We start from the raw sequence: 922746 nt of genomic DNA on the forward strand, positions 1-922746 counted from the left end.
CAACGAAACGTTACTCCCGCCCATTCCGGCACAACCGCTGATCAGTTAGTCCGGCTTTTTGACACTTTCCCCGATATGCGGTCACAACTTTTGCGCTCCGCTGGGTCATAACACGAAGGTCGTCGATGGAATGTTGACGTCTACCTAGGTTTAAGCCTGATACGGAGATAAGCTCATGATTTTCAACGTACAAAATTTTGGCGCCAAAGGAGATGGCATCACCGACGACACGGCAGCCATCCAAAGTGCGATTGATGCGGCGGCCGCGGCCGGCGGTGGGCAGGTGTACATGCCGACCGGCACCTACATCGTTTCGGGGGGTGAGGAACCTTCCGATGGCTGCCTGATGCTCAAGAGCAACGTCTACCTGTACGGCGACGGCATGGGCGAGACCACGGTCAAGCTGGTCGACGGCTCCGACACCAAGATCACCGGTATCATCCGCTCGGCCTACGGCGAGGAAACCCACGACTTCGGCGTCAGCAACCTCACCATCGACGGCAACCGCGACAGCACCACCGGCAAGGTCGACGGCTGGTTCAACGGCTACATTCCAGGCGAAGAAGGCTACGACTCCAACGTCACCCTCGACAGCGTCGAGATCAAGGATTGCTCCGGGTACGGTTTCGACCCCCACGAGCAAACCGTCAACATGGTCATCAAGAACAGCGTGTCCCACGGCAACGGCCTGGACGGCTTCGTCGCCGACTTCCTCAGCGACAGCACCTTCGAAAACAACGTCGCCTACGACAACGACCGCCACGGTTTCAACGTCGTCACCAGCACCCACGATTTCACCATGACCAATAACGTCGCCTACGACAACGGCGGCAATGGCATCGTGGTCCAGCGCGGCAGCGAGGACATCCCCTCGCCCAACAACATCACCATCACCGGCGGCGAGGTGTATGGCAATGGCGCCGAAGGGGTGCTGATCAAGCTCTCCAGCGAAGTGACCGTCACCGGCGTCGACATTCACGATAACAGCAGCGCCGGGATCCGCATCTACGGCAGCAACCACGTCGAAATCATCGACAACACCCTCAACAACAATTCCCTGGGCGGCGCCGTACCGGAAATCATCATCCAGTCCTACGACGACACCCTGGGCGTGTCCGGCAAGTACTTCAACGGCAGTGATAACCTCATCCAGGGCAACATCATCAGCGGCAGCGACCTGTCGACCTACGGTGTTGCAGAGCGCAATGAAGACGGCACCGACCGCAACGCCATCATCGCCAACACCATCAGCCACACCAGCAAGGGCGCCACGCTGGTCTATGGCGACGGCAGCTACGTCAGCGCCACGGTGCCGATGACCACCGTGCAAGGTACCGCGGGCAACGACACACTGCTCGGCAGCGCCGCCAGCGAGATTTTCTATGGCGGCGCCGGCAACGATACGATCAATGGCGCGGCCGGTGGCGACATCCTGGTCGGTGGCGCCGGCATCGACAAACTCACCGGCGGCACCGGCGCCGATACGTTCCGGTTCGTCGCCCAGTCGGACAGTTACCGCAACGCCACCTCCAGTTTCGATGACACCATCACCGACTTCGACGTCACCCAGGACAAGATCGACCTTGCCGGCCTTGGCTTCACGGGCCTGGGCAATGGCCGTGGCGGCACCCTGCAGGTCAGCTACAGCGCCAGCAGCGACCGCACCTACATCAAGGACTACGACGCCGATGCCAGCGGCAATCGCTTCGAGCTGATCCTCTCGGGGAACCTGGCCAGCACCCTGACGGCGAGCAATTTCATTTTCAATCGTGTGATCACGGGCACCAGTGGCAGCGACTCACTGCTGGGGAGCGATGCGGCCGACACCTTGCTCGGCCTGGCGGGCAATGACAGCCTCAGTGGCGGCGCCGGCGACGACAAGCTCGACGGCGGTGCTGGCATGGACACCCTCACCGGTGGCGCCGGGGCGGACACCTTCGTGTTCTCCAACCGCCTGGACAGCTACCGCAACTACAACACTGGTGGCGCCAACCTCGGCGACCTGATCACCGACTTCAACGTCAGCGCCGACAAGATCGACCTCTCGGCCATGGGTTTCACTGGCCTGGGGGACGGCAAGAACAACACCGTGTACCTGGTGCTCAACAGTGCCGGCACCAAGACCTACATCAAGTCCCTGGAAGCCGATGCCAATGGCAACCGCTTCGAAGTGGCGCTGGATGGCAATTACCTCAACACCTTGACCAGCGCCAACTTCGTCTTTGCCACCACCTCGCCGACCAACCAGGCGCCGGTACTGGCGACGCCGCTGCTGGACCAGAACGCGACCGAAAACACCCCGTTCAGTTACGTGGTGCCGGCCACCAGCTTTACCGATCCGGACAACGACAGCCTGAGTTACACCGCCAAACTCGCCAATGGCAGCGCCCTGCCCAGCTGGCTGGTCTTCGATGCCGCCACCCGCACTTTCAGTGGCACGCCACCGGACACCGCGTCGGGCACCTACGCCATCCAGGTCACAGCAAGCGACGGCAGCAACGCCACCGTCAGCGACAGCTTTACCCTCGCCGTGCAGGACGTCCCCACCACCACTGTGATCAATGGCACGCCGAACAACGACACGCTGACCGGCACCGCGGCCAATGAGCAATTGTTCGGTGGCGCGGGCAACGACACCCTCAATGGCGGCGCCGGCAACGACATCCTGGTCGGCGGCACCGGGGTGGACAAACTCACCGGTGGCACGGGGGCCGATGTGTTCCGCTACACCTCGAAACTCGACAGCTACCGCACCAGCTCCACCAGCGCCAGTGACCAGATTCTCGACTTCGAGCTGACTGCGGACAAGATCGATGTCTCGGCGCTTGGCTATATCGGCCTGGGCAACGGGCTCAACGGCACCCTGCAGGTCACTTACAGTTCGTCGACCAACCGCACCTACCTCAAGGACCTCACGGTCGACGCCAATGGCAACCGGTTCGAGATCTCGATGGCGGGCAACTTCGTCAGCAGCCTGACGGCCAGTCACTTCGTCTTCGCCGACCAGACCAACCCCACCAACGTGGCCCCGGTCGTGGCCACCCCACTCCTGGACCAGAACGCCAGTGAAAGCACGCCTTTCAAATACACGGTGGCGAGCAACAGCTTCACCGACGCCAACCAGGATGTGCTGACCTATACCGCGACCCTCACCAATGGCACCGCCCTACCCACGTGGCTGAGCTTCAATGCCACCAGCCTGACCTTCAGCGGCACGCCAACCAGCACCGCTGCAGGCAACTACGACATACTGGTCAAGGCCACCGACCCCTCGGGCGCCTCGGTCAGCGACAACTTCAGCCTGGTGGTGGCCGATGCGCCCGCCAACACCATTACCGGCACCAACAACGCCGAAACCCTCAACGGCACGACGGGTGCGGACCTGATCCTCGGCCTCGGCGGCAACGATACGATCAAGGCCGGCACCGGCGCGGATATCGTCGACGGCGGTGCCGGACGCGACTCGTTGTACGGTGGCGATGGCGCCGACACGTTCCGCTACAGCAACCTCTCCGACAGCTACCGCGACTACGACACCGGGGGCGTCACGGCCACCGATACGATTTATGACTTTACCGTTGGGGTCGACAAAATCGACGTTTCGGGGCTGGGCTTTCTCGGCCTCGGCGATGGCAGCAACGGCACGCTGTACATGACCCTGAACACGGCGGGCGACAAGACCTACATCAAGTCCGCCGAAGCCGACGCCGATGGCAATCGCTTCGAGATCGCCCTCAATGGCAACTACCTCAACACCCTCACCGCCAACGACTTCGTCTTCGGCGAGCGCGCCCAGCAGGACATTCTCTACCTGCCCACCCTCGGCCAATCCAATGCGCGCCTGCTGCGCATGACCGAGGACGATGACCAATCCGGCACCTCGATGCTGGTCAATGACTTGAACCGCTACACCACCTACGACGTGCGCAGCCAGTTCACCGATGCCGATGGCAACGGTATCGACATCGCGGTCGGCGGCAGCACGGTCAACGGCCTGTCCACACTCAGCCCCGAGGAACTCCAGCTGTGCTGGTGGCTGACAGACACCAACCAACCCGGGCCGGCACTGTTGCGGGCGGTGACGTTGCTGCGCGACCAGCGCACCGAACTGCAGTCGATCGACAACGTCACCATGGGCATCATCTGGGGCCAGGGCGAGGAAGCCGCCCAGGAAATCGCCCGCGCCACGGACAAGGCCGCGGCAGCAGCGGCCTATAAGGCCGCGACCCTGAAGGTGTTCGACTATTTGCATGCCCAATTTGGCAACTTCAGCGTCTACCTGATGGAAACCGGTCACTACGAAGAGGATGCAGCCCGGGCCAGGGGTTATTCGGAAGAGAAAATCGCGTCCATCGTCGAGGGCGTCGGTTATGTCCGCGCCGCCCAGGAGGCCATGGCCGCCGAGCGCGCCGACGTCAAGCTGGCCGTGGACTACACCGACCTGCCCTTGCGCTACGAAGTCGACCCGCTGGTGTATCCCGATGACGTCTGGCACCTGCACGAAGAATCGGCGGAGATCGTCGGCCAGCGCCTGGCGGATTACATTGCCGATGACCTGGGCTTCCAGGGCAACCCCAACGACAACAACAGCGTGCAGGACATTTTCGACAACGCCCAGAACCAGGGCGGGATGATCTCCGGCACCGACCAGGATGACACCCTGGTGGGCAGTTCGGGCAACGATACGATCGATGGCGACCTGGGCGCCGACACCATGACCGGCGGCGATGGCAACGACATCTACGTGGTCGACAACGCGTTAGACAGTGTGCTGGAAACCAACACCTCGACGGCGCAGATCGATACGGTGCAGGCCTCGGTCAGTTGGACGCTGGGGGCCAATCTCGAGAACCTGGTGCTCACCGGTGTGTCGGACATCGACGGCACCGGCAATGAACGGCGCAACTTCATCACCGGCAATGCCGCCAACAACGTGCTCGACGGCGCCGCCGGGAACGACAGCATGAGCGGTGGTGACGGCAACGACAGTTACGTTGTCGACAATGCCGACGACAGCGTGATCGAGACCAACAGCAATACCGTGACCGGCGGGATCGACAGCGTGCACAGCAGCCTCGCGGCCTATACCTTGGGCAACAACGTCGAGAACCTGTATGTCGATAGCGCCGGCGCCGCCAATGGCACCGGCAATGCGCTGGACAATACGCTGTTCGCCGGCGCCGGCAACAATGTGCTGGATGGACGCGATGGCATTGACACGGCCAGCTTCGAGCGCGCCCTGTCTGGCGTGACCGTCAACCTCTCGACGTCGGCGCAACAGAACACCGTGGGGTCCGGGCTCGACACCTTGAAGTTCATCGAGAACCTGAAAGGAAGCGCCTACGCCGACACACTGTCGGGGAACAGCGCGGCAAACGTCCTCGATGGAGGGGCCGGCAACGATACGCTGGTGGGTGGTTCGGGCGATGACCGGTTGATTGGCGGCGCAGGCACCGACAACCTCACTGGTGGCACTGGTGCGGACACCTACGCATTTGGTGCGCTGTCAGACATGGGCGTCGGGGCCTTGCGCGATATGATCAGCGGTTTCAAGAGTACGGAGTTCGACAAGTTGGACCTCACCGGCCTGGACGCCAACCCGCTGACCGCCACGGTCGATGCCTTCACGTTCATCGGCAGCAACGCCTTCGACGCCACCAACGCCACCGGCCAGCTGCGCTTCGTCGATGGCATCCTCTCCGGCAGCACCAACGCCGACGCCACCCCCGAGTTCGAATTCGAACTGGTGGGCGTCAAGGAGCTACACGCCAGCGACTTCACCGCCTGATTGCCCCTGAGCAGGCTTACCCGCAATAGCTACGGCACATTCAGCATGGATGCTGACTGCCCCACCGCTATCGCGAGCAAGCTCCCCCACAGGACGGCGTGTTGTGCCAGAAAAGTTGAAGCTCATGGGCGGCTTTTGTGGCGAGGGAGCTTGCTCCCGCTCGGCTGCGCAGCAGTCGTGAACCGGTGGACTCGGTCTGCCTGATACCACTCGTTGCCTGGGTTTGGGGCCGCTTCGCAGCCCAGCGGGAGCAAGCTCCCTCGCCACAGGGATAAGTTGCGAACTTGAACCCTGGATGGTCTAGAACAAGCTTTGCACCTGCTCCAGCACCGCGCGGTTCATCTGGCCGGTGTGGGTGTGCAGGCTCACATAGCTTTGCAGCATGTCGAGCTTGGTATTGAGCAGGTCCCGGCGGGCCTGGAACAGCCGCTTTTGTGGCGAGGGAGCTTGCTCCCGCTCGGCTGCGCAGCAGTCGTGAACCGGTGCACTCGGCCTGCCTGATACCACTCATTGTCTGGGTTTGGGGCCGCTTCGCAGCCCAGCGGGAGCAAGCTCCCTCGCCACAGGGATAAGTTGCGAACTTGAACCCTGGATTGTCTAGAACAAGCTTTGCACCTGCTCCAGCACCGCGCGGTTCATCTGGCCGGTGTGGGTGTGCAGGCTCACATAGCTTTGCAGCATGTCGAGCTTGGTATTGAGCAGGTCTCGACGTGCCTGGGGACGGCGTGTTGTGCCGAAAAAGCTGAAGGTCATGGGCGGCTTTTGTGGCGAGGGAGCTTGCTCCCGCTCGGCTGCGCAGCAGTCGTGGACCGGTGGGCTCGGTCTGCCTGATACCACGCATTGTCTGGGTTTGGGGCCGCTTCGCAGCCCAGCGGGAGCAAGCTCCCTCGCCACAGGGATAAGTTGCGAACTTGAACCCTGGATGGTCTAGAACAAGCTTTGCACCTGCTCCAGCACCGCGCGGTTCATCTGGCCGGTGTGGGTGTGCAGGCTCACATAGCTTTGCAGCATGTCGAGCTTGGTATTGAGCAGGTCTCGACGTGCCTGGGGACGGCGTGTTGTGCCGAAAAAGCTGAAGGTCATGGGCGGCTGTTGTGGCGAGGGAGCTTGCTCCCGCTCGGCTGCGCAGCAGTCGTGAACCGGTGGACTCGGTCTGCCTGATACCACTCGTTGCCTGGGTTTGGGGCCGCTTCGCAGCCCAGCGGGAGCAAGCTCCCTCGCCACAGGGATAAGTTGCGAACTTGAACCCTGGATTGTCTAGAACAAGCTTTGCACCTGCTCCAGCACTGCGCGGTTCATCTGGCCGGTGTGGGTGTGCAGGCTCACATAGCTTTGCAGCATGTCGAGCTTGGTATTGAGCAGGTCCCGGCGGGCCTGGAACAGCCGCTGCTGCGCGTCAAGAATATCCACCGTGGAGCGCACGCCGCCCTGGAAGCCTTTTTCCGTCGAGGTCAGTGCTCGCTGATTGGACTCCACCGCCCGTTGCATCGCCTTACTCTTGGCAAACCCGGCTACGACGCCCAGGTAATCGGCCTCGATATCCTCGGCCAGTTGTTGGCGTTGCACGTCGTAGTCGGACTGGGCGCCGGCCAGTTGCGCTTCGGCCTTGGCCACCGACGCCCGTACCGCCCCGCCGCGATACAACGGAATATCCAACTGCACCCCCACGTAGTAGGTGTCCTGGCGCGGGTCGAGTTCCTGGTATTGACGGGTTTCCCGCCGGGTCAACTGAGTGGTCAGCGACAAGGTTGGATAATGCCCGGCACGCTGGCTGTCGGCCTGGGCCTCGGCCACTTTTACCGCGGCCAGCCGAGCGGCCAGTTCGGGGCTGGCTTCACGGGCAATCGCCGTCCAGTACGGTAAGTCCTGCTCAGGCGGGATCGGACTGCCGGCGGCCAGTTCTTCACGCATCGGCAGGATGTCATCGATGGGCACACTGGCCCGCCCGGACAAGGCCCGCAACGCCGCCACGCGACGCGCCTGGGCTTCCGCCTCCTGGGCTTGCACCAGGTCGAGCCGCGCCTGGGCTTCGTCGATATCGGTGATCGCGCCCTGGCCGCCTTCATAAAGCTTTTTACTTTGAACGACCAAGCCTTGGATGGCCGCCTTTTGCTGCTGGATCAGCTTGATCTCGTTCTCGGCCCGGGCGACGTCGAAATACCCCTTTGCCACCCGGTCATACAGGGTCTGGCCGGCCACGTCGAACACCTGGGTGCCCAGTTGACCGCGCGCCTTGCCTTCCTGGTACGCCGCCCAGCGGGCCTTGTCGTAGAGCGGCTGTTGCGCCGCCAGGGTGACGTTGTTGGCCTGGTAATCGTTGCTGTTGACGTAAGTGCTGTCGTCACCGCCGTCGGTCCGCCCGCCGTAGCCGTAGCGCGAGGTCAGCGACACTTGCGGGTAGAGGCCACCACGACCGATGTCCTCTTCATGCCGCGAAGCTTCAAAAGCGTGAGCCGCCGATTGCACGGTCGGATCGTTGAGGCGCGAGGCATCGTAGGCGGCGGTGAGGCTCAGGCCTCCCTCGGCAGCCCACAGCGGATCGATCAACGCCCAACCGGTATACAGGCCCAGCAACACACGACAACGGTAGCGGCGACGGTCGACCATGCTCATTCCTCCTTGAAGGCTGCCAACAAGCGTTCACGCAAAGGCTTCATCAGGTAATTCATCAAGGTGCGCTCGCCCGTCACCACCGTGACGTCGGCGAGCATGCCCGGGCGAATCAGCAGACCGGCGCTCTGCAACTCAACCACGGTGTCGGCGGGAATCTCGACCTTGGCGGAAAAGTACGGTTGGTGCGTCTGCTCATTGATCAACTGGTCCGCCGACACCGTCGTCACCGTGCCGGTGACCGTCGGCGTATCCACCCGTTGCAGCGCGGTGAAATGCACATGCACCGGCAGGCCCGGACGCAGTTTGTTGGCCATCAGCGGCTCGAAACGCGCGGTGATCGCCATCGGTGCATCCAGCGGCACCACCTGCATCAGCGTCTGGCCGGCCTGCGCAACGCCGCCGACGGTATGAATGCTCACATCCATGACTTGCCCGGCCACCGGCGCACGGATTGCACCGTTGTCGACCTCAAACTGCAAGGCACGAATCTGATCGGCATAACCAGCGGCCTCGGCCGAGACTTCGCTGAGCTGGGTTTCGGCATCGCGGCGAAACTCCTGCTGCGCCTGCAAGGCCTTGAGTCGGCTTTCATTGATCGCCTGCCGGGTCCTGCCGACATCACCCACACCGGAGGCGATCTGTCCCGCCAACTGGGCCGCGTTGCGCTCGGCCTCGAAGAGTTTGTTGCGCGGAACGTAGCCTTCGCGGGCCAAATCGCGCAGGCCTTCAAGCTCCTGCTGCTGGAAGCGCATCTGCGCGTCGTAGTTGCGCTTGACGCCTTCGTAGCCAAGCAATTGCTGCTGCAAGGCCGCGGCTTCGTGCTCGATGATCTGCAAGCGGCTGCCCAGCTCCGCGCGGCGGGTGATGAACAACTGGCTCTGCAAGGCCATGGCCGCCTTGACCCGCGGTTCGTCGGCGTGGGCCAGCAGTTCCGCGGGCCATTGGATCTCGGCATTGCCCAGGCGCTCGGCAATCAAACGCGCCTCGATGCTGCGATCATTGAGCAGCTTGCCCAGGGTCACGTCCAGTTGCGACTGCGCTTGCACCGTGTTGAGTTGCACGAGCAATTGCCCCTGGGTGACGCGGTCGCCGTCGCTGACCAGCAGTTTTTCCACGACTCCGCCGACCAGCGACTGCACGGCCTTGCGCTCCCCCGCCACCACCACGGTGCCACTGCCTACCACCCCTTGGTCGAGCGGCGCCAGGCAGGCCCAGAGCAGGAAACCACCCAGCGTCAGGACCAGGAATCCCACGCCATAACGAGCCGCGCTCCCGGCATCGGTGCTGGCGCTGGGCAGCGTCGTGGTGCTGCGCACACTCAGCGCCTGCTCGCTGTACGCTTGTGCCCCTGGAGTCAGATCACGCATCGCCGCCCGCCTCCCTGACCGCGGCCGGTCTCGGCCCCGGCATCAATGCCTTGAGCACCCGGTCCCGAGGACCGAACGCTTGTTGAGTACCGTCCTTGAGCACCAGGATGTGGTCGACCACCGCCAGTACATTGGGACGGTGGGTAATCAACACCACGGTGCTGCCGGCCGCCTTGAGCGCACTGATGGCCTGCACCAGTGCCAATTCTCCGGCTTCATCGAGGTTGGAGTTGGGCTCATCGAGCACGATCAGCGATGGCCGCCCATAGAGCGCGCGAGCCAGGCCCAGGCGTTGCTTTTGCCCACCGGACAAGCCAAGCCCACCCGGGCCCAACGGCGTGTCGTAGCCCTTGGGGAACCTTAGGATCATTTCGTGGATGCCGGCATGACGCCCGGCGGCGATGATCTTGTCGGCGTCCTGCTCACCGAAGCGGGCAATGTTGTCGGCGACCGTGCCATCGAACAGCTCGATGTCCTGTGGCAGGTATCCAAGGTACGGGCCCAAGGCATCGTGGGACCACTGGCTGATCTCGGCATCGTCCAGGCGCACCGACCCGCCCATGGCCGGCCAGACCCCGACCAAGGCCCGCGCCAGTGTCGATTTACCACTGGCGCTGGGTCCGACCACCGCCAGCACATCGCCTTTGGCGAGGCTGAAATTGATCCCGCGCAGGATCGGCTGCGAAGCACCTGGCGGACCGACATACAACTGTTCCAGGCGCACCGCGCCGGTGGGCGGTGGCAACGGCATGCGCAGGCGCTCGCGTGGGTGCTGCGCCAGCAATTGGCTCAGGCGCTGGTAGCTCTGGCGTCCGGCGTTGAATTGCTTCCACGAGCCGATGGCGATTTCCACGGGTGCCAAGGCCCGTCCCAGCAACAGCGACATCGCAATCATCATGCCCGCCGACAGTTGGCCTTCAAGCACCAGCAAAGCGCCCAACCCCAACGCCAGGGACTGCCCGGAGATCCGCACGAAACGAGTCGTCGAGGTAATACGTGCACTGCGGTCGCTGGCATGGGCCTGGGCGGCAATGATCCGTTGCTGCAACAGGCTCCAGCGCTGACGCAGCGGCCCGAGCATGCCCAGGGCCTGGATAACTTCGGCATTGTGCAGCGTGCTGTTCACATAGATCGACGACTGCACCCCCAGTCGATTGGCCTCCCCCAGGCGTGCTCGCGTCGCCAGTTCTCCCCACAGCGCCAAGCCGATCAGCACCAAGGCCAACACCAATGTCAGCACACCGAACCAGGGGTGAAAGATGAACGCCACCAGCAGGAAGATCGGCAGCCAGGGTGCATCGAGCAAGGCGATCAGGCCCTGCCCGGTAATCAACTGGCGCAACGTCGCCAGGTCGGTGAGCACCTGCGCCGGGTTGGCGTTGTGCTCGCGCAGGCTGCGAGCGAAAGCGGCGTCGAAAATCCGCTCGCCTAAGGCTTCGTCCAGCCCCGCGCTCATGCGAATCATCACCTCGCCACGGACCCACTCGATGAGGGCACTGAACATGAACAGTCCCAGGGCCATCAAGGTCAGCATGAACAAGGTGGTTTCGTTGCGGCTGGTCAGGACCCGGTCGTAGACCTGCATCATGTAGAGCGACGGCACCAGCACCAACAGATTGATCACGCCACTGAACAATGCCAGCGCCCAGAACACCCGGCGGTAGCTCAATAAGGCAGCATCAATGTCATGACGCGGATCGAGTAGAAACCCCATGGGAAATCGCCTGCAAGAGAAATGGTCGGTCCAGGACGCAATCCATCGCAAGGCCTTTTTTCCCGAGCGTGATCGAGAAAAAACTAATCCAGCTGGCGTGCTGTTATCAGGGGCGATCCTCATCCCTACAGGCGCCAATTACTGACAACGCAGCCGCGGGTTAGTGCCGGTTTGCAGGGGTGTGCTTGCAAGTGGGTGACAAGCGGACGGGCCGCGCTTCAAGGCGGGGCTCATTGCCTTCCGAATGGGCCCGAAATGAGGTTTTGTTGACGCCAGTAACGTGGCGTCAACCGGGTAAAAACAGCTTGGCTAGCCGAGGGAAACGACCCGTTCAGGCTGGGGCGAATGCCGCGACGTCACCAACCCGATAAAGGAAATGACCAATGCCAGGCCCAAGGTGGTACTGACCTCGCTGCGATGCTCGGGCGTGACCATCATGACCGCCAGCGCCGCCGAGATGAACACGATGACCAACCACGTCAACCAGGGAAACAGCCACATGCGAAAAGGCAGCTCGATATTCTGCCGTTGCAACATCCGGCGCATGCGCAGTTGCGAGATGGCGATCACCAGGTACACCAGCAAGGCGATGGCGCCGGAGCTGGCGAGCAGGAACTGGAACAGGCCGGCGGGCATGAAGTAACTGAACAAGGTGACGCCCGCACCCAGTACGGTACTGGCAATCACCGCGGACCTTGGCACACCAGCCGAAGACGTCACCTTCAATGCCTTTGGCGCATCGCCGCGACGCCCCAGGGAGTACAACATCCGCGAGGCGATGTAGATCGAGGAGTTCATGCAACTGGCCACGGCGATCAGCACCACCATATCCACCAGGAATTTGGCGTGGGGAATGTTCATCAGTTCCAGGGCCCGCTGGTAGGAACCCACTGAAGCCAGGAGCGGATCGTTCCAGGGGACCACGGAAATGACCACGAAGATCGACAGCAGGTAAAACACACCGATGCGCCAGATCACCGAACGGGTGGCCTTGGCAATGTTCTGCGCAGGGTTATCGGATTCGGCGGCTGCGATGGTCACCGCCTCCGTACCGATGAAGCTGAACATGATGGTAATGAACGCGCCCACCACCGCCGACAGGCCGTTGGGGGCGAACCCGCCATGCTCCTCCATCAACCGACTCAGGCCGCTGGCTTCACGCTCGGGAATCCACCCCATCAGCACCGCGAAACCCAGGGAGATGAAGCCGATGATCGCCACGACCTTGGCCATGGCGAACCAGAACTCGAACTCGCCGTATTTGGACACGCTGAACAGATTCGTCACGGCCAGCAGAACGATGGAGACCGAGGCAAACAACCACGCGTCGATGGCGGGAAACCACTGGTTCAGCACATGACCGGCGGCCAACGCTTCGATGGGAATCACCAGCACCCAGAACCACCAGTAGAGCCAACCGATGGTGAAGCCTGCCCAGCGTCCGATGGCCTGGTCGGCATAGGTGGAGAAGGAGCCGGTGTCCGGATTGGCAACCGCCATCTCGCCCAGCATGCGCATGACCAGGACCACCAACAGCCCGGAAAACAGATAGGCCAGCATGACGGCCGGGCCAGCGGCGGCAATGGCATGCCCCGATCCCACGAACAGACCCGCACCGATGATTCCGGCAATGGACAGCATGGTGACGTGACGAGGCTTGAAGCCCTGTGCCAGATGGCCGTTCGAGTCCTTGAAGCTGGGGCTGGTCATTCTTTTTATTCTCTTGTGATCGAACATTGAGACGCGCGCAGGGACAGTCGGTGTTGCTGGTTTCCCGCCCCTCCTGGAAGCGGCAGCGTTTGGTTGTGTTGAACCACCCTGGGCGAACGTGCGCACTTGCGGTGAAAAGTCGCGCCACGTTACCTGCCTTCCCTCCCGAGTTAGTTACCTGAACGCGCCATCTCTGTGCCTGATTTCGCCAAGTGGGACATGGCGTTTTGCCCATTGTGGCGAGGGGATTTATCCCCGCTGGGCTGCATAGCAGCCCCCAAAAATACCGTTGACTTGACACCGAGCCGAACGTTTTTAGGGCTGCTGCGCAGCCCAGCGGGGATAAATCCCCTCGCCACAAAAGCTCCCGATCAGCACTCCACCGAAAACCCTGAAATAAATGCTTTAAACATTTTATTCAGTTAAGTATTTTTGCATGAGTTCGGAAGGCAAGTCAGTCACAAGCCCCTGTGGAAGCACCGGCCTTCTATTCTCTTCTCTCCAACAAGGACCTCCCGTGAGCGGACTGCGTGAACGTCAAAAAGCCGAACGCCGCCAAGCCATCAGCAAGGCAGCGGTCGAACTGTTCGAGCGCCAGGGTTTCCAGAACACCACCATCGAACAGATCGCCAGCCAGGCCGGGGTGTCGGCGCCCACTGTGTTCAAGTACTTCGGCAACAAGCAGGAAATCATCCTCGAGATCCTGCACGACGCCGACCAGCGCGCGCTCAGCGACACCCGTAGCCAAATGCCTGACATCGAAGACCCGGTCGAAGCGTTGTGTTATCTGGAGCGACTGTTGACCGGTTATGCGCTGGAAGTCATGCACCCGAGCTTGTGGCGTGAATTGCTGCCGCTGATTCTGTTTGGCGGCGACAACGGGCTGCCCGAGGGTTATCGCGCCATGAACGATGCGCTCAGGGCCGAAATCAGTGGGCTGATCAGGGAATTGCAACAGGCCGGCAAATTACGCGCCGACCTGGACGTGGACCTCGCCGCGTTCCTGTTGAACGACTATTCGCACTTGCAGCTGTTCAGGCTGGTCAACCAGGAACAGCCGGATATCGAAGCCCATTCAACGCAGGTCCGGCGTATCACTGAGCTGCTGTTCCAGGGCATGCGCGCCTGAGCACATCCACCGATAAGCGCCCGGCGCCGCGACGCCGGGCCAGCCTGATCAGCGATTGGTCTTGATGGCGGTCCAGGTGCGCGTGCGGATCCGCTCCACGGCAGCCGGCACGGGCTCTAGCATGAACAGGGTCTTGCGAGCTTCATCCGGTATATACATGGCCGGGTTGCTACGGATCTCGGCGTCCACCAATGCCGTGGCGTCCTTGTTCGGGTTGGGGTAACCAATCTTGTTGCTGATCCGGGCAATCACATCCGGGCGCAGGATGTAGTTGATGAAGGCGTAGGCCTCTGCGGTATGAGGGGCGTTGGTGGGCACCATCATGACGTCCGCCCACATCGGCGCACCTTCCTTGGGTAAGGCCATCGCCACCTTGACACCCTTGCCGGCGGCATCGGCCAGTCGCGTGGCCAGGGCCACGCCGCCAGACCAGCCCACCCCGACGCAGATCTCACCGTTGGCCAGGTCCATGCCATAGCGTGACGAGTTGAAATAGGTGATGTACGGGCGAACCGTGTGCATCGCCGCCTGGGCCTGCGGGTAGTCTTCGCGCTTCTGGCTGTTGGGATCCAGGCCTTTGTAATGCAAGGCGATGGGTACGATCTCGTTCGCCGCATCAAGGAAGCCGACACCGCAACTGGCCAACTTGGCCATATTCTCTTCCTTGAAGATGATGTCCCAGGTATTCATCTGCACGTCAGCCCCGAGCACCTGCCGGACCTTGTCGACGTTATAGCCGATCAGGGTCGTGCCCCAGAGATACGGCGCCGCGTAACGGTTGCCTTCGTCACCGATGGCTTCCAGGGTTTTCATGAACTCGGGGTCCAGATGCTGCCAGTTCGGCAATTGGCTGCGGTCCAGGGGTTGGACGGCACCGGCGGCAATCAGGTGGCTGACGTTGGAACTGCTCGGGTAGACCACGTCATACCCGGAGTTGCCGGTCAGGAGTTTGGACTCCAAGGTCTCGACGCTGTCGAAAACGTCGTAGATGGGACGGATGCCGGTTTCCTCCTCGAAACTCTTGAGGATTTCAGGCGGCAGGTACTCGATCCAGTTATAGATTCGCACCGTCCGCTCTTCGGCCAGGCTTGCGCCACTGACCAACATCGAAACGACAGCGCCCAGCAAGGTGTTGCGCAAAAACAGGCTCATGATCAAACACTCCAGCGCGGCCGCGAAGGCTCGCGGCACTTAATAGCGATAGGTGAAGTAGAGTTCCAGCGCGCTGAATTTCCGGTCGTCGCCGAAGACTTGCCTGGCCGCTGCCATGGGCTTGACCCAGTTATAGGAGAGCGAGGTAGACAACGACTTCGAAGGCGCCCAATCCAGGAAGACTACACTTTCGTCGGCAAACCGTTTGTCGCTGACGGCGGTGCCCATGTAGTTTTTTTCGTCCAGCCAGAACTGGTAGTGGATCGCACCGAGCGTAAGGGTTTCGTTGAGGTGGGTCTTGAGTGAGAACTGCTGGACGTTTTCGTTGCTGTTGAATAGCAGGTAGTTGCCGACGACATCACCGATCAGCCAGGTGCTCCAGTCGACGAAGCCCTTGCTCAACGGGTCCCAGGCTTTCTGTCGGTTGTCCGTGAGGTTGTCGTCGCCGGAAAAGCTCGCGTAGCGGTAGCCGATCACCGGGGTCAACGGCAGCGTGCTGAAGGTGTAATCCGCCTGGCCGTACCAGGCCTCGGCATCGTAATCCACGCCTTCGCCGCTGCCTCGCTCCAGGGCATATTCGGCATTCAAGGTCAGGTCCGCGATGCCCGGGAGCTTGGCGTTCAACGCCCTGACGTTATACACCAGCATGCCATCGCGACGGCGCGGCAACGTGCTGCCCTTGGGCCCCATGGCCTTGACCTTCAACGCGGTGGCACCCAGCGTCACCTGGTCGTCGAGGTTGTAGTCCAGGTTCACGCCACTCATGCGGAAATCACCCAGGTCGCTGTCGGTTCCCAGGCTGAAGCCCTGGACCTTCAACGCGCCATGGTCCCAGGCAACCACCGCCGAATCCTTGAAGGCGGTGCGTGGGGCGAGCCAGTAGGCGCCGTCGTTCAACTGGTCGAGGTTGCCATCCATCACGATGAAGCCGTTGCCGATCATGTAGTTCTGGCGACCGCCTGTGACCGTCCACTCCCCGGCGCGGAAACCACCGTAGAACTCTTCGGTCGACACCTTGCCGTCGGAACTGCGGGTAAAGCCACCGGCATCGCCATCCCCGAAGGTGGTCGCCCCCACCAGTGAGCCGCCAGCCAGCAGGCTGAAATCCGGCTGCACGGCATACTCCAACTTGACGCCCGGCTTGACGTAGAACTCCTGCCAGTCGATTTTCGTGCCGCGATTCTTGCCGCTGCGCATGTCCACCACGCCGCCGCCAAAGTTGACGTTGCGGGTAGAAAGGACTGCGCCACCGGCACTGAAGTTGACCTCGCCCTTGAGGTTGCCCTCCTCGAAGGTGTAGCCCGCCCAGGCAACCTGGGCGGTCAAGGGTAACCCGAGCACGAGAAACGTTCGGGACAAACGCATCATGGAAACCATATGGAGCTCCTGTGTGATTATTGTTGTTACAGGGCAGTAAATGGCGGCGCAAACCCGCGCCAACACCTGGTGGGGCCAGGTGAGCGGAACGCAAAATTGTTGTGTTTATCGGATGCAGTCAGGGCGTCAGGTGCGCCGCGATGGCACGCAGCATGCGCACGCTGTCGCCGTCGAAGGGGCTGACGGCCTCGCCCAGGGACGACTGCTTGACGATCACCACGCCGGACGGTTTGTCGATGAACAGGTATTGACCATGGATGCCACCGGCCATGAGCGCCTGGCTGTGGTCGTTGAAGACATACCATTGGCTGCGGTAGGACGCGCCTGGGGTCCAGCTCGAAAAGTCGGGGGATGCAGCGTAGATCGCGGGGTCGGCTCCGGTGGCGATACCGGCCAGCGCCTCGGCCGAGAGCAGTTGTGTCCCACCCTGGCGGCCATCGTTGGCCAGCAGGCGACCGAAGCGCGCCATGTCACGCAAGGTCGCACTGAACCCGGCACCGGCCACGCTGCGGCCCCAGGGATCCGCCAGAAAGTAGCCGTCACGTTCACAACCCAACTGGCTCCAGACCTCCTGCAGCAACTGATGGCAGGCCTTGCCTGATGCCCGCTCCATGACCCAGGCCAACGCCTCGGTGGTGGCCGTCACGTAATGGAAAAACCCGCCGTGACTGCCGCGCTTTCTCAATGACGGCAAGTACTGGTACAGGGATTCGAACGTCGTGTACTGCGCTGGCGCCGGCTGGAAACCGCAGGCGTAACCGTATTGGGAACTCTCGGAATCCGGGTCCTCATAGACCTCGCTGTAATCGACGGCCACGGCCATGTCGAACAGCTGGCGCACGGTCGCATCGCCGAACGCGCTGCCCGTCAGTTCCGGTACGTAATGGGCGGCTGTCAGCGTCGGGTCCAACAGGCCTTCGCAGACCAGTTGCTCGCCCAGGGCACCGATCAGCGACTTGGTCACCGAAAACATGATGTGCCGGTCCTGGGGGCACTGGCCATTGAAGTAGCGCTCGAACAGCACGGTGTCGCCCTTGAGGACCAGGAACCCATCGGTCTGGCTGGCGATCAGGTGGTCGATCACGCTGATGCTCAAGCCACACTCGCTGTCGAAGTGCAGCTCATCCAGCGGCTGGAGCGCCTGCTTGAACGCGCTGACCGGTCCGCTACCGACCCGCACATCGATGCAAGGACGCAAGCGCGCCAGGTTGCGGAAGCCCCACTGGTTGAACGGTGGGCTCATCCAGTTGTGCCAGGTGACGCGGCGGTGGGGTTCGGCGGGAAAGCCTTGCATGAGTGAAGGCGCCAGGCGTGCGTCAAATGGCGATTCGTGAGTCTCGACGTAAAGACTGGCCAGTGAAGGCACGGTGTTCTGATTCATCGGGTTGCCCCTGCAAAATGACTCTGCGTGAAAGCAGATGCAGGGAAATAATTACCCGATGTAATTTTTTAGTCAATAAAACTTTTTATGGTCATTTCAATTTATCTCGTTAACGGCGACATGACCCATAGCGCTGTACTGAATTCTGGGACGAAAGCCTTAAGCAAATAACTAAAGGTTATTTGTTTTATATTTTTTAGATCATTTAGATTAAGCCTTAAGCCCAATGGCTTCGCGGTACTGCCTCAAGAATGTTGGCATTTACCCATCCTCAGTCACGGCAATCTCATTAACGGGCCACCGTCATGCAGCTTCTAACACTTCCCCCCTCTCCCGGCCTGGCCACCTCGATTCGTGCCACGGCCCAGGTCTTCGAAGACCCCACCTCCCGCGCCTTGCTGGAACACCTGCAACAAGTGGCGCCCAGTGACGCCAGCGTGCTGATCATCGGCCAGACCGGGACCGGCAAGGAACTGGTGGCGCGCCACGTACACAACCTCAGCGCCCGTCGCCACAAGCCGTTCGTGGCGGTCAACTGCGGGGCGTTTTCCGAAACCCTGGTGGAGGCCGAGCTGTTCGGCCATGAAAAAGGCGCGTTCACCGGCGCACTGACGGCCAAGGCCGGCTGGTTCGAGGAAGCGGATGGCGGCACCTTGTTCCTCGATGAAATCGGTGATCTGCCGCTGCCGATCCAGGTCAAGTTGCTGCGGGTATTGCAGGAGCGCGAAGTGGTTCGACTGGGGTCGCGCAAGAGCATCAAGATCAATGTACGCGTGTTGGCGGCCACCAACGTACAGCTGGAAAAAGCCATCAATGCCGGACACTTTCGCGAAGACCTCTATTACCGCCTGAACGTGGTCAGCCTGGTGCTCAAGCCGCTGCGCGAACGTCCCGGCGACATCCTGCCGTTGATACGCCACTTCATTGCACAGTACAGCCACAGGCTTGGCCACGGCGAGGTGACGCTGGATGCCCAGGCGCAACGCAAGTTGCTCGACTACTCCTGGCCGGGGAACATCCGCGAACTGGAAAATGTCATTCACCACACCCTGTTGATTTGCCGTAACAATGTGATCGGCGTGCAGGACCTGCACCTGTCGAACCTCCGTATCGAACGCCGGGACAACCCGCCGGACTCGGCCCCCCAAAGCGCAGAGGCGCTTTTGCAAAAAGCCTTCGAGAAACTGCTCGAACAAGAGCATGGCGACGTGTATGAAAAGGTCGAGGCCGAGTTGCTACGCACCGCCTACCGATACGCCAATTGCAATCAGGTCCATACCGCCAGCCTGCTGGGCCTGAGTCGCAATGTCACCCGCACGTTGCTGATCAGGATTGGCGAACTGGTGGTCAACAAACGCCGCCCCGCGCTCAGTACGCGGGACGGCCAGGTCATCAACCTTTCAACCTGAGTTCACCGCAAAAGCCAGGTGTGCCCCTTTTTGTGGCGAGGGGATTTATCCCCGCTGGGCTGCGCAGCGGCCCCAAGACCTGTCCCCGATGTATCAGGCCGACTGCGTTCAACCTGCTTGGGGTCAGCGGTGCTCACAGCGCTGCTGTTCGCGCGCCCAGGTAGAAATCCTGGAGATCGCCGCGGGCCGCCAGCTGTTCGGCGCTGCCTTCACTGACCACACGCCCGCTTTCCAACACATAGCCATGGTGGGCGTAGCGCAGGGCGATGTTGATGTTCTGCTCGGCGATCAAGAAGCTCACACCATCACGCTGATTGAGTTGCCGCACGATCTCGAAGATTTCCTCGACGATCTGCGGCGCCAACCCCATCGACGGTTCGTCCAGCAAGACCAGTTGCGGCTTGGCCATCAGCGCACGACCGATCGCGATCATCTGTTGCTCGCCGCCCGAGGTGTAGCCGGCCAGGCTTTTGCGCCGCAGTTTCAGTCGGGGAAAATGGCCGTAAACCGATTCCAGGTCAGCCAGCAACTGGCGCCGTGGCACCTGGCGCGCCAGGGCACCGGCCAGCAGGTTTTCCTCCACGGTCAACTGGGCAAAGCAATGCCGACCTTCCAGCACTTGCACCAGACCGCTCGCCGCCAAGGTGTGAGGCGCGCTGCGGGTCACGTCTCGCCCCTGGTAGACAATCCGCCCCCGCACCACCTCGCCCCGTTCGGCGCGCACCAGGTTGGAGGCCGCCTTCAGCGTGGTGCTTTTACCCGCGCCGTTGGCGCCCAGCAGCACCACGACCTGCCCTTTTCCCACCTCCAGCGACACACTGCGCACCGCCAGGATGGTCTGTTCGTAGAGCACTTCAATATCGTCGATCTGCAGGATCGGCACGTTCGTCGCCATGCTGTTTCGCCTTTTCAAGTAGCGGCCGGACGCATGCGCCCGGCCGCCGCGATGCCTCAGGATTCCGTGCTGCAATCACGCGGGGTAAGGCCTTTTTCCCGGGCGTACTGATGCGAAGACGCTTCGATGATCGGTCGCAGCAAGGCGCGGTCGGCCTGCACCCAGTCACTGATCAGCTTCCACTGCGTACCGTCCCATTGCTGGAAGCGCACCGCGCCACCGCCTTCATGGTCCGAGCACGACAACTGCAACGGCTGCACCAGGCCCCACGCCCCCAGTTCCTTGAGCCGGGCGTCGTCGAGCTTGAGGTTCTCGAAGCCCCAACGCACCTGCTCACCCGTCAGGGGTTGCTGACCGAATTTCTGCTGGGCAATGCGCAGCGCTTCTACGTTGAGAATGCCGTTGACCACACCGAGGTTGTAGTACACGGTGCCGAACCGCTTGGGATCGGCCAAGTCGCCATGGCCGGCGTCGACTACTTGCTGCTTGATGCCCTGCAACACCGGGAAGTCAGTACCTGAAGGGTGCGTGGTGATGGCGATGAAGCCCTTGGCCGCGGCACCGGCCGGCGCGGCGTCATCTTCGGAGTTGCTCCAGATGTTGCCGATGATGTGGTCGGCCGGGAAACCGACTTTTTGCGCGGTTTTCAGCGCCACTGGGTTCATCACCCCCCAACCGCGCAGGATCACCCAATCAGGTTTTTCCCGACGGATATTCAACCATTGCGATTGTTGCTCGTTGCCCGGGTGCGGCACCTCCAGCAAGGTCAGCGCAAAACCGTATTTGTCAGCCAGGGTTTGCAACACCTCATTGGTTTCCTTGCCATAGGGCGAACCGTGATACAGGGTGACGATCTTCAAGCCCTTGAGCTTGTCCAACCCGCCGGCGCGCTGGCCGATGTAATTAATGATCGCCGAGACCTCGGAATACGGGTTCAACTGCAACGGAAAAACGTAGGGGAACACGCTGCCATCGGTGGAATCCGTGCGCCCATGGTTGATGGTGATCAGCGGCAGTTTGTCGGCTGTCGAGCGCTCCAGCGTGGCGTAGGCAATACCCACCGACAGCGGGTTGGTGGCAGCCGCCGGCGCGCCGTTCAAGCCTTTCTTCAGGCGTTCGTAGCACTCCACGCCTTTCTCGACCACGTATTCGGTCTCGCACTCACTCCAGGTCAGCTTGACGCCGTTCACGCCGCCATTGGCGTTGACGTACTTGAGGTAGTCGATGAAACCGCCGAAAAAACCGGTGCCGCCGGCCGCATAAGGGCCGACGCGATAGCTTTGCAGCGGGAAGTATTGTTCGTTGTCCGCCTGGACAGTGAAGGCCGCGGCGGTGAGGCTCAGGGCCAGTGCCAGGCTGCTGGCGAATGATCGTTTGAACATCGGATTTTCCTTGTTATGAAGCCATGGATAAGCCAACAAAATGGAACTGCAAACCCGCGTTGTGCGGTTCGCTCAGTAGCGCAACGGCCACAGCCGAGCGCGCTGGCGAAATCTCTGCCAGAGGCGCGCAAGGCCCTCTGGTTCCTTGATCAGGAACAAAATGATCAGGGCGCCGAATATCATCTTCTGCAGGTTCTCCACCTGGCCGGCGTCCACCAGCCCGCCGGGCAGCAACGACACCAGGTTCGAGAGCAACACCGGAAACAGCACAATGAAGGCCGCGCCGAGGAAGTTGCCCAGCAGGCTGCCGAGGCCGCCGATAATGATGATGAACAGAATCTGGAACGACCGATTGAGGTCGAACCCGTGGGGCTCCACCGTGCCCAGGTAAGCGAAGGCCCAGAGCGCACCGGCCACCCCGAGGAAAAACCCACTGATGGCGAACGCCAGCAGCTTGGTTTTCGCCAACGCAATGCCGATGACCGCGGCGGCGGTGTCCATGTCGCGCACCGCCATCCAGTTGCGCCCCAACTCGCTGCGCACCAGGTTCTTGCCCAGCCAGAACAGCGCTACCACCACGCTCAGGGTCAACAGATAGCGGCCGGCCGGGGCGTCGAGGTTTATCCCGAATACGTCCAGGCGCGGCGCGCTGATCACGCCCGAGGCGCTGTTGTTGGAAAACCAACTGAACCGGGTCAGCGCCCAGGTCACGAAGAACTGCGCTGCCAGGGTCGAGACCAGCAGGTAGAAGCCTTTGATGCGCAAACTCGGCAAGCCGAACAGCACCGCCACCAACGCCGCCGTCAATCCGCCCAGGGCGATACTGACCACCAACGGCAAACCGGCGACCCGTACTTCGAGGTTGTAAGTGGCAAAGGCGCCTACCGCCATGAACGCCGCCGAACCGAGGGACAGTTGCCCGGCATAACCGGTGAGCAAATTGAGCCCCAACCCGGCCAGGGACAGCACCAGGAACGGAATCAGGATCGCACTGAACCAGTAGTCATTGCCCAGCCAAGGCACCACGACAAAGGCAAACAGCAGCAATGCGGCCAGCCCGTGACGGTCCTGGCGCAGCGCGAAGACCCGGCGGTCCTGGGCATAGCGGGTGTTGAACTGGCCTGCTTCTCGATAAAACATGATGCGCTCCCCTAAACCCGTTCGATGGCCCGTTCGCCAAACAACCCCGCCGGACGCACCAGCAAAAACACCAGCGCCAGCACGTAGGGAAACCAGTTCTCGATGCCGCTGCCGATGAAGGGCCCGAGGTAAACCTCGGCCAGCTTCTCCGAGGCACCGATGATCAAGCCGCCGACAATCGCCCCGCTGATGGAGGTAAAGCCGCCGATGATCAGCACCGGCAACGCCTTGAGCACCACCAGCGAGAGCGAGAACTGCACACCCAGGCGCGCGCCCCAGAGCAGGCCGGCGACCAGCCCGACAAACCCCGCCACCGCCCACACCACCACCCAGACCCGCTGCAAACGAATGCCCACGGCCAACGCCGCCAGCGGGTCATCGGCCACCGCCCGCAACGACAATCCGAGCCGGGTCTTGTTGAACAGCCAGGACAACAGCAGCACCAGGAACGCCGCGGTCACTGCGGCAAAAATGTCGAACTGCGACAACAACATCCCACCCAGCTCCAGCGGTTCATCACTGATGCCCAGTTCCAGGCCATGCACCTGGGCACCCCACAGCGCCTGGGCGAACCCTTCGATGACGTAGGACAGACCGAGGGTGGCCATGAACAGCGTGATCGGTGAACGGTTGATCAAAGGGCGCAGAACCACACGCTCCACCGCCACTGCGATCAGCAGCATCGCCGCCAGGCTGATGAGAAACGCCAGCCAGAACGGCACACCGCGTTCCACCAGGCTGACGAAGGTCAGCGCCGAGAACAGCACCATCGCGCCCTGGGCGAAATTGAAGACCCCGGAGGCCTTGTAGATCAGCACAAAACCGATGGCCACCAAGGCGTACATCACCCCCGCCAACAACCCGCCAATCAATACTTCAAAGAAAAATTCCATCGCTGTTCCTGTTCTGCGGGCGCAACTTGCCTGCCCTCCCTGGTGGGAAGGCGTCGAATATCCAGTGTCAGTGGCGAGTGCCCAGGTAGGCCGAAATGACCTCAGGGTTCTGCCGTACGTCTTCGGGCGAGCCGTCGCCGATCTTGCGACCGTAATCGAGCACCACCACGTGGTCGCTGATGTCCATGACCACGCCGATATCGTGCTCGATCAACACCACGGTGGTGCCCAGTTCACGGTTGATGTCGACGATAAAGCGGCTCATCTGCTGCTTCTCGTCGGCGTTCATTCCGGCCATGGGCTCGTCCAGCAGCAACAGCCGGGGCTCCGCCGCCAGCGCACGGGCCAGTTCCACCCGCTTCTGCAAGCCATAGGGCAACGTGCCCACCAGGGTGTCGCGCCAAGGCTGCAAATGCAGGAACGCGATGACACGCTCGGCCGCTTCGCGTTGACGGTCGTCCTCGGTCCGGGCGCGACCGATGCGCAGCGCCTGCTCGATCCAGGTGCTGCGGCGCTTGAGGTTGCGTCCGGTGAGCACGTTGTCGAGCACGCTCATGCCCTTGAACAGCGCGATATTCTGGAATGTCCGGGCAATGCCGCGGACCGCCACGTCGTGGGGGCGCATCCGGCGCCGCTCCTGTCGATCAAAACGGATGTGCCCGTCCTGGGCCTGGTACACGCCGCTGATGACGTTCAGCAGCGAACTCTTGCCGGCGCCGTTGGGGCCGATCAAGGCGCAGATCTCACCGGCGGCGACGCGAAAGCTGATGTCCGTGACCGCTTTGACGCCTTTGAATGACAGCGAAATATGGTCCAGCTCCAGCAAATGCGTGATGGCCGTCTGGGTCATGGGGCGTCTCCTCTCAGGCCAGTTGCGACTGGAGGCCCGTCCAGTCATCAGTGGTGTGCTGCACCAGGTTCGGCGGCGCTTGCCAGTGAGCCCCGTCGTCCCACTGGCGAATCTTGATACCCAATGCCTGGAAAAATGCCTGGGTTTCGGGCCGCAAGGCGTCGCCCACCAGCAGCGGCGAGCGAGTGCGGGAAAAACCCAGCACGTCGCGCAATGGCCGGCGAACCAGCCAGTGCCCCAGATGCCGTTGCAACAGCCCCGGCTGCGCGGCCAACGCCCAGTCCACCAGCCCGCGCGACCCACTGCCCGGCGCCGGCAAACGTTCCAGCGCATAGCGGTGCAAACGTTCGTAGGTTTCCCGCGTCCCGGCCACCAGCGTCGGGCCCAGCTCGCGACGATCGCGATCACGGGTCGCCAGGTTCTCAGGGAAGTTCAGGCGAAAACCGGCCATCAACCAAGGCGCCAGCAGATAGCGAGCCTGCCCGCCCGAGGCGAACGCCCGGGCGGCCAATGCCTCTTCCTGCCGGCCCAGGCCTTCGCGCGTCACCAACCGCTGCCCCTCCTGCAACAGTTCGGCGTGGCTGACGCGTTGCTCCTCCATCGCCCGTCCACTTCCGCGATAAAAAACAAAGGCCGTCTGCAGCACTTGCCCTTGCGGGGCCAGGTCAACGATTGGCCGCTCGGCAGCCAACGCCGCGTAATCCAGCGCTTGCGCAAATGGCGTCGAATCCGCCAGGCCGCGCTTGTCGAGATAAACCAGCACACGAGCAGCCACCTGCGCCGCACGCAGACGCAGCATTTCTTCCACGCCTTCGACCAGGACGAAATCCGGCTGTAGCGTGGCGAGCCGTTGCACCTGTTCGGCCGCCGTCTCCAGCGGATCGAACAGACTCGCCACACCGCCCAACCATTGCGCGGCCAAGGCGGCAAGCAGTGCCTGCGGCCTGGGTCGACTGATGATCGTCAGGGTCGCGCCCGCCGCAAAACCGCGGGCTTGCAGGGCACTCGCCAAACGGCGCACCTCGTCGGCCACGTGCGCCCAGCTCCGCGCCTGCCAGACACCGAGGTGCTTATGACGCAGCGCGACGTCCTTGCCATGCTCCAGCGCCTGGCGCTGCAACCACTGGGGCAAGCTGGCCGGGACCGGGTCGAGGGTGTCGGTGAACGTGCCCATGCTGCCTCCCCCGCCTAAGCGACCGCCGCCGTTTTGGCTGCCACTTTGCGTTGCTCCAGCTCACGCACCAGCGGCAGGACCTTACGGCCGAAATACTCGACTTCTTCCTGGAAGTGCAGGAAACCGGCGAGCACCAGATCCACCCCCACGGCCTTGAGCGCGACGATGCGTTCGGCGATCTGCTGCGGTGTGCCGATCAGGTTGGTCTTGAAGCCATCGTTGTATTGCACCAGGTCCTCGAAGCTGGACTTGGCCCAATTGCCCTCGCCTTCCGGGCTGGACTTGCCGGCCTGCTTCGCCGCATCGCCGAAGGCATTGACGGCCTCGGGGTCGGCCTGGTCGATGATCTGGGCGAGGACCGCACGCGCCTCTTCTTCGGTGTCGCGGGCAATGACAAAGGCGTTAACGCCGACCTTGACCTTGTGGTTGTTGGCCGCGGCTTTCGCCTGGAGGTCATCGATCTGCGCCTTGACGCCTTCTACGGTATTGCCGTTGGTGAAGTACCAGTCCGATACCCGGGCGGCCATGTCCCGAGCCGCCCGCGAGCTGCCGCCCTGGAAGATCTCCGGGTGCTGCTGCAGTGGTTTTGGCTTGAGGGTGTAGTCGTGGAAGCGGTAGAAATCACCGCGCAAGGTGAAGTTGTCGGTGGTCCAGATGCCCTTGAGCGCAGTGATGAATTCTTCGGAACGGCGATAGCGCTCATCGTGCTCCAGCCACGGCTCGCCAATGGCGGTGAACTCGCCCTTGAACCAGCCCGACACGATGTTGACCGCCACCCGTCCGCCGGTCAGGTGATCGATGGTTGCGATCTGCTTGGCCAACACCGACGGCGTCCACGGCCCCGGCAGTACCGCGGCGATGACTTTCAGGCGCGTGGTGGCAGCCAGCAAGGCATGACTGAACGCCACGGACTCGTGCTGGTATTCAGCACCGTAGCCGGCGGTAAAGCGCACTTGGGACAGGGCGTAGTCGAAGCCGGCCGCTTCAGCGATCTGGGCCAGCTTGCGGTTGTAGTCGATGCCCCAGTCGGTGCGTTGCTCGATTTTGCTGACCACCAGCCCGCCACTGACGTTGGGCACCCAGTAGGCAAATTTGATCGTGTCCTGGCTCATTACATGTACTCCACAGCTCGTTTTGAAAGGATGAAATTGATCAGGCGGCACTGGCGTCGCGTCGAACGCTCGGAACCAGGCTCAACAACGCCGACTCGACGGCGCGCTCGATACGCTCCAGCACCTGTGCACTGCAGATTCGGTATTGGCTGAAATCGGCTTCGCTGGCATAGACCCCCACTGGCAGGCTGAGGGCCTGGAAGAAGCCGAACAGGGGCCGCAACTGGTGATCGATCATCAAGGCATGGCGATCCGAGCCGCCTGTCGCGGCCAACAGCACCGGTACGTTCTTGAGGGCTTCGTGATGAACGAAATCGAACAGGTGCTTGAACAGGCCGGTGTACGAGGCTCGGTACACCGGGCTAGCGGCAATCAGCAGATCGGCCGATTCAATGGCGTGCAGGTCCTCCTGCACGGCAGCCGGCAACGCCTCGCGACGCAACACCCCGGCGAACTGTGGACCGACCTTGGCCAATTCGATCAAGCGCACCTCGATCGGCAGTTGCTGCCCAAGCCGCTCCACCAACGCCTGGAGCAGTGTCAGGGTGCGTGACGGGTGCTGCACGCTGCCTGACACCGCCACCACTTTGAATTGCTTGCTCATCGCTTACCCCATGCCTGGAGACGCCACCTCAGCGTCTGCACAAGGTGTAGAGCAGCAACCGTGCCACCTGAATATCCATTTAATAATCAACAAGTTACGCGAATAACCCAATCACTTCGCTGTCGCCTGACGGTCAAGCTGTTGGTCCACTGTTGCCTGGCCAACACCTGGCCTGTCGATGCCCGACGCGGCAACTGTTGCCCGGCACACAGTTGCGCAACAGATTGTCCGTGGCCAGGACAGCCCTTTCGCTGATAAGCGCCGTATGGGCCCCGCATTTACGGGCGTTGGGCCTCGGGCATGGACTGTGCAATGGCCTTTGGCACCGGCAGATTTTTCCCCTGCCCGCCTACTCGCCATCAAGAAGGAAGATCAACATGACCGCACAGCAACAACACCTGCCGCCGACCCTTTCCACGGGCACCGACTATGAGCTCCTGGCCGAACGCTTCCGGCCGATCTTTGCGCGCATCCAGGCCGGCGCCCTGGAGCGTGAGCAGACGCGCAGCCTGCCCTTTGAACAGGTGAAATGGTTGAAGGAAGCCGGCTTTGGCGCCGTCCGCGTACCGGTCGAATATGGCGGTGCCGGGGCTTCGTTGCCGCAACTGCTGCAATTGCTGATCGAACTGGCTGAAGCCGATTCCAACCTGCCCCAGGCCTTGCGCGGACACTTCGCATTCGTCGAGGACCGTCTCAACGCCCACGCCAGCAGCCCACAAGACATCTGGTTCAAGCGTTTCGTCGAAGGTGAACTGGTGGGCAATGCCTGGACGGAAGTCGGCGCGGTGAAGATCGGCGAAGTCGGCACCCGGGTTTCCCGCCAGGGTGATCAGTGGGTCGTCAATGGCACCAAGTACTACAGCACCGGCAGTATCTTCGCCGACTGGATCGACGTGTATGCCCAACGCGACGACAACGGCACCGACGTGATTGCCGCCGTCCGCGTACACCAGCCGGGCGTCAAGCAAAGCGATGACTGGGACGGTTTTGGCCAACGCACCACCGGCAGCGGCACGTCGCTGTTCGAGAATGCGTTGGTCGAGGCAGAAAACCTCATCGACTTCTCTACCCGCTTCAAATACCAGACCGCGTTTTATCAACTGGTGTTGCTGGCCGTGCTGACCGGCGCCGGTCGCGCTGCGGTTCATGACATCACCGAGCAAGTGCGCAAACGCACGCGGGTCTTCAGCACCGGCAATGCCAGCGAAGTGAGCCAGGACGTGCAAGTGCAGCAAGTGATCGGCAGGGCATCGGCCCAGGTCTATGCCGCCGAAGCCACCACCCTGCGCGCCGCGAGCGCCTCCCAACGCGCCTACGAGAGCCGCTTCAGCCAGGACGCCGAAACCGAGCACACCGCCAACATCGCCGCCGAACTGGAGTCGGCCCAGGCCCAGGTGGTGATTTCCGACCTGGTGTTGCGCGCCACCAGCGACCTGTTCAATGCCCTCGGTGCTTCGGCCACCAGCACCAGCAAGACCCTCGACCGCCACTGGCGTAACGCCCGCACCGCTGCCTCGCATAATCCATTGATCTACAAGGAGCGCATCATTGGTGATTGGGAAATCAACGGTACGGAACCGCCGTATGTCTGGCAGATTGGCGGAGGGTCGAAGCAGCTTTGAGTAGCACATCCGAGAAGGACTGGCTCAGCGCTTGCGGGCGCTGGCTAGAAATATCCAGCGAAGAATGGCTCGAGGGCAAAGCGGCGAATGCTCATCTGTCGAGGGATAGGGGTGCTGAAGCCGCTAAAGTCAAAAGGCCTTGAAAGGGCTGGCTGTAAGAGCGGAACCACAAGCAGCCATTACCTCAGCGGATATACGCACCAACCAATCCCCCAAAAAACGATGAACGATCTGCCCCAACGCAAACACATGAGACCAAGTACAGAAAGGATCAACTAGCTGACGACCTGAACACACCGCATAATCCATCTACCCCCCATCCACCCAAAGGGTCGCTGAAGATGACAGTCATCCATAAGGCCGCTCAGATAGGATACTCAGCAGAAGCCAGCACCTATACCCAAGGGCGCCCAGGCTACCCAAGCGAAATACTGGCATGGCTCAGCAGCGCACTGGAAATCAGCCCAGGATCGACAGTCGTTGAGTTAGGAGCCGGTACCGGTAAATTTACTCGCCTGCTGGACTCAATGGCGATCAATGCCATCGCCATCGAACCGGTCGAGGCGATGCGAATCGAGTTTGCCAAGCATCTGCCGAACACCAGGATTCTGGAGGGAACGGCCGAATCCATTCCCCTCGAGGCAGGGACGGCGCAGGCGCTCGTATGCGCCCAGGCCTTCCACTGGTTCGCGAATGAAACCGCGCTCCAGGAAATTCACCGAGTACTCAAACCGGGCGGCCGGCTCGGCTTGATCTGGAACGTGCGTGATGAGTCCGTGGACTGGGTGGCCGACATCACTAAAATCATCACCCCCTTCGAAGGCGATACCCCACGCTTTCATACTGGAAACTGGCGACATCCCTTCAACGGACGTTACTTCTCGCAGCCCGAACTGACCTGTTTCAGTTACACCCACGCAGGCAGCCCCGAGACGGTCATCCTGGATCGCTTTCTGTCCGTGAGTTTTATTGCAGCACTGCCTGACGCAGAGAAGAAACGGGTAGCGGATCAACTACTGGCCTTGATTCAGACCCATCCGGCTCTGCGCGGACGCAAGCACATTGAGTTCCCTTATCAGACCCACGCTTATTCATGTCGCCGCCTGGATTGAATCACGACGCCATCAACCCAGCAGGAACTCGTACCTGACGCCCTCAAAATGCTGGCATCATGCCTTTTTCCTTGCACTCATGGAGTGACTGTGACGAATCTAAGTGCCGCCCCTGAGTTTGCAACCGCCGCCACTTTACCGCCCTACCGCTTCTTTCCCCGGCTCGGGATGTTTGTACTTGCAACCCTGATAGTCTTTCTGGCTGCAGTGCCCGAAGTCCTTTTCATACCCGCAGACATGCAGGCCTACCTGACGTTCACCACCACCTCAGGTATCACCGCGCTCGCTCTCCTCGCCCTCTTCGCCCTGCAGTACCGCTCCGATGCGCGCACTCAATGGCGCGGTCATTACATTGGCAAACCCCTGCAGTGGGGCGCGCTTGGCATCGTGGGCTCCTACCTGTTTTTCGGGGTCGCCATATTCGTGCTGGGGCTGCCGCGAGAAGTGTTCATGGCCCAGCTCCTGGACGGGCTCAACAATTGGCAGGCCACGATCAAGATCGCCTCGCTGATCGTGTTGCCGCCCATCGCTGAAGAGTTATTTTTCCGCCATTACATGCTCCGGCTGTTCCCCTATGAGAACAGCCGTACCTGGACATGGATCGCGATCATCGTCACGTCAGCCATCTTCGCCGGCATGCACATCCAATACGGGAACTGGATAACCGTCGCGCTGATCTTCTCCTGTGGAGGCGTATTCGCCATTGCAAGAGTGGTCAGCGGTGGCTTGCTGGTGCCAGTGCTCCTGCATTCGCTGGCCGAAATGGTTGCACTGACCACTGACAAGTCTTTCTCGCTGATGGGGCTTTACGGTTGAATCAGGCAAAGGCGCAAACGTCAGCACCTCAAACAAGGGCAACCATGACCTCTCACGCAGCGTGCCTCGGACTGTCTGCCTTGACGCTCGCCTTCCTGAGTGGGCCCGTCCAGGCCTCGACGTGGCAGATCTGCCACCTGGAGCTACGTATCGTCGAGGTCTTGAAACAACCCTACCCGCAGCTTCAGGCGCAGATCCTAAAAGTCAGGCCGAAGTCCGCCTCGGTGGAGTGCCCAGCGCAAGGCTCATCGCTCACCTTCACCCCGGAAACCCCGGACTACCAAGCCACGCTCCCCCGCCGGCAATGGCCCCGGAAAGGACAGTCACTACAGGTCGACTACCGCTACCTGGATGGCATCTGTAAAGGTGATGGCAACTCGTATGCGTGTCGTATCAAACACTACCCGGTGGTGGGTCGATAATCAGGCGGCTGGAGACACTGGCATTTAGCTGATGGCCTCAATGCGGCTCAAGCCAACAACTCCGTGATCCAGCGAGCCTGCCGGGCGATGTCCTGCAGCTTCTCTTGCGGCACGGTTTGCCGTGCCTTGGCGAAGCTGGTGAGGGTCTTTTGCTTCTGACGCAGCAGGCGTTGCCACTTGGCCAGGAAGACCGGGGTTCGCGCTTGCATCTGCAGCGGGCCGAAGTACAGCTCCTCGGCGGTGTACGTCACTGGCCCGGCGCGCTCGGCGACGATGATCTCGTAGTAGAAACGGTTTTCCCGCAGCACTTCCTCGCAAAGGATGCGGTAGTCGTTTTCCATCAGCCACTGGCGCAGCGGTTGTTCGCCGCCGTTGGGTTGTAGAATCAGCCGCTCGTGCCCGCTCAGCCGTGCTTTGCCGCTGTCCAGGATGTCGCGGATCGTCTCACCGCCCATGCCGCAGAGGCTGATCGCCGTGATCCCGTCTTCCGGCTCGATTGCCGCCAGGCCATTGGCCAGGCGCACGCTGATCCGCCGTTCCAGGCCATTCTCGACCACGGTGCGTTCGGCGGCGCGCAACGGCGTCAACGCCACCTCGCCGGCCACCGCTGCCGCAATGACGCCACGGCGCAACAAGGCCACCGGCAGGTACGCGTGATCCGAGCCGATATCGGCCAAGTGCGCACCTGCCGGCATATGCGCCGCCACGCGCTCCAGGCGCATGGACAATGTCTGTTCGTTCAACTGCAGTTCCCTGGGTTAATCGTAGAACGGCTCGACCGCCGTCCGACTGCCGACAAAGAAGCTGTCCGCGACCAACCGCAGTGGCTGCAGGTCCATGTCGCTGGCCTTGTCGTTGATCAGTTGCTGAAAATGTCGATACACCGCGGCGTACTCGCCCTCCTCGGAGACGGCCTGGCGCACGCCGTCGATGCTCAACAGCGCACCGCCGTTGTCCAGGCGCAGGACGCCTTCGGCGCAGCGTATCTCGATGCTCCAGAGCTCGTCATGACCATGGTCGAAATCGAATTCCGCCCGGATGTCGAGGTGGCGCGCATCAGCCATCTTGATGCTGGCGGCAATCGGCGACTGGCAGTTGTCCGGCACGCGCAACTCGGCGGCCTCCACGAACAACGGCAGTGCCAACAGATGAGTCGCAATCGACAGCGCGTTGATGCCGGGATCGAAGACCCCCAGGCCACCGGGTTGCCAGATCCACGCCTGGCCGGGGTGCCACTTGCGCACGTCTTCTTTCCAATCGATCTGCACGCTGTGCAAGGTGCGACTGGCCAGCCAGTCACGGGCGGCAGCGATGCCCGGGGCGTAACGCGAATGCCAGGCGAACAGGCCGCTGACGCCTTGCTCGCGAACCTGCTCCACCAAGGCCATGGCTTCACCCAGCGTGGCGCACGGCGGCTTTTCCACCAGGACGTGTTTACCGGCCGCCAGCGCCTGTTGCACCAGGGCGAATCGACCTTGTGGCGGTGTGCAAAACGCAATCGCATCGACCTGCGGACCGTTTTCGAGCAACTCGCCAAGGGATCGGAAGTTCTCCACCCCGGCGCAGGGCTGCCCTTGCGTGGCGACCGCCACCAGTTGGAACGCGGGGTTGGCGTGGATGGCTGGAACGTGTTGATCCTGGGCAATCTTGCCGTAGCCCACCAGGCCGAGACGAATCGGTTGCATCGATGACTCCTGTTTTTTTTTGTATTTGTGATCGGGCAGCAAACTAGACGCAAATTGCCTGGCGGACAATGGGGGCCGTACAGTATCTACCCGATTGCCCTGCACTGCGCCGCTAAGGCATCAACTACGCAGTTGCTCACGGACACTCGTCACGACGTTGGTCACCCGGTCGTAGAAGGGCTCCAGCCGCTCACGTGGCGCATCGTGCTCCACCACCAGGGCGGCGACCTCCTCACAAGAAACCACCTGATAATGAGCAACGCTGGACAGCTTTTCGTTGGTCACCGCTGTAATCACTTGCCCACTTGCCGCCACCACTGCGCGCTTGAACTCTGCGTCCTCCAGGCCGAATGCCGTGACCCCATTGTCTGGATCGATGGCGCAGGCCCCCAGAAAACAAACGTCATAACTGAACTGGCGCAATTGCTCCACCGCCGTCAGCCCGATCACACCACCGGCGATTGGGTTCAAGCGCCCCCCCAGGAGGATGACTTCGGCACGGGGCAGTTTCATCAACTGCACCGCAATCAACGGCGAATTGGTGGAGAGGGTCAACTGAAGGCCCGGATCGATGGCACCTGCAATCGCCAGGTTCGTCGACCCAGCATCGATGAACACGTGCTGGCCCGCGCGCAGCAAAGCAGCGGCCGCTTGGCCGAGGCTGCCCTTGCGTGCCGGGTCTTTACGCACGCGTACATCCAGCGACCCTTCGGCAGCCGGCACAAGTATCGCGCCGCCATAAACGCGCTTGCATAACCCCGCCGCGGCCAATACCCCCAGGTCACGCCGGATCGAGTGTTCGGACACATTGAATTCGCTGGCCAGGTCAGCCGCGATCACCCGGCCATACCGGGCGAGACGCTGGCTGATCAATTGCTGGCGTTCACCGGGGAACGCTTCGTGGGGAGAAGTCATGGGATACAACCTGCATAAACGAGCACTAATGATCATCAACGAGCAGATAGTGCCGGTTATGCAGCGAAGCGTCAAACCCGCTCATTCCAGCGAGCGCCTGCACGATCAATTGCTCAAGCGCTCCGTGGGACATTCGTGCCCATGCCCAATGGCAGGAAGGGTCGAATTTCTTCGATCTCTTCGGCGCTGAGGCGCAGTTGCGCGCCGGCAATCAGCCCATCGACCTGCCCGCGGCAACGGGCTCCGACGATGGCACCGGTCACCACCGGCTTACGCAGCACCCAGGCGATGGCGACTGCCGCCGCACTGACCCCGTGCCGTTCGCCGATACCGGCCAAGACCTCGACCAGCGCCAAGTTCGCGCTCAAGCGAGGCTCCTGGAAGTCCGCGCTTCGCGCCTTGCGCCAATCGTCGTCGGGCAATTGGGCGATGCGTTGGCGCGTCATGCTGCCGGAAAGCAGCCCCGATTGAAGGGTGGAATAGGCCAAGACCCCCATTCCCGTGTGCTCGCAAAATGGCAGGACATCTTCCTCGATGTCCCGCATCAAGACGGAATATGGCGGCTGAAGTGAAACGATCTCGGTCACCGCCAGGGCCCGCTTAAGTTGCGCGACATCGAAATTGGAGACACCGATGGCGCGAATTTTCCCCTGTTCGCGGGCGGTGGCCAACGCCGAAAGCGCCTGCTCGAGCCCTTCACTGCTGCCGTCGGCAGGAAAGGCCGGCCAGTGGATCTGATAAAGGTCGAGGGTTTCGACTTGCAGTCGGCGCAAGCTTGCCTCGACCTCGGCGAGCAATGATTGCGGCGCCAGCGAGTGTGAGATCGCCTTGGTGACCGGGTCCCAGACCAGGCTGCCCTTGGTGAACACCAATGGGCGCTGCGAAGCCGGCAGCCTCCGCAACAGCTGCCCGACCAAATGCTCGGCATGGCCCAAACCATAAATCGCCGCCGTATCGATCCAGTTCACCCCGCATTCAACGGCATACTCAAGAGCACCGAGGCTGTCCTCGTCGTCCTGCGCACCCCAGCTGTATTCCCAGCCGGTGCCAGCAATGGCCCAGGTTCCCAGGCCAATGGGCGAAATCAGCAAGTCCGATGATCCAAGACGATTCTTTTGCATAGCGAGTTCTCCACAGATGATGTGGGCAGTATCCGCGAGGGATCTCATGACGATAAGATGGGTAATCTTATTTGAACTACTGAACTGTATTCATGAGTCAGCACCCCGATCTTTCCGAACTGGATGCCTTTGCCGCCGTCGCTCGCCATCGCAGCTTTCGCAAGGCCGCCGACGAGCGTGGCGTTTCGGCCTCGGCATTGAGCCACGCCATGCGAGCCCTGGAAGCACGTCTGGGTGTCAGGCTGCTCAACCGCACCACGCGCAGCGTTACCCCGACCGAGGCCGGCCACCAGCTATTGGCAACGCTGGCCCCTACCCTGCAGCAGGTCGCCGAAGCCTTGACCCAATTGACCTCGCTGCAAGACGTGCCTGCGGGCAAGCTTCGCCTCAACGTGGCGCGTCCGGCGGCGCGTGCGGTATTTGCGAAGGTGCTCGCGCCGTTCGTGGCCAGGTATCCCCGCATTCAACTGGACCTGGTCAGCGATGATGGCTTGACCGATATCGTCAACGGTGGCTTTGACGCCGGCGTGCGCTTTGGCGAAAGCCTGGCCGGCGACATGATCGCCGTCCCTGTCGGTCCCCCTCAATCGTTCGTGACCGTAGCCGCGCCAACCTACCTGGCCGCGAAGGGGATCGCCCAGGCTCCACGGGACTTGCTCGACCATGCCTGCATCGCCCGGCGTTTTCCCAGCGGCAAACTCTACGCTTGGGAGTATCAGGCAGAGGGGCAACCGATCCGGTTGTCCGTCACCGGCCCGCTCATTCTTGAAGACGATGCGCTGATGATCCAGGCGGCGAAAGATGGCGCCGGGATCGCCTACGTCTACGAGGAGCTGGTACGCGACGACCTCCGCAATGGGCATCTCACGGAACTGCTCGCGCAATGGAAAGCGCCGCCAAGCCGTTTTTTTCTCTATTACCCCAGCCGACGCCATGTGCCGCCGGCCCTGAAAGCGCTCATCGAGTTCATCCGGGCGGACGATTGGCTAACCTGAAACCGGCAGGTAAAAATGGCCAGTTGGGGCCAGCCCATCGTTGACCTACTCAACGAGGATCGGAGCGCTTTTTGATGGATTCGTCATGTTCCCGACTCCCGATCGAAAGGCTTTGGTTGATTGATCGCTGCGGCTAAGCGGCAGCGATCAGCGCGCCTTGTTGGCGCAGATGCGTTTGGAATCGATCAGCAAAGTCTTCGACAACGGCATCCCTTACGCTGGAGCGCGCCTCAAGCGCTTCACGCCAAGCCGAAATGCGCGGAAGGCCGTCGAAAATCTGGCGTGCGACAGTTGCGTCGATACTCTCGAAGTAACGGAAAAGCGGAGCATAAACCGCATCAACCATTCCAAAGACCGAGCCATCGAAGAACGGCCCCACGCCTATTTCTGACTCCAGTTTGCCGAGCCGTTCGCGAAATGCGGTGCGCTTGGCATCTGCGGTCGCAGAGTCACGAGCGTGGAGAAACTGCCAGGCTTCAGCTTGCGTCTGCGACGCGAACTCGATCCACGCGCGATTCCGTGCGCGAGCTAACGCATCAATCGGGTACATCGGCGCGCCGCCTTGGGTTTCGTCGAGGTACTCGCAGATGACCATGCTTTCGAATAGGATCGCGTCTTGCGCATTGTCCTGGCGCACCTTGAGCACCGGGACCTTGCCGGTTGGCGAAATTGCCAGGAACCAGTCTGGCTTGGCTGATAGATCGACATTTATCCGATCGAATTGGTTGCCCTTTTCAAGAAGCACAATCGCGGCGCGCTGTACGAATGGGCATAGTGGGTGGCTTATTAACGTAAGAGCGTTCATTGCTTTTAGTGGCTCTGGAGGGTTTATTAAGCGGAAACAGCGGCAGAGGTTTCCCGCGTACCGCTGTTTGCACAGTCTGGATTGGACTCGTTCGTCGCTAAGTGCTGAGGCGGGCGTTCAGTATCTGATTAACTCAGCCCAAGCGATGTTGCATTCGCACAATTCTTGAGCTGCGCCCTTAGCCATTCAGCAGGCGGCCGCCGTCAAGGACGATTTCAGAGCCGACCGTCCAGCGCGACTCGTCGGATGCCAGATACAGCACTGCTTTGGCCACCTCGTCGGAGGTACCGAAGCGCCCAAGCGGAATGGTTGCCGCAATCTCTTTGTTAAGCTGCTCGCGATAAGCTTCCGGAATACCGAGCTTGTCGTAAAGCGGCGTCTCGACGGGGCCAGGGCTCACTGCGTTGACCCGGATGCCACGGCCCAGCAATTCGGTCGAGAGCGTCTTCGACATGTTCAGCAATGCGGCCTTCGTTGCGGCATACACGGACGAGCGATCTGCGCCCGCATGCGCGCTTACGGAAGTGGTCAACACGACGGAAGCAGGATTTGCGAAGACCGGCAACAGCGCCTGCATCAGGAAGTACGGCCCTTTGACGTTGATGTCGAAAGAACGGTCGAACATCTCTTCCGTCCATTCCTCAATGGGCTGCCAGACGGATACGCCGGCATTGAGGAAGGCAACGTCGAGTTGGCCGTAGTGTTCCTTGATGACTTGGGCCAACTCCTTTTGTTCTGCAACGCTGGCCGAGTCGGCGCGCAGCACCGGCACTTCCGGGCCCAATTCGGCCTGGGCCTTTGCAATCGAATCGGGGTTGACACCCGTTACGATCACGCGAGCCCCCTCCGCGAGGAACTGCTTTGCCGTTTCCAGCCCGATGCCACTGGTGCCGCCAGTGATGAGCGTACGTTTACCTTGCAAGCGCGACATTTGAATTCTCCGGTGAATGACGACCACCGCGGTCGACATGGAGAAATATGCGCTCATGCCTCGTATAGGATAAGACCACCTATTCGCATATGATTCATGCAAATCAGGCATGAATCGAGGTGGAGAAGTGGACCGATTTCTTTTGATGACATGCTTCGCGCGTGCTGTAGAAACTGGGAGCTTTTCGGCGGCAGGGCGCGATCTAGGGTTGGGACAACCCAATGTAAGCCGCTATGTAGCGGCTCTGGAGGACCATTTGCAGACGCGCTTGCTCCACCGGTCTACGCGCAAGCTATCCTTGACGCCGGAGGGCGAACGCTACTATGCGGACATCCGGCGCATCCTGGATGCGGTGGATGAATCCGAATCGTCCTTCAGGAACAACGTCGAGCCATCGGGACTCTTGCGCGTAGCCTGTCCGACAGCGCTCGCACACGCGTTTGTGCTGCCGCATGTGCCGGCCTTTTTGGAGCGCTACCCTCAATTGAACCTGGATCTGCAACTCAACGATCGATACGTAGACCTGGTCAATGAAGGCACCGAACTCGCCATTCGCATAGGACACCTGGAGGACAGCGCCCTGCGCGCCCGGCCTCTTGGGTGGTACGACCGGGTCTTCGTCGCCAGCAAGGAGTACTTGGCCAAACGTGGAGTACCGCAGACCCCGGATGATCTACGCGCCCACGATTGCATCATCTACACCTTGCTGTCGTCCGGGGCGACCTGGCGATTCCGGGACGCGGACATTCCGATTGGCGGTAGGCTCAGGGTCAACTCGCCCGACGCTGTGAGTGCGGCAGTCGCGGCAGGCCTGGGCGTGGCGCATGGACCTGCGTGGCTGTTTGAGAGCGGGCTGAACAGCGGGAAATTACAGTTCATTCTCACCAACCATGCGGCTCCCCCTGTCCCCGTGCAGATGGTTTATGTCGCCAATAGACTGCTCCCCACGCGGGCTATCGTGTTCATGGATTTTATGGCTGACGTGTTTTCAAGGATTCCAGCCTTGAACGGCGGCTCCCCTTTGCCGACGTTATAAGGCAAGACGACAAAACGTGCCCCCTCACGCTCTTGCCGATCGCCGCGCGGGTGCGCGATGCCGGTCACGGCGGATGCGCTGTCCGGGCCGAAATACCGGGCTGGAGTCATCGTCAAACAAAAAAAGCCCCGCGACCGAGGACGGTGCGGGGCAAGGGAATTGGTTGGTTGCGGCCAACCAAAGGAGCACAGTGAAAAACGTTTACGGCCGGTCAGATGCATTCCTGTGCGGCGCGTTCGAAACTCGAAGGCAGGAGGTTGGAGGCCAGCAAATGTCGCTCGTAGATGAAGACCTTGCCGCCACTGCCGGCCTTGTAGGCTTCCAGCACGTTGTCCGCCGAGACTTTGCTCGGCACCACGATGCGGTAGCTGCGCTGGGTCTGCGAGACCATCGGGCTCAAGGCACTGCCCTGCAATTTCGGTACGACGCATTCAGCGTATTGGGCCGGCGTCTTGCTGGTCTGCAAGGTCAGGGTCGGATCGTTCGGCGCCGAGGCGCAACCGGCCAGCAACAACGGGGAAAACGCCAGGGGAAGCAAAAATAAAGGGCGCATGGGTGGGGTCCTGAAAATAAAAATAATGGGCTGCGTGTTCGATGGCGCTGATTTTCCAATGATTGCCGGCAAAGCAGAACTTGCATTTCGTAATGGTCACTATTACTCCTAGCAATAGTTGCAAGCCGAGAAAGACTGATGAGGCATAGCCATGAGAACGTTTGATCTGATTCGCGACGCGGTATTGCCCGACTTTCGTGAGCGGGTGGCTGATTACCTGATCCAGTACGAAAGCGTGCTACTGAGCAGCACCGAACCCGCCCCGGAGCTCAGGCGCGCCACGGCCAATCAACTGCGCGGTTATTTGCGCGGGTTGAACACCACTCGGGTACTGGGCATGGCGGATTGGGAGGAGCTGGATCGGCGGGTGGTGAACACGTGGCTTTAGCGCCCGGCCAGTGACAGACCGGACTTCCAGGAATGGGTTCGATTCATTGTGGCGAGTGAGCTTGCTCCCGCTGGGCTGCGTAGCAGTCCTCTTGCGGCCGCGGCCCAACGCAGGCTTGCGCCCGGTCCACCAACCGTTGTACCCACGCGGCATCCTGATCATTGATCACCCCATAGCGGTTCGGCGGTAGAAAATTCCAGTGATGAGCGGCCTCTTCCAGGCGCTTGAGTTCATCGGCGGACAGCCAGTACGGCGTCTCCACCAATGGCATCGGCGCACCGTCGAAACGTCGGCCCAACTGCAGGTTCGTGCCGGGGGCGAAAGCAATCGCCAGTTGCTGGCGGGGTTGCAGGAGCTTGTTCGGTGCGGGCATTTGCCCTACTCGCCCGTAGCTGAAGTCGCCCGAAAACTGCTCCTTGAGCACCAGCCAATGTCCCGCCGCGGTCTTGGCCAGAATCCATTGCGATATACCGCTGTCTTGCACGCACTTCAACTTGCCGTCGGTCCATTGCATGAGGGTGTTGCAGTCCGGGTCATAGTCGTTGGACCACAGGCTGATGCCGGAGACCAGGGTATGGTGTTCGAGTTCGACCAGCCCTTGATCGGGCATCGATTGCCAAAATCGCTTGGTCGGGTCGCGCTTATCGCGCAAGTAGTTATGCAGGCCCCAGGCAGCCATGAACAACAAGGTGGCGAGCACAAGCCAGCCAAGGGAATCCCCGACGATTCGGTCAAGGTCGACGCCTGGGGCGGATAACCCTTGATAGACCAGCAGCCCCAGCAGAAACGCGATGCCCGGCAACACCGGGCCCAGGCACAACGGCGGCACCAGCACCATGATCCAGCTGAAGCGATGCATGGTCGCGCGCTCATGCGCCCAGGCCAGCTCCTCAGCAAGCATCGGCGCCAACTCCCGAGGGCCAATGACAGGGTCAGGTGTCTGGAAGCGTATATACAGGCTGTAGGTGTCATCGCTCATGGATCGGATCATGCCCTTGAAGTCATCATGGTCGAGCAACCCTTCGGGGCGCCCCTTGACGCTGGAACACGCGTATTATCCGGGTAACCAGGCGCCATGTAGACACCCATTCATGCCCATCTCCCAAACACGCCCCTCTCCCGCACCCTTGCTCGAGCCAGGCGAGACAGTGGTCCTGTTCGACGGCGTTTGTAAACTGTGCAATGGCTGGGCGAAATTCCTGATCCGCCATGACCACGCCCGATGCGTGCGGTTGGCCTCCGTACAGTCGCCAGAAGGACAAGCCTTGCTTGCCTGGGCGGGCCTGCCCCTGCATCAATTCGATACCATGGCCGTGGTTCGCGATCAGCATTACTGGGTGCGTTCGGATGCGATTTTTGAAGTCGTAGCCCTATTGCCCGGGGCCTGGCGCCCGGTGAAACTGCTGCGCTACGTCCCCCGCAGGCTGCGGGACTGGGCCTACGATCGCATTGCCCTGAATCGATACCAACTGTTTGGCAAATACGACGTGTGCCTTTTGCCGAACGCGGATCATGAGCGGCGTTTTTTGAAGATTCCCACGCCTGGGACCTACCCGGCGGAACGGATCGATATTTAGCCCAGCAATAAGCGGGGCCGCTTTGCGCCCCAGCGGGAGCAAGCTCCCTCGCCACGAGAGCGGTTCGGCAGTGGGTCAGTGAGTTGCTGCATTGGCCCCCTGCTGATACTCCCGAGGGGTGCAGCCGAACTCGCGGCGAAACACGGTGTGCAGGTACTGCGCCGATTTGAAGCCGCAGTTCTGGGCGATGTCGGCAATCGGCGAGTGGGTGTTTTCCAGGCCATTGGCGGCGGCGGCCAGTTTGAAGCGCAGGATCTCGTCGTGCACGCTGCATCCCCGCTCCTTGCGAAAGTGCGATTCCAGCGATGAGCGCGACACGCCCACATAGGCCGCCACCTGGGCCGTCTTGATGCCCTGGCAGGCGTATTGGCGGATGAAGAGCAGTGCCTGCATGACATAAGGGTTGCCCAACGGTTGATGCAGGCTCGACACCTGCACATTGATCGCATCCGGCGGTATCAGAATCTGTGTGCCCGTGGACGGCATGCCGTGCAGCATTTGATGGAGCAGGCGTGCGGCGGTGCGGCCCATGGTTTCGGTGCCCTGGATCACCGAGCTCAGCGGCACCCTTGTCAGGCTGCGGGTCAGGGGGTCGTTGTCGATGCCGATCAATGCCACTTCCTCCGGTACGGCGATTCCGGCGGTCAGGCAGGCTTGCAGCAACTGCCGGGCGCGGGCGTCGCTGACGGCGATGATGCCGATGGGTTTGGGCAGGCTTTGCAGCCAGGCGATCTGCTGTTCGACGGCGCTATCCCACAGCGGTGCGCTGGTGCCCATGCCGCGATAGACCTCGGCGTGCAGGCCATCGCGCTGCACCAGCCGGAGAAAGGCTTTTTCCCGTTCCTGGGCCCAGCGATTGGCTTGTGCTTCAGGCAGGCTGAAACAGGCAAAACGCGTCAGCCCGGCCTCGATCAGGTGCTCGTAGGCCAACGTCATCAACGCATCATTGTCGGTGGCGACATAGGGGATGCCTTTCGGATAGGCGCGCTCATCCTGATAGGAACCGCCCACCGCCACCACCGGCAGCTTGATTCCGGCCAGTGCCTCGCCAATCAGCGGGTCGTCGAAGTCGGCGATGATTCCGTCGCCCTGCCAGCGCTCGATGCCTTTCAAGCGACAGAGGAAATCCTCCTCGAGGAACAAGTCCCAGGACGCACGGGTGCTGCTCAGGTAGTTGCCGATGCCGCTGATGATGCCGCGGTCGTAGATCTTGCTGCCATTGAACAACAGTGCGATGCGGTGAACGGGCGGGACGGTTTTCATTGGTTTAACCCTGGGCCGATGCACACAGACTAGGCGCGCAAGCGATGAACCTCAATACTCAAAATCGAACGCCCTGTTGGTGATTTTCATAATCAGCAACCTCGGGGCCGGCGTTAGTATCGAGACACCGCCAAGAATAAAAAAGGAACTCGCCCATGTCGTACTTCCCCGCTGTCGACAAGATTCGCTACGAAGGCGCCGCCAGCGACTCGCCGCTTGCCTTCCGTCACTACGACGCCAACAAACTGGTGCTCGGTAAACCCATGCGCGAGCACCTGCGCATGGCGGTCTGCTACTGGCATACCTTCGTCTGGCCGGGGTCGGATGTGTTCGGTGCCGGTACCTTCAAGCGCCCGTGGCAGCACGCTGGGGATCCCATGGAAATGGCCATCGGCAAGGCCGAAGCGGCCTTCGAGTTCTTCTCCAAGCTGGGCATCGACTACTACTGCTTCCACGACACCGATGTCGCCCCCGAAGGCACTTCGCTCAAAGAGTACCGCGAACACTTCGCCCAGATGGTCGACCACCTGGAGCGCCATCAGGAACAAACCGGGATCAAGCTGCTGTGGGGCACCGCCAACTGCTTCAGCAACCCACGTTTTGCCGCAGGTGCCGCCAGCAACCCGGACCCGGAAGTCTTCGCCTGCGCCGCCGCCCAGGTGTTCAGCGCCATGAACGCGACCCAACGCCTGAAGGGCTCCAATTACGTGCTGTGGGGCGGTCGAGAAGGTTACGAAACCCTGCTCAATACCGACTTGAAACGCGAGCGCGAGCAACTGGGCCGTTTCATGCGCATGGTGGTCGAGCACAAGCACAAGATCGGCTTCAAGGGCGACCTGCTGATCGAGCCCAAGCCCCAGGAACCGACCAAGCACCAGTACGATTACGACAGCGCCACGGTGTTCGGCTTCCTGCAACAGTTCGGCCTGGAAAACGAGATCAAGGTCAACATCGAAGCCAACCACGCGACCCTGGCCGGGCATAGCTTTCATCATGAGATCGCCACGGCCGTCTCGTTGGGGATCTTCGGCAGCATCGACGCCAACCGGGGCGACCCGCAGAACGGTTGGGACACCGACCAGTTCCCCAACAGCGTCGAAGAGATGACCCTGGCCACCTACGAGATTCTCAAGGCGGGCGGTTTCACCAACGGCGGGTTCAACTTCGATTCCAAAGTGCGGCGCCAGAGCGTGGACGAACTCGATCTGTTCCACGGTCATGTGGCGGCCATGGACGTCCTGGCCCTGGCCCTGGAACGCGCGGCAGCCATGGTCCAGAACGACCAGCTCCAGCAGTTCAAGGACCAACGCTACGCCGGTTGGCAGCAGCCGTTCGGCCAAGCAGTCTTGGCCGGTGAATTCAGCCTCGCCTCACTGGCCGAACATGCCTTCACCAACGAGCTGAATCCCCAAGCCGTCAGCGGTCGACAGGAGATGCTCGAGAACGTGGTCAACCGGTTTATCTATCCTTGACAACGGGCAGAGCTGTGGTGCTGTGAGGTTGTTACATTCTCGCGACAAATCTCTGCCCACAGCGCTCGGCGACTCTCTACAGTTCTATCCGCACCACGCTCATCGTCAGGCAGTGTCTTTCAAACAACAATAAAAGGACGCACCACCATGAAAACATTCAAACGCACGTTACTCGCTGGCGCCCTCGCCCTGCTCTCGCTGCCGGTCATGGCCGATGCGGCCCATCCGAAAATCGGTTTTTCCATCGATGACCTGCGCCTGGAACGCTGGTCGCGGGACCGTGACTACTTCGTCGCGGCGGCGGAAAAACTCGACGCCAAGGTCTTCGTCCAGTCGGCGGATGCCAACGAGCAGAAGCAGATTTCGCAGATCGAAAACCTGATTTCCCGCGGCGTCGATGTGATCGTCATCGTGCCGTTCAACGCCACCGTGCTGACCAACGCCGTCGCCGAAGCCAAGAAGGCCGGGATCAAGGTCGTGTCTTATGACCGACTGATCCTCAACGCCGACATCGACGCCTACATTTCCTTCGATAACGAAAAGGTCGGCGAGATGCAGGCCAGCGGTGTGCTCAAGGCCGCGCCGAAGGGCAATTACTTCCTGCTCGGTGGCGCGCCCACGGACAACAACGCCAAGGTCCTGCGCGAAGGCCAGATGAAGGTGCTGCAACCGGCCATCGACAAGGGGGATATCAAGATCGTCGGCCAGCAGTGGGTGAAGGAATGGAACCCCACCGAAGCCTTGAGCATCGTGGAAAACGCCCTGACCCGGAACAACAACAAGATCGATGGCATCGTCGCCTCCAACGACGCCACCGCCGGCGGTGCGATCCAGGCCCTGGCCGCCCAGAAAATGGCCGGCAAGGTGCCGATCTCGGGCCAGGACGCCGACCTCGCAGCGGTCAAGCGCGTGATCGATGGCACCCAGACCATGACCGTCTACAAGCCGCTGAAGCTGATCGCCTCCGAAGCCGCCAAGCTCTCGGTGCAACTGGCGCGCAACGAGAAGCCGACCTTCAGCTCGCAATACGACAATGGCAGCAAGAAAGTCGACACCATCCTGCTCACCCCTACACCGTTGACCAAGGACAACATCGACCTGCTGGAAAAGGACGGGTTCTACACCAAGGCGCAGATCGCCGGGCAGTGACCCGGGGGCAAATCCTGGGTTAAGCAAAGTCCCTGTGGGAGCGAGCTTGCTCGCGATGGCGGCAGCCCATCCAATGTGGGTGCAAGCCGAAACACCGCTATCGCGAGCTCCCACAGAGGGTTGACTGACACCAGGAAATACTTGCCCCCTGCGTATGTGTGAGCCCTTTTCCATGAGTCCTTGCCATGTCCGACTACCTGCTGCAAATGAACGGCATCGTCAAAACCTTTGGCGGTGTCAAAGCCCTGAACGGCATCGACATCAAGGTCAGGCCAGGTGAGTGTGTCGGCCTGTGCGGTGAGAACGGCGCCGGCAAATCCACGCTGATGAAGGTGCTGTCGGCGGTCTATCCCTACGGCACCTGGGACGGTGAAATCCTTTGGGATGGCCAGCCGCTCAAGGCGCAGTCCATCAGCGAAACCGAAGCCGCCGGGATCGTCATCATTCATCAGGAGCTGACCCTGGTCCCCGACCTGTCGGTGGCGGAAAACATCTTCATGGGTCACGAACTCACGCTGCCCGGCGGGCGCATGAACTACCCGGCGATGATCCACCGTGCCGAAGCGCTGATGCGTGAACTCAAAGTGCCGGATATGAACGTCTCGCTGCCGGTTTCGCAGTACGGCGGTGGCTACCAGCAACTGGTGGAAATCGCCAAGGCGTTGAACAAACAGGCTCGGCTGCTGATCCTTGACGAGCCCTCCTCGGCCCTGACCCGTTCGGAAATCGAGGTGCTGCTGGACATCATCCGCGACCTCAAGGCCAAGGGCGTTGCCTGCGTGTACATCTCCCACAAGCTCGATGAAGTGGCCGCCGTGTGCGACACCATCTCGGTAATCCGCGATGGCAAACACATCGCCACCACCGCGATGGCGGACATGAGCATCCCGAAGATCATCACCCAGATGGTCGGACGGGAAATGAGCAACCTCTACCCCACCGAACCCCATGACGTCGGCGAAGTGATTTTCGAGGCGCGCCACTTCACCTGCTACGACGTCGACAACCCCAGGCGCAAACGGGTCGACGACATTTCATTCGTTCTCAAGCGTGGGGAAATCCTCGGCATCGCCGGGCTGGTCGGTGCCGGCCGTACGGAACTGGTGTCCGCGCTGTTCGGCGCCTACCCCGGCCGCTACGAAGGTGAAGTCTGGCTCAACGGCCAACAAATCGACACGCGCACGCCGCTCAAGTCGATCCGTGCCGGCCTGTGCATGGTCCCCGAAGACCGCAAGCGCCAAGGCATCATTCCGGACCTTGGCGTGGGGCAGAACATCACCCTGGCCGTGCTGGATAACTATTCGAAACTGACCCGCATCGACGCCGAAGCCGAACTGGGCAGCATCGACAAGGAAATCTCGCGCATGCACCTCAAGACCGCGAGCCCGTTCCTGCCGATCACCAGCCTCTCCGGCGGCAACCAACAAAAAGCCGTGTTGGCGAAAATGCTCCTGACCAAACCCCGCGTGCTGATTCTCGATGAACCCACCCGCGGCGTGGACGTCGGCGCCAAGTACGAGATCTACAAGCTGATGGGCGCGCTGGCGGCCGAAGGCGTGTCGATCATCATGGTGTCCTCGGAGCTGGCCGAGGTGCTGGGGGTTTCCGACCGCGTCCTGGTGATCGGCGACGGCCAGTTGCGCGGTGACTTCATCAACCACGAACTCACCCAGGAACAAGTGCTTGCCGCCGCGCTCAGCCATCCCGATGGCCATAACAATAATGATCGGAAGTCCGCGTAGATGAATCAGGTCAAACAGCTGTTTTCCCGCTACAAAATGCTCGCGCTGGTGATCGCCGTGGCGCTGATCTGGCTGTTTTTCAGCTGGCAGACCGAGGGTGGGTTCGTGACCCCGCGCAACCTCTCCAACCTGCTGCGGCAGATGTCCATCACCGGAATCCTGGCCTGCGGCATGGTGCTGGTGATCATCAGCGGCGAGATCGATTTGTCGGTGGGTTCATTGCTTGGGCTGCTCGGTGGCCTGGCGGCGATTCTCGACGTGGTCTATCACATTCCGCTGCTGGCGAACCTGAGTTTGGTGGCCCTGTGCGGCTTGGTGATTGGCTTGGGCAACGGCTACATGACCGCCTACCTGCGTATCCCGTCGTTCATCGTCGGGCTAGGTGGCATGCTCGCGTTTCGCGGCGTTCTGCTGGGAGTAACCGGCGGCACCACCATTGCCCCGGTGTCACCGGAGCTGGTCTACGTTGGGCAGGGATACTTGCCGCACACGGTCGGGACCGGGCTCGGTATCCTGCTGTTCGCCCTGACGCTGTTCCTGACTTGGAAACAGCGGCGCAACCGTGCCCTCCATGGCCTGGCGGCCCACTCTCTGGTGCGTGACGTATTGCGCGTGGTGGTGATCGGCGCGGTGTTGGCGGGGTTCGTCTATACCCTCAACAGCTACGACGGCATCCCGGTGCCGGTGCTGCTCCTACTGATCCTGCTGGGCGTATTCAGCTACGTCACCAGCCAGACCGTGTTCGGTCGACGCGTCTATTCGGTGGGCAGCAACATGGAAGCCACGCGCCTGTCCGGCATCAACGTACAGGCCGTGAAGCTGTGGATCTTCGGCATCATGGGCGTGATGTGCGCCCTCGCCGGCGTGGTCAACACCGCACGCCTGGCCGCTGGCTCACCTTCGGCGGGCAACATGGGCGAACTCGATGCCATCGCTGCCTGCTTCATCGGCGGCACCTCCATGCGCGGCGGCTCCGGCACGGTCTACGGTGCTCTCCTCGGCGCGCTGGTGATCACCAGCCTGGACAACGGCATGTCCATGCTCGACGTCGACAGTTATTGGCAGATGATCGTCAAGGGCAGCATTCTGGTGTTGGCGGTGTGGGTGGATGTGAGTACGCGCACGGGGCGGCGTTGACGTGTACTCGTCACTTGCTGGCAGACGCCATCAGCACGCCGAACCCCAGGAAGGTGATGCCCGACAGCTTGCCGACGATCCTGGCGCCCTGGCTTGAAGAGAGCCAGCCCCTGGCGCCATTGGCCATGAGCGCATAACCGGAATGCACCAGTACGACAAGCACGCTATAGGACAACACCAGCAAGAAGAACTGGCTGTAATAGTGATCCAACGGCTTGATGAACTGAGGGAACACGGCGAGGAAGAAAAAACCGGCCTTGGGGTTGAGCAACTGGATCGACAGCGCCTCGCCAAATCGCCGCCACGGGCGCGTGGACGTGACCGTGAGTTCGGGCACGAAGCGTTGGGTGCGCCACATCTTGATGCCCAGGTACAACAAGTACAGCGCGCCGATGTATTTCAAAAGCGTGAAGGCCGTCGCCGAGGCGGCCAGGATCAACCCCAAGCTGCTGGCGCAGATACCCGCCACGATAAACGCGCCCGACGCGATCCCGAAGATGCCCGGCAGTGCACCGCGCCAGCCATGGCGCAAGGCATTGGAAATCGTCAGCATCACACCGGGGCCCGGGCTGAGCACCGTCAGGGTCGCCAGGATCAGAAAAAGTCCGTAACCGGCCATGCATTACTCCACATTGAAGGCGAATTGCTGTGGCCTTCAGGGTGGCGTGGCACCGGGACGCTGACAAACGCTTTAATTGCGACTCATATGTGACTAAATTAGACGCATGATCGCCAACCTCCCCCCGTTGAACGCCGTCCGCGCCTTCGCCGCTGCCGCTCGCCACCAGAGCTTCAGCCGCGCCGCCGAAGAACTGCACGTGAGCCACAGTGCCGTCAGCCGCCACGTAAAGCTGCTCGAAGAGCGCTTGGGCGTGCTGCTGTTCGAACGTCGAACCCGTCAGTCTTTGCTCACGCCTGAGGGGAAGGCGTTTTACGAACAGGTCAGCGAGGCGCTGACCCAGATCGCCAATGCCGCCACCGCACTGACACGCAGTGCAGCCCAGCGCAAAGTGATCATCAACGTGCGCCCCTCCTTCGCGGTGCGCTGGTTGATCCCTCGGCTACCGGATTTCGTGGCGCTGCATCCGGACATCAAGCCCGAAGTGGTCACCAGCACCAGACCACCGGACCCGTCACGAGAACCCTTCGACGTAGTCATCCGCCGTGGACGCGCCGGATGGTCAGCCCATGTGCAGCCCACGGCATTGCTGGAAGACGACCTATTGCTGGTCGCCGCGCCATCATTGCTGCAAAGCGTGCCGTTGGAAAACACCCACGACCTGGCCCGGCACACATTGCTGTCGGGCAAGACCCGCAGCAGCGATTGGCAAGCGTGGACAGTACACGCGGGCATCAGCCCCTTGCACAACCCGCCAACCTTGCAATTCGACCACATGCACCTGGTGCTGCAAGCCGCCGTCGATGGGCTGGGCGTGGCGTTGTGTCCGGCTTCGCTATTGGGCAAGGATCTATCCAACGGGCGCCTGACCTGTCCGCTGCCGTCATTGCGCCTGCCGTTGTCTCGTTACTATTACGGTGTGTCTCGGGATGCCGCGGTTGACGCGCAGTTTTTTGTTGATTGGCTGTTTTCTCAGATCCGGCAGCCGGCCACCGCTCAACCGAAGGCGTAATCATGCTCATCGAGCCTTTCTCCATCGACATCCCCGACAGCGCCCTTGAAGACCTTCGGCACCGCCTGCTGAACGCAAGGCTGCCAAAGCCCTTGGCCGAGCAAGGCTGGAGCGAAGGCATGGACATGGATGTGCTACGAGAACTTCTCGCACATTGGTCGACCGCGTTCGATTGGCATGCCCAGGAAGCCGCGCTGAATCGCCTGCCGCAGTTTGTCACCCACATCGACGGGCAAAGGGTCCATTTTATTCATCAACGTGGCACCGGTCCGAAGCCGATGCCGCTCATCCTCACCCACGGCTGGCCCGGCTCGTTCATTGAGATGCAGCGCATCATCCCATTGCTGACGGACCCGGCCCGCCATGGCGGCGATCCTGCGGACGCCTTCGATGTGGTGGTGCCGTCGCTGCCCGGCTACACCTTCTCCGCGCCGTTCCAGCAATCCGGCAGGGGGCCTTACGAGGTCGCCGGTTTATGGGGTGAGTTGATGACGGGGCTAGGCTATGACCGATTTGGCGCCCAGGGTGGGGATATTGGTGCAGGCGTTTCGATGTGGTTGGGCGTGCGTTTTCCAGAGCGGGTGACCGGCATTCACCTCAATTACATTCCCGGTTCCTACCGCCCTCCCCTTGGCGAAACCGAGCCCACGCAGACAACAGCAGAAACCGCCTTCCTGCAACGTGCCGGGGCATTTGCCGATGCCGAAGGCGCCTACGCACACCTCCAAAGAACCAAGCCACAAAGCCTGGCCGTGGGTCTGAATGATTCACCGGCGGGACTCTTGGCGTGGATGGGCGAAAAGATCCTGTCCTGGTGCGATGACAGCCCCGCCATCGATCGAGAATGGCTGCTGACCAATGTCACGCTGTATTGGCTGACGAACTGCATCGGCTCGTCGTTTCGCCAGTATGTGGAAGGTGGCAAGCGGCCGTTGCTGTTCAACCCCGGTGAACGGCTGAAACCGCCGGTTGGGGTCGCGCTGTTTCCCAAGGAACTGCCTATGCCGCCGAGGAGCTGGGCGGAGCGATGCTGCGACGTGCAGCGTTGGACCACCATGCCCCGAGGTGGTCACTTTGCCGCGCTGGAGCAGCCGGAGTTGTTGGCGGGGGATATCAGAGCGTTTTTTCGGCCATTGCGTCAGGTGTGACGGCCCAAACTGGCCGTCCTAAAATTTCGTAGGAATTTCCCTCCCGTGGCGAGGGAGCTTGCTCCCGCTGGGTTGCGAAGCAGCCCCAAATCGGCCCCGCATTTCGCCAGACAGACCGCAGGCAACGGTTTTACGGCGGCTGCGCCACCGAGCGGGAGCAAGCTCCCTCGCCACAGGGGGCTGGGGCGTCCTACAGGTCGGTTGTGGGTGCCGGTATCGACTTCTATAGTTGGCTCGTCACCGGCTTTGGCCGGTGATTGGGTTTCGCAGCCCGAATGAACAAATCTAGATACCGTCAAATGAAATTCAGGCAAACTTGCCCGCTTTCATTTTATGGCGGTTGCGCGCGGGAGACTTTCGGGTCTGCCGAGTTTTAGATTCGTTCCTCGGTCTGCGAACCCTCGCGCAACTGCCACCCATATGACTCGCAGCAGAAAGGTGGCGATTCTTTCTATCGAACGAGTACAACCTTATGACAACGAATCAAGCATCTGCCCGCTTCACGCCTCTCACCCAAACCGCCACCACCCATCCCGTCCTGCTGATCGACACCCAAGCCCCACTCCCCGAACTCCACGCCTGTGCCAGCGAACGCCTGCACGCCACGCTCGATTACCTGACCTTGGTGGCGTGCAGCAGTCTGCGTGATTCGGCATCCAGTGACATCAACACCATCACCAACGTTGCTCGGATCCTGGTGCAGGATGTGGCGGATGTGTTCGGCGTAATCGAACAACGCGGACTAGAAGGCTAACCACCCCCTGTGGCGAGGGGATTTATCCCCGCTGGGCTGCGAAGCAGCCCCAAAACCAGGCACCGCGCTGCAACAGGTGAACCGCGCTGGCCGGTTTACGACTGCTGCGCAGCCGAGCGGGGATAAATCCCCTCGCCACAAAGTCCGTGTGCATCTACCTTTCGGAGCACCCTTGCCAAACCTGACGGCCAGAAGTTACTGTCAGGCCATGAATCTTTCTCCGATTGCCTCGACCACCACAACCACGACCGCCCAAGGCAGGTCGCCTGAGATGTCGTGAGTCGCTAACACACGAATCCCAAAGGCCCGCCAGTGATGGTAAGGGCCTTTTCTTTTGCCCTTGCGTCGCTGGCCCACACGCAAGGAAAGCACCATGCACGCGCTGTTGATTGTCGATATGCAAGTTGGGTTGTTTCACGGCCCCGATACCCCCTGGGCCGGCGAAGCGTTGCTGGACACATTGAATGGCCTGCTGCTCAAGGCCCGTAGAGCTGGCGCACCGATTTTCCTGGCTCGCCACGTAGGTCCGCCTGGCTCGCCCATCGACCCTGCAAGCCCGCTGACGCAACTGGTGCAGGAACTGCAATTGGAGGGTGACGAAATCATCTTCGAAAAAAACCGCCCCAACGCCTTCACCCAGACGGGCCTGGCAGCGCGGCTAAAGGCTTGCGATGCTGAAGGCCTGGTCATCACCGGTATGAAAACCCAGTATTGTATCGACAGCACCTGCCGAGCCGCTCGGGACCTGGGGTTCGACGCGGTCCTGATCGCCGACGGTCATACCTGTTCCGACACACCTGAATTGACGGCAGAAATGATCGTTGCTCATCACAACGCAACCCTGGCAGGCGCCTTCTGTCGTGTCGTTCGCGCTGAGGACTGGTGCTTCTAAACTCCATCAGAAGATCGGCTCACGTCGGGCCGGTCTTGTTCAACAAGCGGAGCTCACGGCATGGACCCGTTACAACCCTCACAATGCGCAAACATGGAGGACATCCGACGCGAAATCGATGCCCTCGACCAGGCCGTCATCACGCTGCTGGGCAAGCGCTATCAATACGTGCTCGCTGCCTCGAAATTCAAGACATCGGTAACTTCGGTACAGGCACCGGAGCGTTTGAAGGCCATGTTGGCGACACGACGCGAGTGGGCCGAGGCCGAAGGCTTGAGCCCGGATGCCATCGAGAAGCTGTACAGCGACCTGGTGCATCACTTCATTGCCGAAGAGATGAAGCGCTGGACGGCGAATCAAACCCACAACTGAACTGCGGTCGGTATGGCTCCCATCCTCCGCAGGATCAGAAGCAGTCACCGACAACGGCTGTGCGCCTTTGCCCTCTGAGACCCTCAGAAGACAACCAGAAGTCCGTTAAGAGATCGACCACGACAAAGGCAAATCAAAGGCTTGGTTGTGCTGCGCTTCGCTCCGTTTCGCCAGCGTCAAGAATTGGAAATTTGACACTACAAGGCCATCACCTATCGTTCCTCCCGAGACCGCACCCAGGGACCGGGTGGCCCGGACACCCTTTGCAAGGGCGGTCGTCAATGTCATTACTCTCAAGGAGCAACAACATGTCTGGAGCGACCCAAACTATTGATGTGCTCGTCAACGTTGACGCCGACTACCTGCTCGCCCACCCCAACGACGTAGGCGGCGCGATTGCCATGCTGGTGACCCGCAGTGCCGTCGACAGCCATGCCACCGGCAACACCGGCGAAGGCGGCAACGAGTTGTGGTTCGACGTAAACCCCGGTGACATCATTCGTTGGCGCGCCACCACGCTGTCGCGCAACTTCGACCGCATCGCCTTGATCAAAAACGTCCTGATCGGCGACCCTCATCAGGGCGGTGATTACAAGGGCACCATCTCGACCCCGCAATCCTTCAATATCCCAGGCATTCCAGTGCCCTATCTGGACAATGGTGCCCCCGGAGGCATTGCCAAGACCGATGTGACCTATACCATCTGGCAGTCCACTGCGCTGAGCCCGGGAAAGCTCTGGTACCAAATCGTCTTCGTTCTGCTGGACCGTAACCTGAACCAGATTGGCCCAACCAACACGTGGGACCCGTACATCACCGTCAATTGACTGTTCGCTGAGTTGTAAACAACCCTGGCCGGCTTGCTATTCGCCATGACGATGCCGGCCAGGGTTGCCTATCAACGCACTTGCGCTTCCCTCTTCAACTCATGGCAACATCTCAAAGGTCGCCGTCTGGGTCACCGGGATCATCACCCCTGGCGTGGTCACGACCAATTGATACTTGCCAGTAAGCAAAGTGTTTGCAGGATAGCTGAAGCACGACACGCTGGAGGTGGACTTACCCGGAACAATAGCCACGCTCTTGATCGGCGTAGGCGCAGCAGTCCCGTTCAATTGGTAGAACGAATATTGGGGGGTGCTGACCGGCTTGGCATGCGTAAGGCAAAACGAGTCGTTCTTGGCTGAAGGCGCGAATCGACCCTTGGCATCCAGGGGGGAAACGAAAGCTATCCCACTGCGGCTCTCTTGCTCGGCCTGCTGGGCCGCATCCAGGGCCGTCCGGGCACGTTCATAGTCGGCACTCTTCAACAGCGCACTCGTCTCTTGCCTGTTGATGTATTGGACGGCTTTCTCTGCCTCGATCAACGCACGTCGCCGTCCCCAGAGCACGTCATCGCCACCCTTGCGGACCGCAAACGACACCCAGGTCTTGCCTAGGAACGTCTCGTTCTTGCCGCGCTGTTGCAGACTGTGATTGGCGTACTCGATCTCTCCAGCCTGGATATCCTCCAACGACGCACCGTCTGGCGTGTCAGTCCAACCGCGACGCATGGCGGTGGGCACCAACATCAACGTATCCCCCAGCCAAGCCAGCGGGTTCTCTTTATTGCCACGATTCGTCAAATAGAAATAACAATTGGTGGGGGCACAGCGCTCCTGGTTGATCAGCACATAATTCCCAGGCCTGAGCGCCAAGACCGAGCCGTTATCTTCCAATGCCTCATCGTCGGGGCCAGCCACCAGATCCACGTCGATCTGCAACACAATATCGTCTTTGTTGAGGGCCAGCAGACTCTTGGCGACTTCTTTGGCAAATACTTGCTCAGCGGCTGTTATCGGATTGGCCAGGGACAATGTCTTACTGGCCGAGCCGATAAAATCGAGAAATGCAGCGGAGTCTTCGTTCTCGCCCTGGTCGTATTCCAGTACGGTCAGTTTCATCGACAGGTGATCAGACTCAAGCTTTTTGGGGCCGTACAACAATTTATTCAGCAGGTTCGGCTTGGCGTTATCGGCGACCCCAAGGTACGGCCCAAGTACTTTGGTCACCGTTTCGCTTTTATTCTCGCCCCCCACTTCGGTGAACTCGGCAACGATCACGACTTCGTTCACCCCACCGAGATCCTTGAGGTATTTAAAGTAAGCATCCGTCAAATAGACAGCGAACACATCGCCACCGTTGCCGTTGCTGTCAGGTTTACGAATGGCGCCAGCTTTATCGGCGCTGAAGATGTCACCATCGATACGCAGGCGCTCGGCTTTCAAATTGCGGATGGCATCCTGGAATTCTTTTCTTGCTTGCTGCGTTTGTGCATCGGTAGCAGCGAGTTCGGCGGAGGTCGCCCCTTTTTTCACAAGGGCAGCGTGGGCCTCCTGGGCTTGTTGCCACTTGAGCTTTAGTGCTGCTGCATCTTCGAACTGCTTATCGACGACGGTCGAGGGACGAGCAGGTTGAACCTTGAAAAGATGCGCCGTTCCTGTTGGAACGGCGCAACCCGCGATGAAGAGTAACAATCCACATACCAATGTGAATCGAGCGCCGAAGGCTACGCGCAACGCCTTCCCTACCTGAACCGGTGCGTTTTCGGTGAACATCCCTTTCCCCTAGTCGTTGCTGGCACAATGCCTTGTCTCGGAGAGTAGGACAGCCACCTGATCAGCGCAACGCAGATAACTTGACGCCAGTAAAACGCGCTAGGTCGTCTCCTCCGGCTCCGCCAGTGCCTCCAGCACCAGGGGGTGCAGGACGGCCCCCGGATGCATCTGCTGCCAACCCTGCAACTGCCGGCGCATGCCCGGCGTCCAGAAGCTCTTGATGTGCTGGCGCACGCCATTCACCGCCAATGTATGATCCGGCTCGGTGGCGAAATACTGGGCGATCTGGTTGGCCATCTTTATCAAGCTGTCAGAGCTCATCGACGCACCTCCGCTTTCTCGGCATGACGACGTTCCCTGAGCAAGCGGCTTTGTTCATCACTGAAGGCCTGGTAGCGCTTCTGCCATTCCGAAGGCTGGCTGACCCGCACGATCTCGACCGCGGTCACCTTGTATTCCGGGCAGTTGGTGGCCCAGTCGGAGTTGTCGGTGGTGATCACGTTGGCGCCCGATTCAGGGAAGTGGAACGTGGTGTAGACCACGCCCGGTGCCACCCGCTCGGTCACCTTCGCACGCAGCACCGTCTGCCCGGCACGACTGCCGATGCCCACCCAGTCTTCGTCGACGATCCCGCGGTTCTCGGCGTCGGTTGGGTGAATCTCCAACCGGTCCTCCTCGTGCCAGGCCACGTTGTCGGTGCGTCGGGTCTGGGCGCCAACGTTGTACTGGCTGAGGATGCGTCCGGTGGTCAGCAGCAGTGGATAGCGGCTGTTGACCTTTTCCTCGGTGGGCACGTAGCCGGTGAGCATGAAACGGCCCTTGCCACGTACGAACTGGTCAATGTGCATGGTCGGCGTACCGTCCGGCGCGGCATCGTTGCAAGGCCATTGCAGGCTGCCGTGACGATCCAGTTCGGCGTAGCTGACGCGGCTGAAAGTCGGCGTCAGGCGGGCGATTTCATCCATGATTTGCGAAGGATGGTTGTAGTGCATCTTGTAGCCCAGGGCGTCGGCCAGGGCGATGGTGGCCTCCCAGTCGGCCTTGCCGGCCAGTGGATCCATCACCTTGCGAACGCGGGAGATGCGACGTTCAGCGTTGGTGAAGGTGCCGTCCTTCTCAAGGAACGAGCTGCCCGGCAGGAACACGTGGGCAAACTTGGCCGTCTCGTTGAGGAAGATGTCCTGGACAATCACGCATTCCAAAGCGGACAGCGCGGCCGTCACATGCTGGGTATTGGGGTCGCTCTGGGCGATGTCCTCGCCTTGGCAATAAAGCGCCTTGAAGGTCCCGTCCAGCGCGGCCTCGAACATGTTCGGAATACGCAGGCCCGGGTCGGGTTGCAGGGTCACGTTCCACGCCTGTTCGAACTGGGCGCGTACGGTTTCGTTGGAAACGTGCCGGTAGCCGGGCAGTTCGTGGGGGAACGAACCCATGTCGCAGGAGCCCTGGACGTTGTTCTGTCCGCGCAGCGGGTTCACCCCGACACCTTCGCGACCGATGTTGCCGGTGGCCATGGCCAGGTTGGCAATGCCCATGACCGAGGTGCTGCCCTGGCTGTGTTCGGTGACGCCGAGACCATAGTAGATGGCGGCGTTGCCGCCGGTGGCGTAGAGCCGTGCCGCGGCGCGGATCTGCTCGGCAGGCACGCCACACACCGGGCCCAGGACGTCGGGGGAGTTTTCCGGCTGGCTGACGAAATCGCGCCAGCGCGCGAAGTCCGCCGCCTCGCAGCGCGCGTCGACAAAAGGCTGGTCAATCAAGCCTTCGGTGGCAATCACATGGCCCAACGCGTTGAGCATGGCCACGTTGGTGCCCGGACGCAGTTGCAAGTGCAGCTCGGCACGGGCGTGAGGCGAATCCACCAAGTCGATGCGCCGCGGGTCGATGACGATCAGCCGTGCGCCCTGGCGCAGGCGGCGCTTGAGCTGGGAGCCGAACACCGGGTGCGCGTCAGTCGGGTTGGCGCCCATCACCAGGATGACGTCGGCTTTCATCACCGAATCGAAATTCTGGGTGCCGGCGGACTCGCCCAAGGTCTGCTTGAGGCCGTAACCGGTAGGCGAATGGCAAACACGGGCACAGGTGTCGACGTTGTTGTTGCCGAAGGCGGTGCGTACCAGTTTCTGCACCAGGTAGGTTTCTTCGTTGGTGCAGCGGCTGGAGGTGATGCCACCGATGGAGTCACGCCCGTACTTCAGCTGGATGCGGCGCAGCTCGCTGGCGGCGTAAGTGACCGCCTCATCCCAACTGACTTCCTGCCATGGGTCGTTGATGTGCTTGCGGATCATCGGCTTGGTGATGCGGTCCGGATGCGTGGCGTAGCCCCAGGCGAAGCGGCCCTTGACGCAGGAGTGGCCGTGGTTGGCCTGGCCGTTCTTGTCCGGAACCATGCGCACCAGTTGTTCGCCTTTCATCTCGGCGCGGAACGAGCAACCCACGCCGCAGTAGGCGCACGTGGTAATGACGCTGCGCTCCGGCTGGCCGATCTCCACGACGCTCTTGTCGATCAGGGTCGCCGTCGGGCACGCCTGCACGCAGGCGCCGCAGGAAACGCACTCGGAATCGAGGAAGTTGTCACCGCCGGCCGCTTCCACCCGGGAATCGAAGCCGCGTCCGGTAATCGTCAGGGCGAAGGTGCCCTGGATTTCCTCGCAGGCACGCACGCAGCGGTTGCAGACGATGCACTTGCTCGGGTCGTAGTCGAAATACGGGTTGGAAACGTCCTTGGCCTCAGCCAGGTGGTTGGCGCCTTCGTAGCCGTAGCGCACTTCGCGCAGGCCCACCTGCCCCGCCACGGTCTGCAATTCGCAGTTGCCATTGGCCGGGCATGTCAGGCAGTCCAGCGGGTGGTCGGAAATGTACAGCTCCATTACGTTGCGCCGCAGCGTGGCGAGCTTGGAGGTTTGCGTGCGCACCACCATGCCTTCGGTTACCGGCGTGGTGCAGGACGCGGGATAGCCGCGCATGCCGTCGATCTCCACCAGGCACATGCGGCAGGAACCGAACGCCTCCAGGCTGTCGGTGGCGCAGAGTTTGGGGATGGTGGTGCCGAGCAAGGCCGCGGCACGCATGACCGAGGTGCCGGAGGCGACGCTGATTTCACGCCCGTCGATGGTCAGGCTGACCTGCACGTCGCTTTCACGCGCCGGGGTGCCCAGGTCGATGTCGGTGCTGGGATCGAAGATGTTGATCATTGGTCGGCCTCCGTGGTCGCCAGACCGAAGTCGGCGGGGAAATGCTTGAGGGCGCTGGCGACAGGGTAGGACGTCATCCCACCGAGGGCACAGAGCGAACCGTATTGCAGGGTGTCGCACAGATCCTGCAACAGCAGGGCCTGTTCCTGACGAGCACCGGCTTCGGTGCTGGCGATCAAGCGATCCACCACTTCCACCCCACGGGTAGAGCCGATCCGGCACGGCGTGCACTTGCCGCAGGATTCCTCGGCGCAGAACTGCAAGGCGAACCGGGCCATCTGGGCCATGTCCAGGCTGTCGTCGGCGACCACCACACCACCATGGCCAAGCATCGCGCCCATGGCGGCGAACGCCTCGTAGTCCAGCGGCGTATCGAATTGCGAAGGCGGCACCCAGGCCCCCAACGGCCCACCCACTTGCGCGGCTTTCAGGGGGCGACCGCTGGCGGTACCGCCGCCGTAGCCTTCCACCAGTTCACGCAGGCTCAGGCCGAAGGCGCGCTCCACCAGACCGCCCTGACGGACGTTGCCGGCCAGTTGGAACGGCATCGTGCCCAGGGAACGGCCCATGCCGAAGTCGCGATAGAACTGCGCGCCCTTCTCCAGGATGATCGGCACCGAGGCCAGGGTCACCACGTTGTGCACCAGCGTCGGCAGCCCGAACAGGCCTTGAATCGCTGGCAGTGGCGGCTTGGCGCGAACCGTGCCGCGCTTGCCCTCGAGGGATTCGAGCAGTGCGGTTTCTTCGCCACAGATATAGGCGCCGGCCCCGACACGAACCTCAATGTCGAAGGTGCGGCCGCTACCGCTCACGTTCGCCCCCAGATAGCCGGCGTCGCGAGCAATGCGCAACGCATCGTTCAGCGTACTGATGGCGGCCGGGTATTCCGAACGCACGTAGATGTAGCCCATCGTCGCGCCTACGGCGAGGCCGGCGATGATCATGCCTTCAATCAGCAGGAAGGGGTCGCCCTCCATCAACATGCGGTCGGCGAAGGTGCCGGAGTCGCCTTCATCGGCGTTACACACGACATACTTCTGAGCACCCACGGCATCGCGCACCGTGCGCCACTTGATGCCCGCCGGGAACGCCGCACCGCCACGACCGCGCAGGCCGGAATCCAGCACGCTGGCGACCACGTCAGCGCCATCCATCTGGATGGACCGGGCCAGGCCCTGGAAACCGCCCTGGGCACGGTAATCGTCCAGGGACAGCGGTTGTGTGATGCCGGCGCGCGCAAACAGCAGGCGCTGCTGGCTCTTGAGATAGGGAATCGCCTCCACCGGCCCCAGGGCCAGCGGATGGCTGCCGGGATCGCCTGTCAGCGCATCCAGCAGGCCCGGCACATCGGCCGGTGTGACAGGGCCAAAGCCCAACCGGACGCCGGCGCTTTCAAGCTCCACCAGCGGTTCCAGCCAATAGAGGCCACGGGAACTGGTGCGCAACACCGTCAACGGTAGCTGTCGACGCTCAGCCTCAAGGGCCAACGCATCGGCCACCTTGTCCGCGCCCACGGCACGGGCTACCGAATCGCGGGGGATACAGAGCGTCAGCATGCGCCCTCCTCCCTGCAATCATTGACCAACTGACGCAGACGCTCAGGCGTGATCCGCGCATGCAACTCCCCGTCCAGCTCCAGGGCCGGCGAGCAGACGCAGGCGCCCAGGCAATAGACCGGCCGCAGGCTGATGCTTCCATCGGCGCTGGTACCGTGATCGTCCAGCGCCAATTGCTCGCGCAACTGCGCAGCCAGGGTCTCGGCGCCCATGCTCTTGCAGGACTCGGCCCGGCACAGGCGCAGGGTATGGCGCGCCGGCGGCGTGGTGCGGAAATCGTGGTAGAAGCTGATGACCCCGCGCACTTCAGCCTGGCTGAGGTTGAGGGCGTGGGCGATCTCCGGGACGGCGCTGTCGGGGACATACCCGCAGCCTGCCTGGATGGCATGGAGAATAGGCAGCAAGGCACCGGGGGTGTCCTTTTCGCGCGCAAGCACGCTGTGGATCAAAGGCAGGTGAAGCGTCTCATCGGGCATAAACGTACCTCGGCATCTCGAACGACACCACCGCATAGCGGCAGCCGTCCGGAGTCTTGGCTGCGGCGTTCGGCCCACGTCACGGTCGCGTGGCACATCCGATCGCCATTCTCGCTCTCCGGCCAGGTGTCTTTGGCGCACCTGGTCCGGGGCATCCTCACAGCTTGCCACTCCCGGGGGTTGGCGATTGCACATGGACGACGAAACGTGTTCTGAAAGCGACTAGGCGTGAAAAGTTGCCCTGCGTCCGCGGGAAGTCAAATACACAAGTGAGTGTAGGCGACCCGCAGCGATCGGTGGCTATTGGTCGTTTTCCTGACTGGCAGCGTGGCGAGTGCTTTGTTGGATCACAACACAAGGTTACAAACACACTATATATGTATCGTTTTCACAGCGTCGCACCAAGAGATCATCAAGGGAGTTTAAAACCTAAAAACCGCAAGGACGCCCAATGTTGCCCAAAATACTCGCCTCATACTCTCTGACACTCTCACTGCTTGCCACTAGTTTCAACACAACAGCAGAGGAATATTACTGGCATATTCAACCGGAAGCTTGGGATTGGCAGGGACCACAGAAAAATCATCTATACCCAGAACAAGCCTGTCGATTTCTGCACGAAAACACTGAGTACGAAATGTATGAATACGGCTCTGCCACTCCCACCTCAAGGGAAAACCAATGGACCTGTAACCTTTTCTATGGTGACGGGCCCGATGACAATCTAGCCATATCGATATACCGGCATGGCAACTCATGCGAAGGCGGGAAAGCTTTTAATAACTTCACCGAACAATGCGAAGCCCAAGGGGTGGACAACAGCTGCCCTTCAAGCCTAACAACATGGCGGAATCTTTATGCACCAGACTATGTCTCCGCCGAGGCAAGTGCTTACATGATGACATGCAGTGTGACTTATACCAGATACGGTGACGGATTTTGTGGCTGCGGTGTTACACGCGGATACCCGAGCAGTGGGTTTGGCATAAATGCATCGGCTGGTTTTCTTCTATCTCCACTCACACCATCAAAACTTCAGTTGAATAACTATTTGACTGGTTATGGAGCATCGACTAGCTATTACTACGGCTTTGGCGGCGCTTTTGCTGGAAACGCTGCCGGCGCAGCAATTAATATCGGAGTTGGGATTGGTGGTGCGATAACTCCTGGGTCAGTTAACAGCCAGACAAACAAATAATGAAGAAAAAAGCAAGCAACAACCTTATCCTGTCGGCCAAAGCTATTCTTGTCTTGATTGTCCTATCCATTGTTTTTTATTGGACCACTGCTCAAAGAGAGCAAAAAAATAGCTACGTTAATATTTCAGTGCTTATTCGCGAAGTTGAAAAAATAGCTCCTCCTGACGGCGCTGCACTCATAAACGAATCGAGCAATCATAAGGTGAGCACAGCAATAGCTTCAAAACGATACAAGACCTCACTGACTCAAAGCCAGGTTTTTGATTATTACAAATCAGGTCTCGAGTCAACTGGATGGCATCCGATAAATGGTAGTGGCCTCATCAGCGAGTACTGTAAGGGCACATTGCATGCAGAGGTTGAGTTCAACCCAGACCTAGGCTTCTACACGCTCTCTGTAATTTGGCGGCAGCGAGTTGCCGCCAAATGTAGTGCCTAATTCTATTTAAAAATCAGCAACCTGTGACAAGAGTTTAGTTTTGCGATACTCATCTGCGTTAAAACAGCTTTGTGCACGCTCTTCAGACAAGGCGGACTAGGCTCTGTACGAAATCAGCTGAAACTCATTTGAACCCAGCAATCGTCGGGACTCAAAGTCCGCGGCCATCAAAGACAGGAACCCACGATGGCCAAGCGATACGAAACTCCCGACGCAGCCTGGGACAAAGGCAAGCTCTGAAGGTGCATACCATTAATACTATTCTTAAGTTGTCGAAAACATTAGCAGCACTGATTGCTCTGGCAACTGTGTTTTTTGCGGCCGCTGGACTCAGGTACCAGGAACCCGTGAACATTGAACGTGTTTGCGAGGACTCTCCACCCCCACTAATAAACAACTTCAATAGCTGCAGCCTTGTTGATCAAACATTGGATTTCCTTGAAGCGGAAGACTACAAACCTGTACTCCTAGAAAGCTCAGAAAAGAACAGCGGCCTTCTTCGAAAAAAATTCTCTTTAAAAATATTTGAAGTACCCAACTACAAAATGAACAATAGCACCGGCCCTGCGCAATTCAGCTTTATAAACGGACGGTTATTTGCCACATCCTACTTTCCGAAAGCATCAGACACCGTATTCGAAAGGCGTCCAACTAGTAAATCCGAGACATTGACCGTAAAACAACTGACCAACCACCAAGGGTTGAAATATATATCATGGTCAAACAATCATCTTGAAGCCTATATCACTTGGTGGATATCGAGATTCTCATGAGGCTAGCATTTGAGTTACTAAACGTTACGGCTTGCCCCAAGCCGCAACGTTTCTTTAGAGGTATTTGAGCGCCCGGTTTCAATGCAACAGCAGTTCTTACCGGCCCATAGATCTCCAAGAAAAAAGGACTCCCGTCTCGTCACAAAAGCAACACATCGTTAGCAGAATACCTACGCCGAAATGAAACTATTGAAGAGAATCAGGGCAGTGATCGTTGGGATCATCCTCCTGACGCCCCTTCTCATGGGAGGCGTGACTTCGGACTTGCTGCAAGCGGCCACTACACTTCGCGCCTTCTTGCAGGTACGGTTCAAACTCTTCTTCAGGCAGGTAAGCAACGGTCAGCCCGGCCACTGCCGCCTGCACGATATGAGTCGACGCGTTGAAAATGAGCTGGCCGTCAACTCACACGCTCACCTGCTTGCCTCGACGCTCAAAGTCCCAGACATAGAACCCGTCTGATGTTTGCATGCGCTGGTTGATACACCGATGGCTCATCAGATCGTGGAGGGCCTTGGGAATGGCGTGGGCAGCGAAGTACGCTTGCGAAGCGACGACAGCCATCCGCAATGGAGGGCCTCGCACCCCGCGCGGTGAGTTCACGCCATCGAGCTCGTCCAAAGACCTGACCACGCACCCGACGCTGACAAGCAACGTCAAGTTCATGAATTTTTATCCCCTCAATGACATCGAAACCATTTCGCCTCATCCGATGTTATTCATTGCTGGCGCCGATGCGCACTCCAGGGAGTTCAGCGAGGAGGCTTACAAACTCGCCGGTCAACCCAAGGAACTTGTCATCATTCCCGGGGCTGGCCATGTCGATCTTTATGATCGGGTCGACCTCATCCCGTTCGATAAGCTGACGAACTTCTTCCAGAGCCATCTGAGATGACAAGAGACGGGAAAGTGGTCAAGAGCGGTTTCGCCCCGGCAGCATCCGGACGAGGGTATTGTCACGCACCCAGTAGTGATGAAACAGTCCCGCCGCCGCATGCAGGCCGATCAGCCAGTAGCCACTGCTGCCGAGTAACTCGTGCCAATACTTGAGCTGTTTGGCCAAATCGGGATCCACCGCCACGGGGGCCGGCAAGAAGAATCCGAAGTACGGCACGGGTTTACCGCCGGCGGCCAGCATCAACCAGGCCAGTACGGGTGTCGCGATCATCAAGCCATACAGGGCCGCATGCATCAGGTGGGAAACCCCCGTCTGCCAGGCTGGCGGCGCGGGTGTGATGGGCGGGCGTGGTGTCAGGCGCCCGAACAGACGAACCCAAACCAGCGCAAAGATGCTCAGCCCGAAGAGCCCGTGCAACCCCAGGAACAGGCTTCGCCCGGTGCTGCCACGGGGCAACAAACCCTTGATCTCGATACAGGCATACACACCGACGAACAGTGCCAGCATCAACCAGTGCAGGGTGATCGACAGTTTTCCATAACGGTTTACGGCAACATCGCGGGTCATGACACGCCTCGTGAAAGTCTGACGGCTGGCGACTCATTCGCCAACCCCGATCCGGTCGCTGGGAACCGATGCTGCCAACTTGCAGGCAAAGTCTTAAGGCAGTCTGAAGACCGACATTTCAAGAAGTTTTTTACCTTCAAACTTCGGCGATCCGGTTAGAGCCCCCAAATAACTCGATCATTATCGAGCACCGCGTGAAGTCCATAGCCAAGTCAGGAACAAGCCTGGAAAAACGGAAAGCTGATACCATCCGGAAAATTGACATGCTGAGCAGAACACCATGAATCGCCGCAAGAAAATAAACCAGTTATTGAAGGCTAACGCCAAAAAAGCCAGTGCCAAGCTAGCCCCCAAAAACAAGACTCAATACATCAGCAAAGCCGACCGACTGAAGCTGGCGGCCGAAGCCAGCGACGCCCCCATCACGCCGCCGGAAAGCTGATCCACGTCGCTGAAGTTCCATCCTCAGGCCGTTTTACACGTTAACCAGGCGCTCCAGAAAAGACTGCTGAAGAACCGGGTAGCACTGCCGAATCCCGTATCACTCAACAGTTTTTGAACCGCAGCCTCGGAATGTGGAGGATCGGCGCCTTGAAGAATCTTGCCAAGCTTGACCGTCACTTCTTCCGGGCTGGCGCCATGCTGTCGCCACCGTTGCCCCCAGGCCGCAAGGAGTAACGGTTGACTGGCATACGCATATTGGTTCCCAGCGACAATCAGCGGCGCCCCCGGCTTTAGATGAGCCTGGATGGACCGCAATATTTTCGACTTGGCTTCATCCCCATCGAGATGATGGAGTACACCGATCAAGGTGGCAGCATCGTACGATCCGTTGGCTACCAGGTCTTCAACATGCCCAAGATGCATGGCGGTTCTTCCGAGCAAGTTGTTTGCGGCTAATTGCTGCTTCGCGGCCTCCAGCATAGGCTCGGACGGATCGACGGCAGTGAAGCACCAACCCGGCTCCAGCTTGGCCATTGCAATGATCTCTTGCGCCGTACCGCCGGCGCCCACCACCAGTATTTTCGCCGAGCCCACATCCCCAAGGGTCGCCGCCAGCATGCACGCTGCCAGATCCTGGCAGGCGTCGTATCCCGCGAGCGCAATGCGGCTCTGCCGGCCGTACTCGTTGGCCCGTGAGGTATCAAATTTTTCCGCTGCATTAAACGAGGATGATTTCAAAGCGCAGTTCTCCATGTGCTGAAATCAAACTACGCCTCGCTTAGGAATAATAAAAATTCATTAATTTCATGCTCAGCATTCCCATAAGGAATATCGTTTTCCATCGGCAGCATTTTGCGCAGTCAGCCAATTGCGACTTGCGATAAACATATGGAAATACGAATATGCCTTTTTCCATATGTTCTGGACCGAATTGGAGCTGTGTAATGACTGAGTTCTCCAGCGAAACCCCGCATGACTTCCCAAATCTCGACCTGTCACTCTTCGATGTACCCACAGCGGAAAAACTCGCAAAGGGCGCAGAACCAGAACATAAACCGCGCATACTTTTACTGTATGGATCAACCCGCGAGCGCTCTTTCAGTCAGTTGCTGACCCGCGAAGCGGCGCGCCTGCTGGAGCTCATGGGCGCCGAAACTGCGATCTTCGACCCGTCCGGGCTGCCATTGCCGGACGATGCGCCCGTCGATCACCCCAAGGTGCAGGAACTGCGCGACCTGGTGATGTGGTCGGAAGGCCAGGTCTGGTGCTCGCCAGAACGCCACGGCTCGATGTCGGCGGTGTTCAAGGCACAGATCGACTGGATCCCGCTCGCGCTGGGCGCGGTTCGTCCTTCCCAAGGCAAGACATTGGCGGTGATGCAGGTATGCGGCGGCTCACAATCCTTCAACACGGTGAACCAACTTCGTGTGCTGGGGCGTTGGATGCGCATGGTCACGATCCCCAATCAATCCTCCGTCCCCAAAGCCTTCCTTGAGTTCGACGAAGTCGGGCGCATGAAGCCATCGCCCTATTACGACCGGGTCGTCGATGTCATGGAGGAACTGATGAAGTTCACCTTGCTGATGCGCGGCAGAGAAACCTATTTGGTCGACCGCTACTCCGAGCGCAAGGAAAGCGCCGAAGCGCTCTCCAAACGCGTTAACCAGAGATCTATCTAGGTGCAGCGATAGTGATAGGTTCTTCGGTGTGATGTAGAACTTTAACGGACGTTAGCTCATGGCTTGAAATCTGGCATTGATTCAAGCATCCACCCGCTCAATCCAGGACAGGGCGCAGGAAACTACGCTCATAACTCAGAATGAATCGTTGTTCCGTCGCCTGGGTCACCAATTCAACGCACGCTGGATCCTGTTCGGCTTTCCTTCGATAGTTTTCGTAGTCGGCCAGGCTGGCAAAGCTGAACAGGCAGTAGGCGATGTTGTTGGCGCCTTCGGCGGGGAGAAAGTAGCCATGATGGACGCCCCCCATTCGGGTCACCACTTCGATCCATTGGCGCGAGTAGCTCTCGAAAGCAGGGATCTGGTAGGGGTCAATGACATACCTGACATGGCAAGTAATCATGGGCTCAATCCTTTGAAAACTAAAAAAACGGATTCTACACAGGATATGAGGCATGTCGTCGATGATTGCCATTGGCCGAACAACTTCGTTGCTCGCTCCCGCTCATCCCCCGGATCATTACTTCCCTGTCAGGATCGAGCGCTCAAAAAACAAATGCGGCGCTTGCTATCGCAGTGCCTGACGCCCGCGATCAATCATCAACCAGGATCGAAACACCATGGATGAACGCCAAGCAACCATCAAGAACAAGATCCACGCCGTGGTGACGAGCGGCGAATCCGACGAGATTACCTATCGGTCAGAGTGGCTCGGTTACCTGCCCTTCCCGGTTTTCCGATGGGTTGAATATCAGGGTGAAAGTTTTTCCAGCGATTTCCCCTTTGATTGGACCCTTGAGGATCTGGCGAGTCTTGAGTGCACAGGGTTCTTGGAAACACTGGAAGCTTATGAAAACCCGGAAGACAGTTTTGATCGAGATATCAGGTATCGCGTTCATGTTGGGCGCGTGTAACGGTTGGCTGGAAAAATGAACAATTCAAGGAAAGGACATGGGCATTCTTGATCGCTTGTTCGGCGGCCGCTTTACGCTGCCGCCGCCGGAGGAAACGACCGTCAGCGACGCGGCGATCATGCGGGAGCTGCATCCCTATCGCTCCGAGCTCAAGGCATTTGCCCAAGCCATATTGGCCCGCATGCCGGAAAACGAGCGCACCAGGCTGGTTCGGCGCGTGCTGCGCCTATACGACTCGGGCCAGGAGCCAGTCTCGGCACTGGTGGAAGGATTGCTGGATACAGACCGGGGCCAGAAACTCGAACACTTGGCTTTGCTCGGCGTCGACTGGAAAGGCTTTGATGGTTTCGAATACCTGGCGCCTTACCTGGTGAGCGCTAGCGGGGTGAAAGAGGCTTACACCTATCGGCACGAGGGCACGCTATCGATGCCGGAGACGCTGGCCAGTTTTGACCAGTGGCTGGCGGCATTCGACAAACGCTACCTGCACCTGGACTCTGGTGGCGACGAATATGTGGGATTCATCGCCGATACCGACCAGGTTGAAGCCATGATCGAGCTCGCGCGGCAAGCAGGTGTTGAAGTACGCCTCGATAGCTTCTGAACGAAGAGACGTCATCGCTGGGTAGCGTTATCCCGCTGAACAAAGCGAGCAAGGTAACAGTCGGAGCAACAAGACCCTCGGCAAAGAAACCTGGCTCATGCCCCTACGATCCGCTGCCCTCGCTACGTTGTTCTCTTTGGCTGCCAGCGCGGCGGTCGCAGTGCCTGAACCGCTGCGCCTGGAAAGCCTGAAACGCTGCGGCGACCTGCTGCAAAGCCAGCGCCAGGATTGGTGCCTGACCGTGCGCGGACTGGGCAACGCAACGCCGCAACTGAAACTGGGCGCCAAGGTGATACCGGCAGACACGATCCAACGCGAAGGGGACAACCTGCGCTTGCGCCTGGACAGCACCGACTACCAGAGCGGCCCGCTCTCGCTGCAGGACGGCCCACGCGCCAGCAATGCCGCCTGGCTGACGTTACGCAACAGTCACGTACTGGCCGCCGGAGCGGACGAAGTAGCGAAGAACATGGATGGCCTGACCACCTACATCGACCTGGTCAGCGTGCTGATCGAGGAAGACCGTGACGGCCGCCAGGAAGCCGAGCGCCTGGCCCGCAAGTATGGGGCAACGGTGGTCGGCAGCATCGCGCCGCTGAACCTGTACCAACTTCGCCTACCGGCCAAGGACCTGGTGCAGCGTGACGCCCTGGTGTTGCGCCTGGGCAGCGAGACCAGCGTGGACGCCGTGGTCATCGAAGAGTCCTCGGCCGAAGAAACCGAGCAAGCCGCAGCCCATCCTGAAGAACCGAAGAAGCCTGCCCTGGACTCCGATGAGTGGGCCGCGAATCGCTTCCTCGACGCGGTGAATTATTACCAACGACGCATTCCCGCACGACAGCCGCCCATCCAGCCGCAACCGGTACGCATCGGCCTGATCGAGCGTGATGTGGATTTCGACACGACGGACTTCGCAGACTACCTCGGCGCCTGCTCGCCGCCGCGCACCTGTGTCTACGCCCGCGATGCAGACAAGCCGGACAACCATGGCACAACCGTCGCCGGCATTCTCGCCGCGCGCTGGGACGATAACGGCAACACTGGTTTTCTCCGTGGCCTGGACAAAGCCAGCGGCGGTTTCGAAGTCATCGTCGAGCGGAATTCCGATGCCGGGATTACCGCCAACATCGCCGCCTCCGTCAACCTCGTGGAGGACGGTGCGCGCGTGCTCAACTGGAGCTGGGGCATCCACCGCGTCGGCGCCAAAGACATCAAAGGCGATGAGGTCGACTCGCTGCTGCGCTCGGGCATCGCCATGGGCGGATATGAGGAGTTGCTGGAGGAATTCTTCCTCTGGCTGCGCAAGGAACATCCCGACGTCATCGTGGTGAACTCCGCCGGCAATGGCGCTTCGTTCTCGGGCAGCGACGAATACCGCCTGCCCTCCTCCTTCATCACCGAACAATTGCTGGTGGTCGGCGGGCACCAGCGCAGCGAGCATACCGACGTCGCCATCGACGACCCGGCCTATGCAGTCAAGCGCAGTTCCTCGAACATCGACATGCGCGTCGACATCACCGCCGCCGCATGCGCCCACGCCTCGACGACCAACGCCGACCAGCAAGGCGCAGTGCATTGCGGCACGTCCTACGCCACGCCCATGGTCGCAGGCCTGCTGGCGGCGATGCTGTCCATCAACCCGCAACTGCAACCCGAGCAACTGCGCATGCTGCTACGCCGCAGCGCCATGACCATCGGCGACAACCACGACTTCGAACAGATGGACGCCGAAGACCTCACCGCGCCTATCCTGCCGTCGGAGCGTCGCTATCAACTCAACGACAAAGACGTCGGCCGCTCAGCGCGGCTGGACATGCAAAAGGCCCTGGACCTGGCCGCACAAAGCCGCGACCGCGTGCGTTGAAAGCCTAGGTCACGTCTAACTCAAGACGATGTCTGCTTGCGCGGGCAGAACCAGCCATGCATCAGCCCCGCCTGGAAGAACTGTACCGGAGCCTCGAACCCAGCGGTCTCGATGAGACCGGCGACCTGCTGTGTCGGCAAGATGGCCACGTCGCGGGCGTAGGCGGCACGAGCTCTGGCCAGCATCTCCGGCTGTACGCCTGCCGAGGACATCAGCGTCATCCAGTTGCGCAGCAGTGCCTCATAGGCAGGTGATTCGATGTCAGCGGCGAGGTCAGCGTTTGCCAGTATTGCGCCCGGCTTGAGCCGGCCCGCGATCTCGTGAAAGAAAGTTTTGCGGGTCTGTGGCTCGAGCAAAAATTGAGACACCAGAAAGCAGGTAGCGCCGTCGTGCTCAGGCTCGGCAGGTAGCGCGTCGAGGTAACCCTGGTGAAAGCTGCAACGCGAGAGGAAGCCTTCTTGTACCGCCTTCTGCCGGCAGATATCGAGCATGGCGTCCGAGGGGTCAACCGCGGTGAAATGCCAGCCGCGGTTCTGCTTGGCCAGGTGGACCAGTTCCGCACCGGTGCCCACGCCGACACAGAGAATCCGGGCATTCTCCGGTAAGTCAGCGAATACGGCGTCGAGCAGGGTGTACAGGGCATCACGAATAGGCGCCATTCCCGCCCATTGCTTGTCGTAGCTGGCGGCCTGCTGGTCGAATAGGGCCTTGAGTTCTTCATTGCGCATGGAGAGCACCTTCCTTTGCGTCGTGATGGGATGTACCGCGATGGATGTGGCTACGCTTTGAGTATCCCAGGGCTGTCAAGCCCCATAGGTGTCGAAGGTCCGCACCTTTTCATAGCTCCCGCGCGCCCTCACGATCACATCCTTTTTGGAAAGCCCGGCAGCCTGTGCGAAGGCCATCACATGTCCCCCCCCACTCGTATTCACACGCCGTGCGAGCACAAACCCTATCGATGACGAGTGCTTTCTGGCGAATGTCAGCAACCAATAGCGACTACTACTGCATATCAAAGGCTGGCGTGGCTCGATACAGGTCACACAACGCAAGCACGAACGAAAGCTAGCCAACTTTTGCAGTTTGGTTCGAACAGGTCTGCATAAACCTTGAGTAGAGTCTACTGGATCAGCAACCCATGCCTAAGACATAAAAAGCAGCACACTCAACGACAACACAAGCAACCGCCAACCACCGGCTGATCAGGATCGTTCTCAAGAAATGTGACCACGACTTTCATGCCCATCCGAGGCGGCCCAATCTCACAACTCCAGTCGGTGGCTCCCTTCAGCCAACAATGACTCTTGTCGTCAAATCTATCTTCACGGTCCCAGGGGAACTTGACCTTGATCTGCCCGAAGCACCGATCATTCTGGATCCCCTCGCCTTCTGAAGCGACAACTACAGCGGTCTGCATGCTTGGCACCTGAGGTTTCTTGTGGGCCAACGGCGGACGATAGGAAACATTCCACGGAAGAACGACAAAGCGGTTGCGGTAACCCTGATGAAAGTCATCTTCGTTTAAAGTGTTGCCACGAGCGACGTTCTCACCCAATACCTGTGGTTGCCGGCCTTCGTGGATGACTTGGGTCAGTAGCCATAGGGTGTTCCACTCCTGGCGCGGATGGCCTGAGATTTCCAGCACATGGCCGCTGACTAACCGAGTCTGGTCACTTTGCCCTTCAGCTTGTCGATAGGCCGCATGGCGGCGCTCCATAGTCCGAAGACGTATCTGCTTGCCGTGCTCATGACCGGTATAACGCTGCGAACTGTCATCTTTTTCAATGTCCAGCTGTTGCTCGAAATCATAGTTGCGGTGCGAGATACGACTGGTGAGCTGTCCCAGACGCAGGTTGATGCGTTTGATCAGGGGTTCGTCGGCCACCCTATCGCTCTCATGCCGATAAGCAGTGGGTTGGCCAATACTGGGAAAAACCGACTGATCATCGCCAAAGACCAGCACGTGGCCTTGAGTGCTGTGTTGGAAGTGAAAGTGGATACCCTCTTCTTCGCACAAGCGCTGAATGAAGTGCAAATCCGTTTCGTCGTACTGGGTACAGTAGTCACGCTCGGGGTAGGTCGCCCCCAGATGAAACCGATAGGCGTCGCCCAGAATGCCGTGCTCTTCCAGTATCAAGGCGACGATTTTCGGCACCGAGAACTGTTGATAGATCCTCTGGTTGATGCGATGGCGCAAGTAGGCCAGGTGCGGTACGAGGGCCAGCCTGTAGCGCGTCAAACACTCACCGTTACTGCTGTGAGCGATGTGGTAGACCCGTCCATGAATGCCGTTGCCCTTCGAGTCGAAGGTCAGAAAAGCTTCTACGTCGAAGAGGCTCTTGAGATCAAGGTCAGACCGCTCGCTAACAAACTCCACATTGAAGAGGTAAGGCCTGCTGATCGCCTCTTTTCCAGTGAATGCGAGCACTTGAAAATCGTGCTCAAAACCTTCGATGGTCAAACTGAAGTGCGTTTGATTGGCTGGGCTGAACATCCGCTGTTCTCTTCTTACATAAGGCGGCGCAATGGACCGGAAGACCCCGAACAATACTGGGCTGATGGATTAACAAGTACTAACCCACCCGCCCAGCGTTCCTGTATATCGGCGTTTGCGTCTTACTTTCCAGACATACAAATCAAGTCAGATCAGACACCACTCTTCACTTTGGTCCAGATTCGCGTGCGGATCCGCTCCAACTTCAACGGCAGTGGCTCAAGTGGAATAAGTGTCGCGATCGTTTTTTTGTCTGGATAAATCCAAGGATTGTCTCGCAGCTTCCGCTCGACGAACTCAGCGGCATCCTTATTGGCGTTAGGGTATAGCGTGTGATTTGAGGTCTTGGCGATAACTTCTGGTCGCATCATATAATTAATGAACGCCATGCCTTCCTTGGGATGGGGAGCATCTTTCAGCAAAACCAGATTCTCTGACCAGGACAGCGCTCCTTCGCGAGGAAGGCTGTAGGCGATCTTGCGCCCCGTGTTGGCTTTCTCGTTGATGGCCTGCGCAGCAAGGGCACCGTTAGCCCATCCCACAACTGCACAAATATTGCCATCGGCCAGGTCAGCGTCGATTTTGGAGGAGTCGAAATAGAGGACGTAAGGACGAATTTTCAACAGCAAGGCTTGCGCTTTCTGGTAATCATCCGGGTTCTTACTGTTGCTAGGGAGTCCAAGGTAATTCAACGCAATCGAAATGATCTCACTTGGAGAGTCAAGCATTGCCACACCACACGACTGTAGCTTGCTAATGTTTTCCTCTTTGAAGATCAGGTCCCAGCTATTCACCGGAGCATTGTCACCCAACGCGCCCCGGACTTTGTCAACGTCATAACCAATGCCGGTAGTGCCCCATAGATAAGGTACGGCGTAGCGGTTACCAGGGTCATTGACTGCGAGCTGGGACAGGAGATCAGGATCGATGTGTGAAAAGTTACTCAGTTGACTACGATCCAACGGCTGAAGGACTCCCGCCCGGATCAGGCTGGGCAACACATTGGAGGTCGCCACAACCACGTCATACCCGGTGCGCCCGGCCATGACCTTGCTCTGCATGATTTCAGCGCTGTCGAACGCATCCATATGCACGCGCGTGCCAGTTTCCTGTTCAAACTCCTTTGGCGTCTCCGGCGCAAGCAACCCGAACCAGTTATACAGATACATCCCGGGCTCTACGGCCGCTACTGATGTGCTTATCCCTGCACAGAGAAGCGAGGCGGAAAAAATGGTTCGCAAATGTGACTTTCTCATGCAACATCCTTGTCAAGACGATACGCCCTCATGGCCATCGTTAACCCTGGCAGCGAATATACCGGGTGTTACCGAATAGTAAATACCTACGAATACTTACCTTTGACCTGCGAATCCCTAACCCTAAAGGGGTAGAAAATGCCGTTTGACCTCCACAGCCTGGCTTGGCATCGATCGATTGGAAAGCTGATCATGCAGCTGAATCGTCCAGATTTCTGGAGTTCACTTGTTCGCACCTTGAATGAATATGTACAAATCGATAATTGGGTTGTATTGATTTTCAGCAATCAACACGTGCAGGTTGTTAGCCTTCCCGAGATAGCAGACGCGGAAGAAGTCGACGCATTCATTCATCGTTATGTGAAGGGTCTTTACTTGCTGGATCCGTTCTATATAGCCAATCGGGAAAATCCACAGAGTGGCTTCTTCCACCTACTGGATATAGCACCGGAATACTTTCTTGAAACCGAGTATTACCATCAGTACTTTGCACAGTACATCTCCATGGATGAGGCACAGTTCAATGTCCAACTCGACGCCGACAGAACGTTATGCATTTCCATCGGCAGCAAAGTCCGCTTTAGCCAAGAACAAATAACCATGCTGGACATCATAAAACCGTGGGTGACAGCATTGATGCATCAGCGCATGGGTTTTGAAGTTGACGTAGAGAAAACCCTGACCGAGCCACCTCTGTGGCCGGAAACGGTCAATCAGCTTGGCACCCAAATAACAGCACGCGAGAGTGACGTACTCCGTTTATTACTCAGCGGCTTCTCCAATAAGGAAATAGCCGGAAAGCTGTCCCTCTCGGCGGAAACCATAAAAGTTCACCGCCGCAACATTTATGCAAAATTGAATATCAAGTCGCAATCTGAGCTATTTGCTCGATTCTTCATGCCCAAACAGAATGTTCCCGCTACCCATTGAAATCAGCGCACCGGGCTGATTTGCTCGGTCATGCGCCTGCAAGCATCAAGTTCAGATTCTGCACCGCCGCGCCAGCGGCGCCCTTCCCAAGATTGTCAAACACCGCAGCCAGCAAAACCTGCCCGGCCTCATCGTTATCAAACACCGACAATCGCAAATCATCAGTTCCGTTAAGCGCTTGAGGATCAAGGGACGTCAACGCTTTCGCTTCTTGCATCGACATCACCTGTACATGGCGCGCATCGGCGTAGTGCTGCATCAAACACCCATGCAACTGCACCGCGCTCACGCCTGGCGCCAGCAACCGGGTATGCAAGGGTATGGTCAACACGATCCCCTGCCTGAAAGCGCCATAGGCCGGTACGAACATCGGGCACTGCGTCAGTCCGCTTTGCTGCTGAATCTCCGGAACATGCTTGTGTGCCAGCCCCAGCCCATAGACCTGAAACGCCGACGCCTGAGCTGCGCCTGCTCCCTCATGCTCTTGCACGCCGACGCGTCCTTTTCCGGAATAACCCGACACGGCATGAATGTTCAGCGGGTAATCCCTGGGCAGCAATCCGGCCTCCAGCAATGGGCGCAGCAACCCGATTGCCCCCGTTGGATAGCAACCGGGATTGCTGACCCGTCGCGCAGCGGCGATGCGTTGGGCCTGTTGCGGATTCATCTCTGCGAAACCATAGGCCCAGTCTGGCTGGGTGCGGTGCGCCGAACTCGCGTCGATCACCCGAACGGCGGAGTTTTCGATGGTCGCTACGGCGTCGCGTGCGGCTTGGTCGGGCAAACAGAGAACCGCGATGTCGCAGTGATTGATGGCTTCGGCGCGACGTTGCGGATCCTTGCGATGTTCGGGGCTGAGTGTGAAAAGCCGCAGATCGTTGCGTTCGCGCAGACGTTGATGGATTTGCAACCCGGTGGTGCCTTGGTCGCCATCGATGAATACAAGGGGACTTGCCATGGAGTGCTCTCGGACATTGGAAATCAGGAGCCCAATCTTCAGCGAGGCTCTAAGATAGGAAAAGTTGAATTTACAAACGATGAAATTCAGTTTTTCTGAACAAGGAAATCTTCATGCGCGAAATCAGCCTGGACCGTCTGCGCACGTTGGTGGCGATTGCCGACCTGGGATCGTTTGCCGAGGCCGCCCGTGCGCTGCACCTTGCACCACCCACCGTCAGTCTGCATATCGCCGACCTGGAGGCGCGCGTGGGCGGCAAGCTGTTGTCGCGCACGCGCGGGCGCGTTCAGCCTTCAGCGATAGGGAACACGCTGGTAGAACGCGCGCGGCGCCTATTGGCAGACGCAGAGCAGGCGCTTGAGGACATCGAACGTCAGGTGCAAGGGTTGGCCGGGCGTGTGCGGCTAGGCGCCTCCACAGGGGCCATCGCGCAGTTGCTGCCCCATGCTTTGGAGTCGTTGAGCCAACGCCACCCCGCTATCGACGTACAAGTCGCGGTGCTGACCTCCCAGGAAACCTTGCAGAAACTGGCCGAGGGCTCCTTGGAGGTTGGTTTGGTTGCGCTGCCGCAGTCCCCGGTGAAGGGCTTGCGGATCGAGCCGTGGCGACGGGACCCGGTCATGGCGTTCCTGCCGGCTCGCTGGGAGTCCCCGGAGGTTGTGACCCCCACTTGGTTGTCCGCTCAGCCGTTGATTTTGAATGATGCCACCACGCGTCTTTCGCGCTTGACGGCGGAGTGGTTCGCCAGTGATGGGCAACAGCCTGCGCCGCGCATCCAACTGAACTACAACGACGCGATCAAAAGCCTGGTGGCGGCAGGATATGGTGCGACGTTGTTGCCCCATGAGGCGGCCACGCCATTGCTTGATAACAGGATCGTCATGCGGCCATTGAAGCCCTTATTGTGGCGTCAACTGGGTATCGCCCACCGCAGTCTGGACATCGAGCGGTCTACGCAACATGTGCTGGATGTGTTGTGGGAATTGAGTGCGCAGTGATGCCCTCGAATGCGTCTGCCCACGGCGATCCGGCGCCGGATGAGAGCCAATCCCTGAGAGCGGTCAATTCGACCACAGCGCCACATAACCCTCAAAGCAGCCTTTAAGTGGCAGAATCTCCCTAATCGATCGTTTCGGAGACCCTCCATGCTTCGCGTGTTTGAACAAAGGCTCGACCCCTTCCCGCCCGACGAGGTACCGCCGCCACCCGAAGGCCTGGCTCGGTTTCTCTGGGCGTGCACACGGGGCGCCCGCGGCTACATCCTTGCGTTTGCGCTGCTCAGCGCCGGTGTGTCGATCTACGAAGCCTGGTTGTTTTCTTTCCTCGGTCAGGTCGTGGACTTGCTCTCGACCTGGCAAGCCGGTGGTGAGGCGGCGGCGCAGGAAGGTCGCGTGCTGTGGGGCATGGGCATCGTCATGCTGGCCAGCATCGGACTGGTAGCGTTGCGTACCATGGTGCAGCACCAAGTATTGGCGATCAATCTGCCGTTGCGCCTGCGTTGGGACTTTCATCGTCTGATGCTGCGGCAAAGCCTGTCGTTTTTTTCCGATGAGTTCTCCGGTCGGGTCACCACCAAGGTGATGCAAACAGCGTTGGCCGTGCGTGACGTACTGTTCACCCTGATCGAGATCGCACCCGGAATCGGCGTGTATTTCATCGCGATCATCGCACTGGCCGGCGGCTTTGCCCTGAAACTGATGCTGCCTTTCCTTGCCTGGATCGTGTTGTTCGGGCTGGCCATGCTCTACTTCGTCCCCCGCCTGGGGAAAGTCGGACAGGAACAGGCCCATGCGCGCTCCTCGATGACCGGACGCATCTCGGACGCCTACACCAACATCACGACCGTGAAGCTGTTTTCCCACTCCAATCGTGAAGCGCACTTCGCGCGCGCGGCCATGGAGGATTTCAAACAGACCGGCTTTCGCCAGATGCGCCTGGTCAGCCAGTTCGAAATCGTCAACCAGGCGCTGGTGGTGGGCTTGATCATGGCCGCAGGCGGTTATGCCCTTTGGCTGTGGCACCAGGGCGAAGTCGGCGCCGGTGCCGTGGCGGCGATCACTGCCATGGCGTTGCGTATCAACGGCATGTCGCACTGGATCATGTGGCAAATGACCTCGCTGTTCGAGAGCATCGGCACCGTGCAGGACGGCATGGCCACCCTGACCCGCGGCCCCAAGGTTCAGGATGCGCCGGACGCAGGGGTGCTGGTGACCTCCGGCGGAGCGGTCACCTTCGACAATGTGAGCTTCAACTACAACGGCGAACGCCAAGTGCTCGATGGCTTGAGCCTGAACATTCGCCCGGGCGAGAAAATCGGCCTGGTAGGTCGCTCCGGCGCGGGCAAATCTACGCTCATCAACTTGCTGCTGCGCTTCTATGACGTCGACAGCGGGCAGATTCGCATTGACGGGCAAGACATTGCGCATGTGACGCAGGACAGCCTGCGCAGCGCCATCGGCATGGTCACCCAGGATACGTCCCTGCTGCACCGCTCCATTGGCGAAAACATCGCCTATGGCCGACCCGATGCAAGCGACGCACAAATCCGCCGTGCCGCGGCCAATGCCCAGGCCGATGAGTTCATCAGCCAACTGAGCGACCGCCAGGGCCACACCGGCTACGACACCTTGGTGGGCGAGCGCGGCATCAAGCTGTCGGGCGGCCAGCGCCAGCGCATCGCGATTGCCCGAGTGATGCTCAAGAACGCTCCGATCCTGCTCCTCGATGAGGCGACCAGCGCGCTGGACTCGGAAGTCGAAGTGGCCATCCAGGAAAGCCTCGATGAAATGATGCAGGGCAAAACCGTCATCGCCATCGCCCATCGGCTGTCCACAATTGCGGCGATGGATCGACTGATTGTCATGGACGATGGACGCATCATTGAACAGGGCACGCACGCTGAATTGCTCGCCAAAAACGGCATCTATGCGCGGCTATGGCAGCATCAGAGTGGCGGGTTTCTGGGTGAGGATCAGTGGGTGACTGAGGCGATGGATCAGGTATGAGCGTGGATGGCCTGGGGGACAACCCGACTTACCTTTTCTCAACCAATCGCAGTGACTGTGCCCCCTCCAGCGCTAGGTGAAAAAGCGCTGGGTCAAGTGGGCATTGAGGTTGGATGCGCTGCCGAATACCCAAATTCTGAATTGAAGACATGGATTTGTATCACGTGTCTCAACGTTTTTTTCTGACGACCTTAAATACCTTATTGCAATGGTCCTGATTCTTTAAAAATCAAGGCACATGAGAGCCCAGACATAACAATCATGCGGACCTGCCGGTTACAAATCAAATACAATTAAAAATGATGGCCAGATAATGCCACTCAGGCACATATCATAATTATCGGCCAGCGCGCCAGTTCACTTCAGCCAAAAAAAAGTTTTAACTTTTTTCCACACTGACGTTTGACAAATATTTCTTCCACGACTAGGTTTTGGGCTCGAAGTGATTTTGCTTCGAACAAAACTTTACTAGAAGGAATTAGACTATGACGACGACAATTCGTGTACTTAGTGCACAAGAGCAGAAAGCCATCAGTGCATCTGCTGCCTTTACCAAAAGTGGTGGCGGCGGTGGCGGTGGCGGCGTGGCTTAATAAGCCACGGCGTAGTCAATAGTAACGCAAGGATAGCCAGCGCACATGGAAGTGCACGATTCCTGTTAGAGTCTACAGCCTTACACGCATTAAAAATCATCGATAGTTTTCGGATGATGGACTGAGTCATACATGGAGGTATGTCATGCAACAAACATCAGCAGACCTTTCTACTGAAGAGCTCGACACCTTAAAAAACTTAGTCAAAGGTTATTTCCACTCAACGGCACAACCCATTTTCAGTTTTTTGTCAGGGTCCATCACGGAGGGAATCTCTACACCCAATTCCGATTACGACATCTATGCAGTATTTGACAACTGTACAGAAGAAGTCTTGATTTCGGAACTCGAGCGCCCTGTAGAACTAACGAAGATTTCGCTCGCAAAAATACACTCAATAATGGAATTCATTTCAAAGGGTGAAAATCTCGCGTCCGTCGGCGCCTATGAAATGTTAATTTGCCATCGAGTGTATTCCGGCATTGCCCTTAGCGGGGAATCAGTGTTCGACAGCATAAAAAAAGAATTTGATGTTACTACATTCAGGACTCGGCTGGCTGACTTGTCTTTGCTTAACGCTGAGCGTGAACTCAAGGTATCGCAGGGGTTCACGTTGGTTAATGACCTGCGCTCAGCACTCTTCAGTGCACATAAAGCACTCAGGCACAGTCTCAGTGTCCTTCTGGCAATACGCGGATCGACATCAGTCTTGGAAAAATGGCATGTACGCTACGCAGTTCGATACCTGGGAGAGCACCATCTTGGCTTCCGTAGATTTCTTGAACTCGCCTCTTCCATCCCAGTTTCATCGACAGTTGAAAGTAAAAAATACTTGATCTCTGTCAAAAAATTTCACCAAATGATCACCGATTACAAAATTATTGCCGACATCGTACCGGAAGAGATTTTTTTTGTTGAATCCAGGCTGATTGATACTGATCAACTGAGTGATGAACCGCTGATTCTCAAAAATCCGGATGCCCGCGTCATGTTTCATATGTCAAAATGGTACCTCACGATCGAGTCTAAAGCGATCCTGGAGCTCCCCAGTTCGGCCGCGCTTTTTTGGGCATTAATAGACAACGCACAATCAGTGGACATGATTATTGATCGTGCAAAAGAGCACCTGAAAATAACCGACAATGTTTGTCTTGAGTATTTAGATGCACTAGCCGCAGCCAAGGCAATCAGCTCGCACTCATTTGAAATACCTAAAAGCCATAGAGCAATATAATTACCTGCCTACGGCTTATGGGCACCAGATCATTTGAAAATGGGTTTTCGCCAAATGAAAGCAGCTGCGACGCGCCAAAGTTACGCCAACTTCTACTATTCCAGCATACTCAAATTTTCTGCAAATCGCTTTTTTCCCTTTGTCAGCATGGCATTTGCCGGAATTTTAGTGGCAAACAAAAACTTCGATGAATTCGCTTTTTTCAGCTACATCACATCAGCATTTATATTTCCCGCGACGGTTGTCACCTTCATGTTCAGGGCGGTGGGAAACCTGGCATTGGAGGGAGGACGCACACGTCAGAATATCTTCATGTCATCCTTTCTTATGGTCATTGCCTGTTCATTCCTGGTAGCAGCCGCTTGTTACCTGATCACAATCACCTCCGATCGTGAAATAGACAGCCTTTCCAAAAGTTATAAAGCGCTGACGTTTTGCTATGTGTACCTTATTTATATATCGATATACATTCTTACAAGCTTCTTTAACGCTTATTTTGAGGCTCACGTAAAAGGCAACAGCAGCAGCATCGCCCGATTCATAAACTTCTTCCCGTTCATGTTTTTTTCAGGCGCGGCGTTTGTGCTGAGCGACAAAGAAAATTATTCGCTCACTATTGCGTACCTCATGCTTGGCTGTGAATGCCTGGAACTGGCCTATTACATCTATAAAAGCAGCACTCTCAAGCTTTGGCAACTCAGCTTCAATTACTCGGTACTTCGGCACCTTTTTATAATTGGCAGCCCCAACGGACTTGGCCTGGCCTCCCAGCGATTCGCATTTTTCATGGCCAATAAAAAACTATTCTTAATTGACAAAGACCTGGTGTCTATTTTTTCAATTGCAGTAAGCATAACAACCCTACTAATAATCCCGGTTTCAGCATTTACTCAGATTCACAGCATCTACGTATCTAGAAATGGCCAACCAGGTCTTTCGTCGATGGTCTTTCGCTACCTCGCGCTGAGCATGCTTATACCTATCGCCATCCTTGTGACATGGGGCATTCAAATCGGTCAGCTTTTTGGCGTTACTGCTCACATGTATAAGACAGACCCCTGGTTGAACCCTAGCCTGATTTTCATGTTTTGCTGCACAAGCCTGATGATGCTCGTATCGGCTCACATTCGAGCACTGGGCAATACTATCATCACCCAAATAGTCATGAACGCCGTCGTTTACATAGGGTATGTGGGTTACATTTTCAGGTATGCCGACTCAAGCATGTCTGGCTCCACCTTGTTAACCACTTATTCACTCTGCTATCTATTGAGCTTCTTATTTCTAGGTGCCAACGTACACTATTTCCAGGCAAAACAACTACAGCCATCGCTGTAGAAATTTTCCAATGCAAAAGTTTGAAAAATCCAAATATCTACAGCCTGTGACAAAGGATAAACATGAAGTTACTCAGGGAAGGATACCCAGTCAAACGAGTTTGCATCATCGGTGGCACGGGCAAAGTAGGCCAAACGCTGGTTTCTTTCCTGAGAACAGCCAACGAACTCTCGATCGTATTTTACGCGGAAAGCTACGAGCAAGAATGCAAGCTCCGTGCTAGCTTCCAGGATAATCTGGTCGATTTTGAAATCTGTAGATCTCCACAAGCCATTCAGAAGGCTGACACTATTGTCCTGATAGCAGGGAAACGAACCAGTAGAGGAAGCGGAAAAAGCGACCTCTACCAGCTCAACAAGGAAGTCATTGACCCTTACTTGGACTTCTTGAATCACAAGAACGTAATTTTGGTCACCAATCCAACGACATTATTAGGCACCTATCTAGGGCAGAGACTTGACGCCTTCATCGTAGGTGTTGGTGTTCAAAATGACTTCAATCGCCTGAAGTTTCAGTGCCCGCATGTCGACTTTGTGATGGGGGCACACAACCTGAATGAGCAGTGTTATTTCAATAACAGCCAACAACTTCTGTTTGATGGTTTCAAGTCTACAAAGGTTTACTCTGAGGCTCGCAACCAGCAGGACGACTACGTGAGCAGTGGCGACTTTGAAAAATTGCATTCCACATTCTTGGAGAATGACATCCATAAATGGTGGAAAATCCAGAGATACCATACTGTCGTCAATAGCTCTTCCTATTCATGCGCATTGGCGATTATGCAAACCTTATCCAATTTAAACGAAAACATCCATAGCGTGATTCACGCTGAGGTTTGCGTTGTAACCCCGAGTGGCTCCACCTATTTCATTGGCGTGCCACTGCTGGGGAAAAATCTGCGTTGCACCGACACCTGCCTCATGCAATTCATAGATATGCATCTCGACCAACTATCCAACTACAAGGTGGCGTAAATCATGTTATACCTGAATTACTACGATGAGTTTATTTTCCTGGTAACCTTTCATTCGCCCACAGAAAAACTAGCCTTTTTAGACCTCTATGAAGCGAACCTTTTTCCATTCCTATCCATTAGCGAGTCTCCCCGCGACACCTTCGACTATAAAATCAACCTGCGCCAAAATACCTCCGACTTTAAAGCAGACCTTTCTGACTGGTCAGAAACTGTTTTTTTCACCCCCCTTACCGACAATGCCATAAGCGATTTTGGTACTGGCTTTGTGAAGCACAGCTCCGATACTTCCCGCACAATCTACAACCCCAACTCCGGAACACTATTCTCAATAGACAAGAACACCATTGAAGTCTTGTATCGCAACAACAGCTCATTCACCAAAGATTTTCAACGCTTACTGAAACAGCTTATTGTTACAGAGATAGAACGCCAGGGTGGCGCAATACTCCACGCCTCTGCCGTCTCCTTCGGCGATTACGGATTCTGCTTCGTAGGGGAAAAAGGTCAAGGAAAAACAACAAGTTTGCTTCAATCTCTCCAGATACCCGACGTTGGCTACCTGACCAATGACAGGTTACCCATCATTCCAAGCGGGGAAGGATTCAAAGCTCTAGGGTGGTTTGAAGAGATCCGTTTAGTCATCCCAGGCAGCACAAAAAAAGAAGTTGTCCGTGTTACCGACTACGTAGATCCATCGCGCATACAAAAAAAACCTGTGTACCTGAAGAAAATAATTCTTCCAACCCGTATCCAAAACGATTCATCACCGGCGGAAATTGTCGCAAGCCAGATGCTTTCTCCAATAGATCCTCAGCGCCCCAAATGGCTAGGCTTTAGCGCCCCCCAAAATTTCCCGCTTGCGTCGCTGCTCGAGAAGGTAAGTACTGCTTGTATCCACTGGAGTTATTCTGATCTAGAGGGCTTAACGCGACAAATCGAGAAGGAGATATTAAATGTATGATTGCGTGCTGATTCTTGGCCCCTGCAGAAGCGGCACTACATTCCTCTTCAACGCACTGGCGTCCTCTCATTACATAGGAATTTTCCAACCGTTAAAGCACATCTTAAGATGCGAGCACATGAAAATCGACCCCACCCTCTCACTCCGGGATTTTGCTGGCAAACGGCTGGTGCTCAAAGAGGCCTTTGGTCCATACCTTGCCTCGGAAGCAACCTATGATCCAGTAGAACTTTTGGCGAACAATCTCAACCTTGAAAAAATCCTGCTGATCACTATTCTTCGCAACCCTATCGACTGTTTTTCATCATGGCTTGCCTCTTTTAAAGTCACTCCAGATGAGGCAGCAATACGCCTATCGCAAGCCTATGAAAACACCGTACGGGTGCATACAAAATATCTTCAGCGAATGGATTCGGTTTCTTTAATCCTGGAAGACGAAGCAGACTGCCGCAATAAAATAAACCTGATCAGAAAGGCCATGGGCAGCGTCCCACTTCCTGATCAGTATGGTCAGTACATTAAGCCGAACGACCCGCCTGGCTTTCAAGTGTCCGGGCTGCTCAAGAAAGCGCTTAGCGGCCAGGAATACAAGGCTGAAAACATCGAAAAGAGAAAATTCTTTTTTGATAAAAACAAGCTGAAGATTGCGGTGTCGCATTATGAAAACTTACATAACTTGCAACCCCGGTTGTCTGGCAATTTTTCAGTTTAGCAGCGGGTGACGCTCTTGCTCATAGCAGTCCCGCGACGTGTCCGGCGCACCGCTAAGACGGGGGTTTGCGGGGGCGCCTGCTCGCAAGGCGCCCCAGCCTGACCATGCGGCGCTTCAAGTCATTGATGCACTGGCCGCGGCCTTTGCGAACCCCCGCCGCAGGTCTTCAACCAACACATCCACATCCTCCAACCCCACATGCAAGCGCACCACCGGATTCAACGCCCGATCCTCGGCACTTTGCCGGTCCTTGGTATCAGCGACGGTCACCAAACTCTCGAACCCACCCCAGGACGCACCCAACCCGAACACCTGCAAGGCGTCGATGAATCGCTCCAGGTAGGCGTCGTCATTTTCGCGTAGTTCAAAGGAAAGCAACCCATTGCTACCCTTGAAATCCCGCTGCCACAGCGCATGACGGGGATGCTCTGGCAGTGCCGGATGGAAGACCCGTTTCACCTGCGGCTGCGCCTGCAGCCAACGGGCGACTTCCAGGGCCTGGCGCTCATGCGTGTCCAGGCGCGGCATGAGGGTGCGGGCGCCGCGCAGGACCAGGTAGGCGTCGTCGGGGCTGACGGTGTTGCCGAAGGTGTCGCTCATGGCCGCCAGTGCCGGCCACGCCTCCTGACGCGTGCACACACTGCCCATGAGCACGTCGCTGTGGCCGCTCAGGTATTTGGTCAGGGCCATGATCGAGATGTCGGCGCCCAATGTCAGCGGCCGGTACAGCACGCCCGAACCCCAGGTATTGTCCACTGCCAGCAGGATGCCCCGCGGCTTGCAGAGTGCGGCGATAGCTGGCAAGTCGCAGAGCTCGTACAGCAATGAACCAGGCACTTCGGTGTAGACCATTTTGGTGTTGGCTTGCAGCCGTCCGGGCAGGTCGCTGCCGTCGGGGGCGAAGTAGCCGACTTGTATGCCGAAGGCTTCGAGGAAGTCCCTGGCCACACGCCGTACCGGGGCATACACCGCATCGGTGATCAGCACATGATCGCCAGGCCGCAGGTAGGTCAGGAAGGTTTGCGCCACGGCAGCCAACCCGGTGCCAAACAGCCGAGTGCGATAACCACCTTCCAGCTCAGTGACGAGGTCTTCCAGGGCGAAGGCCGTTGGATTGCCCCGGGCGCCATAACTCAGGACTCGCTCGCTGTCGCGCCGGGAGCGGGCGTCACGCATCTGTGCCAGGTTGTCGAACAGCACCGTGCTCAGGCGGCTGACGGGTACGTTAACGGCCCTGGCACCGGTGCCCTTTTCAGTGCGCGCGCCGTGGACCAGACGAGTCCTCAGCCGCCCAGCGACAGTGCTTTGAGGCTGTTCCTGCAATGGCTTGAGGCTGGCGACCTCCTCCTCGCTCATTTGCGCCAGCAGACCGATTTCCCACGCCAGGTACTGGCGCGCCGCGTCCTTGTTGCCAGCGTGGCGGTCGTGAGTGAAGAACAGGAAATCGATGCACTGTGCATCCGGCAATGTGTCGGCGCCTTCTTGCAGCGCCAGGCCCGCCGAGCGCCAGGCATCTGGACCGCCGTCCAGCAAACGGACCTCAGCGTGAGGCAACTCCAGGGCCGCGAGGGCGGCGAGTCGGGGATCATCGGCCACCAACACCAGCGGCCGCTGCTCCCCCGCCAGCGCACGAGCCAATAACGGCCGGATCGACCAGCGCGCCCCGACGATATGCCCCTTGCGAAACGCCCTGCTCGAACGCAGGTCGATCAATGCCACCGCGTCATCCTTCAGGGCATCGGCCAAGACCAGCACGCTGATCAGCGGCAGTTCTTCAGATGCGACGGTTGCTGGAACCGGTAATGCCAAGCCACTGCTCAACCCACCCGATAATACAAAAGCCTCATGCCCCAACTGCCGCAGCCAACTGGCGATGATCGGTGCGCGAACGCCGTCGTTGTCAAACAACACCACCCGCGCCTGACGCACGCCAACATACAGGTCGGTGGATTGAATCAATTGCCCGCCCGGCGTGTGTTGCGCTCCCGGCAGCGTGCCGGCGGCAAACTCCTCGGCGGTGCGCACGTCGCAGAGGAACAGACTGCGCCCAGCGTCCGCCGCCCACTGCTCGACCTGGGTAGCCTCGACGGTAGGCACACCGGCCCGTTCGGCCAGTCGTGTCGCCGCCAAACGCTGCCCCGGCAGCGTGCTGCTCGACACCTGATCGGCATAGCGACGCTCGCTGCCGTGCTCCAGTTGCAGATCCTCCAGGTGCCAGCCTTGCGTACCGTTTTCCAAGGCATAGATCGGGTTTTTCAACCCCAGGTCGATCAGCGTCTGGGCGCCGATGATGCTGCGGGTCCGGCCGGCGCAATTGACCACGATGGGTGTTTGCTCGTCCGGCACCAGGTCGTGCACGCGGTAGCCCAGTTCGCCATTGGGGCAACAGATCGAACCGGGAATGGTCATCTTGCGATACTCCTCCAACGGCCGGCCGTCGAGTATCACCAGCGGTTCACCCCGGGCCTGCCATTGCGCCAGTTGGCGGGCGCTGACGTGAGGCGTGTGCCGGACTGCCTCTACCTGCTCGCCAAAGGCCTTGGACGGCACGTGCACACCGGCAAACAGCTGATAGCCGGCGGCCTGCCAACCATCGGCGCCGCCCTCCAGGATGTGCACATTGGCGTAGCCCAACGCTTGCAGGCGTTGCGCCGCACGTGCCGCCAGGCCTGCGCCATCCTGGTCATGGAGCACCAACCGCACTCGGAGGTTCGGCGCCAGCCGCCGCGCTTCCAACTCCAAACGGCTATAGGGCAGGTTCACCCCGAAAAACAGATGGGCTTCGCCATACTGGCCGTGCTCGCGCACATCAAACAGGGCGATTTCCTGCCCGTCGAACAGCCACTGCTGCAGTTGCTGGGGAGTTAGGGTCTGGCTCATGAGAGTCCCGCTGGAAAAATGGAATGACTGGAACGCGAGGTGGCGTCAGTGGGCGTAGGCCTTGATCGACGGTGCCATTTGCGAGGCGTTGTAATTGAGGATGCGCCCGTCTTCCTCGACGCCGTAACGGCCGTTGAGCGATTCCAGTGGCAAGCCATAGAGGTGGAAATGCAGGGTCGGTTGTTCGCCTGCGACCCGAATGCCATGCAGGTCGTCACCCAGGAACGCGATGGACGTACCGGGCTGCACCACCACTTCTTTTTCCAGGTGCAACGTGGTGTAGCCAGGTTCGCGACCTTCATCGTCGCGGGTGTAGACGAAGTTGATTTCCTGGCCTTCGACGGCGCTGATGATCGCCCAGGTTTCGTGGTTGTGAGGCAGCGTGCTTTTACCCGGCAACAGCGAGTTCAAATACAGCGTCGGGGATTCGCCGTCGTCATTGAGGCGATAGCGAAACGCAGTGCTGCCCTGCCCCGGCACTGGTGCGGGGAAGGCGTCGAAGTTGAACAGGTCGCGGCGCTCGGCCAGGCCTTCCAGCAGGGCGACGATCTCCGTCAGCGCGGCGCGGTCGACACCGCGCTGGTGGATGACGCGCACTTTCTGCAGAAAGTCTTCGATGACATCTGGGCGGTTGAAAATACTCATGAGGCGGGCTCCATTTTTTACAAAAAGTCAGACGGACAGGCTGTAGCGACTCAGGTTGGTCAACAGGTAAGGATCATCGGCGATGGGCGGCCGTCGCCCCGGGCCGCCCAAGGCATGATGTAGAAACTCCCGGGTGCGCTCGCTGGTGGGGTGCTGGAAAATCCGCGCGGCGCTACCGTGCTCGACAATCACGCCGTTCTCGGTGAAATAGACGACATCGCTGATCTCCTCGGCGAAACGCATTTCATGGGTGACCAGTACGCAGGTCATGCCCTCTTCGGTCAGCTCGCGAATCACCGTCAGCACCTCGCCAACGGTTTCCGGATCCAGGGCCGAGGTCACTTCATCGAACAGAATCAGCTCCGGACGCATCGCCAGGGCGCGGGCGATCGCCACCCTCTGTTGCTGGCCGCCCGAGAGCTGCCCCGGGTAGGCGTCAGCCTTGTGCTCCATGCGCACCTTGGCGAGCAAAGCACGGGCGTCTTTCTCGGCGGCGGCCCGATTGCGGCCCAGGACCTTGCGCGGCGCAATCACCAGGTTCTCCAGCACCGACAGATGCGGGAACAGGTTGTACTGCTGGAACACAAACCCGACGCGCTTGCGCAGTTCGATACGCTGGGCTTCCTGAGCCAGCGCATGAACCTCGGTGGCACCGACGCGAATACTGCCCCGCTGGGGCTGCAACAGACCGGTGATGCAGCGCAGGATCGTCGACTTGCCCGAGCCGGACGGGCCGATGATCGACACGGCTTCACCACGGCGCACGTCCAGGTCAATGCCCTTGAGCACCGGGTTGCTGCCGAACGACAGGTGCAGGTCGCGCAGGCTGACCAGGGGTTCGGCGACGGTTTCAGTAGAAGGCATAACGTCGCTCCAGGTATTGGGTAAGGCGGGAAATCGGGTAGCAATAGGCAAAGAACAGCACCAGCAGGCTCAGGTAGATCACCACCGTGAAGCCGGTCAGGTTCACGGTGTTGCTGGCGATCTGCGCGGTGTCGATCACGTCGTGCACGCCTACCAGGGAAGCCAGTGCGGTGCCCATGGTGATCACCGCGTAGAGGTTCATCCACGGCGGCAACATGCGCTTGAAGCACTGCGGCAGGATGATCGAGCGGAAAATCTGCCCACGGGTGAACGCCAGGGAGCGCGCTGCTTCCCATTGGGTGCAGGGGATCGAGGCGATGGCGCCACGGAAGATTTCCGCGACATTGGCGCTGGCCGGCAAAGCCAGGCCGAGGGTGACCTTGACCCAGTCGGGGAACGCGACATAGGCACTGCCGATACGAATCTCGAACGGGAACACATACGTGGTGAAGTAGATCAGCACCAGCCAGGGTGCATTGCGGAAGACCTGCACCCAGATCCGCGCCGGCCAGCGCAGCAAGCGCAGGGGCGACAGGACCATGGCACCGACCAACAACCCCGCCGCAGAACCCAGCCCAATGGCCAGCAGGCTGATGAGAATGTTCTGGCCGAACCCTGCGGCCAGGGCCGGCGACCATTGCAGTAACGCCTTGAACACCGGGCTGTGCGGGGCGAAATACATCAGCCAGGACAGCGCCCCCACCCCCAGCAGCACTTTGCCGAAATGTCTACGCGGCCAAGTCAGCGGCGCGATAACGGACGAATCAATGGCCATAGCCGGGCATCCTCAGGCGCGCTTCGAGGTAGCGGCCCACGCAATTGACGGTGAAACTCAACAGGCCGAAAAAACCCAGGATCAGGATCATCAGCTCCAGCACGTTATCGCTCTGGGTCCAGATCATGATGGCCGCGTAGGTGATGTCGCCCACGGCGATGGCCGAGGCCACAGCGGTCATTTTCACCAGGTCGATCAGGTTGTTGATCAGCGACGGCAAGGCAAAACGCAGGGCCAGGGGCAGTTGCACGTTCCATAACAATTGGCGGTTGTTGAAGGCCAGCGAACTGGCCGCCTCCAGTGTCACCGCGGGCACCGCTTCAATGCCGGCCCGCAACGCCTCGGCGTGGAACGCGCCCTTGTGCAGCGAGATCACGATCACCACCCAGGCGAAGGGTGTCAGTGGGTTGGCCGCACCGACGGCCTCGGTCAGCAACATGTTCAGCACCAGGAAGGCGCAATACAGCTGCACCAGGGTCGGTGTGTTGCGGGTGACTTCGACAAACACCCGCGCAGGCCTGGCGAGCCAGGGCTTGCCCGAGGTCAACAGCGCCGCCAGGCCGACGCCCGCCAGCAGGCTGCCGACAATGGTCAGCAGGCACAACAGCACCGTGGTCAACGCGCCCTGCTCCAACGTGCCGCGCTGATAGGCATCGAGCAAAAAATTGTAATTGAGGCCGAGCCCGGCGCTCCAATGGACGAATTGTTCCAGCCAATGGGTCATGGTTCGCCCCTCAATTGGCGGCAGGCATGGGCAATACGGCGGCCCGCTTCGGCGACGGTTTCGGTCGCCGTGGCGATGGACAGGCGAAACCACGGCGACAAGCCATAGGCACTGCCCGCAACGCCAGCCACGCCCTCGTCCAGCAGGTACGCCACGACATCGGCATCGTGCTCCAGCCGCTGACCGTCCGGGCGATAGCGCCCCAGCAACCCAGCACAGCGCACAAAGACGAAAAAACCACCGTGAGGCTCGAGGACTTCAAGGCCCTCGACAGTGCGCAAGGTGCTCACCAGCCCATCACGGCGCTGACGATAGGCCGCGACCTGTTCCGGCAAGAACTCCAGCCCGCCCTCGAACGCCGCCAAGGCCGCCGCCTGGCCGACCGAGGACGCCCCGGAGGTGGATTGCGATTGCACCACGGTCATGGCATCGCTCAGCGCTTGCGGCCCGGCACCGAAACCGATGCGCCAGCCAGTCATGGCATAGGTTTTCGACACCCCGCCCACCAGCAGGCAGCGTGCTTGCAAATCCGGTGCGACGTTGAGCAGGTTCTGGGCCGCACGCCCGTCGAAACGAATATGCTCGTAGAGTTCGTCCAGCAGAATCAGCACGTGGGCATGCCGGCGCAGCACCTGGGCCAAGCCTTGCAGTTCTGCCTCGCTGTACACCGCGCCGCTGGGGTTGCCGGGGCTGTTGAGGATCAGCCAGCGCGTGCGCTCGCCGATGTGTTGCTCAAGCTGTTGCGGCGTGAGCTTGCAGCCCTGCTCCAACCCGCACTCGATGAACACCGGCTCACCACCGTTGAAGCGCACGCTGTCCGGGAAGGACGGCCAGTACGGAGTCGGCACCAACACTTCGTCGCCGTCATCGAGGGTGGCGGCGAAGGCATTGAAGATGATCTGTTTCGCACCGTTGGCAATCACGATGGACTCCAGCGGATAGTCCAACTGGTTTTCCGTGCACAGCTTGCGTTGCACGGCCACACGCAAGGCCTTCACGCCTGGCGTCGGCGTGTACTTGGTGGCGCCGGCGGCAATGGCCGCATAGGCGGCCTGCTTGATGTGCGTCGGCGTATCGAAATCCGGCTCACCGGTGGTCAGGTCGAGGATATCGCGACCGGCCTCGCGCAGGGCCGTGGCCCGGGACTTGGCAGCGGCATTGGCTGACAGCGAGACACGCTGCACGCGCTTGGACAAGTAAAGGGTCATGGCCGCGTTTCCTCCAGGACCTTGCCCGGGTTGAGCAGGTTGCGCGGATCCAGCGCCTGCTTGATCCGATGCATCAGATCCAGTTCCACCGCACTTTTGTAGCGACCCAGTACATTCACCTTGCGCTGGCCGATACCGTGTTCAGCACTGATCGAGCCACCGTGGGCATGGGCGCTGTCGTGGACTAGCTGGCTGAGCGCCGGGTAATGGGCCATGTGCGCATCAACCGTGGAGTCCAGCGGATGGGCAACGTTGTAGTGCAGGTTGCCGTCGCCCAGGTGCCCGAAGGTGTAGTGCCGCACGCCGGGAAAATGCTGTTGCAGCAGCGCATCGGTATGGGCAACGAACGCCACGACCTGGGAAATCGGCACCGAGATGTCATGTTTCATGTTACGACCGGCGCGCTTTTGTGCATCGCTCATATTTTCGCGCAATTGCCAGAACGCCTGGCTCTGGACGAGGTTTTCAGCGATCAGTGCATCGGCCAGCAGCTGCTGCTCGAAGGCCTCACCCAACACCTGTTCGAAGACTTCCCGTGCACGGCTTTCGCTGTGGTTATCGGACAGTTCCAACAGCGCGAACCAAGGCCAGCGAGTGCCAGAGAAAGGTCGCGGCCCGTCGGGAAACTGCTCGCGCAATAGCGCAAGGCACTCGGCACTGAGCAACTCGAACGCCGTCAGGCTGGCACCAAAGCCGGCGCGGGCGTGGGACAGCAAGGCCACTGCCTGCTCCAACGAGTCGAACGCCAATAGCGCGGTGGCCCGGGCCTTGGGCAATGGGAACAGCTTCAGCGTCGCAGCGGTGATAATGCCGAGGGTGCCTTCGCTGCCGATGAACAGGTCCCGCAAGTCGTAGCCGGTGTTGTCCTTGCGCAAGCCACGCAGGCCGTTCCAGATTTCACCTTGGGCAGTCACGACTTCCAGGCCCAGGGTCAGTTCGCGGGTGTTGCCGTAGCGCAGCACCGCGGTACCGCCGGCGTTGGTGCCCAGGTTGCCGCCGAGGGTGCAACTGCCTTCGGCGCCAAGGCTCAAGGGAAACAGGCGACCGGCTTCGCGGGCAACGTCCTGGACGGTTTGCAGGATGCAACCCGCCTCGACGGTCAGGGTGTCGTTGTCGGTGTCCACGGCGCGTACCCGATTCATTCGATCGAGCAACAGCAACACGGCGCGGCCGCTGGCGTCCGGGGTGGCGCCGCCCATCAGTCCAGTGTTGCCGCCCTGCACCACCACGGGCGTATCGGCCGCAGCGCAAGCCCGGACTACCGCTGCGACCTCTTCGGTGCTGGCCGGGTGTACGGCGGCAATCACCTGGCCAACGTAACGGCCCTGCTTATCGGTCAAGTACGGCGCGGCCTCTTCACCGTCCTGCACATGCCTGGCGCCCACCAGCGCCTGCAATGCCACAAACAACGACTGGCTCATGGTTGCGCGGCCAAGGGGGCGGTATTGCTGTACTTGGCATGCAGATCCCGCAGGGCCTGGGACGGTGCCATACCGGTGCGCTCGCCCAGTTCGATCAACCAGCCGCTGCGGTGCCACTCGCGCACGATGGCATCGAGTTTGGCCTGGGTATCGTGCTCGCCCTTGCGCAGCCAGATCACCGAATTCGACGGGATCAGATCCCCCGGCAGCGGGATTTCATAGCCTGCCCATTCGGTTTCGCTCAACAGAGCATGCAGGGTCGGGCTTACATGTACCGCCGCCACGCAGCCATTGCCGCGCAACGACAACAGCGACTCGGACTGGCTGCGAAATGCCTTGATCTGCGCGCCGTAGGTTTCCTGCAGAGGCTTGATGAAGTTGCTGCCCTGGGACACGCACACGGGTTTGCCTTTGAGGTCGGCCCACTGGCTGATGCCTGAGCCCTTGCGAATCAACGCCGCGCCACCGACCTCTTCATAAGGCGTCGGCACGTAATCGAGAATCTCGCCACGCTCCTCAGTGAACTGCATGTTGGCGATCAGGATGTCGACTTTGCCCTGTTGCAAAAATTGCACACGGTTCGGCGCCAGCACCGACACCGTCTCGGTCTCCACGCCCAGCGCCTTGCCGATGCCCTGGGCCAACTCGACGTTGTAGCCCTGGTGCTCGCCGGTCTTGGGGTCGATGGTGCCGAACGGCGCACCACTGAGCATCACCCCGACGCTGATGGCGTGGCGTTGCTCGATCCGGTCCAGCGTGGCGTCGGCCTGGGCCAGGCTGGCAACGCAGCCGACGGACCACGCCAGGCACAGGCTGATCAGGGTTCGACGGGCGAAAAATGAAGTCATGGGCGATTACCTTGAGCGTCGGTCGTTGGGAGAAAGGCAGGCGTGATGCCCCTCAGGCGCCGCTGGCCTGGAACTGTTTCTGCAACTCCACCAGGGCCGGCGATGCCGGGGTGATACGGTTACGGGTCTGGGCGTCGATCAGCCAGCCGCTGCGGTGCAATTGCTTGATGATCGGGTCGAGCCTGGCTTGGGTATCGCTTTCACCCTTGCGCGTCCAGATCACCGAGGGGGCCGGGTTCAGCTCCGGGCTCAGCGCGCGGTAGCCCTGCCATTCGGCGTTGTCGGCAATCAGTGGATTGATCAGTGTGGCGTCGTGCACCGCCGCAACGCAGTTATTGCCACGCAGTGCCAGGAGTGATTCCGAGGAGCTCTTGAAGGCCTTGATCTGGACGCCCAACTCGGTGAGCGGCTTGATGTAGCTGCTGCCTTGGGAAGTGCACACCGGTTGATTCTTCAGGTCTTCCCAACGGCTGATCATGCTGTCCTTGAGTACCGCTGCGGTGCCTCCGACGCGGTAGAACGGCGTGGGCACGAACCCGAGGATTTCACCGCGCTCGGCGGTCCATTCCATATTGGCAATCAGCACATCGACTTTGCCCTGCTGCAGGAACTGTACGCGGTTGGCGGGCAATACCGGCACCAGTTGCACCTCGGCGCCGAGTTGCCGGCCCAACTCCTGGGCGAGGTCGACGTTAAACCCGCGCGGTTTTTGGTTGACGGGGTCGATGCCACCGAACGGGCCACCGGACAGCAGCACGCCGACCACCAGTTCGTGGCGTTGCTCGATTTTGTCCAGGGTGGCATCGGCCCGGGCGATATTGGCGGCCGACAATGAGATCAAGGCGCCCAGCATGACAGGCAGCAATCGTTTTACGGGTGAGCGCTCGAGCAACATGAATATCCCCTCATGGATGGCCGGCGTCCCCCGGCCTGATGAGTGGGCATCCTAGGTAGCGCTTAGGGGCAAAGGAAATTCAAATATCTAATATCGTTATAACTCTCAGGGTTTTGCTTTCAGAAAAAAAACGCATAAGCGCAGTTTTACTGGCCTTCAGCAAACCATGAGCTGTAAACCTCCCCATAATCCATAAAAATCTGTAATGTTTAAGTTTGCACCCTTGATATGAAGCCCCCCATGTCGACCCTCGATCTCGAATTGCTGCGCACCTTCATCGCCGTGGTCGATCACCACAGCTTTGCCGAAGCAGGCGCCCAGCTGTCCCGCACGCAATCGTCGGTAACCCAGCACATGCAACGCCTGGAGCAGCAGGTAGGGGTGAGTCTGTTCGAAAAGCGCGGGCGGCAAAAACAGCTCACGGAAGCGGGCCAGCAACTGTTGCGGCATGCGCGACAGATGCTATCGCTCAATGACGACGTCCTCAGCTCCTTGCGTGAGAGCAGCCTCAGCGGTGTGCTGCGCATCGGTTCGCCCCACGACATCGCCGACACCATCCTGCCGCCGATCCTCAGCCACATCGCCCGCTCGGCCCCACGCTTGCGCCTGGAAATCGATGTCGGGCGCAGCCCGTTCCTGATGGACGACCTGCATCGCGGCAAGGTCGACATGATCATTTCCACCCGCCAGGACCCGAGCCTTGAAGGTTTCGCCTTGCGCACCTCGCCGGTGTGGTGGATCTGTTCGGCCCAATACCTTCACAACCCCGGTGAGCCGTTGCCGCTGATCCTGGTGGACGAGCCCAGCATCTACCGCCGCTATGCCCTCGAGGCGCTCGAACGCGCCAATATCCCCTGGCGCCAGGCCTACCTGGCCTCGAACCTGATCGGCATCAAGGCCGCGACCCGCGCAGGCTTGGGTGTCACGCCCCGCAGCATGGAAATGCTCGGTCCGGACATGCGGGTATTGGGCGAAAACGATGGTTTACCGCGGCTGCCGGACGTGACTTATCACCTGTGGATTCGACCGAATACCGTCAACCCATTAGTGCGCCGGGCATATGAGTTGATCCGCAACAGCCAGGGGCACGGGAACTGATGCGCCGTTACCCCCTTTGAGTTATTGCCCAACGTCAGGCTTGCGAGCGAATCCGCTCGACCAGACGCGCCTGGAGTGCTTCCAGCTCATCCGGATCGGCCTTGCCCCTGCCATGCACACCGGGCGCCTCACCGTCCCAACGAGGAATGATGTGCATGTGAATGTGATAGACCGTTTGCCCGGCCACAGCACCATTGAACTGCGCGACCTGAACCCCGTCCGGCTGCAATTCGTCCACGATGATCCGCGTCAGGCGCTGCACGGCAGACATCATCGCACCCAGGACGGCGGGCTCGACCTCGAGGATATTGCGCGCCTGGGAGGCTTTGGGGATGACCAGGACATGGCCGCGCGATTGAGGGAAGAGATCCAGGAAGGCCAACACATCGGCGTCTTCGTAAATCTTGTAGCACGGCGCATCGCCGCGAAGGATCAGCGCAAAGATGTTCTGCTGATCGTAATGACCGTGGAGACTCATGATCACTCCTTGAATGGGTTTAGAGAGGTTGGTGGGCTGCCGGTAAGAGATTTAGCACAGTCAGAGGCCCACTTGAAGCCAAGGGCTGGGCTTGCTCGCGATGGCGGCGGCTCAGTCGCCATCGGTGCTGGCAGCCAAGCCGCTTTCACGAGCCCCCGTCAGCGTAACGGCAATTTTTTGCTGCAGCTCACTTTGCGAAAACGGCTTGTGCAAGACCGGACAGCCGGCGTATTCGGCTGGCAGTCCGCTGGCGCCGTATCCGGTGCTGAACAGGAAGGGAATATGGCGACCGCGAAGGATTTCGGCCACCGGAAAAACGCGCTCGCCAGCCAGGTTGACGTCCAGGATCGCCAGATCGACCTGCACCGACCCTGCCATGTCACGTGCTGCAGCGAGCCGGGCGACCGAGGCCACCACTTCGCATCCGAACTCCTCCAGCATGTCCTCGATCAACAGGGCAACCGCCCCTTCGTCCTCGACGACCAGCACCCTGACACCTACAAATGGGGTCATGCCCCGGTCACCCCAATCAGGAACGAAAAGCGGCAGCAAACGCCTTGCGGAGCGTAGGTAAGGTCGAACTTGCCGGCCAAGTCGCGCTCGATGCAACGCTGCATCAAGCGAGAACCCAGCCCTTCCCGTTCCGGCGGTGACACGGGTGGTCCTCCTTGTTCGCTCCAGTCGAGGGTCAGCAATGTTCCGCCCGTCCGGGCTTGCAGATGCCAGGTGACGGCAAGCGTCCCGCTCTCGACCGACATCGCACCATATTTCAGCGCGTTGATCGCCAGTTCATTGAGGGTCATCGTAAGGTTGAGCGCCACGCGAGTGCCGACGTCTGCAGAAGGGCCTTCGATCACGATGCGGCCAGGCTCATGCCCAAACACCGGCATCAGCACTTCGTGGGCCAGGGTGTCGAGCGGCGTCTGCCCCCAATGCCGTTTCGTCAAGAGATCGTGTGCCCGTGACAAGGCCAAGAGCCTTGCCTCGAAACGCCTGTAGCCGTCTTTCGCATCCTCTGCGTTGCGTGCCGTCTGGGCTGCCAGCGATTGCACCGTGGCCAGGGTGTTCTTGACCCGGTGATTGAGCTCATCGATCAGCGTCTTCTGCCGATTTTCCGCCTGCTTTCGCTCGGAGATGTCGACCAGCATGTTGATGGCGCCCACCAGGTTTCCATCGGCATCATGCAAAGGCGTGGGATAAGGCGTGAACGGAACGCGGCTACCGTCCGGCCGTTCTGCAACGGCCTCGACGCCGCGTATCGGCCGGTTTTCCTTCAGGGCCACCGCCATCGGGCATTGATCGTGAGGCAGCGCGGTTCCGTCCGTATTGAACAGCTTCCAGGTCACACACCACATGTCGCCCAAGTGCGGTGTTCGTCCCGACAGTTCGACGGCGGCGCGATTGTAGAAGGTGATGCGGCCATCGGCGTCGGTGGTGTACACCGCAGCAGGCAACGCCTCGAGAAGATTGCGCATGTGCCGTTCGCTTTCGCGGAGCTGGTTTTCCATCCGCCGCGCCAGCGTGACGTCCTGCAGCACTCGCACGCCATAACGAAACGTACCGTTGGCGTCTCTCACCGAGGAACTGTGGATGTCGAGGTAAACGACCTCGCCATCGGGCTTCACGGCGCGCTTGCGAAGCACGTAGTTATCAAGTTCACCGGCCACTTGGCGGGCGTACAATCCGGCGTCCTGCGGGATGCAATCCGGGTGGGTATAGTCCAGGAATGTCATCGACAGGAGCTGTTCCCGCGAGCGGCCCAGCATGTTGCACAGGGCGTCGTTGACGCGGAGCAAGCGACCGTCGACGTCGGCCTCGGCAATACCGATGGTCGCCGCTTCATAGGTCGCCGAAAGTCGGTCATCGCTGTCCTGGCGCGCCGCCTCGGCTGCATGGACACCGCTCCGGTCTATGGTGAAGCAGCGCGTATTGAAGAGTTTCCCGTCTTCGAACCGGCCATTGGAAGTGATCATGACATGCTTGATCGAGCCGTCCTTTGCCCTCAGTCGCGCCGGGTAGCTTTGCAGGCAGTCGCCGCTGCCCAGCTTGGTGAGGATGTCGCCGATAACCGGTTCGTCGACATGAAACTCGGTGATGTGGCGGCCGATGTACTCGTCGGCCGAATAGCCCAGCAGCGCCAGCTCCGCCTTGTTGGCGCGCAGGATAATGCCTTCGCTGCTGACGATATGCAGGCCCACCGCGCTGTTTTCGAAAAAGTCTTCCAGGTCGGCGCTCTTGCGCCGAAGCTCTTCGGCCATGGCGTGGTGCGCCGAAACGTCCTGGAAGCAGTTGATCACCCCTTGAATGACGCCTCGGCAATCCTTGAGCGCGCGGATGTTCATCAGCGCCACGAACCGCGAGCCATCCGGGCGCTCGATGAGCACTTCCTGATTGCGCGAGGCAATGCCGGTATTGAGCGCCAAGGCGGTCGGGCAGTGTTCGAATGCCAGCGGCCTACCGTCGGTCAGGAACAGTCGATGGGCGCCGCAGAAACGGTCACCGTTCTCCCCAAGTGCCGGCGCCCTTCCCCATAGCTCGGCCGCCTCACTGTTGTACCTGACGAGCCCCCCCTTGCGATCACAGAGGTACACCGCACCAGGAATGGCATCGAGTGCGCTCGTCCCCATCGCGATCAAGCTTTCGTACTCGCTTGGTGTACGCGTTTCCCTGGGTAGCTCTTCAATGTTCGACATCAGTCATCCTCAAGCCGCCTGGCTGAAACCTTTCACAGGGCATCAATGGATGTCTAGATCCCTATTCACCGGGCGAGTTCAGGAAAACTCAATCTCACAGCCTCGCGCCTCAAAACTTGAAGAGCGCCTGCGGTGCCTGGACCATTAACGCATGCATCCGCGACGCCGAACACTCCAATGCACGCAACTGCGCCATGACCGTCTCGAAGCCGACATGCGCTTCATGCTGAGTGTGCGGCCAATCGCTGCCCCACACCAGGCGTTCGGGGCCAAAACTGCGTTCCAGCACCGCCAACGAAGCGCGGGCGAACTCAAGGTTTCGCGGGGCCGTTGCACCCAATCGATAGATACCGGACACCTTCATCCACACCTGCCCGCCCTGCCCCAGCGCCATCAATTGGGCAAAGCCAGGTTGATCCAACCCCAGACGCGCATCCGGGCGACCGAAGTGATCGACCACCAACCGGACGCCAAACGGCAACAGTTGACCGATCAGCCCCGGCAAGTCCGCCAGGTTGGCATGCAGCTCGACATGCCAATCCAGTTCGGCGAGATGACGCAAAAAAACGTTCCAGGCAACGTCACGAAAATCAGGCAACGCCTTGCCCATCAGGTTCAAGCGCACACCGACCACCCCCAGCCGGGCCATGTCGTCCAGCTCGGCCCGGCCGACGTCTCGCTCCACCACCACGACCCCGCGTAACTGCTCCGGTGCTTGCCGTAGCGCGGCCAACAGGTAGCGGTTATCGGTGCCAAGAAAGCTCGGCTGCACCAACACCCCATGACTCAAGCCGTGGACGTGCAGGTGGCTCAGGTATTGAGCGAGCGTAGCGTCATAGTCAGGCGTGTAGCGCCGGACAGCCGCCAGTTCCAGCCCGCGGCTGAACACGTGGGCGTGGCAGTCAATGCCGGTGATCGGCGTAGTACGGATATCAAGCATGGGTTTCATCTATCGAAAATAAGGAAAATCAGGCTCGGGCGCCCTGGCCGTCACTCTCCACCACAGGCGCCGATGCCGCAGTGGCTTCCAGGCTGCGGCCGCGGGTTTCCGGCAGGCACAGCGCCGCGATCACCGCCACGCCGTAGGCGATCCCGGCGTCGATGCCAATGGCCGAGCCCAAGGACATGGAATCGCTCATGTGACCGACCAGGAACGGGAACATCGCCGAGAGCACCCGGCCAAAGTTGTAGCAGAACCCCACGCCGGCACCGCGCACATCCGCCGGATACAACTCGTTGAAAAACGCTCCTAGGCTCGCCGGAATACCGGCCGCGAAGAAGCCGAGCGGGAACCCCAGGAACAGCATCTGGGTGTTGGTCAACGGCAGGAACACATAACACTGCACGGTGACCACGCAGCACAGCGCGAACAACACGATGTTTTTCCGACGACCAATGCGATCGATCAACAGGCCACTGACTACGCAGCCGCACCAGAAGGCAAAGATGATCACTGCCAGGTAGCCGCCGGAGTTGAGCACCGACAGGTTGCGCTCGGTCTTGAGGAAGGTCGGCAACCAGGTCATCACGGCATGGTAACCACCGTGCGCCCCTAACCCCAGCAACCCGCCAAACAAGGTCACACGGATCAACTCGGGGCGAAAGATGCCGGCCAGGGATTTGAAGAAACTTTGCGGGATGACATTGTCTTTTTTCAGGCGCTGGAAACTGTCGGGCTCTTCAACGTTGCGCCGCACCCAGATGATCAGGAACGACGGCAGCAAGCCCACGACGAACATCACCCGCCAGGCCATGTCTTGCGGCACGAGGGAGTAGATCAGCGTGAAGACGCCGACCGCCAGCCCCCAACCCACCGCCCAGGCGCTTTGTACCGTGCCCATGACCTTGCCGCGATACTTGGGGTTGATGGTCTCGGCCATCAATACCGCACCGGCGGCCCATTCCCCGCCAATCCCGAAGCCCTGCAGCGCCTTGACGATCAACAGCTGGTGGAAGCCTGTGACGAACGCCGACAGGAAGGTGAAGAACGAAAACCACAAGATCATCCACTGCAGCGTGCGCACCCGACCGTAACGGTCCGACAACGTCCCGCCGACCCAGCCGCCAATGGCCGAAGTGACCAGGGTCACGCCGCTGACCAGCCCGGCATCGCCCTTGCTCAAGGCGAACGCGGCGATCAACGCCGGGATCGCCAGGCCGAACATCTGTACTTCCAAGGCGTCGAGCGACCATCCGCCGAAACAGGCCCAAAACGTTTTGCGCTCCCGCGCAGTGACTTGGCGATACCAACTGAACATGATTGTTATCCTTATGGGTGGAACGAAAGGCAGCCGAGAGCGAACCGCGCCGCTACAGGGCCAGTCATGACAAACAAAACGGTAGGGACAGCGGCGACCGACTCGCCGCTAGCCGGGTCGGGTCAGCGAATTTCCACGCTGTAGCGAAAGTGCTCGGCATGCCCGCGAGAGCGTCGCCACTCCAGGGGATTGCCGGCGTAATCCCGCGCCAGACGCTCGATCACCACCACCGGGCTGTTGACCGGCACTTGCAGCAATCGCGCGTACACCTCATTCACCGATTCGGCGGTGAGGGTTTCTTCGGCATAGGCGACCACCTGGCCGCAAACCTCTTCATAAATGGGGTAAAGCAACGGGCCCTTTTGACTCAGGTCGATTTCGAGCAAGGTTTGGAAGCGGCTACGGGGCAACCAGATTTCTTCGGCGAGCACCGGCTCCACTTCCAGCAGACGCACTCGCACGATACGAATCACCGGAGCGTCGGCCGGTAGCCCCAGCGCCTGGGCCACCGCCGAAGGCGCGGCCACCGGCTCCACCGACAGGATCCGGCTCTCGGGAACCCGGCGTTCGCCTGAAGCGCTTTGAAAGCGGAAAAAACGGAACAGCGACGATTGGAATTGCGGCCGGCGAATGAAAGTACCGCGCCCTTGCTGGCGCTCCAGGACGCCCTCGCTGACCAGCGCATCGATGGCCTTGCGCACCGTGCCGGTAGACAACTGGTATTCGGCTGAAAGTGCCGCCTCAGTAGGAATCGCCTCCCCCGGACGCCAACGGTTATTGGCGATCTGCTCAGCCAATTGGTCGCGTAAACGTTGATACAGCGGCAGGCGGGCATCACTGGAGAGAGATTTCATCGACCTTATTCACCTTGTTATCTAGTCATATATATGAATATGGACGCGAGTATTTGCTCAAGGCTGATGGATTGTCAAGAATGCCCGGGCTAGCTGGCTGACGAATGACCGACGGCAACCGTGGCAAGCGGTAGCCAGACCCGAACCTCAAATCCCTCCTGCCGGTCTCTTGCCGGAGATAACAGTTCGATTCGTCCATTGATGCCCTGCACAATCGTCTTGACGATCGCCAACCCCAATCCCGCGCCACTGGTTTCACTCTGGCCGCGCACGAAACGTTCGGTCAGGTGCTGCAGGACGGCCACCGGTACCACCGGTCCGCCGTTGATCACCCGCAGCAGCGCCTGGTCCGTGAGGGTGACTTCGATGGGTTGATCCATCGCACCGTACTTCAATGCGTTCTCGATCAGATTGCGCAACAGGATGCCGAAGGCATCCGGGTCGAGGGTCGAATACACATGGGCCTGGGCAGGAAGTTGCAGCGCGATCTGGCGGGTGCTGTTGTGCCGCCATTCATCCACCACGTGAGCCAACAACGGGACCAGGTCCTGAGGCGTTTGCGAGAGCAGGCCGCCCCCTTCAGCCTTGGCCAATTGCATGAGTTTTTCCGATAACCGGGCCAATTCGCGCAAGGCGCTTTCGATCTTTTTCACACGCAAACGCAACGGACCTTCAGGGGCCTCCTGGTACAGCCGCTGGACTTGCGCCAGTGTCGCGGCCAATGGTGTACGCAGCTCATGTGCGCTGTTGGCGGTGAAGCTGCGTTCGGCCTCCAGGGCTCTGCGCAAACGCTCCAGCAGGCGGTTGACCGCATCCGCCAAGGGGTTGATTTCTGCCGGCAACCGCGACACCTTGATCGGCGACAGATCACCCACGCCACGGGCCTCTACCGCGTAACGATAGGCCAGCACGCTGCCCAGGCTCATGCGCACCAATAGCCAGGTCCCCAACAGGCTGATGGGGACCAGCGCCAGTAACGGCCACAACAAGGTAAACAAGGCCTGTCGTGCGGCCTCGCGGCGATGGCGCAACGGCTCGGCGACTTCGATGAATACCGTCTCACGCAGCGCACTGGCGCCATACAGACGGTACTTTCCAATCGTGGAGAACCCCTCGGCCGGGTGTTTGCTGAAGATCCGCGGGTTGGCATCGTGGGACTGCATCAGGACCTTGCCTGCGGCATCGCGCACCAGATAAGTCAGGTGCTCCTTGTGCATCTTCAGGGTGGCGACCTGTTGCACCTCCCCCGGGTTTTCCCGGTTGCTGATTTCCAGTACGGCCAGGGGAAGGATGCGTTGGGCGGTCTCCTCCAGTGCGCTGTCAAAGGCCTCGTTCAGCTCATGTTGCACCCCGCGCCAAGTGCCGATTGTCGCCATCAGCCAGAGCAACGTCATGCCCAGCGTCAGTCCCAGGCCCAAACGTTTTTGCAGGCTGAAGGTCGTCTTCATGCCGACACCATCCGGTAACCCATGCCCCGCACGGTCTCGATCAGGTCGCGCCCGAGTTTCTTGCGCAATCGACTGATGTAGACCTCGATCGTGTTGCTTTCGATTTCGGCGCCAAAGGCGTACAGACGATCTTCGAGTTGCCCCTTGGACAGCAGCGCGCCGGGGCGCTGGATGAAGGCCTCCAACAGCGCCCATTCCCGGGCCGTGAGGTCCACGGCCACGTCGGCCCGATGCACCGTACGGGCAGCCATGTCGACGTGCAGCTCACCGAGCCTGATCTGGGGGTTGGGATTGCCGCTGTAACGACGGGCCACCGCAGCCACACGGGCCGACAGTTCAAACAGGTCGAAGGGTTTGACCAGGTAATCGTCGGCACCGGCATTGAGGCCGGCGATTCGATCAGAGATCTGGTCCTGGGCCGTCAGGATGATCACCGCAGTCGCGTCACCTGCGCTGCGTCGTTGACGCAGGAAGTCCAGCCCTCGACCGTCCGGCAACATCAAGTCAAGCAGGATCAAGTCATAAGCGGTCGTGCTCACGCTGCTGCGGGCTTGGGCAAGGTTCTGCACCCAGTCAACGGCATGGCCGTCATCGGCGATCTGTTCGCGCACCGCATCTCCCAGCCTTGGCGAGTCCTCAACCAATAAAACCCGCATCGGGCAGCTCCTGTCATCGTGGTTGTGCCGCACCTTAGCGGCCTTACCTGACGTGAATCTGAAGATTCAGCTGGCTGTCAGGAATGCCCCGTAGGGTATGCCCACAACGAAACCCCGGCAGGAGACAGATCATGAAATCAGGTTTTATCGCCAGCACTGCGCTGATAAGTGTGCTGGCCAACGGTTACGCCTTGGCCGATGACGACTGCGGCGAACCGGTCAACGACTGGCAGCCACGGGAAACCCTGCGCCTGCAGGTGGAACAGCGGTACGGCTGGACGGTGCAGCGCATCAAGGTCGACGACGGCTGTTACAAGCTCAAGGGCCTGGACCGCCAGGGCAATGTCATCGAAGCCCGCTACACACCAGCGTCGCTGCACCTGCGCGAGCTCGAGATCTACTTCCGGGACGATGACGATGCCAGCGCTTACCTCGCCCCTGCGCCCGCGCCGTGACATTTCGACGCGTTGATCCTGCCGTTCAGGTTGCTGTCAGCAAGCAGGTCCAGGCTCTCGCCCCAACGATCAAAAGGACAACCCCCATGAAAAAAATCATCGCTGCAACCTGCCTCGCCGGCGCCATTATCCTGCCGGGGCTGGCTCAGGCCCGTGAAGTAACCCTCACCACCCAGCTCAAGCGCTACAGCGGCAACGATGCGTACCTGGCGATCTACGTCACCGACGCCAGCGGCCAATACCAGAAAACCCTCTGGGTGGCCGGCAAAAAGGCCAAGTACTACAAGCACCTGGCCGACTGGGCCCGTGGAAGCAAGCTGAACCCCAGCGAGTACGACGGCGTCAGCGGCGCCAGCGTCGGCAGTGGGGACACCCTCAAAGTCAGTGTCGAGCTGGCAGACACGCTGATCGATGCCGGGTATCAGATCCGTATCGATAGCGCCGTCGAGGATAAGCGTGATGCCCGGGCCGACGTCAGCGTGGCCCTGACTTCGCAAGGCGCAGGCAAGCCAGTGGCGGGCAATACCTTTGTCGAATCCTTTACCTACGATCTGTAGCACCTGCCATCTGCGGAGGCCGAACATGCTTCGCCAGCTCCACGCCCTACCCGGTTTGATTGCCGCCCTTTTGGTCATGGTATTGGCCATCAGCGGCGCGATATTGTCTGTCAATCCGGCCCTTGAACGCCTGGACAACACGTCCACTGCGGTCGGGCAGGTCAATGTCGCTCAGTTGGCGGGACGCGTCGCCGGACACTTTCCAGCGGTGGAGCAGATCCAGCGTACGGCGTCCGGGACGGTCATCGTCTACTACAACCGTGACGGCCAGGTCGGCGCCGAAGAGGTCGACCCGTTGACCGGTCAAGGCTTGGCACCTTACGAGCCCGGCACCGTCTCTCGCTGGATGAAAGAGCTGCACCGCTCGCTGTTCCTCGGGACGCCGGGCCATGGGGTTGCGGGGGTCGGCGCGCTGGCCATGCTCATGCTGTCGGTGTCCGGGGCGCTGTTGCTGGTTCGGCGGGTCGGCGGCTGGCGCAACCTGCTGCGTCCCCTGCGGGGCAACTTCAGCCAGCGCTGGCATGCTGAACTCGGGCGCCTGGCGCTATGGGGGCTGTTGTTGTCGACCCTGACCGGGCTCTATCTGTGCGCCGTGACGTTCGACTTCATCACCGATGGCAGCCAGCTCGAGCCCGCATTCCCCGAGCACGTCAGCAGCGCCCCAGCCCTGCCGGTGGCGAACCTGCGCGCCTTGGCTTCAATCGATCTGAATGACCTGCGCGAACTCGTCTACCCCAGTCCCAATAACCCGCAAGACGTGTTTTCCCTGCGCACAACCCAGGGCGACGGCTATGTAGACCCGGCCAGCGGCACCCTGCTGTCCTATCAAGCCCATGACGGGATGCACACCGTCTACGAATGGATCTATCGATTGCACACCGGCGAAGGACTGTGGTGGCTCGGCCTGTTACTCGGCCTTAGTGCACTCTGCGTGCCGCTGATGAGCATCACCGGCATCCTGATGTGGTGGCGTCGCCGCAAAGCCGCGCCGAACATCCGTCATGACAGCCCCGCGCAATCCGCCGACACCGTGATCCTGGTAGGCAGCGAAACCAACAGCACCTGGGGCTTTGCCAACACGTTGCATGAAGCCTTGCATCAAGCCGGCCACCGCGTTCATAGCGCGGCAATGAATCAATACACCAACGCCTGCATCAACGCGCAACGGGTGTTTATCCTCACCGCAACCCACGGTGACGGCAATGCCCCGGCCTCGGCTTCGCAGTTTCTGGCCCAACTGGCCAGCACCGGCCTGAAACCCGGCCAGGCGTTTGCCGTGCTGGGTTTTGGTGACCGCCAGTTTCCACGGTTCTGTCAGTTTGCCCACCAGGTGCAGGATGCCTTGTCGCAGGCCGGTGGCACGCCGTTGATCGGACTGGAAACCATCAACCGCCAGTCCTCCCAGGAATTCGCGCGCTGGGGCCACGCCGTGGGTGAAGTGCTGGGGCATGACTTGACACTGATCCACACCGCTCAGCCGCCACGCACCCATCAACTGATCCTGGTCGAGCGCATTGCCTATGGTGAACAGGTCGGCGCGCCCACCCACGTGCTACGTTTCAAAGCCTCAGGGACATTACCGGCCTTTGAAGCCGGAGATCTGGTCGGCATCCTGCCCCCTGGCAACCCCCTCCCTCGGTTCTACTCGCTGGCCAGCAGCTCACAGGACGGCGTGCTGGAGATCTGCGTACGCAAACACAAAGGAGGTCTGTGTTCATCATTCCTTCACAGCGTGGAGATCGGGGCGACCATCGACGCCTTTATCCAACCGAACCCACAATTTCGCCCAGCGTCGGGAGCGCATCCAGTGATCCTGATCGGCGCCGGTACCGGCATCGGCCCACTGGCCGGTTTTATCCGGAATAACAAGGCCCACCACCCCATGCACTTGTATTGGGGCGGACGTAACCCAGCCTCGGACTTCCTCTACGAGGCCGAGCTCAACCATTACCTGGCTGACCGTCGCCTGACGGCATTACACGCGGCCTTTTCCCAGGTCATGGACCGTTCCTACGTGCAAGACCGACTGATCAGCGACGCCCTGATGTTGCGTCGGCTGATCGAAAAAGGCGCCCAGGTACTGGTTTGCGGCGGTCGCGAGATGGCCAAGGGGGTGATGCTGGCGCTGGATGAAGTGCTGGCTCCCCTCAACCTGAATGTGCGGACCCTTAAGGCACAAGGACGTTATCGTGAAGACGTCTACTGATTTGCAACGCTACAGCCTGAACGGCGAAACCATGGGCTCGCGCTATACCGCCCTGTTCTATGCCGAAACCGAACTCGACACCCGCCCGATCAGTCACAGCCTGGCGCACGCCGTGGGCCGGGTGGACCAGCAAATGTCTACCTGGAAACCCGATTCGGACCTCAATCGTCTCAACAACGCACCTTTGCAAGAATGGATAGCGGTGCCCGAGGAACTGACCACGGTATTGGCGGCGGCGCTGCGCGTCAGCCGGCAATCGGACGGCGCCTTCGACATCGCCGTTGGTGATCTGGTGGACGCCTGGGGCTTCGGTCCCGAGGAGCTGTCTATCACCGAACCGGCGTTCGATGGGTTGCCTGCGCCAACTCGACGCTCGACTAGTGCAGCGTTGGTCGTTGATTCACAACGCAACCAGGTGCGCAAACAGGCACCGCTTAACCTCAATTTGAACGGCATTGCCAAAGGTTTTGGGGTCGATGAGCTGGCCCGCTGCCTGGACAGGTTTGGCATCACACGCTACCTGGTAGGCATCGACGGCGAGATGCGCGCCCGCGGCAGCAAACCTGATGGGCAACCCTGGGTCGTGGCCGTGGAAAAACCCCGTCGGGGCGTGCGTGAGGTCATGGGTGTGATGGAGCTCAGCGACGCCGCCATCGCCACCTCCGGGGATTATCGACACTGGGTCGACGTCCGTGGGCAATCTTTCGCCCACACAATGAACCCGGCCACCGGCACCCCGCTGTGCAACGCACTCGCGGCCGTCACGGTGGTGTCGACCTCATGCATGCTCGCTGACGCTTGGGCCACAGCGTTGATGGTACTGGGCGAAATCCAAGGCCCCCGTTTGGCACAGGAGCGAGGGATGGACGCATTGTTCGTCGTGCGCGACGGTTTGCAGCTCAAGGAAATAGCCATTGTCGGTGGACAGTTGCAAGCTCAGGTCCAAACGCGCTGACGCCGAGTCACAGGTGTCGAGTCAAAAGAACGGCCACTCATGCACCAGCCGGAGAAGGTCAACATGCACTCGCCTCATACCGCAGAACTTGCAACCACATGCTGAGTGAGTGCAGCGCCCAGTGCTGTACCTGAACGCAATTAACAACGTTTAACTCGCACGCTCACGCCCCGCGCCCAAGAATGAAGCCCTCTGCCCAGACCTGTTTTTCAAGCGGGAAGCTGCCGACCCACCGTGCGGTGCGCCAGGCATTTCCCGCTGACACGGTCCCTTTGACATGGAAATTAAGCATGTTGCCTGCACCACACCACTCAACCGCCGCCCTGAAGCCGCTCTGGCTGCTTGCCCTGCTCACAAGCGGCACCGCACCGGCGATGGCAGCGGAACTCGCGCAAAGCACGCCTGGCTTTCTCGACGGGGCGACGCTGCAAGTCCTCAGCCGTAACTTCTACCTCAACAATGACTATCGCGCCCCGACCCCGGCAGGCAAAAGCTACAAACAGGAATGGGCCCAGGGCTTCATCGCCTCGTTCGAGTCCGGTTTCACCCCCGGCACGATCGGCGTAGGCATCGATGCCCACGGGTTCCTGGGGTTGAAACTGGACGGCGGCAAGGGGCACTCCGGAACGGGATTATTGCCGCTGGATGAGAACGGGCGAAGCGAGGACCACTACTCCAGTGCCGGCGGTGCGCTGAAATTCAACGCCTCACGCACCACCCTGGCGGTCGGCGAAATGACTGTGCAGAGCCCGGTATTCGATACCGCAGACAAGCGCCTGCAACCCGAATACGCCAGCGGCCTGCTACTCTCCAGCCGCGAGTTCGAAGGGGTCGACCTGCAAGCGGGTCACTTCAGTGCGTTCAAGAATCAGGACGCCTCGACCAGCAAGGGTGATTTTTCCGGGTATGGGGCGACGACGCGCCACGGCGTCATCGACTTCATCGGCGCCGACCTGCTCAGCGGCCAAGCCCTGGGCGGCGCGCTCTACGCCTCCGAACTGAGCGATACCTGGCGCCAGTACTATGCCAACCTGCATGCCACCGTTGGCGAACTGTTCCTCGACGGCAACCTGTATCACACCCGCGACGATGGCAAGGCCATTGCCGGGGCCATCGACACCACAGCCTATAGCCTGAGCGGCAAGTACCGGTTCAATGCCCAGGCGTTCACCCTGGCCTATCAGAAAATCAACGGCGACACGCCCTTCGATTTCGTCGGCGGCGACTCCATCTACCTGGCCAACTCGATCAAATATGCCGACTTCAACGGCCCCGGCGAGCGCTCGTGGCAAGCGCGCTACGACCTCGACCTGGGCACCTTGGGCATCCCCGGCCTGAGCTTCATGGCCCGCTATGTGACTGGACGCGGGATAGACGGCAGCCATGCTCCCCAAGGCGGCGCCTACAACCCGTTCGATAGCGACACAGGCACTTACAGTCCGCAACAAGGCGCTGGCGCACGCCATTGGGAGCGCGACCTGGACCTGCACTACATCGTGCAGTCAGGCCCGGCCAAGGACCTGTCGTTGCAACTGTCCCACGTCACCCATCGCGCCAACAGCAGCCAGGGCGGCGATGACATCGACCGGCTGTATATCGTCATCCAGTACCCGCTCAAGCTGGGGCCGTTCTGACCCTCGCGCGTCAGGAAACCGAAGGTGGACGAACACGCGCAGCGCCCGCCTGTTGCCCATGCCCCATATATCCGCTGATTACTTACGCAAGGCCTTATCGTCGGTCATCCGAGTGGCCCGGATGCTTGCCTCCTCGGCGGTACGTTGGGCCTGCTCGGACATTATCTGGGCCTGCTCAGCCTTCCTGTAGGCCTCATCCGCCCGGAGCCTTGCCGTTGCAGCGTTATTTTCCGCCGACTCCAGTCGGGCATCCACTTCTTGGGCGAGCTTGTTACAGCACCCGGCAGTGGTTGCCAGAAAAATGCTCATTAATACGACAGGTAAGTATCGATTCAAGGCCATGGTTATTTCCTCGGTTAAGCGCAGCAGGAAAAACGGCTAGCAACTGGCTCGAGTATCTGGCAACACCCTCTGCCCACTCTGATCCTTGTCAACTGCATGGCTCGTCCGACGCCCACACCGTGACTCACTTGAACCGAGTTGATTTAGCTCAATGTCTTTGCAGCCCTCAGGCGTAGAAAAAGCAAACCAGGGAGCCGGCGATCTCCCCGACCATTTATGCGCGGCCTGTTCGTCCGAGGCCTTTTATTGAGTCGAGGCCATGAAAAAAAACCACCAATGGAACCTGTCCTACTTCTTCATTGCGCTGGCCGTGTTCAGCCTGGTGCAGTTCCTGTTTTTCGAACGCCCCGCGGTGCAGGTCATCCCCTATAGCCAGTTTCTGCAATTGCTGAACAATCGGCAGGTCAGCGATCTACGGGTAGAGAAGGACCAGATCCGCGGCCAGTTGCAGGAACCCATCGACGGCCACACCCAGTTCGCGACCGTGAGGGTGGAACCGGCACTGGCGGCGGATCTCGCCCACTCGGGGGTCGGGTTCACCGGCATCAACGAAAACACCTTCCTCAGTGGCCTGCTGGGCTGGTTGCTGCCCTTCGTGCTGATCATGGTGATCTGGCATTTCCTGTTTCGTGGGCTGGCGGAAAAACAGGGCATGGGTGGTTTGATGAACATCGGCAAGTCCCGCGCCAAGGTGTTCGTCGAACGCGATACCGGCGTGACCTTTGCCGACGTTGCCGGCATCGACGAAGCCAAGGTCGAGCTGGTGGAGATTGTTTCTTTCCTCAAGGACAAGGCGAAATACGCACGCTTGGGGGCGCACATTCCCAAAGGTACATTGCTGGTCGGTCCGCCAGGCACCGGCAAGACCCTGGTTGCCAAAGCCATCGCTGGAGAGGCCGGCGTGCCCTTCTTCTCGATATCAGGGTCGGAATTCGTCGAGATGTTCGTGGGTGTCGGCGCCGCTCGCGTGCATGACTTGTTCGAACAGGCCCGACAGGCCGCGCCCTGCATCATTTTTATCGACGAGCTCGATGCGCTGGGCAAAATGCGCGGCGTCGGCGTCCTGGGCGGCAATGACGAAAAAGAGCAGACCCTCAACCAGCTGTTGGCAGAACTGGATGGGTTCGACCCGCGTGAAGGGGTCGTGCTGCTGGCGGCGACCAACCGCCCCGAGGTATTGGACCCGGCGCTGTTGCGAGCCGGCCGGATCGATCGACAGATCCTGATCGATCGCCCCGACCGTAAAGGCCGGCAGGCGATCCTCAAGGTTCACCTGCAGAAGATCGTCACTGGCCAGGACCTCGATAGCGAGCGTATCGCCGACATCACCACGGGTTTTACTGGCGCAGACCTGGCCAACCTGGTCAACGAGGCCGCCATCATCGCCACTCGACGCGGTGCCGAAACGGTCAGCCTCGACGATTTCACCGCGGCCGTGGAGCGCATCGTTGCCGGGATCGAACGCAAGAGCAGCCTGTTACATCCCGATGAACGCCAAGTGGTGGCCTACCACGAAATGGGGCATGCGTTGGCGGCCAGCAACCTGCCGGACATGGACCCGGTCCATAAGGTATCGATCGTGCCGCGCGCCATTGGCTCGCTGGGCTATACCCTGCAACGACCGACGGAAGATCATTTTCTCGTCAGTTGCCAGATGCTCAAGGACCGCATGGTCGTGCTGATGGCGGGACGTGCCGCCGAATGCCTTGCCTACGGCCAAGTCTCGACCGGAGCCGCTGATGACCTGGCCCACGCCACGGATATCGCCCGACAGTTGATCACCCGCTTTGGCATGAGCACAGAGCTTGGCCTGGCGGTGCTGGAACGCAAAAGTGCCAGTTACCTGGGCGAGCGCACGGAAATGGGTGACAAGGACTACTCGGAACAAACCGCCAGGGAAGTCGACCTGGGTATCCGCGCCTTGCTCGCTGAAGCCTATCAACGCGCCAGGACACTGCTGGAAAGCCACCGGGAAGACCTCGACGCCGGGGCCCATCTGCTGGTGGAAAAGGAAACCCTGACACCTGAAGAGTTTGCCCCGCTCCTGCCACTCAAACGCGCTGCGCTGGCTTTGCGACTGGTTTGACAGCGCCTGGCCGTTGATCGATCGGTCACGGCGTGAACGAATCCAACGCCCCCCCCTGTACGCCCACCCACGACGCAATAGCGTCATCTACAAGTCCCATAGTGAAGGTTTGCACCCCCATCCTTTGTACCCGTTCTGCGTCTATCGATAGCCGGTATGGCTTTAGGTGACAAAAAACAGGCACGGCTGAGTTGTTGTTCTATGCTTGCCCCAACTATAGGAAATTTTCCCCATGGCCGAGTCCGAACCGCGACTTCTGCACGTGCATGCTCTCAAGACCGCTTGCTCGAACTGCAGCGTGCTTGAGCTGTGCCTGCCCATTGGCCTGACGGGCGGTGAAGTCGAGCGCCTCGACACCCTGATCGCCCAGCGAGTGAAGGTCAAGAAAGGCGCAGCGCTGTATCGCACCGGCGACCCGCTGCGCTCGTTGTATGCGGTGCGATTGGGTTTCTTCAAGACCAGCGTCCTTTCGGTAGACGGTCGCGAACAGGTCACCGGTTTCCAGATGCAAGGCGAAATGCTTGGCCTGGACGCCATCAGCACCGATCGCTACGCCTGTAATGCCATTGCCCTGGAAGACAGCGAAGTCTGCCCGCTACCCTTCAACCTCCTGGAAAAACTGGCCCACGACTTACCGTCGTTGCAGCACAACCTGAACAAACTCCTCAGCCAGGAAATCGTGCGCGACCACGGCATGCTGTTGATGCTCGGCAACATGAACGCCGACGAACGCCTGGCGGCGTTTCTATTGAACCTGTCCCAGCGGCTTAACATGCGAGGTTATTCCTCCAGGGAATTCGTGCTGCGCATGAGCCGCGAAGCCATCGGCTCCTACCTGGGCCTGCGCCTGGAAACCATCTGCCGGGGCATCGCCCACCTGCGCCAGGAGGAACTGGTGGACATGCATGGGCGCAATGTCACGATTCTGGACTTGCCCGGCCTCAAGCAAAAAGTCGCCGGTTGTCATCGTCATGCGGAACTGTGATGCCTGCTCTGCATGACATCTGATCTACGTCAATACCCCTCCACGCCTTCAAGCCGAGATTAAGACTCAGCGTTCGAACCTTTGCATCGACGAAGGTTACCGAACCTCCCGTCTCATGGAGGCTTTGATCATGGCAACGCACCTGCAAGGTACAGAACCGGTCATCCCGACCGTCACACCTCACCCTTTGGCCGGCAGTTTGCGAAAGGTCGAGCCCAGACGCCTGTCGCTGAGTTTGTTGATCGCTCTGGTCGTCGGTTCGATGATCGGCAGCGGCATCTTCAGCCTGCCCCAGAACATGGCAGCCAGCGCCGGTGCCGGAGCGATCCTGATCGGCTGGCTCATCACCGGGGTGGGCATGCTCTCGCTGGCCCTGGTCTACCAGACTCTCTCCAACCGCCAACCGGAACTGGACAACGGTGTGTTTGCCTACGCCCGTGCCCTGGGTGGCGAATTCCTCGGTTTCAATTCGGCGTGGGGCTATTGGATCAGCGCCTGGATCGGCAATGTCAGCTACCTGGTGATTCTGTTCGCTGCGCTCAGCTACTTTTTCCCCGTGTTTGGCGAAGGTAATAACAAAGCCGCGATCGTTGGCGCTTCTGTGGTGCTGTGGGCATTGCATTGGATGATCCTGCGCGGGATGCGCACCGCCGCCAAGGCCAACGCCCTGACGACGATCGCCAAGGTGGTGCCGTTGCTGTTGTTCATCGGGCTGGTCATTGCCGCGTTCTCCAAGGACACCTTCATGGTGGATTTCTGGGGCACGCCGGCACTGGGCAGTACGCTGGACCAGGTCAAGAGCACCATGTTGGTGACGGTCTGGGTGTTCATCGGTATTGAAGGCGCCAACGTATTCTCCGCCCGGGCCGCCGAACGGGCCGACGTCGGCCGCGCCACGGTGATTGGCTTCATCCTGACATTGATGCTGCTGATCGCCGTTTCCCTATTGTCCCTGGGCATCCTCAGACAGCCCGAACTGGCCGCGCTGAAGAACCCTTCCATGGCCGGTGTACTGGAAGCGGTGGCCGGGCCTTGGGGCGCGGTGCTGATCAGTATTGGCCTGATTGTGTCAGTGGGCGGCGCGCTGCTGGCCTGGACGCTGTTGGCAGCCGAATCGGTGTTCACCCCGGCCAAGGAAAAGGTCATGCCGCGCCTGCTGGCCACGGAAAACCAACACGGCGCACCGGCCAACGCGTTGTGGATCACCAACGGCTGCATCCAATTGTTCCTGTTGCTGACCCTGTATTCGAGTGCCAGCTACCTGGCGCTGATTTCTCTTGCCACCTCGATGATCCTGCTGCCCTACCTGTTCAGTGGCCTGTATGCACTGAAAATGACCTGGCAAGGCCAGACCTACGCCGGCCATCGCGGCCTGCAACTGCGCGACATGGCCATCGCTGTGGTCGCGACGGGCTATTGCGTCTGGCTGCTCTACGCCGCCGGCCCCCGGTACATGCTGCTCAGTGCCCTGCTCTATGCCCCCGGCTCGCTGATCTACCTGAGCGCTCAACGGGCCAGGACGGGCCGGGCCCTCACTGGTTTTGGCTGGGGCCTGCTGCTGGTGATCTGGGCGGCGGCGATCTTCGCCGGCTGGATGCTCTGGTCCGGCCAACTGACTTTGTAAGTTCGCAAGCGTGCATTGACCCGTTCGGCAACGGTATCTGGTCATCTGGCCAGCTACCCGCCCGGATATCACAAAAGAGGAAAATCAAATGTCCAATTCAGTGAAAAAAATGCCGGTCAAAACCGAAGACAACGCTCCGCATCCCGCCAAGATGGACCTCTGGCATCCGCTTGAAAAACTCCGCCAGCAGGTCGACCACCTGTTCGATGACTTCAATCGGGGCACAGCGCTTTCTCCTTTCAGTCGCGGGTTGTTCGATGTCGAGCCCTTCTGGCGTCGCGAGTTCTCCATGAGCAGCCTGCCGGCCGTTGACATCAGCGAGAAGGAAAAGAGCTTTGAAATCACCGCCGAGTTGCCCGGCATGGATCAGAAAGACATCGAAATCCGTCTGGCCAACGGCAACCTGATCATCAAGGGGGAGAAAAAAGACACCAAGGAAGAAAAAAGAAAGGGTTATCACCTGTCCGAACGCCATTACGGCTCCTTCGAACGCGTGTTCAACCTGCCAAAAGGCGTCGACAGCGACAAGATCGAAGCCCAGTTCAGCAAAGGCGTGCTGACGCTGACACTGCCAAAAAAACCGGAAGCACTGAAAGCGGAAAAGGTCGTGCCGATCAAGGCCGACTGATCGCTTTGAGCCCTGCCCCTCGCCGGCCAACGACGAGGGGCTTTTTCATGCCTGTGCTTATTTCAGGCCGAATGCGTCGTTGAAGCGACCACCGCTATCGCGAGCAAGCTCGCTCCCACACTGAACCGTGGCTGGCACAAATCCCGCGACCACAGAAAATCCCCTGTGGGAGCGAGCTTGCTCGCGATAGCGGTGGGTCAGCTGACGATGATGGGGACTGGACTAATGCCTTCGCGAGCAAGCCCGCTCCCACACTGAACCGTGGCGGGTACAAATCCCGTGGGCACAGAAAATCCCCTGTGGGAGCGAGCTTGCTCGCGAAGGCGGTCGTTCAGAGTTCGACGCTATCGCGGTACTCCGGCACCGACACCGACCACCCCAGTTCGTCGCCAATGCGATGGCGCAAGACGTCGGACGCATTGGGTTCGCCATGCACGACATAGGTGTGCCGGGGGGGTGTCTTGAAGCCGCGCAGCCATTGCATGATTTCGTCGGCATCGGCATGGGCCGAGAGCGTTTGCATGGGCACCACTTCGGCATTGATCGGCACGTCCTTGCCATGGATGCGCACCGCAGGCTCACCCGCCACAATTCTCGCACCTCGCGTACCGCCAGCCTGGAAACCGGGCATCAGCAAGGTGTTGATGGGGTTGGGCGCCAGGCTCTTGAGGTGGTGCAGCACGCGCCCGCCGGTGGCCATGCCACTGGCGGCGATGATCACCGCCGGAGTACGTTGCAGGTCCAGGGCCATGGAGTCCTTGACCGAGCGCACAGGATGGGCGATGTGGCACATGCCTTCGCACTCTTCCCTGGAGAGACGATGCTCGTCACCAAAACGCTGGTACAACCGGGTGACGTCGATGGCCATGGGGCTGTTGAGGTAGATCGGGATATCGGGGATCGCCCGGCGTTGTTTCAGGCGATACAGGTGGTACATCAGCAACTGGGCACGGCCAACCGTGAACGAGGGCACCAACGTGATGCCACGGCGCAGCGCGGTGCGAGTGATCACCTCAGCCAATTGATCTTCCGGCGACTCGTGTGGGTGTCGACGGTCGCCGTAGGTCGACTCCACCAGCAGGACATCCGCCTGCTCGATGACTTTCGGCGCGAACATCACCGGATCCTCGGGTCGCCCCAAGTCCCCGGAACACACCAGCGTCACCCCACCAGCCTGGACCTGTACCGTCGCGGCTCCGAGGATGTGCCCGGCGCGACGCAGCAAGATGGTGATCCCCCGGGCGATCTCCACCGGGTGTTCGAATGCAATCGGGCGCAGCAGTTTCAGCGCTCGTTCAGCGTGTTCACGGGTGTACAGCGGGAAGGCCGGCGCGTGTTTGGAAAACCCCTTGCGGTTGGCGTATTCGGCTTCTTCTTCCTGCAAGCGAGCGCTGTCGCGCAGCAGGATCTTCACCAGCTCGCAGGTCGCCGGCGTTGCATAGACGGGGCCGCGATAGCCATTACGCACCAGCACCGGCAGGTAGCCGCTGTGGTCCAGGTGGGCGTGGGTCAGTACGATCGCATCCAGGTCACGCATCGGCAGCTCGAAGGGGTCCCAGTTGTGCAGGCGCAACTGCTTGTAGCCCTGGAACAGACCGCAATCGATCAGGATGCGCTGATCGTCGTGTTCCAGCAGGTACTTGCTACCGGTGACCGTACCGGCGGCCCCGAGAAATGTCATGCGCATGGCGGTGCTCCTGGACAATCGATCGTAAGCCTATTGGTCACATTGTTTGACCTCGTTGCCGTTGATCTTTGTCAACAACCCAGCGGTCAAGTCCGATTCATCACACCGCCAGAACACTGCACGACACCTGGTACAGGATGTGCTCGGTCGTGCTGCCCAGTAGCCCATACAGATCGTCGTGCTGGAATCGCCCCATGACGATCACGTCCACTTCATGCTCCAGGGCAAATTCACTCAGGGCCGAGACCGGATGCCCCAGTAGAAAATGCCTGCGCTCGGCCGGCACACCAAACAGGTTCGCCAGTTCCAGGAAGGTTTTTTCCAGGCTCCTGCGCAGTTCCTTGCTGAGCTGCGACAGCGCCAGGCCGCCACCGCCCGCGTCCCCCAGATAGACTGACGACACCTCATAGGCATGAACCAGATGCAGCTCGGCGTCGCACTGCAAGGCCAGCCCCATGGCCTGGCGGATGATCCGGTCATTCAGCCCGCTGTTCTGGGCAAACGCACTGGAAGGGTCCACCGCCGCGACTACTGTGCGCGGCAGCGCATGACCGGTGGCCCCCACCAGGTACATCGGAACAGGACAGTTGCGCAGCAGTTGCCAGTCCAGCGGGGTGAAAAATGCCCGCTTGAGCATAGGCTCGTGTTGTACCTGCTTGATCAGCAAGTCCGGCTGGATCTGCGTAACGTGTTGCAGGATCTGCTTGCCCATCTTCTGGGCCCATTCCACCTCAGTGGTGATCCGCAGGCCACGGCGGCGCATCTTGTCCGCCTCATCCTCCAACCAATGGCGATGGTCCTGGAGATAGTTCTGCCGCGCTTCCTCACGAGGCCCTTCTTCAAGCAGCGAAAGAATGTCCAGCGAGGGAATCAAGGCGGTGACATGCAAGTGCGCCCCACTGGCCGCCGCCAGGGCCGCGGCGTGATGCAGGGCGGGCGAATGACGTTGTGCCGGGTTGAGGATCAGCAACAGGCGTTGGTACTGGCTCATGATGGGTCTCCAAAGTCGGGCTCGAACGCCACGGCGCAGCGTCGATGCCATGAGGCATGTTGGCCGTCATTGCGGCGTCGGCGTCCAGCGCCAATTCAAGACTTCGGGCATGTCCTGCCCATGCTCGATGAGGTACAACTGATGCTTTTCCATCGTTGCCCAGTAGCGATCCCGAGCGCCGTCCACCAGCGGCTGCAACCGTGGCACACGCTGGATGACATCGAGCGCCAGTTGGTAGCGATCCAGGTGGTTGATGACCGCCATGTCGAACGGCGTAGTGGTGGCGCCCTCCTCCATGAAACCGCGGACATGGAAGTTATCGTGGTTGTGACGCTTGTAGACCAGTCGATGAATCAGCGACGGATAGCCGTGGAAGGCGAAAATCACTGGCTTGTCCACGGTAAACAACCCATCGAACTCGGCGTCCGGCAACCCGTGGGCATGCTGTTGCGGCGGTTGCAGGGCCAGCAGGTCGACGATATTCACCACCCGCACCCGCAGGTCCGGCACGTATTCACGCAGCAGCGTGACAGCGGCCAGGGTTTCCAACGTTGGCACGTCACCGGCACAGGCCATTACCACGTCCGGGTCTTCGTCGTTGTTGCAGGCAAAGGCCCAGCGACCGATCCCGACCGAGCAGTGCCGAACGGCCGAATCGATGTCCAGCCACTGCCATTCCGGCTGTTTGCCGGCCACGATCACATTGATGTAATCGCGGCTCTTGAGGCAGTGATCGGCCACGGACAACAGGCAGTTGGCGTCCGCTGGCAGGTAGATGCGCACCACGTCGGCGCTCTTGTTCGCCACCAGGTCGATGAACCCCGGGTCCTGGTGGGAGAAGCCGTTGTGGTCCTGTCGCCAGACATGGGACGTAAGCAGGTAATTGAGCGAAGCAATCGAGGCGCGCCACGGGATCTGGGCCGCGGTCTTGAGCCATTTGGCGTGCTGATTGAACATCGAATCGACGATGTGGATGAACGCCTCATAGCAGGAAAACAGCCCATGCCGACCCGTCAGCAGATACCCCTCCAGCCAGCCTTCACACACTTGCTCGCTGAGGATTTCCATCACCCGGCCGTCGCACGCCAGGTTCGTATCGCCCGTCTCCAGGGCCGCCATCCAGGCTTTGCCACTGACCTCGTACACCGCATCAAGGCGATTGGAGGCGGTTTCGTCGGGGCCGAACAGGCGGAAATTGGCTGCCCCCAGGTTGTGCTTCATCACATCGCGCACAAAACCACCCAACACCCGGGTGGCCTCTGCCTGCACGCTGCCGGGCGCGCTGAATTGCACGGCGTAATCGGTGAACCTGGGCAGTTCCAAGGGTTTGAGCAGCACGCCGCCATTGGCATGAGGATTGGCGCCCAGGCGCCGATGTCCCGTCGGCGCCAACGCGGCAATGTCCGGCAGCAACGCACCGTTGTCGTCGAACAACTCCTGCGGACGGTAGCTCTGGAGCCATTGTTCCAGTTGCGTCAAATGCGCGGGCAGCTCGAAGTGGCTCAGCGGCACCTGGTGGGCGCGCCAGGTGCCTTCGACCTGCTGGCCATCGACGAATTTCGGACCGGTCCAACCCTTGGGCGTGCGCAGCACCAGCATCGGCCAGAGCTGGCGTTCCAGGGTACGTCCCGACGAATCCGCGCGGGCTGTGCGCTGGATTTCGCGAATCTTGAGCAACATGCCGTCCAGGGTCCTGGCCAGCTGTTGGTGCACCGCTTGCGGATCGTCGCCTTCGACAAAATAAGGATCGTAGCCGTAGCCATACATCAGGGCCGACAGCTCGTCTTCACTGATGCGCGAAAGCAGCGTGGGGTTGGCGATCTTGAAACCGTTGAGATGAAGAATGGGCAGTACGGCGCCGTCACGCCTGGGGTTGAGGAATTTATTGGAATGCCAGCTCGCCGCCAACGTCCCGGTTTCCGCCTCACCGTCGCCGATGACGCAGGCCACGATCAGGTCAGGGTTGTCGAACGCCGCGCCATAGGCATGGGCCAGGGAATAACCCAATTCCCCACCTTCATGGATGGAGCCGGGAATCTGCGCCGAGACATGGCTGGATAAGCCATAAGGCCAGGAAAACTGCCGGAACAGGCGCAACATTCCGTTTTCGTTCTGCTCCACCGAGGGATAACACTGGGTGAAGCTACCCTCCAGGTAGCTCTGGGCGACGATGGCCGGGCCGCCATGACCGGGCCCGGTGATCAGGATCATGTTCAGGTCACGGGACTTGATCAGGTGATTGAGGTGCACGTAAATCAGATTCAGCCCCGGCGTCGTGCCCCAGTGGCCCAGCAAGCGAGGTTTGACGTGCCCCTGTTGCAGTGGTTTGCGCAGCAACGGGTTGTCCTTGAGGTAGATCTGTCCTACGGCCAGGTAATTGGACGCACGCCAGTAGGCGTCAATACCTTCCAGTTGGTCGGGGCTGAGAAAATCGCTCATCACGTCCTCCGCAAAAACACAGGGTTGCCATGCCTGATTCTGGAACGCGGGAATAAGGGTGACTTGATTTACATCAGAACCAGGGACGCTAAGGTCATACAAGGTGCTTGCTCGATGCCCTGGCGCCGCTCACTGGCATGGCGAGCGCCCGCTCACACAGGAGAATGCTCATGCGCGCCATGGTCCTGCACACGATTGGCCAGCCCTTGCAACTGGAAGAACGCCCTCAACCGACGCCGGCCGCCGGGCAACTGCTGATCAAGGTGCAAGCCTGCGGTGTGTGCCGTACCGACTTGCATCTGTTCGACGGTGAACTGCCCCAGGCTCGATTGCCTCGGGTGCCGGGCCACGAGATCGTCGGTGAGGTCACCGCCGTCGGCGCGCAGGTGGCCCCGGACTGGATCGGCCGACGGGTAGGCGTGCCCTGGCTGGGGTGGACGTGTGGCGTGTGTGAGTTCTGCCGCTCGGGCCGGGAGAACCTCTGCGACCAGGCACTGTTCACCGGCTGCCAGCTGGACGGCGGCTATGCCGACTACACCGTCGCCGATGCGCGATTCTGCTTCCCCCTCCCCGATACGCTTGAGGCCGCCGAAGCCGCGCCTTTGCTGTGTGCAGGGCTGATCGGTTTCCGGGCCTTGCAGATGGCGCAAAACGCCCCTCACTTGGGCCTTTATGGCTTCGGCGCCGCTGCGCACCTGGCGATCCAGATCGCCGTGGGCCGGGGCCAGCAAGTCTATGCCTTCACTCGGCCCGGTGACGACCTCGGCCAGGCCTATGCCCGTTCGCTGGGCGCGACCTGGGCCGGGGCATCGGATCAGCTCCCGCCCCATCTGCTGGACGCCAGCCTGATCTTCGCCCCCGTCGGCGAACTGGTGCCGCTGGCCTTGCAAGCCACCGCCAAAGGCGGTTGCGTGGTGTGCGCCGGCATTCACATGAGCGACATCCCTGCCTTCCCCTATCGCCTGTTGTGGCAGGAGCGCAGCGTGCGCTCAGTGGCCAATCTGACCCGCGCGGACGGCCTGGCATTTTTCGAACAGCTCCAGCACACACCCGTGCATTGCAACGTGACCTGCTACCCATTGGTCCAAGCCAACCAAGCGCTGGAGCACCTGAGGAGCGGACAGGTCAACGGGGCCATCGTACTCATCCCTTGACCGCCAGCACACTGCCCGGCACCGAGTACAAGGCCCGTTCTGTCGTGCTGCCAATCAAACGCTCAAGACCGGCGCGGTGCACAGTGCCCATCACCACCACGTCGGCCTCGAATTCGTCGACGAATTCCTGGATAACCGGCACTGGCAAGCCAACGACGAAGTGCCGACGCTCCGCCGGTACGCCACAGCGCCCGGCCAGGCTGATAAACGCCGCATGCAGCGATTCGCGCAGGGCGTCGGCAAAGTCGTCATCCCAAGCCCCGGCCAGCAACGAGGCTTCGCCGTTGAAGGCCGGCGACAGGTCGCAGGCGTACAACAGATGCAGCGAGGCGTCGCATTGCCGGGCCATCGCGGCAGCAGTCTGGACGATGTGCTCGTTCAAGGCATTGGCCTCGGGGTCCGAAGGGTCCACCGCCGCCACGACCCGGCGCGGCAAGCCGTGCACCGCCTGGTTGACCAGATGCACCGGCACCGGACAGTCGCGCAACAGATGACAGTCCAGCGGCGTTGCGAACACACGCTTGAGCAAAGGTTCGAGGGTAACGTCCTTGATCAGCAGGTCAGGCTGGAACTGCTCGACATAGCGCAGGATGTCCAGCAACGGATGGAGCGTCCATACCACGTGAGTCGTCACATCCAGGCCTTCCTCCTTGAGCAGCGCCGCCTCCTCCACCATCCAGCGACGGTAGCGGTGCAGATAGCGCTGCACACTCGCTTCATCGATTTTTTCACCCCATAAGTGGGTGCGCGCCGGCGGTTGGACGAACGCGCACAAGTGCAGTGCGGCGCCGCTGGCCCGGGCCAGGGCACAGGCCCTGCGCATCGCTGCGGAGGGGTGCAGATCAGGTTCGACGATCAATAGCAGACGCTGGTATTGCCCCATCGCACACCTCCATCGGATTGCCCACACGAAATCCCAAACCTCGCACCGGCCTTTTCCGGAGCGATCTTCAGCGTGCGCCCATCAAGGCCCCGGACGGTTTGATCTGAATCAAAGGCCGGGCAATCGACGGGCGGATACGCGGGCACTGATCCAGATCAGAATCGATCGCCGTGGCGGGCGTAGAACAGTACCGAATGCGTAGCTTTTTATCGCACCGCACGTGCACATCCGAGGGAGGATCGCACCATGCTCACTGTCAAAGACCACAACGAACGCGCCGCTGCCCTGTATGCCAGCATCAGTGGCAAACACTGGATCCAGGCACTCAAGGACGGCCGGCATGTCTTGATCCGCCCGCTCAGGGAGCAGGATCGCCAGCGCGAATACGACTTCATCATGCGCCTGTCACCGGAGTCCCGGCACATGCGCTTCCTGGCGCAGATCAATGAGCCGGGCGCGGCGCTGCTCGATAACTTGATGGACGTCGACTGCAAGACGCGCATGGCCTACATCGCCCTGGTCCATGACAACGGCGAGTTGATCGAGATCGGTGTCAGCCGCTATTGCGCGACCCAGGAACACGAATGCGAGTGTGCGGTGACGGTCGCCGACCCTTGGCAACACCTGGGACTGGGGACGTTGTTGATGGAGCACCTGATCGACACCGCGCGTAAAAACGGCTATCGCCAGATGTACTCCGTCGATGCGGCCAGCAATGCGTCGATGCGGGACTTGGCCCATAGCCTGGGTTTTGAAACCCACAGCGATCCCGACGACACCCGGCAGGTCATCCACCGGCTCTACCTTTGATCCCGGACGCTGCGCGAGGCCTTGGTATGGCCTCGCGCAGCGTTGCGCCAATCACGCTTGCGGCTTGATCGCCAATACGCTGCAGGGCGCCCGTTGCAGCAGCAGCTCAGCGGTGGTGCCCAAGCGCTTGTCCAGGCCACGATGCGCCGTGGTGCCCATGACGATGACATCGATCTGGTGATCGGTGGCGAACGTGCAAATGCTGTTCAGCGGCGCCCCTTCGATGAAGTGGCGCTGCTGCGGTGCGACCCCGTGCCGCTCGGCCAGGGACTCGAACACCTCGTGCTGTGCCTGGCCCAACGCTTCATAGAGCCCGGTGGCCAGGGGCAGCGCACCAATGCCCATATCCGAGGCGTAGACAGCCGTCCAATCGAAGGCGTGCAGCAACTCGACCTGGGCGTTGCATTGTTCCGCCAGTTTGACCGCGGCGTCGACGATCCGGTCGTTGAACACCAGGTCCTGCTCCTCGCTGCGCAGCACATCGACAATCGCCAGGACCCGCCGAGGCCGCGGGTTACGAGAGTCCGTGACCAGATGCACCGGCACCGGACAGTCGCGCAGCAAGCGCCAGTCCAGGGGCGTGAAAAACACCCGCTTCATTGCCGGTTCCGGCTGCGCGTCCTTGATGATCAACGCCATCGGCATCTCCTTGACGTATTGCTGCAAGGCTTGGAAGGCATCCTTGCTCCACACCACCTCGCAGGTCACCTCAACGCCGTGCCGGCGCGCCAGTTCGGCCTGTTGCCACAGCCAATGCCGATGGGTTTCCAGATAACCCTCACGCGCTTGCTTGACCTGTTCCGGGGCGAACAGACCGGCCACCGAGAGCAACTCCAGGTAGTCGAACGCCACAATATGCAGGGGCAGGTCCAGCGCCAGGGCCAACTCGGTGGCGCGGTCGAACGCCGGCGTACGGATCATGGCGTCAGGCGCCACTAGCAATAAACGTTGAGTCTGGGACATGGAACACCTCGGCACGTGGCGACAGCCACTTAAAGGATTGAGGTTTCCAGAATGAACGCCTGCCCGAGACAGGACTTGATCTTCATCAAACAGCCATCATTCAGGCTGACAAACTCGGGAACAACAGTCCCGCCCACATCGCCAGCGTGACCAGCACCTGGCCGGGAATTACATACGCGGCGAACCTTCGCCCGCCACTGAGCCAGGCGACGACGCATTTGCTCAGGGAGTTGCTGCTCAGCGCCATCAGCACCGGTACGGCGACGCCGTCGAAGGGCAACAACCCGCCCTTGGCCAGGGAAGCGATGGAGGCTGTCGAAGCATGGGCGTCGAGCAACCCGCTGAAAATCGCGGTGACGGTCACCCCGGCCTGGCCAAACACATCGAGCATCGCCGACGAGAGGACGGTGATAGCGGCCATCGCCAGGACCATCGTCATCGCCAGTTTGAGGCTGAAGGCGCCGCTGTGCTTGATGGTTTCATCGGCCCGCGCCCTTGGCCGGGGAAACATCAGCACGCCGGCATAGAGCAATACCATCAGCATCCCGCACACCAACGGCCCCCACATCCATCGCAACAGCGCGGGGTCCACCGCCGCGAGGATCAGGCCCATTTGAGTCACCGTCGCCAGATTGGATAACATCGCCGCAGCGCTCACCACCTTGAGATTGATCGGCTCTTTGGCCGCGATACCGCCCATGGTCGCGACAGTCGCCGTGGCAGAAGCAAACCCCGAGGCAATCGCACTGAGGGCGTAGCCATAGCGGGTCCCCAGGGTTCGAACCGCGACATGCCCCAGCGCACCCACCGCCATCAGCATGACGGTGAGGGTGCACAGGTTGCGCAAGTTGATGGCGTCATAAGGCCCGAGGAATCGATCCGGTGCCAGCGGGAGCACGACCAGCGCGGCGATCAACAGCACCAGGCCATCGCGCATCTCGGTGGCCGTCAATTGGTTGCGGGCAAAGTGGTGCAACGTCTGGCGGCTGGCGAGCAGCCCGGCCATCACCACCCCAATCGAGGTCGCCAGGCCTGGGGCGCTCGCACAGAGCGCGCCCAGTGCCAATACTGCGAACAAGGCCACCTCACTGGTGATCCCCGGATCCTTGTCGAGGTTTCGCCAATAGGCCACGGTGACCAATGCGCCCAGGGCGAGCGTCACGCCCCCCAGCAACAAGGGACCGCCCGCCTGGACCGCCAGGTAGCCGAGCACAGACGTGATGGCGAAGGTACGCAAGCCGGCGAAGTCGCGCCGGTCGCCCTCGCCTTTGCGTCGTTCGCGCTCAAGCCCCACCAGCAGACCGATTCCCAGCGCGGCGGCGGCATTGGCGAAGGCCAGGCTTTCAGTCATGGTTACGGCTCTCTGGCACTGTCTGCGGTTGTCACTCAAACCAGAGGTCCGAGCCGGCTGCGCTCGTGCCCTGGGGCGACTGATCATGCTCAAACATAGCGCGATTGCCGCGTCGTTGCCGCCTTCGATGCAACGCTTTGAAGCGTGTTTGATGCAAATCAAGTTACCGGCCTCCATGACGCTCATGATCGATGACAGACACCACGCCGCGCGAAACGTCGCCCGGCGCCAACAGGTCCTTGCCCGGGAGGTTTGTCATGTCTACGCAATCACGATTGATGCTGGTCGTCTCGCCACTGATGGAACACAGCCCGGCGTTCGACCGGGCCGCCGCACTGGCCAGGGCCGAAGGCGCGGCGCTGCATATTGTCGCGTTTGACTACCTCGAAGGCCTGGCCACGGCGGGCCTGGTCAACGAGCAGGCGCTGGAGCAGATGCGCCTGGGCTACATCGAGCGACATCGGCAGTGGCTGGAGGAACAGGCCAGGCCCCTGCGCAACCTCGGCATCGAGGTCACGACAGAAGTGACGTGGGTCGAGCGCCCCTTGCAGGAAATCCTGGTCCACCTCAAGGAAGCGCCGATGGAAGCGCTGATCAAGTCGGTGGACCCTGAGTCGTGGTTTTCCCGACTGATGTTCACGCCGCTGGACGTGCATCTGCTGCGCGAATGCGAGGTCCCGCTGCACTTCGTCAACAAGGTCGCCCACGCCCGCCCGCGCAAGATCCTGGCCGCCATCGACCCGTTCCATCAGGACGGACGCTACGAAGGCCTCAATGATCGGATCCTGAGCGAAGCCAACAAGCTGGCCACCCGCTGCGACGCGACGTTGGAAGTCATCTACGCCTATGACCTTTCGTCCATTACCGCCGCTGAATACGGTTTCGGCAACGGTTCGATGTTCTTCTCCTCGACCCTGGCCCGTCAGCTCTACGAGTCCCAGGGTGCCGCCTTCGATGCACTGGCCGAACGCAATGGCATCGCCCCGGATCAGCGACGCATGATCATGGGTGACCCGGCCAAGGTGCTGGCGAGCTATGCCGCGTCCCATGACATTGATGTCATCGTCATGGGGCGCGTGCGCTACGGCAGCCTGGACAAGCTGATCGGCAGCACCGTCGAAGGCCTGCTGTACAAGATGCCCTGCAGCCTGTGGGTGATAGCGCCGCAGCAGATGGGCTGAAGGCAGTCCTGTGCCGATGGCCTGTAGAACAACCGCTCCGTATCCACAGGAACGCGGCTGATGAACCGACCGAGCAACATACCAGCGGCGCACCCGACAACGCCCTCGCAGGGCCTGGCCTGGTACACGTTGCCCGCCGAACAAGTGCTCAAACACCTTGATGTCGATGAGCAAGCCGGGCTGGACATCGCCGAAGTCCAGGCCCGGCTTGAGCGTACGGGTTTCAACCGGTTGTCGGCGTCAGCCCGACGGCCAGCGTGGCGGCGATTTCTGCTGCAATTTCATAACATCCTGATTTATGTGCTGCTGGGTTGCGCTGCAATCACCGCAACGCTGCAACACCTGTGGGACACGGTGGTCATTCTCGCTGTCGTGGTGGCCAATGCGATCATTGGCTATGTCCAGGAAGGCAAGGCCGAACAGGCCATGGACGCCATCCGCAACATGCTCGCGCCCCGTGCAACGGTGATACGTGCCGGCGAACGCCTGGGCATCGCAGGCGAGGAATTGGTGCCCGGCGATATCGTCTTGCTGGAGGCCGGCGACAAAGTCCCGGCGGATCTGCGCCTGCTGCATGCCAACCGGCTCCAGGTCCAGGAAGCCATCCTGACCGGAGAGTCCGCACCGGCCGAAAAAAATACCGAACCGGTGCGCATCGAAGCGGCCCTGGGTGATCGTGCCTGCATGGCCTTCAGTGGCACCCTGGTGACCTGCGGACAAGCGACAGGGGTCGTTGTCGCCACCGCGACATCGACTGAAATCGGGCGCATCAGCAACCTGCTGTCGGCAGTGGAGCCACTGACGACGCCCCTGATAGAGCAAATGGATGTCTTCGCCCGCTGGCTGACACTATTGATTTTGCTGATCGCCGGTCTGCTACTCGCTTATGGCCACTTTGTCGGGCATTACGTCTTCACCGAAATATTCATGGTCGTGGTGGGCATGTCGGTCGCAGCCATACCCGAGGGATTGCCCGCCGTACTCACCATCACCCTGGCGGTGGGCGTGCGGGCGATGGCCCAGCGCAACGCCGTCGTTCGGCGCCTGCCGGCCATCGAAACCCTGGGCTCGGTATCGGTCATCTGCACGGACAAGACCGGCACCCTCACCCGTAACGAGATGATGGTGGCATCCGTCGTCACCAGCGACCTGACCTTCACCGTCGACGGTGTCGGCTACCAGCCTTCGGGCAACATGAACCTTGCCGATCAATTGATCGACACCTCCCACCACCCGGTGCTGGCCGAACTGGGGCGCGCGACGAGCCTTTGCAATGACGCACGCTTGAGGCAGCACGAAGACACCTGGAAAGTCGAAGGGGACCCCATGGAGGGTGCATTGCTGGTGTTTTGCGCCAAGGCCGGCATCAACGGCGAAGAGGAACGCGGCACTTGGGCCCGCACCGATGCCATTCCGTTCGACGCCAAACACCGTTTCATGGCAACGCTGCATCACAACCATGACCGGCAAGCCGCCATTTATGTCAAAGGTGCGCCGGAGCAGATTCTGACCATGTGCACGCACCAGCGCAGCAACACGGGGGCAACGGCCCCGCTCGATGCCGACTATTGGCACGCGCAGGCCAATGCCATCGCCCGCAAAGGCCAACGCGTGTTGGCGCTCGCCGTCAGGTCCGTCCCGCCCGAACACGCCATCCTGGAGTTTGCCGATGTGCAAGGGACACTGACCTTGCTTGGCCTGGTCGGGATGATCGACCCGCCCCGCCCGGAAACGATCCAGGCGATCAAGCAATGCCAGGCGGCCGGCATTGTCGTGAAGATGATCACAGGGGACCACGCCGGCACCGCCTGCGCCATCGGGGATCAGATCGGCCTGGACAACCCCGACAAGGTACTGACCGGCAGCGACCTGGACGCCATGAACGATGCCACCCTCAGGGAATCACTCAAGCAAGTGAACATCTTCGCGCGTACCAGTCCCGAACATAAGCTGCGGCTGGTGACGTTGCTGCAACTCAACGGCATGACCGTGGCCATGACCGGCGACGGCGTCAACGACGCGCCAGCGCTCAAACGCGCTGATGCCGGCATCGCCATGGGTTGCAAAGGCAGTGAAGCGGCCAAGGAAGCCGCGGACCTGGTACTGGCGGACGATAACTTCGCCTCCATCGTGGCCGCTGTGCGTGAAGGCCGGACGGTCTACGACAACATCAAGAAAGTGCTGAGCTGGACGTTACCCACCAACGCGGGCGAGACAATGACCCTGATTGTCGCGCTGCTGTTTGGCCTTACATTGCCAGTCACGGCGATACAGATCCTGTGGATCAACCTGATTACCGCCATCACGCTGGGTATCGCGCTGGCGTTCGAACCGACCGAAGACAACACCATGCGCAGGCCGCCGCGCTCACGACAGGAGCCGTTGATCAGCGGCGCATTGGTCTGGCATATGGTGCTCGTTTCCATTCTGTTCCTGTGCGGTGTCTACGGCATCTTTACCTATGCCCTGGACCGAGGCTACTCCGTCGAACTGGCCCGCACCCTGGCAGTGAACACCTTAGTCGTGATGGAAATTTTCCACCTGTTCTTTATCCGCAATCTCTACGGCACGTCACTGACCTGGAAGGGCCTTCGGGGTACGAAGGTTGTGTGGGCGACCATCGCGGTGGTGACCGTCGCTCAATTCGCCATCACCTACGCGCCGCCGCTGCAAACCGTGTTCGCGACCCAAGCGGTGCCCTTCATGGATGGACTGCTGATCGTCGCGGTGGGCATTGCGCTGTTCGCCATCATCGAAATTGAAAAACAGCTTCGACTGCGTTTAACCGAGTCCGATCGTCAACCGTGACGATCCCACTCCCCGCTCCACCAGCCTGCAAGGAACTGAATCATGAACGCATCCAGACTCGCCGCCCTCGCCCTGACCGCGGTGCTTTTCCCCACGCTGAGCTTTGCCCAGCAAGCCACCGACGCCGCCAAGGCGCCCCCGCCGTCAATGAGCGTTGAGCAATTCGACCAGCAGATGGCGACGGCCCAGGAAAACCTGAAAAAAATGCAGGAACAGATGGCCCAGATCCAGAACACCAGCGATCCGGCGCAACGCCAGAAGCTCATGCAAGATCACCAGGCCACGATGCGGCAAAGCATGCAGATGATGAATGGGATGATGGGGTGTTGCGGGGCAGGCATGATGGGCGGCCACATGAAGGGGAACGGCCCGATGATGGGCTGGAAACAAATGGGCAGCCACTATTCCCAGATGACGCCTGAGCAGATGAAGCAGCACCAGTACATGATGGACAGGTACATGGGCATGCAACAGATGATGATGGAGCAGATGATGCAACAACAGCAAATGAGCCCGCCAGCTCGCTAGGCCGGCCTTCAGGACTGCCCTACTCACCTGCCGCGTCGGCAGGTGAGTTTACTTGCTTGCCCCTTGGGCCGAGGTGGGTACGCCGAACCTGTCACTGAGGGTGTTCGAGTCGAAACCCGCTAAACTGCCAGCGGCTGGCAGTCATTGGCAGTGCAGGCTCGATGACGTTCAGGCCAGGCCTTGTTCTTTCAACCGCCTGTATAACGTGCGCTCACTCACGCCCAGGTGCCTGGCCAGTTCGCTGCGGGTGCCTTTGAAAGTGGCCACGAGCTGTTCCAGGTCCCTGCTATCGCGGGCAGGCGTCAAGGCTGGGGCGGACAACGCCAAGGGGGGCGCGGGCAGATGCAAGGCGTGAATGACGCCGTCGTCGGCAAACAGTGCGGCTCTTTCCAGGACATTGCGCAGCTCGCGGATATTGCCCGGCCAGGCAAACCGCTGCAATTGCATCAGCGCCTCGGGATCGATGGTCAGCCGACGCTTACCGATCCCGGAACGTTGCAGGAATGAATCCACCAGCAAGCCGATGTCTTCAAGGCGATGCCGCAAGGGCGGTAAATGGATAGGGAAAACGCTGATGCGGTAGTACAAGTCCTGCCTGAACTCGCCCTTCTCCACCATCTTTTCCAAGGGCTTATGGGTCGCGGCCACCAGCCTGAAATCGGCGTGCTGGGTTTCTACACTGCCAACACGGCGATAGGTTCCAGACTCGATCAGTCGCAACAGTTTCACCTGCATGGCCAGGGGAACGTCGCCTATCTCATCGAGAAACAGCGTACCGCCCTGGGCCGTCTCCACCAGGCCCACCTTGCGCGTGGTGGCGCCGGTAAATGCCCCCTTTTCGTGGCCGAACAGCTCGCTCTCGAACAACGTTTCGGTCAAGCCGGAGCAATCCACCACGACAAAAGGCCCGGCGGCCCGCTCACTGGTTTCATGGACGGCGCGGGCAAACAGCTCCTTGCCTGTGCCGGACTCTCCCAGCAACAGCACCGGCAACATCGAGGGCGCTACCCGCTGCAGTTCCAACAGCGCCTGATTAAAGGCCGGTGAACTGCCCACCAGCCCCTCATTACTGGGCCGTGCCGAGGCGCTCCGCACCTGGGTAAGGCGCTCCACATAAGCGGTGATGACGCCGTGCTCATTGAGGATCGGGCGCAGTTCCACATCGACGTGTTCCGGCCCGCGCGGTGTGTGGTGGATGTGCAAGACCCGGTCCGGACTGCGCATCTCCCTGGCCTTTTTCATCGGGCAGTTCTCGCCGGCCTGGTCACAAGGCACATCGTAGTGGTGGGAAACCCGATAACACTTATGGCCAATGAACGGCTTGTCGGCGCTGCCGAACTGACGCAGGTAAGCCGTATTCGCCGCCAGGATGTTGTAATCAGGATCGAGGACGATCATCGGCTGGGGCTCATGCTCCAGAAACGAGACCAGGGACTGCACCTGGTCTGCACGTGGAAGCGGGTCTTGGGTGGGCGGCAGGCGGTGTGTCATCGCGGCTCCAGTGAATTCATCCAGCACAGGTGGCACTGCCACTATGCCAACAAACACTGCCAATGGCAGTTAAATTGTCTGGGCATCGGCCCGTACCCTCGCGGAACTCATGAAGTTAAATCAATAAAATCATTAGGTTAGCCTTTTAAAACGCCCCAGCATCCACCTGGCAGCATTATTGCTCTGTCTGTTCTTCAAGCGGTTCGATGAGAGCCCAAAGGAGACCGTTCATGACCGTAAAACCGTACGTCGAAGGATTTTTCGATCCGGAGACCCACACTGTCAGCTATCTGGTGCTGGACAAAACGACGCGCCAGTGCGCCTTGATCGACAGCGTCCTGGATTTCGATCCCAAATCCGGCCGTACCACAACCACTTCGGCCGACAAGCTGATGGCCAGGGTGCTCGAGCTGGAGGCGAAGGTCCAATGGATTCTTGAAACCCACGTCCATGCCGACCACCTCACCGCCGCCCCGTACCTGAAGGAAAAGCTCGGCGGCACGATAGGGATCGGCAGCCAGATTGCGACAGTACAAGAAGTCTTTGGCACGCTGTTCAACACCGGTGGGGAAATGCCCCGCGATGGCAGTCAGTTCGACCACCTGTTCGTCAATGACGAGTCGTTCACTATTGGAACGCTGCAATGCCATGCGCTTCACACGCCGGGCCACACCCCCGCCTGCATGACGTATGTCATCAGCGACGGCCAGGAAACGGCTGCATTCGTGGGCGACACCTTGTTCATGCCCGACTACGGCACCGCACGGTGTGACTTCCCCGGTGGCAACGCGCATACCTTGTTCCGGTCCATCAACAAGGTCTTGAGCCTGCCGGCCAACACCCTGCTCTACACCTGTCACGATTACCAACCCGGTGGCCGTGAGGTGCAATTTTCCAGCACCGTCGCCGAGCAACGCGCCGACAATGTTCATGTCCGTAACGGCATCAGTGAAGAAGCATTCGTGGCAATGCGCACCCAGCGCGATGCCTCGCTGGACATGCCGACGCTCATCCTGCCATCGGTCCAGGTCAACATGCGGGCCGGGCATTTCCCGGAGCCGGAATCGAACGGCACGTGCTACCTGAAAATCCCACTCAATCGGCTCTGAAGACCGGCCCCCCTTATAAGAAAAACCGTCATCACGGAGACAGTCATGGACATCCGCCACCTTGCGTCCGGCCTCTCGATCTCGGGGCAGATTCAACCCGAGCAAATGAGTGAGATCAAAACCAGCGGCTTTCGCGCCATCATCTGCAACCGCCCTGATGGTGAAGGCAGCGATCAACCTTTGTTTGCCGACATCCAGCGCGCGGCACAAGCGATGGGCATCGAGGCGCACTACCTTGCCGCAGAGTCCGGCAAGGTGACCGATGAGCAAGGCGTTGCCTTCGGCAAATTGTTCGAGTCCTTGCCCAAGCCAGTGTTGGCGTACTGCCGCTCCGGCATGCGTTCGACGACGATGTGGGCACTGTCCCAGGCCGGCCAGCAGCCCTTGCCACAGATTGTCGAAGCCGCCAGGAAAGCCGGTTTCGACATGAAAGGCGTCATTCGCAGAATTGCCAACGAGGGACGCACGCCTGTTGGCGTGGCCGAGGCCCGACATGCCGTGGTGATTGTCGGCGGCGGCGCGGCGGGCATCGCCACAGCCTCGAGCCTGTTGGCCCGCGAGCCAGGCCTGGATATTGCTATCATCGATCCGGCGGATGTGCATTATTACCAGCCCGGCTGGACCCTCGTCGGCGGTGGCGTGTTCGAGGCACAACAAACCGCCCACACGATGGGTGCGACCATTCCCCGGGGCGTGCATTGGATCAAAGCGGCTGTCGCGGCTTTCGAACCTGAAAACGACGCCATTATTCTCGATGGGTGCCGCGTGGTCCGCTACGAGCAGTTGATCGTCTGCCCGGGCCTGAAACTGGACTGGCATGCCATTGAAGGCTTACCGCAGACACTGGGGCGCAACGGCGTCACCTCGAACTATCTGTACCACCTGGCCCCCTACACCTGGGAACAGGTGCAGCAACTGCGCAGTGGCCGGGCCATTTTCACGCAGCCCCCCATGCCGATCAAATGCGCCGGGGCCCCTCAAAAAGCGATGTACCTGTGCGCCGACCACTGGAAACGCCAAGGCGTACTGGGCGATATCGAGATCGACTTCTGCAGCGCCGGGGCTGTCCTGTTCGGTGTTCCCGACTACGTGCCGGCCTTGATGGAGTACGTCCGCGCCTATGAGATCGACCTGAATTTCGGCAGTACGCTGACCTCTGTCGATGGACCGGCACAAACGGCGACCTTCAGCTGCGTCAAGGCCGATGGCAGTACTCACCTGGTGACGCACGACTTCGATCTGCTGCATGTGGTGCCCCCTCAGGTTGCGCCGGATTTTATCCGCGTAAGCCCGCTGGCCGATGGGGCGGGCTGGATCGATGTCGATCCCGACAGCTTGCGGCATAAAACCTGGGCGAATATTCACGCACTGGGCGATGCCACCAATACCAGCAACGCAAAAACCGCAGCGGCGGCGCGCAAGCAGGCGCCCGTGGTCGCCCATAATGTGCTGGCGGCCATGGGCAAGGCCAAGGGCAGCGCCCATTACGACGGCTACGGTTCTTGCCCGCTGACCGTGGAACGAGGCAAGGTCGTGCTCGCTGAGTTCACCTACGGCGGCAAGCTTGCCCCCAGCTTCCCGTCCTGGCTGATCGACGGTATTCGGCCTTCGAGACTGGCCTGGCTACTTAAAGAGCGAATTCTTCCGCCGCTGTATTGGAAAGCCATGCTCAAGGGCCGTGAGTGGCTGGCGAAACCTGAACTGGCGGACCTATGAAATCGAACCTCTGCTCCAGGAGACCGAGATGATTGCAGTCCTGGTACTGGGCTTTGCGGTGGGCGTGATCCTGGCGCTGACCGGTGCCGGCGGCGGCATACTCGCCGTCCCGTTCCTGGTTTTTGGCGTGGGCTTGAGCATGGCCGAAGCTGGGCCCATTGGTTTGCTCGCAGTGGGCCTGGCCGCCACCCTGGGCGCCGTGATGGGCCTGCGCAATGGCATCGTGCGCTACAAGGCGGCGCTGTTGACGGCCAGTGCGGGGGTCATCTGCTCGCCGCTGGGCCTTTGGCTGGCGCAGCGCACGCCCAACCGTCCGTTGACGATCCTGTTTGCCTTGTTGCTGATGTACGTGGCGTTTCGGGCCTTGCAAAAATCACTGCCCGCTCGTGCCGGGGCAAAGGCATCCGCCGCGCGCAAACCGCCCCCCTGTGTCCTGGACGAAAATCGCGGCAAGCTGAACTGGACCGGCCCTTGTGCATGGGCGCTCACAGCGTCGGGCATGGTCGCCGGGGTGCTTTCCGGACTGCTCGGCGTGGGCGGTGGTTTCGTCATGGTTCCGGCGCTCCAGCGGTACACCAATTTGACCACGCAGTCGGTGCTCGCCACGTCACTGACCGTCATCGCTTTGGTCTCCATGTCGGGGGTGTTGGCGAGTTCGGCGATGGGGCACCTGCAATGGCCAATAGCGCTACCCTTTTCCATGGGGGCCATCGTCGGCATGCTCGGCGGGCGCCTGGTCGCCGCGAGGTTGCCGGAACCCTATCTGCAAAGAGGCTTCGCCCTGGTGTCCACGCTGGTAGCGGTCGCGCTGCTGGTAAAAGCCCTGGGTTGAATCGCCTGGTGGAATATCAATGATTGTGCATTGGAGAACGCTGATGAATCTTGACTGGCTCAACTTTACGCCGTGGTCATCCCTGGCCGGCGGCATGTTGATTGGCTTGGCGGCCGGCCTGTTCGTGGTCGCCAACGGCCGGATCGCCGGCATCAGCGGGCTGATCGGCAGCCTGCTGCAGCGAGGCAGCGAAGGGGTGGGCGAGAAGGCCCTGTTTCTCCTGGGCCTGCTCGTCGCCCCGCTGGTATGGGGCGTGTTTGCCACCTTGCCGCCGATCGAGTTCCAGAACGGCTGGTTCGGCCTCACTGTCGCCGGCCTGTTGGTGGGGATCGGCACTCGCTACGGTTCGGGCTGCACCAGTGGCCATGGCGTGTGTGGCCTGTCGCGCCTTTCACCGCGCTCGATGGTCGCCACGGCGTGTTTCATGCTCAGCGGTTTCGCCACGGTATTTGTCCTGCGTCACGTGATGGGGGTTTGAACATGCGCAAACTGACGGCATTCATCGCCGGCCTGCTCTTTGGTTTCGGGCTGCTCCTGGCGGGCATGGCCAACCCGAAAAAGGTGTTGGGTTTCCTGGACCTGGCCGGCACCTGGGATCCGTCCCTGGCGTTGGTGATGATCGGAGCGATTGGCACCGCCATTGTCCCCCTGGCTTGGGCACGCCAACAGACTCATTCGCTGCTGGGCAGCCCCATGCAGTTGCCGGTCAAGCGAGAACTGGACCCACGCCTGATCGGTGGCAGCCTGGTGTTCGGCATCGGCTGGGGCATTGCCGGCATCTGCCCTGGCCCCGCCGTGGCCATCCTGCTGACCGGACACTGGCAAGCCATTGTGTTCATGCTGGCCATGTTGGCGGGCATGTTGCTGTTCACCGTGCTGGAAACCCGGCGCGTCCATTGATCAGGAGATTGCCATGAAAGCCAACATTGGAACCATTGACCGGGGCGCACGTATTGCCGTGGGGCTTGTCCTTATAATTCTGGCCCTGACGGGCTCGATCGGCGCCTGGGGCTGGATTGGCCTGGTGCCACTGGCCACGGGTATCTTTCGCGTCTGTCCGCTCTATTCGTTATTGGGCATCAAGACCTGCAAACGTTGCTGAAGCGTACAACGGCCTTTCTCCTGGAGCGGCCATTGACGTCGCAAGCCCCTCTTGGAGCCTTGCAACGGGCTCCCTCAACCAAAGGATTCGCCGCCATGCCCTGCTCACAGCCCGAGACATTTGACGTAGTCATCATCGGCGGGGGCCAAGCAGCCTTGGCGGTGGCCTATTTCCTGCGGCGCACGCCTCTATCATTCGTCATCCTCGATGCCCAGGAGGGACCCGGTGGTGCCTGGCGGCATGGCTGGAACTCGCTGCGACTCTTTTCCCCGGCGACCTGGAGTTCGATCCCCGGCTGGATGATGCCCCCCTCACAGGATGGCTATCCGTCGCGAGACCATGTGGTCGACTACCTCACGCAGTATGAACAGCGCTATGGATTCCCCGTGGTGCGGCCGGTACAGGTCACCCGTGTGGAACCCACCGAAACGGGCTTGCGCGTATATGCCACGGACAAGCACTGGGATGCCCGGGTCGTGGTCAGCGCAACGGGCACCTGGAGCAACCCCTACATCCCTCGCTATCTTGATGCGGCCTTGTTCGCCGGCCAGCAACTGCATTCGGCGAACTATGTCGAGGCGGCCCCGTTCGCCGGCAAGAAAGTCCTGGTGGTGGGCGGCGGCAATTCAGGGGCACAGATTCTGGCCGAGGTATCGAAAATCGCCGAGACCACTTGGGTCACCCCCATCGAACCACTGTTCCTTCCTGACGAGGTCGATGGGCGCGTGTTGTTCGAGCGCGCCACCGAACGCTGGAAGGCCCAGCAGGAAGGTCGCGTCATCGACCAACCCGTGGGAGGGTTGGGTGACATCGTCATGGTACCGCCGGTAATCGAGGCCCGTGAACGCAACGTCCTTCAGGCCGTCAGGCCTTTCGAGCGCTTTACCCGCAACGGCGTGATCTGGGCCGACGGCCGCGAATCAGCCGTGGACGTGCTGATCTGGTGCACCGGATTCAGGCCCGCCCTACAGCATCTGGATGCGCTGGGGGTGCTCAACAACGACGGCCGTGTGGAGGTCGAGGGCACCCGCTCGATACAAGAGTCCAGGCTGTGGCTGGTCGGCTACGGCGAGTGGACGGGGTCGGCTTCCGCCACCCTGATTGGCGTTACACGCACGGCACGCAGCACGGTGGGCGAGATAGTTGACTTTCTCGCCCGGCAATCCATGGCCGATGCGCCTGCTTGAAGCACCGCACGGGACCGGCCACCTGTCATGGCGGCGGAAAATCGCTTAGAAGCGCCCAATTTCCAAGGTCGCACACAGCCCACCCTCGGTGCGATTCTCCAAGCGTATGCGCCCTCCCAGACGATCCGCGATGGTGCGTACGATCGTCAGCCCCAAGCCCGCCCCTTGGTCATTGCCGCGGCTGTAGAACCGCTCGAAGAGCCGCTCACGCTCGGCCTCGTCGATACCCGGCCCCTGGTCTTCGACTGACAGCTCGTAGTGATCGCCCTTCCTGGCCAGGCGTACGGTGATCGTGCCGTTGACCGGCGAAAAATTGGCCGCATTGGTCACCAGGTTGTTCAAGGCGATGTCGATGGCCACCGGATCGATTCGAACCGGGCCGATGTCATCGCTGACATCCAGCACCGGCTCGAGCCCCTTGCTCAACAACCAGGGTGTCATTTGCACCAGGCTCGCCCGAACCGTGGCGGCCAGGTCGATGACCGCAGGCGTCGGCACACCTGCCTGCGGTTCAAGCCGCGCCATGGTGAGCAGTTGATTGACCAAACGCGTGGTGCGATCGACGCCAGCGATCAGGTGTTCCAGGGACTCGCAACGGCTTTGCTCGCTCCCCGGCTCCATCAGGTTCTGCGCATGCACCCGCAGCACCGCCAACGGCGTACGCATTTCATGGGCGGCGTCGGCAATGAAACGCCGCTCACGGCCCATCACCTCCTGGATCTGCGCCAAGACGCGGTTGAGGGCCGCCTGCATGGGCTCAAGCTCCGTAGGGAGCGGCATCATTTGCAGGGGCTCCAATGAGCCGGGATGCCTGGCCCGCAACTTCGCCGCCATATCGACCAGGGGTTTGAGCCCCCAGCCGATGGCCAGCCAGATCACGGCCGCAAGCACCACGCTGCCGATCAGGTTGGGGACGACGGTGTGACGAACAATGCGGTCGACCAGGTCGGCACGCACGTCGTCGCGCTCACCCACCCAGATCTTCAAGCCGTATTGCGCGTCGTCGAGGACGAACGCCCGCCACTTACGGTTTTTCTGGTCCACGACCTCACTGAAGCCAGGCGCGCTCGGCGGTGAGGTGAACGACGGTGCGCTGGAGGTATGAACCAGCACCGAACCCTGTGAGTTCCAGACTTGAAAAGCAATCTTGCTTTCATAGGGATGGCCATCGACCCTGGGAGCCGCCTGCCCCAGCGCCGAATTGAACGCCTGATACAACTCGGCGTGCTCCTTGCTCGCCATCGGCATGCGCATCACGCCCTGCAATAACCGGGCATTCTGCGCCAACTGGGCATCGTAGACCTCGGCGATTTCGTGGTTGCTGTCATGCAGGTTGAATACGGTGATGATCAACAGGCCAAGGAACAGCAGGCCAAGAATCAACGTGAGGGTGCGACGCCGGATCGAACTCATCGACGCTCCTCCACCAGGTATCCGACCCCGCGAATGGTGCGGATCAGGTCGGTGGAGAATTTCTTGCGCAGGTGATGGATGTGCACTTCCAGCGTGTTGCTCTCGGCCTCCTCGCTCCAGCCGTAGAGCAGTTGCATCAGATGATCGCGAGTCATGACGCGCCCCGGCGGCGAGAGCAGCTCATGGAGCAACTGATACTCCTTGGGCGTCAGGGCCACCGGCTTGCCTTGGTAACTGACTTGCTGGGTACCTGGGTTCAGGCTGATGCCGGCATGTTCGATCAACGCTTGGGCGCGACCGGCGCTGCGACGCAACAAGGCCCGTAGCCGGGCCTTGAGTTCCGCCAGATCGAAGGGCTTGACCAGATAATCGTCGGCTCCTGCGTCCAACCCGGCGATACGATCCTCGGTGGCATCGCGGGCAGTGAGGATCAGCACCGGCAGGTTGGAGCCGCTGTCACGCAAGCGCCGCAACACTTGCAGGCCGTCCATGCGTGGCAGGCCCAGGTCGAGCACCGCCAGGTCGAATGTTTCACTGAGCAACGAATGCAAGGCGCTGCTGCCGTCCTGCACCCAGTCGACGGTATAACCTTCGCGACTCAGGGCCTGATGGATGCCCTCGCCCAGGGCCACGTCGTCCTCAATCAGTAATAAACGCACATCCGCTCCTGTCAGTTCAGTTGCTTGTTCACATCCACCAGTAAGGCGTCGATCTCCTTGCGGCGCCCGGCATCGGCCGTTTCCCGACCTGGCCGCGGTGCTGCCTGCAAGGCTTTTTGCAACGCTGCCTTGGCTTCGCTATAGCGCTTCTGACGGTAGAGGTGATCGCCCCAAAAGTACAGGCTGTCGATGCCGTTCGGGTTGAGTTGCAACGCCTGCTGGAGCAATTGCTCGGCCTTGTCCGAGTCGCCGAAACCCAGGGGCCAGCCCGGCACCCGGTCGTAGAGCGCGCCGAGACTGGTGTAGGCCGAGCCTTGCAGGGCCTTGGGGTCCAGGGTCAGGGCTTTTTCCAGGTCGCCCTTGGCATCCTTGACCTTGCCCAGTGCACCGATCCCACCCTTGGCACCGGCCCAACTGCTGTTGACGATGCCAGACCAGATCCACGCTTCGGCCACCGATTGGCGCTCCTGCTTGAACGCCGAGGCCTGGACGGCGAGTTTTTCAAACGCATCGGCACGTTGGCCTTCGGGCACTTCATATTGAATATGGGCCCAACTCTGCTGGATGTCGCTGAGACGTTGCTGGTCGGCCGCCTCCAACGCCCAGACGCTTTGGCTCAGGGTGCCGATCAACAGGCAAGCGAGGATTTTTTTCATGGCTTGAGATGCTCGTTTTCGGGTTTGTGACTGAGACGGCGCACCAGTGGCAACTGCTTGCGCAGGCCACGGTCCACCAGGTTGGGCAGCAGGCTGTTGAGGCCGACGAAAAAGCGTTCGGGCCAGCCCAGATACAACTCGCGTCGGTCGCCGATAATCGCGTGGATCACCGCCGCCGCCACGGTTTGCGGGTCGTCGACGTTGGCCTTGAGCGCTTGGTTGAGCGCATCGGCCGCCGGGCTGTTCATCGAGGTACGGGTGGCCCGGGGCGCTACGTAGAGCACCCCGACCCGGGTATCGGCCAACTCCCGGCGCAAGGCTTCGGAAAAACCGCGCAAGGCAAACTTGCTGGCGCAGTAGCTGGCATAGCCCGGGTAGCCGATTGATCCATAGGTCGAGCCCACGTTGACCACCATCGCACTGTCAGCCTGCTTGAGCAGTGGCAAGAGCAGTTTGGTCAGGCAAATCGGCGCGCTGATGTTCAGCGCCAGCATGGCGTTGATCTCGCTGTCGTCGAGTTGTTCGAGCATGGCGAAGTGGTTCACGCCGGCGGCATTGATCAGCAGGTTGATACCGCCCAGAGCCTCGGCGGCGACCAGTACTTTGCGCCGGTCGACGAGGAAGGTCAGGTCGGCTTCGACCCAGCTCAAGTGCTGCGGATAACGCTCCAGCAACGGCTGCAAGGCTTCGTGATGCCTGGCCACGGCCAGCACCCGCGCACCACTGGCGCACAAGGCGGCGGCGATGGCCTGGCCGATTCCGCCGCTGGCGCCGGTCAGCACGACACGCGCATCACACAAGCGCATGTTCATGCTCCCCGTCACGCGGCAGGCCGCGGAACATGTCGGTGTACAGCCGGTACACCACCTTGGAGGCATGGATCACCGCAGCCTGGTCCGCCGGATCCTCCAGCCGGTTCATCAAGCCGCGATAGGTCTGCATATGCTCGATGTCGAGCGAACCATGGGAGCTGAGGTAGCTGAACGCCGTGGGTGGCAATTCCAGGCGCTGCCGGATGCTGTCGGCGGCGTGGGTCGCCAGAGCGATACTGGTGCCTTCCAGCACATTGACCATGCCGAACAGGCCCACAGGGTTGCCTCGGGCGATCAAGTCGTAGAGGTAACTGACCATCAGCTCAATGGGCAACGACGGCTGACCGTTGCGCACCGCTTCCTTATCGCCACCGCACACGGCAATGTCATCCAGCACCCATTGCTCGTGACCGTACTCTTCGTCGATGTATTCACACACGGCCTTGCGCAGCCATTCCAGATGCGCTGGCAGGCGCGCCCCGCAAGCCATCATCAGCGGTACGGTGTGGCGCACGTGGTAATACGCCTGGATCAGGAAACCCCGGTAACTGGCGAGGCTGACCTGGCCGTCGAGGGCGTCGCGGATGATCGGCAGATTGAACAGGGTCTGGCGCTCTTGCTGGGTGGCTTCTTGCAACGTGTCAAAAAAACTCATGATGGGGATTCCTCGGACAAGACAGATGAAGTGAGCTGCGCGCGGTAATGCTCGACGATGGCCTCCCGGCGTGGCCGGCCATTGGCGGTGAGCATGCCGTTGGCAGCGCTGAAGGGTTGGTCCAGGCGCGTCCAGCGATGGACCCGCGCGTAGTCGGGCAGCGTGTCGTTGGCCTTGGCTACGGCCAGCTCCAGCGTTTGATCCGTGCAGTCGGCCCGGGCGGGCCAGAGCAGTGCATGGTTGTGCGGCATGGCTTCGCCATAGACAAAGGCCTGGGCAATGTCACCGCCCTGGGTGAGTTCGGCTTCAACCCATTCGGGGTTCACGTTGCGACCGAAACTGGTGACGAACTGGTGCTTCTTGCGACCTCGCAGATAAAGGAAACCGTCTTCGTCGAACTCACCCAGGTCGCCGCTGGGCCACCATTCGCTGGCGTGCGGTGGCTCACCCAGGTAACCGAGCAGCGTCGAGCCCTTGATCAGGACTTCGCCGTCCTCGGCCAAGCGGATCTCCACATGGGGCAGCGGCTGGCCGACACTGCCGGCGCGATGAGCCTGTGGCCGATTGAGGCAGACCACCGAGGCGCATTCCGACAGCCCATAGCCTTCAAACACCGGCAGGCCAACACGCTGGGCCCGCTGCAACAAATCGTGGGACACCCGTGCCCCGCCAACGGCGGCGAATCGCACGATGTGCGGGTTGAACATCTTTTGTTCGGCAGCCATGACCAACATCAGCAGCAGCTGCGGAACCAGGATCAGGCTCTGCGCCCGACGCTCGGCCAGGCATCCCAGCAGCCGCGTCGGGTCGACCCCACTGGCGCCCTGGATGCCGAGGGTTTTCTGGCTGGGCAGGCTCAGCATGGCGCCGGCATACAACGCCGCATAGCAGCCAAGGTTTTCCAGCAAAATCGCCAGGGGCAGTAACGCCAGGTGATGCCTGGCCTCGACCGGCTGGCTGGCCTGCTCCAGTTCACGGGCCACCCGCAACAGGCTGTCGGCGCTCAGGCAGACGCCCTTCGGCGTGCCGGTGGTGCCAGAGGTGAACGTCAGCTTGGCGGTGCCTGCCGGCAGACGGCTCGGTCCGTCGAAGTGCCGTCGCCAGAACTCGCCACTGTGTTGGTATCCGGCAGCTTGCAGTTCCGCTTCGAACGCGGGCTCGGCAATCACCCGCTCGGCCTGGCTCTGTTCCAGGCAGTGTCGACGTTGAGCCTGGCTGAAAAAACCGGGCAGGATGACGCAGGTCAGCCCTTCGAACAGTGCAGCAAGGTCCCAGAGCATCGCTTCGATGCCGTTATCCAGCGCCAGGGCGACAACATTGATGTGTTCATCGCGCAAGCGTTGCTGGCGGTACACCACTTCGGAATAAAGTGTCGCGTAGTCGAGCTGCGAGCCGTCGCCCCACAGTGCCACGGCATGGCCCCTGCGCTCGGCATGACCACGCAGAGTGCGCTTGAAGCGTTCCATTTCAGGCGACATGGCTGGTTTCTCCGAGGTCCGTCGGCAGTCCCAGGCGATCGAACAGGCCGGTATTGCGCAGATGAATGAAACCGGCGCGGATGTTTCCGACATGAACCCACGGCTGGCTCTCGTAGTAGCGGCCCCAGAGATGACGGTCCTCGCCGAGGCGCTGCGGGTCTGCCGGGCACAGCGTCACAGGCTTGAGGCCCAGGCGATGGAAGCTGTTGACCAGGCCGATGTTGCCAGTGAACGCAACCCACTCCAGGCCGCCCATGGCCAACAGATAAGTGATCGCTATGATGCTCAGCCGGGCGCTGCCCGTGTCGCTGGCGGCCAGGTTGCCAACCTCGACGATGCCAGCGCGGTCCACCGCACGATCGGCGGCGGCACTGATCAAGGGCTCGATGGGACTGTCCAGATAATGTTCGAGGAACAGCGGCCCCTGGGCGGCCCGGCGCACGCCAGCGGCTGCGCAGAGCGTGCCGTGGACATCGTCGAGCCCGAACAGCTCCGGCATGAAGTGACGAATATCGGCACCGTGGACCTGGCGGAAACGCTGCTGGATGAACGCCTCGAACTCAGCTCGCCGGGCTTGTCCCGGCAACGCCCGGTGCAAGTGCCGAACCGGCGGGCCGGCATCACCGAAGGCCAGCGGCAGGTGGATGTTCCAGTCGAAATCGGGCATGGGTCAACGTTCTCCCTCGGGCTATTGGGAGCAAGTATCGAGGCCGTTTCTTAACGAAGTCTGAAGGTGGCAAATTTTCGGCTCGTTCGAGAGACAGTCCGGTCAAACCTGACTGCCCCTGATCGCTATTCCGTAGTACAGTGCGCAAGTCCGATAAATATCCACTTTGAGATGACCTGAAGTCTCAGGAGCAGCTTCAATGGAACCGAACACCCCGCAATCCCTCTGCCGCGGCGCTAACAGCATGATCGAAATCACCGAAGCCTCCATTGCCCAATTGCGCGCTGCGCTGGAGTCGGGCCAGACGACCGCGGTGGCGCTTGTCCAGGCCTACCTCGCCAGGATCGATGCCTACGACGGCCCCGACACGCCCACAGCCCTCAACGCGGTGGTGGTGCGCAACCCCGATGCATTGAACGAGGCCCGGGCCTGCGATGCCCGTCGGGCCAGCGGCCAGACCCTGGGGCCGCTTGACGGCATTCCCTATACGGCCAAGGACAGTTACTTGGTCAAGGGGCTCACTGCCGCTTCCGGCAGCCCGGCGTTCAAGGACCTGGTTGCTTATCGCGATGCGTTCACCATCGAACGGCTTCGCGCCGCCGGGGCGATCTGCCTGGGCAAGACCAACATGCCGCCCATGGCCAACGGCGGCATGCAGCGCGGGGTGTATGGCCGTGCCGAGAGCCCGTACAACGGCGACTACCTCACCGCGCCGTTTGCCTCCGGCTCCTCGAACGGTGCGGGCACGGCAACCGCCGCCAGTTTCGCGGCGTTCGGCCTTGCCGAAGAAACCTGGTCGAGCGGGCGCGGTCCAGCGTCGAACAATGGCTTGTGCGCGTATACGCCGTCGCGCGGGGTGATCTCGGTGCGTGGCAACTGGCCGTTGACGCCGACGATGGACGTCGTCGTGCCCTTCGCCAGGACCATGGCCGACCTGCTCGAAGTGCTGGACGTGGTGGTCGCCGAGGACCCGGACACCCGTGGCGACCTGTGGCGCCTGCAACCCTGGGTGCCGATTCCGAGCGTTGATTCAGTTCGTCCGGCCTCGTATCCGAGCCTTGCCAGCAACCCAAGTGCGCTGGCAGGCGTTCGGTTCGGCGTTCCTCGGATGTACATCAACGCCGACCCTGAAGCGGGCACGGCCCAAGCCCCCGGCATCGGCGGCCCGACAGGGCAGCGAATCATCACCCGCGCCTCGGTGATCGAGCTCTGGGAGCAAGCGCGCAAGGCGCTTGAGGCCTGTGGCGCCGAAGTGGTCGAGGTGGATTTCCCCCTGGTGTCCAACTGCGAGGGCGATCGTCCTGGCGCACCTACGGTATTCACCCGCGGCCTGGTTTCCAAAGAGTTCCTGCACCATGAATTGTGGGACCTGTCGGCCTGGGCATTCGATGACTTCCTGCGGGCCAACGGCGATCCGAAGTTGAATCGCCTGGCCGACGTCGACGGACCGAAGATCTTCCCCCACGACCCGGGCACCCTGCCCAACCGGGAGGATGATCTGGCGGCCGGCATGGATGAGTACGTGAAGATGGCCCAGCGGGGCATCACGCCGTGGGACCAGATCCCGACCCTGCCCGACGGCCTGCGTGGGCTTGAACAGACACGTCGAATCGATCTGGAGGACTGGATGGAGCGGCTGGGCCTGGACGCGGTGATCTTCCCGACTGTCGCCGACGTCGGGCCGGCGGATGCGGACGTCAACCCGACATCTGCCGATATCGCCTGGAGCAATGGGGTCTGGGTCGCCAACGGCAACCTTGCCATCCGCCATCTGGGCGTGCCTACGGTCACCGTGCCGATGGGCATCATGGCGGATATCGGCATGCCCGTCGGGCTGACGTTCGCTGGCCGCGCCTATGACGATTCGACGTTATTGCGACTGGCTTCGGCGTTCGAATCGATCGGTTCAAAACGCCTGATCCCGCCGCGGACGCCGCCGCTGTCGGCTTGATCGTCTAGCGGGCTCGGTCTTGTCTTGGGGCTGCTGCGCAGCCCAGCGGGAGCAAGCTCCCTCGCCACAAAAAGCAGCGTTCGACTTGATTTTTGAGTACGGGCGCAACCCCGTGGCGAGGGAGCTTGCTCCCGCTGGGCTGCGCAGCAGTCCCTAGACCGCTTCTACAGCCGGAAATACTGTTGCATCGCACGGGAAAGCAGGTTCACGGCCTCATCGCCGTGTGACGCCTGGGCTCGCATGAACACCACCTCGTGCTCCTTGATGACCGGAAGGCCTTCGAGGATCTGCATGGCATCTGTTACGCGCGCGCGGTCTATCAGGCTGACCGCCAACCCCGCTTCCACACACGCCTTGACGGCCTGGTTGGAGGGGCTTTCCAGAACGACTCGGGTCCTGCGGCCGCTTTGCCTGAGGGCCTCCATCATCGCTTGCCGATAAGGGCATTGCGCCGCATGCACCGCCAACGGCAGTGGCGCCATCGGGGCCATCGTCGTGTGGACCGGACCAACCCAGACCGGCGTGGTGGAAACCAGCACTTGCCCTCCAGCACTGGCCTGCCCCTTCGGCTGCACAACGACCGCTGCCTGGAGCTGGCCGCGCTGCACCAGGTCACGTAACGCGTAACTTGGCGCGGTCTTGAGTTCCAGCACCACGTTGGGCCACGCGGCGGCGAAGGCCGGGAGGATGTCGCGGATGACATGCTCGGCGTATTCATCCGGCACCCCCAACGTAATGCGTCCCGCCAGCCGGGCTCCGTGCAGATCGGCCAGCACCCGGTCATGGGTGCTCAGCAGTTCCGTCGTCGCCACGAGCAGACGCTTGCCCAACGCGGTGAGGGATACCGATTGATTGTCCCGGTTGAGCAAACGCCCGCCAGCGACCGCCTCCAGGCGCTGAATATGCACGCTGACCGCCGCCGGGCTTTTGTGCAGTTGTTCTGCCGCCGCACTGAATTTGCCGATTCGCGCCACCGCATGAAAGGTACGGATCAAGTCGATATCGAGTATGGCCGTCATGATTCAATCTTCGTGAAGTACTGATGCATTACATTTTGATTTATTAGATTACGTCGGTTTCGTAGCCTGTGGTCATGAACCCGACTAAATCGATGAGCTGCCCTTCACTGCCCAAGCCCGACTGGCACTGGCTGATTCCATTGCCACTGCTCGAAGCCGCGTTGCTGCTGACGTGGAGCTCCGGCTTCGTTGGCGCGCGTTTTTCCATTGATTACGCGCCAGCATTGCTGGTGGTGTTCTGGCGTTGCGTCGTGGTCACACTCGTCCTGTTGCCCTTCGTCGCCAGAGCGCTGCGCCGAACCTCGCCCGTCGTGCTGTTGAAAAATGCCGGCATCGGCCTGCTGGCGATGGCGGGCTACCTGGCCGGTATCACCCAAGGCATTGCGCTGGGTGTGCCGGCGGGCCTGGCCGCACTAGTCGCTGATCTGCTGCCGATGGGCCTGGCGCTGTTGGCTGCGAGCGTACTCAAGCAACGACTGGCCTGGCAGGTCTGGGCCGGCCTACTTATCGGCCTGCTCGGCGTCATGCTGGTGACCCAAGGCGCGCTGGCGTGGGGCAACGCGCCCTGGTGGGCCTATGGCCTGCCGCTGCTTGGCATGCTCTCGCTCGCCGTCGCGACTCTGTGGCAGAAATACCTACCCTGCGCGCAATCACTGGGCCTGTTGCCTAACCTGTGGCTGCAATGCTGCGTTTCGGGCCTGGCCTTCGCCCTGGTCGAAGCTGCCCATGGCAGCCTCGCCCCGATACCCAGCACCGGCTTTGCACTGAGCGTCTTGTGGACTGCGGGCCTGTCGACGATGGGCGGCTATGGGCTCTACTGGCTGTGTCTGCGCCGCGCGACCGCCACCCGGGTCGCCAGCGTCCTGTACCTCAGCCCGCCCATTACGATGCTCTGGGCCTGGGTCATGTTCGACGAACCGCTTTCATGGCAGATGGTGTCGGGGATGGCGGTGTCCGGGATTGGCATCTGGCTGGTCGTCGGCACCGAAGCCCGGCAGGCCAGGCGTCCGGCGCCTGAGCCGAAGCGCTAACCGCCCGGACTTGGCAGCGGGATGATACCTGTGGCAGCGTAGGCTGGAATTTCAAACAACCCTCACGCCCACAGGCAAAACGGTAGCCATTATGATCTCGCACGTGTTTCTAGGTATCGGCGATTTTGATCGCGCCTTCGTGTTCTATTCAAAAATCATGACCGGGCTGGGCCTGACATTGAAATTTAGCGACGCCCACAAAGGCTGGGCGGGCTGGGTTGCCGAGCATTCACCTCGTCCGATTTTCGTGGTTGGAAAACCCTTTGACGGCAAGATGCACGAACCCGGCAACGGACAAATGGTGGCTCTGCTTGCCCCCAACCGGGAAGCCGTGAGGAACAGCTACGCGACAGCACTGGCACTGGGAGGGACGTGTGAGGGAGAACCCGGCTTGAGACCCCACTACCACCCCGACTATTACGGCGCCTACTTTCGAGATCTCGATGGCAACAAGCTTTGTGTCTGTTGCCATGATTCGGTGTCGACTTAGTCGTGGCACCACAGGCAGAACTTCTAGAGTCGTTGCCCCCGCCCTGCTGCCGTCTGAGCCAAACTGGCCGTCAGCACGTCCAATAAAGCCGCGACCTTGGGAAGCGTCCCACGGTTTTTCTGCCAGGCAAGATTGATCGCCATTCCATCGGTTGCCCACTGCGGCAGCACTTCAACCAACGTCCCCTCATCCAGTTGTCGCTGGACCAACCAGGACGGTAATTGGGCAATACCGCAACCCGCCAATACCGCAATCACCAGGCCCTCGCCATCGCCCACCACCAGCGTTGGCGAGACCTGTTTCCTGAGCGTTTCGCCCCGATGCCCGGCAAAATTCCAGGGGCTGACGTTTCCATCCGGCCAACCATAGGCGATGCACTGGTGATGTTCCAGATCGAGGTCGATCAGGGGCGTGCCATGCCTGGCCAGGTACGCAGGGGACGCACAGAAAATATGCCATTCGCTGCCAAGGTGGCGATGCCCCCACGTGGCCGGCCAAATGTCCGCGCCTCCCAAACGGATCACGATGTCCACGCCTTCCTGCACAGGATCGATAAAACCGTCGGAGAAGGAAAGGTGTGGCACCAGTTGCGGGAAGTCCTGCAGGCATCGCAAGACGATAGGCAGCACCTGGGATCGGCCGAAGGCGCCCGGAAGGTCGATCCGAACCCTGCCACGTGGCTCGGTGTTTTCAGCGTGCAGCGACCACTCAGCCTCTTCCAGGTCCGCGAGCACGCCTGTGCAGGTACGAAGAAAGGCGCGTCCTGCATCCGTCAGCGAAACACGTCGAGTCGTACGTTCGAACAGTCGAACCCCAAGTCGGCTCTCCAGGCGAGCAACGCTTTTGCTGATCGCAGAACTGGTCAGGCTCATCCGCTCAGCGGCAGCCTTGAAGCTGCCGGACTCGGCGACACAGACAAATACATCGATCCCCTTCAATCGCTCCGAGGAAAACATGGACATCCTTATTCATGAACTGAATTCAATCAACTGGAGAAAAAGCATCATAAATCAGAACTGGCTTCCTCAGTAAGCTTGGTTGCCGTGTGTCCGTCCGCGCGACAACGCTGCTCCCTATAAACATCTCCGGTCGTATGAGGCAAGGATGCTCGCCACCCTTAAAAACTACCCCGCGTCAGTCAACCTGCTGCTCTCGGCGTCACTCATCCTGACGCTGGCCCGGGCAATCACACTGCCCTACCTGGTCATCTACCTGTCGGGCAACTTTGGATTGAACGTTGCCGACATCGGCCTGGTGATCGGCAGCACATTGATCATCGGTTCCCTGTTGAGCCTCTACGGTGGATTCCTGGTGGACAACGTGTCCAGCTACCGACTCATTCTGGTGTTCAGCGGATTATTCACGGCGGGGTTTCTCGGAACGTTTCTGGCTCGCGATCTCTGGCTGTTCTACAGCTGCCTAGTGCTGATCAACCTGGCTTATGCCGTGATCGATATCGCGGTCAAGGCAGGATTCGGCAGCTTGCTCGCGGTGGCCGAGCGCAGCGAAGCGTTCTCGATCAAATACACGCTGACCAACATCGGCTATGCCGTTGGGCCATTTCTCGGGGCGGGAATAGCCGATCTGGACATCAGCTTGCCATTTTTATTGTCCTGCATGCTCGGTGCCGGGTTCTGCCTGGTCTATTTTGTCTGGGGCGACAGGGACCTGGCAGTCGTCGATGCGAGCCACTGTCGGAGCGAGCTGGCTCGCGAAAGCGCTAAACCCGTGCCTTTCCTGGCCGTGGGCAAGCTTCTGCTGCGCGATTACCGCTTAGTGTGCTTCACCCTCGGCGGCCTGCTCAGCGCAGTGGTCTTCGGCCAGTTCACGGCCTATCTCTCCCAGTACCTGGTGGTCACTACAACAGCGCAGTCCACCTACCGCATCATCAGCGCCCTTGTGACGACCAACGCGCTGATGGTGATCAGCCTGCAATACGTCATTGGCCGAAAAATTTCCCACCGTCATCTGAACCTGTGGCTGGCAGCGGGGCTGAGTCTGTTCATCCTCGGCTTGGCCGGCTTCGCCGTGGCCGATACCCTCCTGCTCTGGGTGATCGCCATGGCGGTGTTCACGGTCGGAGAGATCATCGTCTTCCCCACTGAATACATGTTCATCGACAACATCGCGCCCGACCACCTGCGCGGCATGTACTACGCTGCGCAGAATCTCGGCAACCTCGGCGCCGCCTCCGGGCCGGTGCTGTGTGGCGTCGTATTGGCAACGCAGCCACCTCACTACATCTTCTACATGCTCGCCCTGTTCATTGTTGCCGGTGGTGTGTTTTATTTCCTGGGAACTTGTCGGCTGATCGACTCGCCGGCCAAGACGTAATGCATGGCCTGTGACGATCGGTACGACGATCCAACGTTTCATTGCCTGGCGGCGCATTCCGGACGCCGCTGAGACCCAAGCCGTTACCGAGTTCTTTTGCCACTGAGGTGATCGCTTAGCCGGCGCTTGATAAAACCTTCAGCACCCCCATCACAAAGGCGCCAGCCTTCGCCAGCAACGTGCCCAAGCGCGAGCTGATACTCAAGAAACATCCGCTCGCAGGGCCGGGTGCTCGCGCAGGCGCTCGACGATGTAGTCCACGAAGCTGCGCACGCGCATCGGCGCCTTGCTTCTTTCGCGGTAGACCACATGAACCGGTATCGAGGGCGGTTCATAAGGTTGGAGGACCCGGCGCAAGCGTCCGCTGTTCAGATAGTCGTGCAGTGGATAGTTCAAGCAGCGCATCAACCCAGCCCCATGAGCCGCCGCATCGATGGCCGTTTGCAGCGTGGCGCAGTTGAGCCGCGTGCGTGCCTTGAGACCGCTGGCCGGCTGATGGAAAGGCCACTGGACCCAATCCTGATTGGCCTGTGTGGCGATCAGTCGATGATTGTGCAGATCCTGCGGCACAACCGGTTCACCATGAAGCGCCAGGTAGCCAGGACTGGCGCAGACGAGTGAACGAACGCTGCCGACCGGTCGTGCGATCAATGAGCAGTTGGGCAGGTGCCCCACCAGCACCGCCACATCCAGCCCTTCCTCATGCATGTTCGGAAAACGATCGTGGTAGTGGGCGAATATCCTGATCTCGGGGTACTGATCCATGTAGCCGGCCAGCACCGGGGCCATGACATAGCGGCTGAACAGCAAGGGCAACAGGATCGTCAGGTTGCCTTGGGCCTGGACATGCCAGCCCTTGGCCGATGCCTCGGCCTCGTCAATCGCCCTGAGGATCCGTGAACAGTCAGCCATGAAGCCGATCCCGGCTTCAGTCAGCACGACCCCGCGCGTGCTGCGCAACAGTAACTGCACACCCAGTCGCGCCTCCAACCGAGCGATGGCACGCATCACGGTCGGTCCGGAAACGTTGAGGCGCTGGGCTGCCGAAGCGAGACTGGGGCACTGCGACAGCGCATGGAACATCAGCATTTCATGGTGGCGAGCCATCAGGCGAGGCCTTTTACGACAGGCTTGAGCGTGACGTCGTCCCCCAACCGATCAGCGAGAAAGTCGACGAACGTGCGCACCTTGGCCGGCACTCGATTGCTCTTCTGATACACCACGTGAATCGGCAACGCTGGCGGCTCGAACGCCTTGAGCACCACCTCAAGTTCCCCATCGGCGACCTGCCGGGCTACTTGATAGGACAAGACCCGGGTCACGCCCCAACCCTGGCAGGCGATATTGATCGCCGCCTGATTCGCGGTCACCACCAGGCGTGGATCAAAGCGCAAGCTCAGCGAACTGGCCTCGTCCATGAACTGCCAGTGGCTCAGCAAATGACTGGCCGAAGACATCACGATGTTGGCCTTGCTCAACTCACCAGGATGCGTTGGCCGTCCGTGTCGCTGGAAATAGGCCGGGGCACCACAAATCACCTGGCGCACTTCACCAACCTTGATGGCGTGCTGATTGTTTTCCTGCAAATGACCGATGCGGATCGCCACGTCGATGCCTTCGTCGGCGATGTTCACCACGCGGTCGACCAACAAGGCGTTGAGGTGTACCGAGGGAAATTGATCCAGGTAATCCGTCAGCAAAGGCGCGATGTACAGCTCGCCAAACAGCACCGGAGCGGTGACCGTCAGATACCCGCAGGGGATCGAATAGCTGCCGGCAGCAGCCTCCTCGGCTTCATCGAGCTCACTCAGGATCCGTCGGCAATCTTCCAGGTAGCGTTGCCCCGCTTCGGTCAAGTACACCTTGCGGGTGGTGCGCGACAACAGCTGGGTGCCAATCCGCTCCTCCATCGCCGCAATGGCGCGCGTCACGCTTGGCGGTGAAATACGCAGTCGGCGGGCAGCAGCGGCGAACCCTTCCTCCTCGGCCACCGCCATGAAAACCTGCATTTCCTGAAAGCGATCCATGGGTGGTCCAGTCTTGAGGGCACGTGGCTTGAATGGACTTGCCGGAAGATGCCCCCCGACAAGCACCCGCGGTTTGAATCAGGCTTGCTGCAAGCCCTTGGCGGTACGTTGCATGCCGACGAAATTCGGCAAGGCTTCGATGCTGCCCAGCCAGGCCCGGACATTCGGGTAGTCGGTCAGCGCGACGTTGCCTTCCGGCGCATGGGACACGTAGGTGTACGCGGCCACATCAGCGATGGTTGGTTGCTCACCGGCCAGGAACCGGCTTTGCCCCAACTCCGTCTCCATCACCTTCAACAGGGCATGGGAGCGCTTGATGGCGTCTTCGGCGTCATAGCCGGCGCCGAACACGGTGATCAACCGGGCGTTGGCCGGCCCCTGGTTGATCTGGCCCGCCGCCACCGACAGCCAGCGCTGCACCCGCGCCTGGGCAAGCGAATCACTGGGCAGCCATTGCCCCTTGCCATACTTGGTCGCGAGGTAGACCAGGATCGCGTTCGAGTCGGCCAGGACGGTGCCGTTATCGTCAATCACCGGCACCTGGCCAAAGCTGTTGATGGCGAGAAACTCCGGCGTCTTGTGCTCACCTTTCATCAAGTCCACGAATATCAACTCGGTTGGCAAGCCAAGCAGCGAGAGCATCAGCTCGACACGATGGGCGTGCCCCGACAGCGGGTGGCGATAAAGTTTGATCGCTTTCTCAGACATGACGTACTCCATGTTGTTTTGGGCTCGAAGCGGTGATCGCGTCGATGGCGCTATCCTCTGCTCCTGTCCCGGACAGCGGAATAACCAGCTTCTACAATCCAGCATTTCATCCGGTGAAACAGTCGGACGGTCAGCCTAGTGGCCTGTACGGTTAATTCGAGTACACGAATCAGCCACGCAGGCCACTAGACCTCCAGCACCAACGGCTCGCTCCCCTGGGCCGGTACGGCGCAACAGATCAGCACCTCACCTTCGCCGACCGGTTCGGCCGGCTGGCTCAGGTAATGCACCTGGCCGCGGCTCAAGCGAGTTTTGCAGGTGCCACAGGAACCGCCGCGGCAACTGAATTCCGGGTTAAGGCCGCGCGCTTCGGCCAGCTCCAGCAGCGTCCCACTGCCCGGTTCCCAACGTGCCTCCTTGCCGGAACTGGCGAACAAGACCTTCACCGCTTCATTCGCGGCCGGCACTTGCTCTGGCGCCGGCATGCTCACTTCGAGATCTCGCACAAGCGTCGAGGGCCCGAAGGTTTCCGCGTGGATGCGATCGTCAGGAATGCGCAGTTTGCGCAGCCCGTCGTACAACGCCTGGGTAAAGCTGCCCGGCCCGCACAAATAGAAGTCGTAGTCGTTGAGCGGCAGCAGCTTCTTGAGCAGTTCCACATCGATCCTGCCGGCCAGGTCATAGACCTCAGCGCCCCCTCCATCAGTGGGTGGCTGGCTGACCAGGCGCAGGACCTGTAGCTTGTCGCCGGCACGGGCGGCCAGTTCGTCGATCTCGTCACGGAAAGCCAGGTCGGCCACCGAACGAGCGCTTTGCACCAGCCAGACCGGGCGCATGCGGCTGATGCGTTGGCCCTGGTAAACCACCTCGCGCAACATCGACAACAGCGGCGTGATGCCTACCCCCGCTGCCAGCAAGACCAACGGACGCCGCTCGGTGGCCTGGACGGTGAAATGGCCCTGAGGCGCCCGCGCCTCAATCTCGTGCAGCGCCTGCACCTGATCATGCAGGTGGGAAGACACCGAGCCATCGCGCTTGACGCTGATACGCAAGAAATCATCCGACGGCGCACTGGATACGCTGTAGGTCCGGATCGATGGAGCGTTCTGCCCCTCCAACAAGATCCTCACCGGCAAATGTTGCCCGGCTTCAAACCGGGGCAAACCCAAGCCATCGCTCGCCTGCAGGTAGAACGAGCGAATGTTGTGGCTTTCATCCACCACCCGCGCAACACGCAACGCCCGCCAGCGGCTACGCAGCGCCTCGGCCTGCAAGCGCTCGGCGGCCTGCGCCCAACTGCCGGTCATCATCGAATTGGGCGAGTCGCCTTCGTCCTGGTCCTTCCAGCGCAGCGCAATGGCTGCTGGGCGATACACGATGCGTTGCGGGATAAAGCGCAGCAGCCGCTCGGCGCCCTGGAACGCGCTGATCTCGGGGTCGTCCAACAGCACTTGCGCCGAGCCGCTCATTTGCAGCAGATCGCCTGTCCGGAAATCGACGAACACCAGCCCGGCCCTTGGATTGAGCAGAATGTTGCCCAGCGTGTTGAAAAACAGGTTGCCGGAAAAGTCCGGGATGGTCAGCGATCCGTCTTCATCCATGCGCACAAACCCCGGCTTGCCACCACGGTGGGAAGCATCGACCTGCTGCTCGCCATCGCGTACCACGTAGGTGGCGATATAGAACGAATCGGCCGCCGTCACCAGGCGCCGCACCAGCGGGTCGGACAGGGTCAGTTGACGCGGCGCAACGGCCTGCGCGTCGACAAAGTGGTACTGGCGCAAGTTGATGTAGCGAGGGCAGTTGCCATACGCCTGGCTCACTGAAATCTCGAGCCCCGGGTCGAGCTGACGACGTACGACACCGTTCATGCGGTTGCGTCTGCGGGTGTGCAACTCGATCCCCAGCATCCCGATGGCATCGCCCTCGCCCATGCCCTCCTGGGCCGGGTCGTTCGGCTCAGGTTCGAGTTGGATGTGCAGGGTCTGCGGATCGGGTGAGTTCATGAAGCCCGGTTGTCCCGCGCGCAGGGTCGCCCAGACGTCGCCTTGCCGATCCACCGCCCCCAGCACCACGAAAGGCAGTTGGGCGTAGAACTCCCGATGCTGGTCCGGCATCCAGGTACGCGCCAGTTGCCGTTGACCGACACTGGCCATCATGTCGACTGCCCCGACGGAGCGCTGCAAGGCCAGCTCTCCTTCGTGCCAGGGCGAGTTTTTTGCTTGCAAGGCTTCGTCCATCAGCTACTCCTCGCGCTCGCAGCATGAACGCCTGCGCCAGTGCGCTACGGTTGGGGAATCTCCGCCATCGTTTGCACGGCTGTGCAAGTGGCTGGAGTCATCTTCTGCCCAAAGCGACGGCGCAGGAATACGCACGAACTGCAATCCACCGTTTCATAAAATGGAATGGTGGAAGAACGAGCAATGGCCCCGACGGCGATCACGTCCTGATGCTGGCAAAGTTCTTGGTCAGCTCGAGCAAGGTCGCCCGCAACTCCGGCGGTCGCACGGGCTTGGCCAGGATCGAAATGTTCATGTGCTGCAGCGCATGGCGGATTCTCTCGATTTCATGGCCGGTCATGATCATGGCGGGGACTTCCCAGCCCCGTTGTTCGCGAATCGCGGCGATGCATTCGGAACCGGAGACCTTCGTGCCCAGGTCGAAGTCGGCAATGATGATGTCGCAGTCACTGGTCACGCCCACTCCGTCGCTGTGGGTTTCCACTTCGCACCCCCACTTCTCCAATAGCGCGGATGTCGCCATCAGCACGTTGGCGTCATCCTCTACCAGGCACACCCGCAAGCCTTGCAAACGGCTGTGCGCGGACACCGGCCTGTCTACCATCGCCCTTGGCGCGACCGTTTCCAGCCCCTGAATCATGGCGCGAGTACCCCTGCCGAGCCGGGAGTCCAGTTGGATGTCCAGATTGATCAGGTGGCTGATTCGCTTGACGATGGACAACCCCAGGCCCAGCCCCTCGACGTCTTTGTCACGAACGTGGCGCACCCGATAGAACTCCTTGAACACCTCGGGCAGGTGTTCGGCGGCAATGCCCCGGCCCTTGTCATAGATGACGATGGCCAGGCCACTGCCTTTCGGACGCACGCCGATCAACACCGGTTGGCCGGAGGCATATTTGAGTGTGTTGGAGACCAGGTTCTGCACCATGGTCGCCAACAGGCCGGCGTTGACATTGACCCAATGCCGGCAAGGCCGCAGGCGCAACTCGACACCGGCCCAGCGTGCGGCTTCGGTGTTCTGCTTGACCACATCTTGAAGCAGCGTGCCCAGGTGTACGGGTTCGGCCTGCGGTTCAAGCTGCCCGTTATCGAGGGTGTAGATATCGAGAATCGAACGAAACAGTTGCGAGACGATGTGCAACGAACGGTCGATGTTGTCCACCAGTCGCAACTCTTCCTGGCCCAACCGGGCATCGCGCAGGCAGGCGGTGAACAAGCCGATCGAGTGAATCGGTTGGCGCAAGTCATGACTGGCCTGGGCCAGGAAGCGGGATTTCTCCTGGTTCGCGGCAATCGCCTCTTCCGAAGCGATGCGGGTTCGGGTCAGCAGGATATGCGCGTAGGCGGGCACCACGATGGTGGTGACGATCAGCGTCAGGAACAGATAAGGTTGACCACGCCAGAACGGCGTGAGCAGGAAAATCACCACCAGGGTCGACAACGCGATAACGGTTGCCAGCGCCAGGTAGCGCGAACCGAAGCGCATGCCATTGCCCAACGTGACCCAGAGCAATGCAGCGTACACCGGTAGCGTACCCTCCCCACCCACGATCAAGGCAAAGGCAAGACTGGCATAATCCAGTGTCATGGCAAAAAGACGACGCAGGAAGAAGTGCCCGGGCCAGCGCTTGACCGCCATGCGTAGCGGGATAGCGGTGCCGAAGAAAAAGGTCATGTACCACAGGATCGGTACATAGGTTTCGAAGTCGCTGGCCAGAAAGGCCACCACAATGATGTAGAGCGCTGTACACGCCCCGACCGTCAATCTCAAGGTAGCCTGATCAAGCTCGCTATTCTTTTCCGTCATGGTCACTGGACTATTCCAACATGAAAGGTTGTTTCAAACTTGAAACCCAAGGGGGCAGTTTAGGTTACGATTCGTGAACTGGAAGATCAGAAGGATCTGAAGCATGACGTGCAGAGTAATTGTGGCAGATGACCACCCTTTGTTTCGCGAAGGTATGCTGAGAACCATTGAACGACTCATACCGACAGCATCCATAGAACAGGCTGGAAATCTGGACGAAGTATTGGCGCTGGCACGTTCCGGAGTGGAAGTGGACTCCCTGATACTCGACTTGCGCTTTCCCGGGATCAAATCGTTGCAAGTCATCGGCCAGTTGCGCGGTGAGTTCAAACGCACCTCGATCATTGTGGTTTCAATGGTGGATGATGTCGATGTTATTTCCCAGGTGATGGCGCTGGGTGCCGACGGATTCATCGGCAAGAATATCGACCCCGCCGCAATTGCCGACGCCATCAAGGCAATACGCGAAGGCGAAGTGGTGGTGAAGTATCAAGCCGAAAACACGATCCTGGACGATGCACTTTCCCAACTGACCGCGCGCCAACGGCAAGTGCTTGGCTTGATCGCCGCCGGCAAGACCAACAAGGAGATAGCCCGGGACCTGGGTATCTCCCCGTTCACGGTGCGCATCCATGTCTCAAGCCTGCTCAAATCCCTGGGTGTGCCCACGCGCGCGGCGGCTGCGGCGCAGTTTTCCAACTTCCCAAGCAATGGTGGATGGCCGGGAAAACAAGACAATTGAATGTATAACGGCGGCGAATATTAATTGAGCATCACCCTCCGTGCCGGCCCATCTCCGGGGCCATAGCACACTTGTACTATAGCGTCGCCCAGTACGCTCCCCCTAAGCTGTGGACGCTCCATAAAAAGGCTGTTCGAACAGCCAAATATAAAGAAAGCCAACATGCCATGCGCCGTGCAGTATCACTGTACCTATTGAAACGTCATGACGTGCGAAGCCTATGGATTTAATAAATCGATAGGCGGCGCAATGCTGAGTCAACTTCACCGTGCACGGTTGAAATGGAATGGTCCTGACATCAACTCAAGGTAAGTCATCATGTCCTTCAAATATGGAAAAACACTTAGAAATGGAATGACGCTGTGCATGCTGGCGGGCGTACTGAACGGTTGTACAAACACCGGCGACTTGGGTAACTTGATGGGTGCCTTGAATCAGGGTGCCCAGAAATACGACGTCTCTTACCTCAAGCAAACGATCATTCCGGGCAAGACGACAAAAGGCCAGATCACTCAAATGTTCGGCGCGCCGACGAATGAAGAGCTCAATTCGACCAGTACCAGCAACGAGTCGAACTGGACCTATGAAAAGAGTGATGAGGGCCTGGATAAGTACATGAAGCTGGCCCACAAGTACGTGTCGCCCGAGACGCGCCTGAAGATGTACGACACCTCGGCACAACTGTCCAAGGCACAAACCGTGGCCAACGACCTCAGCAGCGTGACCGGCACGAAAGCGGGCCAAAGCCAGACCCAGGGTTCGGTATTGACCATCTATTTCGTCGATGACGTCGTGAAGTACTACAGGGTCTACTGACGCAATGGCATTGCCTTTGGGGACAGCATCAAGCCTGTCCCCAACCCTCACCTCATTTCTTCCAAGTACCTGCGCTCAAGACGCAAGCCTTGCAGATAACGAACGACTTCGTTCACGTGCTCTCCCGACGCCCTGCGTGGTAGTCCCCTCCTGAAGTATCCCGGCCCGGGCAACTATTCTGAGTCGCATTGATGGGCCAGCCGCTACGCTATCTCAAGGCACCAGAAGCCCGTGAGGTTCGAAAAACGGTGGAAAAGAACAGTGAACTCGACCAGGCCACATTACGCCTGACCGTCAGCGCCTGCGCGCTGTTGTATATCGTTATCCTGGCCGGCCTCTATCCAGAAGACGCCGCGAGCTACGTACCCATCATTATCTACATCTGTATGTTCATCGTCGTCTCGGTGTTCCTGCGCATGATCATCAAGCGCTGGCCCGGACACTTCTTCTGGCGGCGCCTTTTCACAATGCTGCATGACTATGCCGGCATCGCATTTGCCATGATCGTCGGTGGAGAGGGCACGCTCCCGGTGTACGCTGCATTACTCTGGGTCACGCTGGGCAATGGCATGCGCTTCGGCTCGCGCTACCTGGCGCTGGCGACCGTTATCGCATTGTCGAGCCTGGTATTGGTTTTCTGGCTGACCCCGTTCTGGCATACGCAGCCCTACATGTTCCTGATGCTGATCGTCACCACCATTGTGGTGCCCGCCTACGCGCACATTTTGCTCAAGCGCACACGCATTGCCTCCGAAGAAGCCATTTTGGCCAATCAGGAGAAATCGCGATTCCTGGCCCAGGCCAGTCATGACCTGCGCCAGCCAATCCACTCCATCGGCCTGTTCACGGCTTGCCTGCGCGATGCCCGGTTGGGCCAGGAAGAATTGCGACTGGTGGACAACATCGACCGTTCGCTGCACACCGTGTCGCAGCTATTCCGCTCGATCCTCGATATCTACACCCTCGATCACGGCCAACTGATACCGAAAGCCGACACCGTACACCTGGGCCAATTGCTGCAGGACGTCGTCAAGCAGAACACCGAAGCGGCCCGCTGGGCCGGCGTCGAGCTGCGTCTGCGCGACTGTCCTTACTGGGTCAGCGTCAATCCCGGTTTGCTGACTACGATGGTCCAGAACCTGCTGTCCAACGCGCTCAAATACGCACCCGGCCAACCCGTGCTGATCGGCGTGCGGCGCCAGGGCAAGCGCCTGGCCGTGGTGATCTACGACAAGGGGCGCGGCATCGCCGCCGAACATTTGCCCGAAGTGTTCAAGGAGTTCTACCGCGTGCGCCATATGCGCGACAAGGATGTCGAGGGCCTTGGCCTCGGCCTGTCCATCGTCAAGCGCATCAGCCAGATGCTCGACGTCGATATACACATCCGCTCCAAGGTCGGACAAGGCACCCGGGTGGCGATCAGCGGCCTGGAGCCGGCAGCACCATGTGTCATGGCGCCCAAGGGAGTGCCCGTCGGGAATCGCCTGGACGGGTTACGGGTGTGCTTGGTTGAAGACGACGCCAACGTACTGATGGCGACCTCGGCGCTGCTGGAAAAATGGGGCTGCGAGGTTGAGGCCCACAGCGACGGCGAAGGGTTGACCAGCGATTGCGACATCGTCATCGCCGACTTCGACCTGGGCACAAAAGTCTCGGGCGCCGAATGCATTGCCGCACTACGCGAGCAGCGCGGCCGGCAAGTCCCGGCACTGGTCATCACCGGGCATGAGATCGAGCGGATACGCCAATCGCTGCAAAGCCTGAGTATCTCGGTGCTGGCCAAGCCCGTGCGACCGCCGGAACTGCGTGCGGTATTGCTTGAATTGGTCAAGCGCATGAATCGCAAGGGCGAGGCCTCAGCTCACCTCAACCCACCCAGCCGATAGCCGTCTTGGGGATCACCTCGGACTCGTCGAGCTTGGACGCAAACATGCTCACGGCCTCAAGTGCGTCCGTGGTCCCGTTCCTGATTTGCACGATGACCGAACCGGCCTGATCTGCCAGGGTTACGCCGCGCAATGCGCCTTCATGGGTCACGTTCATGCTGGCGACGGCATCGCGGGTTTCGGAGAGGATCATGCCGATCATTTCGGCAATCTCCGAGGTGGAGCGACTGGTGCGCCCGGCCAGTTGCCGGACCTCGTCGGCCACCACCGCGAACCCCCTCCCCTGGTCCCCGGCCCGTGCGGCCTCGATGGCCGCGTTGAGGGCCAGCAGGTTGGTCTGGTCGGCAATGCCGCGAATGGTGTTGACGATGGCTGTGATCTCTTCCGAACGCGCGCCCAACTGCCCAACCAGACGCGCGGAAGAGCCAATGTTATCGGCAATCTCGCGCATCTCCTTGGCAGTCTGGTGGATCACCTGGGCACCCTGTTCGGCCACTCGTTCGGTCTCGGCGGAGATATGGTACGCACGGGAAGCGCCACGCGAATCCTCTTCGAATTTCTCCACCCGCTCGCTGATGTCACTGGCGAACTTCACGATCTTGCACAACTTGCCTTCGGCGTCGTAGACCGGGTTGTAGCTGGCTTCCAGCCAGACGACTTTGCCGTTTTTGCCGAGGCGCTTGAATTGGCCGCTGAAAAACTCGCCGGCGTTGAGACGGCGCCAGAAATCACTGTACTCCGAACTGCCAACCAGGCTCGGTTCGCAGAACATCCGGTGATGCTTGCCCTTGAGCTCTGCCAACGTGTAATTCATGACATTCATGAAGTTGTCGTTGGCGGTCAGGATGTGGCCGCCCAGGTCGAACTCGATCACGGCCATGGCCCGGTCGAGTGCCGCCAGCCGGCCACGTGTTTCTGCCTCGCTGGCAACCTTGGCGGTGACATCGAGTGCGTACTTGACCACCTTCACGACGCGGCCCTGCTCGTCCACTATCGGGTTATAGCTGGCTTCCAGCCAGACGTTCTGCCCTTGCGCGCTACGGCGCTGAAACGTGCCGGAAACAAACTGACCGGCGCGCAACTGGTTCCAGAATTCACGGTACTCGGCGCTGCCCACCAGCGCCGGGGTGCAAAAATCCCGATGGGACAGGCCGGCCAATTGATCCGCACGGTAGCCCATCGTGCCAAGAAAATTTTCGTTCGCCCGAAGGACCTTGCCATCGGGGCTGAACTCGATAACAGCCATCGACCGCTCCAGGGAGCCTACCAATCCTTTGTATGTTGCCAATTCGGCCGTCCTAGCCGTCAGTTCGTTTTTTAGTGTTGTATTAAACATGACGTAACCTCGGTGAACCCTGAAAGTAACCGGACCTTCTATTCATATCGGCTCGCTGACTGAAGGCTGAACGGTACGCGGTAATCATGTTTCGGCGCCAAAACCCAACGAATCCATCAGCCAGGTTCTAAAGGCCTGCACTTTTGGCGTGTCGGCTGTTTCATGCGGGCTCACGAAATAAAAGCCGAGGTCAGATTTCAATCGCAGATCAAAGGGGGCAACCAATCGCCCGGCCTTCAGGTCATCCTCGACATAGGTCGAACGCCCAATGCAGACCCCCAGACCGTCAACCGCAGCCTGAACGGCCATCATCGCAAGGTCGAATGTCAGCCGGCTGCCTTCGGCCAGTTTTTTCGGCTGGCCAGCGGCGCTCAACCAGGCACTCCAGTCGTCGCGGGTCACCCCACTGACCTGCAACAAGGTGTGCCGGGCCAGATCGCGCGGATTCTCCAGGACTTTCGGACCTTGCAGCAGCCTGGGGCTGCACACCGGAAAGATCTCATCGGCCATCAGCCAGTCCGCCCGCAACCCCTTCCAGTCCCCGGAACCGTAACGAATGGCCGCATCGACGCCGCCCTCACGGAAATTCACTCGTTCGGTAGATGCCGTAACGCGCACGTCAATGTTGGGAAACGCCTGCTGGAATGACGCCAGTCGCGGCAACAACCATTTGGAAGCAAATGAAACCAGGGTACTGATCGTCAAGACGCTGTTGCTGCGGCTCTGCAGCAACGTCTGCGTGCAATAGCGCAACTCATGGAACGCCGCGCGAACGCCTGGGAAATAGGCATGTCCTTCGTCTGTCAGGGCCAGGCCATCCTTGAGCCGCAAGAACAGGCGCACGCCCAGTTCTTCTTCGAGCCGGCGAATTTGATGGCTGATGGCTGTCTGCGTGACGTTCAGCTCTTGCGCAGCCTTGGTAAAGCTCATATGCCGAGCGGCCGACTCGAATGCTTTAAGGCCATTGAGGGAAGGGATTCTGATGGCCATTGGGCTCGGCTTGCTCATGAGGTTTTGTCATACGCTAGCACTGAAGATGTCGTTTGAAAATGTTCCGGCCCTCGCGGATTCTGACAGCACGTCCCCCCGTCCTCGAGGAAACCATGAAACTGTACTTCGCCCCCATGACCTGCTCATTGTCCCCGCACATCGTGCTGCGGGAATTGGGCCTGCCATTTGAATTGATTCGGGTCGACAACAAAACCAAGCGAACTGCCGATGGGCTCGATTTCCTGAGCATCAACCCCAAGGGCTACGTGGCAGCCTTGGTGCTGGATAACGGTGATGTCCTGACCGAGGGGCCCGCCATCGTCCAGTACCTGGCCGACCTGGTCCCCGCAAACACGCTGGCGCCGGCCAATGGCACTTGGGAGCGGGTTCGCTTGCAGGAATGGTTGAACTTCATTACCTCCGAGCTTCACAGCGGATGTGCGCCGCTGTTCAACGCTGATATTGCAGAGTCGACCAAGGCCATCTTCAGGGCAAAACTGTTCAGGCGCCTGGATTACCTCAGCCAGGCCCTTGAACGACAGGATTACCTGATGGGCACCTTTGGCCTGGCCGACAGCTATTTGTTTACCGTCCTGAACTGGCTGCCGTTGTTCAATATCCAGATCAGGGATTGGCCGGCACTGGCGGCGTTCATGGCGCGAATCGCAACACGCCCCAGCGTCCGGGCAGCCATGGCTGCGGAGGCGGCGTAGTCATTGGCGGCACATTCCATCTCAGTGCAACCTGACCTGCCGCTATCGCGAGCAAGCTCGCTCACAGTTGTCCGGGGTGATTGTGAGATTCGAGATACACCTCGGCCCTCCTGTGGGAGTGAGCTTGCTCGCGATGACGGCGGCAAGCCCAACCTCAGCCAATCAGATTCGCATACACCGGCCGGTCGATATTCCCACCGGAGAGAATCACCGCCACCCTTTTCCCCCGCATCGTTTCACGCTCCTGCATCAGCGCGGCCAAGGCGGCCGCGCCGGCACCTTCGGCGAGGTTGTGGGTGTCGGTGTAATACGCCCGCATGGCCCCGGCAATTTCAGCATCGCTGACCGCTACGATTCTCGCCGCCCCGGCCCCATAGATGGCAAAGGCCTCGGGAACGGGTCTGCGCACGGCCAGGCCGTCGGCAAAGGTATTTGCCGACGCGGTCTCGCATAGCCTGCCCGCTTCAAACGACAACTTCGCCGCGAGGGCCTCGGTGGACACCACGCCCACCACCTGGGTCTTCAGGCCCAAGGCATCGCGGGCGGCGATGACCGCGCAAATCCCCGAGCCGCAGCCTATCGGCACATAGACGGTGTCCAGGTCCGGCACCGCGTTGAACAGCTCAAGCCCATAGGTCGCCACGCCCTTGACCAACTCGGGATGGAACGGCGGCACCAGGTAGAGGCCATGCGATTGGGCCAGGCGTACCGCCTCTTCACGGGCCTCATCGAAATCACGGCCATACTCGACCACCTCGCCGCCAAAACCGCGCATGGCGTTGTTCTTCTCCACCGAGTTACCTTGCGGCACGACGATCAACGCTTTCAAACCCAATGCGCTGGCCGCCAGCGCCAGGCTCTGGCCGTGGTTGCCGCGAGTCGCCGTGACGATGCCTTTTGCCTCTGGGTGCTCGCGCTTGAGCCAGCGCACGAAGGTCAGGCCGCCGCGTACCTTGAAGGCCCCCGTCGGGGTGTGATTCTCGTGCTTGACCCACACCGTGCAACCCAGCCGTTCAGCCAACAAGGGCCAGGCGTACTGGGCGGTGGCGGGCATGACTTCGTATAAGTGGCGGGCAGCTTGTTCGATATCGTCGCGAGTCAGTGTGTGCATGATGGGCCTCCGGGTTTTTGCCCAGTCTAATCAGGGCTCCATCGGCGGGCTTTCAGAAAACTGACCTGACTTTCTGCTCCTCTCTTCACTACTATGCTGTTCATGAACCCTCGAAACCGCCAACAGCCGCCCCAGTCCGAACCGGTCCGTCGTATCGAAGCTGGGCCGTGGGCGATCGAATTGCTGCCCGGCTGCGCCTACGCCACCCGCTATGTCGCCACCCAGTCGGCGATCGGCTTTGCCTTTGACAGCCAGCGTGGCCTGCACGCCATCGGCAGCGACCGCGTGCAGCCCTTCGAGGCGATCCCCAACGGCCTGGCATTCGTCCCCGCCGAATGCGACGTGTTCTCCGAATCCCCCTGGGGCGGAGAATACCTGCGGGTCGTGCGCACCGACGGTATGGCATTGCCGGGGGAACATGCGTTCAACAACCGGATTGACCCGCAGGCCATCACCCTCGCCCTGAGAATGCGCAGCGCACTGCTGCGCGCCACCGCGGAGGATGACTGGGAGGCCTGGACGCTCGGATTGGCTGAACGGGTGAAGGACCCCAAGACGTTTTCGGCCCCCGTACAAGGGTCCATCACCGGCGGGCGAATGCGCCTGCTCGACGAGTTCATCGATGCCGGTCTCGACGGTCCGCTGGGGGTCAAGGAAATGGCCGGGCTGCTTGGCTTGTCCGAAGGGTATTTCATACGGGCATTCAAGAATGCCACCGGCAAAAGCCCGCACAGCTACCTGATCGACCGGCGCCTGGCCAAGGCACGGGCGCTGATGCGCGACTCAACCGCCCGACTAATCGATATCGCCCACACTTGCGGCTTCAACTCCCAGGCGCACATGACCACGCTGTTCAAGCAACGCCTTGGCGTCAGCCCGGCACAGTTGCGCGGCTATTCGAGGCCCTGAACGGGCCGGGCAAGCCGCTAATTCGGGTCACCTGAAACGCGAGTGGCGCCCCAAATCAAATCGCCATCAGATAGCCTTGCAAAAACACCCGGGCCGTCTAGATTCAAATCTGTCTCCAACCACATCGTCAACCACACCTGACAGCCCTTCGGGCGAGAGCGTCTATTGGCCTAAAACACACACTTGGCGTTGCTTTCAATTACTGACACGGAATCAGTCAATAACAACAAGAGGGATGCTTGATGAAGCATGGCCGTGGGTATCGTTTGCTCTCGCAAAAAGGCGCAGCCGGACATTTCTGGCTGTCGCTGGTTTGCTTTTCCGCCCTGGTGATCGCCAGCTTCTTGCTGTTCGAACAACAGATCCAAGACTTCCTGACCCATCTCGAGCTGTACCAGCCCTCGACGCCCGCGCAGAAACTCTACCTCGCGTTGCTGCTGATCGCCCTGCTGGCGCTGGACGTGGTGCTGCCGGTGCCGTCGAGCATGGTTGCGCTGCTGGCCGTGGCCATGCTCGGCAGCGTGGGGGGTTACCTGGCGATTTTCGTGGGGCTGTGCCTGGGCGCCGGGTTGGGTTATGCCCTGGGCGCCGGCTATTTGCGTTTGTTGTCCGGCCGCCTGGGCCTGCATCAGCGCCAGCCGGGGCAACTGGCGTACCGGTTGGGCACACTGTCGTTGATCTGCCTGCGCGGGGTCCCGGTATTGGCGGAAACTTCAGTCGTCGCCGCCGGTATGCAAGGCTACCCTCTGCGCGCTTTCATCCTGGTCACCACCCTGGCCAACGCCGGCCTCGCGCTGGCCTACAGCGCCATAGGCAGCTTTCTCGTCGAGCAGAACGCGCTGTTGGTGACCTTGCTCGCCAGCATGGTATTGCCCGGGCTGTTCATCGCCGGGTACAGCCTGTTCAAGAGCCTTCGCCGCAGCGAAGCGGAGCAACCGTTGCACGGGCGCTTCAAGGTCAGCTACGACTACCCGGTGGTGTTCACCGACCATGTATTCGATCCGCTCAATCCCTGCCTGCACCGCCAGCTCATGGCCGGCCACAGGGGCCCGGTCACGGTGTTGATATTCGCCGATGAACAACTGCTGCACAGCGCCCCGCACCTGCAGGAACAGATCAACGCCTACTTCGCCAGCCACTTTCCAGACCTGCACCTGCAGGCGCCGCCGATTGCGGTCCCGGCCGGCGAGTCGAGCAAGGATTCACAGGTGTTGCAGCGGCTGTACACCGACATGCTGAAACATGGCTTGGACCGGCATTGCCATGTGCTGGCCCTCGGTGGCGGCGCGGTGCTGGATGCGGTGGGCTACGCCTGCGCCACCTTCCACCGTGGCATTCGCCTGATTCGCATCCCCAGCACCGTGCTCGCCCAGAACGACGCCGGCATCGGTGTGAAAAACGGCATCAACGCCTTCGGCCAGAAGAACCTGCTGGGCGCCTTCTATCCCGCCACCGCAGTCATCAACGACTTTCAATTGCTGACCAGCCTGACCCGGCGCGACCAGATCGCAGGCCTGGCCGAGGCGGTCAAGGTGGCGCTGATCAAGGACCCGGCGTTTTTCCAGTGGATGGAGCAACAGGCCGACGCCCTCGCCCACTTCGAACATGGGGCCAGCCGCTATGCGATCCGCCGCTGCGCCGAATTGCACCTGGCGCACATCACCGGTGCCGGCGACCCCTTCGAACGCGGTAACGGACGGCCCTTGGACTACGGACATTGGGCCGCTCACAAACTGGAAAATCTCAGTCAGCACCGACTGCGCCATGGTGAAGCCGTCGCGGTGGGCATGGCCCTGGATGGGCTTTATGCCAATGCCTTGGGGTTGTTGAGCGACGGCGACACCGAACGGGTGCTGAACCTGCTGCTCAAGCTCGGCTTCTGTCTGAACCCGCCAGAACTGACCTTGAAAGATGCACTGGGGCGCTCGCAGGTCTTGCTGGGATTGGAGGAGTTCCGCCAGCATTTGGGCGGGCAACTCTCCATCCCCATGTTGAGCCGGATCGGCGAGTCGGTGGACTTGCATGAAATCGATACCGCGCGAATGGAGCAGGCATTGCAGCGGCTGTCCACCCAGGTCGAGCTTGCGCCGATCCTGAACGAGCGCTGTGCGCAATGAACCAGACGGCGCCGAACCTCAAGACCTGGCTGACCCTCGGCCGTGTCTCCAACCTGCCCACGGTGTGGACCAACACCTTGGCCGCCGCCCTGCTCGCCAGCAGCGCCGGGGCCCTGGCACCGCCGTCTTCCCTGGTGTGGATCCTGCTGCTGGTGGCACTGTCGCTGCTGTACCTCGCCGGCATGCTGTTGAACGACCTGTTGGACGCCGACTGGGACCAACAACACCACAACCCCCGCCCCATAACCCTGGGCCTGGTGAGCCGCCAGCACGTGCGGCTGGCCACTGCGTTGTTGCTGGTGCTGGCTGCCGCCTCGCTGCTGGGCCTGAGCCAGTTGATCGAGCAGCCGCACTGGCTGCTGGGCAGCGCCACCCTGTTGGTGGGCTGCATTCTCGGTTACAACCTGCTGCACAAGAAATACGCCCACAGCGTCTGGCTGATGGGGGCCTGCCGCTCCGCGCTCTACCTCACCGCGGCGGCCAGCCTGGCGATGCCGGCGGGACCGATCTGGCTCTGCGCCATTTTGCTCGGTGTCTACATCAGCGGCCTGACCTACCTGGCTCGCCAGGAACACCGCAACCAACTGATCAGCCGCCTCCCCCTGCTCTTGATGCTGAGCCCACTGGCCTTGGCGATCTATGCAGGCAGCACCTGGTTTTGGCCGGTGCTGCTGTTATGGCTTGGCTGGTTGGGCTGGCATTACTGGCACAACCTGGCCAACCCTCGGCAACGACAGGTCCGCGCCTTTATCGGCGCTGGCCTGGCAGCCCTGCCGCTGTTCGATGCCCTGGTGCTGGCCGTGGCTAACCAGCCCTTGGGCAGCCTGTTATGTGTCGCGGTGTTTTTCCTGCTTCCCCATTTCCAGCGCTGGATCAAACCAACATGAACACGGACGTTACTGCAGCGGCATCGGCGGCCCTCGACATGCGCCACGATTGCCTGAACGAACAACGCCAGCCCTTCATCCGCCATCTCGATGAAAGCGAACGGCGATGGTGGCATCAGGCAGAGGAACAGCTTGCCCTAAGCCCGGACGCCAACACCGCGGCGCTCATGAGCAGCCAATGCAAGCGCAACCTCAAGGAGCGTGCGCAACCCGGCAGCGATGGCTGGAGCAACGTCCAGCTGGCGCGGGCGTTGCTGCTGGCCCAGGTGCTGGAACAGCAGCCCGCCGCCCGGCAAGTCCCCCTGCTGCACCAATTATTCCTGTGGGGCGACGACCAGGAAAAGGTCGCCACCTTGAAAACCCTCGATTGGCTCGATAGTCGCGGAGCGTGCGTGGAGCTTGCACGCCAGGCCGGACGCACCAGCAACAGCCAGGTGTTCGCCGCCCTCGCCCTGGACACCGCCTACCCATCGCGTCACTACAACGAACAGGCCTTCAACCAATTGGTGTTGAAAGCGCTGGGCATGGGCCTCGACGTACGACGCCTGATCGGCCTGGCGCAACGACAAAGCGTCACCCTCAACCAGTTGGCCCTCGACCTGCTGGACGAACAACTCGCCGCCGAACGAACGGTGTCCGCCGGACTGCCCCACGTCATTGCCTTCGACCTGCTGAGCCCGGCGCAACGTCAGCGCCTGGCCGGCCTGGGCCAGCAACAACGCTTACCGGCGCAATGGCACGAGCACCTGGGCGGCGTTTCGCCGAACTGATGCCCCACCTCCCCCCGCTTTTTTTGACGAGGATTCACCATGCTCAAGTACTTTGACCCGCATATCCACATGGTCAGCCGCACCACCGACGATTACCAGAACATGGCGGCCGCCGGCATCACCGGGGTAATCGAGCCGGCCTTCTGGCAGGGCCAGGCCAGGACCAGCGTCGGCAGCTTCATCGACTACTTCGACACACTGTTGGGCTGGGAGCGTTTTCGCGCCAGCATGTTTGGCATCCATCACTTCTGCACCATTGGCCTGAATCCCAAGGAGGCCAATGACCTGTCGGTGGCCAATGAGGTGCTGGAGATTCTGCCGCGCTACCTGGTGAAAGACGGCGTGGTGGCGGTGGGTGAAATCGGCTACGACGACATTACCCCGGAAGAAGATCGCTTCCTCGCCGCGCAATTGGAGCTGGCCAAGCAATTCAATCTGCCGGTGCTGGTGCACACCCCGCACCGCGACAAGATAGGTGGCACCAAACGCACGCTCGCCGTCATTCGCGAGGTCGGCATTGCCGAACATCTGGTGATCATTGACCACCTCAACGAACTGACCCTGCCCCTGGTGCTGGACAGCGACTGCTGGCGCGGCCACTCCATCTACCCCAACACCAAGATGTCGGAACAACGCATGGTCGCGCTGCTGCAGCAGTACGGCACGGAGAAAATGGTGGTCAACAGCGCCGCCGACTGGGGCATCAGCGACCCGCTCAAGGTGCCCAAGACCGGCCAGGCAATGTTGGCCGCAGGCTTCAGTGAAGCCCAGGTCGAACAAGTGCTGTTCCACAACCCGGTGGACTTTTTTGCCCAGAGCGGCCAGTTGGACAAAGCCCTGGTCAGCACGCCCCTGCCCATCGATCAGCGGCGACAATGGCAGGACAACTCCGCCCTGCGGGGCCAGGAACCGGTGATCAAATGAGCGCCCGCACGGGTTGGACGGCCATGCAGATCGGCTATTGCAGCAACGTGCACCCGACCCATGACCTGGGCGGGCTACGCGCTTGCGTCGAACGGCATTTCCAGACCGTACGCACACTGCGCGGGCTCGACACGCAGGACAGTGGATTGTGGATCAGCGCCCTCGCCGCCGCCGAACTCCAACACGCGCCGACCCGTGCGGATTTCCTCGACCTGCTGCAACGCAGCGGGCTACGCCTGACCTCGCTCAATGGGTTTCCCTACGGCCAATTTCACCAAGGCGCAGTGAAAGCCGACGTCTACCTGCCCAACTGGGCCGATCCGCAGCGGCTGGCGTACAGCCTGGACCTGGCTCGACTTCTCGCCCAGGCCCTGCCAGCGGACTGTGCCCAGGGGGTGATCTCCAGTCTGCCGCTGGGTTATGCCGCCCACTGGAGCCCGACGGTACAGCAACGTGCCGAGCAGCAACTGCGCGAGCTCACTGCCGGGCTGGCCCGGCTGCAACGGGAGACGGGCAAGAAGATCGTGGTCTGCCTGGAGATGGAGCCCGATTGTGTGCTGGAAAACACCGACCAGGCCATCGCCTTCTTCCACCACTGGCAAGCCACGGACCCGCACCATGAACACCTGGCGCTGTGCTTTGACGTTTGCCACCAGGCCGTGATGTTCGAAGACTGCTATCAATCACTGGACCGATTGCGTCGGGCCCGGGTCCCCATCGGCAAGATCCAGTTATCCAATGCACTGATTTGTCGCCTGCCTGAGGACGAGCACCGGCGCGAACAGGTGCTCAAGACATTGAGCGGTTTTGCCGAGCCCACCTACCTGCATCAAGTGAAGGCCCGCGATGGACACGATCGGTTATCGGCCTGGGCCGACCTCCCCGCGGCCCTGGACGATTGTGAGCAGAACCGCGTCTCTCATCCCGAGCTGAGGATTCACTTCCACATTCCGCTGTTCAGCGAGCAGTTGCTGCTGCCCGAACTCAGCAGCAGCCAGCTTGCCCTGTCGCAGACTTTCGATTTTTTGGCCGACCATGGGGATTTTCGCCCCGTACTGGAAGTGGAAACCTACAGCTGGGGCGTCCTGCCTAGCCAATTGCGGCCTACGACCGAGCATGCCCAACTCCAGGGCATCGCGGCGGAGTTGCATTGGGTCGAGGATCAATTGCAACAGCGCCGCTTGCTAGAACCTCAGGCACTGGAGGCCCACGCCCATGCGCTCTGATCCTGCGCGCCAGCCGCTGCTGCTGATCAACGTGGTCGGCCTGACGCCCGCGCTGTTGGGTGCCGCGACGCCCTGCATCAATGCCCTGTTGAAAACGGCCAAGATGGCCACGCTGCAGCCAGTGTTCCCGGCGGTCACCTCGACCGTGCAGGCCTCGATCCTCACCGGACAACCACCGTCGGAACACGGCATCGTCGGCAACGGCTGGTATTTTCGCGATCAGGCCGAAGTACGTTTCTGGCTGCAACCCAATGCACTGATCCAGGGGGAAAAGGTCTGGCAGACACTCAAGCGCCAGTACCCCGGGTTTCGCTGCAGCCAATTGTTCTGGTGGTACAACATGTATGCCGACGTGGACGCCGCCATTACCCCTCGGCCCCACTACCCGGCCGATGGTCGCAAGCTGTTCGGCCTGTATTCGGCGCCGGCCTCGTTGCATGAGCGTATCGAACAGCAGATCGGCGAGTTTCCCTTTCCGAGTTTCTGGGGACCGGCGGCCGGCATCGCGTCGAGCCGCTGGATCGTCGACTGCGCCATCGCCGAATTCCAGATCAACCGCCCCGACCTGCAATTGATCTACCTGCCCCACCTCGACTACAGCCTGCAACGCCTGGGGCCCGATCACCCGTCGATTGCCGACGAGGTAAGGGCCATCGACGGTGAAGTCGGGCGTCTGCTGGACTTTGCCCAAGCACAAGGCGCGGCAGTGATGCTGCTGTCCGAATACGGGATCGAAGCCGTCACCCAATCCGTTTCCATCAACCGGTTGTTACGTGCCGAGGGCTTGTTGCAGGTCCGCCAATCGCTGACCTGGGAGTTGCTCGACCCCGGTGCCAGTGCAGCGTTTGCGGTGGCCGATCATCAGGTCGCGCACATCTACGTGAAGCAGGCGTGCGACATCCCCCGCGTCAAGGCGCTGTTGCAACGCCAGGCCGGCATCGAGCAGGTGCTGGATAAAACCGAACAACGGGCCTGGCAACTGGATCATCCCCGCAGCGGCGAACTGGTGGCCGTGGCCGCGCCCGGTTACTGGTTCGATTATTACTACTGGTTCGACGAGCGCCAGGCCCCCGACTTTGCCCGCACCGTGGACATCCATCGCAAGCCAGGCTATGACCCGCTCGAGCTGTTCATCGACCCGGCCATTCGCTTCCCGAAATTGAAAGTGGCGCGCCGCCTGCTCCAGAAAAAGCTCGGCTTTCGCTACTACATGGACCTGATTCCGCTGGACACCCGCCTGGTCCGCGGTAGCCACGGACGGCTGCCCACGAGCGAGAAGACCGGCCCGCTGCTCATCACCAATTGTGATCTGTCGTTGCCGCAGCACCTTGCGGCGACGGCGGTGAAGCAACTGCTCCTGGAACACTTCCGGGGGCACCCTCATGCCGATACGGCGAATGCCAAGGAGCTTCCATGCGGCGAGCCATTTCCATAACCGTTCTCAGTGCCCTGGCCGGTTTGGCCCAGGCACAGGACACCAACAACTTCGATTGCAGTAACTTCCTGCAATTTGGAGCAGACATCAACCAGACTCGGACCGCGTTTGCCCAGAGTCCCGAGACCATGGCCTGGAACTGGTTCGTCTGCTTGAACCAACCCAGTACCGCGCAAAGCAGCAATCTCGTGTGGGAGACGATGAAGCCCTCGGACCAGGTCTACCTGCCCAACGGCGCTCCACCGGGCACCTATGACAGCTCCGCGCCGCTCCCGGCCGCGGTGGTGACGCAAGCCAAGGCACAAGGTATGGACTTGTCCCGGTCCTTCCATAACATCAATGCCACCCAACAGGTCGATGGCCTGATCCTGCAAATGGGTGGTGCCGTGCCCGATGCCCAACAAGGCCACCCCGTACGCTTTCAGTTGCTGATGGGCAAGGACACGTTCGATTACATCGTGAATAAGCAGGTCTACAACATGAATGGCCAGGCCGCCCTGGCCAACGACCTGAACTTCCCCCCCACCGCCTGGGAGTTGAAAGCCGCGTGGCTGTGGATCGGCACAGACACGACCTACCGACAAACCCTGGTGAACGACGGCTACTACATTGCCCAGGCCTATTACCAGCAGGACGACGGTACTTACCAGGTCGGCTATGTGGCATTGAGCGGTCTGCATGTCGTCAACAAACTGAACGCCAACTGGGTCTGGACCACCTTCGAAAACATCAACAACAGTAAATACACCGTCACCAATGCCGCCCCGCCTGCGCCGATGACCAATACCACGGGGCCGACTCCGGCCGCCAAGCCGGTGAATGCCAGCTTCCAGGCCAATAACCGGAACCTGTCGAAGTACGAGTTGATCGGGGTCGAGTTCCAACCCATCACCCAGGTACTGGCCAACTCACAACTGGAATCGGCGTTCCAGAACACCTCGTCCTGCCTGGCCTGCCACGGCACCGCCGCCTATTCGAACGACAAAGGCTACTTCAATTTCGCTCTGAACCACGGGGGCGGCATCGTCTACCCCACCACCCCGCTGCCGCCCTCGGCATTCGATGGCTACAAAAAACTGGACTTTGTCTGGTCGCTGAAACGCGCCCAGTGGCAACGCTAAGGAGCATGACATGAGCGTATTGAATTTCCCCCGTATCTACCTCAACGGCCATATGTTCTGGAACCCGCCAACGGCCAACAACAACGACGTGTATCCGCTGTATGACGCGGTAAACGCGGACATCAACTGGCCGTTCATGAGCCACTTCGACATCAACGTCAAGAACGCCCCCACCCTACTGATGCCCTGGGCCATCAAGCCCCTGACAATGGCGGAGCTGCCGCCCTATATGCTGCAGGTACCGACCAATGCCAACCCGAAAACCTACCCATACATGCCCGCCGAATGGGATCTGTTTGGCGACAATGCCTGCGGCACGGTGAGCTACAAAGGGACGCGCTCAACGATCATTGGCGGCGAGCTGCAGGCCGACACCTACATCACCGCGGATGCGCTGGTTGGCAGGGACTACCAATTGCTCGGCAATCCCTTTGGCAGCAACGCTCCGACTGCCGCGCGCTTCGTGGACGTCAGCCCGTGGCAGAACACCTTCACCGCGTTGTATTTCGACAAGCTGATGCTGGGGGATGCCACGTGTGGCCTGACCCTCAATCGCCAGTATCGGATGATGGATCGCTTCCTCAATTTCAATTGGGGCGCCTTCGGTGGCCTGGTGTATGTCACCACCACCTGGCAGACCTGCTTTCCCCAGGAGAACCTGGAATGGGTCATCGGCGATTCGGCGCTGCTGAGTAACCTGCAGCAGCAGATGAAGCTGCAAGGGGCAAAGGGCCTGATGTTCAGGTTCTCCACCTACCTGACCTGCTACGACAGGAACGGTGTTTTCAACGACTTCCCGTACGTCAACACCCGTTCCAATGCCCCCTCGGATACGGCTCGTCTGCAAGCAATGTATCAGAAGGGCCTGGACAACGTTTCCGGTATTTTCTTCAACCCCGCCTACAGCCGCACCGCCGCGACCCTGGGCCTCTGGTTCGCCGACGAATACCCGACCGCGCCCGCCGGCCTGCGCCTGGTGCCCGCGCAGGCCGTATCTGTTGTTCAACCCAGTGGAACTCCCCAAAACGCCACACTGGGCGTGACTTCGGTGCAGATTACCGGCAACACCCTGTCGCTGGATCTGGCCAACACGTTCCCGTTCTATCCGGTAGAGCCCAATGCCCCCATCCTGACCGCCGAAAAATTCCAGGCCGGCGACTATCAACTGGGTGTACGCGAGGGTGATCAATTCACGCCGGTCGTGGACTTCGGTTTCGACCGATATAACCAGGCAGCCTTCGACAAACGCTCCGGCCTGCAAGACTTCCCGCTCAGCGACGCGGACCTGACGAAACTACAACCAGGTCATCCATTGGAGCTGCGACTCAAGGCTACGGCCGCCCCGACACCCGTGATCGCCGCCACCCAGCAAACCTGGACCGCCGAAGTGGTGGAGAGCGGCAGTTTCATTGACGTGGGTGACCATAAGACACTGACCATCATGGTGCAGAAAAATGGTCAGCCGGCGGCCAATACCACGCTGTGGGTGGCGGAATATGGCAACCCCTACATGGTGACCACCAGCGACTACTACCTGGCCTCCAGCAACGCGGCCAATTTCACGCTGTTCTTCGACCACCCAGACGACCCCAACCTGAACAAGGCCAATCTGCCGAACTTCAATAATGCGCCGCCCGTACAAAACTATCTGGCCAAAGGCAGCGGCCGCCGACTGACCGCGCTGCAGAATACGGATCAGTCCAGTGGAAACCCGATTGGTTATCAGCAATTCCTGCAGGGCGACGGCAAACCGGTCACGATCGACTTGCACCCTTGCCTGGCATTCGATGCCGGCGTCTACGCCACCGGAACCCTGAGCGACGACGTCCACGCCACTGCGGTGGATTACTCTTATGTCACCACTACCACCGACGCCAACGGCATCGCCCAGGTGAGCTTCAGGGCTATCGCCCCCGGCTTCCCGACCTTGCGTTTTTTCGTCAAGGATGGCGACAGCGATCCGGTCATCCCCTTCAGCTTCCCGCTGCCCCAAGCCTACATCGACTTCCTCGCCCCGCTCCGCGTCCTGCCCTTGGACGTGCAACTGCAACAGGACTTCATCAACTACTGGAACACCGTCTACAAGGATCAGAACGCCGCAACGCAGCTGTGGGAGGGTTTCCTCTACCCACGCATCCTGCAGACCTTCTATTACCTGTACCCCATCATGAACAAGTACATGCCGCTCAACTCCCAGGCGCGCGTCGAAGGCGCCATCGACCAGTTGATTGTGCTGATCAGCAAGCCCTACCAGGAAGAAAGCACGCTCGCGATGCCCATCACCCGTGACATGTCCCAGAGCCGCCGTGCGGTATTGGAGCTGTGGGCCCAGAAACTGGTGAAGCGCAACTATCCGCCACAACAACTCAAGATGAGCGATTACGACAACCTCTGAGCTTGTGTGGGAGCCGAGCTTGCTCGCGATGAAGGCACCTCGGTCTTTCGAATGACCGCGTTATCGTTCATTGCGGGCAAGCTTTGCTCCCACAGGCTCCCACAGTGTCACCCGGTACTTTTCAAAGGAATGACCTATGAAAACCAGTATCTTGACCCGCCTATTGCTGTTGATCCTGCTGTTCAGCCCACCACTGTTCGCCCAGGACAGCGGTGCCGTCTACTTCACCATGGGCGTGCATAACACCGAAGGGTGCAACGAACAGAACGGCAACTGCATCGCCACGCGTGTCCCGGGCGAGCCTTCCGATCCGTTTTTCCCGGCGTTCTGGATCAGCGACTGGACCATGTACCGGGTGATGCACAACTATGAAAAAAACCCGCCGCCCTACAGCAATCCCCCTTCCACCCTGACCCCGGCGGACTACACCGTCTCTCGCGGGACCAGCTATTACGACACGGCCTATATTCCGGCCGATGGCGACGGTTTCGGGGCGATGATGGAACACTATGAGAAGTACTGCCTGCCGATCTTCCCGATCAAGAACAACAACTACACCTGCTCCTTCGTGTCCCTGGGCAACAAGGCATACTTCCTGACCTACCCGCAGGATCGCCCCAAGGACATGCCGGCCTGCTGCATGTTCTCGCCGATGAATCATCCGCCGCGGCAAGACTTCATCCAGCACCTGCCCTACAGCGCCGAGCGCAGCAAGAACCTGGACGGTAGCGTGCAAGCCTACGCGCTGGACCTTCAATCGCCGCAGGGTCCGATCCTGTTCGGTTATGCCTTCTACAAAAAGATGTCGGGGCAACCACCCTACCGGCAGCCTCAATCATTCTTTTTCTCCGGTGACACCAGTGTCGCCAATGCCCCCATCGTCAGCCAGAACTACACCAACTTCCGCATCGCCAAACCGGACCCTGCCCAGACCTGGGCGCAGGTGGCTGCGATGTGCCCGGCGAATCCACCGCCCTGCCAGTTGTTCGAGCCACCGGCTTCACAGAGCAACGGGCAAAAGGCGCAGTGGAACAAGCTCATGCAGCGCAAACCCTGACCAATGACGAAGGATCGCCATGAACACTTCACTCCGTTTCACCCTGGTACTACTGGGTCTGGCCAGTCTTCCGGCCCTGGCCCTGGAACAATCCCAGGAACAAGCCATGCCACGGACGCAGGCCTCGAACCTGAATTGCCAGCCCCCCAGCACGGCGCCAGCGGCCAACGCCAGCCAGGACCTGTTCGATCAATACAGCTGGCAGTTGTTCATTGCCGTGAACTGGCCCGCCCAGGCGGGGCAGCGCGGTGATCCCGACTGCAGCAAACAACCGGGAGACCCTGGCTACACCGTCTGGCAGACCTACAAGACCGTGGAAGAAACCTTCCTGCCACGGGGGGCCGATCCAGGCCCCTGGAACTCCCCGCAGCTTGCCAAGAGCCTGGGCATCATCAACATCGCCGCGCTGAAGAACAGCTCCCAGGTGAATGCCGTCGACCAGGCCGTCGGCGGCTGGCTGATCGACCAGGCCGGCAACCCGACCTACTACGACATCTCGGCCAACGAGACCTCCTACAACTACATCGTCGCCAACCAGTTCTATAACGCCGATGTGGTTTCCAAAGCCAACAACATCAACTTTCCCTATGGGGTCATCGAGGTCAAATCGAGCTGGCGCATCCTCACCCCCCATGACAATGCCAGCCGCTACCTGACCATGCTTGCGCGCGTGGCCACGTTCGACGACCAAGGCCAGCGCACCGGCGTCACCGAGGCCTACCTGGGCCTGGTGGGGCTGCACGTCATCACCAAGGTGAACGGCTATCCGCAGTGGATCTGGTCGACCTTCGAGCAGATCGACAACGTTCCACCCAAAACCCTGGTGAACGGTGTATGGGTCGACCAGCCGGCCTCCGGCACGGCCTATTCCTACTTCAACCCCAGCGCCCCGGCAGCCACGCTCAACCAGTCGCCCTGCGACTGGCAGACCCAGGGCGCGCACCTGGTCTGCGTGCCCAAGCCTGGCACCACCTTCCAGACCCCGAACCCGTTGAACCGGTACACCCCGATCGCCGAGATCACCAACGAGGTCAATGCCCGTTACCGCAGCGACCCGGACCTGCAACGCAGCGTGCTGAAGTACTACCAACTCATCACCACCCAGCGCCCGCTGATGCCGGACAACCCCAGTAATCCACTGGGCCAGCCGACCCCCGCCCTTTCGGCCAACGTGACCATGGAAAGCTACATCCAGCCCAACAGCAGCTGCATGAATTGCCACTCCATGGCGACTCCGGTCAAGAGCCCCTACAAATCCGACTACTCCTACCTGTTCAAATTCGCCAATTCGCCTGTCGGCAAAACCATCAAGGACGAGGAATAAATCATGAGCATCCTGAACGGACCACGTCTGAATTTCTGGGGCGGCATCCGCACGGACGTCAGCCTGCCGAACAACTCCCCGACCATTCCCTACGGTGGCAACGACGACTGGCCGCTCTTCGACCTGACCACTTCGACCCTGGCACCGAGCGCCGAGTCCTACACCGACGACCAGTTGAACAACATGATCAATGCCCCCACCGGCAACTACTACACCGCCGGGGGCTGGAATCACTATGGGCAGCATGTCGTCGACATGCAGAACGCCCTGATCAGCTCCCAGGGCATCCCCGGCAGCATCAACACCACCGGCGACCTGGTGGGCCAGCCCGTCTACCTGCTCGGTTCGGTGGACCCGGTGACCGGCCAGGGGCCCGTTTCCGGACCGATGATGGTGGACCTGGACCCCACCTCCTCGACGACCACCCAAATCTTCGTCGGCGGCCTGCAAATCGGTGGCAACGACAACATCCAATTGCTGATCCGCAGCAACACCGTGTGCAGCAGTTTCGACGTGGCGGGACGTGTGCTGCTGCCGGCGAAAATGGATGCGCCGGGCTCTTTCCACGCCAGCGGCACGTTTCAACTGACCTTCCCCTTGAGCAGCATTGTCAGTTGGAACCAGAACAGCAGCGGCCTGCGCTCGATCATCCAGGCACCGGGGGCGACGGGCATCGTCCTGCGTTTCGTCATGTTCGAAATGTGCCCCACGATGACCACCGAACAACTGGACGCCGACTATGCCGCCGGCCGGTACACGCCCAACCCGAGCATCGGCAGGGTCATCGGCACACTGGCCCCGGCCTTCGCCGACGAGCCGCTGAACTGCCAGCCGGGCCGGCAACTGGTCAACCAGAGTACCGGCAATGCCGGCTATGCCGACCTGGACAACACCGGTTACCTGAGCATCGACATGGTGAACGTCATTCCGAAGGAAACCTTCCGGGCCGTCAGGGACGATATCACCAGCCCGATCGGCCCCAACGCCAATTACGGGACCGTGACCATCAGCGCCGGCTCCACCACCCTGACGACCCTGGAGCCGACCAGCCGCTTTTTATTCGATTACTACGTGTATGGCGGCATCGTCGACCTGCCCCTGACCGCCGACCAGCTACAGGCAGTACGGACCTCTGCCTTGGCGATCAACGCACCGGGCAAGGTCGCCGGCACCACATTGCAGGCCACCGAGTCGACCTATCGGATCTATGCCGACCAGCGCAACGTCTACCTGGAGGACTACCCCAACGGCCTGTCGATCACCCTTCAGGTCAGGTACCTGGGCGGGGCGGTGCCCAGCACCACCGAAATCGGTCTGCAGGCGGCGGCCCCCGCGGTCTATGATCAACCGCAATACTGGGACTTCCTCGACTTCCCTGATTCGTTGACCGTCGACAGTGGCCAGCTTTCCGTCAGTTTCCCGGTCACCCTCAAGCCGGGCAGCGCCGCCCAAGCCGGTTTCGTCGCCCTGACCTGCACGGCCAATGGCCTCGACAGCAGTGCCTACTTCACCAACTTTCGCAAATACGCCCAGACCGACTTCGGCATTCCCCAGGGCACCACCATCACCTGGCCGCTCATGTACCCCAACGTGCTGCGCTTTCACTACCTGGCGTTCCCCGCCATGTCGCGCTATATCCCGCTGAATCAGCCCGACGCCGTCATGGGCGCCAAGAACCCCATCCTCGCCCGCACCTCGGACGCCTACAAAGGCACCACGCTGTTCATGCCCGTGGTGCGCTCGATGTCGCCCTGCCAACGGGCGTTGCTGCGGGCCTATCTCACCGGTGAACCGTGGCAGCCGCCGCAATGACCGTATCCCCTGCTCATTCACGGAGAAAGCCTATGCCCGTTCCCCTTCAGATCCCCGCGCACCCCGGGGAAAACCTGCGCCCCAGCACCCTGGTCGCCGAGGACCTGCTGAACCCTCGCGGCCTCTGCCTGCAAGCCGATGGCAGCCTGCTGCTGACCGAAGCAGGCTCGGGGTTGCCCGACCAAACCTTCAGCGGCCGTATCAGTCGACTGCGACCGGATCCGCAGCGGCCCGGCACCTACCTGCCCCGCGAAACATTGGCGCAAGGCTTTCGCGCCATGAACATGCAGGCGCGCATGCTGCGTGATGAAATCATGGGGGTGTCGGACATCGCCTGCGGTGACGGACGCTGCCTGGTCAGCCAGACGGATTATGTCGCCGGTTCCAAACTGCTGGACCTGCAATTCACACCGCCCGAGCCGGTGTTCCATAGCCGTGGCAACCTCAATGCGCTGTGCTACCACCCGACCCGCCGCAGTTGGCTGGCCGTCAAGCCTGATACCAATCAGTTGGTGGAGTTCGTCACCGGCCAGGAAGAGCGCGTGTTGGCCCAGCTGCCCGAACTGGATCAAGGCCAGGAAGCCGTTCCCGTGACCCTGGTGTACGAACCGGCGACAGACGCCGTGCTGATCAGCCTGTTCTCGGGCGAACTGCACGGCGACCCGAGCCGTAAGGGCATCGACTTTGCCGAGAAGGCCGGCCAGGTGATCCGGGTCTGGCCGGACAGCGCCAGGATCGACATCCTGATTCGCGGCTTGCAACTGCCCACCGGGCTGGCGCTGCGCTCCAACGGCCAACTGCTGGTGCTGGAACTCTGCGAGCGCCTGCAACAACCGCTGCTTCCCGACTGGAACGGCGACCCCCTGCATGGCGGCTTTACCCGGTTCAGTGGGCGGCTGCTGAGCTGCGACTTGCAAACCGCCCAGGTCACGGTGCTCGCCCGCGACCTGGACACCCCTTCCAACCTGTGCCTGTTACCGGACGCGGTACTGGTCAGCGAAGGCATGGGGCTGCTCGGGCGGCCACTGCCTACGCCAGATAGAAGCGTGGTGCCGTTAAACGGCAGGCTTCGTCGGGTGCAACTCTGAACAAGCACTCAAGACAAAGGCAAAAAAAACGGCGCTTACCCTAATGCCAGTCAGTCAAGGATCCCACGGGTTTGAGGCTTGACTGATCGGCATCAGGCGCCAGGGCCGCTTTTGTGGCGAGGGAGCTTGCTCCCGCTGGACTGCGCAGCAGGCCCAAGGCCGGCGACACCATTGAATCTGACATAACCGGGATTCAGGTTTAGGGCCGCTTCGCGCCCCAGCGGGAGCAAGCTCCCTCGCCACAGGGGGCTGTGGCGCTGCAACTGATTTTTCCCCAGCCTGCTACCAAGTGTTTGTATCCGGGTTGATTCATTCAGATAGATGAGGCACCCGGGCTAATGCCAGTCAGTTAAGGATCACATGACACAAAACCTGTGGGAGCAAGGGCCGCTTTTGTGGCGAGGGAGCTTGCTCCCGCTGGGCTGCGCAGCAGGCCCAAGGCCGGCGACACCATTGAGTCTGGCATAACCGGGATTCAGGTTTAGGGCCGCTTCGCGCCCCAGCGGGAGCAAGCTCCCTCGCCACAGGGGGCTGTGGCGCTGCAACTGATTTTTCCCCAGCCTGCTACCAAGTGTTTGTATCCGGGTTGATTCATTCAGATAAATGAAGCACCCGGGCTAATGCCAGTCAGTCAAGGATCACATGACACAAAACCTGTGGGAGCAAGGGCCGCTTTTGTGGCGAGGGAGCTTGCTCCCGCTGGACTGCGCAGCAGGCCCAAGGCTGGCGACACCATTGAGTCTGGCATAACCGGGATTCAGGTTTTAGGGCCGCTTCGCGCCCCAGCGGGAGCAAGCTCCCTCGCCACAGGGGGGCTGTGGCGCTGCAACTGATTTTTTACCAGCCGCTACCAAGTGTTTGTATCCGGGTTGATTCATTCAGATAGATGAAGCACCCGGGCTAATGCCAGTCAGTTAAGGATCACATGACACAAAACCTGTGGGAGCAAAGCTTGCTCCCACGGGGTTGAGGCTTAACTGATCGGTGTTAGCGCTTACCCTTTCATGGGATAAGCGCCGTTTTTCTTGACTCAGCCAGCAGTGACCGTCATGCCACCATCCGCCATGACCACCGAACCGACGATAAAGCTGGCACGGTCCGACGCAAGGAACGCAACCACCTCGGCAATTTCTTCCGGCTGTGCGGCTCGGCCAATAGGCGCGGCTTCACCATGCTGGGCAAGGAACGCCGGGCCGTCCTCGACCACGTCATTAAGGATGTTGGTGACCACATCGCCAACGCCGACCGCATTGACGCGAATACCATCCTCAATGACTTCCAGCGCCAGGGTCCGCGTCAGTTGTGCCAGGGCACCCTTGGAGGCGGTATAGGCGGCAATGGTCGGGAAGGCAAAATAGGACGCGTAGGACGCAATGTTGACGATAGCCCCCGCCTTGTTCGGCATCATCGCCTTGACCGCTTCGCGTGAATGCAGGAAGGCCGCGGTGGCGTTGACCGCCTGGATGCGCTCCCAGTCCTGGCGCGTCATGTCGATTACCCGTTTGTTGATGATGATCCCGGCATTGTTGACCAGGATGTCCAGCCGGCCGAACTGCTCGACGGCCAGGCCGACGGCGCGCTCGGCAGCGCCATCCTCGGTGATGTCGGCCTCCAGCGGCACCAGCCCGGGACGGGCCAGCTCATGGACGGCGGGGTTGATGTCTTCCGCGACCACCTTGGCGCCGCGGGCGTGCAGCAACAACGCGATGGCCTTGCCGATGCCACTGGCGGCTCCGGTGACCAGTGCCACCTTGCCTTCGACTTCCTGGGGAATGCTGTGTTGGATATCGGTCATGATCGCTCTCCTGCGTGAGCGGGCCGCCGAGACATTCGCCGGCCCGGCGCCCGTGGGCGCTGTCGTTATCGACGGCTTCACTTTCTCGCAACGGCGACTGCCGGGCGTTCGCAGGCTTGCTGGAACTGTCGGGGTTTTGCGCGAATCTGCCCACACAGGCTTAATCCCATTGCCGGTGGCATAGGCCGAAACTCCCACCCTGCCTGGGAGTATCAGCCGATACGCAATAACGCCGGGCTTGCCCATAGTTGCGGTCATAAGGTCAACGGTCAGACCTCGATGACCGCCTGCTCTGGAGAAAGTCATGACTATTCGCGAGCAAGACTCAGCACTGCTGAGCGATCCGGCCTCGCCATTCACTGCAACCGCCAGCACCGATCTGGGGGTCGTGGCAACCGGCGTCGACGTAACGCTGGATGAAACCGCCAATTTGCAGAACGGCACCGCCACGCCGAGCCCTGCAACAGACGCGGATGATAACGACATTCTGGTCGCCTCCCTCCCCACGGCCTTCGCCAGTCGCCTGACCGCGCTTGGCACAGGGACCGCGACGGGAGCCGCCTTGAGCGGGTATACCGGCGCCGTGGGCGACACCGGCAGCGATGCGTTCACGGTCAACGCCGCGCCTGGAGCAAGCATTACCAATATCAGCTTCGTCGGCAGCACCGGTGCGCCGCTCGACGGGGTGGACAGCGGGCTGGATACACTCAATGGCACCAGCATCCTGCTCTACACGGACACCAACGACAATATCGTCCTCGGCCGGGCCGGCGGCCCAGCCGGCGCAATCGTCTTTGCCGCCTACATTGAAGAAACCGCCACCGGCGGCAAGATCTGGACCGTGCTCTACGAACCGCTCCAGCAACCCGTCAATACCAACCCCGACGATGCCGTCAACCTGCTGGACAAAGTCTTCATCGGCGCGAGCCAGGACCTTGAGTTCAGCCTGGCCAACGCCCCCTCCGGCCAGAACCTTTTCCTGATGTTCACCACGGCGAACCCGACGACGACGCTGGTCGACGGTGTCCTGCGGATCAACGAGCCCACCATCATCGCCACCGGCAAGGACCCGGCCGACCAATCCAGCGGCGCCAATATCACCACGGGCGATACGATCAACACCAGCCAGGCCGGTGGGCCCACGACCTTCGGTACCAATAACCAGATGATCGTGGAACAGGAAGGCATCCGTTTCACCTTTGTCACCGGTGCCAGGCAGGATGTGACCATTCCCAACCTGGACCAGACCGAAGCGGACCTGGAATCCAACATCGACTTTACCGACGTCTTCAATACGAAGATGGCCAACTTCGATGTCGTGCAGTTGCAGGCCGGCAAGACCGCCGTGGTAAAAATCAGCGCGTTCAGCACCGCGGCTGAATCCGGGGTGAATTTCATCAACGGCTATGCCGGTGACACCCCGGTTGCGATCAGCAACGTGCGGGTCACCAACATCAGCACCGGCGCCGTCATCGAGAATTCGGACGGCTCGGCCAATGATGCGGGCATCGTCATCAGCTTCGCTTCCGGCGTTGCCACCATCACCGGCGTCAAGGCCGGCTACCAGATCGAATACACCACCACGTCAGATCACAACCGTGTGCTCATCGAAAACGGCGCGGCCCTCGATGCCAAGGGCACCGACCACGCCGACTTTGACATCGGTGGTTTCACCCTGGTCCAGGCGTCCACTGCGAAGACCGAGATCGGCTCCAAGATGATTTTCGAAGACGACGGACCGAGCATCAGCACCACCGGCACCGAGCCAACCCTGACGGTGGACGAGACGCTACTGGGCACCAACGCTACGCAGAACTTCGCCGCCAACTTCACCTCCGCCTACGGCGCCGACGGTGCCGGTACGCTGACTTATGCGCTGGGCGTGGTTGCGGGTGCTTCCGGGCTCACCGACACGGCCACGGGCGAGGAGGTCAACCTCTCGCTCAACGGCGCGGTTGTGGAGGGACGCACGGCCAGCACCAACCTGTTGGTGTTCACCGTCAGCGTGGCCGCCAATGGTGATGTCACGCTCGACCAGATCCGGGCCGTGGTGCACCCCGACACCACCAATCCCGATGACGCCAAGAGCCTGACCTCGGACAACCTGGTGACGCTGACCGCGACCAAAACCGACAAGGACGGTGACAGCGTCCAGGCGACGCTCAACATCGGCCAGAACCTGGTGTTCGAAGATGACGGGCCGAGCATTAGCACCACCGGCACCGAACCAACGCTGACGGTAGATGAGACACTACTGGGCACCAACGCCACACAGAACTTCGCCGCCAACTTCACCTCCGCCTACGGCGCCGACGGTGCCGGTACGTTGACCTATGCACTGGGCGTGGTGGCCGGCGCTTCCGGGCTGACCGACACGGCCACGGGTGAAGCGGTCAATCTGTCGCTCAACGGAACAACGGTAGAAGGCCGCACGGCCAGCACCAACCTGTTGGTGTTCACCGTCAGCGTGGCCACTAATGGCGATGTCACGCTCGACCAGATGCGGGCCGTGGTGCACCCCGACACCACCAATCCCGATGACGCCAAGAGCCTGACCTCGGACAACCTGGTGACGCTGACCGCGACCAAAACCGACAAGGACGGTGACAGCGTCCAGGCGACGCTCAACATCGGCCAGAACCTGGTGTTCGAAGATGACGGGCCGAGCATCAGCACCACCGGCACCGAGCCAACGCTGACGGTGGACGAAACGCTACTGGGCACCAACGCCACGCAGAACTTCGCCGCCAACTTCACCTCCGCCTACGGCGCCGACGATGCCGGTACGTTGACCTATGCACTGGGCGTGGTGGCCGGCGCTTCCGGGCTGACCGACACGGCCACGGGTGAAGCGGTCAATCTGTCGCTCAACGGCACAACGGTAGAAGGCCGCACGGCCAGCACCAACCTGCTGGTATTCACGGTCAGCGTGGCCGCCAATGGCGATGTCACGCTCGACCAGATCCGGGCGCTGGTGCATCCCGACGCCACCAATCCCGATGACGCCAAGAGCCTGACGGACAACCTGGTCACGCTGATCGCGACCAAGACCGACAAGGACGGCGACAGCGCCTCAGCGACGCTCAACATCGGACAGAACCTAGTGTTCGAGGACGACGGCCCTTCGGTCGCGTTCGGCAACCTGATCGGCACCGGCAGCGTGCTTGCGCAATACGGATTCTGGGAGAAATCGGCCGGGGCCGACGGGCTGGGAGCCGCTGGCCTGGACATCGCGCTGGTCAATGGCCAGTTCACCCTGGTCAGGCCCGACGACACGACCACGACCGGGACCGGCACGCTCGTCGAGCAAGCACCCTCGCCGGACGTCGATGGCGCGTACCATTTCGCCGGGACGTTGACCGGTGACTTCGACAACAACGCCGCCACCGCCGATACCAGCGTCGACTACACGCTGACCGCCTATGCCAATGGCAGCTATGCATTGGACCTGGTCCAAGGCTTCAGCTCGACCATCGTACGTAGCAGTGCCGACGGCTCGCTCGATGCCGGTGGCCCGGATCCGGTGCGCACCTTGTTGATCCCTGAGACGAACAATCCGACCATTCCTTCGGCATCCGAAGAAATCGTGTTCTTCTCCGCGAAGGCACTGGCCTCCACCACGGATATCCTGACCGGCATCGGGCTCGGAGCCCCCGACCCCACCGAGGCTGCCCTGCAAACCACGCCACTGCCGTCCTACATCGACCCGACGGCCATGAACGTCAGCACCTCCGGCATCGGCGTCGGCAACAACCTGCTGCAAGGGGACAACCTGGCGGCAATCGGCGCGGCCGATGAAAGCTTCGTCATCAACCCGGAGAGCCTGGTAACAGGCATGAAAATCTTCATCGACAACTCCGTGGCCGGCTACAACACCGCGACCGAGGATTTGTACTTCCGGATCTATTACGAAGACGGCACGTTTTCCAACCTCACCGAGGTCAACACCCTGACGCCCGAAGCAGGTGGCCAGGTGTCCTTCGAAATCGAGCGCGAGGGCACGGCGATGATCGATGCCGTCCAGCTCACAATGGGCCGTGGCGCGATCAAGATTCCGGTCATCCAGTTCATCCAGGAAACCGAGAACCTGGCCAGCGATGTGCAACTCTCGTTCAACGCAACGCTGACGGACAAGGACGGCGATACCGCGACCAGTGCGTTCGACGCCAACCTGTTCGCCAACAACGCAGCCGATGCACTCTTCGACTACACACTGGTGGGCACGGGCGGCGAGCGTGATGCCTTCAACGTCGATCTGACATTCACCGAGAACCAGTACCAGGTCACGGGCTTTGATGTAAGCCAAAACCTGCGGGACACGCTGGTGCTCAATGGTGACCAGAGCGCCGTTGTCCAATCGATCGATAACGCCGGCGCGGACAGCATCGTGACGGTCGCCGAGTCTGGCGGGCAAATCACGACCATTACGTTGGTGGGCGTGGACCTGCAGAGCGGCGACGTTGTCTTTGGCAACGCCTGAAGCATCGCGTGCGTGAAAGATGCGAGGATGGCCTGGAAACCATCCTCGCATCGCTTTTCATACCTTCCCTGATCATGACAAAACCAGCTCCCCCCCTTTGACGGCAGGCATCGAGTCTTACAGACAAATACCCAGTAACAAGGAGCCCCAATCCTGAGGCTACGTCGTCTTGCGCCTTTGCCTACAACTAAGCCAGAATCCGCCCGCTTGTGCGCTTTGGGGCCGGACTCTATCGTTTCCTGGTCGCTGACGAATCAGCGGTCGGGTTTAGCGACCCGAACCATAGGCACATAAGCAACCATGCTTCATTGCGGGATCTAACCGCAATTACGTCATGGCGGCTGTATGTAGGAGACCTTCGGGTCTGCCGGGTGCCTATGTCCGGTTCGCTAACCTGCGTGCAGTCGCCACCATTCTGTTTAGCGACAGGTCTTGGCGGCTCCCATTCCCCATAGGAGCGTCATCATGTTCAAAGCCACACCCAATCCACCGGAATCAGACCCCACCTCTTCCTACTCAAGCCTCGATCCGGAAAAATTCCACGAAGCCACCGAGCGGGCGCTCGATTATTACTTGAAGCCGGAACAGGCCAAACCCAAGAAAGGCCGGCCAACGCCTCAGCTCTTCACCGTTGTCGATGGCATCGACACTGAAAGCCTGCTCGCCAACCTCAGCGAAAACCTGGCCTCAGCCAACGCCATGATCAGCGACCTGGCATTCGATCTTGAGGGTTCTCGCCGGCATGTTGCGATGGGTATCCAGCAAGTGATTGAAGTGAGTGAGCTGCTGGCGAATCGGGCGCTGGATATCGCCGATCCACGTTAACAACTCGCCCCAACTCGAAAGGGTTGGCGGGCACTTGTAGACGCCTCGACTACAAGGCCGCCAACTCGCTCCCACACAGATCGGTCAATCCAACTCCACCCAAGTGGACTCCGGCGGCTCTTCACTGTTGGTAAGCCCATGCTTGAGTGCATACATCAACAGGTCGATGCGGTTGATAAGATCAAGCTTCTGATAGATGTTACTGAGGTGATTGTGCACCGTGTGCTCGCTGATACCCAGGCGCTCAGCGATGCTGATGTATTTGGCAGACGGGTCCCCTACGATGGCACGAATCAACTCCTTCTCGCGCAGCGTCAACCGAGCCTGTTTCGCCTGCTCCAGATTGCATTGGGGGGTTGCATGGCCGATGGCGGCATAGCCTGAAAGCCCACCGGCCCAGGCCCTATCCATTCCGATATCGCGATGGTGCACCTTGACGATGGCCTGGATGATCGACTCCGTCGGGTCTTCGGCCAACACGATACCGCGTGCGCCCGCCTCTATCGCCTGGGCAACAGGAACGGCCTCATACAAGCCCTTGAGCACGAGCACTTTCATCTGCGCGCTGCGGGTCAGCCCGGCAACCACTTCCAGAGGGTTCAGTGCATCGGGAAAGAAACTGAAGAAAATCACGTTGGGTCGCAACTGATCGGCAAGGTCCAGTGCATGGGTATAGGTCGAAGCCTGGCCGCTCACTTCCATCTGCGGCTTTCTGGCGTTGATCAAGTCATGAAGCCCCCGGAGGACAAGGGGACGACAATCGACCAACATCACGCGGATGGGTGCTCTATGATCCGGTCTCATAGCGCTACCCCCCTCGCAAGGCAAGCCAGGATGTCCGCTGGATGTTCTGATGGGGGTAGCGTGCATTTCAAGAAGTCGGGAGAAACCATCGAGACAACCTGAATAGGAATAATTATCAACAGCTTACACATGATAATGTGCCCCTTTCGAGCTCGTAGGCTGAGTCTAGGCCAGCCCAGCGCGCCACAGGCGGCCCATCAGCCAGCCGTCGGCCGAGGCTTGGCGCCGACCCGTCTGCCCAAACTTCCCGAAAGTGAAAAAAACACTCGCTAAATCAGCTCGTTAAGCCAGGAGCGAGGCATTGGCAGCCTGTATGAGGCCGAGAGACAATCGTCAATTAATCGACGAGCGGCATGCACTTACACATCTCAATAAACATGACGTCAATATACCGTCAAAAACCTGCTCCGAATCAGCCAACGGTGTGCTGCATGGGCCTATCCCGATCAACGAAAGTCCTGGCCAACGCTGCCAGAACTCAGCCAGCCATTCACATTCTCTATACCCTCGGCCGGTGGTTTTCCCGCCCAGCGGTTCAGGATCAGCACGTTGCTGAGAAAGTCGTATTGGGTCTTTAGCAAGTCGCGCCGAGCGCGGAACTCATTGCGTACACTGGCCAGGACATCGACGGAATTGACCATCCCGTAGCTCAGCGCTTTCTCGGCAGCCACCCTCGATAACTGTGCCGATTCCAATGCCAGCCGGTTCGCACCGATTTTTTCGCCATTGGAATTGGCGGTCAGGTAGGCGTTGGTGATCTCCTTGACCACCCGGCGCCGGGTCGCCTCCAACTGTTGCTCGGCAACCACTTGATCCTCGTAGAGTCCACGGACCCGCGCCGAGGTCGAGCCACCGCTGTACAGCGGTACCTGGAGACCTATCCCGGCGACATAACTGTCGGTGCGGGGGGCCAGGGAGTTGTTGTAACCCTCATTGGTCTGTTGGGCGCTCAGGTTCAGGCTCAGCGTCGGATAGTGCCCACCCTTGCCGCTGCGCAACGCTGCCCCCGCCGCTTCGACGCCGCTTTCGTTGGCCTTGAGCGCCGGGTTGAGTGCCATGCCATCGCGAACCCAGGTCTCCAGGCTGTTTGCCGAGACTTGCAACTGAAGGTCTTCACGAATCCGGTTGAGGCGCTCCTTGACCGGCCGGCCAACGATCTCCGCCAGTGCCTCGCGACTGAGGCTGACCTGGTTGCGAGCGTCCAGTTCCTGGGCCGTGAGCAGATCCACCCGGGCCTTGAGATCGAGTTGATCGGTGATCAATGCCAGTTGCTTTTCGTACAACGCATTGATCCGGTCCAGGCTCCTCTGGGTGGTTCGACGCTCTGCCCGCACCAACTCCAATTCATCCTCGGCCGCCAGCGCGGTGAAGTAACGCTGGGCCAGCTCCACCGAGGCTTCGGCCTGGGTTTCCAGGGCCTGGGATTCGGATTGCCGAGCCAGGCTCTTGAACTTCTGATAGTTCTCCCACGCAGCTTTGTTGTAGAGGTACTGACGCAGCACCAGGCCGTAGCTTTCGCTATCGAAACTGCGCTGCACCAGGTCGCTTTCCTGGTGAATCCGGTTCGACCCGGCGCTGAACGACAACTGCGGCAAGAGCGCGCCCATGGCCTCGCGCTGATGCTCCTGGCCCGCCTTCGCTTGCGCATAGGACGCCACGATCTGCGGATCCTCCAGCCGTGCCTCGCGATAAAGCTGCATGAGGTCGGTGGAAAACGTCGAGGCGTTGACCCCGGCGGGCGTTGCAGCCTCGGTTTGTGCCAGGACCGCACCCGCGGCGAGCATCAATACACTGCCTAGCAGAGCTGCCGACGCAACCATGGTCATTCCTCGATCATCGATTGAGAAAGGGCATTGCGAGCCGGCTGCATCAGATACTGCAACAACGTGCGTTGCCCGGTGATAATCAAAACGTCCGCCGGCATGCCCGGCAATAATTTGCGCTCACCCAAGGTGCGCGCACCCGCCTCGGTTACCCGCACCCGAGCCAGGTAATAGGCCGTCCCCGTCTTTTCGTTGGTCATCCGGTCTGCCGACACGCTGCTGACCTCGCCTTCGATCACCGGCGTGGTGGCGCTATTGAATGCGCCGAAACGGATATCGGCACGCTTGCCGATGGCGATGCGATCGATATCCACCGGTGCCACCTGGGCCTCGATGACAAGGTCGGACACCGAGGGCACGATATCGAGCAGTGGCGTCGCCGGACGCACGATCCCGCCAATGGTGTGCACCGACATGTCGATCACCATGCCCGCCTCGGGCGCCCGGATGACGATACGAGAGAGCCGGTCTTCCAGCGCCGAGGTTTTCTCCTTCAGGTCGTAGATCCGGGTCTGGACCTCGGCCAGTTGCTTGACGACGTCAGCATTGAAATCCTTGTCGACCTGCAGGATCTGCAGTTGTGTTTCGTTGATCTGCAGCCGCGTCCGGTCAATGGTGGAGCGGTGATCGGCAACCTCTGAACGCAGCAGCCCCAACTTGCGCTCCTGTTCGAGCAGGCGCTGCTTGTCAACGAACCCCTGTTTGAGAAGGTCCGCCAACTCATCGATTTCACCGCTGTAGGATTTCTCCAGATGAACCTTGGAACCGACCATCGATTCCAGTCCCTTGATCTGCTGGCGGAACTGGCCAACGCGCTCGCGCAGCACCGCGATCTGGCCCAGTCGTGAACCTTGTCGAGCGCTGAATACCCGGGTCTCGCCCTGACGCGCCTCCATGCCCCGCACACTGTCGGGATCGGCGATGTCACCAAAACTGATCATCGGTAAACTGTCGCGCTCGGCGATAAGCCTCGCCTCCATGGCCCTGGCCGCGATCAGTTGGCCGCGAGCCATCTCGTACTCGAAGCGCAACTGGGCGTCATCGAGAATGATCAGCGGATCGTCACGCTTGACGATGTCGCCATCGTGGGCAAGCAGTGCTTTGACGATGCCGCCTTCAAGGTGCTGGACGGTTTTTCGATAAGCCTGCACGGTGACCACGCCTGGCGCATACGCGGCGCCGTCGAGGGGCGCGATGGCCGCCCAGGTGCCGAACACGCCGAAGATCACGCCGATGATGACAACGCCCAGGCGACGAATCTTGTGATCGGATGTCGGCAGGTCGGCGAAGCTCTCAATTTGACGACTGGGCACCATGGGATTCATTGGAATCACCCTTGCCGGTATCGACCGAAGCCGTGCCGGTGCTTGCGGGCACGGCTGGCATCTGTGCCTGCTGTCGCTGCGCGTTAAGTTCGGCCAGGACATGCTCGCGTGGCCCGTAGAGACTGATAATCCCAGCGTTCATCACCATGAGCCGATCAAGCTGCGACACGATGTTGGTCCGATGGGTAATGACAAACAGCGTCGCGCCGGTCTGCCTGAGCTGCTGGATCGCTGCCGCCAGGGCGCGGTCACCGACGTCATCAAGATTGGAATTGGGCTCGTCGAGAACGATCAGCCGTGGGCTGCCATACAGTGCCCGGGCCAGTCCGATGCGCTGGCGCTGCCCTGCCGAAAGCATGAGGCCCTCGCTACCGATGACAGTGTCGTAACCATCGGGAAACTGCAGGATCATCTCGTGAACACCCGCGATCCTGGCCGCCTGGATCACCTTCACCGAATCGACTCCGGCGAAGCGAGCGATGTTTTCGCCGAGGGTGCCTTCGAACAATTCAATGTCCTGGGGCAAGTAACCGATATAGGGCCCAAGCTCATGCTTGTCCCAAGTGCTGATGTCGGCGCCATCGAGCCGAACCACCCCGTGCTGCGCCGCCCAGACACCCAGCAGCGCCCTGGCCAGGGTCGACTTCCCCGCCGCACTGGGACCGATGACGCCCACCATGCAGCCGGCAGGCGCGCTGAAACTGATGTTCTTGAGGATCGGCACCCTGGACCCGGGGGCCGCGACAATCAGGTTCTCGACCTGGACATCCCCCTGGGGCGCCGGCAAGGACATGCGCTCGGGTTGGGCCTGCTGTTTATCGAGGATGTCGTTCAAACGGCTGTATTGAGAACGAGCGGCGATAAATCCCTTCCAACTGCCGATGATCAAGTCGATGGGGGCCAGCGCCCGCCCCAGTAACACGGACCCGGCGAACACCAGGCCGGCCCCTACCTGATGGTCCACGGCCAGGTACGCCCCCAGCCCCAGCACCAGCGATTGCACAAGGATGCGAAAGGTACGCGAAAGCGTGCTGATGATCGCCCCGCTGTCGCTCGCCGCCGATTGCAACAACAGCACGTTGCGTTGACGCCGTCCCCAACGATCCATCAGGGTCTCAAGCATGCCCATGGATTCGATCACTTCGGCGTTGCGCAGGCTCTTGGTGGTGTAGAGCGTCGCGCCAATGTGCTCCTTGTTGGCCTGGGCCAGTACCGGCCCCGTCAGTCGTTCGTTGACGAAGGCGAGCACGAGCAACAACAGCGCGCTGCCCGTCGCGACCCAGCCAAACCAGGGATGAAACAGGAACATCACCGCGATATAGATCGGCAACCAGGGCGCATCGAAAAACGCGAACAAGCCGTTACCCGAAAGAAACTGCCGCAAGCCGGTCAAGTCATTGAGCGACTGGGCCGAGGCATCCATGCCGCCACTTTCCAGGGCACGTTTGAAACTGGCCCTATAGACCTGGCGACTGAGCAGCACATCCAGCCGGGTGCTGACCCGAACCATGACACGCGAACGGATCCATTCCAGCGAACCTAGGGTCACCAGCAATGCGGTCATGATCAGCGTCAGCATGGTCAGGGTCGTAAGACTTCCGCTGGTGATCACTCGCCCATAGACCTGGAGCATGTAAAACGTGGGTACGAGCATCAGCGCATTAATGAAAAAGCTGAAAAACCCGACAGAGATGAAGCTGTCCCGGCAGGCTTTCAGTGCCTTTTTCAGGCTGTTTTCAGGTGCGCTTCGCATTGAAACCCCCTGCTCGGGTAACCCTCCTCTGGAGCTTAGATCATGCCTGACAACGGCGTGTAGCAATTGCCCAGATTGTTTGTGAGGGCATATCCAACACCGCCGATTGATACGACTTCAAATTGGCGAGACAGCTGGGCCCGGTCGTACAAAACACTGTTCCGTGACGGGTCGCCCCCATTGCTGTCCTTCTTGCTCCAGTTCCAACTTGAAACCGAAATCCTCGTACAGCTTGCGGGCAGCTTCGAGCCCCTGGAACGTCCAGAGGCTCGTTGAACTGAAGCCCCACTCGTCACAGAACTTCATCGCTTCAGCCAATAGGCGTCTGCCGGCGCCCTTGCCTCGTGCCGAATCATCCAGGATGAAGCAACGCAGTACCGCACTGCCGCCCTCTCCTTCGCCGTCGATGGCAATCGAACCGACTATTCGTTCGCCATTCAGGGCTACCCAGACCTCATTGCGCGGATTGTGCAGACGTCCCATCAACTCGGCCATGTCCGATGCCACCAGGCTTTCGAACAACTGGCCAAAGTTCGAATGCCTGGAGTAATAGTCCGCATGCATTTGCACAATGCGGCCAATCACGCCTGGACGATAGCCCCGGGCAATCTCCAACGGCGCCGGCGCAGGCGGCTCTGTACCGAGCCGATGAGCGTGCAGCGCAACGGCATAGCTGGCAATCCCCGCGCTCACGATCTGACACTGCTCGCTGGATAAGTGAGACATGGCCGCGACAACCTGTTGGGTGGCGAACGCATCGATGGCTCGAAGGGTCTTTTGCCCCTGCGCGGTAAGCCGCAGTCGCTTGGCTCGGGCATCCTGTTCATGGGCAATTTCTTCAATCTCACCGGCCTCGACGAGCTTGCGAACCATCCGGCTTACGCTGGATTTCTCCAAGCCAAGCAGCTCGACAAGCTCACCCGCCGTCAGGGATTGGCGATGGCCGAGTTCGACTATTGTGTGCACCGACGACGGCGGATAACCCGTCGCAGCCAGCGTGGCGTGCATGAACCCCAGCTCCCGCACCATGAGACGCGACGCCGAACGGATTTTTTCAATCAGGTCTGGTGGGCACTGGTTCACGGGGGACCTCGGACGCAACGAGCCATTAGTTGTATTGCACAACTAAAGACCCATCCATGCGTTCAGTCAAACCTTGCGGCGCAATCCCGGGTAACTTCAAGACCTTCCAGGCCCATGGCATTGCCGATTGCTGGGCCAATAACGATAACGCCAGGGACTTATAGAGGCTCTGCGGTCTGGATGAGCGAGTTCAGCACCAGCTTGATTTCAACAGCGGGGTCCTTATGCCCTTGCAATATCAGGCCTTCCGCCAGGGCGGTGAAGGTCTTGGCAAGCGCGGCGTAGGCCAGCGGCGGCTTCTTGCCAGCATGATTGAATATGATGGTAATCAACTTGCCCAAGGCCTCGCTGTTTTCCTCATGCAAGTCGTAGTAATGCGGCGAGAATTCTTCATCGCGCAAGGCGATCAATTGCAACTCTGCATCGAGGATCGCACAGCGGGTATTGTTCTTCAGCGTATCGATATAGGCATTCAAGCCGTGGCTCAACTGTTCCGCCGAATATCCCGATGCCAGGGTCGTACTCAGTCGCTCGATCTCAACTCGCTTGAAGCGTTGAGTCAATTGCAGCAGCAAGTCCGATTTACTTGAGAAATTTGAGAAAAAGGCGCCTTTGGAAAAGCCCGCCTCTTCGGCGATAACGTTGACGCTGGCGGCATGAAAGCCCTTGCGGATCATCAGCTCAGTGGCTGTGTCGAACAATTTGTCTCTTGTTACTTGCTGGCTCTCTTCTCGACCTAGTCTCTTTTTAATCACGCCCTCGGCTCCTTTGGCCAAACAAGATAGCTATGTGTGACTGAATGCAACGAATCGATTACTCACTGTACGGAACCCGTTTTCGCCATCATATCTTATACGCGCCTTGTTCAATCATTTACATTTTAACTTTCAAAAAATGCCATGTATGTGCCATGTAGTTGGAACAGCCGCAAAGGCACCCTAGATGGGGCTACCGGCCCCAGTTTTTGCCGGATAGGCGTGACTCACAGTCCTCGTTTCGCTCCCCTTGATGAGTCCTTGCCGTCCCTTTGAGCGGCTCAAACCGGATATTTTCCTGCCCTCGAGCATGCACCGGAACCTGAAAAAACCTGCACGAAGCCCGATGCAGAGCCATCAGCTCGTCAATCCGACGAAATACCACTTGATTTTCAGATACCGAATGGTTTTTACTTGCGCCGTTGGTGGAGCCCAACGCCTGATCAGCGCATCGAGTCAGTGACACCGCTCTCGATGCAATACCAGGTCACCTCACAGGAGCGGGATTTTAATGGAATATGCCTTCGTTACAGGCGCTACTGGCCTGCTCGGGAATAATGTCGTTCGTGCGCTGTTAAAGCGGAACATCAAAGTAAAAGCGTTGGTTCGTTCCGTAGAGAAAGCCAGGAAACAGTTCGGCAACCTGCCTGTGGAGTTCGTCGAAGGCGACATGCTTAATGTCGAGGCCTTCGCCCATGCCCTGCAAGGCTGTGACGCCCTGTTTCATACGGCGGCCTATTTCCGCGACAGTTACAAAGGCGGGAAACATTGGCAAAAACTGTATGACACCAATGTGACCGGCACCGAGCGCTTGTTGCAAGCCGCTTATGACGCCGGTATCCGTCGTGCGGTCCACACCTCTTCCATTGCCGTATTGAAGGGCAATCGGGATCAAGTGATCGATGAAACCATGTCTCGCAGTGAATTGGAGGCTGACGATTATTACTTGAGCAAAATATTGTCCGAACAGAAGGTCCAGCAATTCCTGGCGCAGCACCCGGACATGTTTATCGCCATGGTCCTGCCAGGGTGGATGTTCGGCCCCGGCGATATCGGCCCTACTTCCTCAGGACAGTTCCTGCTCGACTTTGTCGGACAGAAATTGCCCGGTGTACTCCCCGGAAGCTTTTCCGTTGTCGATGCCCGGGATGTGGCCGAGCATCAAATCGCGGCCATCACCCGTGGCAGGTCCGGAGAGCGCTACCTGGCCGCCGGCAATCACATGGACATGAAGAGCATTTTCCAGGCGCTGTCCAGCGTCAGTGGCATAAAAGCCCCAGAGCGAAAAGTGCCTCTGTTCATGCTGCGAATCATCGCGCTTATCTATGAAGGTTACTACCGGATCACAAAAAAGCCGGTGCTCATCAGTACCTCCACGGTCAAGCTCATGGAGCAAGAACAAGGCCGCACTCATTTCAGCCATAACAAAAGTTCAAGAGAATTGGAGTGCAAGTTCCGCCCTGTTGCTGAAACCCTGACCGATACCCTGGATTGGTATCGGAATAACAACTACACAGATGCTTAATTGAAACAATTCATATATAGCCTGCCTCTGTAGTACTTTTTTTGACTAGCCATAAATCCAAGGATTGAGAGAGGTTGGTAAATGAAAAGCCTTTCATATAAAGAAGGTTTTCTGCATCGCTTTGTCGGTTTTTCGGAATCGTTTCCCGAGCAAGTTGCTATTCGGCATCTGGACACGGAAGAAGATACCGTTACTTACCGCGAGTTGCACATCAAGGCTGAACAATGCAATGGCGCTCTTACAGCGCTTGGTGTATTGCCTGGCGACAAAGTAGCGCTGGTGCTGCCCAATGGGTTGGCATTCATCGCTTACTACTTGGCGATCATCGGGCGAGGCGCCATTCCGGTCATCCTCAACTACAAGTTGACCCCTTTCGAAATGGCCAGTGTCGTCAGCCTCGCCAGGCCGACGCTCGTGGTCACGACCGAAACGCTATGGGTGCAACACAGTGAGGTGTTCCAGGCTGACAACGGTGTCAGGCACTCCCTGGTGCTGGACGGTGGGAGCGAACCGTCATCGTCCCTGCCCGCCAACGCAACGGCCATCTCTCAACTGCCTTGCCAGGTCGAACCCTTGTTGTTGCCCGAGGGTAATCCGGTCGTCTCGGTCCAATTCACCTATCGAGGCATCGGCAGGCCCCTGGCTGTTTCTCACCGATATCTCGACCTGACGCAATCGAGCGACGGGCTGCATGAGCACTTTCATCTGCAAGGCGTCGGCTCCGTTCATCTGGTGACGTTGCCGCTGTATGCCATCTTCGGCCTGTCCGTGATGATGGTGTTTCCCTTGAGCGTGGGCGCCACCCTGCTGATGACCAACACCCTGCTCAACCGAGACCTCGCTGAAGTCCTGTCCGAGCATCAGGTCACCTTTGCCTGCCTGGTGCCCGATGTCATTCGCTACTTCAATACGCGCCTGGCCAAACGCAAAGGCGCGCTCCTGCCGTTGCACCCGCAGTTGATGATTTACTCGGGGGGCAGCCACCTGCCGGCCGATGAAGCCGAGAAGCTGGGGAAGTTGCTAGGGTGCAATCCGGTGCTGCAAGGCTATGGCTTGACCGAAAGCATGCCCGTAATCGTCCAGAGCTCGATTGGTACGGTCCACCGTGGCGCCATGGGCCAGCCGATCAGCGGTGTGGAACTGCGCATCGTCGATGCCCAGGGCCGAGACGTAACGCCGGGGCGTATCGGCGAATTGCTGATACGTGGCTCGATGGTGATCGACGGCTATAACGATGCCGAGGACACCAATGCGCGGTTCTTCCGCGATGGCTGGTTCCACAGCGGTGACCTGGTCTGGCAGGACGACGATGGCCATGTGTTTTTCTATTGCCAGCGCCTGCGAATCTCGAAGATCAAGGCGCAGATGGTCGACCTGGTGGAGATCGAATCCGTCGCCCTCAAGCACCCCGACGTGGTGCGCGCCAAGGCCTATATCGTCCCGGACCACAAGGAAGTCAACGTGCTGCACCTGTGCGTCGAAGGGACTGGCGAGCTGAGCCAGAACGCACTGTCCACCCTGCTTTCGCGCTACCTATCGGGCTTCAAGCTGCCCAAGACCATCGAGATTACTTCTCTCAAGGAAGAGGCCCATGCACGCTAACAGCACACAACCGGTCCTGGCCGTTTTCGACTTCGACGGCACATTGACCGACCGGCACACGTTCTGGCGCTACATGCGCTTTATCGTGGGCACCCGCTCGTTCTGGCTGCGGATCATTCCCCTGCTGCCCAAGATGCTCAGCGTGATCGTCGGCATCACCCCGCTGATGCAAGCACGGCTGGCGTTCATCGCCTGCTACCTGGGCGGCCTGTCGGTGGAGCAAGAGCGCGAACATGCCAAGTATTTCATCAGCGAGCTGCTGCCGCTCTGGCTCAGGCCCGAGGCGTTGCGGCGGCTGCAATGGCATCAGTCCATGGGGCACGTCACCGCGCTGGTGAGCAATTCGCCGGAAAACTACCTGATCCCCTGGGGCCAGGCCGCGGGTTTTGACTATGTGTGCGGCACCCGCCTGGCAACGGCAAAGAACAAGCTGACCGGCGGGATATCCGGTACCAACTGTGTAGAGCGAGAGAAAGTCACGCGGCTCAAGGGCTGCTTGAGCAACCTTGATGATTTTTACATTTATGCCTACGGCGACTCATCGGGCGACGACGCCCTGCTCGGCATTGCCAACTCTCCCTTCTACAGAAACTGGTACTGATCGATGAACACTCTGAGCACGTTGGCCCCCAATCATTTCAAGCGCCCTGGCAGCGCCCCGACCGTCATGATCGTCGGCGCCGGTCCTGTTGGCCTGTCCCTGGCAATCCTGTTGAAGAAATGGGGTGTGTCGTTCCGCATCATTGAAAGGAACGCCGGTCCCTCGACGGCGACCAAGGCGATGGCTATCCATTCCCGGACCCTGGAAATCTTTCGGGACCTGGGCGTTGCCGAGCAAGCCATCAGCGACGGCTTCACGATCAACCAGTTTTCGGTGCAGTCGAACGCCAAGCGGGTGCTGAACTACAACTTCTCCTACCTGGACGCGCCCTATCCCCTGCTCCTGAGCCTGCCACAGCCGCAAACGGAGAAAATTCTCCTGGAGCGGCTCAGGGAGCTGGGGGCCGAGGTGGAATGGAACACCGAACTGGTGGACATCGAAAACCAGCCGGGTTCGGTGCGCATGACGCTCAAGCATGCCGACGGCACCGACGAACACTTCACCAGTCGTTGGGTAGCCGCGTGCGACGGTGCTCGCAGCAACATCAGAAAACGCCTGGACATGACGTTCGAAGGCTCGTCCTACGACCGCTTCTTCATGCTCGCCGATGCCGATATCGAGTGGTCCGGAAGCAAGGATGAGGGCGCATTCTTCCTGGGTGCGCAGGACGGTTATGTGGCCGTTGCACCGATCAGCGCTCAATCGCGTTATCGGCTGTTCATCGAAATGCCCTACAACCTGCCACCAGAAGGCGAGCGCCCGTCCTTGAGCCTGGAGAACTTCCAGCGCTTGTGCGAAGGGCGCGGGCAAAAGATGACGCTGTCCAACATTTCATCGACCACCATCGCCTCTTTCCAGCATCGCCGCGTGCAATCGATGCAACAAGGTTCCGTGTTTCTGCTGGGGGATTCGGCGCATATCGGCAGCCCCATCGGTGGGCAGTGGATGAACCTGGGGGTTTCCGAGGCCTATAACCTGGCCTGGAAAATGGCCTATGTCGATCAGGGCCTGGCGAATCCGTCCTTGCTCGACAGCTACAACGAAGAGCGCTACCCGGTTGCCCTGGAAGTCGAGAACACCGCACACCGGCTGACGGGGCTGATTACGGTCCGGCGTCGCGCCCTGGTGTGGCTGCGCGACAACGTCCTGCCACTGTTGAGCAACCGCAAAAAGGTCCAGCGCAAACTGCCGTCGATGATTTCCGGTCATCAATATCACTATGAGAAAAGTGACTACATTCAAGAATCGCTGACGAAGAAGCAGCGCAAGAACTGGAGCAAGAAAGGGAAAAAACCCGAGTTCCAGACCGCAGCGCCTCGCGCCGGGCAACTGGCGCCCGATGTCGAACTGTGGCAACTGCAAGGGATGCCGACAAAACGCTTGATCGACTTGTTCCACGGGACATTCACGCTGTTGATTTTCAGCGCGGCCGATCAGTTTTCACCGTTGTTGCCAGGCTACTACACGCTGGCCAAGTCGGTGGAACAGGACTACCCAGGCATCAAGGCCTACTGCGTGATCGACGCCCTGAGCAGCGCCGGCCTGCCGGCTTGGCATTCGACGTTGCTGGACCCCGACTGGCGACTGCATAAGCGCTATCACGCCAAGGAAGGCACGATGATGCTGATTCGTCCTGACGGCTATATCGCTTTCCTCGGCGCCGATGCAATAACGCTGATGACGTATCTGAACGTAAGGTCCGGGTTGCTCAAGGGTGCCAGGAAAACAATAACTTGCGAGACCGACGCAGTGGAACTCCAACTTTAAGTCGCTCCATGGCTACTGCCAGTTTGATGATTTGATATAAACAAGGCCCTGCCCTGGGCCAGGATTTTTGATCTTTCTTACTTATAGAAATATCGACCGACTTGGTTAGGAGAACTTTATGCGCTTGCAACTTAACGATGTTGTGCAGGAATTCATCGTATCCAATGGGAGAATAGCCCATAGCTATTTCTCTCTTTCCGAAAAGATTATTGATTCACTGTGCGAATCCAATGTCGCCAAAGAAGCAATATTGCTGCGACTCCTGGAACAGGCTGAAACAGTCACTGCGCATTATTTCAATGCTCATCAACAAGTCCTTGAAGGCGTTTATGCCAATGGGACCGAAGCAGCTGTCAACCAGAGTGTTCCCGTGCTGGAGCCGGTTCACTTGAACCCGACCATACTGGCGCCGGCACCTGTCGTCGAAGCCGTCGAAGCCGTCGAAGAGACAGATGCACTTAGCTACGGGCAATGGTTGCGTGCCGAGATCAGCACGGTCACCGGCTTCCAGGCGCAACAGATCGACTTCGATCAGAGCTTCGAGAGCCTGGGGATCGACTCGCTGGGGCTGGTCGATATTTTCGAATCCCTGGCCCAGCACTTCCCGGAAAAGAAAGACCTCACCTCGCAGCTCTTCGATGCCCCTACCCCGACCGCCTTGCTGGCACGGCTTGAAGCCGATCCGCAGGCACCAACGGTGGATGTCCAAGCATGGGTGCTCGACCAACTCGCGGCCATCACCGGCTTTACGGTTGAGCAGATCGACCCGTCACAAAGCTATGAAAGCCTGGGCCTTGATTCGCTGGTGCAGTTGGACTTCCTGGAGTCGGTAGTCGCCATGTGGCCACAACTCAAGGCGCACAGTTCCGAGCTGGCCAACGCCAAGCTCCCGCAGGCAACCATTGCCCTGATTCAAGCCGCCCTGGCCGATCCAACGCCGCAGGCAGCGCCTGGCGTCGAGCCTTCACCTGCCACGACGGACACTCAAGGGCGGGAAGAAAACCTGCTGCTCAACGCCCTGTCTCCGTTGATCCCGGACGCAGCGCAGTCGATCGACATCCAGACGTCGTTCGCACAACTGGGCCTCAACGGCTTTGCCCGCGAGGCGCTCTGCCAATCCATGGCGCAACAGTGCTCTGCCAGCGAGTTTGCCGGTGAAGCGCTGATGTCCCGTCGCACGCCTCAAGATGCCTTGTCGCTGCTGGCCAGGTTGAGCTGAGCCCAGCAGCAACAGGAATGGAATCCGGGTGATCGAACAGGTCACCCAGCATTTTGGCGATCAGGGAGACAGGTATGAGTGGCGCAGTAACAACAATGGGCGATTTCTGCTTCAGCGCGATGGCGGGCGAGTTTCCGGGGGCGCCGTCCACGGACGCGCTTTGGCAGTTGCTCTGGCAAGGGCAGATCGCACCGATCGAATCCATGCCGACACGTTGGGAATTGGACAAGGCGTCGATCTATTCAACCAAGGCCGGCGAGAAGGATCGCACGTACCTGGACAGCGCTTTTTGCCTGACCGATGACGCCTCGACCCCGTCACGGCACGAAGGACGACAGGTCGCCATCGGCAAGAAAGTGCTCCAGACGTTGCTCACCCAACTCGCCGGACAAGGCTCGGCGCTGAGCAGGGAGCGCACCGCGCTGGTGGTCGCGACCTCCTGGAGCGACGAGAGCTATTTCGTCACCGGCGTATCCGGAAAAACCGACACGCCGTCGGGCTTTACACCGGGTGAGCAAGTAGCGGAACTGGCGGCGGCCTTTGCCTTGGGTGGGCCGGCGTTATCGGTAGACACCGCGTGCAGTTCGTTCCCCTATGCCTTGGATATGGCCCAGGCGCTGGTCAACAGTGGTCAGGCTGACAACGCGATTGTCATGGCCCTGAACACCGTGCTGCCACCCGCGCTGTTCCTGGGTTTCTCGCAGTTGACGGCTTTTTCCGCCCGCGCGCGGATGGAAGCGTTCGGCCAGGACGCCGACGGCATCGTGCCCGGCGAATGTGCCGTGGCCTTTCTGGTCGAACCGCTCGCCCAGGCCCTGACAGCGCAGCGTCGTCCCCTGGGCGTGCTGCGCGCCTTGGGCATGTCCGCCGACGGCGCCGAAGGCTCGGTGTTTGCGCCAGGCAAACAGGCCCAGTACTCGGCCTACCAACGTGCCTATCGCGGCCTCGATCCACGCGATGTGGACTACATCGAGACCCACGGCACCGGTACACCGCTAGGGGACGCAACGGAGCTGGCCTCGCTGAACAGCTTCTTTGCCCCCCATCGTCCGGACGGCAAGAAAATCATCATCGGTTCGATCAAGTCGGTCATCGGCCATCCCCTGGCCGCTGCCGGAGGTGCCTCGCTCGCCAAGGCCTTGATGATACTGCGCCATAAAGGCATTCCCCCACAGCCCGGTTACCGCCCCAGCACCAAGGTCGACGAGACCTGCCTGCGACTCGCCACCCAGCAGGTACAGCCCCTGGAGGATCATCAATCTGCACTCCGGATTGGCATCTCCAGTTTTGGTTTCGGCGGCGCCAACGCGCACCTGGTGGTGGATGAATACATTCCCGACAACCACTCTGCCGCCCCCCTGACCGCCCCGGCGAGCGCCAGTGGCGTGGTAATGCTCGACCTTGCCATTGTCGAGGCTGAAGCAGCACTGGGCAGCCATCGTTCCTTGCAGTCATTCCAACAGCAACTCGATCAACCCGCCGCCCCCTCGGTCATGTTCCCTTATGGGCGCTTCGTTGATTACACCCCGGCGCCCGGTCAACCGTTGCTGGGAAAATTCCTCGCGCAAGACCACGTTATCGATATCGATGGCTTTGGCATGGGTCCCAAGCCATTGGCTCATGTCGACCCGTTCAAGCTGTTGATCACCGATCGCGTCAATCATCTGCTGCGACGTTTGCCAGGCGTGGCCGGTTCGCCCGGCACTGCGATGGTCATGTGCTGCAACATGGGCGGCGAGCGCTTCAGCAATGCCTACAGCAGCGCCCACAACTTCTACTCCCGGGCGCAAGGTACGGCACCGGGCGTCGAGGTGACGGACGTGGCAACCATGCTGCCGAACATGTTGTCCGGCTACCCGGCGCAGATTTTTGACTTCAAGGGTTTCCATCAGACCCTGGTCGGCACGGCGGGACTGTTCTGGCAAACCCTGCTGGCCTCGCCGCAATGGTTCAACGATGGCATCACCACGCTGCTGCTCGGCGCAGGGCGTTTTTTCAGCGGTGAAATCGAGGTCGAACGCGCCCGGAGCAGCACAATCACGCAAGGTGAAGGACTGGGGCTGATCGCGCTGCGTCGTTATCGACCGGATGCCGCTGACAAACCCTTGCTGGTGATCCGCGCGGCGGTCCTCGCCCACGCTGCCGACTCGTTGGAAGAGGCTTGCCAACGGCTGGGCAAAGCGCCGAGCGACTATCCGAACGTTGACATCTGTGAGTTGCAGCCTGCTGCGACGCCTGCCAGCGGATCGCTGCAGGAGCTGACCGGCTTCCTGGCTGAAGCCAGTGGCATCGAGACCCTGTTGGCGGTGATGTTGAAGGGCACGACCCATTCGGTGATCGAGGTGCGCGATGCCGGCAAGACGGTGATGTGGCTGTTTACCGAAAAACTTCGCCAATGGAGCCCGGCGGCGGCCGAAGCCAGCTCGCCCATCAAGCATCCCTTCATGTTGCGCTTTGCCCATTCGTCATCCCACGAACTGCAGCAGGTCATCACGCCTGCCCGGCCTGTCAGCGTGGTTCGCGAACCGCAGGACGATGGCGTCGACGTGCAGCAACTCAGCGACATGCTCACCAGCACCTTGCTCTCCGGGCTGCGGGTGCGGGTTCGCGCCATGGAAAGCCTGTTCGCCCTGCAGCGTGGCGACACATCCCAGCGCCCGACACGCTGGCAGCGCAGCGCGGAACATATCGTGATCGCCAACGCCCAGCGCAGCCCACAGTCGCTGCACGCCCAGCTCGTGGTGGATGAAGCGCACCCGTACTTCTTCGATCACCCCTTGGATCACGTCCCGGGCATTTTGCTGCTCGAGGGCGTGCTGCAACTGATCGAACTGGCGATGCCCCCTCTGAGCGGACGGGTCGCCTACATCAAGACCCTGACAATCAAGTTCCAGCAATACGTACAGAAGCAAGGCGTGATCGATCTGCACGTCGAGCAAGGCCAGGATCCCCAGGTGTTCAACGCGAAGGTCATGCAGGCCGGGAAAGTGATGTGCACCTGCGTCCTCGGGATGGCCTACAGCTCGGCGTTCGAGATATCGCCAGCCGGCGAATTCACCGCCACGCCGTGCCGTAACAGGGCCCTGTTGCACAAGGCCAGGGAGGAGAACGTCATCGTCAGTGACATGAGCGGTGTCGCCCAGGGCCTGAGCGTGGACACCGTGAAACTGCCGCAGGAGCACTTCTTCCAGGCAGGTGATCCCGAGCACTATTCGATGGTGTATTTCCTCGAAGTCGCTCGCCAGTGCTACATGCAGATCGCCCACAGCCATCTGCGGATTCCACTCAACACCCCGATGAATCTGCTGGCCTTGAGCTTCACCCTGGATCGCCCCATCCCCAGGAACAGCCCGCTGTCATTGGCGCCGCAAGCCGGCTTTGATGCGGCGCTCCAGGCATTCAAGACCAACCGCATCTATATCGACCTGTTCAACCGGGGTGAAAAAATCGGTCAAGCAAGTATTACCGCCCAGGTGCTGAGTCAATCCGCACCGGCGGCCTGAGCATTGAATGGATCTGCCCTGCGCATGACCGTGCCCCCCACAACCAAGGTGTCGCCGTGAACGATGTCAAAGTGCAAGTCATAGTCAAATCGCCCCCTTCTGAAATCTGGAAGATCTGGAGCAATTTTGCAGAAGCGCCGTTATGGGATACCGACGTTCGCCAGTGTCAGCTCGACGGCCCTTTCCAGGCGGGGACACGCGGCAAATGTGTGCTCAAGAACGGCTTGAACATGCCACTGAAACTGGAAGCCGTGAGCCTGCACGAAAGCTATCGCAACAGTGCACGGCTGCTGTGGATCGACCTCGAATTCGATCATCAGATGCGCAGGCTTTCTCCCGACGAAACCCATGTCATCCATAGCGCGAAAATTTCCGGGCCGTTGAGTTTCCTGTACCGCGCACTGCTGCGCAAAGCGTTGACCGCAGCGATGACCACGGCACTGGACAACCTGTGCACGCTGGCTGAACAACGGGCCATCGCCACCCCAGGACACGAGAAAACCGCGACGCCTTTGCACCTCGTGTGAATGCCTCCCGGAAGCAGGCGTGCAGAACACGCCTTCCCGGGCTCGCTTTGCTTACTTATCGATAACAGCACATTTCGGATCTAGCATGAACCTACAGAAAAACACCCAGTATCTGCTCATGGCAATCGTTGGCCTGGGGGCTATTGCCCCAGCATCGAGTTTCGCCGACAACCTCGGCCCCTATATCAGTGGCATGGGTGGCGTGAACTGGGTTTCCAAACAGGACCTGACCCAGAACAACAATGATTTCGTCGAGATGGAATACAACCAACCGCTGCACTCGGGCTACGCCACCGGGCTGGCAGTGGGCTGGCGGTTCCCGGTCGGGCTACGGCCCGAGGTGGAACTGAGCTACCGCCGCAACACCCTGGACCAATTCAATAACCGGATCTACGAGGGCGGGAGCAGCATCGAGGGCAAAGGCGAAGAGGAAGCCAGCAGCCTCATGGCCAACCTCTGGTATGACATCCCGAACCTGCCTGCCCCCTTGAGCCGGTTCACACCTTATGTGGGCGGTGGCCTGGGCTACGCGGTGCTGACCATCAAGGGCCTGGAAGCCGGTGGCGTCGAGTTCGGCGGCACCCATCGCGACACCGTCTCGGCCTGGCAACTCGGCGCAGGCGTCGCTTACGAGCTGAGCGACCACTGGTCCATGTCCCTGGATTACCGCTACTTCAAGACCGGCGAAGCGAACTTCGGCCAAATCCAGGGCCTGCCCCCGGCTGACGTGGAAACCGAATACAACGCCCAGTCCTTGATGCTCGGCCTGCGGTACTGGCTGTAAGCACTAGACGGATCGACACCGGGTCTTGGCCAGGTGTCGATTCGCAAGACCCCAGGCCGGTTGTACCGGCCATCGCAACGCTCGGAAAAATCGGCCGGCGTCGTTCGAAATGACCGCTGGTCGGGATGTACCAAGCCGAAGAAGCCCTACAAACTTCGTGGTCTAGTATCAACTCAGGTTCGGCGGGAGATTCCCAATGTCGTTGGCTGAAGAACGCAAACCTGAACGCCGCAAGGAAACCCGGCTGTTCCTTTTCCTTGTCATCTGCCTCTTTCCGTTACTGTCGGTCGCCATTGTCGGCGGCTACGGTTTCCTCGTCTGGTTTTTCCAAATGCTGTATGGCCCCCCTGGCCCTCCCAACTAGCGAATGGCGTTTTCTTGAAGGCTATTGGAGCCCGCTCATGGACGAAGCCCTGCATATTGCCAGCCTCATCGTACTTGCCCGACCGGAATTGTTCGACGCGGTCAAGGCCAACCTGCGGCTGTTGGATGGCCTGGAACTGCATCATGAAAGCGCCGCCGGAAAACTCGTGGTGGTGCTTGAAGCCCGACACGAAGACCAGATCCTTCAACGCATCGAACAGATCAACCAACTGCCAGGCGTACTCAATGCCGCGTTGATCTACCACGAACTCCTCGAGCCCGATGGAGAGACCGAATGAGCCTGACCCGCCGAGCATTCGTCAAGACCCAGGCCGCTGCCATTGCAGCCGCCGCTGCCGGCCTTCCGATAGTGACCTCCGCCAGCAACCTGGTGACCGAAGCCGATATGGTCACCTTGGACTGGAACAAGGCTCCATGTCGCTTCTGCGGCACCGGTTGCAGCGTGATGGTCGCGACCCGAGACAACCGCGTGGTCGCCACTCATGGCGACGTCAAGGCCGAAGTCAATCGCGGACTGAACTGCGTCAAAGGCTATTTTCTTTCCAAGATCATGTATGGCGTCGACCGCCTGACCCAGCCGCTGTTGCGCATGAAGAATGGCCAGTACGACAAGCAAGGGGAATTCCAGCCAGTCAGTTGGGAGAAAGCTTTCGACATCATGGAACTGAAGTTCAAGCAAGCCTTGAAGGACAAAGGGCCCCAGTCAGTGGGCATGTTCGGTTCCGGGCAATGGACGGTCTGGGAAGGCTACGCCGCCAACAAACTGATGAAGGCCGGTTTTCGCACCAACAACATCGACCCCAACGCCCGTCATTGCATGGCCTCGGCGGTGATGGGCTTCATGCGCACATTCGGCATGGATGAGCCGATGGGCTGCTATGACGACATCGAAGCCACCGATGCCTTCGTACTCTGGGGTTCGAACATGGCCGAGATGCACCCGGTGCTCTGGAGCCGCGTCACCGACCGCCGCTTGAGCCAACCCCATGTGAAAGTAGCGGTGCTGTCCACCTTCGAACATCGCAGCTTCGAACTCGCCGACATCCCCATGGTGTTCAAGCCGCAAACCGACCTGATGATCCTCAACTACATCGCCAACCACATCATCGAAAGCGGCGCGGTCAACCAGGACTTCATCAGCAAGCACACCCGGTTCGCCAAGGGGGCCGACGACATCGGATACGGCCTGCGCCCTGACGATCCACGGGAGAAGAAAGCCGCCAATGCCGCCAAGGCCAACACCTGGACGGACATTTCTTTCGAGCAGTACGCTGCCTTCGTCAAGCCCTACACGCTGGAGCGAACCGCCAAGGAGACGGGGGTGCCCGCCGAGCGTCTGAAGAATCTCGCCGAGCTGTATGCCGACCCCAAACGCAAGATCGTCTCGTTCTGGACCATGGGCTTCAACCAGCATACCCGTGGCGTCTGGGCCAACAATCTGATCTACAACATCCATCTGCTCACCGGCAAGATCAGCGAACCGGGCAACAGCCCGTTCTCGTTGACCGGCCAGCCATCGGCCTGCGGTACTGCGCGGGAAGTCGGAACCTTCTCCCACCGGCTGCCGGCCGACCTGGTGGTGACCAATCCCAAGCACCGCGCCACCGCCGAAAAAATCTGGAAGCTGCCCGCCGGCACCCTCCAGGAAAAGCCAGGCTTCCATGCGGTCGAACAGAGCCGCATGCTCAAGGACGGCGTGCTCAACGTCTGCTGGACCCAGGCCAGCAATAACATGCAGGCCGGACCGAACATCATGCAGGAAGTCCTGCCGGGTTGGCGCAACCCGAACAACTTCATGATCGTCTCCGATGTCTACCCGACCGTTTCCGCCCAGGCCGCCGACCTCATCCTGCCCAGCGCCATGTGGGTGGAAAAGGAAGGCGCCTTCGGCAACGCCGAACGCCGGACGCAATTCTGGCACCAGTTGGTGAGTGCGCCGGGAGACGCCAAGTCGGATCTGTGGCAGTTGATGGAGTTTTCCAAACGCTTCACCACCGATGAAACCTGGCCCGCCGAGTTACTGGCCAAGGCGCCTGAACTCAAGGGTAAGACCCTCTTCGAGGTGCTGTTCAAGAATGGTCAGGTCGACCAGTTCCCCGTCGACCAGATGGAAGCCGGCTACAAGAACGATGAAGCCAAGGCCTTTGGTTTCTATCCGCAAAAAGGCCTGTTCGAAGAGTACGCCCAGTTCGGTCGCGGCCACGGACATGACCTTGCCACGTTCGACCGCTACCACAACGAACGCGGTCTGCGCTGGCCGGTGGTCGAAGGCAAGGAAACCCGTTGGCGTTACCGCGAGGGGCTGGACCCGTACGTGGAGAAAGGCAGCGAGGTGCAGTTCTACGGTTACCCGGACAAGAAGGCGATCATCTTCGCCCTCCCCTACGAGCCGCCCGCCGAAGCCCCCGACGCCGACTATCCGTTCTGGCTGTCCACCGGCCGCGTCCTCGAACATTGGCACACGGGCACCATGACCCAGCGCGTCGAGGAGCTGTACAAAGCCGTGCCGGATGCGCTGGTCTACATGCACCCCGACGACGCCAAGGCCTTGAAGGCGCGGCGCGGCAGCGAGGTGAAGCTGATCAGCCGGCGCGGTGAAATCCGTGCGCGCATCGAGACTCGCGGGCGCAACAAGCCGCCTCAAGGGTTGGTCTTCGTACCATTCTTCGATGCCAACAAACTGATCAACAAGGTCACGCTCGATGCCACCGACCCGATCTCCAAGCAGACCGACTATAAAAAATGCGCGATACGCATCGAGTTGGTCAGCGTGGCCTGAGGAGAACCGTGATGTTTTTTCGAATCCTGCCGTTGCTCCTGCTTGCTGTGATCGGCGTGGCAATTGCCGCTGAAATCGACTATCCACTCGATGCACCCGCGCCGGATGGCCGCCGTCCTGGAGGCACCCTGACCCAGAGCATGCCTGCCCCACCCATTGCCGAAGAAGAAAACAAGGACCTCAAGCGCGAGCGCAACTACCCGGACCAGCCGCCAACCATTCCGCACACCATCCGCGGCTATCAGATCGACAAGAACGGCAACAAATGCCTGTCCTGCCACAGCCGCGCCAACAGCGCACGGACCCAGGCGACGATGATCAGCATCACCCACTACATGGACCGTGACGGCCAGGCACTGGCAGCCGTGGCACCGCGTCGGTACTTCTGCAACCAGTGCCACGTGCCGCAGGCCGACGTAAAACCACTGGTGGGAAACAACTTCCAGACCATCGACAAAATCCTGCAAGACGACGCAAACGCCGCGCAAAAGCCTTGAGGAGGCAACATGAAAGCACTGTTCGCCCTGCTCAAGGACTATTGGGGTGTCCTGCGTCGTCCGAGCATGTACTACAGCCTGGGTTTCCTGACGCTCGGCGGTTTTATCGCCGGGATCGTTTTCTGGGGCGGCTTCAACACCGCGCTGGAGGCCACCAACACCGAGGCGTTCTGCGTCTCCTGTCATGAAATGCGCGACAACGTTTTCGTCGAACTCAAGGACACGATTCACTACACCAACCGCTCCGGCGTACGCGCCAGCTGCCCGGACTGCCACGTGCCGCACGAATGGACCCATAAAATCGCGCGCAAGATGCAGGCGTCGAAGGAGGTCTGGGGCAAGATTTTCGGCACCATTGATACACGCGACAAATTCCTCGCCCTGCGCCGCGAACTGGCCGAACACGAGTGGGCCCGGCTCAAGGCCAACGACTCTCGCGAATGCCGTAACTGCCACAACTTCGAATTCATGGATTTCACCCGCCAAGGCAAGCGTGCCGCGTCCATGCACTCGACGTCGCTGGCCAATGGCGAAGCCACCTGTATCGACTGCCATAAAGGCATCGCTCACAAGCTGCCCGACATGAGCGGCGTGAAAGGCTGGTAGTGACGTTGTTCCTGTCGTCGCTTTCAATCGCTACCGGCCCAGTACCCCAAACCGGAAAATTCTGAGAGGATGCGCGTCAAGAACGCCATGGAATAAAGGCCTTCCCATTCCATTCCAGTGGCGGCCCGACATGTACACCTTTCTCTTCCAAAGCTTGCGGGCACGCTTCGCCATCGTGGTGGCGCTGGTCGTGCTGCTCCTCAGTTGCATCTTCGGCACCGTCATCGGCGAGTCCTCCATTTCGCGGCTCAAGGAGCAAACCGGCCTGCAACTGAGCGAATACGCCTACTCGATGATCGACCGCCTCGATCGCGACATGAGTAACCGTTCAAGAGCGCTCACGGTCCTGAGCAAGCTGGAAGCCTTGCGCAACACGGCGAACCCCGGCGAAGCACGCGCCCTGCTCGACCACCTTAGCCAGCAATTTCCGAACTACTCCTGGATCGGCCTCACCGACACCCACGGCAAAGTGGTCGCATCGACCAACGGAGTGCTCGCAGGCGCCGATATCTCGCAGCGGCCAGTCTTCGCCAATGCGCGGGAGAAGACATTTATCGGCGATGTCCATGAAGCCGTCCTGCTGGCCAAGCTGCTGCCGAATCCTTCCGGGGAAGCGATGAAATTCGTCGATATCAGCATGCCAATCAAGGACGTCGCCGGAAATCTCACGGGCGTGCTCGCGACGCATCTTTCCTGGGAATGGGCGGCGGAAGTTGGCCGATCGCTGTTCGACCCCCTGCAAAAGCGCCTGCCTGGCCTGGAGTTCCTGGTCATCAGCAAGGACGGCACCATCCTGCTGGGCCCCAAGGACATGATTGGCAAGCCCGCCGGCGTCACGCTCGATGGGCGCGGACAAAGCTGGTCGGTCGAGCGCTGGCCGGACGGTAACCTCTATCTGGCAGGTGCGGCGCAAAGTATCGGCGTCGACGATTATCCCGGCCTGGGGTGGACCGTGGTGACACGCCAGCCCGCCGAGGTCGCCTTTGCGGCATCACGTGAGATGCGCAATGAAATACTCCTCTGGGGTGGCTTGCTGTCCGTCCTCTTCGCGGTCATCGGATGGATCGTGGCCGGTATTCTCACCGGTCCGGTGAACGTCATCGCCGAGGCCGCCGCGCGCCTTTCCGAAGGTGCCGATGTAGGGATTCCATTACTCAAGGGTACGCGCGAAGTCGAAACGCTGAGTGTTGCGATCCGGCACCTTGTTGACAGCCTCACCCGCAAAAGGGGCCAGTTGGCCGTGGTCGAGGGGATCGCCTATCGCGATGTCGTCACCGGCCTGCCGAATCGGGCAGCCCTGGAAAAATACATCGAGGCGGTACGCAACGAAGTGGACGTGCAGCCTGGCTTTGGCGTGCTGTGCCTGGATCTCGACGGGTTCAAGCCCGTCAACGATCGCTTCGGCCATGCCGTGGGCGATGCATTACTGCAGGAAGTCGGTTTCCGGCTCCTGGCCGCTGTGCGCGATGGTGACATCGCCGTGCGCCACGGCGGGGATGAGTTCGTATTGCTGCTGCGCCTGCGCACGGGAGAAGCCTTGTCCAGCCTGCAGGGTGCCGCCCAGCGCATCATCGCAAGATTGGCCGAGCCGGTCGTACTGGCCGGGGAGTCGATCACGATCGGCTGCAGCATCGGCGCAACACTGTGGACCGGCGGCGAGTTTGCCGACGCGCTGGCCCAGGCCGACGAAGCACTCTACCGGGCCAAGCGTGCGGGCAAGTCCCAAGCGCAATTCCATGACGCCTCGCTAACCGAAATCTCGGATACCGGATCGACGGCCTGAGGTGCTCAGCGCAAGGTATGAAGCGCCTCGCGCCCGGCAAAGCGTGCAGCGGCCACCGCCCTGTTGGGAACGTTCAGCGCACGGATCAACGAAGAAACATGAATGCGCACGGTGAAGGGAGAGATCTCAAGCGCCGAGGCGATTTCCTTATTGGTCTTGCCTTCGGCAATCAATTGCCAGACCTCTCGCTGCCGGGACGTGAGCTTGCTCATGTCATCGTTGGAGCCAAGCGGCAGCGGGCCCGAAGGTTCGTACTTGACCAGTACTTCGCCACGGCGAATATCGCCGATGGCCTTGCCGACCTGGTCGGGAGAAAGGCTCTTGCCGACAAACCCGTCCATACCCGCTTCCATGACACGGCCGATGACATCGCCATCATCCAGGGTCGAAACCACAATCATCACGGTGTGCTTAAGTGCCTGGCGCAACTGCGCAAGCTCGCTGACGGAACCCAGGCCGGGAAGACGTATATCAAGAATCAGCGTGTCGAGAGCGTGTCCATTCGTTACGAGCGTCCGTACTTCTTCCAGGCTCCCTGCTTGATCGATCATTGCCTCAGGTATCAGGCGTTCCAGTAACAGCGTCATCCCCTCTCGAAACAGCGGATGTTCGTCTGCCACGATGATCCGGCAAATATTCCCGCCCGGGACGCGTCGTTCATCGCGTCTCATACTGCATCTTGACGACTTCACTGACTCTCTGCGCGACGCCATTGAAAGGGGGCGTGACGGATCGGATCGACTGACCACGATAAGGCCCGTCCGCGGGAAACCAGTTCTGGACAACGACGACCTGTTTCGGCTGCTCGGCCGAAACGGGGCCCGTGGAGATTTCATTGGTGAACTTGCAGGTATCGAACGTACCCAAGGCGGTCTTGATCGTTTCACGACCGTTATAAGTCAGCTTCTCGACGACATCGAACTCGATGGTCGCCCCGGCGCTCACGGCTTTGTTTTTGTAGCTGACGGTGACGGTCTGCCCGGGTTGCAGATCAATCGGTGTGGAAGCGGGAGGTTCGTAGGTGGTGGTCACCAACGATGCCCCGGCACCATGGCGATCACCGTAACGAATCAGTCGACCGTCCTTGATCTCGGCGAAAGTGGTCGTCAGAAAGAACGGCGCGTTGTTCAAGTACGACGTGTGCACCGAAGCCACCGGATTGGCGTCGGCAAATGCCTCGCGCCCCAACGTCTCGGTTTTGCCGCGACTGATGGCCGATGACAGGTTGTCACGGCTTTCATACTCCACCACTGTCCCGGCCTGAAAGTCCACTTCGTTGGTACAAGCCGCAGAAGACGTTGCACTGGCGGTCGAGGCCGACGCATCGGCGCTAAAAGCCCCCCAGCCACTGACGGCAAAGGTCGAGGCGGTGACCGCCGTTGCCAGGCATTTGCGCCAAGCCGGATTGACGTTGGACTTTCTGGCAGGTGTGCTTTTCAAAAAACAGATCCTTGTCCCGATGTGCTCGTTGCGATCGATCGAAAAACCGATAACGCTCATAGGTTATGGGACGAGTGCCGAACGGCGCTATAGCGCAAGTGTGCTATAGGCTCTGACCTTGTCTGGTCCATTATTCAGCCTTGAAACCCTATCGGAGGCTCGCATGACCGAATCACTGGAGCGTTTTATCCAGGCGCAAGCGTCTACCTATGACCATGCCTTGCTGGAACTGCGGCGTGGCCGCAAGGAAGGCCATTGGATGTGGTTCATCTTTCCGCAATTACGCGGCCTGGGTGTCAGCGAGAACGCCACTTACTATGGCCTGCGCGGCATCGACGAGGCGCGTGACTATTTGCAGCACCCGCTTCTGGGACCGCGACTCGAACGCGCGACTCGTGCCGTACTGGACTCGGGAGCCGCTTTGGAGAAACTCCTCGGGACCATCGATGCCATGAAGTTCGCCTCCTGCATGACGCTTTTTGCAGCGGCTGCGGGCGGGCAATCCGTGTATGCCCAGGCGTTGGAGGGTGGGCTGGTGGTCGACTCAAGGACACTGGATCTGCTCAAGGAGCAGGAGAGCAGGAATGTCTGATTACGAAACATGGACGCTGGCAGTACACGTGGCCCAATGGCGCTCCTGCGCGGATTAACGTTCTAGATCGACAACACAAAGCGGCCTCCGCCCTCGATTTCCTCGCCCCCCGACAGCGCTTCAGGCACGAACCCGCACCGTTCAAGGACCTTCCTTGAGCCGACGTTGCGCTCATAGACATAAGCCACCAATTGCGTAAGCTCCCAACGCACCCGTGCCGCCTCGATCAGGTGTTGCAGGGCCTGCGTTGCCAACCCTTGCCCGCAAACGCGTTGATCAATGCGATAGCCCACCTCGGCGCAACCGTGTGGTGAGTGGATGCTTTTCAGATTCGCTCGCCCGACGATTCTCCCGTTGGAATCTTCGATGACAAAAGGGTGCCAGGCACCCGCAGCAAAATCGGCCAAATAGCTTTCAATGTGATCGGTGACGCCCGCCCCTGAGTAAAAGGCTGGGTCGCGTGCGTCGATATGCGACTCGAACCATTCACGGTTGTGGATCTCGAAGGCCAGCAGCGCTTCGACGTCGGTATTCTCCAGCTCGCGAATCCTGAATGGGGTCACTGATTGCTTCTCCTGAGGCTCAAGCGCAATCGTAAGGTCGAGTGATGGCTCATGGCGAGGTTTTCTGCGTGAGCGGGCTTGTGTTGGGGGGCTGCTGCGCAGCCCAGCGGGGATAAATCCCAAGATGTCGATCGTTCCTCACGCTCCGCGTGGGAACGCCGCCAGGGACGCTCCGCGTTCCGCTTCTGCAAGGTGACGCAGAGCGTCACGGGATGCATTCCCACGCAGAGCGTGGGAACGAGCAAGTTGTGGGGCTGTGGAGGATCGTTCCTCACGCTCCGCGTGGGAACGCCGCCAGGGACGCTCCGCGTTCCGCTTCTGGCAGGTGGCGCAGAGCGTCACGGGATGCATTACCACGCAGAGCGTGGGAACGATCGGGTCGCGGAGGCCGTGGAAGATCATTCCTCACGCTCCGCGTGGGAATGCCGCCAGGGACGCTCCGCGTTCCGCTCCTGGAGGTGACGCAGAGCGTCACGGGATGCATTACCACGCAGAGCGTGGGAACGATCGGGTCGCGGAGGCCGTGGAAGATCGTTCCTCACGCTCCGCGTGGGAACGCCGCCAGGGACGCTCCGCGTTCCGCTTCTGCAAGGTGACGCAGAGCGTCACGGGATGCATTCCCACGCAGAGCGTGGGAACGAGCAAGTTGTGGGGCTGTGGAGGATCGTTCCTCACGCTCCGCGTGGGAACGCCGCCAGGGACGCTCCGCGTTCCGCTTCTGCAAGGTGACGCAGAGCGTCACGGGATGCGTGCCCACCAGAGCGTGGGAGCGATCAAAGTCATAAACGAAAAATGCTCCGTACCTTTCGATACGGAGCATTTCTTCAAGAGTTCCTATCGGGAGAGTCGGAACGGAACCTGCCTGGGGTCCTTCAGGCGTTCTGGTTCCAGGGACGGTCTCCATGCTCGTCCTTGATGCGCGTCGGCAAGCCCATCACATCCAACGCTTCAAGGAACGCCTCGGCCGGCAGCTCCTCGACGTTGACCATGCGCTGCACGTCCCACTCGCCACGGGCCACCAGCAAGGCTGCGGCCACGGGTGGCACACCTGCGGTATAGGAAATACCCTGGCTGTCGGTTTCGGCGTAGGCGTCTTCGTGGTCGGCCACGTTGTAGATGAACATCTCGCGCGGCTGGCCATCCTTGACGCCCTTGACCAGGTCGCCGATGCAGGTCTTGCCGGTGTAGCCCGGCGCCAGCGAACTCGGGTCAGGCAGCACGGCCTTGACCACTTTCAGCGGCACGACTTCCAGGCCTTCGGCGGTCTTGACCGGTTGCTCGGAGAGCAGGCCGAGGTTCCTCAGTACGGTGAACACGTTGATGTAGTGCTCGCCGAAGCTCATCCAGAAACGCACGTTGGGCACGTCGAGGTTCTTCGACAGCGAGTGCACTTCGTCGTGGCCGGTCAGGTACAGGTTCTGCGAGCCTACGACCGGCAGGTCGTCGGTGCGCTTGACCTCGAACATGGTGTTGCTGGTCCACTGGCTGTCCTGCCAGCTCCACACCTGTCCGGTAAATTCGCGGAAATTGATTTCCGGGTCGAAATTGGTGGCGAAATATTTGCCATGGGAGCCGGCATTGACGTCGAGAATATCGATCGAATCAATGCGGTCGAAATGCTGTTGCTGCGCCAGTGCCGCATAGGCATTGACCACGCCCGGGTCGAAGCCCACGCCGAGAATGGCGGTGATGTTCTTTTCCTGGCACTCCTGGAGGTGGTTCCACTCGTAGTTACCGTACCAGGGCGGCGTCTCGCAGACCTTGCCCGGTTCTTCGTGGATGGCGGTGTCCAGGTAGGCCACGCCGGTATCGATGCAGGCACGCAGCACCGACATGTTGAGAAAGGCAGAGCCGACGTTGATGACGATCTGCGACTCGGTTTCGCGAATCAGCGACTTGGTCGCTTCGACATCCAGAGCGTTCAGTGCAAAGGCCTTGATGTCGGCGGGTTGCTTGAGGCTACCCTTGGCCTTGACGCTGTCGATGATGGCCTGGCATTTGGAGATGTTGCGCGACGCGATAGCAATACGACCGAGTTCGTCGTTGTGCTGCGCGCACTTGTGGGCCACCACCTTGGCGACACCTCCTGCACCAATGATAAGTACGTTCTTCTTCAATTTCTTCATTTCTCCTTCCGCCAGCTCAAGACAGGCTGGACAGATAGTCGTCGTAAACAAACTCACGAACCACCTCGACGCTGCCGTCGAGCTGCTTCACTACGATGGACGGCATTTTCAGGCCGTTGAACCAGTTTTTCTTGACCATGGTGTAGCCCGCTGCGTCGATGAACGACAGCCGATCGCCGATGGACAGCGGACGATCGAATTGGTACTCGCCGAAAATGTCTCCGGCCAGGCAGGACTTGCCGCACACCATGTAGGTGTGTTCGCCCTCGCTCGGCGCCAGCTTGGCGTCCAGGCGATAGATCAGCAGATCGAGCATGTGCGCCTCGATGGAGCTGTCCACCACGGCCAGGTGCTTGCCGTTGTAGAGCGTGTCGAGCACGGTAACTTCCAGCGACGCACTCTGAGTGATCGCGGCCTCGCCCGGCTCCAGGTAGACCTGCACGCCATACTTCTGCGAGAAAGCCTTGAGCCGTGCGCAGAAGGCGTCCAGAGCGTAGCCCTCGCCAGTGAAGTGAATGCCGCCACCGAGGCTGACCCACTCGACCTTATGCAGCAAGTGACCAAAGCGCTCTTCGATAGTGCCCAGCATCTGGTCGAACAAACCGAAATCGCCGTTCTCGCAGTTGTTGTGGAACATGAAGCCGGAGATATGCTCGATGACTTGCTCGATTTTCACCGGATCCCATTCGCCCAAACGGCTGAAGGGGCGCGCCGGGTCGGCCAGCAGGTAATCGGAGCTGCTCACTTGCGGATTGACCCGCAGGCCGCGGACCTTGCCGGCCGACGCCTCGGTGTAGCGCTGCAACTGGCCGATGGAGTTGAAGATGATCTTGTCGCAGTTGGCGAGCATCTCCTCGATCTCATCGTCGGCCCAGGCGACGCTGTAGGCGTGGGTCTCGCCAGCGAACTTCTGCCGGCCGAGCTTGAGCTCATAGAGCGACGACGACGTGGTGCCGTCCATGTACTGCTGCATCAGGTCGAACACCGACCAGGTGGCGAAGCACTTGAGCGCCAGCAAGGCCTTGGCCCCGGACTGCTCACGCACATAGGCGATCTTCTGCATGTTCGCCAGCAGCTTTTGTTTGTCGATGAGGTAGTACGGCGTTTTGATCATTTTCGAGGCCTCCGGGCAAGGCGAGCCAAAAAAGGATGCGCATTGTGCCTTCACTGACTGCATATCGAAAGAGCGAAAAGCCCCGTTCACGCAATCACCCTGATCCAGGCCCACGCTTTGCGATCACCGGACGTACCGACTGCCCAGGCGATGAAATGCTGGATGATCTGGTAAAGAAGGGGTCGCCGAAGAGGCGTCGATGCTCGAAATTGAGCCATCGCTGATAGACGGCAATGGGTAACAACCGTCGGTGTTCAGTGCTGATGCATCAGGCCATGCAGCACGCCGAACCTCAGGCCCGGCTCGGAAGCAATCATTTGCGAGATACCGAACACCTTGAATGCCGCCAGCATGATCGCCAGGCCACCGGGCAGGATGCCCAGGCGATGGCTTTGCAAGCCGGCCAGGCTGAGCTGGTCGACATGGCCGACTTCCAGCAACCGCAGCGACAGACGCAACAACCCACCGTAGGTAATGCCGCCTTGCCCAGCATCGTTGAAACCATTGGCCTTGAGCACTTTGGCCAACATCCGCGCCGTACCGGAAGAACCGATTGCCTGCTGCCAGCCCTGGGCGCGATAACCCGCCGCGACTTGTTCAAACTGCAGGACCGCCACCCGCTCAGCCTCCAACAGCGCCTGGGCGGTGATGCTTCCGCCCCGAAAGTAACGCGCACCAAAGGTGCCACTGCCGATGGCGATGCTTTCCGTCAGCAGCGGTTGAGCGCCCTGCCCCAGAATAAGTTCGGTCGAGCCACCGCCGATGTCCACCACCAGCCGCGTGCGCTCGACACCGGGCACGGTATGGGCAACACCGGCATACACCAGCCGGGCCTCTTCATGCCCGGACAGCACGTCGATCCGAAACCCCAGGTGCCGCTCGGCACTGGCCAGGAACAACTGGGCATTCGCCGCTTCGCGCACGGCACTGGTCGCCACCGCCCGCACCCTTGCGGCTTCAAAGCCACGCAGTTTCTTGCCAAATCGGGCGAGCGCCTGCCAGCCCCGATCCAGCGCCAGCTCATCCAACGCCCCGGCCTGCAGACCCTCGGCCAATCGGACCGGCTCACGCAGGGTTTTCACTTCCTGGATCACCAGGCGTCGATTGCGCGTGACCGACTGGCCGATCATCAAGCGGAAGGCGTTAGAGCCCAAGTCAATGGCCGCGAACAGGGGGGCGTCGCCTTTCATAGCGGTGTTCCTTGCTTCATCAGCCAGCAGGCACAGGCGCTGCCGGACTTCCTACGATGGTTTGCGAAGATCCTGCCATAGCTTCGATGACACCTGGATGACACACCTTGCACGTTGCCATGCAAGCAGACGCTTGTTGGGGAAACTCCGGGCGCCCCCTGCGCGGTCGTGCGTAATCGATAAAACCCAATCGTGCCGACATCCACTTGGGAAAAACGTTTTAGCCAGGGGAAAGCGCGTGAAGCACAGATGACCGTCACCGCCATGTAACAAAATGCAACTAGCGTGGATGAAGCGGTGCGATTGCCGGCCATCGAACTGCCACAGCGGGACGACAAGAAGATGCTTGCGCAGTCCGAAGCCACCGACGCGTATCGTGCCCCGGGACTTTCACAGCCCGCCAGGGATGCCCGGCACCGAGCCTTACAACCCCACTGCTCACCGAATCGGATTTCATCATGACAAACCAGACCCTGGTCATGGACTCATCGAGTTCCATCGCCCCCAGTTCAAGACCGCAGCTCAACCGCAAACCGAGTGTAATCACCCTGGTGGTGTTTTTCGCCGTGCTGGGCTGCGGTTTGCTGTTTACCGCCTACAGCCTGATGCACGACATGAACGAACTGGGCACCGTGGTGACCACCTGGACACCGTTCCTGCTGTTGGGCGTGGCGCTGCTGATTGCCCTTGGCTTCGAATTCGTCAACGGTTTCCACGACACCGCCAACGCCGTGGCCACCGTCATTTATACCAACTCCATGGCGCCGAACTTCGCCGTGGCCTGGTCGGGCTTCTTCAACTTCCTCGGGGTGCTGCTCTCCAGCGGCGCCGTGGCCTTCGGCATCATCGCCCTGCTGCCGGTGGAGCTGATCCTGCAAGTCGGTTCCTCTGCCGGCTTCGCCATGATCTTCGCCCTGCTGATCGCCGCCATCCTGTGGAACCTGGGCACCTGGTGGCTGGGCTTGCCGGCGTCGTCGTCCCACACGCTGATCGGCTCGATCATCGGCGTGGGTGTCGCCAATGCCCTGATGCACGGGCGTGACGGCACCAGCGGTGTGGACTGGGCCCAGGCGACCAAGATTGGCTATGCGTTGCTGCTGTCGCCGCTGGTGGGTTTCGGTTGCGCTGCGTTGCTGCTGCTGGCGCTGCGGGCCTTCGTCAAGAACCGCTCGCTGTACAAGGCCCCGGAAGGCAATACTCCGCCGCCCTGGTGGATACGCGGCATGCTGATCCTGACCTGCACCGGCGTGTCATTCGCCCACGGCTCCAACGACGGTCAGAAAGGCATGGGCCTGATCATGCTGATTCTGGTCGGCACCCTGCCGATGGCGTATGCGCTGAACCGCACCATGCCGGCCGACCAGGCACTGCAATTCGCCGCCGTGGCACAAGTCACCCAGCAAGCCCTGGTCAAGCACTCGCCGCTGCCGGCCCCGGAAAATCCGCGAGCGATCCTTTCCACCTACGTGGGCAGCAAGGAGGCGACGCCGCAATTGGTTCCGGCCCTGGCTGCGATGACCGGCAGCATTGGCGCCGAGGTCAAGGGTTACGGCTCGCTGGCCAGGGTCCCCGCCGAAGCCGTGGGCAACGTGCGCAACGACATGTACCTGACCAGCGAAACCATTCGCCTGATGGACAAGAACAAGGTCGGCAACTTCGACGCCGACACCAGCGCCCAGCTGCAATTGTTCAAACAGCAGATCGACAATTCCACGCGGTTCATTCCACTGTGGGTGAAAATCGCCGTGGCCATCGCCCTCGGCCTGGGCACCATGGTCGGCTGGAAGCGCATCGTGGTGACGGTGGGTGAGAAAATCGGCAAGTCCCACCTGACCTACGCCCAAGGTGCCTCGGCCGAAACCGTCGCCATGCTGACCATCGGCGCCGCCGACATGTTCGGTTTGCCGGTGTCCACGACCCATGTGTTGTCCTCCGGCGTGGCCGGCACCATGGTCGCCAACGGCTCGGGCTTGCAGATGCGCACCATCCGCAACCTGGTGATGGCCTGGGTACTGACGCTGCCTGCTGCCATCCTCCTTTCCGGCAGCCTCTACTGGTTGTTCACCAAGCTGTTCTGACCTCTCATTCGCCGAGGCCTCACCCGACGAGGCCCCGGTTCTCCCGCCCGCCTCACCCCCCCTGTGGGAGCGAGCTTGCTCGCGATAGCGTCAACCCAGACAACCCAGAACCTGTGGCGAGGGAGCTTGCTCCCGCTCGGCTGCGCAGCAGTCGCAAAACCAGACAATGCGGTTTGCCTGTCAGCATGCTGGGGCCTGCTGCGCAGGCCAGCGGGAGCAAGCTCCCTCGCCACGGGGGAATGAGTGAGTTCAAGGCCAGAAACGGTTAATATCGCTCTCCTTCGTCTACCCTCACAGAGCGGCGTACCGCCATCCCCGTGGGCGTGATGCTTCACCATTCCTTGCCTTCATGTACCGGAGATCCTCCATGCTCAAGCGTTCCCTGGCATTGGCCGTCGGCGTTGCCCTGTCTTTTAGCAGCCTGCTGACCCAGGCCGCTGACACCTTGAAAGTCAGTGCGATTCCCGATGAGGCCCCGACCGAGCTGCTGCGCAAGTTCAAGCCGCTGGGTGCCTATCTGGAACAGCAAACCGGCATGAAAGTCGAGTTCGTACCCGTCAGCGACTACCCCGCCGTGGTCGAAGCGCTGGCCACCGACCGCATCGACATGGCCTGGCTGGGCGGCTTCACCTTCGTGCAGGCACGCCTGAAAACCGGCAATGCCATTCCCCTGGTACAGCGCGAACAGGACGCCCAGTTCACCAGTAAATTCATCACCGCCGATCCGGCCGTCAAATCCCTCGCCGACCTCAAGGGCAAGACCTTTGCCTTCGGTTCGGTGTCGTCGACGTCCGGTAGCCTAATGCCGCGCTATTTCATGCTCAAGGACGGCATCAAGCCTGAAAGCTACTTCAGTCGCGTGGGCTACTCGGGCGCCCATGACGCCACCGTCGCCTGGGTCCAGGCCGGCAAGGTGGACGCTGGCGTGCTGAACGCCAGTGTCTGGGAAAAACTGGTCGCTGCCGGCAAGGTCGACACGACCAAGGTCAAGGTCTTCGCCACCACCCCTGCCTACTTCGACTACAACTGGACGGTGCGCGGTACCCTCGACCCAGCGTTGGCGGCCAAGATAAAGGCAGCCTTCCTGGCACTCGATCCGGCCAACCCGAAGGACAAGGAAATCCTCGATCTGCAAGCCGCCAGTCGCTTCATCGAAACCAAGCCTGAGAACTACAAGGGCATCGAGGAAGCCGCACGCGCCGCCGAACTGCTCAAATGACCCTGCAACTGACCCAGGTCAGCGTTACCCATGCCAACGGCGTCCAGGCGCTGCGGGGCATTGACCTGCACATCGGCGCCGGTGAGCAGGTCGCCATCATCGGTCCATCGGGCGCGGGCAAGTCGAGCCTGCTCAACCTGCTGGCCACCGCCCTGCGCCCGGGTAACGGCGAGCTGCAGTTGCTCGGCGAACGCGCCTGGCAGTTGTCTGCACGCCAGCGTCAACGCCTGCGCGCACGCATCGGCCTGATCCACCAATCGCCCCCTCTGCCGCCGCGCCAACGTGTGGTGACGGCGGTCCTGGCCGGAAAGCTCGGCCAGTGGGGCGTCGGCAAAAGCCTGTTGAACCTGTTGCACCCGCTGGATATTCCAGGTGCCAGGGCGGCATTGGCCCAGTTGGACCTGGGCGACAAACTGTTCGCCCAATGCCAGCAGCTGTCCGGCGGCCAACTGCAACGCGTGGGCATTGCCCGGGTGTTGTACCAGGCGCCAGAGGTGCTGCTGGCCGACGAACCGGTTTCGGCCATGGACCCGGTATTGGCCGAGCACACGCTTTCGGTGCTTTGCCGCCACGCCCGGGAACACAACGTCACCCTGGTCGCCAGCCTGCATGCGGTGGAGCTGGCCTTGGCGCACTTTTCCCGGGTCATCGGCCTGCGGGACGGGCAGATCCTGTTCGACCTGCCAACCGAGGCGGTCGACCGTCCGTTGCTCGACACGCTCTACGCCAACGAACAGCTACAGTCTTCGCCAACACCCCCCTCTTCCTTGAGCGTGCAGATCCCCCGATGCTGACACGCGATACCCGAGACCCCGCCACCCGCCCGCGCCTGCTGCTCAGTCTGCTGGCCCTCGTGTTGCTGTGGCCGGGCATCCAATTCAGCGAACTGGACCTCGGCGTGCTGCTCAAGAGCGACAGCCAGAGCGAAATGGGCCGGTTCGTAGCAGCGTTCTGGCCGCCCGCCCATGGCGACGAATTTGTCGAACTGCTGTGGCAGGCCACCTTGCAGACGCTGGCGATCGCCACGGCCGGCATGGCCTTGGCGCTGCTGTTGGCGGTGCCCGCGAGCCTGCTGGCCAGCCGCGCCTTGTCGCTGTCGGCGGCCTCCCGTGCCGGGCACCCGGGGTATTGGGGCCAACTGCTGCGCTGGCCTGTGCGCGGCCTGCTGATCTTCCTGCGCAGCGTCCCGGAAATCGTCTGGGCCTTGCTCTTCGTCCGTGCTGTCGGCCTCGGTCCCACGGCCGGCGTACTGGCGATCGCCATTACCTACAGCGGCATGCTGGGCAAGGTCTACGCGGAAATCTACGAGTCGGTCGACCAGCGTCCGGCCCATGCGCTCTTGCAATCTGGCAGCAGCCGGCTCGCCGCTTTCAGCTACGGGATCCTGCCCAATGTCGCGGCGGAACTGTTGTCGTACACGGTGTATCGCTGGGAATGCGCCATCCGCGCCTCGGTAGTGATGGGCTTCGTCGGTGCCGGAGGGCTGGGCCAGCAAATGGACCTGTCACTGCGAATGTTCGCCGGCGGTGAAGTCGCCAGCCTGCTGCTGACGTTCCTGGTGCTGGTGCTGCTCGCCGATCAACTCAGCCGCCTGCTGCGCTGGAGGTTGGCATGAATCGCCTGATCAACGCGGTCATTGTCCTGGGCATCGTTGCGGCAGTCATTGCCTCGTTCGTCTACCTGGGCATCGACTTGGGCGAACTCAGCGACAGCGGCAACCTGCACCAGATGGGCGCTTATGCGCAGCGCTTTCTCAGCCCGGACCTGAGCCTGGGCCACCTGAAAGCCATCGGTCACGGTGCCTTGGAAACCCTGGCCATGTCCGCCCTCGGCACCCTGCTCGCGGCGGTGTTCGGCCTGCTATTGGCCCTGCCTGCGGCCGGGCGCTTCGGCTGGCCCCTGCAGAGTGCTTCGCGGCTGGTGCTCAATGCCTTGCGCGCGGTTCCGGAACTGGTGTGGGCGGCGCTGATGGTCCTGGCCGCCGGGCTCGGCCCCAATGCCGGCACCCTGGCCTTGGCCCTGCACACCACCGGCGTGCTCGGCCGGCTGTTCGCCGAAGCCCTGGAAAATACCCCTTCGGAACCTGCCGACGCCATCCGCCTGCAAGGTGGCAATGCGGTATTGGCGTTCTGCTACGGCACACTGCCCAACCTCTTGCCCCAGCTACTGGCGTATGTCCTGTACCGCTGGGAAAACAATATCCGCATGGCCAGCGTGCTCGGCTTCGTCGGTGCCGGGGGCCTGGGGCAAATGCTCTACGTCAGCCTCAGCCTGTTCCAGGAGGCCCAAGGCAGTACGGTGATTCTGGCGATGCTGTTGCTGGTTCTGGCGGTCGATACGTTGAGCGGTTGGAGTCGCCAGCGTTGGGTAAAGGCTTGATGGCTGTGCACAACGACGAATATGGAATTGGTCATAAAGACCAAGAATCAGGTCTTTATGACCACGACGCATCCGAGTCAAAATAACCCAACAAACACCAACCCATTGACTGGCAAGGCATTATTAATTGGCACACTTCCTGATCAGGTCTTCTGCCCCTTTTGGCGAACCTAGGAAGAAAGCCACATGAGTAATGAATTCAAACCTGGTCTTAGCGTAGTCACCGGTGCCAGTTCGGGTATTGGCCTGGCCGTCACCCAACGTTTGCTGGAGCACGGCTCCAACGTGATCGCGATGTCGCGACAAATCGGTGGCCTCGGCGAACTGGTCGAGCGGTTTGGCGACAGGCTGTCCTGGCTGCCCGGCGACGTGACACAGGCGACCGACCAGGCCAGGCTGGCACAACTGGCCACCTCCATCGGCCCGGTGGATTGCCTGGTACCCAATGCGGGAATCGCGCAACTGGCCGACGGCCTGGACCTGGCCGCTTTCGACAGGCAATGGGCCGTCAATGGCGCGGGCGCTCTCAATACCCTGAGCAGCCTGCGCGAGCACCTGGCAGCCGAGGCGTCCGTGGTGTTCATCGGCACGTTCCTCGAACAGGTCACCTTCCCGGGGTTGGCCGCGTACATTGCATCGAAAGCGGCCTTGCGCGCGCAGATGCGCACCCTGGCCGTTGAACTGGCGCCTCTTGGCGTTCGTCTCAACATGGTTTCGCCGGGGCCTACCGCCACACCGATCTGGGGCACCCTGGGCCTCGATGCAGAGGCTCTGGGTTCAGTGGCCAGCGCCGTCAACCAGCGCCTGCTGAACGGGCAATTCCTCGAACCCGGAGCCGTGGCAGATGTCATCCTGTTCCAATTGAGCCAGGGTGCACGAGGCGTGTATGGTCAGGACTGGGTGGTGGACAGCGGCTATACCTTGCGTTGATTGCGGCGAGTCCTGACTAGAAGAGACAGTATGTTTGGCTGAGCATGTAACCCTGTGGGAGCTTGCTCGCGATAGGGTCAGGTCAGTTAGCATCAATGTCGGCTGGGTCGCCGTCATCGCGAGCAAGCTCCCACAGATCATTCTTTCATGCCGAGCGGTGGCGAGGGAGCTTGCTCCCTCGCCACAAGGGGTCGGTCCTCCCCAAAGGGTTCGGCATTACCTTACGCCCTCTCCATCAACGCCCGTTGCCCATCCGCCTCTCCCTGCAGCAACTCAACCACCCAATCGATAAACACCCGAACCCTGGGTGACAGCTGTCGGTGCGGCGGGTACACCGCTGAGATCGGCCACGTCGGCACGCCGTACCCGCTCAATACTTCGACCAGGCCGCCCTCGGCCAACTGCCGTTGCACGTGGTAACGCGGCACCTGGATCAAGCCGAATCCCGCTTCACAGGCCGTTACATAAGCGTCGGCGTTATTGACGGTCAACTCACTCGGCAATTGCATTTCGCGCACCCGCCCCGCCACCTCGAATTCGAACGGGAAGAACCGTCCATTGCCAGAGGCAAAGCCGATGACCTGGTGCGCCAGCAAATCCTCCAACCGACGAGGCGTACCGGCGCGAGCGAGGTAGTCGGGGCTGGCGCAGGTCAGCTGATGCAGCCGCACGATGGGGCGCGCGACCAACCCTTGATCAAGGATAGTGCCGGCGCGGATCGCACAATCCACGCCCTCGCGCTGCAGATGGACCTGGCGGTCATGAAAACCCATGTCCAGTTGCAACGCCGGGTAACGGCGATAGAAATCCGGCAGGCGCGGCAGGATCCAGGTACAACCAAAGGCAATGGGCATGTCCACTTTCAAGGTGCCGCGCGGTTGGCTCCGTTGCACCGACAGCGAACTTTCCAGGTCATCGAGGTCGTCCAGCAACTGGCCGCTGCGCTGGTAATACGCTTGCCCGTCGAGCGTTGCGCGCACCTGGCGGGTGGTGCGTTGCAACAGTTGTACGCCCAGATGGGCTTCCAACTGCTGGATCAGCAGGCTGACGGTGGCCCGGGGCAGTCCAAGGTCATCGGCCGCCTTGCCGAAACCGCCCAGTTCAACGATGCGCCGGAACACCTGCATGGCCTGTAATCGGTCCAATCTCACGCCTCACTATTTAGATATCACGAATAGTTAAACCAATAATCGTGGATTTATCCAGGAAACCCCTTGATAGAGACTGCACAGGTCGTTCATTTCCAGGAGCTATCAACATGAAGACTCGCCAACTCGGCCATCACGGCCCTCACGTTTCCTCCATCGGCCTGGGCTGCATGGGCATGTCGGATTTCTACACCACGGGCGTGGACGAGCGCGAAGCGATTGCCACGCTGCACCGCGCCGTGGAGTTGGGCGTGACGCTGTTCGACACCGCCGACATGTACGGGCCGTATACCAACGAAGAACTGCTCGGACGGGCCCTGCGTGGCAAGCGTGAAAACCTGTACCTGGCGAGCAAGTTCGGCCTGGTGCGCAGCAGCGATCCCCATGCCCGCGGCGTCAATGGTCGCCCCGACTACGTCCGGCAATCTGTCGATGGCAGCCTCAAGCGTCTCGATACCGATTACCTCGACCTCTACTACCAGCACCGCATCGATCCTGAAGTGCCCGTCGAAGAAACCATCGGCGCCATGGCCGAGCTGGTCAAGGCCGGCAAGGTCCGCCACATCGGGATCTCCGAAGCCAGTGCCGAGACCATCGAGCGAGCCCACGCCGTGCATCCCCTGGCAGCGGTCCAAAGCGAATACTCGCTGTGGTCCCGTGACCCCGAACACAATGGCGTGCTCGATACGTGCCGGCGCCTGGGCATTGCATTCGTCGCCTACAGTCCCTTGGGCCGGGGCTTTTTGACCGGCGAGCTGAAATCACCGGAGGACTTCGCCGCCGATGACTATCGCCGCTTCAACCCACGCTTCCAGGCCGACAACTTCAATCGCAACCTGGTGCTGGTAGAGCAGGTCAAGGCATTGGCCTTGGACAAGGGCATCAGCGCTGCGCAATTGGCCTTGGCCTGGGTATTGGCCCAGGGTGACCATGTCATCCCGATCCCGGGCACCAAGCAACGCAAGTACCTGGAAAGCAACGTGGCAGCGACTTCGGTGATGTTGAGCGCTGGTGAATTGGCCCGGTTGGATGGGATTTTCGCAGGCGAAGGTGCCGTGGCGGGCGACCGATACCAGGCGCACACAATGACGTTGTTGAACGGTTGATCCTTCGGCTGGGCTGGCGGTTTCGACAGACCGGATTCAAGCAGGCGCCAGCCTAGCCGATAACCCTATCAATAATAGCTCCCAGACCTCCGGGCTCTGCCAGTTGCATAGGGTAATGATCAATGGGTTTGCCGCTGAATCGCCTGCTGGTGTGGGGCGTCCTGATGTTCCTCGCCGCGAGCGTTTGTGCGGCAGAGGCGCCGCTGCGCATCGTGACCGAGGAACTACCGCCCTACAACATGACGCAGAACGGCCGAATGACCGGCATGAGCACCGAGGTGGTCCAGGCCGTGCTCAAGGAGGTCGGCATGGACGCGCCTATCCATTCCATGCCGTGGGCCCGGGCCTACGAACTGGCGCTCAATGAAAGCAACGTGTTGATCTACTCGATCGTCCGCACGCCTGCACGCGAACCGCTTTTCCAGTGGGTCGGCAGCATCGGCCCGACGCAGTGGTACATCTACTCGCTGGCGGACCGGCCGGTGAAACTCGACTCGCTGGCCGATGCCCATGGACACCAGATCGCCACGGTCAATCAGGACGTGGGTGAGCAATACCTGGTATCGAAGGGCTTTCGCATCGGCGAAGAACTGCAGTCGAGCACCAAGTACGAACACAACTACCGCAAGCTCAAGGTTGATCACGTGGAGTTGTGGATTTCCAATGAGCTCAACGCGCTGTACCTGACGCGCCAGAATGGCGAAGACCCGGACAAGTTGCTGATCCGCTCGCTGGCGCTGCCCGAGCTAAGCAGCGCCGACGGCTTGAGCATGGCGTTCAGCCGCAATACGCCTGCCGATACGGTGGCGAAATTCCGTGCGGGCCTGGAGACCATCCGGCGCAATGGCGTCTACGATGCCATCCTGCGCAAATGGTTATGACATGGATGCCAATTTTCGTACGGCCTCCTCACAACCACAGACCAAGGCGTTCAGTTCCCTGGGGCGCCGCCTGGTACTGGCAACGCTGTTGTTCTGCCTGCTCTTTACCCTGGTGATGGTCACCTGGCGGACCTGGATGGCCTGGGAAAACAACCTGGCGGAAATGAATTCGGAACTGGCCCTGATCGACCAAGTCTTCCAGAACACCCTGGCCCATGCCATTTGGGAACTGGACCGTGAATCCCTCGACCAGCAAATCGCCAGCGTCGCCATGGCAGCACCCGTGGGCCGCCTGGTGTTGAACATCCTGCGCCCCGGGCAAGCGCCTGAAGTCATCGAACTCAATCGATACCCCGTCGCTCAATCGGGCGTGGTGCCGGTGCTGCATCGCCAACTCATTGCGCAGCCCTACGCCGGGGCCCATGAAAAAGTCGGCGAGCTGACCATCGAAGGCGACAATAACCTGCTGTGGGAGCGCCTCTGGGGCGAAGCACGCAGCATCGTCATCACCCAGCTCATCCAGTCCTTGCTGCTGGCCGGGTTGATCATGACCGTGTTCAACCGCCTGGTGACCGTGCATGTGGTGCACATCGCCCGGCACCTGGGCGAACTGGCGCCGCAAACCCTCAAGCGCCACCTCAAGCTGCAACGGGCGGTGCGGCGCCAAGACGAGCTGAGCCTGCTCGAACGCCAGGTGAATACCCTCCAGGACAATCTGCGCGCCCATTTGGAGCGCCAGCATTCAGACGAACTGGCGCTTGCCGCCAGCCGCGACCAAATGGCCGAACTGGTCGAGGCCCGGACCGCAGAATTGAAGGCGGCCAACCAGGCCCTCGAAGCACTGTCACGTCACGATGATTTGACGGGGCTGGCCAACCGTCGCTATTTCGACGAGTTGAAGGAGATCGAGTTTCGCCGGGCGATCCGCCACAAGACCCCGCTGGCGGTGCTCATGTGCGATGTCGATTTCTTCAAGATCTACAACGACACCTACGGCCACATGCAGGGCGACTTGTGCTTGAAAGAGATCGCCGAGACCCTGCGCAGCGTGTTCGGCCGCTCTGGCGAACTGACTGCGCGCGTGGGTGGCGAAGAGTTCGTCGTGGTCCTGCCCAACATCGACGCCGCCCAGGCCTGCGAGGCCGCCCAACGTTTGCGTGCAAGCCTGGCGGAACGTGAACTGCCCCACAGCGGTTCCAAGGTATCGCCGTTTGTCACCGTAAGCATCGGCGTCGCCGAGCTGGACCCGGAGACCATGGACCATTTCGATCAACTGCTGCAACGCGCCGACCAGGCGCTGTACCGGGCCAAACATAAGGGGCGCGATTGCATCGCCCTGTGAACATCACGTGCCATGAGGTCTGTATATGCACTATCGCCTAATGCTCTGCTCGTGCCTGCTACTCACCTCGATCAGCCTGCAAAGCCACGCCGAGGCGATCGAAGTCGTGACCGAAGATTCGCTCTATGCCTACCAGCGTGACGACAAGGTCGTCGGACCGGGCATTCGCATCGCCGAAGAAACGCTGAAAAACGCGCAGTTCACCGACTACAGCCTGTCGCTGTACCCGTGGGCCCGGGCCTACGAAAAGGCGCTGCACGAGCCTAACGTGTTGATTTTCCCGCTGGACCGCACCCCGGCCCGCGAGCAGCTATTCAAATGGGTCGGTGAAATACATCGGGTGGCGAGCCGGCTCTACAAGATGCGCGACAGTAAAGGCATCGCCATCAACAACCTTGAGGATGCCAAGCAGTACAGCATCGGTGTGGTGCGAAATGACGCCAAGCAGATTTACCTGCAACAGCGTGGGTTTACCCGGCTGGTCATCTCGGCCAACAACCACGACAACTTTCAAAAGCTGCTGAATCACCAGATCCAACTGCTGCCGATGCCGGAGAACACCGCGCGCCTGATGAGCAAGGATGCCCAAGTGGATTTCACTTCCCTGGAAGAGGTCTATACCCTCGACGAGCAACCCCACAGGGTCCACCTGGCGTTCAGCCTGAGCACACCTGACGAAGTCGTCGCCAGGGCCCAGCGCGCTTTCGAGCAGCTCAAGGCTTCCGGTGAAGTGGCGCGGATCATGAACGAACAGCGGTAGACTCTGGGGGATCACATCACAAGCAAACGATGAGGTATGTCCCGATGAGCCAAGCGTCCTACGTTCCGCCCAAGGTCTGGAAAAACGACGCCCCGTCTGGCGGCCAGTTCGCCAGCATCAACCGCCCTATCGCCGGGCCGACTCACGAAAAGACCTTGCCGATTGGCAAACACCCGTTGCAGCTGTATTCCCTGGCCACGCCCAATGGCGTGAAGGTGACCATCCTGCTGGAGGAACTGCTGGCGTTGGGTCATACGGGTGCGGAATACGACGCCTGGCTGATCCGCATCAACGAAGGTGACCAGTTCTCCAGCGGTTTTGTCGAGGTCAACCCCAACTCCAAGATCCCGGCCCTGCTGGACCGCAGCGTGGAACCCGCCATTCGGGTCTTCGAATCCGGCTCGATCCTGCTGTACCTGGCGGAAAAATTCGGCGCCTTCCTGCCCACCGATCCGGCGGGCCGCACCGAAACACTGAACTGGCTGTTCTGGCAGATGGGCTCTGCCCCGTACCTGGGTGGCGGCTTCGGGCATTTCTACGCTTATGCACCGGAGAAACTCGAATACCCGATCAATCGCTTCACCATGGAGGCCAAGCGTCAACTCGACGTGCTGGATCGCCGCCTCGGCGAAAGCCAATACCTGGGAGGCCATGACTACACCATTGCCGACATCGCGGTCTGGCCCTGGTATGGCCAACTGGTGCGCAACAACGTGTACGGCGCCGCCGAATTCCTGAGTGCTCACGAATACACCCATGTGCAACGCTGGGCAGAGGCGATTGCCAAACGACCGGCCGTCCTGCGCGGGCAGCGGGTCAACCGCACGTGGGGTGACGAAGCGAGCCAGGTGCCGGAGCGGCATGAGGCTGCGGATCTGGGCTAAGGGCCAATCGCCACACCTGACGCGCTCAAGCCGGCAGCGTCAGGCCCCGGTCGCTGAAGTACCGGCTCAACGTTGCCGCAGACGCTTGGGGATCCGCCAGGGCGACGTAGGTGTCGGGACGCAGCAGATAGGCGGCGTCCCGACACAGCCCGGCTTTATGATGCTCATCCTGCCAGGTGAACGTGTGCAGAGGGATCCGCTGCTGGCTGCTCCAGACTTTCAGGTCCGCCCGGGCCTCGCCGTAGACGTGCACCTGCCAGCCGATGGAGGCGAGCGGTTCGTAGTTATCGGCGCCCGGCACCGGTACCCATGGCAAACGGTCACCGCCCCGTACGTCACCGGCCTTGCCGGCACTCAACGGGCTCTCGTGATAATTCAAGGTGGTTTGGGACACCATCCGGAACAGGTACTCACGCACGTTCTCGCTTTTGTAGGCAACACTCGCAAAAAGCGGTGCGATGCGCGTGCGCACGAAGTCGGCAAAATTGCTTTGGGCGGTTGCAAAGGTGAACAGCCGGTCCGTCGTTTCCACAAGCTTTTGCGCAAACGCCTGGCGTTCGGCCTGATAGCTGTCGAGTAATGCATCTGACGCCTGTCCCTTCACGACCGCCGCCAGTTTCCAAGCCAGATTGATCGCGTCGAGGATGCCTGTGTTCATGCCTTGTCCACCGGCCGGGCTGTGGACGTGCGCAGCATCGCCCAGCAAAAACGCCCTGCCCCAGCGGAACTGATCCGTGACGCGATGATGGACCCGGTAGGTGGAAAACCAATTCACGCCATTGATCCTGATGTTCAGACCGTTGATCGCGTCATGGCCTACGTCCTCGAACGTCAGCGTCTCTGGATGTTCCGCGCGCTCGTCGCGAACCGTACCGATCAGGCGATATTGGCCAGTTTCGCCATAGAAAAACGCCAACACGAATTCGGATTTATCAAAAGCGATATGGGCCTCATCCGCAGGCTCGAAACCGCTGGCAGACACGTCCGCCACATAGAACAGCTGCTTATAGGTGCCGCCCTCGAAGCCGCTTCCCACCTGATGACGCACGAGCGAACGCGCGCCATCGCAGCCTGCGAGGAAAGCAGTCGTCAGCACTTCTTCGCGGCCATCGGCGTGTTTCAAGCGCGCGATAACGTAGTCGCCACGGTCCTCGAAGGACAGCAGTTCGGTCTGCCGCTCGACTTCGAGGCCCAGGGACTGAAGCTGTTCGACCAACAACCGCTCATGACGATCCTGGGGGTATATGAGGACAAAAGGATAAGGCGATAGATCCCCGCCAGCCTCCACCAGAGGAATCCGCGCCTTGCGTTTGCCCCGGGCCCACATGTTCATGGCCGGGGTCTTGTACCCCGCTTCGATAACCGCACCGGCCATGCCGAGCTGGCGATACAGCTCAAGTGTGCGGGCCTGGACGGCCATGGCACGCGAGGTTTCCCCCGGCCCACTGCTCTTGTCGACAATCCTGACAACAAGCCCCTGCCGGGTGAGCCACAAAGCCAGGACCAATCCCGTAGGACCGGCTCCCACAATGAGAATGTCCGTTTGCGCCATGTTCATGCCTCTGGAGAAGTGATGACTCTGGAGGCACTTAATGATGGTCGAGGAGGGCCGAATGTCAACGAACGAACGAGCGGCGTGCGAGCTGGCTGCTGGGGTTCTGTGGTTACTGTGGGAGCGGGCTTGCTCGCGAAATCGGTGGATCAGCCTGCACCGATGCTGAATATGCCGACGTCATCGCGAGCAAGCTCCCACCAGCTTGTCATCAGGTGTTCAGCGGTTGGCCTCCAGCTTATATCCATCACCCGCCGACGCCGGAGTCGTTTCATTGGCCAGCGCAAAAACACACTCATCCAGATAAGGCCTGACATCCGCCCATTTCCTGCGATCGGCGATAAACCCTCTCAACTTCTTGCCCGCATCCACGACGTCCGGTTCATGGGCCATCAGCATGATCCTGGCGACTGAACTGGCGTCATCGGCCTTGTGCTTGGCATGATCCTGCCGGGCGTAAGAGTGAAACTCCTCGATTCGCCCCTGCACAGCCTCGACACCGCCCATGCACTTGTCACCCAACACCTCTTCACGCCGCTGCGCATGCCCACCAGCAAAGCTGTCCTGGACAAGGTGAAGCAAGCTGCCAAGCGCCACCTGGTTCACATTCGCCCGCAGCCATGGACGCCCGACGGCAAAAAGATCCTGCACGGTCTGTCCGTTATTGAAATGCTGGTCCCAGCCTTCGATCTTGATATCTTTCAAATAGGTATTGATGGGATAGGTTCCATCGGCAACGCCCCAAGCGAACTCGGCCCACATCATGATTTCTCGCTTGGTCTGCTCTGGCGCGACGCCCTCCTGGGAAGCCATGGAATGCAAGAACTGCAGGTCGCCAAAATGCGAACGAGAGATGTAATTCCCTGCGCCCATGAACGCCATTGGATCAGAAGCGCTTTTGCTTTCGGCTTTCTCGAAAAGATTTACCCAGCACCGCGTCTGCGAGATAAAACCCACCGAGTAACGTCCATCGCAACCCTTGGTCTTGGCATCTTCCGCGCCCGGCATGAACACCGGATCATCGTTCCAGCGAACCCCGGCAATGATGTAGGCACCGGCATTCTCCAGATTGGGGTTGCTGCACTCCTGCCAATCCCCGTCGCACCCATAGATCTTCTGCGTCAGCGCCTCATGGGCAGGATCGGAAAAATTATGCAGCGCAAAACTGGCGAAAGGCACCGTCGCCTTATAGGAAACCCCGTATTTCTTGGCCATCTCCCGCTCAGCCAAGGTGCCATCCGGCGAAAGCTGAAAAGCGTTGACCTGGCCGATGCAACCCAACAAAACACCCCAGGCCACTCCGGACACGGCTTTGTATGTATTCATGGATTGTCTCTGCAAAGGGCGATGACGAGCAGGTTCTCGTCTCACACCTGGGGTTGTGGTGGGCGTGGTAAATGGCAAGACGCCATCGTCGATAGCATAGCGGGTGTCGCTTTGCCGTCCAGGCGTCATAGGGCTGATTTGTTCAGAGACCGCCCCCGGGACCGATACGAAAGTCGCTATCCAACAGACGGAGCAAACCCCAACCAAAAGCCCCTATGGACCGCCCCCGCAAATAGCACAAGCTCACGCCCATACAAGTCCCCAGCCGTGACCGCTACAGGGAAAGGACTCCGCACGCATACCTCGTACGCGTCACGTCGCGCTCAACCGAGTCCAGCCATGAACCTACTGAACCTCTTCAACACTGCCCGAGCCCGCTCTCAAGGGGCTGTAAGTGTGGCCTGCACCTCTGCTGAATTGGACCAGGCGCTGGCCAACGTACGTATCACCCCTGTGTTGGTCACCGGGTTCGTCTCCCCTCACCTGGACATCGACCGGGTCGCCGCCAAGGTCAAGCAGCGCTTTCCCCAAAGCGCCATCAGCTTGTGCACGACGTCGGGTGAGCTGTGCAACGGTGCGAACACGTTGTACTGCCAGACCGGCGAGAGCTGGGATCGGGTGGTGTTGCAGCTCTTTGACGCCAGCGTGATTGTGTCGGCCGAGGTGGTGATGGTGCCGCTGGAGTGCGAGGACATTCGCGGAGGCGGCAAGCGCTTGGCCATGCGTGAGCGAATCGCCAGGCTGGTGAATAACATCAAGCAGGCGCAAGTGCGCACACCCATTGATCATCGCGATACGCTGGCCTACGTGGTGTTCGATGGTCTTTCCGCTTCCGAGTCGTTCTTTATGGAGGCGCTCTATGAGTCGGGGCGTTTCCCTTGCCTGTTCGTCGGCGGCTCGGCCGGTGGCAAGACGGATTTCAAAAAGACCCTGATCAGTGATGGGCAACGCAGTTATCAGAACCACGCGCAGATTGTCTTCCTGAAAACCGCGGCGGATGTGCGCTTCGGGGTGTTCAAGAGCCAGAACTTCCAACCTGCCGGGCTGACGTTCAGCGTGCTGACCGCGTCGGTCGAAGACCGCACCATCGACCAGGTCATCGACAGCCGGGGGAACATCAAGAGCATGGTCCAGGCACTGTGCGATGCATTCGAGTGCAGTGCCCAAGCGCTGGAAAAGAAGCTCGCCGATTATTCATTCGCCATCCGTGTGGGCGATGAGCTGTTCGTGCGCTCCATTGCCCGTATCGACTATCAGCAGCAGATCATCCAGTTGTTCTGCGACGTGGCGCCCGGCGAAGAGCTGGTGATGGTCAAGCGCACGCCCCTTCGCGAGGCGACCCGACTCGACTACGAGAAATTCCTCAAGGGCAAGGGCGGCCGTCCGGTGGCCGCTATTCTCAATGACTGCATCCTGCGCCGGCTCAACAACAGCAGCGACCTGGGCAGCATGGCCGGTATTTTCGGGGATGTGCCTTTGGCCGGTTTCTCGACGTTTGGTGAAATTCTCGGTTTGAACCTTAACCAGACACTCACGGCGATTTTCTTCTTCAGGGTCACCAAGGGCGCCAGCTTTGTCGATGAGTACGTCGATAACTTCATCGCCCACTATGGCGAGTTCAAGGCGTTCTTCCTGCGCCGCCAGGTCAAGAAACTGGCCGGCCTGAACCATGTCGTGGTCAAGCAGATCATGGCGTTCAAGATGAACGACTTCAGCAGCGCCCTGGACACTCGCGGCCTGGACAACACCATCCTGCCGGTGTTCGACGGCCTGACCGATCTGGGCCAGGTATTGGCCCAGGCCAGCCAGCAGCAAGCGCAGATGGCGACGCAAATCAAGCACTACTCAGGTGAGCTACACCTGTCGATGGATGACCTGACGGGCACGATTGACCGGCAAAACAGCGTCGCCGAGCAGGCCGGCACGACCGTCGAACAGCTTGCCACGCAAGCGGGTGAAGCGGTGGTCGGCGCCCGTGCGCTCGCCAGTTCGAGCTTGCGTATTCAGTCGATCGTACAGGTCATCCAGCAAATCGCCGGACAGACCAACCTGCTGGCCCTTAACGCCGCCATCGAAGCAGCGCGGGCAGGTGAAATGGGCAGAGGGTTTGCGGTGGTGGCGGATGAGGTCCGCAAGCTCGCGGAAATCACCCGCAAGAATGCTGCGGAAATTGGCGTGGACATTGACCTGCTCTCGACGGAGATCCAAGGCGTCGCCCAACAGATCGAAGACCAGTCCGTCGCCGTCAGCGCCCTGCGCGAGATGCTCGATGCCCTGGAAGACTCGAGCCGCACCACCGAAGGCACGGCACAACGCACGAAGGCCATCGCGGACACCTTGACCGGGCTGACCCACGCCAGTGCCTGAGCAACTGTTGCAGGGTTTGGTGTTGAATCTGGATGCTGTGGGCTCCCGCAATCCTTTGTGGGAGCAAGCTTGCTCGCGATAGCGGTGGATCAGCTTGCATCGATGTTGAATGTGCCGCCGTCTTCGCGAGCAAACCTGGCTCCCACATTGCAGCATTTCATGCGATATGCAACGTCCGGCCCTTGACCTCCACGAGAGCATTGGCCAGGGCAACCTGGAACAGTTCGACCAACACGTCGACCTCCTCGGCCTGGATGATCAATGGCGGCAGGAACCGCACAACGGCACCATGGCGCCCGCCGAGCTCCAGAATGACGCCCAAGCGCAGGCATTGACGCTGGATTGCCTGGGCCAATGCCGTATCGGCTGCTGGGACACGACTGTCGCTCGCCGTGTCACTGACGATTTCCACACCCACCATCAGTCCTCGGCCGCGTACTTGGCCCAGGCAAGCATAGCGGTCCTGCAACTGGCGCAGAGCCGCCATGAGTCGTTGCCCCATGACATCGGCATGTCCCGGCAAGTCTTCGCTGATGATATGGCGCAGCGTCGCAGCCCCCGCGGCCATCGCCATTTGATTGCCGCGGAATGTGCCGGCATGGGCGCCTGGTTTCCAGGTATCCAACTCTTCGCGGTACACCATCACGGCTAACGGCAGGCCACCACCGATGGCTTTGGAGAGTACGAGGATATCGGGCTCGATATCCGCGTGCTCGAACGCAAACAGTTTGCCGGTCCGACCCAGGCCGGTCTGGACTTCATCGATGATCAGCGCCACGCCGAACTTACGGGTCAATTGGCGCAAGCCTTGGAGCCAGCGTATCGGCGCAGGGATCACGCCGCCCTCGCCCTGCACGACTTCGACCACCACCGCCGCGGGTGGCAGCACACCCGACTCCGGGTCGCTGAGCAGTTGTTCGATAAAATGCAACCCGGCATCGACACCGGCTTCGCCGCCGATGCCGAACGGACAACGGTAGTCATAGGGATATGGCAGAAATTGCACATCGGCCATCAGCGAGCCCAGTGCCTGTTTCGGCCCCAGGTTGCCCATCAGGCTCAACGTGCCCAGTGTCATCCCGTGGTAGCCGCCAGAGAACGACAGAATCGGTTTGCGCCCGGTGGCCGTCCTGGCCAGCTTCAAGGCCGCCTCAATGCCATCGGCACCGGTCGGCCCGCAAAACTGGATGCGAGCATGACGGGCAAAGTTTTCCGGCAGCGCGTTGAACAGGTCTTCGACGAAGCGATCCTTGACCGGTGTCGTCAGATCCAGGGTGTGCAAGGGCAAGCCGGAGTCGAGCGTTTGGCGCATGGCCGCGATGGCTACCGGGTGGTTGTGCCCCAGCGCCAGAGTTCCCGCCCCCGCCAGGCAATCCATGAACAGCTGACCTTGGGTATCACGAACATAGAGGCCATGGGCCTCTTGCAGCGCCAACGGAATACGCCGTGGATAAGACCGGGCATTCGATTCACGGGCCGCCTGGCGCTGAAGATACGGGTTGGTGTTCAGTTCACGCGGTGCTTGCTGGCGAAACTGTTCCAGCGTGAAGGTTGCGCTGGATGATAGACGGGGCTGGACGCTTTCCATATTGAATCCCTGAGGTAAAAACTCTGTCGCGGGCGATCAGCCCTGTCCTTGTACGTGCATGGCCTGGCGCAGGCTCAGCGGGCGCATATCGGTCCAGACCTTTTCGATATAGTCCAGACACTCTTGCTTGCTGCCTTTCATGTCGAGCGTGCGCCAGCCATTGGGCACGCTTCGATAATCCGGCCAGATCGAGTACTGCTCCTCATCATTGACTACAACCAGAAAGCGCGTATCCGGACTGTCCAAACTCATTGCTTGCTCCTTGACTGACATGGCGGAAAGACGCCTACGATACAATACTAATGGTAGCGATTCTCATTAATTTTTAAAAATTCATACACTGTTCTCAAATTTCCCTATCGACGATGAACAGTCGCAAGACGGCAACGCCCTGTTTATACTTCGGGCCCCTCTGAACGATAACCGCTCTCAATTCGCGGTCCACGGATGAGTCGATGATTCCCAGCCTTGCCCCGCTGTTCACCGGTCCGCTTGCCGACCATGGTGAAAAGCTGCAACTGCGCAGCCATCCCCGTACAGACGTACCGGGGGACAGGTTCTTCCAGCACGAGTATTTCGGCGCATTCGTCGACGACCTGCAGGCACGGTACAAAACCGATGAGCGCCTGGCCCTGGTGTCGCTGTGGTCCAAATGGTACTTCAGCACCTTCCTGGCACCCGTGATGGCCGCCAATCTGCTCCAGCAATGCGATCTGCCACTTGCCCTTGCCGACACCGGGATACAACTGGGCAATGACGCCAGGCCACAGGCGTTGCACTTGCTCCATGCCGGCCAGCCTTTGCCACCCTGCACCGCCTTCGAGCGATTTCATACCCTGGTCGAGGATCATCTGGAGCCCGTCATCGAAACCTTGGTCAGTGTCTCCCAGGCATCGCCCCGGTTGTTCTGGAGCAATGCCGGCAATACGTTCGAATTCGTCACCAGCCGTATCGACCTGCACCCATTGGCCAACGCGTACAGCACCGCACCGGCCAAAGAAATCCTGAATACCCGCCTGCGCCCGAACGGCCGGCGTAATCCTTTGTTCGCCCCCGTGCAGTACCGCGATATCGGCGAGGACGAGCCGCAGCGCCTGAGGCGCATCTGCTGCATTCGCTACCGCCTGCCCGGCGTCGGCTATTGCAGCAGTTGCCCACTCGATGAATGCAAACGGCAGGAACAGCCCGTTTAACTGCAACCTATTTCGCCAGTTGAAAAGGGTTCTCTGTCGCTCGGTCGTAGTCCACGAGATGGCCGTAGTCGAGACGATAGACCCGGTCGGCAACATCGAAATAGCGGTCGTCATGGGTGATTGCAATCACCGTCTTGCCGGCCGCCTTCAGCTCGGGCAGCAGTTCGTTGTAGAACACGTGGCGGAACACCGGGTCCTGATCCGCCGCCCATTCGTCCAGCAGGAACACCTCCCTGCCCTCCATCATCAGCAGTAACAGTGCCAGGCGCTTGCGCTGGCCCTGGGACAGGGCCGTGGTCGACAGGCGCCCGGCAGCGAACTCGACTTTATGGGCCAACCCAAGGCGGTCCAGGTAATGATCCACCCGGGCCTCAAGCCCCTCATGATTGCCCGCTTCGCCCAGCACATCGGCGAACAGATAGAAGTCGGCAAAAATGGCGGCGAAATGCTCCCGGTGCCACTCGCCGGTGTGGGTATCGAGCACCACGCCGTTCAGCGAAACCTGCCCAGAGGTGGGAACGTAGAGCCCCGTCAGGAGCTTGGCCAGGGTCGACTTGCCACTGCCATTGCCACCGACAATGAAAATCAACTCGCCGCGACGAATCGACAGGTCGATCGGCCCCAACTCAAACGCAAATTCGTCACTTTGCCCGGGATAGCGGTAATGCACGTTTGACAGGCGCAACTCACCGAAGGGTTGCGCCGCTTGTGCAGGGGTCTTGAACTGCACCGTCTCACCCAACGCCAGGGCATCGATGGCCTGCAAGGCAACATGGCCGCGAATGACCGCAGGGATGGCATCCAGAATCATCGAGATCGGCGTGCGCAGAAACATGATTGCCAGCACGTAACCCACCACAACCTGTTGACTGAGCAACCCCAGCCCCTGGCCGAGAAAGAACAGCGTACCGATCAGTACGAACACCAGCAGTGTCGTCCAGTTCAGGTTCACCGCCCACAAGGTGTCGGCACGTACCGACGCCTCCAGCGAGGCCCGCGCGATCGGTTCGAGCTTGCGCTCATAGAGCAGGTGCCGGCGTTCCCGGCTCAGGCCCAACTCGCAACGCCCCTGGATGGCGGCCTCGAACTGCTCGGTCAACTGGTCATCCTGCTGCCGCACGGCCTGCATCAGGGTCTTGACCTTGCGCCCCAGCAGCACGTCAAGACCGACCCCAAGGGCAATCACCCCCAGGGTCAGGAAAAAGAACGGCATGCTCAACCAGGCCATGTAGGCGAGCCCCGCCAACAACAGCAAGCCGTTGTACAAGGAAATCGGCAGTTGCTTGAACGCCGTGGCGACGGTGGTCACGTCCTTGGTCAGCGCGTTGTAGATACGCGGGCTGCCCAGCCGCTCGATGCGTTCGAGTGCTGTGCCCAACACCTTTCCCACCAGCCGCAGGCGCAATTGGTAAACCAGGCGATGCCCGATCTGCACCAGCAGCCATTGCGACGTGACACCGCTGATGAACAATAGGATCAGCAGACCACCGAACAGCAACAAGCCCCGGCCGATATCATCGAGCCCATGCTCCAGGCTGCGGTTGATATACCCGATCAGGCCGATACTGGTTGCCGCGCTCAAGGCGCTGCTCAGAATCGCCAGCAGAATGCGCCATCGAGCGTCGTGCAGCAGTTCTTTCAATAACATCATGAGACAGACACCACCTTGGCAGAGGTTTGCAACAGTAAAGGCAACAGGCTTTCGACCAATCGAGGCTCTGCGAGCATCTCGTGATGCCCCACGTCCAGCGTCCACTGGCGAACAGCTTGGTGGGTATGCGCTTGCCACTGAGCACGCAAGTCGGCATGGGCATTGCCGCGCCAGAGCCACAGCGGCACATCAACGGTGGGCAAGGCTTGCTCATACAAGCGCATCTTGATCGAGCGATATTGCGCCAATAGCGTGAGCAAATCAGCATCGGCGGCTCCCCATTGCAGATGCGCACGCACCTGGGCATCGTTGAGCAAGCGGGCAACGCCCTCGGCATAGTCCAGACCTGCCAACAGGCCCGTCACACGTTCGCGCAGCGACTCACCGATTGGCTGGGCGTGAGTGCGGCAGTAGAAAGCAAAATCGGCAATCAACTGGCCGGCTTCGTCGCCCTCGCCGGCCAGGCTGCGCTGCGCATCGTGATCGAGCACCACAAGCCCTTCGACGCTAAAGCCGTGGGCTTGCAGATGGGGCACCAGCATCAATGCCAGCCGCGACGCCAGGCTCCAGCCCAGCAGCACCAGCGGGCGCTGTTTCAGCTGGACAGGGATGCTCGCCACATATTGCTGCAACAGCACGTCCATGTCGTCCTCATCCCAGCCCTTTTCCAGGGCGGCCAGACCAAAGACAGCGGCTTTACCGTTTAGATTCTCTACCAACGGCTGATACGCCTGCAGATGCCCTTGCGCGCCATGCACCAGCAACAGGGCCGGCGCATGTTCATGCGCGTCATTCAAGACGTGCCATGGGCCGCCGCTGTGATCGTTACCCAGGCCATGAACCAGGTCACGGACGGTATGCCGCTCGAACAGCAGATTGGTCGGCAATTCGAGAGACAGGCGCTCGCGAATCAGCGACACCACTTTGATCGCCGCCAGCGAGTGCCCACCGACGTTGAAGAAATTGTCGGTCACCCCCAGCTCGTCGACACCCAACACCTCGCACCAAATCGCCAGAATGGCCGTTTCGAGCTCGCCCACGGGCGCCACGCGAGTGTTCTGCAAACGCTGCCTGGCGCGTTCGAGCAGGTTTTTGCGATCAAGCTTGCCATTGCTGTTCAGTGGCAGCGTCTTGAGTGCAAGGATACCGCTGGGCAGCATGTAGTCCGGTAGCTGGCGAGCCAGGGCGGCGTACAGTTGCTCGGTCGTTTGCGACAGGGCGTCGTCCTTGACCACGAAAGCCAGCAAGCGCCCATGGTCGCCTTCGCCGTCCAGCAAGACCGCAGCCTGCAACACGCCCGGCTGGGCCAACAAAGCCTGTTCGACTTCCGCCAACTCCAGGCGAAACCCACGGATTTTCACCTGTTGATCATTGCGCCCCAGAATGCGTACGGCACCATCGGCTTGGCGCAAAGCAAGATCACCGGTGCGATACAGGCGGTGGCCACTGAGTGGATCGACACCAAAGGCACCGCCACCGACACCACCCACATAACCGCGCCCGACACTGGCGCCACTGATGCACAATTCCCCGGCCTGGCCTGACGGCACTGCGCGTTGCTGGTCGTCGAGCAGGTGGATGCGGTTATCACCCAATACCTGATTCAAGGCGCTATCACCCACGCCCTGGCTGACATCGATCGCACGCCATAGCACGCCAACCGTAGTCTCTGTCGGTCCGTAATGGTTGTAGAGGCGACAGGCCGGTTTCGCTTGGGCCAAACGGCTCAGCAAATGCTCACTGAGCGGCTCTCCGCCCAGTACCAGGACCTGGCGTGGAAGAATGCCGTTGGGAGCGTGCTCGCCCATCAGCGCTTCAAGGTGTGAAGGAACGATTTTGAGCACGTCCAACGGGTAGCGCTGAAGCTCTTCGGCGAACGCCCGGGCATCGGTCACGGTGGACTGCTCCAGCACATGCACACAACCGCCCTGCAACCAGGCCGGAAACAACACCGTATTTCCCAGATCCGCGAGCAGTGAAGACACCAGGCCATAATGCCCGGCCTCGGGTAACTGGAGCGCGCGGGTCACTTGCGTGACGTAATGGCGCAATTGGCCTTGCTCGATTTGCACACCTTTGGGCTTGCCGCTGGTGCCTGAGGTATAGAGCACGTAGGCCAGGTCTTGCGCCGAACCCTGCACCGGCGAATCGAACACCGGCCCCGTGCATGCCTGTGACCAGCACAGGGTGTCGACCGAGGTATCGGGCAGCAGCCCCTCTACGTACAGCAACAAGGTCGGTCGGGCATCCTCGATAATGTCGGCCAGCCGCAGCGGTGGTTGTTGGGGATCCAGTGGTAGGTACGCAGCACCGACCTTGAAGCAGGCCAGCATCGCGATCAACATCTGCGCCCCACGGGGCAAATACAGGCCGACCACGTGTTCATGGCCAACACCGGCCTGACGCAGGCTGCCGGCAACACGATCGCTCAAGGCATCGAGTTCGGCGTAAGAGAACATTTGCCCCGCATAGCGCAGCGCCGGTCGATCCGGTTGTGTCCGGGCGTGCTCGCGCACGGTGGCGACAATATCGAGATCCGGCGCCAGGACGGGGCGCGTCGGTAACGCGCGCAACTCCTCGGGTAAGTGCGGATCGACGCCAGTGATGAGGCCGTTGGGCGACTGCAGCAATTGCTCGAGCCAATGGGCGAAGCGCTTGAGCAAGACCTGCATCTGCTCTTCACGGTACAGACCACGGTCATAGGCCAGTGTCAGTTCCCCACTGTCCTGGGCATCGAGCGTCAGTTGCAATTGCAGTTCGACCGGGGTGTCGAAGGACAGGACTTGCAGCCCCTCCAGCAGCGGTGCATGCACGACACGCAGCCCGGTCTGAAAGCTGGCACGCCACTCGGGCAATAGCTGAGCCTGACCGACATATTCCTGCCAAGCCACCGCGTTTTCCAGTTGCCGTGCCAATGGCCGGGCCAGGTTGATCCAGGTGCTGTGTTCGGACACCCGCACCACCATCGGCAGCGTCTGCTCGAACAGCCCATAGGCTCCCGAGAGTTCTTCATAGTCATCGCGAGGATCGTGCTGCAGACCCAACTGGCCGTGCTGCTGGCCATTGAGCCGGCCCAGCAATGAGCCCCAGGCAGCCAGGGCCAGCGCTTCGGCAGCCACGCCTTCGCGCGCGACCAGCGCCGTCAACGCCGCTGGCAATGTCTGCGCAAGCTTTAGCCGAACAACGGCATGGTCGCCGCTGGCGATACCATAGCGCTCGATCAGGCGCATGCCCGGTACGTCCTGCAAGGCCAGGTTGCGCCAGAACTGCGTGCCCTGCTCGGCATCCTCGTCCAACTGCAGGCCATTGATCCATTCGACGTATTCGCCGTACTGCATGGGTTCAGTGTCAAACGACGCGGCACGTCCCAACAATTGCTCCTGCAACTGGATCAGGCTGCGTTGATCCAGCGAATAAACCGGGACCGCCAACAACAGATAATCGTCGAGTAGCCAGGCCAACACATCGGGTTGTTCGGCAAGGCAATGCGCCTTGGCCTCAAGCAGCCACTGTTGCTCATCATGCCCGTCACCTGAACGTCCCTCACGCCAGCTCAGGCGCAAGTCGAGGGGCTCGACCACACGCTGGCGCAGTCCCGTGGCGCCAACCGGGCGCTGGTAGCGCAAGCGCAACGCTTGATGCTGCTGCAAGCCGTCACGCAGTCGCTGTTGGACAGTGGCCTCGGGCACGCCCGACAGTTGCATCCGAACCCAGCGCCAGGCCTGCGGATTGGCCTGGGCCAGTTGTTTTTGTTGAGGTGAAAGCGTTAGTCCAAGGTCCATCATGGTTTCAACTCTGCGGGTGTCTCTTCGGTCTGCGCCGGCGCAGCCATGACCTGATCACGACCATAGATTTCACCCATGGCCACCACAATTTTACGCTCGCCTTCGAACGGATCCCGGGCGTGCGCAGCCAGCATGTTATCGAGCATGACCACATCGCCCTGCTGCCAGTCGAAGCGCACGGCACAACGGTCGTAGGCAGCGTTGATGGCCTCGATGGCACTTGGCTCAAGCTCGGAACCGTCACCGTAGAACACTTGTCTGGGCATCGCAGTTGTCCCGTCGCGCAGGAACTGCTCACGCACATCGGCATCGAGAAAGGCCGGGTGATAGAGCTGGATCTGATTGAAGAAGCTCTCCTCTCCCGTCAGCGGGTGCAGGATCACCGCAGGACAAACCTGACGGGTGTGCAGATCGTTGGCGCCGCGCCACTCAAAATCGATATTGCTCTCACGGCAGATCCGCTCGACTTGCTCGCGCTCCTCGGTCTGGAAAAAGTGCTGCCAGCTGACGTCCAGGCTGGTGCTGAAATTGCGCACGTACATCAGTTGCTTGCGACGCAGGTTCGCTTGCAGCCAGGCCGGCAGTTCACGGTAAACCTGGCGGCTGTCGACGATCGGGGTCGCGCCACCGGAAGTGGCGGGCGTCTGGCAGTAGAACCATTGGCGACGCGGCCAGCGATGCTGATGAGCACTCTCGTTGTGGAACAGGATCATCCGATCCTTGGGATAGGGCGTGGACTTGTAGATGTTCTTGCCGCCCTCTTCCTTCGGCAGGTCACCGTACTGACCATATAACTGAGGGCACAAGGCTTGGCAAAAAGCCTCGAAAGCCGCCGGCGTCGGCAAATCAAAGCCACGCAAGAGAATGCCACCGTGCTCGCGCAGCCAGCTTTCGACCTTCTCACGGTTGGCCTCAGCCCAAATGGCCGGTGCCAGTTCGCGGTCACGCAGTTGAATCAACAGGGGGAACTTCGAACCTTCGCGCAACGGTCGGGCTTCAAAGGGCTCGCGGGTAACGGGCGATCCGCTCTGGCGCATCTTGCCCAATTTGCTCATTTTGCGTTGCAGCGGATTGTCCGTGGACATTGCAGCAGCTCCTTTTGGAGTCGGAATCAGGGTGTCGATTGGGTTGTCCGGTGCGCCGAGGGCCATGTCCAGCAAGGACTCGAAGGCATCACGCAAGCGTTCGACCGTGGCCGGGCGGAACAGGCTGGTGCGATACACCCAGCGCAGGTTGAACACATCGCCGTCTTCGCTGGCGAACAGGGCCATGTCGAACTTGGAATGGTGCTGCTCGCCCGTCAGTGGTTCAACCTGCAGATTGCCGAGTTGGCGTTGCTGGCGCGGCGTGTTGTCGAGGACAAACAACGTCTGCAACAACGGGTGGACATTCGCCACCCGTGGCAGCTCCAGGCACTCGACGACACGCTCGAACGGGGTGTCCTGCCAGGCGAATGCTTGCAGACAAATCTCCCGGACCTGCTGCGCTTGCTCACGCAAACTCAGTTCCGGTTGCACGCGGATACGCAAGGCCAGCAGATTGACGAAAAAGCCGATCAGCGATTCAGTGGCCGGATGCTCGCGGTTGGCGACGTCCGTTCCGATCACCAGATCACGGCCTTGCGTTTCGCGCTGCAGCACGGCGGCATAGCACGTCAGCAGCACCATGAACGGCGACGTTGCGCTTTGCTGTGCGAAAGCCTTCAGCCGGCCAACCGTGGCCGCTGACAACTGGAAGTCCAGGGCCGCCCCGGTGCCGCTGTCGCGCTCCGGACGGGGAAAATCGAACGGCAGTGGCACCTGCGCGGGAATGCCGGCCAGGGTCTGTCGCCAGAACGCCAGGCCTTCACGCTGACGCAGCTGTACCGCCGCCGAACCTTGCCATACGGCATAGTCGACGTACTGGATCGCCAGTTCGCTCTGGGGCGGCAGCGCGCCCGTGCTGTACGCTTCATAACCCTGGATCAGTTCATCCACCAGCACAGCGCCGGACCAGCCATCGGAGGCGATGTGGTGCATGACCAACTGCAGCACATGTTCCTGCTCACCGAGGCGGTACAGGACGGCCCGCAGCGGTGCCTCGCTGGCGAGGTCGAACGGTCGCAGCGCAATGTCGCGGGCATCGACCGGCCACTGCGCGGCGTTCGAGGCGATCACTTGCAACGCTACCGACATCTGTCCGTGAATCCGCTGGTACAACTCGCCGCTACGCTGGTGATAGGTGGTACGCAAGATGGCATGGCGGTCTACCAGCCTGTGCACTGAACGCTCCAGAGCATGACGGTCCAGTTGTCCGCGCAAGCGCACATTGCTGCTCATGTTGAAGCTGCTGTCGGCCAGATCCAACTGCTGCATCAACCAGACGCGTTGCTGCGCCGAGGACAAGGGTTGATCAAGCAGCCGGTCGACCTGAGGGATCTGCAACGAAGCCAGATCCAGGTGCTGCGCAAGGCCCTCGATGCGCTGCGCAAGGTCCGTCAGTACCGGCGTTTCGAACAGCCAGCGCAAAGGCACTTCAAAGCCCTGTTCCCGCAAGCGCGCACGCACCTGGGCCGCCATCAGAGAATGCCCGCCCAGTTGGAAGAAATGACCGTCGGCAGGAATCTGTTGCAGGTTCAACACCGCTGCCCAGACTTCGGCCAGCAACGCCTCGCTGGCCGTCAGCGGGCGCTGGACGTCCCCCTCGCCGCGGTTTTCCAACTGCAAGCGTGGCAGCTGTTTACGATCCACCTTGCCATTGGTATTGAGGGGCAGTTGCTCCAGCGCCTGCAAATGCGTCGGCAACATATAGGCCGGCAACCGCCCCTGTAGGTAAGTGCGGATGGAGGCGGCGTCGGGAGAGTTGTCGGGATTGGCGACCCAGAAGGCGGCCAGATGCTCGCCTTGCACGGCCACGACCGCCTGCAGCAGTTCGGGGTGGCTGAGCAGCACGGCCTCGATCTCCCCCAGTTCGATACGATAACCACGCAATTTGATCTGGTCATCGGTGCGACCGAGGTAATACAGCTGCCCATCCGGCTGCCAGCGCGCCAGGTCGCCGGTGCGGTACAAACGCCCACCGTCACGGCTGAACGGATCGGCAATGAAACGTTCGGCGGTCAACCCTGGCTGCCCGGCATAACCGCGGGCCAGACCATCACCGGCAATGTAAAGCTCGCCCACACAACCGGGAGGTACTTCGCACAAGTGCTCATCAAGGACGTGGCAGCGGGTATTGAGCAATGGCCGGCCAATGGGTGCGACGGGCAACTGCAAGGCACCGATCGGCGCCTGGGTGGACCACACCGTGGTTTCTGTCGGGCCGTAGACGTTGACGAGGTGAGCCACGCATTGCCTGATCTCGGTCGCCATTTCCGCCGCCAGCGCCTCACCACCGGCCAGGGCCACACGCCCGGCCAGCACCTGGCGATCGCCTTGCAGCAACATCGCCCAAGTGGCCGGTGTAGCCTGGATGAGATCCACGGCCTGGTCCTGAATCAATCGCGCAAGCAACAGGGGGTCCTGTCGCTCTTCATCATCGGCCAAGACCACGGTGCCGCCGCGCACCAGCGGCAGACACAGCTCCAGGCCGCAAATATCGAAGGTCACCGTGGTCAAGGCAAGATAACGCTGCACGTTTTCCAGTGGCAGCGCCTCTTCCATGGCCAGCAGGAAGTTGGCGAAATTCCCTCGACTGATCTGCACGCCCTTGGGTTGCCCGGTCGATCCGGAGGTGTAGAGCGTGTAGGCCAACTGTTCAAGCGTCGTCGCCAATGCCGGGGCTTGTGCAGGGAACCGAGCCAATGGCAGGTCCGCCCACAGGCAACTGCGCAGGTGTTCGGGCAGGTCCGCGAACAGCTTGTCGCAGAGCAGCAATTGCGGTCGAGCGCGGGTGAGAATCTGCGCCTGGCGTGCCGGTGGATGAGCTGGGTCGAGCGGCAGGTAGCAAGCACCTGCCTTCTGGATCCCCAACAGGCACACCAGCAGTCTTTCGTCCCGAGGCAGGCAGAAGGCAATCGTCGACTCCTGCCCTATACCCTGCGCCAGCAGCCAATGGGCCAGGCGATTGGCCTGGGCATCCAGCGCCGCGTAGCTCAAGCGGCGATCAGCGCAGCACACCGCGATACGCTCAGGATGAACGGCGGCCTGCACTTCAAAGCGCGTGACAAAATCGGCCTCGCTGTGCAGATGCATGGACTTGCCCGCCACGGCCAAAGTTGCGACTGAACCCAGGGGAATTTCCAGCAAGCGCTGCTGAAGATCGAGGCTGACCAGGCTGGCGAGCAATCCCTGGTAATCCTCCATCAGTCGTTGGGTGGTACCGGGGCGCAACAGAGCAGTCGCGTATTCGACAATCAAGCCGGTACGCACATCAGTCCCGCGGCCTTGGGTGAACAGATTGAACGTCAGGTCGAACTTGGCACTCACCACGCCGTCCGGCAACGCCAGCGTTTCCACGCTGATGCCCGGCAAGTTGAGGCGGCGCGAATCCCGATGGTCGGCCTGGTAGTTGAACATCGCCTGGAACACCGGCGTGCGATCCAGGCTGCGCTCGACATCCAGCATGTCCAGCAGTTGCTCGAACGGCAGCGCCTGATGGGACAAATCATCGGCCAACTGCCCGTTCAGGGTCTGGATAAAGGCTTGCAGGCTTTGCCGGGGATCAATCTGCACCCGGTGCGCCAGTGTGTTGACGAACAAACCGACCAATGCCTGGCTCTCGGCCGATTCGCGCCCTGCCACTGGCAAGCCAATGGCGAAATCATTGCGTCCACCATGACGCCAGAGCAGGAGCTGGTAGGCGGCGAAATACAGCACGAAGGGCGTGACACCCAGTGCCCTGGCCCGGGCCTCGACCGCCGCGCTCAACGAAACGGGCAAGGCCAGCTCACTGCGGGCGCCGGCGTATGCCTGCAGCGCCGGTCGCGTGCAGTGGTCGGGAAGCTCCAGCGGTTCGTTGCTCAGACCTTGCAAGCGTTGTTGCCAGTAGGCCAGCAACCTGCTGCCCTGCTCCCCTTCCAGGCCTCGCCGTTGTGCTTCGATCAATGGCAACAATCCGGTAGTCGCAGGCGTGGCCCGGTCCTGGTAGATCTGCGCAAAGTCCTCGACCAACAAGCCCATGGACCAACCGTCCACGGCAATGTGGTGGACATTGAACAGCAAGCGATAGTCACCCGGCGCCACACAAAATACATCGATTGCCAGCAACGGCCCCTGCGCAAGATCAAAAACCCGCTTGGCGGCCCCGGCAATGGCCTCTGCCTGTTGTGATTCATCCAGGTCCTGCAGGTCATGCACATTGAAGATTGCAGCAGCCGTCTCATCCAGGCGCTGCCAGACTTGCCCTTGCTCTTCGAAAAACCTGCAGCGCAATGCATCATGGCGCGAGACAAGGACCTGGCAAGCGCGCTGCAATCGTGGCACGTCCAGATCGCCGCGCAAGGCCAACAATTGCGTAACGTTGTAAGCCGTTGCAGCCGGATCGAGTTGTTGCATGAACCACACCCGTTGCTGGGCATGGGACAGTGCACGTGGCGGCGCCAAGGCTTCGGTTGCCGGCTGCAGTGCAACCGCCGGCGACGCTGAGGAGGTCAGAACCCCAGCCAGTTGCCGGGCGCTGGGGTTCTCCAGCAATTGCCGGGGCATCAGGCGCAGTTCAGCCTGACGCAGACGCGCGATCAATTGCAGGCTGAGGATCGAATCCCCCCCTTCGGCAAAGAAGTCGGCGTCCGGTCCCAGGCCAGGCTGCTCAAGCAACTCGCGAAAAGCCGTGAGGACGGTCAGCAACACGGGGTTCAACCGGCCATCGATGCAAAGGGCCATGGTCGCCAAGGTGGAATGTTGCAGGACATCGCGGGGTTGCAACTTGAGTCCTTCGCGCGAGGCCAGGCCGATCAATTGCAGACTGAGAATAGAATCGCCACCGAGGGCGAAAAAATCATCGTCGCGTCCGACGTGCGCACAATCGAGAATCTGACACCACAGCTGCGCCAGGCGCTGTTCCGTGACGCCGATCGGTGGCCGGGCGGATGCATCGACCGACTCGGTCTCGGCCGGCTCAGGCAATGCCCGCCGATCCAGCTTGCCATTGGCCGTCAGAGGCAACGTATCCAGCACCCACCAATGACTGGGCACCATGTGTTCCGGCAACTGACGCTTGGCCTCGGCTTGCAGAGCCGCCAACGCTTCGGTTGCCAGGGCGGGGCTGAGATACGCCACCAGTTGCGTGCGCCCTTTCACCTCGCAGGCCAGCACCGCCCCTTCGCGAACCTGGGGCTGAGCAGTGAGCCAGGCGCTGACCTCGCCCGGTTCAACGCGAAAACCGCGGATCTTGACCTGATCGTCCTGACGCCCCAGGAACACCAGTTGCCCATTGCGATCCAGGCGAACCCGGTCGCCGCTGCGATAAAAGCGTTGCCCCTGGGCAGTGGAACCAAATACCTGGGCGGTCAACTCAGGTTGACCGAGGTAGCCCTGGGCGACCTGAGGGCCTGCGATCAGCAGCTCGCCGGTGACACCCAGCGGCACCGATACATCATTGCCGTCTACGATGCGCAAATGGCAATCCGATAACGGCTGCCCCAAGGGCAGATACAGACCCGAGTCAGGGGCGTCGAGGGCCTGGATTTCCCCGCAGATCACGCCGACCGTGGTCTCCGAAGGACCGTAATGGTTGAAGATGCGCAGTTGCGGTGCCAATTCACGCACCCGTGCAAACAAGGCCTGATCGAAACCCTCACCGCCCAGGATCAACACATCCCTGGGCAAGACGCGTCGGGCATCGTCCAGCGCCAACAGCCCGCGTAAATGCGACGGCGCGATTTTCAGGCAATCCACGGGCTGCTCGTCGAGAAAGTCAGCCCAGCCTGGCGGATCGAAGGTCAACGAGGCTGGCGGCAGAATCAGCGGATCGCCGGCATTCAGCCCGGCGAACACGCAGGTCAGCCCCAGGTCCGCGGCCACGGTCGCCAGCGTCGCCCAGCGGCTGCCCGGCTTCGCTTGCAAGCGTTGACCGATCGCGCTCGCGTAATGCGCCAGGTTGCCATGAGTGACCAGGACACCTTTGGGCTGACCGGTCGAGCCCGAGGTATAAATGAGGTAAGCAGGCAGGTGCGGCTGGCTGAGGCTCTCGCCCAATCCCTCGGTGGCCACCGCGGACAAATCGGCGGTACTGAGTACCAGGCGCGCCATGTCGACGTCCGTTTCAGGGGCCTCGGCCAGTGTCACCCACAGCCTGGCGCCACTGTCCTGCAGCAACTGCGCAAGTCGCTGTGGCGGCTGTGCCGGGTCAAGAAACAGACACACCGCACCGCGTTGCCAGCAGGCCAGCATCGCCAGCAGTTGTTCCGCGCAACGGGGCATGCACAGTGCAACCACCTGGCCCGGACCTATGCCCTGCCCGGCCAGTCGCGCAGCCAGCGCGCCGGTTGCGGCACCGAGCGTGGCATAGTCGACGGTTTGCCCAGCGCTGCACAACGCTGCCGCGTTCGGCGTGTGCGTTGCCCAGTGAAGTACTTGCTGATCCAGCGGCAAGGGTATGGCGCCCAACGCGGGGCCACTCAGCTCACTCGGTGGCGAAACCAGCTGCAGTTCGGCCAGACGTCGCTGGGGATGGCTTGATGCCTCTTGGAAAATCGCCAGCAAGTCATCCAGCATCTGCTCAACCGTGGCCGCGTCGAACAATTCGTCGCTGTATTCCAACTCGCAGCGCAGGCGCGCGTCAGCGCTACGTACCAGGCGCAGCGTGAGGTCGAAACGTGCATGACGCTGCGGCGGGTCGAGCACTTCAACCGCGACACCGGGCAATGTCAGGGTGCGGCTTTCGGGTAAATCGACCTGGACGAACATTACCTGGAACAGCGGGTTCGAACGTGGACGGTCAAGGCTTTCGAGGACATTTTCGAAAGGCAGCAACTGATGATCGAAGGCGGCCGCGACGGTGTCACGGGTGCGCAGCAGCGCGGTGGCGAAGTCCGGGTTGCCATGCAGGCGCTGACGGATCACCAGGGTATTGAGCAACGGGCCTATCAAGGGCATCAACTCTGGGCGATCACGTTGTGCCGCCGAGGTGCCCAGGCACAGGTCGTTCTCGCCGCTGTAGCGCGACAGCAAGCAACTGAAGGCCGTCAGGCCGTAGATGTACAGCGTCACCCCATGACTACGAATGGCGGCTTCTACCGCCGTCGTCAGCTGCGGCGAAAGCTCCCGGGCAAGCACCGCGCCGCTATGGCGGCGTTGCGCGGGCGCAGGGCGTGGCCGATCCAGGGGCAATGCCAAGGGCGCCGGCGCATCTGCCAGTTGGCCGCGCCAGAAGTCGATATGCTGCCGGCAGCTTTCGCTGTCCAGCCACTCGCGCTCCCAAGCCGCGTAATCGGCGTACTGGATACTCAATTCGGGTTGACGGGCCGGCTCATTCATTGCCAGCGCCCGGTAAGCCTCGGCCAGTTCCAGGGTCAGTTGCTGAGCCGACCAGGCATCGTAGGCCACATGGTGAATGGTGAAAAACAACCAGGTCGATTGCTCTTGCGCGTCGCTGAAGGCTTGCCAGCGCCAAGGCACCGACTGAGCGAGATCGAAGGGCTCGGCGAGCTGGCGAGCATATTCATCGGCGCACCACTGCTCGTATTCAGAAGCCGCCAGGGTCAACGGTTCGACGGATGGCAGCGGCACTTGTTGCGACTCACAATGGGGCTGCATCTGGCCTTGGGAATCGGTGGTGTAACGGGTGCGCAGGATCTGATGACGATCAGTCAACTGCTGCATGGCCTGTTGCAAACGTTCGCCATCGAGGCGGCCGTCGAAACGCAGTACCGAGCACAGATTGTAAAGGGCACGACCACTCAGGGCTTCCGCCGACAGAAAGCGCCGCTGCGCCTGCGCCAACGGCATACGCTCACCTTCGCCAAGCACGGCGGGAACGATTGGCAGACGCCAGCTATCGATGCCCTTCTCGGCCAGGCGCTGGCGAAAGACTTTTTTCTTGTCCGCGGGCAAGGAAGCCAGCCGCTGCGCAATCTCCAGGAAAGCTTGTTGCGTCATCGCACTCATCCTTACTCTTCCATCTCTGATAACAGGCGCTGCATTTCGTCCAGGGCTTCGTCGGTCGAAGGCCCTTGGGGTTTCTCGATCTGCTCGGCAAGACCGGCAATCGTCGGGTTATGGAACAGGCTGCGCAGTTCGATCCTGATGCCGAAACGGCTCTCAACCTGGGTCATCAGGCGCATCGCCAACAACGAATGCCCGCCCAGCTCGAAGAAACTGTTGAACACCCCGACTTGCGGCACCTCAAGCAGGCTCTGCCAGATGTCGGCCAGTTGCTGCTCCAGTTCGTTACGCGGCGCCACGCCCTGTACAGCGATGGGCTGCGGTGCCGGCAAGGCCTTGCGGTCGATCTTGCCGTTGGCATTGAGGGCAAAACGCTGCAGCTCGATAAAACCGGCCGGGACCATGTAGCCCGGCAACAGGCCTTCGAGATACCGCCGCAGGGCCACTTGATCAATGGGGCTCGGCGCCTGCAGCCAAGCGAACAGGCTTTGACTGCGTGGATCGATCATCACCACGGCCTCCTCCACGCCTGGGTAACGACGTATCAACGATTCGATCTCACCCGGCTCGATGCGGAACCCGCGCACCTTGACCTGGAAGTCGCTGCGACCGACATAAGCCAACCGACCGTCACCTCGCCGGCGTACCAGGTCGCCGGTCCGATACATGCGGCTGCCAGGTTCGCCGGCATAGGGGTCAGGCAGATAGACCGCGGCCGTTGCGGCGGCGGCATGCTGATAGCCACGGGTAACCCCGGCGCCCGCGATATACAGCTCCCCGGTAGTGCCCAGCGGCACCGGACGCAGCATCTCATCGAGCACATAGCAGCGGGTATTGAGCAGCGGCGAGCCAATATCAGCCACGCCGGACGGCACCTCCTGCAACGCCTGCGTGGTCGACCAAACGGTGGTTTCGGTCGGGCCGTAGGCGTTGATCAGTACCACGCCCCGGCTACGCAGCTCGGTCACCAGTTCGCCCGGAACCGCCTCACCACCAATCAGCCCGCGCACTGGCGGCCAGTCGGCCTGCCCGGTTTCCAGCAGGATCTGCCAGCCGGCGGGTGTCGCCTGGAACACCGTGGCGCGGCGCAGCAAGGCAAACAGTTGATGGCCATCGACGACCTGCTCGCGACGGGCCAGCAATAGGGCCGCGCCATTGACCAGCGGCAAAAACAGTTCCGGCTTGCACATATCGAACGCGTAAGTGGTACTGGCCAGCCAGACATCCGCAGCGCTGAGTGGCAACTGCCGATCGAGACCGGCCAACAGGTTGCTCAGGTTCTCGCGTGTGACCTGCACGCCTTTTGGTGTACCGGTCGAGCCCGAGGTGTAGATCACATAAGCGCGTTGCTGTGGGTTGACCGCCAGCATCAGGTTGTCGGCGCTGCATGCCTCCAGCGACAACTGATCGAGCCAGACGTTGTCGACACCGCTCAAGGCATCGCCACACTGACTTTCGCTGAGCACCAGGGCCGGCCGCGCGTGCTCGATGATGAAGCGCAGGCGATCTGCCGGGTGTTGCGGATCCAGCGGCAAGTACGCCGCGCCAGCTTTGTGAATAGCCAGCAGGGTTGGCAGCAACCAGGGGCCACGACTCAAGCAAACGGCAATCAGCTCATCGGTACCGACACCCTGCGCACGCAGCCAATGGGCCAGGCGATTGCTGAGGGCATTGAGCTGGGCATAACTCAATTGCTGATCCTGGCAATCGACCGCCAATGCCTGGGGTGTCAATGTCACTTGACGCTCGAATCGGGCAATCAGGTCCGCTTCGCCGTGCAAGGCCTCGGCTGCCTGGTTCCATGGCCGCTGGGCCAGGGCATGATCGGCGTTGGCCAGGTCGATGTCCCATAGGCGCGCCTGTGAGTTTTTCAGCATGCCGTCGAGCAGATGCAGATACTCGTCGGCATAACGTTGCGCCGTCCGGGCCAGGAACAGGTCGGTGTTGTACTCCAGCACACATTGCCAATCGTCACCGTGCTGCTCGATGTGCAAGCCGATATCCACCAAGGCGCTGTCACTTTCCACATCCAGTCGCTGCGCCGGCAAGCCGGCGAAACGGTGCTCATCCTTTGCGGCGACATCGCGCTGGATCAGGTTGAACAACGCCTGGAACAGCGGTGTGTGGCTAAGGTCGCGGCGCACTTGCAACGCCTCCACCAGTCGCTCGAAAGGGACGTCCCCATGCTGCTGTGCAGCCAGGTGAGTGGCTTGCAGTTGCTGCCAGAACTGTTCGACCGGTTGCTGGGCATCAATGTGACTGCGCAGCACCTGGGTGGTCGCGAAGTAGCCAATCAGGTTGTCGGTGTGGGCCTGATGGCGATGGGCGACCGGCAGGCCAATCCAGATTTCACGCTGGCCCGAGTGTCGGGCCAGGAGAACTTTCCAGGCTGCCAGCAACGGCGCGAACGCGGTCAACCCATGGCGTTGCGCGGTCTCGCGCAGCGCCTTGACCAGGGTTGCCGGCAGGCTGAAGCGCAGGCGCTGGCCGTTGTAACCTTGCTCCGCGGGGCGTGGCATGTCGGTCGGCAGGTTCAGCACCGGCGGCTCCCCTGCCAGGCTCCGACGCCAGTACTCAAGCTGCGATTCGATACACGCTTGCCCCGCAGGACTCTGCCAACTGGCGGCGATGTCAGAAAACTGCAGCGGTAGTGGCGGCAAGCAAGCGCCGCGTCCTTCCAGCAACGCCTGGTAGATCAGTTGCAGTTCATTGAAGAAGATTTCCAGCGAACGGGCATCGGCGATGATGTGGTGCAAGGTGACCTGCAGCACACTCAGGCTTTGGCCCTGGTACACACGCACTCGCCACAGCGGGGGCGCCGAAAGGTCGAAGGGACGCTGTGCCTCTTGACTCAGTTTCTGCGCAAAAACTGGCGAATGCGCGTCAATCTCCAGAGGCTCGAAGCTCAACGGCACCGCCGTGAGCGCCTCGACCTGCTGACGTGCGCCCTCGGACGTTTCGCTGAATACCGTGCGCAAACTGTGCTGGCGACTGATCAGTTGCGTCAGTGCCTGCTCCAGCAACGACGGTTGCAGCGCCCCCTCCAGACGCAAGGCCAGGGACAAATGGTAGGCCTGGGTATCGCCCTGCAAACGATCGAGGAACCACAGCCGCTGCTGGGTGAAATGCAGCGGCGCCAAGGGTTCTGCAAAATGACGCAAGACGCCCTCGGCCTCAATGCCCGTCGCCGCCAACTGCGCCGCCAGATCCCGCAGGACCGGCTGCTCGAACACCGTGCGCAAAGGCAGGCGCCGGCCATGCTGTTCGGCCATTCGCGCCACCAGACGCGCTGCCAGCAGAGAATGGCCGCCCAAGGCGAAGAAGTTATCGTCGGCACCCACATCGGTGCAGCCCAACAGCTCCTCCCAGAGCTTGGCCAACGTCTGCTCCCATTCGCCCGAAAGCGCGCCACTGTGGCGGTTACGCTGTACCGGCGCCGGCAATGCCTTGCGGTCAACCTTGCCGCTGGGGCTCAAAGGCAGGGTGTCCAGGCGAACGAACTGGCTCGGCAACATGTAGTCCGGTAATTGCGCGCCGAGCGTCTCACGCAAGAGCGCTTCATCCAGCGGGTCGCCTGCGTAGTAAGCCACCAGACTCGCTGTTTCGCCGCCACCCAGCAGCACGACAGCCGCTTCGCGAACCCCGGGAATACGCGCCAGCAGCGCTTCGATTTCACCCAACTCGATTCGGAAGCCGCGCAGTTTGACCTGGAAATCCAGACGCCCCAGGTAATCCAGGCCGCCCTGGCTGTTGCGACGAACCCGGTCACCGGTGCGGTACATACGGGCGCCAGGCACGAAAGGATCGGGCAGGAAAGCCGCCGCGGTCAGTCGCGGCGCCGCGAAATAACCACGACCGAGGTTGGCCCCGGCCAGATACAGTTCACCCGGTACACCTGCGGCCACTGGCTGCAGATCAGCATCTAGGACATACGCCGCGGTATTGGCCACCGGTTGCCCGATAGGCACTTCCACACCCGCCTCACCACCGCTGCGTACTTCAAAAGTGCTGTAGACCGTCGCTTCTGTCGGCCCGTAACCGTTAATGACCCTGGCGCCCCTGCCCTCGATGGCTTCGGCCAATGCACACGGCAAGGCCTCCCCACCGGAAACGGCACGCACGCCTTGCCAACTGCGCGAGGTGTGCGCCACCAGCATCCGCCAGGTCGCCGGAGTGGCCTGCATGACCGTTGGTTGTCCTGTCATCAATAGCTGATCGATCGCTTGGGGATCACGCGCCTGCTCGCGATCAGCCAACAGGATGCTGGCGCCATGCGCCAGAGGCAGCAGCAATTCGACAATGGCAATATCAAAGGTCGCGGTGGTCAATGCCAGCACCCGATCCCGGGCCGTCATTGGCAAGACCTGGTCCACGGCCAGCATCAGGTTCATCAGGTTGCCACGGCTGATGGCCACGCCTTTGGGCTGGCCGGTGGAGCCGGAGGTGTACAACACGTAAGCGAGCTGCTGCGCAGTCGATGCCGGCGCCTTGTAGCTGTCGGTTGCGCTCATGGCATCGATGTCAAGCAACGGCACGCCACTGTTCCACTGCGCCAACACCGCCAGGCTCGCGGCAGTGCCCAGACACAGTTTGGGTTGCGCCGCCTCAAGAATGTAACGGCCACGCTCCGGTGGCGTGTCCTCGGCCAACGGCACGTAGGCAGCGCCGGCCTTGAGGATCGCCAGCATCGCCATGGGCAGGCGGGCATCACGAGGCAGGCTCAAGGCCACTCGATCTTCGATGCCAACGCCATGGGCCTGCAAAGCCGTCGCCAGTCGTTCGGCGGCCTGATCCAGTTCGCCATAGCTCAGGCGCTCATTGCCGGCCAGTACGGCGACCGCGTCGGGTTGGCGGGCAACCTGATGAGCAAAGGCCTGGAGGATGTCCTGATGACCGGCCACGCGGTGCCCCTCGATTCGGGCAAGACCCCGTTCGGCGGGTTGCCATGCCAGCTCACCCAAGGCCCGCCCTGGCTGCTCTAGCAACGCATCAAGCAATGCCAGATATTGTTCGGCCATCGCTTGCACGGTCTGTTCGCGGAACAGATCGCTGCTGTATTGAAGGCTCAGGCTGATGCCATGCTCGCTGTCCCGCACGTCCAGGTGCAGGTCACACATTACGCTGTCCGGACGATTGTCCAACGGCTCGGCGATCACATCGGTCAGCTCAAAACGCTCCAGGGCGTTGCCCGGAAAGTAGTTGAACATGGCCTGGAACAGGGGGTTGTAACTTACCTGCCGGACCACACCAAGCTGTTCGATCAGGTAATCGAAGGGCAAGTCCTGATGGGACTGAGCCGACACCGACAACGCCTGCAACTCGGTCATCAGTTGCAGCAGACTGCGCTCGCCCGACAGTTTTTTGCGATACACCAGCGTGTTGACGAAGCAACCGACCAGGGGCTGCAGGACCCCATGGTGCCGATTGGCAACGGGAACCCCGACCAGAATGTCGTCCGCGCCGCTGCGGCTGCGCAACAGCAGCTGAAACGCGGTCAGCATCGGGATGAAGTTGCTCCAGCCATGACGAGCACTGAACGCGCGCAAGCGTGCCGCCAGGGCCTCGGGCACGCGCCGTTCAACACGACCGCCAGCCTGGGTGGCCTGGGCAGGACGAGGAAAATCGGCCGCCAGCTCCAGCACCGGCAACTCGCCGGCCAACTGCTCGCGCCAATAGGCCAGTTCCTGCTCACAGGCCTTGCTGGTCATCCATTGGCGTTGCCAGAGTGCATAGTCGGCGTATTGCATCGACGAGGCTGACTGCTCCGTCACCAGGCCTTGCCGCAAGTTGCGGTACTGCTTGCACACACCGTCGATGATCAATTGCAGGGACCAGCCATCGGCAACGATGTGATGGCAGTTCAACGACAGGACAAATGCATCCGGCGCCAGGCGATAGAGTCTTGCACGCAGTAACGGAGCCGTTTCCAGAGAGAAAGGCGTCATTGCATCCTGACGCAGCAAGTCGTGCAGCGCCTCTTCGCTCTGCACCTCGATCAAAGGCATCTCAAGCTCGGTGCGGGCCAGGATCACCTGGCTCGGCCCGTGAGCTTCGCCGATAAACCCGGTGCGCAGCACTTCGTGCTGATCGACCACGGCCTGCAGGGCAGCCTGCAGGTCGGCGACATGCAACTCGCCGGTCAAGCGCACGGCACCGGCCAGGTTGTAGGCGGGACTTTGCGGATCCAGTTGCTGCAGAAACCACAGGCGCTGCTGGGCAAACGAAAGTGGCAGCTTTTCAGGGCGCGACAACAGCGTTGGCGACAACTTGACCGTGCTGGCCCGGCTTTCCAGCCAATCGGCCATGGCGGCGATGGTCGGGCGCTCGAACACCACGCGCAGAGGCAAATCCCTGCCACTGAGTTTGCCGATCAGGCCAATCAGTTGAGTGGCCAGCAGCGAGTGACCGCCTAGCTCGAAGAAATTGTCCTCGACCCCGACCTGACCGAGCCCCAGCACGCTTTGCCAAGCCTCGACCATCTGCCCCTGCAACTCGCTGCTGGGCGCAACGTAGCGGGCCTGACTTTGCGCAGCGAAATCCGGCGCGGGCAAGGACTTGCGGTCGATCTTGCCATTGCCATTGAGTGGAAAGCGCTCCAGAAACACAAAAGCGCCCGGGGTCATGTACGGCGGCAGGTTACCCAGAACATGCTCGCGCAGGGCCTCGATGCTTGCCTGTGCATCCGCCACCACATAAGCCACCAGGACCTTGGATCGTTGCTGGTCATCACGAGCCACCACCACGGCTTCCCGTACGCCGGGGTAACGGGTCAGGCAGGCTTCGATTTCGTCCAGTTCAATACGGTGCCCGCGGATCTTGACTTGGTGGTCGGTACGGCCGACGTATTCAAGATCACCATTGGGCAGGAAGCGCGCCAGGTCGCCAGTACGATAGAGACGGGAACCGTCGTTGGCAATCGGGTCTGGCAGGAACACCGCCGCCGTGCGCGCCGGGTCGGCCATGTAGCCGCGCCCGACGCCCACCCCGGCCACGAAGATTTCCCCGACCGCGCCGGCCGGTATCGGCTGCAGGTCGGCATTGAGCAGGTACAAGCGATTGTTCAATGTGGCGCGACCGATCGGCACATTGGTGCGCTGCTCAGGCAAACGCTCGAGCAACGGATGAAAAGCCACGTCATCGGAGCATTCGGCCGGCCCATAGGCGTTCATCAACGGGATGGCGGGATAACGCTCGAACCAGCGACGCGCCAACGCCGGCGGCAACGCCTCGCCGGTGGCCAGCACCCAGCGCAGGGACGAACGCTCGAGCCCCGCGTCGAGCAGGCTCTGCATCAACGACGGCACGGCCTCAAGGATACTGATGCCGTGCCGTTCAATGGCTGAAGCCAGCGCCTCAGGATCCTGCACGACGCAATCGCCGAGGATCACCGTGCGCGCCCCCAGCACCAGGCCGGCGAGGGTTTGCCAGACGGAAATGTCGAAGCACTGCGGCGCGGTCTGGGCAATCACGTCGGTCGCATCGAGCCCCAGCCCCGGCAGTTTGCCGAGAATGTTATTGAGCATGCCCGCATGCGCCACCATGGCTCCTTTGGGCGTGCCGGTGGAACCGGAAGTGAAGATGCAATAGGCCAACGAGCGGTCGTGAACCGGGATGTTCAACGCGTCATCGCTGTAGCTGCTCAACACCGCCGGATCGTAGAGCACCGATTGGGGACGCTGCTCAAGGTAGTCCAAAGCCTCCATCGCCAGCTCGCCCTGCCCTGCACTGTGAATCAGCAGTGGCGTTCGACTCTGGCGCAGGACCTGCGCCAGCCGCTGAGGCGGGTTGCGTGGGTCGAGCGGCAGCCAACCGGCACCGGCCTTGAGGGTGGCGACAATCATCACCACCAGGTCCAGGCCTCGCTCATCGAACACCGCGACCAAATCGTCGGACTTGACCCCCTGCGCCCGCAAGTGCCGGGCCAGACGGTTGGCGGCGCGGTTCAACTGGTCGAAGGTCAGGCTTTGCTCGCCGTGAACCATGGCAATGCGCTCGGGCGTCTGGCGAACCTGTTGCTCAAACCGCTCGATGTACAGCGGCTGCAGCAGTTGTTCATTGGCCGCCAGCCCCCCCCCGGCCCAAACTTGATGCTGGTGGGCAATCTCACGCTCATCGAGCATCGCCAAGTGGTGCAAAGGAGTCTCGGCGTTCGTGTGCAGGGCATCACCGATGTTCAGCAACAAGGTGCGGAAGTGGCGCAGCATCTGCTCGACTTCTTCGCGCAGGAACCAGTCGGTCTGGTAGGTCAGTTGCAAATGCAGGCGCTCACCCGGGACGATCACCACCGTGATGGGATAGTTCGTATGGGTGCGGTTGGCCATGTCGCTGATCAGGTAGTCCAGTTGCCCCTGGCGCAAGTCGGCGGCAATGGGGGCGTTCTCAAAGACGAACAGGCTCTGGAACAAATCCTGACGCTGTACTTCGCTCCAGCGCTGGATCTCGGCCAGGGACACACTCTCGTGTTCGCGCAGGCTCAGGTTCTCGGTCTGCAAGGCCTTCAGCCATGGACCCAGCGCGTCATCCGGGCGCCAACGCCAGCGCAGCGGCAAACTGTTGATGAACAGACCGACGATGCTTTCCATGCCTTGCAGGTGCACCGGGCGACCGGCGACCGTGATACCGAACACCAGGTCGCGATCACCGCTGTAACGCGCCAACAGCAAAGCCCAGGCCCCCTGCACCAGGGTGTTCAGGGTAATGCCGTGTTGGGCCGCCGCGCTTTGCAGCGCCTGGGTTTGCTCAAGCTCCAGATGTTCGACACAGTCCTCAACGGGCTCGGCGGCGCCCTGAATGCGCCCGACATGACCGAAGCCAAATTCATTGGGCGTGTCGAAACCCGCCAGGCGCTGTTGCCAGAACGCCTGATGATCTTCCGGCTTCTGGGTTTCCAGCCAGCGAATGAAATCACGGTACGGACGCGGCGCCGGCAAATTCAGGCGGCGACCTTCCTGGGCGGCGCGGTAGCCGTTGAGGAAGTCCATCATGATGATCGAGAAGCACCAGGCATCCATCAGAATGTGGTGATAGCTGCGCACAAACTGGTAGGTGTCGGGTGCCAGCTTGTACAGCCTGACCCGCATCAGGGGGGCCTTGGTAAAATCCAGTCCCTGGGCGCGTTCTTCGCTGAGCAATTGCTCCAGGCGATCCTGCTGCTCGCCTTCGCTTAGATGCGACCAGTCCTCATAGGTGATCGGCAATTCGACCTGCTTGTGCACGACCTGCATCGGTCGCTTCTGCTGCTTCCAGACAAAAGAGGTGCGCAGCAACTCATGGCGCTCCACCACCTGCGCCCAGGCCTGACGAAAAGCGGCCAGATCGAGATTGGGCATGACCATGACATGACGGTATTGCAGCAGGTACATACCCTTGCCAGGGTGCAGCAGGCTATGAAACAGCAGCCCCTGCTGCATGGGAGCCAGCGGGTAAATCGCTTCGATATTGCGCGAAAGTGCTTTGACCTTGTCGTTCATGCTGACGGTATCCGAACCTGTAATGTAGGGGGGCGCAATAGATGTCACTGCTCGAGTTGTTCGAGCAGCCCCAGGAACTCATCGTCGGACAAGCCGGAGTCGGCGAAGTCCGAAGCCGTGGCGCGACCGGCCGTGGGGGCCAGGCAGTGCTCCAGCAAGGCCGCAATACGCTGCTGGAACTGCTGCGCCAACTCGCGGACCAACGCTGGCTCGTGGACCTGCGGGGCATAACGCCATTCGATATGCAGCCGACCTTCGTTCACCAGCGCGGTGACATCCAGCAAGTGCGTACGGCGGGTGCTGTCGGCGCGCATGCCCGGACAGATCGGCCGAGCCAATCGCCAAAGGCTGGACGCATCGAGCCATTGGTCGACCCGCCCCAGGTAGTTGAAGGTCAGCAGCGAGGCCGCCCCCAGGCCATGGGCCGGGTCGAGGCGCAGCAATCCGTAACCCATGCCTTGCTCAGGTACGCGGCGCAGGGCTTCCTTGGCGGCGATGATCGAGTGTTCGCAATCCCATGAGGTGTCGACGGCCAGCGGATAGCGGCTGGTATGCCAACCAATCGAGCGGGACAGATCGGGGCTCTGCTCCCAACCGCTGCGACCGTGGCTTTCCAATTCGAGGGTGACGCGCTCCCGCCCCTGCCACTGGCCGATGGTTCCGGCCAGCGCGGCCACCAGCAGATCCTGGACCTGGGTGCCGTACGCCCCATGACAATCGCCCAGTAACAACTGCGTCTGCTCAACCGACAATTGCGTGTCCAGCGTCCGGCTCTCACCGTACAAGCTGACCTGTTCAGGTACGACGCCCTCGGCGGCCAACTGCTCGTGCCAGAAATCCACCTGCGCCACCACATCAGGCTCACCGCGGTGGCGCTGCAACGCTTGGCTCCACACATGGAAACCTGCCGTGACGGCGGGCAGAACCATGTCCGGTTGCAGGTACAGGCCTTCCAACTCTTGCAGCAGAACCTGCCACGACACCGCATCGACCAACAGGTGATGGGCCGTGCAAAGCAATTCCCGGCTGTGGGGGAAATACACCCAGCGGATCAGCGGTGCCTGGGCCAGGTTCCAGCCCTGCTGCGAGCGTTGCAGCAGCGCTTCGGTCAAGGGTTCTTCCACAACCTGGAACAGCGCTTTGACCTGTTCCTGGGAAAAGCGCTGATAGCGTTGTTGCCAGCCCTGCGCCGATGTTTCAAAGGTCAGGCGCAAGCTGGCGTGGCGCTCAAGCAACGAGCCCAGGGCCTGGGTAAACCGCTCCTGATCCAGTGGCTCGTCCAAAGCCAGCAACAGCGACTGGTTCCAGTGTTCGGCCAGGTTTTGCTGCTGGGCAAAGAACCAATCCTGGATCGGCGTCAAGGCGAAAGCCGTGGTGGGCTCAGGCCCGTCGCTGGCAGGCTGCGCATTCATCGCGCCAAGGTCCACCACCTGCTCGGCCCAGCCGCGCACGGTGGGGTATTCGAAAATCTGCTTGGGTTTGAGCTGCAGACCCTGTTGCTTGGCCCGGGCGATGATCTGCAAACTCAGAATCGAGTCGCCGCCGACCGAGAAAAAATTGTCGTCTACCCGCAGATCCGGGTTATTGAGAATCTCCCGGGCGATTTCGAGAAGGCGCTGCTCGAGGGTCCGCCGTGGTGTCTGAACCACCCGGGCCAAGGCTCGCACGCTTTGTTCGGCAAACAACTGCTTGGGTGTCATCAGAATCTGTTGCTGGCGTGCCAAGGCAATGATTTGCAGGCCAAGAATGGAGTCGCCACCCAAGGCAAAGAAGTTGTCATCAGGCTCCACCTCGGGGTTGCCGAGCATCGCCCGCCAGATGTCCAGCAACGCGGCTTCCACGGTGCTCAAGGGCTGATCGCCCAACGGCTCTGCCCCATGCAGCGGCGCCGTCGCTTGCTCAGCCAGGCGCAACAATGCCTGACGATCGACCTTGCCGTTGGGCAGCAAGGCGAAGCCGTCGAGACAATGCCACTGAGTCGGTTGCATGTAGTCCGGCAATTGCCGTTGCAGCGCCGTCTGGATTTCGGCCAGTGCGGCCGACGGCGCGACCAGGAAGGCTACCAGTCGATTGCCCGACAACGGCGTGGGGCTGTTGAGCACCCTGACATCGCTGACATGAGGCATGGCGCGTAACTGTGCCGCGACCTCCGCCGGCTCCACCCGGTAGCCCCTGATCTTGACCTGCTCATCGAGGCGACCGAGAAACTCCACCTGCCCCTGGTGATTGAGTCGCACGCGGTCCCCAGTGCGATAACCGTGCTCACCAAAGCGTGCGTGATCGGCATCGGTGGCACTGAGATACCCCTGAGCGACGGTCGCCCCTTGAACGTACAGTTCACCGCTGACGCCGATCGGCAACAGAGCGCCATCAAACGAGCGCACGCTGACCTGGACATTGGCCAGTGGCCGCCCCAACGGTGCGGCACCGCTGGCATCGACCTCATGGGTCAGCACCCCGACGGTGGTTTCGCTGGGTCCATAGTGGTTGACGATGCGCAAATCCGCGCTCAAGGCACGCAAGCGTGTCACCAACTCGTGGCTCAGGGCCTCGCCGCCCACCACCAGGCATCGACGCGGCAACAGCCGCTGCGGGTCTTTGGCGATCAACAAGGCGTTGAGGTGCGACGGCACGATTTTCAACAGGTCGACGGGCTGGTGTTCAAGCACGGCAGCCAGTTCCTCGGCGTCGAAGGCCAGTTCCTCGGCCAGCAGGCGCAGACAGCGGCCGCTCAGCAGTGCGCCGAACAAGGCCGTGTGGCCCAGGTCGGTCGCACAGCTGGCCAGACTCGCCAGACTCGCATCGGCCGGCAGCTTCAGGCGTTCAAGGCATCCACTCACGTAATGAATCAGATTGCCCTGGCTGACCTTTACGCCCTTTGGCCGGCCGCTGGAGCCCGAGGTGTACACCACGTAAGCCGCAAGATCGGCCGCCAGGGCCGCTCGCAAAGGTGACTCACTGGACAATTGCACAGACGGCAACGCCAACCACCGAACCTGCCCAGGCAACCACTCGGGTCGCGCGCCCTCACTGATCCACACCTTGGGCATTGCATCCTGACAGATAGCCTGCAAACGCGACGACGGCCACTGCGGATCGAGGGCCAGGTAGGTCGCGCCACACTGCCAGGTTGCGAGCATATGCATCACCAACTCACGACTGCGCGGCAGGCACAAGGCAATGCGCTCACCGGCCAGGCTCGAAGCCTCCTGCAAGCGTTCGCCGCGGGCGACCACAGCACGTCCCAGCTCGGCATAGCTGAGCGTACCCTGCTCATCCTGAAGAGCAATCGACTGGGGCTTGCGCTCACATTGCTCAGTGAACGCCTGCCAGGCGTTGCTGACGGCGACCGACGCATCCTCCCCACTCAGCAATGACTGCTGCTCGGGCACCAACCAGTCGAGCTCGGCAAACGGCCTTTTGGGCTGTTCGATCGCCGCGAGTGCCAAGGCGACGAACTGATCCCGGTAGCGCTCAATCGTTTCATGGCGGTACAACGCTTTGCTGTAACGCCAGCGGCAGAGGAACCCCTCCTCTTCGTCGATGATCACCATGTTCAGTTCGTGGGCCGCGCCGCGCTGCTCCGACAGCAAGCGGTCGACGTACTGCTCGAAAGGCGCGATGCGCTCCTTGTTCAGCGTGAACATATGTTGGAACAGCGGCGCCCTGCCCACCTGGCGCGGTAAATCCAGCTGTTTGACCAGGCGCGAGAATGGGTAGTGGCGGTGCTGCAGGGCTTGCTTGACGGTGGCATCTACCTGCCTGGCCCAGTCGCCGCTGGACAGATCCCGACGCAGACGGCAGCGAATCGGCAGCGGATTGACCAGGTAGCCCGGCAGATTGACGTGCTCGCGTCGCAAGCGCCAACCGCTGGGCGTCCCCAGGACGAAATCGTCTTGGCCTGACAGCACGCCGAGAAATTGCTGGAACAGTGAGAACCACAGCACATACGGCGTCACTCCCACCTCTCGGGCTACGGCGCGAAACCGTGCCGTGGTAGCCGGATCGAAGCGGACCGACAACTCCCCACCTTTGAATGCCTGATTGCTGCCGTAGGGAAAATCCATCGGCAACTCCAGCGTCGGCGCTTCGGCCAGTTGTGCCTGCCACCAGGCCAGTTCCACGGGCTCGGCCGCTTCGCTGCGGATGTGCAGATCACTGCAGTAGTTGCGATAGGCGTCGGGATTCACGGCGGGCAGCGGCTGATCGTTGATCAATGCGAACAGCTCATTGAGCACAATGTAGAACGTGGCCAGATCCGCCGCGATGTGATGAATCACCAATAGCACGGTGTGCTCGACATGGCCGTCGCGTGCATTGCTCAAAAGGACGACCCGACTGACGTCACCCTCTTCCAGCTTGAAGGGAAGATCGGCCGACTCAGTGATACGTTGCTGCAACGTCTCTGCGCCCGCGTCTTGCAGGGCCACACACTGCAACGGCTGGACCCGCTCGCGGTGGCTCCACTGCAACAACTCGCCGTTGCGCTCGGCATAGGCCGTGCACAACATCGGATAGCGCCGCTGGACCGTCACCCAGGCGTCCTGCAGGCGTTGAGGCAAGTCTTGGGTAACGAACTGCGGCTTGATCCGTCCGGCATAGGCAATGTTATAGGCGCAGCTGTCAGGCTCCAGGCGCTGAAGGAACCAGAGCGCCTGCTCGTTATCCGTCAGGGGCCGGGCAGCAAAATAATCGGGGTGCTGTTGCAGCCACTGCAGAATTTCGGCGTCGCGTACATGGAGCTCGGCATTGAGCTCATCATCCAGCGCACCTGGCGATCCGTGCGTAACGATCAATTGACCTTGGGCTATCGATAGGCGAATTCCACGCAGCCAGCAGCGATGCATCAGGCGATCGAGCATTTGATGTCCTTGATTGTACTTGTTCGAAATAGGCCGCCCATTACGACGGCTTTCTGAAAGTGGGAGGCGATCAGCTTGCCGAGGCTGGTTCTGCCATGGCGACCACGACCTTGCGCGATCCCTGGAAGGTCGAACGACCGTGAGCCACCAGCATGTTGTCGAGCATCAAGACGTCACCCGCCTGCCAGGGAAAACTCACCTGACAGCGCTGCAGCACTTCGCGGATGTGCTCCAACGCTTCCAATTCAATTGGCGAGCCGTCGCCATAAAACACGTTACGCGGCACACCTTCCTCCCCAACGATGGAGATCAATGTCTCGCGCACCGACGCTGCCAGGTTGGAGATATGGAACAGATGAGCCTGGTTGAACCACACCCACTCCCGGGTCACCGGATGCTGGGCAACGGCCTGGCAGACCTGGCGAGTGGAAAGCTCGCCATCGTCCGTCCACTGGAACTCGATGTTGCTGGCGCGACAGAAACGCTCGACCTGGGCACGGTCTTCGGTGCTGAAAGCCTGTTGCCAGGGCAAGTCCAGGCCATTGCCGTAATTGCGCACGTACATCAGGCGTTTCTCGGCAAAACGCTGACGGATAGCAGGATCGAGTTGCTGGTAAACGAGACGGCTGTCGGCTATGGGGGTTTCACCGCCGACCGGCGAGGCCTGCATACAATGAAACCAGATTTTCATCGGCCAATTCAGCGAATAGGACTGTTCATTGTGCAGCGGGATAACCTGATGGGCCGGGTACTCGGTGGAGGTGTATACCCGGCTGTTGAGCTTGGTGCGCGGGGTGGAAGCGTAGTCGTAGGTCAGCAGTTCATGGCCGAAGCTACGAGCAAATTCCTCGAAGTCCGCCTCTCCCTTGAACGCAAAACCGCGAAACAAAATGCCACCCGCACGCGGCAACTCAGTTTCTACGACCTGCTGGATCTGCGCTCGACTGGCTTGCCAGGCATCGCCGGCAAGCGGAGCCTGGAATATGAACGGCAGGGTCTGCTCGTTACCCGGTACAACATCCATGAATTGAACCTGTGCACGCATCAAACCGCTTTCCATTTAAGCCCCCCGCCATCGCGATCAGCGTATTTTTCGAGAGCATAAACTAATACAAACGAGTAACACCTGCAATAGAGAATCATTGTCATTAATGACAATTGTATTGCAGATGATACGTTTTACTTGGTCTGCAGCACGCTCTCGCGCTCGGCGATATGCGACATCAGCAGATAGGCAGAACCCACCAGGCCCTGCATCGTATCGGCATAGCGGCTGCGATTGAGGTACAGGAATTGGCGATTCTTCACTGCAAACAGATTCTGCCACTGTGGGGACTGACGAAACGCCGCTGTGCTGGCTTCTGAGTCGAGCAACTCTTCATATGTGTCAATAATGAAATCGCTGTCGAAGTCGCCGATGCGTTCCAGGCTGTAAGGCACGTTCTGCCGCGCCTCGCGGTACGCGGCGACACGCCCCAGGCCAAAGTCGGCAATGACGTCGTCCATGCCGCCGCGACCGATCAGTTGAAAGCCGTCGCTGTAGACTTCCAGCGTCGTGACGGTAATGCGCGAAGGATCTTTCACGCGCTTCTTGAACTCGCTGACGACCCATTGATATTCGTTGAGCATTTCCGCATAGCGCTGCTGCTTGCCGACCAGGTCGGCGAGTTGTTTAGCGTAAGTCTTGATGTCGCTTTCCCGAGCGGGGAGCAGCACGACCGGGGCGATTTTGCTGAGCTTGTCCTTGAGGTCGGCGTGATAGGACAAACCCACGATCAAGTCAGGCTTCAAGGCTGCAATGGCTTCCAGATCGGGCGCCTGGTGCGAGCCGATATACTGAATGCCCGTCACATCGAACCGCTCCTGCGTCCCGCGGAACAACACGTCCGAGAACAGCTTTTTGCGCCCCGTCGAACCACAGGGTTTGACCCCCAACTCCAGCAACTGGGCCGTCAGGCTGAAGTCATGCAAAGACACAATGCAATGCGGCGCCACGGGAACCTCGACTCGGCCAAAACTGTTCTCGAACACTTTGGTTTCAGCGGCGCCAGCCTGTACAGCTACCAATGCCAACGGCACACATAGCATGCCAAGCACACCTCGGAAAAAACCTTTAACCCGGTCCCGCACGCGTTTACCTCCACACATTTCCAATGAGCGTCGCTGTGTTTTCAGCGACTGCGTTGACGCGCCAGCAAAACAATCAGATACGGCGCGCCGATGATTGCGACAACCAGCCCTGCGGGCAACTGCAGGGGCGGCAAAAGCCCCCTGCCCAGCGTGTCACCGGCCAGCACCAACAACGCACCGACCAAGGCCGACAAGGGGATCAAGGCGCCATGACGGTCACCCGCCATTTGTCGCGCCAGATGAGGCGCCACCAGCCCGACAAACGTCATGGTGCCCACGTTCGCCACTGCAGCCGCCGTTAACATGACGCTGCACAGCAACAACGAAACCATGATCCACGTGACATTCAGCCCTCGACTGAGTGCGACTTTTTCACCCAACTGCAACAGATTCAACTGGCGATGACAGAACAGCAACGGCACCCCAGCCACCAATAGCCAAAGGCCGAGGCTATGAACCTGCGGCCAACTGGCTCGGTGCAAACTGCCGCCAAGCCACATCAGGGCCGACTCCACCTGATCGATATTGCCGTAAGTGATGAGCAGGTCGGCCACCGCGCTAAGCATCGCGGTGAGACCGACGCCGACGAGGATCAAGCGCAACGGCGAGATGCCTTGGCGCCAGGACAGCAGCGCAACGAAGAAAGCCACCGCCAACCCGCCGGCCAGTGCCGCCAATGGATAGAACTCCAGAGGTAAAAGCGCCGGCCAGAGCACGATAATCAACAACATGGTGACGCTGGCGCCTGATTCCACGCCCACCAGGCCCGGCGCCGCCAGCGGGTTACGCGTCAACGACTGCATCAACAGACCCGCAAGGGACATGGCCGCACCGGCCAGGACCGCCAGCAAGACACGCGGCAGCCGCAGCTCCCAGAGCAGGTTGCGCATTGTCGAATTGACTTGCTCAGGTGCCAGCAAGGCTTGCCAGACCTGGGCGACACTCAGTGAGTAGCTGCCGACGGTCAATGCGTACAGCGCCAATGCAACAACGGCAACCATCAGCAACAACACTGAAATCAAGTCGATCGGTCGCGCAATCCAAGGCAACAACGGATACGCCCGGGGCAAGGTCAATCCCGCTCGCATCATCTGACCTTCCTCAATACCAGCACGACAAAAATAGGGCCGCCGATAAGCGCCGTCACGATACCGGTATTGAGTTCGAACGGACGCACCACGGTTCTTGCCGCGATATCCGCCAGAATCAGCAGCAACGCTCCCAGCAACGGGGCGGCCAGCAACAGTCGACGATAATCATCGCCGAACAACAGTCGCGCCGCATGAGGCACCACCAGACCGACAAAGCCAATGGGCCCCGCCAAGGCCACTGCCCCCCCAGACAACAGCACCACCGACGCCAAGCCCAGCACGCGCATTTTCAACAGATTGACACCCATGCCGGCCGCAGCCTGCGGGCCAAGACGATGGGCATTCAATGCACGGACGTTCACCAGGCACAGGCACATGCCGAGCAAGACATAAGGCCAGACCCAAGCCTGCATCGAGCCCCCGGTCACTCCGATGGAGCCGGTAAGCCAGCGCCGCAGACTGTCGAGCCCCTGTTGATCGAGCAGCAGCAAAATCGAGGTAATGGCGCTGAACAGTGCCGCGATCATCGCTCCGGACAGTGTCAGCCGAATCGGATTGTGCCCCCGGCCCGCCAACAACAGGACGCCGACAGAGGCCACCAATGCCCCCGCAAATGCAAACAATGGAATCATCGACATATCGTTGCCCGGCAGCACCAGCAAACCGAACACGACGAATAACGCAGCACCGCTGTTGATGCCGAGAATGCCCGGATCGGCCAACGGGTTATCACCCACCGCCTGCATGATTGCACCGGCAAGCCCGAGGCTGGCCCCCACCAGCATCGCGACCAGCAGACGCGGTAAGCGGCTGCCACGGATGACGCTCTGGTCGGGGTTGCCCGGTGCATAGGCGACCAAGGCCTGCCAAGCTTCCTGCCAAGGTATGTCCTTTGCGCCGACGGCCAGATGAAGCAGCGAGGTCAAGGCAATTGCCATCAACAAGCCCAACCAGACCGGCAACCGTAAACCTTGACTCACATCGCCTCCCGCACAGCCAATGGCTGGCTTCGTCTCGTCTGCGGCACGCATAACGGATCACCGGAATAAGGGTCGGTGATGATGTGCGCATCCAGATCAAACACCGCTTTGAGATTGTCCCGAGTGAACACCTTGGCAGGTGCGCCCTGGGCGAGCACACGCCCTTCGCGCATCATCACCAAATGGTCGGCATAACGCGCCGCCTGGTTCAGGTCGTGAAGGACCGCCACGATGGTTTTGCCTTGCTCACGAAGATCCACCAGCAACTCAAGCAGCGTGATCTGATGCGCAATATCCAGAAATGTCGTGGGCTCATCCAGAAGGATCACCGGCGTATCCTGGGCCAGGGTCATTGCAATCCAGCAGCGTTGCAGCTGTCCACCCGACAGGGTGGCCAAGGAACGATCAAGCAAAGGACTGATGCCCGCCAAGTCAATGGCGCGGTCAATTGCCTGTTGATCCTGTTCGGACCATTGGCGCCACCAGGTCTGCCAGGGAAAACGCCCCTGCATCACCAGCTCGCGCACACTCATACCCGCTGGCGATGTCGTGCGCTGCGGCAATAACGCCAGGTGTTGTGCCAGCGTTCGACGCGAATACTGCCCCAGCCGCTTCCCCGACAACTGCACGTCGCCCGCGCTCGGCCGCAGCATATGCGCAAGCACATTTAACAACGTGGTCTTGCCGCACCCGTTCGCCCCGATCAACGCCGTGAAACGCCCTTCAGGAATATCCAGGCTGACACCGTTGAGAATCTGCTGTTCGCCATAGCTCAGCCGCACATCGGTGGCTTTCAGCATGACCGTCCCTCCACGCCCAAAAGGCCTGATCGAATTATTCGTCGAGCAACGCCCCCGCGATATTTCTTTCGTCCGGTAACACCGTAGGGAGTCAGCCGGGGGGGCATAAGTGGGCGACAGGATATGTCGAAAATAAAATAATTGCCTACAAGACTGACAACACTAATGCAAACCCTTATCATTTACAGCTAACATATGGCCAGTAGACACCAACCCTGATGGTCTATTGATCGAACTGAATCAGGGCATAAGGCCCCCAAAGCCAAAATGTAAACTCAAGGACTCCCTCGATGCTCGGAAAAAAAACAACAGTTGGCACCGAAAAACGTTACGTCATGCGTCATCCCGCATTTCACCTGAGCACCCTTGCACTGGCTTTGGGGAGCATTTTTTCAGCGCAGGCGATCGCCGCGCAGGATGAAACATCCGATAAGGGTACAACCGTTCAACTCGGTGAAATCAACATCAACGCCGCCGCCCCGGAGAACCCGACAGGCCCGGTCAACGGCAAAGTCGCCTTGCGCAACACCAGCGCCACCAAAACCAACGCAGCCATCACTGAGACGCCGCAGTCGTTGTCCGTGGTGACCGCCGATGAAATGCGCGATCGCAAATCAGACACCCTGGCCGACGCCCTGAGCTACACCCCGGGCTTCACCAGCCAGCCCAGCAGCTTCAACCGGACCTCCGATCGGTTCCGCATTCGTGGTTTCGACGTAGAGTCCGCCACCGGCGGCTCGCTGCGCGACGGCCTGCGCCTGCAAAACAACTCCTACGACGGCGTCCAAGAACCCTTCGGCCTGGAGCGCGTGGAAGTGATCCGCGGCGCGGCCTCGGTCTTGTACGGGCAGCTGTCACCGGGTGGATTCGTCAACGGCGTCAGCAAGCGCCCGACGGAGGCGCCGCTGCACGAGTTGGGCCTGCAATATGGCAATCACGATCGCAAGCAACTGACAGCGGACTTCAGCGGCCCCCTGGGCGACAGCGAGACGCTTAGCTATCGCTTGACCATGCTCAAGCGCGACAGTGACACCCAGCAGGATTACATCAACGACGACAAGACCTACATCGCCCCGGCCCTGACCTGGCGTCCCAACGAAGACACGTCGCTGACATTGCTGTCCTTCTATCAAAAAAGTGACACACGCTTCTCCGCCCCCCTGCCCTATCAACTCGTCAAAGGTGTCGGCAACGGCCCCTTCACCATCGGCCGCCACGATTTCATCGGCGAGCCTGACTACGACGATATGAATGGCGAAATGTCCGCCATCGGCTACGAGTTTGAACACCGTTTCGACGAGCACACCCGCATCAGCAACAAATTGCGTTACTACGAAGCGGATGTGAAATGGAAATACCTGCAGGTTCGGACAGGGGCCCCAGTCAATACCGCAGCCACCACGGGCCTCCTGGCTCGTCAATACAGTGATCGCCATGAGCGCTCCAGAGCCCTGGCCAGCGACACTAACGTCGAGACACGCTGGAACATCGGCGGCGTGGAAAACACCTTCCTGGTGGGCGCTGATACCTACGATGCGTCGTACGATTCGCATAACTTCCGGGGCAACGCACCTTCTATCAATATCGGTGACTACAACTACGGGCAACCGGTAGTGGTGGACAAGGATCCGAGCCGTGATCGTGGCTCACAGATCGATACCCTGCAGACAGGCATCTACCTGCAAGACCAGATCAAGTTCGACGACCATTGGTTGCTGTTGCTCGGCGGCCGACATGACTGGGCCGACCAGGATCAAAGAGCTTTTGCCACTGGCCAGAAGCTCGACCAGAGCAACGAAGCCACCACCTGGCGTGCCGGCCTTGTTTATCAGGCAGATAACGGCCTGGCCCCGTACATCAGCTACAGCGAATCGTTCTTCCCGGTTGCGGTGGCCGAGGCACCTGGCCAGAAATTCGATCCAACCGAAGGCAAGCAGTACGAAATCGGCATCCGCTACCAGCCTCCTGGCAGCAACACCCTGTTGAGCGCAGCGGTTTATGAACTGACGCAAGAGAACGTAGTGAAGCGCGACCTGGCGGGCGAAAATCCCCAGCAGATTGGCGAACAGCGCTCCCGTGGCCTGGAGCTGGAAGCCAAGACGGACGTGACGCCTCAACTGAGTGTCATTGCGACCTACGCCTACACCGATGCGCGTATTACCAAAAGCCAGATCCAGAGCGAAGTAGGCCAGCGCAGCGAAGACACGCCCTACCATCAGGCCGCCATATGGGCAGACTACAACTTCGCCTTGTTCGGCTTGCCGCAGTTGAAGGTCGGTGGTGGTGCTCGCTACAAGGGAACGACCCAGGCCTCGGGTATCGACTCGCAGATGCCGGCCTATACCCTGTTCGATGCCATGGCCAGCTACCAGATCGACAAGAACTGGGACATCGCCCTCAACGCAAACAACGTGACGAACAAGAAATACACTTACTGTGAATTTGCCATCTGCCGCTACGGCGACGAGCGCGAGTTGGTAACCTCCGTTAATTTCAGGTGGTAAGGTTGGCTCGGTCGGCGCTGGCAGGGGTCGACCGAACCCTGTAACGCAGCAGAAATCCAAGCACCAAATAGAAGCTGGGTGACACTGGCTTCTACCTCCCTCAAGGGCGATCAAGCGCCTGTTCATACAAAAAACCGATCACGTCCCAAGGACAATCGACCAATCAGGTATTGCTAACCAGGATTCCGGCATGGGCCTGGGGAATCAAGGCTATCGGACCGTATCACCGCGCACTGGCAGGTACGGTTTGTGGTCTATAGTTCCTAGCAAATCCGAAATATTTTCGCTCGTGCAACCTGGAGCAACTTCCTCTCGAGCCTTAAACCGCGTCGGATAACCACCCGCCTTCAATAGTGAAATGCAGGGAGCACACTATGCCGATCCAGCGGCCCGAGACACTGAGGTTGGCCCCTGGCCCTGCCCATCATGCAGAGATTGATGGCGATACCGAGGCCGGCGTATTTCGGTTTGGCATCGATCAGGCCAAGGAAGCCTACATTCTGTTTCCGATGCTGGCCGCGTTGCTGTTGCTGGCCATCTGGACCGCGACCCTGTACCTGATCAAGGTTGAACATGCCCGCGCGCAGCAGAGCGCCGCGACGGCAAGCCTGGAGATGGGCGCCACCTACGAAGCGCAAATGTTGCGCGCCATTCACGAAATCGATCAAACCCTCAAACTGGTCAAATACACCTACGAAGCTGAAGGTGAGCCTAATCCCTTGCGCCGTCTCCAGGAACGGGCCTTGTTGCCGCCGGCCTTGGTGTTCGACGTCAGTGTGGTCAGCCCGGACGGCAGGCTCGTGGCAAGCACGCGGGTCAACGAGCGGGAAAATATCGCCGACCCGGATGAGCAGCAAACGCTGCGCCATAGCGACTCACTGTCCATCAGCCACCCGTGGAAAAGCCCTGTCACCGGAGAATGGCGCCTGCGTTTCAGCCGGCGACTCGACGCGAAGGATGGCAGGCTTTCCGGGATCGCCAGGGTCGAGGTCGATGCGGCCTATTTTGTCAGCAGCTACGACGCCTCGAAACTCGGCGACCAGGGTGCGCTCGGGCTCCTTGGCACCGACGGCATCTTCCGCGTACGGCGCACCGGGGAAACGGTACTGGCCGGCGATACGGTCAATTACAGCGCCGTGGTGCCGGACGCCGAAAACACCGAGACCGTGCTCTCGGTCAACGGATGGGACGGGGTGCGGCGCTACACCAGTGCCCGCCAGCTCTACGACTTTCCGTTGGCGGTGATTGTGGGCTTGTCCGAGCAAGAGCAACTGGCCGCAGTGAACCAGCAAGCGCGCACCTATCTCTGGCGCGCCGCAGGCGGCAGCCTGGTGCTGGTGTTGTTGGTGAGCCTGCTCGCCCGGATGAGCTGGCAACTGGCGCAGAGCCGTTTGCGCGCCGCCGAAGCCCAGACGCAACTGGCCGCGGCTGCCCGTCAGGCCGGCATGGCCGAAATCGCCACCAACGTCTTGCACAACGTGGGCAATGTGCTCAACAGCGTGAATATCTCCGCCGACCTGGTCACCCGCAAGCTGCGTACCAGCAAGGCCTTGGGGCTCGGCAAAGCGGTGCAAATGATGAACGAGCATGCCGAGGACCTCGGCGACTTCATCTCCCACGACGAAAAAGGCAAGCTGCTGCCCGGCTACCTGAACCAACTGGTAGACGCGCTTGCGATCGAGCAACAGAGCATGGCCGAGGAACTTGGCCAGCTGACTAAAAGCGTTGACCACATCAAGGAAATCGTTTCCGCCCAGCAATCGTATGCGGGCACCTCTACCATTGCCGAAACCGTGCAGATAAGGGAACTGATCGAGGATGCCTTGCGCATGAACGCCGGCATCATCGCGGCGCGCCAGATAACCGTGGTACGAAACTTTGCCGATACGCCCTTGCTGCTGTTGGACAAGCACCGGGTGCTGCTGATCCTGGTCAACTTGATAAAAAACGCCAGCAGGGCGATGGATGACAAGCCGGAGCTTGCTCACCAGATCATCCTTCAAAGTGAAATGCACCAAGGAGACACCCTGGTGATCAAGGTCATCGACAATGGCGAAGGCATCGCGCCCGAGAACCTGACGCGAATATTTGCCCATGGCTTTACCACGCGCAAGGACGGCCATGGTTTTGGCCTGCACAGCTGCGTCCTGGCGGCCATGGAGATGGGCGGTTCACTGGAAGCCCACAGCGATGGCCCGGGAACAGGGGCGACCTTTACGCTCAAATTGGCGATCTAGGCTACGCTTCGGTGGTTTCACGCAGTTTCAGCCAACGTTACAAGGAACAGACGAATGGCGATCCATGCAACGAGGTCACGTTGACCCTATGGCGACAAGACCCAATACACTGGCCCTGGCCGTCATGACGCTGTATGCCGGCGGCTCCAGCGCCGATACAGCCGATACGTCGATGTTCTCGTTGAGCAGCTTCGGCACGGTGGGGATCGTTCACTCCAGCGAGAAAAAAGCCGACTTCACCTCCAGTATCTTCAAGCCCAACGGCGCGGGGCATTCGCGCAACTGGAGCGCCGACGTCGACAGCCTGATCGGTGCCCAGCTGACCGCCACGTTCACCCCGCAGCTGTCAGCTGTGGTGCAGGTCATTTCCGAGCAGCGCTACGACAACAGTTACCGACCCTTTGTCGAGTGGGCCAACATCAAGTACCAGTTCACGCCGGACTTCAACGCACGCATTGGCCGTACCGTGTTGCCGTCGTTCCTGGTCTCCGACACCCGCAAAGTGGGCTATACCCTGCATTGGGTGCGAGCGCCCATGGAGGTCTACAGCCTGATGCCGATTTCCAGCAGCGACGGCATCGATGGCAGCTACCGGTTTCGAGTCGATGAAATCACCAACACAGTGCACGCCCACTACGGCCAGACCGACAGCCGCGACTCCGACGGGACCGGCAAGGCGCTGACGAGAAATCTCTGGGGGGTCACCAACACCACCGAGCTTGGCGTCCTCACCACACGCATCACCTACATGAAGGCCGACCTGACCCTGGAGCCGTTCAATTCACTCTTCGATACCTTCAGGGCGTTCGGTCCGGAAGGCGTCGCCATCGCCGATCGCTACGATTCCGATGACACCCCCGTCGACTTTATCGGCTTGGGTGCCAGCTACGATCCGGGCGACTGGTTCGTCATGAGTGAATGGGGGCGTCTGGACAGCCGTTCCGGCCTGGGCAGGACCAGCGCCTGGTACATCAGCGGCGGATACCGCATCGCAGCGTTCACCCCCTATGTCACCTACGCGCGCTCCAGAACCGAAACAGAAGTCTCCAGCCCGGGCCTGACGCTATCGGCCTTGCCGCCGGCCCTGGCGGGCACGGCCGCCGAACTCAACGGTGCGCTCAACAGCATCCTTGGCTCAAACGAAGGCCAGCAGACCCTTTCCTTGGGCGTGCGCTGGGACTTCACCAAGAACATGGACGCCAAAGTGCAGTTCGATCACACACGTTTCAAGGGCAACTCGGTCGGTCCGTTGATCAACCCCCAACCGGACTTCACGTCGGGGGGTTCGCTCAACGTCATCAGCCTGGCTGTTGATTTTGTCTTCTGATGGAGCAGGCCATGTGGGTTGTGAGACTCATCGGATTCGCCATGGCGGGGCTCGCCCTGTGCGCCGCCAGCGCTGCCGTCAAGGCCGAGGTGGTGGTGGTCGTCGCCGCGTCCAGCCCGGTGAAGACGCTCGCGCGCAATCAGGTGGCGGATATATTCCTCGGCAAGACCAGTCGTTTCCCCGACGGAGGACAGGCAACGCCCATTGACCTGACGGAAGATTCGCCGACCCGCGACGAGTTCTACACAACGTTCACAAGCAAGTCCGCCTCCCAGCTCAAGGCGCACTGGTCGAAAATCATCTTTACCGGCAGAGGCCAACCGCCCCAGGCTGTTTCAAGCAGTGCGGAGGTCAAGAAGCGTGTTGCAGAGAACCCCGGCACCATTGGCTATATCGATGCTCAGGAGGTAGACGGCAGCGTCAGGGCACTGCCGCTTGACCCGCAATAAGCGCGGGCCTCAGGTATCGAGATCCGTGCCAGCCGCCTGGGCTTTCAGCAACACCTTGAACTGATCGGCGGGCACCGGTTTGTTGAAGTAGAACCCCTGGAATTCGTCGCAGGCATTGTCGCGCAGGAAATCGGCCTGCTCCTTGGTTTCCACGCCCTGGGCCACCACGGTCAGGCTGAGGGTCCGGCCCATGGCAATAATGGCCTCGGTCAGGGCTTTGTCTTCCGACACGCTGCTGGTATCGCAGATACACGAGCGGTCAATCTTGATGACATCCAGCGGAAACTGTTCGAGGGCAGAGAGCGAAGAATAGCCAATGCCGAAATCATCGATGGCGATGCGGACCTTCAGGTGTTTGAGCCCGGTCAACACGTTCAACGCTTTCTTGACGTCCTGCATGAGCAGGCTCTCGGCGATCTCCAGCTCCAGCAGACGTGCATCCATACCGGTTTCGGCCAATATCCCAGCCAGGTCCGTCAGCAGGTTCTCATCGGCAAACTGCCGTGCCGTGAGATTCACGGCGACCCCCAGGCATGGCAATCCCTGTTGCTGCCAGGCCACGTTTTGCTGGCAGGCGGTCTTGAGCACCCACTTGCCAATCGGCACGATCAAACCGGTCTCCTCCGCTACCGGGATGAATTGCATCGGTGCCACGATACCCAGGTCCGGATGATTCCAGCGCAGCAGCGCTTCCATGCCGGTAATGCGGCCACTGCCAATATCTCGCTTGGCCTGGTAGTGAAGCTGGAACTCGTGGCGCTCCAGCGCGTGGCGCAAGCTCAGCTCCAGCGTCATCCGCTCCAGTGAGTCCGCATTCAGCTTCGCGGAGTAGAACTGAAAATTGTTCTTGCCGCACTGCTTGGCCTGGTACATCGCGATATCGGCGTTTTTCTTGAGGGTCTGCTCGTCCAGGCCATCCTGTGGGAAAACGCTGATGCCGACGCTGGCGGTCACCCGGAACTCCTGGCCCTGGAGGTTGAAAGGCCGGGCAATGGCCCCAAGGACTTTCTGGGCAGCGGTTGCCACGTCCTTGTCATCGGACAGCTCTGGCAGCAGGATCACGAACTCGTCGCCGCCCAATCGAGCCACCGTATCGCTGGTGCGCAGACACGCCTTGAGTCGCAACGCCACCTCCTTGAGCAATTGATCGCCAGCATCGTGCCCAAGCGTATCGTTGACTTGTTTGAAGCGGTCGAGGTCAAGGAACAGCACTGCCAGTTGCCGATGATAACGACTTGCCTCACCGATGCTCTGGCTCAACAGCTTGCTGAACAGACTGCGATTGGGCAACGCCGTAAGGCCGTCGTGATAAGCCAGATACTCGACATTTTCGGCGTAGGCAATTTTCGCTTCGCCTGCGCGCAGACGGCTTTGCACCAGTTGCCAGCTCATCCGGGCGAGCAGCCCCGCCAACAACACCAGCAACAGGCTGCCGCCGGCCGTGCGCCAGAGGTAGGTGTGCGCTTGCCGCGTCACTGTGGCCAGTTGTTCTTCTTCGGACAACCCGACGATCACCGCCAGCGGAAAATCGTAGAGCTGACGGGCACTGGTGTAGCGCCGCACGCCGTCCGTCCCGTTGATCAAGCGTACGGCGTCAGTGTTTTCGGTGTCCGGCACCACGGCGGCGTAATCGACCTCATTGCCGGCCGATATCGCTTCCCCGCTACGCCGTGCCCGAAAGACGCCGTCGATGCCCAGCAGGCCGAGCAAGCCCTGATTGCCAAGCTTCGAGGTGTCATAACTGCTGACGAAATAAGCCGCATCGACTTCAACCATGGCGATCCCGGCGAATGCGCCATCCCCCGTGTCGAGCCGCCGGCTGAAACGTAGCTTCCACTCCCCCGTCGCCGGGCTTTTCCACGGGCGGCTGATCGACAGCGCAGTGTCACGCCCCACCGCTTGCAGCTCATCCTTGGCGATCCGGTTTCCGACCTCACTCGATTGGGTACTGGCCACGACCAGCCCCCTGGCATCCACCACGCTGACATCAAACAAATAAGGTGAAGGCAGCAAGGCGCGCGCCTTGAGCTTGGGCAGCGGATTTGTCTCGCGCTCGGACTCGTAGGTGTACTTGACGAGTTTGAGGGTCTGGTCGATTTCACGCACCGCCCGTAGGATCTGCGCTTCGTAGGTGGCGCCGATTTCCAGGCTCGCCTCGGCGATGCCCCGCTGCGCGCGGGTCTGTTCGACCTTGATCAGGTAAAGGGTGCCCGCCCAGATGACCGACAGCAGGAGAGCCGCCAACAGCGGGAACAGAATGTAGGCTTCCTTGACCTGATCGAAGCGGCGCCGAAACAGATCGCTCGTCGCATCGGACAAGGGGTTTTCACGAGGGGCGACATCCTGGGCCGACGTCAGTACACTCGCCCGTTGGATCGCCATGGTGTGCTCCCTGCATTGTTCACTGCTGACGGCCTGCGGGTACCCGACGCGGCACCGAAGGATTCCGGACCTGCACAAAACTATAGACCACAAACTGTGCCTGCCAATGCCAATCGGCACGCCGACCGTGGCTTTGCGCTGGTTGTAATGACGAAGTGCAGTTGACTCCCCTGACTTATTGGTCCAGTTTTTAATACAACAGTGCCCTGCAAGTCTTTCATGCAGGACGCAATGCCTGATAAATCCTGTTCGTTAATCAAGGGCCCCCTGCCAGCCTATGAATGATGTACGTAGGAACCACTCTGCCATTGAACGCCAATGGATACCCCTGTGCCGTTGATTCCCCTGGTTGTGTGTGACGACTCCAACATGGCGCGCAAGCAGGTGTTGCGCGCGCTGCCTACAGACTGGCCGGTTTCGGTCACCGAGGCGGTCAACGGGCGCCAGGCGATGGACGCCATACGCCAAGGCCTGGGGCAAGTGGTGCTGCTCGACCTGACCATGCCGGAGATGGATGGCTACCAGGTGTTGAGCGCATTGCGCGCCGAGGGCTTGAAGGCGCAAGTCATCGTGATTTCCGGTGACGTCCAGGACGAGGCGGTGCGCCGCGTGCTTGAGCTGGGCGCGCTGGCGTTCCTGAAAAAGCCTTTCGACGAAAACGAACTGCGCCAGACCCTCACCCGGGTGGGGCTACTGACCCGATCCGGCCAGGTGCCGTTGCAGAATCGTTCGGCCACGAACACGGCCATCGGTTTTCACGATGTGTTCCGCGAGACGGTCAACGTGGCCATAGGCCGGGCCGCAGCCCTGATCGCCAAGGTATTGGGGGTCTTTGTGCAGTTGCCGGTGCCGAACGTGAACATCCTCGAGGTCGGGGAACTGCATATGGCGCTCAACGACGTCGGCAGCGCCCAGCAACTCACGGCCATCTGCCAAGGTTTCATCGGCAGCGGCATCGCCGGTGAGGCCCTGCTGATATTCCATGACTCGGAAATCGCCGACATCGCGCAATTGATGCAGCGCGAGAGCGCCGATTATTCGGACCTGGAAATGTTGCTGGACCTTTCCAGCGTCTTGATCGGCGCGTGTCTCAGCAGCATTGCCGAACAGATCGATGTGGTGTTTTCCCAGGGCCATCCGCAGATTCTCGGCCAGCACGCGGCCATCGAGGAACTGATCCAGGGCAACCGCATGCACTGGAAAAAGACCCTGGCAGTGGAAATCAGCTACAGCCTGGAAGGGCACGATATTCGCTTCGATCTGTTGCTGCTGTTCACGGAAGACTCCATCGAACGGTTGACCCACAAACTCGCCTATCTGATGAGCTGAGCCATGAACGATTCCATCGATCTGAACGAGTTTCACTGGTTGCTGGCCATCGTTCAGAGCATCGACGTCGGTGTCGTGGTGCTCGACCGAGAGTACCGTGTGCAGGTCTGGAACACCTTCATGGAGAACCGCTCGGGGGTGCAGCCCAAGGATGCCCACAATCAGCATTTTTTCAGCCTGTTCCCTGAAATCGATCGCCAATGGTTCAGCCGCAAGGTGGAAAGTGTCGCGACCCTGGGCACGCCAGCGTTCACGGTCTGGGAGCAGCGCCCGTACCTGATTCGGTTCAAGAGCTACCAGCCGATCACGGGCCAGGAAGCGTTCATGTACCAGAACACCACGCTGCTGCCGCTGCGCTCGCCTGACAACACCATCAAGCACATCTGCCTGGTGATCTATGACGTCACCGACGTCGCCACCAACCGGCATCAGCTCCAGGCCGCCAACGCGCAGCTGCAGCTACTCTCCAGCACCGATCGGCTGACGGGGCTCTACAACCGCGGTCATTGGGAAAGCGACCTGAAAGCCGCCTACGCCCGGCACCAGCGCTACGGCCATGCGTTGAGCCTGGTGATGCTCGATATCGATCACTTCAAGCGGGTCAACGACACCTACGGTCACCAGGCCGGCGACAAGGTCATCGAGCAAGTCGCCAGGCTGTTGCGCGAACATGCGCGCGACTCCGATGTGGTCGGGCGATATGGCGGTGAAGAGTTTGGCGTGGTGCTTTCGGATACCGACAGCAGCGGCGCACACGCGTTCGCCGAACGCATGCGGCACTCAGTGGAGGCGCTGGAGGTGCTGTACAACGACCAAACCATCCGTTTCACCATCAGCCTGGGCGTGGCCGACCTGAGCCAGCCCTCGAACGACCACGCCGACCTGATCGCCAGGGCGGACCAGGCGCTGTATACGTCGAAGAAGACCGGACGCAATCGGGTGACGGTGCATGAATAGACATCCCACATTTTTTCCGGATGATCGTGACACTTGATGCCAACCACACATCCCCTGTGGGAGCGAGCTTGAACCCACAGGGGATGTGTACGGCGTTCACTTACCCACTAGGGTTGGGGGAGTCGCGCCATATTTACCCAGCAGTTTGAGCGTCACCCCATTTGTCCAGCCGAAGCCGTCCTGCAGTTCATATTCACCGCCTCCCCCGCCGTCACCGCGCCCGGACAGATCGTATTTCTCCACCAGCTTGTTTTCCTTGCGGTAAAGGTTCTCGACCTGCTGCAAGAAACGGCTGCCAATTTGCTGCGCCAGGGCGGTTTGCTGGTATCGGTCCAGCCCCTCCACCGCGACCCATTGCAACGGTGCCCAGCCATTGGGTTCGTCCCACTGCTGGCCATTACTGACCTGGGTGGTGGCGATGCCGCCGGGGCGCAACAGGCCGTCACGTACCGCATCGGCGGTGCGATTGGCATGCTCGACAGACGCCAGCCCCGTATACAGCGGGAAAAGCGTCGCGGCCGTGAGCGGCTGGCGTGGCTGGTTGCGTTGCCAGTCGTAGTCCACGTAGAAACCTTTGTCGGCATTCCACAAATGCTTCTCGATGGCACGCTGACGCAGCTCGGCGCGCCGGCCGTAAGCCTGGACACAGGGGATGTTCTGCACCGTCTCGCAAGCTTTGGCGATGGTGTTTTCGAGATGATAAATCAGGCTATTGAGGTCCACGGGCACGATGGCCGTGGTGCGTATGCTCGCCAGGTTCTGGCCGTCGTCCAACCAGCGCGAGCTGAAGTCCCAACCGCTTTCAGCGCCGGCGCGCAGGTCACGCCAGACCTCTTCCTTGGGCCGGTCCGGCGCTCGCTCGGCGGTGCTGACATCTTGCAACCAGGACTCCTGTCGAGGCGTCGGGCTGGCATCCCAATAGCGGTTGAGCACACTGCCATCGGCGAGTTTGACCACGTGTCGCGCGGCCGAACCGGGTTTGAGGGACTGGGCGCCCTCCATCCAATAGGCATACTCCTTCTGCAACTGCGGCAGGTATCGTCCATAGGCCTGGTCACCTTCGATACGCGCCTGCAACTCCACCATGTAAGCGAAGAATGGAGGCTGCGACCGGCTCAAGTAGTAGGTGCGATTGCCGTTGGGAATGTGGCCGTAGGTGTCGATCATGTAGGCAAAGTTGTCGGTCATCTGCCGGACCTGGGCCTCATCACCGCTCTGCTCAAGTCCCAACATAGTGAAATACGAATCCCAGTAATACATCTCGCGAAAGCGTCCGCCGGGCACCACATAGGGCTGCGGCAGGGGCAACAAACTGCTGTAGGCCGGCACCTGGCGGTAGGATCGACTCAGTACCGGCCAAAGGCTGTCGATATGTTCCTTGATCGGAGCGCCGGGCTTGGGAGCCGGGCTTTCGACTTCGCCGGATTCGATGAAGTTGTCTTTCACAAAAGCCTTGATATCGAAACCATCACGGTTGCGTCGGTCCAGGTAATCGGCGCGGATCTGCGCCGGATCACGGTTGGGCAGTGCGTCCACGAAATGCTTCTGGTCGGTGAACACCTGCTCGCGTTGCACCGCTTCAAAGAGTTCGGGGTAGGTTTGGTCGGGAGGGAGATTGGCCCGTCCTTGAGCGTCTGCATAGCTCCATGTCGCGGGCGGCTGGCTTGAACACGCTACGCACAGCAGCGCGGCAAAGGAAAGGCTGGTGAAGTACAGAGGTCGCATCGGCTGCTCCATCATGTTGTCGTTCCTGACAAACGAGTGACATGACCGGATAGACCTGGGTTCAGTAAAAAATCTTCGATAGCCTCACTCGAATTGACTCAACTCATTCCATTGTCCGTTGAAGACACTGCCATCCTGCACCGAGGCCAAGGGAATACCGACCACATAGTTGATGTGGATGGCCTGGATGATTTCTTTCGTTGTCGCGCCGTTGCCCTGCGCCGCATCGAACATCGGATTGGCAACATTCGCCGAATCCACCCGCAATATCGCCAGGTTCTCGTACTGACCACTGACGATATGCTTGGCGTAAGTACTGTACTGACTCTTGAGATGCTTCTCAGGGAACAGGTATACGCGGTGACGGGTGACTTCCTGTTCGTCGTCGGCCACCAGCTCTTCATAGGCATAGGCCAGTTCGCTGAGAAAATGCTGGTGGTGAAACGACAGATCCAGCCTATCGATCTCTTGGACTGCTTTGCCGTAAAAGGAATTCTTCGCCCTATGGGCCTTGGCCTGTCGTTCGTCGACCAAGTCCTCGTCCAACGGTGCCGAGGCGCTGCGCAGCTTCTCGACGTACCTTGCCAGAATCTCTTTGAGGTCCGCGTCGGCCGCAACAACGCCTTTTTTTGCGGGAATGGGCGGATAGACACCGACCTGCTCGACATAGGGAATATCGTCTACGACGGCAAAATCCTTGTTGGAAAAAGCGATCTGCACCCTCGCCGTTGCCGCTCGCTCATTGAAAAGGATCGTGCGCGGTGAATAACCTGCCACCGCCAGTTCCTTGAGGAGCATCTTGAAGCGTGCAAGGCGATTGTGTTCGCGCATCTCAATCCGGTTCTTTTGAGTTGCGCCGAATGCCTGGGCCGTGGAAGCCTTTCGTTTGGCGGCGGGGGCCAGCCCGGCGGTGCTGATATTCGCCAGGTTAGCCTTGTTCGTCACATGGTAAAGAAATGACATGGTGCCTCCTTGGCGGTGTCGTGGACACGAAAATCACGTTGCCTCTACGAACCAGGCCCAGCACCCGAGCGCTGGCTGGGCGAATCAACCGGCCCCGGGTCCGGCAGGTTGATCCTAAGTACAGTAGCCCCAGTCCTTCCAAAAGCAACCCGTCGGTTGTAGATCCAGCAAAGGCGACCCGCATTCGGTCATGACAGGCCCAAGCAGCCGTCCACCCTGTTAGTCACTGAAATGCACTCAATGCATCTGTGGGAAATCGGTCATTCCCACGCAGCGGTGGGAACGATCAAAACCAGCGGTTTGGCTTGTGTGGCGAGGGAGCTTGCTCCCGCTGGGTCGCGAAGCGGCCCCAGAACCTGCCAAATGCGGAGCATCAGACACACCGCACCCGCCGGTTCACGACTGCTTCGCAGCCGAGCGGGAGCAAGCTCCCTCGCCACAGGTCCATCGTTTTTCCTGAGTGAACCGCATGACCCGTGGGAGCGGGCTTGCTTCACAAGTTTCAACTGACCAGCATCAGAACCAGGTTTCCATCTGGATGCCGTACTGCCAGACACCGCCGGCGTTGAAGTCAGTCTTGCCGAAGGAGTCCGTGGTGCTGTACCTGTCCAGGTCCGACGACCAGTTCATGACGCTGGCGAACAGGCGCAGCTCAGGACGCGTGAGCAGATCGCCCAGGTCGGGCTTGAAGGTCGGGGCGACCGTGAATTTCCAGAAGTTGCCGTCAACCGCATTGCGTTGCAGGTAGCCCTTGGGGTCCAGCTTCATGGTTTGCCAGCTCATCTCGTAGGCCATCTCGAAATTGCTGTTGATTTCATTGGCCAACCGCACGTTCAGGGTCATCCAACGGTAATCGTCGCCTTTGACGTAGCGGTCCTTGCTTTGCTCAGCCAGCAGGCTCGGGCCAATGCGCCAGTCGGACGCCAAGGGCGTTTCGCCGTACAGCGCCAGGCGCACCGCGCGGGCGTCGTCGATCAGCTCGCCATCCGAGCCAACGTTCTTGACCTCAGCCCCCAACCCCTGCCCATAGAGCAGCGCCGTCTTGAAGAAGCCTTCGCGGCCGAAAAAGTTTTTCTGGTGATTGGCGATCATGCTGTGCAAGCCGGAATCGGCCGGCGTCAGCCCCGCTTCGTTGGTGCGGGTAGCAAAGTCGTTTTTCTTCGAGCCGATGGCGTTGAACATCCACTGCCACTGCCCACCGTCGAAAAACTGGTTGGACGTCAGGATGTAGCTTTCCACATCGGCATTGACGCCGCCCTCACTGAAATCGCCGTAGTTGCGACCGATCAATGAGTAGTTCGAGCGCCAGTTCTTGTTCATCTGTATATCGTAGATACCGCCACCGGTGCCGGCCAGATAGATAACGTCGGAGTCCAGCCAGTGGATGTCGAAATTATCCCTGTCGAAGCGCTTGCCGGCCCACAGGGTGGAGTTTTCGAACATCGAGTTGCCCTTGAATGCCGCGAGGTGATCGAGTTCGGTAAACACCTGGCGCACGTTCAGGTTGCTTTCATCGGCGGTCCAGTCGTTGGAGCTCTCCACACCATCGGCGATGGAAACCGTGAACTTGGAGTGGGTGCCGTTCTGCGCATACTGCTCTTTCGACAGGTCGATGCGCATGTAGGTGTCGTCTTCGTTGCCGAGTCGCCCGACAGCGCCACCCACAGAACCGGCCGGAGTGGTGTACGGACCGCCACGACCACCGCCCAATCCATCATTGATCAGCAGCCCGGAGCGGGCGTAGCCCTTGAAGCTGAAGCCGTCGGTAAGGTGTGCGCCACTGCCCTGTTTCTGCGTGCTTTGCTGGCTGGCTTCGAGTTTTGCCAGGCGAGCGTCGAGCGTGGGGACCGTAGCGGCGGATGCCACCGGTTGCACGGCGGGCGTGGCGAGTTTGAGTTGCTGCAACTCCCTGGCGAGTGCCTGGGTTTGCTGTTCGGCGGCGGCGGCGCGTTTTTCCGCTGCGCTGGCACGGGCCTCGAAAGCGGCCATGCGCTCTTCCAGAGTCGCGGCCTGAGACGTGGTCGCCGCGGCGCCGAGCACGCCTGCGAGTAGCCAGCTTGATGCTTTCTGCATGTGGATTTTCCCTGTTTTGTTTTTATTGTTCTGTTGCCGCGACCGGCCTTTTTCGCCCAGGTTCTGAATTGTCAAACCAAAGGAAAAAAAGGATGCCTCATCGCAAATACACTGCTACATTTGGCGATGTTAACGTTAACTTCTCTAAAAACAAAAATAAAGAGGGCTTTATGAAACAGCTCAAATCGATCCTTCCAGCGGCACTGCTCGGCCTGTGCGTCGGGTTTCCATCCCTCTGCACAGCCGCCAGCCTGACGATTTCCTGCGGTGCCGTGGGTGCTGAATTGCAACTGTGCAAGGAGGCCGTCGAGGCGTGGTCGAAGCAGACCGGCAACAGCGTCGAAGTGGTTTCCACGCCTAACTCGGCGACCGAGCGGTTGTCGTTCTACCAACAGATCCTCAGTGCGCAATCCAGCGACATCGACATCATCCAGATCGACATGGTGTGGCCGGGAATGTTGGCCAAGCACTTGATGGACCTGCGCGAAGTGCTTCCTGCCAACGCGACCCAGGGTTACTTCCAGGCCCAGGTGGACAACGCCACGGTGAACGGGCGCCTGGTGACCATGCCGTGGTTCACGGACTCGGGGCTGCTGTATTACCGCAAGGACCTGCTCGAGAAGTACAACAAGCCCGTGCCCCAGACCTGGGAAGAAATGACCACGACTGCCAGGGCTGTCCAACAGGCCGAACGCGCTGCCGGGAACGCCAATGCCTGGGGTTATGTATTCCAAGGGCGCGCCTACGAAGGCCTGACGTGTAACGCACTGGAGTGGATCAGCAGCCAGCCGCAAGGCGGGCTGGTCAATCAGCAAGGCGACATCGTGGTCAACAGCCAGGCCTCAAGGGCCGCATTGACCCTGGCCAAAAGCTGGGTGGGAGACATCTCCCCGCGTGGCGTACTCAATTACACCGAGGAAGAAGGACGCGGCGTCTTCCAGTCGGGCAATGCGTTGTTCATGCGTAACTGGCCTTATGTCTGGGCCCTGGTGCAAAGCCAGGACAGCGTCGTGAAGGACAAGGTCGGCGTCGCTCCCCTGCCCCGCGGCGGCGAGACGGGCACCCATGCGTCCACCCTCGGCGGCTGGGGCCTGGCGGTGTCGCGCTACAGCGCCAACCCCAAGCTCGCCGCAGAACTGGTGAGCTACCTGAGCAGCGCCCAACAACAGAAACACCGCGCCCTGGTGGGTGCCTACAACCCGGTGATCGAGTCGCTGTACCAAGATCCCGAGTTGCTCGCGGCCATGCCGTACTACAGCCAACTGCGCAGCATCCTCAATGATGGGGTCATGCGCCCTGCTTCAATCACCGCCGACCGCTATCCACGGGTCTCCAATGCTTTCTTCGATCAAGTGCACGGCGTGCTGGCGGACGAACGGCCGGTCGATCAGGCGCTGGCCGAACTGGAAAGCGAACTCACGCGCATCAAACGCCGGAACTGGTAAGCCACAAGGAAGGAAATCACCATGTCTGTCTCCACTACACTCGCCCCCGGCGACGACGAGTACCTGCTCAATCGGGAAACGCCGGTACAACGCCGTCGCGTTCGCGCCGCCTGGCTGTTCCTGAGCCCGATGTTGCTATGCCTGGCCCTGGTGGCGGCCTGGCCGCTGCTGCGCACATTCTGGTTCAGCCTGACCGACGCCAGCCTGGCCGACACGGGCGATGCAACCTTTGTCGGCTTGAGCAATTATCTGTTTCACAGCAGCGCGGGCTGGTCCGGCATCCTGGTCGATCCGCAGTGGTGGAACGCGGTGCGCAACACCCTGCATTTCACCGTGGTGTCAGTGGGATTGGAAATCGTACTGGGGCTGATGGTGGCGTTGCTGCTGAACGTCAAGTTCACTGGACGCGCGCTGGTGCGGGCGTTGATCCTGATCCCCTGGGCAATCCCGACCATCGTCTCGGCGAAAATCTGGTCATGGATGCTCAACGACCAGTTCGGCATCATCAATCACCTGATGCTCGGCCTCGGCCTGATCGATGCGCCACTGGCCTGGACAGCCGACGCGGACCTGTCGATGTGGGCCGTGATCATCGTCGACGTCTGGAAGACCGTGCCTTTCGTCACGCTGCTGATGCTGGCGGCCTTGCAGATGTTGCCCAGCGACTGCTACGAAGCCGCCAGGGTCGATGGCATTCACCCGGTGAAAGTGTTCTGGTGGGTCACCCTGCCGCTGCTGATGCCGGCATTGCTGGTGGCGGCGATCTTTCGCATCCTCGATTCCTTGCGGGTGTTCGATGTCATCTATGTGCTGACCTCGAACTCATCGAGCACCATGAGCATGTCGGTCTATGCCCGTCAGCACCTGGTGGAATTCCAGGACGTCGGTTACGGCAGCGCCGCTTCGACCTTGCTGTTTCTGGTCGTGGCGGTAATCGCCATGGCGTACCTGTACCTCGGACGCCGTCAGCTGGAGGTTCGTTCATGAGCCCGCGCCTGCTGAAAAAAGCCCTGCTGCGCGCCGGGTTCTGGTGCCTGATCGGGATCTTGCTGCTGTACGCGGTCTTTCCGTTCTACTACGCCATCGTGACGTCGCTGAAGCCGTCCAGCGCCTTGTTCCAGGTGAGCTACTGGATCGATAACCCCGACTTCTCCAACTATGCCGCCGTGCTGGGCCAGGCCTCGTTCCTGCGGGCCATCGGCAACTCGCTGGTGGTTGCGCTGTGCGTGGTCGCGCTGGCGTTGCTCCTCAGCCTGACCGCCGCCTATGCCCTGGGCCGGGTGAAGTTTCGCGGACGCGGCGTGGTGTTGATGATGGTCCTGGGCGTCTCGATGTTTCCACAAGTCGCGGTGCTGTCGGGATTGTTCGAAGTGATACGTGCCCTGGGCCTGTACAACACGTCCTGGGCGTTGATCCTGAGCTACACGATCTTCACTTTGCCCTTCACCGTCTGGGTGCTGACCACCTTTATGGGACAACTGCCTCATGAGCTGGAAGAGGCCGCGATCATGGACGGTGCGTCACCCTGGGTCACGCTGACCCGCGTGCTGTTGCCGTTGCTCTGGCCGGCACTGGTCACCACGGGGCTTCTGGCCTTCATCGCCGCCTGGAACGAATTCCTGTTTGCCCTGACCTTCACCCTGACCGACTCGCAACGCACGGTCCCGGTCGCCATCGCGCTGATTTCCGGCGGCAGCCCTCATGAATTGCCTTGGGGCTTGTTGATGGCGGCGTCGGTGCTGGTCACGGTCCCATTGGTGATTCTGGTGCTGATCTTCCAGCGCCGCATCGTTTCCGGCCTCACTGCCGGTGCGTTAAAGGGTTGAGGCCCAACACAGACAAGAAAGGAACAGCATCGTGATCAAGTTGAAGCTGGACAACGTGAACAAACAATTGGGCGGCGCACGCATTCTTCGCGACGTCAGCCTGGAAATCTCGGCGGGTGAATTCGTGGTTTTCGTCGGCCCTTCGGGCTGCGGAAAGTCGACCTTGCTGCGGCTGATCGCCGGACTGGATTCGATCTGTGACGGCGACCTGCTGATCGACGGACGCCGGGTCAATGACCTGGAACCGCGCGAGCGTGGCGTCGGCATGGTGTTCCAGTCCTATGCGCTGTACCCGCACATGAGCGTCTACGACAACATCAGCTTTGGCCTCAAACTGGCCAAGACCGAAAAGGCCAGCCTGCGCGAGCGAGTGCTGAAAACCGCGCAAATCCTGCAGTTGGATAAACTGCTGCAGCGCAAGCCACGGGAACTGTCGGGTGGACAGCGCCAGCGAGTGGCCATGGGCCGGGCCATGGCGCGGGAACCGGACATCCTGTTGTTCGACGAGCCACTGTCCAACCTCGACGCCTCTCTGCGCGTGCAGATGCGCAACGAAATCGCTCGGCTGCATGGGCGACTGGGCTCGACCATGATCTACGTGACCCACGACCAGGTTGAAGCGATGACCCTGGCCGACAAGATTGTCGTGCTCAATGGCGGCCGCATCGAGCAGGTCGGCTCGCCACGCGAACTCTATGAGCACCCGGCCAGCCGCTTTGTCGCCGGTTTCCTCGGTTCGCCCAAGATGAACTTTCTGCCGGCGCGCCTGCACTCCCCAGGTGAGACCAGCCAGATCGACAGCCCTTTATTGGGCATGACGCCCCTTCCCTTCGACAGCGCCCACCTGGCGGTGGGCAGTCCGCTGACCCTGGGGATTCGCCCGGAACACATGTCGCTCAAAGCGGCGCAAGGCAGCGCCGGGGTCGGCGTGGTCGGCGTGGTCGGGGTCGAATACCTGGGCAGCGAAACCTACGTGCACCTGGAGTCAGGCGAGGATGAACCCTTGATCTGTCGCTGCGAAGTCAACGCCGGATGGCGAGTGGGCGATCGGGTTGAACTGCAACTGGCGTTCGGCAGCGTGCATCTGTTCGACGCGGATGGCACGGCCTTGAGGCGCCATCCTGCTGTTATTGAAGTCCTCCCGGAGGACGTCCCGCAGCGCTCGCCAAAAGCAGGCGCCCTATGACTGTGTCTGTGAATGCCATGAACGCCCCCATGCCCTCCCCCCTTGAACATGCGCAGCAGGCGCTGAGTGAAGGTCAGTCTCGTCTCATCGGCGATTATCGACCGGCCTATCATCTGGCGCCTGTCGCAGGCTGGATGAACGACCCTAACGGGGTGGTGTTTTTCCGTGGCGAGTATCACGTGTTCTACCAACACCACCCTTTCGATGCCAAATGGGGTCCGATGTATTGGGGGCACGCCAAGAGCACCGACCTGGTCCATTGGCAGCATCTGCCTCTCGCCCTGGCGCCAGGCGATGATTTCGACCGCCACGGCTGTTTTTCCGGTAGCGCGGTGGTGTGTGGCGACACCTTGGCGCTGATCTACACCGGGCACACCTGGCTGGGAGAAGTGGGCGACGAACGCTTTATCCGCCAGGTCCAGTGCCTGGCCACCAGTGACGACGGCATCCGGTTCGTCAAGCATGGCGCCGTCATCGAGAACGCGCCGCAAGAAACGATCATGCACTTTCGCGACCCCAAGGTCTGGCGGGAGGATGGCTATTGGTACCTGATTGCCGGCGCGCGCCTGGGCGACAAGCCGCTGTTGCCGCTGTACCGCTCCACCGACCTGCACACCTGGGACTTCCTCGACTACGTGTCCAGTGGCAATGAGGGCGATGGCTACATGTGGGAATGCCCGGACCTGTTTCGCCTCAACGGCTGTGACGTGCTGCTTTACTCCCCCCAGGGGATGAAACCCGAAGGTTACGAACGCCTCAACAAGTACCAGACCGGTTATCGCATTGGCCGGCTCGACAGCGAATGGCACTTCACCGGCGGGCCGTTCATCGAACTGGATAACGGTCACGATTTCTATGCCGCGCAAACGTTGGAGACCGCCGATGGTCGGCGCCTGGTGTGGGCTTGGCTGGACATGTGGGAAAGCCCGATGCCGAGCCAGGCCCATCACTGGTGCGGCATGCTCGGTTTGCCCCGCGAGCTTGAACTGCAGGGCGATCGCCTTGGCGTGTTTCCGGCACGGGAACTGACCGCGCTGCGCCAGGCGCCGCTGCCGAGCGTCGCGCCGTGGGGCGAGTCGGGCAGCCGATGGGTGCCGCAAGTGAAGGGCGACAGGCTCGAAATCCATGTGCATCTGGATCTGCTCGACTGCACCGAAGGCCACCTGGGCATCGCCTTGCGCTGCAGCACCGATGAGCAGGAACAAACCCTGCTTTATTACGACGCGTCACTGCAACGCCTGGTGCTCGATCGCAGCCGCTCGGGTGCGCAAGTGAGCGGTCAGCGCAGCGTGTCGATCGTGCCTTCGCAAACACAGCTGCACCTGCGGGTATTTCTCGATCGCTCGTCCATCGAGGTGTTCGAGGAAAACGGCCGCTTCAGCTTCAGCAGCCGCCTCTATCCGCGGCCCGACAGCCTCGGGGTGAAACTATTGGCGAACGGGACTGGCGGGCGCGTCGCCATTCCCAAGGCGTGGCCGCTGGACTCGGGTTGGCTGTGAGGACCGTCATTCGAGTCGCGAGAAGCCCAGGGCCTGTGTCATGATTCCGCGTCAACCTGACTGGCCGCACTTCGCATGACTTCCGTGAAAGACGTTGCACAGCTGGCCGGCGTATCCCTGATGACGGTTTCGCGCGCGCTCAACACGCCGGAAAAACTGAGCCCCGAAACCCTTCAGCGGGTACGTCGCGCCATTGAGGAACTGCAATTCGTACCGAGCCTGTCGGCGCGCAGGATGCGCGGCGACAACCTGCAGGCGCGCACCATCGGTGTGTTCGCACTGGACACCGCGACCACGCCGTTTGCCGTCGAGTTGCTGCTGTCCATCGAACAGACCGCGCAGCAGGCAGGCTGGAACGTCTTCATCCTTAACCTGTTGAGCAACCCGCCCACCGATCAGAACATCGACCTGATGCTATCGCACCGCCCCGACGGGTTGATCTTCAGTGCCATGGGATTGCGCCAGGTGAGCATTCCCGAACGACTCAAGAGCAAACCGCTGGTGCTCGCCAATTGCCTGGCCGATGACAGCCACTTGGTCAGTTATGTGCCGGATGATGAAGCCGGGCAGCATCGAGCCATGCAGCATGCGTTGAGCCAAGGCTATCGACGCCCGCTGTGTATCAATTTGCCGAGGAAGAGTCTTGCCTGGGGCCTGCGTCAACAAGGCCTGAAACGCGCCTGTCAGGCCGTCGGGCTGGCACCTGAAGCACTCCTGCAGTACGACCTTTCCGATCACGACGCCTATGATGAAACCGCCGCCATTCTCGACCGGCATATCGTTGACGGCCGTCCGCAATTCGACATCCTGGTCTGCGGCAACGACCGCATTGCCTTTTGCGCCTATCAGTTGTTGCTGGGGCGCGGCCTGAAAATTCCCGACGATGTCGCAGTGCTCGGCTATGACAACATGATCGGCATCGCCGAACTGTTCATGCCGCCACTGACCACGGTACAACTGCCGTACTACGAGATCGGACGCCAGGCGGCCCGGCACCTGATCGAGAACCTCGAGGTATCGGGCGCCCAGCCGGTGGATTGCCCCCTGGTGGTCAGGGCGTCGCTATAAGACCGCCACGGGTGCACCGCTTTTCTTAAGTGAACAGCATTTTGATCACTAAGGCTGCTTCGCGGGCGACGACGGCAGCGCCGCAATGATCCGGGCGCGGCACACCTCGAGGATTTCATCGGCCAGCGCGGAATCGTCCGGGCAGGCCCGTGACAACACGATCGCACCGACGGCATGCGCCAACATGTCGAGCATTTTTGCCCTGATCGCTTCCTGCGGCGCGTCTTGCCCGGCCTCATACCGGCTTTCAAGCGCGGCCAGCATGTCTTCGATGCCGTTGGCAAAGGTAGCCTTCAGCTCGGGCGATTGACGGGCAGCGTCGCCACACAGTGCCGCCATGGTGCAACCGCTACCCCGGCCGTCACGGTGGTCCCTGGACACGTAAAGATCGACGAAACCAGCTACGTCGATGCCTGCATTGTCGGTCAGCGACTGCGCAAGGCTATTCGCCGCCGCTTCGGCCATCAGGTCGGCCTTGGAGCCGAAATGCTTGTAGAACCCGCCATGGGTGAAGCCGGCGGCCGCCATCAGGTCCGCCACACCCACGCCGTCAAAGCCTCGCTCGCGAAACAAGACAGAGGCCGTCTCGACGATGTGCTCCCGATTTGCCTGGGCCTGGGCCTTGGTCACCCTCATTTTTCACTCCCTCGTGCTGCTCGAAATTCATGCCCACATCATACATAGATGTCGAGCATAATCAAATTCGTTGACAGCTTAGATTTCGATCATCATCCTAATGAAAAGCGCGCTCACCTCGCCAGGCTGCACGCGCTCCCTTTATCCAAACCTACGGAAACAAGACGTCATGACTGACCAGATCCTGTTCACACCCTACACGTTGGGTGATCTCACGCTTTCCAACCGAGTGGTCCTGGCGCCGCTGACACGTAACCGTGCGGGGCAAGGTTTTGTGCCGAGCGAGTTCGCTGCCACTTACTACAGCCAGAGAGCGTCGGCAGGCCTGTTGATCTCCGAGGCGTCGCAGATCTCCCAGCAAGGCCAGGGCTATCAGGACACCCCCGGGATCTACACCCAGGCCCAGATCGACGGCTGGCGCACGGTCACCGCTGCCGTGCATGCCAAAGGCGGGCGGATTTTCCTGCAACTGTGGCATGTCGGCCGCGTTTCCCACGTCGACCTGCAAGCGAACGGTGCGGCGCCAGTGGCCCCCTCCGCTCTGCGTCCGGCGACCAAGGTATTCGTCAACAACCGTTTCGAAGACGTTTCCGAACCGCGAGCGCTGGACATCAGCGAGTTGCCCGGGATCGTCAACGATTTTCGCCAGGCGGCGGCGAACGCCATCGCCGCGGGATTTGACGGCGTAGAGATCCACGGTGCGAACGGCTACCTGTTGGACCAGTTCATCAAGGACGGCGCCAACATGCGCACCGATGCCTACGGCGGCTCGATTGAAAATCGTGCTCGCCTGCTGCTGGAAGTGACGGCGGCAGTGGTGGACGAAGTCGGCGCCAACCGCACCGGCCTGCGCATCTCGCCGGTCTCGCCGGCCAATGGTGTGTCCAGCAGCGCGCCACAGGCCCAGTTCGACTACCTGATCGACCAGCTCAACACCCTCGACATCGTGTACCTGCATGTGGTCGAAGGCGCGACCGGTGGGCCGCGCGACGTTGCGCCCTTCGACTTTGGTGCCTTGCGCCAGCGCTTCAAAAACACCTACATCGCCAACAACGGCTACGACCTGGACCTGGCGACCTCACGACTCATCGAAGACAAGGCTGACCTGATCGCCTTCGGCCGGCCGTTCATCGGCAATCCGGACCTGGTGGAGCGGCTCAGGACCGGCTCGCCTTTGTCGGCGTTCAATCCCGCTACCCTCTACGGTGGTGGTGCGACGGGCTACATCGACTATCCAACGCTCGCTGAATCCAGCGCGCAGTAACACTGGCCAGACCCGACTGCGCGCCTGAATAACAGCGCGCGACTCGCTCATCGATACCTTGAAGAAGAGAATCTCCATGGACACTCGCACAACTGTTCTCATCACTGGCGCCTCCACCGGTATTGGCGCTGTCTATGCCCAACGCTTTGCGCAACGTGGACACGATCTCGTCCTGGTGGCCCGCGACAGCGCGCGCCTGGAAGCGCTGGCCGCCAAGCTGCGCAGCGAGCACAACGTTGCCGTCGATATTCTCCAGGCCGACCTGACCCAGCTCGGCGACCTGACAACCGTCGAAGCCCGGCTGCGCGACGACGCCAACATCGGCATCCTGGTCAATAACGCCGGCGCCGCCCAATCCGGGACCTTCATCGAACAGTCGACCGACAGTGTCGCGCACCTGGTGTCGCTCAATACCACCGCGCTGGTCCGGCTGGCCAGCGCCATCGCCCCACGCCTGGTGGAAGCGGGTGACGGCGCGATCATCAACATCGGCTCCGTCGTTGGCCTGGCACCGGAGTTCGGTATGTCGGTCTACGGCGCGACCAAGGCGTTCGTGCTGTTTCTCTCCCAGGGACTCAGCCTGGAACTCTCTCCGAAAGGCGTCTACGTACAAGCCGTCCTGCCAGCGGCCACCCGCACTGAGATCTGGGAACGCGCGGGCATCGATATCAACACCCTGAATGAAATCATGGAAGTCGGTGACCTGGTCGATGCCGCGCTGGTCGGTTTTGATCGTCGCGAGCCGGTGACCATCCCGCCCTTGCATGAAGAAGCACGCTGGGATGCCTTGCAGGCCGCACGTCAAGGCCTGCTCGGGCAAATCCGGCAGTCCCATGTCGCCGAACGCTATCAAGACCCGGCGTGATCATCGTTTAGCAGGTGCCGGCGCGAAGGACAGCGCCGGTATTTCCGGATGCCGGGCCAAGTGATCACTGCACTGCATCCCTTATGAGAGCAAAGCACCATGAAGGCATTTTTAATCGACCGCTACGGCAAGCACAGTGGTCGTATCGGCGAGCTACCGACCCCTGACGTGGGTGACCACGACGTTCTGGTCCGCGTGCAGGCTGCCAGCGTCAATTTGCTGGATTCAAAGATCAGCAAAGGCGAATTCAAGCTGATCCTGCCCTACTCCTTTCCCTTGGCATTGGGTCATGACTTGGCCGGGGTCGTGGTCCGCGTGGGATCCCGTGTCGAGCAATTCAAGCCGGGCGATGAAGTCTATGCCCGCGCCCCGGACGGGCACATCGGCACCTTCGCCGAGCAGATTTCAGTGAACGAAAATGCCCTGGCCGTGAAACCGGCAAACATCAGCATGGAAGAAGCCGCCGCCCTGCCCTTGGTCGCCCTGACCGCCTGGCAGGTACTGGTTGAAACCGCCCGGCTGAAGAAAGGCCAAAAGGTCTTCATCCAGGCCGGTTCAGGTGGCGTCGGCACCCTCGCCATCCAGCTTGCCAAGCACCTCGGCGCCTTCGTTGCGACCAGCACCAGCACCCCCAATGTGCCGTGGGTCAAAGCCCTGGGCGCAGACGTTGTCATCGATTACAAGCAGCAGGATTTCGCCAGCGTCCTGCAGGACTATGACATCGTGTTGAACAGCCTGGGCGCCGATGAGCTGGAGAAATCGCTGAAGATCCTGAAACCAGGCGGCCAACTCATTTCCATCTCCGGCCCCCCCACCCCACAGTTCGCCCAGGCCCAGGGACTTTCCTGGGTGCTGAGACTGATCATGGGCCTGTTGAGCAGCGGTATACGCCGCAAGGCCCACCGAAAGGGAGTGAGCTACGCCTTCGTGTACATGCGTGCCAATGGTCCTCAGCTGCGGGAGATCACCACCCTCGTCGAGTCCGGCAGCATCAAGCCGGTGCTTGATCGATCCTTCCCCTTCGACGCGACAGCCGATGCCCTGAGCTATGTCGAACAAGGACGATCGAAGGGTAAGGTCGTCATCAAGATCCACTCGGGAATGGCCGATGAGTGAAAGCGTATCGGCGCCGCAGAGTCTGGCGCACATTGATGCTTGAGCAATGAGGAGCGTCAGGCCAGTACCACCTGAAGCAAAAGCGCTGATTTGACCTGTGGGAATCGGTTGACTACCTTGAAACTCACCCATCTCGTTCGACAAGGAGTGTCGACATGTGCGCAGCTGCTCGCGCGTTTTTAACCCTGCCCCTGGCATTCCATACGGTAGCTGCCCAGTCGCCGCATGATCCGCTGAAGCCCCGCATCAACCCCAACTACAACATCCTCAAGGACGCGCACCAGGAACTCAATGCGGCGGCTGGTTGCCATTCGCTCTCGCGTTGAGTCGCCCTCGTCCATAACACTGCCGATGCCCGCGACAGGCTCAATGAAAGCCGCCGGCCGGCATCACGAGCCCTGCTGTTTTCTCTTTCCCGGCATGGAATGCCGCGCCGGCTACCGGCTCCAACACAAGGAAGTCACGTCATGAAGACACGTTTGAAAAGAATCACGCCTTTGCTCGTCCTCCCGTTGTTCTGGCAAACGACAGCGGCCAATGCCGAGTCGTGCGAAGAGACGCTGAAACGGGTGGAAGGTTTGTATAACAACACCGTCGACAGTTGCCGGCAGGACCCGGCCTCGGATTGTTCGGGGTTGCTGATCAGGGGCACCCACCGCGCCAACCCGGCGAAGGGCGAAAAATGGGATGTCTGGAACCCGAGCCCGAAAGCGAAGGAACTGGGTACCTTTGCCGCCTCCTGGATGCGGGTCGATGGCATCAGCTATGAAGATCCTGGCATGAGCACCCAGAACGGCTACATCATCACGCCGATCGACCAGGTACGCGAACCGGAAACCCCGGTGCACATCTACTGCGCATTTCCGAACGATGCCTGGACCGACTTTCGCAATGACCGAGGCTGCGGCAACAACAAAAACACCGCGCAGACAGAGGCTGTCTGCCAGGCCATGGCGCCGCCTATCCTCAACGCCAATGCCTGGGTCGCGCATTTCACCCGGTTCAACAACGACAGGAAGCAAGACCAGTTGCAATGTGGATTCAATATGCGCAACCCCATGAGCAGCCGGGAACGGGTCGACGCGTTTCGAAACTTCATGGGCGCCCGGCAAGTCATCAATACCCGCGAATTTCAAACCCAGACCGAACTGCGCCTGGGTAACCCGAAAGACGATGCATTGCCGATCCTGGCGTTTTTCTACAGCGATCAACGGGGCTTGAACGATGCCCTGGCCAACCAACGGGACTACAAAGACAAGACCGGCAAGGATCGCAACATCATCAAGATCGACTTCCCCAGGACGCCGGGCAGCAAGGCCACGTTCTCCTGCACCCGAACCACGCCGCCCACGCAACAATTCTGTGAACGCTACATCGAATCCAGTACTTGGGTACGCCGCCCTGATCCGAAGCTTGGGCCCGATACCTGGTCGCTCCAGGTCGTGCCCACGGCCTGCGGCCGTGCGATCAAGGATGACCAGACCGACAGGATGTTTGCCGAGCTGTACAACAAGCACAAAGACGACGGGCAATGGCGGCAATACAGCGTCTACGGCGGATCCATCCGCCGGCAACTAGTGTGTCATCTGGCGGCCACCTTCGATGGCAAACCCGTCAGGAACAAGCCCGAGTGGAACCTTGAGCCGGCACGTCCTTACGTCGACCAGGCCAGGGCTGTCGCACAGTATTGCAATCCTTACTGAGGCTTAGGCGGCAAACGAGATCTGCCGATACCCCAGGTAGCGGCGGATCATCGTGCCAGGGCGTTGGCCAGGTCTCGCTTAGAGACTTTCGACCGTCACTATTTCAAAGGGCAACAAGTGCACCTGAGTGCCACCGCCCGACCCGCCCTGAAGATGTTCGACCATCGCCTCGATCATGGCCAGTTCAAGCAGCAATTGGGCGACTTGATGAGGAGATTCGTGCTCCAGGAACAGAATCTCCGGCTCGCCTTTCAAACAGCTTGAATCCGTCGCCGCGAGACGGATGGCCTTGGCCATTTCTTGATAGAACGTTGATACCTGCAGCAAGACGAACGCCAGGCGCCATTGATGGATGCCATCGTCGCCAATAATGACGAAATGGCCATCGGTGCTGCCATGGCCCTGCTGCAATCAGGCAAGGCCAAGGGCGAAATTTCGGTGGTGGGTTTGGACGGGTGAGCCGCGCGCCTCGACAGTCCCCCTTACACAATTTCACACACCCCCTACAAAGCTTCACCCCTGCCATTGACCCCGGTCCGTAGCATTGACGGGTTCATTATTGGGGAAGCACCATGTCCAAGATTCCTTTCATCACACTGGGCCTGCTGGTCGGCGCGCTGCTGCTCAGTGGCTGTGATAGCGCCTCGCCCCCAGACGCCTCCTCCCCGCTGGCAAGCGTGCGTATCGAAACCGTTCAGGCCCGACCACTGTCGATCAGCAACGAGCTAAGTGGCAGGATCGCCGCGCCGCGGGTAGCCGAAGTGCGGGCGCGGGTGGCTGGGGTCGTCTTGCAACAGGTGTTTCGTGAAGGCCGCGACGTCAAACAGGGCGAGCTGCTGTTTCGCATCGATCCGGCGCCATTCAAGGCCGACCTGGACAGTGCCGAGGCGGCGTTGCGCAAGGCCGAGGCCAATGCGTTCCAGGCCCGTTTGCAGGCACAACGTTACGCCCAGTTGATCGATGACAAAGCGATCAGTGGCCAGGATTACGACAACGCCCGGGCCAGCGTGCGCCAGACCGCCGCCGATGTCGCTGCCAGCAAGGCCGCGGTGGAACGGGCGAAACTGAACCTGGGGTACGCCACGGTGACCGCGCCTATTTCCGGACGTATCGGTCGCGCGCTGGTGACGGAAGGTGCCTTGGTCGGGCAGAACGAAAGCACGCCGTTGGCGTTGATCCAGCAACTGGACCCGATCCACGCCGACCTCACGCAATCGACCCGCGAACTCAACGACCTGCGCCGCGCCTTTCGCGCAGGGCTCTTGCAAGCGGTCGGCCAGGGCCAGGCCAAGGCCACGTTGATTCAGGACGATGGCAGCCCCTATCCGCTGCCCGGCAAATTGCTGTTCACCGACCTCAGCGTCGACCCGAGCACCGGCCAGATCACCCTGCGCAGCGAATTTCCCAACCCCGACCTGGACCTGCTGCCTGGCAGCTTCATTCGCGTGCGCCTGGAACAGGCGGTCAACAGCCAGGGCATCACTGTGCCGCAACGGGCCGTCCTGCGAGACAGCGCCGGGGTTGCCCAGGTGCTGATGCTGGACGCCGAACAGAAGGTCAGCCAGCAACCTGTGCAACTGGGCGCCGCGCAAAACGATCGCTGGGTCGTCACGCAAGGTTTGAAACCCGGCGACCGCATCGTCATCGAAGGCCTGCAACATGCCCGTCCCGGTGAGCAGGTCCAGGTCGATGACACCCCACTTCCCCTCGCCCAGGTTCACGGGCCACAGGCAGGACACTAAGCCATGCCGCAGTTCTTCATCGACCGTCCGGTGTTCGCCTGGGTGGTCGCGCTGTTCATCCTGTTGGCCGGTATCCTGGCCATCCCGCAACTGCCGGTGGCGCAATACCCGGTCGTGGCCCCGCCCCAAATCGAGATCTACACCGTCTACCCGGGTGCTTCGGCGCAAACCGTGGACGAAAGCGTGGTCAGCCTGATCGAGGAAGAACTCAACGGCGCCGACAACCTGCTGTATTTCGAGTCCCAGAGCAGCCTGGGTAGCGCCACCATCACCGCGACCTTCCAACCCGGCACCAACCCGGAACTGGCCCAGGTCGATGTGCAGAACCGCCTCAAGGCCGTGGAGTCACGCCTGCCGCAAGCGGTGACCCAGCAAGGCTTGCAAGTGGACAAAGTCTCCGCTGGTTTCCTGCTGCTGATCACCCTCACCTCCAGCGACGGCAAGCTCGACGACGTGGCTCTCAGCGACTACCTGGCGCGCAACGTGATGAACGAGATCAAGCGCCTGGACGGTGTCGGCAAGGCCCAGTTGTACGGGGCCGAACGGGCCATGCGGATCTGGATCGACCCGCAGAAACTGGTGGGCTTCAACCTGACTCCGGCCGACGTAAACGCAGCCATCGTGGCGCAGAACGCCCAGGTATCGGCCGGTAGCCTGGGCGATTTGCCGAGCCGCCACACCCAGGAAATCACCGCGACCATCGTCGTCAAAGGCCAGCTCAACACACCGCAAGAGTTCGCAGACATAGTGCTCAAGGCCAACCCCGATGGCTCGACGGTGCGCATCGCCGACGTGGCACGGGTAGAAATCGGCAGCCAGGAATACCAGTTTTCCACGCGCCTGAACGGCAAGCCGTCCACTGCCGTGGCCGTGCAACTGTCTCCGGGCGCCAACGCCTTGAACACCGCGACCCTGGTGCGCAACAAGATGGACGAGCTGTCGCACTACTTCCCGGCCGGCGTGGAATACAAGATTCCCTACGACACGTCGCCGTTCGTCAAGGTCTCGATCACCAAGGTGATCTACACCCTCGGCGAGGCGATGTTGCTGGTGTTCGCGGTGATGTTCCTGTTCCTGCAGAACATCCGCTACACCCTGATCCCGACATTGGTGGTGCCGGTGGCGCTGATGGGCACCTTCGCGACGATGCTCGCGCTGGGGTTCTCGATCAACGTGCTGACGATGTTCGGCATGGTGCTGGCCATCGGCATCCTGGTGGACGATGCGATCGTGGTGGTGGAGAACGTCGAGCGGATCATGGCCCGGGAAGGCTTGTCGCCCAAGGAGGCCACACGCAAGGCCATGGGGCAGATCACCGGGGCGATCATTGGCATCACCCTGGTGCTGGTGGCGGTGTTCATTCCGATGGCGTTCATGCACGGCTCGGTGGGGGTGATCTACCAGCAGTTCTCGTTGTCGATGGCGACATCGATTCTGTTCTCGGCTTTTCTCGCCCTGACCTTGACCCCGGCGCTTTGTGCAACCTTGCTCAAACCGCTCGCCCAAGGTGATCACCACGCCAAGACTGGATTCTTCGGCATGTTCAACCGTGGTTTCGACCGATTCGGCGAGCGCTATCAAGGTTGGGTGGCCTATGCGGTAAAACGCAGCGGCCGTTATCTGCTGATCTACGGCGTGTTGCTGGTGGGCATGGGCGTGCTGTTCAGCCGCCTGCCCTCCTCGTTCCTGCCGGTGGAAGACCAGGGCTACACCATCACCGACATCCAGCTGCCACCGGGTGCCAGCAAGAATCGTACGGTGCAGGTGGTCGAGCAGATCGAAGCCCACAACGCCGGCGAACCGGGGGTCGGTGACAGCACGATCATTCTCGGTTTCAGCTTTTCCGGCAGCGGCCAGAATGCGGCCCTGGCCTTCACCACCCTCAAGGACTGGTCGCAACGCGGCGCCGAGGATTCGGCGGCGTCGATTGCCGACCGCGCCAACCTGGCCCTGGGTCAAATCAAGGATGCCATGGCGTTCTCGGTGCTGCCGCCGCCGGTGGATGGCCTGGGCACTTCCAGCGGTTTCGAGTTCCGTTTGCAGGACCGTGGTGGCCTCGGCCATGCCACCTTGATGCAGGCCCGCAGCGAATTGCTCGCCGCCGCCGACAAAAGCCCGATGCTGATGAATGTGCGTGAAAGCGCCCTGGCGGAGGCGCCGCAGGTGCAATTGGAAGTCGACCGCAAGCAGGCCAATGCCCTGGGCATTTCCTTTGCCGACGTCGGCAGTGTGTTGTCCACGGCAGTGGGTTCGGCCTACATCAACGACTTCCCCAACCAGGGGCGGATGCAGCGGGTGGTAGTCCAGGCCGAGGGCGACCAGCGCAGCCAGGTCGAAGACTTGCTGAAGATTCATGTGCGCAACAACAGCGGAAAAATGGTCCCGTTGTCAGCCTTCGTCCAGGCCCGCTGGACCCAGGGGCCGGCGCAATTGACCCGCTATAACGGTTATCCGGCGGTGAGCATTTCCGGCGAACCGGCACCGGGCTACAGCACCGGACAAGCCATGGCCGAAATCGAACGGCTGGTGGCCCTGGGGCCGACGGGCCTGGGCCAGGAATGGACCGGGTTGTCCTTGCAGGAACGCCTGTCCGGCAGCCAGGCACCCATTCTGTTGGGCCTGTCGCTGCTGGTAGTGTTCCTGTGCCTGGCGGCGCTGTACGAGAGCTGGTCGATCCCGACCTCGGTGTTGCTGGTGGTGCCGCTGGGTGTGCTCGGCGCGGTATTGGCCGTGTCGTTGCGCGGCATGCCTAACGATGTGTTTTTCAAGATCGGGCTGATCACCATCATCGGCCTGTCGGCGAAAAACGCGATCCTGATCATCGAGTTCGCCAAGAGCCTGTACGACGAAGGTCACGACCTGATCGACGCCACGCTACAGGCTGCACGCCTGCGCCTGCGGCCGATCATCATGACCTCGCTGGCCTTCATCCTTGGGGTGGTCCCGCTGGCGATTGCCACGGGCGCCAGCTCGGCGAGCCAGCAGGCCATCGGTACCGGAGTGATCGGCGGGATGATCACCGCCACGCTGGCGGTGGTGTTCGTGCCGGTGTTTTTTGTGGTGGTGATGAAGCGTGTCAGGCGTGTTGAACCCAAGTGAGGCCAGGCCGGAGCACCGCTATCGCGAGCAAGCCCGCCCCCACAGGAGCCTGTGGGGCACATGAATTGTGTGCCTGTCGAAGATCCACTGTGGGAGCGAGCCTGCTCGCGAAGATGACAGCGGGCCCAGCCCTCAGTCCGCCTGCACCGTGACCTGGCGCTGTTCGCCCAAGCCCTGGATTCCCAGGCGCATGGTCTGGCCCGGCCGCAGGAACACCGGGTTGGGCTTGATGCCCAAGCCGACGCCGGGCGGCGTGCCGGTGGAGATCACATCCCCGGGTTGCAGGCTCATGCACCGGCTCAGGTAGGCAATCAGTTGCGGCACGCTGAAGATCAGCGTACGGGTATTGCCGTTCTGATAGCGGTGTCCGTCGACCTCCAGCCATAGGTCCAGCGTATGCGGGTCGGCGATTTCGTCCCGCGTCACCAGCCACGGCCCAAGGGGGCCGAAGGTGTCGAAGCCCTTGCCCTTGTCCCAGGTGCCGCCGCGCTCCAGTTGCCACTCGCGCTCGGACACATCGTTGATGACGCAGTAGCCGGCGACATGCTCCATGGCATTGGCTTCGTCGATGTAGCGTCCGCCTTTACCGATGACCACGCCCAACTCGACTTCCCAGTCGGTCTTGAGCGAGCCGCGCGGGATCTGGATGTCGTCGTTCGGCCCGCAGATGGCACTGGTCCATTTATTGAAGATGATCGGCTCTCTCGGCACCTCCATGTTCGACTCGGCCGCATGGTCGGCGTAGTTCAGGCCGATGCAGATGAATTTGCCGACCTGCCCGACACAGGCACCGATGCGCGGCTGGCCGGCCACGAGCGGCAGGCTGCGCGGGTCGAGGGTGGCGAGCGCTGCCAGGCTGTCCGGGCCGAGGGCCTGCCCGGCGATGTCCGGCACATGGGCCGAGAGGTCGCGGATCTGATTGTCGGCATCCAACAGCCCGGGTTTTTCCGAACCTTTTTCGCCGTAGCGCAATAGTTTCATGTCGTGCTCCTGCTCAAGTGAAGACCGGGGTTCAGATACTCATGCCACCGTCGATGATGTGGATGGCACCCGTGGTGTAGGCGGACGCATCACTGCCCAGGTACAACGCCAACTGGGCGATCTCTTCAGTGTGGCCGATGCGGCCCATGGGCTGGCGGTCGAGAAATTGCCGGTAGACCTGCGCCTCATCCACGCCCTGCTGCGCGGCCTGGTCAGCGATGCGCTGGCGCAACGAGGGTGAATCCACGGTGCCTGGGCAGATCGCGTTGCAGCGGATGCCCTGGCTGACGAAGTCGATGGCGACGGCCTTGGTCAGGCCCACGACTGCGGCCTTGCTGGTGGCATAGGCGAATCGATTGGGCACGCCCTTGACGCTGGAGGCCACCGACGACATGTTGATGATCGAACCGCCGCCACGGGCCAGCATGCCCGGCAGGAACGCATGGATCATCCGATACATGGCCGTGACATTGAGGTCCATCGAACGTGCCCAGGCTGCTTCATCGCATTGCAGTATGTTGCCGCTGTGCACGTAGCCTGCGCAGTTGAACAACACGTCGAGCCCACCGATGCGTTCACAGGCGGCGCTGATGGCCGCAGGCGACGTGACGTCCAAAGGCATGGCGGTGATCCCTTCGATCCCCGCCAGCGCCTGGATATCGATGTCAGTGGCGAACACCTCGGCACCGGCCCGGGCGAAAGCAACGGCGCTGGCCAAGCCAATGCCCTGCCCCGCTGCCGTGACCAGTACGCGCTTGTTTTGTAGGTTCATGCGGTCTCCAGTTGCGCTGCCGTGGTGGCGTGCTTGGGCGTCCTGCCGAGCATTGAGGCGGGAATGGCCAGGATCAGTCCACCACTGACCAAAAGACACAAGGCCAGTACATAGGTGCCGTTGTTGATGTTGCCCGTGAGGGTTTCCGCCACCGCGGTGATCATCGAACCGGTGAAGCCCGACAGGTTGCCGATGGCGTTGATCATGCCAATGCCGGCTGCGGCGGCGACGCCCGACAGCACGGTGCCCGGCAGGGTCCAGAAAATCGGCATCAGGCTGAGAATCCCGGAAGCGGAAACACTGAGAAAGAGCACGGACAACACCAGGTTGTCGGCGAAGAACGCACTGAGGATCAGGCCGGCTCCGCCAATGAACGCCGGGATCGCCGCGTGCAGGCGCCGCTCACCGGTGCGGTTGGAGTGCCGGGCGTTGAGCAGCATCGCCACCACTGCCACCGAGTAAGGAATGGCGGTCAGCAAACCGATGTGCAAGCTGTTGGTGATACCGGTGCTCTTGATGATCGACGGCATCCAGAACGCCAGGCCGTAGAAGCCGGTGTTGAAGGTCAGCAGGATCAACACCAGCAACCACACCCGAGGATTGAAGAACACTTCACTCAAGCGCGTGGCCTTGCCCTGGTTGTCGGTTTGCAGGTTGGCCTTGAGCAGGGCTTTTTCCGCGACAGACAGCCATTTGGCTTTGTCGATGTTGTCGGCCAGGCAGACGATCACCACGAACGCCATGATGATCGAAGGAATACCTTCGATCAGCAACATCCATTGCCAGCCAGACAGGCCATGCACCCCTTGCATGCTGTTCATCAGCCAACCGGAAAGTATCCCGCCCAGGGTCAGACTGACCGGCAACGCCAGCAGGAACCCGGACATCACCCGGCTCTGCCGATGGGTCGGGAACCAGTAGTTGAGGTACAGGATCACGCCGGGGAAAAAGCCCGCTTCACAGATGCCCAACAAGAAGCGCAACACATAGAACATGCTGCTCGATTCGATGTGGAAGAAGCCTGCCAGCGGCACGGTGTAGGCCACGGCCATGGAAATCACCGCCCAGGACAGCATGATCCGGGCAATCCAGAACCGCGCGCCAAAGCGATGCAGCAACAGGTTGCTGGGGACTTCGAAGAGGAAATAGCCCCAGAAAAACATACTGGCGCCCAAGGCATACACCGTGTTGCTGAATTGCAGCTCGTTAAGCATGTCGAGCTTGGCGAACCCGATGTTCACTCGATCGAGGTACGCCGCCATGTAGCACAACAGCAACACGGGCAGGATCCGCCAGATCACCTTGCGGTAGGTCCGGTCTTCGAAATCCAATTCGCAGGCGGGCGCCTGCGCGGGCAACTGCTCGGAGATGGTTTGCATGAGGTAACCCCTGATTGTTTTTATTGGGTCACGTCGAATGAGCGAATCATCCGGCGATTGAACGAGGACTCTACTGTCGGGGATCGATTCTTTCCCAATGGCATTTTTGGATTAGTCGATAACCGCCCGTTATCAAGGTTCTAGAAATCCGGACGAGGATTTAAGTCAAGGCGCATGACTTGTGGCGAGGGGATTTATCCCCGCTGGGCTGCGCAGCAGCCCCAAAAAGCTCAACGTAAAATCAACCTGACAGAAGGCGGGGCCGAGTTTAGGACTGCTGCGCAGCCCAACGGGGATAAATCCTCTCGCCACAGGTTAACCATGTCCCCGGACCAAACAGTTTCGATTGCGTCTTCAAATCATCTGGCGGGCGTTGTCCTTGAGGATCTCGGCGAACTCCAGCGCCGCGCCTACCAACGGCTCATCCTTGCGCGTGAGAATGCCGTAGTCCTGCGGCACCAGGTGCAGCGGGGTGTCGAGGGTCTTGAGCTGGCCGCTTTCGAGCAGCGGATCGACCATCGCATGGGGCAGCATGCCGATCATGGGCCCGCGTTGCAGCACCTGGAGGAAGGTCTGCATGGAAATGGTGTCGATGGTGTTGCGCGGCATTCCCACCCCGGCCTCGGCGAACGCCAGCTCCATGCGTGCGCGAATCGGCGTGCCGACGGGGTAGAGAATCCACGGCAAGTCCACCAACTGCTGCAAGGAGACCGGGCCCGCGCCGGCCAACGGATGGCGATAGTTGACCACGATGCAGAACGGCTCCGGGGCCAACGGCTGGAAGTCATAGCGCTGCTGCTGGCTTTGATCGGTAAAACGGGCCACCGCCAGGTCGAGCGTCTTCTCTTCAAGCATCTCCATCAGGTGGTTACTGGTCTGCTCCACCACTTCAATCGACAGCAACGGCCAGCGCTGCTTGATCTGCAAGATCGCCTCGGGCAAAGCCACCGCAGTGGCGGCAAAGATTCCGCCGACCTTGAGAAAGCCGTGACCACCCTCGCGCAAGCTGCTGATTTGCTCGACGAACGAGCGCGCATCATTCAAGGCAATCTGCGCATACCGCAGTACGTGTTCGCCCAAAGCCGTAGGCGGCATGCTCCGTGGCAGCCGTTCGAACAGCGCAAAGCCGAGCAGGCTTTCGATTTCCTTAAGCATCTTGCTGATGGCCGGCTGGCTGAGGTTCATCTGCTGCGCCGCCAGGTGCATGTTGCGGGTGCGCCCCAAGGTGTCGATCAGCAGCAAGTGGCGGAATTTGAGCCAGCCACAGAAGCTGGAGAAGGACAGATCTGACATGGCTATTCCTCAGGCCGTCGATAACCCGACGTTATCAAATACTGAATATATCTCATTGGAGTTTATCGAGCGGCCACCCTAGCGTGAAGGCTTTACGAACAGGAAGACTTGCCATGTCGCTACTGCTTACTCCCGAGAATACCCTGCCCGTCGATGGTGTGGCCGGAACCCTGATTGGTCGTGCCTGGGTGCCGGGCCGAATCGCCGGGCCTTCGCCCATTGCGTTGCGCAGCGACGGTGTATTCGATCTCTCGGATCGTTTTGCGACATTGAGTGATCTGCTGGAAACAGAATCGCCGCTGGCCGCCGTGCGACAGACACCCGGCACCTTCATCGCCAGTGTCGAAGCCCTGCTGGCCAACACCGGCCCTGATGCCGACCCGAGCAAACCGTCGCTGTTGCCGCCCCTGGACTTGCAAGTGATCAAGGCCGCCGGCGTGACCTTCGCCGCCAGCATGATCGAGCGTGTGATCGAGGAACAGGCCGGCGGCGATGCCGCGAAGGCCGAAGCCGTACGCGCCACCGTCCACAGCGTGATCGGCGACAACCTGCGCACGATCGTGCCGGGCTCCGAGCAAGCCATGCGCCTCAAAGCCTTGCTTATCGAACAGGGCATGTGGTCGCAGTACCTGGAGGTCGGCATCGGCCCGGATGCGGAGATCTTCACCAAGGCACCGGTCCTGGCCGCCGTGGGCAGCGGCAGCCGCATCGGCATTCACCCCGGCTCGCAATGGAACAACCCGGAGCCCGAAGTGGTGCTGGCCGTGAATAGCCGGGGCCAGATCCTCGGCGCCAGCCTGGGCAACGACGTCAACCTGCGGGATTTCGAAGGCCGCAGCGCACTGTTGCTGAGCAAGGCCAAGGACAACAACGCCTCCTGCGCCATCGGGCCGTTCATTCGCCTGTTTGACGAACACTTCAGCCTGGATGATGTCAGGGAGTGCGTGGTCGATCTTCAGGTACACGGCGAGGATGGCTACCGCCTGCACGGCTCCAGCTCCATGAACCAGATCAGCCGCGACCCACAGGACCTGGCAGGCCAGACACTCAACGCCAATCACCAATACCCGGATGGTTTTGTGCTGTTTCTCGGTACCCTGTTCGCCCCCACCGAAGACCGTGATCATGCCGGCAGCGGTTTCACCCACAAACGCGGTGATGTGGTCAGCATCAGCAGCCCGTTGCTCGGAAGCCTGCATAACCAGGTGACCCACAGCTGCGACGCCGCCCCCTGGACCTTTGGTGTCAGCGCCTTGCTGCGTAACCTTGCCGCCCGAGGACTGCTGGACCGCTAAAACGCCGTGACCGATTCATCCAATTACAAGAGAGAAATGAATCATGAGTGACACGCCAAAACACCGCCTGCGCAGCGAACAATGGTTCAATGACCCGGCTCACGCGGACATGACCGCCCTGTATGTCGAACGCTACATGAACTACGGCATGACCCGCGAAGAACTGCAGTCGGGACGCCCGATCATCGGCATCGCCCAGACCGGCAGCGACCTGACGCCCTGCAACCGTCATCACTTGGAACTGGCCCAACGGGTCAAGGCCGGTATCCGTGATGCCGGCGGCATTCCCATGGAATTCCCGGTGCACCCGATCGCCGAACAGTCGCGTCGCCCCACCGCCGCACTCGACCGCAACCTGGCGTACCTGGGGCTGGTGGAGATTCTTCACGGTTACCCATTGGACGGCGTGGTGCTCACCACCGGCTGCGACAAGACCACCCCGGCCTGCCTGATGGCCGCGGCGACCACCGATCTGCCGGCCATTGTCCTGTCCGGCGGGCCGATGCTCGACGGCCACCACAAGGGCGAACTGATCGGCTCCGGCACCGTACTCTGGCATGCACGCAACCTGATGGCCGCCGGCGAGATCGACTACGAAGGCTTCATGGAAATGACCACTGCGGCATCGCCGTCGGTGGGTCACTGCAATACCATGGGCACCGCCTTGTCGATGAACGCCCTGGCCGAAGCCCTGGGCATGTCGCTGCCCGGTTGCGCGAGCATTCCGGCGCCCTATCGCGAGCGCGGGCAAATGGCTTATGCCACCGGCAAGCGCATCTGCGACCTGGTGCGGCAAGACATTCGTCCGTCACAGATCATGACCCGCCAGGCCTTCGAGAACGCCATCGCCGTCGCCTCGGCACTCGGCGCTTCGAGCAACTGCCCGCCGCACTTGATCGCCATCGCCCGGCACATGGGCGTCGAGCTGAGCCTGGAGGACTGGCAACGGATTGGCGAGGACGTGCCGCTGCTGGTCAATTGCATGCCGGCGGGCAAGTACCTGGGCGAGGGTTTCCATCGGGCCGGAGGCGTGCCCTCGGTCATGCATGAACTGCAAAAAGCCGGGCGCCTGCATGAAGACTGCGCCACGGTCAGCGGCAAGACCATCGGTGAAATCGTCAGCAACAGCCTGACCAGCAACACCGATGTGATCCATCCCTTCGATACCCCGCTCAAGCACCGGGCCGGCTTCATCGTGCTCAGCGGCAACTTCTTCGACAGCGCGATCATGAAGATGTCGGTGGTGGGCGAGGCGTTTCGCAAGACCTACCTGTCCGAGCCCGGCGCCGAGAATAGCTTTGAAGCCCGGGCCATCGTATTCGAAGGACCGGAGGACTATCACGCGCGGATCGACGACCCGGCGCTGGACATCGACGAGCGCTGCATTTTGGTGATCCGTGGCGTTGGCACCGTGGGCTACCCCGGCAGCGCCGAAGTGGTGAACATGGCCCCGCCGGCGGCGCTGATCAAGCAAGGCATCGACTCCCTGCCCTGCCTCGGCGATGGACGTCAGAGCGGCACTTCGGCGAGCCCGTCGATCCTCAACATGTCCCCGGAAGCGGCCGTGGGCGGCGGCCTGGCGTTGCTGAAAACCAACGACCGGCTGAAAGTGGACCTGAACACACGCACCGTGAACCTGCTGATCGACGACGCCGAGATGGCCCAGCGTCGCCGCGAATGGATACCGAATATCCCACCCTCGCAAACACCTTGGCAGGAGCTGTACCGGCAACTGGTGGGACAGCTTTCCACAGGAGGCTGCCTGGAGCCGGCGACGTTGCATCTGCGCGTGATTGCCCGCAGTGGTGAACCGCGTCACTCGCACTGAGCCGAGGGGCCGATTGTTCACGCACGTTGAATGCTGATGACAATCCAGAGGGATTTATTCCATGGACCTAAAGGGGAAAGATGCGCTTGGGTTGTTGACCCTACCGAATCTTTCCTACACCACGGAGTCGATCCATGCCATTTGCCAACTACAAATTCCCCGAAGGAATCCTGGACCACGCCCGCAAAGAAGAGATCATCCATCGCACCACAGAGATGTTCGTCGAGTACTTCGGCGAGGGCGTTCGTCCGTTCACCATGGTCCTTGTCGAAGAGGTTGCAGACGGCGGATGGGGGCGCGCCGATGAAACGCTGACGCTGGCGAAGATGGGCCTGCCCGCCAAAGGGCAATAGCGCCTAGGGAGTATTCGCAGAGGTATCGCCCCTTGCACAGTGCAGGGGTCGCTATCGAATTCATGCGTCAGCGCTTCAAGCAACCCTGCCAGGGATTCCCCATGACCACTCAAGTCTTATCGTCGCTGCGCCACGTGTTAGCCGCTGCGACTGAACGAGTCGCCCGCGTTGAAGCGCCCCTGTACGCCTTGCTGCGGATCATCTTCGCCGGGGTCCTGCTGACCCACGGTTTGCCAAAGGTTCTGCGCATTTCCCACGGTTCGATGGCGGATCCAATGGCCGCCTCGATCAACCTCATCCAGAACGTGATGGAACTGCCTTTCGCGGCACAGCTTGCCTTCCTGGTCATGCTGCTGGAGACGGTCGGCGCGCTCATGTTGGCGATAGGGCTCGGCACACGACTCGTCGCCCTGCTGATCGCCATTGAGATGGTTGCAATCAGCTATGCGCTGGGGCCGACATGGCCCTGGATAGATCGAGGCATCGAGTTTCCTGTGCTGATGGGGTTTCTTGCCCTCTACATCGTCGCGCGCGGCGGCGGTGCCTACTCATTGGACTCGCGCCAACGGTAGCCCCCCATAACCATGGACCCCGCGTCAGTTTGCAGCGTCGTGCGCAGTCGCGGCCACTGCCTGGAGCCCACCAAGGGCATAGCTCATCATGTGGTCGATCAAACCCTGCGGCTCGAGACTCAACCCTTGCAGCACATGCTGCTTTAACGGCTGATGGGCTATAAGCAAGAAAAGACAGGGGGCGAAGACACTGATGGCGCTGCGCAACGTTGTCGGGTGATCCGCTGGCAAGTTCATGATTTGCCCAAGCAAGCCACGCAGAATGTGCGCCTTGGGAAACGACTGCTCCTTGAGTACCACCTCAAACTCGGGAGAAGGCGAAAGCACTTCGCGCGTGAGCACTTTCAGCGCCCAGCCATCCGGATGGTCGTGCAGGCGCTCGACCAGCACGGTGATGAGGGCACGTAATTTGTCTTGCGGCGAACCGGGCCGCTCGTTAAGCGAAACCAGAGTTTCCATCCGCACCAACCGAGCGTGGGCTTCGAGCAATACCGCGCGGTACAGACCCTCTTTGTTTACGAAGTGATAATTCACCGCCGCACTGTTGGCTTGCGAGCGTTCGCAAATCTGCTTGCTGGTGGTGTTGGCCAATCCCTGTTCGGCAAACAATTCACCCGCTTTTTCCAGAATCTGCAGCCGCGTTGCCTGCCCATCGAGCCGCGAAGCACGAGGCAGGGAAGGCTTGCCAATGGCATTGTCCATGAGCTCATCTCTTTATAGTTCTAATTCAAATTTGACTTTTTATTTCAGCCTACCTATTTTGGTCCCGTCATTGTCCCTTTACAACACCGCGCGAGGACTTCGCAGCCGATGCTCCGGGCTTTTCGCGCACTATCAAGGAAATACCGTCATGGAAGCGCGCGTAATGACACCTTTCACCTACTTCTCATTGCCCATGCAGAAGCAGTTCCTGGCCAATCAGCGGGCCATCCAAGGCAAACCCTACGCCGACTTTTTCCGCTCGAAAATCAGCGTGCCGCTCAGTGCCGTCGAAAAAATACAGCAAGGCCCCATGCCCTTGGCTGACGCCTTGACGCCCAGCGTTGAAGACCTTAACCGCATGCTCGCCGCTGATTTCATTAGCGAAGAGGCCGGATACGCCCTGCTGCCGGGGCCGATGGCCTATGTGCAAAGTCGCAAGTTTTTTCCCAACTGCACCGCGCAGATGCTCAAGTGGTGGTTCATGTGGCATCCACTGGAGGCTGAACGCTACACCCTGTGGTTTCCTTATGCCCACGTGGAAAACCCCTGCGTTCATCACGAGCGTCTCCTGGACGATACCCTGACCTTCGAGGAGCGCTTGTACGGCAATACCTTCTGCGCCTCCGAGTACGTCGGTGACCGCCTCATGCACCTGCACATTGATTTCAGGGACCCCTGCGAGCTGGGCTTCTGCCCGGATCTTTACCGCGAATCCAAAATAGACGGCAGTGTCAGCGCCTTGATGAGCCTGGCCCACGAACCGCAAGTACCGGTGTCGCTGATGGCGCACTTGTTCAAGGAATGCCCGGAGGGTTTGTACCTGACGAGCCGTTACTGGGTCGGCAGCCACCCCGCCATGCAGCGTTTTCCAGGCGCCGAGCGCGCCGCCCAGCTACTGGAAGAAAACGGCTTGGGAGAAGTGGAGCTGGAAACCCTGGCTTATGAATTTGCGGTGCATGACTTGTGTGAGTTCAACCACCTGGCCAGCATCCTGCCGAGCCTTCATGCACGATTCAGCGGCGCGAAATAAGCCCAACCCCTCCCGATAATCAGGCTTCGGCGGCGTCTTGAACCGCCGCCGAAGTCGGGCGCAGTACCCCGTTCATCAGCAGTGTCGTGAACTCATTGATATCTGCTTCCACCTCCAACTGCTCGGTCAACAGCCGGTACCAGCAAAACCCAAAGATCATGTCCAAGAGCAATTCACGCGATGTATCCTTGGGCAGCTCGCCCTGCTGAATAGCTTTTTCCACCAGCTTGCGAGGCAACTCCCTACGCCGCTCCATGAACTCGTCTTTCAGCTTGGGCAGCGTGCTGGGATCGAGCTGGGCCTCAGCAATGACGCATCGAAAAGCCTCCCCGCAAATCGTTTCTCGCCAGACCTTCCAGAGATTGAGCAGCAAGAAATTGAGGTTCTCCTTGAAAGTGCCTTTATCAGGCTCTTTGCGAATCTGCTCGCTTTCACTCTCGTAGACCTCGGCGATCAAGGCTGCCTTGTTACCCCACCACCGGTAGATTGTCGGTTTGCTCGCGCCAGCGCGGCGGGCCACCGCCTCGATGCTCAACCCCGAGTAACCGCACTCTTTAAGTGTTTCTATGGCAGAAATGATGATCGCTTTGTGCGTGTGAGGGCTCCTCAATGAGCCAATGGAGCTCCGAGATGGTTTACGGGCCATAAATCAAAATCTCCAATATGGCGCTTGACAAAAGAGACTCAGGGTATAGGATTCTCTCGAAAAGCAATGAAACGGATCGTTTCGTTTTGTATATTTATATGATCTCAGCTTCGGCTTAGCAGGGGGTCTCTTGAGCGCTTATTACCTCTAAATAGGGAGATATGAGAAGGAGAGTCATAAATTTTTAACGACACCTTAACGATACGGTACGTTTCGTATCATACATAATGATTGCACGAAAACAAACCTATTGTTCATAGGTTGACCGGTAGGTTCTGCTGCTTGGACCCGCCGATTTACGGGGCATGGGACCGCCATTTATCACTTTGCGAGCACCAATAGATAGTTTCTAAATATTTCATGCGCCTGTCACGGCTTTCTGCCAGCAGGTGAAAGAACGGAATCTGGAGGAAGTACACATGAATAAAGTAGGAATTGTGAGCTATGGCGCGGGCATCCCGGTCTGCCGGCTCAAGGTGGACGACGTGATCCAGGTGTGGAAAAACACCGATTTGAGCTTGGTAAAGGGTCAATTGGGCGTCCTTGAAAGGGCTGTGCTGCAACCTGATGAAGACGTCATTACCTTGGGCGTCCTCGCCGCCCAACGTGCACTGGACAAAGCGCCGCCTTGTCCCCTTGAAGCGCTTTATCTTGGCACCTGCACCAATCCATATGACTCCCGGGCCTCGGCCGCGATCATCCTGGAAATGCTTGGCTGCGGCTATGACGCCTTTTGCGCAGACGTGCAGTTTGCCGGCAAATCCGGCACCAGCGCCCTTCAGATTGCATACGCCTTGGTAGCATCGGGCATGGTGGGCAACGCGTTGGCAGTGGGCGCCGATACGATCAACCGCAACACCGCCCCCGGTGATTTGACAGAGTCCTACGCCGGAGCGGGCGCCGCTGCCCTGCTGTTGGGTACCGAAAATGTGATCGCGCATTTTGACGCAAGTTTTTCTTGCGCGGCGGATGTCGCTGACAACATCAGGCCTCAAGGGGACCGCTATATCCGGTCGGGAATGGGATTGGGCTCGGACAAGAACAGCATCGGCCTGGAAGACCAGACTCGCCGTGCTGCCTCGGGATTGATGGCCAAGATCCATGCGCAGGCCGGTGATTTCGATTATGTCGTCTTCCAACAGAACCTGGTTTCAACCCCCTACTCTCTCGGCAAGCACCTGGGATTCACGACGGCGCAAATCGAACCTGGCATCTATGCCCAGAGTGTCGGCGATGCTGGGGCAGCAAGCCCTTTGCTGGGCTTGGTCAACGTCCTCGATCAAGCGCGTCCCGGTGAACGAATCCTGGTGGTTTCCTATGGGTTTGGTGCGGGCAGCGATGCCATTGCCTTGACCGTCACCGATGCCATCGAAGCCTATCAAAAGACCAACGTTCCGCTGCGCACGCTGCTGGAGGATAAGTACTACGTGGATTACGGGACGTCGATCAAGTACGAGTTCAAATACTTGCGGCCCGACTACGCCCTGACGGCCTATCTCTGATTCCAATTCATCCAGCAAGGAGCACTTTTTATGAGCGCACGACGCGTTGCTATCGTTTCGGCTGCCTATACCCCTAAGCCCGGCAGTTCCAGAGTTCGCCAGACGTTCAAGGAGATGATCGTCGAGTCCGCTTACCAAGCACTCAACGCCATCAAGATGCATCCCCGCGAACTCCAGGCTGTTGCCTATGGCTACCACGGTGAAGGCATTTCTGAATACGGAGGCCTGGGCCCGACCATTTCCGATGCCTTGGGTATCAGCCCTGCCCCCACGTTCATGAGTACTGCCAACTGCACGAGTAGTTCGGTGTCTTTCCAGATGGCTCACCAAATGGTCGCCTCAGGTGAATACGACATCGTCCTGTGTGGCGGTTTCGAAAAAATGACCGACCACATCAACTACGCCGAGTACATTGGCTCCAGCACCGAATGTGAATACGATTATTTTCTAGGCATCTCACACACAGACGCCTTCGCCCTGGCGACCGCCGAGTATTTTGAAAAGTTCGGTTATGCAGGACGCGAAGCGGATGTATTGGCAACCTTTGGGCGGCAGATGCGTATCTATGCCCATAACACCCCCACCGCCACCCGCTATGGCGTGCCGATTCCATCCCTTGAAGCGCTCAAGAGTAGCGAAGCGTGTGGCTCGATGTTGGCCTGGGGCGAAGCCAGCGGTTGCGCCATCCTGGTTGCCGAACACCTTGCGCACCGTTACACGACCCAACCGGTATTTATCCGCGGCTGTGCCTACACCGGTGTATCGCACTATTTCGGCACGCGTTATCACAACCCGACGTTGCAATTTCCGGGGCTGCCAAAAGATGTAGGCATGGCAGTTTCCGCCAACTCGATGGCCTGCGCAGAAATCGCCTACAAAAAAGCCGGCATCACTGCAAAGGATATCGATGTGGCGCAAGTCTACGACTTGCTGGGTGCCGGGTTGATTCAAATGGAGTCCATGGGTGTATGTGGTCCAGGCCAGGCAGGCGACTTCGTATTGGAAGGCGGCATAGCTCTTGATGGGCAACTTCCCCTGAACACTGACGGCGGCAACATCGGACGCGGCCACGCCTCCGGTTGCGATGGGATTTTGCACATTACTGAATTGTTCCGACAGCTTCGCGGCGAGTCCAACAACCAAGTCAAAGGCGCCCGTATTGGTGTCTCGCAAAACCTGGGCGGTTACGCCGCGCACAACAGTGTCATTGTGCTTTCCAACGATTAAGGAGCCGACCATGTCCCTTTACCCTGAACAGATTCACCGCATGACCACCGCCAGCATGTTGCGCGAATGGCGCGAGCATGGCGGCAAATACCGTCTCGAAGGCAGCCGTTGCCAGGATTGCGAAGAAATTTTCTTCCCTCGGCGCACCGTTTGCGGCGCGTGCAATTCGTTGAATGTGGAACCGTATCGCTGCGCACGCACCGGCACGATCCAAGTCAGCGCCCATGCCGAGAATCCGATACTGGCAGCCATGGGCTATGGCGAAACCGTGCCCCGCTTCATGGCGATGGTGCGTCTGGATGATGGCTTGGTGATTGCCTCGGAAATCGTAGATGTCACCGATCCCCGGCAAGTCGTCAGCGGTGCGCCCGTGCGTATGGTTATTCGCAAACATGTCCGGGAAAGCAACTTGGCCTGGCAATATGCCTATAAGTTTGTATTGGTGAAATAACAAACAAGGCGTCCGCTACACCCGCTCTTTCGATAACAACAGTCAAGTTTTTTGGCTCCCCAGCCCGCTGCTTTGATTCTGTCTTTCAGAGTCCTGCTTTGCAGTCATTGCCTTAAATGTGCTTCTAACTTTATTGGCTTCTAGCCGAGGACTTGTCATGTCTACTCTTTGCAAACCCAGTCTGTTGTTTCCGCAATACAAGATCACCCAGCAACAAATGATCGAGCATCTAGAGCAGTTGCATGATGATCATCCACGAATGGCACTTGCCAAACGAATGATTCAAAACACACAGGTGAACGAACGGCACTTGGTCCTGCCTATCGATGAACTGGCGGTGCACACTGGCTTCACCCACCGCAGCATCGTTTATGAGCGCGAAGCCCGCCGCATGTCATCCATCGCGGCGCGCCAAGCCATTGAAAATGCCGGGCTGACCATCGACGACATTCGCATGGTCGCTGTGACATCGTGCACCGGTTTCATGATGCCCTCGCTCACGGCCCACTTGATCAATGACCTGGGCCTGCGAACGTCGACCGTACAACTGCCCATCGCTCAATTGGGCTGCGTGGCAGGCGCTGCGGCGATCAATCGAGCCAATGATTTTGCCAGCCTGGCGCCGGACAACCATGTCCTCATCGTCTCCCTGGAGTTCTCGTCGCTCTGCTATCAACCCCAGGACACCAAGTTGCACGCGTTCATATCGGCGGCGTTATTCGGCGATGCCGTATCGGCCTGCGTCATGCGCGCCGATGACAAGGCGCCTGGTTTCAAGATCGCCAAGACCGGGTCTTACTTCCTGCCTGATAGCGAGCACTACATCAAATATGACGTCAAGGACAGTGGCTTTCACTTTACCCTGGACAAGGCCGTCATGAACTCCATTAAAGATGTCGCACCAATGATGGAGGAATTGAACTACGAGACCTTCAATCAACATTGCGCTCAAAATGACTTTTTCATCTTCCATACCGGCGGACGGAAAATTCTTGATGAACTGGTCCTGCAACTGGACCTGGAACCCGGCCGGGTCGCGCAGTCTCGCGACAGTTTGAGCGAAGCCGGGAACATCGCCAGCGTGGTGGTCTTCGATGTGCTCAAGCGCCAGTTTGACAGCGGGCTTGTCGATGGCGCGACTGGCATGCTGGCGGCCTTCGGCCCCGGCTTCACCGCTGAAATGGCCGTGGGCAAGTGGGTCGCCTGACAGATCCGATAAAACACCGGCAGCCAGGGGCACACCTGCCCCTGGCTGCCGGAGTATGGATCGCAGGCGTTCACCTCGCTCAAGAGGGCTTCGAAAGCGCTAGGGAAAGAAGGAAAAGAACATGGAGATGAAGTATCTGGTCGCTCGACCTTGGGGCGGCTATGAAAGACGCATGATCACGCTTCTGTCACTGAGCTTCGGGCTGGTAGGACTGGACAGGTTCATTATCATGCCGCTGTTCCCGGTGATCATGCGTGACTTGGCCCTGGACTATCAGGACTTGAGCATGTTGTCGGCCATCCTGGCATTTGCATGGGGAGGCTCTGCCCTGTTCATGGGCGCCGCCATCAGGCTACTGGGCCCCAAGAAGTTGCTGGTGCTGTCGATCACCTTGCTATCGATTCTGGCCGGTGCGTCTGCATTGATCACCGGCCTGGTGGGCCTGGTGCTCTTGCGCGCCTTGATGGGCGTCTGCGAAGGGGCCTTCACTCCGGTCAGTATCATTGTCACCGATGAAGTCTCGCAGCCTTCCCGGCGCGGACTCAATCTAGGGATTCAACAGGCCTTGTTCCCCATCATCGGCCTGTGCCTCGGACCGCTGCTGGCGGGTGTATTGCTGGAAATGTCCGGATCCTGGCGCGCCGTATTCGCCATCATTTCGTTACCCGGCCTGTTAATGGCCTGGTACCTCTATAGAACCTACCAACCGACCCAGGCGCCCTGCACGGAGTCGATGGCACATACCTCCAAAAGCCAGTGGAGGACGGCCCTGTCCTGCGGGAATGTGCGGCTCAATATTGCCTTGATGCTCTGCATACTGACGTGCCAGTTCGTTCTGTGCGCCCTGCTCCCTAGCTACCTGACAGACATTCTGCACCTGAGCAATTTCTCCATGGCCATGATCATTTCTGCAATTGGCCTGGGTGGTTTTTTTGGCCAACTGGTCATTCCCGGCTTGTCCGACCAACTGGGTCGCAAGCCCGTGGTCTCCATCTGCTTCATGATCAGCGCCCTGTTGGTGGGTTTGTTGATCATCAGCCCACCGTTGCCCTGGCTACTGTTCCTTCAATTATTTTTCTTGTCCTTTATCAACTTCAGCCTGATCTGCATGACGGTCGGTCCACTGACCAGCGAATCAGTGCCACCCAGTTTATTGGCCACCGCGACGGGCCTGGTGGTGGGCTGCGGAGAGATTCTTGGAGGGGGCGTCGCCCCTGTCGTCGCCGGCTACATCGCCATGACGTGGGGACTTACCGCGATTCTGTTCCTGGCACTGGCCGGAAGCATCACGGGGGGCTTGCTGTCCTTACGGCTCAAAGAGGCAAACCCGGCGTTCAACGGACTCAAGGACTACGCCCCCCTGTCCGCACGCTTGACCCTGGAGGATAAGTAATGACCCACTATGTAATGTTGCTGGACTCTCCAGTGCCGCGAGGAGGCCTTGGCGTATTTGACTTCAAGTCCGGGCAAAGCCGGGAGGTGCGTCCCCCCCAGGGAAATCTTTATGAAGCCCTGGCCCATTGCGCGGATCGGAATATGGACTGGGAGTCTTATCTCAAGGACCTGCCGTCCACGCCCTACCCGCTTACGCCTGCGGCGGTGAAATACCGACCGCCGCTCAAGCCCGATAACAACTTGTTGGTCCAGATCAGCGAAATCACGCTCTGTACCGCCAAGACAGAACAAGCCTGGTATTACAAAGGTAACGGCCGACTGCTCAAGACCGACGGCGACCCTTTGCAGGTGCCCTATCATTCACAAAGCATCAGTAGCGAGCCGTGCATTGTCTGCCTCTATTGGGTCGACCCGTTTGGTGCGCTGCGCTTCATTGGTTTTACCCTGGGTAACGATATTCACGATCATGTATTGCACAGTCGTGACGCCATTTCTTCAACGCATGCGCACTTGCGCACCTGTGCGATTGCCCCGGCATTGATCGTGGGGGAGTTGCAGGCTGACTTGGCCATCAATGTCCAGATAGAACGCGACGGCCAACCCTTGACGGCAAGTCACCACCGGATGAGTTTGCATCGCTGGCAGAGTCTGCGCCGATACTCGGAAGAGTTCTTGGAGAAACACGAGCAGTTTCTCGAGCCCGGGCTGGTTCATTACGTGTTTCACAGCTTGAGCCATCGCACCGCGAATGTGCCGCTCCAGCACGGTGACTGGCTCAGCATTGACTGCCCCGAACTGGAATTGGCCATGAGCAATCAAATCGTCGAAGAAGAATTGGTGTCGCTGGTGCCCTTGCCTGCGCGGCGCGCTCCTGACCATGACTGTATCGACCGGCCCCTGCCCGTGCCGAAAAAGTTCTGATCGACCGCTATAAACGAGGAGGTGGCCCTTGGTTTGAGCCACCCTTGCTCGCTTCTTAGAAATCGACCGTGGCCGAGAGTTGCAATGTGCGCGGAGAGCCTGGAGAGAACGCCCCATACGAGGCGACACCCGACCAGTATTCGCGGTCAAAGACATTTTGGACCGTGGCTCGGAAAGTCGTCGGTCGACCTTCGATCTTGGTGGCGTAGCGAGCGCCCGCATCGAAACGGGTCCAGGCATCCAGCTCCTGGGTGTTGGCCTGGTTCACGTATTGGCTGCTGGTGTAGATCGCGCCACTGGTGAGGGTAAAGCCTTCCACCCACGGGGTGTCCCATTCGGCCCACAGGTTGGCTTGCACGTCTGGCACGCCCACCGGCTTATTGCCACGGTTGGCCGCTGTGGCGGAATCCGTCAGCTCACCATCGAGCAATGTCACGCCACCCATCAAACGGGTGCCGGGGGCCACTTCGCCGAACACGCTCAGTTCCACGCCACGGTTGCGCTGTTCGGCCTGTACCGAGAAAACATTGTTCGCACCGAGTTCGCCACTGGGCTTCTCGATCTGGAACAGCGCCAAGGTGGTCATGAACGTGCCGTGCTCGTACTTGACGCCCATCTCGTGCTGCTTGGATTCATAAGGTGCGAATGTTTCTAGAGGATTGTTCGCGTTGGCTGGCGCAACGTCACCTTTACTCAACCCCTCGACATAGTTGTAGTACAGCGACACGTCCTCCCAGGGCTTGACCACCACGCCGACCATCGGGGTCGTGGCACTGTCGTCATAACGGGAACTGACCGAACCCGTCTCGCTGTAATTGCGTGACTCGACCTTCTGCCGGCGCACCCCCAGGGACAGTTGCAGACGGTCATCCAGTACCGACAAGGTGTCGGTCAAGGCGAAACCGGACAATTGCGACTCGGAAACCCGTGACACCTTGGGTGCATTGATGGCTGGCTTGGGCACGTCCACCGGGTGATAAATGTTCGAGGGGATATCTGCCCCCCGGTTGATGCCCCGGGACAGCTCATCCTGATAAGTGCTCGCCATCAGCGTGGTCGTGTGGCTGACAGGGCCGGTATCGAATATCCCGCGGATCCCCACGTCGGCTGTCGAACGGTCCACATTGAATTTGTAGTACCCCGGCCTGTTGGTGATATCGCCTGCACTATTGATGATATCTGGCACTTGGTCGGACATTCGCTTGACGTCCGAACGACCGCCACCGGCGTGGGCAAACACCGTGACCGCGTCCGTCAAGTCGTATTCGCCACCCAGCAACGCCGACTGTTCCTTGGTGTCCGACCAGCCCCATTTCTGTGATGCATTGGTACGACCGTTGGGGGCGGATGGAATTTCAACGCCACGCGCGACGGTGAAGGGCCGCGAGGCACCGTCAAAGTTTTCTTTCTGGCTGATGAAGTCGAGGTTCAAGCGCAAACGCTCGCCCCGATAATCCAGGGCGATAGCTCCGATGCCGAGTTCTCGTTCCTGGTCGTCGATGGCCGTGTCGCCACCCTGGAGGCTGCCGTTGAAGCGCACGCCAAACTGGTTTTCCGAGCCGAATCGACGGCTGACATCCAGGTGCCCGCCCACTTGGGAGTCGGACGCGTAGCTGCCGGTAAAGCGCGTCAGGTCTTCGTCCAACGGACGCTTGGGAACGATATTGATCACCCCGCCCACCCCGCTGTTCGGAGACATGCCGTACATCAGCGCCCCCGGCCCCTTGAGCACTTCGACCCGTTCGGCGTAGTCGGTGAACACCCGGTAGTTGGGTGCCACGCCGTATACGCCGTCGTAGGCCAACTCGCCGAGGTTACCCTCGCCGATGGGAAAACCACGGATGAAAAACGAATCGACGATGCCGCCCACCTGGCCCGTCGAGCGCACCGAAGGGTCTCGTTGCAGGGCGTCGGCCACGGTCACGGTTTGCAGGTCGGCCAGGGTCTTTTCGGTGTAGCTGGTCACGCTGAACGGCGTGTCCATCACGTCCTTGTTGCCCATCATCCCCAAGCGTGCGCCGCGCGCCACTTGACCACCGGCCAACACGGGCGGCAGTGCGCCTGGGTCGTTGTGGGTGCCGCTGATGGTGGTGGCGTCAAGGGTCAAGCCTTGGCCGTTGTCCTTGGAGGCGTCCAGGGTCTTATCGGCGCCAGGCGCCTGTTCGGGGGTTGCCGCCCAGGCGGTGGCGCTTCCTGCGACCAGAATGAAACTCAGCGTGGCGCTACGAATCGCGACGGATAACGCAGACTCACCACAAGGTCGACGTGCAACAGACATGGCTTAAGGATCCTTTTCAACGAGAGAAAATGGTAATCACTCCTATTGCCAGTCGACCTGCGGAAAAGTATCACCTCCCGGGGATTATTTTTTCAGACTGCGCCAAAGCACTCACGCATACCGACGCTGCTGCGGTATCGACACCTTGCAACCTCTCGCGCAGCCGGGCATCTTGCCGACCCTGTCATCGCCAGCAGCACACGCTGCGCTACCCGCTTGCTGGCGTTTAACCACCGAGGCTGATCATGTCCCACACAGGTGTCGTCCAGGGTTCGAGCGTCAGAGTCCTGATTTATCTTCTGTTCGCGATCCAGCTCATCTCGATGGGCGCGATGGAAATGAGCGGGCCATTTTGGCCGGTTCACCTGCGCGGGCTGACGTCCTCGGCGTCGGTTTTCAGCGTCGCCAGCATTGCCGTGTATGTCGGGCCGATGCTGGGCATCATGCTGACCAGCACCTTTTGGGGCCGTATCGGTGATCGCTACGGCCATAAGTGGATGATGATCCGCGCCCTGGCAGGCTTGTCGCTGACCCAGCTCGGGCTGGCGCTGTGCAGCGATATCTGGATCATTCTGGTCCTGCGCTTCTTGCAGGGCGCCTTTGCCGGATACATCGCCCCGGCGCAGGCCTACGGCGTCAGTATCGAAGCCCCATCGCGGCGAGCGAGGCTGTTCGCGATTCTGCAAATATCCACCAATGTCGGCTCACTGCTCGGCGCAATAGTCGGGGGGCTGATCCTCGACTACGCCACGTTCTTCTGGATCAACCTCACCGCCTCGGTGTTGTGCGCAGTGTGCACGGTGGTGGCCGCCGTGGCCTTGCCGAATGTGCCGCCAGTGAAGAGGTCCTCGGCGAGCCAGGCCCCGGCAGCGAAGAGCCGTACCGACAGTATCTGGCAAGGATCGTCGTTGCTGTCGTTGTTATGCGTCATGGGCATTCTGCTGTTGGCGCGGATGCTGCCGCAAACGTCATTCTCCTTGTATGTGAGCGCGGTATTCGTCGTCAGTAACTCGCTCGTCGGCCTGTGCTACGGCTTGCTGGCGCTGGGTTTCATTCTGTCGGCCACGGCCTGGTCGCGCTATTTCGAGCACCATACCCAACAGCAAACCTTGCAGCGCATCCTCTACATCGTGCTCGGTTGTGTCGCCTTGACCGCCCTGGCGGGGATCACGCGCAACGTCATCGTATTTGTCATTGCCTACTTCATCTGGGGCGTGCTGCTGGGTGCCACCACGCCAGTGCTGATGGCCCTCATCTCGAAATCCGCCGACAGCTCACGACAAGGCCACGTGCTGGGCATTGCCCAGGGCACCACGCAATTCGCTTCGATCGCGGGCATTTCGATCGGTGGATTGCTCAGCCAGGTCTACGGGTTGCAATACACCTACCTGTTCGTTTGCCTGGCCTATGTGCTGGCGCTGATCCCCATCATTGCATTGCGTTATAGGCCCGCGGGCCTTGCGCGTGGCTGAAACAGGGTTGCTGAATGCCGCTTGCGTCGCGGGCAAGTTGTCCTTTAGCATTGGGAATACTTCTCAATTGCAAAAAACGCAGCCATGAGCGAAATCCTGCCCGCGAACAACGACCAGCATCTGCGCGTGATCGAAGATCTGTACGCCGGCCATCACAGCTGGCTGTACGCCACGCTGAAGAAGAAACTGGGCAATGCCATGGATGCGGCGGACCTGGCGCAAGACACCTTCACGCGCATTCTCGCCTCCCAAGTCACGGCCATTGACCAGCCCCGGGCCTACCTGAGCTGCGTGGCCAAGGGCATTCTCATCAACTGGTATCAGCGCAAGGCCCTGGAACGTGCCTACCTGGAGGCGCTCGCGCATCTGCCGGCCGAGGAAGTGCCGTCCCCTGAGTTGCGCTTTCTGGTGCTGGAAACCCTGCACGAAATCGACGCCATGCTCGACACCCTCCCGGCGCCGGTCAAACGGGCATTCCTGCTGTCGCAGATCGGCGGCCTGAAATACGACGACATCGCCCAACAGCTGAACGTCTCGCTGATCACGGTCAAGCGCTACATGAAGCAGGCATTCGTGCAGTGCTTGATGCTGGTGGAATGAATGCTCACCCGTCGCAGTGAGCCGCCGCTCGACCCCAAGGTCCTCGAAGAAGCCGCCGAATGGCTGATGCGCTTGAGCGAAAGCGACCTCAGTGACACCGAGCGCGCCGAATGGGAATGCTGGAGGGCCAGCAGCCCCGAGCGCGGTCGGGCCTGGTCTCGTGCGCAATTGCTGCAAAGCAAGCTCGGCGGCTTGCCACGAGCGTTAGCGATGTCGGCGCTGGATCGCCCAAGCAGCCCCGAACGACGCGCGGCCCTCGGCAAACTGGCGTTGCTGCTGGCAGCGGTGCCTGTCGGTTGGGGCAGTTGGAAACTGGCGCAATCGCAGCAATGGTCCGCCGACTACCGCACCGCCATCGGCGAGCGCCGCGAGTTGACCCTGGCCGACGGCTCTCACCTCACCCTCAATACCGGCACGGCCATCGACGTACTGTTCGACACCCGCCAGCGGCTCCTCCATGTGCGCGAAGGGGAAGTCCTGGTGCAGACCGCGCCGGATGCCTCACCCCAGGCCCGACCGTTCCTGGTCAGCACCCGCGAGGGCCGGATGCAGGCCCTGGGTACGCGGTTCATCGTGCGCCAACTGCCATCGCGCACCCATCTGGCGGTACTCGAAGGCGCGGTGCGGATTGAATTGACCGAGGCTCGCCAGGCCGCGCCGCTCATCGTCAACGCCGGACAGCGCACCGACTTCTCGTCCCAAGCCTTCGGCCCGTTGACCCCGACCGATCGCAACGCCAGCGCCTGGACCCAAGGCATGCTGATGGCCGACAGGATGCGCCTGGCGGATTTTGTCGTCGAATTGGCGCGCTATCGCCGGGGCTTCGTGCGGTGCGACCCGGCCATTGCCGAGCTGCGGGTGTCCGGCGCGTTTCCCATCAGCGATACCCAGCGCACGCTCAACATGCTGGTGCAAACCTACCCGGTCCTGTTCACCGGTCATTTGAGCGGTTACTGGGTGACGCTCTCCCCGGCCTGACCCCACAAAAATTATTTGCTGCTCGGGTGATACTTTTTTTGATCTCAACTGGCAAAGAAAGGAATAACCATTTCATCTCGTCCATAGGGTCATCCATCCATGCTCGTTGCGCGGCCCCTGCGTCCGGATCGTCCGTCCAAGCCCGTCATGCGCAGTGTGCTGTTGAGCCTTGCGTTGAGCACGTTCACCGGGCCGTTCGCCTTCGCCGCCGTGCCCGCACAACTGGAAGCCGTCGCCCCCCGCGCCTATGACATCGCCCCGGGGCCGCTCGGCCCTGCCCTGTCGAGCTTTGCGATAACCGCCGGCATTGCCTTGTCGTTCCAGCCTTCGATCACTGAGGGCCTGGTCAGCCCGGGACTTTCCGGCACTTATCCGGCAGCGCAAGCACTCACCCAGCTACTGGCCGACAGCGGCGTGGAGATGGTTGCCCGCGACGATGGCAGCTACACACTGGTGCTGCGCCGGGTGTCCCTGCCGCAGATCAGCGTCGACGCCACGGGCAGAAGCAGCACCGACCTGCCACCTACCGACGCCAACGGCCAGGTCGCCCGCGGCGCACGCCTCGGCCTGCTGGGCAACACCGATGTGATGGAGGCGCCATTCAGCATCAGCAGCTACACCTCGACGATGATCAGGGATCAACAGGCGACCACGGTGGGCGACTTGCTGGAACGCGACGCTTCGGTGCGCTCCACTGGCCAGGCGGGCGGCATCGTCGACTCGTTCTTCATCCGCGGTTTTCCGCTGGGGGAAGGCAACCTCGGTGAGTTGGCTTTCGACGGTGTGTATGGCGTGGCGTCCAATTACCGGGTGTTCACCGATTACGCCGAGCGCATCGAACTGGTCAAGGGCCCCGCCGCGCTGCTGTACGGCATGTCGCCCAACAGCGCCGTGGGCGGTGTGATCAACGTGGTCCCCAAGCGCGCCCTCGACGAGGACCTGACCCGCTTCACCAGCCGCTACGCCACGAACTCGCAACTGGGCGGCCACCTCGACGTCAGTCGGCGCTTTGGCGAGGAACGCCGGTTCGGGATCAGGCTCAACGGTAGCCTGCAGCAGGGTGACACGGCCATCGACAAGCAGTCCCGAGACGTCGGTACCGGCGCCATGTCCCTGGATTACCAAGGGGATCGCCTGCGCATGACCCTGGACCTGATCAGCCAGGATGAAAAATTCGACGCCGCCTCCCGCCCTTTCCTGATCGACTCTGGCGTGCAAATCCCCTCCGCCGCCAACGGCCGCACCAGTGTCAGCCAGGACTGGGGGCGCTCCCGGGCCCGGGACAAATCGGCGTTGCTGAGTGGCGAGTACGACCTCAGCGACCAACTGACCCTGTTTGCCCACGCTGGCGGTGGAAAATCCGAGGTCGAGCGCATGTCCGACCAGACCCCGACCATCATCAACGCCGCCGGCGACACGTCATCGGTTCCCGGTTATTACAAATTCAACGTCCAACGCTACACCGTCGATGCCGGCGCACGCCTGGGCTTCGACACCGGGCCGGTCAGCCACCGCGCGGTGCTGCAAGTCAGCCGTTATCGCGATAAATTGTCCCGGGGCATTGTTTCCGGCCCCGTTATCCTCTCGAACATCTATCACCCGGTCGATCGACCCAGGCCCAACATCGCCGAACCTCACACGCCAAAAATCTCCGAGAGCGAACTGTCGGGCGTCGCCCTGGCCGACACCTTGTCGGTGCTCGATGAGCGCCTGCAACTCACCCTCGGATTGCGCCGGCAAAACATCCAGTCGGACAACTACAACACCACCGTTGCCACCCCGTCCTACGACAAAAGCAAGACCACCCCACTGCTCGGTATCGTCGCCAAACCCTGGGACCATGTCGCGCTGTACTACAACTACATCGAAGGCCTGAGCAAGGGCGACATCGCACCGGCTGCCGCCACGAACGCCGACGAAGTTTTTTCACCCTACATTTCCCGCCAGCAGGAGATCGGGCTCAAGCTCGACTACGAGCGTTTCATGGCCACGCTGGCGCTGTTCCAGATCAAGAAACCCAGCGGCGAATTGTCGTCCAGGGTGTTTTCGGTCCAGGCCCAGCAACGCAACCGTGGCGTGGAACTGAACCTGTCCGGCGAGATTGCCAAGGGCACGCGCCTGCTCGGTGGCGTGACGCTACTCGACGGGGAACTGACCCGCACCAGCGTGGCCGCCAACCGTGGCAATACACCGGTGGGCGTGCCCAAGGTCCAGGCCAACCTCTGGGCCGAGTGGGACACCCCGGGCATCGACGGGCTGACACTGACCAGCGGCGCGATCTACACCGCCAGCCAGTACGTCGACCAGGCCAACACCCAGGAACTGGATGCCTGGACCCGCTTCGACGTCGGTGCCCGCTATGCCACGCGCATTGCCGAACGGCCCACGACATTTCGCGCCACGGTGCAGAACGTCTTTGACCGCGCCTATTGGTCGGGGGTCGCGTCCTATGGCGCGTTTTCCCAAGGCGCACCGCGCACGCTGTTGTTATCCGCCACCGTTGATTTCTGAAACCTGCGGGCCGGGGCGGCGACTTGCGCCATTGTCCGGTCCGGCTTTTGTAAAGGCCTGAACCATGGTTACCGTTTTTCGCCGCCCTCACACCCTTGCCGCCCTGCTGTTCGCCGGGCTGCTCGGTGTGTCGTTTCTTTCGCTGACGCCCCGCAGTGCCCTGGCCGCCGAGGCGGACCCTGCCCTGGGCAGCGTGACCGACCTGCTCGGGCGCCAGGTCAAGGTCCATCTCCCGGTCAGGCGGGTGATCCTCGGCGAAGGCCGCCAGTTGTACCTGGTGGCGGCACTGGACACGCAAAACCCCATCGAACGCATCGTCGGTTGGCGCAAGGACCTGATCCAGTCGGATCCGGATACCTACGGCGCCTACCTGCGCAAATTTCCCGAGATTGCCAAGATCCCGACCTTTGGCGGGTTCGAGGACGGCACCTTTGACATCGAACAGGCCATCTCCCAGCGTCCGGATGTGATCATCCTCAATATCGAAGCCCAGCACGCCACCGAGGATGCGCGCTACATCGAGAAGCTCGACGCCTTGGACATCCCGGTGGTCTACGTGGACTTTCGCAACAACCCGATGCAGAACACCGAGCCGACCATGCGCCTGTTCGGCCAACTGTTCGGCAAGCAAGCCCGTGCCGAAGCCTTCATCGATTTTCGCAACCAACAGATTCGACGGGTCACCGACGTCATTGAAGCGCGCCACCCTGCCCGGCCCAAGGTCTTCATCGAGCGCATCGGCGGCTACACCGATGATTGCTGCCTGAGCTTCGGCAACGAGAATTTCGGCCTGTTCGTCGAAATGGCCGGTGGCGACAACATCGCCAAAGGCATCATCCCCACCACGTTCGGCCAGTTGAATGCCGAACAAGTGGTGGTCGCCAACCCGGCACAGGTGGTGGTCACCAGTGCCAACTGGGAAGCCTTTGCACCCGGTGGCCATTGGGTCGGCGTCGGCCCCGGGGCGGATATGGCCCAAGCCAGGAAAAAACTGGCGTGGTACACCCGGCGACCGGCCTACGCCGGCATCAAGGCCCAGGACGACCAGGCGTTCCACGCCATTTGGCACCAGTTCTACAACAGCCCCTATCAGTTCGTGGCCATCCAGCAATTGGCCAAGTGGTTCCACCCGACGTTATTCGCCGACCTGGACCCGGACGCCTCGTTCCGTCAACTGCACGAGCAGTTCCTGCCAGTTCCTTATGAGCCGGGTTACGCCGTCAGCCTGGACCAGACCGAGGACAAACCATGACGTCGTTGAACGAAACCCTGGTGATGCAACGTGACACCTACCGGCGCCTGGTGCTGCGCAAGCGGCTGATCCTCGGCGGGCTCACGCTGTTGCTGATCTGCAGCGTCCTGCTCGACCTGGCCCTCGGGCCGGCACGCTACAGCCTCGACGAAGTGCTGGGCGCGCTGTTTTCACCGGACAGCGCATCGCCCCAGGTCCGCGTGGTGATGTGGGACATCCGCCTGCCCGTGGCGCTGATGGCCGTTGCGGTCGGCGCCGCGTTGTCACTGGCCGGCGCGCAGATGCAGACGATCCTCAACAACCCGCTGGCCAGCCCGTTCACCTTGGGCATTTCCGCCGCCGCCAGTTTCGGTGCGGCCATGGGGCTGGCGTTTGGCGTGGCCTTGTTCCCGTTGGCGGCGCAGTACATGGTGCCGGTGAACGCGTTCATCATGGCCATGCTGTCGGCGTTGCTGATCCACTTCCTGAGCCTGCGCCGCGGTGTCACCGCCGAGACCATCGTGCTGCTCGGCATCGCCCTGGTGTTCACCTTCAACGCGTTGCTGGCACTGGTGCAATTCTTCGCCACCGAACAAGCCGTGGCCGCCGTGGTGTTCTGGACGATGGGCAGCCTGACCAAAGCCACCTGGCCCAAGCTGGGGGTGATCTGCCTGGTGATCCTCGTCACTCTGCCGATTTTCGCCCGGCGCGCCTGGGCCTTGACCGCGCTGCGGCTGGGGGACGACAAGGCCGCGAGTTTCGGCATCAATGTGCGCAGCCTGCGCTTTCAGACGCTGATCATGGTCAGCCTGCTCGCCTCGTTCCCGGTGGCGTTTGTCGGCACGATCGGCTTCATCGGCCTGGTCGGCCCGCACATCGCGCGGATGCTGATCGGTGAAGACCAACGGTTCTTCCTGCCGGCGTCCTTGTTGACCGGCGCATTGATTCTGTCCGCCAGTTCGGTGATCAGCAAAACCCTGATCCCTGGGGCCATTTTCCCCATCGGCGTGGTCACGTCGCTGATCGGCGTGCCCTTCTTCATTTCCTTGATTCTCGGCGGGAAGAAAAACTCATGGTAACGATCCGGCTGGAGAACCTCGGAGCTCGCTATGGCCAGCGCACGGTCATTCACGGCGTGACCACGGCAGCTTTTGTCGGCGGCCAGGTGGTGGCGGTGGTCGGCCCCAACGCGGCGGGCAAATCCACCTTGTTCAAGCGCATGGCCGGGTTGATCGACGGCCCCGGACAGGTGGTCCTGGAGGGCTCGAAAAAAGGACCGCCGGGTATCAGCTACATGCCCCAGGGCTTGAACGCCAGCGCCCGGTTGACGGTGTACGAGTCGGTGCTGCTGGCGCGCAAGCAGCTCACGCCGGGCTGGGTCGTCCATGATGATGAACTGAAGCGGGTGGACGACATTCTCGCCGCGCTGGGCATCACTGAGTTGTCGTTCCGTAACCTCGGAGAGCTCAGCGGCGGACAGCAGCAACTGGTGTCGATCGCCCAGACCCTGGTGCGCGAACCGGAAATCCTGTTGATGGATGAACCGACCAGCGCCCTGGACATGCACCGGCAGGTCCAGGTGCTGGGCTTCATGCGTGCCCTGGCGCGCAAGCGCGAAGTCATTGTATTCATCGCCATCCACGACCTGAACCAAGCGCTGCGCTTTGCCGATCAGGTGCTGGTGGTTGCCGACGGCACCGCCCAGGGCAGCGGCCCGAGTGCTGAGGTAATTACCGAGTCGATGCTTCGCAAGGTCTACAAGGTCGAGGCGCGGATCGAACGATGCAGCCGCGGACAGCACCACATCCTGATCGACGATATCGTTTGAACGCACACCCGGGCCTTGCGCCAAAGGCCCGGGACCTAGGCGACCCCGCCGTCAGGCACTGCAAGGGTGTCGGCCTGGGTCACGCGGCTTGGCCTGAAGGTCTCAGGCATCGCCAGCAACAGGCCGAATGCCAGCGCGGCAATCGCCGCCAGGGTCAGGAATGCCGCGCTGTAGCCAGCCCCTTGCACCACAAAGCCGGCCAGGCTGTTACTCAACGCCGCGCCGAACCCGAACACCGTCGACAACACCCCGAGGCTGACGTTGAAACGCCCGGTGCCCTGGGTAAGGTCCTTGACCACCAAGGGAAACAACGCGCCAAACAGCCCGGCACCGATCCCATCGAGCAACTGCACCGCCACCAACCAATAGGGGTCATTCGAGAGCACGTACAACACACCTCGTATGGGCAGGATCAGGAAGCCGGCCAGCAACAACGGCTTGCGTCCCCAGACATCGGCCTTGACGCCGACCAGCCACGCCATGGGCACCATGACCAGTTGCGCCGCGACGATACAGGCCGACGTCAACGGCGTGGCCAGGTGCACATTGGCCTGGGCGAGCTTCTGGCTGACCAGCGGGAGCATCGCCGCGTTCGCCAGGTGGAACAGCCCGCAGCAAATGGCGAACAACAACAGCGTACGGTTATCCAGCAGGACCCGCAGCGTCGAGGGTTCAGGGCCGTGGACCAACTGCCCCGCCTCCAGGCCTCGGGCCACGTCATGGTCGATGGCCTCGGCGGACACGCAACTGACCGCGACGATGCTGGCCAATGCCATGGCGGCCATCAGGTAGAACACCGCGATGGGACCGAACAACCAGGCAAACCCACCCGCCAGCAGCGCGGCGCAGGCATTGCCCGCGTGATTGAACGTCTCGTTGCGCCCAGTGCGCCGCGTAAAGGCCCGGGCACCGGTAATGCCCAGAGAGATGGCCGCAATGGCCGGCGCGAAGACTGACGCTGCCACGGCGCCGATGGCCTGGGTCAACGCCACCAGGCCAAAGGACGAGGTGAACGGCAGCACCAGGCATCCCAGCGTCACTGCCAAGGCCGCCACAGCCACCACGGCACGCTTGCTGCGCACCCGGTCGATCAACGCACCTGCGGGCGCCTGGGCGACGAGCCCGGCCATCGCCGCCACTGTCATCACCACGCCAATGCTGGCCGGGTCCCAGCGATGCACCGCCAGCAGGTAGATCGCCAGGTAAGGACCCAACCCATCACGCACATCCGCGAGGAAGAAATTCAGGCCATCCAGGGAAAGGTTGTTACGTCGGTCTCGGTTGCGATCCATAGCGGCCTCGACGGGCATTGCCCCAAAGAAAATTGACGCAATGATGTCGCAAAGAATCGAACCGGGCCACCGTGATGAGCGCGGGGCCACTGAGAAAACCGTGGCGAGGGAGCTTGCTTCCGCTGGGTCGCGAAGCGCCCCCAAAACCTGCCGAACGCGTAACACAGACACACCGCACCCGCCGGTTCACGACTGCTGCGCAGCCGAGCGGGAGCAAGCTCCCTCGCCACAGGTCCATCGTTGTTTCTTAGGTGAACTGCATGACCTACCAAAGCGCGATGTCGTAGCTGAAGTAGATACGATTGCTGTCACGGCCACGGGAAAAGTCCGAGCGATAGACGTAGTTGCGCAACTTCACCCCCAGCCCCTTGAACGTACCCTGCTGCACCACGTAGGCGATCTCTGCGTCACGCTCCCACTCTTTGACCGTGGTGTTGGACTTGCCGTCGTTACCGCTCAGGTAACGGGTGGAAAATGTCAGTCCAGGCACACCGAGGCGAGCGAAGTCGTAGCCATAACCGAGCATCCAGGTCTTCTCGTCTTCCTCGATGAACTTGCCGATCCCGACGTTGCTGAAGGAGTACACCGTGGCGCCGCTGACATAAGGCAGGCCCGCCTCGCCGCTGAGGGTTTGATAGCCGGCGCTCAGGGTGTGGCCGACAACGGCGTAGGACAGCAGCCCGCTGAGCATGTCGTTGTCGATCTTGCCGCCGTAGGCCGAACCCGAATTGATCGCTCCCACGCAGGAGCGTCACTAGTGTCCGGTAAAATCTTTTCAGAGCTGAAGGTTACCTTGGGTAGCCTTCAGCTCTGTTCGCTTCTGCCTTCGGCCTTCAAGGCGTTCGATGCTCAATGGGCGTTCGAACAAGCTGTGGGTCAGCCTAATAGCAAAGTCTGAAATAGGCCCCGAACATCCTGAGCGGTGCTGATAAAGGTGCAGCAAAAGGTAGGTAATCAAGGCGCTGTAGATCTGCAGACGAACGGCATTTTCGGAGAAGCCGAAATATCGTTTTAACTTGAGGTTTTGCTTGATCCACTTGAAAAACAACTCGATCTGCCAACGTTGTTTGTACAGATCAGCGACCTCCTCAGATGAGCGAGAGAAGTCATTGGTAACCAGCACCAGTGGCGTTTCATGGTCGTCTCGACGAACCTGAATCCGGCGCACAGCCTGATCCTGATAGTGATTCGGACGTCGAGTGTTCAGGTATTTCTTACCGAACAGCACCGATTCGTCTGCCTCAATGAATTCCGGTGCATCGTCTTTTCTCAAGCTTTCTACCTGCTTCAGGTTGGCGTTTTTTTTCAGCCGTGTGACGAAGAAAGAGCCCAACTGATCGATCTGGTACCACCAGTTGTAGTCGCAGTAACCCTTATCGAAAACGTATGTCATACCCGCTTCAAGAGGCATGGTCAGAGCATCGCTCAGATCGTTGACGTTGGCGGCGGTGATGTTCACGTAAGTCGGGGCTGTTTGCCGTGGATCGATTGCCACATGCACCTTCAGGCCTTGAGTTATGCGGGTTTTCGTCGCGGTGGTCCATTCGTCAAAACCGGGTCCACGCAGGCTGATTGAGGTCGAATCGATCAAGGTGATCATCGCTTCGAGCGACTTGCGCTGTTTGCGACCAACACCTTGAAGCAGGTGCTCGCAGGCCAGGCGAAACGGTTCAGAGCTGCGCTTACTCAAGGCATCGCAAAGGGTTGAACGCACCATGTTCTTGGCGTTTAGGTGATAACGATGGGGTTCCAGCGACTGTGAAGCTGTCGCCAACGTGCGCAAGCTTTTAGCTTGGACAAGCTGACCGTAAATCAGCGTGATAAGTAGATCCCAGGAAGTGAACTGCTTAGCGTAACGATCAGCACCACAGCGTTTGACGGCTGCCTTGAAGAGCTGATGAGGAAGGGCCTGGAGCATTTGTGCAAATCGCGTGCTGCTGAACATAGGCGAAAATCGAGTCTGAAAAACCTGATTATTGCTTAAGACGCAGGCACAGCAAGGGGGAGCAAGCTCCCCCTTCAGTTTTTACCGGACACTAGTGACGCAGGAGCGTGGGAACGATCAACCGCTAGTGCGGTACAGTCACTTCGTCCAGCGCCAGGTCGGTCAGCGGAAGACCAACCTGGCGTATAACGACGAAGGCTTGCTCCAGCAACGGCTACTCGCTAAACCAGCTGGCGAACCCCCAGAGACAAGATCAAACCACCACACAGTCGATCAATTGCTTTTTTCCTACCTTGATAGGCACAAGCAATCCTGGGCTGCGAAAGCATAATTTCGACCATTCCATACCAAGCCATTGAAACCACCACGACAACTGCCAACATCGACAAAAACGTACCTGGCGAAACGTGGGCGGGAGCCGCGGCTGAAAAAACAGCGGCATAGAAAGCCATGGACTTGGGGTTGCCAATGTTGGTGACCACCCCCTGAATAAAGGACTGGCGGCAACTACCGGCGACGGCATCATTCAGCGGGCCAGGCGCATTCAACCGGTCGAGGCACTACTCCTACTCCTCGGCAGGCCTCATATGAAAAATCGTATAAGGCAGGATCAGCGTATCGGCCACGATGCTAAAAGGAAGGTCGACGACTGCAAACGGTGCCAGCGCGCGCGAATACACGTCGTTGTCATTCGTCGAGGCCTTGATGATCTCGATATCGGTCGCCGCACCGCAGTAAGGATGGCGGCCGCAGAGCTGTCCCATGCCAAAGGTTTCGTTGGCCGTCGCGCATCCGCCCAGCAGCGCCATCGTCAAAGCCATTACTACGATCCGCATGACGCGCCCCTCCCCAGGAAAGGCCGGACTGTAGCATTAAAAAAGCCGCCCCAACGGCTCAGTGCCCAAGGCAAGGCCCCAGCGGGGTCGCGAACCACTCGATGGACACCCCGAGGGCGGCTGCACCGATAGAAACGTTATGGCGGCTGTATTCAGACAACCCCAGGTTCTCCTGTAGGATGCACAACCTCTCAACCAGTCGCGAATGTGAACAATGGAACTGCACTCAATTCTCGCCTTTACCCTGGTCGCGGCAATCGCCATCGCCAGTCCTGGACCGGCCACCCTGATGGCGATCAATAACAGCCTGGCCTACGGGCCGCGTTACGCGGTGTGGTCGTCGGTGGGCAACGCCAGCGGACTGTTCTGCTTGTCGGCCGCCGCGATGCTGGGTCTCGGCGCGTTGCTCGCCAGTTCCGAATGGCTGTTCAACGCCGTGAAAGTCCTCGGGGCGGGTTATCTGTTCTACCTGGGCGCCAGGCAGTTGTTCAAAAAGACTCCGATACTCGCGCAGGATGTGCAAGCCGATGGCAAAACCAGCAAGCCATCGCGTTCAAAGCTATACAAGTCGGCCTTTCTGACAGCCATCACCAACCCCAAGGCGACGATGTTCTTCACCGCCCTGTTCCCGCAATTCATCGACCAGAGCGCCCCACTGCTGCCGCAGTTTCTGCTCCTTACCTCGATATTCGCCGGCTTGTCACTGGTTTCCTTGAGCCTGTATGCCGCCATTGCGGCCCAGGCCCAAGGCGTGCTGAAACGGCCAGCGTTTTCCGTGTGGATCAGCAGGCTCGTCGGCTCGACGTTCATCGGCTTCGGTGCGGCCATTCTGGCGATGCGTCGACCGGCCGTTTAGGACAGCTGCCTGTCTGTCATGCCCCGACCTGCGGGATGAACGAGAACTGAAGCCGTTGCTCACAGTGCACCAATCCCAGCACTGAAAGCTGTTGCCACAGGAACAGCGGCTCAACTGTTGCCTGAGCAACAGCCACTCAACAATTCATCCGCCAGATCAACAGTCACTCCCCCTCCCCGCCCCGCGAAGCCCAGTAAACACTGGGCTTTTCGCGTTGGTACGGCCCTTGCTCAAGCCCATGTACCTCGATCAACAGTCCAACAGGAACACCTAGGATGAGCACTCCACTGAAAGTCGTCGCCGTCTCCGGCGGTACCTCCCGCCCCTCCCGCACTCTGGCACTGACCGAAGCCATCCTGGGCGAGCTCGGCCAGCATCTGGTCATCGATACCCACTTGATCGAACTGGGCAACATTGCCCGTCCGCTGGGCGGTACGCTGTGGCGCAAGGAATTGCCGGAAACCGTCGAGCACGAACTGCGCCTGATCGAGTCTGCCGACCTGCTGGTGGTGGCCGCACCGGTCTATCGTGGCACCTATCCGGGCCTGTTCAAGCATTTGTTCGACCTGATCGGCCAGGACGCCCTGGTCAACACGCCGGTACTGCTGGCCGCCACCGGTGGCAGCGAGCGCCATGCCCTGGTCCTCGATCACCAATTGCGCCCGCTGTTCAGCTTCTTCCAGTCACTCACCTTGCCCATCGGCGTCTACGCCAGCGAGAACGATTTCGCCGACTACCGCATCGTCAGCAAGACCTTGCAGTCGCGCATCGAACTGGCTGCCGGACGTGCCGCTCGCCTGTTCGCCGGTCAGGCGCATGCACTGCGCAAGATCGCCTGAGGAGCCCGCATGACTGATTACTGCATCTGCCTGGAAGGCCATTGTGCGAGGGACATCGCGTGAGAATCCATCAACAACCCACCGTGCTTACGCCGCTGCAGACCGCTCGCCGCCTGGCCGCGGAATTCGCTGAAACCGCCGTCGAGCGCGATGAGGCCGGCGGCACGCCCAAGGAACAACGCGACGCCATTCGCCAGAGCGGCCTGCTGGCCCTGAGCATTCCCACCCAGTTCGGCGGCCTCGGCGCCAGTTGGAGCGAAACCCTCGGGGTGGTGCGCGAGTTCGCCAAGGTGGACAGTTCCATCGCCCACGTCTTCGGTTTTCAGCACCTGATGCTGGCCACCGTGCGCCTGTTCTCTCGCCCCGATCAGTGGCAACCCTGGTTCGAACAGACCGCCCGCAAGAACTGGTTCTGGGGCAATGCATTGAATCCCCTGGACACCCGCACCGTGGTCAAGACCTTCGACGGCTGGCGGGAATTCTCCGGCAAGAAGAGCTTCTGCTCCGGTGCCAGCGACTCGGAAATGCTGATCGCCTCGGCCATCGACGAAAGCGCTGGCGGCAAACTGCTGATCGCCGCCATTCCCAGTGGCCGCACCGGCATCACCCTGCACGGCGACTGGGACAATATGGGCCAACGCCAGACCGACAGCGGCAGTGCCACTTTCGAACGGGTGCGGGTAGAAGAGAACGAATTACTGCTCGACCCCGGTCCCCTGAGCACGCCCTTCGCCTGCCTGCGCCCACTGATCGCGCAATTGCATTTCTCCCACATTTTCCTCGGTATCGCCGAAGGCGCCCTGGAAGAAGCCCGGCACTACACCCTCAAGGAAGGCCGTCCGTGGTTCCGCTCCAAGGCCCAGCATGTCAGCGAAGACCCTTACGTGCTGCGCCACTACGGTGAGTTCTGGGTTGGCCTGGAAAGTGTGCGGCTGCTGGTGGAACGCGCTGCCGACCAGTTGGATGAGGCCTGGCACAAGGGACACGCCCTGGGTGCCGAGGAGCGCGCGCAACTGGCGCTGTCCATCGCCACCGCCAAAGTGGCCGCCGTACGCACCGGCCTGGATATCTGTAGCCGCCTGTTCGAAGTCACCGGAGCCCGCGCCACCCATGCTTCGCTGCGTCTCGACCGCCATTGGCGCAACCTGCGCACCCAAAGCCTGCACGACCCGGTGGATTACAAACTCCACGAACTGGGTGAATGGGCGCTGAGCCAGACGCGGCCCACCCCCTCCTTCTACTCATAGGGATACCCATGCAACTGCTGACTCTCCCCCCCTTCGCCGACACTGGCTACCTCGATCCGGGCGACCGCACAGGTCTTCGAAGACCCTAGATCGCAGGCGCTGCTCGCCCACGTGCAACAGGTCGCCCCCCAGTGAGGCCAGCGTCCTGATCATTGGCGAGACCGGCACGGGCAAGGAGCTGGTCGCACGCCACATCCACAACCTCAGCGGCCGACGCACCGGGCCCTTCGTTGCCGTCAACTGCGGCGCCTTTTCCGAATCGCTGGTGGAAGCGGAACTGTTCGGCCACGAGAAAGGTGCCTTCACCGGTGCCCTCGCCGCCAAGGCTGGCTGGTTCGAGGAAGCCAATGGCGGCACGTTGTTCCTCGACGAGATCGGCGACCTGCCGATGGCCATCCAGGTCAAGCTGCTGCGGGTGCTGCAGGAGCGCGAAGTGGTGCGCCTGGGCTCGCGCAAGAGCATCGCGATCAACGTGCGCGTGGTCGCTGCCACCAACGTGCAGCTGGACAAGGCCATCGGTGCCGGCCACTTCCGCGAGGATCTGTATTACCGCCTCGATGTGGTCAGCCTGCAGCTCTATCCGCTGCGCGAGCGGCCGGGCGACATCCTGCCGCTGACCCGTCACTTCATCAAGACCTACTGCAACCGCCTGGGCTACGGCGAAGTGCGCCTGAGCTCGGGAGCCGAGCGCAAACTGGTGGACTACGGCTGGCCGGGCAACATCCGCGAACTGGAGAACGTCATCCACCACACCCTGCTGGTATGCCGCAACGGCCTGGTGCAGGAAGACGACTTGCGCTTGTCGTCCCTGCGCATCGAGCGCCAGGAACAACCGCAGGCCAGCCTCGGCGAGAGCGCCGACGAACAGCTGCTGCGCACGTTCCACCGGTTGTTCGAAGAACAGGCCGGCGGCCTCCACGAGAAGGTTGAAGACAGCCTGCTGCGCGCCGCCTACCGTTTCTGCCACTGCAACCAGGTGCGCACCGCCAACTTGCTGGGCCTGAGTCGCAACGTCACGCGAGCACGCCTGATCGCCATTGGCGAGTTGGTGGTCAACCGACGCCGTCCGGACGTCAACACACGCCCGGGCCGAGCCCTGCAACTGTCGATCTAATCAAAATAAAACCAGGCGATGCGGCCCGGCCGACAAAGCCCCAATACGCCAAGCGTTGCGATATCGGAAGGCCTATGCGCCTTTCCAGACTCCCAACCGCACAAGGATCAAACCTCATGAGCCTGGACATTTTCTGGTTCCTTCCCACCTCCGGCGACACTCGCTACCTGGGCCATTCCGGCAGCGGCCGACCAGCGACCAACGCCTACATGCGCCAAATCGCCGTGGCCGCCGATCAGCTCGGCTATGACGGCCTGCTGATCCCCACCGGCGCCAGTTGCCTCGATCCCTGGGTGACTGCCGCCAGCCTGGTTCCGGTGACCCAGCGCATCAAGTTGCTGGTGGCGCTGCGCACCTCGCTGGGCAACCCCACCGCCTCGGCACGCCAGGCTGCCAGCCTCGATCAGGCCAGTGGCGGCCGCCTGCTGCTCAACGTGGTACCCGGCGGCGACGCCACCGAACTGGAAGCCGACGGCGTGTTCCTCACGCACGACGAACGCTATGACGCCTCCGATGAATTCCTGAGCATCTGGCGCCGCCTGCTGCAGGGCGAAACCGTCGACTTCGACGGCAAGCACCTGCAAGTGCGTGGCGCCCAGAACCTCTTCCCGCCCGTTCAACAACCCCACCCGCCGCTGTACTTCGGCGGTTCGTCAGAGGCCGCCCACGAATTGGCCGCCAAGCATGTCGATGCCTACCTGAGCTGGGGCGAGCCCCCCGCTGCGGTGGCCGAGAAAATCGCCGACGTGCGCGCCCGTGCCGCCAGGCATGGCCGCAGCGTGCGCTTCGGCGTGCGCCTGCATGTGATCGTGCGGGAAACCAGCGAAGCCGCCTGGGCCGCTGCCGACGAGTTGATCAGCCACCTCGACGACGCCACCATCGCCGCCGCCCAGGCCAACTACGGCAAGATGGACTCCGAGGGCCAGCGGCGCATGGCGGCGTTGCATGGTGGCGACCGCAACAAGCTGGAAGTGGCGCCCAATCTGTGGGCCGGTGTTGGCCTGGTACGCGGCGGTGCCGGTACCGCCTTGGTGGGCGACCCCGACACCGTCGCCGCACGCCTGCTGGAATACGCCGACCTGGGCGTCGACAGCTTCGTCCTGTCCGGCTACCCGCACCTGGAAGAAGCCTATCGCTTCGCCGAACTGGTATTCCCGTTGTTACCGGGCAAGGGCAAGGTCACCGTGGAAGGCGCCTTCACTGGCGGCGCCTTCGACGTTCGCGCCGGCAAGGAGAAAGTCGCATGAACATCATCGACCTGCGTTGTCGCCCGGCCTACCTGCACCCCTTCTTCGGCGGGGTACCGGGCTCGCCCGAACACGTCGTGGCGCGCTGGCTCAACCGGCGCGTCGGCACCCGCGGCCCGGACGATCACTTCGAACGCTCGCTGACACCGGAGGGTTTTCTCGACGAGGTGCGTGACGCCGGGCTGGACAAAGCCGTGGTGGTGGGCCGCCACACGCCGAGCCAGCACCTGCCGAATGAGCGCATCCACGAAATCGTTCAGGGTCACGATGAGCTGATCGGCATCGGTTCGGTAGAGCCGGTGCTACAAGGAATCGAAGGCGCCCTGTCGGAAATAGACCGGGCGATCGATCACCTGGGCCTGGCCGGCATCGACCTGGAACCGGGCTTCGCCGAGCCGGCCCGGCACCCCGACGATGCGCTTTACTGGCCGCTCTACGAACACCTGCAAAAGCGCGGTGTCCCGCTGTTCCTGATGAGTGGGCCGACCACCCCGGACCCGAGCTACAACGACCCGGCACGCCTGGCGGCCGTGGCCCGCGCGTTCCCGGACCTGTCGATCGTCGTCTACCACGGCTACTGGCCCAACGTGCAGCAGGCTCTCGGCGTTGCTTTCCGCTTCGAGAACGTCCACCTGGTGCCGGACATGTACCTGTTCCAGCCGGGCAGCGAGGGTTACGTGCAAGCGGCCAACGGCTACCTGGCCGACCAGTTGCTGTTCGGCTCTTCCTACACCTTCCGACCGATCCGTCAAAGCATCGAAGACGCCCTGCAACTGGGGCTGAAAGACGAGGTGCTGGAGAAGTTTTTCCACGGCAATGCCAGGCGGCTGTTTGCGTTGACCTGAGCCGGCCAGACAGCCTGGACCTTGTGGCGAGGGGATTTATCCCCGCTGGACTGCGAAGCAGTCCCTCTCAACCTGCCTGAGACACCGCGTGCCCAGGCTTTAGGGCCGCTTCGCGCCCCAGCGGGGATAAATCCCCTCTCCACAGGAGTTTCCTCAACAGCCACATCTCCTCAACACAGCCAGATCTTCTCAATCCGGGAGTGGGCGCTACATCCTGCCATTCGCCTGCCCCCACCCCCAAATAGCGATCAAATCGACTCAAGCCTGCCCTGCTTGTCCGTCGGCCAACGCAGCGCCGTTCAGGTAATGGTCGCCAAGCAGCCGACGCTGGGTCAGCAATGCCGGCTCGGGGTTGTCCGGCCAGGGCCGCGGCAGGCTGCGACCGGCCAGCTCGAAGTACACGTGGCCGGCCAGGCGCGCCGCCTCGGCGGCGGCCAGGCGAAACGCGATGGCGGCCGACTGGGACTCGTCGGCGTACTCCAGCAAGGCATCGGCAGCGTCGATGCGGATGCGCAGTTCACCGACCGCGGCGATCACCAGGGCTTCATGACGGGCACTCTGGGCACGCAGGTAGTCAAGCAAAGCGGCCTCGACATGGCGGGCATGGGCCAGGTCGCTACGGCCTTGGGAATGTAAGTTGGACATGCGCGGTACCTCAGTTCCAGGAATGACGTTGTGGCTTGATGCCGTTGAGCAACTGATTGCCGACCAAGTGATATTTCCAGCGCACCGGATCGTGCAGGGTGTGGGTCCGCGCATTGCGCCAGAACCGGTCCAGCCCCTGGCTGGCCGAAACGCTACGGGTGCCGCCCAACTCCAACAGGCGGCTGGACGCCTCCAGGGAAATCTCGGTGGACAGCACCTTGGCCTGGCCGACGATCACCGAGGCTTCAGCCACCCGCTCCTCGCTCGGCTCGGCGACCGCACGGTCGACCGCGTGGGCCGCGCGACGCAGAATCGCTTCGGCCGCTTGCAGGCGCCAGGCCAACTCACCGATCAGCGCCTGGCCAAGTGGGTCCTGCCAGCCGTGTTGAAGCCCGCTATCCACCCATGGACGCGCCTGCCGTGCCACCCGCAAGGTCTCGGCGAAGGCGCCACGGGCAATGCCGGTGTCCACCGCAGCCTGGATGATTTGCGAGATCGGGCCGTCGGAGGTGGGTTGGTCATAGGCCTTCCAGGCCGGCACCACGTCGCTCGCTGGCACCCGTACACCTTCGATGCGCACCTGGCCGCTGGCAGTAATGCGCTGGCCGAAACCGTCCCAACTGTCGATCACCGTCAGACCCGCCGCATCCCGTGGGACGAGGGCGATATGGACGTGCCCTTCCTCATCCACTCCGGCAACCGGCACGATATGGGCGAACAGTGCGCCGGTGCAGTAGGCCTTCTCGCCGTCGAGTACGGCCGTGTCGCCGTCGAAGCGTATCTGCGTCTGGAAGGTGGTGACGTACTGGCTGCGCGCTTCGGAAAAGGCGTTGCCGAAGCGGTAGCCTTGCAACACCTTGGCGTAGTAACGGCGCTTCTGCTCCTCGCTGCCAGTCAGGCTGAGGTTGCTGAGCACACCGAAATGGTTCTGCGGCAACTGGCCGAGGGACGGATCAGCAGCGGAAATGATCGCGATCACTTCACTGAGAGTGGCATAGGACACCTCGGCGCCACCGTATGCCTTCGGCACGCGGATCGCCCATAGCCCGCTCGCGGAAAAGCGTTCGAGCTCTTCCCAGGGCAGCCGCCGCTCGCGGTCGCGCAAGACGGCCTCGCGGGCGAAATCCTCGGCCAGGCGTTGCGCCACCTCGATGGCTTCGGCATCACTACGGATGATATGGGCCGGGCTCCGAGGCGCCGGGCGGACCTGTTCGGAAGACAGTGATTGGGTCATGTGCTACTCCATGCATAACGGGTTCCCCTGGGCTAAAGCACAGCCCGTACCAACATACAAAACCCTTTATATTCAATAAGTTGAATAAAGTACCGAGACGCAGGAAAGCCCCGTAAAAGGCAAACTGTGGATGAACTGTTGCCCGGCGAACAGTTGGTGGTTCATCCATCAGCCGGCCTTGCCACCCAGGTAGAAATGCTGGATGTCTTCCCGTGCCGCCAGCGCCGTCGCATCACCCTCACCCACCACCCGCCCGTTCTCCAGGATGTAGGCGTAGCTGGCATGGCGCAGGGCGACATTGATGTTCTGCTCAGCCACCAGAAAACTCACGCCCTCCTGCGCATTGAGCTGCGCGACGATGGCGAAAATCTCTTCGACAAGGAGCGGCGCCAGGCCCATCGAAGGCTCATCGAGCAGCACCAGTCGAGGCTTGGTCATCAGTGCCCGGCCGATGGCAAGCATCTGCTGCTCGCCACCCGAGGTCAGTCCGGCCTGGGTCTTGCGCTTGGTCTTCAGCCGTGGGAACCAGGCGTAAATACGTTCCAGATCCTGCTCCAGCGCCCGTCGCGTCGGCTTGCGCAGGAAACCGCCACTGCGCAGGTTATCCTCGACCGTCAGATGGGCGAACACATGCCGCCCCTCCAGCACATGGACGATGCCCTGGCGTGCCAGCAGATTGGCCGCAACCCCGGCGGTGTCCCGTCCCTGGAAGACAATCCGCCCACGACTGACCTGCGCCCGATCGGCCTGGACCAGCCCGGAAATGGCCTTGAGCGTCGTGCTCTTGCCGGCCCCGTTGGCGCCGAGCAGGGCGACGATATCGCCCTGTCCGACCCGCAGGGAAACCCCGGCCACGGCGAGGATCGCTCCGTCGTAGATCACTTCGATGTCTTGCACTGCCAGCAACTCACGGCTTTCGGTACCAGCAAGGGCCGCAATGGTCATGGTTTCCTCCCCCTTGGGCGCATTCGCGCCCGGTTGCGTTTCGATTTGCCGAGCTGTGCGCCTGGTTACTGCGCCGCGCAATCGCGGAGGGTCACGCCCTTCTCTTTCGCGTACTCGGCGGCCTTGGCATCGATCAACGGGCGCAACGTGGCGCGATCGGCCTGGACCCAATCGGTGATCAGGTTCCACTGCTGGCCGTCCCACTGCTGCACTTTGGCTGCCCCACCACCCTCGTGGTCGTTGCAGGACAACCGCAGCGGTTGCATCAGCCCGAGAAAACCGATTTCCTTGAGGCGTGCATCGTTGAGGTCGAGGTGCTCCAGGCCCCAGCGACCTTCCTCACCGTTGAGCGGGCGATTACCGAAATGCTTCTGCCCGGCGCGGATCGCTTCGACGGCAATGGCGGCGTTCACCAGGCCAGAGTTGTAGTAGACGCTGCCGAAGCTCTTCGGATCCTTGAGGTCGCTCTTGCCGGTGTCGAGAATGTACTGGCGGATGCGCTGGTGGATGTCAAAGTTGGCGCCGCCCGGATAGGGTGTCAGCGCCAGATAGCCCTTGCCCGCCTCGCCCGCCGGCAGCACGTCTTCGTTGGAACTGGCCCAGATGTCGCCGACGATGCGCTCCACCGGGTAGCCGAAACGTGCCGCGGTCTTGATCGCCACTGGCGTGGACACGCCCCAGGTACGCAGGAACACCCAATCCGGCTTGAGTTGTCGCACCTGGCGCCACTGCCCAGCCTGCTCGTTACCCGGGTCGGCCACCGCGATCTGGATGTTCTCGAAGCCGTACTTCTGCGCCAGCAGTGCCAACGGCCCCTGGGTTTCCCGACCGTAGGCGGAATCGTGGTAGACGGTGGCGATTTTCTTGCCCTTGAGCTTGTCCAGCCCACCCTCGCGCTCGGCCACGTAGTTGATGAACGCCGAGGCCTCGCTGTAGAACGTCAGCATGACCGGAAAGTTGTAGGGGAACACCCTGCCGTCAGTGGCTTCGGTGCGGCCATAGCCGAGGGTGATCAAGGGAATCCTGTCGGCGGCGGCCTTGTCCGCAAGGGCATAGGCCGCTGGTGCACCATTGGGCGAGTAGATCGCCACCGGCGCGCCGTTGAGGCCATTTTTGAAGCGCTCGTAGCATTCAATGCCCTTCTCCGCCGTCCATTCGGTCTCGCACTCCTGCCAGACCAGCTTGACGCCATTGATCCCGCCTTCCACTTCATTGATGTAGCGCAGGTAGTCGATCATCCCGGCCCAGACCGGAATGCCACTGGAGGCATAGGCGCCGACCCGGAAGGTGGCCAATGGGAAGAACTGTTCGTTGGCCGCCTGGGCAGCAGGGATCAGCGCCGCACAGGCACCGAGCACCAGGCCTATGGCGGCGAGGCTACGTTTGAAGATTGCATGCATGATTGTTTTTCTCGGTTTGAGTGCCAGGCCGTGTAATGACGGCCGGTGGTTGGAAGCCTCCTTTCCCGGGATCGGGTCAAGGTCTGTTGGGTCGTGGGTCAGTGCTCAGAACCGCAGCGGCCAGACCCTGATGCGTTCGCGCAGATCGCCGAGCAGGCGTGCCAGTCCCTCCGGCTCCTTGATCAGGAACCAGATGATCAAACCGCCGAAGAGCACCTTCTGCAGGTTCTGCAGTTGCCCGGCGTCGACGTTGCCGTTGAACAGCCATTGCCCGGCATGGCTGAGCAGGATCGGCACCAGGCTGATGAAGGCTGCGCCGATGAAGCTGCCGGCAATGCTGCCCATGCCGCCGATAATGATGATGAACAGAATCTGGAACGAGCGGTTGATGTCGAAGCTGCCAGCACTGGCTGTCCCCAGGTAGGCGAACGCCCAGAGCGCCCCGGCGATGCCCAGGTAAAACGAACTGACGGCGAAGGCCATGCGCTTGTCGCGCTCGACCGCAATCCCAATCACCGAAGCAGCGGTGTCCATGTCACGGATCGCCATCCAGTTGCGGCCGACCTGGCTGCGCACCAGGTTGATCGCCACCCAGGTCAGCAGCACCACGCAACTGAGAGTCAACAGGTAGCGACCGACCGGGGTGGTCAGGTTATGCCCGAACAACTCCAGGCGGGGCGCGCTGATGGTGCCCGACGAGGCGTAGTTGTAGAACCAGGGGAACTTGGCGAACACCCACTCCAGGAAGAACTGCGCGGCCAGCGTGGTGACCATCAGGTAGAAGCCCTTGATCCGCGAACTGGGGATACCGAACAGCAACCCGACCAACCCGGCGATCACCCCACCGCCAAGCAGGGCCAGCGGCAACGGCAGGCCAGGCACGCGCAGCAGCAGGCCGTAGGTGGCGAACGCACCCACCGCCATGAAGCCGGCGGCACCGACCGACGTCTGGCCGGTGTAACCAGTCAGCAGGTTCAGCCCCAGGCCGGCCAGCGACAACACCAGGAAAGGAATCAGGATCGCATTGAGCCAATAGTCGTTACCCAGCCACGGCAGGCCGACAAAGGCCAGCAGCAGCAATAGCAGCAGGCCCGGTCGCCAGCGTCGACGCACCAAGGTCAGGGGCGCCTCGTCGAAGCTAGCAGTCAGGCGCGGAACAGTAGCGGTCATGGCGTCATACCCGTTCAATGATCCGGTCGCCGAACAGGCCGGACGGACGGATGTAGAGGAAGATCAAGGCGAGGAAATAGGCGAACCAGGGCGTGATGCCTCCGCCGATCAGCGGGCCGATGTAGGCCTCGGCGAGGTTCTCGGCGGCGCCGACGATCAGCCCGCCGACGATGGCCCCGCCAATCGAGGTGAAGCCCCCGATGATCAGTACCGGCAGCGCCTTGAGCACCACCAGCGAGAGCGAAAACTGCACGCCCTGGCGCGCGCCCCAGAGCAGCCCGGCGACCAGCCCGACCACGCCGGCCACGGCCCAGACAATCTGCCAGATGCGGTTGAGGTTGATGCCCAGCGACAGCGCCGCACGGGTATCGTCGGCCACGGCGCGCAAGGCAACACCGATGCGGGTCCTGTTGAACAGCAAGGCCAGCACCGCCACCGTCAACGCTGACACCCCTGCGGCGATCAGGTCGAACTGGCTGATCATGATCTCGCCGACGAACAGCGGGACGTCCTCGATGCCCAGGTCCAGCGCGCGCACCTGGGCGCCCATCAGCCCTTGGGCGAGGCCTTCGATGATGAACGACAAGCCGAGGGTGGCCATGAACAGGGTAATCTGCGAACGGTTGACCAGCGGCCGCAGCACCAGGCGCTCGATCAGCAACGCGCCGACGATCATCACCAACACCGTCAGGACCAACGCCAGGGCAAAGGACAAGCCCTGCTCGCGCAAGCTGACGAAAGTCAGCGCGGCAAACAACAACATGGCGCCCTGGGCAAAGTTGAACACACCGCTGGCCTTGTAGATCAGCACGAAACCAATGGCCACCAGTGAGTACAGGGTGCCGGCCAGCAATCCGCCGATCAGCGTTTCCAGAAAAAAGTTCATGGGTGCGACGCCCCCAGATAAGCGGCGATCACCTCGGGATTGACCTGGACCTCGGCCGGCGAGCCGTCGCCGACCTTGCGTCCGTAGTCCAGCACCACCACATGGCTGGACAAGCCCATGACCACCTGGATGTCGTGCTCGATGAGAATCACCGTGGTGCCAAGATCGCGATTGATGTCGGTGATGAAACGGCTCATGTCCTGTTTCTCCTCGGCGTTCATGCCGGCCATCGGCTCGTCGAGCAACAGCAGGGTTGGCTGTGCAATCAGTGCCCGGCCCAGCTCCACGCGTTTCTGCAGGCCGTAGGCCAGGCTGCCCACGGCGACGTCGCGCCAGGCCTGCAGTTCGAGGAATTCCAGCACCCGCTCGGCACGCTCGGCAAACGCCCGAGCCTCGCGCCGGGCACGCGGCAGGCCGAGGGCCTGTTCGAGAAAGAACGTGCGTTGGAAGCGAGACAGGCCGGTGAGCAGGTTGTCCACCACGCTCATTTTCTTGAACAGCGCATTGTTCTGGAACGTCCGGCCGATACCGAGCCGCGCCGCCTTCAGCGGATGCGGGCGGTGCAACGGTTCGGCGGCGAAGAACAACTGGCCGGCGTCGGCCCGGTAGACGCCGTTGAGGATGTTCAGCAGCGAACTCTTGCCCGCGCCGTTCGGCCCGATCAGCGCGCAGATTTCGCCAAGCTTTACGCTGAACGAAAGGTCGGAAATCGCTTTCACACCCCGGAACGACAGCGACACGTTGCGCACCTCCAGCAGTGCACTCATGCCGCTCGCTCCAGGTACTCCTGCAACCACGATTGAGGTGCCCGCCCTTGCCGTACGACGTGTGCGGGAGCACTCGGCACCTCGATCCGGCGCAGCCGCTGGAAGCCGAGCAGGTGCCGCACCCGCGCCTTGAGCCAGCGTCGCAAGCCACGCCGCGGATCATCCAGGGTCCATTCGCACAGGCGCCTTCGCCAAGTGCCTGGAAGTGGCAGGCGAGCTTCGATTTCCGCCGCCAGGGATTCGACTCGCACGGCAGACAGCAACAAGGCCGTCGGGGCGATCTCGCGGCGATCGCGACTGGCTGACTCGCGGGTTTCCGGAAATGCCAGGCCTTCTCCGCCGTCCAGCCAACGACTGAACAAATGGGTCAAGCCATCGCGCCATTCGGTGCCTTCGTCGACCCATACCACCGCGTCCTCGGCGACCTGGGCCCAGCCCTGGCGCTGTGCGGTCGGCGCCTCGGTGACGAACAGCACCGACAGCGACTGCACTTGCCACAGGCCGCGACTCGCTGCGTTAGCCTGGGCCGAATACAGCCGCAGCGGCCAATCCTCATCCAGGCCACACTGCAGCCAGTGCGATACGCTTTCGCGGCGCTGGACAAAGGCGAACGTCGGACGGGCCAGGCGTAACTGGCGCTGTAGATCCTCACCACGGCTGTCGCGGTCGATCACCACGCTGTACCCGCCCAGTTGGCGCGCGGCCAGTGCCAGGATCAACAGGCTCGGCTCGAAGGCACCACTGAGCGCCAGCCGCGCGCCTGGGGCAAAGCCCTGCTGGCGCAAGCCATCGCACACACGCTCGACCTCGCGCTGCACATCGATCCACCGCCAGGCTTTCCAGATGCCGAGACGCCGATGGCGCAGGGCGATCTGCGTCGGTCGCTCCCTGGCCCAGCGTTGCAAGGCCACCAGGGCACCGTCAGTCACGCTTTCGGGCAGAGGCGAATTGAGTTCGTAGACACTCATGGGCTTACTCCTCGCCGGCCAAGGCCGGCTCAGCGAGGCGAGTGCGCCGGGCCAGGCGACTCAAGTCCCGATAGCCGGCGCCAGGGTGGTTGGCGGGCAGTCGCGGGCCGTCGCCGAACAGCTTGTCGCGCAAGGTGCCGGGGCGGTATTCGGTCTTGTACGCACCGCGCTGTTGCAACTCGGGCACCAACAGTTCAACCACATCGCGGAAGGTTTCATGGGCCAGGGCATAGGCCAGGTTGAAGCCGTCCACATCGGTGTCCTCGACCCAGGCCTGCAACTCGTCTGCCACCGTTTGCGCACTGCCGACAATCAACGGGCCAAAGCCGCCGATGCCGACCCAGTCGGCCAGTTCCTGGACGGTCCACTGCTTGTCCGGATCGGCGGTAGAGAAGGTTTCCACCGCCGACTGGATGGCGTTGGTGTGGATGTGCTTGAGCACCTGGTCGGGCCGGTACTGACCGAAGTCGATACCCGTCCAGCCAGAGATCAGCGCCAACGCGCCCTCGTAGCTGCTGTAGGACTTCAATTCTCGCCACTTGGCCTGGGCCTTGGCATCGGTCTCGTCGACGATCACCGTCTGCAGATTGAAGATCAGCACCTTGCGCGGATCGCGCCCGGCTTCGGCGGCACGCCGGCGAATATCGGCCACGGTCTTTTTCAGGATCACCTTGGACGGTGCAGCGACAAACACACATTCCGCGTGCCCTGCGGCAAAGTCCTTGCCACGGCTCGACGCCCCGGCCTGGTAGAGCACCGGCGTGCGTTGCGGCGACGGTTCGCAGAGGTGGATGCCCGGCACCTGGAAGTGCTTGCCCTGGTGACGGATCTCGTGGACCTTGCTCGGGTCGCTGAAAATGCCGCGCTCACGGTCGCGCACCACCGCGCCCTCCTCCCAACTGCCTTCGAACAACTTGTAGAGCACCTCCAGGTATTCGTCGGCATAGTCGTAGCGCGCATCATGATCGCTCAGCGCCTTCTGCCCGAGGTTGCGCGCCCCACTGTCGAGGTAAGAGGTGACGATGTTCCAACCGATACGCCCCTTGGTCAGGTGGTCCAGCGTGGACAGCCGGCGGGCGAAGGGATACGGGTGCTCGAAGGTCAGCGAGGCGGTGAGGCCAAAACCCAGGTGTTCGGTCACCAGCGCCATCGGCGTGATCAACGCCAAGGGATCGTTGACTGGCACTTGCGTCGCCTGGCGGATGGCCGCATCGCCATTGCCACCGAGCACATCGTAGATACCAATCACATCAGCGATGAAGATGCCGTCGAACTTGCCGCGCTCCAACAGCTTGGCCAGGTCGGTCCAGTAATCCAGGTCCTTGTACTGCCAGGCGCGATCCTTGGGATGCCTCCAGAGACCAGGCGACTGGTGACCGACACAGTTCATCTCAAAGGCATTCAAACGAATTTCACGTGGCATGGGAACTCCTGCTCGATAGATTCAGCACCACTTCCCGGTGCTTCCCACTGTTCTATCAACATGAATCATGCCAAGTAATAACTCGTTTAATTACAATTAGTTAGATATACATCCAGGTAAAGGAAATGCCTGCACGGGGACAACCTTGTTGATCAACTGTCCGGTAGCAGACAGTGCCTAGGTGATTCGTATGAGCCTCTGAAGGCCCAATCACTCCTCATTCCTGCCGGGGAATCCGCATCACGATATTTAGCTTGACGCACGAGATTATGATCATCATATTTGGCAAGAATATTACGATCATCATGCGAATAGCCCACAACGCCACGAGCCGCAGACTCAGCTATCCACTAGCACAGGAGAGGATGTATGGAAGCCAGAACTTCATTGGCGATTACCGCTACGCAACCGCACGCCTCCACACAACCATTGACCGGCAAAGTCGTGGCGCTGCTTGCAGGCCTGGCGGCGATCAGCATGCTGTCCACCAACATCATCCTCCCGGCGTTCGCGGAGATCGGCAAAGACCTGGGCGTGACCGCTCGCGAGCTCGGCCTGACGCTGTCCAGCTTCTTCATCACGTTCGCCTTGGGCCAGCTGGTGGTCGGGCCGCTGGCCGACCGCTACGGGCGCCAGAAACTGGTGCTCGGCGGCCTCTCAGTGTTCGTGGTCGGCACCGTCATCGCCGGCCTTGCCACCACCCTTGATGTGCTGATCGCCGGACGCGTCGTCCAGGCGTTGGGCGTGTGCGCAGCCTCGGTGCTGTCCCGCGCCATCGCACGGGATCTGTTCGAAGGCGAGACGCTGGCCCGCGCCCTGTCGCTGACGATGATCGCCACTGCCGCGGCGCCGGGTTTTTCGCCGCTGGCCGGCAGCGTTCTGTCCGTCACGCTCGGCTGGCGCGCCATCTTCATCCTGGTGGGACTGGCCGCCGTGGTACTGGCCTTTTTCTACGTACGCGACCTCGGAGAGACCCACCCTGCCGATCGCCGGGCGCCGCACTCGGCCAAGAGCGTGGTGCTCGCCTATGGCAGATTGGCGCTGGACAAGCGCTTCATCCTCCCTGCCCTTTCAATGAGCCTGCTGATGAGCGGCCTGTTCGCCTCCTTCGCGGCGGCGCCCGCCATCCTGATGCAAGGTATTGGCCTGACCTCGTTGCAAACCGGCCTGTATTTCGCCGCTACGGTATTCGTCGTGTTCGCAGCCGGCATGGCGGCCCCGCGCCTGGCGCATCGTCATGGCGCCCGAATCGCCACACTCGTGGGCATTGCCTGTGCCATGGCCGGCGGCGGCCTGCTGCTCGTCGGCCCAGCCGCGCCTGGTCTTGGGTGGTATGCCCTCTCGATGATCACCTTCCTGTGGGGCATGGGCCTGGCCAATCCGCTGGGCACGGCAATCACCATGGGGCCTTTCGGCAAGGAAGCCGGGATGGCCTCCGCATTGCTGGGCTTTCTCTCCATGGGTGCGGCTGCTCTGAGCACCTGGCTGGCCTCGGTCTTGAGCTTCGCGCCGGTCACGACGCTGGGTGGGATTCAGACGATGGCCTGCCTGGTGGCGCTGGTGCTGTTTCTGTTGCGGGGGCGTCTTTGAGGACGCTTTCTCGGCCAAGCCAAAAGCTCGCCTCCTGCGCCAATCAGTACACCGGCCAGGTTTCAACAATCTTCCCACCGCGCACGGCCAGCAAATCACCAAATTGCAGCAGCACGGATTCAGTCTGGGTCGGCCGTAAAAACACCTGGTCCTCCACGTTCAACCCTACGGCCAGGGAGCCGTTGACCATTTCCTGATTGGAGCTGCGACCATAGAGCTCATTGCTTTGCAGCCCCTTGGGAGACTCGAACTCGGCCATCCAGTTACCGCCGTAGAGGAAGAATGTTGCGCGCTGGTTAGGGTCCCACCAGGAGAACAATCGGGACTTGTCATCCAGGGCTGGGAAATTGACGGGGCCAGTGCTCTTTAGCACCGGCGTTGCGATAAAGGCCGCCGGCACATGCTCGACCAGCGATGGCAGGTCGTAATGGGTCGGCTTGAGAAACGCCGTTCCCACCGAAACCTCGCTGCTCAAGCGTTCCTGCTCATGTATACCGTAGCTGGGGCTACCGGCCGTATTGAGCGTGAGCCCTTCGTGCCAAAGCGCAGGGAAGTGTTCACGCAGGTAATTCACATGGCCGTTGTAAATGACCATCACCTTGTCGAACAACGCCTGGGACGAACCGAGGACCCTGGGCACGCCCATGCCGACAAACGGGTCATACCCCATGAAGCCTGAAAATTCGAGCTGCTGCGGATGCGCACTGATCAGCGTCAGCATCTCGCCTAGCACCGCGTGGTCAGCGACTCCGCCGCGATGCAGGCCGACATCCAGCTCGATATTGACCCGCATCCGGATGCCCAGGCCTTGCGCCAACGCCAGGTAATCCATCAGCCGCCGGGGGGTATCGAGCAGCCATTGCAGTTGCCTGGAAGGGTCAAAGGTGCCCTTGTGAGTTTGATAAAACAGCTCGGCCGAGCGCACCGGCAAAGGCTTGCCGAGCAAGAGGTCGGCCTCGGGAAAGGTCACTGCATCCTGATTGAGGAACGGCTGGTGGAACGACATCAGCCGCTGGCTATCGGTTCGTTTGGCGATATACGCCAACAACCCCGGTGACGGCAGGGACTTCTCCACCAGGCGCAAGTGTTTGCCGGCACGTTTGACCGATTGCATGACCACATTGATGTTGTGATCGAGCCCATCGAGGTCGATCAGCATCACCGGCCGCATCGGCCCATGGACCTTCAGTTCCTGATTCAGCTTGTGGAAGTACTCGTTGTAGGGGCTGCCCCGATCGCTCGGACGCAACAGCGCCCCCGCCCCGACCATCAATGCACCCACTCCGGCGGTGCCGAGCATAAAGGTTCTACGATTCATCAGGACGCTCCCTCTGCGTGCGCAGTCAGGTGCACGTTACGGCAGCGCTACCCGACTGTTGAGGCTATGGGAGGTCAGAAAGGGGACTTTGGCGGCCAGGCTTTGATCGAATCCGGCTAAACCCTGGACGTTGCAATGAACCCTGTGATGGCCGTCACCACATCGGCGCCCCGTTCAAGATAGGGCACATGCCCGCAGTCCTCGATGAACTCGCCGCGTGCATCGGGCAGTTGCTTGAGCAGGTTGTCCAGGGTCGCCGGCAGGAATACCTGGTCATGCCGGCCCCAGATCACCAGCGTCTTGGCAGCGATCTGGGGCAACCGTTCGAGCAGCACGTCCAGGCCTTCGCGACGGAAATCCTCGACGACACGCTGCACAGCGGCAAACCTCGACCTGCCGCTGGCCGCCATGGCCTGGGCCAAGCGCCCTCCTACCTCGGGCGGCGCCTGGAACACCAGGCTCCAGAAGCGCTTCATCTCTTCGACCGTACGATAGCCAAACACCGTGCCCGCCCCTTGCAGGCTGGCTTTCAATGTGGGGCCTAGCGCTTGCTCGCCCAGACCGGCAGGCGCCAGCAAGACCAAGTGACTGACACGCTGCGGGTGTTTGGCGGCATACAGGCCGGCCACGCATCCACCCAAAGAGCTGCCGACCAGCACGAAGGGGCCCTCGACGAGTGTATCCAGCAGGCCTTCGAGTTCCGCCAGCATTGCCAGGGGACCAAAGCCGGCACCCGCCTCGTACACGGATTGGCCATGCCCCGGCAAGTCGACGAAAACGCAGTGGTGATGGCGCGCCATGCCGAGCATCGCAGGGCCCCACTGATCCTTGCTGGCGCCCAAGCCATGGAGCATGACCAGCGTCGTCCGCTGTTGCCGTGCAGGGCTTTGCAGATAGGCCAGGCGTCCATGTTTACCGGTGTGCCAGCGCAGTTTCAAACCGAACTGCCAGCGGTGGACCAGGCGCAAAGTGCCGAGCAGCAATCGATCAACGCGGTTCATCCGCCACTCCTTGTCCTTTGCTACCGGCCTTGAGGAAGAATCTTGCCGGCAGGCGCAGTTGGCATAGCGCCACGCCTGACAGCGTCAACACGGCACCGATCACCAGGCGCTGGCTGAAACCTTCGGCGAGCATGACCTGGCTGACAACGATCGCGAACACCGGCACCAGAAGCAGGTACGGGCTCAGTTGCTGCATCGAGTTGCGGCCGAGTAACCAGAACCACAGACCGAACCCCAGCAGACCACCACTGAGTGCGGTGTAGAGCACCGCCCACCACGCCTGGGCGCTGGCCGTGTAGACGCGTGTCCATTGCTCGCCTTCCTGGACGAACGACCACAGCAACAGTTGCGGTGCGGCGATGACCGCCGTCCAGGCACTCAAGGCCAGCGGATCCAGTGGCCCGAGACGCTTGGTCAACACTGACCCGGCAGCGAATGCCAAGGCCGCCAGCGCCACCAGCAACATGCCGATGAACGTCCCGCCCGCCGATGGCGTAGCCAGTAGCACCAGGACACCGGCGAACGCCAGCACGATGCCCGCCAGGAGCCGCAGTTTCAGGACTTCCCCCAATAACGCGAATGCCAGGACGAGGGTAAACGGTGCCGCCAATTGATAAATGATCGCCGAGGTAGAGGCGTCTACCCGGGCGATACCGCAATACAGCAAACCGAAATGCAAGGTCCCGGTAATCGTGGCGATCAGGGCCACGGACGCAAACTGTTCACGTTTGACGCGCTTGAGCAGCGGCAGGAGAAACAGCGCCATGATCGCGTAGCGCATGGCGACCATGAGGATAGGCGGCAACTCGGCGCCGCCGATTTTCACTGCAGTGACCTGCGCGCCCCAGAGAAACGCGACCAGTAACGCGAGCAATGAGTCTTTCAATGGCATGACAGTTATCCCTTCTGAAATTGAATGGGCCGCAGGATTCTTTCCGGCTTGCCTGTCGCAAGGGCTGGGGGGTTAAGTCGACAGTGATGCTCGCAGAGCCGGTCCAATGTCTCGCGCAGGGCCTGTTCCGCTTCAGGATCGTGGGCCAGTTGGGTCTGGAAGCACGGCGGAAATCCCGAGCCGACCAGAATCATTTTGTTGAGCAGCACGTTCAGCGCGACCTGGGAGAAAACCGCCGTGTGTCCATAGCGTCGGCCGACGACCGCAATTGCCGCGAGTTTGTCGCGCAGCGGACGCTCCCGAGGCCGCAGGAAGCCATAGCCGACTCGCTCCAGAAACGCCTGGAAGCGACTGTTGGTGCCGTAGGCATGCATGACGGGGAGATAGAGCACCGCATCGGCGCGGTCCAGCCGCGCCACCAACTGCCCGACGTCGTCCTGCACTTGGCAGTCCTGGTCGGAACAGGCGTTGTCGGCGTCGCAGTAGTCGATCCGGTAATCCTTGAGCCAGATGTCATCGACCGCGACCTCCTCGCCCAGGTGGCGGCGCACCAGCGCCACCACCCGTGCACTGACACCACAAGGTCGGCTTGACCCGACAATGATGGTCAGATTCATGATTCAGGACGCCTCCCGCAACCCTTCTTCGCCAGCCAGGTAGGCGCGCAAAGCCTCTTCCATCAACTGCCCGGTCAGCCAGAGCGTGACGCGTGCCACTTCCTTGATCTGACGACGATCTGCTTCGGTCTTCACCGCACGCTGCATCGCCATACGCACTTCCTCGGCGTGCTTCTCGTCGATGGTCGAGTGGGCGACGAAGAAGGTCATCTGCTCATCCTTCAAGCCCAGGTCGGCACGGAACCGTTCCAGGATCGGTTGGATGTGCTCGTAGACGTCCTCGGCCCAGTAGCTGTAGCCCAGGCGAGCGATCGGCCCCTTGCGGATGGCCACATCGTTGAGAAAGGCGATCAGTGCCTGGGTCGGCGCCAGGGGCGCCGGCATGGCTTGCGGCAACAGCCCGACCGACTCCAGGTCACGCAGCACCATGCGCTCGTGGCCCAGCTCTTCCAAGGCGTGCTTGTAGACGAAGCGCAACAGCGTCGTTTCCTCTGGATCGGCACTGAAGGCGCAGGCGGCCTGGTTCACCGAGTTGTAGCGGGTGTAGTGGTAGACCTGCAGCATGAGCTGTTGGTAGAGGGCTGGCGGCGTTGGGTTGTCCAGGCTGAATTTCCAGTAGGCGCCCTGCTTGATCTGGGCCCAGCCCGCGTCGACGATAGCGTCGAGTTCCTTGAAGAATGCTTGCATTTCAATTGGCTCCTTTAACATTGAGGTAAACACTTTCGAGTTCCAGGTACACGAGGCTGTAGCGCCGCTCGACCTGTTCCCCGGTCCAGGTAACGTCATCCACCAGCACGCGCCCGCCCAGGCCGACATAGAGCGCAGCCAATTGGCCGCGGCACAGTGCCGAGATGAATCGCAGGTGAGTGTTGGCTTTCAGCCAAATGGCCGCTTGCAGGAGAAACATGCACAGGTGCCGACCGCCGCGGTATCGCTCGTCCAGCACCAGGCGATTGGCATCGAAGGCATCCGTCGATTGTTCGAAATAGGCCTGCACGTCGACCGCTCGCTCGACGAAGCTCAGGCCATGACCCAGCGGCGTGACGCGCAACGTCCCGACCACTTCGTCCTTGTCCAGGTAGACCAGGTGATAGGACAAGGCGTCGCGCACCTGCTCCCTTCGCTCGAAGTCGTCCTCCCGTGCCGGGTTGGTCCCCAGGTAGCGACTCCTGAGTTGCCTGACGGACTCGAACAGTTCATTGGCGTTGTCAATCACGCGAACAGACAGGCTCATCGCTGACCTCACTGGCCTTGACGCTGATCGACGATGCGCGCTTCTTTCCAGCTGAACCAACTGCCAAGGTTCACATGCTCGGCCAGATCGCCCACCACCATGACCGTGGCATCGACCCCAAGCCGTTCGCGCAGGCGCTCCTTGATCAGCAGCACCAGACGTCCACGATCGCCTTCGAAGAAGCGCGACATTTCCAGCTTGGCGATGACGGTGTCGCGATCATTGGCGCGACTGAGGATGATCTGGTAACCAAGGCATTGTTCGACGCCTTCAAGCAGCGCCTGCTCGATCTGTGCGGCCGAGAAGGCGCGATCGTTCAGTTGCACGGCATCCTTCACCCGACCGACGACCTTGACGGTCTGGCGCATCGATTGCGCATAGCCGGGGCGCGACTGGATCGAGACCAGATCGCCCGTGCGGTAGCGAATCAACGGCTTGCTGCCGGGAATCAGCATGGTCACGCACAACTCACCGTCGCCGGTGCAGCCCAGGCTTTCCCCGGACTTGGGATCGAGCACCTCGATGATGTAGTTGAGGCGATGCGGCACCAACTGGTCGTTGGCGTTGCAGGCCGCGATGATCATCGCTTCCTGGGAGCCATACAGGCTGTTGTAGGCCTGCGCACCCCACAGGCTGTAGAGGTTGTTCTTCAACGCAGGGGTGCACAGCTCGCCGCTCATCATGAACGCGCGCAGGGCGAAGTCCTCGCGTGGGTTCAAGCCTTGGCGCTCGGCTTCCTTGGCCATGGCCAGCAAGAGCCCCGGCGCCGATGCGAGCACGCCGATCCGCAGGTCCTTGAGCAGTTGCAGTGCCTTGGGCCAACCGATCACCGGTGAGTGCGGCCAGATCTTGGCATTGCACAGGTCGAGCTGGGTGCAGACATCGCCCAGGGTGTCACCGAAGGAATGGACCTCGGTAGGTCCCATGATGCCGACCACGGTCTTTTCGCCTGGGAAATGCTTTTCGATCACGGCCTGGTAGGCCATGGCCAGTTGGCGATTGCTCGCGTAGCTCTCCTTGCGGTCTCGCGGGCATGGCGTGGCGGGCCCGGTGGTCCCCGTGGTCTCGTAATAGAAGATGCTGTCTTCCAGCGGGCCGGACAAAATGTCGAAGCCTGCTTCGCGCAGATCATCCTTGGTCGTGAATGGCAAGGTGGCGAGGTCATCCAAGGTCAGCGAACGCTCGTCGACCTGGGCAAGGTGCCTGGAATAGAACGGCGAGGACCGCTTCACGTGGCCGACCACTTCCCGCAACTGTGCCTGGTGCCAGGCCGCCAGCTCGGCGTCGCTGAGGACGTCGGTCCAATAGGCATGATGAATCGGATCGTACCGCTTCTTGAATGTCTCTAAATGCTCTTTCATTTCAGCCGCTCAGGTTTGATGGGTTACTGGAACTCAACGGCCGCTACGTTAGTAACAGAACTTATAAATACCCAGCTGCGCTATCTCGCAGTTGTGCGCGCACGAGTTTCTTGTTAAAAGCACGCGCGGTTACATACGCGTAGGGATAGCTCTGTCGACATTCAGAAATGAATGAAAGATTAATATGCCCTCAGCAGTTGACAGGCCCCAGGGCACGCTGGTAATTTCGCCGCACTGCCCATTATTCCCGCAGTGCTTAGCCAAGACTGGGATGTCTAAAAATGTACTATCACCTTTCTGCTATCAGTTCCTCCCACAGCTATCCCGACAGCTGTTCCCGGGCCATTCTGGCCATCTTCAAAAGCAATATCTGGCGTCGCTAATCTAGCGAAGACCGGAGCCTGTCTGCTGCCTGCCAGCAACGTCCTGATCTTTCCCCTCTGAAATCGAAGGCGCTCGCGCCTTGTGTCCTGCGCAACAATTGGCTGCAATCCATTGCAAGCTTTTTAGTGCGCGCGACATGAACAGCGTCCGTCCCGTCTATTCAGAATATCCCTCAACACGTATTTAAAGTGCCTGCGCGCTTTATATTCCCGTGGCGCTCTCTTAATCGAGCGCCTGAATCGTTACACCTTGAATATGGTATTAACCGTGAATAAAAATTTAATTGGCGTGAATGTTCTTCGCCGTGAAGAACGTCGACCTACGGATGCACTTGGCATATATGCAAATGCACGGGAACAACTGGGTCGCGAGTCTGTTTTCATTCTTGAATCACTGTCCGGCCCAAGCCGTGATCGCCGGGCGACGATCGTCGGGCTCGAACCGCTTTTCGAAGTGCGTATCGATGAGGGCCAGGCCCAACTGCGAGGCTGCGCCGCCCTGTGTGAACATTTGTCCGCCAGCCTGCGGCAAGCGGGCATGCAGGTCGATCCGGAACACAAGATCCATCTACCCGACAGCGAGGCTGCGTGGAACCTGCTCCGGGCGATCCAGGCAACGTTCCAACCGGCGTCCAATGCCCCTTCCAGCCTGGCCTTCTTCGGCTATTTCTCCTACGACTGCGTTCGCCTGATCGAGCGACTTCCCGATCTGGCCAAACAGACCTACGACTACCCGCTCATTGCCCTGTCGGTCTATCAGACCCTGGTTTATTTCCACAGCAATGGCATCGTCGAAACCCTGATCAATAACCACGATCTCTGGTCGCCCCGCACGTTGGAGGACTACCCCTTCCTGAGCTCAACCCCGGCATCCGAGGCGCTGGCCCCGCTACCGTACCCCGAGGGCTTCGAGGAAGAGCGCACGGTGACCCCGGAGCAATTCGTCGAGCGTGTCGAAGTGGCGATGGAGCACATCCGCGCCGGCGACGTCTACCAGATCCAGCTCGGTCATGAGATTCGCATCCGCTCGCAGGTTTCGCCGTTCGATGTGTACCAGAACCTGCGCCTGCGCAACCCTTCCCCCTACATGTACCTGGCCCACGTAGGCGGCATCGACCTGATCGGCGCCAGCCCCGAGCTATTCGTCAGGATCAAGGACGACTTGATCGAGATGCGCCCGATCGCCGGCACCGTGGGCAAGAAGCCTGGCGTCGATCCGACTCAGTTGGTCCTGGAGCTGACCCGCTCCGAGAAGGAGCGCGCCGAACACCTGATGCTCATCGACCTGTGTCGCAACGATATCGGTCGCGTGTGCCAGGCCGGCTCGCTGGAGGTCGATGAGTTCATGCTGGTGGAAGAGTACTCGCACCTCTACCACATGGTGTCGAACGTTCGCGGCCTGCTGCGCCCGGGCCTGGATGCCTTCGACGTGATCAAGGCCTCGTTCCCCGCGGGCACCATGTCCGGCGCGCCCAAGGTCAGGGCGATGGAGTTGATCGAGGGGATGGAAAGCAACCGCCGGGGCATTTATGCCGGGGCCCTGGGCCTGGTCGGTTTCGATGGCAGCGTCAACACCGCATTGTGCATTCGCTCGACGGTCTTCGATGAGGGTACGTACCACTTGCGTGCATCCGCCGGAGTGGTGGCCGATTCGGTGCCAGAGCTTGAGTGGAAAGAGACGCTGTACAAGATGGGTTCCGTCTATCGGGCAGTGACCGGCCAGGAGATCGCACTGTGAAAGTATTCTTGATCGACGCCTATGACAGCTTCGTCTTCATCATCAGCCAATACCTGGAACAACTGGGGCTGGAAACCCACGTCGAGCGTCACGACGTACCGGACCTCATCCAGCGCATTGAAGCGTTCTCACCGGATTTCTGCGTGCTGGGCCCTGGGCCTGGGCATCCGGCCGATGTGGGCTACATCGAAGTGATCAGGCACTTTCAGGGACGCCTGCCGCTGCTGGGTGTGTGCCTGGGTCACCAGGCCATCGGCCTGGCCTTCGGTGCCCAGGTTTGCCGGGCTCCTCACGTGATGCACGGCAAGGTGAGCACAATCGAGAACGACGGCAAGGGCGTCTATGACCACACCCAGGCACAGGCGATTCGGGCGACCCGCTACCATTCGTTGATGATCAGCGAGCAGCCGTTACCCGACTGCCTGGAGATCACATCCAGATCCACGGACGACGGCTATGTCATGGGCGTGCGCCATCGCCACCTGCCGGTGGAAGGCGTGCAGTTCCACCCTGAAAGCATCCTCACCGAAAACGGCCTGGACCTGTTCCGCAGCTTCATCCGGTGTCACGTGCACAAGTGATCCATCCGGAAGGGGCATGCGCCCCTTCCTTCCCCGTACTGCGACTGCGTCATTCCTGCTACAACGAGAGCGATCCGTTTATGGACAAACACCACTCCCCCGCCTGCGGCCGGACCCAGGCCGAGCGTGCCGCTACGCTGGCCGCCTTCACGAGCCTCGCCAAGGATGCCAACCGTTGCGATTGGGAGCGCCTGCTGAACAAAGTGCTGCGCCAACTCGGCTTCGGCAGCTACCTCATCAGCCTCGGGCCGGCAACGCCGAGGGATACCGACCCTCTCGCTGGCCTCATCACCACCTTTCCCAAACGCTGGCTGGAACACTACCGCTGTGATGGGTTGATCGAGATCGACCCGATACTCAGGCACTGTCGACGCGAGCTGGTGCCGCTTTTCTGGGACAGCGAACGACGGCGCGCCCGGGGACGCTCCCGGCATTTCTGGGAGCAACGCGAGCTACACGGCCTGCGCAGCGGCGTGAGCATCCCACTGCGCTACGAAATGCTCAGGGGAACCTTGAGCGTGGCCTTCGACGACACACAGATCACCGAACAGAAGGGTTTTTCCAACCCTGCCGTCTACCAACTGTTCATGCTCATCCCCTACCTGCTCGCCGGGATACGACATCAATTGCAACGGCCTGCCCAACCGCGCCAGGACCTGACGCCCAAGGAAATGGACTGCCTGTACTGGGCCAGCGAAGGCAAGACCACCTGGGAAATCAGCCACATCCTGACCTGCTCCGAACGCACCATCGACTTCCACCTGCTCAATGCGCGACGCAAGTTGGGCTCGGTAAGCCGCCAACAGGCCGTCAGTGCTGCGGTGGCTTGTGGGTTGGTCATGCCGACCGTTGGAAGCGTGCACGATAGCGACCGGGGCTTTCGCCGGTCCATTTCTTGAAGGCACGATGGAAGGCGCTGGGCTCCTGAAAGCCAGTCTGCTCGGCGATGTCACTGATGCTGCTGCCGGTCTGGCGCAGCAGCTCGACGGCCAGCCCACGGCGGACCTCGTCCTTGATTTCCTGGAACGAACTTCCTTCGCGCTCCAAGCGTCGACGCAAGGTGCTGGGGCTCATCCGCAGGTCACTGGCGAAGGCTTCCAGGGTGGGCCACTGGCTGTAATGGCTGTGGCGCAGGCACTGATGAAGCCGGGTAGCCAGGCCATGCTGATTGCGAAAACGGATCACCAGCCATTGGGGCGCACTGCGCAGAAATACCTTGAGGGAGGCCAGGTCTTGAACGACTGGCAAGCGCAGGTAGCGGCTGGCAAATTCGATTTCCGTGCGCTCGGCGCCAAAGCTGAGGTTGGGCCCCCAGAGCAACGCATCGTCACTGAGGGACAGGCGCGACTGACGAAAGTCCGCGCGATCGATGGGAATGCGCCGCCCGCCCAGCCAACACAGCAGGCTGATCATCAGCACAAGGAAGGTTTCCTCACCAAAACGGCGGGCATCGGGATCCACCGAGCACGTCTGCAGACTGATCACCGCCCGCTTGCCGCGCACGCTGAGACTGCCGCGAAAATCCCGCAGGAACAATCCGAAGTTGCCCAGGCACTGGCGCAGGGCCTTGCCCAGATCGGGTTCCTGAATCAACCCCCGGCAAATCAGGGCAAAACTGCCGACCGGCATGCCGTGGGAATCCAGCTGGAAGAACTCGTCCTGCAGTTCACGAATCTGGATCAGCCACAAAGCGGCAAAAGCGCTCGCTGGAACCCGGGCCTCAGGCTGGCCCAGCAACGCCGGGTCGATGCCGGCCTCGGCCAGTATCGCCGCCAGCCGTTGAGGCTGGTCCCGCAGCGCGTGGATCATGGTGTGCACGAAGTAGACCGCGACCGAATCCTTTTCCCGCATAAACCCAGTTTCCCCACTTCCTCGATGGCAAAAAACGCCAGTATCGCTGAACAGTTATGGCATAGGCCCACCCAACGGCGACCTCTAGACTGGCGGCATTAAGGGGCCACGGCGCACCATCTGTCGAGCCCCACCAGCGGATCGCGTCCAGGGCCGGCCAGTGGCTGCACGCTGGGGCGCGCTTGAAAAAGGAAACACCCCACATGCATCTGCATACTATCGGCGTAATCGGCGCCGGCACCATGGGCAACGGCATTGCACAGGTCTGCGCCCTGGCCGGTTTCGAAGTGACCTTGCTGGACATTTCCACCAGCGCCCTGGAAAAAGCCCTGGCCACCGTGGCCAAGAACCTCGACCGGCAAATCGCCAAGCAGACCCTGAGCCAAGCGCAGAAAAACCTCGCCCTGGACAAGATTCGCACCAGCACCGACTACGCCAGCCTGGCCGGCGCACAACTGGTGATCGAGGCCGCCACCGAGAACCTGGAATTGAAACTGCGACTGCTGCAACAGGTCGCTTCTCAAGTCGGCAGCGACTGCGTGATCGCGTCCAACACTTCCTCGCTCTCGATCACCCAACTGGCCGCCGGCGTCAGTCATCCAGAGCGCTTTATCGGCCTGCACTTCTTCAACCCGGTGCCGGTGATGGGCCTGATCGAGGTGATTCGTGGCCTGCAGACCCACGACGCGACCCACGCCCTGGCCCTGGAAATGGCCCGGCGACTGGGCAAGACCGCGATCACCGCCGGCAACCGCCCAGGCTTCGTGGTCAACCGGATCCTGGTGCCGATGATCAACGAAGCCATCCTGGTCTTCCAGGAAGGCCTGGCCAGCGCCGAAGATATCGACGCGGGCATGCGCCTGGGCTGCAACCAGCCCATCGGGCCGTTGGCCCTGGCCGACCTGATCGGCCTGGACACCTTGCTGGCAATCCTTGAGGCCTTCTACGAAGGCTTCAACGACAGCAAATATCGCCCCGCTCCATTGCTCAAGGAAATGGTCGCCGCCGGCTACCTGGGACGCAAGTCCGGGCGGGGTTTCCATGCCTATGGCTGAGCGTTGCTCGCGCTTCGCCGAAAGCCGGGACAAGGCCTTGGAACTGTTCGCCAGCAAGGGCTTCGGCCAGGTCGGCATGCGAGAACTGGCGAGCCACCTGGGGCTGACGCCCGGCTCGCTGTATCACCACTACCCAAGCAAACAGCACCTGCTGGCCGACCTGATCGAGGAGTTTTTCGAAGAACTGCTGGCCACGCTCGGACGCATTGAACAGCAACCCCGGGACAAGCGCGGCAACCTGCAACGGTTGATCCGCGCCCACCTCAAGCTGCACCGGGAGATGCCCTGGCATTTTCGCCTGGTGGAGCGCGACAGCGGGTGCCTCAACCTCGAGCAACAACAGCGGGTGCAGCATTTACGCGAGCAATACGAACGGCGGCTGTTGCTGATGTTGGGAACGCCTCGGCGCCTCCCCTCCCGGGCAATAGCCGCAGCCGGCCACGCCATTGCCACCCTGCTCAACAGCGCGCCCAGTTGGCTGGCGCACCAACCCCTGGAGCAGCACGAACACGATGAGTTGCTGGAGAACCTGCTCGCTGGCGCCATAGAACGGCTGTTGGCGTCCAAGGTCGCCGCCGAACCGACATTGCGCGTCACCGCGGCCTGAGCCAAGCCCTCAGCGCAACTGCAAGGGGTCGACCAGGCCTGCGACAATCGCCATGCCCACCAGCTGCGGCAGGTTCTCGGCGCCCATGCGCTTCATGACCCGGGAACGATAGAGGTCGATGGTCCTGACATTGACCCCAAGCTGATCGGCGATTTCCCGGTTGGTGTAGCCCTGGACCAGAGGCAGCAACACGTCATTTTCCCTCGGGGTCAAGCTCTGAAGCCGCGCCTGCACCCGCGCCTGGCCCGCGCTGACGGTCTGGCTGTCGTCGGCCAGGCTCAAGGCCTGCTGCACGCTGTCGAGCAGCAATTGTTCGTTGTAGGGCTTTTCGATGAAATCATGGGCCCCGGCCTTGAACGCCCGCACCACAATCGGCACATCGGCATGCCCACTGACGAAGATCACCGGCAGGCGCAGCCCACGGTTGCGCATCTCTTCCTGGACGTTGAGCCCCCCCATGCCTGGCATGCGCACATCCAGCAGCACGCAACCATTGAGCGGGTTGTTGCAGGCCTCGAGAAACTCCCGGCCACTGGTGAACGAGAGGGCCCTGAGGCCCACGGACTCCAGCAGCCAGACCGTCGAATCGAGCATGCCTTGGTCATCGTCGACCACATACACCACCTGTTCCGCCACATCCATCATTGCCCTATTCCTCTTGTTGTCGGACCACGCCGGCCAGGGTCGGCCCCGGCAAGTTGCAGCGCATCTGCAAGCCCACGGCCAAGGGCCGGGCCTGCAACTCGCCCCCGAAACCTTCGATGATGCTGCGGCTCATGGACAACCCCAACCCCAGGCCATTGACCTTGCTGGAATAGAACGGGGTGAAAATCTGCTCCAGTTGCGCCGTCGGCACGCCGTGTCCCTGGTCGCTGACGCTGACCTGCACCCCGCCGTCAGCCCCAGGCTCGACCGCCAAGACAATCTGCGACGGCTGGCCGGGATGGGCCTCGCGATTGGCCTCGATGGCGTTGCGCAGCAGGTTGAGCAGCACCTGCTCCAGCAGCACCCGGTCGGCATAGACCAGCGGCAGATTATCCGGCAACCGCTCCACGATCTCTACCTGACAACTGCTAGCTTCCCAGAGGCACAGGCGCGTGGTTGCCCGGGCAACGTCACTGAGGTCCAAGGCCTCCATGCGGCGGCGGCCCTTGCGCAAGAAGGCGCGCAAACGCTTGATCACCTCCGATGCGTGATTGGCGTGCACGGCGATTCGCTCCAGCCCCTGGGCCACCTTCTCGGCGGCCTCGGAATGACTGCCCAAGGCCTGCAAATAGCGCTGGCTGGCGTTGGCATAATTGACCACCGCCGCCAGTGGCTGATTCATCTCATGGGCAATGCCCGAGGCCAGTTCACCCAGGGTCACCAGGCGCGCCGTGTGAGCCAGTTCGTCCTGATGATGACGCTGCTGGGCTTCACGCAGCTCCCGTTCGGACTGGTCATGGGCCACCAGCGAATAGAAGCGCTCGCCACTGGCCGCGCGATGGGCCAGAAGCATCAGCGACACCGGCACCGAAGCCCCTCCGGCCGGCGGTTGCAGGCGAGCCTCGATGCTCCAGCGGCCACTGCGTTCGGCATAATCCCAGCCCTCCTGCTCCAGGCTGGCCAGCACCTCGGCGCTGAGAAAGGCATCCAGCGTTGGCAGGCTGTGTTGCGCATCCAACCCAAGGGTGCGGCGCGCCGCCGGGTTGAGGTAGGTCACCGCGCCATCGGGCTGGATGAACAGCACCGGGTCGGTATTGGCCTCCACCACCTCTGCCAGACGGCGCTTGTTTTCTTCGGCCTGGACCCGGGCGGTAATGTCCCGGGACACGCTGACCACTTCAACCACCGCGCCGGTGTAGGTTTCGCGAATGGCTCGGCACGCGGTCTCGAACCACAGGTAATGGCCGTCGCGATGGCGAATGCGGTAGGTCATGGTGTGATAGCCGTCCTGCTCCAGGGCGTCGCGGGTGCGTTGCATCAGGCCGGCCTGGTCCTGCCGATGAAACAGCGTGTGGGCCTGACGCCCGTGCAGCTCCTGCGGCCAATAGCCGAGCAAGGTCCAAGAAGCCAGTGACGCATCGAGAAAGCAGCCGTCCGGGGTATGGCGGGAAATCAGGTCGGTGGTGTTTTCGGTGATCAGCCGGTACAGGCGTCGCGCCTTGGCCGACTCGCGCTCGGCGAGGATCTGCGCGGTGGCCTGGCGACAGCGGGCCAGCACACGATTGGCCTTGGGGTCGGGGATGAACGTCCAGACCAGGATCTGCTCGGCAACCTGCACCTCCACGTTCTCGATGGCTCGCTGCTGGGTCAGACAGGCCTGGACCAGGTGCGCGTGGCTGACCGGTAACAGGCTCGAGGCATCAACCAACGACAGTTGCTCGAGCAGCGCCAGCAGCGCCTCGTTGAGCTCCAGCGGTCGGCCTCGCGAATCAAGCAATGCACTTGGCTGCGGGTCATGGCCGAGCAGCGGCGAATCGCGCAACTGGCCGCTGACGCTGGCCAATAGCAGACTCAGTAATTCGTGCACCGCCACCAGCCAGTCCTGCCCCACTTCGGGCTGTAGCTCAACCAGCAGCAAGCCTTGCTGCCCCGGCTGCAGGGCCAACGCCAGGACCTGACCATGCTCGAGGGCCGCGCGGCGCAGACGACCGGCCAGCCAGCAATCGAGCTGACGCACCTGCGCCAGTTCCAGCCGCTCCTCGTCCTGCAAGCGCTGGAAAAGAGCCCGGTCACTGCTTTGCAAAGCTTCACCAAAGCCCGGCGGCAAATGCCGGGCACGGCCTTCATGCCGATAGATGCCACTTGGCGCATGCCAGCTCAGGTAGATCGCCCGGCGGATTTGCGCACAATCCTGCAAGGCCCGGCACAGGGCATCGGCACAAGCCGCCAGGGCCATGCCTTCACGTTGCAGGCGCAACCAGCCGTGCAAGCGAACGGTGGTGGAGATCATCAGGAAACCTGTCGTGAAAATAGGGCGAGCAACATATAGTATATTTACTATACAACTCAGGTAGTACTTCCATATCAATCGGCAAACAGTATATAAATTCCCCCGGATAAGTCACCGAGCTTTTCTGTGGTGAACGCGTCTGTCGACAATCGCACTGCGATTGGGCTAGCACCGGCAGCCCGTGCCCCCCCCCCCGAGAACCTCGGCCAATAGAGCTAATAATCAGCCACCGGGTACCCCAGCCATGTCCATCTACGAGCAAGGTTTTGCGCCAACCGGCGTCAACCACACCGCCCTTACCCCCCTGAGCTTCATCGAGCGCACCGCAAGCGTCTATCCCGATTATCCAGCCGTGATCCACGGCTCGATCCGGCGCACCTGGGCCGACACTTACCGCCGCTGCCGGCGCCTGGCCTCAGCCCTGGCCGGTCGCGGCATCGGTAAAAACGACACGGTGGCGGTCATGCTGCCGAACATTCCGGCCATGCTTGAAGCGCACTTCGGTGTGCCGATGATCGGAGCGGTGCTCAATGCCCTCAACGTACGCCTGGATGCCGAGGCCATCGCCTTCATGCTGGCCCACGGCGAAGCCAAGGTATTGATCGCCGACCGTGAGTTCCATGACGTGGTGCAAGCGGCCATCGGCATGCTCGACCATCCGCCCCTGGTGATCGACCTCGACGATCCGGAATATGGCGAAGGCCAGGCGGTCAGTGAACTGGACTACGAGGCGTTTCTTGCCGAGGGCGACCCGGACTTCGCCTGGCAGTGGCCAGACGATGAATGGCAGGCCATATCCCTGAACTACACCTCTGGCACCACGGGCAACCCCAAAGGCGTGGTCTATCACCACCGCGGCGCCTACCTCAACTCCCTCGGCAACCAAATGACATGGGCCATGGGCAATCATCCGGTGTATCTCTGGACCTTGCCGATGTTCCACTGCAACGGTTGGTGCTACCCCTGGACCGTGACCGCCCTGGCCGGCGTCCATGTGTTCCTGCGCCGGGTCGACCCGCAAAAAATCCTCAATCTGATTCGCGAACATCAGATCACCCACCTTTGCGGTGCGCCCATTGTGCTCAATGCCCTGGTGAACATGCCCGACTCGGCCAAGGCCGCGATCGACCATCCGGTCAGCGCCATGGTTGCAGGAGCGGCACCACCGGCCAAGGTGATTGGCGCCGTCGAGGAAATGGGCATCAAGGTCACCCACGTCTACGGCCTGACCGAGGTCTACGGGCCGGTGACCCTATGCGCCTGGCACGCGGCCTGGGATGAGCTGCCACTGGAGCAGCGAGCCCAGATCAAGGCTCGCCAAGGTGTACGCTACCCGACCCTGGAAGGGCTGATGGTGGCCGATCCAAGGACGCTCGAACCAACCCCACATGACGGCCAGACCATCGGCGAGATCTTCATGCGCGGCAACACCGTGATGAAGGGCTACCTCAAGAACCCCAGCGCCACCGCCGAAGCCTTTGAAGGTGGCTGGTTCCACACCGGCGACTTGGCCGTGACCCATGCCGATGGCTACGTGGAAATCCGCGACCGGCTCAAGGACATCATCATTTCCGGTGGCGAGAACATCTCCACCATCGAACTGGAAGGCGTGCTCTATCGGCACCCGGCAGTGCTGGAAGCGGCCGTGGTGGCCCGTCCTGACGAAAAATGGGGTGAAACACCCTGCGCCTTCATCACCCTGAAATCCGACCATACAGACGTGCGCGAAGCCGAGATCATCAGCTTCTGTCGCGAGCACCTGGCAGGTTTCAAGGTGCCACGCACGGTGGTCTTCACCCAACTGCCCAAGACTTCCACCGGCAAGATCCAGAAGTTCGTATTGCGCGACATGGCGAAGAATCTCTAGCCCGACCGCTGAAAAAACCCAGGCATCGCTGACAAGCCCGGCTTCTCACCGGCCGTCTCGTGGGCAAGCGAGCACCCGCGCGTCAGCGGTGCCTGGGATCGTGGTCCGTGAACCGCGCGACTGCGCCATTCCACCTTCTTTCCTTGCATGAGGTTCATTGCAATGCCCGAATTCAACGCCCCGTTGCGCGACATGCGTTTTGTCCTGCATGAGGTCTTCAACGCACCGAACCTCTGGGCCCGCCTGCCCGCGCTGGCGAATACCGTCGACGCCGCCACCGCCGATGCGATTCTCGAAGAAGCTGCCAAGGTCACCCATCACCTGATCTTTCCACTCAACCGCAGCGGCGACGAGGAAGGTGCCCAGTGGCACGACGGCCAGGTCAGCACGCCGAACGGTTTCAAGGCAGCGTACTCGACCTACATCGACGGCGGCTGGGTTGGCCTGAGCGGCAACCCGGCCTACGGCGGCATGGGGATGCCAAAGATGCTCGCCGTACAGTTCGAAGAAATGCTCTACGCCGCCAACTCCAGCTTTGCCCTGTACTCGGCGCTGAGTTCCGGCGCCTGCCTGGCCATCGACGCCCACGCCAGCGAAGCGCTCAAGGCCCTGTACTTGCCACCGATGTACGAGGGGCGCTGGGCCGGCTCGATGTGCCTGACCGAAGCCCATGCCGGCACCGACCTGGGCATCATTCGCACCCGTGCCGAACCCCAGGCGGATGGCAGCTACCGGATCACCGGCAGCAAGATTTTCATCACCGGCGGCGAGCAGGACCTGACGGAAAACATCATTCACCTGGTCCTGGCCAAGCTGCCGGATGCGCCCGCCGGCCCCAAGGGCATCTCGCTGTTCCTGGTGCCGAAAATCCGCGTTGATGCGCAGGGTATGCTCGGGGAAGCCAACGCCGTCAGCTGCGGTTCCATCGAACACAAGATGGGCATCAAGGCCTCGGCCACATGCGTGATGAATTTCGACGGTGCCAGTGGCTGGCTGATCGGCGAGGCCAACAAGGGGTTGGCGGCGATGTTCACCATGATGAATTACGAGCGGCTGTCCATTGGCATCCAGGGCATTGGCTGCGCCGAAGCCTCGTACCAGAACGCCCGCCGTTATGCCCAGGAGCGTATCCAGAGCCGGTCCCCCGCAGGCGCCCAGGCCAAGGACAAGATCGCCGATCCGATCATCGTCCATCCCGACGTACGACGCATGCTGCTCAGCATGAAGGCCATGACCGAAGGCGGCCGGGCCTTCGCCTGCTACGTCGGCCAGCAGCTGGACCTGGCCAAGTTCTGCGACCATCCCCAGGAGCGGCTTGATGCCGAAGCCCTGGTGGCCCTGCTGACGCCAGTGGCCAAGGCCTTCTTCACCGACACCGGCCTGGACAGTTGCATCCATGGCCAACAGGTATTCGGCGGCCACGGCTATATCCGCGAATGGGGCCAGGAACAACTGGTACGCGACGTACGCATCGCTCAAATCTATGAAGGCACCAACGGCATCCAGGCCCTCGACCTGCTGGGGCGCAAAGTAGTGGGCAACGGCGGCGTGGCCCTGCGCCTGTTCACCACTCAGATCCGTGACTTCGCTTACCTGCCCGGCGCCGCCTATGCCGCCGAATTGCTGGACGCCGTGCAACGCCTGGAAAACCTCAGCGACTGGCTGCAGCAACAGGCCAGCCTCGATCCCCACGCCATCGGCAGCGCCTGCGTCGAGTACCTGCACCTGTTCGGCTATGTCGCTTACGCATACATGTGGGCACGCATGGCCCAGACAGCCGAACACCAACACGCCACAGACCCTACGTTCTATGGCGCCAAGCTGGGCACCGCGCGCTTCTACTTCAGCCGTCTGCTGCCGCGCATCCTCAGCCTGGAACAAAGCATCCGCGCCGGCAGCCCGTCACTGTTGCAACTGCAACCCGAACAGTTCTGAAGCCGGATAACGCCGAACACCTGCCCCCCCGTGTGGGTGTTCGCGCCTGATTGCAGGCGAGGGTCGCGCTCATGCGCAGACTGGTCGACACATGCACTTGGTCGAGCCCAGCAGCCAACTGCATCATCAATGCCCAGACACTGGACCGCTCGGGCGTTTTACATCACGTTTGTTTTGCCTGGGCGAACCAGGGCTCGCAATACGGCTCGCGTGAGGCAGGCGGGGCATACGCAACAACAGACCGATCTCCTGCGCGCTGACCGCCTTGCTGAAAAAATACCCCTGGATTTCATCGCAGCCGTTATCACGCAAGAAGGTTTGCTGCTCCTCGGTTTCGACCCCTTCGGCAATGACCTTGAGATTGAGCTTGTGCCCCAACGAAATCACGGCGGTGGCGATGGCTTTGTCGTTCTCGTTGTCGGGTAGATCACGCACGAAAGACTGATCGATCTTGAGCCTCGCGATCGGGAAGCTTTTCAATGCGGCGAGGCTGGAGTAGCCGGTGCCGAAGTCGTCGATCGAGAGGCTGATCCCCATGGCTTGCAGGGCCTTCATTTTGCTGATGGCTTGCTGAAGGTCTTGCATGATCAGGCTTTCGGTCAGCTCCAGCTCAAGGTACATCGGGTCCAGTCCGGATTCCTGCAAGGCATGCATCACCCGGTCGATCAGGTCCCTTTCGATGAACTGGCGAGCCGAGATGTTCACCGACATGGTGATCGGCGGCCAGCCGGCATCCTGCCACGCCTTGTTCTGTCTGCAGGCGCTATGAATCACCCAGTCGCCGATGGGCACGATCAGCCCGGTCTCTTCGGCCTGGGGAATGAATTTGATGGGAGAGACCATACCGAGCTCGGGATGCTGCCAGCGGATCAATGCCTCTACGCCGATGATCTGGCCTGACTGCAAATCCACTTGTGGCTGGTACAACAGCAGGAACTCGTCATTGTTGAGTGCGCTTCGCAGCCCGTCTTGCATGGCGAGCTTGCCCTGGACCTTGTTATTCATCTCGCTCGTATAGAACTGGAAGCTGTTGCGCCCCAGCTCCTTGGCACGGTACATGGCGGCGTCCGCATTGCTGAGCAATGTGTCGGTGTCGGTGCCATCGGTAGGGTACGTGGCCAACCCCATGCTGCAGGTGACGTGCAGCGTATGGCCGCTGAGTTGAATCGGCCGCAGGATGGCTTCCTGGATCTTGTGCAGGACGGGCGTCACGCCGTCCAGGTCCGAGGGCTGGTCGAACAGGATGATCACAAACTCGTCGCCACCCAGTCGCACCACGGTGTCGGTACGCCGTACACATCCCAGCATGCGCTGGGCGACGGTTTTCAGCAGTTCGTCCCCGGCACTGTGCCCAAGGCTGTCATTCACCAGTTTGAATTTATCCAGGTCGAGAAACACCACTGTCACCAGCCGGTTGTAGCGCTGGGCATATAGCATCGCCTGCTTGAGGCGGTCTTCGAGCAGCGTGCGATTCGGCAGCCCGGTCAGGGCGTCATGGTCGCCCATAAAGCGAATGCGCTTTTCGGTCAGTTGACGTTCTATTGCAATGCCGGCAAGCGGTGTGGCCATGTCGATCAGTTGCGTCTCGGCCGCGCTGGGGCTGCGCACGGTGTTGGCATACAAGGCAAAGGTACCCAAGACCTTTCGCTCATGGGACAGGATCGGCGTCGACCAGCAGGCGCGAAACCCATAGGGCGCCACCAGTGAACGGTACGCTTCCCACAGTGGATCCTGCTCGATGTCCGTGACAATGACCGGCTCTCGTCGATACGCCGAGGTACCACATGAACCGACGTTCGGACCGATTTCAATTCCGTCGATGAGCTGGCTATAGGCTTTCGGCAAACTGGGTGCAGTCCCGTGCAGCAAGTGTTTGCCCTCCTCATCCAGCAGCAGGATGGAGACCTTCATGCCCTCCAGTTGGGACTCGACCAGGTGCGCCAGGCTATCAAGCACCTCTGCAAGCTCGGTGCTCCTGGCGATCAGTTCCAGGACATGACCTTGTCCGGCACGAACGATGGCCTCCTGCTCCAATCGATCGTTTTGCACGGCGAGCCGTTCTGTGGCGATACAAAGTTGGGCCGTTCTTTTCTCCAGTTGAAGTCGGTCTTCGAGAAATTGATTCACCGCCCGCGCCATGTTGCCGATCTCGTCCTTCCCATGGTCGGCCATCATCAAATGCGTTTTGTCCGTGTGTTCCTGACGCAATTGCCGGCTTATTTCATTCAGGCGCACGAGCACATGACGGCCCATGAAAACCCGGGTCACGAACCAGGCGAACACCAGGCTGGCGCCCAACATGATCAGCACCCATCGCTGGCTGCGATTCGAGGCCTCAACCAGACGCTGTACCGCTTCGCGATAGTCTTGGGTGTAGGCATTCGATTGCGTACGGGCCACCGCGACCAGGACCCCGGCCTCATTCTTGAGTTGCTCGTTGAAACGCTGCAGGACGTTGTGTTGATTGATGAGCGTCTGGCGCAGGGAGAAGAGATCCGGAATCTGCACCTCAGCGTCGGATAACGCGCCGACAGTGCGTGGCAGGCGCTCATATCGGGCCCGCAGCCGTTGCACGGCCTCACTGTCAACGGCCTGCGGCAGATCGAAAAGCAGCACCGCCAACTCCAGGCTGGCCCGGGTCTGGGCCGCCGTTAATCGAGCAGTGTGATCCGCCAGGGCCTGCTCGAAGGTGACCTCGGTTTGCAGCAGGCTTTCTCGCAGTTGCGCCACAATGTTGGCGGTATTGCGGAACATCTGACTCGACTGATGCATGTCGAGTATCGCCACGCCACTGTTTGCGGCAGTCAGTTGCTGCACCAGTTGATCGAGGGCTTCAAGCTGTTCGACGGTCGCTGCATAGCTTGAACGCAGGATGTCGGAGGAGCGGGTTGTCAGAAGCTGGTCGGTCTGGCGTTCGATCAGCAAGGTGCGCTGCACCATGTCTTGCCCATTTTGCATGCGGACCAGTCGTTCATCCGTCAGCTGTCGAGTCGCGCTGTTCGAGGTGCGCAGCGCGTAGACCGCCGTAGCACCACCTGCCAGGATCAGCAGCGCCAGCGTCAGAAACGCCAGGGTGAATTGTGCGCGCAGCGATTGGGGCAATAGCTGGCGTCCAAGCCGGGAAGTCACGTCCAACATCAGGGATTCCATTGGTGGCGATAGATGTCTCGATAGCCATTGTCAGGATCGTACTGGAATTTTTTCCCGCCATCGAAGGCGATATTGTCGTTATTGACCAAGTGAATCGGCGCGACGAAGCCGCTCACCGGCTGACCTGCAAACAGCCGGTTCAACTCATCCATCACTTGCCAGCCATGCTGGTTGAGCGGCTCGGCCACCGTCACAGTCTGGTAGGTTTTTGCCTGTATGCGCAGGAAAGCCGAAGCGCTGCCGTCACCGGCAGACAACAGGCTGATGCCGTCACTGGGTATGGCGGCGCCGGTCAGCGAGGCAATCGAATAGTCAAAATAGATGTCGTTGATAGCCAACGCATGGGTCCAGCGTTTGCCATAGTGCTGAAGCAATTCCTTGGTGACCGCCGGCATCCTCTCGCCACTTTCGGAGATCGCCACATCGCGCACCTCCAGCAACGTACATTCACGACAGGCCCGAATGACGTCTTCCATGGCCTTGGCTTTCGCCATGGCAATGCTGTACTTGGAGTCGGTCAGGATGACTACGCCGGCACGTCCATTTGATTGCGCCACTGCCGCCATGGCCGTGAGACGCGCCACGTCAAGCGGGTCAGTCGTGACGTTCATGGCCACCGGCGTGCCGTCAATCGGCCCCGGGCGTGCCCCGGCGTGCCAGCCAACCACCGGTATCTCCTTGTTGGCGAAGAGCAGCAGCGCGGCCTTGTTCTCAAGAGCGTCGGAGCCGCACAGGATAAGGCCGTCAGGCTTCGCGGCCAGGGCATCGGCAAAGGCTTTTGCGCGCCCGGCCGATGAGCCGGCACCATCGAATATCTTCAGCGTCCAGCCCAACGCATTGGCGGCCTCCCGGGCACCCTGCGCGACACCGACAATGCCTCCGTTACGCAAATCTTCTGCGACAAGCGCGATGCTCTTGCCCCGCTGGGCTTGCGGGCCGGATACAGGGCCGCTCCAGCGCACGGCGCCAAGGGCGGCCCTGGCAACGACCTCCTGCGCTTGCATCACCGTGACCGTGGTGTTTTCGAGTCCCGCTACGGTTGACAGGTCCTGGCTGTATGCGGAAGTTGCCGTGAAAAGGCAGGAAACCGTCATTAAAGCCATCCGGAGTAACGAGGATCGTGGAAACCTGGGCCCAATCGAACAGGTTCGATCAACGCATGTGATGTCGTGTGTGGGGCCGGTGGTGCGATCGATGTCTGGCATGACGTCCCTTTTTGCCAAGAAGGCAGTGTTCCGAAAGAATAGTCGGTTCTGCTGCCACCAAGTCCTTTGTGGGTAAAAGTGCGATGCAGGTGATAAAAAACTACAGGAATCCAAGCAAAGACAGGGTCAGCCCAACCACGGATTCGAGCAAGCGAATTGCTGCATAAGGTGCAGCTATGCCCTGCATATCCAAGGTATTGTCCATACACAGATCTGCAATCATCCTCCAGTGACATCTATTTCAAACCCTGAGGAGTCGCTGAGATGGTCACTGTCGTTGGTTTTTCATCCACAGGTGGACCGGACGTTCTAGAGGTCCGACAAAACGATCATGCTGCGCCCGGCCTCGGTGAAGTGTGGGTCGAGCAGCATGCCATTGGTATCAACTACCTCGACGTCAGCCAGCGCAACGGCGCGGTTCCCGTCGCCCTGCCGTCGGGGTTGGGTCTGGAGGGGGCCGGGGTGGTCACTGCCGTGGGGCCGGATGTCACTCAAGTCAAAGTGGGTGATCGCGTGGCTTATGCCACCGGCCCGTTGGGTGCCTACGCAAGTGGTCGATTGGTTCCGGCCGGGAAACTGGTGCCCCTTCCCGACTCGATCAGTTTCCAGGATGCCGCCGCCGTTCTGTTCAAGGGCATCACGGCCCAGTACCTGCTCAAGAGCACTTATCCAGTGGGGCCGGGAACGGTCATGGTGTTGTATGGCGTCGCCGGCGGTGTGGGCGCCATCATGGCCAAGTGGGCCAAGCACCTGGGCGCTTTCGTGATCGGTGTCGTCTCTCGTGCGCAAAGCGTCGAGAAGGCACGTGCACTGGGCTGCAATGAAGTCCTGGTTTTCGATGCACAGACACTGGCACAGGAGGTGGCTCGAATCACCGACGGCAAGAAGGCCGATGTGGTTTACGACCCGATTGGACGTCTCTCGTTCGCGGCATCGCTCGATTGCCTGCGCCCGCGCGGGCTGATGGTGTCTTTCGGCGCGTCGTCAGGCGCGCCACAAGCGGTCGAAGTGGGCCTGCTGAATGCCAAGGGTTCGCTGTTCCTCACCCGCCCTTCGATTGCCGCCCACACCAGCAGCGTCGAGGAATATCAGGCGCGCGCCAATGACGTACTGGCGGCACTCCAGGCCGGGATCATCGAACCCGCCGTCTGGAAAACCTACCCGCTGGAGAACGCCGCACAAGCCCACGCGGACCTGGAAAGCGGCCGCGCTTCAGGTACTCTCCTGCTCACTCCCTGAGATGTCCTTGAGAAGCCTGGAGGCTATGGGCACGTGATCACACTGGATAGCCGCCACACAGACGAATTTGCCGCGTTGCTCGCGCTCGAATCGCAAGGTTCATTTGTCGCGGCCGCTCGGCTTTTGCAGCGCCACCCCACGATCATTTCCAAGCGCCTCGCGGCGCTGGAAGCCCGGCTGGGGGTCAGGCTGCTCGAACGCAGCACCCGCCATATCCGCCTGACAGAGGCAGGAACCCTTCTGGTCAAGCGCCTGCGGCTGGCAACCGAGTTGATGGCTGAAGCAGAACAAGAGGCAGCGTCAGGGGCTGCCGAGGTGCGCGGCAATCTACGGCTGGCGGTGCCGGCCGCCCTGGGCAGGCTCTGGTTGGCGCCGATACTGCCGGAGTTCCTGGCGGCCCATCCACATTTGACGCTCACCGTGAACTACAGCGAGCGCTTGGTTGATGTGATCGCCGAAGGCTTCGATGTGGCGATACGCCTGGGGGAACTCAACGATAGCCGCCTGATTGCCAAGCGCCTCGGCGATCATCGGCGCATTCTTTGCGCGTCTCCTGGTTATATCGAACGATATGGCTGGCCAGCGTCACCCACGGAGCTGACCCAGCATAACTGCCTGGGGTTCACGGGGCTGGCGTCATATCCTGAATGGAAGCTGATCAGCGCCAGTGAACAAGTGACCGTACGCCCCCAAGGCTCCCTGGTGTCCAACGACAGTGAAGCGCTTTTGAGCGCGGCCATTGCAGGTACCGGCATCCTGGGTGCGGGGGAGTGGCTGTTCAGCCGTGCGTTGGCATACAAAGAACTGGTCAGGGTATTACCGGACTGGGAGTTGGGGGCAAAAGGAGGGATCTACCTTATCCGGCCCTCGGCGAAATTCGCCTCCTCCGCCACGCTGGCGCTGAAAGAATGGCTCGAGGCCAAGCTTGTCCAAACGGGCACAGCCAGGTCCTCATAAAACAGGCCGACGGCACAATACCAGCCAACCAAGAGAAAACCTGTGGGAGCTCGCTCCCACAGGTTTTCGTTTCTCTGCGCCATTTCACCGCCCGGTGACGGCCATCCCAAGCCACCTCGAGCGCGTCCACTCCACCCCGAATGACGCCAACTTATTGGCACAAAAACCAACGAAATAAAAATAAATTAATACAGTGACAGTTTCCCGACGCACGGTACCCCTGTGCCATTGCTGGGGGTTCAGATCGAAGCTCATCATCCGCAGGCAACCCCCGCAAAACGTTTAGGCCACCGACCTGGACTACAGGAAGTAATTAATCGCATCTCTCAATGGAGCGACACCGAGATGATGACTGTTTATTTTGTTGTGATGACGATCTGCAGTGGCTTCGAAGGCTGTGTCGAGGAACGACAACCAGGGCCAACCTTTGCTTCCAAGGCAATGTGCATGGAGACGGCCAAAGTCATGGCGCCGCGCAAAGGGGTGAAGTTCAAGTGTCGCAAAGGACGTATGTTGGTCGTCGAGACGCCGCCAGCAGAAAACTACGGCAAAATTGTCTCCACCAAGACCGCAGGCCAGCCTTAGCCGTTGAAGTAGGCACGCCGCACCTACGAGCCGTTGGTAAGCATCTGCCACAACGACGCCCCCACCCCGGTAATGCTCTCCCCGGCAATCAACCCCGCCGCCGCGGTGATGGCGAAGCGTTCCGTGAGGCTCGGCCAGCGACAGCTCACCAGCCACGTCAGCACCGCACCAAGGGCCATCATCAGCGACACCGAGGCCGGCAAGACAAAGGCCAGGCCCAAGGCCGCCGTGCTGGGCAAGTAGCGGGCCCGATGCGCCGGCAGCAGGCTGTCGAGGATCCCCAACAACAAGCCGATCAGGCCGCCGATGAAAATCGCCCAGCGAATGCTCGCTGACAACGAATCCAGACCCAGGGTCAGGGTTTGCGCCACGGCCTTCCAGGTGGCGACCGCCGGGGCCGGCCACTCTTCGGTGAGCAGCATGGTTGGCGGGTCCGGGATCAGGGCCAGGTAGGCCAGCACCCCGACGATGCTACCGACGAAAATACCGAGGGTCTGGGCGATCAGTTGTTTGCGCGGCGTGGCGCCGATCGCCCGGCCGACCTTGAAGTCGTTCATCAGGTCGGTGCACTGCCCGGCCGAACCACCGGCGGTGTTGGCGCTCATCAGATTGATCGGCACCTGCCCCGGGGCGACGATGCCGAAGCTCAATTGGGACAATTGGCCAATGGCCCCGATCGGCGGAATGCCTGTGGCGCCCACCACCCGGGCGGCCACCGCCGCCAAGCAGATCGCCAAGGGGATGGTCAACAAGGCCATCCATGGATTGATGCCGAACAACAGCACTTGCAGGCTCACCACCAGGATGATCGACAGCATGAAACCGACGGCAGGCCCAGGCTTGGGTATCGTCCAGATCGCCCCGCCGCCCGCCTTGGTGGACCGGTGCAATGCCCACAAGCGAATCGCCAACGAGGCCAGGGTCGAGCAGACCATCAGGCTCACCCCCGGCCAGAGCAACCACTCCACCAGCGCCGCGAACTGCGGGCCACTGCTGCCATGCGGCAACCGCACCAGGCCCTGCCCCAGCAGCCACGGCGCCAACCCGCCCCACGCCAGCAAGGCACCGAGCAGCAGGGTCAGACCCACGCGAATACCGATGATCCCGCCGAACCCCACTAACAACAGCGAAGGGTCGGCGGTAAACGTCAGGCGCTCCAGTTGGGCGCTCGGAGACCAGCGCGGGATGGCCCACATGAAGGTGTCGACCGCCTTGACCAACCCGGACAGTAACGCGGCGCTGAGCAGCACCTTCAAGCGCGTCGCGGCTTCGTGGCCGTGGTTATAGATATGCAGCAGGGTTTCCAGGGTCGCCATGCCCTCGGGAAATTTCAGCGCCTTGTCATTGAGCAGTGACGGGCGCAAGTACCAGGCAATCCAGATCCCCAGGAAGCTCACCGAAAAGACCCAGGCCACCATGGGGATGGCGTCCAACTGCTGGCCAGTCAGCAAGGTATAGGCCGGGATAGGAGCGACCAACCCACCGGAAATGATCGACGCAGCGGCAGAGGCCACGGTCTGGTTGATATTGCTTTCGTGCAGCGTCCAGGGCAGTCGCCCCACCGATCGACTCGCCAAGCCTTGCCAGATGCCATAGCCAACCAGCAAGGCGATGATCGACATATTGAAGGACCAGCCGATCTTCAACCCGGCATAGACATTGGAAGGCGTCAGCAGGATACCGAGGACGATTCCCGTACTGACCGCACGCGGACTGAGTTCGCGTTCGACGGCGGTGGTCAAGGGGAATGTGGATGAGGTTGGGTGCATGCGAAGTCCTTATCGGCACTGGAGGGCGGCCGCCAGATTCAGACTGGCCCCCTGTGGGAGCGAGCTTGCTCGCTCCCACAGGACCACTTAAAACGGCACCTCAATAAGTGAACGCAGTATTGGCGCAAGGTTCACCCGGGTCGTCCATCCATGGGCTGCGCTCGACTTATTTTTCCCCCTCGCAATTGACCATCCAGGCAATCCCGAAACGGTCTTCGAACATGGCAAAGCGTTCCGCCCAAAAGGTCTTCTCCAAGGGCATGTACACGCTGCCACCTGCACTCAAGCCTTTAAACAGCCGCTCGGCCTCCTCCACACTGTCGACATTGAGGGAGACCGACACGCCTTGCGGCTTGCGAAATGGCTGGCCTGGCGGGCAATCGGAGGCCATCAGGCTGAAGGCGCCGACGGTCAGGCAAGCGTGCATGATCAGGTTGGGGTCCTTGGGCATCCCGGTTTCCTCGGGGGCCTCGGCAAAAGACATGGAAAACAGATCGCCGCCCAGTACCTCCTTATACAAAGCGAAGGCTTGCTTGCAGTTACCGTTGAAGGTCAGGTAAGGAATGATTCTCATGGTAGGGTCTCCTGTAGTCGGTTTCAGGATTGGCCAGACATCTGTACCCGCAAGCGTTCTTCCTGCTCGCGCAATTCAGGGGTTAAGGACTCGCCGAACTCCTCGAGCTCGAAGATCTGGCGGATCTCGATTTCACTGTCGCTGACCATCGGGTTGGGGCAGCGCTTGACCCAGTCGATGGCCTCCTGCAATGACTGGACCTTGAAGATCCAGAAACCGGCGATCAACTCCTTGGTTTCAGCAAAGGGCCCATCGATCACCGTCCGGTCCTTGCCGGAAAACTGCACGCGCACGCCCTCGGCACTGGGGTGCAGGCCTTCACCAGCGAGCATCACCCCGGCCTTGACCAGTTCTTCGTTGTAGGCACCCATGGCGGCCAGCAGTTCCTCGCTGGGCATTTCTCCGGCTTCCGATTCCGGACTGGCTTTGACGATCACCATAAATCGCATGCTCTGATCTCCTGAGAGTGAATGGATTAGGCCGTCCGTGTGGCGGCTCTACGGACTAATCGAACGGCATTGGTCGAATTCGACAGATCGACGCCATTATTTTTATATGCCGTTGACAGCCGCTGCGCACTCAATGGAGCTGCCGACGTCACGACAAGCAGGCCGAAGCTGCAGCATGACTATGCTTTTTGAACAGACACGTAGCGGAGATCAGTCCCCATGACCAAATCCAGGAAGCAATCGTGCTCGACATCCATAGTTCGACGCACCTCGAATTGAGGAACCTGTCGATCCCATAGTCTGTGAGCCACCCTGGAGGAGATGGCGATGACACACACCCGTTTTTTTGGCAAAACCGTACTGGCCTGCACGTTCATCCTGGCGATGATCGGTTGGGGGATCGGCTTCTATGGCCCGCCGATTTATATGCAAGTGGTCATGGAGCGCACGGGTTGGCCGATCGCCCAGGTCTCGACTGCCGTGACCTTGCACTTTCTCAGCGGCACGCTTGTCATCGCCAACCTGCCACGCCTTTACGCACGCTTCGGGATACCCTTCATCACCCTGCTGGGCAGTGTCCTCCTGGGCATCGGCGTGAACATCTGGGCTCACGCCAACCAGTTATGGGTGCTGTATAGCGGCGCCCTCTGCTCGGGTATTGGCTGGGTGACATTGGGTGCCGCGGCCGTCAACACCCTGATCGCGCCGTGGTACGTCAAGGAAAGACCCAAGGCCCTGGGCAAGGCCTACAACGGCGCCAGCCTGGGTGGCGTGATCTTTTCGCCGCTGTGGGTGTTGCTGATCGAGCGTTTCGGCTTTGCCATGGCGGCGCTGGTGATCAGCATTGTCGCGGTGCTGCTCATAGGCGCCTTCGCTTTCCTGGTCTTCAACAAAAGCCCACAAAGCCTGGGGCAACATCCCGACAATGCAGACCAACCGGAACCCGTGCCGATCAGCGCCAGCGCCACGCCGTGGACCGCCAAGCAGACCCTCAGCTCGGCAAGTTTCCGCACCCTGGCAGCCGGCATGTCCTTGGGGCTGTTCGCCCAGATCGGCTTGATCGCGCACCTGTACTCGATCCTGGTGGGTCGCATGGGGGCGCATGAGGCCTCATTCGCCATGGGCCTGGCCACTGCCAGTGCGATGGGCGGGCGATACGTCGCCGCACGCTTGATGATCCAAGGCATGAACCGCCGACAACTGGCCTGCCTCGGTTATGCCATCCAGATGCTGGGCACGCTGATGCTTCTCGGCCTGGACCTTCACCCGACAGTGGCCTGGATAGCCGTGGTGTTGATCGGTTCGGGCATTGGCAATGCCACCTCCTTGCCGCCACTGATAGCCCAGACCGAGTTCAGCCGTGAACAAACCGCCAAGGTGATCGCCCTGATGGTCGCGATCAGTCAGGCCACCTACGCCTTCGCCCCGGCCTTTTTCGGCCTGGTACGCTCCGCCTTCACCGATCCGAATCACGCAATCGTCGCCGTCGTGACAGGAGCGGTCGTCGTGCAGGTGCTGGCCATTTTGTCGTTCTATCGGGGTGTATCCGCTCGCCCCTTCAAGAAAACCGTTTTCTGACTGCGGTTCTGACTCAATAAAGGGGAACGCACAACGTTCGCGTATTGCTCCAACAGCCAAGCCAAGTCTCGGTAACGGATCGCTAAATGATAGGCCCCGAGCCTGGCCGGCGCTGATCGCCGGATGATGAGCATATCAGGCAATCCGCCGGCCCCCGCGCTATCTGCGCAATACCACGCTACCCGGGCTTCATGAGCCCGCTTTGGATTGGGTGCAAGCCCGGTGCGCGGCATCGCTTCCCCAGGCATCGCGCAACGGTTAAGCTCCGTCGCCCCGAAAACGCCCGTATGAAGGCCGGGGCAAAAGGACAACCGAACCCTCAGGAGCCACCATGTCATCTTTCAAAGTCATCGCCACCGCCATCGCCCTCGCCTCACTCGTGGGGTGCGCCACCAGCCGCTCCGAGGTGGACATCGTCGGCCCTGCGCCGCAAGCCAGCACTTCCGGCCAAGGGCAGCAGGTGTATATCAGCGCAGTGGATGAGCGGGTGTTTCAGATCAAGCCTCGCAGCGCCGATATTCCTTCCTTGAAAAACGATGAGGAAGTGAACGATACCAGCGTCACCCAACGGGCCATCGGACGAAAGCGCAACGGTTATGGTAAAGGGCTGGGCGATGTAGTGCTGCCGTCCGGTCGTACCGTGTCGCAATTGGTGGGCAATGCGGTGGCGACAGCCTATCAGCAGGCCGGGTACCAAGTGGTGAACACCCCCACGCCGAGCGCCGCCAACGTGAACGTGCACATCATCGAATACTGGTCGTGGTTCTCTCCAGGTGCGTTCAGCGTGGCAGTGAATAACAAGGCTCACCTGAAAATCGAAACCCAGGGCGCAGCGCCACTGGACGTGGTTTCCGGCGCACGCGACAGCATGCAATTGGCCACCGACAGCGATTGGAAGAAGATCAACGAGCAGGGCCTCAGCGCCATCGTGACCGAGACGGCCAAACAACTGGGCAAGCCTAAGCCATAAGGCGACATTCAGTCCTGGGCGAGAGAATATCCACTCACCATGGCCGGCGCGTGACTGCCGGCCATCACCCAACTCGTCTTCGCCCACTACCTCGACGCGCAGGCCCTCACCCCCTCGCCCCCTCGCGCTCGGCCAAGCCCTCTACAACTTCTTCAACCTCCGCAAGCTCGCGAATCAGACATTGCTGGCCTCAAGCCGGCCGATCTTCGGTTTCGTCAATGAATTTCAGGATGCTGACGCCGCCGCGCAGGATGTCGTCGGCGATGGCCTTGCGAGCCTTCGATGGTTTTTTATCCCTGAGCGCATCCATCAGCACCAAGTGTTCGTCGGCACCAATGTAGGAGTTGTGGCCGTAGGTGTAGAACAGATTCAGGATCGGCCCCATGGAGACCCACAAACCCTCGATCTGGGCGGTGAGCATGTCCATGCCCGACAACCTGTAGAGCGTGAAGTGAAACTCGCGGTTGTGATGCATGGCCGCCAACCCGTCGTTCTTGCGATCGGCTTCCTCGAACAGCTTGTGCAGCTCCAGAAGCCTGGCCAGGTCGGCATCGGTCACATTGTGCGTGGCCATTTCGGCGGCCAGCCCTTCCAGCGCGATGCGAATGGTACGAACCTCCAGATACCGCGCCCGGGTCAATGCCGGCACCGTTGCAAACCGGCCAGAGCGAAGCTCCAGGCCGCGCTCGCTGACAAGCCGAAGGCAGGCCTCACGCACCGGTGTGACACTGGTCCCCAGTCGCTCCGCAAGATCCTGCATGACCAACCGTTCCCCTGGTTTGAAGTTTCCAGCGATCAGTCCTTCGCGAATCGAAAAGTACGCCCGAGCCGAAAGGTTGCCTTGCTCCAAGGGTTGAATCTGCACAGTTAGCTCCTGATATTGGCGGTCCCGGGAAGTGGCATGACGGTTTCCGCCCCCCTACGCGATAAGACGCCACTTATAACATATAGGCACTTGGGTGCCGACAATCGCCAGTACCGAAGGCAGGTGTCAGCCCGCCTTCGGTCAGTGACCGATAGCGCGGCTACACCAGCGCTTTCAAGACGTCCTCAATCACCCCAAGGGACTCATCCAGTATCTCCCGGGTGTGCGCGGTAGACAGGTACAGCCGCTTGAGTTGCATCGGCTGGAAGATATGACGCTTCTCGATCAGGCGCTGACGGAACGCCATATCGAGCGCGTCATCATTGCGCAGCAGATCGGTGTATTGGCAGTACGGTCCCTCGAAAAAATACAGCAGCCAGGCCGAACCATAACCTGCACTCTGTGCCGCAATGCCCAGGCGCTGAACGATGGCATCCAGTTGCGTGCGCATATAGTCACCGAGTTCGAACAACCGCTCGTAGGTCCCGGGGCGCGCCAGCTCTTCAAGGGTGGCCTGCACCGCTGCCAGCGTTGAAGGCGTGCCATTGCAGGTGCCGCCCATGAACACTCCTTTGGGGCCGGCCATGCCGATCAGGTGCATCAGCTCTCGCTTGCCCGCGATGAACCCTACGGGATAGCCGGACGAAGCGGCCTTGCCAAAGGTGGCCAGGTCCGGGGTCACGCCCACGATTGACTGATAGCCGCCCAATGCATGCCTGAAACCGGTAATCACCTCGTCGAAGATGAGCACGACGCCATGGGTACGCGTCAGGCTGCGCAGGTCCTTGAGGAAAGCATCCGTTGCGGCCACCGCCCCCATGTTGTGGGCGATGGGCTCGACGATGATGGCGGCCACCTCCCCCGGATGAGCCTTGAGGTACCGCTCGACCGCCTCTGCATCGTTGTAAGGCAGGACGGCGGTGTACTCGGCGGCCGCGTGCAAAATACCGTCGGACATCGGGTCGAACTGACCGATCTTGTCTCTGGCAGTCTGTCCGTTCATGGCGACGTAATCGTGCCAGCCATGATATCCGCCCTGGAACTTGATGATCCGTTTGCGCCCCGTGGCCGCACGGGCAAGCCGCAGGGCGTGATAGGTCGCCTCCGACCCGCTGTTGCAGAACGCAATCTGTTCGGCACAGGGAATGTACCGGACCAGCGTCTCGGCCACTTCGACTTCCAGATCGGTAATGCCTGCGCCCATCAGGTCCATGCGCTGCGCAACTTCAAAAACCCGGTCACGAATGGCCGGATGCCCGTGCCCCAACACGTGAGCGCCGAACCCGCAGTGAAAGTCAGTGTGGCGGTGACCATCGGCATCGAAGAGGTAGGCACCTTCGGCGCGCACGAACGCGTAGGGTTGTCCGAGCTTGCGGCTGGGACTCAGATGACCGCCTGGCAGCACTTTTTCCGCACGGGCATACCACGCTTGATTAGCCGACATGGTGCTGCCCCTTGCCTGAAAGAGTGGTCAACGCTTCGCGGGTGACCGCTTCGATGCCCGCCGCATCCAGCCGGTAATGCCTGTACAGGTGGGTCGGCGGAGCGATAAGGCTGTACTCGTCGTGGATACCATGGCGTACCAGACGTACACCGGCGCCCTCGTCGGCCAGCACTTCGGCCACGGCACCGCCCAGACCGCCAAGGACGTTGTGTTCCTCAACGGTGATCAGCAGATTCGTCCCGGTGGCAGCGTTCAAGATCGCCTCGCGGTCGATGGGCTTGAGGGTGTGCATGTCGATGACGCCGACCGCGATACCGCTGTCAGTCAACGCCTTGGCTGCTTCCAGGGTCGGGTGCAGCATGCTGCCGGTGGCAATCAAGGTGACGTCATGGCCGACCGAATGCACGATGGCTTTGCCAAACGTGAAGGTGACATCGTCTCGGTAGACAATGGGCTCCTGGCCGCGTCCGATACGGAAATAAATCGGCTGCGGATGATGAATCGACGCGCGAATGGCGGCCGCCAGTTGCGGACCGTCTGCCGGGGCGACCACGGTGAGGTCGGCGATGCTGCGCATGATCGCGATGTCCTCGGTGGCATGGTGCGAGGTGCCGTAAAAGCCGAGGCTGATGCCGGTGTGATGGCCGATCAGACGCACCGGCAACGCCGAGTAAGCCACATCCATACGAATCTGCTCACAGCACAACAGCGCCAGGAATGACGCAAAGGTGGCCACGAACGGCATGGTCCCGGTGGTGGCAATGCCGGCCGCGGCACTCACCATGTTCTGCTCGGCAATGCCAAACTGGATGAACAGCTCCGGATGCTTTTCGGCGAAGCGGTTCAGGCCGTTGGAATATTGCAGGTCGGCCGTCCCGACGGCGATCGGGTGGCCGTCGGCGACCAGGTCCAACAGCCCTTCCGACAGATAATCAAGCCCCGGATTGATGGCGTTCAGTTGGCGGTACTGCCAACTCTTGGGGTTGACCGGCGCACTCATTGAACACCTCCATTGGCTTTGATTTCTTCGATTGCCAGCACTTCATCTTCCGGCGCGAGCCAACCCAGGTGCCATCCGGGTTCGGTTTCCATGTACTCCACCCCCTTGCCTTTGGCGGTGATTGCAATCACACAGACCGGACGCTCCCGCGCAGGCTCGGCTTTCAACTCCCGAAACAACATCGCGACAGCGGCTACGTCATGGCCGTCCACCTCCCTGACATCCCAGCCAAAGGCTCGCCATTTATCGGCCAGAGGTTCGATACCCACCACGTCATCGACCTTGCCATCGAGCTGGTAGCCGTTGCGATCGACGATGGCGATCAGGTTGCCGGTCTTGTGGTGCGCGGCCGCCAATGCAGCTTCCCAGACCTGGCCCTCTTGCATCTCGCCATCGCCCAGCAGCACGTAGACGTCAAATACGTTGCCCCGCAGGCGCCCGCCCAGTGCCATGCCCAACCCGCCCGACAGGGCATGACCGATGGACCCCGAGCTGAAATCCACACCCGGCACCTTGCGCATGTCCGGGTGATCCCCCAGTGGACTGCCCAGCCGGGTGTAGTCATCGAGCCAGGCCTTGTCGAAGAAATCCCAGTCGGCCAGCAGCGGATAGAGCCCGACAGCGGCGTGGCCCTTGCCCATCAGAAACCGGTCGCGCCCGGTCCACTTCGGCTCGCCACGCTTGAGGCGCAGGGTGTCGTAGTACAGCGCGGAGAAAATCTCGGCACAGGAAAACACCGAGGTGTAGTGGCCGACCTTGGCGATGGAAATCAGCCGCACCGTCTCAAGGCGCACGAACAGTGCGCGCTCTTTCAGACGAGCGATCTGCTCGGGCGTCAACGGCGTTACGGGATCACGAACCGCAAGATTTGCAGCGGGCATGAGGGCACTCCTGAGTGGGTTGATCGAGGCCTGACGCGGCCTTCTTCTTACAACTTATAAGTTATATTTTGTAGAATCAAGCATCGATCGACGTTTTTATTTTTTCTCGCCGAGGGCTTGCGCGACATCCATTTCGATGCCAATCATATAAGTTATAAGTGATCAGTAACGCTCAACGAGGCTTTTCATGATGCAGGAAACCACCCCTCCCCTAACCGAACTGGCCCGCACGGACATGCGCTTCCACCTGCATTCGCAGACCAATCTGCGGGCGCACCAACAACACGGCCCGCTGGTTATCGAGCGAGGGTCAGGGATATACGTGACGGACGAACATGGCCGGGACTACATCGAAGGGATGTCGGGCCTATGGTGTGCCGGGCTTGGCTTTTCCAATCCCAGGCTGGTGCAAGCGGCGCAACGCCAGATGGCGGTGCTGCCCTACTACCACACCTTCAATCATCGCGTGCCGAACGTGGTCGCACAGTTGGCCGAGCGCATCGCCAGCCTGGTGCCGTTCGAAAAGCCAAAGGTGTTCTTTGCGTGCTCGGGCTCGGAAGCCAACGACTCGATGGTCAAGCTCGCCTGGGCGTACCACCGGGCTCGCGGTAATGACGGCAAGCGCAAGATCATTGCCCATCAGAAGGGTTTCCATGGCTCGACGGTAATGGGGGCCAGTTTGTCGGGGCTGCCCAACATGCATGCAGCGTTCGGCCTGCCGTTGGAAAACAGCGTACTGCATGTGCAATGCCCACACTTCTATCGCCATGGCATCGAGGGCGAAAGCGAAGCGCAGTTCACTGAACGCTTGCTGCGGGACCTGGAGCAGCGCATCGAAGCGGAAGGTGCCGACACCATCGCCGCGTTCATTTCGGAACCGGTGATGGGGGCCGGTGGTGTGATCGTGCCACCGCCCGGTTATTTCGTCGGCGTCCAGGCGCTGCTGAAAAAGCACGACATCCTGTTCCTCGCCGACGAGATCATCTGCGGGTTCGGCCGCACCGGTCGCTGGTTCGGCCACCAGACGCTTGGGTTTACCCCGGATATGATGGCCTGCGCCAAGAGCCTGTCATCGGGTTATCAGCCCATTTCCTGTGTAGTGGTTGCGGAAAATGTCTACCAGGTCATTGAAGAGCAGAGCCAGCAACTAGGTGGTTTTGGCCACGGCTTTACTTACTCGGGCCATCCGGTGGCAGCCGCCGTGGCCCTGGAAACCCTGACCCTCTATCAGGAAATGCACCTGCCGCAACGCACCGAAGAGCTTGGCCGTCTACTGCACCAGCAATTGGAACCGCTGCTCGCGCACCCGCTGATCGGCGAGGTTCGTGGCATTGGCCTGGTGGCTGGCCTGGAACTGGTCGTAGACAAACACACCCGTGCCCCTTTCCCCCGCGAAATCGCCATCGGCGTACAGGTCGAACGGGCAGCCCGTGAACAAGGGCTGATTGTGCGCAACATGGGTGATTCCATCGCCCTGGCGCCGCCTTTCATCATCAGCGCCGAGGAGATCGTCGAGCTGGTCGCCCGCCTGACACGCGCACTGGATGCCGTCGCCCTGGCCAACGGGTTGTCATTGTGATGAACGCCAAGGCCACTCGCCCTCAAACCACCCTGCCGTTGATCGAGTTCAACGGTGTTCAGAAAAGCTATGACGGCAAGACGCTGGTCATCAAGGATTTGAACCTGGCCATCAGCCGTGGCGAATTCCTGACCCTGTTGGGTGCCTCGGGCTCCGGTAAAACCACGACGCTGATGATGCTCGCCGGTTTCGAAACCCCGACCCGCGGCGAAATCCTCATGGGTGGCACGCCGATCCAGAAAAAACCGGCCCATCAGCGGGGCATGGGCATGGTGTTCCAGAACTACGCCCTGTTCCCCCACATGAGCGTCGAGGAAAACCTTGCCTACCCGCTGAAGATGCGTGGCCTGAATCGCTCGGACCTGCAAGCCAAGGTCAAGCGTGCCATCGACATGGTGCAACTGCACGGCATGCAGCAACGGCGCATCACCGAGCTTTCCGGAGGCCAGCAACAACGCGTGGCGCTGGCCAGGGCGATGGTCTTCGAACCGGAAGTCATTCTGATGGACGAGCCTCTGGGAGCGTTGGACAAGAACCTGCGCGAACACATGCAGTACGAGATCAAGCAACTGCACAAATCCCTGGGCGTCACCGTCGTCTACGTGACGCACGACCAGAGCGAAGCCCTGACGATGTCGGATCGGATCGCCGTCTTCCATGAGGGAGACATCGCTCAGATCGGCTCGCCGACTGCGCTGTACGAACACCCGGAAAACGCCTATGTCGCCAACTTCATCGGCGAGAACAACGTGCTGGTCGGCACCGTCCAACATCGCGACGGGCAGACCTGTGACGTGACCCTGGAAAACGGCCTGCACGTCACCGGCTCCGCTAAAGCGCTCAAGGGCCTGCGCCCCGAACGGGTTGAATTGGTCATCCGTCCGGAGAACATCCGCCTGGGCCCGGTGGCAAGCATGCCCTGGCAGGCCACGGTAATCGACAGCATCTACCTCGGAGACCATCTGCGGGTGCATCTGCGCCTTGGCCATCAGCAAGCGCTGATTGTGAAAGTCGCCAATAACGGTTTTTTCAAACAGCTGCGAACCGGCCAGGTGACCGGCTTTGACTGGAGTACCGACGACGCCCATCTATTCGAACTGAGCTGACCCACCGCTGCACCCGACAACGATAAGTCTCGACAACAATAACGATCCGAGAGGCAACCATGCACACCATCCCTAGCACCGTTTAGTTCGTGACTGCCCGTTTGTGAACCTTTGCTTCCTTTTACATCCTCAAACAGCAGGAGGGACCAACATGTCCTCGATATTCCGTCGCACCGCACTGGTCTGTTCGATTTGCGCCGCCACCCTACTTGCCAGCCACGCCGCCCTGGCCCGTGACCTGACCGTCGTCGGCTTTGGGGGCGCCACCCAGGAAGCCTTCGACAAGGCCTACTTCAAGCCCTACGCCGCACTCAGCGGCAAGCCGGTGGTGCAAGACACCTACGACGGCGGCATCGCCAAGCAGAAAGCCATGGTCCAGGCTGGCAACCCCACCTGGGACGTGGTCCAGATGGACGAGAACGAAATGACCCTGGCCTGCGAGCAAGGCCTGCTGGAGCCCCTCGATCACAGCAAGCTGAGCAGCGCCGCCGACATCCCGCCAGACAAGTTCGCTCCGTGCGGGGTCGGCGCCATCGTCTGGTCGGAAGTCATGACCTATGACAACAAGAAATTCGCCAACGAGGGTCCGAAAACCTGGACCGACTTCTGGAACGTGAAGAAATGGCCCGGCAAGCGCGGCCTGCGCAAACAGGCACGCATGACCCTGGAAATCGCCCTCATGGCCGACGGCGTCAAGCCTGCCGATGTCTACACGGTACTGGCGACCAAGGCCGGACAGGATCGAGCCTTCGCCAAGCTGGATGAAATCAAGCCCTACATCCAGTGGTGGGAAACCGGCGCTCAACCCCTTGAATGGTTGTCCTCAGGCAGCGTTGCGGTCACAGCCGCCTACAACGGTCGCATCGCCATCGCCAACCAACAGGGCGCGCATTTTCCACTGATCTGGAACCAGCAGCTCTACAGCATGGATTACTGGACCATCATCAAGGGCACGCCGAACCTTGCCGACAGCTACGCACTCCTCGACTACATGCTCAGCCCCAAAGCCCAGGGCGCCTTCACCCAAGCCATTCCCTACGGCATCGTCAACAGCAAAGCCCAGGCCGCACTGGACAAGCAGACGCTGAGCAACCTGCCCACGGCCCCCGCCAACCTGGAAAACGCCCTTCTGCTCGACACACCGTTCTGGGTCAACTACGAGGAAGACCTGATGGCGCGCTTTACCAACTGGGCGGCGAAGTAAGTCCAGCCCTTGCCTGAATGGCGGCTTCGTTCACGCGAAGCCGCTGATATCGAATTCCGAGGTCAGTCGATATGTCCGCCCCTGCGCTGGATTCACTAGCAAGCGCTCATCAGAAGTCGAGCAGACAAAAACGTCTCGTCTCTGTGCTGCTGTTGTTACCCCTGTTGATCTACACCGCTGTCTTCTTCGTTCTTCCCATCGGCATGATGCTGTATCGCGCCGTCAGTAACCCGGAGCTGATCCAGGCCTTCCCTCGCACGGTCCAGGTACTGGAGCAGCAACCCCCCAGCGATGCTCAAGGCCTGCCGGGCGATGCGGTGTTCGAGGCGATCGAGCAGGACTTTATCCACGTCGAGAATATGGGCGTCATGGGTGAAGCGGCACGGCGCATGAACTACGAAAACAGTGGTTACCGTTTCCTGATTACAGCCACTGCCCGCCGTTACCAGTGGCCCGCCAAACAGCAACCCGTCAGCGGTGAGTCATCGCGTGCGCGCCTGACCGCCATCGACCCACGCTGGTCCACGCCAGAGCTTTGGCAGGCGTTCGAACGGGCGTCACCGGCCTACACGTCCTATTACCTGCTCAGCGCCCTTGATCTTGAGCGAACAGCCCACGGCATCCAGCGCGTGGCCCCGGACAAACGGGTCTATCTGGACCTTACCTTCAAGACGTTGAAGATAGCCTTTGTCGTCTCCGTCTTGTGCCTGCTGCTGGGCTTTCCCTTCGCCGTGTTGCTGGTAAAAGCTTCCCGCCCCTTTCAGATGCTGTTGATCCTGGCGGTGATGCTGCCCTTCTGGACGTCGCTACTGGCGCGGACCACAGCCTGGATCGTGGTGCTGCAAGAGAAAGGTATCGTCAACACCCTTCTGCTGAAACTGGGGCTGATCGAGCAACCGTTGCCAATGATCTTCGATGCCCTGGGGGTCTACATCGTCATGGTCCATATCCTGCTGCCCTTCACCGTGCTGCCGTTGTACAGCGTCATGAAAGGCATTCCGGCCCACTACATGCGCGCCTCGCAATCCCTCGGTGCTCATCCGGTTCGCGGCTTCCTGCACGTGTACCTGCCCATGACGCTCACAGGTATCGGCTCCGGCACGCTGCTGACATTCATCGTCGCGGCTGGCTACTACGTCACGCCCACTCTGGTAGGCAGCGCACGGGAACAGATGCTCGGCTATTTCATCGCCTTCTACACCAACACCACAGTCAACTGGGGCATGGCCTCGGCACTGGGCCTGGTGCTGATCCTCTGCGTCATGGCGATCTACCTGGTCGCTGCACGGTTGGTGGGCATTCGCCAGATCGCCGGACTCAAATAATCGGGAAAACCTATGAATCATTTCACCTTGTGTTTCGTTGGTCGCCATCTGATGCGCCTGTTCGGGATCGTCATGATCGTATTCATGATCGCGCCTTTGCTGGCCGTGGTGCCTATATCGTTCAGCAGCGGCACATTCCTGTCCTATCCCCTGCCGGGGCTATCCTTGCGCTGGTATGAGAAGGTCTTCAGTGCTGGCCCCTGGCTTCAGGCGTTGCGCAACAGCCTGTTGGTCGGTTGTGCCGCGACGCTGTTGGCCACGCTGCTGGGGACACTCGCGGCGCTGGCATTCGCCCGACGCAACCTGCCCGGCGCCACCCACGTATTGGCGCTGCTGATTTCGCCAATGATCATTCCACCGGTGATTTCCGGGCTGGGCATGTATTTTCTGTTTGGACAGTTGGGCCTGACAGGCACTCTGACCGGGATGATCCTGGCCCATACGGTACTGGCGACCCCCTTCGTCCTGATCAACGTCGCCGCCAGCCTGCAAGGCCTGGACATGAGTCTGCTCAGGGCCGCGGCAATGTCAGGGGCATCGCCCGTGCGCGCGTTCATCGATGTCGGCCTGCCGATCATTGCACCGGGGGTGATCTCGGGGGCGCTGTTTGCCTTCATGACGTCTTTCGACGAAATCGTTGTCGTGCTGTTCATCGGCGGCCCCGGCCAACGCACGCTGCCACGGCAAATGTTCGACGGCATCCGTGACACCATCGATCCATCGATTGTCGCGATGTCATCGTTCCTGCTGGTCGTGGGCCTAGCTGGCCTGCTGACCACGACCTGGCTCTCGATGCGCTCAAGCAGAACATTGAATCAATCGGTAGCCTGATATCCAGCGGCCACGAACGCTTTCACAGCAGCCGGCCTGGCATGAGCCGGCAATACCTTCAGGAGCAACATCCATGTACATCGTCACAGGCGGGACCCAGGGCATCGGCGCCGCAACCGTGGAAAAACTGGCCAGCCTCGGCCATCCGGTGGTATTCACCGGACGCGACCAGTCGGCAGGCACCCAGTTGGCCGCAAGCCTGCCCAACTGCACCTTCGTCGCGGGCGACGTATCGAATGAAGACGAGTGCCGCAACGTCGTAGCAACAGCGCTGCAATTGGGCAACGGCAAGCTGGCGGGGCTGGTCAACAACGCAGGCATGTCGGGGCGCAAAGCGTTCATTGAGACCACCCAACAGGAGTGGGACACGCTATTCGCCGTCAATACCCGCTCGGTCTTTTTCTACACCAAACACGCGTTGCCGGGTCTGATCGCAGGCCGGGGCGCTGTCGTGAACGTCTCCTCCATCGCTGGAAAGACCGGAGAGCAAGGGCTTGCCACCTACTGCGCGAGCAAGGCCGCCCTTCTCGGCCTGACCCAGGCGCTGGCCCTGGAATACGGTGGGCAGGTGCGTTTCAACGCGGTCTGCCCCGGACAGATCGCCACGCGCATGATGGATAAAATCGTCAATGACGAAGCCCGGCTATCAGCACTGACAGCCAGGATTCCGGAAGGACGCCTGGCGTCCGCCAGGGAAGTCGCGGAGGCCATCTGCTGGTTGCTTTCACCGGGCGCAAGCTATGTCAACGGTACGACCCTCACGGTCGATGGCGGTGAAACAGCCGGCTTGCTCTCGCCTGAATCCTGATCGTTTCCAGCCCCCCTCCTTAGTGACGGTCGATGCCAGACCGTCGCTGTTTGGCCGCACGCTGGCGAAGCAGGCGCGTGAGGCGACGGGGACTAACAGTCCCCCTCACAGCATCGTCACGCAACCGCCGTTGCAGCCGCTCTGGAACGCCAGGCAAAAGCCAACACCATCAGCAGCCCCAGACCCGCCATCGCCGCTCCGGCCAGGGAAATCGCCGGATAACCCAACCCGGCATTGATCACCGCTCCGCCCAGCGCCGCACCTATCGCGTTGCCGAGATTGAAGGCACCGATGTTCACCGCCGAGGCCAGATTGGGCGCGTCCTTGGCGGCTTCCATGACGCGCATCTGTAGCGGCGGCACCAGGGCGAAACTGGCGATACCCCATATCAGGATGGCCACGGCGGCCGGCAGTGGCCAACGCATCAGCGCGGTGAACGCCAGCAAGACGAGAATCAGCACGCTCAGCGAAACGATCAGGGTGCGGTCTATCGAGCGGTCGGCGGCCTTGCCACCCCACATGTTGCCCAGCGTCAATCCCACACCGAACAGCACCAGCATGGCGGTGATGTAAGCGGTGGATGCGTGGGTCTCGTTGCTGAGGATCGGTGCGATGTAAGTGAAGACGGTAAACATTGCCCCCGAGCCGACGACGGTCAGGGCCAACGCCCCCAGCACCGGGCCACGGCCCAGCACCCGAATTTCAGCCAGCACACCGACGCCTTGCGGCATTTGCAGGTTGGGCAAGGCGAACCACAACGCGGCCATGGTAAGCCCGCCGAGGCCGGTGATACCCCAGAATGCAGTGCGCCAGCCGAACAGTTCACCAAACCAGGTGGCCAGCGGCACGCCGCCGATGGTCGCCAGGGTCAGGCCCATGAACATGGCCGCCACCGCCCCGGCACGTTTCTCCGGAGCGACCACGCTGGCGGCGACGATGGAGCCAACGCCAAAGAACGCACCGTGGTTCAGTGAGGTCACCACCCTGGCGACCATGAGGCTGTAGTAATCGGTCGCCAGGGCTGACATCAGATTACCCAGGGTGAAAATCGCCATGAGCCCGATCAGCAGATAGCGCCGGGGGATCCTGCCGGTGGTCAGGGTCATCAACGGCGCGCCGAGCAGTACGCCCAGGGCGTAGGCACTGACCAACAGACCGGCGGCGGGAATGGAAACGCCGAGGTCCGCAGCGATGCCCGGCAACATGCCCATGGGGGCGAACTCGGTCACGCCGATGCCAAAGGCACCAATGGCGAGTGCAACAAGTGGTGGATTGATACGCATGGAAGGCTCCTCATCTATGCTGCGAATGCTACGATCCCGTCTTTTCAGGCGGTAGATAACATTTCTGGCAATCACCTTTGCGCAAGAGGCACAAATGGACTTCAACGGCAGATCAGGTGAAATGAGCGTGTTCGCCACCGTGGCGCAGGAAGGCAGCCTGTCAGCCGCCGCGCGTGCATTGGGGCTGACACCCTCGGCGGTCAGTCGGATCATCGCGCGTACCGAACAACGCCTGGGTACCCGCCTGCTGTTGCGCACCACCCGAGCGATCACCTTCACCGCCGAGGGCGAGGCGTTCCTGCGCGGCGCCCGGCGTATCCTGGCCGACATGGACGAGGTCGAAGAAGCCATCGCCGACCAGGGCGTACCCAGGGGCCGATTGCTGGTCAGCGCCGCCCTTGGCCATGGGCGGCAGGCCATCGTTCCCTTGGTGGCGGCATTCAGCGCCCGCTACCCGAACATCGTCGTCGACCTCACCCTGGGCGACGAAGTGGTCGACATTCTCGGTGGCCAGGCCGACGTGGCGGTGCGCTTCGGCCATCTGCCGGACAGCCCGCTGACCGCGCGCAGGATCGGCGACACCGGCCAGGTCGTGGTGGCATCGCCCGACTATCTGCAGCGCCATGGCACCCCGGTGGAACCGGAGGACCTGCTACGGCACAACTGCCTACGCTTCAACTTTCGGCGCGCCGAACCCAACTGGCCATTCATCCGCGACGGACGAGAGTTCTCCCTGAAGGTCAGCGGCAACATCGAATGCAGCAGTGGTGAAGCGTTGGCACAATTCGCGCGAGTCGGTGCCGGCATTGCCCGTATCGGCGAGTTCACCGTGAGCGAGGACCTGCAGCGCGGCGACCTGATACCGCTGCTGGAAGCCTGGAACCCAGGCGACCGAGAGCCGATCCATGCGGTGTTCGTGGGGGGCTCGGCAATGCCGGCGCGGGTGCGGCTGTTCGTGGATTTCTTGCTGGAGCATCACCGGATGTAAGCGGTGGCGTCACTCAATCCTTCCGGGTGCTTGAGATGTGGCCTGGCATAGCGTCAACCGCGAACAGGGACTATCTTAAAGCCCTGACGGCCGTGGCTCGTCGCACCTATAACAATAACGCCGTGCCCGCCCTCTGAAGCGGCACGCTACACGGAGCCTCCCATGACTCGGCATAGCGCGCAGCCCCATCCGAGCGAACTCGCTGCCTTCGTCAACGAGCATTTCCCTGAGCGGCGAATCAGGCCGGACCGGGTGATTGCCCAGTCCTGGTATCGCAGCGTCATAAAACATCGACTCGATCCCTCCTCGTCCGCGCGCCTGGATGTTCTTTGCGCCGAAGACATCCGCCAGCATCAGCAACGACACCAGCAGTACCTCGATATCGCCAGCCAGGGCGTCAGCGGTTTGGCCCGGCGCGTGGTACCGGCCGGCTTCGCGGTGTTGCTCAGCGATGAACACGGCATCACCCTCGATGCCCGCCTGCCCGACCAGCCTGTTCCTTATGTCCGCTCGGGCTTGGTGGTCGGGGCGCGCTGGGACGAGTCCATCGCCGGCACCAACGGCATTGGCACCACGTTGGCTGCGGCCGAGCCTTTGATCATCCACCGCGAGGAGCACTTCCTCACCTCGAATGCTCGCCTGAGCTGTTCCGTTGCGCCGATTTTCAACGCCCAGGGCCTGTTGCAGGGTTGCTTGAACGCTACTTGCCTGAACAGCAATGGACCCAAGGAAAGCCAATACCTGACCCTGCAGTTGGTGATCCTGTATGCCCGCTTGATCGAGAACGCACACTTTCGCCAAAACTACCGCGATCGGCTGACCCTATCGCTCAAGCCCATCGACGAGATTGCCGATCTCGCCAACGAGCAATTGCTGGCGCTGGATGACAGTGGTCGAGTGATCGGTGCCAATCACGCGGCCTTTGTTGCCCATGACCAGGCCCATGGCCCACATCTGCTGGGCGGCCCTATCGAGCAACTGCTGCCCATGGGCGTCAACGAGCTACTGCGCCTGACCAACGGCGGCGCCCGCGGCCTGCGCCTGCGTGCGCGGCATGACGAAGCGCTGCTGGACCTGAGCCTGCGCATCCCCTCGAGCGATCACCGTCTGGCGCCAGCGCCGGCCAAGGCACAGCGGCCCCGCCACCCCGATCTGGAGCAACTGGCCGGTGATGACCCGACGCTACAGCAGGCCGTGCGCCGCTTGCACAAGGTCATCGACAAAGACATCGCCATCCTGATCACCGGCGAGACAGGCACTGGCAAAGAGGCTTTTGCGCGAGCCATTCACCAGGCCAGCGCGCGTCGGGACGAGCCCTTTATCGCACTCAACTGCGCGGCAATCCCCGAGAGCCTGATCGAGAGTGAACTGTTCGGCTACCGTGGCGGTAGCTTCACCGGTGCCGATAAAAAAGGCATGAAGGGCAAGCTGGAACTGGCCAATGGCGGCACGCTGTTTCTCGATGAAATCGGCGATATGCCAGCCCATCTGCAAACCCGTCTGCTACGCGTACTGGCCGAACGGGAGATCAGCCCCATCGGTGCTCCAATGCCGGTATCACTGGACATCCAGGTGATTTGCGCCACGCACCAAGACCTGCAAGGTATGTTGCGCGACAAACACTTTCGCGAGGATCTGTTCTATCGCCTCAACGGCATGAACCTCAGTCTACCGCCCTTGCGCGAACGCAGTGACCGCGCGCAACTGATCCAGCGTCTGCTCGACAGCCAAGCCGAAGCCAAGGGTGTGCAGCTCACCGCCCAGGCCCGCCAATGCCTGCTGGAGGCGTCCTGGCCCGGCAATATCCGCCAACTGATCAATGCCCTGCGCTACGCGGTGGCGATGGCCGAGGACGGCAATGTCGATGTCGACTGCCTCCCCGCCGAACTGCTGCAGGGCGACGCGTATGCCCGGCTGGCCAGCCCGTCCGTGGGCAGCGAACCACCCGCGTCGAATCTGCTGGAGATCTTGCGCCGGCATCGGTGGAACATCAGCGCGGCAGCCGCCGAGTTGGGGGTCGCTCGCTCGACGCTCTATCGACAGATGAAAAAGCAACGTTTGGTGCAACCCAACGACCGTCTCTGATCCCCTATGCAAAACGCCCAGACCGTCAATCCGGCCTGGGCGCTTTTTGATGGCGGTGGAACTGTCACGCCTGGATGTACACCACATGGGTATGGGTGTACTCGTACAACCCGTGCTTGCCATCGGCGCCGCCAATGCCTGACTTGCGCGTCCCGGCGTGGAATCCCTGCATGGCTTCGAAGTTCTCGCGGTTGATATAGGTCTCACCGAAATCCAGCAAGCGGGTTGCCTGCATGGCAGCGCTCAGGCTCGCGGTGTAGATCGACGAGGTCAGGCCATATTCGCTGTCATTGGCCAGCGCAATCGCCTCATCGAGGTCATCGACAATCTGGATCGGCAGCACCGGACCAAAGATCTCCTTGCGCATGATTTCCATCTTCGCGGAACACCCGGCCAAAACGGTTGGCTGGTAGTGGAAACCCTGGCCCAGATCGGCCACCGCGCCGCCGGTAATAATCTGCGCACCCTGCCCGCTCGCGGTCCGAACCATTTGCGCCACCTTGTCGAGTGCCGCGCGATTGATCAGCGGCCCCATGTCCAACCCATGTTCGGCCAGAGGGTCGCCATACCGGGTGGCCGCCATGGACGCCGCAATACCGTCGATAAACGCATCGGCCACCTTGCGCTCGACGTAAACTCGCTCGGCGCAGTTGCACACTTGCCCGGTATTGATCACCCGCGAGGCCGTAATGGCCCTGATCGCCAGGTCCAGGTCAGCGTCAGCCAGAACAATGGCGGGGGCCTTGCCGCCCAGTTCCAGATTGAGTTTCGTGATATTCGGTGCCGCAGCGGCCATGATCCGCGAACCGGTGCCGACGCTGCCGGTAAAGCTGATCAGGTCGATGCCCGGGTGACCGCTCAGTGCATGGCCGACCGTTGCGCCAGTGCCGCAAACCACGTTGAAGACGCCAGCGGGCAGATCGGTCTCGGCCACCAGGCGAGCGAACTCGAAGCAGTTGATCGGCGTTTCTTCACTCGGCTTGATGACGATGGTATTGCCGGTCAACAGCGCTGGCGCCATCTTGCGGGCGATCAGGAAGAACGGGAAATTCCACGGCAAAATCCCAGCGACCACGCCGAGGGGTTTGCGCAGCAAAAAGATGCTCTCGCCGGCCCGGTCGCTGCTCAGCACTTCGCCTTCCAGGCGCCGCGCCCACTCGGCCATGTAGTCGAGGTAGTCGGCCGTGAAATTCACTTCGACCCGCGCCAACTCCAGGACCTTGCCCTGTTCGGCAGTAATGGTCCGAGCCAAGCGCTCGCCGTGCTCGCGCACCTTGCTGGCAATTTTGCGCAGATAGCCCGCACGCTCAATAGCCGGGCGGGCAGCCCAGGCCCTTTGGGCTTGGCGCGCGGCTGCAATGGCCTGCTCGACTTCGGCGGTGCTGCCTTGGGGCACGCGCCCAAGCAACTGGCCGTTGGCCGGGTTATGGACCTCAAGATGCTCGTCGCTGGCGACAAAGGCATTGGCGATGTAGTTCTGGTAGATGATGTGACTCATATCCGCGTCTCTCCTGTCGAGGATGTGCGACCGACCGGCAAGGCTACCGGCCGGCCGGAGGCTTATTGCTTGGCGCTGAATTTTTTCCAGGCCAGTCCTTCGTCCTGAAGGTCGTGGGCCCGCTTGATCAGGTACTGATGGATCTGGTCGACCTGCTCGGGGGTAAAAGCATCGGCAAAGGACGGCATGCCATCGGGCACACGCCCACCGAACAGGATGCCGAGGAACATCTGGTGTTTCTCCGGCGTCAGCTTGCGAAGATCCGGCAACACGCCGCCGCTGACCGCGTGGATGCCATGGCACTGCGAGCAATATCCGTCATAGAGCTTGCCGCCGGCCTCGATGGCCGCGGTGTCGGTGCTCAGCGCGGGTGGTTTCGGGGTGTCGGGACGCGGCGCCGGTTCCTGCAACTTGGCGGTGCCGCCAATCTTGTAGGTCAGCACCTGGGAAAAGGGCTGCACCCCGGCACGCAGCGACAGGGCGCCGGCAAAGGTGGAAAATGCCCCGCCCCAACCGGCCATGAACGTCACGTACTGCTCGCCATCGACGCTGTAGGTGATCGGTGCTGCCATCACCCCACTGGCCGCAGGTTGCTCCCAGAGTTTCTTGCCGGTGTCGGCCGCGTAGGCGATCACCCGGCCATCGGCGCTGCCTTCGAATACCAGGTTACCGGCGGTACTCAAGGTGCCGCCATTGAAGATGGTTACGTAGGGCACTTCCCAGGCCGGCTGCTGCTTGACCGGGTCCCAGGCGATCAGCTTGCCCGACCAGCCCTTGGCCATTTCCAGCAGGCCGTCGACATTCTCCGGCATCATCCCGGTCCGCAGGCCCAACTGGTACATGCTCTTGAAAGGGTTGCGCTTGGGCGCCTCGGGAATGTGCTCGTAGTAGGCGGACATGATGTGGGCCGGGATATACACCAGCCCGGTGTTCGGGTTGTAGGACATTGGCTGCCAGTCATGCGCTCCCCAGAAGGCCGGCGTCACCAGCTTGCGCTTGCCGTCCTTCCAATACGCAGCGTTCTCGTCATCGACGATTGGCCGACCGGTCTTCATGTCCATGCCCTTGGTCCAGCTTTGCGGCACGATGCCCTTGGCCGACAGCAACTGGCCGGTGGCGCGGTCGATCACATAGAAGAAACCGTTCTTGGGCGCCTGCATCAGCACCTTGCGCGGTTTCCCGTCGATGGGCAGTTCAGCGAGGATCATATGCTGGGTCGCGGTGTAGTCCCATGCGTCACCCGGGGTGGTCTGGTAGTGCCAGACGTACTCACCGGTATCGGCGTTGACCGCGACAATCGACGACAGGAACAGATTGTCGCCCTTGGCCTGGCTGCGCCATTTCGGGTCCCACAGCGAACCGTTGCCGACACCGATGTACAGCAGGTTCAAATCCGGGTCGAAGGCAAACGAATCCCAGGCCGTCCCGCCACCGCCCTGCTCGACAAACGCGTCGCCATGCCAGGTCTTGGCGGCAATGGCCATGCCCTTGTCTTCCGGTGGTAGCTTGGGGTCGCCGGGCACGGTATAGAACCGCCAGGCCTGCTTGCCAGTCTCGGCATCATAGGCGGTGACATAACCGCGCACGCCAAACTCCGCGCCGCCGTTGCCGATCACCACCTTGCCGTTGACCACCCTGGGCGCGCCAGTGATGGTGTAGCTGCGCTTGTGATCGGCCCGGGTATCGACCGACCAGGCGCGTTGACCGGTCTTGGCATCAATGGCCTCCAGGCGCCCGTCAAGCACGCCCACGTAGACCTTGCCCTTCCACACGGCCACGCCACGGTTGACCGCGTCGCAGCAGGCTTCGCCCGCGCGGTTACGGTCCGATTGCGGGTCGTACTTCCAGATCAATTTACCGTTACGGGCATCCAGCGCGTACACCACCGAAAACGGCCCAGTGGTGTACATCACGCCATCGACCACGATCGGCGTGGCCTCGACACCGCGATCCAGATCGAGCTTGTAGCTCCAGGCCAGCCCAAGCTGACCGACGTTCTGATCGCTGATCCGCTTGAGCGGACTGTAGCGCTGCTCATCATAGGTCCGTCCGGTGCTCATCCAGTTACCGGGTTCTTTATCGGCCGCAATCAGTCGCTGACTGTCGACATTGGCTGGCGTCTCAGAAGCCAAGGCGGACGCAGTGGCCAGGCTCAACAGCAAAGCGCCGGCCAGGGATTTCAGAGGGATACCGGCGACGGTAGATCGAACACCGGAAAACGAGGCATGGCCAATCTGTCTCATGGGCGTAGTCCTTTTCTTATTAGTGGCGCGGTCATATCGATGCGCACCCGTGAAGGAGCAATGACCATGCCACTGACTTGAAATAGGGCCGACAGCTTGATTTGATGGGATTCAGGGATGGGGCGAAGCGCTATTCATCCATGAAAGACGCTACAGATGTAGCGAGTAGCGCTACAGTGGCGGCACAGGTGTAGCGCGTAGGCGCTATTCACGAATTGGCAATAGCCGATTCTGCCAGTTTGAGCGGCTTCTAATCGACGGCATTCACAATGGACTCCAGCACATGATCAGGACAATATTGACCGGGCGAAAAACCCTTAACCTAAGAAGCAGCGCTCTCAACCTGTTTGACATCGATTCGATCTCTCTGCTCATTGGCAAGAATGGATCCGGCAAGACTCGAACCTTGCAAGAAATCGCTGAAGCTTTCGGCACAAGACGCAATCAATCACTGGACGAACCCTGTAAGATTATCCTCAGCACCGAACGCCTGGCCACACCGGAGCAGCTAAACGATTGGGGAATCCTGTACTACACGCCCGCACAAAACAGGCCAAGCATTCGCAGTACCAAAAACTTCATCAACGCCTCAAAGCGTCCAGTGGAAAATCTCAATAATCTAGACCGCTACTCTAACATTCTGGCTGCCTTCGGCCTCGACGTAGAGTTGACCGCTACATTGCGAGCGGAATACCGCAAAATTGCTCGACTGTTAGCTGAAGCATTGTTGAAAAACCGGCAGTTTCGTACCGCTGCCATTCTCGATGCTTTTAATTTCGCCGAACTCGAAGAGCGCAAACGAATATTTGATAATGTCTCGGAGTTTGAAGCCAGCCAGTCGGAATACAACCTTGCAGACTCCCGCTATACCGAACAATTTCAGACCCTCGTTGAATTACTGCTACGCAAGTTACACCAAAGCGCCACGGCACATCAGGTTTTTGCTTGCCTTGCTGTAGTCACCCAACTACTGGAGAAGCGCCAAGCCAGTATCGTTTTGGTCATCAGCTTTCTCAAAACATATCTGGACTTTGAGTTCTTACCTTCGCTGCAAGATGATCCACGTCTGCCTGAACTGCGCCAACTTGCCAAAATGACCGAATACCTGCTTAGGCATGAGCACTTCGAACCAGCACCAGGCAGTAGCAGCAATGTTCTAATCTACACTCGGCCCCTGATTACCCAAGAGCAACGTGTCAGACTCGAACGATTGGAAGCGTTCAAGCTTTGTCGACTTGGGTATCCTCATATCAGCTCAGGACAATGGGCGATCATGCAACAAATCATCGCTTTGTACGAATCATTGAAGGAATTGCGAACCCGTGGGTTCCGCAAGTTACTGGTAATGATCGATGAAGGCGACGCATTTTTACATTTGGAGTGGCAACGGCAATATATCTATCAAATCAACGACTTCTTGAGCCAATGCAAGGAGGAGCTCCAGATCGATTGCCTACAATTGATTCTGGCATCCCACTCCCCTCTACTGGCTACTGATGTGCCACGAGAGTTCGTTGCGACTTTTGACAGTGATGAACCGCAGCCATCCTTCGGCGCCCCCATGCAACTAGTATTAAACCGCTCGTTTGGTGCCCGTTCGATGGGCGCATTTGCCATCCGAGAAATTAATAAGACTCTGCACAATGCCGCCCAAGGCCTAATGACGGAGCGAGACAGGTATGTCCGGAGCATCGTCGAGGACCCTATCATCTCAAGGGAAATTGATTATCTGCTGAACAAGGAGCGGTCGTAATGCTGATCAATATATCGGACGTCTGGAAAACGGCATACGCTTCGCACAATCGCTATTTGGAAAAATGTATCAACGAAGGAATAAAGTCGCTCAAAAAAACATCTATCGAGAAACCCGCCACGCAATTTTTGAATTTCCTCAGAATCCAGTTGACCGCTAAGAGTCCGAGCGGACTGCAGTCCTCCATCCGTTATTATGAGAAACTGAAGCGAAAGATTTCTCGACACGAACGCTCCGTACTGGATTCCTTTCTAAGAAAGACATTCGATTACAAAAAATTCACTTCCAAGCGTGTACATTGCTGGTCAGCATACAAACTGTGCAAAAGCAGCACTTACAAAATATGCCCCTATTGTCATCACGCTTACATGCTCACCACAAAGGAAGCAGAGAAAGGCATCAGGCCAGACCTGGATCATTATTATCCTCAGCATCGCTACCCGTATCTTGCATTGGCTTTGCACAATCTCATTCCCAGCTGCTCGATCTGTAACTCTCGCCTGAAGGGCGCCGAGGATACAGGCGACCATTCCTATTTGCACCCTCTGTTCGACTCGGAATCCCTGCATTTTCGTTGCGAGAAGCCGGGTAGCACTATAGTCGACATTGTAAGCGACTTCGAAAACATCAAAGATCAGTTGAAAGTTCGGATCACCTATGACCCTACCTGCGCCAAGTCAGTCAATACCCTGCGAATGTTCCAGCTACATGAACGTTACGATCTGTTTTCCCAACAAGGTGCTGACTTCGTCGGTTCAAAAACCAGTATCGATGGGCTAGATGAATTGCTACAAGCCCACGCTATAGGTCCATTGCAAGAGGGTGCATTCCTGGCTCTTCCACCGAGTAAGGAAAAAGAAATGCGGCAACTTCGATTCGACCGAGAGCGATACAAACACTATTTGCACGGAAAAATGTTCGCTGATTTATATGATCAATTCGACCGGACCTCTTTACTCAGCAGACCTTATCCTTAGAGCAAAAGATTCTTCATCTTTGCAAGGGCGCATGCTATCGGTGATCCGGCGCCCCGCAGCTTAATGACACGCCTGTCGTGACACACAAAATGACCTCAATCGACATCATGGGCGTGAAGACGATCAGGGGCGCGGCCATTGACCAATAGTTTAGAAATCTCTGAACTATCTTTTTGCGCTTCCCTATTCTTTCCGCCAACCGCCCCTCCCTACTATTGCGGCAACAAAGGAGCCTTTCCATAGAGATGCGGCCCGAAGCTTGCCTTTTCTGATTGTCACTGCCGTTCGTTGTGCGTTTCGGTTAGCGCCGCAACGCCGCCGTGTCAATCATGCGAAGGAACCTTTGGAGTCGATCGATGAAGCTGGAAATATTCCGAACGTTGTGGGGCTACACCGCGAGCAAGGCACAAGCGCTCGATGAGTTGCTTGAAGCCGGGTTCGATGGCATGGAAGCCCGCCTGCCCATGACCGCCAGCGAACGCGCCGAGTTCGCAGCCTTTCTACGCATCAACAAAGTCAGCTATATCAGCACCGTCTTCAGCGCCTACGACGTTCTACCGGAACAGTCGGCAACCGTCGACGAACACCTTCTGGACCTCGATAAGAAACTCGGTTGGGCGGCTGAGTTGTCACCGCGCTTCGTCAATCTGCTGGCTGGCAACGACCGCTGGCCACTGGCACAGCAAGTCGACTTCTTTGGCCGCGCGATGGACGTCGCGCGCAAGCATGGCCTGGTGTGCACCTTCGAAACCCATCGCGCTCGCTCGTTATTCAACCCCTGGGTCACCCTCGAGCTGATTCGTCAACTGCCGGACCTGCGCTTCACCAGCGACATCAGTCATTGGGTCGTCACCTGCGAACGCCTGCTCAACGATCCGGAAGACGACCTCAGCGCCTTCGTCGAACGCGTTCACCATATCCAGGCCCGAGTCGGTTATGACCAGGGACCGCAAGTGCCTCACCCCGCCGCCCCCGAGTACAGCCAAGCGCTTGCCTTCCATCAGCAACATTGGGAGGCCATCTGGCGATCCCAGGAAAAACGCGGGTATCAGGTCAGCACGCTGACACCGGAGTTCGGCGCCGACGGCTATCTGCATCACCTGCCCTTCACCAACGTGCCGGTGGCCGATCTGTGGTCGCTGAACGTGTGGATGGCAAACACCGAGCGCGAGCATTTTCGGCGTTTCGCCTGCACCTCAACCCGATAAGGAGCGCTGCCTCATGCCTGACAAAACACCAACGACCGCCAACTTCAATCGCATTCCGGTGGTGGACATCGCCGGGCTGTACAGCGACGACATCACTCAGCGCCAGGCGGTGGCCGAAGCACTGGGTAAGGCCGCCCGCGCAGTCGGTTTCCTGTACATCAAGAACCACGGCATCGAGCCGTCACTGATCGACGGCTTGCATCAAGCGGCGAAGGACCTGTTTGCCCAATCGCTTGAGTACAAAATGCAGCATTACATCGGTACTTCACGCAGCCACAAGGGTTTTGTGCCTGAAGGTGAAGAGGTCTATGCCAAAGGCAAACCGGATCACAAGGAGGCTTTCGATATCGGTTTCGAAGTGAGCGAAGACGATCCGCTGGTCATTGCCGGCACGCCATTGATCGGGGCCAACGAATGGCCAGACTTGCCGGGCTTCCGTCCCGCCGTCGAAGCTTACTACGCCGCGGTGTTTGCATTAGGTCGTCGCTTGTTCAAGGGCTTCGCGCTTGCATTGGGCCTGGAGGAAGACTATTTCGAGGCCCTGGTGACTCGCCCACCGTCGAAGCTGCGCCTGATCCATTACCCATTTGATATGACTGCTCAAGACGCGCCCGGCATTGGTGCGCATACCGACTACGAGTGCTTCACCATCTTGCTTGCCGACAAGCCAGGCCTCGAGGTGATGAACGACCAGGGGCAATGGATTGATGCGCCGCCCATGGACGGTACTTTTGTGGTCAACATCGGCGACATGCTGGAGGTCATGACCGCAGGCACATTCGTCGCTACGGCTCACCGAGTGCGAAGCGTCAGCGAAGAGCGCTACTCGTTCCCACTCTTCTATGCGTGTGACTTCCACACGCAAATCAAGCCACTGCCGCAGTTTCTTGAAGGCGGTAAGGATTACGAGGAAATCACCATCGGTGAGCACATGTTTGGTCAAGCGTTGCAAACCTATCAATACCTGCGCCGCAAAGTCGAACGCGGCGAACTCAAGCTGTATGAGCGCGCACGCAAGCCATCGAGCTTCGGTCACTTGAAGAACCAGGCGCAGGAAGCGTCCTGATGCCCCCGACCCGTTCCATAACAGCCCTGTTTCAAAACCAGTCCAATCCTACTTTTTCGACGTGGAGTCACCGATGATGCGCAATCCAATGAATATCGCTGTCCGCTTGTCCCTGCTGGCCTTCGCGATCCTCGGTGCGGCAGGAGCCCACGCAGCGACGACGGTGACACCCGGCGTACTCAAGGTCGGCATGGAAATCACCTATCCGCCCTTCGAATCATACGACGAACAAAAAAATGTCGTCGGCTCCGACCCCGAACTGGCGCGGTTACTCGCCAAACATCTGGACCTCAAGGCCGACTTCGTTGACACCAAATTTTCCAACCTGCTGCTGAGCCTGAACGCCGGTCACTATGATGCGATCATCTCGGGCATGTACATCACGCCCCAACGGCAGACTCAAGCGCAAACCATCCCATACGCCAAGACCGGCGCAGCGATCATGGTGCTGAAGGACAGCCCGCTGAAACCGAAAGTACCGGAAGACCTCTGCGGCCTGAAGGTCGGCCTGGAAAAAGGCACCACTTGGGTGACGCAATTCAACAAACTCTCGACCGATTACTGCACCCCGAATAACAAGGGCGCGATCATGGTCAGCGAATTTCCGTCCGCCCCTGAAGTGACCCAAGCGCTGCTCTCCGGCAACGTGCAGGCTCAGGTGGAGATCGACGGCGCCGCCGGCATGATCGCGGAACGTACCAAAGGCCGGGTTGTGATCAGCACCGAGCACTCGATCTATCAACAGACACTGGGTATTTACGTCAAAAAAGACAACGACGCGCTCTATCAGGCGCTACTCAAGGCCTTTGACGCGACGAAAGCGTCAGGTGAATACGCCGCCCTGTTGAAGAAATACAACCTGGAAGAACCGACTAACTGACTCAGTGCAGCCCTGTGGGAGCGAGGCCGCTCCCACAGTCGGCGGCTTTCGCTTGACTGCCCGGCATAGGTGAAGCCTCCGTCGACGCCAGCAGTTGGAGGTACACATGCAATTTGAATGGCCCTACTTTTTTTCTCTGTTTTCGGTCTCGGACTTCTGGAAAGCCTGCATTACGGTGGTGGAACTCAGCACGCTGGCCTGGTTCATCGGCATGCTGCTGGGCTTCCTGCTGGCTTCGGCCAAGCTTTCGGCCACGCGTTGGATCAGCGTGCCGGCGTCGGTTTATATCTGGTTCTTTCGCAGCGTGCCGCTGCTGGTACTGGTGGTGTTCGTCTATAACTTGCCGCAGATGTTCCCGATCACCCGTGGCGTACTGTCCAACCCGTTCTATTCCGGCCTGTTCGCGCTGGTGGTGACCGAGGCGGCGTACATGGCGGAAATTCATCGTGGCGGCTTGATATCCGTTGCCAAAGGCCAGAAAGAAGCCGGCCGTGCACTGGGCATCGGCCTGATCGGCCTGCAGCGCCTGATCGTCATCCCACAGGCGTTCCGCATTTCCCTGCCGACACTGATCAACGAATACATCACCGTGGTGAAGCTGACCTCGCTGGTCTCGGTGATTTCCTTGACCGAACTGTTGACCGTGGGCCAGCGCCTTTACGCGCAAAACTTCCTGGTCATGGAAACCCTGTCGGCCGTGGCGGTGTATTACGTGCTGATCGTGACCGTGCTCGGCTGGCTGTTTCATTGGCTGGAGCAACACCTGGAGCTCAACAACCGCAAACCACAAACGCTGGATGACATCAGCCTGCGGCGTCTACGCGCGTCACAGGCAACGCCCTCTTCTGCAGACGCTCACACAGCGTCAGGGCCTGGCTCGGCACCCGCCCTGCAACTGGTCAACATTCACAAGCGCTACGGCCAGCACGCCGTGCTCAAGGGCATCAACCTTGACGTCAACGTAGGTCAGGTGATTTCCATTATCGGTCCGTCGGGATCGGGAAAAACCTCGTTGATTCGGACCGTCAACGCTTTGGAAAGCATCGACCAGGGCGAGATCATTCTGTTCGGCGAAAGCTATATCCACGCCGGTGACAACACCAACACGCAACAAGTCCGCCACGGGGTGCAGCGCATCGGCATGGTGTTTCAGAGCTTCAACCTGTTTCCCCACCGCACCATTCTCGACAACGTCACCCTCGCGCCGCGTTATCACGGCCGCGACAAGTCCATCAGCGAGCAGCGCGCCTACGCCCTGCTGGACAAGGTCGGACTGCTGGCTCACGCGCAAAAGTATCCGCATCAGTTGTCGGGCGGTCAGCAACAACGCGTGGCAATCGCCCGCGCATTGGCGATGGATCCCCACATCATGCTGTTCGATGAGCCTACTTCAGCCCTTGACCCGGAACTGGTCGGCGATGTGCTCAAGGTGATCAGCGACCTGGCAAAAGAAGGCATGACCATGTTGATCGTGACCCATGAAATGGACTTCGCCATGTCAATTTCCGACAGGGTGGTTTTCATGGAGGACGGCCTGGTCAAACTGGATGCGAAGCCTGGGATGATCCGAGCTGATCAGTGCGGCGAGAGAATCAGAAAATTCATGAGGGTTTGAACTCGCTCTAATTGGGTCCTGACACTCGAGATGGGATATCCGTCAAACACACTCACGTTATCCGTTGCGAAGCTGCTGGCGAGTCATTCTGATGGGGATTCATCAAGATCGTCGTCAAGGCTCGCAATGCATGCGTCGAGCAATTCGTGCAATACAGCCACGCGCTCCACGCCGAGTAGACCATTGAGCGCGCGCTGTGCCTCCTTCCAGGCCCGCTGGCCTTCGGCTTGCTTTACGCGTCCAGCCTCGGTCGCTTCGACAAGGCGACTGCGAGCATCGCCTCCTGCACCAATCTCCAGCCACCCCTGAGTGGTCAGGGACTGCATGTTTCGAGTCAAGGTCGAATTATCCATCTGCATTTGCCTGGCCAGGTCACTCGGGCGGATAGGCCCCAGCCTGACGACATGCGACAACAGTGCGTACTGCGTGTTCTTGAGGCCGGACTCGGCGACGTAGCGGTCGTAGTGACGCGTCACCATGCGATTGAGCTGGCGCAGCTTCAGATTGGTGCAGCCCTGTGGCTTGATAGTATTTTTCATGGGGTATATTGTACCTGCAATATTTGCATATGCAATTATCTAAAGAAAAGGAAATGCTGATGGAAGTCGATCAGGTCGTCGCTCACTGGGAGGCGGAGGAAAAATCGGTTCGTGCGCGCTTGCTGGTCGCCGATACCGCGCCGCAGGATCAGATCGCCAATCGAACAGGCATGGAAGTGTTCGAGGCAATCTTTGCTGGAGAACTGCCTCCCCCACCCATCGGCGACACGCTCGATTTCGTGCCGATTCACATGGAGCCCGGCATTGCCGTCTTTCAAGGTCGCCCACAGCGCAGGCACTACAACCCACTGGGCACCGTCCACGGTGGATGGTTCGCTACGCTGCTCGACTCGGCAGTAGGTTGCGCGGTGCACTCGACCTTGCCCGCAGGCAAGGGCTACACCACGCTGGAGCTGAAGGTCAACATGGTGCGCCCCTTGAACGACCAGGTCCCGTTGGTGCGTGCCGAGGGCAAGGTCATCCATGCGGGGCGTACTGTGGCGACGGCCGAGGGCCGGATCATTGGCCCCGACGGCAAACTGTACGCGCACGCGACGACCACCTGCCTGATCTTCGATCACCCCGCAGCCACGCAGGGGAACTTTCATGGCCAAGGCTGAGATCGATCCTGGCGCACCCGTTACCCGTGAAACACTGCGACGCCCAGGCCTTTGCGCCGACACTGTCTGACAATATCTTCCCGACTTGATCAATGGTGAAAACATGAAATATGCATCCTTCGGCAAAACAGGACTGAGTGTGTCCCAGGTCGCGCTCGGGACAGGCAACTTTGGCACAGGCTGGGGCTACGGCGCGGATCCCGATGTCAGCACGGCAATCTTTAATGCGTACGCGGAGGCCGGCGGCAACTTCATCGATGGGGCCGATATCTACCAGTTCGGACAATCCGAGGAGCTGCTCGGGCCCCTTCTGAAGGGCCGACGCGAGAATTTCGTCCTGGCGACCAAGTACACCAAAGGCGCGCAGCCAAATGCCGATCGCCTCGTCACGGGCAATAGTCGTAAAGCCATGGTGGCCTCGGTAGAGGCAAGCCTGAAGCGACTCGGAACCGATCGCATCGATCTCTACTGGGCGCATTGGCCGGATGATGTCACGCCCACCGAAGAAATCGTCCGTGGGTTCGAGGATCTCGCCCGCGCGGGTAAGATTCTTTATGCCGGCCTCTCCAACTTCCCTGCTTGGCGGCTATCGCGTACCGTCACCCTTGCCGAGCTCACCCACTCGGTGCCGATCGCTGCGGCGCAATTCGAGCATAGCCTGGTCCACCGCGAGCCCGAGGCTGATCTGTTCCCGGCTTCGCAGGCGTTGGGATTGGGTATCGTCACTTGGTCGCCACTCGGCGGAGGCATGCTGACCGGTAAGTACCGCAAGGGCGAGAAAGGACGCGCCGAGGGCCTCGGTGGCAAGGTGTTCCAGGCAGAGAATAGCGAGCAGCGTACACAGGTCCTCGACACGGTTATCGCCATCGCCAACGAACTGGGCGTCAGCCCCGGTCAGGTCGCCATCGCCTGGTCCGGCACGCACGGGTCGTTGCCCATCATCGGGCCACGCTCGGTCGAGCAGTTGGCCGACAACCTCGCTGCCCTGTCGGTTGAACTGTCAGCCGAGCAGATTCATCGGCTCGACACCGTTAGCAGCTTGTCTCCTTCGATGCCAGCAAGGACAGCGACCCCTTGGGCTTCCAGAGCAGCTCAAGTCGTGGCTTGACTGGAGTGGAGATTCGGGAAAATAAAGGAGTGTTTGTAGGGTCTTCAGAGTGCTGAGCACCTTTACAAACTGATTTACCCCTGACCGACCACTCACTGATCCTGCCAATCTACGCGACCACGCGTCGATAGCGTGCTACCAAGGGTTGGCAGACCCACCTTGATCGGAAGGTGCATATGGATCCCAAGGGGACCGGTGTCTTCGACGGTGCCGACCGGGACTTGCCAGGCAACCTTGCGAGTGTTCATGTCGATGGTGGTCAGGGTGCCGAATGTGCCGGCGTCAACAACCCTATCAAGAGCCGCTGCTGTACAGAGCCTACTGCCTACTCATCTGCCCGGGAACAAGCCAGATTGATCGAACGCAGCGCAGTATCTTTGATGCGCTATAAAGAAGAAGGATAGCGGAGGGCCCATTTTTCTTATCCAATCAATCCCCTTTCTATCAAAGGCTGATCCCAATCTGGCGAGGGGCCGATGTGTTCCGCCAAGAAATCAATCAACGTTCCAACTTTCAATGCTTGACGCTGTGCCTGAGGGTAAATGGCCACGAAGTCCAGCGTCGGCAATCGATACTGACTCAACACCGGAACCAGCCTGCCACTGATCACATCATCACTCACGATGAGTGTGGGCAGGCAAGTGATACCCGCCCCACTCCGTGCGTAGTCGCGTATCAGATGAAGCGACGATGAGCGCATCTGAGCATGCAAGGTAATGTCGAGAGAGTCGCGCCCTTGATTGAATTGCCAACGGTTTCGTGATGAATAGCCACCGTACAGGGCAATGCGGTGATCGTGCAATTGCAACGGATGCTCCGGAGCGCAGTGTTGCTCCAGGTATTCCGGCGCAGCGCAAAACAAGCGATGAACAGTAAACAGCTTTCGGACGACAACCCGCTCCGTGGTGGCCGGAAATAGTTGGAAGGCCACGTCAAAGCCTTCCTCAATGGGGCCGATGACACGGTCATTGACCACCACATCAAAATCGATATCCGGGTACTGCTTGGTGAACTTGGCCAATAGTGCGCCAAGATGGCCAATTGCAAATCCCTGCAATACCTGCACGCGCAACTGACCGGTGAGATTAGAGCGTTGATAACGCATCTTTTCAGTTAAACCGTGAAATGACGCGATGACGTCCGCACACTCCTGATAATACAACTCCCCCACATCGGACAACCTTACTTGTCGTGTACTTCGATGAAATAAGGGAGCATTAATGAACTTCTCCAGTTGTTGCACGCGGAGCGTGACAACCGAGCGGGTAACGCCGAGCTGTTCAGCGGCTTTAGTGAAACTACCGGTTCGAGCGACACGCACAAAAGCTTCAGTGCTAAGCAAACGATCCATTTTTATTCTCCTACGCCGATGTATATCGACCGGGCTCGGAAAAGGCTATCACAGCGAAATAACGCTGAACATGAATTGTTGATTTATTGCAGCAAGCATCGGGCTATCGCACCACCGGGGGGCGTCTCCAGTAGCCTGAATGCCTGCGTTACTAGCCGCTGACGCACGGTGCAAGCAGGACATTTCCTTGGAGCCGCCTGCAGAACTGTTCGTGATTCACGAACAGTAATTTCGCCAAGACAGGCCTTGTTGTGTTGCGCCGCCAATGACTAATGTAGGGCGTCCAAAAACAAAAAAAATGGCACATATTATGAAACTACAGTCCGTCTCCACTCCGATGCAGACTTCACTTCATGCTGCTGTAAATATTTACAACCATCAGCCTGCGTCGATCAAAACCGGCTACCGACGCTGCTCTGCACGTACGCAGTTGGCAGCAATTTACGCTGGCAACTCGCCTTCTTTCATTCACCAATTCACTTTTAACGAGAGCCTGGCAAAGCCATAGCACATCTGGCGCGTTGTCAATACTGGCTCGCTTTGAAGTTAATCCAAGCGATGAGCCGTGCAGTTACCGCAACCGTTTACGCGACCATCGATTTATGAGGTATTCACGATGCCACTGGATATTGAATCCGTTAAATTAATCAACACGCTGGTTGAACTTGGCTTGAAGCCGATTCATCAGATGACACCTGCCGAAGCACGTGGCGTTATGAAGTTTGGGCGCTCGGTCATGCAGGGCCCGACGATGCATCGCATCGAAGATGTTCAGTTGGCAACGGCGCGTTTGCGTGTTTACGTTCCCAGCGAGTCGACCTGCGGCGTGATGCTGTATCTGCATGGGGGCGGATGGGTATTAGGTGAGTTGGAGGACTTCGATCATTTTGCCCGCGTGCTGGCGCAGAAGTCCGCTTGTACCGTGGTACTGCTTGAGTACCGCCTGGCCCCCGAGTTCCCCTATCCAGCGGCCTTGTCGGACGTAGAGCTTGCTCACCAATGGATAAATGACCATCGCCATCGGTTGACCGGCTCAGACCTGGCTCCACTGATCATTGCCGGTGACAGCGCCGGCGGCAACCTGGCTGCTGCCTCTGCACAACGGGCAATGAATAGCGAGTTGGCCCGCTGGGACATCCAAGTTCTCATCTATCCCGTCACCCAATCGAACCTCAACTCGCCTGCCTATCAGGCCACGGACCGCCAACTGCTGCTCTCCCATGAGGACATGCGCTGGTTTTGGAACCATTACCTGAATGAGCCCAGTCAGCGCGCTCAACCCAACGCCTCCCCGCTTGCGGCTGACGATCTGAGTGGGCTGCCGCCGGCGATTGTGATCACGGCCGAACTCGATGTGTTGCGCGAAGAGGGCGAAGCGTACGTCGACCGCCTGCGCACGGCCGGTATCGAGGTCAGCCACCGACGTTTCGAGGGGCAGATGCATGGATTCATGACATTCATGACATTGCGCGCCAGTGACCAGGCCCTGGACTGGGTCGCCGATCAGATTGCCCAGCGATTAAGACTGCTTTGACGTACATCGCACTCTTAGCCGCGCCACCTAATAATAAAATCAGGTACATCTATGAACACTTACAACCAAACGCTTTCGGCCATGGCTTTTGATGAGCCCACACTCAGAACCCACCTGCGTGAGGCCGATATTCCGACACTGCTCATGTGCATCGCTCACCTGACCGGCGATCTGAAACTGCTCAAGCCCGAGTGGAAGCCGGTGTTGGTGATGGGCGATCCGAAAAGCAGCATGACCGCCGAACAAGAGGAACAGGTTCGTGAGCTCTGCGCGGAGAAACTGATCGAGTTCAAAAACAGCGGTCGTCCGGTTCCAGGACGCCCCACAAAGGACGAGCTGATCACCTTCACGACCTGGTTGATGGGCCCAGGCGTCGACGCCTATTTGCCGATATTGGCCGAAGAAATGGTCAGCGCCGACGACGATCCGCGCGCGCCGCGCTGGCACAAGGAGCATGTGGCCCCCGAGCGCGACTTCAAAGTAGTGATCATCGGTGCGGGCGAAAGTGGCATGGTTGCGGGGCTACGTCTGAAGCAGGCGGGCGTTCCTTTCGTCATCTACGAGAAAGGTAACGATGTCGGCGGCACCTGGCGGGAAAACACCTACCCAGGCTGCCGCGTCGACATCAACAGCTTCTCCTACAGTTTTTCTTTTGCACGGGCCACTTGGGACGACCATTACAGCACTGCCCCGCAGGTATTCAGCTATCTGCAGAATGTGGCTAGGCAAAATGGGCTGTACGAGCACATCGTGTTCAATGCCGAGGTGACTGACGCCCACTGGAACGAGAACACTCAGCACTGGAAAGTCAGCGTCAATCAAGCCAGCGCAACCCAGGACATTCACGCCAACGTAGTGGTCTTTGCTGTCGGTCAATTGAACCGTCCGTTGATTCCAGCGATACCGGGAATCGAAAGCTTCCAGGGGCAAACCTTCCATTCCGCCCAGTGGGATCATGATGCTGACTGGGCCGGAAAACGCGTGGCGGTCATCGGCACAGGCGCAAGCGCCGTGCAGTTCATTCCGCACCTGGCCAAAACCGCAGCGGACCTGAAAATCTTCGCACGCACCAACAATTGGCTGCTGCCCACGCCGAACCTGCACGACCGCGTTGCCGACAGTGCCAAATGGCTGCTCGACAACCTTCCTAACTACAGCCTGTGGTTCCGGGCAACGGCAGTGCTACCGCAAACCATCGGGTTTGTTCACGCCGTAACCGTAGACCCGGCTTACCCTCCGACCGAGAAAGCGGTCTCGGCGATCAACGAACAACTGCGTCAGGACCTGGGCAGCTGGATGGAAGCCCAAATTGCCGACCGGCCCGATCTGCGCGATGTGGTAATCCCTGATTCACCCGTTGGCGGCAAGCGAATCATTCGCGACAACGGCACATGGATTTCAACTCTCAAGCGCGACAACGTACGCCTTGTCCGCGAACCAATCGAATCGATCAATCCTAAAGGCATCTACTGTGTGGATGGCACTCACCATGAGTTCGATCTGATCGTCTACGGCACCGGCTTCCAGGCCTCGAAGTTCCTCATGCCCATCCGCGTCACTGGCCGCGATGGCCTGGATCTGCATACCGAGTGGAAAGGCGACGACGCACGGGCCTACCTGGGGACGACTGTTCCAGGCTTCCCGAACATGTTCTGCATGTATGGCCCCAATACCGGGCTTGTGGTCAGCAGCACGATTATTCAATTCTCGGAATTCACTGCGACCTACATCACCGATGCGGTTCGCCTATTGCTCGAGGGCGGGCACACAAGCATGGAAGTAAAGCCGCGGGTTTGCGAGACCTACAACCAACGAGTCGATGAAGGGAACAGCTTGCGGGCTTGGGGCTTTTCCAAAGTCAACAGTTGGTACAAGAACAGCAAAGGCCGCGTAACTCAGAACTTCCCTTTCGATGCGGCGGAGTTCTGGCGGCGCACCCATGAAGTTGAACCCAGCGACTACTTCCTTTCCTGAGCACATGCACTAACGCCCGTGCAGTAGATACACCTGAACTTAAGGCGCCGATGTTCCATGGGCGCCACATATCACAGTGCGTGATGGTCAAGCTTTTAGCGAGGTACACAGATGAACAGTCAAGTTGAGCGCTCTGCACTCGATGCAATCAGTGCAAAAGCTCGCCACTTTATCGAGTCGTCCAAAGGGCATTACATCAATGGCCACTGGCTGCGCGCCGGGGCAACGTTTGAAATTATCGACCCGGCGACCGAACTTCCACTTGGCGAGCTCGATGAAGCGGATGCCGATATCGTTGGCCTGGCTGTAGATGCAGCCCGGTCTGCCTTCGAGGACCGCTCCGCTTGGCGCACCATGGGCCCCAGCGAGCGCGAACGCATCCTGCATAAGCTGGCCGATGAGCTCGAGGCTGACAGCGACGTTCTGGCTGATCTGATTGCCGCTGAACTGGGGCTACCAAGAGGGGCTGCGCTCGCCTTCGAAGTTGCCAAAGTCATTGATGTGTTTCGCTATTACGCCGGTTTTCCCAGCAAGCTTACCGGCGACACCATCGAGATTGACCCGGCAATGGACGATGCAGAGTTCTTTGCCTATACGACGCATGAGCCGGTCGGCGTGGTAGGGGCGATCCTTCCGTGGAATGCACCGCTGCTGGTGGGCTCCTGGAAAATCGCACCGGCCCTCGCCGCTGGATGCACGCTGGTCGTCAAGCCAGCCGAGGATGTGTCGCTGGTGATCCTGCGGCTCGCCGAACTGGCGAGCAAAGCTGGCTTGCCGGATGGCGTGCTCAACGTGGTGACTGGCCGCGGCGCGGTAACCGGCCAGGCATTGATCGAGCATACGGGGATCGACAAGTTCGCGTTCACCGGCTCAACGGACATTGGAAAGCGCATCTACAAGGCCGCCGCTGACCGCCTCGTTCGCGTCAGCCTGGAGCTCGGCGGTAAAAATCCCGTCATCGTGCTAGCCGATGCCGACGTCAAGGCCATTGCACCGGCATTGTGTATGGCTGCGTTCGCCAACTCGGGACAAATTTGCGTGTCTGGCTCGAAAGTCATGGCGCATGCCTCGATCGCCAACGAGCTACTTGGGGCGATGGCTTCATTCGCCAAGACACTGGTGCCTGGCTCGCCCTTCGATCCCGAGACGGTCATTGGTCCAGTGTGTTCGAAAAAACAGTTCGATCGGGTAATGGCCTATATCAGGCAGGGTGAAACAGAAGGGAACGTCATCATCGGCCAACGGCAATCGACATCTCCCGGCTTTTACATCAACCCAACGATCATCACCGATCTGCCCGCGCAATCGAAGTTGCTGAGTGAAGAGATATTTGGCCCGGTCATCACGGTTGAAACCTGGACGGATGAGCAAAACGTGATCGATCTGACGAATCGCTCTGCCTACGGGCTGTGCGCCACGATCTGGGGCAGCAATCACGGCCATATCCAGCGCCTGGCGAAAAGACTGCGTACCGGCACCGTTTTTATCAACTCCCCTGCCTTCCCACCGGCCAACATTCCTACAGGAGGTTTTCGTCAGTCCGGAGTTGGACGGGACCTGGGTAAAAAAGGTCTTGAAGGCTTTCTCGAACCCAAGTCCGTTATCGCGCGTATCAACTGAGGAGTTTCTGTCATGTCCATGCTCGCAGAAAAAGATCGTGATGTTGAAATGGCTCTCGATCAGAAGTTTCTCTCCCTGAGTGCAGGAAGAACAGCGCCTCCGGGTGGTTTCCTGTACTCACAAGCGTACAACGCCAAAGCCGGTAATGACTTGCGCAAGGCGTTCAAAATGGTCACTGGCGTCAGTGCCGGTTACAACGAGGAGCAGGCATTCAAGATTGCCATGTCGGGCTGGGTTGGAGATCCATTATCGGATGTCGCCATCCTCAAGATCCGTCGAGAAGGCCGCGATGTCCACGCCGTCATGCAGAGCTTTCTGAATGACGGCATCAAGGGCGTCAGCAATGCCCCCGAAGAACTTGAGCAAATCTGGCAGCAAGTCAGCACACCACCACAATGGGTGGACTGGAAGCGTATCGAGAACGGCGCGAAAATCTATCGCCGATTCGGTGTGGAGGGCCATAGGTATCAGGGCATCAGTTCGCTGGACATGTACCGCGTGCTGTCGATTGCCAGAACTCTGATGTCGACCGGTCAGTACGCCGACGACACCGCCTACAAGCGCTTTCTTCTAACCTGCAATTTCTGGACGCAGATCTCCGAGCCCAATGGCATGAAGATCTTCAATGAAGGCTGGAAGGTCACACTGAGGGTGCGTTTGCTGCACACACTGATTCGTCGGGCCGTGTTCGGTTCTCCCCGCTGGGAGCGCGAGCAGTTTGGCATGCCAATCAACCAGAGTGGAATGTTGACCGCCCCGCTCATCTCCTCGGTGATGATGTGCAAGTCCCTGCAGATACTGGGCTACAAGGTGACCGACGAGGAAGTCGAGGACGTGATTCACCTGTGGCAATACGTGGCCTATATCATGGGTTACCAGCAGGAAAATGTGTTCCCGTCCGACATCAAGGGCGCGGTGCAGGCTATGCACGACTCCTTGCTACTCAATCCCCCCAGCGAAGATCCCGATTGCATTCGACTCGGACGATCCTTTCTCGACAGCTTCAAACCCTCCAAAGATGCAGCCCTGATGCAGCGCGCCCGGCAATGGGTCGACTACAAGATCGGCATTGCCCACTCGGCATTTTTTGTCTCGCCCGATACTCGCAGGGCAATGGGCACGCCCAATCCTTGGCTCTGGGCGGCGCTGTATGCCGCCACTCAGTTTCCCAAAAACCGTATTCAGGATTTGCGCCGCCTGAGCAGTCCGAGTTATGCGGCTGGACTCGATGAAAAAGTGCGCGCTGAGAGAAAACATTGGTTGCAAACCCAACTCACGGACGCAGACATGAACTACACGCCAAAGTCGAAATACTGAAAGGCGCTATCCCATAGGGATAAACGGAATGTTGGGCCAGGCGTTTTATATGACAGCAGCTCAACGTGCTTAACCGTAAACAAGAGAATAATAAAAATGAAGCGTTCCACCTTCGTGCAAGTGTTTTTGTTCCTTTCCCCAGGCGCCGTTTATGCCGGCGGTTTTGACGGCCTGGCAATTGGTGTTCAACCCATTTTTGAGTCGGGCAATTACATCGAGCTGACTCACCACTGGCTCAGGCCCAATATCGAGGGAACCGACCCGGCGGGCAACGACACTGGAAACCTGGTCCGCAGACTGGACAGCACCAGCGGTGCATTCAAGCTCGATGTCAGTGACAGTTTCTCCCTGGCACTTCTGACTGACGAACCTTATGCGCGAAGCCCCTACTACCGAAAGGGGCCAGCCGAGGGACTGAAGGCGTCCTATAAAAGTCGCGACTGGACGCTGGTCGGACGCTACAAACTGACACCTGAATTGAGTGTTTACGGTGGCCCTTTCTCGCAGACCCTGGAAATTGCCGCCCACCAACCGCAGCAACTGGCCGGGGTGGCCTACACCTTGAAGACCGACGGCGACACCCGTTATGGCTACACGCTGGGAGTGGCCTATGAACCCATGCCGTTTACCCGGGTATCCCTGACGTACCGCTCGAAGGTGCAGCACAAGGTCGACGGTACCGAGAACGGAATGGATTCGACCATCCGTCAACGCACACCTGAGTCGCTGGCACTGGATGCGCAAATTCCGATCAGCCAGAGCACGCTGCTGTTTGGCTCGGTTTTCTGGGCCAAGTGGACCGGTGTGAGCCTTGCTCCTCCGTTGTTTACCGCCACCTTCGGTATGCCGGTAAAGGTGTTCGAAAATGACACCATTCGTTATACGCTGGGTGCTGGATATCGCATCAATGAAAATGCAACATTAATCGGTGCTTTTATCTATGAGAAAGAGAAAGAAGAGTTCTCTCCACTTGCCCCCACCTCAGGAATCAAGGCATTGAGCGTGGGCTTGAAGTATGATGTGGGCCACGGATTCAATGTCACACCCATGGTGACCTATAGTAAATTTGGCGACATGTCGAGTCCGGTATTTGGAGAGTATCGTGACAACACAATGACAATCTACTCACTGAAAACCAGTTATAACTTCTAACACGGCGCGCTGGACTAGCGCACGGGGAACAGTCTCTCCGATGGATTATTCCATGTAAAACCGGACACCAACTCCCTCTTAAGAAAGGTCTGACTTAACCCTATATATCCGTCCACTTCAGGAAACCTCTAAAAACTATCTGCATTGTCATCGCTGCGTTAAAAAGGCTAAAAATGCTAACTTACAACGTTAAAGTCTGATGCGTCTCAGACCGTCTAACGCCTGCCTTTGCCTTGCGCTGACTGCATTTTGCAACGTTTTTAGAGGTATCCTTCAACTTTCGCCGACTTTAACAACGGCAAACCATATTTCATGAGGGGGAGTTTCCTATGGCGCTGTATGACCTCCCGCACCTGATAGGTTCGAGCGAAGTGCTCGTTATTGAGGCTGTATTTGTTCAGTGAGCCAGTACAGGGCTAGACTGGCGCCAGCCCCAGTCGTCACGCCGGTCAACCAATGCCTCTCCTTCCGCCAGATACCGCCGAACAGACAACGTTGACCCTGGAAGTGGTGCTGCGTTACCACATGGCGTGGAAACGCCGCGACTTGGAGGCGATTCTCGCGATGTATCACCCGCAAGTGCAGTACAACGATTTCTTCCAGAACCGCAGCATGGGCCTGACCGAGTTGCGCGCTTACATCACCAGCACGTTGCCGCGTCATCCCGATGAGTATCTTGAACACAACGACCGCATCCGTGCAGATGGTTGTACCGCATTCATCCAGTACCAGACAGCGCTGAAAGGCAGTGGCGAGCGTGTGGTTTTTCGCACCAGCGAAGCCATCACGGTATGTGATGGCCTGATCCTTCGTATAAACGAATATGCCTCACTGGTGCGCGACAGCGAGCCCCAGACTGGGCGCCACGCGCCCGCCATCAGTAAACTGGGTCTCTCGGCGCGTCAGCTGACTTTCATGGCGCGAGACTTGGCCGACTATTTTACGCGCCAGCAGCCATTCCTCGACCCGGATCTGGACCTCGCACGGATTGCCAGCGCCACCGGGTACAGTCGCAATCAGCTGTCTTACCTGCTGAATCAAGTGCTGGGACAAAGCTTCTATCGCTACGTGACCCAAGCCCGGTTGGCCTACCTGCTTGAGCGCCTCGTCAATCACGGTGAAAACGCGCCCATCGATGCCCTTGCGGCGAGTGCCGGATTCAACTCCACCTCGGCGTTCTACAAGGCCTTCCGCAGTCACACCAGTTGCACACCCAAGGCGTGGTTGAAAGCCAATTGCGCGCGTGCCCGCAGATAACACAGCCCCCGTCGCAGCGCATTAATCTCTGTCGGCAATCAACCGATGGAGCATGGGATGTCTGGCTGGGGTGGTGTGAGTTTGTGGATGGAGCAACTCGGCGAGGCGCTGACGCCGCGCCCGGCGTTGTATCAGGATCTGCAAGCAGACGTTGTGATTATCGGCGCCGGTTACAGTGGCCTCTGGGCGGCCTATTACCTTAAACAGCAAGCACCGCACCTGAACATTGTCATCGTTGAAGCACAGATTGCCGGCTTCGGCGCCTCCGGTCGCAATGGCGGCTGGTTGATGGGCAACCTGCTGGGCGAAGACCGGCTCCTGGGCCCACTACCTGCCGCGCAACGTCACGCAGGCTACCAACTGCTGCATGCAATCCCCGACGAGGTGGCGCGAGTGTGCCACCTCGAAGGCATCGATTGCGAACTGCGCAAAGGCGGCGTGCTGTACTGCGCGGCGCGTTATCCCGAGCAAGAACGGCGCCTGCGCGAACAGCTCGATGCTGTCCGCGGGCAAGGCCTGGGTGAAGACGACTACCGCTGGTTGAGCCCTCAGGCCTTGCGTGAACAGTTAAATGTGGCCCAGGCGTACGGCGCCCTGTACTCACCTCACTGCGCGACCATCCAGCCTGCACGGTTGGTACGGGGCCTGGCCGAAGCCGTCGAACGGATGGGTGTACGCATTTACGAGCAAAGCCCGGTGCTCGACTGGAAGCCAGGCCAGGTTCGAACCGAGCACGGTCGGGTGAGCGCCGATTGGGTGGTACCGGCGGTAGAAGGTTATGCCAGTACCCTGCCCCCGTTGAACAAGCATCAACTGGCCGCGCAAAGCCTGATCGTTGCGACTGAGCCGCTCCCGGCCGATGTATGGGCCGAAATCGGCCTGACCCGTGGCCAGGCGTTCAGCGAAAACAGCCGACAAGTCACCTACGGTCAGCGCAGCCGAGACGATCGCCTGGTGTTTGGCGCCCGCGGTGGATATCGCTTTGGCGGTCGCCTGCGCAGTGACTTCAACCTCACTCAGGCCGAACGAGCATTGCGGCAACACCTGTTTAGCGAGCTCTTTCCGATCTTGCGCAATGTGCGCCTGACCCATGCCTGGGGCGGCAATCTGGGGGTTGCCCGGTCCTTTCACCCGCACATGCTCGCCGACCGTCGCCAGCGGATCGCCCTGGCGGGTGGCTACGGAGGTGAAGGTGTAGGCGCCAGCAATCTGGGCGGCCGAACCGTGGCGGCGTTGATTCTTGACCAGGACAACGAACTGACTCGCCAGCCCTGGGTGCTGGATGACCGTCCCCTGGCCTCGTTGCCACGATGGGAGCCCGAGCCTCTGCGCTGGCTGGGTTACAACGCCATTATCCAGAGCTTCGTTCACGAGGATCAGGTATTGGCCAACCTCCATGCGCCACGCTGGCGTCGCCGGATGGCTGAAGGGCTGGCCGGTTGCATGGAACGTCTGATGAAGTCCAAGGAGCCGTTTGCATGAAGATCGATCATTTTCGCGACACAGCCCGTTTGCCTCTCGGTGAGCCTGGCGCTGTCGGTGTACCGCTGGGCGAGCCGCTTTCACAGGTTGCCACGGCATGCGTCGAGCGCGACGACGGCGTCGAGGCCGGCGTGTGGGAATGCACCCCCGGCCGCTGGCGGCGCCAGATCGTGCAACAGGAGTTCTGCCATTTCATTCAGGGGCGTTGCACCTTCACCCCGGACGGTGGTGAGGCCCTACATATCCAGGCCGGCGACGCGTTGATGTTCCCTGCGAACACGACGGGAGTCTGGGATGTACAAGAAACCGTTCGCAAGAGCTACGTACTGATTTTCTGAACTGCCTTCATCCATAACGCCTAGAACAAAGGTTGAGGTCTCGCATGTTGAAGTCGATCTTTCCGTTACTGTTGATCGTGTCTACCGCTCAGGCAGCAGACACCGTCAGGATCTACAACTGGAGCAGCTACATCGCTCCAGATACCCTGCAAAACTTTACCACCCAGACCGGGCACCAGACCCAATATGACCTGTACGACAGCAACGAGGTGCTCGACGCCAAACTGATGGCCGGCCATTCAGGCTATGACGTGGTGTTTCCCTCCAACCACTTCATGGCCCGGCAGATCACGGCCGGCGCACTCAAACCGCTGGACCGCAGCAAGCTCCCGAACTGGCACAACCTCAACCCGACGCTGATGAAGGTCCTGGAGGCCAATGACCCTGGTAACCGCTACGGTTTTCCCTACCTGTGGGGCAGCACCGGCATCGGCTACAACGTGGCCAAGGTCAAGGCGGTCCTGGGCGATGTACCGATAGACTCGTGGGACATTGTGTTCAAGCCGGAAAACATGAAGAAACTCGCCCGATGCGGCGTGGCGATGCTCGACAATGGTCCCGAGATCCTTCCCATCGCCTTGAACTACCTTGGCCTGCCGCATCACAGCAAGGACAAGGCCGACTACGAGAAGGCGCAGGCCTTGTTACTCAAGGTGCGCCCCTATGTGAGTTACTTCCACAACTCCAAGTACACCAGTGACCTTGCGACGGGTGACGTGTGTCTGGTCGTAGGATTTTCCGGCGATGTGATGCAGGCCGCAGCGCGAGCCAATGAGGCCGGGAACGGCCAGCAGATTGCTTACGCCATACCCAAGGAAGGCTCACCGATGTGGTTCGACATGGTCGCCATGCCCGCCGATGCGCCGAATGAAGGCGCCGGCTACGAATTTCTCAACTACCTGCTGGACCCCAAGGTGATGGCTGGCATCAGCAATCATGTGCACTATGCCAACGGCAACACCGCCGCCGAGGGGCTGGTCGACAAGGCCATCCGCAACGACCCGATGGTGTACCCGCCTGACAGCGTGATGAAAAAACTCTTTGTACTGGAGGCAATGCCATTAGAGAACGACCGGCTGCGCACGCGGGTCTGGAGCCGGATTAAAAGCGGGCAATGAAACCTGTCGCCGATGAAGCAGACACCCGGATCATCGGCGACATCTCCCGGGTCTCATCAGCCCTCTCGCGCATCAGGCAGGCGCAAGCGATCTATTTCGTCAAAGAGATTACAAAAAACGTCCACCAGGAACGGATCGAACTGGGTACCGGCTTGATCGGTGATGAAACGCCTTGAGCACTCGACATCCCAAGCCTGCTTATAGGCTCGAGGCATTCTAATGGCGTCATACACATCGCATATCGACACAATCCTTGCCGATAACGGGATTTCCTTGCCCCGCAATCCCTTTGGATAGCCGGTGCCATCCCAACGCTCATGATGCGACAGGGCAATTTCCGCTGCCAGGTCCGTCAACGGCGAACCCTCTGGGTCACGCAAGATTTCATAACCAATGCGGGCATGCTCCTGCATGATCGCCCGCTCCTGCGGCGTCAATGCTCCAGGCTTTTGCAGAATGGCATCTACAATGCCAATTTTTCCAACGTCGTGCATCGGTGCAGCCATCCTCATGAGGTCACACCATTGAGCGGGCATGCCGATAGCCTTGGCCAACAAAGCCGCGGACTCGCCAATACGGACAATATGCTGCCCCGTGTCGTCATCGCGATAGCTGGCTGCTCGACTCAAGCTGCTGCTGATCGCCTTGTAGCTGGAAGCCAGTTGGGCCGTGCGCAGCTCCACTTTGCGCTCGAGTTCAGCATTGACGTCGCGCAGCAGCTTGGCCGCCTGCGCCAGCTCCAGGCAATTACGCACCCTGAGCAACACTTCAGGAAGATCAATGGGTTTGGAGATGAAGTCGTTGGCGCCCCTTTCCAATCCTTTGCGCCTGTTCTGCTGATCACTCAAGGCCGTCACGATGATGACCGGTGACTCCGTGCGGTCACGTGTATTGAGGCGATCAAGGATCTCGAAGCCGTCGGGTGCGGGCATGTCCAGGTCCAACAACAGCAGGTCCCAGGCGTTCGCAAGCAACCAGTCCAGTCCTTTGGCAGAGTCGCTGAATGTGGTGATGTTCTGCAGGCCCACGGCTCGCAAGCACGAATCCAGAAGCCGGAGATTGGTGGCCACATCGTCGATAATGACGATCCTGCTTTGCGCATTTACTTTGGCAAACATACATCCGCCCTCCCCGTGGCGAGCGTCAAGACCAGACTACGAATACTCTGCCTCTCCAATGGAGAAGCGACGATGGCCTGGCATTCAAGGTGGCCAACCGAAGCGTGATCCACGGCCGCACGGACCACGATGATCGACATTGCAGTCGTTGGGATACTCGTGCGCAAGCCGCTGAAAAAAGTGTTCAGCACGGGTACAGGGTCCGGAGTGGCGACGATCAATACGCTGACCGCCGTGGCATCAAGCACGAGGCCGGCATCGGGCAAGGTATTGACCCGATCCAACTCAAAATCGCCGATTAACGCCTCTCGAACCACCTCACCATCCTGAGGGTCGTTACTCACCAACAGGACGCGTGGCAAGGCTATCGTCGACACTTTGGACGCGTTCCCCGGCACAGGAAGCGCCGCCGAGCACATGTCGATCCAGAAAGTCATCCCCACTTCGACGTTGCTTTCAAAGCCCATGGTGCCGTGCATCAGGAGCGCCAGGTCTCGGCACAACACCAAGCCAATGCCAGTTCCCGGGATGGACGAGTTCTCTTTTCCCAAGCGCTGGAAGGGCCTGAAAAGCTCGCCCTGCAAAGCCGGGGAAATGCCCATCCCGGTATCTGTCACATAAAGACGAAGCCTGGCTCCGTCCTCGACAACCGAAGCCCCCAGAGTGACGTCTCCACCGGGCCGGTTGTACTTGATTGCATTGGATAACAGATTGATCAGGACCTGCTTGAGGCGGCGCTTATCCGCCCAGACATGCCATGTATCCAGAGGAGCATTGATGTGCAAGGTCTGGCCATGCGCCGAGACTTGCTGCTGGACCATGTCAGCGCAGTTGGATAACAGGCTTGCCACGTGTACGGGCTTGAGATCGAGCAGTGGTTTCTCGGCCTGCAAGCTGGAGAGATCAAGCAGATCGTCAACCAACTGCATGAGATGCTCACTGGCTTCGATGATCTCCTGCAGGTTGGCCGTCTCCTCCAATGCCGGGGCAGGCGACTGCATGAGCCCCAACTGGGCAAACCCGTAGATCGCATTCAATGGCGTCCGCAGCTCATGGCTCATGCTGGAGATGAATTTGGACTTGGCGGTACTGGCGGCCTCTGCCTCCAGGGTTTTCTCCCGCAGATCCAACTGGGTCTGCTTGAGTGTCGTGATGTCGACACACGCCACGACCACGACACTGGAATCCTCCAGCCGGGAGGATTCCAGCGTACGGCCCCGGCATAGGATCCAGATCAGCTTTCCATGCACGTCCCTGATCCGGAACTCCACTTCCGGCGCCACGCTTGCACTGCCCCTGGCCTCTTCCAGGAACTGGGTGAAGGTTTGCCGATCCTCAATGGGAATGCTCTGCAGCAATGTCGCCATGGGCACTTCATTAGCGGCAAAACCGAAGCGCTGGCACAGGGCACCCTTGAGAATAAAACGCTGTCGTTTCGGGTAATACTCCCAGAGCCCTTCGGCAAAACTCTCCATGACCAACTCCAGACGCTGCTGGGTGGAGCTGCGAATGAACTCGGCCTGGGCCAGCTGCCTGCCCATCCCCAGTGCCTGGTTGGACATTGACCACAGTTCGGTGATATCGGAAGGACTTGCCGCTGGTTGCCAGTTACCCCGGCCGATCTCTCGCATCATGCGTGAGACCCCTTGCACCGGTATGCTCAACTGGCGACTGAGGTCACGCGTACGCCACCACATGAAGGCAAAGAACAAGGCATAGAACACAACCAGCCCCGCGATCAACAGGTACCCCACATCGCGGTAATGACTGGCCAGCAGATTGGTTTCCTGCATGGCCGCGGCTTCGTCCACTACCGCCAACAAGAGCCAGCCGGTGGTGGGGATCCCACTCCAGGCGACCAGATGAGGCCGTCCATTCAACGTCAGCGCAACGATGCCCTCTGGATGGCCCGGCAAGTTCTTATTGAGACTGGCGAGGTCCGGATAACGAGTGAGGTTCAAATCCGGTGATTGCAAGCGTTCGTGATCGACAGGCTTTCCAGTGGGCTGGTTCTCGGCGGCTCGCAGGGAAAAATCACGTTGCCCCGCCTTGGGCACGGCCATGATATCGAGCTTATTGTTGACCAGCATCAGGTAGCCACCCCAAGGCATCTTCAACTGCTCGATTTGCTTCAAGATCCCGTCGACCGTTACATCGATCCCGGCTACGCCCTCCAGGAAGTCGCCGCTGTAGACTGGCGCAATGGCAGACATCATCCACCCCTGGCCGGCGGGATCCAGGTAGACATCGGTCCAGACTACTTTTTTATCAGGATTATGTTTTGCATCGGCCAAGTAGTAGAAGTTGTATTGGGTGATGTCCATATCATGTGGGTACTGCTCGAGCGTATTAAACCAGGGATAAATCCGGTTATAGCTGTCCCACGTATTGAAATAGATGCTGGCAATCAGAGGATCCCCGTCCTTCAACTGCTTCATCATGAAGTCCTGGTTCGCCAGCAGCGATATCTTGTAGAGGTCCTGCTTTTGCAGCGGGGTGACATTCGAATAGAACGAGGCGGACGCCCCGTCGTTCGCTGCGCTGTAGCGGACACCATCGGCACTTACTGCAAGCGATGCCGCCACGGGAGGCTGGTTTTCGGTGAGTTCATGTTCAGTGGACTTGGCATAAAGACTGATCGCTTTGTGAACCTGCTCCAATTGTCCTTGCACCAACAGCGCATTCTGCTGAACCGATACCTGTATGTCGCGAGTTGCACTTTGATGCAGGTGCTCGATCTGGGAGTTTCGAATGGACTGGTTCGTGATGAAGTAAGTGGTGATCAGCACGCCTTCCACCAAGACGAGCGGCAACAGGCTGGTACTGGCAAATGCCCGCCAGATCCATCTGCGCAAACTGACCCTCTTCTTTGACGCTGCTTGCATAGGCACGCTCGTTGCGCTGGCCACACGTTCGATATCACAACGACATCATTGTGGTCTCATCCTTGATATCTGTCCAAGGGAACCCTGCTCCTTTCGTCCGCGGGCAAAAAACCTGCTGGTACACCAAGCATCGATCAAAAACCCGTGGGCAGCCTTATGACCATAGTCGAACACTGGATTTTGCTCTCAAGACTTTAAGCTATGCTCAAGAGCGGGTTACCCGAGGATGGACGAATGGATTCAGCCATTGCGCTAGCAACACCGTACACGCAGGGTGCGGATGACGTGGGTGTCTTGTTGCTGGATGCCCAGGGGGCCCTGCTCATCATGGACGACTGCGCCAGCGGATTGCTGGGGCTAAGCGAGACCGCCGCATTCCTGGTTCCCTTGCCTTCCCTGTTTTCTCTCAAGCCGCTGATGTTTGAACAGCACATCACCCATGCTCGACTCAAGGGTAGCTGGCATTTCCAGGGCATGTCGGCCGATGGCGACACGCTGAGTGTGAAACTCGACTACAAAGCGCAACAATCCACCTACCTGGTAAAGATCCACCGCGCCGAACACATCCATCTTGCCGAACAGGATTATCGCTTGGCGTTTGACTCCGCCGGCACGGGCCTGGCCTTGTTGCGGATGAACGGTGAATGGATCGCGGCCAATCGAATGCTGTGTCAGATGCTTGGCTACACCGAAGAAGAACTTCGTGCCACCTCTTTCCAGCGTTTGACGCATCCGGACGACGCCGACCTCAATAAGGAAGAATTGCACAGGCTCATCCAGGGACACCGCGCGAGCCTGACACTGGAAAAACGCTACATCCGTAAGGACGGCAGCACGCTGTGGGCACGCCTGACCGTGGGCATCGCCCGTAACGCTGATGCTGAAGCGCTTTACTTCGTATCGCAGCTGGAAGACATCAGTGAACATCTCGCCTTGCGCCAGGCATTGTTCAATAACGAACAGAAGTACCTCTCACTGGCCAAAAGCTCACAAAACATCATCCTTCGCTACAACCGGCTAGGACAACAGATCTATGCCAATCCAGAGCTTGAACGCGCCCGAGGTTTTCCCAACACTCATATCACCGAACGCGCCTCGACGCCCAATCAGCTCGACGAGTACTTTCGCACGCAGGTGGAACTCACGTTATCAACCGGCGTAGCGAACACGTTTCTGCTGGAAAACAAGGACTCGCATTCACGTCGTTCCATGGATTTCCTGTGCAACCTGACCCCGGAGCATGACGAAACAGGCAAGCTGTGCGGGGTGCTGGTCACCGCCCAGGATATCAGTGCGTTGCGCCGGCAGGAGCGCGCCGAGAATGCGCGCTCGGCCATTTTCCAGAAGATGGTCACCCACGACTCTCTCCTTGAGGTGCTGCCCCTGCTCGGCGCCTACCTGGATATTCTGACACCCGAGTTTCACAACGCCATGGCGTTCAAGGCTATCCCTGGCGACGACTCCCCTGACGCGCCGCCTACGGATACGCCCTCGATTGCAACCTGCCTGGCCGAAGATCTCGATCGACATCCCGAGCTGTTCGAACACCATCGTTTCATCGCCGATTTGAGAAGCGATGCCTCGGGCTTCGCTTTCAGCCAACCCGCCGTGCAGGCAGGCTACCGGGGTTGCTGGGTAGAACCGGTGATCAACAAGACCGGCGTCACGCTGGGCGCCATCCTGTTGTTCGTCGGTGGCGACACCCCACTGAGCGAGCAGGACCGCAAGCATGCGCAAATGGCCAGTCATATCGCTGCCATCGCCTGGGAACGCTGCTCAGCCCACAGCCACCTGGCCCAAAGCGAACGTCGTTACCGCGAAGTCTTCGACCATTCGCAAGACATGCTTTGCCTGCTCGCGGTGGATGCCGACCAGCAACTCAGTTGCCTGGAGGCCAATCCGAAGCTGTGCGAGATGCTCGCCAAGAGCCATTCGGACATGATCGGCCAACCGTTGGGCCAATGCTTGGAGAAAGAAGCCGCAAGTATTGTCGAGGCTATCTGTCTGCACTGCATTGCCGTGGGCGCGCCCATCGAACTGGATGCGCATCTGCCTTGCGGTCAGCGCTCACTCGTTGTGCATTTCAACCTGGTGCCCGTCGCCGATTCAAATGGGCACTTGCATCGCCTGGTATGCATTGCTCGCAACATCACCGATATCCGGGAAGCGCAGCGCAACGAACTGGCCCGGCAGCAGGAAATCGGCACACTGGTTGAGAACTCTCCAGATGGTATTGCACGCCTGAGTCGAACGGGTGAACTGTTGTTCATCAATCCGGCGCTGGAAACCTGGTTGGATCGCCCGCAAATCGACTTGCTGCACAAGGACCTGCTCGAAATTCTGCCGAAAAACCTGCAGAGCCAATTATTCCATGCAGCCGTCATCGAAGCCGTGGAAAAGGGCCAGCCCCTGGAGCATGAGTATGTGCTCACCGAGCAGCATCGACTGCAACGCGTCTATCACATCAGCCTCGTTCCCGAGCAGGACATCCAGGGGAAAATTGCCACCGTGCTGGCGGTCGTTCGGGATATATCACAGCTGCGCCTGGCCGAACTGCGCCTGGCATCGCTCAACAAGCAACTGCGCCAATTGATGTCCAGCCGCGAAAGTGCGCGGGAAGAGGAACGCAAGCTGATCGCCCAGGAGATCCACGATGAGCTCGGGCAACATCTGACCGCAATCCGCATGGGCACTTCGCTGCTGCGCTTCCAGTACGGCGAACAACTGCCCCAGCTCAGTGAACAAGTCGCACGCCTGCTGCAACTGATCGACCAGACGGTGCAGGTGGTGAGAAATATTTCCACCAGCCTGCGCCCTTCCATCCTCAACATGGGTATCGCCGCGTCACTGGAATGGCTGACCGACACCTTCAAGCAGCAATGGGGCATCGACTGCAACCTGCAGATTCATCCGCCGACAATCCGCCTGGACGATGCCAGCGCAACCGCCGCATTTAGAATCGCCCAGGAGTCGCTGACCAACATTGCCCGGCACGCCGAAGCCACCCGGGTCAATATCACGTTTGAGCAAGGCGACAATGGCTGGTCGCTGGAAATCGCCGACAATGGCAAAGGCTTCGAGCAACGTGAACAATCGTCCAGGACCCTCGGCTTGCTGGGCATGCGCGAACGGGGCCTGACCTTGGGGGGGACCACCACCATCTCCAGCAGCATCGGCAGCGGTACTACCGTTCAATTGCGCGTACCTGTCTCAAGGAGTCACGACTCATGATCCGTTTAATGGTGGCCGACGATCACACGATCATGCGCGAGGGCCTCAAGCAACTGTTCGCGCTGGTCAAGGATTTTTCCGTGGTGGCGGAAGCGGAAAATGGTGCCCAGGTCCTGGAGTTGCTGCGCCACACAGACATCGACGTGCTACTGCTCGACATGACCATGCCCGGTTCAAGTGGCGAGGATCTGATCGGCCGTATCCACGCCCATTACCCCAAGCTGCCGATGCTCATCTTGAGCATGCACAATGAAGCCCACATTGCCCAACGTGCGCTACGCGCCGGCGCCTCGGGCTACATGACCAAGGACCGCGACCCGGAAGCGCTGCTGGCAGCGATCCGCAAGGTGAGCACCGGCGCGCGCTACCTCGATCCACAACTGGCCGAGCAGATCGCCCTTCAGAGCAGCGGTGTAACGCCCGAAAACGCTTCGCAGAGCCTGACCTCGCGTGAATTCCAGATCCTGCGCATGCTGGCTCAAGGGCTGAGCGTCAACCAAATCGCCGAACAACTGGTGATCAGCAATAAAACCGTCAGCACCCACAAGACTCGGCTGATGGAGAAGATGTGCTTTGCCACCAGCACAGACCTGGTGCGCTACGCCTTGAACGAAGGACTGGTCTGAAACGACGGCACGATCTCAGGGCTGATGTCCGCGAACGCCAAGGATGGCCGAAGCAATCTGCTCCAGTGGCAACTCGCGCTCGACCGCGCCCAGCTTGAAGGCCTCGCGTGGCATGCCATACACCACACAAGAGTCTTCATCCTGCCCCAGGGTCCTGGCGCCGGCATCGCGCATTTCCTTGAGGCCACGAGCACCATCATCGCCCATGCCCGTCATGATGATTCCAAGGGCATTGCTGCCGGCGCTGCGTGCGACCGATCGGAACAGGACATCCACTGAGGGGCGATGTCGGCTGACGGGAGGTCCCTGGACAATATCCACCTGGTATTGGGCACCGCTGCGCTTGACTAGCATATGGGTGCCACCCGGTGCGATCAGCGCACGCCCGGGAATGATGCGATCACCCTGTACCGCCTCGCGAACCTCGATTTCGCAAACGTGATTGAGGCGCTCGGCGAAGGCGGCGGTAAACTTCTCTGGCATGTGCTGCACCACGACAATGCCCGGACACACCCGCGGCAATCCTTGGAGTACCTGTTCCAGGGCCTGGGTGCCGCCGGTGGAAGTACCGATGGCAACGATACTTTCAGTCGTGCGCACCATGGCCACGGACGCAGGGGGCAGAATCGAGTCGGCACTGAGCCGGGGCGGTACGTCGACAGGCACCCGGGCGCCCGCTACCCGCCGCAGGTTGGCCTTTGCTGCGGCCCTGACGGCCTGGACCAGTTCGTCCGCGCTTTCAGTCAGGAACTGTCGCAGGTTGGACTGTGGCTTGGTGACGATACTGACTGCACCAGCCGCCAGCGCCTGCAAGGTGGTCTTGGCGCCCTTCTCGGTCAGCGTCGAACAGATCACCACCGGCGTAGGCTTTTGCGCCATCAGTTTTTTCAGGAAGGTAATGCCGTCCATTCGTGGCATCTCGACGTCCAACACGATGACGTCAGGCCATTGCCTGCTCATCTTCTCCATGGCGTACACCGGATCGGCGGCGACGTCGATAACCTGGATTCCACTGGCCTGGTTCAGGGCTGCACTCAGCACCTGGCGCACCACGGCGGAATCATCCACGATCAAGACCTTGATATCCGTCATATGGCTTTACTCTTGGGCGACTCGAATACTTTGCGTACCGAGTCGGCATGATTGAGTTGAAGGCATCCAGTGCCTACATCGAACACCAGGTGGCGATACCCCTGGCCACCGACGTGATAGGCCCGGCACTGCAACCCATGATCCTGGATCAGGCTCCTGGCGGCATTGACGTTCTGTTGGCCGATCCCGGTAGCGTCACCGCGATACACCCCGGGAAACATGTCAGCCCCGCCAAAAAGACTCACTTCAAACTGCTCGGGCCGAGCGCCCGCCTGATGAATGCACTCGAACAGCAGCAACAACGCATCCGTCGCGTAACGACCGTTCAGGTGTCCCGCGCCGCGACCGCCCCGACGAGGCAACATGAAATGACACATACCGCCCAACAAGCGTTGCGGATGCCAAAACACCAAGGCGACACAAGACCCCAGCACGGTACATAAGCGCATTTGGCGCCCTCCGAACGCCACATCACCGGGCTGCAGGAAATATTCGGTCACCTGAACCATCTCAAGCGTCCGGTTTGCGATAGATAGAGGGTTTGACCAACTGCAATTCATCGCTGATGCCATTCAGGCTTTCCGAATGGCTCACGATGAAATAGCCACCTGGCCGCAGGTGTTTGCTCAAGCGCTTCACTACCTCGGACTTGGTCTGGTTATCGAAATAGATCATCACATTGCGCAGGAAGATCACGTCGAACTGCCCCACCGAAGGCAACGCATTGTTCAAGTTGATCGAAGTGAAGGTAATCCGTGACGCCAACGCGCGATCGACCATGAAAATGCCGTTGTTGCTGCCCACGCCCCTCAGGCAGTACCTGTTCAACAACGCCTCGGGAATGCCGCGGATACCGTCCAGTGGGTAGCGTCCGCCTTGGGCTTTTTCCAACACCCGGCTACTGATATCCGAAGCGAGGATCTCCCATGGCCGGGTGCCCAGGCTGTCGGCCAGCACCATGGCCAGGGTGTAGGGTTCCTCCCCCGTGGAACAGGCACCACTCCAAATACGTACCGGGGCATTGCCACGAAGTTCGGGAAGCACCACGTCGCGCAGAAACTCAAAATGCTTGGGTTCGCGGAAAAAGTAGGTTTCGTTGGTGGTCAGCAAGTCCACTGCCATTTGCAACTCGGTCCGGTCCTTCATCAACAAGCGGTAATAGCTGCCGTAGGTGGTCAAGTTGAAAAACTGCAAGCGCTTGGCCAGGCGGCCGCTGACCAGCTGTTTCTTGGCAACGGATAGGCTGATCCCGGCGATTTCATGAATCATTGCCCGAAACTGCTGGAACTCGTTGTCGGAGAGCACGACATTCATGGTCTTAGCCCGTCGGCGTTGATGTTCGAAGGGAGCAGCGCCGACCAGTCCTCGCTACTGAGCATGTGCTCGATGTCCAGTAACAAGACGAAACGGTCACTGAGCTTGCCGATTCCCACCACAAATGCAGGACTAAGGCGGCCCTGGAGTGCCGGTGCCGGCTCGATCTGCTCGGCCGGTATCTCCAGCACTTCGCTGACTGCATCCACGATGATGCCCACCAGGCCTGCGCCGCCGCTGCCGTGGACCTCCAGCATGACGATGCAGGTACGTGGGTTTTCCAGGGTCTGGACGCCCCCAAAACACAGCCCGAGGTCCAGCACAGGAATGGCCGCTCCGCGCAGATTGGTGATGCCGCGAACCTTCGCTGGCGCCATCGGCAACGGCGTAATCGGTCCGTATTCGACAATTTCCCGTACGCACAGGGTGCCTACCGCGAACATCTCCTGGCCCACGCTGAAGGTCAGGTACTGTGGCGCTGCCGTCCCCGGGGCTGGCAGGCGCGAGGCAGATATGGACATGGTTCACTCCTAGGGATCCACCGTAGACGGCAGCATCCATCTCAAGACAACGTAGGCATGCCTGAGCGCTACAACTCAGTGCAACTGGCGAGCGATCTCACTGACACACAGCACCTGGTCGATCTGAAGCACAGTCAGGAACGCACCTCGCACCTTGACCATCCCTCGAATGAAGTCTTCACGGATCCGGTTTCCGATCGCCGGAGCGGCCTTGATGTCGGCCAACTCGATTTCGATCACCTCGCTCACCGAGTCGACCACGATACCCAGCACTTGCGGCTCGTCTTCCTGAACCAGTTCCAGGATAACGATGCAGGTTCTGTTGCCTTGCTGCGTGGCGCCCTTGCTGAAGCGCGCCTGCAGATCGATCACCGGCACCACCGAACCGCGCAGATTGATCACTCCGCGGATAAAATCCGGCATCATCGGTACGCTTGTAACCTGGCCGTACTCGATGATTTCTCGCACGCACAAGGTATCGATCGCATAGACCTCCCTGGCAGATACAAACGTCAGGAATTGCAGGAATTCGCTGTCACACGGATTCTGCTGCGCATGCTCGAAATGGCTCAAGACTGCAGGTTCCATGTCTCAACTCCCGAAGCGAATGAAACCGCCTTCCTGGGCATGCTCACTGCTTTGCATGCCGCCCAGACTGGAGGAAGCGGCCCGTGGAACGGCGGAAACCGCAACCCGACCCTGCAAGGTGAAAAAGCCCATCAACTCTTGCAACTGCTCGGCCTGGCTACTCATTTCCTCGGCGGTAGCAGCCAGCTCTTCGGACGCCGAGGCGTTTTGTTGAGTGATCTGGCTCATCTGCGACATGGCGGTATTGATCTGCTCCGAGCCGATGGACTGCTCTTCGGATGCAGCGGCAATCTCCTGAACCAAATCAGAGGTCTTGGTAATCGAGGGCACGATTTCATCAAGCAGGTTGCCGGCCCGCTCAGCCAGGGCAACGCTGTTCTTGGCCACCTGGCCGATTTCCTGTGCCGCGACCTGGCTGCGTTCGGCGAGCTTGCGCACCTCAGCGGCGACAACCGCGAAGCCCTTGCCATGCTCGCCGGCACGGGCCGCTTCGATGGCCGCGTTGAGCGCCAGCAGGTTCGTCTGGTAGGCAATCGAATCAACGATGCCTATCTTCTCGGCGATGGTTTTCATGGCCGAGACGGTGTCCTTGACGGCCTGTCCACCTTCGCTTGCCTCCTTGCTCGCCTTGCCGGCCATGCCATCGGTCACTTTGGCATTCTCGGTGTTCTGGGAAATCGACGCCGACATCTGTTCCATCGACGCCGATGTCTCTTCAACCGACGCCGCCTGTACCGAAGCCGACTGGCTGATGCTTTGGGCCGTGGCGGAAATCTCTTCCGAGGCACTGGACAGCGAATCGGCGGAACTACGCACCTCGCCAATGATCTGCGAAAGCTTGCTCACCGTTTCATTGACCGCGTGCTTCAGGTCTTGCAGGCTGCCCTGGTAATCACCCTTGACGCTGCGGGTCAGGTCACCACCGGACAGGGCCACCATGACCTCCATCGCCTCGTTGAGAGGGGCAACGATAGAGTCCAGGGTGCTGTTGATCCCCGCCACGATGCGGCGGAAATCCCCTTGATGGCGAGTACTGTCCGCACGGGTATCGAGCCGACCGACTACCGCATTCTCGCTGAGCATCTGGGTGTCTTCGATCAGCGCCTGGACGTTGCGGCGCAGTTGCTCGATGTTGTCGTTGATAAAGGCTTTTTTGCCCGGGAACTGGGCCAGGGGTGCCGACAGGTCACCTTCTCCGAAGGAACGTATGCAAGCCATGGCCTGTTTCTTCACGCTGATGTGACCATTGACCATGTCGTTGATGCCCTGGGCAATCTGACGGTACGAGCCTTGGAATCGCTGTACGTCGATCTGCACATCAATGTCGCCTTTCTCGTGCTCGTCCGACATGTGATGCATCTCTTCGATCAACGCCGTGATGGTGCTGCGAAGATGCTCGATGGTGACGTTAATAAAGGCTTTCTTGCCGGGGAACGCTTGCAGGGACGCCTGCAGGTCGCCCTCACTGATCGACTTGATGCAGGCCATGGCTTGCTTCTTGACGCTGATATGCCCACTGACCATATCGTTGATGCCTTGGGCCATCAGTCCATAGCTGCCAGCAAAGCGTGCCGCATCGATCTGCACGTCGATGTCGCCTTTGTCGTGCTCTACGGACATGTGATTCATTTCGCTGATCAGTTGGTTCAAGGTCCCGCTCAGCCGGTCCATGGCGCCCATCAGCCCGGTACGTTCAGGGCCATTGTTGCCGCCCTGCACATCCAGTTGCCCGGCCACCAACCGCTCGGCCACCCGCCGGAGATCATCGGGCTCGCCACCCAATGTGTGGAGCAGCCGGCGTACCAGGAAGAAACCGAGCAAGCAGATAACCAGCAAGGTGGCGCCGCCGACCAACGCGATGCTGTAGATCGCCGTCTGTTCGGTCGATGCCGCGACCGCCGCATTCTTGCGCCCCAGGTCCAGGTTGTACTGACGGATATCGTTCAAGGCGGAAGTGACCTTTTCGCGCGTCACCTCCAGGTCGAGCAGCAGATTACGGGCTTCAGGGATGGCATTCTTGAGGGCATTATCGAAACGTTCCGTACCTCGGTTGTATTCATTGACCGTGCTGCGCAAGGCGCTGAGCAGCGTCGCATCATGATCATCGGAGACGAACTCTTTCTGGTAGCGATCCAGCGCCTGGAGCACCGTTTCCTTGTCGCTTTGCTGGGCACTACCGGCAGTTCCGGACAGACTCTGCCATTGCCGGCTGCGGCTGTCCGCCAGGGCCAGGGCCACGTGATCCAGCAACTGCAGGCTGGGCACTGTGTTGACTTGCGCATAGCTGGCCGTGCTCCTGACCCCGCCCATCAGGTAAAGACTGAGGCTGACCAGAATCAGGATGCCCAACAGGGCTGAGGCGACCAGCAGCGAGATATTTTTTTTGACGGTCATGATGCTGTACTCCAGGGAGAACTATTGAGTCAATTCAGGGCTGAGGGTCATACCGTGTTTCTGCCGGCTGGCGACTTGCCCGAGTAGTTTGGGAATATCCAGGATCAACGCTACTGCTCCGTTCCCCAGGATGGTGAAGCCGCCCAATCCATGGGCCGTACCGAAAATCTTGCCCAGCGGCTTGATCACCGTCTGGAACTCTCCCAGCAATTGATCGACGACCAGGCCCACCCGCATCCCCGCGTAATGCACGACCACGATGTTTTCACGGCCATGGTTAGGCTCGTCGATGGCAAACATCTCGCGCAGGCGCAGGACTGGAAGAACCGAGCCTCGCAAGTCCAGGAAGTCCTGACTGCTGCCGTCGTCGGTCGACAGCTCGATGCACTCCTCGACCAGGTCCAGCGGCACGACATAAGAGGCATTGCCTACCCCGATCAGAAAGCCATCGATGATGGCCAGGGTCAGCGGCAGGCGGATACGCACCGTGGTGCCTACGCCCTCTTCGCTTTCCAGATTGACCGAGCCGCGCAGGGCGACGATGTTCCGTTTGACGACATCCATCCCCACGCCGCGTCCGGACAGGTTGCTGACCTGGTCGGCAGTGGAGAAGCCTGGCTCGAAAATCAGATTGAGAATGTCGCCATCGGCCAGCGATTGCCCTTCGGCGACGAGACCGCGTTCCATCGCCTTGGCCAGGATGCGTTGCTTGTTCAGGCCACCACCGTCGTCGCTGACTTCAATGACGATGCTGTTGGCCTCGTGATAAGCGTTGAGGCGAACCGTGCCCTGCTCCGGCTTGCCACGGTCTCGGCGCAATTGGGAAGATTCGATGCCGTGGTCCATGGCGTTGCGCACCAGGTGGGTCAGGGGATCACCAATGCGTTCGACTACCGTTTTGTCCAGCTCGGTCTCGGCGCCGAGTACTTGCAAGGCGATGTCCTTGCCCAGTTCCTTGGAGACATCGCGCACCACCCGCTGGAAGCGGTTGAATGTGCCGCCGATCTGCACCATCCGCAGGGTCAGGGCGCAGTCGCGCACCTCCTCGACAAGACGCGAGAGCGAGCTGGTCGCTTCAATCAACTCGCCAATGCCGCTTTGGATGGCCCCCAGATTGGCGCCTGCGCCGGCGATGATCAGCTCGCCCACCAGGTTGATCAATTGATCCAGTTTTCCGGCATCGACCCGAATCAGATTACCTTCGGCCGGACGGGCCTCTTTTGCCCCCCGACTCTTGGTGACGTCCTCGCGGGCTGCCTGGTCTGGTGCCACGGGGGCAACCGCAATGGCTGTCGACTCGCCAGAAGAAGGACTGGCCAGCCAGGCCTCACGGGTGACGGAACCACAGGCGATGAAGGCCTCGACCATGGCATCGGGCTCGGCGTCGAGACGACCGATCAAAGCCCGCAAGCCGGTCAGGTCACCGTTGCACGGCAACACGCAGATCTGACTGCCCTCACGAACGAAGTCGAAGGCCCCTTCAATGGTGGCCTGGTCGGCGTCACTGACAAACCCCAGCTCAAATCCCAGGTAACACGTTTCCGGATCCATCGCCGAGATATCCGGCATGCCCTCGGTGATGCACACGACCGCGCTGATCTGGCCGAAACTGTTGAGGTAACGCAACAACGACAGCGGGTCCATACCGTTGCGCAAAACGTCGGGACACAGGCGAAGGGAGATATGCCAATGCATGATGCAAGTCGATTGCAGCGGTTCGAACGTTGCCAGGGACTGCACCGGTTCTGGACTGGGTTCCAGGTAGCGGTTGAGACGCTCGACCAATGCCGCTCCCAGTAGCTCGTGCTCTGCGGTCATGCCTTGCAGGTCACCGTGGCTGGCCAGCAATTCAATCAGCGTGCACAAGTGGTCCCGCACTTCCAGGAACAAGGCACTCAGCGATTCGTCCACCCGCAGTTCATGTCCACGGACCCGATCCAGCACGCTTTCTGCCACATGGGTAAAGGCAACGATCGGCGTGAAGCCAAACAGGCCGGCAGAACCTTTGATGGTATGGGCGACGCGAAACAGGGCGTTGATGGTGTCGACATCATCCGGCGCCTGTTCGATCTGCAGCAACGCCTCCTCCATCAGGAGCAAAAGCTCCTGGCTTTCAGCGATGAACGTTCGTAGCACGTCGTCCAGATTCATGGGTGAACTCATGGCTTCAACCTCTCTGCTGAAGGGCCGGAGCCGACTGATCGAAAAAGCTGTGTAACCCACTCATGTCCAGTGCATCAAGCACCGCCGTACTGTGGTTGCTCAGCAGCAGATTGGAACCATGGCGCAGCGACTCCTGCTTGATCAGCACCAACAACTGGAGCCCGGCGGTATCCATTTCGTCCACGCCGCCCAGATCCATTTCGACTTCCTGAGCCAACGGAAACAGCTCCAGCAACAGGTCTTTGCGTTCGGCTGCGGTGTAAATGGTCAGCGGCCCTTCGAGAACCAGAATCCGACGCAGACAAGCCGTGGTGTTTGTCATGACAACCTCCTTTCCAGGGACTCTGGGCGGTGCTACGGCATGATCAGTTTGGAGACGGCACCGAGCATCTGCGCCGGTTGGAAGGGCTTGACCATCCAAGCCTTGGCACCGACGGCCTGGCCCTGTTGCTTCATGGCCTCTCCGGTTTCGGTGGTCAGCATGATCACGGGCGTGAACTTGTAGGCCGGCAGTTGTTTAGCGGCCTTGATGAAGCTCAGGCCGTCCATGTTCGGCATGTTCACGTCACTTACAATCAGGTGGATCTTGCGTCCGTCGAGCTTGGTCAGGGCGTCACGACCGTCAACACCTTCGATGACCTCGTATCCGGCGCCCTTCAAGGTGATGCTCACCACTTGGCGAATGGAAGCAGAGTCATCGACAATCAGGATGGTTTTGCTCATGGGGAAACTCCCTAGAAAAAAGTGATCTCGGATGAAGTACTGCTCACCACAGGCTTACCGTGATGGATCGCATGCTGTTCAGGCATGGTGTAGGTGCTTGCCAATTGCTCAAGCCAGGCATCCGCGATGATCGGGGCCGGTGAGCCGCCGGCGAGCGCGAATTGCTGGCGTTCGACGATATGCCCGTGCAGCTTGCCAAGGTCGTTGTTGACCAGGGAAAGCATCTGGCCGACTCGATCCTGGAACTGCAGGGCGACCAGCACCCCCGATATCTCGGTGGCAACGTTTTCGCTCTGCTGCTGAAGACTGCTACTGGTATCGACGATGGCCTGGGCGTTGTGCCGGAAGTGCTCGATCACCTGGGACACCAGTTGCTCTGAATGAGCCAGGGTTTGCGAATCCTGCTGCGCCTGGTGCTGGGATAGCTCGACGGTGCGAGAGATGGCAGCGTTGACGGCATTGACCGTTTCGCTGATTTTCTGCCCCGTCCCCCCGGATAAACTGGACAGTTTGCGTACCTCATCCGCCACTACCGCGAAGCCGCGTCCGGCATCCCCTGCCCGCGCCGCTTCAATAGCGGCGTTGAGTGCCAACAGATTGGTCTGCTGGGCAATATCACCGACGAACTTGGCCATCTCCTGCAATTGAGAGGTGAAATCGGAAAGGAGCATTACCTCCTTGAGTTGCGACTCCTTGCGCAAAAGCGCATCGCGAAGGGCAACCATGATCGAGTCCAGGTCCCGCTGGCCGACTTCAAGAATTTCCAGCAACCGCGCGCCCGAACTCTGGTCCGCGCCGTGGGAAGCAGAAGCACTGATGTCCCCCGACAGCGTCGCGAAGCGGCTACTCAGCTTGAGGATCGACTCCTCGCTGAGGATGCGCGCTGCATCGATCTGGTGGCTCCAGATCGGCAGTACCTGCGCGCACACCTCGCCCAATCCTTCATCCGGCGAAGCGGTCAGCGGAACGTGAAGTGGCTGATCGTCGCCTTGCTCTGCGTGCTGCCGATTGCTCAATAAACGCAGGCTCCACACCCCCATCAGCAACGCGCCGAGCAAGACCAGTGCGCAACTGGCTGCATTGCGCAGACTGAAGTCCGTGCTGACCAGAATCGCGACACACCCGAGCACTCCCGTCAGTCCCGCGGGGAGCATCAAGATCAGGGGGGAAGAAATTGCCTGTCCTTTCACCTTCATCTCTCCAGTTCAGTGCGGATCCGACGGGACCCCGCGCAAGACATCCACCCTTGGGATGCCTGGTTTTGTTGACTTGGAGAGATAATGGCCAAGTGATGGCGGCGAAACTATCGGAGCATCCTGATTTACACCTAAGGATTGCGGTTGGTGCGGTAGGAGAATTCCTACCCGAAGGTGACAGCCCCCCAAAAAACGACAGCAAAAAAAACCAGCGACAAGCGCTGGTAAACAAACTCGGGCTCGCACGCGTCAGCCAAATCGCGACTCGCTGCCCTGCCCCGTGGCCACCCAGAGCGCTTCAAGACTCTTGAAGCCCCAGGTCTTCTCCGACTCAATGCTGACGATGCTGTCCTGCCCACAGGCCAGATCAATACATTCGGGAGGCAGCGGCACACGACTCGACGCCGAGTAGAAAACCTTCACCCTGGGCGTGAGCAAATAATCGGCGTGTTGCTCCATTACCACCGCCAACCTGCCACTTTGAAGGCGAACCAAAGCACCAACCGGATAGATACCAATGCATTTGACGAAGGCGTGAAACACTTTCTGATCGAAATGCCCGCTCCATCCCGCCATTTTTCGAATCGATTCGGCGGGACCCCAGCGATCCCGATAGGGACGGTCAGACGTCACGGCGTCATACACATCACAGACAGCGGCCATGCGCGCGAATAGACTGATCTGGGTGCCACATAACTTATGGGGATAGCCACTGCCGTCGACCTTCTCATGGTGATGCAGACAAACGTCCTGCACCCGGGAAGTGAAATACCTGCTATCCGCCAGCATCCTGGCACCCGCTTCAGGGTGCGTGCGCATCGTCATGTGTTCGGTGTCATTCAAGGGCAATGGTTTCGCCAGGATGGCCGTGGGTATCACCATCTTGCCCACGTCGTGCAGCAAGCCCGCCAGCCCGGCTTCTTGTACCAGCAGCGGCGGTAAATCCAACTGACGTGCCAAACCAATCATCAACCCACAGACGGCTACCGAATGCATGTAGGTATATTCATCGGCGGTCTTGAGGCGCACCAGGCTGAGCAGTGCATCAGGATGACGTAACAGCGAGTCGGAGATTTCACCCACCATGTCCGTGACTCGATCCAGTTGAACGATCCGTCCCATGCGCAAGTCGCCGAACATCTCCATGACAGCCGCCTTGGAACTGGAGCAAAGGTTGACCGCCCTCAACAACTCTTCGCTCATTGCCACCCTCGGACGAGGTCCGGGTACTTCGGTGCACGATCGGGTCGGCAAGCGAGGGGACTGCTGAGCCTGCACAGTGGTTTCAGCAGGCGCAGAGGCTTGTACGTCCACCCCCTTGGACAGGTCGATCCATGCACCATCAATGTCCGAGGCAATGACTTTCTCCAGCACCTCCTCATTCTGAATCAGGAAGCCTTTGCTCCAGAACGGACGCTCTACACAGGAACCGGACAGCTCCTGGACATACATTCCTACGCAAAGATCGGTCACACCGATATGTTTCAACACGATGCAGATCCTCCTCTGTCCGCAACCGCTCACCCTGAACTGCCCGAGGCGCGGTTGTCTTGGATTCGCACCAGGATGCCACCCCAGCCCTTGAATAATAGCTAGGTGCCACCCCATGAATAATCGGAGCAATCTTATTTAGGACTAGGGAATACAGAGGGTCGTGTAGGGATATTCCTACTATGCGTCACCCACTAAGAACGGAACGTATCAACCTTGGGCCCAAACCGACTCATTTTTGTTGTACAACCCGTACCACCTGCTGGTTCATCTTTGCTGGGAGCCTGCGTAAAAAAATCAAAGCCGCCCCTTCCCACCGCAACACTTCATTACCGAAACGGGGGTTGGGTATCGCTTCATACCTTGGGCATAGATTGGCGAGGGTAAATCGTCACGGAGGCGCGTAGCTTATTGCCGCCGAAAACACACATTTTATCGAACGCCTTGTGGCTGACGGGAAGATGCTGGCAATCAAGTACCTGACGGTGTTGACTATGATCAATGTCTGGATCATGCAGGTAGACGAAGTCCTCATCGTAATCAGTGACAATGACCCAGTGTGGGGCTTTTGAGCGCGTCAGTCGGTAGCTGCTGATCAACACCAGGGGTTGACCGCCCTCCTTCAGTGCGAGGGCCAGGTCCAGTTGGTTGCTGCTCACCTGCTCCACGTCACTCTGCGCCAGTTCACTGCAGAACGCTTCGTGTACCAGGCGCATTACTTCTTTTTTATGCTCGTCGCGCACGCCGTCGAGAAATAGCGGACCTGCGATACTCACCTGCAAGCGTACTCGAAACCCCCGGCGCCAGGCCGCGAGTGCCAACCCTTGGGGACTGCAACCACCGTGCCCTGAAGTCATGAACACCGTGGTGGCTTCACGCCAGATCTGCAGTTCGTCCCTACGCCCGATTAAACGATCGGGTTGCAATGCCTTCATGGCCATCAAGAGGCAAGCCGGACCGCAGGTAAACTCAGTGGTCTGTTGGTAGTAAGGTACCTGGAGCTCACGGTTTTCCCGATGCTGCACAACACGCTTTTCCAAGCGCAGCGCATGCAAATGGTCTTCGTAGTAGTCGTTTACCACAGCGAAGCGCCGGTACCCATTGCGCTCATAAAGACTGATGGCAACCGGGTTATCCGGTCGGACTTCCAGTCGCAGGTAGGCGCAGTCGTTCGCGCGTGCGCACTCTTCCGCCTGATCCAGTAGCTGTTTCCCCAAGCCCAGGCCACGACTATGGGTGGCAATGGCGATGGAGTACAGACGCGCCAGCGAGGTGCCCCGGTGGAACAAGACCAGACAGTAGCCCATCAATTGGCTCTCGGCCTGCGCGACGATCAGGCTGGCATGGGCTCGACCGATCATCCACTGGAAACTGCGCGGCGTGAGCCGGTCATGAGTAAAGCACTGGTTTTCCAATTCCAGCAGAGACTTCAGGTCATCGTGTGTCGCCTTGCGAAATACCAGATTCATATAGCCGCCGTAAAAGTTGCGTAACGAAACGAGACTTTTAAAAAGTCTCGTGCTTAATAGATAAGGACTTGTTCTCCAACGGACCTTCTCATATGTCAGCGGCACAGGGTGATTTGCGTGAAGTATCAGAGCAAAATCGGCTAGCGGCAATATCAAACTTTACTTATTTATCGAGTGCGCCCAGGCGGCAAAGCCAAGTCGTTATTATTGTTGAGCGAAAAGAAGACTGGGCCTCTTATTTTCCATCAGACGATGTGATGAGTGCCCAGGAATATCTCGAGCAACCCCTTGAAAGCGAGGCTGGCAAGCGTGTTCAGGTTATTAATCTGTGTCGGAGCTACAAGTACCTAGGACACGGGTATTACTGTTCATTGCTGGCAGAAGCACGCGGCCATAAAGTTATTCCGTCTGTACGGACCATCAGCGAGTTGACCCGAAAGTCACTGTACAGCCTTGCGCTGGATGACTTGGACAAGGCGCTGGACAAAGCACTGAACAACCACCTTTATAGTAATACCGAAGGATTCACGCTCACTCTTTACTTTGGTAAAACCAACCTTGAGCCCTTGCAGGAACTGGCCCGGCAAATTTTCGAAATATTCCCATGTCCGATCCTCTTGGTGGAGTTCCGTAAAAGCAATAGTTGGCACATTGAGGGAATAAAGCCTGGCGTCTTGCAAAAGCTACGCGAAGACCAAGAGGATCAATTTGCCAACTCGCTGGACAGTTTCAGCCGCAAGATCTGGCGAGTACCGCGGTCACCCCGCATGGCCCGTTACGACCTGGCCATATTGCATGACCCACAAGAATCGCTGCCGCCTTCCAATGCCAAGGCACTGGAAAACTTTATCAGGGTGGGCAAAGGTCTGGGCATTGATGTCGATCTGATCGAAAAGAAAGACTACTCACGAATAGCCGAATATGACGCCCTGCTGATTCGCGAAACCACCAGCGTGGATAACCACACCTATCGCTTCGCCAAGAAGGCGGAAAGCGAAGGCCTGGTGGTGATGGACGATCCCGCTTCAATCCTGCGCTGTACCAACAAGGTGTACCTGACTGATCTGCTCAAAAGCCATCAATTGGGTATGCCGGCAACCGAGATTCTCTACAAGGAGCGACCGGAAGACTTCGAGCGAGTCGGTGAACGCCTGGGTTTTCCATTAGTGCTGAAGATTCCCGATGGTTGTTTTTCCCGCGGCGTAATCAAGGTCGAAAGCCAACAGGCGCTGCTGGATGCCACCTCTGAGCTCTTTGAGCACTCGGTATTGCTACTGGCTCAGGAGTTCTTCTACACCGAGTACGATTGGCGCATCGGCGTACTCAACCGCAAACCGATTTTCGCCTGCCAGTACTTCATGTCCAAAGGTCACTGGCAAATCTACAACCACAAGGCCAAGGGCCAGGACATTAATGGGGAATGCCGCACCTTGGCGGTTCACGAAGCACCGCGGGCGGTGGTGGAGCTGGCGGTGAAGACCGCGAATCTCATTGGCGATGGTTTGTACGGGGTCGACCTGAAACAGTCGGGGGATAAGGTGGTGGTCATCGAGGTTAACGACAACCCGAACATGGACGCGGGCATCGAAGACGCATACTTGCAGGACGACCTGTATTCCTTGGTTCTGGAAGAGTTCATTCGCCGCCTTGAGCTGAAACGTCGCGGTCAGGCCTGGTGAATACTTGATCTGCTACACGACCTGCAAGACACTGACTTCCCCCGTCAACAACGCCATAGGTCAGACGTGATCAAGAGTTTCCTGCTCGCCAAAGGGGCGCTGGTACCGGTTGAACAGCTCAATGCTGATGTGATGTTGTTCAGTAATCCCGATGCGGCAGAACGGGATCTGTTGCGCAGCGAGTTCAAACTGGACGATCACGCGCTGGCTTCGGCACTGGATCCGGACGAAGTCTCACGCATCGAATTCCATCCGGATAACCTGTTCTTGATCTGGAAGCGTCCGGAAAGTTACTCGGGCGGAAATAGCCTGGCCTTTGAGGTCTCGTCGTTCGGCTTGCTCTTCTCTAGAACACGCTTGCTGATAATCGCGACTGACGACTCCCAGTTGAGTGGATTGGGGCAGCGGCACCCCTTGCACACAACGCAAGATGTGCTGCTGGATATACTGTTCAACAACCTCCACCACTATCTGGGCCACCTCAAGGTCATCAAGATGGTGGCTCGCGAGCTGCAGCAGAAGTTCAACGCCTCGATGGAGAATCGACATCTGGTCCAGATGTTTAACCTCAGCGAAAGCCTGATCTACTACATCAATGCGATTCACAGCAATGGCGCTGTCCTGACTCGGCTGCGCAACCATGCGGAAAAAGAGCACTTCAGCGCCGAGGCGATTGCGCTTATCGACGATTTGATCATTGAAAATACCCAGTGCAACAAACAGGCGGAAATCTACTCCAGGGTGTTTGCCGGCTTGATCGACGCACGCGGCAATTTGATGAACAACACCATGAACAACCTGTTACGCAAACTGACGCTGATCAATGTGGTTTTCCTGCCTCTCAACCTGATCGCCAGCATTGGTGGCATGTCCGAGTTCAGCATGATGACCTCAGCCGTTCCCTGGTGGGTTGCCTATCCGCTTTTTCTCACTGGAATGGTAGTAGCCGGGGGCCTGATGGTTATCGCGCTCAAGCGTCTGACGCGTGGTTCATCCAGCATAAATGGCCCGCATTGAACGAGCCCCTCTGGGTACTCGATGACTCGTCTACATCTCGACCTGTGTGCCCAGTTCTATCACCCGGTTCAACGGCAACTTGAAGTACTTCAGGTTGCTATTGGCGTTCTTCAGCAAAAATGCGAACAGGGTTTCTCGCCAACGGGCCATTCCGATGCGCTTGGTCGGGATCACCGTCTCCCGGCTGAGGAAATAGGTGGTACGCATCGGACTGAAGTCCAGTTCAGCCAAGTGACAGAGACTCAAGGCCAAGGGGACATCGGGCTCCTCGATAAAGCCAAAGTGCAGACTGACCCGGAAGAACCCTTCTCCATAGGCTTCAATCTCAAACCGTCGGTCAGCACTCACACGAGGGCTGTCTTCAGACACCACCGTGAGCAATACCACTTGCTCATGCAAAACCTGGTTATGCAGCAGGTTGTGCAGCAGTGCATGAGGAACAGCATCTGTCCTGGCCGTAAGAAACACTGCCGTACCTTGCACCCTATGGGGAGGCTGCGTCCGGATGCTGCCGATGAATAGCGGTAGAGGAAGTGCGGTTTCATCCAGCCGCTCAACAATAATCTTTCTGCCCCGCTTCCAGGTCGTCATCAAAATGAACAGGCTGATGCCGGCAATCACCGGGAACGCCCCACCCTGAAAAATTTTGGGTGCATTGGCCGCGAAATACAGACCGTCTACCAGCAAGAATCCGAGCAGCATTGGGACCGCCAGCCAGCGCGGCGTTTTCCACAGGAGCAGGACGACTGCCGAGGACAAGACTGTCGTGATCAACATGGTCCCCGTCACAGCGACGCCATAAGCTGCGGCCAGGGCACTGGACGACTCGAAACCAATCACCAACAGCACGACACCCACCATCAACGCCCAGTTAACCGTACCGATATAGATCTGTCCCTGTTCCTGGCTGGAGGTATGCTGGATAAACATGCGTGGGACGTAACCCAACTGGATGGCTTGGCGAGTCAGGGAAAAAGCTCCGGAGATCACGGCTTGAGAGGCGATGATGGTGGCTAGTGTGGAGAGCGCGACCATCGGTAAAAGTGCCCATTCAGGCGCCAGTAAATAGAACGGGTTGCGCACGGTCTCCGGGTTACCCAGGATCAGGGCGCCTTGGCCAAAATAATTGAGCACCAAGCCGGGCAACACGAGAATGAACCAGGCGCGAGCAATGGGCTTGCGGCCAAAGTGGCCCATGTCGGCATACAGTGCTTCAGCACCGGTCAATGCCAACACCACGGCGCCCAGAATGGCCACGCCAATCCCCGGATGCACCACAAAAAATTGCACCGCCCATGCAGGATTGAGCGCCTGCAGAACTTCCGGTCGTTGCAGGATGCCGTAAATGCCGAGCGCACCCAGCACCATGAACCACAGCACCATGACCGGGCCGAACAGGATGCCGATACGCGCCGTGCCATGTTTTTGGATCAGGAACAGCGCTACCAGGATGACCACGGACAGCGGAACGACCCACTGTTCGATTCCATCGAACGCAAGCTGCAGCCCTTCGACCGCCGAGAGCACCGAGATGGCCGGGGTGATCATGCTGTCCCCGTAAAACAGTGCCGCGCCGAACAGCCCGAGCAATACCAGGACCCTGCTCATTTTGGGAAACGGTGCCGCAGCCCGACGTGCCAATGCGGTCAAGGCCATGATGCCCCCCTCGCCCTGGTTGTTGGCGCGAAGGATGAACAGCACGTACTTGATCGAGACGACCCAGATCAGTGACCAGAAGATCAACGACAGAATACCCAGTACACCGTCCTGGTTGGCCTGGACGCCGTAGTGACCGGCGAACACTTCTTTGAGTGTGTAAAGCGGGCTGGTGCCAATGTCCCCATAAACCACGCCCACCGCGGCGACGAGCAAGCCCACTCCTGATGTTTTGGTATGGGAGTCTTCATGGGCGGGAATCGCTGCTTCGCTCAAGGGCTACGTCTCTAAAATTACGGGGGGAAGTGTATGCCATCCTTGAGCAATACGATTTGCCAAAGCCATTGGAAATGCAAGGCGCTCGGACGATCTGAAAATCGCGGCCAGTATCATTCCAGGCCATAACACCTACCGTAAAGAAACCGTAAAAATTTACATTCCCCGTTGGTCTGTCATCGTCAGGACTGCGCGTTAACGCTTCCCCATTACGGACAGTTACGCGTTATCGCGCACGCTCTATACCCGCGGCCCAGCGAGGGATCGTGGCAATTTTCAGAGCATTTACGACAGCATCCCGCTAAGAACGGAACGCATCAACCTTGAGCCCAAACCGACTCATCTTGTTGTACAACCCGCCACGCGATACATTCAGTCGTTGAGCAGCCAGGCGGATGTTTCCGCGCGTATCTTTGAGGGCGGCGATAATGGCATTCATCTCATGGGTGCCCAGGTCCGGCGCCATCCGCGGCCCAGGGGCACTTCCCCATGTCGATGGGCGCCCTCGCTGCCTGATTTCCAAGGCAAGATCGCTCGGCTCGATCAGTTCAGTCATCGCCAGGTTGGTCGCCCGCTCAATGACGTTCTCCAGCTCACGGACATTGCCTGGCCAGTGATAGGCGCCAAGCATGTCCAGCGCCGCGGGCGAAAGGTCCTGCATCGACTTGCGTAGCGACCGGGCACATCGCGCGAGAAAATGCCGCGCGAGCAACGGTACATCTTCGCGGCGCATCCGCAGTGGCGGCACCGTCAGGTTCAGCACGTTGAGCCGGTAGTAAAGGTCCTCACGAAAGGCGCCTTCGGCCACGGCCTGGCTCAGGTTGCGATGGGTGGCAGCGATGATGCGCACGTTGACCCGCAGCGATTTTTTCGCCCCCACCCGTGTCACCTCGCCTTCCTGCAGGACACGTAATAGGCTGACCTGCGCATCAAAGGACATGTCACCGATTTCATCGAGGAAGATCGTCCCACCATCGGCCAATTCGAACTTGCCTGCCGACCCACCACGCGCCGCTCCGGTGAAAGCACCTTCGACATGTCCAAACAGTTCGCTCTGCACCAGTTCACGGGGAATGGCGCCGCAATTAACCGCCACAAAAGGCCCGCCACAACGGTCACTGGCATTATGGATGGCCTGGGCGAACAGCTCCTTGCCAGTGCCGCTCTCACCGAGGATCAGCGTGGTCGAATCACTGCGACTGGCAACCCGCGCCAGGTGCAGTGCATCCTCAATCGCCTGTGAACGGCCGAGGATGGTTTCGAAGGTGTAGCTGGCCTGGGTGCCAATGATCCGCCGGGTGATTTCGCGGATGCGTCGGTTCTCGCGCAACGACACAATCCGCCCGCCTTGCTCCAGCGGGCAGACCGACACCAGGCAGGCCAGATGGCTGCGGTCGGGCAATTCAAAGGTGCAGTCCAGGTCGCGCACGCCATCCCCGCCCGCGAGCAGGACTGCATCGGTCAATTCGCTCTGGCCCAGGCTCTTGAATGGACTGCCGAGCAGGTCACGGCCGACGCGAAACAACTGTCGCGCGTAATGGTTGAGGGCCTTGATGCGGCCCTGCTCATCCAAAACCACCAAGCCCTCGTTGAGCACCTCAAGGACTGTCTGTTGTTCTTCCAGCAAGGCTTGCAGCGCCATCTGCCTGGAGACCGCCTCGGCCGCAGCCTGGACGGTGCCCAGCGTATGGAAATGAAACCAGCCGGGCTCTGCCGTCAAGGTCAACATACCCAGCGTCCGACCTTGGGCATCGCGGATTGGCGCGGCGGCGCAATGCATCCGGCGCTGGCGCAGGCCAAACCCGAAGTTCTCCTCGGCCAGCACATACACCAAACGGTCTTCGACAATAGCCAGCCCGGTGCAATTGGTGCCCTGTACCGACTCCAGCAATCGACTGCCTATGGGTGTGAGGTCCAGGCCACAGAAATACAAAGTCGTGCCTTCGGCATCGGTCAGGTTGATATGGCCCCTGGGGTTATAGGCGAGCAAACCGCGCATGACTTGCGCCGCAGCAGCGATCAGCACCCGGTTGGCTGCCAGTGTCTCGGTCAGGTCGGCAGGCGCGACAAAACGGTACTCGCCGTCTTCTGGGTCGAGGCCGGCATGGACGCTGCGCAACCAGGATTCCCAAATCACCCGGCGGATCCCGGCAGGCCGTTCGATAGCCCCCTGCAAACACGCGCGCCAAGCCTCATCCAGCGCAGTGCCTGGCCCTTGGTTCAACGACGCGGGGCCCAGCGTGGTGAGGTAGTCACGGTCTTCGGCGCTCAATGCTGCAGGTTGCTGGTTCATTATTCGGCCACATGTTCATATTTTCGACATGTCAGTATAGACATGTCATTTAAATGAACATTATTTTGAATAAAACCAAATAAATTCCCTTTAATATCAATCAGTTAATTGTTGGCACAGCGCTTGCTCCCTGCTTGCACAGACGAGGACATTCTTACCGCCGAGTCGCTAAAACAATAAAGGGAGTCATGTTCATGAGCACATCCAAGACCCTTCGCCTTGGCCTCATCGGCGCCGGCCGCATGGGCAGTTTTCACGGCCTGACCGCCGCCCGGCACATCCCCGGCGCCTGCCTCGCCGCCATCGCCGACCCTACGCCCGGCCAAGCCGCACGCTTGGCGGCAGAACTGGACGTGCAGAAGGTCTATACCGACCCACAGCAATTACTCGATGACCCGGACATCGACGCCGTGCTGATCGCCGCCCCGGCACGCAGCCATGCCGAGTTGGTGATCAGTGCGGCCCGGGCCGGCAAAGGCGTGTTCTGTGAAAAACCGATGGCCATCACCCTCGACGAGGCCGACCGCGCCATCGCCGCCGCTGCCGATGCTCGGGTGACGCTACAAGTCGGCTTCAACCGCCGCTTCGCCAGAAGCTTCCGCACCGCCCACCTGGACGTGGTCGCCGGCCGGATCGGTACGCCACAACTGCTGCGCTCGTTGACCCGCGACCCAGCGCTGAACAACCCGGCTGCGTCACCACAATGGGTGATCTTCCTGGAAACCCTGATCCATGACTTCGACACCCTGCGCTACCTGAATCCGGGCGCCGAGGCGGTTGAGGTTTTTGTGATGGCCGATGCCCTGATCGCACCGGCCTACAAGGCCAAAGGGTTTCTCGACACTGCGGTGGTCACCATCCGTTTCGACAATGGCGCCATCGCCACGGCCGAGGCCAATTTCCAGGCCGTGTATGGCTACGATGTCCGCGGCGAAGTGTTCGGCAGCGCTGGCATGCTGACCATGGGCAACGTCAACGACTCTGACTTGCTGCGGTACCTGGCCAATGGGGTCCAGGCCGACACCCAGCGCATGGACACCGACCTGCTGCGGGATGCCTATGTGGCCGAGCTCAACCACTTCGCCAACTGCGTGCGCAGTGGAGAAAAACCCTTGGCCAGCGGTGAAGACGCGCGGGCGGCACTGGCCATTGCCCGTGCCTGTATCGAATCCTTCCAACAGGGCAAGGCGGTGCGCGTGCAAGGAGCACGGTCATGAGTTTCATCCCGTTCAAACTGGCGATCAGCGCCGAAATGGTCTTCCTCGACCTGCCCTTCATCGAGCGTGTCAAACGCATTCATGCCCTGGGCTTCAGCGTCGAGATATGGAACTGGACGACCAAAGACATCCAAGCCCTCGTAGCGAGCGGCGCGGACTTCACCTCCATGACCGGCTACATCTCAGGTAGCCTGACCGATCCCGAGGGCATCCAGCAACTGCTCGACAGCGCCCAGGAATCCTTGGCGGTCGCCGCTCAATTGGGGTGCCCGAGCCTGAACCTGCATGGCACCGGCCTGGGTGACCAGGGATTACCGGTCAAACCCGTTGCCCAGACCACCGGCCGCATGTGGTTAAGCGCCTGCAAGACGCTGGAAAAAATTGCCCGCCTGGGCGAAGACGCAGGCCGGGTGTTCCTACTGGAAAACCTCAACACCGAAGTCGACCACCCGGGCACGCCGTTCGCCCGCGCTGACGATACCCTGGCGCTGATCGAAGCCGTGGGCAGCCCACACCTGAAGATGAACCTGGACCTCTATCACGCACAGATCGGCGAAGGAAACCTGATCGAACTGATCCAGCGCGCCGGCAACGCCATCGGCGAAATCCAGGTCGCCGATGTGCCGGGACGCATGGAGCCCGGCACCGGTGAAATCCACTATCCCGCCATTGCCAGGGCCTTGTTCGGCATGGGATACAGCGGTGTCGTCGGCCTCGAAGGCTGGGCCAGCGGTGACAGCGAGGTCGCGCTTGAACGGTTCAGACAGGCCTTCTCGCTTGATGGATGAGGCCTGCGCCGGGCTGCATTAGAAACGCGTGGCAGATTTTCATCACTTGATGACGTTCAACCCATAACAACAAAAGGAATACCATCATGCGTCGTTGCACACTGCTTTTCGCCACCCTGCTATTGCTCTTCAGCCAATGGGCCGCCGCCGACTATCGCATCGGCGTCAGCATCGCCAGGGTCGACGACAACTTCATGACCTACGTGCGTAACGGCCTGGCCGAGGCCGCGAAAAAGGAAAACGTGCAGATTCAGTTCGAGGACGCCCAAGGCGACGTGGTGCGCCAACTCAACCAGGTCCAGGGTTTTATCAACCAGAAAGTGGATGCGGTCATTGTCCTGCCGGTGGACACCTCTGCCACGGCCAATATCACCCGCGCCGCGGTCGAAGCGAAGACGCCGCTGGTCTACGTCAACCGTCACCCGGACGAACGCACCTTGCCCAAGGGCGTCGTCACGGTGGCGTCCAATGACATCGAGGCCGGACATCTGCAGATGCGCTACCTGGCCGAAAAGCTCGGCGGCAAGGGCAACCTCGCGATCATCATGGGCGACCTGGCGCAAAACGCCACCCACGACCGCACCGAAGGCGTCAAACAGGTGCTCAAGGACTATCCCGGCATCAAGATCGTCGAGCAGCAAAGTGCCGAGTGGCAGCGCAACAAAGGGATGGACCTGACCAGTAACTGGTTGCTGGCGGGCAGTCGGTTCGACGCCATCGTCGCCAACAACGACGAGATGGCCATCGGTGCGGCCATGGCCTTGCAGCAGGCCGGCAAAACCAAGGGCGAGGTCGCCATCGTCGGGATCGACGGCTTGCCCGATGGCCTCGCGGCGATCAAGCGCGGGATGCTGGTCGCCTCGGTGTTCCAGGATCCCAAGGCCCAGGCGACCAGCGCGGTACAGGCAGCGCTCAAGATGATCAAGGGAGAACCGGTGGAAACGGACGTCTGGGTGCCCTTTCAGTTGATCAAGCCTGAGCAGTTGGCGGTGTTTGAGCAACATTACAAGTAGCGACAGGCCCCTCATTTCGCCGCGATCCCGGCCAGGGATCAGCGGCGACTTGCAAGCCCAAATCCTATTCTTTGCAGGACGACCTCGCTAACCGGTCTACTTCCCTCCGGTCACATCCAGGAAGGTGCCCGTCACAAACGAAGCCTGCGGCCCCGCCAACCAGAGAATGGCCCGCGCCACCTCCTCCGGCTGGCCGCCACGCCCCATCGGGATCGTCTCCTTCACCCGGTCGACTCTACCCGGCTCTCCGCCACTGGCATGCATCTGGGTGTAGATATGCCCGGGGCGAACACAGTTGACCCGAATCCCCTCCCGAGCCACTTCCTTGGCATAACCGGTCGTGAACGTTTCAACCGCCCCCTTGGACGCTGCGTAGTCCACGTATTCATTCGGGCTACCGAGGCGGGCTGACGCCGAAGAGATATTGATGACGGCACCGCCACGCCCGCCATAACGGTAGGCCATGCGCCGGGTCGCGTGTTGCGCGCAGAGCATCGGGCCCAAGGTGTTGACCGCAAAGATTCGCTGCATGCGCTCGAAGCCAAGATCTTCCAAGCGAGATTGGCGTGCCAATATCGAAGCGTTGTTGACCAGCACATCGATTCGTCCGAAGCGCAGGTCAAGGGTGGCGAAGAGTTCGGCGACCTGGGCTGGGTCGGCGTTATCGGCACGCACCGCCAAGGCACGGCTCCCTTTGGCCTCGACTTGCGCTGCCACCGCCAATGCCGACGCCTCATCGGCGATGTAGGTCAGCACGACGTCGTAACCTTGCTCAGCGGCCAGCAGGGCGGTCGCCGCCCCGATCCCGCGCCCGCCTCCGGTGATCAGGATCACGGGTTTTTGCGAACGGTCATTCATGGTCAATCCTCACAGCCAAATGAAAAAAGTGGCGTCAACCGACAACCAGCGTACCGAGCGCAATAACGGCGCAGGCCAGCAGCTTGCGCAAGGTCAATGCTTCGCCAAGAAAGGCGTACCCGATCAAAGCGGCGAACATGACACTGGTTTCCCGCAGGGCGGACACCGCTCCCATCGGGGCATGGGCCATGGCATAGATCACGACGCCGTAGGCCAGCAATGAAACCAACCCGCCAGCGAAGGCTGCGGCGATACCTGGCCGCCAGGCAAAGAGGCTTCTGGCATCTCGCAGTCCGATATAAACCAGGGGCATCATCACGCCCCACAACAGGCACATCCAGGCGGTGTAGGCCATTGGCGCCCCGGAGAGGCGAACGCCTATGCCATCGACGACGCTGTAAGCGGCAATGAAAAAACCGGTGCCCAGTGCGTAGGGCAAGTCAGGTAACGCCCGCCGGCGCCCGGTATAAGCCAGCAAGAGGATTCCGGTCGACACCAACGCAATACCTAGCAGTCCACTCGGCACCACGCGCTCGCCCGCGAACAGCGAAGCGGCCAGGACGATCAGGATCGGGGATACACCGCGGGCGATTGGATAGGTCTGGCCCAGGTCGCCGGACTTGTAACTGCGCACCAGGAACAGGTTGTAACCCACGTGCAATACAGCGGAGAGTCCGACGCAGAACCAGCTGGCACGGGCGGGCGGCGCCAGCAGCGCCGCCACGATGACGCTCGCCAAGGCTATCGCCACGCACATGATGGTCATGGACCACAAACGGTCGGTGCCCCCGCGCAGCATGGCATTCCAGCTGGCATGCAGCAGCGCGGCGAACAAGACGAGGCAGATGATGTGTAAAGGCATGCATCATCCTAGACCGATCGAGTAGCGCCAAAAAAGCAAAGTCTCTTCATCCCGGCATGAAGAAAACCTCATGCATAAGCGTGCTGCGCGTCCAGGGCCTGGGTAACCAGCCAACGACGAAAGTGGGTGATATGAGGCTGGGTCTCGATCCCCTTGGGGCATACGAAGTAATACGCCAGGGGCGATGCACACGGCAGTTCGAAAAGCCTTTCAAGACGGCCGTCATTGAGTTCGGCTTCGACATGCCCGCTGCGTGCCAGCGCGATCCCTTGTCCCAGGAGCGCCGCCTCGATGGTCATATTGGTATCTGCGTAGCGAATGCTCTCCTTCAAGCTCGTGACCTCGACGCCCACCTGGGCAAACCACTGCTCCCATTTCGGCACCAACGCTGCGCCATCGCGCGTAAGCAGCGGATAGCGCAACAATTCGGCAGCCGTTTGAGGCGTACCAAAGCGTGCAAGCAACGTCGGGCTGGCGACTGGGAAAATCTGCTCGCGGAACAGGAATTCTGAAAACAGCGAAGGGAAATGCCCGTTGCCCAGGCGGATAGCCACGTCCGGGTCTGTCGTCGAGAAGTTAATGGGGCTATCGGTACTGTCCAGGGTAAGCAGAATTTCCGGATGCGCTTTCGCCAAATCAGGCAGCCTGGGCAGCAACCACTTCAAGGCGAAAGAATAGGTCGTGCTCACGCTCAGCCGCTGTCGCCCGTTCTGCTCGCGCAGATCGGCCAAGGTGGCCTCGAGCTTCATGAAGAATTCCCGCACGATGGGCGCAAGCGCTGCGCCTGCCGAGGTCAGGTGCTGCGAGTTACCGCGATGAAACAGTTGCAATCCCCAGAGCTGTTCCAAATGCTTGAGCTGGTGGCTCACTGCGCTCTGTGTGACATGCAACTCCTCTGCTGCCGCGGTGAATGTGGCGTGCCGGGTAGCGGCTTCAAAGGCGCGCAGGCTCGAAGAAGGAGGGAGGTTTCGCATGATGGGCCCTTCTATGAGTAAACGCTCATGCTAGCGCCTTTGCATCGCTCGTTGTAGGCACACTGTTCGTCGAGCGCTTAGTTAAGTTCTCGACGGTTTCTTCTTCAAGCTTTCGGGGATGTCAGCGCATAGACCGTCCATGAACAGGTCCATCAGTCTGGGAGAGCCGACTTCTCCGTGCCTTGACTGGCAACAATCAGCTGTAGACTCAATCGGTCGACGCAACAGAGGCCGAATAGAACGGCGTTAGTACTGCTGTAAATGCTGGGCCTTTACGCTTGGTCAATCGTTGTTGTTCGTAACCGGTGCTCGTTAGTGTTTAACGCGAAAAACATTCATACCGGGACTTTTAAGTCCACGCCCAATGCCAGAGCAAATGCCTTGACCAGGGGGCTGCGCACTATGTTATGGCGCAGTATCAGACTGAACGGCGTGACGATGTTGAACAGGTCCGGGCGCACCGCGCGAAACTCGCCCCGCGCGACCATCGGCGCGGCGTAATGCTGGGGCAGGAAGCCCAGGAAACACCCTGTTTTGATCAGCAGTGCAACGGCCTCCACCTGGGTTGCCGAGGCGGAAAAGCTGTCGTAGTGGGCAAATTTCAATTTGTCGCGATGAATCGCGTAGCGATGGTTGATGCACTCGTAATCCTTGAGCACATTTTCCCCCAAGTCCGCGTCCGCCATGGAGAACAGCGGGTGGCCGAGCGCGCAATAAACCTCCGAGCGCTCTTCGTATAACGCGTAGTAATCGAACTCTTCGCGCTTTTGATAAATCGGCACAATTCCCGCCACCAATCGCCCCTCGACGACACCTCTTTCAACCTCATCAAGTTGCGTGGCCTGAAGTTGAAACCTGACCTTGGGCGACTGTTCATTTATATGCTTAAGCGCGGCAACTAACGGCGAATTGGAATCAGAGATCGTATTATCAATAACTCCCACGCCAAGATCGCCGACAAGTTCATTTTGTGCGGAACTAAGACGATCGCGGAAATTGTCAACCGAGGCAAATAAATCTATTGACGCCTGATATACCAGACGCCCTTCTTCTGTCAGGTGAAACCCCTCTCGCCCCCGCGTGCAAAGGCGCATGCCGATACGGATTTCCAGATCGGAAATCTGTTTGCTAATGGCTGCCAACCCTACATTCAGCTCATTTTGCGCAGCACTGAAGCCTCCTGCCTCGACCACGGCCTTAAACACCTTGAGCAGTTTGAAGTCCAGCCCACTCAGGGCTAACGGTGCCCGTTGCAGCGGTTTCGGCGGCGGGTTTCCGGAATTGGAAAGTGGGGTTTCCATAATGCTTATTTACCTCTGGTGCCCTATCCAACAGTCTGTGTCCAACAACAAAAAATATAGCTGGCCTAATAATAATGAACACAGAAAACCAGCCTTGGCAACCGCCAATAAATCCCAGGCATCCATGCCAAACCACTGATCTCGAAACATTAAAAGCTGACACTTCGATCAGCTCTCGCTCCGTTGCAACTGCCCCTTGAAAACTGCTCTGGCCCGATTTCGCACGCCTATTTTTCAGCGACGTTTGGGCCCGGATTACCCATTTCAGTTCGCGTTACTGACGAGGAAAACAACAATGGCCCAAACCACCGACCGTCTCTGGGGTGCTCGCTTCAAAAGCGGCCCTTCCGCAGCCCTGGCGGCCCTCTCCCGTTGCCCTGAGCGTTACTTCCGACTTACCCCGTATGACCTCGCCGGCTCCAAGGCCCATGCCCGGGAATTGCAGCGCGCCGGACTACTGAGCGAGCAAGAAACCCTGACCATGCTCGACGCCCTGGAACGCATCGGCGCGGACTACCGCGCTGGCGGCATCGCCCCGACCCTGGATGACGAAGACGTCCACACCTTTATCGAGCGCCTGCTGACAGAACGCCTCGGCGCCCTCGGTGGCAAGCTGCGTGCCGGTCGTTCGCGCAACGACCAGACCGCCAACGACCTGCGGCTGTTCCTGCGTGACCACGTGCGCACCCTGGCCGTTGAAGTGCTGGGTTTGCAGCAGGCACTGGTGGACCAGGCCGAGCAACACATCGAGAGTATTTGCCCCGGCTTCACCCACCTGCAACAGGCACAACCGATCGTGTTCGCTCATCACCTGCTGGCCCACGCCCAGTCGATGCTGCGCGACGTACAGCGCCTGGTGGACTGGGACGTACGTACATCACTGTCGCCACTGGGTGCGGCGGCCATGGCTGGCTCGGCTATCGCGCGTCTGCCTCAGCAATCGGCAAAGGAAATGGGCTATAGCGGTGTTTGCGAAAACTCCATCGACGCCGTTGCCAGTCGCGATCACGTCGCCGAGTTCCTGTTCATCGCCAGCATGCTCGGCATCAATATCTCGCGCCTGGCCGAAGAGTTTTGCCTGTGGTCGTCGCGGCAGTTCCGCTGGGTCGCGCTCGATGACGCCTACGCCACCGGCAGTTCGATCATGCCGCAGAAAAAGAATCCAGACATCGCCGAACTGGCACGGGGCAAGGCGGGACGCCTGATCGGCAACCTGACCGGTCTGCTGTCCACCCTCAAATCCTTGCCACTGTCCTACAACCGCGACTTGAGCGAAGACAAGAACGGCGTGCTCGATAGCGTCGACACCCTGTTGCTGGTGCTGCCGGCCATGGCCGGAATGGTTGCGACCATGAAAGTCAACGTCGAAGAACTGCGTCGCCAGGCACCGCTGGGCTTCACCCTCGCCACCGAAGTCGCCGATTGGCTGGCAGTGCGCGGCGTGCCGTTCAAGGAAGCTCACGAGATCACCGGCGCGTTGGTCCAGGCTTGCGAGAAAAACGATATCGAATTGTGGGAAGCCTCCCCCGCACTGCTGGCGGAAATCGACCCGCGCCTCACACCGCAAGTGCGCGAAAGCCTGACCCTCGAAGCCGCCATCGCTGCCCGTAGCGGCTGGGGCGGGACCGCGCCACAACAGGTGCGCGAACAGATCGGCCGGTTGAAAACCGCCCTCGCCGCCCAGCAGCAATGGACCGAGGACTATCAGGGCTTCCGCCTCTGAAGCGGCACACAAAACCTGTGGGAGCGAGCTTGCTCGCGATTACGGCTTCACCTTCAACATCAACGTGGACTGACCCACCGCTATCGCGAGCAAGCTCGCTCCCACAGCGATAGCGCCGAAACCGAGTACGGAGAACCACCATGAGCCAGACACAGGCAGAACGACTCCAGGCGGAGCGCAAGCTGGCGGAAAACCAGTTCGACATCACCCAGTACGATCATGTGCCCCGGCGCTACTACGGGCGGATCTTCTTCGCCACGGTGATCGTCATCGCACTCATCGGCCTGGTGCGCGCCTTCGCCGAAGGCAAGATCGAATGGTCGTACATCGGCCAGTTCCTGACCTCCCAGGCGATCATGTGGGGCCTGCTCAACACCGTCGTCATGGCGGTGCTGGCGATGGCGCTGGGGATCGTGTTCGGTGTGATCACCGCGATCATGCGCATGTCGGCCAACCCGATCCTGCGCTATGTGGCGCTGATCTACACCTGGCTGTTTCGCGGTACGCCGCTGATCCTGCAACTGCTGTTGTGGTTCAACCTGGCGCTGATCTTCCCCACCATCGGCATCCCCGGCCTGTTCGAAATGGACACCGTGAGCCTGATGACCCCATTCGTGGCGGCCCTGCTTGGCTTGAGCATCAACCAAGGTGCCTACACCGCTGAAGTGGTGCGTGCCGGTCTACTCTCGGTGGACACCGGGCAGTATGAAGCCGCGAAGTCGATCGGCATGCCGCGCCTGCAAGCGCTGCGTCGAATCATCCTGCCCCAGGCCATGCGCATCATCATTCCACCGGTGGGAAACGAGTTCATCGGCATGGTGAAAATGACCTCGCTGGCGAGCGTCATCCAATACTCGGAACTGCTCTACAACGCCCAGAACATCTACTACGCCAACGCCCGCGTGATGGAGCTGCTGATCGTCGCCGGCATCTGGTACCTGGCCACCGTCACCGTCCTGTCCTTTGGTCAGAGCCGCCTGGAGCGTCGTTTCGCCCGCGGCGCCGGCAAGCGTTCCTGAGGAGTTCCACATGAGAAGCATCGTCAAGGCCGTGAGCCTGAATAAATACTACGACCAGTTCCACGCGCTCAAGGACATCAACATCGAAGTCGAGCAAGGCGAAGTGCTGTGCATCATCGGCCCGTCCGGCTCGGGAAAAAGCACCTTGCTGCGCTGCGTCAACCAGTTGGAAAAAATCGACAAGGGCGGCCTGTGGGTCGACGGCGAACTGGTGGGCTACCGGATCGTCGGTAACAAGCTGCACGAACTCAACGAAACGCAGATCGCCCGCCAGCGGCTGTCCACCGGCATGGTGTTTCAACGGTTCAACCTGTTCCCGCACATGACCGTGCTGCAGAACATCATCGAAGGACCGTGCCAGGTGCTCAAGCGCTCACCCAAAGAGGCAAATGAGGAAGCGCTGGAGCTGCTCGCCCGCGTCGGCCTGGCCGACAAGCGCAACAGCTACCCGATCGAGCTTTCGGGCGGCCAGCAGCAACGCGTCGCCATCGCTCGTGCATTGGCCATGCGCCCCAAGCTGATGCTGTTCGATGAACCCACTTCGGCACTCGACCCGGAACTGGTCGGTGAGGTGCTGTCGGTGATGCGCGATCTGGCGCAGACCGGCATGACCATGATCGTCGTCACCCATGAACTGGGCTTCGCTCGCGAGGTTTCCAACCGCATGGTGTTCATGGACGGCGGGCAAATCGTGGAGGCTGGAAGCCCCGAAGAAATACTAATAAGTCCGCAAAACCCTCGCACCCAAAGCTTCATTTCTGCCGTTCGAACCTAAGCGCCCGTTGGCGCTCACAACACTCAAAAGAGAACGACCATGAAGAACTTCGTTATTCCAGCATTGCTCGCAGGCGTTATGGCATCCGGCGTCACCGTCGCCACTGAATTGCCGGCCAGTATCAAGGCCAAGGGCGAGATCGTCGTAGCGATCATGCCGAACTACCCGCCGATGGATTTCAAGGACCCGGCCACCAACACCCTCACCGGTCTGGACTATGACCTGGGCAATGCCCTGGCCGAACGCCTGGGCGTGAAGATCAAATGGCAGGAAACCGGCTTCGAACAAATGATCAACGCCCTGACCACCGACCGCGTGGACATGGTGCTGTCGGGCATGACCGACACCGCCGAACGTCAGGCCAGCGTGACCTTCATCGACTACTTCACCAGCGGTCCGCAGTTCTACACCCTGCAGAAAAACAAGGACACCAACGAGATCGTCGACCTGTGCGGCAAAAAAGTCGGCACCAGCCGCCGCACCACCTTCCCGACGGAAATCGCCGAGTGGAGCAAGGCCAACTGTGAAGCCGCCGGCAAGCCTGCGATCAATGTGATCGGCACCGAAGGCTCGGCCGATGCCCGTGCGCAACTGCGCCAGAGTCGCATCGATGCGGCCATGCAGGGCAGCGAAACCCTGCCCTACCTCAAGACCCAGGAAAAGGACATGTACAAGACCGTGGGCCTGCCGATCTCCGAGCAGTTCAGTGGGATGGGCGTGAGCAAGAAAAAACCCGAGCTCAGCGAAGCGGTGAAGGTTGCGCTGCAAAGCATGATCGATGACGGCAGCTACCAGGCGATCCTTAAAAAATGGGACTTGGAACTGGGTGCAATCAAGACCGTGACCATCAACGCCGGGAAGTAACCGCGCAACGTCCCCTAATCCAATGAGGGAGCGGGCTTGCTCGCGAAAGCGATGAAGCCGGCGCAGATGTGAGTGTGCCGACTTCATCGCGAGCAAGCTCGCTCCCACAGGGATAGGTTGTGTATTTGAAAGATTATTGGAGCACTACAGATGTCCTCCTCGCCCCAACCCACCTGGCCTGACAAATACAAGGCCTGCCTGGCCCTGGCCTTCGACCTCGATGGCCCGACCGGTGACGCCATGCTCAACGGCTCGATCTGGCGCAAGCCCGAGTACTTCGGTTTCGGTGGCTATGGTCCTTACCGGGCGCTACCACGCCTGCTCGATCTGCTCGACGAGTTCCGTATCCCGACGACATTCTTCGTGCCGGCCTGGGTCGTAGAGAACTGGCCGATACAGTGCCAGGCGATTGTCGAACGCGGGCATGAGGTGGCTTATCACGGCTACAAACACGAATCTTTTTACGCCCTGACGCTGGATCAGCAAAAAGAGGTGATGAACACCTCCCGCGAGGTGTTCTGGAAACACCTGAACATTCGCGCAGAAGGTTTTCGGACGCCGTCCGGCGACTGGCGTGCCGAAACCCCGGCCATGCTGGTGGAGGCCGGTGTTACCTATTCCAGCAGCATGCGTGGAGACGATCGACCGTACTTGGTGAACGTGCCGGGGTTCGATACGCCGCTGGTGGAAATCCCTGGCCGCTGGGAAATGGACGACTACGCCTCCCTCGCCTATACCCGCGCGCCGAACTTCCCTTGCGGGCTGGACCGCACGGCCAGCTACGCGCTGACCTTGGATAACTGGTGCCGCGAATACGACGGCGCGATGGGCGAAGGCTTATGCCTGACCACCCTGTTCCACCCCAAGATTACCGGTAAGCCGGGGCGCATCCTGCTGCTGGAAAAACTCTTCGAACACATGCGCCAGCGCGACGACGTATGGTTCGCCACCTGCCGCGACGTCGCCCAGTGGTGGCTAAAGGAGCATCACCATGGCTGATCTCACTCCCTGGCCGAAAGGTTATCGCTGCGCCGTGGTACTGACCGTCGATTACAACGACATCCACGGCATCCTGACCCAGGCCCCGGAAGTCGCCGGACGTGACAAGACCTTGTCGGTATGGCGCTACGGCACCCAACGCGGCGTGGAGCGGTTGCTCGGCCTGTTCAAGGAACTCGAGGTCTTCAGCAGTTGGTTTGTCCCCGGCATCGTTGCGCAGGAAAACCCCGAACACATTCAGGCGATCCAGGCCGACGGCCATGAAATCGCCTGCGCTGGTTATCGTCATCAGGACTACGACACGCTGGACCTGGCCGCGCAAAGCGATGACATCGCCAAGGGCTGTGAGGCCCTGGCCGGACTGACCGGCCAGCGGCCGGTCGGCTTTCGAATCCCGGCGGGCAATGCCGCACCGGGGTTCATCGAGGCCTTGAAAGTCCAGGGCATCCGCTGGTCCTCGTCGTGGCGCGGCGATGACTTGCCATTCGCTCACCCAACTGCACCCAGCGTCATTGAACTCCCCCTGCATCATGAACTGGAAGACGAGCCTTACTTCGCCTTCAACCTGAGCCCGGCGGTGCCGCCGGGGCAATCGCGGATCGCGTCCTACAGCCACACCTTGGGCAACCTGCAGATGGACTTCGCCGGGTTTCATCGCTTTGGCCTGTGCTACGTGCTTCGCCTCCACCCGGAAATCATCGCCACGCCGGGACGGATAGGCGTGTTGCGCGAGTTGATCGAGGGCATTCAACAGCACGATGACGTGTGGATCGCCACGGGTGCCGAGGTCGCGCAGTGGTGGGCAGAAACCGCAACGCCGGTCGCCGAGGATCATCCGGCGTCCGTTTACGAGCGACATTATCGGGATTACGTTTTATGAGCGAACGTCTGCAACGTCTGGCGCAATTCTGTGTGGACCTGCGGTTTGAAGATTTGCCTCCTGCATTGGTGGCGCAAGCCAAGCGGCACATTCTTGATACGTTCGGCGCGACGCTGGCCGGAGCCGATAGCGGGGTCGCAGAACAGGCGGGCAAGGTGTTTGTCGGTGAAACGGGTGAGGTGTCGGTTTGGGGCACTGATCTGCAGGTTAACGCGGCTCAGGCAGCAATGCTTAACGGTGTTGCCGCCCATGCCCTGGAGCTGGACGACACCGGTGGCTGCGATCATTCCGGTGCCGTTGTGCTCCCGGCGGTGATGGCGGCAGTTTCGCTGCTCGCGCGGCCAGTGAATGGTCGTGAGTTCATCTGTGCCGTAGTGATCGGCTACGAAGTGGGCCGTCGGGTGCTCGAAGCATGCGGTGGCTATTCAGCCCACAACGGCGCCGGTTGGCATTCCACCGCGACCTGTGGAGTGTTCGGTGCGGCAGCAGCCAGTGCACGCATCCTGGGCCTGGATGCGCGGCAAACCCTCGCGGCGCTAGGCATTGCCGGCAGTTTCAGCGGTGGCCTGTGGGCCTTTATCCACGACGGTTCGCAAAGCAAGAAACTGCACAGCGGACGAGCCGCAGAAGGTGGGCTACTGGCGGCGCGGTTTGCCCAACAGGGCATCAGCGGGCCGACGCAGTTGTTCGATGAGGTCTGGGGTGGTTTTCTGAAAACCCTCGCCCCGGAGACCTCCATGCCCGAAGCGCTGGATGCGGACCTTGGTGTGGTCTGGAAGCTCGCCCGTTGCTCGATCAAACCCCATGCCTCCTGCCGCGGGACCCATTCGGCCATCGACGCTCTGGGGCTGCTGCTGGATCAACTGAATGCACGGGTCGACCAGGTCGAAGACGTGCAGGTACTGCTGAGCAGGTTTCTCCACAACATGTGTGGCGGTCAGGACGTCAGCACCCTTGCAGCCGCGCAAATGAGCCTGTCGTATGCCTTGGCCGCGCGGCTGGTGCAGGGGCATTGTCGATTGCAGGCTTTTGACGACTCGCAACGCAACGATCCGCATATGACCCAATGGCTGTCGCGCATTCACCTTGAAGTCGACCCGCGCCTGTCCGAGGATGGCGAGCCCGTGGTGACGCTGCGGACCGTGGATGGCCGGCAGGCGAGCTTGTGCGTGGAAGTACCATTGGGCGCGCCAGGCAATCCGCTGACTGATGTGGCTCTGGAGCAGAAGTTTTTCAGCTTGACGATGCCGGTGATGCCGCGGGAACAGGCTGAAGGACTACTGGAGCAACTGTGGCGTATTGAAGAACTGCAATCGGTACGCACACTGGATCGGTGGCTTGTCCGCGCTCGCAGCGACGCGGTATTGGGCGAACGCCAAAAATCTGAATAAGGACATTTATAGCTCCGTGGCCACTTACTCGCTCGTTATCCGACGCTTGATGATCGTTTCACTGACCATCGTCGTCAGCCGCGCCATTACCAGTCCATTGCTCACGTTATTCCTGAGCAATAAGTTGGGCCTCAACCAACAGGATGTCGGCTTGCTGCTCGGTATCGCAGTGTTCATCGCCACCCTGTTGGCACTGTATGGTGGCTATGTCATCGACCGCCTGGAAAAGCGCCGCCTGCTGATCCTGGCGATGCTCTCCAGTGCCATCGGTTTCATCCTGCTGACCTTTGCCGAAAACCTCTACCTGACCACCATGACCGTGGTAATCACCGAGACCGCGTCAGCGCTGTTCCTTATCGGTTCGAAAGCGATCCTCAGCGAAAACCTGCCCATGGGCCAGCGCGCCAAGGCATTTTCCCTGCGCTACACCCTGACCAACATCGGCTATGCCACCGGCCCCATGCTCGGCGTGGTGATTGCCGGTGTCTACCCGATTGCGCCGTTCCTGATCGCCGGTGGCATCGCGTTTTTCAGCATCTTCCTGATGACCGGAATCCCCAGGGATGCCGCTCTGACACCGGTCATTGGTCAACCGCCCAGTTTTCTCAAGACGCTGAAGACCCTGAAAAACGACCGCACCCTGATCATGTTCACCTGCGGCTGCCTGCTCAGCACCGTGGTGCACGGACGCTTTACCCTCTACTTGTCGCAATACCTGCTGGTGACCCACGACTCCAAACGCGCGCTGGACATCATGGCCGCCCTGCTCGCCTGCAACGCCGTCACCGTAATTCTGCTGCAATACCAGATCGGCCGGTTCCTCGATCGCGAGAAGCTGCGCTACTGGATTGCAGCGGGCACCAGCCTGTTCATTCTTGGCCTGATCGGCTTCAGCCTGGCAGACGACATGGTGAGCTGGTGCGTGGCGATGTTCATTTTCACCCTCGGTGAAATGATCATTTACCCGGCCGAATTCCTTTTCGTCGATACCCTGGCGCCGGAAGAGCTGCGCGGCAGCTACTACGGTGCTCAAAACCTGGCAGCTCTCGGCGGCGCCTTGAGCCCGGTGATCTGCGGATACCTGCTGATGCATACTCCGGCCCCCACGATGTTCTATGCGTTAAGCGCACTGACCGCCATGGGGGGCCTGCTGTGCTTCATGAGTGGTCGCAGGATGGCGATAGTGAAAAAGTAATCTGAGCCAGGCACCGTACGAAAAGTAATGTCGTAAACCACAACCTGTCAGGCTTCTATTACGACGCCCGAGCACGCGGCGCGATGAAGTTTATTGCAGACCGGGATATGCTAAGGCGCCATCCGCCCGGCTGGCCTGGCTTGCAAGGAATGCGTCATGGAGTTCGTGGTTCATAGCTATTGCCTGAAAGGCGCACGCCAGGAGCCTTTGCTGCCCCCTGTCACCCTGACCCCGAGTTCGTTGACCTTGACGGTCGCCGAGCTCATTCGCCTGACCGTGGCCGAACAGATCGCCGCGTTGTCGGTCCAGCACTGGCTGGAACAAGCGTCGATGCGTGAAATGCTCGACCGCCAGTACCTGAACGAGCGGGACGTTCTTCGGCAAGCCCGTGAAGGTGCGGTTGTCATGCCTCAGGCCAGCGCGGCTCCGGACCTGGATGTCGGCGTTGAGGTCGAGCGAGCCCTGAAGGGGTTTGAAGCCCGTGCATTCCGCGTTCTGCACAACGGCGTCATGCTGCAAAGTCTCGATGAGACAATCGAATTGAGCCCCCCCTTCCACGCTCACGTTTATCCGCCTGGTGCCGCTGATTGGCGGTTGATCCTCGTCGTTCACTTCCCTCGGATACCCTCATGCATTCACGCCGTCCTGTGCCCGAACAAGCCACACGCCTCGCTGCGCTGCGAGCATTCTGTGATAGCGCGTTGGATGACTATCCCGAGCTCAGCCAATATGACGAATTCGAGCCCGATTTCTGGGACGGCATCGACTGCCTGCGCATAGCCGATGATTGGGTCAGGCAGCATCCCCAGGAGGGGCCCAAGGCGCTGGCGGATAGTTTTGTGTTCCCGACCGTTTGGGACGATCTGGAGGACCGTCGCGATCAACAGCGCTATGGCCTGCAATATCGACTCTGCGATGCGTGGATCACGGCTCACCCGGACGCCTATGCGCTGGAGCAGATCTGCGCGCGACTGCGGCACATGCTGCAATTCGCCTTCGAGGACAGTGACTATCCATTGCCCACTGACGAAGATGGCCCGGCCTATTACCGAAGACGTCCGGACCAGGCCTGGGCCTTCCCTGACGTCCCGGCGTGCATCAATCGCCTGAGCCATTACCCGTCCACCCCGGCCTGGCAGGCCTTCGCCGAATGGTTGCTAGACGGCAGTTGGAACCGCGAGCAGCCCCCCTTCAACGCCGGGTGGTGAACAAAGGACACTCGCCGATGCGTATATCTATGGGCATGAGGAAATCAGGCGCATCGCGTTGGGCCTGATGGAAGCGGGCCGCCTCGATTACCCGCGCTTCGTCCGGGCGGCCAATACCTGGGGCCGCGCCATGATGTTCTACTCAGACGACACAGGACTGGACAGCGATGATGTGGACCTGGATCGGTACGCCGATGAAGATTTCGACGAAGACGACTCAAACGACGATGACCCGCAAGACATCGATGATGAGTCATCTCAGCCTGACGACGCCCCCGCCGAAGTGCCTTCGGAACTGGCGAACTTCACCGCTCGTTACGTCGAGGACGCCCTGGCTGGATTACCCGACAACGCCGTGAAGCTGGCTGACACCTTCCGTTCGGTAGAGGTGTATCAGACTCGCTGGTTGCTACAGGCCTTGGCGGTCATCGAGCGACTGGGCATGGCGCCGGATGACTTTGACAGCTTCGGCGATACGGCCGCGGTACTCCAATGCTTCCTGCTGCTCCAGGATTTGCCCAAAGACCAATCGGCAGCGCTGCTCGCGACGTTGTCCGGCTTTTCAAGAAACACCTTGCTGACCGCCCTGCCCTACGCCGGACAAGCCAGTCGTGTGGTGCTCGACGCGCTCGGCTGGCGTGACCTGCAGGCGTTCCAGCGTGAATACCTGAACATTGCCCTGGCACCTCGATCCGGCTGGGGCACCGACCTGCCCAATACGCTGGATGAAACCGTGGGTGTGGTGGATCGCTACCTGCTGGACAAGGCGCTGGCCGAGGCCGACCCAGACCACCTGCGCGAGTACCTCGCGGCACTCGAACCCTCGCACTGGGCGTTTCCCGAGACGCGTGTGCTGCTCGACGCCTACCAGGGCATCGGTCGAGCGGCGCTGGAAAAGAAGTTGACCCGCCATGCACAGGCGGCCATGCGCATCTATGGTGTACTGCCCGTCAAGGATGCGGACGACGTACGCCAACGCTATCTGACACTCAAGAAACTGCACAAAGAGGTGCGCAAGTACGGCGCTGAACGCCAGGCCAACTCCCACGCAGCGGTGCAGGCAGGCCTGGAAAACCTGGCGCGTGCCGCCGGTTACCCCTCGGCGATTCGCCTGGAGTGGGCCATGGAATCGGGGATCGCCGAGTCCGCCCTGACAGCTGCCACCGTCGATGGCTATGACATCACCCTCGTCATCGACGGCTTGTCGCCCACGTTGGTCATCTGCAAAGCCGGAAAGACACTCAAAACCGCGCCGCCTGCGGTGCGCAAAAACGCCGATTTCATCGCTCTCAAAACGCAGCAAACCCAGCTCAAGGAACAGATCGCCCGCTTCTGCCGCACCCTGGAAGCGATGATGAGCAGCGGCGAAACCCTGGCCCTGGACGACCTGAAGCCGCTGTTGAAAATGCCCGCCGTTCGCCTGCTGCTCGAACAGCTGATTGTGCAGGCCGACGACGCCGCGCTGGGCTGGCTCGATGCCGCGACGCTGACGGTGACTGACCTTGAAGGCCGCCAACACGTCGCTGAAAAGACTCTGCGTATCGCTCACCCTTTTCATCTGTTCACGGCAGGGCAACTGTCGGCCTGGCAGAAAGAAGTGGTGACCCATCGCCGCGTGCAGCCGTTCAAACAGGCCTTTCGCGAGCTGTACCTGCTGACACCTGCTGAGCGAGACACCGGCCTGTGGTCCAACCGCTTTGCCGGCCACCGCCTCAAAGCCAAAGTCGCCGCCCGGTTGCTACAGGTCCGCAACTGGTCGACCTCCCGCGTCGAGGACATCTATTACGAGAGCAAAGAGCACGGCATTTACGCCCTGTTCAACTTTCTGGATACCGGTCATTACCTCTCGGAAACAGAACACTTTACCTTCGACACGATTGCGTTCCACCGCGACCACAAAGCCCTACCCCTTGAGCAAGTACCGCCGCTGCTGTTCTCGGAAGTCATGCGTGACGCCGACCTGCTGGTCTCCGTGGCCCACGCCGCGGACGACTACAGCACCAGCCAAGAAACCCTGCAACGACGCGCCGAACTGGTCGGCGAGCTGATTCGAGGGCTAGGGTTGCAAAACGTTAAATGCGAAGGGCATTTTCTACACGTGACCGGCCAGCGTGCGAACTACCGCATTCATTTGGGCAGCGCGGCCATCCACATCGAACCTGGCAACTATCTGTGCATCGTGCCCGCAGGCAGCAGCGTCACGGCGTTCTACCTGCCGTTCGCCGACACCGACAGGAAAATGGCCGAGGTGCTGAGCAAGATGTTTCTGTTGCTGGATGACATGAACATCACCGACAGCCTGATCCTGGAACAAATACAGCGCGGCGGCTGATGGTCAAGAAAATCGAATGACGTCATTCAAACATTGAGAACACATTCACCCGACTCAGAGCTTGGCTTTCGCCAGGTCCGCAATCAGAAAATCCCTGAAGGCACAAACCGCTGCCGGTAAATTGCGTCCAGCCATGCTTTGCAGTTCGATGCGCCGCGCATGCATGCCTTCATCGAGGATCGGCAAGCATTGCAGGGCCTTGTCCGCCACCTGCTTGTGCAAGGTCATTTCGCTGGCCAGGCTGATACCCCCCTCTTCGCGGACGAAGCTATAGAGCGAGGCAACGTAATTAGTGGTCAACACCGGGTCGAACAACAACCCCTGCACACCGCAACAAATGTCGAACAGTTGCCGTATCGTGGTGTCGGCCTTGGGTAACGCAATGGGCCAGGGTTGCAGCTCAGCGAGGCTGACCGCTTCACGCCCGGCCAGAGGATGAGCGTTGGAGACCACGGCAAAAATCGCCCCGCTCAGGACATGTTCGACCTTGATTTCCTTTTGCGGCGTCAGGCTGAAGGTCATCGCCAGATCGGCTTCGCCGGAACGCACCTTCTCGGTCGCTTCGGCAGGCGCACAGACCTCCAACGTGAAATGAATACCCTGATACTCACGCCGGAACGCGCTGATGGTCCTGGGCATGTATTCCAGTGCAAAGCCTTCCGAGCAGGCCACATGCACATGACCTCGTTGCAAGCCATGCAGCTCGGTAATTTCCAGCACCACCTGCTCGGCCTCAAGCTGCGACTTGCGCGCATAAGCCGCCAGTCGTGCCCCCGCCTCGCTAAGCACCATGCCCCGGGCACGACGCTCGAACAGGCTGGCATCCAGGGCCAATTCAAGCTTGGCAATCTGCCGGCTCACCGCTGACGCCGAGACATTCAGCCGTACCGAGGCTTCGCTGATCGATCCGCATCGCGCCACTTCAAGAAAATAGCGCAGTGCCGTGGACTGCACACCATACAGCTGCATCGGCGCCCCCAAGGTTTGCCTTTTCGGCAAAGGAAGTATCGAAATATTATTCTTGTGGCATTGATAGCCTTTCCCTACATTCGTGTCCAGATCAAAAAAAATACAGCCTGATCTTTTTATCCCCTTTCCGCTTTTGCGATTCGCTGCCCTTTGATTCAACCACTCTCGCCAACGGAGACGACGGCATGGGCATCAAAGGTTTCGCCTGCACTATTGCGCTGATGGGCTTCATCAGCAGTTTTCCGGCTCACGCCGGTAAAGCCAACGACACCCTGGTTTACGCTTCCGACAGTGAGCCTGAAAACATCAGCCCCTATCACAACGATCTACGCGAAGGCGTGATTCTCGGCCGGCTGATCTGGGACAACCTGGTCTACCGCGACCCCAAAAGCGGCCAATACCAACCCATGTTGGCCACTGGCTGGAAACAGGTCGACGACACCACCATCGACTTTGAGCTGCGCAAAGGCGTCAAATTTCACAACGGCGACGCCTTCACCGCCGACGACGTGGTGTTCACCCTCAACTACGTGGTGTCGCCCGAAGCGAAAGTCGTGACCGTGCAAAACGTCGACTGGATCAAGAGCGCCGAAAAAACCGGTGACTACAGCGTCCGCCTGTATTTGAAGAAGCCTTTCCCTCCGGCACTGGAATACCTGTCCAACGCCGTTCCGATGTTCCCCAAGCAGTATTTCGAGAAGGTCGGCCTGGCCGAATTCAGTCGCAAGCCAATCGGTACCGGGCCGTACAAAGCCGTGTCGGTGGTGGCTGGCGAAGGCGTGACGATGGAGATCAACAAGGACTACTTTCCGGACAGCCCACAAGGCAAGCCCCATATCGGCCACCTCAAGTTCCGGGTGATCCCGGATGCGGAAACCCGCCTGGCCGAGTTGATGACCGACGGTGTCGACTGGACTTGGCGCGTGACCCCGGATCAGGCAGTCGACCTTAAAGGTATGCAGAGCCTGACCGTGACCAGCGGCGAAACCATGCGCATCGGTTTCCTGATTCTGGATGCCCGGGGCACCTCCACTGAAAACTCGCCAATGAAGAACCTCAAGGTGCGTCAGGCCATCAACCATGCGATCAACCGCAGTGCGCTGGCCACGCAATTGGTCGGTGGCGAAGCCAAGCCCTTGCAGGTGGCCTGTTATCCAGGCCAGTTCGGCTGCGATACCACCGCGGCCACGGTCTACGATTATGACCCGGCCAAGGCCAGGGCGCTGCTTGCCGAAGCCGGTTACCCCAATGGTTTCGAGACCGAAATCTTCGCTTATCGCGACCGTGATTACGTCGAAGCCATCATCGGCAACCTGCGTGCCGTGGGTATCAACGCCAAGCTGCGCTTCTTGAAGTACGCCGCCCTGCGCGATCAGCAGCGTGGCGGCAAGGTGCCCATGTCGTTTCAGGCCTGGGGCTCGTTCTCGATCCTCGACACCTCGGCGTCGGCCGGCACCTGGTTCAAGGGCAATCCGGACGACAACATCAAGGATCCGCAAGTCCAGGGCTGGCTGCAGACCGCTGACAACGCCCTCGACCCGCAAGTGCGCAAGGACAACTACCGCAAGGCGTTGCAGCGCATCAGCGAACAGGCGTACTGGGCGCCGATGTTCAACTACTCGATGAACTACGCCTACACCGCCGACCTCGCGTTCACGCCGTACCCGGACGAGCTGCCGCGTTTCGTTCAGTCCAGTTGGAAATAATCCGCACCCAGCGGATTGAACGAGAGGTGCCGTGGCTTGCGGACCAACCCGCACCACGGACACCACCTGACATGTCATCCATTGGATACGAGGAAACTTGCCATGCTTGGATTCCTTCTGCGCCGGCTGGGCATCGCTATTTGCGTGGCCATTACCGTGTCGGTGATCAGCTTTTCTCTGTTGCACCTGTCCGGCGACCTGGCCACGGCCATTGGCGGACCGGAAGCCACCAGCGAACAGATCGAACAGATCCGCGTGCAATACGGCCTGGACAAACCGCTACCGACCCAGTACTTCAACTGGCTGGGCGATTTGCTACGGCTGGACCTGGGCGACTCTTTTTTCTTTCAGGAATCGGTCTACAACCTCGTCGCCAGCCGCTTGCCGATCACCCTCGGGTTAGGGGCCATGGCGCTGGGCATCGCCTTGCTGGTGGCGATTCCACTGGGCGTGCTGGCGGCGGTCAAACGCGACACCTGGGTTGACCGGTTGGCCTTGAGCATCGCGGTACTGGGCCAGGCGATGCCCAGTTTCTGGTTTGCACTGATGTTGATCGTGGTGTTCGCGGTGACGCTCAAGTGGCTGCCGGTGTCCGGCAATTCGACCCTGCTGCACTTCGTCATGCCGGCCATTGCCTTGGGCTACTACGCGACGCCGGCCATCATGCGCCTGACCCGTGCGGGCATGCTTGACGTGCTCAGTTCCGATTACATCCGCACGGCCCGCGCCAAGGGCCTGCGCCCTGCCCGCGTGTTGTTCAAGCACGCACTGCGCAACGCCTTGATTCCGGTCGTCGCGCTGGCGGCGGTGGAGTTCGGTTTCATGCTCGGCGGCTCAGTGGTGATCGAAACCGTGTTCTCCCTGCAAGGCATCGGACAACTCGCCTGGGACGCCATCGCCCGTGACGACTTTCCGGTGGTACAGGCCGTGGTCCTGCTGATTGCGGTGATCTACATCATCCTCACCTTGCTGGCCGATGTGCTCAACGCACTGCTCGACCCGCGCATCCGCGTGCGCTAGGAGGCTTACATGAGCACCCCCACGACCCTCGCGATCAATGACTACCTGCCACCCCCGAGCAGCCTGAGCCGAGTCCTTGGCAAGAGCTTTCGTCATCGTGGTTTCGCCATCGGCGCGGTGTTGTTGCTGATCATCTTCGCCGGTGCACTCTTCGCCCCGTGGCTGGCACCTTACGACCCTTATGCGCAAGACGTGATGCTGCGCATGAAACCGCCGGTGTGGATGGCCAACGGCACCTGGGAATACGTCCTCGGCACCGACAAGCTGGGCCGTGACTACCTGTCGCGCTTGCTCTACGGCGCACGGATTTCGCTGTTCATCGGCATCGCGGCGGCGCTGATTTCCGGCTTTATCGGCACCGTCATGGGGCTGTTGGCGGGTTACTACGGCGGCAAGGTCGATGCGTTTATCAGCTACCTGATCACCACCCGGCTGGCGATGCCGGTGGTGATGGTCGCGCTGGCCTCCGCCTCGCTGATGGGCGGTTCGCTGAAAGTGGTGATCGTGCTGCTCGGTTGCCTGTTGTGGGATCGCTTCGCGGTGGTGGTCAGGGCTTCGGTGCAACAGATTCGCGATGCTGAATATGTGGCCTCGGCCCAGGCGCTCGGCTGCTCGACCCTGCGCATTCTGGTCAGTGAAATCCTGCCCAATCTGGTCGGCGCGCTGATCGTCGTCGCGACCCTGGAAATGGCCCACGCGATCCTGCTGGAGTCGGCCCTGTCGTTCCTCGGCGTTGGCGTGCAACCGCCGACGCCGTCCTGGGGTTTGATGATCGCTGAAGGCAAACCCTACATGTTCTTTTCCCCGTGGGTCATCGCCATTCCCGGCGTCGCCCTGATGATTCTGGTGCTGGGCATCAACCTGGTCGGCGACGGCCTGCGCGATCTGATCCTGCCCGACGGTCGCAACTGATAGACGGCCTTACTAATAGAGGGTACCGGACATGGCACTACTCCATGTTGAAAACCTGCGCGTGGACATCCCGATGGGCAACAGCCCGACGCCGGATGACATGCTGCATGCCGTGCGCGGTCTGGATTTTGAAGTCGAGCGCGGTGAAATGCTGTGTATCGTCGGCGAATCCGGCTGCGGTAAATCCCTGACCTCGCTGGCGCTGATGGACCTGTTGCCACGCAAGGCCAGACGCACCGCGTCCCGGCTGACGCTGGACGGCATCGACATGCTCGGCCAGAGCGAGCGGCGCATGTGCGACCTGCGCGGCAATCGTCTGGCGATGATTTTCCAGGAACCGATGACCTCGCTGAACCCGGCCTACAGCATTGGCGATCAGCTCAGCGAAGTACTGACCCAGCATCGCAAGGTGTCACGCAAGGATGCCCTGGCGCGCGCCGCGCAGATGCTGGAGAAAGTCGGTATCAGCAACGCCGCCGAACGCTTGCGCCAGTACCCGCATCAACTGTCTGGCGGTTTGCGCCAGCGGGTGATCATCGCCATGGCGTTGATGTGCGAGCCGGACCTGATCATCGCTGATGAACCCACCACGGCACTGGACGTGACCATCCAGGCGCAGATCCTGCGCTTGATCCGCGACATTCAGAAAGAGCTCGGCCTGGCGGTGATTTTCATCACCCACGACCTTGGGCTGGTGGCACGAATCGCCGATCGGGTCGCGGTGATGTATGCCGGGGAAATCGTCGAAACCGCCCCTGCCCGGCAACTGTTCGAAAACCCACAGCATCCGTACACCCGTGGTCTGCTGGCCAGTATTCCAATCCCTGGCCGGACCAAACCGGGCGAGGCCCTGGGTTCGATTCCAGGCCTGGTGCCGAGCCTGGTGGGCGAACAGCAAGGTTGTGCGTTCCGCAATCGTTGCGCCCAGGCGATAACGGCCTGCGCGCAAGACATCCCCGAAATCGAACAGGACGGCCACATGGCGCGCTGCCTGTTCGCCGCACCGGCCCCGGCGCCGATACGCCTTCAAGAGAGGGCTCGGTCATGAAAAAAGACATTGCCTTGGAGCTGTGCGACATCCGTCGCGAGTTTCGGATCAACAAGGGCTTTTTCAAACCCACCGCCACCCTGAAAGCCGTGGATGGTGTTTCCCTGCGCCTGATGCGTGGCGAGACCCTCGGCCTGGTAGGTGAGTCCGGTTGCGGAAAAAGTACCCTGGCAAAGCTATTGCTCGGCCTGTTGGCGCCAACCAGCGGCGATGTGCTGATCAATGGCAAACATCTGGCAGCGACGGATCGCAAGGCAATGGCCCGGCACATCCAGCCGATATTCCAGGACCCGTATTCCTCGTTGAACCCACGCAAGACGCTGCGCGAAATCATTACCCTGCCGCTGATCGTGCATGACATCGGCAGCCCGGCCGAACGGCGCAAGAAGACCGAAGCGATGCTCGATGTGGTCGGCCTGCCCAAGCGCGTCATCGACAGTTATCCAAGCCAACTGTCCGGCGGCCAACGGCAACGGGTGGCCATTGCCCGGGCGTTGATCATGCGTCCTGACGTGTTGATCTGCGACGAACCCACCTCGGCGCTGGACGTGTCGGTGCAGGCACAGATTCTCAACCTGCTGCAAGACCTCAAGCGCGAATTCGGCCTGACCTATCTACTGATCAGCCATAACCTGGCGGTCATCGAACACCTCGCCGACCGGGTCGCGGTGATGTACCTGGGGCGCATCGTCGAAGAACGTACGCGCGAATCGTTATTCGCCAAACCCGGCCATCCTTATACCCGTGCCTTGCTGGATTCGGTGCTCACGCCCGATCCGCGCCTGGGCATTCCCGAAATCGGCCTGCACGGCACCTTTCCCAATCCGATGTCACCGCCCTCCGGTTGCGCCTTCCATCCACGCTGCCCGAGCTGCTTCGCTCCCTGCAAAACGGCCTACCCGGCCAATGATCCGATTATCGGCGGCAACGTGCGTTGCCACCTCCACGACAGTCCCGCCCAAACACTGGAGCTTGTCCACTCATGAGTCGTTCACTGGCCATCAGCAACACCACCGAACAATTCGATAACGGCGCATTTTTCAACCTGCTCGAACGCAGCGTCGCCTTGCACACCGAAAGCCAGGCAACAGACAGCCGGCCCGAGTTGTATCGCTACCTCCATGAATTCATTACCCCGCATGTCGAGGCGATGGGATTCAGCGTCAAGATCTATGACAACCCAGTGGCAGAGCGCGGCCCCTTCATGATCGCCACGCGCATTGAACATCCGGAACTGCCGACCGTGCTCAGCTATGGTCACGGTGATGTGGTACGCGGCTATGACGCGCAATGGCGTGAAGGCCTGTCGCCGTGGCAAGTCATTGCCGAAGGCGATCGCTGGTACGGCCGCGGCACGGCGGATAACAAAGGCCAGCACCTGATCAACCTGACCGCGCTGGAGCAAACCCTCAAGGCTCGCGACGGCAAGCTGGGTTTCAACGTCAAACTGCTGCTGGAAATGGGCGAAGAAGAAGGCTCGCCGGGCTTGAATGCATTCTGTGCCGCCCACAGTAAAGAGCTCGCCGCGGATGTTTTCATCGCCTCGGACGGCCCGCGCCTGGCAGCCTCACGACCGACGATTTTTCTCGGTTCACGCGGAGTGTTCAACTTCGAGCTGGTGGTCAATCTGCGCGAAGGCGCTCATCACTCCGGCAACTGGGGCGGGTTGCTGGCCAACCCAGGCATCATCCTGGCCAATGCCATCGCGAGCATGGTCGATGAACACGGTCGGGTGAAAGTGGCGGGCCTGATGCCTGAATCACTGCCTGAGCCGGTTCGCCAGGCACTGGCCGATATTGACGTCGGTGGCGGACCGGGCGATCCGGACATCGACGCCAACTGGGGTAACCCGGAGCTATCCCTGAGCGAAAAAGTGTTCGGCTGGAACACCCTCGATGTCATCGCCTTCAAGACCGGCAACCCGGACGCCCCCGTGCATGCGATCCCCGGCAAGGCCAATGCCCACTGCCATATCCGTTTCGTGGTGAACAGCGACTACACGACCTTTATCCCGGCGGTGCGTGCCCACCTGGATGCCCATGGTTTCAGCAATGTCGAGGTCAAGCAAAGCCGCATCGACGTGATGCATGCCACTCGGCTGGACCCGCAAAGCCCATGGGTCAATTGGGCGCTCAGCTCCTTGGCACAGACCACCGGCAAAAAACCTGCACTGCTGCCAAACCTCGGTGGCTCGCTGCCCAACGATGTGTTCGCCGACGTGCTCGGCCTGCCAACCTTGTGGGTGCCACACTCGTACCCGGCCTGCTCGCAACATGCGCCGAACGAGCACTTGCTGGCACCGGTGGTCAAGGAAAGCCTGCAAATCATGGCCGGGCTGTTCTGGGACTTGGGCAACGACGCGGCACGCCTGACCCAGGAACATCAGTTGCGGGAGCAGGCGCAATGAGCGCCACGGCACAACAGGCGCTGGACTGGCTGGCTGACCAGCGCCCAGCCATGGAAGCGCTGCTGCAGCGTATCGTCGACACCGATTCCAACAGCTATGACAAGGCCGGCGTCGACGCGGTGGGGGCGCTGCTCGCGGCTGAACTGGAAGCCGACGGCATCCTGCTCAAGCGCATGCCGGTGGAGAGTTTTGGCGACGTGATGCTCGCCGAAGTGCCAGGCGAACCTGGCAAGCCAGTGCTATTGCTGGGCCATCGCGACACGGTGTTCCCCAAAGGCACCACCACGACGCGTGGCTACAGCCGCGATGGCAACCTCGCCTTTGGCCCCGGCGTCGCCGACATGAAAGGCGGTCTGGTGCTCAATTGCTTCGCGCTCAAGGCTCTCAAGCGTGCCGGAGCGTTGCCCTATCCGGTGCAGGTCCTGTACACCGGTGACGAAGAAATCGGCTCCGGCAGCGCCAGAACCCATATCGAACACGCCGCCCGTGCCGCCCGCGCCGTGCTCAATACCGAACCCGGTCGAGCCAGCGGCAACGTGGTCAGCGCCCGCAAAGGCGGCGCCACGCTGATCATCGAAGTCAGCGGGCGCGCGGCGCATGCCGGGGTCAATCATGCCGACGGCGCCAGCGCCATCGAGGCCCTGGCACGCAAGATCGTCAAGCTCCATGCCTTGACCGATTACTCGGCAGGCATCACGACTAATGTGGGCCTGATATCCGGAGGCACGTCCAGCAACACCGTCGCGCCTAGCGCCTGCGCGCGGCTGGACGTACGCTTCATCGAACTCAAGCACTGGGATCAAATCCTTAGCGCAATCCTGGCCATCGTCGCCGAAGAAGAATTGATCGGCACCCACGCCATCCTCAAGGAAGCGACTACTTTCCTGCCGATGGAGGCCCGTCACAGCGAACGGCTGCTGCAGATCTACCAACAAAAAGCCCTGGCGCTGGGTTTCAGCGTCGAAGGCGAGTTCACCGGCGGTTGCGCCGACTCCGGGTTCACCGCCAGCCTGGGCATTCCAACCCTGTGTGGCCTCGGGCCGGTGGGGGGCAAGGTCCACACCAATCGTGAATACCTGGAGCTGGACACGCTGGTGCCTCGCGCCCAGGCATTGGTGGCGACCATCCTGGCTGTCGGTGAAAGCGGTTGATGGCCCGGTTTCAAGCGTCCCATGGGGCCACTGCGTCAACGTCAATGGCGTAGCGTTCAATAGCCTCGGCACAGACACTGGCGTCCAGACGCCCCTCATGCACCAGGGAGGTCAGCGCACTGAGGACGATCTGGTGGCGGTCCACTTCGAAGAACCTGCGCAGTTGGCTGCGGGTATCGCTGCGGCCAAACCCGTCGGTGCCGAGTACGGTGTAATGGCCATCGAGATAACTGGCGATCAACTGGGGCAAGGCGCGCACGTAATCGGTACAGGCAATGATCGGCGTCGAGTCGTGGAGGCATTCCTGAACATGACTGCATTTGGCAGGTTGTCCGGGGTGCAGGCGATTCCGGCGCTCCACTTCACGCGCATCCCGGGCCAACTCGGTGAAGCTGGTCACGCTCCAGACCTGACTGTCGATACCCCAATCGCTCGCCAGCAACTCGGCGGCGGCAATCACTTCGCGCAGGATGGCGCCGGAACCCAATAACTGAACACGCCCACGCGCATCCTCGACTTCATGCCGGGCAAACAGATACATGCCCTGGATAATGGCCTGTTCGACACCTTCAGGAAGGTTGGGCTGCGGGTAGTTCTCGTTCATCAAGGTGACGTAGTAAAACTCGTCCACCTGGCGCTCCAGCATCTGGCGCATGCCGTGATCCAGGATCACCGCGAATTCACCCGCGAACGCAGGATCATAGGCACGACAGTTGGGCACCATCGACGCCATCACGTGACTGTTACCGTCCTGGTGCTGCAAGCCTTCGCCCCCCAGGGTCGTGCGGCCTGCGGTGGCACCGAGCAGAAAACCGCGGGCCCGTTGATCCGCCGCCGCCCAGATCAGGTCGCCGATGCGCTGGAAGCCGAACATCGAGTAGTAGATGTAGAACGGCAGCATCGGCAAGCCATGCACCGAATAGCTGGTCGCCGCTGCCACCCAGGAACTGATCGCCCCCGCCTCGCTGATGCCCTCTTCGAGAATCTGCCCGTCCAAGGCTTCCCGATAACTGAGGATCGAACCGATGTCCTCCGGCTCGTAACGCTGCCCCACGCTGGAGTAGATGCCGATCTGCTTGAACAGGCTGGCCATGCCGAAGGTACGCGCTTCATCCGCCACGATCGGCACGATGCGCGGCCCCAGTTGCTTGTCCCGGAGCAAGCCGCTGAGCATCCGCACGAAGGCCATGGTGGTGGACATTTCCTTGCCTTGGGCGGCGATGGCAAACCCGGCGTAGCTGTTTACGTCGGGCACGGCCAATGACGCGCAGGCCGAAGATCGCGCAGGCAGGTAGCCGCCCAATGCCCGGCGCCGTGCATGCAGATAACGCATTTCCGCGCTGTCGTCGCTCGGCTTGAAGAAGCTCAGCGAGGTGGCCTGTTCATCGGTCAATGGCAGGTTGAAACGGTTGCGGAACGCGATCAACGCCTCACTGTCGAGTTTCTTCTGCTGGTGCACGGTCATCTTGCCCTGCCCGGCGTCACCCATGCCGAAGCCCTTCTTGGTCTGGGCCAGGATGACCGTCGGTTTCTTGCCCTCGAGCATTGCGCTTTGATACGCGGCAAAGATCTTCACCAGGTCATGACCACCGCGTTTGAGGCGGTCGATCTGCTCGTCGGTCAGGCCTTCGGCCAAATCCGCCAGGGCTGCGTCCTGGCCGAAGAAATGCTCACGGTTGAAGCGCCCATCCTTGGCCGCGAACGTCTGGAACTGGCCATCGACCGTAGCCGACAAGGCCCGGACCAATGCGCCATCCTTATCCCGGGCGAACAACCTGTCCCAGTCGGAACCCCAGACCAGCTTGATCACGTTCCAGCCCGCACCGCCGAACAACGCCTCGAGCTCGTCGATGATGCGACCGTTGCCACGCACCGGGCCGTCCAGCCGCTGCAGGTTGCAATTGACCACCCAGACCAGGTTATCCAGCCCTTCGCGCGCCGCCAGGGTCAGCGCCGACATGCTTTCCGGCTCATCCATTTCACCGTCGCCAAACACGCCCCAGACGGTGCGCCCCGAGGTGTTTTGCAGGCCGCGGTGCTCCAGATAACGCATGAAACGCGCCTGGTAGATCGAGCTGATCGGACCGATCCCCATGGAGCCCGTCGGGAACTGCCAGAAGTCCGGCATCAACCAGGGATGCGGATAACTCGACAACCCCCGGGCGCCATTGGCGCGTGCGCCGATCTCTTGTCGATAGTGCTGCAGATCCTTTTCTTCCAGGCGTCCCTCGAGGAACGCCCGGGCATAGACGCCTGGCGCAGAGTGAGGTTGGTAGAACACCAGATCACCGCCGCCGGTTGGGGTGCGCGCCTTGAAGAAGTGATTGAAGCCCACTTCAAACAAATCCGCCGCACTGGCATAACTGGCGATGTGTCCGCCCAATTCGCCATAGGCGTGATTGGCCCGGGCAACCATCGCCAGGGCATTCCAGCGCATGATCGATGCCAGACGCTCCTCCATGGCCAGATCCCCGGGAAACGCCGGTTGCTGCTCAACGCTGATGGTATTGATGTAGGGGGTGCCATGGCTGGGTCGCCAGCCGATGCCCGAAGTGCTAGCCACGGCCAGCAGCATGTCGAGGATCTGTTTGGCCCGGTCCGTGCCGCCGTGGGCGGCGACCGACAGCAAGGCCTCGCGCCACTCGGCCATTTCTTCATCCTCAACAGCCTGGACCGGCCATTGGGCATGGGGATTGGACAGGTTCATAGGCAACTCCTGCTGGTGTCGGGTATCGCTTCAAGGTGGCGCGAGTGGCTCACTCGGGCGAGGCGTTTTACCTGTTCTACCGCCGCAATGACGGAGCGTTCGCCCGCCTCGTCCGGTGCGACCGGATAGAGGCATGGCTGATCAATGGAAAGGTCGTGCAAGAAGCGCTCATCCAGTTCACCGAGCACCACAAAACAGTAGTCACTCTTGGCCACTTGCACGCCAACCAGCTTGCCATTCACGGTATTCACCGTATCGACATGGATCAGCGCAACATTGTCAAAACAGCTGAACCCCTGATGGATCAAATCGATATGATCGCTATCGAGTCCGCTCACGATGACCACGATACGCGTACAACTGGAAGGTTCGCGCATCCACTTCATTGCGTGGATACGCCCCTCGACGGTTCGGCTCATAAGCGTTGCCTTTCTGGTTTCAACAGGCGAATTGACGAGGACTGGGTTAAATGACGCCGCGCGCCTGCAGCACGCTTTTGGCCAGACTCCGGGTCGCCGATAGCACCTCTTCCACCTGTCGATCCATCGCCGCAGTGGATGAGGCGATCGTTCCCAGTTCGACGACGCGCAGCGGGTGGCCGCAGACGGATCCCAGCCAGGTCAGGCCAGGAACCGTGCCGACTTCCAGTAAAAAGCTGCCGTGGGGGACGCAGCGCAACAGTTGGCTGGCATAACACGCGTCGCCCCCGGCGGACGGCTCCGGGCTGGAGCCGACCCGCAACCAGTCGACCAACAACGCCTCGGATTGCGTGACGGCCAGATAAGCCACCTGGTCCCAGTCATCTATCGTCACGTGCAGCTTGTCGATCATGTATTTGGGCAATGCGGCACTGGTCACGATGACCACCCCGGCATCCGCCGAAGGTTCCTTGATCCAGACTGCGGATTGCGATATCCCATGCATGGCGGTACTCCCGGCGGTTGGGTTGCAGCGGCTTGCTCCGAGCGGCGATCCGACGATGAGGCCGTGACATTCAACATGCATGCCGACTGCCCCACCGCCTCGTGAGCAAGCGCTCGCCTACAGGTCACTGGCGTGAATCAGCCGTTGCGGAACAGGAAGCTGTAGGCATTCAGCGCCGGTGCCCCGCCCAAGTGCGCGTAAAGCACTTTCGAGCCTTCGGGGAACTCGCCACGGCGGACCATTTCAATCATCCCGTGCATGGATTTTCCTTCGTACACCGGATCGGTCAGCACACCTTCCAGGCTGCCGCACAGGCGAATCGCTTCCAGCGTGCCGTCGTTAGGCAAACCGTATTCCGGATAGGCGAACCGCGTATCGAGCACCACGTCCTCTTCGGTGATTTCGCGGCCCAACTCCACCAGTTCTGCGGTATGCCGGGCGATACGCAGAATCTGGGCCTTGGTTTTCTCTGGCTTGGCCGAGGCATCGATGCCGATCACGTTCTTCGAGCGGCCGTCCGCGGCGAAACCGACGACCATGCCGGCCTGGGTACTGCCAGTCACGGAACAGACCACGATGTAGTCGAACGTGAAGCCCAGTTGTTTTTCCTGCTCGCGCACTTCCTCGGCAAAGCCGACGAACCCGAGGCCGCCATAGGGATGCTCGGAACAACCCGCCGGGATCGGGAACGGCTTGCCACCCTGCTCCACGACATCGCTCATGGCCTTTTCCCAACTTGGCCGGATACCAATATCGAAACCTGCCGCGTCCAGTCGTACGTCAGCCCCCATGATGCGCGACATCTCGATGTTGCCCACCCGGTCATACACCGCGTCGGAATAATTCACCCAGTTTTCCTGCACCAGCACGCACTTCATGCCCAAGTGGGCAGCGACGGCAGCGACCTGGCGGGTCTGGTTCGACTGGATGCCGCCGATAGAGACCAGCGTATCGCAGCCTTGCTCGATCGCTTCGGGTATCAGGTATTCGAGCTTGCGGGTCTTGTTCCCGCCGAAGGCCAGGCCACTGTTGCAATCTTCACGCTTGGCATACAGCTCGACCTTGCCACCCAGGTGTGCACTGAGACGCTTCAAGGGCGTGATGGGAGAAGGACCGAAGGTCAACGGATAACGTTTAAAACGATTCAGGTTCATGACTCTGCTCCTCGATTATTGAATATCCAAGCGCCAGGCCGAGAAGCAAAGGGCTGCATTCCAGGCTCTTCCACGGGGGCTTCGATGAGTTCAATACTAAGAAGAAATCGAAAAATATGTATTGCAAATTATTAGCGATTAAAGAAACATAATTTTCAGCAAAAACCATCAAACATACTTTTACTGCGTAGAAATACATATGAGCGCAATAAATACTCGCAAGAAGCCGACCGAAACAGCCTCGACGCCGCAACCGCTGGATCGAACCGACCGCGCCATTCTCAAGGCCCTGCAGCGAGATGCCTCCATCTCCAATGTGGCGCTGGCAGAGAAGGTCAAACTGAGCGCGCCAGCCTGCCTGCGACGCGTCGAACGGCTCAAGCAGGCCGGCCTGATCAAGCACATCGTCGCACTGCTGGACAATGAAGCGCTGGATGCGGGGATGGTGGTCTTGATCGGCGTGGTGCTGGACCGCTCCACACCGGAATCCTTCGCCGCATTCGAGGCGGCCGCACAAAAAGTGTCCGGCTGCATGGAATGCCATGTGGTGACGGGGGAGTTCGACTACTTCATGTTGATACGAACCAAGGACAGCAACAGCTTCAATCGGCTCCACGCGGAGCAACTGCTTTACCTGCCCGGGGTTCGCCAGATTCGCTCGTTCATGGGGTTGCGCCAGGTCTTGTCGACCACCCACATTCCCCTTTGAGGCGCCAGTCAGGCCGGGCAGGTATTCATGGCTTACTCAGCGAAGCATCAAGAGGAATATCGAGGGTAAAGGTTGCGCCCTGTCCAACCCCGTCGCTGTGCACGGTCAAGCTGCCACCCATTTCCTGCGCGGCCAGCGCGCAGCTGTGCAGGCCAAAACCGTGACCGTCTTTGCGCGTCGTGAAGCCATGGGTAAAAATACGCTTCAGGTGCTCAGGCGCAATCCCATTGCCGTTGTCGGCCACCGTGATACGCAATACTGCCCCGTCAACGAGGGACACGCTGAACGTGACGCATGGGCTGCGATCGATCACGCCGTCCAACGCCTGCTTGGCGTTGCCGATCAGGTTCACCAGGATCAGCAGCACCCGGTGCCGATCCAGCGCCAGCAGGGGCAAGTCGGCAATGTTCTTGACCATCGTCACCTCCTGGCGCGCCAGTAATCCAGCACTCATGCGCAAGGCATCGTCGATTAACTCTGCGACCGGCACTGTCTCGACAATACTGACGGCGACGGCATAGGACTGCTGGGCTGCGACAATGGTTTTGATGTGGTCAATGCCCTTGGTGAGTTGCCCAAGTTCTTCGATGATGCCCTGTTGCTCCTCCGTCACCACTTTCGCCAACCTGAGCAGGTAGTCGGGCAGCATCTTTCCTTTGTGGTCCCTGGTGAGAAAATCGTTCAGGTCATGGACGTGTTCGCTCAGCAGTTGAGCCACCTTGCCCAGCCCCTGGGCTTTGGAGGTGCGCATCTGGCTGCTGACCAGTTCTGCCGATACGTTCACGCTGTTGAGGACGTTGCCGACGTTGTGCAGCACAGTCGTGGCGATTTCGGCCATGCCCGCCTGACGAGATTTAGCATTCAGTTCGGTTTGCACCTGGCCCATTCGTAGCGCCGCGCGTACGCGAGCCTTGAGCTCCAGCGGCGAGAAGGGTTTGGCGATATAGTCATCGGCGCCACTCTCCAGCCCGGAGACGCAAGCCTCGCTACCGCCGCGAGCGGTCACCAGGATCACGGGCAAATGGGCGAAACCGGCGCTGGCCTTGATTCTGGCCGTCAAGCCAAAGCCGTCGAGCTTTGGCATCATCACATCCGAGACGACGACATCGATGGGCCGACGCTGCAGGAGTGCCCAGGCCTGCTCTCCATCAGTTGCGGTGGCGACGCTGTAGTCATCGCGCAACAGCTCGCGCAGATAGCTAAGCATTTCCGGGCTGTCGTCTACCACGAGCACTTTGGATCGCAAGGCGTGTTCCGAGTGCTGCTCGACCGCGTCTTCCATCGGCGCCCGGTCATTGCGACTGCCATGGCGGCCGTCGTCGAAACGCAGATGGCGCTGCTCGGTTGTGCTTGCTGTGCTCAGTGACGATCGCTCGTGCATATGGCTGGTTTCGCCCGGTACAGTGTCTTGCTCGGCCCCCAGCGGAAGTCGAACAAAGAAGCACGAACCCCGTCCGGGCTCGCTATTGACGCCGACTTCGCCCCCCATCAATTTGACCAGATCCTTGACCAGGGCGAGACCGATGCCGGTGCCGCTGTAATGGCGCGTGGCGGAATTGTCGATCTGGGAAAAACGCTGGAACAGCAACGGCAGTTTGTCAGGCGCAATGCCAATCCCCGAGTCTTGCACCGCGAGCTCGAATCGCTCGCCATCAATCGCGGCCACTGCCACGTGCACGGTGCCGCCAGCGGGCGTGAACTTGATGGCATTGCTCACCAGGTTGAGGAGAATCTTCTCGAAGTGCCGGGGGTCCAGGAACACCGTGCCGAGCGCGGGATCGATGCTGCAGGTCAAGGTGCAGCCTTTGCCCTCAGCCACCATGGCGGCATCCTCGGCCAGCACACCCACCGTCTTGTTCAAGTCAACGGGCATCGGACACAACTCGAACTTGCCCGCTTCTGCCTTGGAGAAATCGAGGATGTCGTTCACTCGGTTCATCAAGCGCAGCGCGTTGCGTTGGGCGCGGTCGACTTGCACATGCCAGTCCGCCGGCGGGGTGGTCGCCGCCCTGAGTTGCTCCAACGGAGCGAGAATGAGGGTCAGGGGGGTGCGCAGTTCGTGGCTGACCGTGGCCACGAAATCGCTCTTTGCCTGGTTAGCCGTCTCGGCCTGGTTGCGCGCCTGAATGAGTTCGATGGCCTGCGCCTCCAGCACCTCGGTCTGGTGGTGCAGCGCGTCGGTCCGTTCAGCGACCATTCTCTCCAAAGAGGCCTGGACTTGCTGTCGTTCGGCTTCGGCCTCGGCCTCCAACACCCGGATGCGCAGGGCATTCTCCTGGAACACCCGTACGGCGCGGGTCATGATGCCAATCTCGTCACCGCGTTCGGCGCTGGCGATCTCGGCATTCAGGTCGCCAGCCGCAAGCCGGCGCATGACCGAGGCCAGGGCCACGATGGGCTGCGCGACAAATCGCGATGTGCTCCAGGCGATGGCGCCGGCCAGCAGGATGGCGACGGTACCCGCAACGATCGTCGCAAGCATGCCGCGATCATTGTGAACCAAGGCATCGGAGCGCGCCTGGCCTGCGAAACGCGCCACCAACAGGCCGGCGCTTCGTGCCTCGTTGCGAACCTGGTCGCGCGCGTCGCTCAAGGCGTCGCTCGCCTGACGGAACCGGGCGAATGCCGCCCGGTAGCCGGCGATCTGATCGCTGACCGTCAGGGGCGTAGCCTTGGCTTGCGGTCCCCCGGACGAAGGGAGAACGCGCGCGAGACGGGAGAGTTCGGCCAGGATCTCACCGACCGAGCCGGCGACCTCCGCCGACGGTGACAGGCGAAACGACAAGGTCTGCGCCTCCAGGGTCGCGACACGCTCGGCGAAACGCTTGGACAACGCGGCGGCATTTCGCAGTAAACCGGTTGCTGCCTGAATGTCGCTGGCGTCATGGACAACGTGCCCTTCCACTTCCCCCAACATTGCCTCGAGGCGCTCGACCGTATCCCCGACGGCGGCGAGATACCGCAAAGCCTCGCCTCCCCGGAGCTTGGGTGCTTCGCCAAGATGCTCGACCGCCACGCCGGCAGCGTCGAGCGCCGTGGCCAACTGGTCCAGGGCCTCTCTCTCCTGCGGTGCCCCCATCAACTCGCGCAATTGTTCGACCACGGGCCGAAGTGCCGCGCTGGCGTTCCGTGCCGCAGTGGCAGCCGTCCCGTCACCGGTCACCAGCATCCTGGCCACGTTGGCGGTGATGATTCGTTCGCCGTTGCGCAGGATATCCAGGATGCGATGGGCGCTTTCGATGTTGCTCACCCGCGCCTCGTGCTCAGCGGTGCGGGACTCAAGCCCCTTCATCCCATCAGCGATGCCCTGTTCGACGAGGATCGTCGCCTCTCGCATCCGCCCGTAGTGGGCTGTCATGTTCTCCGTTTCGCCATCCATGGTCAGGGTCGCCGCGCGCAAGGCGGCGATTGCCGCGGCAAGCCGTTCCAGACTGCCCTTGAGCGATTGCGCCTCGGCCACCGGAATGGCGGTGAGGCCGGCGATAGCCGTCGCCACCATACCTTCGGCCTGGGACAGGCTTTCCTGGTCGCGGGTGGCGATGAAGTTTTCCACCCGCCCGGTGGCCCCGTTGACCGAGGCCAGAATTTCCGCGGAATGGCTGGCGGAATCCACCGCACGGACCATGCCTCGCAGGCCATAGAGGTTCACGAGCGATACCACCAGCATCAGGAACACCAGCGCGGCGACCGCCAGGCCAATCCTGACGGCAATGGGCCTGTCCGTGGAGGATTTGAATGTCAACATGGCGCCTCGCCTCCCCGCTCCACGCCTGCCACTACGGCTTCGTCACCTCCGGCAAAGGCGTCGGCGGCGCCGTATTGCTGATGGCCGCGTCGATCATCGCCGCAACGGAAGCCTGGTCATAGGAAGGATTGGCGGCGCCGCCCACCGGCATGGTGGCGAGCCAGGCATCCAGGTCTTTCCCATCGATACGCACCAGCGGCACTTCGACGAACTTCGGCACCTGCTTGCCCGCGAGAATCTGCTGGGCGACCCAAAAACCCACCTGGGAGACGCTCGGGGAAGCGGAGACAGAGACGGTCTCGTAGCCATTGGCATCGCGCTCCTGTTTCCACAGGGCGAGTTCGTCCTGACGGTTCCCCATCACGATGATTGGCAAAGGGCGTCCCGCCGCCTTGAAGGCCATGGCCGCACCATAACCGTCGCCCCCCTGAGTCGCGACGGCATCAATGCTGGGCAGCGACGGCAGCGCCAACGCCACCTCCTTACGTGCGACAGAAGCTGTCCAATTCCCGTATACCGTCTTGGCGAACTTCAGGCCCGGATAGTCGCTAGCGGCCTTGCGGATGCCGTCGCTGATGTTTTTATCGGTGGCATCGCCGGCAATGCCGCGAATCTCCAGCAGCGTTCCGTTCCCCTTGAGGCGCCCGGCGATATAGTCCATTTCCACGCGGCCCATGGCGGACCAGTTGTAGTCCACGGTATAGACGCAGGGTTCGGTGACCAGGCTGGCCATGACGACCACCACGATGCCGGCGTTGCAAGCATCGCGGATCACGCCGTTGAGGGCCGTGTCGGACGCGGCCAGGATGACGATGGCGTTGGCACCCTTGACGATCATGTCCTGGATATGAGCCGCTTGTTCCGAGGCCGAGTTATTGGCACTGACCACCGGAGCCTCGCGGATCAAGCCATCCTTTTGCGCCTGGACCGCAATCTCCTGCCAGTTGCGCACCATCACCTTGCGGAAATCGCTGCCCGCGTAGGAGTTGCTGAAGGCAATGCTATAGCTCGCGGTAGGGCCGCCGGCGATGCCACCGTCGGCAGCGTGGGCTGGATTGACAGCAACCAGCGCCAGCCCAGTCACGAAGCCGGCGAAGCGCCAGAAGATTTGGTGAGTGTTCGAAATACGCCGATGGACACGCGTTACCAGACTGCGCATTCGACCATTCAGATAATAGAACCAGGCACGAATAATCAGACACATACAGACTCCTTTCCTTAGTGGGTGACCAGTGAAACCAGTACATTGCCTGCAGTGGCAATGAGCATAGTCTCAACGTGCCCGCTTCGCGCGCGGCCATGGAAGGATTTCAGCCAACTGAGTGCCTCACAACGCAGTCCACGTTTAGCAGGATTGAATGGCCTATGGCAGAAGGGTGATGCCAACCTGCCTGTACATTTTTTGAGCGCCCGTTAAAACGCCCTGCCTATCGGGCATCTGCTCGGTTATCCACAGACATACTCACGGATTTCTTGGATAACTGGATGGCATCGTGAAGCACGCCTGCCGTAGCGAACCTATGGATTCGATGCCCTGTATTTCGCGAGCTGCAAACCCACCTTTAATGCCCCGACACTTTCAACGGATCAAATTCGGTGCATGACAACATCCAGCCCTTCCGCCTGGTCGGGGGCACGAAAGTAGCTCGTGATCAGGTCGAATTCAGCATCAGTGGCTGCGAAGTCATGCTCGCCACGGGCATTCCTGTGGTGCAGCCTGCGACGGCAGGTGTCATCGTCCACCTCGACGTAGTGAACACGGTGAGGGACTTTCGCAGCGTCAGCCAGGCTGCGTAGCCAATGACGATCTACTGGAGTGTTGGCAGGAAAATCGAGAACCACGGGAGCCCCCGTCGAGAGCATGTCGATGACCAGCGGCCCCAGGACATCCCGGATCCGCTGCACACATCAACCCAAGTCAAAGCATCCAGCCGGGAGATGACCGACCTCGGGCCTTGCATACAAGTATCCCTGCATCAGCTCGATCCCCATGCCTAGAAGCGTCGAGCTTTCTTCACGCGTCTCGACACCTTCGGCGATGACCAGGATATCCAAGCGCCTGGCGACCAGGACAATGCCTTCGACGATCGCTTGTTTGACCGAATCTTGATCGATGCCTCGGGTCAGTGCCATGTCAACTTTCAGCACCTGCGGCTGGAACATGGCCAGCAGGTTAAGGCCTGAATAGCCCGCGCCAAAATCGTCGACGGCGGTCATGAAACCTTGACGCTCGTACTCCACGAAAATCGATTTGAGGTGCTCAGGGTCTACCACCTTCTCGCCTTCGGTCACTTCGAACATGAGCCTTTCTGGCGGAAAATGGGTCAGGCGCGCCGCTTCCAGGGTGGCCCGGATACATGTCTCCGGCCGGTATACGGCGTTGGGCAGGAAATTAATGCTCAACAAGCAATCGGGAATCTCCAGCAGGCCCAGCCTTGCGGCTTCCTCGATGGCTTTCACCCGGCAGGCCTGGTCGAATCGGTAGCGGTTGCTGTCGTTCACGAGCCCCAGGATGTGGCCAGCCGATTCGCCCTCGACGCCTCTGACCAATGCCTCATAAGCAAACGCAGCGTGTGTCCGAACGTTGAAAATAGGCTGGAAGGCCATAGTGAAATCAAACCCCAACGCCTCGTGGTTGCGGCATTCGGCGCAGCCAAGCGATTGGAACGGAGGGCGTTTCGTCATGATCAATATTCCGTGGCGGTCGTGATACATTCCTGTGGTCACAAGGAACTGTAGCCGACACCACCTGAGTCGGTGCGGGCCGAAGTTTCTGAAACACTATCGGCCGGCCCCACCGCTCACCTTGATCGGTGCGACCTATATCAAGCACTGCTGATCTCGAATGCTCAATGCAGCTTTACGGTAAGGACATATACGCATGAGCGCGCGAAAAATTTTAGTCGCAGGTGCGGCGGGTCGGATTGGATTTGCGTCTTGCTGATGTAGATGTACAGAAACTTCCGCAATCCGCACAACGTTTCTCTCTTGATGTCAGGGATCAGTCAAGCTGCCTTGAGGCCTGCGAAGGAATCGACACTGGATGCAGAGCTGACGGGATGATCTCAACACTCGCTGTCATACCTGCGGCCAATTCAACGCCTGCTGGCACCCTATCGATATGGATGCGAACCGGGATCCGCTGCGCAAGACGCACCCAGCTAAATGTCGCCGCCACATTTGGCAGGCCGAGATGACCAGGCGAATCGTTACTGTTCTCGATACCCCGTCCGATGCTTTCGACATGCCCCGACACAGGCAGATCAAAGCCCATCAGCATGATCCGCGCCGGCTTGCCGACGCGGATCTGCCGGATCTTCGTCTCCTCGAAATAACCAGTAACCCAGAAACTCGCCGCGTCGAGGACAGCAACCGTTGCCGAACCGGCCGTCGAATAGTCACCAGGGCGCAGCCTCAAATTAGTGACATAGCCATCGACCGGCGAGCGGATCGTAGAGCGGGCGAGATTGAGTTTGGCGAGGTCCAGAGCGGCTAGCGCTGCTTGATAGGTGGCGCTCGCCACTGCAGCCGCGCCTCCTGTTTGCTGAACATCTTCTTGGGACACGATATCGCGGAGTTGGCCACGCCGCTGCGCCGCCGCTTGGCGAACGAGCCTATCCTGACGCTTGGCTGTTGCGTGGCATGGAGCTAAAACACGAGGTAATTTACGCCAATTGCCTACTCAGCCGCGAACGCTGTGCTTGCGATCAATGCCTCGCCTCTAACGGGTTTATTGGGCCCTAGCTGACTGCAACTAAGATTGCGAACCCTGGCATTAAATAAGTCAACTAAACCATTCAACAAATCACGTTCAGGTCTTCAAGGAAGGCTCACCGTGCGAAAGCCAATATGGTTAGTTCCCATGGTTCGATCCTGAGCATGTCGCGCACTCGGACGGTAGCGTTTGCAGTACGAGGGTGAACAAAGAAAGGATCCCCCTTTGATTGTACCCAGCAGAAGCGTTCGCGCTTGGACGCTGAGTGAATCCTCAAGATCAATTTCTGGATGAGGCTCTTCCTCGATGGAGTGATAAGGCGTCCAGTCATCCATTACCCACTCCCAAACATTACCCACCATATCAAAAAGATGGTAGGCATTCTGAGGAAAACAGCCAACAGGCGCTGTCGCGATGAAACCATCAGTGGCGGTATTCAAAAAGGGAAATACGCCGGTCCAGGTATTCGTCATCTCCTTCCCGCCCAGATGAAGACTCTTGCCCCAGGGGTAGGTTGTACTGCTCGCACCTTTAGCCGCGTACTCAAATTGAGCTTCGGTCGGTAATGCACGGTTCATCCACTTCGCGTAAGCCTGAGCATCTTCAAAGGCTATTTGTACGACGGGATGATTATCCATATTGTCGATGGAGCTGCCTGGACCGCTAGGGTGTTGCCAATCCGCTCCTTCTATAAAGTGCCACCACTGAAGGTTGATGACCTGCAGATCGCGAGGGGATTCGAACACTGTTGATCCAGGACGGTACATCTGATCGGGCAAACCGGGAAATACTTTAGGGTCTAACCCCCGCTCAGCCAGTGTCTTGTATCCCGTCGCCTCAACGAACGCTCGGAATTGCGCATTCGTCACTTCATGCCGATCAATCCAAAACCCATCCACCGCAACTTTCCGCTCTTGCGCTTCTTCGGGATAGTGCGTATTGGAACCCATAGTAAAGGTGCCCCCCGGCACCCATACCTGCTCTATAGGTACATCCTTGGGCGGTAAGCCTGAATATTGCTTGCAAGATGATGCGTCACCCAAAGATGAATAAACAGGTTCGGCACTGACATCATCAATGGTCACCATCACGCTCAATAATGCCCCGGCTATCAGAGCACGCCTGTAGTCATTCATTTTCATAACTCATCAATGGGGCATCTTCACGTGGGAGGCCCTCTGTATCAATAGTCACGACGTGGGTAGGTTGTATCACGCCCCGTACTGATGACATTGTTCTGCCGCACATACTGCGCCCACTCAGTCAGCAGCTCATTCAACTTGTCTGGGTGCTGACTGGAAAGATCATGCAACTCACCGCGGTCGGTCGCCAGGTCGTACAGCGCCCAAGTACCCTTGCCATCATCAAAGGAGTAAACGATTTTCCAGTTGCCCTTGCGGATAGCATTACGCCCCATCAATTCAATGCCGACGGTATAGGTGGAATCATGCACTGCGTGGCTTTTACCTTGGAGCATGGATAAAGCACTCGCCCCCTTCATCGGCTCAACGGTTTTGCCTTGGTATTGCGTACCGGGATGTTTGATACCTGCCACATCAAGTATCGTTGGCATGATGTCCATGGCAGTCACCACGGCGTCGGTGCGTTGAGGGTTGTCATTGAATGGAAGACGCATGAACGATGCAGAACGAACCCCCCCTTCATTGGTATAGGCCTTGAACATTCTGAATGGTTGGGCGCTGACTTGCCCCCAGGCGGGTCCCTCATAAGCGAAAGAGTTTGGACGTCCAATATTGTTTAACGAGACGTCAAAGTGTTTGGGGATCCATTGATCATTTTCAACATCCTTGCTCCAATCATTACCTTCTGGTCCATTATCGGACAAGAACACGATCAAGGTGTTGTCATAAAGCCCTTTGTCCTTGAGGTGATTGATAAGTCTGCCGATCTCATGGTCAAAAGCATCGACCATTGCTGCGTAGGCTTCCATTGTCCGTGCCGAGTATTCTTTCTCTTCGACACTGAGTGCAGACCATGGCTTTACCCCCTTGGGCATCGGAACTGGTGTAGCTTTAGCGTCGACCAGGCCAAGAGATTTGAGCTTTTCGATTCTGCGTGCCGCGGTCACTTCGTAACCTTGGTCATAACGTCCCCGATATTTCTGCAGATAGGCGTCGGGAGCCTGGGAAGGTAAATGCGCGGCGGTGTAGGCGGCATAGGCAAAGAAGGGCTTTTTTTCTCCCAGGCCAGCATCGACGTACTCAATCAACTTGTTCGTAAAGTTGGTCGATGAGTAAAAATCCGCTGGCAACTCTACCTTGATGTCATTCTCCCTGTAGACGGGTTCCGGGGCGTCTGACGCTATTTGCATAGGTGCCGTTTGCTTAAAATGAGCGGCCCCACCACCCATAAGGACATATGACTTATCGAACCCACGCTGCTGTGGACGCAGTCCATCAGCGCCACCCAAGTGCCATTTTCCGACCATGAAGGTCTGGTAACCAGCATCCTTCATCAACTCTGGCAGGGCCGCTACGCGCTGGTTTAGATAACCCTCGTAGCCAGGCTTGCCCATCTGCTCAGGTGTGAGGTGAGGCGTCATCATTTCCGCCATATTACCGACACCTGCAAGATGATTGTCGGTCCCAGACATCAACATGGAGCGGGTCGGCGAACAGGTGGGGGCAACGTAAAGCGATTGAAGCAAGGTACTGTGCTTACTCAGTTCATCCAGATTCGGGGTGTCAATTTCCCCGCCAAATGCTCCTAGATCTGAATACCCCAAGTCATCGGCAACAATTAACAAAATGTTGGGCTTCGCTGAGGCTGCGAAGGCCGGGGGGGCAAGACAGGCCACGACGAGCAAGGCACTAGAGGCGAGCCAGTTCAAGTTTTTTTTCATTTCTTCAGAACCTTTTCTGTCATTTTTTAGAAGTGAAAAGCCACGACTAACTGGCTGTAGACGTTAAGATTATCGTTCCCCAGTTGGGAGCCGCCTTGTTCTGCACTTTTCTTAGGTTTATAGAGCCCCACCAGGGGACTGATAACCCAGTTCTCTCCCACCGACCAATCCAGGTAGGCATCCACTTCACTGGCGTCCAGGTCGCCTTGTCTTTTGTCCAGACTTCTAAACGAGTAAGCCAATGCGCCCAAGGTCAGATTGGCGGTCGGATGCAATTGGAGTTCCGCCATATGAATGCCAGCATTTCGCTGAAATGGCCCTGAGTAGTTAGAGGCGACTTCGCCTTGAAACCAAGTGCCGTAACCACGACTGTAACCACTGAAGAGGGGGTCGTAGTCTTCGGAGTAACGACTGTAGCGATAGCCCAAGCGAGGCGTCCATGGTAACTGGGAGAAGGTCCACGCCCCTTCCGCGTACCAGGCATGTTCCTGCCCCTGTGACTTGTCCTCATGGGCATATTCGAACGATAAAAACAGGTCTTTGATACCGAAGTCACCTTGCCCACGAAGGCTGACAACTTCAAGACCGTCTCTCTGGGCGCTGAAACTGTTCGCCAAGCTTTCGTCAACCCCCAAACCTTTTATGTAAGTGAGGCCGAACGTAGCATGCTCATCTCCCCTTTCCAGTACAGCAATCCCGAGTTCTGGTTTGGCTTTGATCTCATTATCCGATTTCAGCCAAATCAAATCGCCACGCCATAGATCCTGCGCCCCAAGGTGCAGCTTCACCGTATTATGAAAAGCATTGCGCGGGGTGAGGTAATAGGCGCCACCTCTATCCAATTGACCGTCGGCAATATTGTTGCCGACACTTAAGCCATCCCCGTTGATGATGAATCCATCACCTATCTGAATTTTCTGGCTGCCCACAGATAGATCGACAAAATCTTTTCCCCAGTCATGCATCAGATTACCCGAGCGCCAGCCGATATAAGCCCGATCGATTGATGCCCGTCGCTCGGAGCCGTCCGTGTATCCCGCAGCATCGCCACCATCCCAGGTACCGCTAGCCACCCAAGTGGTTTCTCCGTAGAGCGAACTGTCATATAACCCAGGTAATAGCGTCTGGCCTTTAAACCCAGCCCTGAGTACCCCTTCTTGCCAACCGGCGGCACCAGACTTGATAGGACCGCCCTGATTATAGGATTCACTGCTGTGAAACGCCCCATAGATCGCCTGTACCGTGAAGTCAAGCTTCGTGTTGTCGTCTTTATAAATCGTTGCAGCCGAAGCACTGTGATCCACTACAGCCAACGCTAATCCGAGGAAAATATTAACAGCGCCGAACTGAACCTTGAAGGAGCGAACCTTCTGTTCATCCGGCTTCTTGTAAGTCAAGGTGATCCGGCTTTTCGAAGACATACTTCACCATTTTAATTATTGGAGGCAGGAAGGTAAGTTCACGACGCCGAGCGTTTTTTTAAGTGTGCTCGCTTGGAGGTGATCGTATGCCCGGATCGGGAGGCATGGCTTGTCTCTGCGTGACAGCAGAATTAGCTGTCGCTGCCATAAATCACTCGGAAAACAGCCTGAAACCAGCACTACTGTCTGTGCTGGATTTGTGCCGATTGGAGGTGGGTCAGTGTTGCGTTAGCACATGAATCAATCGGTGCCGGCATCAACAATCCCTATCAAAAGCCCGGTGGTCACCTCAAGCCATTGCTTGATCAGCCGCCATACCTACGGCAATTCGGCGCATCGTCTGCATGCGACGCGCGCGAAATAAGACAGGCGATGACTGGCGGGGCTCTCATACGACTGCACGACCTGACAACCTTGAGCAAGATGGCCGTTTGGATCTCCTGTAGCTATCCTCGCCCGACGTTGACGCGGGCACATCCCTACCGATGTGCGATACGCACCAATCCCTGGTCATGCAACGCGCCGAATTCGCTACTGCTCAACCCCAGCACGTCCATCAACACCGCCTCGGTATCAGCCCCCAATTGCGGTGCCGGCTGCGGCGTGCGGTAGTGGCCGTTGAAACGCAGGGGCATGCCGGGGGTGAGTATTTGGCCGATACCGGGCTGCTCCAGCAATTTGAACAAGGGGTTTTGCTCGGAGCAGGAAGGGTCTTCTTCAAGCAGGGTGCTGATGCTCTGATAGTGGCTCCAGCACACGCCGCTGTCTTCAAAGAGGGCGGTTATCTCTTCCAGGGTGCGCTCCGCCACCCAGGGGCTGACCAATGAGGCCAAGGCCTCACGGGCGTGGAAACGCTCACCTTCGCGATTTAGATCGACCTGTAGGTGTCGACCCAAGGCCTCCACCTGTTCGGTGATAGCTGTGACCTCGCAGAGGCTGCGCCACTGTTTGAGGGTCAGACCAACCACCATAATGCGCTGCCCGTCACGGGTCACGAAGTCGCGGCCAAAGGCGCCGAACAAGTCATTGCCGTGGCGTTGCCGTTGTACGCCGCGCTGGGCTTCGGCAAGAAAGCCCAAATGCCCCATCACTGCCAACGCCACATCTTCCAGTGCCAGCTTCACCTGCTGACCAATGCCCTGCCGGCTGCGCTGACGCTCAGCGGCAAGTAACCCAACGGCCGCCATTTGCCCAGTGATCAGATCCCAGGCTGGCAGCACATGGTTGACCGCGCCATCGACGTCCTGCGGGCCGGTGAGATAGGGCAAACCAATGCGCGGATTAATCGTGTAATCAACCGCCGAGCCGCCATGGCGATCGCCCTGAATGGTCAACTGAATCAGGTCCGCACGCTGGGCACGCAGGGTGTCATAGTCTAACCAGCCTCGGGGTGGAAAATTGGTCAGCAGCATGCCGGCGTCTAAGCCCGGCGCGGTGATCAGCGCCTGGGCCAGTTCACGGCCCTGGGGCTTGTTGATATCAATGGCCACCGAACGTTTGCCTTTATTGAGCCCGGCCCAGAACAAGCTGGTGTTGTCGTCGGTGACCGGCCAGCGGCGATAGTCCAGGCCGCCGTCGAGACCGTCGACGCGGATCACATCGGCCCCCATCTGCGCCAGGGTCATGCCACCTAGCGGAGCGGCGACAAAGGCCGATACCTCAATTACGCGCATGCCCTTGAGAATTGCCTCGCTCATCAGGCGACCTCGGCTTTCAGTGCGGCTTCCAGCAGGCTGCGGCCAATGACTTTCAACGCCAGGGTTTCTTCGGCGCCCTCAAAAATTGACAGCACCCGTGCGTCAACAAAGTAGCGGCTCACCGCCACTTCCTCGGCATAGCCCATGCCGCCGTGAATCTGCAGAGATTCGCGTGTCACCAATTCTGCGCTACGGCAGGCGAACAATTTCACCAGGCTGGCCTCCATACGGCCCGCACCCTGAGCCAGCATGCAGCCCACCGAATAGGTGAGGTAGCGGCTAGCAACATAACGTGCAGCCATTTTTGCCAGCTTGGCGCCAGTCAGTGGATAGTCCAACAGCGGGGCACCGAATACCTTGCGCTCCGTAGCATATCGCAGCCCTGCCAACAGTGCCGCGCGCATCACACCGCTGGCCCGTCCGGCGGTCTGCATGCGCCCACCAGTCATTCCCGCCATGGTGTGGTAAAAGCCTTTGCCCAGGCCTTGGGCTTCGCCGATCACATTGCCGTCGGGAACAAAAAAATCCTCGAACGACAGATCAAACGAGTGCATGCCGCGGTAGCCGATGGTGGGGATTGCCCGCCCGGTAAGGCGCCCTCCCCCAGGCTGGCGGAAATCAAAGTCGTGGCCGTCGTAGCTGGGCTTCTCCGCCAGCAGCAAACTCAGGCCGCGATGACCCAGACTTTTGTCCGGATTAGTACGGGTGACCACCATTAGCACCTCTGCCTTACCGGCAAAGGTGCACCAGGTTTTAGCTCCATTCAGGCGCCAACCGCCCTCACAAGGTGTACCGCGCAAGGTCAGGCTCGCCACGTCGGAACCATAGTCAGGTTCGGTAATGGCAATCGCGCACAACGGCGCCCCCACCGCCAAGCGCGGCAGCCAGTGCTGCTTCTGCGCCTCGGTACCGCCGCTGAGCAACGCCCGTGAGAGAATTTCCGGGCGAGTGATCAGGCTACCCGCTGCGGCCAGGGACGCCTGCGACAGGGCTTCGGTGACCACAATCATGGTTAACGGATCTTCTTGATCGTCTGGCGCGCTGCCGCCGTACCGCTCAGGTATCGACAGCCCGAAGACGCCCATATCGCGCAACGCCGCCAGCAAACTGTCGGGGATAATGAGGTCCTCGCGATGAATGTGTTCGGCAAGTGGTGCCACGGTATCGGCAGCGAAGCGGCGGAACTGGTCCTGAATCATCGACAGTTCATCCCCCATCGCTACCTGACCGATCTGCTCCGGGCGTTCGACCATTAACCGCGCACTGTCATGCAGGGCAACACTGGATAAAACACTACGACGTAATGCACGCAGTTTCGGGTCGGCAGCGATGGCATGCAGGGCACCATCGGCCAGATCCAGCTCGACACAAATAGCCTCCAAACGACCGTGCACCAAGGTGATGGCCTCCACAGCAAACACCAAAATCAGGCGTCGATCCACCGCGCTAGTACCGGCATCAATGGCCTGCAATGAACGCTCGGCGGCCAACAATTCGGCACTGGCCCAAGCGAGTTCGAAAGTCGGTACTTGCATCAGGTCCAGCAGGTCAGCATCCAGTTGCTGGCCCTTGGTGCAGCGTGAAGCCAAGGCACTGGTGGCCTGCTCCAGTACGCCGCGCAACTGTAACAGCAGGCCCAGCAAATCGTTGGTAGCGGTAATTGGCAGCATAGGTCGAACTCCAAACATTATTTAGCTGGCAGTCGTTGGCAGTGAATGGCAGACATGTGGCGGGTCAGCAGCTCTCGGGCACGGGCGACGATCGGCGCATCGATCATCTTGCCGCGGAAGGCGAAGGCGCCTCGCCCCTCGGCTTCGGCACAGGCATACTCAGCCAGCAGAGCGACGGAGTATTCAACCTCGGCATCGCCAGGAGAAAACACCTCGTTAAGCACAGCCACTTGTTCAGGGTGAATGCAGAAGGCGCCGATCATTCCCAGCTGCCGCCCCAGTACGAGGGCCTGACGAAAACGTGGGATGTCACTGAAATCGGCAATCGAGCCTGGAAAACCAAAGGGCAGAATTCCTGCGCGGCGGCAGGCAAAGGCCACTTGCTGGTTGGGCCACAGTAACGTTTCCGGTACAGGTTCCATTCCCGCGGACACGGAAAAATCTTCCGGGCCCAGGCTCATGCCCATCAGCCGTGGCGAGGCCGTGGCAATTTCATCCAGTAAGGGCAACGCCGCTACGTCTTCGATCTGCGCGAGGATCAGCGTTTGTCCCGCGTCCATACCCCGCTCGGTTTCCAAACGGTCCAGTTGCAAGGCCACGTGGCGCACCACCTCGGCAGAGGCCACTTTGGGCAGCACCACGGCGCAAACGGCGGGGCTGACAATTGCCTGCAAATCCAACAGCCCGCCGCTATCGAGCGTATTGATACGCACCAATACATCCAGGCCACGGTTGGAGATGTTCTGTGCGGCGCTGCTGGCAGCGTCGCGAGCTTGTGTCTTTTGCCCGGGAGCAACGCTGTCTTCAAGGTCTAGGATGCAGGCATCAGCGTTTCGTTCATGGGCTTTTTCAGTGAACTTGCCGATATGTGCGGGAACAAACAGCAGCGAGCGCCACATTGGGAATGCACGATTCATTGCGGCACCTCCACGTCGGCTGTGGCGATCATGGTGACAAAGCCATCCTGGTTCTGCGTCCACAGATCAACACGATCGCCACTGCGTTTGCTGCACAGCAATAAGTGGTCAGTGTCGAACACCGGGCGCACAGCACGAAAACCAAAACTGTTTACCCGTACCTCGGGCATTTGTATCGTCACCTGCTCGGCCAGTAAGGTCGCCAACAATGGGCCATGCACCACCAGCGCCGGATAATGCTCCTGCCGCGTGGCGTAGTCGCGATCGTAGTGAATGCGGTGACCGTTGAAGGTCAGCGCGCTGTAGCGAAAGAGCAGTACCGGGTCAGGTTGAAATGGCTGCTTAACATCCGCTTCATCTGGCGCGGGCTCGCCGGGCAGCGAGGGGCTGGGGCCGTTGGCCATTTCCCGGTAGACCAAGTGTTGTTTCTCCACGAGACAGCGTCGTCCCTGCTGGCTGATCTGATGTTCCAGGCTGACAAACACCAGGGCCCCGGTTTTTCCCTCCTTCAGCTCAACAGAAGTGACCACCGAGCGCTGTTCGGCCAGTTCGCCGATGCGCAATGGCCGCTCACACATGAACTCACCCGACGCCCACATACGTCGAGGCAAGGGCACCGGTGGCAGGAAGCCTCCGGTTCTGCCATGGCCGTCAGCCCCCAGGTTGGTACGCTCGGCGCAGTCATTGAAGTACAGCCATTGCCAGGTAGGTGGCAGCGTCTCGCCTTGCATAGGCACCTGTTCGCGATCCAGCGTAGCGCTCAGCGCCTGGACGGCGAACGGCGCCAACAGTTCTTCACGCACACGCTCGCGGCCTACCCAGCCACGCAAGTAGTCGATATCAATTTCAGTCATCGCGCGCTGTCTCTGCGGTGAGTAACGAGAGCCCCAATGCCGCGCGCCGGGCCAACCAGGGGCTGGGGCGGTAACGCGGGTCACCGCTGAGCTCATGCATGCGGGTAAGAATGTCCATCACCCGCTTGCCACCAATGGCATCGCCAAGGCTTAGCGGTCCTTGCGGGTAACCCAGACCAAGGCGCACCGCATCTTCGATGTCAGCGACACTGGCGATACCCCGTTGAACAATATCGGCAGCGATATTGACGATAGTCGCCAACACTCGCTGGACAACGAACCCGCAGCTGTCGTTGATCACCGTCACTGGTGTGTCTTGTGCGGCCAGCATCGCCCAGGCGGCATCGCGCACCTCTGGACGGGTGACGCTGCTGAGCATCAGGGTACGGTGGTTCTCCAGGCCAGGCAGCGGGTCCACGGCCACCGTTCGGGTGGGGTCGAGACCGTGCACGGCGCAGTAACGCGAAACGTCATCGCCCCAGAACTGCACCAGCGATATATCCGCCTCATCAGGTAGATGGTGCAGCATCATGCCGACCTCCAACACCAGACCTTGCAGGCGTTCGTAGTCGTCGGCAGCCGGGTCCACCCAGACCAACAACTCGTGGTTGAGCGCAGGAACAGGCCGAGCAGGTGCCACCTGTTTTTTGAGGTTGTCGCAGTAGCGATACCAGCCTTCACCCGTCTTGCGTCCATAGAGGCCAGCACCCAGGCGCGGCGCGACCAGAGGCGATGGGCGAAAACGCGGCTCTTGGTAAAACTGCTGGTAGATGGACTCCATCACCTTGCCGGACACATCCAGCCCGGTAAGGTCGAGCAGCTCAAATGGGCCCATGCGAAAGCCACCGGCTTCGCGCATCAATGTGTCGATGTCCTGCACCGAGGCCACCTGCTCCTCGAGGATGCGCAAGCCTTCGGTGTATAGCCCGCGGCCGGCATGGTTAACCAGAAATCCCGGCTGGTCTTCGGCCACCACCGCGCGGTGACCCGCCCCCACTACCACTGACTGCAAGGCAGCGACAGTGGCGGGCGCAGTACGCACAGCGGCGATGACTTCGGCAACCTTCATCAAGGGTACCGGGTTGAAAAAGTGCAGTCCGGCCACGCGTTCGGGACGGCGGCAACCGGCAGCGATATCAGCGATCATTAGCGAAGACGTATTGCTGGCCAGAATCGCCGTATCACCCAGCACCGCTTCCAGGGCACGGAACAACTCACGCTTGATACCGAGGTCCTCCACCACCGCTTCAATAGCCAAGTCGCAACCGGCCAAGTCTTCGATGTGTGTGCAGGCGGACATGCGCGCGATAATCGCGTCGCCTTGCTCGCGGCTGTAACGTTCTTTGCTAACAGCCCTGTCGATCAGGTCACGGACAAACTCGATGGCGCTCTGCGCGGCGCCCTCGACAGCGTCATAACAACGCACCGAATGGCCGGCTTGGGCGAATAACTGAACGATTCCGCGGCCCATGGTGCCGGCGCCGATCACGGCGATACTGTGGATACTCATATTTAGTTTCCCGTGTAACGCGGCGGGCGTTTATCAAGGAATGCACGCATGCCTTCGGTTTTGTCCTGCGTGTCGAACAGCAGTAGGAATTCGCGGTTTTCCAAGGCCAGTGCAAGGTCCAGCGATTGATCGGCGCCCAGTGCCAACACCCGTTTGATTGCTCGCAAGGCCTTGGGCGGCATGGTTGCCGTGGCTTGGGCGAGGACGATGGCGCGCGCCAAGGCGCTGCCCTCCGTCACCAACTCGCTGACCAAACCCAACTGGCTAGCGCGCTCGGCGCTGAGCAGTTCACCGGCCAACAGCATCAGGCTGGCCACTGGTTTACCCACGGCACGCAGTAAACGCTGAGTACCGCCAGCGCCGGGCATAATGCCCACCCTCGCTTCGGGCTGACCGAAGCGCGCCGAGTTGTCGGCGACCAGGATGTCGCACATCATCGCCAACTCGCAGCCCGCCCCCAGGGCAAAGCCGCTGACCGCCGCAATCAGCGGCTTCTGGCTTTTCGCCACAGGCGCCCAGTACTGGCCCAGGTCCAACTCCGCCACTTGTTGGGCGCCCTTATCCACCAGTAGATTGAGATCGGCGCCAGCGGCAAACACGCTATCACCGCCGGTGATCACGATCACCGCCACACCGCTGTCACGCTCCAGTTCCTGCATGGCGCTGGCGATGGCGACACGCATGCTGAGGTCCAGAGCATTGCGCTTTTCAACACGGTTCAGCCGCAAGATAGCCACCGCGCCATTGCGCTCTACCACCACCGGTGCGCTCATACGAGGTAGTCCACGGTGCTGGTGAACTGCGGCTCGCGCTTCTCTGCAAAAGCGGCAAAACCTTCGCGAAAATCGGCACCGAGCAACAGCACCGCCTGGTCGTCTTCCTCGCGCTGCAGCTCTTCGGCCAAGCTCGCCGACGGGTGATCCAGGCGATTTTTCATTCGTGAAAACGCGTCGCGCGGTAAACGACTCATCCTGCTCGCCAGGCTGACTGCTGAGTCCATCACATTTAGACCAACACATTCATCCGCCAAACCTGCGACGACGGCCTCCTCGGCGGATATGTATTGGCCGTGGGTCAGCATGCGCTTTGCTTCGGCGACACCCACTCGGGCAGGTAGTGTTCGCAGCAATCCCCAATCGGGAGAGAGACCCAGCTTCAGAAAAGGGAACAGAAACCGAGTCTTGGTGCCGGAGAGCACAACGTCTCCCAGCAACGCCAGTCCAACCCCCGCTCCTGCACAGATGCCTTCTACTGCCGATATGACAGGCATCGGGAATTGCCCCAACAAACGGCAGAGCTGATGGATGTGCTGCATTCGCTCACGCGCCCCGGACTCGTCCAGATCGGCCATGGTCGCGATGTCGCCACCAGCGGAAAACATCCCTCCAACGCCTCCCAAGATAATGGCTCGACAAGCCGCCTGCTCACGCGCCTCAGTCAACGCATCGATGAGTGACTGGCGTACGTCATGGTTTATCGCATTGCGCTTATCGGGGCGGTTAATCAGCAACCGCCGGACGCCGGGGGCGGGATCATCAATCAGGATGGCCATCAGTCTTCTTCTCTACCAATGATGGAAATCGAGCAAACGTTCTGTGATGGCTGCCCGCCAAGGTTGTGAATCAACCCAGTACGCGGGTCTGGCAACTGCCGCGGACCGGCGCGCCCCTGTAGCTGCAAGTAGATTTCGTAGAGCATGCGGATCCCGCTGGCGCCAACCGGGTGACCGAAGCACTTGAGACCGCCGTCAATCTGGCAAGGCACTCGGCCTTCAGCGTCGAAGTCGCCATCCAGTACGTTGCGCACCGCCATACCTGGCTCAGAGAGGAACAGATCCTCCATGGTCACCAACTCGGTGATGGAGAAGCAGTCGTGCACCTCAGTCAGACTGATCTGTTCACGTGGCCGGGTGATGCCGGCTTCGGCGTAGGCTTTCCTGGCAGCAATGCGGGTGGTGTGCACATAGCTCCCGTCCCACCCATTGCCCTGCATCTCCCAGCCATTGGAGACCGCCACTTGCAGGGCCTTGAAGGTCACCAGATCGGTCTTGCCCATGGCCCTGGCAATGTCCGGGCGAGTGACGATCACCGCCGCTGCTCCATCGGAAACGCCACAGCAATCAAACAAGCCCAGGGGCTCAGCGATGATCGGCGCCTTCAGGCACTGCTCTTCAGTGATGATTTTGCGCAGGTGCGCCTTGGGGTTTTTGGCACCGTTGGCGTGGCTTTTGACCGACACATGGGCGATGGCCCGCTTGAGTAGCTGCGGGTCAACGTTAAAACGCGCCTGGTAAGCCGAGGCCAGTTGAGCGAAATTGGCCGGGGCCACGGCGCTGGGGTACCACTGCGGAATATAGGTACCGACTGTTGCGACCGGCAGGCCACCGTAGCCGGTGTCTTTCAGCTTTTCCACGCCCAGGGCCAAGGCGATATCGCAGGCGCCAGAGGCCACCGCATACACCGCCGCGCGGATGGCTTCCGAACCGCCGGCACAGAAATTTTCTACCCGAGTCACGCCAATATTTGGCAACCGCAAGGCAATGCTCATCGGTGTACCGCCACGGCCGGTGCCCACATCTTCCATATGGGTGGAAAACCAGGCGGCGTCGATTTGCTCCGGGGAGATGCCTGCATCAGCCATGGCCTCACTGTAAGCCTCGACCATCAAATCTTCCGGGCTGGCGTCCCAGCGTTCGCCGAAGCGGCAGCAGCCCATGCCGAGAATCGCAACTTTGTCTTTGATACCAATGGGCATGACGAATTACTCCAACGGCGCTTGCGGCGCGGGGGTGTGAACGGGGGTGGCTTTCCAGAAGTAGCGCTTGAAACCGCGCAGGTCGTCGATGTCTTTGATGCGAAAGACCATCTCCACCTCGAGCGCGGTCTGCACTTCGCCCTTGGCGACGTCGGTGAATTCCATCAGGATGCGACCGCCCCCCTCGAAGTCGATTTGCCCGTAATGATGGGGCGGCGCCATATAGGACGACAGCGACTCGGCGGACCAGCTCAGCACCCGGCCAAGGCGGTCAGCCAGGGGATGGGCGTCCTGCGTATCCAGGGCGGCGGCATCGGGGGTGTAGGTCAGCCGTGAGGGTGGGAAATGCACGTCACCACTCACACGGCAACGCCCAGCCACCAGGCCGAGAATGGCGCGACGATGGCGGTAGGCTGTGCTCAGCGCGGTCTTCTTGTCTTGCTCACCGCGCACACCGCGCTCCAGTTGCAACTGGCCCTTGTAGGTGAGAAAGCGCGTATAACTGAGCTCTTCACGGCCACGGGCCAGCCAACCGGACACGCCACGGCGAGCGGTGAAGTGTTTGATTTCAGCGGTCACCCGCAGTACCACGGCGCGAGCACCGCTGCCAAATTGGGCGAGCACGATCACCTGCCCCGGCTCGGCACTTTCCAGGACATTGGCCAGCAGCAACAGGCCATGGCCGACGCCAGTGTTACCCACTTCTGCCGCCAGGCCATCGACCACCGCTTCGGCAGGGATGCCACAGGCCTGGGCCAGTTGCGCATCCATCTTCGCCAGCGAGGTGGGGAAGATGAAATGTGCCACCGCTTCGGCGCCCACGCCGCTGTCGCTCAGGGCGCGTTTGATCACTTGGGGCATGCAGCGGCTAACGCCTTCATCACGCACCCAGCGCTCTTCACCGAAGTAATCGATCTCGCGGCCAGTGAGGCGGAAGTGGTCGATAAAGTCGACGCTCGATGCCGCCTGGCCGAGCACTTCTGCGATCACCTGTTCACGACCAAACAACAGCGCGGCAGCGCCATCACCGTAATCCAGCTCCTGCGCGCTGGCGGCGCGGGTGCGGCGGTTGTCGGCGGCTGTCAGCAACACAGTGCCTGGGGCGCTAGCGGCACTGGCCAAGGCTTGGGAAAAACCGGCCAGGGCCGCGCACTGCGAGCCGGTGACGTCACTGGCGCCAGTGTACTCACCCAGGTTTAGCGCCTCGGCAACCACTGCCGCGTTGAGGCGCTCGGCAAACGGCAGGGTGCACGAAGCGAGAATCACCTCGCGCACTCGGCCCTGCAGGTCCTGTCCGCCCAAGGCATCGCGTGCAGCCGCGACCGCCATGGTAATGCTGTCCTCATCCCAGTTGGCCATGGCGCGATGGCCACGGGCTTTGCCTTTCAGCTCGGGGGCGTACCAGGCATTGGCCGCTACCACGGCTTGCCGGCTCAAACGCAGGCGCGGGATATAGGCGCCGAATCCGGTGATACCGATACTCACAGTGCAGTCCTCATTTTAGGTTCCAGTGCTTGCGTAAAAACGCACCGATGCAAGCGATGGCCTCGCGTGCTTCCGCCAGCTCGGCGGCGAATTGTTGGAAAACGTGGAACATTTGCGGCCATACCTGCAACTCAACCGCAACCCCAACTGCGCGGGCCTTGGCGGCAAACAGAGTGCTGTCGTCCAGACCGGTTTCGCGGTCGCCGACTTGGAGCAGCAACGGCGGCAAACCGGTCAGATCGCCGTGCAGCGGCGAAGCTAAAGGGTCAAACGGATCGCCGTCCTTCCCCAGATACTGCGCGGCCAGGGCAACAATCATTGGGCGTTGGTGAATGGGGTCAGACTCGGCACGGGTCAGGTAGCTTTCGCCACTGGCGCTGAGGTCGGTCCAGGCCGACAGCAACACAGCGGCGGCCGGCAACGGGCGGCCTTTGTCGCGTAGGGCCAGCAAGGCCGCGGCGGCCAACCCACCACCTGCGGAATCCCCCGCGATGGCCAGTTGATCGGGTTCAAAACCCTGGGCCACCAACCAGTCGTAGACCGCAAGTACATCAAGCAGGGGTTCGGGAAAACCATGCTCAGGCAGCAGGCGATAATCGACACCCAGGATTCTGCAACCCGCGGCCACAGAAAGGCGCACCATCAGGTCATGGTGAGAGGTGAGCGAGCCCATTTTGAATCCGCCGCCATGCAGATAAATCAACACTTGCTGCTCGGCGACACCGGGCGTTTTGATCCAGCGCACCGGCACACCGTTGGCGCTGGCGTCTTGGGTTTCACACGTCAGCTTATCGGCCCAAAACAAGTCATCCCAGTCGCGGCGCAAGGTTTCAATCGGCGTGTGCCGACGCCAGCGGCCGTACACGGTCTGGATGCGGGCAATTACCCGTTCCACCGCCTCGCTTTGAGCGCGCATCAGCAACCCATCCCGCCAGAGACACCAAGGGTTTCGCCGGTAATAAAACTGGCGTCACGACTGGCGAGAAACACCACGGCAGCCGCCACTTCATTCGGCTCGCCCAAGCGCCCCACCAGGGTGGAGGCCTCCATGGCCGCCAACAATTTTTCACCGCCACGGTCGAGGGCTTTGCGCAGCAAAGGCGTATCCACTGGTCCTGGCGCGACCACATTGACAGTGATGCCATAACGGGCATTTTCCCGGGCTATGGATTTACTGAAGGCGATCACGCCGCCCTTGGCAGCGGCATACACGGCGCCACCTTTGGAGCCCTGACGACCAGCCTCTGACCCGACATTAATGATTCGCCCGTAACCGGCCGCCTGCATCGCCGGTAGCGCGGCGTGGGTTGAGGCAAATACGCCTTCGAGGTTGACCGCCAACAAGTAGCGCCACTGCTCCACCGTGGTTTTGGTGAAGAAGTCATGCTGGTCATAGCCAGCGTTGTTAACCAAAATTTCGAATGGACCTAGCATGGTCACCACACGCTCTACTTCGAGCAGGTCGGTGACATCCAGGCGAACGGCCAGGCCGCCCACTTCATCGGCCAGCCGCTCGGCGCTGATCATATCCTGCGCGGCAATCACTACCTTGGCGCCCTCGGCTGCCAGACGCCGAACGATGGCTTCGCCAATACCTTTGGAACCGCCGGTGACAAAAGCCCGTTGACCGGTCAATGCACGCATGGTCATTGGCCCTCGAACTGCGCGGTGCGCTTTTCGATCACCGCCGCCAGCCCTTCACGCACATCACGTGTGCGGCACAGCTCGGCAACGGTACGGCTTTCTTCCGGCATCGCGGCATCGACGCCAAGACCAATGCCCGCCCACAGCAAACGTTTAGTCGCGGCCAAAGCCAGGGGAGCGGCCTCGGTCATCTGCTGGGCGTAAGCCATGGCGGTAGTCTGCAACTCAGCATCTGCGACGACTTGGTTGATCAAGCCCATTGCGAGCGCTTCCGGGGCTTTCACCACCGGGTTCATGAGCAACATTTCAGTGGCTTTGCGTGGTCCTACCAGGCGCGGCAAGGTCACCGACAAACCAGCGTCCGGCGCCATGGCCACGCGAGTGGCTCCGGCAAGAAACTTGGCTGACTCACCCGCGATCACCACATCTGCCGCACACACCAGTCCCATGCCGCCGCCGCCCGCGGCAAAGCCCTGCACAGCGGCAATTACCGGTGCATCCAAATGGATCATGGCGCTGATGACGGCCTGTAAATACACCGTGGCTTGGCGGATATATTCCGGCAGTTCGTCACCCTTGCCGACAAAGGTATGCACATCGCCGCCGGCGCAGAAGTTAGCGCCGGCCCCGGTGAGCAACACCACACGCACACGCCGTTCGCCATGGCAGCGCATCAGCGCCGCGATAAGGTCTTGCAGAGTGGGAATATCCAGACCATTGGCGGCGTCCGGGCGATTCAGGTGCAAGTGGGCAACGCTGCCATGCAAGCTCAGCAGCACGAAGCCGGAGGTGATCAACAGTTCAGGCTGGCTCATCAAAGGGCACTCAAATCAGGAATGAAAGGGTGTAGAGGGCTTTGTCGGTGTTGACCAACACCACCTTTTTTGCAGGCCATGCGCAGGCCAACTGATTCGCGGCGCGCCAGACTGTTTCGGCCCGCAGGTTGGGCTCGAAGACCCTGGCGTTGGCCGTCACGCGAATTTCGTCGCCACCGGTTTCAACGCTTCGTACTTTAGGGATGGAGGGCGCGCGTCCAATCGTCGTTTTGGACGAATTTCGTTCGAACCAATGGTCAATCGACGTTTGCGGCTCGAGTCGGAATCGGAATACCGCCCATCCCTCCCACGACAAAGCGCATTCCCTGTACGGAGACTTCAGCCTCGATGCTTTTGATCCTGGGGAATGGGGGCCTTAAGCGCGGTGGCAACTCGGCCCGTGACATACAGTTCGCCATGCAGGCGGGATTGAGGTGGCGCAGGGATGCCGGCAAGCCGCGAAATGCTGGATAGACACACCTCCAGGGCACGCGCTTCGGGCAATGCCTCGCCTGCGCAAACACCCTGCAACACGCAGAACATTGCCAAGCACGTGTTACGCAGGTCCTCAAACTGAAAAAAACCTCGCTGTTCACCTGTCTGCAGGATCGTTTCCAACTCAGCGTCATACTGCGATCTCAGTTCGCTGACCTGCGCCCTACCCGCTTCATCAAGGCTACGAAAATCCAGCTGAACGATGCGGCTTTCAGCCCGCCTTGCGTAATGAAAGCTGACGTAGACACTCACAAAGCGTTGCAGCATCCGCACACTGTCCAAGCGCTTTGGGCGTTGTTCCAACCAGATAGAAAGTAGGTCTTCCAAGAACTCGCAGTGCACATCCAAGAGCAGTTGACCTTTACTTTCGTAGTGGGTGTACACCGAACCGGAGCGCACCCCGAGCGCCGCCGCGAGCTGGCGCAACGACATGGCCTCGAAGCCCTTATCCGCCATCAGGCGCACAGCCTGCCTTTTGACTTCTTCCACCCTGCTCATATTTTTCACGCCCTCTGCTGATTTCTGAGGGCGCTCAGAGTCTGCGCGAGGTGTCTGGGTCAACTCGTCGGTTCCGACGTTTTTGCGGCGGGTAAAGAAAATTGTCCGACCGGGGGCATAATCGCTCAAGGACGGCGCTTACAAGCAATCCCCCATGGATTTCCAAAAGTGGATCGGCACGATGAAAAATTGCTAACTGATTCATTGAGTTAGCTCGTCGCTGCGCCAGCTCGCCGGCGGCGATGCAGGCAGGTGCCAGCGGGCGTCCGGAAGCCTCGAAAGTGATGACGATAAAAAGCGATGGGCTGGCCGAGGCCCTATCTCGTCGGAAACGACGACAGGCAACCCGCCGTGAAGATTGAAAATAACCCAAACAAAACCCGGCGGCGGATAACCGGGAACAACAAACTGGAGTGCTCCATGAATCAGAATGTTCTGTTCATTACCGGTGCCGGTAGTGGCCTCGGGCAACTCAGCGCCAAGCGCGCGCTGTCCGATGGCTGGGCTGTCGCAGCCATGGACATCAACGAAGCCGGCCTCAACCAATTGGGCTCCTCACCCAGGCTGCTGAAACTGGTAGTTGACATCACCGACCCCACCGCTGTGGAAGCAGCGGTCGAGCGCTGCGAAACCGAGCTGGGCCCCATTACCCGACTGACCAACGCCGCCGCAATCATGCCGCTGGGACTGCTGATGGAACAGCCGCGCGAGGTCATTCAGAACATCATGGCGATCAACTTCGGCGGCATGGTCAATCTGTCGAAGGCCGCACTGCCGAAGATGATCGCCCGTGGCCGCGGGGAGTTCGTCAGCTACGCCTCCATGGCGGGTCATTGGCCGATCATCTACATGGGTGCCTACAACGCCGCCAAACATGCAGTCACCGCCTACACCGAAGTGCTGTTCCACGAGACCCGCAACAGCGGAGTGCGCATCGTCTGCGTGTGCCCACCCATCGTTGCCACGCCGCTACTGGATCAAGCCAAATCGACGGTATGGCCAAAGATCTTCGACGTGTTCCCGCCTATTACCGCCGAAGTGGTACTGAACAAGATTGAGCGTGTGCTCAAGGGCAACAAATTGTGGGTGTTTCCCGGACCGATGACTGCCATGTCCTGGAGACTTCGGCGCTGGATACCCAACATCCTGTGGTGGACTGTGCATCAGGTCGAAAAAATCTAAAGCTGTTGGGTGCGCTTCGCGCATCCGTCGGTCTGCGCTTGATAGCCTTGGTGCATACAGCCCCATGCATGGAGCGCGACCACCCTCACACATTCGTCGGATGCGACGATACCGCCGCTCCCCGCTGTTTCCACAATAGCTGCCAGGCCGCTACGCATGGGCGTTGCGGACCTTTATTGAAACAGCGAAGGAGCACCATCGATGTCCGAAACCAATGCAGCAGAGTTTCCCACCCATAAGTTTGTCACCCATCGGCGCACCATCACCGAGACCGACATCGTCAATTTCGTCAACCTCACGGGCTTTCATGAGCCCTATTTCATCGACATGGAATACCTGAAGGCCAACATGTCCGGCGCCCATCAGAACCGCTTTGCCCCGGGGCCAATGATCATCTCCTACTCGATGGGTTTAGTCTCACCGATTCTGATGAAGGTTGTCGCCGACGTCCTCGAAGGCCATGCCGTGGGCAACTTTGCAGGCATGACTGGGCTGCAGGCACGCATTCATTCCGCCGCATTCCCTGGTGACACCTTGCACGTAGAAGGCGAAGCCAAGATCAAAGCCATCAGCAGTAGCGGCTTTACCATTCTCGACCTGCTGCACGTTACCAAAAACCAGCGTGGCGAAAAGGTCGTGGAATTCACCGAAACCGTACTGTTTCACAAACCCGGTACGACTGAGTAAACCCCACTCCCCCCGCTCGCTCCCCCTACCTCGTCAGCGCATCAAGTTTTCGCGACATGGGCGGGTTGCCCGCGAGCGGCGGCAGAACCTTGGGTTACGGTCTGCTGTATCGACCTTGCCCTCCTGCCCTGACGGGCGATCTCGCTCCGCGCATGCACCAGACTAGCTCGTGTCGATGCGCGTAAACGGACTTGCGCACCCATGCTGCATCGCCACAGCATAGGTGCAGGAAACGTCAGACAGATGCCCTCACACTCTCAGCACGGGTCGAATGGCCAGTCGCCTGAAGCCTTCCCATGGAATTGCCTTGCTCGGCAAAAGCCTTCGCCTGGAATACATGAAAATGCCGGCCATTAAGTAAAAAGTGCGACAGCGCGGGAATCAGCACCAGCGCAGCCAGCATGTTCCAAAGGAACATAAACGCCAGCAGGATCCCCATATCGGCCTGGAATTTGATCGGGGACCCTACCCAGGTGACTACGCCCACCGCCAAGGTGACGCCGACCAGGGCTACCATCTTGCCAGTAAATTGAATGGCCCGACGGTATGCCTGCTGCAGGGAGAGTCCCATACGCTGGCCTTCCAATTGGACGCTGAGCAGATACAGGGCGTAGTCCACCCCGACGCCAACGCCGAGTGCAACCACTGGCAAGGTGGCCACCTTAAGGCCGATGTTCAACTGCACCATGAGCGCTTCGGCCAGCAGGGAAGTGAGCACCAACGGTAGGAGGGCCACCACTACAGCACGCCAGCTGCGGAAGGTCATCAGGCACAGCAAGGCAACGGCGAAATAGACGGCCAGCAACATTTCCAACTGCACACTTTTCACAACGATGTTGGTCGCCGCCTCGATGCCCGCACTGCCGGCAGCCAACAAGAACTGGCGGTCCTTCACACTATGTTGTTCCGCGAACTCGCTTGCCACCTTCAGCACAGCATCCAGCGTGGCGGCTTTATGGTCTGAAAGGTAGGCCAAAACAGGCATCAGTGAGCACTCGCTGTTTAGGAACTGGGAGTTCCACACCAAGGCATTATTGACCTGCGGCCAGAGAACCCCCTTATTGTCGCTGATCGTGAACCACTTCGGACTGCCTTCGAAACCACCAGAGGTGTAGGCTCGTACCGTATCGGCCAGCGAGGCGGTGGCCTGGACTCCAGGTACTTGGGACAGCTGCCGGGCAAGTCGGTCAGCCTCGATGAGAGCCTCGTACGAGCCACACTGGTCTGCGGGCGTCTTTATCATGACTGCAAACACATCGCTGGAGACGCCGAACCTCGAAGTAATGAAGGCGTTGTCGCGGTTGTAACGCGAGTCGGGACGTAGCTCAGGACTGCCGGCGTGCAGATCGCCCACCTGCAGTTTGCTGCGTTCTACCAACGCCAACACCGTAAGGCCCAGCGCCACGGCAATCGCCAGGACAGCCCAGCGGCGCTCGGTGAAACGGTCGAGGCTGTTCCAAACCCGATCAATGCCCAGCTTATGGATAGTCGTATCGTGCTCGATGATGTGTCGACGCGCCGCTTCCTGGCTGATACCGGTAAACGACAGCAGCACCGGCAGCAGGATCAAGTTGGTGACCACCAGCATGGCGAAACCGAGGCTAGCCGACAGTGCCAACTCGCGGATGATCGGAATATCCACCAATACCAGCACGGCAAAACCGACGCCATCGGCAATCAGCGCGATCAGCCCCGGCAGGAACAAGCGACGGAAGGTATAGCGGGCAGCGACCCAGGGGTGGGTACCACGGGCGATATCCTGAGCAATGCCGTTCATTTTCTGAAGGCCGTGGGATACGCCAATGGCAAATATCAGGAAGGGAATCAGGATGGTGAAAGCGTCCAGGACACCACCGAAGGCGATCACCAGCCCCTGCTGCCAAAGCACCGCAATAACCGAACAGAGCAGCACCAGGGCGGTGCTGCGAACACAGCGGGTGTGGAAGTAGATGATCAGCGCCGCCACCAGCGCGGCGACAATGAAGAACAGCATAACCTTGTAGATGCCATCGATCATGTCACCGGAGATTTTGGCGAATCCGGTGATGTAGATGCCGAGATCAGCCCCCTCGTACTTGACGCGAATGCGTTCGAGGGCCTCGGACAAGTCCTGGTAACTCAGCGGCTGGCCGTCCACGGTCGCCAGCAATGGAATCTCGATCATGCTGGAGTGATAGTCGGTGGAGATAAGACTGCCCACCACCCCCGCACGGGCGATGTTCAAACGCAGTTGTTCGATAGTCTCGGGAGAACCATCGAAGTTGCCCGGCATCACAGGACCACCGACAAACCCCTCCTCGGTGACCTCGGTCCAGCGCACCACAGGCGTCCAGATCGACTTGACCCAGGTCCTGTCTACGCCCGGGATACGGAAGAGTTCATCGTTAATCTGGCCGAGCGTCTTCAAGTATTCGGCATCGAACACGTCGCCCTTGCGGTTCTCGACCACAAAGCGCACGGAGTCGCCGAGCCCGCGCAGCTGGTCGCGGTTGTCCAGAAAGTTGCGAATGAAGGGATGACCGTGCGGCAGCATCTTGTCGAAGCTGGTGGTCACCGTCAGGTTACGTGCCTGCCAGGCTGAGAGCAGCGTGGCGATGACGCAGAAGGCAATGATGAGCAGCCGATGGTTGAAAATCATGCGCTCGAAAAAGTTGCCGGAAAGCCGGTTGAATAGCGCGGGATCACGGATGACGCTCATCAGTCCCGCGCCTTCATGCTTGCTGTCGATCATCAGGTTCTTCTCATTGTTGTAGAGGCAGCGATCAGAGGTCTTCGACCCTGATCCCCAAGGCACCGACAAGCGCCAGGCGGCTGTCGCCCAGCAGAACGGCACCGTAGTAAGGCATCGGCTGGCTCAGACGCAGCGGCTTGAAAATCCGGGCTCCGTCGTCACTCAACAGCGCCTCTCCACTCTGCGCGACTACAAGTAGACGCTGCGCGCCGAGCGGCAGTACCCGCATCAGATTGCTGCCCAGTGGCAACGTGGTGCGACTCCAGCTTTGCCCCTGATCCGCGCTGCGGAAGAAGCTACCGCGCATCCCATAGGCATAGACCTCGCCCTCGGTCGCAGTAACGCCGAACAAGGTGCCGTTGTAGGGCGTATCTATCGAGACGAACTGCTCGCTCTGTGCATCGCGACGCCAGACATGGCCCTGCTCTCCAGACAGGTACAGCTGGCCATTGCGCCCCGTGACAGCGTAGAAGTGCCACTCCTGTGGGTTATTGGTCAGATGCATCTGCGGAAGCCAGCTACGCCCACCATCCTCGGTAGCGAAGATGCGATTGAAGGTGCCGACCACATAACCGTGAAGCTCGTCGGCAAAGTAAACGTCGAGAAATGGCTGGGTCTCATGATCGACCGCCAGCCGCTTCTCCTTCTCCAGGTAACCCGCTGCGTCCGCCACTCGAGCGGCGCTCGCGGTATAGAAATCGATGGCCAGCTGGCTGGCCTGCAGGCCATCGAGCTGTTTCTGCCAGGTGGCTCCAGCATCATCGCTGTGCAGAATCACCCCACCGTGCCCTACGGCCCACCCTTGGGTCGCATTGGCAAAAGCAACAGCGACCAGATCCACACTTACCGGAACCTGCGCCTGACTCCAGCTGCGCCCTTGATCGTCGGAAAACAGGATGGCTCCACGCAGGCCAACGGCGACCAGACGCTCACCGGCGCGGGTAATCGCCAGCATCGGACCGGCAGCCATGCGCTCGCTATGCACGGCAGCGACCTGTAGCGGAGGTTCGAACGCATGCACAAAGGGCATCGCCAAGGACAAGCAGACAAATAGCAGACGCCCGAGAATCGAGCGAGGCAGAGGGGCAGAATAAAACAGTATTCCAGCAAGCATGACAAACCTCACTTCAGGGCTTTCGAAACGCACACCCATCAGGAACGACCGTCCGCGCGCGCAGGCGATCGCTCCTGGTAGTCGACTCGACCTGTCAGAACGTGGTCTTGAAGGTCAGAGATACCCAGTCACGATCCCAGTACTTACCCAGGGAGGAGTTATTCAGGCTGCCAGCACCGAGCTCATCATCCGAATGCTTGGAGATGAAACCGTTGTACTTCAGATCAACGCTGTACTGGGCATAGATGTCCGCAGACACGCCCATGCTCCAGGTGCCCTGCCCTTCGTTGCTACCGAACATGACCGGCGAGTTACCGTGCAAACCGATATCGACAAACAACGGCATGGACAAATCGATTCCCGGCATTACCTGGTACCAGGTAGGCCGGAACATCAGAGACGCGCCTAGAGCATCGCGAGTCTGGCAGGCTATCTTGGTGGCGTTATGGTCGTCGGCGCAATTGTAGCCTTTGCCATTGTACGTCTGCGCGTTCTCGGTGACTTCGTCCAGATAGGAGTAGTTCAGCTCAGCGGTCAAGGAAGCAGCATCATAGAACGGCGACTTACTGAAGTAGGCCACACCGTTGAACACGCCGGACCACAGTTTGCCGCGAGGCACCCAAGTATCCGGGGCGGTACCTTCCGGCACAAAGTTAGAAAGCGGCGTAGTGGCCAGCACCGCATCCTCGCGGTAAGTAATGTCGGTACCCCAGGAAATACCCCAGACCTGCTTGGACAGGCTCACGCCGTACAACTTCTCCCGCTTGTTCGAGGAGTAGTCGATACCCGCTCCCGCCGGAAAGGCACCCACACCAGGAATGACCACCATCTTGGTCAGCACCAGCTGTGGGAAGCGGTTGGTGTACTCGCGGTAATAGAAACCCAGGGTGCCATCGAACCACTGCGGCGACCAGCGGGCCGAAATGCCCCAGTCGCCGTGTTTCTTGTCCGGCTCGTCGGTAATCTCAAAGGGCAAGCCGAAGACGCTGCCCCCACTGCCCAAGCTCAGGCCATCGATCGCGCCAAAATAGGTACCGCCATTGGGGACCAGCATCGGCTTCCAGTCCAGGAGGTACTGCGCGGCAACGGTCAGATCCGGCTGCAACTGGGCGATCATGGATATCTGGTTGAGCGGTTTGAACAGTTCCTTGGCCTCGGTGCCCGGCGTGGCGAGCGCCTTGCGGATATCCACCGGGCCCTGCTGGTAAGACACACCGTTGACGAAGGAGAACAGCGATTCGCCCCAATACACGTTATGTTGGCCGGCCTTGAAGTTGACCGGCACGCTGCCCAGGTCGAAGCCGGTAAACACGAAGGCATCCAGGATCTCGCCAGAGGGGCCGTTGTTCCAGCGATCGGTGTAGCGGCTGTAGTTGTCGCCGTCACGTCCCGCGCCGTTGCCAGCACCACTGGCATCGAGTGCACGGTCTCCCTCGACATCACCGTCATAGGCCTGATCGTACCAGCCGCTGGCGCTCAGACGCGCACCGTGACGGTCTTTGTAAACGAAGTCCATCTCAGTGAGGATATCGACACGATTGGTGACCACGTCGCCGGCATCGGAGAACTTGCGGTCGGACTGGTAAGCCGTCACATCGCCCGCGCCCGCGTCGTTTCCACAAATATCCTTATCGCAGTCATTCACCCGAAAACCCACGTTGTAGCGCACGGTGTTATCCCAGCGCAGCGACATATCAGGATTGCCGAGATCGACCGTAACCGCATTTGCCGGCCCAGCCACACAAAAAACCATCATTGGCGCGACCAGCAGGCTGCCGCCCGCTGCCCGGTATCGACTTGCCATCTTCATAGACTTGGCTCCTTCTTGTTATTTATTAGCCCATTCGCACATACCGAACATCGCGGCGGAACACTCCTGGCAGAGGAGCATGAATGCCCCGTACGATGACTACTGGCAGACGACGTTACGCTCCACAGCCCCCACCCCTGTCGTCGGAACCGACGAATCCAGTTAGCGGGACGTGAGTCGATAGAAGTGGCCATAGGAAGCCCGGAAACAACAAGGCCCGCCGAAGCGGGCCTGTCTGCAGCCATCCATCGTCCAAATACATCGGCTAGGCAGGCATCTGCACCTAGGGAGCGGCACCTCCGGCCTCCAGCGATCCTTTTTGCAGATAGCACCAGGCCGCCCCCGAAACGAATTGCGGCCTGTACCGTTACTCATTCAACGGATACCCGTCTGCCCCATGTTTTCGGGGGACCAGGTGGACTCCGGGGGGTTTGCCAATCGCTGCGTAGCCGCCCCCCCTTGAAACCCGTAAAGGACGGCAGAATGTAAGCACCTCGCTCCAGATCGAACGTCAGCGTATTGTCCGGAATCAGTCCATAGCCGTACACATAGTTCGGGATGGTCAGCATGCTGTCGATGCGAATCAGCTTGCCGGTGACATCGTAGCTGTCGGCAGTACCGGCCCCGCTCGCATCTTCATCGATGTAGAAGCGCCGCTTGGGTAGCAGATGACGGAAGCCCGGTTTCAGCGTGGCCTCGACCACCCGCACACGGTGCAGCTCCCAGCGGATGCACTCCGGATTCGGGAAACTCTTTGTGAACAGCTTGTCTTCCGAGCACGCCTTGTAGTCGTAGACGGCGAAGTTGTTGTAGTTGATCAGCTTCTCCTCCACTCCCAGATACTTGAAGTCGTAGCGATCCTGTTTCCCCAGGATCAAACGCTGCTGATCCATGGTGGTGATGCCGCCCGCCACTGGCGACGGTGTGTCATAAGCCAGATCCGGGGCCAATTTGACCCGACGCTGGCCAGGAAGGTACTGCCAGGCGCGCTGTTCGCCGCTGACCTGGTAGCGTGCCAGCGTCTGCTCGCCGTTACGCCGGGCCGGGTCGTACACGAAGAAGCGTACGCGCCAAAACTCGGCACCGCTGCCTTTCGGACCGTTGTCGGTGGTATCCAGAAACTCGCTGGATTCCAATACCTTCAATGCATTCAGCAAAATCCGCCGAGCACTACCATCGACCAGATAGGATCGGGCGTTAGCTTGCAAGGGCGGGGAGTACTGCAACTGGTGGTTCCAGATCACTTCGTTGCCGGTCTTCGGCAGCGGGAACGGCAGACCCGCATAGCAGCCCTCGATACTGACCCCGGCGTTGGCGGTCTTACAGGCGTCCACGTTCTTGCGCGTATTGTCCTGATAGGTTTGCGGGAAACGCACAGTACGCCGAGTCTGGTACACATTCATCTTGTACTCGGGGTAGCGCGCGAACAGCGCCTTTTGCCCCTCGGTCAGGCGCTCGGCGTACTGGGAAAGGTTCTGCGGCGTGATGGTAAATATCGGCTTATCGTTCCACGGATCACAGAAGTTGGTCGGCTCGTCCTTGTCGTAGCAGGCTGGCAGGCTGAGCGGCTCGTCCGAGTACGCCGGGATGCTGCCGTCGGCATTACCGCTACGCTGCGCACCGAACGCCGTCAGCTCAGCCCCACCCAATTGCCCCGCCTCGCTGGCGAAAGCTGATTGAACGGCGCCGGCCAGGACGGCAAGCGCCAATACGCTGGCTAGGTTGCTTCGCTTCATGTTTCCCTCTCTTGTTATATTCATCGGGTGGCGCCACCGCGGCAGCACCAGACTAGGGGTCAACGGGCTCGAGGACTTTCGCCCAGTACCCGCAAGCATTTCAGGCATTGGTGCAATCCGTCCGCCCCCAAGCTACGCGCCCGGGTCGCGGGGGGTCGTTGAATTTAACTTACGCTCAGCCCCTCCCGTTTCGGTCGTCGAAAGCGACGAATTGCGCCGTCACCAGGGTTAACGCAGTTCTTCACCTTTGGCGGCCTTCTCCAGCAGCAACACCGGTGGCGTAAAGCGCTCACCATAGGTCTGCGCAAGCTCACGGGCACGCTGAACAAAACGCTCGACGCCATAGCCGTTGACAAACTGCAAGAAGCCACCGGTCCAGGTCGGCGCGCCAATGCCGAGGATCGAGCCGACGTTACCGTCCGCCACCGAGCGCAATACACCCTCCTGCAGACACTTCACCGCCTCGATAACCTGACGGAACAACAGACGCTCCTTGATATCCTCGACCGGCAGCACCACCTCCGGCCTGACGAACAGCTCGTAGAGCCCCGGCCAGATGGTCTTTTCGCCGCCTTCCGGGTAGTCGTAGAAGCCACCGCCGTAGTGACGCCCCGGGCGGTTGTACTCCTTGATCAGGATGTTGCCGACCGCGTCGCTGTGGCTGTTGTCGAAGACGGTGGCAAACACGCCCATCTCCTTCTGCGTCTCGTTGACCTTACGCATCAGCTCCAGGCTGACTTCGTCGAGTACGGTCAATGGCCCTACCGGCATGCCGATCTGCTTGCCTAGGTTGTCGATCAGCAGTGGATCAACACCTTCCTGGAGCAGCTTGCAGCCTTCGTCGAAGTAGCTGCCGAAGGTGCGCGAGGTAAAGAAGCCCAGCGAATCGTTGACCACGATGGCGGTCTTGCCGATCTGCCGGGCAAAGTCGAAGGCCTTGGCCAAGGCCGCGTCACTGGTCTGCTCACCACAGATGATTTCCACCAGCGGCATTCTCTCCACCGGCGAGAAGAAATGGATACCGATGAAATTGGCCGGGCGCTTGGAGGCATTGGCCAACAGGGAAATCGGCAGGGTCGAGGTGTTGGTGCCAAACACGGCAGACTCAGGCAACTGCGCTTCAGCCTGCTGGGTGACCTTGCCTTTCAGATCGACGCTTTCGAACACGGCCTCGACGACGAAGTCGACGCCCTGCAGGTCGGCATAGTCCACGGTGGGCTTGATCAGGGCGAGAATCTCGTCTTTCTTCGCTTCGCTCAGGCGCCCCTGGCTGACCGTCTTGCTCAGCAGTTTCTCGACATTGGCCTTGCCGCGCTCGGCGGCCTCCAGACTGACATCCAGCAGCATCACCTCGATGCCGACCTTGGCCGACACATGGGCGATGCCGTTGCCCATCATGCCGGCGCCAATGATGCCGAGCTTGCTCACCTTGCTCTTGTCGAAACCTGTCGGCCGGCTAGAGCCACCGTTCACTTCGTTCATCTGGAAGAACATGGTGTTGATGATGTTCTTCGCCTGCACGCTGGCGGCCAGGTGGGTAAGGCCACGGGTTTCCACCAGCAGCGCGGCATCGAAGTCCAGCAGGGTAGCCTCCACCGCCACAGCGAGAATACGCTCCGGCGCCGGCAGCAGGCCGCGGGTGTTCTTCGCCGTCATCGCCTGAGCCCCGGCGATCATCTGCGCCACATGGGGTTGTTGCGCAGTTCCGCCGGGAATCTTGTGCCCCTTGTGATCCCAAGGCTGTAGGCTGACGCCATCATCGCCGACCTGCGCCTTTATCCAGGCCTTGGCCGCCGGCACCAATGCATCAGCCTGTTCGATCAGCTCATTGACCAGCCCCAGGGCCAGCGCTTCCGCCGGCTTCATGCGCTTGCCTTCAAGCAGCAACGGCAAAGCTCTTTCCAGGCCCAGATGGTGCACCAGACGGACGATGCCTCCGCCCCCCGGGAGCAGACCGAGGGAGACTTCGGGCAGGCCGACCACTGCGGCAGGGCTGTTGAGCAGCACCCGGTAGTTACAGGCCAGGGCGATCTCGAAGCCGCCACCCAGGGCCGCGCCATTGATCGCGGCGACCACCGGCACCGGCAAACGCTCAAGGCGGCGCAAGTCATTCTTCGTCAGCTCGATCTTGGCCTGAAAATCGGCTTCATCACCGGGCTTGAAATCGGTCAGCTCGTTAAGGTCGCCACCGGCAAAAAAAGTGCTTTTCGCCGAGGCAATGACGACACCGGTCAGGCCGTTTTCCTGCTCTAGGCGATTCACCGTCGCGGCCATGGTTTCGCGGTACAACTGGTTCATCGCGTTGACCGGCCCCGGCATATCCATGGTCACAGTGACAATGCCGTCGGCGTCCTTCTCGTAATTGAATGCGCTCATAGGTTGTTTCTCGTAGAAAGAGTGATCCGCCACGGCACAGACTCGCAGCGGCTTTGAAGTGGCTCAGAGGCGTTCGATGATGGTGGCGATACCCATCCCGCCACCGACGCACAGGGCGATCAGGCCGCGCTTGAGGTTGCGCCGCTCCAGCTCATCCAGCACGGTGCCGACCAGCATCGCGCCGGTGGCGCCGATCGGGTGGCCGAGGGCAATGGCACCGCCATTGACGTTGGTGATTTCCGGCGAGATATCGAGGTCGCGCATGAAGCGCAGCACCACCGAGGCAAAGGCCTCGTTGATCTCGAACAGATCGATGTCCTGCACGCTCAGGCCCGCCTTGGCCAGGGCCTTCTTGGCAGCCGGACCGGGGCCGGCCAGCATCAGCGTCGGCTCGGTGGAGAGCACCGCGGTGGCGATGATCCGCCCGCGCGGAGCAAGCCCCAGTTGCTGACCAATACGTTCACTGCCCAGTAGCGTGGCGCTGGCGCCGTCGACGATACCCGAGGAATTACCGGCCGTATGGATGGGCTCGATGCGCGCCACCTGGGGGTACTTACGCAGGGCTACGTCGCTGTAGCCGAGCTTACCCATGGCGGCGAATGAAGGCTTGAGCTGGCTCAGAGCCTCCAGGGTGGTGGCCGGTTTAATGAACTCGTCGCGCTCGAGAACGACCAGACCATTAAGGTCGCGCACCGGCACCACCGAGCGATCGAAGTAGCCACTGTCGCGTGCATGGGCGGCACGCTGCTGGGAAACCAAGGCGAAGCGGTCAACATCCTCGCGCGAATAGCCGTCGAGCGCGGCCAGCAGGTCTGCCCCGATGCCCTGGGGTACCGACTGCAGCTTGAAGGCGATTTCCGGATCCTGAATCCAGGCCTGGCCGGCGGCGCCCATTGGCAGGCGCGACATCGACTCAACGCCACCTGCCACGATCAAGTCCTCCCAACCGCTGGCAATGCGACTGGCCGCCTGATTCACCGCCTCCAGGCCAGAGGCGCAGAAACGATCGATCTGTACACCGGGCACGCTCTCGTCCCAGCCGGCGTACTGAACCACGCATTTGGCAACGTCGCCCCCCTGCTCGCCCACGGGCTGGCCACAGCCGAGCACCACGTCATCGACACGCGAGGTATCCAGATCGTACCGCTGCTGCAGCTCGGTCAGCAGCCCGGCGGCCATGTGCACGGGTTTGACGCTGTAAAGCGCGCCATCTTTCTTGCCCTTACCACGCGGCGTGCGTACGGCGTCGTAAATGAATACTGCCTGTGACATTGGGAGGCTCCTCTTGGCGATTTCGGTTGCATGACCGAAGCCTATGAGCCTCCCTGACCGACCACATCGTCGGAAGCGACGATCACCGCAGTACTGCCGCACCAGACTATGCCAACCCGTATCTGCCGCCAGTGCCATGCGACCGCGGGTGGTAGCCCGATAACCAGCCCAGAACCCGTTCACGAGTTCCTGGCCGTCGGCCATACGGTGTTTGAAACAGCCTCGAAATGCTCATTTACACCTCGTAGACTCCGCTTCCTCGGCTGTTTTAACCTTGTCTGGTTTTAGTCACAAGCGTTGAAAGGGCTTGCGCCAGGTACCGCTTGCCCCATAGTTTAAGAAACCAATAAGAACAGGCGGAGGCATCGCACCTCCATGAAGGATTCATGATGTCGTCGAATCACCGCTCCTTGCCCTACATCTCGCGAGCCAAGGTGACGCCTCCCGCCACCTCGCACTTCGAAGTCCCGCGTCAGGCCATGCTCGACCGCGCGGGCCAAGCCGAGACCAGCCGTGCCGTGCTGGTGCATGCACCAGCCGGCTTCGGCAAGACCACCTTCATGACCCAGCTGCTGGCCCGCTATCGCCAACAGCGCATGACCACCGTCTGGCTTACCCTCGACGCTGGCGACAACGATGTTTCGCGCTTCCTCAGCGGTTTCGCCACCGCCATCGCCGGCCTACAGCCAGACGCGCCGCAACAGGACCTGGGCCAGTTGCGCAACACCGATCTGGTTGCCTGGATCCTCGACCAGATCGGTACACACCAGACCCCGCTGGCCATTTTCTTCGACGACTTCGAGGCCATTCGCAACCCTGTCGTCCTCGGCCTGGTGGCTCGCGGCATCGAGGCGATTCCGCACAAGACCTGCCTAGTCATAGGCAGCCGCACCTTGCCGGATATAGGCCTGGCCCGTCTGCGCGCACGTGGCAGCCTGACCGAGATCGATGCCGCCAGCCTGCGCTTCAGTGTCGAGGAAACCCAGGATTTCCTCACTCAGCGCCGCGGTGTCGGCCTGAGCAGCACCCAGGTAGAGCGCCTGCAGTGCAGCACCGAAGGCTGGGTCACTGCCCTCTGGCTGGCCTCGCTGGCCCTGGAGAACCACGGCGACACCGACAAGTTCCTCGATTCCTTCTCCGGTTCCAATGCGGCCATCGCCGCCTACCTAGCCGAGGATGTGCTGGCCGCCCTGCCCGAGCCACTGCGCCTGTTCCTGCTGCGCAGCAGCCTACTCGACGAGTTGAGCCCGGCTTTGTGCAACGCGATCTGCGACTGCAGCGACAGCCTCGACATGCTGCGCGAGCTGGAGCGCCACCAACTGTTCCTCGTCCCGCTCGACGAGCAGCGCGACCTTTACCGTTATCACAGCCTGTTTCTCGACTTCCTCCGCCACCAGATGCAACGCCGTTACAACGAAGAGCTGCCAGCCCTGCACCTGGCCGCCTGCAATGCCTATCTTGCGCAAGGACGGGTCATTCCGGCCATCCGCCATGCTTTGCAGTGCGGCAATACACAGATTGCCATCGACCTGCTCCACCAGCATGTCGACATGCTGCTCAGCCAGGGCCGCCTACGCCTGCTGGCCGAGTGCATCGGTCAACTACCGAAGGCAGAGCTTCAGCGTCACCCCCGACTGCAATTGATCCGCGCCTGGTGCACGGCCTTCACCTGGGGCCCCAAGGAGGCCCTGACCCTGGTGGCCGATATCGACAGCAGCACCCTCTCGGGCGAGTCCGCAGCCTATCTGCTGGCCCTGCGCCCGATGCTGCTGGTGATGATGGACCAATCCGAACAGGCCTACGAGATGGGCACGCAGTCCCTGGCCCAGGTAACCACCGCATACCCCTTCGCCTGGGCCATGCTCAACCAGGCGCTGACGCAGACCAGCATCCTCCTTGGCCGACATCAGGAAGCGCACCAATACGTCGATGAGGCACGTCGGGCGCAGAGCGATTCCGCTGGCGCGTTCGGTTTCGTCCTCGCCGAATCGGCCGAAGCGCTGCTCGACATGATGGCCGGCCGCCTCAAACAAGCGACCGCGCGCCTGCGCCTGGCCACGACCATGCTCGAAGGCTCGCGCCGACGTGATCGCAATGGCAACGCCCTGGCCGCCGTCCAGCTGGCCGAGACGCTCTATGAAAGCGACGAGTGCGAGGAAGCCCTGCGCCTGTTACTGATCTATACCCCCCTGGTGCAAGATCTCGGTCTCTCCGACGGCCTGATCACCGCCCATACCCTGCTGGCCCGCATCGCCGACGACAAGGGCGACCGTGATCGCGCCCTGCAAATGCTCAGCGAACTGGAAAACGTCGGCCACCGCCTGGGTCTGCCCCGCGTCTCGGCCAGTGCGCGCCTGGAACGGGCCATGCAAACGCTGGCCCATGGCGACCAGAACGGCGCCCTCGAACAATTGGCCCTGGCCGAACAGACCTTTCCCTGGACCGAGACCGCGACCCACTGGGGCATCGCCAACGACACCCTGACCCCGACCATCTGCCGCCTGCGCTGGATGATCCGCAGTGGAGCGTCCGGCAAGGCCATCGCGCCGCTGCGCAGCGAGTTGGCCGAAGCCGAACGCCTGCAACGCGGGCGCCGGGCGCTGAAACTGCGCATTCTGCTGGCCGAGGCGCTGTACCGCGACAACCAGGCGAAAATGGCCCTGCGCACCTTGGAGCGGGCCCTGAAGTTCGCCCAGACCGAAGGCTTCGTGCGTACCTTCCTGGAGGAAGGCGCGACCGTACAGATCATGCTGCGCGAGCTGCACAACGAACGCGAGGACAAGGACGCAACGGATGACAGCAGCCTCGAACGCTGGCTGCGCAGCAGCGCCACCGCTCAGCCCGCAGCCGGCAGCAACGGCACACTGGTCGACCCGCTGACGCAGAAAGAGCTGAAAGTGCTCAACCTGCTGGGCCAAGGATTGTCCAATGCAGCGATGGCGGAAAAGCTGTTCGTCTCCGACTCGACCGTGCGCACCCATCTGCGCAACATAAACCTCAAGCTGCACGCCAGCAGCCGCACCCAGGCCATCGCCATCGCGCGACGCATGGGCCTGTGCACCTGAACGCAACACCACTCACCAGCGAAAAGACCGCCCTTGGGTGTAATGCCGATCAGTTAAGCCTCAAACCTGTGGGAGCTTTGCTCCCACAGGTTTTGTGTCATGTGATCCTTGACTGACTGGCATTAGCCCTTGGGCGGCCTTTTCGTTATGGCACGGTGCTCAGGCTAACCGGGCACGGTATTCGTCACGCAGCAGGCGCTTGAGCAGCTTGCCGTTGGGCTCACGCGGCAAGCTCTCGGCGAAGTCAATCACCCGCGGACACTTGATCGGCGACAACTGCTCGCGGCAGTAGGCAATCAGCTCATCGACCAGCGTAGGGGAAGGTTCCACGCCCGATTCCAGTTGCACCACCGCGCGCACCTCCTCACCAAAGTCACGGTGAGGCGTGCCGATCACCGCCACGTCGAACACCTTGGGGTGAGTGATCAGTACGTTCTCGGTCTCTTGCGGGTACACGTTGACCCCACCGGAAATGATCATGTTGTTTTTGCGGTCGGTGAGGTACAGGAAGCCATCGGCATCCACATGTCCGATATCGCCCACCGTGGCCCAGCCGGCCGCATTGTAGGCCTCGGCGGTTTTCTCCGGGTCCTTGTGGTAGCTGAAGCGCGGGCCGTTGGCGAAATACACCAAGCCATCCTGACCCACCGGTAGCTCCTGACCGTCCTCACCGACGATATGCAGCTCGCCGAGAATAGCGCGACCGACAGTGCCAGGACGCGCCAGCGCGGTTTTGCTATCGACCATGGTGGAACCGATGCTTTCAGTACAGGAATAGAACTCGGCGAGGATCGGCCCCCACCATTCGATCATCGCCTGCTTGGTCGGTACCGGACATGGAGCCCCTGCATGCACCGCAACCTTCTGACTCGACAGGTCATAGCGCTCATGCACTTCCTGCGGCAACGCCAGCAGGCGGTGGAACATGGTCGGCACCCACTGGCTGTGGGTGACGAGGTAGCGCTCAATGGCTTTGAGGGCGTTTTCGGGGTCGAACTTCTCCGCCAGCACCAGGATGCCGCCCAGGATGGTCATGCCTTGCCCCCACTTCATAGGCGCGGCGTGATAGTAAGGCGATGAAGAGAAATACACCGACTCTTCGTTAACACCAAAACCGCGCTGCATAAGACCTGCGATTACCGCCGTACTACCCAAAGGCAAACCGGTAAGGTTCGGCTTCACCCCCTTTGGCCGCCCAGTAGTACCCGAGGAATAAAGCATTTCGCTACCTTCCACGGCATCACGAATGGGGCTGCCATCGAACGCTGACAACGCGTCATCGAATAGCTTGACGCCAGGCACCGGGTCGAGGCTGTAGATCTGCGGTGGCCTTGGCAAGGCGCGCACGGCATCAAGAATCGCCGGTGCTGTCTTGGCACTGACCAGCAGTACCTGGGCTTCACAGTCAGCCACGATGTAGGCCGCCTCTAGAGCAGTCAGACGCGTACTGATAAAGGTGTAATACAGGCCAGCATAATGCGCTCCCCACTGTACTGCTGGGCACTCCAGGCGATTTTCCAGGCAATAGGCCACGTGATCACCTGGCTTCAGACCCAACCACTGGTAAAGGCGGCCGAGCCGGTTGGCATAGGTATCCAGTGCGGCGTAGGTCAGCGTGGCGCCTGTTTCAGCCATGATCACAGCGGGTTTTTCCGGCGTACGCATAGCATGCACGCCTGGGTACAGTTGGGGTTGCTTGTCGCTCATTGCAGCGGCCTCTTGACAGTTGGCATTGCTTACGCTCGTGTGGCTGCACACGATTATGGTTGTTATGCAGTGGTTCACAGATGCTTGAGTATCCAGCCGAGTATCTTGCGCACTCGTGGCTTGTAAGGCGGAAAGAACATAGTCGCCAAAAGCACCTGCGTCTTGACGATGGCGCGCTCATGGGAAAATGCGCGAATGCCCCATTCGCCATGGTAACTGCCGATGCCGGAGTTATTGACTCCACCAAACGGCAGGTTGTGGTGCAGAAAGTGTGCGGCAATGTGGTTGACACAAGTACCGCCAGCACTGGTACGGACAATCAGCGCATCGGCACTGGCCGGGTCGCGACTCCAGATATACAACGCCAGTGGTTTGGGCGCTGCGTTGATGCGCTCGATCACCTCATCCAGATGATTGAAAGCGATAATTGGCAACACCGGCCCGAAGATTTCTTCTTGCATGATCCGCGCGTCATCAGGTACGTCCCCCAACAACGTCGGCGAAACAAAATGCGCGCCGACATCCACTGCTCCGCCATAAATCAGTCGCGCACCGCGGGTCTTGGCGTCGTCGATCAGGTCGGCCACACGCTGGGTGTGACGCACGTTGATAACCCGTGACAGTTCAGCATCCATGGCGGCCAGTCCCTCGCCGTACCAGGTGTCAAGGTGAGCGCAAACGCGCTGCACAAACTGCGCATGGATGCTGCTGTGAACATAAATGTGATCTGGCGCGATGCAGGTCTGCCCGGCATTGATGAACTTGCCCCAGGCGATGGTCTTGGCCGCAAGCTCGATGTCAGCGCTCTGGTCGACCACCACCGGCGACTTGCCGCCCAATTCCAGGGTGACACTGGTGAGATGCTTGGCTGCGGCGCCCATCACCACCTTGCCAATCGACGGCGATCCGGTGAAGAAAACATGGTCGAAGGGTAGCTCGAGTAGCGCCTGTGCCACACTGGCATCGCCCTCAAACACAGCCACTTCGGACTCATCGAACACTTCACGAATGATCTTTACCAATACCGCCGACAGGTTTGGTGCAATCTCCGAGGTTTTGATCATCGCCGTATTGCCACTGGCAATGGCCGGGATCAGCGGCCCCAGGGTCAGCGTTACCGGGTAATTCCATGGTGCCAGAATCAGACAGCGCCCACGCGGCTCATAGCGAACCCAGGCGCGAGTTCCCAGCGTCATCATCGACTGTCGCACACGGCGTGGCTTTAGCCATTTCTTCAGGCGCCTGCAATAGTCCGAGATATCCATGATCACCGGCATCAGCTCGGTGAAATCGACCTCCACCGGTGGCCGTTTGAAATCTTTCCCGGCGGCCTCGACTATGGCTTCGCGATGCATCATCAGGACCTCACGCAAGCGTCTCAGCTTGGCGATGCGCTGCTCGACAGTGGAGCTGCGCAGGCTTAGTGCCGTCTGGCGCTGAATCGCAAATATCCGCTGGATATCCGCCGCCAACTGCGGCGTCAGTGTCTCGGTAGGGAAGATTGGTGCCGGGGCAGCGGACATGGCGCAACTCTCTGGTAGGACTGACTGACCCTCATCATCGCCAACGCTTCGAAGATGGAAATCGTCGTAAACGACGACACTGAACAATCCCCCCTTGCCTAGCATGCAGGCACAGCCCAAAGCAAAGCAGGGACATTCCTATGATCGACAGTTACCAACCGCGCTGGATGAACGAAGAGCTTCTGGCGCTGCAAGATCTTGCCAGACGTTTCACCGCCGAAGAAGTTACCCCCAATCAGGAGCGCTGGTACGAACAAGGCGCCACCGACCGCGAAGTCTGGCTCAAGGCCGGTGCCGCCGGCATCCTGCTACCGGACATCTCCAGCGAATACGGCGGTTCCGACGGCACCTTTGCCCACGAAGCGGTACTGGCCCAAGAACTGTGCCTGGCCGGTGATACCAGTTGGCGCTGTGGCCAGCAGATCCATGTGATCGCCGCCCACTACATCGAACGCTACGGCAGCGAAGAGCAGAAACAGCGTTATCTGCCAGGCCTGGCCAGCGGCGAACTGATTGCCGGCATGGGCATGACCGAACCCAGCGGAGGCACAGACCTGCAGAACATGCGCACCCGCGCCATCAAGCAGGGCGACAAGTACATCATCAACGGTGCCAAGACCTTTATCACCAACGGCTCCATTGCCGACATCCTGGTGCTGGCGGCAAAAACAGACCCCAAGCAAAAAGCCAAGGGCGTCTCGCTGTTCATCTTTGAAACCAACAACCCGGGCTTTCGCGTCGGCCAACGCCTGAAGAAGATCGGCTTGCACGGCTCTGACACCTGCGAGCTGTTCTTCGAAGACTGCGAGGTGCCCGAAAGCGCGCTGCTCGGCGGCGTCGAAGGTCGCGGTTTCTACCAGATGATGCAGGACCTCACTTACGAACGCACCTTGACCGGCATCAACTGCGCCGCCGTCATGGAACGCGCTTTCCGCGTGACCCGCGACTATGCCCACGACCGCACCATGTTCGACAAGCGTCTGATCGATCTACAACACCCGCGCTTCGAACTGGCCGAGATCAAGACCGTGGCCACTATTGCCCGGGTGTTCTCCGACTTCGCCGTCGAACGCTATCTAGATGGCACCATCACCGCCGACATTGCCTCGATGAGCAAGTGGTGGATCAGCGAGCAGCAATGCGAAATCATCAGCCGCTGCCTGCAGTTGTTCGGCGGCCACGGCTATATGCTCGAGTACCCGATTGCCCGCATGTACATCGATGCACGCATCGAACCCATCTACGCTGGCTCCAACGAGATCCTCAGGGAAATCATCGGCCGCGGCCTGTAACGCCCCCTTGGCGCAAGGAGACAATCATGTCGGACAACCTAGAATTTGACGCCTTAGTCATTGGCGCGGGTGCCGGTGGTCTGTTTACCGCGGCGCTGCTGGCAAAGCGCGGCTACCGCACATTGCTCGTGGAGCGGCTCGGCGAAGTCGGAGGTCGCGCATCGACTCGTTACAAAGATGGCTTCGCCGTGAATACCGGGGCACTCGGGATTGAAATAGGTACAGAAACTGAAGAGGTGTTCAACGAAGTTGGCGCACGGTTGATAGTGCGTCAACCCTCGCCGGGTATAGTTTGCCGGGTCTCAGGCAAGGATATAAACATCTCGGCGGGCCTTCCTGGCATGGCAAACCGTGTTGCTATAAAGCTACTGCGGCTTGCTCTCCACGTTATCCCACCACTCCAGCCGCGCCCAGGTGAGTCCAGTCATGCCTGGGTTACACGCTTCACCCACAATCCGACGGTCCTGGGTGTACTTCACAACTTCATTGGATCAATCTTTGCCACCACGCCATACCTGTTACCCGCCGATCTTTTTTTGCACTACCTGACGACCAAAGGAGCATTCAAGCAATTCGGATTCCCTCCTGGTGGAACCGTAACGGTATGGCAGGAACTCCTCACTGCCTACAAACGTCACGGCGGCGAGATTTGGTTGAACGCGCAAGTAGAGCAACTTAGTTTTGCAACCGACGGCACGGTGAACGGTGCTACGGTCAATCGCGATGGAATCCCACGGCAACTGACAACCAAGCTGACGGTGAGTGACATAGGGCCACAGGCAACCCTTGGCCTGTGCGGGGACGCAAACCTTCCCGCCGACTACATCACTACGGTAAAGCGCCAGTACCAGCCAAGCGCCATCATCACGATTTACTTTGCCAGTACTACGCCCCTGGCCAGTTTCCCAGGATTTGCCTGCTTCAGCTCCACCCGGAGGCTCTGCTACGCAACGAGTTTCACGCCAACCTGTCCGGAAAACTCGCCGCCAAACTGGCATCTTTACTGCGGAGCCAGCGTACCGCAACCCTGCACCGGCGACTTCAATGAAACCAATGAAATAGAACTCCTGAAAGCTGACCTGCTAGACGAGTTCCCTGGCTTCGCGCAGGCACGCATTTTGGACGTGGTAGTGACCCGCGACGAGTGGCCCGCGCAACGAGCCATGGCTGGCGCGGACTTGCCGAATGAAACCCCCATTGCGAACCTCTGGAACGTCGGTGATGGCGTCAAAGAATGGGGTAGCGCGGCAACGACCGCCTGTGCCGAAACCGCCATTCTGGTAGCGGCCAAGATTGAACGAGCATACCCCTGGCAAGCAGCACAAGCGGTGCTCGAACCCCAACAACAAGAACATGCAAAAGCCGTATCACAACCCATCCCACAATCCCACGCTGTTGACCACACCAGCAGTAGTCCTAAGGAAGCACTATGAACCAGCGCGTTTTCAGCATCAGCGCCTGGAGCGGTACTGCCGCATTAGTTGTGACCTGTCTCGGGTGGCTGATCGCAGGAATACTGCCACTCCCCCTAGGCCCCTCAACCAGCGCTATAGAAGTCGCCGCGTTCTTCATCGACGATGCGACGGTGACGAAGATGGGCTTTGTCATTGCTTCCGTCGGGGTTGGACTGATGCTTCCCATGTTGGCTGCCATCTCAATGCACATGTTGCGCATGGAAGGCCGTTACCCATTGCTCAGTTTTACCCAGATGATTGCCGGCGCAGTTACCGTGATACTTAACACCCTCCCCCAGTTACTGTGGGCGACCATCGCCTTTCGTACCGATCGAACACCCGAGGAGTATCGAACACTGAACGATATCGCTTGGTTGTTGCTGTTCACGGGGATCATACCTTTCATGGTCCAAAACATTGCCATCGGCACGGCAGTGCTCAGCGCCCCCCACAAAGTCTTTCCACGCTGGGCAGGGTTCCTCAATCTGTGGGTTGCATTGGCCTTTGTACCTGACGTACTCGCTTACTTCTTCATGAGCGGACCATTCGCCTGGAACGGGATCTTCGTCTTCTGGTTGGCACTGGGGGCTTACGCGGTATTCCTGGTAGGCATGGGCGTTGCAATCAAACACGCCAATGCACAAATCATTGCCCTCGCCAAAATGGAAAGAGCCTCTGCATGACCTCTCAGGTCCCGGACTTTCTCTGCAACGACGTCGCAATGCCCATAGAGGGTAAACCGTCGCATGCCGCCGATGACAACCACCCTGGCGAAGCGGGAATCTGGGTATTCATCTTCGGTGACATGATGATTTTCAGTGCCCTCTTTTTGACGTTCCTCTGGAACAACCGCCAAGATCGTAGTGCCTTTTCAAACGATGCAGGCAGTCTGTTCCAGAGCATCGGCGGCATCAACACACTCATCCTACTCCTCAGCTCATACCTGGTTGTGCTCGCCGTGGGCGCACAGCGTCGCGGTCATACCGTCCGCGCCGGCCGCCTGATACTAGGCGCTTTGGTCTGCGCGTTAGGATTCGCCAGCCTCAAGGCAATCGAATACAGCATTGAAGTCGCCAATGGGCATACACCTACAAGCTCCTTGTTCTTCACCTTTTACTTCGTTCTGACTGGCATCCACTTATTGCACGTTCTGATTGGCGTATGCCTGCTCAGCCTCTGGTGGAGCAGATGTAACAGCCAAGCTTCCTGGAGCGATGAGCGCGCCTTTGTCGAAATCTCGGCGGTCTATTGGCATATGGTCGATCTGCTGTGGATCCTCATCTACACGCTGCTCTATTTGGTATGCATCGCATGAGTGCCTCTTCGCAGCAACATGTGACCATCGTCTGGCTCTCTCTGGTATTAGCCACCTGCGCTACCTGGTGGCTGAGTACCAGCCACCCTTTTTCCGCCACCAGCGAACACCTGGCGTCCTCCATTGCGATAGCCATCGCCTTCATCAAGGTCTATTACATCGGCATGGACTTCATGGAGCTTCGCGGGGCTCCTCGGGTACTGCGCCGCATTTTCATGGCCTGGATCGGACTGACTGGCGGTGCCGCAATCGCACTCTATGCCATCTAGGTGCAACCATGGTTACCGCCAGGCCGCCGGTCTTCGTGATCGTGAAGTGTGTTAGATCAATCCATTCAACTTCGTAACCTCACTTGCTGAGGCAGACTTACAGGAAGTCTGCACATCAACCCTGGCTCACTGGAATCCTGACCACCAGCCCATCCCACTCCTCGCACATCTTCAATTGGCAGCCCAGGCGGCTGCTCTCATTGACCTCGAAGGCGCCTTCCAGCATGAAGGTTTCGTCGCTGCTGCGCGCCGGCAACAGTGACTGCCAGGCGGGATCGACATACACATGGCAGGTTGCACAGCTGCAGGCCCCACCGCATTCGCCGTCGATGCCCGGCACCAGATTGTCGACGGCGATCTGCATCAGCGAGCGGCCTGTCTCGGCCTCAACGCTGTGCACCACATCAGAATGTTCGATAAAAATGATTTTCGGCATAGTTCTACTTCCTACTGTTCTGGCAACGGCGTCAGAGCGCTGCGGCAAGTAACGACTTGAGGTCAATACTTTCGTCCGCCAGCACTTGTGGATCGACTTGAACCCGCTCGGCAACCAGACGCTTGCCAACCATGAAGTCCTGCGGCCGGTTGACCGCGTCGACGGACAACACCACCCCCTTGCGCAGGTAAAAGGCGCAAAAGGATTCAGCAGCCATATCACCCCGCAGCACCAGTTGGTCGTAGCCCTGGGACAGGCCGACCATCTGCAGCTTGAGATCAAACTGGTCGGACCAGAACCAGGGTACGGCGATGTGTGGCAGGTTCTTGCCACAGATCGTATGAGCGGCCGTGCGCGCCTGCTCCTGGGCACTCGGCACCGATTCGATGCGGATGAGACAGCCGAGGAAACCGTTGACGTGTCGGGCGCAGTCGCCAACCGCCAGGATGTCTGGATCAAGGGTCTGCGCGTAAGAGTCGACGACGATGCCGTTGTCGATCTCCAGACCGGCGTCACGGGCCAGTTGGTCATTGGGCAAGATTCCGATGCCGACGATGATCAAGTCGACCGGCAACTCACTGCCGTCGCTTAGCTGCACCGACTCCACTCGCTCGGCACCCTGGAATACCTGCACGCTGGTTTCCGTGCGCACATCCACGCCCCGGCGGCGATGAACGCCCTCGTAGAACGCGGAAATCTCCGGAGCCGCGACCCGTGCCAGCACCCGTGGCGCCGCCTCCAGGACGGTGACCTGCAGGCCGTTCTTGATCCCGACCGAGGCGGCCTCCAGACCGATGTAACCGCCGCCGATCACCAGCAGACGCTTGCCCGCGACGAAGTCCGGCTGCAACCGTTCGATATCCGCCAGGTTACGAATGTAATGGACATTGGGTTTCTGCGCAGCCGGCTCCTCCAGGCGACGCGGCCTTCCGCCGGTAGCCAGCACCAGCTTGTCATAGGCCTGAGTCCGGCCATCACTGAGCGTGACGGTCCGCCGCTCGCGGTCGATGGCGCAGACCTGCACGCCGGTCCAGCACGCCACCTGCAACTTGTCGTACGCGGCCGCACTGCGAATCAGCAACGACTCGCGGCTCGCCTCGCCGGAAAGGTAGGTCTTGGACAACGGCGGGCGCCGATAAGGAAGCTCGGGCTCATCGCCGATCAGGATAATCCGGCCGGGATAGCCGTTCTGACGCAGCGTAGCCACCAGTTCGGCACCTGCATGACCGGCGCCGACAATGACGGCAGTTTCGTTCTGTGGATACATGGGGCGGCTCTCTTCGAGATGACTATGGCTTGCATTTTTCAGTCATGCTCGCCCGCTGCCGGAAGCCGCACATCGTCGTTTGCGACGAACTCGTGGCGGCTCCCTTACCTGCCATCCAGGGGTCAGAAACGGGCTCACTCCTGGTTGATCGAGCCGCTTGAAGAACGGGGGCTGCCCGGCGCAGGAAGGGGCTTCAGGCAGCAACTGCATGACGCACTGGTAGCGGCCCCAGCACGCCTCCCAGGCCTCGTAACCGACATTGATGACCCGCCCTTACCCGCCGCCGTGCAGCCCCAGCATCTGCGCCAATCCATACTGCTCATGGAAGACGAACTCAGATTAGGAAAGACAGGGTGAAAAGGGCCTTGTCGTTGTTAACCAAGACCACTTTCTTGCGCGCCATGCGCAGGCTGCCTTCTTCTCGACGCAGCAGGTATTCGTTGCGGGTGCACCACACGGTGTCGGCGCGCAGATTGGACTCGAAGACCATGGCATTAGCTGCCACCCGAATCTCGTCACCACTGGCCTCGATGATCTCGACGTTGGACAGCACCCGCCCCAGGCGCGAGCGCGGAGACTGAGTGTGGCGCTTGCCAGTATGGAACTGCTTGATCCGCAGGGCGATGCGCGAGCGGTTGTCATAGATAATCGACATCTGCGTTTCCGGGTCGATGTCATCGCCGTTGGCCGGCACCCAGTACACACCGTCGGTGGTCCATAGAGCCTCCCAGTCGTCGTACTCGTGAGTATCCTGCAGACGGGCTTCGCGGTAGAGGAACTGGCTAACTTCGACGATCAGGTTTTTTTCCGGGATAACTGCACTGCCCATTTATTGCGCCTCCATCAGGGAGCGGTAGTGGCTCCAGATGCCACGGGTGGTCACTTCGTCGGTAGCGTCACCGATCAGGAAGCCGTCAGCATCGCGGCGCTCACGCGCCAGGCCGCGGCCGAGGTAGTTCCACTCCGGATTGCGGCTGCGAACCCCACGTTGGGTGCGCTCGTACATTTCCGAGTCGTCGGCGAGCAGGAAACCAGCCGGCCCGACCGAGCCCATTGTCTGCTGGCGCAGTCGCCGATTGAGATCGGGCGCGCCCTTGAACTGCAGCGCGGTGACGTGTTGCACGGTCTCGTCGACCGCCAGCGGTTGGATCACGAAAATCTGGATTTCGGCGATGAACAGGTTGGGGAAGATCATGATGTGTGGCGTGCCATCGATCATGATTTCGTTGGCGCGCTCGGTGCCATATGCTTCACGCATCTTGCTCACGTACTCGGGCAGGCGTGCTTCGGTGGTGCCAAACCAGCCCATGGGCTGGCCGATGCGGCGGAACTCTGGTCGCAGGTCGATCTCGGTGTGGCCACCGCCCATGTCCCGGGCCACGGCAGTGGAGTCAGCACTGTACAGATCGCCGATACCGCTGGAGGCGACATCAAAGATCGAGGCATGAACGAACTGAGGGTGGTAACCGTCGGTCTCGTTCTCGACGATGAACTTCCAGTTAGACTTGGCCTTGTGCTGCAGGAAGCCGGCAGTGATTTCCACCTCCCCCTCGGGCGACGTCACCACCAGCGCATCAAGCGCGCCACGGGCAGCCCCCAGGTGCTCCTCCAGCGTCGGCCCCTCCACGGCCATGCTGCCGAACACAAAGCCCTGGTAAATGCCGATGCGCGCCACCTTGCCCAAGCCCAGAGTGCTTCGGTCGGTGCCTTCGTAGCCGGCCGCGAACGGATAACCGCGCAAGGTACCGGTATTGGAGAAGGTCCAACCGTGATAGGGGCAGGTAAATGATCTGCGATTACCCGCATGCTCCAGGCACACCTGGTTGCCTCGATGCGGACAACGGTTGAGTAGCAGATGGATCTGCCCCTCCCCGTCGCGGGTCATGATCACCGGCTGAGGGCCGATCGACTTGACCACGAAATCGTTGAGTTTGGGAACCTCGCTGACATGGCCAACGTAAACCCAGGTGCGGTACCAGATCCGTTCCAACTCGAGCTGGAAGAGCTCTTCGTCGGTGTAGACCGAACCATGCACGCGGTCATGCTGGACCAGGTCATCCCAGTTACGGGTGGGAATTAATGTCGTCATCGCGAACCTCTGAAGGGGAGTGAAGACTCGATAGCCGGCACTGTATCGATGCCCCCGAAAACCCAGATCGTCGCTTTCGACGAATTCCCCCAACACCCGCACCAGACAGTCCAGTCGCCGCCGACTAACTGCTCAACTGAACGCCCCTTTTCTTAACCCTTCACTACGACTCACGCTCCTGCATTCGCCCAGAAAACCAAAGAGCGCCAGGGTCGAGCACACCGCATTCCCGCTCGTCGGATTCGACGATTTTCAACCACCTGCCGAAACCGGCAAGCAGGCGAAATCACTTTTTTATTCAGATAGATAGCAGCAGATTAGCGGTCCTCAAAGATTAACAATGTTATTTTTACACAGTTAACAATACTGAAAAATGCTGTTAATTTGGCCCCACACCCCACTGAACACGATAATCCATGGCCCGCCCAGTCTACTCAGCCGATGAAACCGAGAACCTCCGCCAGACCCTGGTGCGCGGAGCCCTGGAGCTGTACTTGGAAGAAGGTATGGACAACGTCACCCTGCGTCGGATTGCCAAGCGGGTGGGACTGAGTCACACCGTCGGCTACCGCTACTTCGCCAATAAGGAAGCCCTGGTCGCCGAGATGCGTCGCGCATGCCTTTTGGAGCTAAAGGCCGCCGCAATGCCGGCCAACGATGACGAAAGAGATCCGATCGAACGCATCCGCTCGACCCTTCGGGAGTTACTGGCGTTTGGCAGCAGCCAACCAGCCAAGTACCGGCTCATTTTTTCTGACACTCAGCCGGATCTCACCGAATACCCACCGCTGCTGACAGAACGCTGGGAGTTTTTCGCCTCGTGCGTCGATCTGGTACAGACCGCCATTGACCAGAAACGCCTGCATGGCAATGCCCTGTTACTTACCCACGGTCTATGGAGCCTGCTGCACGGGATGCTCTCGCTGCACACGGCTAACCAGCTGGTGCATGGCCTGTCTCTGCGCGAAATGGCATGGCCGCTGATCGACAGTTTTCTGCACGCAGGCGATATCGCCCCCCCAACAAAAAACCCGCAGCCACCGACTAGCCAGTCGTCGCATAGCTGATGTAGAGGAGAAGACCTGTGACTATCAATGCCCTGGCTCGCTTTACCGTCCCCCTGGAAAAGCGCGCGGCCCTCGAAAAATTGTGCCGTGTCCCCGGCGCATCCCCCATGGTGCTTGGCCTGCTGATCGCCTCCACCGGCGGCGTGATTGTTGCCGACATCCTGGCCGTGCTCGGCTACTTCAACCTAGGCTGGACCTGCCTGCTCAATACCTTCCTGATGTACTGGCAGTTCACTGTGGCCCATGACTCGATTCACCGTTCGGCGGCGAAGAATCAGAAGCTCAACGACCTGTTTGGCCATATCGGCATGGCCACCTTCGCACCGCAGATCAGCTTGGGAATTTTCCGTTGGGCGCACATCCAGCATCACCGTTTCACCAATGGCCCGAAAGATCCCGACAACTGGATGCACGGCCCCTGGTGGAGCCTGCCGGCGCGCTGGTCCCTGTTGGAAATCGGCTATCTGCTATTCATCATGAAGAACCGGGATCCGATCGCCATGCGCCACCTGCGCGGCACACTGCTCAATGCGGCGATCACCGTGGCCATAGTCGCGGCGTTGACCTACCTGGGTTACGGCATGCATGTGCTGCTGTTGTGGTTCATCCCCTCGCGCCTGGTCTTCATCTTGGTGGGCTGCGTGTTCTTCTGGCTGCCCCATGTCAAGGACGACGTGGAATCCGAGCAGGACTTGACCCTGGCTACTTCCATGCGCCTGGGCCACGAGTGGTTGCTGACGCCGCTGTGTCAGTACCACAACTACCACCTGATTCATCACCTGTTCCCGACCATGCCCGCGTATCAGCATGTGAAGGCCTGGCAGCTGCTGGAGCCGGAGCTACGACAGCGCAACCTGCAGATTCAGCATGGTTTCGCCATTCAACCCGTCATCCATCTGTCCACCTGAAGAGGAGCCCGACCATGAAACGTTGGCAATGCAGTTTCTGCTCACACATTTACGATGAGCGTCTTGGTGATCCGGACAACGGCATCCCTCCCGGCACCCCGCTGGAAGACCTCCCTGACGACTGGATGTGCCCGGACTGCGGAGCCGGCAAGGCGGACTACTTCGAGATTGTATGACTCATCATCGCCCGGGCCACGTTGGCCCGGTGTACCTGCACAAATGCGTTGAATGAGACTCCCCTACGCCCTCCAAGCTGCCCAGAAGCATCCGCCAGAAGCCAAGGAGCGTCATATGCGCAATCTCTCCGTGCGTGCAAAGCTGTACTTCCTGATGTTCTGCTTCATCACCAGCCTCGCCGTCGTAGGAACCGCCAGCCGGCTCGGTATCCACAATGCCGGCCACAGCATGGAAGAGGTCAGCGGCGCGCTAAGTGCCGTTGATGCCTTGGCATCTCTGCGTCACGCGCGACTGATCTCCATCGCCGCCATGCAGGAGGGCGCCAGTTGGCGCCCCGAGGCGTTCGACTCGATGAGCGACAAGAGCGACGCCCTGGCCGAGGCCCACGACCTGTTCAACGATATCCTCACGCGCCACCGCGAAGCCTTGACGCAGGCCGAGCTGGCGTTCAAAGCCTACGATACCCAGACCAAAAGCAGTGAAGAGCTGGCCCTGTGGCAGGAATTCAGCGCGCTGCGGAACGAATTCCAGAGCGCCGACCAAGTGCAGACCGAAATCTGCGAGGCCCTCGCTCAAGCGAAGAGCTGGGACGACGTACATATTCGCTCGTTGGAGCTGGTAACTAACACCCTACCCTGGGCAGCGGCGATCCACGCCTCCAGTGAGCCGCTGGAGAAGCTGCTCAAGCTTGGAGTCACCGATGCCGCGCAGGCGCAGGCTGGCGGCGAGTCGGTAATCGCCACCGCCAACAGACTGATCGCCAGCGTACTAGGGGCCACCATGCTGATCCTCGGTATTCTCGCCGCCCTGATCGTACGCAGCGTGGTCAATCCGCTGCATCAGCTGCGCTCAACCTTTGAACAGGTGCGCAGCAGCAACGATTTTTCCCTCCGTGCACTTAACCATGGCCGCGACGAGGTGGCGCAAGCCGCCAGCGCATTCAACGCCTTGCTCGAACGGGTGCAGACCGCCTTGCTCGAAGTGATGGTCGGCGCCAATCGCATCGACCAAACGGCCCAACAGACCAGCACCATGGCTAAACAGGTGGCCAAGAGTTCGGTGCAGCAGAACGAAGCAGCCACAGACATCGCCAGCGCTATCGAACAGATGAGCGCGTCCATCGGCCAGATCAATGCCAGTACCCGCGATGCTCACGCCCGAGCCCAGGATGCTGCGGGCGCCGCCGGTTGCGGCGCGCAGGCAATCAGCCGCACAGCAGAGGAAACCGACCAGGTGACGCGCCAGGTCGGCCGAGCGAGCGAGACTATCAGCGCACTGGGCAACGAAACGGATCGCATCACCACCATCGTCGAGGTGATCAAGGCGGTTGCCGAACAGACCAACCTGCTCGCCCTTAACGCCGCCATCGAAGCAGCAAGGGCCGGCGAGCAGGGCCGTGGCTTCGCCGTGGTAGCCGACGAGGTACGCCAGTTGGCCGAGCGCACGCGCACTTCGGCCGAGGAGATCCGCGATATGGTCAGTTCCATGCAGGCCTCCGCCCGCCAGGCCGTCGCGGAAATGGCCATAGTGACCAGCCGCACTCGCGAAAGCCAGGCGCTATCGGAAAACGCGGCGGCCAGCATGAACGAGATCCTGCAGAGCGCCAGCTTGGTATCGGAGGGAATCAGCGCGGTTTCCCAGGCACTGATCGAGCAGGACCGTACCACCCAGATAATCGCCCAACGGATCGAGGCGGTGGCGCAGATGAGCCAGGAAAATTGCAGCACCGGCGAGCACGCCGCGGCGGTCTCCCGCAGTTTGGACGGCGCCGCTGCTGACCTGCGCCAGGCCATTAATCAGTTCAAGGTCTGACCCCATTAATTCGTCGATTTCGACGACGTCGGGTGGACGTCAGGGGGAGAAGATAATACCTAAATAACAGTGTTCGCGATTCATCGCTCAGGGAATGCCTGAAGAAGACTTACCGAATCTAGTGAAATGCGCCGACCTCGTTGCCTGGACTTTTTGACGATGCAGACCGTCTTCCGACCGACGAAAGTTTCGCGAAACTATATTCGCCCAGACAGGCCGCATACTGAATTTCATGACACAAATACAACAAGCGCATAGCCATCGGAGAAAAAACATGAAATCCATATATAACATCCCCCCAACGCCCCCACTTCACAAGTTGGCGCTGGTGCGGCTGGGCAGGTTACCTATACTGCATTATCATCCTTATAGCCTGGGCTGGAGTTGCGGGCTTTTTACCGCCTCCCGCACAGAGCCTTAGCGTAGATGAAACCCATCAATACTATATTGACAACAGCCTCCGCATCCGAATCGGCATGTTAATGATACTTCTATCCACCCCCCCTCTATTACATATGGGGCAGTGCAGTTTCTAGAACCATGCAATATGTCGAAGGCCCGAATGGCACGCTTTCCCTCATACAATTAATGGGGGCTTTCGGCACTGTAGTGGCGACCTGGGCCTCATGCGTAGGCTGGGAGGCATCCGCCTATGACCCCGAACTGAAGACAGCACAAGACATAAAATTGCTGGCCGATTACTCTTGGTTGTGGTTTGACACCACAGTCATGGTATCCGTCACCCAGTTTGTTTCATTTGGCTGCCTGTGCCTAATTGATAAAAACCCAAGACCGCTATTCCCCAAATGGCTGGGATGGTTCTCGATTGCCATGGGCCTATCCTTCCTTATGGCGGTATTAATTCCGTTCTTCCGGACAGGCCCATTCGCGTGGAACGGTCTTCTTTGCTACTACGTTGGCCTGTTTGATTTCTTTATATGGATCATCATCGCCACTCACTATGTACTGAAAGCCATTAAGCGAATCGAGCAGGATTCTATTGGCATCGTTTGACTGCAATTGTTTACCGAGCACCATTGATTCCCTGCAAAAACTGATAGAGCGACCGTCCTATTGCACACTCGCGGGCGTGCAATTGGGCTTCAAACTTCCATAACAGAGCGATTTGAAATGGTTGCCAGCATTGAGAAAGTAAAAAACAGACAGTCCAACTACCCGCTCGGAGCACTACACAGCTCTCGCCCAGAGCAACATGAAACCATTCCTACTCGAACAGAAAACAAGCACGCCCCTGGCGAGGAAGGAGTCTTCATCCTTGTCCTGATGGACATGATGTTATTTATGATTATTTTCTGCTCTTACTTTTATGAAAGAGCCAAAAATCCTGATAGCTTCATTCAATCTCAATCGTCGTTATCCGTAAATGCGGGAATTTTCAACACGCTCATTCTCTTAACCAGCTCATGGTTTATCGTATTGGCCATACGTAGCCTGTCCAAGCTGAACCGGCGCACCTGCATGGTGTTTATTCTCCTGACTCTAGCGTGCAGCTTGGCTTTCACGATTTCAAAGTTCCTAGAGTACAAAGAAAAACTGTCTACCGGCATAACCATGCTCACCAACGACTTCTTCATGTTTTACTACATGATTACCGGCCTGCATTTTATGCATGTACTCATTGGATCAATTATTCTAATCGTCATGTTTTTTCGCATTAAAAATGGCTCATCGGGCGTTCACGGACTTGAAAGCTCCGCCACCTTCTGGCACATGGTGGATTTACTGTGGATTATAATTTTTCCCCTGCTCTACATCATGAGATAGCAAGATGACTTACTCATTCCCATCTCGCGAAACTTTTGTCTGGCTGCTTCTGATAATGGCCACGCTAGCGACTTTTTATTTCTCGGGCAGCACGCTTGGCAGTGCGATCACCAGTAGTGAGAGCCGCTTGATCATGATCACCATTGCCGCATTTAAATGCAGGCTAGTCATGCGGGAATTCATGCAGATCAAGAACATGGCACTGCCATGGAAATTAGCATTTGATGGCTGGCTGCTTCTTGTTTCCACAATCATATTTATTGGACTCGGACTAAGCCAAGATTGAACACTTCACTTCTAACAACCCAGTAAAAAAATGCAATCCAAAGCGTTTATTTATACGCCTCACCGACCCAACCGATCACGCACAAATTGAAGAGGCAACATGAAACCGATCATTCGCAACCCTGCAGAGTTTACCCCAGCCTGGTTAACGGACACCCTTACCAAGGCCGGTGCGCTTACAAAAGGACATGTTTCCAATCTTACGGTGGAGACCGTTGGCACAGGGCAATTGGGCTCCGTCGTACGCCTGACGCCTACTTATGAGGGAGCCGATGAATTTGCCCCCAATACCATTATTGCCAAACTGGCTTCCGTAAGTGAGACCAGTCGTCAAACGGGCGTTGCCATGGGAGTGTATGAAGCCGAAGTACGCTTTTATCAGCAAATCAGTCGCACCGTTGAAATCAGAACGCCACGCTGCTGGTTCGCAGAGTTCGACCCGACCGAAGGCTGGTTCACTTTGCTGTTCGAGGATCTTGGTACCTACAGTGTGGGCAATGTCATTGAAGGAGGAACCGTCGAGCAAGCACGTCTCGCGCTACAACAACTTATCAGGTTACAGGAACCGCGCTGGAACGACCCATCGCTCCTGGATCTACCTTGGCTCGCCGACCAGAGACGTACCGTGGGCTTGTTCTCTCTCTTCCCTGGTGTCTTGGGTGGGTTTTCCAAAACCTTCGCGCCCCTCATCGACCCCGAGCTGATTCGCCTGGCGGAGCGCGTGGTGCCTCGCTCAGTCGAATACATTAGTAGGTTGGACGGCCCCCGAGTCATACAGCATGGTGATTACAGGCTCGACAATATGCTCTTCGGTCACGATAGCGAGCATTCGCCATTGATAGTTGTTGACTGGCAGACGGTGCGCTTAGGGTCGCCAATGGTCGACGCCGCGTTTTATCTCGGAGCCGGCCTCTCCACGAAACTCCGCCAGCGCCATGAGCAAGAGTTAATCCGTGACTATCACGAACAGCTGCTTGCCATGGGAGTAAGGGACTTTTCTTGGCAAGCCTGTTGGGATGGCTATCGCCTGCATGCCCTGTATGGCTTTTTCATGGCGGTGGGTACTTCCATGCTAGTTCAACAGAATGAGCGCGGCTTAGCGATGTACAAAACTTCGCTGGAGCGTCACGGCGCGCATGTTCTCGAGCTGAATGCCGAAGCACTCTTCAACTAAAACAGAAGTGAGCATCCGTCGAGAACTGCGTCATACGTCCGGACAGGCAGCACTCTTTAGCAAGGCGCTGCGCTGAAAATATGATAATAATCAGGAGTGGACATGAACAAGGTAGGTAATAAGTCTTCAACGGCAGCATTTTCTCTCGGACCGGAACACGACCTCCGTCATAAATTAGGTAACGAATCCCATGCGCGCGAGTCGCTGGTTTTCATGTTGCAGCTTGCCGAGGAAAACATCGCCGCTTTCATTTACACCTGGGTGAGCGGGGACAATAAAGCAGGCGCCGCCTTGAGCGTTTACGGTTCCGGCGTGGGCAAAGAGCCCATATTTGAGATTTGCGACGGTATTCTTGTACCCAGTGATATGGATTTTGACGATTGGCACGTGGGTGATGTCCGAGTCCGCCATCGCTTACCGCTTGAGACTGCGGAAGTTCACTACTCCGGCCAGAAAGCCAGTATCGAATACCAGTTCGAAGCGATGCACCCAGCCTACAACTACGGCTCTAGCCCGGAAGGATGTCCAACCTGGATGGCGACAGACCGTTTTGAGCAAAGTGGGCGCGTAAAGGGCGTGCTTCGCCTTGGCGAGCGCACGATTCCCTTCGAGACGTTTGGTCATCGTGACCACTCGTGGGGGACGCGTGATTGGGGGCAAGTGCAGCAGTCGAAGTGGCTCGAAGCTCAGGCGGGCCCCGATGTGGCCTTGAATGTCTTTCAGTACATGGCTGTCGGCCGCACTGGTTTCATGGGATACATCCAGAAAGAGGGACGCATTGAGCAGGTGACGGACATACGGGTCGACTTCACGCTAGACCCAATGTTTTATCACACCGAGATGGCGTTTGTTATCGAAGATGCAGCCGGACGCGTCACCACTGTGCGTACCAAGCTATTTGCCTTGTTTGAGTTCGAAGTCAGCCCCCTGTACACCCTTAACGAGGGTTCGATGGTTGTGGAGATTGATGGTGAACCAGGTGTAGGTCACGTCGAAATGGGGTGGTCGAAGGCTTATCTTGATTATCTGCGTCAAAGCGAAAGCTAAGAACCAGAGCGGTAAATAGAGTTTTTGCACGTAACTGCAGGATCACCCAACAAAGGGATGCTTACCAACACTGGATAGTGAGTTTTCATGGGTAGTTAGCAGATACCGTGTCAACACACCTGTGTTGGCACCGCATATTTTCGAACTATCAGCAAACAATCCAGCGCTGTTACACCAAATCGTCGTAACCGACGATTGGCCACGCAGCGGAGATGGCTAGCTTTCGTGGTATCGACTAGATGCAGTCTCACTCGCGTAACCAGACCCCATGTTCGACGCCTACCGACCCCACCGGATGAACGACGAACTCGATCCCTGCGCAACCTTACTCGCCGCTTCGGGACGAAGCAGGTTGTGCCGTACCAGGAGCGCTGGTGCGAGCTGGGCGCAACCGACCGAGCGGGTGACTGTTCGACAATTGCTGCCTTACCCGCCGCAGCTGTTCGGGACGTGGAAAAGCGAGCGCCAATAATCGGGCCGACCTACACCTAAACCAACGAACTCCTCGAGAAATTGATCGGACAAACTCTATGATGCTTTCGCCAACACAAGAAAAACTGACTATTCGCCATAAAAAAGGACCTCTCGCGATGACGACCGAACGCTCGGCAAGTTACCGAATCCTGCATCTGTGCAACTACTCTGTTCTGATCGTCGCGCTTGGTGGACTACTTGGGTTTGCTGTATTCGCGGGCTTCTGGCCACCGCCTCCGGCCTACCTCAACGCAAGCGAAATCAGCAGCTATTTCCGAGAAAATAGTTTCGGTATCCGAGTGGGCATGATGGTCATGTTCGTCTGTATGCCCTTCTACCTGACCTGGACTGCGGTCATGGCCAAAATCATGGAACGCATCCTGACGGACTCCATGAGCGTTCTCTCGCAGGTGGTACGCACTAGCGGCGTAGCTGCCATGTTGACCTTGATGCTGCCTGCACTCTACTGGATGACCGCCGCCTTTCGGCCCGACAGCCGCTCCGATGGGGAGATCCAGATGCTCTACGACCTAGGCTGGTTCATGTTCGATCCACCCTTTGTGATCTTTGCGATCGAGTGGTGCGCCATTGGCATCTGCATGCTGATGGACAAGCGGGAGCAGCCCCTATTCCCATCCTGGATCGCCTGGTTGGGTTTCTTCACCTGCGCAACTTTCATCTCGGTCCTACTGATTCCTTTCCTGACCACCGGCATTTTTGCATGGCACGGCCTGATCACCTTCTGGCTCGTGTTCGTGACGTTCTTCATCTACCTCTTTTGCCTTGTGCCGTTGACCCGGAAGGCTTTGCTGCGACTCGAAGCGGAAGATCGGGGGAAGAATTGAAGTTAATTCCGTCACGGCAGCGTGTTACCGCCAGGCCCCTCTTGCCCCCCACGTGCACGCCACAAGTCCGTCGCCTGCCGGGTTTGGAAGGTATCTGGGTATTCGTCGGCCTGGACATGATGATCTTCGCGCTGCTGTTCGGCTCATTCATGGTCGAGCGTCTAAAGAATCCCGACACCTTCGAGGCTTCACGTCAGGCTCTAAACCTCCACTTTGGAGGAGGCAACACGCTGATCTTACTGACCAGTTCCTGGTGCATGGTTCGCGCCGTCCAGGCGGCGCGCCGGCGCACCGCGGTCGGCCCGTGGCTGGCGGCCGCCCTCGCCGGCGGCATCGCGTTTGGCATTTCGAAAGTCGTTGAATACATGGGGAAGATTCAGGCCGGCTACACCATGCTGACCAACGACTTCTTCATGTTCTATTTCGCGCTGACCGGCATCCACCTCCTGCATGTCGTCGCTGGCTGCGTAGCGCTTGCCGTATTTTGGGCACACGCTCGGGCGGGGACATACGCCAGAGACAGCAGCCTGGCAGGTATCGAGAGCATGGGAATCTACTGGCACATGGTCGATTTGCTTTGGATCATCCTTTTCCCGCTACTTTATCTCATGAGGTAATACATGGACCGCGCACAACGATGGGTGACCAGCGTGTGGTTGTTGCTGAGCATCGCGACGATCTTCACGACCTGGGGCTTGTCGAAAGACGGCGTCACCGCAGCGACCGCCACGATCGCGACGATATTGATTGCCGCCTGGAAGGTGCGTATGGTCCTGCTCCATTTCATGGAGCTGGACCATGCCCCCTTGGGGGTGCGGTTCTTGTTCGAGAGCTGGACGGTGCTGGTGGCCGTCGTCATCCTCACTCCCTATTTCCTTGCTCCGCTGTTGTCGTGACGCGCGCCAATGCCCGCAAGGCTGGACAGCGGTGCCGGGGCGGACAGCCTGCGCGGTCGACTCGAACGAAATTGCCACCACCTGCCAGGAGGCCAAACAGCCAGTCAACCTGCTGTCCCGGGACGGACTGCCCTCCCCCGAAGAATTGAAGCGCCTGGGCGTTAGACGACTCAGTGCGAGTTCAAGAGTTGTCGACCTCTCACACCACCGTACATACGGTTCCGTATACGGAGGTTCAGATTATGCGGATAAACCGTTAATCGTATCCAGTATCGAGACCAGCCCGAATTGACTCCACTGTTTCTTCGGCAGCGCCTGATTCATATGTAACGCTCCCGAGTTCCACCATGGGCCACGGCCATTGAACGCTGACTGACTTGTAAGCCCGTTCTTCCTTGAGCCCCAAGCGCATCAGGTGACGCGCCCTCGTAGAGGGCCGCTTCCATCGGCGCCAGATGACACAACGAAGTTTGTTCCGCACCCAGCCGTCAGTTTCCTCAACTGACCGCTTGACCTGACTTAGCTTGAAATAGCCTGACCAGCCACGTAGTGACCCGATCAAAGAATCTCTCCAGATCAAGTTCCACGCACCAACGCATGACCCGCCGCCACATGGGCATGGGCTGTTTCGATGACTTGATGAGCGCTTAACCGTCACGCCATCGGCACCCGGTGCGCCCTTGTTGCTGGCCACACGTTGATACGCACGCCTGAGGTTGGCGGGTGCAAGCACCCGTTCCATCAGCATGTCCGACTCCGCGTTCGTCCACGTCGCAGACGCCGTCGATGCCTGCGCACTGCCAGCCGCAAGCCCCGGACTCCGTCTGGGACTAGCGGTTGCTGCCCTCTTGAGGAGAAATTTCTGCTTGTGTGACATTCGACGAGACTCTGACGCCTACTGGCGGCAATAACCTGTTCGGCCCTTGGTGGCGTAGGTGACCGCCACTTCCTATTGCACGTTCATTCCGTCGCCTCTGGCATGGAAGCCTTTCGTGCTGACCTAGGTGACTTCGGCGGCAATTTGCATGCCGTTTGACATGCATGAGCGCGTCAATCACAAGAGCGGCCGTCGGAAGCTCCAGGGCTGGGTAGCAGCCTCAAAAGTGTATGCAGCGCTGAACACCGCCAAGTCATCGTAGGCCGGCCCGATAATTTGAAGGCCCGTTGGGATTGAGGTGGTCTGATCTACCCCAGACGGGACGCTGAAGACTGGATACTGGCTGAGAAGATTGAAGGGGGTCGTCAGCAACCATCCTACATAGGGCCTATCGATCGCTTTGCCATTTATTAGCAGAGGGTCCGCGTCGTGGCGATCTGCTGGGATCTGGGTCGTTGCCGTAGTTGGTGCGATAAGAAGGTCATAACCCGACATCGCAGCCACAAGCGCCTGATGCATCTCATGCTTCGTTTGATTGGTACGATAAAAGCGCCTGAGGTCGAGATGGCTTCCCTGTTCCATGAGTTCCACAACGAAAGGATCGAGGTCATTCCGAAATTCGGGCAGCAGGTCGCCGCACTGAGCCCATAGTAGGGCCTGCCATTTGATAAGCCAGGCGTCCTCTACGGATGCCCGTTCCCAAGGCAGTTGAATCTCCTCCACGATACAGCCAAGACCGCGAAAAACTTCCGCCGCCGCTAAGGTGTTTTCACGAACCTCTTTAGAGACCTCATAAAACCCAAGATTCATCGACAACGCGATCCGCCTTCCGCGAAGGCTTTCGCCAAACGTGGGTAGAACGACTTGATCCGGCAACGAGTAGAGATCTTTTGGGTGCTGACCCGACATAACGTTCTGCATCAGAGCGCAATCTGCGACCGATCTAGCCAAAGGACCGTAGTGCATCAGGGTCTCCCCGGGCGAGAGAGTGTCCACAGGATTTCGTCCGAAGGGTGGCTTGTATCCAAACAGCCCTCCAAGAGCCGCTGGAACTCGAATTGAACCGCCACCATCAGTACCGTCGGCCAAGGTTGTCATTCCCGCAGCGAGAGCCGATCCGGCGCCGCCGCTGGAGCCTCCGCTGCTATATTCAGGGTTCCAGGCGTTACGTGTCACACCCCACAACGGACTCTTGGTTATCGCGGAATGACCAAACTCAGACATCGTGGTGCGACAATGGACGATGGCCCCGGCATCTATTAGACGCTCGACGGTCGGAGCCGATTCATCCGGGATGAAATCCGCGAAGGCCTTCGAGCCAACGGTCATGATCTCGCCCTTGATCGGATTGCCATCCTTTATTGCGCAGGTGACGCCTTCGAGCGGCCGAGTCGCTACGCCACGCATGTAGAGGCCCTCCGCAACTTGAGCCTCTTTGAGCGCGCGATCAAAATGAGTGTAGGTTATGGCGTTAAGTTTCGAATTCACGGCTTCGATGCGCGCAATTTGAGCGCGCAAGACGTCGACTGGGGATAGCGTTTTCGCTTTAAATTGCGCCACGGCCTCCGTGGCAGTGAGATAGCAAAGATCAAGTTCCGACTTAGACATCATATACCCTTCTGGAGAATTTGAGAAAGTTCTACTCGAGCCGACGGCTTTAGACCCGCAAACTAGTCAACAAGATACGCCGACGCCTTAAAAGCTTTTACTCGCACCGACAACAAACCTAGCAGAGCAAACATCCTTGTAAAATATATACGACTGACATTGCGCTTCAGATAGGTCGGTATCGATATAGCTCAAAGACCACTTCACCCCCACGAAATCGTGCGAGAGTTTCGCTTCCCATTCACGATAAGAATCTGAACCTTTCCCGTCGTTGGAAACAAGAACCGGGTCTTTAAAATCTGCCCGCCCGTAACGTACATCTAACGCAGTATCATAAGGTAGCGCAACCTTATAACCTACGAACTCATACAACGCTGATTGATCACCAAAGTTATCGGTAGAATAGCTGGCACCCAACACAAAATCATATGCTGTAAGCACTGCATATGTTTCACTAAGATTCAACAGCGAACTTTTATCATACGTATATTTAATATACCCCAAATCAAGACCAACCTTATCTGAAGGCTGCCATAGGTAACCCGCTATATAATCTACCTCTTGACGTGCATCTAACCCACCCCCAAAGTCAACATTGGAAGTCCACAGCCCAGCGTATAGCCCGCTAGAATGTGCAATGGTTGCGGAAGCCTGGATAGCGGGGTTACGCTGAGTTTGCGATATTCCTCGTGAGCTATACTCCGAGAACGCTCCGACATTGAGCAACAGCGACCAATTTTCATTAAGTTCCACAGCATGAGCGGAAACAACAGGAACAGTAACACCTACTACCAGCACAAGTCTCGCAAATCGCATATCAGCCTCTCTTTGATTTTATTTACATTGGGGCAGTTTCTAAACAGCGAAGGGCGTTCCCGCAGACGATACACGAGATTTTTATTGTAAAATTCTTATCGCTGAGCTTTTATAACGCTCTTTATCTCTTGAAAGGACGCAAGCCCATAAGGGCCTAACTCCCTACCCTGACTACTTTCCTTATAGCCTCCCCATGACAATCTGGGGCTAACTATTTGTGGCGCATTAACAGTAATAAAGCCGGCTTCTAGGTTATTTACAACCCTTTCAGCGCGTTCGCCGGATTCGGTTACTATCGTAGCAGCTAGGCCGTACACTGAAGAGTTAGCTAAAGCGATAGCTTCTTCTTCTGAATGGAAGACCATAAAACATAGAACAGGGCCAAATACTTCCTGATTCCATATCTCACATTCAGGCGAGAAAATTTCTATGAGGGTGGGTTCAAAGAAAAACCCACGCGCACCAACTCCCGGGGGCCTTTTGCCTCCCGCCATAATGTTTGCGTTTGAATCAGTTCTTGCTTGATTGACCATAGCCAAAACACGATCATAATGTAGTTTCGAAATCAAAGGTCCCATCGTTGTTTCGCCAGAGCGCGGACTACCCACTACGACCTCAGCGATCTTGCCTAGCAACAGTTCGACAAACTTATCTCGTATACTCTCCGAAATGAGCAGGCGAGATGTGGCGGAGCAGACCTGGCCAGCATTATAAAAAATCCCCGCAACCACTAGATCCAAGGCAACATCGATATCAGCGTCTTCAAACACTATTATTGGAGATTTCCCACCTAATTCAAGACTGACGTTCTTCACAGATCTGGCCGTCTGCGTCAATATTGATTTTCCAACCGAGCCGCTGCCGGTAAAAGAAACCTTACGGACACGGGGGTCTGATATTAGCTTCGTACCAACCACTTCCCCCAATCCTGGTACAAAGTTCACCACCCCAGGAGGAAATCCAACTTCAGCCATAATATCTGCCAACGCCAATTCAGCTAATGGCGTGTATTCAGACGGTTTGACCACCGCCGTACAACCCGCAGCAAGCGCAGCAGCAAGCTTCCATGAAGTGGTGACCATTGGAAAATTCCAAGGCACGATCAAAGCAGCGACACCTACAGGCTCTGCAAGCACTTCAGCGTAAAAGCCTTCCACCTTCAAATCGACGCCACATCGATCTGGATGTGAATGAAGTAGCTCCGCGTAAAATTCAAAAGTTTCCGCAACGGCGACGACATCAATTTCAGCTTCATAATACGGTTTTCCGCTACTTTCCATCTGCAACGCTATCAACGCGTCGCGATAGTCTCTCACTTTGTACGCTACTGACAAAAGGAGAGCAGATCTTTGCTCGGCGGAAGTGCGCCTCCAAAAAGGAAAAGCCTTTGAAGCAGCTTCAACAGCACTATCAGCGTCTTGCTCACTAGCAAGGGCTATGGTAGCAACAACGTCCTCTGTGGCCGGGTTGATTACATCCCAACGCTGTCCGCCGCCAAACTTCCACTTCCCATCAATATAAAGTTGGTTTCGCATTGGCTTACTTACCCCATGAGGATGCCGACGAATCCCGTCAGCGTCCCTGCTTAATTCCAGTGCTTTTGAATCAAACGTGCGGCGCGACGACCACTCGCACATGCGCCTCCGGTATGCGAATGAGCCAGATAATCGCCTGCGAAATATATAGACCGTGGGGCAGCTTCGTACGTCTCGATAAAGGCAGCAACTTTTTTGGCGTATCCTGGATACCAAAGAGGCAACATCTGAGGAATCCATTGTTCAATAACTTCAACGGTGTCCTCATCAACAGCTGGATACATATCCTTGGCAAACTGGTGGACATACTGCTTAAGGTTACCTGTCCCACCCTCTGCAACAGCTCGATCTCGCTGTTGAGGTGTCAGTTCAAGATACAGGTGAGGTGGCTGGCGGTGGCCTTCGGGAACATGCTCATCTTCAGGAATTTGCGCATAGAAAACGACGGGGGACGGATGCTTGCGGGTGTACCATTGCAGCTTTTGCTCCAAAGGCTTACTCAGCACATAATAAACAATGCCGCACTCGTTGTATTTCACACTCTCGAAGAATGCTTTTTCCTCGTTATTTAGAGTCGATACTAATGCACTGGCTCGATCCGCAGGTGCCGCAAATACCACGATATCAGCTTGAAGAATATGTGTCCCATCGTTGTTCTCGATCTGGACGTCACACCCAGCACCTTGCTTCTCAACGATGCTGAGGACTTTTGTCTGGTACTTAACGTCAACGTGCTTCGCCAACTCGCGCGTTAACGAGCCGATACCATATTTAAATGTATGGGTCTTCGCAGTAGGCAAATGCCCCATCATGGTCAGCAGGTAAGCCTTGGAAAACTCTTCCGGCTCCCAATTCCATGGCGCGCGAAATAAGGGTTCAATATAATTTTCGAGAAAATCAACAACGCCCTTATCAGTCAAATATTCCGCAACGGACTCAGTATCGAACTCCGCAGCAGTATGCATAAAACAAGGATCAGTTTTCAAACCACTACGAATGATATCTGGCAGTAATTTAGCCAGCTTAAGCTTTGTTGCAGTACCAAAGGCAGGGTGCGTCAACATGTTACTCACACTGAAATGGTACTGGATATCGTAGACTTTTTGCCCATTATCAACACGCGTAGCATCACGCGTCCATGACACCAATTGATCTTTCATTCCGAGTTCATTGACGAGCCCCATCATATCTTTAAAGTTGTCCCAGATAATGGTGGCTCCCGAATGAACATTAAGGCCTTTCATGTCAACATCGGCCATACGACCACCGGCTGTCGCCGTCGACTCAAGCACAGTAACTTTGTGACCAGCCTTGGTCAGGTCATAAGCAGCGCTAAGGCCGGAGATACCCGAGCCCACCACAATAATATTTTTAGTCATTACAAAGTCTCTCTACACGCCTATATAAACTAGCGAATCGGGTATCAGAAAGGGAAACCCAGCACCTTTACAAAATTGAGCCATAAACGGCGCCATCCACCTTTCTCATCTACTTTACTTAGAGCGGCGAATGTGATTTTTGCGCCAATCCAACGGAAAGGCTCCGGAGGTATATATCCGGAAGGCTCTATGGCGATAGCCAGCTTATAAATCGGGTCGGGATTATTGGTGAGTATCCCCAGCCCCATTGATGCGCCAAATCGACTTCCTGCGACACCAAACCCGGTGTACCCACCCGCATATACAACTTTCCCAGAAAAATATTTTCTGAAGAAAACCGAAAAACGCATCGAATAATCAATAGGCCCACCCCATGCGTGACTGAATCTAACGTCCTTTAAGCTCGGAAATGTTGTATAAAACGCCTCAGCCAGGCTGTAGTAAGTATCAGCTCTGGCATCACATTTAGGAGCCGTATCACCGTTAAAATGATAGCTAACACTACCACCAAAAATAACTCGATTATCTGCTGTTAGTCGCATGTAGTTGAGCTGCGTCCGAGTATCATAAATACCCTGACGATTGGCCCAACCTATACGCGCTAGCTGTTCCTGTGAAAGAGGCTCGGTAGCCAGTACATGGTCGCGAACAGCAATAATTCTGCGCTTAATATCACGCTGCCCAGCGTGCCACGCATTCGTAGCCAGGAAAACCTTAGGAGCTGATATCTTCCCTCCTTCAGTACGAACCAGCATTCCATCTGCTAGTTCAGATAACTCAGTCATCTTGGAGTTTTCATGCACCCTTACGCCTAATTTGATCGCCGCAGCCTTGAGCCCCCAAGCCAGCTTGGCAGGATTAATGATACCACTGCGTTTTTGCGACCACATACCGGCTACAAACATAGGCGATTTGAGTTGTTTCCTTGTCTGCTCTGCGTCAAGAAACTGTACCTCATGCCCATGTTTTAGATGCAGTTCATATTCTTCTTTTAAGTCAGCTACATGCTCCGGCTTTACGGCAATGGTCATCTCACCATTCCACTCGACATCGGCGTCAATCCCATAATCCGCCAACGCTTTCTTGAATCCGTCAAGATTCTCCATACCCAGTCTTTCAAGGATATCGATGTCGTCGGGAAAGACTCGATCTTCGTTCGCCAAACCGTGCATAACTGACGTGGAAATGATTCCACCTGGGCGCCCAGATGCTCCATGTGCTACTCGCCCAGCCTCCAAAACTATAATCGACCAAGTGGGATTCGCTTCCTTTGCGAGAATGGCCGTCCACAAGCCAGTAAACCCGCCCCCGATGACCACCAGATCCGCTTCTTGAGAGCCACTGAATGCTGGCGAAGCGCTCGGAGCGTCCGGGCTATCGAGCCAAAAAGGCATGAACTTTGTGAACGAAAAAGATTGCTCAACAATCGACTTCATAATTTCTCCAGTCCACCTACAAATCAGGCGTTCCCGACACTGCGTGTATGCCGCGATGCTTTATAGAAAAGGAAACCCAGACAAGGGATTACACACAACGATTGCAAAGCAAGACCGAAGGAACTTAACGACGAGAAACCTGTAGTTAAATTGAGCGTGAATGCGGCGACTAATGGGCCAACGACCATTCCAAGCGAGTCGGCCCCACCGACTGCAGCCGTGGTGCGACCACTACTATCTAAGTGCGCTGAAAACATCCGAATATATGCTATAAGGAAAACATAGAGGAACGACATAATTACAACCACGGAACAAAAGGCAATTACTGATGGTGGTGCGCCATAAAAGTATGATGCAATACCGGAAAGCAAACAGACTACGGCAATTGGCACAACCGTTTTATTTCGCGCAAATATAAAATTTGCAACAAACGGAACGAGAAGGGTGGGAATGGATGAAAATGATCCCAGTTTTCCTATAGCGGCCAAATCCATCCCCACCGAATGACCAACCTGCTCAAAATAAAGCCAAAGCGTATTCGATCCAGAGCTTGCTAAAAACGCCACAAGAAAAAGTGAAAAGCTCTTTATATTAAACAGGGCATAAACGCCACCTGCATTGGGCAATTGCTTAAGTTTTGCTGTGGGCATCCATATGAACAGTGGAAAACAGATCAAAGTGACCACGAGCATGAACCAAAAAATAGAGCTGGATCCGAGATGGGACTGTAAAGCAGGCACCGTAATAAAAGAGATGAGTGATGCCGCTGCAACAATGCCCGATGAATAAGCAAGTAACCTTGTGCCGCCGATAATCTGGGCCAGGGTAGCAAAGCCCATCCCCATGCATAATCCTTCACCGAACCCCGCTATCGCTCTGGCAATAATCATTGGCTCAAGCGACGTGCTTCCGATTGAGAGAAAATGTCCAATGGCTGCAAGCGATAAACCTATCAACGCAGTTAATCTCGGAGGGAGCACCTTCAGCGCAATTGAAACCAGAAGCGATGCTAACGCGATCATGGAGATTTCAGCACTGGTGGCATAGGTCGCGTTGGATGAGTCGACCTGTACTTGATCAATGACCGCACCAAATATGAAGGGCATTACCATAATAGGTAAACTAGCCAGACAAGGTATGACTAACGCAGCAACTTTTTGAATCGGGCGGGCCCTAAAGATCCCATCAGCATTATCTTGCATAACAACCTCGCCATATGAGTAATATTTATTTTTGACGGCAGAGAAAACAAAATGAAGCGATTCAATTTTTCTAATTCTTTATCGTTGCTTAGCCATGTATATCGCTCAGCTTAAGATCGTTACCAGACATTACACATAGCATCTATCTGAACAGAGCTGGTCACGCAGCGTCGCAATGGCCCAGTAAGACATTAGTTACATCCCTACCGAATCACCTACGGCACCCCACCCTCTTGGACGAAGAGCGTAGCAAGCCTCAGAGCCCCGATAAATTGCCCCATTACCTTGCAGCCAATACTATCCAACTTAAACTTCAAGATTGGATCATCTATAAAAGTGTCGAGGGATATTCATAGGAGGGATGCCCATGTATTGATAGGAATTGGACATCATCCCTTCGATAAAAAATGTCCTGGGCTCCATTACCATGATGGTAATCGACATCTAGGATAGATACCCGTGTAGCGCCGTTATCTGGAAACGCCTGAGCAGCAATAGCCGCATTGTTTAGATAGCAAAAACCGGCAAGGTAGTCAGCACCAGCGTGACGCCCTGGAGGACGACACAGCGCAAAGGCAGAAACTGCTCCATCCCTGATTTCTTCTTGGGCGGTCAATGCCACCTGCGCAGCGCTGTATGCCGCGACCCAATTTGCTTCGGTGATGGGCGTCACCATATCGAAGCTGTAGCGCCCCATTTGCGCGAGGAGATTTTGTGAGGAGTTCGCAGCCCCTTGGTGGGCATTGAACGGCGAAATCTGGGAAAGCAGATCGAAATTGTTGCCTTCTGCAGTCCAGCGCCCCCGCGCTCCTTCAAGGAAATCAATGTATTCGCAACCATGGATACGCAGTATGGGTGATAGACCAGAATCACGTGGTTCTTCCACAGGGCCTACGTTTCGGCTTTTGACCATCTCTAGAATCTGGGTAGCGCGAGCAGGACATTCAAAACTTGAATGGAACACGCCATCGATCAGCTCTGACCGTCCGAAATGCCCGCTATGCTGTGCGCTGTAGATAGTCTTCATTCCGGCTATGCCCTGTTCTGCAAATCGATACTGAAACCTCTTGGTAATGATTCTGCGGTAGGTGCCGGAGCACGCTATATAGCGAACGAGGTCAAAACCGGGCCGAAAGTGTCCAATCGGCTGGCCGCCTAGGAACGAAACACCTTTGGAGATAGTCCGCACCACCTGCGGAAAGCCCTCCGCAAAGCAGCACCATCACTAAAACCGACCTGCTCCGCGATCTGGTCGATGGTTCCGCTCTCAGAGCTCAATAAGGCCTTGGCTTTCGCAAATCGCAGCTCATCCAGCTGCTGCCGGTAGCTCGTATGCTGTCCATCCAGTTGCCGACGAAGAGTGCGGGACGAGCAGTGCATCTGTTGAGCGAGCGCGTCGAAAGCTGGCGGCTCCTTTAAGTTGAGAGCGAGGAATGTTCGCAGTTTCTCTAACCATTCCCTGTTAGAAACAAGGTCTCGATTCTGATGCTGACAGAGCTCTAGAGTTTTTCGGTGGCAGAGACTGTTAGCCAGAGGCAAGCAAATGTCCAAAGCCGCTGTGTCGAAGACGATCATCGAGCATGAATATTCAAACTGAACCTCGCAGCCAAAGGCATCTCGGTAAGCCTCTGACGCGCCCTCAAAGCTTTCATACCTGAAGCACGCCTGAACCAACTCAAACGAGCTTCCCACCATATCGCTCATGATGGTTTTGAACGAGCCAAGGCAGAGTTCAGTCAAGATCGGCTCAAGCTCTTTTGGCGCCCTGCAGTGATCCGCGCGCAATTGAACCTTTTCACCGTCAACGACCAGGCTCAGCGAGAAGTAGGTACCTAGCAACGCTGGCAGTGTTATGGGAATTTGAAGACCGCTACGCAGGTCTGCTGCCGTCATCATGGCGTACCCCAAGAGGCCATATGAAGAAATCCGTGCAGCCAATCCGATGTCCAAGCCAAGAAATGGACATCCTGAAAGCCTCAATGCATTCGAGAGCAAAAGTTGCTCCTGATCGAGGTCGACCATTTTTGCTGACTTTTCAAAGTCGAGCGGTTTGAGGCCGGTTCCAAATAGCACATCGTCTAATGGGATACCTGCTTGCTCCAGATAGCTCGTAATGCACGCGCAAAGATGAACAGGTGTCAACGTAGCGTGTTTTTTTGACTGAATGGTCATGATTCACCTCGGACGCCATCTACCAGCAAGAGTATATGGGTCGCCATACTCGCTGGCAGCCTCCTGCGGGTCAAACCTCAGCCCAAAGTAAGCTTGACTGGTAGCTAAAGGCCCACTATGACCGCTCGATTTGCTATCTCCATGACAATCAGAGGGCTGCCAGGCATAGCTGTTTCGCTCCAAACGCCTTATCTAAAACATCCCACATTGGCCGTTTCGGCTCGATTTTGACCCTAACCGCTCTATAGCCTCCTCCACGTTTGATACAAGATCAATCAACCGACCTGCCAACAAAGAGCAACGCTACGTCGATTGTTCTAGTGGGCAAGCGTATTGCTCACCACGCCATCCACCGAGGCGTAGAGATCCCTCTGTCCAGCGTTCCATGCCCCGTCGGATGGATTTGTCGCAAAGAGTTAAGAAGAATTTACCCCTACAAAAACAATGGCCAAAAAAGCCTGAGGAAAATTCTCATGAAGCTGCAAACTTTTAAACTGTCCATCAATGGGCGCGCTGAAGAATCCCTTGAGACGGCTTTCGCTATCAACCCGGCGACTGAGGAGCCTATTTGTGAATATCCCCTGGCTTCGCGCACGCAGCTTGAGGAGGCTGTCCAAGCAGCAAAGATCGCATTCACAGACTGGCGAGCAACCCCCATCGAACAGCGAAAAAAGCTGGTAGCCGCATTCGGGGACATTATTGAGGAACGACGTGAAGCGTTCATCACACTCCTAACCACCGAACAGGGTAAGGGACGGTCTGGGGCTGAATGGGAAATTGACGGTTGCATTCATTGGTGCCGTGAAATAGCCAAACAGTCACTCGAAGACGAGTTCCCTCAGGGGGTAACTGGCGAATTAATCGTAAGCCGTCATACTCCGATTGGTGTAATCGGTGCAATCACTCCATGGAACTTCCCGCTTCTGCTTGCAATCTGGAAGGTCGCTCCCGCACTGCTAGCCGGTAATACAATGGTGCTGAAGCCATCTCCTTTCACCCCGCTTTGTACCCTCTGGTTTGGTGAACTCGCAAACAAGATCTTGCCCCCCGGAGTGCTGAATGTGCTGTCGGGAGGAAACGAGCTCGGGCAACTAATTACCGAGCATCCGGACATTGGAAAAATTTCATTCACTGGCTCTACCGCGACGGGTAAACGAGTGATGCAGAGCGCTTCCACCAATCTCAAACGCCTCACGCTGGAGCTGGGTGGTAATGATCCCGCAATCGTATTTCCCGATGTAGATCCGAAGGCTATCGCCCAAGATTTGTTTTGGGCGGCATTTGCTAATAGCGGGCAATTTTGCGTGGCCACAAAACGCCTTTACGTTCATGAGGATATTTACGACGAAGTAGCTCGGGAACTCGTCGCGTATGCAGGTACAGTTAAAATGGGCAATGGCGCTGATCCGGAAGTCGCGCTCGGCCCTTTGCAAAACAGGATGCAGTTCAACAAAGTCAAAGATCTACTCCTGGACTGCAAAACCAGAGGTTTCTCCTTCATCATGGGAGGTGAGCTTGAGGAAAGAAAGGGCTACTTCATTCCAGTCACGATCATCGACAATCCCCCGGCTGACGCTCGCTGCGTCGTAGAGGAGGCATTTGGCCCAGTGCTTCCAATGATCAAATATCGTGATTTGGAGGATGTAATAAAGCAGGCTAATAGCTCGGAGTATGGATTGGCAGCAACCATTTGGTCTAAAGACCTGGATACAGCACAAAGAGTCGCAAAGCAGATCGAATCTGGCACGGTATGGATTAATCACGCTCACCAATTTTCTCCACACGTTGCTTTTGGAGGACAGAAGAACTCAGGTATGGGAATTGAGAACTCCCTTCATGGCCTCGCAGAATACACAAACATACAAACAGTTTTATTAAAAGCCGCGCAATGATCCGATAGGAGATCGACTATGGAACATTCAATCGGAAATTGGGTTGGGCGATCAGCTGCACGCTTCGGCAATAAACCTGCGATTATTTTCGAAGGCAAATATTGGTCTTTCCTAGATATCGACGTGCAGTCATCTCGCCTGGCTGCAAGTTTAGAATCGATGGGTGTGAAGCGAGAGGATGTAGTTTCGATTTACTCACCCAATTCACCAGAGTGGATCATCACCTACTACGCCATATTAAAAATAGGTGCGATCGTCAACCCACTCAATACGATGCTTACCGCCCGTGAAGCGGCGTTTGCGATAAAAAACTGTGGCGCAGTGGCAGTATTTTCTACTTCAGACAAACTGTTGGCTTTACAGGAGCATATCGGGCCAACGGAAGTTATATCACTAATCTCTTTCGACGGGATAACAGTCGCGGGGATGCGACATTTCAATCTGCTGGTCGATGCCAACGTTGCAGTGCGTGAATATCCAGTTACGGGCATTCAAAAAGATGATATCTCAACCATTGGTTACACGTCCGGCACAACAGGACAACCCAAAGGCGCAGTGCTTTCACATAGATGCATTCTCACAAACGTTTCCATGACTGCAACAATGCATTTACGTACAGCGTCTGACATTGCGGTCAGCGCGCTACCACTGTCTCATGTCTATGGGAACGTAGTCATGAATTCAGCGATTGCATACGGAATGACACTGGTATTGCATAAAACGTTTGATGCAGAGGCCATTTTATCCAGCATTCAAATCTATGGTGCGACCCTCTTAGAAGGCGTGCCTACCATGTACATCTATCTTCTCAATTGCCCTAACCTCGGCGCCTACGACGTGTCTTCATTAACGCGATGTACCGTAGGTGGACAAATGATGCCCTATACGGCAATGGAAAATGTCGAGCGCGCATTAGGTTGCCGACTTCTGGAGTTGTGGGGTATGACCGAACTCGGCGGATTAGGCACAACCCACTCTTTATATGGTGAGCGCCGACTGGGATCCATTGGCGTAGCCCTTCCTCATCTGGAAGCGCGCATTGCCCAGCTTGAGCTTGACGGGGATGCCCTGCCGCTCGGTGAAATAGGCGAGCTTCAGATTCGCGGCCCAGTAGTAATGAAGCATTACTTGGGGCGCCCTGATGCAACAGCCGAAACAAAAACAGATGAAGGCTGGCTTCGTACCGGCGACCTGGCAAGAATGGACTCTGAGGGTTTTATTTATATCGTTGACCGCCTCAAGGACATGTTCATTACTGCGGGCTTCAACATCTATCCCGCTGAGCTTGAGCGCGTGATTGCGGAGCACCCGTCAGTGGCGATGGTTGCGGTAGGAAGCGTATTGGATGAGATCAAAGGCGAGCTAGCCAAGGCCTACATTGTGCCCAAAACCGGATACGAGATTGACATTCAACAAATAGAGCGCCACTGCCGTGATCGACTAGCGGCGTACAAGGTGCCCCGCCTGTTCCAAATCGTCGAAGATTTGCCCAAAACGAGCAGCGGTAAAGTGATGCGGCGGATGCTTCGTCAAATATTTGAGTCAAAGCTGTAAACTGATTGAGGCATAGTTTATACCGGCACATCTAATCTGAGCGAGCAACGCCACTAAGCTAAACCTAAGAAGGTCTTGTCAGGTTCCTTTTTTCGCAATCAACAGAGCCTAAATAGCCAAAATGGCTGCCTTCACTAGCCGTCGCGGACGGAGCAATCTGCCAAGGACTACTTGGAATATGCTTCAGTAAAGTTCGCAATCAGGCCATTGCCGGCATTGTCGATAAGGACGTGTCAGCAGCCGCGGAGCGAAATAGTCAGAGCCAGCGGCGAACCTTGGCCTTGTAGCGGCGGTAGTCGTCGCCGAACTTCGCTTCGAGATAGCGCTCCTCGCGGGCGATCACCTGCCTCTGGATCGCGATTAGCACCAACGGGAGCAAGGCGAAGGCGATCGGCCCGTCAAAGCCAATCGCAAGGCCGGCATAGATAAGCGCCATGCCGAGATACATGGGATTGCGCGTCCACCGATAGGGACCGGTCGTTGCGATGAGGGTCGTTGGCTGCGACGGCGGAATGTTGGTGCCCAGCCGCCGGAACAGCCCTGCCGCTGCGAGCATCATCGCCGCGCCGGCAACGAACAGCAGCGCGCCCGTCGCGACCAGCAACCGCCAGTCGATGCCGAAAGAGCGCAGGGTAATGAACCGGTCCGCCGCCAGCCCCAACAGCAGCGCTCCCAGATAAAGTAAGGGTGGAGGGAAGCGCACACCCGCGTTGTGCGGTTCGACGCTCATACTCATCTCCAATTTGTGCTCTCAAGCCAGCATCGAGCGCTGGGCGAAGATACTCGTCAGCGCGCTTTGCCATATCTCCGGGGTCAGGCCGTGCAGAAGCCGGGGACGGCGACCTTCTGGAACAGGTGCGGGCTGGCCACAACGGATGACGGATATGCTGGAAGTTTCGCGAGGAACGCGGGATCAGTGAAGGCGGCGCGGACCGCCTCGGTGGATTCCCACACCACATAGTTCAGGTAAGTCGGGCTATCGCCGATCGCTCGATGCAGTTGCATGGAAATGAAGCCCGGTTGCTTCGTTATGATCTCGGCAGCTGCCTTGAAAGCGTCCAGGAAGCCCGCTTCATCGGCGGGATCGACGACCATGAAGAGGTTGATAAGCACGAGAGGCGCGGCCGCGATACCGAGTTGGCGGTCGAACGGAAATTTCTCGTCTAGAGGTTTGAATGGTTTTATGGCGGACATGGTGGCGCTCCTGTCTATTGTGAAATTGAAACTGGGGTGATCGATGCTGCCTGCTCTCAAGTCAGCATCGACTGCTGAGCGGAGATTCCGGCCGTTGCGCCCTGCCATGATGCCGTAGTGACCGAAGGCATTCCGGGGGTGGCGAGATCGCCGGCGGCATAGATGCCGGGTATGCTGGTTTCGCGGCGCTCGTCGACCTTGAGGACGATGCCGAGAGGCGTATCGACCGTGGCGAGTCCCAATGAGTCATGAAGGCTTGCGGATGGCTTAGTGGGCGGATGCGCGAACAGAATGTCGACTACGACATCGGGGCCGGTATCGAGCTTGACGGTGGCGCTATGGCCCCCGTGACGGGCGATCCCGGTGATCCGGCCATCAACGACAGGTATGTTGCGGTGGGCCAGATCGGCCCGGAGATCGGGTGCAATGTCGTGACCATCGGCGAAGACCGTCAACCTGTCGGTCCAATGCTGAAACAGCTTGACCTGAATGTGCGACTGCGGGCGGAACCAGACGAGGCCCCAATGCTGGTCGGCGACTTCGAAGCCATCGCAATAGGGACACGGGATGATGGATGTGCCCCAGCCTTCGGCAAAGCCCGGAACAGCAGGCATCTGGTCGGCGACGCCATAGCTCAGGATCAGGCGGCGCGCCCTGAGGGTTTCGCCCTCTCCCGTGAGGACGGAGAAATCATCGATGGCGCCGGAGACGCTCTCGGCCCGGGCATTGACCAGTTGGATCGTGGGATAGCGCGCCAGCTGCTGCCGCGCCTCGGCCAGGATGTCCGATGGAGGCTTGTGATCGTGGCCAAGCACGCCATGCGAGCGACCGGCGAAGCGATTGCGTGGCAGGCCGGTATCGAGAACGGTGACCTTTCGGCGGGCACGGCCGAGCTGCAGAGCTGCAGCAAGACCGGCAAAACTGCCGCCGATGATGATGACGTCATTCATGGTGATGGGCTCCGCGCTGTGTATGAATTGATTTGCCGCCTTAAGATACTTTGAAGTACCCTAATTTACGAATTAGAATACTGTCAAGTACTGGAGTTTTTATGACCGAAAACAGCCAGGCCCGGCGCGGCCGACCGGCCAACGAGGCGCTTGGCCAAACGATCATCGACGCCGCAGGCGAACTCTTTGTGGAATTGGGTTTTCAAGCGACCACCATGGACAAGGTGGCCCAACGGGCGAAGATATCCAAGCTGAGCATCTATCGGCACTTCGAAAACAAGGAGGCGCTGTTCAGCGCGGCCATTGCGGCCCACTGCCAGCAGTTGGCACCAAAGGCCCTTTTTGCAGGCATCGACGGTTCGGCCGAAGATCAGCTCACGGCGGTGGGAACAACCCTGCTTCGCACGCTGTTGAGTCCGGACGTGCGCAGTGTCGAAGCCATGATCATGGCCGACAAAACGAATCAAAAGTCGTTAAGCAAGCCCCAATACGAAGCCGGCCCCGCCTATATCATTGCGCAAATAGAAACCCTGCTGCGTCAGCTGCACGCGAAGGCGGTTCTGAACGTTCCCGACCCTCGCCAGTCCGCCCGCTTGTTTGCCGCGCTTTTCAAAGGATCCGATCTTCTGATCATCGCGCGCTTCGATGAAGCGAGAGCGGAGGACGACAACGAAATAGAATCCTATTGCCGGTCGGCTGTCGCCATGTTCATCGCCGCACACACGACGGTGCCATCCCGACGATATGCTATCGGGTCCGGAGCATCGATCGGTACCGCAGCCAAAGCTGAAACGTTGTCATGTCGATAACTAAAATGCCGTCAGGATGATCTGCTACAAAATTCGAGCCGCGCCAGGCGCTCCGATAAACTTAACGAAACGCTGGGCGATTCAGTCTGTGTTGGCCGAAAACTGGCGTGTCGCCAGTCTACATTGCAGAGGCCGTCGGCCGTACGACCAGCTCGTTGACGTCGACGCTATCAGGCTGCTCAAGTGCGTAGCGGATCGCCCGAGCGATCGCATCAGGAGACATTCCCTGCGGAATCGAGACCTTGAGCATTGCGGCGATATCGGGATCGGTGACGTCGTGACCCAGTTCGGTTGCGGTAGGTCCGGGCGAGATGAGTGTCGTACGAATCATATCGTGCTCCTGCCTCAACCCTTCGGTAATTGCACGCACTGCATGCTTGGTCGCGGAATAGACGGAAGACGACGGCATCACAATGCGCGCCGCAATGGAGGCAATATTGATGACATGCCCATTCTTTTGCGCGATGAAGTCGGGCAGCACTGCGGCGATGCCGTTGAGGACGCCGTGGATGTTCACGTCGATCATCCGCTTCCACTCGTCCCTCTTGAGCGCGGCGAGCATCGATAGCGGCATGACGCCAGCATTGTTGACCAGCGCGTCGATCCGACCGAACCGCTCCTTCGCCGCACCGGCGAACGCATCGAATGCGCAGCCGTCGGTTACGTCGAGCTCGCGCCACGCAACATTCTCACCGAGCTCGTCCGCCAATGCCTCCAGGCGCGTGCCGCGACGTGCGCCAATGAACAGCCGCGCGCCTGCAGCCGCCAGCTCCCGCGTGGTCGCCTCGCCGATGCCGCTCGATGCGCCAGTAATTAGCACCACTTTGTCGATTTTGGAGGTCATGAACCGATCCTTCGCCTTAAAAATGAGGCACTCAGGATGTTACTTGGGTCGCAACATGCGGTAGTGCGATCCTACAAATAGTTTGCACGATCCTCTAAGATTGGATGCGGCGCCAGCCTGGCGTGAACTCGACTCAAGAAGGCCTTCATGGACAGGATCAACGAACTCGCGAGTGCAATCGACCGCCACGCCCCTGGATCGGGCCTCTGTGTCACCGCCATACCCCGCTTATCACTGGTCCATGTAGATCGGCCTAGCATGCCGACGCCGGTGGTTTATGAGGCTGGGCTTTGCCTGATCGCCCAAGGGGCGAACCGCGTTTCGATGGGCGAGCGCAGCATGGTCTACGACGCCGCGAACTACTTACTGGTCTCAGTCGACATGCCCCTCCTATGCCACGTCATCGATGCGAGCCCAGACAAACCCTACCTTTGCTGCAAGATCGGGTTCGATCCCGTACTACTTGCAGAGCTGTTGATGACGGAGGGCCGCACTTCCCCTCGCACCGATCTACCGATACTTGGAGTACACCCCAGCGATCCGGACCTTATCGATGCTGTCTGCAGATTTGTTCGACTCCTCGACCGGCCCGAGACAATCGGCGCTCTGGCGCCCCTCATAGAGCGAGAGATCCTTTATAGGCTCCTTACTGGCCCACATGGTCCGATGCTGCGCCACGTCGCAACAGCCGGCAGCCACCTCAACCAGGTAAGCCGCGCCATCGGCGTAATCCGCCGGCAGTTCGACGGCCAAATCCGCATTGAGGACATTGCAGCCGAGGCGGGCATGAGCCCCTCCTCACTCCACGCGCACTTCAAGGGCATCACAGGCCTGACGCCGCTCGAGTACCAGAAGCAGTTGCGATTGCAAGAGGCGCGCCGCCTGATGCTGGTAGGGAACGCGACGGCAGGCGCAGCGGGGTTTGCGGTTGGATATGAAAGCCCGTCGCAGTTCAGTCGTGAATATCGGCGCCTGTTCGGCGCTCCACCCAGGCAGGACATCGAACGGTTGCATGCCGCGCCAGCGACGGCCGTGTCTCTTTAGAACCGTTGCGTGCCAACGATCTACCGAAGGGGAAACAGCTTGTCCTCGCCGAGCGCCAATAGCGCAAGATTGAACAGATGACCTCGAAATCTGAACCGAACGCTAGAAGATGAGCCGCGTTTCGGTATCGAAACCGTACTGACCCTGCAACTCAAGGTCGAGAGTGATCTGGAGCCTTCCTGGCGGCTCTATTCTGACCGGGCGAGCCAGCAGGGCATTGAGCGAAACCTGGCCTGGAAGGATCGAGCACGCATCTCCCCCGCTCGCATCGCAAGCTATGCCAACACCAACCTGTCGTGGAGCCGTAACTCCATCCTCAACCGATTGACCGAAGAGCGGCCTGCGCTCGGTGGTGCCTTGGCAGAGGCCGCACGAGACGCTCGGAACGGTTTCGGTGTACAAGCAGGAGCTCAGCTTCAGCGGCCTCTGGAGATTGTGACGCAGACCGCCAACTATCTCGGCGTACCCGTTGGTGCAGCCGCCCAAGCATTGTTGGATGCCCATGCAGTCTCGATCGGTGATGGCGCCATTGCCCTGCACAACGACCAGGGAATTCCTCTACGATCGCTCGGCACCGGATCGTCTCGCTTGCTGGTAGCGGGCCTTCAACGCCAGGTCGCACAGGCAGCCTCCATAGCATTGGTGGATGAGGTGGAGTACGGCCTGGAACCCCATCGTTTGATTCGTGCTATTACCCGGCCATCGGCGCTTCCTTCGAACACCAGGTTGCCGGCAGTGCTCAAGGTGCCGCCGTTGAAGATCGTCACATAGGGCACTTCCCAGGCCGGCTATTGCTTGACCGGGTCCCAGGCGATCAGCTTGCCAGACCAGCCCTTGGCCATTTCCAGCAGTCCGTCAGCGTTTTCCGGCATCATCCCGGTGCGCAGGCCCAACTGATACATGCTCTTGAATGGGTTGCGCTTCGGCGCCTCGGGGATGTGTTCGTAATAGGCGGACATGATGTGTGCCGGGATGTGCGGTGTAGTCCCAGGCATCTCCCGGCGTGGTCTGGTAATGCCAGACGTATTCTCCCGTGTCGGCGTTGACCGCGACGATCGAGGACAGAAACAGGTTGTCACCCTTGGCCTGACTGCGCCATTTCGGGTCCCACAACGAACCATTGCCAACGCCGATGTACAACAGGTTCAAGTCAGGATCGAAGGCAAAAGAGTCCCAGGCGGTGCCGCCGCCACCCTGCTCGACGAACGCGTCGCCGTGCCAGGTCTTGGCGGCGATGGCCATGGCCTTGTCTTCCGGCGGCAGCTTGGGATCGCCCGGTACTGTATAGAAGCGCCAGGCCTGCTTGCCGGTTTCTGCGTCGTAGGCGGTGACGTAGCCACGCACGCCGAATGCGGCGCCGCCGTTGCCAATCACCACCTTGCCGTTGACCACCCGAGGGGCACCCGTGATGGTGTAGCTGCGCGAGTGATCGGCCCGGGTGTCCACCGACCAGGCGCGCTGGCCGGTCCTCGCATCAATGGCTTCCAGGCGACCGTCCAGCACGCCCACGTAGACCTTGCCCCTCCACACCGCGACGCCGCGATTGACCGCATCACAACACGCTTCGCCCGCGCGGTTACGGTCGGACTGCGGGTCATACTTCCAGATCAGCCTGCCATTGCGCGCATCCAGGGCGTAGACCACTGAAAACGGACCGGTGGTGTACATCACTCCGTCGACCACGATGGGTGTAGCCTCGACACCACGGTCCAGATCCAGCTTATAGCTCCACGCCAAGCCAAGCTGGCTGACGTTTCGGTCGCTGATCTTGTTAAGCGGGCTGTAGCGTTGCTCATCGTAGGTACGACCGGTGCTCATCCAGTTACCGGGTTCCTGATTGGCGGCAATAATCCGCTTGCCATCGACATTGGCCGGCATGTCCAGCGCCCAGGCCGGCATGACGCTCAGGGCTAACGCGACGAACAGGCTCTTGAGCTGAGCGCCAAAGGGCGCGGTTCGAGGGGCGGGAGGCACGGCGAGACCAAACTGTGTCATGGGGACTCCTGATTCTTATTAGTAGCGAAGCCATTGCGCTGCGCCGAAGGACAAGAGCAACCCCTGTGCCAGCCTTCGCCAAAGACCTGTAAGCCGCGCCATACAAGGCTTGCAAGCAGAATCGAAGACTGCGCCAACCTGCGACAGGTGTCGCATCTACGGAGCATTTGTGCCGCAGCTGACACACTTCTGTTTGACCTGCCTCGGCATGTCTCACCATGGTCTTGGCGCGCTTACCTGCCCACATCTTTCAAGCACACAGGCAAGTCGATCTGTCGTGGACTCCAGCGTTAACCCTGGAGCGACCTGGCTATAAGGCGAAATAGAGCCTGGCTGCAGTGATTAGGCACGTGGTTTTCCGCCCAGCACCAATGCAACGCCCCCCAGCACAGCGACAGATGCCAAGACGATCCTTTCGCTCAGAGCTTCCCCCAGAAAAACGATGCCAGCCAGCGAAGCCAGAATGGGCACGCTCAGTTGCACCGTCGCTGCTTGAAACGCCGCAAGATGACACACCGCGACATACCAGACCGCGTAGCCGAAACCTGACGCAAGCGCGCCGGAAAGAACCGCATAAAGTATCCCCTGCGGATCCCAACGCAGTTCTGAGAGAAACGGCAAGCTTGCAATCAATACCAGGGGAATCGAGCGCAAGAAATTGCCGGTTGTGGTTGCCAGCGGATCGGCGACAGTTTTGCCAAGCAGCGAGTAGATCCCCCATGCCACCCCCGATAACAGCATCGTGAATGCGCTAACGGGATCAGGTGCGGCTGCACCTGGAAGCAGCAGGCTGACCAAGCCAACAATCGCCAGCACAAACCCAACGATTGCCAGCGCGTGCATCCGCTCGCCTTTGAACAAGCCGTACAGAACCATGCTCAATTGAACCGCGCCAAACAACAGCAGCGCCCCCGTCCCGGTCTCCAAATGACGGTATGCGAAGGAAAAAGCAAAGACGTAAACGAACAAGGCTGCGGCGCCCTTCCAACTGCCTTTGATCGTGTTTGAGGACCGTCTCAAGGCACACATCAGCCATAACACCAAGGCCCCGCTGGCCAACCGGACAACGCTGAAACTCGCGGCATCGATGGCGGTGTGTTTAAGCGCCAGGCGGCACAGCAGCGAATTTGCGGCAAAGGCGAGCATGGCGAAACAGGTCATCGCGATCAATCTCGCCGATGCTGACGAGTTGGACACCCGAGTTAAGTGTTTGCTCATTGTCATGGTCGATCCCAATGCCTAGGCAGGCTCTCAGAACGCTCGACGCCACCGCGCCATTAAAAATACCTTAGATGTCTCTGTACCGATCGGTCAATACAACTATCATCCTGCGACCATGGGATGAGCGTCTCCCGTCTGTATCCTTCAGCGAGGACGCATGGGTATGATTGACGCTAAACCGGTTGGAACTGACTTATGGGAAAAAAGAACGCCGTCGTCGCTGCCGAACCTGCTGAAAAAAGCACCAAGGAACGGATCCTGAAAATCGCTGCACAGTTGTTTTCGACGCGCGGGTTTCACGCGACCGGCATGGCTGAGTTGGAGAAAGCCACTGGCCTGGCTCGAGGCGCGCTGTATTACCACATCGGCAACAAGGAAGAATTGCTGTTCGAAATCACCAGCCGGTACCTGCGAGTGCTGATCGCAGAAGGCACGCCTCTGTGCGAGAGCGATTTGGCTGCGGAAGATAAATTTCGCCATCTCTCGGCCATCGTGATGCGCACGATTGTCACCCACCTGGCCGAAATGACGGTGTGTTTCCGCGAAGTGTATTCGGTCATTGGCGAGCGCCAGACCGAGTTGCTCGACCTGCACCGGCAATATGAAAAACTCTGGTCGCAGATCCTCAAGGCTGGCGTGAGCGAGGGGACCTTCCGCACATCCGACTCGTTGGCCGTGAAGGCTATCCTTGGTATTCATCACTACAGCTACTTGTGGATCAAGCCCGGAGGCCCTCGCTCCCCGGAATCCATCGCGACGTTTTTCTGTGACACCCTCCTGCCCGGACTGAAGGTTGAGCCGCGCCCCGCTTGACTGTCATCAGCGGCGCTTCAGATGCGCCGCCTCCCTGGACCTCCTCCGCATTTACGTTCCCTCGCCATGGTTGCCCTTGCGACTGGACCAGGCGCGCTTTTCGTTCTAGGCTGACCATAGACCGACCGATCGGTCTGTAGATGTACTGTTGGGTCGTTCCGACAAGAACAAGAGGGAAAAACAATGACAAAAAAGTCCATGATCCCCGCCAAGCAAGACATGCCTCAAACAGCTTTGGCTCGCAGGGATTTCCTGATTAAAAGCGGGGCCATTATCGGTACTGCTGCGTTTGCTCTGGGTGACAGCGACCTGGTCAACGCGCAGACGACCAACATCGCCCCGCCTGATCCGAGCCAGCCCCTTGAAGTCCCACAATGGACCCGCAGTCTTGGCGCTCCCACGGCAAACCCTTATGGCAAACCTTCAACGTTCGAAACCAAAGCGGTCAGGATTCTATATCCCGGCCTGAAGGACACGATGTCCGCCTACAGCACCTCGCCACTTCAGGAGTTGGACGGCATCATCACCCCGAACGGCCTGTTTTATGAGCGCCACCACGCGGGCGTCCCACAAATCGATCCGGCGCAACATCGGCTGGTGATTCACGGCCTCACCGAAACAGCCCTGATCTTTACCATGGACGAGATACGCCAATTCCCCGCCGTTTCTCGAGTGCACTTCATGGAGTGTTCGGGCAACCCATCGTTTCTACCACCCTGGGGCAAAACCGCAGCCGAAGTCAGCGGCCTGGTGAGTTGCGCTGAATGGACAGGCGTTACCTTGAAAACCCTGCTGGATGAAGCCGGGCTTAAGCCTCAAGCCAAGTGGATCATCGCCGAAGGGGCCGATGGTGCGGCAATGACACGCAGTATTCCCATCGAGAAATGCCTCGACGATGTGATGGTTGTCTACAGCCAGAACGGCGAGCGCCTGAGGCCGGAACAGGGCTACCCGCTTCGCCTGTTTGTCCCCGGGTACGAGGGCAATACCCACATCAAATGGCTGCGCCGACTTCACGTCACCGACGCGCCCGCCTACAGCCGGGAAGAAACCGCCAAATACACCGACTTGATGGCGGACGGCAAGGCTCGGAAGTTTTCCTTTGTCATGGAGTGCAAATCGCTGGTGACCTACCCTTCCGGCACCCAGAAACTGACGCGCAAGGGCCTGCATGAGATGCGTGGCATTGCCTGGAGCGGCCACGGCAAAATCACCCGGGTCGATGTTTCCGTCGATGGCGGCAATAACTGGACACAAGCCAGGTTACAGGAGCCCATTCTGACCAAGGCCCTGACCGTCTTCAGGGCGCCTTTCGAATGGAACGGCCAGGAATTGATGATCATGAGCCGCGCCATCGACGAGACCGGATACGTTCAGCCGATGCTGGACCAGTTGATCAATGAACGTGGCAAGGTCTCTTTCTACCACAACAATTCGGTGCAACCGTGGCGCGTGTCCAGCACTGGGGAGGTGACCAATGGACGGGCTTAAAGGTGGTTCGTTATTCATCGGTTTGCTTTGCGCCTTTGCGCTGACTCATGCCTCGGCACAGTCCCGATACGGTTTGGGCACCAAGGCTACCGAAGCGCAGATCGCTAGCTGGAACATCGATGTAGCACCCGACGGCAAGGGCTTGCCTCCAGGACGCGCAACGGTGGCGGACGGGGAAAAGGTCTACATAAACAGTTGCGTCAGCTGTCATGGCGTGAAGCTCGAAGGTGGCATCGGCCCTGCGTTGGCGGGAGGCGAAGGAACGCTGACGACTGACAAACCGCTCAAGACAGTCGGCAGCTATTGGCCTTATGCAACGACGCTTTTCGACTACATCCGCAGAGCCATGCCCTTCCAGGCGCCACAGTCATTGTCCAACGATCAGGTCTATGCAGTGACCGGCTACATCCTGCACATGAACAAGCTGCTGGACGCCAACGCGACCGTGGAGGCGGCGACCTTGGCGGATGTAAAGATGCCGAATCGAGACGGTTTTTATACCGATGACAGACCGGACAGCAAGGCTGCTGCGTGTATGTCGGACTGTTTAAAAGCCCACTGACGAAAAAAAATGTAGAATCCGCTCGCCGGAAAACCGTTCCCTCCTCTACGAGCTTTGCTGATGAAACTGGCCAGCCGCGAAAAATCGATGATTGCCTGGGTGCTGTATTTCAGCGTCCTGTTCGCGTCGTTGCTGTGCGCGATGGGCCATGGAAAAATGGCCGGCTTGCGATTGAGCGGTCTGGACGGCGGACTGTTTTGCTCTACAGACGGCGGCGCGGTACTCGAAAGCCCGCACGACGTGCCCGCCCCTTCACTGCCCGTCGAAGCTGATTGCGTCATTGCCAGCCTGTTCGGCGCGATCCTGCTGGCAGCTTTTTTCGGGCTGCTCGCCCTGCTTGCCGGCGAGCCAGCAAGGCCCTTGCCCGAACAACCGACCCGCTGCTTACCCAGGATCAAGGCGGCCGTTATGGCGGGAAGTATTAATGGCGGGCATGCCAACTCCTTGTCTGGCTCGGTCCGCCCGCAAGCCGGGAGTTGGAAAAAGAAAATGAGTAAAACGAGCCTGGGTTGCCCCTTCGCGCGGACCGCGGGCGCAGCGAACGCCTAAGACCAGACTCTAGCGTTAAGCGCTGAGTGAGGCAACGCTCGCCCACAAAAAACTCTGTTGGTGCGTATGGGGGACAAGGGTAAGTGAACGGGTATTACACCTTGCCAGCGGATACCCACTTGTGCGGCAGCAGCTCGGCCAGAGCGCTGGTCTTCTGCGTCGGCAGCCGTGTCAGCACAACAACATCAATACACCATCACCAAAAACACATCCTCGCCGATTTTTGTGCCAATGGTATCCGTCAGGCCAAGTCATCGTAAGCGTCCCGTAATCACACCTTGCCGCATTGCGCCTAGAGGACGCTACGCACCGTCCAGTAGGCGTTTGACGAGCATCGATACAGCTTGAACCGGCGAAGTCAGGGCCGTGTCTATCGTAAACGGCGCTTCAGCCCACGCTTCATATTCGTGATCCAACACAGATTGCCAGGTGGGTGGAGTCAGCCCCGAAATATCACCCAGCCTTGTATCTACACGGCGCTGATGTTCATTTTTGTCCGAGCAAATCACTTCAATATTCATCAAGCGAACACCAGCCCTTGAGGCGATTTCGCTCCAGGCCAATCGGCTTTCGATCACTGGATTTACACAGTCAACGATGACGGTACGTCCTAGATCAAGATTACTCAGCGCAAGTTCATTAGCGACCATGTAACCACTACGCCCTACATCTTGAGAAAGTGCACCGGAGTTTCGTATCGCTTGCTCAATAGTATCGATCCGCAGGTAGAGAGCGCCTACCGTATCGACCAGCCCTTTGGCAATAGTGGTTTTTCCGGTACCAGGAAGACCGCTGAATACGATAAGCATTATCTGTCCTTTACTGTGAGTTAACTCAACACTGACCTTGGCCAGTTATGCGGCAGTAGCTACCCATTCTCACTCGCCCGCTGCTCATTCGGCCCCATAGGGCTCGAACTTCTTGTAATGAGGTGTAATTGTCTCTGTTTATCGCTCAGCATAGGATGATCCCAAGAAGGAGCGGTCCGACGTTTAGCACAGCGCATCAAACGTTTAGGCATTTTACAGGCAAAAAAAAGCCACTCATCTGAGTGGCTTTTTTCTTAATCTTGGAGCGGGAAACGAGACTCGTATCTGGCGTCCGACCCATTGAAATCTAAGGGGTTTCTTTTCTTGCCCGAGCAGGAAAAGACTTAATTCTGGACTTGTTCTTTGGGAGGATCAAGAGCCAACCATGAATGAAAAGTCAGTGCTCTGAGCCAATCTTCGTCTTTTTTCAGTAGCGCTTGTAAATCCGGAGAAAGCAGCATCGGTGAAAAAGCACTGACATGCGTGTTTTCCGGCCCGAGCAACCCCTTGGATTACAAGTCACGCGGATGTTGTCAAGGACACGGTGGCTTTTATGGGGGGCATTCAGTTTTTGGTCAGGTGTCTCGTATTGTCGCCGCGTCGTTGTTTAATAGAGTTCGGGTGCCGATTGGCAATACTGGCAGGGCGCATGACCATTACGTACGACTTTCTCTCTGTGAAACTGTCGAGTTGACGGCCTCTTTGTTACCCTGAATGGGCTTCTCGCTTCTGTTTCCAGCGCTGGTGTCGAGATCCTGAAACACATTTCCCCACAGAACCGACCTGGCTGGTATCGTTCTCGACGATCAGCTTGGTATCGCCGAGTTCCTCCTTGGGAGGCGACGAGCGCAAGCCGTCGAAGAGGTTGCGGGCAGGCGTCGCGGCTTGCCGACGCTGCAGCTGCGCAATGCCTACCCTGATGGGGCTCAGCGCGGCTGAAGACGCAGCAGTTTGCCATCCTGTTCGTCGGTGAGCACGTAGAGCAGGCCGTCAGGGCCCTGCCTGACATCCCGAACGCGGGCATGCCCGTCCTCCAGCAACTTGTGCTCGGCCACGACCTTACCGTCTTTCAGTTCGATACGGTCGAGGTAACCGAACTTGAGCGAACCGACGAAGAGATTGCCCTTCCATGCCGGCCCATAACGGTCGCTAGTCAGGAAGGCCATGCCGGACGGCGCGATCGAGGGCACCCAATAATGCAGCGGCTGCTCCATGCCGTCCTTGGCGGTCAGGCCGTCGCCAATCTTCCCGCCGCCATAGTTTTCGCCGTAGGTTATGACCGGCCAACCGTAGTTGCGACCCGCCAGCGGAACGTTGATCTCGTCGCCGCCCTGCGGACCGTGATCGTTCATCCAGAGGCGGCCGTCCGGACCGAGCGTAGCGCCCTGGCTATTGCGATGGCCATAGCTCCAGATCTCTGGCAAGGCACCGGGGCGGCCGACGAAAGGGTTGTCGGTCGGCACCACGCCGTCCTTCTGGATGCGCACCACTTTGCCCAAGTGGTTATCGAGCTCCTGCGCATCCTCCTTCCGGCTGTAACGCTCCCCCAACGTGACGAAAAGCGTCCCGTCCTTCGCCTCGACGATGCGGCAGCCGAAATGCGCGGAGCTGCTCACTTTCGGTCGCTGACTGAAAATCACCTGCAGGTTGTCGAGACGCACCATGTTGCTCGACAGCGTCGCGCGTGCCACTGCCGTGCTATTGCCCGCGCCACCAGCAGCCGGTTCGGAAAAGCAGAAGTAGACCATGCGATTCACGTCGAAAGCACTGTCGGTCACCACATCCAGCAGCCCGCCCTGCCCGCCTGCCGCGATCGCCGGCAGCCCCTCAACCGGCGGGCCGATGCTCCCATCGGCACCAACCACCCGAAGCCGTCCCGGCCGTTCTGTCACCAAGTAGCGATGTGCCGGCAGAAAGGCCACTGCCCAGGGATTCTCTAATCCGGTTGCCACCCGCTCAGCCCGCACCTCGGCGGCCAGCGCGCTGGCAGCAAAACCCATGGCAAGAAATGCTGGGACCAGAACCCACTCAAGTTTCAGATTCATGTCTGTTCCAATGGTTGATTTGACAGCCGCTAGCACACCCTACGAAGAAAGATATAAATTAGTAAATCTGTGCGCTACGCATGTGCATCCAGATATTTCTCTGCTTTTGCGATCCCGTTAATGCGCCGAAGTTTCTGCATCGTGAAGACGCCCCCCTGCGTCCGAACGCCAATGGCGGGAGGCTTCGACGCCAGGTGTTTAGGCACGGCGCCTCAAGTCGGCGGCTCGCTGAACTTGGCGACGAACGTCTCTATGAAGCTCGGTGATCCGGCGAGGGTCAGCGTCACTTCGTGCCAGCCTCCCAGCTCGACGGTCACTGCAGGTCGTGGTCCCACACTACACGCCCACTGAGGTATTTCATCTCGCCCCACCGAGAACGCGTGCGCCACCGCGCCCGTGGTAACGGAGCCTGCGTCAGTCAGCGCACTTGGTCACGACCCTGCCGTCGACCGACGGATGTACCGGGAATGGCGCCATGGCCTCGAACACGCCGTCGCGTCGCACCAGCGCGTGGAACAGAGCGGCCCCGAGGTGCAGCAGGATCAGCGCGAAGAAGCAGAACGAGAGGAACTTATGAGCGTTCCACAGCCGGCTGTGCAGGCCGGCGTCGGGCGACACGATGGCGGGCAGATGCAGCCCGGCGACGAGCACCGGGTAGTCCGCCGCCGACAACATGGCCCAACCAAGCAAGGGCATCGCGAGCATCAGCACATAGAACGCGACATGCGAGAGTTTGGCGGCGAGCTTCATCGGCTCGGGCATGTCACGCGGCAACGGCGGCGCACCAAGGCGCCAGCGGACGATCAGACGCAGCACCGCGAGCACGAGGATCGCAATACCCAACGGCTTGTGGATCGAGACCAGCATCAAGTACGCGGGCGTGATCGTCGAGACCATGCCGACGCCGATGAACAGCATCGCGAGGATGCAGATCGCCATGCCCCAATGAAGCGCCCGCTGCAACGGCGCGAATTGCTGGTTGACTTGGCTCATGGCTTGGCTCCGGCGGTGGTGGTGGTGGTGATGGACGGGGTGCGCGGATAGTCTTTTTCTTCGGCGGTCCGGCGGTTGTACGAGACCGAATAAGCGGCCGAACGTGCGGCGGGGAAAGGGTCGTCGGATGTGCGCATGCCAGCCGGCAGCACGGTGGGATCGAAGTTGATGTCGCGGCATGAGCCATCGGCCTCGGGCTCAATCTTCGTCACCGACAGGGTGCCGACGCCGACGCTGCGGCGATCTTCCGGCCAAGCCTTGCTCGGGTCGGAGGTCGGGTCGCCCGGGCCGGCGACCATGACCGTCATAGCCCAGCGCTGCGTAGCCTTCGCGACGCGCTCGGTGATGTCGGCCAGCAGGAAATCGGGCTCGCGCTTCTTGAGTTCGTCGCTCGAGACCGGCACAGGTATGGCGGCCGGCTTAAAGGACCAGCGCACGGCTTGGTCTTGGCCCTGCGCGTTAGTGAAGACGAAGCTGTTGATGCCGTTGTAGCGGTCTTCGGCGTACGAGCTGGTGAACGGCGCGCTGCCAGCCCACTGGCTAAACGCGCCGATCTCGGGGTGCGCAGTGGCGAAGTTCTTCAACGCATCCGGATGGCTCTTGTCGGCGGAAGCCACCTGCAAATCGTAGAAAGCCTGCGGCGTCGCGACCGGGAAGAACGGCGCATTGATCATCGCGGAGCGCCACTCCTGGCCGTCGGGCGTTCGGATGCGCAGGCTCAGGGAGCGCACGCGCGCCGTGCCATCGGGCGCTTTGAGGTCGGGCGAGGCGAGATTGAAGCGGCCGGTCACGGGATAGGTGCCGGCGGCGAACATCTGTGCCTTGGACAAATCGCTGCCCGCGCCGTTGGCCTCGAAGGTACCGGTGAAGCAGATACCCTTGGCATGGGCGCGGCGGAAACCGAGAGCCGGTCCGGCGGGCGGCGCCAGCACCTCGACGATCTTGGTCGGCGTGAGGCGCGCGGGTGTCAACCAACCGGCTGTGTATGCGAACGCGGCGCCGACGGCGACAACCACCGCCGCGATCAGTACGAGCGGCCCTAGAAAAGACTTATTGGAGTGAGGATGTCGCTCGTTCATCGAAATTTCTTCCGGAGTGCGGGGTGGAGAGTTCTGTAACGAATTTAACGCTTTACTCAAAACCTTGTGCGAAGTCGCTACGGCGCTGAAGACTTCTATACGCACCGACCAGCAACGTTACGTTGCCGCCGGCCGCGCGGCGAAGAAGCAGTACAAGTGGCGACGATCCTATTCCCCCAAGCAAAACTGCACAGCGAGGTGATGGTGAATCTGCATCCGGGCTCCAGAGTGATGCTCTGCGACGCGTTTTGTCTGCCCCCTCAACGGGGTGCCGGCTTCTTTGATTTCTACCGTGCCGACCTGGAAGTACGCTGGCCGGAGATAAGCTTGGCGCTTAATGGGCAAGATATACTGCGGCATATGCCGGGTGTCAGTCATGCCTTCCAAGCGCTGGCGACGTTTATGCTCGTAGATCAGGGCTTGCCTGTCGAAGCGCCGAAAAGTGCCTGCGCATGCCCTTCCCCACTCATCCCGGTCTGGGGGTCAGCGCATTGCCCAACGATTGCGGGGCAGCAATCACTCTCTTATCGTTAATCTAAAGCTCCATAACTCTCTAGCCATCTTGGCTCTAAAAAGCACTATTAACGGCGCATCGCGTAATGGCTACCTATACATGGTTTGAAAATATCACGAGCTTAGTGGGCTCAATCATGCAGCCACGTGCTAGGCCCTATGAATAAAAGCACGCAATGCAAGAAATCACCGCGCTTCGATGGCACATCAACACAGTGATTTAGTGCCCGCTCAACTACGAGCGAGCACGACTCACAACTAAGCAACATGCTTGAGACGATTACCGTTACCGATTCAGGGCTTGCATTTTTTCTTTTGGAAAAACCTGCCAGCCCACAATCTGGATGAAGTATTACTGTTCGGCCAGCGGCTAATTTTTCAAATGGTCTCTTGCCCCTACAGACCTGAAGAACGGGTTTAGAAGCAGCTTCCGCAGGAAGCGCCGGAACGGAAACAGAGGTTGTGATCTCTCTTTCGACGCAGCCCAACAAGCCTTGACCAAACAAGCTTTCACGTCCGTTAAGCCTGGCGGATGTCCTCTACAAGGTCTCCTCCATCGCCTGTCCCAGACCGAGTCACTCGAATCGGCGACCAACGCAGCCTGCGGCGGGTTTTCCGCCGGTCATATAGCAAGGCTGAGCTGATGCAGGCGGACCGAATACTTCCATGTACGGGACTCGATGATCAATGGTCATCGCAGCGTGGTGATATGTCATTCGAACAAGCATGAATTCATCGGGATAGGTTTCCATTTCGAACCGCCTGGGACTTGGGGGCGCGATTATCCAATAGCGTGCATAGATGCTTGCAATTTCATGGGATGTTTTGGGGCAGGGACTGGCATACATTAGTTGGCAAAGCCAATCCCGACGCGCGACGCCATTTGCGAAACGAATATTCCTCATGAAAAGTCTATGACGCCTACGCCGACGACAAGCCCTGCTGCTCGACGGGCATTCAGGCTGGCAGGAACAATCTCAACTACATGTAAGGCAAGCACATGCAACTGACACAGGAATGGGACAAGACTTTCGCCAAGAGCGACAAGGTGGACCATAAGAAGATCACCTTCACGAACCGCTATGGCATCACCCTGGCGGGCGACCTGTACCAACCGAAGAGCGCCAGCGCAAAGCTGGCAGCTATTGTCGTCTGTGGCCCGTTCGGCGCGGTAAAGGAGCAGTCCTCCGGGCTCTATGCGCAAACCATGGCCGAGCGCGGCTTTGTCACGCTGGCCTTCGATGCATCCTACACCGGGGAAAGCAGCGGTGAGCCGCGCAACGTCGCCTCACCAGACATCAACACCGAGGACGTAAGCGCGGCAGTTGATGCTCTCAGCCTGCAACCCTCCGTTGATCGCGAACGGATTGGCGTCATCGGCATCTGCGGTTGGGGTGGCATGGCGCTGAATGCCGTGGCCTTGGATAAGCGCGTCAAGGCGGTTGTCGCCAGCACCATGTACGACATGACCCGCGTCATGTCCAAGGGCTACAACGATAGCGTAACCCTCGAACAGCGCACGCAAGGGCTCGAACAACTGAGCGCACAACGTTGGGTCGACGCGGAAAATGGTGCCCCTGCTTACCAGCCCCCCTACAACGAACTGAGGGGTGGTGAAGTGCAGTTCATGGTCGATTATCACGATTACTACAGCACGACCCGCGGACACCATCCGCGCGCGGTCAACTCGGGCAACTCCTGGACGGTCACTACACCGCTGTCGTTCATGAACATGCCGATCCTGACCTACATCGCGGAAATTTCTCCACGCCCGGTCCTGTTCATCCATGGTGAAAACGCCCACTCGCGCTACTTCAGCGAAACCGCCTACGCGGCCGCGGCGCAGCCAAAAGAGCTGATGATCATTCCAGAGGCCAGCCACACCGATCTGTACGATCGTGTGGACGTGATTCCTTTCGACAAGCTGACGACCTTCTTCACGCAGCACCTGGCCACGGCGGCAGGCGCCGCTTGACGCATTGAAGCGGCCGCATCCTGGCGAGCGAAATGCCACGATGCGGCTGAACTGGCTGGCGCGCCCTACGGTATGGACTCATGCCACTCAACACTTCTGACTTTCCAGTGGGGATCGCAACCAGAACTGGCAATAGACCACTCGCTGAGGGGCATTAGCGCCATATTGCTGCGCGAATTCGCGCTCGAAACCTACGAGTTCACGTGCAGGCGCGGCAACGCGTCTGGCCCATTTTCCGCATTGCAAGGAGAACAACATGCAGAGCAAACACGTTGACGTCGGTGCAGGCGGCACTCTCTCCTCTCTTGGCGCTGCAAGCCGTAGGCATTCCTGGCACCGGCGGGCCATGCGACAGCTTGGAATGCCGCTGGTTCTCCTTGCACTGTGCAGCGGCCATCCCGCCCACGCCGCCAGCACTGCGCTGCCCGTGGCCGCGGCCGCGGAGCAGGATGTCACTCAAGCACCCAATAAATCGGATGAATCACGCCTGTGGATGACCGTCGGGGAACGTCGCTTCGCCATCACCCTTGCCAACAACGAGGCCACTCGCGCATTCGCTGCCACGCTGCCGCTGACACTGGACATGGAGGACCTCCACGGAAACGAGAAGAAAAAAGAACTGCCTGAAGCGCTGCCCACCAGTGAGAGCCGGCCCGGCACGATCCGCAACGGAGACCTTATGCTTTGGGGATCGCGCACCGTGGTCATCTTTTACAAGACCTTCGACTCAGCTTACTCATACACCCGTCTGGGCCGCGTGGACGATCCGACTGGCCTGGCCCAAGCGCTCGGCAGTGGCGATGTTCGGGTGATGTTTTCCCAATAGCAGAGTGCGCTGACAAAGTAGTCCCCACGCGCTCAACACCGACCTGAAATACCGCGTCATCGTCTGCTGCATCTCCTTCGCAGCCCGAATCCAGAGAGAGAGATCATGATCAAAGACAAAGTAGTCATCATTACCGGCGCATCGTCCGGAATCGGCGAGGCAACCGCCAAGCTGCTCGCGAGCAAGGGCGCAAAAATCGTGCTCGGCGCCCGTCGAGAAGACAAGCTCAAGCAGATCGCGGACGAGATTCTCCTGAACGGAGGCCAAGTGGTCTATCAAGCGCTGGACGTGACCAAGCAAGAGGACAACAACAGCATCGTCCGCCTGGCCAAAGAAAGGTTCGGTCGCGTGGACGTGATTTTCCTGAATGCAGGGCTGATGCCAAACTCCCCCCTGTCCGCACTGAAGACCGAAGACTGGCACCAAATGATAGATGTCAACGTCAAGGGCGTTTTGAATGGTGTGGCAGCGGTGCTACCCGAGTTCCTGGCACAGAAGGCTGGGCACGTCATCACTACCTCGTCGGTGGCGGGACTAAAGGCCTATCCGGGCGGCGCCGTCTATGGCGGGACGAAGTGGTTCGTTCGCGACTTCATGGAGGTGCTGCGCATGGAATCCGCCATGGAAGGCAATAACATCCGCACCGCGACGATCTACCCGGCCGCCGTCAAGACGGAACTGCTGGCGACGATCAGCGATAAGCTGGCGCTTGACCAGATGCAGGACATCTATGACAAGTACGGCATTTCTCCAGACCGAATCGCCAACATCGTCGCCTTCGCGATCGACCAGCCCGATGACACGACAATCAACGAGTTCACAGTTGGCCCTGCGAACCAGCCTTGGTGAGTGCATTGCATTCACGCAAGGCGTCCGACAGCCCACCACTGTCCTGACAAGGAGCTTTCATGAAGACCGTACCACTAGGATCAACCGACACTCGGGTTCCCAACGTCGTCGCGGGCATGATGCGCATCGCCGGCAGCACCGATGACCAGATCCGCGCGCTCTACACCGCGGCGCGCGAATCGGGCATCAATTTTTTCGATCACGCCGACCTCTACGGATTCAACCATCCCGACGGTGGCCCGCACTTGTGCGAACGCCGGTTCGGCGAGGCGCTGCGACTCAGCAGCGCCGAGCGCGAGCAGATCTTCCTCCAGTCCAAAACCAGTATTGTCGCCGACCCGTGGCACTACGATCAGTCCTATGAGCACATCGTGGCGTCGGCCGAGAGGTCGCTGAAAGCGCTCGGTAGCGACTATCTGGATGTGCTACTGCTGCACCGGCCCGACGCACTCGTGGAACCGGAAGAAGTCGCCCGCGCCTTCGACCATCTGGAGTCCACCGGAAAGGTCCGCGCATTCGGAGTTTCCAACCATACGCCCCGTCAAATCGATCTGCTCAAAACCGCCGTGACCCAACCGATCCTGGCCAACCAGGTCCAGCTTTCGGTGACGCATTCGACGATCGTCGCCCAGGGCCTGTCGTCGAACATGACCGGATTCGACGACTCAATTACTCGTGACGGTGGCGGCATTGTCGACTACGCGAGGATCAACAAAATCACGCTGCAGGCGTGGTCTCCATTTCAGAAAGCCTTTCAGGATGGGGTGTTCTTCGACTCTCCCGACTATCCGGAACTTAACGCTGAACTCAAACGACTCGCTGCACAGTACGACGTCACTCCGACCGCGATCGCTACAGCCTGGATCACCCGTCATCCCGCCGGCATCCAAGTCGTACTGGGTACCACGAGACCCGAGCGCCTAGTCGAGGCAGCCGCGGGCTCGAATATTCCACTCACCCGCCCCGAATGGTACGGGCTTATCCGAGCGGCAGGTCACAACGTTCCCTGAACGCACCCGGACGTCGAAAGTGGCGCCTGTCCCTCTGATTACTAGCCCCACAACGGCGTTAACACCAGAGCTCTGCTTGGATCATGCACGCCGAAGCGTAATGATCGAAAACAAGGACCACCTCTTCACGAACCACTTCTCCCCGACGGGGACTCCTTGTGTATGGCGAGGGCCTTGGCCAAGCCCTCACCATACTCTCTCAACGCATCTGCAGGATGATCGGGTTGCTGCTGGCCGGATTGGTTCGCTCACGCAGCTCCTTCACCTCGTCAGCCTTCACTGCCCCTCCCTGATTACCCCAAGACGTGCGGACGAAAGTCAGTACATCGGCGACTTCCTGATCAGAGAGTTGGTTGCGGTACGGGGGCATGCGATATGAATCCGGAATGCCATTAGCAACGACACGTTCGGAACCGTTCAAGGTGGCATTGATGCTCGTAGCGCCTTCCTTCACCATTGATGAAGATGCGCCTGCCAAAGGAGGTATCCATGGCGCCTGCCCGCTGCCGTCACTGCCGTGGCAACTGCTGCACTTGGCCATATAGTTGGCTGCCCCAGGTGTCGACAGAGGTTGTTCTGCCAGTTTGGCCGCTGGCTTCCATGGCGGCCCGTCACGCTTTGGGTCGCCCGGCAACGACACCAGGTAATGCGCAATGGCTTTTAAGTCCGGGTCGGACATGTATTGCGTCGAGTTGTTGAAGACTTCCGCCATGGTGCCCACGACCACGCTGTGAGCGTTACGTCCGGTTTTCAGATAGTCGACGATCTCCTGCTCGCTCCAGCGCCCCAATCCAGTGTTCGGATCCTGGCGCAGGCTCGGCGCGTACCACCCATCGAGCAGCGAACCGCTGAGGAAAGTAGCGCTGCTTTCATCCAGCGACTTCTCGTTCATCGTCAAGCTGCGTGGGGTATGGCAACTGCCACAATGCCCCGCGCCCTGGACGATGTAGGCGCCGCGGTTCCACAGCGCATCCTCTGAGGGCTTGGCCTGATAGGCACCGTCATCGACAAACGCGGTATTCCACAAAGCCAGCGGCCAGCGCATGTTGAGCGGCCAGGGGATATGGCTTTGCTGGTTCTGCTGCTGCGCCGGCTTAACGCCGGCCATGAAGAACGCATAAAGCGCCCGCACATCATCGTCGCTGAGCTTGGCATAGGATGGGTACGGCATAGCCGGATACAGCCTGTGCCCGTCAGCCGCGACTCCGCTGCGTACTGCGCGATCAAAGTCGGCTAGGCTGTAATTACCGATGCCCGTTTGTTTGTCCGGGGTAATGTTGGTGGCATAGATTGATCCCATCGGGGTCGCCATCTCCAGGCCGCCGGCAAACGGCGCACCTTTGGGCGTGCTGTGGCAGGCCACGCAATCGCTAAGCCTGGCGACATATTCACCACGCTGGACGAGTTGTGCATCTGCCGAGGGTGCAGATGCCTCATTAGCAAAAGGCGAAAATGGCGTGCGATTGACAAACCAGCCCAAGCCAGCTGCCACGACGATGCCTGCTGGCAGCAGATACTTTATAGTTTTATTCACGAACCATTCCTCATCAGGTGTCGAAGCGGTACTGCGATAGAGGCATGCTGCGAATTCGTTGACCGGTCAGTCGCGAGACGGCGTTAGCAACCGCCGGTGCCACCGCAGGCAGAGGCGGCTCACCGATTCCGCCCATTGGCGCACCACTCTCCACCACACGGACATGGACCCTGGCCATCATTTCCGGTGTGAGGATGCGGTAGAGGTCGTAATTGCGCGCCACCGGCGTACCACCTTTGTAGATGGCTTGTTCGACCAGGGTTTGAGACAAGCCAAGGGCCACGGCTGAGTTGACCTGAGCCTCGATGATGGCGGGATTGACGATGCTACCCGGATCGATTGCCTGCCAGATGTCGTGAACCTTCACGGCTCCGTTGCTGATGGAAACCTCTGCGATCACCGCCGTTTCGGTACCAAATGGCGATGCCATTGCAACGCCTCTTGCTCGCTTGGTGCCGTCTTGCGCCGTGAACGGCCCTCGTTTCCACCCCCCGGACAGGTCGGCCACTACTTTGAGCAAGTGGCTTAGCCGCTCGTTGCCCTGTAGCAGCTTGGCCCGTAGCTCATAGGGATCCTGACCGCCGGCATCCGCCACTTCATCCAGAAAAGCTTCATACATGAAGTCATTGATGGAGTTCCCGACTGAACGCCAGTAGCCCAGCATCACCGGGGTCTGCGAGTACAGTTGAGCGATCCGACGATGGGCAATGGCGTATTTTTTACCGGCCAGGCCTTCGACGGCGGTCGGGTCGATTTTGTCTCCTTGTTTGTTAGCGATACCCTCGGTTGGCCCTTCCGTGGCACTAATTGCTTCAAAGGCCACCGGCATGCCCTGTTCATCCAGGCCAGCGCGAAAGCGCACTACGGCGGAAGGACGAAGCACGTCACGCAAAAATTCTTCCTCGCGACTCCAGATCACCTTGATCGGTCGACCTGTGGATTGAGCCAGCTGGATAGCCTGAGGGTAAGGTGATGCATTCGGGTATAAAAAATGCCGGCCGAAAAAACCACCCAGCAGCGGAGAGTGGAGAGTGATTTTGGAAGGGTCCAGACCGGTACGCTTGGCGACGTCGGCCAAAAACAAATCCGGGGCCTGGTTCGGCAGCCACAGATCGAGATTGCCTTCAGCGTCGAAGCGCGCCAGGGCCGAGGGCGGCTCCAACTGGGCGTGGTTGAGGTATTGGGTATGGTAAGTCGCACTGACGACTTTCTTGGCGCCGGCCAACCCTTGCTGCAGGTCACCCTCACGTTCGGCCTCATCCCCGGCGTCGGTGGTTTTACTCAATTGCTCCGCATAGGCCTGGGTGTCGAAATTAGCCGGCATGTAGCGCACGGTTGAATCGCCACCCGGCTCCGTCCACTCCACTTGCAGAGCCTCGACGGCACGCTTGGCCACCCACCAGCGTTGCGCAACCACCGCCACTGCCCCCTCAAGACGGTGCACCGAATGCACGCCTTTGAGGTTTCTGATCTGATCCTCGTTGCGCACCAGCCCCACTTGCAGACCCAAGCGCGGCGCATGCTGTACCGCGGCGTGGAGCATGCCTTCGACACGAGTATCGATGGTGTATTGCGCCTTACCAGTGGATTTGTCGTAGACGTCTATTCGCTGGACCGGCTTACCGATCCAGCGGAATGTGGCAGGGTCGCGCAGAGTAACGGTTTGCGGATCGGGAATGGGCAAATCGAGCGTTAACGGCGCGAGTTCACCGTAGGTGATCGATCGATTGGAAGCGGCATGAATGACCCGCCCTGGCTCAGTAGTCAGCTGCGCCAGAGGCACCTTCCAGTGGGATGACGCGGCCTGCAATAGCATCAGGCGCGCCGATGCGCCCAGTCGGCGCATGGTCATGTAGCTCGCGCGCATCGACCGGCTACCACCCGTGAAGCGCATGCCACCTTCCATGACTTTGAAGTCATTCCCGGGCGCCGCGTTCTCCACCAGAAAGCTGGCTGGATCTATATCGAGCTCCTCACCCACGACCTGTGCCATGCCCGTGAAAATGCCCTGCCCACCCTCAATAAAGGGGCTCTGCAGGCGAACGGTATTATCCGGACGAATCTCCAGAAACGCCGGTACACGGGCGCCAGGCGGCAATGCCTGGGCACGCTCGGCAGCACGCAACGGGCCAAGGGGAATTCCGAAGCTGATAACAAGCGCACCCGCCGTGACGCCAGCCGATGCCTGCAAAAAACGGCGGCGAGAGACGTTCACAGGTTGCGCGTCGGAGAGTACGCCGCGCTCGGCGATAGAATCATCCAGTTTTGACATAGTGTTCCCCTGTGTTTGCATTCAATGCTCGGCCTGGCAGCAAACCAATCCCTGCTCCATTAAAGGTGGTCAGGATTAGCCGTCGGCATTGTCACCAGGCACATCGCAGCTCAGTCGAATTGCGCGTGTTCAAGCACCAGCAAGCTCATCGACAGCAGTCTTGATCGCGTTATAAGTGCCGCAACGGCAGAGATTCGTCATGGCGGCAGCAATATCGGCTTGGGAAGGTTTGGGAATGCGCTGCAACAGCGCAGTCGCGGCCATTACCTGGCCAGACTGGCAATAGCCACACTGGGCGACTTGATGCTTGACCCAGGCCGCCACCACGCGCTTGCCCAGCTCGTCGTCTTCAATGGCTTCGATTGTGCGAATCTGTTTGCCCTTTACCCCTTCAACCGGTGTAACGCATGAGCGAAGCAGCACGCCGTCCACCATGACCGAACAGGCGCCGCATTGCGCCAAACCGCACCCGTACTTGGTTCCGGTCAGGCCGATATCGTCGCGAATCACCCATAACAATGGTGTATCCGCATCCGCCTCAACCTCATACACAGTGCCATTTACGTTGAGTTCCATTGTAAGAATGCCTCGATTGAAAACAGTGTGAAAAACCTGGCCGAGCACGACCTGCGGATAATCTTTGGCAACTGACCATTCGCAATAACAACAACTGCAACGTCGTCTTTTTAGACAAGCCTTACCCTACTGGGCTCGTCCGTGGCACAGCAAGCGAACCACGTGAGTCACCTCGCAAGGTGCTATTAATCAGATGAATAAATATTCTCTTCAAACAGCAGGCGTGCCGCGCCAATAATCGGCGCGGCACCGCTTGGTCTTGGATAGTCGCATCAGGCCTTCAACGACGGCAGTGCTGCGGCTTCCTCGTCAAAGCCATAGACCGATTTGATTTCCAGATACTCTTGCAACCCGAAAACGCCCATTGAGCGGCCAATGCCGGATTCCTTGTAGCCACCCATAGGCGTCAGCGAGTTAGTCGGCGCGCCGTTAAAACAAACACGCCCGGCACGCAGGCCGCTGGCGAACTCATACGCCTTGCGCCGGTCCCCACCGAATACATAGCCACCCAACCCATAAGGCGAGTCATTGGCGATTTCCAATGCCTGCGCCTCGGTGGAATAAGGCACCACCACCAAGACCGGCCCGAAAATCTCTTCCCGGCAAATAGTCATCTCGGGGGTCACATCGACGAACACGGTCGGACGGGTGAAAAAGCCACGTTCGAAGCCTTCGGGGCGCCCCAGTCCGCCGACAATCAGCCGTGCACCCTCATCGAGGCCCGACTGTATGTGACGCTGTATGCTGTTAAATTGTGCCCGGCTGACAATCGGCCCCATGGTCGTGGCGGGATCTCGCGGGTCTCCGAGACGGAATCGGTTTGCTTCGTCAACCAGAAACGGAATGATCTGCTCCACCTGACTTTCATGCACCAACATGCGACTCGGCGCGTGGCAGGATTGTCCGGTATTGAAGAAGCCGCGCTGAATATTCCAGCGCGCGGCCTTTTCCAGATCGGCGTCTCGCAGCACGATATTCGCCGACTTCCCGCCCAACTCCAGGCACACGCGTTTGATGGTGCGTGCCGCTGCCTCGCCTACCTGCGCACCGGCACCGGTCGAGCCCGTGAAGGAAACCATGTCGACATCGGGATGCTTCGACATCGCCTCGCCAATCACTCGCCCCGAGCCGTTGAGCATGTTGAAAACGCCCTTGGGTACGCCTGCGGCATCCAGCACCTCTGTCAGCAGAATAGCGCTGACCGGCGAGTTGATACTGGACTTGGATACGACTGTACAACCGGCGGCCAGCGCATAGATCAGCTTGATGACGGTTGTCTGGATCGGCCAATTCCAAGGCGAGATCAGTGCGCAGACACCCAGGGGTTCACGGCGAACGATCGTATTGCCAATTCGCGCCTCGAACTCGTACGTCTTCAACAGGTCGCGAGCGACCTTCATATGTTCGATTGGCCCCATGACCTGAGCACGGGCACTGCAGGGAATACCCACCTCTTGCGCAATGGCCTGTACAAAATCATCGGCGCGCAATTCGTAGGCTTCGATGATACGGTTGATCAGGTCGTAACGCTCATCGAGGGAAGACTGCGAATAGCTTTTGAATGCACGCCGAGCTGCGGCCACGGCAGTGTCCACCTCTTCAACGGTCGCCATGGCGACCGTGGCAAACGCTTCTTCGGTAGTCGGATCAATCAATTCCTGGCGCTGGGAGGCCGCGGCCTCTACCCATTCACCGTCGATATAAAACTTCGCGTAATCGTGCATCTTGCTGGTGCCTCCAGTTGTTGTTATTCGGTGAGCATTTTCGTGACAGGTGGCAACACGGTACCCGCCGATTCAACCAACAGTTTCGACCGGCGAACTGCTTGCCCGGCGAGCCATTGCATCTTCACGAATCAGGTCGGCGGCTTTCACACCAATCATGATGGACGGCGCATTGGTGTTGCCCGACGTGATGAATGGCATGATCGAGGCATCCACCACCCGCAGACGCTCGATACCACGGACACGCAGTCGTTCGTCCACCACCGCCATGGCGTCGTTACCCATCTTGCAGGTGCCGCCCTGGTGGTGGGCCGAGTTGCCGGTTTCGACCAGATAGTTGTAGATATCTTCATCGGTACGAATGTGGAGCCCCGGCAATTCTTCCGAAACCACGCGAGACTTGATGGGTTCGCTGTTCATGATTTTGCGTATCCAGCGCACACCACTGATCACCGCATTGACGTCGTAATCGCTGCTCAGGAAATTTGGCGTGTAATCGGCCGGGTCAGACGGGTTGGTTGAGCGCAGCGTCACTGTTCCCGTGGTGCTGGGACGCAACTGATAGACCGACACACCGAGCCCGGGATGCCTTTCAACGTCAACCGTGCCATCGGGAAAGTATTGAAAGGTCATGGGCCGAAAGCTGATTTGGAGATCAGCGTAGTCCTCGTCCGGGCTACTTTTAACAAACGCCGCGACCTGGGAAGAGCCAAGGGCAAGATACCCTTTGCGGGTCATCAGGTAACGGAAGCCTTCCCAGTACTTGCGCAGGCCTACAAGGTTGGCGTTGTACGAACTGTCTGGGGTGCAACGGAAGGCTGTGTGAATATAAAAATGATCCTGCAGGTTTTGCCCTACTCCTGGGGAATTCAGAACTTCGGGAATTGCGTGTTTTTCCAGTTCAGCCCTTGGGCCGATGCCAGACAACATCAGCATCTGTGGGGTCTTCAGCGAGCCTGCTGACAGAATCACTTCGCGCGCCGCATAGATACGCTCCAAACGGCCACTCTTCAAAACCTCTATACCGACAGCGGTACGCCCCTCGAATAAAACGCGCTGCAGCTCGCATCCGGTTCGAACCGTCAGGTTCGGCCGTTCAATGACAGGCTCGATAAATGCCCGGTAAGTCGACATCCGTTGCCCGTCTTGGATGTTGTGTTGCATGAAACCTACGCCATCGTGCAAGGCGCCATTCATGTCCTCGGTCACCGGGATACCGATACGGTTAGCGGCTTCTATAAAATCGTAGCTACTCTTTTCTTTGACGACCGGATCACTGATCCATAGTGGACCATTCGCTCCGCGATATTCATCGCCGCCCCGCTCAAAGTGCTCCATCTTTTTGAAATACGGCAAGACATCTTCATACCCCCAGCCTGGGTTGCCCAAGGCACGCCAGCCGTCAAAATCCTTTTGGTGACCTCGGATGAATACCATGCCGTTGATGGAGCTGGATCCACCGAGCAATTTGCCCCTAGGCCAGTACATCCGACGCCCTTGAAGCTTCTCCATTGGCGAGGTGCGGAAATTCCAGTTCAATGACTTATTGAAATAGAGCTTGCCCATTCCCGCGGGCGTATTGACCCAGAAACGATCTGAAGCAGGTCCCGCCTCAATAAGCAGGACGTTGTTCCGGGGATCGTCAGACAAACCGCGCGCAACCGGGCTGCCCGAAGAACCGGCACCGACAACGATGTAATCATAAATCTGCATGTACCCGCTCCTCCCGCTATTTCCCGACGCGGGAAGTGCCTTTGAACAACCGGTCAAAACGCTCGAAGCGATAAGCCCATTCGGGCCCCTGGTCCGTTTCGTAAGCCAACACTGCGGAGAGCATCGCGAAAGGCTCTATATAACGGGCGACCTTCAGAGCCCCAGCGTCCACCGGATCAAAGCCCACCTGACTGATAAGATCCGAAACTGTGGCTTTACTGGCTTCGTCCTCGCCACAGAAGATCAAACTGGGACGTAGCACCTCTCCCCTGGCCGCGAATACATCGAACAAAACTTCGCTGGGTGTCGACTGGAAGGCCGCAACGACATGCGCCTCAGGAATCATCTGTGCCAGCGTTTCCGCACCGGAAATCGTATGGCCGATGACAAGCTCGGTGTCTTCTGCGTTTAAAGGATTGCAGCAGGTCACGACGATTTTGCCGCTCAAGTCATCCACCTGGCTGAGGACGTCAGGCACTTGAAGCCAATGCACGGCCAAGAGGACCAAGTCAGCGTTGAATGCCGCCTCTGCCGGCGTGCTGGCCTGTGCATTCTTGCCTGCCGATGCAGCCAGATCGGCAAGTTTCTGCTGATTACGCGAGTAACTGAAGGAAACCTCATGGCCAACCCTGGCAAACATGGTGCCCAGATGACTGCCCATTCGGCCGGAGCCAAGAATTCCGATTTTCATGAAAGGCCTCTTGTTATTTTTTGGATTAAAAACACGGATGGCGTTCGGGTGAAAGGCTCGACGGCGAATAGAGGTATGATCAAAATTGATTAATCCCCTCCACGATTGTCATGGCCGGCTCATGAACATAGATCCTTGGAGCGGGCGCTTGAGCTGATACAGTATTCGCCCCCACGTAGAGAATGATGAATGGCAAAGGAACACTACAGCGACCTGCTCGCGCTCATTGCAGTTGCACGAGAGCAAAGTTTCACGCGGGCGGCCTCCCAGCTGGGAATCTCTCAATCGATGCTCAGTCATAGCATCCAGAGATTGGAGGCTCGGGTCGGCGTACGTCTTCTCACTCGGACGACCCGTAGCGTATCCGTCACCGAGGCCGGTGAACGTCTGCTCAATACCGTTGAACCGCGATTGAGGGAAATCGAGACCGAACTGATCGCCGTGGCTGAATTTGGCGACACCCCCGCCGGCAACATTCGCATCACGGCAACCGATCATGTCATCGAAACTGTGCTTTGGCCGAAATTGGCGCAAGCCCTGCCGAAATACCCACAAATAAGTGTAGAAGTCGTTATCGACTATGGCTTGACGGACATCGTGGCCGACCATTTCGACTTTGGCATCCGGCTCGGGGACGGGTTGGCAAACGGGATCGAAGCAGTTCGTATAGCTCCCGACATGCGTTTTGTGATAGTGGGCGCGCCGTCCTACATGGAGTCTCGTGCCATGCCGACCAGACCTCAAGACCTCATGGAACATGAATGTATAAATATGCGCCTGCCAACACGTGGCGGCCTGTACGCGTGGGAGCTGGAAAAGGACGGCCAGGAAATCAATACGAGAGTCAAAGGCAGGCTCGTATTCAATGGCATCAATCAGATTTTGGATGCCGCTGTATCGGGTTTCGGACTGGCCTATGTTCCCGAGGACATCGCCCAGCCCCATCTGGTTGATGGCACCCTGGTCCCTGTCATGGAAGCCTGGTGGAGAACATTCCCGGGGCTGCACCTTTATTACTCCAGCGAGCGCGAGAAGTCTCGGGCGATGCAGGTTCTAATCGATGAGTTACGGCACCCCGAATAGTCAACGGTGCTCTGAGCCCTTCCTTTTTCGCATCTGAATTATTCGCCATCATTCATAGGCGCTTTCGGATTTCAGATCATTACAGATCATCCTTAGCCCCCTATCATTTCGCCTCAAGCAAGTCGCGATGAGACAGTGTCCCATCGCCCGCTGGGGTCGATCCCTGGTTATTTTTCCTTTCATTATTCGTCCATTCGCCCAGCGCCCTAGTTGTCGAGGGCGTCATGTATTGGCTATTTCACAGGAACACCGATGACTACCTCAACTTTGAATACGGCCCAGATTGACAGCCGGATCTGGAGCGCCGTGGGGTCTTTGACACTCTGCGTCGCTCTGCTGATCGCCGCAGAATTCATGCCAGTGAGTCTCCTGACGCCCATCGCCAACGACCTTCACACCTCACAAGGCATGGCTGGCCAGGCCATTTCCATTTCCGGCTTCTTTGCGGTGGTGGCAAGTCTTTGCATTGCCTCTATCGCCGGACGCTTCGATCGACGTCATGTCCTGGTCTCGATGACCCTGCTGATGCTCATTTCGCTGGTGGTCATCGCTTTGGCGCCGGGCTTCACTTGGTTGATGATCGCCAGAGCTTTTCTAGGCGTCGCAATCGGTGGTTTCTGGGCATTGTCCACCGCCACTGTGCTTCGGATAGTCCCGGAGGAGGCTGTGCCCAAAGCCTTGGGCATGATCTATATGGGCCACTCAGTGGCCGCTGCGTTTGCCGCACCCATTGGGGCCTATGTGGGAGGTCATCTGGGGTGGCGCTTTGTGTTCGCGGCGCTTGTACCGATTGTCATCATTAACGTGATCTGGCAATACAAAAGCTTGCCCGCAATGCAGCCAGAAAAAACCATTCCCCTTTCCAGGCTGTTCGGGGTGCTGAAACGTCGGAACGTCATGTTCGGTCTGCTGGCCGCCATGCTGACGTTTGGTGGTACATTCACCGCTTTCACTTATTTGCGGCCATTTCTCGAACAGGTTACTGGCGTCGACTCCACTCAACTGTCGGTTTTATTGTTGAGCCTGGGCATAGCCGGTTTCGGTGGTACGTACATCGTCAGCCGACTGCTGGAAAAACAATTCCTCTTCCAATTGTTGCGCTGGCTTCCGGTGGCGTTGGCTGTCATGACGGTGGCTCTGGCCGAGTTGGGCTACAGTTTCGCAGCCGCCGCCATCATGATGTTTGCCTGGGGGATGTTGTACTCGGCCATCCCAGTATGCTGGTCGACCTGGCTCGCCAAAGAGGTAAGCGATGAGCCCGAAACTGGCGGTGGACTGATGGTTGCAGCTATCCAGATGGCGATCATGGTCGGAGGCGCTTTCGGTGGCAGCTTGCTGGATCATGTATCGGTAACAGCCCCGCTGATTGGCGGCAGCGTATTGCTCATCCTGGCAGCGCTAGTCGTTGGGAATGGCGGGCGGCTTACCCAGTCCACGCCCGCCTGATAGCCTCTTGTGCCCAAGCCGTCGCTATGCATCCGCTACCTCAATAACAGCGGTGCATCGTCTTTAAGCACGTTCAGCAGTACTTGCGCCGCCGGCGACAAATAGGCGCCGGTTCGCACGAAAACGACAATCGTGCGTTTCATTGTTGTTTCCTTGAGCTTGATCTCCCGAAGGTGCGTCACACCCTTTACGTCTTCGAGAGTCTCCCGGGCCAGAAAACTGAGCAGGTTGGTTTCACCAATCAGGCGCGGCAGCAAGGAGATCGAAGTCGTTTCGATCTGCACTTGAGGCAAAGGCAGGTCTCTGGACTGAAACGCATTGTCTATCCAGCGTCGGGCCGGCACGGCGGTGGCCGGCAGCACCCAACGGTACTGGCACAAATCGCGCAACTCATAACCTGCGCTAAACAGCGGGTGGTTGCGGCTGGCGACCACTACCGCCTCATCGTCAAACAACGCATGAAATTCCAACAAAGGATCTGCTTCGTACTGCGGGCAGATCACCATGTCCAGCCGCCCGGAAAAAAGTGATTCGCGCAGTAAATCGTCCTGCCCAATCACCAGGTTCAAGGTGATCTGCGGCGCACGTGAAAGCAGAGTCGCGGTCAGGTGCGGGAGTAGGTGATCAGCCATGGAAGCAGCGCAGCCCAGGCGAATATTGCCCATCACCCCGTTGGCAACATCACGTATCTCTCGCTGGGTTTCGGCAACGCTCTGCTGTAGCTGTTTGCCACGCACCTTCAGCAACTCCCCCACTGCCGTCAGCTTGATCCGACGCCCGTCGCGTTCGAACAGCCGGGCACCTAGAGACTCCTCAAGTCGTTGGATGCTTTTAGTCAGCGCCGGCTGACTGCGGTTGAGCTTTTGTGCGGCCCTGCCCAGATGGCCCAGCTCGGCGATGACTTCAAAATAGGCAAGGTCACGCAGGTCCATATTCATCAACCAAAGTTATCAATCAATCGATATTAGAAAATAGACTTTATCAAACACGCTATCAATAATTATCAGCACATCGATAGCGATGCCACGCCCTCAAGGCGACCAGCGATTGGAGCACGACTCTTGTCTTCTTCTGCCAGATTTTCTCTACATGCCTACCCCGCGCCATTCAAATGGTTGGCGCTTGCGCTAGTGGCTGGAGCAGCCGGTCAGTTGCTGAAGTTTCTAGGGGTGCCAGCCGGCCAGTTCCTGGGGCCGATGATGGTCGCCATCGTGTTTGGAACGTTCGGTGCGGGTATACAGCTCCATCCCTACGCCTTCAAGCTGGGCCAAGGTTGTGTTGGCATTCTGGCGGCCCATTCCATGACGCTGGCAGTGCTTCTCTCGATAGCCCAGTCCTGGCCGATGATGCTGCTGGCAACCGCCGCAACGGTTTGCCTCAGTGCTCTGGTCGGACTAGCCTTGGTATGGGCAGGCATTCCGGCCAGCACCGCCGCATGGGGAACGGCTCCAGGCGCTGCCTCGGCGATGGTCTCGATGGCGGATGAGTACGGTGCCGATTCGCGAGTAGTCGCCACCATGCAATACGTACGAGTCGTGTGCGTGGTGATGATCGGCGCACTGGTGAGCCACTGGGTCGGGGCACCGACAGGCGGCGAAACGCACGTGACAAACGTCGAGCCGCAGAGCTTCGGACTACTTAATCTAGGCCTGACCATCGCCACGCTGCTTGCTGGTGTTGCACTGGGCAATCGAGTGCCCGCCGGGGCGCTGCTGATGCCGTTGCTGCTGGGTGGCGCCTTGCAAATCAGCGGCCTGTTGCACATCGCGCTGCCCGACTGGCTCCTCGCTACTGCTTATGGGGCACTGGGTTGCTACGTCGGCTTGCGCTTTGACCGCCCAACGATTGGGTACGTCTGGCGGCGCCTGCCGGCGATGATAATGGGTGCCACGCTTTTGATCGCGCTGTGCGCATTATCTGCCTGGCTATTGGCAACAATATCGGACAGGGATTTCCTCTCGATTTACCTGGCCACCAGCCCGGGCGGGCTCGACACGATGGCGATCATCGCGGTGGACACGCATTCCGACGTGGGACTGGTGCTGGCAATGCAGACCCTGCGATTGTTTGCGGTCATCCTGACAGGGGCTTTTGTGGCACGGCTGATCATTCGCTTGTCTGAGCACCGCCAGATAACGTCATAGGCTTAAGCCACACCGCAAATGTCCGCATGCCCGAGGGCTGGCTTCTCCTACTCGGCAACACTTCCCTGTCGCTCACCATCGCTAGCAAACTCCTCCGTAAACTCTACGCACCACGCACCGGAATGTTATTGTTCATGCGCACTCACGAAGATCATTCAAGCCATGCAAGATGACATCCTTAAGCAATCCTTTGGTGGGTTGATGGCCTTTATTGCCGTCGCCCGGGAAAAGAGTTTTACTCGAGCAGCAGCGCATCTAGGCCTGTCTCAATCCGCGGTCAGCCATGCCGTCAGCTCACTGGAGCGAAATCTGGGCACGCGCTTGCTTGCGCGCAACTCCCGCTCAGTCTCGCCAACGGAAGCCGGTGAACGGTTACTGGCAACTGTCGGTCCCCGCTTCGAAGAGATCGACGCTGAATTACTGGCGTTGTCAGAGCTGGGCGAAAGCCCAACCGGGACCGTACGCATCACCGCATCGGATCACGCCATCCGATCGATCATCTCCCCAAAGTTGAAGAAATTCCTGCCGAAGTACCCTGGAATAAAAGTCGAGCTGTTCGCGGACAATGGGCTTATCGACATCGCAGCAGATCGTTTCGATGCGGGCGTCCGATTGGGTGAGGCGATAGCCCAGGACATGATCGCCGTACGCATCGGTCCTGACATGCGATTCACCGCAGTAGCGACCAGGCGCTACTTCGCCAGCAGCCCTGAACCAGAGACGCCCGAAGACTTGATGCAGCACAATTGCATAAACCTGCGTCTTCCTACCCATGGTGGATTGTGGCCTTGGGAGTTCGGGGAAGATGGCCGGCAGTTGAACATGCGGGTTGATGGTCAGCTGATTTACAACAGTATTTATGATTGCCTTGATGCAGCCATTGCAGGCTTGGGTATCGCTTATGTACCTGAAGACATCGCTGAGCCCTATGTCAAGGCTGGCCACCTGATTCCGGTACTGAAAGACTGGTGCCCGCTGTGGACAGGACTTCATCTCTATTACCCAAGCCGTCGGCAACCCTCCGGGGCTATGGCTTTATTAATCGCCGCGTTGCGCCACGAGTCATGACAGAAAAAAAAGGCCCTGCACAGCGTACAGGGCCCGAAAGAGCCATGAAGACTCAAGGGATGAACGTTCCACCAAGGGCAAGTCGAGCGATGCGCACTACGACCTACGTTCAGACTTGAAGCCACAACATCCTATGCAAACCGGGCAGTTGCGGCTTCAAAGATGGGTTACTTCAGGTTGGTTCGGAAGAAAGAAGTCAGCTTGTCGAACGGAATCAGGTTCACCCGATCATACAAGTCCACGTGGCCCGCGCCTGGCACGATGAACAACTCCTTAGGCTCACCCGCCAGCTTGAAGGCTTCTTGGCTGAACTCCAGCGAGTGTGCTTCAGAGCCTGCGATGAACAGCATAGGACGAGGCGAAATCGACGCAATATCGTTGAACGGATAGAAGTTCATGAACTTCACGTTGCTGGTCAGCGTTGGATGCGTCGTCACTTCAGGCGAAGACCCGGCCGGGGTGAACTCACCACGAGGCGTGCGATAGAAATCGAAGAATTCGCGCTGGATGGGATGGGTGTTCGCGTCCAGTTTATGCACGGTACCGCCGGTGTACTTGGTTTCCCCACCCGTGAATTCTACATAACGCTGCTCAGCCGCCTCTGCGATGATCTGCTTGCGCTGTTCAAGTGTTTGCGAGTGCTTGAGCGCGTCGCGGTTGGCTGCGCCCATGTCATACATACTGACGGTGGCAATCGCCTTCATCCGAGGGTCGATTTTTGCCGCACTGATGACAAAACTGCCGCTACCACAGATGCCGAGAACGCCGATGCGGTTGCGATCGATATACGACTGGGTTCCAAGGTAATCGACCGCTGCGCTGAACGCTTCGGAGTAAATATCCGGCGCCACGGCGTTACGCGGTTGCCCCTCGCTTTCGCCCCAAAACGATTGATCGATCGCAAGGGTCACAAAGCCTTGTTCAGCGAGTTTCTGAGCGTAAAGATTTGAGCTTTGCTCTTTGACCGCCCCCATCGGGTGGCCAATGACAATCGCAGGGCTTTTGTTGGCCTTATTCAAATTTTTCGGGACATACAGGTTCCCGACGACTTTCATTCGGTACTGATTATTGAAGGATACCTTCTGCTCAGTCACCTTATCACTCTTGAAAAAGTTGTTCGCGCCGTTGGACATATCGGCTGCCACCGCGGTAAACGAACTAGCCAGCAGGGCCAGCGTAAAAAATAATTTCTTCATGGTGTTGTTCCTAATTAAGAACCGATGTGTGGACATCCAGAACGACTGCGGCCTGGCCCAGGCTCGATGAACGCCAGTGGAATCAAATCTAGCTGGTCAACTGCGCTGAACGGAGCATTGGGCTTTGACGCCGGGCACTACCCTTCATGGCATTAGGTCTAAGCCCACAAAGGATCAATTCGTCGACGTCAATGTATTCGAGGCGCTGTCTGGAAAACACCACATCCAATTGAATGGAGTCATGCATAAAATTGATTAATAGATACCGGACTACCTGCAATCCTGGACTGGTGCGCTGACGATTTTATTAGCTGCAGTTTAGGGAGTTCCCACGGAGTACGGGAGATTCATTAAATCCCACCTTTAATCATTGACGAAAAAACTCCATCGCCCCACTGCGCCAAGCATCAATGTAACAGAATAATGCAGACCTAATCGTCGATTCTTCCATACCGGTTTCAGACTATATCGCGTTGATCCGCAGATGCCTTGGCGGCTTCATCGCGAATGCCCGTACTGCTCATCAGTAACCGGCTCCAGCCACTCGACATTTTTCCCGCCCTGTACCTCTTGAATTGCCAAGTGCGTCAAGCCAGTGGTATCCGTGGCCCCGTGCCAATGTTTTACACCCGGCGGGGTCCAAATCACATCACCAGGCTTGATGACGATTTTCTCCCCCCCTTCTTGCTGAATCCATCCAACACCGGCCGTGACGATAAGATTTTGGCCCGCCGGATGAGTGTGCCAAGCTGATCGGGCCCCTGGTTGAAAGGTCACAGCACCTGCCGTAACCCTTGATGGCGGGCGCGCTGCAAATAAAGGATCAACCCTGACGGTGCCGACGAAATTCCTGGACGAGCCCAGGACAGAAGGTTGCTCCCCGTTCCTGACAATTTGCATCGCGCTGTCAGGCTCCTCTGCAGCGTGCAACGAACTTGAAACCATCAAGATTACGCTAAGCATTGACATGGCAAACGTTATTCTCATCGATAAAATCCTGCTTGGAATGGGTTATCTGAACAGGAAGGGACGGCACGGCCGATCATCCTCACAAGGGGCGTATAACGTCCTGGATCCTCATCAATGCCGGCGCCAACCCCCGTACGATTTCGTTGGCCTTGGCCGTGGGCACCAGCTCCCTCGAACGTCGAATGAACAAGGGGTCTTTAAAGTGAACGCGCAGCTTCGCCAGCGTATTACTCACCGCTGGCTGCTTTACGTTCAGTCGTTCGGCTGCCCGCGTCACGCCTCGCTCGCGATAGACCACCAAGAGAATGAACAAGGCATTGAGATCGATCGCCGTAAATAGCGCTTCATCAAGCTTCATCGTGCGGCCCCCTTCCGATTTGGGGCGTGAAACTGGCAAACGTCAGGTTGGAACATGACGTTACCAAATGATTGACCAACGCCGTCATCGACTCACTTTCAAAGTGCTCAGTCATCATCGATGCCGCGCTCCAGTAGCCACTGAAGACCCACAAACCAGGATCGCGGGAGCTGCGAATCACGCTATACCCCAGGCATCCGTGTACTTTTTCAAAGGTTTCCGCGTACGCCTTCAAACGCTGTTCAAAGTGTTGGTCAACCTCTTCGATCACCCGAATCTCCAAGGTATTAACTGCGGCGATATTCATATCCGGCCCTGCTTTGCTTGGGTAATAAAATTAAATGACAACTGCGTGCAATGCCTGTGTTGCGCGCAATCAAGTCCCGCATCCAACGAAAGCATTTCTGCTGCACCAGCGAGACAAAACTAGCCCCGGCAATGGCGCCATGGCTATACGGCACCTGATTGATACGCTAATGAGCTTTTCTCAACAGTGCTCGTGCTTGAACTGCGCCACCACGAGTCCCGTTGAACAACGGTGGCTAAGCCATGAGCGGCACGTCCTGCAAAGACAGATATCGCCGAATCAAGAAGGCACCTATGAAAACAACGAGTTAAGAGCTATCGCGATAAACAGAATGGCAGCACTTGAACATCGTCGGGGCGCGATCCGGTGAATGCCGACTGAGCTTTTGGCAGCCATGAAACGCGGTCGTGAGGATTGCATCTACGCCGCGCGCTCTTCCAGGGAGATATATCCCGCAATAATTTACTGCCGTGGAAAGGCGTGACACCTCCCTCCCATGACCACCACAAGGGAAGCGCTAACGATGAGCAGCGCAAACCCCGAGAGACTTACTATCCCGAAGTAGCTTAGGAGCAAACCACCTACGGCACCTCCGCCAAAAATCCCCAAGTTGTAGATGGTCGTCAATATCGCCGTTGCCACCTCCGCATTATCTTCTGCCACCCGCCCCGTCGCTGATTGAAAAACAGTAGGCATGCCGCCGAACGAAGCCCCCCACACAAATATCGCAGCCGAAGCGATCATTTGATACGGAGCTGCTATCAGCACAACCATCGTCACAGCCGTGCACGTCAACGCGGTGGTCGCTATGAGCCGCAGCCTTGTATCGACGAAACGTCCGGCGATCAGTACGCCCAGGATGGCACCCGTACCGAACAGAAACAGGCCCTGAGCGGTCCCGCCTGACAGCCTGTTTTTTTCCGCAAGCGGCGCCATGTAGGTGTACAGCGTGTAATGAGCCAGGATCGCGCAAAAAGCCGACAGCAAGATCACTCTCAACCCCGGGGTGCGAATGACGTCATGAATCGAAGTGCCTTCCTTGCGCCCCTCTCCCGGCATGGGCGGCACGACCAGCAAAACCCAAACGATGACAAGCAGCGCGAGCAGCGAAAGCAATCCATAGCTGAAACGCCATCCAAGCAATGAACCCAGCATGCTACCCAAGGGCAAACCGGCGACCATGGCCACGGTACTCCCCGCCAGGGTAATCGCGACAGCCCGTCCCATGTCTTTGCGATCGACCAAGCGGATGGCATAACCACAGATGACCGGCCAGACAACTCCTGCGGCCAGGCCAGCCACCACCCGTGACGCGACCGTCAGCGCATAAGACGTCGAGATGGCGGTAATACCGTTAGCCATTGCAAAGCTCAGCACGAGCATGATGTACAACGATTTGCGAGGCAGACTTCGAGTGAGCGCCACAATGGGGATTGCGGCTGCAGCGGAGGCCAATGCATAGATGGAAACCAATAAACCGATACCAGCGGGGGGCTGCTCAAGGCTCTCCGACATCGCAGGCAGAACCGCTGCCGGCATCGTCTCGGTCAGAATGGTGAGAAACGCTGTAGTGGACAGAGCAAGTAGCCCGATCATAGGCAGGCGACCATTATTGGCGCTCATGGGCAAACTCCTTAATCGGATGCGTTCGTGCGAAGCGCATTGATGCCTTGCGCATCAAAAAAAGTCCGACATTAGCAGGAAGCAGCTTCAGGAAATGCCTGCCTCAGTGAATGCTCCTATGAATTCAAGTGGTCACTGGATTGGCCTTGATCATCGGATAAAGCCAAAGCCCCCAACGCCCGTCACGGAAACTGGGGGCACTGAGTCAGACGCGAGCAGTTTTCTGTAGCACGGTCTTGCTGACCATGTACGAGTCCAGACTCCACGGCCCCCCCTCTCTACCAATACCACTGTCCTTCACACCGCCAAACGGAGTGTCAGGATCCGGCGCACCGAAATGGTTAATCGACAGGACTCCAACATCCAGCTCACGACTCAATCGTTCAGCCTGTTCCAGTGAATTGGTGAACGCAAAAGCAGCCAAACCCACGGATAGACTGTTGGAAATCTCGATGGCCTCATCAAGGGTCGAGAAACGAACCGCGACAGCGACCGGCCCAAAAGGCTCATCGGTCATGATGGCGCAATCTAGTGGAGTGTCGACCAGCAGAGTCGGCGCAAAATAATAACCACGCTCACCTACACGATGCCCACCCACGGCAACCTTGCCGCCACGCGCCAATGCGTCATCGACAAAATGCTGCATCGCGGCGAGGCGCCGGACACTGGTGACCGGTCCGATGTCTGCCTTCGTATCCATGCCGTCGGCCACACGTACCTGATCGGCGGTTGCCACAAACGCCGCTACGAATTCGTCGTAGATACTCTCGTGTACCAGGAAGCGACCTGGCGCAGCGCACCACTGAGCGTTGATCCGAATTTTGCTCTTGAGTGCCATCTTGCCGATTTCCGCGGCATTGACCCCTTCGCAAACGATGACCGGGGCATGGCCGCCGAGCTCCATCAGCACCGGCTTCATGGCCGCACCCGCCAGTTGGCTCAAGTGCTTGCCGACTGCCACCGACCCCGTCAAGGTCACCATGCGGGTCACTGGCGACTCGATCAGGGTCGAAGACACTAGCGCCGGGTTGCCAAACACCAGATTCAATACGCCCTTGGGCAAACCGGCTCGCTCGAAGCACTGAACCATTGCTACTGCCGCGCCAGGGGTTTCTTCTGGGGCTTTCAAAATGATGGAGCACCCGGCGCACAGTGCACCGCTGATTTTTCGCGACGGTGCGCTTAGCGGCACATTCCAAGGCGTGAACGCTGCGACTGGACCAATTGGCTGACGAAGAATCGATTTCTGCATTTGAGCTTCGCCCGGAACGATGGTCCCGTAGGCTCGCAGGGCCTGTGCCATGTCCCAATCGAAGAAGCTCGCCGAACGCTCCACCTCCGCACGCGCATCTGCAATTAATTTGCCGTTCTCTCGGGTGATGATCTGCGCGATTTCTTCGGAACGTGAACGCACGCCTGCGATGGCACGACTGATGATGATATTACGCTCAGCCGGTGGTGTGTCCCGCCAGATTTTGAACCCCCGCTCAGCGGCGGCCAACACGCGTTTCAGGTCAGCGGTCGTGGCCCCGGGAACGCTGGTGAGCGATGCTTCGGTGCTGGGGTCCAACACTTCAAAGCAAGAGGGGCGGTCGAAAATCCATTCACCGTCGATGAAGAGGCCTACGCGCGGATGATCAGCGTCGGCGATGACATTATTATTGGTTTCAATGGACATCTGAATTCCCTCTACATTTGGCGCCAAGGGGCTCGGTTGATATCGCCCTCAATCACCGAAAAAACACTGTGCCGGAAAGGCAATTAATCAAATCTCGACCATCTCGAAGTCCAGCTTCGTCGCCGAACACTCAGGGCAAATCCAATCCTGGGGAACATCTTCCCACCGAGTTCCAGCAGGTATGCCCTCTTCCGGAATACCTTCGGCTTCGTCATACATGAAACCGCATAAAATGCATTGCCAAATTTTGAATTCGCCCTCGGACAAGGCTTGTGTGGACGTGTCATTGCTCATGATTTTTCTTCCGTTTCATTTTCTACTTGTTGGCCCCTTTGCCGACCATGGGAAGCGTTTCGTAACCCTTGGGGGACAGCAACCAGGGCGTTGCTTTCACTTTGCCAGAACAGCTGTTACCGGCCGCACGCGGCCATGGTTGCCATTGCCGTGCTTTCATATGACTGATTTCAGCTCTCTCAGGGACAGCCCTTCATTGGCCGCTTTCGACAGCAGCGGACTAGGTGCCCAACGCCTGCCGTATTGCTCATGCCATTGCTGCACTTGCAGATGGATTTCCGTGGCCCCGATCGTGTCAGCCCAGTACAGCAGCCCTCCTCGATGGCGAGGAAATCCAAAGCCGTACAACCACATGACATCAATGTCACTGGCTCGATATGCCTTACCTTCATCCAGGATCTTGCAAGCCTCGTTGATCGAGGCAAATAACAGACGTTTGAGAATTTCACTGTCGGTAAAGGTACGCTGAGGCGTGCCAAGCTCATGGGCGACGGTCGCGATGATCCGCATCACTTCTTCATCGTGACGAGGTGTGCGGTCACCTTCTTCATAGCGATACCACCCGGCCCCATTTTTCTGGCCCTTGCGGCCCAGCTCGACCATCCGATCCGGGACATGGAGCTTCCTGTATTGAGGGTCAGCTGCCGCGCGACGCTTGCGCGTGTCATAGCTGACATCGAGACCGGACAGATCGCTCACTGCGAACGGTCCCATTGGATAGCCAAATTCAACCATGACCCTGTCGATCTGCTCAGGGCGTGCTCCCTCCTCAAGCAGTAGCATCATTTCCGTGACCAGCGGCGCGCGACTGCGATTTGCCGCGAAGCCATCGCACGTTCCGGAGACCGCGCAGACTTTTTTAAGATCGCGACCCATCTTCATTGCCCGCACAACTGTCTCGATCGAGGTTTGATCACCCTTCACGATTTCGCACAGTTTCATCGCGTTCGCGGGAGCGAAGAAATGAGCGCCGGCGACGCTCTGAGGCCTGCCTGTCATGTTGGCCATGACGTTGATATCAATCGCGGAAGAGTTCGTTAGCAACAGCGCGCCAGGCTTCATCACCGCATCAAGTTTGGTGAACACATCCTTCTTCAGATCTATCCGTTCAAACACCGCTTCAACCACGACATCACAGTCGCCGATCTCTTCGTAATGAGAGACAGGCTGGACAAACTGAAGGCATGCATCCATTTCTTGCACAGTCATGCGTCCGCGCTTGACCTTTACGGCGTAGATGTCACGTATGCGCTGCAGGCCCCTGTCCAGTGCTTCGGCACTCGCTTCCAGGAGTTTCACCACAATGCCTGCATCAGCGAAGCAAATGGCAATACCGGCGCCCATCGTTCCCGCGCCGATCACAGCAGCGGACGTCACACCAGCAGGCTTGAAACCCGGGGGCGCATCCGGAACCTTGGCAGCCTCGCGCTCGGCAAAAAATGCGTAGCGAAGTGCCTTGGCAACATCAGAACCCTCCAGCTCAGAAAACAAGCGGCTCTCAACCTCTAGAGCCTCATCAAACGGCAGGTTGAAAGCTGCTTCGATACAATCGATCGCGTACTGAGGCGCCTTGTTGTGAGGAGACTTTTTGGCTGCTTCGCGGCGTGCCGCTTGCAGCAAATCCATGGTTGTCGCATCCATCGGTTCGAGCGCCAAATCGCGTACGCGCTGCGGTTGAGCGTGCGCCACTGCTTTTGCATACCTTACGGCAGCGTCACGAAGCTCTTGGTTTTGTGTTCCTGGAACAATCTGGGAAATAAGCCCGATCTGCAATGCTTCGGGGGCATGGATATGGCGGCTGGAGACGAGCAAATCGGTGGCTACGGCCGCCCCGACCAGCCTTGGTAAACGCTGCGTACCGCCGCCTCCTGGTATCAGCCCGAGAGCGACCTCGGGCAATCCGAGCTTGGCTGTGGGCAATGCAATCCGGTAATGGCAAGCGAGGGCGTGCTCGAGACCGCCTCCCAGCGCATATCCATGAATAGCAGCGACAGTCGGCTTGGCGCTGGCGTCGAGTGCCGCAGCACTCATGCTGGTAGTGATTGTTCTCGCCTTGCCGAACTGTCGAATATCAGCACCCGCGATGAAATTCTGGCCACCCCCCATCAACACGATCGCCGCGACAGCCGGGTCGGCGTTCGCATGGGTAACGGCGTCAATGATGCTCCCTCTCATCTCGGGAGTCAGGGCGTTGACGGGCGGATTGTTGACTGTGATTACGGCCACAACACCTTCGACTTCGTAACTGACCATCAGGCTTTCGCTCATCTCATCTTCCTGTCTCAAAAAAAAATATGGCCTGCCCCTACCCCGCGACCGCTCGCACCCAATGAGCATCCAGGTTTGGCCCGGAAATTTGAGTGCAGCGCCATCCTGCGCTCCAAACAACGTTGAATCGATGGTAGCATGAGTTTTGATAATCAGCACGGATTTCACTGATCGGAACTTTTTGCTGTGCTACTTTAGTCTTTGACGCTGGACCGATCCCCCTGAACGAAGGTACCGGAAAGCACATTCGAGCTTCATCTTCATGCACTGAGGAAACCCTAGAGATGACAATAAAAGGCAGGGCATACATCGTCGGAGCGTATGAGCACCCCCTACGCAAGGCCCCCCACCATTCGGTGGCACAACTACATGCGGAGGCGGCGAAAGGGGCAATTGAAGACGCGGGATTAAGCAAAGATGACATCGACGGATATTTCTGCGCGGGCGATGCACCCGGCGGGAATGTATGGTCGATGGCCAACTACCTGAATCTGGACAAGCTGAGGCATGTCGATTCGACCGATATGGGAGGATGCTCTTATCTCGCCCATATCGCCCACGCTGCAGAATCAATAGCAGCGGGCAGATGCAACGTGGCTCTGATTACACTGGCTGGTCGCCCCAACTCTGAAGGTATCTCTGGGATACAGGCGCGCGTACGAGGAGTCAATCTACCGGACGCGCCATTCGAGATGCCCTATAACCCAGTCACGTTGAACCTCTATGCCATGTGTGCGATGCGCCACATGCATGAGTACGGCACAACCAGCGAGCAACTGGCGTGGGTCAAGGTCGCCGCCTCTCACCATGCGCAACACAACCCTCTGGCGATGTTGCGCAAAGTGGTCTCGGTCGAAGATGTATTGGCATCGCCGATGATTTCTGACCCGCTGCGGCGTCTCGATTCCTGCGTCGTGAGCGACGGCGGCGGCGCAGTTATCGTTGCCCGCCCGGAGATTGCGAAGGCCCTCAACAGACCACGGGTACGGATACTTGGCTGCGGTGAATCCACTAAACACCAGATGGGTGGACGCCTCGACTTGAGCTATACCGGAGCCGCGTGGACCGGCCCTCGAGCCTTCGAAGAGGCGGGTGTGACACCGGCCGACATCCAGTACGCCTCCATCTATGACAGCTTCACCATCACCGTCATCCTACAACTTGAAGACCTGGGATTCTGCAAAAAAGGCGAAGGCGGAAAATTCGTGTCGGACGGCAACCTTATTTCGGGCATCGGCAAGTTGCCGTTCAACACCGATGGCGGCGGCCTGTGCAATAACCATCCCGCCAATCGCGGCGGGATCACAAAAATAATCGAAGCCGTACGACAGCTTCGAGGCGAGGCTCATCCAAAGGTGCAAGTTCCCAACTGTTCGCTAGCCCTCGCCACCGGCATCGGCGGCGCGATAGGTCATCGGCACGGTGCAGCCACCGTCATCATGGAAAGGGAGTAAAAACATGTCGACCCCCTACACAGAACGCCCCATCAGCGACCCCATCCTGAACCCCGGTGATGAACCCTATTTCGATGCTGCGGCCGAGGGGCGCCTGCTCTTGAAGAGCTGCAATGCCTGCCATCAACCGCATCATTATCCTCGTGCGTTGTGCCCGTTTTGCTGGAGCACCAATGTCGAATGGATCACCGCAAGCGGGACCGGGACAATCTACACCTTCAGCATCACAAGACGCGGCGCATCAGCACCGTACTGCATTGCCTATGTGCGCCTTGACGAGGGACTGATGATGCTTACGAATATTGTCGATGTTGATCTGGACAGTGTTCGCATCGGGCAGCGGGTCAGGGTCGCGTTTAAAGAATCAGAAAGCGGCATGTCCGTTCCCATGTTCACAATTGACCATTCGGAGGCTTGAATGAGCAGCCGCGCCGTACTCTACAGCGCCGTAGATGATGTCATCACGCGCTATATGATTGACGTAGACAGCGCAACGCTCCACAGGATGGAAAGCGTCACTGTGGCCTCAAAGGTGCAATACGCATGGCCTCATCCATCCGGCGGCTTCCTGTATGTCTCAACAAGCGACGGTGGCCCGAGGGTGGAGTCCCATCACAATCACGTCAGCGCTTACTCGTTGGGACCTGACGGGCAACTCAACACTCACGGCTTACCTGCGCGACTTCCCTACCGAGCGGTACATTTGTGTATCGACCCCCTGGGACGATTTATCGTCAATGCCCACAATTTCAAGCGCGGCTCATTGACTGTGCACCGCATCAACGCAGACCGTACAATTGGCAGTTGCCAGGCTCAGGATCCGGACACCGACTTTGGGGTCTATCCGCACCAAGTCATGTTTTATCCATCCGCCAAACAAGTCCTGGTAGTTGACCGCGGCAATAACGCAACGACAGACAAGCTGGAAGATCCCGGGGCACTCCGTTCATTTCGGCTAACTGAAGAGCATCTCCAAATGAGCGATGTGGTTGCGCCGAATCATGGCTATGACTTCGGCCCGCGGCATGTCGACTTTCATCCGACGCATCCGTGGCTTTACGCAGCCGACGAGCGAACCAACCGTCTCTACATGTTCCGACATGACGGTGACCGGATCGAGGCCGAGCCAGCCTTCACGCGGGGAACGCTGCGAACCCCTGAGCACGTGCGCTCGCGACAACTCGCCGGTGCAATCCATGTTCATCCAAACGGGAAGTTTGTTTACCTGGTAAATCGCGCAGATGCGACGCACTCCGACCAGGGGCACCAAGTGTTCTCCGGAGGTGAAAACAACATAGCCGTCTACGCTATCAACCCTGAAACAGGCGAGCCCACACTCGTTCAGCATGTGGACACTCGTTCCTTTCACGTCCGAACATTTGCCTGTGATCCCAGTGGCCGTTTGCTCGTCACGGCGAGTATCAAGGCCTTGGCCACATACGATGATGAAAAAGGGCTGGCTGTAACGCCCGCGACACTGTCGATATTCCGGATAGGTGATGACGGGCATCTCAAGTACGCTCGAAGCGTCGATGTCGAGACGCCAGGAAATCAACTTCAGTACTGGATGGGTATTGTCGGGCTACGTTGATTGAGCGGCAATGCGCCGATGGTCCCCCACTGCCAGCAGTGGGGGACTACAATTAAATACGATTGAGCAGCCGGCCGCCGTCCACCGCCAATGAGATACCAGTGATGAAATTGGCTTCATCGGACGCAAGAAACAGGGCCGCATTCGCAACATCCCAAGCGGTTCCCTGGCGGCCGAGCGGCACTTTGGCGTTGCGCTCCGCGCTGACCTGCTCACGCGTCTGGTTCCACGCTTGAATACGCGCCTCAACCGCCATCGGCGTCGAGATCAAGCCTGGCAGGATGCAGTTTGCCCTGATCCCATAAGGAGCATTTTGAAGCGCCAACTGCTCGGTGAAAGCAATGACACCCGCTTTTGTAGCCTTGTAGGTAACGTAGGGATACTTACCCAATGCCGCCGCGGATGACACATTGACGATAACCCCGCCCCCTTGTTCGCGCATGAGTGCTACTGCGTGCTTACAGGCAAAGACGGTACCGCGAAGATTGATACGGCAAATGTTATCGAACTGATCTTCGGTGATGTCCATCAAGTCGGCGTCACCACCGGCGAGGCTGACCCCCACATTGTTGTGCAGGACATCCAGGCCCCCCCAACGTTTTTTTGCCATCTGCATGGCAAGGGCCAACTCATGTTCCCGGGTCACATCCGCAGAAAATGCTGCAGCGGAACCGCCCTCCTGAATGATCATCGCCGCAGTTTCCTCAGCGGACTCGATTTGCCGATCAACGGCCAGAACGTGCGCCCCTTCACGTGCAAATCGAATGGCCGCCGCTCGACCGTTACCCATGCCTTCGCCCGGGCTTTGTCCAGCACCAATAACAACAGCAACTTTCCCGGCAAGCCGCCCTGCCGGTGTGTACCCCTGCGTTTGATCCAGTGAGCCTGCCATTTCCGCCCTCTCTTATTTTCATGTAAGCGATTGAACTAACTGATAATTTCAAATAGTAGACTGGCACCAACGCCGTTTTCCTGAACAGGCGTCGACCCTCGACCTGCCACAGAGACGCTCAGGCAGGTAACGCCCGCGCCCGGAAGGAAGTCGAAATTGATACTATCACATGTTCTTATTATCGATACCTGTTCCGATCATCAGAACCAAGAAAATCAAAACTGACTCTTTATCCAACGACATGATGCCTGTACAAATCGTGGTCATGCCGTTTTCGCAGTGCTATTATAAGTTCTAACTAGCAGCATATGTTTCATTCATCGGAACCATAAATCCCCCACAAAAATAATAGGAGGGAAAATGACATCGAACGCCACCATATTGATCGGCGGGGACTGCGGACCCACGCATGGACCGAAAGACGGCTTCCCGGTGGAGGGATACACAGAGCTCGTCCTGCCGACCCTTGCCTCGGCCGATATGCGCTTCATCAACTGCATGCGCACCTACTCGGACCGCACCGTGCGCGCAGATCATGCCCCACAAGTCGGTCAGCCCGTTGAAATGGCTGCTATTTTCACCAATGGCAGGTTCGATGCGGTGACCCTGGCAAACAATCACAGCTACGACAGCGGCCCGGATGCCCTCGTGGATACCCGGGACTTCTTTGTCTCGCGCGGCATCCAGGTGACAGGCGCAGGTCGGGATCTGGAAGAAGCACGATGTCCAGCAATCATTGAACACGACGGGATCAAGGTCGGTTATATGGGCTATACCTCGCTCGGTCCTGCCGGCAGTGAGGCAGGCCCGCAAAAACCTGGCGTGTCCAGTATCAAGGTCGATACCACCTATGAAACACGTGGTCCCCACCAGCCCGTTCGCATTCGCACGGAACCCGATTCCAGCGACCTGGCGAACCTGATCGAGGACATCAAGAAGCTGAAAGGTGAGGTAGACGTCGTTATCCTGGCTTTTCATTCCGGCGTCATCCGGCTGCCACGCGTGATCTCCGATTACCAGGTGACCGTAGCCCATGCTGCCATTGATGCCGGTGCAGATATGGTGGTGTGTCACGCACCGCATATTCCCAAAGCGATCGAGATGTATAAGGGCAAAGCCATCTTCTACAGTCTCGGCGTGTTCGCAATGACCAAGTCGTTTCCCGCGCCTTCATGGAACGAACCCGCCTGGTCCCACGGTGCGGTTCGCAATCACGCGGACCTCGACCCCGAATACCCTTTCATGCCCTACGGCAAGGCCTGTACCTTGAGCTTGCTCGCCAAAGCAGTGGCGACCAAAAACGGTATACAAAAAGTTTCGTTCCTTCCGATGGTCATGGACGCACGGTATCGGCCTGAAGTGCTGAATCACGACGATCCTCGATTCCATGAAGTGCTTTCCTACCTGGAATGGGCCTCCGAAGACATGCCACATCGATTTAGCGTTGAAGGCAATGAAATCATCGTATCGGAGTAAATCATGGACCTGAAGATCAACGGAAAAGTGGCAGTCATAACCGCCGCCAGCGCAGGTTTAGGCAAGAACATTGCTCACGCACTGGCGGCCGAGGGCGTTCACGTGGTGCTGTTTGCACGCTCGGCGGACAAACTGGCCGCCCTCGCCCAGGAAATAACGGCAAAGCACGGCGTGCGTGCAGTCGCCATTGCCGGCGACATGCGCGTCGCCGCTGACGTAAAGCGCCTCGCCGACACGGTGAACGCTACATTCAACGGCACCGACATCCTCGTCCTGAACACGGGACGAGCCCCCAATCCGCTGCGGGCGACGCTCGACGAAACTGAAGAGGAACGGTGGCAAGAGGCCTATCAAAATCAACTCTGGGGAACCATCCAGGTAGCCAAGGAAATGGTTCCTCAGATGCTCAAGAAGCAATGGGGTCGCGTCATCGCCATTACCTCGGCATCAGTAAAGCAACCCATGCCGCACCATAGCCTTTCAACCGTTTTTCGCGCCGGCGTTACCGCGTACATGAAACATCTCGCGAACGAAGTGGGCTCTTGCGGCATCACTGTCAATTGCGTAGCACCGGCGTTGATCGACACATCGCACCGCACCGGCACCGCCGCGTACACCCCGGAGCAGGCAGAGGCGCGCCGCAAACTTACGCCGCTCGGCCGCATGGGGGAGCAAGACGAGGTCTGTGGCGTGGTCGCGTTTCTCGCATCCACACAGGCGGGTTTCATCACTGGATCGAGCATCAGCGTTGATGGCGGCATGATCGGTTCATTGCTTTAGCATTCAGGCAATATGCTCTCATCCCCCCCCCAAGAACAATAAAATTACCTGCACCATTCCCCCCTATACGTCGCATGCGTCGGTTGAATGGTCACAAGAGAGGCGACAGGCAATGAAAATCGGATACATCGGGCTCGGCGCCCTCGGCAGTCAACTCGCTCGTCGATTCCTGTCTCACTCGTTATGCGTGTGGGATATCAACACGGCTGCCGTCGACACGTTCAAGAAACTGGGCGCCGATGTCGCGCCTACGGCGGCCGACCTGGCTCGCCGGTGTGACGTCATCTTCCTGTGCCTGCCACGCAGTTCGGACGTCAGGTCTGCGCTGTTCGGTCCAAACGGCCTCGCGGCCGGATTGGTGCCGGGGACGCTGATCATTGATCAAACAAGTGGTATCCCGGGCGAGACCAGACGTATGGCCGAAGAACTGGCCGAACGCGGTATCGACATGATGGATGCTGCGGTGTCTGCCAGCCCCCTGGTCGTTGCCGAAGGCAAAGCCACCCTGATGGTTGCGGGCCCGGATACGGTTTACGAGCGCGCCCTCCCCGTTTTACAAGTTATCACCCAAACGATTTATCGTTGTGGCGAAAGGGTCGGCGACGGTCAAGCCATGAAAATGGTCAACAACGCCATGAATGCTGGCTGCCGACTCGGGACCCTTGAAGTCGTGGCCATGGGCAAAAAAGCCGGCCTGTCACTGCCCCTGATGGCGGACGTGTTGAACCGCAACAAAGCGCGAAATCAAACCACGGATAGAATGCTACCCGCGCTTGCCCAGGGAAAACCCTCCACCAATTTCGCCCTCGCATTGATGCTCAAAGACGTCGATCAAGCCGTCGCGCTGGGAATGTCCAGGGATGTCCCAATGCCGCTAACCGCTCTGGTCAGGGCATTGTTGCAAATCGGAACCAACACCCTGGGGCCAATTGCGCAGCTCGAAGACATGGTCGGGCTCATCGAAAGCATGGCGGCGACAAAACTGTACGACGGCGACGCCGTGAAGCTGACCACGGATGGCGCCCCTCAAGCGTGCCCTGAAGGTGACGCCATCGAGTTGGTAACAGGTGCGATCGCATCGCTATGCAGCGCGATTACTTATGAATGCACGGCGGCAGGCCTGCGATATGGGTTGGCATTGGAAGACATGGCACAGGTCCTGGAAAAGACATCGGGATGGAGTGAATCCTCTCGCTCTATTTATACCCAATTGTTATCCAGTCACGCCCTGGACAACACGGCACTCTCGAGCGAAAAAACCATCCTCAAAGCGGCCTGTTTGCGCGGCAATGATCTTGGAGCTCCCATGTTGATCGCCAATGCTGCACGAAGCCTCTTCGAGCAAGCGGATCATCAGATCAGCGATCCAGTCCCGATAAAAGACTTGAGCACGTTCTACAGCTCTATTTCCGCGGTTCAGTTCAAGCCCTCCTCCAACTGCAATTGATTGGCGGCTCACGAATAGTGAGCGTGGAATCGATCGAGGTCTATATGAAAACCAAAGTCTGTCCCGATGCGGCGGTAAGCCAGCGGCACCTTCTGCAGGAAACAAGCCCACGCTCGGCTACCTGCCTGGTCCGGCAAACCTCGTCAACCTATTAACAAATAGTGAACGCGTATTGCTTTTAAACCCCAGCAACACGCGTCTTTCTAACATAACCTTCGTTAGCGGATTGCGTCATCGCAGAAACGCTTTTCACAAACATTACGCTCGCTGACCACCAAGATTCATCTGGCGAAAATGCAATATTGATCCACGCCTCGAACATCTCTAAGGCCTGATGGCGAAGCAACACTGTTTCATCCTGCAGTCTTGATGCATCAGCTTTGCATCAACTAATAAAAACCATCCTGTCACAGGAGAAGACGCATGACGAAGACGAAAACGACCAGCTCTCGGCGATCGCTAGCCGCTGGCGCTATCGGGAACTTCGGTGAGATCTACGATTTCGCTGTATTCGGGTTCTCAATACCCATTTTATCCGTTCATTTTTTTCCCGGCTCAGATCGAACTGCCGCGCTTCTGAGCACGTTCGCAGTCTATGCAGTGGCCTTCGTAGCCCGCCCCCTGGGTGGCTTGATGTTTGGCTATCTGGCGGACCGCCTTGGCCGTATCAGGGTCATGGCGATGACCGTTTGGCTCATGGCACTAGGCACCGCGATCATCGGGCTGCTTCCGACCTATGCAACCATCGGGATCGCCGCACCGTTACTGCTGTTGCTCTGTCGAATCGCACAAGGCTTGGCACTGGGTGGCGAAACGACCGGCTCGACCAGCTACATCGTCGAGTCGGCACCGGAAAACCGCAGAGGATACTGGCTTGGCTTCACGCTGATTTTCTCTCACCTGCCCAACGCCGTCGTGGCCGGTTTGGTCGTCGCACTCCAGCTTGGAGCGGGGGATCAAGCGTATTCAGACTGGGCGTGGCGCATCCCTTTCCTTCTTGGAGGCATTATCGGAGTTGTCGGGTTCTGGTTGCGCCGCAACATCGATGAGCCTGAAGAGTACAAGCAAGCCCGCCAGGCCAGTAAAGCCAGCAAAATCAAGAAAAATCCGCTGATCGCGGCCATTCGCTGCGGTGGATTGAGGGGTATGTTGCACGTGTTCATGGTCCAACCGGTTTTTTCGGTAGGGGCTTACCTATTGCTCGGCTTTATGTACACCTTTCTAATTGAGGTCGGGAAGCTGGATTCCACCTCGGCTTTGATCTCAAACGCCATCGCCGTCATCGTACTTTCAGCCCTACTTCCGTTAGGAGGTTTATTGAGCGATCGGTTTGGCCGCAAGCGAGTACTGACATTTGGTGCGGCATGGATAGCGCTCTCGGCATATCCGGCCATGTACTTGGCTGCCTCGGGTTCCTTCGCTAGCGCTGTGGCCGGGCAAACACTCCTCGCTGCCGGATTGGGGATTTATGGGGCAGCCAGCTTTGTGGCCGCAGCGGAATTTTTCCCGACATCGTTCCGTGCAACCGGACACGCGATTTCCTATCAGACAAGTGTCGCGATGTTCGGCGGAACGTGCCCATTGATCGCTGCGTACCTGTCCCAGGCGTTTGGCTCCCCGCTGGCGCCGGCCTTTTACGTCACGTTGATTGCCGTGCTCTGTCTGATCACAACTCAGTTTGTTCCTGAGACTCGTGGAGTAAACCTGCGCACCTCGGTGGGCAACAAGACAAGCAACAAGGCGAGTGAATTGCCGCAGCCCCAGAAAGCAATGCGGCAAGAGCTTTCTACATAACCCTTTTTGCAGTCAACTGATCGCTGAGCGGCTCAAGATGTGCGCGGACTGAAAACAGTCCGCCTCATCGGCTGAGCCGCCGAACATATCGCACCCGAACAGGATCGGTTGTAAAGGCGACTACCGCTCCAAATTGGCCGTTTGCCCGTCCTCCCTGTTTATGGGCTTAACTATGAAAATAAAAAACAAGCTTGTGCTGACGTTCGTATTGGTCGCGTTTATACCCGTGAGCTTGGTCGCAGTGATTTCGGTGACTAACACACGAACGCTGGCAGTTGATCAGTTTATGGATGGCAGTACGCGGGAAATACGTCAGATCGATGGCAACATTCGCCAGTTTTTCGACGCCAGCCAGCAAAATGTCGATCAAATGGCAACCGATCCAGTTTATGTATCGGTTGGCGCGCTGAAGAACTACCAGACCGGCGATGCCGCCAGCCGGCCATTGCCTCCTGCGGCCCAGCAACTGATCGAAAGGTTTGCGCATTACGGTGCGGCCCACCCGTCCGCGGCGATTCTCTCCATCGGCCTGGAGGACGGCTCCTATGCCAAATGGCCAGATGATCCTCAGCTGGCCAACTACGATCCGCGTTCACGCCCTTGGTATAAAGCGGCGATGGCGAGCCCTGGAAAAACCGTACGAACACCCGCTTTTTATCCAGCCTATGATTACGGTAAGGAAGATGCAGCACTGGTGGGGACAGCCAGGGCAATGATCACGAGCGATGGCATCGTCAAAGGTGTGTTAGCCGTGAACGTGTCTTTGAAAAACCTCACAGAGCTGGTCAAAAGTATCAAGCTTGGCGAAAGCGGCTACGTGATGTTGATCGAGGACGGAATCGTACTGGTAGACCCCCGCGACACGACGCATAGCTTCAAGCCGCTCAAGGACCTGGGCGCGGCCTATGCAAAGTTGGCCACCATCCCGCAGGGATCAACCGAGGTTGAACTCAATGGGATCCCTTACATGGCCAACGTCTGGACGTCGCCTGATCTTGGCTGGCGCTATATCGGCTTGATCGAACGTAGTGAAGTCATGAGCGCGGCCACTCGCATGACCTACCTCACCACCCTCATCGTGGGAGGGTTGACAGTCATTTTTGCCTTGGTCGCCGTGGCATTTTCCAAGTCCATCGTCAAACCCATCAGCCAGGTCAGCACCGGACTGCAATCGATCGCACAGGGCGAGGGAGATCTGCGTCGCGAACTAGAGTTTCAGGGTAACGATGAAACCGCTGAACTGGCAGGCTGGTTCAATAAGTTTCTCAGCGCCATACGTCAGTTGATCCAACACATCGGCGCCGCATCGAGCAATCTGCAAAATGCCTCGAGGGTTAACAGCGAGGTAGCCAACAACATGAACGAGGCCGCCGGGAGACAGCGCGAAGCGGTGGAGTTGGTGTCGACCGCGTTCAACGAGATGGTCGCAACCGCCAATGAGGTGGCCCGTTCATGCAGCGGCGCAGCAGAGTCCGCCGAGAATGGACATCGCCGCGTGGCGGAGGGCAAGCAGCAGATCGAGATCACCACGGACAACGTGAATCGCCTGGGACGCCGTCTGACCGAGTCGTCGCAGTCCATGACAGAGCTCGAAGCCGGCAGTCGCAGCATCAACCAGATCCTTGGCACCATTCGCGCCATTGCCGAGCAAACCAATCTGCTGGCCCTGAACGCAGCCATTGAAGCCGCCAGGGCGGGCGATCAAGGCCGAGGATTTGCAGTGGTGGCAGATGAAGTCAGAGCACTGGCCAAGCGCACATCCGATTCGACCGGCGAAATCGAGCAACTGCTCGGCGCACTAGGCAGCAAGACCCAGGAGGTCATGGGCAAAATGGGTAGCTGCCTGGAGCTCTCGCACGCCAGCGTATCGTCCATCGAGAGCACTCGAGACAGCTTTGAAGGCATCCAATTGTCGGTCAATGAAATAAGGGATCAAAACCTGCAGATATCCGCCGCTGCTGAAGAGCAGCATAGCGTGGCCGAAGAGATCAATCGGCATATCCAGCAGATTTATGACGAGGCTCGGCTGGTGGAGAGCTTGGCCAACTCTGCACAAGATGACTCCGGCAAGTTGTCGAGTCTGTCAGATGAACTGAACGGTCTGGTGGGGCGCTTCAAATCGTGAACCGTCGTCGTTCGCCTGGAAGTCCCAACTGGTCCATTCGCATGGAAGTGACCAGCGGAGCGTTTCGTTCTCGCGATGAGCCGCTGTCAAGACATCCAGGCTTGAGGCCAGGCGCACATCATCAGTCGGATGTAGGGGCGGGCAAGGCCACCTCTCCACCGAATTGTCGCGATATGACTTCGGCACCCTTGATCGCCAATTCGATAAACTCCTTTTCATTCATGTTCATTCGGACAGTCGGTGCCCCCACCGACAAGCAATAGTGCACTTCTTGATTGACGTCCTTGATGGGTACCGAGATCGCCGAGATGCCTAACAGCCGTTCGCCATGGGAAACGGCATAACCCTGCTCCCGGATCATGGCGAACTCTTCAAGCACCGCGCCATTGGTGCGCTTCGTCGCTTTGGCAACATTTTTGACTAACGGGGTGAGCTGGGCTTTGGGCATATAGGCCATCAAGACCTTTGAAGCAGACCCTACCAACAAGGGAATCTGTTCACCCGCCTGGACCACCGCGCGCAACGGTGCCGAGCTGGTAGTGACCGAGTCGAGACAGACTCGATTGCGATCACTCACCGCATGAATGGAGACTGTTTCTTCAGTCTGCTCAGCGAGTTCTTGCAATACGGGTCGAGCGATCTCACGAATACCCAGGGTACTTTTTACCAGGCCAGCCAAGCGCGTGAACCGGAAGGACAAGCAATATTGCTGCTCGAGACGTACCAGGTAGCCAGCCTTTTCAAGACTCTGGACAATACGAAACGTCGTCGACTTCGGTAGCTCGATACGGTCTGCAATGTCTTGAAGCGTAAGGCTGCTGCGGTCTGAACTAAAGCTTTCGAAAACTGCCAAGATACGTTGCACAGAGCGCATCATTCTTGAAAAACCCCATCAAAATCGTTGATCGTAACGATCCTCCTCGACACGAAATGCTTCATTCGCCAACAAACGAGAATCAGTCTCAAAATAACATACTAGCATGACGCTATTTCACTCGCCAACTTCAGTTCCACCCACCGAACTTGAGAACGGAGGCACATCGCGACGGCTGGCGAACGCGCCTTGTTCAGTCGGGCACCGTTACCAGCTGCGTGCCCAGCCAACGTTTATCCGAAACCAACGTACGAACGACGTCAGCCAAAACAACACGTGCTGCCAAACCCGCCGGCGACAACTCATCGTCCGACAAACTGGCGACTTGATTCAAGCGGGTAAAATTGAACTCGGAAATGGGTACCGTATCGAAACGGTCTTTATCATGCCTTGCAAGTGCCGCGCTAGGTTGCACCGTCATCCCCAAGCCCGCCCCCACCGCGTCCATGAGTATCGCAAGCCCGTCGATTTCCGCGATGACGTTCATCGTGCAGCCTTCTCTTTCAAAAGCATTGTTTATCAGCGCCCTGAGGCCGTGCGTACTGCCGGGCAATATAAGGGGGACGTTGGAAAGCTCACTGATTGACAGCGATTCACTCTTGCGGACCAGGGAAAAGTCAGCTGCGGAAATAGCGAAAAGACGTTCATTTACCAGCGGTTGAGTGCTGAATCTGCGCCCATGATCAGCGCCAAACAATATCGCAAGATCGATCTGTCTAGCACTCAGCATCCGCTCCAGGTTGCCCGATAACGCCTCGACAATACGAAGGGAAATATCCGGGTATCGCTCTCGCATCGCCTCCATGAACGGCAGTGCAACGACGCCTGAGGTGGATGGAGCCAATCCCACCGTGACATGCCCGGCGAACCGTCCAGTCCGGGCCGCGTGGGCCGCATCCTCTGCGTTGCGCAATACCAGTTGTGCTCGATGCCAGAATGCCAATCCGGCGCTGGTGGGCTGCACGCCGCTCTTCTTTCTTAGCAGCAACCGAACGGACAGTTCATTCTCCAGTCGACTGATTTGTTGACTGAGGGCCGAGGTGACAACATCGAGTTCAAGCGCTGCTCGCCCCATGCTTCCACACTCAACTACCCGGACAAAGTAGCGCAGTTGACGCAGTTCCATCGGACACCTCCACTATCACAACGATGCCTGGACCGGTCGGTCCAGGCACGACACGCTATTTGCCGATAAAACGCGGTTTCCTTTTTTCCTTGTAAGCTTTGATGGCCTCCTTGTAATCATCCGTGGATTGCACCACGGCCATCTGCGCAGCCACCGACTCCAAGCTCGTCCGCAAATCAGTCCGCAGCGATTGGTATAGCAGCTTCTTTATGCTGCGTTGCTGGATGGGAGGGCCATCCGCCAGGCGTGTAGCAAAATCCAGCGTTTGCTGCATGAGTTCGTCATCACTGAATACTCGGTTGACGATGCCTAATGCCAACGCCTCCTCAGCACTGACGAAATCGCCCGTCCATAATAATTCCAGGGCTTTCGCGGTACCGACTATGCGCGGCAGCAAATAGCAGCCACCATTTCCAGGGATCAGGCCAACACGAATATAAGCCTCAGCAAATCGAGCCGACTCTGATGCGAAACGCATATCACACTGCAACGAAAGATCCATGCCCGCCCCCACCGCCGCGCCGTTTACCGCCGCGATGAGTGGCTTTTCAAAGTTCTCGATCGCTAATGCCACCTGGTGGGTGACTTTTTGCAATCTGATTTTACGCTCGAGCGGCGTTGGATCCCCCTCTGCGCTTTCGGCGGCCCGACGGCCCAGGTCGCCTCCGGAGCAGAATGCATCACCGGCACCGGTAATGACGAAACAACCGATGTCATCATTTTCATCGGCAGCCAGCAATGCAGTGCGAAGCGAATCCAGCATGCTCTCGCTCAAGGCGTTCTTTTTTTCGGGCCGGTTTAGCTTGGCTACCATCACCCGGCCAACGGTACTGACTTCTAGATCAGACATCATATTCCCTCAGTTCGATATGGACACGCCGCCCGTGCAAAACCACACTCGTTGCCCGCTGCGCTATTGCTCGGCCTGAGCCAGTGCACGGTGTCGTGCATGCTCGTCCCGAGCCTGCAACAATGCAGCTCTCAGCGAACGATTGAGCCACCGCTTGTTTTCGGCAAACGTGCGCGGGTTCTTTGCCCCCAACGCCTGCCCCAGCGCCGAAGCTTTCAAATGGAGTTCGTCTCGCAGGGCTACCTCGCGGACCAGCCCTCTCGCCAATGCTTCGGTAGCCTTCATCGCCCTGCCACTCTGAATCAGATCAAGCGCCAAAGCGCGTCCGCCGATGACCTCTAAAATGTTTGCACCCGAGAAGGTGGCGATACCCAAATCAATTTCGGGCAGCGACAGTTTCGCGGTATCGACGGCGACACAGGCATCCGCCAAGAGCGCAAGCATCGCGCCACCTCCCGTCGCGGTACCATTGAGCACTGTGACAACTGGCTTGGGGCAGTCCATCACGGCGTCCTGTAGCGCCGCCAACGCCAACGACCTTCGTTCACGCTGGCGTGCCGTATCACCGTCCGCCGGTTGTTCACGAATATCGACCCCTGCGCAGAACACGCGCTCACCAGTCCCGGTCAACATCACCGCGTTTATCTGCGGGTCATCAGTGGCCGCCTGCAGTGCAGCCGTCATACGCTCCATCATATCCACCGTCATCGCATTCGCCTTGGCGGCACGATTAAGAGTGATCCACAGGAGCGACTCATGTCGCTCAACCGTCAACTCGCTGGCTAGTTCATCCACGGACATCTTCCTCTACGTGCTTGTTTTTATTTCATCGAGACACACGACACGAGTTCTACTGGGGAGTCTTTTGTCCCGACACAAACATGTCCGCGAAAAACTCTTCCTCGGGGAGGTTGCGTAAGGCCACAAAATCCTGCCTTGCCGATTGCACGACGACGGGCGCTCCACAGGCATAGACCTGATGCTGGGAAAGATCCTCGTAATCTTCCATGACTGCACGGTGAACAAAGCCGACCCGACCTTCCCATAGGTCGTCGGGGTGCGCTTCTGACAGGACAGGTATGAACGTGACGTTGTGACTTTTCGTCCAAGCCTCGGCAACGGAACTCAAATACAGATCCGAGGCCCTTCGCCCGCCCCAATAGAGCGTTATTTCACGACTCGATGCTTTTTCAAGTTCGCGCTCAATCATGGCTTTGATCGGTGCGAACCCTGTGCCGCTGGCAACGAAGACCATTGGTTTGTTACTGTCTTCACGCACAAAAAAAGTACCTAGCGGGCCTTCAAGGCGCACCAGGTCGTTTTCTTTCATGACATTGAAAACGTGTTGGCTAAACGGGCCACCGTAATTCCTGAGATGCAATTCCAACACGTTGTCGTCGGGCACATTTGCCAGCGACAAACTGCGACGAATACCGCCTGGCATCACCACGTTGATGTATTGCCCAGGCAAAAACCTGAAAGACTCCTTGGCAGGAAGGCGCAGGCGAATTCTCATCACATCCTCGGCCAGGCGCTCGAGACGATCGACACGGGAAACAAGCCGACGAATAGGGATGTCTTGTGTTGCTTCCACCACCTCGCAGGCGATCGTCAATGCGGTTAAAGCCTTTGCCTGGCACAGGAGCGCGTATCCCTGCTGCCGGTCCTCGTTGGAAAGTATCGCCATGCTGGACTCCGCATGATCGACCACCCCGTCGAGTACTTTGGCCCGACAGGTTCCGCAGATGCCATTTTGACAACTGTAGGGCAGTTGACACCCGCTTTTGAGGGCGGCAGCAAGTATCGTATCGTCTTGCTGCACCTCGAACGTGCGGTCGATAGGCTTCACATTGACCCGATGCGTCAATGTGGCGGACAGGCTGTCATTCATAGCGATTCACCCCTTTACAGAATGTTTTGTACATTGCTCTTTCTCGCGGCAAGCTTGGGGGCGGTTCATTAACCGCGCACAATCAAGGCGTCCGCGGCAATCACACCGTGGGGCAATACAAACATTGGATTGATGTCGATTTCGGCTATATCGCTGCGCTGCTGCCAGGCAAACTGCGATAACGCCACCAACGCGCGGGCAACAGCATCGACGTCAAGGGGAGGCGCGCCCCGAACCCCGTTCATGATCACGCTACATTGCAATTCATCGAGCATTTCCATAGCGGTTGGCAGGCCGAAAGGGGCGATTCGACACGCGGAATCCTTCAGTACTTCCGCATAAATCCCACCTGCGCCGACTACCACCACTGGGCCAAATGAAGGATCCTTGACCACCCCGGCAATCAGTTCGAAGCCACCTGTCACCATCTCGGAAACGAGGACACCTTCAATGTGGGCGGCAGGCACATGCCGTTGCGCGTTGGCTAACACCTGCTCGATCGCTGACTCCAGCTCCTGGGCTGTCCGAATGCCGACCTTTACGCCGCCTATTTCGGTTTTGTGCGCAATGTCCGCAGAGACAATCTTGACGACTAGGGGCGCTTTGACTTTGTCGAACAGCGCAGTGTCAAAACCCTTCACGATCAGGTCGGTTGTGACGGGGATACCGATGGAACGCAGCATTTCCTTGGACTCGACCTCGGACAACGATGCCCGACTGCCAACGGCGGTGCTAAGCGGTACAGAAGCTCGCTCTACTTTGAGCCCCTCATCCTCTTGCATCTGCAAAATGCGCGATTGAGTCCGCTTGAATCGCATCAGCATTGCGATAGCTTTGGCGGCTCGCGACGGCGAAGGCAACACCGGAATTCCCGCATCAGCGAATACACGCAGCGCCTCTGCAACCTGAACGCTGGGGGCTGAGGAAAAAACCAGGATCGGCTTCGACGCCGACGCGGCAATTCGGGCCAATACCTGGGCTGCCGCCAGGCTGCCAGAGGCGCCTGTGGTTGCCAGGTTAATGCAAAGCGATCCTACGGCGGGGTCTTCAAGCGTCGCGCTTACAGCGGCTTCCAACTTCTGCGCATTGGCCGCTGAAAAATACCCTGCGGTAAGGTCGATTGGATTATGGACGGCCCCGATGTTAGGCACGACCGCCAGCAGCTTTTGCTGGGTATCGTTACCAAGTTCACACAAGGTCAGACCTTCAGGCTCACCCGCATCTGCGAATACGATCGCAGACCCGCCTGATACCCCCATCACCGCGACACCCCCATTGTCCGGGTATTTTTTGCTTTCCAATGCCTTGAGGAAATCCACTGCTTCATGGATCTCTCTGATCTCGACGATCCCCGTTTGCTTGAACAGGGCACGATAGAAATCATAGACACCCGTCATGCTGGCGGTATGCGATGCGGCCGCTAGTGCGCCCTGCTCGGTGACGCCCCCCTTCCACAGCAGGATCGGCTTGCCGCGCGCCGTAGCCTTGCGGCCGATTTCCAACAGCGCACGACCGTCATTGGTTCCCTCGATATAGGCGACGATGGTGTGTGTCTCGTCATCATCAAGCAGCGCCTCAATGAGCTGTACCGTGTTGACATCGCTTTCGTTGCCCGTCGCGATGACATGCCGGAAACCAATACCGGCTTCGGCACATGCAAGGGCGATGCTGTAGCCGAATCCCCCACTCTGCGTCACCAGCGATACCGACCCTTTCTCGAGTTTCGGTTCACGCGTAATGCTACCGAATGCGGCGTAGACACGAGAATGGATGTTGGCAAAACCGAGGCAGTTGGGCCCGATAATACGCATGCCCGCCGCCCGGGCAATCGCGAGCATTTTCTCCTCCCGGAGAATCCCTTCCGGACCGCTCTCTCGAAAGCCACCGCTCAGAACCACCGCAAAAGGAACCTTCTTCTGCGCACTCGATTCCAGCACGGCTAAAACACCCTGCGCAGGAACGCCAACCACTACGAGGTCGACGTCGCCTTCGATATCGGCAACGGACCCATAGCACTTCAAACCTTCAAAGGTTTCGTATTTGGGATTCACCGGATAGATCGCACCGGTGTATCCATTGCTCATCAGAGCTCTTACGGCCTGAGAGCCGGGACGTCCCGCATCCTCCGACACGCCTACAACCGCAATCGAACGTGGTTCAAGCAAGTTTTTGTAATTATTCATATCGGTACTGAAGCCCTTAATCGCTATCGAAAATCGGGAGACGAGGTAAAGAGATGCAGTCGTTTCTCTGCTCTCCCCAAAAGCAGAGCTGCCACGGTGCACTGTCGTCCGCAGCCAGCCGAAAGTCAATTATTTTTGGAATTGGTTCCAATGAATGAAACCTAAAACACCCTTTCACACAAGCTTGAACCGGCGCTAACCCAGCACGAACCCGCTACGCACAAGTTCCACTCATTGAAACTTGTGCTAATTATCAAAACACATGCTAGTATGATTTTGCGTCGACCGAGGGCAGCTACGGCCTCGTATGGACGGTTGATTTGTCCTGCATACATGCAGATTCAATAGGAGCATTGGTGATGATTTACACGCGCAGTGGGGCAGACGCCCTTGCAAACCGGAGCGTTATCGTTTCGCCCGGTACCGGAAACCAGCATTGGGGAACGACCTTCTTTGGCCCGCGGAGCTCTCAAGCGCGGGCCCCCAGGCCCTCAGGCGACAATGTCTGAACTCAGAGCACACGAAGCAGTAGTGCCCCATTTCCACGGGGTGTCGATGTTTCAGTTGTTCATCGCTGGCAGTGGCACACTGGGTAATCGCGGGCAGGTACTTGAGCCGCTCACCGTCCAGTTCAAAGACCATCACACGGCTTACGGGCCGATCGTGGCGGGTCCGCAAGGGCTGTCCTTCGTCGCCATGCGGATGTACACCGGAAACTCCCAACCGGTCTATTTGAGTGAGCCTGGCTACCGGGAACAACTGCGTCCCAGCAAACGCCGGCACCTGACGTCCGAGCCCATCAAGTTCTCCATTGCCCCTGTGATGCAGGCCCGCGAAGAAGCGAGTTGGGAACTGCTTTTTGAAGATGAGGCAGATGGCCTGCGCGCTCAGGTATTACGATTGGGCGCTGGTATGAAGGTGGACGGTCCGCCCCCTGGTATTGCGTCGGGTTATTACGTTTTCGTCGGAAACGGCAGCGTGCTGCATGGCGAAGAGGAGCTTCCTCTCTGGTCCATGATCGTCGTGGAATCAACTGAGGAAAAGTTCGAGATCCAAGCAGGTGACCAAGGTGCCGAGGTTCTCGTGCTCCAGTACCCCCCGGGAAGAGATTTGAAGTAGGGGTTCCCTCCGGCGAACTGACATTCGCTGGTCGTGTGCCCAACCTTAACGCGTAAGAAACACAGCTTCACCCTATCAAACAATAAACAAGTCTACGCCCCTGAGGGGGAGTAAAAGGCTTTGCACAATGGAGTTCGTTATGAGCATTGGCGTAACGTTCAATTTCAAAAGGCTGGTCGCGCCGATATCCGGCGCGCCCCCCAGCCGGCTATTCGCTACGACCGCTTTACCCACGCTGACACAACTCGACATGCCTGCACCGCACACAGCGATAAACGCGACAAGCATCCATGTCTGTAGGAAACGTTCGGATAGAAAAAGCACCAGTGCTCATGGAGCGCTCAAAAAACTCCAGCTCCGCAGCCTGCTGGCCTGTCTGGCCCTTGGCGCCGCCAGCGTCGCTACAGGCGCATATGCCGGGCCACTCCCCCCCTCTTCAGCATTGGCCTACGACAAGCAGACCCAAGGCCCAGTACCCATCCCGGTATCGGAACGAGGCCTTCCAACGGTTACTGCTCAAACCTGGTTCAAAGCATCCAACGAAGGACGGATACTGGAAGGCGCCATATTTGACCGCGAGGGCAACCTGCTTTTCTGTGATGTTTCGGGTAAACGCGTACTTCGCCTCTCGCCGACCAAACAGCTTTCAATCGTAGCCACGATAGAGAACCTCTCCCCTGGCGGACTGGCATTTCATCCCGACGGACGTCTGTTCATCGCAGCTCTCGATCTGAACCGCAACCTCGGCGCGATTTTCGCGGTCAAACCCGATGGCACGGGAATGCAAACCATCATCGCGCAAGACACCGGATTCATGCCCAATGACTTGGCGTTCAACAAACAGGGTGGTTTCTACTTCAGTGATTTCAAAGGTATCTCGACCGAGCCAAAGGGCGGGATCTATTACGTTTCTCCCGATCTTTCGCCTCCCGTTGTCGTCTTGCCGCATCTCTCGATGGCCAACGGCGTTACGCTAAGTCCAGACGGAAAAACGCTGTGGGCAACCGAATTTGGCCGCAACCTTCTGCATCGCATCGACCTGGCCAACGCTACTACCATCGCCACCATCAGTTCGTCCATCCCCTACCGTTTCACGGGGCCCTCCCCCGATTCGATGCGGGTCGACGCCGATGGCAATGTCTATGTGGCGATCTATGGGCAAGGTCGTGTAATGGTCTTTAACCAGATCGGTATCCCGATTGGCCAGGTGCTGCTGCCGGGGCGCGAACAAGGGCACAATCTGCTATCGACTAGCCTCGCAATTGATCCCCATACGAACACCTTGTACTCCGTCACCAGTGATGGAGATAAGGGGCAAGGAGCGACAATATTCCACGCCAAGGTGTTTACCCATGGCTTGCCGCCGGCGTCATTCAAATGAGCCGTCTCAATGTTTGTTCCCCACACGTGTGTCCTATTGATCACATGGAGAAACCCCTATGACCCCTATTGGCGCAGAGCCTGACTCTTTGAATGCCAAGCGCGATACGACAAAAGCCTCGCGATGGGTATGTCGTATCTTTGCCATTGTATTACTGATGCTTGGGCTGGCCCTTTCCATTGGCGGTATCATCTTGGTTGCGGACGCAGGTTCTGCGTACTACCTGATTACCGGGCTGGCCTTCATCACAAGCGCTGTACTTCTCTGGCGCGGCGATGCGCGAGGGATTTGGGTCTATGCCGCAATGCTGGTCTGGACCACGGCCTGGAGTTTGTGGGAGGTGGGTTTTAACGGCTGGCAACTGGCGCCGCGGCTCATTGGTCCGTTTGTTCTCGGCGCAGTACTTCTGCTACCGCATTTCACCCGACTCAAGCCAGCGCCGAGCACCCGGAAACTTCCACGCGGCTGGCCATCGTTTGCCGGCGGTCTGGTCGCAGCAATTGCTTTGGGGAGCGTCAGCCACGCTTTCGGACCCGATGCCCCGGACTTTCCGATGTTGAGACGCGGCGTGCAATCGCAGGCGCCAGCGAAACTACCTGAACCACTGGCCAACAACGAGCGTACCGACTGGCAAGCCTACGGCAATGACCAGGGCGGGACCCGCTTCAGTCCGCTTGCAGACATAGACACAACCAACGTCTCGAAACTGGTCAAAGTCTGGGAAGCCGACATGGCGCCAGTGAACGGCGATCTCAACGCGATCGAAGGCACCCCCATCATGATGGGTAGCTCCCTGTACGCGTGTGATGGCAATAACGGTATCCATGCATTCGATGCGGAAACCGGCAAAGAATTGTGGCGCCGCGACATTTCCAACGGCGTACCGCAGTCGGGCAAACCTTGTCGGGGTGTGGCGTACTACAAAGTGCCTGACGCCAATGGGTTTTGCTCAGAGCGCATCTACGCCCCCAGCCACAACCCCACGCTGGTGGCACTGGATGCGAAAACCGGTGAGTATTGCCCTGGGTTTGGTAACAACGGCGCAGTCGATCTGACAAAGGGCGTCGCACCTTACCCCCATGGCTTGTTCTATGTCAGCTCGGCACCGCAAGTCATCCGCGGCAAGATTGTCGTCGGTGGCGGCATTCCCGACGGGCAATACTGGGGTGGTCCGTCCGGCGTTATCAGGGCGTTTGATGCAGTAACAGGCGAACTCGCCTGGGCCTTTGATGCCGGCGCGCCAAATCGCCTCGGCCTGCCACCTGAAGGACAGTATTACACGCCTTCCACGCCCAACAGCTGGGCCCCGATCAGCGCGGATGAGAAGCTCGGTCTTGTCTATTTGCCAGTGGGCAACGCGACACCTGATGCTTACGGTGGGCAGCGCCGTCCCTATGACGAGGACATCTCCAGTGCGGTGATCGCTCTCGACGCGGAGACTGGTCGACTGCGCTGGAAATTTCAGGCCACGCACCATGACATCTGGGATTATGACGTCGCTTCTCAGCCCACTCTGTTGAATTGGCCTACCGCAAAGGGCATGCGGCCAGCACTGATCCAACCAACCAAGCGCGGCGAGATTTTCGTGCTCGACCGCGAGACTGGCGAGCCGATCAAGGCGGTGGAAGAACAGCCTGTGCCTCAGCGTGATATTGCTAAAGGCGAATGGCTGTCCCCTACCCAACCTGCCTCTGTCGAGCTCCCTGCTTTCAGGGGGCCTCAACTGCGCGAAAAAGACATGTGGGGGGCGACGCCGATCGACCAGATGGTTTGCCGGATCATGTTCAAACAATCGCGCTACGAGGGCCAGTTCACGCCCATCACGCTCGACAAAAATGTCTTGATCGATCCCGGTTCAATGGGGGGTGTGAACTGGAATGGCATCTCGCTGGACGTTGATCGTGGGCTGATGATCGTCAACTGGACTCAGGTCCCTGACCGAATCGAGTTGGTCACACGCGAAGAAGCAACGCAACGCAATTTCAGGATTGCACCGGGTCTGGACGCAGGGGGACAAGCCGAGCAGCCTATGCTTGACACGCCCTACGGTGCTTATCGGGTCAACTTCCTTTCGCAGCTTGGCATTCCTTGCAATGCGCCGCCTTGGGGCCTGATTGGCGCTGTTGATCTTGTCAGTGGCAAGCTCATCTGGTCCAAGCCATTTGGCTCACCGCGTGACATTGGCCCGTTCGGTCTGCCGACCCTGGTCTCCATCCCAATCGGTACACCGACCGCCGGTGGCGCCGTGACGACACGTGGCGGCCTGGTATTTATCGGTGGTGCAGCAGAGCATACGTTCCGTGCCTTGGATGCCGCCACCGGCCGGGAGCTGTGGAGCAGCCGCCTGGCCACCAGCGCCAATGCCACACCCATGACCTACCGCAGTCCTGTGAGCGGAAGGCAATTTGTGGTGGTCGCCGAAGGTGGGCGCCCGCATTATCGTACGAAGCCTGGTTCGAAGCTGGTCGCCTTTGCAATTCCAGACAGCAAGTGATCGCTGCTGACAATAGCTGATCGACTAAGGAGCCAGGCCATCGCGACCTGTCTCCAAAGTCTTGGACAGGGCAAATTTGCCTGCCTCTGAAATGGGTCTATATCCATTTCAGTATCAAAACGCCCGGTGCATTAGCATCGGGCGTTTTGTATTTCAGGGAGAGTGGTAACGCCTGCCACATATCCCCCTGCACAGAAACATCACCCTTCACTAAAACTGAAGCCCTCACCTCTAAATCCGCCTTTCGCCGCGATGAGCCCATCCCTATGGTTAATCCACTGGCCGGCAGTCACTTCGCCCTGCCAGTGAATCGAGGAGATACGATGGTCGACGTTCTGGTGATAGGTGGCGGCAACGCTGCGTTATGTGCCGCATTGATGGCACGAGAGGCTGGCGCCAGCGTGATGCTGCTGGAAGGCTCGCCGAAAGTCTGGCGCGGCGGAAATTCGCAGCACACGCGCAACCTGCGCTGCATGCACGATGCGCCTCAGGATGTGCTGGTCGATGCCTATCCCGAAGAAGAATATTGGCAAGATCTGCTTAAAGTCACCGGTGGTCTTACCAACGAGAAACTGGCGCGCATCGCCATTCGCGCATCGTCATCTTGCCGTGATTGGATGCGTTCACATGGTGTGCACTTTCAGCCGCCCTTGTCGGGTGCTCTTCATGTGGCTCGCACCAACGCGTTTTTCATGGGCGGCGGCAAGGCATTGGTCAATGCCTACTTTCGCAGCGCCGAACGCCTGGGCGTGAAGATCCGTTATGACGCTCAAGTCACCGACATAGAACTGGAAAACGGTGCTTTCGTCGCAGCTCACCTGGCCGAACGCATGGTAGGTGGACAGCGATTCCCAGCGGAGCGTATCGAAGCACGCGCTTGCGTCCTGGCGGCTGGCGGGTTTGAGTCCAACCGTGAATGGTTACGGGAGGCTTGGGGCCAAAACGAGCGTGGTGAATGGCCATCGGACAACTTTCTGATCCGCGGCACTCGCTTCAATACCGGTGTGTTGTTGCGACGAATGCTCGATCTTGGCGCCGATGCAGTTGGCGACCCGACCCAGGCACATATGGTTGCCATCGACGCCCGGGCTCCGCTTTACGACGGCGGTATATGTACCCGCATCGACTGCGTGTCCCTGGGCGTGGTTGTCAACCGCGATGGCGAACGGTTTTACGATGAGGGTGAGGATTTCTGGCCCAAGCGTTATGCGATTTGGGGCCGTCTGGTTGCAGGACAACCCAACCAGCAGGCCTACTCGATTATCGACCAACAGGCGCTTGGCCGCTTCATGCCGCCGGTGTTCCCCGGAACCACAGCCCGGACGTTGCCAGAACTTGCTCGCCTGTTGAACTTGCCGCAAACGCAGTTCGTTAAAACCATCGAAGACTACAACAACGCTTGCCATGTCGGCACGTTCGACCACACCACGCTCGACGACTGCCATACCGAAGGGCTTATTCCCGCCAAGACTCACTGGGCAAGGCCGCTCACCAAACCACCCTACTACGCCTACCCCCTCAAGCCAGGTGTCACCTTTACCTATCTCGGCTTGGCGACCGACGAAACGGCCGCCGTGCACTTTGATGGCAAGGCCAGCCCGAACCTGTTTGTCGCCGGAGAAATGATGGCTGGCAACGTACTAGGCAAGGGTTATACCGCGGGTATTGGCATGGCCATCGGTACCGCCTTCGGACGAATCGCCGGCGTACAGGCCGCGCTTTGTGCGGGGTTTGGCCTTTCTCCTGTGAAATCGGAGCTTCAACATGCAGCTGTTTGATCCCCAGGTATCCAGTCAACTGATCCCGGTCCTCAACCTGCAGGAAACCGAAGTCGGACGGCAGATGACCATTTGCAATGCCTGCCGCTATTGCGAAGGTTTCTGTGCCGTATTCCCCGCAATGACCCGGCATCTGGAATTCGGTCAGGCCGACATTCACTACCTGGCGAACCTTTGCCACAACTGCGGCGCATGCCTGTCAGCCTGCCAATACGCTGCCCCGCACGAATTTGCCGTCAACGTGCCCAAAGCCATGGCTAAGGTACGTCTGGAAACCTACACCAATTACGCCTGGCCGCAGCCACTGGGCAAATTGTACCAACGCAACGGCCTTACCTTGGCACTGGCTTCAGGCGCGGGGTTGGCGCTGTTCCTATCGCTGACCTTGATGATCATGGGCAACCTGTTCATTGCCATGCCAGACGGTAACTTCTACAAGATCTTTCCACACAACACGTTGGCACTGATGTTCAGTGCGGTGTTCGGTTTCGCCGTGTTGGCCCTAGGCATCGGCGTGCGTCGATTCTGGCGCGAAATCTCACCCGCCGAGGCACCGCTGCCGTTGAAAGCCAGTGCAGCACTGGAGGCCGGCGCCAACGTCGCACAACTCAAGTACCTGGACGGCGGACATGGGGAAGGCTGCAACAACGCTGACGACGAATTCACCCTCTGGCGCCGCCGCTTTCATCACCTCACTTTCTACGGGTTCATGTTGTGCTTCGCAGCCACGGGCGTTGCCACCCTTTATCACTTTTTGCTGGATTGGTCGGCGCCGTACCCGATTTTGAGCCTGCCGGTATTGCTCGGCATTTTCGGTGGTGTAGGTCTGTTGATCGGCCCGGCAGGTTTGCTCTGGATGAATTTGCGGCGTAACCCGCAACAGGGTGATGAGAACCAGAAACCCATGGACCGTGGCTTCATCGCGCTCTTGTTCCTGGTCAGCGCCAGCGGCCTGGCATTGCTTGCTGGGCGCGAAACCAGTGCGTTGGGCCTGTTGCTTGCGATCCATCTGGGCCTGGTCATGGCGTTCTTCCTGACCATGCCCTACAGCAAATTCGCCCACGGCATATTCCGCAGCGCTGCGTTGCTGAAATACACCATTGAAAAACGCCAGCCCAACCCGATCAGTGCGGGCGGCGAATGACAGGTGTTTTTCAAGAGCGCGCCGACGGCATCCTCGGCGCCGTTAAGTTGAAAGTAACCTTCATGAGAATCACAAGGAGAGTTTTACAGATGCTCAAATAAATTACCGAGACATTTCTCAAGAACAGACGTGACATGACTTAGGTCCCGTCTTCTTATCAACTTACCGTGTGTCACGTCAAGCTCGACGCGTCCACAAAAAATCCAGTAGAGCTTCGCTGGGATCAACCGTTGCAGACATTCTTTAATGCTCTTCCGAGCGGAAGACCAACCTGAAGATGTGTTCGATTATCTGACTAATAAAAACAAAAGCAGAGATTATCATGACCACTCATTTGAACTGCAACACGCTTAATACTTCCATCGCATTGCTGCTGCTTTGCGGAGCGGCCAACAGTCATGCACAAGAAGCCTTCAGTCCCGAATCCCCTTGGATGTTGGGAGACTGGGGCGGCCTACGCACAGAATTGCTGGAAAAAGGTTATACCTTTAACGTGCTCTACACGGGCGACGCAGCGACGAATCTTGCTGGTGGCTACGATTCGCACACCACGGCGCGGTATACCGACCAACTTGCGCTGATGAGCAATTTTGACCTTGAGAAAATACTTGGCTGGGAAGATGCTGATTTTCAATTCACCATATCGGATCGTAACGGGCGCAATCTAACCAACGATGTACTCACCGATCCTCGTGTGGGAGGCATCAGTCAGGTTCAAGAGGTATACGGGCGCGGCCAGACCTGGCGACTTACGCAACTCTGGTATCGTCAAAAGTTCTTTGACGGCGGGCTGGATATCAAACTGGGTCGCATGAATTTTGGCGAGGACTTCGGCAGCTTCCCCTGCAAATTCCAGAACTTGGCATTTTGCGGCGCGCAGCCTGGTAACTGGGCCGGCGATATCATTTATAACTGGCCAATCACTCAATGGGCGGGCCGTGTAAAGGTCGCATTGAGCGATAACACTTATGCGCAGATCGGTGCGTACGAACAAAACCCTTCCTACCTGGAAATAGGTAACGGCTTCAAACTCAGCGGCAGCGGCAATGAGGGTACCTTGGTACCTGTCGAGCTGGTCCATACCACGTCGCTGGGAGCCGGACGGCTGCCAGGGGAATATCGCGTAGGGGCGTATTACAGCAGCCGTGACGCAAACGACGTCAACACAGAAGAAAACGGCATAGCAAAATCCCGCGACAGTAAACACGGCGCATGGATTGCCGGGCAACAACAAGTCTGGAAAGATCCGGACTTCGCTGCTCGCGGGCTGACGGTGTTTGCCTATGCCACCGTGCATGACAAAGCCACCAATATGATCGATCGCTATGCGCAAGTAGGCGCTTACTACACGGCCCCCTTCAAATCTCGCCCGAATGACGAGATCGGCGTCGCCATCGCCAGTCTCCATGTGAATAACCGTTTCACAGATCATCAGCAGCAACTGAACGACCGGGCGGGGGTGAGCGATTACGACGACCCTCGCTACACACCGACACAAAGCTCAGAAACCAACATGGAAATTTACTATGGCTTCGGCGTGACCAAGTGGCTGACCGTGCGCCCCAACCTGCAATTTGTAGGCAATCCTGGCGGAGTCAGCGAGGTCAGGGATGCATGGGTGGCCGGTTTGAAATTCGAGACCAGTCTGTAAGAGGCTCTTCCTATGCAATTTATTTTCAGCCTGAATTCGCACAAACACGGGAGACTACGACAATGACGTTTTGCAGCCTACAGAATCGAGTTCAACTGCTCACGAAGTGCGTCGCCGCCCTGGCCTCTAAATTGTCGAGTCACTCGTTCTCGTACTTGGAGCAATTTCCCGAAGCCGTCCTGTTGTCCGATCGTCCGGCAGCACAAGACGAGGTATAACAGCCGAAACACGGCGCCGTAGGTTGGGCGCGCCTTGGAACGCTGCAAAATGATCCCAACCAAACTCAGAAATATGTACCTGACAAACGTCTCATCACTTGATAGGAGTACTTTCATGTCTTGGTCCAAACCTGCTTACACCGACCTGCGTATCGGTTTTGAAGTCACCATGTACTTCGCAAACCGTTAAGTTTGTATCTGATGGACAGCGCCTCGGCCTGCCGAGGCGCTTTATTTTAAGTTCCAGAATGATGGAGCAGCCATGTTCGTCCAGATTCTAGGTTCCGCGGCCGGTGGCGGTTTCCCCCAGTGGAACTGCAACTGCGCCAATTGCGCAGGTTTTCGCAACGGCAGCCTGCGGGCCCAGGCGCGCACTCAGTCATCCATCGCGATTTCCGATGACGGTGTGAACTGGGTGCTGTGCAACGCCTCCCCGGACATTCGCGCCCAGCTCCAGGCGTTCGCCCCGATGCAGCCGGGCCGGGCCCTGCGCGACACCGGCATTGGCGCGATCATCCTGATGGACAGCCAGATCGACCACACCACCGGCCTGCTCAGCCTGCGCGAAGGGTGCCCGCACCAGGTCTGGTGCACCGACATGGTCCATGAAGACCTGAGCACAGGCTTTCCGCTGTTCAACATGCTGACCCACTGGAACGGCGGGTTGAGCTGGAACCGTATCGAACTCGACCAATCGTTCACCATCCCGGCCTGCCCGAACCTGCGCTTCACCCCGCTGCCCCTGCGCAGCGCCGCACCGCCCTATTCACCGCACCGCTTCGACCCGCACCCGGGCGACAATATCGGGCTGATCGTCGAAGACCTGCGCACCGACGGCAAACTGTTCTACGCCCCCGGCCTGGGCAAGGTCGATGGGCCATTGCTGGAGATCATGGCCGGCAGCGATTGCCTGCTGGTGGACGGCACGATGTGGAACGACGATGAAATGCAGCGCCGTGGCGTTGGCACCCGCACCGGCCGGGAAATGGGCCACCTGGCGCAGAATGGTCCCGGCGGGATGCTGGAAGTGCTGGAGCAACTGCCCGATCAGCGCAAGGTCCTTATCCATATCAACAACACCAACCCGATCCTCGATGAAGACTCCGCCGAGCGGGCCGAGCTGGTGCGGCGCAATGTCGAAGTGGCTTACGACGGCATGAGTATTGAACTGTAGGAGCACCCGAAATGACTGACACCCCCCTGTCCCCCGCCGAGTTCGAAGCGGCCCTGCGTGCCAAGGGCGCGTATTACCACATCCATCACCCGTACCACGTGGCGATGTATGAAGGCCGCGCCACTCGCGAGCAGATCCAGGGCTGGGTCGCGAACCGTTTTTATTACCAGGTGAACATCCCGCTCAAGGATGCGGCGATCCTGGCCAACTGCCCGGACCGGGAGATCCGCCGTGAGTGGATTCAGCGCCTGCTCGACCATGACGGCGCGCCCGGCGAAGACGGCGGCATCGAAGCCTGGCTGCGGCTGGGCCAGGCCGTGGGCCTGGACCCCGATCAACTGCGCTCCCAGGAATTGGTACTGCCAGGTGTGCGTTTCGCCGTGGACGCCTACGTCAACTTCGCCCGCCGGGCCAGTTGGCAAGAGGCCGCCAGCAGCTCGCTGACCGAACTGTTCGCCCCGCAGATCCACCAGTCGCGCCTGGACAGCTGGCCGCAGCATTACCCATGGATCGACCCGACCGGCTATGAATACTTCCGCACCCGCCTGGGCCAGGCCCGGCGTGACGTGGAGCATGGGCTGGCGATTACCTTGCAGCACTACACCACCCGCGCCGGCCAGGAGCGCATGCTGGAGATCCTCCAGTTCAAACTGGACATCCTCTGGAGCATGCTCGACGCCATGAGCATGGCCTACGAATTGAAACGCCCGCCCTACCACAGCGTGACCGGGCAACGGGTGTGGCACAAAGGAATTACCTTATGAGTTTCGACCGCAGCCAAACCCCGCGCTGGCGCCCCGGCTATCGTTTCCAGTACGAACCGGCCCAGAAAGGCCACGTGCTGCTCTATCCTGAAGGCATGATCAAGTTGAACGACAGCGCTGCGCTGATCGGTGGCCTGATCGACGGCGAACGGGATGTCGCGACCATCATCGACGAGTTGGCCAAGCAGTTTCCCGACGTGCCGGAACTTGGTGACGACATCGAGCAATTCATGGAGGTCGCCCGTGCACAGCACTGGATCGAACTTGTCTGACACCCGTGCCCTGCCGCCCAGGCCGGAAGTCGGCCTGCCGCTGTGGCTGCTGGCGGAGCTGACCTATCGGTGCCCGTTGCAATGCCCGTACTGCTCCAACCCGTTGGACTTCGCCGAGCAGGGCAAGGAGCTGAGCACCGAGCAGTGGTTCAAGGTCTTTCGCGAAGCCCGGGAAATGGGCGCCGCGCAGTTGGGTTTTTCCGGTGGCGAGCCGCTGGTGCGCCAGGACCTGGCCGAACTGATCGGCGAGGCGCGCAGGCTGGGTTTCTATACCAACCTGATCACCTCCGGCATCGGCTTGACCGAACAGAAAATCAGCGACTTCAAGAAGGCCGGGCTGGACCATATCCAGATCAGTTTCCAGGCCAGCGACGAGCAGGTGAACAACCTCCTGGCCGGCTCGAAGAAAGCCTTCGCGCAAAAGCTGGAAATGGCCCGGGCGGTGAAGGCTCACGGCTATCCGATGGTGCTGAACTTCGTGACCCACCGGCACAATATCGACAAGATCGACCGCATCATCGAGCTGTGCATTGCCCTGGAGGCCGACTTCGTCGAACTCGCCACCTGCCAGTTCTACGGCTGGGCGCAATTGAACCGCGTCGGCCTGCTGCCCACCCGGGAGCAGCTGGTACGCGCCGAGCGCATCACCAATGAGTACCGCGCCAAGCTGGAAGCCGAAGGCAATCCGTGCAAGTTGATCTTTGTCACGCCGGACTACTATGAAGAACGCCCCAAGGGCTGCATGAACGGCTGGGGCAGCATTTTCCTCACCGTCACGCCGGACGGCACGGCATTGCCCTGTCACGGTGCCCGACAGCTACCGGTGCAGTTTCCCAATGTGCGCGACCACAGCATGCAGCACATCTGGTACGACTCGTTCGGTTTCAACCGTTTCCGCGGTTATGACTGGATGCCCGAACCGTGCCGCTCCTGCGATGAAAAAGAAAAGGACTTCGGTGGCTGTCGCTGCCAGGCGTTCATGCTCACGGGGGACGCCAGCAATGCTGATCCGGTGTGTAGTAAATCCGCACATCACGGGATAATCCTGCAGGCTCGCGAAGACGCAGAGTACGCCACGCAAACCATTGAAGAACTGGCCTTCCGCAATGAACGAAACTCGCGCCTCATCGTTAAAGGCTGATCGTCTCAGCGACAGAAACAACTGATTGGTCGACGATAGATTCGATGACGGTAACGTCCAACGCGCAGCAAATATCACCTGCAACACCTGAGGGATTCAGGCGCCCGGCGTCGTGGATGGCTCATCATTAGTGAGTAAAGCTCAGCACTGCATCAATAGCTCACAGGCTAATCAATTAAAAATCAGCCTGTAGAATATCTCCATACCGACAACAAATTCATTCCGGATATCGAGTAGGCATCTTAACCCTTGCCGCCCTCGATCATCTCGCGTCATCCACAGAAGCAACGGGCGCACGTTCCCAAGCCAATGCGTTATTAGGCGGGAACAGCTTGCTTAAAACCTTCCCTATTTAACGGTTCAGAACAAGCTTATAGCTATTCTCGACCCCCAAAGAACTCAGGACACTTATGAACCTTGCAAAACTTACAGCTTCTATCATTTTAATCACCGGCCTGGCTGGCTGCGCGACTGAACTTCCGACGCTTAAGGATGGCGAATCCATTGTCAATCTTCACGAGCAGATCGGTGATGAAATGCTGGCCAGACGCCTGGATACGCAACGTGCAGAGAACCTGACTTATTTCAAAGTATCGCCAGGGGCGCATACGATGGAAGTTGGGGTAGTTACCAAGGGCTACCAGGAAAGCCAACACCGCTGTGTTGCCACCCTGTCCTATGACAACTTCTTACCGAATGAACGTTACACCTTGATGGAAAGTAGTGCGGGAAAAGAGGTAAAAATTGAACTTATTGACAGCAAAGGTAATACCTTGGCTCAAACTGACAAAATGCCCTGCTTGTAATTTCCCGCAGAGCAGGTGACAGCGAGGTACCACCTAAGTACACAGTAATCATGACAGTTTCACTCCACGCTAAAACAATAACGCCCGGCCTATCGCCGGGCGTTTTTGCTTAGTCGCCCTCAGAGTTTATGCGTGCCCCGCTCGTTCCATCCCCCACCCAGTGCACGATACAAGCTCACTTCAGCCTGCAACTGCGCAAGACGATCGTTGATCAGCCCTTGTTGGCTGCTAAACAGCGAGCGCTGCGCGTCCAGGAAAGTCAGGTGGCTGTCCACGCCGATTCGATAGCGACGCTCGGCAAGCTGATAATAATCTTGGCTGGCGTTAACGAGATCCTTCTGTGCCTGCAGCTGGTCGACGTAAGTTTTACGTGCAGTCAACCCGTCGGAGACTTCCTGGAAAGCAGTCTGGATAGCTTTCTCGTAGTTGGCCACACCAATGTCTTTCTGGATCTTTGAGTAATCCAGACTAGCGCGTAACGCGCCAGCATTGAAAATCGGCAAGCTGATGGTAGGGGAAAACGCCCAACTGCCTGAGCTACTCTTGAACAGCCCATCCAGATTCGCGCTCGAGGTGCCAGCATTTGCCGTAAGGCTGATGCTAGGAAAAAACGCCGCTCGCGCCGCACCGATATTTGCGTTAGCCGCCAGGAGCGAATGCTCGGCAGCTAGGATGTCAGGGCGGCGGACGAGTAAATCACTAGGCAGTCCGGCCGGTACGTTGGCGAGCAAGTCGCCATCCAAGGACTGTGGCTCTGGCAAATCGGCGGGCAGTCCTGTACCGAGAAGAAGCACCAAAGCATTCTCGTCTTCGGCTACCCGGCGCTGGTAGTTTGCCAAGCTCGCCCGCGCACCTTGCACCGAGGTACGCGCCTGTGCGAGATCAAGCGCAGAAACCACACCCACCTGATTGCTCCGGGTGGTCAGACGTAGGCTCTCCTCGTAGGTGCCCAGCGTGTTCTCGGTGAGCTTGAGCAATTCACGGTCGGCTTGCCAGGTGAGGTAGGCATTGGCCACGCTCGAAACGATGCTGATCTGGGCTGAACGTCGTGCCTGGGCGGTAGACAGATAAGTTTCCAGTGCCTGCTGGCTGAGACTGGCGATGCGACCAAACAGATCCAGCTCGTACGAACTGATTCCCAGGTTGACGTCATATTGGCTGGAAATACTGGGCTGACCAGGCTGCGACTGAGCGCTCGGCAGCCGCTGACGCGTTCCGCTGGCGTTGGCGCCGATCGCAGGAAACAGGTCAGCTCTCTGGATTCGGTACTGCGCCCGGTAAGCCTCAACGTTCAGTGCCGCGACCTTCAGGTCGCGATTATTGATCAAGGCGGTCTGGATCAATCGCTGCAATGCGGGATCGTGGAAAAACTCGCGCCACCCCTGCTCCACTGCGGCCTGATCGGCGGCGTTGGCCGCCTGATAGGCAGGACCCTGCGGATAGTGCGCCGCAACTGGTGCCTGCGGTCGCTGATACTCAGGAATCAGCGAGCAACCACTCAGAACAGCGGCGGTGATCGCGAGACCGATTAAAGAGCGAGTCATTGGCCTGCCTCCTCACGCATAGCAGTTTCGTCCCGCTTCTTGCGGCTGCCTTTAAACAAGGTTGAAATGGAAACGAAGAACAGGGGAACCCAAAAAATCGCCAGAACGGTGGCCGTTATCATGCCGCCTATCACGCCCGTGCCGATGGCGTGTTGACTGCCCGAGCCGGCTCCGCTGGAAATGGTCAGAGGCAGCACGCCGAGAATGAATGCCAAGGACGTCATGACGATCGGACGCAGACGCATACGACAAGCCTCGACCGTCGCTTCAAGCAACGGTTGACCTTTCTCATTCAATTCCTTGGCAAACTCGACGATCAGGATCGCATTCTTCGCCGCCAACCCCACAGTCACCAACAGACCCACTTGGAAGAACACGTCGTTGGACAGTCCCCGCAATGCCGTGGCCATTAGCGCGCCGATTACCCCAAGAGGCACGACCAAGATGACCGCAATCGGGATCGACCAGCTTTCATAGAGTGCCGCCAGACATAGAAACACGACGAGAATCGACAGCGCATACAGAGCAGGCGCTTGTGACCCTGAAAGACGCTCTTCATAGGACAACCCGGTAAAAGAGATGCCTACGCCGGGCGGCAGTTGTTCTGCAATTCGCTCGACCTCCGCCATCGCCTGGCCAGAGCTGTAACCCGGGGCGGGAGTCCCGAGAATTTGCTCGGCAGGAACGCCGTTGTAGCGCGACAGTTTTGGTGAGCCGAAGATCCACTCGGCACTCGCAAATGCCGAGAACGGGACCATCTGACCCTGGTTGTTACGCACGAACCATTTACTCAGATCCTCTGCGGTGCTGCGCGAGTCAGGCTGGCCCTGTACGTACACCCGCTTAACTCGGCCGCGATCAACGAAATCGTTCACATAACTACTGCCGTATGCCACTGACAGCGTGGTGTTGATATCGGCCAGAGAAATACCCATCGCCCGCGCGCGCTCGTCGTCGATGGTCAGGTGGTACTGTGGCTCGTCGGCCAAGCCGTTTGGGCGAACACCGGCGAGGACCGGGCTCTGGGCAGCCAGCTCAAGAAACTTGCCGCGCGCTTCCATGAGTTTTTGATGGCCCACGCTATCCTGGTCCTGCAGGTAGAAATCGAAGCCGGTGGCGTTACCCAACTCCAGTACCGAAGGCGGAACCACCGCATATACCAGGGCGTCGCGGTACTTCAGGAACTCTTGCTGGGCACGCTGGGCAATTTTGAACACAGTATTGTCACTGTCTCGTTCATCCCATGGCTTCAGGTTGACGAACGCAATCCCTGAATTCTGCCCGCGGCCGGCAAAGTTGAAGCCGTTAACGGTGAACACCGTCGCAACGGCTTTACCTTCTCCGTGCTCTTTGTCCAGCAAGTACTGACTCATGCGATCAAGCACTTTTTGCGTGGTCTCAGCCGAGCTGTTGGCCGGCGTCTGCACCTGCGTAAAAATCAAACCCTGGTCTTCATCGGGCAGGAACGAGGTCGGTATCCGGGCGAACATCCAGATCGTGCCGGCGACGATTACCAGGTAAACCATAAAGCCCGGCACCCTATGCCGAATGATCTGGCCTACGCCCTGCTCATATCCGTTGACGCAGGCATCGAACCGTCTGTTGAACCATCCAAAAAAACCGCGCTTGGGCTGACCGTGCTTTGTCGGATCGATGGGCTTGAGCAGCGTGGCGCAAAGCGCCGGGGTGAATACCAAAGCAACAAATACCGAAAGCGCCATGGCCGATACGATAGTGATCGAGAACTGCCGGTAGATCACGCCAGTGGAGCCACCAAAGAAAGCCATGGGCAACAGCACCGCCGAAAGCACCAAGGCAATACCCACCAGCGCTCCCTGGATCTGCCCCATCGATTTGCGCGTGGCCTCCCTGGGTGACAGGTGCTCCTCCGCCATCACCCGTTCGACGTTTTCAACCACCACAATCGCATCGTCGACGAGTAATCCAATCGCCAGGATCATGCCGAACATGGTCAAGGTATTGATAGAGAAGCCGGCCGCGGCAAGGACGCCGAACGTACCCAACAACACAACGGGCACTGTCAAAGTCGTAATGATGGTGGCGCGCAGATTTTGCAAAAACAGCAGCATGACCAGAAAGACCAGAACTACCGCCTCGCCCAGTGTATGCATCACTCCGCTGATGGATTCGGTGACCACCGGCGTCGTGTCATACGGGTACACCGCTTCAATCCCGGCCGGGAAGAATGGTTTCAGTCGGTCGACCGTGGCGCGAATCGCCCTGGCGGTATCAAGGGCGTTGGCGCCTGTGGCCAAGCGGATGGCGATACCCGAGGCAGGCTTGCCATTGGCTTGGGCGTTGATGCTGTAGTTTTCACCGCCCAAACTGATATCAGCCACATCACTCAGGCGCACCTGGGAGCCGTCGCTATTGACCTTAAGCAAAATGTCACCAAATTGCTCGGAGGTCTGCAGTCGCGTCTTGCCGATGATAGTTGCGGTAAACACCGTACCTTTGCGCGCAGGAAGACCACCGATCGTGCCCGAAGCTACCTGTACGTTCTGCGCCTCAATCGCCTCGGTCACGTCGACTGGCGTCAACTGGAACTGGTTCAGTTTGGCCGGGTCCAGCCAGACTCGCATGGCGTATTGCGTGCCCCAAATCTGAAAGTCACCAACACCTGAAGTCCTCGAAATCGGGTCCTGGATATTTGAGACGATGTAGTTGGATAGGTCCTCCTTGGTATGTTTTCCATCGGTGGAAACCAGACCGATGAACATCATGAAATTCTGTTGGAATTTTGTGACGCGCAGCCCTTGCTGCTGCACTTCCCGCGGCAACAGCGGCGTGGCCAGGTTCAGCTTGTTCTGTACCTGAACCTGGGCAATATCCGGGTTGGTACCCTGGTTGAAGGTCACGATGATTCGCATGCTGCCATCGGCATTACTCTCCGAAGAGATGTAGCGCAGATTGTCGATGCCGTTCATCTGCTGCTCGATCACTTGCACGACCGTATCTTGCACTGTCTGCGCGGAAGCACCGGGGTAAGAAACCTGAATCGCGACAGCGGGCGGTGCGATGTCAGGGTATTGATTGATCGGCAAATTGAGGATCGACAATGCCCCAACGAGCATGATGATCAGTGCAAGCACCCACGCGAAGATCGGTCTATCAATAAAATACTTCGACATGGTCTACTCCGCCTTAGCGCTGGTGTTTAGCGCTACAGGGGCTCTGTTCGCCTCATCTGTCATCGCTTCCTGAGCGACCACGGTGATCCCCGGCTTAATGAACTGAAGCCCTTCGACGATGATTTTGTCTCCGGCGCTCAAGCCGCTTTCCACCAGCACATTCGCACCGACGGTGCGGCCAACCTTGAGCTGGCGTTGCTCGACTTTGTTATCGGCGGTAACGACCATGGCGGTCGGGGTGCCCTTGAGATCCCGGGTCACACCAATCTGTGGAGCAAGAATGGCCTGCTCGGCGACCCCCTCCTGCAACCGCGCATGCACAAAAATCCCGGGCAGCAGCAAGTGATCGGGGTTGGGGAACACGGCGCGCAGGGTGACCGAGCCGGTTGCTTCGTCGACGGAGACTTCTGAAAACTCCAGCGAACCCTGCAGCGGATACTGGCTACCGTCCTGAAGTGTCAGGCTGACTTTCGCAGCCCTGTCAGCAGTTTTCTGCAACTGCCCGCTTTCAAGAGCCCGACGCAGTTTGAGCACCTCGCCATAAGGCTGAGTGACATCGACATAAATGGGGTCGAGTTGCTGGATAATCGCAAGGGGGGCTGCTTGGCCATTAGAAACTAGCGCACCCTCGGTCACAGCCGAACGTCCAATTCGCCCGCTGATGGGCGCGAACATTTTGGTATATCTCAGATTGATCTGGGCGCCCTTGACTTGTGCCTCTGCCTGCATCTGCTGAGATCGAGCGGTGTCATACTCCTGCTTGCTCACCGCCTGCTCATCGATCAGTTGCCGATACCGGGTGGTCAGCGAGCGAGATTGCTCCAAACTGGCCTGCGCACTGGCGAGCGTCACCTCGTAAGTTGATGGATCGATCTGATAAAGCTGCTGACCAGCCTTGATATCTGCGCCTTCCTTGAACAAGCGTTTCAGGACGATGCCATCCACCTGCGGCCGAACCTCAGCAAGGCGGTAGGCACTGGTACGCCCGGGCAGGTCGTTGAACAAGGTCACCGCCTGAGGTTTCAGGGTCACCACACTGACTTGAGGGGCTTGCGCCGGGGTAGCAGCAGCCTGCTCCTTGTTGCATCCACTGAGCATCGTGGCAAAAGCAATGGCGGTCACCAAAGCAGGAAAGATAGGCTTGAATGGCATAAAGTCCTCGAACATCGCGCTGAAAAATGCGCGCATGAGTTTGCAAACTGCCGCAGCACAGGCTGAAACAGCTGCTGACGGCAATGGGGAGACAGAGTTCGGCAAGTACGCGCAAGAGGCGCGGTGCGAAGATCAAGCTTATTGACCGGGTTAATAAACCCGATGAGCCAATGCGCTGCGCATTGGATTGTTATGTGAGCATGCTAACAATGGAGGGGCCTGAGGATTAGCCCGACTTTACTGAAATCACCAATGAGTGATATTCAGCAATAAAATGTTTTCAGAATTTTGCAGATTACTCACAACGCTCTATATCCAGCGATTAACGGAGGACAGCATTTCGATTAGTGAGTTTTTATCAGTTTTGGCCTCGAATGCGTGCAGCGCATCGGCGAGGCTCATATCCTGCCGGAGCTTCCAACTCAAGCCTTCTACGACTCTGCCATGGATAATTCACGGGAACATCTGGGCTCAAGCTGACAAGTTTCGTGGATCGTTGACGTCCGCAACTTCAGACTTCCACCCGCTCGCCCATTCAGGACGGCCTGCATCTCCCCAAGCACCGCCATCGCCACACTTTCCGGGGTGTCTCCACCCAAATCCAAACCCATTGGATAGTGCAATCGGTCCAGCGCAGGCAGGCTGTTTGTCTGTCGCGTTATTTCATCAAGCAGACGCTCGGTTCGATCACGCGGCCCGAGCTGACCGACGTAACGGGGATTACCTTGTAACGCGCCTTTCAACCAATGCGCATCCTGGCTCAGGCTATGGGACATTACCGCCACACACGCCCCCTCCACAAATTTTCGAAATTCGAAAGGCCCGCCTATATCGGCGCTCAACACCCGATCCGCTTCGGGAAAACGTTCCGGACGGGCGAAATGTGGGCGACTATCAACAACGGTGACATGCCACCCCAAGATTTTTGCGATCCGTACCAACGGCTGCGCATCATGGCCCGCCCCAAAGATCATCAGACGCGGTGGTGGCGCGACGTATTCTAGAAAAACCTCTACCTCTGCGTAGCCTTCGGTATAGCGTTGCCGCGTAGATTTTTGCTGGTCCAATGTGAGACGCAGATCAGCGGTAATTCGCTCGTTCAGTGCAGGATGGTAGAGTCCCCCGAAGGGCGCCGCGCCAGATTCCAGGAACACACGGTCTCCAACATCTGTACGGCTATTGCGTGAGCCCGCTATTACCGTTGCGATTGCTACGGGTCTCTGGTTGCTTCTTACTTTGCGTAAAGCATCAAGCACAGCGCATTGCTTTGTAGCTGGTATTCGCTCAAACAACACATATACCTTGCCGTTGCAGCCCAGCCCGAAACCAAGGGACTCTTCACCGCCCTCTTCGTCTGTGGCCTCGGCCGTGCTGTAGCTACGAATCACCGGGCCCGACTCACTTAGCCACCAGGCCTTTCGCACCACATCAGCCTCCAGACAGCCACCACTGATAGTGCCCTCCGGACGTCCATATTGTGAAACGAGCATGCGCGCCCCCGGACGGCGATACGCCGAACCCTCGACTTTCACAACGGTGGCGAGTACAGACTCTCGACCCTCGTTCTGTTCGACGTGGATGGCATCGAGCAATGCGTTCAAACTGGACATATCAGATCTCTCTCCCAAAGCGAATCCGGCAAAGTCGCGGTCGATCGCCAACTATCCAAGCGGGTGCAACTCTCTGATCAAGTCGATCAGCAAACGCAGCGTGATCGGCACCTGCCGGTAGCTTGAGTAATAGATATGGAAGCCTGGACCAACACTGACCCAATCCTCCAAAACCACTTGTAAAGTTCCTTCCGCTACAAGCGGCGCGACAATGGGTTCGGCACAATAAGTCAGCCCAGCGCCCTGGGTGACCATGGCGAGCATCATCCGCGTCTCATCCAACACGACATTACCGGACACTGGGATCTCTAATTTTTCACCCTCTTTCTCAAACTCCCAGTTGTACATCCGACCGTTGCCTAGCCGAAACCTTAAACAACTGTGCTGTTTCAAATCCTCTGGGTGCAGAGGCATGCCACATCGGTCGAGGTAATCGGGGGTTCCTACCACGACCCATCGAACAGGGGGGGAGAGGCTTTGGGCAATCATGCCTTCAGGTACGGTAGCGCCATACCTGATCCCAGCGTCGAAGCCTCCTTCAACAATGTCGACCATACTGTTGGTGGTTGAGACTTCCACTTCGATATCGGGATAACGATGGGCAAATGTCGATAAAACGGGTGCCAACAAAAGAAGCGCCGCGTCGCTGAAAACATTCAGCCGTATACGACCCGTGGGCTCATCACGGAACTTATTCAACAGCTCAATGGCCTGGTCGATTTTGTCGACAGGTTCGCTTATCAGTGCCAGCAGTTCTTCACCGGCTGCCGTCAGGGTGACGCTGCGGGTCGTGCGATTGAGCAAACGAACCCCCAATCTCGCCTCCAGCCCCTTGATAGCGTGGCTCAGCGCAGACGCACTTATCCCCACCTCAACACCCGCACGACTGAAGCTGGAATGGCGGGCGACGGCTAAAAAGTAGATAAAATCGCCAAAGTTGGCACGAGTCAGCTGCATTGGTTCTCTGCCATTGGTGTGAAACGTATGAACGAAAAGACCTCACCGCCCCCTACGCCACAGACAGTTTTACCGGCATGGTTCTGATCGCTTTGGGGGATCACTCATCGACCAATGTGATCTTCACTTCGAGGGGGCCTGGGCGCGCGAGTATGTCCAGACCGGAATCAACTCTGCCGAGTTTGATAAGGCCGCTCGAATACTTGAAGCCTTTATAAAAAATGGCGAGATTTCCCCATGGCACATAGAAGGCAATGTCACCCGCCGAAGGCGTGAAGCCAGCTGGCGCGCCCTGTGTCGATAATGGCTCGGGCAGGACGCTGATCTTCTCGGTCGAGGCGTAGTCGTCCAGTGTCAGTTTCATCGGCAGCTGCTTAACGAAATCTATGGAGGAATCGTTGTTGTCGAGCGTTGCCGTAACCGGGCCGCCTGAAACATCGATGCGTATTTTCATAGTTGCTCCACTTTGCTCCGATGGGCTGCGGGGCACGCCCTACCCCCGACCCGAATTGATCTGACAGCCAAATTGCTTTCCTGCCAGAAGGTATCAGCTGACAGAAAAACTGAAATACCTTACAGCGATTGAAGTCATGAATGAGATTTATCAATCTTCCTTACACACGCAGTGCATTCATGACGAGCGTGAAAGCCCGCGATGGCTGCCTGCGACTTGGGTAATACAAATGGTAACCCGGGAATGGAGCACACCAATCCTCCAACACACGAACCAGGCGGCCATTTTCCAGATGCGGTGCGAATTCTTCTTCAGGAAGATAGGCGATGCCTAAGCCAGCCAAAGCCGCATCCACCATGCTGGGAGAGGTGTTGAAAACGAGTTGGCCATCCACCCGTACATTCAACGGTTGACCGCGACGTTCAAACTCCCAAACGTACAACCCCCCTGCTGTTTGCATACGCTGATTGATACAACTGTGCTTTAGCAGGTCACGTGGTTTTTTGGGCGTTGGATGCCTTTCGAAATACTTCGGGGAGGCCGCAGCGGCCATGCGCAGTTGAGGACCGATGGGTACCGCAACCATATCCTTGTCGATGGTATCGCCCAAACGAACGCCTGCATCGAAACGGTCGGCGACGATGTCTCGAAAACCATAATTGATATCGAACTCTATCTTGATATCCGGATAATCGAGCAAAAGCGGCGTGAGCTTGGGAAGCAAATGTGCCCGAAGAATGTGCTCACCACAGGTAATACGCACGGTGCCGGCAGGCTTATCACGCATCTCAGTCAGCTCGTCGAGTTCTGCCTCGATTTCGTCAAAGCGATGACCAATGGCTTTTAGTAAACGCTCGCCAGCTACCGTAGGTGATACGCTACGCGTGGTTCGTGTAAGCAAGCGAATCTCCAGCCTGGCCTCTAACCCACTCATTGCCTGGCTGAGGGCAGATTGAGTCACCCCTAGTACGGAAGCAGCCCGAGTGAAGCTGCCTTCACGGGCGATCGTTACGAACGATAAGAGATCATTGAGGTTACGTCTGACCATCGTCCAAGTCTCTCATGAATCATTAATTAGCAGGCCTTATAGCCCCTTTAAGGACTGATTAGCTAGTGGCGCCGAAGCGGGACGGTTACATTAACAACCTCGTTAACCAACACTTCGTTATATTCAACGCGAGCAATCGCCATGGCGCTCGGGACGAAAGGCGCGAAGTAGCCCGAGGGGACGCCCATGGATCGTAGAGACTTTCTCATCAGAGGCGCCGGACTGGGTTCGGCGTTGGTCGCAGGCTCCCTTCTGGAAGCAGCGGCATCCTGGGCAGAGACCCCAGCCAATTCCCGAAGGAAAGCTCCCGCGTCCAGCGCACAACGGGACAACAATACAGGCGGCAAAGCCCGCGTATTCATTACCGGCTCGGCAGATGGACTGGGCCATGCCACCGCCAAGACTCTGCTTGCCCAAGGCCACGATGTTGTCGTGCATGTGCGCTCACCTGCTCGGTTGTCTGCCGTGCAAGAACTCGTGGACCAGGGCGCCATCGCGACAGTCGGGGACTTGGGCGATCTTGAACAGGTTCGCGATCTTGCCCGTCAGGTCAATGCCATCGGCGCGATGGATGCCATTGTTCACAACGCAGGCATCCTTAGCGGGGCGCAACTGCTAGTCGTCAACGTCGTCGCCCCCTATATGCTGACGGCCCTGATTCAGCGCCCCAAGCGTCTGATCTACCTGAGCAGCAGCATGCATAGGGGGGGACGAGCCAGCCTGACGGGATTGGACTGGTCGGGCAGCACCCCCACAGGCAGCTATTCGGACAGCAAACTCTTTGTAACCGCACTCGCAGCAGCCGTTGCGCGGTTGTACCCCGATGTCCTCAGTAATGCGGTCGATCCGGGCTGGGTCCCAACGAAGATGGGAGGTCCCAACGCACCTGACGACCTGCGCCTGGGACACCTGACCCAGGAATGGCTTGCCACCAGCAATGACCCTGAGGCACTCACCAGCGGCGGCTATTGGCACCATCAGCGACGCGAACAGCCGCATTCCGCGGTCCAAGACTCCCGATTCCAAGACTTGCTGCTGGCTGAACTCACGCGCGCCAGCGGCACGAACCTGTCGTGACCACCTCCACGGTAACTACTGCATGAAATTATTCTGGGGTCGTCTTCTCATGGCCGTTGTCGGTATCGCTCTGCTAGGCATCGTTGGCGCCTTCGCCTATTTACAGCAGCCGGTCTTCGGCGACCTGCCCAGCGGCGAGCGGCTGACGCGCATCGAACATTCGCCCAATCATGCCGACGGAGTGTTCCGCAACCAGATCGACACGCCCATGAAGACCACGGACCAATCCGAGATATCGATGTGGATGCAGACCCTTTTCGGGCAAGAGGGGCAGCCTCGACCGCCAAGCCCGATTCCCGCCGTCAAGACCGACCTCAAAGCACTCGACCCTACACAGGATATAGTCGTTTGGCTGGGCCATTCCTCCTACTTCGTGCAACTGGGCGGACAACGCATCCTGATCGATCCGGTGTTCAGCACTTACGCCGCGCCGATCCCCGGAGTGAACAAGGCATTCGAGGGCACCAGCCTCTACACGGCCGATGACATACCCGAGATCGACGCTTTGTTGATCAGCCACGATCATTACGATCACTTGGACTATCCAACCGTTCTGGCGCTTCAGCCCAAAGTCAGAAAGGTTATCGTGGGGTTGGGTGTAGGCGCGCATTTTGAGCGCTGGGGCTACGACATGGGAGTCGTACGCGAAGCCGACTGGAACGAAGTCATCGCGCTGACACCGAACGTCAGAGTCCACGTCACCACAGCTCGACACTACTCTGGACGCACCTTTACCCGCGATCAGTCGCTGTGGGTCGGCTTTGCACTTGTGTCTCCTGAGCAGCGGTTGTTCTTCAGTGGCGACTCGGGTTATGGCCCGCACTTTGCCGAGATCGGCCAGCGAATGGGGCCGTTCGACTATGTCGCCATTGATGCCGGTCAGTACGATCCGCGCTGGGCGAATGTCCACATGAATCCGGAACAGGCCGCGCAGGCAGCCAAGGACCTGCACGCCCGAGTGCTGATGCAGACGCATGTGGGCCGCTTCTCCATCGCCCCTCACGATTGGGATGATCCGTTCAAGCGCATGCAAGTCGCCAGTCAGGGGCAAACCTTCGCGCTGTGGACGCCCGAAATCGGCCGAACGGTCTACCTTGACGGCCGTGCGCAGTCGTTCACGGCATGGTGGGAAGACGACGTGGTGAAGACTCCGCCTCAGCTCGCGGCTGGAGCCAGGGAGGAGTAAGTCGTGCAGTCTCCCTTATCGCTGTTGCAGCGCCAGGCCAAGGTGCGCCCCGAAGAAGCTCCCGCAGTCCTGTGGTCGATGCTCTACGTCATCGCGCTGTTTCTGGCGTATTACTTGTTGCGACCTATTCGCGACGAGCTCGGTGTGGCGGGCGGAGTCCAGAACTTGCCCTGGCTATTCACTGGTACGTTGTTGGCGATGCTGGTAGCCAGCCCGTTGTTCGCGCTGGCCGTGCGCAAACTGCCACGCAAGCAGTTCATCGTCGTGTCCTATCGCTTCTTCGCTGCCAACCTGATGTTGTTTGCACTGCTGCTGCATCTCGCCGATCCACAGTGGCAGATCTGGCTGGGACGTGCCTTTTTCATCTGGGTCTCGGTGTTTAACCTGTTCGTCGTCTCGGTGTTCTGGTCGTTCATGGTGGATATCTTCGACAGCGAGCAGGGCAAACGGCTGTTCGGGCTACTCGCGGCAGGAGCAACGATTGGCGGCCTCTTGGGCTCGGCTATCACTTCCAGCCTGATCCAACAGTTGGACCGCTCCTGGCTGATGGTGATTGCCATCCTGTTTCTGGAAGTGGCGGTGCTTGCATCACGCCGTTTATCTCGCCTTGCTCCGATGTTCAGCCACACCACGCACAAGGAAAACCCGGACCAGCCCTTGGGTGGCGGCATCTTTACCGGCATGGTCCACACGCTGCGTTCGCCCTACTTGGTCGGGTTGGCACTATTCATTCTGCTGTACTCGGTCACGTCGACTTTCTTGTATTTTCAGCAGGCCAGCATCGCCGAGTCCTCGCTCCCTGATCGTGCGACCCGCACGGCGTTCTTTGCCAATATCGACCTGATCGTCAATGCGATCACACTGGTATTCCAGCTGTTCATCACCGGCAGGATGATCGCCACCGTGGGCATCGTGGCAACGCTGTGTGTCCTGCCGCTGGTCAGCCTGTTCGGCTTCGCTGCCTTGGCCGCCAGCCCTAGCGTCGCGGTCATCGTGGCCGCGCAGGTCGCCCGCCGGGTAGCGAACTTCGCACTGGCCAGACCCGCCAGGGAAATCCTGTTTACCTCCAGCACACGTGAAGATCGCTACAAAGCCAAGAACTTCATCGACACGGTCGTTTATCGTGGCGGTGACCAAATCGCCAGTTGGGGATACGCAAGCCTGATGGGCCTTGGCCTGACCCTGGCGCAGATTCCCATGATCTCGGTCCCCCTCTCAGCTATCTGGCTGGGCTTGAGTGTCTGGTTGGGACGAACCCACCTGAAGCAGGAACAGCGAGATGCTACGGTCTCACCATCATTGATTGAGGACAGGACATGAAGTCTACCCGCCGCTCCATAGTGAAATCCCTTGGCGTATTGGCCGCTCTGCCTTGGCTCATCCCCGCGAGTCGCGCCTTTGCAGTCGCGCCAACACGCATCGGCGTGATCGGTAGCGGCTCGCTGGGCGGCACGGTAGGTCGGCTGTGGGTCGAGGCTGGACATGAGGTCATGTTCTCTTCCCGCCATCCAGAGCAATTGCAAGACATGGTTGAGGAGTTAGGGCCACGCGCTTCGGCCGGCCTGCCGATGGCGGCAGCGGAGTTCGGCACCGTGCTTCTGTTGGCTATTCCGTTTGAGGCGCTGCCCCAGGTCGGGCGAGACCTGCACAGTGCCTACCGCGGCAAGATCGTTCTGGACTCCACCAATCCTTGGGGCACAAGCAGCAGCGATGTATACCGCGAAGCGCATAACCTGGGCGTTGCTGAAACCGTCGCGAAGTACATGATCGGCGCGCGACTGGTGCGCGCATTCAGTGCCGTCGATGCCACCGTGGTGGCAACGTCTGCCTCACGAGCGGGCGGGCGCATTGGCATGCCCATCGCCGGAGATGACGCCGAGGCCTTGCGGGTCGCCGCCGACATGGTACGCGATGCTGGTTGCGACCCAGTCGTCGTGGGCAACCTGGCTGCCTCCGCCTCGTTCCAGCCGGGCAGGCCGGGTTTCCGCGCCCATCTGACCGCACCGGAACTGCGCCGCCTCCTCGGCCTGTAGTGCAGAGTTCTGGTGGCCGCGTAGATAAGCAAGAAACCTTGCTGCTAGCTCCCACCTCAACAATCGGCCGGTGGATCAAACTGCCAGGCTCTCATGAGTCGGGCAGCGTGATCGCGAGGAAGCTGAATCTAACCGCCGGGTGATCGGAAAATGTGCCGCTCTCCTGTCACCCGCCCCCCCTCCTGCACTCAGCTCATCCAGTTCCCGCCATCAACGTTGTACGTTTGTGCAACGATGTAATCGCTCTCCGAGCCCGCCAGGAAAATTGCCATTCCTACCAGATCCTCTGCCGTCCCCATTCTCCCATACGGAACTTCAAGGCCGACGAGCCGCTTCTTCTCACCTAGAGGTCGGTTCTCGTGTTTGGCGAAGAGCGCGTCGACACCGTCCCAGTGTTCGCCATCGACAACCCCCGGGGCGATCGCATTGACATTGATTTTGTGCTTGATGAGGTTGAGGCCAGCAGACTGCGTAAGGCTGATGACCGCCGCCTTGGTGGCGCAGTAGACGCCTACCAGCGCCTCACCGCGGCGACCCGCCTGGCTAGCCATGTTGATGATCTTCCCGCCATGCCCCTGACTGATCATCTGCTTCGCCGCTGCCTGAAGCGTGAACAGCGTCCCGCTGACGTTGATTGCAAAAAGCTTGTCGTAGCTTTCCCGAGTGATCTCGGTGATCGGTGCAAGATCGAACAACGCCGCATTGTTCACAAGGATGTCCAGCTTTCCTGCGCGGGCAACGACCTCAGCGATTGCTGCATCAATGGACGCCTGGCGGGTAACGTCCATCTCCACCGCGTAAGCTTGCGGCCCTAGCTCGGAGGCCGTCGCTTGAGCTCTTTCCAAATTGATGTCGGCTATAGCGACCGTAGCGCCTTCACCGATATAGGCCTGGGCAAACGAGCGGCCAATACCGCGTGCGGAACCCGTGATCAAAGCGCTTTTACCTTCGAGACGTTTCATTGAATCTACCTTTGTGGTTCGTGGCGCGCTTCATCGAAAGAGCGCGCCTGATGGAAGTCAGGCCGCGCGTGATGCCGCAGGGCTTACCGAAAGACCGCTCTCATCAAATAGATGGCAATGAGCGACATCAAGGGTGAGATAACGCCGGGCGGCGTACGGCACTTCGCAATCCCCCTGGACACGTACCGTCAGGCTTTCTCCTGAATCGACATTCACGTGGCAGAAGGTATCGCTGCCCAGGCGCTCGGTGACATCCGTCGTGACCGGCACTTGGCCTTCAGCGCTCAGGGTCAAATGCTCCGGCCGTATCCCGATCGTCACGGATTGCCCGACCGACAACGCACTGCTGTCGCGTGGAATGAGCAAAGTGGTTCCAGAGGCGAATCTAACCTCAACCCCCGACGCATGCACGGCATGCACAGTCGCCTGCAAGAATCCCATTTTTGGTGTCCCAAGGAAGCCGGCAACGAACAGGTTGGCAGGGTGATGGTAGAGCTCGAGCGGCGAACCAATCTGCTCGATCCGCCCTGCGTTAAGCACAACGACCTTGGTGGCGAGCGTCATGGCTTCGACCTGGTCATGGGTCACGTAGATCATGGTCGCCTGCAGCTCCTTATGCAGTCGGGACAGCTCCAAGCGCGTCTGTACACGCAGCGCAGCATCAAGGTTCGACAGTGGCTCATCGAAAAGGAAAATCTTCGGGTTTCGGACAATCGCACGACCAATCGCGACCCGTTGGCGCTGACCACCTGACAACTGCTTAGGCTTGCGGTCGAGCAGAGAACCAAGCTCGAGAATCCTTGCGGCCTCGGCGACCTTCCTTTCCACATCCGGCTTCTTCTCACCGGCCAGATCCAAGGCAAATGACAAATTCTTGCGTACCGTCATGTGCGGATACAGAGCATAGGTTTGGAATACCATGGCCAGGTCTCGCTTGGCGGGAGTCACCTCAGTGATGTCTCGGCCGTCGAGCTCGATCGTGCCGCTCGTGACGTCTTCCAAACCTGCAATCAGGCGCAACAGGGTCGACTTGCCACACCCCGACGGCCCTACGAACACCACAAATTCCTTGTCCTTAACCTCGAGATCGATGCCCTTGATGATGGACAGTCCCTCGAAACCTTTCTTGAGATTTTCTATTTTCAAAGTGGCCATGCGTAAAGTCCTGTATGAAATTGGAGCCTTCGCGAAATCATTGAATGCTCGACGTCGTCATTTGACGGCGCCAAAGGACAGCCCACGAACCAATTGCTTCTGACTGATCCAGCCGAAGATCAAGATAGGTGCACAGGCCAATGTGGAAACCGCGGAAAGCTTCGCCCAGAACAGGCCCTCGGGGCTCGAGTAGGAAGCGATCAGAGCGGTCAGAGGTGCGGCGCTGGAGCTCGTCAGGTTGAGCGACCAGAAGGCCTCGTTCCAGCACAGGATCATCGACAGCAGCATGGTCGACGCCAGTCCACCCTTGCTGATGGGCAGCAGCACGCGCAGCATCTCCTGTCCCAGGGTCGCCCCGTCCAGCCTGGCCGCCTCCAGAATCTCCCGGGGAATGTCTTTGAAGTACGTGTAAATCATCCACACCACGATGGGCAGGTTGATCAGGGTGTAGATCACGATCAGCGCGATCCGGGTGTCCAGCAACCCCGCCCCCTTCGCCAGAAGGTAGATAGGCATGAGCACCCCAACTGGAGGAAGCATCTTGGTCGATAGCATCCAAAGCAGCGTCTGCTTGGTGCGCTTGGTCTCATAGAACGCCATCGAGTAGGCCGCCGGCACTGCGATCAGCATGCACAACGCTGTAGCGGAGAAGGAAATCAGCACCGAGTTCCACGCAAAGTGGAAGTAGTCACTGCGCTCCTGGATGTGCAAGTAATTCTCCAGCGTAGGCATGAAAATGAACTGTGGCGGCGTAGCGAAGGCGTCGATCTCGGTCTTGAAACTGGTAAGCACCATCCAAAAGATCGGAAAGAACAACAGCAAAGCGGCGACCCAGGCCAAGGTGCCGAGCAGTAAGCTTTGCAGAGACCGGGATTGTTTAAGCGTCATCATGGCGTTGTCCTCAGGCTTTGTCGGTCAGGTTCTTGCCAATCATGCGCACTAGCACAATCGCCGCGATGTTGGCGATCACCACCGCAATCAGACCACCGGCCGAGGCCATGCCCACATCGAACTGCACCAGTGCCTGGTTGTAGATCAGATAGGCGAGGTTGGTCGAAGCGAACCCAGGTCCGCCATTTGTCGTGGTGAAGATTTCTGCAAATACCGACAGCAGGAAAATCGTCTCGATCATCACCACCACCGCGATGGGCCTGGCCAAATGTGGCAGGGTCAAATGCCAGAAAATGGCCAGGGCACCCGCCCCATCCAATCGAGCGGCCTCTTTCTGCTCTTGATCGAGCGACTGCATGGCTGTCATCAGCAACAAGATCGCAAAAGGCAGCCACTGCCAGGAAACGATGACAATGATCGAGAAGAGTGGGTAATGAGCCAGCCAATCGACGGGCTGCGCCCCGAAGAACTTCCATACCGCCGCGAGGATCCCGGAGACAGGGTGGAAGATCAGGTTCTTGAAGATCAGCGAACCCACGGTCGGCATGATAAAAAACGGCGAGATGAGCAGCACCCTGACTATACCGCGCCCAAAGAACTCGCTTGCCTCAAGCAAGGCTGCAATTAAGACACCAAAAATCACGCTGATCAGCAGCACGCTGCCCACCAATATCAACGTGTTAAGCGCTCCGGGAAGAAAACCCGAATCTGTCACGAAATAGGCAAAGTTCTCCAGGCCAACGAACTCGTTTTCCCCTGGATTGAGCAGGTTGTACCGGATCACCGAAAAATAAACGGTCATGGCCAGCGGCACGATCATCCAGAGCAACAAAAGTGCAACCGATGGCGACACCAGAAACCATCCTGGATTGATCAAACGGCGCGCGCGTGATGGGGCCGAGGCCGCAAGCTGGGCTCGAATAATGGACGTGTTCATGATTATTTACCTGTGCGGCTGTGACCGCCGGCGCTAAGCCGGCGGAGGTAAGGGGCTATTTATTTTTTGGGATAGCCCGCACGCTTCATCTCGCGCTCGGTTGTGGACTGGGCAGAAGCCAGCGCTTGCTCAACCGACATTTGTCCTGTCAATGCTGCGGAGAAAAGCTTGCCTACAGATGTACCGATCGACTGAAACTCGGGGATCACCACGTATTGAATACCCACGTACGGAACAGGTTTGGCTGAAGGCTGCGACGGGTCAGCGTGCTTCATCATTTGCAACGTTACCTGAGCAAACGGCGCGGCCTTGAGGTAAGCGTCACTGTAGGTCGAGATGCGTGTACCGGGTGGCACGTTCGTGATGCCATCCTTATCGGTAACTAGCTGGATGTACTCTTTGGAGGTGGCCCAAGTGACGAACGATTTGGCGGCCTCTTTGTGCTTGGAGGTGGCAGGAATTGCCAATGACCAGGCATACAACCACGAGGACCCCTTGTCGGTAACCTCAGTAGGCGCAGGAGCGAAACCTACGCTGTCCACCACCCGGCTCTGCTCCTTATCGGTGGTGAAAGATCCAGCCACGCTTGCATCAACCCAAATCGCGCATTTTCCACTGTTGAAAAGGGCCAGTGTTTCGTTGAACCCGTTACTGGATACTCCCGGAGGGCCGTATTTCTTCAGGGTATCAACATAAAACGTCGCAGCTGCCTTCCACTCAGGACCATTGAGCTCAGGCTGCCATTTCTCATCGAACCAGCGCGCCCCGAAGGCGTTGGCCATCGTGGTAAGCAAGGCCATGTTTTCGCCCCAGCCAGCTTTGCCACGCAAGCACATGCCGTATTGATCCTTCGAAGGATCATTGAGCTTGGCAGCGAACTCGCCCAGTTGCGACCAGGTCGGCTGTGCCGGCATCGTCAATCCTGCGGCCTTGAACAGATCGGTGCGGTAGTACGTGATGGTGCTTTCGCCGTAGAACGGCAGTGCGTAGAGCGTATCGTTAACGGAAAGGCCCTGGCGTACGGCAGGAAAGATATCGTCGACGTCGTAGCCGGCCGGGAGGTCCTTCATCGGCTCTAGCCAGTTCTTAGCACCCCACATCGGGGTCTCGTAGGTACCAATGGTCAACACGTCGAACTGACCACCTTGAGTGGCAATGTCAGTGGTCAGGCGCTGACGCAGAACGTTCTCTTCGAGTACGACCCAGCTCAGTTTGATGTCGGGATGCTGCTGTTCGAAGACCTTGGATAGCCGTTGCATTCGGATCATGTCACCGTTGTTGACCGTCGCGATGGTCAGCGTCTCAGCGGCATGGCTGGCAAGGGCGAATGACAGACCAGTAGAAAGAATTAGCGCATTCGTAATCTTCATGGGGCTCTCCACTCCAAGCCAGATGACCGGAGCTATTATTGTTGTTGTTCACCACTTGTGAGCAAAACAAGACCGCATTGCAGTGGTGGGCGAATTGATTAGATCACCTACCCGCCCCGCCCTCAAACGAATCGCGGACGCCGAATCGATACTTTTTTGATCGCGACAACCGGCAGCCACAAGGGTTAAAAAAGTATCAACAAGCTGCAATAGTTGGGCTAGCAGTGCCGGACGAATTCGGCGTATGGTTGGCGCATTCGATCCACCGCATAACTATAAAAAGGGGCACGAGATGCCTGATAACCGCGCTGCCTTGTTCGAGCACCGACCAGCCGACCTTGAAGTCATCCTTCCTGAACCCGATCAGAGCTTTCGATGGTACGAGCACGACTATCCATACGCCCTCGCCCGCTGGAACCACCATCCGGAATATGAAATCCACCTGATCCGACAAGGAAGTGGCAAGCTTTTGGCTGGGGATTACATCGGGCCCTTCACCGCAGGACATGTCGCACTGATTGGCCCAGGTCTTCCCCATGATTGGATGGGAGATATCGCGCCGGGGGAACAGCTCGTAGGCCGCGACGTGGTTCTGCAGTTTGACGGTGCTGCCCTGCTCGACCTCCAAGGTTCATTACCTGAGCTATCAGAGCTGAAAACGCTATTTGAGCTGGCACAACGTGGGATCGAGTTTACTGGTGGGACGGCCGTCGAGGCCGCTTTGCTGCTTGAGAGAATCGGCGAGGCGACGGGGCTTCAGCGCCTGATCATGTTCCTGCAATTGATAGGCACCCTCGCAAGGGCGCCAAAGCGCGAAATTCGGGTATTGGCCAGCGCCTGCTACTCGCCTTCGTTGAACGAGCGCAGCTCGGAGCGAATTAATCAGGCATTCGACTACTTGATCAATGAGCTCACGTCTGACATCCGGCTATCTGTCATCGCCGAGCGAGTTGGGATGAGCGAGGCCGGTTTTTCACGCTTTTTCAAACGAATCACTGGCCACGGATTCATGGACCTGATGCGCAAGCTGCGCATCCAGCGTGCATGTCGGCTACTCGTCCAGACACAGCTCTCGGTCGCCGAAATCTGCTTCGAGGTAGGCTACGAAAACGTCTCCAATTTCAATCGCCACTTCCGTCATGAAATGCATCAGACCCCGAGCGACTACCGGCGTACTACTGCCGTGAAGCTCTTCAACCGAGACAGTCTTCACCCATCGCTACCGATCACGCAGGTGCGGTGAGACCGCGCCTGTCGATGTGACGCACGATAGTGCCCCAGCCCGATACAAGAGAGAATGAATATGCAATTGCCGAGCGTTGTTGTGTTTGGTGAAGCACTGACCGACGTGGTTCAACACTCGCCCGGACGGTGGCAGGGCTATCCAGGTGGCGCGCCCTGGAACGTGGCCCGCGCAATGAGCCGCCTCGGCGTGCCCACTGCATTCGCCGGCTCGATCAGTACCGACTCATTGGGCGATGAGCTCGCACAGCAATCGAAGGCTGCCGGCCTGGACATGAGATTCCTCCAGAGAGTTGACGCCGACCCTCTGGTAGCTATCGTGCCCTCCAGCCACCCTCCCCGGTATTTCTTTGCGGGCGAGGCCGATCTACTTTTTGATGTGGACCAACTCCCGGCAGGTTGGTTGGATGCCGCTCGACTCTGTCACTTCAGCTGTATCAGCCTTGCCCGTCAGCCATTGGGGGACAGGCTTGTTGAGGTGGCCAGGAGGGTGAAGGAAGAAGACAAGCTGATCAGCTATGACCCGAACTGGCGCAACCTGATGGACACCCGCTACCGCGAGCTGACTTTCCCGGCCATGGTGGAGCTTGCAGACATCATCAAGCTCTCGGATGAAGATCTTCGCCAGATATACCCTGGATTGAACGAAGAACAGGCGCTTCACACGCTGCGGACGATGAATGCTAGTGCGCAGATTCTTTTCACCCGTGGAGCGAAAGGTATGGCGTTGTATGCTGCCGACGTGAAGTTTGAACAGCCCGCGATCGCCGTTGAGGTCGCTGATACGGTGGGTGCCGGCGATTCGAGTATGGCCGGATGGCTGGCCTCGACGTTGTTAGGCATCCAAGAGCCCCATGCACGATTGGAGTTCTCCGCTGCTTGTGCGTCGGTGTCTTGCTCGCATGCCGGGGCTTACGCGCCTAGTCGTGAAGAGGTGGAGGATTTGCTGTCAAACCGCATGCAACATCAGCGCTGAGGTTCGTATTGCGTACCGCCATTTTGTCAGGAAGGCGGGGCTCAAGAAGCACTGGATGGACTTTAGATCCCGGATGACGACTAGCCCGCCCTGCACGGGGCGTTTAATCCAAAATCATTCGAAGCGCACTGTTCGTGCCAGGCAGCCGTCCAGAACGTTTTGCCAGGGCTGTTGCTTCTAAGCGGCCACTTGTTTAGCCCAATGCTTGTTCAGATGCAGATCACCCACTGAGCGTTCCCGCCACCTCAGAAATATCCGTATACCTTTTTACTCGCTGCGAGTGACCAACCTGAAGTGCCGGATGGCCCTCTCGCCATGCGACTGGCCAGTTACATTCGCAGGTTTGTGCGCGAATGACTGGAAGCTGAAGATCCGGGCCCGTTGGGGCGAGCAAGTAGCGCCTGCATGGACGCTATATTGAAACTCTGGGAGCACCACGGGTTACTGCCCTGCGCGAATCAACGTCGCCCTGTGTACGGTGACGCGAGCCAGATTTTCAGACGAAGTCAAACAATTGAATACATAAATGAAGCCATGAATGAGACTTATGAATCAACGCAATGGGATATTGGTGCCCAGCCATCAATACAGCTCATGGTTATATGCGATCAGGTAGCTAGCTCTTGGTCATCCCTGTCGTAAAATCACGCCACGATTACGAAGCCACCTGCGTCATCGTCACTAGGCTCCACGCCCATTAGCCGTAAGGTTTTTTAAATGACCTGACAGCTCCCATAGTCACGCAGATCTCCCGGCCAAAACTACGACCGCATAAGTTCAGAATGAGGATTACAGCTCATATCCTCTGGAGTTATTCGCCGCAACGAATGGAGCCCCATTGATGCCCGATCCGATCAAGCTTGAATTTTCCGAAAAGTACGACGATAAGCACGCGCAGAGTTATTTACTCAAGCATCAGGACAATCTGGCCCGCCGTTTATCCCACAAACGCGACGAGCAATTGGCGCGTAGTGCGTTGGTCGCCGCTGGCGAGCCTGGCTTGGTGCTGGACTTGCCGTGTGGGGCCGGGCGTTTCTGGCCGTTACTGGCGCAAAAGCCTGGTCGCGTGATCATCGGCGCAGACAATTCTGAGTCGATGTTGAAGGTCGCAACCATCGCCCAACCGGCGGAGGTGGTGAAACGGGTTCGCCCGTTGCAGACCTCTGCCTTTGCTATCGATTTACCGGACAACGCGGTCGACAACATATTCTGCATGCGCTTGATGCACCACATCGGCGCCCCTGAGCACAGACTCGCGATACTGCGTGAGTTTCAACGCGTTACTCGCGACAGCGTAATTATCTCACTATGGGTGGACGGGAACTTCAAGGCTTGGAAACGCAAGCGTACCGAAGTGCGTCGTCGCAACAAAGGAGAACAGAACAGTTACCAAAATCGGTTCGTATTGTCGGCTACTACTGTCGAGGCAGAATTCGAACAGGCCGGGTTCCGCGTTCAGAAATCCCTAGACTTTATTCCGCTGTACGCCATGTGGAGAGTGTATGTATTGCGCAAAAAATAATAGGAGAGCTATCGGCCACTTATTGAGCTGATAAAGTTTATAGTTCATACCTAACGAATCACCGGGGAACTGGCGATGAGTTGAATTACAACGTAAATGGCCCAGCCAACAGTGGGCTACTTGCATTCAGCGCCGGGGGACAATGGTTGTAGACCCGCTCGTTATGCTCAGCAAGGTCCATGGTCCCCCTTCCAACAGACCGCCCCAGACACACCAGTGAGCACCGCGCCGATAATGCCACCGATGCTTTGCAAGCCGAACACGTCGACCCGTAGCAAAAAATCGTAAATAGGCGCCTGCAAGCACTCAGCCGAGAGCCAGAAATATGGCATCTGTACCGACGTGACACCAAGCATCCTAACGCTCGAACCTTGAGATTAGGACGACCTGGCGGACCGTACTTGCCGTCGTAATTGCACATAACTCAGCCGGGCTTCAGGGACGATGAAAAATCAAGCGATCCACTTGCGATCACCGGTAAAGCAAATGGTCAACCACCGCGTCGCGTCGGCTTGACCCAACCTGGCAGAAATCTGCTCACGGATCGCGTCCAGTTGCCCTACGGTTTGCAACCGGTAATCCGCCGGGAGCACGATATGGATCTCGATAAACCGCGCCCGCCCGTGTTTCTGGACATAGGACACATAGTCCTCGAACCCATGCTCTACCGTTGCCGCATCCATCACCTGGCGCACCGTATCGTCAAGTTGATCCGGTGCGATACCCAATACATCGCGCAAAGCCGGCCGCAGGATCTTGAAGGCCGGTGCCAGCATGCTCAGCGCCAGCAGGATCAGGATCAACGGGTCCACATACATCGCCCACTGTCCGTACCCCTGGGCCTTGAGCAACAGAGCGATCAGGAAACTGACCAGCAGGCCCACCGAAAGCATCGCGTCGACCAGCCAACTGATGTTGTCGAACTGGATGAGCGATGACTTGAGCGTTCGATTGCGATAGCGAACGTAGAAGAAATAGCCGAACTCGACGACGGTGAACACCGCGGCATAGATGATCACCATCCCCAGCTCGATTTCACGGCCACCGGTGATGATGCCGGACACGCCATTAGAGGAAGGCATAGATGGCGATCAACAGCAGGAAGCTGCCTTCGATCAGCAGGACCATGGGTTCCAGATGCCAGAACCCGAACTGGAAGCGGTGGTTGCTTTCCTTGGCGATCAACCTGGCCGTGATCAGCATCAGTACCTTGATGAAGGTAGCGACCAACGAGAAAAAACCGTCGAACAGGGCCTGGGCGCCGCGCTACTGCCCGCCTTGGCCGCGCTGGTGATGGTGCATTACGGATGGCGCACCGCCTACCAGGTGCTGGGCGCGCTTTCCGTCCTGGTGTCCTGGCCGGTAGCGTTCTGGCTGCTCAGGGACGCCGGCACTGACCGCAACCGCACCGAAGCCAAGGTCGCCGCGCCCTTGGTCGAGCGTAGCGTCAGCCAGTCCTGGGGCGACCGCGAGTTGTGGCTGGTGCTGGTGGGCTTCTTCGTCCTTGGTGCGGCCAGCTCTGGTGTCTTCGTGCATCAGGTGCGCATCCTGGTCGACACCGGCATGAACACACCCCAGGCGATGGCGATGCAGTCGGTGCTCGGCATCGCGCTGATCTTCGGACGCATCGGCACCGGCTGGCTGCTCGATCGCATCCACGTATCCAAGCTGATGACCAGCATATGCCTGGCCGCCGCCCTCGCCCTGCTGCTGCTCGCCCTCGGTGCCCCCTCGGGCACCGCCCCGCTGTGCGCCGCATTGATCGGACTAGTGATCGGCGCGGAATTCGACGTGCTCGGCTACCTGATCCCCCGTTACTTCGGACGCCGCTCGTTCGGGTCCATCTATGGACTGGTATATTCGGTTTTCCAGGTCGCGGCGGCTTGCGCCATCGGCCTGCTAGGCTTGTCGCGCAACTTGCAGGGTAGTTACACCGCAGGGCTGCTGGTGCTAATGGGGCTGTTGCTGGTGGGAGCGCAGATGTTCTTCCTGATGGGGCCGTATCGGAACATGCCTGAGCGGTAAGTCGGCAGGGTTTTCTTCGGACCGCACGGGAAAATCTCACACGATTCCCCGTGCGGTTTCACTGCCCTGCTTTCTCCGATTCGTCCCCGAGATCAGTCAACTTGCCACAATGCTCTTCCATCAACCGGATGATGATACGCATCGCCTGGTGAATGCCTGCCTTGTTGTGAGGCTCAGGTGCGGGTTGTGTTCGCAGTCCAGCAACTCGTCGTGCTGAAACACGCTTCGCCCGGGAGTTCAAGGATCCAGGCGTAGGACTGGAGGGTGAATAAACGTTCGTGGTCAGTCATAGGACACCTACCGGGGTTAGCGGGCAAAGGCTCCGAGCTAATAGTCCTTCAATCGGCACTCGATACTGTTCATGATGATCCCAGCCTAAATGTCCCTCCCTCGAACTCCGTCCGCGATAAACGCTCAAGCAAATCGGCATCCAATCTCGAATCTTCGGGCCGATACAATCGAGTCCGCTTTAGAGCGTCCTCCTGATCAATATGGGTGCCCAAGAAAGCCCACACCACTCGCGTGCATGTCGGTACGCGTTGGTCTGTAGCCGATACCCCTAGCTTCAGTCCATTGAGCCGAGACAAACGGCTTTTGTAACTAGGAATCAGGATGGTCTGGGTGATCTCATTATTCGTCAGCGATTCGTAATCGAGAAGAAACACTCGGTCTCGCAGGTAGTAGGCAATTCCCTTGTAAAGGTATCGCTCAAAAACTTCTTGCCCCGCCTCAACCGTTTGTACTCGTTCATGGCGCTCATACACCACCTGTCCAGCTTCCTCGCGCAAATGGACCAATGAGCAGAGGATTTGGCCGGGCTCGGTCATGGCGTAGTAGTACTCATGGTAGTACCCCAGCAACGTCGAGAACCGGTCTGATGAGCCTTTGCACAGATGATCGAACATCCTTATAGCAGCGCTCGTCGGCTCGGTTGTTCGAGAGCGCGATTGGACGCCAATCAAAGGGAGAAACCGCTCGGTTGGCAACGCGATCTCGCTCTCCTCCACGCCGAAGAAATCACAAATTCGCTTCAGGTTGTAAGGCGTGGGTCGGCTGCTGCCGTTCAGATACTTGGTGAACTGCCCTCGGTTGATCTTCAGTTTTCGGCACACCTCCGCGACAGATCGGTAGTGACAGCATAGGTGGTACAAGTTTGACGAAAAATGATCAGGCATACATGAAAGCTTTCAATTCCAGAGCGACAAGTTCATTAAAGTAGCAGCAACTCGCATCAGATAATGGCGCTTCGAGCACTTGCTTATGAGGAGACATTAACGAAATATTGCTTTCGCAAACCGTCGCGAAACCTCTTCACGTAAGTCACTGCAACATATGGTAAGGAATACCACATGCACGAAGTCATAAACGACTTCCTCCTAAGGAAAGGTCTTGTCGCTGTCAATTTCACATCCGTTTCACTATGTGTATTAGGCACGCAAGTTTCTTCAGAATGTTTCTGCCTATTACCCGCAAGGCAACCTCCTCATGCTCGCTGCATGCATCAGCTGAAATCTCTCCAAGACAATGCTTTGGAAGTGAGTTCAAGCCTGAACCGTGTTGATCCGCGGCGTCTTCGAATACTCGTTCACAACGCTTACGGTCCGCGAACAACGCAACGCTGCGGCCTCTCCAATGCAATATCTAGAAATCATCAGCTGTCTACCAGTTAAACGGGTATGTGCCTTGACGCATTGAATCTTTCGTCGTTCCCAAGCATGCAGTTCCATAGATGGACATTGCAGGATATGGAAAGACTCATGATCAAAATGAACAGTTCAACGGCACCAACACTTACTACCGTGTGCTAAAGGCGGCATTTAATCTAGCAGTCTGCCTGACATCCCTGCATGTATTCGTAAAGCTCACTGTACCCATGACACATTTGCAAACAGTTAACGAACTACGCCGTTGCTGAGCCCAACCATGACCTGACCGCTGCAACCAAAGCGCTCATTAGCGACGCTCGTTTGCCTTGAAACATTATTACCCGTGCTCTATCAGGCGCGATCAATCGTCAAGGAGTGTCAACCATGCCTATGCATATTGATTCAAAACCTCCCCTTCATGAGCTTCGCATATTGCGACTTTCAGACGTCGAGCAGAAAACGGGGCTCAAGCGCTCGTTCCTTTACAGCCTGATGGGTCAGGGCAAATTCCCAAAATCCGTCCGCTTGGGCGTTCGGGCCGTAGGCTGGAACGCCATGGAAGTCGATCAGTGGATTACAGATCGTTCAAACGATCGCAGCTAAGGAGTTATGCGAGCGTGGCATCAACCTTCCCTACACAAGATGAGGCGTCTAAACGTGTTTCAAATGCGCCTTGCGAAAACGCTGTCTCAGCATGCTCGAGCGATCCAGAGGTCGAAACGCCTATGGTCGTCACACTGGACTGCTTGAAGCCCTACGACCTGGACCCGAGGGTCACGCGCAATCCCAAGTACGATGAAATCAAGGCGTCCATCCGCCAGCGTGGACTCGATTCGCCGCCGCCGATCACCCGGCGTCCAGGCGAATCTTGTTTCCGCGTGCGCAACGGTGGCAACACGCGGCTTTCGATCCTGCGCGAGCTCTGGTCTGAAACAAAGGACGAGCAGTTTTATCATCTGACCTGCATGTTTCGCCCTTGGCCCGAGCGCGGTGAAATCATTTCCCTGACAGGCCACCTAGCTGAGAATGAATTGCGCGGCGGTCTGACATTTATCGAGCGCGCGCTCGGCGTTGAGAAAGCCAGGGAGCTTTACGAGCTTGAGAGCGGAGCAGCGCTTTCCCAGTCAGAGCTGTCCAGGCGCTTGACCTCGGACGGCTACCCTGTTCACCAATCCCACATCAGCCGGATGCGAGATGCGGTTCACTACTTGCTACCTGCGATTCCCAACGTTCTATACGGAGGGCTAGGCCGGCATCAAGTCGAGCGCCTTGCTGTGCTTCGACGGACCTGTGCCAAGATCTGGGATGAGCATGCAAAAACAAAAATCCTGACCATCGATTTTGCATCCCTTTTTCAGGAAGCTCTGATGTTATTTGATGGAGCAACGGCCGATTTTTCTATCGACCGCGCTCAGGATGAGGTCATTGGACAAATGGCTCATTACCTGGGTGTTGACTACGACACACTGGCCTTGGCGTCTGAGGCAGGCGAAAAACGTGAGCAGGCATTAACTCACGTTCCGAGTCATCGCTACGCGCCCTGCCCTCCAAAAACGGCTGCTTCGGACACCGGTCTGGACCTCCCAACCGTCCCGTCTATCCCGGCTGGCCCTCCAACGAAAACTGTTCAGGCGCTTAAAGAGCCTGACCATCCGGATGCATCTGGTTCTGATCGCCTGCAATCCATCCAAGCGTTGGTGGCCAGACATACGGGCGGTGAACCCTCTTTGGCATCTGACGTCCTGCCGTTTTCACAAGAGAGTCTCTTCCCTATTTCGGATATCTGGAACATTGATCCGGCACTGGATGAGCCACAGCGCCTGCGGATACATATCAGCCAATTCGCACGTGAAATTTGTCAGGACGTTGCCCAAGCCGACCTCATCACCGAAGTGGATGAAGGGATCGGCTTTCGTTGTCGCCTCGAGACAGTACCCGAACATCCCTCACCGTTAACCTTGGTCGCCTTGCTCGAAACATTGACGACCAACTCCTCTGTACCAAGCGTCCCGATGGAAATCGGCCCTCTTCTATTGGGAAGCGCACATCGGGATGCCCAAGCATACCGATTGAGCGACGCCAATCTGATCAAATTGTTTCGCTTGATTCGTTTAGCCCGACGCTTGATTGACCTCAAATCAGAATTTGGCACCGACCAGGACATGCACACCAAGGAGGACTCATGACGACACCCCATCCGATCAACCAAGCCGTTATAGCCCAGGCGCTGCATGATCTGCGCAACGGCCAACTCAGACGCTGCAAGACCATGGGATTTGCTGATGAGGATTTGGCCGCCCTCAAGGAACCCGGGCTTATCAGTGTTCTGCTCAATGCCCGTGTGCCTTGGTGCACGGTCCAGATAAACCGTGGCGTACTGAAGAAAATCCTTGGTCAGGCAGAAGACGTGGGGCTAGAAATCGCCAACGTTGATCGGATGCTGCGCCTGGGCGCCAGTACGGAAATGGTCAGTCAGTTCTACGGTCTGACTCATCAGGAAGTGGCCCTGCGTCGCAACATTTTGGGACTGCCCAAGCGTAAGGGCCGGCACCATGTGCTCAGCGAAGCACAGGACACACTGCTCTGGGAGCGTTGGCACCCTCAATTCAAGGCACGAAAAATTTCGGTGGACGATGACCGGGCCTTACTGGACCTGACGCTTGATCTGGCTGAGGAGCTTTCATACCCAGCCTCGGTGGTTTGGGCATCATTGCGTGACTGGATCGATCAAGGGTTGGTCTAGCGTGGTGAAAAGCTCGGCCCCCAAACCTCTCTCCTCTGTGCTTGATAGCGCCCTGAAGAGTTTGTGTGCCCAGAGCACGCAAGGGAATGGGGACGGTTTCCTGTTCAGTGGCAACCGCCATGAAACCGTCCCCAGGGCGTTGCTTCTTGATCAGCGTTTGACCCCGCTTGAACGCAATGCCTGGCAAGTTTTTCGGCTGCTGCTCAACGACGACGGAGTCACCGCTTTTCCGACCTATGACCAGTTACGTAAGTATCTGGCGTCCGTACCCTGCGGCGCCCTGGCCTCCCATGAGTCAGTTGCGAAGACCTTGACACTCCTGCGTCTGACAAGGTGGTTGAGCTTGGCCCGTCGACGGCGAGATGCACGTACCGGACGTGTGCTCGGTAACCTGTATGTCCTGCATGATCGCCCTTTGACGCCCTTTGAAGCTATGCAGATCGATCCCGAATACATGGTATTGGTCAGCCACACGCTCAAGCACGCCAATAAGGGTATTCAGCGCGTCGGATTGGCGGTGCTCGAAGAAATAAGCCATGACCCCAGCGTCCAGACTCAATTGCTGCCCAGCCATCTACAGGTTTTAGCCTTGCGTCTGCAGCAAACGCAGGCCGTCGATGTCGCGCCAGATATGCCGACCGAAAAATGTACCTCTCAGGCTCTTCGGAAACAAAACGCCCCGTCTTCGGTATCCGAACCAAGGCCCAAAGCCCCGCAGGAGCACTCTCTTCGGCATCCGAAGCCTGCGAGTATGTTAAGTACAAAAGCGTTAAAAACACTACGTACTGGCGAGTGTTCGCAGGAAGGTTTCGAGCTGGATTTCCCTCCCCGCTTTTCATCGCTCACGCCTGCACAGCAATCGGGTGCCAAAGTGGCGTTGCAGCGATTGCCAGGCGAATTGCGGCAGGCAGTCTTGGATGAATGGGCAGCTCGGTGCCGAGAGGCCCACATACGCAATCCAGCCGGCTACCTGTTTGGCATTTTTCAAAAAGCGTTGCAGGGTCAATTCACCGTCTGGGCAGCCAAGGAACAAGCTCCTGAATCGAGTGGAACGAAGCCCAGCCCCAAGCAAACTCAGAAGACGGAGCGGGACCCAGCTGTTGCTCACGCCTATCTGGACGAGCTCAAGGGTCTGCTGAAGGAACGATGACAGCACGGCATCGAGCTATCCCCTGGGGATAGCTGTCGCCCCCACCTTCGCAGTCACCAATCAGGCTCGCACTGCCTGCGCTTTGTTCACTGACAGAGTCCCGCCGTGCCGCAAAGCTGGGCACCCTCCCACAGTCCCTGAGTGACGTCCTATGGCAAACGACCTGCAACTGAACCTCGGTGCATTGCGCAGTAGCGTGCAACTGACCTTGCACACCCATCACGCCTCTCGCATCTGGCATGGGCGAGACGCCTCCCAAGGCCGAGCAACGATCATCGGCCTCAACGGTTTTATTGCCGTCATGAACAAAATGAAACGTGGCGCGGAATTGGATGACCCCTACGCCGACGCTTGGATGTTAAGAATAGAAGAAAAGCTCAACGCGACCAAAGACATCCTCAACGTCTTGAATGAGCAGGTGAACCTGGCACTTTCAGAAGTGCCTTCTGCCTTGAGTCTGGGCGAGAACCTCAATGTGCAGCCAGTCAAATTACCGCTATTCGTCAACGCCCAACTTGGCTTCATGGCGGTGTATCTGTTGGCAGACTATGACGACCTGGCGCGACGTCTGATTCTGGCTCATCACACCGCATTGATTGATCGCTCCAGCTTAGAACGCTGGCTTAACGAAGGGGCGCACGCTTTGCGAAGCCTGTTCAGCTTGGCTCAACAGTACAAATCATCCGGCTTGAACCGTGAGGACTATCAGGCCAATACTCCCCTGGCGATATCCGCCAAAGAACGTTTTGGTGAGATTGATCAAGACATTCTGGAAGGCACCCGTCGCTCGCGCTTTGCCCCGCCCTTGGTGCGCCGACTCACGATCAGCGCCCCTCAAAGGGACGAAGACAACACCCTGGACGTCGCCATCGACAGTGAAACGCCCAGCCCTCATGAACCTGTCTCCTGCGCTCGGGAGCAGCCAGCAGAGGACGAGCGCTGATGGCCTTACACTATTTCAAACCCTTGGCTCATTCAGAGCTCGAGCAACTGCAGCATGCGGCCTACCTAAAAGGCCTTTTACAGCCTTTTAAAGGTAAGGGCTGTTTGGAGGACTGGGCCAGCGATTGCAATGCACTTCGTGACGGTCTGATTGAGCTGGCACAGACACGAATCCTGACCCAAGCTCGGCGTTATCCCTTCAACCTGCTAGCAGCCCAGTTGACCCGCCACAGCACGGGGGCTGGGACGACTTTTCTACGTTGGCGCAACCCCGATCGCACCAACATGGGGGTATCCCTGTGGCAGCAATGCATTGAACACGAGGCCACCCCCAATCTGCTGATTGACGACCTCTACGCACTGGAGCAACAGCGGATCGTGCTGAATATGCAAATCAGCATGACCCACATCCTGGCCCGCCAAGCCAATGACTGCGCCATCAAGATGGCGCATGCCGAAGCGGTCTATCAACGTTGCGTTAAACAACGCGCCCTTGTATAAGCGAGCCCCTCATGAGCACTCATTTTTTCGGTGAAGGTAATATCGGATCGGCGCCCGAATTTCGGGAATTCAACAACCGCAATGACGAGCCCAGGCGTCTGCTGAGGCTCAACGTTTATTTCGACAACCCTGTTCCTGTCAAAGACGGCTATGAAGATCGAGGCGGTTTCTGGGCGCCGGTTGAAATCTGGCACCGTGAAGCAGAGCACTGGAGCACGCTGTATCAAAAAGGCATGCGGGTGATGGTCGAAGGACGCTCGGTCAAGGAGGAATGGGCCGATGCGGATGAGAACGCACGAGTGACGTTCAAAATCGAGGCGCGGCGTGTAGGCATCCTGCCCTACCGGGTCGAACGGGTCACACTGGGTGGCAAATCATCTGCCGCCGCTACCGATGGCGACGACCATCCGCATTGATCCTGAGAAGCGCGAGAGCGGCTGGCCCTGTCGTCAGTCGCTCTTTTGTCCCAAAACGCTCGCAAGCCCTACTGCGTTGTGAGTGTCCACTGACGTCCATCCTGTTCCAGCCAGCGGCACATGACGAATTCGCTGGTGCAAAGACCGCTGCTCCCATGCCTGGCTCATGGTCGCCTCTGCCGACTGATCATCAATACGCTCTGATGCAGAATCGCTTTGAGAGTCGCGCGCACCGTCTCCCCTCATGCATCTTCCTGCCCTCTCAACTGCTTTGCTGGGCATGACATGCGACTCTTTCTGTGTGAAAAACCTTCCCAGGGCAAAGACATTGCCAGGGTACTTGGCGCTCGACAACGTGGCAGCGGCTGCTTCAAAGGCGTGGGTATCAGTGTGACCTGGTGCATCGGACACCTGGTCGAAGCGGCACCACCTGAAACTTATGATGAACGCTTCAAACAGTGGTCGCTGGACCATTTGCCCATCCTTCCAATCTCGTGGCGCGTCCGCGTCAAAGCGAACACGGCGGCTCAGTACAAAATCGTCAAACAGCTACTGGCCCAAACATCTGAATTGGTGATCGCCACTGATGCGGACCGCGAAGGCGAGATGATTGCTCGAGAGGTGCTTGAGCTGTGTCAGTACCGCGGTTCTATCCAACGGTTATGGCTGTCAGCACTTAACGACGCCTCCATCCGCAAAGCCCTGAGTCAGTTACGACAGGCAGAAGAAACTCAGTCTCTCTATCATTCTGCCCTCGCCCGCTCACGAGCGGACTGGCTGATCGGCATGAACATGAGCCGACTGTTTACCCTCCTGGGCCGCCAGGCCGGACTTAACGGGGTGCTGTCGGTGGGACGTGTGCAAACACCGACCTTACGCTTAGTGGTTGATCGGGATCGCGAGATCGAACGATTTGTACCCAGGCCTTACTGGGTTATCCAAGTGAAGCTTGAAGTACTGGGGCAAGCGTTTACAGCGCAGTGGGCAGCACCCGACAGTGCCACTGACGAAGCTGGCCGGTGTATCAGGCAAGCCATCGCTTTGCAGGCGCAGCAGAGCTTCAAAGCGACAGGGGTTGCACAAGTATTGGAGGTTGAGACGCAACGAACTCGAGAGGCACCGCCACTCCCCTTCGACTTGAACACCTTGCAAGAAGTTTGCTCAAGACGCTTGGGCTACGGCGTGCAGGAAACATTGGACATTGCTCAATCGCTTTATGAGACCCACAAAGCGACAACCTATCCGCGCACAGACTCAGGCTACCTACCCGAAAGCATGTTGCTCGAGGCAGAAGCGGTCTTTGCTGCACTGATAAAGAGCGATCCTGGAGTGGGTCCTTTGGTGCAATCCGTCGATTTCACGCTGCGCTCCCGGGCTTGGAACGACAGCCAAGTCAGCGCGCATCACGGCATTATCCCGACACTGGAACCGTTTGATCGGTTGGCGTTAAGCGAACGCGAATGCGCGGTCTATGAGTTGATTCGGGCCCGTTATCTAGCGCAGTTTCTGCCCCCTCATGAGTACGACCGCACCGCCGTGCAGCTCACCTGCGGCAATCATGTATTGAAAGCCCATGGCAAACACGTGGTGGAATCAGGTTGGCACCGAGTATTGGGTAGCGAATGCCCCCCCCAACGACGACGAAGCGTCGCCACGCAGCCAAACGCTACCAGACCTGCACGCGGGTGTTTGCTGCAACGTGGTGGACGTGGAGCTAAAGTCCCTCAAGACTCAGCCCCCCCAAAGCTTATACCCAGGGTGAGCTGATCAAGGCCATGAAAGGCGTGGCCAAACTGGTGACAGACCCAAGGCTGAAGCAGGTTCTCAAGGAGACGACAGGCATCGGCACAGAAGCCACACGGGCCAATATCATCAGCGGTTTGCTGAGCCGAGGGTATCTGTACATCAAAGGGCGATCTGTACGGGCTTCTGAGGCAGCCTTCACCTTGATCGATTCGGTACCTCCCGCCATAGCGGACCCGGCCACCACCGCCATCTGGGAGCAGGCGTTCGATATGATCGAGGCCGGTCAACTGACGCTGGAGGATTTCCTCGCAAAACAAACCGCCTGGATCAGCCAGTTGGTCGAGCATTACCGTACGACGACCTTGGCGCTCCATAGCCCTGGCGGCCCGAGTTGCCCTTTGTGTGGGGCGCCGATGCGTCAACGTGACGGCAAGCACAACAAGTTTTGGTCCTGTACCCGGTATCCAGAATGTCGGGGGGCTTTACCCATCGCCTCGCAAGGGAGAGTGTCCCCACGCCACCGAAAGCCGCGTCGTTCAAAACCTGGAAACTCCTGAACGACCTTGCCCAAGCTCGCTTCTCCTTCTGAAACAGCGAGCGCGCCAAGCCGAGCAACAGCCGGTGGCACGGAGGAACACATCGTCTGAGCTGTGCCTACAGCATGATGGTTCAGTAGGACAGTGCCGTGCTGAAGGGTCCCCTGATCGCCTTCCCTGGGGCGATCAGGAGACCCTTCAGGGTGGACATAGTCGGTACCGGACCCCGCCGGTCAAACAACGAGCTCCTTTTGTACGCGGATGTGTGCCTGACGATACCGACCCACGCCACGAAACGGGTCGGGTGAGATGCTTGTGAAGGCGCCTGGCCTGACGACCGCCAAGCCCGAAACAGCCCCACGGGTGGCCTCTCTGTTCAAGCCGAAGGTCACGCCTTCGGCGCCTTTGTCCTTTCTCCCACTTTGCGCCGTGCCCAACACCGCTCGGGCACAGAAATGCGCGCCTGCAAAGGACATCCCCCCATGATTCAAACCTCTCCGCCACTGCAATACGCCAGCGTTTGCAGCGGGATTGAAGCGGTGACCGTCGCCTGGAAGCCTTTAGGTCTCACCCCGGCTTGGTTTTCCGAAATAGCACCGTTCCCTTGTGCGGTGCTGGCCCATCATTACCCTACCGTACCTAATCTCGGCGACATGAAGCGACTGGCCCGCCAGGCACTCAATCGAGTCATTGAGGCTCCTGCCATTCTGATTGGCGGCACGCCGTGCCAGGCATTCAGTGTGGCGGGTTTTCGCGCGGGCCTGGCAGATGCTCGAGGTGCTCTGACTCTTACATTTGTGGAGCTTGCCAATGCAATCGACCAAGTCCGAATGCGACGAAAGGAACCTGAAGCCATCATCGTCTGGGAAAACGTTCTCGGCGTGCTCACCGATAGGGGCAACGCCTTCGGATGTTTTATCGCAGCACTGGCTGGCGAAGAACATGAACTCGTCCCCCCAAGGAAGACTTGGTCGCACGCAGGTGTTGTGTTTGGCCCCCAAAGAACAGTCGCGTGGCGCGTCCTGGATGCCCAATATTTCGGCCTGGCCCAACGACGCCGTCGTGTGTTCCTTGTCGCAAGTGCTCGCGTGGGATTCGATCCCGCCGCGGTACTTTTTGAGCGCCAAGGCCCGCGCCGGGATACTGCGCCGCACCGCACGCTACAAACGCAGACTACCACCCCTGCTGGCGCTGGCCTTGCAACCTTAAGTGTCCCCTTACGCGCCGTCGCGTTCAGCAACGCTTATGCCATGGCCAACGGCCAAGGCGGGGCTGAGGCAGCGTTGGAATGCTGCCCAACACTGACCTGCAATCACGACGTTGCGATTGTGGTGTGTGGCACAGCACACGGCTCCGTCTGTGAAACCTCAACTCCCCATCTACGGCACCAAGACGTTATCGCACGTAACAGCTGCCACCTGCGTCCTAGGGCCAGGCGCCTGCTTCCCATTGAGTGTGAGCGCTTGCAGGGGCTACCCGATAACTACACACGCATTCCCAGGCGTCATTACGCAATAAGGCGCATCAGCCACCGTCGGCCTCTGGACATGTGGGAAGCCACCGACAATGGCTGGATGCTGATGGCTGCTGACGGCCCCCGTTACAAGGTCATAGGCAACTCAATGGCCGTCCCCTGCCTGACTTGGCTCGGTAAACGTTTGCTCGGTGTGCTTAGAAATCCGGAGTCTTTCAGCGAGGTATTGATCACTGACAGGCCGGCTAAGAAAAACCATTCTTGACCACGCAAGACTGATCACTGATCAGCGCATGCCCAGGCAGCTAGGGTCTTCAAAGCTGCGTCGTGAAATGTTTCACGCTGGCCCCGCCCAGTCCGCCCGGCATCGTTTCCGTGGACGTGCGCCTTCGAAGGCGTTGATGCCTGTCTTTCGCCGTGAGGGTTACCCACACCTTTCACTTAAATCAGATCCAAGGAGTCATTAGCGATGAAAAACGCTCCCGCTACTCAACTGTCGTCCCTGTCCCAGCCTAAGTCCGCCGCACAACTTGCTGATGTCGGTAATACAGCAGCCGCTTTCTTCGCCGCTTGGAAAAAAGGCGTTGCCTTAGCCGGTTTCACCTATTTTGGTGACGGTTCTAAAGCTGGCTTCAACAAGGCCAATTGCCGATGGGATCTGCGTCCCATCATGCGACTGATCGATAAAAACTTCGAAGTCCTGAGCAGTCAGGAACGGATATTAATAGCTGCAATGGTGAGCTTCCACGACACCCAAAAAGGTTGTGAGTTGCTCAAGCAGGCAGGGGTTAAAGGCTTGGCTGACCTGGGCCTTTTAGACCCTCTACAGAGAGGCATTATTGCTTCGCTGATCCTTCATTACCACGGCTGGTAATCAGCCTCTTTATTCACTGGGGCCTGGCAGTTTTCCCCACTTTCCAAACCAATCACCCATTGGGGGCGACTGCCCCTTCGGGAGAGGCGCCTCCATCGTTATTCCTAGCCTGGAGGCATGTCATGAATCCTACGTTTGATGAAACGACCTATTTTGACCTTCACATCACTGGACTGGGTTATCTCAATCGCATTCGTGAAGTGAAGCTCAAGAAAGGTGAATCATTCCTAGCTTGCGACATCGCGGCGCTCAATGGTCCGACCGACTGCGCTGAGTATCGGCGTTTCGACGTTCGTGTCACAGGCGAAGATGCACAGGTACTGGTTCGGCGCTGTGCCAGAGCCGTTGAGTTGGACCGTAAGGTCCTCGTTGGTTTTCGTCTGGGAGATCCCTGGGTGGACACGTTCACTTACTCCAAAGGCATTAACCAGGGACAGTTGGGCGTGAGCTTCAAGGCCCGATTGCTCTTGTTGAACTGGATCAAGATCGACGGTGTTTTGGTGCATAAGCGCGAACCTTCGAATCAAGACAGCCTGAAATCCGAAGCTACAACTCAACCAGTGAATGCAGCCCCTCCATCACCCGAAGAGGACTTTGCATTCTGATCTCAGATCCGGCTACGGGTCTTGGTTTTTCCTCAACGTCGTCATTCAACGTCGACGTTTGAAGCTCCCACCCTCCCTCGTAAGCCATGACGCCCGAGGGGGGTGTCATGGCCCCACTTTTTGAATAGGAAGCAGACCATGATTGTTATCAAATTTGGAGATTCGGCCAAACCCTGGTCCGAGCACGGCGCTTTGGTTATGACCCCTGGCGTTGATGCACTGATGAGAACGAAACGATTAGATCCGTTCCATTACTTCGGCCGCCACATCTTGGGCGACTGGGGCGATATCTGTGATGAAGATCGTCAGCTCAATGAAGATGCACTGCAGTCGGGTTATCGTCTGATGTCTGCCTACGATGTTGAACCTGGCTTGAGATTGTGGGTTATCACCGAAGCTGATCGTACCGTGACCACCATTCTTCTACCTGAGGAATACTGAGGCCTGTGGCCAGACCTCTCTAGCACTTCAGTTAATCCTCGCAACGGCCTCCTCGGAGGCCGTTTTCTTTGATGGCATTGAAACAGGTAACGGGTCATTACCTATTGATGGCTGCTACTGAGTCACCTGCTTGAGATCGTTCGCATATCCCATCCAGGAACTCCTCATATGCCCGCGATACAGATGCGTCTGCTGCCCTTCATGCTGTTGAGCCACCTAACCCTGACTGCATGCCTGTCTACGGAACGAACATCCATAGAACAGGCGGTGCCGAGTGTGCCCCAGCCCTCTTCCGACCACTACATCCCCGTTCAACGATATGGTCGATACACCCTGGTGGAACTCGCGCCGCACGTTGCACAACAAAACCTTCTGCTTCAAGTGATCGATATCAATCTTCCCGGCAATTGGTCCATCTCAGTTGCTGATGCGCTGCGCTATGTCCTTTTGCGCTCGGGGTATCGACTTTGTGATCGCACACCAGAAAACGCGGCACTGTTTGCCCTACCCCTCCCTGCACCTCACCTGAAGCTCGGCCCTGTTCAACTTCGCGACGCGTTACAGACGCTTGCGGGGCCAGCCTGGGCGCTGCAAACCGATGATCAGCTTCGCCTGGTCTGCTTCATCCCTGTTGCCGGGGCTGCCAAACCCAGCCCTACAGCACAAGCGGCAGTCAATCCGGAGGTCACACAATGATATACGCCACCCTGCCTGGGCCTCGTTTGCAAAGTCGCCTTAAACGCTGGACGCCTGCGCTTGTATTCACGCTGATGAGCTGCGTGCTCGCATCTCATCAGGTGTCGTTGTCGAAGCTGGCCCAGGGTCTGAGCGACCATCCTGACGTTAATCGCCTGGAGCATCTTGAAAGTACGGTGTTAGGGCTAGAGCAAGCTGTCCTGCAAGTGCAACAGACAGCGAGACACGTACCCAATCGTAACGACCTGAAGGATCTGCAGGTTGATCTGAACAAGCGCCTGGTAGACCTGGAGAACACCTTAGCAACACATATGGCGCAGCAGGATTTGCAACCATTGCTGCAACGATTGGAGCGACTCGAATCCAGCCAGAAATCAATCACGCAAACTCCCATTCCCAAACAAGCCAAGCCCTCTATCCAAAAACCGAAGAAAGGCGCTGAGCCTGGCTTCCAGATCTTGGGTCTGGAGCTACGAGGCGCAGTGCAGGTTCTGTCTGTCGCACCAGTAGGTGTTCAAGCGCTGGATCAAAGCCAACTTTTGAGGATCGGCGATACCTATCTCGGCTGGAAGCTTGAGCGCCTCGACGAGCAGACGGCGGTGTTTTCTGTCGACGGCATCACGCACAAATTGAACGTTCGATAGGAGTGGCTATGTTCCGCTTGCATTTACTGCCCTTGCTGGCCCTGTCGCTATGTTGTGGGGTTCAGGCACAACACTTCACTCCGAGTACCCTCGCTGGGCTCAAGTCCAAGCCACAAACCGATACGGCGGTTTCTCTTGAAAGCGCGTTATTGGCTCAACAATGGGGGTTGGAACAAGAAGAATTCGACCGTTTCACTGCACTGATGCGCGGCCCACTGGGTACGTACTCCCCTCACCTGGACCCATTGAGCGCTCTGGGGATCGAGGCCCGAACTGATGCGGAACGGCAGCACTATGCCCAGCTTCAGGTTGAAGCCGAAGCTGTACGCGTCGAGAAGCTGCTCTCCTATCAACGTGCCTATGATCAAGCATGGAAAAACCGATTTCCGGGAATGGTACTGATCAATCCTCCTCCGTTGCACAGTCCACTACTGACAAAGACCGCCGGAAGAAAATCTGTTTTCGTACGCCTTGACTGTGCTGAATGCGAGCACCGGATAAGGCAACTCCAAGCCTCTGGAACAGCGTTCGATCTTTACATCATTGATAGCCAACATGACGACAACGGCATTCGTCAGTGGGCCCATAAAGTCGGGATCAAGCCCATCAAGGTTCGAGACGGGACCATTTCTATCAACCATGACAAAGGACGCTGGGTATCGATCGGTGATGCCGGAGAACTGCCAGCCGTGATGCAGGAGGTCAATGGCAGATGGTTGCGACAGTGAAGACTTGCCGTTCACTGCTGCGACTCCTGAGCTTCGCCACCCTTTTTGAAATGGGTCTTGCTGAAGGGGCTATGACCTCTCTGGAGCCTCCCCCAGCCTACGGTTTAGCTGCGCGGCGAATGGGAGTGCCTGCGGAACTGTTGTTTGCAGTGGCGCTACAGGAAAGCGGCGTCACGCTGCGAGGCCAACGAATGCCATGGCCCTGGACGCTCAACATCGCGGGGGGCTCCCGTTATTTTTCCAGAGAATCTGATGCCTGCGACACGCTTCAACGAGCCCTCAAGCAACACCCTCCCTCACAAATAGACGCAGGTCTTGCACAGATCAACCTGGGACATCAACGCCATTTTTATCGGCACCCTTGTGAGTTGCTGCGACCTCATCGAAATCTGGAGGTTGCCGCCACCATCCTGCGTAACCATCACCGCCAGGGCGAAGATTGGCTCCTGGCTGCTGGTCGTTATCACCGCCCGGCAGGCGGACCGTTGGCTACACGCTACCGAGATCGCATCCGCAAACACCTGGACCAATTGGCTTCAAAGAGGAGACTGCAACCATGAAAAATACTGTTGGGTGGATGTGCATTCTTTTAGCACTCGATTGCAATCAATGCCTGGCGGACAGAGCGATGCTCCAGTACGCAGAGGACCGCTTTCGCGAAAACGACCTACTGCCGATTCACTCGAAGACCTTGTCCCCCGGAACCGTTAAACGCAGGCCCCTTAATGCCTCTGGTTTGCCGGCGTTCTTCCTGATCGGAGACGACGCGCTTTCACGATCTTGGCTTAGGCAGCGACTACCCCAACTGACCAAGCTCAAGGCCGCCGGGTTGGTCGTTAATGTGGAGTCCAACGCGTCACTCATTCAACTTCGTAAGTTAGCGCCAGGTCTCACCCTGTCTCCCGTAGCCGCTGATGATCTGGCCCAACGACTGCAACTTCAACACTACCCCGTTTTAGTCACGGCCAGCAGTATCGAGCAGTAACCATGACGCACAACCATGGCATTGAAACGCTGCTACGACCGGCGGTGGAGTTGTATAGCGTCGCTGCATGCAGCTCCGGGGCGGTTCTATGTATCACAGCGCCGTGGTCATTAGCCCTGGCGCCTGCTATCGGTGCAGCCGCGGCCTGCGCCTTCGCGGTTCTAGGCGTCATTCGCCTAAACCAGGCATGCACCGTTTTGCGCTATCGCAGGCAGATGAGGCGATTGCCTCGCTATAGGATGACCAGCCGTGAAATCCCAGTCAGTCATCAGCGCCTGTTTGTGGGAAAAGGATTTCGTTGGGATCAACGCCATACCCACCGACTGATGCAGACTTACCGACCGGAATTCCGACGTTTTGTAGAACCCTCGATTCTGTACAAGTGGGCACGCCGGCTGGAAGCAAGACTTGAATTTTCCCCTCACCCGTTGAGCCAGCTCCCCCGCCTCACTGGCTGGGACCATCCGCTGAACCCGATGAGGCCATTACCGCCAGTGGGGGGTATGCCACGGCTCCATGCTGTAGAGCTTCAAGAATTGGATGTCACCCTACCCTTGGGTGAGAGGGTCGGTCACACGCTGGTGCTAGGCACCACTCGAGTTGGAAAAACTCGACTTGCCGAGCTATTCATCAGCCAGGACATTCGTCGCGGCGAGGTCTGCATCGTTTTCGATCCAAAGGGTGATGCCGAGCTGCTCAAGCGCATGTACGTTGAGACCCAACGTGCAGGTCGCGGTGACGAATTCTATGTTTTTCACCTAGGACAACCCACAATCTCAGCCCGATACAACGCCATCGGCCGTTTCGGGCGTATCACTGAGGTGGCATCCCGAATTGCCGGGCAACTATCCGGTGAAGGTAACTCTGCTGCTTTCAGGGAGTTTGCCTGGCGCTTTGTCAACATCATCGCTCGTGCCCTGGTTGAACTGGGCCAACGTCCGGATTACTTGCTGATCCAGCGGCACGTGATCAATATCGACGCGCTATTCATCGAATATGCGGCTCACTTCTTTGCCGAAAAAGCTCCCAAGGCTTGGGACGTCATCGTGCAACTGGAAGCCAGAATCAATGAAAAAAACACTCCGCGGCACATGATGGGTCGTGAGAAACGGGTCGTGGCGATTGAGCAATACCTGGCGCAGGCACGTCTGTATGATCCAGTGCTCGACGGACTGCGTTCAGCCGTGCGCTATGACCGGACCTATTTCGACAAGATCGTCGCCTCCCTACTGCCTCTGCTGGAAAAACTCACCACGGGTGAGATCGCCCATCTATTGGCTCCCGACTACACCAATCTGAATGACTCGCGACCGATCTTTGACTGGATGGAAGTCATGCGCAAACGTGCTGTCGTTTACGTTGGCCTCGATGCACTTTCGGATGCCGAGGTGGCCTCTGCCGTGGGTAACTCCATGTTTTCGGACCTGGTGTCTGTGGCCGGTCACATCTACAAGTTCGGGGTGGACTTTGGGTTGGATAAAGCAGTGGCAGATAAGAAAATCCCCATCAACCTCCATGCCGATGAATTCAACGAGCTGATGGGAGACGAATTCATCCCGATGATTAACAAAGGTGGTGGTGCCGGGATTCAGGTCACGGCCTACACCCAGACGCTCAGTGATATCGAGGCACGAATCGGAAACCGGGCCAAGGCGGGCCAGGTCATCGGCAACTTCAATAATCTGTTCATGTTGCGCGTTCGTGAAACGGCCACAGCCGAGTTACTCACCAACCAATTACCCAAGGTGGAGGTGTATACGGCGTCGGTGATGAGCGCTGCTACCGACAGCTCGGACCCGCATGGCAACACTGCCTTCACTTCAAATACCCAGGATCGAGTCACCGCGACCTCAGTTCCCATGATTGAGCCTGCCCATGTGGTCGCCCTGCCCAAAGGGCAAGCCTTCGGATTGATTGAAGGCGGTCAGCTTTGGAAGATTCGCATGCCACTCCCCGCACCCGATCCCGATGAAGTGATGCCCAGGGACCTCCAAATGATGGCCAGCTACATGCGTAAACGTTACGTCGCGGCGGATGATTGGTTGGATTTAGCAGCAGAGCTTTATCAAGATCCCCCACTGCCTAAGGATCTACTCGAAGAGTCTGCATCGTCCGAGCAGACCGAAGAATGAGCGAACCGTCATCGACAGCGCAACGTCAACAGCGGCAGCAACGGGGATTTGTATTCGGTCTGATTACACTGCCCTTCCGGTTTGTCGCTGTGTTGTTCGGGTCGCTGCTGCTGAACATCGTGATCGAGTGCATCGGTATGTATGCCTTCTGGCCTGAAGATGGCTGGCGGCATGCAAGACAGATGTTTGAATATGAGCTGGGCCAATTGTCCAGTGATTTCAAACGCAGCGTATTGGTGCAAGAACCAGGTCGCAGCGCCAATGCAATTGTCCAGCTGGTGTATGAAGGTGTGCTGATCAAGACCGGAATCATCAGGTCTCTGAAAGAAACATCGGAGGGTGCGGCCCGAGCCCACGCTGAAGCGACTCACCAGCCTCATTACTACATTGCGCTGCTGTATATGCACCTGGAAAACAACCTGATCGCTGCGGCATTTTGCGTCCTGGTGTTCGTCGTTCGGCTGATGGTGCTGTTTCTCTCAGTGCCGCTGTTGTTTATGGCGGCTTTCATCGGCTTGGTGGATGGGCTGGTACAACGCGACATCCGTCGTTTCGGTGCAGGTCGTGAGTCAGGCTACGTCTACCATCGAGCCAAGGCCTGTGTGATGCCGTTGCTGACATGGCCCTGGGTCGTTTACCTGGCGCTGCCTGTGAGCTTGAATGCTGCCTGGATTCTGTTACCTGGCGCGATTCTTCTGGCAATCACTCTTTCCCTAGCAGCCAGCAGGTTCAAGAAATATCTCTGACCGCTGCTAGTGATATATCGCTGATCAATAGGGTTTTCTCCCATGACATATTGATCGCAGCATCAGTACGTCCCCCCTAGCACTATCGGGCTGTCTAACTGGACAGAACGAGCTCAACCATGATCACTCCCTCACCTCCAACACTCACAAAGGCTACTGGCCTGCTCTTCGCACTCGTAGGAGCAGCCACTGCAACAGCCAATCAGATCGTTGATGAACATACCCGCCTAGCCACCGTCCTTCGCGAGCTGAAGGCTATCGAGCGGCTCGTCGCTGCCGATGATTTCATCAAGGCCCCCGAGACGGCTCGCTATCACTTTGACTATGTCCGTTTACGCATGGATATCCATCGTGTCAGTACGGGAATCAAAGACTACCTGTCTCCCAAGCGAGCCTCCCCTCGCGACGCCGGGGCGTTGTACGGCAGTTATTTCGATGAAACGGTGCCTCATCAATGAGCACCGCCCAGATCGCTGCTTTTCAAGCAAACGGTGGCTTCTCACCTTCAATCACCGCCCTGGTTCTGACTTCAACCGTCTTTGCGGTGCTGTTGCTCTGGGGCACCTGGGCTATACGAACCGCCTATTCCGGCTGGGCTGAGCAACGGCTGAACCAGCGCCAGTTCCTCGGCGTGGTGATCCGTTTCATGGCGATGTACCTGGCCCTGACCTACCTCCTCCTTTCGTAAGCCAATGGAATCTTCCATGAATTTTTATATCTCGTGCTCCAAAAGATTCACTGTCGTACCAGCCCTTTGGACTAGCGCACTGCCCTCCTTGGCTTTGGCCAAAGGCAAGTTACCGACGATGGAGGACCCATCCCGCGGTGCGGGCAAAGGCATCATGGATACGATGCAAAACTATGGCTACGACATCGTGATGCTCGTGGCGCTACTAGTGGTTGCGTCCATGTTCATCGGTGTCTGCTATCACGCTTACACCCGTTACTCCGAAATTCATACAGGACGATCTACCTGGGGTCAGTTCGGCCTGAGCATCGCGGTGGGTGCAGTCATGCTGGTGGTCGGCATTTGGCTGCTGACCAAAGCCACCGGGATTTTGTGAGGACGACGCACCATGGAGTCTCTACAGAGTGCGCCTAAGGCCACCATCACCTTCCTGCCCCACCGCCTGAATCGACAACCTGTTGTCGTTCGAGGATTGACCGCAGATGAACTCTGGATCTGCACCGGATTATCAGCGGCAATTGGCCTGATTCTGGGCGTACCGCTAGTCTGCCTCACCAGCAGCATCGCCATGGTCCCCACCATGATCGTACTGTCGATTGCAGCCGGACTCTTCTTCGGCGGAGGGTTATTACGTCGACAGAAGCGCGGTCGACCGGAGACTTGGCTCTATCGACATCTCCAATGGAGGTTCGCCACAAAATACCCTCACGTGAGCCGCCAATTGGGTATTCATGGACTCATTACCTACTCCGGCTTCTGGGTAACGCGTCGAGGTGAGGCATGAGCCGGTTTAAAAACGAGGTCCTTCACCTGCAATCTCATGTCAGGACGCTGAGGCTCTGCACCGGTGGGTTATTTCTCGTTGTCGTCGGGTTAGGCGCGGGATGGTGGAATGCCCCACGAGATTTAACCATCCATGTCCCTCCTGACCTGCGCTCTGGCAGCACTCGTAAGTGGTGGGAGATCCCTCCCGAATCTGTCTACGCATTCACCTTCTACATCTTCCAGCAGCTCAACCGCTGGCCCAACGACGGTGAAGACGACTACAGCCGTAACCTGCAATCACTGACGGCCTATCTGACTCCCGCGTGCCGATCGTTCTTCCAACAGGACTATGACCAGCGCCGTCGATTAGGTGAGCTCAGAAAGCGTGTGCGCGGGGTGTATGAGATTCCTGGACGCGGCTACGGGGACGACCCGGAAACCCGCGTCAAAGTAGTTTCAGACAATGACTGGCTGGTTACCTTGGACATCAATGCCGATGAGTACCACGGCGCCGAGCAGGTTAAGCGCGCGCTCGTTCGCTATCCCATCAAGGTCGTACGCCTGGACATCGATCCAGAGCTCAATCCCTTCGGACTGGCTCTGGACTGCTACGAAGGCACGCCTCAACGCATAACACTGCCCACGTCCTCGGCACCTGCTACACGAACCCTGGACCGTCCGTTGGGAGATGCCTCATGAATCCATTCGCAACGTCCGTTGTGCTAGGACTGACGCTGATTCTTCCCCTCTTCAAATGCCAAGCAGTGGAGCTAATGCGCTGGGAGCGGCTGCCTTTGACAGTTCCGCTGGTTGTTGGCGAAGAGCGCGTGCTGTTTGTTGAACGTAATGTACGGGTCGGTATGCCGGCCGAGCTGGGAGATCGCTTACGAGTCCAAAGTGCTGGAGGAACCGTGTACCTGCGGGCCAATGAACCGATCGAGCCGACACGTTTGCAGCTACAAGACGCGGCAACGGGAGAGCTGATTCTCCTGGATATCGCTGCTGAGGTAGCTCAAGCGGGTCAGGCGGCGTTGGAAGCGATAAAGATCGTCGAATCCCCCATAAACCAAGCACACACGAAAGATGGCCATTCCGAACCGACAGCCTCTGTCCATGAACATATACAACAAACTCCGGTACCAGTCGTACTGACTCGGTATGCAGCTCAAAACCTATACGCACCGCTTAGAACTGTAGAACCTTTACCCGGCGTCAGACCCGTTAACCTGCCGGCCGATCTCGCGCTCGACCTATTGATGCCTAGCCTATCAATCAGTGCCAAAACGCTCGCTGCGTGGCGGTTGGATGATTACTGGGTTACGGCTATTCGGCTCAGCAATCAAACCCAAGCTCATGTTGATCTGGATCCTCGATATCTGTTGGGAGATTTCGCGACGGCCACGTTCCAACATCAGTTCCTTGGCCCCAGGGGCACCCCCTCAGACACCACGGTGCTCTACCTCACCAGTCGTGGGCAAGGCATTGCGGCTGCGTTGATTCCCACGATTAGCCCAATCGATGCCGCCCTGAACCTGCCTCAAGCACTTGGAGCATCGCCGAAGGAGAGGCCAAATGAAAAGTAACGGGCTGCTCAAATGGTTAATGGTTCCGATGGTGCTGCTTGTGGTGTTGATTCTTGTGAAAGTGTTCTCCAATAAGCCCTCCCCAGCCGAACCGCCAGCGCTAGAAAACCAGCTCACCGCCGAAGAAATGAAGGCACTGGGACTGGAGGGCGACACGCCAAGCGATACGGTGGCCACGCTGGTCGCTCAGGTCAGGCAGCTTCGGGCTGAGTTGAAAAGAACCATAAGCGAAAACGAGCTTCGCACGGGTGCCCCCGAATCGTTGGGCCAATTCGCAGATGTCATCGAGCAACGCATTCAACTCGCTCTGGAGAATGAACGACAACGAATCCAGGAGGAGAAAAGCACTACCGATGACAGTAACGCTGAGACTCAATGGCTTCTACAAGATCTTCAACGGCAGCTGAGTACCTTGCAGCAGCCGGATGATCCAGCGGACCTGCCGCTGGGACTAGGCTTGCAGGATGGCGACGGCACGGCATTCAAGAACGGTACTCGCTGGATTGAGCCCGATGATGCAATACCAAAAGAATCTGCAAACACCTCCAACGAACCGGGTTTCAGCTTCCCGACACGTTTCGGTCCTGCACAGAATCCTCTGGGCGATGTAGCAAACAATTTCGCCACACGAGCCATCGGAGACCTTGGTAGCCGGCAGCTGAAGCCCACCTATACCGTTCCATCCAATGCCACGTTGATGGGTTCCGTGGCAATGACAGCGCTCATTGGAAGAATCCCCATCGACGGCACCGTTAATGACCCCTACCCGTTCAAGGTACTGATTGGGGCCGACAACCTGACGGCCAATGGCATTGATCTCCCTGAGATCGCAGGTGCGGTCGTCAGTGGTACGGCGTCGGGTGATTGGACGCTGTCTTGTGTCAGAGGTCAGATCCGCTCCATCACCTTCGTATTCCAGGACGGCACCATCCGAACCCTACCGGGTGACAGTCGTGAGGAGTCTGCTGGACAGTCCAGGAGCGACTCAAATCATGGGCAAGAAGGTCTCGGCTGGATCAGTGATCAACATGGCATTCCGTGTGTACCGGGCAAACGGCGAAGTAACGCTCAGCAGTATCTGGGCTCACAGGCCTTGATCACCGCCGCCGGGGTAGGCGCAGCCTCTTTGATCAAGTCAGACAGCACGACCCTTTATGCCGGCAATGGCGGCGGTGCAATGGGGACCGTAGGCATCTCCAGCGGTGAAGCCATGAACCGACTACTGGCCAGCGGTGTGCAGGACATCTCGCAATGGGTCAACAAACTCTACGGACAAGCCTTCGCAGCCGTGTACGTGGAGCCTGGCGCACAGATCGCCGTCCATATCGAACAACCACTTACTCTCGACTACGAACCTCAAGGACGCAAAGTCGATCACACCCTCGGAGGTCGCCATGACACCACGGACCTGGATTGAAGCAATGGCGGCTGCGCTGATCGTCATCGCGTTGACTGGATGCGCAACCAATACCCAGGACCTGCTCAGCCATGACGGCAGCACCATGTTGGAGGTCTGGAATCGGCAAACGACCGGGTCGCGTAATGAGCAATCGAGTCAACGATTGCTCGACGCGCGGCAAGCCTTGAGACATCCACTGACAGAACCTTTGGTGCCCTCCTTTTCGGCTCCCTATACACGGACCGCACAAAACGAAATCCAGCGTCAGTTCCATCGGCTACCCAATCCGGACCTGGTGATGTACGTCTTTCCTCACCGGGCTGGAACAGAAGCCGTACCGGTGCCTGGGTACAGCACCGTTTTTCCACTGCACCAACGTGTGCAATACGCCCTGCCTGGTGAACGTCTGGAGGACTACTGATGGCCTGGTTTTTCCCTCAGCACAAATATCATGAGCCAACGTCGGAGCCTACGGAACAGGATGCCTGGAGCCGGCACATTGCGAAACTCGCTGAGCGAGGTATCGCTGGGCCCGGAGGCTGGCACAACAAACCCGTGACTGAAGCAGACGACACCACGTTTTACGACGTGGCGCCGTCCTTTGTAGAGCGGCTGCCATGGGTCGAATTCCTACCCCAATCCAAGTGCATGCTGCTGGAGGATGGCGTTTCAGTTGCGGCCTTCTTCGAGCTGATGCCACTGGGTACCGAAGGTCGGGAAACTGCCTGGCTGTTGCAGGCCAGGGATACGCTTGAAAACGTGTTGCAGGACAGCTTCGACGAACTGGATAGCAACCCATGGGTGGTGCAGCTATATGCCCAGGACGAAACCAACTGGGACGCTTACCTGAATACGCTGGGTCAGTACCTTCGACCACGAGCACGAGGCAGTGCCTTCAGTGATTTCTATTTACGGTTCTTTGCCCACCACCTCAAGGCGATTGCCAAGCCTGGCGGACTCTTTGAGGACACCACGCTCACTCGCCTGCCCTGGAAGGGACAGAATCGGCGGGTACGAATGGTTGTTTACCGACGGGCCTCCGTCGCAACATCCAGAAAGGGGCACTCTGCAGAACAAGCCCTGAGCAATGTTTGCGATAGGCTGACGGCCGGTTTGAGCAGTGCTGGACTCAAGACGCAACGCCTTGAGGCAAAGGATATTTACGACTGGCTACTGCGCTGGTTCAACCCCAATCCCACGCTTTTGGGGGATGCTGCAAGTGATCGGGACAGCTTCTATCAGTTAACCGCCTACCCTGAGGAAACAGAACCCGGGGAAATCGAATTGGCCAGCGGCACGGACTTCTCTCAACGTCTGTTCTTCAGCCAACCTCATTCTGATGCAACCCACGGCACCTGGTCCTTCAACGGCATGCCGCATCGGGTCATGTTGATGGACCGTATGCGCTCAGTACCCCACACAGGCCATTTGACGGGTGAGACGCGCAAGGGTGACGCCATCAACAGTTACTTCGACCAGATGCCAGAAGACACCATGATGTGCCTGACCTTGGTGGCCACACCTCAGGATGTACTGGAAGCTCACCTCAACCACCTCAGCAAGAAATCCGTGGGCGACACACTGGCCTCGGAGCAAACTCGCCAAGATGTCCAGCAGGCTCGATCAATTATCGGAAGCGCTCACAAACTGTATCGCGGATCCCTCGCATTTTTCCTACGTGGCAAAGACATTGCGGAACTGGATGCCCGCGGCTTGCAGTTGGCCAATGTGATGCTCAATGCCGGATTGCAGCCAGTACGAGAGGACGACGAGGTAGCGCCGCTCAATAGCTACCTGCGCTGGCTACCGTGTGTCTTCGACCCGGCCAAGGACAAACGGCAATGGTACAGCCAACTGATGTTCGCACAGCACGCGGCGAACCTGGCCCCGGTGTGGGGCCGTAGCCAAGGGACGGGGCGCCCAGGCATCACATTCTTCAACCGCGGTGGCGGTACCCTCTCCTTCGATCCGCTGAACCGCCTCGATCGGCAAATGAATGCCCATCTGTTTTTGTTTGGGCCTACCGGTTCCGGCAAGTCAGCGACGCTCAACAATATCCTCAACCAGATCACTGCGATTTATCGACCACGGTTGTTCATCGTTGAGGCTGGCAACTCCTTTGGGTTGTTTGCTGAGTTCGCCAAGCGCTTGGGTCTGACGGTGCATCATGTAAAGCTTTCGCCAGGGGCCGGCGTAAGCTTGGCGCCGTTTGCAGACGCTCGTCGCTTGATTGAAACGCCTGAGGAAATCGAGACATTGGATGCTGAGCGGCTAGAAGAGACGGCCGCTCCTCAAGAGGGCGATGAGCAGCGAGACGTCCTTGGAGAATTGGAGATCACGGCGCGCCTGATGATCACCGGGGGCGAAGACAAAGAGGAGGCTCGCCTGACCCGGGCAGACCGTAGTCTGATTCGTCAAAGCATTCTCGACGCGGCACAACGTTGCGCCGATGAGCATCGATCCGTGCTGACTAAGGACGTGCGTGATGCATTGCGTGAACGTGGCCGAGACAATGGCTTGCCTGAGTCGCGGCGAACACGACTACTCGAGATGGCTGAGGCCATGGATCTGTTCTGTCAGGGGCTGGATGACGAATTATTCAACCGCCCCGGTACTCCTTGGCCGGAGGCGGACATCACCATTGTCGACCTGGCCACCTTCGCTCGTGAGGGTTACAACGCTCAACTCTCAATTGCTTACCTTTCGTTGCTCAACACAGTGAACAACATCGCTGAACGGGACCAATTCCAGGGACGGCCCATTATCAACGTCACGGACGAAGGACACATCATCACCAAGAATCCCCTGCTCTCGCCCTACGTCGTAAAGATCACCAAGATGTGGCGAAAACTGGGTGCCTGGTTCTGGCTGGCCACACAAAATCTGGACGACTTACCCAAAGCCGCAGAACCAATGCTGAACATGATCGAGTGGTGGATTTGCCTGAGCATGCCACCTGACGAAGTCGAGAAGATCGCGCGCTTCCGCGAGCTCAGCCCTGCCCAAAAATCGATGATGATGTCAGCCCGCAAAGAGGCTGGAAAATACTGCGAAGGCGTCGTGCTCTCCAAGTCGATGGAGGCGCTCTTTCGCGCCGTGCCACCTAGCCTGTATCTAGCGATGGCCATGACCGAACCTGAGGAGAAAGCAGCGAGGTTCAAGCTCATGCAGGAACATGGAATAAGTGAGCTTGATGCCGCCATTCGAATGGCAGAAAACATAGACCGGGCTCGAGGAATTCAACCGTTACAATTTCATAGCGATGGTTAACACCATCATCGTGGCGGCCGTTCTCCATACTATGTGAATCTCATGCCCTCAAGCCTTCAAGAGGTCAGTCAATGAGCCGAGCACAATCGTCTCTTTCAGAGTCATCGTTGCCGAAAATCGAAGTATCTAAAGACGGGAAGTATTTCAGAGTGGACTGGGACTATCAGGAAGCGCCTGAAAGCCATGTCCTCTTTGATAATCAATTTTTGGACGGGTACCTACGGGGCGTGATGTCCTCGCTCCGTATCGCTGAGAAAACTATCAGTTGCGCCACCCCTAGAACGGGGACAATCAGAAGATTGGAGCAGGACGTGGCTTTACGACTTGCGGATCTTTTGACGGAGGCACTCCACTCAGCAGTGGCCAAGGAAAGCTTGAGGATGAAGCGAGAGGCTAGCTGGCCGCATGCCAGACACCCAGATGAGCACTCCTCCACTTAATACAGGTCCACCCCACATAAGTGATCGAGCCGGGGGAAGACGTTGAAGTACGAATGAAAAAGTGGAGAGCTGTCAGGACGGTTTAAATCGGGACAGCGACCTTCATTCTCATAACAATGATCCGGCAACGACGTGTCACCTCTGACACCCTTAGCAACTGCCCAGGTAGCTCTGGTCCTTAAGGCTACGGCGCAGCGTCACTGCGCAGACCAAAATCGTTCGCTGAGCATCCTTTTTAGCGAATCTCCGCTCAAGCGGTGGTGGATGCACCTTTCTCCCTTCCGAGTCAGCTCGGTCTTCTATCTAACACAGTCCCTTGGGGTTTCCGCCCTTTGGGACGGGAGCCTCTTTTCGTCAACGGAGTCTCCCATGACAACAATTTTTCCACCGGCCAAGCCCTCCATTCAAGAGAATGAGCCCTCTAATCATGATGACCTGCTGGTCGAAAAAGCGATCTCCATTCTGGAGCAGCGTATGTTCAAGCGCGGTCCTTACCTCGAAAGGCCGCACGACGTTCGCCAATATTTAAAGCTCCAACTTGCAGGGGAACCTCAAGAGGTGTTCTCTGCGCTTTTCCTAGACAGCGCTCATCGAGTGGTGGCCTATGAACCGCTGTTCTACGGCACGATTGACTCGGTGAGCGTCTATCCAAGACGGATACTGCAACGCGCTCTGGAGCATAACTGCGCAGCGGTCATCGTCGCCCATAATCACCCCTCTGGCGAAACTCAGCCGAGCAACGTGGATAAAGAAATCACCAAGGTGCTAAACGACCTGCTGCCAAGGCTCAATGTCCGTCTGTTGGATCATTTCATCATCGGAGAAGGTGAGCCCTACTCTTTCGCTGAAGCTGGCTTGCTCTGAACCATCAGGCAGCCTGATCTTTCCGCTACCTCCTAGCCGAAGCGCCCTTTCAGGGCGCTTTTTTTCTGGGTTAACACCTATACGGGAGGCAGCTGAATCCGTTTTTCACGGGTATGGGCTTCCGACCGCTGATTCACTGTGCAGATAACCCTGCACAGGATCAATCCATGTCCTACCACCGCTCAAAAATTTTCCGTTTGATTGCCATCCCCCTAGCCGTCGGAATTCCGCTCTCCGCGCACGCGTTGAATACCGCAACCATCACTGCGTCCAGCCTGTCGCCAGATTGCATTGCCTATCGCGTGGTAGGCATTTGTTACTGGCTCTTCTGCACCAAGTTCGGATGCAGCGTTAAAACCTCTTCGAAGGTTCACCACTATGTCCCTGACGCAGTGGTGTCGAGCTACAGCACCACCGGCGAGAACCCTTGGACGGAAGTCCGAGCCATGAGCTCAGCCAATGCCTCTGCCCAGGGCGGCGGCGATGGCAGTGCAGGCATCAGCCATGAAAATGACCTCGCCAAATTCAAGAATGCCGATGTAATCGGTCATCCTGGAGGAGCCACCTTCAGCCAGTTTGCGGGGCAGTCTGGTTACTCCTGCCCAGGTGCTGGACAGATGATGATGCCCTACTTCCTGAGCACCTTGGACAGTGTCGCCTGGCGCTACAACATTCCGGAGCTGGTCTTTCCTGAGTCTGTCACGCCGGGCATGAGGGAGATCGGCAGTCGCGCTGCCGGGAACCTGTGGGGAGCGGTCTATCCCCGTGGAGGTTTTTTGCATGGCGTCGACGACCACAAAAGCGCTGCTGTTGTCGCTCAACGCGCGGGAGACATCGTCACTCGGCAAGGCCAAGCACACGTGTACCAGCCGCTTCTGGGCTCAAAGCGGGATGGGTACTGGCCAGCCGGCCCGCTGAAAGAAAGCGACGCAAGCACCGGGAAATGGCAAGAGCTGATGCCCAGCCAATCCCCAACCTGCGTTGTCTTTCCTAACAACGCTGTGCATGTTCAATCACCACGTGGCGACTACGCCTGGGCCCTCTGGCGGCCCTACAGCTGCTGCGAACGCAAGGGCCAGATATTCCTGGGCAGTACCGATTTCGCGGGAGCAAGCGAATGAAAACAGCCCACTTTCGCGCTCCAGTCTCTCCTCGTTCCGTCACCAGAATCATCATCGCCACCCTGCTTCTCACGGCCCACAACGCATACGCCGCTCAAACCCAGATCAACAAAGACGGCATCAATCACAGCGGTTCGATTGGAGACGATGTGCTCTACAGCATTGGCGGCGGACGCGCTGTGTCCATGGGGGGATCGGCGTCCATGGACAGCATTTCGGTAGGGGCCGGCTGGGACGCCAACTTGATCTGCGGTGACATGAGCCTGGACACCACGCTGCAGAACCAACTCAACGGTGCCACACGCGGCTTCAAATCCATCATGGGCAATATCATCCAGAACGCTACCAGCGCAGTAGCCTCTCTCCCAGCCTTGATCATCCAGCGTGCTGACCCCGGTCTCTACAACCTACTCACCAACGGCATTCTGCAAGCACGACTGGACTTTGATCGTTCCAAATCAACCTGCCGAGCTGTCGCCGAACGGATGGCAGATATCGCCGGTGGCCAGCTCGGTTGGGGGCAGTTGGCCGAAGGGATGGCACTGAGTCATACCGTCAAAAACCACGACGCCGTTGCGGCGATTGAGCAGGCGGAGGCAAATCGAGGCAACAACGGCGTCCCCTGGATTGGGGGTCTGTCGGCTGGAGGCAAACGACAGCCGCCCATCAAAGTCGTCTCCGACGTCACCCGCGCCGGTTTCAATTTGCTCAATGGTCGTGACGCCGGCAACCGTGCCCCTATCCCCAAAAACAGCTGCGGCAACCGCCTAAGTTGCCAGACCTGGTCGTCACCCCAGGAGGCCGAAGCCTGGGCAACCCGTGTCCTGGGAGAACGAGAACACCAGACTTGCGACACCTGCACCAAAACTCAAACCAAACCTGGCGTAGGTCTCACTCCACTCATCCAGGAGGAGTACGAAGCCAAGCTGCAAGTCCTTGATGCCTTGATCAAAGGCAGCAAGCCCACCTCCGCCGAACATCTCATGGCAGCGGGCAGCCAATCATTGCCCATCACCCGCGGCGTCATCGAAGCACTACGCGATGAACCTGATCAAGACTTGCTGGCAAAACGTCTTGCCTCAGAAATAGCCCTCTCCAGCGTCCTGGAAAAAGCTCTGCTGCTGCAACGAACCTTACTCACCGGACGCAAAGAGCCCAACGTGGCGGCCAACCAACTGGCTCAGCAAGCTATCAACACCGAAAGCGAATCCCTGACTCAGGAAATCAACAACCTCAAAACCGAACTCGAGCTGCGTCGCACCCTGGCGAGCAACTCACCCATGATGCTGATCCAGCGTCAGAGTGAACGCGCCGCTGCCTCTCGCGGTGTTTATCAAGGGGACCCTGTCCGCAACCGCCTGGATCTGATCCAGCAGGCGGTACCGGAGGGCCAATCTCGATGATGCGTCCATCAAAGACACGGCTTGTAATCGGTCATCTGGTTCTATGGGGCGTCACCCTTGGCCTGGCATTCATCGTCGTCGGATTGCTGACCCTGGAAGCAGCCAACGATTTGAACGGTTGGTACTCCTGGCTGGACAGGAACAAAACAGCTCTGCTGATCTGGCGGCTGACCCTATACGGCGCAACTGCGGTGGCGTGGTACCGAATGCGTCGGCGCCTCACCCATCGCGGGCTCACAGCGGAACAGCATCGACGCCTGCTGTGCGCCGAGGTCGCCGCCATTGGAGTCCTCATTCTGCTTGAGCTGTTAGCCGTCACCGACGAAAGCCGGCCTTGGACACGCCCATGACGCTCTACACGAACGATTATCTGGAGTATTACCTCACCCTGGTCGGATGGATCGTCAACAACGGGATATGGGAGATGCTGGTTGCTAGCGGAGTCTTCACCCTGCCTTTCCTGGCGATCATCGTTCAGGAGTGGCTCAGGGCCCGTAGTGAAGGTGCTGACGAAGGCAACAAAGGGGTGCTCTCCTCGCTGCGTATCGAAAATCGGGTTTGGGTCGCCATCGTCGTAATCATGTTCGCGGGTGTGCCGTTCATTGATGTGGACTTGAACACCATCGCATTCGACGACACACGCTCCACACAATGCCAGGTCAGCATCGCTACACCTCAGGACACGCGCTGGTCCAACACTTTCACCACGCTCAACAACCAAAGTGCAAAGGTGCCTGTGTGGTGGTTCTTCATGCACTCGCTGTCCAAGGCTCTGACGGGGGGAGCCACTGCTGCAATCCCCTGCGGTACAGATCTGCGACAGATACGCATCGACATCGATACCGCTCGCATCGACGACCCTCTCCTGGCTCAGGAAGTGGCTGACTTTAGCCAAGACTGCTACGGCCCGGCCCGGGCCAAGCTATTCATGAACCGGCCTACGTTGAGCGAAGCGTTGATGGATGACATCAACTGGATTGGCTCAAAATACCTGCTCGACACCCACGACTACTACGACGCGTACCGCTCAAAAACACCTCGCAGCCGCTGGCCCTACAACAGCGCACGTGATGCAGGCCTCTTGCAGGTTCCGGGCGGTGGTGGCTATCCGAGTTGCAAGCAGTGGTGGTCGGATGTCGGTCACGGACTAAGGGGCAGGCTGTTGCGGCAGGTTGATCCCAATCTACTGTTTCGACTTACCCAGTGGGCACGCTTCCTCAGCATGGCCCAAGCCGAGGACGCCGTTGTTCGTTCGGTGGCTTCACCACGTCAGCAGACGCTGAACCAAGGCCAGGTCTACTCCAGTTACGCAGGCCAGATCGACATGAGTGCCTCCAACCTGACCGCACGCTTAGCCTCAGATTTGGGCCTGACAGTAGGTGCAACGGCGTACTTCCCTGCGATGGATGTCGTACGCCAAGCCCTACCCATGGTGCTGTCTTTTCTGAAGATGGCGCTGACCATCAGCATCCCACTGATCCTGGTCATCGGCACCTACGAGCTCAAAGCCCTGGTCACCATCAGCTGCGTGCAATTCGCCCTGTTCTTCGTCGACTTCTGGTTCCAGCTCGCACGCTGGCTCGACAGCACCATCCTCGACGCCCTCTACGGCTGGAACTCACCCCACAGCAATTTCAACGTGCTCCTAGGCGCGAACAACTCCTTCGGGGACATGCTGCTGAACTACGTCATGGCGACCCTGTTCATCGTACTACCAGCATTTTGGGTTACGAGTTTGGCATGGGTAGGTGTGCGAACCGGAAACCTGATTCATGGACTTACAGATAGTACTAAAGCAGCTGGACAAGCAGGTGCCGAGGGAGGCGAATGGATTAGTAAGCGGCTTAAATAGGAGCGACTGTGAACTCAGATCAATCGTCGTCAAACCTAGGATCGATCGTATGAGAATAATTGATCGGATCATAGAACGGATCGTTCCGCTCATCGTACTGCTCGCCAATTGCCCACTCCTCCTTCCTTTTGTAAGAACGAACAACGCCGCTAGCCAAAACGACTATGAATCCAGCAATCAGTGCTACCCAAAACGCAAATACAAGCACAACAAGCAACAGACCAATATGGATGGTCCACCTCAAACCTTTGACGGACCGTCTAGACAATCCCTTTTGGATCAGCCAACGCGAAATATCGCCTTCTACACGGCGGTACTCTCGCCATCGACGTCCAAGCCATTCGCCGAATCGGGCTGATCTAGAAGCTCTATTCTCCTCATACACATTAAGCACTCACTTACCGATGAACCTTTCAGAAAAGGCAACCGCTGCCTTAAGACGCAGCCCAGCTACCCAGCTATCTGCTATGGGCTCAAAAGGTAAACGGGAAAAAGGGGTAAACCAAGGGAATGGAGCAGAAGGGGAAAGGCCCTACCCGAAAAGCAGAAAAGGCCTTCCTGCACACCCAGTTGAAAGGATCAATCATGTTCTCGCTGTTTCATCGCAAGTCACGACCCGCTCCAAAACACATCGATCCAACCGAGCCAACGGCACCTGCAGGACTGACTCGTCCTCAGTCAGCAAAGTCCCTCTTGGCCACACCGCGCCGGGAAAAACTGCTGAAGCTAATATGGCAGCACACTGCCGTCTCCCGCCCACAATTCAACGAGATCTACCTCGACCCGATCAACCGCTACGCCGAACTGGTTCAGCTTCTTCCCGCCTCTGAAAGTCATCACCACGCATACCCCGGCGGCATGCTTGATCATGGGCTTGAAGTCGTTATCTACGCGTTAAAGCTAAGGCAATCTTACCTGCTTCCCTCTGGTGCTCAGCCTGAAGTACAAATCATCCAGGCTGAGGCCTGGACTGCCGCCCTCGTATACGCGGCCCTGGGCCATGACCTGGGCAAGATCGCTGTAGACGTGCATGTCGAGTATGGTGACGGCCGCGTCTGGCACCCCTGGCAGGGTCCACTCTCAGCCCCCTACCGTGCGCGCTATAAAAAAAACCGCCAATACCGACTCCACGGCATTGTAGCCGGAGTGCTCATCCATAAGATTCTGAACAGCGAAATAATGGATTGGCTCAGCACCTTCCCTGAGCTATGGACAGCTTTGATGTTCAACTGTGCAGGACAAAACGAACATGCGGGCGAGCTCGGCATCCTGATCTCAAAAGCGGACCAGGCCTCAGTTGCTCAAGCACTCGGCGGTGACCCTACCAAGGCCATGGCAGCCCCCAAACATGCTCTGCAACGTAAGCTGTTGGAAGGTTTGCGCTATTTGCTGAGCGAAGAACTCAAGCTCAATCAGCCTCAAGCTTCAGATGGCTGGCTTACTCAAGAAGCCCTCTGGCTGGTCAGTAAAACCGTCTCAGACAAATTACGCGCTCATCTGCTTTCGCAAGGTGTCGATGGGATTCCGGAGCAAAACATCGCCATTTTCAATGTGCTCCAGGAGCACGGCATTGCCCTCCCCAACACCAATGGCAAAGCCATCTGGAAAGCGACCGTCACCAGCGAAACAGGCTGGTCCCATAGTTTTACGTTCCTAAAGCTGTCCCCAGCCATGATCTGGGACCGTGAAGAGCGTCCAGACGCATTCACAGGCTCGGTGGCGGTCATACCGCTAGAGAGCGCCACAACACTCTCCGACGACGCTTCTATCCACCATCAAGCTCCTCCCTCAGCCAGGGAATCGTCGGTTGGGTCGCTCATGCCCCCTACCCCACCATCAAACTCAATCGCGATGGATTCATCTGCACCGAATTCACTCGATTCACTCATGGACCTTTTTGGTGGGCCTCCAGCGCTACCCGAAGATTTCGCCCCTCCACTTGAAGAGACTGACCATTCGCCAAGTGATGCGTCTCCCCAGGGCAGCAAACCCGTTAAGCTGTCCGGCGCTCATTTCATGGAATGGCTGACCAACGGGCTGCGATCTCATCGAATTATCATGAATGACGCCAACGCCCTGGTGCATACAGTCAGCGACACCCTCTATTTGGTTACCCCAGGCGTCTTCCTACGCTATGCCCAAGAACATCCCCATCTGGCACGCATTGCCAAGAAAGAAAAGCTTTTGGACTGGGAGTGGATTCAAAAGCGGTTCGAGGAATTGAAGCTGCATCGGAAGCAACCCAACGATCTGAATATCTGGATCTGTGAGGTCAGTGGTGCCCGCAAAACCCGAAGGCTGTACGGTTACCTACTCAAGTCGCACGAAGGACTCATGAATGACCTGGCGCTGAACAACCCTTACCTCAAGCTGCTGGATTCGATGCCGAGGAAACGCAAGACTCCAACTTTAGGAAACACTCGGTAACCGGTTTTTGGGTTGACAGCCAACCGCCAGGGAAGCAATTTATGTACGCGTTTTGCTGACAAAGTCAGCTACATGCCCAGCCGCCAAGGATCTTTCAGACGGCGCTACGGAGCTTATCCGTAGGATCCCTCCCAATGACCGCTTCGTTTCCTGCAGTGCGGTTAGGTCGACTTAACGGTCGATTCGGAAACACAGTATTTCTCACCCACGACGGGCCTTTTCCCGTCGTGGGACAAGGCCCTATTTTTTTGGAGGCCTTAATGAAAATGGACCTAGCTCTGTACCAAGCGTTGATGTCGATCAACGTCCCTGAGCAGAAAGCCCATGCCGTGATCGAAGCAATGGAGTCTGACATGCATACCCTTCTCGCAACCAAAAGTGATCTCGCTAATCTCGAGCACCGGTTAACGGCTGAGATTGCAAAAGCCGACGTGAGGCTGACAATCCGCATGGGTGTCATCACGTCCGCTGCTGTTGGCATTATTCTCACGGCTATGAAATTTCTTCACTGATCTTTCGATCACCTTAGACGTACTGAAAACCACCTGTTCATGACAGGTGGTTTTCTATGCGGCTTTAGCTGTTGGATAGCTCTGCTGTCGCATTGCAGCCGATTTTCTGAGACAACTGCCCTTTCTTCGCTTTCAGCTCTGTCTGGATGTCCTGAGGTAATGCACTCCAGAACGTCAATCCCGAGCGTTCCTCGATCTCATACACCGTCACCTGGAAGTCACAGAAATTGGCTGAGCGCGGTGTGCTCTGCTCCATGATGAATGCTGCGTACAGACCATTGGCAGGAGTACCGCCGGTAAAGATGACCTTCCAATATCCGCTTGGGATCGTGTGGACTTTGTTTGTGCCTGGTAGCGAGCCGATGTTCTTTTCGTACAGAGGGCCGGTGATCACATAGACGGCATCAACATCAGGTGCCTTGCTAAGGCTGCGCTCTTGATCCTCCAAGCGTGCCCATGGGCCTCGGTTCAGGTCCATTTTTTGAGGCGTGATGTTGGTGAGATAGTTCAGCGTTTGCCAATCCGATACAGCCCCCATGGAAGCAAGGTTCGCTTGGTGGCCCCTGTCTATTTTCAGAGCAACGCTGGCTCCGTTGTAATCGACAGGGTTCAGTGTTTGGTCAGCAGGAACGTCTGGGTCGGTTTTCCAGTTTCGCGGACGCCCTCTGGCTGGGGTTTCCCTGGTGATCCTGTAAGCGACCCAGTTGGCAAATTTCGTAGAGCCGTTGTTGTTTAGCGTGTAGGCCTGCCGGTTGAGCGTGACATCGCTTCCTCCAGATGGACAGCCGACTGCGCAGTTGTCGATGGTTATTGGCTGGGTCAAGAGCCGCTTGGGTGTGTCAGGGGCGTCTGTTGGTCCTGGGGTGGTACAAGCCGCTATCAGTGGGAGGATGAGGAGTGAGGCCAGTTTTATGTTTTGCATTCCTTGCATTGAAACCGTTTCCTGAAAAAAGGCCTGTGAGCATAGGGCGCAGTTTGCAGCGAGACCACCGCTGTAGCCTTTCAAAGCGTGTATTACAAAGGAGGAGTAGATGAGCAGACGACTGCGTTCGGCCCAGAGGTGAGGGCGGCAACAGGTAGAACCCGGCAAAGAGTCGCCTCCTGGACTACGGCGCACCGCATTCAGCAATCGGGGAAAAGATGAACGAAGAATTCAGCCATGTCGGGTTGTTGCCGCTGCTTGAAAAGCCTTTCGAAACAGCTGCGCTCGATTTGACGGATGCGGTAAGAGCCCTTAGCGGAAAATATACGCTGCCTGCCGACATAGCGTTGAAGCCGTTGGTGATGACTGCCTTGACGTCGCATTCCGAATATTGGTCGGGGCTGGCGTTGAAATGGCCACGGTGGACTATAGTTACGGTCTATCGGCAAGGACGGCCGCACCGTGAAAGGACTAGGTTGCCTGATTAGTCAGGCCAATGAATCGTGCTTGAAAAAAAGCAGATATCCGACCAACATAGGAATAACACCATGGCAAAGAAAGTTATTGTGAAGAGCGGTACGGTTTTCAACACCCTGACTGCCGCAAAAGCCTATTACAACGCCTTGCGACAGGCGACGGAGATTGGAGGCAAGCTATCAGAGCCTGATCGATCAGACGTGCTCGATATCTACCATCGTTACTGCCAAATTACCAATTGGGGCGGAGAAGTGAAAGACGCGATTGATGTGGTTGCAGCTTGGGACAACAAGCTACGTGGCCATGGTCAGTATGCTCAGACGAAAGCTTTTGCAGTAGTTCCCCCGTCTGGCGATCCTTCGATTTTCGGCATTGGAGAGGCATTGGCTGAAATTGCTGTTTAATCAAGCAGTCGAATTCCCAAGAAAATGAAGCTTCACCCTCAAGCCCGCCCTAGCTAAACTTTACATTTTAGTTGCATTGAATAAAGGTTGGCACATGTTGAGTATTGGGTATGTAAAAAGCCTTATTGAGAGACATCAAGAAAAAGCGGCAGATCATATTGAGCAGCTCAAGGCTAAAATAGAAATCAAAGATAATGAAGTAAGTGACTGGGTTTATGATGAAGACATTACATTGTACTGGTCTCATCCAGACGTGCTGTATTTGCCTTTAAATTCTTGTGATTTTATTAATTATTATTTGAGAGGTGTGCATGCAGCAGGCTTCATTAGGAGCTTGGAAAAAATAACAAATGCAGATCGTGACAAACTAGAAGAGTTATACTTTGCGCACGTCTCTGACCATTGGAAAAAACAAGATGTTACACGCTCGGTAATCCCGAAAGGTTTTGCATCCGAGGAGTTTTTAGATCGTGTTTTTAAAATATAATCAATAATATTGCCGTGCTATTAATAACAGGGTGCAAAACAGTTACACCCCCGCTTCTGCGATCCTCATCGTTCTTGGCAACGGGGATCGAATGAGAACACTAACGGGTGCTAAGGCAGTACTTCTCGAAAGGGACTGATCTTTGGGGCACTTGCAAGCCACACTCAATGAAGTGGCAAGGTAGGTAAATAGCCGCCCTCGAAAAACCCTAAACTACCAGACACCCTTCTGAACGATTTAGTCAATCTGTTGCAGCGACCGGTTGAATTCCGCCCTTCAGCCAGGCAGAAATGGGCCGTTTTCTGCCCTTGGGGACCGACAGAAAACGGCCAAAATCAGCCATTTTGCGTCTAAAAACTAACGAGCGATTCAAGGTCGTGTCTGAACTACTGTCTTCATAAAGAACAACCTGGCCGATACGCTGAGAAGCTGAACCAAAGCTGTCATGGAGCACCTTGTACAATGAGGGGGTATAGGCCGTACTGCCGGAGCAGTTCGGAGACTATGAGTCCAGAATGTTATTTAAATGTCCGAGGTACATTGGCTGTTCAAAACCACCGAACTTTGGAAGCCATTCTTCATCCGTCGCCGGATCGATCTCGAAGCGGTAGCTGGTAGTCGAGAAGATAACCTGAGCGTTATTTTTTAGAGACACTACTTTGAGCTCTTTGATGTACGCATCCAGATCCTCTGAGTGAATCTCCTGCTGACGAGGGGTATCGAATATCAATGTTCGGAAGGGCGAGGTTGGATTGCCGGTGCAAATTTCAAATAGCGCAGCGTGGAATGCGAGCACCGTACGAGCCTTAGAACTACCTTTGATGATCCCAAGTTTCTCAGAGCCAAGAATTGGCTTCAGATCACTGTCGATCTGGATCTCTCTGGAGATGTTCTTGGAGTTTAGGATGTCTAGCCAACGGGCCATTTTCTCGGCTAACGCGAGCTTGAATCGCATTACATCCGGAGATTGCTCTCTGGTTTTTCCGAGAGACTCTAGCTCGTTTTGAACCGCCTCTCGCCGATTCAGCAGTTCAAGGTGCTTACCTTGTTGGCTCTTGTATTTCTGTTGTTGACCTTTTTCGAGCTCTAACTCGAAGAGTTCGGAGGCAATTCTACTGATCGCCTCAATGAACATCTCAATCCCTGCTTCGCGCTCTGCAATCCCTCTCTTTGTGGAAAGATCAGCGATTTGTCCTTCTAGCCAAGTCATCTTGGTCTGCAGAGCTTCAGCCTGCTGTATATTCGCGACGGTCACGGCTTCCAGGTCTTTCAGCTGATCTTTGAGATAAAGCAGGCTTTTGCCATACGAGTCAGAGCTGACGAGAAACATCCCGCACGAGGGGGTTGTGCATATTTCGCTAAAAGAAATAAATGCACGGCGAGCTTCTTCATTCAAATCCAGGGTCTCGATTTCGCTGTCGATCTCATCTCGTATTTGAGACGAACTGCGAATCCTCGACTCTAGGGTTATATGCTGTGAGGCTATCTCTCGGTGCTGGCGACGAAGATCGGTAATCAAGAAGTCGAAGCTGTTTAATGTCTCGCTTTTAATGTCCTTAGTCGCCTTCAATTCATCAAGACGAGCTTTGAGTGAGGTAATATCACGCTCAATATCTGCTTCAAGTCGTGGAGCGGCTGGGAGGTCTTGGCGTAGCCTCTCCATAAGCTTACGGCTATCTGTAATAGTCTTATCCAGGTAGTCGAGCTCTTTTTTGAGATTGATCGTCTTTTTGGCTGCGTCGAATGAGCTTCTGGCAGGGAGGCCCACGGCTAGCCGAATCATTTCGGAATACTGAGCTTTGATAAAGCTATGTCGCGGCGGAACGTAATAGTCCGAATAACCGATGTCCTGATCTAGATAAAATAGTGGCAGTATCGCCGAGAAAAACGGAATTGTAGCAGTGTCACTATTAGTAGTCAGACGCTCAGATCTTAGATTCAAGATACCCAGCATGAACCTGGAAAAGTCTTCATCATTATAGAAGCGATTGATGGTTCTGCCGTCGCTGCTAACGGTGATGTCGTATTTCTCTCCTACCTTGCGCTCAAAGGAAAGTGAGTTAGAGCTTATATTTACTCGCAGGACGACCTTTCCAGTATTCCGAATGATGTCTTCACGAAACTGAACGTCTAATCCGAGACAAAACATGATGGATTGGATTAGCGGCGTTTTCCCACTTCCATTAAGGGCAAATAGCTGAGTAACAGATTTACCAAACCTCAGCTCTTGAGAGCCCCACCCACCACCATGGCTTGCAAAGAACTGTAGGGATTCAAATTTCATCTAGTTTGGCCTCGATGTCTCGTTCTTTGCAAATATTTCTATATGATCTTTTGATGGTTAAGAGCGCCACGCAAAGGTGGCTTTCTTCGCTCATAACTTTATCGATGAATTTCTTGCCAGGCTCTGCGGCATCGATCCGAGAGTTGTGTTTGTTAACGACGACCATCCCAGTGTCCTCCAAGAATGTCAGCGCCTTAATTGTTCTTACTCTTAAGTTCGCAGACCAACCTAGTTCTTGCGTTGACCCCTTGAAACTGGCAATACTCTGTTCAAAACACTGCCCAACCAGCATGCCAATGTCGTTACGTTTAGGCTTTGCTTGGCTACGTGCGAGTAAAATTATGGTCAGTGCAATTAACGGGATATGAAATAAAGTCTCATTACCCAAAACGTCAGACCTGTTTCTTGGCGAGTACGAGAAATTAAGACTTTGGGACTCAGTGTTTGCTACAGCCACAGCTTCACGGAAATTCATGAAGACTCTCCTTTCACGATTTCAGACAGTACGGCTCCAAAAACTAATTCTTCAGTTAGGTCATTGCGGTCTAATAGTGTGCGAAGATTAGTTGTTAGCTTGACGACCGCACCTGTAATTGTCTTCATATCTATTTTTCCAACAGCCAGGTTATCTGTCAGACTTGTTATTTCATCCATTAGCTCAAGAAGTTTTAGCTCCTGGATTGTGTGCCTATTAACGCGATACCAGGTTTCCCACTGCGACTTAAAGTTTGCAAATGAGTTAAGCGTTTCTTCTTTATAGTTGTTTCGCTTTAATACGCGCTGAAGAATCGAAACGCTTTTAATAGCGCTCGGGTCGCCGCCATTTCTGAGGAGATAATAGGCCGATCGAGAAATAGCAAGGATGTCGAGCATGTCATCGAGGGTCACACTCGCTTTATCATTAAGCATAGCCTCGGTCATGCTGTCCTTTATTTCTTCTGATGATTTGCTTTCTATTAATGATAGAAGCTGAATGATCAGAAGCCGAATCTCCTTCGGAGTCAAATTGATTTCACTGTATTTGTAAATATGACTATGTGCGCTTGAAACGAAGTTATCGTCGTCGTCGTTCAAGATTTGCTGGCGAGGCATTAGTTTTAGGTGCGACAGGAAGTGGAGAACTTCCTTGTCGGTCTTTGCTGACAGACTTGGTACAAGTTTTTTAGTTTCAGCTATTAGCGTTGCCGTGTGTTTGGATACAACATTGCCGGATTGTGCATCGTTGACCAAACCTTCGACATCATCGTCGAAGTTGATGTTCGTTAAGATGACAAGAGAGTGACAGGTGTCACCGAAGTTATCTACGTGCAACAACATCTTGCCGGCAAAGCTGTTGGGCAAATCGTGGCCGTTTTTTTTGGTTTTCTTGATACCAAATATTTCTAGGATATTGTAAAGATGGTTCTGCTTTGTCTTTGTTTTGACCTGTACGAAGCGGTAGTAGATCTCTCCGTCATCAACAAACTTGACCACGTAATCTTCGTGGTAGTCGCAAAAGACTCGCTCAATGGCGCAGTCTTCGAGGAGTGCTAAGCATTCTAGGCTTGCGGCTTTGAATTGGGCCTTAAATCTGTGAATGGTATCTCTACCGTTCAACTCGCGAGCCTTAACTTCATGAAGTTTCATATATAGCGCTCAGCGTTCTTTGTCGGATTGGAGCCGGCTATTCTGAACGGTTGAGAAGCGCTGCAGTTACGTGCCCCCCAAACGGTTCGGCGGCACACATGGCATTTAGTGAGGTGAGGGGCGTGTTCTGATGTGATCGCGGTAGCAACAAGCTGCCGGGCTTGAGTAGTGCGATGTCGTGAGCGCTGATATTCACGATTAGCTTCCATTGCTAAGGCCCTTGGGGCTGATGGTCTTTTAGTCGCTGCATCATATGCGGCTGATTGCCATCAGTAAACGATGCTGGACGATCTAGGTTGCCGCACACAATCTCCTCACTCTGTGTGATAGATGATTATGTTGGCACCGTCCGCTGCCTTGTACCTGGCAAGACACCGCAGCCCCCTGATCGTACCGGTGTGCGGTTCGCCATTTGGGATTGTATTTAAGACGAATAGGTGTTTTGTCAGACGTCCGTTTCTGCCCCGCCCTGAGAGGCTGCTTCTGGCCGGTTGTTGACGCAGTCAGGCCACAAACTGACACCAAAGCGGTCCCCTCCCAGACCAATTTAATGGCAATGAACCCGCCATAGCTGATCCAGCTTGGTGGTATAGCTCTGACTCATCATCTCCCGCCGCATCCCCCAATCAGGGTCGCCAGGCACGCTCGCAGAGCGCAGCGTCCCCCTGCCCCATCGCCCATTGATCTGGTCCAACACAGCCATCAGCTTTGTCGCCTTGGCAGGCTGCATGCTCTCCCCGGCAATCGAGACCAGGTACACATGTGGGGCACGGATATTCAGAACCTCATCCAATGAGATATGCGCTTCGATGTGATCCGCCGCAGGGGATGGAAACCCGGCTGGCACACGAAACGAACACAAGGGCAGCTTCAAGCCACCCACGGCGATAAGACCGAGAATTGAAAAGCTCATGACGCACGACACCAAAACAACTGTACGAACATACAGTTAACGTTGTACAAGTATGTCGGTCAATTTGTATAGGAATTATCAGACAAGCGGAATCGGAAGGACGGAGGCTACGGTACGTCTTCCCAATTTGAAGGAGGTGCCAAGCGTGTCGCTAACTTGGTACTCAAGACCGATGAGCTTTCCCATCTAAACGATCAACCACCGTGAGCGGCAGGATCAAGCGACTCAGGTTAATTTCAAAATGCCATTGCTTTTTCTAAACGCTGAACTAGTGTCACATCGTACTGGACGCGCTACAGATCGTAGACGCTTGATCTGCCCTAGGTCATGGAATGAAGACCCATCATGAACATGAAAATGTTCAAACCGCTGTGCATACGATGTGTACGTGGGGCCCAAGATGGCTCTGGTTCACAGGGAGGTGCTTATGGTGGCTTCAGGTTCAAAACTTCAACAAATAATGTTGAGTATCCAATGGATTGATACGAAACATTCTCCATTTTTCCACGACCTTATCGGCCCTCGTGCCTCTCGACTCCAGTCCACCAAGCACCAGAACTGAGCATGCGCACCATGCGCGGTTTGAGCATGTGCGTGTTGCTGCTACCGGGCACAATGGTCGTGGCCGACTCAGCGCTTCGTTTGTCAGCTGGGTGTGCTGAGCAAACTGCAGATCATCTGCTGGGGCTTCCAGCGGTTACTGAAATCCCGTTACCCAATCATCTGACAGACAAAGCCGAACTTGGCAAAAAACTCTTCTTTGATAAGCAACTGAGTGCCGATGGCTCGATCAGTTGCGCCACTTGTCACAGCCCCGAACGCGGCTTTATTGATGGTTTGCCACGTGCTCAGGGCATTCATGGTCAGTTGGGTACACGCAATACCCCTACCCTCATCAATGCAGCATATGCCAGCACTCAGTTCTGGGACGGACGACGCGAAAGCCTCGAGACGCAAGCGACGGATCCCCTCTTTAACCCAATCGAACACAACGTAAAGGATGAGGCGCAGCTCCTCCAAACCATTCGGCAGGACAGTTACTACGCAGCGGCTTTCGAGAAGGTATTTTCGACAGCCCCTGAGGCATTAACGACCATGCAGGTTGCGCAAGCTATTTCTGCCTACGAGCGCACCCTGGTGGCAGGTAACTCTGCGTTTGATCGCTACCTCTACGGACACGACAAAACGGCCCTGGCGACAGATGCTTTGCGCGGCCTGGCGCTATTTCGTGGTCGTGCCCAATGCGAGCAATGCCATGTCATCGGCGAGACCAGCGCATTGTTCACCGATCAACAATTTCACACCCTGGGTGTTGGATTCAGGTATCTGGCGGATCGCTTGGCTCCAGCGGCGATTCAATTTGCAAAGCTGACTGCAACGGAACGCCAGGCTCTCGTGCAATCTGATCCTGCCTCGGCCGAGCTGGGTCGTTTCAGCGTCACTCTCAATCCAATCGATCTCGGCCGCTTTCGCACTCCCAGCCTACGCAATGTGGCTGAGACAGCGCCCTATATGCACGACGGCAGCGTTGCAACGCTTGAAGAAGCCGTAGATCTGGAAGCGTATTACCGCAGTATCCAAGCCAGTCGCCCTTTGGTTCTGACACCGACGGAAAAAAACGATTTGGTGGCGTTTCTCAAAGCCCTGACCAGTCCTCATTTCAAGCAAGACCCTGCATGTGAATCAGCCCACACACAACAGAACCGAGGATAGGGATATGTCGCAGCAAGTGTCGGAGTGGTATCGGCTCGTTGTGATGACAGGGTGGATGCTGAGCATGGCGTTTACCGGCCAACTCTCTGCCGCCCCTACGGTGACCTTAACGACGCCGGCAAGTGGCGCCTCGTTTATCGTACCAGCGACAATCAGCTTGGCCGCAAACGCAGCTACAAGTGTTGGAAGCATTTCAAAAGTAGAGTTCTATCAGGGTACCACCCTACTGAGCACGGCCACCCTTGCGCCATTTGCTTTCAAGTGGACGAATGTTTCACCAGGCACCTACAGCCTCACGGCCAAAGCCACAGACTCCCAAAACGTCTCCACAACCTCGCCCGCCGTCAGCATCACTGTAGGCACCGGTTCCATTGGTTATAGCTACGACGTGGCCGGTCACCTCGCTGGCGTCACCAATAGCACGGCATCGGCTGAATACAATTACGACGTGGTAGGTAATATCACCGCCATCAAGGCCTATGCTGCGGGCAATCCCAGCATCTTGACCTTCTCACCCGTGCGGGGATCGGTCGGCACAACCGTCACCATTGACGGCAACAACTTCAGTAGCACGGTAAGTCAGAATACCGTGCAGTTCAATGGCGTAACCGCCAGCTCAGTGACCATCGATCCCAGTTATCCGAACCGTCTGACCGTGGTGGTTCCAAGCGGCGCCACTACGGGATCGGTCAACGTGACCACGCCGGCGGGCAGTGCCACCTCGACGGGCAATTTCACCGTTGCAGCGAGTCCAGCTCCTACCATTTCAAACTTGTCACCGATTATCGGCACAGCCGGCACCGCGCTGACCATCTCAGGAAGTAACTTCCAGAGCGACAAATTCAAAGAAAAAGCGATTTTGAACAACAGCCCGTTGATCATCACTTCCACCAGTACAAGCACCATCGCAACGAGCATTCCCACCAAAACCATGGGCGGTAAAGTCAGTGTTACCACGGCCTATGGCTCGACCGTCAGCGCGCAGGATCTATTCATTCCGCCCTCTCCATTGCTAGCGACGGACATTCAATACATGGATCGTCTGGCCGTTGGGGTGAGCAAGACAGCCAGTATCACCACCGGGGGTAAAAAGGGACTGCTTCTCTTTGATGCCACACAAAACCAGCGCTTTTATCTGAATGTAATGGGGGCGACCTTTTCGGCTTGTATTACCCTCGCCATTTACACTCCCGATGGCAGTCTCCTAACCACTACGCCATGTTCCCTCTCCCCTGGCGATATAGACACCACCTCATTGCCGTCCGCCGGCACCTATACAATTTTGATCAACCCAAACAGTAACGCCACGGGCAATGTCACCCTCAAACTGTATGACGTGCCGCCAGACTCAACAGGGATCATGAGTATTGACGGCCCTGACGCCACACTGGCATCGGCCTCCGTCGGTCAAAACGGCAGCCTGACGTTCAGTGGCACCGCCGGCCAACGTATCTATCTCAGTGCCACCAATTCCACCTATCCCCGCAGTGAAGGACTCAATCTCTATAAGCCGGACGCCAGCGGGAATGCCAACACCAATAACGCCAACATCATCTATAGCAATCCTTGGTCGACAGGTTCCTACACGGACACCCTGACACTTCCGGCCACGGGCACCTACACCATCTTTCTCAACCCGAACGGCGCAGACACCGGCAGCATGACGTTCCACCTGGTCAGTGTGCCTGCGGATGCCACAGGTACGATCAGCGTCGGTGGGAGCGATACCACCCTGACCACCACCGTTGGCCAAAATGGCAGCCTGACTTTCAGCGGCACTGCCGGACAACGCATCTACCTCAGCGCCCCCAACTCCACCTATCCCCGCAGCGAAGGGCTCAATCTCTATAAGCCGGACGCCAGTGGGAATGCCAACACCAATAACGCCAACATCATCTACAGCAGTCCATGGTCAACGGGCTCCTACTCGGACACCTTGACGCTCCCAGCGACCGGCACCTACACCATCTACCTCAACCCTAACGGGGCTGACACCGGCAGCATGACGTTCCATCTGATCAGCGTGCCCGCTGATGCCACAGGCACGATCAGCATTGATGGGGCCGACGCCACCCTGACCACCACCATCGGCCAAAATGGCAGCCTGACCTTCAGCGGTACTGCCGGGCAACGCATCTACCTCAGCGCCCCCAATTCCACCTATCCTCGCAGCGAAGGGCTCAATTTCTATAAGCCGGACGCCAGCGGGAATGCCAACATCAATAGCGCCAACATCATCTACAGCAGTCCATGGTCAACGGGCTCCTACACCGACACCCTGACGCTCCCAGCGACCGGCACCTATACCATCTACCTCAACCCGACCGGCGCCGACACTGGCAGCATGACGTTCCACTTGATCAGCGTGCCCGCTGATGCCACCGGCACGATGAGCATTGATGGGGCCGACGCCACTCTGACCACAACCGCCATTGGCCAGAACGGCAGCCTGACCTTCAGTGGCACCTCCGGCCAACGTATTTACCTCAGCGTACCTAACTCAACCTATCCCCGCAGCGAAGGGGTCAACCTCTATAAACCGGACGCCAGCGGAAATGCCAACACCAACAGCGGCAACATTATTTATAGCAATCCATGGTCGACAGGTTCCTACACGAACACTCTTACGCTTCCGGCTACGGGCACCTACACCATCTATCTCAACCCTAACGGGGCTGACACCGGCAGCATGACATTTCATCTGACCAGTGTGCCGGCAGATGTAACCGGCACAGTCACGATCAATGGCTCAGCCTTTACCGTCACCACAACGGCAGAGGGACAAAATGCCAGTGCGACGTTCAGCGGTACATCGAGTCAGGTGGCAACGGTTCACCTGACCACTAACAGTATTGGCAATGTGACCGTCACCTTAAAAAGACCCGACAACACAGCCCTTACATCGACGACGTCCAGCAGCTCCAGTTTCAATTTATCGCCTCAGACTCTTCCCACCACCGGCACCTATACGATCTATGTCGATCCGTCCGCTGCCAATGTGGGCTCCATTAGCGTCAGCGTGACCAATCCTTGAGGTAATACACCATGAAAGGGAATTACTCCGGTTGTGGTGCATTCTCTAAAACCAAGATCTGGTTACGGCAGATGACACATTGCTCGTTACTGCTGATTGCCTGGCTTGCGCTAAGCATGATGAATTCCCAAGCGAGCGCCGCTTCGGCAATTGGCGGCGCTGCTGGTAGCGTGCCTACGCGTCACGCAGGTGAGGCCGCTACGTTGTTGCCTGATGGACGTTGGTTGCTCAGTGGAGGTTCGGAAAAAGGCGTGACACTCGCGACATTGACCGTGGTTGATCCAGTGACAAACACTGAAACGCTGTTCCCGGGCAACCTGAATACCCCACGCCAGGACCATACGGCCACCTTGTTACCCGATGGAACGGTACTCATCGTTGGCGGTGTGGGAGCAGAGGGCAGCCCCCTTAGCCAGGCCGAGCGCATCAACATCGAGAAGCAGCAGACCCAACTTGTTACCGGTGCGGCTTTTACGCCCCGCTCCCGGCATACGGCTACCCTTTTGCTCGATGGACACGTTCTGTTAGTCGCAGGCTTGTCGCCTCAAAAAACGGCGGTGACTAGCGCCGAACTGTGGGATCCACGTACGGGGACGGTGAATACGCTACCGGTTAGCTTATCGACTGCCCGCTATGGGCATACCGCGCAAACCTTGCCTTCCGGTTCCATCTTGATCCAGGGCGGCAAAGACCAAAGTGACAAACCAGTGGCGGGTAGCGAGCTTTATGACCCCGCCGGGCAAAAATTCTCCTCACTGGAGGAGAACCAATCAGGCTTGCCAGCGACGTCAACCTCCCTGCAGGGTCCTCCAGAAACGCAAGCCAGTCTGCCTGCGGCTAATGCTAACGCTGTCGGTCTCAACAGCTGGATCAGCCTGCATTTTTCCAAGCCGATGACGGTGACGTCACTGAACAGCAACACTGTGACGGTGATAGGCCCGACCGGTCAAATTACCGGCAGAGTAACGCCTGTAGAAAACGGGCAAGCGGTGTTTTTTGTCCCGACGCAGGAGCTATTACCCAATACGCATTACAGTGTGTTTGTCAGCGGCGCCACAGATGCGAGCGGCACTCAACTTACACTGGCGGGGTACACCTTTACTACGCAGGCCCTGACCGCCAACACTGCGCCAACCAGCACCACCCCCTCTAGCGCTGTTGATGACCAAACCAAGCCGCTGGCCCCACTTGCCGACTCTGAGATGGTTAACGCCGGCCCTGAGGACTGGGTCCCCGGTCCTGAGCATTTAACCGGTGACTGGCGCACCAAACGTCCACCTTCTCCTTTGCAGGACCTCCCCCCTTTACAAGCCCCTTTGGGAGTCACGGCACTGGCGGGCCAGGTGCTGTTGATGAATGGAAAGGCAGCTGTAGGTGTGAAATTAAAGATGGGAGAACAAAGCGCCGTTACCGACGCTACTGGTCGCTTTCTCCTGAGTGGTATCGGTACCGGAAATCAAACGCTCAGAATCGATGGCTCTGGTGCCAACAAACCAGGTCGTCAATATGGATTTTTTGATGATTTGGTTGTCATCTTTGAGAATGGCAAAACCCAGTCCCTGCAATACACCATTTGGCTGCCCCGTACCGACACACAACACGCGGTAAGCCTGCCATCCCCCACTACAAAAGAGGTGACCGTCACAACACCTCATATTCCAGGGCTGGCGTTGCATATCCCTAAAGGAACCGTCATCCGAGATACCAACGGCGCCGTTGTCAGCTCCGTCAGCATTACCCCCATCCCAGTTGACCGCACACCGTTTCCGCTTCCTACGCACGGCATCCCGGTGTATTTCACCATTCAGCCAGGCAGCGCAAATCTGCAAGCCATCGATCCAAGCAGTTTTAAGGCTGCACAGATCATTTACCCCAACTACAACAGCCGCCCGGCCGGCTCCGCGATGGACTTCTGGACTTACGACCCCGTCTATAAAGGTTGGTATGTCTATGGTGAGGGGCTTGTCTCACAAAATGGAAAACAAGTTATTCCGGGAGATGGGGTTGGCGTTTATGAGTTCACTGGAGCCATGGTCAGTGTGCCGTCTCTAGCGCCCGCAAAGAATCCAACGGCCGGTGGAGGCAACCAATTGCTGGGGGTTGCTTCGAGTGACAAGGCCGAGCCAGTGGATACGTCCACGGGCTTGTTCACATACCCGCACACCGACCTGGTTGTCGCCGATACCCTTCCACTGATCTTAACTCGCACCTACCTTTCCGAGGACACTCGGTCACGAGCCTTCGGCATCGGTACCAATCACGTCTATGACATTTTCATGGTCGGCGATACCAGCCCTTGGACCTATCAGGATCTGATTCTTTCAAACGGTGAACGCATTCACTTCAACCGGACTTCGTCGGGTACCAGTTACGGGGATGCTGTGTACCAACACAATGGGTCACCCTCGGATCGATTCCAGGGGGCAACCATCTCATGGGTCGGCGGCACATGGCCGTGGCTGCTCAAGCTCAAAGATGGCTCAAAAATGTGGTTCCCGGACGCAGAGAACAACACTCGTCTGCAAAATGCAGCGATGACCCAAGCCATGGATCGATTTGGTAACACGGTCACACTGACACGAGACTCCCTTAACAACTTGCAGCGAGTGACATCCCCCAATGGGCACTGGATAAGTTTCACCTATGACTCCAGCGACCGCATTACGCAGGCCAGTGACAACATGGGCCGCACAGTCAGCTATACCTACGACAGCAACGGAAATCTTTGGAAGGTCACTGACGCCAATGGAGGCGTAGAAACCTATACCTATGACAGCTCACACCAGATGCTGACCATCACACGACCCAACGGCAATGTACTGCTGAGCAACAGTTACGATGCCAATGGCCGGGTCTCACAACAAATTCTTGGACCTGGGAGTTCCGTTGCAGGCACCTACCAATTTGCGTACACCCTCAGTGGCAGCCAAGTGACCCAGACGGACGTAACAGATCCCCGCGGTAATATCGAACGCTTGGCATTCAATGGAGCAGGCTACGTCACAACGAACACCTATGGCCTGGGTCAACCCGAACAACAAAGCTATAGCCTCCAACGTAACGCCACCACCAATTTGGTGACCTCCGTCACTGATGCCTTGGGTCGAGTGACTGGTTATGCATACGATGGATTGGGCAATCTCACCAGCGTGACCCGGCTGCAAGGGACCTCGCAGGCAGTGACGCAGAGCTATACCTACGACTCCACCTTCAATCAACTCACCAGCTATACCGATGGACTCAGCCATACCACTAACTACGGCTACGATAGTTTGGGGCGTCTGACGCAAATTACCGACCCCTTGGGCAATACTGTGAAATTCACATCAGATAGCCAAGGGCGCTTGACGCAGATCACCGACCCCATCGGAGCGAACACGACCCTGAGCTATTCTCTTGGAGACCTTGCGAGCGTTACCGACCCACTAGGGCGAACCACCAGCTACTTCACCGACAACGTAGGGCGCGTCATGGCAATAACTGACGCCGTGGGGCGTCGTACCATGACGGAATATGACCCACTGGACCGTAAAATCAAGGTTACGGATCCGTTAGGAAGCGTGACCAACTTTGCTTATGACACGAACAGTAATCTCCTGAGTGTCACTGACGCTAAGAACGGAGTGCATGCGTACACCTACGACGCTCGCGATCGCCGAGTGTCTTACACCGACCCACTGAACGCGACGCAAAGCTACGGCCTCGACGGCCTGGATAATGTGACACAGTGGACCGCCCGCAATGGCGTGATCGCCAGCTACACCTATGATGCCTTGAATCGGCGCACGCAATCGGCCTTCGGGCAAACCTTGATCGGCAGTGGTCCTTCTTTGACAGCTCCAGATGCCACCGTTGGCTACACCTTCGACGGTGGTAACCGCCTGACGCAGATTGTGGACACGCAGGGAGGCACAATCACCCGCGGGTACGATGATCTGGATCGCCTGCTCAGCGAAGCAACAACACAAGGCACCGTCTCCTACACCTACAATGCTGCTGATCGTCGTACCAGCATGACTGTCACGGGCCAGCCCTCGGTGAACTACACCTATGACGTCGGCAATCGTCTGACCAATCTGAGCAACGGCAGTCAAAGCGCGGCCTTCACTTATGATGCGGACAACCGTCGTGCCACTTTGACCCTGCCCAACGGGGTGACCGTCAGTTACGGTTACGATAATGCCGGCCAGTTGGTCAGCCTCAGTTACGCCAAGGGCGGCGCCAACCTCGGCAATTTGAGCTATGGCTACGATAATGCTGGCCAACGGGTACAGCTTGGCGGCAGCTTGGCCCGCACCACCCTCCCCGATGCTGTGAGCACCACCAGCTACAACGCAGCTAACCAATTGACGGCATGGAGCGGCGCCTCCTTGCTGTATGACGCCAATGGCAACATGACCAGTGATGGCAGCAATACCTACACTTGGGATTCACGTCAGCGCCTGAGTACGCTTACAGGTACCACGTCTGGTAGCTTTAGCTATGACGCGGCCAACAGACGTGGCCAAAAGACGATTGCCGGCCAAACCACCAGCTATGTTTTCGACGGCCTCAACTTGGTGCAAGAACTGACCGGTACTGTCACCCCGACGGTTCAGACAAATTTCCTCACGGGCGGTTTGGACGAAGTGTTCAGCCGTACCGAGGCCAGTGGCAGCACCTACACCTATCTGACTGATGCACTGGGATCAATCCAAGCACTTTCTGACAGCAGCGGTTCATCCACTACCCAATACACGTACGGCCCTTACGGCCATACCAACACCAGTGGCTCCGCCAGTGCTAACAGTCTGCAGTACACGGGGCGGGAAAATGATGGCTCCGGTCTCTACTATTACCGTGCGCGGTATTACTCCCCTAGCTTTGGACGATTTATTTCGGAGGATCCAATAGAACTTGCGGGCGGCATCAACATATTTATCTATGCATTAGGAAATCCCGCCTCACTCACCGACCCACTAGGTCTAGATACATATGTCACAAATCGAGACCTATCTGTTGTTGGCACTTCCGCACGCTCTTGGTCAAACCCGGCTACGCATACATTCACATTTACCACAAATCACGACGGCTCTGTTGAATCCACGTACAGCTGGGGCAACTCTGCCAACTTGGAGGGCTGGAACCTTAACCAACCAGAAGATATAAGTGCGGCAGAGCAGTCATTAAAAAATGGCGAGGCAAAAAAAGTCGGCCCCGCCTTTATGGATTCATACTACCGCATTGCCTTCGATAAATTAAACATTCCAGCAAACAACCACAGCAACGGAATAATACTCAACAACTGCAAAAGCGAAACAGCCAACCTAAACAATCTGGCTTGGAAATTATTCTCAGGAGCTAAATAAAAATGACAACCATAAAAAAAAGCATCATTGCATCGATTATGATTATAGCTACAGCCACCACACTTATAAGTATACTTTATACAATTGCGATTCCCATCATCGCACCAAATTATAAAACATACGACATCCTAGTCATCGGTATCATATTTTCCGCAACAGCTGGCGGATACGTTGGCCATCAAACTTTTGCAGATGAAGCATCCTTTATTAAAATCGGCTTTGGCATATGCTATGCCCTAGCAGTAGCCATTTCTGCGCTACTATTATCATTATTTATCATACTTAATATACGCGGAGCATAATCCAATCATTAACCCATAAACTTATTTACAGAAAGTTTCGCCTCCTACTCTCTACTTCACAGCTCAAAAATCATAATAAAAATTAAAATACCATGATACGAGCGACGACCCTTGACCGCACTCCAAGTCTCTTTTTTCTTTTGACCATCAATCCAGCAATAGAGTAAATTAATTCATCCTGGTCGCTTAAGCTGCCTAAAACCGGCATTCAATATGCTTGTAATGCCCAAGAGGAATGAGGCATGAGTTTAGAACATAAATTTGAAACCTTGACACCTGCGCGTCTGTTCAAATGGTTAGCATGGATACTAGCCTTCGCGACAGGAGTTGTGGGGGTGGTCTTTGCCTTTTATCTTATGGAGTTTAATGATGGCTTTAGCAGTCAGAACGCCGACTGGGGAACATTTGGCGACTTTATAGGCGGCACGCTTAACCCGCTGCTAAGCTTCCTTGGATTAATTGCCCTGCTACTAACCATTGTCCTACAAAGCAAAGAGCTCGAATCAACGAGAAAAGAACTAGAGCGCTCAGCGTTAGCACAGGAAAAATCTGAATCTTCGCTAAGAGAGCAATCGAAAACACAAATAAAACAACAATTCGAAGACACTTTTTTTTCTTTGCTAGACCAACACAATAAAGCACTGGAGAAAATATCAGCACCAACAGGCAAATGGACCAATGGAAGGTCGGATATTGATATTGTCAGGGAAACTGTGTTTGATCAATCAGTTTCAAATTTAGCAGAAGCCAAACATGCCCTTGAAGAGAAAAATGGCTTATGTGGCCACTATTTTAGAGTTCTATATCAAATTTTAAAATTTATATCAATGAATGTACCTGACAGCCAGATAGGCTTCAACTTCAATGAAGGCACAATTAAACACTGCAAGCTCGCAAATAACGAAAAAATGTATAGCAACATTCTCAGATCCTTCTTGAACTATGACGCAACTCAACTTCTAGCTGTATACTGCTATTGCACTGAACCTCAAGACACTTACTGGAATTTCAAATTGCTCATAGAACGCTACGCTTTTTTAGAGCATATGCCCTTCGTTATTGACAGCAAAATCAATAATCTACTACAAGACACCGAGCTATTTTACGACCAAGCAGCATTTGGCCATAGTCAATTCAAGAACGTACACAACGTAGCGCAATGTTAATTAAAGCATTGGGTTACATCAGAGCAACACTTATGCAAGTTTGAATTATGGAACTTAATGAGAAGTTCAAATCTTTCGCTCGGTTCATAGGTCTGGCTAGTGTCCCGAGCTAGCTGCAGTCCCGTGGACTGCTTCTGACCGACAGCTGCCGATCGCGCCATCGTAACCCAGGAACCGTTACCTGCCTCCTGTACGCTCGCAATTTGCTACTGACAATGAACCCGCCATAGCTGATCCAGCTTAGTGGTACAGCTCTGACTCATCATCTCCCGCCGCATTCCCCAATCAGGGTCGCCAGGCACGCTCGCAGAGCGCAGCGTCCTCCTGCCCCATCGCCCATTAATCTGATCCAACACAGCCATCAACTTCGCCGCATCAGCAGGCTGCGACGTGGCAAACAGATCATCGGTGTACTCCCCCGCCTGGCAGAGGTTCATCAGCAACACCTCAGCCTTGCTGTATTTGAAGCTAGGCCGAAAAACCCTATCCAAGGCATCCACTGCCGCTTTCGTCAAAAGACGCACGTCGTCAGTCGGATACGGCAGCTCAATCAATATCCCGTTGGCGTACTTCGCCTCCTCCGGGTTGAACATGCCGGTACGGAGCTGACCCGAACCTTCTTGCAAAGCGACTTCTGCGCCCTGAGCTTTTCCGAAGCTCGCATCATGTAGGTGGCTACCGCCTCCTTGATAGGCGCCAACTCGGTGAGACGCTTGCCGAACATCCGACTACAGCAGATTTCCTGCTTGGGCGGATCCGGCTCATCCAACTCCAGACACGGCGTCCCCGCCAGCTCACGAGCCGTCTTCTCGATCACCACACTGAATTTCTTACGCAGCGTCCATGGATCAGCTTTGGCTAAATCCATTGCCGTCTTGATGCCCATCCCCTCCAGGTGCAGCTTCATCTTGCGACCTACACCCCAAACTTCACAGACGTCGGTATTGCGCAGCACCCAGTCGCGCTTGAACGGATCGCAGATATCGACCACCCCACCCGTCTGCCCCTGCAAACGCTTGGCCGTGTGGTTAGCCAGCTTTGCCAAAGTCTTGGTATGAGCAATGCCCCCCAACCGGAATACCGGTGCAGCGCAGCACGTGGCTGCGGATCTTGCGGCCGAGAGCATCCAGCCCCTCAAATACCCGTCAGATCTGCAAAAGCCTCATCAATGCTGTACACCTCAACCGCGGGCACCATCGATTCAAGGAGGTTCATCACGGCCCAGATCATCACATTGGACGTCAGCCGGAAAACTGACATCACTTCGTCCAGACGAGTCGATAGGTTTTTTTTTCAGTTGCCTTGTCGTGATAGGGTTTTTCTCCTGGGATCTCGCGTGTTCGCACGCAAAGGCTCCCGTCGCACTCTTCAATTTCCACGCCTCCACCCAGTCGCTTCAACTCTGCGATGTTGTGCTCAAGCGTCGCTATCTCTTGTTTCCTCTTAGCAATTTCATCTGTGCTGGGCACTGCGAAAAAAAACAACAGCGCTAGAGGCAAGACCACGCCAAGATGAATCGCTACGATGGTGAGCCAGAATCGACGCTTAAGACTGTCACTGGCCGCCTGGTATTTTCGTGCAGCATTAAGCGCTGCGACGTCAGCCTCTTCGAACTTGCTGACTAGTAGCTTGGCCGCTTGGGATGCAACTGACTCAGCAATCTGCGCAGTGGAAGCTCTCAGCGCCGTTGGTACCTGCTGCAGACTTTGCTCGACTCGCCTCTCCAAATCCGCTAGACGCGTAATCGCTTGCTCGGCAGCCTTTCTGTCCTTCTCTGCGGCGCCCATTATGCCCTTGGCGGCAACGGCCATCGCTCGCAGGCTTAGATCATTTTCGTTCAAGTCTTCCTCCATTCCCATCACATAGCTCCATTCCCATCACATAGTATGTTCAGGGCCATCGCGGCGCTTTCGGGGATATTCTTTGCTTCGCTCCAGCGAAGGAATAGATCGCTCGAACTCCGAACCCCGCATTTCTAGTTCCAACCATTCCCGATGCGGCATGCTCAAGTCACAGATGTCCCGCAGCTGAGCAAAATGCATTGCACCACCGGCGCCCATGACCAAGAGCACGCCACCTGCGTCTACCGGATCGCCGTCTTGTATATTGCGTAGAAACCGCAGATATATTTCCGAACGCTGCCGCGATACCGGGTCGAGCTCGCGGGTGGCCTCCAACGCAGTTTGCTCTACCAATCGCTCAAGACTTCCCGCAGTCAATCCCAGACATTCGGTATCGAAAGCGTCAAGGTATGGAACGACCCGGGATATCAAAGGAGTTTCAGTGTCGCTGGTGTCAACCTCGACGTACCAATGCAGGCCTCTCGACGTTTCGACCAAAGCGCGATTCTCACCTGATAAGGCTGCCATGAGTAATCGATGCCTTATCCGTTCCTTTGAAAGCTTGGCGCCCTTCATCTTGAACTCGATCAGTCGCACGACACCTGGAAAGCTTAACAGTACGTCTGCCAGCTCCCTGTCCGCGGGAGTCTGCTGTAGCAAGTTGACCACGCTCGGGAGCAAGGTATTGGCGTCCAAACATGACCGCACCGCGAATCCAAGACCGTATAGGAAATTTCCTATCACGACGTTTTCATAGAGTTTTTTTACTCGGTTCTGTTTGTTTCGATCCCGAACCTCGCTCTCATCCTGTTGATCCAACTGGCCTCCTTAATTTCTGAATTCACGTCGTGTGGAAGCCGTATATGAGCATTCCATATCGTTAGTGACCGCGTGGGTCGTTTCCATTTTATCCATGTACGTTTGTACTAGAGCGTCTCAGCATGAAAGCCTGACTTTGCCTCCGAATCGATAGGCGCCGCTTTTTTCTTTCACCCTTTCGATTGCCCGTGCCTCGTCCCGGGTCGTGGTAGGCGTTATGAGAATATGACACTTCTCTTCCAGATAGCATTTCCGGCCAGCCTCGGTCTGCAAGTCATAACCCAGGACCTGCCCTGAGAAGAAAAGATGCTTGGCGAGGATCGACTGCTTGCTTACAACGTCAGAGGGGTTACTCCATTCACCTCCATCCTTGAGCTTCAAGCGAGACTGCCTCGACTGTCGGTGCTGTATAAGCCTTTTACGAAGATTAACGCTAATGCCCACCTTCAGAAGCTCGCCCTGGTCAGTGACGATCTCATAAAGACCAGGGGCCGTAGGCACGGCCGCTTCGATCTCAGAGAAACGAATCACAGGACACTGTTCGACCATTCGTTCAGTTTTTCCCTGCAATGACGGCGACACCAATCCGATCTGCCAGATCGAGCACCGCGTCGTAAACAATAGGATCGTCTACCAGGCTGCGCGAAACACCCTGTGGACGAAGCGAACCTCCGGGAATACGGTCACCAAAAAGAACCACAGCTCGTGCAGAATCGTCTTGCCTGGATACCCAATACAAGCCTTGCGCATCCGGGCATTGGCGATGGATCGCTTCGGCCCATTTGCGCGTCGCCGGGTACTGATCCTTCTCAGTGTCGATCAACTGCTTACGGGTGATGCCCAATTTGCGCAGGGGAACGCTGGATAGATCGACCAATTGCAGCGGTTGATCGATCTGGACAGCGGAGTGCACCTGTCCAGCCAGCTTTCCTTTATCGAAACTCTTGAAGCCTGGCGTATGGGGAACATCGTGAAAGACGGTCTCCATCAAGGCGCACTCTATTGTCGTACCACCATACAACGTTGGAATCGCCTGCCCCTGATCATTCTGGATCGGGCTGAAGCGTGCATTGCCCTGCACACCTGGGTTGAATTGATCTGGCTGGTATTTGTCGTGGTGCACGCGATGGAGCACTTCGCCTTTAGCCAGTTCAGTGAACGTGACGTACAACGTAGCCTCAGGCACCGGAGTCACGGATGCCGCCGAATCATCCGACGGCGGAGCCCCACGTTCACTGCCCTTAGCACTGCGCTTAGCCATGGGCGATGCCTTGAATCTCGTCCAGTGCCGCGTCGATCACTCGGTCAGGTACCGATGCCAATAGGTCTTGGGGCTTTTTGCCGCCCAAAAAACTGTTGTCTGAACGGAACCAGTAGGCCATACCCCAGCTGTCCTTGTGCCCCTCGAAAATCTCAATGACTTTGGCCAGCGCCTTCAACGGTCGGTAGCTTGTATCCGGGTCCAGACCGTAACCGGGGAAATAGTCGACCCCACCATGATTGATAGCGAAGATCTGACCTTGCTTTTTCCACTTGTTGGGCTGGGCGCTGGGGTTTCGGGTACTTAACTGCGCCACTTGTGCAATGTCGGCTGCGGTTAGCCAGTCGCCACTCTCCAAGACCGCCTTGCGAGCTTGGACCAGCATCGCCGCCTCCTTGAGCAAACGGGGCGAAGGCGGCTTACGCGTAACAAAGACTTCGGCCAATCGTTCCAGGGAATTCAAGTCTTGGCGCTCCTGCAAAACCTCGTACATCGAGGACGCCACATTTGCGAAATTCTCAGCCAATGCTTCAAAAACGTTGGGTTTGATGTGATCGAAAGACACGACCAGCACTCGATCCGCATGCGAGCGGCTCAGGCGGGCCCGTACCTCTTTGGGCGTGCCGACCAAAGTGGAAACGCCCGATTGGTCTAAAACGACGCTCATGGAAATCACCCTGCAGGGTTATTTAGGTTATCCAACTCTAGCATATCCTCTGTAACTCTGAGCCTTATCATTTGATAGATTCAAAAGACTCGCTTGGGAGGAAAGTAAACGACCAGTGAACCCATCTGCCCGTATCGCTGGGACTCGCGCTCCCCTGATAGCCAAGGCACTGCCTTGATGAGGCGCGACAAAAAGGCCTAGGATCGCCGAAGGCTGGAAATGAAAATCTCAACTAAGGACGTGAGTTAATATGGAAGTCCCCTTTTCCCAAATCAGTGAGCGTTTGAATAATCGCCGATTTACCGTAGCGGACAACTCCCACGGGGTATCCGGTGCGGGCACAGTGTTTCACTACCACATTGAGGGAGAGTCCATTTCGAGTACATACCAAGGTGGCCGGATTCGCATCGGTCATCAGGTTGGACGCGTGACGGGGCCCGATACCATTGAGCTTCTGTTTCATTGCCTAACTACGGAAGGCGAAATTCTTGCTGGGTGGTCTCGTGGCACGGTAGGTGCTGATCACGAGGGGCGTACCACTCTTACCTTTGTATGGGGTTGGTTGTCGGGGGCGACCGGGGGTGGGGAGTCTAGCTATATCGAGCTCGCCGCATAACTGCCGAGAATGTTTCGAGCGGCCTGAGACCGGCCACACGCCCAGTGATCATCCGGGCGGCGCGGAGTCTCTACGAGGTGGACCCATTCTATTCAGAGGGGCTGATCAGGAAGCAAGAGCTGTTAGGCAGACGCTTACCTCTGATCGTCGCTCGAAGTCGATTGAGAAGAAAAAGCCCCGCTCCCAATAAACAAAAAACCCGGCACGAAGGCCGGGTTACCCACTTCTCCAAAACGCAGCCCCCGAATGAGAGGGATGGAGGGCTGACAGAAGAATACGGGGGCGAGATTATTGCCAAATAGAGACCCCCTTCGCAATAAAAACCGGCCATCCATGATGAATATCACCATTTGCGTGCTCTCTAGACACTCGCTCTCACCTCACCAAGCTGACCGGCAATAGGCTGCGCAAAAGGGTCAGTTAAACCAGAAAGAATTTTATCGCTGAACATCCATCAATCATCGAGATTCTCTGCCAGAAAACCCACGAGATGGAGCGGGCTCCGGCTGTCAATCACCTTGTAGATCAGATCACGTTTGCTGCGCGGTAACTTCTTGACCACGCTCTTCGCCGAAGCCCTGACGGCTTCGTCTGTTCCATGAATACGTGCCGCGAGCAGCAGTACGAGCGTGGCATCTGTGAGGTTCATGGCGAGACCCGATCTAAAATTCGCACCGCAGTGTACCGACACTCTCCTTTTTCGTACCAGCACGCACATCCGGTAAATGGCACCAGGATAAATCGCCATTCTGATTGCCGCACAGCACCCAGGCCCCGTTCATGGTTACCGTCCGTCGCGCTAACAACCGTGAAATCCGCGAGCGCTTCTCCCAGCAAGACTTGGGTGCTCGCGTAAACATGTCCTCATCTGCCGGTGAATCGTCGTTTGAAGAAGATGAATATGGACGGAGTAATTCGCAAAACTGTGGCGCCGTTAGACCCGGCCCATTTGGATTACAGGCTTACGGTGATGACAGAAGTAGAAGTTGAGAATGAACGTCTGGATCTTCTGGATGAAATGAAGCACGCGTTCCTGGCCTGTCCACAGGATCAGCAGTGCTACCACGTGGCAGGTGAGTGCGATTTCATCCTCATCATGTCGGTCAGGAACATGGAGCAATACACAGAACTGACCAGAACGCTTTTCTTTGAGAGCAACAACGTCAAGCGATTCAAGACATTGGTTTCGATGGTCAATGTGAAGGTAGAACCAAGCGTCCCGACAACGGTCGAGGAGACTTGAGGGCAATCATTTACTAGGTAGCGAGGTACAAAGGTCAAGCTGGTAGGGTGCTTCAATATGTTGATGGCTTTTGGCTTCAATGCCAACTAGATTAGGAGTTTTCTACGATCAAGGATGGATATGAAAAAGCTCATCGCAGTCATGGTGATGTGTGCCGCACTTGGCGGTTGCGCTACGTCGCACTACACCGCAGGCCGAGACTTCCCCTCGGCTAGTGTAGCGAGCATTACCAAAGGCAAAACTACGACGACCGAATTGAAGTCGCTGTTCGGTGAGCCATACACCAAGAGTGCAGTCAGTGAGACTGACGAGAAGTGGATATACACCTACACGAACGGCTCAGCTCATGCTCAAAGCTACGTGGTCACCATGAAGGTGACGACTACTGGCACACAGAAAACTCTCGACGTTCTGATCCGTAATGACGTGGTCATCAATTACACGTTCAGCGAAGGCCCCGCTCCGGGCACCACCACTGCGACGAATTGAGGTCGTCACCTTGCCATTGGGCGAGCCGCCGCGCTCAGTAAGTTGTTGATGGAGCAAGCTCATGGACAGAACGTATGCTTTCGTGGATGAGTCCGGAAATACCGACCTTGATACGTCAAAGGGTGGAAGCTCGGGCTTCTTCATCGTGTGCTCCATTCTAGTGGCAGAGAAAGACCTGGACGCTGCTTATGCCCAAGCTGAAGCACTCCGCAAGCGTCATTTTCAAACAGGCGAGATCAAATCAAGCAGCCTGAAACTCAAGGATGCAGATCGCCGTGCCAGGATCCTCAACGACCTATCCGAGCTGCCATTTAAGCTTTACTTCACCGTCGTTGATAAATCTCGAATCCACAAAGATGGCGGCCTTCGTATCAAGACCTCGTTCATAAAATACGTGAACGGGTTGCTCTATGAACGTCTGTTCCACGCGTACCCTGACCTCCGGATGATCGTAGACGAACATGGAGGGCAGGATTTTCAGGAAAGCCTCAGAAGCTATGTTCTAGATCGGTTCGTCGACGACCTATTTGGCGATCAGGATGCCTTCCAGACGACGTCCAGCAAGAACAACGTTTTGGTTCAGGTTGCAGATTTTTTTGCTGGCTCAGTGGCTCAAATATACGAGGAGAAGGCTTCGGAAGAAGCAGTTCTTGCCTACAAGAAAATCCTCCGCAGCCTGACTCTTGGAATGCTGGAGTGGCCATCCAAGTACCAGTCTCTCCTGCCGCCGCCGACGGATGAATCAGGGTATGCAGACCACCAGGTACACCAAGAAGCTCTCCGCCAAGCCGACCGCTTCAGCGAGCGGTTCGGTGAGAACCCTGATGAAGATGAGCGCCTGCAGCTAAGCATCTTGAGATTCTTGAGATTCCAAAGCGAATTCGTCACCAAGGACTACGTGCTGACTACGGAGATTATGGCCCACCTAAAAGACAGCGGGTTCGGAGAGGTCAACGGCCAGCGAATTCGCTCCAGCGGCATCGCCAAGCTTCGCGATGCGGACGTCATCATCACCAGTGCGGCGAAGGGCTACAAAATTCCCCAGACGCGTGCGGACATCGCCGATTTCCTGCAGCGAGCATCAGGAATCGTTGTGCCTCTTCTGGAGCGAGTTAAAAAGGCCCGCGAGGTATATCGGGTCAGCAGCCGAGGAGAATATGACATCGTCACTGCCAACCTTACTGAGCTAACCAAGCTGCTCGCTGCCCTGGAAACATTTGCGGATGACTGAGCTCAGTCATTGCAACGAACCTCAGCAGGCTAGATTGATCCAGGATGAAATCCTAGAGATCTTGAAAGAATCCAAGGTGCTTGCGCGTAGATTTTATCGCCTGACTGGCAAGCTGCTGGGCGTGACCGGCGAGGTAGCAGAGTACGAAGCTGCTCGGATACTGTCCGGACTCGGAGTAACAGTTTTCTCTGGGAGAAATTTCTGCATTTCGGTATTTAACGAGACTCTGACGCCTACTGGCGGCATAACCTGTTCGGCCCTTCATTCACCCGGTTTCGGTGATTACTACGGCTTCAGCTGACTTCTGCACGTTCATCCCGTTGCCTCTCGACGACCGGTAGCACAGTGGCAAGCATGCAGATCTCCCAGGGTAATTCGCGCGACCTTCCTGCTTATGCCTGTCGGATCTACGTCACAGCGTTCCGTGCAAGTATCGGGCTTTGACGATTTACGCCGTCTTACCCCGCTGCGCCGCCTAATCCGCTTCCTGTTCGTCAGGCCAGCATTTTGCCTCGGGCTTCCTTCAGATTCGCAGTCACCCGCGACACCCTTGCCTCTGGCTAACACTTCCCCTTGCCGGGTGTGTAGAGGACTTTCACCTCCAAGTCACCAGCGTGGCCACCACGACCAAGCTGGTTGCGCTTACACGCAACGCGCCATGCCTGGCGCACGCAAAAAAAACCACTCATCTGAGTGGCTTTTTTCTGAATCTTGGAGCGGGAAACGAGACTCGTATCTGGCGTCCGACTCATTGAAATTTAGGGGGTTTCTTTTCTTGCCGAGACAGGAAAAGACTTGATTCTGGACTTGTTCTTGGGGTGTATCAAGGGCCAAGAACAGGTGGCTTTGGACTATGCGATTTGGTTCGCACCCACAGGTAATTGGACGTAATCGGCCAAAAGCCCATCACAGTCGATCAGCCGTACGCCTGCCGTACCGGCCAGCTCTTTTTCTGCGAGCTGACTGCTGAGCTAAGCCTTAACTCCTTGTGCCTTTACAGACAGGAAATTTGGAGCACCCCCAGAACTGACGCCCCGCATGCTTTCCCTTGCGTGCGGTACGACGCACCATGGAAGCGCCGCAGCTCGGGCAAGAGTTCGTTGCAGGTAAACGCGCGGAAGTCGGTATCGACGAACCAGAGGTCACCGGCGCTGGATTAGCTCTGCTTGGCAGTGTTTGCGTTCTTTTGGGGATATCAATGGTGATTTCGGTTGGCGCAGGTACGCTGATCCCCAATGCAGCACAATCGTGCTCTGCGATAGCACGCTCCTGGAGTGCTTGCATGAGCGCCTGATCTGGTGTGTTTTTGGTAGAAAGGCAGCGTGGCACAGCCGCTTGCAATGCAGCCAAGCCCAACTGAATTTTTCTTTGGAGTTCGATCTGTTTAGTTGCGAACGCCACTCGAGTGGACTGTTCTGCTTGTAGATCGGACGGATCGGGTGTGGCGTTATAGCGAAATTTACCCTCATGCCCCAGACGCCAAGCTAACATCTTCGCTGTCAGTGCCTCTCCGAAACCTGGCACCGCTCGAACTGTTGAAGCAGTAATATCCGCAGCCGTCTCAATACCAAAAGACGCAAGCGTGGCAGTCTTCCCGGCTCCGATACCAGGTATCGACGCTCGCCTGATCAAAAAGCGATCCAAGAAAACTGCGCGTTGGCGCTCCTCTCGTGTCAACTTCAGTTGATTGAGCGCCTGAACAAGACCATCTTGGACCTGCCGATATCGAATGACTGCATCTTCCAAATCGGCACGCAAGATGTGCATTTCCCGCAGACCAATTCGTTGAAGATAGGCTTGAGACGCCAAGCGCACCTTACTGTCCGCGTCTCGATAAGCCTTGCGAAAAGTCGTTGAGTCCACCTTATCGGTAGCAAAGACTCGCACTAAACCAATAAGCCCGAGCCCCCCCCACAGCAGTGCTGCTTTGGGAGCGAGAACACAGCCAATAATGGCGATTAGCAAAGCAACACCACCCAAGATCGCGGGATCATGGCGCTTACCCTTTGCTTGTGTCACAGAAAGGCTCGGGGCAGCGATGGTGCCACTCCAAACCGGCAACACTTCCTCTGGTATCGGGATACGCAGTGCTCGAATAGCCGCCCACACGCGCTCCAAATCGAATGGCCCTGCCAACGGAACAGCGCCAGCAGCCAGGCCTTGGGGAAACATTTCTACCCCAGACTGACTCGCCAATCGACACCACAAACAAGAAGTTGCAGAGCCTGGGAAATAGTGGGTCGCTACGTCTGCGCAGCGGCGCAATCCCGTCTCGAGTCTCTGGAGCAAGCTGACCCAGGTGGCCGGATCTGGGCGTGACGAGGGCGCGAGGCCAAACGCAGACTCCAATGCCGCCGCTATAGTTCCAGGATAATCCGCCAGCAGTACAGAGCCAGGGGGCGGTGTGGTACGTGTCTCGTTACGTCGAGCCATCGAAAAGGCAAAACGATTCTGTGCTATCGATTGCCCCAAAGACAGATCCGGACCGTTGTAACGACCTGCATAGGGGTGCTTGCCCATCGCTAGCAACTGGAAGATAGCAACCGCAAGCCCGAAATTGTCGTGTGCCTGAGTGCGGATGACCTTCGCAAGGCTACCCCCGTGAAGCTCGGGTGGTGTGAAGTCTTCGGTGCCGACAACACAAGGGTAAGCGTGGCCCTTCAAACTGAACTGGAAACTGTCGGCATCAATTAACGCGACCGTCGCATCAGGACCTACCAGTACCCCAGAGTGATTGAGGTCGCCGATGATACACCCGGCTTGATGCACAGTGGCGACAGCACGTGCGACATTTTGAGCTACGCGGACCAGGAAGCGATAATCAGCCTTTGGAAAATTCATCTTGCGGGATTTTGGACTGTATAGCTCATGCAGCGCGCGGTATCCCGCCACCAACCGCATGGTAAAACCAAGAAAGTTACCAGCGGCATCAGTCACTACTTCAGCCGGAAAAGCGACGAGGGTGGTCGCACCAGCCAATCTCCCATCAACCATTGCTCGGACTTTGTTCTCGCGCGAGACACGCAGTTCCGGTTTATAGATCTTGACCGCACAATCACCTCGCCCCACCAAGGCGTACACATCGCCTTCGCCCCCCTTGCCCAGCTGTTTGTCAAGGCGCTCGGTTTTACCGCCAACCTTGACCTGCATAGAGGTCATCTACACGACACCAGAATGAGCGTCTTGTCGTCATCCGTGCGGTCACACAGCGCAGGGCTATGCAAATAACGCGTGAGCGCTTCTGATAACTCGGCAAGGCGCCCATCCGCCCGTGCCTGATCCACCGGTTTGATCATGGGATCGAAGAAGCGAGCAAAAGGTTGTTGCGTGGCCTGCTCCAGCGCAACTGACTCAAGCCCATCGGAAAAAAGAGCGAAAGCATCGTGCTTCCGATCAAAGCGATAGGTGTGCAGACGAACTTCAGGATCATCGGTAACGAAATAGGTCGTCGAAGCGAACTCTCCGTTCTCCGGCCAGCAAATGGCCTCCCACACACCCTCCTTGCGCGCCACAAGTGCACTATCGCCGATCTGTAAAGCCAAGACTTGATCTTTGAATATCACCAGCATGACCAGCGTGGAGGCAAACTGTCGCCGAGTTACACCCCGCTTCTTCGCGACCAACGAAAGATGATCGCGGAGTTGATCAATCCAGCACATGATCGTTTCGTCGCCTGGCAAAACTTCATGTTGCTTAAACCAGTTACGAAAATTGATCCGCAGGGTGCGGCAGACTAATACAGCGCCCTGCCCACCGTGACTAGCACTGCCCGCGCCATCAGAAACAATCGCACACATTGCATCTGAATGGACGCGCATGACGCTAAATGCATCCTGCTTCCGTGTGCCCATTCGTAGATGCGACGTGCCAATACACGACGCTGCGGCCCAGCGCCAATGCAGGCTACTCTGCAACTGCCCACCCCGTCGGCCCCGTTGGATTGGCAAGAGGCACCGCGTCCCCCGGACTCGACTGCGATACAGCGCTCAGAGAGCTAGATAGCCAAGCGAAGAGTTCTCGAAACGCCAGACCTTTCAGCTTGAGAGGTTGACGCACTCCCAACTGAGTGAGAATCGACATCTCCGCGCCCTCAACGCCGACGGAATAGAACATGAATTCCTTTCGTTCCTCGCCCTCATGAACACGTCGGCGCGCTTCCTGCCAATCATCCGTTGGGGAACCGTCAGTAATTAGAAAAACCCAGGGGCGGTAGTACTTGATACCATTCGCTCGGTAACGCTCTTTGCGTTCGCGTAGCAGATCCAATGCACGCTCGACGGCCTTGCCCATTGGTGTGACACCAGAGGCCTCCAACACTTCAGGGAAATAACCATCGACAGTCGTGAACTCGGTTTGGACGTTAACCGGGCCAAAGGTAAGCACTGCCAACTCTACCCGCTTCGCCGCCATTACATCGGCATATAGCTCTTCTTTGAAGAACTGCAGCGCATCATTCAATTGGCGGATCGGCGCGCCATTCATGGATGATGATGTATCTAACAGCAGTATGCAGGGGCATCGTTGCTCCGGATTCTCTGCAAACTCGGCGTCCGCAAAAGGTTGCTGCTCGAAATCGGTCATCTTGTCCCCTTTCAGTCCCTGACGAAGCTGTCATACGTGATAGCACGATAACATTGCGGATCATAGAACGCACAAAATGATCGGCACAGCCTTCCGTAGCCACGTATCTCCTCTCTCTCCCCTCCCAAACGCGCTGATGGGCGTGCTGTGCTAGACATGAGATGAAAAAGCCGAACTGATAAGAGGTTAGGCTAAGTCATTGAAAAATATGGTCGGTACGGAGTGATTTGAACACTCAACCCCTAGCCCCCCTACACGTGGTAGCTGGATTATTCAACTTTGTCCGCCAGCCGTGCTGGCCTAAGGGGATTTGCGGGTAAACAACACACATGCGTATCGTCGACTACCCGTGTTGAAATCCAGCACTCGCGCGGCACCCTGTTCATGTGATTGGCCCCAAAGACATATACAGGCCTCCATCCTCCGTCGGCCAGGGGAACAAGCCCATCGTCCATAGAAGACGCTCGACATGTCTTGAAAGCGCAAGGATGTTCTCGATTGTGAACTGGTCGTCTGCGTCATAAAGTCGTCGTAAGTCGAGCCCGAAAAGCTCAAGCCAATCGCGAAGGCCCTGATCTTTCAAACTATCCGGGAAGGAGGAGCCGGGGAACGACTCCTGCATTGGAAGCCCATCCCTATGCCCCAACCATTCAGCTGCATGATCGAGTACGGAAGAGACATGCAGAAGGGCTGTATCTAGCAGCTGATCCATTGCTTGGTCAATGATGTAGGCCTGCTTCGCGCGTTGGACCTCTTGTTGTGCTGAGAACAGGCTATCCGAACATAAAGTGGCAAATCGTTCGCCGGCGTTGATATCGGTAAAAGCGCTAGTTCGCGCTGTGAAATACCTGCCGGGGCAGGCAGATGAGGCTACGTGCAGCCGCCTTGACATGCTGTCAAAAGCTATCTCTGACATCGTAGGAAGACGCTGCTCATACATCGCACTGTGCGCGACGTCGGCGAGCATTCCAACAATGACGTGTAAAGCCCATGCTGTGTTCTCATCGTCTGCATCGAGCAGTGCAACGGCAATACTAGCATTGAGCACAAGATGCTCTTTACGCTTCCCGTCGCGGATGACATGAACGCATTTGGCTATGGCTTGACCATAAGATCGAGGGCGGGTTTTGTCCGGGGGAAGCCTTGCATCACCCCTGTCCAGAGTCTCCAGAGCAGCCTCGTAGTTTGCCGCGAACGTAACACCATCTAACTGTGAAAGTGGCAAGTCACGGCTCATTTCTTGGGCAACAGCCCGCATAACATCACCAAGCTTGGACGCAGTTTCGCCATCGGCAAACCCTTGGCATGCTAGAGAGAAGCTGAAACTATTAGTGTGATCGGATAAAGCAAGGGGGGTAATATCAGACCTTGTGCTTGGCTGTGAGGAATCGCGCGGCCTGATCTCTGTTATAGCCTCTGCAATAACTTTCTTGATTGAGAGGGAGCAGCGCTGACCGATCAAGCTCGCAAGGTCGGTCGAGTCGCAGGAATTGCGGGCAATAAAGAAACTGTCGCTGCAGGCAGCGCTGGCGGCATTGATTTTCCCGATTTCAATATCTTTTATTTCGCCTCTTGAGCCCACGAGCAACAAGTCATGAGCAATGGGTAAAATTATTACGTCAGGCCTTTGGTGCTCTCTCAAAGTGAGAGCTGTTAGTGAGTCAGAGCCGCTCTGTGCCAACGCGATGCAGTCCGAAAGGATCGCATTCACAACGCTGCAGGTTCGCCAAGATAACTGTGCAAGTTCGGCTTCCCACTGGTTCGCTTGGGACACTTTCAATGCATTGTTATGACTGTCCCGAATCATAGTAGGAAGCGCCTTGACGAGCTTGGTGAAAACTTCGGAGACCATGGGCATATGGGACGAATGGAACTCGTTGAACGACTCACGGAGCAAAAAGGCCATCGCCCTCCTAGCGAAAGGAGGCGGCAATAACTCTCCGAGGAGAGACGTGTTCAGTTCTTCATCGATTGCTGCGAGGGACAAGCTCATGCCCACACTGTCCACCCCCATCATTTGGCGCAATTCATCCGAGTCAGCGACTAGTGCGGACATCTGCTCTAAGAGCTGTTCAGCACCCTGCAGAAAAGTAGAGCGTACATGCGCTGTCCTAAACGTAAGATGCGTCGTGATGCGAGCTGAAACTCGTGGGTCAACGATGGCACCTCGGGGGGCATGTTGGAGCTCTCGGAGACTGGTATGGATATCAGATTCAAGAGCTGTGATCAGATCGTCGAGCGCTTCTTCGTCTGCTGCCCCAAGCTTGGAGTAGAAAAATTCTCCAACTCCGACGTCTTTGATACCTACCAGTCGCGCTGCGGTACCTCGTCGATGCAGCCACGTCCGCTCAGCATCGCCGCTACGCTCAGCGAGAAACTCTCGCTGAAGAAATCTGGGAATGTAATGTTGTCGTTTTCCTGCCATGTCGTACCTATGACGATTCTGTCAAGTTAAGATCATTCCTCTATTTCGATTCTGAGCGCAGCGTCGTGGCGCTCAGCTCTTGGAGAAACTGTTCCGTATCACCTAGGTACAAAAACTTGGATGGCCGCGCGATCTGCTTTCGAGAACTCCTTGCCGTGCGCTCTTCACAGGGTTTCCGTCTGCTCGAACGGGACGACCTGCTCGTTAGAAATGAAAAACTTGAAGTCGCATCGATAAAAGTCGGCAAGAATGAGAATTTCGTCGCCCGTCGGCTCAACAGCGCCCTGTGCGATTTGCGTCAGGCGATCCACTGAGATAGTCGCGTCCTTGAACACTCCTCTTTCAGTGACCTCCAACTGGCTCCGGTAGCGCTGCAATTTGTTGCCAAGAGATTGAAGGTTCATGCTGCGCTTAATGTCCTTGATCGCACTGACGTGTAAAAACATCTTAGCTCAGGATGTCCAGGATGAGGGCAATGATGAAAATCGTTGCAGCAGGTTGCGAGTCGAGGGCACCACAAACGATCCGCGCAGTAACGTCGAAACGCTCCAGATTGAGCACACCCTTAGACCGCCAGATATCCGGCTCCAGCATAGTCTCAGTGTGCTCTGGCTCCCTACATGGAGTGTAGTTCCAAAGTCGAGAGCCAATCTGGTTTAGTATCTAACCACTTCGATACTGCGCAGCCTGCCGCTACTCCGCTGCTTTGCCACAGAGTCAAACCCATGTCGACTACACCCATTTCTGTCTTTGGAAACCCCTCTCAGGTTTGGAGCGTCCCACCAGAAGACTTGATCCGGCAAGCAACTGCCTCGCTTCGTGGATATGTCTACCAGCTCCACGCCTCAGCTGCCGCGTGGCTGGATCTGGGTGTTGACGATGACCTCTACCTAGAGGTCGCTGAGGACTTCAGCGAGCTTCTCCGTGAGCCGGGCAGGATAGATGACGTTCTGAGGGCCACACAGGTGAAGGACACGCGCGAGTCCGGGGCCGTAACGCTGAACTCGCCAGATGTGCTGGCCGCAATTGAGTCTCTGCACAGGCTGCGGGCCTGTAATCCTGGCCGAGAAGTAAGATTCGTATTTCTGACCACATCGCGCATCGGACAAGAGCGCAAGGATGCGTTGCCTTCCGGCGTGGCTGGCCTAACCGCGTGGGAGGCGGCTGCTTCCGGAGGGGGCGTTGAGGAGCTTCGCACAGCTCTTCTTCAGCGGCCGCTTTCTGAGGAGCTTCGAGCCTTTGTAATAAATAGCCTTCCCGAGCAGCTTAGAGCTGAGCTTTTCAGTCCAGTAGTCTTTGCATGCGGCGAACCGGATTGGCGCTCGCTTGAGGAGCGCAATCGACGCGCTATCGTGAGTCGCCGACAACAGCTCCTGTCGACCGCAGACATGGCACATCGCGCATATGATGCTGTGTTCCGCGATGCCGTTGCTTGTGCGCTCGGTTCGGATCCGCGTCGTTTAAACGGAACACAACTCCTGGCCTGTCTAGAACGAGCGACCTCAATCGCAGTTCCGTCAAGCGTCGCCGTAGATATATTGGGTGAACGCTCGGAGCGGCCAAGCACTGCTCTATCTATTGAAGAGTTACGCGACTTAGCGAAGTTGTTAATTGAGACTGGCGCACCGCCATCGATCGACCTGCTATTCCCTGGAACCAAGTCCTCAGCCCGGGATGCCCTTGTGGACGCATTCTCAGGGGAGCCGCGCCTCACCGAAGTCAAGGCACATGGGATTCCCGCGAGCGCATCTTTATCAGATCTACTTGAGCTCCCAGAAAAAAAACACCTCATCGTCGGTCAGCCAGGTTCAGGCAAGACTCATGCTCTCTGGCACGCAGCCAATAAGTTGCTCGCAGCCGGCACCATCATCCCGCTCTATCTCCCAGCAGGACAAGCGATAGGCTGGCACGATCTAGAGGAGATGGTCACGGAGGCGGCTCCGGGAGTCAAATTATCTACTTTGCTCCAAGATCCACGAGTCTGTATTTTCGTCGACAGCTGGTCCGAATTCGCGGGCGCTGCGAAGGTAGAAGAGAAGCGACGCGCACTGCGCACTCTAAGGAGCACACGCCTAGTTGCGACGGCCAGATTTGCTGACATGGATGACAGCCCTCTAAAGCAGTGGACCCTCGATCTGCTCCCGCCCGACCGGGTAAAGCGCGCAGTCGCAGCCGCAACCCCAGACGAGGCGCTTCCACCTAGTCCGGTAATTGACCTTCTGCGACTCCCCCTCCTTTTGGCCATCCAAGTTCTTTCGGACGCGCGCTCTGCGACGACCGGCGACCTTCTGCGTCAATTCCATGAGCACCTTATGCAAGGGCTACCCGAGCGCTTCACTCAAGCGCTCGCCGGGGCTGTGTCTGACCTTTCTCTGGCGGGAACGCGATCATTTGGTCGCCTCACGGATGAACTCCAAACTCGATCAGCGAAGTTGGAAATTACTGACCCGGCCAGGCTACTACGAAGTCTCGGCACCATCCTAGAGCGCGGAGGTCAGGCAGTCCCATGCCACGACCTTTACTGGAGTTGGCTCACCGGACGCGGCCTACTAGCCGATGCTGTCGCCGAGCGAGCAATAGACTCACTCCGGACGCGCGAGAGCTATGCCCTGGCTATCCAGTCGGGTGGACGCGCAGCAGATAGCGATATAAACGCAACAGTTAGGGAGGATTTTTTGCTGGCTGCCACACTCGACATAAGCCGCGGTGCAGATCGCCCTATGCCGACCCTATCAGAAGCGTTGTCTCACGCTCTGGCAGATCCTCGCTTGGCTGTGCGCAATCGCGCCGCAATCGCTGCACTAGAGGCCGAGCGCCCGGAACTTTTTCGCCCCGCTCTGGAGGTACTTTCTAATCTAGGACGATCCAGCATGTACCCATCGGAGTGGAAGCAAGCCCTCCGCCCAAAAGCTCTGTATGCGCAGCGGTCTACGCTCGCCGATTGGCTAGGGGCTCCGAATAGCAGTCTTGTCCTCGATGCAATTGCCGAAAGGGGTGGGCCTGAGTGGAGTCTTTGGTTAGAGCAAGTTGCGGCTAACGGTAAGATAAGCTGGACAGAGGCGGCCGCAACCGCACTTGGTTGCTGTGGCGATGTACCGCACTGGGTTCGCCCGCATCTCGACACTACGATCGCTTCGCGTGCCTGGTTACTTCAGCCAGCCGCAGCAAGACGTACCAACAGAGCCCTGGCTCGGTTCATTGCTATCGAATACGAGCGATTGATCGAGTCTGTTGTAGAGCTAAATTCTAGCGGGTGGATCGAAATCAACAGAGTGCTTGTCGGATGCAGTGATGACGACGTGTTCGGTCTTCTACTCTCAAACTTCCCGTCCATGAGGCCACGTGCACAGGAACTTCTCGGCTTTGCTATCGTGGAATTTGGCACGCCATGGGTAGCTCGCTTTCAGCGAGTGGCTTTAGCAACTGGCGCCCCTCATCATCACAAACTCGCCAAGAAATTTTCGCCTGAAATTGATGACGAAACGGCGCGGGCCTGGATTACTGCGGGTCATGACGAGGCGGGCTGGCGGGTACTAATCGCACGTCATGGCGAGGGAGTACTACCTGAGTTGATTAAACAGCTGCCACCGTCCTTCGCGGGCATCCACCACATCCCTGCACTTGCCCACATGCGTTGGCTTCCAAGTGCTCCGGTTTCGCTCATCGACGAGATCTGGCGTCGGCTAGGCAGTCCAATGCAGCCTAAAGCGACGCAAGACGTACTTAACGCTATTGCCCGAGTCTATCCAGCGGGGATTCCCCGCATTGTCAGTTTTATCGCGGAGCAACCCAACGCATTTCCAGCGTATCACCTCCGCCAAGCCCTTTTGCTGTATGGGGACTGGCAGAAGCTATCTGGTGGCATACTCAGCGTAAAGACAACTGATGGTATCGAGCATCCTTTTCCCGATTGGATCGCGCTTAATTGTGTGATTAGCCAGTGGGAAGATCATTTCACACCAGAGTTGTTAGCTCTTATGCCAGAATTAGCCATCGAATATGTCGTGCATCATCTCGACGACAAGCGAGCGGCAGCGGTACTGGCGGTGTTAAAAGGGGTAGCTGCCTACAATGCTCCGCTGCTGGATCGCATGCTTGCCGTGCCTGCCCTCGCCGCGCTCATTCCACAAGTATTCACCGAGGGTTTCGAGCTGTTTCCTATTGATGCTCTCCGACGGTGCATTGCATCAAGCGACATCAACCAGGAAAGTTTGCTTTACCGACTAGCTGCGACGGCGAATCCACTGCATCGTGCCGTACATGAGGACCTTCTCGAACGCATCCTCGCGTGTTCGCCTAAATGGCATGACCTGCATCATGTTGCGGACATGCTAAGGGCTTACTCGCGTGAGGAGGTCCTCCAAATTATTGATGCAGTACCTCATGGCCGTGAGGATTGCTGGTTTTGGTTTGTTCGCTTGGTAGAGGCGACGAGAGGCGAGCGTTTAATCAACGAGGATGGCTCTGTCCGGCATTATCAGCCTCAAAAGTTACCTTAGTAAATGCTACCCTGATTTTTTGTCAGTGTTCGCTTCTGACCGATTCTGTTGCAAAAGTCAGCTGCGATTTCCACCGCAGAAAAGTACGCGTCTGAGATTTAAATCTGTGCGTTGCGCACGAGATTTCATGGCTCAGATTTTACGTAGCAGCCTGCAAAATTGGCGTTTTCAGCACCTAATATGGGCAATCAGCCCAGGTCGACTTTTTCAACAGAATCGACCGAAAGCAGCCTGTGCACATAAGTGCAGCATTTCTCATGCACAAAAAAAAGCCACTCATCTGAGTGGCTTTTTCTGAATCTTGGAGCGGGAAACGAGACTCGAACTCGCGACCCCGACCTTGGCAAGGTCGTGCTCTACCAACTGAGCTATTCCCGCGTCTTGGTGTGGCGCATTCTATAGGTTCAGATTACGCCGTCAACCCTTTGATTCAAAAAAGTTTTATTTCGGCTCTACATCCGTCCGCAGATGCGGCCAGGCGGCGCGCAGGTATTGCACCATCGACCAGAGCGTCAGCCCAGCGGAAACCAGCAGCAGCGCATAGCCCAACAGCACCCAGAAGCTGAAATCCGACGGGTTGGCCAGCAGGATCACCAGCGCGAGCATCTGCGCGGCGGTTTTCCATTTGCCGAGGTTCGACACGGCGACTTGGGCACGAGCGCCCAGCTCGGCCATCCATTCCCGGAGTGCCGAAACGACGATTTCGCGACCAATGATCACCGCCGCCGGCAAGGTCAGCCAGAGGTTGCCATGTTCCTGCACCAGCAGTACCAGCGCCACCGCGACCATCAGCTTGTCGGCCACCGGGTCGAGAAAGGCACCGAACGGCGTGCTCTGCTCAAGGCGTCGGGCCAGGTAACCATCCAGCCAGTCCGTCGCGGCGGCGAAGGCGAAGACCGAGGCGGAGGCCACGTAGCTCCAGTGGTACGGCAAATAGAACAGCAATATGAAGATCGGGATGAGCAGGACGCGTAGAACGGTAATCAGGTTTGGGATATTCATCGGCACAACTGGCTACGAGGTTGACGGGCATTCTACTCGCTATGCAGGTTTGCATAAATCGACTCTGCGAGCTTTTTACTGATACCGGGTGCTTTGGCTATCTCCTCGATGCTGGCACGAGACAGTTCCTGCAATCCACCAAAATGTTTCAACAAGTCGCGGCGTCGCGTCGGGCCGACGCCTGCCACACCTTCCAGTGTAGACGTCCGGCGCGTCTTGCCACGGCGGGCACGGTGTCCGGTGATGGCGAAACGGTGGGCTTCGTCGCGAATCTGTTGGATCAGGTGCAGCGCTGGCGAATCGCCCTTGAGGGTGAACTCATGGGCGGCATCGTTCAGGTACAAGGTCTCGAAACCGGCCTTGCGCGTCGCGCCCTTGGCCACGCCGAGCAGGATCAGGTCCGGGACCATCAACTCATTGAGCACATCGCGGGCCATGGACAGCTGGCCTTTGCCACCGTCCACCAGGAGGATATCCGGCAACTTGCCCTCCCCGTCCTTCAGCTTGCCGAAGCGCCGCATCAACGCCTGATGCATCGCCGCATAGTCATCGCCCGGTGTGACGCCTTCGATGTTGTAACGGCGGTAGTCGGACTTGATCGGGCCTTCCGGACCGAACACCACGCAGGAGGCCACGGTCGCCTCGCCGCTGGAATGGCTGATGTCGTAGCACTCCAGCCGTTGCGGCGGCTCATCCAGGTTGAGGACATCGGCCAGGGCATCGAACCGCGCCGCCACGTGCTGACGATTGGCCAGGCGCGCGCCCAGGGCCTGTTCGGCGTTGGTCACGGCCAACTGCTGCCAACGGGCGCGGGTGCCGCGAACGCGGTGGCTGATGGTCAGTTCACGACCGCGGAGCTTGTCGATGGCTTCGATCAGAGCCGGGAAATCTTCATGGACCACGTTGACGATCAACTCGGCAGGCAGGTCCCGTTCCGGACTGCTGATGTAGTACTGGCCCAGGAACGCCGCCATGACCTCGGACACGTCTTCCTCGATGCCCACTTGGGGGAAGAAGTTCTTGCTGCCCAGCACCCGACCACCGCGCACGCTGATCAAATGCACGCAGGCGCCGCCCGGGTTGATGAACGCCGCGATCACATCGACATCGCCGCTGCCGCCTTCCATGCTTTGCTGGTCCTGCACACGGCGCAACAGGCCAATCTGGTCGCGCAGCTCGGCGGCGCGTTCGAATTCAAGGTTGACCGCCGCGTCCTCCATGGCTGCCGACAGCTCATCGGTCAGCGCATTGCTGCGGCCCTCCAGGAACATCACCGAGTGACGCACGTCCTCGGCGTAGACCTGGGGCTCGACAAACCCCACGCAAGGCGCCTTGCAGCGCTTGATCTGGTACTGCAGGCAGGGCCGGGTCCGGTTCTTGTAGTAGCTGTCTTCACACTGGCGAACGAAGAAGGTCTTCTGCAGCAGGCTGAGGCTTTCACGAATCGCCCCGGCGCTGGGATAAGGGCCGAAATACCTGCCCTTGGCCTTCTTGGCACCCCGATGAATGCTCAGGCGCGGAAACGCCCCGTCGGACAGAAACACGTAGGGGTAGGATTTGTCGTCGCGCAGCAGGATGTTGTACGGCGGGCGCCATTCCTTGATCAGCGTCTGTTCGAGCAGCAGGGCCTCGGTTTCATTGGCGGTGATCGTCGTTTCGATTTGCGCGATGCGCCCCACCAGAGCAGAGGTCTTCGGGGCGAGGCCGGTCTTGCGAAAGTAGCTGGCCAGGCGCTTCTTGAGGTTCTTGGCCTTGCCGACATAAAGCAGGCGCGCCTCGCTGTCGAACATGCGGTACACGCCAGGGCGACCGCTGCAGGTGGAGAGGAACGCGCTGGGATCAAACAATTCAGTCATTTTCAGGCGCTGGCATCGACCATGCCGTGGCGCACCGCCAACAGTGTCAATTCGACGTCACTGCTGATCGAAAGCTTCTCGAAGATACGGTAACGGTAGGTGTTGACGGTCTTGGGGGACAGGCACAGCTTGTCGGAGATGATCTGTACCTTCTGGCAACCGACAATCATCAGGGCAATCTGGATTTCCCGTTCCGACAGCGCATCGAAAGGCGAATCGTTGGTCGGCTGGAACGACTTGATCGCCAACTGCTGGGCGATCTGCGGGCTGATGTAGCGTTGCCCGGCAAAAACCAGACGAATGGCCTGGACCATTTCGTTCAAGCCAGCGCCCTTGGTGAGGTAGCCCGCCGCGCCCGCTTGCAACAGCCGGGTGGGGAATGGGTCCTCTTCGCAGACGGTTACCGCGACCACCTTGATGTCCGGGTGACTGCGCAGCAGCTTGCGCGTGGCTTCAAGGCCGCCGATGCCAGGCATCTTGACGTCCATCAATACCACGTCGGGTTTCAATTCACGTGCCTTGATCAGGGACTCTTCCCCGGATTCAGCCTGACCAACTACCTGCAGGCCGTCGATGTCAGCCAGCATTCGTGTAATGCCCGTACGGACGAGATCATGGTCATCGACCACTAACACCCTAATCAAGCAGACACCTCACGATTTGGTCTTATTTGGGTTGCACAACACCTTAGCAAAAAGCATCCGGCAGACCTAGCGCAAAGGGACAGATAAAAGTTACAACGCATCTTTAATCGGCACGACATCCGAGGCGTCAAGCACCGATGTCTCGCTGCATCCTCAGGAAACACTCGTCCTCGCCCACGACACGCAGGCCCATGCGTTCGTACAACGCCCTGGCCGGATTGTCCTTGAACACCGTCAGGCGCAGCGCCGGGCGCCGCTCCAGCACCACCAGGTCCCAAACCTGTCCGATCGTCCAGGTACCGGCGCCCTGCCCGCGGAACGCCTCGTTTACCTGCAGCTCACGGATATACAGCGCCCGGGCATCACGACTGAGGCTGACAAAGCCCAGTGCCTGGCCTTCACGACTGATTATCCAGTTCTGGCGAATGATCCAGGCCAGGTCGAACGCTTCGTCCTGCCAGAGCAAATCATGCCTGAGGTAATAAGGAAGCATGTTGTCGCAGGTCAGTTGCCGGGCGAAGTCGATGTCCCCGTTCGTTGCAGCACGCCACTCGAAGCTCATGAAGACCTCATTGAAGCGCTGTCACCGGCACGACTTGCCCGGCCCAGCCGTTGACGTCGCGGCGGGCAATCACCAACAGCTCGCCCGTACCCGGCGCCGCCGCGAGCAGCGAACCGTCCGGGCCCCAGATGGCACTGCGGCCAGCCGACTCCCAGCCTCCGGTGACGCCGCCATGGTTAGCCATCAGCACGGTCATGGCATGCTGCCGGGCATAGCCTTGCAGCAACGTCGTATCGGGCACGTAGCCACCCTCGGTGATCAACACCCCTGCTGCATAGAGCGTAGCGCCCTGCCCGGCTGCCGCAGCCGCATGACTGGCATGGGAAAAATCGGCACACACCGCCAGCGCGATGCGATCCGGCCCCATTGTCAGCGTCGAGCCACCGTGACCCGGGGCAAAGGCAACTTCTTCCCCAGGGTGCAGATGCTGCTTGCTGTAGACCCCGAGGGAGCCGTCGGCACCGAGGACCAACGCGCCGATCAACACCGGAGCGTCGGCCGACAGCCGAATGGGCATGCCCACCACGGCGGTCAGGCCGAGCGCTTGCGCCAGGTCACGCAGCGGTTGCAGTACGGCATCCTCCGGCAGGATCGCCAGCTCCGCAGCCAGGCTGCGTTCGTAGCCGGTGAGCGACAGTTCAGGGAATACCAGCAACTGCACCTGCTGCTCAGCGGCAGCCTGCATGAAACGCTGATGACACGCGAGGTTGGCGCGAAGGTCCCCCGCGACGGAAATCGACTGGGCGGCGGCGAAGACTGGAGCGGTCATGGGTCATCCCTGGGAGGCGTTGCAAACCTGAAGTTTGTCATAAAGCCCAGCGGACTCAAGCCAGGGCGAACAATTGCATGCCCTCGATAGAATTTTCTGATTGAACCGCCGCCCTGCCCTCTAGTAAGCTCAGGGCCATTCATCGGAGACAGACCATGTTCAACGCCCTCTCACCGCTACACACCACCAGCGCCCTGCGCTCGGTTGCGGCTGCCCGGGCGAACAGCGTTCAAACTCCGGTCAGCTTTTATTTTGGGTATTGGTTTAGCCACTGGCGCGCCTGATACCCAACCGGCGCCCACTTTAAACGGGTCGCCTTCCAGAGTTTTCCAAACCCCCGGTCGGCCTCCCGACCGGGGGTTTTGTTTTTCCGGCCCCACACATTTGCAACACCAGACAACTTGAGGATTGAGCCATGAACTACGCCACTTATTACCGTTACGACAGTTTTTCCGCCTGGCGATTTACCAGCCACCGCTCGGGACAGCCTGCCGCCTCCGATCGGTCACCTACCGGTGGCAAGCCTCAATTGCGGGCCCATACGGCCAATTGTCGAACACCCCACTAGGACCGGCGCGGGAACGAACCCGCTGCCCGTCCAGGAAGCCAGATCATGAATTCGTCCGTCTCTGCTTTGCCGCTGTCCACGCTCAACCCTGCCAACGAAGCCCTGACCCTGCGTCTGCCAAGCTCGTTGCAACTCAAGCATCAATTGCCGCTCAGCACCGCGTTGAGCCACCAAGTGAGCGTCCATCGCCAGGCCATCCGCGCGATCCTCAACGGTGAAGACGCCCGCCTGCTGGTCATCGTCGGCCCCTGCTCGATCCATGACCCCAAATCCGCCCTCGAATATGCCACCAACCTGGCTCGCGTAGCCCACGAAGTGAGCGACAGCATGCTCTTGGTCATGCGCGCCTACGTGGAAAAGCCCCGCACGACTGTGGGTTGGAAAGGCCTGGCCTACGATCCCGGCCTGGATGGCAGCGACGACATGGCCGCCGGCCTGACCTTGTCCCGGGAGTTGATGCGCGAAATGCTGCAACTGGGCCTGCCCGTCGCCACCGAACTGTTGCAACCCATGGCCGCCAGTTACTTCGATGACCTGCTCAGTTGGGTCGCCATCGGCGCACGCACCACCGAATCGCAGATCCATCGGGAAATGGCCAGTGGCCTGGGCATGCCCGTGGGGTTCAAGAACGGCACCGACGGCGGGGTCGGCATCGCCTGCGATGCCATGCGTTCTGCCGCCCATCCCCATCGGCATTTCGGCGTAGACAGCCAGGGGCATCCGGCGATCATCCAGACGCCGGGCAACCCCGACACTCACCTGGTGCTGCGCGGTGGTCATCGCGGGCCGAACTACGACCAACAGAGCGTCACGCAGATACACCACGACCTGACCCGCCTCAAGATACCGGCCCGGATCATGGTGGACTGCAGCCACGCCAACAGCGGCAAAGACCCGTTGCGCCAGCCACAGGTGTTCAATGACGTGTTGGAACAACGCCTGCAAGGCAACCGCGCCCTGATCGGCATGATGCTCGAAAGCCATCTGTTCGAAGGCTGCCAACCGCTGGGCCCATCGATGCGCTACGGCGTCTCGGTGACCGACGGCTGCCTGGGCTGGGAGTCCACCGAACGGCTGCTGCGCGAAGCCCATCGCAAGCTGCAATTGCCAGCCTGAGCCCCGAACGCGCCGTCCCCTGGAGCCAGGGGCGGCGCTCCCACAGAGGTTGTGCCGGGCTTCGCTCAGCCTGGCGCGCTGGAACGCACCTGGACCGTCACCCACTCGGAGCGCTGGCTGACATCATCCAGACGCTCGACCTGATAGAACACGCCCACCGACCTGTCGCCTTGATCCTGCCAATACACCGCAGGAATCAAAAAAGCGAGCGGTTGGCCTGCCGTGGCCTCGGTGATTTCGCGTTCACGCACATACGACGAGTTTCCGTTGCACTGCAACCAGACCAGCTCGCCCGCCTCAAGCCCGGGATCATCGATAACAATCGTCACCCCTTCTTGCAAATCGTCGACATCCAGCCACCCGTCGTTCATCTCCCGAATCCTAGGCGCCTTCAACGCAGGACGCAGCAGAGGACCGATGTGCAACGACAAGGGCTCGGCTCGGCGCACCGAATGTCCACGCCTGACGACATAGGCCAAGGCCAGGTCGTGTCCTACATGGGGAGCGATCAGCGAATGATCGATCCAGAGCGACAGCTCACGACCGACAGCATGGGCTTCTATCTCCAGCACATCGCGCCAAAGCGCGTTGGAGTCCTTGCTGGCCGTCAGGATCAATCGATCGCCGACCGCCATCCTGGCGTAGGGCCGAATCGTCACCCACGTTCCATCCGGCACCCGACTTGGATCAAGGCTCCCACCGACCGCATCGTTGGCAACGGCAGGCAGCAGTCGCGGCGATACATCGCCGATGTCCAGTTGCAGGTGTTGCGAAACCAGGATGGCCGGCAACTGTTTACCCGTCACCTGGTAGGAGAGCGCCAGCGAGCCACCGTCCAACTCGGCGATGTGCGGTTCGCGCACGACGAACACGACGTCGCGCCCTACTTGCCGCTCCGTGACGAACCCGGCCACTTCATGTCGATAAGGCTCTCCCTCGTTGTTGAGCCCATGCCAACGCAGCAGCACCTCATCCCCGCACGCCATCATGGGATAAGGCTTGACGGTAACGACGGCCTTGCGCCAAGCGGGGTCGATCACCCCGTCCCTGGCCGCTGCCAGGATCGGTGGCGGCAGCCTTGCTCCTGAAGTTGAACGGGATCGTTGAAGAGAGGGGTAAGTGATCATGTGCAGGCTCCAGTCCTTGGATGAAGGCACCGTTTGCATAACGGCGCTCGATGGAGCCATTAAAACCTGCTCGCGCCAAACGCACAGCCAGACAAGACGACAACGGCGGTGGTCCCTGGCGCTCAAAGCTGTAGCTGCGAACGACTCCGGTTATAGGAGACCTCCTACACCTTTAGCCAGCGCCGGGCTATTTCCCATTCTTCCCACTTTTTCTATTCCGGTTTCCCCGCGTCAGCGCGGTTTCTTCCTACACCGTCCCTTACAGGCCTGGATTAGAGTGAAGTCGCAAATTCATCGTGAACCTCTTCGAAAAAGGTACGAACATGCAACGGAATGCAACCACTCAATTCCCCATCCTGTTGGTCCATGGGTTGTTCGGGTTTGACAAGATCGGCGGCTTCGAACTTTTCCATGGCATCAAACAAGCCCTACGCGCCGGCGGTGCCCGGGTGTTCATCCCACATCTGTCGGCCTCCCATTGCAACGAGGCCAGGGGCGAACAACTACTGGCGCAAATCGATCGGGTCCTGGCTGGCACCGGTGCCGCTCGGGTCAACCTGATCGGCCACAGCCAGGGCGCACTGGCCGCCCGGTATGCCGCTGCGCTGGCACCCGACAAAGTTGCCTCGGTCACGTCGGTCAGCGGCCCCAACCATGGTTCCGAACTGGCCGACTTCCTGCGCAAGGCCCTGACCCCCGGACGTTTGCCAGGGCATGTGGCAAGAGGCGTCGCCACACTGTTCGTCGATTTCATCTCGCGGCTTGACGGGCAGGCGCAGCTATCGCCCAGCGCCGTCGCGGCGCTGGCAACGTTGACCACAGAGGCCGTGGGCGCCTTCAACGACAAATACCCCCAAGGCCTGCCGAAGAACTGGGGCGGGAACGGCCCGGACCGGGTCAATGGCGTGCGCTACTACTCATGGAGCGGTACGTTGCGCGAGGCTACGGGGGAAGCATCGGAGCCTTTGCAGGGTTTCTGCCGCGCCTTCTCCGACTACTTCATCACCGAAGCCGAGCAGAACGACGGCCTGGTCGGACGCTTCAGTTCGCACCTGGGCAAGGTCATTCGCTCCGACTATCCAATGGACCATATGGAGGCCATCAGCCCAGGAGTCGGCACATCACGCAAGGGTACAGCCCCCACAGAGCTTTACCTGCGCCACGCCGAACGCCTGCGCAAAGCCGGCCTTTGATCGTCCGGTTCAAGGTTTTGACGCAATTTTGACAACAACCGTTCAATGAATCCGGTAGGCTCAACACCTTTAAAAATATCGAAAGGAATGACCCCATGGCCAAAGCCACTGCCCGCCACATCCTGGTTTCCACCGAAGACAAGTGCAACGAACTCAAGGCCCAGATCGAAGCCGGCGCCGATTTCGCCGAAGTCGCCAAGGCCAACTCCTCGTGCCCATCCAGCCGTCAAGGCGGCGACCTGGGTTCGTTCGGTCCGGGCCAGATGGTCAAGGAATTCGACACCGTGGTCTTCAGCGCCCCTATCAACGTGGTCCAGGGCCCGGTCAAGACCCAGTTCGGCTATCACCTGCTGGAAGTGACCAGTCGCCAGGACTGATCCCGATTTATCGACATGACGGCCCGCCCTTCGGTGGGCCGTTGTGTTTGGGTCACACGGGGCTGGCGATCCACGCGCCGCTCGCGTACAAATCGTGTCATCGATCACCCGGCTTTAAGGCTGACAATGCGACTGGCGTTCCCTTCCCTGCTATTGACTGCCGTGGTCCTGCTGACAGGCGCCGTCGGCGTCGATGCGGCACCGCAACATGCCCTGACCGTCTATGGCGAACCGGCCAAGTATGCCGAAGGTTTCGGCCACTTCGCCTACACCAATCCCCAGGCCCCCAAAGGCGGGACTCTGCGCCGCTCGGCCGTCGAGATCGGCCACTTCGACCACATCCTGCCCTATATCGACAAAGGCATCGGCGTCAGCCAGATCGACGGGATGCTCTACTCGCCACTGGCCCAGCGCTCGCTGGATGAGCCCTATACCGTCTATGGCCTGGTGGCGCAGAAAATGGAGCGGGCCGACGATGGCCTGTCGCTGCGCTTCTACCTGAACCCCAAGGCCCGCTTCGCCGATGGCAAGCCCATCACCGCCCAGGACGTGCGCTACAGCTTCGAGCTGTTGATGACCCAAGGCAGCCTGCGCTATCGCACCCAGTTCGCAGCGGTCAAGGACGTCGTGGTCGAGGACGAACGCACCGTGCGCTTCAACTTCAAGAACAACGAAAGCCGTACCCTGCCCCTGGACATCGCCACCTTGCCGGTCTTTCCCGAACATTGGTGGAAGACCCGCGATTTCGCTAACGGCGGCGGCTACGAGCCCCCGCTGGGCAGTGGCCCCTACCGGGTCAGCAAAGTCGATTCCGGGCGCAGCATTACGTTCGAACGTAATGCCGATTGGTGGGGCAAGGATCTGCCGGTCAGTCGCGGCCTCTACAATTTCGACCATTTCAGCATCGAGTATTTTGGCGACACCGATGTGGCCCGCCAGGTGCTGCGCGGTGGCGCCTATGACTACAATCGCGAGTTCTCCGCCACCGGCTATGCCATCGGCTATGACAGCCCGGCCCTGCACGACGGTCGCCTGCAAAAGGCTCACCTGGCCACCCAGGCGCCCCAGACCGCCCAGGGTTTCGTCTTCAACCTGCAGAAACCGCAGTTCCAGGACCGTCGTGTGCGCCAGGCGCTGGCGATGCTCTGGGATTTCGAATGGAGCAATCGCCAGATGATGCGCAACGTCTATGTGCGTCAGCAGAGTTACTTTTCCAACACTGACCTCGCCGCTCGAGAACTGCCCGATGCCGGCGAACTGGCGATCCTAGAGCCGTTGCGCGGACAGATTCCCGACGAAGTCTTCACCCAAGTCTTCCAGGCTCCGAAAACCGACGGCAGTGGCGTGATCCGCGACAAACAACTGCAAGCCCTGGTGCTGCTGGAACAGGCCGGCTGGAAACCGGACGGCGACCGCCTGGTGAATGCCGAGGGCGAGCCGCTGAGCTTCACCTTCCTGAACAGCCAGAACGGTATCGACCGCCTGCTGCTGCCCTACAAACGTACCCTGGCGCAAATCGGCATCGACATGAGCATTCGCCGCATCGACGCCTCCCAGTACGTCAATCGCCTGATGAGTCGCGACTACGACATGATCATCACCGGCTACCCCGTCAGCACCTCGCCGGGCATGGAACTCTACAATTACTTCGGTTCGGCGGCCGCCAATGATCCAGGGGCCAACAACTACATGGCCTTGAAGGACCCGGCGGTGGACGCGCTGATCGACGGCTTGGTCAAGGCCAGCACCCAAGCCGACATGCTCCGCCACGCCCACGCCCTGGACCGGGTGCTGCAATGGAATTACTACTGGATTCCCAACTATTACCCGCCGGGCAGCTCGACCGTGTGGTGGAACCGCTTCGGCATCCCGAAAGTACAGGCCAGCAATGACGAAGCCATCGAGAGCTGGTGGGAAGTGAGCCCCACACCCTTGACCAACGAGCAGATGCGCGCCGAACTCATCAAGCGTGGCACACCCGGAGGGCGGCATTGATGTGGGCTTATATTGCGCGGCGCCTGCTGCTGATCATCCCCACGCTGGTGATTATCCTGCTGGTGAACTTCGTCATCGTGCAGGCCGCACCCGGCGGGCCGGTGGAACAGGCCATCGCCCACCTGCAAGGCATCGGCGGCGCCAGCGTCGGCGGTTCCAGCAATACCATGACCAACAGTTCCCGCGCCAGTCGCGGCCTGGATCCGCAACTGATCAAGGACATCGAGAAACAATACGGCTTCGATAAACCGGCCCACGAACGTCTGTGGCTGATGCTCAGCAGCTATGCCCGCCTCGACTTCGGAAAGAGTTTCTTCCGCGGCGCCACGGTTACCGACCTGATCCTGGAAAAGATGCCAGTGACCATTTCCCTTGGGCTCTGGGCAACATTGATCACCTATCTGGTGTCGATCCCCCTGGGCATCCGCAAGGCGGTGCATCACGGCTCGGCATTCGATGTGTGGAGCAGCACGGCGATCATCATTGGCTACGCGATGCCGGCGTTCCTCTTCGCGATGTTCCTGATCGTGGTGTTTGCCGGCGGTACGTCGTTGAACTGGTTTCCGGTGCGCGGGCTGGTGTCGGATAACTTCGAGTCGCTGTCGACACTGGGCAAGATCGCCGACTACTTCTGGCACTTGGTGCTGCCGGTCACGTCGCTGGTGATCGGCGGCTTCGCCACCCTGACGATCCTGACCAAGAACTCGTTCCTCAATGAAATCACCCGCCAGTACGTGGTCACCGCGCGAGCCAAGGGCATGAGCGAACGCCGGGTGCTGTACGGCCACGTGTTCCGCAACGCGATGCTGCTGGTGGTATCGGGTATTCCCCAGGCGTTCATCAGCGTGTTCTTCGCCGGTTCCCTGCTGATCGAGGTGATTTTTTCCCTCGACGGCCTGGGACGCATGAGCTACGAGGCCGCCGTCTCCCGGGATTATCCGGTGGTGTTCGGCTCCTTGTTCATCTTTACGCTGTTCGGCCTGCTGATCAAACTCGTCGGCGACCTCTGCTACACCCTGGTGGACCCGCGCATCGACTTCGCGGCGAGGAACGCCTGATGTTCAAGTTTTCCCCCTTGGGCCGTCGGCGCTTCGAACGTTTCAAGAAAAATCGTCGGGGCTGGTGGTCGCTGTGGCTGTTCATCGGCCTGTTCATCCTGACCCTGGGCGGCGAACTGATCGCCAATGACAAGCCGCTGGTGGTGAGCTACCAGGGCTCGCTGTATTTCCCGGTGTTCAAACGCCATACCGAACAGGAATTTGGTGGGCAGCTGCCGTTCCAGGCCGACTACCGCAGCAGCTACGTGCAGAACCTGATCCACAAGGACGGCGGCTGGCTGTGGTTCCCACCGATCCCGTTCAGCGACGATACACCCAATTACGACCTCAACCAGCCGGCCCCGAGCCCACCCTCGACCGTGAACTGGCTGGGCACCGATGACCAATCTCGGGACGTGCTGGCCCGGGTGATCTTCGGTGCGCGAGTGTCTATCCTGTTCGCCCTGGCACTGACCGCCATCAGCACGCTGATCGGTATCGCCGCCGGTGCGTTGCAGGGGTATTACGGTGGTTGGGTGGATTTGCTCGGGCAACGCTTGCTGGAAGTCTGGTCCGGGCTTCCGGTGCTCTACCTGTTGATCATCCTGTCCGGCTTCGTGGAACCGAACTTCTGGTGGCTGCTGGGGATCATGGCGCTGTTTTCCTGGCTGGCCCTGGTGGACGTGGTCCGTGCCGAGTTCCTGCGCGGGCGCAACCTGGAATACGTCAAGGCGGCCAGGGCCCTGGGGCTCAGTGATCGCAAGGTGATCATGCGGCATATTCTGCCCAACGCGATGAACGCCACCCTGAGTTACTTGCCCTTCATCCTCACCGGGGCGATCTCGACCCTCACCGCTCTGGATTTCCTCGGCTTCGGCATGCCGGCCGGCAGCGCGTCGCTGGGGGAACTGATCGCCCAAGGCAAGCAAAACCTGCAAGCGCCGTGGCTGGGGTTGACGGCATTTTTCACCCTGGCCCTGATTCTTTCCCTGTTGGTGTTTATCGGCGAGGCGTTGCGAGACGCGTTCGACCCACGCTCTTGAAAACAGCCATGAAGCGAAACCTTGAGATGAGCGACAACCTAATCGAAATCCGCGACTTGAGCGTGGCCTTCAACGACCAGACGGTGGTGCGCAACCTGTGCCTGGACATCCGCCCCGGCGAGTGCCTGGCCCTCGTGGGCGAGTCCGGCTCGGGCAAGTCGGTGACCGCCCATTCGATCCTGCAATTGCTGCCCGAGAATGAAGCCCATACCAGCGGCAGCATTCGCTATCGCGGCCAGGAGCTGGTGGGGGCCGACACCCAGGCTCTGCGGGAGCTGCGCGGCAATCGCATCGCGATGATCTTCCAGGAGCCAATGACTTCGCTGAACCCGCTGCACAGCGTCGAAAAGCAGATCGGCGAAACGCTGATGCTGCACAAGGGCCTGGGGGGCAAAGCCGCGCGCCAGCGGATTCTGGAGCTGCTGACCCTGGTTGGCATTCAAAACCCTGTCGAGCGACTCAAGGCCTATCCGCATCAACTGTCCGGCGGTCAGCGACAGCGGGTCATCATCGCCATGGCCCTGGCCTGCGAGCCGGAACTGTTGATCGCCGACGAACCGACCACCGCGCTGGACGTGACCGTGCAGCGCAAGATCCTGCTGCTGCTCAAGTCCTTGCAGCAACGGCTCGGCATGTCCTTGCTGCTGATCAGTCACGACCTCAATCTGGTGCGCAGCATTGCCCAACGGGTGTGTGTGATGAAGGCCGGGGAAATCGTCGAGCAGGCGCCGTGCGAAACCCTGTTCAGCGCACCGAAACATCCCTACAGCTGCGAGCTGCTGCACGCCGAACCGGAAGGCGAGGCCCTGCCCCGGGACGACCGCGAGGAGGTGTTGCAAGTGCAAGACCTGCGCGTGAGTTTTCCCCTGAGCGGCGGGCTGTTCCGGCGCAAGGAATACTTGCGCGCCGTGGACGGTATCAGCCTGAGCATCCAGCGCGGCAAGACCCTGGGCATCGTCGGCGAATCCGGCTCCGGTAAGTCCACCCTCGGCCAGGCGATCCTGCGCCTGATCGAGTCCGAAGGCAGCATCCGTTTCCAGGGCCAGGCCCTCGATCATCTGTCGCAAAAAGCCCTGCGACCGTGGCGCAAGCAGATGCAGGTGGTGTTCCAGGACCCGTTCGGCAGCCTCAGCCCGCGCATGTCAGTGCAGCAGATCATCAGCGAGGGCCTGGAGGTCCACCAGCCTTCCAGCCCCGAACAGTGTGAAGCCCGAGTGATCCAGGCCCTCAAGGAGGTCGGCCTCGACCCTGCGACCCGTCATCGCTACCCCCACGAGTTCTCCGGCGGCCAGCGCCAGCGCATCGCCATTGCCCGGGCCCTGGTGCTCAAGCCAGCGTTGATTTTGCTGGACGAACCCACCTCGGCACTGGATCGCACCGTGCAGAAACAAGTCGTCGCCCTGCTCCGTCAGCTCCAGCAGAAGTACGACTTGACCTACCTGTTCATCAGCCACGACCTGGCGGTGGTCCGCGCCCTGGCCCACGACATGATCGTGATCAAGGACGGCAAAGTGGTCGAGCAAGGCGCCAGTCATGACGTGTTCGACTCACCCCAGCATCCCTATACCAAGGAGTTGTTGGCGGCGGCGCATCCGGGGTAATCCTGTCAGCTTGCAGGATTGCGTGCCGTGACGATCCACGCCGCGCCGTCGATCATCACCGACCGCTCACCAGGGAGGCCCGCGAAGGCGGCACGAACCGCGGCCCAGGCGCGGGCGCGGATGTCGTCGGACTGATCAGCTAACACAAGCGACAGCGGGCCGCCCTCGAACGCCATCTTCACCGCGTCGTCGATCGCCGCGTCCCGCGTCCCGCCCTCGCCGAACGGGATGGCAGCATCGAAGGGCGTGAGAGCGATATCGGTGAAGCCGGCCGCCGTCAGGATGCGTGTCACCCGCCCCCGGTCGCCGAACGAGAACGGACCGGGTGCTTCGGGACCGGGCGGCGCGGGTAGCGGGACGATGTCCTTGATCGCGCCCATCGGCAGGCGTAGCCAATCGTTCTCGGCCACGCCGCGCCAGCAGACGAAAGCGACCCTCCCGCCGGGCCGGAGCGCGCGTCGCATATGGGTGAAGGCCCCTGTGGGATCGTCGAAGAACATGACTCCGAAGCGCGAGAACAGGATGTCGAACGCCCCCTCGGGCAGCTCGGCGCTGCTGGCGTCGGCTACCCGGAACTGGGCCGGCGTATCCTGTGGCGCCAGTGCGCGCGCTCGGCCGATCAGCGGTTCGGATATGTCCACGCCCAGCACATGGCCGCCCGCACCGACGCGGCCAGCCAGTTCCAGACTCGACGCGCCCGCGCCGCAGCCGACGTCCAGCACGCGTTCGCCCATGGCGGGCGCGGCGGCTTCGATCGCGGCCTGGCCGAATACCGCAAACATGGCGTCGAGCCGGGCCTGGTTGGCGGCCCAGTACTCACCGCTTTGGCCATTCCAGTCGGCGACCTGATAGGCTTTTTGCTCTGTCATGACATCTCCTCGTTTTGATTCGTTCTTAACCAGCATCCCTTTGATCGAGGCAAGGGGGGAAAGGACGCTACTTGGCCCATGCCGCGATCCGTTCCGCGATCGCCTCAGGGGCTTCGATGTGCAGGAAGTGACCGACGCCGGGGACGACCTCCATCGCGTGCGGGGCGGCGAACCGATGTCGGTCGTCGACCTGCGCGGGGAGGATGCAGCCGTCGTTGGCACCGTGAAGCTGCAACAGGGGCACCGTGATCGGCTGAGACATGCGGCGCGTCGCACCAATCATGCCGGGGCGCAGCATCGCCCGGTAATACTTTAGGGGCGCGGGCATGCTCTTGCGCAGATGCTCGTGTAGCTCCGCCTTGAGAGCGGGATCGAGCGAGAAGCCGGGCGACCACTGACGCCAGAGGCGGTCGATGAAGGCAAGATCGCGGGCGGTGGCGATCCAGCCGCTTCCAGGCAGTTGAAAGAGCCCCATGTACGAGCTCCGGCGCAGTTGAGCGGGGTGCGTCAGCCGGCTCATGAACGTGAGTGGATGAGGGATTGCGAGCGCGACCGCGCGTTCGATCCGCTCCGGCGCGGTGACGCAGGCGTCATAGGTGATCAGGGCGCCCCAGTCGTGACCAATCAACTCCACGGCTCGCCCCGGAGACCAGCGGTCGATCAGCGCGAGCACGTCGCTGGTGAGGGCTGCGAAGTCGAACGGACCCGCGGTCGGGGACGGTGAGTAACCGCGAAGCCAGGGTGCGATGACGTGACGGCCACGACGGCCGAGCTCGGCAAGGAAGGGCTTCGCGGTCGGCGGATGATCCGGGAAACCGTGCAAGACGATCGTCGGTTGACCATCGGGATCCCCCCCCTTCAGCGCATGAAAGGTGCCGTGTGGCAGGTCGAAAGTGACGTGTTCAAACTCCATCTGTTTCAGCCTTTTTTCAAGAGTGGTCGGGCGAGAATGCTGATGCTGGCTTCGGTTTTTCTGGTCTTGGACATGTGCGCCTTCATGCTCATCTCCAATCTGTGCTCTCAAGCCGGCATCGACTGCTGGGCGAAAGTACCCGCCATCGCGCCTTGCCATATTTCTGGAGTCAGGCCGTGCAAAAGCCGGGGACGGCAACCTTCTGGAACAAATGCGGGGTGGCGACGACGGATGGCGGATAGGCCGAAACCTTCGCGACGAATTCGGGACGAGCGAAGGCATCGCGCAGCGTCTCGGTGGACTCCCACACCACATAGTTCAGGAACGTCGGGCTGTCACCGATCGCTCGGTGCAATTGGGTGGAGATGAAGCCCGGCTGCTTCTTCAGGGTTTCGCCAGCCGCCTTGAAGGCGTCCAGGAAGCCCGCTTCGTCGGCGGAACCGACCGTGAATATGTTGATAAGTACGATTGGCGCGGCCGAGATGCCGAGTTGGCGCTCAAGCGGGAATTTATCGTCTAGCGGCTTGAATTTCTTCAGGACTTCCATGGTGGCACTCGCTTCTGTTGTGAAATTGAAATTGGCGTGATCGATGCTGCTTGCTCTCAAACCAGCATCGACTGCTGGGCGGAGATGCCCGCCGTCGCGCCTTGCCATGATGCCGTGGTGACCGAGGGCATTGCGGGGTTGGCGAGGTCGCCGGCGGCGTAGATGCCGGGCACGCTGGTTTCGCGGCGCTCGTCGACCTTGAGGACGATGCCCTGGGGCGTATCGACCGTGGCGAGACCCAGCGATTCATGCAGGCGTGCGGACGGCTTGTTGCGCGGATGCGCGAACAGGATGTCGACCGCGACAGAGGGGCCGGCGTCGAGCCTGACGGTGGCGTTATGGCTCTCGTCATGGTCGATTTCGGTGACCCGGCCATCGACGACAGGGATGCCACGGCGCGCCAGATCGGCCCGGATATCGGGTGAAATGTCGTGACCATTGGCGAAGACCGTCAACGTGTCAGTCCAATCGTGGTACAGCCTGACGTAGTTGTGCGACATTGGGCCGGACCAGACGAGGCCCCAATGCCGACCGGCAACTTCAAAGCCGTCGCAATAGGGGCAAGGCACGATGGAGGAGCCCCAGCCTTCGGTAAAGCCGGAAAGTTCAGGCATCTGGTCGACGACGCCATAGCTCAGGATCAGACGGCGCGCCCTGAGGGTTTCGCCCTCGCTCGTGAGGACGGAGAAATCGTCGATGGCGCCGGAGATGCTCTCGGCCCGGGCATTGACCAGCTGGATCGTGGGATAGCGTGCCAACTGCTGCCGCGCCTCGGCCAGGATCTCCAGCGGTGGCTTGTGGTCGTGGCCGAGCAGGCCATGGGAGTGGTCGGCGAAGCGATTGCGCGGCAGGCCGGTATCGAGAACGGTGACCTTGCGGCGGGCACGGCCGAGTTGCAGGGCGGCGGCAAGCCCGGCAAAGCTACCGCCGATGATGATGACGTCATTCATGTTGATGGGCTCCGTACTGTGGAGGGAGGAGATTGGTTTGTACTTTAAGATACTTTGAAGTACCATAATTCAAGAATTAGAATACTGTCAAGTACTGGAATTTTTATGACCGAAAACAGCCAGGCCCGTCGCGGCCGGCCCGCCAACGAGGCGCTTGGCCAAACTATAGTCGACGCTGCGGGCGAACTTTTTGTGGAGTTGGGTTTTCAAGCGACGACCATGGACAAGGTCGCCCAGCGGGCGAAGATCTCCAAGCTCAGCATCTATCGGCACTTCGAGAACAAGGAGGCGCTGTTCAGTGCGGCCATCGCGGCCCACTGCCATCAATTTGCACCGCAGGCCCTTATTGAAGGCGTCGGCGGTTCGGCGGCAGATCAGCTCATGGCGGTGGGAACATCCCTGCTTCGCACCTTGTTGAGCGCGGACGTGCGCAGTGTCGAAGCCATGATCATGGCCGACAAGACCAATCAAAAGTCGTTAAGCAAGCGCCAATACGAAGCCGGCCCCGCCTATGTCATCGCCCAGATCGAGGCGCTGTTGGGTCAGTTGCACGCGAAGGCGGTCCTGAACGTGCCCGACCCCCTGGGATCCGCCCGCTTGTTTGCCGCGCTTTTCAAAGGATCCGATCTCCTGATAATCGCGCGCTTCGATGAGGCCAGAGCAGAGGACGACAACGAAATCGAATCCTATTGCCGGTCGGCCGTCGCCATGTTCATCGCCGCGCACGGTGGCGACGACAAACCCCCTCTCTCTGGAAATGCCTGATGAACCCCACCGAAAGCCTCAAGGATTACAAGCGCGTGCGCACGCTGGCGATCCGTTCGCTGTTCGAGATCATCGAGCAGTCCAGCGAAGGCACGGTGATTGTCGACCGCGATGCGAACATCGTCTGGATGAACGAACGCTATGCCCGCCGTTTCGGCCTGAACTCGGCGCAGGAAGCCATCGGTCGGGCGTGCGAGAGCGTGATTCCCAGCAGCCTGTTACGCGAAGTGGTGCGCACCGGGCGCCCGATCCTGCTGGACATGCAGGACACGCCCAAGGAACCCCTCGTGGTGATGCGCCTGCCGATCCACGACAGCGCGGGTGCGGTGATCGGTGCCATCGGCTTTGCCTTGTTCGATGAGTTGCGCAGCCTGTCGCCGATGCTCAAGCGCTACCTGAGCATGCAGGAAGAACTGGCCTCCACCCGCTCGCTGCTGCGGGCGCGGCAGACCAAGTACAACTTTGCCCATTTCATTGGCACCAGCAACGCCGGCCTTGAGGTCAAGCGTCGTGCCCGGCGCAGCGCCAGCGCCGATTCGCCGGTGCTGCTGCTCGGCGAAACCGGCACCGGCAAGGAACTGCTGGCCCAGGCCATCCACAGTGCTTCGCCGCGGGCGCACAAGGCGTTCGTCAGCATCAACAGCGCGGCGATTCCTGAATCGCTGCTGGAAGCCGAATTCTTCGGCACCGCGCCAGGGGCGTTTACCGGGGCCGACCGCAAGGGCCGCGCCGGTAAACTGCAGATCGCCCAGGGCGGTACGCTGTTCCTCGACGAGATCGGCGACATGCCACTGCCGCTGCAAAGCAAGCTGCTGCGGGTGCTTCAGGAAAAGGAATACGAACCGGTGGGTTCCAACGAGGTGCTGCAAAGCGACGTGCGGGTGATCGCCGCCACCTCCATGGACCTGGAGGCGGCGATCAAGCGCGGAGAGTTTCGCGCCGACCTGTATTACCGCCTCAACGTGCTGCCGATCCACGTTCCGCCCTTGCGTGAACGCCTGGATGATTTGCCGGCCCTGAGCGAAGCGATCCTGGAAGAGTTGCGCAGCCAGCACGAACTGAACCCCACCGCCCTCGCCCTGCTATGCCAACACGCCTGGCCGGGCAACATCCGCGAACTGCGCAACGTGCTGGAACGCGCCGCGTTGCTCAGCGACGACCTGGTGCTCACGGCGGCGGACATCCGCGCGGCTATCGGGACGTTCATACCGGTAACCCGCCCGGCAAGTCCGAGCCTGGAACCGTTGCCGCAAGAAACTTTCAGCCAGGCCCGGGCACGCTTCGACCGACAGTTGATCGAAACCACTCTCGCGCAATGCGGGGGCAAAGTGGTTGAAGCGGCCGAGCGGTTGGGGTTGGGGAGGTCGACCTTGTACAAAAAGATGGTGGCGCTAGGGATTGCGGACTCTCAATAGAGAGACTTCATTCTCAAAATATAGACTTGTGGTTTTGGAGCGCTTCGCACTCATCGCGAGCAAGCTCGCTCCCACAGGGATAGGAGTTCCTCTGAAGTACGCGGTCAACTGTGGGAGCGAGCTTGCTCGCGATGAGGTCCTGCACACTCCAAAAAATTCTCGAAACAGAGACATGCCTCTCATTCGCGCCCTACAACCTCAATTAATTTCCTTATATTTCAGCCGGTTACACACCTGGCACAAAACTCGCTAACGCCCTCCCCACAGCTTCATCACAACAATAACAATCCAGGAGACACACCATGAGTGTGATCATTGCCTTGGCAGCCCTCGCGCTGCTGATGGTCGCCGCCTACCGTGGCTACAGCGTTATCCTCTTTGCCCCCATCGCCGCCCTCGGTGCCGTCCTGCTCACCGACCCGTCTGCCGTCGCCCCCGCCTTCACCGGGGTGTTCATGGAGAAAATGGTCGGCTTCATCAAACTGTATTTCCCGGTGTTCCTGCTCGGCGCGGTGTTTGGCAAGCTGATCGAGCTGTCGGGGTTCTCCCGCTCCATCGTCGCCGCGGCGATTCGTCTGTTGGGTACGCGCCAGGCCATGTTGGTGATCGTGCTGGTCTGCGCCCTGCTGACCTATGGCGGCGTGTCGCTGTTCGTGGTGGTGTTCGCGGTCTACCCGTTTGCCGCCGAGATGTTCCGCCAGAGTAATATTCCCAAGCGCTTGATCCCGGCCACCATTGCCCTGGGTGCGTTCTCGTTCACCATGGACGCCCTGCCCGGCACGCCGCAGATCCAGAACATCATTCCCAGCACGTTCTTCAACACCACCGCCTGGGCCGCACCTTGGCTGGGTGTGATCGGTACGATCTTCGTGTTCAGCCTCGGCATGCTGTTCCTGCAGCGCCAGCGCAACAAGGCCCAGCGTGTGGGCGAAGGCTACGGCACCGAACTGCGCAACGAACCGGAAACCGCCGAAGACATCAAGCTGCCGAACCCTTGGATCGCCGTTTCGCCACTGCTGGCGGTGGGCATCATGAACCTGCTGTTCACCCAGTGGATCCCACAGTGGTACGGCAAGACCCACAGCCTGGCGCTGCCGGGCATGGCGACGCCAGTGACCAGCGACATCGCCAAGCTCACCGCGATCTGGGCAGTGCAGGCGGCGTTGCTGGTGGGCATCATCATGGTCCTGATATTCGGTTTCCGGGCCATTCGCAGCAAGCTGGCCGAAGGCAGCAAGAGCGCCGTGGGCGGTGCATTGCTGGCGGCAATGAACACCGCTTCGGAATACGGTTTCGGCGCGGTCATCGCCTCCTTACCGGGCTTCCTGGTACTGGCCGACTGGCTCAAGAGCATTCCCAACCCACTGGTCAACGAAGCGGTGACCGTCACGCTGCTGGCGGGCATCACCGGTTCCGCCTCGGGCGGCATGAGCATCGCTTTGGCGGCGATGTCGGAAAGTTTCATCAGCGCCGCCCACGCCGCCAACATTCCCCTGGAAGTGCTGCACCGGGTAGCCGCCATGGCCAGCGGCGGCATGGACACCCTGCCCCACAACGGCGCGGTGATTACTCTGCTGGCGGTGACCGGGCTGACCCACCGCGAAGCCTACAAAGACATTTTCTGCATTACGCTGATCAAGACCCTCGCGGTGTTCTTCGTGATCGCTGTGTTCTACGCCACTGGCATTGTGTGAGGTTCCCATGACAACCACTCTTTCGGGCAAGACCGCCCTGGTCACCGGTTCTACCAGCGGCATCGGCCTGGGCATTGCCCTGAGCCTGGCCAAGGCCGGGGCCAACCTGATCCTCAACGGCTTTGGCGATGCCTCGGCGGTGATCGCCGAGGTGAAACAGTTCGGCGGCAAGGTTGGTCATCATCCGGCCGATGTCAGCGACCCGGCGCAGATCGCCGACATGCTCGCCTACGCCGAGCGCGAGTTCGGCGGCGTTGACATTCTGGTGAACAACGCCGGGATCCAGCACGTGGCCGCCGTGGAAGATTTCCCCGTGGAGCGCTGGGACTCGATCATCGCCATCAACCTGTCCTCGGTGTTCCACGCCACCCGCCTGAGCCTGCCGGGCATGCGCGCCAAAGGCTGGGGGCGGATTATCAACGTCGCCTCGGTGCATGGCCAGGTCGGCTCGGTGGGCAAGGCGGCGTATGTCGCGGCCAAGCATGGGGTGATTGGCCTGACCAAGGTGGTTGGCCTGGAAACCGCCACCAGCAACGTGACCTGCAACGCCATCTGCCCGGGCTGGGTGCTGACGCCACTGGTGCAAAAACAGATCGACGATCGCATTGCCGCCGGCGTCGATCCGCAACAGGCCCAGCATGACCTGTTGGCCGAGAAACAGCCGTCCCTGGAATTCGTCACCCCGCCGCAACTGGGGGAACTGGTGCTTTTCCTATGCAGCGAAGCCGGCAGCCAGGTGCGCGGTGCGGCGTGGAATATTGATGGTGGGTGGCTGGCTCAATAACCCCACAATCCTCTGGCAAACGCGGTTTTGTGGCGAGGGAGCTTGCTCCCGCTGGACTGCGCAGCAGGCCCATTAGGCGGCCGCTACGCAACCGAGCGGGAGCAAGCTCCCTCGCCACAGAAGCGGTTCTCGCCATAAATAACGCCTTGTGCTGCAATGTTTATAAGCCCGAAAAAACAAGAGGCACCCCATGTCCGACATCCTCTGGCAACCCAGCCCCGAACGCATCGCCCAGTCGCGCATGAACGCCTTTCGCCAGTTCGTCAACGCGCGACATCACCTGCAACTGCACGACTACCCCGCCCTGCACGCCTGGAGCATCGACCAGCGCGAAGCCTTCTGGCAGGCCATTGTCGATTTTTTCGAGATCCACTTTCACCAAGCTCCCGACGCGGTACTGGTGGAGGGTGCGCAAATGCCCAGCGCCCAGTGGTTCCCTGGCGCCACCCTGAACTTCGCCGAGCACCTGCTGCGCCGCCGCGATGACGCCGTCGCGGTGGTGGCGCTCGACGAAAACGGCAGCCAGGAACAACTGACCTGGGCCGAACTCGCCGCCCATGTCGCTGGCCTGCAAACAAGCTTGAAAGCTGCCGGCGTCACCCAGGGAGATCGAGTCGCCGCGTGCATGCCCAACACCTGGCAAACCCTGGTGGGCATGCTCGCCACCACCAGCCTGGGGGCCATCTGGTCGTGCTCGTCACCGGACTTCGGCACCCAAGGGGTCATCGACCGGTTCGGCCAGATCGAACCCAAGGTGCTGATCACCTGCGCCGGTTATCGCTACGCGGGCAAGGTCATCGACCAGCGAACCAAGGTCAACGAAATCCTTGAACGTTTGCCGTCATTGCAGCAATTGATCGTGCTGCCTTATGCCCAGCCTGACGCCTGCGTCGAGGACTTCAAGACCCCGGCCGCTGTCGCGTTGTGGAACGACTTTTATCAGAGCGGTGGCGAACCGGCGTTCGTCAGCGTGCCCTTCGACCACCCGCTGTACATCCTGTATTCCAGCGGCACGACCGGCGTGCCGAAATGCATCGTCCATGGCACCGGGGGCGTGCTGCTGCAACACGTCAAGGAACATGGCCTGCACGTCGACCTCGGGCCCGAGGATCGGCTGTTCTACTACACCACCTGCGGCTGGATGATGTGGAACTGGCTGGTGTCGGCCCTCGCCGTGGGCAGCACGGTGGTGCTCTACGATGGTTCGCCGTTCCACCCCGGTCCCGAGCGCTTGCTGGACCTGATCGACCAGCAGCGCATCAGCGTATTCGGCACCAGCCCCAAGTTCCTCGCCGCCCTGGAAAGCGAGGGCCTCAAGCCCCGCCAGACGCACCGTTTGGACAGCCTGAGAGCCCTGCTCTCCACCGGTTCGGCACTGGCGCCCCATAGCTACGATTATGTGTACCGCGACATCAAGGCCGATGTCTGCCTGGCCTCGATGTCCGGCGGCACCGACATTGTGTCCTGCTTCGTCAACGGCAACCCGCTGTCACCGGTGAGCCGGGGCGAAATGCAGGGCAAGAGCCTGGGCATGGCCGTGCAGGTCTGGAACGAGGCCGGCAATCCAGTCATCGGTGAAAAAGGTGAGTTGGTGTGCACCCGGCATTTCCCGGCGATGCCCATTGGTTTGTGGAACGACCCTCGGCAGGAAAAGCTTCGCGCCTCCTACTTCGCCCAGTTTCCCGGCGTGTGGGCCCAAGGCGACTACGCCGAAGAACTGCCCCACGGCGGTTTCCTGATCCATGGCCGCTCCGATGCCGTGCTCAACCCAGGCGGCGTGCGCATCGGCACGGCAGAAATTTATCGGCAGGTGGAAAAAGTCGAGCAAGTGCTGGACTGCGTCGCCATCGGCCAGCGATGGCAGGGCGATGTCCGGGTGGTGCTGTTCGTGCGCCTGCGCGATGGCGTGACGCTGAATGAAGCCTTGGCGCAACAGATCCGCCAGGTCATCCGGGCCAACACCACACCGCGTCATGTGCCGGCGAAGATCCTCGCGGTCAGTGATATTCCACGAACCATCAGCGGCAAGGTGGTGGAGTTGGCGGTGCGCAACGTGGTGCATGGCGAGGCGGTGAAGAACACCGATGCCCTGGCCAACCCCGAGGCGTTGGAGCAGTTTCGGGATCGACCGGAGCTTGCCGACTGAGCGCAACAGGCAGTTTTGTGGCGAGGGGCGGTCCCCGACACGATCAATCCATAAGCCCCCACTCACCCGCCGCCGGATCGGCCGGTGGCACCGCGCCCGACTCGGTATGCAACTTCAACCGCAACCGCAGGTTGTTCGCCGAGTCGGCATTTTTCAGCGCTTCTTCCTCATCGATGGCGCCTTCGACCACCAGGTTGAACAGCGCGTGATCAAAGGTTTGCATCCCCAACTCCTCTGACTTCTCCATGATGCCCTTGAGCTCGCCGAGCTCGTTGCGCCGGATCAGGTCGGCCACCGTCGGCGAGCCCAGCATGACCTCCACCGCCGCTCGCCGCTGGCCGGTGCGGGTACGCACCAGGCGCTGGGAGACAAACGCCTTGAGGTTGTTGCCCAGGTCATTGAGCAATTGCGGCCGACGTTCTTCCGGAAAGAAATTGATCACCCGGTCCAGGGCCTGGTTGGCGTTATGGGCATGCAAGGTGGAAATCACCAGGTGCCCGGTGTCGGCGAAAGCCAAGGCATGCTCCATGGTTTCCCGGTCACGGATTTCGCCGATCAGCACCACGTCCGGCGCCTGGCGCAGCGTGTTTTTCAGGGCTGCATGGAAACTGCGGGTGTCGACACCGACTTCCCGTTGATTGATGATGGATTTCTTGTGCCGATGGATATACTCCACCGGGTCCTCGATGGTGATGATGTGGCCGCTGCTGTTGCGATTGCGGTAATCGATCAGCGCCGCCAGGGAGGTCGACTTGCCCGAGCCTGTCGCACCGACGAACAACATCAACCCCTGTTTCTGCATGATGGTGTCTAAAAGCACTCGAGGCAGTTTCAGGTCTTCGAAGCGCGGGATGTCCAGCTTGACGTTGCGAATCACCATGGACACGTCATTGCGCTGCTTGAAGATATTGACCCGGAACCGCCCGACGCCGGCCAGGGAGATCGCCAGGTTCATTTCCAACTCCCGATCGAACTCAAGGCGCTGTTCGGCGTCCATCAGAGACCCGGCGAGCCTGGCAATGTCGCCGACCTTGAACGCCTCGTTACCCAAGGGTTTGAGCACACCCTCGAAACGCGCGCACGGCGGCGCACCCGTAGACATGTAAAGGTCGGAACCATTCTGGCTCGCCAGGATTCGCAACAACGGATCGATTTCCATGGACTGAAACTTCCGCGAGACATCAATGAAACAAGTTGAGCCGAACATGAAACCCTTCAGACCCGCCCGCACTTACTTTCCTCAAAGGATAGTAGACGCCGTGGTACAGACACGACAGCCAGGGGTCGCCTGATGCACGCGACACCCGCCGGCAGCGATATACAGCGCCTGATCAGCCAGGTGGACTGGGCCCTGACCCCGCTGGGCGCTGCCCACAACTGGCCCCAGAGCCTGCGCACCGCCGTGGACATCATGCTTCATTCGCCCATGGCGATGGCCTTGCTGTGGGGACCGCAGCTGTCCCATCTCTACAACGACGCCTTCGGCCGACTGGCCGGTGACAAGCACCCCCGGGCATTCGGCCAACCGACCCATACAGCATGGCCCGAACTCAAGAGTACGACCGAAGGGATTTATCACCGTGTGTTGCAAGGCCAGACACACTCCTGCCGCGACCAGCAATGGCGCGTACCCTTCGCCGGCCGTCTCTGTGATGTCTGGCTGGACCTGACCTACAGCCCGGTGCGTGACGAAAGCGGCAGCGTCGCCGGCATCCTGGTCACCGCCATCGAGACCAGCGAACGCCGCCGCCTGGCGATGGAGTTCGAACGCCGCTCCGAGGCCAGCCTCAAGGCCCAGCACGAAAGCGAAGAACGCCTGCAATTGGCCCTGGCCGCCGCCGATGCGCTGGGCACCTGGGATTGGGACATCAGCGAAGACCGCTTTATTGCCGATGCACACTTCGCCCTGTTGCATGGCGTCGACCCCAGCCTGTCACGCCAGTTGCCTATCAGTGCCTACCTCGAAGGCGTGCACCCCGAGGACCGGGCGATGGTTGCCCGCAGCATCAAGCACTGCATCACCCATGGCACCGAATACGCCGAGGAGTACCGACTGCTGCAGCCCGACGATGAGTTGCGCTGGGTGTACGTGCGCGGCCGTTGCTACAAGGATCGCCACGGCCGACCCAAGCGTTTTCTTGGCGCGGCGCTGGACCTGACCGAACGCAAGCGCACCGAGCAAGCCCTGCGCCAGAGCCAGACCGAGCTGCAGTTGATCATCAATGCCATGCCGATCCTCATCAGCTACGTGGACCGCGAAGAGCGTTTCCGTCTGAACAATAGCGCTTACCTGGACTGGTACGGCCTGACCCCGCAGGAGCTCTACGGCAAGACCATCCGTGAAGTGCTCGGCGAAGAGGCCTATGCCGCCCGCGCCCAACAGATCGCCGATGCCCTGGCCGGCAAGCCGTGCAGCTTCACCGTGCAGATGGACCATCGCGACGGGCGCCCGCGCCATTCGCTGATCAACTACCTGCCTCGCCATGGCGCGGACGGTGCGGTGAACGGTTTCTACATCTTCGTGATCGACGAAACCGAGAGCCGGAAAACCGAGGAGGCCCTGCGCAACCTCAACGAAACACTGGAAGAACGCGTCATCGCCCGTACCCAGCAACTGGCCGAAGCCAATCACCGCCTGCAAAGCGAGATGTTCGAACGCGAGCGCGCCGAAGAAGCCTTGCGCCATGCGCAGAAAATGGAGGCCGTCGGCCAGCTCACGGGCGGCATTGCCCATGACTTCAACAACATGCTCACCGGCATCCTCGGCAGCCTCGACCTGATGCAACGCTACATCGCCGCCGGCCGCGCCGCCGAGATCGGGCGCTTCACCGAAGCGGCGGTTTCCTCGGCCAACCGCGCGGCGGCCCTGACCCATCGGCTGCTGGCATTTTCCCGGCGCCAGTCCCTGGACCGCAAACCGCTGGACGCCAATGACCTGGTGCATTCGCTCGAAGACCTGCTGAGCCGCACCACCGGCGATCACATCGTGCTGCGGCTGCAACTGGCCAGCGAGCTGTGGCCGGTCAACACCGACGCCAGCCAGTTGGAAAACGCCCTGCTCAACCTGGTGATCAACGCCCGCGATGCCATGCCCGAGGGCGGTGAATTGGTCATCGAAACCGCCAATGTCTATCTCGACGGTACGGACATCAACACCCTGGAGCCGGTCAAGGCCGGGGATTACGTGATGATCGCCGTCAGTGACAACGGCAGCGGCATGACCCCCGCCGTGCTGGCCAAGGCTTTCGATCCGTTCTTCACCACCAAGCCTATCGGCCAAGGCACCGGCCTGGGCTTGTCGATGATCTACGGCTTTGCCCAGCAGTCGGGTGGACACCTCAACCTGGACAGTGTGCCGGGCCAAGGCACACGGGTGCAGTTGTACCTGCCGCGCTTGCACGCTTCGTCAGCCCAACCACCCGAGACACCAGAGACGGTCGTCGTACCGCCCGCCATCGCCGGGGAGACCGTGTTGCTGGTGGAGGATGAACCCGCCGTGCGCATGCTGGTGCTCGACCTGTTGCAAGCCTTGGGCTACACCGCTCTGGAAGCACGGGACGCCATGACGGCCCTGCCCATGCTGGAATCGGACCAGCGCATCGACCTGTTGGTGACCGACGTCGGGCTGCCGGGCATGAATGGCCGGCAACTGGCGGAAATCGCCCGCCAGCACCGCCCGGGGCTGAAAGTGCTGTTCATGACCGGTTACGCGCAGAAAGCCGCCGAACGCCAGGGGTTCCTCGAACAAGGCATGGACATGGTCGCCAAGCCGTTCACCCTGGATCTGCTGGCCAACAAGATCCGGACGATGATCAACCATGGCAACTGACTTGAGGCATAATTGCCGCCCCGTCGCACCGTTCAGGTCACCGCAGCAATGAAAGCCCAAGCCCGCCATATCCTGGTGAAAACCGCCGAAGAAGCCGAACAGCTCAAGCAACGCATCGCCAAGGGCGAAGCCTTCGATGTGCTGGCCAAGAAATACTCCACCTGCCCTTCGGGCAAACGCGGCGGCGACTTGGGTGAGGTAAGGCCGGGGCAGATGGTGGGCGTGATCGATGCGGTGATTTTCAAGAAACCGCTGCGGGTGGTGCATGGGCCGATCAAGAGCAAGTTCGGGTATCACCTGGTGCAGGTGTTCTACCGGGATTGAAATGATGGTGTGTTGCGAACACCGTCCCGGTGGTGAGGGGATTTATCCCCGCTGGACTGCGAAGCAGTCCCAAGACCTGCACCCCGGTGTCTCAGCCCGACTGCGTTCAACCTGCCCGAGGTCGCTTCGCGCCCAACGGGGATAAATCCCCTCGCCACAGCAAGCTCCCTCGCCACAGGAAAGTCCAAACTCGTGCCGTCAGTCCTTGGGCATCAACGCTCCCGGCACCTGGATCACCCGGCTCGCCAACAGATGCCCGGCCTCGGCCGCCTCCACCGGGCTGCCGCCCAGCAAACGACTCGCCAGGTACGCAGCACTGAAGGAGTCCCCCGCCGCCGTGGTGTCCACAACGCGCTCGACCCGCAAGGCAGGAACTTCATAGGACTGGCCGTCGCAACGAATCAGGCAGGCCTCGGCACCGCGCTTGAGTACCACCTCGGGGGTGCCAAGCTGCGCATAGGCGGCGAACACCGCTTCGCTGTCGGCATGACCGAACAATGCCTGCTCGTCCTCTACGGTCAGCAGCGCCAGTTCCACATAGGGCAAGACGCTGCGATACGCCACCCGCGCCGCTTCGATCGAGGCCCAGAGCCGGGGCCGGAAGTTATTGTCGAACACCACCAGCGCCCCGCGCCGACGCGCTTCGACCAGGGTTTCGATGAGTTTGCCACGCCCCTGCTCGCCGAGCACCGCCAGGGTGACGCCGCTGAAATACAGCACCTCGTAATCCGGCAATGCGGCCAGGATCGGCCCGGCGGCCGGGGTGGTAAAACAATCGCGCACCGCCGCCTCGTTGCGCCAGTACAGGAATCGCCGCTCCCCCGCCGCGTCAGTCTGGATGCAATACAAACCCGGCAGGCGTCCAGGCAAGCGCTGGACCCGTTGCAGCCCGATGTTCTCGGCGGCCCAGTTTTCACACATGGCATCGCTGAAACTGTCATCGCCCAGGGCCGTGACGTAATCCACCGTGCCCCTGTCGCCCAAGGCGCGGGCCAGGTACACCGCGGTGTTCAGGGTATCGCCGCCGAAGCTTTGCAGCAGGCTGCCATCGGCGCGTTGTTGCAGTTCGATCATGCATTCGCCGATCAGGGCGATGCGGGGTTTGGGGTTGCTCATGGATGATCCTGATAATTCAGCGGTGTCTGGCAGGCCGCTATCGCGAGCTCGCACACAGGGAGATCACAGATTCTGTATTCACAACAATCCGGTGTGGGAGCGGGCTTGCTCGCGATAGCCGCGACTCGATCTCAAGCCTTAGAAACAAGTCTCCATGCTCTCGACCACCCGCAATTGCTCATCCACCAGGCATCCCACCCGCCACTTGTCGAACGTCAGGCACGGGTGTGAAGTGCCAAACGAAATGATGTCGCCCACACGCAGCTCAACCCCTGCCGCCACATTCATGAACGCATGCTGGTCCATCACCGCCGTCACCTTGCAACCGCTGACATCGTCACCCGTCACCGAATCCGATCCAGGCGTGTAGCGCTTGAGCGGCACCGGTAATCCGGCGTCGTAGGCCACGTCCCGCTTGCCCAGGGCGATCACCGCGAAGCCCGGCTCCGGCAGCGATTGCACATGGGCCCAGACTTCCAGCGCCGGGCGCAGGCCTTCGTGCAAATCGCTGCGCCGCTCCAGCACGCAGCACTGGGCTTCTTTGTAGATGCCGTGGTCATGGGCCACGTAGCTGCCGGGACGCAACACGCTGAGGAAACGCCCATGGGCATTCTGGGCTTCGAAGGATTCGGCGATCAGGTCGTACCAGGCCGACCCCGAGGCGGTGATGATCGGTTTGTCGATGGCGAACGCGCCGTTGTCCTGCAACTGCACCGCCAACCGCACCAGGGACGCTGCGAACGCACGAATGCCACTGATGGCGTGGTCACCGTGGATCACCCCTTCGTAGCCTTCGATACCGGTCAACGCCAACGCCGGTTGCGCCTGGATCGCCTCGGCCAGGGCCAACACCTCGGCTTCGGTCCGGCAGCCACAACGACCGCCGACCACGCCGTACTCGATCATCACGTTCAGCTTCATACCGCGCGAGGCGAAGAACGCCCCCAGGTCCGCGACGTTGTCCGGATGATCGACCATGCAATGGAATTCGAACGCCGGGTCAGCCAGCAGATCGGCAATCAGCGCCATGTTTGGCGTGCCCACCAATTGGTTGGCCATCAACACCCGACGCACGCCATGGGCGTAAGCGGCACGAGTCTGCACGGCACTGGCGAGGGTCAGGCCCCAGGCACCGGCATCGAGCTGGCGTCGAAACAGCGCCGGGGTCATGCTGGTCTTGCCGTGGGGGGCCAGTTCGGCGCCGCTGTCGGTGACGAACGCTTGCATCCAGCGAATGTTGTGCTCCAGCGCCGCGCGGTGCAACACCAGTGCCGGCAGGCTGACGTCCTTGAGCAAATGAGCGCCGACGGTGGCCGCACCCTTCTCTACGCCAGCATTGGGAATGACAGAAGACATGTTGGTACTCCTCGCACGCGACCGCTCGCAGCCGCGGTTATCTATTCATTGATGCGCCGGGCCAGGTTGTTGGCGCTTTCGATCAGCACCCGGCGGTAGTCGGCGTAATTGTTCTTGGCGTCGGCCCGTGGGGCGACGATGCACAGGGTGGCGATGGCCACGCCGTCGGGGTTTTTGACCGGTGCGGCAAAGCAGTGGGTGAAGGTGTCGGCGACACTGTCGAAGGAGAAAAAACCATCGATGCCGGCCTGGCGGATTTCCTTGAGGAATTGCTCCAGGGGCAAGCGATCGCCGTCCGGCAAAATGAAGTCGTCAGGGTCGATCAGATCGACGATCTGCTGGTCACTCAAATGCGCCAGCAGCAGACGCCCGGACGCCGTCCACGGGATTGGCGCGTTTTCCCCGATGTCCGATGAAATGCGAAAATGCCGCTCGCCTTCCTTCATCAGCGCGACGGTGTATTTGCGCCCGTTGAGCAGGCACATCTGCGCCGTTTCCCGGGTCTGGCGCACGATCTCCTGCAAAGCCTGGTCAGCCTCGCGGCTCAGGTCGAAATGCCGCAGGTGCGCCTGCCCGAGAAAGTACAACTGGCGGCCCAGGTAGACATGGCCGTCCTTGCCCACCGGCTCGAGGATGCGCCGCTCCAGCAGCGACGCCACCAGTTCATAGACCGTGGACTTGGGGCTGCCGATGCCGCTGGCAATATCGTTCGGGCGCAGCGGCTGGCCGATTTCCTTGAGAAAATCGAGGATATCGAACGCCCTATCCAATCCTCGGGCCCGGCGTTTGATGGTGTCTTCGGTCATGTCTTTGGTTCCCAATCAGTTCGCCGCGAGTGTAACCAGACTGCAAGCTGTTCACAGATTTTGTGGCGAGGGGATTTATCCCCGCTGGGCCGCGAAGCGGCCCAAATAAACCTGCCTACGATCCAGCTTGACACTTCGCTGTAGCTTGTTTGGGGCTGCTGCGCAGCCCAACGGGGATAAATCCCCTCGCCACAGGGTTCCCGTCACGGCATCACGGCTCGCCCGCAATGGGCCTCACTTCTTCTTGTAGGCCACACAATCGATCTCGACCTTGCAATCGACCATCATGCTTGCCTGCACACAGGCCCGGGCCGGGGCGTGTTCCGGGCTGAAGTACTCGCTGAACACTTTGTTGAAACTCCAGAAATCCCGCGGGTCATCCAACCACACGCCGCAGCGCACCACGTCCTTGAGGTCGTAACCGGCCTCCTGGAGAATCGCGATCAGGTTCTTCATGGTCTGGTGGGTCTGCTCGACGATCCCGCCGACAATGATCTCGCCGTTCACCGCCGGCACCTGGCCGGACACGTGCAGCCAGCCATCGGCTTCCACGGCGCGGGCGAATGGCCGTGGCTGACCGCCGCCTGCGGAGCTGCCGGTGCCGTAGCGCGTAATGCTCATGGGTGTTTCTCCTTACTGAATAAAATTAAAAACGGGTGTTCTTGAGGAATTCCGCCAGGCGTGGCGACTGTGGCCGTTCGAACAATTCCTTCGGCGGCCCCTGTTCTTCGATGCGGCCCTGATTCATGAACACGATCTTGTCGGAGACCTCGAAGGCAAAGCGCATTTCGTGGGTCACCAGCAGCATGGTCATGCCGTCTTCGGCCAGGCCCTTGATCACGTTCAGCACCTCGCCGACCAGTTCCGGGTCCAGGGCCGACGTGACTTCGTCGAACAGCATCAGGCTGGGGTTCATCGCAATCGCCCGGGCAATCGCCACGCGCTGCTGCTGGCCGCCAGACAACTGGCCGGGAAAGTGATCGCGCCGCTCCAACAAGCCCACCCGCTCCAGCCATTTCTCGGCCAGGGCCACCGCTTCATCCTTGGGCAGTTTTTTCACCTTGAGCAGGCCCAGGGTGACGTTCTGCAACGCGGTCAAATGCGGGAACAGGTTGAATTGCTGGAAGGCCATGCCGGTCATGGCGCGATGCCGGGCGATGACTTTTTCTGGATGGCGCACACGCTTGCCGTCGATGTCGTCGTAACCGATGGACTCGCCGTCGAGCATGATCTGCCCGCCCTGGAATTCCTCGAGCATGTTCACGCAGCGCAGCAGCGTGGTCTTGCCCGAACCGCTGGAGCCGATCAGCGTGACCACGTTGCCGCGCTGCATGCTCAGGTCCACGCCCTTGAGCACTTCCAGCGGGCCGTATTGTTTGCGCAGGCCGCGAATGTCCAACAGCGGTTGGGTGTTGGAAGGAGTCGAAATATCAGTCATGGCAAGGCCACCCGCTTTTCAATGTGCCGTCCGAGCAATTCGATGGCGTAATTGATGATGAAAAAGAGAAACCCGGCGAACAGGTAAAACTCCAGGGTCATGAAGGTCCGGGCGATGATCTGCTGGGTGCTGAGCAGCAATTCGGCGACGCCGATCACCGACAGCAGGGTCGAGGCCTTGACGATCTCGGTGGAGGAATTGACCCAGGTCGGCAAGATTTGCCGCAAGGCCTGGGGCAACAGCACATAGCCCAGCGACTGGTAAAACGTCAGGCCGATGGCCTGGCTCGCCTCCATCTGCCCACGGGGCAATGCCTGCAAGGCCCCGCGCACGATCTCGGCCACGTGGGAGCCGCAGAACAGCGTCAAGCCCAGCACGCCGGCCTGGAACGCGCCGATCTGCCAACCCAGGGCCGGGGCCATGTAGAAGCAGGCCAGCACCAGCACGAACACCGGCGTGCCGCGGATCAGGTCGACATAGAAACGAAACGGCGCGCGCATCCAGGTCCGGCCATAAGTCAGCACTAGCCCGGCCACCAGACCGATCAGCGTGCCCAACACAATCGCCAACAGCGAACACTGCACACTGGTCAGGAAGCCGGCCCACAGGGTATCCCGGGCGACCCATAACTCATGCAACCAACTGGGTGATTCGTACATGGGACACTCCTAACGGCGGATCGCCAGGCGCTGCTCGAAATATCGCAGCAGCATGGCAATGAGGTAACAGGCCGCGACATACAGGGCCGTGGTCACCAGCCAGGTTTCGATCACCCGGTAGCTCTCCACGTTGATCTTGCGGGCGTAATAGGTCAGCTCCGGCACGGCAATCGCCGCCGCCAGGGAGGTGTCCTTGAACAGCGAAATGAAGTTGTTCGACAGGGCTGGCAATACGTTGCGCAGCATCACCGGCACGGTGACGTAGGCTTTCACTTGCCACTCGCCCAGGCCGATGGCCAAGCCCGCCTCCCGCTGTCCCTTGTGAATGCTCAACAGTCCGCCGCGAAACACTTCGGTCAGGTAGGCCCCGGCGTACAGCGAGAGGGTGATGACGAACGACGGCAGCTTGTCCAGGCGGATGCCCAGGCTCGGCAAGGCGAAGTAGATCAGCAGGATCAACACCAGGATCGGCGTATTGCGGATCACCGTGACATACACCGACGCCAGCACCCGCAAGACCCGATGCTTGCTCAGCAGCGCAAACGCCATCGCCAGGCCAATCACGCAACCGATGGCGATCGACACCAACGCCAGGGAAAGCCCCAGGCCAAGCCCCGCCAGCAGCGTGTCGAAATCGCGCCAGACGGCGGCAAAGTTCAACTGATAATTCATGGTCGGCAGTACCTTCGACGAAGCGCCCGCAAGGGGCGCCCCGGGCTCACAGGGTCATTTGAATTCAACGGGGAAACCGATCGCTGGCGACGGCAGCTCGACGCCGAACCACTGCTTGAACGACGCCGCATAGGTGGGGAATTCCACGCCGGTCATGGCTTCATGCAAGGTAGTGTTGACGAAGTTCAGCCAGTCCTGGTCGCCGCGCTTGACCGCGCAGGCGTAGGTCTGTGGGCTCCAGGCGTAGGCCGGGCTGCGATAACGGCCGGGGTTCTGCACCATCAGGTATTTGACCGAGGACTGGTCGGTGGCGGCGGCATCGGCGCGGCCGGAGTTCACTGCCTGGTACATCAGGTCGACGCTGTCGTACTGGTCGACCTTGGCCTTGGGCAGCGCCTGGTGCACCAACTCCTCGGCGTAGACGTTCTGCAGCACCGCCACGGTGACGTCATCGCCCGCTGCCTTGAGGTCTTCGATTTCCTTGTACTTGCTGTTGGCCGGCAGCAGCAGGCCCACGCCTTCGCGGTAGTACGGCAAGGTGAACGCCACTTGCTGGGCGCGGCTGGCGGTGACGGTGATGAACTGGCAGCTCATGTCGACCTTGTCGGTCAACAGGTTGGGGATGCGCGCATCGGAAGACTGCACCACGAACTCGACCTTCTCCGGGTCGTTGAACAGGCCTTTGGCGACCATCCGCGCGATATCGATATCAAAGCCCTGCAACTTGCCATCCGCTCCCTGGAAGTGCCACGGCGCATTGGTACTGCCCGTGCCCACGATCAATTTCCCCCGCTGCAGCACGCTATCCAGCTTGCTGTCGGCCGCCTGGGCGACACCCACGGCAGCCACCGTGGCCGCGAAGAGAAAAACACATGTTTTGAACAAGGAAGGTCGGCGTTGCATGGCAAGCACTCCAGATTGAGTTTATTCCGCTATACCGGAACATGGTATGTAACAACGGAATAGACAGCAGAAAGTGTGCCACAGGCTTGGAGCGCATGGGTGAGAAAATGGAAAGTCAGGGAAATCAGGGAGATGGGAAAAACAGACCTGCGGGCAGCAGCGTCCGCATGCGAAGAGTGTTGCTACCGTTGGCTACGAGGCACGGGTAACAAGGCCCCAAACCGGGTACCCGGCGCACCGAAACGGAGCCACGCTGGAGTTGTAAATGGATACCCTGTGGGAGCGAGCTTGCTCCCACCATTGTTCGGCGGTGTACCTGGGCTATTTGCGCTTGTAGCTCTTGCTGCCGCCAGGTGTGAGGCAATAGACCCCGCCCCGAGGCCCGACGCAGTAATTGCCACTGCCGCACTGGCAACCGTCGGCGGACTTGAGCAAGGATTGCGGCCGAGCCTCGTTGCGAAGCCCCAGCACAGCGGAACAGGACTTCTTCGAAGCACTGATCGAGCCGTCGTTGCACAGGAAGGTATCGCCATCACACCCGGCGATCCCCCCTTTGCGGCCGGAACACGGTTGATTGGCGGCAAGGGCCGAAGTGCCCAGGACCAACAACAGGATCGCGACACAGGTGCGAAGTAAAGCGGACGTTCCGTGACAGAGGTTCATGGCAGCTTCCTGGCTGATAGATGGCTCTATGCTAGCACTGGAAAGAGTTCCACAAACGCTATCGGGAAAATTTGGCCATCACCGCCTGGCTGCCTCGTCATAAACCTGGCCGCGCTCACGCTTACCCACTGCAATCACCGTGACGACCAACACATCATCTACCACGCGGTAAACCAATCGATAACCCGCACTGCGCAGCTTAATTTTATAAGCGTTGCCCAACCCGGCGAGACGGTCGGCCGGGACATGCGGATTCACCAGTCGCTCTTCAAGCTTTTTTTTGAATTGCTCCCTGAGTGTTGCCCCCAATTTCTGCCATTCCTTCCATGCCTTATCGGAAAATTCCAACTCATAGGTCATCGAGAGAAACCTTGATCGTTGGATCGTTTTCACGCTCGCGGCAAAGAGCAGCCAACTCCATGTCCTCAAGCCGGTCCATCATGGCTTCATATTCCCTGGCAGGGACGCAATAGAACGCGGGCTCATTACGATTGAGGATCGCTACAGATAATCCTCCACCGGCAGCAACGGTGCCCATTGGGTTTTTCTTGAGTTCAGAAATGCTGGCGACTACTTGGGAAAGCACGATATGTGTCATGAAACGAGTCCTTGAGTACTCTTAATAGCGCTCAAAATAGCACTCTAAAACACCCCTTGCCACTGTTCAGCGCCCGCAAAACCTCACCCTGGACAACATCCGCAAATCCCCCTCGCGGTAATAGTCATCACTCCAGCTGTCATCCACCGCCAGTGGCTTGACCTGCTTGAGGGCGAGTTTTTTCGCAAAGTAGCGAAAGCGGTAATGCTCATAGAAACGCAGCAATTCCAATCCGTAGCGGTCGGCCAGGTCGGTGTCGCCCTGGATGATCAGGTAGTTCTCGTCGTTGCCGCTGCTGGCGGCAGCGCTGAGGTTGTGGCTGCCGCTGATGATGGTCGGCGTGTCGCTGGTGAAGTCGGTGACGATGGCCTTGGTGTGCACCAGCAGGTTGCCCTTCTGGCCTTTCATGTTTTCCTTGAGCCAGCCTTCCAGGCCGGTGTTGAGCAGTGCGGTGGCGGCGAATTCAGCGGTGCGGTCGGCATGGAAGCCGGTGATGCGGCTCTTGGTGTTTTGCAGGCCGTAGCGCAGCACGTCGTCATTGGGTTGGCCGAGCACGGCGTCAAGAATCCGGTCGGGCAAGACGAATGCGGTGACGAACAACAGGTCCTTTCGAGCCGCGTTGATGATGTCGACGAAGCGGTCCAGGTCGCCCTCTCCCGTGCGTGGCGAAAAACCGATGAACAACTGTTCCTCCGGGACCATGGGATTGTTCTGATTGATCCACTCACGGGTGGTCCCGACGTCCTGCGGTATGGCCCAGATCTGCTCGAACACCTGGCGATAGCCGTCGCTCACCCGCGGATCGTCCAGCACATGAACCACATTGGCCTGGCGGTAGACGCCGTTGGCGGTGAAGTTGGTACTGCCGCACAACACCGCCTCCGGCTGTAACGCACCGCCGCCATCGACCTTGCTCAACACAATGAACTTGTCGTGGAAAATGTTGTGAGTGACCCGTCCACGCTTGTTGGCCGCCGGCAGTTTTTCGAGGTTGGCTTCGTTGCGCAGCGTGGTGTCGTCGCCTGGCTCGGCGTGGTAAAGCACGCGAACCTGTGCGCCGCGCGCGTGAGCGGCGTTGACTGCGTCGACGATCACCGGCAATTCGTATTCATAGATGGCGACATCCAGGGCCCAGTGGGCATCCAGCGCCCGGTCGATGAAACCGGTCAAGCGCCCCAGCAAGCCGTTTTCCAACCAACGGCGCGGGGCATCGGGCCAGTCATCGATGGACAGGTTTTTGTTGGCACTAATCAAAGCGTCCACTTCGGGAAACTTGCGCTGGAACGCCTGGCTGGCGGCCACGGCCCGATTGAATATCACTCGCTGGTTGGTTGGCTGACCGTCGTCGCTGGTGACCGTGACGGCCAGGAATTCGCCCAACTGCGGTGCGTCGGGACTGCCATAAGCCAGGTGCACGCGGTAGTGGATCGTCACACCGGGGTTGACGGCGTAGTCGGCCCAGCGAAATTTCTGCAACGGCGCCTTGTCGCTGGGGGTGGCGTGGAACTGGGGAAAGGTGTGGGCCTTGTCGGGGAAGGTCAGGCTGTTGAACAGGAACAGCCAGGGTTTGTCGCCCTGCTGCTTCTCGATGGCAAAGCCCAGCAAGCCCTTGCGCCGGGGTTCGGCCAGGTCCATGGCAAGCAGTACGCCGTTGGTGCCGGCATAGGCCTTGACCCGAAAATCGTCCTGGGCGTTGGTGACGAGTACGCGCATGGTTCACTCCTGTGAGGGGCTGCCTGAGCATAGTGCAGCAATCAATGCTTATCTCAGCCAGGTGACTCTGCATCAATATGCCAATACTCAGCCTGCAACTGTCCCGCCAACTGCCGGGCCCGGCCCAGGCGGATCGGGCCTCTCTCGATGTCGATCAACAGGCATGGGCAATCGAGAAGCGGCGGTGAAAGCCCCTCCTTGACTCGTCCGTCGGTCATCACCAACACCCGTTGCTGCTCCGCCGGGTAGCGCTTGCGGCGCGCCACCAGCCAGCGCCCGGCCTCGTTCAGCGCCGCCAGCAACGGCGTTCCGCCACCGGCACCCAACCCATCGAGCCAGGCGCGCAGGCCCGCCGAGGCCTTGAGCCCTTGCACCTGCCAATTGGGGAGCGTGCCGCTGGCCGTCAACAGCGCCAAGCGCGCGCGTTGTCGGTAGGCGTCGTCGAACAACTGCGCCAGCAGGCCCTTGCCGTCACTCAAGGCGCGATGACGCCGGGTCGAAGCCGACGCATCGACGATGACCAGCCACAGCTCATGGGGAGACCGATGACGACCGTGCCAGCGCAGGTCCTCACGCAGGCGCGGTCGGCCATGGAGCAACGTCCCCGGCCAGTTCACCGCACCGCTGGCCGCGGCTTTGCTCCGGCCCTGGCGTCCTTGCTCCAACTGTCCTGCACGGGGTCTGGCATTCGCCCCCGCCGTTGAACGAGGGCGAATGCCTAAGGCTTTTTTGGCCAGCTCGGCACATCACGCCGGGCACCGGTCGGCAATGCCCGGGCCGGCAGGTCGCCCCACTGGCCTTGGCCTTCGTTGGGTTCAGCAGTTTTTTCCGCGCCGGTCGGCGCCTGGGACGGTGCCGGTGCCGGTGCCGAATGCCCGCGCCGCCGGTGCCGCAAGGCAAACTCGGCGACCGCATCGATGTCGCCATCCGCGATGGCATCCGCCCCACGCCACGCGGCATGGGCCCGGGCCGCCCGCAGCCAAACCAGGTCGGCGCGCAAGCCATCGACCCCGGCGGCAAAACAGCGCTCGGTGATCTGCGCCAGTGCGGCATCATCCAGCGCGATCCCGGCCAACCGGTTGCGCGCCTGCTGGCAGCGTTCACGCAACTGCTGTTGGGCGCTCTCCCACTGCGCGCAGAACGCCGCCGGATCACTGTCGAAATCCAACCGCCGGCGAATGATCTGCCCGCGCTCAGTCGGCGCGGTGTGACCGTCGAGGGCCACGTTCAAACCGAAACGGTCGAGCAACTGCGGGCGCAGCTCGCCTTCTTCCGGGTTCATGGTGCCGATCAGCACAAAGCGCGCCGGATGCCGATGGGAAATGCCGTCACGCTCGATCAGGTTGGTGCCGCTGGCGGCCACGTCCAACAGCAGGTCCACCAGATGATCGGGCAGCAGGTTCACTTCATCGACGTACAACACGCCACCGTCGGCCTTGGCCAACACGCCGGGAGAAAACTGCGCGCGCCCCTCCCCCAGCGCTGCGTCCAGGTCCAGGGTGCCCACCAGCCGCTCTTCGGTAGCACCAAGGGGCAAGGTGACGAACTGACCGCTGGCCAGCAAGTCCGCCAGGCCCCGGGCCAAGGTGGACTTGGCCATGCCCCGCGGACCTTCGATCAGCACACCGCCGATTTTCGGATCGATCGCGGCCAGGCACAGGGCCAGTTTCAGGTCATCGGCGCCGACCACGGCGGAGAGCGGGAAATGGGGAGTGTGAGTCATGCTGAAGGTCTCATGAATGTGCGAGGTTCCCCTGTGGCGAGGGAGCTTGCTCCCGCTGGGGCGCGAAGCGGCCCCCAGAACCTGAGGTCCCAGTGCCCTTCCAGAACGACGACTGCTGCGCAGCCGAGCGGGAGCAAGCTCCCTCGCCACAAGTGCGCGCCTGTTGTCCTCATTTCAGCCATCCTCCTCAATGTCCAACAACAAATTCTCCAACGCCTCGCGGTACTCCCCCGGCGCCTGCCACATCCCCCGCTGCTGCGCTTCGAGCATGCGCTCGGTCATGTCCCGCAGGGCGTCGGGGTTGTGCTGGCGGACGAAATCCCGGGTGTCCGGGTCGAGCAGGTAGGCATCGGCCAGCAAGGCGTACTGGTGATCGTCGATCAGCTGCGTGGTGGCGTCGAAGGCGAACAGGTTGTCCACCGTCGCCGCCAGTTCGAACGCGCCTTTATAGCCGTGACGCTTCACGCCATCGATCCACTTCGGATTCGCTGCGCGGGAACGGATGACACGGTTGAGCTCTTCCTTCAGGGTGCGGATCTTGGGCAAGTCTGGCTGGCTGTGATCGCCATGGTAACTGGCCGCCGCGACTCCACCGAGAGTCTCCACCGCCGCCAGCATGCCACCCTGGAACTGATAGTAATCATTGGAATCGAGCAGGTCATGCTCGCGGTTGTCCTGGTTCTGCAACACCGCTTGCACCTGGCTCAGACGTCGGGAGAACGGCTCCCGGGCGGCGGTGCCTTCATCGCTGGCGCCGTAGGCGTAACCGCCCCAGTTCAGGTACACCTCGGCCAGATCCTCGCGGCTCTGCCACAAGCGCCCATCAATCGCGCCCTGCACGCCCGCGCCATAGGCCCCGGGCTTGGCGCCGAAGATCCGCCAGCCGGCTTGGCGCGCCGCCGCTTCCGGCTCCAGGCCCGACGCCAACAAGGCCTCACGTTCGCCGCGGACCTTGGCCGCCAAGGGGTTCAGGTCGTCCGGCTCATCAAGGGCGGCGACGGCCTGCACGGCGGCATCGAACAAACGGATCAGGTTGGCAAAAGCATCGCGGAAGAACCCGGAGACCCGCAGCGTGACATCGACCCGTGGTCGGTCCAGCAGGCTCAACGGCAGTATCTCGAAATCATCGACCCGCTGGCTGCCCGTGGCCCACACTGGACGCACGCCCATCAGCGCCATGGCCTGGGCAATATCATCGCCACCGGTGCGCATGGTGGCGGTGCCCCACACCGACAGGCCGAGCTGGCGCAGGTGATCGCCATGGTCCTGCAGGTGCCGTTCAAGGATCAGGTTCGCCGATTGGAAACCGATGCGCCACGCCGTGGTGGTCGGCAGGTTGCGCACGTCCACCGAGAAGAAATTGCGTCCGGTGGGCAACACGTCGAGGCGCCCGCGACTCGGCGCACCGCTGGGGCCGGCGGGCACGAAGCGCCCGTTCAAGGCATCGAGCAGGCCACGGATTTCCGCCGGACCGCAGGCGTCCAGGCGCGGGGCCACGACGGAGCGCAGGTTTTCGATGATGCTGGCCACCGTCTCCCAGCCCGGCGCATTGAGCTGCTCGACCCCACCGTCCAGTGCTTGCTCGATCAACTGCGCGGCGAACAATTCCAGGCGCTCGCGCGTATCGCCGGCGGTGCGCCAAGGCTCGGCGCTGACCCGGCGCAACGCCTCGGGACACTCGCCGGTCCAGGGCTCGGCCAAGGCACAATCCAGCGGATCGAAACCCAGCCCGAACGCCTTGGCCAGCGCCCGCAACAGACTCGACTGCGCGCCCTTGCCGTCGCCCCGGGGAATGCGCAGCAACGCCAGCAAGGTGTCGATGCGCAGCCGTCCGCTGGGCGACTCGCCAAAAATATGCAGGCCGTCGCGAATCTGCGACTCCTTCAAGTCGCACAGGTAAGTGTCCAGGCGCGGCAGCCAGATCGCCGCATCGGCGTCACTGTCCAGGGCCGCGTCCAGTTGCAGCTCGCGGTCGATGTGCGTCTCGCGCACCAGGTTGAGGATGTCCCGTTGCAGCTCCCGGGCGCGACGCGGATCGAGCAATTGCGCCTCGTAGTATTCGTCGGCCAACAGCTCGAGGTTGCGCAGCGGTCCGTAGGTTTCAGCCCGGGTCAGCGGCGGCATCAAATGGTCGATGATCACCGCCTGGGTGCGACGCTTGGCCTGGGCGCCCTCACCCGGGTCGTTGACGATGAACGGATAGATGTTCGGTAGCGGCCCCAGCAGCGCGTCCGGCCAGCAACTCTCCGAGAGCCCGACGCCCTTGCCCGGCAGCCACTCAAGGTTGCCGTGCTTGCCAACGTGAATCACCCCGTGCACGCCGTAGGTGTTGCGCAACCAGAAATAAAACGCCAGGTAACCGTGGGGCGGCACCAGGTCCGGGTCGTGGTACACCGCACTCGGATCGACCTGGTAACCCCGGGCCGGCTGGATCCCGACGAACGTCAGGCCCAGGCGCAGGCCGGCGACCATCAGGCGACCGTCACGGAACATCGGATCGTTCTCGGGCGTACCCCAACGGTCCAGCACCGCTTGGCGATTGGCCTCCGGCAGCGCGTCGAACATGGCCTGATAGGCATCGAGGGCCAGGCTCTGGTGACATGGCCGCAGGTCGAGGCTGTCCAGGTCGTTGCTGACACCACCGAGCAACTGCTGGATCAACGCGGTACCGTTCCCAGGCAAATCAGGCGGCAGCGGATACCCCTCGGCCTGCATGGCCCGCAGGATATTCAACGCCGCTGCCGGGGTGTCCAGGCCGACGCCATTGCCGATGCGCCCATCCCGGGTCGGGTAGTTGGCGAGGATCAACGCCACACGTTTTTCTGCGTTGGGCAAACGCGCCAATGTTGTCCAGCGCCGCGCCAGCTCGGCGACAAAATCCATGCGTTCAGGCACAGCCCGATAACAGACCACGTCGCTCTGGCTGCGCTCGCTGCGCCAGGCCAGGTCCTTGAAGCTGATCGGGCGACTGATGATCCGCCCGTCCAGCTCCGGCAAGGCAATGTGCATCGCCAGGTCTCGCGGGCCCAGGCCCTGCTCGCTTGCACGCCAGCCCGGTTCGTTGTCCTGGGCACAGATCGCCTGGATCACCGCAATGTTGCGACGGAACGGTCGCAGGTGCGGCGCTTCCGGGCTGGATTGGGCGAAGCCGGTGGTATTGAGGATCACCCCGGCCTCCACCGCGTCCAGCCAGTCTTCGACCAGCGCCAGGCAACCGGGCTCCTTGAGGCTCGCCACGGCAATCGGCAGCGGATTGAGCCCCGCCGCTTGCAGGCGCTGACAAAACACGTCGATGAACGCGGTGTTCGCCGCTTGCAAGTGGGAGCGATAAAACAGCACCGCCGCCACCGGTTGTCCGGCCTGCCAGTCGGCTTGCCAATCGTCGAGGCTGGCGCTGGTTTTCGCCGGGTGATAGATGGCCGTGCGTGGCAGGACTTGCGGTTCGGCCCACGGATAATCGCGGCCGAACCATTGGCTGCCGAGGTTGTGAAACAGGTCCAGGGCATTGCCCAGCCCGCCCTGGCGCAAGAACTGCCAGAGCCGATCGCGGTCCTCGAAGGGCACGTTGCTCAGGTCGCTGAGTTCCGGGTCCGGACGATCATCCCCCGGCACCAGGATCAGCTTCACCCCGCGCCCGGTCAGTTCCATCAGGCGCTCGATGCCGTAGCGCCAATAGCCGATGCCGCCGTGCAACGACAACAGGATGACCTTGGCGTGGCGCAGCACGTCTTCGAAATACAGATCCACCGAGGCGTGGTTCTGCACCTGCATCGGGTTGGCGAGGCGAAACTCGGGATAATCGCCCGGCAACTGCTTCGCCGCTTCGGCCAGCAGCGCCAGGCTGGAGTCGCCACTGCACAGGATCACCAGCTCGGCGGGGGTTTGCCCCAGGTCGGCAATGTTGTCATCCGACACGAAACCGCCGGGCTGGGTCCTGAGCAGGTGCATGGCTTAGGCGCCGAGGGCGGCGCGCAACTGCGCTTCGAGCAGCGCGGCGTCGAGCGCCTGGCCGATCAGCACCAGGCGGGTGACCCGCGCTTCCTCGGCGCCCCACTGGCGGTCGAAATGCTTGTCGAAACGCGTCCCGACGCCCTGGATCAACAGGCGCATCGGCTTGTTCGGGATCGCCGCGAAACCCTTGACCCGCAGTACGCCGTGCTGGACCACCAGTTGCGTCAGCGCGTCGAGCAACAGGCTTTCGTCGGCCTGGGGCAGCTCGATGGAGATGGAATCGAAGGCATCATGATCGTGGTCGTCATCGTCGCCGTCATGGTGGTGATCGTGATGGCTGTGGCGGCCGTCGATGTGTTCTTCGGAACCGGCGTCCAGGCCAATCAGTACGTCCAGCGGCAGGCGACCGCTGCTGGCTTCGATGACCTTGACCGCCGGCGGCAACTCTTCGGCGACTTCCAGGCGAACCTTGGCCAGGTCTTCAGGGCTGATCAGGTCCGCTTTGTTGAGGATCACCAGGTCGGCGCTGGCCAATTGGTCGGCGAACAGCTCATGCAGCGGTGATTCGTGGTCCAGGTTCGGGTCGAGTTTGCGCATGGCATCGACCTGGTCCGGGAAGGCCGCGAAGGTACCCGCGGCCACGGCCGGACTGTCGACCACGGTGATCACTGCGTCGACGGTGCAGGCGCTGCGGATTTCCGGCCATTGGAAGGCCTGGACCAGCGGCTTGGGCAAGGCCAGGCCGGAGGTTTCGATGAGGATATGGTCGAGGTCGCCACGCCGGGCCACCAGTTCGCGCATCACCGGGAAGAATTCTTCCTGCACCGTGCAGCACAGGCAGCCGTTGGCCAGTTCATAGACGCGGCCGTTGGCTTCTTCTTCGGTACAGCCGATGGAACACTGCTTGAGGATCTCGCCGTCGATGCCCAGTTCGCCGAACTCGTTGACGATCACGGCGATACGCCGGCCCTGGGCGTTGTCGAGCATGTGACGCAGCAAGGTGGTCTTACCCGAGCCGAGGAAGCCGGTGACGATGGTGACGGGGAGTTTGGCCAGTGTTTTCATCGGATGCCCTTTGGCAAGGTGGCGGGCAAACGGGACGACAACCGCTGGCACAGGCGCGCGCGGAAGATTTCGCCACCGGATCACCCCGCCCGGTTGTAGTGAGAATCTGTGTCGAGGCAGGTCTCCTGGCTGACGGTGGGCCAATCTTTCGACTGGCAATTGCTGCGCCTTCCCGTGCGCCCGTTTAATAAGGGCATGCACAGTGGCCTTGCAGAAACAGCACCGTTCACAGTTGCGGGGGCAGCCGCGGCTTGGACCGCGTTCCCTTCTTAGCTCCGGCACGTGCCGAAGAACCTCGAAGGCGCAAGGCTACGCAGGGTGTGGGGGCGGGTCAATCTCCGCAAGTAAGATGCAGGATGCTGTTGTGGCGAGGGAGCTTGCTCCCGTTGGGCAGCGCAGCGCCCCCCGGCTCTTTACGGTCGCTGCGCAACCGAGCGGGAGCAAGCTCCCTCGCCACAACAGCCCGCTCGTCGGCCCTTGTACATTGACGGCCCCGCCCCGCCCATGCTCTCCTGTGCGCCTAGTTACGGGTGCCCTTCACAGGGTGAAACGGGAAACCGGTGAATCGTGTGCTTTACTTCAAGGCCACGTCAGTCCGGTGCTGCCCCCGCAACGGTAAGCGAGCGAAGCGTCTGAACCACTGTGTCCCAGGACATGGGAAGGTGACGCTTGCAGGCCAGGCGCAAGCCCCGCCCCTCGCGAGCCCGGAGACCGGCCCATGACTCATGCATCAACAACCCGCGGTGGGCGGGCGCTGTTCGAACCCTGGCGGGCCTTCGCCTGGAGTTTCATCGCGCTCGAATCACCCACTGAACAAGAACAGAGGGAAGCGCCATGTCGACCATCAGCAGCACCGCCCGCACCGCCAGTAGCACCACCACCCTGAGCCAACGCCTGAGCGCCGCGATCCTGGCTTCGATCCTGGGCGCGGGGCTGGTCTATTTCGCCGGTTTCTCCCACATCGAAGCGGTGCACAACGCCGCCCACGATACCCGTCACAGCGCCGCATTCCCGTGCCATTGAGACCTGACGACATGATCAAGCGTATCGCGCAGACCGCTGGTTTCAGCGGCTTGCTGGCCGCCCTGCTGCTGACCCTGCTGCAAAGTTTCTGGGTATCGCCGCTGATTCTCCAGGCGGAAACCTTCGAGAAGGCCCCGGCGACCGAGGTCCATGAACACGCCGACGGGGCGGCTCATACCCATGATGCCGAGGCCTGGGAGCCGGAAGACGGTTGGCAGCGCGTGCTGTCCACCACAGGCGGCAACCTGGTGGTCGCCGTGGGTTTTGCCCTGATGCTGGCGGGTCTGTACACCTTACGCGCACCGACTCGCACGTCCCAAGGCCTGCTCTGGGGGCTGGCCGGTTATGCCACTTTCGTCTTGGCGCCGACGCTTGGCCTGCCGCCGGAACTGCCTGGTACCGCAGCGGCCGACCTGGCCCAACGGCAGATGTGGTGGATCGGCACCGCGGCGTCCACGGCGGTAGGCATCGCCCTGATCGCCTTCGGCAAGCATTGGCTGCTCAAGTTGCTGGGCGTGGCGACGTTGCTGGTGCCCCACGTCATCGGCGCACCCCAGCCCGAAGTCCACTCGATGCTGGCGCCCGAAGCGCTTGAAACGCAATTCAAGATCGCCTCGCAAGTGACCAACGTCGCGTTCTGGCTGGCCCTGGGCCTGATCAGCACATGGCTGTTTCGCCGTGACGGCCAAGCCCGCCACGACGCATGAGCAACGGGCCGATGCTGGTGGTCGGCCTTGGCTGCCAGCGTGGTTGCCCGGCCAGCACGCTGCGGGCCTTGCTCGACGAAACGCTGCTGGCCCACGGCATCGGACTTCATCGGGTACGGGCCCTGGCCAGTATCGACCTCAAGCGTGACGAACCCGGACTGCTGGAGCTGGCCGGGCAACTGGCCCTGCCGCTGACCTGCTTCAGTGTCGAACAGTTGGCCGGCTACGAGCAGCGGCTCAGTCACCGCTCCGAGATCGCCTTCCAGCGAACCGGTTGCTACGGCATCGCAGAAAGCGCCGCCCTGGCCTTGGCCGACCAGTTGGGCACAACGCCCGCGACGCTGCTGATTACTCGCCAAAAAGGGCCCAACAGCACGTTGGCATTGGCGGTCGTGGCGTAAATCCCGATAATCGGCGCCCAGGATCATGAGCGATCTTCATCTGGGCGACGCTCACTCACCTTTCACAGGAGCCGGTCATGACCGTTTACTTCATCGGCGCCGGCCCCGGCGACCCGGATCTCATTACCGTCAAAGGCCAGCGACTAATCCACAGCTGCGCGGTGATCATCTACGCCGGTTCCCTGGTGCCGACGGCCGTGCTTGAGGGGCATCGCGCCGAACAGGTGATCAACAGCGCCGAGCTGCACCTGGAGCAAATCATTGAGTTGATCAAAACCGCGCACCTCAAGGGCCAGGATGTGGCGCGGGTGCATTCCGGCGACCCGAGTCTGTACGGTGCCATCGGCGAGCAGATTCGTTGCCTGCGGGAACTGGGCATCCCTTTCGAAATCATCCCGGGCGTGACCGCGACCTCAGCCTGTGCTGCTTTGCTGGGTGCAGAACTGACCCTGCCTGACGTCTCCCAAAGCGTGATCCTGACGCGCTACGCGGACAAGACCGCGATGCCCGCCGGGGAGGAATTTGCCAGCCTGGCGCAGCACGGAGCGACCATGGCGATTCACCTGGGGGTCAATCATCTGGAAAAAATCGTCAGTGAACTGCTGCCCCACTACGGCGCGGATTGCCCGATCGCGGTGATTCACCGGGCAACATGGCCGGATCAGGATTGGGTGCTGGGTACACTGGCAGATATCGCCGAGAAGGTGCAGGCCAAGGGTTTCCGCCGAACGGCGCTGATCCTGGTGGGGCGTGTGCTGGGCAATGACGTGTTCAGCGAATCATCGCTGTACCGTGCCGGGCATGCGCATCTCTACCGGCCCTGACGCAACCGGCAAGAGCCAACCCGAGTCCCCTGTGGGTCCAGGCTGACGACTGAAACTATTGTGGCGAGGGAGCTTGCTCCCGCTGGACCGCGAAGCGGTCCCCCTGCAACTCATGTGCCCATCACGAAGAGCACATCGGTTGCCTTGCGATTGCTTCGCAATCGAGCGGGAGCAAGCTCCCTCGCCACAGCGAACACCTATCAGTAGTAGGCGTTTTCTTTCTGGGTATGGTCGGTCACGTCGCGTACGCCCTTGAGCTCCGGAATGCGCTCGAGCAAGGTGCGCTCGATGCCTTCCTTCAAGGTGACGTCAGCCTGGCCGCAGCCCTGGCAGCCGCCGCCGAACTGGAGCACGGCGATGCCGTCTTCCACCACGTCGATCAGCGAAACCTGGCCGCCGTGGCTGGCCAGCCCCGGGTTGATTTCGGTTTGCAGGTAGTAATTGATGCGCTCGTTGACCGGGCTGTCGGCATTGACCATCGGCACCTTGGCGTTTGGCGCCTTGATGGTCAGTTGGCCACCCATGCGGTCAGTGGCGTAGTCGACCACCGCATCGTCCAGGAAGGCTTCGCTGAACGAGTCGATGTACGCGGTGAAGCTCTTGAGCCCCAGCGCGGTGTCTTCGGGTTTTTCTTCCCCCGGTTTGCAGTAAGCAATGCACGTCTCAGCGTACTGGGTGCCGGGCTGGGTGATAAAGATGCGGATCCCGATACCCGGGGTGTTCTGCTTGGACAGCAGGTCGGCCAGGTAATCGTGGGCGGCATCGGTAATGGTAATGGCGGTCATGGAAACTCCTCGCAGGCTTGCCGGCAGTTTACGCCAATCATCGCGCCGGACAAAGTCCCAGTATTTTTGTCAGGAAAGCGTCCGGCGGCACGGAGTTTGCCGCCGGAGCTGTCGATCAGAGGTTCTGGTAGCGATTCATGTCCAACACGCCGCTTTCCAGGGGCTCCGTCTCCTGGATGTACTGGCTCAGGTCGTGGAAGTAGTACCAGAACTGCGGGTGGCTGCGACGAATGCCCCAGCGCTCGACAATCCGCTCGAACGCCGGTGCATCCTGGGCGCCTTGCATGGCCTCGACGAATGCCGACACTTGCCCGGCCGGAATGTTGAACATGAAGTTCGGATAGCTGCTGAGCACGCCCGGGTAGACCGTGAGTGTGTCCAGCCCCGGCTGGTATCGCGCCTCCTCGCCCAGCAGGAACGCCACGTTGCTGTGGGCTCGGTTGCGCAGCAGGCTGTAGACTTCACGATGACCACTGGCGGTTTCGACGCGCAGCAGAGTCGCTTCCGGCAGTTGGTCGATCACCTTGAGCCCCGCCGCAGGGCGCGACACCAGCCGACTGAGGGCCTGTTCGGCGTTTTGCAGCGCCGGGTCGATGTTCGGGCGCGAGCAGTAGGCGCCGTCGCAGCGGTTGATCGGATCGGGGCGGGCATTCAGCTCGCCGTACCGGGCCAGCAGTTGCTGGGTGAAATCGCCCTTGGGGTCGCGCTCATCAAGCTTGAGAGCGGTCGGTTTGTCATCGTCGATGGCCTCGTAATCGAGCCACATCTTGAATTTGCCGCCGGCCTGGTACCAGTCGTCAAGATAGCCTTCCCGGGAGTCGGCCGGCATCAGGCGCAGGAAGTTCTGCTCCGCACCGTTGCGGATCAGATCGAAATACAGCCGGGTCTGGGCCTGGTGGGACACGTTGCCGAATACATCGAAGTTCACCGCCAATTGGTAATAGGTGCGCTCCAGCAACGGGAAGTCGAACAGCCACATCGTCTGCGGCACTTCGCCGATCAAGCCCTTGTTGACCGAGGCACTGTCGAAGTGCCGGAAAATGCTCAACAATGCATTGTCATTCCCGGCCCACAGCGTCGACCAACTCGGCGCCGGCGCATCGGCATAGACGTCGCGGCGCAAGGCTTCGTACTCGTTGCGCTTGTCCCGGTAGTCGAGCCACAGGCTGAGGACGCTGCCCACATCGTCGTTCTGCCCCGGCATTGCCAGCAGCGGCGTGGCCTGGCCGCGGTAGTTCGGGTCTGTAATGTACAGGTCATGTTCGGGGGCCTGGAACAGCGCCCAGAAATTGTCGCGGATCACATCCGTGGCAATCTGGCCCCGGCACACCGGCCCGCGAATGAAGGTGCGCACAAAATACTCGGCGTTATCGAGCATGAACTGGTAGCGAGCCTGGGCCGGGATCGCTTCGAAGGTGGAAAATGGATTGGCCCGGCGCTCCGGACCGTAGCCCGGCAACGCGGTCACCTGCCATTTGCCGCTGTAGAACAGGCTCTTGATGCGCCCCATCTTCGCCGCGCTCAAGCCGTAGGTAATGTGGGTCTTGTGCACGATCACCCCTTGCACCGGCCAGAGCCGGTAATAGACGCGGGTGCCAGGGTCATCATTCGGACGGCGGGTATTGATCAGGTCGATCGGCTGGCCGGTGGGCGTGCGCGAACGGACCCACTGGAAGAAATGCCCCGGCTCGCCGTCCTTGAAATAGATGTGCGCCAGGAACCAGTGCTCGAACAACCAGCGGCCCACCAGGCTTTCCCGGGCGCCAGGGGCGTTGAGCAGGTTTTCCCATTGCACCACCTGCAAGGCTTCGGCGGCACTCGGGGCCAGGGCCTGCTGATCGATGGGGGCGCCTGCGGCCAGCCAGCGTTGCAGGGTCTGGTATTGCTGGTCGGTCAGGCCGGTGACGGCCAGGGGCATGCCTTCCTTGGGATGGGCGCCGGCGTATTCGTTGAATTGATCCGGCATCGCGCAGCTGTTTTCGCGATTGAGGCCCAGCACGATCTCTTCCGGCAGCTTGGCGTTGGGCTGCAACGGCGTGCGATGGCCCAACTCCAGCATGCGCGCCATCAGGGCAGCCTGGCTGCCTTGGGCATCGAGCACCGAATAGAAGCCCTTGCGCTGCCAGGCGCGCTGGCCGGAGGCATCATAGAACAAGCGGGTCGGCTCGGCCGCCTGGCGCCGCTCGCCGTCGTACACCGACAGCTTGCTCGCGCCCCGTGCCGCGCCTTCGCCGCTGCCCAGGTTCAACTGGCAAGCGGAGTCGTAGCAGGCATGGCAGGCCACGCATTTTTCCGTGAAGATCGGCTGGATGTCGCGGGTGTAGGAGATCGCGGGAGCGCGGCTCCCGGCGGCTGCGGTAAAACACAACAGCAGCAACAGACTGCCGAATAAGACGCGGTACGGCATGTCTCGGGTCCCTAAGAGATAGTCCGGCGATTCTACCGGGCCAGCATCGCCTTGCAAACATGAGCGATATTCATGCAAAAGCCCATCATGATCAAATCCTGCACAGGTTTGCTATCATCCTGGCCTTCGTAATGGTCTTTTTTTCCAGGTAGTCCTATGTCCGATCGCAGCGCTCGCCTTTATCTTCTCCAGCAAGCCCTCAAGGAGCGCATCCTGATCCTCGACGGCGGCATGGGCACGATGATCCAGAGCTACAAGCTCGAAGAGCAGGACTACCGCGGCAAGCGTTTCGCCGACTGGCCGAGCGACGTCAAGGGCAACAACGACCTGCTGGTGCTGAGCCGCCCGGACGTGATCGGCGCCATCGAAAAAGCCTACCTGGATGCCGGCGCCGACATCCTGGAAACCAACACCTTCAACGCCACCCAGGTGTCCCAGGCCGACTACGGCATGCAAGGCCTGGCCTACGAGCTGAACCTGGAAGGCGCGCGCCTGGCCCGTAAAGTGGCTGACGCCAAGACCCTGGAAACCCCGGAGAAGCCACGTTTCGTTGCCGGCGTACTCGGCCCGACCAGCCGCACCTGCTCGCTGTCGCCGGATGTGAACAACCCCGGCTACCGCAACGTGACCTTCGACGAACTGGTGGAGAACTACACCGAGGCCACCAAGGGCCTGATCGAAGGCGGTTGCGACCTGATCCTGATCGAGACCATTTTCGACACGCTCAATGCCAAGGCAGCGATTTTCGCCGTGCAGGGTGTTTACGAAGCGTTGGGCGTCGAACTGCCGATCATGATCTCCGGCACCATCACCGATGCGTCCGGTCGTACCCTGTCCGGCCAGACCACCGAAGCCTTCTGGAACTCCGTGGCCCACGCCAAGCCGATTTCCGTGGGCTTGAACTGCGCCCTCGGCGCTAGCGAACTGCGCCCGTACCTGGAAGAGCTGTCGAACAAGGCCAACACCCATGTCTCGGCCCACCCGAACGCCGGCCTGCCCAACGAATTCGGCGAATACGACGAGTTGCCGGCCGAGACCGCCAAAGTCATCGAGGAATTCGCCCAGAGCGGCTTCCTGAACATCGTCGGCGGTTGCTGCGGCACCACCCCGGCCCACATCGAAGCCATCGCCAAGGCCGTGGCCGGCTATGCCCCGCGGCCGATTCCAGAGATTCCCCGGGCCTGCCGCCTGTCGGGCCTGGAACCGTTCACCATCGATCGCAGCTCGCTGTTCGTCAACGTCGGCGAGCGGACCAACATTACCGGCTCCGCCAAGTTCGCCCGCTTGATCCGCGAAGACAACTACACCGAAGCCCTGGAAGTGGCGCTGCAACAGGTCGAGGCCGGCGCCCAGGTGATCGACATCAACATGGACGAGGGCATGCTCGATTCGAAGAAGGCCATGGTGACCTTCCTCAATCTGATTGCCGGCGAACCGGACATCTCCCGCGTGCCGATCATGATCGACTCCTCCAAGTGGGAAGTGATCGAGGCCGGCCTCAAGTGCATCCAGGGCAAGGGCATCGTCAACTCCATCAGCATGAAGGAAGGCGTCGAGCAGTTCATCCATCACGCCAAGCTGTGCAAGCGCTACGGCGCCGCCGTGGTGGTGATGGCGTTCGACGAAGCCGGCCAGGCCGACACCGAGGCGCGCAAGAAGGAAATCTGCAAGCGCTCCTATGACATCCTGGTCAATGAAGTCGGCTTCCCGCCGGAAGACATCATTTTCGACCCGAACATCTTCGCCGTCGCCACCGGTATCGAAGAGCACAACAACTATGCCGTGGATTTCATCAACGCCTGCGCCTACATCCGCGACGAACTGCCCTACGCGCTGACCTCCGGCGGCGTGTCCAACGTGTCCTTCTCGTTCCGTGGCAACAACCCGGTGCGCGAGGCGATCCACTCGGTGTTCCTGCTCTATGCGATCCGCGCGGGCCTGACCATGGGCATCGTCAATGCCGGCCAACTGGAGATCTACGACCAGATCCCGGTGGAACTGCGCGACGCCGTGGAAGACGTGATCCTCAACCGTACCCCCGAAGGCACCGACGCCCTCCTCGCCATCGCCGACAAGTACAAGGGCGACGGCAGCGTCAAGGAAGCGGAAACCGAGGAATGGCGCGGCTGGGAAGTGAACAAGCGCCTGGAACATGCCCTGGTCAAGGGCATCACCACCCACATCGTTGAAGACACCGAAGAATCGCGACTGTCGTTCGCCCGGCCGATCGAGGTCATTGAAGGCCCGCTGATGGCCGGCATGAACATCGTCGGCGACCTGTTTGGCGCCGGTAAGATGTTCCTGCCTCAGGTGGTCAAGTCCGCCCGTGTGATGAAGCAGGCCGTGGCCCACCTGATTCCGTTCATCGAGGCGGAAAAAGGCGACAAGCCGGAAGCCAAGGGCAAGATCCTGATGGCCACGGTCAAGGGCGACGTCCACGACATTGGCAAGAACATCGTCGGCGTGGTGCTCGGTTGCAACGGCTATGACATCGTCGACCTGGGCGTGATGGTGCCGGCGGAAAAAATCCTGCAGGTGGCCAAGGAGCAGAAGTGCGACATCATCGGCCTGTCCGGGCTGATCACCCCGTCCCTGGATGAGATGGTGCATGTGGCGCGGGAGATGCAGCGCCAGGACTTCCATCTGCCGCTGATGATTGGCGGGGCCACCACCTCCAAGGCCCACACGGCGGTAAAGATCGAGCCCAAGTACAGCAACGACGCGGTGATCTACGTCACCGATGCCTCCCGTGCCGTGGGCGTGGCGACCCAGTTGCTGTCCAAGGAACTCAAGCCGGCTTTCGTCGAGAAAACCCGCCTGGACTACATGGACGTGCGCGAGCGCACATCCAACCGCAGCGCTCGGACCGAACGCCTGAGCTATGCAGCGGCCATCGCCAAGAAGCCGCAGTTCGACTGGAGCAGCTACCAGCCGGTCAAGCCGACCTTCACTGGCGCGCGAGTCCTGGACGACATCGACCTGAACGTCCTGGCCGAATACATCGACTGGACGCCGTTTTTCATTTCCTGGGACCTGGCCGGCAAGTACCCACGCATCCTCACCGACGAAGTGGTCGGCGAAGCCGCCACCGCACTGTACGCCGATGCCCGGGCCATGCTGCGCAAGCTGATCGACGAGAAACTCATCAGCGCTCGCGCGGTATTTGGCTTCTGGCCCGCCAACCAGGTGCATGACGACGACCTGGAAGTCTACGGTGACGACGGCAAGCCCTTGGCGCGCCTGCACCACCTGCGCCAACAGATCATCAAGACCGACGGCAAGCCCAACTTCTCCCTGGCCGACTTCGTCGCGCCCAAGGACAGCGGCGTGACCGATTACGTCGGCGGTTTCATCACCACCGCCGGCATCGGCGCCGAAGAAGTCGCCAAGGCTTATCAGGAGGCCGGCGACGACTACAACTCGATCATGGTCAAGGCCCTCGCCGACCGTCTGGCCGAGGCCTGCGCCGAATGGTTGCACCAGCAAGTGCGCAAAAATTATTGGGGCTACGCCCAGGACGAGAGCCTGGACAACGACGCCTTGATCAAGGAGCAATACACCGGCATCCGCCCTGCCCCCGGTTACCCGGCCTGCCCGGACCACACCGAGAAAGCCACCTTGTTCCGTCTGCTCGACCCCGAGGCCAGCGAACTGAAGGCCGGACGCAGCGGTGTGTTCCTCACCGAACACTACGCCATGTTCCCGGCAGCGGCGGTCAGCGGCTGGTACTTCGCCCATCCCCAGGCGCAGTACTTTGCGGTGGGCAAGATCGATAAGGATCAGGTGCAGAGTTACACCGCGCGCAAGGGTCAGGAGTTGAGTGTGACGGAGCGGTGGTTGTCGCCGAACCTGGGTTACGACAACTAAAACCGCAGCGATTGGCTATGCTCTCCACATACGACCTTGTGTATGGAGAGCATCATGGACGAACCGACCGAAAATAAGGCGCCCACCCTCTGGCAAATGCTGCACAGCGTGGGAGCGGCGGCCTTCGGCGTGCAAAGCGGAAAGAACCGCGCCCGCGACTTCACCCACGGCAAGCCAAGCCACTTCATCATCCTCGGCATCCTGTTTACGGTGATTTTCGGGTTGACGTTGTATGGGATCGTCAATCTGGTGTTGTACTTTGCGGGCGTATAGAACATATCCGTACAGTGTGGAACCAGTCTCTTTCGAACCGAAACAGTCCTATTGCCAGCCTCGATCTGAGTCGCTCTAGCGACGCCCCAGCCCATCGAGCGAAAAGGCATAGCGCTCGCCATCCGGGCGAGACACCAGGCTGAAGCGCTTGAAATCCAGACGATAGTCCTTGGCAGGATTCATGTTCAGCCACGCTCGAGCGCGGGCCGGATCGAGCGATTGCATCAGGTCGATCTGCTGGTTGTAGCCGCCATGACGCGCGAGGTCAGTGCCCCGGGCGTGATCATGGAGTAGCACCATGGCCCACCCTCCCAAGCTGAAGTGCCCGGTGAACAGCACGCTCAAGCGCCCGTCGATGCGGGCCTGGAGCGCCGCCCTGGAACTGTTCATGGCGCTGAACAACACATCCTTGCCTGGCTGGCGACCCGCCTCCTCGAACGCCTGCATGGCGCCCAGGGCCATCTCATCGTTGGCGGACCACACCAACGCGGTCTGCGGATACCGCTTGGCCAGTTGGCTGGCCTGCTCGTAGGAGCGCTCGCGATTCCACTCGCCATAGACCAACTGGCGCAGGTGTACCTGTGGATGCTCGGCCAGCGCCCGGTACAGACCTTTCTCACGCAGTTGCGCCGAAGGCGTGGACTTCTTTCCGGAAAATGCCAACAGGTCGAGGGTTTGCCCAGGCGCCAGCGGCCCATGCTGGCGCAACAGTTCGGTGAGCATCAGGTAGCCACTGCGCTCGTCGTCGGGCACCAGGCTGCCAAGCAGTTCGGGAGGCGGCGCGCCCTGCTGGGCCAGCAGGCGGGCCTGGTCGCTGGTCAGCGTGTTGTTCACCAGGAACAGCTTGATCCCGCTGCCCTGGGCCAATTGCAGGATGCGCGGGGCAACATACTGCTCGTTGACCAGCACCAGGTAGTCCGGACGGTCAACCGACGTGATGACGTCTTGAGCCTGGCGGATCATGCGCTCGGGATCGCGCTCGGCGTACTCCACGCGCAGGCGCAACCCCAAGCCATTAGCCGCGGCCTGCATGAACTCGCTATAGCTGACCCAGAACGTCTCGGTCGAACGCCCCGGATTGAGGAACACCACAGAAGTCGCAGCCCTCACCTGGGCTGAAGGAGAAACAGCGCCGGCGGCGTGCACCGGTAACCAGAATGACAGGCATAACAACGCTACCAGCCTGCAGATAAACTTAAACATCCCGCCCGCCCTGAATAATACGCCACCCAGTATAACGACCCGGGTGGCGAACGGGCACATGAACGCGAGAGCTTCATGTGGCTGGCAACGGCTCGAACCTATTGATGACTGACCCAGAACACTGCGGTGCCCACCACCAGGATAATCAGGAACAAAATGGCCCAGGCATCAACGGTACTGTCGCTTTTCCTTGCTTTGGTCGGATTGCTCATTGCATCGCCTCTTGTCGGTTTTGTAGGTGATTGCATAGGGACTCGACCACAGTTAAGACGATGATTGCCCGCACGACAAATGTGGGTTAGGCAATAATAAATCTCATTAGTCGATTTGGTTCTTTACATATACTCAAACATCACTTTTGCGCATAACTCAAAACAGGTATCTTGCACCGGCTCCTCTAGGAGTGCGCGGCCGTGCGCGCAGAATTGCCGAGGCAGAACCCGATTCCAGCGAGCCAACATGCAGCTGTTTCTGATCGGCCCAAGCCTGAGACCGAGACTTATATGTACGTATATGACGAGTACGATCAGCGGATCATCGAGGACCGCGTCAAGCAGTTCCGTGATCAGACCCGACGCTATCTGGCAGGCGAGCTGAGCGAAGAAGAATTCCGCCCTCTGCGCCTGCAGAATGGCCTGTATATCCAGCGCTTCGCCCCGATGCTGCGGGTGGCTGTGCCTTATGGCCAGCTGACTTCGCGCCAGGTGCGCAAGCTGGCGCAAATCGCCCGCGATTACGACAAGGGCTACGCCCACATCAGTACCCGGCAGAACGTCCAGTACAACTGGCCAGCCCTGGAAGATGTGCCCGAGATCCTCGCCGAACTGGCCACCGTGCAGATGCACGCGATCCAGACCAGCGGCAACTGCCTGCGCAACGTCACCACCGACCAGTTCGCCGGTGTCGCAGCCGACGAGTTGATCGACCCGCGCCCGTGGTGCGAGATTGTCCGCCAGTGGACGACGTTCCACCCGGAATTCGCCTACCTGCCACGCAAATTCAAGATCGCCATCAACGGCTCGACCTCTGACCGTGCGGCCATCGAAGTCCACGACATTGGCCTGGAGACGGTCTACAACGCGGCCGGCGAGTTGGGCTTCCGTGTACTGGTGGGCGGTGGCCTGGGGCGTACGCCGGTGGTCGGCGCGTTCATCAACGAGTTCCTGCCGTGGCAGGACCTGCTGAGCTACCTCGACGCCATCCTGCGGGTATACAACCGCTACGGCCGTCGCGACAACAAATACAAGGCGCGGATCAAGATCCTGGTCAAGGCCCTCACGCCTGAAGTGTTCGCCGAGAAGGTCGAAGCCGAGATGGCTCACCTGCGTGGCGGCCAGACCACCCTGACCGAAGCCGAAGTGCATCGCGTCGCCAAGCACTTTGTCGACCCACAGTACAAAGCGCTGGGCAATCAGGACGCCGAACTGGCAGCCCTCGACAAAGAACACCCTGGCTTCGCCCGCTGGCGCACCCGCAATACCCTGGCCCACAAGAAGCCGGGTTATGTCGCGGTGACCCTGTCCCTGAAGCCAACCGGCGTCGCGCCGGGCGACATCACCGACAAGCAACTGGACGCCGTGGCCGACCTGGCCGAGCGCTACAGCTTCGGCCAACTGCGCACCTCCCATGAGCAGAACATCATCCTGGCGGAGGTTGAACAGAGCCAGTTGTTCACCCTCTGGGGCGAGTTGCGCGAGCAAGGTTTCGCCACCCCGAACATCGGCCTGCTGACCGACATGATCTGCTGCCCGGGCGGCGACTTCTGCTCCCTGGCCAACGCCAAGTCGATCCCTATCGCCGAATCGATCCAGCGTCGCTTCGACGACCTGGACTACCTGTTCGACATCGGCGAGCTGGACCTGAACATTTCCGGCTGCATGAACGCCTGTGGTCACCACCACGTCGGCCACATCGGCATCCTGGGCGTGGACAAGAAAGGCGAAGAGTTCTACCAGGTCTCCCTGGGCGGCAGCGGTAGCCGCGACGCCAGCCTGGGCAAGATCCTCGGCCCGTCGTTTGCCCAGGACGACATGCCTGACGTGATCGAGAAGCTGATCGACGTGTACATCGAACAACGTACCGAAGACGAGCGTTTCATCGACACTTACCAACGTATTGGCATCGACCTCTTCAAGGAACGCGTCTATGCAGCGAATCATTAAGAACAACGAGGTCATCGACGAAACCTGGCACCTGCTGCCCAAGGACGCGACCCTCGATGGCATCTCCAACTGTGACGACCTGATCGTGCCCCTGGCCTTGTGGCGCGATCATGCCCACGCCCTCAAGGCCCGCGACGGCGGCCTGGGCGTGTGGCTGGACGCCGACGAGGAAGCCGAGGAAATCGGCGAGGACGCCAACCAGTTGCAGGTCATCGCCTTGAACTTCCCGGCCTTCACCGACGGGCGCAGCTACTCCAACGCTCGCCTGCTGCGCGACCGCTATGGTTTCAAGGGTGAATTGCGGGCAATTGGCGACGTGCTGCGCGACCAGTTGTTCTACATGCGCCGCTGCGGCTTCGACGCCTTTGCCTTGCGTGCCGACAAAGACCCCTTTGAGGCCCTCGAAAGCCTCAAGGACTTCTCGGTGACCTACCAGGCTGCCACTGACGAACCGCTGCCGCTGTTCCGTCGTCGCTGAGACAGCCCTATGAAAAAGCCCTGAACCGGGTCTACCGGTTCAGGGCTTTTTTCGTTTTCGGGGCCTTGAATTCCACCTCACTCCCACAAAGGGATAACTGTGAACCCGAAGCTTCAGCACACCTCGCTCCCACAGGGGGTTAGGCATTATTTCTGCAATTACCAGAACCGCTGCTGGGTCAGGCGGCTCCACCAACTGAGCAGCACACGATCCACCGAACCGCTGGCCGCCATGCCGATGCGTTCCTGCAGGCTTTTGCGTTCGGCGTAGTGCAGGTGGTACAGCTCGGCACCCTTGGCGCGTTCGGCCAGGTATTCATCGCTGGTTTTCAGCTCGTCCACCAAGCCCTTGCCCTGCGCCGCGACACCCAACCAGACCTCACCGGTCGCCACTTCATCGATGGCCAGTTGCGGGCGGTAGTTGGACACGAAGTTCTTGAACAGCTCATGGGTAATGTCCAGGTCTTCCTGGAATTTCTCCCGGCCCTTCTCGGTATTTTCGCCGAACACCGTCAACGTGCGTTTGTATTCCCCGGCCGTCAACACTTCGAAATCGATGTCGTGTTTCTTCAGCAGCCGGTTGACGTTGGGCAATTGCGCGACGACGCCGATGGAACCCAGGATCGCGAAAGGAGCGCTGATGATCTTCTCGCCGATGCACGCCATCATGTAGCCACCGCTGGCCGCGACCTTGTCGATGCAGACCGTCAACGGCACGCCGGCCTGACGGATCCGCGCCAGTTGCGACGAGGCCAGGCCGTAGCTGTGGACCATGCCGCCGCCACTTTCCAGGCGCAGCACTACTTCATCCTTCGGCGTCGCCAGGGTCAGCAGCGCAGTGATTTCATGACGCAGGCTCTCGGTGGCCGAGGCCTTGATGTCACCGTCGAAATCCAGCACGAACACCCGGGGCTTGGCCGCCGGTTTGTCCTTGTTTTTCTTCCCGGCCTTTTCAGCCTTGCCTTCGGCCTTGCGCAGCGCCTTGAGCTGATCCTTGTCCAGCAGCGTCTGTTCCAGACGCTCACGTAGCCCCTTGTAGAAATCGTTGAGTTTGCTCACCTGCAACTGACCGGTCGACTTGCGCCGCCCCTTGCTGCGCAACGCAGCAAAACTGACCAGCACCACCAGGATGGCGATCACCAGCGTCACGGTCTTGGCCAGGAAACCGGCGTACTCGATGAAAAACTCCACAGCAACTCCTTAAATGCAATGCGCCATTGAACGCAGGCGCGTAACGGCCCCAGCATACCCATGCGGCTGCGTCGCGACCAGTCATGAAACCGGTGGTTACGTTAACGCGAGCGAGGCAGGACAAGGCTGCAACGGGCATTTCAAACAAGCGTATGTTTTTTCATTGACAGCTCACCGCCATCCCCATAACCTCGCCAAACCTTCAACGTACCGGGATGACGCGGACGTGGGCAGTATCTATCTGATTCGACATGGCCAGGCCTCCTTTGGTGCGGACGACTACGATGTCCTTTCACCCAATGGCGTGCGCCAGGCGCAAGTGCTCGGCGGCCACCTGGCGGAGCTCGGTGTCGTATTCGATCGCTGCCTCTCGGGTGACCTGCGTCGCCAACAGGATACCGCCATCGGCGCGCTGGGACAGATGTCCGCCGCCGGGTTACCGGTTCCCGGGCTGGAAACCGACACCGCGTTCAACGAGTTCGATGCCGACGCGGTCATTCGCGCCCTGCTGCCGGACATGCTTCCCCAGGAGCCCGAGGCGCTGCATATCCTGCGCAACGCTGCGCAGAACCGCGCCGAATTCCAGCGCATCTTCGCGCTGATCGTCGAACGCTGGCTCAGCGGCCAGTATGACCCGCCGGGCCTGGAAAGCTGGCTGGGTTTTGTCGAGCGGGTCCACGCGGGCCTGCAGCGCATCCTGGAGCAAGCCGACAACACCCACAAAATCGCCGTGTTCACCTCCGGCGGCACCATCACCGCCCTGCTCCACCTGATCACCCAGATACCGGCCCGACAGGCCTTCGAACTGAACTGGCAAATCGTCAACACCTCGCTCAACCACCTGAAATTCAGGGGCCGCGAGGTGGCCCTGGCTTCCTTCAACAGCCATGCCCACCTGCAACTGCTGAAGGCCCCGGACCTCATCACCTTTCGCTGAGTCCGGATTACTGTAGACCCTTGCTGTACCACCCAAATAAGGATCGAAACCATGACCTCCGTAGCCGACGCCGTACAAGCCATGAAAGCCAAGTTCAACCCAGCCGCCGCTGCCGGCCTGGATCTGGTATTCGGTTTCCGCATCGACGATACCAAGAATTTCTCGCTGGTCGTCAAGGACAACACCTGCGAACTGCAGGAAGGTGAAAACCCGGACGCCCAGGTGACCCTGGTGATGGACGGCGAAACCCTGCAAGGCATCGTCGACGGCAGCACCGACGGCATGCAAGCGTTCATGAGCGGCAAGCTGCGTACCGAAGGCGACATGATGCTGGCCATGAAACTGTCCGAGCTGTTCCCTGGCTGAGACTGCGCTCGCGTTCTTCGCGGGCCTCTGATTGCAAACGAATCCCGCCCCCGTGGCGGGATTCGTGTTTCTGCCCTGCGCTGATTCTGCCTTGCACTCACAACCTTGATCCCTGTCAGTTGTCGCTCCTCCCCCAGCCGCTAATGTAGCGCTTCCATCAAGCCAGGGACGGCTCATCGGGAGCCGGCGCCTGCTCATCTCACGGAAGAGAGACTCATGCCCACACTGAAGATCATTTTGCTGTCGAGTGCCTTCAACGGCTTGACCCAACGCGCCTGGCTGGACCTGCGCGAGGCCGGCTATCACCCCAGCGTCGTGCTGTTCACCGATCCGGCCTCGGTCTGCCGGCAAATCGAAGAAAGCGGCGCCCACCTGGTGATCTGCCCGTTTCTCAAGGACCGTGTACCCGAGCAGTTATGGCGCAATCCGCGGCGCCCGGTGGTGATCATTCATCCCGGAATTGTCGGCGACCGCGGCGCCAACGCCCTGGACTGGGCGATCACTCGGCAGCCCGAGCGCTGGGGCGTCACGGCATTGCAGGCGGTAGAGGAAATGGACGCCGGGCCAGTCTGGGCCACGTGCGAATTCGACCTGCCCCAAGGCCTGCGCAAATCCGAGCTGTATAACGGCCCGGTCAGCGACGCCGCCATTCGTTGCATCCGCGAGGTCGTGGAGAAGTACCTTGACGGTTTCATCCCGGTGCCACTGGACTATGGCCGTCATGACGTGGTCGGACGCCTGCAACCGAACATGACCCAGGCCCATCGCGCCTTCAGCTGGCACGACAGCAGCGGTTTCATCAAGCGCTGCATCGACGCCGCCGACGGTCAACCCGGCGTACTCGCGAGCCTGGCCGGCGAACAGTTTTACCTGTACGACGCCCATCCGGACGTTCGCCACGGCCTGCCCGGCGAACTGCTGGCCGTGCGTGACGATGCGGTGTTGGTGGCGACAGGGGATACAAGCCTGTGGATCGGCGCCCTGCGCCGCAAGCCGCAGCCCGGCGACCAGACCTTCAAGCGTCCGGCGCGCCATGTTTTGTCGAACCGCCTCGAAGGCGTCCCGGTGCTCGATGGTTCCCTGGCCCGCCAGCCGTTCAGCGATGAGTCTTATCAGCCCATTCGCTACCGGGAATGCGGCCATGTGGGAGAGCTGACGTTCGAGTTCTATAACGGGGCGATGAGCACTGAGCAATGCCAGCGCCTGGTGGCGGCATTGCGCTGGGCCAAGTCCCGGGACACCCAGGTGCTGTTGATCCGCGGCGGGCGCGGCAGCTTTTCCAACGGCGTGCACCTGAACGTTATCCAGGCCGCCGCCGAACCCGGCCTGGAGGCCTGGGCCAACATACAGGCCATCGATGACGTTTGCCTTGAGTTGTTCAGCGCACGGCAACTGGTGGTCAGCGGTCTGACGGGTAACGCCGGGGCCGGCGGTGTGATGTTGGCTCTGGCGGCCGATATCGTGCTGGCGCGCCGTGACATCGTGCTCAACCCGCACTACGCGACCATGGGCCTGTACGGCTCTGAATACTGGACCTACAGCCTGCCCCGCGCGGTCGGGCCGGACATGGCCTGGAAACTCACCCGGGACTGCCTGCCGATCAGCGCCATCCAGGCGTTGCGCTACGGCATGGTCCAGGAGATCGGACCACGCTGCCCCGACGAGTTCGGCCTGTGGCTGCTGCAACGAGCCAACAGTGCACTGCTCGATCCGAACTATGAAAGCATCCGGGTTCGCAAGGCCGAGCGGAGCCTGTCAGCGATCCAGGCGTGCCGCGAGGGTGAGCTCGCGCAGATGCGACATGACATGGTGGACAATCGCCACGGCTTCGCCGACAAGTGCCGTGGTTTCGTCTTCAAGCACAAGGCCTGCCGCACGCCAGAACGCCTGGTTGCCCCGTGGGCGCGAACGGCACAGGTCCAAGCCGTCCCATAATGTCCGGTATCGGCGAGGCGCGGCAGCTCTTACAATGCCCGCTTCCCCCGTATCGGCCTGAACATGGACATCGATCTCGCCCGCACCTTCCTGGAAATCGTCCGCCACGGCAGCCTCGCTGCAGCGGCCGAAAAGCTGCACGTGACCCAGACGGCGATCACCGCCCGGGTCCAGAAGCTCGAAAGCCAGCTTGGCTGCGCGCTGTTCGTACGCAATCGTGCCGGCGCGCGCTTGACCAGCGACGGCGAGGCGTTTGTGGTCTACGCCAACCAGCTCGTGCAGACCTGGGAAGCGGCCCGTCGGGACCTGCCACTGCCCGAGGGCTATCGCAACGTCTTGCACCTGGGGGGCGAGGTCAGCCTGTGCAATCCCTTGATGCTCGCCTGGGCCGGCGAGCTGCGCCAGAAAATTCCCGGCCATGCCCTGCGCATGGACATCCGCGACGGCGAGAAACTGCTCCAACAGCTGGAGCTGGGTCTGCTGGACGCGGCAGTGGTGTATCAGCCCGAATACTGGCCGCGCCTGCAGGTAGAACAGCTGCTGGAAGAGAAACTCATCCTGGTACGCCTGGCCGCCCGTCCCGAGCCCTACGTGTACATCGACTGGAGTGCGGACTTCCGGCGCCAACACGACACCGCGCTTCCGGACAAGGCCAAGGCCGCCGTGACCTTCAACCTCGGCCCCCTGGCCCTGCAGTACATCCTGGAAAACGGCGGCAGCGGCTACTTTCGCACCCGAGTCGTGCAGAGCTACCTGGACAGCGGCATCCTGGAACGGGTGCCCAAGGCACCGGAATTCAACTACCCCACCTACCTGGTCTACTCCCGCGATCGGGATTCAGCAGCGTTGCAGCAGGCATTCGAGGTGCTGCGAGAGATCGTCAAGACCGGCAGCGACTGGTCGCAGCGCTGGGATCCATTGACCTGATAAATCCCCTTGCCACAAAAGTGTAAAACCTGCCAAAGCGTTTTTCCGGGTGCCCCGTGTCGAATGGTTTTGGGGCTGCTGCGCAGCCCAACGGGAGCAAGCTCCCTCGCCACGGGTTCATTGAGTTTCGCCCTACACGTTCAGGGCCCTTCAAAAAGGGCCCCTCAGGCAGGCCAGCCTCTCGGCTACTTCAATTTTTCTGCAATCTCATCTTTGAGCAGCAAGCGTTTCTTCTTGAGCGTCTCCAGGACATCGCTGGACAGCCCCGGCGATGATGGTTTTTCAGCGTCAACGACCTCGGCATCAAGTTGGGAATATTTCTGAAGTAACGAGTCGAGCCTCGGATCCTCGCTGCGTTTTTGCTGGATGTGGTCTTTTGTGCAGTTCAGGTCCTGGCACAAATCGTGGGACACCGGCATGGAACACCTCCTTCAGTGGGTCGGTGGAAGACGCCTTTACAGCGCTCATCGATGATCAGGATGGCCTCGTCGACGGGGTTCTGTCGACCGCCAATCCGACCAGCGGTGACCGTTCGTCGTAACGCAATGCGCTCCAATCAAACCTTTGTCTGGCCCCCGCTCTCCATTGATCAGAGACGAAAAGAATCGCTCTTTCAACCTGTGTGGAGACTTACCTATGGACAGATTCACCCTGCGTCAACTCGGCCTGGCAGTTGCCCTGAGTACCAGCACGGGCATGGCATGGGCCGCGACTTCCAACGACTTTGTCGATAACGCGGCGGCCGGTGGAATTGGAGAAATCGAGACCAGCAAACTGGCCTTGGAAAAAAGCCAATCGGCGGACATCAAGGCATTCGCCAACAAGATGATCACTGACCACACCAAGGCCAACGAAGAGCTGAAAGCCCTGGCGCAAAAACATGACATCGAGGTACCCGACGACACCACATTGATGAAAAAAGCCAAGGCGAAGATTCTCGACGTGCGCGATGAGTCTTTTGATGCGGCCTATGCCAACAACCAGGTCAAGGCCCACGAAGAAACCATCGTCCTGTTCAAGAAAGAAGCCGAAACCGTTACCGACGACAAGAAGGCTGGCAATACCGAACTCAAGGCATTCGCCCAGAAGATGCTGCCAGACCTGCAACATCACCTGGAAGAAGCCAAGAAACTGCAGGCTGCCCATCCGAGCAAGTAATCCGCAGGCACAGAATGAGGCCGTCTTGATGAAGATGGCCTTGTTCAGCCCAAGTCCGTCGGTGTTCATGGCTACCGCTGGTCAGCACTGTCATTTCTGACAGTAGAATATTGCAACCCACGCTCCTAGGGTCTTGCTCAAGACCATCCTGCTGATACAAGCATCCAACCTCTTGGGGGCTTTGCAGTCGCAGGTGCCGCGAAGCAGGAGCAAAGTCATGAGCGATGAACCGGTGTTAACGCAAAGCGCTGGCGGTATCGCGGTGAAAATCGCCGCACTGCTGGGATGGTTCGCATTGATCCTCCAGCTCTACCTGATCCTGACTTCGCGCTGGCAGGGCGGCAAGAGCCTGTGGGGCGCAGTAGACATCTTCTTCAGTTATTTCACGGTGCTGACCAATATCCTGGTGGCAGTGGTGCTGACCTACGCGGCCACCTCAGGGGATTCGGCGCTGCGGCGATTCTTTCTCAAACCCACGGTCCAGGGCGGCGTCGCCGCTGCCATCATACTCGTGGGGGTGGCGTACAACCTGCTGCTGCGCAATGTCTGGAACCCCCAGGGCTTGCAGTGGGTGGCCGATGAATTGCTGCATGACGTGATGCCGGTGCTGTTCGTGGTCTATTGGTGGTTCTGCGTGCCCAAGGGCACTTTGCAATGGCAAGATGTCTGGCCGTGGCTGATCTATCCGCTGGTCTATTTCATCTACGCCTTGGTGCGTGGTTACTTTGTCGGCGCCTACCCCTATCCCTTTATCGAAGTGGACACGCTGGGTTACCCCCGGGTGTTCCTTAATGCGGTGATGGTACTGCTGGGATTCGTCGTGGTGTCTCTGGTGCTGATTGCCTTGGACCGCTGGAAAGGCAGGCACTGAGGCAGCCCAAGCGCCAAACGACTCATCAGCACCACTGTTCCAACAAATCGGGTTAGCGGTTAACCACCGTCGGTGTCGATATCCGCATCCGTGCTTTCCCCGGACTTCGGCCGATCTGGATCCGGCTCGAAGCCAGGGCTGAAGGTATTGTCGTTGTCCCGATGAAGATTCTTCTGATCGACCTCTGGGGCCGCGCTCTGGGCCTGGTCAGTCCCGGCGGGGCTGACGGGCTGGGTGTCCGATGAGTCCGCCGCAAGCTTGGGATCGATCGCCGGGTCATTGCGCGGGGACGGGGTTTGCGTCTGGCCTTGTTGCTGGGTGTTTGCGGGATCGTCGTTCATAGGCACCTCGTTCATGACAGGGCCGGATGGAATGACCGGTCTTGCTTATTCGAAGGCCGGGCACCGGCTTCGGTTCCATTTGTTTGCGGCCCCCACGATCAACCGCCCAGCACACTCTTGACCATCCGCATCAGCGCGTCCGGACCATAGGGCTTGCTCAGCAGATGGGTATCGGGGCTCAGTTGATGATTCCGGGAGATGATGTCCCGGGTGTGCCCCGAGGTGAACAGCACCGGGACCGGCGGTTTCTGCACCTTGGCCCAGGCGGCCAGGTCGGAACTCTTGATCAGGCCGGGCATGACGACGTCGGTGAAGATCAGGTCGACCGAGATGCCTTCCAGCAGCAGCTTCATCGCCTCATCGCCGTTGGCGGCCGTGAGGGTCCGATAGCCGGACTGTTCCAGCAGTTCCACCGACGCGCTGCGCACCTCGTCGTTGTCTTCCACCACCAGGATCGTCTCTTGCCTGCCGGACTGAAACACGTCGTGTTGCTCGGCTTCGCCCGCTTCTGGCGCAAGGCTTCGAGGGAAATACATCCGTACTCGCGTGCCCTCGCCCAGGTCGCTGGAGATCTCGATATGGCCGCCACTCTGCTTGACGAACCCGAACACCATGCTCAGTCCAAGCCCCGTGCCCTGGCCATCGGTCTTGGTGGTGAAAAAGGGTTCGAACACCTGCTTCAGGATCTCGGGCGGCATGCCGGCACCGCAGTCGATCACCGACAGCCGGACATAGTCGCCGGCCGAGATCCCCTTGCCGGCACAAAACGCTTGATCGAGCACGATGTTCTCCCCAATCAGGCGGATGGTGCCCTCGCCGCCCATGGCATCGCGAGCATTGATCGCCAGGTTCAACAGGGCGTTTTCCAATTGATTGCGATCGACGTGAATGCACCAAGGCTCCTGGGGCAAGCTCACGTCAATCTGGATGGTTTCGCCCAAGGCCCGTTGCAACAGTTCACCCATGCCATCATAGATGCGTCGTGGGTTGTAGACCGCCGGTGACAATGGCTGGCGCCGGGCAAAAGCCAGCAGTTGCGATGACAACTTGGCCCCCCGCTCCACGGCTTCGATGGAGGCACTGACCCGCCGTTGCACGTTGACGTTGTCCCGTTCGTGGCGGGCCAGCAAGTGCAGGTTGCCGGCAATCACTTGCAGCAGGTTGTTGAAGTCATGGGCCACGCCGCCAGTGAGACCGCCAATGGCCTCGAGCTTTTGCGACTGACGCAACTGCTCTTCTGCCGCCAGCCGCGCCTGCACCTCGTCGGCGACCCGCTGTTCCAGGTCGCGGGTGAATTTGAGCAGCGAAGCTTCGGCTGTCTTGCGTTCATTGATGTCAATCAGTACACCTGGAAAACGCAAGGGCTTGCCCGTGGCATCGAATTCGCAGCGACCGCTAGCCAGTACCCACAGGTAATCACCGCCCACGCGGCGCACCCGATATTCAGCGCTGTAGGGGATGCCCGTGCGCAAGGTCAGTTCGACCCGCTGGTTGACCTCGTCGAGGTCATCCGCGTGGATGCGCTGGCGGGCAATTTCGATGGGCAGTGCGTCCAGCGAACAGTCTGGCGGGTAGTTGAAGGTACGGGCGAAACGCTCATCGCCCGACAGTGTGTCGGCCTGGATGTCCCAGACGAACGACCCCAGCAATGGTCCGGCCGAGAGGGCCAACTGGATGCGCTCGTTGACGGCTCGGTAACTGCGTTCGGCCTCTTGCCGGGCGCGCTCGGTCAACACGAGCTCGGTGGTTTCCACCACAATCGCCAGCACGCCCGCCGGGGACTGGTCGTCATCGGGCACCGGGCTGTAATAGAGGTCCATCCACACATCTTCAGGCTTGCCATCGCGTAGCAAGACCAGCTCTTTGCTGCGGTAGGACAAGGTGCCACCGGCCAGGCAGACGTCCAGCACATGCCGATTGAATTCGGCGACTTCCGGCCAACCCAACTCCACTGCACACCCCAGCAGGTAAGGATGGCGGCCACCGGCGAACTCGGCATAGGCATCGTTGTAGATCATGAAGCCCTGGCGGCCCCACAACATCACCATCGGCAGGGGCGAAGCCAGCAACAACTGGACGGCACTGCGCAGGCTGGCGGACCAGTGCTCGATGGCGCCCAACTCGGTCCGGCTCCAATCGAACGCCCGGATACGCCCGGCCATTTCACCGCCCCATCCAGGGCACCCGTGATTTTGGGATAGAAACTGCATGATCGATTCTGAACCTCAAAATGCCTGCAGGGAGTCGGCATCCACAAACCCCTTGGGATCAGAGCTTCGAGCGCTGGGTTGGCGTTTGGTTTCATGCTGGTCGATCCAGGCCCGATCCTGTGGCGAGGGAGCTTGCTCCCGCTCGGCGGCGCAGCCGTCGTAAACCGGCTGATGCGGTGTGCCTGATGGATCGCATAAACCATTTTTTGGGGGGCTGCTACGCAGCCCAGCGGGAGCAAGCTCCCTCGCCACAAAAACGGCGGTGTTGCTGGGGCTCAGCGAAAGTCACGGCTTTGCACCTGGATACCCGCCAACAACTCGGTCAGGTCGCTCAAGCGCCCGGCGATCAGGTGGCGGACCTCGCCGACGCTTTCCCAGCGCCCGTCGACCTTGAGCAGTTGCGAGCCCACCAAGGTCTTGCGCTGGCGTTCGGCCAAGTCGCGCCAGACCACCACATTGAGGTTGCCGAATTCATCTTCCAGGGTGACAAAGGTCACCCCGCTGGCCGTGCCCGGGCGTTGGCGACCGGTAACCAGCCCGGCGACGCTGACGTTGCGGCCATGCTCCACCTCTTGCAGCTCCCGTGAGCTGCGGCAGCGCCGTGCGCGCAGTTCGGGGCGCAGCAGGGCCAATGGATGAGGGCCCAGTGTCGTGCCGAGCGTGGTGTAATCGGCAAACAGGTTTTCCCCCAGCGTAGGTTTTGGCAGGGCCACGGGCGGTTCCTCCTGGCAGGGCAAACCGGCGAACAAGCCCAGTTGTTTCTGCACCCCGGCCACTTCCCAGCGGGCACGATGGCGATCACCAGCCAGGCCCTGCAAAGCCCCCGCATCGGCCAATTGCGCCTGGGCCCGGGCATCGAGCTGCGCGCGCTCGCCCAAGTCAGCCACGTCGCTGAAGGGCCGATGCCGGCGGGCCGCTTCGATACGGCGGGCATCCTCTTCGCGAAAGCCCTTGATCATGCACAGCCCCATGCGGATCGCCGGTTGTCGACCGTCCATGGGCTCGAGGCTGCAATCCCAATCGCTGGCGCGCACGTCCACCGGGCGGATCGACAGTTGATGCCGGCGGGCATCCTGGAGGATCTGGTCCGGGCTGTAGAACCCCATGGGCCAACTGTTGATCAGGGCACAGGCGAACGCCGCCGGTTCGTGGCATTTGAGCCAACTGCTGGCGTAGGTCAGCAAGGCGAAACTGGCGGCATGGGATTCCGGGAAGCCGTAATTGCCGAAGCCTTTGATCTGTTCGAAGATTTGCGCGGCGAACTCAGCGGTGTAGCCGTTTTTTTTCATCCCCTGCGCCAGGCGTTCCCGATGGGGCTCCAACCCACCGTGACGTTTCCAGGCCGCCATGGAGCGACGCAATTGGTCTGCCTCACCCGGGGTGTAATCGGCCGCGACGATGGCGATCTGCATGACCTGCTCCTGGAACAAGGGAACACCCAGGGTGCGGTTGAGCACTTGCTTCAACGCTTCAGAGGGATAAGTCACCGCCTCTTCTTTGTTTCTGCGGCGCAGGTACGGATGCACCATCCCACCCTGGATCGGCCCGGGGCGTACGATGGCCACTTCGATGACCAAATCGTAGAACGTCTTGGGCCTCAGCCGAGGCAACATCGACATCTGCGCCCGGGACTCGATCTGGAACACACCGATGGTGTCGGCGCGACTGATCATTTCATAGGTCGCCCGATCATCCTGGGGCAGCGACGCCAGGGCGTAGCGTTGGCCCCGATAGCGCTCGATCAAGTCGAAACAGCGACGAATCGCACTGAGCATGCCCAGGGCCAGGATGTCCACCTTGAGTAACCCGACCGCGTCCAGATCGTCCTTGTCCCACTGGATGATGGTGCGTTCGGCCATGGCGGCGTTTTCCACCGGCACCAGGGTGTCCAGGGGTTGCTCGGAAATCACGAAGCCACCAGGGTGCTGGGACAAATGCCGGGGAAAACCGATCAATTGCCGGGTCAGGCTCAGGACCCGGCGCAACACCGGGCTGTCCGGGTCGAAGCCACCTTCACGCAAGCGCTCCACTGGCGGCGCCTCGTCGCTCCAGCGGCCACAGCAATCGGCCAGGGCGTTGACCTGGTCCGGCGGCAAGCCCAGGGCCTTGGCCACATCGCGCACCGCCCCGGCGCCGTGGTAACTGCTGACCACCGCCGTCAATGCCGCACGATGACGACCGTAGCGCTGGAACACGTACTGCAGCACTTCCTCGCGACGGTCGTGTTCGAAGTCGACGTCGATGTCCGGCGGCTCGTTGCGCTCCCGGGACAGGAAGCGTTCGAACAACAGGCTGGTAAGGCTGGGATCGATTTCGGTGATGCCCAAGGCGTAGCACACCGCCGAGTTGGCCGCCGAACCACGCCCTTGGCAAAGAATATGACGGCTGCGGGCGAAGCTGACGATGTCCTGTACGGTGAGGAAATAGCTGTCATAACCCAGCTCGGCGATCAGGCTCAGCTCCTTGTCGATCTGTGCCCGCACTTTGTCTGTCACGCCATCCTTCCACCGCTCGCGCATGCCGCGCTCGGTCAGCTCTCGCAGCCAGGACGCCGGATCATGCCCCTCGGGCACCAGCTCACGGGGGTATTGGTAACGCAGTTGGCCGAGGTCGAAGGTGCAACGCCGGGCGATGTTCAGGGTTTCGTCGAGCAAGGCCCGCGGATAGAGATCGGCCAGATCCTTGCGGCTGCGCAAGTGACGCTCGCCGTTGGGGTGCAGGCGCTGGCCAGCCTCGGCCACCGTGACGTGGTGGCGGATGGCGGTCATGGTGTCCTGCAGGGCACGACGGCCACGCACGTGCATGTGCACATCACCACTGGCCACGATTGGAAGGTCCAAGCGTTCGGCCAGCGCCAGCGAGTCTGCCAATCGGCGGCGGTCGTCCTGTGCGCAATGCAACTGGACCGTCAGCCACAGGCGCCCGGCAAAGGTCGGCTGGAGCCAACGGCCATGTTCCTCGGCATCTTTGCCCTCGGCTATCCATAACGCCAGCAGCCCCGACAAGGGCTGGTCGAAGTCCTCTCGCACGATGCGATAGTGGCCTTTCTCGCTGCGCCGCCGGGCGCGGGTGATCAGCCGGCACAGGGCTTGATAGCCTTCCAGGTCTTCCACCAGCAACACCAGTTTCGGGCCGTTCTCGACCTGGATTTCGCTGCCGACGATCAGTTGCAGCTCCAGTTCCTTGGCCGCCTGCCAGGCCCGGACGATTCCGGCCAAGGTGCATTCGTCGGTGATCGCCAGGGCCTGGTAGCCCTGCTGCTTGGCGCGACGGCACAACTCCAGGGCACTGGAGGCACCGCGCTGGAAGCTGAAATTCGACAGGCAATGTAGCTCGGCATACTCAACGCTCATGCGAACCAGCCCTGCAGCCACAGCGGCCCGCCCTCGCCTACCGTTCGATAGGCCCAGCCACGTTGTCCGCGGCGGGTTTCGATCAGGTAATAGTCACGGCGCACATCCGCGCCGTCCCACCAACCGGTCTCGATGCGCTCGGGGCCCATGAGGATGTGCGCCTGACCTTGCGCCAATGCCTGGGGCTCCTCCAGCAGCCAGCCGGGACGCTGCACACCGTCGCGCACCGGACAAGCCTGGGATCGGGGTTGGGAGGTCATCTGCCAGGCGCACTCAGGCCGATGGTCGTCGCGAAACCCCAGGCCCTGCACGGCCTCATCCCCCAGCCGGGCCCGCAAGCGTTCGCGCAGTTGCTCCCAGGGCAATGATTGCTGAGGACGTTCGTCGAACAGCTCCAGGCGCTGGGGCACGAAGCTCGGCAGGTCCTCGGCACACAAGCGAAAGCCCCGCACCGGCGCCTCGACCTGCACCTGTTCCAAGCGACCGCGGGCCAGTTCGAAGAGCATCGCCGGGGCCCGCTCGGCGCTGAGCAGGCCGACCTTGATCACTGTATCCGGCAACCCGGCGTGCTCCAGGTGCAGGTCAAAGCGCTGCACGCCGCTGTCGCGCCCGCAGAGGAAGGCCGACAAGTCACCGGTCAGCCGGCGCAACGGGAACAACAGCGCTTGATGGGATTGCACGTCATAGTTGAGCTCGATGCGCACATCGAAACGGTCCGGCGGCAGGTAGAACGACAGCGCCAGGGTGCGATGGCCCATCAACGCGTCGAGGTGCTTGAGCACTTGGGCCTCGAAGCGCCGCGCCAGGGTCTGCCGGGGCAAGGCCTGTACCTGGCTCAAGCGGCGCAGGCCCATGCGCGACAGCGCCGTGGCGACGTCGGGTTCCAGGCCGATCCGCTCCACAGGCATGTCTCCCAGGCACTGTTGCAAGGTCTCGGCGTCGGGCACCACCAGGGCGTCATAGGCATTGGCCAACACCCGTGCCGCCACCGGATTGGGAGCGGCGACGATGCGATGACGAAAGCCCAGCTCGGTCAGCTCGGCCCGCAAGCGCGCCTCGAACACCGGCCAGGGGCCAAACAGGCCCAGGCTCGACTCGATCTCGAACAGCAGCGTACGCGGGTAATGCACGCTGACCTGGGCGCTGAAACGGTAGGCCCAGGCCGCCAGGAACTGTTGCCAGTGTTCGATTTGCGCCGCGTCGTATTCGGCGGTGGCAAAGCCTTTGCTCAAGGCCTGGGCGGCGGTCATGGTCTGGCCGGGACGCAAGCCCAGGGCTCGTGCCGGCGCATTCACCGCTTGCAGCACCCGACGCTGGGCCGGACCGGTCAGTAATGCCAGGGGCTGGTCGGGATCGGGGCGCTGACGCAGCGCAGCGTCCAGCGCCAATTGCGGGAAGAGAATACAGACCCAGCGCATCGCAACCTCAATGCCCGGTTTGTGTGGCGAGCGTGGCAAAGGCAATCGGCGCCGAACGAGCCAACCCGCCGCGACACTTGAGCACGCGCAATTGCGCCGGCCGGGTATCGATGGCAATGCGCAGGGCCGCCGGCGACGGGTTGATGGCCTCCTGGATCGAGCGCCAGGCGAACGCCAGGGTCTGGCCGGTTTCCGCCGCCACTTGCAAACGGCGCAAGGCCCGGTCGTCCGCCTGGCGGGGCCAACACAGCACCGCGCCACAACTGCCAGAACGCAGGCATTGTTCGGTGGCCCACAGGGCATCGCGCTCATCGGCGCGGATTACCGACAACTGACGCAGGTCGACGCCAGCGTTCTGCCAGGCCTGGGGATAGGGCACGAACGGTGGCGCCACCAGCACGATCCGCTCCCCCGCCGCCGACAGCCGCGCCAGGGTCGGCCACACCAGTTGCAACTCACCCACGCCCGGCGCGGCGATGAGCAGTTCCGTCAAGGCCGCCTCCGGCCAGCCACCACTGGGCAACGCCGCGTCCAGTGCCGCATGGCCGGTGGGTTGCGGGCTGGCGGCTGGCGGCGCAGGCCGGCCCTTCCAGACCTGGCCGCCGTTGAACAGCGTGTCCAGCGCAACGACAGCGCCCATCAGCCTTGCCTCACCAAGCCACAGAACACCCCTTCTATCGCCAGGTCCTGGTCGGCCTCGACGATGATCGGCTGGTAGGCCGGGTTGCGCGGCAACAAACGCACCCGCTCGCCAATGCGCTCGAAGCGCTTGATGGTGACTTCGCCATCCAGGCGCGCCACGACAATCTGGCCGTTGGCGGCCTGCGGCGTGCGCTGCACACCCACCAGGTCACCGTCGAGAATGCCGTCCTCGATCATCGAATCGCCCTGGACCCGCAGCAGGTAATCCGGCGCCTTGGTAAAAATCGCCGGGTCCAGCATCAAGCGACTGTGGACCTCGGCATCGGCGCCGATCGGCAGCCCGGCAGCCACTCGCCCCAGCACCGGCACGTCCAGCAGCTCGGGTCGTGGTGGCTGGTTCAGCAAGCGAATGCCCCGGGCCTGATGCGGATTGACCTCGATGAAACCGGCTTCGGTCAGCGCCAGCACATGCTTGCGCGCCACACTGCGGGAGGCAAAACCGAACGCCTCGCTGATTTCAGCGAGGCTGGGAGGCTGGCCCTGATCGGCGATGCGCTCGCGGATGAAGGTCAGGATGGCGGTGCGGCGGGGAGTGAGAGTCGTCATGGAGTACATTTGTACTCTTCCGAGGTTTTTCTGACAAGCGCCGCCAGTCAGTTCACAGCTCGGGGGCCGAGGTGTTCGACGCCCAGTGGCTAGAGCCGGGCGTCGGCGCTCTCATTGCGAAATGCGCTCGGGCTCATGCCGGTCCAACGCCGGAACGCCCGGCGGAAGCTGCGCACATCGCTGTAGCCGACTTCTTCGGTGATGCGCTCGATGGACAGTTCGGGATTGGCCAACAGGTTCAGGGTGCGGCTGCGACGCACCTGTTCGAGCAAGGTCTCGAAGGTCAGGTTGTGCTCGCTCAGGCGCCGACGCAGGGTGCGGCTGCTCATGTTGAGATCACCGGCGATTTTCTCGATGTGGCTGCCACGGGTCAGGTCTCGGGCAATGGCCCGTTCCACGGTCTGGATCAGGTCAATCTTCTGGTGAACTTCGGTGGCTTCCTGCTCCAGCAAGGCCAATGCCTGGCGCAGGGCCAGCGGGTGGTGATTGGGCAAACGCATATCCAGCCAGCGCACGTCGATCAGCATGCGATTGTGTCGGCAACCGAAGTGCACATCCGGTCCCAAGATCCACTGATATTCCTGGGCATAGGACGGTGCGGCGTGCATGAACTCCACGGCCAGGGGCTTGAAATCGGGCCCCGCCAGGGCCCGGCCATAGACCATCAGGCTGGCGAAGAACTCTTCCACGGCAAACACCTGGATCTCGGCGAAAGGCAGCCGGCAGGTCGCCTCGACCATGATCCGGCCAGTGGCTTCTTCGACGCTGGTCACCGCGATGCCACCGGTGGTGTGCTGGTAACGAACCCCCAGGGCAAAGGCATCGCGCAGGGTTTCGCACAATGATAGGACGTGGCCCAGCAGGCCGAGGGTGCCAAGCACGTTGCGGTCCCCTACCCACAACCCCAGTCCCTGGTCGGGCAACAGCTTGAGCGCCCGTTGAATCATGACCACGGCCTGGCGGTGGGAAATGCGCTGGGCGGGATCTTGCAGATCATCAAGGCCGAACCCCAGGCCGCGACACAGGCTGGCGGCATCGAAGCCCTTGTCCGCCACAACCTCGGCCAGGGTCTGTAGCAGGAATGGCGATACCAACGCCAATTCATAGGTCGGGTCAATGACTTTCATCTGCATGGGGCGGGTTCCGGAGGACGTTAGGTGGCGTTTTTGTAACCGGTTATTTCACAAAGTTAGCATGCCCCGGCGGATCGAGGGGCACAAAAATCTGGCCGCCCAAGTCCCCTGTATGGCCGCCAATACCCTGCCCTGTTGGCGGCGAACGGCTTATTTGTATGGCTCGGACTTTCGGTGCATCTCCAACAATAATAATGAGCCCCCACATGAACCCGATCCGCACGACATTCGCCTTGCAATTGACCCTCGGCCTGGCCTGCGCCAGTGCCTTGCCGGCCCTGGCTACCGAAGCCGGGGTCGACAACATCGGCCCCGGTACAGACGGCTTCTTCATGCTGCCGCTGGAGGTCGACAGCCTTCCGGACAACATGATTGCGTTCAACGTCTACTACAACCACTACAAGGCCCGGAAGCTCAACATCAGTTCATTGGGTGGCGAAGTGCCGAAGGTCGAAATCGAATCCACGGCAGTGGTCCCGCGCATCGATTACCTGAGCCCGTTGCGGGTGGCCGGTGGGCGCGCGGGGATCTACATCGCCCAACCGTGGATCAAGCAGGAAGTGTCGGTGTTCGGCCTGCATGACACCCGCGAGGGCATGGGCGACACCACGATTTCGCCCATCGTGCTCTGGGACATGGGCAAAAACCTGACCCTGGCCGCGGCGGTGGAAATCACCGTGCCGACCGGCGAATACAGCACCGATCGACTGGCCAATACCAGCAACAATTTCTACACCTACAAGCCGCTGTTTTCCTTCACCTGGCTACCCACGGAAAACACCGAGGTGTCGATGAAAAGCACCTACAGCTTCAACCGCAAGAACAAGGACACCGACTACCGCTCGGGGCAGATCTTCCACTTCGATTATTCCGCCAGCTACCGCGTGACCGACAACGTGATGCTGGGGCTCAACGGCTACTACCTCAAACAGACCACCGACGACAAACAGTACGGCCGCACCGTGCAATTTGCCGGGCAAGACGTGGACGATGGCGTACGCGGCCAGGTCTTTGCCATCGGCCCGGCGCTGCACCTGACCTTCCTCAAGTACGCCAGCGCCGAAATCCGCTGGGCCAAGGAGTTTGCAGTGGAGAACCGCACCGAGGGCGAAATGCTCTGGGCCAAGGTCAGTATTCCGTTTGCGTTCTAGAGTGTTTCACTGCACGTGTGGCGAGGGAGCTTGCTCCCGCTCGGCGGCGTAGCCGTCGTAAACCGGCTGACGCGATCTGTCTGGAAAGCAGTGTTATCCGATTGGGGCCGCTGCGCGGCCCAGCGGGAGCAAGCTCCCTCGCCACAGGTTTTGTGCCTGACAGGAATGACAGATGCACCGCCATCGCGAGCAAGCTCGCGCCCACAGGTTCTTCCTTCAGCTCAAACCCAGAATCGATGAAAGATGCCCATTGAGGAACTTGCCGCCAGGGTCCAGCGCCTGGCGCACCTCGGTGAATTCCGTCCAGCGCGGGTACAGCGCCTGGAGCGCCTTGGCGTTCAGGGAATGCAATTTCCCCCAATGCGGACGGCCCTGGTATTTCCAGAAGATCGGCTCGATGGCGGCAAAGAAATTGTGATGGTCCATCTGATAATGCTGGTGCACCGAGATCGAGCAACTGTCCCGGCCTTCGAACATGCTCAGGGCAATGTCGTCGGCCTTCACGTAGCGGTATTCAATGGGAAACCAGGTGCGCAGGTCCTTGTCGCGGATCAGCGCCAAAATCTCCCGCAGGCACGCCGGGCCGTATTCGGCCGGCACCGAGTACTCCATCTCGTTGAAGCGCACAGTGCGCGCGTTGGCGTAGATGTCATGGGAGTCACCGACCCGGTCGTCGAAATCGGCCACCAGCCGCAGACTGTTGAGCAACGCTCGCCGGATCGCGGGAAAATCGCTGCCGTACTTGTCGAGGTTTTCGATCAGGCTGACGAAATCGTTGCCGCCCTCCTCCTCGGGGCTGATCGGCGGCGTGGGCGGATCCGTGGTTTCGTTCAGGGTGATCGACAACGCATAGTCGGAATGGGTGACGACCTGCATTTCCCAGTGCTGGTTGTCCCGGGTGTTGGTGCCCACGTCCTCGAGCAACTCCTCGGTTTTCGCCACCCACTGGTGCTCGCGCAAGCGATAGGCGGCGCGGTTCTGCAGGCGCACGCGAGTCACCAGCCCCAGCGCGCCAAGGGACACCCGGCCGGCCTTGAATACTTCTGGATGACGCTGGGCATCGCAATCGAGGACCGCGCCGCTGGCCGTCACCAGTTGCAGGCCGACTACTTGGGAGGCGTACGAGCCGAAGGCCTTGCCAGTGCCGTGGGTCGAGGTGGCGATGGCACCGGCCAGGGTCTGGTAATCCACGTCGGCCATGTTCGGCAGTGCCTGGCCGATGGCCTTGAGCGCCGGACCCATGCGGGACATGGGCGTGCCACCGCCGAACTCGGCTTGCAGGCTGGCAGCATCATGAGCCAACAGGCCGCTGAAAAAACTCAGCGACAACAAGGTGCCGTCAGTGGGCACCAGGGCGCTGAAGGAATGCCCGGAACCCACCGGACGAATCCGCCCTTCGGCGCGCCTCACCACGTTCACCAGTTCATCGAGGTCCTTGGGGGCCAGGCGCGCCGCCGGCAAGCAGCTCTGCGCACCGGACCAATTGCGCCAGGGGATCAGCCGCGGCGCGCGCATCAACTCGGCCAGGGCGCCCTGGCTGCCCAGGGCCGTAAAGGCTGCGACAACGCCGGCCTGTTGCAGCAACCGACGCCGTGAGTAGTCCATCGTCATGCCGTAGTACCCGTAGTTATTATTGGAAGTGATGACCGGACATGAAGGCGATCAGGGCCAGGAACTGCTCTTCGGAACAGTGCATGCACAGGCCCATCGGCGGCATGCCGTTGTAGCCGTTGATCGCGTGATCCAGCAGGGTGTCGGCGCCCTGGGCCACCCGTGGCGCCCAGGCGTTCGTATCGCCGGTCAACGGCGCCCCGGCACCGGGGTTGGCGTGGCAGAGCTTGCAACTACTGTCGTAGACCTGGGCCAACACCGCATCGCTGGGCATGGCCGTGAATACCGTGGGCGCGGGCGGCTTGGCCTCATCGCCACACGCGGCAAGCAACGCGCCGAACGATACGACGGCAGCGGTTCGAAGCAGGAAGGAAGGCGTGATTGCCGACATAAGGCCCCTCATGGCGGCGCAAGGGTTGCGCCTTTCTTGTTGTGGGTCTGGCAGTTCCCACACTAAGGCACGCCACCGCGTTGGCTTGAGGTCATTGGGGGCCATAAAAGGGGGCTTGGGCGGCCAGCACTTGCACAGCCCTCTGTGGCGAGGGAGCTTGCTCCCGCTGGGGTGCGAAGCAGCCCTGATCCATTCATTGCGGTGGGTCAGGGGCATTGCGAACTGAGGTTTGGGGCTGCTGCGCAGCCCAGCGGGAGCAAGCTCCCTCGCCACAGGGGTACTGCGTGGTCAGGGCAGCAGCAGCGCCTGCTCGCGCTCGCACAACTGCACCACGTAATCCCACAGCACCCGCAGGCGTACGGATTTGTGCAGCTCGCGGCGGGTGCTGATCCAGTAGCTGCGGCGGATGGTTTCGTCCGGCAGCAACGGCACCAGCGTCGGGTCGCCGCTGGCCATGTAGCAAGGCAGCACGGCAATCCCCAGGCCGGAGCGCGCGGCCTGCTGCTGGGCGATGACGCTGGTGCTGTGGAACACCACCCGAGGGTTGCGGCAAAAGCTGTTGAGGAACATCAGTTCCTGGCTGAACAAAAGATCATCGACATAACCGATCCAGGCATGGCGGGCCAGGTCCTCGCGGCTGCGCAGCGCTGGCGAGCGGTCCAGGTAGGCCTGGCTGGCGTACAGCGCCAAGCTGTAGTCGGTGAGTTTGCGGGTGACCAGCAGGTCGGCCGCCGGGCGTTCGAGGTGGATGCTGATTTCCGCCTCACGGTTGAGGATGCTGACAAAGCGCGGCACCGCCACCAGTTCCACTTCCAGCCCCGGATAGCGCTGGAACAGCCCCTCCATGCGACAGGCGAGAAACATGATGCCCAGCCCTTCGGTCACCCCCAGGCGGATCTTGCCCAGGGGCGCACTGGACTGGGTGATGTCCTCCTGGGCCAGCAACGCCACGTTCTCCATGGCTTCGGCGTGCTTGAGCAGCGTCTCGCCGGCCGGGGTCAGTTCATAGCCCTGGGCATGCTGGACAAACAGCGCGGTGCCGAGGCTTTTCTCGATGGCCTCGATGTGCCGTGCCACGGTGGCGTGGGTGGTGTTCAAGCGCCGTGCAGCCGTCAGCAGACGCCCGCTGCGTTGCAACTCCAGGAAATAACGCAGGTCATTCCAGTCGAACATGAGGCGATCCTTGAACGCGCCTGAAGGCATGACTGTTTATAAACGCATAGCCGCTGCGCAAAAACTAACATTCTTTTGACGAAAACTAACAACTAGGATGGATCCCACAAAAACAAAAATGAGGTCGCGAATGCAACCTGTCGTCGATGAATACGATTACGTGATCGTGGGCGCCGGCCCTGCCGGATGCCTGTTGGCCAATCGGCTGTCGGCCAATCCGCAACACCGGGTGCTGCTGCTCGAAGCCGGCGGGCGCGATAACTATCCGTGGATTCACATCCCGGTCGGCTACCTGTTCTGCATCGGCAACCCACGCACCGACTGGTGCTTCAAGACCGAAGCACAACCTGGCCTGCAAGGGCGTGCCCTAAGTTATCCGCGCGGCAAGGTCCTGGGCGGTTGCTCCTCCATCAACGGCATGATCTACATGCGCGGCCAGGCCACGGACTACGATGGCTGGGCCGCCGAGGGCAATTCTGGCTGGGCCTGGAACGACGTGCTGCCACTGTTCCGCCAGAGCGAAAACCATTTTGCCGGCGCGTCCGAATTTCACGGCGCCGGCGGCGAATGGCGGGTCGAACGCCAGCGCCTGTCATGGCCGATTCTCGATGCGTTCCGCACCGCCGCCGAACAGAGCGGCATCCCCAACGTCGACGATTTCAACAGCGGCGACAATGAAGGCTGCGGCTACTTCCAGGTCAATCAGAAAGCCGGGGTACGCTGGAACGCGGCCAAGGCGTTTCTCAAGCCGATTCGCCAGCGCGCCAACCTCACGGTGTTGACCGACGTCGAGGTCGACCGCGTGTTGCTGCGTGACGACCGGGCCTACGCCGTCAGCGCCCGCTGGCGAGGCAAAGGCATGACTTTCAAGGCCCGCAAGGAAATCGTCCTGTGCGCCGGGGCCGTGGGTTCGCCGGGGATCCTGCAACGTTCCGGGATCGGCCCGCGCAGCCTGCTGCAACGCTTGGGCATCGGCGTGGTGCATGAGCTGCCCGGCGTCGGCGGCAACTTGCAGGACCATCTGCAACTGCGGCTGATCTACCAGTTGGAAAACGCCCGCACCCTGAACCAGATCGCCGGCACCCTGTGGGGCAAGATGGGCATGGGCCTGCGCTACCTGTACGACCGCAGCGGCCCGTTGTCCATGGCCCCCAGCCAACTCGGCGCGTTCGCCCGCTCGGGCCCGGAGCAGACCTCGGCCAACCTCGAATACCACGTGCAGCCGCTGTCCCTGGAACGCTTCGGCGAACCGCTGCACAGCTTCCCGGCGTTCACCGCGTCGGTCTGCGACCTGCGCCCGCAAAGCCGTGGCCGGGTGGACATCCGCTCCGCCGATTTGCATGAAGCGCCGCTGATCCAGCCCAACTACCTGAGCCACCCCGAGGACCTGCGGGTCGCCGCCGACGCCATCCGCCTGACCCGCCGCATCGTCGCGGCCCCGGCCCTGAGCCGTTTCAAACCGGTGGAATACCTGCCGGGCCCCAGCCTGCAAACCGAAGAAGAACTGCACCAGGCCGCCGCCCGCATCGGCACGACGATTTTCCACCCGGTGGGCACTTGCCGCATGGGCCAGGATCGTGACGCGGTGGTGGATGCGCAACTGCGTGTCCACGGCATCAAGGGCCTGCGCATTGCCGACGCCTCGATCATGCCACGCATCACCTCGGGCAACACTTGCTCGCCAACGTTGATGATTGCCGAGAAGGCGGCGCAGATGATGCTCAACCCCGCGACGAGGAATACCGACGTCGAAAAAGCACCTGCTACGGTCTGAACACCAGAAACACCTGTGGGAGCGAGCTCCCTCAAGGTGAGGAGTCGATTCAAGGAAAGTGTGTCAAATCAGGAGACGCCACCCCGGCGTCGCAGTGGAACAACAAAAACAATCACTGTGAGGGATACCGCTATGTCCGAGCATGTTCAGTCCCTGGAAGCCACGCGCAGCGTCGGCACCAGCCAGGAAACCCAGAAAGTCATCTTCGCCTCGTCCCTGGGGACGGTGTTCGAGTGGTACGACTTTTTCCTCTATGGCGCCCTGGCGGCGGTGATCAGCAAGCAATTCTTCGCCGGGGTCAACGACACCACCGCGTTCATCTTCGCCCTGATGGCGTTCGCCGCCGGTTTCATCGTGCGGCCGTTCGGGGCATTGGTGTTCGGTCGGTTGGGGGACATGATCGGGCGCAAGTACACATTCCTGGCGACCATCATCCTCATGGGCGTGGCGACGTTCTGCGTCGGCCTGCTGCCCAACTACGCCAGCATCGGCATTGCCGCGCCGATCATCCTGGTGGTGCTGCGCATGCTCCAGGGCCTGGCCCTGGGCGGTGAGTACGGCGGCGCGGCGACCTACGTTGCCGAGCACGCGCCAATGGGCAAGCGCGGTTTTCATACCAGCTGGATTCAGTCCACGGCCACCCTCGGGCTGTTGCTGTCGCTGCTGGTGGTGCTGGGCTGCCGCTACTTCACCGGCGATCAGTTCGAAGTCTGGGGCTGGCGCATTCCGTTCCTGTTGTCGATCCTGCTGCTGGGCATTTCCACCTGGATTCGCCTGAGCCTGCATGAGTCGCCGGCCTTCCTGAAAATGAAAGAAGAAGGCAAGAGCTGCAAGGCGCCGATTCGCGAATCGTTCGGCAAGTGGGAAAACCTGAAGGTGGTGTTGATCGCCCTGTTCAGCATCAACGCCGGGCAAGCGGTGACCTTCTATGCCGCACAGTTCTACGTGCTGTTTTTCCTCACCCAGTTCCTGAAGATGGACCCGGCCCTGGCCAACAGCCTGCTGATTGTCAGCGTGGTGATCGGCGCACCGTTCTTCATCTTCTTTGGCTGGCTGTCGGACAAGGTCGGGCGCAAACCGGTGCTGATGATCGGCCTGCTGCTGGCGACAGCGCTGTACTTCCCGATCTTCAAGACCCTGGCCCATTACGCCAACCCGGCCATCGACCAGGCGAGCCGCCAGGCACCGATCACCGTGATCGCCGACCCGGCCACCTGCACCTTCCAGTTCGACCCGGTGGGCAAGGCGCGCTTCGACAGCCCGTGCGACAAGGTCAAGACCTTCCTGGTCAAGCAAGGCCTGCCCTACAGCAGCGTCGCAGCCCCAGCCGGGAGCACGGTGCAGGTCAGCGTCGGTGACGTGAAACTCGAAGGTTACGACGAAGCGGCCCTGCGCGGCGCGGTGACCCTGGCAGGCTATCCGCAACAGGCTGACGCCCAGCAGATCAACCGGCCGATGATCGTCGCCTTGATCGTGGCGCTGATCATCATCTCGGCGATGTGCTACGGACCGCTGGCAGCGTTGATGGTCGAACTGTTCCCGACCCGCATTCGCTACACCTCCATGTCCCTGCCCTATCACATCGGCAACGGCTGGTTCGGCGGCTTCCTGCCCACCGTGTCGTTCGCCCTGGTGGTCTACACCGGGGATATCTTCTACGGGTTGTGGTACCCGGTGGTGATCACCGGGGTGAGCCTGGTAGTGGGCATGATCTGCCTGCGGGAAACCCGGAGCGTGGACCTGGACAAGAACTGAGAGAAACCGTGGCGAGGGCGCTTGCGCCCTCGCCACCGGATCAGAAGCGCGCTTTCATGGACAGGGTGAAGTTGCGCGGCTCGCCATAATAGTTACCGAAACCCTCGGTCCCGATGGTGGCGTAGTAGCGCTTGTCGAACAGGTTATTGCCATTGAGCGCCAACGACCAGGTGTCATCGATGCGGTAGCCGAGGCGACCGTTCCACACCGCATAACCGGCCTGGGTGATCTTCTCGCCCGTCGCTGGCGACACCCGGAAATTGTCGCTTTGTGCGTTGACGCCTGCGCCGACGCTGAACCGTTCCAATGCCCCGCCGAGGGCATAATCGCCCCACAGTCGCAGCACATGGCGCGGCACGTAGCTGTTGAACGAACCGCCGTTGAGGCTGGTGTCAATGTCGTCGAGGGTCTTGGTCTGGGTGTAGGTATAGCCGGCCAGCAGTTGCAGGCGCTCGATGACTTCACCGCTGATCTCGGCTTCGAAGCCTTGGGCGCGTACCTTGCCGGCGTTCTCATAGCAGAAACCGTCCGAGGACGAACAGCTTGAGATGTAGTCGGTCTGGGCCTGGTCCTTCTGCAGCGTGCGGAACAGGTTGAAGGCGCTGTTCAGGCGGCCCTCGAACCATTCGCCCTTGATCCCCAGTTCGTAGCTTTCACCCACCAGGGGCTTGAGTGCCGAACCGCTTTCGGAGCGGTAGTTGCCTTGGGGCGTGAAAATGTCCGAGTAACTGGCGTAGGCCGTCAGGTGTTCGTTGAGGTCCAGCAACACGGCGGCAAACGGAGTGACCTGGCCCGTCTCCGTGCTCTTGGCGTGTTCCGAACCGCCGGTGAGGAACACCGAGTCGGTCTTGGAGCTGTACCAGCTTACCCGGCTGCCCACCACGAACGTCAAGGGATCCGCCAGCTTCAGGCGCAGGGTCGAATACATCCCTTGCTGCTCGGTAACGGTCTTGACCGGACCACCGCGCGTCGAGTTTTCGATGAAGTAACTGTCGTCCGGTTCGGGAATATGACGGTCCGGATCGAACACATTCTGTTTCTCTGGCAGCAGTGCCACCGAGAAAAAGTCATCTTTGTCCGAGCGACTGGCGTTGAAGCCGACGACCCATTCGTGCTGCTGCCCAAAGGCATCGAACTTGCCGTCCAGATACGCATCGAGGCCGTAATCGACCTGGTCGTAGTCGTACATGCTGCCCAGCATGTTGGTGGTCGAGATGCCTGGCGTCACCGAGCCCGATGCAAACGCGTATTTGATGTCCTGGGTATTTTTCGTATAGACACCGGCCACCTTCACGGCCCAGTCGTCGTTGAGCTGATGCTTGAGATCGCCGAACACCGTGGTCCGCTGGCTACGCCAGGTATTCCACGACGGATCCAGGCAAGTGGAGCGGCTGAGCTTCAGATCGCTGCCATCCCTGTAGCGAGGCAGCCCGCCCCAGCAGGGGCTTGCATCGACGTCTTCATAGGCAACGCCCAGGCCGAGCGTCGTATCGGGGCTCAGGTCGAAGTCGAGAGCGCCGTAATAGATCTGGTCCTTGCGACGGGCATCGTCATAAAAATAATGCCGGCTCTGCTCGGCGATCACCGCCCTGCCCCGCACAGTACCGGAATCATTCAGTGGACCACCGGTGTCGATCTGCCCACGGTAGTTGTCCCAAGTACCGCCCGAGAGGCTGAGTTCGGTCTGGGCCGCGGCCAGGCCGCGTTTGCGGACGAAATTGACGCCGCCGGAGGTACCACCCGAGCCCTTCATCATCCCGGCCGCACCGCGCAGGACTTCGACACGGTCGTAATACGCCATGTCACTGCTGAAACTATCGGCCTGGACATAGCTGTTGCCCATGTCCAACGGGACGCCGTCATATTGATACTGGCCGGACATCCGGAACCCACGGGAATAGAAATATTTTCCGCCCATGGTCGAGTCGTAGACGGTAATGCCGGGCGTCTTTTCCATCACTTGATCGATGGTGTTCAGGTTTTGGTCATCGAGCATCTTGCGGGTGATCACCGTCACCGATTGTGGCGTTTCGCGCAGCGAGTGCTCGCCTTTGCCAATGGTGACCGCCCCTGTCGTGTAGGAGCCACTGTTCTCGGTGGTCGCGCCGAGCCTCTGTCCGTCGATGGTGGTGACGCCCAGTTCCATTGCCGAACCGTTGCCGGGCACGGGGCGCAGCACATACGTACCGTTGGGCTGGAAGTCGGCTTGCAGGCCGCTGCCGCCAAGAATGCGCGCAAATCCGTCAACCACGCCAAACGAACCGCTCAGGCCAGGCGATCGCAGGCCCTGGAGTTGCCGGGCATCGAACGAAATGGCGACACCGGCAGCGCTGGAAAAACGGGTCAGGACATCCACCAGGCTGCCGGCTCCGATATCGTAGGCCTGCACCCAACGCTGCTGCGCCGAAGCCTCTGGAACCGGGCTGGCATTCACGGCCCCGGCGCTGCCCGTAGCGGCTGCCAGCAGGCCGATTTTCACTGCAAACACCAGACGACCTGGCGCGCTCACCCAAGACATGCTTCCCCTCCCCAAAACGGTCGTTAAAAACTCACTGAGGAAGAGCCGAACGATGCGGATGAAAAGTGCAGAACAATTTTTTTATCGCGCCGTAGCGTCAGCGTCGGTCGCCACTCGATACCTGGACCCAGAAACGGCTGTATCGGGTCACTCGCAACGAAAAACCACTCTCCAGTGCCGCCAGGGCGAGGTCCGTGTCATCGACGGGAAACACACCCGACACCTTCAAGTCGCCAATGGCCGGATCACAACGCAGCACGCCGTTGCGGTAACGCGAAAGCTCCTCCAGCAGCGCCGCCAGGGGACGGTCAATGGCAATGATGCTTCCCTTCTGCCAGGCACCCACCGACACATCGTTGCCGCGCAGCGTACCCAGTGACCGATCATTGAAGTCCAGGCGTTGGCCGGCTTCGACCCGCCGCCTTGATCCGATCGCCGGCAGACTGACCTCGACCGCTTTCTCCAGCACCGCCACCTCGCCGCCCCGCGCCTGGCCACGGACGATAAAGCGCGTCCCCAACGCCAGTACTTCGACAGGCCCCGTGGCCACCTTGAAAGGACGCCGCAAGGGATCAACCGCCGTCGTCACGAGAATCTCCCCCCGCAACAGCTCCAGTCGCCGCTGGTTTGCATCGAAACGAACATTGACCGATGTGTCGGTGTTGAGCAGTAGCGTGCTGCCGTCCGCCAGTTGAAACTCACGGCGCTCGCCCACCGTGGTGCGGTAATCGCAAAACAGATTCTGAGTCGCCTGGCTGCGCCAGCCCAACCACCCCAGGCCACTGGCGGACGTCAGCAGTAACACGCTGCGCAATACCTGGCGACGGGATCGGTTGTGGGTATCACTCAAGGTCGGCGCCGCCAGTGCACCCGGCACACTCGCCATCTGTTCGGCCACCGCCGTCATTCTTTGCCAGGCCTGGCCATGCAACGGATCGGCGCTCAGCCAGGCATTCCACCCGGCCCGATCCGCGTCGGTCGTGATGCCGGAATGCAGCTTGGCGTACCACCGCGCGGCAGCACGAATGGCGCTCAACTCTTCGGGCGGCAGGTTCATGACAGCTGCAATTGAATTTGCATCAGGCAGCAATGTTCCATGGCCTTGGCCATGTGGTTATTGACCGTGCGGACACTGACGCCCAAGCGCTCGGCAATTTGCGGATACGTCAGGCCATCGAACTGCGACAGGATGAACGCCTGCCTGATACGCGGCCCCAACCCCAGCAGCAAGCGGTCGATTTCCATCAAGGCCTGGAGCAGGATGGCTTGCTCCTCCAGCGATGGATGTTGCTCTTGCGGCATGGCGGCCAATGCTTCGAGATAGGACTGTTCCAGTGAACGGCGGCGAAACAGATCGATCAACAGCCCTTTGGCGATCATCGACAGGTACGGTCGCGGTTCACGAATGTCCAACGCGGAGCGAGCCTTGAGGACGCGCACGAAGGTGTCCTGGGTGAGATCCGCTGCATCGAAGGCGTTGCCCAGGCGCTTGCGCAACCAGCCCTGGAGCCAACTGTGATGATCGCTGTACAGAACGTCGACGGCACTGCGTAAGGACAGATCGTTGGCGGACATGGCAATGGAATAATTCGCGACTGATAATGACTCGCATTGTCATGGGAGCCATCGCCGCTTGCAACCCAAACATGAGTGCGACGGGTCGATCATAACCCGTCGTTCTGGGATCGATCAGTGCAGAGAGTGGCTTTTCACCGTACTTTCCACCAGATCCAGCATCTGTCCCAACGCCCAAGGCTTGGCGATGAAGGACGCGTGGTGCTTGATCCCGGCGCTTTCCGGCGTCTCGAAACCGGACATGATCAGCAGCGGTATCTGCGGCCAGCGGTCTCCGGTCAGGTTGGCCAGGTCCGCGCCATCGATCTTGCCGGGCATGGTGATATCGGTGAGCAGCAGATCGACGTAATCCGCGCTCTCCTCCAGAAACGTCAGCGCTGCGTCGGCGCTTTCCCGAGGCTCCACGACAAACCCTTCCTCCTCGAGGATTTCACAGAGGAACTCCAGGATGGTCGGATCATCTTCCACAACGAGAATCAAACGTGTAGTCGCCTGGCCGTTGCCATTTGGCATCGAATTCATGAAAGTGACTCTCCTTGACCTCATAAACCTTCTTTGCGGTAGCAACCGCCTTGAAGTTATGAGCCATCCCCCTGCGAGAAATTCATTCTGCGTGCCAACAGGCCGCCGAATGTCATGCCAGACACCCCTTGGCAACGCAGCGCAACGCTTTTTATCTGTATATCCATACAGATAAAACTTGCCCTTGCGCGCATCCATGACCATGCTACAGCCCCATGAAATCTGCTCAGGAAAAGGGCGCTATGCAGCTGTACCTGTGTGAAAAACCGTCCCAGGCCAAGGACATCGCCGCCGTGCTCGGTGCCACGCGCCGTGGCGACGGTTGCTGGCTGGGCCCTGGCATCACGGTCACCTGGTGCATCGGCCACCTGCTGGAAACCGCCCCGCCCGACGCCTACGATGCGCGCTACAAGCGCTGGGTACTGACCGACCTGCCCATTGTGCCGGCGCAATGGAAAATGACCGTCAAGCCGAAAACCGCCAGCCAGTACAAGGCGGTCAAGCGCCTGTTGGGGGAAGCGAAGGAATTGGTGATCGCCACCGACGCCGACCGCGAAGGCGAAATGATCGCCCGGGAGCTGGTGGAACATTGCCGTTATCGCGGACCGATCCGGCGGCTATGGCTGTCGGCCCTGGACGAAGCGTCGATCCGCAAGGCCCTGGCCGCCCTCAAGCCAGGGGCCGAAACCTTCAACCTGTATCACTCGGCGCTGGGTCGCTCCCGGGCCGACTGGCTGATCGGCATGAACATGAGTCGCCTGTTCACCCTGCTGGGGCGTCAGTCCGGCTACCAGGGCGTGCTGCCGGTGGGCCGCGTGCAAACACCGACGCTACGCCTGGTGGTGGATCGCGACCGCAGCATCGCCGACTTCGTGCCGGTCGCCTATTGGGCCATCGACGTGCAGCTCAGTCACGAAGGCATGGCCTTCACCGCCCAGTGGCGGGCCGACCCGGATGCCTGCGACGATCAGGAGCGTTGCCTGAACCAGGCCTTGGCCCGAGACGCGGCCCAGGCCATGCGCAACGCCGCCACCGCCCGGACACTGAAGGTGCGTACCGAGCGCCTGCGCGAAGCGGCGCCGTTGCCCTTCGACCTGGGCACCCTGCAAGAAGTCTGCTCGAAGAAACTCGGCCTCGGCGCCCAGGAAACCCTGGACATTGCCCAGTCGCTCTACGAGACCTACAAGCTCATCACCTACCCTCGCAGCGATTGCGGTTTCCTGCCCTTGAGCCAGCACAGCGAAGCACCCGCCATCCTGGCCGCCCTCGCCCAGGCCGACCCCAGCCTCGCGCCGCTGCGCGAGCACCTGCAGCCGCAGCGCAAATCCCGAGCCTGGAACGACGCCAAGGTCAGTGCCCACCACGGCATCATTCCCACCGCCGCCGCCAAGAACCTCGACAAACTCGCCGGCAAGCAGCGTGCGGTCTATACGCTGATTCGCGCACGCTACCTAGCGCAGTTCCTGCCCAACCACGAATACGACCGGACCCAGGCCGACTTCGACTGTGCCGGCCAGGCGCTGCGCGCCGTGGGCAAGCAGATCGTCGAACCCGGCTGGAAACGCGCCCTGCCCGAAGCACTGGCGCCGGCAAAGGGCCGTGAAGCGCCGGCACCGCAAACCTTGCCGGCACTGGCCGAAGGTCGCGATTGCACGGTGGACGAGGTGAAACCCAAGGACCTGTGGACCCAGCCGCCCAAGCCCTTCACTGAAGGCGACCTGATCAAGGCGATGAAGAACGTCGCCAAACTGGTGGAGGACCCGCTGCTCAAGCAGAAGCTCAAGGACACCACCGGCATCGGCACCGAAGCGACCCGAGCCTCGATCATCCAGGGGCTGCTCGACCGCGGTTACCTGGTGAAGAACGGCAAGGCCCTGTCGGCCACCCCGGCGGCCTTCAGCCTGATCGACGCCGTGCCCCGGGCCATTGCCGACCCGGGCACCACGGCCATCTGGGAGCAGGCCCTGGACATGGTGCAAAGCGGCGAAATGAGCCTGGAAGAATTCGTGACCCGGCAAGCCGCCTGGATGAGCAAGCACGTCGCCCGCTGCCAGGGCATGAGCCTGACCATCAGCGGCCCGGCCAGCCCCGCCGGGCGTGGCGCAACCCCGTGGAAGAACAAGCGCAAGCCGGCCAAGCGCAAGGCAGCCGGTGCACCGCGCAAGGCGAGCAAAGCCAAGGCGACCTGAGCCTATGATGCCAAACACGGACCCTGTGGCGAGGGAGCTTGCTCCCGCTGGGGCGCGAAGCGGCCCTAAACCTGGCGGCACGGTGGATCAGGGTAATCGAGGGGATTTGACAGAGGGCCGCTACGCAGCCCAGCGGGAGCAAGCTCCCTCGCCACAGGACTCGGCTCAAGCCCGATTTTTCATACCCAAACCATTTTGTCCGACAATATGTAGTGACCAAAAATAATCACTACAAAACCGTTGACGCCTCCGATTTGCCCTTGCATGATGCAGACGTCTCCCCGATCGGGAGTACAGGCAACTGTTTGAGCAAGCTCGTCTGACCGCCGAGCTGTTTTTTGGATAAGGGACTGCCCACAAGGCAGATTGAAGGTGCTGACCTGGCCTGACCGTCCGGTAACAAGGACGAGAAACGTCGGTGAAGATCCTCATGACGCACGTGGTTAAACCCTCGAAAGTTGACACTGCCTGAAGATTCTTCGCTGTTTCTCTTCGTTGTAGCGCATTTGCGTAGCAGCCCTTCGATGACACTACACAACCGATGCACGACCCTGTCGAAGTTCGACGGAAGCATGCTGACGGCCTGGTTTCGGTAGCAGGCAGGTACTTACCGAGTAGCGAAGTTTTTGCGAACCACCAGACAGATCAACCAAATGGTCAAGGGGCTTACACATGAATCTGAATAATCAACCATCTATTGATGAACTGGCTCGCATATTCGCAGCACACAAAGACACGCTCGACAGCCATATCCTGTGGATCAGCAAGACTGGCCAGGTGCATATGGACTGCCTGTCGCCCTACACCCGCGAAGACGAGTTCGAAAAGAACACGCATGAGCTGGGTGCCCGGCTGAAGATGTACCGCCGTGGCCAGGGCTATGTTGGCAAGAAGGCTGCGGCCGACAAAGACTTCATCGGTCGCGTGTTGCAAACGCTGACCCAGGCCTGGCAGTCGATGCAGAACACTTCCGAGGTCCGGGTCATCGACCGCCTCTGCTGATATCCCCTGACAAGAAGGCCCGCTCCTGAATCAGGAGCGGGCCTTTTTTGTGCGGCAGGAAACTAGAACACCGACCAGCCAATCCGCTGGCTCATCAATTCCAGCGCCGCCATGCCGGCCAGGGAGTTGCCGGCGGCGTTGAGTTCAGGCGACCAGACGCATACGGTGAACCGCCCCGGCACCACGGCGACAATCCCGCCACCGACCCCGCTCTTGCCTGGCAGGCCGACGCGATAAGCGAAATTGCCGGCCTCATCGTACAAGCCGCTGGTGGCCATGATGGAGTTGACCTGCTGGGTCTGCCGGGCGCTGAGGATCTGCTCGCCGCTGTGCTTGCAGAACCCGTCGTTGGCCAGGAAGCAGAACGCCCGCGCCAGGTCGATGCAGCTCATCCGCAGGGCGCAGTGGCTGAAATAACTGCGCAGCACCGCTTCCACATCGTTATGGAAGTTGCCGAAGGATTGCATCAGATAGGCCATCGCCGCGTTACGGGCACGGTGCTGGTATTCCGACTCGGCCACCTTGCCGTCCACCATCACTTGCGGGTTGCCTGATAAACGCCGCACGAAATCGCGCATCGACAACGCCGGGGCGGCGAAACGCGACTGGTTGATATCGCAGATCACCAACGCACCGGCGTTGATAAACGGGTTGCGTGGTCGACCACGTTCGAATTCCAGCTGCACCAGCGAATTGAACGGTTGGCCGGACGGCTCATGGCCCAGGCGCTCCCAGATCGCTTCGCCGGAATGCCCGATGGCCTGCACCAGGCTGAACACCTTGGAAATACTCTGCACCGAAAACGCTGTTTCGGCGTCGCCGGCGCAGTACAACTCGCCGTCGTTGCCATACACGGCAATACCCAACTGGTTAGGCGCCACAGTGCCCAGGGCCGGAATGTAATCGGCCACCTTGCCCTGACCGATCAGGGGGCGAACCGCATCGAGGATCTCGTTCAACAGTGCTTGCATATGCGCGGGGTCCAGTCATTCCCCGTTCGAGTGCGGGGATACAGACGCTAGACGCTGGTGGGCGGCGTCAGAGCACACTGAATTGCCCGCAAAATCCCGTGGCGAGGGAGCTTGCTCCCGCTGGGGCACGAAGCGACCCCTGACCCAGCCACTGCATTCCCTTGATGGGGCTGTTTCACAGCCCGGCGGGAGCAAGCTCCCTTGCCACAAGATGCTGGGTTTTCACCAGCGCTTATCGCGAAATCAAGCGGTCTATAGTTGAGGGGATCAAACGATAGGAGGAACGCCATGCGTCAGATCATGCAAAAAGAACCCTGGTGGGCCTCGCCGCCCAGGCCCGGGCAGGATGAAAGCGAGCTGGAATGGGGCTGGCTGGTGATCTACAGCGAAGGCGAGCCGCGCTTCGAATTCGTAAAAGAGCGTCCCACGGACGAACAGATCCGCCAGCGCAAGGGATGTCGCGTCACCCTTGGGTCAGAATGAGCCAGCCCGTCACGGCTTGATGTCCGGCAATGCCACCGCTCGATTGGCCAGGTCCGCCTCCACCAGGTTGCCTCCCACTTCCTCGTCCAGGTAATACACCGGCGCCATTACCCCGCTGAGGGGATGCTTGAGCGACTTGAACCACGCCTCATCGAACGCAGCACTCAGGCTTTTGCGGATCTGCGCCTCCATTTCCGGCCGCTCGCCCTCGTGGATGATCGCACGAATGCCCGCCACGCCCACCGAGATCAACGCCCCGGCCGCCTTCCCGGCTACTGCCGCCGCCGCGCCGGTCGCCCCGCGCGTGGCAAATTGCGCCTCGATTTTTTCGCTGGTGCGCTGCGCCACCGTGGCGATCACCGCCTCAGAGGGTCCGGCACCTGTGGCAGCGGCCTTGTTGACGTGATCGATCAGCGCCGCATACGCCGGCAGCGTGTTCAGCGGTTCGGTATGCACCACTTCGTACAACGACGCGTTACGCGCAGGCGGCGGCCCCAGGTTGATGGCAGGAATGCCGTGCAGACGCCGGTTCATCAGTTCGTTCGGGATTTGATGCCGCAGGGCGATGACCTGGACCTGCTGATTGAGCTGGCGTATGTAGTAGTCCGTCGCGGCAGCCCTGATCGCCTCGGGATCAATTTCCACCGCCACCGGCTCCAACACCTGCTCACGATATTGTTCTTGCAGGTAAACCGCCAGGCGCTTGGCCGGAGAATCCTCCTCAGCCTTGGCACTGGCGGCATACCAGCTGACCTTCACCGCCAGCCATTCCTGGGTCCAATAACTGCTGAACCAGGGGATAAACTCAGCCTCGGTGCGCTCATAGACCAACACACGCCAATGTTCCATCGACCCGCGGGCGTAGCGTCCGGTCTGCTCGATAGCGCTTTTCGATGCTGCGATGATCTGCTGGTCCACCTGTCGCCAAGTGGCCTGGTCAATCGTCACCGTAGCAGCCTGTTGACCGCGCTGTGACGTGGCGCACCCGGCCAGAACGAGCATAACGGCCAGCATCAGCGAACGCAGCACGATCGCGCCACCCCGGACTCAGGTCACCCATGGCGTTGAGTATAGATGGCGGGTTACGGGAGCCTGGCCTAAACACCAAGCCAATGTGGGAGCGAGCTTGCTCCCACAAGGATCTGATCTAACAGGTCTTTGGCAGGGCCTTCAACCCAACGCCGTGTCGAGAAACATCATCACCGCAAACCCCATCATCAAGCCCAGGGTGGCCGGGGTTTCATGGCCGTTGCGGTGGGTTTCGGGAATCACCTCGTGGGACACCACGAAGATCATCGCCCCCGCCGCCAACCCCAGGCTGATGGGGTACGCGACGGCGACGCCCGACGACATGCCCAGGCCGATCACCGCGCCCAGCGGCTCCATCAACCCCGAACCGACCGCGATGAGCGCGGCACGCAAGGCGCTGATACCGGTGACGCGCAGCGCCATGGCAATGGCCAGGCCCTCGGGGATGTCCTGGATGGCGATGGCGGTGGTCAGGGGCAAGCCGACCTTGAAGTCGCCATCGGCAAAACTGACGCCGATGGCCATGCCCTCCGGCAAGTTGTGCAAGGTGATGGCAAGCACGAACAGCCATACGCGATTAATACGCTCGGCCTGGGGCCCACGTCGGCCACTGAGTTCGTGCTCGTGCGGCACGAAACGGTCCAGGCCAATCATCAGGGCGACCCCCAAGCCCAGGCCTACCACGACGACAAACGCGGCAAGCAACTGGTTGCCACAGATGATTTGTGCCGCCTCGATGCCTGGCAGGATCAACGAGAAAGAACTGGCGGCGAGCATCATGCCGGCGGCAAAACCGAGCATGATGTCCTGGGTCCGCGAGGCGATATCGCGCAACACCACAGCCATCAACGCCCCCAGGGCGGTAGCGGCAAAGCCCGAGGTACCGCCCAGCACTGCGTAACCCAGGTTCTGACGGTCGGCGCCGACCAAGGCGTTGTAGCCGCTGTAAAGCAGCAATGCAGTCACCAACGCGAGCCCGAGCCAGAACGTCACCCCCAACAACAGGTTGTCTTGCACGGGGTTCAGCCAGGTGCGCCAAGGGGATCGAATCCGGGAGGTGGGCTGGTCCATCGAAGGTCCTTACGGGTCTTGACCAAAACATGGCTGATCGTGCGCCTAAACGGTGGCAACGATCAAACGCAATATCCAGGCAAGGAAGCGCTGCCCTCGCCGTTTTTTTATAGTCGGAGGAGGTAACAGGATGATTTATCTTTTATTCAACAAACGAGACCAATGGTGACTGACACAACGATCAACCAATATCAACGAATAAAGCGGAAAAGCTGTAAACCCGGTTGTAGTTTAAACCCGGCAAGCTCCGCTATATAAACCCATTGGGGCCCCATGCCATGGGCACGGGGCTCACCATGTCAGCGGGCATTATGAATCGCCGCCGCGACTGTTCTCCCCGCCTTTTCTACCCGCTTCGGAGGCTTTCTCCCGGTCGTTGGCAAAGTTGCCGCCCGAGGCCTGGCCACCTTTGCGGCCGGCTTCCGAAGCCCGCTCAGGGTCGTTGGCAAAATTACCGCCAGAGGCTTGCCCGCCTTTGCGGCCGGCTTCTGCGGCACGCCCAGGGTCGTTGGCAAAATTACCACCCGATGCCTGCCCACCCTTGCGCCCAGCCTCGGATGCACGCTCAGGATTATTGGCAAAGTTACCACCTGATGCATGGCCGCCCTTTTTCCCGGCTGCCGATGCCTTTTCACGATCGTTAGCGAAATTGCCAGGATTGCTATTTCCTGTGTTAGCCATTTCATTCACCTCGTTTAGTTGATATCAACGAGCCTTGCTGACTCGTCTTATTCGGAAAACATGACGCCGCCAAGGTTTTAAGAGAAATCTGCAGACGGCGACGAGTGGTCAATGTCGTTATTTATTTCCCTGCTGCGTCGGCCTCTATTGCAACAGGCTATTAAACAGGCGGTGATTGATTAGCCGCCCTGAACACCGAAACTTCATCCAGCAAAAGCTCGCTCCCATATGGGGCCAGGTCGCGCCAGCACCCCGTTGCAGCGGTCTCGAATTCGCCGTCAGGAAGAGCCCACCATCAACTGGACCTCAAGGTTGGCCGTCGCCACACCGTGGCTTGCCACATACACATCGGCGGTCCAGCCCTTGGTCTGGTTGTGATAGGACTGCATGCCCAAGGCCGTGCCGCTGTCCCACTCCAGGATGTCGCCAATATCGATGTCATTGGCCGAACGTAGGGCTAGCACGGTGTGGCCGTGCTCCTGCCCCACGTACACACCCACCATTGCGCGCTGTCTGTTGATGGCCCGTACTTCACCGATGGTCTGCTTCATAAGCCTCCTCTGCGACAGGTTCAGAGCGACCGGAACAACCTGATGCTCTCTCACACATAAGTGTGGAGGCCCCTCCTGCAAGGAAAGTTTGCCGAACAGCGCCGCTGGGCGACGAAAGGCGTGACGCAGGCCCCGTGCTCGATAGTGCTACCCTCAACGAATCCAGACCCACGGAGCCCCCCATGCCGGACGATTTCCATGGCGAACCGCTCGATCAGTTGCAGGCGTACATGGCCGGGCGTCGTTTCCTGGTGCTCACCGGCGCCGGCATCAGCACACCCTCGGGCATTCCCGACTACCGCGACAGCGACGGCGTGCGACGGGGTCGACAGCCGATGATGTACCAGGAGTTCCTTGCCCAGGCCGAAGCACGACGGCGCTACTGGGCGCGGGCGATGCTGGGCTGGCCACGGGTGAGGCAGGCCAGGCCGAACGTGGCCCATGACGCCTTGGCCCAATTGCAGGCGCAGCAGCGCATCACCGGGTTGATCACCCAGAATGTCGATACGCTGCACGATCAGGCCGGCAGCCAGGACGTCATCGAACTCCACGGCAGCCTGCACCGTGTGCTGTGCCTGGATTGTGGCCAGCGCAGCGAGCGGCAGCAGATCCAGTTGTCGATGGAAGCGCAGAATCCTTACCTGGCCGGTGTCGACGCCGTGCAGGCGCCCGACGGCGATACCCTGCTGGACCCAGCGTTCGAGGCGCGCTTCCAAGTGCCCAATTGCCCCCATTGCGCTGGCGAGCGCTTGAAACCCGACGTGGTGTTCTTTGGTGAAAATGTCGCCCCCGCCACCGCAACCCGCGCCACCGAAGCCGTCCAGCAAGCGGATGGCCTGCTGGTGGTGGGCTCGTCGCTGATGGCGTATTCGGCGTTTCGCCTGTGCCGGGCGATCAAGGACCAAGGCAAGCCGTTGCTGGTGATCAACCGGGGCAAGACCCGGGCCGATGATCTGCTGGACTTGAAATTGGAAGAGCCTTGCGAAAAGTTGCTGCCGTTACTGACACAGCACCCGTTTTAGCAACACCCGGCCCCTTTGTGGGAGCGGGGTCAACCTGCGGCCAACTGCACAGCCAACTCCTGATCCCTGAGCGTATCGAACAACGCCTGCGCCGCCGCCGACAGTTCATGCCCCGGCTTGGTCAGCACCCCGATGGCCCGTTCGATCACCGGATCACTCAAGGTGATGCAGCGGGCACCCAGTTCGTGCATCTGCCCGACGCACAGCGCCGGCACGGCACTCACCCCCAGCCCGCTGGCGACCATCCGCCCGACGGTCGCCAACTGGTGGCTCTCGAACTCCACAGGCAGTTTCATGCCCCGGGCCTGCAAATGCTCCTCCAGCATCACCCGTACGGTGGATGGCCGTTGCAGCGTGATGAAGGGCTGTTCCAGCAGGGTTTCCCAGTGGATTTCGTCGCGCTGGGCAAGTGGTGAGTCCAGCGGCACAACCGCGACGAAGCGATCGAGATACAAAGGTGTGAACGCCAATGACGCGCCCTGCATCGGCTCGAACGCCACACCCAATTCCACATGACGATCGCGGACCATTTCCAGCACCTGTTCGTTGATCACATCGTTGACCGTGACGTTGACATTCGGAAAGCGGGCGCGGAAGGTCTTGAGGATCGGTGGCAGCAGGTTGCCAGCGAACGAAGGCATTGCCGCCAACGTCACGCGACCACGCTGCAAGGTGAAGCGTTGACGCATTTCGTCTTCGGCATTGTCCCAATCGGCAACCAGCCGTCGGGCCAGTGGCAACAAGGATTCACCTTCGGGCGTCAGCGCCACGTTGCGGGTATTACGGCTGAACAAGCGACCGCCGAGGCCTTCTTCCAAGGCCTTGATGGTCAGGCTAAGGGCCGACTGGGACAGGTGCAGCCGTTCGCAGGCCACGGCAAAGCTCAGGCTCTGGGCCACCGCGAGGAAGGCTCGGATCTGCTTGAGGGTCATGGGGATCGCTTCGCTCCAGGGGCAAGCCGTAAGTTTCGAGCCGCCAGTGGATGGCGGCGACTGTTGAGTTTTATCAATCAATCCAACCTAAAAATCAACTTAACAAATATATGACTTAGCGCAACACTGCACTCCATTGCGACCCCATCAAGAATAAAAGAGGTGTCTATGGCAGGTTTCGACAAACGCGTGAGTTCTTATGAAGAAGCGCTGGAAGGCTTGAAAGACGGCATGACCGTCATCGCCGGCGGCTTTGGCCTGTGCGGTATCCCGGAAAACCTGATCGCCGAGATCAAGCGCAAGGGCATCCGCGACCTCACCGTGGTGTCCAACAACTGCGGCGTCGACGGCTTCGGCCTCGGCGTACTGCTGGAAGACCGGCAAATCCGCAAGGTGGTCGCCTCCTATGTCGGCGAAAACGCCCTCTTCGAGCAGCAACTGCTGAGCGGCGAAATCGAAGTCGTGCTCACCCCCCAAGGCACCCTCGCTGAAAAAATGCGCGCCGGCGGCGCCGGCATCCCGGCCTTCTTCACCGCCACTGGCGTCGGTACGCCAGTGGCCGAAGGCAAGGAAGTGCGTGAATTCCATGGCCGCCAGTACCTGATGGAAGAATCCATCACCGGCGACTTCGCCATCGTCAAGGGCTGGAAGGCCGACCATTTCGGCAATGTCATCTATCGCCACACCGCGCAGAACTTCAATCCGCTGGCCGCCACGGCGGGCAAGATCACGGTGGTGGAAGTCGAAGAAATCGTCGAACCCGGCGAGCTGGACCCGACGCAGATCCACACCCCTGGCATCTACGTCGACCGGGTCATTTGCGGCACGTTCGAAAAACGTATCGAACAGCGCACCGTGCGCAAGTGACCCCCTGCCCCCGGCCCGAATGAAGGAATAAGAACATGGCACTTTCCCGCGAACAAATGGCTCAACGCGTCGCCCGCGAAATGCAGGACGGCTACTACGTGAACCTGGGCATCGGCATTCCGACCCTGGTCGCCAACTACATTCCCGAAGGCATGGAAGTCATGCTGCAATCGGAAAACGGCTTGCTCGGCATGGGCGCATTCCCCACCGAAGCCGAAGTCGATGCCGACATGATCAACGCCGGCAAGCAAACCGTCACCGCGCGCATTGGCGCCTCGATCTTCTCCTCGGCCGAATCGTTTGCCATGATCCGCGGCGGCCACATCGACCTGACCGTGCTTGGCGCGTTCGAAGTGGACGTCGAAGGTAACATTGCCTCCTGGATGATTCCTGGCAAGCTGGTCAAGGGCATGGGCGGCGCGATGGACCTGGTGGCCGGCGCCGAGAACATCATTGTCACCATGACCCATGCGTCCAAGGACGGCGAGTCGAAACTGCTGCCGCGTTGCAGCCTGCCGCTGACCGGCGCCGGGTGCATCAAGCGGGTGCTGACCGACCTGGCCTACCTGGAAATCCAGGATGGCGCCTTCATTTTGAAGGAACGTGCCCCTGGCGTCAGCGTCGAGGAAATCGTCGCCAAGACCGCCGGCAAATTGATCGTGCCGGACCACGTGCCTGAAATGCAGTTCGCTGCCCAGTGAGGAGAGATTCGATGCAAGAAGTCGTGATTGTCGCCGCTACCCGTACCGCCATCGGCAGTTTCCAGGGTTCGCTGGCTTCCATTCCCGCGCCGGAACTCGGTGCAGCGGTGATTCGGCACCTGCTGGAGCAAACCGGCCTGTCCGGTGAGCAGGTCGATGAAGTGATCCTCGGCCAGGTGCTGACGGCGGGCTCCGGGCAAAACCCGGCTCGCCAGGCGTCGATCCTCGCTGGCCTGCCGCATGCGGTGCCGGCGTTGACCCTGAACAAGGTCTGCGGTTCGGGACTCAAGGCGTTGCACCTGGGCGCCCAGGCGATTCGTTGTGGCGACGCCGAAGTGATCATTGCCGGTGGCATGGAGAACATGAGCCTGGCCCCGTACGTGTTACCGGCCGCCCGCACCGGCCTGCGCATGGGCCACGCGAAAATGATCGACAGCATGATCACCGATGGCCTGTGGGATGCGTTCAACGATTACCACATGGGCATCACCGCCGAGAACCTGGTGGACAAGTACGGCATCAGCCGTGAAGAACAGGATGCCTTTGCCGCCGCGTCCCAGCAGAAAGCCGTCGCCGCCATCGAGGGCGGCCGCTTCGCCGATGAAATCACACCGATCCTGATCCCCCAGCGCAAGGGCGATCCCGTGGCGTTCGCCACTGACGAGCAACCGCGCGCCGGCACCACCGCCGAATCCTTGGGCAAGCTCAAGCCTGCCTTCAAGAAGGACGGCAGCGTCACTGCGGGCAATGCGTCCTCGCTCAACGATGGCGCCGCCGCAGTGATCCTGATGAGCGCCGAAAAAGCCAAGGCCCTGGGCCTGCCGGTGCTGGCGAAAATCAGTGCCTACGCCAATGCCGGCGTTGACCCGGCGATCATGGGCATCGGCCCCGTCTCGGCCACCCGCCGCTGCCTGGACAAGGCTGGCTGGTCGTTGGACCAACTGGACCTGATCGAAGCCAACGAAGCCTTCGCCGCCCAGTCGCTGGCGGTGGCCCGGGAACTGAAATGGGATATGGACAAGGTCAACGTCAACGGCGGCGCCATCGCCCTGGGTCACCCCATCGGTGCGTCGGGCTGCCGCGTGCTGGTGTCGCTCCTGCATGAAATGATCAAGCGCGACGCCAAGAAAGGCCTCGCCACCCTGTGCATCGGCGGCGGCCAGGGCGTGGCCTTGGCCCTGGAACGCGCCTGACCGGCAAAGCGTTCAACAGGGGTGGCCCGGCCCCACGAACATCCGCGCAACCCCTGGCAACATCACCGGCGCAACTTCGGTTGCGCCGGTTTTTTTTGCCTGTTGGTTTTGCGCATGATTGGCCGGCCTCATCGCGAGCAAGCTCGCTCCCACAGAGGGCCGCGGTGTAACGTCGATTGCGTGCTCAACCCAATCCCCGTGGCGAGGGAGCTTGCTCCCGCTGGGGCGCGAAGCGGCCCTGAAGCCTGACGACTCGGTGTCCCAGGCAAAGGCTTGGGTCTGCTGCGCAGCCCAGCGGGAGCAAGCTCCCTCGCCACAAGGGATCGGTGTCGATTGGCAGATTCGTGCAGGCCACAGGTGGGAGCAAGCCTGCTCGCGATGGCGGTGGCTCAAGCGACGGTGAACTGTCAGGTCCGCGCACCAAACCGATCACGGCTGTTGGTCAGGTGCAGCCACATCCCCGTGGCGAGGGAGCTTGCTCCCGCTGGGGCGCGAAGCGGCCCTGAAGCCTGACGGCTCGGTGTCTCAGGCAAAGGCTTGGGTCTGCTGCGCAGCCCAGCGGGAGCAAGCTCCCTCGCCACAAGGGATCGGTGTCGATTAGCAGATTCATGCAGGCCACAGGTGGGAGCAAGCCTGCTCGCGATGGCGATGGCGATGGCGATGGCGATGGCGATGGCGATGGTAACTGTCAGGTCCGCGCACCAAACCGGTCACGGCTGTTGGTCAGGTGCAGCCACATGGCGGCGCGGGCGGCGTCGGGGTCTTGGCGCTTGATGGCGTTGAAGATCGCCTCGTGCTCGAGGTTGGCCAGTTGTGCCAGCTTGCCCAGGTCAGCCTGGCCGCGCTCGGCCACGTTCACTCGGGTCCTGGGAATCATCGCACTGCCCAGGTGCTGCATGATTTCGACGAAACAGGTGTTGTCCGTGGCCTCGGCGATAAGCAGATGAAAACGCCGATCGGCTTCGACGCAACTGTCGTTGTTGCTGAACAACCGCTGATAGTCATCCAGCGCCTGGCGCATCTGCTGCAACTGGCGCTCGCTACGACGCTGGGCCGCCAAGGCGGCCGCCTGGGTTTCCAGGCCCAGGCGCAACTCCAGGATGCCCCGCACACCGGCAGCGGTGTCGACATTGAGGCGCAGCCCGGGCTCGTCGCTCTGCTCCAGCACAAAGGTGCCGATGCCGTGGCGGGTCTCCACCAGTCCCGAGGCTTGCAGCTTGGAAATCGCCTCGCGCACCACCGTACGACTGACCCCATGCTCCTGCACGATGGCCCCTTCCGATGGCAGCTTCTCCCCCGGCTTCAGCTGCCCCAGCAGAATGCTCTGGCTGAGCTTCGCCACCAAGTCATGGGCCAGGTTGTGGGTGCGCTTGCGCAGCGGGGCTTCAGTGTCTTGCATCGCCAGGGTTCCTCGAAAACAGGCTAAGCAATCCTACCATCAGCGGGCCCGGAAATGATCATCGTGAACGTCCAACTTGTATGACAACACTCAAGTTAGAGCGACATCCCATCCATCACTGACCCAGCACAACCATCACTTCCCACAGCCGCCTCGCATCATAAATCCCAGAAACCTACCGGACAACCCAGCAAATACGGCATAAACAATCCAACCTTCCTTTCCATTTGTCATCAAAAACCCCTTGTCATCGAAAAAATTCAAGTTGTATGATGTCTATCAACATCGGCACCTGCACGATGCCCCGCATAAAAATAACGAGTGGGAGAAAAACCAAGTGAACACATCCAGCCTCAAGGCGAATGCCGGAGCGGATCCGGTGCTGCTGTCGGCCATTGCCAAGGTCAAGCGCCACATCCTGCCGCTGTTCGTCATCATGTTTATCGTCAACTACATCGACCGCGTGAACATCGGCTTCGTCCGTGCCCATATGGAGCACGACCTGGGGATCGGTGCCGCCGCCTACGGCTTAGGTGCCGGCCTGTTCTTCGTCGGTTACGCGCTGTTCGAAGTCCCGTCCAATATCCTGCTGCAAAGAATCGGCGCGCGTATCTGGCTGACTCGCATCATGCTCACCTGGGGCCTGGTGGCGGCGGCCATGGCCTTCATCCAGAACGAAACCCACTTCTACATCCTGCGTTTCCTGTTGGGCGTGGCCGAGGCCGGTTTCTTCCCTGGGGTGATCTATTACTTCACCCGCTGGTTGCCAGGGGTTGAACGCGGCAAAGCCATCGCCATCTTCCTCAGCGGCTCGGCCATTGCGTCGCTGATCTCCGGCCCGCTGTCGGGTTTGCTCCTGCAAATCAACGGCCTGGGCATGCACGGCTGGCAGTGGATGTACTTCATCGAAGGGATGTTCTCCGTCTGCCTGTGCGTCTTCGTCTGGTTCTGGCTGGACTCCAAGCCCCATGACGCCAAATGGCTGAGCCGTGAAGAACAAGACGTGCTGGTCAAGACCATCGACGATGAACAACGCGCACGAGAAGCCGCTTCGCCGATCAAACTGTCCATCGGACAGTTGCTCAAGGATCGCCAGATCATCCTGTTCTGCCTGATCTACTTCTTCATCCAGCTGACGATTTACGCCGCCACCTTCTGGCTGCCCAGCATCATCAAGAAGATGGGCGAACTGAGCGACATCCAGGTCGGGATGTTCAACTCGATTCCCTGGCTGCTGTCGATCGTCGGCATGTATGCCTTCGCCTCGCTGTCGGCCAAATGGAAGTTCCAGCAGGCCTGGGTCGCCACCGCCTTGTTGATCGCCGCAGCCGGGATGTTCATGTCCACCACCGGCGGGCCGATCTTCGCCTTCGTCGCCATCTGCTTCGCGGCCCTGGGCTTCAAATCCGCGTCGTCGCTGTTCTGGCCAATTCCCCAGGCCTACCTGGACGCCCGGATCGCCGCTGGGGTGATTGCGCTGATCAACTCCGTGGGCAACCTCGGCGGGTTCGTCGCCCCCACCACCTTCGGCCTGCTGGAAGAACACACCGGGTCTATCCAAGGCGGCCTCTATGGCCTGGCGGCCACCTCGATCATCGCCGCGATCATCGTGTTCGCCGCACGCAATACGCCTAAACCCAAATCTGCAACGACGCCGGCCAATCCTCCTGCCGCCAGTCACGTCTGATCATCAAGGATAAGCGCACATGACCACCCCAGAAGCCAGCAAAGCCCCGATCATCACCAGCATGCAGATCGTCCCCGTGGCCGGTCACGACGGCATGCTGCTGAACCTCAGTGGCGCCCATGGCCCGTTTTTCACCCGCAATATCGTTATTCTCAAGGACAACGCCGGCCATACCGGCGTGGGCGAAGTGCCCGGTGGTGAACGCATTCGCCAGACCCTCGAAGACGCCCGTTCGCTGGTGGTCGGCAGCCCCATCGGCACGTACCAGAAGATCCTCAATACGGTGCGCCAGGCGTTCGCCGACCGCGACGCCGGCGGCCGTGGCCTGCAGACCTTCGACCTGCGCATCACCATCCACGCGGTGACCGGCCTGGAAGCGGCGTTGTTGGACCTGCTCGGCCAACACCTGGACGTACCGGTCGCCGCGCTGCTCGGTGAAGGCCAGCAACGCGATGAAGTGAAGATGCTCGGCTATTTGTTTTATGTGGGCGATCGCCAACAGACCGACCTGCCTTACCGCAGCGAGCCGGACGCCGACAACGACTGGTTCCGTGTACGCCACGAAAAAGCCCTGGACGCCGACGCCGTGGTGCGCCTGGCCGAAGCAGCCCATTCGCGCTACGGCTTCCAGGACTTCAAGCTCAAGGGCGGCGTGCTCCAGGGCGACGCGGAGATCGAAGCGGTCACCGCCCTGGCCGAGCGTTTTCCCCAGGCCCGCATCACCCTGGACCCGAACGGTGCCTGGTCACTGAAAGAGGCCATTCGCCTGTGCCGCGACCAGCACAAGGTACTGGCCTATGCCGAAGACCCTTGCGGCGCCGAGAACGGCTATTCCGGTCGTGAGGTCATGGCCGAATTCCGTCGCGCCACAGGCCTCAAGACCGCCACCAACATGATCGCCACCGACTGGCGCGAGATGGGCCACGCCATCACCTTGCAGTCGGTGGACATTCCCCTGGCCGACCCACACTTCTGGACCATGCAGGGTTCCGTGCGGGTGGCGCAGATGTGCAATGAATGGGGCCTGACCTGGGGCTCGCACTCCAACAACCACTTCGACATTTCCCTGGCGATGTTCACCCACGTGGCCGCTGCGGCACCGGGCGAGATCACGGCAATCGACACGCACTGGATCTGGCAGGACGGCCAGCGCCTGACCAAGGCACCGTTGCAGATCCAGGGTGGCTGCGTGCAGGTGCCGAAAAAACCAGGGCTGGGGATTGAGCTGGACACCGACCAACTGGCCAAGGCCCATGAGCTGTACAAGGGCATGGGGTTAGGCGCGCGGGACGATGCGGTGGCGATGCAGTTCCTGATTCCAGGCTGGACGTTCAACAACAAGCGGCCGTGCCTGGTGCGCTGAAGGAATCACAAAACTCCTTCAGGTGGGCACATCCAATGGGGTGGTCTTGGATTTTATGACCACCGCAAACTCTTGTGGCGAGGGAGCTTGCTCCCGCTCGGTTGCGCAGCGACCGCCCGAAGGGGCCTGCTGCGCAGCCCAGCGGGAGCAAGCTCCCTCGCCACAGTCATCATTCGCCTTCAGGCTTTTGTAGAACCTAACCCTCCGGCCGCAGGATCAACACCGCCAACGGCGGCAGGTTGAGCTCCAGTGACAAGGCCTGGCCATGGCTGGGCACTTCTTCGGTGGAGGCACCACCGCCATTGCCATAGTTGGAACCGGCGTAGGTGTCGGCATCGCTGTTGAGCAATTCAACCCAGCGCCCGGCGAACGGTACGCCGACCCGATAGGCCTCGCGCGGCACTGGCGTGAAGTTGGCGACCACCAACACCGGCCGGCCCTCCTTGCTCCAACGTAGCCAGGCGTAGACGCTGTTGAGCGCATCGTCACCAATCAACCACTGGAAACCCTGGGGCGCATCATCCTGGTCATGCAGCGCCGGTTCTTCGCGATACAGACGGTTAAGATCGCTCACCAGTTTCTGCACGCCACGGTGCTCAGGGTATTGCAGCAGGTACCAGTCCAATTGCTGGTCGTGGTTCCACTCGCGCCATTGGCCGAACTCACAACCCATGAACAACAGCTTCTTGCCGGGATGGCCCCACATGAAGCTGAGGTAGGCCCTCAGGTTGGCGAATTTCTGCCAGCGGTCACCGGGCATCTTGTCGATCAGCGAGCGTTTGCCATGAACCACTTCGTCATGGGAAATCGGCAGGACGAAGCGCTCGGACCAGGCATACACCAGGCCGAAGCTCAGTTCGTTATGGTGATGGGCGCGGTACACCGGGTCTTGCTGGATGTAGTGCAACGAATCGTGCATCCAGCCCATGTTCCACTTGTAGGCGAAGCCCAGGCCGCCCTGCTGGGTGCTCTGGCTGACGCCCGGCCAAGCCGTGGATTCTTCGGCAATGACCAGCGCACCGGGGGTTTCCAAGGCCACCACATCGTTGAGGTGCCGCAAAAAATCGATGGCTTCCAGGTTTTCCCGTCCGCCATGGCGATTAGGCACCCACTCGCCGGCCTTGCGCGAATAATCGCGATACAACATCGAGGCCACGGCATCCACTCGCAGGCCATCGACGTGGAAATGCTTGAGCCAGTGCAGCGCCGACGCCAGCATGAAGCCGTGCACTTCAGTACGGCCCAGGTTGTAGATCAGCGTGTCCCAATCCTGGTGGAAGCCTTCCAGCGGGTTGCCGTATTCGTACAGCGCGGTGCCGTCGAACTGGGCCAGGCCGTGGGTGTCGGTGGGAAAATGCGCCGGCACCCAGTCGAGGATGACCCCGATACTGGCCTGGTGGCAGGCGTTGACGAATGCCGCGAAATCGTCCGGCGAACCAAAGCGTGCCGTTGGCGCGAATTGCGACAGCGGCTGATAGCCCCAGGAGCCGCCGAATGGGTGCTCCATGATCGGCATCAGCTCGATATGGGTGAAGCCCAGGTCCTTGACATACGGGATCAGCCGCTCGGCCATTTCATGCCAGTTGTATTGCCGGGCCACCTCCCCCGCCTCGTCGATTTCGCACTGCCAGGAGCCGGCGTGCAATTCGTAGATCGACAGCGGCGCACCCGGGAGCTGCCGCTCGCGACGGTGCTGCATCCACTCGTCGTCCTGCCACTCGATCTTCAGGGGTGAGGCGACTTTCGACGCCGTGTCGGGCGGCATCTGCGTGGCCAGGGCCACTGGGTCGGCCTTGAGCGGCAAGATGCCGTGGGCACCGAGGATCTCATACTTGTAACCCTCACCGGCACCCAGCCTCGGGATGAATATCTCCCATACGCCGGACGGATAACGGATGCGCATCGGATGCCGACGCCCGTCCCACACGTTGAAATCCCCGACCACCGAAACGCGCCGGGCATTCGGCGCCCAGACAGCGAACCGCACGCCGTCGATGCCATCGACGGTGGTCAGTTGCGCACCGAGGCAGGAACTGAGGTCGCGGTGATTGCCCTCGCCAAACAGGTAAAGGTCCATCTCTCCCAGCAACGGACCGAAGCTGTACGGGTCTTCGGCAACTTGCTCGCCTCCGGCCCAACGAGTGCGCAGCAAGTACGCCTGGGCACGGTCGAAATGGCCGACGAACAGCCCCGGGGTTGCGGTGGGTTGCAGTTCCCCCAGTTCTTCGCCGCCATCGCGGGCCAGCACATGCACGCTCAGGGCACCGGGCAGATACGCGCGAATGAATTGGCCGCCGGCGTCGTCGCCATGAGGTCCCAGGATGGAAAACGGGTCGTGGTGTTCGGCGCGCACCAGCGCGTCGATGTCATGGGGCGCCGGCAGCAACGACTCTTTGGCCTGCCCCTGTGGTTCTTTGTTCGAGACACTCATGATTCTCTCCACTAAATCGGTCCGGCTACGTCGGAAAAGGGTTGCAGCCCACTCAATAACCCGACCAGACCGTGCAACGGCACGGGCAGCCAGGTGGGGCGATTCTCGGCCTCATAGGCCACTTCATAGGCCGCCTTCTCCAGGCCGAACAACGCCAGTGCGGCGTCTTCGCCTTCAGCATCCTTCCACTCATGGGCAAGACTAGCTGCCGCCAGCCGATATGCCTCGACAAATGCCTGGCGAGCCTCTTTCAGATAACGATCAGCGACCCGTTGCCGCGCCGCATCGGCATCAGCCGTGCTGTCGACGGTGTGCAAGTGAATCGCCATGGCCGCGGCATAATCGAAGGAACGCAACACGCCACTGACGTCCTTATAAGGGCTGTGCTTGCCCCGTCGTTCATGCAATGGCCGCGCCGGCTCACCTTCAAAGTCGATCAGGTAGGCGTCGCCCTTGATCACCAGTACCTGCCCCAGGTGCAGGTCGCCATGGACGCGAATGCGCAAGCCTCCTTCAGCCTTGCCGGCCAGTGCTTGGACATGGGCCAGGACGGTTTTCTTGTGCTCCAGCAAACGTGCGACCATGGCCTGGTCCGCCGGGTTCAATTGGCCTTGGTTCTGCTTGAGCAGGCGCAAGGCGTTTTCCACTTGCGCAGCCACGTCCTTGCCAATGGCCTGGGCTTGCTTGGCGTTGGTGGCCTGCGGCGCGAAGTCCGGATCGTCAGTGGCTTGGGCCAATACCTGGTGCATTTCCCCCAGGCGCTGGCCGAGCATGCCGGCGAAATCCTTCAGTTCACCCAGGGCGTTGTAATGCTGCTCCTGCTCGGACACCGCGTCCGCCAGCTCATCGCGCAGGGCGCGTTCGAGGTTGTTCTGGGTCCATTCCCAGGCATCGCCCTGATTGCTCAAGTAGCCCTGGGCGATCATCAGCAGCGCATCTTCACCCTGGGCGTCGCGGCGAACCACCGAACCCAACAGCGGTGAAATGTTGCCGAAACCGGCAGCAGTCAGGTAGGCGCTCATTTCCAGTTCCGGGTGCACACCCGAGGCGACCTTGCGAATCAGCTTGAGCACGAGGCTGCTGCCCACCACCACCGAACTGTTGGACTGTTCGGCGGACAAGTAACGTACCTCTGGTTCGTCTCCCAGGTTCAGCGCGGCCAGGCCTTCGGTGGGCTCGAAGCGCAACTCACCTTCGGCGAACGGCAGCACGGTGGCGGCCTGCATGCTGTGCAGCACGGCTCGCACGAAGCTTTCCAGGCTGAATGCATCGGTGATCAGGCCCACCTGACGCACCCGACGTACCCGCGACAACGCCAGTTGCTGCGGCAACGCCGCACCGACCTGGTCTTCGGCGAGCAGGCCGAACGGCAGCTGATAACGCAGGGTCTGACCGCCACTGGTGACATCGATTTCGCTGAGCAGCACCGGGTGCTGCGGGTCACCAAAGCGCACGCCATAGACAATCTCGACCTTCTCGATCGCACTGTCCTTGCCGGCGAACCAGCGCCGGTTCTGCAGCCAGCTCGGCAGGATAGTTTGCTCCAGCGTGGTGCGCGATGGCGCTTCGAGCAATTCTTCCAGGCGCTTTTTCAGCACCAGGGTGGTGAAGTCCGGCAAGCTCTGGGCCGGTTCCACGTGCCAGCTCGGCATCTGGTTCTCTGTTGCCAGGGCGAACCAATAGAAGCCGTACGGCGCCAGGGTCAGCAGGAAGTTCAACTGGCCGATGGGTGGGAAGGCGTTGCCGCCGAGCATCTCCACCGGGACCATGCCGGCGTAGGTCGACAGATCCAGTTCAGCAGCCTGGGCGCTGCGAGACACGTTGGCCACGCAGAGGATGATTTCGTGCTTGCCGTCAGGCCCGGTGTATTCGCGGGTATAGGCCAGGATCCGGCGGTTGCTCGGCGAGAGCATCTTCAACGTGCCACGGCCGAAGGCCTTGGACTGCTTGCGCACCGCCAGCATCCGCCGCGTCCAGTTGAGCAGCGAGTGCGGATCGCCCGCCTGGGTCTCGACGTTGACCGACTGGTAGCCGTACTGCGGGTCCATGATCGGTGGCAGCACCAGGCTGGCCGGGTCGGCGCGGGAGAAACCGCCATTGCGGTCGATGGACCACTGCATCGGCGTACGCACGCCATCACGGTCGCCCAAGTAGATGTTGTCGCCCATGCCGATTTCATCGCCGTAGTACAGCGTCGGCGTGCCGGGCATCGACAGCAGCAGGCTGTTGAGCAACTCGACGCGACGACGATCGCGCTCCACCAACGGCGCCAGGCGCCGACGAATGCCCAGGTTGATACGCGCCCGACGGTCGGCGGCGTAGTAGTTCCACAGGTAGTCACGCTCCTTGTCGGTGACCATCTCCAGAGTCAACTCATCGTGGTTGCGCAGGAAAATCGCCCACTGGCAATTGGCGGGGATCTCCGGGGTCTGACGCAGGATATCGGTGATAGGGAAACGATCTTCCTGGGCCAATGCCATGTACATGCGTGGCATCAGCGGGAAGTGGAAAGCCATGTGGCATTCGTCACCGTTCATCCCCTGGGCGTCGACATCGCCGAAGTACAACTGGGTGTCTTCCGGCCACTGGTTGGCTTCGGCCAGCAACATGCGGTCGGGGTAGTTGGCGTCGATCTCGGCGCGGATCAACTTCAGGACGTCATGGGTCTCGGGCAGGTTTTCATTGTTGGTGCCGTCGCGCTCGATCAAGTACGGGATGGCGTCCAGGCGCAGGCCGTCGATGCCCATGTCCAGCCAGTAGCGCATCACCGACAACACGGCCTTGATGACCTGCGGGTTATCGAAGTTGAGGTCGGGCTGGTGGGAATAGAAGCGGTGCCAGAAATACTGGCCCGCCACCGGGTCCCAGGTCCAGTTGGACTTCTCGGTGTCGAGGAAAATGATTCGCGTGCCGTCGTATTTGTGGTCGTCATCGGACCAGACGTAAAAGTCCCGCGCCTTCGAACCCGGCTTGGCCTTGCGCGCACGCTGGAACCAGGGGTGCTGGTCCGAGGTGTGGTTGATGACCAGCTCGGTGATTACCCGCAGGTTGCGCTTATGGGCTTCGGCAATGAACCGCCGCGCATCGGCCATAGTGCCGTAGTCGGCGCTGACGCCACGGTATTCGGCAATGTCGTAGCCGTCATCGCGCCTGGGCGAAGGATAGAACGGCAGCAGCCAGATGGTGTTGACGCCCAGGTCGGCGATGTAATCGAGCTTTTCGATCAGGCCGGGAAAGTCACCGATCCCGTCGTTATTGGAGTCGAAATAGGATTTTACGTGGACCTGGTAAATCACCGCATCCTTGTACCAGAGCGGATCTTTGATGAAGGTGGCAGACCGGGGTTTCTTCGCCATTTGCAACTCCTGATGAATTCAATAAAGCCGCTGGAGCAGGCTTGTGAGGTCTATGTGGCAAGGGCGCTGTGCAGGAAGCTGTTGTGTGGCGAGGGAGCTTGCTCCCGCTTGAGTGCGCAGCACTCATCGCTTTTTTGGGGCCGCTGCGCGACCCAGCGGGAGCAAGCTCCCTCGCCACACAACAGCTCACTCGACACAACAGCGCTTTCTCGGCATCGCGCCTGTCACGCCACGCTGATCCGCCAGATTCCAAAGGGCTGGTAAGCCGGGTCAATGCGCATGAACTGGTACTTGCCATACCAGCTCCAGCGATGGCCATTCATCAGATCCTCGCCCTGGGTCTGGGCGTCGTCGGGCAGGCCCATCTCCCACAGCGGCAACTCAAAACTGGCTTCCTGCGGGTTGTGCGGATCAAGACTCACCGCCACCAGAATGAAGTTGCTGCCGTCGGCGGTGCGCTTGCCGAAGTACAGGATGTTGTCATTCCAGGCGTTGTAGACCTTCAGGCCCAAGTGCGTATGCAACGCAGGGTTCTGTCGACGGATACGATTGAGCTGGGCGATCTCGGCAATGATGTTGCCCGGCGCGGTGAAGTCTCGGGGGCGGATCTCGTATTTCTCCGAATCGAGGTATTCCTCCTTGCCCGGCACCGGTGCCGACTCACACAGCTCGAAGCCCGAATACATGCCCCACAGGCCTGAGCCCATGGTTGCCAGGGCCGCGCGGATCAAAAAACCGGCGCGCCCCGACTCATGGAGAAAGGCCGGGTTGATGTCTGGCGTGTTGACGAAAAAATTCGGCCGGTAGCATTCACGCCACGGCGATTCATTGAGCTCACTGAAGTAGGTCGCCAGCTCAGCCTTGGTGTTGCGCCAGGTGAAATAGGTGTAGCTCTGGGAATAACCGACCTTGCCCAGCCGCGCCATCATGGCCGGCGTGGTGAACGCTTCAGCCAGGAAGATCACTTCAGGGTATTGCGCCCGCACATCGGCGATCAGCCATTGCCAGAACGGCAGCGGCTTGGTGTGAGGGTTGTCGACGCGGAATATCTTCACGCCTTCCTTGACCCAGCCCACCACGATGTCCCGCAGCTCCGTCCACAGGCTGGGAATCGCATCGGCCGCGTAGAAATCGACGTTGACGATGTCCTGGTATTTCTTCGGCGGGTTTTCCGCATATTTGATCGTGCCGTCCGGCCGCCAGCTGAACCAGCCCGGGTGCTGCTTGAGCCAGGGGTGATCCTGGGAACACTGGATCGCGAAGTCCAGGGCGATCTCCAGGCCGTGGTCAGCGGCCGCCGCCACCAGGCGCCGGAAGTCCTCGCGGCTACCCAATTGCGGGTGAATAGCCTCGTGCCCACCCTCCTCGCTGCCAATGGCATACGGGCTGCCCGGGTCGTCGGGACCGGCGGTGAGGGAATTGTTCGGGCCTTTGCGGAAACTGCGACCGATGGGGTGGATCGGCGGGAAGTACAGCACGTCGAAGCCCATGTCCTGAATCACCGCCAGGCGCGAGTGCACGTCGTTGAAGGTGCCATGGCGCGCAGAATCGTCGGTGATCGAGCGGGGAAACAGCTCATACCAGCTGGCAAACTCAGACAGCTTGCGCTCCACATCCAGCGGATACTCGGCGCTGATGCTCAAGTACGGGCGATGATCGGCCCGGGACATCAGATCGGCACTGCGCGGTGCCAGGAACAGCGCCACCTGCTCGGTCGGCAACAGACCGGAGAGCTGGTGGTGCAGGGCCGCCAGTTGCTCGCTCAGCTCCCCTGTGCTGCGCTCGACGGCCATTTGCACTTGATTGCGTCCTTCCTGCAGCTCCAGGCTGATCGGCACCCCCGCACCGAATTTTTTCTCCAGTTCGTAGCGGAAACTGGCGAACTGATCGATCCAGGCCTCGATGCAGAAGACATAGCGACCTTGCTCCGGCACATTGAACTGCCCGCGCCAGCCGTTGTTGCCCAGGTCGCTCATGACCTCGCTGTTCCACACTTCGTCCTGCAGCGCACGCCAGCGAATGCGCACGGCCAGCTTGTCATGACCATCGGCGAAGACTTTGCTGGTCACTGTCACGTCCTGCCCAGCCACGGCCTTGGCGGCGAATTGTCCGCCGTCGATCACCGGCATGGTGTTTTCAATAGCGATACGCGGCAACAGCAAGGCTTGAGACAGCGGCAAATGCGGGTTGTAGGCCAGTTCAGTCGGGTGTTCGGCAGTCATCGAGCATCGCTCCTTTTACGCCCCATGGACGCGCTTGTGGCGGTAAAGGCCCAACGGGTCCCTGAAAAAACTCACTTAAACTCCGAACCGAATCAACGACTAAAAGTTCAGAGGGATTTGCCCCTGTGCATCCCGGGGATCAAAGCCGGTGCAAGGAGGTCAACAACAATAAGCACGACTCAAGCCATGTGCGTCACGGAGACCCGTCCAGATGAATATTCCCATCCCGGCCGAAACACCCGATCCGAACATCGATGATCCCACCTTGCCACCACCCGGCCCTGATCCCGAGCCTATTCCAGAGAAAGACCCGCCACTCGCCCCACAACCGCCGCTGGGTGACCCGCCGAGCGAGGCACCGCCGGAGCGGGTTTGATTCAAGCGTAGTTGTTCGAGAGGTGACGGGCGTCAGCGTTCTGCTCTAGAGCGGAATGACCGTTCGTCGCCTAGCGGAAAATAAAAAGCAGAAATAGACTGTGTCAAGAGTAGGAAACTTCCCACCTGAAGAATATTTAATCGTCATCTACGTCTAGGTATATGACCCGCGTAATTATTTGTCCTGCATAAGATTTTTTATCCCGTCGCCTACGCATTTCTTCCTTCCTCCACTAACGCCACCTATTAGCGAAAAAAAACGCATCAGAACTTTCTCTTTGGCGTGAAAGACGCTTCCTACGCCTCAAAAAAAACGTGATTGCCAACTTATCTAATCCTCGCTAAAAATTAAGTCGCCGGCAAAGCTGCACGGCAAACTTACTCAAGGAAAGAGGAATTTAAATATGAAGCCGAACAACAAACCCGAGAAATTAGGTGAAGTAATATTTTTATTCACAGACGACTTCGGTAACACACCATATACGCCGACTGTAGGAGGATCAGGTAGCGCAGGTGGTTGCGGGGGAAGCGGCGGATGCGGCGGTGGTGGTGGATGTAAAGGTGGCAGCGGAGGGAGTGGGGGCTGTGGGGGCAATTCAGCAACACAATCCGGCAACCACTAATAACAACCAATAATAACGCGGGCCTTTCGAATAATCTCAATTATCGAAAGGCCCGACCGAGAACTCGCCATGAAATTAAGCATATCCAACTACGAATTACTAAATTTCGAGAATGCCAACGCCATCGTCTCGGAAAAAGGAATCGCACGCATTGACTCCCCAGCGATGCTGAAGCTGCTTAAAGAGCTAAAATCAGTTGAGTGCATTACCAAAAGCGATCTTAACGAACTATTCGCAAACAACAATCTCGAACCAACAAATGCATATAACTTCCTGACCTCCGCCATACATATCAACACAGCAAAAGACATCAACTACTTCAAGAGCACATTGATCGCGCACGACTGGAAAAAAACATCAAACTTAGAAGAAATTCTATCTCGCGAAATCGAACACCTGAGCACTTGCAGCCTGGAGGATCTGGATCTCTATACGCCCCACAAAGAAGAACGCTACATCATTATATTATGTTCAAAGTATAACTATACGGAGATAAAAAACCTTTATTTCTCTAGCGCAAGAAAATGGCCAAAATCGGCAATAAGTGTTTGTTATGGCAGCTCCGACCTTTTTCACATCAGTCAACCATATATTCCGGAAATAGGTAATCCATGTCATTTCTGCACCATCGATAAATTGATCAGCAACGAAACCCACTCACCTTCAGTCAATACCTGGTCAAAGCTGCTTAATTTTTGCAAAGGCAAAAATATCAATTTACCCAACACAAAACCAACCCTCCTCCAAGAATCATTAATACTAGGAGCGATCGCAAGGGTAAGCCGACTCGTTTCGGGGACAACGACCTCCCAGAAATATCAAGATAATATTTTTCAAACAACAACGATAAACCTTAGCAATGGCCATATCAGTCAAGCCTCAGCAACGCATTGGTATTTGTGCGACTGCCTGGGTGCTAAAAAATGAAGCATATACCTCACGATTATTACCTTCGTTTTCTAGACCCTTTTGTTCACGATGACGTGCTGTCCTTTCATACAAAAGGCAACTATACAATCCATCCAGCCACCCAACAATCAACCAATCTCCATTTCCTCACAGAACAACAACTGGAAACTTTAACTGGAAATGAGTTAAAGCTTTACCCGGACATCAGCATTGAAATTCAAATGAACCCGCACCCTGATATTGACCCAGCGCTAATAAGAAATGAGTCAGAAACTCTATTTAATGAGACCGAGATTGATTTCAGCACCATTGAAAAACTCGTCACGCCGTTAACGAGACTAAAAGCCAATGAAAGCAAACGGGGCTACCCAAGCGGTGGAGCATTATACCCTGTCGAGATTTTTATCTGCTCGCTTGCGCGAGACGATAAAACATGGCCCTGCAAAGAAAAAGTCCTACACCTCTTGCCAAAATCAAAGACATATGAAGTCGTTTTAGGCACAGAGAACGTAGACGAACTCCGAACGGCCATTCTGCCAGAGAGTAGCGACATTGGTTATCCGAGCCTAGCGCTGATATATACTGCCTATCTACCAAAAGCTTTATTCAAGTATCGATATCGCGGCTACCGCCTGGCAACTATGGAGGTGGGATCAATTTACATGCTAATAGAACTTAGCGCCAAATCCCTGAACTTACGTTGTCGTCCTTGGTCGGCATACACCGACACGATGGTTTGCAAGGCACTCAAACTTAATCCTGCACTCTTTGTTCCAATGTGCGTGCACTATATAGGGAGGCAGGGATGAATATTTACAGCAGAGAAAATCAGCTTATTGATGCGCGATTCACATATCAGCCAGCTAATCTGTTGACTTTCCCATCTACGGTGGAGATCACCGACCCTTGGGAAAATGGTGGTTCGGGTGTAGGCAATGGCTCACACGCGCTCAGATCTGCTGTAGGGGAATTTTTTGAGCGGCAGCATTTCTATGTAGACGTAGTACCAGACCTGAGAAGCGGTTTGAGCTATTCGTTGAGCGAAGCCGAAGTATCAAAATTTACCCAAGCATTTTCTCAAACAAAAAAGCAGCATATCGCTCAATCAGCGCTGAGTGCACATCAATACAACTTGAGCCAAGTTTTCCGTCTATCAGATCTATCCTCCTGTCACATTCCCACCGCGTGCATCACCTTAAGCAGCGTGCGAACCGAGACAGAGAATGTCATTTATCCTCTTCGTGACACATGTGGGTGTGCCTTTGGTTGGCACCCTGAACATGCCATTCTAGGCTCATTAAAAGAATCCCTTGAAAGGCAGTTCTTACTAAAGTTCTGGTTAACTGGTATTTGCGTCAAGGTAATCGACGCACCGACGACAGGGGCTGCGTTGGCAGGGACCGGGGCTGAGACGCTACATACAGCCCTAGCCAGGAGTGGCCAATTATCCTTTATTGACATATCCGAATCTGGATATCCAGGCACTTGCATCTTGGCAGTATACGGACAACAGAACCAAAAGCACAACATCCATTATTGCGCAGGAATGGCTTACGCCCCCACCTTGGAACTCGCGATGGAAAAATCGCTATTGGAACTATGGCAGACTTACCGATTCATTGATCTTTTCCAATCGACAGAACAAAAAATAGAGAACATCCATGACTCATATTTAAGATATTTCCTCCATTGCAATCGCTTTGAAATTTATGAAGATATTATATCAGTCCAAACCCAAGAACTAGCGCCATCACACCTTACTACGAGGCCTTTTTCTTTAACCTCACTTCTAAATAGCATTGCCAGACACAACGCGCTCGGCTACATATACCTCAAGGCGATTCCGATAGAGGATGGCCTGGGGTATTGCAGCAAGTTTGTATCACCTGACTTTTTTATGCACATGAATAACTCACAACACATCAACTTAAAGAACCTGTACTCCGAGCCTTTCTTCCAAGAGATATTACCAGCACGCGCAGAACAAATGGTTCCATTCCCATAGGACGAAGCAATGAAACGACATATAATCTACCGCTCGATAAAATTAACTATTTTATTTCTAAAAGAACAATTCAAGGAGCCCACCGCAATATTATGGACAATAATATCGCCCAGTTTATTCTACTACTTATTGCGGTATACCAGCGACCACCAAAGCAAGCTGAATTCTGACTACGTGGAGGACAGTGCATGGTTCTATGCTTACATTGCATCGAGCGTTGGGTTATTCGGGTTTTCACTATACATCATAGGCCGACGAGAGAGCGGATTCGTCCGTTCCTTCATCTATTCCATGGACTCAAAAATAGTTTTTTTGACAGCTCAACTTTTGTCCTACTCATTAATCGCAATTATTTACTGTTGCACCTTCTATGTCCTCACCAAGGTTCTCTCTGGCGAATTCTACGGACTCGAACTACTGAACATCGCGACGCGATTCTATGCTTGCTTCCTGATCTTTTGTTCCATTGGACTCTTGCTGACATTACTCCCCCTGACCTTCCAAAACTCAAGCACATTGTTCTCCATCATTCTATTTACAATGATCGCCCTGGGATTCGCCAACCCTATCATTGACGATATTGGTTATCTGAACCCCTTACAGACAGCAAAAAATATCATGCGCACCGGCCCCCTGGAAAACATCGAGGCACTGGCTATCTCAATTACAACCCTGTTAGCCACGCTTTTGTGCTCGATGAAATACCTTCGGATAAACCCTATATGGAGTCGCTATTAATGAGTGCATTGACTATCGACCAACTCAACATCAGCTTTCCAGACAAAGCACTATTTCGGCAAGCCTCACTGCGTATCGAACCAAACTCAATTACAGGAATACTGGGTCCAAATGGGTCTGGAAAAACAACGTTCTTCGACATTTTGTGCAACATAAGGAAAGCCAAGGGTCAGAATCTCAACAACAGCTTTAGCACCCAGTTGTATTTATCTCAAATCATCACCACACCACCGGTGCTGCGTATGCATGAGATATTCCAGATGGCTACGATATTGAGTTCAGATAAAAAAACCACTCAACAATGCGCATTAAGCAAAATAGCCAAATGGTGCCCGGAACTCATTGAACGCTATAAAGAAATTTGGAAAAAAAAATCTGCTGTCTGTAGTTATGGTGAGAAACGTTGGTTTTTCACCCTTTCGCTTCTCGCGCTGGAGCCCGATTTGTTGATCTTGGACGAACCCACCGCAGGTGTCGACCCGGAGTTTCGCCATTACACGTGGCAATGCCTCAAGCAAGCCGCTAACGAGGGAGCCGCCATCGTTGTGTCGTCTCATAACATTGAGGAAGTTGCAGCGAACTGCGATCCTTTTTATATGATCATCGATTGTCAGTTTAGAAAATTCCGTTCGGCACACGAATTCACATCGGTATTTAGCGCTGGCTCGCTGGACGAGGCATTTATAAAGGCAGCCTCTGCGTCGCCGTTGCCATTCAATTGGGATCTTTCTCCAACGCCCGGACAATCACCGGCATCACACTGAAAATAGCCAGCGCCAATATCGTACTCAACACAGCTGTCGCTTCTCGCCCCAACCCGGCGGCGACACCAATGGCGGCGGTCATCCACAGGCCGGCGGCGGTGGTCAGGCCTTTGACATGACCTTCGTCGCCGTCGGTGTTTTTCAGGATGGTGCCCGCGCCGAGAAAACCAATGCCCGCGACGACGCCCTGGATCACCCGGCTCATGGCGTCGGCCTGGGAGCCAGACATCTGCGGCACCAAGACGAACAACGCCGCTCCCAGGGCCACGAGCATGTGGGTTCGCACGCCGGCAGCCTTGCCCTTGTGTTCGCGCTCGAAACCCAGGATGCCGCCCAGCAGCGCGGCCATGAGCAAGCGCACCGTGACCCGGGTCATCTGTTGGGCATCGGTGATGTCGGCGAATTCCGCCTGCAGGGTTATCCAGACTTCATGCCACCAGGCGTCCATGGACCGTCCTCTTTCTCATTGGATAAACGATGGACCGCAAGCGAAGCCAGAGGTGCGCCCGACCGCTGATCAGCCACGACGAACCCTGGCCAGCGGGCGGGACCTAATACTCAGGACATTCAGGAAGGAGCGACGTCATGCTTGAGCGAATCGACAAAGACAATACCTGCCACATCAAAACCGCCAACGGAACGAAGCTGCGCCCCGCCAGAGAGCTGGTCATCATCACTGACCCGGACAAGGCCATGTCAGCCGTTGAAGTCAATGGTGACCTGGTCCATCTCACCGAAGCCGAAGTGGATGCCCTGACCGTGGCCGGCGCGACCGATAAGCGCAAGCACCTGAAGGCTACCGACAGCGGCTCGGTGATCTGAATCCCGATCCACAGGCAACAGATGCGATTTGTGGCGAGGGGATTTATCCCCGCTGGGTTGCGAAGCGACCCTAAAGACCCTCGACCGGGTCTGTCCGGTATACCGGGTGCACTGACCTGGGGGCGCCTTGCGCCCCAACGGGGATAAATCCCTCGCCACAGTAAATTCCCGTGCCACAGTAAATCCCTCTCGCCACCGTAATATGTTCGGCACTTCCTGGGTGCATCAAAGTGTCGCAGGGCCTGGGCTTCGCGGCATCTGATCCGGTTTTTATCGAAACACCTGAGTCTGTTATGCAAACAGTTCCATGGTCATAGTGCGCCGGCCAGATAGAGGCTGATGAGCGACCGACCATGAGCGATAGAATCCCCGTCCAGTTGATACAGACCTTCGAACCCGCGCCGTCGAAAATCAAGGCCAGGACCACCGATAACCTGATCCACACCCGCAGCTTCACCGGCTTGTTCCGCACCTTGCGCATCAGCGGTGCGGGGGTTCTGTTCCTGCTGTTCTTCGGCACGGTGTGGTTGGACTGGGGCGGCCGCCAAGCGGTGCTCTGGGACCTTTCCGAAAGCAAATTCCACATCTTTGGCGCGACCTTCTGGCCCCAGGATTTCATCCTGCTGTCGGCCTTGCTGATCATTGCCGCCTTCGGCCTGTTTGCGATCACCGTGTTTGCCGGTCGCGTGTGGTGCGGCTACACCTGCCCGCAGAGTTCCTGGACCTGGATCTTCATGTGGTGCGAGAAAATCACCGAAGGCGAACGCAACCAGCGGATCAAACTGCAGGCCGCGCCCTGGGGCCTGAACAAACTCTTGCGCCGCAGCGCCAAGCACACGCTGTGGCTGGCCATCAGCCTGCTCACCGGCCTGACGTTCGTGGGGTACTTCACGCCGATCCGCCCCCTGGCCGAAGAACTGCTGACCCTGCAAATGGCCGGCGTGAGCCTGTTCTGGGTGCTCTTCTTTACCGCAGCCACCTACCTCAACGCCGGCTGGCTGCGTGAGGCGGTGTGCATGCATATGTGCCCCTATGCACGCTTTCAGAGCGTGATGTTCGACAAGGACACGCTGACTATTTCCTACGACGCGGCCCGTGGTGAAATCCGCGGCCCACGCAAACGCGAGGCAAACCCGGCCAATATTGGCCTGGGCGACTGCATCGACTGCCAGATGTGCGTGCAGGTCTGCCCCACCGGCATCGACATCCGCGACGGCCTGCAGATGGAATGCATCGGCTGCGCGGCCTGCATCGATGCCTGCGATTCGATCATGGACAAGATGGGCTACGCCCGTGGCCTGATCAAATACACCTCCGAACATCAGTTGCAGGGCGGCAAGACTCACCTGCTGCGACCTCGGCTGATCGGCTATACCACCGTGCTGCTGGTGATGACCGGCGCGCTGGTCGTGGCGCTGATGCAACGCCCCATGGTGTCGCTGGATGTCAGCAAGGACCGTGGCCTGTTCCGCGAAAACAGCGCAGGCCAGATCGAGAACATCTACAGCCTGAAAATCATCAACAAGACCCAACAGCGCCAGGACTATCAGCTGTCCCTGGTGGACGGCGACGGCTTCATCCTGCAAGGCAAGACCCAACTGAGCCTGGCCCCGGGGGAAATCGTCGATGTGCCGGTGTCGGTGGCGATGCTCAGCGAACGGCCCGGTAAAGGCTCCCAGGCAATGACGTTCAAGGTCGTCGACAGTGACGAACCGGACATCTACAGCATCGCCAAGAGCCGTTTTGTCGCACCGATGAATCGTTGAAGCTTTAAGATGCCGGGCACCTGTGGGAGCGAGCTGGCTCGCGATAGCGGTGGGTCATATGCCACCGTCATCGCGAGCAAGCTCACTCCCACAGTTAAGTTCACAAATTCACTGGACCCCCATGAAACGCTACGAGAAATTTGCCGACGACATCGCTGAACTGATCCGCTCGGGCATGCTGGGGCCAGGTCAGCGCGTGCCGTCGGTACGCTACGCCAGCCAGACCTACGGTGTCAGCCCGTCCACCGTATTCCAGGCCTATTACCTGCTGGAACGACGCGGCATGATCCGGGCCCGGCCGCGCTCCGGCTACTTCGTCAATACCCACGCGCCGAGCCCGTTTTCGGAGCCCGCGATCAGCAGCCAGGTGCACGAGTCCACCGAAGTCGACGTCAGTGAGCTGGTATTTTCGGTCCTTGACTCGATCAAGGACCCGGCCACCATACCGTTCGGCTCGGCATTCCCCAGCCCGACACTGTTCCCACTGCAACGGCTGTCCCGTTCACTGTCCAGCGCAACACGGGACATGGACCCGCGAATGGTGGTCACGGACATGTCGCCAGGCAACCCGCAACTGCGCCGACAGATCGCCCTGCGCTACATGGTCGGCGGGTTGATGCTGCCCATGGAGGAACTGCTGGTCACCAACGGCGCCCTGGAAGCGTTGAACCTGTGCCTGCAAGCCGTGACCGAGCCCGGCGACCTGGTGGCGATCGAAGCGCCAGCGTTCTACGCCAGCCTGCAAGTGTTGGAGCGTCTGAAGCTCAAGGCCGTGGAAATTCCCGTCCACCCGCGCGACGGCATCGACCTGGACGTGCTGGCGCAGACTCTGGAACGCCATCCGATCAAGGCCTGCTGGTGCATGACCAGCTTCCAGAACCCCATGGGCGCGACCATGCCCGAGGAGCGCAAACAGGCGCTGGTCGAGTTGCTGAGCCGTCATCAGGTGCCGCTGATCGAGGACGACGTGTACGCCGAACTCTATTACGGCCAGCAGGCCCCCAAGCCCGCCAAGGCGTTCGACACCGAAGGCTTGGTGATGCATTGCGGCTCGTTCGCCAAGAGCCTGGCGCCGGGTTATCGCATCGGCTGGGTAGCCGCTGGGCGCTACGCGCAGAAGATCGAACGGCTCAAGCTCATGACCTCGTTGTGCGCCTCGATGCCGGCCCAGGCCGCCATCGCCGACTACTTGCAGCACGGCGGCTACGACCGTCACCTGCGCAAACTGCGCTATGCCCTGGAGGAACAGCAAAGCGCGATGCTCGCCGCCATCGCCCGCTACTTCCCCGCCCAGACCCGGGTCAGCCAACCGGCGGGGGGTTACTTCCTGTGGCTGGAGCTGCCGGAGCAGATGGACTCGCTGAAATTGTTCCAGATGGCCCTGGCCCAAGGCATCAGCATCGCGCCGGGACCGATCTTTTCACCGACCCGGCGTTTCAGGAATTGCATTCGCTTGAACTATGGCAGTCCGTGGACCGAGGCCTCGGAAAAAGCCATGGAGACGTTGGGGCGGATTATTCGATCGTTTTGAATTTGGGTTGTCTGTCAGACCGCCATCGCGAACGAGCTCACCCACAGGAGACCGTGCCCAATGTGGGAGCGAGCTTGCTCGCGATGGGGCCAGAATAGCTCCCCAGGACTCAGCGCCCACCCCCCAGATCCACAAACGTCCCGGTCGCATACGAAGCCTTGTCCGACAGCAGCCAGATAATCGCTTCGGCCACTTCATCCGGACGCCCGCCCCGAGCCATGGGGATCGCTGATTCCAGCTTGCTGACCCGGTCCGGGTCGCCACTCAGGGCATGGAAATCGGTGTAGATGTAGCCGGGACGCACCGCGTTGACGCGAATGCCTTCGCCGGCCACTTCCTTGGACAAGCCGATGGTGAAGGTGTCCAGCGCGCCCTTGGAGGCCGCGTAATCGACGTATTCCCCCGGCGCGCCCAAGCGCGCGGCCACCGACGAGACGTTGACGATGCTGCCACCCTGCCCGCCGTGCCTGGGCGACATGCGCAGCACCGCGTGCTTGGCGCAAAGAATCGGCCCCAGTACGTTGGTCTTCATGATCTTGAGAATGCGGAATTCGGACATTTCATCGAGCCGGGATTTCTGCGCGACCGTGCCGGCGTTGTTCACCAGGGCGGTGACACGGCCAAGCTCGGCGTCCACCCGGTCGAACAGGCCGATCACTTCGTCTTCGATGCTCACGTCGGCCCGCACGGCAATCGCCTGCGCGCCCTTGGCCCGGACCTGTTCGAGCACATCCTGCGCGGCACTTTCGTCGGACTGGTAATTGATGCAGATCCGATAACCCAGCTCGGCAGCCAACAGCGCCGTGGCCGCCCCGATTCCGCGGCCGCCACCGGTGATGACGATGACTTTATCCACGTTTGCTTCCCCCATTCCACGGATAGACGTGCGCTGCCAAGAATAGCGTTCGCGTCACACTTTGCACAAACCGCTGCGCTTACCGGGCCAGGACGCGCAGATCCAGACGTCCGTCCAACAGCGGCGGGCACCAGTAATAGCCGCCGGTGATTGGCCGGCTCATGCGATACAGGCCATCGGTGATACCGTCTTCCAGGCCACTCATGCGGCGCAGTTGTGCCTCGAAAGCATCGAGGGAGAAACCGAACGCCAGGAACATCAGCCCCGCACGGTCGCCTTCGATCCACGGCATGGAGCGACGGACCACGAACGCCTCCGGGGCGAAGCTTTCCTGGGCGGTGCGCTTGACGTGGGCCGATTCCGGCGCGTCGTCGAGTTCTTCGTTGTCGCTCAGGCGACGACCCATGATGTTGTCGCGCTCATGGGGTTGCATCGCCGCGAAACCATCCAGATCGTGCTGCCATTGCTGGATCGCGGCGAAACTGCCACCGCGCACCCCATCGGCGCCCTGGGCCAGGGCGGCAGCGATGGCAGCCTCGTCGTGAGGGTTTTCGGTGCCATCTTCGTAGCCGGTCAGGTCATGGCCGGTCATATGGCGGAAGGTTTCATTCATCTGTACCAGGCGCAGCGCCGGGGCCAGCGCCGCCTCGATGGCGCGACTGCGGTGCATCAGCTCGCCACGGTCTTCGCCGTGCAGCCAGCACCACAACGCGTGTTGGGTCGAGGGGTTGTCCACACCCACGCCGGCCAGCGCCGGAAAAGCCCGCAGGCCCTCGACCTGGGCGCCCAACGCCTGGACCAGCGATTCACCAAAGCCGATCACGGCACGGTTATCGAGCAACAACCGGAGTTTGTCTAGCGCAGCCGGCAATGCCTCGACCGATTCCAGGGCAAAAAACAAATGACGGGCCTGAGGCGGAACAGGGGTGGCGAGAATGCCGGGCTGGTAGTAACTCATGTGAACTCCTTTAGAAAGAGCCGCGAGTTTACCCGGCGGCTGCCGCTTTGTGTGGTTTGGCTTGAGGTCCGGTCGCGTCGGGTAACCCGACCGTTTTGTGGGAAGGTTCCCGCAGCCCCGTCAGACGACTCAGAAAACGCGCCTCGGCCCGATAACCTCGGATTGCCGGGCCGCCAAAAACGCCCTAGATTGAGCCCCCTCCAGGAAGGTCAACGAGAACGCTGCACCATGCCAATTGCCAGATCGATACTCGCCGGGATTTTTTTCCTGGTCTGCGGAACGCCCGTAAGCTTTGCCCAGGAACGCATTGAAGACACGGTCAATGCCGTCATCCAGCCCTTGATGAAACAACAGGACATCGCGGGCATGGCGGTAGCGATCACGCACAACGGCCAACGGCAGTTTTTCAATTTTGGCGTCGCCGCCAAGGATACGAAAAAGCCGGTCACCGAGCAGACCCTTTTCGAAATCGGCTCGGTCAGCAAGACCTTCACCGCGACACTGGGCGCCTATGCCCAGGCCCAGGGCAAACTGTCCCTGTCGGACCCGGCCAGTCGCTTCGCCCCCGAGCTGCGTGGCAGTACCTTCGACGGCATCAGCCTGCTCAACCTCGCCACCTATACCGCCGGTGGCCTGCCGTTGCAGTTCCCCACCGAGGCGGACCATCCGGACCGGATGTTCAGTTACTACACGACCTGGAAGCCGCTCTACCCGGCCGGCACCCAGCGGCTCTATTCAAACCCGAGCATCGGCCTGTTCGGCTATCTGGCAGCACGCAGCATGGGGCGGCCATTTGACGAGGTGATGGAGCGCACACTGATGCCAGGGCTGGGCCTCAAGCACAGCTATGTGCGGGTGCCGCAGGATCAGATGGGCCGATACGCCCAGGGCTACGCAAAAGACGGCAAGCCCGTCCGGGTCGGGCCTGGCGCGCTGGATGCCGAGGCATATGGGGTGAAAACCAGTTCATCGGACCTGATTCGCTTCGTCGAGGCCAACCTGCAGCCGGAAAAACTCGACGCCGATCTGCACAAAGCCATCGCCACCACCCATACCGGGTTCTATTCGGTTGGCGGGATGACCCAAGGGCTGGGCTGGGAGTTCTACCCTTACCCGCTCGGCCTGGACACGTTACTGGCCGGCAATGCACCGCAGATGGCCATGACGCCGAACAAGGTAGAACCGCTCGATCCGCCCCGCCCTGCACCGGACAATGCCTGGATCAACAAGACCGGCTCGACCAACGGGTTTGGTGCCTACGCGGCTTTCGTGCCCGGTAAAAACATGGGCATCGTGCTGTTGGCGAACAAGAATTATCCGATTGAGGAGCGGGTGAAGGCGGCGCACCGGATCCTGACGGCGCTGGAAGCGCAGTAGAAGGTTGAGTAAGTCACTGTGGCGAGGGAGCTTGCTCCCGCTGGGCTGCGATATAGGTAGTCCGTTCCTTGCTCCCCCATACTGATACTCGCTGAAGTCCGGTTGTCGCGAGGAAGGAACATGCACCTGCGAGCTACGAATAGGGCTGCAACGCATTTCGATGATTACTGCTTCACCTTCGAGCCCAGCAGGTGCGCTTGCGCCCTCTAACGAACACTCAGGGAAAGCCGGGCACGGCTCTCTATATCGCCTTCGCTGGACGCAAGCATGCATGTTCCTGCATGTACTTTAGCGTCTGTGGAGGTGTGCAATGCAAACGCTCTTGTCTCAGAAATTCACTGCTTATATCGGAATTGATTGGGCCGATACCAAACATGACGTCTGCTTGCAGGTTGCTGGGCAAGCCCAGCGGTGCTTCTCGGTCATCCGACACAACCCCGAAGCTATTGATCAATGGGCTCATGCGCTGTATCAGCGTTATGGCGGTCCTATCGCCATTGCCGTGGAGTTAGACAAAGGACCGTTGATAGCGGCCCTGCAAAAATATGATTTTTTTTGTTTGTTCCCAATCAACCCCGCCACCTTAGCCAAGCAGCGTAAGGCCTTTGTTCCCAGCGGTGCGAAGGACGATCCGAGCGATGCCCAGTGGGCACTTGAGCTATTGCTCAAGCATCCCGACAGATTTCCCCTGCAGGAGAAACAAAGTCCTGCCATACGCTCTCTGGCTAGCTTGACTGAACATCGGAGAACCTTGGTTGATGAGCGGGTAAGAACCAGTAATCGGTTGGTTTGCATGCTCAAGCAGTACTATCCGTTGGCGCTGGAGTTGTTCCACGACCATGACACACAGGTGTTTTGTGATTTCCTGGAGCGCTGGTCGACGTTGGAAACACTTAAACGTGCTCGGCCTACAAGCGTTTTGAAGTTTCTTAACGCGCACAATGTTCGCCATGCAGAACTCAATCAGCAGCGCCTGGCCTTGATCCTCAAGGCCACGCCGCTGACAGAGGATCCGGGGATTGTTACCCCTTCAGCGCTGTATGTGCGGACCCTGGCATCGCAACTGAGTGGGATGCTGGTGGCGATCAAGCAGTTTGATGCGGCGATCGAAGAAACGGCCAATACCCTGGCCGATTACAGCCTCTTCAAATCCTTGCCTGGAGCCGGGCAACAGCTTGCACCACGGCTAATGGTAGCTTTTGGTGAGCAACGTGATCGCTTCAAGGATGCTGGTGCTATGCAGCGATATGCCGGGATCGCTCCGGTTACCGAGCGCAGTGGCAAGAAGAAAATCGTTCGCTGGCGCTATCAATGTTCAACCTTTTTGCGCCAGACATTTGTCGAGTGGGCTGCCCACAGCATCAATCAATCGGTATGGGCAGGGGCGTACTATCGCCAGCAGAAGGCCAAAGGCTGCTCTCATCAAGCAGCCCTGAGGGCACTGGCTTTTAAATGGATCAGGATCGTTTATCGGTGCTGGAATGCTGGATCCCAGTATGACGAGAGCGTCTATTTACAAGCCTTGGCCCGCCACGACTCGCCTTTGATAAGAGCACCGGAGGCAACGAAAGCATGTTGACGGAAGAGCTCAGGGCGTGAAGCAGCCCTATGCTTTTTAGATGGTTCGTCGACCGATAAGCTGGGGGGCTGGGGGGCCGCTTCGCGACCCAGCGGGAGCAAGCTCCCTCGCCACGGGACTATCAATCGTCCAACGGCTTCACCGCAGCCGGCGGCTTGACTGCCTTGCCAGCCTTGGCGCCTTTCGCATCCTTGGCCGGTGCAGGCTCTGGCGCGGGTGGTGGGGCTGGAGGTGTCGCTTCTTTTTCCGCGGCGGGGAGTTTATCGACGGTGTCGAAGAGGTCTTTCAATTCGATCGCCCCGGAATGCTCAAGCTTCTTTTCCCCGTCCTTGCCCACCAGGATGATCTTGGTCTGAGCCCCGGCGCCCAGCTTGAGGGAGCGGATCAGCGCCATGGTGCTTTGCGGGTCCAGGTCCTTGCCATCGCGCTGCCCAATGGTATTGAGCACGGTGTAGAGCACCATGTTGCGCTCGGAAAAACCCTGCTTGCCTGCTGGTTCATCCAAGGCCTTTTTCAGGCTGACCCAGGCCGGGTCGACCGTACTCGGCGCGATAACGATCAGGGGGCGTGCCCTGCCTGCATCCGCCACCAGGGGTGAGTCGCCATCGGCAGCGAACAGGGGGCCGGCGATGGCCAGCAAGGTAGCGAAGGTCAACGACCGAATGAGCATGCGCCTCTCCTTTTGATATTTACGCTGTACTGATTGCACAGGGCGGCGATTGTTCCGCGAGAGTCGCTCAATACTGCGCCTGCCTGACTTGAAGCTTAGGCCAGGGGGGTCATTGCGCAACCATGGTAGCCAACGCGTGCGGGAGGAAGGTGTGAGCGCTAAAAATACAGTCACCACAAACGAGTGTGGGAGCGGGCTTGCTCGCGAAAGCGGTCTGTCAGTCGACATCAACGTTGACTGAAAACTGCTTTCGCGAGCAAGCCCGCTCCCACAAGGGATCTCGGTGTCAGTGCTAGAACGCCAGCTTGAACCCGATCATCGCCAGCATCACCGCCAGGCAGGGGCGCAGCAGCTCGTCGGAGATACGGCCCGACAAATGACTGCCCAGGTAGATCCCCGGCAACGAACCGATCAGCAGGAAACCCAGGATGTGCCAGTCCATGTTGCCCATGCTCGCATGGCCCAGGCCAGCCACCAGGGTCAGCGGCACGGCGTGGGCGATCTCGGTGCCCACCAGGCGCTTGGTGACCAGGAACGGGTAGAGGATGAACAGCGCAACGGTGCCCAGGGCGCCAGCGCCGATGGAGGTCAAGGCGACCATGGTGCCCAGCACGAGGCCGGTGATGACCGTGAGCACATTGAGGCGCGTGCCAGTGGGGTTGTAGTGCCCGCCGGCACGGTCATGGGCGAATTGCAACAAACGCTTCTTGAACAGGATCGCCAAGGCTGTGGCGAACAACACAAAGCCCAAGGCTTGCTTGATCACCGCGTTCATGGCGTCGGGGGAGCTGTGCAGGCTGCTGAGAAACCACAGCGTCAAGCCGACTGCCGGCACACTGCCCAACGTCAGCCAGCCAGTGATAGCCCAGTCGATGTTGCGATTTTTTGCATGAACCAGGACACCGCCAGACTTGGTAATGGCTGCGTACAGCAGGTCCGTACCCACCGCCGTCGCAGGGTTGATACCAAACCACAACAGGATCGGGGTCATCAGCGAACCACCGCCGACGCCGGTCATCCCAACGATGAAGCCGACCACCAGGCCTGCAACGACTAAACCGACATTACCGAAATCCATTAAACCCGTCTCAGCACGACCGCATGAAAAATCTGGCCGCGAGCATAGCGATTTTTCTTATAACCCCCTATATCGATGTGATCTATCTTTATTCCTTTTCCGTCATTTCACTGGACCGGCAGGAAATTGAGGAACAGCAGGCTCTGGGCGTAATTCAAGCCGATCCGCCGGTAGCGCTCATCGAGCATCTGGGTCAGCAGGTCCAATCGGGCGACGATTTTTCCAAACTCCACGGCGAAACTCAGGTTGCTGCCCTCCTCCGAAATCTCATTGGAAAACAGCAACAGCTTGCCGTCCTTGTTCTGCCGCTGACTCAGCAGCCAGGTGGCTTTTTCGATATTGCGCGCCGCGTTGCTGACAAAACGCGGGTCGATGGTGTCGGTCATGTAGAACTCGAGGCGATTGCCGTGCGCGGTCACCAGCATGCTGCCAATGGCATAGATGAACGCCCCTACCCGATCGCCAAGAAACTCCGGGCTCATGGCGTAGCTCAGGGCCGCCAGGTCCTTCTTGCCACCCAGGGTCGGCAAAGGCTGTTGCTGCTCGATGGCCATGCGCACCTGTTTTTCCGCAGTGCGAGCGTCGAGAAAGCCGGACTTGCGCAGCTCCTCGGGGTTGCGCAGGTACAGCTTGTTCATCAGCAGATAGAGGCTTTGCAAGTTGTCGTGCATCGACAACGTGGCCATGCGGTCGACGCTGGTCTGCAAGAACTCCTGGGGCTTGGCGTTGCTGAACTGCGTGACCATGTCCTGTCCCTGCTGATGGCTGCAGCCGCCGCTGAACAGCATCGACACACCGACCAACAATGCCAGGCAGCAGCGGCGCAATCTCGTCACAGGATAAAAAACACCGGCCATCGAATCTCGGTCTGGGCATGGGGAAGCGATGGGGGGTCGTCGCTTCCAGGCCATGGATAGAGCAGCAAAAATCACAAAAGTGCAGTGCCGGGAGAAAACCCTCGGTCTTCAGCAACGATCCAATCACGCAATTAGTCTTACTTTTTAATTGATAAATCCCCATTAATGGCTATAAATCCCTTCTCACCCACCAAATAGAAAGACTACTAACCAGAAAAACCTTCAGCGCTGTCCGACCAGTAGCGGACTCGCCCCGCGTTCAAAACAACAACAAAACAACAGGAAGGAAGGTCATACCATGCTTGAATCCAGACAACTGCTTACGGCCCTCGGAGTGTCTCTGATGATCGCCACCTCGGCTTCCCACGCTGCCGGCCTGACTAATGAACGCGGTTCGTTCGGCAAAACCGACGACGGCACGGCGGTGGAAAAATTCGTGCTGCGCAACAGTCACGGCATGGAGGCCACCGTTATCACCTACGGCGGCATACTCCAGTCATTGAGCGTGCCGGACAAAAACGGCAAGGCCGCCGACATCGTGCTCGGCTTCGACGACGTGCAGGGTTACCAGAAGAACGGCAGCGTGTATTTCGGCGCGACCATCGGCCGCTTCGGCAATCGCCTGGCCGACGGCGCCTTCGAGCTGGACGGCAAGCGTTACCAGGTGCCGCAGAACGACCATGGCAACTCCTTGCACGGCGGGCCGCAAGGGTTCGATAAGCGCGTCTGGAAGGCCCAGCCCCATGATGGCAAGGACTCGGTGGGCGTCACCCTGACCTACGTGTCACCCGATGGTGAGATGGGCTTTCCCGGCACGCTGAAAACCGACGTCACCTACAGCCTCAACGAACAGAACGAATTGCGCATTGAGTACAAAGCCACCACCGACAAACCCACGGTGCTGAACCTGACCAACCACAGCTATTTCAACCTGGCTGGGGCCGGTAACGGCGACATCCTCGAGCAGCTCGCCACCCTGCACGCAGCCCACTACACGCCGGTCACCGGCAAGCTCATTCCCACCGGCGAACTGGCCCCCGTGGCCGGTACACCGATGGACTTCACCCAACCCACCGCCATCGGCACCCATATCAAGGCCGATCACCCACAACTCAAGTTCGCCGAACCGAAACAGGGCGGCTTCGATTTCAACTGGGCGCTGGACGCCAAGGGTGACGTGAGCAAACTGGCCGCAGAAGTGTATGACACGAACTCCGGACGCCGCCTGCAGCTCTACACCACCGAGCCTGGCGTGCAGTTCTACACCAGCAACTTCCTCGACGGCACCGTCAAGGGCAAGCAAGGCAAGGTCTATCCGCATTGGGGCGCGTTCACCCTGGAAACCCAGCACTACCCCGACTCGCCCAACCAGCCGAACTTCCCTTCGACACGGCTTGATCCGGGCCAGACCTACACCCAGACCATGGTGTTGAAGTTCTCCGCGAAGTAACGCCCCCGCCGAATCGTTCCCATGCTCGCGTGGGAACGATCAACACTGAACACTTGGTCTATCCTGCTGCCACACGTCAAAGCAAAAAACAGGAGATAGGCATGAGGACGCTGGAATTGGCGGGTGTGTCCGTACCGGTAATCGGCCAGGGCACCTGGCGCATGGGTGAAGAACCGTCCCATCACAAGAAAGAAGTCGCCGCCCTGCGGTTGGGGATCGAACTGGGCATGAACCTGATCGACACCGCAGAAATGTACGCCGAAGGCGGTGCGGAGACCGTCGTTGGCGAGGCGATCACCGGCCTGCGGGACCAGGTTTTCCTAGTGAGCAAAGTCTACCCTCATAACGCCAGTCGCAAAGGCATTCCCCTGGCCTGCGAACGCAGCTTGCGCCGGCTCGACACCGATTACATCGACCTTTATCTGTTGCACTGGCGCGGGCAGTACCCGTTGGCAGAAACCGTCGAAGCGTTCGAACGCCTGCGCGAAGAAGGCAAGATCGGCCGCTGGGGTGTGTCGAACTTTGACGTCGATGACCTCGAGGAGCTGGCCTCGCCGGCCTGCGCCACCAATCAAGTGCTGTACAACCTGCAGGAACGCGGCATCGAATTCGACCTGCTGCCCTGGTGCCAGCAACGGCGCATGCCGATCATGGCCTACTGCCCGGTCGGCCAGGGCGGGCACCTGCTCAAGGATCACACCCTGGGACAGATCGCCGAACGCCATCGCGCCACACCGGCACAGATCGCACTGGCCTGGCTGTTGCGCCAGGACAATGTGATTGCCATTCCCAAGGCCGTGAAGCCTGAGCATGTGCGTTTGAATGCCGAAGCGGCCAACCTCAAGCTGGAACCGCAGGACCTGGCCGCCCTCGACCTGATATTTCCCCAGCCCCGGGGCAAGCAGCGGTTGGCGATGGTCTAGTTTCCCCGGGCCTGGCAGCTTTTTGTGGCGAGGGAGCTTGCTCCCGCTCGATCGCGAAGCGGTCGCAAAAGGGGCCGCTGCGCAGCCCAGCGGGAGCAAGCTCCCTCGCCACAGGAACCTTGACCCTCGCCATCAGAACAACCCCATCTGCCCCCCCACCAACGTCGAGAAGTCATCATCCACGAACGGCAGGATCGCATCCGCCACCGGTTGCAGCTGTTTGCTCACGTAATGGTCGTAATCAATCGGCGCGCTGCGGATTTCCAGTGGCTCGGGGCCGGCAACGGTGATGACATAGCTGATCCAGCCGCCATTCTGGTATTGCCGCGGACGCCCCTGGCGCTGGTTGAACTCATCGGCCAGCCGCGCAGCCCGCACATGGGGTGGAACGTTGCGTTCGTAGTCTTCCAGGGGCCGACGCAGACGCTTGCGGTAGACCAACCGATCATCGAACGCACCGGCCAGGGTCTGCTGCACATAATCGCGCACATAATCCTGATAGGGCTGGCGGTGGAAGATCCGCCCGTACAGCTCCTGCTGGAATTGCCGTGCCAGCGGCGACCAGTCGGTGCGCACGGTTTCCAGGCCCTTGTAGACGATTTCGTCGCTGCCATCGGCACGGGTGACCAATCCGGCGTAGCGTTTCTTGCTGCCCTCCTCGGCGCCGCGGATAGTCGGCATCAGAAAGCGCTTGAAATGGGTTTCGAACTGCAGCTCCAGCGCACTCTCCAGGCCGAACTCATCGCGCACCTGCTCACGCCACCATTGGTTGACGTGGGCGACCAACTCGCGACCGATCCTGGCCGCTTCCTCCTGGCCATGGGCACGACGCAGCCAGACGAACGTGGAATCGGTATCGCCATAGATCACCACATGCCCCTGGGCTTCGATCAACTGGCGGGTGCGCTGCATGATCTGGTGGCCGCGCAGGGTGATGGACGAGGCCAAGCGTGGATCGAAGAAGCGACAGCCGCTGGAACCGAGCACGCCATAAAAGGCGTTCATGATGATTTTCAATGCTTGGGACAGCGGCGCATTGTGCTCGCGCTTGGCGGTTTCCCGGCCCTCGGAGACCCGCGCCACAATGGCCGGCAGGCAATGGCGGGTACGGGAGAAACGCGCCCCGCGAAAGCCTGGCACCGATTCCTGGTCAGCCGGGTGGCGCAGCCCTTCGATCAAGCCCACCGGGTCAATCAGGAAAGTGCGGATGATCGATGGATACAGGCTTTTGTAGTCCAGCACCAGCACCGACTCGTAGAGCCCCGGCTGGGAGTCCATGACAAATCCACCCGGGCTGGCCTCGGGCGGACGCTGGCCGAGATTGGGGGCAACAAACCCCTGGCGGTGCATCAGCGGCATGTACAGGTGCGTGAAGGCCGCCACCGAACCGCCGCTGCGGTCCGCTGGCAGGCCGGTGACGCTGGCCCGCTCCAGGAGGAACTTGAGCAGTTCGGTCTTGGCGAAGATCCGCGTCACCAGCTCGCAGTCCTTGAGGTTGTAGCGGGCCAGGGCCGGCTTGTCCTCGGCGAACATGCGGTTGATCTCGTCCATGCGCTGGTACGGGTTATCGATGGACTTGCCCTCCCCCAGCAGCGTCTGGGCGACGTTTTCCAGGCTGAACGAGGGAAAACTCCAAGTCGCCGAACGCAGGGACTCGATACCGTCGATGATCAACCGGCCAGCGGCCGAGGCGAAGAAGTGGTTGTTGCGCGCGCCGTGCTCGCGCCATTGCATCTCTTCCCCACCACGCCCCAGGCGCAACGGCACCGCCAGGCGCCGGGCGTGTTCATGCAACACCCGCAGGTCGAACTGCACCAGGTTCCAGCCAATGATCGCGTCAGGGTCGAAACGGGCGAACCAGTCGTTGAGTTTCTTCAGCAGCAGCGTGCGCGATTCGCAGTATTCCAGCTGGAAATCCACGCCGGTATCGTCGCCATTGGCTGGCCCGAGCATGTAGACCTGGCGCTCGCCGCAGCCTTCCAGGGCGACGGAATACAATTCGCCCTGGGCGGTGGTTTCGATGTCCAGGGACACCAGGCGCAACGGTGGACGGTATTCGGGCGCCGGTTTCATCTGGACATCCACCAGCAGGCCATCGGCGGTTGGCGTACCGCCGAACCACACCGGGGCGGTGATGAAGCGCTCCATCAGGTAGCGCTCCGGCGGCCGGATGTCTGCTTCGAACACCTCCACGCCAGCGCGGCGCAAGGTGGTGTCCAGGCGCATCAGTTGGGCGTGTTGCTGGCAATACAGCCCCAGCACCGGACGATGCTCGAAATCCAGCAGGTCCAGGGGGCGTAGCTCTACCTCCTTCTCCCCTTGCAGCAAGGCTTCGAGCTGGCCGCGCTGGATCTGCGGCACGAAGGCCACCGACGTCTGCACCGGCAGGCGCACGCGCCGGGGACCGGCGTCGGTCGCCAGCCAGAACTCGACTTCGGTGCCGGCCGGGGTATCGCGCCAATGCCGGGTCAGGACGAAGCCCTGCTGTAAATCCACCGCTGCAACCTCGAATTTTGCGTGTGCCGCGATTCTACCTGTGGAGAGGGAACTTCACCTGCCCAACTGACACACCACCCACCCGCTTTTTTTGTGGCGAGGGAGCTTGCTCCCGCTGGGCTGCGCAGCGGCCCCTTTTTGCGATCGCTGCGCGATCGAGCGGGAGCAAGCTCCCTCGCCACAACGGCGCCTGGCCACGGGATTGAGGGAAATCCCCGGGCAATGACGCTTTTGGACGACTGGCCGCCGCTTTACCGCTTGCTCTGCGCCGTTGGGTCTACGATGCTTTAACAACCAGCAAAAACAACACCTGAGGCTCCCCCATGAAAACCGTCGCGCAGTTGCTCCGGATAAAAGACGAGAAGAACCAGCAAGTGCACACCATCTCACCGGACGACATGGTATTGCAGGCCCTGATGCGCATGGCCGAGAAGAATGTCGGTGCCTTGCTGGTGGTGAAGAACGATGAAGTGCTGGGGATCATCAGCGAGCGCGACTATGCTCGCAAAATGGTCTTGCGCGGTCGCTCATCGGTGGGCACGAAGGTCAGTGACATCATGGTCTCCCCCGTGATCACCATCGACCCGCACCAGAACGTCGAGACCTGCCTGAGCATCATGACCGAAAAACATTTGCGGCATTTGCCAGTGGTGGAGGACGGCAAACTGGTCGGCCTGCTGTCCATCGGCGACCTGGTCAAGGAAGCCATCGCCGAACAGGCCGATCTGATCAAACAACTGGAGCAATACATTCGCGGGGAATGATCCGTTCGGTCGGGTTGCTCATTTCCAAGGCACTTCTATATTGAAGGGGTTGTTCCTGCGAGCATCCCAATGGCCGACACCGACCGACTGATCATTTGTGAACATTGCGATGCGGTATACGAGCCGGTGGTGCTCGCTGCGCACCAGAAAGCCTCGTGCGTGCGCTGCCACGCGGTGATCCAGCGCTACAACGGCCTGACCATCGAGCAGCGCCTGGCCTTGAGCGTGACGGCCGCGGTGTTGTGGGCCTTCGCCAACATCTACCCGGTCATGAGCATCCGCCTCCAGGGCCTGAGCAACAGCGCGACGTTATGGGATTCCATCGTGGCGCTGAACCAGGGGCCGATCGCCTTCATCGCCCTGGTGACAGCGGTGGCGATCATCATTGCACCGGCCTTTCAATTGGCCCTGCTGCTCTGGGTACTGGGCCATGCCTACCTCCAGCGGCGGGCGCCGGGGTTCAACCTGTGCATGCGCAGCCTGGAAACCCTGCGGCCCTGGAGCATGCTGGAGGTGTGCCTGCTGGGCGCGCTGGTGGCGGTGATCAAGCTCGCCGGACTGCTGGACGTGCTCCCGGGCATCGGCCTGTTCGCCCTGGCGGCCTTGAGCCTGCTGATGATCCGCATTGCCGGGCGCGATGTCCGCGACCTTTGGGACAGCCTGTGAACGGCCAGCCGCTGGACACCCCGCCAGAGGCCCGCGACCTGGGCCTGTGCCTGTGCCACAGCTGTGGCCTGGCCTGCGACATGACCGACGAGCCCGAGACCTGCCCCCGCTGCGACGCCGCCCTGCATCGACGCAAACCCGACGCCATCACCCGCACCTGGGCCTACATGCTGGCCGCGCTGGTGTTCTACATCCCGGCCAACCTGCTACCGGTCATGAATACCCAGATGCTCGGTGAAGGCGCCGACAGCACCATCATCAGCGGCGTCATCGAGTTCTGGCAAAGCGGCGCCTGGGACATCGCCCTGATTATCTTCATCGCCAGCATTGCGGTGCCCGGCATCAAGTTCGTGGTGCTGACCCTGTTGCTGGTGACCGCACAGCGGCGCAGCACCTGGGCCCAGGTCCAGCGGGCGAAGCTGTACCGGCTGGTGGAAGTCATCGGCTACTGGTCGATGCTCGATGTGCTGGTGGTGGCCCTGGTGGCGGCACTGGTCAAGTTCCAGGCATTGAGCGACATCGAACCACGACCGGGCATCCTGTTCTTCGGCCTCGTGGTGCTGTTCACCATGCTGTCGGCCATGAGTTTCGACCCCCGGCTGATCTGGGACACTCAACCATCCGAGGAGGTCATGGATGAAGTCGCAAGCCACTGACGGGCAGCAACCCGCACCCGGCCGCGCCCACGTCACCACCCGCCGCTGGACGGTGTCGCTGGTGTGGATCGTGCCGATCATCGCGGTCCTGGTGGGGCTGTCCCTGGTGGTCCACAACTGGCTGCAGGAAGGCCCGACCATCACCATCACCTTCAAGACCGGCCAGGGCCTGACCGCCAACAAGACCCAGGTGAAATATCGCAACGTGGTCATCGGCCAGGTCACCGATGTGCAACTGAGCGAGGACCAGAAGAACGTCACCGCCACGGTCAAGCTCGCCAAGACTGCCGACACCTTCACTCACGAAGATTCGGTGTTCTGGGTCGTACGGCCACGCATCGGGGCCGGCGGTATTTCGGGGATCGACACTTTGCTGTCGGGGGATTTCATTGGGGCCGACGCCGGTCAGTCGAAAGTGCGCGCCAAGTCCTTCACGGGCCTGGAGAACCCGCCGCCCATCACCTACGGCGAACCAGGCAAGCGCTTCACCCTGCACTCCCAGGACCTCGGTTCACTGGACATCGGCTCGCCGGTGTACCTGCGCAAGATCCCGGTGGGCCAAGTCGTGTCCTACGCCCTGGACGCCGAGGGAAAAGGCGTCAACATCGACGTATTCATCAACGCGCCCAACGATGTGTATGTCACCGAAAACACCCGGTTCTGGAACGTCAGCGGCGTCGACGTGAACGTCGGCGCCAACGGTTTCGCCGTCAAGACCGAATCGCTCTCGGCCTTGCTCTTGGGTGGCATCGCGTTCCGGGCACCGGAGTACAGCCCCAACGACACCGCCGCCAGCGAAGACAAGACCTTCGAGCTGTTTGCCGACCAGCAGAGCGCCCTCGCCCCGCCCGATGGCAAGGCGCAATACCTGGCCCTGCGCTTCGATCAGGCACTGCGCGGCTTGCGCGTCGGTGCGCCGGTTGAGTTCCTCGGGGTGGAAGTCGGCAGGGTGGTGGCCATCAACCTGGATTTCGATGAGAAACAGCGCAGCTTTCCGGTCAATGTCGGCGTGGTGATCTACCCGCAACGCCTGGGCAAGGCCCATGAAAAACTGCTCAAGTCGCTCAATCACAATCCAGACGACGAAGCCGCTGGCGCCCGCCTGATCGGCAGCTTCGTCGAGCGCGGCCTGCGCGCCCAGGCCCGTAGCGGCAACCTGCTGACCGGGCAGTTGTACATCTCGCTGGACTTCTACCCCAAGGCTGAAAAAGTCGCCTTCGACCCAAGCGCCCGGCCCGTGCGCATTCCAACCATCCCAGGCAGTCTCCAGCAACTGCAGGAACAACTGCAGGCGATGATCGAGCGGATCAACAAACTGCCACTGGAGAGCATTGCCGGCAACCTGGATGGCAACCTGGTGGAGCTGCGCAAAGGCCTGGCCCAGTTCAACAGCAAGACCCTGCCGGGCGTGCAAAGCACCTTGCAAGACGTCAGCAAGACCCTGCAATCGGCTAACTCGACCCTGGCCGAAGATTCACCGCAGCGCGAACAATTGACCCAGACCCTTGACGACCTGGGGCGCATGTCGCGCTCGCTGCGCGAACTGTCGGACTACCTGAGCCGCCATCCCGAATCGCTGCTTCGCGGCCGTCCCAAGGACGCACCGGCGCAGAACCTCACATTGCCGGTGAAAGAATGATCACAGGAGCCCGCCCCATGCCACTGACGCTGAAACTCACCCTGGTTGCCGTGGCGTTGCTGCTCGGCGCCTGCCGCAGCGATCCGATCCACTACCACACGTTGAGCCCGGCCCAACCGGCAGGCCAATCGCGCTCCAGCGTGGACATCCAGATCGAACAGGTCAGTGTCCCACCCCAGGTGGATCGCACCCAGATGGTCATTCGCCAAGGCAACAGCGGGTTGGCGATCATGGAAACCGAATGGTGGGGCGCCAGCCTGGCCGATGAACTGCACAGCAGCCTGGACGAACGACTGAACAACCCTGGCGCCCCCAAATCATTGCTGCGGGTAGAGGTGCAACGCTTTGACTCGATCCCTGGCCGCTATGCCCGCATGGATGTGCAATGGCGACTGCGTAACCTGGGCAACGACGCCCGCCCCATCACGTGCCGCAGCAGCCTGCAAACGCCGGCGGGCGCCAGTATCGACGAGCTGGTGACGGCGCATCAGGAGAATGTCCGGCAATTTGCCGGCCTTGTCGAGCAAGCGGCTGCACGCAAGGCGTGTCCTTGATTCACTCAGGCCAATGCAGCGACAGCACCGGCGCAACGCGCGGATGGTGGTCAATGCGCTCCAACAGCTCATGGAACGCTGGACGGGCGCTCAGCATCGCCTCCCGCGTATTTCTCCACTTGGTGATCACGGCCGCCAGGATATCCAGCGCTCCGGGCTCGTCACCGCCCAGAAAAGGTCGGGCCGGGAACTGGTCGGCAAACAGCGCCCAATTGCGATACAGCCGTTGCTGCGTGCCGGATATCAATCGCTGTCGAGTCGCTTCGTCCGCCTCGTCCAGCCAGCGTTCCGGAAAATCGATAATGCCGATGGGCGTGTAGCAATTGGCCGCGATATAGACCAGGCCCCGTATGGCCTGGGCACGCTGGGCCGGGTCTTGCGGGAGCAGCTTCGATGCTGGGAAGGTCAACCCGAGGTGAATCAAGATCGCCGCCGCTTCAGTCAGCACCGAACCGTCCGGCAACTGCAGGGTCGGCACCTGCTTCAGAGGATTGAGTGCCTCAAGCTCTTTCGCCGCATCGTTGTCTTGCGTCGAATAGGCGTCGACCCGCCGATAAGCCACCTCACAGAGACACAGGGCAACCTCCACCGCCGAAGAGCCGGATTGCCTGCAACCGAATAACCGATACATGAACGTACCTCCTGCGTAAGCATTATGCCGGTAGAGCCCGCGAGCCCATCAGTGTTCCATCGAGCTGACCGGTAGCGGGCCAACGAGGTATCACTGCCATCGATGTTCACCATCATGTCAATGAAGTTCTCTTGATGATCGCCCGGGACAACAATGGCCTCACACAAACCACTGCCCCCCCGGAGCACACCATCATGAAACGCCAAGTCATCCTCAGCCTCGCTTTCTCTGTACTGGCCGCCAACGTATTTGCCGCCTCCTCCCAACCGGTCGTCGCCGAAGGCGGTTCTGATCGCCTGATCGAAAACCGCGTCGCCGAAGGCGGTGCTGATCGTCTGCTGGAACGTCGTGTCGCCGAAGGTGGCTCCGATCGCCTGATCGAAAACCGCGTCGCTGAAGGCGGTGCCGATCGTCTGCTGGAACGTCGCGTCGCCGAAGGTGGCTCCGATCGCCTGATCGAAAACCGCGTCGCTGAAGGTGGTGCCGATCGTCTGCTGGAACGTCGCGTCGCCGAAGGTGGCTCCGATCGCCTGATCGAAAACCGCGTCGCTGAAGGCGGTGCTGATCGTCTGCTGGAACGTCGTGTCGCCGAAGGTGGCTCTGATCGCCTGATCGAAAACCGCGTCGCTGAAGGCGGTGCTGATCGCTTGCTGGAACGTCGTGTCGCTGAAGGTGGCTCCGATCGTCTGATCGAAAACCGCGTATGAGTTGCTTGACCGCAATGCCTGGAAATATCGCAAATCATGTGCAACACACCCCGTGGCGAGGGAGCTTGCTCCCGCTCGGGCGCGCAGCGGCCGCAACCTTCACGCAGCCGCTGCGCAGTTCACCCGACACACCGCTCCAGAACACTCCCAAACCAAACCCATCACAGTAAAAGCCCGGCCTCATCCGCCGGGCTTTTTCATGCCTCAACGCCTGGCTAGCGCCCCGCCGCCCGCGCCATGCATCGCTGATAACGCTCATCCACCCGCTTGGCAAACCATGCCGTGGTCAGCTTGCGCGTGATCTTCGGGCTCTTGAGCACGATCCCCGGCAATACCGCCCGAGGCAACGCCTTGCCCTCGGCCTTGTCAGCCAGTTCGAACACACGCTTGTAGAGCTTGCTGTCCTCGAACGCCAGACTGTCACCCTGCTCCAGTTGATCGCGGATGGTCGGGTTGCGCATTCCCAGCGACTTGCCCAGCGTGCGCACCGCCAGTTCCGTGCTGCCCGGCATGATGGAATCGTGGGCGATCAGATCGCCGTCCAGCGCCAGGGAAATGCCCGACGCTACACTCACCGCATGCTGGAAAGCTGCGTTGCGGCTGGCGTACCACCCGGCATTGAAATCGGCAAAACGATACAACGGCTCGGTGTAACTCACCGGATAGCCCAGTAAATGCGCGATGCCGAAATACATCCCGCCACGACGACTGAACACTTCGCGACGAATCGAGCCCTCCACCGCGTAGGGATAATTCCGCGCATTGGCCTGGGCAAACGCGATGCTGACCTGCATCGGCCCACCCGTGTGCACCGGATTGAAACCGCCAAACAGTGTCTTGCCCAGCGGCACCATGCCGATGAAATCATCGAAAATCCCGCTCAGCTCTTTCTCGCTGCGTGCCGCATTGAGCCGATCGCTGTAGCTTTTGCCGTTGGGCGAACGCACCTGGAGTGCGCCACTGACCAACAGCTCCGGAATGTGCACCTTCTCCGCACGGCGGTTGATCTCCTGACGAGCGATCTTGCCCAGCCCCGGCACTGGCGGATCGGATTGGAACGTCGACTCCTGTTCGGTCACCGCCAGGACAGCACAGATGTTCTGCGTCGTAGAGGGAATCTGCTGGGTCGCAAAGGCCACGTAGATGTCAGTCGCCCAGCCTTCGCGATCCGCAGTCTTGGCCGGCAACAACTGCACGATCTGCTTCTTGACCTCAGCGGGTTGACGCTCAGGTTCCTGCGCCTGACGGCTGCCGCAACCGGCCAAGGCCAGCAGCGCAGCCAGGCTGATCATCAATCGGTTGAATTGCATGGTGCTCCATCGAGTTCGTTATTCCGGAGCAACCATACGATCAAAAGTGGATGCGGGCTATGCCCAATGTGGGAGCTTGCTCGCGAAGGCGGTGGCACGGGCCCCACTGATGCAAGTCGAGATCAGATCCCGCTCAGCGCCAGGTCCATGGCGAAGTAGGTGAAGATCAGGTCTGCCCCCGCCCGCTTGATTGCGCCAAGGCTCTCGCGTATCACGCGGCCTTCGTCGATGGCGCCAGCCTGGGCGGCGAACTTGATCATCGCGTATTCGCCACTGACCTGATAAGCCGACAGCGGCAGGTTCGAAGCCTGGCGAATGTCGCGGATGATATCGAGGTAAGCACCGGCCGGCTTGACCATCAGTGCATCGGCACCTTCCTGCTCGTCGAGCAAGGATTCGCGCAGCGCTTCGCGGCGGTTCATCGGGTTCATCTGGTAGCTCTTGCGGTCGCCTTTCAACGCGCTACCGCCGGCCTCGCGGAACGGGCCATAGAGTGCCGAGGCGAACTTGGTGGAATAGGCCATGATTGCCGTCTGGCTGAAACCGGCTTCATCCAGGGCCCGGCGAATGGCCTGGACCTGCCCGTCCATGGCCGCCGATGGCGCGATCACATCGGCACCGGCGCGGGCCGCCGCCACGGCTTGCTTGCCCAGGTTGACCAGGGTCCGGTCGTTGTCCACTTCATCGCCGTGGAGCACACCGCAGTGACCATGATCGGTGTACTCACAGAAGCAGGTGTCGGACATCACGACCATCTCCGGCACCGCGTCCTTGCAGATCCCGGCCATGCGCGACACCAGGCCGCGCTCGCTCCAGGTATCGCTGCCATCGTTGTCCAGGTGATGGGACACACCAAAGGTCATCACCGATTTGATGCCGGCACGGGCGTAGCGCTCGATCTCGCCGGCCAGTTTCGATTCGGGGATGCGCACCACACCGGGCATGCTCTTGATCGGCACAAAATCATCGATTTCTTCTTCGACAAAAATCGGCAGCACCAGGTCGTTCAAGGTGAACTCGGTTTCCTGGAACAGGCTGCGCAGGCTTGCATTGCGACGCAGACGGCGTGGACGTGCTTCGGGGAACTGGCTGGACATGGGACTCCTGGGGCAAATAGGTGCGCGATCACAGGGGGCAAAGCTTATGCCCTGGTCGGCCAGGGCACAAATACCGGCTGGAAAATAGCGTGTTACCAGCCGGGCAATAATCCCCTCACACGGTCAGCGAGCCATTGATGCACGTCACCACCGCGCCGCCAATCCAGACGTCATCGCCCAATTGCTCGACATGAATGCGCCCTGCCCGACCCATCGTCAGCCCCTGGCTGACCACATAGGATGTCGGCGCCAAGCCCTTGGCCAGCATCCATTGCGCGAGCCCGGCGTTCAGGCTGCCCGTGGCGGGATCCTCCGGCATGCCATCACCGGCGATGAAGCCTCGCACTTCAAAGTGCGCTTCATCGCCATCCACGGCCCGATCCCAAGGTGCGATCACGCCCACGGCCAGATCCAGCAACTGAGGGTAATCGGGGTCGAGCGTCAGGACCTGTTGGCGATCCTTGAGCATCAAGGCCAGCCAGCCGGCACCGTTATCGACCCATTGCGCCTCGACAATCGCCTCGGCTGCGAGCCCCAACCCCTTGCGCACCCGCTCCAGCAGGTCGGCCTCCAACGGACCGGACTTGAGCAAGGGCGGCGCGAGGAATGCCAAGCCATGATCACTGCGGCGAATCCTGACCAGGCCGATGCCACATTCCTGCACGATCTCCTGCCCTTTGGGCACGCCTCCGGCTTCCAGCCAGGCGTGACAACTGCCCAGGGTCGGATGCCCGGCAAACGGCAACTCGGTCGAGGTGGTGAAAATACGCACCCGGTAATCGGCTTCCGGGTGCTGTGGCGCCAACACGAATGTGGTTTCGCTGAGGTTGGTCCAATTGGCAAAAGCAGCCATGCGCGAATCACTGAGCCCATCGGCCCCCAGCACCACCGCCAGCGGATTGCCCTTGAGTGGCACGTCGCTGAACACATCCAGTTGCTTGTAATCGAATCGGCGACTCGTCGGCTGACTCATTCTGGAATCTTCAACCCGCGCGCCACAGCCGGTCGGGCCAGGAAGCGCTCCAGTACCCGCGTCACATTGGGGAAATCCTGGATACCGACCAAATCACCGGCCTCGTAAAAGCCGATCAAGTTGCGCACCCAGGGGAACGTGGCGATATCAGCAATGGTGTAGCGCTCGCCCATGATCCAGTCGCGCCCTTGCAGACGGCCATCGAGCACCTTGAGCAGGCGTTTGCTTTCCTCGACGTAGCGATCGCGTGGCCGCTTGTCCTCGTAGTCCTTGCCGGCAAGCTTGTTGAAGAACCCCAACTGCCCGAACATCGGCCCGATGCCACCCATCTGGAACATCAGCCACTGGATCGTCTCGTAGCGCGCCGCCGACTCCTGGGCCAGCAACTGCCCGCTCTTGTCCGCCAGATAAATCAGGATCGCCCCCGACTCGAACAACGCCAACGGCTGGTCGCCCGGCCCATGGGGATCGAGAATCGCCGGGATCTTGTTGTTGGGGTTCAGGGAAAGGAACTCGGGCGATAGCTGATCGTTGCTGGCGAAGTCCACTTTGTGGGGCTCGTACGGCAGGCCGATCTCTTCCAGCATGATCGAGACCTTCACGCCGTTGGGGGTGGGCAGGGAGTAGAACTGGATCCACTCCGGGAACTGGGCAGGCCATTTCTCGGTGATGGGGAATGGGGTCAAGTCGGGCATGGGGTCGGCTCGGAAATGAAGGAAAGCCCCGAGGATAATCCAAGATGTACGGGACGGCATCACTGCCCGTCACGGTATTCACATCGGCTTTTCTTAAATCCGCAACATCCTGTCGCTAACATTCGCCCTACCTCCCCACAGGAGGCCTTACAGTGCACCGGGACTAGCCAGGATCGAACCAAAGGGCTTGAAGAGACTCTGAGCAATGCCCCCGAGGATTCAACGCGGCGTAACGACAGGGAAAACACCCGAGGCCAGCCGCTTCGCGGTGCCAGGGTTTGTCAGCCTGACTCATGAGTGCTGAAGAATAACTATTCGATGATGAACCCACTGAATTTCGCCAGACGCTTCAAACACCGCTCGTGGCTGCTGCTGCCGACGCTGCTTGTGGTCTGTGGCCTGGGGCTGGCGCTGGAATCCAGCATCAGCCGCGCCCAACCAGCCGACGGCGTGCAGACCCTGGTGTTCCTGCGTCATGCCGAGAAACCCGCCGGTGGCCTGGGCCAGCTCAACTGCCAGGGTCTCAACCGCGCCATCGACCTGGCCACCCTGCTGCCGGAAAAATTCGGCAAGGCCGACTACGTGTTCGCGGCCAACCCGACCCGCAATGTCGAAGAGGGCGAGCTGGACAATTCCTATAGCTATATTCGCCCGCTGATGACCATCAGCCCCAGCGCCATCAAGCTCGGGTTGCCGGTGAACATCAATTATTCGGCCAACGACACCAGCGACCTGGCTGAGGAACTGCTGCACGACAAGTACCACAACGCCACCATCTATACCGCCTGGTCCCATGGCTACCTGCCGGAACTGATCAACACGGTCGCCGCAGAGGCGGTGGGCAAGAAGCAAACCATTACCGATGACTGGGCGTCAGGCGATTTTGACTCGCTGTACGTGCTGACCCTGACCTGGCACAACGGCAAGGCCAGCCTCACCAGCCAGAGCTACAAGCAAGGTTTGGACAATGGCAAGCAAGCCTGTCCGACCTGATCATCAGTGTGGGAGCTTGCTCGCTCCCACAGGTCACCCTCCTCGGGCCGCCCGCTCCCGCAGATATTCCAGCACCGCCGCCTGCTCTCCCGAGAACTCGATCCGCAGCCCCTTCTTTTCCCGCTGGAACACGTACATCGGGTCGTAATACTCACGCAGCAGGCCTTCGATCCAACCGCGATGCACGTCGACGGCACCGCTGTGGGCCTGCTCGGCCAGGGCAGTTTCCAGGATGTCCTTCAAGCGCCGGTGACGGTCACCGCCCAGGCGCTTGTGGATGTTGTCCAGGCTTGCCAGCAATCGCTCGGAAAACAGTGCGAAACCTTCGTCGCCATGTACGGCGACAAATTCAGCGCACAGGTCGATGACGTAATCCTGCAGGATCCGCTCGACCCGATGCTCCAGGCTGTCTTCCAGCCAGACCATCGGAACCTGCTGCATGCGCTGGTACAAAGGCAGCGGCAAGGCGCAACTGCCGACCGCACGGCTCTCATCCTCAAGCACGAATTGTTCGATGCCGCTGGCGCGTTTTTTCAGTACGTCCACGGCCAGGCGGTTTTCAAAATCGATGTTGGAAGGCTGGCCGGTGGCGCGTTTGCCGAAGCTGGAACCGCGATGGTTGGCATAACCTTCCAGATCCAGGCTGTTGCTCAGTTGAGCCAGCGCTTCGGTCTTGCCGGTGCCGGTCATGCCGCCCAGCAGCACCAGGTCGCACTGGGCAACCGCCTGTTCGACCGTGTCCAGCAAAAAGCTGCGCATGGCCTTGTAGCCACCGCCGACCCTGGGGTAATCAATGCCCGCTTCGTCCTTGAGCCACTGCTGGACGATCTGCGAACGCAAGCCGCCGCGAAAGCAATACAGCACACCGTCGGGATGGGTCTTGGCGAACTCGGCCCAGGCCTGGATGCGTTCGGCCTTGATTTCACCGGACACCAACTGATGCCCCAGGACAATGGCCGCCTGCTGCCCCTGCTGTTTGTAGCAGGTGCCGACGCGTTGCCGTTCGCTGTCGGTCATCAACGGCAGATTGACCACGCCGGGGAAGGCCCCCTTGATGAACTCGATCGGGGCGCGTGTGTCCATCATCGGCCGGTCATTGAGGAAGATATCGCGGTAATCGGTGATGTCATGGCTCATCAAGACACCTCGACCGCATAACCCTGTCGCTCGACCAGTTCGCCGATAGGTTCCAGCGCCAGCCCGAGTTCAGCGGCAACCTGCAGGAACTCACTTTCGCCTTCCGGGGTGACGGCAATCAGCAGGCCGCCGCTGGTCTGTGGGTCACACAGCACGCGCTTGTGCAGTTCCTGGAGCCGACCGACCTTGCTGGCGTAGCTGTCGTAGTTGCGCAGCGTACCGCCCGGCACACACCCCTGGTCGAGGTAGTACTCGACACCCGGCAAGCGTGGCACCGCGTCATAGCGGATGCGCGCGGTCAGTTGGCTGCCGTCGGCCATTTCCACCAGGTGACCGAGCAGGCCGAAACCGGTGACGTCGGTCATCGCCGTCACACCGTCGAGCTTGCCGAAGCGGCTGCCGGGTTTATTGAGGGTGCACATCCAGTCACGGGCCAGGCCAACATCGGTGGCGCGCAGCTTGCCTTTCTTTTCCGCCGTGGTGAGGATGCCGATGCCCAGGGGCTTGGTCAGGTACAGGCGGCAACCGGCGGTGGCCGTGTCGTTGCGTTTCATATGGCGCTTTTGCACCAGGCCTGTGACCGCCAGGCCGAAAATCGGCTCAGGCGCGTCGATCGAATGCCCGCCGGCCAGGGGAATACCGGCCTCGTCGCACACGGAGCGACCGCCGCGAATCACTTCCCGAGCAATTTCCGGGGCCAATACGTTGACGGGCCAACCGAGAATCGCAATGGCCATCAGCGGGTCACCGCCCATGGCGTAGATGTCGCTGATGGCATTGGTGGCGGCGATGCGACCGAAATCGAAAGGATCATCGACAATCGGCATGAAAAAATCGGTGGTCGAGACCACCCCGCGCTCCTCGTCGATGGCGTACACCGCAGCATCGTCCCGGGACGCATTGCCGACCCACAAATTGGGATCAAGGTTCTGCGCACCGCTGCCGGCCAGGATCACTTCCAGTACCTGGGGCGAAATCTTGCAGCCGCAACCGGCACCGTGGCTGTACTGGGTCAGGCGAATCGGCTCGCTCATGGGCATACCTCTGGTCAGTCAAGATGACCGATTCTATCAGCAACGCCACCGCCTCAGTGCCGCGTCGATCACATGCCCCTGCAACACGTTGGTGCCCCTTCACCCGACACTGCCGAATTCGGTGCACCGAGCCTGACCAACACGACAGGAAAAAAGCCTGAACCCCATGCATTTCAAGCCAATACAAAAAATTGGTACGACATGTGCAAACGTTTGCGCAATCGATCCTGCGCAGCGGATCGATGGTCTTTCTTCAACCACGGAACCCGGGCTTCGGCCCACACGAACAAGGACTTTCCATGCACTGCACTTCCCGGTGTCGCGCTACACCCGGCGTATTGGCAGCCGCCCTGCTACTGACCGCCGTTACCGGACTACTCAGCACCACGGTCCAAGCCCAGACCGCCGAGGCGTCCGCCCAGGGCGAAGCCCTCAGCCCCGAGGCCACCCCCTCGAAAAAAGGCGTCTACCTGTCGGACTGGTACAACCAGGACCTGACGCTCATCGGCAGCAAGGACATCAGCTTCGGCCCGCAACCGGTCGACGATGTCTATCTGGAATATGAATACTTCGGACGCAAAGGGCCCTTCGAGCTCTATGGCTACGTCGACATTCCAAAGATTTTCAACATTGGCAACAGTCACGACAAAGGGGTGTGGGACCACGGTTCTCCCGTGTTCATGGAGCACGAACCGCGTATTTCCATCGACTACCTGGCCGGCCGCAGCCTGGCCATCGGGCCGTTCAAGGAATGGTATGTGGCGTTCGACTGGATCTACGATCACGGCAGCAACAGCGCCAATCGCGCGAACACCTTGTACAGCGGGCTGGGCACCGACATCGACACCCACTCGAGGGTCAACCTGTCGGCCAACTTCTATGGCCGTTATCAATGGGAAAACTATGGCGCCAGCAATGAATACTCCTGGGACGGCTACCGCGCCCAGCTCAAATACATCGTGCCGATCAGCCAGTTCAGCAACGGCGCATCCCTGACTTACATTGGTTTCACCAACTTCGACTTCGGTTCGGACCTGCACAAGGACAACCCCGCCCGCACCGCCAACGCGACGGTCGCCACCAACGTTTTGCTGTATTCGTTCACGCACCTGCGCTTTACGCTGGTGGGCCGTTACTTCCACAACGGCGGCAACTGGCAGGACGGCAGTGAGCTTAACTTTGGCGACGGCAACTTCCGCGCCCGCTCCGATGGCTGGGGATACTACGCCGGGGTTGGCTATCAATTCTGAGCAAGCTGTAGAAGCACCACTTCGATCCATGGAGGTCACGAATACATGATCAATCGCCTGTCTATTTCAATCGGCCTGGCCTGCACGGCTCTATTCTGCTCGACCGCCGGGGCCGCACCGCCGCTTCAACCCAAAGTGATGCTGATCACGATGTTCGCTCCTGAAGCGCAGAACTGGATCGATCGCCTCGAACTCAAGACTGAAATCCGCGTGCCGGGACTTTCCGCCGAATACCCGACGATCCGCTGCAATGCCGAACGAGTCTGCCTGCTGATTACCGGCATGGGCCAGACCAACGCCGCAGCCTCGACACTGGCCCTGGCCTTCTCCCCCACCGTCGACCTGCGCAAAAGCTATTTCCTGGTGGCCGGGATCGCCGGCATCAACCCGCACCACGGCACACTTGGCACAACCGCCTGGGCCCATTACCTGGTGGAGTTCGGCACCCAATGGGAGCTGGATTCGCGGGATGTGCCCAAGGACTGGCCTACCGGCTACCTGGGCATCAACACCAAGGGGCCGAACGAAAAACCGCCGCTGGACTACAAGACGGAAGTCTTCGAACTCAACCCGGCCCTGCAAGCCAAGGCCTTTGCCCTCAGCCAGAAGGTAACCTTGGCGGAAAGCAAGGAATCGGCGGCCTGGCGCTTGAAGTATCCGTACGCCCCGGCCAACCAGCCGCCGGTGGTGACCCGCTGCGACACCCTGGCCGGTAACACCTGGTTCTCCGGTACGCGCCTGAGCGAGCGCGCCGAAGTCTGGACGCGCCTGCTCACCGACAACAAAGGCGTCTACTGCACCACCCAACAGGAAGACAATTCCACCTACGAGGCCTTGCTCCGCGCCAGCCGCGAAGGTCGGGTGGACATCAACCGGCTGGCCGTGCTGCGGGCCGGGTCCGATTTCGATCGCCCCGAGCCCGGCGGCAACGAAGTGGACAACCTGCTCAAATACGCCGACCAGGGCGCGTTCGTCCCGGCACTGGAAAACCTGTTCCGCACCGGCAACCCGCTGGTGCAGGACATTGTGAAGAACTGGTCGGTGTGGAAGGACGGCGTGCCTGGCCTTTGATCTGACGAGTGCCTGTTTGGAATGGCCCCCTGTGGCGAGGGAGCTTGCTCCCGCTGGGTCGCGTAGCGGCCCCGGCTTTTTGCGGCTGCTTCGCAGCCGAGCGGGAGCAAGCTCCCTCGCCACAGGGAAAATGAGAACGGCAGAAGTTGGGGCTAATCTCTACAGATCACCCAATGGAATTTTCCATCCCGGGCGGGATCATTTGAACATCAACCGCGCGTACCCAGGAGACCGCCGATGCCTCTCGCCCGATCCTCCGTCGACAGCACTCACCTTGACTACGGTCTCGACACGCTGCTTGGTCGCAATACCAAAAGCATCAACTGTCAGTACGAGGTCAAGCACCTCGACGACGACAAACCGGTGTGGTTCGTGTTGCACGTTCATCCACCGATGCCGGACGACCTGGACAAGGCCCAGATCGTGACGTTCTACGCCGAGGGCCGGCACCTGAGCGGCATCGTGCGAAGTACGAAGCGCCTGGCCGACGACAGCCTGCAATTGGACGTGGAACCCGACTGAGTGCTCCAGGCCGGGTTCCCACGGTAATCGAGCGGGTCCTTACGTATGTCGCGAAGTACTCAGTCGAACTTGACCAGGTTCAGCACCGGCAGCGGACCGCCCGGGAACTGGGTCAAGCGTGCGCCGACACTCAGGGGGCCCAGGTCCACCCCGAAAAAGCCCAGGCGCTCGATCAACTGCGCGACTTCACCCCGTGCCTGCGCGTCGTCACCGGTCAGGAACAGCACCCGCTTGCCGCCTTCGGACGTCGGGTCTGCCTCCAGCAGGCGCGCCAGCAGATGATTGAAGGCCTTGACCACCCGTGCGCCCGGCACCCACTCGCTGAACACCTCGGTCGAGGCCCGGCCCTGGAGATCCACGGCCTTGAACCCCGGCACTTCGATCGCGTTGTTGGCGTCGATCACGATTCGCCCGGCAAAATCCGGCAAACCGCCCAGCGCCTGGGGCAACTTCGACCAGTTGACCGCCACCAGCACCATCGGCTGGGCGGCGGCTTGCTCCACGGTGCCGGCGCGTACGCTAGGACCGAGGTCAGCCACAAGCTCGGCCAGGCTTTGCGGGCCACGACTGTTGGCAATGACGACGTTGATGTTCTGGCGGGCCAGGGCGCGAGCGAAAGCACTGCCGATGGCGCCAGCGCCAATGATGCCGATGGTGTCGATGCTGCTCATGTCTTGTGTCCTCAAGGTTGGATAAGCCTGGCGGTGATGTCCGCCGTTGAGGTACATGATGGCCTTGCCATTACCTCTTGATTAGCCGGTAATATGGCGAATCATTTTCAAGCATTACTATCAGGTCCATGTCATGGAAAGCCTCGCCAACCTCGAATGCTTTGTCCGCAGCGCCGAAACCGGCAGTTTTTCGGCGGCCGCGCGGTTGCTTGCCCTGACGCCCGCTGCCGTGAGCCGCAACGTGGCGATGCTGGAGCGCAATCTGGGGGTGCGGTTGTTCCAACGCTCGACCCGCAAGCTGTCCCTGACCGAAACGGGAGAACATTTCCTGGCCAGCATCGGTGGCAACCTGCACGCCCTGCAGGCGGCCATTGGCGCGGTGACCACGGAGCGCGGCGAACCGGCCGGCGTCTTGCGCGTCAGCCTCTCGCCAAGTTTCGGTATCGGCCAGGTTCTGCCGTTGATGCCGCAATGGCTGGCCCGCTACCCGCTGATCCGGCCGGACTGGCATTTCGAAAACCGCCCGGTCGACCTGATCGCCGAAGGTTTCGACGCGGCCATCGGAGGCGGCTTCGCACTGACGCCCGGGGTGGTATCGCGCACCCTGGCGCCCGCTCACCTGATTGCCGTCGCCAGCCCAGCCTATCTGGCCGAACGCACCCTGCCCCGGCACCCCGAAGACCTGGCCGGCCTGGACAACATCGTGCTGCGGGCCAGCCGCACTGGCCGGGTACGCCAGACCGTGTTGCGCAACGCCGCCGGGCGCGAATCCGCCGTGCAACTGAACGAGTCCATGATTTTCAATGATCCCGTCGCCATGCGTGAGGCCGCCTTGCTCGGCCTGGGCGTGACCCTGCTGGTGGTGCCCGACGCCCTGCCCTGGCTGGAGCGCGGCGAACTGGTGCGGCTGTTACCGGATTGGTATGTGGACCTGGGGGTGATTTCGCTCTACTACCCCAGCCGCGCGCTGATGCCGGCCAAGACCCGCGCCTTTATCGATTTCATCACCGAGCACTTCGAGCGCGAGGCGTTGGCCCGGCGCTTCAGTGCCGGAGCGGTTTGAGCGCCCGGATGAGGGTGCCGATCAAGCGCGCTCCGCCCCCGACACCGCAATGACCGGCCCATTCGCCACGGCGCTGGAGTCAGGCACGGCGCCCATGGGATGATCGGCCTCCAAGCGCGACCACCGTGGAGAGTTTCAATGTCATTGCTGAGTAAACATGCCGCCGCCCTGCTGCTGGCGGCCATCGCCGCTCTGGTCCTGGTGCCTGCCCAGGCGGCCCCGTCCAAAGCCGCCGGCAATGCAGCGGCGCAGAAGGTTTCGATGCTGGGCGGCAAGTTCGTCTTCACCTTGCCCAAGGGGTTCATCGCAACACCATTGCCCGCCGGAGAGGCCGCCCAGGGTACCGCTGGCGCGACGGGGACGATGTACAGCAATGCCACCAGCCGGACCGTGGTGATCGCTGCGGAGAACACCATCATCAACGGCGCGAACGTGAAGGACGACGATGGCGCGTTCCTCGACACCACCATGGGAGACTTCGCTGCACAGCGAACCACAGCGCTGCCGGACGCCAAGATCCTGAGCGCAAAAAGCCTGACCCAGAAAGGCACCGGCCTGGGCCTGCGCCAGATCGACACCAGCGCCACCCAGGGCGGCGGGCCAACCCTCGACACCACGTTGCTGGCTGCCTCCGGCACGCGCATGGCGGTGGTGCAAATCATCTCCCGGGCCAGCGACAAGGCCGGTCATGAGGCGTTGGTGAAGCAGATCGCCAGCGGTCAGTGATGGGCTAGGCATCGGCAGCGATAACGAAGTCTCCTAGGGATTGAGCCGCTCCAGCCAGGCCCGCAGGTCCTGCACTTCCAGGGCGCTGATGCTGTGGCCGACACCCGGGTAGGCATGGAATTCCGGTTCCAGCGCCAGGGTCTTCAGGAAGCTGTTGGCCTCAGTGCCATCGTGGTAGGGAATGATCGGGTCTGCCGTGCCATGGCCGATGAATACCGCCAGTGTCCGGCGCGGTTCATCGGGGGTCAGTTCCGCCCGCAGCACCGACAGGACCCGCCCACCCATTGCGGCAATACCGCCAACGGCTTCGGGGTGTCGCAGGGCCACTTCGTAGCTCATCATCGCGCCCTGGCTGAACCCGACCAGGTAAACCTTGCTCGGATCGGTCGAGTACTTGGCCCGAGCCTTGTCGATAAAGTCCAGCAGCACCTGGCCGCTGGCCTTCAAGTCCGAGGTGTCACCGTCGTAGGCACCGTCGCCCTGTTTCGCGAACCACTGATAACGGTCCTGTTCCATACTCTTCGGCGCCCGCACCGAGAGGTAGTTGTAGTCGCGCGGCAACTCGTCCTTGAGTGCGAACAGGTCCTGTTCGTTGCTGCCGGAACCGTGCAGGAAGATCACCAGCGGTCGGTCCCGAGCCTGCTCATCGACTTGGGCCAGGTAGTTGAGCGGCAAGTCCGTGTGCAGCGAGGGTTGGGCCTGCAACCCGGACGAGACCAGCAACAGCAGCAGGGCGAGCGCTTTAAACATCAATCTTCCTCCATCGTTCGATAGCCGCACGGCAGACACGGTGCCGGCGGTAGACAGCGGTTATCAATGGTTGCTCAATTCGATCCGGCACTGCGCTATGATCAGCGGCGACCATCGAGAAGCGAGTCAATAAAAAGTGCGTCCATTACCACGGATTGGTGTTGGCCTCAGGGCCCCTCATTATCAAGCGTTCCTGGAGGGCCATCCCGCCGTTGACTGGCTTGAGGTTCATACGGAGAACTACTTGGGGCCTGGCGGCAAGGACCTGCATATTCTGCGACGCCTGGCGCAAAGATATCCCATCAGCCTACATGGCGTCGGACTGGGCATCGGCTCGGTCCATGGTTTTTCCAGCGCCCATGTCGAACGCATACGACGCCTGGCTGCGGACGTAGATCCGTTCCTGGTGTCCGAGCATTTGAGTTGGGGGGCGATTGAAGGACGGTGCCTCAACGACCTGCTGCCGCTACCCCTGGTTGAAGCTTCGCTGGACCTGGTCTGTGACCGGGTCGACCAGGTCCAGGATACGTTGGGCCAACAGTTGTTGCTCGAAAACATCTCCACCAGCTTGCGCTACCATGGCGATACCCTGGGCGAAGCCCAATTCCTCGCCGAAGTGGTGGCACGCACCGGAAGTGCAGTGCTACTAGACCTCAATAACCTCCACGTCAATCAGTGCAACCATGGGGAATGCGCACTCGCCGCCTTGCAGGCTCTGGATAAATCGACTGTTCGCGAGTTTCATCTGGCGGGCCATAGCCAGGAAGAGGGCCTGCTGATCGACGATCATGGCAGCGCGGTGGCGGAACCGGTCTGGTCACTGTATCGCAATGCGTTGCGCCGGTTTGGCCCGGTACCGGTACTGGTTGAATGGGACACACGCCTGCCGCCGCTGGGCGAGCTGCTCGATCAGGTCGAGATCGCTCGGGCGATTGCCCGGGAGGTGTTGCATGACACGTGAGGAGTTGGCCGCGCTGCAGGTCAGCTTTACCCAGGCGCTGGATTGTTCATCATCACCCTCTGTCCTGCCACAAGGATGGTTGGAGACGGCAAGCGCTGGCGACCGGCGACGCTTCGCACGCTATCGCAGCGGGCTGTGGCGGCATCAGGAGCAATCGTTGGCCTTGACCTATCCTGTCATCAAGGCGCTGGTGGGCGATCATTTTTTTCGCTCGCTCGCCTATGACTATGGGCGGCGCTATCCGTCGCGACATCCAGACCTGGGCATGTTCGGCGAGCGCCTGCCGACTTTCCTCGATCAATATCTTCCCGTAGCGCCCTACCCTTATTTTGCGGCGGTGGCGTCATTGGAATGGACCCTCCACCTTGCCTCTCATGCCCGCGAAGCCACGGCACTCGATCCTCGGGCACTGGCCACAATGAGCAGCGCTGAGCTGGATGTCCAACGATTCACCTTGTCGCCGGGCTGTGGGTTGCTGCCCTGCGAATGGCCGGTGGTCGCGATATGGACCGCCCATCGCCAGCAGAGCCAGCCTCTACCGTCAGTGAATCGCCACGTCTGCACCGCCCTCGTCTATCGAAACGGCTGGAGCGTCGAAGCACGCGAGGTCGAGCCCTGGGAAGCCGCGGCGCTGGAGCGCTTGGCGCAGCGCACGACCCTGGGTGAAGCGTTGATCGCCGCCCAGGAGCGTTACAGCGCGCTGGGTCAGCCCCAACTTGTCGATAGCGCTACCCTGGTCACCCGCTGGTTGAATGATGGCCTGCTGACTGCCGTTCCCTGAGCCTTGCCGAAGCACCTGTATCGGGCAAATTTGTCTCCGTGGTCGTGTACTGCCGGGGCCGAACCCCGATTGCAGACGGGCGGCGACATCCTGTTACATCTTGAATCATTTTGTAAGCTTACAACGATTAGACATATTCTGGCCGTGGGCTACAAATAGAAAGCACCTTGCAACTCCCACTAAAGCAGTACATTCGATTTCGCGGTGAAGATACGACGGACACATAGCACTTTCGTTAGACAACGAGCGCTGTCTAACCTGACAGGAACGGATTCCGGACAAGTCGCCAGACGCGGCCTGTAAAAAAGGGAGCGATAAATGTATCCAAAACAGTTACTTGAGCGAATCAACTCTGCGCACACGGCGCCATCTTATTGCTGCTTGCCTCCTCGACATTCATGACTCCCTGCACACGAAGTGCCGGCACGACTTGCCGGTTAAGTTCGCTTGTCGCGGGCACCGCTAAAAATCCATTTAAAAATCAAATAATCCACTGAACGCCTGATACGTGTTTACAGACTAACTGCAATACAGTCCGTTCGTGTGTGCGAAGGGCTCATAAAAATTAATGACTGTATAAAACCTTGACCGGGAACTTGCGTGATGAATCTAAAGGATATTCTGGTAGCCACCGCGCTGGCCTCCATCAGCAGTGCTTCGCTGGCCGATGTGGCGGCTGATAAAACAGCAGAGACTGAGGTTTGCTACGGCGTAGCCAAGGCAGGCCATAACGATTGCTCCGACAGCAGTTGCCTGCATGACTGCTCGGAAATGAGCAAGGTCGACAACGATCCACTTGAGTGGGTCGCTGTACCCAAAGGCACCTGCACGCAGATGGGCGGCGTCGTCAAAGCCCAGCCAGACGCCTGCCCGTTCGACGAACCCGCTGTCGCTGCGGCCGTTGACGCTGGTGCTGGGGAACGACTCTTCAACGGGGGCGATCATGCCCGCGGCATCGTGGCCTGCTCTTCCTGCCATGGCACTGCTGGCGCGTCTGAAAACGCCGAGTACCCAAAACTGGCAGGTCAGTTTGCCAAGTATGTGGAGACACAACTGCGAGCCTTTCGTGATGCCTCGCGTCCATCTCCTGTGATGGTGACTGTGGCCAAGTCCCTCAACGACCAAGACATCGCCAACGTGGCGCAATATCTGGTGCAGTCTTCCACGACTCAGTCTTCGGGCACGGCGCAGCCTCAACCGGGCGTTGTCGCGTCCTCGACAACACTCACTCATCAAGAAGTGAAATCGGGCACCGTGTCTAATTAAATTCATCGCACTCCTATATACCTTCATTAACCGCTTCAGGCGCCGATAGAGCAGCGTAGAACAATACGCACCCTACAATACCGCCTGGCCTGGTTATGTTCGGGATAAAAACTGCAATTAAAAAAATTGCAGCACATACACTTTCGCCTTTGAAAAGCACTGGATAAATAAATAAACCAGCACCTTGATTTAAGATAAATATTAAGTATTGTCAGTCTATGGACACAGCCACCTGAAAGGGACGACACCAAATGTCAAGTAACATTGTGGATTATGACTTTACTGACATTCAATTAAAGTCATTGATTGCCCATTCTTCTCAGGGCCAGCGTCTGAAACCATTACTGTCGCTGCGATATGCCTTTAGAAGTGATGAATTCTGGCGCGACCTGGATCATTGGAAAGACATTGATGTCGAGTTGTTTCTGAATCATCTGTGGCAAGAAAAAAATGCCATTACCAGCGTTGGTGCGCTGGGCGCATTGATCAAGAACAGAATCAGTGCCGCGTTCCTGAGAGACCTTGAAGAAGGTCACCAGATGGCTCCGATGTCTATCCGGCTGACGCCATATATCCTCTCGCTGATTGACTGGGACAACCCTTACCTGGACCCGTTGCGACGCCAGTTCCTGCCCCTGGCCTCGGAGATCTCCATCGATCATCCCATGGTGAAGCTCGACCCCATGGGCGAGCAGGACGATTCACCGGCCCCGGGGCTGACCCACCGCTACCCGGACCGTGTGTTGTTCCTGGCGACCAATGTCTGTCCGGTCTACTGCCGGTATTGCACCCGCAGCTATGCGGTGGGACTGGACACCGATGCGGTGACCAAGAAAAAGATCAACGCCCCCGGCGAGCGCTGGGAGCCTGCCTTGCGCTACATAGAAACCAATTCCAGTGTCGAGGACGTAGTGATCTCGGGCGGCGATGCCTATCGACTCAAGGCCCGGCAGATCACCGAGATCGGTGAACGACTGCTGGACGTTCCCCATGTACGGCGCATGCGTTTCGCCACCAAGGGGTTGGCGGTATTGCCGATGAAGATCCAGAGCGATCACGACTGGACCGATGCCATTTCGCGCTTGTCGGACCGGGCGAGAAAGGTGCACAAGTCCATTGCGATACACACTCATTTCAACCATCCGAACGAAATAACGGCGGTCACCGCCAAGGCCTTGGGGATGCTCTATGAGCGTGGCGTCGAGGTCAGGAACCAGGCCGTCATCCTGAAAGGCGTCAATGACAACCCGCAGACCATGCACCGCTTGAACGAATGCCTAGCCTACTTGAACGTGCGTCCCTACTACTGTTTTCAAGGGGACATGATCCGTGGTGTCGAAGCACTCAGAACGAGCCTTTGCGATTCGATCGCCCTGGAAAAATCCACCCGTGGCCTGATTGCCGGGCATAACACGCCGCATTTCATCGTGGATTTGCCCGGCGGTGGCGGCAAGCGCGATATCCATAGCTACGACTACTACGACCAACACCTGGGCATCGCCGCCTATCGCGCGCCAGCCGTAAAGAAGGACAAGATTTTTCTTTACTGCGACCCGCTCCATACCCTGACCGCAGACGCCCAAGCTCTCTGGACGAATCCGGCGACGCGGACACAGTTGCTCGACGATGTACTGAAATCCGTCAAATAAGTGTTCAACCACCGTGAATGGAAGCATAGAAATGAGCGAAACCAACAAGATTGACTGGGTCCACCATACGTCCTACGTCCACGCCATTGAGCAATCCAAATCGACTGGCAAGCCGATACTGATTTATTTCCATAGCCAGTCCTGTAATGGTTGTAATCGCTTGGTGGACAGCGTTTTCAACGACCCCCAGCTTATCGGTGCGGTCAATGAGTCAACGATTCCGGTGTGGGTTGAAGTGGAGAACTCCCAACCCGACCCACGCATCTCCGAGTTGGTCGGGAGCCACATCTTCATCATGTCGCCGGTTCTCCAACTCATTTCCAGCGACGGTGACATCTACCATAAATTCCTCGGTGCTCCGCTCCATACGCGACTCGACCTGGGGTACTGCCGTGTGCATCACGATGTCGAGGGTGATATCGATGCCAGCGAAACCGTTTCCCAACTCTCGGTAGGCCTGGCCAAGCAGGCAATGGCCAGCTTCAACTATTCCATCGCCGAATCGAAATTGCGAAAGGCGCTGAACGCCAGCAGTACGGCCAGCGTGGCGGTGCGGGAAGCGGCGTATTGGCTGCCTGTCGTGCAGGCCCGTGGACAATACCCTGAAGACAGCTTGTCTGAAGATGGCATCGCGCAGACAGCCATTGCCCGCGAAGTGCGCCGCTTCTGCAATACGCTGATCCAAGTGCCGGACCATGAACTGATGGCCGACTGGCCGGGTGTCCAGGGCGAAGGCGGCTGGGCCCATTACACTGACTGCCTGCGTGAGTTGTGCCTGGGCATCTACCAGATGCTGCTGGATGTCGCGACCGAAACGGCGCAGAAACGCGCGGCACAAGGCCGCGGGTTGAGCCTTGCGCAAATGATCATCCGGGACTGGCAGATTTCCTTCCGAGACCTGCAAGCCAGCCTCATCGGTCTCAAGGGTCCCGAATACGATCAGCAGCACCTGCATCAGAATTACACCCTCGGCAAGCAGCGGACGATTCGCAACAACATCGTCCACTGCGTCATGGCCGAGTTCTGGGCGCACTCCCCTGCTATCCGTTCGACCCTGGAAGCCAGCCGGACGGGCATCCGCCACTCCAAGGACGTCAGCCCGGCGTTGCTCAACTGGAAGATACATGGCCCGGCCCCCTACAACTTCGGCAGCATCCAGTCGTTGCTGACCCTCTGGGAAAAACGCCACCAACAGCTGGTGGAGGAGTTCTCCGGGATCACCGACACCGAACTCGACGCCTCGCTGAACTGGTGGGAAGACTCGCCTATCTCGGTGAAATTCCGTCTTTGCCGACTGGGTTGGCACTTCCACGATCATGCCGCGGTGGTCGAAACCATTTGCCAGCGAATCGGCCATGAACGATCAGAAACCGAACTGCTCGCCAAGCTCCTGTTCAACGCACTGGGCCGCGCCGAGGGTGAAATGGTGGGCCTGTCGCGAGACGAGCAGCAAGCGCTTTTCGCCAGCGCCGCCAGCCAACTGAAAACCCGCAGCGATGAGCTTGCCCGCATCTACGAGGGCTACCTCTACAAGCGGGAAAACGCCTCCTACGCCACGTCGAATACTCAGCCAGTAGCCGCGGCCGTGTGATGAAAAAAATGCGGCGCGCAATGCGCGCCGCTTCAAGGATGGAATGCGTGATGAATATTCTGCAGCAGATGTTTGGCGACCAAACCGAGGTGTTCCTCGACACGTGCTGGCCCAAGCGCTCATACGTCGCCGACGGTGCAATGAGCCGCTTTACGCAATTGTCGGCCCTGGAAGAATTCCAGGACATTCGACAGTTGTTCAATGCGCTGCCTGGGCCCGTCGACCTGCTCTTTCCAGGTGGCAAGCGTATTACCGTGGCCAGGTCCGCCGATGCCCTCGCTCCGTACAACGATGGCGCCGCGATGGTCTATATAAAGGATCTGGAAGCGCTCCCCGCGATATCCCTGGCCTGCGATGAACTGGCGAAGCTACTCGACATTCCAAGGCACTATGTCAGCTGCGAGGCGTTCGCGGCCAACCATGGCGTGGAAGTGGCGACGCACTTCGATCATGAAACCAACTTCATGATCCAGATCAAAGGCGAAAAGACCTGGAGGTTCGCCGAAAACACTTCGCTACCAGACCCCATCTATCCATTTTTCCCGAACAACCCGAACCGCTTCTACCAAGAAGGTACGCATCCCTACACCGGCGCCAAATTGCCGCTGACGATGCCCGAAGGCCACGAGGAGCGGCTGGTCAAGCCCGGCACCACGACGTTCATGCCCCGGGGTTATTGGCATGCCACGGTGGCCCATGAAGAGTCCTTTTCCATCGGCTTCGTGATCAATCCGCCGACTGTTGCCGACATCATTACCTATGCACTGCTGGACCGTTTGCATGGGAACGAACGACTCAGGGCTCACCCGCTCGATACGCTGTCGGAGTCTGCACTCCAGCGCATCCTGGGCGATATACAGAGCGGCCTGGACGAAGTCGCGAAGTTGTCCAGGACATTGCCGGCAGAAGCGCTGCTCCAACGCTATAAGCAATCGAGAAAAGGGAACATTCGCACACTTACCGCCCTATGACCGCTTTCTTGATTGGAATCCGTACCATGCGCACTGCACACGCTCTGTTTGTGGGGATCACGGCGTTGATGCTTGTCAACGTGATCGATGGGCTCAAGGAGGTGTATTTCGGGATCCTGCTGCAACGCCTCGACAGTGTCATCGCGACATTCGTGTTATTCGCCGTCGCCTGGCCTGTGTTCTTTCTCGGCTACATGGCCCGGAAACGCTCGACGCCTGCGCTGCTTGCGACTCCGGAAAAAAAGGCCTCCATCCGACGTTGCCTGCTGATGTTGAACGTCAGCTCCGCCGCACTCTGGATCTCCTTTCTGCTGGCATTGAAATGGGTGGAGCCGGCCATCGTCAGTGCGCTGGTGGGCGGGGTCGGGATCATTTCGACGCTCGTGCTGAACAAGCTGTTGCGTCCGACCGCGATCATGATCCGGGCCGACTATATAGCCGCCCTTGTCATCGCACTGGCCAGCGTCTACCTGGGCTGGGTCTCGATGGACGGACGCACCGCAGTCAGGGATGAATTCGACAGCAACCAGGTGCTGCTGGGCTACCTGATGATGCTCGTGTGCGGTGTCGCAATGGCATTGACCAGCATTCTCTCGAAGGTCGTCGCGGATCACGGGGCGTCGAGTCACTATCTCTACGCCCATCGGTTCTATCTCTTGCTGGCGATTACCGGCGTCTACACCTCTTTGAACCTGAGCGAGATCGCCGCCGTCATCGATCATCTCGACGCCTTGGTCTTGCTGGCGTTCGTCGGCGTGATCCTGCCCTTGCTATTGCTGCAGGAAGGGATAAAGCGCTGCGAACCAGTGACCACGGAAGCCATCCTGGCGGCCGCCCCCTTGTTCACCATCATTTTTCAAACCGTTGATTCGAGACTGGCCTTTTCAGTGTTCAGTTTCGCGGGGGTGGTCCTTATCTGCCTGGCCGCAACCTACAACGGCTATTCCCACCTTAGTCGCCTTTCAGTCGAAGGAGTTAGAACATGAAATACGCGGTGATCGTCGATGCCTACTCGACCGGGGCAAGCCTTGCGGACGAACTCAAGTTGTATGGAATAACCTGCGTCCATGTGCAGACATCCGCCGAAATTCTTGAATATGACGTGGACAGCTACAAGCCAGAGGATTTCCAGCAGCGGTTTGTCGCGACGCAAGATCTCAAGGCGCTGACGGACAAATTGGCTGAATTCGAACCGGCGTTCATCATTCCCGGATGCGAGTCCGGCGTTGAGCTGGCCGACCAGCTCAGCGAGTTGATGGGCACGCCTGGCAACGGCACGGCGCTGTCAGCCTGCCGCCGAGACAAATGGCACATGGCCAAGCGGCTGCATCAGATGGGTATCCCGGCAGCACGGGTCGCCTTGATTCATCAGACGAGTGAGGTCGAGGCGGCGACCGAGACGATCGACGGCTGGCCGGTGGTCATTAAGCCGGTCAACAGCGCCGGGGCGGACGGTATTCATTTCTGCTACGAGATGGCGCAGGTGCGTCACGCGGTGGACAAGGAGCTGGGCCGACTCAACGAAATGGGGCTCATCAACGACACACTGCTGGCGATGGAATACCTGGCTGGCCAGCAGTACCTGGTACAGGCTGTTTCCCGCGACGGTGAACATTTCGTCTTCGAGATCTGGCGCGACAATCGCAAGCCCGTGCCAGGCGCCGGGGTAGTCAACGATCGTGAGGTGCTGATCGACCTGCTCTCGGAAGAAGCGGCCCCCATCATCGCTTACGTTCACCAATGCCTGGAGGCATTCGGCGTCAACATCGGCCCCTCGTTCCTGGAAGTCATGGTGACGGCCAACGGACCGATGCTGATCGAGTGGGCAGCCCGGATGATGGGGACCCAGGAGCTCAGCGCGATGACTCGCGTGCGCGGCGTCAACGCCGTCAATCTCTGCGCGGCCTGCTATACCGATCCCGAGGTGTTCTATTCGATGCTGGATAAAGTCAACCGATCGAACGCGACGTGCGAAGTCATCGGGATGATCAACAGCGTCTCCGGCCAAGTGATCCATCGCCGTTGGCTCGATGAACTGAGCGCCAGGCCAAGTTTCTTCAAGATGATCAGGGCCCCTGAAATTGGCGACAGCGTTGCGCCTACCATCGGGATCTCGACGAACTACGGCTTTATCTATCTGGTTCACGAAGACCCTGCGGTTACCTATGCCGATTACCTGTGGATCCGAGAAAAGGAGGCCGAGGATACCGGCTTTTTCGACGTGCAACTCAGCCAGGAAGCTGTCGCGCAAGCCTGCTGACTTCGATCGGGATGGAGCGGACTCAATGAAGCTATATGTGGATCATCAATGCACATCGCCCTTTGCCATGTGCGCGTTCGTAGCGCTCAAGGAGTGCCGGTTCGATTTTGACCTGCACTACCTCGACCTCTCACAAGGCGATCACCAGCGGCCGCCATTTACCGGGATCTCGCTCACCCACCGCGTTCCGACGCTGGTGGATGGGGCGTTTTCGCTGGCTGAATCGTCCGCCATCGCCGAATACCTGAATGACATTGCGCCAGGCGCCCGCTTGTTACCGGTTGACGTTCAGGCCCGCGCCCAAGCCCGGCAGGTCCAGGCCTGGCTGAGGAGCGACTTCTTCAACCTGCGCGGCAACCGGCCCACGGAGACCATCTTCATCGCACCGTCGCAGGAACCACTGGGGCCATTGGCGATGGCCGATGCTCGGCGGCTGGTCGAGACCTTGTCCCGTAGCCTTCGGGACGGGAAAAGGTTTCTTTTCAACGATTGGAGCATCGCCGACGTCGATGCCGCCGGCATGTTGAACAGGCTCATCTACAACGGCGACCCGGTTCCCGAGACGTTGAAGCACTATGCGCTTCGGGCGTGGGATCGCGAGAGTGTCCATCAATGGCTGGATCTCGACCGACAGGACAATAGGACTTCCTCCGGGCGCTGAGCCCGGTTGGCCCGGGGCGTCAATGCCCCCTCAACGCAAGAGTTAGAAATGGAACTATTCAATACCCTTGGAAGGGCTGTCGTCCCCTTTATTCCGATCGTTGAAAACCATGTCGGCCTCTATGCCTGCGGCCCCACGGTCTACCACTATGCGCACATCGGGAATATGCGCACATACATCTTCGAAGATGTCCTGGCCAAGACCCTGCGCCATCGAGGGCTGGTGGTAAAGCACGTCATGAACATCACGGATGTCGGGCACCTGCAATCCGACGCCGACGCGGGCCACGACAAATTGATGGTGGGTGCCGCTCGTGAGAACAAGACCCCCTGGCAGGTTGCTCAATTCTACGAAGAAGCGTTTTTTCGTCACTGCGGCCTGTTGAATATCACCCGGCCTGACGTGGTATGCCGGGCGACGCAGCATATTCCTGAAATCATCACGTTGATCGAACGCTTGCTGGAAAAAGGCGTGGCCTATGAAAGTGCCGGCAATGTCTATTTCAGCGTGGAAAAGTTTCCTGCCTATCATGAACTTGGCCAGCTGGTGCTGGACGAGCAAAGAGCCACTGAGCGTGTCAGTCACGATCCATTGAAGCGCTCGCAAGCGGACTTCGCCTTATGGTTTTCTACCTCGAAGTTTCCTGGTCAGATCATGAAGTGGGAATCTCCCTGGGGCCTGGGATTTCCCGGCTGGCATATCGAGTGCTCAGCCATGGCAAGCAAATACCTGGGTGAAAGGGTCGATATCCATTGCGGTGGTATCGATCATATCAACGTCCATCATTCCAACGAGATCGCGCAATCGGAATGCTGCTTCGGTCACCGTTGGGTCAACTACTGGTTCCACTGCGAGTTTCTCAACGTGGATACAGAGAAAATGTCCAAGTCCAGCGGGGAATTCCTCACTGTGGACTCGCTGGTCGACAAAGGCTACGACCCCTGCGCGTTCCGGTTGCTGGTCCTGGGCTCGCATTATCGCAGCGCCCTGGCTTTTTCATGGGAGGCTCTGGATGACGTCGCCACCGCATTGCAGAAAGCTCGGCGACGGATCAGCATTGCCCTGGATAACAGCAGCTCTCCCGGCGAGGCTTTTTCGGCAATGCATGCCGCGTCCTATCGAAGGTTCTTCGCTGCGCTCGAAAAGGACCTGCACACGCCAAGCGCCATGGCTGAGTTCTGGTGGGTGATCAAGACCAATGAACTGACTGAGCCGGAACGCATCGACCTGCTACGCAGTTTCAATGCGGTGCTGGACATCGGTTTATTCGACACTCAGGCCACCCGCCTGACATCGGAACAAAGCGACTTGATCGCGGCGCGTAACGTTGCCCGTAACGAAAGAAACTGGGCGGAATCCGATCGAATCAGGGATTTGCTACTAGCCCAGGGCATCAGCCTCAGCGACCTGAAGGCCTGAACGGTTTCAGTCGCTACCACGAAGGAACGACAGTTTGAATATCGAGCGTATCAGGCAACAGTTTCCGATTTTCTCCCTGGCATCGGCGAGGAACAGCGTGTTTCTCGACAGCGCCGCAGGTACCCAGATGTGCAAGCGCGCGCTGGAGGCGAGCGTCGAGGCCGCGATTGAAAACAATGCCAACCTGGGCGGCCATTTCTCGACATCGGTCATTGCAGAAAAAGCCATCGGCCAGGCGCGGTACGCAGCCGCCGCACTGGTCAATGCCCACTGTGCCGAGGAAATCGTGTTCGGCCAGAACATGACGACGTTGACATTTCATCTCTCCCGTTGCCTCGGGCGAAGCCTTGGCAAAGGCGATGAGATTGTCCTTACCCAGTCAGATCATGAAGCCAATATTTCGCCCTGGCTCGAATTGGCGAAAGACCTGGAGCTGAAAGTTCGCTGGCTGCCGTTCGATCCCCTTACCTACGGTTTCAGCATCGCCGACATGGACTCGATCATTACGGAGCGTACCAAGGTTGTCGCGTTGAGCTATGCAAACAACGTCACCGGCACGATCAATGATGTCGCCGCGGTTGCCGCACTGGCCAAGCGCAAAGGTGCAATGGTCTATGTCGATGCGGTTCAGTTCGCGCCTCATGGGGTGATCGATGTGCAGACCCTGGGGTGTGACTTCCTGGTGTGTTCCTCGCACAAACTCCACGGCCCCCATCACGCAATCCTCTGGGGTCGCCTGGCCTTGCTCGAAAGGCTCATGCCCTACAAACCTCGCCCCACTGCCGATAAGCCGCCCTATAAATTCGAAACCGGGAGCAAGAGCCGAGAGGCCATCGCCGGAATCCTGGGGGCCATCGATCATCTGGCATGGATCGGTCGCGAGTTTGGAACGTGCGGCGAGCAGACTGGCAAGCGACAGCAGATTGTCGCGGGGATGCACGCCATCGTCGAATACGAGCAGCGACTGGTGCAGTCAGCCCTGGAAGGATTGAGCAGCTTCAAAGGCGTTCATATCCACGGCTACCGAGCGTCACATGAACGGGAGCGCCGGGTACCGACCGTGTCCTTTACCCTGGAGTCGACACCCAGCGAAATGATTTCCCGGCGCATGGCCGAACAAGGCATTCGTCTCTGGCATGGTCATCATTTCAGCCCGCAGACCGTTCGCGCCCTGGGCATTGACGAGCATGACGGCGTGGCCAGGATCAGCCTTGCGCAGTACACCTCTCAAGACGACGTTCATCGTTTCCTGTCGGCAATGGATGACCTCGTTCGAATCATGCCCTGAGAACGCGATCGGACAGCGGATCGGCCAGCTTCAGCAATCGCAGCGAATGGCCTGGTCCGTCACGCGCTCCACCAGGCCGGTCAAGCGAAAGCCTTCATCGAGCCAGCCCATGACACCGCCGATCATCTCCTTGACCGGGTATCCCAACGTTGCCAGGCGCACCGCCGCCTTGTTCGCCCCGTTGCAATGGGGGCCGGCGCAATACACCACGAACAGGGTGGTCTTGGCATAGGCGGCCAGTGCCTGGGCGGTGAGCGTGCGGGTTGGCAGGTTGATCGCCCCGGGTACGTGGCCGCGTTCGTAGGCCAGTGGTCCGCGTACATCCACCAGCACAAAATCGACATCGCCGGCCTGTTGGCTGGCGTGAACGTCGGAACAATCGGTTTCGAATGTCAGGCGACGGCTGAAATGCTGCAGGGCGATATCGGAGGGGGCAGCAGGCACTTCGCGAACCAGGCTGGTCATGGGCGTGTACTCCAGGATAGATAAGGCGTGAAGAGACTTTATCCCCTCGGCGCTTACCGCTACAGTGGCGCACAAGACACTCTGTGGGAATTTTCCGCCAAATGCAGTCTCCCCCTGGTCTGGTCGCAATCCTCGCCTACGACGGCCTGTGCACGTTCGAATTCGGTGTCGCCGTCGAGATCTTCGGATTGGAGCGACCGGAATTCGATTTCCCCTGGTACACGCATCGGATCGTCGCGGTCGATGACGGCCCGATGCGTGCCATGGGCGGCTTTCAGGTATTGGCCGATGGCGGCATGGAACTGCTCGAAACCGCCCGGACCATTGTCGTGCCAGGCTGGCGCAACCGCAGAGAGCCACCGTCCCAGGCGCTGCTCGAGGCACTGCACAGGGCCCACGCCCGTGGTGCGCGCCTGCTGTCGATCTGCTCCGGAGCCTTCGTACTCGCTGCCGCCGGGCTGCTCGATGGCCTGGGCGCCACGACTCATTGGCGCTACACCGACGAACTGGCCGCAAGCTTTCCGGCCGTGCGAGTAGACCCGGATGTGCTGTACGTGGACTCAGGACAGGTCATCACCTCGGCGGGCAGCGCCGCCGGTATCGATGCCTGCCTGCACCTGGTGGCACGGGACTATGGCGTCCAGGTCGCCAACGCCGTGGCACGCCGGTTGGTGATGTCGCCGCAACGTACGGGCGGCCAGGCGCAGTTCATTCCCTCACCGGTCAGCCGCACGCCACGCAGCGACCTGTCGAGTGTCATGCAATGGGCCCGCGAACGCCTGCACGAACCCCTCGGGGTGCGCGAACTGGCCAGCCAGGCGGCCATGAGCGAACGCACCTTCCTGCGCCATTTCACCCAGGCCTGCGGCGTGTCGCCCAAGACCTGGCTGCAACATGAACGCCTGGCCCGAGCCCGCGAGTTGCTGGAAAGCAGCGGGGACAACACCGACAACATCGCGCAGCTGTGTGGCTACCGCTCGGTGGAAAGCTTTCGTGTGGCGTTTCGCAACGTCGTGGGGTTGGCGCCGTCGGTGTATCGGGAGCGGTTTGGGCGGGGGTGAAGATGCCGGAGTGCATCTGCAATCCCCGTGGCGAGGGAGCTTGCTCCCGCTCGACTGCGAAGCAGGCGCAAGATTGAAGTCATGACACAGCTTGTGCATTGGGGGTTGCTGCGCAACCCAGCGGGAGCAAGCTCCCTCGCCACGGTTCGGTTTGAGTCGTCAGATCAAGGCTTGCGCAACAAATACGTATCCATGATCCACCCGTTGGCTGCTCGCGCGGCCTTGCGGGTGCGCTCGATGTCATCGGCCACATCCCCCAGGCGGCCAGCGATAAGGATCTCATCCGGCGTCCCCACATAGGCTCCCCAATAGATGTGCGCATCGGGATCGCTCACCTGGCGATAAGCGTCCTCGGCATCGAGCATCACCACCACACTCGTCGCGTCGCCTACCTGCCCCGCCGCCAACCGGCGTCCGGTGGTGATTTCCAGCGAACCGCCAATGCTGTTCAACGGCACTTTATGCCGGGCGGCCAGGGCCTGGACGCTGGTGATGCCGGGGATCACCTCGAATTCGAAGGCGCAGCGGCCCGCCTCGAGGATCGCCTGCAGGATGCGCACGGTACTGTCGTACAACGCCGGATCGCCCCACACCAGAAAACCACCCCGCTGACCGTCGGACAGTTCTTCATTGATCAAGCGTTCGAAGGTGGCCTGTTTAGCCCGGTTCAATGCTTCGACGCTGTCCTTGTAGTCCAGGTCGCCGCGTTGGCGTTCCGGGCTGTAGGCTTCGACGAAACGGTAGGTGCGATCAACGATGTAGCGCCGACAGACTTCGCGCCGCAGATCCAACAGTTTGTCCTTGGCCGGCCCCTTGTCCATGAGGAAGACCACGTCCAAGCGGTTCAAGGCTTTCACTGCCTGCATCGTCAGCTGATCCGGATCGCCGGCCCCAATGCCAATGACTGACAACGTCTTCATCGCGGCGACTCCTGGTCAGGTCCTTGGGTGCGTAATCGCCATACGCCGTTGAAACGCAATTCGAGGGTGGACAAGGGCTCAATGTCGATCCGGTTGAATGTGGCGACCGGGCAGCCCAAGACCTTCACCAGGGCGGCGCGGATCACGAAGGGGTGAGTGACGGCTAGCAGATGTCCTGGCCGGGTTTCCAGACTGGCCAGCCAATTCCCGACACGGCGGCACAACTGGGCGACAGATTCACCACCATGGGGAGCCGCCTCGGCATCGTCGAGCCAACTCTGCAGGGCTTGCGGTTCAGCCTGGAGCAAGTCATCAATGGACAACCCGCGCCAGCGTCCCAGATCGCAATCGGCCAGGGCCAGGTCCTGCTCGGGCTCGTCGCCGAACAAGGCAGCGGTCTGGCGAGTGCGCAGTTCCGGCCCGCACAGCAGTTGCCGGACATTTCGGTAGCGGTGCCCGACCTGCGCGCGGCGGGCCAGCCAGTCGGCGTCCAGCGGTTCGTCCAGGCCAAAGCGTGCCTGCTTCTGGGCGGCGGTGCGGGCGTGGCAGATCAAGGTCAGACGAGTGGCTTGCACACTGGATTCTCAGGCAATCGGGAGGGTCGCATGGGCGGGATATTCACGCACTTAGTTGTACAGCACCTTATACGAAATCAAATAAGTGAGACAAAAAGGCGTTATGTCCGACATTGCCAGAAGCATCGACTGACATACCCGATCTACCCAGCCGGGACCAACTCCTACAAGGGTTTCGCACAATACCGGAGCATTTTAAACGGAACGTAAAAACCACTGGACATGTAGCACCAGCTACATAAATACTGTTTTCAGGAGTTATGAAAGAAATTCAACACCCATCCTGGCAAGGAGCACGGATGCCACCTCTCAGAGACCTGATCACCGATCCCGGCCTGGTTTTGACGCCGTCGGAACGCAAGGTCGTACGTGCCCTGCTCGATCACTACCCACGCAACGGCCTCGGCCCGATGTCACGCCTGGCAGACCATGCCGGCGTCAGCGACCCGACTATCGTGCGACTGGTGAAAAAACTCGGGTTTAGCGGTTACGCCGAATTCCAGGATGCACTGCTCAGTGACATGGACCATCGCCTGCGCTCCCCTCGCACCCTGTTGAAACCGCGGGCCAAATTGCAGCAAGGCGATACCTGGAGCCAGTACCTGGCCGCCAGTCAACGCAACCTCATCGACACCCAGGCCCTGACCCAACCCGAAGACGTGCGCATTCTCGTGCAGTGGTTGCTCGACAGCCGCCATCAGGTACATTGCTTCGGCGGGCGTTTCAGCAGCTTCCTGGCCCACTACCTGCTCAATCATTTGCGTCTGTTGCGCGCCGGCTGTTTTGCCCTGGAAGACAACGCCCAACTGCCTGACCGGCTATTCGACGTGCAACGCCAAGATGTGGTGCTGATCTTCGATTACCGCCGCTACCAGGCCCAGGCCCTGCGCGTGGCCAGCGCGGCCAAGGAGCGCCACGCCCGGGTCGTGCTGTTCAGCGACGTCTACGCTTCGCCATTGCGCGAGCTGGCCGACCTGATCATCAGCGCCCCGGTGGAGTCGATCTCGGCCTTCGACAGCCTGGTGCCGGCACTGGCCCAGGTCGAGGCGCTGATTGCCTGCCTGACCCTGCAATGCCCCGAGCTGGCCGAACGCCTGGAAGGCATCGATGCCTTGCGCACGGAATTCAACACGCACCTGTTGGAGGAAAAATAAGGATGTTCTCGCTCCCCCACCGCTCGCCCCGGGATCTGCCGTTCACCTGCAAGCACACCGCCTTGTTGCTGGTGGACATGCAACGCGCCTGGCTGGAACCGCAATTCGATGCCCACCTGCACACCCGCGAGGCCGAGTATTTCATCCTGCGGGCCCGCCAGCAGGTCATCCCCAACCAGCAACGCTTGCTCAACGCGATGCGCGAAGCGCAGCACAACGTGTTGCACACCCACATCGAAAGCCTCACCGCCGATGGCCGCGACCGTTCCCTGGATCACAAGCTGTCGGACATGCACCTGCCCAAGGGCAGCCCCGAGGCGCAGATCATTGCCGAACTGGCGCCGCTGGAAAACGAAATCGTGCTGCCCAAGACCTCCTCCGGGGTTTTCAATTCCACCAACATCGACTACGTGCTGCGCAACCTGCAGACCCGACACTTGATCGTCGCCGGCATCGTCACCGACCAGTGCGTCGACATGGCCGTGCGCGACGCCGCCGATCGCGGCTACCTGGTCACGCTGGTGGAAGATGCCTGCGCCACCTACACCGAACAACGGCACCTGGCGTGCCTGAACGCGATCAAAG

Annotated in this window: 762 protein-coding genes, 1 tRNA gene, 27 pseudogenes and 2 riboswitches (1 of these 792 cut by a window edge); of the genes and pseudogenes, 415 read left to right on the plus strand and 375 right to left on the minus strand. The window is 59.4% G+C overall.

What is annotated here, in order from left to right:
- The first annotated feature begins 175 nt into the window (after positions 1-175).
- The gene (locus TK06_RS07150) at positions 176-5788 is read left to right on the plus strand and encodes a putative Ig domain-containing protein (protein ID WP_063321468.1); all 5613 of its coding nucleotides are present in this window, start codon (positions 176-178) and stop codon (positions 5786-5788) included.
- 300 nt (positions 5789-6088) lie between these two features.
- Here TK06_RS07150 and TK06_RS32620 read toward each other — a convergent pair whose 3' ends face one another.
- The 7 genes from TK06_RS32620 to gabP form a co-directional block, all read right to left on the minus strand.
- The gene (locus tag TK06_RS32620) at positions 6089-6295 is read right to left on the minus strand and encodes a hypothetical protein (protein WP_109790742.1); all 207 of its coding nucleotides are present in this window, start codon (positions 6293-6295) and stop codon (positions 6089-6091) included.
- Positions 6296-6385: 90 nt separating this feature from the next.
- The gene (locus tag TK06_RS32560; protein WP_161951732.1) at positions 6386-6541 is read right to left on the minus strand and encodes a hypothetical protein; all 156 of its coding nucleotides are present in this window, start codon (positions 6539-6541) and stop codon (positions 6386-6388) included.
- 174 nt (positions 6542-6715) lie between these two features.
- Positions 6716-6871 (minus strand): hypothetical protein, encoded by a 156-nt coding sequence (locus tag TK06_RS32565; RefSeq protein ID WP_161951732.1) that lies wholly within the window; start codon positions 6869-6871, stop codon positions 6716-6718.
- A gap of 174 nt (positions 6872-7045) precedes the next feature.
- The gene (locus tag TK06_RS07155; protein WP_063321469.1) at positions 7046-8395 is read right to left on the minus strand and encodes a TolC family outer membrane protein; all 1350 of its coding nucleotides are present in this window, start codon (positions 8393-8395) and stop codon (positions 7046-7048) included.
- 2 nt (positions 8396-8397) lie between these two features.
- The gene (locus tag TK06_RS07160) at positions 8398-9768 is read right to left on the minus strand and encodes an HlyD family type I secretion periplasmic adaptor subunit (protein ID WP_063321470.1); all 1371 of its coding nucleotides are present in this window, start codon (positions 9766-9768) and stop codon (positions 8398-8400) included.
- On the minus strand, positions 9761-11482 hold the full coding sequence (locus tag TK06_RS07165) for a type I secretion system permease/ATPase (RefSeq protein WP_063321471.1): 1722 nt from the start codon (positions 11480-11482) through the stop codon (positions 9761-9763). The genes TK06_RS07160 and TK06_RS07165 overlap by 8 nt, the downstream gene beginning before the upstream one ends.
- 309 nt (positions 11483-11791) lie before the next feature.
- Positions 11792-13192, minus strand: coding sequence for a GABA permease (gabP, locus tag TK06_RS07170; RefSeq protein WP_063321472.1), 1401 nt, complete (start codon positions 13190-13192; stop codon positions 11792-11794).
- Positions 13193-13709: 517 nt separating this feature from the next.
- On the opposite strand from gabP, the gene TK06_RS07175 reads away from it, so the two are divergent.
- Entirely contained in the window at positions 13710-14321 is a 612-nt protein-coding gene (locus TK06_RS07175) for a TetR/AcrR family transcriptional regulator (RefSeq protein WP_063321473.1), read from the plus strand.
- A gap of 48 nt (positions 14322-14369) precedes the next feature.
- On the opposite strand, the gene TK06_RS07180 is transcribed toward TK06_RS07175, so the two are convergent.
- From TK06_RS07180 to TK06_RS07190, 3 genes are all read right to left on the minus strand, one after another.
- Complete coding sequence (locus tag TK06_RS07180) at positions 14370-15473, minus strand: polyamine ABC transporter substrate-binding protein (RefSeq protein WP_063321474.1); 1104 nt, start codon at positions 15471-15473, stop codon at positions 14370-14372.
- A 39-nt stretch (positions 15474-15512) separates the two neighbouring features.
- Positions 15513-16850 carry an alginate export family protein gene (locus TK06_RS07185; RefSeq protein ID WP_063321475.1) on the minus strand — a complete coding sequence of 446 codons (1338 nt, stop codon included), beginning with the start codon at positions 16848-16850 and terminating at the stop codon, positions 15513-15515.
- Between the two features lie 118 nt (positions 16851-16968).
- On the minus strand, positions 16969-18231 hold the full coding sequence (locus TK06_RS07190; RefSeq protein WP_063321476.1) for a serine hydrolase domain-containing protein: 1263 nt from the start codon (positions 18229-18231) through the stop codon (positions 16969-16971).
- Positions 18232-18536: 305 nt separating this feature from the next.
- Between TK06_RS07190 and TK06_RS07195 the strand changes: the two genes are divergently transcribed.
- Positions 18537-19640, plus strand: a complete 1104-nt coding sequence (locus TK06_RS07195) for a sigma-54 interaction domain-containing protein (protein ID WP_063321477.1) — start codon at positions 18537-18539, stop codon at positions 19638-19640.
- Between the two features lie 133 nt (positions 19641-19773).
- Here the strand turns inward: TK06_RS07195 and TK06_RS07200 are convergent, their stop codons facing one another.
- The 8 genes from TK06_RS07200 to msuE (TK06_RS07235) form a co-directional block, all read right to left on the minus strand.
- Positions 19774-20535 (minus strand): ABC transporter ATP-binding protein, encoded by a 762-nt coding sequence (locus tag TK06_RS07200; RefSeq protein WP_063321478.1) that lies wholly within the window; start codon positions 20533-20535, stop codon positions 19774-19776.
- 56 nt (positions 20536-20591) lie between these two features.
- Positions 20592-21917, minus strand: a complete 1326-nt coding sequence (locus TK06_RS07205) for an ABC transporter substrate-binding protein (protein WP_063321479.1) — start codon at positions 21915-21917, stop codon at positions 20592-20594.
- 72 nt (positions 21918-21989) lie between these two features.
- On the minus strand, positions 21990-23057 hold the full coding sequence (locus tag TK06_RS07210; protein ID WP_063321480.1) for a branched-chain amino acid ABC transporter permease: 1068 nt from the start codon (positions 23055-23057) through the stop codon (positions 21990-21992).
- Positions 23058-23068: 11 nt separating this feature from the next.
- A complete protein-coding gene (locus tag TK06_RS07215; RefSeq protein ID WP_063321481.1) occupies positions 23069-23950 on the minus strand; it encodes a branched-chain amino acid ABC transporter permease in 882 nt (293 codons plus the stop codon).
- A 67-nt stretch (positions 23951-24017) separates the two neighbouring features.
- Positions 24018-24800, minus strand: a complete 783-nt coding sequence (locus tag TK06_RS07220) for an ABC transporter ATP-binding protein (RefSeq protein ID WP_063321482.1) — start codon at positions 24798-24800, stop codon at positions 24018-24020.
- Between the two features lie 13 nt (positions 24801-24813).
- Complete coding sequence (locus TK06_RS07225) at positions 24814-25974, minus strand: AMP-binding protein (protein ID WP_063321483.1); 1161 nt, start codon at positions 25972-25974, stop codon at positions 24814-24816.
- Between the two features lie 14 nt (positions 25975-25988).
- Positions 25989-27086, minus strand: a complete 1098-nt coding sequence (gene sfnG, locus TK06_RS07230) for a dimethylsulfone monooxygenase SfnG (RefSeq protein WP_027911753.1) — start codon at positions 27084-27086, stop codon at positions 25989-25991.
- A gap of 40 nt (positions 27087-27126) precedes the next feature.
- On the minus strand, positions 27127-27690 hold the full coding sequence (gene msuE / locus TK06_RS07235) for an FMN reductase (protein ID WP_063321484.1): 564 nt from the start codon (positions 27688-27690) through the stop codon (positions 27127-27129).
- A 377-nt stretch (positions 27691-28067) separates the two neighbouring features.
- Between msuE (TK06_RS07235) and TK06_RS07240 the strand changes: the two genes are divergently transcribed.
- The 4 genes from TK06_RS07240 to TK06_RS32960 all read left to right on the plus strand — a co-directional run bounded on the left by TK06_RS07240 (position 28068) and on the right by TK06_RS32960 (position 31662).
- Complete coding sequence (locus TK06_RS07240) at positions 28068-29312, plus strand: acyl-CoA dehydrogenase family protein (protein WP_063321485.1); 1245 nt, start codon at positions 28068-28070, stop codon at positions 29310-29312.
- Positions 29313-29653: 341 nt separating this feature from the next.
- The gene (locus TK06_RS07245; RefSeq protein WP_063321486.1) at positions 29654-30424 is read left to right on the plus strand and encodes a class I SAM-dependent methyltransferase; all 771 of its coding nucleotides are present in this window, start codon (positions 29654-29656) and stop codon (positions 30422-30424) included.
- Between the two features lie 90 nt (positions 30425-30514).
- Entirely contained in the window at positions 30515-31240 is a 726-nt protein-coding gene (locus tag TK06_RS07250) for a CPBP family intramembrane glutamic endopeptidase (RefSeq protein ID WP_063321487.1), read from the plus strand.
- A gap of 44 nt (positions 31241-31284) precedes the next feature.
- Complete coding sequence (locus TK06_RS32960; RefSeq protein ID WP_063321488.1) at positions 31285-31662, plus strand: hypothetical protein; 378 nt, start codon at positions 31285-31287, stop codon at positions 31660-31662.
- 47 nt (positions 31663-31709) lie between these two features.
- Here TK06_RS32960 and TK06_RS07260 read toward each other — a convergent pair whose 3' ends face one another.
- The 4 genes from TK06_RS07260 to TK06_RS07275 all read right to left on the minus strand — a co-directional run bounded on the left by TK06_RS07260 (position 31710) and on the right by TK06_RS07275 (position 35383).
- Positions 31710-32405 (minus strand): tRNA (adenine(22)-N(1))-methyltransferase, encoded by a 696-nt coding sequence (locus tag TK06_RS07260; RefSeq protein ID WP_063321489.1) that lies wholly within the window; start codon positions 32403-32405, stop codon positions 31710-31712.
- A 15-nt stretch (positions 32406-32420) separates the two neighbouring features.
- Positions 32421-33347, minus strand: a complete 927-nt coding sequence (locus TK06_RS07265) for a Gfo/Idh/MocA family protein (protein WP_063321490.1) — start codon at positions 33345-33347, stop codon at positions 32421-32423.
- Between the two features lie 120 nt (positions 33348-33467).
- Positions 33468-34262, minus strand: coding sequence for a DeoR/GlpR family DNA-binding transcription regulator (locus TK06_RS07270; RefSeq protein ID WP_063321491.1), 795 nt, complete (start codon positions 34260-34262; stop codon positions 33468-33470).
- 113 nt (positions 34263-34375) lie between these two features.
- Positions 34376-35383: an aldo/keto reductase gene (locus TK06_RS07275; RefSeq protein WP_063321492.1), complete on the minus strand. Its 1008-nt coding sequence runs from the start codon at positions 35381-35383 to the stop codon at positions 34376-34378.
- 92 nt (positions 35384-35475) lie between these two features.
- Between TK06_RS07275 and TK06_RS07280 the strand changes: the two genes are divergently transcribed.
- Entirely contained in the window at positions 35476-36378 is a 903-nt protein-coding gene (locus TK06_RS07280) for a LysR family transcriptional regulator (RefSeq protein ID WP_063321493.1), read from the plus strand.
- A 133-nt stretch (positions 36379-36511) separates the two neighbouring features.
- On the opposite strand, the gene TK06_RS07285 is transcribed toward TK06_RS07280, so the two are convergent.
- Both TK06_RS07285 and TK06_RS07290 read right to left on the minus strand, forming a co-directional pair.
- Positions 36512-37183 (minus strand): glutathione S-transferase family protein, encoded by a 672-nt coding sequence (locus tag TK06_RS07285; RefSeq protein ID WP_063321494.1) that lies wholly within the window; start codon positions 37181-37183, stop codon positions 36512-36514.
- A 178-nt stretch (positions 37184-37361) separates the two neighbouring features.
- On the minus strand, positions 37362-38114 hold the full coding sequence (locus TK06_RS07290; protein WP_063321495.1) for an SDR family oxidoreductase: 753 nt from the start codon (positions 38112-38114) through the stop codon (positions 37362-37364).
- Positions 38115-38241: 127 nt separating this feature from the next.
- Here TK06_RS07290 and TK06_RS07295 point away from each other — a divergent pair, with 127 nt between their 5' ends.
- Entirely contained in the window at positions 38242-39150 is a 909-nt protein-coding gene (locus TK06_RS07295) for a LysR family transcriptional regulator (protein ID WP_063325094.1), read from the plus strand.
- 211 nt (positions 39151-39361) lie between these two features.
- Here TK06_RS07295 and TK06_RS07300 read toward each other — a convergent pair whose 3' ends face one another.
- Entirely contained in the window at positions 39362-39703 is a 342-nt protein-coding gene (locus TK06_RS07300; RefSeq protein WP_063321496.1) for a hypothetical protein, read from the minus strand.
- A 151-nt stretch (positions 39704-39854) separates the two neighbouring features.
- On the opposite strand from TK06_RS07300, the gene TK06_RS07305 reads away from it, so the two are divergent.
- Positions 39855-40091: a hypothetical protein gene (locus TK06_RS07305; RefSeq protein WP_063321497.1), complete on the plus strand. Its 237-nt coding sequence runs from the start codon at positions 39855-39857 to the stop codon at positions 40089-40091.
- Between the two features lie 43 nt (positions 40092-40134).
- Here TK06_RS07305 and TK06_RS07310 read toward each other — a convergent pair whose 3' ends face one another.
- The gene (locus tag TK06_RS07310) at positions 40135-41070 is read right to left on the minus strand and encodes a hypothetical protein (RefSeq protein ID WP_063321498.1); all 936 of its coding nucleotides are present in this window, start codon (positions 41068-41070) and stop codon (positions 40135-40137) included.
- Positions 41071-41182: 112 nt separating this feature from the next.
- On the opposite strand from TK06_RS07310, the gene TK06_RS07315 reads away from it, so the two are divergent.
- Positions 41183-41668: a thiol-disulfide oxidoreductase DCC family protein gene (locus tag TK06_RS07315; protein WP_063321499.1), complete on the plus strand. Its 486-nt coding sequence runs from the start codon at positions 41183-41185 to the stop codon at positions 41666-41668.
- Positions 41669-41743: 75 nt separating this feature from the next.
- Here the strand turns inward: TK06_RS07315 and TK06_RS07320 are convergent, their stop codons facing one another.
- A complete protein-coding gene (locus TK06_RS07320; RefSeq protein ID WP_063321500.1) occupies positions 41744-42931 on the minus strand; it encodes a XylR family transcriptional regulator in 1188 nt (395 codons plus the stop codon).
- Between the two features lie 155 nt (positions 42932-43086).
- Between TK06_RS07320 and xylA the strand changes: the two genes are divergently transcribed.
- From xylA to TK06_RS07340, 4 genes are all read left to right on the plus strand, one after another.
- Positions 43087-44403: a xylose isomerase gene (gene xylA, locus TK06_RS07325; protein WP_063321501.1), complete on the plus strand. Its 1317-nt coding sequence runs from the start codon at positions 43087-43089 to the stop codon at positions 44401-44403.
- A 147-nt stretch (positions 44404-44550) separates the two neighbouring features.
- Positions 44551-45552 (plus strand): D-xylose ABC transporter substrate-binding protein, encoded by a 1002-nt coding sequence (gene xylF, locus TK06_RS07330; RefSeq protein WP_025213958.1) that lies wholly within the window; start codon positions 44551-44553, stop codon positions 45550-45552.
- A 185-nt stretch (positions 45553-45737) separates the two neighbouring features.
- The gene (xylG, locus tag TK06_RS07335; RefSeq protein ID WP_063321502.1) at positions 45738-47294 is read left to right on the plus strand and encodes a D-xylose ABC transporter ATP-binding protein; all 1557 of its coding nucleotides are present in this window, start codon (positions 45738-45740) and stop codon (positions 47292-47294) included.
- On the plus strand, positions 47295-48431 hold the full coding sequence (locus TK06_RS07340; protein WP_003201312.1) for a sugar ABC transporter permease: 1137 nt from the start codon (positions 47295-47297) through the stop codon (positions 48429-48431).
- Between the two features lie 10 nt (positions 48432-48441).
- Here the strand turns inward: TK06_RS07340 and TK06_RS07345 are convergent, their stop codons facing one another.
- A complete protein-coding gene (locus TK06_RS07345) occupies positions 48442-49050 on the minus strand; it encodes a LysE family translocator (protein ID WP_063321503.1) in 609 nt (202 codons plus the stop codon).
- Positions 49051-49156: 106 nt separating this feature from the next.
- Here TK06_RS07345 and gcvA (TK06_RS07350) point away from each other — a divergent pair, with 106 nt between their 5' ends.
- From gcvA (TK06_RS07350) to TK06_RS07375, 6 genes are all read left to right on the plus strand, one after another.
- A complete protein-coding gene (gcvA, locus tag TK06_RS07350; protein ID WP_063321504.1) occupies positions 49157-50062 on the plus strand; it encodes a transcriptional regulator GcvA in 906 nt (301 codons plus the stop codon).
- Positions 50063-50064: 2 nt separating this feature from the next.
- A complete protein-coding gene (locus tag TK06_RS07355) occupies positions 50065-51210 on the plus strand; it encodes an epoxide hydrolase family protein (protein WP_063321505.1) in 1146 nt (381 codons plus the stop codon).
- Positions 51211-51682: 472 nt separating this feature from the next.
- Entirely contained in the window at positions 51683-51964 is a 282-nt protein-coding gene (locus TK06_RS07360; protein ID WP_063321506.1) for a hypothetical protein, read from the plus strand.
- A gap of 373 nt (positions 51965-52337) precedes the next feature.
- Positions 52338-52856 (plus strand): isochorismatase family protein, encoded by a 519-nt coding sequence (locus tag TK06_RS07365; protein WP_063321507.1) that lies wholly within the window; start codon positions 52338-52340, stop codon positions 52854-52856.
- A gap of 60 nt (positions 52857-52916) precedes the next feature.
- Positions 52917-53228 carry an isochorismate lyase gene (locus TK06_RS07370; RefSeq protein WP_063321508.1) on the plus strand — a complete coding sequence of 104 codons (312 nt, stop codon included), beginning with the start codon at positions 52917-52919 and terminating at the stop codon, positions 53226-53228.
- A gap of 308 nt (positions 53229-53536) precedes the next feature.
- Positions 53537-54055 (plus strand): AidA/PixA family protein, encoded by a 519-nt coding sequence (locus TK06_RS07375; protein WP_063321509.1) that lies wholly within the window; start codon positions 53537-53539, stop codon positions 54053-54055.
- Between the two features lie 99 nt (positions 54056-54154).
- Here TK06_RS07375 and TK06_RS07380 read toward each other — a convergent pair whose 3' ends face one another.
- The 5 genes from TK06_RS07380 to TK06_RS07400 form a co-directional block, all read right to left on the minus strand.
- Positions 54155-55825 carry a hypothetical protein gene (locus TK06_RS07380; protein WP_063321510.1) on the minus strand — a complete coding sequence of 557 codons (1671 nt, stop codon included), beginning with the start codon at positions 55823-55825 and terminating at the stop codon, positions 54155-54157.
- Between the two features lie 99 nt (positions 55826-55924).
- The gene (locus TK06_RS07385) at positions 55925-56146 is read right to left on the minus strand and encodes a formate dehydrogenase subunit delta (protein WP_063321511.1); all 222 of its coding nucleotides are present in this window, start codon (positions 56144-56146) and stop codon (positions 55925-55927) included.
- A complete protein-coding gene (fdhF, locus tag TK06_RS07390) occupies positions 56143-59019 on the minus strand; it encodes a formate dehydrogenase subunit alpha (RefSeq protein ID WP_063321512.1) in 2877 nt (958 codons plus the stop codon). Before fdhF ends, TK06_RS07385 begins: the two co-directional genes overlap by 4 nt.
- The gene (locus tag TK06_RS07395; RefSeq protein WP_063321513.1) at positions 59016-60575 is read right to left on the minus strand and encodes a formate dehydrogenase beta subunit; all 1560 of its coding nucleotides are present in this window, start codon (positions 60573-60575) and stop codon (positions 59016-59018) included. Before TK06_RS07395 ends, fdhF begins: the two co-directional genes overlap by 4 nt.
- On the minus strand, positions 60569-61051 hold the full coding sequence (locus TK06_RS07400) for a formate dehydrogenase subunit gamma (protein ID WP_063321514.1): 483 nt from the start codon (positions 61049-61051) through the stop codon (positions 60569-60571). The genes TK06_RS07395 and TK06_RS07400 overlap by 7 nt, the downstream gene beginning before the upstream one ends.
- Positions 61052-61502: 451 nt before the next feature.
- Here TK06_RS07400 and TK06_RS32400 point away from each other — a divergent pair, with 451 nt between their 5' ends.
- The 3 genes from TK06_RS32400 (at position 61503) to TK06_RS32410 (ending at position 63462) form a co-directional block, all read left to right on the plus strand.
- On the plus strand, positions 61503-62249 hold the full coding sequence (locus tag TK06_RS32400; RefSeq protein ID WP_153044826.1) for a hypothetical protein: 747 nt from the start codon (positions 61503-61505) through the stop codon (positions 62247-62249).
- Complete coding sequence (locus tag TK06_RS32405) at positions 62249-62689, plus strand: hypothetical protein (protein ID WP_153044827.1); 441 nt, start codon at positions 62249-62251, stop codon at positions 62687-62689. The genes TK06_RS32400 and TK06_RS32405 overlap by 1 nt, the downstream gene beginning before the upstream one ends.
- Positions 62690-63036: 347 nt before the next feature.
- Complete coding sequence (locus TK06_RS32410; protein WP_153044828.1) at positions 63037-63462, plus strand: hypothetical protein; 426 nt, start codon at positions 63037-63039, stop codon at positions 63460-63462.
- A 291-nt stretch (positions 63463-63753) separates the two neighbouring features.
- On the opposite strand, the pseudogene TK06_RS32965 reads toward TK06_RS32410, so the two are convergent.
- Positions 63754-64041, minus strand: a pseudogene (locus tag TK06_RS32965) (LysR substrate-binding domain-containing protein); the annotation flags it as partial.
- A gap of 1 nt (position 64042) precedes the next feature.
- Between TK06_RS32965 and TK06_RS07410 the strand changes: the two are divergent.
- Positions 64043-64357, plus strand: a pseudogene (locus tag TK06_RS07410) (alpha/beta hydrolase); the annotation flags it as partial.
- 18 nt (positions 64358-64375) lie between these two features.
- On the opposite strand, the gene TK06_RS07415 reads toward TK06_RS07410, so the two are convergent.
- Positions 64376-64927, minus strand: a complete 552-nt coding sequence (locus TK06_RS07415; RefSeq protein ID WP_063321517.1) for a cytochrome b — start codon at positions 64925-64927, stop codon at positions 64376-64378.
- Positions 64928-65207: 280 nt separating this feature from the next.
- Between TK06_RS07415 and TK06_RS30685 the strand changes: the two genes are divergently transcribed.
- A complete protein-coding gene (locus TK06_RS30685) occupies positions 65208-65369 on the plus strand; it encodes a DUF2986 domain-containing protein (protein WP_080766468.1) in 162 nt (53 codons plus the stop codon).
- A 23-nt stretch (positions 65370-65392) separates the two neighbouring features.
- Here the strand turns inward: TK06_RS30685 and TK06_RS07420 are convergent, their stop codons facing one another.
- Positions 65393-66109 carry a class I SAM-dependent methyltransferase gene (locus TK06_RS07420; protein ID WP_063325095.1) on the minus strand — a complete coding sequence of 239 codons (717 nt, stop codon included), beginning with the start codon at positions 66107-66109 and terminating at the stop codon, positions 65393-65395.
- A 206-nt stretch (positions 66110-66315) separates the two neighbouring features.
- Between TK06_RS07420 and arsH the strand changes: the two genes are divergently transcribed.
- Positions 66316-67050, plus strand: coding sequence for an arsenical resistance protein ArsH (gene arsH, locus TK06_RS07425; RefSeq protein ID WP_063321518.1), 735 nt, complete (start codon positions 66316-66318; stop codon positions 67048-67050).
- A 97-nt stretch (positions 67051-67147) separates the two neighbouring features.
- Here the strand turns inward: arsH and TK06_RS07430 are convergent, their stop codons facing one another.
- Positions 67148-67453 (minus strand): NIPSNAP family protein, encoded by a 306-nt coding sequence (locus tag TK06_RS07430; protein ID WP_039011797.1) that lies wholly within the window; start codon positions 67451-67453, stop codon positions 67148-67150.
- 217 nt (positions 67454-67670) lie between these two features.
- On the opposite strand from TK06_RS07430, the gene TK06_RS07435 reads away from it, so the two are divergent.
- The 3 genes from TK06_RS07435 to TK06_RS07445 all read left to right on the plus strand — a co-directional run bounded on the left by TK06_RS07435 (position 67671) and on the right by TK06_RS07445 (position 70432).
- Complete coding sequence (locus TK06_RS07435; protein ID WP_063321519.1) at positions 67671-67964, plus strand: hypothetical protein; 294 nt, start codon at positions 67671-67673, stop codon at positions 67962-67964.
- A 37-nt stretch (positions 67965-68001) separates the two neighbouring features.
- Positions 68002-68568 (plus strand): DUF6630 family protein, encoded by a 567-nt coding sequence (locus TK06_RS07440; protein WP_063321520.1) that lies wholly within the window; start codon positions 68002-68004, stop codon positions 68566-68568.
- Positions 68569-68665: 97 nt separating this feature from the next.
- Positions 68666-70432 (plus strand): S8/S53 family peptidase, encoded by a 1767-nt coding sequence (locus TK06_RS07445; protein ID WP_063321521.1) that lies wholly within the window; start codon positions 68666-68668, stop codon positions 70430-70432.
- A 20-nt stretch (positions 70433-70452) separates the two neighbouring features.
- Here the strand turns inward: TK06_RS07445 and TK06_RS07450 are convergent, their stop codons facing one another.
- The 3 genes from TK06_RS07450 to TK06_RS07460 form a co-directional block, all read right to left on the minus strand.
- A complete protein-coding gene (locus TK06_RS07450; protein WP_063321522.1) occupies positions 70453-71160 on the minus strand; it encodes a class I SAM-dependent methyltransferase in 708 nt (235 codons plus the stop codon).
- Between the two features lie 437 nt (positions 71161-71597).
- Positions 71598-72926 carry a type VI secretion system tip protein TssI/VgrG gene (gene tssI / locus TK06_RS07455; RefSeq protein ID WP_063321523.1) on the minus strand — a complete coding sequence of 443 codons (1329 nt, stop codon included), beginning with the start codon at positions 72924-72926 and terminating at the stop codon, positions 71598-71600.
- A 152-nt stretch (positions 72927-73078) separates the two neighbouring features.
- Positions 73079-74182 carry a polyamine ABC transporter substrate-binding protein gene (locus TK06_RS07460; RefSeq protein ID WP_063321524.1) on the minus strand — a complete coding sequence of 368 codons (1104 nt, stop codon included), beginning with the start codon at positions 74180-74182 and terminating at the stop codon, positions 73079-73081.
- 138 nt (positions 74183-74320) lie between these two features.
- On the opposite strand from TK06_RS07460, the gene TK06_RS07465 reads away from it, so the two are divergent.
- Positions 74321-75112: a helix-turn-helix transcriptional regulator gene (locus TK06_RS07465; RefSeq protein WP_063321525.1), complete on the plus strand. Its 792-nt coding sequence runs from the start codon at positions 74321-74323 to the stop codon at positions 75110-75112.
- A gap of 28 nt (positions 75113-75140) precedes the next feature.
- Here the strand turns inward: TK06_RS07465 and argC are convergent, their stop codons facing one another.
- Positions 75141-76070 (minus strand): N-acetyl-gamma-glutamyl-phosphate reductase, encoded by a 930-nt coding sequence (gene argC, locus TK06_RS07470; RefSeq protein ID WP_063321526.1) that lies wholly within the window; start codon positions 76068-76070, stop codon positions 75141-75143.
- A 113-nt stretch (positions 76071-76183) separates the two neighbouring features.
- Between argC and TK06_RS07475 the strand changes: the two genes are divergently transcribed.
- The 7 genes from TK06_RS07475 (at position 76184) to TK06_RS07505 (ending at position 84889) form a co-directional block, all read left to right on the plus strand.
- Positions 76184-77068 carry a LysR family transcriptional regulator gene (locus TK06_RS07475; protein WP_063321527.1) on the plus strand — a complete coding sequence of 295 codons (885 nt, stop codon included), beginning with the start codon at positions 76184-76186 and terminating at the stop codon, positions 77066-77068.
- 147 nt (positions 77069-77215) lie between these two features.
- Positions 77216-79075: an ABC transporter ATP-binding protein gene (locus TK06_RS07480; protein WP_063321528.1), complete on the plus strand. Its 1860-nt coding sequence runs from the start codon at positions 77216-77218 to the stop codon at positions 79073-79075.
- A gap of 738 nt (positions 79076-79813) precedes the next feature.
- Positions 79814-80902, plus strand: coding sequence for a hypothetical protein (locus TK06_RS07485; protein WP_063321529.1), 1089 nt, complete (start codon positions 79814-79816; stop codon positions 80900-80902).
- A 39-nt stretch (positions 80903-80941) separates the two neighbouring features.
- Positions 80942-82240 (plus strand): hypothetical protein, encoded by a 1299-nt coding sequence (locus TK06_RS07490; RefSeq protein ID WP_063321530.1) that lies wholly within the window; start codon positions 80942-80944, stop codon positions 82238-82240.
- 62 nt (positions 82241-82302) lie between these two features.
- Entirely contained in the window at positions 82303-83214 is a 912-nt protein-coding gene (locus TK06_RS07495; RefSeq protein WP_063321531.1) for a hypothetical protein, read from the plus strand.
- 3 nt (positions 83215-83217) lie between these two features.
- Positions 83218-84177, plus strand: a complete 960-nt coding sequence (locus tag TK06_RS07500) for a hypothetical protein (protein ID WP_063321532.1) — start codon at positions 83218-83220, stop codon at positions 84175-84177.
- 118 nt (positions 84178-84295) lie between these two features.
- Positions 84296-84889, plus strand: a complete 594-nt coding sequence (locus TK06_RS07505) for a hypothetical protein (protein ID WP_139199601.1) — start codon at positions 84296-84298, stop codon at positions 84887-84889.
- A gap of 114 nt (positions 84890-85003) precedes the next feature.
- On the opposite strand, the gene metC is transcribed toward TK06_RS07505, so the two are convergent.
- Genes metC through TK06_RS07550 form a run of 9 tightly spaced genes read right to left on the minus strand, consistent with a single transcriptional unit; the run spans position 85004 to position 95149 of the window.
- Positions 85004-87769: a cystathionine beta-lyase gene (gene metC / locus TK06_RS07510; protein WP_063321534.1), complete on the minus strand. Its 2766-nt coding sequence runs from the start codon at positions 87767-87769 to the stop codon at positions 85004-85006.
- A 45-nt stretch (positions 87770-87814) separates the two neighbouring features.
- A complete protein-coding gene (locus TK06_RS07515) occupies positions 87815-88414 on the minus strand; it encodes a hypothetical protein (RefSeq protein WP_063321535.1) in 600 nt (199 codons plus the stop codon).
- 27 nt (positions 88415-88441) lie between these two features.
- Positions 88442-89278 (minus strand): amino acid ABC transporter ATP-binding protein, encoded by an 837-nt coding sequence (locus TK06_RS07520; RefSeq protein WP_063321536.1) that lies wholly within the window; start codon positions 89276-89278, stop codon positions 88442-88444.
- A complete protein-coding gene (locus TK06_RS07525) occupies positions 89265-90053 on the minus strand; it encodes an amino acid ABC transporter permease (RefSeq protein WP_063321537.1) in 789 nt (262 codons plus the stop codon). The genes TK06_RS07520 and TK06_RS07525 overlap by 14 nt, the downstream gene beginning before the upstream one ends.
- A complete protein-coding gene (locus tag TK06_RS07530) occupies positions 90043-90777 on the minus strand; it encodes an amino acid ABC transporter permease (protein WP_063321538.1) in 735 nt (244 codons plus the stop codon). Before TK06_RS07530 ends, TK06_RS07525 begins: the two co-directional genes overlap by 11 nt.
- Positions 90774-91985 carry an aminotransferase class I/II-fold pyridoxal phosphate-dependent enzyme gene (locus TK06_RS07535; RefSeq protein WP_063321539.1) on the minus strand — a complete coding sequence of 404 codons (1212 nt, stop codon included), beginning with the start codon at positions 91983-91985 and terminating at the stop codon, positions 90774-90776. Before TK06_RS07535 ends, TK06_RS07530 begins: the two co-directional genes overlap by 4 nt.
- Positions 91982-93406, minus strand: coding sequence for an FAD-binding oxidoreductase (locus TK06_RS07540; protein WP_063321540.1), 1425 nt, complete (start codon positions 93404-93406; stop codon positions 91982-91984). The genes TK06_RS07535 and TK06_RS07540 overlap by 4 nt, the downstream gene beginning before the upstream one ends.
- Positions 93403-94254 (minus strand): transporter substrate-binding domain-containing protein, encoded by an 852-nt coding sequence (locus tag TK06_RS07545; protein ID WP_063321541.1) that lies wholly within the window; start codon positions 94252-94254, stop codon positions 93403-93405. Before TK06_RS07545 ends, TK06_RS07540 begins: the two co-directional genes overlap by 4 nt.
- 52 nt (positions 94255-94306) lie before the next feature.
- Positions 94307-95149 (minus strand): transporter substrate-binding domain-containing protein, encoded by an 843-nt coding sequence (locus TK06_RS07550; protein ID WP_063321542.1) that lies wholly within the window; start codon positions 95147-95149, stop codon positions 94307-94309.
- Between the two features lie 240 nt (positions 95150-95389).
- Between TK06_RS07550 and TK06_RS07555 the strand changes: the two genes are divergently transcribed.
- Positions 95390-96247, plus strand: coding sequence for a LysR substrate-binding domain-containing protein (locus tag TK06_RS07555; protein WP_063321543.1), 858 nt, complete (start codon positions 95390-95392; stop codon positions 96245-96247).
- 34 nt (positions 96248-96281) lie between these two features.
- Here TK06_RS07555 and TK06_RS07560 read toward each other — a convergent pair whose 3' ends face one another.
- The 8 genes from TK06_RS07560 to TK06_RS07595 form a co-directional block, all read right to left on the minus strand.
- Positions 96282-96725, minus strand: coding sequence for an HIT family protein (locus tag TK06_RS07560; RefSeq protein WP_063321544.1), 444 nt, complete (start codon positions 96723-96725; stop codon positions 96282-96284).
- A 111-nt stretch (positions 96726-96836) separates the two neighbouring features.
- Complete coding sequence (locus TK06_RS07565) at positions 96837-97238, minus strand: response regulator (protein ID WP_063321545.1); 402 nt, start codon at positions 97236-97238, stop codon at positions 96837-96839.
- Positions 97235-99418, minus strand: a complete 2184-nt coding sequence (locus TK06_RS07570) for a PAS domain-containing sensor histidine kinase (protein WP_063321546.1) — start codon at positions 99416-99418, stop codon at positions 97235-97237. The genes TK06_RS07565 and TK06_RS07570 overlap by 4 nt, the downstream gene beginning before the upstream one ends.
- A gap of 109 nt (positions 99419-99527) precedes the next feature.
- Positions 99528-100358 carry an amidohydrolase family protein gene (locus tag TK06_RS07575; RefSeq protein ID WP_063321547.1) on the minus strand — a complete coding sequence of 277 codons (831 nt, stop codon included), beginning with the start codon at positions 100356-100358 and terminating at the stop codon, positions 99528-99530.
- Between the two features lie 28 nt (positions 100359-100386).
- Complete coding sequence (locus TK06_RS07580) at positions 100387-101676, minus strand: MFS transporter (RefSeq protein WP_063321548.1); 1290 nt, start codon at positions 101674-101676, stop codon at positions 100387-100389.
- Positions 101677-101798: 122 nt separating this feature from the next.
- Entirely contained in the window at positions 101799-102530 is a 732-nt protein-coding gene (locus TK06_RS07585; RefSeq protein ID WP_063321549.1) for a GntR family transcriptional regulator, read from the minus strand.
- Positions 102531-102619: 89 nt separating this feature from the next.
- Positions 102620-103978: a sensor histidine kinase gene (locus TK06_RS07590; protein ID WP_063321550.1), complete on the minus strand. Its 1359-nt coding sequence runs from the start codon at positions 103976-103978 to the stop codon at positions 102620-102622.
- Positions 103975-104634: a response regulator transcription factor gene (locus tag TK06_RS07595; RefSeq protein ID WP_063321551.1), complete on the minus strand. Its 660-nt coding sequence runs from the start codon at positions 104632-104634 to the stop codon at positions 103975-103977. Before TK06_RS07595 ends, TK06_RS07590 begins: the two co-directional genes overlap by 4 nt.
- Before the next feature lie 131 nt (positions 104635-104765).
- Between TK06_RS07595 and TK06_RS07600 the strand changes: the two genes are divergently transcribed.
- From TK06_RS07600 to TK06_RS07620, 5 genes are all read left to right on the plus strand, one after another.
- Positions 104766-105089: a PepSY domain-containing protein gene (locus tag TK06_RS07600; RefSeq protein WP_018602149.1), complete on the plus strand. Its 324-nt coding sequence runs from the start codon at positions 104766-104768 to the stop codon at positions 105087-105089.
- Positions 105090-105175: 86 nt separating this feature from the next.
- Entirely contained in the window at positions 105176-105646 is a 471-nt protein-coding gene (locus TK06_RS07605) for a DUF2271 domain-containing protein (RefSeq protein ID WP_063321552.1), read from the plus strand.
- A gap of 25 nt (positions 105647-105671) precedes the next feature.
- Positions 105672-107852, plus strand: a complete 2181-nt coding sequence (locus TK06_RS07610) for a PepSY domain-containing protein (RefSeq protein ID WP_063321553.1) — start codon at positions 105672-105674, stop codon at positions 107850-107852.
- Entirely contained in the window at positions 107836-108807 is a 972-nt protein-coding gene (locus TK06_RS07615; RefSeq protein ID WP_086936596.1) for an FAD:protein FMN transferase, read from the plus strand. The genes TK06_RS07610 and TK06_RS07615 overlap by 17 nt, the downstream gene beginning before the upstream one ends.
- 290 nt (positions 108808-109097) lie before the next feature.
- Positions 109098-110441, plus strand: a complete 1344-nt coding sequence (locus TK06_RS07620) for an OprD family porin (RefSeq protein ID WP_063321555.1) — start codon at positions 109098-109100, stop codon at positions 110439-110441.
- Between the two features lie 78 nt (positions 110442-110519).
- Here the strand turns inward: TK06_RS07620 and TK06_RS07625 are convergent, their stop codons facing one another.
- Positions 110520-110783, minus strand: coding sequence for an Lpp/OprI family alanine-zipper lipoprotein (locus TK06_RS07625; protein ID WP_063321556.1), 264 nt, complete (start codon positions 110781-110783; stop codon positions 110520-110522).
- A gap of 259 nt (positions 110784-111042) precedes the next feature.
- On the opposite strand from TK06_RS07625, the gene ftsH reads away from it, so the two are divergent.
- The 4 genes from ftsH to TK06_RS07645 all read left to right on the plus strand — a co-directional run bounded on the left by ftsH (position 111043) and on the right by TK06_RS07645 (position 116106).
- On the plus strand, positions 111043-112869 hold the full coding sequence (gene ftsH / locus TK06_RS07630; protein ID WP_063321557.1) for an ATP-dependent zinc metalloprotease FtsH: 1827 nt from the start codon (positions 111043-111045) through the stop codon (positions 112867-112869).
- A gap of 232 nt (positions 112870-113101) precedes the next feature.
- Positions 113102-113854, plus strand: coding sequence for a fumarate/nitrate reduction transcriptional regulator Fnr (gene fnr / locus TK06_RS07635; RefSeq protein ID WP_063321558.1), 753 nt, complete (start codon positions 113102-113104; stop codon positions 113852-113854).
- 130 nt (positions 113855-113984) lie between these two features.
- A complete protein-coding gene (gene arcD / locus TK06_RS07640) occupies positions 113985-115478 on the plus strand; it encodes an arginine-ornithine antiporter (protein ID WP_063321559.1) in 1494 nt (497 codons plus the stop codon).
- 88 nt (positions 115479-115566) lie between these two features.
- Positions 115567-116106, plus strand: coding sequence for an Hsp20/alpha crystallin family protein (locus TK06_RS07645; RefSeq protein ID WP_063321560.1), 540 nt, complete (start codon positions 115567-115569; stop codon positions 116104-116106).
- A gap of 331 nt (positions 116107-116437) precedes the next feature.
- Here the strand turns inward: TK06_RS07645 and TK06_RS07650 are convergent, their stop codons facing one another.
- The 3 genes from TK06_RS07650 to TK06_RS07660 all read right to left on the minus strand — a co-directional run bounded on the left by TK06_RS07650 (position 116438) and on the right by TK06_RS07660 (position 121223).
- A complete protein-coding gene (locus TK06_RS07650) occupies positions 116438-117793 on the minus strand; it encodes an MBL fold metallo-hydrolase RNA specificity domain-containing protein (RefSeq protein ID WP_063321561.1) in 1356 nt (451 codons plus the stop codon).
- Between the two features lie 100 nt (positions 117794-117893).
- Positions 117894-118784 carry a universal stress protein gene (locus TK06_RS07655; RefSeq protein ID WP_063321562.1) on the minus strand — a complete coding sequence of 297 codons (891 nt, stop codon included), beginning with the start codon at positions 118782-118784 and terminating at the stop codon, positions 117894-117896.
- A 66-nt stretch (positions 118785-118850) separates the two neighbouring features.
- A complete protein-coding gene (locus TK06_RS07660; protein ID WP_063321563.1) occupies positions 118851-121223 on the minus strand; it encodes a phosphoketolase family protein in 2373 nt (790 codons plus the stop codon).
- A 170-nt stretch (positions 121224-121393) separates the two neighbouring features.
- Between TK06_RS07660 and TK06_RS07665 the strand changes: the two genes are divergently transcribed.
- Positions 121394-122377, plus strand: coding sequence for a zinc-dependent alcohol dehydrogenase family protein (locus tag TK06_RS07665; protein WP_063321564.1), 984 nt, complete (start codon positions 121394-121396; stop codon positions 122375-122377).
- Here the strand turns inward: TK06_RS07665 and TK06_RS07670 are convergent.
- Positions 122367-123260 carry a universal stress protein gene (locus TK06_RS07670; RefSeq protein WP_063321565.1) on the minus strand — a complete coding sequence of 298 codons (894 nt, stop codon included), beginning with the start codon at positions 123258-123260 and terminating at the stop codon, positions 122367-122369. The two genes, TK06_RS07665 and TK06_RS07670, sit on opposite strands and share 11 nt — an antisense overlap.
- A gap of 246 nt (positions 123261-123506) precedes the next feature.
- On the opposite strand from TK06_RS07670, the gene TK06_RS07675 reads away from it, so the two are divergent.
- A complete protein-coding gene (locus TK06_RS07675; protein WP_060741866.1) occupies positions 123507-124070 on the plus strand; it encodes a GNAT family N-acetyltransferase in 564 nt (187 codons plus the stop codon).
- A gap of 51 nt (positions 124071-124121) precedes the next feature.
- Here TK06_RS07675 and TK06_RS07680 read toward each other — a convergent pair whose 3' ends face one another.
- Positions 124122-125033, minus strand: a complete 912-nt coding sequence (locus TK06_RS07680) for a universal stress protein (RefSeq protein WP_063321566.1) — start codon at positions 125031-125033, stop codon at positions 124122-124124.
- Between the two features lie 100 nt (positions 125034-125133).
- Positions 125134-126384, minus strand: a complete 1251-nt coding sequence (locus tag TK06_RS07685) for an MgtC/SapB family protein (RefSeq protein WP_063321567.1) — start codon at positions 126382-126384, stop codon at positions 125134-125136.
- 257 nt (positions 126385-126641) lie between these two features.
- Between TK06_RS07685 and TK06_RS07690 the strand changes: the two genes are divergently transcribed.
- Genes TK06_RS07690 through TK06_RS07700 form a run of 3 tightly spaced genes read left to right on the plus strand, consistent with a single transcriptional unit; the run spans position 126642 to position 130901 of the window.
- On the plus strand, positions 126642-127565 hold the full coding sequence (locus TK06_RS07690; protein ID WP_063321568.1) for a universal stress protein: 924 nt from the start codon (positions 126642-126644) through the stop codon (positions 127563-127565).
- A gap of 60 nt (positions 127566-127625) precedes the next feature.
- Complete coding sequence (locus TK06_RS07695; protein WP_063321569.1) at positions 127626-130373, plus strand: cation-transporting P-type ATPase; 2748 nt, start codon at positions 127626-127628, stop codon at positions 130371-130373.
- A 42-nt stretch (positions 130374-130415) separates the two neighbouring features.
- Positions 130416-130901 (plus strand): hypothetical protein, encoded by a 486-nt coding sequence (locus TK06_RS07700; protein ID WP_063321570.1) that lies wholly within the window; start codon positions 130416-130418, stop codon positions 130899-130901.
- A 168-nt stretch (positions 130902-131069) separates the two neighbouring features.
- Here TK06_RS07700 and TK06_RS07705 read toward each other — a convergent pair whose 3' ends face one another.
- Positions 131070-132392, minus strand: a complete 1323-nt coding sequence (locus tag TK06_RS07705) for a sigma-54 interaction domain-containing protein (protein ID WP_063321571.1) — start codon at positions 132390-132392, stop codon at positions 131070-131072.
- A 230-nt stretch (positions 132393-132622) separates the two neighbouring features.
- On the opposite strand from TK06_RS07705, the gene TK06_RS07710 reads away from it, so the two are divergent.
- From TK06_RS07710 to TK06_RS07740, 7 genes are all read left to right on the plus strand, one after another.
- A complete protein-coding gene (locus TK06_RS07710) occupies positions 132623-133501 on the plus strand; it encodes an MBL fold metallo-hydrolase (RefSeq protein WP_063321572.1) in 879 nt (292 codons plus the stop codon).
- A 45-nt stretch (positions 133502-133546) separates the two neighbouring features.
- The gene (locus TK06_RS07715) at positions 133547-135217 is read left to right on the plus strand and encodes a bifunctional protein tyrosine phosphatase family protein/NAD(P)/FAD-dependent oxidoreductase (protein WP_063321573.1); all 1671 of its coding nucleotides are present in this window, start codon (positions 133547-133549) and stop codon (positions 135215-135217) included.
- 28 nt (positions 135218-135245) lie between these two features.
- A complete protein-coding gene (locus tag TK06_RS07720; protein WP_063321574.1) occupies positions 135246-136049 on the plus strand; it encodes a sulfite exporter TauE/SafE family protein in 804 nt (267 codons plus the stop codon).
- Between the two features lie 43 nt (positions 136050-136092).
- Entirely contained in the window at positions 136093-136527 is a 435-nt protein-coding gene (locus TK06_RS07725) for a YeeE/YedE family protein (RefSeq protein WP_063321575.1), read from the plus strand.
- 2 nt (positions 136528-136529) lie between these two features.
- Complete coding sequence (locus tag TK06_RS07730; RefSeq protein ID WP_063321576.1) at positions 136530-136949, plus strand: DUF6691 family protein; 420 nt, start codon at positions 136530-136532, stop codon at positions 136947-136949.
- Between the two features lie 13 nt (positions 136950-136962).
- Entirely contained in the window at positions 136963-137151 is a 189-nt protein-coding gene (locus TK06_RS07735) for a YgaP family membrane protein (protein ID WP_063321577.1), read from the plus strand.
- 95 nt (positions 137152-137246) lie between these two features.
- A complete protein-coding gene (locus tag TK06_RS07740) occupies positions 137247-138338 on the plus strand; it encodes an ArsO family NAD(P)H-dependent flavin-containing monooxygenase (protein WP_063321578.1) in 1092 nt (363 codons plus the stop codon).
- A gap of 45 nt (positions 138339-138383) precedes the next feature.
- Here TK06_RS07740 and TK06_RS07745 read toward each other — a convergent pair whose 3' ends face one another.
- The 7 genes from TK06_RS07745 to TK06_RS07775 are packed head-to-tail and all read right to left on the minus strand — an operon-like array spanning position 138384 to position 144678.
- Positions 138384-139751, minus strand: a complete 1368-nt coding sequence (locus TK06_RS07745; protein WP_063321579.1) for a sensor histidine kinase — start codon at positions 139749-139751, stop codon at positions 138384-138386.
- On the minus strand, positions 139748-140410 hold the full coding sequence (locus tag TK06_RS07750) for a response regulator (RefSeq protein ID WP_003201124.1): 663 nt from the start codon (positions 140408-140410) through the stop codon (positions 139748-139750). The genes TK06_RS07745 and TK06_RS07750 overlap by 4 nt, the downstream gene beginning before the upstream one ends.
- A gap of 11 nt (positions 140411-140421) precedes the next feature.
- On the minus strand, positions 140422-141066 hold the full coding sequence (locus tag TK06_RS07755; protein WP_057448105.1) for a tetratricopeptide repeat protein: 645 nt from the start codon (positions 141064-141066) through the stop codon (positions 140422-140424).
- The gene (locus tag TK06_RS07760; RefSeq protein ID WP_063321580.1) at positions 141063-141872 is read right to left on the minus strand and encodes an SDR family oxidoreductase; all 810 of its coding nucleotides are present in this window, start codon (positions 141870-141872) and stop codon (positions 141063-141065) included. The genes TK06_RS07755 and TK06_RS07760 overlap by 4 nt, the downstream gene beginning before the upstream one ends.
- Complete coding sequence (locus TK06_RS07765) at positions 141859-142533, minus strand: TenA family transcriptional regulator (RefSeq protein ID WP_063321581.1); 675 nt, start codon at positions 142531-142533, stop codon at positions 141859-141861. The genes TK06_RS07760 and TK06_RS07765 overlap by 14 nt, the downstream gene beginning before the upstream one ends.
- Positions 142530-144011 carry an AMP-binding protein gene (locus TK06_RS07770; protein WP_063321582.1) on the minus strand — a complete coding sequence of 494 codons (1482 nt, stop codon included), beginning with the start codon at positions 144009-144011 and terminating at the stop codon, positions 142530-142532. The genes TK06_RS07765 and TK06_RS07770 overlap by 4 nt, the downstream gene beginning before the upstream one ends.
- Positions 144001-144678, minus strand: coding sequence for a thermostable hemolysin (locus TK06_RS07775; RefSeq protein WP_063321583.1), 678 nt, complete (start codon positions 144676-144678; stop codon positions 144001-144003). Before TK06_RS07775 ends, TK06_RS07770 begins: the two co-directional genes overlap by 11 nt.
- A gap of 244 nt (positions 144679-144922) precedes the next feature.
- Between TK06_RS07775 and TK06_RS07780 the strand changes: the two genes are divergently transcribed.
- Complete coding sequence (locus TK06_RS07780) at positions 144923-146629, plus strand: amidase (RefSeq protein ID WP_063325096.1); 1707 nt, start codon at positions 144923-144925, stop codon at positions 146627-146629.
- A gap of 164 nt (positions 146630-146793) precedes the next feature.
- Here TK06_RS07780 and TK06_RS07785 read toward each other — a convergent pair whose 3' ends face one another.
- Positions 146794-147648, minus strand: coding sequence for a LysR family transcriptional regulator (locus TK06_RS07785; RefSeq protein ID WP_063321584.1), 855 nt, complete (start codon positions 147646-147648; stop codon positions 146794-146796).
- A 74-nt stretch (positions 147649-147722) separates the two neighbouring features.
- Between TK06_RS07785 and TK06_RS07790 the strand changes: the two genes are divergently transcribed.
- Positions 147723-148679: a DMT family transporter gene (locus tag TK06_RS07790; protein ID WP_063321585.1), complete on the plus strand. Its 957-nt coding sequence runs from the start codon at positions 147723-147725 to the stop codon at positions 148677-148679.
- Positions 148680-148770: 91 nt separating this feature from the next.
- Complete coding sequence (locus TK06_RS07795; RefSeq protein WP_063321586.1) at positions 148771-149169, plus strand: VOC family protein; 399 nt, start codon at positions 148771-148773, stop codon at positions 149167-149169.
- Positions 149170-149192: 23 nt separating this feature from the next.
- Here TK06_RS07795 and TK06_RS07800 read toward each other — a convergent pair whose 3' ends face one another.
- The gene (locus TK06_RS07800; protein ID WP_063325097.1) at positions 149193-150125 is read right to left on the minus strand and encodes a LysR family transcriptional regulator; all 933 of its coding nucleotides are present in this window, start codon (positions 150123-150125) and stop codon (positions 149193-149195) included.
- A gap of 148 nt (positions 150126-150273) precedes the next feature.
- Here TK06_RS07800 and TK06_RS07805 point away from each other — a divergent pair, with 148 nt between their 5' ends.
- Positions 150274-151503 (plus strand): MFS transporter, encoded by a 1230-nt coding sequence (locus TK06_RS07805; protein ID WP_063321587.1) that lies wholly within the window; start codon positions 150274-150276, stop codon positions 151501-151503.
- Between the two features lie 201 nt (positions 151504-151704).
- On the opposite strand, the gene TK06_RS07810 is transcribed toward TK06_RS07805, so the two are convergent.
- The 5 genes from TK06_RS07810 to TK06_RS07830 all read right to left on the minus strand — a co-directional run bounded on the left by TK06_RS07810 (position 151705) and on the right by TK06_RS07830 (position 158285).
- Positions 151705-152610, minus strand: coding sequence for a LysR family transcriptional regulator (locus TK06_RS07810; RefSeq protein WP_063321588.1), 906 nt, complete (start codon positions 152608-152610; stop codon positions 151705-151707).
- On the minus strand, positions 152610-153530 hold the full coding sequence (locus TK06_RS07815; protein WP_063321589.1) for a LysR family transcriptional regulator: 921 nt from the start codon (positions 153528-153530) through the stop codon (positions 152610-152612). The genes TK06_RS07810 and TK06_RS07815 overlap by 1 nt, the downstream gene beginning before the upstream one ends.
- A 78-nt stretch (positions 153531-153608) precedes the next feature.
- Positions 153609-154238, minus strand: a complete 630-nt coding sequence (locus tag TK06_RS07820; protein WP_063321590.1) for a glutathione S-transferase family protein — start codon at positions 154236-154238, stop codon at positions 153609-153611.
- A 185-nt stretch (positions 154239-154423) separates the two neighbouring features.
- Positions 154424-156478 carry a pyridoxamine 5'-phosphate oxidase family protein gene (locus TK06_RS07825; RefSeq protein WP_063321591.1) on the minus strand — a complete coding sequence of 685 codons (2055 nt, stop codon included), beginning with the start codon at positions 156476-156478 and terminating at the stop codon, positions 154424-154426.
- 199 nt (positions 156479-156677) lie between these two features.
- Positions 156678-158285, minus strand: coding sequence for an ATP-binding response regulator (locus tag TK06_RS07830; RefSeq protein WP_063325098.1), 1608 nt, complete (start codon positions 158283-158285; stop codon positions 156678-156680).
- A gap of 103 nt (positions 158286-158388) precedes the next feature.
- Between TK06_RS07830 and TK06_RS07835 the strand changes: the two genes are divergently transcribed.
- From TK06_RS07835 to TK06_RS07845, 3 genes are all read left to right on the plus strand, one after another.
- On the plus strand, positions 158389-159027 hold the full coding sequence (locus TK06_RS07835; RefSeq protein WP_063321592.1) for a response regulator: 639 nt from the start codon (positions 158389-158391) through the stop codon (positions 159025-159027).
- 318 nt (positions 159028-159345) lie between these two features.
- Positions 159346-159843: a hypothetical protein gene (locus TK06_RS07840; RefSeq protein ID WP_086936597.1), complete on the plus strand. Its 498-nt coding sequence runs from the start codon at positions 159346-159348 to the stop codon at positions 159841-159843.
- A gap of 191 nt (positions 159844-160034) precedes the next feature.
- Positions 160035-161729 (plus strand): ATP-binding response regulator, encoded by a 1695-nt coding sequence (locus tag TK06_RS07845; protein ID WP_203417411.1) that lies wholly within the window; start codon positions 160035-160037, stop codon positions 161727-161729.
- Here the strand turns inward: TK06_RS07845 and TK06_RS33375 are convergent.
- The 3 genes and pseudogenes from TK06_RS33375 to TK06_RS07855 all read right to left on the minus strand — a co-directional run bounded on the left by TK06_RS33375 (position 161710) and on the right by TK06_RS07855 (position 164055).
- Positions 161710-162324, minus strand: a complete 615-nt coding sequence (locus TK06_RS33375; RefSeq protein WP_371914646.1) for a methyl-accepting chemotaxis protein — start codon at positions 162322-162324, stop codon at positions 161710-161712. The two genes, TK06_RS07845 and TK06_RS33375, sit on opposite strands and share 20 nt — an antisense overlap.
- Positions 162298-163065, minus strand: a pseudogene (locus TK06_RS33380) (PAS domain-containing protein); the annotation flags it as partial. The pseudogene TK06_RS33380 and the gene TK06_RS33375, both read right to left, overlap by 27 nt.
- Before the next feature lie 84 nt (positions 163066-163149).
- Complete coding sequence (locus tag TK06_RS07855; RefSeq protein WP_063321594.1) at positions 163150-164055, minus strand: transcriptional regulator GcvA; 906 nt, start codon at positions 164053-164055, stop codon at positions 163150-163152.
- A gap of 113 nt (positions 164056-164168) precedes the next feature.
- Here TK06_RS07855 and gstA point away from each other — a divergent pair, with 113 nt between their 5' ends.
- Positions 164169-164768, plus strand: coding sequence for a glutathione transferase GstA (gene gstA / locus TK06_RS07860; protein ID WP_063321595.1), 600 nt, complete (start codon positions 164169-164171; stop codon positions 164766-164768).
- 154 nt (positions 164769-164922) lie between these two features.
- Here the strand turns inward: gstA and TK06_RS07865 are convergent, their stop codons facing one another.
- Positions 164923-165879, minus strand: coding sequence for a threonine dehydratase (locus TK06_RS07865; RefSeq protein WP_063321596.1), 957 nt, complete (start codon positions 165877-165879; stop codon positions 164923-164925).
- Between the two features lie 93 nt (positions 165880-165972).
- On the opposite strand from TK06_RS07865, the gene TK06_RS07870 reads away from it, so the two are divergent.
- The 13 genes from TK06_RS07870 (at position 165973) to TK06_RS07930 (ending at position 182944) form a co-directional block, all read left to right on the plus strand.
- Entirely contained in the window at positions 165973-166788 is an 816-nt protein-coding gene (locus TK06_RS07870) for a helix-turn-helix transcriptional regulator (protein WP_063321597.1), read from the plus strand.
- A 242-nt stretch (positions 166789-167030) separates the two neighbouring features.
- Positions 167031-168905, plus strand: a complete 1875-nt coding sequence (locus TK06_RS07875) for a 3-dehydroquinate synthase (protein ID WP_063321598.1) — start codon at positions 167031-167033, stop codon at positions 168903-168905.
- On the plus strand, positions 168902-169792 hold the full coding sequence (locus tag TK06_RS07880; protein ID WP_063321599.1) for a UbiA family prenyltransferase: 891 nt from the start codon (positions 168902-168904) through the stop codon (positions 169790-169792). The genes TK06_RS07875 and TK06_RS07880 overlap by 4 nt, the downstream gene beginning before the upstream one ends.
- On the plus strand, positions 169789-170562 hold the full coding sequence (locus tag TK06_RS07885) for an EboA domain-containing protein (RefSeq protein WP_063321600.1): 774 nt from the start codon (positions 169789-169791) through the stop codon (positions 170560-170562). The genes TK06_RS07880 and TK06_RS07885 overlap by 4 nt, the downstream gene beginning before the upstream one ends.
- Before the next feature lie 39 nt (positions 170563-170601).
- Entirely contained in the window at positions 170602-171486 is an 885-nt protein-coding gene (locus tag TK06_RS07890; RefSeq protein WP_018603866.1) for a TatD family hydrolase, read from the plus strand.
- Entirely contained in the window at positions 171483-172712 is a 1230-nt protein-coding gene (gene eboE / locus TK06_RS07895; RefSeq protein WP_063321601.1) for a metabolite traffic protein EboE, read from the plus strand. The genes TK06_RS07890 and eboE overlap by 4 nt, the downstream gene beginning before the upstream one ends.
- Positions 172702-174147, plus strand: a complete 1446-nt coding sequence (locus TK06_RS07900; RefSeq protein ID WP_063321602.1) for an alkaline phosphatase family protein — start codon at positions 172702-172704, stop codon at positions 174145-174147. Before eboE ends, TK06_RS07900 begins: the two co-directional genes overlap by 11 nt.
- On the plus strand, positions 174126-175268 hold the full coding sequence (locus tag TK06_RS07905) for a hypothetical protein (RefSeq protein ID WP_063321603.1): 1143 nt from the start codon (positions 174126-174128) through the stop codon (positions 175266-175268). The genes TK06_RS07900 and TK06_RS07905 overlap by 22 nt, the downstream gene beginning before the upstream one ends.
- Positions 175269-175278: 10 nt before the next feature.
- Positions 175279-177663 (plus strand): hypothetical protein, encoded by a 2385-nt coding sequence (locus TK06_RS07910; RefSeq protein ID WP_063321604.1) that lies wholly within the window; start codon positions 175279-175281, stop codon positions 177661-177663.
- 136 nt (positions 177664-177799) lie between these two features.
- Positions 177800-178720, plus strand: coding sequence for a hypothetical protein (locus TK06_RS07915; RefSeq protein WP_063321605.1), 921 nt, complete (start codon positions 177800-177802; stop codon positions 178718-178720).
- 19 nt (positions 178721-178739) lie between these two features.
- Positions 178740-180044: a hypothetical protein gene (locus TK06_RS07920; RefSeq protein ID WP_063321606.1), complete on the plus strand. Its 1305-nt coding sequence runs from the start codon at positions 178740-178742 to the stop codon at positions 180042-180044.
- 3 nt (positions 180045-180047) lie between these two features.
- On the plus strand, positions 180048-181856 hold the full coding sequence (locus TK06_RS07925; protein WP_063321607.1) for a hypothetical protein: 1809 nt from the start codon (positions 180048-180050) through the stop codon (positions 181854-181856).
- 32 nt (positions 181857-181888) lie between these two features.
- Positions 181889-182944: a hypothetical protein gene (locus tag TK06_RS07930; protein WP_063321608.1), complete on the plus strand. Its 1056-nt coding sequence runs from the start codon at positions 181889-181891 to the stop codon at positions 182942-182944.
- A 1030-nt stretch (positions 182945-183974) separates the two neighbouring features.
- Here TK06_RS07930 and TK06_RS07935 read toward each other — a convergent pair.
- Positions 183975-184739, minus strand: coding sequence for an SDR family NAD(P)-dependent oxidoreductase (locus TK06_RS07935; RefSeq protein WP_063321609.1), 765 nt, complete (start codon positions 184737-184739; stop codon positions 183975-183977).
- Between the two features lie 304 nt (positions 184740-185043).
- Here TK06_RS07935 and TK06_RS07945 point away from each other — a divergent pair, with 304 nt between their 5' ends.
- Both TK06_RS07945 and TK06_RS07950 read left to right on the plus strand, forming a co-directional pair.
- Positions 185044-189219, plus strand: coding sequence for a DUF5801 repeats-in-toxin domain-containing protein (locus TK06_RS07945; protein ID WP_063321611.1), 4176 nt, complete (start codon positions 185044-185046; stop codon positions 189217-189219).
- A 465-nt stretch (positions 189220-189684) separates the two neighbouring features.
- Positions 189685-190044 carry a DUF6124 family protein gene (locus TK06_RS07950; protein ID WP_063321612.1) on the plus strand — a complete coding sequence of 120 codons (360 nt, stop codon included), beginning with the start codon at positions 189685-189687 and terminating at the stop codon, positions 190042-190044.
- Positions 190045-190128: 84 nt separating this feature from the next.
- Here the strand turns inward: TK06_RS07950 and TK06_RS07955 are convergent, their stop codons facing one another.
- The 6 genes from TK06_RS07955 to TK06_RS07980 all read right to left on the minus strand — a co-directional run bounded on the left by TK06_RS07955 (position 190129) and on the right by TK06_RS07980 (position 197587).
- A complete protein-coding gene (locus TK06_RS07955; protein ID WP_063321613.1) occupies positions 190129-190848 on the minus strand; it encodes a response regulator transcription factor in 720 nt (239 codons plus the stop codon).
- 446 nt (positions 190849-191294) lie between these two features.
- Positions 191295-192668: a TolC family outer membrane protein gene (locus TK06_RS07960; protein ID WP_063321614.1), complete on the minus strand. Its 1374-nt coding sequence runs from the start codon at positions 192666-192668 to the stop codon at positions 191295-191297.
- Positions 192669-192670: 2 nt separating this feature from the next.
- Positions 192671-193996 (minus strand): HlyD family type I secretion periplasmic adaptor subunit, encoded by a 1326-nt coding sequence (locus tag TK06_RS07965; RefSeq protein ID WP_203417412.1) that lies wholly within the window; start codon positions 193994-193996, stop codon positions 192671-192673.
- Positions 193965-195749 (minus strand): type I secretion system permease/ATPase, encoded by a 1785-nt coding sequence (locus TK06_RS07970; protein ID WP_063321615.1) that lies wholly within the window; start codon positions 195747-195749, stop codon positions 193965-193967. The genes TK06_RS07965 and TK06_RS07970 overlap by 32 nt, the downstream gene beginning before the upstream one ends.
- Before the next feature lie 117 nt (positions 195750-195866).
- Positions 195867-196778, minus strand: a complete 912-nt coding sequence (locus TK06_RS07975; protein WP_063321616.1) for a bifunctional helix-turn-helix transcriptional regulator/GNAT family N-acetyltransferase — start codon at positions 196776-196778, stop codon at positions 195867-195869.
- A 212-nt stretch (positions 196779-196990) separates the two neighbouring features.
- Positions 196991-197587 carry a TetR/AcrR family transcriptional regulator gene (locus TK06_RS07980; protein WP_063321617.1) on the minus strand — a complete coding sequence of 199 codons (597 nt, stop codon included), beginning with the start codon at positions 197585-197587 and terminating at the stop codon, positions 196991-196993.
- A 511-nt stretch (positions 197588-198098) separates the two neighbouring features.
- Between TK06_RS07980 and TK06_RS07985 the strand changes: the two genes are divergently transcribed.
- The 14 genes from TK06_RS07985 (at position 198099) to TK06_RS33200 (ending at position 215164) form a co-directional block, all read left to right on the plus strand.
- Positions 198099-199112, plus strand: coding sequence for an SDR family oxidoreductase (locus tag TK06_RS07985; RefSeq protein WP_063321618.1), 1014 nt, complete (start codon positions 198099-198101; stop codon positions 199110-199112).
- An 81-nt stretch (positions 199113-199193) separates the two neighbouring features.
- Positions 199194-200714 carry a class I adenylate-forming enzyme family protein gene (locus TK06_RS07990; protein ID WP_063321619.1) on the plus strand — a complete coding sequence of 507 codons (1521 nt, stop codon included), beginning with the start codon at positions 199194-199196 and terminating at the stop codon, positions 200712-200714.
- Complete coding sequence (locus tag TK06_RS07995) at positions 200704-201315, plus strand: HAD-IB family hydrolase (RefSeq protein ID WP_003201018.1); 612 nt, start codon at positions 200704-200706, stop codon at positions 201313-201315. The genes TK06_RS07990 and TK06_RS07995 overlap by 11 nt, the downstream gene beginning before the upstream one ends.
- 3 nt (positions 201316-201318) lie before the next feature.
- Entirely contained in the window at positions 201319-203082 is a 1764-nt protein-coding gene (locus TK06_RS08000) for an FAD-dependent monooxygenase (RefSeq protein WP_063321620.1), read from the plus strand.
- A gap of 118 nt (positions 203083-203200) precedes the next feature.
- Positions 203201-204301 (plus strand): acyl carrier protein, encoded by a 1101-nt coding sequence (locus TK06_RS08005; protein ID WP_063321621.1) that lies wholly within the window; start codon positions 203201-203203, stop codon positions 204299-204301.
- A gap of 74 nt (positions 204302-204375) precedes the next feature.
- Positions 204376-207804, plus strand: a complete 3429-nt coding sequence (locus TK06_RS08010; protein WP_063321622.1) for a beta-ketoacyl synthase N-terminal-like domain-containing protein — start codon at positions 204376-204378, stop codon at positions 207802-207804.
- A gap of 56 nt (positions 207805-207860) precedes the next feature.
- The gene (locus tag TK06_RS08015) at positions 207861-208331 is read left to right on the plus strand and encodes an SRPBCC family protein (protein WP_063321623.1); all 471 of its coding nucleotides are present in this window, start codon (positions 207861-207863) and stop codon (positions 208329-208331) included.
- A gap of 85 nt (positions 208332-208416) precedes the next feature.
- Complete coding sequence (locus TK06_RS08020; RefSeq protein ID WP_063321624.1) at positions 208417-209115, plus strand: outer membrane protein; 699 nt, start codon at positions 208417-208419, stop codon at positions 209113-209115.
- 196 nt (positions 209116-209311) lie between these two features.
- Complete coding sequence (gene napE / locus TK06_RS08025) at positions 209312-209479, plus strand: periplasmic nitrate reductase, NapE protein (protein ID WP_014338488.1); 168 nt, start codon at positions 209312-209314, stop codon at positions 209477-209479.
- Between the two features lie 37 nt (positions 209480-209516).
- Positions 209517-209777 carry a chaperone NapD gene (locus TK06_RS08030; protein ID WP_014338487.1) on the plus strand — a complete coding sequence of 87 codons (261 nt, stop codon included), beginning with the start codon at positions 209517-209519 and terminating at the stop codon, positions 209775-209777.
- Positions 209774-212278, plus strand: a complete 2505-nt coding sequence (gene napA / locus TK06_RS08035) for a nitrate reductase catalytic subunit NapA (protein WP_063321625.1) — start codon at positions 209774-209776, stop codon at positions 212276-212278. The genes TK06_RS08030 and napA overlap by 4 nt, the downstream gene beginning before the upstream one ends.
- A gap of 11 nt (positions 212279-212289) precedes the next feature.
- Positions 212290-212775: a nitrate reductase cytochrome c-type subunit gene (locus tag TK06_RS08040; protein ID WP_063321626.1), complete on the plus strand. Its 486-nt coding sequence runs from the start codon at positions 212290-212292 to the stop codon at positions 212773-212775.
- A 9-nt stretch (positions 212776-212784) separates the two neighbouring features.
- Complete coding sequence (locus TK06_RS08045; protein WP_063321627.1) at positions 212785-213381, plus strand: cytochrome c3 family protein; 597 nt, start codon at positions 212785-212787, stop codon at positions 213379-213381.
- A 130-nt stretch (positions 213382-213511) separates the two neighbouring features.
- On the plus strand, positions 213512-215164 hold the full coding sequence (locus TK06_RS33200) for a diguanylate cyclase domain-containing protein (protein WP_063321628.1): 1653 nt from the start codon (positions 213512-213514) through the stop codon (positions 215162-215164).
- A 5-nt stretch (positions 215165-215169) separates the two neighbouring features.
- On the opposite strand, the gene TK06_RS08055 is transcribed toward TK06_RS33200, so the two are convergent.
- Positions 215170-215835 carry a LuxR C-terminal-related transcriptional regulator gene (locus TK06_RS08055; RefSeq protein WP_086936601.1) on the minus strand — a complete coding sequence of 222 codons (666 nt, stop codon included), beginning with the start codon at positions 215833-215835 and terminating at the stop codon, positions 215170-215172.
- Positions 215822-216664, minus strand: a complete 843-nt coding sequence (locus TK06_RS08060; protein ID WP_063321630.1) for a hypothetical protein — start codon at positions 216662-216664, stop codon at positions 215822-215824. The genes TK06_RS08055 and TK06_RS08060 overlap by 14 nt, the downstream gene beginning before the upstream one ends.
- 103 nt (positions 216665-216767) lie before the next feature.
- Between TK06_RS08060 and TK06_RS08065 the strand changes: the two genes are divergently transcribed.
- Entirely contained in the window at positions 216768-217196 is a 429-nt protein-coding gene (locus TK06_RS08065; RefSeq protein ID WP_063321631.1) for a DUF1810 domain-containing protein, read from the plus strand.
- A gap of 62 nt (positions 217197-217258) precedes the next feature.
- Here the strand turns inward: TK06_RS08065 and TK06_RS08070 are convergent, their stop codons facing one another.
- The 4 genes from TK06_RS08070 to TK06_RS08085 form a co-directional block, all read right to left on the minus strand.
- Positions 217259-217759: a GNAT family N-acetyltransferase gene (locus TK06_RS08070; RefSeq protein WP_063321632.1), complete on the minus strand. Its 501-nt coding sequence runs from the start codon at positions 217757-217759 to the stop codon at positions 217259-217261.
- Positions 217760-218631: 872 nt separating this feature from the next.
- Positions 218632-219876 carry a saccharopine dehydrogenase family protein gene (locus TK06_RS08075; protein WP_063325102.1) on the minus strand — a complete coding sequence of 415 codons (1245 nt, stop codon included), beginning with the start codon at positions 219874-219876 and terminating at the stop codon, positions 218632-218634.
- A 25-nt stretch (positions 219877-219901) separates the two neighbouring features.
- Positions 219902-220999: a carboxynorspermidine decarboxylase gene (locus TK06_RS08080; RefSeq protein WP_058545429.1), complete on the minus strand. Its 1098-nt coding sequence runs from the start codon at positions 220997-220999 to the stop codon at positions 219902-219904.
- Between the two features lie 254 nt (positions 221000-221253).
- Positions 221254-222189 (minus strand): phosphatase, encoded by a 936-nt coding sequence (locus TK06_RS08085; protein ID WP_063321633.1) that lies wholly within the window; start codon positions 222187-222189, stop codon positions 221254-221256.
- Positions 222190-222647: 458 nt separating this feature from the next.
- Between TK06_RS08085 and TK06_RS08090 the strand changes: the two genes are divergently transcribed.
- The 6 genes from TK06_RS08090 (at position 222648) to TK06_RS08115 (ending at position 228795) form a co-directional block, all read left to right on the plus strand.
- The gene (locus TK06_RS08090) at positions 222648-224267 is read left to right on the plus strand and encodes an inorganic phosphate transporter (protein WP_063321634.1); all 1620 of its coding nucleotides are present in this window, start codon (positions 222648-222650) and stop codon (positions 224265-224267) included.
- A 367-nt stretch (positions 224268-224634) separates the two neighbouring features.
- A complete protein-coding gene (locus TK06_RS08095; RefSeq protein WP_014339226.1) occupies positions 224635-225486 on the plus strand; it encodes a putative selenate ABC transporter substrate-binding protein in 852 nt (283 codons plus the stop codon).
- Positions 225483-226280 carry a phosphonate ABC transporter ATP-binding protein gene (locus tag TK06_RS08100; RefSeq protein WP_063321635.1) on the plus strand — a complete coding sequence of 266 codons (798 nt, stop codon included), beginning with the start codon at positions 225483-225485 and terminating at the stop codon, positions 226278-226280. Before TK06_RS08095 ends, TK06_RS08100 begins: the two co-directional genes overlap by 4 nt.
- The gene (locus TK06_RS08105; protein WP_063321636.1) at positions 226274-227101 is read left to right on the plus strand and encodes a PhnE/PtxC family ABC transporter permease; all 828 of its coding nucleotides are present in this window, start codon (positions 226274-226276) and stop codon (positions 227099-227101) included. Before TK06_RS08100 ends, TK06_RS08105 begins: the two co-directional genes overlap by 7 nt.
- On the plus strand, positions 227098-227865 hold the full coding sequence (gene phnE, locus TK06_RS08110) for a phosphonate ABC transporter, permease protein PhnE (RefSeq protein ID WP_063321637.1): 768 nt from the start codon (positions 227098-227100) through the stop codon (positions 227863-227865). The genes TK06_RS08105 and phnE overlap by 4 nt, the downstream gene beginning before the upstream one ends.
- Before the next feature lie 186 nt (positions 227866-228051).
- Positions 228052-228795 carry an SDR family NAD(P)-dependent oxidoreductase gene (locus TK06_RS08115; RefSeq protein WP_063321638.1) on the plus strand — a complete coding sequence of 248 codons (744 nt, stop codon included), beginning with the start codon at positions 228052-228054 and terminating at the stop codon, positions 228793-228795.
- Positions 228796-229016: 221 nt separating this feature from the next.
- On the opposite strand, the gene TK06_RS08120 is transcribed toward TK06_RS08115, so the two are convergent.
- Positions 229017-229940 (minus strand): LysR family transcriptional regulator, encoded by a 924-nt coding sequence (locus TK06_RS08120; RefSeq protein WP_063321639.1) that lies wholly within the window; start codon positions 229938-229940, stop codon positions 229017-229019.
- 113 nt (positions 229941-230053) lie between these two features.
- Here TK06_RS08120 and TK06_RS08125 point away from each other — a divergent pair, with 113 nt between their 5' ends.
- From TK06_RS08125 to yghU, 5 genes are all read left to right on the plus strand, one after another.
- Positions 230054-231049, plus strand: coding sequence for an aldo/keto reductase (locus TK06_RS08125; RefSeq protein WP_063321640.1), 996 nt, complete (start codon positions 230054-230056; stop codon positions 231047-231049).
- Between the two features lie 122 nt (positions 231050-231171).
- The gene (locus tag TK06_RS08130; RefSeq protein ID WP_063321641.1) at positions 231172-231930 is read left to right on the plus strand and encodes a substrate-binding periplasmic protein; all 759 of its coding nucleotides are present in this window, start codon (positions 231172-231174) and stop codon (positions 231928-231930) included.
- Position 231931: 1 nt separating this feature from the next.
- Complete coding sequence (locus TK06_RS08135; protein ID WP_063321642.1) at positions 231932-233272, plus strand: diguanylate cyclase; 1341 nt, start codon at positions 231932-231934, stop codon at positions 233270-233272.
- Positions 233273-233297: 25 nt separating this feature from the next.
- Positions 233298-234032 (plus strand): substrate-binding periplasmic protein, encoded by a 735-nt coding sequence (locus TK06_RS08140; RefSeq protein ID WP_063321643.1) that lies wholly within the window; start codon positions 233298-233300, stop codon positions 234030-234032.
- Between the two features lie 44 nt (positions 234033-234076).
- Positions 234077-234916 carry a glutathione-dependent disulfide-bond oxidoreductase gene (yghU, locus tag TK06_RS08145; RefSeq protein WP_063321644.1) on the plus strand — a complete coding sequence of 280 codons (840 nt, stop codon included), beginning with the start codon at positions 234077-234079 and terminating at the stop codon, positions 234914-234916.
- Positions 234917-234941: 25 nt separating this feature from the next.
- On the opposite strand, the gene TK06_RS08150 is transcribed toward yghU, so the two are convergent.
- Positions 234942-236468: an FAD-dependent monooxygenase gene (locus TK06_RS08150; protein ID WP_063321645.1), complete on the minus strand. Its 1527-nt coding sequence runs from the start codon at positions 236466-236468 to the stop codon at positions 234942-234944.
- Between the two features lie 219 nt (positions 236469-236687).
- Positions 236688-237794 (minus strand): hypothetical protein, encoded by a 1107-nt coding sequence (locus TK06_RS08155; protein ID WP_063321646.1) that lies wholly within the window; start codon positions 237792-237794, stop codon positions 236688-236690.
- Positions 237795-238133: 339 nt separating this feature from the next.
- On the opposite strand from TK06_RS08155, the pseudogene TK06_RS33385 reads away from it, so the two are divergent.
- Positions 238134-239288: pseudogene (locus TK06_RS33385) on the plus strand (FIST signal transduction protein); the annotation flags it as partial.
- Positions 239289-239660: 372 nt separating this feature from the next.
- Positions 239661-240161, plus strand: a complete 501-nt coding sequence (locus TK06_RS33390; RefSeq protein ID WP_223471818.1) for a methyl-accepting chemotaxis protein — start codon at positions 239661-239663, stop codon at positions 240159-240161.
- A gap of 157 nt (positions 240162-240318) precedes the next feature.
- Here the strand turns inward: TK06_RS33390 and TK06_RS08165 are convergent, their stop codons facing one another.
- Both TK06_RS08165 and TK06_RS08170 read right to left on the minus strand, forming a co-directional pair.
- Positions 240319-241749: a diaminobutyrate--2-oxoglutarate transaminase gene (locus TK06_RS08165; protein ID WP_063321648.1), complete on the minus strand. Its 1431-nt coding sequence runs from the start codon at positions 241747-241749 to the stop codon at positions 240319-240321.
- Positions 241750-241785: 36 nt separating this feature from the next.
- The gene (locus tag TK06_RS08170) at positions 241786-242001 is read right to left on the minus strand and encodes an MbtH family protein (protein WP_063321649.1); all 216 of its coding nucleotides are present in this window, start codon (positions 241999-242001) and stop codon (positions 241786-241788) included.
- A gap of 203 nt (positions 242002-242204) precedes the next feature.
- Here TK06_RS08170 and fhuF point away from each other — a divergent pair, with 203 nt between their 5' ends.
- A complete protein-coding gene (fhuF, locus tag TK06_RS08175) occupies positions 242205-242942 on the plus strand; it encodes a siderophore-iron reductase FhuF (RefSeq protein ID WP_063321650.1) in 738 nt (245 codons plus the stop codon).
- A 7-nt stretch (positions 242943-242949) separates the two neighbouring features.
- Here the strand turns inward: fhuF and TK06_RS08180 are convergent, their stop codons facing one another.
- The 10 genes from TK06_RS08180 to TK06_RS08225 form a co-directional block, all read right to left on the minus strand.
- Positions 242950-244593, minus strand: coding sequence for a cyclic peptide export ABC transporter (locus tag TK06_RS08180; protein WP_063321651.1), 1644 nt, complete (start codon positions 244591-244593; stop codon positions 242950-242952).
- The gene (locus tag TK06_RS08185) at positions 244590-248375 is read right to left on the minus strand and encodes a non-ribosomal peptide synthetase (RefSeq protein ID WP_238992599.1); all 3786 of its coding nucleotides are present in this window, start codon (positions 248373-248375) and stop codon (positions 244590-244592) included. The genes TK06_RS08180 and TK06_RS08185 overlap by 4 nt, the downstream gene beginning before the upstream one ends.
- The gene (locus TK06_RS08190; RefSeq protein WP_063325103.1) at positions 248375-257395 is read right to left on the minus strand and encodes a non-ribosomal peptide synthetase; all 9021 of its coding nucleotides are present in this window, start codon (positions 257393-257395) and stop codon (positions 248375-248377) included. The genes TK06_RS08185 and TK06_RS08190 overlap by 1 nt, the downstream gene beginning before the upstream one ends.
- Before the next feature lie 11 nt (positions 257396-257406).
- Positions 257407-266871 carry a non-ribosomal peptide synthetase gene (locus TK06_RS08195; RefSeq protein ID WP_063321653.1) on the minus strand — a complete coding sequence of 3155 codons (9465 nt, stop codon included), beginning with the start codon at positions 266869-266871 and terminating at the stop codon, positions 257407-257409.
- A 44-nt stretch (positions 266872-266915) separates the two neighbouring features.
- Positions 266916-271733 (minus strand): non-ribosomal peptide synthetase, encoded by a 4818-nt coding sequence (locus TK06_RS08200; RefSeq protein WP_063321654.1) that lies wholly within the window; start codon positions 271731-271733, stop codon positions 266916-266918.
- 70 nt (positions 271734-271803) lie between these two features.
- Positions 271804-272778: a TauD/TfdA family dioxygenase gene (locus TK06_RS08205; RefSeq protein WP_063325104.1), complete on the minus strand. Its 975-nt coding sequence runs from the start codon at positions 272776-272778 to the stop codon at positions 271804-271806.
- 134 nt (positions 272779-272912) lie between these two features.
- The gene (locus TK06_RS08210) at positions 272913-273821 is read right to left on the minus strand and encodes an ABC transporter substrate-binding protein (RefSeq protein WP_063321655.1); all 909 of its coding nucleotides are present in this window, start codon (positions 273819-273821) and stop codon (positions 272913-272915) included.
- 83 nt (positions 273822-273904) lie between these two features.
- The gene (locus TK06_RS08215; RefSeq protein ID WP_063321656.1) at positions 273905-274954 is read right to left on the minus strand and encodes a FecCD family ABC transporter permease; all 1050 of its coding nucleotides are present in this window, start codon (positions 274952-274954) and stop codon (positions 273905-273907) included.
- On the minus strand, positions 274951-275934 hold the full coding sequence (locus TK06_RS08220; RefSeq protein ID WP_063321657.1) for a FecCD family ABC transporter permease: 984 nt from the start codon (positions 275932-275934) through the stop codon (positions 274951-274953). Before TK06_RS08220 ends, TK06_RS08215 begins: the two co-directional genes overlap by 4 nt.
- Positions 275931-276734 (minus strand): ABC transporter ATP-binding protein, encoded by an 804-nt coding sequence (locus TK06_RS08225; protein ID WP_063321658.1) that lies wholly within the window; start codon positions 276732-276734, stop codon positions 275931-275933. Before TK06_RS08225 ends, TK06_RS08220 begins: the two co-directional genes overlap by 4 nt.
- Before the next feature lie 290 nt (positions 276735-277024).
- Here TK06_RS08225 and TK06_RS08230 point away from each other — a divergent pair, with 290 nt between their 5' ends.
- The 4 genes from TK06_RS08230 (at position 277025) to TK06_RS08245 (ending at position 283251) form a co-directional block, all read left to right on the plus strand.
- Positions 277025-279238, plus strand: coding sequence for a TonB-dependent siderophore receptor (locus TK06_RS08230; protein WP_086936603.1), 2214 nt, complete (start codon positions 277025-277027; stop codon positions 279236-279238).
- 374 nt (positions 279239-279612) lie between these two features.
- Entirely contained in the window at positions 279613-281475 is a 1863-nt protein-coding gene (locus TK06_RS08235; protein ID WP_063321659.1) for an ATP-binding protein, read from the plus strand.
- Between the two features lie 88 nt (positions 281476-281563).
- Positions 281564-282802 (plus strand): porin, encoded by a 1239-nt coding sequence (locus TK06_RS08240; RefSeq protein ID WP_063321660.1) that lies wholly within the window; start codon positions 281564-281566, stop codon positions 282800-282802.
- An 11-nt stretch (positions 282803-282813) separates the two neighbouring features.
- A complete protein-coding gene (locus TK06_RS08245) occupies positions 282814-283251 on the plus strand; it encodes a substrate-binding domain-containing protein (protein WP_063321661.1) in 438 nt (145 codons plus the stop codon).
- A 9-nt stretch (positions 283252-283260) separates the two neighbouring features.
- On the opposite strand, the gene TK06_RS08250 is transcribed toward TK06_RS08245, so the two are convergent.
- Positions 283261-285633: a putative bifunctional diguanylate cyclase/phosphodiesterase gene (locus tag TK06_RS08250; RefSeq protein ID WP_063321662.1), complete on the minus strand. Its 2373-nt coding sequence runs from the start codon at positions 285631-285633 to the stop codon at positions 283261-283263.
- A 318-nt stretch (positions 285634-285951) separates the two neighbouring features.
- Between TK06_RS08250 and TK06_RS08255 the strand changes: the two genes are divergently transcribed.
- Together TK06_RS08255 and TK06_RS08260 are read left to right on the plus strand one after the other, a co-directional pair.
- Entirely contained in the window at positions 285952-286962 is a 1011-nt protein-coding gene (locus TK06_RS08255) for a response regulator (protein ID WP_063321663.1), read from the plus strand.
- A gap of 3 nt (positions 286963-286965) precedes the next feature.
- On the plus strand, positions 286966-287919 hold the full coding sequence (locus TK06_RS08260; RefSeq protein ID WP_063321664.1) for a GGDEF domain-containing protein: 954 nt from the start codon (positions 286966-286968) through the stop codon (positions 287917-287919).
- 96 nt (positions 287920-288015) lie between these two features.
- On the opposite strand, the gene treA is transcribed toward TK06_RS08260, so the two are convergent.
- From treA to TK06_RS08275, 3 genes are all read right to left on the minus strand, one after another.
- Positions 288016-289644 carry an alpha,alpha-trehalase TreA gene (gene treA / locus TK06_RS08265; RefSeq protein ID WP_086936769.1) on the minus strand — a complete coding sequence of 543 codons (1629 nt, stop codon included), beginning with the start codon at positions 289642-289644 and terminating at the stop codon, positions 288016-288018.
- A gap of 84 nt (positions 289645-289728) precedes the next feature.
- Entirely contained in the window at positions 289729-290607 is an 879-nt protein-coding gene (locus tag TK06_RS08270) for a hypothetical protein (protein ID WP_063321666.1), read from the minus strand.
- Between the two features lie 516 nt (positions 290608-291123).
- Positions 291124-292680 (minus strand): carbohydrate porin, encoded by a 1557-nt coding sequence (locus tag TK06_RS08275; protein ID WP_063321667.1) that lies wholly within the window; start codon positions 292678-292680, stop codon positions 291124-291126.
- A 170-nt stretch (positions 292681-292850) separates the two neighbouring features.
- On the opposite strand from TK06_RS08275, the gene TK06_RS08280 reads away from it, so the two are divergent.
- The 6 genes from TK06_RS08280 (at position 292851) to TK06_RS08305 (ending at position 299704) form a co-directional block, all read left to right on the plus strand.
- Complete coding sequence (locus TK06_RS08280) at positions 292851-294125, plus strand: ABC transporter substrate-binding protein (protein ID WP_063321668.1); 1275 nt, start codon at positions 292851-292853, stop codon at positions 294123-294125.
- A 21-nt stretch (positions 294126-294146) separates the two neighbouring features.
- Entirely contained in the window at positions 294147-295112 is a 966-nt protein-coding gene (locus tag TK06_RS08285) for a carbohydrate ABC transporter permease (protein WP_063321669.1), read from the plus strand.
- On the plus strand, positions 295109-295951 hold the full coding sequence (locus TK06_RS08290; protein ID WP_063321670.1) for a carbohydrate ABC transporter permease: 843 nt from the start codon (positions 295109-295111) through the stop codon (positions 295949-295951). The genes TK06_RS08285 and TK06_RS08290 overlap by 4 nt, the downstream gene beginning before the upstream one ends.
- Positions 295952-295982: 31 nt before the next feature.
- The gene (locus TK06_RS08295; protein ID WP_063321671.1) at positions 295983-297137 is read left to right on the plus strand and encodes an ABC transporter ATP-binding protein; all 1155 of its coding nucleotides are present in this window, start codon (positions 295983-295985) and stop codon (positions 297135-297137) included.
- A complete protein-coding gene (locus TK06_RS08300; protein WP_086936604.1) occupies positions 297134-298636 on the plus strand; it encodes a glycoside hydrolase family 32 protein in 1503 nt (500 codons plus the stop codon). Before TK06_RS08295 ends, TK06_RS08300 begins: the two co-directional genes overlap by 4 nt.
- 75 nt (positions 298637-298711) lie before the next feature.
- Complete coding sequence (locus TK06_RS08305) at positions 298712-299704, plus strand: LacI family DNA-binding transcriptional regulator (RefSeq protein WP_063321673.1); 993 nt, start codon at positions 298712-298714, stop codon at positions 299702-299704.
- Positions 299705-299752: 48 nt separating this feature from the next.
- On the opposite strand, the gene TK06_RS08310 is transcribed toward TK06_RS08305, so the two are convergent.
- Positions 299753-300340 (minus strand): TetR/AcrR family transcriptional regulator, encoded by a 588-nt coding sequence (locus TK06_RS08310; protein WP_063321674.1) that lies wholly within the window; start codon positions 300338-300340, stop codon positions 299753-299755.
- 169 nt (positions 300341-300509) lie between these two features.
- Between TK06_RS08310 and TK06_RS08315 the strand changes: the two genes are divergently transcribed.
- The 5 genes from TK06_RS08315 (at position 300510) to TK06_RS08330 (ending at position 305288) form a co-directional block, all read left to right on the plus strand.
- Complete coding sequence (locus TK06_RS08315; RefSeq protein WP_063321675.1) at positions 300510-301604, plus strand: alkene reductase; 1095 nt, start codon at positions 300510-300512, stop codon at positions 301602-301604.
- 76 nt (positions 301605-301680) lie between these two features.
- Complete coding sequence (locus TK06_RS08320) at positions 301681-302469, plus strand: SDR family NAD(P)-dependent oxidoreductase (RefSeq protein WP_063321676.1); 789 nt, start codon at positions 301681-301683, stop codon at positions 302467-302469.
- 99 nt (positions 302470-302568) lie between these two features.
- Positions 302569-303585, plus strand: coding sequence for an NADP-dependent oxidoreductase (locus TK06_RS08325; protein ID WP_063321677.1), 1017 nt, complete (start codon positions 302569-302571; stop codon positions 303583-303585).
- Positions 303586-303740: 155 nt separating this feature from the next.
- Entirely contained in the window at positions 303741-303911 is a 171-nt protein-coding gene (locus TK06_RS32715; RefSeq protein WP_203417414.1) for a hypothetical protein, read from the plus strand.
- Between the two features lie 141 nt (positions 303912-304052).
- Complete coding sequence (locus tag TK06_RS08330) at positions 304053-305288, plus strand: DUF2599 domain-containing protein (RefSeq protein ID WP_063321678.1); 1236 nt, start codon at positions 304053-304055, stop codon at positions 305286-305288.
- A gap of 78 nt (positions 305289-305366) precedes the next feature.
- On the opposite strand, the gene TK06_RS08335 is transcribed toward TK06_RS08330, so the two are convergent.
- Positions 305367-305615, minus strand: coding sequence for a hypothetical protein (locus TK06_RS08335; protein WP_063321679.1), 249 nt, complete (start codon positions 305613-305615; stop codon positions 305367-305369).
- 18 nt (positions 305616-305633) lie between these two features.
- Here TK06_RS08335 and TK06_RS31670 point away from each other — a divergent pair.
- The 3 genes and pseudogenes from TK06_RS31670 to TK06_RS08345 form a co-directional block, all read left to right on the plus strand.
- Positions 305634-305744 (plus strand): annotated as a pseudogene (locus tag TK06_RS31670) (rhizopine-binding protein); the annotation flags it as partial.
- Between the two features lie 116 nt (positions 305745-305860).
- A complete protein-coding gene (locus tag TK06_RS08340; protein ID WP_063321680.1) occupies positions 305861-307030 on the plus strand; it encodes an efflux RND transporter periplasmic adaptor subunit in 1170 nt (389 codons plus the stop codon).
- Positions 307031-307033: 3 nt separating this feature from the next.
- Positions 307034-310129, plus strand: a complete 3096-nt coding sequence (locus TK06_RS08345) for an efflux RND transporter permease subunit (RefSeq protein WP_063321681.1) — start codon at positions 307034-307036, stop codon at positions 310127-310129.
- A 132-nt stretch (positions 310130-310261) separates the two neighbouring features.
- On the opposite strand, the gene TK06_RS08350 is transcribed toward TK06_RS08345, so the two are convergent.
- The 4 genes from TK06_RS08350 to TK06_RS08365 all read right to left on the minus strand — a co-directional run bounded on the left by TK06_RS08350 (position 310262) and on the right by TK06_RS08365 (position 314554).
- Positions 310262-311110 (minus strand): ureidoglycolate lyase, encoded by an 849-nt coding sequence (locus TK06_RS08350; RefSeq protein WP_063321682.1) that lies wholly within the window; start codon positions 311108-311110, stop codon positions 310262-310264.
- 31 nt (positions 311111-311141) lie between these two features.
- Positions 311142-311882 carry an SDR family oxidoreductase gene (locus TK06_RS08355; protein WP_063321683.1) on the minus strand — a complete coding sequence of 247 codons (741 nt, stop codon included), beginning with the start codon at positions 311880-311882 and terminating at the stop codon, positions 311142-311144.
- Positions 311879-313261 (minus strand): MFS transporter, encoded by a 1383-nt coding sequence (locus TK06_RS08360; protein ID WP_063321684.1) that lies wholly within the window; start codon positions 313259-313261, stop codon positions 311879-311881. Before TK06_RS08360 ends, TK06_RS08355 begins: the two co-directional genes overlap by 4 nt.
- Positions 313262-313615: 354 nt before the next feature.
- Positions 313616-314554, minus strand: coding sequence for a LysR family transcriptional regulator (locus TK06_RS08365; protein WP_063321685.1), 939 nt, complete (start codon positions 314552-314554; stop codon positions 313616-313618).
- Between the two features lie 113 nt (positions 314555-314667).
- Between TK06_RS08365 and TK06_RS08370 the strand changes: the two genes are divergently transcribed.
- From TK06_RS08370 to TK06_RS08385, 4 genes are all read left to right on the plus strand, one after another.
- Complete coding sequence (locus tag TK06_RS08370) at positions 314668-315849, plus strand: fumarylacetoacetate hydrolase family protein (protein ID WP_063321686.1); 1182 nt, start codon at positions 314668-314670, stop codon at positions 315847-315849.
- A gap of 43 nt (positions 315850-315892) precedes the next feature.
- Positions 315893-317677 (plus strand): IlvD/Edd family dehydratase, encoded by a 1785-nt coding sequence (locus tag TK06_RS08375; RefSeq protein ID WP_063321687.1) that lies wholly within the window; start codon positions 315893-315895, stop codon positions 317675-317677.
- 134 nt (positions 317678-317811) lie between these two features.
- On the plus strand, positions 317812-318030 hold the full coding sequence (locus TK06_RS08380; RefSeq protein ID WP_003200762.1) for a tautomerase family protein: 219 nt from the start codon (positions 317812-317814) through the stop codon (positions 318028-318030).
- Positions 318031-318131: 101 nt separating this feature from the next.
- Positions 318132-318602, plus strand: a complete 471-nt coding sequence (locus TK06_RS08385) for a DoxX family protein (RefSeq protein ID WP_063321688.1) — start codon at positions 318132-318134, stop codon at positions 318600-318602.
- Positions 318603-318626: 24 nt separating this feature from the next.
- Here the strand turns inward: TK06_RS08385 and TK06_RS08390 are convergent, their stop codons facing one another.
- A complete protein-coding gene (locus tag TK06_RS08390) occupies positions 318627-319304 on the minus strand; it encodes a TetR/AcrR family transcriptional regulator (RefSeq protein ID WP_063321689.1) in 678 nt (225 codons plus the stop codon).
- Positions 319305-319452: 148 nt separating this feature from the next.
- Between TK06_RS08390 and phlG the strand changes: the two genes are divergently transcribed.
- Entirely contained in the window at positions 319453-320334 is an 882-nt protein-coding gene (gene phlG, locus TK06_RS08395; RefSeq protein WP_063321690.1) for a 2,4-diacetylphloroglucinol hydrolase, read from the plus strand.
- A gap of 19 nt (positions 320335-320353) precedes the next feature.
- Here the strand turns inward: phlG and TK06_RS08400 are convergent, their stop codons facing one another.
- Positions 320354-320980 carry a TetR/AcrR family transcriptional regulator gene (locus TK06_RS08400; RefSeq protein ID WP_063321691.1) on the minus strand — a complete coding sequence of 209 codons (627 nt, stop codon included), beginning with the start codon at positions 320978-320980 and terminating at the stop codon, positions 320354-320356.
- A gap of 419 nt (positions 320981-321399) precedes the next feature.
- Between TK06_RS08400 and TK06_RS08405 the strand changes: the two genes are divergently transcribed.
- From TK06_RS08405 to TK06_RS08430, 6 genes are all read left to right on the plus strand, one after another.
- The gene (locus TK06_RS08405; protein WP_058542730.1) at positions 321400-322482 is read left to right on the plus strand and encodes a hydroxymethylglutaryl-CoA synthase; all 1083 of its coding nucleotides are present in this window, start codon (positions 321400-321402) and stop codon (positions 322480-322482) included.
- 30 nt (positions 322483-322512) lie between these two features.
- Positions 322513-323709, plus strand: a complete 1197-nt coding sequence (locus TK06_RS08410) for a thiolase family protein (protein ID WP_057447984.1) — start codon at positions 322513-322515, stop codon at positions 323707-323709.
- A gap of 10 nt (positions 323710-323719) precedes the next feature.
- A complete protein-coding gene (locus TK06_RS08415) occupies positions 323720-324160 on the plus strand; it encodes a Zn-ribbon domain-containing OB-fold protein (protein ID WP_013693033.1) in 441 nt (146 codons plus the stop codon).
- Positions 324161-324317: 157 nt separating this feature from the next.
- Positions 324318-325367, plus strand: coding sequence for a type III polyketide synthase (locus tag TK06_RS08420; protein ID WP_063321692.1), 1050 nt, complete (start codon positions 324318-324320; stop codon positions 325365-325367).
- 127 nt (positions 325368-325494) lie between these two features.
- On the plus strand, positions 325495-326760 hold the full coding sequence (locus TK06_RS08425; RefSeq protein WP_063325106.1) for an MFS transporter: 1266 nt from the start codon (positions 325495-325497) through the stop codon (positions 326758-326760).
- On the plus strand, positions 326760-327683 hold the full coding sequence (locus TK06_RS08430; protein ID WP_063321693.1) for a hypothetical protein: 924 nt from the start codon (positions 326760-326762) through the stop codon (positions 327681-327683). Before TK06_RS08425 ends, TK06_RS08430 begins: the two co-directional genes overlap by 1 nt.
- A 55-nt stretch (positions 327684-327738) precedes the next feature.
- Here TK06_RS08430 and TK06_RS08435 read toward each other — a convergent pair whose 3' ends face one another.
- Positions 327739-329961: a TonB-dependent receptor gene (locus tag TK06_RS08435; RefSeq protein WP_063321694.1), complete on the minus strand. Its 2223-nt coding sequence runs from the start codon at positions 329959-329961 to the stop codon at positions 327739-327741.
- A 245-nt stretch (positions 329962-330206) separates the two neighbouring features.
- On the opposite strand from TK06_RS08435, the gene TK06_RS08440 reads away from it, so the two are divergent.
- From TK06_RS08440 to TK06_RS08470, 7 genes are all read left to right on the plus strand, one after another.
- A complete protein-coding gene (locus TK06_RS08440; protein ID WP_063321695.1) occupies positions 330207-331433 on the plus strand; it encodes an MFS transporter in 1227 nt (408 codons plus the stop codon).
- Positions 331434-331517: 84 nt separating this feature from the next.
- A complete protein-coding gene (locus TK06_RS08445; protein ID WP_063321696.1) occupies positions 331518-332033 on the plus strand; it encodes a sigma-70 family RNA polymerase sigma factor in 516 nt (171 codons plus the stop codon).
- Entirely contained in the window at positions 332034-333011 is a 978-nt protein-coding gene (locus tag TK06_RS08450) for a FecR domain-containing protein (protein WP_063321697.1), read from the plus strand.
- Between the two features lie 99 nt (positions 333012-333110).
- Positions 333111-335522: a TonB-dependent receptor gene (locus TK06_RS08455; protein WP_063321698.1), complete on the plus strand. Its 2412-nt coding sequence runs from the start codon at positions 333111-333113 to the stop codon at positions 335520-335522.
- Positions 335523-335586: 64 nt separating this feature from the next.
- Entirely contained in the window at positions 335587-336774 is a 1188-nt protein-coding gene (locus TK06_RS08460; protein ID WP_063321699.1) for an ABC transporter substrate-binding protein, read from the plus strand.
- Positions 336771-337832, plus strand: coding sequence for a FecCD family ABC transporter permease (locus TK06_RS08465; RefSeq protein ID WP_063321700.1), 1062 nt, complete (start codon positions 336771-336773; stop codon positions 337830-337832). Before TK06_RS08460 ends, TK06_RS08465 begins: the two co-directional genes overlap by 4 nt.
- Entirely contained in the window at positions 337826-338581 is a 756-nt protein-coding gene (locus tag TK06_RS08470) for an ABC transporter ATP-binding protein (protein WP_063321701.1), read from the plus strand. Before TK06_RS08465 ends, TK06_RS08470 begins: the two co-directional genes overlap by 7 nt.
- 35 nt (positions 338582-338616) lie before the next feature.
- Here the strand turns inward: TK06_RS08470 and TK06_RS08475 are convergent, their stop codons facing one another.
- The 5 genes and pseudogenes from TK06_RS08475 to TK06_RS08490 form a co-directional block, all read right to left on the minus strand.
- Positions 338617-339873 (minus strand): MFS transporter, encoded by a 1257-nt coding sequence (locus tag TK06_RS08475; RefSeq protein WP_063321702.1) that lies wholly within the window; start codon positions 339871-339873, stop codon positions 338617-338619.
- 265 nt (positions 339874-340138) lie between these two features.
- Positions 340139-340609, minus strand: a pseudogene (locus TK06_RS08480) (OprD family outer membrane porin); the annotation flags it as partial.
- Positions 340610-340648: 39 nt separating this feature from the next.
- Positions 340649-341818 (minus strand): IS4 family transposase, encoded by a 1170-nt coding sequence (locus TK06_RS08485; protein ID WP_063321703.1) that lies wholly within the window; start codon positions 341816-341818, stop codon positions 340649-340651.
- Between the two features lie 221 nt (positions 341819-342039).
- A pseudogene (locus tag TK06_RS30690) lies at positions 342040-342363 on the minus strand (LysE family translocator); the annotation flags it as partial.
- 21 nt (positions 342364-342384) lie between these two features.
- Entirely contained in the window at positions 342385-342639 is a 255-nt protein-coding gene (locus TK06_RS08490) for a YceK/YidQ family lipoprotein (RefSeq protein WP_003200691.1), read from the minus strand.
- A gap of 229 nt (positions 342640-342868) precedes the next feature.
- Here TK06_RS08490 and TK06_RS08495 point away from each other — a divergent pair, with 229 nt between their 5' ends.
- The 6 genes and pseudogenes from TK06_RS08495 (at position 342869) to TK06_RS08520 (ending at position 348802) form a co-directional block, all read left to right on the plus strand.
- On the plus strand, positions 342869-343510 hold the full coding sequence (locus TK06_RS08495; RefSeq protein ID WP_063321704.1) for a LysE family translocator: 642 nt from the start codon (positions 342869-342871) through the stop codon (positions 343508-343510).
- A 275-nt stretch (positions 343511-343785) separates the two neighbouring features.
- On the plus strand, positions 343786-344349 hold the full coding sequence (gene msuE, locus TK06_RS08500; protein ID WP_063321705.1) for an FMN reductase: 564 nt from the start codon (positions 343786-343788) through the stop codon (positions 344347-344349).
- A 59-nt stretch (positions 344350-344408) separates the two neighbouring features.
- The gene (locus TK06_RS08505; protein ID WP_063321706.1) at positions 344409-345596 is read left to right on the plus strand and encodes an acyl-CoA dehydrogenase family protein; all 1188 of its coding nucleotides are present in this window, start codon (positions 344409-344411) and stop codon (positions 345594-345596) included.
- An 8-nt stretch (positions 345597-345604) separates the two neighbouring features.
- Positions 345605-346710: pseudogene (locus tag TK06_RS08510) on the plus strand (sigma-54 interaction domain-containing protein).
- A gap of 116 nt (positions 346711-346826) precedes the next feature.
- Positions 346827-347957, plus strand: coding sequence for an FMNH2-dependent alkanesulfonate monooxygenase (gene ssuD / locus TK06_RS08515; RefSeq protein ID WP_063321707.1), 1131 nt, complete (start codon positions 346827-346829; stop codon positions 347955-347957).
- Positions 347954-348802: an amidohydrolase family protein gene (locus tag TK06_RS08520; RefSeq protein ID WP_063321708.1), complete on the plus strand. Its 849-nt coding sequence runs from the start codon at positions 347954-347956 to the stop codon at positions 348800-348802. The genes ssuD and TK06_RS08520 overlap by 4 nt, the downstream gene beginning before the upstream one ends.
- 258 nt (positions 348803-349060) lie before the next feature.
- Here the strand turns inward: TK06_RS08520 and TK06_RS08525 are convergent, their stop codons facing one another.
- The 9 genes from TK06_RS08525 to TK06_RS08565 all read right to left on the minus strand — a co-directional run bounded on the left by TK06_RS08525 (position 349061) and on the right by TK06_RS08565 (position 358240).
- Positions 349061-349447, minus strand: a complete 387-nt coding sequence (locus TK06_RS08525; RefSeq protein ID WP_063321709.1) for a hypothetical protein — start codon at positions 349445-349447, stop codon at positions 349061-349063.
- 10 nt (positions 349448-349457) lie between these two features.
- Complete coding sequence (locus tag TK06_RS08530; protein WP_063321710.1) at positions 349458-350681, minus strand: SfnB family sulfur acquisition oxidoreductase; 1224 nt, start codon at positions 350679-350681, stop codon at positions 349458-349460.
- Positions 350682-350849: 168 nt separating this feature from the next.
- A complete protein-coding gene (locus TK06_RS08535) occupies positions 350850-351626 on the minus strand; it encodes an ABC transporter ATP-binding protein (protein WP_063321711.1) in 777 nt (258 codons plus the stop codon).
- A 65-nt stretch (positions 351627-351691) separates the two neighbouring features.
- Positions 351692-353026 (minus strand): ABC transporter substrate-binding protein, encoded by a 1335-nt coding sequence (locus tag TK06_RS08540; RefSeq protein ID WP_063321712.1) that lies wholly within the window; start codon positions 353024-353026, stop codon positions 351692-351694.
- A 105-nt stretch (positions 353027-353131) separates the two neighbouring features.
- Positions 353132-354196, minus strand: a complete 1065-nt coding sequence (locus TK06_RS08545) for a branched-chain amino acid ABC transporter permease (RefSeq protein ID WP_063321713.1) — start codon at positions 354194-354196, stop codon at positions 353132-353134.
- 4 nt (positions 354197-354200) lie between these two features.
- A complete protein-coding gene (locus TK06_RS08550) occupies positions 354201-355082 on the minus strand; it encodes a branched-chain amino acid ABC transporter permease (protein WP_063321714.1) in 882 nt (293 codons plus the stop codon).
- Positions 355079-355849: an ABC transporter ATP-binding protein gene (locus tag TK06_RS08555; RefSeq protein ID WP_063321715.1), complete on the minus strand. Its 771-nt coding sequence runs from the start codon at positions 355847-355849 to the stop codon at positions 355079-355081. Before TK06_RS08555 ends, TK06_RS08550 begins: the two co-directional genes overlap by 4 nt.
- Positions 355846-356817, minus strand: a complete 972-nt coding sequence (locus tag TK06_RS08560) for an AMP-binding protein (protein ID WP_063321716.1) — start codon at positions 356815-356817, stop codon at positions 355846-355848. Before TK06_RS08560 ends, TK06_RS08555 begins: the two co-directional genes overlap by 4 nt.
- Positions 356818-356821: 4 nt before the next feature.
- A complete protein-coding gene (locus TK06_RS08565) occupies positions 356822-358240 on the minus strand; it encodes an LLM class flavin-dependent oxidoreductase (RefSeq protein WP_063321717.1) in 1419 nt (472 codons plus the stop codon).
- 369 nt (positions 358241-358609) lie between these two features.
- Between TK06_RS08565 and TK06_RS08570 the strand changes: the two genes are divergently transcribed.
- Entirely contained in the window at positions 358610-359830 is a 1221-nt protein-coding gene (locus TK06_RS08570) for a multidrug effflux MFS transporter (protein ID WP_063321718.1), read from the plus strand.
- 43 nt (positions 359831-359873) lie between these two features.
- Here the strand turns inward: TK06_RS08570 and TK06_RS08575 are convergent, their stop codons facing one another.
- The 7 genes from TK06_RS08575 to TK06_RS08605 form a co-directional block, all read right to left on the minus strand.
- Positions 359874-361079: a DSD1 family PLP-dependent enzyme gene (locus tag TK06_RS08575; RefSeq protein WP_161951750.1), complete on the minus strand. Its 1206-nt coding sequence runs from the start codon at positions 361077-361079 to the stop codon at positions 359874-359876.
- A gap of 185 nt (positions 361080-361264) precedes the next feature.
- Positions 361265-362149 carry an alpha/beta fold hydrolase gene (locus TK06_RS08580; protein ID WP_063321720.1) on the minus strand — a complete coding sequence of 295 codons (885 nt, stop codon included), beginning with the start codon at positions 362147-362149 and terminating at the stop codon, positions 361265-361267.
- Positions 362136-363041, minus strand: coding sequence for a DMT family transporter (locus TK06_RS08585; protein ID WP_063321721.1), 906 nt, complete (start codon positions 363039-363041; stop codon positions 362136-362138). Before TK06_RS08585 ends, TK06_RS08580 begins: the two co-directional genes overlap by 14 nt.
- 5 nt (positions 363042-363046) lie before the next feature.
- Positions 363047-363658: a flavodoxin family protein gene (locus TK06_RS08590; protein ID WP_003200650.1), complete on the minus strand. Its 612-nt coding sequence runs from the start codon at positions 363656-363658 to the stop codon at positions 363047-363049.
- A 3-nt stretch (positions 363659-363661) separates the two neighbouring features.
- The gene (locus TK06_RS08595; protein ID WP_063321722.1) at positions 363662-364345 is read right to left on the minus strand and encodes an iron-containing redox enzyme family protein; all 684 of its coding nucleotides are present in this window, start codon (positions 364343-364345) and stop codon (positions 363662-363664) included.
- A 1-nt stretch (position 364346) separates the two neighbouring features.
- Positions 364347-364892: a hypothetical protein gene (locus tag TK06_RS08600; RefSeq protein ID WP_063321723.1), complete on the minus strand. Its 546-nt coding sequence runs from the start codon at positions 364890-364892 to the stop codon at positions 364347-364349.
- Positions 364893-364900: 8 nt separating this feature from the next.
- Positions 364901-366253, minus strand: coding sequence for a phenylacetate--CoA ligase family protein (locus tag TK06_RS08605; RefSeq protein WP_063321724.1), 1353 nt, complete (start codon positions 366251-366253; stop codon positions 364901-364903).
- A 639-nt stretch (positions 366254-366892) separates the two neighbouring features.
- Here TK06_RS08605 and TK06_RS08610 point away from each other — a divergent pair.
- From TK06_RS08610 to TK06_RS08620, 3 genes are all read left to right on the plus strand, one after another.
- A complete protein-coding gene (locus tag TK06_RS08610) occupies positions 366893-368374 on the plus strand; it encodes an anthranilate synthase component I family protein (RefSeq protein WP_063321725.1) in 1482 nt (493 codons plus the stop codon).
- Positions 368371-368955 carry an anthranilate synthase component II gene (locus tag TK06_RS08615; protein WP_063321726.1) on the plus strand — a complete coding sequence of 195 codons (585 nt, stop codon included), beginning with the start codon at positions 368371-368373 and terminating at the stop codon, positions 368953-368955. Before TK06_RS08610 ends, TK06_RS08615 begins: the two co-directional genes overlap by 4 nt.
- 80 nt (positions 368956-369035) lie before the next feature.
- A complete protein-coding gene (locus TK06_RS08620; RefSeq protein ID WP_063321727.1) occupies positions 369036-369854 on the plus strand; it encodes an autoinducer binding domain-containing protein in 819 nt (272 codons plus the stop codon).
- Here the strand turns inward: TK06_RS08620 and TK06_RS08625 are convergent.
- Entirely contained in the window at positions 369793-370806 is a 1014-nt protein-coding gene (locus TK06_RS08625) for an AraC family transcriptional regulator (RefSeq protein WP_063321728.1), read from the minus strand. The genes TK06_RS08620 and TK06_RS08625 overlap by 62 nt on opposite strands.
- Before the next feature lie 203 nt (positions 370807-371009).
- Between TK06_RS08625 and TK06_RS08630 the strand changes: the two genes are divergently transcribed.
- Complete coding sequence (locus tag TK06_RS08630; protein ID WP_063321729.1) at positions 371010-371861, plus strand: 3-hydroxybutyryl-CoA dehydrogenase; 852 nt, start codon at positions 371010-371012, stop codon at positions 371859-371861.
- Entirely contained in the window at positions 371848-372468 is a 621-nt protein-coding gene (locus tag TK06_RS08635; RefSeq protein WP_203417415.1) for a TetR/AcrR family transcriptional regulator, read from the plus strand. Before TK06_RS08630 ends, TK06_RS08635 begins: the two co-directional genes overlap by 14 nt.
- 9 nt (positions 372469-372477) lie before the next feature.
- Here TK06_RS08635 and TK06_RS08640 read toward each other — a convergent pair whose 3' ends face one another.
- Positions 372478-373113: a response regulator transcription factor gene (locus TK06_RS08640; protein WP_063321731.1), complete on the minus strand. Its 636-nt coding sequence runs from the start codon at positions 373111-373113 to the stop codon at positions 372478-372480.
- Between the two features lie 4 nt (positions 373114-373117).
- Complete coding sequence (locus TK06_RS08645; protein ID WP_063321732.1) at positions 373118-375403, minus strand: PAS domain-containing sensor histidine kinase; 2286 nt, start codon at positions 375401-375403, stop codon at positions 373118-373120.
- A 244-nt stretch (positions 375404-375647) separates the two neighbouring features.
- Here TK06_RS08645 and TK06_RS08650 point away from each other — a divergent pair, with 244 nt between their 5' ends.
- Positions 375648-377270: an acyl-CoA synthetase gene (locus tag TK06_RS08650; protein ID WP_063321733.1), complete on the plus strand. Its 1623-nt coding sequence runs from the start codon at positions 375648-375650 to the stop codon at positions 377268-377270.
- 162 nt (positions 377271-377432) lie between these two features.
- Positions 377433-379205, plus strand: coding sequence for an acyl-CoA dehydrogenase C-terminal domain-containing protein (locus TK06_RS08655; RefSeq protein WP_063321734.1), 1773 nt, complete (start codon positions 377433-377435; stop codon positions 379203-379205).
- 126 nt (positions 379206-379331) lie between these two features.
- On the opposite strand, the gene TK06_RS08660 is transcribed toward TK06_RS08655, so the two are convergent.
- Together TK06_RS08660 and TK06_RS08665 are read right to left on the minus strand one after the other, a co-directional pair.
- On the minus strand, positions 379332-382355 hold the full coding sequence (locus TK06_RS08660) for an EAL domain-containing protein (RefSeq protein WP_063321735.1): 3024 nt from the start codon (positions 382353-382355) through the stop codon (positions 379332-379334).
- Positions 382343-383362, minus strand: a complete 1020-nt coding sequence (locus TK06_RS08665) for a substrate-binding domain-containing protein (protein ID WP_063325107.1) — start codon at positions 383360-383362, stop codon at positions 382343-382345. The genes TK06_RS08660 and TK06_RS08665 overlap by 13 nt, the downstream gene beginning before the upstream one ends.
- A gap of 462 nt (positions 383363-383824) precedes the next feature.
- Between TK06_RS08665 and TK06_RS08670 the strand changes: the two genes are divergently transcribed.
- From TK06_RS08670 to TK06_RS08680, 3 genes are all read left to right on the plus strand, one after another.
- A complete protein-coding gene (locus tag TK06_RS08670) occupies positions 383825-384799 on the plus strand; it encodes a quinone oxidoreductase family protein (protein WP_063321736.1) in 975 nt (324 codons plus the stop codon).
- Positions 384800-384832: 33 nt separating this feature from the next.
- On the plus strand, positions 384833-385756 hold the full coding sequence (locus tag TK06_RS08675; RefSeq protein ID WP_063321737.1) for a LysR family transcriptional regulator: 924 nt from the start codon (positions 384833-384835) through the stop codon (positions 385754-385756).
- Positions 385757-386101: 345 nt separating this feature from the next.
- On the plus strand, positions 386102-386341 hold the full coding sequence (locus TK06_RS08680; RefSeq protein ID WP_063321738.1) for a hypothetical protein: 240 nt from the start codon (positions 386102-386104) through the stop codon (positions 386339-386341).
- 23 nt (positions 386342-386364) lie between these two features.
- Here TK06_RS08680 and TK06_RS08685 read toward each other — a convergent pair whose 3' ends face one another.
- The 3 genes from TK06_RS08685 to TK06_RS08695 all read right to left on the minus strand — a co-directional run bounded on the left by TK06_RS08685 (position 386365) and on the right by TK06_RS08695 (position 389133).
- A complete protein-coding gene (locus tag TK06_RS08685; protein WP_063321739.1) occupies positions 386365-388110 on the minus strand; it encodes an OPT family oligopeptide transporter in 1746 nt (581 codons plus the stop codon).
- Between the two features lie 166 nt (positions 388111-388276).
- On the minus strand, positions 388277-388684 hold the full coding sequence (locus TK06_RS08690; RefSeq protein ID WP_063321740.1) for a VOC family protein: 408 nt from the start codon (positions 388682-388684) through the stop codon (positions 388277-388279).
- A gap of 23 nt (positions 388685-388707) precedes the next feature.
- Positions 388708-389133: a YciI family protein gene (locus TK06_RS08695; RefSeq protein WP_063321741.1), complete on the minus strand. Its 426-nt coding sequence runs from the start codon at positions 389131-389133 to the stop codon at positions 388708-388710.
- A gap of 327 nt (positions 389134-389460) precedes the next feature.
- On the opposite strand from TK06_RS08695, the gene TK06_RS08700 reads away from it, so the two are divergent.
- On the plus strand, positions 389461-390711 hold the full coding sequence (locus TK06_RS08700) for an MFS transporter (RefSeq protein WP_063321742.1): 1251 nt from the start codon (positions 389461-389463) through the stop codon (positions 390709-390711).
- Between the two features lie 331 nt (positions 390712-391042).
- Positions 391043-391681 carry a flagellar biosynthesis protein gene (locus tag TK06_RS08705; protein WP_063321743.1) on the plus strand — a complete coding sequence of 213 codons (639 nt, stop codon included), beginning with the start codon at positions 391043-391045 and terminating at the stop codon, positions 391679-391681.
- Between the two features lie 190 nt (positions 391682-391871).
- Here TK06_RS08705 and TK06_RS08710 read toward each other — a convergent pair whose 3' ends face one another.
- The 4 genes from TK06_RS08710 to TK06_RS08725 form a co-directional block, all read right to left on the minus strand.
- On the minus strand, positions 391872-392546 hold the full coding sequence (locus TK06_RS08710; protein WP_063321744.1) for a GntR family transcriptional regulator: 675 nt from the start codon (positions 392544-392546) through the stop codon (positions 391872-391874).
- 160 nt (positions 392547-392706) lie between these two features.
- Positions 392707-393990, minus strand: coding sequence for an aspartate aminotransferase family protein (locus TK06_RS08715; protein ID WP_063321745.1), 1284 nt, complete (start codon positions 393988-393990; stop codon positions 392707-392709).
- Positions 393980-394990 (minus strand): transketolase family protein, encoded by a 1011-nt coding sequence (locus TK06_RS08720; protein ID WP_063321746.1) that lies wholly within the window; start codon positions 394988-394990, stop codon positions 393980-393982. Before TK06_RS08720 ends, TK06_RS08715 begins: the two co-directional genes overlap by 11 nt.
- Positions 394987-395871, minus strand: coding sequence for a transketolase (locus TK06_RS08725; protein WP_063321747.1), 885 nt, complete (start codon positions 395869-395871; stop codon positions 394987-394989). Before TK06_RS08725 ends, TK06_RS08720 begins: the two co-directional genes overlap by 4 nt.
- A gap of 187 nt (positions 395872-396058) precedes the next feature.
- Between TK06_RS08725 and TK06_RS08730 the strand changes: the two genes are divergently transcribed.
- The 6 genes from TK06_RS08730 (at position 396059) to TK06_RS08755 (ending at position 402724) form a co-directional block, all read left to right on the plus strand.
- The gene (locus TK06_RS08730) at positions 396059-397450 is read left to right on the plus strand and encodes an aminotransferase (protein ID WP_086936605.1); all 1392 of its coding nucleotides are present in this window, start codon (positions 396059-396061) and stop codon (positions 397448-397450) included.
- Positions 397450-398556: an ABC transporter ATP-binding protein gene (locus TK06_RS08735; RefSeq protein ID WP_063321748.1), complete on the plus strand. Its 1107-nt coding sequence runs from the start codon at positions 397450-397452 to the stop codon at positions 398554-398556. The genes TK06_RS08730 and TK06_RS08735 overlap by 1 nt, the downstream gene beginning before the upstream one ends.
- A 151-nt stretch (positions 398557-398707) precedes the next feature.
- On the plus strand, positions 398708-399760 hold the full coding sequence (locus TK06_RS08740) for an ABC transporter substrate-binding protein (RefSeq protein ID WP_063321749.1): 1053 nt from the start codon (positions 398708-398710) through the stop codon (positions 399758-399760).
- A 143-nt stretch (positions 399761-399903) separates the two neighbouring features.
- Positions 399904-401085 (plus strand): ABC transporter permease, encoded by a 1182-nt coding sequence (locus tag TK06_RS08745; RefSeq protein ID WP_238992601.1) that lies wholly within the window; start codon positions 399904-399906, stop codon positions 401083-401085.
- Positions 401086-401097: 12 nt separating this feature from the next.
- A complete protein-coding gene (locus tag TK06_RS08750) occupies positions 401098-401916 on the plus strand; it encodes an ABC transporter permease (protein ID WP_063321751.1) in 819 nt (272 codons plus the stop codon).
- 73 nt (positions 401917-401989) lie between these two features.
- Positions 401990-402724, plus strand: coding sequence for an SDR family NAD(P)-dependent oxidoreductase (locus TK06_RS08755; protein ID WP_063321752.1), 735 nt, complete (start codon positions 401990-401992; stop codon positions 402722-402724).
- Between the two features lie 116 nt (positions 402725-402840).
- Here the strand turns inward: TK06_RS08755 and TK06_RS08760 are convergent, their stop codons facing one another.
- The gene (locus TK06_RS08760) at positions 402841-404007 is read right to left on the minus strand and encodes an MFS transporter (protein ID WP_063321753.1); all 1167 of its coding nucleotides are present in this window, start codon (positions 404005-404007) and stop codon (positions 402841-402843) included.
- A 94-nt stretch (positions 404008-404101) separates the two neighbouring features.
- Here TK06_RS08760 and TK06_RS08765 point away from each other — a divergent pair, with 94 nt between their 5' ends.
- Complete coding sequence (locus TK06_RS08765) at positions 404102-404995, plus strand: LysR family transcriptional regulator (RefSeq protein ID WP_063321754.1); 894 nt, start codon at positions 404102-404104, stop codon at positions 404993-404995.
- A gap of 162 nt (positions 404996-405157) precedes the next feature.
- A complete protein-coding gene (locus tag TK06_RS08770) occupies positions 405158-407080 on the plus strand; it encodes a sigma-54-dependent Fis family transcriptional regulator (protein WP_063321755.1) in 1923 nt (640 codons plus the stop codon).
- A 64-nt stretch (positions 407081-407144) separates the two neighbouring features.
- Here TK06_RS08770 and aldA read toward each other — a convergent pair whose 3' ends face one another.
- A complete protein-coding gene (gene aldA, locus TK06_RS08775) occupies positions 407145-408578 on the minus strand; it encodes an aldehyde dehydrogenase (protein WP_063321756.1) in 1434 nt (477 codons plus the stop codon).
- Between the two features lie 62 nt (positions 408579-408640).
- Positions 408641-410821: a PQQ-dependent dehydrogenase, methanol/ethanol family gene (locus TK06_RS08780; RefSeq protein WP_063321757.1), complete on the minus strand. Its 2181-nt coding sequence runs from the start codon at positions 410819-410821 to the stop codon at positions 408641-408643.
- A gap of 283 nt (positions 410822-411104) precedes the next feature.
- Between TK06_RS08780 and TK06_RS08785 the strand changes: the two genes are divergently transcribed.
- From TK06_RS08785 to TK06_RS08810, 6 genes are all read left to right on the plus strand, one after another.
- Positions 411105-412574 (plus strand): AAA family ATPase, encoded by a 1470-nt coding sequence (locus TK06_RS08785; protein ID WP_063321758.1) that lies wholly within the window; start codon positions 411105-411107, stop codon positions 412572-412574.
- Positions 412574-413551 carry a hypothetical protein gene (locus TK06_RS08790; protein ID WP_063321759.1) on the plus strand — a complete coding sequence of 326 codons (978 nt, stop codon included), beginning with the start codon at positions 412574-412576 and terminating at the stop codon, positions 413549-413551. Before TK06_RS08785 ends, TK06_RS08790 begins: the two co-directional genes overlap by 1 nt.
- Before the next feature lie 356 nt (positions 413552-413907).
- Complete coding sequence (locus tag TK06_RS08795; RefSeq protein ID WP_063321760.1) at positions 413908-414759, plus strand: sugar phosphate isomerase/epimerase family protein; 852 nt, start codon at positions 413908-413910, stop codon at positions 414757-414759.
- 13 nt (positions 414760-414772) lie between these two features.
- On the plus strand, positions 414773-415825 hold the full coding sequence (locus TK06_RS08800) for an isopenicillin N synthase family dioxygenase (protein WP_063321761.1): 1053 nt from the start codon (positions 414773-414775) through the stop codon (positions 415823-415825).
- A gap of 76 nt (positions 415826-415901) precedes the next feature.
- Positions 415902-416705, plus strand: coding sequence for an ABC transporter substrate-binding protein (locus tag TK06_RS08805; protein WP_063325109.1), 804 nt, complete (start codon positions 415902-415904; stop codon positions 416703-416705).
- A 106-nt stretch (positions 416706-416811) separates the two neighbouring features.
- The gene (locus TK06_RS08810) at positions 416812-418320 is read left to right on the plus strand and encodes an amino acid ABC transporter permease/ATP-binding protein (RefSeq protein WP_063321762.1); all 1509 of its coding nucleotides are present in this window, start codon (positions 416812-416814) and stop codon (positions 418318-418320) included.
- Positions 418321-418403: 83 nt separating this feature from the next.
- On the opposite strand, the gene TK06_RS08815 is transcribed toward TK06_RS08810, so the two are convergent.
- A complete protein-coding gene (locus TK06_RS08815) occupies positions 418404-418859 on the minus strand; it encodes a MarR family winged helix-turn-helix transcriptional regulator (protein ID WP_060742910.1) in 456 nt (151 codons plus the stop codon).
- 59 nt (positions 418860-418918) lie between these two features.
- On the opposite strand from TK06_RS08815, the gene TK06_RS08820 reads away from it, so the two are divergent.
- A complete protein-coding gene (locus TK06_RS08820) occupies positions 418919-419479 on the plus strand; it encodes a PaaI family thioesterase (protein WP_063325110.1) in 561 nt (186 codons plus the stop codon).
- Between the two features lie 103 nt (positions 419480-419582).
- Positions 419583-420587 carry an aldo/keto reductase gene (locus tag TK06_RS08825; RefSeq protein WP_063321763.1) on the plus strand — a complete coding sequence of 335 codons (1005 nt, stop codon included), beginning with the start codon at positions 419583-419585 and terminating at the stop codon, positions 420585-420587.
- Between the two features lie 421 nt (positions 420588-421008).
- Here the strand turns inward: TK06_RS08825 and TK06_RS08830 are convergent, their stop codons facing one another.
- Positions 421009-421938 carry a LysR family transcriptional regulator gene (locus TK06_RS08830; protein WP_063321764.1) on the minus strand — a complete coding sequence of 310 codons (930 nt, stop codon included), beginning with the start codon at positions 421936-421938 and terminating at the stop codon, positions 421009-421011.
- A gap of 616 nt (positions 421939-422554) precedes the next feature.
- Between TK06_RS08830 and TK06_RS08835 the strand changes: the two genes are divergently transcribed.
- The 9 genes from TK06_RS08835 to TK06_RS08875 all read left to right on the plus strand — a co-directional run bounded on the left by TK06_RS08835 (position 422555) and on the right by TK06_RS08875 (position 433730).
- Positions 422555-423472 (plus strand): alpha/beta hydrolase, encoded by a 918-nt coding sequence (locus tag TK06_RS08835; protein ID WP_063321765.1) that lies wholly within the window; start codon positions 422555-422557, stop codon positions 423470-423472.
- A gap of 51 nt (positions 423473-423523) precedes the next feature.
- Entirely contained in the window at positions 423524-425446 is a 1923-nt protein-coding gene (locus TK06_RS08840) for a flavin-containing monooxygenase (protein ID WP_063321766.1), read from the plus strand.
- A 111-nt stretch (positions 425447-425557) separates the two neighbouring features.
- Positions 425558-427066, plus strand: a complete 1509-nt coding sequence (locus TK06_RS08845) for an aldehyde dehydrogenase family protein (protein WP_063321767.1) — start codon at positions 425558-425560, stop codon at positions 427064-427066.
- 12 nt (positions 427067-427078) lie between these two features.
- Positions 427079-428383 carry an oxygenase MpaB family protein gene (locus tag TK06_RS08850; protein ID WP_063321768.1) on the plus strand — a complete coding sequence of 435 codons (1305 nt, stop codon included), beginning with the start codon at positions 427079-427081 and terminating at the stop codon, positions 428381-428383.
- Between the two features lie 96 nt (positions 428384-428479).
- A complete protein-coding gene (locus tag TK06_RS08855) occupies positions 428480-429535 on the plus strand; it encodes an OmpP1/FadL family transporter (protein WP_063321769.1) in 1056 nt (351 codons plus the stop codon).
- A 456-nt stretch (positions 429536-429991) separates the two neighbouring features.
- Positions 429992-430792, plus strand: coding sequence for a helix-turn-helix domain-containing protein (locus TK06_RS08860; RefSeq protein ID WP_063321770.1), 801 nt, complete (start codon positions 429992-429994; stop codon positions 430790-430792).
- Positions 430793-430849: 57 nt separating this feature from the next.
- Entirely contained in the window at positions 430850-432274 is a 1425-nt protein-coding gene (locus TK06_RS08865; protein ID WP_063321771.1) for an NAD(P)/FAD-dependent oxidoreductase, read from the plus strand.
- Entirely contained in the window at positions 432271-432612 is a 342-nt protein-coding gene (locus TK06_RS08870) for a cupin domain-containing protein (protein ID WP_063321772.1), read from the plus strand. Before TK06_RS08865 ends, TK06_RS08870 begins: the two co-directional genes overlap by 4 nt.
- 44 nt (positions 432613-432656) lie before the next feature.
- Positions 432657-433730 (plus strand): polyamine ABC transporter substrate-binding protein, encoded by a 1074-nt coding sequence (locus tag TK06_RS08875; RefSeq protein WP_086936606.1) that lies wholly within the window; start codon positions 432657-432659, stop codon positions 433728-433730.
- A 56-nt stretch (positions 433731-433786) separates the two neighbouring features.
- Here TK06_RS08875 and TK06_RS08880 read toward each other — a convergent pair whose 3' ends face one another.
- Positions 433787-434848, minus strand: coding sequence for an HD-GYP domain-containing protein (locus tag TK06_RS08880; RefSeq protein ID WP_063321774.1), 1062 nt, complete (start codon positions 434846-434848; stop codon positions 433787-433789).
- On the minus strand, positions 434833-437733 hold the full coding sequence (locus TK06_RS08885) for a sensor histidine kinase (protein WP_063321775.1): 2901 nt from the start codon (positions 437731-437733) through the stop codon (positions 434833-434835). Before TK06_RS08885 ends, TK06_RS08880 begins: the two co-directional genes overlap by 16 nt.
- A gap of 234 nt (positions 437734-437967) precedes the next feature.
- On the opposite strand from TK06_RS08885, the gene TK06_RS08890 reads away from it, so the two are divergent.
- Together TK06_RS08890 and TK06_RS08895 are read left to right on the plus strand one after the other, a co-directional pair.
- Positions 437968-440964 (plus strand): PAS domain S-box protein, encoded by a 2997-nt coding sequence (locus TK06_RS08890; protein WP_238992603.1) that lies wholly within the window; start codon positions 437968-437970, stop codon positions 440962-440964.
- On the plus strand, positions 440961-441590 hold the full coding sequence (locus TK06_RS08895; RefSeq protein ID WP_063321777.1) for a response regulator: 630 nt from the start codon (positions 440961-440963) through the stop codon (positions 441588-441590). Before TK06_RS08890 ends, TK06_RS08895 begins: the two co-directional genes overlap by 4 nt.
- A gap of 15 nt (positions 441591-441605) precedes the next feature.
- Here TK06_RS08895 and TK06_RS08900 read toward each other — a convergent pair whose 3' ends face one another.
- The 13 genes and pseudogenes from TK06_RS08900 to TK06_RS08955 all read right to left on the minus strand — a co-directional run bounded on the left by TK06_RS08900 (position 441606) and on the right by TK06_RS08955 (position 454541).
- Positions 441606-442682 carry a protein-glutamate methylesterase/protein-glutamine glutaminase gene (locus TK06_RS08900; RefSeq protein ID WP_063321778.1) on the minus strand — a complete coding sequence of 359 codons (1077 nt, stop codon included), beginning with the start codon at positions 442680-442682 and terminating at the stop codon, positions 441606-441608.
- A complete protein-coding gene (locus tag TK06_RS08905) occupies positions 442679-443047 on the minus strand; it encodes a chemotaxis protein CheD (RefSeq protein WP_238992604.1) in 369 nt (122 codons plus the stop codon). Before TK06_RS08905 ends, TK06_RS08900 begins: the two co-directional genes overlap by 4 nt.
- Positions 443048-443192: 145 nt before the next feature.
- Positions 443193-443996, minus strand: coding sequence for a CheR family methyltransferase (locus TK06_RS08910; RefSeq protein ID WP_063321780.1), 804 nt, complete (start codon positions 443994-443996; stop codon positions 443193-443195).
- The gene (locus TK06_RS08915; protein WP_063321781.1) at positions 443993-444517 is read right to left on the minus strand and encodes a chemotaxis protein CheW; all 525 of its coding nucleotides are present in this window, start codon (positions 444515-444517) and stop codon (positions 443993-443995) included. Before TK06_RS08915 ends, TK06_RS08910 begins: the two co-directional genes overlap by 4 nt.
- A gap of 75 nt (positions 444518-444592) precedes the next feature.
- Positions 444593-445105, minus strand: coding sequence for a chemotaxis protein CheW (locus tag TK06_RS08920; protein WP_063321782.1), 513 nt, complete (start codon positions 445103-445105; stop codon positions 444593-444595).
- Positions 445106-445108: 3 nt separating this feature from the next.
- Positions 445109-446461, minus strand: a pseudogene (locus TK06_RS33395) (methyl-accepting chemotaxis protein); the annotation flags it as partial.
- Between the two features lie 33 nt (positions 446462-446494).
- Positions 446495-447499 (minus strand): annotated as a pseudogene (locus TK06_RS33400) (methyl-accepting chemotaxis protein); the annotation flags it as partial.
- Positions 447500-447520: 21 nt separating this feature from the next.
- Positions 447521-449650 carry a chemotaxis protein CheA gene (locus TK06_RS08930; protein WP_063321784.1) on the minus strand — a complete coding sequence of 710 codons (2130 nt, stop codon included), beginning with the start codon at positions 449648-449650 and terminating at the stop codon, positions 447521-447523.
- Positions 449651-449666: 16 nt separating this feature from the next.
- Positions 449667-449984 (minus strand): STAS domain-containing protein, encoded by a 318-nt coding sequence (locus TK06_RS08935; protein WP_063321785.1) that lies wholly within the window; start codon positions 449982-449984, stop codon positions 449667-449669.
- Between the two features lie 32 nt (positions 449985-450016).
- A complete protein-coding gene (locus TK06_RS08940) occupies positions 450017-450385 on the minus strand; it encodes a response regulator (RefSeq protein WP_013692986.1) in 369 nt (122 codons plus the stop codon).
- A gap of 11 nt (positions 450386-450396) precedes the next feature.
- Positions 450397-451005 (minus strand): annotated as a pseudogene (locus tag TK06_RS33405) (methyl-accepting chemotaxis protein); the annotation flags it as partial.
- Positions 451006-451830: 825 nt separating this feature from the next.
- Entirely contained in the window at positions 451831-453072 is a 1242-nt protein-coding gene (locus TK06_RS08950; protein WP_063321786.1) for an HD-GYP domain-containing protein, read from the minus strand.
- Positions 453073-453428: 356 nt separating this feature from the next.
- Entirely contained in the window at positions 453429-454541 is a 1113-nt protein-coding gene (locus TK06_RS08955; protein ID WP_063321787.1) for a GNAT family N-acetyltransferase/peptidase C39 family protein, read from the minus strand.
- A 92-nt stretch (positions 454542-454633) separates the two neighbouring features.
- Here TK06_RS08955 and TK06_RS08960 point away from each other — a divergent pair, with 92 nt between their 5' ends.
- Together TK06_RS08960 and TK06_RS08965 are read left to right on the plus strand one after the other, a co-directional pair.
- Positions 454634-456220 (plus strand): RimK family protein, encoded by a 1587-nt coding sequence (locus TK06_RS08960; RefSeq protein ID WP_063321788.1) that lies wholly within the window; start codon positions 454634-454636, stop codon positions 456218-456220.
- A gap of 66 nt (positions 456221-456286) precedes the next feature.
- Positions 456287-457237 carry a magnesium transporter CorA family protein gene (locus TK06_RS08965; protein ID WP_063321789.1) on the plus strand — a complete coding sequence of 317 codons (951 nt, stop codon included), beginning with the start codon at positions 456287-456289 and terminating at the stop codon, positions 457235-457237.
- 30 nt (positions 457238-457267) lie between these two features.
- On the opposite strand, the gene TK06_RS08970 is transcribed toward TK06_RS08965, so the two are convergent.
- Both TK06_RS08970 and TK06_RS08975 read right to left on the minus strand, forming a co-directional pair.
- Complete coding sequence (locus TK06_RS08970; protein WP_063321790.1) at positions 457268-459169, minus strand: potassium transporter Kup; 1902 nt, start codon at positions 459167-459169, stop codon at positions 457268-457270.
- Positions 459170-459470: 301 nt separating this feature from the next.
- Positions 459471-461462, minus strand: a complete 1992-nt coding sequence (locus TK06_RS08975) for a sigma-54 interaction domain-containing protein (RefSeq protein WP_063321791.1) — start codon at positions 461460-461462, stop codon at positions 459471-459473.
- A gap of 194 nt (positions 461463-461656) precedes the next feature.
- Between TK06_RS08975 and TK06_RS08980 the strand changes: the two genes are divergently transcribed.
- The 3 genes from TK06_RS08980 (at position 461657) to TK06_RS08990 (ending at position 464480) form a co-directional block, all read left to right on the plus strand.
- Positions 461657-462679 carry a Gfo/Idh/MocA family oxidoreductase gene (locus TK06_RS08980; protein ID WP_063321792.1) on the plus strand — a complete coding sequence of 341 codons (1023 nt, stop codon included), beginning with the start codon at positions 461657-461659 and terminating at the stop codon, positions 462677-462679.
- A complete protein-coding gene (locus TK06_RS08985; RefSeq protein WP_063321793.1) occupies positions 462676-463467 on the plus strand; it encodes a TIM barrel protein in 792 nt (263 codons plus the stop codon). Before TK06_RS08980 ends, TK06_RS08985 begins: the two co-directional genes overlap by 4 nt.
- Positions 463468-463553: 86 nt before the next feature.
- A complete protein-coding gene (locus tag TK06_RS08990) occupies positions 463554-464480 on the plus strand; it encodes a sugar ABC transporter substrate-binding protein (RefSeq protein ID WP_063321794.1) in 927 nt (308 codons plus the stop codon).
- Between the two features lie 96 nt (positions 464481-464576).
- Here the strand turns inward: TK06_RS08990 and TK06_RS08995 are convergent, their stop codons facing one another.
- The 4 genes from TK06_RS08995 to TK06_RS09010 all read right to left on the minus strand — a co-directional run bounded on the left by TK06_RS08995 (position 464577) and on the right by TK06_RS09010 (position 468475).
- On the minus strand, positions 464577-465338 hold the full coding sequence (locus TK06_RS08995; protein ID WP_063321795.1) for a glucose 1-dehydrogenase: 762 nt from the start codon (positions 465336-465338) through the stop codon (positions 464577-464579).
- Between the two features lie 34 nt (positions 465339-465372).
- Positions 465373-466200, minus strand: a complete 828-nt coding sequence (locus TK06_RS09000; RefSeq protein ID WP_063321796.1) for a DMT family transporter — start codon at positions 466198-466200, stop codon at positions 465373-465375.
- Between the two features lie 68 nt (positions 466201-466268).
- Positions 466269-467174, minus strand: a complete 906-nt coding sequence (gene gcvA / locus TK06_RS09005; protein ID WP_063321797.1) for a transcriptional regulator GcvA — start codon at positions 467172-467174, stop codon at positions 466269-466271.
- Positions 467175-467509: 335 nt separating this feature from the next.
- Positions 467510-468475 (minus strand): LysR family transcriptional regulator, encoded by a 966-nt coding sequence (locus TK06_RS09010; protein ID WP_063321798.1) that lies wholly within the window; start codon positions 468473-468475, stop codon positions 467510-467512.
- Between the two features lie 295 nt (positions 468476-468770).
- Here TK06_RS09010 and argH point away from each other — a divergent pair, with 295 nt between their 5' ends.
- The 10 genes and pseudogenes from argH (at position 468771) to TK06_RS09060 (ending at position 480861) form a co-directional block, all read left to right on the plus strand.
- Complete coding sequence (argH, locus tag TK06_RS09015; RefSeq protein ID WP_063321799.1) at positions 468771-470198, plus strand: argininosuccinate lyase; 1428 nt, start codon at positions 468771-468773, stop codon at positions 470196-470198.
- A 140-nt stretch (positions 470199-470338) separates the two neighbouring features.
- On the plus strand, positions 470339-471217 hold the full coding sequence (locus TK06_RS09020; RefSeq protein WP_063321800.1) for an amino acid ABC transporter permease: 879 nt from the start codon (positions 470339-470341) through the stop codon (positions 471215-471217).
- Between the two features lie 10 nt (positions 471218-471227).
- Complete coding sequence (locus tag TK06_RS09025) at positions 471228-471992, plus strand: amino acid ABC transporter ATP-binding protein (protein ID WP_008001408.1); 765 nt, start codon at positions 471228-471230, stop codon at positions 471990-471992.
- A 39-nt stretch (positions 471993-472031) separates the two neighbouring features.
- Positions 472032-472856 carry an ABC transporter substrate-binding protein gene (locus TK06_RS09030; protein ID WP_063321801.1) on the plus strand — a complete coding sequence of 275 codons (825 nt, stop codon included), beginning with the start codon at positions 472032-472034 and terminating at the stop codon, positions 472854-472856.
- Between the two features lie 150 nt (positions 472857-473006).
- Positions 473007-473855, plus strand: a complete 849-nt coding sequence (locus tag TK06_RS09035) for a polysaccharide deacetylase family protein (protein ID WP_063321802.1) — start codon at positions 473007-473009, stop codon at positions 473853-473855.
- Positions 473848-474735 (plus strand): polysaccharide deacetylase family protein, encoded by an 888-nt coding sequence (locus tag TK06_RS09040; protein WP_063321803.1) that lies wholly within the window; start codon positions 473848-473850, stop codon positions 474733-474735. Before TK06_RS09035 ends, TK06_RS09040 begins: the two co-directional genes overlap by 8 nt.
- On the plus strand, positions 474732-476126 hold the full coding sequence (locus TK06_RS09045) for an MmgE/PrpD family protein (protein WP_063321804.1): 1395 nt from the start codon (positions 474732-474734) through the stop codon (positions 476124-476126). The genes TK06_RS09040 and TK06_RS09045 overlap by 4 nt, the downstream gene beginning before the upstream one ends.
- 16 nt (positions 476127-476142) lie before the next feature.
- Positions 476143-477321 (plus strand): MFS transporter, encoded by a 1179-nt coding sequence (locus tag TK06_RS09050; RefSeq protein ID WP_063321805.1) that lies wholly within the window; start codon positions 476143-476145, stop codon positions 477319-477321.
- A gap of 156 nt (positions 477322-477477) precedes the next feature.
- Positions 477478-478101, plus strand: coding sequence for a hypothetical protein (locus TK06_RS30695; RefSeq protein ID WP_238992605.1), 624 nt, complete (start codon positions 477478-477480; stop codon positions 478099-478101).
- Positions 478102-478271: 170 nt separating this feature from the next.
- Positions 478272-480861 (plus strand): annotated as a pseudogene (locus tag TK06_RS09060) (DUF4132 domain-containing protein).
- 54 nt (positions 480862-480915) lie between these two features.
- Here TK06_RS09060 and TK06_RS09065 read toward each other — a convergent pair.
- Positions 480916-481830, minus strand: coding sequence for a LysR substrate-binding domain-containing protein (locus TK06_RS09065; RefSeq protein WP_063321807.1), 915 nt, complete (start codon positions 481828-481830; stop codon positions 480916-480918).
- A 185-nt stretch (positions 481831-482015) separates the two neighbouring features.
- Between TK06_RS09065 and TK06_RS09070 the strand changes: the two genes are divergently transcribed.
- The 7 genes from TK06_RS09070 to TK06_RS09100 all read left to right on the plus strand — a co-directional run bounded on the left by TK06_RS09070 (position 482016) and on the right by TK06_RS09100 (position 490074).
- On the plus strand, positions 482016-483536 hold the full coding sequence (locus TK06_RS09070) for an ABC transporter substrate-binding protein (RefSeq protein WP_063321808.1): 1521 nt from the start codon (positions 482016-482018) through the stop codon (positions 483534-483536).
- Positions 483537-483638: 102 nt separating this feature from the next.
- On the plus strand, positions 483639-484556 hold the full coding sequence (locus tag TK06_RS09075; protein ID WP_063321809.1) for an ABC transporter permease: 918 nt from the start codon (positions 483639-483641) through the stop codon (positions 484554-484556).
- Positions 484557-484565: 9 nt separating this feature from the next.
- On the plus strand, positions 484566-485468 hold the full coding sequence (locus TK06_RS09080; RefSeq protein WP_063321810.1) for an ABC transporter permease: 903 nt from the start codon (positions 484566-484568) through the stop codon (positions 485466-485468).
- A gap of 31 nt (positions 485469-485499) precedes the next feature.
- Positions 485500-486516, plus strand: a complete 1017-nt coding sequence (locus TK06_RS09085) for an ABC transporter ATP-binding protein (protein ID WP_063321811.1) — start codon at positions 485500-485502, stop codon at positions 486514-486516.
- A complete protein-coding gene (locus TK06_RS09090; protein ID WP_063321812.1) occupies positions 486513-487502 on the plus strand; it encodes an ABC transporter ATP-binding protein in 990 nt (329 codons plus the stop codon). The genes TK06_RS09085 and TK06_RS09090 overlap by 4 nt, the downstream gene beginning before the upstream one ends.
- The gene (locus TK06_RS09095) at positions 487499-488923 is read left to right on the plus strand and encodes a M20 family metallopeptidase (RefSeq protein WP_063321813.1); all 1425 of its coding nucleotides are present in this window, start codon (positions 487499-487501) and stop codon (positions 488921-488923) included. Before TK06_RS09090 ends, TK06_RS09095 begins: the two co-directional genes overlap by 4 nt.
- Positions 488920-490074, plus strand: coding sequence for a M20 family metallopeptidase (locus tag TK06_RS09100; protein WP_063321814.1), 1155 nt, complete (start codon positions 488920-488922; stop codon positions 490072-490074). The genes TK06_RS09095 and TK06_RS09100 overlap by 4 nt, the downstream gene beginning before the upstream one ends.
- 10 nt (positions 490075-490084) lie before the next feature.
- On the opposite strand, the gene mdeB is transcribed toward TK06_RS09100, so the two are convergent.
- The 4 genes from mdeB to TK06_RS09120 form a co-directional block, all read right to left on the minus strand.
- Entirely contained in the window at positions 490085-492781 is a 2697-nt protein-coding gene (gene mdeB / locus TK06_RS09105; protein ID WP_063321815.1) for an alpha-ketoglutarate dehydrogenase, read from the minus strand.
- Complete coding sequence (locus TK06_RS09110; protein WP_086936607.1) at positions 492778-493200, minus strand: hypothetical protein; 423 nt, start codon at positions 493198-493200, stop codon at positions 492778-492780. The genes mdeB and TK06_RS09110 overlap by 4 nt, the downstream gene beginning before the upstream one ends.
- Positions 493201-493246: 46 nt before the next feature.
- Positions 493247-493705, minus strand: a complete 459-nt coding sequence (locus TK06_RS09115; RefSeq protein ID WP_063321817.1) for a hypothetical protein — start codon at positions 493703-493705, stop codon at positions 493247-493249.
- A gap of 137 nt (positions 493706-493842) precedes the next feature.
- Complete coding sequence (locus TK06_RS09120; RefSeq protein ID WP_063321818.1) at positions 493843-494859, minus strand: 1-aminocyclopropane-1-carboxylate deaminase; 1017 nt, start codon at positions 494857-494859, stop codon at positions 493843-493845.
- Between the two features lie 199 nt (positions 494860-495058).
- Between TK06_RS09120 and TK06_RS09125 the strand changes: the two genes are divergently transcribed.
- Positions 495059-495568, plus strand: a complete 510-nt coding sequence (locus tag TK06_RS09125) for an Lrp/AsnC family transcriptional regulator (RefSeq protein ID WP_063321819.1) — start codon at positions 495059-495061, stop codon at positions 495566-495568.
- Between the two features lie 25 nt (positions 495569-495593).
- Here the strand turns inward: TK06_RS09125 and TK06_RS33410 are convergent, their stop codons facing one another.
- The 24 genes and pseudogenes from TK06_RS33410 to TK06_RS09230 all read right to left on the minus strand — a co-directional run bounded on the left by TK06_RS33410 (position 495594) and on the right by TK06_RS09230 (position 521780).
- A complete protein-coding gene (locus TK06_RS33410) occupies positions 495594-496454 on the minus strand; it encodes a sensor histidine kinase (RefSeq protein WP_409077378.1) in 861 nt (286 codons plus the stop codon).
- A pseudogene (locus TK06_RS33415) lies at positions 496455-496949 on the minus strand (response regulator transcription factor); the annotation flags it as partial.
- A 51-nt stretch (positions 496950-497000) separates the two neighbouring features.
- Positions 497001-499313, minus strand: a pseudogene (locus TK06_RS33420) (ATP-binding protein); the annotation flags it as partial.
- A 31-nt stretch (positions 499314-499344) separates the two neighbouring features.
- Positions 499345-500517, minus strand: a complete 1173-nt coding sequence (locus tag TK06_RS09135; RefSeq protein WP_063321821.1) for an ABC transporter substrate-binding protein — start codon at positions 500515-500517, stop codon at positions 499345-499347.
- A 383-nt stretch (positions 500518-500900) separates the two neighbouring features.
- Positions 500901-501212, minus strand: a pseudogene (locus TK06_RS30700) (AAA family ATPase); the annotation flags it as partial.
- 9 nt (positions 501213-501221) lie between these two features.
- Positions 501222-501998 carry an EAL domain-containing protein gene (locus TK06_RS09145; RefSeq protein ID WP_063321823.1) on the minus strand — a complete coding sequence of 259 codons (777 nt, stop codon included), beginning with the start codon at positions 501996-501998 and terminating at the stop codon, positions 501222-501224.
- A gap of 316 nt (positions 501999-502314) precedes the next feature.
- Positions 502315-502836: an HlyD family efflux transporter periplasmic adaptor subunit gene (locus TK06_RS09150; protein WP_238992607.1), complete on the minus strand. Its 522-nt coding sequence runs from the start codon at positions 502834-502836 to the stop codon at positions 502315-502317.
- Between the two features lie 296 nt (positions 502837-503132).
- Positions 503133-504170: a formylglycine-generating enzyme family protein gene (locus TK06_RS09155; RefSeq protein WP_238992608.1), complete on the minus strand. Its 1038-nt coding sequence runs from the start codon at positions 504168-504170 to the stop codon at positions 503133-503135.
- A gap of 41 nt (positions 504171-504211) precedes the next feature.
- Positions 504212-505891: an arylsulfatase gene (locus TK06_RS09160; RefSeq protein ID WP_063321824.1), complete on the minus strand. Its 1680-nt coding sequence runs from the start codon at positions 505889-505891 to the stop codon at positions 504212-504214.
- A gap of 26 nt (positions 505892-505917) precedes the next feature.
- Complete coding sequence (locus TK06_RS09165; RefSeq protein ID WP_238992609.1) at positions 505918-507312, minus strand: alginate export family protein; 1395 nt, start codon at positions 507310-507312, stop codon at positions 505918-505920.
- Between the two features lie 479 nt (positions 507313-507791).
- A complete protein-coding gene (locus TK06_RS09170) occupies positions 507792-509009 on the minus strand; it encodes a CoA transferase (protein WP_063321825.1) in 1218 nt (405 codons plus the stop codon).
- Entirely contained in the window at positions 509009-510679 is a 1671-nt protein-coding gene (locus TK06_RS09175) for an acyl-CoA dehydrogenase family protein (RefSeq protein WP_063321826.1), read from the minus strand. Before TK06_RS09175 ends, TK06_RS09170 begins: the two co-directional genes overlap by 1 nt.
- Positions 510680-510696: 17 nt before the next feature.
- Entirely contained in the window at positions 510697-511596 is a 900-nt protein-coding gene (locus TK06_RS09180) for an HpcH/HpaI aldolase/citrate lyase family protein (protein WP_203417416.1), read from the minus strand.
- Positions 511593-512450: an FAS1-like dehydratase domain-containing protein gene (locus tag TK06_RS09185; RefSeq protein WP_063321827.1), complete on the minus strand. Its 858-nt coding sequence runs from the start codon at positions 512448-512450 to the stop codon at positions 511593-511595. Before TK06_RS09185 ends, TK06_RS09180 begins: the two co-directional genes overlap by 4 nt.
- The gene (locus TK06_RS09190) at positions 512443-513960 is read right to left on the minus strand and encodes a 3-hydroxyacyl-CoA dehydrogenase (RefSeq protein ID WP_063321828.1); all 1518 of its coding nucleotides are present in this window, start codon (positions 513958-513960) and stop codon (positions 512443-512445) included. Before TK06_RS09190 ends, TK06_RS09185 begins: the two co-directional genes overlap by 8 nt.
- A gap of 2 nt (positions 513961-513962) precedes the next feature.
- Complete coding sequence (locus TK06_RS09195) at positions 513963-514733, minus strand: enoyl-CoA hydratase-related protein (RefSeq protein WP_063321829.1); 771 nt, start codon at positions 514731-514733, stop codon at positions 513963-513965.
- Positions 514730-515512 (minus strand): enoyl-CoA hydratase/isomerase family protein, encoded by a 783-nt coding sequence (locus TK06_RS09200; RefSeq protein WP_063321830.1) that lies wholly within the window; start codon positions 515510-515512, stop codon positions 514730-514732. Before TK06_RS09200 ends, TK06_RS09195 begins: the two co-directional genes overlap by 4 nt.
- Positions 515512-516714 (minus strand): acetyl-CoA acetyltransferase, encoded by a 1203-nt coding sequence (locus TK06_RS09205; RefSeq protein WP_063321831.1) that lies wholly within the window; start codon positions 516712-516714, stop codon positions 515512-515514. The genes TK06_RS09200 and TK06_RS09205 overlap by 1 nt, the downstream gene beginning before the upstream one ends.
- Before the next feature lie 6 nt (positions 516715-516720).
- Positions 516721-518199, minus strand: coding sequence for a hydroxymethylglutaryl-CoA synthase family protein (locus TK06_RS09210; protein ID WP_203417417.1), 1479 nt, complete (start codon positions 518197-518199; stop codon positions 516721-516723).
- Positions 518200-518209: 10 nt separating this feature from the next.
- Positions 518210-519115 (minus strand): alpha/beta hydrolase, encoded by a 906-nt coding sequence (locus tag TK06_RS09215; RefSeq protein ID WP_063321832.1) that lies wholly within the window; start codon positions 519113-519115, stop codon positions 518210-518212.
- Positions 519115-519843: an SDR family NAD(P)-dependent oxidoreductase gene (locus TK06_RS09220; RefSeq protein ID WP_086936774.1), complete on the minus strand. Its 729-nt coding sequence runs from the start codon at positions 519841-519843 to the stop codon at positions 519115-519117. The genes TK06_RS09215 and TK06_RS09220 overlap by 1 nt, the downstream gene beginning before the upstream one ends.
- 2 nt (positions 519844-519845) lie before the next feature.
- The gene (locus tag TK06_RS09225) at positions 519846-520658 is read right to left on the minus strand and encodes an enoyl-CoA hydratase/isomerase family protein (protein ID WP_203417418.1); all 813 of its coding nucleotides are present in this window, start codon (positions 520656-520658) and stop codon (positions 519846-519848) included.
- Between the two features lie 10 nt (positions 520659-520668).
- Positions 520669-520818, minus strand: coding sequence for a hypothetical protein (locus TK06_RS32570; protein WP_161951733.1), 150 nt, complete (start codon positions 520816-520818; stop codon positions 520669-520671).
- Between the two features lie 179 nt (positions 520819-520997).
- Positions 520998-521780, minus strand: coding sequence for a TetR/AcrR family transcriptional regulator (locus TK06_RS09230; RefSeq protein ID WP_153044829.1), 783 nt, complete (start codon positions 521778-521780; stop codon positions 520998-521000).
- A 291-nt stretch (positions 521781-522071) separates the two neighbouring features.
- On the opposite strand from TK06_RS09230, the gene TK06_RS09235 reads away from it, so the two are divergent.
- Positions 522072-522833, plus strand: coding sequence for an SDR family NAD(P)-dependent oxidoreductase (locus TK06_RS09235; protein WP_063321835.1), 762 nt, complete (start codon positions 522072-522074; stop codon positions 522831-522833).
- A gap of 201 nt (positions 522834-523034) precedes the next feature.
- Positions 523035-523520, plus strand: coding sequence for a MaoC family dehydratase (locus TK06_RS09240; RefSeq protein ID WP_063321836.1), 486 nt, complete (start codon positions 523035-523037; stop codon positions 523518-523520).
- A 235-nt stretch (positions 523521-523755) separates the two neighbouring features.
- Here the strand turns inward: TK06_RS09240 and TK06_RS09245 are convergent, their stop codons facing one another.
- From TK06_RS09245 to TK06_RS09270, 6 genes are all read right to left on the minus strand, one after another.
- The gene (locus tag TK06_RS09245) at positions 523756-526251 is read right to left on the minus strand and encodes an efflux RND transporter permease subunit (protein WP_203417419.1); all 2496 of its coding nucleotides are present in this window, start codon (positions 526249-526251) and stop codon (positions 523756-523758) included.
- 31 nt (positions 526252-526282) lie between these two features.
- Entirely contained in the window at positions 526283-527281 is a 999-nt protein-coding gene (locus tag TK06_RS09250; protein WP_161951734.1) for a WD40/YVTN/BNR-like repeat-containing protein, read from the minus strand.
- Between the two features lie 178 nt (positions 527282-527459).
- The gene (locus tag TK06_RS09255) at positions 527460-529175 is read right to left on the minus strand and encodes a DUF1302 domain-containing protein (protein ID WP_063321838.1); all 1716 of its coding nucleotides are present in this window, start codon (positions 529173-529175) and stop codon (positions 527460-527462) included.
- A 371-nt stretch (positions 529176-529546) separates the two neighbouring features.
- Positions 529547-530911, minus strand: coding sequence for a DUF1329 domain-containing protein (locus tag TK06_RS09260; protein ID WP_063321839.1), 1365 nt, complete (start codon positions 530909-530911; stop codon positions 529547-529549).
- A gap of 228 nt (positions 530912-531139) precedes the next feature.
- On the minus strand, positions 531140-533287 hold the full coding sequence (locus TK06_RS09265; protein WP_063321840.1) for a 3-hydroxyacyl-CoA dehydrogenase NAD-binding domain-containing protein: 2148 nt from the start codon (positions 533285-533287) through the stop codon (positions 531140-531142).
- Between the two features lie 63 nt (positions 533288-533350).
- Complete coding sequence (locus tag TK06_RS09270) at positions 533351-534559, minus strand: acetyl-CoA C-acetyltransferase (protein WP_063321841.1); 1209 nt, start codon at positions 534557-534559, stop codon at positions 533351-533353.
- Between the two features lie 389 nt (positions 534560-534948).
- Between TK06_RS09270 and TK06_RS09275 the strand changes: the two genes are divergently transcribed.
- Entirely contained in the window at positions 534949-537624 is a 2676-nt protein-coding gene (locus TK06_RS09275) for a LuxR C-terminal-related transcriptional regulator (protein WP_161951735.1), read from the plus strand.
- 159 nt (positions 537625-537783) lie between these two features.
- On the opposite strand, the gene TK06_RS09280 is transcribed toward TK06_RS09275, so the two are convergent.
- Together TK06_RS09280 and TK06_RS09285 are read right to left on the minus strand one after the other, a co-directional pair.
- The gene (locus tag TK06_RS09280) at positions 537784-539331 is read right to left on the minus strand and encodes an acyl-CoA synthetase (RefSeq protein WP_063321843.1); all 1548 of its coding nucleotides are present in this window, start codon (positions 539329-539331) and stop codon (positions 537784-537786) included.
- Positions 539332-539405: 74 nt separating this feature from the next.
- Positions 539406-540854 carry an aldehyde dehydrogenase family protein gene (locus TK06_RS09285; RefSeq protein WP_063321844.1) on the minus strand — a complete coding sequence of 483 codons (1449 nt, stop codon included), beginning with the start codon at positions 540852-540854 and terminating at the stop codon, positions 539406-539408.
- A 140-nt stretch (positions 540855-540994) separates the two neighbouring features.
- Here TK06_RS09285 and TK06_RS09290 point away from each other — a divergent pair, with 140 nt between their 5' ends.
- The 5 genes from TK06_RS09290 to TK06_RS09310 are packed head-to-tail and all read left to right on the plus strand — an operon-like array spanning position 540995 to position 545184.
- Entirely contained in the window at positions 540995-542146 is a 1152-nt protein-coding gene (locus tag TK06_RS09290; protein ID WP_203417420.1) for an acyl-CoA dehydrogenase family protein, read from the plus strand.
- 26 nt (positions 542147-542172) lie between these two features.
- Entirely contained in the window at positions 542173-543579 is a 1407-nt protein-coding gene (locus TK06_RS09295) for a phytoene desaturase family protein (protein WP_063321846.1), read from the plus strand.
- Entirely contained in the window at positions 543576-544283 is a 708-nt protein-coding gene (locus TK06_RS09300) for a hypothetical protein (protein WP_063321847.1), read from the plus strand. Before TK06_RS09295 ends, TK06_RS09300 begins: the two co-directional genes overlap by 4 nt.
- The gene (locus tag TK06_RS09305) at positions 544280-544915 is read left to right on the plus strand and encodes a cytochrome c oxidase subunit 3 (protein WP_063321848.1); all 636 of its coding nucleotides are present in this window, start codon (positions 544280-544282) and stop codon (positions 544913-544915) included. Before TK06_RS09300 ends, TK06_RS09305 begins: the two co-directional genes overlap by 4 nt.
- Positions 544912-545184: a cytochrome C oxidase subunit IV family protein gene (locus TK06_RS09310; protein WP_063321849.1), complete on the plus strand. Its 273-nt coding sequence runs from the start codon at positions 544912-544914 to the stop codon at positions 545182-545184. The genes TK06_RS09305 and TK06_RS09310 overlap by 4 nt, the downstream gene beginning before the upstream one ends.
- A 115-nt stretch (positions 545185-545299) precedes the next feature.
- On the opposite strand, the gene TK06_RS09315 is transcribed toward TK06_RS09310, so the two are convergent.
- From TK06_RS09315 to TK06_RS09330, 4 genes are all read right to left on the minus strand, one after another.
- Positions 545300-545620: a 2Fe-2S iron-sulfur cluster-binding protein gene (locus tag TK06_RS09315; protein ID WP_063321850.1), complete on the minus strand. Its 321-nt coding sequence runs from the start codon at positions 545618-545620 to the stop codon at positions 545300-545302.
- 31 nt (positions 545621-545651) lie between these two features.
- Complete coding sequence (locus tag TK06_RS09320; protein WP_063321851.1) at positions 545652-546887, minus strand: NAD(P)/FAD-dependent oxidoreductase; 1236 nt, start codon at positions 546885-546887, stop codon at positions 545652-545654.
- A gap of 334 nt (positions 546888-547221) precedes the next feature.
- A complete protein-coding gene (locus TK06_RS09325; RefSeq protein WP_063321852.1) occupies positions 547222-547716 on the minus strand; it encodes an aromatic-ring-hydroxylating dioxygenase subunit beta in 495 nt (164 codons plus the stop codon).
- Positions 547717-548976, minus strand: coding sequence for an aromatic ring-hydroxylating oxygenase subunit alpha (locus tag TK06_RS09330; RefSeq protein ID WP_063321853.1), 1260 nt, complete (start codon positions 548974-548976; stop codon positions 547717-547719).
- Positions 548977-549392: 416 nt separating this feature from the next.
- Between TK06_RS09330 and TK06_RS09335 the strand changes: the two genes are divergently transcribed.
- The 13 genes and pseudogenes from TK06_RS09335 to TK06_RS09390 all read left to right on the plus strand — a co-directional run bounded on the left by TK06_RS09335 (position 549393) and on the right by TK06_RS09390 (position 559446).
- Complete coding sequence (locus tag TK06_RS09335; RefSeq protein ID WP_063321854.1) at positions 549393-550043, plus strand: TetR/AcrR family transcriptional regulator; 651 nt, start codon at positions 549393-549395, stop codon at positions 550041-550043.
- 17 nt (positions 550044-550060) lie between these two features.
- The gene (locus TK06_RS09340) at positions 550061-550951 is read left to right on the plus strand and encodes a fatty acid desaturase (RefSeq protein ID WP_063321855.1); all 891 of its coding nucleotides are present in this window, start codon (positions 550061-550063) and stop codon (positions 550949-550951) included.
- 14 nt (positions 550952-550965) lie between these two features.
- Entirely contained in the window at positions 550966-551127 is a 162-nt protein-coding gene (locus tag TK06_RS09345; RefSeq protein ID WP_063321856.1) for a rubredoxin, read from the plus strand.
- Between the two features lie 115 nt (positions 551128-551242).
- A pseudogene (locus tag TK06_RS33425) lies at positions 551243-552082 on the plus strand (HAMP domain-containing protein); the annotation flags it as partial.
- A gap of 78 nt (positions 552083-552160) precedes the next feature.
- A complete protein-coding gene (locus TK06_RS33430; RefSeq protein ID WP_409077379.1) occupies positions 552161-552940 on the plus strand; it encodes a methyl-accepting chemotaxis protein in 780 nt (259 codons plus the stop codon).
- Between the two features lie 540 nt (positions 552941-553480).
- A complete protein-coding gene (locus TK06_RS09355; protein ID WP_063321858.1) occupies positions 553481-553954 on the plus strand; it encodes a hypothetical protein in 474 nt (157 codons plus the stop codon).
- A gap of 117 nt (positions 553955-554071) precedes the next feature.
- Complete coding sequence (locus tag TK06_RS09360) at positions 554072-554725, plus strand: cytochrome c oxidase subunit 3 family protein (protein ID WP_063321859.1); 654 nt, start codon at positions 554072-554074, stop codon at positions 554723-554725.
- 4 nt (positions 554726-554729) lie between these two features.
- On the plus strand, positions 554730-555011 hold the full coding sequence (locus TK06_RS09365) for a cytochrome C oxidase subunit IV family protein (protein ID WP_063321860.1): 282 nt from the start codon (positions 554730-554732) through the stop codon (positions 555009-555011).
- A gap of 99 nt (positions 555012-555110) precedes the next feature.
- Positions 555111-556184: a phosphotransferase gene (locus TK06_RS09370; RefSeq protein WP_063321861.1), complete on the plus strand. Its 1074-nt coding sequence runs from the start codon at positions 555111-555113 to the stop codon at positions 556182-556184.
- 102 nt (positions 556185-556286) lie between these two features.
- Complete coding sequence (locus TK06_RS09375) at positions 556287-557231, plus strand: DUF7064 domain-containing protein (protein WP_063321862.1); 945 nt, start codon at positions 556287-556289, stop codon at positions 557229-557231.
- Between the two features lie 590 nt (positions 557232-557821).
- A complete protein-coding gene (locus TK06_RS32575; protein WP_063321863.1) occupies positions 557822-558550 on the plus strand; it encodes a hypothetical protein in 729 nt (242 codons plus the stop codon).
- An 83-nt stretch (positions 558551-558633) separates the two neighbouring features.
- The gene (locus tag TK06_RS09385; protein ID WP_161951736.1) at positions 558634-559167 is read left to right on the plus strand and encodes a cytochrome c oxidase subunit 3; all 534 of its coding nucleotides are present in this window, start codon (positions 558634-558636) and stop codon (positions 559165-559167) included.
- 3 nt (positions 559168-559170) lie between these two features.
- Positions 559171-559446 (plus strand): cytochrome C oxidase subunit IV family protein, encoded by a 276-nt coding sequence (locus tag TK06_RS09390; RefSeq protein ID WP_063321865.1) that lies wholly within the window; start codon positions 559171-559173, stop codon positions 559444-559446.
- Positions 559447-559686: 240 nt separating this feature from the next.
- Here TK06_RS09390 and TK06_RS30715 read toward each other — a convergent pair.
- The 9 genes and pseudogenes from TK06_RS30715 to TK06_RS09415 form a co-directional block, all read right to left on the minus strand.
- A pseudogene (locus TK06_RS30715) lies at positions 559687-560354 on the minus strand (group II intron maturase-specific domain-containing protein).
- A 146-nt stretch (positions 560355-560500) separates the two neighbouring features.
- A complete protein-coding gene (locus TK06_RS09395) occupies positions 560501-561931 on the minus strand; it encodes an amidase (RefSeq protein WP_161951737.1) in 1431 nt (476 codons plus the stop codon).
- 87 nt (positions 561932-562018) lie between these two features.
- Positions 562019-562747, minus strand: coding sequence for a TorF family putative porin (locus TK06_RS30720; protein ID WP_086936614.1), 729 nt, complete (start codon positions 562745-562747; stop codon positions 562019-562021).
- Between the two features lie 95 nt (positions 562748-562842).
- On the minus strand, positions 562843-564282 hold the full coding sequence (locus TK06_RS09400; RefSeq protein WP_063321867.1) for an aldehyde dehydrogenase family protein: 1440 nt from the start codon (positions 564280-564282) through the stop codon (positions 562843-562845).
- Between the two features lie 50 nt (positions 564283-564332).
- Positions 564333-565661 carry a protoporphyrinogen/coproporphyrinogen oxidase gene (locus tag TK06_RS09405; RefSeq protein WP_063321868.1) on the minus strand — a complete coding sequence of 443 codons (1329 nt, stop codon included), beginning with the start codon at positions 565659-565661 and terminating at the stop codon, positions 564333-564335.
- Positions 565662-565705: 44 nt separating this feature from the next.
- Positions 565706-567097: an NAD(P)/FAD-dependent oxidoreductase gene (locus TK06_RS09410; RefSeq protein WP_063321869.1), complete on the minus strand. Its 1392-nt coding sequence runs from the start codon at positions 567095-567097 to the stop codon at positions 565706-565708.
- 23 nt (positions 567098-567120) lie between these two features.
- Positions 567121-568299 carry an MFS transporter gene (locus TK06_RS30725; RefSeq protein WP_086936615.1) on the minus strand — a complete coding sequence of 393 codons (1179 nt, stop codon included), beginning with the start codon at positions 568297-568299 and terminating at the stop codon, positions 567121-567123.
- Between the two features lie 328 nt (positions 568300-568627).
- Positions 568628-569326 carry a hypothetical protein gene (locus TK06_RS30730; RefSeq protein WP_238992610.1) on the minus strand — a complete coding sequence of 233 codons (699 nt, stop codon included), beginning with the start codon at positions 569324-569326 and terminating at the stop codon, positions 568628-568630.
- A 128-nt stretch (positions 569327-569454) separates the two neighbouring features.
- Positions 569455-570471, minus strand: coding sequence for an AraC family transcriptional regulator (locus TK06_RS09415; protein WP_086936616.1), 1017 nt, complete (start codon positions 570469-570471; stop codon positions 569455-569457).
- 473 nt (positions 570472-570944) lie between these two features.
- On the opposite strand from TK06_RS09415, the gene TK06_RS09420 reads away from it, so the two are divergent.
- Both TK06_RS09420 and TK06_RS09425 read left to right on the plus strand, forming a co-directional pair.
- Entirely contained in the window at positions 570945-572363 is a 1419-nt protein-coding gene (locus TK06_RS09420; RefSeq protein ID WP_063321871.1) for an aldehyde dehydrogenase family protein, read from the plus strand.
- Positions 572364-572381: 18 nt separating this feature from the next.
- Positions 572382-573917, plus strand: coding sequence for a class I adenylate-forming enzyme family protein (locus TK06_RS09425; RefSeq protein ID WP_063321872.1), 1536 nt, complete (start codon positions 572382-572384; stop codon positions 573915-573917).
- A gap of 256 nt (positions 573918-574173) precedes the next feature.
- Here the strand turns inward: TK06_RS09425 and TK06_RS09430 are convergent, their stop codons facing one another.
- The 3 genes from TK06_RS09430 to TK06_RS09440 form a co-directional block, all read right to left on the minus strand.
- Complete coding sequence (locus TK06_RS09430) at positions 574174-574647, minus strand: methyltransferase family protein (RefSeq protein WP_063321873.1); 474 nt, start codon at positions 574645-574647, stop codon at positions 574174-574176.
- Between the two features lie 83 nt (positions 574648-574730).
- Complete coding sequence (locus TK06_RS09435; RefSeq protein WP_063321874.1) at positions 574731-575111, minus strand: antibiotic biosynthesis monooxygenase family protein; 381 nt, start codon at positions 575109-575111, stop codon at positions 574731-574733.
- Positions 575112-575167: 56 nt separating this feature from the next.
- Positions 575168-576061 carry an NAD(P)/FAD-dependent oxidoreductase gene (locus TK06_RS09440; protein WP_063321875.1) on the minus strand — a complete coding sequence of 298 codons (894 nt, stop codon included), beginning with the start codon at positions 576059-576061 and terminating at the stop codon, positions 575168-575170.
- A 101-nt stretch (positions 576062-576162) separates the two neighbouring features.
- Here TK06_RS09440 and TK06_RS09445 point away from each other — a divergent pair.
- Positions 576163-576783 (plus strand): annotated as a pseudogene (locus tag TK06_RS09445) (TetR/AcrR family transcriptional regulator); the annotation flags it as partial.
- 205 nt (positions 576784-576988) lie between these two features.
- Here the strand turns inward: TK06_RS09445 and TK06_RS09450 are convergent.
- The gene (locus tag TK06_RS09450; RefSeq protein ID WP_063321876.1) at positions 576989-577714 is read right to left on the minus strand and encodes an SDR family oxidoreductase; all 726 of its coding nucleotides are present in this window, start codon (positions 577712-577714) and stop codon (positions 576989-576991) included.
- A 147-nt stretch (positions 577715-577861) separates the two neighbouring features.
- On the opposite strand from TK06_RS09450, the gene TK06_RS09455 reads away from it, so the two are divergent.
- Entirely contained in the window at positions 577862-578758 is an 897-nt protein-coding gene (locus TK06_RS09455; protein WP_063321877.1) for an AraC family transcriptional regulator, read from the plus strand.
- Between the two features lie 102 nt (positions 578759-578860).
- Positions 578861-579445: pseudogene (locus tag TK06_RS33265) on the plus strand (ATP-dependent endonuclease); the annotation flags it as partial.
- Here the strand turns inward: TK06_RS33265 and TK06_RS09465 are convergent.
- Positions 579370-580753, minus strand: a pseudogene (locus TK06_RS09465) (PQQ-binding-like beta-propeller repeat protein); the annotation flags it as partial. The pseudogenes TK06_RS33265 and TK06_RS09465 sit on opposite strands and share 76 nt — an antisense overlap.
- Before the next feature lie 342 nt (positions 580754-581095).
- Positions 581096-581971 carry a DMT family transporter gene (locus tag TK06_RS09470; protein WP_063325117.1) on the minus strand — a complete coding sequence of 292 codons (876 nt, stop codon included), beginning with the start codon at positions 581969-581971 and terminating at the stop codon, positions 581096-581098.
- A 198-nt stretch (positions 581972-582169) separates the two neighbouring features.
- Here TK06_RS09470 and TK06_RS09475 point away from each other — a divergent pair, with 198 nt between their 5' ends.
- From TK06_RS09475 to TK06_RS09490, 4 genes are all read left to right on the plus strand, one after another.
- Positions 582170-582787: a TetR/AcrR family transcriptional regulator gene (locus tag TK06_RS09475; protein WP_063321879.1), complete on the plus strand. Its 618-nt coding sequence runs from the start codon at positions 582170-582172 to the stop codon at positions 582785-582787.
- A gap of 198 nt (positions 582788-582985) precedes the next feature.
- Positions 582986-584278: a sulfite dehydrogenase gene (gene soxC, locus TK06_RS09480; RefSeq protein ID WP_063325118.1), complete on the plus strand. Its 1293-nt coding sequence runs from the start codon at positions 582986-582988 to the stop codon at positions 584276-584278.
- Positions 584265-584840, plus strand: a complete 576-nt coding sequence (locus tag TK06_RS09485) for a c-type cytochrome (protein ID WP_063321880.1) — start codon at positions 584265-584267, stop codon at positions 584838-584840. Before soxC ends, TK06_RS09485 begins: the two co-directional genes overlap by 14 nt.
- A gap of 60 nt (positions 584841-584900) precedes the next feature.
- Positions 584901-585389 carry a DUF2946 family protein gene (locus tag TK06_RS09490; RefSeq protein WP_238992612.1) on the plus strand — a complete coding sequence of 163 codons (489 nt, stop codon included), beginning with the start codon at positions 584901-584903 and terminating at the stop codon, positions 585387-585389.
- A gap of 302 nt (positions 585390-585691) precedes the next feature.
- On the opposite strand, the gene TK06_RS09495 is transcribed toward TK06_RS09490, so the two are convergent.
- From TK06_RS09495 to TK06_RS09510, 4 genes are all read right to left on the minus strand, one after another.
- A complete protein-coding gene (locus TK06_RS09495) occupies positions 585692-586198 on the minus strand; it encodes an AAA family ATPase (RefSeq protein WP_063321881.1) in 507 nt (168 codons plus the stop codon).
- 926 nt (positions 586199-587124) lie between these two features.
- Complete coding sequence (locus tag TK06_RS09500; RefSeq protein WP_192260541.1) at positions 587125-588243, minus strand: PQQ-dependent sugar dehydrogenase; 1119 nt, start codon at positions 588241-588243, stop codon at positions 587125-587127.
- A gap of 414 nt (positions 588244-588657) precedes the next feature.
- Positions 588658-589236, minus strand: a complete 579-nt coding sequence (locus tag TK06_RS09505) for a cytochrome b (RefSeq protein WP_060742991.1) — start codon at positions 589234-589236, stop codon at positions 588658-588660.
- Complete coding sequence (locus TK06_RS09510) at positions 589233-590315, minus strand: catalase family peroxidase (protein ID WP_063321882.1); 1083 nt, start codon at positions 590313-590315, stop codon at positions 589233-589235. The genes TK06_RS09505 and TK06_RS09510 overlap by 4 nt, the downstream gene beginning before the upstream one ends.
- A 201-nt stretch (positions 590316-590516) precedes the next feature.
- On the opposite strand from TK06_RS09510, the gene TK06_RS33435 reads away from it, so the two are divergent.
- The 5 genes from TK06_RS33435 to TK06_RS09535 all read left to right on the plus strand — a co-directional run bounded on the left by TK06_RS33435 (position 590517) and on the right by TK06_RS09535 (position 595488).
- The gene (locus tag TK06_RS33435; protein ID WP_371919202.1) at positions 590517-590849 is read left to right on the plus strand and encodes a hypothetical protein; all 333 of its coding nucleotides are present in this window, start codon (positions 590517-590519) and stop codon (positions 590847-590849) included.
- A gap of 979 nt (positions 590850-591828) precedes the next feature.
- Positions 591829-592803 (plus strand): alpha/beta hydrolase, encoded by a 975-nt coding sequence (locus TK06_RS09520; protein WP_063321883.1) that lies wholly within the window; start codon positions 591829-591831, stop codon positions 592801-592803.
- Positions 592804-593059: 256 nt separating this feature from the next.
- A complete protein-coding gene (locus tag TK06_RS09525; RefSeq protein WP_238992613.1) occupies positions 593060-593629 on the plus strand; it encodes a cyclophilin-like fold protein in 570 nt (189 codons plus the stop codon).
- Between the two features lie 105 nt (positions 593630-593734).
- Positions 593735-594478: an SDR family oxidoreductase gene (locus TK06_RS09530; protein WP_060742995.1), complete on the plus strand. Its 744-nt coding sequence runs from the start codon at positions 593735-593737 to the stop codon at positions 594476-594478.
- 59 nt (positions 594479-594537) lie between these two features.
- Positions 594538-595488 (plus strand): aldo/keto reductase, encoded by a 951-nt coding sequence (locus TK06_RS09535; RefSeq protein WP_060742996.1) that lies wholly within the window; start codon positions 594538-594540, stop codon positions 595486-595488.
- A 199-nt stretch (positions 595489-595687) separates the two neighbouring features.
- Here TK06_RS09535 and TK06_RS09540 read toward each other — a convergent pair whose 3' ends face one another.
- From TK06_RS09540 to TK06_RS09565, 6 genes are all read right to left on the minus strand, one after another.
- Entirely contained in the window at positions 595688-597022 is a 1335-nt protein-coding gene (locus TK06_RS09540; protein WP_060742997.1) for a c-type cytochrome, read from the minus strand.
- A 13-nt stretch (positions 597023-597035) separates the two neighbouring features.
- Positions 597036-599294, minus strand: coding sequence for a xanthine dehydrogenase family protein molybdopterin-binding subunit (locus tag TK06_RS09545; protein ID WP_060743252.1), 2259 nt, complete (start codon positions 599292-599294; stop codon positions 597036-597038).
- 129 nt (positions 599295-599423) lie between these two features.
- Positions 599424-599870 (minus strand): (2Fe-2S)-binding protein, encoded by a 447-nt coding sequence (locus TK06_RS09550; protein WP_013692840.1) that lies wholly within the window; start codon positions 599868-599870, stop codon positions 599424-599426.
- A gap of 272 nt (positions 599871-600142) precedes the next feature.
- Positions 600143-601594: an aldehyde dehydrogenase family protein gene (locus TK06_RS09555; protein WP_060742998.1), complete on the minus strand. Its 1452-nt coding sequence runs from the start codon at positions 601592-601594 to the stop codon at positions 600143-600145.
- Positions 601595-601666: 72 nt separating this feature from the next.
- Positions 601667-603307: a GMC family oxidoreductase gene (locus TK06_RS09560; protein ID WP_063321884.1), complete on the minus strand. Its 1641-nt coding sequence runs from the start codon at positions 603305-603307 to the stop codon at positions 601667-601669.
- A gap of 16 nt (positions 603308-603323) precedes the next feature.
- Positions 603324-603998 carry an NADPH-dependent F420 reductase gene (locus tag TK06_RS09565; protein ID WP_060743000.1) on the minus strand — a complete coding sequence of 225 codons (675 nt, stop codon included), beginning with the start codon at positions 603996-603998 and terminating at the stop codon, positions 603324-603326.
- A 189-nt stretch (positions 603999-604187) separates the two neighbouring features.
- On the opposite strand from TK06_RS09565, the gene TK06_RS09570 reads away from it, so the two are divergent.
- Together TK06_RS09570 and TK06_RS09575 are read left to right on the plus strand one after the other, a co-directional pair.
- Positions 604188-605081 carry a LysR family transcriptional regulator gene (locus tag TK06_RS09570; protein ID WP_060743001.1) on the plus strand — a complete coding sequence of 298 codons (894 nt, stop codon included), beginning with the start codon at positions 604188-604190 and terminating at the stop codon, positions 605079-605081.
- 252 nt (positions 605082-605333) lie between these two features.
- Complete coding sequence (locus TK06_RS09575; protein ID WP_203225770.1) at positions 605334-606527, plus strand: MFS transporter; 1194 nt, start codon at positions 605334-605336, stop codon at positions 606525-606527.
- A 35-nt stretch (positions 606528-606562) separates the two neighbouring features.
- Here TK06_RS09575 and TK06_RS09580 read toward each other — a convergent pair whose 3' ends face one another.
- Positions 606563-607459 (minus strand): LysR family transcriptional regulator, encoded by an 897-nt coding sequence (locus tag TK06_RS09580; RefSeq protein WP_013692834.1) that lies wholly within the window; start codon positions 607457-607459, stop codon positions 606563-606565.
- A gap of 129 nt (positions 607460-607588) precedes the next feature.
- On the opposite strand from TK06_RS09580, the gene TK06_RS09585 reads away from it, so the two are divergent.
- A complete protein-coding gene (locus TK06_RS09585) occupies positions 607589-608671 on the plus strand; it encodes an AbrB family transcriptional regulator (RefSeq protein ID WP_060743002.1) in 1083 nt (360 codons plus the stop codon).
- A gap of 162 nt (positions 608672-608833) precedes the next feature.
- Positions 608834-609739: a LysR family transcriptional regulator gene (locus TK06_RS09590; RefSeq protein ID WP_013692832.1), complete on the plus strand. Its 906-nt coding sequence runs from the start codon at positions 608834-608836 to the stop codon at positions 609737-609739.
- Between the two features lie 167 nt (positions 609740-609906).
- Here TK06_RS09590 and TK06_RS09595 read toward each other — a convergent pair whose 3' ends face one another.
- The 8 genes from TK06_RS09595 to TK06_RS09630 form a co-directional block, all read right to left on the minus strand.
- Positions 609907-610935, minus strand: coding sequence for an alpha/beta hydrolase (locus TK06_RS09595; RefSeq protein WP_013692831.1), 1029 nt, complete (start codon positions 610933-610935; stop codon positions 609907-609909).
- Positions 610936-611433: 498 nt separating this feature from the next.
- Complete coding sequence (locus TK06_RS09600; RefSeq protein WP_063321885.1) at positions 611434-611922, minus strand: (R)-mandelonitrile lyase; 489 nt, start codon at positions 611920-611922, stop codon at positions 611434-611436.
- Positions 611923-611983: 61 nt separating this feature from the next.
- Positions 611984-612262: a LysR family transcriptional regulator gene (locus tag TK06_RS09605; protein WP_060743004.1), complete on the minus strand. Its 279-nt coding sequence runs from the start codon at positions 612260-612262 to the stop codon at positions 611984-611986.
- Complete coding sequence (locus TK06_RS09610; protein WP_060743005.1) at positions 612252-612569, minus strand: antibiotic biosynthesis monooxygenase family protein; 318 nt, start codon at positions 612567-612569, stop codon at positions 612252-612254. The genes TK06_RS09605 and TK06_RS09610 overlap by 11 nt, the downstream gene beginning before the upstream one ends.
- Positions 612570-613031: 462 nt before the next feature.
- Entirely contained in the window at positions 613032-614192 is a 1161-nt protein-coding gene (locus TK06_RS09615) for an MFS transporter (RefSeq protein WP_060743006.1), read from the minus strand.
- Positions 614193-614397: 205 nt separating this feature from the next.
- The gene (locus tag TK06_RS09620) at positions 614398-615870 is read right to left on the minus strand and encodes an NAD-dependent succinate-semialdehyde dehydrogenase (protein WP_060743007.1); all 1473 of its coding nucleotides are present in this window, start codon (positions 615868-615870) and stop codon (positions 614398-614400) included.
- A gap of 87 nt (positions 615871-615957) precedes the next feature.
- Positions 615958-616137, minus strand: a complete 180-nt coding sequence (locus TK06_RS09625) for a rubredoxin (protein ID WP_343226763.1) — start codon at positions 616135-616137, stop codon at positions 615958-615960.
- Between the two features lie 183 nt (positions 616138-616320).
- On the minus strand, positions 616321-618432 hold the full coding sequence (locus TK06_RS09630; RefSeq protein WP_060743008.1) for a 3-hydroxyacyl-CoA dehydrogenase NAD-binding domain-containing protein: 2112 nt from the start codon (positions 618430-618432) through the stop codon (positions 616321-616323).
- A gap of 284 nt (positions 618433-618716) precedes the next feature.
- On the opposite strand from TK06_RS09630, the gene TK06_RS09635 reads away from it, so the two are divergent.
- The 3 genes from TK06_RS09635 to TK06_RS09645 are packed head-to-tail and all read left to right on the plus strand — an operon-like array spanning position 618717 to position 621477.
- Positions 618717-619886, plus strand: coding sequence for a thiolase domain-containing protein (locus tag TK06_RS09635; protein ID WP_013692824.1), 1170 nt, complete (start codon positions 618717-618719; stop codon positions 619884-619886).
- A 4-nt stretch (positions 619887-619890) separates the two neighbouring features.
- Positions 619891-620304, plus strand: coding sequence for a Zn-ribbon domain-containing OB-fold protein (locus tag TK06_RS09640; RefSeq protein WP_060743009.1), 414 nt, complete (start codon positions 619891-619893; stop codon positions 620302-620304).
- The gene (locus TK06_RS09645; protein ID WP_063321886.1) at positions 620305-621477 is read left to right on the plus strand and encodes a lactonase family protein; all 1173 of its coding nucleotides are present in this window, start codon (positions 620305-620307) and stop codon (positions 621475-621477) included.
- A gap of 52 nt (positions 621478-621529) precedes the next feature.
- Here the strand turns inward: TK06_RS09645 and TK06_RS09650 are convergent, their stop codons facing one another.
- Positions 621530-622369, minus strand: a complete 840-nt coding sequence (locus TK06_RS09650; protein ID WP_063321887.1) for an SDR family NAD(P)-dependent oxidoreductase — start codon at positions 622367-622369, stop codon at positions 621530-621532.
- Between the two features lie 360 nt (positions 622370-622729).
- On the opposite strand from TK06_RS09650, the gene TK06_RS09655 reads away from it, so the two are divergent.
- From TK06_RS09655 to TK06_RS33445, 6 genes and pseudogenes are all read left to right on the plus strand, one after another.
- On the plus strand, positions 622730-623845 hold the full coding sequence (locus TK06_RS09655) for a CapA family protein (protein WP_063321888.1): 1116 nt from the start codon (positions 622730-622732) through the stop codon (positions 623843-623845).
- A 3-nt stretch (positions 623846-623848) separates the two neighbouring features.
- Positions 623849-624625, plus strand: a complete 777-nt coding sequence (locus TK06_RS09660; protein ID WP_013692819.1) for an SDR family oxidoreductase — start codon at positions 623849-623851, stop codon at positions 624623-624625.
- Positions 624626-624737: 112 nt separating this feature from the next.
- Positions 624738-626072 (plus strand): NAD(P)-dependent oxidoreductase, encoded by a 1335-nt coding sequence (locus tag TK06_RS09665; protein ID WP_060743013.1) that lies wholly within the window; start codon positions 624738-624740, stop codon positions 626070-626072.
- 423 nt (positions 626073-626495) lie between these two features.
- Positions 626496-627866 carry an MFS transporter gene (locus TK06_RS09670; RefSeq protein ID WP_060743014.1) on the plus strand — a complete coding sequence of 457 codons (1371 nt, stop codon included), beginning with the start codon at positions 626496-626498 and terminating at the stop codon, positions 627864-627866.
- Between the two features lie 286 nt (positions 627867-628152).
- Positions 628153-629136: pseudogene (locus tag TK06_RS33440) on the plus strand (cache domain-containing sensor histidine kinase); the annotation flags it as partial.
- Positions 629137-629223: 87 nt separating this feature from the next.
- A complete protein-coding gene (locus tag TK06_RS33445; RefSeq protein WP_374005037.1) occupies positions 629224-629991 on the plus strand; it encodes a methyl-accepting chemotaxis protein in 768 nt (255 codons plus the stop codon).
- A gap of 121 nt (positions 629992-630112) precedes the next feature.
- Here TK06_RS33445 and TK06_RS09680 read toward each other — a convergent pair whose 3' ends face one another.
- The 6 genes from TK06_RS09680 to TK06_RS09705 form a co-directional block, all read right to left on the minus strand.
- The gene (locus tag TK06_RS09680) at positions 630113-630865 is read right to left on the minus strand and encodes an IclR family transcriptional regulator (RefSeq protein ID WP_060743254.1); all 753 of its coding nucleotides are present in this window, start codon (positions 630863-630865) and stop codon (positions 630113-630115) included.
- Positions 630866-631058: 193 nt separating this feature from the next.
- Positions 631059-631991, minus strand: coding sequence for a LysR family transcriptional regulator (locus tag TK06_RS09685; protein ID WP_013692814.1), 933 nt, complete (start codon positions 631989-631991; stop codon positions 631059-631061).
- 55 nt (positions 631992-632046) lie between these two features.
- A complete protein-coding gene (locus TK06_RS09690; protein ID WP_060743255.1) occupies positions 632047-632841 on the minus strand; it encodes an enoyl-CoA hydratase/isomerase family protein in 795 nt (264 codons plus the stop codon).
- 63 nt (positions 632842-632904) lie between these two features.
- Positions 632905-633636 carry an enoyl-CoA hydratase/isomerase family protein gene (locus TK06_RS09695; RefSeq protein ID WP_086936779.1) on the minus strand — a complete coding sequence of 244 codons (732 nt, stop codon included), beginning with the start codon at positions 633634-633636 and terminating at the stop codon, positions 632905-632907.
- 55 nt (positions 633637-633691) lie between these two features.
- Complete coding sequence (locus TK06_RS09700; protein WP_063321890.1) at positions 633692-634732, minus strand: CDP-6-deoxy-delta-3,4-glucoseen reductase; 1041 nt, start codon at positions 634730-634732, stop codon at positions 633692-633694.
- A gap of 68 nt (positions 634733-634800) precedes the next feature.
- Complete coding sequence (locus TK06_RS09705; RefSeq protein ID WP_063325119.1) at positions 634801-636915, minus strand: acetate--CoA ligase family protein; 2115 nt, start codon at positions 636913-636915, stop codon at positions 634801-634803.
- 555 nt (positions 636916-637470) lie between these two features.
- Here TK06_RS09705 and TK06_RS09710 point away from each other — a divergent pair.
- From TK06_RS09710 to TK06_RS09765, 12 genes are all read left to right on the plus strand, one after another.
- Positions 637471-638034, plus strand: a complete 564-nt coding sequence (locus tag TK06_RS09710) for a hypothetical protein (protein ID WP_086936780.1) — start codon at positions 637471-637473, stop codon at positions 638032-638034.
- 139 nt (positions 638035-638173) lie between these two features.
- Positions 638174-639415: an SMP-30/gluconolactonase/LRE family protein gene (locus TK06_RS09715; RefSeq protein WP_203225771.1), complete on the plus strand. Its 1242-nt coding sequence runs from the start codon at positions 638174-638176 to the stop codon at positions 639413-639415.
- A 58-nt stretch (positions 639416-639473) separates the two neighbouring features.
- Positions 639474-641909, plus strand: a complete 2436-nt coding sequence (locus TK06_RS09720; RefSeq protein WP_063321892.1) for a pyrroloquinoline quinone-dependent dehydrogenase — start codon at positions 639474-639476, stop codon at positions 641907-641909.
- 323 nt (positions 641910-642232) lie between these two features.
- Entirely contained in the window at positions 642233-643687 is a 1455-nt protein-coding gene (gene tcuA, locus TK06_RS09725) for an FAD-dependent tricarballylate dehydrogenase TcuA (RefSeq protein ID WP_063321893.1), read from the plus strand.
- Positions 643674-644831 carry a tricarballylate utilization 4Fe-4S protein TcuB gene (tcuB, locus tag TK06_RS09730; RefSeq protein WP_060743021.1) on the plus strand — a complete coding sequence of 386 codons (1158 nt, stop codon included), beginning with the start codon at positions 643674-643676 and terminating at the stop codon, positions 644829-644831. Before tcuA ends, tcuB begins: the two co-directional genes overlap by 14 nt.
- Positions 644832-645153: 322 nt before the next feature.
- On the plus strand, positions 645154-646482 hold the full coding sequence (locus tag TK06_RS09735) for a carbohydrate porin (RefSeq protein WP_063321894.1): 1329 nt from the start codon (positions 645154-645156) through the stop codon (positions 646480-646482).
- A 333-nt stretch (positions 646483-646815) separates the two neighbouring features.
- A complete protein-coding gene (pqqA, locus tag TK06_RS30740) occupies positions 646816-646890 on the plus strand; it encodes a pyrroloquinoline quinone precursor peptide PqqA (RefSeq protein ID WP_020295432.1) in 75 nt (24 codons plus the stop codon).
- A 72-nt stretch (positions 646891-646962) separates the two neighbouring features.
- Positions 646963-647874 (plus strand): pyrroloquinoline quinone biosynthesis protein PqqB, encoded by a 912-nt coding sequence (gene pqqB / locus TK06_RS09745; RefSeq protein WP_063321895.1) that lies wholly within the window; start codon positions 646963-646965, stop codon positions 647872-647874.
- An 11-nt stretch (positions 647875-647885) separates the two neighbouring features.
- Positions 647886-648638 (plus strand): pyrroloquinoline-quinone synthase PqqC, encoded by a 753-nt coding sequence (gene pqqC, locus TK06_RS09750; protein ID WP_063321896.1) that lies wholly within the window; start codon positions 647886-647888, stop codon positions 648636-648638.
- Positions 648635-648910, plus strand: coding sequence for a pyrroloquinoline quinone biosynthesis peptide chaperone PqqD (pqqD, locus tag TK06_RS09755; protein WP_063321897.1), 276 nt, complete (start codon positions 648635-648637; stop codon positions 648908-648910). The genes pqqC and pqqD overlap by 4 nt, the downstream gene beginning before the upstream one ends.
- Positions 648882-650051 (plus strand): pyrroloquinoline quinone biosynthesis protein PqqE, encoded by a 1170-nt coding sequence (gene pqqE, locus TK06_RS09760; protein ID WP_063321898.1) that lies wholly within the window; start codon positions 648882-648884, stop codon positions 650049-650051. Before pqqD ends, pqqE begins: the two co-directional genes overlap by 29 nt.
- A 410-nt stretch (positions 650052-650461) precedes the next feature.
- A complete protein-coding gene (locus TK06_RS09765) occupies positions 650462-650857 on the plus strand; it encodes a hypothetical protein (RefSeq protein WP_060743027.1) in 396 nt (131 codons plus the stop codon).
- 119 nt (positions 650858-650976) lie between these two features.
- Here the strand turns inward: TK06_RS09765 and adeC are convergent, their stop codons facing one another.
- The 7 genes from adeC to TK06_RS09800 form a co-directional block, all read right to left on the minus strand.
- Positions 650977-652401, minus strand: a complete 1425-nt coding sequence (adeC, locus tag TK06_RS09770; protein ID WP_063321899.1) for an AdeC/AdeK/OprM family multidrug efflux complex outer membrane factor — start codon at positions 652399-652401, stop codon at positions 650977-650979.
- Positions 652398-655553 (minus strand): efflux RND transporter permease subunit, encoded by a 3156-nt coding sequence (locus tag TK06_RS09775; protein ID WP_063321900.1) that lies wholly within the window; start codon positions 655551-655553, stop codon positions 652398-652400. The genes adeC and TK06_RS09775 overlap by 4 nt, the downstream gene beginning before the upstream one ends.
- Before the next feature lie 3 nt (positions 655554-655556).
- Positions 655557-656705, minus strand: a complete 1149-nt coding sequence (locus TK06_RS09780; RefSeq protein WP_060743257.1) for an efflux RND transporter periplasmic adaptor subunit — start codon at positions 656703-656705, stop codon at positions 655557-655559.
- 431 nt (positions 656706-657136) lie between these two features.
- Positions 657137-658315 carry an XdhC family protein gene (locus TK06_RS09785; RefSeq protein WP_063325120.1) on the minus strand — a complete coding sequence of 393 codons (1179 nt, stop codon included), beginning with the start codon at positions 658313-658315 and terminating at the stop codon, positions 657137-657139.
- Positions 658316-658366: 51 nt separating this feature from the next.
- Positions 658367-659272, minus strand: a complete 906-nt coding sequence (locus tag TK06_RS09790) for a LysR family transcriptional regulator (RefSeq protein WP_060743030.1) — start codon at positions 659270-659272, stop codon at positions 658367-658369.
- A gap of 100 nt (positions 659273-659372) precedes the next feature.
- Entirely contained in the window at positions 659373-659726 is a 354-nt protein-coding gene (locus TK06_RS09795; protein WP_060743031.1) for a cyclophilin-like fold protein, read from the minus strand.
- A gap of 160 nt (positions 659727-659886) precedes the next feature.
- Positions 659887-660774, minus strand: coding sequence for a LysR family transcriptional regulator (locus TK06_RS09800; RefSeq protein WP_060743032.1), 888 nt, complete (start codon positions 660772-660774; stop codon positions 659887-659889).
- 186 nt (positions 660775-660960) lie between these two features.
- Between TK06_RS09800 and TK06_RS09805 the strand changes: the two genes are divergently transcribed.
- The 4 genes from TK06_RS09805 (at position 660961) to TK06_RS09820 (ending at position 665070) form a co-directional block, all read left to right on the plus strand.
- The gene (locus TK06_RS09805; RefSeq protein ID WP_086936618.1) at positions 660961-661851 is read left to right on the plus strand and encodes an SDR family NAD(P)-dependent oxidoreductase; all 891 of its coding nucleotides are present in this window, start codon (positions 660961-660963) and stop codon (positions 661849-661851) included.
- Positions 661852-661873: 22 nt separating this feature from the next.
- Positions 661874-663037 carry an MBL fold metallo-hydrolase gene (locus tag TK06_RS09810; protein ID WP_060743033.1) on the plus strand — a complete coding sequence of 388 codons (1164 nt, stop codon included), beginning with the start codon at positions 661874-661876 and terminating at the stop codon, positions 663035-663037.
- Positions 663038-663115: 78 nt separating this feature from the next.
- Positions 663116-664357: an NTP/NDP exchange transporter gene (locus tag TK06_RS09815; RefSeq protein ID WP_238992614.1), complete on the plus strand. Its 1242-nt coding sequence runs from the start codon at positions 663116-663118 to the stop codon at positions 664355-664357.
- Entirely contained in the window at positions 664354-665070 is a 717-nt protein-coding gene (locus TK06_RS09820; RefSeq protein WP_063321901.1) for an NADPH-dependent F420 reductase, read from the plus strand. Before TK06_RS09815 ends, TK06_RS09820 begins: the two co-directional genes overlap by 4 nt.
- A gap of 188 nt (positions 665071-665258) precedes the next feature.
- Here TK06_RS09820 and TK06_RS09825 read toward each other — a convergent pair whose 3' ends face one another.
- The 5 genes from TK06_RS09825 to TK06_RS09845 are packed head-to-tail and all read right to left on the minus strand — an operon-like array spanning position 665259 to position 670385.
- Positions 665259-666032 (minus strand): L-iditol 2-dehydrogenase, encoded by a 774-nt coding sequence (locus tag TK06_RS09825; protein WP_063321902.1) that lies wholly within the window; start codon positions 666030-666032, stop codon positions 665259-665261.
- Positions 666033-666089: 57 nt separating this feature from the next.
- Complete coding sequence (locus tag TK06_RS09830; protein WP_063321903.1) at positions 666090-667187, minus strand: ABC transporter ATP-binding protein; 1098 nt, start codon at positions 667185-667187, stop codon at positions 666090-666092.
- A 57-nt stretch (positions 667188-667244) separates the two neighbouring features.
- The gene (locus tag TK06_RS09835) at positions 667245-668078 is read right to left on the minus strand and encodes a carbohydrate ABC transporter permease (protein WP_063321904.1); all 834 of its coding nucleotides are present in this window, start codon (positions 668076-668078) and stop codon (positions 667245-667247) included.
- Positions 668079-668088: 10 nt separating this feature from the next.
- On the minus strand, positions 668089-669015 hold the full coding sequence (locus tag TK06_RS09840) for a carbohydrate ABC transporter permease (RefSeq protein WP_013692785.1): 927 nt from the start codon (positions 669013-669015) through the stop codon (positions 668089-668091).
- Positions 669016-669074: 59 nt separating this feature from the next.
- Complete coding sequence (locus tag TK06_RS09845; protein ID WP_063321905.1) at positions 669075-670385, minus strand: ABC transporter substrate-binding protein; 1311 nt, start codon at positions 670383-670385, stop codon at positions 669075-669077.
- A gap of 292 nt (positions 670386-670677) precedes the next feature.
- Here TK06_RS09845 and TK06_RS09850 point away from each other — a divergent pair, with 292 nt between their 5' ends.
- The 3 genes from TK06_RS09850 (at position 670678) to TK06_RS09860 (ending at position 674125) form a co-directional block, all read left to right on the plus strand.
- Positions 670678-671628 carry an AraC family transcriptional regulator gene (locus tag TK06_RS09850; protein ID WP_063325121.1) on the plus strand — a complete coding sequence of 317 codons (951 nt, stop codon included), beginning with the start codon at positions 670678-670680 and terminating at the stop codon, positions 671626-671628.
- A gap of 60 nt (positions 671629-671688) precedes the next feature.
- The gene (locus tag TK06_RS09855; RefSeq protein ID WP_063321906.1) at positions 671689-672603 is read left to right on the plus strand and encodes a carbohydrate kinase family protein; all 915 of its coding nucleotides are present in this window, start codon (positions 671689-671691) and stop codon (positions 672601-672603) included.
- 841 nt (positions 672604-673444) lie between these two features.
- Complete coding sequence (locus TK06_RS09860; RefSeq protein WP_063321907.1) at positions 673445-674125, plus strand: class I SAM-dependent methyltransferase; 681 nt, start codon at positions 673445-673447, stop codon at positions 674123-674125.
- A 452-nt stretch (positions 674126-674577) separates the two neighbouring features.
- Here the strand turns inward: TK06_RS09860 and TK06_RS09870 are convergent.
- Positions 674578-675376 (minus strand): annotated as a pseudogene (locus TK06_RS09870) (cation diffusion facilitator family transporter).
- On the opposite strand from TK06_RS09870, the gene TK06_RS30745 reads away from it, so the two are divergent.
- Positions 675263-676150, plus strand: coding sequence for an MFS transporter (locus TK06_RS30745; protein WP_086936619.1), 888 nt, complete (start codon positions 675263-675265; stop codon positions 676148-676150). The pseudogene TK06_RS09870 and the gene TK06_RS30745 sit on opposite strands and share 114 nt — an antisense overlap.
- 58 nt (positions 676151-676208) lie before the next feature.
- On the opposite strand, the pseudogene TK06_RS33000 reads toward TK06_RS30745, so the two are convergent.
- Both TK06_RS33000 and TK06_RS09875 read right to left on the minus strand, forming a co-directional pair.
- Positions 676209-676440, minus strand: a pseudogene (locus tag TK06_RS33000) (hypothetical protein).
- A 69-nt stretch (positions 676441-676509) separates the two neighbouring features.
- Positions 676510-677325, minus strand: coding sequence for a helix-turn-helix domain-containing protein (locus TK06_RS09875; RefSeq protein ID WP_063321909.1), 816 nt, complete (start codon positions 677323-677325; stop codon positions 676510-676512).
- An 861-nt stretch (positions 677326-678186) separates the two neighbouring features.
- Here TK06_RS09875 and TK06_RS09880 point away from each other — a divergent pair.
- From TK06_RS09880 to TK06_RS10045, 33 genes and pseudogenes are all read left to right on the plus strand, one after another.
- Positions 678187-678399 (plus strand): AlpA family transcriptional regulator, encoded by a 213-nt coding sequence (locus TK06_RS09880; RefSeq protein WP_086936782.1) that lies wholly within the window; start codon positions 678187-678189, stop codon positions 678397-678399.
- A gap of 14 nt (positions 678400-678413) precedes the next feature.
- Positions 678414-679982, plus strand: a complete 1569-nt coding sequence (locus TK06_RS09885; protein WP_063321911.1) for a ParB family protein — start codon at positions 678414-678416, stop codon at positions 679980-679982.
- Positions 679979-680539, plus strand: a complete 561-nt coding sequence (locus TK06_RS09890; protein ID WP_063321912.1) for a DUF2857 domain-containing protein — start codon at positions 679979-679981, stop codon at positions 680537-680539. Before TK06_RS09885 ends, TK06_RS09890 begins: the two co-directional genes overlap by 4 nt.
- Positions 680511-681689, plus strand: coding sequence for an STY4528 family pathogenicity island replication protein (locus TK06_RS09895; protein WP_086936621.1), 1179 nt, complete (start codon positions 680511-680513; stop codon positions 681687-681689). The genes TK06_RS09890 and TK06_RS09895 overlap by 29 nt, the downstream gene beginning before the upstream one ends.
- A gap of 151 nt (positions 681690-681840) precedes the next feature.
- On the plus strand, positions 681841-682632 hold the full coding sequence (locus TK06_RS09900; protein WP_063321913.1) for a PFL_4669 family integrating conjugative element protein: 792 nt from the start codon (positions 681841-681843) through the stop codon (positions 682630-682632).
- Positions 682632-683132, plus strand: coding sequence for a DUF3158 family protein (locus tag TK06_RS09905; RefSeq protein ID WP_063321914.1), 501 nt, complete (start codon positions 682632-682634; stop codon positions 683130-683132). The genes TK06_RS09900 and TK06_RS09905 overlap by 1 nt, the downstream gene beginning before the upstream one ends.
- An 11-nt stretch (positions 683133-683143) precedes the next feature.
- Positions 683144-683548, plus strand: a complete 405-nt coding sequence (locus TK06_RS09910; RefSeq protein WP_063321915.1) for a single-stranded DNA-binding protein — start codon at positions 683144-683146, stop codon at positions 683546-683548.
- Positions 683549-683833: 285 nt separating this feature from the next.
- Positions 683834-685851 (plus strand): annotated as a pseudogene (locus tag TK06_RS09915) (DNA topoisomerase III).
- A gap of 461 nt (positions 685852-686312) precedes the next feature.
- Positions 686313-687569, plus strand: a complete 1257-nt coding sequence (locus tag TK06_RS30755) for a DNA cytosine methyltransferase (RefSeq protein ID WP_086936623.1) — start codon at positions 686313-686315, stop codon at positions 687567-687569.
- 204 nt (positions 687570-687773) lie between these two features.
- A complete protein-coding gene (locus tag TK06_RS09930) occupies positions 687774-688178 on the plus strand; it encodes a hypothetical protein (RefSeq protein ID WP_063321918.1) in 405 nt (134 codons plus the stop codon).
- Between the two features lie 122 nt (positions 688179-688300).
- On the plus strand, positions 688301-688783 hold the full coding sequence (locus tag TK06_RS09935; RefSeq protein WP_063321919.1) for an STY4534 family ICE replication protein: 483 nt from the start codon (positions 688301-688303) through the stop codon (positions 688781-688783).
- A 138-nt stretch (positions 688784-688921) separates the two neighbouring features.
- Positions 688922-689224: a hypothetical protein gene (locus tag TK06_RS09940; protein WP_063321920.1), complete on the plus strand. Its 303-nt coding sequence runs from the start codon at positions 688922-688924 to the stop codon at positions 689222-689224.
- Between the two features lie 168 nt (positions 689225-689392).
- On the plus strand, positions 689393-689920 hold the full coding sequence (locus tag TK06_RS09945) for a PilL N-terminal domain-containing protein (protein WP_063321921.1): 528 nt from the start codon (positions 689393-689395) through the stop codon (positions 689918-689920).
- The gene (locus TK06_RS09950; RefSeq protein WP_063321922.1) at positions 689917-690564 is read left to right on the plus strand and encodes a hypothetical protein; all 648 of its coding nucleotides are present in this window, start codon (positions 689917-689919) and stop codon (positions 690562-690564) included. Before TK06_RS09945 ends, TK06_RS09950 begins: the two co-directional genes overlap by 4 nt.
- Positions 690565-690581: 17 nt before the next feature.
- Complete coding sequence (locus TK06_RS09955; protein ID WP_063325123.1) at positions 690582-691292, plus strand: TIGR03759 family integrating conjugative element protein; 711 nt, start codon at positions 690582-690584, stop codon at positions 691290-691292.
- Positions 691277-691852 carry a transglycosylase SLT domain-containing protein gene (locus TK06_RS30760; RefSeq protein WP_086936625.1) on the plus strand — a complete coding sequence of 192 codons (576 nt, stop codon included), beginning with the start codon at positions 691277-691279 and terminating at the stop codon, positions 691850-691852. The genes TK06_RS09955 and TK06_RS30760 overlap by 16 nt, the downstream gene beginning before the upstream one ends.
- Positions 691849-692277: an integrating conjugative element protein gene (locus TK06_RS09965; RefSeq protein WP_063321924.1), complete on the plus strand. Its 429-nt coding sequence runs from the start codon at positions 691849-691851 to the stop codon at positions 692275-692277. The genes TK06_RS30760 and TK06_RS09965 overlap by 4 nt, the downstream gene beginning before the upstream one ends.
- Positions 692278-692279: 2 nt before the next feature.
- Positions 692280-694409 (plus strand): type IV conjugative transfer system coupling protein TraD, encoded by a 2130-nt coding sequence (gene traD / locus TK06_RS09970; RefSeq protein ID WP_063321925.1) that lies wholly within the window; start codon positions 692280-692282, stop codon positions 694407-694409.
- The gene (locus tag TK06_RS09975) at positions 694406-695155 is read left to right on the plus strand and encodes a TIGR03747 family integrating conjugative element membrane protein (protein ID WP_063321926.1); all 750 of its coding nucleotides are present in this window, start codon (positions 694406-694408) and stop codon (positions 695153-695155) included. Before traD ends, TK06_RS09975 begins: the two co-directional genes overlap by 4 nt.
- 119 nt (positions 695156-695274) lie before the next feature.
- A complete protein-coding gene (locus tag TK06_RS09980; RefSeq protein WP_063321927.1) occupies positions 695275-695613 on the plus strand; it encodes an RAQPRD family integrative conjugative element protein in 339 nt (112 codons plus the stop codon).
- The gene (locus tag TK06_RS09985) at positions 695610-695843 is read left to right on the plus strand and encodes a TIGR03758 family integrating conjugative element protein (protein WP_063321928.1); all 234 of its coding nucleotides are present in this window, start codon (positions 695610-695612) and stop codon (positions 695841-695843) included. Before TK06_RS09980 ends, TK06_RS09985 begins: the two co-directional genes overlap by 4 nt.
- A gap of 16 nt (positions 695844-695859) precedes the next feature.
- Positions 695860-696219: a TIGR03745 family integrating conjugative element membrane protein gene (locus TK06_RS09990; RefSeq protein WP_063321929.1), complete on the plus strand. Its 360-nt coding sequence runs from the start codon at positions 695860-695862 to the stop codon at positions 696217-696219.
- Between the two features lie 12 nt (positions 696220-696231).
- Positions 696232-696627 carry a TIGR03750 family conjugal transfer protein gene (locus tag TK06_RS30765; RefSeq protein ID WP_086936627.1) on the plus strand — a complete coding sequence of 132 codons (396 nt, stop codon included), beginning with the start codon at positions 696232-696234 and terminating at the stop codon, positions 696625-696627.
- Positions 696624-697307, plus strand: coding sequence for a PFL_4703 family integrating conjugative element protein (locus TK06_RS09995; RefSeq protein ID WP_063321930.1), 684 nt, complete (start codon positions 696624-696626; stop codon positions 697305-697307). Before TK06_RS30765 ends, TK06_RS09995 begins: the two co-directional genes overlap by 4 nt.
- A complete protein-coding gene (locus tag TK06_RS10000; RefSeq protein WP_086936628.1) occupies positions 697304-698191 on the plus strand; it encodes a TIGR03749 family integrating conjugative element protein in 888 nt (295 codons plus the stop codon). The genes TK06_RS09995 and TK06_RS10000 overlap by 4 nt, the downstream gene beginning before the upstream one ends.
- Positions 698181-699608 (plus strand): TIGR03752 family integrating conjugative element protein, encoded by a 1428-nt coding sequence (locus TK06_RS10005; RefSeq protein ID WP_063321931.1) that lies wholly within the window; start codon positions 698181-698183, stop codon positions 699606-699608. The genes TK06_RS10000 and TK06_RS10005 overlap by 11 nt, the downstream gene beginning before the upstream one ends.
- A complete protein-coding gene (locus TK06_RS10010; protein ID WP_063321932.1) occupies positions 699586-700011 on the plus strand; it encodes a TIGR03751 family conjugal transfer lipoprotein in 426 nt (141 codons plus the stop codon). The genes TK06_RS10005 and TK06_RS10010 overlap by 23 nt, the downstream gene beginning before the upstream one ends.
- Entirely contained in the window at positions 700011-702860 is a 2850-nt protein-coding gene (locus TK06_RS10015) for a conjugative transfer ATPase (RefSeq protein ID WP_063321933.1), read from the plus strand. Before TK06_RS10010 ends, TK06_RS10015 begins: the two co-directional genes overlap by 1 nt.
- 809 nt (positions 702861-703669) lie before the next feature.
- A complete protein-coding gene (gene radC / locus TK06_RS10025) occupies positions 703670-704164 on the plus strand; it encodes a RadC family protein (RefSeq protein WP_063321935.1) in 495 nt (164 codons plus the stop codon).
- Between the two features lie 167 nt (positions 704165-704331).
- Positions 704332-705285 carry a TIGR03756 family integrating conjugative element protein gene (locus TK06_RS10030; protein ID WP_063321936.1) on the plus strand — a complete coding sequence of 318 codons (954 nt, stop codon included), beginning with the start codon at positions 704332-704334 and terminating at the stop codon, positions 705283-705285.
- Entirely contained in the window at positions 705282-706688 is a 1407-nt protein-coding gene (locus TK06_RS10035; protein WP_063321937.1) for an integrating conjugative element protein, read from the plus strand. The genes TK06_RS10030 and TK06_RS10035 overlap by 4 nt, the downstream gene beginning before the upstream one ends.
- A complete protein-coding gene (locus TK06_RS10040) occupies positions 706685-707038 on the plus strand; it encodes a hypothetical protein (protein ID WP_063321938.1) in 354 nt (117 codons plus the stop codon). The genes TK06_RS10035 and TK06_RS10040 overlap by 4 nt, the downstream gene beginning before the upstream one ends.
- Positions 707035-708540, plus strand: a complete 1506-nt coding sequence (locus tag TK06_RS10045) for a conjugal transfer protein TraG N-terminal domain-containing protein (protein WP_063321939.1) — start codon at positions 707035-707037, stop codon at positions 708538-708540. Before TK06_RS10040 ends, TK06_RS10045 begins: the two co-directional genes overlap by 4 nt.
- Before the next feature lie 19 nt (positions 708541-708559).
- On the opposite strand, the gene TK06_RS33450 is transcribed toward TK06_RS10045, so the two are convergent.
- On the minus strand, positions 708560-708934 hold the full coding sequence (locus tag TK06_RS33450; RefSeq protein WP_086936629.1) for a DUF3742 family protein: 375 nt from the start codon (positions 708932-708934) through the stop codon (positions 708560-708562).
- A 191-nt stretch (positions 708935-709125) separates the two neighbouring features.
- Between TK06_RS33450 and mobH the strand changes: the two genes are divergently transcribed.
- Complete coding sequence (mobH, locus tag TK06_RS10055) at positions 709126-710967, plus strand: MobH family relaxase (protein ID WP_063325125.1); 1842 nt, start codon at positions 709126-709128, stop codon at positions 710965-710967.
- A gap of 260 nt (positions 710968-711227) precedes the next feature.
- Complete coding sequence (locus tag TK06_RS10060; RefSeq protein WP_063321941.1) at positions 711228-711479, plus strand: hypothetical protein; 252 nt, start codon at positions 711228-711230, stop codon at positions 711477-711479.
- Positions 711480-711543: 64 nt separating this feature from the next.
- On the opposite strand, the gene TK06_RS10065 is transcribed toward TK06_RS10060, so the two are convergent.
- Positions 711544-712410, minus strand: coding sequence for a DNA/RNA non-specific endonuclease (locus tag TK06_RS10065; RefSeq protein WP_063321942.1), 867 nt, complete (start codon positions 712408-712410; stop codon positions 711544-711546).
- Between the two features lie 539 nt (positions 712411-712949).
- Between TK06_RS10065 and TK06_RS10070 the strand changes: the two genes are divergently transcribed.
- The 3 genes and pseudogenes from TK06_RS10070 to TK06_RS33005 form a co-directional block, all read left to right on the plus strand.
- Positions 712950-713282, plus strand: a complete 333-nt coding sequence (locus TK06_RS10070; RefSeq protein WP_063321943.1) for a hypothetical protein — start codon at positions 712950-712952, stop codon at positions 713280-713282.
- A 94-nt stretch (positions 713283-713376) separates the two neighbouring features.
- Positions 713377-713769: a hypothetical protein gene (locus TK06_RS32425; protein WP_153044831.1), complete on the plus strand. Its 393-nt coding sequence runs from the start codon at positions 713377-713379 to the stop codon at positions 713767-713769.
- Between the two features lie 54 nt (positions 713770-713823).
- Positions 713824-713950 (plus strand): annotated as a pseudogene (locus TK06_RS33005) (IS30 family transposase); the annotation flags it as partial.
- Between the two features lie 321 nt (positions 713951-714271).
- Here the strand turns inward: TK06_RS33005 and TK06_RS33010 are convergent.
- The 4 genes from TK06_RS33010 to TK06_RS33015 all read right to left on the minus strand — a co-directional run bounded on the left by TK06_RS33010 (position 714272) and on the right by TK06_RS33015 (position 718592).
- Positions 714272-716053 (minus strand): AAA family ATPase, encoded by a 1782-nt coding sequence (locus TK06_RS33010; protein ID WP_238992617.1) that lies wholly within the window; start codon positions 716051-716053, stop codon positions 714272-714274.
- The gene (locus tag TK06_RS10080) at positions 716043-716528 is read right to left on the minus strand and encodes a hypothetical protein (RefSeq protein WP_063321944.1); all 486 of its coding nucleotides are present in this window, start codon (positions 716526-716528) and stop codon (positions 716043-716045) included. Before TK06_RS10080 ends, TK06_RS33010 begins: the two co-directional genes overlap by 11 nt.
- Complete coding sequence (locus tag TK06_RS10085) at positions 716525-717679, minus strand: dsDNA nuclease domain-containing protein (protein ID WP_063321945.1); 1155 nt, start codon at positions 717677-717679, stop codon at positions 716525-716527. The genes TK06_RS10080 and TK06_RS10085 overlap by 4 nt, the downstream gene beginning before the upstream one ends.
- Before the next feature lie 547 nt (positions 717680-718226).
- On the minus strand, positions 718227-718592 hold the full coding sequence (locus TK06_RS33015) for a DUF4113 domain-containing protein (RefSeq protein WP_086936630.1): 366 nt from the start codon (positions 718590-718592) through the stop codon (positions 718227-718229).
- Between the two features lie 564 nt (positions 718593-719156).
- Between TK06_RS33015 and TK06_RS10095 the strand changes: the two genes are divergently transcribed.
- From TK06_RS10095 to TK06_RS10120, 5 genes are all read left to right on the plus strand, one after another.
- On the plus strand, positions 719157-720305 hold the full coding sequence (locus TK06_RS10095; RefSeq protein WP_063321946.1) for a cytochrome-c peroxidase: 1149 nt from the start codon (positions 719157-719159) through the stop codon (positions 720303-720305).
- A 4-nt stretch (positions 720306-720309) separates the two neighbouring features.
- Positions 720310-723339 (plus strand): beta strand repeat-containing protein, encoded by a 3030-nt coding sequence (locus TK06_RS30785; protein WP_086936631.1) that lies wholly within the window; start codon positions 720310-720312, stop codon positions 723337-723339.
- Positions 723340-723350: 11 nt separating this feature from the next.
- Positions 723351-728687: an RHS repeat-associated core domain-containing protein gene (locus TK06_RS10110; RefSeq protein WP_063321949.1), complete on the plus strand. Its 5337-nt coding sequence runs from the start codon at positions 723351-723353 to the stop codon at positions 728685-728687.
- Positions 728688-728689: 2 nt separating this feature from the next.
- Positions 728690-728989 (plus strand): hypothetical protein, encoded by a 300-nt coding sequence (locus TK06_RS10115; RefSeq protein ID WP_063321950.1) that lies wholly within the window; start codon positions 728690-728692, stop codon positions 728987-728989.
- Between the two features lie 242 nt (positions 728990-729231).
- Positions 729232-730155 (plus strand): putative phage abortive infection protein, encoded by a 924-nt coding sequence (locus tag TK06_RS10120; RefSeq protein WP_063321951.1) that lies wholly within the window; start codon positions 729232-729234, stop codon positions 730153-730155.
- 206 nt (positions 730156-730361) lie between these two features.
- Here the strand turns inward: TK06_RS10120 and TK06_RS10125 are convergent.
- The 6 genes and pseudogenes from TK06_RS10125 to TK06_RS10150 form a co-directional block, all read right to left on the minus strand.
- Positions 730362-731373: pseudogene (locus TK06_RS10125) on the minus strand (DUF4113 domain-containing protein); the annotation flags it as partial.
- A gap of 41 nt (positions 731374-731414) precedes the next feature.
- Positions 731415-731996, minus strand: a complete 582-nt coding sequence (locus TK06_RS10130) for a hypothetical protein (RefSeq protein ID WP_153044832.1) — start codon at positions 731994-731996, stop codon at positions 731415-731417.
- A gap of 36 nt (positions 731997-732032) precedes the next feature.
- A complete protein-coding gene (locus TK06_RS10135; RefSeq protein WP_063321953.1) occupies positions 732033-732815 on the minus strand; it encodes a hypothetical protein in 783 nt (260 codons plus the stop codon).
- Positions 732816-732932: 117 nt separating this feature from the next.
- Positions 732933-733364: a hypothetical protein gene (locus TK06_RS10140; RefSeq protein WP_063321954.1), complete on the minus strand. Its 432-nt coding sequence runs from the start codon at positions 733362-733364 to the stop codon at positions 732933-732935.
- A 4-nt stretch (positions 733365-733368) separates the two neighbouring features.
- Positions 733369-734076: an RES family NAD+ phosphorylase gene (locus tag TK06_RS10145; protein ID WP_063321955.1), complete on the minus strand. Its 708-nt coding sequence runs from the start codon at positions 734074-734076 to the stop codon at positions 733369-733371.
- On the minus strand, positions 734069-734743 hold the full coding sequence (locus TK06_RS10150; protein ID WP_063321956.1) for a hypothetical protein: 675 nt from the start codon (positions 734741-734743) through the stop codon (positions 734069-734071). Before TK06_RS10150 ends, TK06_RS10145 begins: the two co-directional genes overlap by 8 nt.
- 250 nt (positions 734744-734993) lie before the next feature.
- Between TK06_RS10150 and TK06_RS33020 the strand changes: the two genes are divergently transcribed.
- The gene (locus TK06_RS33020) at positions 734994-735359 is read left to right on the plus strand and encodes a hypothetical protein (RefSeq protein WP_063321957.1); all 366 of its coding nucleotides are present in this window, start codon (positions 734994-734996) and stop codon (positions 735357-735359) included.
- Positions 735360-735813: 454 nt separating this feature from the next.
- Here TK06_RS33020 and TK06_RS10165 read toward each other — a convergent pair whose 3' ends face one another.
- On the minus strand, positions 735814-736008 hold the full coding sequence (locus TK06_RS10165) for a hypothetical protein (protein WP_063325127.1): 195 nt from the start codon (positions 736006-736008) through the stop codon (positions 735814-735816).
- A gap of 131 nt (positions 736009-736139) precedes the next feature.
- Between TK06_RS10165 and TK06_RS10170 the strand changes: the two are divergent.
- The 4 genes and pseudogenes from TK06_RS10170 to TK06_RS32730 all read left to right on the plus strand — a co-directional run bounded on the left by TK06_RS10170 (position 736140) and on the right by TK06_RS32730 (position 738623).
- Positions 736140-736602 (plus strand): annotated as a pseudogene (locus tag TK06_RS10170) (Lrp/AsnC family transcriptional regulator).
- Positions 736603-736722: 120 nt separating this feature from the next.
- Positions 736723-737091, plus strand: coding sequence for a hypothetical protein (locus tag TK06_RS10175; RefSeq protein WP_063321959.1), 369 nt, complete (start codon positions 736723-736725; stop codon positions 737089-737091).
- 61 nt (positions 737092-737152) lie between these two features.
- The gene (locus tag TK06_RS10180; RefSeq protein ID WP_063321960.1) at positions 737153-738322 is read left to right on the plus strand and encodes a DUF3800 domain-containing protein; all 1170 of its coding nucleotides are present in this window, start codon (positions 737153-737155) and stop codon (positions 738320-738322) included.
- Positions 738315-738623, plus strand: a complete 309-nt coding sequence (locus TK06_RS32730; RefSeq protein ID WP_063321961.1) for a hypothetical protein — start codon at positions 738315-738317, stop codon at positions 738621-738623. Before TK06_RS10180 ends, TK06_RS32730 begins: the two co-directional genes overlap by 8 nt.
- A gap of 677 nt (positions 738624-739300) precedes the next feature.
- Here TK06_RS32730 and TK06_RS10190 read toward each other — a convergent pair.
- The 4 genes from TK06_RS10190 to TK06_RS10205 all read right to left on the minus strand — a co-directional run bounded on the left by TK06_RS10190 (position 739301) and on the right by TK06_RS10205 (position 744896).
- Positions 739301-741481, minus strand: a complete 2181-nt coding sequence (locus TK06_RS10190; protein ID WP_063321962.1) for a protein kinase domain-containing protein — start codon at positions 741479-741481, stop codon at positions 739301-739303.
- A complete protein-coding gene (locus TK06_RS10195; protein ID WP_310650558.1) occupies positions 741478-742269 on the minus strand; it encodes a PP2C family serine/threonine-protein phosphatase in 792 nt (263 codons plus the stop codon). The genes TK06_RS10190 and TK06_RS10195 overlap by 4 nt, the downstream gene beginning before the upstream one ends.
- Positions 742226-742903 carry a vWA domain-containing protein gene (locus TK06_RS10200; protein ID WP_063321963.1) on the minus strand — a complete coding sequence of 226 codons (678 nt, stop codon included), beginning with the start codon at positions 742901-742903 and terminating at the stop codon, positions 742226-742228. The genes TK06_RS10195 and TK06_RS10200 overlap by 44 nt, the downstream gene beginning before the upstream one ends.
- Before the next feature lie 382 nt (positions 742904-743285).
- Positions 743286-744896 carry a hypothetical protein gene (locus tag TK06_RS10205; protein WP_153044833.1) on the minus strand — a complete coding sequence of 537 codons (1611 nt, stop codon included), beginning with the start codon at positions 744894-744896 and terminating at the stop codon, positions 743286-743288.
- Between the two features lie 207 nt (positions 744897-745103).
- Between TK06_RS10205 and TK06_RS33455 the strand changes: the two genes are divergently transcribed.
- On the plus strand, positions 745104-745358 hold the full coding sequence (locus TK06_RS33455) for a hypothetical protein (protein ID WP_153044834.1): 255 nt from the start codon (positions 745104-745106) through the stop codon (positions 745356-745358).
- Positions 745359-745492: 134 nt separating this feature from the next.
- On the opposite strand, the gene TK06_RS10215 is transcribed toward TK06_RS33455, so the two are convergent.
- A complete protein-coding gene (locus TK06_RS10215) occupies positions 745493-745774 on the minus strand; it encodes a helix-turn-helix domain-containing protein (protein ID WP_063321966.1) in 282 nt (93 codons plus the stop codon).
- Between the two features lie 519 nt (positions 745775-746293).
- Here TK06_RS10215 and TK06_RS10220 point away from each other — a divergent pair.
- Complete coding sequence (locus TK06_RS10220) at positions 746294-749827, plus strand: ATP-binding protein (RefSeq protein WP_153044835.1); 3534 nt, start codon at positions 746294-746296, stop codon at positions 749825-749827.
- A gap of 302 nt (positions 749828-750129) precedes the next feature.
- On the opposite strand, the gene TK06_RS10225 is transcribed toward TK06_RS10220, so the two are convergent.
- The 6 genes from TK06_RS10225 to TK06_RS10250 form a co-directional block, all read right to left on the minus strand.
- A tRNA-Gly gene (locus TK06_RS10225) sits at positions 750130-750205 on the minus strand.
- Positions 750206-750268: 63 nt separating this feature from the next.
- Positions 750269-750829, minus strand: a complete 561-nt coding sequence (gene pgsA / locus TK06_RS10230) for a CDP-diacylglycerol--glycerol-3-phosphate 3-phosphatidyltransferase (protein WP_018608070.1) — start codon at positions 750827-750829, stop codon at positions 750269-750271.
- Between the two features lie 32 nt (positions 750830-750861).
- Positions 750862-752685, minus strand: a complete 1824-nt coding sequence (uvrC, locus tag TK06_RS10235; protein WP_063321968.1) for an excinuclease ABC subunit UvrC — start codon at positions 752683-752685, stop codon at positions 750862-750864.
- A 2-nt stretch (positions 752686-752687) separates the two neighbouring features.
- Entirely contained in the window at positions 752688-753329 is a 642-nt protein-coding gene (gene gacA, locus TK06_RS10240; protein ID WP_003200277.1) for a response regulator transcription factor GacA, read from the minus strand.
- Between the two features lie 127 nt (positions 753330-753456).
- Positions 753457-753891 (minus strand): GNAT family N-acetyltransferase, encoded by a 435-nt coding sequence (locus TK06_RS10245; protein WP_063321969.1) that lies wholly within the window; start codon positions 753889-753891, stop codon positions 753457-753459.
- A gap of 7 nt (positions 753892-753898) precedes the next feature.
- On the minus strand, positions 753899-754660 hold the full coding sequence (locus TK06_RS10250) for a carbon-nitrogen hydrolase family protein (RefSeq protein ID WP_063321970.1): 762 nt from the start codon (positions 754658-754660) through the stop codon (positions 753899-753901).
- A 613-nt stretch (positions 754661-755273) separates the two neighbouring features.
- Here TK06_RS10250 and TK06_RS10255 point away from each other — a divergent pair.
- Positions 755274-756344 (plus strand): 3-deoxy-7-phosphoheptulonate synthase, encoded by a 1071-nt coding sequence (locus TK06_RS10255; protein ID WP_063321971.1) that lies wholly within the window; start codon positions 755274-755276, stop codon positions 756342-756344.
- A 65-nt stretch (positions 756345-756409) separates the two neighbouring features.
- On the opposite strand, the gene TK06_RS10260 is transcribed toward TK06_RS10255, so the two are convergent.
- The gene (locus tag TK06_RS10260) at positions 756410-757471 is read right to left on the minus strand and encodes a hypothetical protein (protein ID WP_238992619.1); all 1062 of its coding nucleotides are present in this window, start codon (positions 757469-757471) and stop codon (positions 756410-756412) included.
- Positions 757472-757794: 323 nt separating this feature from the next.
- Here TK06_RS10260 and TK06_RS10265 point away from each other — a divergent pair, with 323 nt between their 5' ends.
- The 6 genes from TK06_RS10265 to TK06_RS10290 all read left to right on the plus strand — a co-directional run bounded on the left by TK06_RS10265 (position 757795) and on the right by TK06_RS10290 (position 764717).
- The gene (locus tag TK06_RS10265) at positions 757795-758664 is read left to right on the plus strand and encodes an esterase/lipase family protein (protein ID WP_063321973.1); all 870 of its coding nucleotides are present in this window, start codon (positions 757795-757797) and stop codon (positions 758662-758664) included.
- 77 nt (positions 758665-758741) lie between these two features.
- Positions 758742-759041: a peptidylprolyl isomerase gene (locus TK06_RS10270; protein ID WP_275261157.1), complete on the plus strand. Its 300-nt coding sequence runs from the start codon at positions 758742-758744 to the stop codon at positions 759039-759041.
- 126 nt (positions 759042-759167) lie between these two features.
- Positions 759168-761036 (plus strand): extracellular solute-binding protein, encoded by a 1869-nt coding sequence (locus TK06_RS10275; protein ID WP_063321974.1) that lies wholly within the window; start codon positions 759168-759170, stop codon positions 761034-761036.
- Entirely contained in the window at positions 761036-762094 is a 1059-nt protein-coding gene (locus TK06_RS10280; RefSeq protein WP_063321975.1) for a microcin C ABC transporter permease YejB, read from the plus strand. The genes TK06_RS10275 and TK06_RS10280 overlap by 1 nt, the downstream gene beginning before the upstream one ends.
- Positions 762094-763116, plus strand: a complete 1023-nt coding sequence (locus tag TK06_RS10285) for an ABC transporter permease (RefSeq protein ID WP_063321976.1) — start codon at positions 762094-762096, stop codon at positions 763114-763116. Before TK06_RS10280 ends, TK06_RS10285 begins: the two co-directional genes overlap by 1 nt.
- Before the next feature lie 26 nt (positions 763117-763142).
- Complete coding sequence (locus TK06_RS10290; RefSeq protein ID WP_063325129.1) at positions 763143-764717, plus strand: ABC transporter ATP-binding protein; 1575 nt, start codon at positions 763143-763145, stop codon at positions 764715-764717.
- Between the two features lie 5 nt (positions 764718-764722).
- Here the strand turns inward: TK06_RS10290 and TK06_RS10295 are convergent, their stop codons facing one another.
- From TK06_RS10295 to TK06_RS10310, 4 genes are all read right to left on the minus strand, one after another.
- Positions 764723-765586: a class I SAM-dependent methyltransferase gene (locus TK06_RS10295; protein WP_063321977.1), complete on the minus strand. Its 864-nt coding sequence runs from the start codon at positions 765584-765586 to the stop codon at positions 764723-764725.
- A 67-nt stretch (positions 765587-765653) separates the two neighbouring features.
- On the minus strand, positions 765654-766499 hold the full coding sequence (locus tag TK06_RS10300; RefSeq protein ID WP_063321978.1) for an alpha/beta fold hydrolase: 846 nt from the start codon (positions 766497-766499) through the stop codon (positions 765654-765656).
- A gap of 169 nt (positions 766500-766668) precedes the next feature.
- On the minus strand, positions 766669-767046 hold the full coding sequence (locus TK06_RS10305; protein ID WP_063321979.1) for an antibiotic biosynthesis monooxygenase family protein: 378 nt from the start codon (positions 767044-767046) through the stop codon (positions 766669-766671).
- A 56-nt stretch (positions 767047-767102) separates the two neighbouring features.
- The gene (locus tag TK06_RS10310; RefSeq protein ID WP_063321980.1) at positions 767103-767996 is read right to left on the minus strand and encodes an NAD(P)/FAD-dependent oxidoreductase; all 894 of its coding nucleotides are present in this window, start codon (positions 767994-767996) and stop codon (positions 767103-767105) included.
- Positions 767997-768101: 105 nt separating this feature from the next.
- Between TK06_RS10310 and TK06_RS10315 the strand changes: the two genes are divergently transcribed.
- From TK06_RS10315 to TK06_RS10335, 5 genes are all read left to right on the plus strand, one after another.
- On the plus strand, positions 768102-768761 hold the full coding sequence (locus tag TK06_RS10315) for a TetR/AcrR family transcriptional regulator (protein WP_063321981.1): 660 nt from the start codon (positions 768102-768104) through the stop codon (positions 768759-768761).
- Positions 768761-770176 (plus strand): sigma-54 interaction domain-containing protein, encoded by a 1416-nt coding sequence (locus tag TK06_RS10320; protein ID WP_063321982.1) that lies wholly within the window; start codon positions 768761-768763, stop codon positions 770174-770176. The genes TK06_RS10315 and TK06_RS10320 overlap by 1 nt, the downstream gene beginning before the upstream one ends.
- 302 nt (positions 770177-770478) lie before the next feature.
- Positions 770479-771870, plus strand: coding sequence for a GntP family permease (locus TK06_RS10325; RefSeq protein ID WP_063321983.1), 1392 nt, complete (start codon positions 770479-770481; stop codon positions 771868-771870).
- 7 nt (positions 771871-771877) lie between these two features.
- A complete protein-coding gene (gene hbdH, locus TK06_RS10330; protein ID WP_063321984.1) occupies positions 771878-772654 on the plus strand; it encodes a 3-hydroxybutyrate dehydrogenase in 777 nt (258 codons plus the stop codon).
- Between the two features lie 190 nt (positions 772655-772844).
- The gene (locus tag TK06_RS10335) at positions 772845-774800 is read left to right on the plus strand and encodes an acetoacetate--CoA ligase (RefSeq protein WP_063321985.1); all 1956 of its coding nucleotides are present in this window, start codon (positions 772845-772847) and stop codon (positions 774798-774800) included.
- A 43-nt stretch (positions 774801-774843) separates the two neighbouring features.
- Here the strand turns inward: TK06_RS10335 and TK06_RS10340 are convergent, their stop codons facing one another.
- A complete protein-coding gene (locus TK06_RS10340; RefSeq protein WP_063325130.1) occupies positions 774844-775959 on the minus strand; it encodes a PilT/PilU family type 4a pilus ATPase in 1116 nt (371 codons plus the stop codon).
- Positions 775960-776091: 132 nt separating this feature from the next.
- On the opposite strand from TK06_RS10340, the gene TK06_RS10345 reads away from it, so the two are divergent.
- Entirely contained in the window at positions 776092-778629 is a 2538-nt protein-coding gene (locus tag TK06_RS10345; RefSeq protein WP_063321986.1) for a hybrid sensor histidine kinase/response regulator, read from the plus strand.
- 48 nt (positions 778630-778677) lie between these two features.
- Positions 778678-778953 (plus strand): peptidylprolyl isomerase, encoded by a 276-nt coding sequence (locus TK06_RS10350; RefSeq protein WP_003182808.1) that lies wholly within the window; start codon positions 778678-778680, stop codon positions 778951-778953.
- Positions 778954-779151: 198 nt separating this feature from the next.
- Here the strand turns inward: TK06_RS10350 and TK06_RS10355 are convergent, their stop codons facing one another.
- From TK06_RS10355 to cobW, 16 genes are all read right to left on the minus strand, one after another.
- The gene (locus tag TK06_RS10355; RefSeq protein ID WP_063321987.1) at positions 779152-780069 is read right to left on the minus strand and encodes a sugar kinase; all 918 of its coding nucleotides are present in this window, start codon (positions 780067-780069) and stop codon (positions 779152-779154) included.
- A gap of 138 nt (positions 780070-780207) precedes the next feature.
- Positions 780208-781425, minus strand: a complete 1218-nt coding sequence (locus TK06_RS10360) for an amino acid deaminase (protein ID WP_063321988.1) — start codon at positions 781423-781425, stop codon at positions 780208-780210.
- Between the two features lie 41 nt (positions 781426-781466).
- Positions 781467-782231 carry an IclR family transcriptional regulator gene (locus TK06_RS10365; protein ID WP_063321989.1) on the minus strand — a complete coding sequence of 255 codons (765 nt, stop codon included), beginning with the start codon at positions 782229-782231 and terminating at the stop codon, positions 781467-781469.
- Between the two features lie 234 nt (positions 782232-782465).
- On the minus strand, positions 782466-782852 hold the full coding sequence (locus tag TK06_RS10370; protein ID WP_063321990.1) for a RidA family protein: 387 nt from the start codon (positions 782850-782852) through the stop codon (positions 782466-782468).
- A gap of 25 nt (positions 782853-782877) precedes the next feature.
- On the minus strand, positions 782878-783669 hold the full coding sequence (locus tag TK06_RS10375; protein ID WP_063321991.1) for an amino acid ABC transporter ATP-binding protein: 792 nt from the start codon (positions 783667-783669) through the stop codon (positions 782878-782880).
- Positions 783666-784328 carry an amino acid ABC transporter permease gene (locus tag TK06_RS10380; RefSeq protein ID WP_028236639.1) on the minus strand — a complete coding sequence of 221 codons (663 nt, stop codon included), beginning with the start codon at positions 784326-784328 and terminating at the stop codon, positions 783666-783668. The genes TK06_RS10375 and TK06_RS10380 overlap by 4 nt, the downstream gene beginning before the upstream one ends.
- 9 nt (positions 784329-784337) lie before the next feature.
- Complete coding sequence (locus TK06_RS10385; RefSeq protein ID WP_014338685.1) at positions 784338-785000, minus strand: amino acid ABC transporter permease; 663 nt, start codon at positions 784998-785000, stop codon at positions 784338-784340.
- A gap of 54 nt (positions 785001-785054) precedes the next feature.
- Entirely contained in the window at positions 785055-785903 is an 849-nt protein-coding gene (locus TK06_RS10390; protein ID WP_063321992.1) for a transporter substrate-binding domain-containing protein, read from the minus strand.
- A gap of 321 nt (positions 785904-786224) precedes the next feature.
- Positions 786225-786566, minus strand: a complete 342-nt coding sequence (locus TK06_RS10395) for a hypothetical protein (protein ID WP_063321993.1) — start codon at positions 786564-786566, stop codon at positions 786225-786227.
- A gap of 78 nt (positions 786567-786644) precedes the next feature.
- Positions 786645-786926, minus strand: coding sequence for a type II toxin-antitoxin system RelE family toxin (locus TK06_RS10400; protein ID WP_063321994.1), 282 nt, complete (start codon positions 786924-786926; stop codon positions 786645-786647).
- A complete protein-coding gene (locus TK06_RS10405) occupies positions 786916-787164 on the minus strand; it encodes a type II toxin-antitoxin system Phd/YefM family antitoxin (RefSeq protein WP_063321995.1) in 249 nt (82 codons plus the stop codon). Before TK06_RS10405 ends, TK06_RS10400 begins: the two co-directional genes overlap by 11 nt.
- Positions 787165-787230: 66 nt before the next feature.
- A complete protein-coding gene (locus TK06_RS10410) occupies positions 787231-788877 on the minus strand; it encodes a phospholipase D-like domain-containing protein (protein ID WP_063321996.1) in 1647 nt (548 codons plus the stop codon).
- Between the two features lie 53 nt (positions 788878-788930).
- Positions 788931-789542: a vWA domain-containing protein gene (locus TK06_RS10415; protein ID WP_219737639.1), complete on the minus strand. Its 612-nt coding sequence runs from the start codon at positions 789540-789542 to the stop codon at positions 788931-788933.
- Positions 789543-789595: 53 nt separating this feature from the next.
- Entirely contained in the window at positions 789596-790600 is a 1005-nt protein-coding gene (locus tag TK06_RS10420; RefSeq protein WP_063321997.1) for an ATP-binding protein, read from the minus strand.
- Positions 790601-790774: 174 nt separating this feature from the next.
- Entirely contained in the window at positions 790775-794548 is a 3774-nt protein-coding gene (gene cobN / locus TK06_RS10425; RefSeq protein WP_063321998.1) for a cobaltochelatase subunit CobN, read from the minus strand.
- Between the two features lie 3 nt (positions 794549-794551).
- Complete coding sequence (cobW, locus tag TK06_RS10430) at positions 794552-795616, minus strand: cobalamin biosynthesis protein CobW (protein ID WP_063321999.1); 1065 nt, start codon at positions 795614-795616, stop codon at positions 794552-794554.
- Between the two features lie 98 nt (positions 795617-795714).
- Positions 795715-795929: riboswitch (cobalamin riboswitch) on the minus strand.
- A gap of 198 nt (positions 795930-796127) precedes the next feature.
- A riboswitch (cobalamin riboswitch) is annotated at positions 796128-796350 on the plus strand.
- Positions 796351-796450: 100 nt separating this feature from the next.
- On the opposite strand from cobW, the gene TK06_RS10435 reads away from it, so the two are divergent.
- From TK06_RS10435 to cobM, 4 genes are all read left to right on the plus strand, one after another.
- The gene (locus TK06_RS10435; protein ID WP_014338677.1) at positions 796451-796639 is read left to right on the plus strand and encodes a CbtB domain-containing protein; all 189 of its coding nucleotides are present in this window, start codon (positions 796451-796453) and stop codon (positions 796637-796639) included.
- Between the two features lie 11 nt (positions 796640-796650).
- Entirely contained in the window at positions 796651-797346 is a 696-nt protein-coding gene (locus TK06_RS10440; RefSeq protein ID WP_063322000.1) for a CbtA family protein, read from the plus strand.
- Positions 797343-797747 carry a cobalamin biosynthesis protein gene (locus TK06_RS10445; protein WP_063322001.1) on the plus strand — a complete coding sequence of 135 codons (405 nt, stop codon included), beginning with the start codon at positions 797343-797345 and terminating at the stop codon, positions 797745-797747. The genes TK06_RS10440 and TK06_RS10445 overlap by 4 nt, the downstream gene beginning before the upstream one ends.
- A 77-nt stretch (positions 797748-797824) precedes the next feature.
- Positions 797825-798571 (plus strand): precorrin-4 C(11)-methyltransferase, encoded by a 747-nt coding sequence (gene cobM / locus TK06_RS10450; RefSeq protein ID WP_063322002.1) that lies wholly within the window; start codon positions 797825-797827, stop codon positions 798569-798571.
- Positions 798572-798771: 200 nt separating this feature from the next.
- Here the strand turns inward: cobM and nfuA are convergent, their stop codons facing one another.
- Positions 798772-799356, minus strand: coding sequence for a Fe-S biogenesis protein NfuA (nfuA, locus tag TK06_RS10455; RefSeq protein ID WP_003182850.1), 585 nt, complete (start codon positions 799354-799356; stop codon positions 798772-798774).
- 115 nt (positions 799357-799471) lie between these two features.
- On the minus strand, positions 799472-801763 hold the full coding sequence (locus TK06_RS10460) for a fatty acid cis/trans isomerase (protein ID WP_063322003.1): 2292 nt from the start codon (positions 801761-801763) through the stop codon (positions 799472-799474).
- A 156-nt stretch (positions 801764-801919) separates the two neighbouring features.
- Here TK06_RS10460 and metH point away from each other — a divergent pair, with 156 nt between their 5' ends.
- Together metH and TK06_RS10470 are read left to right on the plus strand one after the other, a co-directional pair.
- Positions 801920-805630 carry a methionine synthase gene (gene metH, locus TK06_RS10465; protein WP_063322004.1) on the plus strand — a complete coding sequence of 1237 codons (3711 nt, stop codon included), beginning with the start codon at positions 801920-801922 and terminating at the stop codon, positions 805628-805630.
- Positions 805631-805684: 54 nt separating this feature from the next.
- Complete coding sequence (locus TK06_RS10470; protein ID WP_063322005.1) at positions 805685-805903, plus strand: DUF2970 domain-containing protein; 219 nt, start codon at positions 805685-805687, stop codon at positions 805901-805903.
- A gap of 75 nt (positions 805904-805978) precedes the next feature.
- Here the strand turns inward: TK06_RS10470 and TK06_RS10475 are convergent, their stop codons facing one another.
- A complete protein-coding gene (locus TK06_RS10475) occupies positions 805979-807106 on the minus strand; it encodes an ABC transporter substrate-binding protein (RefSeq protein ID WP_063322006.1) in 1128 nt (375 codons plus the stop codon).
- Between the two features lie 503 nt (positions 807107-807609).
- Between TK06_RS10475 and TK06_RS10480 the strand changes: the two genes are divergently transcribed.
- On the plus strand, positions 807610-809268 hold the full coding sequence (locus TK06_RS10480) for a nitrite/sulfite reductase (protein WP_063322007.1): 1659 nt from the start codon (positions 807610-807612) through the stop codon (positions 809266-809268).
- Positions 809252-809746, plus strand: coding sequence for a DUF934 domain-containing protein (locus TK06_RS10485; RefSeq protein WP_063322008.1), 495 nt, complete (start codon positions 809252-809254; stop codon positions 809744-809746). Before TK06_RS10480 ends, TK06_RS10485 begins: the two co-directional genes overlap by 17 nt.
- A 158-nt stretch (positions 809747-809904) precedes the next feature.
- Here TK06_RS10485 and sohB read toward each other — a convergent pair whose 3' ends face one another.
- A complete protein-coding gene (gene sohB, locus TK06_RS10490) occupies positions 809905-810936 on the minus strand; it encodes a protease SohB (protein WP_063322009.1) in 1032 nt (343 codons plus the stop codon).
- Positions 810937-811162: 226 nt separating this feature from the next.
- On the opposite strand from sohB, the gene TK06_RS10495 reads away from it, so the two are divergent.
- From TK06_RS10495 to TK06_RS10510, 4 genes are all read left to right on the plus strand, one after another.
- Positions 811163-811873 (plus strand): histidine phosphatase family protein, encoded by a 711-nt coding sequence (locus tag TK06_RS10495; protein ID WP_063322010.1) that lies wholly within the window; start codon positions 811163-811165, stop codon positions 811871-811873.
- 51 nt (positions 811874-811924) lie between these two features.
- Positions 811925-812239 carry an SCP2 sterol-binding domain-containing protein gene (locus TK06_RS10500; protein ID WP_063322011.1) on the plus strand — a complete coding sequence of 105 codons (315 nt, stop codon included), beginning with the start codon at positions 811925-811927 and terminating at the stop codon, positions 812237-812239.
- A 216-nt stretch (positions 812240-812455) separates the two neighbouring features.
- A complete protein-coding gene (locus TK06_RS10505; RefSeq protein WP_063322012.1) occupies positions 812456-814174 on the plus strand; it encodes a hydrogenase maturation protein in 1719 nt (572 codons plus the stop codon).
- Between the two features lie 63 nt (positions 814175-814237).
- Entirely contained in the window at positions 814238-815101 is an 864-nt protein-coding gene (locus TK06_RS10510) for a LysR family transcriptional regulator (RefSeq protein WP_003200177.1), read from the plus strand.
- A 185-nt stretch (positions 815102-815286) separates the two neighbouring features.
- Here TK06_RS10510 and TK06_RS10515 read toward each other — a convergent pair whose 3' ends face one another.
- Positions 815287-815520 (minus strand): DUF465 domain-containing protein, encoded by a 234-nt coding sequence (locus TK06_RS10515; RefSeq protein WP_063322013.1) that lies wholly within the window; start codon positions 815518-815520, stop codon positions 815287-815289.
- Positions 815521-815737: 217 nt separating this feature from the next.
- Between TK06_RS10515 and TK06_RS10520 the strand changes: the two genes are divergently transcribed.
- Positions 815738-816259 carry a DUF4142 domain-containing protein gene (locus TK06_RS10520; protein WP_063322014.1) on the plus strand — a complete coding sequence of 174 codons (522 nt, stop codon included), beginning with the start codon at positions 815738-815740 and terminating at the stop codon, positions 816257-816259.
- Between the two features lie 217 nt (positions 816260-816476).
- Positions 816477-817130 carry a Pr6Pr family membrane protein gene (locus TK06_RS10525; protein ID WP_063322015.1) on the plus strand — a complete coding sequence of 218 codons (654 nt, stop codon included), beginning with the start codon at positions 816477-816479 and terminating at the stop codon, positions 817128-817130.
- A 59-nt stretch (positions 817131-817189) separates the two neighbouring features.
- Here the strand turns inward: TK06_RS10525 and TK06_RS10530 are convergent, their stop codons facing one another.
- The 7 genes from TK06_RS10530 to TK06_RS10560 all read right to left on the minus strand — a co-directional run bounded on the left by TK06_RS10530 (position 817190) and on the right by TK06_RS10560 (position 826833).
- Positions 817190-817471 carry a hypothetical protein gene (locus tag TK06_RS10530; RefSeq protein ID WP_063322016.1) on the minus strand — a complete coding sequence of 94 codons (282 nt, stop codon included), beginning with the start codon at positions 817469-817471 and terminating at the stop codon, positions 817190-817192.
- Positions 817472-817569: 98 nt separating this feature from the next.
- On the minus strand, positions 817570-819681 hold the full coding sequence (locus TK06_RS10535; RefSeq protein ID WP_063322017.1) for a PAS domain-containing hybrid sensor histidine kinase/response regulator: 2112 nt from the start codon (positions 819679-819681) through the stop codon (positions 817570-817572).
- Between the two features lie 275 nt (positions 819682-819956).
- Complete coding sequence (locus TK06_RS10540; protein ID WP_203417422.1) at positions 819957-823055, minus strand: error-prone DNA polymerase; 3099 nt, start codon at positions 823053-823055, stop codon at positions 819957-819959.
- Positions 823031-824452, minus strand: coding sequence for a Y-family DNA polymerase (locus tag TK06_RS10545; protein WP_063322019.1), 1422 nt, complete (start codon positions 824450-824452; stop codon positions 823031-823033). The genes TK06_RS10540 and TK06_RS10545 overlap by 25 nt, the downstream gene beginning before the upstream one ends.
- 7 nt (positions 824453-824459) lie before the next feature.
- Positions 824460-825092: a translesion DNA synthesis-associated protein ImuA gene (gene imuA, locus TK06_RS10550; protein WP_063322020.1), complete on the minus strand. Its 633-nt coding sequence runs from the start codon at positions 825090-825092 to the stop codon at positions 824460-824462.
- The gene (gene lexA / locus TK06_RS10555) at positions 825092-825709 is read right to left on the minus strand and encodes a transcriptional repressor LexA (RefSeq protein WP_013692700.1); all 618 of its coding nucleotides are present in this window, start codon (positions 825707-825709) and stop codon (positions 825092-825094) included. The genes imuA and lexA overlap by 1 nt, the downstream gene beginning before the upstream one ends.
- Positions 825710-825789: 80 nt before the next feature.
- Positions 825790-826833 (minus strand): AraC family transcriptional regulator, encoded by a 1044-nt coding sequence (locus TK06_RS10560; RefSeq protein ID WP_063322021.1) that lies wholly within the window; start codon positions 826831-826833, stop codon positions 825790-825792.
- A gap of 206 nt (positions 826834-827039) precedes the next feature.
- Between TK06_RS10560 and TK06_RS10565 the strand changes: the two genes are divergently transcribed.
- Entirely contained in the window at positions 827040-827984 is a 945-nt protein-coding gene (locus tag TK06_RS10565) for a SphA family protein (RefSeq protein ID WP_063322022.1), read from the plus strand.
- Between the two features lie 216 nt (positions 827985-828200).
- Here TK06_RS10565 and TK06_RS10570 read toward each other — a convergent pair whose 3' ends face one another.
- The 3 genes from TK06_RS10570 to TK06_RS10580 form a co-directional block, all read right to left on the minus strand.
- Positions 828201-829499, minus strand: a complete 1299-nt coding sequence (locus TK06_RS10570) for a D-arabinono-1,4-lactone oxidase (protein ID WP_161951751.1) — start codon at positions 829497-829499, stop codon at positions 828201-828203.
- Between the two features lie 115 nt (positions 829500-829614).
- On the minus strand, positions 829615-829986 hold the full coding sequence (locus tag TK06_RS10575) for a c-type cytochrome (RefSeq protein WP_063322024.1): 372 nt from the start codon (positions 829984-829986) through the stop codon (positions 829615-829617).
- Positions 829987-830274: 288 nt separating this feature from the next.
- Entirely contained in the window at positions 830275-831159 is an 885-nt protein-coding gene (locus TK06_RS10580; protein WP_063322025.1) for a LysR family transcriptional regulator, read from the minus strand.
- Positions 831160-831289: 130 nt separating this feature from the next.
- Here TK06_RS10580 and TK06_RS10585 point away from each other — a divergent pair, with 130 nt between their 5' ends.
- Together TK06_RS10585 and TK06_RS10590 are read left to right on the plus strand one after the other, a co-directional pair.
- On the plus strand, positions 831290-832933 hold the full coding sequence (locus tag TK06_RS10585; RefSeq protein WP_063322026.1) for a GMC family oxidoreductase: 1644 nt from the start codon (positions 831290-831292) through the stop codon (positions 832931-832933).
- Positions 832934-833065: 132 nt separating this feature from the next.
- Positions 833066-834688 carry an MFS transporter gene (locus TK06_RS10590; protein ID WP_063322027.1) on the plus strand — a complete coding sequence of 541 codons (1623 nt, stop codon included), beginning with the start codon at positions 833066-833068 and terminating at the stop codon, positions 834686-834688.
- 40 nt (positions 834689-834728) lie between these two features.
- On the opposite strand, the gene TK06_RS10595 is transcribed toward TK06_RS10590, so the two are convergent.
- The 4 genes from TK06_RS10595 to TK06_RS10610 form a co-directional block, all read right to left on the minus strand.
- Positions 834729-837206, minus strand: a complete 2478-nt coding sequence (locus TK06_RS10595; RefSeq protein WP_063322028.1) for a TonB-dependent siderophore receptor — start codon at positions 837204-837206, stop codon at positions 834729-834731.
- A gap of 97 nt (positions 837207-837303) precedes the next feature.
- The gene (locus tag TK06_RS10600) at positions 837304-838263 is read right to left on the minus strand and encodes a FecR domain-containing protein (protein WP_063322029.1); all 960 of its coding nucleotides are present in this window, start codon (positions 838261-838263) and stop codon (positions 837304-837306) included.
- Complete coding sequence (locus TK06_RS10605) at positions 838260-838781, minus strand: sigma-70 family RNA polymerase sigma factor (RefSeq protein ID WP_063322030.1); 522 nt, start codon at positions 838779-838781, stop codon at positions 838260-838262. The genes TK06_RS10600 and TK06_RS10605 overlap by 4 nt, the downstream gene beginning before the upstream one ends.
- Positions 838782-838895: 114 nt before the next feature.
- Positions 838896-839303, minus strand: coding sequence for a response regulator (locus tag TK06_RS10610; protein WP_063322031.1), 408 nt, complete (start codon positions 839301-839303; stop codon positions 838896-838898).
- Between the two features lie 242 nt (positions 839304-839545).
- Between TK06_RS10610 and TK06_RS10615 the strand changes: the two genes are divergently transcribed.
- Complete coding sequence (locus TK06_RS10615; protein WP_063322032.1) at positions 839546-841492, plus strand: DNA topoisomerase III; 1947 nt, start codon at positions 839546-839548, stop codon at positions 841490-841492.
- 672 nt (positions 841493-842164) lie between these two features.
- The gene (locus TK06_RS10620; protein WP_063322033.1) at positions 842165-842494 is read left to right on the plus strand and encodes a hypothetical protein; all 330 of its coding nucleotides are present in this window, start codon (positions 842165-842167) and stop codon (positions 842492-842494) included.
- A 62-nt stretch (positions 842495-842556) separates the two neighbouring features.
- Here TK06_RS10620 and glsB read toward each other — a convergent pair whose 3' ends face one another.
- On the minus strand, positions 842557-843465 hold the full coding sequence (gene glsB, locus TK06_RS10625; RefSeq protein ID WP_063322034.1) for a glutaminase B: 909 nt from the start codon (positions 843463-843465) through the stop codon (positions 842557-842559).
- Between the two features lie 288 nt (positions 843466-843753).
- Between glsB and TK06_RS10630 the strand changes: the two genes are divergently transcribed.
- Entirely contained in the window at positions 843754-843948 is a 195-nt protein-coding gene (locus TK06_RS10630) for a hypothetical protein (protein ID WP_063322035.1), read from the plus strand.
- Positions 843949-843957: 9 nt separating this feature from the next.
- Here the strand turns inward: TK06_RS10630 and TK06_RS10635 are convergent, their stop codons facing one another.
- From TK06_RS10635 to TK06_RS10650, 4 genes are all read right to left on the minus strand, one after another.
- Positions 843958-844977, minus strand: a complete 1020-nt coding sequence (locus TK06_RS10635) for a hypothetical protein (protein WP_063322036.1) — start codon at positions 844975-844977, stop codon at positions 843958-843960.
- 141 nt (positions 844978-845118) lie between these two features.
- The gene (locus TK06_RS10640; RefSeq protein WP_063322037.1) at positions 845119-846048 is read right to left on the minus strand and encodes a ZIP family metal transporter; all 930 of its coding nucleotides are present in this window, start codon (positions 846046-846048) and stop codon (positions 845119-845121) included.
- Positions 846049-846357: 309 nt separating this feature from the next.
- Positions 846358-846729 (minus strand): general stress protein, encoded by a 372-nt coding sequence (locus tag TK06_RS10645; protein ID WP_086936632.1) that lies wholly within the window; start codon positions 846727-846729, stop codon positions 846358-846360.
- A gap of 278 nt (positions 846730-847007) precedes the next feature.
- Positions 847008-847280: a hypothetical protein gene (locus tag TK06_RS10650; RefSeq protein ID WP_063322039.1), complete on the minus strand. Its 273-nt coding sequence runs from the start codon at positions 847278-847280 to the stop codon at positions 847008-847010.
- A gap of 182 nt (positions 847281-847462) precedes the next feature.
- On the opposite strand from TK06_RS10650, the gene TK06_RS10655 reads away from it, so the two are divergent.
- Positions 847463-848302 (plus strand): NAD-dependent protein deacetylase, encoded by an 840-nt coding sequence (locus tag TK06_RS10655; RefSeq protein WP_063322040.1) that lies wholly within the window; start codon positions 847463-847465, stop codon positions 848300-848302.
- A 29-nt stretch (positions 848303-848331) separates the two neighbouring features.
- Here the strand turns inward: TK06_RS10655 and TK06_RS10660 are convergent, their stop codons facing one another.
- Positions 848332-849234, minus strand: coding sequence for a LysR family transcriptional regulator (locus TK06_RS10660; RefSeq protein ID WP_063322041.1), 903 nt, complete (start codon positions 849232-849234; stop codon positions 848332-848334).
- A 168-nt stretch (positions 849235-849402) separates the two neighbouring features.
- On the opposite strand from TK06_RS10660, the gene TK06_RS10665 reads away from it, so the two are divergent.
- Genes TK06_RS10665 through TK06_RS10675 form a run of 3 tightly spaced genes read left to right on the plus strand, consistent with a single transcriptional unit; the run spans position 849403 to position 851995 of the window.
- Entirely contained in the window at positions 849403-850101 is a 699-nt protein-coding gene (locus TK06_RS10665; protein ID WP_063322042.1) for a CoA transferase subunit A, read from the plus strand.
- Between the two features lie 35 nt (positions 850102-850136).
- A complete protein-coding gene (locus TK06_RS10670; RefSeq protein ID WP_003180355.1) occupies positions 850137-850802 on the plus strand; it encodes a CoA transferase subunit B in 666 nt (221 codons plus the stop codon).
- An 11-nt stretch (positions 850803-850813) separates the two neighbouring features.
- Positions 850814-851995, plus strand: a complete 1182-nt coding sequence (locus tag TK06_RS10675; RefSeq protein WP_063322043.1) for an acetyl-CoA C-acetyltransferase — start codon at positions 850814-850816, stop codon at positions 851993-851995.
- A gap of 688 nt (positions 851996-852683) precedes the next feature.
- Here the strand turns inward: TK06_RS10675 and TK06_RS10680 are convergent.
- Positions 852684-853394, minus strand: a complete 711-nt coding sequence (locus TK06_RS10680) for a FadR/GntR family transcriptional regulator (RefSeq protein WP_063322044.1) — start codon at positions 853392-853394, stop codon at positions 852684-852686.
- Positions 853395-853731: 337 nt separating this feature from the next.
- On the opposite strand from TK06_RS10680, the gene TK06_RS10685 reads away from it, so the two are divergent.
- Complete coding sequence (locus tag TK06_RS10685; protein ID WP_063325132.1) at positions 853732-855081, plus strand: MFS transporter; 1350 nt, start codon at positions 853732-853734, stop codon at positions 855079-855081.
- Positions 855082-855100: 19 nt separating this feature from the next.
- Positions 855101-856444, plus strand: a complete 1344-nt coding sequence (gene gudD, locus TK06_RS10690) for a glucarate dehydratase (RefSeq protein WP_063322045.1) — start codon at positions 855101-855103, stop codon at positions 856442-856444.
- A gap of 196 nt (positions 856445-856640) precedes the next feature.
- Here gudD and glgB read toward each other — a convergent pair whose 3' ends face one another.
- The 3 genes from glgB to TK06_RS10705 form a co-directional block, all read right to left on the minus strand.
- Positions 856641-858875 (minus strand): 1,4-alpha-glucan branching protein GlgB, encoded by a 2235-nt coding sequence (glgB, locus tag TK06_RS10695; protein ID WP_063322046.1) that lies wholly within the window; start codon positions 858873-858875, stop codon positions 856641-856643.
- Positions 858876-858886: 11 nt separating this feature from the next.
- A complete protein-coding gene (treS, locus tag TK06_RS10700) occupies positions 858887-862231 on the minus strand; it encodes a maltose alpha-D-glucosyltransferase (protein WP_063322047.1) in 3345 nt (1114 codons plus the stop codon).
- A 224-nt stretch (positions 862232-862455) separates the two neighbouring features.
- Positions 862456-864453 carry an alpha-1,4-glucan--maltose-1-phosphate maltosyltransferase gene (locus TK06_RS10705; RefSeq protein ID WP_063322048.1) on the minus strand — a complete coding sequence of 666 codons (1998 nt, stop codon included), beginning with the start codon at positions 864451-864453 and terminating at the stop codon, positions 862456-862458.
- 211 nt (positions 864454-864664) lie between these two features.
- Here TK06_RS10705 and TK06_RS32735 point away from each other — a divergent pair, with 211 nt between their 5' ends.
- From TK06_RS32735 to TK06_RS30815, 5 genes are all read left to right on the plus strand, one after another.
- Positions 864665-864829, plus strand: coding sequence for a hypothetical protein (locus TK06_RS32735; RefSeq protein WP_170842385.1), 165 nt, complete (start codon positions 864665-864667; stop codon positions 864827-864829).
- A gap of 691 nt (positions 864830-865520) precedes the next feature.
- On the plus strand, positions 865521-866378 hold the full coding sequence (locus tag TK06_RS30800) for an McbB family protein (protein ID WP_086936633.1): 858 nt from the start codon (positions 865521-865523) through the stop codon (positions 866376-866378).
- Positions 866375-867169, plus strand: coding sequence for a SagB/ThcOx family dehydrogenase (locus tag TK06_RS30805; protein ID WP_086936634.1), 795 nt, complete (start codon positions 866375-866377; stop codon positions 867167-867169). Before TK06_RS30800 ends, TK06_RS30805 begins: the two co-directional genes overlap by 4 nt.
- The gene (locus TK06_RS30810) at positions 867166-868365 is read left to right on the plus strand and encodes a YcaO-like family protein (protein WP_086936635.1); all 1200 of its coding nucleotides are present in this window, start codon (positions 867166-867168) and stop codon (positions 868363-868365) included. Before TK06_RS30805 ends, TK06_RS30810 begins: the two co-directional genes overlap by 4 nt.
- A 737-nt stretch (positions 868366-869102) precedes the next feature.
- On the plus strand, positions 869103-869867 hold the full coding sequence (locus TK06_RS30815; protein WP_086936636.1) for an AAA family ATPase: 765 nt from the start codon (positions 869103-869105) through the stop codon (positions 869865-869867).
- Here the strand turns inward: TK06_RS30815 and TK06_RS10725 are convergent.
- The gene (locus TK06_RS10725) at positions 869818-870315 is read right to left on the minus strand and encodes an MgtC/SapB family protein (protein ID WP_063322052.1); all 498 of its coding nucleotides are present in this window, start codon (positions 870313-870315) and stop codon (positions 869818-869820) included. The genes TK06_RS30815 and TK06_RS10725 overlap by 50 nt on opposite strands.
- Before the next feature lie 137 nt (positions 870316-870452).
- Here TK06_RS10725 and TK06_RS10730 point away from each other — a divergent pair, with 137 nt between their 5' ends.
- The 3 genes from TK06_RS10730 (at position 870453) to mapR (ending at position 873986) form a co-directional block, all read left to right on the plus strand.
- The gene (locus TK06_RS10730; protein WP_063322053.1) at positions 870453-870689 is read left to right on the plus strand and encodes a DUF3203 family protein; all 237 of its coding nucleotides are present in this window, start codon (positions 870453-870455) and stop codon (positions 870687-870689) included.
- Positions 870690-871042: 353 nt separating this feature from the next.
- Complete coding sequence (ccoG, locus tag TK06_RS10735) at positions 871043-872455, plus strand: cytochrome c oxidase accessory protein CcoG (protein ID WP_063322054.1); 1413 nt, start codon at positions 871043-871045, stop codon at positions 872453-872455.
- A gap of 121 nt (positions 872456-872576) precedes the next feature.
- Positions 872577-873986, plus strand: a complete 1410-nt coding sequence (gene mapR, locus TK06_RS10740) for a GntR family transcriptional regulator MpaR (protein ID WP_063322055.1) — start codon at positions 872577-872579, stop codon at positions 873984-873986.
- A gap of 109 nt (positions 873987-874095) precedes the next feature.
- Here the strand turns inward: mapR and TK06_RS10745 are convergent, their stop codons facing one another.
- The gene (locus TK06_RS10745; RefSeq protein WP_063322056.1) at positions 874096-874842 is read right to left on the minus strand and encodes an SDR family oxidoreductase; all 747 of its coding nucleotides are present in this window, start codon (positions 874840-874842) and stop codon (positions 874096-874098) included.
- A gap of 79 nt (positions 874843-874921) precedes the next feature.
- A complete protein-coding gene (locus tag TK06_RS10750) occupies positions 874922-875800 on the minus strand; it encodes a Dyp-type peroxidase (protein WP_063322057.1) in 879 nt (292 codons plus the stop codon).
- Between the two features lie 228 nt (positions 875801-876028).
- On the opposite strand from TK06_RS10750, the gene ampC reads away from it, so the two are divergent.
- Both ampC and TK06_RS10760 read left to right on the plus strand, forming a co-directional pair.
- A complete protein-coding gene (ampC, locus tag TK06_RS10755; RefSeq protein ID WP_063322058.1) occupies positions 876029-877177 on the plus strand; it encodes a class C beta-lactamase in 1149 nt (382 codons plus the stop codon).
- A 310-nt stretch (positions 877178-877487) separates the two neighbouring features.
- Entirely contained in the window at positions 877488-878756 is a 1269-nt protein-coding gene (locus tag TK06_RS10760) for an IS110 family transposase (RefSeq protein ID WP_063321205.1), read from the plus strand.
- A 121-nt stretch (positions 878757-878877) separates the two neighbouring features.
- On the opposite strand, the gene TK06_RS10765 is transcribed toward TK06_RS10760, so the two are convergent.
- The 3 genes from TK06_RS10765 to TK06_RS10775 all read right to left on the minus strand — a co-directional run bounded on the left by TK06_RS10765 (position 878878) and on the right by TK06_RS10775 (position 881361).
- Complete coding sequence (locus tag TK06_RS10765; RefSeq protein ID WP_063322059.1) at positions 878878-879426, minus strand: DUF4174 domain-containing protein; 549 nt, start codon at positions 879424-879426, stop codon at positions 878878-878880.
- A gap of 292 nt (positions 879427-879718) precedes the next feature.
- Positions 879719-880504, minus strand: a complete 786-nt coding sequence (locus TK06_RS10770) for a sulfite exporter TauE/SafE family protein (RefSeq protein ID WP_063322060.1) — start codon at positions 880502-880504, stop codon at positions 879719-879721.
- Positions 880505-880611: 107 nt separating this feature from the next.
- Entirely contained in the window at positions 880612-881361 is a 750-nt protein-coding gene (locus tag TK06_RS10775; RefSeq protein ID WP_057447798.1) for a hypothetical protein, read from the minus strand.
- 298 nt (positions 881362-881659) lie between these two features.
- Between TK06_RS10775 and TK06_RS10780 the strand changes: the two genes are divergently transcribed.
- Together TK06_RS10780 and TK06_RS10785 are read left to right on the plus strand one after the other, a co-directional pair.
- Positions 881660-882811, plus strand: coding sequence for an aldose epimerase family protein (locus TK06_RS10780; RefSeq protein ID WP_063322061.1), 1152 nt, complete (start codon positions 881660-881662; stop codon positions 882809-882811).
- Positions 882812-882912: 101 nt separating this feature from the next.
- Positions 882913-883734: an aldo/keto reductase gene (locus TK06_RS10785; protein ID WP_063322062.1), complete on the plus strand. Its 822-nt coding sequence runs from the start codon at positions 882913-882915 to the stop codon at positions 883732-883734.
- Between the two features lie 132 nt (positions 883735-883866).
- On the opposite strand, the gene TK06_RS10790 is transcribed toward TK06_RS10785, so the two are convergent.
- Complete coding sequence (locus TK06_RS10790) at positions 883867-886230, minus strand: DNA polymerase II (RefSeq protein ID WP_063322063.1); 2364 nt, start codon at positions 886228-886230, stop codon at positions 883867-883869.
- Positions 886231-886553: 323 nt separating this feature from the next.
- On the opposite strand from TK06_RS10790, the gene TK06_RS10795 reads away from it, so the two are divergent.
- The 5 genes from TK06_RS10795 (at position 886554) to TK06_RS10815 (ending at position 890509) form a co-directional block, all read left to right on the plus strand.
- The gene (locus tag TK06_RS10795; protein WP_003200075.1) at positions 886554-886994 is read left to right on the plus strand and encodes a CBS domain-containing protein; all 441 of its coding nucleotides are present in this window, start codon (positions 886554-886556) and stop codon (positions 886992-886994) included.
- Between the two features lie 69 nt (positions 886995-887063).
- A complete protein-coding gene (locus tag TK06_RS10800) occupies positions 887064-887660 on the plus strand; it encodes a paraquat-inducible protein A (protein WP_063322064.1) in 597 nt (198 codons plus the stop codon).
- Positions 887661-887671: 11 nt separating this feature from the next.
- Positions 887672-888316 carry a paraquat-inducible protein A gene (locus TK06_RS10805; RefSeq protein WP_063325133.1) on the plus strand — a complete coding sequence of 215 codons (645 nt, stop codon included), beginning with the start codon at positions 887672-887674 and terminating at the stop codon, positions 888314-888316.
- A complete protein-coding gene (locus TK06_RS10810) occupies positions 888297-889955 on the plus strand; it encodes an intermembrane transport protein PqiB (RefSeq protein ID WP_063322065.1) in 1659 nt (552 codons plus the stop codon). The genes TK06_RS10805 and TK06_RS10810 overlap by 20 nt, the downstream gene beginning before the upstream one ends.
- Positions 889956-889972: 17 nt before the next feature.
- Complete coding sequence (locus TK06_RS10815; RefSeq protein WP_063322066.1) at positions 889973-890509, plus strand: PqiC family protein; 537 nt, start codon at positions 889973-889975, stop codon at positions 890507-890509.
- Position 890510: 1 nt separating this feature from the next.
- Here TK06_RS10815 and TK06_RS10820 read toward each other — a convergent pair whose 3' ends face one another.
- Complete coding sequence (locus tag TK06_RS10820) at positions 890511-891140, minus strand: glutathione S-transferase family protein (protein WP_063322067.1); 630 nt, start codon at positions 891138-891140, stop codon at positions 890511-890513.
- Between the two features lie 194 nt (positions 891141-891334).
- Between TK06_RS10820 and TK06_RS10825 the strand changes: the two genes are divergently transcribed.
- On the plus strand, positions 891335-891847 hold the full coding sequence (locus tag TK06_RS10825; protein WP_063325134.1) for a hypothetical protein: 513 nt from the start codon (positions 891335-891337) through the stop codon (positions 891845-891847).
- Between the two features lie 215 nt (positions 891848-892062).
- Here TK06_RS10825 and TK06_RS10830 read toward each other — a convergent pair whose 3' ends face one another.
- The 4 genes from TK06_RS10830 to TK06_RS10845 form a co-directional block, all read right to left on the minus strand.
- Positions 892063-893157, minus strand: a complete 1095-nt coding sequence (locus tag TK06_RS10830) for a DUF1615 domain-containing protein (protein ID WP_063322068.1) — start codon at positions 893155-893157, stop codon at positions 892063-892065.
- 122 nt (positions 893158-893279) lie between these two features.
- Entirely contained in the window at positions 893280-894254 is a 975-nt protein-coding gene (gene hemB, locus TK06_RS10835) for a porphobilinogen synthase (RefSeq protein WP_063322069.1), read from the minus strand.
- Between the two features lie 115 nt (positions 894255-894369).
- Positions 894370-895227: a PhzF family phenazine biosynthesis protein gene (locus TK06_RS10840; RefSeq protein WP_063322070.1), complete on the minus strand. Its 858-nt coding sequence runs from the start codon at positions 895225-895227 to the stop codon at positions 894370-894372.
- Positions 895224-895922: a glutathione S-transferase family protein gene (locus TK06_RS10845; RefSeq protein ID WP_063322071.1), complete on the minus strand. Its 699-nt coding sequence runs from the start codon at positions 895920-895922 to the stop codon at positions 895224-895226. Before TK06_RS10845 ends, TK06_RS10840 begins: the two co-directional genes overlap by 4 nt.
- A 318-nt stretch (positions 895923-896240) precedes the next feature.
- Between TK06_RS10845 and TK06_RS10850 the strand changes: the two genes are divergently transcribed.
- Positions 896241-896915: a hypothetical protein gene (locus tag TK06_RS10850; RefSeq protein WP_063322072.1), complete on the plus strand. Its 675-nt coding sequence runs from the start codon at positions 896241-896243 to the stop codon at positions 896913-896915.
- Positions 896916-896948: 33 nt separating this feature from the next.
- On the opposite strand, the gene mnmH is transcribed toward TK06_RS10850, so the two are convergent.
- Positions 896949-898052, minus strand: a complete 1104-nt coding sequence (mnmH, locus tag TK06_RS10855; protein WP_063322073.1) for a tRNA 2-selenouridine(34) synthase MnmH — start codon at positions 898050-898052, stop codon at positions 896949-896951.
- Complete coding sequence (gene selD, locus TK06_RS10860; protein ID WP_063322074.1) at positions 898052-899086, minus strand: selenide, water dikinase SelD; 1035 nt, start codon at positions 899084-899086, stop codon at positions 898052-898054. The genes mnmH and selD overlap by 1 nt, the downstream gene beginning before the upstream one ends.
- A gap of 299 nt (positions 899087-899385) precedes the next feature.
- On the opposite strand from selD, the gene TK06_RS10865 reads away from it, so the two are divergent.
- The 3 genes from TK06_RS10865 (at position 899386) to TK06_RS10875 (ending at position 901929) form a co-directional block, all read left to right on the plus strand.
- Positions 899386-900336: a nucleoside-specific channel-forming protein Tsx gene (locus TK06_RS10865; protein WP_063322075.1), complete on the plus strand. Its 951-nt coding sequence runs from the start codon at positions 899386-899388 to the stop codon at positions 900334-900336.
- Between the two features lie 45 nt (positions 900337-900381).
- Positions 900382-901407 (plus strand): purine-nucleoside phosphorylase, encoded by a 1026-nt coding sequence (locus tag TK06_RS10870; RefSeq protein ID WP_063322076.1) that lies wholly within the window; start codon positions 900382-900384, stop codon positions 901405-901407.
- A 237-nt stretch (positions 901408-901644) separates the two neighbouring features.
- A complete protein-coding gene (locus tag TK06_RS10875) occupies positions 901645-901929 on the plus strand; it encodes a hypothetical protein (RefSeq protein WP_063322077.1) in 285 nt (94 codons plus the stop codon).
- A gap of 59 nt (positions 901930-901988) precedes the next feature.
- Here TK06_RS10875 and TK06_RS10880 read toward each other — a convergent pair whose 3' ends face one another.
- Positions 901989-902591: an NADPH-dependent F420 reductase gene (locus TK06_RS10880; RefSeq protein ID WP_063325135.1), complete on the minus strand. Its 603-nt coding sequence runs from the start codon at positions 902589-902591 to the stop codon at positions 901989-901991.
- 142 nt (positions 902592-902733) lie between these two features.
- On the opposite strand from TK06_RS10880, the gene TK06_RS10885 reads away from it, so the two are divergent.
- A complete protein-coding gene (locus TK06_RS10885) occupies positions 902734-903663 on the plus strand; it encodes a LysR family transcriptional regulator (RefSeq protein WP_063322078.1) in 930 nt (309 codons plus the stop codon).
- Between the two features lie 138 nt (positions 903664-903801).
- Positions 903802-904389: a hypothetical protein gene (locus TK06_RS10890; protein ID WP_063322079.1), complete on the plus strand. Its 588-nt coding sequence runs from the start codon at positions 903802-903804 to the stop codon at positions 904387-904389.
- Positions 904390-904422: 33 nt separating this feature from the next.
- Here the strand turns inward: TK06_RS10890 and TK06_RS10895 are convergent, their stop codons facing one another.
- Positions 904423-905139, minus strand: a complete 717-nt coding sequence (locus tag TK06_RS10895; RefSeq protein ID WP_063322080.1) for an alpha/beta hydrolase — start codon at positions 905137-905139, stop codon at positions 904423-904425.
- 136 nt (positions 905140-905275) lie between these two features.
- Here TK06_RS10895 and bufB point away from each other — a divergent pair, with 136 nt between their 5' ends.
- From bufB to TK06_RS10950, 11 genes are all read left to right on the plus strand, one after another.
- Entirely contained in the window at positions 905276-906100 is an 825-nt protein-coding gene (bufB, locus tag TK06_RS10900; RefSeq protein ID WP_063322081.1) for an MNIO family bufferin maturase, read from the plus strand.
- The gene (locus TK06_RS10905; protein WP_063322082.1) at positions 906090-906881 is read left to right on the plus strand and encodes a DNA-binding domain-containing protein; all 792 of its coding nucleotides are present in this window, start codon (positions 906090-906092) and stop codon (positions 906879-906881) included. The genes bufB and TK06_RS10905 overlap by 11 nt, the downstream gene beginning before the upstream one ends.
- A 603-nt stretch (positions 906882-907484) precedes the next feature.
- Positions 907485-908147: a BufA1 family periplasmic bufferin-type metallophore gene (gene bufA1, locus TK06_RS32580; RefSeq protein ID WP_058545518.1), complete on the plus strand. Its 663-nt coding sequence runs from the start codon at positions 907485-907487 to the stop codon at positions 908145-908147.
- A 251-nt stretch (positions 908148-908398) separates the two neighbouring features.
- On the plus strand, positions 908399-909796 hold the full coding sequence (locus TK06_RS10915) for a KamA family radical SAM protein (protein ID WP_063322083.1): 1398 nt from the start codon (positions 908399-908401) through the stop codon (positions 909794-909796).
- A 31-nt stretch (positions 909797-909827) separates the two neighbouring features.
- On the plus strand, positions 909828-911387 hold the full coding sequence (locus TK06_RS10920; RefSeq protein ID WP_063322084.1) for a thioredoxin family protein: 1560 nt from the start codon (positions 909828-909830) through the stop codon (positions 911385-911387).
- Between the two features lie 50 nt (positions 911388-911437).
- The gene (locus tag TK06_RS10925; protein ID WP_058545515.1) at positions 911438-912358 is read left to right on the plus strand and encodes a JmjC domain-containing protein; all 921 of its coding nucleotides are present in this window, start codon (positions 911438-911440) and stop codon (positions 912356-912358) included.
- A gap of 26 nt (positions 912359-912384) precedes the next feature.
- Positions 912385-913344 carry an EamA family transporter gene (locus TK06_RS10930; protein ID WP_064106775.1) on the plus strand — a complete coding sequence of 320 codons (960 nt, stop codon included), beginning with the start codon at positions 912385-912387 and terminating at the stop codon, positions 913342-913344.
- Positions 913341-914618: an ATP-grasp domain-containing protein gene (locus tag TK06_RS10935; RefSeq protein WP_063322085.1), complete on the plus strand. Its 1278-nt coding sequence runs from the start codon at positions 913341-913343 to the stop codon at positions 914616-914618. The genes TK06_RS10930 and TK06_RS10935 overlap by 4 nt, the downstream gene beginning before the upstream one ends.
- 25 nt (positions 914619-914643) lie before the next feature.
- The gene (yfcF, locus tag TK06_RS10940) at positions 914644-915279 is read left to right on the plus strand and encodes a glutathione transferase (protein ID WP_063322086.1); all 636 of its coding nucleotides are present in this window, start codon (positions 914644-914646) and stop codon (positions 915277-915279) included.
- A 6-nt stretch (positions 915280-915285) separates the two neighbouring features.
- Positions 915286-916698, plus strand: a complete 1413-nt coding sequence (cysS, locus tag TK06_RS10945) for a cysteine--tRNA ligase (protein ID WP_238992621.1) — start codon at positions 915286-915288, stop codon at positions 916696-916698.
- Between the two features lie 34 nt (positions 916699-916732).
- Complete coding sequence (locus TK06_RS10950; RefSeq protein WP_063322088.1) at positions 916733-917986, plus strand: cysteine desulfurase-like protein; 1254 nt, start codon at positions 916733-916735, stop codon at positions 917984-917986.
- Positions 917987-918016: 30 nt separating this feature from the next.
- On the opposite strand, the gene TK06_RS10955 is transcribed toward TK06_RS10950, so the two are convergent.
- Positions 918017-918451: a rhodanese-like domain-containing protein gene (locus TK06_RS10955; RefSeq protein WP_063322089.1), complete on the minus strand. Its 435-nt coding sequence runs from the start codon at positions 918449-918451 to the stop codon at positions 918017-918019.
- Between the two features lie 101 nt (positions 918452-918552).
- Between TK06_RS10955 and ftrA the strand changes: the two genes are divergently transcribed.
- Complete coding sequence (gene ftrA, locus TK06_RS10960) at positions 918553-919512, plus strand: transcriptional regulator FtrA (RefSeq protein ID WP_063322090.1); 960 nt, start codon at positions 918553-918555, stop codon at positions 919510-919512.
- A gap of 164 nt (positions 919513-919676) precedes the next feature.
- Here the strand turns inward: ftrA and cobF are convergent, their stop codons facing one another.
- Positions 919677-920432, minus strand: a complete 756-nt coding sequence (gene cobF, locus TK06_RS10965; protein WP_063322091.1) for a precorrin-6A synthase (deacetylating) — start codon at positions 920430-920432, stop codon at positions 919677-919679.
- Positions 920429-921007, minus strand: coding sequence for a histidine phosphatase family protein (locus tag TK06_RS10970; RefSeq protein ID WP_063322092.1), 579 nt, complete (start codon positions 921005-921007; stop codon positions 920429-920431). The genes cobF and TK06_RS10970 overlap by 4 nt, the downstream gene beginning before the upstream one ends.
- 299 nt (positions 921008-921306) lie before the next feature.
- Between TK06_RS10970 and TK06_RS10975 the strand changes: the two genes are divergently transcribed.
- Positions 921307-922161: a MurR/RpiR family transcriptional regulator gene (locus TK06_RS10975; RefSeq protein WP_063322093.1), complete on the plus strand. Its 855-nt coding sequence runs from the start codon at positions 921307-921309 to the stop codon at positions 922159-922161.
- A 2-nt stretch (positions 922162-922163) separates the two neighbouring features.
- A protein-coding gene (locus TK06_RS10980; protein WP_063322094.1) for an isochorismatase family cysteine hydrolase crosses the window boundary here: on the plus strand, positions 922164-922746 show its 5' portion. The gene runs 62 nt beyond the window's last position; 583 of the gene's 645 nt are visible here — the first part of the coding sequence; it begins with the start codon at positions 922164-922166; its stop codon lies off the right edge, out of view.

It is taken from the genome of Pseudomonas fluorescens (genome assembly GCF_001623525.1).
GTDB classification, from domain to species: Bacteria; Pseudomonadota; Gammaproteobacteria; order Pseudomonadales; family Pseudomonadaceae; genus Aquipseudomonas; species Aquipseudomonas fluorescens_Q.

What these genes read in the sequence shown, in the direction of transcription:
- TK06_RS07730 (WP_063321576.1), top strand. Translation starts at nt 136,530, where the DNA reads ATGCGCAAACTGACGGCATTCATCGCCGGCCTGCTCTTTGGTTTCGGG.
- TK06_RS07735 (WP_063321577.1), top strand. Translation starts at nt 136,963, where the DNA reads ATGAAAGCCAACATTGGAACCATTGACCGGGGCGCACGTATTGCCGTG.
- TK06_RS07200 (WP_063321478.1), bottom strand. Translation starts at nt 20,535, where the DNA reads ATGGCGACGAACGTGCCGATCCTGCAGATCGACGATATTGAAGTGCTC.
- TK06_RS08185 (WP_238992599.1), bottom strand. Translation starts at nt 248,375, where the DNA reads ATGGACCTTGGACTAACGCTTTCACCTCAACAAAAACAACTGGCCCAG.
- TK06_RS10570 (WP_161951751.1), bottom strand. Translation starts at nt 829,499, where the DNA reads ATGCGCGCGCCGCGGCTGATCCCCTGGCGCAATTGGTCCGGTGCGCAG.
- TK06_RS09655 (WP_063321888.1), top strand. Translation starts at nt 622,730, where the DNA reads ATGACATCGAACGCCACCATATTGATCGGCGGGGACTGCGGACCCACG.
- TK06_RS10800 (WP_063322064.1), top strand. Translation starts at nt 887,064, where the DNA reads ATGGCCGACACCGACCGACTGATCATTTGTGAACATTGCGATGCGGTA.
- nfuA (WP_003182850.1), bottom strand. Translation starts at nt 799,356, where the DNA reads ATGACCGCCATTACCATTACCGATGCCGCCCACGATTACCTGGCCGAC.
- TK06_RS07530 (WP_063321538.1), bottom strand. Translation starts at nt 90,777, where the DNA reads ATGACCCATTGGCTGGAACAATTCGTCCATTGGAGCGCCGGGCTCGGC.
- TK06_RS09405 (WP_063321868.1), bottom strand. Translation starts at nt 565,661, where the DNA reads ATGACTAAAAATATTATTGTGGTGGGCTCGGGTATCTCCGGCCTTAGC.
- TK06_RS09900 (WP_063321913.1), top strand. Translation starts at nt 681,841, where the DNA reads ATGGCAAACGACCTGCAACTGAACCTCGGTGCATTGCGCAGTAGCGTG.
- TK06_RS08140 (WP_063321643.1), top strand. Translation starts at nt 233,298, where the DNA reads ATGCACTATCGCCTAATGCTCTGCTCGTGCCTGCTACTCACCTCGATC.
- TK06_RS09355 (WP_063321858.1), top strand. Translation starts at nt 553,481, where the DNA reads ATGCAATATGTCGAAGGCCCGAATGGCACGCTTTCCCTCATACAATTA.
- TK06_RS09840 (WP_013692785.1), bottom strand. Translation starts at nt 669,015, where the DNA reads ATGAACACGTCCATTATTCGAGCCCAGCTTGCGGCCTCGGCCCCATCA.
- TK06_RS07760 (WP_063321580.1), bottom strand. Translation starts at nt 141,872, where the DNA reads ATGCGCTTGTGTGATGCGCGTGTCGTGCTGACCGGCGCCAGCGGCGGA.
- TK06_RS10480 (WP_063322007.1), top strand. Translation starts at nt 807,610, where the DNA reads ATGTACGTATATGACGAGTACGATCAGCGGATCATCGAGGACCGCGTC.
- TK06_RS09805 (WP_086936618.1), top strand. Translation starts at nt 660,961, where the DNA reads ATGGATCGTAGAGACTTTCTCATCAGAGGCGCCGGACTGGGTTCGGCG.
- TK06_RS08725 (WP_063321747.1), bottom strand. Translation starts at nt 395,871, where the DNA reads ATGCCCGCTGCAAATCTTGCGGTTCGTGATCCCGTAACGCCGTTGACG.
- TK06_RS09450 (WP_063321876.1), bottom strand. Translation starts at nt 577,714, where the DNA reads ATGACCTCCAAAATCGACAAAGTGGTGCTAATTACTGGCGCATCGAGC.
- TK06_RS08875 (WP_086936606.1), top strand. Translation starts at nt 432,657, where the DNA reads ATGTTGAAGTCGATCTTTCCGTTACTGTTGATCGTGTCTACCGCTCAG.
- TK06_RS09875 (WP_063321909.1), bottom strand. Translation starts at nt 677,325, where the DNA reads ATGCCTGATCATTTTTCGTCAAACTTGTACCACCTATGCTGTCACTAC.
- TK06_RS09890 (WP_063321912.1), top strand. Translation starts at nt 679,979, where the DNA reads ATGACGACACCCCATCCGATCAACCAAGCCGTTATAGCCCAGGCGCTG.
- TK06_RS08030 (WP_014338487.1), top strand. Translation starts at nt 209,517, where the DNA reads ATGGACGAAGCCCTGCATATTGCCAGCCTCATCGTACTTGCCCGACCG.
- TK06_RS08520 (WP_063321708.1), top strand. Translation starts at nt 347,954, where the DNA reads ATGAACATCATCGACCTGCGTTGTCGCCCGGCCTACCTGCACCCCTTC.
- TK06_RS10925 (WP_058545515.1), top strand. Translation starts at nt 911,438, where the DNA reads ATGAATATTCTGCAGCAGATGTTTGGCGACCAAACCGAGGTGTTCCTC.
- TK06_RS07275 (WP_063321492.1), bottom strand. Translation starts at nt 35,383, where the DNA reads ATGCAAAAGAATCGTCTTGGATCATCGGACTTGCTGATTTCGCCCATT.
- eboE (WP_063321601.1), top strand. Translation starts at nt 171,483, where the DNA reads ATGAGCGCCCGCACGGGTTGGACGGCCATGCAGATCGGCTATTGCAGC.
- TK06_RS09440 (WP_063321875.1), bottom strand. Translation starts at nt 576,061, where the DNA reads ATGAATGACGTCATCATCATCGGCGGCAGTTTTGCCGGTCTTGCTGCA.
- TK06_RS09595 (WP_013692831.1), bottom strand. Translation starts at nt 610,935, where the DNA reads ATGAAGAAATTATTTTTTACGCTGGCCCTGCTGGCTAGTTCGTTTACC.
- TK06_RS07450 (WP_063321522.1), bottom strand. Translation starts at nt 71,160, where the DNA reads ATGCGCAATGAAGAACTCAAGGCCCTATTCGACCAGCAGGCCGCCAGC.
- TK06_RS08995 (WP_063321795.1), bottom strand. Translation starts at nt 465,338, where the DNA reads ATGAATGACCGTTCGCAAAAACCCGTGATCCTGATCACCGGAGGCGGG.
- TK06_RS07165 (WP_063321471.1), bottom strand. Translation starts at nt 11,482, where the DNA reads ATGGGGTTTCTACTCGATCCGCGTCATGACATTGATGCTGCCTTATTG.
- TK06_RS08770 (WP_063321755.1), top strand. Translation starts at nt 405,158, where the DNA reads ATGACTCGGCATAGCGCGCAGCCCCATCCGAGCGAACTCGCTGCCTTC.
- mdeB (WP_063321815.1), bottom strand. Translation starts at nt 492,781, where the DNA reads ATGAACCTGTCCAATCCCCATGCCCAATGGCCGGTCCAGGCTGTTGAG.
- TK06_RS09000 (WP_063321796.1), bottom strand. Translation starts at nt 466,200, where the DNA reads ATGCCTTTACACATCATCTGCCTCGTCTTGTTCGCCGCGCTGCTGCAT.
- tssI (WP_063321523.1), bottom strand. Translation starts at nt 72,926, where the DNA reads ATGTTCAGCCCAGCCAATCAAACGCACTTCAGTTTGACCATCGAAGGT.
- xylG (WP_063321502.1), top strand. Translation starts at nt 45,738, where the DNA reads ATGTCCGACTACCTGCTGCAAATGAACGGCATCGTCAAAACCTTTGGC.
- TK06_RS09425 (WP_063321872.1), top strand. Translation starts at nt 572,382, where the DNA reads ATGGAACATTCAATCGGAAATTGGGTTGGGCGATCAGCTGCACGCTTC.
- TK06_RS10530 (WP_063322016.1), bottom strand. Translation starts at nt 817,471, where the DNA reads ATGAACGACGATCCCGCAAACACCCAGCAACAAGGCCAGACGCAAACC.
- TK06_RS08605 (WP_063321724.1), bottom strand. Translation starts at nt 366,253, where the DNA reads ATGAAAGAGCATTTAGAGACATTCAAGAAGCGGTACGATCCGATTCAT.
- TK06_RS07435 (WP_063321519.1), top strand. Translation starts at nt 67,671, where the DNA reads ATGGATGAACGCCAAGCAACCATCAAGAACAAGATCCACGCCGTGGTG.
- TK06_RS07955 (WP_063321613.1), bottom strand. Translation starts at nt 190,848, where the DNA reads ATGAGACCGGATCATAGAGCACCCATCCGCGTGATGTTGGTCGATTGT.
- TK06_RS08595 (WP_063321722.1), bottom strand. Translation starts at nt 364,345, where the DNA reads ATGCAAGCATTCTTCAAGGAACTCGACGCTATCGTCGACGCGGGCTGG.
- TK06_RS09650 (WP_063321887.1), bottom strand. Translation starts at nt 622,369, where the DNA reads ATGGCAGGCTCACTGGATCAAACGCAGGGGTACACACCGGCAGGGCGG.
- TK06_RS07300 (WP_063321496.1), bottom strand. Translation starts at nt 39,703, where the DNA reads ATGCGCCCTTTATTTTTGCTTCCCCTGGCGTTTTCCCCGTTGTTGCTG.
- TK06_RS08735 (WP_063321748.1), top strand. Translation starts at nt 397,450, where the DNA reads ATGAACGCCAAGGCCACTCGCCCTCAAACCACCCTGCCGTTGATCGAG.
- TK06_RS08645 (WP_063321732.1), bottom strand. Translation starts at nt 375,403, where the DNA reads ATGATCTCCACCACCGTTCGCTTGCACGGCTGGTTGCGCCTGCAACGT.
- TK06_RS08535 (WP_063321711.1), bottom strand. Translation starts at nt 351,626, where the DNA reads ATGACCATTGCGGCCCTTGCTGGTACCGAAAGCCGTGAGTTGCTGGCA.
- TK06_RS08470 (WP_063321701.1), top strand. Translation starts at nt 337,826, where the DNA reads ATGGTAACGATCCGGCTGGAGAACCTCGGAGCTCGCTATGGCCAGCGC.
- TK06_RS09485 (WP_063321880.1), top strand. Translation starts at nt 584,265, where the DNA reads ATGGACGGGCTTAAAGGTGGTTCGTTATTCATCGGTTTGCTTTGCGCC.
- TK06_RS30730 (WP_238992610.1), bottom strand. Translation starts at nt 569,326, where the DNA reads ATGAAGACTATCTACAGCGCACAGCATAGCGGGCATTTCGGACGGTCA.
- TK06_RS09615 (WP_060743006.1), bottom strand. Translation starts at nt 614,192, where the DNA reads ATGAGCGCCAATAATGGTCGCCTGCCTATGATCGGGCTACTTGCTCTG.
- TK06_RS10060 (WP_063321941.1), top strand. Translation starts at nt 711,228, where the DNA reads ATGAAAATGGACCTAGCTCTGTACCAAGCGTTGATGTCGATCAACGTC.
- TK06_RS08530 (WP_063321710.1), bottom strand. Translation starts at nt 350,681, where the DNA reads ATGACCCAATCACTGTCTTCCGAACAGGTCCGCCCGGCGCCTCGGAGC.
- TK06_RS08340 (WP_063321680.1), top strand. Translation starts at nt 305,861, where the DNA reads ATGTCCAAGATTCCTTTCATCACACTGGGCCTGCTGGTCGGCGCGCTG.
- TK06_RS08260 (WP_063321664.1), top strand. Translation starts at nt 286,966, where the DNA reads ATGAACGATTCCATCGATCTGAACGAGTTTCACTGGTTGCTGGCCATC.
- TK06_RS09580 (WP_013692834.1), bottom strand. Translation starts at nt 607,459, where the DNA reads ATGGACCTGCGTGACCTTGCCTATTTTGAAGTCATCGCCGAGCTGGGC.
- TK06_RS09845 (WP_063321905.1), bottom strand. Translation starts at nt 670,385, where the DNA reads ATGAAGATTACGAATGCGCTAATTCTTTCTACTGGTCTGTCATTCGCC.
- TK06_RS09280 (WP_063321843.1), bottom strand. Translation starts at nt 539,331, where the DNA reads ATGAGCGACAAGCAACCCCAACTGTACCCAGGCGTGCATGCTATGCGT.
- TK06_RS08390 (WP_063321689.1), bottom strand. Translation starts at nt 319,304, where the DNA reads ATGGACAATGCCATTGGCAAGCCTTCCCTGCCTCGTGCTTCGCGGCTC.
- gudD (WP_063322045.1), top strand. Translation starts at nt 855,101, where the DNA reads ATGACCACCCCAGAAGCCAGCAAAGCCCCGATCATCACCAGCATGCAG.
- ftrA (WP_063322090.1), top strand. Translation starts at nt 918,553, where the DNA reads ATGCAGTCTCCCCCTGGTCTGGTCGCAATCCTCGCCTACGACGGCCTG.
- arsH (WP_063321518.1), top strand. Translation starts at nt 66,316, where the DNA reads ATGACTGAGTTCTCCAGCGAAACCCCGCATGACTTCCCAAATCTCGAC.
- TK06_RS07520 (WP_063321536.1), bottom strand. Translation starts at nt 89,278, where the DNA reads ATGCCTTCTACTGAAACCGTCGCCGAACCCCTGGTCAGCCTGCGCGAC.
- TK06_RS10870 (WP_063322076.1), top strand. Translation starts at nt 900,382, where the DNA reads ATGATCAATCGCCTGTCTATTTCAATCGGCCTGGCCTGCACGGCTCTA.
- TK06_RS08135 (WP_063321642.1), top strand. Translation starts at nt 231,932, where the DNA reads ATGGATGCCAATTTTCGTACGGCCTCCTCACAACCACAGACCAAGGCG.
- TK06_RS07485 (WP_063321529.1), top strand. Translation starts at nt 79,814, where the DNA reads ATGCAACAAACATCAGCAGACCTTTCTACTGAAGAGCTCGACACCTTA.
- TK06_RS07370 (WP_063321508.1), top strand. Translation starts at nt 52,917, where the DNA reads ATGGACCCGTTACAACCCTCACAATGCGCAAACATGGAGGACATCCGA.
- TK06_RS09790 (WP_060743030.1), bottom strand. Translation starts at nt 659,272, where the DNA reads ATGCAGCTGACTCGTGCCAACTTTGGCGATTTTATCTACTTTTTAGCC.
- TK06_RS08820 (WP_063325110.1), top strand. Translation starts at nt 418,919, where the DNA reads ATGGAAGTCGATCAGGTCGTCGCTCACTGGGAGGCGGAGGAAAAATCG.
- TK06_RS07560 (WP_063321544.1), bottom strand. Translation starts at nt 96,725, where the DNA reads ATGAGTCTCCACGGTCATTACGATCAGCAGAACATCTTTGCGCTGATC.
- fnr (WP_063321558.1), top strand. Translation starts at nt 113,102, where the DNA reads ATGGCCGAGTCCGAACCGCGACTTCTGCACGTGCATGCTCTCAAGACC.
- TK06_RS08740 (WP_063321749.1), top strand. Translation starts at nt 398,708, where the DNA reads ATGTCCTCGATATTCCGTCGCACCGCACTGGTCTGTTCGATTTGCGCC.
- TK06_RS33015 (WP_086936630.1), bottom strand. Translation starts at nt 718,592, where the DNA reads ATGAGCTTTTCAATTCTCGGTCTTATCGCCGTGGGTGGCTTGAAGCTG.
- TK06_RS08670 (WP_063321736.1), top strand. Translation starts at nt 383,825, where the DNA reads ATGGTCACTGTCGTTGGTTTTTCATCCACAGGTGGACCGGACGTTCTA.
- TK06_RS07985 (WP_063321618.1), top strand. Translation starts at nt 198,099, where the DNA reads ATGGAATATGCCTTCGTTACAGGCGCTACTGGCCTGCTCGGGAATAAT.
- TK06_RS08620 (WP_063321727.1), top strand. Translation starts at nt 369,036, where the DNA reads ATGGACAAACACCACTCCCCCGCCTGCGGCCGGACCCAGGCCGAGCGT.
- TK06_RS08760 (WP_063321753.1), bottom strand. Translation starts at nt 404,007, where the DNA reads ATGCGTATCAATCCACCACTTGTTGCACTCGCCATTGGTGCCTTTGGC.
- TK06_RS09335 (WP_063321854.1), top strand. Translation starts at nt 549,393, where the DNA reads ATGGCCCGCCCAGTCTACTCAGCCGATGAAACCGAGAACCTCCGCCAG.
- TK06_RS07775 (WP_063321583.1), bottom strand. Translation starts at nt 144,678, where the DNA reads ATGCCCGATTTCGACTGGAACATCCACCTGCCGCTGGCCTTCGGTGAT.
- TK06_RS09560 (WP_063321884.1), bottom strand. Translation starts at nt 603,307, where the DNA reads ATGCAGATTTATGATTACATCGTTGTCGGTGCCGGTTCTTCGGGCAGC.
- TK06_RS09520 (WP_063321883.1), top strand. Translation starts at nt 591,829, where the DNA reads ATGCAACTGACACAGGAATGGGACAAGACTTTCGCCAAGAGCGACAAG.
- treS (WP_063322047.1), bottom strand. Translation starts at nt 862,231, where the DNA reads ATGGCGAAGAAACCCCGGTCTGCCACCTTCATCAAAGATCCGCTCTGG.
- TK06_RS07265 (WP_063321490.1), bottom strand. Translation starts at nt 33,347, where the DNA reads ATGCAACCGATTCGTCTCGGCCTGGTGGGCTACGGCAAGATTGCCCAG.
- TK06_RS09155 (WP_238992608.1), bottom strand. Translation starts at nt 504,170, where the DNA reads ATGAAAATGAATGACTACAGGCGTGCTCTGATAGCCGGGGCATTATTG.
- TK06_RS09315 (WP_063321850.1), bottom strand. Translation starts at nt 545,620, where the DNA reads ATGCCGAAAATCATTTTTATCGAACATTCTGATGTGGTGCACAGCGTT.
- TK06_RS07590 (WP_063321550.1), bottom strand. Translation starts at nt 103,978, where the DNA reads ATGAAGACGACCTTCAGCCTGCAAAAACGTTTGGGCCTGGGACTGACG.
- TK06_RS09020 (WP_063321800.1), top strand. Translation starts at nt 470,339, where the DNA reads ATGAGCCAGACACAGGCAGAACGACTCCAGGCGGAGCGCAAGCTGGCG.
- TK06_RS09085 (WP_063321811.1), top strand. Translation starts at nt 485,500, where the DNA reads ATGGCACTACTCCATGTTGAAAACCTGCGCGTGGACATCCCGATGGGC.
- TK06_RS10350 (WP_003182808.1), top strand. Translation starts at nt 778,678, where the DNA reads ATGAAAGCCCAAGCCCGCCATATCCTGGTGAAAACCGCCGAAGAAGCC.
- TK06_RS09275 (WP_161951735.1), top strand. Translation starts at nt 534,949, where the DNA reads ATGTCGTCGAATCACCGCTCCTTGCCCTACATCTCGCGAGCCAAGGTG.
- TK06_RS30765 (WP_086936627.1), top strand. Translation starts at nt 696,232, where the DNA reads ATGGAGTCTCTACAGAGTGCGCCTAAGGCCACCATCACCTTCCTGCCC.
- TK06_RS08320 (WP_063321676.1), top strand. Translation starts at nt 301,681, where the DNA reads ATGGACACTCGCACAACTGTTCTCATCACTGGCGCCTCCACCGGTATT.
- TK06_RS07535 (WP_063321539.1), bottom strand. Translation starts at nt 91,985, where the DNA reads ATGACCCTTTACTTGTCCAAGCGCGTGCAGCGTGTCTCGCTGTCAGCC.
- TK06_RS10660 (WP_063322041.1), bottom strand. Translation starts at nt 849,234, where the DNA reads ATGACCCTCAAGCAGATCCGAGCCTTCCTCGCGGTGGCCCAGAGCCTG.
- TK06_RS08100 (WP_063321635.1), top strand. Translation starts at nt 225,483, where the DNA reads ATGACCCTGCAACTGACCCAGGTCAGCGTTACCCATGCCAACGGCGTC.
- TK06_RS10205 (WP_153044833.1), bottom strand. Translation starts at nt 744,896, where the DNA reads ATGAGCTTGTCCCTCGCAGCAATCGATGAAGAACTGAACACGTCTCTC.
- TK06_RS07460 (WP_063321524.1), bottom strand. Translation starts at nt 74,182, where the DNA reads ATGAGAAAGTCACATTTGCGAACCATTTTTTCCGCCTCGCTTCTCTGT.
- TK06_RS09300 (WP_063321847.1), top strand. Translation starts at nt 543,576, where the DNA reads ATGAACCAGCGCGTTTTCAGCATCAGCGCCTGGAGCGGTACTGCCGCA.
- TK06_RS08960 (WP_063321788.1), top strand. Translation starts at nt 454,634, where the DNA reads ATGTCAGCGGCACAGGGTGATTTGCGTGAAGTATCAGAGCAAAATCGG.
- TK06_RS07315 (WP_063321499.1), top strand. Translation starts at nt 41,183, where the DNA reads ATGCCCATCTCCCAAACACGCCCCTCTCCCGCACCCTTGCTCGAGCCA.
- TK06_RS09665 (WP_060743013.1), top strand. Translation starts at nt 624,738, where the DNA reads ATGAAAATCGGATACATCGGGCTCGGCGCCCTCGGCAGTCAACTCGCT.
- TK06_RS32575 (WP_063321863.1), top strand. Translation starts at nt 557,822, where the DNA reads ATGACGACCGAACGCTCGGCAAGTTACCGAATCCTGCATCTGTGCAAC.
- TK06_RS09835 (WP_063321904.1), bottom strand. Translation starts at nt 668,078, where the DNA reads ATGATGACGCTTAAACAATCCCGGTCTCTGCAAAGCTTACTGCTCGGC.
- TK06_RS07945 (WP_063321611.1), top strand. Translation starts at nt 185,044, where the DNA reads ATGACTATTCGCGAGCAAGACTCAGCACTGCTGAGCGATCCGGCCTCG.
- TK06_RS08230 (WP_086936603.1), top strand. Translation starts at nt 277,025, where the DNA reads ATGCTCGGAAAAAAAACAACAGTTGGCACCGAAAAACGTTACGTCATG.
- TK06_RS10850 (WP_063322072.1), top strand. Translation starts at nt 896,241, where the DNA reads ATGATGAACCCACTGAATTTCGCCAGACGCTTCAAACACCGCTCGTGG.
- TK06_RS09525 (WP_238992613.1), top strand. Translation starts at nt 593,060, where the DNA reads ATGCAGAGCAAACACGTTGACGTCGGTGCAGGCGGCACTCTCTCCTCT.
- TK06_RS08370 (WP_063321686.1), top strand. Translation starts at nt 314,668, where the DNA reads ATGTCGCTACTGCTTACTCCCGAGAATACCCTGCCCGTCGATGGTGTG.
- TK06_RS07500 (WP_063321532.1), top strand. Translation starts at nt 83,218, where the DNA reads ATGTTATACCTGAATTACTACGATGAGTTTATTTTCCTGGTAACCTTT.
- TK06_RS08660 (WP_063321735.1), bottom strand. Translation starts at nt 382,355, where the DNA reads ATGGAATCCCTGATGTTGGACGTGACTTCCCGGCTTGGACGCCAGCTA.
- TK06_RS32560 (WP_161951732.1), bottom strand. Translation starts at nt 6,541, where the DNA reads ATGACCTTCAGCTTTTTCGGCACAACACGCCGTCCCCAGGCACGTCGA.
- TK06_RS08935 (WP_063321785.1), bottom strand. Translation starts at nt 449,984, where the DNA reads ATGACAAACACCACGGCTTGTCTGCGTCGGATTCTGGTTCTCGAAGGG.
- TK06_RS08345 (WP_063321681.1), top strand. Translation starts at nt 307,034, where the DNA reads ATGCCGCAGTTCTTCATCGACCGTCCGGTGTTCGCCTGGGTGGTCGCG.
- TK06_RS07160 (WP_063321470.1), bottom strand. Translation starts at nt 9,768, where the DNA reads ATGCGTGATCTGACTCCAGGGGCACAAGCGTACAGCGAGCAGGCGCTG.
- TK06_RS10640 (WP_063322037.1), bottom strand. Translation starts at nt 846,048, where the DNA reads ATGGACCAGCCCACCTCCCGGATTCGATCCCCTTGGCGCACCTGGCTG.
- TK06_RS08060 (WP_063321630.1), bottom strand. Translation starts at nt 216,664, where the DNA reads ATGAGCGTTATCGGTTTTTCGATCGATCGCAACGAGCACATCGGGACA.
- TK06_RS09530 (WP_060742995.1), top strand. Translation starts at nt 593,735, where the DNA reads ATGATCAAAGACAAAGTAGTCATCATTACCGGCGCATCGTCCGGAATC.
- TK06_RS10420 (WP_063321997.1), bottom strand. Translation starts at nt 790,600, where the DNA reads ATGACTCACACTCCCCATTTCCCGCTCTCCGCCGTGGTCGGCGCCGAT.
- TK06_RS08195 (WP_063321653.1), bottom strand. Translation starts at nt 266,871, where the DNA reads ATGAACGACAAGGTCAAAGCACTTTCGCGCAATATCGAAGCGATTTAC.
- TK06_RS33390 (WP_223471818.1), top strand. Translation starts at nt 239,661, where the DNA reads ATGGATGACCTGACGGGCACGATTGACCGGCAAAACAGCGTCGCCGAG.
- TK06_RS10150 (WP_063321956.1), bottom strand. Translation starts at nt 734,743, where the DNA reads ATGAGCGTCGTTTTAGACCAATCGGGCGTTTCCACTTTGGTCGGCACG.
- TK06_RS09455 (WP_063321877.1), top strand. Translation starts at nt 577,862, where the DNA reads ATGGACAGGATCAACGAACTCGCGAGTGCAATCGACCGCCACGCCCCT.
- TK06_RS07765 (WP_063321581.1), bottom strand. Translation starts at nt 142,533, where the DNA reads ATGAGTTTTTTTGACACGTTGCAAGAAGCCACCCAGCAAGAGCGCCAG.
- TK06_RS10610 (WP_063322031.1), bottom strand. Translation starts at nt 839,303, where the DNA reads ATGAATTCGATGCCAAATGGCAACGGCCAGGCGACTACACGTTTGATT.
- TK06_RS10510 (WP_003200177.1), top strand. Translation starts at nt 814,238, where the DNA reads ATGGACATCGATCTCGCCCGCACCTTCCTGGAAATCGTCCGCCACGGC.
- TK06_RS07225 (WP_063321483.1), bottom strand. Translation starts at nt 25,974, where the DNA reads ATGGGCACGTTCACCGACACCCTCGACCCGGTCCCGGCCAGCTTGCCC.
- TK06_RS10010 (WP_063321932.1), top strand. Translation starts at nt 699,586, where the DNA reads ATGACACCACGGACCTGGATTGAAGCAATGGCGGCTGCGCTGATCGTC.
- ftsH (WP_063321557.1), top strand. Translation starts at nt 111,043, where the DNA reads ATGAAAAAAAACCACCAATGGAACCTGTCCTACTTCTTCATTGCGCTG.
- TK06_RS33455 (WP_153044834.1), top strand. Translation starts at nt 745,104, where the DNA reads ATGGATATCAGATTCAAGAGCTGTGATCAGATCGTCGAGCGCTTCTTC.
- TK06_RS30725 (WP_086936615.1), bottom strand. Translation starts at nt 568,299, where the DNA reads ATGCAAGATAATGCTGATGGGATCTTTAGGGCCCGCCCGATTCAAAAA.
- napE (WP_014338488.1), top strand. Translation starts at nt 209,312, where the DNA reads ATGTCGTTGGCTGAAGAACGCAAACCTGAACGCCGCAAGGAAACCCGG.
- TK06_RS10070 (WP_063321943.1), top strand. Translation starts at nt 712,950, where the DNA reads ATGGCAAAGAAAGTTATTGTGAAGAGCGGTACGGTTTTCAACACCCTG.
- TK06_RS30695 (WP_238992605.1), top strand. Translation starts at nt 477,478, where the DNA reads ATGGAGTTCGTGGTTCATAGCTATTGCCTGAAAGGCGCACGCCAGGAG.
- TK06_RS08880 (WP_063321774.1), bottom strand. Translation starts at nt 434,848, where the DNA reads ATGTTTGCCAAAGTAAATGCGCAAAGCAGGATCGTCATTATCGACGAT.
- TK06_RS09115 (WP_063321817.1), bottom strand. Translation starts at nt 493,705, where the DNA reads ATGCATGGGATATCGCAATCCGCAGTCTGGATCAAGGAACCTTCGGCG.
- TK06_RS09555 (WP_060742998.1), bottom strand. Translation starts at nt 601,594, where the DNA reads ATGCACGATTACGCGAAGTTTTATATCGACGGTGAATGGGTAGAGGCC.
- TK06_RS08115 (WP_063321638.1), top strand. Translation starts at nt 228,052, where the DNA reads ATGAGTAATGAATTCAAACCTGGTCTTAGCGTAGTCACCGGTGCCAGT.
- TK06_RS10935 (WP_063322085.1), top strand. Translation starts at nt 913,341, where the DNA reads ATGAAATACGCGGTGATCGTCGATGCCTACTCGACCGGGGCAAGCCTT.
- TK06_RS10440 (WP_063322000.1), top strand. Translation starts at nt 796,651, where the DNA reads ATGATCAAGCGTATCGCGCAGACCGCTGGTTTCAGCGGCTTGCTGGCC.
- TK06_RS10030 (WP_063321936.1), top strand. Translation starts at nt 704,332, where the DNA reads ATGTCCTACCACCGCTCAAAAATTTTCCGTTTGATTGCCATCCCCCTA.
- TK06_RS09630 (WP_060743008.1), bottom strand. Translation starts at nt 618,432, where the DNA reads ATGAGCGAAAGCCTGATGGTCAGTTACGAAGTCGAAGGTGTTGTGGCC.
- TK06_RS07650 (WP_063321561.1), bottom strand. Translation starts at nt 117,793, where the DNA reads ATGCGCATGACATTTCTCGGGGCCGCCGGTACGGTCACCGGTAGCAAG.
- TK06_RS10500 (WP_063322011.1), top strand. Translation starts at nt 811,925, where the DNA reads ATGACCTCCGTAGCCGACGCCGTACAAGCCATGAAAGCCAAGTTCAAC.
- TK06_RS07970 (WP_063321615.1), bottom strand. Translation starts at nt 195,749, where the DNA reads ATGCGAAGCGCACCTGAAAACAGCCTGAAAAAGGCACTGAAAGCCTGC.
- soxC (WP_063325118.1), top strand. Translation starts at nt 582,986, where the DNA reads ATGATCCCCGCCAAGCAAGACATGCCTCAAACAGCTTTGGCTCGCAGG.
- TK06_RS09710 (WP_086936780.1), top strand. Translation starts at nt 637,471, where the DNA reads ATGTTTCAGTTGTTCATCGCTGGCAGTGGCACACTGGGTAATCGCGGG.
- TK06_RS09410 (WP_063321869.1), bottom strand. Translation starts at nt 567,097, where the DNA reads ATGAAGTCGATTGTTGAGCAATCTTTTTCGTTCACAAAGTTCATGCCT.
- TK06_RS10830 (WP_063322068.1), bottom strand. Translation starts at nt 893,157, where the DNA reads ATGCAATTCAACCGATTGATGATCAGCCTGGCTGCGCTGCTGGCCTTG.
- TK06_RS08890 (WP_238992603.1), top strand. Translation starts at nt 437,968, where the DNA reads ATGGATTCAGCCATTGCGCTAGCAACACCGTACACGCAGGGTGCGGAT.
- TK06_RS08310 (WP_063321674.1), bottom strand. Translation starts at nt 300,340, where the DNA reads ATGAGGGTGACCAAGGCCCAGGCCCAGGCAAATCGGGAGCACATCGTC.
- TK06_RS07690 (WP_063321568.1), top strand. Translation starts at nt 126,642, where the DNA reads ATGTCTACGCAATCACGATTGATGCTGGTCGTCTCGCCACTGATGGAA.
- TK06_RS08610 (WP_063321725.1), top strand. Translation starts at nt 366,893, where the DNA reads ATGGTATTAACCGTGAATAAAAATTTAATTGGCGTGAATGTTCTTCGC.
- TK06_RS09320 (WP_063321851.1), bottom strand. Translation starts at nt 546,887, where the DNA reads ATGTATCCACAGAACGAAACTGCCGTCATTGTCGGCGCCGGTCATGCA.
- TK06_RS07575 (WP_063321547.1), bottom strand. Translation starts at nt 100,358, where the DNA reads ATGCTTGATATCCGTACTACGCCGATCACCGGCATTGACTGCCACGCC.
- TK06_RS10975 (WP_063322093.1), top strand. Translation starts at nt 921,307, where the DNA reads ATGCCACCTCTCAGAGACCTGATCACCGATCCCGGCCTGGTTTTGACG.
- TK06_RS09475 (WP_063321879.1), top strand. Translation starts at nt 582,170, where the DNA reads ATGGGAAAAAAGAACGCCGTCGTCGCTGCCGAACCTGCTGAAAAAAGC.
- TK06_RS09690 (WP_060743255.1), bottom strand. Translation starts at nt 632,841, where the DNA reads ATGTCTGATCTAGAAGTCAGTACCGTTGGCCGGGTGATGGTAGCCAAG.
- TK06_RS09780 (WP_060743257.1), bottom strand. Translation starts at nt 656,705, where the DNA reads ATGCCATTCAAGCCTATCTTTCCTGCTTTGGTGACCGCCATTGCTTTT.
- pqqD (WP_063321897.1), top strand. Translation starts at nt 648,635, where the DNA reads ATGAGTTTCGACCGCAGCCAAACCCCGCGCTGGCGCCCCGGCTATCGT.
- TK06_RS08765 (WP_063321754.1), top strand. Translation starts at nt 404,102, where the DNA reads ATGGACTTCAACGGCAGATCAGGTGAAATGAGCGTGTTCGCCACCGTG.
- TK06_RS10400 (WP_063321994.1), bottom strand. Translation starts at nt 786,926, where the DNA reads ATGACCTATGAGTTGGAATTTTCCGATAAGGCATGGAAGGAATGGCAG.
- TK06_RS10705 (WP_063322048.1), bottom strand. Translation starts at nt 864,453, where the DNA reads ATGACTGCCGAACACCCGACTGAACTGGCCTACAACCCGCATTTGCCG.
- mnmH (WP_063322073.1), bottom strand. Translation starts at nt 898,052, where the DNA reads ATGAGCCATGACATCACCGATTACCGCGATATCTTCCTCAATGACCGG.
- TK06_RS32730 (WP_063321961.1), top strand. Translation starts at nt 738,315, where the DNA reads ATGACTGAGCTCAGTCATTGCAACGAACCTCAGCAGGCTAGATTGATC.
- TK06_RS10290 (WP_063325129.1), top strand. Translation starts at nt 763,143, where the DNA reads ATGAGCGACAACCTAATCGAAATCCGCGACTTGAGCGTGGCCTTCAAC.
- TK06_RS07270 (WP_063321491.1), bottom strand. Translation starts at nt 34,262, where the DNA reads ATGACTTCTCCCCACGAAGCGTTCCCCGGTGAACGCCAGCAATTGATC.
- TK06_RS07475 (WP_063321527.1), top strand. Translation starts at nt 76,184, where the DNA reads ATGCGCGAAATCAGCCTGGACCGTCTGCGCACGTTGGTGGCGATTGCC.
- TK06_RS09160 (WP_063321824.1), bottom strand. Translation starts at nt 505,891, where the DNA reads ATGAAAAAAAACTTGAACTGGCTCGCCTCTAGTGCCTTGCTCGTCGTG.
- TK06_RS08630 (WP_063321729.1), top strand. Translation starts at nt 371,010, where the DNA reads ATGCATCTGCATACTATCGGCGTAATCGGCGCCGGCACCATGGGCAAC.
- TK06_RS10265 (WP_063321973.1), top strand. Translation starts at nt 757,795, where the DNA reads ATGCAACGGAATGCAACCACTCAATTCCCCATCCTGTTGGTCCATGGG.
- TK06_RS10820 (WP_063322067.1), bottom strand. Translation starts at nt 891,140, where the DNA reads ATGTATCGGTTATTCGGTTGCAGGCAATCCGGCTCTTCGGCGGTGGAG.
- TK06_RS08720 (WP_063321746.1), bottom strand. Translation starts at nt 394,990, where the DNA reads ATGAGTGCGCCGGTCAACCCCAAGAGTTGGCAGTACCGCCAACTGAAC.
- TK06_RS30755 (WP_086936623.1), top strand. Translation starts at nt 686,313, where the DNA reads ATGATTCAAACCTCTCCGCCACTGCAATACGCCAGCGTTTGCAGCGGG.
- TK06_RS08215 (WP_063321656.1), bottom strand. Translation starts at nt 274,954, where the DNA reads ATGATGCGAGCGGGATTGACCTTGCCCCGGGCGTATCCGTTGTTGCCT.
- TK06_RS10645 (WP_086936632.1), bottom strand. Translation starts at nt 846,729, where the DNA reads ATGGCTAACACAGGAAATAGCAATCCTGGCAATTTCGCTAACGATCGT.
- TK06_RS10825 (WP_063325134.1), top strand. Translation starts at nt 891,335, where the DNA reads ATGAAACGCCAAGTCATCCTCAGCCTCGCTTTCTCTGTACTGGCCGCC.
- TK06_RS08045 (WP_063321627.1), top strand. Translation starts at nt 212,785, where the DNA reads ATGAAAGCACTGTTCGCCCTGCTCAAGGACTATTGGGGTGTCCTGCGT.
- hemB (WP_063322069.1), bottom strand. Translation starts at nt 894,254, where the DNA reads ATGTCCAGCCAGTTCCCCGAAGCACGTCCACGCCGTCTGCGTCGCAAT.
- TK06_RS09500 (WP_192260541.1), bottom strand. Translation starts at nt 588,243, where the DNA reads ATGAATCTGAAACTTGAGTGGGTTCTGGTCCCAGCATTTCTTGCCATG.
- radC (WP_063321935.1), top strand. Translation starts at nt 703,670, where the DNA reads ATGACAACAATTTTTCCACCGGCCAAGCCCTCCATTCAAGAGAATGAG.
- TK06_RS10535 (WP_063322017.1), bottom strand. Translation starts at nt 819,681, where the DNA reads ATGCAGTTTCTATCCCAAAATCACGGGTGCCCTGGATGGGGCGGTGAA.
- TK06_RS09145 (WP_063321823.1), bottom strand. Translation starts at nt 501,998, where the DNA reads ATGACGAAACGCCCTCCGTTCCAATCGCTTGGCTGCGCCGAATGCCGC.
- TK06_RS08555 (WP_063321715.1), bottom strand. Translation starts at nt 355,849, where the DNA reads ATGAGTGCACTGCTGGAGGTGCGCAACGTGTCGCTGTCGTTCCGGGGT.
- TK06_RS10475 (WP_063322006.1), bottom strand. Translation starts at nt 807,106, where the DNA reads ATGTTTAAGTTTATCTGCAGGCTGGTAGCGTTGTTATGCCTGTCATTC.
- TK06_RS08485 (WP_063321703.1), bottom strand. Translation starts at nt 341,818, where the DNA reads ATGTTCAGCAGCACGCGATTTGCACAAATGCTCCAGGCCCTTCCTCAT.
- TK06_RS09705 (WP_063325119.1), bottom strand. Translation starts at nt 636,915, where the DNA reads ATGAATAATTACAAAAACTTGCTTGAACCACGTTCGATTGCGGTTGTA.
- TK06_RS09720 (WP_063321892.1), top strand. Translation starts at nt 639,474, where the DNA reads ATGACCCCTATTGGCGCAGAGCCTGACTCTTTGAATGCCAAGCGCGAT.
- TK06_RS07555 (WP_063321543.1), top strand. Translation starts at nt 95,390, where the DNA reads ATGTCGACCCTCGATCTCGAATTGCTGCGCACCTTCATCGCCGTGGTC.
- TK06_RS09940 (WP_063321920.1), top strand. Translation starts at nt 688,922, where the DNA reads ATGATTGTTATCAAATTTGGAGATTCGGCCAAACCCTGGTCCGAGCAC.
- TK06_RS10545 (WP_063322019.1), bottom strand. Translation starts at nt 824,452, where the DNA reads ATGCGCTGGGTCTGTATTCTCTTCCCGCAATTGGCGCTGGACGCTGCG.
- TK06_RS09570 (WP_060743001.1), top strand. Translation starts at nt 604,188, where the DNA reads ATGGCAAAGGAACACTACAGCGACCTGCTCGCGCTCATTGCAGTTGCA.
- TK06_RS08705 (WP_063321743.1), top strand. Translation starts at nt 391,043, where the DNA reads ATGTCATCTTTCAAAGTCATCGCCACCGCCATCGCCCTCGCCTCACTC.
- TK06_RS10775 (WP_057447798.1), bottom strand. Translation starts at nt 881,361, where the DNA reads ATGGCCGGTGTTTTTTATCCTGTGACGAGATTGCGCCGCTGCTGCCTG.
- TK06_RS07355 (WP_063321505.1), top strand. Translation starts at nt 50,065, where the DNA reads ATGCTCATCGAGCCTTTCTCCATCGACATCCCCGACAGCGCCCTTGAA.
- traD (WP_063321925.1), top strand. Translation starts at nt 692,280, where the DNA reads ATGACGCACAACCATGGCATTGAAACGCTGCTACGACCGGCGGTGGAG.
- TK06_RS10525 (WP_063322015.1), top strand. Translation starts at nt 816,477, where the DNA reads ATGAGCGATGAACCGGTGTTAACGCAAAGCGCTGGCGGTATCGCGGTG.
- TK06_RS09975 (WP_063321926.1), top strand. Translation starts at nt 694,406, where the DNA reads ATGAGCGAACCGTCATCGACAGCGCAACGTCAACAGCGGCAGCAACGG.
- TK06_RS10955 (WP_063322089.1), bottom strand. Translation starts at nt 918,451, where the DNA reads ATGACCAGCCTGGTTCGCGAAGTGCCTGCTGCCCCCTCCGATATCGCC.
- ccoG (WP_063322054.1), top strand. Translation starts at nt 871,043, where the DNA reads ATGAGCGATAGAATCCCCGTCCAGTTGATACAGACCTTCGAACCCGCG.
- TK06_RS08730 (WP_086936605.1), top strand. Translation starts at nt 396,059, where the DNA reads ATGATGCAGGAAACCACCCCTCCCCTAACCGAACTGGCCCGCACGGAC.
- TK06_RS08245 (WP_063321661.1), top strand. Translation starts at nt 282,814, where the DNA reads ATGTGGGTTGTGAGACTCATCGGATTCGCCATGGCGGGGCTCGCCCTG.
- TK06_RS09910 (WP_063321915.1), top strand. Translation starts at nt 683,144, where the DNA reads ATGAGCACTCATTTTTTCGGTGAAGGTAATATCGGATCGGCGCCCGAA.
- TK06_RS08980 (WP_063321792.1), top strand. Translation starts at nt 461,657, where the DNA reads ATGAGCACATCCAAGACCCTTCGCCTTGGCCTCATCGGCGCCGGCCGC.
- TK06_RS30785 (WP_086936631.1), top strand. Translation starts at nt 720,310, where the DNA reads ATGTCGCAGCAAGTGTCGGAGTGGTATCGGCTCGTTGTGATGACAGGG.
- phlG (WP_063321690.1), top strand. Translation starts at nt 319,453, where the DNA reads ATGGAAGCGCGCGTAATGACACCTTTCACCTACTTCTCATTGCCCATG.
- TK06_RS08795 (WP_063321760.1), top strand. Translation starts at nt 413,908, where the DNA reads ATGAAGCTGGAAATATTCCGAACGTTGTGGGGCTACACCGCGAGCAAG.
- TK06_RS08540 (WP_063321712.1), bottom strand. Translation starts at nt 353,026, where the DNA reads ATGCATGCAATCTTCAAACGTAGCCTCGCCGCCATAGGCCTGGTGCTC.
- TK06_RS08055 (WP_086936601.1), bottom strand. Translation starts at nt 215,835, where the DNA reads ATGAGACGCGATGAACGACGCGTCCCGGGCGGGAATATTTGCCGGATC.
- TK06_RS10520 (WP_063322014.1), top strand. Translation starts at nt 815,738, where the DNA reads ATGGACAGATTCACCCTGCGTCAACTCGGCCTGGCAGTTGCCCTGAGT.
- TK06_RS09270 (WP_063321841.1), bottom strand. Translation starts at nt 534,559, where the DNA reads ATGTCACAGGCAGTATTCATTTACGACGCCGTACGCACGCCGCGTGGT.
- TK06_RS07545 (WP_063321541.1), bottom strand. Translation starts at nt 94,254, where the DNA reads ATGACTTCATTTTTCGCCCGTCGAACCCTGATCAGCCTGTGCCTGGCG.
- TK06_RS09420 (WP_063321871.1), top strand. Translation starts at nt 570,945, where the DNA reads ATGAAGCTGCAAACTTTTAAACTGTCCATCAATGGGCGCGCTGAAGAA.
- TK06_RS07790 (WP_063321585.1), top strand. Translation starts at nt 147,723, where the DNA reads ATGAACCCGACTAAATCGATGAGCTGCCCTTCACTGCCCAAGCCCGAC.
- selD (WP_063322074.1), bottom strand. Translation starts at nt 899,086, where the DNA reads ATGAGCGAGCCGATTCGCCTGACCCAGTACAGCCACGGTGCCGGTTGC.
- TK06_RS08000 (WP_063321620.1), top strand. Translation starts at nt 201,319, where the DNA reads ATGAACACTCTGAGCACGTTGGCCCCCAATCATTTCAAGCGCCCTGGC.
- TK06_RS08825 (WP_063321763.1), top strand. Translation starts at nt 419,583, where the DNA reads ATGAAATATGCATCCTTCGGCAAAACAGGACTGAGTGTGTCCCAGGTC.
- TK06_RS10460 (WP_063322003.1), bottom strand. Translation starts at nt 801,763, where the DNA reads ATGCCGTACCGCGTCTTATTCGGCAGTCTGTTGCTGCTGTTGTGTTTT.
- TK06_RS09400 (WP_063321867.1), bottom strand. Translation starts at nt 564,282, where the DNA reads ATGCGAAACCAACTTTATATTGATGGGAAGTGGAAGTTTGGCGGCGGA.
- TK06_RS08895 (WP_063321777.1), top strand. Translation starts at nt 440,961, where the DNA reads ATGATCCGTTTAATGGTGGCCGACGATCACACGATCATGCGCGAGGGC.
- TK06_RS09255 (WP_063321838.1), bottom strand. Translation starts at nt 529,175, where the DNA reads ATGAAGATGGCAAGTCGATACCGGGCAGCGGGCGGCAGCCTGCTGGTC.
- TK06_RS32425 (WP_153044831.1), top strand. Translation starts at nt 713,377, where the DNA reads ATGTTGAGTATTGGGTATGTAAAAAGCCTTATTGAGAGACATCAAGAA.
- TK06_RS07885 (WP_063321600.1), top strand. Translation starts at nt 169,789, where the DNA reads ATGAACACGGACGTTACTGCAGCGGCATCGGCGGCCCTCGACATGCGC.
- cobM (WP_063322002.1), top strand. Translation starts at nt 797,825, where the DNA reads ATGACCGTTTACTTCATCGGCGCCGGCCCCGGCGACCCGGATCTCATT.
- TK06_RS10305 (WP_063321979.1), bottom strand. Translation starts at nt 767,046, where the DNA reads ATGGAAGTCCTGAAGAAATTCAAGCCGCTAGACGATAAATTCCCGCTT.
- TK06_RS08865 (WP_063321771.1), top strand. Translation starts at nt 430,850, where the DNA reads ATGTCTGGCTGGGGTGGTGTGAGTTTGTGGATGGAGCAACTCGGCGAG.
- TK06_RS09735 (WP_063321894.1), top strand. Translation starts at nt 645,154, where the DNA reads ATGACCACTCATTTGAACTGCAACACGCTTAATACTTCCATCGCATTG.
- cobW (WP_063321999.1), bottom strand. Translation starts at nt 795,616, where the DNA reads ATGAAAACACTGGCCAAACTCCCCGTCACCATCGTCACCGGCTTCCTC.
- TK06_RS07845 (WP_203417411.1), top strand. Translation starts at nt 160,035, where the DNA reads ATGGGCCAGCCGCTACGCTATCTCAAGGCACCAGAAGCCCGTGAGGTT.
- tcuB (WP_060743021.1), top strand. Translation starts at nt 643,674, where the DNA reads ATGCAGCTGTTTGATCCCCAGGTATCCAGTCAACTGATCCCGGTCCTC.
- TK06_RS07935 (WP_063321609.1), bottom strand. Translation starts at nt 184,739, where the DNA reads ATGACCGATATCCAACACAGCATTCCCCAGGAAGTCGAAGGCAAGGTG.
- TK06_RS08900 (WP_063321778.1), bottom strand. Translation starts at nt 442,682, where the DNA reads ATGACGGATATCAAGGTCTTGATCGTGGATGATTCCGCCGTGGTGCGC.
- TK06_RS10605 (WP_063322030.1), bottom strand. Translation starts at nt 838,781, where the DNA reads ATGTCCGCCAACGATCTGTCCTTACGCAGTGCCGTCGACGTTCTGTAC.
- TK06_RS10590 (WP_063322027.1), top strand. Translation starts at nt 833,066, where the DNA reads ATGTCCGAGCATGTTCAGTCCCTGGAAGCCACGCGCAGCGTCGGCACC.
- msuE (WP_063321705.1), top strand. Translation starts at nt 343,786, where the DNA reads ATGAGCACTCCACTGAAAGTCGTCGCCGTCTCCGGCGGTACCTCCCGC.
- TK06_RS10865 (WP_063322075.1), top strand. Translation starts at nt 899,386, where the DNA reads ATGCACTGCACTTCCCGGTGTCGCGCTACACCCGGCGTATTGGCAGCC.
- TK06_RS10280 (WP_063321975.1), top strand. Translation starts at nt 761,036, where the DNA reads ATGTGGGCTTATATTGCGCGGCGCCTGCTGCTGATCATCCCCACGCTG.
- treA (WP_086936769.1), bottom strand. Translation starts at nt 289,644, where the DNA reads ATGCGACCTCTGTACTTCACCAGCCTTTCCTTTGCCGCGCTGCTGTGC.
- TK06_RS10045 (WP_063321939.1), top strand. Translation starts at nt 707,035, where the DNA reads ATGACGCTCTACACGAACGATTATCTGGAGTATTACCTCACCCTGGTC.
- TK06_RS10575 (WP_063322024.1), bottom strand. Translation starts at nt 829,986, where the DNA reads ATGTCGGCAATCACGCCTTCCTTCCTGCTTCGAACCGCTGCCGTCGTA.
- TK06_RS07825 (WP_063321591.1), bottom strand. Translation starts at nt 156,478, where the DNA reads ATGGACGAAGCCTTGCAAGCAAAAAACTCGCCCTGGCACGAAGGAGAG.
- TK06_RS10005 (WP_063321931.1), top strand. Translation starts at nt 698,181, where the DNA reads ATGAAAAGTAACGGGCTGCTCAAATGGTTAATGGTTCCGATGGTGCTG.
- fhuF (WP_063321650.1), top strand. Translation starts at nt 242,205, where the DNA reads ATGATTCCCAGCCTTGCCCCGCTGTTCACCGGTCCGCTTGCCGACCAT.
- TK06_RS07360 (WP_063321506.1), top strand. Translation starts at nt 51,683, where the DNA reads ATGACAACGAATCAAGCATCTGCCCGCTTCACGCCTCTCACCCAAACC.
- xylA (WP_063321501.1), top strand. Translation starts at nt 43,087, where the DNA reads ATGTCGTACTTCCCCGCTGTCGACAAGATTCGCTACGAAGGCGCCGCC.
- TK06_RS10315 (WP_063321981.1), top strand. Translation starts at nt 768,102, where the DNA reads ATGACCGAAAACAGCCAGGCCCGTCGCGGCCGGCCCGCCAACGAGGCG.
- TK06_RS10085 (WP_063321945.1), bottom strand. Translation starts at nt 717,679, where the DNA reads ATGAAACTTCATGAAGTTAAGGCTCGCGAGTTGAACGGTAGAGATACC.
- TK06_RS09205 (WP_063321831.1), bottom strand. Translation starts at nt 516,714, where the DNA reads ATGCCCATTGGTATCAAAGACAAAGTTGCGATTCTCGGCATGGGCTGC.
- TK06_RS07505 (WP_139199601.1), top strand. Translation starts at nt 84,296, where the DNA reads ATGAAAATCGACCCCACCCTCTCACTCCGGGATTTTGCTGGCAAACGG.
- TK06_RS08350 (WP_063321682.1), bottom strand. Translation starts at nt 311,110, where the DNA reads ATGAAACTATTGCGCTACGGCGAAAAAGGTTCGGAAAAACCCGGGCTG.
- TK06_RS30815 (WP_086936636.1), top strand. Translation starts at nt 869,103, where the DNA reads ATGAGTGCATTGACTATCGACCAACTCAACATCAGCTTTCCAGACAAA.
- TK06_RS10140 (WP_063321954.1), bottom strand. Translation starts at nt 733,364, where the DNA reads ATGGTCGAACAGTGTCCTGTGATTCGTTTCTCTGAGATCGAAGCGGCC.
- TK06_RS08005 (WP_063321621.1), top strand. Translation starts at nt 203,201, where the DNA reads ATGCGCTTGCAACTTAACGATGTTGTGCAGGAATTCATCGTATCCAAT.
- TK06_RS09375 (WP_063321862.1), top strand. Translation starts at nt 556,287, where the DNA reads ATGAACAAGGTAGGTAATAAGTCTTCAACGGCAGCATTTTCTCTCGGA.
- TK06_RS08975 (WP_063321791.1), bottom strand. Translation starts at nt 461,462, where the DNA reads ATGAACCAGCAACCTGCAGCATTGAGCGCCGAAGACCGTGACTACCTC.
- TK06_RS08330 (WP_063321678.1), top strand. Translation starts at nt 304,053, where the DNA reads ATGAAGACACGTTTGAAAAGAATCACGCCTTTGCTCGTCCTCCCGTTG.
- TK06_RS08020 (WP_063321624.1), top strand. Translation starts at nt 208,417, where the DNA reads ATGAACCTACAGAAAAACACCCAGTATCTGCTCATGGCAATCGTTGGC.
- TK06_RS07925 (WP_063321607.1), top strand. Translation starts at nt 180,048, where the DNA reads ATGAGCATCCTGAACGGACCACGTCTGAATTTCTGGGGCGGCATCCGC.
- TK06_RS10435 (WP_014338677.1), top strand. Translation starts at nt 796,451, where the DNA reads ATGTCGACCATCAGCAGCACCGCCCGCACCGCCAGTAGCACCACCACC.
- TK06_RS09820 (WP_063321901.1), top strand. Translation starts at nt 664,354, where the DNA reads ATGAAGTCTACCCGCCGCTCCATAGTGAAATCCCTTGGCGTATTGGCC.
- TK06_RS08495 (WP_063321704.1), top strand. Translation starts at nt 342,869, where the DNA reads ATGGAACTGCACTCAATTCTCGCCTTTACCCTGGTCGCGGCAATCGCC.
- TK06_RS08690 (WP_063321740.1), bottom strand. Translation starts at nt 388,684, where the DNA reads ATGAGAATCATTCCTTACCTGACCTTCAACGGTAACTGCAAGCAAGCC.
- TK06_RS09985 (WP_063321928.1), top strand. Translation starts at nt 695,610, where the DNA reads ATGAGCACCGCCCAGATCGCTGCTTTTCAAGCAAACGGTGGCTTCTCA.
- TK06_RS09240 (WP_063321836.1), top strand. Translation starts at nt 523,035, where the DNA reads ATGTCCGAAACCAATGCAGCAGAGTTTCCCACCCATAAGTTTGTCACC.
- tcuA (WP_063321893.1), top strand. Translation starts at nt 642,233, where the DNA reads ATGGTCGACGTTCTGGTGATAGGTGGCGGCAACGCTGCGTTATGTGCC.
- TK06_RS08425 (WP_063325106.1), top strand. Translation starts at nt 325,495, where the DNA reads ATGAAGTATCTGGTCGCTCGACCTTGGGGCGGCTATGAAAGACGCATG.
- TK06_RS10580 (WP_063322025.1), bottom strand. Translation starts at nt 831,159, where the DNA reads ATGTTCGACTGGAATGACCTGCGTTATTTCCTGGAGTTGCAACGCAGC.
- TK06_RS08305 (WP_063321673.1), top strand. Translation starts at nt 298,712, where the DNA reads ATGACTTCCGTGAAAGACGTTGCACAGCTGGCCGGCGTATCCCTGATG.
- TK06_RS10285 (WP_063321976.1), top strand. Translation starts at nt 762,094, where the DNA reads ATGTTCAAGTTTTCCCCCTTGGGCCGTCGGCGCTTCGAACGTTTCAAG.
- TK06_RS32565 (WP_161951732.1), bottom strand. Translation starts at nt 6,871, where the DNA reads ATGACCTTCAGCTTTTTCGGCACAACACGCCGTCCCCAGGCACGTCGA.
- TK06_RS07310 (WP_063321498.1), bottom strand. Translation starts at nt 41,070, where the DNA reads ATGAGCGATGACACCTACAGCCTGTATATACGCTTCCAGACACCTGAC.
- TK06_RS09365 (WP_063321860.1), top strand. Translation starts at nt 554,730, where the DNA reads ATGACTTACTCATTCCCATCTCGCGAAACTTTTGTCTGGCTGCTTCTG.
- TK06_RS09565 (WP_060743000.1), bottom strand. Translation starts at nt 603,998, where the DNA reads ATGAAAATCGGAATTCTTGGCTCCGGCCGAATGGGCAGTCATCTGGGC.
- TK06_RS10930 (WP_064106775.1), top strand. Translation starts at nt 912,385, where the DNA reads ATGCGCACTGCACACGCTCTGTTTGTGGGGATCACGGCGTTGATGCTT.
- TK06_RS08930 (WP_063321784.1), bottom strand. Translation starts at nt 449,650, where the DNA reads ATGAATCTGGACGACGTGCTACGAACGTTCATCGCTGAAAGCCAGGAG.
- TK06_RS08190 (WP_063325103.1), bottom strand. Translation starts at nt 257,395, where the DNA reads ATGACGCAACAAGCTTTCCTGGAGATTGCGCAGCGGCTGGCTTCCTTG.
- mapR (WP_063322055.1), top strand. Translation starts at nt 872,577, where the DNA reads ATGAAACGCTACGAGAAATTTGCCGACGACATCGCTGAACTGATCCGC.
- TK06_RS08080 (WP_058545429.1), bottom strand. Translation starts at nt 220,999, where the DNA reads ATGATCAAAACGCCGTACTACCTCATCGACAAACAAAAGCTGCTGGCG.
- TK06_RS09310 (WP_063321849.1), top strand. Translation starts at nt 544,912, where the DNA reads ATGAGTGCCTCTTCGCAGCAACATGTGACCATCGTCTGGCTCTCTCTG.
- TK06_RS09850 (WP_063325121.1), top strand. Translation starts at nt 670,678, where the DNA reads ATGCCTGATAACCGCGCTGCCTTGTTCGAGCACCGACCAGCCGACCTT.
- TK06_RS07740 (WP_063321578.1), top strand. Translation starts at nt 137,247, where the DNA reads ATGCCCTGCTCACAGCCCGAGACATTTGACGTAGTCATCATCGGCGGG.
- TK06_RS07835 (WP_063321592.1), top strand. Translation starts at nt 158,389, where the DNA reads ATGACGTGCAGAGTAATTGTGGCAGATGACCACCCTTTGTTTCGCGAA.
- TK06_RS10325 (WP_063321983.1), top strand. Translation starts at nt 770,479, where the DNA reads ATGAGTGTGATCATTGCCTTGGCAGCCCTCGCGCTGCTGATGGTCGCC.
- TK06_RS07380 (WP_063321510.1), bottom strand. Translation starts at nt 55,825, where the DNA reads ATGTTCACCGAAAACGCACCGGTTCAGGTAGGGAAGGCGTTGCGCGTA.
- TK06_RS08785 (WP_063321758.1), top strand. Translation starts at nt 411,105, where the DNA reads ATGATCAGGACAATATTGACCGGGCGAAAAACCCTTAACCTAAGAAGC.
- TK06_RS09825 (WP_063321902.1), bottom strand. Translation starts at nt 666,032, where the DNA reads ATGAAACGTCTCGAAGGTAAAAGCGCTTTGATCACGGGTTCCGCACGC.
- TK06_RS10300 (WP_063321978.1), bottom strand. Translation starts at nt 766,499, where the DNA reads ATGGAGTTTGAACACGTCACTTTCGACCTGCCACACGGCACCTTTCAT.
- TK06_RS07695 (WP_063321569.1), top strand. Translation starts at nt 127,626, where the DNA reads ATGAACCGACCGAGCAACATACCAGCGGCGCACCCGACAACGCCCTCG.
- TK06_RS09220 (WP_086936774.1), bottom strand. Translation starts at nt 519,843, where the DNA reads ATGCGTGCATTGACCGGTCAACGGGCTTTTGTCACCGGCGGTTCCAAA.
- TK06_RS09345 (WP_063321856.1), top strand. Translation starts at nt 550,966, where the DNA reads ATGAAACGTTGGCAATGCAGTTTCTGCTCACACATTTACGATGAGCGT.
- TK06_RS07995 (WP_003201018.1), top strand. Translation starts at nt 200,704, where the DNA reads ATGCACGCTAACAGCACACAACCGGTCCTGGCCGTTTTCGACTTCGAC.
- TK06_RS09535 (WP_060742996.1), top strand. Translation starts at nt 594,538, where the DNA reads ATGAAGACCGTACCACTAGGATCAACCGACACTCGGGTTCCCAACGTC.
- TK06_RS07815 (WP_063321589.1), bottom strand. Translation starts at nt 153,530, where the DNA reads ATGGATCGCTTTCAGGAAATGCAGGTTTTCATGGCGGTGGCCGAGGAG.
- TK06_RS07465 (WP_063321525.1), top strand. Translation starts at nt 74,321, where the DNA reads ATGCCGTTTGACCTCCACAGCCTGGCTTGGCATCGATCGATTGGAAAG.
- TK06_RS07430 (WP_039011797.1), bottom strand. Translation starts at nt 67,453, where the DNA reads ATGATTACTTGCCATGTCAGGTATGTCATTGACCCCTACCAGATCCCT.
- TK06_RS09360 (WP_063321859.1), top strand. Translation starts at nt 554,072, where the DNA reads ATGGTTGCCAGCATTGAGAAAGTAAAAAACAGACAGTCCAACTACCCG.
- TK06_RS09045 (WP_063321804.1), top strand. Translation starts at nt 474,732, where the DNA reads ATGAGCGAACGTCTGCAACGTCTGGCGCAATTCTGTGTGGACCTGCGG.
- pgsA (WP_018608070.1), bottom strand. Translation starts at nt 750,829, where the DNA reads ATGAATATCCCAAACCTGATTACCGTTCTACGCGTCCTGCTCATCCCG.
- TK06_RS09170 (WP_063321825.1), bottom strand. Translation starts at nt 509,009, where the DNA reads ATGAGCGAGGCAATTCTCAAGGGCATGCGCGTAATTGAGGTATCGGCC.
- TK06_RS10360 (WP_063321988.1), bottom strand. Translation starts at nt 781,425, where the DNA reads ATGTCTTCTGTCATTCCCAATGCTGGCGTAGAGAAGGGTGCGGCCACC.
- TK06_RS09590 (WP_013692832.1), top strand. Translation starts at nt 608,834, where the DNA reads ATGCAAGATGACATCCTTAAGCAATCCTTTGGTGGGTTGATGGCCTTT.
- TK06_RS08870 (WP_063321772.1), top strand. Translation starts at nt 432,271, where the DNA reads ATGAAGATCGATCATTTTCGCGACACAGCCCGTTTGCCTCTCGGTGAG.
- TK06_RS10390 (WP_063321992.1), bottom strand. Translation starts at nt 785,903, where the DNA reads ATGCAACGCCGACCTTCCTTGTTCAAAACATGTGTTTTTCTCTTCGCG.
- TK06_RS08250 (WP_063321662.1), bottom strand. Translation starts at nt 285,633, where the DNA reads ATGGCGATCCAACGGGCGAGTGTACTGACGTCGGCCCAGGATGTCGCC.
- TK06_RS09250 (WP_161951734.1), bottom strand. Translation starts at nt 527,281, where the DNA reads ATGCCCTTTGTGCATGCGTTCGAACCTCCGCTACAGGTCGCTGCCGTG.
- TK06_RS07490 (WP_063321530.1), top strand. Translation starts at nt 80,942, where the DNA reads ATGGGTTTTCGCCAAATGAAAGCAGCTGCGACGCGCCAAAGTTACGCC.
- TK06_RS08940 (WP_013692986.1), bottom strand. Translation starts at nt 450,385, where the DNA reads ATGAGCAAAACCATCCTGATTGTCGATGACTCTGCTTCCATTCGCCAA.
- TK06_RS10375 (WP_063321991.1), bottom strand. Translation starts at nt 783,669, where the DNA reads ATGACTGATATTTCGACTCCTTCCAACACCCAACCGCTGTTGGACATT.
- TK06_RS09010 (WP_063321798.1), bottom strand. Translation starts at nt 468,475, where the DNA reads ATGGAAACCCCACTTTCCAATTCCGGAAACCCGCCGCCGAAACCGCTG.
- TK06_RS10165 (WP_063325127.1), bottom strand. Translation starts at nt 736,008, where the DNA reads ATGAACCTCACAGATGCCACGCTCGTACTGCTGCTCGCGGCACGTATT.
- TK06_RS07800 (WP_063325097.1), bottom strand. Translation starts at nt 150,125, where the DNA reads ATGTTTTCCTCGGAGCGATTGAAGGGGATCGATGTATTTGTCTGTGTC.
- TK06_RS09510 (WP_063321882.1), bottom strand. Translation starts at nt 590,315, where the DNA reads ATGAACGAGCGACATCCTCACTCCAATAAGTCTTTTCTAGGGCCGCTC.
- TK06_RS10725 (WP_063322052.1), bottom strand. Translation starts at nt 870,315, where the DNA reads ATGGACGCCTGGTGGCATGAAGTCTGGATAACCCTGCAGGCGGAATTC.
- TK06_RS10840 (WP_063322070.1), bottom strand. Translation starts at nt 895,227, where the DNA reads ATGAGTCAGCCGACGAGTCGCCGATTCGATTACAAGCAACTGGATGTG.
- TK06_RS10180 (WP_063321960.1), top strand. Translation starts at nt 737,153, where the DNA reads ATGGACAGAACGTATGCTTTCGTGGATGAGTCCGGAAATACCGACCTT.
- TK06_RS07720 (WP_063321574.1), top strand. Translation starts at nt 135,246, where the DNA reads ATGATTGCAGTCCTGGTACTGGGCTTTGCGGTGGGCGTGATCCTGGCG.
- TK06_RS09700 (WP_063321890.1), bottom strand. Translation starts at nt 634,732, where the DNA reads ATGAATGACAGCCTGTCCGCCACATTGACGCATCGGGTCAATGTGAAG.
- TK06_RS09800 (WP_060743032.1), bottom strand. Translation starts at nt 660,774, where the DNA reads ATGGTCAGACGTAACCTCAATGATCTCTTATCGTTCGTAACGATCGCC.
- TK06_RS10370 (WP_063321990.1), bottom strand. Translation starts at nt 782,852, where the DNA reads ATGAGCATTACGCGCTACGGCACCGGCAGCTCCGCAGGCGGCGGTCAG.
- TK06_RS08685 (WP_063321739.1), bottom strand. Translation starts at nt 388,110, where the DNA reads ATGCACCCAACCTCATCCACATTCCCCTTGACCACCGCCGTCGAACGC.
- TK06_RS08460 (WP_063321699.1), top strand. Translation starts at nt 335,587, where the DNA reads ATGGTTACCGTTTTTCGCCGCCCTCACACCCTTGCCGCCCTGCTGTTC.
- TK06_RS10565 (WP_063322022.1), top strand. Translation starts at nt 827,040, where the DNA reads ATGAACCCGATCCGCACGACATTCGCCTTGCAATTGACCCTCGGCCTG.
- TK06_RS09035 (WP_063321802.1), top strand. Translation starts at nt 473,007, where the DNA reads ATGTCCTCCTCGCCCCAACCCACCTGGCCTGACAAATACAAGGCCTGC.
- TK06_RS10515 (WP_063322013.1), bottom strand. Translation starts at nt 815,520, where the DNA reads ATGCCGGTGTCCCACGATTTGTGCCAGGACCTGAACTGCACAAAAGAC.
- TK06_RS10310 (WP_063321980.1), bottom strand. Translation starts at nt 767,996, where the DNA reads ATGAATGACGTCATCATCATCGGCGGTAGCTTTGCCGGGCTTGCCGCC.
- mobH (WP_063325125.1), top strand. Translation starts at nt 709,126, where the DNA reads ATGTTCTCGCTGTTTCATCGCAAGTCACGACCCGCTCCAAAACACATC.
- TK06_RS10080 (WP_063321944.1), bottom strand. Translation starts at nt 716,528, where the DNA reads ATGAATTTCCGTGAAGCTGTGGCTGTAGCAAACACTGAGTCCCAAAGT.
- TK06_RS30720 (WP_086936614.1), bottom strand. Translation starts at nt 562,747, where the DNA reads ATGCGATTTGCGAGACTTGTGCTGGTAGTAGGTGTTACTGTTCCTGTT.
- TK06_RS33410 (WP_409077378.1), bottom strand. Translation starts at nt 496,454, where the DNA reads ATGGGCCAGGTGCAAACCGAACTGAATGCTAAATCTCGTCAGGCGGGC.
- TK06_RS07755 (WP_057448105.1), bottom strand. Translation starts at nt 141,066, where the DNA reads ATGAAAAAAATCCTCGCTTGCCTGTTGATCGGCACCCTGAGCCAAAGC.
- TK06_RS07305 (WP_063321497.1), top strand. Translation starts at nt 39,855, where the DNA reads ATGAGAACGTTTGATCTGATTCGCGACGCGGTATTGCCCGACTTTCGT.
- TK06_RS08550 (WP_063321714.1), bottom strand. Translation starts at nt 355,082, where the DNA reads ATGAACTTTTTTCTGGAAACGCTGATCGGCGGATTGCTGGCCGGCACC.
- TK06_RS09265 (WP_063321840.1), bottom strand. Translation starts at nt 533,287, where the DNA reads ATGAGCGCATTCAATTACGAGAAGGACGCCGACGGCATTGTCACTGTG.
- TK06_RS08445 (WP_063321696.1), top strand. Translation starts at nt 331,518, where the DNA reads ATGAGCGAAATCCTGCCCGCGAACAACGACCAGCATCTGCGCGTGATC.
- TK06_RS32405 (WP_153044827.1), top strand. Translation starts at nt 62,249, where the DNA reads ATGAAGAAAAAAGCAAGCAACAACCTTATCCTGTCGGCCAAAGCTATT.
- TK06_RS10000 (WP_086936628.1), top strand. Translation starts at nt 697,304, where the DNA reads ATGAATCCATTCGCAACGTCCGTTGTGCTAGGACTGACGCTGATTCTT.
- cobN (WP_063321998.1), bottom strand. Translation starts at nt 794,548, where the DNA reads ATGCACCTGCTCAGGACCCAGCCCGGCGGTTTCGTGTCGGATGACAAC.
- TK06_RS09395 (WP_161951737.1), bottom strand. Translation starts at nt 561,931, where the DNA reads ATGTCTAAGTCGGAACTTGATCTTTGCTATCTCACTGCCACGGAGGCC.
- TK06_RS08790 (WP_063321759.1), top strand. Translation starts at nt 412,574, where the DNA reads ATGCTGATCAATATATCGGACGTCTGGAAAACGGCATACGCTTCGCAC.
- metH (WP_063322004.1), top strand. Translation starts at nt 801,920, where the DNA reads ATGTCCGATCGCAGCGCTCGCCTTTATCTTCTCCAGCAAGCCCTCAAG.
- TK06_RS07620 (WP_063321555.1), top strand. Translation starts at nt 109,098, where the DNA reads ATGTTGCCTGCACCACACCACTCAACCGCCGCCCTGAAGCCGCTCTGG.
- TK06_RS08985 (WP_063321793.1), top strand. Translation starts at nt 462,676, where the DNA reads ATGAGTTTCATCCCGTTCAAACTGGCGATCAGCGCCGAAATGGTCTTC.
- TK06_RS09715 (WP_203225771.1), top strand. Translation starts at nt 638,174, where the DNA reads ATGAGCATTGGCGTAACGTTCAATTTCAAAAGGCTGGTCGCGCCGATA.
- TK06_RS08165 (WP_063321648.1), bottom strand. Translation starts at nt 241,749, where the DNA reads ATGGAAAGCGTCCAGCCCCGTCTATCATCCAGCGCAACCTTCACGCTG.
- TK06_RS08420 (WP_063321692.1), top strand. Translation starts at nt 324,318, where the DNA reads ATGTCTACTCTTTGCAAACCCAGTCTGTTGTTTCCGCAATACAAGATC.
- TK06_RS07290 (WP_063321495.1), bottom strand. Translation starts at nt 38,114, where the DNA reads ATGTCGCGCTTGCAAGGTAAACGTACGCTCATCACTGGCGGCACCAGT.
- TK06_RS09930 (WP_063321918.1), top strand. Translation starts at nt 687,774, where the DNA reads ATGAAAAACGCTCCCGCTACTCAACTGTCGTCCCTGTCCCAGCCTAAG.
- TK06_RS10810 (WP_063322065.1), top strand. Translation starts at nt 888,297, where the DNA reads ATGAAGTCGCAAGCCACTGACGGGCAGCAACCCGCACCCGGCCGCGCC.
- TK06_RS10260 (WP_238992619.1), bottom strand. Translation starts at nt 757,471, where the DNA reads ATGATCACTTACCCCTCTCTTCAACGATCCCGTTCAACTTCAGGAGCA.
- TK06_RS08360 (WP_063321684.1), bottom strand. Translation starts at nt 313,261, where the DNA reads ATGCAAACCATCTCCGAGCAGTTGCCCGCGCAGGCGCCCGCCTGCGAA.
- TK06_RS08915 (WP_063321781.1), bottom strand. Translation starts at nt 444,517, where the DNA reads ATGTCCATATCTGCCTCGCGCCTGCCAGCCCCGGGGACGGCAGCGCCA.
- TK06_RS07930 (WP_063321608.1), top strand. Translation starts at nt 181,889, where the DNA reads ATGCCCGTTCCCCTTCAGATCCCCGCGCACCCCGGGGAAAACCTGCGC.
- TK06_RS09100 (WP_063321814.1), top strand. Translation starts at nt 488,920, where the DNA reads ATGAGCGCCACGGCACAACAGGCGCTGGACTGGCTGGCTGACCAGCGC.
- TK06_RS07810 (WP_063321588.1), bottom strand. Translation starts at nt 152,610, where the DNA reads ATGGCTCGCCACCATGAAATGCTGATGTTCCATGCGCTGTCGCAGTGC.
- TK06_RS07700 (WP_063321570.1), top strand. Translation starts at nt 130,416, where the DNA reads ATGAACGCATCCAGACTCGCCGCCCTCGCCCTGACCGCGGTGCTTTTC.
- aldA (WP_063321756.1), bottom strand. Translation starts at nt 408,578, where the DNA reads ATGAGTCACATCATCTACCAGAACTACATCGCCAATGCCTTTGTCGCC.
- TK06_RS07400 (WP_063321514.1), bottom strand. Translation starts at nt 61,051, where the DNA reads ATGCCCGATGAGACGCTTCACCTGCCTTTGATCCACAGCGTGCTTGCG.
- TK06_RS08225 (WP_063321658.1), bottom strand. Translation starts at nt 276,734, where the DNA reads ATGCTGAAAGCCACCGATGTGCGGCTGAGCTATGGCGAACAGCAGATT.
- TK06_RS10655 (WP_063322040.1), top strand. Translation starts at nt 847,463, where the DNA reads ATGCCGGACGATTTCCATGGCGAACCGCTCGATCAGTTGCAGGCGTAC.
- TK06_RS33020 (WP_063321957.1), top strand. Translation starts at nt 734,994, where the DNA reads ATGGAAGTCCCCTTTTCCCAAATCAGTGAGCGTTTGAATAATCGCCGA.
- TK06_RS07395 (WP_063321513.1), bottom strand. Translation starts at nt 60,575, where the DNA reads ATGCTGACGCTCTGTATCCCCCGCGATTCGGTAGCCCGTGCCGTGGGC.
- TK06_RS07900 (WP_063321602.1), top strand. Translation starts at nt 172,702, where the DNA reads ATGCGCTCTGATCCTGCGCGCCAGCCGCTGCTGCTGATCAACGTGGTC.
- TK06_RS07875 (WP_063321598.1), top strand. Translation starts at nt 167,031, where the DNA reads ATGAAGCATGGCCGTGGGTATCGTTTGCTCTCGCAAAAAGGCGCAGCC.
- TK06_RS10620 (WP_063322033.1), top strand. Translation starts at nt 842,165, where the DNA reads ATGAATCTGAATAATCAACCATCTATTGATGAACTGGCTCGCATATTC.
- TK06_RS09095 (WP_063321813.1), top strand. Translation starts at nt 487,499, where the DNA reads ATGAGTCGTTCACTGGCCATCAGCAACACCACCGAACAATTCGATAAC.
- TK06_RS09990 (WP_063321929.1), top strand. Translation starts at nt 695,860, where the DNA reads ATGAATTTTTATATCTCGTGCTCCAAAAGATTCACTGTCGTACCAGCC.
- adeC (WP_063321899.1), bottom strand. Translation starts at nt 652,401, where the DNA reads ATGACTCGCTCTTTAATCGGTCTCGCGATCACCGCCGCTGTTCTGAGT.
- TK06_RS09980 (WP_063321927.1), top strand. Translation starts at nt 695,275, where the DNA reads ATGATCACTCCCTCACCTCCAACACTCACAAAGGCTACTGGCCTGCTC.
- TK06_RS08150 (WP_063321645.1), bottom strand. Translation starts at nt 236,468, where the DNA reads ATGGCGCAAACGGACATTCTCATTGTGGGAGCCGGTCCTACGGGATTG.
- TK06_RS10730 (WP_063322053.1), top strand. Translation starts at nt 870,453, where the DNA reads ATGCTTGAGCGAATCGACAAAGACAATACCTGCCACATCAAAACCGCC.
- TK06_RS07150 (WP_063321468.1), top strand. Translation starts at nt 176, where the DNA reads ATGATTTTCAACGTACAAAATTTTGGCGCCAAAGGAGATGGCATCACC.
- TK06_RS07240 (WP_063321485.1), top strand. Translation starts at nt 28,068, where the DNA reads ATGACCGCACAGCAACAACACCTGCCGCCGACCCTTTCCACGGGCACC.
- TK06_RS33445 (WP_374005037.1), top strand. Translation starts at nt 629,224, where the DNA reads ATGAACGAGGCCGCCGGGAGACAGCGCGAAGCGGTGGAGTTGGTGTCG.
- TK06_RS07220 (WP_063321482.1), bottom strand. Translation starts at nt 24,800, where the DNA reads ATGACCCAGACGGCCATCACGCATTTGCTGGAGCTGGACCATATTTCG.
- TK06_RS09490 (WP_238992612.1), top strand. Translation starts at nt 584,901, where the DNA reads ATGAAACTGGCCAGCCGCGAAAAATCGATGATTGCCTGGGTGCTGTAT.
- TK06_RS08845 (WP_063321767.1), top strand. Translation starts at nt 425,558, where the DNA reads ATGAACAGTCAAGTTGAGCGCTCTGCACTCGATGCAATCAGTGCAAAA.
- TK06_RS10275 (WP_063321974.1), top strand. Translation starts at nt 759,168, where the DNA reads ATGCGACTGGCGTTCCCTTCCCTGCTATTGACTGCCGTGGTCCTGCTG.
- TK06_RS08955 (WP_063321787.1), bottom strand. Translation starts at nt 454,541, where the DNA reads ATGAATCTGGTATTTCGCAAGGCGACACACGATGACCTGAAGTCTCTG.
- TK06_RS09065 (WP_063321807.1), bottom strand. Translation starts at nt 481,830, where the DNA reads ATGCAGCTGTATGGTGTGCAGTCCACGGCACTGCGCTATTTTCTTGAA.
- TK06_RS07580 (WP_063321548.1), bottom strand. Translation starts at nt 101,676, where the DNA reads ATGTTCAGTTGGTATCGCCAAGTCACTGCGCGGGAGCGCAAAACGTTT.
- TK06_RS08210 (WP_063321655.1), bottom strand. Translation starts at nt 273,821, where the DNA reads ATGCTATGTGTGCCGTTGGCATTGGTAGCTGTACAGGCTGGCGCCGCT.
- TK06_RS10120 (WP_063321951.1), top strand. Translation starts at nt 729,232, where the DNA reads ATGAGTTTAGAACATAAATTTGAAACCTTGACACCTGCGCGTCTGTTC.
- TK06_RS09125 (WP_063321819.1), top strand. Translation starts at nt 495,059, where the DNA reads ATGAGCGCAATAAATACTCGCAAGAAGCCGACCGAAACAGCCTCGACG.
- TK06_RS07680 (WP_063321566.1), bottom strand. Translation starts at nt 125,033, where the DNA reads ATGTCCCAGACTCAACGTTTATTGCTAGTGGCGCCTGACGCCATGATC.
- TK06_RS10145 (WP_063321955.1), bottom strand. Translation starts at nt 734,076, where the DNA reads ATGGCTAAGCGCAGTGCTAAGGGCAGTGAACGTGGGGCTCCGCCGTCG.
- TK06_RS08465 (WP_063321700.1), top strand. Translation starts at nt 336,771, where the DNA reads ATGACGTCGTTGAACGAAACCCTGGTGATGCAACGTGACACCTACCGG.
- TK06_RS07600 (WP_018602149.1), top strand. Translation starts at nt 104,766, where the DNA reads ATGAAATCAGGTTTTATCGCCAGCACTGCGCTGATAAGTGTGCTGGCC.
- TK06_RS07385 (WP_063321511.1), bottom strand. Translation starts at nt 56,146, where the DNA reads ATGAGCTCTGACAGCTTGATAAAGATGGCCAACCAGATCGCCCAGTAT.
- TK06_RS10190 (WP_063321962.1), bottom strand. Translation starts at nt 741,481, where the DNA reads ATGACCTCTATGCAGGTCAAGGTTGGCGGTAAAACCGAGCGCCTTGAC.
- TK06_RS10035 (WP_063321937.1), top strand. Translation starts at nt 705,282, where the DNA reads ATGAAAACAGCCCACTTTCGCGCTCCAGTCTCTCCTCGTTCCGTCACC.
- TK06_RS09415 (WP_086936616.1), bottom strand. Translation starts at nt 570,471, where the DNA reads ATGACCATTCAGTCAAAAAAACACGCTACGTTGACACCTGTTCATCTT.
- TK06_RS07770 (WP_063321582.1), bottom strand. Translation starts at nt 144,011, where the DNA reads ATGTCGCCTGAAATGGAACGCTTCAAGCGCACTCTGCGTGGTCATGCC.
- TK06_RS07345 (WP_063321503.1), bottom strand. Translation starts at nt 49,050, where the DNA reads ATGGCCGGTTACGGACTTTTTCTGATCCTGGCGACCCTGACGGTGCTC.
- TK06_RS07870 (WP_063321597.1), top strand. Translation starts at nt 165,973, where the DNA reads ATGCTGTTCATGAACCCTCGAAACCGCCAACAGCCGCCCCAGTCCGAA.
- TK06_RS09950 (WP_063321922.1), top strand. Translation starts at nt 689,917, where the DNA reads ATGATATACGCCACCCTGCCTGGGCCTCGTTTGCAAAGTCGCCTTAAA.
- TK06_RS07210 (WP_063321480.1), bottom strand. Translation starts at nt 23,057, where the DNA reads ATGTTTTATCGAGAAGCAGGCCAGTTCAACACCCGCTATGCCCAGGAC.
- TK06_RS10410 (WP_063321996.1), bottom strand. Translation starts at nt 788,877, where the DNA reads ATGCGCGTACTCGTCACCAACGCCCAGGACGATTTTCGGGTCAAGGCC.
- TK06_RS30810 (WP_086936635.1), top strand. Translation starts at nt 867,166, where the DNA reads ATGAATATTTACAGCAGAGAAAATCAGCTTATTGATGCGCGATTCACA.
- TK06_RS09165 (WP_238992609.1), bottom strand. Translation starts at nt 507,312, where the DNA reads ATGTCTTCGAAAAGCCGGATCACCTTGACTTACAAGAAGCCGGATGAA.
- TK06_RS09080 (WP_063321810.1), top strand. Translation starts at nt 484,566, where the DNA reads ATGAGCACCCCCACGACCCTCGCGATCAATGACTACCTGCCACCCCCG.
- TK06_RS10250 (WP_063321970.1), bottom strand. Translation starts at nt 754,660, where the DNA reads ATGACCGCTCCAGTCTTCGCCGCCGCCCAGTCGATTTCCGTCGCGGGG.
- TK06_RS07190 (WP_063321476.1), bottom strand. Translation starts at nt 18,231, where the DNA reads ATGAATCAGAACACCGTGCCTTCACTGGCCAGTCTTTACGTCGAGACT.
- TK06_RS08430 (WP_063321693.1), top strand. Translation starts at nt 326,760, where the DNA reads ATGACCCACTATGTAATGTTGCTGGACTCTCCAGTGCCGCGAGGAGGC.
- TK06_RS10585 (WP_063322026.1), top strand. Translation starts at nt 831,290, where the DNA reads ATGCAACCTGTCGTCGATGAATACGATTACGTGATCGTGGGCGCCGGC.
- TK06_RS08455 (WP_063321698.1), top strand. Translation starts at nt 333,111, where the DNA reads ATGCTCGTTGCGCGGCCCCTGCGTCCGGATCGTCCGTCCAAGCCCGTC.
- TK06_RS08545 (WP_063321713.1), bottom strand. Translation starts at nt 354,196, where the DNA reads ATGACCGCTACTGTTCCGCGCCTGACTGCTAGCTTCGACGAGGCGCCC.
- TK06_RS10110 (WP_063321949.1), top strand. Translation starts at nt 723,351, where the DNA reads ATGAAAGGGAATTACTCCGGTTGTGGTGCATTCTCTAAAACCAAGATC.
- TK06_RS09815 (WP_238992614.1), top strand. Translation starts at nt 663,116, where the DNA reads ATGCTCTACGTCATCGCGCTGTTTCTGGCGTATTACTTGTTGCGACCT.
- TK06_RS08155 (WP_063321646.1), bottom strand. Translation starts at nt 237,794, where the DNA reads ATGAATACATACAAAGCCGTGTCCGGAGTGGCCTGGGGTGTTTTGTTG.
- TK06_RS07890 (WP_018603866.1), top strand. Translation starts at nt 170,602, where the DNA reads ATGCTCAAGTACTTTGACCCGCATATCCACATGGTCAGCCGCACCACC.
- TK06_RS10905 (WP_063322082.1), top strand. Translation starts at nt 906,090, where the DNA reads ATGACACGTGAGGAGTTGGCCGCGCTGCAGGTCAGCTTTACCCAGGCG.
- TK06_RS10345 (WP_063321986.1), top strand. Translation starts at nt 776,092, where the DNA reads ATGCACGCGACACCCGCCGGCAGCGATATACAGCGCCTGATCAGCCAG.
- TK06_RS07375 (WP_063321509.1), top strand. Translation starts at nt 53,537, where the DNA reads ATGTCTGGAGCGACCCAAACTATTGATGTGCTCGTCAACGTTGACGCC.
- TK06_RS08750 (WP_063321751.1), top strand. Translation starts at nt 401,098, where the DNA reads ATGAATCATTTCACCTTGTGTTTCGTTGGTCGCCATCTGATGCGCCTG.
- metC (WP_063321534.1), bottom strand. Translation starts at nt 87,769, where the DNA reads ATGAGCCAGACCCTAACTCCCCAGCAACTGCAGCAGTGGCTGTTCGAC.
- TK06_RS07585 (WP_063321549.1), bottom strand. Translation starts at nt 102,530, where the DNA reads ATGAAATCTCTCTCCAGTGATGCCCGCCTGCCGCTGTATCAACGTTTA.
- TK06_RS08130 (WP_063321641.1), top strand. Translation starts at nt 231,172, where the DNA reads ATGGGTTTGCCGCTGAATCGCCTGCTGGTGTGGGGCGTCCTGATGTTC.
- TK06_RS07540 (WP_063321540.1), bottom strand. Translation starts at nt 93,406, where the DNA reads ATGAGCCAGTCGTTGTTTGTGGCATTGCAGGCGCTGGTGGGCGCCAGG.
- TK06_RS07660 (WP_063321563.1), bottom strand. Translation starts at nt 121,223, where the DNA reads ATGAGCGATTTTCTCAGCCCCGACCAACTGGAAGGTATTGACGCCTAC.
- TK06_RS10215 (WP_063321966.1), bottom strand. Translation starts at nt 745,774, where the DNA reads ATGTTTTTACACGTCAGTGCGATCAAGGACATTAAGCGCAGCATGAAC.
- TK06_RS10670 (WP_003180355.1), top strand. Translation starts at nt 850,137, where the DNA reads ATGGCACTTTCCCGCGAACAAATGGCTCAACGCGTCGCCCGCGAAATG.
- TK06_RS08830 (WP_063321764.1), bottom strand. Translation starts at nt 421,938, where the DNA reads ATGGATCGTTTGCTTAGCACTGAAGCTTTTGTGCGTGTCGCTCGAACC.
- TK06_RS09260 (WP_063321839.1), bottom strand. Translation starts at nt 530,911, where the DNA reads ATGAAGCGAAGCAACCTAGCCAGCGTATTGGCGCTTGCCGTCCTGGCC.
- TK06_RS07285 (WP_063321494.1), bottom strand. Translation starts at nt 37,183, where the DNA reads ATGAACGCTCTTACGTTAATAAGCCACCCACTATGCCCATTCGTACAG.
- TK06_RS10380 (WP_028236639.1), bottom strand. Translation starts at nt 784,328, where the DNA reads ATGTACGAATCACCCAGTTGGTTGCATGAGTTATGGGTCGCCCGGGAT.
- TK06_RS10920 (WP_063322084.1), top strand. Translation starts at nt 909,828, where the DNA reads ATGAGCGAAACCAACAAGATTGACTGGGTCCACCATACGTCCTACGTC.
- gabP (WP_063321472.1), bottom strand. Translation starts at nt 13,192, where the DNA reads ATGACCAGCCCCAGCTTCAAGGACTCGAACGGCCATCTGGCACAGGGC.
- TK06_RS07440 (WP_063321520.1), top strand. Translation starts at nt 68,002, where the DNA reads ATGGGCATTCTTGATCGCTTGTTCGGCGGCCGCTTTACGCTGCCGCCG.
- TK06_RS07975 (WP_063321616.1), bottom strand. Translation starts at nt 196,778, where the DNA reads ATGGTGCGGGAGCTGGGGTTCATGCACGCCACGCTGGCTGCGACGGGT.
- TK06_RS09120 (WP_063321818.1), bottom strand. Translation starts at nt 494,859, where the DNA reads ATGAACCTGAATCGTTTTAAACGTTATCCGTTGACCTTCGGTCCTTCT.
- TK06_RS08780 (WP_063321757.1), bottom strand. Translation starts at nt 410,821, where the DNA reads ATGAGACAGATTGGCCATGCCTCGTTTTCCGGTGTTCGATCTACCGTC.
- TK06_RS08240 (WP_063321660.1), top strand. Translation starts at nt 281,564, where the DNA reads ATGGCGACAAGACCCAATACACTGGCCCTGGCCGTCATGACGCTGTAT.
- TK06_RS07655 (WP_063321562.1), bottom strand. Translation starts at nt 118,784, where the DNA reads ATGAGCCAGTACCAACGCCTGTTGCTGATCCTCAACCCGGCACAACGT.
- TK06_RS08855 (WP_063321769.1), top strand. Translation starts at nt 428,480, where the DNA reads ATGAAGCGTTCCACCTTCGTGCAAGTGTTTTTGTTCCTTTCCCCAGGC.
- TK06_RS09030 (WP_063321801.1), top strand. Translation starts at nt 472,032, where the DNA reads ATGAAGAACTTCGTTATTCCAGCATTGCTCGCAGGCGTTATGGCATCC.
- TK06_RS09775 (WP_063321900.1), bottom strand. Translation starts at nt 655,553, where the DNA reads ATGTCGAAGTATTTTATTGATAGACCGATCTTCGCGTGGGTGCTTGCA.
- TK06_RS08570 (WP_063321718.1), top strand. Translation starts at nt 358,610, where the DNA reads ATGGAAGCCAGAACTTCATTGGCGATTACCGCTACGCAACCGCACGCC.
- TK06_RS08525 (WP_063321709.1), bottom strand. Translation starts at nt 349,447, where the DNA reads ATGTCCAACTTACATTCCCAAGGCCGTAGCGACCTGGCCCATGCCCGC.
- TK06_RS09670 (WP_060743014.1), top strand. Translation starts at nt 626,496, where the DNA reads ATGACGAAGACGAAAACGACCAGCTCTCGGCGATCGCTAGCCGCTGGC.
- TK06_RS08650 (WP_063321733.1), top strand. Translation starts at nt 375,648, where the DNA reads ATGTCCATCTACGAGCAAGGTTTTGCGCCAACCGGCGTCAACCACACC.
- TK06_RS09390 (WP_063321865.1), top strand. Translation starts at nt 559,171, where the DNA reads ATGGACCGCGCACAACGATGGGTGACCAGCGTGTGGTTGTTGCTGAGC.
- TK06_RS09025 (WP_008001408.1), top strand. Translation starts at nt 471,228, where the DNA reads ATGAGAAGCATCGTCAAGGCCGTGAGCCTGAATAAATACTACGACCAG.
- TK06_RS08800 (WP_063321761.1), top strand. Translation starts at nt 414,773, where the DNA reads ATGCCTGACAAAACACCAACGACCGCCAACTTCAATCGCATTCCGGTG.
- TK06_RS10095 (WP_063321946.1), top strand. Translation starts at nt 719,157, where the DNA reads ATGCGCACCATGCGCGGTTTGAGCATGTGCGTGTTGCTGCTACCGGGC.
- TK06_RS07965 (WP_203417412.1), bottom strand. Translation starts at nt 193,996, where the DNA reads ATGAATCCCATGGTGCCCAGTCGTCAAATTGAGAGCTTCGCCGACCTG.
- TK06_RS08410 (WP_057447984.1), top strand. Translation starts at nt 322,513, where the DNA reads ATGAGCGCACGACGCGTTGCTATCGTTTCGGCTGCCTATACCCCTAAG.
- TK06_RS10470 (WP_063322005.1), top strand. Translation starts at nt 805,685, where the DNA reads ATGGACGAACCGACCGAAAATAAGGCGCCCACCCTCTGGCAAATGCTG.
- TK06_RS10680 (WP_063322044.1), bottom strand. Translation starts at nt 853,394, where the DNA reads ATGCAAGACACTGAAGCCCCGCTGCGCAAGCGCACCCACAACCTGGCC.
- TK06_RS08285 (WP_063321669.1), top strand. Translation starts at nt 294,147, where the DNA reads ATGTCTGTCTCCACTACACTCGCCCCCGGCGACGACGAGTACCTGCTC.
- glgB (WP_063322046.1), bottom strand. Translation starts at nt 858,875, where the DNA reads ATGAGTGTCTCGAACAAAGAACCACAGGGGCAGGCCAAAGAGTCGTTG.
- TK06_RS30760 (WP_086936625.1), top strand. Translation starts at nt 691,277, where the DNA reads ATGGTTGCGACAGTGAAGACTTGCCGTTCACTGCTGCGACTCCTGAGC.
- TK06_RS07855 (WP_063321594.1), bottom strand. Translation starts at nt 164,055, where the DNA reads ATGGCCATCAGAATCCCTTCCCTCAATGGCCTTAAAGCATTCGAGTCG.
- TK06_RS10665 (WP_063322042.1), top strand. Translation starts at nt 849,403, where the DNA reads ATGGCAGGTTTCGACAAACGCGTGAGTTCTTATGAAGAAGCGCTGGAA.
- TK06_RS10890 (WP_063322079.1), top strand. Translation starts at nt 903,802, where the DNA reads ATGTCATTGCTGAGTAAACATGCCGCCGCCCTGCTGCTGGCGGCCATC.
- TK06_RS30800 (WP_086936633.1), top strand. Translation starts at nt 865,521, where the DNA reads ATGAAATTAAGCATATCCAACTACGAATTACTAAATTTCGAGAATGCC.
- gstA (WP_063321595.1), top strand. Translation starts at nt 164,169, where the DNA reads ATGAAACTGTACTTCGCCCCCATGACCTGCTCATTGTCCCCGCACATC.
- TK06_RS07840 (WP_086936597.1), top strand. Translation starts at nt 159,346, where the DNA reads ATGTCCTTCAAATATGGAAAAACACTTAGAAATGGAATGACGCTGTGC.
- imuA (WP_063322020.1), bottom strand. Translation starts at nt 825,092, where the DNA reads ATGGGCGCTGTCGTTGCGCTGGACACGCTGTTCAACGGCGGCCAGGTC.
- TK06_RS09370 (WP_063321861.1), top strand. Translation starts at nt 555,111, where the DNA reads ATGAAACCGATCATTCGCAACCCTGCAGAGTTTACCCCAGCCTGGTTA.
- TK06_RS09600 (WP_063321885.1), bottom strand. Translation starts at nt 611,922, where the DNA reads ATGAGAATAACGTTTGCCATGTCAATGCTTAGCGTAATCTTGATGGTT.
- TK06_RS07570 (WP_063321546.1), bottom strand. Translation starts at nt 99,418, where the DNA reads ATGTCGAACATTGAAGAGCTACCCAGGGAAACGCGTACACCAAGCGAG.
- phnE (WP_063321637.1), top strand. Translation starts at nt 227,098, where the DNA reads ATGAATCGCCTGATCAACGCGGTCATTGTCCTGGGCATCGTTGCGGCA.
- TK06_RS08475 (WP_063321702.1), bottom strand. Translation starts at nt 339,873, where the DNA reads ATGGATCGCAACCGAGACCGACGTAACAACCTTTCCCTGGATGGCCTG.
- TK06_RS10340 (WP_063325130.1), bottom strand. Translation starts at nt 775,959, where the DNA reads ATGGAAATCGATCCGTTGTTGCGAATCCTGGCGAGCCAGAATGGTTCC.
- TK06_RS08205 (WP_063325104.1), bottom strand. Translation starts at nt 272,778, where the DNA reads ATGCGTGCACAGGTTCAATTCATGGATGTTGTACCGGGTAACGAGCAG.
- TK06_RS09330 (WP_063321853.1), bottom strand. Translation starts at nt 548,976, where the DNA reads ATGACGACATTAATTCCCACCCGTAACTGGGATGACCTGGTCCAGCAT.
- TK06_RS10065 (WP_063321942.1), bottom strand. Translation starts at nt 712,410, where the DNA reads ATGCAAGGAATGCAAAACATAAAACTGGCCTCACTCCTCATCCTCCCA.
- TK06_RS09935 (WP_063321919.1), top strand. Translation starts at nt 688,301, where the DNA reads ATGAATCCTACGTTTGATGAAACGACCTATTTTGACCTTCACATCACT.
- TK06_RS10675 (WP_063322043.1), top strand. Translation starts at nt 850,814, where the DNA reads ATGCAAGAAGTCGTGATTGTCGCCGCTACCCGTACCGCCATCGGCAGT.
- TK06_RS09645 (WP_063321886.1), top strand. Translation starts at nt 620,305, where the DNA reads ATGAGCAGCCGCGCCGTACTCTACAGCGCCGTAGATGATGTCATCACG.
- TK06_RS07960 (WP_063321614.1), bottom strand. Translation starts at nt 192,668, where the DNA reads ATGGTTGCGTCGGCAGCTCTGCTAGGCAGTGTATTGATGCTCGCCGCG.
- TK06_RS07880 (WP_063321599.1), top strand. Translation starts at nt 168,902, where the DNA reads ATGAACCAGACGGCGCCGAACCTCAAGACCTGGCTGACCCTCGGCCGT.
- TK06_RS10595 (WP_063322028.1), bottom strand. Translation starts at nt 837,206, where the DNA reads ATGTCTTGGGTGAGCGCGCCAGGTCGTCTGGTGTTTGCAGTGAAAATC.
- TK06_RS09290 (WP_203417420.1), top strand. Translation starts at nt 540,995, where the DNA reads ATGATCGACAGTTACCAACCGCGCTGGATGAACGAAGAGCTTCTGGCG.
- TK06_RS10335 (WP_063321985.1), top strand. Translation starts at nt 772,845, where the DNA reads ATGTCCGACATCCTCTGGCAACCCAGCCCCGAACGCATCGCCCAGTCG.
- lexA (WP_013692700.1), bottom strand. Translation starts at nt 825,709, where the DNA reads ATGTACTCCATGACGACTCTCACTCCCCGCCGCACCGCCATCCTGACC.
- TK06_RS10385 (WP_014338685.1), bottom strand. Translation starts at nt 785,000, where the DNA reads ATGAATTATCAGTTGAACTTTGCCGCCGTCTGGCGCGATTTCGACACG.
- TK06_RS10040 (WP_063321938.1), top strand. Translation starts at nt 706,685, where the DNA reads ATGATGCGTCCATCAAAGACACGGCTTGTAATCGGTCATCTGGTTCTA.
- TK06_RS07915 (WP_063321605.1), top strand. Translation starts at nt 177,800, where the DNA reads ATGAAAACCAGTATCTTGACCCGCCTATTGCTGTTGATCCTGCTGTTC.
- TK06_RS09430 (WP_063321873.1), bottom strand. Translation starts at nt 574,647, where the DNA reads ATGAGCGTCGAACCGCACAACGCGGGTGTGCGCTTCCCTCCACCCTTA.
- TK06_RS09505 (WP_060742991.1), bottom strand. Translation starts at nt 589,236, where the DNA reads ATGAGCCAAGTCAACCAGCAATTCGCGCCGTTGCAGCGGGCGCTTCAT.
- uvrC (WP_063321968.1), bottom strand. Translation starts at nt 752,685, where the DNA reads ATGACTGAATTGTTTGATCCCAGCGCGTTCCTCTCCACCTGCAGCGGT.
- TK06_RS09610 (WP_060743005.1), bottom strand. Translation starts at nt 612,569, where the DNA reads ATGAATATCGCCGCAGTTAATACCTTGGAGATTCGGGTGATCGAAGAG.
- yghU (WP_063321644.1), top strand. Translation starts at nt 234,077, where the DNA reads ATGAGCCAAGCGTCCTACGTTCCGCCCAAGGTCTGGAAAAACGACGCC.
- argH (WP_063321799.1), top strand. Translation starts at nt 468,771, where the DNA reads ATGGCCCAAACCACCGACCGTCTCTGGGGTGCTCGCTTCAAAAGCGGC.
- TK06_RS30745 (WP_086936619.1), top strand. Translation starts at nt 675,263, where the DNA reads ATGCCAGAACCCGAACTGGAAGCGGTGGTTGCTTTCCTTGGCGATCAA.
- TK06_RS09635 (WP_013692824.1), top strand. Translation starts at nt 618,717, where the DNA reads ATGACAATAAAAGGCAGGGCATACATCGTCGGAGCGTATGAGCACCCC.
- TK06_RS09180 (WP_203417416.1), bottom strand. Translation starts at nt 511,596, where the DNA reads ATGAATCGTGCATTCCCAATGTGGCGCTCGCTGCTGTTTGTTCCCGCA.
- TK06_RS08275 (WP_063321667.1), bottom strand. Translation starts at nt 292,680, where the DNA reads ATGCAGAAAGCATCAAGCTGGCTACTCGCAGGCGTGCTCGGCGCCGCG.
- TK06_RS07205 (WP_063321479.1), bottom strand. Translation starts at nt 21,917, where the DNA reads ATGTTCAAACGATCATTCGCCAGCAGCCTGGCACTGGCCCTGAGCCTC.
- TK06_RS09620 (WP_060743007.1), bottom strand. Translation starts at nt 615,870, where the DNA reads ATGTCCATTGAAACCAATAATAATGTCATCGCCGACGCTGATCATCCG.
- TK06_RS08815 (WP_060742910.1), bottom strand. Translation starts at nt 418,859, where the DNA reads ATGAAAAATACTATCAAGCCACAGGGCTGCACCAATCTGAAGCTGCGC.
- TK06_RS10750 (WP_063322057.1), bottom strand. Translation starts at nt 875,800, where the DNA reads ATGAGTTACTACCAGCCCGGCATTCTCGCCACCCCTGTTCCGCCTCAG.
- TK06_RS10245 (WP_063321969.1), bottom strand. Translation starts at nt 753,891, where the DNA reads ATGAGCTTCGAGTGGCGTGCTGCAACGAACGGGGACATCGACTTCGCC.
- TK06_RS07950 (WP_063321612.1), top strand. Translation starts at nt 189,685, where the DNA reads ATGTTCAAAGCCACACCCAATCCACCGGAATCAGACCCCACCTCTTCC.
- TK06_RS08805 (WP_063325109.1), top strand. Translation starts at nt 415,902, where the DNA reads ATGCGCAATCCAATGAATATCGCTGTCCGCTTGTCCCTGCTGGCCTTC.
- TK06_RS08810 (WP_063321762.1), top strand. Translation starts at nt 416,812, where the DNA reads ATGCAATTTGAATGGCCCTACTTTTTTTCTCTGTTTTCGGTCTCGGAC.
- TK06_RS09070 (WP_063321808.1), top strand. Translation starts at nt 482,016, where the DNA reads ATGGGCATCAAAGGTTTCGCCTGCACTATTGCGCTGATGGGCTTCATC.
- TK06_RS08640 (WP_063321731.1), bottom strand. Translation starts at nt 373,113, where the DNA reads ATGATGGATGTGGCGGAACAGGTGGTGTATGTGGTCGACGATGACCAA.
- TK06_RS07185 (WP_063321475.1), bottom strand. Translation starts at nt 16,850, where the DNA reads ATGGTTTCCATGATGCGTTTGTCCCGAACGTTTCTCGTGCTCGGGTTA.
- TK06_RS10885 (WP_063322078.1), top strand. Translation starts at nt 902,734, where the DNA reads ATGGAAAGCCTCGCCAACCTCGAATGCTTTGTCCGCAGCGCCGAAACC.
- TK06_RS09200 (WP_063321830.1), bottom strand. Translation starts at nt 515,512, where the DNA reads ATGGCCATCCTGATTGATGATCCCGCCCCCGGCGTCCGGCGGTTGCTG.
- TK06_RS07725 (WP_063321575.1), top strand. Translation starts at nt 136,093, where the DNA reads ATGAATCTTGACTGGCTCAACTTTACGCCGTGGTCATCCCTGGCCGGC.
- TK06_RS09905 (WP_063321914.1), top strand. Translation starts at nt 682,632, where the DNA reads ATGGCCTTACACTATTTCAAACCCTTGGCTCATTCAGAGCTCGAGCAA.
- TK06_RS08405 (WP_058542730.1), top strand. Translation starts at nt 321,400, where the DNA reads ATGAATAAAGTAGGAATTGTGAGCTATGGCGCGGGCATCCCGGTCTGC.
- TK06_RS07515 (WP_063321535.1), bottom strand. Translation starts at nt 88,414, where the DNA reads ATGAGTATTTTCAACCGCCCAGATGTCATCGAAGACTTTCTGCAGAAA.
- TK06_RS09545 (WP_060743252.1), bottom strand. Translation starts at nt 599,294, where the DNA reads ATGTCAAAACTGGATGATTCTATCGCCGAGCGCGGCGTACTCTCCGAC.
- TK06_RS07245 (WP_063321486.1), top strand. Translation starts at nt 29,654, where the DNA reads ATGACAGTCATCCATAAGGCCGCTCAGATAGGATACTCAGCAGAAGCC.
- ssuD (WP_063321707.1), top strand. Translation starts at nt 346,827, where the DNA reads ATGAGCCTGGACATTTTCTGGTTCCTTCCCACCTCCGGCGACACTCGC.
- TK06_RS07605 (WP_063321552.1), top strand. Translation starts at nt 105,176, where the DNA reads ATGAAAAAAATCATCGCTGCAACCTGCCTCGCCGGCGCCATTATCCTG.
- TK06_RS10355 (WP_063321987.1), bottom strand. Translation starts at nt 780,069, where the DNA reads ATGAGCAACCCCAAACCCCGCATCGCCCTGATCGGCGAATGCATGATC.
- TK06_RS08835 (WP_063321765.1), top strand. Translation starts at nt 422,555, where the DNA reads ATGCCACTGGATATTGAATCCGTTAAATTAATCAACACGCTGGTTGAA.
- TK06_RS09175 (WP_063321826.1), bottom strand. Translation starts at nt 510,679, where the DNA reads ATGCTGCCAATTACCGCTACCAACGATTTGCTGGGCCTGCTGTTACAG.
- TK06_RS10845 (WP_063322071.1), bottom strand. Translation starts at nt 895,922, where the DNA reads ATGCCCGACTTGACCCCATTCCCCATCACCGAGAAATGGCCTGCCCAG.
- TK06_RS07675 (WP_060741866.1), top strand. Translation starts at nt 123,507, where the DNA reads ATGCTCACTGTCAAAGACCACAACGAACGCGCCGCTGCCCTGTATGCC.
- TK06_RS07715 (WP_063321573.1), top strand. Translation starts at nt 133,547, where the DNA reads ATGGACATCCGCCACCTTGCGTCCGGCCTCTCGATCTCGGGGCAGATT.
- TK06_RS07710 (WP_063321572.1), top strand. Translation starts at nt 132,623, where the DNA reads ATGACCGTAAAACCGTACGTCGAAGGATTTTTCGATCCGGAGACCCAC.
- TK06_RS10560 (WP_063322021.1), bottom strand. Translation starts at nt 826,833, where the DNA reads ATGCAGATGAAAGTCATTGACCCGACCTATGAATTGGCGTTGGTATCG.
- TK06_RS09285 (WP_063321844.1), bottom strand. Translation starts at nt 540,854, where the DNA reads ATGTCCGCTGCCCCGGCACCAATCTTCCCTACCGAGACACTGACGCCG.
- TK06_RS09215 (WP_063321832.1), bottom strand. Translation starts at nt 519,115, where the DNA reads ATGCGCGCTCAAAGCGAGGCGGTGGAACGGGTAATTGCCCGCATCCAG.
- TK06_RS07745 (WP_063321579.1), bottom strand. Translation starts at nt 139,751, where the DNA reads ATGAGTTCGATCCGGCGTCGCACCCTCACGTTGATTCTTGGCCTGCTG.
- TK06_RS07595 (WP_063321551.1), bottom strand. Translation starts at nt 104,634, where the DNA reads ATGCGGGTTTTATTGGTTGAGGACTCGCCAAGGCTGGGAGATGCGGTG.
- TK06_RS09605 (WP_060743004.1), bottom strand. Translation starts at nt 612,262, where the DNA reads ATGAAGCTTGATGAAGCGCTATTTACGGCGATCGATCTCAATGCCTTG.
- TK06_RS08635 (WP_203417415.1), top strand. Translation starts at nt 371,848, where the DNA reads ATGCCTATGGCTGAGCGTTGCTCGCGCTTCGCCGAAAGCCGGGACAAG.
- TK06_RS08440 (WP_063321695.1), top strand. Translation starts at nt 330,207, where the DNA reads ATGTCCCACACAGGTGTCGTCCAGGGTTCGAGCGTCAGAGTCCTGATT.
- TK06_RS10200 (WP_063321963.1), bottom strand. Translation starts at nt 742,903, where the DNA reads ATGACCGATTTCGAGCAGCAACCTTTTGCGGACGCCGAGTTTGCAGAG.
- TK06_RS08565 (WP_063321717.1), bottom strand. Translation starts at nt 358,240, where the DNA reads ATGCCACGTGAAATTCGTTTGAATGCCTTTGAGATGAACTGTGTCGGT.
- TK06_RS07910 (WP_063321604.1), top strand. Translation starts at nt 175,279, where the DNA reads ATGAGCGTATTGAATTTCCCCCGTATCTACCTCAACGGCCATATGTTC.
- TK06_RS08920 (WP_063321782.1), bottom strand. Translation starts at nt 445,105, where the DNA reads ATGGAACCTGCAGTCTTGAGCCATTTCGAGCATGCGCAGCAGAATCCG.
- TK06_RS07665 (WP_063321564.1), top strand. Translation starts at nt 121,394, where the DNA reads ATGCGCGCCATGGTCCTGCACACGATTGGCCAGCCCTTGCAACTGGAA.
- TK06_RS07990 (WP_063321619.1), top strand. Translation starts at nt 199,194, where the DNA reads ATGAAAAGCCTTTCATATAAAGAAGGTTTTCTGCATCGCTTTGTCGGT.
- TK06_RS10485 (WP_063322008.1), top strand. Translation starts at nt 809,252, where the DNA reads ATGCAGCGAATCATTAAGAACAACGAGGTCATCGACGAAACCTGGCAC.
- TK06_RS33435 (WP_371919202.1), top strand. Translation starts at nt 590,517, where the DNA reads ATGGTGAATCTGCATCCGGGCTCCAGAGTGATGCTCTGCGACGCGTTT.
- TK06_RS08280 (WP_063321668.1), top strand. Translation starts at nt 292,851, where the DNA reads ATGAAACAGCTCAAATCGATCCTTCCAGCGGCACTGCTCGGCCTGTGC.
- TK06_RS09685 (WP_013692814.1), bottom strand. Translation starts at nt 631,991, where the DNA reads ATGGAACTGCGTCAACTGCGCTACTTTGTCCGGGTAGTTGAGTGTGGA.
- TK06_RS09785 (WP_063325120.1), bottom strand. Translation starts at nt 658,315, where the DNA reads ATGTCCAGTTTGAACGCATTGCTCGATGCCATCCACGTCGAACAGAAC.
- TK06_RS07805 (WP_063321587.1), top strand. Translation starts at nt 150,274, where the DNA reads ATGCTCGCCACCCTTAAAAACTACCCCGCGTCAGTCAACCTGCTGCTC.
- argC (WP_063321526.1), bottom strand. Translation starts at nt 76,070, where the DNA reads ATGGCAAGTCCCCTTGTATTCATCGATGGCGACCAAGGCACCACCGGG.
- TK06_RS09190 (WP_063321828.1), bottom strand. Translation starts at nt 513,960, where the DNA reads ATGAGTATCCACAGTATCGCCGTGATCGGCGCCGGCACCATGGGCCGC.
- TK06_RS08365 (WP_063321685.1), bottom strand. Translation starts at nt 314,554, where the DNA reads ATGTCAGATCTGTCCTTCTCCAGCTTCTGTGGCTGGCTCAAATTCCGC.
- TK06_RS08385 (WP_063321688.1), top strand. Translation starts at nt 318,132, where the DNA reads ATGACCACTCAAGTCTTATCGTCGCTGCGCCACGTGTTAGCCGCTGCG.
- TK06_RS09795 (WP_060743031.1), bottom strand. Translation starts at nt 659,726, where the DNA reads ATGAAAATACGCATCGATGTTTCAGGCGGCCCGGTTACGGCAACGCTC.
- gcvA (WP_063321797.1), bottom strand. Translation starts at nt 467,174, where the DNA reads ATGCGAAACCTCCCTCCTTCTTCGAGCCTGCGCGCCTTTGAAGCCGCT.
- TK06_RS09640 (WP_060743009.1), top strand. Translation starts at nt 619,891, where the DNA reads ATGTCGACCCCCTACACAGAACGCCCCATCAGCGACCCCATCCTGAAC.
- TK06_RS07445 (WP_063321521.1), top strand. Translation starts at nt 68,666, where the DNA reads ATGCCCCTACGATCCGCTGCCCTCGCTACGTTGTTCTCTTTGGCTGCC.
- TK06_RS10445 (WP_063322001.1), top strand. Translation starts at nt 797,343, where the DNA reads ATGAGCAACGGGCCGATGCTGGTGGTCGGCCTTGGCTGCCAGCGTGGT.
- TK06_RS09550 (WP_013692840.1), bottom strand. Translation starts at nt 599,870, where the DNA reads ATGGAACTCAACGTAAATGGCACTGTGTATGAGGTTGAGGCGGATGCG.
- TK06_RS07550 (WP_063321542.1), bottom strand. Translation starts at nt 95,149, where the DNA reads ATGTTGCTCGAGCGCTCACCCGTAAAACGATTGCTGCCTGTCATGCTG.
- gcvA (WP_063321504.1), top strand. Translation starts at nt 49,157, where the DNA reads ATGATCGCCAACCTCCCCCCGTTGAACGCCGTCCGCGCCTTCGCCGCT.
- TK06_RS08580 (WP_063321720.1), bottom strand. Translation starts at nt 362,149, where the DNA reads ATGAACCGCGTTGATCGATTGCTGCTCGGCACTTTGCGCCTGGTCCAC.
- TK06_RS08095 (WP_014339226.1), top strand. Translation starts at nt 224,635, where the DNA reads ATGCTCAAGCGTTCCCTGGCATTGGCCGTCGGCGTTGCCCTGTCTTTT.
- TK06_RS09830 (WP_063321903.1), bottom strand. Translation starts at nt 667,187, where the DNA reads ATGGCCACTTTGAAAATAGAAAATCTCAAGAAAGGTTTCGAGGGACTG.
- TK06_RS08905 (WP_238992604.1), bottom strand. Translation starts at nt 443,047, where the DNA reads ATGTTGCCTCGTCGGGGCGGTCGCGGCGCGGGACACCTGAACGGTCGT.
- pqqB (WP_063321895.1), top strand. Translation starts at nt 646,963, where the DNA reads ATGTTCGTCCAGATTCTAGGTTCCGCGGCCGGTGGCGGTTTCCCCCAG.
- TK06_RS07215 (WP_063321481.1), bottom strand. Translation starts at nt 23,950, where the DNA reads ATGGAATTTTTCTTTGAAGTATTGATTGGCGGGTTGTTGGCGGGGGTG.
- TK06_RS10650 (WP_063322039.1), bottom strand. Translation starts at nt 847,280, where the DNA reads ATGAAGCAGACCATCGGTGAAGTACGGGCCATCAACAGACAGCGCGCA.
- TK06_RS10175 (WP_063321959.1), top strand. Translation starts at nt 736,723, where the DNA reads ATGAAAAAGCTCATCGCAGTCATGGTGATGTGTGCCGCACTTGGCGGT.
- TK06_RS07565 (WP_063321545.1), bottom strand. Translation starts at nt 97,238, where the DNA reads ATGACCCCATTTGTAGGTGTCAGGGTGCTGGTCGTCGAGGACGAAGGG.
- TK06_RS08700 (WP_063321742.1), top strand. Translation starts at nt 389,461, where the DNA reads ATGACACACACCCGTTTTTTTGGCAAAACCGTACTGGCCTGCACGTTC.
- TK06_RS09245 (WP_203417419.1), bottom strand. Translation starts at nt 526,251, where the DNA reads ATGATCGACAGCAAGCATGAAGGCGCGGGACTGATGAGCGTCATCCGT.
- fdhF (WP_063321512.1), bottom strand. Translation starts at nt 59,019, where the DNA reads ATGATCAACATCTTCGATCCCAGCACCGACATCGACCTGGGCACCCCG.
- TK06_RS09965 (WP_063321924.1), top strand. Translation starts at nt 691,849, where the DNA reads ATGAAAAATACTGTTGGGTGGATGTGCATTCTTTTAGCACTCGATTGC.
- TK06_RS08200 (WP_063321654.1), bottom strand. Translation starts at nt 271,733, where the DNA reads ATGCTCGATCGCCTGATGCATCGCTGCTGGCTGCGTGGAATTCGCCTA.
- TK06_RS10785 (WP_063322062.1), top strand. Translation starts at nt 882,913, where the DNA reads ATGAGGACGCTGGAATTGGCGGGTGTGTCCGTACCGGTAATCGGCCAG.
- TK06_RS08655 (WP_063321734.1), top strand. Translation starts at nt 377,433, where the DNA reads ATGCCCGAATTCAACGCCCCGTTGCGCGACATGCGTTTTGTCCTGCAT.
- TK06_RS07525 (WP_063321537.1), bottom strand. Translation starts at nt 90,053, where the DNA reads ATGGCCATTGATTCGTCCGTTATCGCGCCGCTGACTTGGCCGCGTAGA.
- TK06_RS08040 (WP_063321626.1), top strand. Translation starts at nt 212,290, where the DNA reads ATGTTTTTTCGAATCCTGCCGTTGCTCCTGCTTGCTGTGATCGGCGTG.
- TK06_RS09995 (WP_063321930.1), top strand. Translation starts at nt 696,624, where the DNA reads ATGAGCCGGTTTAAAAACGAGGTCCTTCACCTGCAATCTCATGTCAGG.
- TK06_RS10815 (WP_063322066.1), top strand. Translation starts at nt 889,973, where the DNA reads ATGCCACTGACGCTGAAACTCACCCTGGTTGCCGTGGCGTTGCTGCTC.
- TK06_RS07905 (WP_063321603.1), top strand. Translation starts at nt 174,126, where the DNA reads ATGCGGCGAGCCATTTCCATAACCGTTCTCAGTGCCCTGGCCGGTTTG.
- pqqC (WP_063321896.1), top strand. Translation starts at nt 647,886, where the DNA reads ATGACTGACACCCCCCTGTCCCCCGCCGAGTTCGAAGCGGCCCTGCGT.
- TK06_RS07795 (WP_063321586.1), top strand. Translation starts at nt 148,771, where the DNA reads ATGATCTCGCACGTGTTTCTAGGTATCGGCGATTTTGATCGCGCCTTC.
- TK06_RS07155 (WP_063321469.1), bottom strand. Translation starts at nt 8,395, where the DNA reads ATGGTCGACCGTCGCCGCTACCGTTGTCGTGTGTTGCTGGGCCTGTAT.
- TK06_RS10615 (WP_063322032.1), top strand. Translation starts at nt 839,546, where the DNA reads ATGCAGCTGTACCTGTGTGAAAAACCGTCCCAGGCCAAGGACATCGCC.
- TK06_RS07785 (WP_063321584.1), bottom strand. Translation starts at nt 147,648, where the DNA reads ATGACGGCCATACTCGATATCGACTTGATCCGTACCTTTCATGCGGTG.
- TK06_RS08450 (WP_063321697.1), top strand. Translation starts at nt 332,034, where the DNA reads ATGCTCACCCGTCGCAGTGAGCCGCCGCTCGACCCCAAGGTCCTCGAA.
- TK06_RS07920 (WP_063321606.1), top strand. Translation starts at nt 178,740, where the DNA reads ATGAACACTTCACTCCGTTTCACCCTGGTACTACTGGGTCTGGCCAGT.
- TK06_RS09860 (WP_063321907.1), top strand. Translation starts at nt 673,445, where the DNA reads ATGCCCGATCCGATCAAGCTTGAATTTTCCGAAAAGTACGACGATAAG.
- TK06_RS10600 (WP_063322029.1), bottom strand. Translation starts at nt 838,263, where the DNA reads ATGAACCTGCCGCCCGAAGAGTTGAGCGCCATTCGTGCTGCCGCGCGG.
- TK06_RS08105 (WP_063321636.1), top strand. Translation starts at nt 226,274, where the DNA reads ATGCTGACACGCGATACCCGAGACCCCGCCACCCGCCCGCGCCTGCTG.
- TK06_RS08625 (WP_063321728.1), bottom strand. Translation starts at nt 370,806, where the DNA reads ATGCGGGAAAAGGATTCGGTCGCGGTCTACTTCGTGCACACCATGATC.
- TK06_RS10895 (WP_063322080.1), bottom strand. Translation starts at nt 905,139, where the DNA reads ATGTTTAAAGCGCTCGCCCTGCTGCTGTTGCTGGTCTCGTCCGGGTTG.
- TK06_RS09470 (WP_063325117.1), bottom strand. Translation starts at nt 581,971, where the DNA reads ATGAGCAAACACTTAACTCGGGTGTCCAACTCGTCAGCATCGGCGAGA.
- arcD (WP_063321559.1), top strand. Translation starts at nt 113,985, where the DNA reads ATGGCAACGCACCTGCAAGGTACAGAACCGGTCATCCCGACCGTCACA.
- TK06_RS08270 (WP_063321666.1), bottom strand. Translation starts at nt 290,607, where the DNA reads ATGTCATTTCTTTACCATGTGACGAACAAGGCTAACCTGGCGAATATC.
- TK06_RS09660 (WP_013692819.1), top strand. Translation starts at nt 623,849, where the DNA reads ATGGACCTGAAGATCAACGGAAAAGTGGCAGTCATAACCGCCGCCAGC.
- TK06_RS10795 (WP_003200075.1), top strand. Translation starts at nt 886,554, where the DNA reads ATGAAAACCGTCGCGCAGTTGCTCCGGATAAAAGACGAGAAGAACCAG.
- TK06_RS08315 (WP_063321675.1), top strand. Translation starts at nt 300,510, where the DNA reads ATGACTGACCAGATCCTGTTCACACCCTACACGTTGGGTGATCTCACG.
- TK06_RS10255 (WP_063321971.1), top strand. Translation starts at nt 755,274, where the DNA reads ATGAATTCGTCCGTCTCTGCTTTGCCGCTGTCCACGCTCAACCCTGCC.
- cobF (WP_063322091.1), bottom strand. Translation starts at nt 920,432, where the DNA reads ATGAAGACGTTGTCAGTCATTGGCATTGGGGCCGGCGATCCGGATCAG.
- TK06_RS10765 (WP_063322059.1), bottom strand. Translation starts at nt 879,426, where the DNA reads ATGCTCATTCGGTCGTTGACCTTCGCTACCTTGCTGGCCATCGCCGGC.
- TK06_RS09135 (WP_063321821.1), bottom strand. Translation starts at nt 500,517, where the DNA reads ATGTGTCTGATTATTCGTGCCTGGTTCTATTATCTGAATGGTCGAATG.
- TK06_RS08065 (WP_063321631.1), top strand. Translation starts at nt 216,768, where the DNA reads ATGACCGAATCACTGGAGCGTTTTATCCAGGCGCAAGCGTCTACCTAT.
- TK06_RS07865 (WP_063321596.1), bottom strand. Translation starts at nt 165,879, where the DNA reads ATGCACACACTGACTCGCGACGATATCGAACAAGCTGCCCGCCACTTA.
- TK06_RS10780 (WP_063322061.1), top strand. Translation starts at nt 881,660, where the DNA reads ATGCTTGAATCCAGACAACTGCTTACGGCCCTCGGAGTGTCTCTGATG.
- TK06_RS09855 (WP_063321906.1), top strand. Translation starts at nt 671,689, where the DNA reads ATGCAATTGCCGAGCGTTGTTGTGTTTGGTGAAGCACTGACCGACGTG.
- TK06_RS08695 (WP_063321741.1), bottom strand. Translation starts at nt 389,133, where the DNA reads ATGCGATTTATGGTGATCGTCAAAGCCAGTCCGGAATCGGAAGCCGGA.
- TK06_RS08400 (WP_063321691.1), bottom strand. Translation starts at nt 320,980, where the DNA reads ATGGCCCGTAAACCATCTCGGAGCTCCATTGGCTCATTGAGGAGCCCT.
- TK06_RS10320 (WP_063321982.1), top strand. Translation starts at nt 768,761, where the DNA reads ATGAACCCCACCGAAAGCCTCAAGGATTACAAGCGCGTGCGCACGCTG.
- TK06_RS09435 (WP_063321874.1), bottom strand. Translation starts at nt 575,111, where the DNA reads ATGTCCGCCATAAAACCATTCAAACCTCTAGACGAGAAATTTCCGTTC.
- TK06_RS09235 (WP_063321835.1), top strand. Translation starts at nt 522,072, where the DNA reads ATGAATCAGAATGTTCTGTTCATTACCGGTGCCGGTAGTGGCCTCGGG.
- TK06_RS07495 (WP_063321531.1), top strand. Translation starts at nt 82,303, where the DNA reads ATGAAGTTACTCAGGGAAGGATACCCAGTCAAACGAGTTTGCATCATC.
- TK06_RS08755 (WP_063321752.1), top strand. Translation starts at nt 401,990, where the DNA reads ATGTACATCGTCACAGGCGGGACCCAGGGCATCGGCGCCGCAACCGTG.
- TK06_RS08680 (WP_063321738.1), top strand. Translation starts at nt 386,102, where the DNA reads ATGATGACTGTTTATTTTGTTGTGATGACGATCTGCAGTGGCTTCGAA.
- TK06_RS33010 (WP_238992617.1), bottom strand. Translation starts at nt 716,053, where the DNA reads ATGAAATTTGAATCCCTACAGTTCTTTGCAAGCCATGGTGGTGGGTGG.
- TK06_RS08125 (WP_063321640.1), top strand. Translation starts at nt 230,054, where the DNA reads ATGAAGACTCGCCAACTCGGCCATCACGGCCCTCACGTTTCCTCCATC.
- TK06_RS08560 (WP_063321716.1), bottom strand. Translation starts at nt 356,817, where the DNA reads ATGAGTGTCTACGAACTCAATTCGCCTCTGCCCGAAAGCGTGACTGAC.
- TK06_RS08885 (WP_063321775.1), bottom strand. Translation starts at nt 437,733, where the DNA reads ATGCAAGCAGCGTCAAAGAAGAGGGTCAGTTTGCGCAGATGGATCTGG.
- TK06_RS09110 (WP_086936607.1), bottom strand. Translation starts at nt 493,200, where the DNA reads ATGAGCCGAACCGTCGAGGGGCGTATCCACGCAATGAAGTGGATGCGC.
- TK06_RS09295 (WP_063321846.1), top strand. Translation starts at nt 542,173, where the DNA reads ATGTCGGACAACCTAGAATTTGACGCCTTAGTCATTGGCGCGGGTGCC.
- TK06_RS07365 (WP_063321507.1), top strand. Translation starts at nt 52,338, where the DNA reads ATGCACGCGCTGTTGATTGTCGATATGCAAGTTGGGTTGTTTCACGGC.
- TK06_RS30805 (WP_086936634.1), top strand. Translation starts at nt 866,375, where the DNA reads ATGAAGCATATACCTCACGATTATTACCTTCGTTTTCTAGACCCTTTT.
- hbdH (WP_063321984.1), top strand. Translation starts at nt 771,878, where the DNA reads ATGACAACCACTCTTTCGGGCAAGACCGCCCTGGTCACCGGTTCTACC.
- TK06_RS09040 (WP_063321803.1), top strand. Translation starts at nt 473,848, where the DNA reads ATGGCTGATCTCACTCCCTGGCCGAAAGGTTATCGCTGCGCCGTGGTA.
- TK06_RS08990 (WP_063321794.1), top strand. Translation starts at nt 463,554, where the DNA reads ATGCGTCGTTGCACACTGCTTTTCGCCACCCTGCTATTGCTCTTCAGC.
- TK06_RS32735 (WP_170842385.1), top strand. Translation starts at nt 864,665, where the DNA reads ATGAATATTCCCATCCCGGCCGAAACACCCGATCCGAACATCGATGAT.
- TK06_RS09090 (WP_063321812.1), top strand. Translation starts at nt 486,513, where the DNA reads ATGAAAAAAGACATTGCCTTGGAGCTGTGCGACATCCGTCGCGAGTTT.
- TK06_RS10760 (WP_063321205.1), top strand. Translation starts at nt 877,488, where the DNA reads ATGCAAACGCTCTTGTCTCAGAAATTCACTGCTTATATCGGAATTGAT.
- TK06_RS08010 (WP_063321622.1), top strand. Translation starts at nt 204,376, where the DNA reads ATGAGTGGCGCAGTAACAACAATGGGCGATTTCTGCTTCAGCGCGATG.
- TK06_RS09195 (WP_063321829.1), bottom strand. Translation starts at nt 514,733, where the DNA reads ATGAGCGCACCGGTGGTGGTAGAGCGCAATGGCGCGGTGGCTATCTTG.
- TK06_RS09325 (WP_063321852.1), bottom strand. Translation starts at nt 547,716, where the DNA reads ATGGGCAGTGCAGTTATCCCGGAAAAAAACCTGATCGTCGAAGTTAGC.
- TK06_RS10295 (WP_063321977.1), bottom strand. Translation starts at nt 765,586, where the DNA reads ATGACAGAGCAAAAAGCCTATCAGGTCGCCGACTGGAATGGCCAAAGC.
- glsB (WP_063322034.1), bottom strand. Translation starts at nt 843,465, where the DNA reads ATGCAAGCACTGTTGAACGAGATCCTCGATGCGGTTCGCCCCCTGATC.
- TK06_RS07320 (WP_063321500.1), bottom strand. Translation starts at nt 42,931, where the DNA reads ATGAAAACCGTCCCGCCCGTTCACCGCATCGCACTGTTGTTCAATGGC.
- TK06_RS09185 (WP_063321827.1), bottom strand. Translation starts at nt 512,450, where the DNA reads ATGACTGAAATTGATATCGACTACTTGCGTGGCTGGGTAGGCCGCGAG.
- TK06_RS08600 (WP_063321723.1), bottom strand. Translation starts at nt 364,892, where the DNA reads ATGAGCCTGTCTGTTCGCGTGATTGACAACGCCAATGAACTGTTCGAG.
- TK06_RS10630 (WP_063322035.1), top strand. Translation starts at nt 843,754, where the DNA reads ATGCGTCAGATCATGCAAAAAGAACCCTGGTGGGCCTCGCCGCCCAGG.
- TK06_RS08300 (WP_086936604.1), top strand. Translation starts at nt 297,134, where the DNA reads ATGACTGTGTCTGTGAATGCCATGAACGCCCCCATGCCCTCCCCCCTT.
- TK06_RS07625 (WP_063321556.1), bottom strand. Translation starts at nt 110,783, where the DNA reads ATGGCCTTGAATCGATACTTACCTGTCGTATTAATGAGCATTTTTCTG.
- xylF (WP_025213958.1), top strand. Translation starts at nt 44,551, where the DNA reads ATGAAAACATTCAAACGCACGTTACTCGCTGGCGCCCTCGCCCTGCTC.
- TK06_RS08435 (WP_063321694.1), bottom strand. Translation starts at nt 329,961, where the DNA reads ATGTCTGTTGCACGTCGACCTTGTGGTGAGTCTGCGTTATCCGTCGCG.
- TK06_RS07180 (WP_063321474.1), bottom strand. Translation starts at nt 15,473, where the DNA reads ATGAGCCTGTTTTTGCGCAACACCTTGCTGGGCGCTGTCGTTTCGATG.
- TK06_RS32960 (WP_063321488.1), top strand. Translation starts at nt 31,285, where the DNA reads ATGACCTCTCACGCAGCGTGCCTCGGACTGTCTGCCTTGACGCTCGCC.
- TK06_RS07340 (WP_003201312.1), top strand. Translation starts at nt 47,295, where the DNA reads ATGAATCAGGTCAAACAGCTGTTTTCCCGCTACAAAATGCTCGCGCTG.
- TK06_RS08850 (WP_063321768.1), top strand. Translation starts at nt 427,079, where the DNA reads ATGTCCATGCTCGCAGAAAAAGATCGTGATGTTGAAATGGCTCTCGAT.
- TK06_RS07685 (WP_063321567.1), bottom strand. Translation starts at nt 126,384, where the DNA reads ATGACTGAAAGCCTGGCCTTCGCCAATGCCGCCGCCGCGCTGGGAATC.
- TK06_RS08355 (WP_063321683.1), bottom strand. Translation starts at nt 311,882, where the DNA reads ATGAACCTACAAAACAAGCGCGTACTGGTCACGGCAGCGGGGCAGGGC.
- TK06_RS33430 (WP_409077379.1), top strand. Translation starts at nt 552,161, where the DNA reads ATGGCTAAACAGGTGGCCAAGAGTTCGGTGCAGCAGAACGAAGCAGCC.
- TK06_RS08590 (WP_003200650.1), bottom strand. Translation starts at nt 363,658, where the DNA reads ATGAATCTGACCATCATTGTCGGGTCAAGCCGACCTTGTGGTGTCAGT.
- TK06_RS07610 (WP_063321553.1), top strand. Translation starts at nt 105,672, where the DNA reads ATGCTTCGCCAGCTCCACGCCCTACCCGGTTTGATTGCCGCCCTTTTG.
- TK06_RS10395 (WP_063321993.1), bottom strand. Translation starts at nt 786,566, where the DNA reads ATGAACCTCTGTCACGGAACGTCCGCTTTACTTCGCACCTGTGTCGCG.
- TK06_RS10505 (WP_063322012.1), top strand. Translation starts at nt 812,456, where the DNA reads ATGCCCACACTGAAGATCATTTTGCTGTCGAGTGCCTTCAACGGCTTG.
- TK06_RS10115 (WP_063321950.1), top strand. Translation starts at nt 728,690, where the DNA reads ATGACAACCATAAAAAAAAGCATCATTGCATCGATTATGATTATAGCT.
- TK06_RS09075 (WP_063321809.1), top strand. Translation starts at nt 483,639, where the DNA reads ATGCTTGGATTCCTTCTGCGCCGGCTGGGCATCGCTATTTGCGTGGCC.
- TK06_RS08235 (WP_063321659.1), top strand. Translation starts at nt 279,613, where the DNA reads ATGCCGATCCAGCGGCCCGAGACACTGAGGTTGGCCCCTGGCCCTGCC.
- TK06_RS09680 (WP_060743254.1), bottom strand. Translation starts at nt 630,865, where the DNA reads ATGCGCTCTGTGCAACGTATCTTGGCAGTTTTCGAAAGCTTTAGTTCA.
- TK06_RS08380 (WP_003200762.1), top strand. Translation starts at nt 317,812, where the DNA reads ATGCCATTTGCCAACTACAAATTCCCCGAAGGAATCCTGGACCACGCC.
- TK06_RS08180 (WP_063321651.1), bottom strand. Translation starts at nt 244,593, where the DNA reads ATGATGTTATTGAAAGAACTGCTGCACGACGCTCGATGGCGCATTCTG.
- TK06_RS07195 (WP_063321477.1), top strand. Translation starts at nt 18,537, where the DNA reads ATGCAGCTTCTAACACTTCCCCCCTCTCCCGGCCTGGCCACCTCGATT.
- TK06_RS08290 (WP_063321670.1), top strand. Translation starts at nt 295,109, where the DNA reads ATGAGCCCGCGCCTGCTGAAAAAAGCCCTGCTGCGCGCCGGGTTCTGG.
- TK06_RS07280 (WP_063321493.1), top strand. Translation starts at nt 35,476, where the DNA reads ATGAGTCAGCACCCCGATCTTTCCGAACTGGATGCCTTTGCCGCCGTC.
- bufA1 (WP_058545518.1), top strand. Translation starts at nt 907,485, where the DNA reads ATGAATCTAAAGGATATTCTGGTAGCCACCGCGCTGGCCTCCATCAGC.
- TK06_RS07480 (WP_063321528.1), top strand. Translation starts at nt 77,216, where the DNA reads ATGCTTCGCGTGTTTGAACAAAGGCTCGACCCCTTCCCGCCCGACGAG.
- TK06_RS07830 (WP_063325098.1), bottom strand. Translation starts at nt 158,285, where the DNA reads ATGACGGAAAAGAATAGCGAGCTTGATCAGGCTACCTTGAGATTGACG.
- TK06_RS08170 (WP_063321649.1), bottom strand. Translation starts at nt 242,001, where the DNA reads ATGAGTTTGGACAGTCCGGATACGCGCTTTCTGGTTGTAGTCAATGAT.
- TK06_RS08255 (WP_063321663.1), top strand. Translation starts at nt 285,952, where the DNA reads ATGGATACCCCTGTGCCGTTGATTCCCCTGGTTGTGTGTGACGACTCC.
- TK06_RS10915 (WP_063322083.1), top strand. Translation starts at nt 908,399, where the DNA reads ATGTCAAGTAACATTGTGGATTATGACTTTACTGACATTCAATTAAAG.
- TK06_RS10365 (WP_063321989.1), bottom strand. Translation starts at nt 782,231, where the DNA reads ATGACCGAAGACACCATCAAACGCCGGGCCCGAGGATTGGATAGGGCG.
- TK06_RS07780 (WP_063325096.1), top strand. Translation starts at nt 144,923, where the DNA reads ATGATCGAAATCACCGAAGCCTCCATTGCCCAATTGCGCGCTGCGCTG.
- TK06_RS09495 (WP_063321881.1), bottom strand. Translation starts at nt 586,198, where the DNA reads ATGCTTATCGTATTCAGCGGTCTTCCTGGTACCGGAAAAACCACTATT.
- TK06_RS08090 (WP_063321634.1), top strand. Translation starts at nt 222,648, where the DNA reads ATGACAAACCAGACCCTGGTCATGGACTCATCGAGTTCCATCGCCCCC.
- TK06_RS33200 (WP_063321628.1), top strand. Translation starts at nt 213,512, where the DNA reads ATGTACACCTTTCTCTTCCAAAGCTTGCGGGCACGCTTCGCCATCGTG.
- TK06_RS32400 (WP_153044826.1), top strand. Translation starts at nt 61,503, where the DNA reads ATGTTGCCCAAAATACTCGCCTCATACTCTCTGACACTCTCACTGCTT.
- TK06_RS07820 (WP_063321590.1), bottom strand. Translation starts at nt 154,238, where the DNA reads ATGTCTGAGAAAGCGATCAAACTTTATCGCCACCCGCTGTCGGGGCAC.
- yfcF (WP_063322086.1), top strand. Translation starts at nt 914,644, where the DNA reads ATGAAGCTATATGTGGATCATCAATGCACATCGCCCTTTGCCATGTGC.
- TK06_RS09945 (WP_063321921.1), top strand. Translation starts at nt 689,393, where the DNA reads ATGCCCGCGATACAGATGCGTCTGCTGCCCTTCATGCTGTTGAGCCAC.
- TK06_RS07415 (WP_063321517.1), bottom strand. Translation starts at nt 64,927, where the DNA reads ATGACCCGCGATGTTGCCGTAAACCGTTATGGAAAACTGTCGATCACC.
- sfnG (WP_027911753.1), bottom strand. Translation starts at nt 27,086, where the DNA reads ATGAGCCAGGACACGATCAAATTTGCCTACTGGGTGCCCAACGTCAGT.
- TK06_RS10875 (WP_063322077.1), top strand. Translation starts at nt 901,645, where the DNA reads ATGCCTCTCGCCCGATCCTCCGTCGACAGCACTCACCTTGACTACGGT.
- TK06_RS10770 (WP_063322060.1), bottom strand. Translation starts at nt 880,504, where the DNA reads ATGGATTTCGGTAATGTCGGTTTAGTCGTTGCAGGCCTGGTGGTCGGC.
- TK06_RS09880 (WP_086936782.1), top strand. Translation starts at nt 678,187, where the DNA reads ATGCATATTGATTCAAAACCTCCCCTTCATGAGCTTCGCATATTGCGA.
- TK06_RS09810 (WP_060743033.1), top strand. Translation starts at nt 661,874, where the DNA reads ATGAAATTATTCTGGGGTCGTCTTCTCATGGCCGTTGTCGGTATCGCT.
- TK06_RS08490 (WP_003200691.1), bottom strand. Translation starts at nt 342,639, where the DNA reads ATGGCTTTGACGATGGCGCTGCTGGGCGGATGCGCGACGGCCAACGAA.
- TK06_RS08585 (WP_063321721.1), bottom strand. Translation starts at nt 363,041, where the DNA reads ATGCCATTGAAAGACTCATTGCTCGCGTTACTGGTCGCGTTTCTCTGG.
- TK06_RS08860 (WP_063321770.1), top strand. Translation starts at nt 429,992, where the DNA reads ATGCCTCTCCTTCCGCCAGATACCGCCGAACAGACAACGTTGACCCTG.
- msuE (WP_063321484.1), bottom strand. Translation starts at nt 27,690, where the DNA reads ATGAGCAAGCAATTCAAAGTGGTGGCGGTGTCAGGCAGCGTGCAGCAC.
- TK06_RS10405 (WP_063321995.1), bottom strand. Translation starts at nt 787,164, where the DNA reads ATGACACATATCGTGCTTTCCCAAGTAGTCGCCAGCATTTCTGAACTC.
- TK06_RS08840 (WP_063321766.1), top strand. Translation starts at nt 423,524, where the DNA reads ATGAACACTTACAACCAAACGCTTTCGGCCATGGCTTTTGATGAGCCC.
- TK06_RS08085 (WP_063321633.1), bottom strand. Translation starts at nt 222,189, where the DNA reads ATGAAAGGCGACGCCCCCCTGTTCGCGGCCATTGACTTGGGCTCTAAC.
- TK06_RS09575 (WP_203225770.1), top strand. Translation starts at nt 605,334, where the DNA reads ATGACTACCTCAACTTTGAATACGGCCCAGATTGACAGCCGGATCTGG.
- TK06_RS32715 (WP_203417414.1), top strand. Translation starts at nt 303,741, where the DNA reads ATGTGCGCAGCTGCTCGCGCGTTTTTAACCCTGCCCCTGGCATTCCAT.
- TK06_RS09305 (WP_063321848.1), top strand. Translation starts at nt 544,280, where the DNA reads ATGACCTCTCAGGTCCCGGACTTTCTCTGCAACGACGTCGCAATGCCC.
- TK06_RS08910 (WP_063321780.1), bottom strand. Translation starts at nt 443,996, where the DNA reads ATGAATGTCGTGCTCTCCGACAACGAGTTCCAGCAGTTTCGGGCAATG.
- TK06_RS07670 (WP_063321565.1), bottom strand. Translation starts at nt 123,260, where the DNA reads ATGGGGCAATACCAGCGTCTGCTATTGATCGTCGAACCTGATCTGCAC.
- ampC (WP_063322058.1), top strand. Translation starts at nt 876,029, where the DNA reads ATGCCAATTGCCAGATCGATACTCGCCGGGATTTTTTTCCTGGTCTGC.
- TK06_RS30685 (WP_080766468.1), top strand. Translation starts at nt 65,208, where the DNA reads ATGAATCGCCGCAAGAAAATAAACCAGTTATTGAAGGCTAACGCCAAA.
- TK06_RS07705 (WP_063321571.1), bottom strand. Translation starts at nt 132,392, where the DNA reads ATGACACACCGCCTGCCGCCCACCCAAGACCCGCTTCCACGTGCAGAC.
- TK06_RS08325 (WP_063321677.1), top strand. Translation starts at nt 302,569, where the DNA reads ATGAAGGCATTTTTAATCGACCGCTACGGCAAGCACAGTGGTCGTATC.
- TK06_RS09225 (WP_203417418.1), bottom strand. Translation starts at nt 520,658, where the DNA reads ATGAGCCAGCCTGAACTGTTGATCACCTCCGGCTTCGTGCTGCTGAGC.
- TK06_RS10015 (WP_063321933.1), top strand. Translation starts at nt 700,011, where the DNA reads ATGGCCTGGTTTTTCCCTCAGCACAAATATCATGAGCCAACGTCGGAG.
- TK06_RS08415 (WP_013693033.1), top strand. Translation starts at nt 323,720, where the DNA reads ATGTCCCTTTACCCTGAACAGATTCACCGCATGACCACCGCCAGCATG.
- TK06_RS07645 (WP_063321560.1), top strand. Translation starts at nt 115,567, where the DNA reads ATGTCCAATTCAGTGAAAAAAATGCCGGTCAAAACCGAAGACAACGCT.
- TK06_RS09765 (WP_060743027.1), top strand. Translation starts at nt 650,462, where the DNA reads ATGAACCTTGCAAAACTTACAGCTTCTATCATTTTAATCACCGGCCTG.
- TK06_RS08715 (WP_063321745.1), bottom strand. Translation starts at nt 393,990, where the DNA reads ATGTCGGCTAATCAAGCGTGGTATGCCCGTGCGGAAAAAGTGCTGCCA.
- TK06_RS08375 (WP_063321687.1), top strand. Translation starts at nt 315,893, where the DNA reads ATGAGTGACACGCCAAAACACCGCCTGCGCAGCGAACAATGGTTCAAT.
- napA (WP_063321625.1), top strand. Translation starts at nt 209,774, where the DNA reads ATGAGCCTGACCCGCCGAGCATTCGTCAAGACCCAGGCCGCTGCCATT.